The organism is Herbaspirillum sp. WKF16 (assembly GCF_028993615.1).
Classification (GTDB): domain Bacteria; phylum Pseudomonadota; class Gammaproteobacteria; order Burkholderiales; family Burkholderiaceae_D; genus Herbaspirillum.
In genome coordinates this window covers 3,449,883-4,362,851 of the sequence record NZ_CP118632.1, presented here as the reverse complement: position 1 = coordinate 4,362,851, position 912,969 = coordinate 3,449,883, and the positions used below count along the sequence as shown (strand labels likewise).

General features: G+C 65.5%; 794 protein-coding genes, 12 tRNA genes, 6 rRNA genes, 2 other RNA genes, 2 pseudogenes and 2 riboswitches (2 of these 818 running past the window's edge). Of the genes and pseudogenes, 446 read left to right on the top strand and 370 right to left on the bottom strand.

Features of this window, described 5'->3' with window-relative positions:
• The 3 genes from mnmE to Herbaro_RS19720 form a co-directional block, all read left to right on the top strand.
• A protein-coding gene (gene mnmE, locus Herbaro_RS19730) for a tRNA uridine-5-carboxymethylaminomethyl(34) synthesis GTPase MnmE (RefSeq protein ID WP_275011299.1) crosses the window boundary here: on the top strand, positions 1–360 show its 3' portion. Its footprint begins 1,041 nt before the window's first position; only the last 360 of its 1,401 coding nucleotides appear in the window; its start codon lies off the left edge, out of view; it ends in the stop codon at positions 358–360.
• 355 nt (positions 361–715) lie between these two features.
• Entirely contained in the window at positions 716–1,309 is a 594-nt protein-coding gene (locus Herbaro_RS19725; protein WP_275011298.1) for a nitroreductase family protein, read from the top strand.
• Between the two features lie 111 nt (positions 1,310–1,420).
• Positions 1,421–1,497, top strand: a tRNA-Asp gene (locus Herbaro_RS19720).
• 463 nt (positions 1,498–1,960) lie between these two features.
• Here Herbaro_RS19720 and fusA read toward each other — a convergent pair.
• The gene (fusA, locus tag Herbaro_RS19715) at positions 1,961–4,066 is read right to left on the bottom strand and encodes an elongation factor G (RefSeq protein ID WP_275011297.1); all 2,106 of its coding nucleotides are present in this window, start codon (positions 4,064–4,066) and stop codon (positions 1,961–1,963) included.
• A 259-nt stretch (positions 4,067–4,325) separates the two neighbouring features.
• On the opposite strand from fusA, the gene Herbaro_RS19710 reads away from it, so the two are divergent.
• The gene (locus Herbaro_RS19710) at positions 4,326–5,006 is read left to right on the top strand and encodes a TetR/AcrR family transcriptional regulator (RefSeq protein WP_275011296.1); all 681 of its coding nucleotides are present in this window, start codon (positions 4,326–4,328) and stop codon (positions 5,004–5,006) included.
• Between the two features lie 70 nt (positions 5,007–5,076).
• Here Herbaro_RS19710 and Herbaro_RS19705 read toward each other — a convergent pair whose 3' ends face one another.
• The 7 genes from Herbaro_RS19705 to Herbaro_RS19675 form a co-directional block, all read right to left on the bottom strand.
• On the bottom strand, positions 5,077–6,003 hold the full coding sequence (locus Herbaro_RS19705) for a recombination-associated protein RdgC (protein WP_275011295.1): 927 nt from the start codon (positions 6,001–6,003) through the stop codon (positions 5,077–5,079).
• 98 nt (positions 6,004–6,101) lie between these two features.
• Positions 6,102–7,259: a Y-family DNA polymerase gene (locus tag Herbaro_RS19700; protein ID WP_275011294.1), complete on the bottom strand. Its 1,158-nt coding sequence runs from the start codon at positions 7,257–7,259 to the stop codon at positions 6,102–6,104.
• Positions 7,260–7,304: 45 nt separating this feature from the next.
• Complete coding sequence (locus tag Herbaro_RS19695; protein WP_275011293.1) at positions 7,305–7,514, bottom strand: SlyX family protein; 210 nt, start codon at positions 7,512–7,514, stop codon at positions 7,305–7,307.
• Positions 7,511–8,788, bottom strand: coding sequence for a TIGR03862 family flavoprotein (locus Herbaro_RS19690; protein WP_275014062.1), 1,278 nt, complete (start codon positions 8,786–8,788; stop codon positions 7,511–7,513). Before Herbaro_RS19690 ends, Herbaro_RS19695 begins: the two co-directional genes overlap by 4 nt.
• 55 nt (positions 8,789–8,843) lie before the next feature.
• Positions 8,844–9,587 carry an amino acid ABC transporter permease gene (locus Herbaro_RS19685; protein WP_275011292.1) on the bottom strand — a complete coding sequence of 248 codons (744 nt, stop codon included), beginning with the start codon at positions 9,585–9,587 and terminating at the stop codon, positions 8,844–8,846.
• Between the two features lie 91 nt (positions 9,588–9,678).
• Positions 9,679–10,488 carry a basic amino acid ABC transporter substrate-binding protein gene (locus tag Herbaro_RS19680; RefSeq protein WP_275011291.1) on the bottom strand — a complete coding sequence of 270 codons (810 nt, stop codon included), beginning with the start codon at positions 10,486–10,488 and terminating at the stop codon, positions 9,679–9,681.
• A 278-nt stretch (positions 10,489–10,766) separates the two neighbouring features.
• The gene (locus Herbaro_RS19675) at positions 10,767–12,839 is read right to left on the bottom strand and encodes a UvrD-helicase domain-containing protein (protein ID WP_275011290.1); all 2,073 of its coding nucleotides are present in this window, start codon (positions 12,837–12,839) and stop codon (positions 10,767–10,769) included.
• A 113-nt stretch (positions 12,840–12,952) separates the two neighbouring features.
• On the opposite strand from Herbaro_RS19675, the gene Herbaro_RS19670 reads away from it, so the two are divergent.
• A complete protein-coding gene (locus Herbaro_RS19670) occupies positions 12,953–13,423 on the top strand; it encodes an SRPBCC family protein (protein WP_275011289.1) in 471 nt (156 codons plus the stop codon).
• A 74-nt stretch (positions 13,424–13,497) separates the two neighbouring features.
• On the opposite strand, the gene Herbaro_RS19665 is transcribed toward Herbaro_RS19670, so the two are convergent.
• Positions 13,498–14,541 (bottom strand): YeiH family protein, encoded by a 1,044-nt coding sequence (locus tag Herbaro_RS19665; protein WP_275011288.1) that lies wholly within the window; start codon positions 14,539–14,541, stop codon positions 13,498–13,500.
• Positions 14,542–14,653: 112 nt separating this feature from the next.
• Between Herbaro_RS19665 and Herbaro_RS19660 the strand changes: the two genes are divergently transcribed.
• A complete protein-coding gene (locus Herbaro_RS19660) occupies positions 14,654–15,556 on the top strand; it encodes a LysR family transcriptional regulator (protein WP_275011287.1) in 903 nt (300 codons plus the stop codon).
• 29 nt (positions 15,557–15,585) lie between these two features.
• On the opposite strand, the gene Herbaro_RS19655 is transcribed toward Herbaro_RS19660, so the two are convergent.
• The 5 genes from Herbaro_RS19655 to Herbaro_RS19635 all read right to left on the bottom strand — a co-directional run bounded on the left by Herbaro_RS19655 (position 15,586) and on the right by Herbaro_RS19635 (position 22,789).
• Positions 15,586–17,970, bottom strand: a complete 2,385-nt coding sequence (locus Herbaro_RS19655) for a TonB-dependent siderophore receptor (RefSeq protein ID WP_275011286.1) — start codon at positions 17,968–17,970, stop codon at positions 15,586–15,588.
• An 89-nt stretch (positions 17,971–18,059) separates the two neighbouring features.
• Positions 18,060–19,058, bottom strand: coding sequence for a FecR domain-containing protein (locus Herbaro_RS19650; protein WP_275011285.1), 999 nt, complete (start codon positions 19,056–19,058; stop codon positions 18,060–18,062).
• Positions 19,059–19,078: 20 nt separating this feature from the next.
• Positions 19,079–19,591, bottom strand: a complete 513-nt coding sequence (locus Herbaro_RS19645) for a sigma-70 family RNA polymerase sigma factor (protein WP_275011284.1) — start codon at positions 19,589–19,591, stop codon at positions 19,079–19,081.
• A gap of 82 nt (positions 19,592–19,673) precedes the next feature.
• On the bottom strand, positions 19,674–20,162 hold the full coding sequence (locus tag Herbaro_RS19640; RefSeq protein WP_275011283.1) for an asparaginase domain-containing protein: 489 nt from the start codon (positions 20,160–20,162) through the stop codon (positions 19,674–19,676).
• A gap of 80 nt (positions 20,163–20,242) precedes the next feature.
• A complete protein-coding gene (locus Herbaro_RS19635; RefSeq protein WP_275014061.1) occupies positions 20,243–22,789 on the bottom strand; it encodes a chemotaxis protein CheW in 2,547 nt (848 codons plus the stop codon).
• Positions 22,790–23,276: 487 nt separating this feature from the next.
• Between Herbaro_RS19635 and Herbaro_RS19630 the strand changes: the two genes are divergently transcribed.
• The gene (locus Herbaro_RS19630; protein ID WP_275011282.1) at positions 23,277–24,041 is read left to right on the top strand and encodes an L-asparaginase; all 765 of its coding nucleotides are present in this window, start codon (positions 23,277–23,279) and stop codon (positions 24,039–24,041) included.
• Here Herbaro_RS19630 and Herbaro_RS19625 read toward each other — a convergent pair.
• Positions 24,019–25,005, bottom strand: coding sequence for a D-2-hydroxyacid dehydrogenase family protein (locus Herbaro_RS19625; RefSeq protein WP_275011281.1), 987 nt, complete (start codon positions 25,003–25,005; stop codon positions 24,019–24,021). The genes Herbaro_RS19630 and Herbaro_RS19625 overlap by 23 nt on opposite strands.
• 107 nt (positions 25,006–25,112) lie before the next feature.
• Complete coding sequence (locus Herbaro_RS19620; RefSeq protein ID WP_275011280.1) at positions 25,113–26,114, bottom strand: zinc-dependent alcohol dehydrogenase family protein; 1,002 nt, start codon at positions 26,112–26,114, stop codon at positions 25,113–25,115.
• A gap of 185 nt (positions 26,115–26,299) precedes the next feature.
• On the opposite strand from Herbaro_RS19620, the gene Herbaro_RS19615 reads away from it, so the two are divergent.
• The gene (locus Herbaro_RS19615) at positions 26,300–27,190 is read left to right on the top strand and encodes a LysR family transcriptional regulator (RefSeq protein WP_275011279.1); all 891 of its coding nucleotides are present in this window, start codon (positions 26,300–26,302) and stop codon (positions 27,188–27,190) included.
• A gap of 394 nt (positions 27,191–27,584) precedes the next feature.
• A complete protein-coding gene (locus Herbaro_RS19610; RefSeq protein ID WP_275011278.1) occupies positions 27,585–29,453 on the top strand; it encodes a phosphoenolpyruvate carboxykinase (GTP) in 1,869 nt (622 codons plus the stop codon).
• A 78-nt stretch (positions 29,454–29,531) separates the two neighbouring features.
• On the opposite strand, the gene Herbaro_RS19605 is transcribed toward Herbaro_RS19610, so the two are convergent.
• The gene (locus tag Herbaro_RS19605; RefSeq protein ID WP_275011277.1) at positions 29,532–29,978 is read right to left on the bottom strand and encodes an acyl-CoA thioesterase; all 447 of its coding nucleotides are present in this window, start codon (positions 29,976–29,978) and stop codon (positions 29,532–29,534) included.
• Positions 29,979–30,331: 353 nt separating this feature from the next.
• Here Herbaro_RS19605 and ahpC point away from each other — a divergent pair, with 353 nt between their 5' ends.
• Entirely contained in the window at positions 30,332–30,895 is a 564-nt protein-coding gene (ahpC, locus tag Herbaro_RS19600) for an alkyl hydroperoxide reductase subunit C (protein WP_275011276.1), read from the top strand.
• Between the two features lie 165 nt (positions 30,896–31,060).
• Entirely contained in the window at positions 31,061–32,656 is a 1,596-nt protein-coding gene (gene ahpF / locus Herbaro_RS19595; RefSeq protein ID WP_275011275.1) for an alkyl hydroperoxide reductase subunit F, read from the top strand.
• Positions 32,657–33,021: 365 nt separating this feature from the next.
• On the opposite strand, the gene Herbaro_RS19590 is transcribed toward ahpF, so the two are convergent.
• From Herbaro_RS19590 to Herbaro_RS19575, 4 genes are all read right to left on the bottom strand, one after another.
• Positions 33,022–34,176, bottom strand: coding sequence for a D-alanyl-D-alanine carboxypeptidase family protein (locus Herbaro_RS19590; protein ID WP_275011274.1), 1,155 nt, complete (start codon positions 34,174–34,176; stop codon positions 33,022–33,024).
• 256 nt (positions 34,177–34,432) lie between these two features.
• Positions 34,433–35,095 (bottom strand): alpha/beta hydrolase, encoded by a 663-nt coding sequence (locus Herbaro_RS19585; protein ID WP_275011273.1) that lies wholly within the window; start codon positions 35,093–35,095, stop codon positions 34,433–34,435.
• A 22-nt stretch (positions 35,096–35,117) separates the two neighbouring features.
• Positions 35,118–35,438, bottom strand: coding sequence for a (2Fe-2S) ferredoxin domain-containing protein (locus Herbaro_RS19580; protein ID WP_079217948.1), 321 nt, complete (start codon positions 35,436–35,438; stop codon positions 35,118–35,120).
• 93 nt (positions 35,439–35,531) lie between these two features.
• Positions 35,532–36,689: a VanZ family protein gene (locus Herbaro_RS19575; RefSeq protein ID WP_275011272.1), complete on the bottom strand. Its 1,158-nt coding sequence runs from the start codon at positions 36,687–36,689 to the stop codon at positions 35,532–35,534.
• A gap of 133 nt (positions 36,690–36,822) precedes the next feature.
• On the opposite strand from Herbaro_RS19575, the gene Herbaro_RS19570 reads away from it, so the two are divergent.
• The 4 genes from Herbaro_RS19570 (at position 36,823) to argB (ending at position 40,287) form a co-directional block, all read left to right on the top strand.
• Complete coding sequence (locus tag Herbaro_RS19570) at positions 36,823–37,677, top strand: biotin--[acetyl-CoA-carboxylase] ligase (RefSeq protein WP_446719284.1); 855 nt, start codon at positions 36,823–36,825, stop codon at positions 37,675–37,677.
• Positions 37,678–37,679: 2 nt separating this feature from the next.
• Positions 37,680–38,453, top strand: a complete 774-nt coding sequence (locus Herbaro_RS19565; protein ID WP_275011270.1) for a type III pantothenate kinase — start codon at positions 37,680–37,682, stop codon at positions 38,451–38,453.
• Positions 38,454–38,497: 44 nt separating this feature from the next.
• Positions 38,498–39,280 (top strand): hypothetical protein, encoded by a 783-nt coding sequence (locus tag Herbaro_RS19560; RefSeq protein ID WP_275011269.1) that lies wholly within the window; start codon positions 38,498–38,500, stop codon positions 39,278–39,280.
• 113 nt (positions 39,281–39,393) lie between these two features.
• On the top strand, positions 39,394–40,287 hold the full coding sequence (gene argB, locus Herbaro_RS19555; RefSeq protein ID WP_275011268.1) for an acetylglutamate kinase: 894 nt from the start codon (positions 39,394–39,396) through the stop codon (positions 40,285–40,287).
• A gap of 87 nt (positions 40,288–40,374) precedes the next feature.
• Here the strand turns inward: argB and Herbaro_RS19550 are convergent, their stop codons facing one another.
• Entirely contained in the window at positions 40,375–41,280 is a 906-nt protein-coding gene (locus Herbaro_RS19550) for a TraB/GumN family protein (protein ID WP_275011267.1), read from the bottom strand.
• Positions 41,281–41,357: 77 nt separating this feature from the next.
• Between Herbaro_RS19550 and Herbaro_RS19545 the strand changes: the two genes are divergently transcribed.
• A complete protein-coding gene (locus Herbaro_RS19545; RefSeq protein ID WP_275011266.1) occupies positions 41,358–42,098 on the top strand; it encodes a pyrimidine 5'-nucleotidase in 741 nt (246 codons plus the stop codon).
• A 12-nt stretch (positions 42,099–42,110) separates the two neighbouring features.
• On the opposite strand, the gene Herbaro_RS19540 is transcribed toward Herbaro_RS19545, so the two are convergent.
• The 4 genes from Herbaro_RS19540 to Herbaro_RS19525 all read right to left on the bottom strand — a co-directional run bounded on the left by Herbaro_RS19540 (position 42,111) and on the right by Herbaro_RS19525 (position 45,996).
• A complete protein-coding gene (locus tag Herbaro_RS19540) occupies positions 42,111–42,674 on the bottom strand; it encodes a Fur family transcriptional regulator (protein ID WP_275011265.1) in 564 nt (187 codons plus the stop codon).
• Positions 42,675–42,787: 113 nt separating this feature from the next.
• The gene (locus Herbaro_RS19535) at positions 42,788–43,780 is read right to left on the bottom strand and encodes a tyrosine recombinase XerC (RefSeq protein ID WP_275011264.1); all 993 of its coding nucleotides are present in this window, start codon (positions 43,778–43,780) and stop codon (positions 42,788–42,790) included.
• Positions 43,781–43,817: 37 nt separating this feature from the next.
• A complete protein-coding gene (locus Herbaro_RS19530) occupies positions 43,818–44,486 on the bottom strand; it encodes a DUF484 family protein (protein ID WP_275011263.1) in 669 nt (222 codons plus the stop codon).
• 298 nt (positions 44,487–44,784) lie between these two features.
• A complete protein-coding gene (locus Herbaro_RS19525) occupies positions 44,785–45,996 on the bottom strand; it encodes a porin (protein ID WP_275011262.1) in 1,212 nt (403 codons plus the stop codon).
• Positions 45,997–46,363: 367 nt separating this feature from the next.
• Here Herbaro_RS19525 and Herbaro_RS19520 point away from each other — a divergent pair, with 367 nt between their 5' ends.
• Positions 46,364–47,968: a tetratricopeptide repeat protein gene (locus tag Herbaro_RS19520; RefSeq protein ID WP_275011261.1), complete on the top strand. Its 1,605-nt coding sequence runs from the start codon at positions 46,364–46,366 to the stop codon at positions 47,966–47,968.
• A gap of 94 nt (positions 47,969–48,062) precedes the next feature.
• Here Herbaro_RS19520 and dapF read toward each other — a convergent pair whose 3' ends face one another.
• The 3 genes from dapF to Herbaro_RS19505 are packed head-to-tail and all read right to left on the bottom strand — an operon-like array spanning position 48,063 to position 50,849.
• The gene (gene dapF, locus Herbaro_RS19515) at positions 48,063–48,920 is read right to left on the bottom strand and encodes a diaminopimelate epimerase (RefSeq protein ID WP_275011260.1); all 858 of its coding nucleotides are present in this window, start codon (positions 48,918–48,920) and stop codon (positions 48,063–48,065) included.
• 40 nt (positions 48,921–48,960) lie between these two features.
• Entirely contained in the window at positions 48,961–49,845 is an 885-nt protein-coding gene (locus tag Herbaro_RS19510) for an LpxL/LpxP family acyltransferase (protein WP_275011259.1), read from the bottom strand.
• On the bottom strand, positions 49,842–50,849 hold the full coding sequence (locus tag Herbaro_RS19505; protein WP_275011258.1) for a lysophospholipid acyltransferase family protein: 1,008 nt from the start codon (positions 50,847–50,849) through the stop codon (positions 49,842–49,844). The genes Herbaro_RS19510 and Herbaro_RS19505 overlap by 4 nt, the downstream gene beginning before the upstream one ends.
• A gap of 29 nt (positions 50,850–50,878) precedes the next feature.
• Between Herbaro_RS19505 and metK the strand changes: the two genes are divergently transcribed.
• The 9 genes from metK to rrf (Herbaro_RS19460) all read left to right on the top strand — a co-directional run bounded on the left by metK (position 50,879) and on the right by rrf (Herbaro_RS19460) (position 60,908).
• Positions 50,879–52,042, top strand: coding sequence for a methionine adenosyltransferase (gene metK, locus Herbaro_RS19500; protein ID WP_275011257.1), 1,164 nt, complete (start codon positions 50,879–50,881; stop codon positions 52,040–52,042).
• Between the two features lie 152 nt (positions 52,043–52,194).
• A riboswitch (S-adenosyl-L-homocysteine riboswitch) is annotated at positions 52,195–52,282 on the top strand.
• Between the two features lie 31 nt (positions 52,283–52,313).
• A complete protein-coding gene (gene ahcY, locus Herbaro_RS19495; RefSeq protein ID WP_275011256.1) occupies positions 52,314–53,741 on the top strand; it encodes an adenosylhomocysteinase in 1,428 nt (475 codons plus the stop codon).
• A 126-nt stretch (positions 53,742–53,867) separates the two neighbouring features.
• On the top strand, positions 53,868–54,221 hold the full coding sequence (locus Herbaro_RS19490) for a phage holin family protein (protein ID WP_275011255.1): 354 nt from the start codon (positions 53,868–53,870) through the stop codon (positions 54,219–54,221).
• Complete coding sequence (gene metF, locus Herbaro_RS19485; RefSeq protein WP_275011254.1) at positions 54,218–55,063, top strand: methylenetetrahydrofolate reductase [NAD(P)H]; 846 nt, start codon at positions 54,218–54,220, stop codon at positions 55,061–55,063. The genes Herbaro_RS19490 and metF overlap by 4 nt, the downstream gene beginning before the upstream one ends.
• A gap of 614 nt (positions 55,064–55,677) precedes the next feature.
• A 16S ribosomal RNA gene (locus Herbaro_RS19480) occupies positions 55,678–57,210 on the top strand.
• Positions 57,211–57,317: 107 nt separating this feature from the next.
• A tRNA-Ile gene (locus tag Herbaro_RS19475) sits at positions 57,318–57,394 on the top strand.
• A gap of 7 nt (positions 57,395–57,401) precedes the next feature.
• Positions 57,402–57,477 (top strand) — tRNA-Ala (locus Herbaro_RS19470).
• 284 nt (positions 57,478–57,761) lie between these two features.
• Positions 57,762–60,634, top strand: a 23S ribosomal RNA gene (locus Herbaro_RS19465).
• A gap of 161 nt (positions 60,635–60,795) precedes the next feature.
• Positions 60,796–60,908 (top strand): 5S ribosomal RNA (gene rrf / locus Herbaro_RS19460).
• The 16S, 23S and 5S rRNA genes sit together here with 2 tRNA genes alongside, the layout of an rRNA operon.
• A gap of 354 nt (positions 60,909–61,262) precedes the next feature.
• On the opposite strand, the gene Herbaro_RS19455 is transcribed toward rrf (Herbaro_RS19460), so the two are convergent.
• On the bottom strand, positions 61,263–61,862 hold the full coding sequence (locus Herbaro_RS19455; protein ID WP_275011253.1) for a 5-formyltetrahydrofolate cyclo-ligase: 600 nt from the start codon (positions 61,860–61,862) through the stop codon (positions 61,263–61,265).
• Positions 61,863–61,899: 37 nt separating this feature from the next.
• Between Herbaro_RS19455 and Herbaro_RS19450 the strand changes: the two genes are divergently transcribed.
• From Herbaro_RS19450 to Herbaro_RS19420, 7 genes are all read left to right on the top strand, one after another.
• Positions 61,900–63,894, top strand: coding sequence for a lytic transglycosylase domain-containing protein (locus Herbaro_RS19450; RefSeq protein ID WP_275011252.1), 1,995 nt, complete (start codon positions 61,900–61,902; stop codon positions 63,892–63,894).
• Positions 63,895–63,947: 53 nt separating this feature from the next.
• Positions 63,948–64,907 carry a complex I NDUFA9 subunit family protein gene (locus tag Herbaro_RS19445; protein ID WP_275011251.1) on the top strand — a complete coding sequence of 320 codons (960 nt, stop codon included), beginning with the start codon at positions 63,948–63,950 and terminating at the stop codon, positions 64,905–64,907.
• A gap of 61 nt (positions 64,908–64,968) precedes the next feature.
• Positions 64,969–65,670, top strand: coding sequence for a glutathione S-transferase family protein (locus tag Herbaro_RS19440; RefSeq protein WP_275011250.1), 702 nt, complete (start codon positions 64,969–64,971; stop codon positions 65,668–65,670).
• 10 nt (positions 65,671–65,680) lie between these two features.
• Complete coding sequence (locus tag Herbaro_RS19435) at positions 65,681–66,916, top strand: multifunctional CCA addition/repair protein (RefSeq protein ID WP_275011249.1); 1,236 nt, start codon at positions 65,681–65,683, stop codon at positions 66,914–66,916.
• A 9-nt stretch (positions 66,917–66,925) separates the two neighbouring features.
• Entirely contained in the window at positions 66,926–67,675 is a 750-nt protein-coding gene (locus Herbaro_RS19430; protein WP_275011248.1) for a GNAT family N-acetyltransferase, read from the top strand.
• A gap of 78 nt (positions 67,676–67,753) precedes the next feature.
• On the top strand, positions 67,754–68,635 hold the full coding sequence (gene phhA / locus Herbaro_RS19425; RefSeq protein WP_275011247.1) for a phenylalanine 4-monooxygenase: 882 nt from the start codon (positions 67,754–67,756) through the stop codon (positions 68,633–68,635).
• A gap of 591 nt (positions 68,636–69,226) precedes the next feature.
• Entirely contained in the window at positions 69,227–72,841 is a 3,615-nt protein-coding gene (locus tag Herbaro_RS19420) for an indolepyruvate ferredoxin oxidoreductase family protein (RefSeq protein WP_275011246.1), read from the top strand.
• Positions 72,842–72,954: 113 nt separating this feature from the next.
• On the opposite strand, the gene prmC is transcribed toward Herbaro_RS19420, so the two are convergent.
• From prmC to Herbaro_RS19340, 16 genes are all read right to left on the bottom strand, one after another.
• Complete coding sequence (gene prmC / locus Herbaro_RS19415; RefSeq protein ID WP_275011245.1) at positions 72,955–73,788, bottom strand: peptide chain release factor N(5)-glutamine methyltransferase; 834 nt, start codon at positions 73,786–73,788, stop codon at positions 72,955–72,957.
• Between the two features lie 13 nt (positions 73,789–73,801).
• Positions 73,802–74,275, bottom strand: coding sequence for a disulfide bond formation protein B (locus tag Herbaro_RS19410; protein ID WP_275011244.1), 474 nt, complete (start codon positions 74,273–74,275; stop codon positions 73,802–73,804).
• 185 nt (positions 74,276–74,460) lie between these two features.
• Positions 74,461–75,540 carry a peptide chain release factor 1 gene (gene prfA / locus Herbaro_RS19405; protein ID WP_275011243.1) on the bottom strand — a complete coding sequence of 360 codons (1,080 nt, stop codon included), beginning with the start codon at positions 75,538–75,540 and terminating at the stop codon, positions 74,461–74,463.
• A gap of 101 nt (positions 75,541–75,641) precedes the next feature.
• Positions 75,642–76,934 (bottom strand): glutamyl-tRNA reductase, encoded by a 1,293-nt coding sequence (gene hemA, locus Herbaro_RS19400; protein ID WP_275011242.1) that lies wholly within the window; start codon positions 76,932–76,934, stop codon positions 75,642–75,644.
• Positions 76,935–77,137: 203 nt separating this feature from the next.
• The gene (locus tag Herbaro_RS19395) at positions 77,138–77,857 is read right to left on the bottom strand and encodes a winged helix-turn-helix domain-containing protein (protein WP_275011241.1); all 720 of its coding nucleotides are present in this window, start codon (positions 77,855–77,857) and stop codon (positions 77,138–77,140) included.
• A 101-nt stretch (positions 77,858–77,958) separates the two neighbouring features.
• Complete coding sequence (gene minE, locus Herbaro_RS19390) at positions 77,959–78,231, bottom strand: cell division topological specificity factor MinE (protein ID WP_275011240.1); 273 nt, start codon at positions 78,229–78,231, stop codon at positions 77,959–77,961.
• A 1-nt stretch (position 78,232) separates the two neighbouring features.
• On the bottom strand, positions 78,233–79,048 hold the full coding sequence (gene minD, locus Herbaro_RS19385; protein ID WP_275011239.1) for a septum site-determining protein MinD: 816 nt from the start codon (positions 79,046–79,048) through the stop codon (positions 78,233–78,235).
• 105 nt (positions 79,049–79,153) lie between these two features.
• Positions 79,154–79,972 carry a septum site-determining protein MinC gene (gene minC, locus Herbaro_RS19380; RefSeq protein ID WP_275011238.1) on the bottom strand — a complete coding sequence of 273 codons (819 nt, stop codon included), beginning with the start codon at positions 79,970–79,972 and terminating at the stop codon, positions 79,154–79,156.
• 218 nt (positions 79,973–80,190) lie between these two features.
• Positions 80,191–81,330 (bottom strand): BMP family ABC transporter substrate-binding protein, encoded by a 1,140-nt coding sequence (locus Herbaro_RS19375; RefSeq protein ID WP_275011237.1) that lies wholly within the window; start codon positions 81,328–81,330, stop codon positions 80,191–80,193.
• Between the two features lie 54 nt (positions 81,331–81,384).
• A complete protein-coding gene (locus Herbaro_RS19370) occupies positions 81,385–82,305 on the bottom strand; it encodes an ABC transporter permease (RefSeq protein WP_275011236.1) in 921 nt (306 codons plus the stop codon).
• Positions 82,306–82,314: 9 nt separating this feature from the next.
• Positions 82,315–83,409 carry an ABC transporter permease gene (locus tag Herbaro_RS19365; RefSeq protein ID WP_275011235.1) on the bottom strand — a complete coding sequence of 365 codons (1,095 nt, stop codon included), beginning with the start codon at positions 83,407–83,409 and terminating at the stop codon, positions 82,315–82,317.
• Positions 83,402–84,952, bottom strand: coding sequence for an ABC transporter ATP-binding protein (locus tag Herbaro_RS19360; protein WP_275011234.1), 1,551 nt, complete (start codon positions 84,950–84,952; stop codon positions 83,402–83,404). The genes Herbaro_RS19365 and Herbaro_RS19360 overlap by 8 nt, the downstream gene beginning before the upstream one ends.
• A 179-nt stretch (positions 84,953–85,131) precedes the next feature.
• Complete coding sequence (locus Herbaro_RS19355; RefSeq protein WP_275011233.1) at positions 85,132–85,911, bottom strand: ABC transporter permease; 780 nt, start codon at positions 85,909–85,911, stop codon at positions 85,132–85,134.
• Positions 85,912–85,925: 14 nt separating this feature from the next.
• Complete coding sequence (locus tag Herbaro_RS19350; RefSeq protein ID WP_275011232.1) at positions 85,926–86,711, bottom strand: ABC transporter ATP-binding protein; 786 nt, start codon at positions 86,709–86,711, stop codon at positions 85,926–85,928.
• 70 nt (positions 86,712–86,781) lie between these two features.
• Positions 86,782–87,816 carry an ABC transporter substrate-binding protein gene (locus Herbaro_RS19345; protein WP_275011231.1) on the bottom strand — a complete coding sequence of 345 codons (1,035 nt, stop codon included), beginning with the start codon at positions 87,814–87,816 and terminating at the stop codon, positions 86,782–86,784.
• A 284-nt stretch (positions 87,817–88,100) separates the two neighbouring features.
• Positions 88,101–89,183 (bottom strand): porin, encoded by a 1,083-nt coding sequence (locus Herbaro_RS19340; protein ID WP_275011230.1) that lies wholly within the window; start codon positions 89,181–89,183, stop codon positions 88,101–88,103.
• A 666-nt stretch (positions 89,184–89,849) separates the two neighbouring features.
• On the opposite strand from Herbaro_RS19340, the gene Herbaro_RS19335 reads away from it, so the two are divergent.
• Positions 89,850–91,115: a urate hydroxylase PuuD gene (locus Herbaro_RS19335; RefSeq protein WP_275011229.1), complete on the top strand. Its 1,266-nt coding sequence runs from the start codon at positions 89,850–89,852 to the stop codon at positions 91,113–91,115.
• Positions 91,116–92,940: 1,825 nt separating this feature from the next.
• Here the strand turns inward: Herbaro_RS19335 and puuE are convergent.
• The 4 genes from puuE to Herbaro_RS19315 all read right to left on the bottom strand — a co-directional run bounded on the left by puuE (position 92,941) and on the right by Herbaro_RS19315 (position 97,747).
• Positions 92,941–93,873 carry an allantoinase PuuE gene (puuE, locus tag Herbaro_RS19330; RefSeq protein ID WP_275011228.1) on the bottom strand — a complete coding sequence of 311 codons (933 nt, stop codon included), beginning with the start codon at positions 93,871–93,873 and terminating at the stop codon, positions 92,941–92,943.
• Between the two features lie 45 nt (positions 93,874–93,918).
• The gene (locus Herbaro_RS19325; RefSeq protein ID WP_275011227.1) at positions 93,919–95,364 is read right to left on the bottom strand and encodes an NCS1 family nucleobase:cation symporter-1; all 1,446 of its coding nucleotides are present in this window, start codon (positions 95,362–95,364) and stop codon (positions 93,919–93,921) included.
• Between the two features lie 172 nt (positions 95,365–95,536).
• The gene (locus Herbaro_RS19320; RefSeq protein ID WP_275011226.1) at positions 95,537–96,286 is read right to left on the bottom strand and encodes a GntR family transcriptional regulator; all 750 of its coding nucleotides are present in this window, start codon (positions 96,284–96,286) and stop codon (positions 95,537–95,539) included.
• Between the two features lie 402 nt (positions 96,287–96,688).
• On the bottom strand, positions 96,689–97,747 hold the full coding sequence (locus Herbaro_RS19315; protein ID WP_275011225.1) for an adenosine deaminase: 1,059 nt from the start codon (positions 97,745–97,747) through the stop codon (positions 96,689–96,691).
• A 334-nt stretch (positions 97,748–98,081) separates the two neighbouring features.
• On the opposite strand from Herbaro_RS19315, the gene Herbaro_RS19310 reads away from it, so the two are divergent.
• Positions 98,082–98,627: a hypothetical protein gene (locus tag Herbaro_RS19310; RefSeq protein WP_275011224.1), complete on the top strand. Its 546-nt coding sequence runs from the start codon at positions 98,082–98,084 to the stop codon at positions 98,625–98,627.
• A 103-nt stretch (positions 98,628–98,730) separates the two neighbouring features.
• Here Herbaro_RS19310 and Herbaro_RS19305 read toward each other — a convergent pair whose 3' ends face one another.
• The 18 genes from Herbaro_RS19305 to Herbaro_RS19220 all read right to left on the bottom strand — a co-directional run bounded on the left by Herbaro_RS19305 (position 98,731) and on the right by Herbaro_RS19220 (position 114,788).
• Positions 98,731–99,465: an amino acid ABC transporter ATP-binding protein gene (locus tag Herbaro_RS19305; RefSeq protein WP_275011223.1), complete on the bottom strand. Its 735-nt coding sequence runs from the start codon at positions 99,463–99,465 to the stop codon at positions 98,731–98,733.
• Positions 99,446–100,102, bottom strand: a complete 657-nt coding sequence (locus Herbaro_RS19300) for an amino acid ABC transporter permease (protein WP_275011222.1) — start codon at positions 100,100–100,102, stop codon at positions 99,446–99,448. The genes Herbaro_RS19305 and Herbaro_RS19300 overlap by 20 nt, the downstream gene beginning before the upstream one ends.
• Positions 100,099–100,770, bottom strand: a complete 672-nt coding sequence (locus Herbaro_RS19295; RefSeq protein ID WP_275011221.1) for an amino acid ABC transporter permease — start codon at positions 100,768–100,770, stop codon at positions 100,099–100,101. The genes Herbaro_RS19300 and Herbaro_RS19295 overlap by 4 nt, the downstream gene beginning before the upstream one ends.
• Positions 100,771–100,928: 158 nt before the next feature.
• Positions 100,929–101,711, bottom strand: coding sequence for a transporter substrate-binding domain-containing protein (locus Herbaro_RS19290; RefSeq protein ID WP_275011220.1), 783 nt, complete (start codon positions 101,709–101,711; stop codon positions 100,929–100,931).
• 39 nt (positions 101,712–101,750) lie between these two features.
• Positions 101,751–102,515, bottom strand: coding sequence for a GntR family transcriptional regulator (locus Herbaro_RS19285; protein WP_275011219.1), 765 nt, complete (start codon positions 102,513–102,515; stop codon positions 101,751–101,753).
• Between the two features lie 344 nt (positions 102,516–102,859).
• On the bottom strand, positions 102,860–103,855 hold the full coding sequence (locus Herbaro_RS19280; RefSeq protein WP_446719283.1) for an NAD(P)H-dependent flavin oxidoreductase: 996 nt from the start codon (positions 103,853–103,855) through the stop codon (positions 102,860–102,862).
• The gene (locus tag Herbaro_RS19275) at positions 103,852–104,592 is read right to left on the bottom strand and encodes an enoyl-CoA hydratase/isomerase family protein (RefSeq protein WP_275011218.1); all 741 of its coding nucleotides are present in this window, start codon (positions 104,590–104,592) and stop codon (positions 103,852–103,854) included. Before Herbaro_RS19275 ends, Herbaro_RS19280 begins: the two co-directional genes overlap by 4 nt.
• Entirely contained in the window at positions 104,589–105,065 is a 477-nt protein-coding gene (locus Herbaro_RS19270) for a MaoC/PaaZ C-terminal domain-containing protein (protein WP_275011217.1), read from the bottom strand. Before Herbaro_RS19270 ends, Herbaro_RS19275 begins: the two co-directional genes overlap by 4 nt.
• A gap of 18 nt (positions 105,066–105,083) precedes the next feature.
• On the bottom strand, positions 105,084–106,715 hold the full coding sequence (locus Herbaro_RS19265) for an AMP-binding protein (protein ID WP_275011216.1): 1,632 nt from the start codon (positions 106,713–106,715) through the stop codon (positions 105,084–105,086).
• The gene (locus tag Herbaro_RS19260) at positions 106,715–107,452 is read right to left on the bottom strand and encodes an ABC transporter ATP-binding protein (protein WP_275011215.1); all 738 of its coding nucleotides are present in this window, start codon (positions 107,450–107,452) and stop codon (positions 106,715–106,717) included. Before Herbaro_RS19260 ends, Herbaro_RS19265 begins: the two co-directional genes overlap by 1 nt.
• The gene (locus Herbaro_RS19255) at positions 107,449–108,252 is read right to left on the bottom strand and encodes an ABC transporter ATP-binding protein (protein ID WP_275011214.1); all 804 of its coding nucleotides are present in this window, start codon (positions 108,250–108,252) and stop codon (positions 107,449–107,451) included. The genes Herbaro_RS19260 and Herbaro_RS19255 overlap by 4 nt, the downstream gene beginning before the upstream one ends.
• Positions 108,249–109,145, bottom strand: a complete 897-nt coding sequence (locus Herbaro_RS19250; protein ID WP_275011213.1) for a branched-chain amino acid ABC transporter permease — start codon at positions 109,143–109,145, stop codon at positions 108,249–108,251. Before Herbaro_RS19250 ends, Herbaro_RS19255 begins: the two co-directional genes overlap by 4 nt.
• 11 nt (positions 109,146–109,156) lie before the next feature.
• Complete coding sequence (locus tag Herbaro_RS19245) at positions 109,157–110,029, bottom strand: branched-chain amino acid ABC transporter permease (RefSeq protein WP_275011212.1); 873 nt, start codon at positions 110,027–110,029, stop codon at positions 109,157–109,159.
• 68 nt (positions 110,030–110,097) lie between these two features.
• Positions 110,098–111,240, bottom strand: a complete 1,143-nt coding sequence (locus tag Herbaro_RS19240; protein WP_275011211.1) for an ABC transporter substrate-binding protein — start codon at positions 111,238–111,240, stop codon at positions 110,098–110,100.
• Between the two features lie 103 nt (positions 111,241–111,343).
• Entirely contained in the window at positions 111,344–112,135 is a 792-nt protein-coding gene (locus Herbaro_RS19235; RefSeq protein ID WP_275011210.1) for an enoyl-CoA hydratase-related protein, read from the bottom strand.
• A gap of 16 nt (positions 112,136–112,151) precedes the next feature.
• Positions 112,152–112,931, bottom strand: coding sequence for a citryl-CoA lyase (locus tag Herbaro_RS19230; protein WP_275011209.1), 780 nt, complete (start codon positions 112,929–112,931; stop codon positions 112,152–112,154).
• A gap of 38 nt (positions 112,932–112,969) precedes the next feature.
• Complete coding sequence (locus Herbaro_RS19225) at positions 112,970–113,863, bottom strand: MaoC family dehydratase (protein WP_275011208.1); 894 nt, start codon at positions 113,861–113,863, stop codon at positions 112,970–112,972.
• A gap of 19 nt (positions 113,864–113,882) precedes the next feature.
• Complete coding sequence (locus Herbaro_RS19220) at positions 113,883–114,788, bottom strand: SDR family NAD(P)-dependent oxidoreductase (RefSeq protein ID WP_275014059.1); 906 nt, start codon at positions 114,786–114,788, stop codon at positions 113,883–113,885.
• 745 nt (positions 114,789–115,533) lie between these two features.
• Between Herbaro_RS19220 and Herbaro_RS19215 the strand changes: the two genes are divergently transcribed.
• The 9 genes from Herbaro_RS19215 (at position 115,534) to pelG (ending at position 130,744) form a co-directional block, all read left to right on the top strand.
• Positions 115,534–116,412: an IclR family transcriptional regulator gene (locus Herbaro_RS19215; protein WP_275011207.1), complete on the top strand. Its 879-nt coding sequence runs from the start codon at positions 115,534–115,536 to the stop codon at positions 116,410–116,412.
• Positions 116,399–117,253 (top strand): IclR family transcriptional regulator, encoded by an 855-nt coding sequence (locus tag Herbaro_RS19210; RefSeq protein ID WP_275011206.1) that lies wholly within the window; start codon positions 116,399–116,401, stop codon positions 117,251–117,253. Before Herbaro_RS19215 ends, Herbaro_RS19210 begins: the two co-directional genes overlap by 14 nt.
• 387 nt (positions 117,254–117,640) lie before the next feature.
• Positions 117,641–120,589 carry a bifunctional glycoside hydrolase/polysaccharide deacetylase family protein gene (locus Herbaro_RS19205; protein WP_275011205.1) on the top strand — a complete coding sequence of 983 codons (2,949 nt, stop codon included), beginning with the start codon at positions 117,641–117,643 and terminating at the stop codon, positions 120,587–120,589.
• A complete protein-coding gene (locus tag Herbaro_RS19200; protein WP_275011204.1) occupies positions 120,519–124,622 on the top strand; it encodes a tetratricopeptide repeat protein in 4,104 nt (1,367 codons plus the stop codon). Before Herbaro_RS19205 ends, Herbaro_RS19200 begins: the two co-directional genes overlap by 71 nt.
• A gap of 47 nt (positions 124,623–124,669) precedes the next feature.
• Positions 124,670–125,236 carry a penicillin-binding protein activator LpoB gene (locus Herbaro_RS19195; RefSeq protein WP_275011203.1) on the top strand — a complete coding sequence of 189 codons (567 nt, stop codon included), beginning with the start codon at positions 124,670–124,672 and terminating at the stop codon, positions 125,234–125,236.
• Between the two features lie 24 nt (positions 125,237–125,260).
• Complete coding sequence (locus tag Herbaro_RS19190; RefSeq protein ID WP_275011202.1) at positions 125,261–126,730, top strand: PelD GGDEF domain-containing protein; 1,470 nt, start codon at positions 125,261–125,263, stop codon at positions 126,728–126,730.
• Entirely contained in the window at positions 126,720–127,760 is a 1,041-nt protein-coding gene (locus tag Herbaro_RS19185) for a tetratricopeptide repeat protein (protein ID WP_275011201.1), read from the top strand. Before Herbaro_RS19190 ends, Herbaro_RS19185 begins: the two co-directional genes overlap by 11 nt.
• Positions 127,757–129,355, top strand: coding sequence for a GT4 family glycosyltransferase PelF (gene pelF / locus Herbaro_RS19180; RefSeq protein WP_275011200.1), 1,599 nt, complete (start codon positions 127,757–127,759; stop codon positions 129,353–129,355). The genes Herbaro_RS19185 and pelF overlap by 4 nt, the downstream gene beginning before the upstream one ends.
• A gap of 18 nt (positions 129,356–129,373) precedes the next feature.
• A complete protein-coding gene (pelG, locus tag Herbaro_RS19175) occupies positions 129,374–130,744 on the top strand; it encodes an exopolysaccharide Pel transporter PelG (RefSeq protein ID WP_275011199.1) in 1,371 nt (456 codons plus the stop codon).
• Between the two features lie 200 nt (positions 130,745–130,944).
• Here pelG and Herbaro_RS19170 read toward each other — a convergent pair whose 3' ends face one another.
• Positions 130,945–132,495, bottom strand: coding sequence for a CYTH and CHAD domain-containing protein (locus Herbaro_RS19170; RefSeq protein ID WP_275011198.1), 1,551 nt, complete (start codon positions 132,493–132,495; stop codon positions 130,945–130,947).
• 36 nt (positions 132,496–132,531) lie between these two features.
• Entirely contained in the window at positions 132,532–133,329 is a 798-nt protein-coding gene (locus Herbaro_RS19165; RefSeq protein WP_275011197.1) for an AraC family transcriptional regulator, read from the bottom strand.
• A 121-nt stretch (positions 133,330–133,450) separates the two neighbouring features.
• Between Herbaro_RS19165 and Herbaro_RS19160 the strand changes: the two genes are divergently transcribed.
• Positions 133,451–134,656: an MFS transporter gene (locus Herbaro_RS19160; RefSeq protein ID WP_275011196.1), complete on the top strand. Its 1,206-nt coding sequence runs from the start codon at positions 133,451–133,453 to the stop codon at positions 134,654–134,656.
• A gap of 12 nt (positions 134,657–134,668) precedes the next feature.
• On the opposite strand, the gene Herbaro_RS19155 is transcribed toward Herbaro_RS19160, so the two are convergent.
• Positions 134,669–135,622, bottom strand: coding sequence for a 5'-nucleotidase (locus tag Herbaro_RS19155; RefSeq protein ID WP_275011195.1), 954 nt, complete (start codon positions 135,620–135,622; stop codon positions 134,669–134,671).
• Positions 135,623–135,919: 297 nt separating this feature from the next.
• On the opposite strand from Herbaro_RS19155, the gene Herbaro_RS19150 reads away from it, so the two are divergent.
• The 6 genes from Herbaro_RS19150 to otnI all read left to right on the top strand — a co-directional run bounded on the left by Herbaro_RS19150 (position 135,920) and on the right by otnI (position 142,132).
• Positions 135,920–136,621, top strand: a complete 702-nt coding sequence (locus Herbaro_RS19150; RefSeq protein WP_275011194.1) for a FadR/GntR family transcriptional regulator — start codon at positions 135,920–135,922, stop codon at positions 136,619–136,621.
• Between the two features lie 52 nt (positions 136,622–136,673).
• Positions 136,674–137,639, top strand: a complete 966-nt coding sequence (ltnD, locus tag Herbaro_RS19145; protein ID WP_342456514.1) for an L-threonate dehydrogenase — start codon at positions 136,674–136,676, stop codon at positions 137,637–137,639.
• A 45-nt stretch (positions 137,640–137,684) separates the two neighbouring features.
• Positions 137,685–138,971 (top strand): 3-oxo-tetronate kinase, encoded by a 1,287-nt coding sequence (otnK, locus tag Herbaro_RS19140; protein ID WP_275011193.1) that lies wholly within the window; start codon positions 137,685–137,687, stop codon positions 138,969–138,971.
• Positions 138,968–139,606: a 3-oxo-tetronate 4-phosphate decarboxylase gene (otnC, locus tag Herbaro_RS19135; protein WP_275011192.1), complete on the top strand. Its 639-nt coding sequence runs from the start codon at positions 138,968–138,970 to the stop codon at positions 139,604–139,606. Before otnK ends, otnC begins: the two co-directional genes overlap by 4 nt.
• Positions 139,607–139,907: 301 nt before the next feature.
• A complete protein-coding gene (locus Herbaro_RS19130; RefSeq protein ID WP_275011191.1) occupies positions 139,908–141,221 on the top strand; it encodes an MFS transporter in 1,314 nt (437 codons plus the stop codon).
• Positions 141,222–141,328: 107 nt separating this feature from the next.
• The gene (gene otnI, locus Herbaro_RS19125) at positions 141,329–142,132 is read left to right on the top strand and encodes a 2-oxo-tetronate isomerase (protein ID WP_275011190.1); all 804 of its coding nucleotides are present in this window, start codon (positions 141,329–141,331) and stop codon (positions 142,130–142,132) included.
• Between the two features lie 103 nt (positions 142,133–142,235).
• On the opposite strand, the gene cheD is transcribed toward otnI, so the two are convergent.
• Positions 142,236–142,847 (bottom strand): chemoreceptor glutamine deamidase CheD, encoded by a 612-nt coding sequence (gene cheD, locus Herbaro_RS19120; RefSeq protein ID WP_275011189.1) that lies wholly within the window; start codon positions 142,845–142,847, stop codon positions 142,236–142,238.
• A gap of 368 nt (positions 142,848–143,215) precedes the next feature.
• Between cheD and Herbaro_RS19115 the strand changes: the two genes are divergently transcribed.
• Both Herbaro_RS19115 and Herbaro_RS19110 read left to right on the top strand, forming a co-directional pair.
• Positions 143,216–143,896: a hypothetical protein gene (locus Herbaro_RS19115; RefSeq protein WP_275011188.1), complete on the top strand. Its 681-nt coding sequence runs from the start codon at positions 143,216–143,218 to the stop codon at positions 143,894–143,896.
• A 9-nt stretch (positions 143,897–143,905) separates the two neighbouring features.
• Positions 143,906–144,619, top strand: coding sequence for an OmpA/MotB family protein (locus Herbaro_RS19110; protein ID WP_275011187.1), 714 nt, complete (start codon positions 143,906–143,908; stop codon positions 144,617–144,619).
• 114 nt (positions 144,620–144,733) lie between these two features.
• On the opposite strand, the gene Herbaro_RS19105 is transcribed toward Herbaro_RS19110, so the two are convergent.
• Positions 144,734–144,809, bottom strand: a tRNA-Phe gene (locus tag Herbaro_RS19105).
• Between the two features lie 84 nt (positions 144,810–144,893).
• On the opposite strand from Herbaro_RS19105, the gene Herbaro_RS19100 reads away from it, so the two are divergent.
• Both Herbaro_RS19100 and Herbaro_RS19095 read left to right on the top strand, forming a co-directional pair.
• The gene (locus Herbaro_RS19100) at positions 144,894–146,126 is read left to right on the top strand and encodes an FAD-dependent monooxygenase (protein ID WP_275011186.1); all 1,233 of its coding nucleotides are present in this window, start codon (positions 144,894–144,896) and stop codon (positions 146,124–146,126) included.
• 170 nt (positions 146,127–146,296) lie between these two features.
• Positions 146,297–147,067, top strand: a complete 771-nt coding sequence (locus Herbaro_RS19095) for a DsbC family protein (protein ID WP_275011185.1) — start codon at positions 146,297–146,299, stop codon at positions 147,065–147,067.
• Positions 147,068–147,130: 63 nt separating this feature from the next.
• Here the strand turns inward: Herbaro_RS19095 and pth are convergent, their stop codons facing one another.
• Positions 147,131–147,709, bottom strand: a complete 579-nt coding sequence (gene pth / locus Herbaro_RS19090) for an aminoacyl-tRNA hydrolase (RefSeq protein ID WP_275011184.1) — start codon at positions 147,707–147,709, stop codon at positions 147,131–147,133.
• Positions 147,710–147,893: 184 nt separating this feature from the next.
• Here pth and Herbaro_RS19085 point away from each other — a divergent pair, with 184 nt between their 5' ends.
• A complete protein-coding gene (locus Herbaro_RS19085; RefSeq protein ID WP_275011183.1) occupies positions 147,894–150,245 on the top strand; it encodes a Tex family protein in 2,352 nt (783 codons plus the stop codon).
• Between the two features lie 220 nt (positions 150,246–150,465).
• On the opposite strand, the gene Herbaro_RS19080 is transcribed toward Herbaro_RS19085, so the two are convergent.
• From Herbaro_RS19080 to pilM, 8 genes are all read right to left on the bottom strand, one after another.
• Entirely contained in the window at positions 150,466–151,191 is a 726-nt protein-coding gene (locus Herbaro_RS19080) for a DUF5610 domain-containing protein (protein WP_275011182.1), read from the bottom strand.
• Positions 151,192–151,655: 464 nt separating this feature from the next.
• Entirely contained in the window at positions 151,656–152,807 is a 1,152-nt protein-coding gene (locus tag Herbaro_RS19075; protein WP_275011181.1) for a deoxyguanosinetriphosphate triphosphohydrolase, read from the bottom strand.
• 1 nt (position 152,808) lies between these two features.
• Positions 152,809–154,614 carry a bifunctional shikimate kinase/3-dehydroquinate synthase AroKB gene (gene aroKB, locus Herbaro_RS19070; protein ID WP_275011180.1) on the bottom strand — a complete coding sequence of 602 codons (1,806 nt, stop codon included), beginning with the start codon at positions 154,612–154,614 and terminating at the stop codon, positions 152,809–152,811.
• A gap of 177 nt (positions 154,615–154,791) precedes the next feature.
• Positions 154,792–156,837, bottom strand: a complete 2,046-nt coding sequence (locus Herbaro_RS19065; protein WP_275011179.1) for a type IV pilus secretin PilQ — start codon at positions 156,835–156,837, stop codon at positions 154,792–154,794.
• Complete coding sequence (locus tag Herbaro_RS19060; RefSeq protein WP_275011178.1) at positions 156,834–157,400, bottom strand: hypothetical protein; 567 nt, start codon at positions 157,398–157,400, stop codon at positions 156,834–156,836. Before Herbaro_RS19060 ends, Herbaro_RS19065 begins: the two co-directional genes overlap by 4 nt.
• Positions 157,397–158,005, bottom strand: a complete 609-nt coding sequence (gene pilO / locus Herbaro_RS19055; RefSeq protein ID WP_275011177.1) for a type IV pilus inner membrane component PilO — start codon at positions 158,003–158,005, stop codon at positions 157,397–157,399. Before pilO ends, Herbaro_RS19060 begins: the two co-directional genes overlap by 4 nt.
• A complete protein-coding gene (locus Herbaro_RS19050; RefSeq protein ID WP_275011176.1) occupies positions 158,002–158,568 on the bottom strand; it encodes a pilus assembly protein in 567 nt (188 codons plus the stop codon). The genes pilO and Herbaro_RS19050 overlap by 4 nt, the downstream gene beginning before the upstream one ends.
• A complete protein-coding gene (gene pilM, locus Herbaro_RS19045) occupies positions 158,565–159,494 on the bottom strand; it encodes a pilus assembly protein PilM (protein WP_275011175.1) in 930 nt (309 codons plus the stop codon). Before pilM ends, Herbaro_RS19050 begins: the two co-directional genes overlap by 4 nt.
• A 499-nt stretch (positions 159,495–159,993) precedes the next feature.
• Here pilM and Herbaro_RS19040 point away from each other — a divergent pair, with 499 nt between their 5' ends.
• Positions 159,994–162,309, top strand: a complete 2,316-nt coding sequence (locus tag Herbaro_RS19040; protein ID WP_275011174.1) for a penicillin-binding protein 1A — start codon at positions 159,994–159,996, stop codon at positions 162,307–162,309.
• Between the two features lie 85 nt (positions 162,310–162,394).
• Here Herbaro_RS19040 and Herbaro_RS19035 read toward each other — a convergent pair whose 3' ends face one another.
• From Herbaro_RS19035 to Herbaro_RS19020, 4 genes are all read right to left on the bottom strand, one after another.
• Positions 162,395–163,582 (bottom strand): serine hydrolase domain-containing protein, encoded by a 1,188-nt coding sequence (locus Herbaro_RS19035; RefSeq protein ID WP_275011173.1) that lies wholly within the window; start codon positions 163,580–163,582, stop codon positions 162,395–162,397.
• An 11-nt stretch (positions 163,583–163,593) separates the two neighbouring features.
• Positions 163,594–164,340 carry a 7-cyano-7-deazaguanine synthase QueC gene (gene queC, locus Herbaro_RS19030; RefSeq protein WP_275011172.1) on the bottom strand — a complete coding sequence of 249 codons (747 nt, stop codon included), beginning with the start codon at positions 164,338–164,340 and terminating at the stop codon, positions 163,594–163,596.
• A gap of 92 nt (positions 164,341–164,432) precedes the next feature.
• Entirely contained in the window at positions 164,433–165,212 is a 780-nt protein-coding gene (locus tag Herbaro_RS19025; protein WP_275011171.1) for a DUF3108 domain-containing protein, read from the bottom strand.
• A 110-nt stretch (positions 165,213–165,322) separates the two neighbouring features.
• Positions 165,323–166,498 (bottom strand): DUF3108 domain-containing protein, encoded by a 1,176-nt coding sequence (locus Herbaro_RS19020; RefSeq protein ID WP_275011170.1) that lies wholly within the window; start codon positions 166,496–166,498, stop codon positions 165,323–165,325.
• A 131-nt stretch (positions 166,499–166,629) separates the two neighbouring features.
• Between Herbaro_RS19020 and Herbaro_RS19015 the strand changes: the two genes are divergently transcribed.
• The 4 genes from Herbaro_RS19015 (at position 166,630) to rfaE2 (ending at position 170,479) form a co-directional block, all read left to right on the top strand.
• Positions 166,630–167,928: a branched-chain amino acid ABC transporter substrate-binding protein gene (locus Herbaro_RS19015; RefSeq protein WP_275011169.1), complete on the top strand. Its 1,299-nt coding sequence runs from the start codon at positions 166,630–166,632 to the stop codon at positions 167,926–167,928.
• Between the two features lie 57 nt (positions 167,929–167,985).
• Positions 167,986–168,876 (top strand): PhaM family polyhydroxyalkanoate granule multifunctional regulatory protein, encoded by an 891-nt coding sequence (locus Herbaro_RS19010; protein WP_275011168.1) that lies wholly within the window; start codon positions 167,986–167,988, stop codon positions 168,874–168,876.
• Between the two features lie 140 nt (positions 168,877–169,016).
• Positions 169,017–169,871, top strand: coding sequence for a ferritin family protein (locus Herbaro_RS19005; protein ID WP_275011167.1), 855 nt, complete (start codon positions 169,017–169,019; stop codon positions 169,869–169,871).
• Positions 169,872–169,996: 125 nt separating this feature from the next.
• Positions 169,997–170,479, top strand: coding sequence for a D-glycero-beta-D-manno-heptose 1-phosphate adenylyltransferase (gene rfaE2 / locus Herbaro_RS19000; RefSeq protein WP_275011166.1), 483 nt, complete (start codon positions 169,997–169,999; stop codon positions 170,477–170,479).
• A 91-nt stretch (positions 170,480–170,570) separates the two neighbouring features.
• On the opposite strand, the gene Herbaro_RS18995 is transcribed toward rfaE2, so the two are convergent.
• Together Herbaro_RS18995 and Herbaro_RS18990 are read right to left on the bottom strand one after the other, a co-directional pair.
• Positions 170,571–171,071, bottom strand: a complete 501-nt coding sequence (locus tag Herbaro_RS18995) for a copper chaperone PCu(A)C (protein ID WP_275011165.1) — start codon at positions 171,069–171,071, stop codon at positions 170,571–170,573.
• 76 nt (positions 171,072–171,147) lie between these two features.
• A complete protein-coding gene (locus Herbaro_RS18990) occupies positions 171,148–171,432 on the bottom strand; it encodes a hypothetical protein (RefSeq protein WP_275011164.1) in 285 nt (94 codons plus the stop codon).
• A 360-nt stretch (positions 171,433–171,792) separates the two neighbouring features.
• Here Herbaro_RS18990 and Herbaro_RS18985 point away from each other — a divergent pair, with 360 nt between their 5' ends.
• The 4 genes from Herbaro_RS18985 to Herbaro_RS18970 all read left to right on the top strand — a co-directional run bounded on the left by Herbaro_RS18985 (position 171,793) and on the right by Herbaro_RS18970 (position 175,720).
• Positions 171,793–172,773: an ABC transporter substrate-binding protein gene (locus tag Herbaro_RS18985; protein WP_275011163.1), complete on the top strand. Its 981-nt coding sequence runs from the start codon at positions 171,793–171,795 to the stop codon at positions 172,771–172,773.
• A gap of 148 nt (positions 172,774–172,921) precedes the next feature.
• On the top strand, positions 172,922–173,908 hold the full coding sequence (locus tag Herbaro_RS18980) for an ABC transporter substrate-binding protein (protein WP_275011162.1): 987 nt from the start codon (positions 172,922–172,924) through the stop codon (positions 173,906–173,908).
• A 116-nt stretch (positions 173,909–174,024) separates the two neighbouring features.
• The gene (locus Herbaro_RS18975) at positions 174,025–174,924 is read left to right on the top strand and encodes an ABC transporter permease (protein WP_275011161.1); all 900 of its coding nucleotides are present in this window, start codon (positions 174,025–174,027) and stop codon (positions 174,922–174,924) included.
• Position 174,925: 1 nt separating this feature from the next.
• The gene (locus tag Herbaro_RS18970; protein WP_275011160.1) at positions 174,926–175,720 is read left to right on the top strand and encodes an ABC transporter ATP-binding protein; all 795 of its coding nucleotides are present in this window, start codon (positions 174,926–174,928) and stop codon (positions 175,718–175,720) included.
• 129 nt (positions 175,721–175,849) lie between these two features.
• On the opposite strand, the gene Herbaro_RS18965 is transcribed toward Herbaro_RS18970, so the two are convergent.
• Entirely contained in the window at positions 175,850–176,332 is a 483-nt protein-coding gene (locus Herbaro_RS18965) for a tRNA (cytidine(34)-2'-O)-methyltransferase (protein ID WP_275011159.1), read from the bottom strand.
• A gap of 31 nt (positions 176,333–176,363) precedes the next feature.
• The gene (locus Herbaro_RS18960) at positions 176,364–177,194 is read right to left on the bottom strand and encodes a ComF family protein (protein ID WP_275011158.1); all 831 of its coding nucleotides are present in this window, start codon (positions 177,192–177,194) and stop codon (positions 176,364–176,366) included.
• Positions 177,195–177,263: 69 nt separating this feature from the next.
• Here Herbaro_RS18960 and Herbaro_RS18955 point away from each other — a divergent pair, with 69 nt between their 5' ends.
• From Herbaro_RS18955 to Herbaro_RS18920, 8 genes are all read left to right on the top strand, one after another.
• Positions 177,264–178,205, top strand: a complete 942-nt coding sequence (locus Herbaro_RS18955) for a methyltransferase domain-containing protein (protein ID WP_275011157.1) — start codon at positions 177,264–177,266, stop codon at positions 178,203–178,205.
• 390 nt (positions 178,206–178,595) lie between these two features.
• Positions 178,596–179,057 carry a DUF2244 domain-containing protein gene (locus tag Herbaro_RS18950; RefSeq protein WP_275011156.1) on the top strand — a complete coding sequence of 154 codons (462 nt, stop codon included), beginning with the start codon at positions 178,596–178,598 and terminating at the stop codon, positions 179,055–179,057.
• 32 nt (positions 179,058–179,089) lie between these two features.
• Positions 179,090–180,250 (top strand): cytochrome c oxidase subunit II, encoded by a 1,161-nt coding sequence (gene coxB / locus Herbaro_RS18945; protein WP_275011155.1) that lies wholly within the window; start codon positions 179,090–179,092, stop codon positions 180,248–180,250.
• Positions 180,251–180,268: 18 nt separating this feature from the next.
• The gene (gene ctaD / locus Herbaro_RS18940) at positions 180,269–181,876 is read left to right on the top strand and encodes a cytochrome c oxidase subunit I (RefSeq protein ID WP_275011154.1); all 1,608 of its coding nucleotides are present in this window, start codon (positions 180,269–180,271) and stop codon (positions 181,874–181,876) included.
• A 69-nt stretch (positions 181,877–181,945) separates the two neighbouring features.
• Positions 181,946–182,056: a cytochrome oxidase small assembly protein gene (locus tag Herbaro_RS18935; protein WP_275011153.1), complete on the top strand. Its 111-nt coding sequence runs from the start codon at positions 181,946–181,948 to the stop codon at positions 182,054–182,056.
• Positions 182,053–182,619 carry a cytochrome c oxidase assembly protein gene (locus tag Herbaro_RS18930; RefSeq protein WP_275011152.1) on the top strand — a complete coding sequence of 189 codons (567 nt, stop codon included), beginning with the start codon at positions 182,053–182,055 and terminating at the stop codon, positions 182,617–182,619. The genes Herbaro_RS18935 and Herbaro_RS18930 overlap by 4 nt, the downstream gene beginning before the upstream one ends.
• A 23-nt stretch (positions 182,620–182,642) precedes the next feature.
• Entirely contained in the window at positions 182,643–182,873 is a 231-nt protein-coding gene (locus Herbaro_RS18925) for a DUF2970 domain-containing protein (protein WP_275011151.1), read from the top strand.
• Positions 182,874–182,951: 78 nt separating this feature from the next.
• Entirely contained in the window at positions 182,952–183,812 is an 861-nt protein-coding gene (locus tag Herbaro_RS18920; protein WP_275011150.1) for a cytochrome c oxidase subunit 3, read from the top strand.
• Positions 183,813–183,888: 76 nt separating this feature from the next.
• On the opposite strand, the gene Herbaro_RS18915 is transcribed toward Herbaro_RS18920, so the two are convergent.
• Positions 183,889–184,089: a twin transmembrane helix small protein gene (locus tag Herbaro_RS18915; protein WP_013236083.1), complete on the bottom strand. Its 201-nt coding sequence runs from the start codon at positions 184,087–184,089 to the stop codon at positions 183,889–183,891.
• A gap of 148 nt (positions 184,090–184,237) precedes the next feature.
• On the opposite strand from Herbaro_RS18915, the gene Herbaro_RS18910 reads away from it, so the two are divergent.
• From Herbaro_RS18910 to Herbaro_RS18890, 5 genes are read left to right on the top strand one after another with little or no spacing between them, the layout of a single operon-like run.
• Complete coding sequence (locus Herbaro_RS18910) at positions 184,238–184,915, top strand: SURF1 family protein (protein WP_342456498.1); 678 nt, start codon at positions 184,238–184,240, stop codon at positions 184,913–184,915.
• Positions 184,899–185,531: an SCO family protein gene (locus Herbaro_RS18905; RefSeq protein ID WP_275011148.1), complete on the top strand. Its 633-nt coding sequence runs from the start codon at positions 184,899–184,901 to the stop codon at positions 185,529–185,531. The genes Herbaro_RS18910 and Herbaro_RS18905 overlap by 17 nt, the downstream gene beginning before the upstream one ends.
• Positions 185,532–185,559: 28 nt before the next feature.
• A complete protein-coding gene (locus tag Herbaro_RS18900) occupies positions 185,560–186,675 on the top strand; it encodes a COX15/CtaA family protein (RefSeq protein WP_275011147.1) in 1,116 nt (371 codons plus the stop codon).
• Positions 186,676–186,681: 6 nt separating this feature from the next.
• Positions 186,682–187,575 carry a heme o synthase gene (gene cyoE, locus Herbaro_RS18895; protein WP_275011146.1) on the top strand — a complete coding sequence of 298 codons (894 nt, stop codon included), beginning with the start codon at positions 186,682–186,684 and terminating at the stop codon, positions 187,573–187,575.
• Positions 187,576–187,579: 4 nt separating this feature from the next.
• On the top strand, positions 187,580–188,173 hold the full coding sequence (locus tag Herbaro_RS18890) for an SCO family protein (RefSeq protein ID WP_275011145.1): 594 nt from the start codon (positions 187,580–187,582) through the stop codon (positions 188,171–188,173).
• A gap of 67 nt (positions 188,174–188,240) precedes the next feature.
• Here Herbaro_RS18890 and rpoH read toward each other — a convergent pair whose 3' ends face one another.
• From rpoH to ftsY, 4 genes are all read right to left on the bottom strand, one after another.
• Positions 188,241–189,110: an RNA polymerase sigma factor RpoH gene (gene rpoH, locus Herbaro_RS18885; protein WP_275011144.1), complete on the bottom strand. Its 870-nt coding sequence runs from the start codon at positions 189,108–189,110 to the stop codon at positions 188,241–188,243.
• Positions 189,111–189,556: 446 nt separating this feature from the next.
• Positions 189,557–190,480, bottom strand: coding sequence for a permease-like cell division protein FtsX (gene ftsX / locus Herbaro_RS18880; RefSeq protein WP_275011143.1), 924 nt, complete (start codon positions 190,478–190,480; stop codon positions 189,557–189,559).
• Entirely contained in the window at positions 190,477–191,169 is a 693-nt protein-coding gene (locus tag Herbaro_RS18875) for a cell division ATP-binding protein FtsE (RefSeq protein WP_275011142.1), read from the bottom strand. Before Herbaro_RS18875 ends, ftsX begins: the two co-directional genes overlap by 4 nt.
• Positions 191,170–191,174: 5 nt before the next feature.
• Entirely contained in the window at positions 191,175–192,302 is a 1,128-nt protein-coding gene (gene ftsY / locus Herbaro_RS18870) for a signal recognition particle-docking protein FtsY (protein WP_275011141.1), read from the bottom strand.
• Positions 192,303–192,484: 182 nt separating this feature from the next.
• On the opposite strand from ftsY, the gene Herbaro_RS18865 reads away from it, so the two are divergent.
• From Herbaro_RS18865 to Herbaro_RS18835, 7 genes are all read left to right on the top strand, one after another.
• The gene (locus Herbaro_RS18865; RefSeq protein WP_275011140.1) at positions 192,485–193,867 is read left to right on the top strand and encodes a M16 family metallopeptidase; all 1,383 of its coding nucleotides are present in this window, start codon (positions 192,485–192,487) and stop codon (positions 193,865–193,867) included.
• 66 nt (positions 193,868–193,933) lie between these two features.
• Complete coding sequence (locus tag Herbaro_RS18860) at positions 193,934–194,569, top strand: nucleotide-binding protein (protein WP_275011139.1); 636 nt, start codon at positions 193,934–193,936, stop codon at positions 194,567–194,569.
• A 55-nt stretch (positions 194,570–194,624) separates the two neighbouring features.
• Positions 194,625–195,959, top strand: a complete 1,335-nt coding sequence (locus Herbaro_RS18855) for a M16 family metallopeptidase (RefSeq protein WP_275011138.1) — start codon at positions 194,625–194,627, stop codon at positions 195,957–195,959.
• A gap of 10 nt (positions 195,960–195,969) precedes the next feature.
• A complete protein-coding gene (gene rsmD, locus Herbaro_RS18850) occupies positions 195,970–196,617 on the top strand; it encodes a 16S rRNA (guanine(966)-N(2))-methyltransferase RsmD (protein ID WP_275011137.1) in 648 nt (215 codons plus the stop codon).
• A 36-nt stretch (positions 196,618–196,653) separates the two neighbouring features.
• The gene (coaD, locus tag Herbaro_RS18845) at positions 196,654–197,142 is read left to right on the top strand and encodes a pantetheine-phosphate adenylyltransferase (RefSeq protein ID WP_079218081.1); all 489 of its coding nucleotides are present in this window, start codon (positions 196,654–196,656) and stop codon (positions 197,140–197,142) included.
• A 117-nt stretch (positions 197,143–197,259) separates the two neighbouring features.
• The gene (locus Herbaro_RS18840; RefSeq protein WP_275011136.1) at positions 197,260–197,520 is read left to right on the top strand and encodes a YfhL family 4Fe-4S dicluster ferredoxin; all 261 of its coding nucleotides are present in this window, start codon (positions 197,260–197,262) and stop codon (positions 197,518–197,520) included.
• Between the two features lie 142 nt (positions 197,521–197,662).
• The gene (locus Herbaro_RS18835; RefSeq protein WP_275011135.1) at positions 197,663–198,553 is read left to right on the top strand and encodes a DMT family transporter; all 891 of its coding nucleotides are present in this window, start codon (positions 197,663–197,665) and stop codon (positions 198,551–198,553) included.
• Here Herbaro_RS18835 and Herbaro_RS18830 read toward each other — a convergent pair whose 3' ends face one another.
• The 3 genes from Herbaro_RS18830 to ychF all read right to left on the bottom strand — a co-directional run bounded on the left by Herbaro_RS18830 (position 198,554) and on the right by ychF (position 201,968).
• A complete protein-coding gene (locus Herbaro_RS18830; RefSeq protein ID WP_275011134.1) occupies positions 198,554–199,672 on the bottom strand; it encodes a GGDEF domain-containing protein in 1,119 nt (372 codons plus the stop codon).
• Positions 199,673–199,856: 184 nt separating this feature from the next.
• Entirely contained in the window at positions 199,857–200,765 is a 909-nt protein-coding gene (locus tag Herbaro_RS18825; RefSeq protein WP_275011133.1) for a class I SAM-dependent methyltransferase, read from the bottom strand.
• Positions 200,766–200,876: 111 nt separating this feature from the next.
• Entirely contained in the window at positions 200,877–201,968 is a 1,092-nt protein-coding gene (gene ychF, locus Herbaro_RS18820; RefSeq protein WP_275011132.1) for a redox-regulated ATPase YchF, read from the bottom strand.
• Between the two features lie 369 nt (positions 201,969–202,337).
• Here ychF and Herbaro_RS18815 point away from each other — a divergent pair, with 369 nt between their 5' ends.
• The 24 genes from Herbaro_RS18815 to tatC all read left to right on the top strand — a co-directional run bounded on the left by Herbaro_RS18815 (position 202,338) and on the right by tatC (position 219,790).
• Positions 202,338–203,141 carry an ABC transporter ATP-binding protein gene (locus tag Herbaro_RS18815; protein WP_275011131.1) on the top strand — a complete coding sequence of 268 codons (804 nt, stop codon included), beginning with the start codon at positions 202,338–202,340 and terminating at the stop codon, positions 203,139–203,141.
• Positions 203,138–203,917 (top strand): lipid asymmetry maintenance ABC transporter permease subunit MlaE, encoded by a 780-nt coding sequence (gene mlaE / locus Herbaro_RS18810; RefSeq protein WP_275011130.1) that lies wholly within the window; start codon positions 203,138–203,140, stop codon positions 203,915–203,917. Before Herbaro_RS18815 ends, mlaE begins: the two co-directional genes overlap by 4 nt.
• Before the next feature lie 52 nt (positions 203,918–203,969).
• Entirely contained in the window at positions 203,970–204,443 is a 474-nt protein-coding gene (gene mlaD / locus Herbaro_RS18805) for an outer membrane lipid asymmetry maintenance protein MlaD (RefSeq protein WP_275014057.1), read from the top strand.
• Positions 204,444–205,157, top strand: coding sequence for an MlaA family lipoprotein (locus Herbaro_RS18800; protein WP_275011129.1), 714 nt, complete (start codon positions 204,444–204,446; stop codon positions 205,155–205,157).
• A gap of 181 nt (positions 205,158–205,338) precedes the next feature.
• A complete protein-coding gene (locus Herbaro_RS18795) occupies positions 205,339–205,971 on the top strand; it encodes an MlaC/ttg2D family ABC transporter substrate-binding protein (protein WP_275011128.1) in 633 nt (210 codons plus the stop codon).
• A gap of 30 nt (positions 205,972–206,001) precedes the next feature.
• Positions 206,002–206,298 (top strand): STAS domain-containing protein, encoded by a 297-nt coding sequence (locus Herbaro_RS18790; RefSeq protein ID WP_275011127.1) that lies wholly within the window; start codon positions 206,002–206,004, stop codon positions 206,296–206,298.
• A 337-nt stretch (positions 206,299–206,635) separates the two neighbouring features.
• Complete coding sequence (locus tag Herbaro_RS18785) at positions 206,636–207,547, top strand: ABC transporter ATP-binding protein (RefSeq protein WP_275011126.1); 912 nt, start codon at positions 206,636–206,638, stop codon at positions 207,545–207,547.
• Entirely contained in the window at positions 207,544–208,308 is a 765-nt protein-coding gene (locus tag Herbaro_RS18780; protein WP_275011125.1) for an ABC transporter permease, read from the top strand. The genes Herbaro_RS18785 and Herbaro_RS18780 overlap by 4 nt, the downstream gene beginning before the upstream one ends.
• A 45-nt stretch (positions 208,309–208,353) precedes the next feature.
• Entirely contained in the window at positions 208,354–208,590 is a 237-nt protein-coding gene (locus tag Herbaro_RS18775) for a BolA family protein (RefSeq protein WP_275011124.1), read from the top strand.
• Positions 208,591–208,599: 9 nt separating this feature from the next.
• Positions 208,600–209,850, top strand: coding sequence for a UDP-N-acetylglucosamine 1-carboxyvinyltransferase (murA, locus tag Herbaro_RS18770; protein WP_275011123.1), 1,251 nt, complete (start codon positions 208,600–208,602; stop codon positions 209,848–209,850).
• Between the two features lie 19 nt (positions 209,851–209,869).
• Positions 209,870–210,520, top strand: a complete 651-nt coding sequence (gene hisG, locus Herbaro_RS18765; protein ID WP_275011122.1) for an ATP phosphoribosyltransferase — start codon at positions 209,870–209,872, stop codon at positions 210,518–210,520.
• A 39-nt stretch (positions 210,521–210,559) separates the two neighbouring features.
• The gene (hisD, locus tag Herbaro_RS18760) at positions 210,560–211,873 is read left to right on the top strand and encodes a histidinol dehydrogenase (RefSeq protein WP_275011121.1); all 1,314 of its coding nucleotides are present in this window, start codon (positions 210,560–210,562) and stop codon (positions 211,871–211,873) included.
• 4 nt (positions 211,874–211,877) lie between these two features.
• Complete coding sequence (locus Herbaro_RS18755; protein WP_275011120.1) at positions 211,878–212,690, top strand: DNA-methyltransferase; 813 nt, start codon at positions 211,878–211,880, stop codon at positions 212,688–212,690.
• Positions 212,671–213,783 carry a histidinol-phosphate transaminase gene (gene hisC / locus Herbaro_RS18750; RefSeq protein WP_275011119.1) on the top strand — a complete coding sequence of 371 codons (1,113 nt, stop codon included), beginning with the start codon at positions 212,671–212,673 and terminating at the stop codon, positions 213,781–213,783. Before Herbaro_RS18755 ends, hisC (Herbaro_RS18750) begins: the two co-directional genes overlap by 20 nt.
• A gap of 61 nt (positions 213,784–213,844) precedes the next feature.
• Positions 213,845–214,441: an imidazoleglycerol-phosphate dehydratase HisB gene (hisB, locus tag Herbaro_RS18745; RefSeq protein ID WP_275011118.1), complete on the top strand. Its 597-nt coding sequence runs from the start codon at positions 213,845–213,847 to the stop codon at positions 214,439–214,441.
• Between the two features lie 46 nt (positions 214,442–214,487).
• On the top strand, positions 214,488–215,126 hold the full coding sequence (hisH, locus tag Herbaro_RS18740; protein WP_275011117.1) for an imidazole glycerol phosphate synthase subunit HisH: 639 nt from the start codon (positions 214,488–214,490) through the stop codon (positions 215,124–215,126).
• Positions 215,127–215,202: 76 nt separating this feature from the next.
• Positions 215,203–216,000: a 1-(5-phosphoribosyl)-5-[(5-phosphoribosylamino)methylideneamino]imidazole-4-carboxamide isomerase gene (hisA, locus tag Herbaro_RS18735; protein ID WP_275011116.1), complete on the top strand. Its 798-nt coding sequence runs from the start codon at positions 215,203–215,205 to the stop codon at positions 215,998–216,000.
• 12 nt (positions 216,001–216,012) lie between these two features.
• Positions 216,013–216,777 carry an imidazole glycerol phosphate synthase subunit HisF gene (gene hisF / locus Herbaro_RS18730; protein WP_275011115.1) on the top strand — a complete coding sequence of 255 codons (765 nt, stop codon included), beginning with the start codon at positions 216,013–216,015 and terminating at the stop codon, positions 216,775–216,777.
• Complete coding sequence (hisI, locus tag Herbaro_RS18725) at positions 216,774–217,268, top strand: phosphoribosyl-AMP cyclohydrolase (RefSeq protein ID WP_275011114.1); 495 nt, start codon at positions 216,774–216,776, stop codon at positions 217,266–217,268. The genes hisF and hisI overlap by 4 nt, the downstream gene beginning before the upstream one ends.
• Positions 217,265–217,603 (top strand): phosphoribosyl-ATP diphosphatase, encoded by a 339-nt coding sequence (locus Herbaro_RS18720; RefSeq protein ID WP_275011113.1) that lies wholly within the window; start codon positions 217,265–217,267, stop codon positions 217,601–217,603. Before hisI ends, Herbaro_RS18720 begins: the two co-directional genes overlap by 4 nt.
• A gap of 31 nt (positions 217,604–217,634) precedes the next feature.
• Positions 217,635–218,015 (top strand): histidine triad nucleotide-binding protein, encoded by a 381-nt coding sequence (locus tag Herbaro_RS18715; protein WP_275011112.1) that lies wholly within the window; start codon positions 217,635–217,637, stop codon positions 218,013–218,015.
• A 93-nt stretch (positions 218,016–218,108) separates the two neighbouring features.
• Positions 218,109–218,309, top strand: coding sequence for a Sec-independent protein translocase subunit TatA (tatA, locus tag Herbaro_RS18710; protein WP_275011111.1), 201 nt, complete (start codon positions 218,109–218,111; stop codon positions 218,307–218,309).
• Positions 218,310–218,450: 141 nt separating this feature from the next.
• Positions 218,451–218,972: a Sec-independent protein translocase protein TatB gene (gene tatB, locus Herbaro_RS18705; protein WP_275011110.1), complete on the top strand. Its 522-nt coding sequence runs from the start codon at positions 218,451–218,453 to the stop codon at positions 218,970–218,972.
• Between the two features lie 44 nt (positions 218,973–219,016).
• Complete coding sequence (gene tatC / locus Herbaro_RS18700) at positions 219,017–219,790, top strand: twin-arginine translocase subunit TatC (RefSeq protein ID WP_275011109.1); 774 nt, start codon at positions 219,017–219,019, stop codon at positions 219,788–219,790.
• A gap of 101 nt (positions 219,791–219,891) precedes the next feature.
• Here the strand turns inward: tatC and Herbaro_RS18695 are convergent, their stop codons facing one another.
• Entirely contained in the window at positions 219,892–220,581 is a 690-nt protein-coding gene (locus tag Herbaro_RS18695) for a DUF2461 domain-containing protein (RefSeq protein ID WP_275011108.1), read from the bottom strand.
• Between the two features lie 67 nt (positions 220,582–220,648).
• Positions 220,649–221,830: a Do family serine endopeptidase gene (locus Herbaro_RS18690; RefSeq protein WP_275011107.1), complete on the bottom strand. Its 1,182-nt coding sequence runs from the start codon at positions 221,828–221,830 to the stop codon at positions 220,649–220,651.
• Positions 221,831–221,881: 51 nt separating this feature from the next.
• Between Herbaro_RS18690 and Herbaro_RS18685 the strand changes: the two genes are divergently transcribed.
• Positions 221,882–222,634, top strand: coding sequence for a Nif3-like dinuclear metal center hexameric protein (locus Herbaro_RS18685; protein ID WP_446719340.1), 753 nt, complete (start codon positions 221,882–221,884; stop codon positions 222,632–222,634).
• A gap of 68 nt (positions 222,635–222,702) precedes the next feature.
• On the opposite strand, the gene mscL is transcribed toward Herbaro_RS18685, so the two are convergent.
• Complete coding sequence (gene mscL, locus Herbaro_RS18680) at positions 222,703–223,134, bottom strand: large conductance mechanosensitive channel protein MscL (RefSeq protein ID WP_275011105.1); 432 nt, start codon at positions 223,132–223,134, stop codon at positions 222,703–222,705.
• A 292-nt stretch (positions 223,135–223,426) separates the two neighbouring features.
• Here mscL and petA point away from each other — a divergent pair, with 292 nt between their 5' ends.
• From petA to Herbaro_RS18645, 7 genes are all read left to right on the top strand, one after another.
• Entirely contained in the window at positions 223,427–224,035 is a 609-nt protein-coding gene (gene petA, locus Herbaro_RS18675) for a ubiquinol-cytochrome c reductase iron-sulfur subunit (protein WP_275011104.1), read from the top strand.
• 2 nt (positions 224,036–224,037) lie between these two features.
• Entirely contained in the window at positions 224,038–225,444 is a 1,407-nt protein-coding gene (locus tag Herbaro_RS18670; RefSeq protein WP_275011103.1) for a cytochrome b, read from the top strand.
• 23 nt (positions 225,445–225,467) lie between these two features.
• On the top strand, positions 225,468–226,232 hold the full coding sequence (locus Herbaro_RS18665; RefSeq protein WP_275011102.1) for a cytochrome c1: 765 nt from the start codon (positions 225,468–225,470) through the stop codon (positions 226,230–226,232).
• Positions 226,233–226,331: 99 nt separating this feature from the next.
• Entirely contained in the window at positions 226,332–226,943 is a 612-nt protein-coding gene (locus Herbaro_RS18660) for a glutathione S-transferase N-terminal domain-containing protein (RefSeq protein WP_006461591.1), read from the top strand.
• Positions 226,944–227,079: 136 nt separating this feature from the next.
• Entirely contained in the window at positions 227,080–227,562 is a 483-nt protein-coding gene (locus Herbaro_RS18655) for a ClpXP protease specificity-enhancing factor (RefSeq protein WP_275011101.1), read from the top strand.
• 25 nt (positions 227,563–227,587) lie between these two features.
• Positions 227,588–227,663 (top strand) — tRNA-Thr (locus Herbaro_RS18650).
• 685 nt (positions 227,664–228,348) lie between these two features.
• On the top strand, positions 228,349–230,571 hold the full coding sequence (locus tag Herbaro_RS18645) for a TonB-dependent siderophore receptor (protein WP_275011100.1): 2,223 nt from the start codon (positions 228,349–228,351) through the stop codon (positions 230,569–230,571).
• A 113-nt stretch (positions 230,572–230,684) separates the two neighbouring features.
• On the opposite strand, the gene Herbaro_RS18640 is transcribed toward Herbaro_RS18645, so the two are convergent.
• From Herbaro_RS18640 to Herbaro_RS18630, 3 genes are all read right to left on the bottom strand, one after another.
• Positions 230,685–232,277, bottom strand: coding sequence for a methyl-accepting chemotaxis protein (locus Herbaro_RS18640; RefSeq protein ID WP_275011099.1), 1,593 nt, complete (start codon positions 232,275–232,277; stop codon positions 230,685–230,687).
• Positions 232,278–232,620: 343 nt separating this feature from the next.
• Positions 232,621–234,480, bottom strand: a complete 1,860-nt coding sequence (locus tag Herbaro_RS18635) for a PAS domain S-box protein (RefSeq protein ID WP_275011098.1) — start codon at positions 234,478–234,480, stop codon at positions 232,621–232,623.
• Positions 234,481–234,637: 157 nt separating this feature from the next.
• A complete protein-coding gene (locus Herbaro_RS18630; RefSeq protein WP_275011097.1) occupies positions 234,638–235,069 on the bottom strand; it encodes a hypothetical protein in 432 nt (143 codons plus the stop codon).
• 223 nt (positions 235,070–235,292) lie between these two features.
• On the opposite strand from Herbaro_RS18630, the gene Herbaro_RS18625 reads away from it, so the two are divergent.
• Complete coding sequence (locus tag Herbaro_RS18625; protein WP_275011096.1) at positions 235,293–235,796, top strand: response regulator; 504 nt, start codon at positions 235,293–235,295, stop codon at positions 235,794–235,796.
• Positions 235,797–235,880: 84 nt separating this feature from the next.
• Here Herbaro_RS18625 and Herbaro_RS18620 read toward each other — a convergent pair whose 3' ends face one another.
• Complete coding sequence (locus tag Herbaro_RS18620; protein WP_013235910.1) at positions 235,881–236,360, bottom strand: Lrp/AsnC family transcriptional regulator; 480 nt, start codon at positions 236,358–236,360, stop codon at positions 235,881–235,883.
• Between the two features lie 292 nt (positions 236,361–236,652).
• Here Herbaro_RS18620 and mdeB point away from each other — a divergent pair, with 292 nt between their 5' ends.
• Complete coding sequence (gene mdeB, locus Herbaro_RS18615) at positions 236,653–239,328, top strand: alpha-ketoglutarate dehydrogenase (protein ID WP_275011095.1); 2,676 nt, start codon at positions 236,653–236,655, stop codon at positions 239,326–239,328.
• 166 nt (positions 239,329–239,494) lie between these two features.
• Positions 239,495–240,253 (top strand): SDR family oxidoreductase, encoded by a 759-nt coding sequence (locus tag Herbaro_RS18610; protein WP_275011094.1) that lies wholly within the window; start codon positions 239,495–239,497, stop codon positions 240,251–240,253.
• A gap of 55 nt (positions 240,254–240,308) precedes the next feature.
• Here Herbaro_RS18610 and Herbaro_RS18605 read toward each other — a convergent pair whose 3' ends face one another.
• Positions 240,309–240,887, bottom strand: a complete 579-nt coding sequence (locus Herbaro_RS18605) for a UbiX family flavin prenyltransferase (RefSeq protein WP_275011093.1) — start codon at positions 240,885–240,887, stop codon at positions 240,309–240,311.
• 41 nt (positions 240,888–240,928) lie between these two features.
• Complete coding sequence (gene grxD, locus Herbaro_RS18600) at positions 240,929–241,240, bottom strand: Grx4 family monothiol glutaredoxin (RefSeq protein WP_079218187.1); 312 nt, start codon at positions 241,238–241,240, stop codon at positions 240,929–240,931.
• On the opposite strand from grxD, the gene Herbaro_RS18595 reads away from it, so the two are divergent.
• The gene (locus tag Herbaro_RS18595; RefSeq protein ID WP_275011092.1) at positions 241,226–241,537 is read left to right on the top strand and encodes a hypothetical protein; all 312 of its coding nucleotides are present in this window, start codon (positions 241,226–241,228) and stop codon (positions 241,535–241,537) included. The genes grxD and Herbaro_RS18595 overlap by 15 nt on opposite strands.
• A gap of 61 nt (positions 241,538–241,598) precedes the next feature.
• Here the strand turns inward: Herbaro_RS18595 and hpf are convergent, their stop codons facing one another.
• From hpf to Herbaro_RS18560, 7 genes are all read right to left on the bottom strand, one after another.
• Positions 241,599–241,961: a ribosome hibernation-promoting factor, HPF/YfiA family gene (gene hpf, locus Herbaro_RS18590; RefSeq protein WP_275011091.1), complete on the bottom strand. Its 363-nt coding sequence runs from the start codon at positions 241,959–241,961 to the stop codon at positions 241,599–241,601.
• Between the two features lie 141 nt (positions 241,962–242,102).
• A complete protein-coding gene (locus tag Herbaro_RS18585; RefSeq protein ID WP_275011090.1) occupies positions 242,103–243,593 on the bottom strand; it encodes an RNA polymerase factor sigma-54 in 1,491 nt (496 codons plus the stop codon).
• A gap of 82 nt (positions 243,594–243,675) precedes the next feature.
• Positions 243,676–244,416, bottom strand: a complete 741-nt coding sequence (gene lptB, locus Herbaro_RS18580) for an LPS export ABC transporter ATP-binding protein (protein ID WP_275011089.1) — start codon at positions 244,414–244,416, stop codon at positions 243,676–243,678.
• Position 244,417: 1 nt separating this feature from the next.
• On the bottom strand, positions 244,418–245,017 hold the full coding sequence (gene lptA / locus Herbaro_RS18575; RefSeq protein WP_275011088.1) for a lipopolysaccharide transport periplasmic protein LptA: 600 nt from the start codon (positions 245,015–245,017) through the stop codon (positions 244,418–244,420).
• 46 nt (positions 245,018–245,063) lie between these two features.
• On the bottom strand, positions 245,064–245,672 hold the full coding sequence (gene lptC, locus Herbaro_RS18570) for an LPS export ABC transporter periplasmic protein LptC (protein WP_275011087.1): 609 nt from the start codon (positions 245,670–245,672) through the stop codon (positions 245,064–245,066).
• Complete coding sequence (locus tag Herbaro_RS18565) at positions 245,669–246,232, bottom strand: KdsC family phosphatase (RefSeq protein ID WP_275011086.1); 564 nt, start codon at positions 246,230–246,232, stop codon at positions 245,669–245,671. The genes lptC and Herbaro_RS18565 overlap by 4 nt, the downstream gene beginning before the upstream one ends.
• On the bottom strand, positions 246,232–247,260 hold the full coding sequence (locus Herbaro_RS18560) for a KpsF/GutQ family sugar-phosphate isomerase (protein WP_275011085.1): 1,029 nt from the start codon (positions 247,258–247,260) through the stop codon (positions 246,232–246,234). The genes Herbaro_RS18565 and Herbaro_RS18560 overlap by 1 nt, the downstream gene beginning before the upstream one ends.
• A gap of 245 nt (positions 247,261–247,505) precedes the next feature.
• On the opposite strand from Herbaro_RS18560, the gene Herbaro_RS18555 reads away from it, so the two are divergent.
• The 3 genes from Herbaro_RS18555 (at position 247,506) to Herbaro_RS18545 (ending at position 252,342) form a co-directional block, all read left to right on the top strand.
• Complete coding sequence (locus Herbaro_RS18555) at positions 247,506–249,497, top strand: monovalent cation:proton antiporter family protein (protein ID WP_275011084.1); 1,992 nt, start codon at positions 247,506–247,508, stop codon at positions 249,495–249,497.
• Positions 249,498–249,524: 27 nt separating this feature from the next.
• Positions 249,525–250,439, top strand: a complete 915-nt coding sequence (locus Herbaro_RS18550) for an AEC family transporter (protein WP_275011083.1) — start codon at positions 249,525–249,527, stop codon at positions 250,437–250,439.
• A 187-nt stretch (positions 250,440–250,626) separates the two neighbouring features.
• Positions 250,627–252,342: a methyl-accepting chemotaxis protein gene (locus Herbaro_RS18545; RefSeq protein ID WP_275011082.1), complete on the top strand. Its 1,716-nt coding sequence runs from the start codon at positions 250,627–250,629 to the stop codon at positions 252,340–252,342.
• A gap of 65 nt (positions 252,343–252,407) precedes the next feature.
• Here the strand turns inward: Herbaro_RS18545 and Herbaro_RS18540 are convergent, their stop codons facing one another.
• The 3 genes from Herbaro_RS18540 to Herbaro_RS18530 form a co-directional block, all read right to left on the bottom strand.
• Entirely contained in the window at positions 252,408–253,175 is a 768-nt protein-coding gene (locus tag Herbaro_RS18540) for a phytanoyl-CoA dioxygenase family protein (RefSeq protein ID WP_275011081.1), read from the bottom strand.
• 161 nt (positions 253,176–253,336) lie between these two features.
• A complete protein-coding gene (gene uvrA / locus Herbaro_RS18535) occupies positions 253,337–256,192 on the bottom strand; it encodes an excinuclease ABC subunit UvrA (RefSeq protein ID WP_275011080.1) in 2,856 nt (951 codons plus the stop codon).
• 231 nt (positions 256,193–256,423) lie between these two features.
• Entirely contained in the window at positions 256,424–258,175 is a 1,752-nt protein-coding gene (locus Herbaro_RS18530; RefSeq protein ID WP_275011079.1) for an ArnT family glycosyltransferase, read from the bottom strand.
• A 502-nt stretch (positions 258,176–258,677) separates the two neighbouring features.
• On the opposite strand from Herbaro_RS18530, the gene Herbaro_RS18525 reads away from it, so the two are divergent.
• Together Herbaro_RS18525 and ssb are read left to right on the top strand one after the other, a co-directional pair.
• Positions 258,678–259,874: an MFS transporter gene (locus tag Herbaro_RS18525; protein WP_275011078.1), complete on the top strand. Its 1,197-nt coding sequence runs from the start codon at positions 258,678–258,680 to the stop codon at positions 259,872–259,874.
• A gap of 19 nt (positions 259,875–259,893) precedes the next feature.
• The gene (ssb, locus tag Herbaro_RS18520) at positions 259,894–260,427 is read left to right on the top strand and encodes a single-stranded DNA-binding protein (RefSeq protein WP_275011077.1); all 534 of its coding nucleotides are present in this window, start codon (positions 259,894–259,896) and stop codon (positions 260,425–260,427) included.
• 76 nt (positions 260,428–260,503) lie between these two features.
• Here the strand turns inward: ssb and Herbaro_RS18515 are convergent, their stop codons facing one another.
• From Herbaro_RS18515 to Herbaro_RS18500, 4 genes are all read right to left on the bottom strand, one after another.
• The gene (locus Herbaro_RS18515; protein ID WP_275011076.1) at positions 260,504–260,965 is read right to left on the bottom strand and encodes a DUF1810 domain-containing protein; all 462 of its coding nucleotides are present in this window, start codon (positions 260,963–260,965) and stop codon (positions 260,504–260,506) included.
• A 22-nt stretch (positions 260,966–260,987) separates the two neighbouring features.
• Positions 260,988–261,236, bottom strand: a complete 249-nt coding sequence (locus Herbaro_RS18510) for a hypothetical protein (RefSeq protein ID WP_275011075.1) — start codon at positions 261,234–261,236, stop codon at positions 260,988–260,990.
• A 198-nt stretch (positions 261,237–261,434) separates the two neighbouring features.
• Positions 261,435–261,511 (bottom strand) — tRNA-Arg (locus Herbaro_RS18505).
• 59 nt (positions 261,512–261,570) lie between these two features.
• A complete protein-coding gene (locus Herbaro_RS18500; RefSeq protein WP_275011074.1) occupies positions 261,571–263,193 on the bottom strand; it encodes an OpgD/OpgG family glucan biosynthesis protein in 1,623 nt (540 codons plus the stop codon).
• A gap of 184 nt (positions 263,194–263,377) precedes the next feature.
• Positions 263,378–263,475: riboswitch (yybP-ykoY riboswitch) on the top strand.
• 109 nt (positions 263,476–263,584) lie between these two features.
• Between Herbaro_RS18500 and Herbaro_RS18495 the strand changes: the two genes are divergently transcribed.
• Positions 263,585–264,160 carry a TMEM165/GDT1 family protein gene (locus Herbaro_RS18495; protein ID WP_275011073.1) on the top strand — a complete coding sequence of 192 codons (576 nt, stop codon included), beginning with the start codon at positions 263,585–263,587 and terminating at the stop codon, positions 264,158–264,160.
• 92 nt (positions 264,161–264,252) lie between these two features.
• Here Herbaro_RS18495 and Herbaro_RS18490 read toward each other — a convergent pair whose 3' ends face one another.
• Complete coding sequence (locus tag Herbaro_RS18490) at positions 264,253–265,317, bottom strand: type II asparaginase (RefSeq protein WP_275011072.1); 1,065 nt, start codon at positions 265,315–265,317, stop codon at positions 264,253–264,255.
• A gap of 466 nt (positions 265,318–265,783) precedes the next feature.
• On the opposite strand from Herbaro_RS18490, the gene Herbaro_RS18485 reads away from it, so the two are divergent.
• Positions 265,784–267,283 carry an AMP nucleosidase gene (locus Herbaro_RS18485; protein WP_275011071.1) on the top strand — a complete coding sequence of 500 codons (1,500 nt, stop codon included), beginning with the start codon at positions 265,784–265,786 and terminating at the stop codon, positions 267,281–267,283.
• A gap of 96 nt (positions 267,284–267,379) precedes the next feature.
• On the opposite strand, the gene Herbaro_RS18480 is transcribed toward Herbaro_RS18485, so the two are convergent.
• A complete protein-coding gene (locus Herbaro_RS18480) occupies positions 267,380–268,594 on the bottom strand; it encodes a YbfB/YjiJ family MFS transporter (protein WP_275011070.1) in 1,215 nt (404 codons plus the stop codon).
• 213 nt (positions 268,595–268,807) lie between these two features.
• Here Herbaro_RS18480 and Herbaro_RS18475 point away from each other — a divergent pair, with 213 nt between their 5' ends.
• Positions 268,808–269,671, top strand: coding sequence for a LysR family transcriptional regulator (locus Herbaro_RS18475; protein WP_275011069.1), 864 nt, complete (start codon positions 268,808–268,810; stop codon positions 269,669–269,671).
• Positions 269,672–270,063: 392 nt separating this feature from the next.
• On the opposite strand, the gene nhaR is transcribed toward Herbaro_RS18475, so the two are convergent.
• Complete coding sequence (gene nhaR / locus Herbaro_RS18470; protein ID WP_275011068.1) at positions 270,064–270,978, bottom strand: transcriptional activator NhaR; 915 nt, start codon at positions 270,976–270,978, stop codon at positions 270,064–270,066.
• A gap of 152 nt (positions 270,979–271,130) precedes the next feature.
• Here nhaR and Herbaro_RS18465 point away from each other — a divergent pair, with 152 nt between their 5' ends.
• The 6 genes from Herbaro_RS18465 to Herbaro_RS18440 all read left to right on the top strand — a co-directional run bounded on the left by Herbaro_RS18465 (position 271,131) and on the right by Herbaro_RS18440 (position 281,737).
• The gene (locus Herbaro_RS18465) at positions 271,131–271,427 is read left to right on the top strand and encodes a TFIIB-type zinc ribbon-containing protein (RefSeq protein WP_275011067.1); all 297 of its coding nucleotides are present in this window, start codon (positions 271,131–271,133) and stop codon (positions 271,425–271,427) included.
• A gap of 40 nt (positions 271,428–271,467) precedes the next feature.
• The gene (locus Herbaro_RS18460; RefSeq protein ID WP_275011066.1) at positions 271,468–272,433 is read left to right on the top strand and encodes a TerC family protein; all 966 of its coding nucleotides are present in this window, start codon (positions 271,468–271,470) and stop codon (positions 272,431–272,433) included.
• A gap of 161 nt (positions 272,434–272,594) precedes the next feature.
• On the top strand, positions 272,595–273,320 hold the full coding sequence (locus tag Herbaro_RS18455; protein WP_275011065.1) for a transposase: 726 nt from the start codon (positions 272,595–272,597) through the stop codon (positions 273,318–273,320).
• A gap of 205 nt (positions 273,321–273,525) precedes the next feature.
• Positions 273,526–278,202, top strand: coding sequence for a glutamate synthase-related protein (locus Herbaro_RS18450; RefSeq protein ID WP_275011064.1), 4,677 nt, complete (start codon positions 273,526–273,528; stop codon positions 278,200–278,202).
• Between the two features lie 108 nt (positions 278,203–278,310).
• Positions 278,311–279,774 carry a glutamate synthase subunit beta gene (locus Herbaro_RS18445; protein WP_275011063.1) on the top strand — a complete coding sequence of 488 codons (1,464 nt, stop codon included), beginning with the start codon at positions 278,311–278,313 and terminating at the stop codon, positions 279,772–279,774.
• A gap of 166 nt (positions 279,775–279,940) precedes the next feature.
• Positions 279,941–281,737, top strand: a complete 1,797-nt coding sequence (locus tag Herbaro_RS18440) for a M61 family metallopeptidase (RefSeq protein WP_275011062.1) — start codon at positions 279,941–279,943, stop codon at positions 281,735–281,737.
• 80 nt (positions 281,738–281,817) lie between these two features.
• Here the strand turns inward: Herbaro_RS18440 and Herbaro_RS18435 are convergent, their stop codons facing one another.
• The 6 genes from Herbaro_RS18435 to Herbaro_RS18410 form a co-directional block, all read right to left on the bottom strand.
• Entirely contained in the window at positions 281,818–282,423 is a 606-nt protein-coding gene (locus Herbaro_RS18435; RefSeq protein WP_275011061.1) for a 50S ribosomal protein L25/general stress protein Ctc, read from the bottom strand.
• Positions 282,424–282,552: 129 nt separating this feature from the next.
• Positions 282,553–283,503 carry a ribose-phosphate pyrophosphokinase gene (locus Herbaro_RS18430; RefSeq protein WP_275011060.1) on the bottom strand — a complete coding sequence of 317 codons (951 nt, stop codon included), beginning with the start codon at positions 283,501–283,503 and terminating at the stop codon, positions 282,553–282,555.
• Positions 283,504–283,627: 124 nt separating this feature from the next.
• Positions 283,628–283,704 (bottom strand) — tRNA-Gln (locus Herbaro_RS18425).
• Between the two features lie 69 nt (positions 283,705–283,773).
• The gene (gene ispE / locus Herbaro_RS18420; protein WP_275011059.1) at positions 283,774–284,643 is read right to left on the bottom strand and encodes a 4-(cytidine 5'-diphospho)-2-C-methyl-D-erythritol kinase; all 870 of its coding nucleotides are present in this window, start codon (positions 284,641–284,643) and stop codon (positions 283,774–283,776) included.
• A 35-nt stretch (positions 284,644–284,678) separates the two neighbouring features.
• A complete protein-coding gene (gene lolB / locus Herbaro_RS18415; protein WP_275011058.1) occupies positions 284,679–285,302 on the bottom strand; it encodes a lipoprotein insertase outer membrane protein LolB in 624 nt (207 codons plus the stop codon).
• A 23-nt stretch (positions 285,303–285,325) separates the two neighbouring features.
• Positions 285,326–287,131: a tetratricopeptide repeat protein gene (locus tag Herbaro_RS18410; RefSeq protein WP_275011057.1), complete on the bottom strand. Its 1,806-nt coding sequence runs from the start codon at positions 287,129–287,131 to the stop codon at positions 285,326–285,328.
• A gap of 170 nt (positions 287,132–287,301) precedes the next feature.
• On the opposite strand from Herbaro_RS18410, the gene mutM reads away from it, so the two are divergent.
• Both mutM and mutY read left to right on the top strand, forming a co-directional pair.
• Positions 287,302–288,123 carry a bifunctional DNA-formamidopyrimidine glycosylase/DNA-(apurinic or apyrimidinic site) lyase gene (mutM, locus tag Herbaro_RS18405; RefSeq protein WP_275011056.1) on the top strand — a complete coding sequence of 274 codons (822 nt, stop codon included), beginning with the start codon at positions 287,302–287,304 and terminating at the stop codon, positions 288,121–288,123.
• Positions 288,120–289,262 carry an A/G-specific adenine glycosylase gene (gene mutY, locus Herbaro_RS18400; protein WP_275011055.1) on the top strand — a complete coding sequence of 381 codons (1,143 nt, stop codon included), beginning with the start codon at positions 288,120–288,122 and terminating at the stop codon, positions 289,260–289,262. Before mutM ends, mutY begins: the two co-directional genes overlap by 4 nt.
• A gap of 18 nt (positions 289,263–289,280) precedes the next feature.
• Here the strand turns inward: mutY and rapZ are convergent, their stop codons facing one another.
• The 6 genes from rapZ to ilvA form a co-directional block, all read right to left on the bottom strand.
• Positions 289,281–290,144 (bottom strand): RNase adapter RapZ, encoded by an 864-nt coding sequence (gene rapZ, locus Herbaro_RS18395; protein ID WP_275011054.1) that lies wholly within the window; start codon positions 290,142–290,144, stop codon positions 289,281–289,283.
• A gap of 89 nt (positions 290,145–290,233) precedes the next feature.
• On the bottom strand, positions 290,234–291,172 hold the full coding sequence (hprK, locus tag Herbaro_RS18390) for an HPr(Ser) kinase/phosphatase (RefSeq protein WP_275011053.1): 939 nt from the start codon (positions 291,170–291,172) through the stop codon (positions 290,234–290,236).
• 137 nt (positions 291,173–291,309) lie between these two features.
• Complete coding sequence (locus tag Herbaro_RS18385) at positions 291,310–291,783, bottom strand: PTS sugar transporter subunit IIA (RefSeq protein ID WP_275011052.1); 474 nt, start codon at positions 291,781–291,783, stop codon at positions 291,310–291,312.
• Positions 291,784–292,030: 247 nt separating this feature from the next.
• The gene (locus Herbaro_RS18380) at positions 292,031–292,600 is read right to left on the bottom strand and encodes a hypothetical protein (protein ID WP_275014056.1); all 570 of its coding nucleotides are present in this window, start codon (positions 292,598–292,600) and stop codon (positions 292,031–292,033) included.
• A 366-nt stretch (positions 292,601–292,966) separates the two neighbouring features.
• Positions 292,967–293,833: an NADPH-dependent 7-cyano-7-deazaguanine reductase QueF gene (gene queF, locus Herbaro_RS18375; RefSeq protein WP_275011051.1), complete on the bottom strand. Its 867-nt coding sequence runs from the start codon at positions 293,831–293,833 to the stop codon at positions 292,967–292,969.
• A 74-nt stretch (positions 293,834–293,907) separates the two neighbouring features.
• Positions 293,908–295,461 (bottom strand): threonine ammonia-lyase, biosynthetic, encoded by a 1,554-nt coding sequence (ilvA, locus tag Herbaro_RS18370; protein WP_275014055.1) that lies wholly within the window; start codon positions 295,459–295,461, stop codon positions 293,908–293,910.
• Positions 295,462–295,723: 262 nt separating this feature from the next.
• On the opposite strand from ilvA, the gene Herbaro_RS18365 reads away from it, so the two are divergent.
• Complete coding sequence (locus Herbaro_RS18365) at positions 295,724–296,215, top strand: YqaA family protein (protein WP_275011050.1); 492 nt, start codon at positions 295,724–295,726, stop codon at positions 296,213–296,215.
• Positions 296,216–296,283: 68 nt separating this feature from the next.
• On the opposite strand, the gene Herbaro_RS18360 is transcribed toward Herbaro_RS18365, so the two are convergent.
• On the bottom strand, positions 296,284–297,300 hold the full coding sequence (locus Herbaro_RS18360; RefSeq protein WP_446719282.1) for a ZIP family metal transporter: 1,017 nt from the start codon (positions 297,298–297,300) through the stop codon (positions 296,284–296,286).
• A gap of 491 nt (positions 297,301–297,791) precedes the next feature.
• Here Herbaro_RS18360 and Herbaro_RS18355 point away from each other — a divergent pair, with 491 nt between their 5' ends.
• From Herbaro_RS18355 to Herbaro_RS18320, 8 genes are all read left to right on the top strand, one after another.
• Positions 297,792–301,793, top strand: a complete 4,002-nt coding sequence (locus Herbaro_RS18355) for a DUF3683 domain-containing protein (RefSeq protein ID WP_275011048.1) — start codon at positions 297,792–297,794, stop codon at positions 301,791–301,793.
• A 3-nt stretch (positions 301,794–301,796) separates the two neighbouring features.
• Entirely contained in the window at positions 301,797–302,252 is a 456-nt protein-coding gene (locus Herbaro_RS18350) for an HIT family protein (protein WP_275011047.1), read from the top strand.
• A gap of 66 nt (positions 302,253–302,318) precedes the next feature.
• Positions 302,319–302,741 (top strand): gamma-butyrobetaine hydroxylase family protein, encoded by a 423-nt coding sequence (locus Herbaro_RS18345; RefSeq protein WP_275011046.1) that lies wholly within the window; start codon positions 302,319–302,321, stop codon positions 302,739–302,741.
• Between the two features lie 91 nt (positions 302,742–302,832).
• The gene (ubiE, locus tag Herbaro_RS18340) at positions 302,833–303,567 is read left to right on the top strand and encodes a bifunctional demethylmenaquinone methyltransferase/2-methoxy-6-polyprenyl-1,4-benzoquinol methylase UbiE (RefSeq protein ID WP_275011045.1); all 735 of its coding nucleotides are present in this window, start codon (positions 302,833–302,835) and stop codon (positions 303,565–303,567) included.
• A 143-nt stretch (positions 303,568–303,710) separates the two neighbouring features.
• A complete protein-coding gene (locus Herbaro_RS18335; RefSeq protein WP_275011044.1) occupies positions 303,711–304,691 on the top strand; it encodes a Tim44 domain-containing protein in 981 nt (326 codons plus the stop codon).
• 204 nt (positions 304,692–304,895) lie between these two features.
• Positions 304,896–305,462, top strand: coding sequence for a ubiquinone biosynthesis accessory factor UbiJ (locus Herbaro_RS18330; RefSeq protein ID WP_446719281.1), 567 nt, complete (start codon positions 304,896–304,898; stop codon positions 305,460–305,462).
• A complete protein-coding gene (gene ubiB / locus Herbaro_RS18325; RefSeq protein WP_275011042.1) occupies positions 305,462–307,036 on the top strand; it encodes a ubiquinone biosynthesis regulatory protein kinase UbiB in 1,575 nt (524 codons plus the stop codon). Before Herbaro_RS18330 ends, ubiB begins: the two co-directional genes overlap by 1 nt.
• 133 nt (positions 307,037–307,169) lie before the next feature.
• The gene (locus Herbaro_RS18320) at positions 307,170–308,576 is read left to right on the top strand and encodes an MFS transporter (protein ID WP_275014054.1); all 1,407 of its coding nucleotides are present in this window, start codon (positions 307,170–307,172) and stop codon (positions 308,574–308,576) included.
• A gap of 3 nt (positions 308,577–308,579) precedes the next feature.
• On the opposite strand, the gene Herbaro_RS18315 is transcribed toward Herbaro_RS18320, so the two are convergent.
• Positions 308,580–309,506 (bottom strand): LysR family transcriptional regulator, encoded by a 927-nt coding sequence (locus tag Herbaro_RS18315; protein ID WP_275011041.1) that lies wholly within the window; start codon positions 309,504–309,506, stop codon positions 308,580–308,582.
• 126 nt (positions 309,507–309,632) lie between these two features.
• On the opposite strand from Herbaro_RS18315, the gene Herbaro_RS18310 reads away from it, so the two are divergent.
• Positions 309,633–310,391, top strand: a complete 759-nt coding sequence (locus Herbaro_RS18310) for a 3-oxoacyl-ACP reductase family protein (protein ID WP_275011040.1) — start codon at positions 309,633–309,635, stop codon at positions 310,389–310,391.
• A gap of 179 nt (positions 310,392–310,570) precedes the next feature.
• Here Herbaro_RS18310 and trpC read toward each other — a convergent pair whose 3' ends face one another.
• The 7 genes from trpC to rpe form a co-directional block, all read right to left on the bottom strand.
• Positions 310,571–311,371 (bottom strand): indole-3-glycerol phosphate synthase TrpC, encoded by an 801-nt coding sequence (gene trpC / locus Herbaro_RS18305; protein WP_275011039.1) that lies wholly within the window; start codon positions 311,369–311,371, stop codon positions 310,571–310,573.
• Positions 311,372–311,386: 15 nt separating this feature from the next.
• Positions 311,387–312,019, bottom strand: coding sequence for a LysE family translocator (locus Herbaro_RS18300; RefSeq protein ID WP_275011038.1), 633 nt, complete (start codon positions 312,017–312,019; stop codon positions 311,387–311,389).
• A gap of 22 nt (positions 312,020–312,041) precedes the next feature.
• Positions 312,042–313,079 carry an anthranilate phosphoribosyltransferase gene (gene trpD, locus Herbaro_RS18295; protein WP_275011037.1) on the bottom strand — a complete coding sequence of 346 codons (1,038 nt, stop codon included), beginning with the start codon at positions 313,077–313,079 and terminating at the stop codon, positions 312,042–312,044.
• 35 nt (positions 313,080–313,114) lie between these two features.
• The gene (locus Herbaro_RS18290) at positions 313,115–313,690 is read right to left on the bottom strand and encodes an aminodeoxychorismate/anthranilate synthase component II (RefSeq protein WP_275011036.1); all 576 of its coding nucleotides are present in this window, start codon (positions 313,688–313,690) and stop codon (positions 313,115–313,117) included.
• Positions 313,691–315,187 carry an anthranilate synthase component I gene (trpE, locus tag Herbaro_RS18285; RefSeq protein WP_275011035.1) on the bottom strand — a complete coding sequence of 499 codons (1,497 nt, stop codon included), beginning with the start codon at positions 315,185–315,187 and terminating at the stop codon, positions 313,691–313,693.
• Positions 315,188–315,518: 331 nt separating this feature from the next.
• Complete coding sequence (locus Herbaro_RS18280) at positions 315,519–316,199, bottom strand: phosphoglycolate phosphatase (RefSeq protein ID WP_275011034.1); 681 nt, start codon at positions 316,197–316,199, stop codon at positions 315,519–315,521.
• A gap of 38 nt (positions 316,200–316,237) precedes the next feature.
• Positions 316,238–316,903, bottom strand: a complete 666-nt coding sequence (gene rpe / locus Herbaro_RS18275) for a ribulose-phosphate 3-epimerase (RefSeq protein WP_275011033.1) — start codon at positions 316,901–316,903, stop codon at positions 316,238–316,240.
• A gap of 228 nt (positions 316,904–317,131) precedes the next feature.
• Here rpe and apaG point away from each other — a divergent pair, with 228 nt between their 5' ends.
• On the top strand, positions 317,132–317,506 hold the full coding sequence (gene apaG, locus Herbaro_RS18270; protein ID WP_275011032.1) for a Co2+/Mg2+ efflux facilitator ApaG/CorD: 375 nt from the start codon (positions 317,132–317,134) through the stop codon (positions 317,504–317,506).
• A gap of 40 nt (positions 317,507–317,546) precedes the next feature.
• On the opposite strand, the gene Herbaro_RS18265 is transcribed toward apaG, so the two are convergent.
• Entirely contained in the window at positions 317,547–317,696 is a 150-nt protein-coding gene (locus Herbaro_RS18265; RefSeq protein ID WP_275011031.1) for a hypothetical protein, read from the bottom strand.
• Here Herbaro_RS18265 and mltA point away from each other — a divergent pair, their 5' ends adjacent.
• A complete protein-coding gene (mltA, locus tag Herbaro_RS18260) occupies positions 317,697–318,932 on the top strand; it encodes a murein transglycosylase A (RefSeq protein WP_275011030.1) in 1,236 nt (411 codons plus the stop codon).
• A 72-nt stretch (positions 318,933–319,004) separates the two neighbouring features.
• Here the strand turns inward: mltA and Herbaro_RS18255 are convergent, their stop codons facing one another.
• A complete protein-coding gene (locus Herbaro_RS18255; RefSeq protein WP_275011029.1) occupies positions 319,005–319,442 on the bottom strand; it encodes a universal stress protein in 438 nt (145 codons plus the stop codon).
• A gap of 182 nt (positions 319,443–319,624) precedes the next feature.
• On the opposite strand from Herbaro_RS18255, the gene Herbaro_RS18250 reads away from it, so the two are divergent.
• The 6 genes from Herbaro_RS18250 to rrf (Herbaro_RS18225) all read left to right on the top strand — a co-directional run bounded on the left by Herbaro_RS18250 (position 319,625) and on the right by rrf (Herbaro_RS18225) (position 326,130).
• Complete coding sequence (locus Herbaro_RS18250; RefSeq protein WP_275011028.1) at positions 319,625–320,401, top strand: enoyl-CoA hydratase; 777 nt, start codon at positions 319,625–319,627, stop codon at positions 320,399–320,401.
• Between the two features lie 498 nt (positions 320,402–320,899).
• Positions 320,900–322,432, top strand: a 16S ribosomal RNA gene (locus Herbaro_RS18245).
• 107 nt (positions 322,433–322,539) lie between these two features.
• Positions 322,540–322,616, top strand: a tRNA-Ile gene (locus tag Herbaro_RS18240).
• A 7-nt stretch (positions 322,617–322,623) separates the two neighbouring features.
• Positions 322,624–322,699: transfer RNA gene (locus tag Herbaro_RS18235), tRNA-Ala, on the top strand.
• Between the two features lie 284 nt (positions 322,700–322,983).
• Positions 322,984–325,856, top strand: a 23S ribosomal RNA gene (locus tag Herbaro_RS18230).
• 161 nt (positions 325,857–326,017) lie between these two features.
• A 5S ribosomal RNA gene (gene rrf / locus Herbaro_RS18225) occupies positions 326,018–326,130 on the top strand.
• A gap of 247 nt (positions 326,131–326,377) precedes the next feature.
• Here the strand turns inward: rrf (Herbaro_RS18225) and Herbaro_RS18220 are convergent.
• From Herbaro_RS18220 to araD1, 11 genes are all read right to left on the bottom strand, one after another.
• On the bottom strand, positions 326,378–326,932 hold the full coding sequence (locus Herbaro_RS18220; RefSeq protein WP_275011027.1) for an acyloxyacyl hydrolase: 555 nt from the start codon (positions 326,930–326,932) through the stop codon (positions 326,378–326,380).
• Between the two features lie 190 nt (positions 326,933–327,122).
• A complete protein-coding gene (glpK, locus tag Herbaro_RS18215; protein ID WP_275011026.1) occupies positions 327,123–328,628 on the bottom strand; it encodes a glycerol kinase GlpK in 1,506 nt (501 codons plus the stop codon).
• 47 nt (positions 328,629–328,675) lie between these two features.
• A complete protein-coding gene (locus tag Herbaro_RS18210; RefSeq protein ID WP_275011025.1) occupies positions 328,676–329,584 on the bottom strand; it encodes an SMP-30/gluconolactonase/LRE family protein in 909 nt (302 codons plus the stop codon).
• Positions 329,585–329,743: 159 nt separating this feature from the next.
• Positions 329,744–330,508, bottom strand: a complete 765-nt coding sequence (locus Herbaro_RS18205) for an SDR family oxidoreductase (RefSeq protein ID WP_275011024.1) — start codon at positions 330,506–330,508, stop codon at positions 329,744–329,746.
• 16 nt (positions 330,509–330,524) lie between these two features.
• The gene (locus Herbaro_RS18200; protein ID WP_275011023.1) at positions 330,525–331,700 is read right to left on the bottom strand and encodes a fumarylacetoacetate hydrolase family protein; all 1,176 of its coding nucleotides are present in this window, start codon (positions 331,698–331,700) and stop codon (positions 330,525–330,527) included.
• Positions 331,701–331,929: 229 nt separating this feature from the next.
• Positions 331,930–333,465, bottom strand: coding sequence for a D-arabinonate dehydratase (locus tag Herbaro_RS18195; protein ID WP_275011022.1), 1,536 nt, complete (start codon positions 333,463–333,465; stop codon positions 331,930–331,932).
• A 102-nt stretch (positions 333,466–333,567) separates the two neighbouring features.
• Entirely contained in the window at positions 333,568–334,374 is an 807-nt protein-coding gene (locus Herbaro_RS18190) for a transporter substrate-binding domain-containing protein (RefSeq protein WP_275011021.1), read from the bottom strand.
• Between the two features lie 64 nt (positions 334,375–334,438).
• Positions 334,439–335,173, bottom strand: a complete 735-nt coding sequence (locus tag Herbaro_RS18185; RefSeq protein WP_275011020.1) for an amino acid ABC transporter ATP-binding protein — start codon at positions 335,171–335,173, stop codon at positions 334,439–334,441.
• Positions 335,157–335,807: an amino acid ABC transporter permease gene (locus Herbaro_RS18180; RefSeq protein ID WP_275011019.1), complete on the bottom strand. Its 651-nt coding sequence runs from the start codon at positions 335,805–335,807 to the stop codon at positions 335,157–335,159. Before Herbaro_RS18180 ends, Herbaro_RS18185 begins: the two co-directional genes overlap by 17 nt.
• A gap of 9 nt (positions 335,808–335,816) precedes the next feature.
• A complete protein-coding gene (locus Herbaro_RS18175; RefSeq protein WP_275011018.1) occupies positions 335,817–336,500 on the bottom strand; it encodes an amino acid ABC transporter permease in 684 nt (227 codons plus the stop codon).
• Positions 336,501–336,748: 248 nt separating this feature from the next.
• Entirely contained in the window at positions 336,749–337,744 is a 996-nt protein-coding gene (araD1, locus tag Herbaro_RS18170; protein ID WP_275011017.1) for an AraD1 family protein, read from the bottom strand.
• Positions 337,745–337,994: 250 nt separating this feature from the next.
• On the opposite strand from araD1, the gene Herbaro_RS18165 reads away from it, so the two are divergent.
• Together Herbaro_RS18165 and Herbaro_RS18160 are read left to right on the top strand one after the other, a co-directional pair.
• Positions 337,995–338,981 carry a LysR family transcriptional regulator gene (locus Herbaro_RS18165; protein ID WP_275011016.1) on the top strand — a complete coding sequence of 329 codons (987 nt, stop codon included), beginning with the start codon at positions 337,995–337,997 and terminating at the stop codon, positions 338,979–338,981.
• A gap of 229 nt (positions 338,982–339,210) precedes the next feature.
• Positions 339,211–340,011, top strand: a complete 801-nt coding sequence (locus tag Herbaro_RS18160; protein WP_275011015.1) for a DUF3047 domain-containing protein — start codon at positions 339,211–339,213, stop codon at positions 340,009–340,011.
• 94 nt (positions 340,012–340,105) lie between these two features.
• On the opposite strand, the gene Herbaro_RS18155 is transcribed toward Herbaro_RS18160, so the two are convergent.
• The 3 genes from Herbaro_RS18155 to Herbaro_RS18145 form a co-directional block, all read right to left on the bottom strand.
• Positions 340,106–340,825 carry a DUF4088 family protein gene (locus Herbaro_RS18155; RefSeq protein ID WP_275011014.1) on the bottom strand — a complete coding sequence of 240 codons (720 nt, stop codon included), beginning with the start codon at positions 340,823–340,825 and terminating at the stop codon, positions 340,106–340,108.
• A gap of 209 nt (positions 340,826–341,034) precedes the next feature.
• Positions 341,035–341,547, bottom strand: coding sequence for a DUF695 domain-containing protein (locus Herbaro_RS18150; protein ID WP_275011013.1), 513 nt, complete (start codon positions 341,545–341,547; stop codon positions 341,035–341,037).
• Positions 341,544–341,897 (bottom strand): DUF1304 domain-containing protein, encoded by a 354-nt coding sequence (locus Herbaro_RS18145; protein WP_275011012.1) that lies wholly within the window; start codon positions 341,895–341,897, stop codon positions 341,544–341,546. Before Herbaro_RS18145 ends, Herbaro_RS18150 begins: the two co-directional genes overlap by 4 nt.
• Positions 341,898–342,194: 297 nt before the next feature.
• Between Herbaro_RS18145 and Herbaro_RS18140 the strand changes: the two genes are divergently transcribed.
• Positions 342,195–342,662, top strand: a complete 468-nt coding sequence (locus Herbaro_RS18140; RefSeq protein ID WP_275011011.1) for a hypothetical protein — start codon at positions 342,195–342,197, stop codon at positions 342,660–342,662.
• Between the two features lie 72 nt (positions 342,663–342,734).
• On the opposite strand, the gene Herbaro_RS18135 is transcribed toward Herbaro_RS18140, so the two are convergent.
• Positions 342,735–343,928 carry a M20 aminoacylase family protein gene (locus tag Herbaro_RS18135; RefSeq protein WP_275011010.1) on the bottom strand — a complete coding sequence of 398 codons (1,194 nt, stop codon included), beginning with the start codon at positions 343,926–343,928 and terminating at the stop codon, positions 342,735–342,737.
• Between the two features lie 91 nt (positions 343,929–344,019).
• Positions 344,020–345,432 (bottom strand): M20/M25/M40 family metallo-hydrolase, encoded by a 1,413-nt coding sequence (locus Herbaro_RS18130; RefSeq protein ID WP_446719280.1) that lies wholly within the window; start codon positions 345,430–345,432, stop codon positions 344,020–344,022.
• Between the two features lie 209 nt (positions 345,433–345,641).
• Between Herbaro_RS18130 and Herbaro_RS18125 the strand changes: the two genes are divergently transcribed.
• The gene (locus Herbaro_RS18125; protein WP_275011009.1) at positions 345,642–346,271 is read left to right on the top strand and encodes a LysE family translocator; all 630 of its coding nucleotides are present in this window, start codon (positions 345,642–345,644) and stop codon (positions 346,269–346,271) included.
• 10 nt (positions 346,272–346,281) lie between these two features.
• On the opposite strand, the gene Herbaro_RS18120 is transcribed toward Herbaro_RS18125, so the two are convergent.
• Positions 346,282–347,106, bottom strand: a complete 825-nt coding sequence (locus tag Herbaro_RS18120) for an AraC family transcriptional regulator (protein WP_275011008.1) — start codon at positions 347,104–347,106, stop codon at positions 346,282–346,284.
• Between the two features lie 111 nt (positions 347,107–347,217).
• Between Herbaro_RS18120 and Herbaro_RS18115 the strand changes: the two genes are divergently transcribed.
• The 3 genes from Herbaro_RS18115 to Herbaro_RS18105 all read left to right on the top strand — a co-directional run bounded on the left by Herbaro_RS18115 (position 347,218) and on the right by Herbaro_RS18105 (position 352,568).
• Positions 347,218–349,347 carry a molybdopterin-containing oxidoreductase family protein gene (locus Herbaro_RS18115; protein WP_275011007.1) on the top strand — a complete coding sequence of 710 codons (2,130 nt, stop codon included), beginning with the start codon at positions 347,218–347,220 and terminating at the stop codon, positions 349,345–349,347.
• A gap of 159 nt (positions 349,348–349,506) precedes the next feature.
• Complete coding sequence (locus Herbaro_RS18110) at positions 349,507–350,562, top strand: aminopeptidase (protein WP_275014052.1); 1,056 nt, start codon at positions 349,507–349,509, stop codon at positions 350,560–350,562.
• Positions 350,563–350,864: 302 nt separating this feature from the next.
• On the top strand, positions 350,865–352,568 hold the full coding sequence (locus Herbaro_RS18105; RefSeq protein WP_275014051.1) for a long-chain fatty acid--CoA ligase: 1,704 nt from the start codon (positions 350,865–350,867) through the stop codon (positions 352,566–352,568).
• A gap of 214 nt (positions 352,569–352,782) precedes the next feature.
• Here Herbaro_RS18105 and Herbaro_RS18100 read toward each other — a convergent pair whose 3' ends face one another.
• From Herbaro_RS18100 to Herbaro_RS18085, 4 genes are all read right to left on the bottom strand, one after another.
• Positions 352,783–353,427 carry a 2-dehydro-3-deoxy-6-phosphogalactonate aldolase gene (locus Herbaro_RS18100; RefSeq protein WP_275011006.1) on the bottom strand — a complete coding sequence of 215 codons (645 nt, stop codon included), beginning with the start codon at positions 353,425–353,427 and terminating at the stop codon, positions 352,783–352,785.
• A gap of 26 nt (positions 353,428–353,453) precedes the next feature.
• Positions 353,454–354,419, bottom strand: a complete 966-nt coding sequence (locus Herbaro_RS18095) for a 2-dehydro-3-deoxygalactonokinase (RefSeq protein WP_275011005.1) — start codon at positions 354,417–354,419, stop codon at positions 353,454–353,456.
• A gap of 12 nt (positions 354,420–354,431) precedes the next feature.
• Positions 354,432–355,379, bottom strand: a complete 948-nt coding sequence (locus Herbaro_RS18090) for a 2-hydroxyacid dehydrogenase (RefSeq protein WP_275011004.1) — start codon at positions 355,377–355,379, stop codon at positions 354,432–354,434.
• A gap of 112 nt (positions 355,380–355,491) precedes the next feature.
• A complete protein-coding gene (locus Herbaro_RS18085) occupies positions 355,492–355,959 on the bottom strand; it encodes an acyl-CoA thioesterase (protein WP_275011003.1) in 468 nt (155 codons plus the stop codon).
• 243 nt (positions 355,960–356,202) lie between these two features.
• On the opposite strand from Herbaro_RS18085, the gene Herbaro_RS18080 reads away from it, so the two are divergent.
• From Herbaro_RS18080 to coq7, 9 genes are all read left to right on the top strand, one after another.
• Entirely contained in the window at positions 356,203–358,110 is a 1,908-nt protein-coding gene (locus Herbaro_RS18080) for an ABCB family ABC transporter ATP-binding protein/permease (RefSeq protein WP_275011002.1), read from the top strand.
• Positions 358,111–358,224: 114 nt separating this feature from the next.
• Complete coding sequence (locus tag Herbaro_RS18075; protein ID WP_275011001.1) at positions 358,225–359,223, top strand: LysR family transcriptional regulator; 999 nt, start codon at positions 358,225–358,227, stop codon at positions 359,221–359,223.
• Between the two features lie 316 nt (positions 359,224–359,539).
• Positions 359,540–360,832: a Glu/Leu/Phe/Val family dehydrogenase gene (locus tag Herbaro_RS18070; protein ID WP_275011000.1), complete on the top strand. Its 1,293-nt coding sequence runs from the start codon at positions 359,540–359,542 to the stop codon at positions 360,830–360,832.
• 891 nt (positions 360,833–361,723) lie between these two features.
• Positions 361,724–362,671 (top strand): amino acid ABC transporter substrate-binding protein, encoded by a 948-nt coding sequence (locus Herbaro_RS18065; RefSeq protein WP_275010999.1) that lies wholly within the window; start codon positions 361,724–361,726, stop codon positions 362,669–362,671.
• A gap of 194 nt (positions 362,672–362,865) precedes the next feature.
• Positions 362,866–363,615: an amino acid ABC transporter permease gene (locus Herbaro_RS18060; protein WP_275010998.1), complete on the top strand. Its 750-nt coding sequence runs from the start codon at positions 362,866–362,868 to the stop codon at positions 363,613–363,615.
• A 3-nt stretch (positions 363,616–363,618) separates the two neighbouring features.
• Entirely contained in the window at positions 363,619–364,314 is a 696-nt protein-coding gene (locus tag Herbaro_RS18055) for an amino acid ABC transporter permease (RefSeq protein ID WP_275010997.1), read from the top strand.
• Positions 364,315–364,382: 68 nt separating this feature from the next.
• The gene (locus Herbaro_RS18050; protein WP_275010996.1) at positions 364,383–365,111 is read left to right on the top strand and encodes an amino acid ABC transporter ATP-binding protein; all 729 of its coding nucleotides are present in this window, start codon (positions 364,383–364,385) and stop codon (positions 365,109–365,111) included.
• A 218-nt stretch (positions 365,112–365,329) separates the two neighbouring features.
• Complete coding sequence (gene pyrC / locus Herbaro_RS18045) at positions 365,330–366,364, top strand: dihydroorotase (protein ID WP_275010995.1); 1,035 nt, start codon at positions 365,330–365,332, stop codon at positions 366,362–366,364.
• Positions 366,365–366,440: 76 nt separating this feature from the next.
• Positions 366,441–367,067: a 2-polyprenyl-3-methyl-6-methoxy-1,4-benzoquinone monooxygenase gene (gene coq7 / locus Herbaro_RS18040; protein ID WP_275010994.1), complete on the top strand. Its 627-nt coding sequence runs from the start codon at positions 366,441–366,443 to the stop codon at positions 367,065–367,067.
• Positions 367,068–367,147: 80 nt separating this feature from the next.
• Here coq7 and Herbaro_RS18035 read toward each other — a convergent pair whose 3' ends face one another.
• Entirely contained in the window at positions 367,148–367,606 is a 459-nt protein-coding gene (locus tag Herbaro_RS18035) for an OsmC family protein (protein ID WP_275010993.1), read from the bottom strand.
• A 636-nt stretch (positions 367,607–368,242) separates the two neighbouring features.
• Here Herbaro_RS18035 and rplM point away from each other — a divergent pair.
• The 6 genes from rplM to erpA all read left to right on the top strand — a co-directional run bounded on the left by rplM (position 368,243) and on the right by erpA (position 371,958).
• Positions 368,243–368,671, top strand: a complete 429-nt coding sequence (gene rplM / locus Herbaro_RS18030) for a 50S ribosomal protein L13 (protein WP_275010992.1) — start codon at positions 368,243–368,245, stop codon at positions 368,669–368,671.
• 9 nt (positions 368,672–368,680) lie between these two features.
• On the top strand, positions 368,681–369,073 hold the full coding sequence (gene rpsI / locus Herbaro_RS18025; RefSeq protein WP_275010991.1) for a 30S ribosomal protein S9: 393 nt from the start codon (positions 368,681–368,683) through the stop codon (positions 369,071–369,073).
• A gap of 276 nt (positions 369,074–369,349) precedes the next feature.
• Positions 369,350–370,387 (top strand): N-acetyl-gamma-glutamyl-phosphate reductase, encoded by a 1,038-nt coding sequence (gene argC, locus Herbaro_RS18020; RefSeq protein ID WP_275010990.1) that lies wholly within the window; start codon positions 369,350–369,352, stop codon positions 370,385–370,387.
• A 23-nt stretch (positions 370,388–370,410) separates the two neighbouring features.
• Positions 370,411–371,115 carry a DUF6776 family protein gene (locus Herbaro_RS18015; RefSeq protein ID WP_275010989.1) on the top strand — a complete coding sequence of 235 codons (705 nt, stop codon included), beginning with the start codon at positions 370,411–370,413 and terminating at the stop codon, positions 371,113–371,115.
• A 9-nt stretch (positions 371,116–371,124) separates the two neighbouring features.
• Entirely contained in the window at positions 371,125–371,520 is a 396-nt protein-coding gene (locus Herbaro_RS18010) for a bactofilin family protein (RefSeq protein WP_275010988.1), read from the top strand.
• A gap of 72 nt (positions 371,521–371,592) precedes the next feature.
• A complete protein-coding gene (gene erpA / locus Herbaro_RS18005; RefSeq protein WP_275010987.1) occupies positions 371,593–371,958 on the top strand; it encodes an iron-sulfur cluster insertion protein ErpA in 366 nt (121 codons plus the stop codon).
• 118 nt (positions 371,959–372,076) lie between these two features.
• On the opposite strand, the gene hemL is transcribed toward erpA, so the two are convergent.
• Together hemL and thiD are read right to left on the bottom strand one after the other, a co-directional pair.
• On the bottom strand, positions 372,077–373,360 hold the full coding sequence (gene hemL, locus Herbaro_RS18000) for a glutamate-1-semialdehyde 2,1-aminomutase (RefSeq protein ID WP_275010986.1): 1,284 nt from the start codon (positions 373,358–373,360) through the stop codon (positions 372,077–372,079).
• Between the two features lie 27 nt (positions 373,361–373,387).
• The gene (gene thiD, locus Herbaro_RS17995) at positions 373,388–374,236 is read right to left on the bottom strand and encodes a bifunctional hydroxymethylpyrimidine kinase/phosphomethylpyrimidine kinase (protein ID WP_275010985.1); all 849 of its coding nucleotides are present in this window, start codon (positions 374,234–374,236) and stop codon (positions 373,388–373,390) included.
• A 126-nt stretch (positions 374,237–374,362) separates the two neighbouring features.
• On the opposite strand from thiD, the gene Herbaro_RS17990 reads away from it, so the two are divergent.
• From Herbaro_RS17990 to Herbaro_RS17960, 7 genes are all read left to right on the top strand, one after another.
• A complete protein-coding gene (locus tag Herbaro_RS17990) occupies positions 374,363–374,515 on the top strand; it encodes a rubredoxin (protein WP_275014050.1) in 153 nt (50 codons plus the stop codon).
• Between the two features lie 389 nt (positions 374,516–374,904).
• A complete protein-coding gene (locus tag Herbaro_RS17985) occupies positions 374,905–375,279 on the top strand; it encodes a response regulator (RefSeq protein ID WP_275010984.1) in 375 nt (124 codons plus the stop codon).
• A gap of 34 nt (positions 375,280–375,313) precedes the next feature.
• A complete protein-coding gene (locus tag Herbaro_RS17980) occupies positions 375,314–375,883 on the top strand; it encodes a chemotaxis protein CheW (RefSeq protein WP_275010983.1) in 570 nt (189 codons plus the stop codon).
• Positions 375,884–375,961: 78 nt separating this feature from the next.
• On the top strand, positions 375,962–378,157 hold the full coding sequence (locus Herbaro_RS17975) for a methyl-accepting chemotaxis protein (RefSeq protein WP_275010982.1): 2,196 nt from the start codon (positions 375,962–375,964) through the stop codon (positions 378,155–378,157).
• A complete protein-coding gene (locus Herbaro_RS17970) occupies positions 378,157–380,859 on the top strand; it encodes a hybrid sensor histidine kinase/response regulator (RefSeq protein WP_275010981.1) in 2,703 nt (900 codons plus the stop codon). Before Herbaro_RS17975 ends, Herbaro_RS17970 begins: the two co-directional genes overlap by 1 nt.
• A 128-nt stretch (positions 380,860–380,987) precedes the next feature.
• The gene (locus Herbaro_RS17965; RefSeq protein WP_275014049.1) at positions 380,988–381,746 is read left to right on the top strand and encodes a ZIP family metal transporter; all 759 of its coding nucleotides are present in this window, start codon (positions 380,988–380,990) and stop codon (positions 381,744–381,746) included.
• Between the two features lie 232 nt (positions 381,747–381,978).
• Positions 381,979–382,917 carry a LysR family transcriptional regulator gene (locus Herbaro_RS17960; protein WP_275010980.1) on the top strand — a complete coding sequence of 313 codons (939 nt, stop codon included), beginning with the start codon at positions 381,979–381,981 and terminating at the stop codon, positions 382,915–382,917.
• 20 nt (positions 382,918–382,937) lie between these two features.
• On the opposite strand, the gene Herbaro_RS17955 is transcribed toward Herbaro_RS17960, so the two are convergent.
• The 3 genes from Herbaro_RS17955 to Herbaro_RS17945 all read right to left on the bottom strand — a co-directional run bounded on the left by Herbaro_RS17955 (position 382,938) and on the right by Herbaro_RS17945 (position 386,099).
• Positions 382,938–383,795 (bottom strand): sulfurtransferase, encoded by an 858-nt coding sequence (locus Herbaro_RS17955; protein ID WP_275010979.1) that lies wholly within the window; start codon positions 383,793–383,795, stop codon positions 382,938–382,940.
• A 38-nt stretch (positions 383,796–383,833) separates the two neighbouring features.
• A complete protein-coding gene (locus Herbaro_RS17950; RefSeq protein ID WP_275010978.1) occupies positions 383,834–384,751 on the bottom strand; it encodes a DMT family transporter in 918 nt (305 codons plus the stop codon).
• A gap of 229 nt (positions 384,752–384,980) precedes the next feature.
• Positions 384,981–386,099 carry a putrescine 2-hydroxylase Put2H gene (locus Herbaro_RS17945; RefSeq protein ID WP_275010977.1) on the bottom strand — a complete coding sequence of 373 codons (1,119 nt, stop codon included), beginning with the start codon at positions 386,097–386,099 and terminating at the stop codon, positions 384,981–384,983.
• Between the two features lie 266 nt (positions 386,100–386,365).
• Between Herbaro_RS17945 and Herbaro_RS17940 the strand changes: the two genes are divergently transcribed.
• The 3 genes from Herbaro_RS17940 to dxs all read left to right on the top strand — a co-directional run bounded on the left by Herbaro_RS17940 (position 386,366) and on the right by dxs (position 389,523).
• Entirely contained in the window at positions 386,366–386,638 is a 273-nt protein-coding gene (locus Herbaro_RS17940; RefSeq protein WP_275010976.1) for an exodeoxyribonuclease VII small subunit, read from the top strand.
• Entirely contained in the window at positions 386,638–387,582 is a 945-nt protein-coding gene (locus Herbaro_RS17935; protein WP_275010975.1) for a polyprenyl synthetase family protein, read from the top strand. Before Herbaro_RS17940 ends, Herbaro_RS17935 begins: the two co-directional genes overlap by 1 nt.
• A 75-nt stretch (positions 387,583–387,657) precedes the next feature.
• Positions 387,658–389,523 (top strand): 1-deoxy-D-xylulose-5-phosphate synthase, encoded by a 1,866-nt coding sequence (gene dxs, locus Herbaro_RS17930; RefSeq protein WP_275010974.1) that lies wholly within the window; start codon positions 387,658–387,660, stop codon positions 389,521–389,523.
• A 72-nt stretch (positions 389,524–389,595) separates the two neighbouring features.
• On the opposite strand, the gene Herbaro_RS17925 is transcribed toward dxs, so the two are convergent.
• Positions 389,596–390,153, bottom strand: a complete 558-nt coding sequence (locus tag Herbaro_RS17925) for a cob(I)yrinic acid a,c-diamide adenosyltransferase (protein WP_275010973.1) — start codon at positions 390,151–390,153, stop codon at positions 389,596–389,598.
• A 281-nt stretch (positions 390,154–390,434) separates the two neighbouring features.
• Between Herbaro_RS17925 and Herbaro_RS17920 the strand changes: the two genes are divergently transcribed.
• The 6 genes from Herbaro_RS17920 (at position 390,435) to Herbaro_RS17895 (ending at position 400,402) form a co-directional block, all read left to right on the top strand.
• Entirely contained in the window at positions 390,435–391,850 is a 1,416-nt protein-coding gene (locus Herbaro_RS17920; RefSeq protein WP_275010972.1) for an FAD-binding oxidoreductase, read from the top strand.
• A gap of 135 nt (positions 391,851–391,985) precedes the next feature.
• The gene (locus Herbaro_RS17915; protein WP_275010971.1) at positions 391,986–392,876 is read left to right on the top strand and encodes a LysR substrate-binding domain-containing protein; all 891 of its coding nucleotides are present in this window, start codon (positions 391,986–391,988) and stop codon (positions 392,874–392,876) included.
• Positions 392,877–394,960: 2,084 nt separating this feature from the next.
• The gene (locus tag Herbaro_RS17910; protein WP_275010970.1) at positions 394,961–396,448 is read left to right on the top strand and encodes an FAD-linked oxidase C-terminal domain-containing protein; all 1,488 of its coding nucleotides are present in this window, start codon (positions 394,961–394,963) and stop codon (positions 396,446–396,448) included.
• A gap of 14 nt (positions 396,449–396,462) precedes the next feature.
• The gene (glcE, locus tag Herbaro_RS17905; protein WP_446719279.1) at positions 396,463–397,536 is read left to right on the top strand and encodes a glycolate oxidase subunit GlcE; all 1,074 of its coding nucleotides are present in this window, start codon (positions 396,463–396,465) and stop codon (positions 397,534–397,536) included.
• Between the two features lie 18 nt (positions 397,537–397,554).
• On the top strand, positions 397,555–398,799 hold the full coding sequence (glcF, locus tag Herbaro_RS17900) for a glycolate oxidase subunit GlcF (protein WP_275010968.1): 1,245 nt from the start codon (positions 397,555–397,557) through the stop codon (positions 398,797–398,799).
• A 313-nt stretch (positions 398,800–399,112) separates the two neighbouring features.
• Positions 399,113–400,402: a dicarboxylate/amino acid:cation symporter gene (locus Herbaro_RS17895; RefSeq protein ID WP_275010967.1), complete on the top strand. Its 1,290-nt coding sequence runs from the start codon at positions 399,113–399,115 to the stop codon at positions 400,400–400,402.
• Positions 400,403–400,496: 94 nt separating this feature from the next.
• Here Herbaro_RS17895 and Herbaro_RS17890 read toward each other — a convergent pair whose 3' ends face one another.
• The 4 genes from Herbaro_RS17890 to Herbaro_RS17875 all read right to left on the bottom strand — a co-directional run bounded on the left by Herbaro_RS17890 (position 400,497) and on the right by Herbaro_RS17875 (position 404,407).
• Positions 400,497–400,955 (bottom strand): PPC domain-containing DNA-binding protein, encoded by a 459-nt coding sequence (locus Herbaro_RS17890; RefSeq protein WP_446719278.1) that lies wholly within the window; start codon positions 400,953–400,955, stop codon positions 400,497–400,499.
• Positions 400,952–401,518, bottom strand: coding sequence for a PCC domain-containing protein (locus Herbaro_RS17885; RefSeq protein ID WP_275010965.1), 567 nt, complete (start codon positions 401,516–401,518; stop codon positions 400,952–400,954). Before Herbaro_RS17885 ends, Herbaro_RS17890 begins: the two co-directional genes overlap by 4 nt.
• The gene (locus Herbaro_RS17880) at positions 401,515–403,131 is read right to left on the bottom strand and encodes an acyl-CoA synthetase (protein ID WP_275014048.1); all 1,617 of its coding nucleotides are present in this window, start codon (positions 403,129–403,131) and stop codon (positions 401,515–401,517) included. Before Herbaro_RS17880 ends, Herbaro_RS17885 begins: the two co-directional genes overlap by 4 nt.
• A 94-nt stretch (positions 403,132–403,225) precedes the next feature.
• Positions 403,226–404,407 (bottom strand): acetyl-CoA acetyltransferase, encoded by a 1,182-nt coding sequence (locus Herbaro_RS17875; RefSeq protein WP_275010964.1) that lies wholly within the window; start codon positions 404,405–404,407, stop codon positions 403,226–403,228.
• A gap of 673 nt (positions 404,408–405,080) precedes the next feature.
• Here Herbaro_RS17875 and Herbaro_RS17870 point away from each other — a divergent pair.
• From Herbaro_RS17870 to Herbaro_RS17855, 4 genes are all read left to right on the top strand, one after another.
• Complete coding sequence (locus Herbaro_RS17870) at positions 405,081–406,115, top strand: TRAP transporter substrate-binding protein (RefSeq protein WP_275010963.1); 1,035 nt, start codon at positions 405,081–405,083, stop codon at positions 406,113–406,115.
• A 15-nt stretch (positions 406,116–406,130) separates the two neighbouring features.
• Positions 406,131–408,014 carry a TRAP transporter large permease gene (locus Herbaro_RS17865; protein ID WP_275010962.1) on the top strand — a complete coding sequence of 628 codons (1,884 nt, stop codon included), beginning with the start codon at positions 406,131–406,133 and terminating at the stop codon, positions 408,012–408,014.
• Positions 408,015–408,124: 110 nt separating this feature from the next.
• Positions 408,125–408,895: an SDR family NAD(P)-dependent oxidoreductase gene (locus Herbaro_RS17860; protein ID WP_275010961.1), complete on the top strand. Its 771-nt coding sequence runs from the start codon at positions 408,125–408,127 to the stop codon at positions 408,893–408,895.
• Positions 408,896–408,928: 33 nt separating this feature from the next.
• Entirely contained in the window at positions 408,929–409,726 is a 798-nt protein-coding gene (locus Herbaro_RS17855; RefSeq protein WP_275010960.1) for an SDR family NAD(P)-dependent oxidoreductase, read from the top strand.
• A 1,656-nt stretch (positions 409,727–411,382) separates the two neighbouring features.
• On the opposite strand, the gene Herbaro_RS17850 is transcribed toward Herbaro_RS17855, so the two are convergent.
• A complete protein-coding gene (locus Herbaro_RS17850) occupies positions 411,383–412,285 on the bottom strand; it encodes a LysR family transcriptional regulator (RefSeq protein ID WP_275010959.1) in 903 nt (300 codons plus the stop codon).
• Positions 412,286–412,456: 171 nt separating this feature from the next.
• Between Herbaro_RS17850 and Herbaro_RS17845 the strand changes: the two genes are divergently transcribed.
• The 4 genes from Herbaro_RS17845 (at position 412,457) to Herbaro_RS17830 (ending at position 418,864) form a co-directional block, all read left to right on the top strand.
• A complete protein-coding gene (locus Herbaro_RS17845) occupies positions 412,457–413,578 on the top strand; it encodes a sigma-54-dependent Fis family transcriptional regulator (protein WP_275010958.1) in 1,122 nt (373 codons plus the stop codon).
• A gap of 59 nt (positions 413,579–413,637) precedes the next feature.
• On the top strand, positions 413,638–414,654 hold the full coding sequence (gene ilvC, locus Herbaro_RS17840) for a ketol-acid reductoisomerase (protein ID WP_275010957.1): 1,017 nt from the start codon (positions 413,638–413,640) through the stop codon (positions 414,652–414,654).
• A 1,001-nt stretch (positions 414,655–415,655) separates the two neighbouring features.
• Entirely contained in the window at positions 415,656–417,941 is a 2,286-nt protein-coding gene (locus Herbaro_RS17835) for a putative bifunctional diguanylate cyclase/phosphodiesterase (RefSeq protein ID WP_275014047.1), read from the top strand.
• Entirely contained in the window at positions 417,938–418,864 is a 927-nt protein-coding gene (locus tag Herbaro_RS17830) for a phosphate/phosphite/phosphonate ABC transporter substrate-binding protein (RefSeq protein ID WP_275010956.1), read from the top strand. The genes Herbaro_RS17835 and Herbaro_RS17830 overlap by 4 nt, the downstream gene beginning before the upstream one ends.
• Positions 418,865–418,876: 12 nt before the next feature.
• On the opposite strand, the gene Herbaro_RS17825 is transcribed toward Herbaro_RS17830, so the two are convergent.
• Positions 418,877–419,362: a glutathione peroxidase gene (locus Herbaro_RS17825; RefSeq protein ID WP_275010955.1), complete on the bottom strand. Its 486-nt coding sequence runs from the start codon at positions 419,360–419,362 to the stop codon at positions 418,877–418,879.
• 90 nt (positions 419,363–419,452) lie between these two features.
• The gene (locus Herbaro_RS17820; RefSeq protein WP_275010954.1) at positions 419,453–420,496 is read right to left on the bottom strand and encodes a type IV pilus twitching motility protein PilT; all 1,044 of its coding nucleotides are present in this window, start codon (positions 420,494–420,496) and stop codon (positions 419,453–419,455) included.
• 74 nt (positions 420,497–420,570) lie between these two features.
• Here Herbaro_RS17820 and Herbaro_RS17815 point away from each other — a divergent pair, with 74 nt between their 5' ends.
• The 4 genes from Herbaro_RS17815 (at position 420,571) to Herbaro_RS17800 (ending at position 423,166) form a co-directional block, all read left to right on the top strand.
• Positions 420,571–421,272, top strand: coding sequence for a YggS family pyridoxal phosphate-dependent enzyme (locus Herbaro_RS17815; protein ID WP_275010953.1), 702 nt, complete (start codon positions 420,571–420,573; stop codon positions 421,270–421,272).
• 84 nt (positions 421,273–421,356) lie between these two features.
• Positions 421,357–422,169: a pyrroline-5-carboxylate reductase gene (proC, locus tag Herbaro_RS17810; protein WP_275010952.1), complete on the top strand. Its 813-nt coding sequence runs from the start codon at positions 421,357–421,359 to the stop codon at positions 422,167–422,169.
• Positions 422,169–422,921 carry a peptidoglycan DD-metalloendopeptidase family protein gene (locus tag Herbaro_RS17805; protein ID WP_275010951.1) on the top strand — a complete coding sequence of 251 codons (753 nt, stop codon included), beginning with the start codon at positions 422,169–422,171 and terminating at the stop codon, positions 422,919–422,921. The genes proC and Herbaro_RS17805 overlap by 1 nt, the downstream gene beginning before the upstream one ends.
• Before the next feature lie 17 nt (positions 422,922–422,938).
• Positions 422,939–423,166 carry a hypothetical protein gene (locus Herbaro_RS17800; RefSeq protein ID WP_275010950.1) on the top strand — a complete coding sequence of 76 codons (228 nt, stop codon included), beginning with the start codon at positions 422,939–422,941 and terminating at the stop codon, positions 423,164–423,166.
• A gap of 185 nt (positions 423,167–423,351) precedes the next feature.
• Here Herbaro_RS17800 and Herbaro_RS17795 read toward each other — a convergent pair whose 3' ends face one another.
• Both Herbaro_RS17795 and ubiA read right to left on the bottom strand, forming a co-directional pair.
• Positions 423,352–424,011, bottom strand: coding sequence for a thiopurine S-methyltransferase (locus Herbaro_RS17795; protein ID WP_275010949.1), 660 nt, complete (start codon positions 424,009–424,011; stop codon positions 423,352–423,354).
• Between the two features lie 48 nt (positions 424,012–424,059).
• Entirely contained in the window at positions 424,060–424,914 is an 855-nt protein-coding gene (ubiA, locus tag Herbaro_RS17790) for a 4-hydroxybenzoate octaprenyltransferase (RefSeq protein ID WP_275010948.1), read from the bottom strand.
• Positions 424,915–425,188: 274 nt separating this feature from the next.
• Here ubiA and ugpB point away from each other — a divergent pair, with 274 nt between their 5' ends.
• The 4 genes from ugpB (at position 425,189) to Herbaro_RS17770 (ending at position 429,474) form a co-directional block, all read left to right on the top strand.
• Positions 425,189–426,499, top strand: a complete 1,311-nt coding sequence (gene ugpB / locus Herbaro_RS17785) for a sn-glycerol-3-phosphate ABC transporter substrate-binding protein UgpB (protein WP_275010947.1) — start codon at positions 425,189–425,191, stop codon at positions 426,497–426,499.
• Positions 426,500–426,631: 132 nt separating this feature from the next.
• Positions 426,632–427,516: a sn-glycerol-3-phosphate ABC transporter permease UgpA gene (gene ugpA, locus Herbaro_RS17780; protein ID WP_275010946.1), complete on the top strand. Its 885-nt coding sequence runs from the start codon at positions 426,632–426,634 to the stop codon at positions 427,514–427,516.
• A complete protein-coding gene (ugpE, locus tag Herbaro_RS17775) occupies positions 427,513–428,364 on the top strand; it encodes a sn-glycerol-3-phosphate ABC transporter permease UgpE (protein ID WP_275010945.1) in 852 nt (283 codons plus the stop codon). The genes ugpA and ugpE overlap by 4 nt, the downstream gene beginning before the upstream one ends.
• A gap of 18 nt (positions 428,365–428,382) precedes the next feature.
• Positions 428,383–429,474 carry a sn-glycerol-3-phosphate import ATP-binding protein UgpC gene (locus Herbaro_RS17770; RefSeq protein ID WP_275010944.1) on the top strand — a complete coding sequence of 364 codons (1,092 nt, stop codon included), beginning with the start codon at positions 428,383–428,385 and terminating at the stop codon, positions 429,472–429,474.
• 81 nt (positions 429,475–429,555) lie between these two features.
• Here the strand turns inward: Herbaro_RS17770 and Herbaro_RS17765 are convergent, their stop codons facing one another.
• Positions 429,556–430,503 carry a LysR substrate-binding domain-containing protein gene (locus Herbaro_RS17765; RefSeq protein ID WP_275010943.1) on the bottom strand — a complete coding sequence of 316 codons (948 nt, stop codon included), beginning with the start codon at positions 430,501–430,503 and terminating at the stop codon, positions 429,556–429,558.
• 197 nt (positions 430,504–430,700) lie between these two features.
• On the opposite strand from Herbaro_RS17765, the gene ppk2 reads away from it, so the two are divergent.
• Positions 430,701–431,612 carry a polyphosphate kinase 2 gene (ppk2, locus tag Herbaro_RS17760; protein WP_275010942.1) on the top strand — a complete coding sequence of 304 codons (912 nt, stop codon included), beginning with the start codon at positions 430,701–430,703 and terminating at the stop codon, positions 431,610–431,612.
• An 83-nt stretch (positions 431,613–431,695) separates the two neighbouring features.
• On the opposite strand, the gene Herbaro_RS17755 is transcribed toward ppk2, so the two are convergent.
• Complete coding sequence (locus Herbaro_RS17755; protein WP_275010941.1) at positions 431,696–432,247, bottom strand: hypothetical protein; 552 nt, start codon at positions 432,245–432,247, stop codon at positions 431,696–431,698.
• 355 nt (positions 432,248–432,602) lie between these two features.
• Between Herbaro_RS17755 and Herbaro_RS17750 the strand changes: the two genes are divergently transcribed.
• Positions 432,603–433,763, top strand: a complete 1,161-nt coding sequence (locus Herbaro_RS17750; RefSeq protein ID WP_275010940.1) for a metallophosphoesterase — start codon at positions 432,603–432,605, stop codon at positions 433,761–433,763.
• 18 nt (positions 433,764–433,781) lie between these two features.
• Here the strand turns inward: Herbaro_RS17750 and Herbaro_RS17745 are convergent, their stop codons facing one another.
• The gene (locus tag Herbaro_RS17745) at positions 433,782–434,774 is read right to left on the bottom strand and encodes a GlxA family transcriptional regulator (RefSeq protein ID WP_275010939.1); all 993 of its coding nucleotides are present in this window, start codon (positions 434,772–434,774) and stop codon (positions 433,782–433,784) included.
• Positions 434,775–434,876: 102 nt separating this feature from the next.
• Here Herbaro_RS17745 and Herbaro_RS17740 point away from each other — a divergent pair, with 102 nt between their 5' ends.
• The 4 genes from Herbaro_RS17740 (at position 434,877) to Herbaro_RS17725 (ending at position 438,931) form a co-directional block, all read left to right on the top strand.
• Positions 434,877–436,118, top strand: a complete 1,242-nt coding sequence (locus tag Herbaro_RS17740) for an MFS transporter (RefSeq protein ID WP_275010938.1) — start codon at positions 434,877–434,879, stop codon at positions 436,116–436,118.
• 50 nt (positions 436,119–436,168) lie between these two features.
• Positions 436,169–436,768, top strand: coding sequence for a TetR/AcrR family transcriptional regulator (locus Herbaro_RS17735; RefSeq protein ID WP_275010937.1), 600 nt, complete (start codon positions 436,169–436,171; stop codon positions 436,766–436,768).
• Positions 436,769–436,805: 37 nt separating this feature from the next.
• Entirely contained in the window at positions 436,806–437,834 is a 1,029-nt protein-coding gene (locus tag Herbaro_RS17730) for an NADPH-dependent curcumin/dihydrocurcumin reductase (protein ID WP_275010936.1), read from the top strand.
• A gap of 86 nt (positions 437,835–437,920) precedes the next feature.
• Positions 437,921–438,931, top strand: coding sequence for an LLM class flavin-dependent oxidoreductase (locus tag Herbaro_RS17725; RefSeq protein ID WP_275010935.1), 1,011 nt, complete (start codon positions 437,921–437,923; stop codon positions 438,929–438,931).
• Between the two features lie 894 nt (positions 438,932–439,825).
• On the opposite strand, the gene Herbaro_RS17720 is transcribed toward Herbaro_RS17725, so the two are convergent.
• The 4 genes from Herbaro_RS17720 to Herbaro_RS17705 form a co-directional block, all read right to left on the bottom strand.
• Positions 439,826–440,656 (bottom strand): GntR family transcriptional regulator, encoded by an 831-nt coding sequence (locus tag Herbaro_RS17720; RefSeq protein WP_275010934.1) that lies wholly within the window; start codon positions 440,654–440,656, stop codon positions 439,826–439,828.
• A gap of 70 nt (positions 440,657–440,726) precedes the next feature.
• Positions 440,727–441,956 carry an amidase gene (locus Herbaro_RS17715; RefSeq protein ID WP_275010933.1) on the bottom strand — a complete coding sequence of 410 codons (1,230 nt, stop codon included), beginning with the start codon at positions 441,954–441,956 and terminating at the stop codon, positions 440,727–440,729.
• Between the two features lie 25 nt (positions 441,957–441,981).
• Complete coding sequence (locus Herbaro_RS17710; RefSeq protein ID WP_275010932.1) at positions 441,982–442,950, bottom strand: polysaccharide deacetylase family protein; 969 nt, start codon at positions 442,948–442,950, stop codon at positions 441,982–441,984.
• Between the two features lie 10 nt (positions 442,951–442,960).
• The gene (locus Herbaro_RS17705) at positions 442,961–443,404 is read right to left on the bottom strand and encodes a nuclear transport factor 2-like protein (protein WP_275010931.1); all 444 of its coding nucleotides are present in this window, start codon (positions 443,402–443,404) and stop codon (positions 442,961–442,963) included.
• A gap of 208 nt (positions 443,405–443,612) precedes the next feature.
• On the opposite strand from Herbaro_RS17705, the gene Herbaro_RS17700 reads away from it, so the two are divergent.
• From Herbaro_RS17700 to Herbaro_RS17645, 12 genes are all read left to right on the top strand, one after another.
• The gene (locus Herbaro_RS17700) at positions 443,613–444,806 is read left to right on the top strand and encodes an ABC transporter substrate-binding protein (protein ID WP_275010930.1); all 1,194 of its coding nucleotides are present in this window, start codon (positions 443,613–443,615) and stop codon (positions 444,804–444,806) included.
• A 126-nt stretch (positions 444,807–444,932) separates the two neighbouring features.
• Positions 444,933–445,811, top strand: a complete 879-nt coding sequence (locus Herbaro_RS17695; RefSeq protein WP_275010929.1) for a branched-chain amino acid ABC transporter permease — start codon at positions 444,933–444,935, stop codon at positions 445,809–445,811.
• Positions 445,808–448,408 carry a branched-chain amino acid ABC transporter ATP-binding protein/permease gene (locus Herbaro_RS17690; protein ID WP_275010928.1) on the top strand — a complete coding sequence of 867 codons (2,601 nt, stop codon included), beginning with the start codon at positions 445,808–445,810 and terminating at the stop codon, positions 448,406–448,408. The genes Herbaro_RS17695 and Herbaro_RS17690 overlap by 4 nt, the downstream gene beginning before the upstream one ends.
• An 11-nt stretch (positions 448,409–448,419) precedes the next feature.
• Positions 448,420–448,818: an oxalurate catabolism protein HpxZ gene (hpxZ, locus tag Herbaro_RS17685; protein ID WP_275010927.1), complete on the top strand. Its 399-nt coding sequence runs from the start codon at positions 448,420–448,422 to the stop codon at positions 448,816–448,818.
• 875 nt (positions 448,819–449,693) lie between these two features.
• A complete protein-coding gene (locus tag Herbaro_RS17680) occupies positions 449,694–451,277 on the top strand; it encodes a gamma-glutamyltransferase family protein (RefSeq protein ID WP_275010926.1) in 1,584 nt (527 codons plus the stop codon).
• Between the two features lie 413 nt (positions 451,278–451,690).
• Positions 451,691–453,790 (top strand): diguanylate cyclase domain-containing protein, encoded by a 2,100-nt coding sequence (locus Herbaro_RS17675; protein ID WP_275010925.1) that lies wholly within the window; start codon positions 451,691–451,693, stop codon positions 453,788–453,790.
• Between the two features lie 521 nt (positions 453,791–454,311).
• A complete protein-coding gene (kdpF, locus tag Herbaro_RS17670; protein ID WP_275010924.1) occupies positions 454,312–454,401 on the top strand; it encodes a K(+)-transporting ATPase subunit F in 90 nt (29 codons plus the stop codon).
• A 1-nt stretch (position 454,402) separates the two neighbouring features.
• A complete protein-coding gene (gene kdpA, locus Herbaro_RS17665) occupies positions 454,403–456,184 on the top strand; it encodes a potassium-transporting ATPase subunit KdpA (RefSeq protein WP_275010923.1) in 1,782 nt (593 codons plus the stop codon).
• Positions 456,185–456,334: 150 nt separating this feature from the next.
• Complete coding sequence (kdpB, locus tag Herbaro_RS17660) at positions 456,335–458,443, top strand: potassium-transporting ATPase subunit KdpB (protein ID WP_275014046.1); 2,109 nt, start codon at positions 456,335–456,337, stop codon at positions 458,441–458,443.
• Positions 458,444–458,468: 25 nt separating this feature from the next.
• On the top strand, positions 458,469–459,068 hold the full coding sequence (gene kdpC, locus Herbaro_RS17655; protein ID WP_275010922.1) for a potassium-transporting ATPase subunit KdpC: 600 nt from the start codon (positions 458,469–458,471) through the stop codon (positions 459,066–459,068).
• A gap of 1,234 nt (positions 459,069–460,302) precedes the next feature.
• Positions 460,303–463,068: a DUF4118 domain-containing protein gene (locus Herbaro_RS17650; RefSeq protein ID WP_275010921.1), complete on the top strand. Its 2,766-nt coding sequence runs from the start codon at positions 460,303–460,305 to the stop codon at positions 463,066–463,068.
• A 10-nt stretch (positions 463,069–463,078) separates the two neighbouring features.
• Entirely contained in the window at positions 463,079–463,789 is a 711-nt protein-coding gene (locus Herbaro_RS17645) for a response regulator (RefSeq protein WP_275010920.1), read from the top strand.
• Between the two features lie 17 nt (positions 463,790–463,806).
• On the opposite strand, the gene Herbaro_RS17640 is transcribed toward Herbaro_RS17645, so the two are convergent.
• From Herbaro_RS17640 to Herbaro_RS17625, 4 genes are all read right to left on the bottom strand, one after another.
• Positions 463,807–464,394 carry a hypothetical protein gene (locus Herbaro_RS17640; protein ID WP_275010919.1) on the bottom strand — a complete coding sequence of 196 codons (588 nt, stop codon included), beginning with the start codon at positions 464,392–464,394 and terminating at the stop codon, positions 463,807–463,809.
• 99 nt (positions 464,395–464,493) lie between these two features.
• A complete protein-coding gene (locus tag Herbaro_RS17635; protein WP_275010918.1) occupies positions 464,494–464,883 on the bottom strand; it encodes a hypothetical protein in 390 nt (129 codons plus the stop codon).
• 142 nt (positions 464,884–465,025) lie between these two features.
• Positions 465,026–465,877 (bottom strand): TorF family putative porin, encoded by an 852-nt coding sequence (locus tag Herbaro_RS17630; RefSeq protein ID WP_275010917.1) that lies wholly within the window; start codon positions 465,875–465,877, stop codon positions 465,026–465,028.
• 131 nt (positions 465,878–466,008) lie between these two features.
• Positions 466,009–466,770 carry a GntR family transcriptional regulator gene (locus Herbaro_RS17625; RefSeq protein ID WP_275010916.1) on the bottom strand — a complete coding sequence of 254 codons (762 nt, stop codon included), beginning with the start codon at positions 466,768–466,770 and terminating at the stop codon, positions 466,009–466,011.
• A gap of 397 nt (positions 466,771–467,167) precedes the next feature.
• Between Herbaro_RS17625 and Herbaro_RS17620 the strand changes: the two genes are divergently transcribed.
• The 7 genes from Herbaro_RS17620 to Herbaro_RS17590 all read left to right on the top strand — a co-directional run bounded on the left by Herbaro_RS17620 (position 467,168) and on the right by Herbaro_RS17590 (position 475,191).
• Positions 467,168–468,208, top strand: a complete 1,041-nt coding sequence (locus Herbaro_RS17620; protein ID WP_275010915.1) for an ABC transporter substrate-binding protein — start codon at positions 467,168–467,170, stop codon at positions 468,206–468,208.
• Positions 468,209–468,233: 25 nt separating this feature from the next.
• Entirely contained in the window at positions 468,234–469,049 is an 816-nt protein-coding gene (locus Herbaro_RS17615) for an ABC transporter permease (RefSeq protein WP_275010914.1), read from the top strand.
• 13 nt (positions 469,050–469,062) lie between these two features.
• A complete protein-coding gene (locus Herbaro_RS17610; RefSeq protein WP_275010913.1) occupies positions 469,063–469,854 on the top strand; it encodes an ABC transporter ATP-binding protein in 792 nt (263 codons plus the stop codon).
• 13 nt (positions 469,855–469,867) lie between these two features.
• Complete coding sequence (locus tag Herbaro_RS17605; RefSeq protein WP_275010912.1) at positions 469,868–470,596, top strand: maleate cis-trans isomerase family protein; 729 nt, start codon at positions 469,868–469,870, stop codon at positions 470,594–470,596.
• 123 nt (positions 470,597–470,719) lie between these two features.
• Positions 470,720–472,144, top strand: coding sequence for a dihydropyrimidinase (hydA, locus tag Herbaro_RS17600; protein WP_275010911.1), 1,425 nt, complete (start codon positions 470,720–470,722; stop codon positions 472,142–472,144).
• Between the two features lie 187 nt (positions 472,145–472,331).
• Complete coding sequence (locus Herbaro_RS17595; RefSeq protein ID WP_275010910.1) at positions 472,332–473,933, top strand: methyl-accepting chemotaxis protein; 1,602 nt, start codon at positions 472,332–472,334, stop codon at positions 473,931–473,933.
• Positions 473,934–474,228: 295 nt separating this feature from the next.
• Positions 474,229–475,191, top strand: coding sequence for a DMT family transporter (locus Herbaro_RS17590; protein ID WP_275010909.1), 963 nt, complete (start codon positions 474,229–474,231; stop codon positions 475,189–475,191).
• Between the two features lie 35 nt (positions 475,192–475,226).
• On the opposite strand, the pseudogene Herbaro_RS17585 reads toward Herbaro_RS17590, so the two are convergent.
• Positions 475,227–475,772: pseudogene (locus tag Herbaro_RS17585) on the bottom strand (LysR family transcriptional regulator); the annotation flags it as partial.
• Positions 475,773–475,943: 171 nt separating this feature from the next.
• Here Herbaro_RS17585 and nfsB point away from each other — a divergent pair.
• Complete coding sequence (nfsB, locus tag Herbaro_RS17580) at positions 475,944–476,597, top strand: oxygen-insensitive NAD(P)H nitroreductase (RefSeq protein WP_275010908.1); 654 nt, start codon at positions 475,944–475,946, stop codon at positions 476,595–476,597.
• Between the two features lie 28 nt (positions 476,598–476,625).
• Here the strand turns inward: nfsB and Herbaro_RS17575 are convergent, their stop codons facing one another.
• A complete protein-coding gene (locus Herbaro_RS17575) occupies positions 476,626–477,417 on the bottom strand; it encodes a metallophosphoesterase family protein (RefSeq protein ID WP_275010907.1) in 792 nt (263 codons plus the stop codon).
• Positions 477,418–477,512: 95 nt separating this feature from the next.
• Positions 477,513–477,983 (bottom strand): hypothetical protein, encoded by a 471-nt coding sequence (locus tag Herbaro_RS17570; protein WP_275010906.1) that lies wholly within the window; start codon positions 477,981–477,983, stop codon positions 477,513–477,515.
• 181 nt (positions 477,984–478,164) lie between these two features.
• Between Herbaro_RS17570 and Herbaro_RS17565 the strand changes: the two genes are divergently transcribed.
• Positions 478,165–479,637: an ATPase domain-containing protein gene (locus Herbaro_RS17565; protein ID WP_275010905.1), complete on the top strand. Its 1,473-nt coding sequence runs from the start codon at positions 478,165–478,167 to the stop codon at positions 479,635–479,637.
• A 2-nt stretch (positions 479,638–479,639) separates the two neighbouring features.
• Positions 479,640–480,035 carry a response regulator gene (locus Herbaro_RS17560; protein WP_275010904.1) on the top strand — a complete coding sequence of 132 codons (396 nt, stop codon included), beginning with the start codon at positions 479,640–479,642 and terminating at the stop codon, positions 480,033–480,035.
• Between the two features lie 87 nt (positions 480,036–480,122).
• Here Herbaro_RS17560 and Herbaro_RS17555 read toward each other — a convergent pair whose 3' ends face one another.
• Positions 480,123–480,320 carry a hypothetical protein gene (locus Herbaro_RS17555; RefSeq protein ID WP_275010903.1) on the bottom strand — a complete coding sequence of 66 codons (198 nt, stop codon included), beginning with the start codon at positions 480,318–480,320 and terminating at the stop codon, positions 480,123–480,125.
• 300 nt (positions 480,321–480,620) lie between these two features.
• Between Herbaro_RS17555 and Herbaro_RS17550 the strand changes: the two genes are divergently transcribed.
• The 5 genes from Herbaro_RS17550 (at position 480,621) to Herbaro_RS17530 (ending at position 487,623) form a co-directional block, all read left to right on the top strand.
• Positions 480,621–480,986 (top strand): response regulator, encoded by a 366-nt coding sequence (locus tag Herbaro_RS17550; protein ID WP_275010902.1) that lies wholly within the window; start codon positions 480,621–480,623, stop codon positions 480,984–480,986.
• Positions 480,987–481,182: 196 nt separating this feature from the next.
• Positions 481,183–481,893 carry a response regulator transcription factor gene (locus tag Herbaro_RS17545; RefSeq protein WP_275010901.1) on the top strand — a complete coding sequence of 237 codons (711 nt, stop codon included), beginning with the start codon at positions 481,183–481,185 and terminating at the stop codon, positions 481,891–481,893.
• Positions 481,894–482,322: 429 nt separating this feature from the next.
• Entirely contained in the window at positions 482,323–483,639 is a 1,317-nt protein-coding gene (locus tag Herbaro_RS17540) for an MFS transporter (protein ID WP_275010900.1), read from the top strand.
• A gap of 143 nt (positions 483,640–483,782) precedes the next feature.
• A complete protein-coding gene (locus Herbaro_RS17535) occupies positions 483,783–485,066 on the top strand; it encodes a DUF3142 domain-containing protein (protein WP_275010899.1) in 1,284 nt (427 codons plus the stop codon).
• 37 nt (positions 485,067–485,103) lie between these two features.
• Entirely contained in the window at positions 485,104–487,623 is a 2,520-nt protein-coding gene (locus Herbaro_RS17530) for a hypothetical protein (RefSeq protein WP_275010898.1), read from the top strand.
• A 64-nt stretch (positions 487,624–487,687) separates the two neighbouring features.
• Here the strand turns inward: Herbaro_RS17530 and Herbaro_RS17525 are convergent, their stop codons facing one another.
• Entirely contained in the window at positions 487,688–488,047 is a 360-nt protein-coding gene (locus tag Herbaro_RS17525) for a response regulator (RefSeq protein ID WP_275010897.1), read from the bottom strand.
• A 167-nt stretch (positions 488,048–488,214) separates the two neighbouring features.
• Here Herbaro_RS17525 and Herbaro_RS17520 point away from each other — a divergent pair, with 167 nt between their 5' ends.
• Positions 488,215–488,448, top strand: coding sequence for a hypothetical protein (locus Herbaro_RS17520; protein ID WP_275010896.1), 234 nt, complete (start codon positions 488,215–488,217; stop codon positions 488,446–488,448).
• Positions 488,449–488,462: 14 nt separating this feature from the next.
• Here the strand turns inward: Herbaro_RS17520 and Herbaro_RS17515 are convergent, their stop codons facing one another.
• The 6 genes from Herbaro_RS17515 to Herbaro_RS17490 form a co-directional block, all read right to left on the bottom strand.
• The gene (locus Herbaro_RS17515; protein WP_275010895.1) at positions 488,463–490,886 is read right to left on the bottom strand and encodes a catalase; all 2,424 of its coding nucleotides are present in this window, start codon (positions 490,884–490,886) and stop codon (positions 488,463–488,465) included.
• 190 nt (positions 490,887–491,076) lie between these two features.
• A complete protein-coding gene (locus tag Herbaro_RS17510) occupies positions 491,077–491,937 on the bottom strand; it encodes an SDR family oxidoreductase (RefSeq protein ID WP_275010894.1) in 861 nt (286 codons plus the stop codon).
• Between the two features lie 140 nt (positions 491,938–492,077).
• Positions 492,078–493,229, bottom strand: coding sequence for a c-type cytochrome (locus tag Herbaro_RS17505; RefSeq protein ID WP_342456497.1), 1,152 nt, complete (start codon positions 493,227–493,229; stop codon positions 492,078–492,080).
• Positions 493,223–494,038 (bottom strand): ABC transporter ATP-binding protein, encoded by an 816-nt coding sequence (locus tag Herbaro_RS17500; RefSeq protein ID WP_275010893.1) that lies wholly within the window; start codon positions 494,036–494,038, stop codon positions 493,223–493,225. The genes Herbaro_RS17505 and Herbaro_RS17500 overlap by 7 nt, the downstream gene beginning before the upstream one ends.
• Entirely contained in the window at positions 494,032–495,054 is a 1,023-nt protein-coding gene (locus tag Herbaro_RS17495; protein ID WP_275010892.1) for an ABC transporter permease, read from the bottom strand. Before Herbaro_RS17495 ends, Herbaro_RS17500 begins: the two co-directional genes overlap by 7 nt.
• A 40-nt stretch (positions 495,055–495,094) precedes the next feature.
• Positions 495,095–496,135 (bottom strand): ABC transporter substrate-binding protein, encoded by a 1,041-nt coding sequence (locus tag Herbaro_RS17490; RefSeq protein WP_275010891.1) that lies wholly within the window; start codon positions 496,133–496,135, stop codon positions 495,095–495,097.
• Between the two features lie 1,884 nt (positions 496,136–498,019).
• Between Herbaro_RS17490 and Herbaro_RS17485 the strand changes: the two genes are divergently transcribed.
• The 3 genes from Herbaro_RS17485 to Herbaro_RS17475 all read left to right on the top strand — a co-directional run bounded on the left by Herbaro_RS17485 (position 498,020) and on the right by Herbaro_RS17475 (position 501,041).
• Positions 498,020–498,589 (top strand): OsmC family protein, encoded by a 570-nt coding sequence (locus Herbaro_RS17485; protein WP_275010890.1) that lies wholly within the window; start codon positions 498,020–498,022, stop codon positions 498,587–498,589.
• Positions 498,590–498,759: 170 nt separating this feature from the next.
• Positions 498,760–499,434, top strand: coding sequence for a cysteine dioxygenase family protein (locus Herbaro_RS17480; RefSeq protein ID WP_275010889.1), 675 nt, complete (start codon positions 498,760–498,762; stop codon positions 499,432–499,434).
• A complete protein-coding gene (locus Herbaro_RS17475) occupies positions 499,431–501,041 on the top strand; it encodes a rhodanese homology domain-containing protein (RefSeq protein ID WP_275010888.1) in 1,611 nt (536 codons plus the stop codon). Before Herbaro_RS17480 ends, Herbaro_RS17475 begins: the two co-directional genes overlap by 4 nt.
• 1 nt (position 501,042) lies before the next feature.
• Here Herbaro_RS17475 and Herbaro_RS17470 read toward each other — a convergent pair whose 3' ends face one another.
• The gene (locus Herbaro_RS17470) at positions 501,043–502,548 is read right to left on the bottom strand and encodes a M81 family metallopeptidase (RefSeq protein WP_275010887.1); all 1,506 of its coding nucleotides are present in this window, start codon (positions 502,546–502,548) and stop codon (positions 501,043–501,045) included.
• 220 nt (positions 502,549–502,768) lie between these two features.
• Here Herbaro_RS17470 and Herbaro_RS17465 point away from each other — a divergent pair, with 220 nt between their 5' ends.
• The 17 genes from Herbaro_RS17465 to rbsD all read left to right on the top strand — a co-directional run bounded on the left by Herbaro_RS17465 (position 502,769) and on the right by rbsD (position 520,969).
• Positions 502,769–504,910 (top strand): hydantoinase/oxoprolinase family protein, encoded by a 2,142-nt coding sequence (locus tag Herbaro_RS17465; protein WP_275010886.1) that lies wholly within the window; start codon positions 502,769–502,771, stop codon positions 504,908–504,910.
• Complete coding sequence (locus Herbaro_RS17460) at positions 504,907–506,922, top strand: hydantoinase B/oxoprolinase family protein (RefSeq protein ID WP_275010885.1); 2,016 nt, start codon at positions 504,907–504,909, stop codon at positions 506,920–506,922. The genes Herbaro_RS17465 and Herbaro_RS17460 overlap by 4 nt, the downstream gene beginning before the upstream one ends.
• A 45-nt stretch (positions 506,923–506,967) precedes the next feature.
• Positions 506,968–508,089, top strand: coding sequence for an ABC transporter substrate-binding protein (locus Herbaro_RS17455; protein ID WP_275010884.1), 1,122 nt, complete (start codon positions 506,968–506,970; stop codon positions 508,087–508,089).
• A 7-nt stretch (positions 508,090–508,096) separates the two neighbouring features.
• Positions 508,097–509,212: an ABC transporter ATP-binding protein gene (locus Herbaro_RS17450; protein ID WP_275010883.1), complete on the top strand. Its 1,116-nt coding sequence runs from the start codon at positions 508,097–508,099 to the stop codon at positions 509,210–509,212.
• Complete coding sequence (locus Herbaro_RS17445; RefSeq protein ID WP_275010882.1) at positions 509,209–510,087, top strand: ABC transporter permease; 879 nt, start codon at positions 509,209–509,211, stop codon at positions 510,085–510,087. Before Herbaro_RS17450 ends, Herbaro_RS17445 begins: the two co-directional genes overlap by 4 nt.
• On the top strand, positions 510,077–510,892 hold the full coding sequence (locus tag Herbaro_RS17440; RefSeq protein WP_275010881.1) for an ABC transporter permease: 816 nt from the start codon (positions 510,077–510,079) through the stop codon (positions 510,890–510,892). The genes Herbaro_RS17445 and Herbaro_RS17440 overlap by 11 nt, the downstream gene beginning before the upstream one ends.
• Positions 510,893–511,014: 122 nt before the next feature.
• On the top strand, positions 511,015–512,307 hold the full coding sequence (locus Herbaro_RS17435; protein WP_275010880.1) for a SpoIIE family protein phosphatase: 1,293 nt from the start codon (positions 511,015–511,017) through the stop codon (positions 512,305–512,307).
• Positions 512,304–512,867 carry a SiaB family protein kinase gene (locus Herbaro_RS17430; protein WP_275010879.1) on the top strand — a complete coding sequence of 188 codons (564 nt, stop codon included), beginning with the start codon at positions 512,304–512,306 and terminating at the stop codon, positions 512,865–512,867. The genes Herbaro_RS17435 and Herbaro_RS17430 overlap by 4 nt, the downstream gene beginning before the upstream one ends.
• Before the next feature lie 41 nt (positions 512,868–512,908).
• Positions 512,909–513,295, top strand: coding sequence for a DUF1987 domain-containing protein (locus Herbaro_RS17425; protein ID WP_275010878.1), 387 nt, complete (start codon positions 512,909–512,911; stop codon positions 513,293–513,295).
• Positions 513,295–514,005, top strand: a complete 711-nt coding sequence (locus Herbaro_RS17420) for a GGDEF domain-containing protein (protein ID WP_275010877.1) — start codon at positions 513,295–513,297, stop codon at positions 514,003–514,005. The genes Herbaro_RS17425 and Herbaro_RS17420 overlap by 1 nt, the downstream gene beginning before the upstream one ends.
• 59 nt (positions 514,006–514,064) lie before the next feature.
• A complete protein-coding gene (locus Herbaro_RS17415; protein ID WP_275010876.1) occupies positions 514,065–514,547 on the top strand; it encodes a nuclear transport factor 2 family protein in 483 nt (160 codons plus the stop codon).
• A 471-nt stretch (positions 514,548–515,018) separates the two neighbouring features.
• Positions 515,019–515,963, top strand: coding sequence for a sugar ABC transporter substrate-binding protein (locus tag Herbaro_RS17410; protein WP_275010875.1), 945 nt, complete (start codon positions 515,019–515,021; stop codon positions 515,961–515,963).
• 80 nt (positions 515,964–516,043) lie between these two features.
• The gene (locus Herbaro_RS17405; protein WP_275010874.1) at positions 516,044–517,612 is read left to right on the top strand and encodes a sugar ABC transporter ATP-binding protein; all 1,569 of its coding nucleotides are present in this window, start codon (positions 516,044–516,046) and stop codon (positions 517,610–517,612) included.
• A gap of 38 nt (positions 517,613–517,650) precedes the next feature.
• Positions 517,651–518,625 (top strand): ABC transporter permease, encoded by a 975-nt coding sequence (locus Herbaro_RS17400; RefSeq protein ID WP_275010873.1) that lies wholly within the window; start codon positions 517,651–517,653, stop codon positions 518,623–518,625.
• A 25-nt stretch (positions 518,626–518,650) separates the two neighbouring features.
• Positions 518,651–519,661: a LacI family DNA-binding transcriptional regulator gene (locus tag Herbaro_RS17395; protein ID WP_275010872.1), complete on the top strand. Its 1,011-nt coding sequence runs from the start codon at positions 518,651–518,653 to the stop codon at positions 519,659–519,661.
• Positions 519,658–520,557, top strand: a complete 900-nt coding sequence (rbsK, locus tag Herbaro_RS17390) for a ribokinase (RefSeq protein WP_275010871.1) — start codon at positions 519,658–519,660, stop codon at positions 520,555–520,557. Before Herbaro_RS17395 ends, rbsK begins: the two co-directional genes overlap by 4 nt.
• Before the next feature lie 19 nt (positions 520,558–520,576).
• The gene (rbsD, locus tag Herbaro_RS17385; protein WP_275010870.1) at positions 520,577–520,969 is read left to right on the top strand and encodes a D-ribose pyranase; all 393 of its coding nucleotides are present in this window, start codon (positions 520,577–520,579) and stop codon (positions 520,967–520,969) included.
• Positions 520,970–520,972: 3 nt separating this feature from the next.
• On the opposite strand, the gene Herbaro_RS17380 is transcribed toward rbsD, so the two are convergent.
• Positions 520,973–521,908, bottom strand: coding sequence for a LysR family transcriptional regulator (locus tag Herbaro_RS17380; protein WP_275010869.1), 936 nt, complete (start codon positions 521,906–521,908; stop codon positions 520,973–520,975).
• A gap of 124 nt (positions 521,909–522,032) precedes the next feature.
• On the opposite strand from Herbaro_RS17380, the gene Herbaro_RS17375 reads away from it, so the two are divergent.
• The 4 genes from Herbaro_RS17375 (at position 522,033) to Herbaro_RS17360 (ending at position 525,063) form a co-directional block, all read left to right on the top strand.
• Positions 522,033–523,487: an MFS transporter gene (locus Herbaro_RS17375; RefSeq protein WP_275010868.1), complete on the top strand. Its 1,455-nt coding sequence runs from the start codon at positions 522,033–522,035 to the stop codon at positions 523,485–523,487.
• Positions 523,488–523,571: 84 nt separating this feature from the next.
• Positions 523,572–524,165, top strand: coding sequence for a TetR/AcrR family transcriptional regulator (locus Herbaro_RS17370; protein ID WP_275010867.1), 594 nt, complete (start codon positions 523,572–523,574; stop codon positions 524,163–524,165).
• 143 nt (positions 524,166–524,308) lie between these two features.
• Entirely contained in the window at positions 524,309–524,794 is a 486-nt protein-coding gene (locus tag Herbaro_RS17365; RefSeq protein WP_275010866.1) for a hypothetical protein, read from the top strand.
• 47 nt (positions 524,795–524,841) lie between these two features.
• On the top strand, positions 524,842–525,063 hold the full coding sequence (locus Herbaro_RS17360; protein WP_275010865.1) for a hypothetical protein: 222 nt from the start codon (positions 524,842–524,844) through the stop codon (positions 525,061–525,063).
• An 11-nt stretch (positions 525,064–525,074) separates the two neighbouring features.
• Here Herbaro_RS17360 and Herbaro_RS17355 read toward each other — a convergent pair whose 3' ends face one another.
• Positions 525,075–525,926, bottom strand: coding sequence for a LysR family transcriptional regulator (locus Herbaro_RS17355; RefSeq protein ID WP_275010864.1), 852 nt, complete (start codon positions 525,924–525,926; stop codon positions 525,075–525,077).
• 90 nt (positions 525,927–526,016) lie between these two features.
• Here Herbaro_RS17355 and Herbaro_RS17350 point away from each other — a divergent pair, with 90 nt between their 5' ends.
• A complete protein-coding gene (locus tag Herbaro_RS17350; RefSeq protein ID WP_275010863.1) occupies positions 526,017–526,862 on the top strand; it encodes an alpha/beta fold hydrolase in 846 nt (281 codons plus the stop codon).
• A gap of 87 nt (positions 526,863–526,949) precedes the next feature.
• Here Herbaro_RS17350 and Herbaro_RS17345 read toward each other — a convergent pair whose 3' ends face one another.
• Positions 526,950–527,369, bottom strand: a complete 420-nt coding sequence (locus Herbaro_RS17345; protein WP_275010862.1) for a CHRD domain-containing protein — start codon at positions 527,367–527,369, stop codon at positions 526,950–526,952.
• 271 nt (positions 527,370–527,640) lie between these two features.
• Between Herbaro_RS17345 and Herbaro_RS17340 the strand changes: the two genes are divergently transcribed.
• The 6 genes from Herbaro_RS17340 to Herbaro_RS17315 all read left to right on the top strand — a co-directional run bounded on the left by Herbaro_RS17340 (position 527,641) and on the right by Herbaro_RS17315 (position 534,733).
• Positions 527,641–528,846, top strand: a complete 1,206-nt coding sequence (locus Herbaro_RS17340; protein ID WP_275010861.1) for an ROK family protein — start codon at positions 527,641–527,643, stop codon at positions 528,844–528,846.
• Entirely contained in the window at positions 528,843–530,330 is a 1,488-nt protein-coding gene (locus tag Herbaro_RS17335; RefSeq protein ID WP_275010860.1) for a sugar ABC transporter ATP-binding protein, read from the top strand. The genes Herbaro_RS17340 and Herbaro_RS17335 overlap by 4 nt, the downstream gene beginning before the upstream one ends.
• Positions 530,311–531,333: an ABC transporter permease gene (locus Herbaro_RS17330; RefSeq protein ID WP_275010859.1), complete on the top strand. Its 1,023-nt coding sequence runs from the start codon at positions 530,311–530,313 to the stop codon at positions 531,331–531,333. The genes Herbaro_RS17335 and Herbaro_RS17330 overlap by 20 nt, the downstream gene beginning before the upstream one ends.
• A 113-nt stretch (positions 531,334–531,446) precedes the next feature.
• A complete protein-coding gene (locus tag Herbaro_RS17325) occupies positions 531,447–532,427 on the top strand; it encodes a substrate-binding domain-containing protein (protein WP_275010858.1) in 981 nt (326 codons plus the stop codon).
• 85 nt (positions 532,428–532,512) lie between these two features.
• Positions 532,513–533,523, top strand: a complete 1,011-nt coding sequence (locus tag Herbaro_RS17320; RefSeq protein WP_275010857.1) for a sugar phosphate isomerase/epimerase family protein — start codon at positions 532,513–532,515, stop codon at positions 533,521–533,523.
• Between the two features lie 46 nt (positions 533,524–533,569).
• Positions 533,570–534,733, top strand: a complete 1,164-nt coding sequence (locus tag Herbaro_RS17315) for a Gfo/Idh/MocA family protein (protein WP_275010856.1) — start codon at positions 533,570–533,572, stop codon at positions 534,731–534,733.
• A gap of 48 nt (positions 534,734–534,781) precedes the next feature.
• Here Herbaro_RS17315 and Herbaro_RS17310 read toward each other — a convergent pair whose 3' ends face one another.
• Positions 534,782–535,615 carry a TIGR02285 family protein gene (locus Herbaro_RS17310; protein WP_275010855.1) on the bottom strand — a complete coding sequence of 278 codons (834 nt, stop codon included), beginning with the start codon at positions 535,613–535,615 and terminating at the stop codon, positions 534,782–534,784.
• Positions 535,605–536,993: a sensor domain-containing diguanylate cyclase gene (locus Herbaro_RS17305; RefSeq protein ID WP_275010854.1), complete on the bottom strand. Its 1,389-nt coding sequence runs from the start codon at positions 536,991–536,993 to the stop codon at positions 535,605–535,607. Before Herbaro_RS17305 ends, Herbaro_RS17310 begins: the two co-directional genes overlap by 11 nt.
• 411 nt (positions 536,994–537,404) lie before the next feature.
• Between Herbaro_RS17305 and Herbaro_RS17300 the strand changes: the two genes are divergently transcribed.
• Positions 537,405–537,620 carry a hypothetical protein gene (locus Herbaro_RS17300; RefSeq protein ID WP_275010853.1) on the top strand — a complete coding sequence of 72 codons (216 nt, stop codon included), beginning with the start codon at positions 537,405–537,407 and terminating at the stop codon, positions 537,618–537,620.
• Between the two features lie 150 nt (positions 537,621–537,770).
• On the opposite strand, the gene Herbaro_RS17295 is transcribed toward Herbaro_RS17300, so the two are convergent.
• Together Herbaro_RS17295 and Herbaro_RS17290 are read right to left on the bottom strand one after the other, a co-directional pair.
• Complete coding sequence (locus Herbaro_RS17295; RefSeq protein WP_275010852.1) at positions 537,771–537,989, bottom strand: hypothetical protein; 219 nt, start codon at positions 537,987–537,989, stop codon at positions 537,771–537,773.
• Between the two features lie 47 nt (positions 537,990–538,036).
• Positions 538,037–538,327 (bottom strand): hypothetical protein, encoded by a 291-nt coding sequence (locus Herbaro_RS17290; RefSeq protein WP_275010851.1) that lies wholly within the window; start codon positions 538,325–538,327, stop codon positions 538,037–538,039.
• A 764-nt stretch (positions 538,328–539,091) separates the two neighbouring features.
• Between Herbaro_RS17290 and Herbaro_RS17285 the strand changes: the two genes are divergently transcribed.
• From Herbaro_RS17285 to Herbaro_RS17265, 5 genes and pseudogenes are all read left to right on the top strand, one after another.
• Positions 539,092–539,667, top strand: a complete 576-nt coding sequence (locus Herbaro_RS17285) for a hypothetical protein (protein ID WP_275010850.1) — start codon at positions 539,092–539,094, stop codon at positions 539,665–539,667.
• Positions 539,668–539,743: 76 nt separating this feature from the next.
• Positions 539,744–540,550, top strand: a complete 807-nt coding sequence (locus tag Herbaro_RS17280) for a histidine kinase (RefSeq protein ID WP_275010849.1) — start codon at positions 539,744–539,746, stop codon at positions 540,548–540,550.
• Between the two features lie 58 nt (positions 540,551–540,608).
• Positions 540,609–540,863: pseudogene (locus Herbaro_RS17275) on the top strand (transposase); the annotation flags it as partial.
• Positions 540,864–541,068: 205 nt separating this feature from the next.
• A complete protein-coding gene (locus Herbaro_RS17270) occupies positions 541,069–542,151 on the top strand; it encodes a GlxA family transcriptional regulator (protein ID WP_275010848.1) in 1,083 nt (360 codons plus the stop codon).
• A gap of 110 nt (positions 542,152–542,261) precedes the next feature.
• Positions 542,262–542,453: a hypothetical protein gene (locus Herbaro_RS17265; RefSeq protein WP_275010847.1), complete on the top strand. Its 192-nt coding sequence runs from the start codon at positions 542,262–542,264 to the stop codon at positions 542,451–542,453.
• An 89-nt stretch (positions 542,454–542,542) separates the two neighbouring features.
• Here Herbaro_RS17265 and Herbaro_RS17260 read toward each other — a convergent pair whose 3' ends face one another.
• The 7 genes from Herbaro_RS17260 to Herbaro_RS17230 form a co-directional block, all read right to left on the bottom strand.
• The gene (locus Herbaro_RS17260; RefSeq protein WP_275010846.1) at positions 542,543–543,724 is read right to left on the bottom strand and encodes a family 10 glycosylhydrolase; all 1,182 of its coding nucleotides are present in this window, start codon (positions 543,722–543,724) and stop codon (positions 542,543–542,545) included.
• A gap of 6 nt (positions 543,725–543,730) precedes the next feature.
• Entirely contained in the window at positions 543,731–544,219 is a 489-nt protein-coding gene (gene pgaD, locus Herbaro_RS17255; RefSeq protein ID WP_275010845.1) for a poly-beta-1,6-N-acetyl-D-glucosamine biosynthesis protein PgaD, read from the bottom strand.
• A complete protein-coding gene (pgaC, locus tag Herbaro_RS17250) occupies positions 544,216–545,478 on the bottom strand; it encodes a poly-beta-1,6-N-acetyl-D-glucosamine synthase (protein WP_275010844.1) in 1,263 nt (420 codons plus the stop codon). The genes pgaD and pgaC overlap by 4 nt, the downstream gene beginning before the upstream one ends.
• A gap of 5 nt (positions 545,479–545,483) precedes the next feature.
• Positions 545,484–547,265 carry a poly-beta-1,6-N-acetyl-D-glucosamine N-deacetylase PgaB gene (gene pgaB, locus Herbaro_RS17245; RefSeq protein ID WP_275010843.1) on the bottom strand — a complete coding sequence of 594 codons (1,782 nt, stop codon included), beginning with the start codon at positions 547,263–547,265 and terminating at the stop codon, positions 545,484–545,486.
• Positions 547,262–549,403, bottom strand: a complete 2,142-nt coding sequence (locus Herbaro_RS17240; RefSeq protein WP_275010842.1) for a PgaA family protein — start codon at positions 549,401–549,403, stop codon at positions 547,262–547,264. The genes pgaB and Herbaro_RS17240 overlap by 4 nt, the downstream gene beginning before the upstream one ends.
• Positions 549,404–549,491: 88 nt before the next feature.
• Positions 549,492–549,761: a hypothetical protein gene (locus Herbaro_RS17235; RefSeq protein WP_275010841.1), complete on the bottom strand. Its 270-nt coding sequence runs from the start codon at positions 549,759–549,761 to the stop codon at positions 549,492–549,494.
• Between the two features lie 228 nt (positions 549,762–549,989).
• On the bottom strand, positions 549,990–550,208 hold the full coding sequence (locus tag Herbaro_RS17230) for a hypothetical protein (protein ID WP_275010840.1): 219 nt from the start codon (positions 550,206–550,208) through the stop codon (positions 549,990–549,992).
• A 363-nt stretch (positions 550,209–550,571) separates the two neighbouring features.
• Here Herbaro_RS17230 and Herbaro_RS17225 point away from each other — a divergent pair, with 363 nt between their 5' ends.
• From Herbaro_RS17225 to Herbaro_RS17215, 3 genes are all read left to right on the top strand, one after another.
• Positions 550,572–554,657, top strand: a complete 4,086-nt coding sequence (locus tag Herbaro_RS17225) for a chemotaxis protein CheB (protein WP_342456496.1) — start codon at positions 550,572–550,574, stop codon at positions 554,655–554,657.
• A 200-nt stretch (positions 554,658–554,857) separates the two neighbouring features.
• Positions 554,858–555,103 (top strand): hypothetical protein, encoded by a 246-nt coding sequence (locus Herbaro_RS17220; protein WP_275010839.1) that lies wholly within the window; start codon positions 554,858–554,860, stop codon positions 555,101–555,103.
• A 226-nt stretch (positions 555,104–555,329) separates the two neighbouring features.
• Positions 555,330–556,112, top strand: coding sequence for a helix-turn-helix domain-containing protein (locus tag Herbaro_RS17215; RefSeq protein ID WP_275010838.1), 783 nt, complete (start codon positions 555,330–555,332; stop codon positions 556,110–556,112).
• A 48-nt stretch (positions 556,113–556,160) separates the two neighbouring features.
• Here Herbaro_RS17215 and Herbaro_RS17210 read toward each other — a convergent pair whose 3' ends face one another.
• Both Herbaro_RS17210 and Herbaro_RS17205 read right to left on the bottom strand, forming a co-directional pair.
• A complete protein-coding gene (locus Herbaro_RS17210) occupies positions 556,161–556,748 on the bottom strand; it encodes a phasin family protein (RefSeq protein ID WP_275010837.1) in 588 nt (195 codons plus the stop codon).
• A gap of 106 nt (positions 556,749–556,854) precedes the next feature.
• A complete protein-coding gene (locus tag Herbaro_RS17205; protein ID WP_275010836.1) occupies positions 556,855–557,073 on the bottom strand; it encodes a hypothetical protein in 219 nt (72 codons plus the stop codon).
• 425 nt (positions 557,074–557,498) lie between these two features.
• On the opposite strand from Herbaro_RS17205, the gene Herbaro_RS17200 reads away from it, so the two are divergent.
• From Herbaro_RS17200 to Herbaro_RS17190, 3 genes are all read left to right on the top strand, one after another.
• Positions 557,499–557,768: a hypothetical protein gene (locus Herbaro_RS17200; RefSeq protein ID WP_275010835.1), complete on the top strand. Its 270-nt coding sequence runs from the start codon at positions 557,499–557,501 to the stop codon at positions 557,766–557,768.
• Positions 557,769–558,082: 314 nt separating this feature from the next.
• The gene (locus Herbaro_RS17195; RefSeq protein ID WP_275010834.1) at positions 558,083–558,280 is read left to right on the top strand and encodes a hypothetical protein; all 198 of its coding nucleotides are present in this window, start codon (positions 558,083–558,085) and stop codon (positions 558,278–558,280) included.
• Positions 558,281–558,353: 73 nt separating this feature from the next.
• Entirely contained in the window at positions 558,354–558,647 is a 294-nt protein-coding gene (locus Herbaro_RS17190; protein WP_275010833.1) for a hypothetical protein, read from the top strand.
• Between the two features lie 259 nt (positions 558,648–558,906).
• Here the strand turns inward: Herbaro_RS17190 and Herbaro_RS17185 are convergent, their stop codons facing one another.
• From Herbaro_RS17185 to Herbaro_RS17150, 8 genes are all read right to left on the bottom strand, one after another.
• Positions 558,907–560,304 (bottom strand): J domain-containing protein, encoded by a 1,398-nt coding sequence (locus tag Herbaro_RS17185; RefSeq protein ID WP_275010832.1) that lies wholly within the window; start codon positions 560,302–560,304, stop codon positions 558,907–558,909.
• A gap of 404 nt (positions 560,305–560,708) precedes the next feature.
• Positions 560,709–561,069: a transfer-messenger RNA gene (gene ssrA, locus Herbaro_RS17180) on the bottom strand.
• Positions 561,070–561,151: 82 nt separating this feature from the next.
• Complete coding sequence (locus Herbaro_RS17175; RefSeq protein ID WP_275010831.1) at positions 561,152–564,859, bottom strand: DUF748 domain-containing protein; 3,708 nt, start codon at positions 564,857–564,859, stop codon at positions 561,152–561,154.
• A gap of 301 nt (positions 564,860–565,160) precedes the next feature.
• On the bottom strand, positions 565,161–565,817 hold the full coding sequence (locus Herbaro_RS17170; protein ID WP_275010830.1) for an HAD family hydrolase: 657 nt from the start codon (positions 565,815–565,817) through the stop codon (positions 565,161–565,163).
• A gap of 63 nt (positions 565,818–565,880) precedes the next feature.
• A complete protein-coding gene (ubiG, locus tag Herbaro_RS17165) occupies positions 565,881–566,588 on the bottom strand; it encodes a bifunctional 2-polyprenyl-6-hydroxyphenol methylase/3-demethylubiquinol 3-O-methyltransferase UbiG (RefSeq protein ID WP_275010829.1) in 708 nt (235 codons plus the stop codon).
• A gap of 119 nt (positions 566,589–566,707) precedes the next feature.
• The gene (gene ompA, locus Herbaro_RS17160) at positions 566,708–567,322 is read right to left on the bottom strand and encodes an outer membrane protein OmpA (protein ID WP_275010828.1); all 615 of its coding nucleotides are present in this window, start codon (positions 567,320–567,322) and stop codon (positions 566,708–566,710) included.
• Between the two features lie 155 nt (positions 567,323–567,477).
• Positions 567,478–567,615, bottom strand: coding sequence for a hypothetical protein (locus Herbaro_RS17155; RefSeq protein WP_275010827.1), 138 nt, complete (start codon positions 567,613–567,615; stop codon positions 567,478–567,480).
• 27 nt (positions 567,616–567,642) lie between these two features.
• Entirely contained in the window at positions 567,643–567,840 is a 198-nt protein-coding gene (locus tag Herbaro_RS17150; protein ID WP_275010826.1) for a hypothetical protein, read from the bottom strand.
• A 178-nt stretch (positions 567,841–568,018) separates the two neighbouring features.
• Between Herbaro_RS17150 and gyrA the strand changes: the two genes are divergently transcribed.
• From gyrA to Herbaro_RS17035, 23 genes are all read left to right on the top strand, one after another.
• The gene (gene gyrA, locus Herbaro_RS17145; RefSeq protein ID WP_275010825.1) at positions 568,019–570,685 is read left to right on the top strand and encodes a DNA gyrase subunit A; all 2,667 of its coding nucleotides are present in this window, start codon (positions 568,019–568,021) and stop codon (positions 570,683–570,685) included.
• 63 nt (positions 570,686–570,748) lie between these two features.
• Positions 570,749–571,861: a 3-phosphoserine/phosphohydroxythreonine transaminase gene (serC, locus tag Herbaro_RS17140; RefSeq protein WP_275014043.1), complete on the top strand. Its 1,113-nt coding sequence runs from the start codon at positions 570,749–570,751 to the stop codon at positions 571,859–571,861.
• A gap of 167 nt (positions 571,862–572,028) precedes the next feature.
• Positions 572,029–573,102: a prephenate dehydratase gene (pheA, locus tag Herbaro_RS17135; RefSeq protein WP_275010824.1), complete on the top strand. Its 1,074-nt coding sequence runs from the start codon at positions 572,029–572,031 to the stop codon at positions 573,100–573,102.
• Between the two features lie 68 nt (positions 573,103–573,170).
• Positions 573,171–574,277, top strand: a complete 1,107-nt coding sequence (gene hisC / locus Herbaro_RS17130; protein ID WP_275010823.1) for a histidinol-phosphate transaminase — start codon at positions 573,171–573,173, stop codon at positions 574,275–574,277.
• Between the two features lie 7 nt (positions 574,278–574,284).
• On the top strand, positions 574,285–575,172 hold the full coding sequence (locus Herbaro_RS17125; protein ID WP_275010822.1) for a prephenate dehydrogenase: 888 nt from the start codon (positions 574,285–574,287) through the stop codon (positions 575,170–575,172).
• Positions 575,173–575,240: 68 nt separating this feature from the next.
• Positions 575,241–576,572 carry a 3-phosphoshikimate 1-carboxyvinyltransferase gene (aroA, locus tag Herbaro_RS17120; protein WP_275010821.1) on the top strand — a complete coding sequence of 444 codons (1,332 nt, stop codon included), beginning with the start codon at positions 575,241–575,243 and terminating at the stop codon, positions 576,570–576,572.
• 45 nt (positions 576,573–576,617) lie between these two features.
• The gene (gene cmk / locus Herbaro_RS17115; RefSeq protein WP_275010820.1) at positions 576,618–577,286 is read left to right on the top strand and encodes a (d)CMP kinase; all 669 of its coding nucleotides are present in this window, start codon (positions 576,618–576,620) and stop codon (positions 577,284–577,286) included.
• A gap of 315 nt (positions 577,287–577,601) precedes the next feature.
• Positions 577,602–579,230: a 30S ribosomal protein S1 gene (gene rpsA, locus Herbaro_RS17110; RefSeq protein WP_275010819.1), complete on the top strand. Its 1,629-nt coding sequence runs from the start codon at positions 577,602–577,604 to the stop codon at positions 579,228–579,230.
• Positions 579,231–579,243: 13 nt separating this feature from the next.
• Positions 579,244–579,549, top strand: coding sequence for an integration host factor subunit beta (locus Herbaro_RS17105; RefSeq protein WP_006462119.1), 306 nt, complete (start codon positions 579,244–579,246; stop codon positions 579,547–579,549).
• Between the two features lie 256 nt (positions 579,550–579,805).
• A complete protein-coding gene (locus Herbaro_RS17100; protein WP_275010818.1) occupies positions 579,806–580,132 on the top strand; it encodes a LapA family protein in 327 nt (108 codons plus the stop codon).
• Positions 580,133–580,147: 15 nt separating this feature from the next.
• Complete coding sequence (lapB, locus tag Herbaro_RS17095; RefSeq protein WP_275010817.1) at positions 580,148–581,323, top strand: lipopolysaccharide assembly protein LapB; 1,176 nt, start codon at positions 580,148–580,150, stop codon at positions 581,321–581,323.
• Positions 581,324–581,362: 39 nt separating this feature from the next.
• Positions 581,363–582,739: a UDP-glucose dehydrogenase family protein gene (locus Herbaro_RS17090; RefSeq protein ID WP_275010816.1), complete on the top strand. Its 1,377-nt coding sequence runs from the start codon at positions 581,363–581,365 to the stop codon at positions 582,737–582,739.
• 13 nt (positions 582,740–582,752) lie between these two features.
• Complete coding sequence (rfaE1, locus tag Herbaro_RS17085; protein WP_275010815.1) at positions 582,753–583,682, top strand: D-glycero-beta-D-manno-heptose-7-phosphate kinase; 930 nt, start codon at positions 582,753–582,755, stop codon at positions 583,680–583,682.
• Between the two features lie 150 nt (positions 583,683–583,832).
• On the top strand, positions 583,833–584,204 hold the full coding sequence (locus tag Herbaro_RS17080) for a ComEA family DNA-binding protein (RefSeq protein WP_275010814.1): 372 nt from the start codon (positions 583,833–583,835) through the stop codon (positions 584,202–584,204).
• Between the two features lie 333 nt (positions 584,205–584,537).
• Positions 584,538–585,512 (top strand): sensor domain-containing diguanylate cyclase, encoded by a 975-nt coding sequence (locus Herbaro_RS17075; RefSeq protein WP_275010813.1) that lies wholly within the window; start codon positions 584,538–584,540, stop codon positions 585,510–585,512.
• Positions 585,513–585,648: 136 nt separating this feature from the next.
• On the top strand, positions 585,649–587,718 hold the full coding sequence (locus tag Herbaro_RS17070; RefSeq protein ID WP_275010812.1) for a DNA polymerase III subunit gamma/tau: 2,070 nt from the start codon (positions 585,649–585,651) through the stop codon (positions 587,716–587,718).
• Positions 587,719–587,797: 79 nt separating this feature from the next.
• Positions 587,798–588,124: a YbaB/EbfC family nucleoid-associated protein gene (locus tag Herbaro_RS17065; protein ID WP_275010811.1), complete on the top strand. Its 327-nt coding sequence runs from the start codon at positions 587,798–587,800 to the stop codon at positions 588,122–588,124.
• A 73-nt stretch (positions 588,125–588,197) separates the two neighbouring features.
• Entirely contained in the window at positions 588,198–588,500 is a 303-nt protein-coding gene (locus Herbaro_RS17060; RefSeq protein ID WP_275010810.1) for a YciI family protein, read from the top strand.
• Positions 588,497–589,093: a recombination mediator RecR gene (recR, locus tag Herbaro_RS17055; RefSeq protein ID WP_275010809.1), complete on the top strand. Its 597-nt coding sequence runs from the start codon at positions 588,497–588,499 to the stop codon at positions 589,091–589,093. Before Herbaro_RS17060 ends, recR begins: the two co-directional genes overlap by 4 nt.
• A 315-nt stretch (positions 589,094–589,408) precedes the next feature.
• A complete protein-coding gene (locus Herbaro_RS17050) occupies positions 589,409–590,656 on the top strand; it encodes a CaiB/BaiF CoA transferase family protein (RefSeq protein ID WP_275010808.1) in 1,248 nt (415 codons plus the stop codon).
• A 101-nt stretch (positions 590,657–590,757) separates the two neighbouring features.
• Complete coding sequence (locus Herbaro_RS17045) at positions 590,758–591,795, top strand: ABC transporter substrate-binding protein (RefSeq protein ID WP_275010807.1); 1,038 nt, start codon at positions 590,758–590,760, stop codon at positions 591,793–591,795.
• Positions 591,796–591,971: 176 nt separating this feature from the next.
• The gene (locus Herbaro_RS17040) at positions 591,972–592,781 is read left to right on the top strand and encodes an ABC transporter ATP-binding protein (RefSeq protein ID WP_275010806.1); all 810 of its coding nucleotides are present in this window, start codon (positions 591,972–591,974) and stop codon (positions 592,779–592,781) included.
• A 23-nt stretch (positions 592,782–592,804) separates the two neighbouring features.
• Positions 592,805–593,656 carry an ABC transporter permease gene (locus Herbaro_RS17035; protein WP_275010805.1) on the top strand — a complete coding sequence of 284 codons (852 nt, stop codon included), beginning with the start codon at positions 592,805–592,807 and terminating at the stop codon, positions 593,654–593,656.
• Between the two features lie 136 nt (positions 593,657–593,792).
• On the opposite strand, the gene mctP is transcribed toward Herbaro_RS17035, so the two are convergent.
• A complete protein-coding gene (gene mctP, locus Herbaro_RS17030; protein ID WP_275010804.1) occupies positions 593,793–595,286 on the bottom strand; it encodes a monocarboxylate uptake permease MctP in 1,494 nt (497 codons plus the stop codon).
• On the bottom strand, positions 595,287–595,466 hold the full coding sequence (locus Herbaro_RS17025; RefSeq protein WP_275010803.1) for a DUF3311 domain-containing protein: 180 nt from the start codon (positions 595,464–595,466) through the stop codon (positions 595,287–595,289).
• Between the two features lie 450 nt (positions 595,467–595,916).
• Between Herbaro_RS17025 and Herbaro_RS17020 the strand changes: the two genes are divergently transcribed.
• Complete coding sequence (locus tag Herbaro_RS17020) at positions 595,917–598,016, top strand: putative bifunctional diguanylate cyclase/phosphodiesterase (RefSeq protein WP_275010802.1); 2,100 nt, start codon at positions 595,917–595,919, stop codon at positions 598,014–598,016.
• Positions 598,017–598,093: 77 nt separating this feature from the next.
• On the top strand, positions 598,094–598,972 hold the full coding sequence (locus Herbaro_RS17015; RefSeq protein WP_275010801.1) for an NAD-dependent protein deacetylase: 879 nt from the start codon (positions 598,094–598,096) through the stop codon (positions 598,970–598,972).
• Here Herbaro_RS17015 and Herbaro_RS17010 read toward each other — a convergent pair.
• Together Herbaro_RS17010 and Herbaro_RS17005 are read right to left on the bottom strand one after the other, a co-directional pair.
• The gene (locus Herbaro_RS17010) at positions 598,899–600,461 is read right to left on the bottom strand and encodes an MFS transporter (RefSeq protein WP_275010800.1); all 1,563 of its coding nucleotides are present in this window, start codon (positions 600,459–600,461) and stop codon (positions 598,899–598,901) included. The genes Herbaro_RS17015 and Herbaro_RS17010 overlap by 74 nt on opposite strands.
• A gap of 33 nt (positions 600,462–600,494) precedes the next feature.
• Positions 600,495–600,974, bottom strand: coding sequence for a GlcG/HbpS family heme-binding protein (locus tag Herbaro_RS17005; protein ID WP_275010799.1), 480 nt, complete (start codon positions 600,972–600,974; stop codon positions 600,495–600,497).
• Between the two features lie 126 nt (positions 600,975–601,100).
• Here Herbaro_RS17005 and Herbaro_RS17000 point away from each other — a divergent pair, with 126 nt between their 5' ends.
• From Herbaro_RS17000 to Herbaro_RS16990, 3 genes are all read left to right on the top strand, one after another.
• The gene (locus tag Herbaro_RS17000) at positions 601,101–602,003 is read left to right on the top strand and encodes a LysR substrate-binding domain-containing protein (RefSeq protein WP_275010798.1); all 903 of its coding nucleotides are present in this window, start codon (positions 601,101–601,103) and stop codon (positions 602,001–602,003) included.
• A 95-nt stretch (positions 602,004–602,098) separates the two neighbouring features.
• The gene (locus Herbaro_RS16995) at positions 602,099–603,304 is read left to right on the top strand and encodes an acyl-CoA dehydrogenase family protein (RefSeq protein ID WP_275010797.1); all 1,206 of its coding nucleotides are present in this window, start codon (positions 602,099–602,101) and stop codon (positions 603,302–603,304) included.
• Positions 603,305–603,420: 116 nt separating this feature from the next.
• On the top strand, positions 603,421–604,239 hold the full coding sequence (locus Herbaro_RS16990) for a MetQ/NlpA family ABC transporter substrate-binding protein (RefSeq protein ID WP_275010796.1): 819 nt from the start codon (positions 603,421–603,423) through the stop codon (positions 604,237–604,239).
• Between the two features lie 176 nt (positions 604,240–604,415).
• On the opposite strand, the gene Herbaro_RS16985 is transcribed toward Herbaro_RS16990, so the two are convergent.
• Positions 604,416–605,765 (bottom strand): LLM class flavin-dependent oxidoreductase, encoded by a 1,350-nt coding sequence (locus Herbaro_RS16985; RefSeq protein WP_275010795.1) that lies wholly within the window; start codon positions 605,763–605,765, stop codon positions 604,416–604,418.
• A gap of 11 nt (positions 605,766–605,776) precedes the next feature.
• Positions 605,777–606,121: a DUF3088 domain-containing protein gene (locus tag Herbaro_RS16980; protein ID WP_275010794.1), complete on the bottom strand. Its 345-nt coding sequence runs from the start codon at positions 606,119–606,121 to the stop codon at positions 605,777–605,779.
• 172 nt (positions 606,122–606,293) lie between these two features.
• Between Herbaro_RS16980 and Herbaro_RS16975 the strand changes: the two genes are divergently transcribed.
• Positions 606,294–607,286, top strand: a complete 993-nt coding sequence (locus tag Herbaro_RS16975) for an Lnb N-terminal periplasmic domain-containing protein (RefSeq protein WP_275010793.1) — start codon at positions 606,294–606,296, stop codon at positions 607,284–607,286.
• Positions 607,287–607,295: 9 nt separating this feature from the next.
• On the opposite strand, the gene ypfH is transcribed toward Herbaro_RS16975, so the two are convergent.
• From ypfH to Herbaro_RS16955, 4 genes are all read right to left on the bottom strand, one after another.
• Positions 607,296–607,925 (bottom strand): esterase, encoded by a 630-nt coding sequence (ypfH, locus tag Herbaro_RS16970; protein WP_275010792.1) that lies wholly within the window; start codon positions 607,923–607,925, stop codon positions 607,296–607,298.
• A 196-nt stretch (positions 607,926–608,121) separates the two neighbouring features.
• Positions 608,122–609,438, bottom strand: coding sequence for a gallate dioxygenase (locus Herbaro_RS16965; RefSeq protein WP_275010791.1), 1,317 nt, complete (start codon positions 609,436–609,438; stop codon positions 608,122–608,124).
• Between the two features lie 40 nt (positions 609,439–609,478).
• A complete protein-coding gene (locus tag Herbaro_RS16960) occupies positions 609,479–610,807 on the bottom strand; it encodes an MFS transporter (RefSeq protein ID WP_275010790.1) in 1,329 nt (442 codons plus the stop codon).
• A 213-nt stretch (positions 610,808–611,020) separates the two neighbouring features.
• Entirely contained in the window at positions 611,021–612,226 is a 1,206-nt protein-coding gene (locus Herbaro_RS16955) for a LysR family transcriptional regulator (protein ID WP_275010789.1), read from the bottom strand.
• A gap of 129 nt (positions 612,227–612,355) precedes the next feature.
• Here Herbaro_RS16955 and Herbaro_RS16950 point away from each other — a divergent pair, with 129 nt between their 5' ends.
• The 9 genes from Herbaro_RS16950 to Herbaro_RS16910 all read left to right on the top strand — a co-directional run bounded on the left by Herbaro_RS16950 (position 612,356) and on the right by Herbaro_RS16910 (position 621,175).
• Positions 612,356–613,513, top strand: a complete 1,158-nt coding sequence (locus Herbaro_RS16950) for a 4-oxalomesaconate tautomerase (protein ID WP_275010788.1) — start codon at positions 612,356–612,358, stop codon at positions 613,511–613,513.
• Between the two features lie 8 nt (positions 613,514–613,521).
• Complete coding sequence (locus Herbaro_RS16945) at positions 613,522–614,553, top strand: amidohydrolase family protein (RefSeq protein ID WP_275014042.1); 1,032 nt, start codon at positions 613,522–613,524, stop codon at positions 614,551–614,553.
• Positions 614,554–614,561: 8 nt separating this feature from the next.
• A complete protein-coding gene (gene ligK / locus Herbaro_RS16940; protein WP_275014041.1) occupies positions 614,562–615,245 on the top strand; it encodes a 4-carboxy-4-hydroxy-2-oxoadipate aldolase/oxaloacetate decarboxylase in 684 nt (227 codons plus the stop codon).
• Between the two features lie 183 nt (positions 615,246–615,428).
• The gene (locus tag Herbaro_RS16935; protein ID WP_275010787.1) at positions 615,429–615,962 is read left to right on the top strand and encodes a hypothetical protein; all 534 of its coding nucleotides are present in this window, start codon (positions 615,429–615,431) and stop codon (positions 615,960–615,962) included.
• 192 nt (positions 615,963–616,154) lie between these two features.
• Entirely contained in the window at positions 616,155–617,276 is a 1,122-nt protein-coding gene (locus Herbaro_RS16930; protein WP_275010786.1) for a porin, read from the top strand.
• Between the two features lie 128 nt (positions 617,277–617,404).
• Positions 617,405–618,256, top strand: a complete 852-nt coding sequence (locus tag Herbaro_RS16925; protein ID WP_275010785.1) for an ABC transporter permease subunit — start codon at positions 617,405–617,407, stop codon at positions 618,254–618,256.
• On the top strand, positions 618,256–619,005 hold the full coding sequence (locus tag Herbaro_RS16920; protein ID WP_275010784.1) for an ABC transporter ATP-binding protein: 750 nt from the start codon (positions 618,256–618,258) through the stop codon (positions 619,003–619,005). Before Herbaro_RS16925 ends, Herbaro_RS16920 begins: the two co-directional genes overlap by 1 nt.
• A 58-nt stretch (positions 619,006–619,063) precedes the next feature.
• Positions 619,064–620,074, top strand: a complete 1,011-nt coding sequence (locus Herbaro_RS16915) for an NrtA/SsuA/CpmA family ABC transporter substrate-binding protein (RefSeq protein WP_275010783.1) — start codon at positions 619,064–619,066, stop codon at positions 620,072–620,074.
• Between the two features lie 9 nt (positions 620,075–620,083).
• Positions 620,084–621,175: an LLM class flavin-dependent oxidoreductase gene (locus tag Herbaro_RS16910; RefSeq protein ID WP_275010782.1), complete on the top strand. Its 1,092-nt coding sequence runs from the start codon at positions 620,084–620,086 to the stop codon at positions 621,173–621,175.
• A 99-nt stretch (positions 621,176–621,274) separates the two neighbouring features.
• Here the strand turns inward: Herbaro_RS16910 and Herbaro_RS16905 are convergent, their stop codons facing one another.
• Together Herbaro_RS16905 and Herbaro_RS16900 are read right to left on the bottom strand one after the other, a co-directional pair.
• A complete protein-coding gene (locus Herbaro_RS16905) occupies positions 621,275–623,395 on the bottom strand; it encodes a TonB-dependent receptor (RefSeq protein WP_275010781.1) in 2,121 nt (706 codons plus the stop codon).
• Between the two features lie 205 nt (positions 623,396–623,600).
• A complete protein-coding gene (locus Herbaro_RS16900; protein WP_275010780.1) occupies positions 623,601–624,890 on the bottom strand; it encodes an O-acetylhomoserine aminocarboxypropyltransferase/cysteine synthase family protein in 1,290 nt (429 codons plus the stop codon).
• A 329-nt stretch (positions 624,891–625,219) separates the two neighbouring features.
• On the opposite strand from Herbaro_RS16900, the gene Herbaro_RS16895 reads away from it, so the two are divergent.
• Positions 625,220–625,432 carry a cold-shock protein gene (locus Herbaro_RS16895; protein WP_275010779.1) on the top strand — a complete coding sequence of 71 codons (213 nt, stop codon included), beginning with the start codon at positions 625,220–625,222 and terminating at the stop codon, positions 625,430–625,432.
• A gap of 482 nt (positions 625,433–625,914) precedes the next feature.
• Here Herbaro_RS16895 and infA read toward each other — a convergent pair whose 3' ends face one another.
• From infA to ypfJ, 12 genes are all read right to left on the bottom strand, one after another.
• Positions 625,915–626,181, bottom strand: coding sequence for a translation initiation factor IF-1 (gene infA / locus Herbaro_RS16890; protein WP_275010778.1), 267 nt, complete (start codon positions 626,179–626,181; stop codon positions 625,915–625,917).
• 434 nt (positions 626,182–626,615) lie between these two features.
• Entirely contained in the window at positions 626,616–627,233 is a 618-nt protein-coding gene (locus Herbaro_RS16885; protein WP_275010777.1) for a riboflavin synthase, read from the bottom strand.
• 28 nt (positions 627,234–627,261) lie between these two features.
• Positions 627,262–628,383 carry a bifunctional diaminohydroxyphosphoribosylaminopyrimidine deaminase/5-amino-6-(5-phosphoribosylamino)uracil reductase RibD gene (ribD, locus tag Herbaro_RS16880; protein ID WP_275010776.1) on the bottom strand — a complete coding sequence of 374 codons (1,122 nt, stop codon included), beginning with the start codon at positions 628,381–628,383 and terminating at the stop codon, positions 627,262–627,264.
• Between the two features lie 104 nt (positions 628,384–628,487).
• On the bottom strand, positions 628,488–628,964 hold the full coding sequence (locus tag Herbaro_RS16875) for a GspH/FimT family pseudopilin (RefSeq protein WP_275010775.1): 477 nt from the start codon (positions 628,962–628,964) through the stop codon (positions 628,488–628,490).
• A 4-nt stretch (positions 628,965–628,968) separates the two neighbouring features.
• The gene (locus tag Herbaro_RS16870) at positions 628,969–629,403 is read right to left on the bottom strand and encodes a type IV pilin protein (protein ID WP_275010774.1); all 435 of its coding nucleotides are present in this window, start codon (positions 629,401–629,403) and stop codon (positions 628,969–628,971) included.
• A gap of 28 nt (positions 629,404–629,431) precedes the next feature.
• Complete coding sequence (locus Herbaro_RS16865) at positions 629,432–630,019, bottom strand: pilus assembly PilX family protein (RefSeq protein WP_275010773.1); 588 nt, start codon at positions 630,017–630,019, stop codon at positions 629,432–629,434.
• Positions 630,016–630,900, bottom strand: a complete 885-nt coding sequence (locus Herbaro_RS16860) for a PilW family protein (protein ID WP_275010772.1) — start codon at positions 630,898–630,900, stop codon at positions 630,016–630,018. The genes Herbaro_RS16865 and Herbaro_RS16860 overlap by 4 nt, the downstream gene beginning before the upstream one ends.
• Positions 630,900–631,415: a type IV pilus modification protein PilV gene (gene pilV, locus Herbaro_RS16855; RefSeq protein ID WP_275010771.1), complete on the bottom strand. Its 516-nt coding sequence runs from the start codon at positions 631,413–631,415 to the stop codon at positions 630,900–630,902. Before pilV ends, Herbaro_RS16860 begins: the two co-directional genes overlap by 1 nt.
• A 141-nt stretch (positions 631,416–631,556) precedes the next feature.
• Complete coding sequence (locus tag Herbaro_RS16850) at positions 631,557–632,174, bottom strand: DUF924 family protein (protein WP_275010770.1); 618 nt, start codon at positions 632,172–632,174, stop codon at positions 631,557–631,559.
• Entirely contained in the window at positions 632,174–632,392 is a 219-nt protein-coding gene (locus Herbaro_RS16845) for an RNA-binding S4 domain-containing protein (RefSeq protein WP_275010769.1), read from the bottom strand. Before Herbaro_RS16845 ends, Herbaro_RS16850 begins: the two co-directional genes overlap by 1 nt.
• A 24-nt stretch (positions 632,393–632,416) precedes the next feature.
• The gene (locus Herbaro_RS16840; protein ID WP_275010768.1) at positions 632,417–632,701 is read right to left on the bottom strand and encodes a hypothetical protein; all 285 of its coding nucleotides are present in this window, start codon (positions 632,699–632,701) and stop codon (positions 632,417–632,419) included.
• A 12-nt stretch (positions 632,702–632,713) separates the two neighbouring features.
• Complete coding sequence (ypfJ, locus tag Herbaro_RS16835) at positions 632,714–633,598, bottom strand: KPN_02809 family neutral zinc metallopeptidase (protein ID WP_275010767.1); 885 nt, start codon at positions 633,596–633,598, stop codon at positions 632,714–632,716.
• Positions 633,599–633,859: 261 nt separating this feature from the next.
• On the opposite strand from ypfJ, the gene Herbaro_RS16830 reads away from it, so the two are divergent.
• Positions 633,860–636,322, top strand: a complete 2,463-nt coding sequence (locus tag Herbaro_RS16830; RefSeq protein ID WP_275010766.1) for an acyl-CoA dehydrogenase — start codon at positions 633,860–633,862, stop codon at positions 636,320–636,322.
• 250 nt (positions 636,323–636,572) lie between these two features.
• Entirely contained in the window at positions 636,573–637,073 is a 501-nt protein-coding gene (locus tag Herbaro_RS16825; RefSeq protein ID WP_275010765.1) for a nucleoside 2-deoxyribosyltransferase, read from the top strand.
• A 28-nt stretch (positions 637,074–637,101) separates the two neighbouring features.
• On the opposite strand, the gene sbcB is transcribed toward Herbaro_RS16825, so the two are convergent.
• The 5 genes from sbcB to Herbaro_RS16800 form a co-directional block, all read right to left on the bottom strand.
• Positions 637,102–638,535, bottom strand: a complete 1,434-nt coding sequence (gene sbcB / locus Herbaro_RS16820; protein ID WP_275010764.1) for an exodeoxyribonuclease I — start codon at positions 638,533–638,535, stop codon at positions 637,102–637,104.
• Positions 638,536–638,635: 100 nt separating this feature from the next.
• Complete coding sequence (locus tag Herbaro_RS16815) at positions 638,636–639,190, bottom strand: YqhG/Tai3 family protein (protein ID WP_275010763.1); 555 nt, start codon at positions 639,188–639,190, stop codon at positions 638,636–638,638.
• Positions 639,191–639,480: 290 nt separating this feature from the next.
• Positions 639,481–640,080 carry a YqhG/Tai3 family protein gene (locus tag Herbaro_RS16810; RefSeq protein WP_275010762.1) on the bottom strand — a complete coding sequence of 200 codons (600 nt, stop codon included), beginning with the start codon at positions 640,078–640,080 and terminating at the stop codon, positions 639,481–639,483.
• Positions 640,081–640,267: 187 nt separating this feature from the next.
• A complete protein-coding gene (locus Herbaro_RS16805; RefSeq protein WP_275010761.1) occupies positions 640,268–640,570 on the bottom strand; it encodes an antibiotic biosynthesis monooxygenase family protein in 303 nt (100 codons plus the stop codon).
• A gap of 117 nt (positions 640,571–640,687) precedes the next feature.
• On the bottom strand, positions 640,688–641,119 hold the full coding sequence (locus tag Herbaro_RS16800; RefSeq protein ID WP_275010760.1) for a DUF2721 domain-containing protein: 432 nt from the start codon (positions 641,117–641,119) through the stop codon (positions 640,688–640,690).
• Between the two features lie 312 nt (positions 641,120–641,431).
• On the opposite strand from Herbaro_RS16800, the gene Herbaro_RS16795 reads away from it, so the two are divergent.
• Both Herbaro_RS16795 and Herbaro_RS16790 read left to right on the top strand, forming a co-directional pair.
• A complete protein-coding gene (locus Herbaro_RS16795; protein WP_275010759.1) occupies positions 641,432–642,727 on the top strand; it encodes a solute carrier family 23 protein in 1,296 nt (431 codons plus the stop codon).
• Positions 642,728–643,104: 377 nt separating this feature from the next.
• Positions 643,105–643,338, top strand: coding sequence for a hypothetical protein (locus tag Herbaro_RS16790; protein WP_275010758.1), 234 nt, complete (start codon positions 643,105–643,107; stop codon positions 643,336–643,338).
• A 15-nt stretch (positions 643,339–643,353) separates the two neighbouring features.
• On the opposite strand, the gene Herbaro_RS16785 is transcribed toward Herbaro_RS16790, so the two are convergent.
• On the bottom strand, positions 643,354–643,761 hold the full coding sequence (locus Herbaro_RS16785; protein WP_275010757.1) for a hypothetical protein: 408 nt from the start codon (positions 643,759–643,761) through the stop codon (positions 643,354–643,356).
• A gap of 184 nt (positions 643,762–643,945) precedes the next feature.
• On the opposite strand from Herbaro_RS16785, the gene Herbaro_RS16780 reads away from it, so the two are divergent.
• A complete protein-coding gene (locus Herbaro_RS16780) occupies positions 643,946–644,929 on the top strand; it encodes a transporter (protein WP_275010756.1) in 984 nt (327 codons plus the stop codon).
• Positions 644,930–644,970: 41 nt separating this feature from the next.
• On the opposite strand, the gene Herbaro_RS16775 is transcribed toward Herbaro_RS16780, so the two are convergent.
• Together Herbaro_RS16775 and Herbaro_RS16770 are read right to left on the bottom strand one after the other, a co-directional pair.
• Complete coding sequence (locus Herbaro_RS16775; protein WP_275010755.1) at positions 644,971–645,333, bottom strand: hypothetical protein; 363 nt, start codon at positions 645,331–645,333, stop codon at positions 644,971–644,973.
• A gap of 110 nt (positions 645,334–645,443) precedes the next feature.
• Entirely contained in the window at positions 645,444–647,195 is a 1,752-nt protein-coding gene (locus tag Herbaro_RS16770; protein ID WP_275010754.1) for a glutamine--tRNA ligase/YqeY domain fusion protein, read from the bottom strand.
• A 250-nt stretch (positions 647,196–647,445) separates the two neighbouring features.
• Between Herbaro_RS16770 and Herbaro_RS16765 the strand changes: the two genes are divergently transcribed.
• Positions 647,446–647,592: a hypothetical protein gene (locus Herbaro_RS16765; protein ID WP_275010753.1), complete on the top strand. Its 147-nt coding sequence runs from the start codon at positions 647,446–647,448 to the stop codon at positions 647,590–647,592.
• Positions 647,593–647,685: 93 nt separating this feature from the next.
• Here the strand turns inward: Herbaro_RS16765 and Herbaro_RS16760 are convergent, their stop codons facing one another.
• Positions 647,686–648,489, bottom strand: coding sequence for a LytR/AlgR family response regulator transcription factor (locus tag Herbaro_RS16760; protein WP_275010752.1), 804 nt, complete (start codon positions 648,487–648,489; stop codon positions 647,686–647,688).
• A 34-nt stretch (positions 648,490–648,523) separates the two neighbouring features.
• Positions 648,524–649,693 carry a sensor histidine kinase gene (locus Herbaro_RS16755; protein ID WP_275010751.1) on the bottom strand — a complete coding sequence of 390 codons (1,170 nt, stop codon included), beginning with the start codon at positions 649,691–649,693 and terminating at the stop codon, positions 648,524–648,526.
• Between the two features lie 250 nt (positions 649,694–649,943).
• On the opposite strand from Herbaro_RS16755, the gene ugpQ reads away from it, so the two are divergent.
• The 5 genes from ugpQ to Herbaro_RS16730 all read left to right on the top strand — a co-directional run bounded on the left by ugpQ (position 649,944) and on the right by Herbaro_RS16730 (position 655,086).
• The gene (gene ugpQ / locus Herbaro_RS16750; protein ID WP_275010750.1) at positions 649,944–650,720 is read left to right on the top strand and encodes a glycerophosphodiester phosphodiesterase; all 777 of its coding nucleotides are present in this window, start codon (positions 649,944–649,946) and stop codon (positions 650,718–650,720) included.
• A 225-nt stretch (positions 650,721–650,945) separates the two neighbouring features.
• Positions 650,946–651,167 (top strand): hypothetical protein, encoded by a 222-nt coding sequence (locus tag Herbaro_RS16745; RefSeq protein WP_275010749.1) that lies wholly within the window; start codon positions 650,946–650,948, stop codon positions 651,165–651,167.
• Positions 651,168–651,502: 335 nt separating this feature from the next.
• Positions 651,503–654,127 (top strand): alanine--tRNA ligase, encoded by a 2,625-nt coding sequence (alaS, locus tag Herbaro_RS16740; RefSeq protein WP_275010748.1) that lies wholly within the window; start codon positions 651,503–651,505, stop codon positions 654,125–654,127.
• A gap of 43 nt (positions 654,128–654,170) precedes the next feature.
• Entirely contained in the window at positions 654,171–654,725 is a 555-nt protein-coding gene (locus Herbaro_RS16735) for an NUDIX domain-containing protein (protein ID WP_275010747.1), read from the top strand.
• A 124-nt stretch (positions 654,726–654,849) separates the two neighbouring features.
• A complete protein-coding gene (locus Herbaro_RS16730) occupies positions 654,850–655,086 on the top strand; it encodes a sulfurtransferase TusA family protein (protein ID WP_275010746.1) in 237 nt (78 codons plus the stop codon).
• A 111-nt stretch (positions 655,087–655,197) separates the two neighbouring features.
• Here the strand turns inward: Herbaro_RS16730 and Herbaro_RS16725 are convergent, their stop codons facing one another.
• Complete coding sequence (locus Herbaro_RS16725) at positions 655,198–656,793, bottom strand: FMN-binding glutamate synthase family protein (RefSeq protein ID WP_275010745.1); 1,596 nt, start codon at positions 656,791–656,793, stop codon at positions 655,198–655,200.
• A 281-nt stretch (positions 656,794–657,074) separates the two neighbouring features.
• Here Herbaro_RS16725 and Herbaro_RS16720 point away from each other — a divergent pair, with 281 nt between their 5' ends.
• From Herbaro_RS16720 to Herbaro_RS16655, 14 genes are all read left to right on the top strand, one after another.
• Positions 657,075–659,219: a putative bifunctional diguanylate cyclase/phosphodiesterase gene (locus tag Herbaro_RS16720; RefSeq protein WP_275010744.1), complete on the top strand. Its 2,145-nt coding sequence runs from the start codon at positions 657,075–657,077 to the stop codon at positions 659,217–659,219.
• A 427-nt stretch (positions 659,220–659,646) separates the two neighbouring features.
• Positions 659,647–660,687, top strand: coding sequence for an SMC-Scp complex subunit ScpB (gene scpB / locus Herbaro_RS16715; RefSeq protein ID WP_275010743.1), 1,041 nt, complete (start codon positions 659,647–659,649; stop codon positions 660,685–660,687).
• Entirely contained in the window at positions 660,674–662,683 is a 2,010-nt protein-coding gene (gene rluB, locus Herbaro_RS16710; RefSeq protein ID WP_275010742.1) for a 23S rRNA pseudouridine(2605) synthase RluB, read from the top strand. Before scpB ends, rluB begins: the two co-directional genes overlap by 14 nt.
• A gap of 390 nt (positions 662,684–663,073) precedes the next feature.
• Complete coding sequence (gene rimP / locus Herbaro_RS16705; RefSeq protein WP_275010741.1) at positions 663,074–663,568, top strand: ribosome maturation factor RimP; 495 nt, start codon at positions 663,074–663,076, stop codon at positions 663,566–663,568.
• Positions 663,565–665,124, top strand: a complete 1,560-nt coding sequence (nusA, locus tag Herbaro_RS16700) for a transcription termination factor NusA (protein ID WP_275010740.1) — start codon at positions 663,565–663,567, stop codon at positions 665,122–665,124. Before rimP ends, nusA begins: the two co-directional genes overlap by 4 nt.
• Positions 665,125–665,180: 56 nt before the next feature.
• The gene (gene infB / locus Herbaro_RS16695) at positions 665,181–668,009 is read left to right on the top strand and encodes a translation initiation factor IF-2 (RefSeq protein ID WP_275010739.1); all 2,829 of its coding nucleotides are present in this window, start codon (positions 665,181–665,183) and stop codon (positions 668,007–668,009) included.
• A gap of 109 nt (positions 668,010–668,118) precedes the next feature.
• Positions 668,119–668,511: a 30S ribosome-binding factor RbfA gene (rbfA, locus tag Herbaro_RS16690; RefSeq protein ID WP_275010738.1), complete on the top strand. Its 393-nt coding sequence runs from the start codon at positions 668,119–668,121 to the stop codon at positions 668,509–668,511.
• Between the two features lie 124 nt (positions 668,512–668,635).
• A complete protein-coding gene (gene truB, locus Herbaro_RS16685) occupies positions 668,636–669,640 on the top strand; it encodes a tRNA pseudouridine(55) synthase TruB (protein WP_275010737.1) in 1,005 nt (334 codons plus the stop codon).
• Positions 669,641–669,803: 163 nt separating this feature from the next.
• Complete coding sequence (gene typA / locus Herbaro_RS16680; RefSeq protein WP_275010736.1) at positions 669,804–671,645, top strand: translational GTPase TypA; 1,842 nt, start codon at positions 669,804–669,806, stop codon at positions 671,643–671,645.
• Positions 671,646–672,251: 606 nt separating this feature from the next.
• Entirely contained in the window at positions 672,252–673,271 is a 1,020-nt protein-coding gene (gene dusA, locus Herbaro_RS16675; RefSeq protein WP_275010735.1) for a tRNA dihydrouridine(20/20a) synthase DusA, read from the top strand.
• Between the two features lie 84 nt (positions 673,272–673,355).
• Positions 673,356–674,477 (top strand): bifunctional 3,4-dihydroxy-2-butanone-4-phosphate synthase/GTP cyclohydrolase II, encoded by a 1,122-nt coding sequence (gene ribBA / locus Herbaro_RS16670; RefSeq protein ID WP_275010734.1) that lies wholly within the window; start codon positions 673,356–673,358, stop codon positions 674,475–674,477.
• 58 nt (positions 674,478–674,535) lie between these two features.
• Positions 674,536–675,021 (top strand): 6,7-dimethyl-8-ribityllumazine synthase, encoded by a 486-nt coding sequence (gene ribH, locus Herbaro_RS16665; protein WP_275010733.1) that lies wholly within the window; start codon positions 674,536–674,538, stop codon positions 675,019–675,021.
• Between the two features lie 96 nt (positions 675,022–675,117).
• Complete coding sequence (nusB, locus tag Herbaro_RS16660; RefSeq protein ID WP_275010732.1) at positions 675,118–675,585, top strand: transcription antitermination factor NusB; 468 nt, start codon at positions 675,118–675,120, stop codon at positions 675,583–675,585.
• A gap of 117 nt (positions 675,586–675,702) precedes the next feature.
• Positions 675,703–676,881, top strand: a complete 1,179-nt coding sequence (locus Herbaro_RS16655; RefSeq protein ID WP_275010731.1) for a pyridoxal phosphate-dependent aminotransferase — start codon at positions 675,703–675,705, stop codon at positions 676,879–676,881.
• Between the two features lie 126 nt (positions 676,882–677,007).
• On the opposite strand, the gene Herbaro_RS16650 is transcribed toward Herbaro_RS16655, so the two are convergent.
• On the bottom strand, positions 677,008–677,991 hold the full coding sequence (locus tag Herbaro_RS16650) for a lytic transglycosylase domain-containing protein (RefSeq protein ID WP_275010730.1): 984 nt from the start codon (positions 677,989–677,991) through the stop codon (positions 677,008–677,010).
• A 461-nt stretch (positions 677,992–678,452) separates the two neighbouring features.
• Between Herbaro_RS16650 and ubiD the strand changes: the two genes are divergently transcribed.
• A complete protein-coding gene (gene ubiD, locus Herbaro_RS16645; protein ID WP_275010729.1) occupies positions 678,453–679,937 on the top strand; it encodes a 4-hydroxy-3-polyprenylbenzoate decarboxylase in 1,485 nt (494 codons plus the stop codon).
• A gap of 115 nt (positions 679,938–680,052) precedes the next feature.
• An RNA gene (gene ffs / locus Herbaro_RS16640) (signal recognition particle sRNA small type) lies at positions 680,053–680,151 on the top strand.
• 127 nt (positions 680,152–680,278) lie between these two features.
• Here the strand turns inward: ffs and Herbaro_RS16635 are convergent.
• Both Herbaro_RS16635 and Herbaro_RS16630 read right to left on the bottom strand, forming a co-directional pair.
• The gene (locus tag Herbaro_RS16635) at positions 680,279–681,286 is read right to left on the bottom strand and encodes a glucokinase (RefSeq protein ID WP_275010728.1); all 1,008 of its coding nucleotides are present in this window, start codon (positions 681,284–681,286) and stop codon (positions 680,279–680,281) included.
• Between the two features lie 188 nt (positions 681,287–681,474).
• Entirely contained in the window at positions 681,475–683,289 is a 1,815-nt protein-coding gene (locus Herbaro_RS16630; RefSeq protein WP_275010727.1) for a tetratricopeptide repeat protein, read from the bottom strand.
• A 276-nt stretch (positions 683,290–683,565) separates the two neighbouring features.
• Between Herbaro_RS16630 and Herbaro_RS16625 the strand changes: the two genes are divergently transcribed.
• Positions 683,566–684,249, top strand: a complete 684-nt coding sequence (locus Herbaro_RS16625) for a fumarylacetoacetate hydrolase family protein (protein ID WP_275010726.1) — start codon at positions 683,566–683,568, stop codon at positions 684,247–684,249.
• Positions 684,250–684,607: 358 nt separating this feature from the next.
• On the top strand, positions 684,608–686,071 hold the full coding sequence (locus Herbaro_RS16620) for a DEAD/DEAH box helicase (RefSeq protein ID WP_275010725.1): 1,464 nt from the start codon (positions 684,608–684,610) through the stop codon (positions 686,069–686,071).
• Between the two features lie 62 nt (positions 686,072–686,133).
• Here the strand turns inward: Herbaro_RS16620 and gluQRS are convergent, their stop codons facing one another.
• Both gluQRS and Herbaro_RS16610 read right to left on the bottom strand, forming a co-directional pair.
• The gene (gluQRS, locus tag Herbaro_RS16615; RefSeq protein ID WP_275010724.1) at positions 686,134–687,024 is read right to left on the bottom strand and encodes a tRNA glutamyl-Q(34) synthetase GluQRS; all 891 of its coding nucleotides are present in this window, start codon (positions 687,022–687,024) and stop codon (positions 686,134–686,136) included.
• Positions 687,021–687,959: a LysR family transcriptional regulator gene (locus Herbaro_RS16610; protein WP_275010723.1), complete on the bottom strand. Its 939-nt coding sequence runs from the start codon at positions 687,957–687,959 to the stop codon at positions 687,021–687,023. The genes gluQRS and Herbaro_RS16610 overlap by 4 nt, the downstream gene beginning before the upstream one ends.
• Positions 687,960–688,106: 147 nt before the next feature.
• On the opposite strand from Herbaro_RS16610, the gene Herbaro_RS16605 reads away from it, so the two are divergent.
• Together Herbaro_RS16605 and Herbaro_RS16600 are read left to right on the top strand one after the other, a co-directional pair.
• Positions 688,107–688,808, top strand: coding sequence for a pirin family protein (locus Herbaro_RS16605; protein ID WP_275010722.1), 702 nt, complete (start codon positions 688,107–688,109; stop codon positions 688,806–688,808).
• A gap of 85 nt (positions 688,809–688,893) precedes the next feature.
• Positions 688,894–689,469, top strand: a complete 576-nt coding sequence (locus Herbaro_RS16600; protein WP_275010721.1) for a flavodoxin family protein — start codon at positions 688,894–688,896, stop codon at positions 689,467–689,469.
• 84 nt (positions 689,470–689,553) lie between these two features.
• On the opposite strand, the gene Herbaro_RS16595 is transcribed toward Herbaro_RS16600, so the two are convergent.
• A complete protein-coding gene (locus Herbaro_RS16595) occupies positions 689,554–690,435 on the bottom strand; it encodes a sulfurtransferase (protein ID WP_275010720.1) in 882 nt (293 codons plus the stop codon).
• Positions 690,436–690,636: 201 nt separating this feature from the next.
• Here Herbaro_RS16595 and dnaE point away from each other — a divergent pair, with 201 nt between their 5' ends.
• Both dnaE and Herbaro_RS16585 read left to right on the top strand, forming a co-directional pair.
• Positions 690,637–694,095, top strand: coding sequence for a DNA polymerase III subunit alpha (gene dnaE / locus Herbaro_RS16590; RefSeq protein WP_275010719.1), 3,459 nt, complete (start codon positions 690,637–690,639; stop codon positions 694,093–694,095).
• 46 nt (positions 694,096–694,141) lie between these two features.
• Positions 694,142–695,401 (top strand): O-antigen ligase family protein, encoded by a 1,260-nt coding sequence (locus Herbaro_RS16585; RefSeq protein WP_275010718.1) that lies wholly within the window; start codon positions 694,142–694,144, stop codon positions 695,399–695,401.
• Between the two features lie 39 nt (positions 695,402–695,440).
• Here Herbaro_RS16585 and Herbaro_RS16580 read toward each other — a convergent pair whose 3' ends face one another.
• A complete protein-coding gene (locus tag Herbaro_RS16580) occupies positions 695,441–696,526 on the bottom strand; it encodes a glycosyltransferase family 9 protein (RefSeq protein WP_275010717.1) in 1,086 nt (361 codons plus the stop codon).
• A gap of 436 nt (positions 696,527–696,962) precedes the next feature.
• Between Herbaro_RS16580 and Herbaro_RS16575 the strand changes: the two genes are divergently transcribed.
• Positions 696,963–698,177, top strand: coding sequence for an O-antigen ligase family protein (locus Herbaro_RS16575; protein WP_275010716.1), 1,215 nt, complete (start codon positions 696,963–696,965; stop codon positions 698,175–698,177).
• Between the two features lie 70 nt (positions 698,178–698,247).
• Here Herbaro_RS16575 and Herbaro_RS16570 read toward each other — a convergent pair whose 3' ends face one another.
• The 13 genes from Herbaro_RS16570 to Herbaro_RS16510 all read right to left on the bottom strand — a co-directional run bounded on the left by Herbaro_RS16570 (position 698,248) and on the right by Herbaro_RS16510 (position 711,521).
• A complete protein-coding gene (locus Herbaro_RS16570) occupies positions 698,248–699,228 on the bottom strand; it encodes a glycosyltransferase family 8 protein (protein WP_275010715.1) in 981 nt (326 codons plus the stop codon).
• Between the two features lie 59 nt (positions 699,229–699,287).
• Positions 699,288–700,274, bottom strand: a complete 987-nt coding sequence (locus tag Herbaro_RS16565; RefSeq protein WP_275010714.1) for a glycosyltransferase family 8 protein — start codon at positions 700,272–700,274, stop codon at positions 699,288–699,290.
• On the bottom strand, positions 700,271–701,374 hold the full coding sequence (locus tag Herbaro_RS16560; RefSeq protein ID WP_275010713.1) for a glycosyltransferase family 9 protein: 1,104 nt from the start codon (positions 701,372–701,374) through the stop codon (positions 700,271–700,273). Before Herbaro_RS16560 ends, Herbaro_RS16565 begins: the two co-directional genes overlap by 4 nt.
• A 12-nt stretch (positions 701,375–701,386) precedes the next feature.
• Positions 701,387–703,123 carry a lipid A export permease/ATP-binding protein MsbA gene (msbA, locus tag Herbaro_RS16555; protein ID WP_275010712.1) on the bottom strand — a complete coding sequence of 579 codons (1,737 nt, stop codon included), beginning with the start codon at positions 703,121–703,123 and terminating at the stop codon, positions 701,387–701,389.
• Positions 703,124–703,331: 208 nt separating this feature from the next.
• Positions 703,332–704,795 carry a ribonuclease G gene (gene rng, locus Herbaro_RS16550; RefSeq protein ID WP_275010711.1) on the bottom strand — a complete coding sequence of 488 codons (1,464 nt, stop codon included), beginning with the start codon at positions 704,793–704,795 and terminating at the stop codon, positions 703,332–703,334.
• Entirely contained in the window at positions 704,792–705,406 is a 615-nt protein-coding gene (locus Herbaro_RS16545) for a Maf family protein (RefSeq protein WP_275010710.1), read from the bottom strand. The genes rng and Herbaro_RS16545 overlap by 4 nt, the downstream gene beginning before the upstream one ends.
• A 46-nt stretch (positions 705,407–705,452) precedes the next feature.
• Positions 705,453–705,923 carry a 23S rRNA (pseudouridine(1915)-N(3))-methyltransferase RlmH gene (gene rlmH, locus Herbaro_RS16540; protein WP_275010709.1) on the bottom strand — a complete coding sequence of 157 codons (471 nt, stop codon included), beginning with the start codon at positions 705,921–705,923 and terminating at the stop codon, positions 705,453–705,455.
• The gene (rsfS, locus tag Herbaro_RS16535) at positions 705,923–706,705 is read right to left on the bottom strand and encodes a ribosome silencing factor (protein ID WP_275010708.1); all 783 of its coding nucleotides are present in this window, start codon (positions 706,703–706,705) and stop codon (positions 705,923–705,925) included. The genes rlmH and rsfS overlap by 1 nt, the downstream gene beginning before the upstream one ends.
• Complete coding sequence (locus tag Herbaro_RS16530; RefSeq protein ID WP_275014040.1) at positions 706,705–707,373, bottom strand: nicotinate-nucleotide adenylyltransferase; 669 nt, start codon at positions 707,371–707,373, stop codon at positions 706,705–706,707. Before Herbaro_RS16530 ends, rsfS begins: the two co-directional genes overlap by 1 nt.
• Positions 707,374–707,384: 11 nt before the next feature.
• A complete protein-coding gene (hemF, locus tag Herbaro_RS16525; protein ID WP_446719277.1) occupies positions 707,385–708,353 on the bottom strand; it encodes an oxygen-dependent coproporphyrinogen oxidase in 969 nt (322 codons plus the stop codon).
• Positions 708,354–708,414: 61 nt separating this feature from the next.
• Positions 708,415–709,245: a mechanosensitive ion channel family protein gene (locus tag Herbaro_RS16520; RefSeq protein WP_275010706.1), complete on the bottom strand. Its 831-nt coding sequence runs from the start codon at positions 709,243–709,245 to the stop codon at positions 708,415–708,417.
• A gap of 228 nt (positions 709,246–709,473) precedes the next feature.
• Positions 709,474–710,742: a phosphoribosylamine--glycine ligase gene (gene purD / locus Herbaro_RS16515; RefSeq protein ID WP_275010705.1), complete on the bottom strand. Its 1,269-nt coding sequence runs from the start codon at positions 710,740–710,742 to the stop codon at positions 709,474–709,476.
• A gap of 53 nt (positions 710,743–710,795) precedes the next feature.
• Positions 710,796–711,521, bottom strand: a complete 726-nt coding sequence (locus tag Herbaro_RS16510; RefSeq protein WP_275010704.1) for a YebC/PmpR family DNA-binding transcriptional regulator — start codon at positions 711,519–711,521, stop codon at positions 710,796–710,798.
• Positions 711,522–711,672: 151 nt separating this feature from the next.
• On the opposite strand from Herbaro_RS16510, the gene Herbaro_RS16505 reads away from it, so the two are divergent.
• Genes Herbaro_RS16505 through Herbaro_RS16490 form a run of 4 tightly spaced genes read left to right on the top strand, consistent with a single transcriptional unit; the run spans position 711,673 to position 715,498 of the window.
• Positions 711,673–713,313, top strand: coding sequence for a helicase HerA-like C-terminal domain-containing protein (locus Herbaro_RS16505; RefSeq protein WP_275010703.1), 1,641 nt, complete (start codon positions 711,673–711,675; stop codon positions 713,311–713,313).
• Between the two features lie 60 nt (positions 713,314–713,373).
• Positions 713,374–714,288 (top strand): DMT family transporter, encoded by a 915-nt coding sequence (locus Herbaro_RS16500; protein WP_275010702.1) that lies wholly within the window; start codon positions 713,374–713,376, stop codon positions 714,286–714,288.
• Positions 714,289–714,345: 57 nt separating this feature from the next.
• Entirely contained in the window at positions 714,346–715,320 is a 975-nt protein-coding gene (locus tag Herbaro_RS16495) for a quinone oxidoreductase family protein (protein WP_275010701.1), read from the top strand.
• 10 nt (positions 715,321–715,330) lie between these two features.
• Positions 715,331–715,498, top strand: coding sequence for a hypothetical protein (locus Herbaro_RS16490; RefSeq protein WP_275010700.1), 168 nt, complete (start codon positions 715,331–715,333; stop codon positions 715,496–715,498).
• Here the strand turns inward: Herbaro_RS16490 and Herbaro_RS16485 are convergent.
• Entirely contained in the window at positions 715,486–716,163 is a 678-nt protein-coding gene (locus Herbaro_RS16485) for a DUF4136 domain-containing protein (RefSeq protein WP_275010699.1), read from the bottom strand. The genes Herbaro_RS16490 and Herbaro_RS16485 overlap by 13 nt on opposite strands.
• Positions 716,164–716,527: 364 nt before the next feature.
• Between Herbaro_RS16485 and pepN the strand changes: the two genes are divergently transcribed.
• Entirely contained in the window at positions 716,528–719,227 is a 2,700-nt protein-coding gene (pepN, locus tag Herbaro_RS16480; protein WP_275010698.1) for an aminopeptidase N, read from the top strand.
• 58 nt (positions 719,228–719,285) lie between these two features.
• Positions 719,286–720,287 (top strand): class 1 fructose-bisphosphatase, encoded by a 1,002-nt coding sequence (locus Herbaro_RS16475; protein ID WP_275010697.1) that lies wholly within the window; start codon positions 719,286–719,288, stop codon positions 720,285–720,287.
• A 73-nt stretch (positions 720,288–720,360) separates the two neighbouring features.
• Here Herbaro_RS16475 and rarD read toward each other — a convergent pair whose 3' ends face one another.
• The gene (rarD, locus tag Herbaro_RS16470) at positions 720,361–721,254 is read right to left on the bottom strand and encodes an EamA family transporter RarD (protein WP_275010696.1); all 894 of its coding nucleotides are present in this window, start codon (positions 721,252–721,254) and stop codon (positions 720,361–720,363) included.
• A gap of 69 nt (positions 721,255–721,323) precedes the next feature.
• Positions 721,324–722,913 (bottom strand): sensor domain-containing diguanylate cyclase, encoded by a 1,590-nt coding sequence (locus Herbaro_RS16465; protein ID WP_275010695.1) that lies wholly within the window; start codon positions 722,911–722,913, stop codon positions 721,324–721,326.
• Positions 722,914–723,142: 229 nt separating this feature from the next.
• Between Herbaro_RS16465 and Herbaro_RS16460 the strand changes: the two genes are divergently transcribed.
• Positions 723,143–723,415 carry a hypothetical protein gene (locus Herbaro_RS16460; protein WP_275010694.1) on the top strand — a complete coding sequence of 91 codons (273 nt, stop codon included), beginning with the start codon at positions 723,143–723,145 and terminating at the stop codon, positions 723,413–723,415.
• Positions 723,416–723,582: 167 nt separating this feature from the next.
• Here Herbaro_RS16460 and Herbaro_RS16455 read toward each other — a convergent pair whose 3' ends face one another.
• Complete coding sequence (locus Herbaro_RS16455) at positions 723,583–723,834, bottom strand: hypothetical protein (protein WP_275010693.1); 252 nt, start codon at positions 723,832–723,834, stop codon at positions 723,583–723,585.
• 60 nt (positions 723,835–723,894) lie between these two features.
• Positions 723,895–724,197: a hypothetical protein gene (locus Herbaro_RS16450; protein ID WP_275010692.1), complete on the bottom strand. Its 303-nt coding sequence runs from the start codon at positions 724,195–724,197 to the stop codon at positions 723,895–723,897.
• Between the two features lie 99 nt (positions 724,198–724,296).
• On the opposite strand from Herbaro_RS16450, the gene Herbaro_RS16445 reads away from it, so the two are divergent.
• A complete protein-coding gene (locus Herbaro_RS16445) occupies positions 724,297–724,500 on the top strand; it encodes a hypothetical protein (RefSeq protein WP_275010691.1) in 204 nt (67 codons plus the stop codon).
• A 96-nt stretch (positions 724,501–724,596) separates the two neighbouring features.
• The gene (locus Herbaro_RS16440; RefSeq protein WP_275010690.1) at positions 724,597–725,487 is read left to right on the top strand and encodes a LysR family transcriptional regulator; all 891 of its coding nucleotides are present in this window, start codon (positions 724,597–724,599) and stop codon (positions 725,485–725,487) included.
• Between the two features lie 6 nt (positions 725,488–725,493).
• Here Herbaro_RS16440 and Herbaro_RS16435 read toward each other — a convergent pair whose 3' ends face one another.
• Entirely contained in the window at positions 725,494–727,221 is a 1,728-nt protein-coding gene (locus tag Herbaro_RS16435; protein ID WP_275010689.1) for an IlvD/Edd family dehydratase, read from the bottom strand.
• A 36-nt stretch (positions 727,222–727,257) separates the two neighbouring features.
• Positions 727,258–728,193 (bottom strand): dihydrodipicolinate synthase family protein, encoded by a 936-nt coding sequence (locus Herbaro_RS16430; protein WP_275010688.1) that lies wholly within the window; start codon positions 728,191–728,193, stop codon positions 727,258–727,260.
• 257 nt (positions 728,194–728,450) lie between these two features.
• On the opposite strand from Herbaro_RS16430, the gene Herbaro_RS16425 reads away from it, so the two are divergent.
• A complete protein-coding gene (locus Herbaro_RS16425; RefSeq protein ID WP_275010687.1) occupies positions 728,451–729,245 on the top strand; it encodes a substrate-binding periplasmic protein in 795 nt (264 codons plus the stop codon).
• 9 nt (positions 729,246–729,254) lie between these two features.
• On the opposite strand, the gene Herbaro_RS16420 is transcribed toward Herbaro_RS16425, so the two are convergent.
• The 3 genes from Herbaro_RS16420 to Herbaro_RS16410 form a co-directional block, all read right to left on the bottom strand.
• Positions 729,255–730,025, bottom strand: coding sequence for a substrate-binding domain-containing protein (locus Herbaro_RS16420; RefSeq protein WP_275010686.1), 771 nt, complete (start codon positions 730,023–730,025; stop codon positions 729,255–729,257).
• A gap of 138 nt (positions 730,026–730,163) precedes the next feature.
• Positions 730,164–730,472, bottom strand: coding sequence for a putative quinol monooxygenase (locus Herbaro_RS16415; protein ID WP_275010685.1), 309 nt, complete (start codon positions 730,470–730,472; stop codon positions 730,164–730,166).
• A complete protein-coding gene (locus Herbaro_RS16410; protein WP_275010684.1) occupies positions 730,469–731,149 on the bottom strand; it encodes a type 1 glutamine amidotransferase domain-containing protein in 681 nt (226 codons plus the stop codon). Before Herbaro_RS16410 ends, Herbaro_RS16415 begins: the two co-directional genes overlap by 4 nt.
• Before the next feature lie 124 nt (positions 731,150–731,273).
• Between Herbaro_RS16410 and Herbaro_RS16405 the strand changes: the two genes are divergently transcribed.
• Both Herbaro_RS16405 and Herbaro_RS16400 read left to right on the top strand, forming a co-directional pair.
• Positions 731,274–732,176 carry a LysR family transcriptional regulator gene (locus Herbaro_RS16405; protein WP_275010683.1) on the top strand — a complete coding sequence of 301 codons (903 nt, stop codon included), beginning with the start codon at positions 731,274–731,276 and terminating at the stop codon, positions 732,174–732,176.
• A gap of 152 nt (positions 732,177–732,328) precedes the next feature.
• Entirely contained in the window at positions 732,329–732,985 is a 657-nt protein-coding gene (locus Herbaro_RS16400) for a DsbA family oxidoreductase (RefSeq protein WP_275010682.1), read from the top strand.
• A gap of 112 nt (positions 732,986–733,097) precedes the next feature.
• Here Herbaro_RS16400 and Herbaro_RS16395 read toward each other — a convergent pair whose 3' ends face one another.
• Genes Herbaro_RS16395 through Herbaro_RS16385 form a run of 3 tightly spaced genes read right to left on the bottom strand, consistent with a single transcriptional unit; the run spans position 733,098 to position 735,628 of the window.
• Positions 733,098–733,439 carry an EthD domain-containing protein gene (locus Herbaro_RS16395; protein WP_275010681.1) on the bottom strand — a complete coding sequence of 114 codons (342 nt, stop codon included), beginning with the start codon at positions 733,437–733,439 and terminating at the stop codon, positions 733,098–733,100.
• A gap of 10 nt (positions 733,440–733,449) precedes the next feature.
• Positions 733,450–734,205 carry an SDR family oxidoreductase gene (locus Herbaro_RS16390; RefSeq protein WP_275010680.1) on the bottom strand — a complete coding sequence of 252 codons (756 nt, stop codon included), beginning with the start codon at positions 734,203–734,205 and terminating at the stop codon, positions 733,450–733,452.
• A gap of 28 nt (positions 734,206–734,233) precedes the next feature.
• Positions 734,234–735,628 carry an MFS transporter gene (locus tag Herbaro_RS16385; protein WP_275010679.1) on the bottom strand — a complete coding sequence of 465 codons (1,395 nt, stop codon included), beginning with the start codon at positions 735,626–735,628 and terminating at the stop codon, positions 734,234–734,236.
• A gap of 207 nt (positions 735,629–735,835) precedes the next feature.
• On the opposite strand from Herbaro_RS16385, the gene Herbaro_RS16380 reads away from it, so the two are divergent.
• Both Herbaro_RS16380 and Herbaro_RS16375 read left to right on the top strand, forming a co-directional pair.
• Positions 735,836–736,795, top strand: a complete 960-nt coding sequence (locus Herbaro_RS16380; protein ID WP_275010678.1) for a 2-hydroxyacid dehydrogenase — start codon at positions 735,836–735,838, stop codon at positions 736,793–736,795.
• 30 nt (positions 736,796–736,825) lie between these two features.
• Entirely contained in the window at positions 736,826–738,649 is a 1,824-nt protein-coding gene (locus tag Herbaro_RS16375; protein WP_275010677.1) for an IlvD/Edd family dehydratase, read from the top strand.
• A gap of 25 nt (positions 738,650–738,674) precedes the next feature.
• Here the strand turns inward: Herbaro_RS16375 and Herbaro_RS16370 are convergent, their stop codons facing one another.
• The gene (locus Herbaro_RS16370; protein WP_275010676.1) at positions 738,675–739,727 is read right to left on the bottom strand and encodes a LacI family DNA-binding transcriptional regulator; all 1,053 of its coding nucleotides are present in this window, start codon (positions 739,725–739,727) and stop codon (positions 738,675–738,677) included.
• 255 nt (positions 739,728–739,982) lie between these two features.
• On the opposite strand from Herbaro_RS16370, the gene Herbaro_RS16365 reads away from it, so the two are divergent.
• Complete coding sequence (locus tag Herbaro_RS16365) at positions 739,983–740,294, top strand: hypothetical protein (RefSeq protein WP_275010675.1); 312 nt, start codon at positions 739,983–739,985, stop codon at positions 740,292–740,294.
• Between the two features lie 170 nt (positions 740,295–740,464).
• Positions 740,465–740,836: a nuclear transport factor 2 family protein gene (locus Herbaro_RS16360; RefSeq protein ID WP_275010674.1), complete on the top strand. Its 372-nt coding sequence runs from the start codon at positions 740,465–740,467 to the stop codon at positions 740,834–740,836.
• A 199-nt stretch (positions 740,837–741,035) separates the two neighbouring features.
• Here Herbaro_RS16360 and Herbaro_RS16355 read toward each other — a convergent pair whose 3' ends face one another.
• A complete protein-coding gene (locus tag Herbaro_RS16355) occupies positions 741,036–742,217 on the bottom strand; it encodes a YbfB/YjiJ family MFS transporter (protein ID WP_275010673.1) in 1,182 nt (393 codons plus the stop codon).
• A 136-nt stretch (positions 742,218–742,353) separates the two neighbouring features.
• Between Herbaro_RS16355 and Herbaro_RS16350 the strand changes: the two genes are divergently transcribed.
• The gene (locus Herbaro_RS16350; RefSeq protein ID WP_275010672.1) at positions 742,354–743,241 is read left to right on the top strand and encodes a LysR family transcriptional regulator; all 888 of its coding nucleotides are present in this window, start codon (positions 742,354–742,356) and stop codon (positions 743,239–743,241) included.
• 23 nt (positions 743,242–743,264) lie between these two features.
• Here Herbaro_RS16350 and Herbaro_RS16345 read toward each other — a convergent pair whose 3' ends face one another.
• Entirely contained in the window at positions 743,265–743,501 is a 237-nt protein-coding gene (locus Herbaro_RS16345; protein WP_275010671.1) for a hypothetical protein, read from the bottom strand.
• A gap of 589 nt (positions 743,502–744,090) precedes the next feature.
• Between Herbaro_RS16345 and Herbaro_RS16340 the strand changes: the two genes are divergently transcribed.
• Positions 744,091–744,771, top strand: a complete 681-nt coding sequence (locus Herbaro_RS16340; protein WP_275010670.1) for a hypothetical protein — start codon at positions 744,091–744,093, stop codon at positions 744,769–744,771.
• Positions 744,772–745,450: 679 nt separating this feature from the next.
• Here Herbaro_RS16340 and Herbaro_RS16335 read toward each other — a convergent pair.
• From Herbaro_RS16335 to Herbaro_RS16305, 7 genes are all read right to left on the bottom strand, one after another.
• Positions 745,451–747,295: a methyl-accepting chemotaxis protein gene (locus Herbaro_RS16335; RefSeq protein WP_275010669.1), complete on the bottom strand. Its 1,845-nt coding sequence runs from the start codon at positions 747,293–747,295 to the stop codon at positions 745,451–745,453.
• Between the two features lie 145 nt (positions 747,296–747,440).
• Positions 747,441–748,643, bottom strand: coding sequence for a pyridoxal phosphate-dependent aminotransferase (locus Herbaro_RS16330; RefSeq protein ID WP_225201864.1), 1,203 nt, complete (start codon positions 748,641–748,643; stop codon positions 747,441–747,443).
• A gap of 42 nt (positions 748,644–748,685) precedes the next feature.
• Positions 748,686–749,468 carry a transporter substrate-binding domain-containing protein gene (locus tag Herbaro_RS16325; protein ID WP_275010668.1) on the bottom strand — a complete coding sequence of 261 codons (783 nt, stop codon included), beginning with the start codon at positions 749,466–749,468 and terminating at the stop codon, positions 748,686–748,688.
• A gap of 77 nt (positions 749,469–749,545) precedes the next feature.
• A complete protein-coding gene (locus tag Herbaro_RS16320) occupies positions 749,546–751,003 on the bottom strand; it encodes an NAD-dependent succinate-semialdehyde dehydrogenase (RefSeq protein ID WP_275010667.1) in 1,458 nt (485 codons plus the stop codon).
• A 29-nt stretch (positions 751,004–751,032) separates the two neighbouring features.
• Positions 751,033–752,241 (bottom strand): iron-containing alcohol dehydrogenase, encoded by a 1,209-nt coding sequence (locus Herbaro_RS16315; RefSeq protein ID WP_275010666.1) that lies wholly within the window; start codon positions 752,239–752,241, stop codon positions 751,033–751,035.
• 17 nt (positions 752,242–752,258) lie between these two features.
• Entirely contained in the window at positions 752,259–753,305 is a 1,047-nt protein-coding gene (locus Herbaro_RS16310) for an Ldh family oxidoreductase (protein ID WP_275010665.1), read from the bottom strand.
• Between the two features lie 117 nt (positions 753,306–753,422).
• On the bottom strand, positions 753,423–754,352 hold the full coding sequence (locus tag Herbaro_RS16305) for an amino acid ABC transporter substrate-binding protein (protein WP_079217761.1): 930 nt from the start codon (positions 754,350–754,352) through the stop codon (positions 753,423–753,425).
• Positions 754,353–754,604: 252 nt separating this feature from the next.
• Here Herbaro_RS16305 and Herbaro_RS16300 point away from each other — a divergent pair, with 252 nt between their 5' ends.
• Positions 754,605–756,044, top strand: coding sequence for an aminotransferase-like domain-containing protein (locus Herbaro_RS16300; RefSeq protein WP_275010664.1), 1,440 nt, complete (start codon positions 754,605–754,607; stop codon positions 756,042–756,044).
• On the opposite strand, the gene Herbaro_RS16295 is transcribed toward Herbaro_RS16300, so the two are convergent.
• Entirely contained in the window at positions 756,030–756,386 is a 357-nt protein-coding gene (locus Herbaro_RS16295; RefSeq protein WP_275010663.1) for a hypothetical protein, read from the bottom strand. The genes Herbaro_RS16300 and Herbaro_RS16295 overlap by 15 nt on opposite strands.
• A gap of 77 nt (positions 756,387–756,463) precedes the next feature.
• Here Herbaro_RS16295 and Herbaro_RS16290 point away from each other — a divergent pair, with 77 nt between their 5' ends.
• The 4 genes from Herbaro_RS16290 (at position 756,464) to Herbaro_RS16275 (ending at position 761,124) form a co-directional block, all read left to right on the top strand.
• The gene (locus tag Herbaro_RS16290; RefSeq protein ID WP_275010662.1) at positions 756,464–759,394 is read left to right on the top strand and encodes an autotransporter domain-containing protein; all 2,931 of its coding nucleotides are present in this window, start codon (positions 756,464–756,466) and stop codon (positions 759,392–759,394) included.
• Positions 759,395–759,528: 134 nt separating this feature from the next.
• Positions 759,529–759,840 carry a hypothetical protein gene (locus Herbaro_RS16285; protein WP_275010661.1) on the top strand — a complete coding sequence of 104 codons (312 nt, stop codon included), beginning with the start codon at positions 759,529–759,531 and terminating at the stop codon, positions 759,838–759,840.
• Positions 759,841–759,884: 44 nt separating this feature from the next.
• Entirely contained in the window at positions 759,885–760,175 is a 291-nt protein-coding gene (locus Herbaro_RS16280; protein WP_275010660.1) for a hypothetical protein, read from the top strand.
• Positions 760,176–760,281: 106 nt separating this feature from the next.
• Positions 760,282–761,124 carry a tyrosine-type recombinase/integrase gene (locus tag Herbaro_RS16275; protein ID WP_275010659.1) on the top strand — a complete coding sequence of 281 codons (843 nt, stop codon included), beginning with the start codon at positions 760,282–760,284 and terminating at the stop codon, positions 761,122–761,124.
• A 32-nt stretch (positions 761,125–761,156) separates the two neighbouring features.
• On the opposite strand, the gene Herbaro_RS16270 is transcribed toward Herbaro_RS16275, so the two are convergent.
• The 3 genes from Herbaro_RS16270 to Herbaro_RS16260 all read right to left on the bottom strand — a co-directional run bounded on the left by Herbaro_RS16270 (position 761,157) and on the right by Herbaro_RS16260 (position 762,300).
• The gene (locus Herbaro_RS16270) at positions 761,157–761,444 is read right to left on the bottom strand and encodes a hypothetical protein (RefSeq protein ID WP_275010658.1); all 288 of its coding nucleotides are present in this window, start codon (positions 761,442–761,444) and stop codon (positions 761,157–761,159) included.
• Between the two features lie 206 nt (positions 761,445–761,650).
• Positions 761,651–761,726, bottom strand: a tRNA-Thr gene (locus Herbaro_RS16265).
• Between the two features lie 79 nt (positions 761,727–761,805).
• Positions 761,806–762,300, bottom strand: coding sequence for a hypothetical protein (locus tag Herbaro_RS16260; protein ID WP_446719339.1), 495 nt, complete (start codon positions 762,298–762,300; stop codon positions 761,806–761,808).
• 229 nt (positions 762,301–762,529) lie between these two features.
• Here Herbaro_RS16260 and Herbaro_RS16255 point away from each other — a divergent pair, with 229 nt between their 5' ends.
• The 3 genes from Herbaro_RS16255 to Herbaro_RS16245 all read left to right on the top strand — a co-directional run bounded on the left by Herbaro_RS16255 (position 762,530) and on the right by Herbaro_RS16245 (position 763,539).
• Positions 762,530–762,796 (top strand): hypothetical protein, encoded by a 267-nt coding sequence (locus Herbaro_RS16255; RefSeq protein ID WP_275010656.1) that lies wholly within the window; start codon positions 762,530–762,532, stop codon positions 762,794–762,796.
• Positions 762,797–762,828: 32 nt separating this feature from the next.
• Positions 762,829–763,062, top strand: coding sequence for a hypothetical protein (locus Herbaro_RS16250; RefSeq protein WP_275010655.1), 234 nt, complete (start codon positions 762,829–762,831; stop codon positions 763,060–763,062).
• 147 nt (positions 763,063–763,209) lie between these two features.
• Positions 763,210–763,539: a plasmid stabilization protein gene (locus tag Herbaro_RS16245; RefSeq protein WP_275010654.1), complete on the top strand. Its 330-nt coding sequence runs from the start codon at positions 763,210–763,212 to the stop codon at positions 763,537–763,539.
• Positions 763,540–763,699: 160 nt separating this feature from the next.
• Here the strand turns inward: Herbaro_RS16245 and Herbaro_RS16240 are convergent, their stop codons facing one another.
• On the bottom strand, positions 763,700–764,842 hold the full coding sequence (locus Herbaro_RS16240; RefSeq protein WP_275010653.1) for a branched-chain amino acid ABC transporter substrate-binding protein: 1,143 nt from the start codon (positions 764,840–764,842) through the stop codon (positions 763,700–763,702).
• Positions 764,843–765,061: 219 nt separating this feature from the next.
• Between Herbaro_RS16240 and Herbaro_RS16235 the strand changes: the two genes are divergently transcribed.
• From Herbaro_RS16235 to rpiA, 3 genes are all read left to right on the top strand, one after another.
• Positions 765,062–765,574 carry an Lrp/AsnC family transcriptional regulator gene (locus tag Herbaro_RS16235; protein WP_275010652.1) on the top strand — a complete coding sequence of 171 codons (513 nt, stop codon included), beginning with the start codon at positions 765,062–765,064 and terminating at the stop codon, positions 765,572–765,574.
• 457 nt (positions 765,575–766,031) lie between these two features.
• Positions 766,032–767,795: a cation:proton antiporter gene (locus tag Herbaro_RS16230; protein WP_275010651.1), complete on the top strand. Its 1,764-nt coding sequence runs from the start codon at positions 766,032–766,034 to the stop codon at positions 767,793–767,795.
• A 53-nt stretch (positions 767,796–767,848) separates the two neighbouring features.
• Positions 767,849–768,520 carry a ribose-5-phosphate isomerase RpiA gene (rpiA, locus tag Herbaro_RS16225; protein ID WP_275010650.1) on the top strand — a complete coding sequence of 224 codons (672 nt, stop codon included), beginning with the start codon at positions 767,849–767,851 and terminating at the stop codon, positions 768,518–768,520.
• A gap of 1,126 nt (positions 768,521–769,646) precedes the next feature.
• Here rpiA and Herbaro_RS16220 read toward each other — a convergent pair.
• The 3 genes from Herbaro_RS16220 to argA all read right to left on the bottom strand — a co-directional run bounded on the left by Herbaro_RS16220 (position 769,647) and on the right by argA (position 774,254).
• A complete protein-coding gene (locus Herbaro_RS16220) occupies positions 769,647–772,433 on the bottom strand; it encodes a M16 family metallopeptidase (protein ID WP_275010649.1) in 2,787 nt (928 codons plus the stop codon).
• Between the two features lie 123 nt (positions 772,434–772,556).
• Positions 772,557–772,829 carry an oxidative damage protection protein gene (locus Herbaro_RS16215; protein ID WP_275010648.1) on the bottom strand — a complete coding sequence of 91 codons (273 nt, stop codon included), beginning with the start codon at positions 772,827–772,829 and terminating at the stop codon, positions 772,557–772,559.
• A gap of 111 nt (positions 772,830–772,940) precedes the next feature.
• Positions 772,941–774,254, bottom strand: a complete 1,314-nt coding sequence (gene argA / locus Herbaro_RS16210; protein WP_275010647.1) for an amino-acid N-acetyltransferase — start codon at positions 774,252–774,254, stop codon at positions 772,941–772,943.
• A 162-nt stretch (positions 774,255–774,416) separates the two neighbouring features.
• On the opposite strand from argA, the gene hrpA reads away from it, so the two are divergent.
• From hrpA to dcd, 3 genes are all read left to right on the top strand, one after another.
• Positions 774,417–778,463 (top strand): ATP-dependent RNA helicase HrpA, encoded by a 4,047-nt coding sequence (gene hrpA / locus Herbaro_RS16205; protein WP_275010646.1) that lies wholly within the window; start codon positions 774,417–774,419, stop codon positions 778,461–778,463.
• 64 nt (positions 778,464–778,527) lie between these two features.
• Positions 778,528–779,169: a hypothetical protein gene (locus Herbaro_RS16200; RefSeq protein WP_275010645.1), complete on the top strand. Its 642-nt coding sequence runs from the start codon at positions 778,528–778,530 to the stop codon at positions 779,167–779,169.
• Positions 779,170–779,261: 92 nt separating this feature from the next.
• Positions 779,262–779,831, top strand: a complete 570-nt coding sequence (gene dcd / locus Herbaro_RS16195; protein ID WP_275010644.1) for a dCTP deaminase — start codon at positions 779,262–779,264, stop codon at positions 779,829–779,831.
• Between the two features lie 1,976 nt (positions 779,832–781,807).
• Here dcd and Herbaro_RS16190 read toward each other — a convergent pair.
• Complete coding sequence (locus Herbaro_RS16190; protein ID WP_275010643.1) at positions 781,808–782,734, bottom strand: LysR family transcriptional regulator; 927 nt, start codon at positions 782,732–782,734, stop codon at positions 781,808–781,810.
• Positions 782,735–782,843: 109 nt separating this feature from the next.
• On the opposite strand from Herbaro_RS16190, the gene Herbaro_RS16185 reads away from it, so the two are divergent.
• Together Herbaro_RS16185 and Herbaro_RS16180 are read left to right on the top strand one after the other, a co-directional pair.
• Positions 782,844–783,482 carry a chromate transporter gene (locus Herbaro_RS16185; protein ID WP_275010642.1) on the top strand — a complete coding sequence of 213 codons (639 nt, stop codon included), beginning with the start codon at positions 782,844–782,846 and terminating at the stop codon, positions 783,480–783,482.
• Positions 783,479–784,009 carry a chromate transporter gene (locus Herbaro_RS16180; protein WP_275010641.1) on the top strand — a complete coding sequence of 177 codons (531 nt, stop codon included), beginning with the start codon at positions 783,479–783,481 and terminating at the stop codon, positions 784,007–784,009. Before Herbaro_RS16185 ends, Herbaro_RS16180 begins: the two co-directional genes overlap by 4 nt.
• A 27-nt stretch (positions 784,010–784,036) precedes the next feature.
• Here the strand turns inward: Herbaro_RS16180 and Herbaro_RS16175 are convergent, their stop codons facing one another.
• The 4 genes from Herbaro_RS16175 to Herbaro_RS16160 all read right to left on the bottom strand — a co-directional run bounded on the left by Herbaro_RS16175 (position 784,037) and on the right by Herbaro_RS16160 (position 787,737).
• Positions 784,037–784,228, bottom strand: a complete 192-nt coding sequence (locus tag Herbaro_RS16175) for a helix-turn-helix transcriptional regulator (RefSeq protein WP_275010640.1) — start codon at positions 784,226–784,228, stop codon at positions 784,037–784,039.
• Positions 784,229–784,233: 5 nt separating this feature from the next.
• A complete protein-coding gene (locus tag Herbaro_RS16170; protein ID WP_275010639.1) occupies positions 784,234–784,629 on the bottom strand; it encodes a hypothetical protein in 396 nt (131 codons plus the stop codon).
• Between the two features lie 167 nt (positions 784,630–784,796).
• A complete protein-coding gene (locus Herbaro_RS16165) occupies positions 784,797–787,049 on the bottom strand; it encodes an arginine/lysine/ornithine decarboxylase (protein WP_275010638.1) in 2,253 nt (750 codons plus the stop codon).
• A 193-nt stretch (positions 787,050–787,242) separates the two neighbouring features.
• The gene (locus Herbaro_RS16160; protein ID WP_275010637.1) at positions 787,243–787,737 is read right to left on the bottom strand and encodes a dihydrofolate reductase; all 495 of its coding nucleotides are present in this window, start codon (positions 787,735–787,737) and stop codon (positions 787,243–787,245) included.
• A 473-nt stretch (positions 787,738–788,210) separates the two neighbouring features.
• Between Herbaro_RS16160 and Herbaro_RS16155 the strand changes: the two genes are divergently transcribed.
• The 4 genes from Herbaro_RS16155 (at position 788,211) to Herbaro_RS16140 (ending at position 795,254) form a co-directional block, all read left to right on the top strand.
• Positions 788,211–789,830, top strand: a complete 1,620-nt coding sequence (locus Herbaro_RS16155; protein ID WP_275010636.1) for a glucan biosynthesis protein G — start codon at positions 788,211–788,213, stop codon at positions 789,828–789,830.
• Entirely contained in the window at positions 789,803–792,415 is a 2,613-nt protein-coding gene (gene mdoH / locus Herbaro_RS16150; RefSeq protein WP_275010635.1) for a glucans biosynthesis glucosyltransferase MdoH, read from the top strand. The genes Herbaro_RS16155 and mdoH overlap by 28 nt, the downstream gene beginning before the upstream one ends.
• Before the next feature lie 87 nt (positions 792,416–792,502).
• The gene (locus tag Herbaro_RS16145) at positions 792,503–793,702 is read left to right on the top strand and encodes an efflux RND transporter periplasmic adaptor subunit (protein ID WP_275010634.1); all 1,200 of its coding nucleotides are present in this window, start codon (positions 792,503–792,505) and stop codon (positions 793,700–793,702) included.
• A 94-nt stretch (positions 793,703–793,796) separates the two neighbouring features.
• Positions 793,797–795,254: an efflux transporter outer membrane subunit gene (locus Herbaro_RS16140; protein WP_275010633.1), complete on the top strand. Its 1,458-nt coding sequence runs from the start codon at positions 793,797–793,799 to the stop codon at positions 795,252–795,254.
• A gap of 73 nt (positions 795,255–795,327) precedes the next feature.
• Here the strand turns inward: Herbaro_RS16140 and aqpZ are convergent, their stop codons facing one another.
• Complete coding sequence (gene aqpZ / locus Herbaro_RS16135; RefSeq protein ID WP_275010632.1) at positions 795,328–796,029, bottom strand: aquaporin Z; 702 nt, start codon at positions 796,027–796,029, stop codon at positions 795,328–795,330.
• A 370-nt stretch (positions 796,030–796,399) separates the two neighbouring features.
• Positions 796,400–796,804 (bottom strand): response regulator, encoded by a 405-nt coding sequence (locus Herbaro_RS16130; protein ID WP_275010631.1) that lies wholly within the window; start codon positions 796,802–796,804, stop codon positions 796,400–796,402.
• 303 nt (positions 796,805–797,107) lie between these two features.
• On the opposite strand from Herbaro_RS16130, the gene Herbaro_RS16125 reads away from it, so the two are divergent.
• Positions 797,108–798,283, top strand: coding sequence for an FAD binding domain-containing protein (locus tag Herbaro_RS16125; protein WP_275010630.1), 1,176 nt, complete (start codon positions 797,108–797,110; stop codon positions 798,281–798,283).
• 259 nt (positions 798,284–798,542) lie between these two features.
• Positions 798,543–799,469, top strand: coding sequence for a LysR family transcriptional regulator (locus Herbaro_RS16120; RefSeq protein WP_275010629.1), 927 nt, complete (start codon positions 798,543–798,545; stop codon positions 799,467–799,469).
• Positions 799,470–799,490: 21 nt separating this feature from the next.
• Here Herbaro_RS16120 and Herbaro_RS16115 read toward each other — a convergent pair whose 3' ends face one another.
• The 3 genes from Herbaro_RS16115 to Herbaro_RS16105 form a co-directional block, all read right to left on the bottom strand.
• Positions 799,491–801,143, bottom strand: coding sequence for a methyl-accepting chemotaxis protein (locus Herbaro_RS16115; protein ID WP_275010628.1), 1,653 nt, complete (start codon positions 801,141–801,143; stop codon positions 799,491–799,493).
• A gap of 61 nt (positions 801,144–801,204) precedes the next feature.
• Positions 801,205–803,736: a putative bifunctional diguanylate cyclase/phosphodiesterase gene (locus Herbaro_RS16110; protein WP_275010627.1), complete on the bottom strand. Its 2,532-nt coding sequence runs from the start codon at positions 803,734–803,736 to the stop codon at positions 801,205–801,207.
• A gap of 55 nt (positions 803,737–803,791) precedes the next feature.
• A complete protein-coding gene (locus Herbaro_RS16105) occupies positions 803,792–804,886 on the bottom strand; it encodes an alkene reductase (protein ID WP_275010626.1) in 1,095 nt (364 codons plus the stop codon).
• A gap of 107 nt (positions 804,887–804,993) precedes the next feature.
• Here Herbaro_RS16105 and Herbaro_RS16100 point away from each other — a divergent pair, with 107 nt between their 5' ends.
• Positions 804,994–805,935 (top strand): LysR family transcriptional regulator, encoded by a 942-nt coding sequence (locus Herbaro_RS16100; protein ID WP_275010625.1) that lies wholly within the window; start codon positions 804,994–804,996, stop codon positions 805,933–805,935.
• A 70-nt stretch (positions 805,936–806,005) separates the two neighbouring features.
• On the opposite strand, the gene Herbaro_RS16095 is transcribed toward Herbaro_RS16100, so the two are convergent.
• The 7 genes from Herbaro_RS16095 to Herbaro_RS16065 form a co-directional block, all read right to left on the bottom strand.
• Entirely contained in the window at positions 806,006–806,977 is a 972-nt protein-coding gene (locus Herbaro_RS16095; protein ID WP_275010624.1) for a thymidylate synthase, read from the bottom strand.
• A gap of 231 nt (positions 806,978–807,208) precedes the next feature.
• Complete coding sequence (locus Herbaro_RS16090) at positions 807,209–808,141, bottom strand: 3,5-dioxohexanoate:acetyl-CoA acetone transferase (RefSeq protein WP_275010623.1); 933 nt, start codon at positions 808,139–808,141, stop codon at positions 807,209–807,211.
• Between the two features lie 652 nt (positions 808,142–808,793).
• Positions 808,794–809,726 carry a 3-hydroxyacyl-CoA dehydrogenase gene (locus Herbaro_RS16085; protein WP_275010622.1) on the bottom strand — a complete coding sequence of 311 codons (933 nt, stop codon included), beginning with the start codon at positions 809,724–809,726 and terminating at the stop codon, positions 808,794–808,796.
• 14 nt (positions 809,727–809,740) lie between these two features.
• Positions 809,741–810,526, bottom strand: coding sequence for an SDR family oxidoreductase (locus Herbaro_RS16080; RefSeq protein WP_275010621.1), 786 nt, complete (start codon positions 810,524–810,526; stop codon positions 809,741–809,743).
• A 39-nt stretch (positions 810,527–810,565) separates the two neighbouring features.
• Positions 810,566–813,097 carry a branched-chain amino acid ABC transporter ATP-binding protein/permease gene (locus Herbaro_RS16075; protein ID WP_275010620.1) on the bottom strand — a complete coding sequence of 844 codons (2,532 nt, stop codon included), beginning with the start codon at positions 813,095–813,097 and terminating at the stop codon, positions 810,566–810,568.
• A gap of 10 nt (positions 813,098–813,107) precedes the next feature.
• The gene (locus Herbaro_RS16070; protein ID WP_275010619.1) at positions 813,108–813,983 is read right to left on the bottom strand and encodes a branched-chain amino acid ABC transporter permease; all 876 of its coding nucleotides are present in this window, start codon (positions 813,981–813,983) and stop codon (positions 813,108–813,110) included.
• A 179-nt stretch (positions 813,984–814,162) separates the two neighbouring features.
• The gene (locus Herbaro_RS16065) at positions 814,163–815,449 is read right to left on the bottom strand and encodes an ABC transporter substrate-binding protein (protein ID WP_275010618.1); all 1,287 of its coding nucleotides are present in this window, start codon (positions 815,447–815,449) and stop codon (positions 814,163–814,165) included.
• 505 nt (positions 815,450–815,954) lie between these two features.
• On the opposite strand from Herbaro_RS16065, the gene Herbaro_RS16060 reads away from it, so the two are divergent.
• On the top strand, positions 815,955–816,659 hold the full coding sequence (locus tag Herbaro_RS16060; RefSeq protein WP_275010617.1) for a GntR family transcriptional regulator: 705 nt from the start codon (positions 815,955–815,957) through the stop codon (positions 816,657–816,659).
• A gap of 19 nt (positions 816,660–816,678) precedes the next feature.
• On the opposite strand, the gene Herbaro_RS16055 is transcribed toward Herbaro_RS16060, so the two are convergent.
• Complete coding sequence (locus tag Herbaro_RS16055) at positions 816,679–816,987, bottom strand: hypothetical protein (protein ID WP_275010616.1); 309 nt, start codon at positions 816,985–816,987, stop codon at positions 816,679–816,681.
• A gap of 254 nt (positions 816,988–817,241) precedes the next feature.
• Here Herbaro_RS16055 and Herbaro_RS16050 point away from each other — a divergent pair, with 254 nt between their 5' ends.
• Entirely contained in the window at positions 817,242–817,883 is a 642-nt protein-coding gene (locus Herbaro_RS16050; RefSeq protein WP_275010615.1) for a DedA family protein, read from the top strand.
• Positions 817,884–817,946: 63 nt separating this feature from the next.
• Here Herbaro_RS16050 and Herbaro_RS16045 read toward each other — a convergent pair whose 3' ends face one another.
• A complete protein-coding gene (locus Herbaro_RS16045; protein ID WP_275010614.1) occupies positions 817,947–819,065 on the bottom strand; it encodes an NADH:flavin oxidoreductase/NADH oxidase in 1,119 nt (372 codons plus the stop codon).
• Between the two features lie 239 nt (positions 819,066–819,304).
• Complete coding sequence (locus Herbaro_RS16040) at positions 819,305–821,110, bottom strand: ABC transporter transmembrane domain-containing protein (protein WP_275010613.1); 1,806 nt, start codon at positions 821,108–821,110, stop codon at positions 819,305–819,307.
• Positions 821,111–821,423: 313 nt separating this feature from the next.
• On the opposite strand from Herbaro_RS16040, the gene egtD reads away from it, so the two are divergent.
• Together egtD and egtB are read left to right on the top strand one after the other, a co-directional pair.
• On the top strand, positions 821,424–822,398 hold the full coding sequence (gene egtD, locus Herbaro_RS16035) for an L-histidine N(alpha)-methyltransferase (protein WP_446719276.1): 975 nt from the start codon (positions 821,424–821,426) through the stop codon (positions 822,396–822,398).
• An 85-nt stretch (positions 822,399–822,483) separates the two neighbouring features.
• Positions 822,484–823,725 (top strand): ergothioneine biosynthesis protein EgtB, encoded by a 1,242-nt coding sequence (gene egtB / locus Herbaro_RS16030; protein ID WP_446719338.1) that lies wholly within the window; start codon positions 822,484–822,486, stop codon positions 823,723–823,725.
• Here egtB and Herbaro_RS16025 read toward each other — a convergent pair whose 3' ends face one another.
• The gene (locus Herbaro_RS16025) at positions 823,726–824,895 is read right to left on the bottom strand and encodes an NnrS family protein (protein WP_275010611.1); all 1,170 of its coding nucleotides are present in this window, start codon (positions 824,893–824,895) and stop codon (positions 823,726–823,728) included.
• A 169-nt stretch (positions 824,896–825,064) separates the two neighbouring features.
• Positions 825,065–826,768, bottom strand: coding sequence for a 2-isopropylmalate synthase (gene leuA / locus Herbaro_RS16020; protein WP_275010610.1), 1,704 nt, complete (start codon positions 826,766–826,768; stop codon positions 825,065–825,067).
• Positions 826,769–827,476: 708 nt separating this feature from the next.
• Between leuA and Herbaro_RS16015 the strand changes: the two genes are divergently transcribed.
• The 4 genes from Herbaro_RS16015 to Herbaro_RS16000 are packed head-to-tail and all read left to right on the top strand — an operon-like array spanning position 827,477 to position 831,097.
• Complete coding sequence (locus Herbaro_RS16015; protein WP_275010609.1) at positions 827,477–828,118, top strand: paraquat-inducible protein A; 642 nt, start codon at positions 827,477–827,479, stop codon at positions 828,116–828,118.
• Complete coding sequence (locus Herbaro_RS16010) at positions 828,115–828,849, top strand: paraquat-inducible protein A (protein WP_275010608.1); 735 nt, start codon at positions 828,115–828,117, stop codon at positions 828,847–828,849. Before Herbaro_RS16015 ends, Herbaro_RS16010 begins: the two co-directional genes overlap by 4 nt.
• Positions 828,846–830,468, top strand: coding sequence for a PqiB family protein (locus Herbaro_RS16005; protein ID WP_275010607.1), 1,623 nt, complete (start codon positions 828,846–828,848; stop codon positions 830,466–830,468). Before Herbaro_RS16010 ends, Herbaro_RS16005 begins: the two co-directional genes overlap by 4 nt.
• The gene (locus Herbaro_RS16000) at positions 830,468–831,097 is read left to right on the top strand and encodes a PqiC family protein (RefSeq protein WP_275010606.1); all 630 of its coding nucleotides are present in this window, start codon (positions 830,468–830,470) and stop codon (positions 831,095–831,097) included. The genes Herbaro_RS16005 and Herbaro_RS16000 overlap by 1 nt, the downstream gene beginning before the upstream one ends.
• Before the next feature lie 130 nt (positions 831,098–831,227).
• Here the strand turns inward: Herbaro_RS16000 and Herbaro_RS15995 are convergent, their stop codons facing one another.
• Both Herbaro_RS15995 and fabI read right to left on the bottom strand, forming a co-directional pair.
• On the bottom strand, positions 831,228–832,781 hold the full coding sequence (locus Herbaro_RS15995) for a DEAD/DEAH box helicase (protein ID WP_275010605.1): 1,554 nt from the start codon (positions 832,779–832,781) through the stop codon (positions 831,228–831,230).
• Positions 832,782–833,171: 390 nt separating this feature from the next.
• Positions 833,172–833,954 carry an enoyl-ACP reductase FabI gene (fabI, locus tag Herbaro_RS15990; protein ID WP_275010604.1) on the bottom strand — a complete coding sequence of 261 codons (783 nt, stop codon included), beginning with the start codon at positions 833,952–833,954 and terminating at the stop codon, positions 833,172–833,174.
• Positions 833,955–834,261: 307 nt separating this feature from the next.
• Here fabI and Herbaro_RS15985 point away from each other — a divergent pair, with 307 nt between their 5' ends.
• The 4 genes from Herbaro_RS15985 to Herbaro_RS15970 all read left to right on the top strand — a co-directional run bounded on the left by Herbaro_RS15985 (position 834,262) and on the right by Herbaro_RS15970 (position 839,885).
• The gene (locus Herbaro_RS15985; protein ID WP_275010603.1) at positions 834,262–836,070 is read left to right on the top strand and encodes an extracellular solute-binding protein; all 1,809 of its coding nucleotides are present in this window, start codon (positions 834,262–834,264) and stop codon (positions 836,068–836,070) included.
• 61 nt (positions 836,071–836,131) lie between these two features.
• Positions 836,132–837,202, top strand: coding sequence for a microcin C ABC transporter permease YejB (locus tag Herbaro_RS15980; RefSeq protein ID WP_275010602.1), 1,071 nt, complete (start codon positions 836,132–836,134; stop codon positions 837,200–837,202).
• Entirely contained in the window at positions 837,199–838,263 is a 1,065-nt protein-coding gene (locus tag Herbaro_RS15975) for an ABC transporter permease (protein ID WP_275010601.1), read from the top strand. The genes Herbaro_RS15980 and Herbaro_RS15975 overlap by 4 nt, the downstream gene beginning before the upstream one ends.
• Positions 838,260–839,885: an ABC transporter ATP-binding protein gene (locus tag Herbaro_RS15970; RefSeq protein ID WP_275010600.1), complete on the top strand. Its 1,626-nt coding sequence runs from the start codon at positions 838,260–838,262 to the stop codon at positions 839,883–839,885. Before Herbaro_RS15975 ends, Herbaro_RS15970 begins: the two co-directional genes overlap by 4 nt.
• Before the next feature lie 113 nt (positions 839,886–839,998).
• On the opposite strand, the gene Herbaro_RS15965 is transcribed toward Herbaro_RS15970, so the two are convergent.
• Positions 839,999–841,534: a transglycosylase SLT domain-containing protein gene (locus Herbaro_RS15965; protein ID WP_275010599.1), complete on the bottom strand. Its 1,536-nt coding sequence runs from the start codon at positions 841,532–841,534 to the stop codon at positions 839,999–840,001.
• A gap of 340 nt (positions 841,535–841,874) precedes the next feature.
• Complete coding sequence (gene gloB, locus Herbaro_RS15960) at positions 841,875–842,717, bottom strand: hydroxyacylglutathione hydrolase (protein WP_275010598.1); 843 nt, start codon at positions 842,715–842,717, stop codon at positions 841,875–841,877.
• A 16-nt stretch (positions 842,718–842,733) separates the two neighbouring features.
• Here gloB and Herbaro_RS15955 point away from each other — a divergent pair, with 16 nt between their 5' ends.
• The 6 genes from Herbaro_RS15955 to Herbaro_RS15930 all read left to right on the top strand — a co-directional run bounded on the left by Herbaro_RS15955 (position 842,734) and on the right by Herbaro_RS15930 (position 846,275).
• Positions 842,734–843,501, top strand: a complete 768-nt coding sequence (locus Herbaro_RS15955; protein WP_275010597.1) for a class I SAM-dependent methyltransferase — start codon at positions 842,734–842,736, stop codon at positions 843,499–843,501.
• A gap of 71 nt (positions 843,502–843,572) precedes the next feature.
• Positions 843,573–844,007: a ribonuclease HI gene (gene rnhA / locus Herbaro_RS15950; protein WP_275010596.1), complete on the top strand. Its 435-nt coding sequence runs from the start codon at positions 843,573–843,575 to the stop codon at positions 844,005–844,007.
• Between the two features lie 17 nt (positions 844,008–844,024).
• Complete coding sequence (gene dnaQ, locus Herbaro_RS15945) at positions 844,025–844,771, top strand: DNA polymerase III subunit epsilon (protein WP_275010595.1); 747 nt, start codon at positions 844,025–844,027, stop codon at positions 844,769–844,771.
• 130 nt (positions 844,772–844,901) lie between these two features.
• Positions 844,902–844,976, top strand: a tRNA-Val gene (locus tag Herbaro_RS15940).
• 145 nt (positions 844,977–845,121) lie between these two features.
• Positions 845,122–845,607, top strand: a complete 486-nt coding sequence (locus Herbaro_RS15935) for a helix-turn-helix transcriptional regulator (protein WP_275010594.1) — start codon at positions 845,122–845,124, stop codon at positions 845,605–845,607.
• Positions 845,607–846,275 carry a nucleotidyl transferase AbiEii/AbiGii toxin family protein gene (locus tag Herbaro_RS15930; RefSeq protein WP_275010593.1) on the top strand — a complete coding sequence of 223 codons (669 nt, stop codon included), beginning with the start codon at positions 845,607–845,609 and terminating at the stop codon, positions 846,273–846,275. Before Herbaro_RS15935 ends, Herbaro_RS15930 begins: the two co-directional genes overlap by 1 nt.
• Before the next feature lie 31 nt (positions 846,276–846,306).
• Here the strand turns inward: Herbaro_RS15930 and Herbaro_RS15925 are convergent, their stop codons facing one another.
• The 3 genes from Herbaro_RS15925 to Herbaro_RS15915 all read right to left on the bottom strand — a co-directional run bounded on the left by Herbaro_RS15925 (position 846,307) and on the right by Herbaro_RS15915 (position 850,259).
• Positions 846,307–847,785, bottom strand: a complete 1,479-nt coding sequence (locus Herbaro_RS15925) for an aldehyde dehydrogenase (RefSeq protein ID WP_275010592.1) — start codon at positions 847,783–847,785, stop codon at positions 846,307–846,309.
• 23 nt (positions 847,786–847,808) lie between these two features.
• Positions 847,809–848,729, bottom strand: a complete 921-nt coding sequence (locus tag Herbaro_RS15920; RefSeq protein ID WP_275010591.1) for an NAD(P)-dependent oxidoreductase — start codon at positions 848,727–848,729, stop codon at positions 847,809–847,811.
• Between the two features lie 99 nt (positions 848,730–848,828).
• Positions 848,829–850,259, bottom strand: coding sequence for an aldehyde dehydrogenase family protein (locus Herbaro_RS15915; protein WP_275010590.1), 1,431 nt, complete (start codon positions 850,257–850,259; stop codon positions 848,829–848,831).
• Positions 850,260–850,570: 311 nt separating this feature from the next.
• Here Herbaro_RS15915 and Herbaro_RS15910 point away from each other — a divergent pair, with 311 nt between their 5' ends.
• Complete coding sequence (locus Herbaro_RS15910; protein WP_275010589.1) at positions 850,571–851,776, top strand: ABC transporter substrate-binding protein; 1,206 nt, start codon at positions 850,571–850,573, stop codon at positions 851,774–851,776.
• Positions 851,777–852,164: 388 nt separating this feature from the next.
• On the opposite strand, the gene Herbaro_RS15905 is transcribed toward Herbaro_RS15910, so the two are convergent.
• The 5 genes from Herbaro_RS15905 to Herbaro_RS15885 all read right to left on the bottom strand — a co-directional run bounded on the left by Herbaro_RS15905 (position 852,165) and on the right by Herbaro_RS15885 (position 856,504).
• The gene (locus Herbaro_RS15905; protein WP_275010588.1) at positions 852,165–852,758 is read right to left on the bottom strand and encodes a thiamine pyrophosphate-dependent enzyme; all 594 of its coding nucleotides are present in this window, start codon (positions 852,756–852,758) and stop codon (positions 852,165–852,167) included.
• Complete coding sequence (locus Herbaro_RS15900) at positions 852,755–853,306, bottom strand: phosphonopyruvate decarboxylase (RefSeq protein ID WP_275010587.1); 552 nt, start codon at positions 853,304–853,306, stop codon at positions 852,755–852,757. Before Herbaro_RS15900 ends, Herbaro_RS15905 begins: the two co-directional genes overlap by 4 nt.
• A 142-nt stretch (positions 853,307–853,448) precedes the next feature.
• Positions 853,449–854,381, bottom strand: a complete 933-nt coding sequence (locus Herbaro_RS15895) for a LysR family transcriptional regulator (protein WP_275010586.1) — start codon at positions 854,379–854,381, stop codon at positions 853,449–853,451.
• A gap of 64 nt (positions 854,382–854,445) precedes the next feature.
• Positions 854,446–855,840 (bottom strand): sensor histidine kinase, encoded by a 1,395-nt coding sequence (locus tag Herbaro_RS15890; RefSeq protein ID WP_275010585.1) that lies wholly within the window; start codon positions 855,838–855,840, stop codon positions 854,446–854,448.
• The gene (locus tag Herbaro_RS15885; protein ID WP_275010584.1) at positions 855,833–856,504 is read right to left on the bottom strand and encodes a response regulator; all 672 of its coding nucleotides are present in this window, start codon (positions 856,502–856,504) and stop codon (positions 855,833–855,835) included. Before Herbaro_RS15885 ends, Herbaro_RS15890 begins: the two co-directional genes overlap by 8 nt.
• A 147-nt stretch (positions 856,505–856,651) precedes the next feature.
• Between Herbaro_RS15885 and Herbaro_RS15880 the strand changes: the two genes are divergently transcribed.
• From Herbaro_RS15880 to mdtD, 5 genes are all read left to right on the top strand, one after another.
• Entirely contained in the window at positions 856,652–857,698 is a 1,047-nt protein-coding gene (locus tag Herbaro_RS15880; RefSeq protein ID WP_275010583.1) for an ABC transporter substrate-binding protein, read from the top strand.
• Between the two features lie 85 nt (positions 857,699–857,783).
• A complete protein-coding gene (locus Herbaro_RS15875) occupies positions 857,784–858,800 on the top strand; it encodes an ABC transporter substrate-binding protein (RefSeq protein WP_275010582.1) in 1,017 nt (338 codons plus the stop codon).
• Between the two features lie 233 nt (positions 858,801–859,033).
• A complete protein-coding gene (locus Herbaro_RS15870; RefSeq protein ID WP_275010581.1) occupies positions 859,034–859,861 on the top strand; it encodes an ABC transporter ATP-binding protein in 828 nt (275 codons plus the stop codon).
• Between the two features lie 162 nt (positions 859,862–860,023).
• The gene (locus Herbaro_RS15865; RefSeq protein ID WP_275010580.1) at positions 860,024–860,878 is read left to right on the top strand and encodes an ABC transporter permease; all 855 of its coding nucleotides are present in this window, start codon (positions 860,024–860,026) and stop codon (positions 860,876–860,878) included.
• A gap of 128 nt (positions 860,879–861,006) precedes the next feature.
• On the top strand, positions 861,007–862,413 hold the full coding sequence (mdtD, locus tag Herbaro_RS15860; protein WP_275010579.1) for a multidrug transporter subunit MdtD: 1,407 nt from the start codon (positions 861,007–861,009) through the stop codon (positions 862,411–862,413).
• 54 nt (positions 862,414–862,467) lie between these two features.
• On the opposite strand, the gene Herbaro_RS15855 is transcribed toward mdtD, so the two are convergent.
• Together Herbaro_RS15855 and Herbaro_RS15850 are read right to left on the bottom strand one after the other, a co-directional pair.
• Positions 862,468–863,154 (bottom strand): Fe2+-dependent dioxygenase, encoded by a 687-nt coding sequence (locus tag Herbaro_RS15855; RefSeq protein ID WP_275010578.1) that lies wholly within the window; start codon positions 863,152–863,154, stop codon positions 862,468–862,470.
• A 32-nt stretch (positions 863,155–863,186) separates the two neighbouring features.
• A complete protein-coding gene (locus Herbaro_RS15850; RefSeq protein ID WP_275010577.1) occupies positions 863,187–865,415 on the bottom strand; it encodes a TonB-dependent receptor in 2,229 nt (742 codons plus the stop codon).
• Between the two features lie 353 nt (positions 865,416–865,768).
• Here Herbaro_RS15850 and Herbaro_RS15845 point away from each other — a divergent pair, with 353 nt between their 5' ends.
• From Herbaro_RS15845 to Herbaro_RS15805, 9 genes are all read left to right on the top strand, one after another.
• Positions 865,769–866,443, top strand: a complete 675-nt coding sequence (locus tag Herbaro_RS15845) for a response regulator transcription factor (RefSeq protein ID WP_275010576.1) — start codon at positions 865,769–865,771, stop codon at positions 866,441–866,443.
• A gap of 14 nt (positions 866,444–866,457) precedes the next feature.
• Positions 866,458–867,828 carry a sensor histidine kinase gene (locus tag Herbaro_RS15840; RefSeq protein WP_275010575.1) on the top strand — a complete coding sequence of 457 codons (1,371 nt, stop codon included), beginning with the start codon at positions 866,458–866,460 and terminating at the stop codon, positions 867,826–867,828.
• A 120-nt stretch (positions 867,829–867,948) separates the two neighbouring features.
• Complete coding sequence (locus tag Herbaro_RS15835; RefSeq protein ID WP_275010574.1) at positions 867,949–868,167, top strand: hypothetical protein; 219 nt, start codon at positions 867,949–867,951, stop codon at positions 868,165–868,167.
• Positions 868,164–868,628 carry a SecDF P1 head subdomain-containing protein gene (locus tag Herbaro_RS15830; protein ID WP_275010573.1) on the top strand — a complete coding sequence of 155 codons (465 nt, stop codon included), beginning with the start codon at positions 868,164–868,166 and terminating at the stop codon, positions 868,626–868,628. Before Herbaro_RS15835 ends, Herbaro_RS15830 begins: the two co-directional genes overlap by 4 nt.
• A gap of 80 nt (positions 868,629–868,708) precedes the next feature.
• Complete coding sequence (locus tag Herbaro_RS15825; protein ID WP_275010572.1) at positions 868,709–869,359, top strand: DUF1345 domain-containing protein; 651 nt, start codon at positions 868,709–868,711, stop codon at positions 869,357–869,359.
• Positions 869,360–869,554: 195 nt separating this feature from the next.
• The gene (locus Herbaro_RS15820) at positions 869,555–873,067 is read left to right on the top strand and encodes a response regulator (protein ID WP_275010571.1); all 3,513 of its coding nucleotides are present in this window, start codon (positions 869,555–869,557) and stop codon (positions 873,065–873,067) included.
• Between the two features lie 8 nt (positions 873,068–873,075).
• A complete protein-coding gene (locus tag Herbaro_RS15815) occupies positions 873,076–873,900 on the top strand; it encodes a CheR family methyltransferase (RefSeq protein ID WP_275010570.1) in 825 nt (274 codons plus the stop codon).
• Positions 873,897–874,541: a chemotaxis protein CheB gene (locus Herbaro_RS15810; protein ID WP_275010569.1), complete on the top strand. Its 645-nt coding sequence runs from the start codon at positions 873,897–873,899 to the stop codon at positions 874,539–874,541. Before Herbaro_RS15815 ends, Herbaro_RS15810 begins: the two co-directional genes overlap by 4 nt.
• Entirely contained in the window at positions 874,528–875,652 is a 1,125-nt protein-coding gene (locus Herbaro_RS15805) for a hybrid sensor histidine kinase/response regulator (RefSeq protein WP_446719275.1), read from the top strand. The genes Herbaro_RS15810 and Herbaro_RS15805 overlap by 14 nt, the downstream gene beginning before the upstream one ends.
• Positions 875,653–875,678: 26 nt before the next feature.
• Here the strand turns inward: Herbaro_RS15805 and Herbaro_RS15800 are convergent, their stop codons facing one another.
• The 3 genes from Herbaro_RS15800 to Herbaro_RS15790 all read right to left on the bottom strand — a co-directional run bounded on the left by Herbaro_RS15800 (position 875,679) and on the right by Herbaro_RS15790 (position 879,459).
• Positions 875,679–875,948, bottom strand: coding sequence for a hypothetical protein (locus Herbaro_RS15800; protein ID WP_275010568.1), 270 nt, complete (start codon positions 875,946–875,948; stop codon positions 875,679–875,681).
• Positions 875,949–876,133: 185 nt separating this feature from the next.
• On the bottom strand, positions 876,134–878,896 hold the full coding sequence (mgtA, locus tag Herbaro_RS15795; protein ID WP_275010567.1) for a magnesium-translocating P-type ATPase: 2,763 nt from the start codon (positions 878,894–878,896) through the stop codon (positions 876,134–876,136).
• Positions 878,897–879,177: 281 nt separating this feature from the next.
• Entirely contained in the window at positions 879,178–879,459 is a 282-nt protein-coding gene (locus tag Herbaro_RS15790) for a hypothetical protein (protein WP_275010566.1), read from the bottom strand.
• A gap of 335 nt (positions 879,460–879,794) precedes the next feature.
• Here Herbaro_RS15790 and Herbaro_RS15785 point away from each other — a divergent pair, with 335 nt between their 5' ends.
• Positions 879,795–879,977, top strand: coding sequence for a hypothetical protein (locus tag Herbaro_RS15785; RefSeq protein ID WP_275010565.1), 183 nt, complete (start codon positions 879,795–879,797; stop codon positions 879,975–879,977).
• A 245-nt stretch (positions 879,978–880,222) separates the two neighbouring features.
• On the opposite strand, the gene Herbaro_RS15780 is transcribed toward Herbaro_RS15785, so the two are convergent.
• A complete protein-coding gene (locus Herbaro_RS15780; RefSeq protein WP_275010564.1) occupies positions 880,223–881,449 on the bottom strand; it encodes a diguanylate cyclase in 1,227 nt (408 codons plus the stop codon).
• A gap of 267 nt (positions 881,450–881,716) precedes the next feature.
• Between Herbaro_RS15780 and dacB the strand changes: the two genes are divergently transcribed.
• On the top strand, positions 881,717–883,171 hold the full coding sequence (gene dacB, locus Herbaro_RS15775) for a D-alanyl-D-alanine carboxypeptidase/D-alanyl-D-alanine endopeptidase (protein WP_275010563.1): 1,455 nt from the start codon (positions 881,717–881,719) through the stop codon (positions 883,169–883,171).
• A 77-nt stretch (positions 883,172–883,248) separates the two neighbouring features.
• Here the strand turns inward: dacB and Herbaro_RS15770 are convergent, their stop codons facing one another.
• From Herbaro_RS15770 to Herbaro_RS15760, 3 genes are read right to left on the bottom strand one after another with little or no spacing between them, the layout of a single operon-like run.
• A complete protein-coding gene (locus Herbaro_RS15770; RefSeq protein ID WP_275010562.1) occupies positions 883,249–883,776 on the bottom strand; it encodes a TPM domain-containing protein in 528 nt (175 codons plus the stop codon).
• Between the two features lies 1 nt (position 883,777).
• A complete protein-coding gene (locus Herbaro_RS15765) occupies positions 883,778–884,674 on the bottom strand; it encodes a TPM domain-containing protein (RefSeq protein WP_275010561.1) in 897 nt (298 codons plus the stop codon).
• A 9-nt stretch (positions 884,675–884,683) separates the two neighbouring features.
• Positions 884,684–885,277: a LemA family protein gene (locus Herbaro_RS15760; protein WP_275010560.1), complete on the bottom strand. Its 594-nt coding sequence runs from the start codon at positions 885,275–885,277 to the stop codon at positions 884,684–884,686.
• Positions 885,278–885,446: 169 nt separating this feature from the next.
• Here Herbaro_RS15760 and pyrF point away from each other — a divergent pair, with 169 nt between their 5' ends.
• From pyrF to Herbaro_RS15730, 6 genes are all read left to right on the top strand, one after another.
• Positions 885,447–886,265, top strand: a complete 819-nt coding sequence (gene pyrF / locus Herbaro_RS15755) for an orotidine-5'-phosphate decarboxylase (protein ID WP_275010559.1) — start codon at positions 885,447–885,449, stop codon at positions 886,263–886,265.
• A 273-nt stretch (positions 886,266–886,538) separates the two neighbouring features.
• Complete coding sequence (locus tag Herbaro_RS15750; RefSeq protein WP_275010558.1) at positions 886,539–888,704, top strand: peptidase domain-containing ABC transporter; 2,166 nt, start codon at positions 886,539–886,541, stop codon at positions 888,702–888,704.
• Between the two features lie 2 nt (positions 888,705–888,706).
• Positions 888,707–890,131 carry an HlyD family type I secretion periplasmic adaptor subunit gene (locus Herbaro_RS15745; RefSeq protein WP_275010557.1) on the top strand — a complete coding sequence of 475 codons (1,425 nt, stop codon included), beginning with the start codon at positions 888,707–888,709 and terminating at the stop codon, positions 890,129–890,131.
• Positions 890,132–890,346: 215 nt separating this feature from the next.
• On the top strand, positions 890,347–891,243 hold the full coding sequence (locus Herbaro_RS15740) for a hypothetical protein (protein ID WP_275010556.1): 897 nt from the start codon (positions 890,347–890,349) through the stop codon (positions 891,241–891,243).
• Between the two features lie 618 nt (positions 891,244–891,861).
• Entirely contained in the window at positions 891,862–892,137 is a 276-nt protein-coding gene (locus Herbaro_RS15735) for a hypothetical protein (protein WP_275010555.1), read from the top strand.
• A 2-nt stretch (positions 892,138–892,139) separates the two neighbouring features.
• The gene (locus Herbaro_RS15730; protein ID WP_275010554.1) at positions 892,140–894,794 is read left to right on the top strand and encodes a calcium-binding protein; all 2,655 of its coding nucleotides are present in this window, start codon (positions 892,140–892,142) and stop codon (positions 894,792–894,794) included.
• A 158-nt stretch (positions 894,795–894,952) separates the two neighbouring features.
• Here Herbaro_RS15730 and Herbaro_RS15725 read toward each other — a convergent pair whose 3' ends face one another.
• From Herbaro_RS15725 to thiL, 3 genes are all read right to left on the bottom strand, one after another.
• On the bottom strand, positions 894,953–895,435 hold the full coding sequence (locus Herbaro_RS15725) for a CinA family protein (RefSeq protein WP_275010553.1): 483 nt from the start codon (positions 895,433–895,435) through the stop codon (positions 894,953–894,955).
• A gap of 115 nt (positions 895,436–895,550) precedes the next feature.
• A complete protein-coding gene (locus Herbaro_RS15720) occupies positions 895,551–896,102 on the bottom strand; it encodes a phosphatidylglycerophosphatase A family protein (protein ID WP_275010552.1) in 552 nt (183 codons plus the stop codon).
• Positions 896,099–897,064 carry a thiamine-phosphate kinase gene (gene thiL / locus Herbaro_RS15715; RefSeq protein ID WP_275010551.1) on the bottom strand — a complete coding sequence of 322 codons (966 nt, stop codon included), beginning with the start codon at positions 897,062–897,064 and terminating at the stop codon, positions 896,099–896,101. The genes Herbaro_RS15720 and thiL overlap by 4 nt, the downstream gene beginning before the upstream one ends.
• Before the next feature lie 518 nt (positions 897,065–897,582).
• Between thiL and Herbaro_RS15710 the strand changes: the two genes are divergently transcribed.
• The 4 genes from Herbaro_RS15710 (at position 897,583) to Herbaro_RS15695 (ending at position 905,907) form a co-directional block, all read left to right on the top strand.
• Positions 897,583–899,895: an NADP-dependent malic enzyme gene (locus Herbaro_RS15710; RefSeq protein WP_275010550.1), complete on the top strand. Its 2,313-nt coding sequence runs from the start codon at positions 897,583–897,585 to the stop codon at positions 899,893–899,895.
• A 1,370-nt stretch (positions 899,896–901,265) separates the two neighbouring features.
• Complete coding sequence (locus Herbaro_RS15705; protein WP_275010549.1) at positions 901,266–902,633, top strand: MFS family transporter; 1,368 nt, start codon at positions 901,266–901,268, stop codon at positions 902,631–902,633.
• A 125-nt stretch (positions 902,634–902,758) separates the two neighbouring features.
• On the top strand, positions 902,759–904,570 hold the full coding sequence (locus Herbaro_RS15700; RefSeq protein ID WP_275010548.1) for a sensor histidine kinase: 1,812 nt from the start codon (positions 902,759–902,761) through the stop codon (positions 904,568–904,570).
• Positions 904,570–905,907, top strand: a complete 1,338-nt coding sequence (locus tag Herbaro_RS15695) for a sigma-54-dependent transcriptional regulator (protein ID WP_275014037.1) — start codon at positions 904,570–904,572, stop codon at positions 905,905–905,907. Before Herbaro_RS15700 ends, Herbaro_RS15695 begins: the two co-directional genes overlap by 1 nt.
• A 91-nt stretch (positions 905,908–905,998) precedes the next feature.
• On the opposite strand, the gene Herbaro_RS15690 is transcribed toward Herbaro_RS15695, so the two are convergent.
• From Herbaro_RS15690 to Herbaro_RS15675, 4 genes are all read right to left on the bottom strand, one after another.
• On the bottom strand, positions 905,999–906,658 hold the full coding sequence (locus Herbaro_RS15690; protein ID WP_275014036.1) for a DUF799 domain-containing protein: 660 nt from the start codon (positions 906,656–906,658) through the stop codon (positions 905,999–906,001).
• The gene (locus Herbaro_RS15685; protein ID WP_275010547.1) at positions 906,658–907,023 is read right to left on the bottom strand and encodes a DUF4810 domain-containing protein; all 366 of its coding nucleotides are present in this window, start codon (positions 907,021–907,023) and stop codon (positions 906,658–906,660) included. Before Herbaro_RS15685 ends, Herbaro_RS15690 begins: the two co-directional genes overlap by 1 nt.
• 32 nt (positions 907,024–907,055) lie before the next feature.
• Positions 907,056–907,751: a CsgG/HfaB family protein gene (locus Herbaro_RS15680; protein ID WP_275010546.1), complete on the bottom strand. Its 696-nt coding sequence runs from the start codon at positions 907,749–907,751 to the stop codon at positions 907,056–907,058.
• Between the two features lie 525 nt (positions 907,752–908,276).
• Positions 908,277–908,361: transfer RNA gene (locus Herbaro_RS15675), tRNA-Leu, on the bottom strand.
• Positions 908,362–908,484: 123 nt separating this feature from the next.
• Between Herbaro_RS15675 and Herbaro_RS15670 the strand changes: the two genes are divergently transcribed.
• Positions 908,485–910,446 (top strand): APC family permease, encoded by a 1,962-nt coding sequence (locus Herbaro_RS15670; RefSeq protein WP_275010545.1) that lies wholly within the window; start codon positions 908,485–908,487, stop codon positions 910,444–910,446.
• A 59-nt stretch (positions 910,447–910,505) separates the two neighbouring features.
• Here the strand turns inward: Herbaro_RS15670 and Herbaro_RS15665 are convergent, their stop codons facing one another.
• From Herbaro_RS15665 to Herbaro_RS15655, 3 genes are all read right to left on the bottom strand, one after another.
• The gene (locus tag Herbaro_RS15665; RefSeq protein WP_275010544.1) at positions 910,506–910,958 is read right to left on the bottom strand and encodes a surface-adhesin E family protein; all 453 of its coding nucleotides are present in this window, start codon (positions 910,956–910,958) and stop codon (positions 910,506–910,508) included.
• A gap of 293 nt (positions 910,959–911,251) precedes the next feature.
• Positions 911,252–912,331, bottom strand: coding sequence for a tartrate dehydrogenase (locus Herbaro_RS15660; protein ID WP_275010543.1), 1,080 nt, complete (start codon positions 912,329–912,331; stop codon positions 911,252–911,254).
• 194 nt (positions 912,332–912,525) lie between these two features.
• Positions 912,526–912,969, bottom strand: the 3' portion of a protein-coding gene (locus Herbaro_RS15655; RefSeq protein ID WP_275010542.1) for a D-hexose-6-phosphate mutarotase. 495 nt of this gene lie beyond the right edge of the window; 444 of the gene's 939 nt are visible here — the last part of the coding sequence; its start codon lies off the right edge, out of view; it ends in the stop codon at positions 912,526–912,528.

The window sequence follows — 912,969 nt, the reverse complement described above, 5'->3', positions numbered from 1 at the left end:
GGACACAAGCCTGCGGTCGACCAGATGCCCGACGCCACGCACATCTACGTCTCGGCCGCCGAAGACCGCGGCATCGACCTGCTGCGCGGCGAGCTGCTGCGCATCGCCGGCTGGCAGCAGACGGTGGAATCGCGCTATCTCGCGCGCGAGCGCCACCTGCTGGCGCTGAAGGCGGCCGGCGAACACCTGGATCACGCCGCCGCCCACGCCGCGCTCGACAACGAGGCCGGCGAGCATGCGCTGGACCTGTTCGCGGAAGAACTGCGGCTGGCGCAGGAGCGGCTCTCCGGCATCACCGGCAAGTTCACGCCGGACGATTTGCTGGGCGTGATTTTCTCGCGCTTCTGCATCGGCAAATAAAGGCCGGCGCGCAACTGCCGGCTGACGCCATGCTGACGGCTGTAACAAAATCCTGGCATCGGCCGCCAAATCCTTGGCCGGTTGATAAATTTCCGAAGGGGATGTTACAGCGTGTAAAAACGATGGAGGTAGATGGGGGCCGTGGTTATTCTGAAGGTCCTCCCCCTCCAATTCATCACCCCTGAGAATTGGATTTAACCCGCCGCCGCAAGGTGCGCGGGTTTTTTTCGGCCTGTGGATTCCGCGTCGTCTTTTTTGCCCGGATCGTCGAGCCGTAAAAGCACTCCGCGCCCAGCAGAAAAAATGTCGCGCTGCTAAGATGCCGGTTTTCCGAACCTCATCCACAGGAGCCAGCATGTCTTCCAATCCGCGCGCAGCCGACTATCCGATCGACGCCCATTTCATCAACCGCTGGTCGCCGCGCGCCTACACCGGCGCCGACATCTCGGAAGAAACCGTGCTGACTTTCCTGGAAGCCGCGCGCTGGGCTCCTTCGGCCTACAATGCGCAACCCTGGCGCTTCGTCTTCGCGCGCCGCGGCACGCCGGCGTGGGATCGCCTGCTGGGCCTGCTCAATGAATTCAACCGCAGCTGGGCCGAGAAGGCATCCGTGCTGATCGTGATCCTGTCGCGCACCGTGATGGTCCCGCCGGGCGCCAGCGCCGCCGTGCCCGCCACCACCCACTCCTTCGACACCGGTTCGGCCTGGGGCTACATGGCCCTGCAAGCCAGCATTTCCGGCTGGCACGCCCACGGCATGGCCGGCTTCGATAAGGAAAAGGCGCGCACCGAACTCAACGTGCCGGCCGAATTCTCGGTGGAAGCCATGGTCGCCATCGGCAAGCTGGGCGACAAATCCATCCTGCCGGAAGGCCTGCAAGCCCGCGAACTGCCAAGCCCGCGCGAGCCGCTCTCCAAGCTGGCGTTCGAAGGCACATTCAAGGCCTGAAGACCGCGCGTAAATATTTTCGCAAAAGCCCGACAAAGTACTGGCTTTTCTAAAAAGTCTCTTATAGAATAGCGGTCTTTCAGCAAGAGCAGTTCCGCTGAAGACGATTTAGGAGTGGTAGTTCAGTTGGTTAGAATACCGGCCTGTCACGCCGGGGGTCGCGGGTTCGAGCCCCGTCCGCTCCGCCAAATAAAAAGCCTGTTCAACGCAAGTTGAGCAGGCTTTTTTCTTTTGCGCAGCAAAAGCAGCGGAGTGGAGGGAGCCGCCTGCGCGGCTCCCGGCGGGGCGAGAAGGGAATCGCTTGCAAGCGATTCCGCGGCCTGCGCTTGTGTAGGAGAGCCCGTCCGCTCCGCCAAATAAAAAGCCTGTTCAACGTAAGTTGAGCAGGCTTTTTTCTTTTGCGCAGCAAAAGCAGCGGAGTGGAGGGAGCCGCCTGCGCGGCTCCCGGCGGGGCGAGAAGGGAATCGCTTGCAAGCGATTCCGCGGCCTGCGCTTGTGTAGGAGAGCCCGTCCGCTCCGCCAAATAAAAAGCCTGTTCAACGTGAGTTGAGCAGGCTTTTTTCTTTTAGGCCTGTCGTGCAAACGATAAGAAAAAAGCCGCTGCATCCTTGGATGCAACGGCTTTCCTTTGGCGCTGAGGCAAGCTGTAAATCAGCCCTTGGCCTTATTGCCGGTCAATTGCTCCACCACCTGGCGCGGCGCCTCGGCGTAATGCTTGAACTCCATCGAGTAAGTCGCGCGGCCTTGCGACAGCGAGCGCAGCGTGGTCGAGTAGCCGAACATTTCCGACAACGGGACTTCGGCGCGCACCAGCTTGCCGCCGCCCACCATGTCTTCCATGCCTTGCACCATGCCGCGGCGGGACGACAGGTCGCCCATCACGTTGCCCATGAAGTCCTCGGGCGTTTCCACCTCGACCTGCATCATCGGTTCCAGCAGGATCGGCCCGGCGCGCTTCATCGCTTCCTTGAAGGCCATCGAGCCGGCCATGCGGAAGGCGTTCTCGTTGGAGTCGACGTCGTGGTAGGAACCGAAGGTCAGCGTCGCCTTCACGTCCACCACCGGGTAACCCGCCAGGATGCCCGCCTTGAGCGACTCCTGGATGCCCTTGTCGACCGCCGGGATGTACTCGCGCGGCACCACGCCGCCCTTGATGGCATCGACAAACTCATAGCCCTTGCCGGCCGGCTGCGGTTCCAGCTTGATCACCACGTGGCCGTACTGGCCGCGTCCGCCGGATTGCTTGACGAACTTGCCCTCGACATCTTCCACGCCCTTGCGGATCGCTTCGCGATAGGCCACCTGCGGCTTGCCGACGGTGGCTTCCACGTTGAACTCGCGCTTCATGCGATCGACCAGGATTTCCAGGTGCAGCTCGCCCATGCCGGACATGATGGTCTGGCCCGATTCCTCGTCGGTATGCACGCGGAAGGACGGATCTTCCTGCGCCAGGCGGTTCAGGGCGATGCCCATCTTCTCCTGGTCGGCCTTGGTCTTGGGTTCCACCGCCTGCGAGATCACCGGTTCCGGGAAGATCATGCGCTCCAGGATGATCGGATGATCGGGGTCGGACAACGTGTCGCCGGTGGTCACGTCCTTCAGGCCCACGGCGGCGGCGATGTCGCCGGCGAACACTTCCTTGATCTCCTTGCGTTCGTTGGCGTGCATCTGCAGGATGCGGCCCAGGCGCTCCTTCTTGCCCTTCAAGGGGTTGTAGACGGCGTCGCCCGAGTTGACGATGCCGGAGTACACCCGGAAGAAGGTCAGCTGGCCCACGAACGGGTCGGTCATGATCTTGAAGGCCAGCGCCGAGAACGGCTCGTCGTCCGACGGATGGCGTTCGATCTCCGAGTCGTCCTCGGCGTGGCCGGCGATGGCCGGCACGTCGACGGGCGAGGGCAGGTAATCGATCACCGCGTCCAGCATGGCCTGCACGCCCTTGTTCTTGAACGCGCTGCCGGCCAGCATCGGCACGATCTCGCCGGCCACCGTGCGCAGGCGCAGGCCGAGCTTGATGTCGTCTTCGGTCAGCGGCGTGCCGGACAGGTATTTCTCCAGCAGCTCTTCATTGGCCTCGGCGGCCTGCTCGATCATGTTGTCGCGCCACTGGCGCGCGGTGTCCTCCAGCTCCAGCGGAATGTCCTCGTACTTGAACAGCACGCCCTGGCTGGCCTCATCCCAGATGATGGCCTTCATCTTGACCAGGTCGATCACGCCGGAAAAATTGTCTTCGGCCCCGACCGGGATCTGGATCGGCACGGCATTGCCCTTCAGGCGTTCCACGATCTGCTTTTGCACGCGGAAGAAGTCCGCGCCGATGCGGTCCATCTTGTTGACGAAGGCAACGCGCGGCACCTTGTACTTGTTGGCCTGGCGCCAGACGGTCTCGGACTGCGGCTGCACGCCGCCCACCGAGTCGTACACCATCACGGCGCCGTCCAGCACGCGCATCGAGCGTTCGACTTCGATGGTGAAGTCGACGTGGCCCGGGGTATCGATGATGTTGATGCGGTGCTCCGGATAGTTGCCGGCCATGCCCTTCCAGAAGGCCGTGGTGGCCGCCGAAGTGATGGTGATGCCGCGTTCCTGCTCCTGCTCCATCCAGTCCATGGTGGCCGCACCGTTATGCACTTCGCCGATTTTGTGATTGACGCCGGTATAAAAAAGAATGCGCTCGGTGGTCGTGGTCTTGCCTGCGTCGATGTGGGCGCTGATACCGATGTTGCGGTAGTTTTCTATTCGGGTCTTGCGGCTCATGGCATGTCCTTTCGATGGGTGCCGTTGGTGCTCTGAGTGGAGCGTGGATTGAACAATCTGTTTATTGTCGGCGCGGCAACTTCCAAATCCGCCTTCCGCCGTTTCGCCACATTTATGTAACGAGGATTAGATAATAGGAATGTAACGGGCTTTCTTCAAGAGCAACAGGGCTTATTTTTGTAATGCAGATTAAAATAAACTACACTGGGCAACAAATCCATTATCCGAACGGGTAATTACCTCATACCAAAGGACACCGATGATACGAACCCGCGGCCGCCCGCGCAGTTTCGACCGCGACCAGGCGCTGCAACAGGCCATGCAGGTCTTCTGGAGCAAGGGCTACGAAGGCACCACCATGGCCGACCTGACCGAAGCCATCGGCGTGAAGGCGCCCAGCCTGTACGCGGCCTTCGGCGACAAGAACGCGCTGTTTCGCGAGGCGGTCGATTTCTATTCGCGCACCGTCAGCGCCGAACCGCTGCGCCAGTTGCAGGCCGGCAATGGCATCCGGGACGACCTGTACGCCATGCTGCGCGCCAGCGTGCGCATGTACGCCGGCAAAAGCAGCATACCGGGGCTGCCGGTGGGAAAGGGGTGCATGGTGGTGATCTCGGCGATCAACTGCGCGCCGGAGAATGCCGAACACAGCGACGCGCTCTCGCAGCGTCGCCACAAGCGCCGCAACGAGATCCGCGCGCGTCTGCTGCAGGCGCAGCAAGAGGGCGAGATCCTGGCCGACGCCGACGTCACCGCGCTGGGGGATTTCTATACGAGTTTCCTCAACGGCATGGCGCTGGGCGCGCGCGACGGCGTATCCGCGGCGCGCCTGACGGCCACGCTGCAGCACGCGATGGCGCCGCTGGAGAGCGTTCTGGCGCAGCCCCGGCCGGCGGTGCAAAGGCCGGCCGCGCCCAGGCGCAAGGCTGCCGCCGCCTGAACATGGCGGAGAGCCAATGAAAAACGGGAGCCGAGGCTCCCGTTTTTCATTGCCGGTGCGGCGGATCCGCTTACGCGGCCTGCGCCAGCGCGCCGTCGTTTTCCTTCAGCTGTCCGCCCAGCGCATCCACCAGCGCCGCCAGCAGCTTGGACAATTCGCCGCTCATGAGCATGAAGTCGCCGTCGAAGCGCTCGTCGTCGTTCTTGCCGGTCATGTCGGTGTCTTCCTTCAGCACATCCAGCGGCGCCACGCGCTTGACCGACAGGTTGTCGGTCAGCACGAAGGAGACCTTGTCGGCCCAGGTCAGCGCCAGGCGCGTGCACTGCTTGCCGGACTCGATGTGGCGACGGATGTCGTCGGCCTCCAGCGTGTGGCGCACGTAGCGCACGGTGGCCTTGCTCTCGGCGGTGGAGCGCAGTTCGGTGTCCTGGTCCACGGTGAAGCCGTTCGGCGCTTCGTCGCTGACCAGCCAGTCGGTCATGGCAGCGCTGGGCGACATGGCGGTGCGCAGGTTTTCCAGCGGGAACTTGGGGATTGCCTTGAACAGCAGCTTCAATACTTCCTCTGCCTTGCCGGGGCTGCCGGCGTCGACCAGCAGCCAGCCGTTGACCGGGTCGATCCACACCCAGGTGCTGCGCACGACCGAGAAGGCGCGCGGCAGCAGCTCGTCGGTGACCTGTTCCTTCAGCTCCTTGGTCTGCTTGCGGCCGGGCGGGAAGCCTTGCTGCTCTTCCAGTTCGGCCGCGCGCGCCTTGGTGACCTGGTTGATCACGCTGGAGGGCAGCAATTTCTTTTCGGTGGAGAGCTGCAGCAGCAGCTGGCGGTTGACCACGTGCACCAGCTTCTCGTTGTTGCGCGGCGAGACCCAGCCCTGGCTCTGCATTTCCAGGCTTGGGCAGGCGGTGAATGCCTGTGGGGCGAGATGGGATTCGAGCTCGTCGGCGGTGATCGCCCATGGTGCGGGCAGGCGATAGATCTGGAGGTTCTTAAACCACATAACGTTCCGGGGCAAAAGGATGCATTTTACCAGCGTGCCCTTGCCCGGGCGATGTCGGATTGTCCACGCGGGCCGATAATTTTCGCGGCGGCCGCAACTCAGGAAGAGAACGGCAATTCGCCCTGCGCCGCGCCCGGCGCGTCGGCCAGTTCCTCTTTCTTGCAGAGCGCGCCGACCCGCACGCCCAGCAGGCGCAGCTTCTTTTCCAGCGGCACGCGCTTGAGGCATTCGCCGGCAGCCTGGCGGATCACGGCGGCGTCGCCGGTCGGCGCCGGCAGCGTGACGTCGCGCGTGACGCCATGGAAATCGGCGTACTTGAGCTTGATGCCGATGGTGCGGCCGAGATAGCCCTTGCGCTTGAGGTCGTCGGCCACCTTCACGCACAGGGCGGTGAAGATCTCGCCCAGGCGGGCGCGGTCTGCGCGCGCGTGCAGGTCGCGCTCGAAGGTGGTCTCGCGGCTGATCGACTTGGGTTCGGAGGAGGTCTGCACCGGCCGCTCGTCGACGCCCGCCGCCACGCGGCCCAGCCATTCCGAATAGCTGCGGCCGAAGTGCGCGCGCAGCAACTCCGGCTCGGCCTGCGCCAGGTGCGCCACGGTCTCGATGCCCAGCGCGGCCAGCTTTTCGGCTGCCTTGGGGCCGATGCCGTTGATCTTGCGCGCCGGCAGCGGCCAGATGCGACGCTCGATGTCGGCGCGGGCCAGGATGGTCAGCCCGTCGGGCTTGTCCAGCTCGGAGGAGATCTTGGCCAGCATCTTGTTGGGCGCCACGCCGATGGAGCAGGTCAGCGAGGTGGCCGCGCGCACTGCTTCCTTGATGCTGCGGGCTACTTCCTCGACGTTGTCGCTCCAAGGCGTGAGGTCGATGTAGATCTCATCGATGCCGCGATCCTCGATCTGCGGCGCGATGCCCACCACCGCCTCCTTGAACAGGCGCGAATACTTGCGGTAGGCCTCGAAGTCGGTCGGCAGCAGGACGGCGTCCGGCGCCAGCTGCGCCGCCTTCATGATGCCCATGGCGGAGAACACGCCCAGTGCGCGCGCCTCGTAGGTGGAGGTGGTGACCACGCCGCGCCCGGCGTAGTCGCGCATGCGGAAATACTGGCGACCGCCGTCCGGCAGCTCGACCGGCCGGGCCGCCGAGCCGCCACCGATCACCACCGGCTGGCCGCGCAGCTCGGGATAGCGCAGCAGTTCCACCGAGGCATAGAACGCGTCCATGTCGAGGTGGGCGATGCGGCGGCGGTCGGGATCCATGGCGGCGGCAGGACGCGGGATGCGCAGGCGGTGATGGCGCGGGAATCAGTAATGCGGCGGCTTCTCGTTGGCGGCGGCGCGATCCTGGCCGGCGTCGGACAATTCGCGGAAACGCTTGGCCAGCGCGCCCAGCAGCATCTCCAGCTCGTCGATCTTCTGCTGCTGGCGGAACACCGCCTGGTTGAGCTCGTCCACCAGGTGTTCCTGGTGCGCCAGTTTCATTTCAATGTCGATGATGCGGTCTTCGCTGCTCACTTGCTGGGCTCCTCTTGCGGCCGTTTTTCTGCGGACAGCCAGTGTAATACACCCGCCCCGGCGGCGTGGCCGGTGGCGAAGCACGCGGTGAGCAGATAGCCCCCGGTGGGCGCCTCCCAGTCCAGCATCTCGCCGGCGCAGAACACGCCGGGCAGGGCGCGCAGCATCAGCGCGTCGTCCAGCGCCTCGAAGCTGACGCCGCCGGCGCTGCTGATGGCCTCGGCGATCGGGCGCGCGCGCAGTAGCGTCAGCGGCAGCGCCTTGATGGCGCGCGCCAGCCTGGCGGCATCGGCGAAATCGTCCTTGCTGACGATCTCGCGCAGCAGCGCCGCCTTCACTCCCTTGAGGTGCAGGCGGCTTTGCAGGTGGCTGGACATGGAGCGCGCACCGCGCGGGTGGGCCAGCTCGGTTTGCACTTTTTCCAGGGGCCAGTCGGGCAGCAAATCCAGGTAGAGGCGCGCCGAGCCATCGGCGGCAATGGCGTCGCGCAGGGCGGCCGAGAGCGCATAGACCAGGCCGCCCTCGATACCTTCGGCGGTGACGATGAATTCGCCGCGGCGGTTCTGCATGCCGCCGCTGGGCAGGGCTACGCTGGCCGCCACCGGCTTGACCGGTTCGCCGGCGAAGCGCTCGCGCAGGTGTTCGCTCCAATCGGCGTCGAAGCCGCAGTTGGAGGGCTGCAGGGGCGCCACGGCGACCTGCTTGTCCCGCAGCAATGGCGCCCAGGCGCCGTCGGATCCCAGGCGCGGCCAGCTGGCCCCGCCCAGCGCCAGCACCACGGCGTCGGCTTGCGCGCGCAGCGCGCCGTCGGGCGTGGACAAACGCAGCGCGCCGTCGTCGTCCCAGCCCAGCCAGCGGTGGCGCATGTGGAAGCGCACGCCGGCCTCGCGCAGGCGATGCAGCCAGGCCCTCAAGAGCGGCGCGGCCTTCATCTCCAGCGGGAACACGCGGCCCGAGCTGCCGATGAAGGTCTCGATGCCCAGCTCGTGGATCCAGGCGCGCAGGCGGTCGGCGTCGAAGCGGCGGATGAAGGGCGCCAGTTGTTCGCGGCGATTGCCATAGCGCGGCAGGAAATCGGGCTGGGGTTCGGAATGGGTGATGTTCATGCCGCCGCGGCCGGCCAGCAGGAACTTGCGGCCGGCCGAGGGCATGGCGTCGTAGACGTCCACGGCGGCGCCATGGCGCGCCAGGACCTCGGCGGCCATCAGGCCGGCCGGGCCGGCGCCAATCACGGCGACGCGGCGGCCAGGGGGAAGAGAAGGAGGATTCTGCATAGTGGTCATGCGCGCAATGATACCGCCCGCGCGCCCCTGCATCACGGCGGCAGCGTCAACGGCGATGCGGCGCGCTGTATTTGTGTTCCAGGCGCGCCACCACCAGCGCCAGGCAGATGGTCATGGCGAAATAGACCACCGAAATGGTGATGTAGGGTTCCCAGTAGCGGGCGTAGGTCCCGGCCACCGTGCGCGCGGCGTAGGCCAGTTCGGCCAGGCCGATGGCCGAGACCAGCGAGGAATCCTTGAGCAGGGTGATGGCCTCGTTGCCCAGCGGCGGCAGCATGCGGCGGAAGGCCTGCGGCAGCACCACGTAGCGCATCGTCAAGCCATAGTTCATGCCCAGGCTGGCGGCGGCGTAGGACTGGCCGCGCTCGATCGACTGGATGCCGGCGCGGAAGATCTCGGAGATATAGGCGCCGGCATTGAGCGAGAGCGCCACCGTGCCCGACAGGAAGGCGCCGTAGTCCTGCTTGATGACGCGCGCCAGTTCGCCCGAGATGAGCAGCCCGTGTTCGGGATGCACCAGCGCCGGCATCAGCGCGAAGTGGATCAGCATGATCTGCACGAACAGCGGCGTGCCGCGGAAGAAGGCGACGTAGAAGCCGGCGATCCAGCGGCCGGCCCGCAGCGGCCATTTCCACATGCCGTGGCGCACTTCCGACAGGCGCAGCATGCCCACCAGCAGGCCGATCAGGCAGCCGACCGCGATGCTGATCAGCGACACCTGCAGCGTCATCAGGACGCCCTTGGCGAACAGCGGCGCATAGCCTTCAATGATGCTCCAGCGGAAATCCATGGCGGACTCTAGTGGTGGGTGAGGTGAAAACGGGTTCCGGAAAAGACGCGACGGCGGCATGGGCCGCCGTCGTCATCCACCTGCCTGGCGATTACTTGCCGAAGTATTGCGCGTTGATGGCGGCAAAGCTGCCGTCGGCCTTCATCTCGGCCAGGCCCTTGTTGACCTTGGCCAGCAGTTCCGGATCGTCCTTGCGCACGGCAACGCCATAGTCTTCCTTGGGGAAGGCGCTGTCGTTGACGGTGCGCAGCTTGCTGTTGGGGTTGTTGGCGATGTAGTTCTTCACCACCGGCTCGTCGGCTACCACGGCATCGACGCCGCCGCCTTCCAGCTCTTTCAGCGCCAGCGGGGTGGACTCGAAGCGCTTGATCTTGGCGCTGTTCTTGCCCAGCACCTGCTGCACCAGGTCGTCGCCGGAGGTGCCGCTCTGGGTGCCCACCGTCAGCGTCTTCAGGTCATCCATCTTGGTGACCTTGGTGTCGTTGGCCGGCACGGCGATGGCCTGGGTCGCCACGAAATACGGGTCGGAGAAGCTGACCGATTTCTTGCGTTCCTCGGTGATGGTGATGGCCGAGATCAGCAGGTCCAGGTCGCCCTGGGCCAGGGAGTTGAAGATGCTCTCGAACGGGGTCGGCACGAACTTCACCTCGATGCCGATCTTCTTGGCCAGCGCCTTCATGACGTCGATGTCGAAGCCGACCACGGTCTTCTGCTCGTTTTCCGAGGAGAACGGCGCATACGCCGACTCCACGCCGACGCGGTAGACGCGCGGCTGCGCGGCGACTTGCGGCGCGGCGGCGGGCTTGTCTTCCTGCTTGCCGCAGGCGGCCAGGCCCAGCATGCCGACGAAGCCGGCGGTCAGCGCCAGCGCGCGGGCGTGGCGGGAAAACATCTTGATCATCTTGGAGACTTCCTAGGATTGAATGGTTGAGCGGATCGCGCGCGGTCGCGCGGCATGCGCGGCGGCCGAAGTTTCTCGTTTGAAACCATGCGATTTTTTAGCAGGCGAAATTGTAAACCGCTGAGCGCCGCAGGCGGGCAATTGCCGGCGAAATCCGTAAATAAATTCTGTCCGGGGCGGCGGCCTTGCCAGGTTTTCAACATCGGCCGCGCGGTTTGGCGGGAGAATCCGACGCACAATCTTGTGTCAGCGGAAATATTCTCGCGCGCCGGCCGGGGTCAGGCCGGGTCGGGCGTCGCCTTGGGTTTTTGCAGCAGCGCCTTGAGGTTGGCCAGGCGCGCCTGCGGCGTGATCTTTTCCTCTTCCTGGACAATGGCGGTGCCTTCATCCAGGCGCATCTCCTTGACGAAGCGCGAGATCTGGCACTCGATGATTTCCTTGGCGCGCTTGCGGCGCTTGCACCACGACAGGTGCAGCGTGCGCTGCGCGCGGGTGATGCCCACGTACATCAGGCGTCGTTCTTCTTCCACGCGCGCCGCAGCGGCCTCGGGCGGGGTGTCGGGGTCGCCCTTGTGCGGCAGGATGCCTTCTTCCACGCCCACCAGGAACACGTGCGGGAACTCCAGCCCCTTGGAGGCGTGCAGGGTCGACATGCGCACCGCGTCCTGCTCTTCGTCCTTGCCTTCGAGCATGCTCATCAGCGCCACCATCTGCGTGATCTCGAGCAGGTTCTTCTCGTCGCCGTCGCGGTCGCGTCCGCCGCAGGCGCGTTCCTTCAACCAGTTGGTGAAGTCCACCACGTTCTGCCAGCGCGCTTGCGCGGCGCGCTCCTCAAAGCTGTCGTAGAGGTAGAACTCGTAGTTGATGGCCTCCATCATGTCGTCGAGAACCTTGCCGGCGTTCTCGCCGCTGCCCGACGGGCCGGGGCGGGTGGCGCGCGACTCCAGGCTGTTGATGAAGTCGCAGAACTTGCGCAGCGGCAGCAGCTGGCGATCGGTCAGCTTGTCTTCCAGGCCGCCCTTGTAGACCGCCTCGAACAGCGAGCATTGCCACTGGCCGGCCAGCGTGCCCAACACTTCCAGCGTGGCCTGGCCGACGCCGCGGCGCGGCGTGGTGACGGCGCGGATGAAGGCGGGGTCGTCGTCCTGGTTGGCGATCAGGCGCAGGTAGGCGATGATGTCCTTGATCTCGGCGCGGTCGAAGTAGCTCTGGCCGCCGGACATCACATAAGGAATGCGCTCGCGGCGCAGCGACTTTTCCAGGATGCGCGCCTGGTGGTTGCCGCGGTACAGGATGGCGTAGTCGGCGAACTTGGCGCGCCGCTCGAAGCGGTGCGCCGACAGCGAGATCGCGATCTGGTCGGCCTCGGATTCCTCGTCGTCCATCGCCATCACGGAAATCGGATCGCCCAGCCCATGCTCGGACCACAGGGTCTTGTCGAACAGCTTGGGGTTGTTGGAGATCACCGCGTTGGCCGCCTGCAGGATGCGGGTGCTGGAGCGGTAGTTCTGCTCCAGCTTGATCAGGTGCAGGTTGGGGAAGTCCACGCCCAGGTTCTTGAGGTTCTCGATGGTGGCGCCGCGCCAGGCGTAGATGGCCTGGTCGTCGTCGCCCACGGCGGTGAACATGGGTTTCTTGCCCACGCCGGTCACCAGCAGCTTCACCAGTTCGTACTGGCAGGTATTGGTGTCCTGGTATTCATCGATGAGCAGGTAGCGCAGCTTGCGCTGCCAGCGGTCGCGCACTTCCTCGTTGCGCTGGAACAGCTCCACCGGCAGGCGGATCAGGTCGTCGAAGTCGACCGCCTGGTAGGCCTTCAGGGTGGCGACGTAGCTGCGGAAGATGCGCGCGGCCTGAGCTTCGTCTTCGGTCTGCGCGCTTTTCAGCGCCACTTCCGGATCGACCAGGCCGTTCTTCCACAGCGAGATGGAGTTCTGGATGTTGCGGATGATGGCCTTGTCGGTCGTCACCGCCAGCTCTTGCACCAGGGAAAAACAATCGTCGCTGTCCATGATTGAAAAGCGGTCCTTTAGCCCCAGATGCTTGGACTCCTGGCGCAGGATCTTCACCCCCAGCGAGTGGAAGGTCGACACCGTAAGGTGCTTGGCCTGCTTGGGATCCTTGAGCAGCTTGGCGATGCGTTCCTGCATTTCCAGCGCGGCCTTGTTGGTGAAGGTCAGCGCCGCGATGTTCTTGGACTCGTAGCCGCAGTTCTCGATCAGGTGCGCGATCTTCTGCGTGATCACGCGCGTCTTGCCCGAACCGGCGCCGGCCAGCACCAGGCAAGGGCCGGTCATGTAATGGACGGCTTCGCTTTGTGGCTTGTTCAGACCGAAAGAGGGGGCGGACATACGGGGCGTGTAGGGGACAAGGAAAAACGGGCCATTGTATCAGTCCCGGCAATGGCTCCCGATATGGGAAAATGGCGACAAGAAAGGCGATGCCGAGCGGCACGAGCACAACCATGAAATTCAACCATCTCATCCAGATCAACGATCCCCTGAACCCGTTGATCGACCCCTTGACGCGCGAGCAGCTGTGGCGCGGACTGATCATGCGCGCCGAGGCGCCCAAGCTGTTCATGCCGCACCTGGACGACTGCCGCCTCGACGACAAGAGCCTCGACAGCGTGCGCCGCGAGCTGCGCTACGGCGAGCTGGTGATCCGCGACAAGGTCACCTACCTGCCGCAGATCCAGGTGCTCTACGAGGTGCCGGCCCAGGGCGAGATCGCCGCCTCGCGCATGAGCATGACCATCGAGGAGCCGCAGGAGGGCGTGCTGTTCGTGCGCTTCGAATACGACGACGGCCAGCCCGACACCGGAGACAGCAGCGAGGCCTTCTACAACGAGTTCCGCCGCTCGGCCTACAAGGAGGCCGACATCGACACGGTGCGCGTGATCCGCGAGCTGACCGTGCGCGGCGAGCTGCACTGAGGCGTCGCTTCCGGACCCGATGAAAAAAGGCGCGGACCGTCATGGTCCGCGCCTTTTCCTTTTGCGGCGAGGCTTCAGCCCAGCAGCCGTCCCAGCGCGCCGTTGATCAGCGCCCCACCCGCCACCAGCCAGCCGAACAGGATCGCGCCCAGCAGCAGCGGCTTGATGCCGGCATTGCGGATCGCCGAAAGGTGGGTGGTCAGGCCCAGCGCCGCCATCGCCATGGCCAGCATGAAGGTGTCGGCCTGCAGCACGATCTGGTTCAGCGCGGCCGGCAGCGGCAGGAAGGAGTTGAGCAGCACCACGCCGATGAAGGCGAAGGCAAACCAGGGGATCGACAGCTTGCCGCGCTGCCCGCCCGGCGCGGCGCCGGCCTTCATCGACAGCATCAGGAGGAAGGGCGCCAGCATCATCACGCGGACCATCTTGGTGATTACCGCGACGTCGGCGGTGTGCTGGTCGATCGAGCGCGCCGCGGCCAGCACCTGCGCCACCTCATGCACGGTCGAGCCGATGTAGATGCCGAAGTCGGGCAGGCGCACGCCCCACACCGGTTCGGCCTGCAGCGTGTAGAGCAGCGGATAGAGGAAGATCGCCAGCGAGCCGAAGATCACCACGGTCGAGATGGCGACCGTCACCTGCTCGCTGCGGGCGCGCAGCACCGGTTCGGTCGCCATCACCGCCGCCGCGCCGCAGATCGAGCTGCCCGCGCCGATCAGGAGCGCGGCATCGCGGTCGAGCTTGAGCAGCTTCACGCCGGCCAGCCAGGCCAGGCCGAAGGTCGAGAGCAGCATCGCGGCATCGACCGCCACGCCGGTCACGCCGACGTGGGCGATATCCTGGAAGGTCAGGCGAAATCCATACAGGATGATGCCGGCGCGCAGCAGCGTCTGCTTGGAGAGCTTCACGCCTTCGCCACAGGGCGCTGCCAGCCGCGGATAGAGCGTATTGCCCAGCAGGATGCCCAGCACGATGGCCACCGTCAGGGCCGAGAAGCCATGTTCTTGCAGCCAGGGGATGTCGCCCAGGCGCATGGCGGCCCAGGCTACGGCGCCGGCCAGGGCCAGGCCGGGCAGGGCAGGATGCAGCAGGGTTTGGGGATGGCTTGCGGTGCGCATTTCGCTCTCCACTTGGTGTTCTTGTCTTGATGGAGTGGACTTTACGCGCGCCCTGATTAAAAGAAAAACTCGTTATCTTGATAAGATCTACCTGAATAAAAGGTAGATTGAAATGAAAATTACCCTGAGGCAATTGCAAATCTTCCTGGCGGTGGCGCAATCCGGCACCACCACCGCGGCGGCCGGGCTGGTGGCGCTGTCGCAGTCGGCCGCCAGCGCCGCGCTGAATGAACTGGAAAGCCTGCTCGGCGTGCGGCTGTTCGATCGGGTCGGCAAGCGCCTGGTGTTGAACGACAGCGGCCGCCTGCTGTTGCCGCAGGCGCGCCACATGCTGGACGCGGCGCAGACCATCGAGCGCCAGTTCGCCGAGCCGGCCTCGGGCAGCGAGCTGCACATCGGCGCCTCCACCACCATCGGCAGCTATATGCTGCCGGCCATGATCGCCGCCTACCGCAAGCGTCACGCCGGCGCGCGCGTGCGGGCGCTGGTGGCCAACACGGCCGACATCGTCGATGCGGTGGTGAATTTCGAAGTGGATGCCGGGCTGATCGAAGGTCCCTGCCACGCCAGCGATGTCGACGTCGAACCGTGGATGACCGATGAACTGATCGTGGTGGCCGCGCCGCACCACCCCATCGCCGCATCCGGCCGCAAGGCCAGCTTCAGGATGCTGCGCGAAGCCGACTGGCTGCTGCGCGAGACCGGTTCCGGCACGCGCGAGGCGGTCGAGCACGCGCTGATTCCCTACCTGCACCACCTGCCGTCCTCATTCGAGTTCGGCAATTCCGAGGCGATCAAGCGCGCCACCGCCGAGGGCCTGGGCATCAGTTGCCTGTCGCGCGCGGTGGTGGAAGACCTGATCGAATCGGGGAAACTGGTGGAGCTGGCCACGCCCCTGCCGGCCTTGCGCCGGCACTTCTACATGGTGGTCAGCAGCCATCGCGCGCCTTCGCCCAGCCTGGCGGCGCTGCTGGAATTCTGCCGCGAATGGGCCGCTCTCCCGCGACCGGATTGAGCGCCGCTCGCTGGGAATGCTGCGGTTTCCTACCAGCGGTAGGAAACCGTGGCGACCACGCTGCGCTCTTCTCCGTAGCGGCAACCGTTGGACGCTACGCATTGCACATAGGCGCGGTTGAGAAGGTTCTTGGCATTGACCTTCAGTTGCATGCCGCGCAGGCTGCCGCTGAACTGCGCCAGGTCGTAGGCCAGCATGGCGTCGACCAACGTGTGGCCGGGGATCGAATAATTCAGTCCGGAGACCGGCGCGTCGCCCTGGTAGCGAACGCCCAGACCCGCTTTCAATCCCGGCAGGCCGGCGCCGCCGAAATCGTATTGGGCCCAGGTCGACGCCGTGTGATACGGCACGCCGGAGACGCGCTGGCCGATTTCAGACGGGGTGTTGCTCTTGGTGGTGCGCGCGTCTGTATAGGCATAGTTGGCGATCACTTCCAGCCTGCCGAAGGCAGTGCGCGCCTCCAGCTCCAGCCCGCGTGAACGCAGCTCGCCGGTCTGTACCGAATACGTGGCGTCGACCGGGTCGACGGTCAGGCCGTTGGTTTGCGTGATCTGGTACAGCGCCGCGCTGAGCAAGGTGTTGCTGCCCTGCGGCTGATAGCGCAGGCCGGCCTCGTACTGGTCGCTCTTGGTCGGTTTGAAGGTGTTGCCGCCGCGATCGGTGCCGGCTACCGGAGCGAACGACTGGCCGAAGCTCAGGTAAGGCGCCAGGCCGTTGTCGGCCAGGTAGACCAGGCCGGTGCGGCCGGTGAACGCGGAGTCGTGCGCCGCCGTGCGCCGGCCGTTGCTGTAGGCGGTCACGGTGCTGTCGACTGCGTCCTGGCGCCCGCCGATGAGCCACACCAGCTTGCCGGCCAGCTTGATCTGGTCTTGCACATACAGGCCGTATTGCTTGGTTTGGGTGCGTGAGCCGTTGTTGACGGTGGAGATCACCGGTGTCGCGCCATAGACCGGGTTGTTCATGTTGATGCCCGCGACCGCGCCCGCATAGCGCTTGGAGTCGTAGGTGCTGTCGAAGTAGTCGATGCCGGCCAGCACCTTGTGGCGTACGGCGTCGCTGCCGAAGTTGAATTCCAGGGAAGTGTCCGCGGTCAGTCCCTCGGATTGCTCGCGGCGATTGACCACGCCGCGCGAGAACAGGCCGCTGCCGGTGTTGAGCGTGCCGTAGGAGAGGTAGTTGAAGACGGCGTCGGCATTGAAGTAGCGCAGGTTGTGGCGCAGCTTGACCTGGTCGGACAGCTCGTGCTCGAACAGGTAGCCGGCCGAATAAACCTCGCTGTCATAGCGGTCGTAGCCCGGTTCGCCGATGAAGAAGCTGCGCGGGATGGTGCCGCCGAGGGTCAGCGCCGCCGTCGCCGGCGCCACGAAGCGCGTACGCATGTGCTGATAGCTCCCCAGCAGCGTGAGCGCGGTGCGGCCCGACGGACGCCAGGTGATGGCGGGCGCGAGGTAGGTCTTGTCGTCGTCGATGTAATTGATCTGGGTGTTGGCCTCACGCACCAGCGCAGTCAGGCGGTAGCTCCACACGCCGTCGTCCGAGAGCGGGCCTGAGAAGTCGCCGGTGAGCTGCTTGCGGCTGTTGTTGCCGACGTCGGCCGTGATCTCGTGATACGGCTCGGCCATGGGGCGTTTGCTGACCGCGTTGATGACGCCGCCAGGGCTGAGCTGGCCGTACAGCACCGAGGCCGCGCCACGCAGCACCTCCAGGCGCTCCAGGCCGTAGGGTTCCTGCGAGCTATCGTAGACGCTGGGCTGGTATTTCATGCCGTCGCGCAGCATCCCGGTGTTCGCGTTGGCCAGGTTGAAGCCGCGCACCCGTACGTCGTCGACCATGCGATTGAAGGAGGACGCCTGGCTGATGACGCCGGGCGTGTAGTCCAGCGCCTCGGCCAGCGAGGCGGCCTTGGTGGCTTCCATCTGGTCGGCAGTGGCGACCGACACCGATTGCGGCGTTTCCAGCAGCGGCGTGTCCGTCTTCATGGCCGAGCTGGCGCGCTTGGCGATCATGCCGGCCAGCGGTGCCACGGGATTTTCCTTGGCGCCTGCGACGGTGACTTGCGGCAAGGCGCCGCTGACCGGAGCGGCCGCGACCAGCGCGTAGCCGCCGTCCTCCTTCAGCACCGCTTGCAGGCCGGAGCCGGAGAGCAGCGCCGCGAAGCCTTCCGTCACGCTGTAGCGACCATGCAGACCGGGCGCCTGGCGGTCATGCGTGAGCGCAGGGTCGAAGGAGAGCATGATGGCGGCGCGGCGGGCGAAGGCGTTGAGGCTTCGATCCAGCGGTCCCGCGGGCAGCTCGTAGGACAGCTGCTGTGCCGGGGCCTGCGCGTGCAGCGAGGCGACGGGCGCGCTCAGGACGCACAGGACGGCCAGCCCGGTCAGGGTGCGGCGGGAGAAGGGCGGTGGTTGGATTTTCATGCGGTTTCCAGTCGATAGGCAAAGGTGCTATCAGGTAAACCGAACGAGCCGTGCAAACCTGCAGAGAAAAATAAAAAATGCCGCCGGGTTCAGGTGGAGGGCTTGGGGCGCACGGTGATCCAATAGGAAGTGAGCGCATCGATGCGAACCGGCAGTGTGCGGGCCAGCGCGGCCAGGATGCGCGCCGGCTGATCGATTGGAAAGACGCCCGAAATGGGAAGCGCGGCGATGGCCTCGTCGCAGCGCAGCTTGCCGGGCATGTAGCGATCCAGTTCGGCCACCAACTGACCCAGGCGCATGCGGTCGGCGACGATGAAGCCATCGGTCCAAGCCGCAGCTTCCTCGTTGGCGGCGGCCAACGGAGCGGCCAGGCCGTGGCGGTCGAACAAGCCCGCATGCCCGGCGTCGATGCGGATGGGAGCGGAATTGTCGGCCGGTGCGAATTCCACTGCGCCTTCATAGACTGCGACCAGCATGCCTGCCGCCGAATCGTGTACCTGGAAGCGCGTGCCCAAGGCGCGCGCCTGGCCCAACCGGGTCTGCACCAGGAAGGGCCGGTAGCTAGCGGCGAGGTCCCTGGCGGTGGCAATGAGCAGCTCGCCCCGGTGCAATTGCACCAGGCGCACGCTATCGTCGTAGCGGGTATCGATGGCGGTGGCGGTGTTGAGGTCGACCACGCTACCGTCGGCCAGCACTACCCGGCGCCGTTCGCCGGCGCGCGTGGAGTACTGCGCCAGCAAGGGCTGCCACGGCAGCGTCTTGCCGCCGGCCAGCACCAGCAAGCCGATGCCCAGCGCCAGGCCCAGCGTCTTCACGGCGAAGCGGCGGTTATGCCGGCCGCGCGCCGGCCCGGCGCCGATGACGCCATGGGCAAGTTCCGGCGGCAGCGCGCCGACGCGCTCGGACAGGTTTTGCAAGCGGCTCCAGGCCAGTTCATGCTGTTCGCTTTGGGCGCGCCAGCGGCGGCAAGCTTCCCGTTCGGCCTCGGTCGCGACGCCCGACTGCAGTTTCACCATCCAGTCGATCGCGGTCATGACGATGTCATCGGCGGGCGCGTTGGGGTTCAGGGAGGATGCGGGAGCGTGCATGACGGATCGCTGCGGCGGCCTCAGGCGCCGTACTGCAGGCGGTAGCAGGCGGCGAAGGCGCGGCGCATGTATTGCTGGATCGAGCTCAGGGACACGTCCAGCCGGGTGGCGATCTCGGCATAGCCCAGGCCGTCGAGCTGCGACATCAGGAAGGCGCTGCGCACCTTGGACGGCAGCGCCGCCAGCATGGCGTCGATCTGGTTGAGGGTCTCCAGCACCACCATGCGCGCCTCGGGCGATGGGATGTGTTCTTCGGGCAACTGCGCCAGCATGTCGAGGAAAGCGGCTTCCAGCGCGCAGCGGCGGAAGTGGTCGATCACCAAGCCGCGGGCGATGGTGGACAGCAGTGCGCGAGCTTCGTCGAGGTAGAGTTCGCGCCGCGACGCCATCACGCGCACGAAAGTGTCCTGCGCCAGGTCCGCCGCCAGTTCGGGATTGTCAGTGCGGCGGCGCAGCCAGCCCAGCAGCCAGCGATGATGGCCGGTGTACAGGCCGGCGATCTCTTGGTTCGAAAGTCGGACAGCGTCGCTCATGACGGCAGGAAATAATGAGAATTGTTCTCATTGTAATCGGTATCGCTGCGCGCGCCAATCCATGAGCCCGCTGCCCGCGCACCTACCTGATCGGCTCGAACACGCCCGCGCTGCGGTTCTTGGCGACCTTGTTCCAGGCGAAGATCTGGCCGTTCATGGCCACGTACACGCCCGGCGGCAGCACCTGGGCCACGCCGCAGGCGAAGCCGAAATTGAAGAGGGCGTCGGAGTTGGCGATCTCGTAGGGGATCATGGCGCCGGTCAGCACCACGGTCTTGTCTTGCAGGGCCTGGCCCAGCACCTGGGCGGTCAGCTGCATGGTGTCGGTGCCGTGCACGATGACGATGGCTTGCTGGGTCGAGTCGCGGCAGCTGGCCAGGATGCGCTGGCGGTCGACGTCCTGCATCTCCAGCGAGTCCAGCAATTTGAGTTCCTCCAGGATCACCTCGGCGGTGATGCGCGAGCGCGCGATGGCCTGCGGCAGGTGGCTGGCGCCGAAGTCGAGCGTGCCGGCGATCTCGTCGTAGTGCTTGTCGAAGGTGCCGCCGGTGGCGATGATGCGCAGGCTCATGGTTGTCCTATCAGAAATGAAAAATGCCGTCCGCTATCTTACACGGACGGCACTCCCTTTCTTGCCTTACGGCGATGCGCTCAGGCCGCCATCAGCTGCAACGCATGGATCGCATCGGCGTCCGGCACCGGCGGCGGCAGCGGGACGGTGCCGTCCACCACGTAGGCGAACAGCCGCTCGACCTCGATCGCCTGGATCAGCAGCTTGCCGCCGTTGGCCTTGATCACCTGCGACACCAGCATCGATTCGCCCTGCATGGCGAACGGCGTGTGGATGATCTGCGCCGGGCTGAACTGCGGCACCGCATGCAGCTCGTCCACCAGCAACCCGATGGTGTGGGCGCCGTGGCGCACGATCATCACCTGGCTGCTGCCGGTGACGGCCGAGCGCGTGCCGCGGATCAGGTGGCCGAGGTCGAACACCCAGATGAACTCCTTGTGCTGGTCGTCGCGGTTCAGGCCGAGCACGCCGACCTGTTCCGCGCGGTTGCCCATCGAGGTCGGCAGCACCGACGAGTACGGCACGGCCTCCATCACGTTGGCTGCGGAGATGGCGAACAGGTTGTGGTCGGAGAAGAAGGTGGCGTATTCCAGGTCCTCGGAGGAGGCAGCCTCGCTCTCCAGCTGGAACTCGCCGCCGCCGCTCTGCTGGGTCCCCTTGCCGACGGCGCCGAAGCATTGGAACACCACGGCGATGACGTCTTCCTTGTAGCCGTCGCTGACCTTGAACTCCCGGTAGCCGTTGCAGGCGCTGACGGCCACGATGGCGTACTGGCCGTCGTGCTCGGTGACGCCGGAGCGGCCCTCGCCGTTGGCTACCTGCAGCATGGCCGGATCGATCTCCAGCATGGCGCCCACCGCGCGCTTGTCGTCGGTGCTGGAGAGGATGCGGCCTGCGCGGTCGACATAAAAGGCGCTCATCTTTTCCTTGCCGGCCAGGCCGGCGCGCAGCATGTTGCGCAGCTCGGGCTCGGCGTCAAACACGATGCCGATGCCGCCGACCACCTCGTCGCTCTCGCCCAGCGCGCGGATGGCGGCGTGGTAGATGTAGGTGTCGCGTCCGCCGTACAACGCGCTCGGTGCGAAGCTGCTGACGTGGTACTGCTGCTGGCTGCGCAGCGCCAGCACTTGCGCCAGCGTGGCGTCGTCGATGCTGGCGCCGATCACCTGCTCCAGGCCCTCGCCGGTGGCGGCGACGATGCGGCCTTGGCGGTCGTAGACGTACAGCCGCGTGTAGACCGTGTACAGGCTGTTGATGTAGGCCAGGATCTCGCCCAGCTTGGCGGCCGCCGCCGCATCGATCCCGGGCTGGCTCAGGGTTGCGCGCAGCTCGGGCGTGAGCGCCCACCAGCGGCAGTCGTCGGAGCGCTCATAGAGATTGCGGTCCAGCAGGTCCACCAGCAGGGCGGTGGTGAACTCGGCGTCGCGCATGCTGGAGGCCAGCACGGTCTGGTACAGGTCGTGGATGGAATGGGCGAACAGCTCGTTGCTGCGGTTGCCGGTCTCGCTGATCTGGTCGAGGATGGTCTTGAGCTTGAGCATCTCGCCGCGCTGGCCGGCTGTCATCACCTGGCCGTTCCAGACGATGCGCTGGATGGTCTTGGCCGCGGTCATGATCTCGTACAGCGGCGGGCAAAACGAGTGGGCGTGCGACAGCAGGCCTTCGGCCAGCTCAGGCGACAGGCGCGAGAGCACGTCGCTGACGATGCCGGTGAAGGCGACCTCCACCGGGATCATCACCTGGCCCTGCCAGCCGACCGGGCCCGGATAACCCTGGTAGCCGTCGGAGGCGAAGGTGCGCACCAGGTACTCGCGGCCGCAGAACATCATTAGCTGGGGTTCGCCGCCGGCATTGACCGGCACCACCGTGCCGGGCGGGATCCACAGTTCGTCGGCGCTGGCGATGACGCGGTTGTCGCCGTCCAGCAGCAGCATGTTGGCGCGCGCTTCCGGATCGCGGTGGGCGCCGAAGATGCCCGCCATTTCCTCCTCGAAGTGGAAGCACAGGCACAGTACGCCGATGATCGCACCAGTTTGGGGATGGTGCATGCGGCGCGAATAGATCAGTGCACGATCCTTGGCCGGGCGCAGGTCGGTGGCGCGGAAGGTCTCCACATACGTGTCGCAGGCCAGGGTCTGGGCGATCAGCGGATCGGCGCTATGTTCCAGCGGCGTGGCAGGGTCCACCTGCACCAGCACGTTGCCCTCGGTGTCGAGCAGGATGATCTCGTCGTACACCGTGTACTTGTTGCGGTATTCGCGCAGGCGGTAGCGCGCGGCGTCGGCCGCATGCGGTGAATCGCAGAGGCCGGCCACGAAGTTGCACAGCTCGCGGTCGGTGGCCAAAAAACCGACGTCGGCGGTGCGCTCGAACAGGTTGCGCACCACGATGTCGATCACATATTGGGCCTTGGTGCCGATGCCGGCCAGCACGTTGCGCACCTTCTCTTCCACCAGGCTGCCAACCAGTTCGCGTTCCAGGCGCGAGAAACCGGAGCGGGTGGCCGCCATGGTGGGGAGGATGGTCTTGGCTTCGGTGGGGCAGTTCATCTTGGCAGAGGCCTCGATGACGCGCCACATCAGGTTCAGTTCCTGCAGCGACTGCTCGCACTTGGCGACGTCGCGCATGTAGGGCAAAAAGGTTTCGGTTTGTATGGGGGCGGAGTTCGTGGTCGTGGCGTTTGGCATTGTTGTGCTTCCCTCTGACGGTGCCGCAAGACCAACGAACCGCGATGTTGGATCTTCCGACATCTGTTGTTTGTTTTTTTGTTTTGCGCAAGGAGAAGTGCAAGTTGCATGCCAATGCTGCGGCGTGTTCGCCATGTGGCTGATCCCGGCATCTCCTCCTCGCGAAAATTTTTTATATCCTTTTTTGTCGCGCCGCGGATTTTAGCCAAGACGGCGGTTTTCCGTCTGCGAAAAAGCTTGAAATTCGGCGTTCGCGCCACAGCTTTTCACATGAGATTTTTTGAAGGATGCGGCGTGGAAACATGTAAGGCCGGTCAGACCAGTCGCCTCTCGCCGATGGCGTCGGGCGGCGGATCATGCGCGCGCACCGGTGGCGCCGCGGCCTGCGGAAATCCAATTCTCCGATGCACTTTATAATGATCCGGATATGAAACCCCTGGCACCCGGCACTGTGATCTTCCACCGCCATCGCGGTTATGGCGTGATCGTGCTCGTCAACCTGATGACGGGATGGATTTCTGCGCGCTTCGGCAGCGAGGTGACGACGCTGGACCTGAACCTGTCTTCCGATGAAGTCCAGCATGCGGACGGTACGCCCATCCTGTTTCGCCGCGCGCCGCCGGACCGCATGCCGCATGCGCGGCTGATGGGCATGGTGCGCGAGCTGCACCGCGCCGGCTACCAGCGCCTTTATCTTTACAGCTGGCCCAAGCCGTCCGGCCTGCATTGGCGCTGGCACCTGTTCAGCGGCCCGCGCAACTGGATCGAGCGTCCCTGGCGCGAGGGCTGGTACGGCTCGGGCGCCGACTACAATTTCAATCCGGTGATGGGCTGGGGCGACAATCCCAGCGCTTCGGCCGAAGAGCTGGCGCGCCTGCTGGCGCAGTTCGATCCGCAGGGCCTGGCGCAGGCCCTGGGCGAGGATGAGGAGCATGCCAACTGGTTCGAGTTGGTATGCGCAACCCTGTTGCCGGATTACGCCTTCAGCCTCGGATGGCACTACAACGGAAAGATACCCGACCACCTGCCGGTGATCCCGGTGCGGCGCAACGTGCCCGAGTATGCCGGGCCGCCGCTGCCGTGGCCGCCGGGATGGCGGCATTTATGGAAGGCCTCCGGCAGGTCGCCGCTACTGCAGTACAACCCGCCGGTGCGCACCATTCATCGCATCACTTCAGAACCTCTGGATTGAGCACGTTCTTCGGCGCGCCGGCCGCGTAGTCCAGGATGTTCTGGAAGGCGGCGCGGAAATAGAGCTCATAGCCGTCCTTTTCCACATAGCCCAGGTGCGGCGCCGCCACCACGTTGTCCATCTTCAGCAGCGGCGAGTCCACCGGCAGCGGTTCGCGCTCGTACACGTCGAGCGCGGCCAGGCCGGGTTTGCCCAGCTGCAGGGCCGCTTCCAGCGCGTTCTCCTCGACCAGTTCGGCGCGGCTGGTGTTGACGAAGCAGGCGCTCGGCTTCATCAGCGCCAGGTCGGCCGCCGTGACGATGCCGCGGGTGGCGTCGTTGAGGCGCAGGTGCAGCGTGAGCACGTCGGCCTGGCCGAAGAACTCCTCCTTGCTTGCGGCAGCCCGGTAGCCGTCCTTTTGCGCCTGCTCGCGGCTGGCCTCGCGTCCCCACACCACCACGTTCATGCCGAAGGCGCGGCCGTAGCCGGCCACCATCCTGCCGATCTTGCCGTAGCCCCAGACGCCCAGCGTGCGTCCCTTGAGGGCGCTGCCGATCACGTTGTGGTGGGGCGTGGCCGAGACCTGCTGCCACGCGCCCTGGCGCAGCGCGCTGCAGTATTGCGGCACGCGGCGCATGGCCGCCATGATGAGCGCCCAGGTCAGCTCGGCCGGCGCCGTCGGGTCGCCCACGCCTTCGGTGATGGCGATGCCGCGCGCGGAGGCGGCGGCGACGTCAATGTGGCCGCTGACCTTGCCGGTCTGCGAGATCAGCTTCAACAGCGGCAGCTTTTCCAGCAGCGGCGGGGTGAAGGCGGTGCGTTCGCGGATCAGCACCAGCGCATCGAACGGCGCCAGCCGCGCGGCCAACTGGCCCACGCCGCGCACGGTGTTGCTGAATACCTTGACGTCGTGGCCGTCAAGCATGCGGAAGCAGTCGAGGTGGCGTACCGCGTCCTGGTAGTCGTCGAGGATGGCAATTTTCATGATGGTCTCCGTGGTCTGGCCTTGGTTGAGCTGCGCCGTCGGAAGGTGGATGAGGGCGCCCGGATGCCATCATAAAGAAATTGCCGCCGTTCGGCATGGCCGGCGGTTTAGCAGGCCACGTCGATCACCAGCTTGCCGCGCGCGTGGCCGGCCGCCACGATGGCATGCGCCTGGTTGGCCTGGGCCAGCGTGAAGCGGCGCTCATCCATCAGCAGGCGCAGGCCGCCGGCGTCGGCCAGCCGGGCGGCTTCGCGCATGATCTCGCCGTGGTGGGCGCGCTCGCGGCCCGAGAGCAAGGGCAGCAGCGTGAACACGCCGGAGTAGGTGGCGGCGCGGAACGACAGCGGCGCCAGCTTGTGCGCGCCCCAGCCCAGGCAGCTGACCACATGGCCGCGATAGCGGCGCGCGGCGGCGAAGGAGGCGTCCAGCGTGGCGCCGCCGACGGTGTCGTAGACGATGTCGAAGCCCTCGCCACCGGTGTGCAAGGCGACGTAGTCGTCCACGCTTTGGCTGCGATAGTCGATGGCGACGGCGCCCAGGCCTTCGATCACGTCCTTCTGTTCGGCGCTGCCGGTGGCGTACACCTCGGCGCCGAAGGCGCGCGCAATCTGGATGGCGATGTGGCCGACGCCGCCGGCGCCGCCATGCACCAGCACCTTCTGCCCGGCGCGCACATGGGCGCGGTCCACCAGGCCCTCCCAAGCAGTGATGAAGATCAGCGGCAACGCCGCGGCCTGGCGCATGTCCAGCGCGTGCGGCTTGATGGCCAGCAGGTCGGCGTCGACCGCCGCGAACTGCGCCAGCGAGCCCGGCACGCCGCCCACGCCGCCGGTCATGCCGAAGACCTCGTCGCCGGGTTGGAAGCGCGTCTCGCCGGCATGCACTGCCTCGACGGTGCCGGCCAGGTCGATGCCGAGGATGGCCGGCAGGCTGGCCTGGGCGTGCGCGGCATTGCCGGCCTGGATCTTTGTGTCCAGCGGATTGACGCCGCTGGCGGCGATGCGCACCAGCACCTGGCCGGGGCGCAGGGGCGGGATCTCGATGGCGGTGAGGGCGAGCGGGGCGCCGAAGTTTTCCAGGACGGCGGCTTGCATGGTGTTGGTGGTCATGATGTTCTCCTTGCGGTTGTGTGGTGGGTCGCCGTCCGCCGTTGCGGCGCGGTCGATGCAGGGCAGTGTAGGCAGCCGGCCGGCGCGGAAAAACGGGCCGCCGGCAAAATCAGAATTGCGCGGATCTGGATAATCCCGGCGCCGCCTTGGCCTAGAATCGAGGCACAACGACAAGGGAGGCGGCGATGGACAGGCTGGACATGCTCAAGGTGTTTTGCGCGGTGGTCGAGGCCGGCGCGTTCAGCCGCGCGGCGGAACGGCTGTCGATGTCGACCTCGTCGGTGACCAATCACGTGGCCGCGCTGGAGGCGCATTTCAAGGTGCGCCTGATCAACCGCACCACGCGCAGCATGTCGCTCACCGAGGAAGGGCGCCAATGCCATGCGCAGGCGTTGCGCCTGCTGGCCGACATGGGCGAGCTGGAGTCCAGCCTGCGCGACGCCGGAGGCACGCCGGCCGGCGTGCTGCGGGTCGACTTGCCCAGCGTCATCAGTCGTCAGTATGTGGCGCCGGCCCTGGCGCGCTTCACGCAGCGTTATCCGGAGCTGGAGCTCAGGGTCACGGTGGGCGACCGCATGATCGACATGGTCGAGGAAGGCGTGGATGTGCTGGTGCGCATCGGCGAGCTGCCCGACTCCGGGCTGGTGGCGCGCAAGCTGATGTCGACCCGCTACGTCTGCTGCGTCGCGCCGGCCTTCCTGCAGCAGAACGGCTGGCCGGAGTCGCCGCAATCGCTCGACCAGTTCGCCTGCCTGGGCTTTCTCAATCCGCGCACGCGCATGGTGCGTCCCTGGAAGTTCTCCCGCGACGGCGAAGACAGCTCGCATCTCCCCCCGGCTACGGTGCGGATCGACCACGTGGAGTCCATGATCGAGGCCGCCAAGGCCGGCTGCGGCATCATCCAGCAGATGTCGGTATCGCTGGCGCCGGCCCTGCGCCATGGCGAGCTGGCCCCGGTATTGACTGACTGGCAAGCAGCCGGTCCCGACATCTTCGCGCTCTACCAGCCGGCCCGTCGCGCAGACGCCAAAGTGAAAGTTTTTGTTGATTTTCTGGTGGAGATATTCACATTGTGAATGTGTATTTCCCCGCAATCCCGCTCAAATCCAGTATCGTCGCGGTTTCTTGGCAAAATCGTGTTATGCGTTACAGTAATGAAACAACAGAATTTTTTTGATTTGTAATTACCTACTACATAAGTCGGGTATATCTCGCTACAAATTTCATTAAATTCTTTTTTATCGGGGTACAATCGCTGCCACCTTTTTGCACTTTTCACTGTCGAAGAGTGAGCCAAGTCCCGCGCCATCCCCGGTTGCGGGCCGGCGACCGGTATCCCAGGATGGCGGTCGCCGTCGACAAGACCGTCGCAGCGCTGGCTGGCGTGACTGCTGCCGCCACTCTCCAGCAACGACGATCCTGCCGTGCCAAAACGAATTCATTAACTTTGTGGCATTGGAGGTAGCATTTATGAACCAACCCCTCATGGCAGGCATTCCCGCAGTGAACGCCCCCGCTTACGTCAAACACCAGAAACTGATCAACTGGGTCGCCGAAATCGCCGCCCTGACCAAGCCGGCTCGCATTTATTGGTGCGACGGTTCGCAGGAAGAATACGATCGCCTGTGCGCCGAGATGGTCGCCGCCGGCACCATGAAGAAGCTGAACCAGGAAAAGCGTCCCAACAGCTACCTGGCCTGCTCCGACCCGTCCGACGTGGCGCGCGTGGAAGACCGCACCTTCATCTGCACTCCCAACAAGGAAGACGCCGGCCCGACCAACAACTGGACCGACCCGGCCGAAATGCGCCAGACCCTCAACGGCCTGTTCGACGGCTCCATGGCCGGCCGCACCCTGTACGTGGTGCCGTTCTCGATGGGCCCGCTGGGCTCGCCGATCGCCCATATCGGCGTCGAACTGTCCGACTCGCCCTATGTGGCCGTCAACATGCGCATCATGACCCGCATGGGCCGTGCCGTGTATGACGTGCTGGGCGCCGACGGCGAGTTTGTGCCTTGCGTGCACACCGTGGGCGCGCCGCTGGCCGCCGGCCAGCAGGACGTGGCATGGCCGTGCAATGCGACCAAGTACATCGTGCACTATCCGGAAACCCGTGAGATCTGGTCCTACGGTTCAGGCTACGGCGGCAATGCGCTCCTGGGCAAGAAGTGCTTTGCGCTGCGCATCGCCTCGACCATGGGCCGCGCCCAGGGCTGGCTGGCCGAGCACATGCTGATCCTCGGCGTCGAATCGCCCGAAGGCAAGAAGCACTACGTCGCGGCCGCCTTCCCGTCGGCCTGCGGCAAGACCAACTTCGCCATGCTGATCCCGCCCAAGGCCTTCGGCGGCTGGAAGGTCACCACCATCGGCGACGACATCGCCTGGATCAAGCCGGGCGCCGACGGCCGCCTGTACGCGATCAACCCGGAAGCCGGTTATTTCGGCGTGGCGCCGGGCACCAACGAGAAGAGCAACTACAACTGCATGGCCTCGGTGTCGGCCAACACCATCTTCACCAACGTCGCGCTGACCGACGATGGCGACGTCTGGTGGGAAGGCATGACCAAGGAAGCACCGGCGCACCTGATCGACTGGCAAGGCAAGGACTGGACCCCCGAGATCGCCAAGGAAACCGGCCGCAAGGCCGCGCACCCGAACGCGCGCTTCACCGTCTCCGCCACCCAGAACCCGGTGATCGACGCCGCCTGGGACGACCCGGCCGGCGTGCCGATCTCGGCCTTCATCTTCGGCGGCCGCCGCTCGACCACGGTGCCGCTGGTGACCGAGGCCCGCAACTGGGTGGAAGGCGTCTACATGGCCGCCACCATGGGTTCGGAAACCACCGCCGCGGCCGTCGGCCAGCAGGGCGTGGTGCGCCGTGACCCGTTCGCGATGCTGCCCTTCGCCGGCTACAACATGAGCGAGTACTTCCAGCACTGGCTGGACATCGGCAAGAAGATCGCCGCCTCGCCGGCCGAGCTGCCCAAGATCTACTGCGTCAACTGGTTCCGCACCGATGCCGACGGCAAGTTCGTATGGCCGGGCTTCGGCGACAACATGCGCGTGCTGAAGTGGATGCTGGACCGCATCGAGGATCCGCAAGGCGTCAAGACCGGCGGCGTCGAGCACCTGTTCGGCGTCACCCCGCGCTTCGGCGACCTGCAGTGGGAAGGCATCGACTTCACCGCCGAGCAGTTCGCCACCATCACCTCCATCGATAAGGCGGCGTGGAAGGCGGAGCTGGAGCTGCATGCGGAGCTGTTCGAGAAGCTCAAGCACAAGCTGCCTGCCGAGCTGGTCGGCGTCAAGGGCAAGCTGGAGAAGCAGCTGGCTGCCTGAGCCTGATGTAGTGGCCTGATAGAGAAACGCCTGTCGCAGCGATGCGGCAGGCGTTTTTTTTGGGCATCTTGCGCCAGCTCAGGCGACGGCAATCGCCTCCAGCGACGCCCGCATCGCCGCCGGAACCTCTACCGGCCGGCGCGACTCCCGATCGACGTAGACGTGCACGAAATGTCCCTGCGCCGCGGCGGCGTCCTCTCCGTCCTTGAAGATCCCGATCTCATAGCGCACGCTGCTGCGCCCCATATGCGCCACCCGTACGCCGACCTCGACCTGCTCGGGAAAGGCGATCGAGGCGAAGTAGTTGCAGCGCGTCTCGATCACCAGGCCGATCACCGGGCTGCGCTCGATGTCCAACGCGCCGCCGGCCACCAGGTAGTGATTCACGGCGGTATCGAACCAGCTGTAGTAGACGACGTTGTTGACGTGGCCGTAGACGTCGTTGTCCATCCAGCGCGTCTGGATGCGGTGGAAGTGCGGGTAGTCGGCGCGACGGCCGGGCGTGGGTTTGCTGTTCTCGCTCATGGCTGGATCGTGGTTCCCTTGGCTGCATCTCTCTGAATTGCGCCGCGCGCAAGCGGCGCTGCCTTGCAGTAACATTGCGGCGGCACGCGGTGTCAATGTTAAGCGATCGCCGCCCACCATGGGCCGCATGGCGGCTTGTGTGGGCCGGAATCGCCGCCATCTGTTTGTCATGGGCCGGCGCGCTGCTTGCCGGAAACATCCGCTGCACCGATAGGTTCGACCCGATAGCCGGGTCGCGCATATCGATAGTTAATTCCAATCAAAAATATTGATTAAATAAAATTGATCTATTTGATTCGGCGCTTTACTATTCACACCACTGCTTCACTCAACCCCCTAAAAAGGAAATAGAAATGTCCCTGATCAACACCACTATCAAACCGTTCAAGGCAACTGCATACCACGATGGCAAGTTCGTCGACATCTCCGAAGCGACCCTGAAGGGCAAGTGGTCCGTGTTCGTGTTCTACCCGGCCGACTTCACCTTCGTCTGCCCGACCGAACTGGAAGACCTGGCCGACAACTACGAGCAGTTCAAGAAGCTGGGCGTTGAAGTGTATGGCATCTCGACCGACACCCACTTCGCCCACAAGGCATGGCACGACACTTCCGACGCCATCAAGAAGGTGCAATACCCGCTGGTCGGCGACCCGACCGCCACCCTGGCGCGCAACTTCGAAGTGCTGATCGAAGAAGAAGGCCTGGCCCTGCGCGGCACCTTCGTGATCAATCCGGAAGGCCAGATCAAGGTCCTGGAAATCCACGACAACGGCATCGGCCGTGACGCTTCGGAACTGCTGCGCAAGGTCAAGGCTGCCCAGTACGTCGCTTCGCACCCGGGTGAAGTCTGCCCCGCCAAGTGGGAAGAAGGCGCCGCCACCCTGAAGCCGTCGCTGGACCTGGTCGGCAAGATCTAAATCATTGATTGGGCTACTGCACGACGCCCGCTCAACGATTTAAGGTAGTTTGAAATACTGAAGAAGTACACGTCCGGGCCTGCCTGTTGGCAAACGTGTGACGCCCACAAGGCCGATGCGTGGCCCGGACGACAAGAATCTCCCAACGAGGAAAGTGAAATCATCATGCTTGATGCCAATCTCAAGACCCAATTGAAGGCCTATCTGGAAAAGGTCACCCAGCCGATCGAGATCGTCGCGTCGCTGGATGATGGCGCCAAATCCCGTGAGATGCAGGAACTCCTGCAAGAGATCGTGCTGCTGTCGGACCGCATTACGCTGGTCGAGCATCGCGATGCCTCGAACGCACGCTCGCCGTCGTTCAAACTGAACCGCCCCGGGACCGATATCAGCGTCGAATTCGCCGCGATCCCGATGGGCCATGAATTTACCTCGCTGGTGCTGGCCCTGCTGCAGGTCGGCGGCCACCCGATCAAGCTCGACGACAAGGTCATCGAGCAGATCAAGAACCTCGACGGCGACTACAGCTTTGAGACCTATGTCTCGCTGACTTGCCAGAACTGCCCGGAAGTTGTGCAGGCGTTGAACGTGATGTCCATCATCAACCCGCGCATCCGCTCGGTGACCATCGACGGCGGCCTGTTCCAGGGTGAAGTCGAGCAACGCCAGATCATGGCCGTGCCGACCATCTACATGAACGGCGAAGTGTTCGGCCAGGGCCGTACCGGCGTCGAGGAAATCCTCGCCAAGCTCGATACTGGCGCCGCCGCCCGCAAGGGTGAAGAACTGAGCGCCAAGGAAGCCTACGACGTGCTGATCGTCGGCGGCGGCCCCGCCGGCGCGGCTGCCGCGATCTATGCGGCGCGCAAGGGCATCCGCACCGGCGTCGTCGCCGAGCGTTTCGGCGGCCAGGTGCTCGACACGCTGGCCATCGAGAACTTCGTCTCGGTCAAGGAAACCGAAGGTCCGCACTTCGCCACCGCGCTGGAGCAGCACGTCAAGGAATACGACGTCGACATCATGAATACCCAGCGCGCCGAATCGCTGGTGGCCGGCGACAAGCTGATCGAAGTGAAGCTGGCCAACGGCGGCGTGCTGAAAGGCAAAACCGTGATCCTGTCGACCGGCGCCCGCTGGCGTGAAGTCAACGTGCCGGGCGAGCGCGAATACCGCAACCACGGCGTGGCCTATTGCCCGCACTGCGACGGCCCGCTGTTCAAGGGCAAGCGCGTGTCGGTGATCGGCGGCGGCAACTCCGGCGTGGAAGCGGCCATCGACCTGGCCGGCATCGTCAAGCACGTGACGCTGCTGGAATTCGCCGCCGAGCTCAAGGCCGACGCGGTGCTGGTGAAGAAGCTCAAGAGTCTCTCCAACGTCACCATCGTGACCTCGGCGCAGACCACCGAGATCACCGGCGACGGCAAGAAGGTCAACGGCATCAGCTATAAGGAACGCGAGACCGGAGAGGTCAAGCATGTCGAGCTGGAAGGCGTGTTCGTCCAGATCGGCCTGGTGCCCAACACCGAATGGCTCAAGGGCACGGTTGCCCTGAGCCGCCACGGCGAAATCGAGATCGACGCCAAGGGCCAGACCTCGATCCCCGGCGTGTTCGCCGCCGGCGACGTCACCACGGTGCCGTACAAGCAGATCGTGATCGCCGTGGGCGCGGGCGCTACCGCCGCACTGTCGGCGTTCGACCACCTGATCCGTTCGTCGGTGGACGACGAGGCGCCGGTTGCGAAGGAAGCGGTCGCCGCGTAAGCCAAGGCCACATCAGGCAGCAAGCAGCACGCAGCAAGAAAAACACCATCGGGAGACCGGTGGTGTTTTTGTTTGCGCCTTGTGCTCGGGCGGGAGTTGGCGGAGCGCGCGTATCAACAGCGATGTGTGGCCCCTGCGAAAGCAGGGGCCCAGCGTCGTTCACGGCGATTGCGCATTGCCGAGATGGGGGGCAACAAACGCCACTGGGTTCCTGCTTTCGCAGGAACGACGAGTTGAGAGAGTAGATGGCGCCTGTTCCGGGGAAGACCCTCTATTCGTTCAAACTTCAGTAGTGCAAAGCATAAAAAAAACGCCATCGGGTCTCGATGGCGTTTTCGTTTGAAGCGGATCAAGCCCGCTGCGGCTTACTTGAACATCAGTCGCAGCGAGTCCCAGGCGCGGCCGATGAAGCCGGCCGGGCCGACCGATTCCAGCGCGACCACCGGCAGTTCGGCGACGGTCTTGTCGTCGATGGTGACCTGCAGCGTACCGATCTTGGCGTTTTCCGAGATCGGGGCGATCAGCGGGTCGTTGCGGTTCAGCTTGGTCTTGACGCGCTCCGCCGTGCCCTTGGGGATGGTGATGTAGACGTCGTTCTTGAAGCCCACCTTGATCTTGCCCTGCGAGCCCTTCCACACGTCAGGCGTATCGACCGCCTGGCCCTTGGCGTACAACTTCACGGCGTCGAAGTTCTGGAAGCCCCAGTTCAGCAGCTTCTGGCTCTCCTGGGTGCGCACCTGGTCGGAGACGGTGCCGATCACCACCGACACCAGGCGACGTTCGCCGTTGGGCACCGGGCGGTGGGCCGAGGTGATCAGCGAATAGCCGGCGCTGGAGGTGTGGCCGGTCTTCATGCCGTCGACGGTCGGATCCAGCCACAGCAGGCGGTTGCGGTTGGGCTGGGTGATGTTGTTGTAGGTGTACTTCTTCACCGAGTAATAGCGCTTGTAGTACTCGGGGAAGTCGTTGATCAGGTTGCGGCACAGGATCGACAGGTCGCGCGCGGTGGTATAGGTGTCCGGGCTGGGCAGGCCGTGCGGGTTGCTGAAGTGGCTGTTGGTGAGGCCTTGGCGCTGCGCCTCACGGTTCATCAGCTGCACGAAGGCGTCTTCGGTGCCCGAGACGGCTTCGGCCACGGCCACGGCGGCGTCATTGCCGGAGACCGAGATCAGGCCAAACAGCAGGTTGTCGATCGAGACCGGCTTGTTCGGCTCGATGAACATCTTGGAGCTGCTCGGATCGACCTTCCATGCGTTTACCGAGACGCTGACTTCCTGCTCCAGCGAGAGGCGCTTGTCGCGCAGCGCGGCGAAGGCCAGGTAGGCGGTCATCAGCTTGGTGAGCGAGGCCGGCTCGACGCGCATGTCGGGATCGCTGGAGGCGATCACCTGGTTGGCCGAGGCGTCCAGCAGCAGCCAGGACTTGGCAGCGACCGTCGGCGGCGGCAGCGCTTGCGCGGAAGCGGCGAGGGTGGTGATAGAAAGGACGGTGGCGGCGAGCGCCGCGAGAAGCTTTTTCATCGGTGCCTAAGAAAAATTGCCAGCACGGGGAACATCGTTGCTGTTGGTTTGAAAAGTGGATTGAAGTCGGGCGGATTGCGCTGTTGCCGCAGGGCGGCGGACCATCCCAAGGGAACTGCATGACGAAACCACGCCCGGAATTATAAACGCCGCATCGCTTCCGTCCCCAATTTGAATGGATTTTCTCTCCCCGAAAATCCCCTCGCGGAAGCTGCGCGCGGCGGCGTCTTTCCCATTGCTGCCGCGGTTTCCGAGGTCAGGCCTGCGGCTGTGCCGGGCGGCGATGCCAGCTTTCGACCACCACGTTGCGGATATGTTGCAGCTTGCGGTGAAAAAAATGATCCGAACCCGGGATCACCACCACCGGCAGTTCCTGCGGGCGCGCCCAGTCCAGCACCGCGGTCAGCGGGATGGTGTCGTCCAGCTCGCCGTGGATCAGGATGGTGTTGGCCGGCGCCGGCGGCATCGGCCACTTGCCGGCGGCGGTGCCCACCAGCACCAGGCGCTCGGCGGCGGATGCCGCGTCTTCCTGCAGCAGGCGCTGCTGCAGCTGCGCCTGCACGAAGGTGCCGAAGGAGAAGCCCCCCAGCGCCAGCGGCAGGTCGGGATACTGCGCGCGCATGTGCTTGAGCAGCAGGGCCATGTCGTCGGTCTCGCCGGCGCCGTGGTCGTGCACGCCCTCGGACTTGCCGACGCCGCGGAAATTCATGCGCACCGCGACATAGCCCAGCGCGAGGAAGGTGCGCGCCAGCGTCTGCGCCACCTTGTTGTCCATCGTGCCGCCGAACAGCGGGTGCGGGTGGGCGACCAGCGCCAGGCCCACGGGGGCCGGAAAGGCGTCGGCATCGGGCAGGTCCAGCGCGCATTCGAGCTGGCCGACGGCGCCGGCGATCAGGAAATTCTGGGTATGTGCGTTCATTGCTTGCTTGGGGTGGGGTCACTCAGATTTTCAAGCGGTCGACGATCTTGCCGCCGACGATGTGGGTGTCGATGATCTCGTCGATGTCTTCATTGTCGACGAAGGTGTACCAGGTGCCTTGCGGATAGATGACCACCACCGGGCCTTCCTCGCAGCGTTCCAGGCAGCCGGCCTTGTTGATGCGCACCTTTCCTTCGCCGGCCAGTCCGAGTTGCTTGATGCGCTTCTTGGCATGCTCCTGCGCGGCCTGCGCGCCCTTGTCGGCGCAGCAGGTGCGCTCACCCGGCTTGCGCTGGTTGAGGCAGAAGAAAACGTGGTGTTCGTAGAAGGGCTTGTCGCTCATGTGCGGTTGGCTCCGTGAGTGCGGCGCCGCGTCAGCGCGCTGTCAGCCATGCTGGGCGCGGCGTTGCGGCAAAGGCTCAATGATACACCCCGGTCACTTTTGTTTCCGGTGCACGGGATGATAGAGGAACCAGATCGCCAGGAAGGGCCACAGCACCGACAGGAATTGCGCGGCGCCGTCGAAGTTGAGGAATTTGCCCTGGACCCAGGTCTCCAGCGTGGAAATGTAATAGGGATTGGCCGGCACCGCGTTGGTCGCGGCCAGGCTCAGGATCAGCGCCAACGCCGCCACCCGGCGCTGGGCGGTGGGCGGGGCAAACGAGAGGCCGGCCACCATCATCGCGCCCAGCACGATGCCGCCGGCCGCGCTGGGGGAGATCCAGACGAAGGCGTTCTGCGGCGCGAAGAACAGCGCGCAGGCCAGCGACTTCACCGCGATGCAGGCCAGCAGGTAGAGCGGCAGCAGCGCGCGGCGCGGCGCCTGCCGCCGCAGCAGGAGCAGGAACAACAGCGCCGCGCCGGTCAGGCCGCAGGCGGTGACGATGACGTCGGCCAGCCAATATTGCTCGGCGCTCAGCTGGGCATTGTTGATCCAGCTGGTGGCCAGGTCGATGGGGGTGTCCAGCAGGTCGGAAAAGAAGGCCGACAGCGGCGGCACCAGGTGGCCCAGGCCGAACAGGTGGTTTTGCGGGTAGATCAGCGCCAGCGGCCACAGGCCGGCCACCGCCAGTCCCCGGCTGGCTTCGCCGGAGAACCAGCGCCGCCGCATGGCGAGGAAGCGGCTTTCGCGCAGGAAGTAGCGGCCGCTGGCCGCGCCCAGCAGGGCGCCCAGGAACACGCCGCAGGAATTGGTGATGAGGTCGAGGTTCGACGGGATGCGGGTCGGCAGGTAGGTCTGCACCGCCTCCATGCAGGCCGACAGCAGCACGCCGGCCAGGGTGGCCGGCCAGATCGCCCACAGCGGGCGGATGCGCGGATACATCGCGAACACCAGCAGCATGCCCAGCGGCGCGTAGCCGGCGATGTTGGTCCAGACGTCGAAGCCGGTCCAGTAATAGGGCAGGCGCGCCCACAGGTAGTCGAACGGGCCCAGGCCCATGTCGCGCCAGCCGGAGAACGGATACCAGCTGGCGTACACGATCAGCAGCGCGTACACCAGCAGGCTCACCCGCGCGAAGGAGGAGGCGGCGGGCGCGAGGGGAACGACGGCCTGGGACGATGGCGCGGCCTTGGTGTCGGGCTTGGCTTGCATGGGCCAGAGGGTAACCGATTTCAGCGGCGCCCGCAGTGGCTGCGCCCGGCTTTGCGTCCTGTCGGGGACGGTTACGGGGTGGCCGCAAGACGCCGCTTGGCGGCCATCTGCCGTTACAATGCGCGCTATGAACATGACTTCCAAGTTGCCTTCCCCGGCTGCCCTGGACGCCGGCGGCGAGGGCGATTCCGCGCTGGTGCATGCCGGGCGCATCGCCACGCTGCTGGCAGGCGCCGGCAATCCCGTTCTCCAGCGCATCGATGTCGAAGCGGTGGCGCGCACCGGCTCCACCAGCGTCGACCTGATGCAGCGCGTGCCGAGCCTGCAACGCCCACTGCTGCGCGTGGCCGACCGCCAGACTGCCGGCCGCGGCCGGGCCGGCCGCCCCTGGCGCACCACCCCGGAATCGTCGCTGCTGTTTTCGCTGGCGTGGCGTTTCGAGCGTCCCTTGCATGCCTTGCTGGGCCTGCCGCTGGCGGTCGGCGTCGCGCTGGCCGAGGCGCTGCGCGTGTTCGGCGTGCCGGTGCAGTTGAAATGGCCCAACGACCTGTTGCGCGACGGCGCCAAGATGGCCGGCATCCTGATCGAAACCGCGGCCGACGGCGAACGCGGCCAGGCCACCTGGGCGGTGATCGGCATCGGCCTGAACCTGGCGGCGCCGCCGGAGCTGGAAGCCGAACTGCAGCGCGCCATCGGCGCCGCGCCCGAATTGCAGAAGCAGCCGCGCGAGACGGTGCTGGCCGTCATCACCAGCGCGCTGGTCGATGTGCTGGCGGAGTTCGAGCTGCGCGGCTTCGGCGCCTTCGTCGAGCGCTGGCAGGCGCTGCACGCCTACGCCGGCCAGCCGGTCCGCATCCTCGACAACGGCCGCACCGTGCATGAAGGCATGGCCGCCGGCGTCGACATGATGGGCCGCTTCCTGATCGACACCGATGCCGGACAGGTCGCGGTACTGGCCGGCGACCTGTCGTTGCGCCTGCAGGATTGACGATGCTGCTGCTGATCGACGCCGGCAATACCCGCATCAAATGGGCCGTCGCCGCCCCGGCCGGAAACGGGCGCTGGCTGCACCACGGCGCCCTCGGGCGCGGCGAGCTCGGAGAGTTGCCGGCGCTGTGGTCGGCACTGGGGCTGACGCTGTCGGCCGCCTGTGTATCCAATGTCGCCGGCCCGGTGCTGCGCGACGACCTGGAGGCGGCGCTGCGGCAGGCGTTCGGCGCCGGCCTGGACATTGAATGGTTCGCCTCCTCGGCCCAGCGCGCCGGCCTGCGCAACGGCTATCGCAATCCCTGCCAGCTCGGCAGCGACCGCTTTGCGGCCGCCATCGGCGCGCGCGCGATGTTTCCAGGTGAGGAGCTGGTGGTGGCCACCTGCGGCACCGCCACCACGATCGATGCGGTCAGCGCCGAGGGCGTGTTCGAGGGCGGCATGATCCTGCCGGGTCTGGGAACGATGGCGACCTCGCTGGCCCTGAACACGGCGCAGCTGCCGCAGATCGGCGAGCTGGCGCCGCCGGCGCGCGTCTTCGCCGACAACACGGTGGACGCCATCGTCTCCGGCTGCATCGCGGCCCAGGCCGGCGCCATCGAGCACGCGTTGGCCGAGCGCCGCCGCCAGCGGCCGGATCGCGCGCTGCGCTGCGTGTTGGCCGGCGGCGCCGGCGCCGTGCTGGCGCCGCACCTGGCGACCGGCGCCGCGCCGCTGGAAAAAGTGGATAATCTGGTCTTGGCCGGCTTGTATGCGGTCATGACCCATGGCGGCTGAGTCTGGCGCCGCCGCGTGACGATGCAAAGGAAGACAAGGCACGGATGAAGCTGAAATTGCTTTTTTGGCTACTGCTGGTGGGCAACGTGGTGCTGTTCGGGCTGCAGCGCGGCTATTTGGGCGCGGCGGCGTCCGAGCGCCGCGAGCCGCAGCGCCTGGCCGAACAACTGCGCCCCGAGCAGTTGAGCATTCTTCCCCCCAACAGCGAGAAGCTGGTGCCGCCGGTGCGCACGCAAGAAGCTGCGCCGGCGCAGGCCGCCGATGCCGCCAAGCTGGATGTGCAGACAGCCGCTTCCGCCGCAACGGCCCAGCCGGCTCCTGTCCCGGCCCAGCCGGCCGCGCCGAAGGTGGCGGTCGCGCCTTCCTGTACCGAGGTCGGCAATTTCACCGCGGCCGACGCCAGCCGTTTCTCTGCCCAACTGGCCAGCCTGAACCTGGGCGACAAGGTCGCCCAGAAGCTGACCCAGGACGTGACCAGTCACATGGTCTACATTCCGCCGCAGGATGGCCGTGACGGCGCCGACCGTCGCACCGCGGAGTTGCGCCGCCTTGGCATCTCCGACTTTTACGTGATCCCCGACAGTTTCCCCAACCCGGCCTTGCGCAGCGGCATCTCGCTGGGAATCTTCCGTACCGAGGACGCCGCCAAGGCCTATGTCGGCCAGCTGATCTCGCAGGGCGTGCGCAGCGCGCGCATCATCGCGCGCCGCTCGGGCGCCGGCAAACAGGTGTTCCAGCTGCGCGACCTGACGCCGGACGCGCGCGCCGCGCTGGAGCGCATCAAGAGCGGTTATCCGGATCAGGAGATCCGCTCCTGCTCTGCCTGAGCCGGGCGTTGCCGTTCGTGCACAGGCTCCCCTAAACGTCACGAACGGATCGTTCTTTCCATGTAAAATCGCGTTCCTTGAACTTACCCACCATCCAGCCACAGGATATCGTCATGACCACCGACCTCACCAAAGTAGCGCCCCAGATCAAAGCCGAAATCCTGGCCGAGGCGCTGCCTTACATCCGCAAGTTCCACGGCAAGACCATCGTCGTCAAGTACGGCGGCAATGCGATGACCGAGGACAGCCTGAAGCATGGCTTCGCGCGTGACGTGATCTTGTTGAAGCTGGTCGGCATGAACCCGGTGGTGGTGCACGGCGGCGGCCCGCAGATCGATGCGGCGCTCAAGAAGATCGGCAAGCAGGGCACCTTCGTGCAAGGCATGCGCATCACCGACGAAGAGACCATGGAAGTGGTGGAGTGGGTGCTGGGCGGTGAAGTGCAGCAGGATATCGTGATGCTGATCAACCATTACGGCGGACAGGCGGTGGGCCTGACCGGCAAGGATGGCGGCCTGATCCGCGCGCGCAAGATGCAGATGCCGGACAAGGAAAAGCCGGGTCAATTCCTGGACATCGGTTACGTGGGCGAGATCGAGGCGATCAATCCGGCGGTGGTCAAGGCGCTGCAGGACGACGCCTTCATCCCCATCATTTCGCCGATCGGTTTCGGCGACGACGGCCAGGCCTACAACATCAACGCCGACGTGGTGGCCGGCAAGATCGCGGAAATCCTGCATGCCGAAAAGCTGATCATGATGACCAACATCGCCGGCGTGCAAGACAAGGCGGGCAACCTGCTGACCGACCTGTCGGCGCGCGAGATCGACGAGATGTTCGCCGACGGCACCATCTCCGGCGGCATGCTGCCCAAGATCTCTTCGGCGCTGGACGCGGCCAAGTCGGGCGTGAATACCGTGCACATCATCGACGGCCGCATCGAGCACTCGCTGCTGCTGGAGGTGCTGACCGAGCAGGCCTTCGGCACCATGATCCGTTCGCACTGATCCGAGCGGGCGGCCATGGGCCGAGCCCGGTCATAAAAAAGGGATGAGCATGCTCATCCCTTTTTGTTTGCGCGCGGCGTTCGCAGCTCAGTAGATCTTCTCCACTCGCAGCCCCTTCTTCCCGAGCAATTCCGGCACGCTGCCCGGCCCCACCAGGTGCAGGATGCCGATGGCGGCCACGCTCTTGTCCTGCGCCGCCAGCAGCGCGGCGATGCCGTCGGCCAGGCCGGGATTGCGCTCATCCAGCAAGGCCTGGCGGGTGAAGCGGCTGGCGAAGGATTGGTCTTCGTCCATTTCCTTCAAGGCCTGTTCGAAGCCGCCGCTGTCGGCGCGGCGCCAGGCGCCGACCAGCGCATCGAGCTTGTGCGCCAGCTCGGCGTCGTCCAGCTCATCGAGGGTATCGGCGAGGAATTGCGCCTGCTGGGCCGCGTCCAGGCGACTGAAGACCGATATCTGGCGTTCCGCGCTTTCCAGCTCGACGATCTTGCCGCCATGCGCGCGTACCGCAGCGGCCAGATAGCTGTCCACCGCCAGTTCGGGTTTGTAGCCGCCGCTTGCGTACTCCTGCACGGTCAGCGCCGTGGCCAGCATCCAGGGGCGGAAGTTCTGCAGTTGCTCCGCCGGCAACTGGTAGCGGCGCAGGGCTGCCAGCGTGCGCGATGCCAGGGCCGGTTCGAGCTGCTGCTCGAACCGCCGTCCCTCGGGATAGACGCCGTGGCGCAGCACCGCAGCCTGCAGCGCGCCGGTATTCTGCGGATCCAGCTCCAGGGCCAGCGCCGGCGCCTCCTTGAGCGCGCGCGCGATGCGGGGTTCCAGCGGATAGAAGTCGGGGGCGCCGACGTGGATGGTGCCGAACAGGTGCAAGGTGTGGCGTCCGTCGGAGACCCGGTACAGCGCGCCGCGATCGGGCGCCGGCCCGGCGGCCTGCGGCGCGCTTGCCGCCGCCACATGCGCGGCCGGCAGGTAGAGACTGAACAGCAGGGCCAATGTCACTATAATCAGTCGTTGCGCAAAGCCTTTCACCGCTTGCCTTTCCTTGCTTGTTTCTTCATTGCTTCGTTGTTTGATTTATGGCGTCCAATACTACACCGCTCTGGCTGTTCGATCTCGACAATACCCTGCACAACGCCTCGCACGCGATCTTCCCGGCGATCAACGCCAACATGAATCGCTACATCACGCGCGTGCTGGAGCAGGGCGGACATCCGTCCGACGAGGCGGCGGTCAATCACCTGCGCCGTCATTACTGGAAACTGTATGGCGCGACCCTGATGGGCATGGTGCGCCATCACGGCGTGCGCATCGAGGACTTCCTGCATGAGGCGCATCTGTTCGACGACCTGCTGGGCATGGTGCGCGCCGAGCGCGGCATCGGCCGCTGGCTGGGCCAACTGCCCGGGCGCAAGATCCTGCTGACCAACGCGCCGCGCCGCTACTCGCGCCAGCTGGTGCGTCACCTTGGGCTGCACCGCCATTTCTCGCACCACATCTCGATCGAATCCATGCACGTGCACCGCCAGCTGCGGCCCAAGCCGTCGCGACTGATGCTGCGCAAGTTGCTGGCGCGGCAGAAGATCGATCCGCGCCGCTGCATCCTGGTGGAAGATACCGTGGACAACCTGAAGACCGCGCGCGAGCTGGGCGTGCGCACTGCCTGGGTGACGCAATACCTGATCGGCAATGCGATGCTGGGCCACCTGACGGCGCAGCGCGTGCGCAGCCGCATGCCTTCGTATGTCGACGTCAAGGTGAGTTCGGTGCGCCAGTTGCCGCGGCGCCTGGCGAAGCTGGGTGTGGCGCGCGCCAGGTAGCGGGAGGGCGGGTCAGTCTGCGCAGTCGGCGCACCAGCCCTTGATGGTCAGTTCCACCTCGTGGCTCTGGAAACCCTTGCCCAGCGTCTTGCGCAGTGCCGACTGCAACTGCGCCGCAGTGGACTTGTGCTTGTCGGCGTCGGGCAGCACGGTGGCCAGGAAGTCGGTGCCGTCGCTGGCGTCCAGGCAGAACACGCGCGCGCAGCGCGTGCATTTGAAGTGGCCGTGCTGGTGCTGCTTGCCCTGCGAGTGGTCGTGCAGGCCGTGCTCCGGATGGTCGGCGCCGGCGCTGTAGCGGAAGATGCGGTCGTCGCTGGAGATCTTGTGCGCCAGGCCCGCTTCGGTCAGGCAATCCAGCGCGCGATAGAGGGTGACGCGATCCATGCCGGCAAAGCGGTCCTGGATGTCCTGGTGCGAGGCGGCGCTACGCGTCTCCAGCAGCGCCCCCAGCACGTTCACGCGCGCCTGCGTCACGCGCACGCCGGCTTCGCGCAGTTGCGCCTCGGCCAGCAGGGCCATGGAAGCGGCCTGGCTGGACTGGCGACTGACGGGGATATCGGCGGCTTTGGCTTTCATGGGGCGGCTTTGCGTGGTGAATCGTGGCGTCGCCGCGAGCCCGATGTCGGGACTCGCCGCAGCCCTCGTATTTTAGCCCATGCGGGCTGCGGTTTCTTGCCGCATTGCCGGGCCTACTTGGGCTCGCTCTTCTTGGCGCGCGGGTGCGCCTGGTCGTACACCTGCGCCAGGCGCTGGAAGTCGAGCGCGGTGTAGACCTGGGTGGCCGTGATCGATGCGTGGCCCAGCATCTCCTGCACCGCTCGCAGGTCGCCCGAGCTCTGCAGGACGTGGGTGGCAAAGGAGTGGCGCAACATGTGCGGATGCACGTCGCTGGCCATTTCCAGCGAGCGGCCATGGGCCTTCAGGCGCAACTGCGTCACGCGCGGCGACATGCGCGTGCCGCGCTCGGTGAGGAACAGCGCATGGCAGTCGGGGCCGGCGTCGGCCTTCACCAGCGCCGCACGCATCGGCAGCCAGGCCTCGATCGCTTCGAGCGCTGCGCGGCCTACCGGCACCTTGCGCCGCTTGCCGCCCTTGCCGGTGACGGTGACCTCGGCGTCGCCCAGCGCGATCCAGCCGGCCGATTCATATTTTCCTTCGCGCACATCCGCGATGTCGATCGCGCCGAGCTCCGAGACGCGCAATCCGCTTGAATACAGCAACTCGAACATGGCCCGGTTGCAGGCGGCCATCGTCGATGCGGGATCCTTGGACGGATCGGCCTGGGACACCAGCCGGACGGCGTCGTCGGCCGCCAGCGCCTTGGGCAACGGCTTGCTTTTCTTGGGCGGCTTGACGCCGTCGGCCGGGTTGGCCTTGAGTTCGACTTCCATCGACAGCCATGCGAAGAAACCCCGCCAGGCCGACAGCTTGCGCGAGATCGAACGCGCGTTGAGGCCGCGCGCGTGCAGCTGCGCAGTGCATTTGCGGATCTGCACCTGGGTTGTCTTGCGCAGGTCGAGGTCTGCCTCGCCGGCTGCGGGATCCTTGCCGGCGGGGGCAAGCAGCTCGCGCAGCTCCCGCAGGTCGCGGCCATAGCCGTCGACGGTGTGCGCCGACAGCTTGCGCTGGGAACGCAGTGAGGAGAGGTATTGGCTGATCAGTGCTGGGGCAGCGGTATCCATGTTCATCGTCCGGTGGACAAGCCGCGCCCGGCGGCGGTCAGCGCAGCAGGCAGGCCAACGCGGCGCTGGCGGTCTCGCCGATGCGCGTCAGGAAGTCGGTGCCCATGTCGGCGGTGAAACGGTTGGGGTCGGGCGAGCCCAGCACCAGCAGGCCGAAGGCGTCAGGCGATGCCCCCACGCGCAGCGGCAGGATGGCGACCGACTTGACCGAGGCGCCGTCTTCCAGCCAGCCGGCCGCCTCGAAGTCCTTGTTGGGACCGCAGAACGGGGCGGACAGGCCGTTGGCGAATATCCGGGCGTCTTCCGACACCGATTGCGTGGCCCAGTTGCCGGCATGCGCTTCGGCCAGGTTCCACAGGCGTACGGTCACTTGCGGCACATGGAAAATGTCCTTCAACTGATCCGACAGCGCGCGCGGCAGGTCGCCGTCGTTGCGCGTGAGCAGCAAGGTACGGGTCCAGGCCTGGAACTTGTTGGTGATCTCGTCGTTTTCCTGCGCAATGCGCATCAGGTCGGCCATGTGCAGTTCCTGTACGCGGATCTTCTCGCGCAGGATCTCCATCTGGCGTTCCTGCAGGGATACGGCGCGGCCCATGACCGGGCTGGTCAACTTGACGGTCGAAAGCAGCTCCGCGTGCTCCTCGAAGAAGTGAGGATGGTCGAGCAGGTATTCGGCGATCAGGTCGGAGTCCAGTGGGGTGGTCATCGCTAGTGTGTTTGTGTGGGTGGAACGGCAATCGTCGTTGCCGGGTTCGCATTGCCAGGTGCCGTGCGGCAATACCTGAAATTACCGCGAGATTATCCTCGCTATCAGAAATGCTGACAATCACCGCGGGACTGTCATTTGATACAAAGGAGAGCGGCCGCGGGCAAATGCTTGGAATAAGGGGGAGCGCAAACGGAGAGATACATAAGAAACGGGCTTGCATGATTGCTCATGCAAGCCCGAGTCAGCTTAATTCAGGTTGATGCCGGCATTTTCATGCCGGTATCAGATCCGTGAATTAGAACTTGTGGCGAACGCCAACGGTCACAGCGGTCTGGCTTGCATCGTTGCCAGTGGTGTCGCCGTACACGCCAGGGTTCTTCATGTCGGTAGCACGCAGGTTCGACACGAATGCGTACAGGTCGGTACGCTTGGACAGCCAGTAGTCAGCACCCAGGTTGTACTGAGTCAGCTTGCCCTTGCCCGACACGCCGTCGAATTCAGCGCGGGTGTGTTGCACAGCAGCCAGCAGCTTCAGGGACGGGGACAGAGCGTAGGCGGTACCGATTTCGTACAGGTCAGCCTTCTTGGACAGAGCCAGGGTACCAGCGGTGGTGCGGGTTGCAGCGGTCACGCCTGCGAAACCAGCGACGCCAGCGGTGTTCAGATCTTGCTTGACGCGCGAGTAGTTACCGTACACGCGTGCCGGGCCGAACTGGTACGAAGCAACCACGTTCAGGACCTTCTGAGCGGAGCTGCCAGCGTTGGCGGCGTTGGTGTACACGTTGGTGGCAGCAGGAGTAACGCCAACAGCGGTGATGGGGATCAGGCTAACGTCCGAAGGAGTTGCACCAGCCTTGGATTGGTAGTAGTTCAGGCCCAGACCCAGAGGACCGTTTTCGTACTTGCCACCGATGCCGAACGATTGGCCAGCGGAAGTCTTGCCAGCGGTTTCGCCGAAGCCGTACATCAGGTTACCGGTGAAGCCGCTCAGGTTGTTGGTGGTGAAGTTCACCGAGTTGTTGGTGCGAACGCCTTGCAGACGGTTCAGGTTCGAACCGGCTTGAGCGATCACGCCACCGAAATCAGCAACGCCGGTGTAGGCGGAGATGACGTCAGCGAAGTCGGTTTGACGACCAACCAGCACGGTACCGAAGCCACCGGCCAGACCAACCACCGACTTACGACGGAACAGGTTGGAGGAGGTGACGTTGTCGGAGCCTTGCAGGCCGCCGTTGTCGTTGGTGAAACCGGTTTCCAGGTTGAACACGGCCGACAGACCGCCGCCCAGATCTTCAACGCCCTTGAAGCCGATACGCGAACCTTGGATCACGCCCGAGTTCACAGCGAACTTGCTGCCGGTATTGATGCCGGGGGTCTGGGTGGTTTGCGCCTTGGAGGTGTAGGTGACGCCAGTATCAACGATACCGTAGATAGTAACGGAGCTTTGTGCTTGAGCAGCACCTGCGAACGCGCCGAGGACGGCCAGTGCCAGCAGAGATTTTTTCATTTGACATCCTTCTATAAAAATAGTCTTGAGGATCCGTACTTCTAGTCGGATGGTGAGACATTAAGGGTTCTCATTTGGCATGGCCGCAGATTGGTCGTTTGGCGGCTGGAATTTTGGTTGAAAGCGTAAAACTACTGGCGTAGTGTTGTTTTTTTCAAACGCTTTCGAGGCGGGGGATACTCTGATGGCGAATTTTCGCTTGCGAGCACTCCCTTGTTATCGGCCGAAGGCGGAGAAACCTGAGCCGAGTCGTCTCGCATGCTGATTTGTTGTTAAAACGATGCATTTGGATCGTTTGTAAGGTCATTTTAAAAAAATGTGATTTGTGGGGCATAATTTTGGTTTTCTGACCTGATGTGGAAGGCTGATGGCAAATAGGGAAGATCTCGCAATCATTCGTGCCGCGCGGGCCGGACAGGCCGAGGCGCAGCTGACCTTGGGCAAGCGCTACCTGTTCGGCGGCAACGGTTTGCCGCAAAGCCTCGGTACTGCATTCCATTGGCTGGAGCGTGCCGCCCGCCAGGAGCTGGCGGATGCCTGGATGCTGATTGCTCAACATATTCCGTATGAAGTGGTGATGCCGCTGGCCAAGCCGCAAGAGGCGGCGCAGTGGTACGAGCGGGCATTCGACGCCGGGCAGAACCAGGCCGGTCTGGTATTTGCTCGCCTGGTGCTGGGCAATATGGCGCAGATCAGCGCCGAACTGAAGAAGAAGGCGATCCGCGCGCTGGAGGTGGTGGCCCTCGACGGCAACCCCGAGGCGCAGTGGTTGCTGGCCCAGCAAGGCCGGGACGTGGCGCCGGCCTCGGCAGGGACGCAATCGGCCCCGTCGGAGGCGCCGCAGCCGGCGCCCGCCACGCGCGATGAGATCAGCCAGTGGACCCAGAAGGCGGCCGATGCCGGCATCGAGCAGGCGCAGCATGCGCTGGCCGATGCCGCCTGGCGCCAGGCTGACTTCGCGACTTTCCGCCAGCGTGCGCAGCCGCTTGCCGACGCGCTGTTGCGCCAGTACGCCGCGTCGCTGACACAGCTAAACGCGCCGTCCGAGTCGCTTGCGTCCGGCTTGGGCACACAGAATATCCAGTTGCTGCGCCGTCTCGCCGGGTCGCATCTGGACGACAGGAAGCCCGACCTGCAACAGGCGCAGCAATTGCTGGAGCTGGCGGCGCTGGCGTGTGACCGCGAGGCGCAATTGGCCTTGGGACTGCTATACGGGCGGATGGACGAGCTGGGTGCGCGCAGGTTCGCTGGCCAAGGCTCGGCCAACTACAAGAAAGCGATCCGCTGGCTCTTGCTGGCCGGTGAACAAGGCATGGCCGCCGGCTGGTACGCCTTGTCGCGCATCTATCTGAAACCGGAGTTTTCCCAGCGTAACCTGGCTGACGTGCAGCACTACCTGGAGCGCGCCGCCGAGATGGGGCATGTGGTCGCGCAACTGGAGTGCGGCGTCACGGCCTGGCGCAACCGCCGCGAAGACCCGGCCAACGACGTGCGGGCGCTGTACTGGCTGCAGAAGGCGGCGTCGCAAGGCAATGCCGACGCCGCTGCATTGCTGGAGAAGGTGGCCGACCGTCCACGGCCGGCCGAATGGGCTGTGCTGGCGCGCGCGCAGCTGTCGCGCGAGCTGGTCAATGCTTATCCCTTCCTGGCCGCCCGCATCGAGCTGGCGACCTTGTTCGGGCTAACCCGCCCCGAGGCATTGCTGGTCGACCTGAAGGAGGCCGACTGCGGCCACTGCCTAGTGGTGGATATCCGCGCTCAGTACGCGCGCAGCAAACGGCGCCTGATCATGGTCGAGACCGGGGAGGAGCGAGGCGTGCTCAATCGCATCGGTCGCCTGTTCGAAGACGTGGATGGCGGGCCGAGCGGGCCGGAAGGCAACTACCGCCAGCGCCTCTATCGGCTCAAGGCCGCGCTGCCGGATCAGGCGGCGGCTGACGAGGAGGTTGACGGCCTGCGCGTGGAAGCCTGAGGCTGTCTTGATGCAAACAAAAATGGCTTGCCATCCGGCAAGCCATTTTTTGTTGGGAGCGACCATCGGGGCGTGATCGAAGTGGCGGCGTGGGTCAGTCCGGCAGTTCTATCTCGCCTTCGAATACGGAGACTGCGGGGCCGGTCATCAACACCGGCTGGTCGACGCCTTCCCAGGCGATGCTGAGCACGCCGCCGTGGGTTTGTACGGCCACGGGCGAATCGAGCAGCCCGCGGCGGATACCCGCCACCACTGCGGCGCAGGCGCCCGTGCCGCAAGCCAGCGTTTCGCCGGCGCCGCGTTCATAGACGCGCAGGTTGACGTGATGGCGATCCACGACTTGCATGAAGCCGGCGTTCACGCGCCGCGGGAAGCGGGCGTGGCGCTCGATCAAGGGACCGTCCTCCAGCACCGGCGCGGCCTCGCTGTCTGGCACGACCTGCACTGCGTGCGGGTTGCCCATCGACACTACCGAAATCCAGGCAGTTTTGCCGGCAACGTCCAGCGGCCACAAGGTGTCCTGCGCTTCGACGCGGCTTTCCAGGCCGCCGGCGTCGAACGGCACCTCGGCCGGCACCAGGATGGGGGCACCCATGTCGACGGTGATGCGGCCGTCGTCTTCCAGGCGCGGCTCGATGATGCCGGACATGGTCTCCACGCGGATGGCGCGCTTGTCGGTCAGGCCCTTGTCGGTGACGAACTTGACGAAGGCGCGCGCGCCGTTGCCGCATTGCTCGACTTCGCCGCCGTCTGCATTGTAGATGCGATAACGAAAGTCCACGCCGTCGCCGCGCGCTTTCTCCACCACCAGCATCTGGTCCGCGCCGATGCCGAAGCGGCGGTCGGCGATGAACTTCCATTGCGCCGGCGTCAGGGAAATGGCCTGGTTGACGGCGTCGAGGACGACGAAGTCGTTGCCCGCGCCATGCATCTTGGTGAATTTGATCTTCATGGAGTCATTATAAGGACGACCGCCCTGTTTTACAGGGCGCTCAGTTGTCTTTCCTGCCGTAGACGTCGGGTTCGCCCGGCGGGCGGGTCTTGAAGCGCTTGTGCGCCCAGAAATATTCCGCAGGATGCTCGCGCACGCGCGCCTCGATGAATTCGTTCATGCGACGGGTGGCGGCCGCGATGTCGTCGCCTGGATAGTCGTTCCAGGCCGGGTAGAAGGTGGTCTTCCAGCCGCGGTAGCCCGGAAGGAAGGTGGTAATGACCGGCACCACGGATGCGCCGGTGGCCGCCGCGATGCGCGCAGTGGCGGTCAGCGTGGCGGCGGGTACGCCGAAGAAGGGCACGAATTCGGCGTCCCGGATGCCGAAATCCATATCGGGCAGCATGATGAAGGGCAAGCCGTCGCGCATGGCCCGGATGATGGGCTTCACGCCCTTTTCACGCGAGAGCAGCGTTACCGGGCGAAAGCGCGAGCGGCCCTTGAGAATGGCGTCATCGACGATCTGGTTCTTCTGGCGCGAGTAGATCGTGCAGACCGAATAGTTGGAATTGAGCACCAGGGCGATACCCGGGATTTCCAGGCAGACGAAGTGCGGGCACAACAGGATGGTCGGGCCGCGGTCGAGCGTCTCGAAGGGGATGCGGGGCTCCACCTGGATCAAGCGTTTCAGGCGCGACTCCGGCGCCCACCATAGGATGCCGCGCTCCAGCGCGCTGCGGGCATAGGCCTGGAAATGGCGGCGCGCGATCACGCGCCGCTCTTGTTCGGTCTTCTCGGGGAAGCACAGCCGCAGGTTGATCAGCGTGATGCGGCGGCGCGGCCTCATATAAATATAGAGCAGCCATCCCAAGCCTTCGCCCAGGCGGCCCAGGATGGGCAGCGGCAGCCAGTGCAGCAGCCACATCAATCCGATCAGCGCCTTCATTGCGCCGCTCCGGGAGCGCTGACGCCCTGTGGCACCTTGTAGCGGTTGTAGCTCCATATATATTGAGCCGGGCAGCGCGCGATCAGTTTTTCCATGGCCAGGTTGATGGCGCGCGCCTGCTGTTCGGGCGTGTCGCCCAGTTCCCCCTCGAAGGGTACGAAGTGGATCGCATAGCCGCGCCCCCACGAGAGCCGTTCAGCATAGGCCAGGATAATGGGCGCACCGCTCATTTGCTGCAGCTTGGCTGGCAACGTCATGGTGTAGGCCGGCTTGCCGAAGAAATCGGCCCAGACGCCTTCGCCGTTCTGCGGGACTTGGTCCGGCAGCAAGCCAATGGCCTGGCCGCTTTTCAGCGCCTTGAGCAGGATGCGCACCCCAGCCAGGTTGGCCGGGGCCAGGTGCAGGTTGGCGCGGGCGCGGGCGCCCTCGATCAGCGGCTTCAGCGCGGCTTTTCGCGGCGGGCGGTACAGCACGCTCAGGCTGGCGTGGCGGGCCACCGATTGCGCCGAGATCTCAAAGCAACCGAGATGGGGAGTCAGGAAGACGATGCCGGATTTGGCATCCAATCCCGTTTGCACCAGTTGCCAATCGACAATGCGGGCGGTGCGCAGTACCCGCTCGGGATTGGCGCACCAGATGAAGGGCAGCTCGAACATGCCCTTGCCGGCTTCGCCGACCGCTCTATATAGATGAGCGCGGTGACCTGCCAGCGTGATGTTCTCCGTCAGGCGCCGCCGGTACGAGGGCGACGCCAGGAACACCAGCCAGCCCACGGCAAAACCGATGGCATGCAATACCGGCAGCGGCAGGAAAGACAACAGGCGGAATAAAGAAACGAGCATACTTGCCGATAACGGGTAGCTGGGGCAGGAAACTCTGCCAAATTGCAGAAAATTGCAAGAGGCGTAAAATAGCACATGCCGTCGAGTTAATGACAACTTGCGAGACGGGGTACAAATATCGCTAAAGCGTCGCAGGCACGACTGAATGATGGGCCGCGACATCGGTAAATCGTTTTCAGTTTGAGGCTTGCATGTCCAACGAATATCTCTTCACTTCCGAATCCGTCTCCGAAGGCCATCCCGACAAGGTTGCCGACCAGATCTCCGACGCGATCCTGGATGCCATCTTCACCCAGGATCCCCAATCCCGCGTTGCCGCGGAAACGCTGTGCAACACCGGTCTGGTTGTGCTGGCAGGTGAAATCACCACGCGCGCCAACGTCGACTATATCGACGTGGCCCGCGAAACCATCAAGCGCATCGGCTACGACAATGCCGACTTCGGCATCGACTACAAGAGCTGCGCGGTGCTGGTCGCCTATGACAAGCAATCCCCTGACATCGCCCAGGGCGTTGACGAAGGCCGCGGCGTCGACCTGGAGCAAGGCGCCGGCGACCAGGGCCTGATGTTCGGCTACGCCTGCAACGAAACCCCGGAACTGATGCCGGCTGCAATCTACTATGCGCACCGCATCGTCGAGCGCCAGTCGCAGCTGCGCAAGGACGGCCGCCTGCCGTGGCTGCGTCCCGACGCCAAGTCGCAAGTGACCCTGAAGTACGTCGACGGCAAGCCGGTCGGCATCGATACCGTCGTGCTGTCGACCCAGCACTCGCCGGACATCGAGCAAAAGGCTATCCATGAAGCGGCCATCGAGGAAATCATCAAGCCGGTGCTGCCGGCCGAATGGCTCAAGAATACCCGCTACCTGATCAACCCGACCGGCCGCTTCGTCATCGGTGGCCCGCAAGGCGACTGCGGCCTGACCGGCCGCAAGATCATCGTCGATACCTACGGTGGCGCGGCGCCTCACGGCGGCGGCGCTTTCTCCGGCAAGGATCCGTCCAAGGTCGACCGTTCGGCTGCCTATGCCGGCCGTTATGTCGCCAAGAACATCGTGGCTGCCGGCCTGGCCGAGCGTTGCCAGATCCAGGTGTCCTACGCCATCGGTATCGCCAAGCCGACCTCGGTGATGGTCACCACCTTCGGCACCGGCAAGATCAGCGATGAAAAGCTGGCGCAATTGGTTCAGGAATACTTCGACCTGCGCCCCAAGGGCATCGTGCAGATGCTGGACCTGCTGCGTCCGATCTACGCCAAGACCGCCGCTTACGGCCACTTCGGCCGCGAAGAGCCGGAATTCACCTGGGAACGCACCGACAAGGCCGCAGCACTGCGCGCTGCCGCCGGCCTGTAATCCCGTCAGTCCGGGGAGGGCGGGCGAATCCCCGAAGGGGTTTGCCTATCGCCCTCCCCGCGCTACAATGCACCTCCCGCGGATCATGCATCCGCAGCGGCCTGGCGTTGGCATTGCGTCCAGGTTCGTTGCAAGTCCCTCCAATGCCTCACCGCAGCAAGGAGCGTTGCGACAGGGAATCCCTGCCAGGCTTGACGCGGTGAGCAGGCGCCATGCGCCTGGCAACCGCGCTCACGTTACTTTTTTTCTGGCTTTTACTTGAAAGGAGGGCGTGAACAGCGCCGTTGCCATGTCTACTACTGCCGCATCCCAAGATTTCATCATCGCCGATATCGGCCTGGCCGATTGGGGCCGCAAGGAAATCAAGATCGCCGAGACCGAAATGCCGGGCCTGATGGCGATCCGCGACGAGTTTGCCGCATCGCAACCGCTCAAGGGCGCGCGCATCACCGGCTCGCTGCACATGACGATCCAGACCGCAGTGCTGATCCAGACGCTGGAAGCGCTGGGCGCGCAAGTGCGCTGGGCATCCTGCAACATCTACTCGACCCAGGACCACGCTGCCGCAGCCATCGCCGCCAACGGCACCCCGGTGTTCGCCGTCAAGGGCGAGAACCTGGATGAATACTGGGAGTACACCCACCGCATCTTCGAGTGGACCGATGGCGGCTACTCCAACATGATCCTGGACGATGGCGGCGACGCCACCCTGCTGCTGCATCTGGGCGCGCGCGCCGAGAAGGACATCTCGGTGCTGGCCAAGCCGGATTCGGAAGAGGCGGTCTGCCTGTTCAACTCGATCAAGCGCTACCTGGCCAAGGATGCCGCCTGGTATTCCAAGCGCCTCAAGGAAATCAAGGGCGTTACCGAAGAGACCACCACCGGCGTGCATCGCCTGTACCAGATGCATAAGGAAGGCAAGCTGGCCTTCCCGGCGATCAACGTCAACGACTCGGTCACCAAGTCCAAGTTCGACAACCTGTACGGCTGCCGCGAATCGCTGGTGGACGGTATCAAGCGCGCCACCGACGTGATGGTGGCTGGCAAGGTCGCCATCGTGGCCGGCTACGGCGACGTCGGCAAGGGCTCGGCCCAGGCCTTGCGCGCACTGTCGGCGCAAGTCTGGGTCACCGAGATCGACCCGATCTGCGCACTGCAGGCCGCCATGGAAGGCTACCGCGTGGTGACCATGGACTACGCAGCAGAACACGGCGACATCTTCGTCACCTGCACCGGCAACTATCATGTGATCACCCATGAGCACATGAAGAAGATGAAGGACCAGGCCATCGTCTGCAACATCGGCCACTTCGACAACGAAATCGAAGTCGCCGCCCTGAAGCAGTACACCTGGGACAACATCAAGCCGCAGGTCGACCACGTGATCTTCCCGGACGGCAAGCGCATCATCCTGCTGGCCGAAGGCCGCCTGGTCAACCTGGGTTGCGGCACCGGCCACCCGTCCTATGTGATGAGCTCGTCGTTCGCCAACCAGACCATCGCCCAGATCGAACTGTTCGTGAACACCAAGGACTACCCGGTCGGTGTCTACACGCTGCCCAAGCACCTGGACGAGAAGGTCGCGCGTCTGCAACTCAAGAAGCTCAACGCCCAGCTCTCCGAGCTGACGCCGGAGCAAGCCGCCTACATCGGCGTGAAGGTCGACGGCCCGTACAAGGCCGACCACTACCGCTACTGATCGGAGCCGGGCTCGCCGTCAGGCGGGCCTGTTCCCACCGGTTTGCGTCGCGCGGCCATCGCCGGAAGGCGAGCGGCCGCGCTTCCTTCTCTCTTCATTGCCCGATCGGGCCTGAAAGGAATCGTCATGCGCCTCTTGCTGACCTGGCTCATCAACGCCCTGGCCTTGCTGGCCGTTCCCTACCTGATGCATTCCGTGCAAGTCGACAGTTTCGGTGCCGCCCTGCTGGCCGCGCTTATACTCGGCTTCGTCAACACCATCGTGCGTCCCATACTGGTAGTGCTGACCCTGCCGGTCACGCTGGTGACGCTTGGCCTGTTCATCCTCGTTATCAATGGCCTGATGTTCTGGGTAGTGGCGCAGCTCGTGGGCGGATTCCATGTCGCCGGGTTCTGGGCTGCCGTGGGCGGGGCGCTGTTGTACAGCATTGTGTCGTGGGCGTTGTCCACGCTGTTGCTGAAATCGGGATCGAACACATGAGCAAGCATAATTTCAGTATCGAATTCTTTCCGCCAAAGACGCCGGAGGGCGCGGAAAAGCTGCGCGCCACGCGCGCCAAGCTGGCCGAGCTGCAGCCCAAGTATTTCTCGGTGACCTTCGGCGCCGGCGGTTCGACCCAGCAGGGGACGCGCGACACCGTGCTCGGCATCATCGGCGAAGGGCACGAGGCTGCGCCGCACCTGTCGTGCATCGGCAGTTCCCGGGAAAGCCTGCGCGCCATCCTGACCGACTATAAGGCCAATGGCGTCAAGCGCCTGGTGGCGCTGCGCGGCGACCTGCCCAGCGGCTATGGCGCGATGGATCAGGCGTCCAGCGAGTTCCGCTATGCCAATGAACTGGTCGAGTTCGTGCGCGCGGAAACCGGCGACTGGTTCAACATCGAGGTCGCGGCCTATCCTGAAATGCACCCCCAGGCAAAGTCGCCGCAAGACGACGTGCAGAACTACGTGCGCAAGGTGAAGGCGGGCGCCAACTCGGCCATCACTCAGTATTTCTATAATGCGGACGCCTACTTCCGCTTCGTGGATGACGCCGCCAGGCTGGGCGCGACTGTGCCGGTCACCGCCGGCATCATGCCCATCACCAATTACTCGCAGCTGATGCGTTTCTCCGATATGTGCGGCACCGAGATCCCGCGCTGGGTCCGTCTCAAGCTGGCCAGCTACGGCGACGATGTCGAATCGATTCGCGCCTTCGGCCTGGATGTGGTGACGCAACTGTGCGAGCGCCTGTTGGCCGGCGGCGCGCCAGGGCTGCACTTCTATTCATTGAACCAGGCGGCTCCGACCCAGGCGATCTGGCAGAACTTGGTGAAGCGATAAGCAGCATGTAATAAAGGCAGGAAAAGGCAGGAAGAACAACTGAAGCCGCCCCGCAGGGGCGGCTTCAGTTTTTTGGTTTTGCGGTTCTGTTTGGTTATGTTGAAGGCTGGCGTAAATTATTTGGCATTATTTTCAAAAAAGGGCTTGCGCGCGTGGGAGTGCGTTGCTATAGTTCGCCCCCTGCTGACGCGGCGCACAAAGCGAGACGAAAGTTAAAGCGAAGTGCGAGGCGAAACAGGCGAGAGTTGAAGAAGTTTTAAATGGTTTGTCGAAGGTGGGTAGCAAAAACGCCGAGACGAAAAATTTAAAAGAAAGCGTAAAAAAGTAGTTGACGCGATTCTGAAACTGCTACATAATCTCGTTTCTCTGCTGCTGACAAACAAAACGATTTGCCAGCGACGCAAACGGCGCCGCCGGATGCGCAGACAAGATCTTTAAAAATTAACAGCCGATAAGCGTGGGCGTTTAATGAAGTGCGACGGACCTTCGGGTCTGGAAACTTTAAACATTAAATGCTCACAAGAAATATAGGTAAGATCGCAAGAAATTACCTGTCAGTATTTTGAGAGAGCGATGCCCTTCGGGGTAGCCAGAAATGGCACAAAACAGAGATTAAACTAAAGAGTTTGATCCTGGCTCAGATTGAACGCTGGCGGCATGCCTTACACATGCAAGTCGAACGGCAGCATAGGAGCTTGCTCCTGATGGCGAGTGGCGAACGGGTGAGTAATATATCGGAACGTGCCCTAGAGTGGGGGATAACTAGTCGAAAGATTAGCTAATACCGCATACGATCTACGGATGAAAGTGGGGGATCGCAAGACCTCATGCTCCTGGAGCGGCCGATATCTGATTAGCTAGTTGGTGGGGTAAAAGCCTACCAAGGCGACGATCAGTAGCTGGTCTGAGAGGACGACCAGCCACACTGGGACTGAGACACGGCCCAGACTCCTACGGGAGGCAGCAGTGGGGAATTTTGGACAATGGGGGCAACCCTGATCCAGCAATGCCGCGTGAGTGAAGAAGGCCTTCGGGTTGTAAAGCTCTTTTGTCAGGGAAGAAACGGTAGAGGCTAATATCCTTTGCTAATGACGGTACCTGAAGAATAAGCACCGGCTAACTACGTGCCAGCAGCCGCGGTAATACGTAGGGTGCAAGCGTTAATCGGAATTACTGGGCGTAAAGCGTGCGCAGGCGGTTGTGTAAGTCAGATGTGAAATCCCCGGGCTCAACCTGGGAATTGCATTTGAGACTGCACGGCTAGAGTGTGTCAGAGGGGGGTAGAATTCCACGTGTAGCAGTGAAATGCGTAGATATGTGGAGGAATACCGATGGCGAAGGCAGCCCCCTGGGATAACACTGACGCTCATGCACGAAAGCGTGGGGAGCAAACAGGATTAGATACCCTGGTAGTCCACGCCCTAAACGATGTCTACTAGTTGTCGGGTCTTAATTGACTTGGTAACGCAGCTAACGCGTGAAGTAGACCGCCTGGGGAGTACGGTCGCAAGATTAAAACTCAAAGGAATTGACGGGGACCCGCACAAGCGGTGGATGATGTGGATTAATTCGATGCAACGCGAAAAACCTTACCTACCCTTGACATGGAAGGAATCCCGAAGAGATTTGGGAGTGCTCGAAAGAGAACCTTCACACAGGTGCTGCATGGCTGTCGTCAGCTCGTGTCGTGAGATGTTGGGTTAAGTCCCGCAACGAGCGCAACCCTTGTCATTAGTTGCTACGAAAGGGCACTCTAATGAGACTGCCGGTGACAAACCGGAGGAAGGTGGGGATGACGTCAAGTCCTCATGGCCCTTATGGGTAGGGCTTCACACGTCATACAATGGTACATACAGAGGGCCGCCAACCCGCGAGGGGGAGCTAATCCCAGAAAGTGTATCGTAGTCCGGATTGGAGTCTGCAACTCGACTCCATGAAGTTGGAATCGCTAGTAATCGCGGATCAGCATGTCGCGGTGAATACGTTCCCGGGTCTTGTACACACCGCCCGTCACACCATGGGAGCGGGTTTTACCAGAAGTGGGTAGCCTAACCGCAAGGAGGGCGCTCACCACGGTAGGATTCGTGACTGGGGTGAAGTCGTAACAAGGTAGCCGTATCGGAAGGTGCGGCTGGATCACCTCCTTTCTAGAGTGCGCACGAAGTTAAGCGTCCACACTTATCGGCTGTAAATCAAGAACAGTTATTTGGTGAAGCGCGGTCAGCAATGACCGGCTACTGATACTGATCCAAGCGGGTCTGTAGCTCAGCTGGTTAGAGCACCGTGTTGATAACGCGGGGGTCGTTGGTTCGAGCCCAACCAGACCCACCAAGGTTTCGGGGGTTTAGCTCAGCTGGGAGAGCACCTGCTTTGCAAGCAGGGGGTCGTCGGTTCGATCCCGTCAACCTCCACCAAGATATCAAACCTAAGTCGGCGCCTGAAAGGGTGTTGTGATTTAGGTTTGGTCTTTTAAGACTAATGGCTGTTTTTGTTCTTTAACAATCTGGAAGAAGTAAAGATTCATTTAAACGATCGCCAGGACTTCGGTTCTTGCGAAAGTAAAAATGGGTGTGATTGTATCAATCAAAGTATTACGAAGTGATCTTAGCAATTAGAAGACTTACTTTGGCAATACGGCAAACGCTAAATACTCAACTTTAATTCTATGACGCTCTGGCAACAGAGGCTAACGTTATAGGAACAAGTGAATAAGTGCACATGGTGGATGCCTTGGCGATTACAGGCGATGAAGGACGTAGTAGCTTGCGATAAGCTGCGGGGAGCTGGCAAACGAGCTTTGATCCGCAGATTTCCGAATGGGGAAACCCGGCCTTTTAGGTCATCGTTATCTGAATACATAGGGTAACGAAGCGAACGTGGCGAACTGAAACATCTAAGTAGCTACAGGAAAAGAAATCAACCGAGATTCCCAAAGTAGTGGCGAGCGAAATGGGATCAGCCTGCAAGATTTAGCATCTTTGATAGTGGAACGGAATGGAAAGTCCGGCCATAGAGGGTGATAGCCCCTTACACGAAATCATAGGTGTGGAACTAAGCTTGCGACAAGTAGGGCGGGACACGTGAAATCCTGTCTGAACATGGGGGGACCATCCTCCAAGGCTAAATACTCGTAATCGACCGATAGTGAACCAGTACCGTGAGGGAAAGGCGAAAAGAACCCCGGAAGGGGAGTGAAATAGATCCTGAAACCGTGTGCATACAAACAGTAGGAGCCTCGAAAGGGGTGACTGCGTACCTTTTGTATAATGGGTCAGCGACTTACATTCAGTGGCAAGCTTAACCGCATAGGGAAGGCGTAGAGAAATCGAGTCCGAATAGGGCGTTCAGTCGCTGGGTGTAGACCCGAAACCAAGTGATCTATCCATGGCCAGGTTGAAGGTGCGGTAACACGCACTGGAGGACCGAACCCACTAATGTTGAAAAATTAGGGGATGAGCTGTGGATAGGGGTGAAAGGCTAAACAAACTTGGAAATAGCTGGTTCTCTCCGAAAACTATTTAGGTAGTGCCTCAAGTATCACCATCGGGGGTAGAGCACTGTTATGGCTAGGGGGTCATCGCGACTTACCAAACCATTGCAAACTCCGAATACCGATGAGTGCGAGCTTGGGAGACAGACGTCGGGTGCTAACGTCCGGCGTCAAGAGGGAAACAACCCAGACCGCCAGCTAAGGTCCCAAAGATTGGCTAAGTGGAAAACGAAGTGGGAAGGCTAAAACAGTCAGGAGGTTGGCTTAGAAGCAGCCATCCTTTAAAGAAAGCGTAATAGCTCACTGATCGAGTCGTCCTGCGCGGAAGATGTAACGGGGCTAAGCCAGTCACCGAAGCTGCGGATATGCGTAAGCATATGGTAGGAGAGCGTTCTGTAAGCCTGTGAAGGTGTCTTGTAAAGGATGCTGGAGGTATCAGAAGTGCGAATGCTGACATGAGTAGCGATAATGCGGGTGAAAAGCCCGCACGCCGTAAGCCCAAGGTTTCCTGTTCAACGTTCATCGGAGCAGGGTGAGTCGGCCCCTAAGGCGAGGCAGAGATGCGTAGCTGATGGGAAGCAGGTTAATATTCCTGCACCGTCGTTAGATGCGATGGGGGGACGGATCGCGGAAGGTTGTCCGACTGTTGGAATAGTCGGTTTTTGCATCGAAGAAGGCTGTTAGGCAAATCCGGCAGCGTAATTCAAGGGTGTGAGACGAGCGAACTTGTTCGCGAAGCAATCGGAAGTGGTTCCAAGAAAAGCCTCTAAGCTTCAGTCTAACGAGACCGTACCGCAAACCGACACAGGTGGGCGAGATGAGTATTCTAAGGCGCTTGAGAGAACTCGGGAGAAGGAACTCGGCAAATTGGTACCGTAACTTCGGGATAAGGTACGCCCAAGTAGTTTGACTGGCCTGCGCCAGAAGGACAAAAGGGTTGCAATAAAATGGTGGCTGCGACTGTTTAATAAAAACACAGCACTCTGCAAACACGAAAGTGGACGTATAGGGTGTGACGCCTGCCCGGTGCTGGAAGATTAAATGATGGGGTGCAAGCTCTTGATTGAAGTCCCAGTAAACGGCGGCCGTAACTATAACGGTCCTAAGGTAGCGAAATTCCTTGTCGGGTAAGTTCCGACCTGCACGAATGGCGTAACGATGGCCACACTGTCTCCTCCCGAGACTCAGCGAAGTTGAAATGTTTGTGATGATGCAATCTACCCGCGGCTAGACGGAAAGACCCCATGAACCTTTACTGTAGCTTTGCATTGGACTTTGAACCAATCTGTGTAGGATAGGTGGGAGGCTTTGAAGCGTGGACGCTAGTCTGCGTGGAGCCAACCTTGAAATACCACCCTGGTTTGTTTGAGGTTCTAACCTTGGTCCGTTATCCGGATCGGGGACAGTGCATGGTAGGCAGTTTGACTGGGGCGGTCTCCTCCCAAAGTGTAACGGAGGAGTTCGAAGGTACGCTAGGTACGGTCGGACATCGTGCTAATAGTGCAATGGCATAAGCGTGCTTAACTGCGAGACTGACAAGTCGAGCAGGTACGAAAGTAGGACATAGTGATCCGGTGGTTCTGTATGGAAGGGCCATCGCTCAACGGATAAAAGGTACTCTGGGGATAACAGGCTGATTCCTCCCAAGAGTTCATATCGACGGGGGAGTTTGGCACCTCGATGTCGGCTCATCACATCCTGGGGCTGTAGCCGGTCCCAAGGGTATGGCTGTTCGCCATTTAAAGTGGTACGTGAGCTGGGTTTAAAACGTCGTGAGACAGTTTGGTCCCTATCTGCCGTGGGCGTTGGAAGTTTGAAGGGGGCTGCTCCTAGTACGAGAGGACCGGAGTGGACGAACCTCTGGTGTATCGGTTGTCACGCCAGTGGCATTGCCGAGTAGCTAAGTTCGGAAGAGATAACCGCTGAAAGCATCTAAGCGGGAAACTCGCCTTGAGATGAGACTTCCCGGGAACTAGATTCCCCTAAAGGGTCGTTCGAGACCAGGACGTTGATAGGTCAGGTGTGGAAGCGCAGTAATGCGTTAAGCTAACTGATACTAATTGCCCGTGCGGCTTGTTCCTATAACATTAGCTCGGTTATAGACCAAGTTGAGCATATTGTGTGTTTGCCCTCGACGCATCACACCCAGTAGTCAACCCTGACTACACTAAATGAATTAATACTTCTTCCCAGATTGCGTTGTTTGCTGCCCATTCAGGAGCAAATGACACTACAAGTTATGCCTGATGACTATAGCAAGTTGGTACCACCCCTTCCCATCCCGAACAGGACCGTGAAACGACTTCGCGCCGATGATAGTGCTGCAACCAGTGTGAAAGTAGGTCATCGTCAGGCTTGTTATACCGCAAAGCCCCTGTTACTGACGTAACAGGGGCTTTTGCTATTGCGCATCCGCTTCGACAACACCCTGCCTGCTCTGCCCGGGCCCCAGCCCTGCCATGGGGGCTTGCTCCCAGTGCTCCCACATCGACCGCCGCCACCGCAAGAACCGCTGCAACTGCGAAACCAATACCAACACCAACACCAACACCCAATAAAAAAGCCGGCTCGCGCCGGCTTTTTTATTCAACTATTACGCTGCAATCTTTAGAACTTGTACGCCACACGCGCCACCGCCGTATTCAAGCAGCTCATCCGCGGGCCGTTTCATGCCTCCATCGCCAGGCTGCCTGTACGCATAGATCCTTCTTACACGGCATCAGTGAGCACAACATCCAGCGCAATATCGTGCGCTTCACCGTCGAATTCGACCAGGCCGAAGGAATAACACACGCCCACCGCCAGCGGACGCTGAGGGAGCGCCAGCGTACGGTCATAGAACCCGCCCCCATAGCCCAGCCTCATGCCGCGCGCCGTATAACCGACGCAGGGGACGAGCAGCGCCTGCGGCTTGACGATCGGCGCGTCCATGGCGGGAACCAGCGTGCCCAGCGCATCCTTTTGCAGCGGATCGCCTGTCGTCCAGCGCCGGAAATCCAGCGGCGCATCCGGGCCGACTACGACCGGCAACGACAGGTGCACCCCGCGTGCGGCCAGCGCGTTATAGGCGGCAAGCAGATCGGGCTCGCGCCGGATCGGGTGGTAGACGCCCAGGCTGCCGATGGCGTGCGCTGCGCACCAGTCGAGCAGGCGGCGCCCGATCAGCTCATCGGAAATGGATTTTCCTTTGCTGTCCAGCGCCTTGCGGCGCGCCAGCAGGTCGGCCCGCAAGGCAGCTTTCAGGCGTGCGCCAAGCTTCTGTTCTGCGTCTTGCGGCGCGGTGCCGCATGCTATCCTTGGGTCAGTCATCGGTTTCATTAATCAGCATCAACTAGGTTGCACGAGTATGCGTCTGAAGAATCAATCGCTCAACAATCGGCTGCGTTCGCTGGCCGCCTCCCTGGCCATTCCGCTGGCGCTGGCCGCGGGCGTCTCATCGGCCGTCGCGCCGGACGCCCATGCCCAGAAGCGAATGGCCGCCGACGCCGCGCCCGACGATATCTTCCTGGCGCTGCGCCAGGCCGCCGCCAGCGACAATGCCGCGCTGGCGCAGGACCTGGCTTCGCGCCTGTCGGGCTACGAGCTGGCATCCTATGTCGACTATTATCGGCTCAAACCGCGCGTGCGCGACTACAGCGCCAGCGAACAGGAAATTCGCGATTTCATGGCGCGCTACGATGGCCAGGCCATTGTCGATCGCCTGCGCAACGACTGGCTGCTGGCGCTGGGCAAGACCGGCAATTGGGCCGTGTTCGACGAGCAGTATCCCAAATTCATCCTCAACGACGACACCCAGGTCAAATGCTTCGTGCTGAACTCGCGCGCGCTCAAGGGCGCCAACGTGGCCGATGAGGCGCGCGCGTTGCTGGTGTCGCCCAAGGATTACGGCCAGGGCTGCAGCGACCTGATCGCCACCCTGGCGCAGAACGGCCAGTTCACCGATGCCGACGTCTGGTTCCAGATCCGGCAGGCCGCCGAGAACGGCAACACCACGGTTGCGCGCCGCGCCTCGGTGCTGGTCGACAACGGCGACGTCAGCGTGCAGCAGGTGATGGATCGCCCGGCGCTGATGCTGGCCAAGGGCCCCGGCCGCGGCGCGGCCAATCACCAGCTCTACATCATCGCGCTGGGCCGTATCGCCAAGAGCAATCCGTCCCAGGCGGCGACCTATCTCAACGACGCAGGACGCCAGCTGACATCGCAGGAAGCGGCGCTGGGTTGGGCGCAGATCGCACTGGCGGCGTCCTACAAGCTGGCGCCGGAAGCGCAGGACTATTGGCGCAAGACCAAGGACGCCACCCTCTCGCAGGATGCCATGCAATGGAAGGTCCGCATGGCCCTGCGCGCGGGCGACTGGAAAACGGTGCGCGGCACCATCGAAGGCATGCCTGCCGCGCTGCGCAGCGACACCGCCTGGGTCTACTGGCTGGGCCGGGCACTGAAGGAAGACGGCCAGAACGAGGCGGCGCGCCGCCAGTTCGAATCGATCTCCGGCAACTTCAGTTTCTACGGGCAGCTGGCGCTGGAAGAACTGGGCCAGAAGATCACCATCCCGCCCGGCCCAACGCCGCCCACCGCAGGCGAGATCGCCCTGTATTCGCAGAACGGCGGCTTCAAGCGTTCGCTGAAGTTCTACCAGCTCAACCTGCGTTTCGAGGCGATCCGCGAGTGGAACTGGGAGCTACGCAACATGACCGATCGCCAGCTGTTGGCCGCAGCCGAATATGCGCGCCAGAACGATGTGCTAGACCGCATGGTCAACACCTCCGACCGCACCCGCGCCGAGTTCGATTTCACCCAGCGCTTCCCTGCGCCGCACCTGCCGGAGATGAACGCCGCCACCCGTCCCCTGGGCATGGAGAACGCCTGGATCTACGGACTGATCAGGCAGGAGTCGCGCTTCATCAAGGCGGCGCGCTCGCACGTCGGCGCATCCGGCCTGATGCAGCTGATGCCGGCCACCGCCAAGTTCGTCGCCAAGAAGATCGGCATGACCGAGTTCACTGCGGATCAGGTCAACGACATCAACACCAACCTGCTGCTGGGCACCAGCTACCTGGACATGGTGCTCAACAACCTGGAAGGCTCCGAGACGCTGGCCACCGCCGGCTACAATGCCGGCCCCGGTCGCCCGCGCACCTGGCGCGCGACCTTGCCGCGCACGGTGGAGGGCGCGATCTTCGCCGAGATCATCCCATTCAACGAAACCCGGGGCTACGTCAAGAACGTGATGTCCAATGCGACCTACTATGCGGCCATGTTCGAGAACCGTCCGCAGTCGCTCAAGCAGCGCATGGGCACGGTGGCCCCCAATTCAAACGTCGCCACCGATCTGCCCTGAATCCGGCAACCGCGCCCGCTGGCAGGCGGGCGCCAGGAAAGAGGAGGCATAGCATGGCAGTACGCAAGATCCTCGTGATCGGCGGATCCGGTTTCATCGGCACTCGCCTCGTGCGCTTGTTGGGCGCGGGCACCGACTACCGGGTGATGGTGCCGACGCGCCGCTACGAACGCGCCAAGCACCTGCTGGTGTCGCCGGTGGTGTCGGTGGTGCAGGCGGACGTCCACGACGACGCCGCCCTGTCGTCGCTGGTCGCCGAGGCCGACGTGGTGATCAACTTGGTCGGCATCCTGCATTCGCGCGCCGGCAGCCCTTACGGGCCGGACTTTGATCGCCAGCATGTGCAGCTGCCGCGCCGCATCGTCGCGGCCTGCCTGCGTCACGGCGTACCGCGCTACCTGCACATGAGCGCGCTGGGCGCGGATGAACACGGCGCGTCGATGTACCAGCGCTCCAAGGCCGCCGGCGAACGCGAGGCGCTGGCCTCGCCCGATCTGGAGGCGGCGGTGTTCCGCCCTTCGGTGGTGTTCGGCGAGGGCGATCATTTCCTCAACATGTTCGCCGCCCTGCAGCGCAGCTTCCCGGTGATCCCGCTGGGCAGCGCCGGCGCGCGCTTCCAGCCGGTGCATGTGGGCGACGTCGCGCAGGCTTTCGAGCGCGCCATTACATTGCCGCACATTGCCGGCAACATATACGAGCTGGCCGGCCCGCGGCAATACAGCCTGCGCGAGCTGGTCGGGCTGGCCGGCTGGTATGCCGGGCGGCAGCGGCCCATCATCGCGCTGCCGCCAGCGCTGGGCATGCTCCAGGCCTGGGCGCTGGAGCACTTGCCCGGCAAGCTGATGAGCCGCGACAATGTCGCCTCGATGCGGGTGGACAACGTCACCCAGGCGCCGATCGCCGCCGAACTCGGCATTACCCCGGCGGCGCTGGAGGAAGTGGCGCCGCTCTACCTGTCGCCGCGCGATCCGCAGCAACGCTACGACCTGTTCCGCAGCAACGCGCGACGCTGAATGCAGCTTATTGCGCGTCGCTGAATTCCAGCCCGATCCGATCCACGAGAAAAGAGCCAACATGCAAGACACAGAACTTGATCCGGTATTGTCCGAGACGCTGAAAAAGGCCGGCCGCCACATGCCCACGCTGGTGATCGGCAACAAGAACTACTCCTCGTGGTCGATGCGTCCATGGGTGGCGATGACCGCCTTCGAGATCCCGTTCAAGGAAGTGCGCGTGCTGCTCGACCAGCCCGACACTGCCGCCGAGATTGCCCAATACACCGGTTCCGGCCGCGTGCCGGTGCTGCTCGACGGCGACATCGCGATCTGGGACTCGCTGGCCATCTGCGAATACCTGGCGGAGCAATTCCCCGACCGCGGCCTGTGGCCGGCGCGAACGGATGCCCGCGCCATCGCGCGCAGCATCTGCGCCGAGATGCACTCCGGCTTCGGCGGCCTGCGCAGCGCCATGAGCATGGATATCCGCGGCCGCTATCCCGGCCAGGGCCGCACCCCAGACGCCCAGGCCGACATCGCCCGCGTCTGCGAGATCTGGGAGGAGTGCCTGTCCCAGTTCGGTCACCATGATTTCCTGTTCGGCGACTTCTCGATCGCCGACGCCTTCTACGCGCCCGTGGTGATGCGCTTCACCAGCTTCCAGGTGCCGCTGGCGCCGGCGCTGCAGGCGTATGCCGACCGCGTGCGGGCGCATCCGGCGGTGGCGCGCTGGATCGCCGAGGCGCTGGCCGAGAAGGAAGTCCTGCCGGACCACAAATGAGCTTGTACGCATGAAGACCTATACCGTCGGCGGCGCAGTGCGCGACGGCCTGCTCGGCCTGCCGGTGAAGGACCGCGACCACGTGGTCGTCGGCGCCACGCCGCAGCAGATGCTGGAGCAGGGCTTCCGCCCCGTGGGCAAGGACTTCCCGGTGTTCCTGCATCCCGACACCCATGAGGAATACGCGTTGGCCCGCACCGAGCGCAAGACCGCGCCCGGCTACAAGGGCTTCGCCTTCCACGCCGCGCCCGACGTCACCCTGGAAGACGACCTAGCGCGCCGCGACCTCACCATCAATGCCATCGCCCAGGACGAGGACGGTTCGCTGGTCGACCCCTATCACGGCCAGGCCGACATCGAACGGCGCGTCTTCCGCCACGTTTCCGACGCCTTCATCGAGGACCCGGTGCGCATCCTGCGCCTGGCCCGCTTCGCCGCGCGCTTTGCCGACTTCACCGTGGCGCCCGAGACCAACGCGCTGATGAGGCGCATGGTGGCCGACGGCGAAGTCGATGCGCTGGTGGCGGAGCGGGTATGGCAGGAGATCGCGCGGGGCCTGATGGAACGCAAGCCCTCGCGCATGTTCGAGGTGCTGCGCGGCTGCGGCGCGCTGGCGCGCATCGTGCCCGAGCTGGATGCCTTGTGGGGCGTGCCGCAGCCGGAAAAATGGCATCCTGAGATAGACACCGGCGTGCACGTGATGCTGGTGATCGACTGGGCCGCGAGCCAGGGCCATGCGTTGCCGATCCGCTTCGCCGCGCTGATGCACGACCTCGGCAAGGGCGCCACGCCGCCCGAGATGTGGCCGCGCCATCACGGCCACGAGGCGCGCAGCGCGCAATTGGCCGAGCAGGTCTGCGCGCGCCTGAAGGTGCCCGGCGACTGCCGCGACCTGGCGCTGATGACCGCGCGCGAGCACGGCAATGTCGGCCGCGCCTTCGAGATGCGGCCGGCCACGCTGGTTACCCTGTTTGCGCGTTGCGACGCCTTCCGCAAGCCGCAGCGCTTCGTCGACATGCTGCGCGCCGCCGAATGCGACCACCGCGGCCGCACCGGTTTCGAGGCGCGTCCCTTCCCGCAGGCCGCCTACCTGGAGGGCGCCCTGGCAGCCGCCGCCGGCATCGACGCCGGCGCCATCGCAGGCCGCCACCAGGCCGAGCCGCAGAGGATTCCCGAGGCGATCCTGGCCGCCCGCGGCGAGCGGGTCGCGGCCTTCGTCGAAGCCCACCGTCCGACGCCGCAATAAGGCCGCGCCATGAGCACTTCCCTGTTTTCCCTGCTCAAGCGCCTGTGGCACCGGGAGCCCCAGCCCGGCGGCGCCGAACCGGCCAAGGCCGACAAGCCGACGGTCTTCGTCAAGGAACTCTCCGAGCGCGCGCGGCGCCACCTGATGCGCCATTTCCTCGCGCTGGAAGACAAGGACCGGCTGCTGCGCTTCGGTTCCAAGCTGTCCGACGAGATGGTCGCGCGTTACGTGGAGCACATCGACTTCGCGCGCGATACCGTCTTCGGCGTCTACGACCGCCGCCTGCGCCTGCTTGGCGTCGGACACCTGGCCTTCGCCCCGCGCGAGAGTTCGCGCGTCTCCGGCGCCACCATCAAGCCGGTGGTGGCCGAGTTCGGCGTCTCGGTCTCGGCCGCCGCGCGCGGCCTGGGCGTGGGCACCAAACTCTTCATGCGCGCCTCCATGCGCTGCCGCAACGCCGACGTCGATACGCTCTACATGCACTGCCTGTCGTCCAACAAGGTGATGATGCACATCGCCAGCAAGGCCGGCATGGAGATCCATCGCGACTACGGCGAGGCCGACGCCTATCTCAAGATCAAGCCGGCCAACTCCGCTACCGTCTTTCAGGAGGCGATGGAAGAGCAGGTCGCCATGCTGGACTACATCGTCAAGGCCAACTTCAAGGCGCTGCTGAAATGGGGCGCGCGGGTCACCGGCATCGGCGCCAAGGGCAACGGCAAGGACGGCCCGCCGCCTGCCGCGCCGCCCGCTTCCTGATCCGTTTTTGCGCCGGCGCACCTGGCCGGCCGCGCAATGGGGGCATAATATGCGCCTCACCTTGAAAACGGATTTGCCATGAGCACCAATCCCAACACCGACGACTTCTTCGCCACCGTCGCGACAAAATCCGACAGCGGCGCATTGCGCGGCGACTACAGCCAGGCCGACGCCAACTACGTGGTGGCGCAGAACTGGGACAGCTATACCCCCGAGCAGCACGCGCGCTGGCGCCGCCTGTACGAGCGCCAGGCCAAACTGATTCCCGGCCGCGCCTGCGACGTCTTCATCGACAGCCTGAAGGCGCTCGACGTCTCGCAAGGCATCCCGCGCTTCGACCGCACCACCGAGGCCCTGTACAAGGCCACCGGCTGGCAGCTGGTGGCGGTGCCCGGCCTGGTGCCGGACCAGACCTTCTTCGAGCACCTGGCCAACCGCCGCTTCCCGGTCACCGTGTGGCTGCGCGAGGAGCATGAGTTCGACTACATCGTCGAGCCCGACGTGTTCCACGATTTCTTCGGTCACGTGCCGCTGCTGTTCAACCCGATCTTCGCCGATCACCTGCAGGAATACGGCAAGGGCGGATTGAAGGCGCTCAAGCTGGACGGCCTGGCCTGTCTCGCGCGCCTGTACTGGTACACCATCGAGTTCGGCCTGATCCAGAGCGAGCAGGGCCTGCGCATCTATGGCGCCGGCATCCTGTCCTCGGGCGGAGAGGTGGAATACTGCCTGTCGAGCGACCGGCCACGTCGGATTCCCTTCGAGGTCGAGCGCATCATGCGCACGCTCTACAAGATCGACTCGTATCAGGAAACCTACTTCGTGATCCGCGATTTCGAGCAGCTCTTCAACGACACCGCGCCGGACTTCACGCCGTTCTACGAGCTTCTCAAGCAGCAGGAGCCGTTGCCTGTCGACACGCTGCTGGCGGGCGAAACCAACCTGCCGCCCAATCGCTGAGGCCCGCCTTCCGCCCGGCCGTCGCCACCGGGAGGGTGGAGAAGAGCGGAAAACAGCGCGGCAATAAAAAAGCGGATCCGACAGGGGAGGCCGGATCCGCGAGCTAGTGGTGCTTTCAACACTAGAGGGGAGGAACCTTGCGCAGAGAATGGATACCAATCGATCCGCTGTTCAAGAAGCCTCATTAAACGCCACCCGCCCGGCCCCCACCAATCCCTTTTACGGGTTGTTACACTCGCGTCTTGCCTGTAACACTTGCGCGAACGCGCGTCTTTTTTTTCAGCCGGAAATATTGTTGTTTTCACCTTTCCGGCATTTTCTCCTCTGCAAATCCGTTCCTGCCGCAGGACGTGCCAAAACTGTTTCCGGCTTGCCAAAAAACGCCGAAAAGCCTGCTGCGACGCGCGTAGCCGGCGGTTGCTCCTTGTGCTAACTTGAAAACACATAACAGAAAGAGAACCCTCGCCCACAAGGCGCGGAGTTTTGACAGCCAGCATCGCCAGCCGGGTCGAGCCGATCCGGCAAAGCCAGCAAGCTCGGCGGTGCGGGCACATGTGCAACCAAGAACAAGATTTTTGGCACGGAGACCGCATGAACGCACCCCTACCATCCGGCCAGCGCCTGCTGCTGGACGATGTTTCCCTGGACGACAAATACACGCTTGAGCGCGGCCGCGTCTTCATGACCGGCATCCAGGCGCTGGTTCGCCTGCCCATCCTGCAGCGCCAGTACGACATGCGCGCCGGCCTGAATACCGCCGGCTTCATCACCGGCTACCGCGGCTCGCCGCTGGGCACGGTCGACCAGACCGCCGAGAAGGCCAAAAAATATCTCGAGGCCCACCAGGTCAAATTCCACCCCGGCATGAACGAGGACCTGGCCGCCACCAGCGTATGGGGCACGCAGCAGGTCAACCTGTTCCCCGGCGCGCAGCACGACGGCGTGTTCTCGCTGTGGTACGGCAAGGGGCCCGGCGTGGACCGCTGCGGCGACGTCTTCAAGCACGCCAACATGGCCGGCACCTCGAAGCACGGCGGCGTGCTGGTGATCGCCGGCGACGACCACGCCGCCAAGTCGTCCACCGCCGCGCACCAGAGCGAACACATCCTCAAGGCCTGCGGCATTCCGGTGCTGTATCCGTCCACGGTGCAGGAATACCTCGACTACGGCCTGCACGGCTGGGCCATGAGTCGCTACACCGGCCTCTGGGTGGCAATGAAGTGCGTCACCGACCTGGTCGAGTCCGGCATGTCGGTGATGATCGACCCGGACCGCGTGAAGATCCAGATCCCCGATTTCGAACTGCCGCCCGACGGCCTCAACATCCGCCTGCCCGACGCCGTGCTGGCGCAGGAAGCGCGGATGAACAACTACAAGTGGTACGCCGCGCTGGCCTACGCGCGCGCCAACAAGCTCAACCAGATCGTGTGGGACAGCCCGCGCGCGCGCATCGGCATTATCACCGCCGGCAAGTCCTACCTCGATACGCGCCAGGCGCTGGCCGACCTCGGCATCGACGAGCAGGTCGCGCGCGACATCGGCATCCGCCTCTACAAGGTCGGCATGACCTGGCCGCTGGAGGCCGAAGGCGTGCGCGAGTTCGCGCAAGGCCTGGAAGAGATCCTGGTGGTGGAAGAGAAGCGCCAGATCCTCGAATACCAGCTCAAGGAAGAACTCTACAACTGGCGCGACGACGTGCGCCCGCGCGTGGTCGGCAAGTTCGACGACACCGGCGAATGGAGCGGTTCGCAGCGCGAAGGCCACGGCAACTGGCTGCTGCCCGCCACCTATGAGCTGAACCCGGCGCAGATCGCGCGCGCCATCGCCGCGCGCATCTCGCGCTACTTCGCCGGCCATCCGGTCGAGCAGCGCGTGCGCGCCCGCATCGCCTTCCTCGAAGCCAAGGAAGCCACCCTCAACGTCAGCGCCAAGCCCGACCCGCAGAAAGACCGTATCCCGCATTTCTGCTCCGGCTGCCCGCACAACACCTCCACCAGGCTGCCCGACGGCAGCCGCGGCCTGGCCGGCATCGGCTGCCATTACATGGTGACCTGGATGGACCGCGAGACCCAGGTGTTCTCCCACATGGGCGGCGAAGGCGTGACCTGGGTCGGCCAGGCGCCGTTCACCAGCGAGAAGCACGTGTTCGCCAACCTGGGCGACGGCACCTACTTCCACTCGGGCCTGCTGGCGGTGCGCGCCTCGGTCGCGGCCAAGGTCAACCTCACCTACAAGATCCTCTACAACGACGCCGTCGCCATGACCGGCGGCCAGGAGTTCGACGGTCCGCTCGACCCCGCCATGATCTCGCGCCAGCTGGCCGCCGAGAACGTGGCGCCCATCATCGTGGTCACCGACGAGCCGGACAAATATCCGCCCGGCACCAAGTGGGCCGAAGGCGTCACCATCCGCCACCGCAGCGAGCTCGACGCCGTGCAGCGCGAACTGCGCGAAGTGACGGGCGTGTCGGCCATGATCTACGACCAGACCTGCGCCTCGGAAAAGCGCCGCCGCCGCAAACGCAACGCCTATCCCGATCCAGCCAAGCGCGCCGTCATCAACGAAGCCGTGTGCGAGGGCTGCGGCGACTGCAGCGTGCAATCCAACTGCCTGTCGGTGGAGCCGCTGGAAACCGAGTTCGGCCGCAAGCGCCAGATCAACCAGTCGTCCTGCAACAAGGACTACTCCTGCGTGAACGGTTTTTGTCCCAGCTTCGTCACCGTCGAGGGCGGCCAGCTGAAGAAGCCGGCCAAGGCCAAGGCGGGCGAGGGCGCGCCTGCCATGCCCAAGCTGCCAGAGCCGGTCCTGCCGTCGCTGGCCGATCCCTACGGCATCCTGGTCACCGGGGTGGGCGGCACCGGCGTCATCACCATCGGCCAGATCATCGCCATGGCCGCGCACCTGGAAGGCCGCGCCTGCTCCGTGCTGGACATGACCGGCCTGGCGCAGAAGGGCGGCGCCGTGATGTCGCACGTGCGCGTGGCCGAGCAGGCCGAGCATATCTATTCCACCCGCGTGGGCACCGGCGCGGCCGACCTGGTGATCGGCTGCGACGTAATCGTCACCGCCAGCCGCGACGCCCTCTCGCGCATGGGCGAGGGCCGCACGCGCGCGGCCGTGAACTCGACCCAGACGCCGACGGCCGCCTTCGTGCGCAATCCGGACTGGCAATTCCCCAACGCCTCCAGCGAAGGCGAGATCGCCCGCGCCTGCGGTCGCGACAACCTGTCGCTGGTGGACGCCGGCCACATTGCCATGGGGCTCATGGGCGACGCCATCGCCACCAATATGTTCATGCTGGGCTATGCCTGGCAACGCGGCTGGGTGCCGTTGTCGGAGGCCGCGCTGCTGCGTGCCATCGAGCTCAACGCGCTGCAGGTGGAGTTCAACAAGCAGGCCTTCGCCTGGGGCCGCGTGGCGGCGCACGACATCGACACGGCGTTGAACGCAGCCAAGCGCAATGGCATGAGCGCGCAGGTGATCGAATTCAAGAAGGCGCCATCGCTGGAAGAGACCGTGGAGCGCCGCAGCGGCTTCCTGACGGCCTACCAGAACGCAGCCTACGCCCGCCGCTACGCCGATTTCGTGCAGCAGGTGCAAGCGGCCGAAGGCGCGCTGGGCGATGCGGGAAAGGGATTGAAGCTGACCCAGGCCGTGGCGCAATACCTGTTCAAGCTGATGGCCTACAAGGACGAATACGAGGTCGCGCGTCTCTACACCGACGGCGCCTTCCGCGCCAAGATCGCGTCCATGTTCGAGGGCGACTACCAGCTCAAATTCCACCTGGCTCCGCCGCTCACGGCCAGGCAGGACGACCAGGGGCACCTGGTCAAGAAGCAGTACGGTTCATGGATGATGCCGGCCTTCGGCGTGCTGGCCAAGTTGCGTTTCCTGCGCGGCACGGCCTTCGATCCCTTCGGCCGCACCGCGGAGCGCAGGCAGGAGCGCGCACTTATCGAAGAGTATCGTGAGACCCTCTCGCGGCTGCTGGGCCGGCTGACGGTGGAGAACCTGGCGCAGGTGATTGCGGTGGCGCGCATTCCGGAAGAGATTCGCGGCTATGGCCACGTGAAGGAGCGGCACCTCAAGGCGGCCAGGCAGAAGGAAGCATCGCTGCTCAGGATGATCGAGCATCCCGAGTTGGGCAGCGTGACGCTGGTGGATTCCCCGATACTGCCGGATGGGGGCGGAAAGAAGGCGGCGTAAGCTTGATACGCCGTTCAACGCCACTGGATCCCGGCCTGCGCCGGGACGACGGGTTGGCTGTATTTTCACCGCCGTCATCCTGGCGCAGGCCGGGATCCAGCGGCGTATGTTCGTCAAGCCAGGCGACCGCCGCTGACGCGTTCGATGCCCGCCAGGTCGCGCCAGCTTTGCACCCCGGCAAAGCCGGCCGCCGACAGCAAGGCCCGCACCGCCGCAGCCTGATCGTAGCCATGCTCCATCAGCAGCCAGCCTCCCTGCTTCAGGTGGGCGCGCGCGCCGCCGACGATGATGCGCAGGTCGGACAAGCCGTCGGCATGGTCGGTCAGCGCATCCACAGGTTCGAAGCGCAGGTCGCCCTGCGACAGATGGACGTCGCCTTCGACGATGTAGGGCGGATTGGAAGCGATCACATCGAAGGCCGCGGCGTCGTCGAGCGCCTGGTACCAGTCGCTCAGCATGAACTCCACGCGCGCCCCGTTGGCCAGCGCATTGCCGCGCGCCACCTCCAGCGCCGCCGCGCTGGCGTCGAGCGCGGCCACCGCGGCGTCGGGCCTGCTGTGGGCCACGGCCACCGCGATGGCGCCCGAACCTGTGCCCATGTCCAGCAGGCGCCCGGCTTGCGGCAAGCGCCCGATAGCCAGTTCCACCAGCAGTTCGGTATCGGGGCGCGGGATCAATACGTCTGGCGTGACGCGAAAATCGAGCCCGAAGAACTCGCGCGCGCCGACGATGTAGGCGATCGGCTCGCCGCGCAGGCGGCGTTCGAACAGCGCCTGTAGCGCGTCGGCCTCGGCGAGCTCCAGCCGGCGCTCGGATTGCGTGATCAGCTGCACGCGCGTCAGGCGCAGCGCGTGGCTGACCAGTATGCGGTTCTCCAGCGCATCCAGCGGCGCCATCCTGAGTACCGTCGCCAGCGTGCAGCCGGCAAAGCTGGATGCGTGTTGCATGGGTGACGCGGCCTCAGGCGCGCTTGAAGACCTGGCGCAGCAGCATCAGGCCAAGCAGCGCAAACCAGATCAGCGACCAGGTCGGGATCTGCAGGCCAAGCACCGGCGGCCACGGCGCCGAGCAGAAGCCGTCGGCGGTGAACATCTGCGGCAGCAGCTTGGCGGTGGGCAACTGGTTGATCGCGGTTTCCAGCGGATCGGTGGTGCACGACACGCCCGGATGCGCCTTCACGTACAGGTGCCAGATCGCGGTGCCGGCGCCGCCCAGCGCAGCCAGCAGGCCCAGCGCCGCGCCGCCGCGGCGGGCCGGCGGCGGCATGAAATAGGCGATCAGCGAAAACGCCGCCACCAGCACGAACATGTAGCGCTGGATCACGCACAGCGGGCAAGGCTGCATTTCTTCGACGATCTGCAGGTACATGGCGAAGCCGAGCAGGGCGGCGCAGACCAGCGCCACCAGCAGGAAAACCGATTTGGATGATTTCATGTCTATTCGCTTTGGTTGAGTTGTGACCGGCTCTGGCACGCATGGCCATGACGGATTGTAGTGGAGAGCCCCGGTTGCCTGCACGCCGCCCCCTCAGGCGACTACTGCGATGCAAGCCTCTCAGAGCCGACTGGCCCGTTTTGGTTCCTGTCGCCGCTACGGTAGCGGCACCGTAGGCCGGGGCCTCAGTCGTCGCCCAATTCCGCCAGCAGCTCCGCCTGGCGCTCGGTGATGAGCGCGTTGGTCAATTCGTCGAGGTCGCCGTCCATGATGAAGTCCAGCTTGTACAGCGTCAGGTTGATGCGGTGGTCGGTCATGCGTCCCTGCGGGAAATTGTAGGTGCGGATGCGCTCGCTGCGATCGCCCGAGCCGATCAGCGACTTGCGGGTGGCGGCTTCCTTGGACTGCTGCTCGCGCAGCTGCACGTCCTTGATGCGCGCGGCCAGCACCTTCATCGCCTGGGCCTTGTTCTTGTGCTGGCTGCGGTCGTCCTGGCATTCCACCACGATGCCGGTGGGCAGGTGGGTGATGCGCACCGCCGAGTCGGTCTTGTTGATGTGCTGGCCGCCGGCGCCCGAGGCGCGATAAGTGTCGATGCGGATCTCGGACGGGTTGATCTCCACGTCCTCCACTTCATCGGCCTCCGGCATCACGGCCACGGTGCAGGCCGAGGTGTGGATGCGGCCCTGGGTCTCGGTAGCCGGCACGCGCTGCACGCGGTGGCCGCCGGACTCGAACTTCAGGCGCGAATAGGCGCCCGGTCCGGCGATGCGCGCAATTACCTCCTTGTAGCCGCCCAGCTCGGACTCGGACGACGAGACGATCTCCACCTGCCAGCGCTGGCGCTCGGCATAGCGGCTGTACATGCGCAGCAGGTCGCCGGCGAACAGCGCCGATTCGTCGCCGCCGGTGCCGGCGCGGATTTCCAGGAAGATGTTGCGCTCGTCGTTGGGATCCCTGGGCAGCAGCATCTTCTGCAGATCGCCTTCCAGCGCCTCCATGCGGGCCCGGGCGCCGTTGATCTCTTCCTGCGCGAACTCCTTCATGTCGGGATCGGCCAGCAGATCCTGGGCGGTCTTGATGTCCCGGCCGGCCTGCGCGTAGTCCAGATATAGCGCCACCAGCGGGCCCAGCTCGGCGTGCTCGCGGGTCATCTTGCGGAAGTTGTCCATGTTGGCCGTGGCGTCTTCCTGGGCCAGCAGGCTGTTGAGCTCTTCCAGCCGTTCGGCAAGCTGGTCGAGTTTGGCGAGCATCGATGGTTTCATGGCGTGGTGCGATAACAAAGGTGTGGTGCGGCGGGCCGGCGCTCCGGGGGGAGGCGGCAAGGCTGGCCTGCGCGCGCGGCGCGGGCCCGGGAGGGGGAACGCTAACGCTTGGTGCGGAACAGTTGCGGCAGGATCGAGACCAGCTGGCTGCGCTGTTCGCCCTGGGCATGGTGCAGGGCCTGTTGCGGGCCGTGCAGGAACTTGGCGGTGATGCCCTTGGAGAGCGCCTCGAGCACGGCCTCGACATCCTCGCCCTTGGCCAGCATGCGGCGCGCGCGTTCCAGCTCGACCAGGCGCAGCGCCTCGCCGGTCTCATGCAGGTCCTGGATCAGCGGCACCATGGCGCGGCTGTCGATCCAGTGCATGAAGGACTGCACGCGGTTCTCGATGATGGCTTCGGCCTGCGCCACCGCGGCCTGGCGGTTTTCGACGCCGCTTTGCACCACCGAGGCCAGGTCGTCCACGGTGTAGAGGAAGACGTCGTCCAGGCGGCCGACTTCGGCTTCGATGTCGCGCGGCACGGCCAGGTCGACCATGAAGATGGGTTTGTGGCGGCGCGCCTTCACCGCGCGCTCGACCAGGCCCAGGCCGATGATGGGCAGCGACGACGCGGTGCAGGACACCACGATGTCGAAACGCGAGAGCTGCTCCGGCAGGTCGGCCAGGCGGATCGCGTTGCCGTTGAAGCGGTGCGCCAGCGTCTCGCCGCGCTCCATGGTGCGGTTGGCCACCGTCAGGCTCTTGGGGTTTTGCGCCGCGAAATGCGTGGCGCACAGCTCGATCATTTCGCCGGCGCCGATGAACAGCACGTTCTGGCCCGAGACGGAATCGAAGATGCGCTGCGACAGGCGCACCGCAGCCGCCGCCATCGACACGCTGTGCGCGCCGATCTCGGTGGTGGTGCGCACTTCCTTGGCCACCGCGAAGGTGCGCTGGAACAACTGGTGCAGATAGGTGCCCAGGCCGCCGGCGGCATCCGCCTGGCGCACCGCATCCTTCATCTGGCCCAGGATCTGCGGCTCGCCCAGCACCATCGAGTCCAGCCCGGAGGCGACGCGGAAGGCGTGGCGCACGGCATTGTCCTGCGGCAGCGCGTAGAGGAAGGGACGCAGGTCGGTGTAGGGAATCTTGTGGTATTCGGCCAGGAACTGGGCGGTGCGGTCGATGGCGAAGTCCACGCCGTCACGGCCTGCCGCCGCCGCGGCATACAGCTCGGTGCGGTTGCAGGTGGAGAGGATGGCGGCTTCGCCGGCCGAGACGATCCTGTCGTTGCCGCCGAACCACGAGCGCGCCGCCGCCACCGCCTGACCGATCTGGTCAGCGGGGAACGCCACTTTCTCGCGCAGCGAAACCGGCGCGGTGGTATGGTTGAGTCCGACGGCGAGCAAATGCATGAAATTCGCGGCAGCAAGGGCCGATGAGCTGGAACAGGGCGATACGGGAAATGCGCGGCCAAAAGCAGGCCGTTTTCGAGGCTCTATTATACCCGCTGCACAATAAGGGGTTTGCCGCTATGGTGATAGTCGATATTCATCCCTGATATGGATCAGTTTTCGCCGGCGCCGGCATCGGAATACAACAACTTTCCGCGGGGAAATCATTCGGCCTGCGCCGGTTTGCCCTCCGCGCCGACCAGCTCCAGCTGGTAGCCGTAGCCATACACGGTGGCCAGCCGGTAGCCGAAGCCCGGCTGCAGGCCGAGCTTGGTGCGCACGCGCGAAACGTGGGTGTCGATGGTGCGGGTCGGCAGCTCGGGCTCGGCGCCCCAGATGCGCTCCTGCAGGAAGGCGCGCGACAGCGGCCGGCCCAGGTTCTGCAGCAGCAGCAGGGCCAGCTCGGCCTCCTTCTGCGTGAGCGCGGCGTCGAGTCCCGGGCGCCGCGGGCTGGAAACCCGCAGGCGATCGAGGTCGAACAGGAAACCGCCGGCCTCGACCACGCGCGCCGCGGCAGCCTGGGGATCTGCCGCGTGCAGCAGCAGCTCCAGGCGCAGCGCCAGCTCGTTGCGGCGGATGGGCTTGAGCAGGTAGTCGTCCGCAACCGCGCGCAGCGTGCGCAGCAACGCCTTCTGGCCGGCCGCCGCCAGCAGCAGCACGGCGGGCGCCGGCGCGGCCTGCATGCGCAGCGCGCGCAGGCCCGCTTCGGCTTGCGCCGCCAGGGTTTCCAGCCCGTCCAGGTCCACCACCAGCAGTCCGACGCCATCCTCGCGCGCCGCCTGCAGCCCTTCGGCGCCGGCGTAGATCGCGCAGTCGCGGCCGGCCGGCAGCTGGCGCAGCAAGGCCGCGCAGTCGGCGGAGGAGGTGAGGATCCCGGTCTTCATCGCATCAGGGCATCAGGAAAATCAAGCCAGGGCGCAAGCGCGGCACATGGAAAAAAGGGCAGCCGCGCTGCCCTTTTTGCCTTCCATGCGCGCACGCAGGCTCAGGTCGGCGCCGAATCGGCGGCGTCGGGCAGCACCACGTTCACGTCCAGCACCTCCAGGTTGCCCTGGCGGTCCAGCGAGATCTTGATGTCGTCGGCATTGACCTTGGTGTACTTGGAGATCACCTCGATCAGCTCCTTGTGCAGCGCCGGCAGGAAGTCCGGGCCCTGGCGGCCGTTGGAGCGTTCGCGCGCGATGATGATCTGCAGCCGTTCCTTTGCTGCAACCGCGCTCTTGGGCTTGGTCGGGAACAGGAATGAAAGCAGGGACATGTCACTTACCTCCGAAAATGCGCTGCAGGAAGCCCGGCTTTTCGTAGTTGGTGAAGCGCAGCTCGACGTTCTCGCCAAGGAAGCGCGACACCACGTCCTGGTAGGCCTCGGCCACGTCGCTGTCCTTCATGTGGATGGCCGGGCTGCCCTGGTTGGACGCCGCCAGCACCGATTCCGATTCGGGGATAATGCCAATCAGGGGGATGCGCAGGATTTCCTGCACGTCGGTGTACGACAGCATCTCGCCGCCTTCCACGCGCTTGGGCGCGTAGCGGGTGATCAGCAGGTGTTCCTTGACCGGTTCGCCGCCGGCCGAGGCGCGGCGCGACTTGGCCTGGATGATGCCGAGGATGCGGTCGGAGTCGCGCACCGAGGAGACTTCCGGGTTGGTCACCACGATCGCCTCGTCGGCGAAGGTCAGCGCCATCACCGCGCCATGCTCGATGCCGGCCGGCGAGTCGCAGATGATGTATTCGAAGTCCATCTTGGCCAGGTCTTCCAGCACGCGCTCCACGCCTTCCTCGGACAGGGCGTCCTTGTCGCGGGTCTGCGAGGCCGGCAGGATGAACAGGTTCTCGCAGTGCTTGTCCTTGATCAGGGCCTGGTTCAGCGTGGCTTCCTTGTTGATCACGTTGATCAGGTCATAGACCACGCGGCGTTCGCAGCCCATGATCAGGTCCAGGTTGCGCAGGCCGACGTCGAAGTCGATCACGGCCGTCTTGTGGCCGCGCATCGCCAGGCCCGATGCGAAACTGGCGCTCGACGTCGTTTTGCCGACGCCGCCCTTACCTGAAGTCACAACGATGATTTTTGCCACAAAAAACTCCTTAAGAAGAACAGATGCGCCGGGTGGTCCCGGCAGGATTCAAATTGTCGTTGCCGGCGCGCGGCCGGGTGTTGCGGTGATGTCGCAGCCGTCGGCCTACCCGGCCTGCATCTGCAGCACGTCGATGCGTTCGCCGTTGAGGCGCACCTGGACCTGCCGGCCGGTGGTCTCCGGCGCATGGCCGTTCTCGAAGGTCCGATAGACCCCGGCGATGGACACCAGTTCCGCCTCCAGCGACGCGGTGAAGATGCGCGCCTCGGTGTTGCCCGAGGCGCCGGCCAGCGCGCGCCCGCGCAACGGCGCGTAGACGTGGATGCTGCCGTCGGCGATGATCTCGGCGCCGTTGTTGACCGCCGCCAGGATCACCAGGTCGGCGCCGCGCGCGTAGATGCGCTGGCCGGCGCGCACCGGCGTGTCGACGATCATGGTGCGGGCCGCGGGAGCGGCCGCTGGCGCCGCGGCCGGAGCCGCTTGCGGCGGCGCGGCGGGCGCGGGTTCGGGTTGCGGTTGCGGTTGCGGTTGCGGCGGCGTGGCGGCGGCGACCGAGGCCATCATCGCGTTTTCCTGCGCGCGGGCATTGGACGGGCCGCCGGTGGCCGCGCCGCTGTCGATGGCCAGGCCCTGCGCCACGATGCCGGCATGCAAGGCCTCCGGCGCATTGCGCACGGCCACCGTGTTCAGGCGGAAGCGCTTGAACAGCGCCACCAGCGCGGTCCAGTCGATGCCGGCGGCGGCTTCGCCTTCCAGCGCGCCGATGTCCAGCACCGCAAACTCGTCCTCGAAGAAGTCGGATACGCCGCCGGTCATGTCCTTCAGGGCCTGTTCCAGCGCGGCCGGGTCGGTTTCATGCAGGATTGCCGAGATGGCAACGACGGTGGATATCTTGATGTCGATCGGTTTGCGGGCTTTTTGCATAAATCGTCAGGTCGGGTCGGCGGAAAGCCAGGCCAAGCGCCGCTTCCCGCAATTGTTGGCTGTGCATTATACAGGCAGGATGGCGCTGCGATAGCGGCCGATCGCAGGTTTTGGGCGGCTTTCGGCCGGCCCATGAAAAATGGCAGGGAACGCCCCGCGGCGCACCCTGCCATCCTTTGCATGCCGGCTTGCGGTCGGCCGCGGTCAGACCCGGGTCATCAGCCAGGCACCTTGCCGTCCACGCCTTCGACGTAGAACTTGATGCCGTGCAGGAAGCCGTCATCAGCCACGGCGTCCTTGCCCAGCACTTCCTTGCCGGCGTTGTCCTTGATCGGACCCTTCCAGATCGGGGCGCTGCCGTCGACGATGGCCTTCTTGCGCTCTTCCACCAGCGACTTGACGTCGGCCGGCAGCTCAGGATTGAAGGCGGCCAGGTCGATGCCGTTGTCCTTCAGGCCGATCCAGCTGGTGCTGCTCTTCCAGGAACCGTCCAGCACCGCCTGCACGCGCGCGGTGTAGTACACGCCCCAGTTGATCATCGACGCGGCCAGGTGGGCCTTAGGGCCGAAGCTGGTCATGTCGCTGTCCCAGCCGAAGGCGTACACGCCTTTTTCCTGCGCGGTCTGCACCACGGCGGCCGAGTCGGTGTTCTGCATCAGCACGTCCACGCCCTGGCCGATCAGGGTGGTGGCGGCTTCGCGTTCCTTGCCCGGGTCGAACCACTTGTTGACCCAGACCACCGCGGTGGTCGCCTTGGGGTTGACCGAACGCGCGCCCAGGGTGAAGGAGTCGATGTTGCGGATCACTTCGGGGATCGGCACCGAGGCCACCACGCCCAGCTTGCCCGACTTGCTCATCTTGCCCGCGACCACGCCGGCCAGGTAGGCGCCCTCATAGGTGCGCACGTCGTACTGCGCCAGGTTGTCGGCGGTCTTGAAGCCGGTGGCGTGCTCGAACTTCACGTCCGGGAATTCCTTGGCGACCTTGAGCATGGCCTCCATGTAGCCGAAGGTGGTGCCGAAGATCAGCTTGTTGCCGTCGGTGGCCAGCTGGCGGAACACGCGCTCGGCATCGGCGGCGGACTCGGGGATGTTCTCCACGAAGGTGGTCTTGACCTTGTCGCCGAACTTCTCTTCCACCGCCTTGCGGCCCTTATCGTGGGCGAAGGTCCAGCCGGCGTCGCCGACCGGGCCGATGTAGACGAAGGCAACCTTCAGCGGGTCGGCGGCGGGCGCGGCGGCAGCCGGAGCAGCTGCGGGCGCGGCCGGCGCGGGGTCTTCCTTCTTGCCGCAACCGATCAGGGTTGCCGCGGCCAGGGTGGCGAGCATCGTGAGCGACGCCCTGCGCGAAATCTTCATTGTGGTTCTCCCTCTGGGTCAGTGGTTAAGTACGTGTTGCTGCAACAAAAAAACTTAGTGCGCTCCGGGGCGGAACGGCTTGCCCAGCGATGCCGGCATGTTCAGCCGGATCCAGTCCGGATTGCGCGAGATCAGCGCCAGCACCACGATGGTGGCCAGGTAAGGCGCCATCGACAGAATCTGTGAGGGGATGGTCACGCCCATGCCTTGCAAATAGAACTGGGCGATGGTGACGCCGCCGAACAGCAGCGAGCCCAGCAGCACCCGCGCCGGGCGCCAGGTGGCGAAGGCGGTCAGCGCCAGCGCGATCCAGCCGCGGCCGGCTACCAGGCCCTCCACCCACATCGGCGTGTAGACCAGCGACATGTAGGCGCCGGCCAGGCCGCAGCAGCCGCCGCCGAACAGCAGCGCGGCCAGGCGGATGCCGCGCACCGAATAGCCCAGCGCATGCGCCGACTCCGGCGACTCGCCCACCGCGCGCAACACCAGGCCGGCGCGCGTGCGGTACAGAAACCACATGCTGGCCAGGCACAGCGCGAAGGCGGCGTAGCTCATCCAGTGCTGGCGGAACAGCGCCGGGCCGATGAAGGGGATGTCGCCCAGCAGCGGCACCGCATTGGCCTGCGCCGGCAGCGCCAGGCCGACGAAGCGCTGGCCGACGAAGGCCGACAGGCCGGCGCCGAAGATCGCCAGCGCCAGCCCGGTGGCGACCTGGTTGGTCGCCAGTTGCAGCGCCAGCCAGGCGAACAGCGCGGCCATCAGCATGCCGCATACGGCGCCGGCGGCGAATCCCAGCAGCGGGCTCTTGGTGGCGTAGCCGACCGCGAAGCCGGCGATGGCCGAGACCAGCATCATGCCTTCGGCGCCCAGGTTAAGCACGCCCGAGCGTTCGTTGATCAGCAGGCCGATGGCCGCCAGCAGCAACGGCGTGCCGGCGTTGATCGAGGCTGCGATGAGGGGAGCGAGTTGTTCCATGGCCGTTCCTTAAGCTTTCTTCTTCCACGCCAGGCGGTAATCGATCAGGGTGTCGCAGGCCAGCAGCAGGAACAGCAGCATGCCCTGGAACACGCCGGTGATCGCCGAGGGCAGGCCCAGGCGCGATTGCGCCAGTTCGCCGCCGAGATAGAGCAGCGACATGACCAGGCCGCCAAATACCGCGCCGACCGGATGCAAGCGGCCGATGAAGGCGACGATGATGGCGGCGAAGCCGTAGCCCGGCGACACCGAGGGCAGCAGCTGCCCGATCGGTCCCGTGATCTCGAAGGCGCCCGCGAGGCCCGCGAAGGCGCCGGAAATGAGCAGCGACACCCACAGCGCCGAGCGCGCCGAGAAGCCGGCATAGCGCGCCGCGTGCGGCGCCACGCCGCCCACCGTCAGCGAGAAGCCGCGCAGGCTGCGCATCATGAACACCGCCATCAGCGCCGCGGCCACGATGGCCACCGCGAAGCCGATATGCAGGCGCGTGCCCGGGATCAGCATCGGCAGCATGAACTCGCCCGAGAATACCTTCGACTGCGGGAAGTTCATGCCGTTGGGATCCTTCAGCGGGCTGTTGACCGCCCACATCAGCAGCAGCTGCGCCACGTAGGTCAGCATCAGCGACACCAGGATCTCGTTGGCGTTGAAGCGGTCGCGCAGGAAGGCCGTGATGCCGGCCCAGGCGGCGCCGCCCACGACGCCGGCGACGATCGTCAGCAGCAGGCCCATGCCGCCGGAAATCGCATGGCCGGGCACGTCCAGCCAGACCAGCATGGCCCCCGAGCACAGCGCGCCGACGGTGAACTGGCCTTCGGCGCCGATGTTCCAGATGCTGGCGCGGAAGCACACCGCCAGGCCCAGCGCGCACAGGATCAGCGGGACCGATTTGAGCAGCAGCTCGCTGATGGCGCGCTTGCCGTTGAACGGATCGACCAGGAACACTTTCAGCCCGGCCAAGGGATCCTTGCCCAGCGCCAGGAACAGCAGGGCGCCCAGCACCAGCGTAAGGACGATGGCGATGACCGGCGACCAATACGTCATGGCGCGCGAGGGCGCGCCGCGCAATTCGAGGCGCAAGGGGAGCGACATCAGCTTAGACATGGCCGGCCTCCGTCGCATCGTTCGCGTCCGCATCCCACAAGCCGCTCATCCACACCCCGACCTGCTCGCGCGTGGCCTGCTCGATCGGGATCGACGGCGACAGGCGGCCCTTGGCGATCACATGCAGGCGGTCGCACAGCGCGAACAGCTCATCCAGTTCTTCCGAGATCACCAGCACCGCGCAGCCTTCCTGTTTCAGTTTCAGTATTTCGCCGTGGATCTGGGCGGCGGCGCCCACGTCCACGCCCCAGGTCGGCTGGGCCACCACGAACACCGCAGGCTTGCGTTCCATCTCGCGGCCGACGATGAATTTCTGCAGGTTGCCGCCCGACAGGCTCTTGGCCGGCGCATCCGGCCCGGCCGCCTTGACCTTGAAGCGCTCGATGATGGAGGCGGCGGCGCGGCGGGTGAAGCCGAAATCGATCATGCCACGCTTCACATAGGGCGTCTTCTGGTGCGACAGCAGCATGTTGGCCGTGAGCGAAAGCGTGGGCACGGCGCCGCGTCCCAGCCGTTCTTCCGGCACCAGCCCCAGGCCGGCCGCGCGGCGCGGGTTGGGCGAGAGGTGGCCGACCGGGCTGCCGCCCAGGATCACCATGTTGGGCGCCGCGCGCTGGTCCTCGCCCGACAACGCCGCCAGCAGTTCCTGCTGGCCGTTGCCGGAGACGCCGGCGATGCCGACGATCTCGCCGGCGCGCACCTCGCACTCGATGTCCTTCAGTTCGGTGGCAAACAGGTGGGCCTTGGGCAACGACAGGCGGTTGACGTGCAGCTTGCGCTCGTTGCGCTGGGATTCGGGATTGCGTTCGCGCGTCAGGCGCACCAGTTCGTCGCCGATCATCATGCGCGAAAGGCCGGCGCTGGTCTCGGCGCGCGGATCGCAATTGCCGGTCACGCGGCCGCCGCGCATCACGGTGGCGCTGTGGCACAGCGCGCGGATCTCGTCGAGCTTGTGGCTGATATAGAGGATGCTGCAGCCTTCGTCGGCCAGGCGGCGCAGGGTGACGAAGAGTTTTTCCACCGCCTGCGGCGTCAACACCGAGGTCGGCTCGTCCAGGATCAGCAACTGCGGATTGGTCAGCAGCGCGCGCACGATCTCCACGCGCTGGCGCTCGCCTACCGACAGCGTATGCACATGGCGGTGCGGCTCCAGCTCCAGGCCGTACCTGTCGCCGGTTTCGGTGATGCGCTGGGCCAGCTCCTTGAGATCGGTAGACGCATCCAGGCCCAGCGCGATGTTCTCGGTGACGGTCAGCGTGTCGAACAGCGAAAAATGCTGGAACACCATGGCGATGCCGAGCCGGCGCGCCACCTGCGGATTGGCGATCTGCACCGCCTCGCCGTTCCAGCGGATCTCGCCGGCGTCGGGCTTGACCGCGCCGAAGATGATTTTCATCAGGGTCGACTTGCCGGCGCCGTTCTCCCCGAGCACGGCATGGATCTCGCCGGGCGCTACCGCCAGGCTGACGTCGTCATTGGCCAGCACGCCGGGATAGGCCTTGCGCACATGGCTGATTTCTAGGCGGAGTGGAACTGCGCTCACGTGATTTTCCTGTCGTTCGTTGTCAGCGGCGCGAGGGCCGCGGAGCGCCCGTTCCGGGCGGGCGCGTCACACGCGCGTCATCATAGACAAATTGGGCCGTCCCGCCTACCGATTTCCGCCTGCGGCCCTGTCGGCAGCGGGGTTTGGGCCGGATTTCGTGGCGCCGCCGCCGCGCCGGCTCATTTGCCCCGGTGCGCCCAGCCGGTGGTGCGCCGCTCGATGATGGCGAACAGCTCGTACATGGCCATGGCCATGGCCCCGATCACCACCAGGCCGGCGAAGGCCAGCGGCATCTTCATCGAGGAGCCGGCCGACACCAGCAGGTAGCCGATGCCCTCGTTGGAGGCGTTCATCTCGGACACGGTGGAGCCGACGAAGGCCAGCGTGATGGCGACCTTGAGCGAGGCGAAGAAGTAGGGCATGGAGCGCGGCAGGCCCACCTTGAGCAGGATGTCCAGGCGGCGCGCGCCCAGCACCCGCAGCACGTCCTCCAGTTCGGGCTCCAGCGTGGCCAGGCCGGTGGCGATGTTGACCATGATCGGGAAGAAGGAGATCAGGAACGCCGTCAGGATGGCCGGGCCGGCGCCGATGCCGAACCACACCACCAGCACCGGCACGAAAGCCGCCTTGGGCAGCGCATTGAACGCCGTCATCAGCGGATAGGCGGCGGCATACAGCATCGGCGAGGAGCCGATCAAAAAGCCCAGCGTCACGCCGACCGCCACCGCGATGGCGAAGCCCACCATGGTGACCCAGAAGGTGGAGAGCGCGTGATGCGCGATCGGGCCCGAGAATTCCACCATCGCCTGGATGATCGACATCGGGCTGGGGAAGATGAAGTCGGAGACCTGCCACACGCTGCAGATGAACTGCCAGACGCCGAGGATCAGCAGCAGCAGGAACCATGGCGCCAGCGTGGTGGCGGCCTTGTTGAGTTGGCCTTTGAACGGGTTTTTCATGTCGTGTCTGCCGGTCAGGTGTTGCGCACGTGGCCGATGTGCTCGCGCAGCTCGTGCACCAGGGCGTTGAAGGCGTCGGTGTAGGTGGTGTCCAGCTCGCAGGGGCGCGGCAGCGGGTTTTCGCGGCGCACCACGATGCGCCCCGGGCGCTTGCTCATCACATAGATGGTGTCGGCCAGGAAGGCGGCCTCGCGCAGGTCGTGCGTCACCAGGATGACATTGAACTTGCGCTCGGCCCACAGATCGCGCAGCACGCACCACAGCTCTTCGCGGGTGAAGGCGTCGAGCGCGCCGAAGGGCTCGTCCAGCAGCAGCATCTTGGGTTCGTGGATCAGCGCGCGGCAGATCGAGGCGCGCTGCTGCATGCCGCCCGACAGCTGCCAGGGAAACTTGTCGGCATAGCCGTCCAGGCCCACCGTCTTGAGCAGCTTCAAGGCGCGCTCGGCGTACTCGGCCTTCCTTTGCTTGAAGTCGCGGCGATACGGTTCGACGATCTCCAGCGGCAGCAGCACGTTCTCCAGCGTGGTGCGCCAGGGCAGCAGCGTGGGCGCCTGGAAGGCCATGCCGACGAACTTCAGCGGGCCGGTCACCGGCTGGCCGTCGATGACCACGCTGCCGCGGTTGGGCTGCTTGAGGCCGGTGGCCAGCTTCATGAAGGTCGATTTCCCGCAGCCCGAAGGGCCGACGATGGCGATGAATTCGCCGGCGCGGGTCTGCAGGTCGATGTCTTCCACCGCGAACTCGGCGGCGCCGTCATAGGCCAGGTAGACGTGGCGGAAATCGACGAAGGTGTCGCTCATGGTTGTCGCTCTTCTGCGTTGCTGCTGTTGATCCGCGCGGCGGGCCACGGGCGCCGCCGCGCGGGATGGGTCACTTGGGGAACACGTCCAGCTCGGCCCGGGACGGCAGGAAGGCGCCGTTCCAGATCTTGTCGGCGTTGACGCGGGTCTTGGTGCCGTAGGCGTCGGAGACCTGCGAGGCCATCAGCGTCATGCGCGGCGCGAAGACCTGGCCGTAGCCTTCGGACTTGGCGTGCGGCGTCGCAATCGCGCTGGCGATGGCCAGCTTCAGGCGGCGCAGCTCCAGCTTCTCGTCGATCAGGCCGTCGCGTTCCTTGAGCACCTTGATGGCGGCCTCGGGATTGGCCATGACGTCGCGGGAGGCCTTGGCGAAGGCGCGCAGGAAGCCCTTGATGGCCTCAGGCTTCTGCCTGATCATGGCGTCCGAGGCGATGATGGCGTTGCCGTACAGCCGCACGCCGTAGTCCGGGAACATCATCACGTCGATGTCTTCGTCCTTGATGCCGCGCGCGTTCAGGTTCAGCAGCGAGGTGAAGTAGAAGCCGGTGATGGCGTCCACGTCGCCGCGCGCCAGCATGGTTTCGCGCAGCGGCGGATCCATGCTGGTCCACTGCGCCTTCGACGCATCCAGGCCGTTGGCCTTGGCGAAGATCGGATAGGCGCGGCGCCCGGCGTCGAACACCGGCGCGCCCAGTTTCTTGCCGGCCAGGTCGGCCGGCTTCCTGATGCCCGATTTCTTCAGCGAGAACACCGCGGCCGGCGTGTCGTTGTAGACCATCATCACGGCCACCGGCTTGGAGGGCGCGTCGGGATTGTTGGCGGCGAACTCCATGAGCGCGGCCATGTCGGCGAAGCCCATGTCATAGGTGCCGGAGGCCACGCGGTTGACGGCATTGCCCGAACCGTTGCCGGCGTCGATGGCGACGTCCAGTTTTTCCTGGGCGAAGTAACCCTTGGACTTGGCCACCAGGAACAGCGCGGACGGGCCTTCGAAGCGCCAGTCCAGCTGGAATTTGATCTTGGTCTCTTGTGCGAACGAGGACGATGCCGATACCAGGCCGAGCAGCAGCGCCGCCGAGCAGCCGAGGAAACGGAATGAACGCATGGGGAAATCTCCCGAAAGGCGATTGAAAAAAGATGGTGGAAACCGCAATGCGCGCGACGCCGGCCAGGCCGACGCTCCTGCAAGAGGAGCGATTCGCGCGCATTCCGGTGTTGCGGTTTCCACCGAAGCACAGGCTCAAGACGCGGCTGGCCGGCCCAGAAGGAGTCGCCGGTTCACCGTACTGCATTTGCTGCTATTGCCGGGAAGCGCCGCGCGTCCATGAATGCCGCGCGGGCTTCCCATCGGGCGCATCCGTCGCCGGGGCGCCCGATGCTGCGCGCGCATCAGAAGCGATGGCGCATGCCCAGGCCGAACGAGACTCCGGTGTTCTTGTTGGAGATCTTGTCGTTCATGACGATCGCGTACAGGTCGGTGCGCTTGGACATGAAGTAGTCGTAGCCGACCGAGGTGGTGTTGCGCGCGACGTCGCCGCCGGCCAGCAGGTCGCCGGTGCGCTTGGTGCGGGCGAACCCGGCCAGGATGGAGCCGTTGCCCACCGGCGCCGACAGGCCCACGCTGTACACCTTGTCCTTGGCTTGCGGATTGCCGGCGGTGGTGTCCTTGCTGGTCTGGAAGGTGCCGTAGAGCTTGACCACCTTGAAGTCATAGGTGGCGCCGGCCATCCAGGTCTTCTGGCGGGTGATCGAGGAGAAGGGCGCGGTGGCGTCGATGATGGCGGCGCCCGAATTGGGGTTGCTGGCCTGGGCATCGAAGTACAGGCCGGTCAGGGCCAGGCCGCCGTTGAAGTACAGCGCGTTCACGCCGATGTTCTTCTTGCCGGTCTGGCCGGCGACTTCACCCAGCTGGTAGTGCAGGTTGGCCTGCAGGCCGCCGAACTTGGGCGTGGTGTAGATGATTTCGTTGCTCCAGCCGCTGTCGGCCGCGTTGGCCTGGGTCCAGGTGCGCGCGCCGAAGTTGCCCGAAGGCGTGTAGACATGCAGCACCAGCGGCGAGAACGTGAAGGAGTCGCCGAACGGGTTGAACAGCACGGTCGGCAGGAAGCTCGGGGCCAGGCCGCGGCCCAGCATCACGCGGCCGTAGCTGCCGGCCAGGGCGATGTTGGCGTCGCGCGAGAACAGGTTGTCGCCCGAGAAGCGGCCGGTGGCGCCGGTGTCGGTCTGGAAGAAAGAGGTCAGGTTGAATTCGGCCTTCAGGCCGCCGCCCAGGTCTTCCGTGCCCTTGAAGCCGATCCAAGAGGTGGTCAGGCCGCCGGAGCCGACCGATGCCTTGCTGCCGGTGTCGCCGCTGTTCTTCATGCTGCCGGCGAAGGCGTCGACCAGGCCGCTCACGGTGACGGACGATTGCGCCATCGCGCTGCCCGCCACGAGGCAGGATGCCAATGCCAATGCCAAACGAGTTTTCTTCATTACGCTCCCCTGTTTCAAAAAAGACGCCGGACGGAATTGCCCGGCCTGTTCACATCTCCACCGCAGCGTCGGACGGTGTTGCCGCTCTCCCGTCGCGTCCGTCGCTACCGATTCAGAACCGACGTTTAGCAGGTATCGTGCCAATGCGATCGCCAATGCCGGCGCGACTTGCGGCGGCATTCCCGCGCGGGATGTAAAGATGCCCGGCCGGCGCGGCCGCCGGGGCGCGGCATGCGGCACGCCGCAGGCGCGCGCGTGCCGCCGATCGGCAAACGCGGGCGGGTACGGTCGCCAACGGGAGATCATTTTGTCGACAATGATTTAATCCATTTGCAACAACTTGGTGCTTAGGTCGCACCGAATTTGACGCGCTGCACTAAAAACGAAGGCTGCCGTATCCGGCCGCGGGCGCGGTCGTGCGCCGAACAGCCGCGCCAATGCTGGGTGTTGGAATATGCGCGTAGCGAACTGTCGGTTATCAGCGTTGGCAGATATTGTTGACAGGACTTTGGGATATTGTGGCCAATCGCTTGTAAAAACGATCCGGATGACGTAACCGCGCGGCGCGGCAGGCATGGCATCCGCACCCGGCACCATTTATGCTAGAACCGTCGGCGAGGCGCGACCGGCTGCGTCAACCAACAACAAAGAGGAAACGACTCGATCATGGAAGCCTATATTCTCGACTGGCTCAATCTGCTGCTGCGCTGGGTGCACGTCATCACGGCGATCGCGTGGATCGGTTCTTCCTTCTATTTCGTCTGGCTGGACAACAGCCTGGTCCAGCCCACCGACCCCGAGCTCAGGGAGAAGGGCGTGGGCGGGGAGCTGTGGGCGGTGCACGGCGGCGGCTTCTACAATCCGCAGAAATACCTGCTGGCGCCCAAGCAGCTGCCCGAGCACCTGCACTGGTTCTACTGGGAGTCGTACAGCACCTGGCTCTCGGGCTTCGCGCTGTTCTCGCTGCTGTACCTGTTCAACGCCAACGTGTTCCTGGTCGACCGCAACGTGTTCGACATGTCGGCCTCGATGGCCGGCGGCACCGCGATCGCCTTCCTGGTCTTCAACTGGCTGATCTACGACGCCATCTGCAGTCACATGGGCGACCGGCCCAATGCCGACCGCCTGGTCAACATCCTGGTCGGGCTGCAGGTGGTGGTGTCGGTGTGGGCGGCCTGCCACCTGTTCTCGGGACGCGCGGCCTTCCTGATCAGCGGCGCCTCGCTGGCCACCATCATGAGCGCCAACGTGCTGGTGTGGATCATTCCCGGCCAGCGCAAGATGGTGGCGTCGATGCGCGCCGGCCAGGCGCCCGATCCCATCCACGGCAAGCGCGGCAAGCAGCGCAGCGTGCACAACACCTATTTCACGCTGCCGGTGCTGTTCGCGATGCTGTCCAATCACTACAGCATGACCTACAGCGCGCCGCACAACTGGGTGGTGCTGCTGATGATCATGGCCGCCGGCGCGCTGGTGCGGCAGTTCTTCGTGCTGCGCCACAAGGGCGTGACCAACTGGTGGTATCCGGGTGTGGCGATCGTCTTGCTGCTGGCGGTGGCGATCGGCTTGAGCCCGATGATGCGGGCCAAGCCGGCGCCGGCGGCATTGCATCATCCCTCGCAGCCGCAACCCGAGGCCGCCGCCGTCGACGGGCCCGCGCCCGCCGCTGCGGCGGCCGGCGGATTTGTCCGGGTGCAGCAGGTGATCGAGGCGCGCTGCATCCAGTGCCATTCGGCCAAGCCGACGCTGATGCCGGTGCCGGGCAAGGGCGTGCTGCTGGACAGCAAGGACAATATTGCCCTGCATGCGCAGCAGATCTACCAGCAGGCGGTGGTGCAGAAGTCCATGCCTCTGGGGAACATGACCAACATCACCGATGAGGAGCGGGCGATCATCGGCAAGTGGTTTGAGGCGGGGGCGGATGCCAATTGAGTGGCGGGATTGAGCCGCTGTTGCCGGGCCGTTCAAGGCCGTCGATGCGCGATGAAAGCCGCTGGGTTCCTGCTTTCGCGGGAGCGACAATTCGCCTGAGTATCTTGAACGCGTACTCGCCTGCGGCATCGATTCCTTGGCTCGCTATCTCAATTAATACGTCGTCCCCGCGAAGGCGGGGATCCAGCGCCGTTCGTTGCGCTCCTTGGACTCCGTTCGGGCTGAGTAGCCGCTTTGGCGGCGTATCGAAGTCAGCGTGGGTGCCGTCGTTGTTGTTTGGGTAGTCAGGTCTTGCTGCATGCAGATGTACCGGCTTTAGGCTTATCTTTCTCCGGTCGAGAGGGAGCGCCGGGAGCGGCCCGGCAGCCGCTCACTTTCTTTGGTCCGCCAAAGAAAGTAAGCAAAGAAAACGGCCCCTAAGTGCCAGCCCCTTCGGGGTGCCCGCCGGTGCGACGCAAAAAGTGGGGTCGTCAGAGTCGCTGCGCTCCGACTGACGCCCTGATCCACTTTTTGCGCCGCTCCGACGGCTGGCCCACAAGGGGAAAGCGTGTCCGGCTCGCCTGCGGCCTCGCGCTGTCTCTTACTCGCCTGCGGCTTGGTCTTGCTTGTTGCTCGTTGGCGGTTCCCTTGGGCGACTCACTATCTCATTTAATCCGTCGTCCCCGCGAAAGCGGGGATCCAGCGACTTTCGTTGCGCTCCTTGGACTCCGTTCGGGCTGAGTAGCCGCTTTGGCGGCGTATCGAAGTCAGCGTGGGTGCCGTCGTTGTTGTTTGGGTAGTCTGCTCTTGCTGCGTGCAGATGTACCGGCTTTAGTCTTGTCTTTCTCCGGTCGGAAGGGCGCGCCGGGGGCGGCCCGGCAGCCGCTCACTTTCTTTGGCCCGCCAACGAAAGTAAGCAAAGAAACCGGCCCCTAAGTGCCAGCCCCTTCGGGGTGCCCGTCGGAGCGGCGCAAAAAGTGGGGTCGTCAGAGTCGCTGCGCTCCGACTGACGCCCTGATCCACTTTTTGCGCCGCTCCGACGGCTGGCCCACAAGGGGAAAGCGTGTCAGGCTCGCCTGCGGCCTCGCGCTGTCTCTTACTCGCCTGCGGCATCGATTCCTTGGCTCGCTATCTCAATTAATCCGTCGTCCCCGCGAAGGCGGGGATCCAGTGCCGTTCAATGGCGGTCGAGGCATGACGAACGCCACTGGGTTCCTGCTTTCGCAGGAACAACAAGCAGGAGGGGATTCCATTCGCGGGTTGTACAAGTTCTCTCCTCCGTCATCCCCGCGAAGGCGGGGATCCAGCGTCGTTCGCTGCGCCTCAGCAGACTCCGTTCGGACTGAGTAGCCGCTTTGGCGGCGTAGCGAAGTCGGCGTGGATGCGGTCGTTGTTTGAGTAGTCTGGTCTTGCTGCCTGCAGATGTACCGGCTTTAGTCTTGTCTTTCTCCGGTCGAGACGGAGCGCCGGGGGCGGCCCGGCAGCCGCTTACTTTCTTTGGCCCGCCAAAGAAAGTAAGCAAAGAAACCGGCCCCTAAGCGCCAGCCCCTTCGGGGTACCCGTCGGAGCGGCGCAAAAAGTGGGGGCGTCAGAGTCGCTGCGCTCCGACTGACGGCCTGATCCACTTTTTGCGCCGATCAGACGGCTGGCCCACAAGGGGAAAGCGTGTCCGGCTCGCCTGCGGCATCGCGCTGTCTCCGACTCGCCTGCGGCATCGATTCCTTGGCTCGCTATCTCAATTAATCCGTCGTCCCCGCGAAAGCGGGGACCCAGTGTCGTTCGGCGCGCATCTCCCGACCCGATAAAAAACGCCGGCGCAGGCCGGCGTTTTTTATCTCGGGGCCATTCAGCCCGCCCGATACGGATGCACCTTCTTCCAATGCTCCGCGATGTCGATGCGCCGGCAGATCCACACCCGTTCGTGCGACTGCACGTAGTCGAGGAAGCGCTGCAGGGCGCGGAAGCGGCCGGGGCGTCCGAGCAGGCGGCAGTGCATGCCGATCGACAGCATCTTGGGTGACTCCTCGCCTTCCTCGTACAGCACGTCGAAGCTGTCCTTCAGGTACTGGTAGAAGTGCTCGGCGGTGTTGAAGCCCTGCGGCGTGGCGAAGCGCATGTCGTTGGTGTCCAGGGTATAGGGCACCACCAGGTGCGGCGAGCTTGCGCCGTCGCCGCCTTGCACTTCGGTCCAGAACGGCAGGTCGTCGCCGTAGTAGTCGGAGTCGTAGGCGAAGCCGCCGTGTTCCACCACCAGGCGTCGCGTGTTGGGCGAGTCGCGGCCGGTGTACCAGCCCAGCGGGGCGCTGCCGGTCAACTCGCGGAAGATCTGCACCGCCTGGCGCATGTGCTCGCGCTCGGTCTCGATGTCCATGCCCTGGTAGTGGATCCAGCGCAGGCCGTGGCAGGCGATCTCATGGCCCAGCTCGAGGAAGGCCCGGGTTACGTCCGGCGAGCGCTGCATGGCCATGGCCACGCCGAATACGGTGAGCGGCAGGCCGCGCTTCTCGAACTCGCGCAGGATGCGCCAGACGCCTGCGCGCGAGCCGTATTCGTAGATGGATTCCATCGACATGTGACGCGCCGGATAGGCCGCCGCGCCGACGATCTCGGAGAGGAACTGCTCCGAGGCCGGGTCGCCGTGCAGCACGCAGTTCTCGCCGCCTTCCTCGTAGTTCAGGACGAATTGCAGCGCCACGCGCGCCTGGCCGGGCCATTGCGCGTGCGGCGGGTTGCGGCCGTAGCCGGCGAGGTCGCGGGGGTAATCTTGTTGCGAAGACATGGTCAGGTGTTCGGATGCAAATGAGTGAAAGGAAAACTTGCCGCTTCAGCGCCTGCGGGCCAGCGCCAGGTAGCTCAGCAGGCCCAGCGCGGCGCCGATGAACCATGAGAAGTTGGCCGCCGCGCGCAGCTGCGGCAGCATCACGCAGGCTACGCTGATTACCGCGCCGATGCCCATGGCCGCCACCGCCGCGCGGTTGACGCCGCCCTGGTACCAGTAGGCGCCGTCGCGCCGCATCGAGTACAGGTCGCCCAAGACCACCTGGCGTTTCTTCACCAGGTAGTAATCGGCCACCAGTATGCCGTAAAGCGGGCCCATGCAGCCGCCCAGCACGTCCAGCGTGTAGTGGATCACTTCCGGGCTGTTGAACAGGTTCCAGGGCGTGATGAAGATCGAGGCGGTGGTGGCGATCAGGCCGCCGACGCGCCAGCTGATGCGGCTGGGGGCGATGTTGGAGAAGTCGAACGCGGCCGAGACGAAGTTGGCGACGATGTTGATGCCTACCGTGGCCACCAGGAAGGTCAGCGCGCCCAGCACCACGGCGGTAGTGTTGTCGATGCGCGCCACGGTTTCCACCGGGTCGGTCAGCAGCTCGCCGAACAGCGGGATGGTGGCCGAGGTGGTGATCACCGTGACGATGGAGAAGGCCAGGAAGTTGACCGGCAGGCCCCAGAAGTTGCCGCGCTTGACGTCGGAGAAGCTGTGGCAATAGCGCGAGAAGTCGCCGAAGTTGAGCATCGGCCCGGCGAAGTAGGAGACCACCAGCGAGATCGCCGTGATCATCACCGACACCGCGGCCCAGCCGCTGTACTTGATCTCGCCCAGGTTCAGGCCGACGTTCTGCCAGCCGGCCTTCCACACCATCCATCCCGCCAGCGCGAACATGACGACGTAGACTGCCGGCCCGGCGAAGTCGATGAATTTCTTGATGGTCTCCATGCCGTTCCAGAACACCACCGCCTGCAGCAGCCACAGCACCAGGAAGGCGGCCCAGCCGACCGTGGAGAGGCCGGCGAAGCCATGCACGTGGACGTCGGCCCAGGGCGCCAGCGCAGGGAAGAACTTCAGCACCACCACCACGAAGGCGGCCGAGGCCAGGTAGGTCTGCACGCCGTACCAGGCCACCGCGATGATGCCGCGGATCATGGCCGGCAGGTTGGCGCCCAGCACGCCGAAGGAGAGCCGGCTCATCACCGGATAGGGTACGCCGTGCGCCTGGCTCGGGCGCGCCACCAGGTTGCACAGGAAGTAGACGATGGTGATGCCGGCCAGCAGCGAGATCAGCACCTGCCAGCTGGTCAGGCCGAGCGCGAACAGGCTGCCTGCGAACACGTAGCCGCCCACGCTGTGCACGTCGGACATCCAGAAGGCGAAGATGTTGTAGGCGCCCCAGGTCTGCTGCTTCAAGGGCGCGAGGTCTGCATTGGTCAGGCGCGCGTCGTCGGCGCCGGACAGGTAGCCGCTGTCTGCGGGGGATGAGTGAATGGTCATTGCCGGTCTCCGTCCAGAGGGATGATGGATGAAACGAACCGCCCGGCGCAGGTGCGCCGGGAGCGGTTCAGCGGATCCTTCCTGCATGCTCTGCGGCATGTATTGGGTCGCACGGTCCGCTGCTTGCAGCGGGCCGCGCGCGGTGGCTTGATGTCCTTTATCGCAGGGCCGCCTACAGCCCCTTGCCGAGCACGGCACGCAGATCGAACTGGTCGTCCGCATCCGGCCGCACCCGGTCTTCGCACAAATGCAAGTGGTGTGCCATATGTTCCTGGGCGGCCTCGACGTCGCCGCTTTCCAGCGCTTCCAGCACCGTCTCGTGCTCGTCGAAGGAGCAGGCGTTGTGGCCCGGTGCCTCGGTCTTGGCGATCATCAACGTGGTGCGCGAGACCAGCTTGCGCAGCGTCTCCACCAGCAGCGCGTTGCCGGTCAGCTCGGCCAGCGCCAGGTGGAACTGCGCCGACAGCCGGATCCAGCGGGGCCGGTCGCCGATCAGGTAGGACTCGCGCTCTTCCTCCACCATGCGCCGCAGGCCTGCGATCTGGCGCGTGCCGGCTTCGCGGCCGACCTTCTCCAGCACCGCGTGTTCCAGGATATTGCGCAGTTCGAACATGTCGCGCACCTCGGCATGCGAGGGACTGGCGATGAAGGCGCCGCGGTTGGCTTCGAGGTCGACCATGCCCTCCGAGGCCAGGCGCGAGAGCACCTTGCGCACGGTGTGGCGCGCCGTGTCGTAGATCTGGCACAGCGTCTGTTCGGTCAGCTTGGTGCGCGGCGGCAGGCGGTGTTCCATGATGGCGTCATAGATGTCCTGGTACATGCGCTCCTCGACGGCAACCGCGCTTTCATGCGGCCGCTCGCGCGACGCGGCGCGTGCGGGGGAGGCGGCCGCCGCGCGGCCGGGTTTGCTGGTTTTGTTCATGACGCTCATGCTCTCGATGAAAATCCCGTTCACATCGCCGGCGACCCCGGAGGCTGGCCTGGCGGAAGATTGTCGACAATGGAAGGCAGGATGTGCAACAAAACGGGGCTATTCTGCACCAAAAAGAGTGCCGCGCGCCTCTCTTTGGGCCGCATTGCCGGCCACTATCGATGCTGCGCTGCGAAGCGCGCGGCGCACCGCCGATCGCCTTCCGCCCTATGTCGCCAAGGCTTTCGCCGGCTGCAATGCACTGCAATATCCGCGCCCCGCATTGTCGCCAATCCTGTCGGCCATTGTTCCAGGCTTGCTTGATGCAAGAAGCGTGCTTGAACGCGGCCGGGCGGGTGAAAAGCAGAACGCCCGGCACGAGGCCGGGCGTTCGCAGGGTCAGCGCGGGGCGGGTCAGTGCGCGGCGGCGTACTGCTCCAGCTCCTGCTGCAGCGTGGCCTTGTCCTCGTCGGAGAGGAAGCAGGCCTCGATGCCGTTGCGCGCCAGTTGCAGCACCTGTTCGCGTTTCAGGTCGAGCGATCGCGCGATCGCGTGATAGTTGGCCGTCATGTAGCCGCCGAAGTAGGCCGGGTCGTCCGAGTTGACGGTGACCGCCAGGCCGGCGTCGAGCAGGCGGGCGATGTTGTGCTGGGCCATGTCCTGCACCACGCACAGCTTCAGGTTGGACAACGGGCAGACCGTCAGCGGCGTGCGCTGGCGCGCCAGGCGCTGCATCAGGGCCGGGTCCTCCTCGCTGCGCACGCCGTGGTCGATGCGCTCCACATGCAGCACATCGAGCGCGCCGATCACGTAGGCGGCGGGACCTTCCTCGCCGGCGTGGGCCACCAGGCGGAAGCCCAGTTCGCGGCAGCGCGCGTAGACGCGTTCGAACTTCTCCGGCGGATTGCCGCGCTCGGAGGAGTCCAGGCCGATGCCGACCCACAGGTCCTGGTACTGGTCGCGCAGCGGCAGCGCCTCTTCCAGCGTGGCGAAGGCATCTTCTTCCGACAGGTGGCGCAGGAAGGAGAGGATCATGGCGCTGCCGAAGCCGTCGCGGCGGCGGGCGTCGCGCAGCGCGCCGGCGATGCCGGCGAACACGGTGGCCATCGGGATGCCGCGTTCGGTGTGGGTCTGCGGATCGAAGAAGATCTCCGCGTGGCGCACGTTGTCGGCCTGGGCGCGCGCGATATAGGCGGCGGTCATGTCGTAGAAGTCCTGCTCGGTGCGCAGCACGTTGGCGCCGGCATAGTAGAGGTCGAGGAAGGACTGCAGGTCGCTGAAGTTGTAGGCCGCGCGCAGCTCCTCGACCGAGGCGTAGGGCAGCTGCACCTGGTTGCGCTGCGCCAGCGCGAACATCAGCTCGGGCTCCAGCGTGCCTTCGATGTGCAGGTGCAGCTCGGTCTTGGGCATGCCGGCGATGAAACCGTCGAGGGCCCGGCCCGACGCGGAAGGGGAAGAAACTGCTGAGTTCATGGCTGACACCTTCAAAAATGGCGAGAACGGGGAGAAATCCGGCCGCATGGCAAGCATGGCCGCCTCCCGGATCCCGCATTATCACGCAAATCCCAACCCTCGCCCAAGTCGGCGGCCGCGCCGGCTGAACCTTATGCGGCCGCGGTACTCTGAGCAGCAACCGCGCGGGCGCATCCCGCCGGGCGGGAGCGCGGTGTAAAGATTGCGTGAAGATTGCATGAAACCGCGCTGGCGGGCATGCGGACGTGATAGAACGTCGTCACGAACGGGAATGGCTCGCACTCGCGTTTGTCGTTGAAATGGGTTCTAATGCCAAGCTTCACAGGGGAGATGCATGCGCAAGGCGATCAGGGGTTCGTTGCAGATGTTGGTGTGCGCGGTAGCGGCGGCCGGTACGGCCGGCTGTTCCTGGGCGCCGTGGGGTGAGAAGGAGGATCCCACGGTGGTTCCGTTCAAGACCATCATGAGCGGCTCCTACCAGGGCTTCCTGAAGAACTGGGACGACAAGAAGCAGCCCGTGTTCTGCACCCTGATCCGCAGCCGTGCGGAATGGGACGAGTGGATGCAGCCGGCGCCCGTGGCGGGGGACAAGCGCCCCTATGGCCCGGCCACCGCGCATTTCGACACCAAGCAATACCTGCTCGTGGCGCGCACCATGCGCGCGCCCGACGCCGCCGAGCGGCCGCACGTGTTCACGCCCCTGTCGGTCACCTGGCGCCAGGAGACGCTGCGCATCAACTACCTCTACCGCGCGCCGTCCTCGGGCGCTTCGTACACCATCAAGGATTACCTGATGCTGGCCATCCCCAAGGAGCGTTACACCACCGGCCCGGTGGTGTTCTACGAGAACGACCGCAAGGTGTGCCAGCTGGATCGCTGAAGGGCGGCGTCGCGGCAAAGGAAAAGCCGGAAGCGCGATCTGCGCTTCCGGCTTTTTTCATGCGCGGGCAGGCCCTCGCGGGCAGGCCCTCGCGGGCCGGCGCCTACGCGCCCTGCGTCATGCCGATGAACTGCTGCAGCTCGGGCGTCTTCGGATTGGTGAACACTTCCTCCGGCGGCCCGATCTCGTGCACCTTGCCCTGGTGCATGAACACCAGGCGGTTGCACACTTCACGCGCGAAGCGCATCTCGTGCGTCACCATCACCAGCGTCATGCCTTCCTTGGCCAGGCCGCGCACCACGGCCAGCACTTCGTTGACCAGTTCGGGATCCAGCGCCGAGGTGATCTCGTCGCACAGCAGCGCCTGCGGCTGCATCGACAGCGCGCGGGCGATCGCCACGCGCTGCTGCTGGCCGCCGGAGAGCTGGTCGGGGAAGGCGTCGAACTTGTGGCCCAGGCCGACCTTTTCCAGGTTGGCCTTGGCGATGCCCATGGCCTCGGCTTCCGAGGTGCCCTTGACGATCATCGGCGCGATCATCACGTTGCGGCCCACCGAGAGGTGCGGGAACAGGTTGAACTGCTGGAAGATCATGCCCACCTTCAGCCGCAGGTTGCGCAGCTCCAGTTCGGTCACGCCCAGCTTGGCGCCGGCCACGCTGATGTTGCCCTCGTCGATGGTCTCCAGGCCATTGATGCAGCGTAGGAGGGTGGACTTGCCCGAGCCGCTCTTGCCGATGATGGCGATCACCTCGCCGGGCTCGATGTCCAGGCTGATGCCCTTGAGGACTTCGTTGTCGCCGAAGCGTTTCTTGACGTTATCAATGGCGATGAGCGGCATTGTATTTCCTTTCTAGAGACTGGCTGTACTTGGACAGCGGCCAGCAAAGCACGAAGTAAAAGACGCCCACGATGGCGAACACCGTGAAGGGACGGAAGGTGGCGTTGGTGATCACGGTGCCGGCCTTGGAAAGCTCGACGAAGCCGATGATCGACGTCACCGCGGTGGACTTGATGATCTGCACGCCGAAGCCCACGGTAGGGGCGATGGCGATGCGGAAGGCCTGGGGCAGCACGATGTGGCGCATCTGCTGGAAGTAACCCATGGCCAGCACGGAGGAGGCTTCCCACTGGCCCTTGGGCACCGCTTCCACGCAGCCGCGCCAGATCTCGGCCAGGTAGGAGGCGCTCCAGCACATCAGCGCCAGGCCGGCGGCCAGCCAGGCCGGCACCTCGATGCCGAACAGCGCGATGCCGAAGAAGACCAGGAACAGTTGCATCAGCAGCGGCGTGCCCTGGAACAGTTCGATGTACAGGCGCGCCACTTGCCGCAGCCAGGCCTGGCGGGAGGTGCGCATGAACAGGATGATCAGGCCCAGCGTGCCGCCGAGCACGAAGGTGACCAGCGTGAGCAGGATGGTCCAGCGCCACGCCAGCATCAGGTTGCGGACGATGTCCCAGGTGGTGAAAGAGATCATGCGTTCCTCCGGGCGGTGATGAAGTATTGGCCGATCAGGCGCAGCACCTGGCGCAGCAGGATCGACAGCACCAGGTAGATCAGCGTGGCCACGATGTAGGCCTCGAAGGCGCGGAAGTTGCGGCCCTGGATGAAGTTGGCGGCGAACGAGAGTTCTTCCACCGCGATCTGCGAGCACACCGCCGAACCCAGCATGACGATCACCACCTGCGACGACAGCGCCGGCCAGATCTTCTGCAGCGCCGGGCGCAGGATGATGTGGCGGAAGATCTGCATGCGCGACATCGACAGCGAGGCCGCGGCCTCGATCTGCCCGCGCGGCACAGCCTGCACGCCGGCGCGGATGATCTCCGTGCTGTAGGCGCCCAGGTTGATCACCATGGCCAGGATCGCGGCCTGGATCTCGCTGATGTGGATGTTCAGGGACGGCAAGCCGAAGAAGATGAAGAACAGCTGCACCAGGAAGGGCGTATTTCGGATGATCTCGATATAGCCGCTGACGATGGGCTTGAGCCACGCCGGTCCCTGCGTGCGCGCCCAGGCGCCGAAGATGCCCACCGCAATGCCGAGCACGCCGCCGATGGCGATCAGCTCTATCGTCGTCTGGATCCCCTTGACGATGATGTCGCCGTATTCGAAGGTTGATAGGAAATCGAATTGATAAGCCATGATGTCGTGTGTGTTCGCCTCAGTGTCGCGCGGCGCGTCCGGTCAAACCGGGCGTTCCGATTGTCCGCCTGCCTTCCCTTGTTGCCATGTTGCACTTGCCCGCATCGCCGGCGCCAGGCGGAATCGCGCCGGCGATGCGTTATTTCTTCTCTTGCAAATTACAGGCCAGCCGGCAGCGGCAGGCCCAGCCACTTCTGCGAGATGGCGTTCAGGCTGCCGTCCTTCTTGGCGTCGGCCAGGATGGCGTCGACCTTGTCCTGCAGCTTCTTCTCACCCTTGTTCAGGCCGATGAAGCACGGCGAGTCCTTGATCAGGAACTTGGTCTCGGGCTTCTTGGGCGGGTTCTTGGCGATGATGGCCGCGGCCACCACGTTGCCGGTCGCCACCAGTTGCACCTGGCCGGAGAGGAAGGAGCTGATGGTGCTGTTGTTGTCTTCATAGCGTTTCACGGTGGCGTTGGCCGGGATGATCTTGGTCAGCTCCAGGTCTTCCACCGAGCCGCGGGTCACGGCGATGGTCTTGCCGGCCAGGTCGGCGGCGCTCTTCACCGACAGGTCGGCCGGGCCGAACACGCCGTTGAAGAAGGGCGCGTAGGCGGTCGAGAAGTCGATCACCTTTTCGCGCTCGGCGTTCTTGCCCATGCTGGAGATCACCAGGTCCACCTTCTTGGTGGTCAGGTAGGGAATGCGGTTGGCGCTGGAGACCGGGATCAGTTCCACCTTCACGCCCATCTTCTTGGCGATCAGGGTGGCCACGTCGATGTCGAAGCCCAGCGGCTTGAGGTCGGCGTCGACCGATCCGAACGGCGGGAAGTCGGCCGGCACGGCCACGCGCAGCGTGCCGTTCTTCTGGATATCGTCCAGCGCCTCGGCGCGCGCGGCGGTGGCGGTGAACAGCATGGCGCCGGCCATCAGGCCGAGCAGGAGTTTGGTCAGTTTCATAGCATTTCCCTTGTGACGACGTTGATGAGCGGCTTTTGACTAAGGCCTTTTGGTTTGGTTACTGCGGTGAGACATGAGATCGGTGACGGCCGCGGTCTTCACGGCCGCCGTGCGCGACACCGGCGCCAGCGCTTGCCGCAGCGGTTCCAGCGGATCGCTGCTGCGCACCTGGTTCAGGCCGGATTCAACATGCAGCAGGTGGGCCTGCATCAGTTGTTCCGCTTGTTCCAGATCGCCGCGTTCCAGCGCCTCGACGATCTGCACATGTTCCGAACACGAATCCTCCGCCTGCTCCGACGACTGGTGCAGCATCGCCGTCAGCGTCGTGCGCGCCGTGAGGTCGCGCAGCGTCTCCGAGAGCAGCGAGTTGCCCAGGCATTCGCACAGGCAGACGTGGAAATCGCCCAGCAGGTAGCTGCGCGCGCCCACGTCGGCGCCGGCGATGGCCGCTTCCTCGCGCACGATGTGCTCGCGCAGCTGGCGCACCGCCTCGTCGGCGATGGGCCGCATGCGGGCCTGGCGCAACAGGCCAAGCTCGATCACGCGGCGCGCCTCGAAGGCTTCGCGCGCTTCCTCGGGCGTCGGTTCGATCACGAACCAGCCGCGCCGGGCGCTGACCGTCACGATGCCGCGCGCCATCAGCCGCGTCAGCGCCTCGCGCACCAGGGTGCGCGAGACGCCGAACAGGTCGGCCAACTGCTGCTCGCCGAGCCGGGTTCCCGGCGCCAGTTGCCTGGCCAGGATCGCCTCGGTGATGCGCACCGCGATCTGCGAAGAAGATTTGACGGAAGGATTTGTGCCCATGACCACTCATCAGCAAGTTGCGTGCCACACTGATATACAAGATTGGCATACAAAACTGCGGGACGATTATTGGCGGCGAAAGCCTTGTGTGGCAAGGGTTTTCAGGGCATTGCATCATGTGCGGACGCACAAAGATTGTCGCCTGGAAAGTTGCAATGCAACAAATTCGAGGGAGAGAAGGCGCGCCGATCAGGCACGTTCTGGTGCGCGCCTGAAAGCGATGGTGCGCACCGTCTTTGTGCAGTGCTTCTATCGCCGCAAGGTATTGTGGGGACCGCGCGACTTGTGCCGATCCGGCATTTCCTGCGGCGTGAAAAGTGCTAGCCGCGCCGGCTGCGGCCGGCTCAGCCGGGGATTCCCAGCCGCTGCGAGGCCAGCCGGTATTCGGCATGCAGCTGGTCGACGATGGCGGCCGCCGGCAGCACGGCGGAGATGGCGCCGATGCCCTGGCCGCTGCCCCAGATGTCCTTCCAGCGCTTGGGCTTGCCGAAGTCCACCGACGACTTGTCTTCCTTCTGCAGGTTGTCCGGGTCGAGGCCGGCGTTGCGGATGCTGGGTTTGAGGTAGTTGCCGGGCACCCCGGAAAAGTGCGGCGTATACAAGATGTCGTCGGCGCTGCCATCGACGATCATCTGCTTGTGCAGCGGCGCGGCCGAGGATTCTTCCGAGGCGATGAAGCGCGTGCCCAGGTAGGCCAGGTCGCAGCCCAGCGCCTGCGCGGCGAGGATGCCCTGGCCGTGGCTGATGGCGCCGCCCAGCACCAGCAGGCCGTCGAAGATGGCGCGCACTTCGGATGCCAGCGCGAACGGCGACAGCGCGCCCGCGTGGCCGCCGGCCCCGGCGCACACCAGGATCAGGCCGTCCACGCCGGCGCCGATGGCCTTCTTCGCATGGCGCAGCGTGGTGACGTCGTGCAGCACGATGCCGCCGTAGGCGTGCACCTTCTCCACCACCTGGTCGGGCGCGTGCAGCGAGGTGATCACGATGGGCACCCGGTGCTTCACGCAGAGCGCGAGGTCGTCCTGCAGGCGGTGGTTGGACTGGTGCACGATCAGGTTGACCGCATACGGCGCCACCACTGCCTTGGGATTCACGCGCTGATGTTCGCGCAGCGCGCTTTCAATCTGGTCCAGCCACACCTCCAGTTCTTCCTGCGGGCGCGCATTGAGCGCCGGGAACGAACCGACCACGCCGGCGCAGCACTGGGCGATCACCAGCGCCGGATTGGACACCAGGAACATCGGCGAGCCGATCACCGGCAGGCGCAGGCGCCCGGGCAGGGCGGAGGGAGAGGGCAGCAGCAGGTCGGTCATGGCGTCGCGGTTTTCCGGGGAATTCATTTCTTGCCGAAGGCGGCGATGCGCTCCTGCATGTCCGGCCCCTTGCCGGCGTTGCGGAACACTTCGTGCGCCAGGCCCGCCTCCAGCGGCAGGCCGTCGGTCTCCAGCAGCAGGCGCTTGTTGGCGCGGTGCGAGAACCAGGAGCCGGCCAGCAGCTCGCGCGCCAGCGCCTCGACCTGCGCCTCGAAGGCCTCGTCGCTGTAACAGAAATTGGCCAGGCCCAGTTCGGCGGCCTGGACGCCGGTATAGGTGCGGCCCAGCAGCATGATCTCCTTCGCGCGCGCCGCTCCGACGCGGCGCGGCAGGCGCTGGCTCATGCCCCATAGCGGCGTGAGCGCCCATTTGGCATGGGTGTCGGCGAACCTGGCGGAGTGCGAGGCGACGATGAGGTCGCCCGCCAGCGCCAGCTCCAGCGCGCCGGTGTAGCAATGGCCGTGCACCGCGACGATCACCGGTTGCGGCAGCCGCGCCAGGCGGTCGATGGTGCGCGCCTGCAGGTGAGGCACGGGCAGGGGCTGGCCGGCGGCCAGGTCGCGCAGGTCGTTGCCGGCCGAGAAGCAGCGGCCGGCGCCGCGCAGCAGCACCGCGCCCACGGTCTCGCCCTGCTGCTCCAGCGCCGTCACGTGCTCATGCAGCTCCAGGAACATCTGCACCGTCAGCGCGTTCATCTTCTCCGGCCGGTTCAGCGTCAGCGTGCACAACCCGTTGCGGTCTTCGCGCACCACCAGCGCGCTCATGATTGGCCTGCCTCTTGCTGGCGCGCCCCTTCGCGCGTGAGCACCAGCACGTCGCTGTCGCCTTCCTGCGCCACCTCGCCGCGCTGGTTGATCAGGCGGAAGCGCCGCCCCAGCTTGCCGCTGCGCCCACTCTTGCCGGGCTCCACCGACAGGATCTCCAGTTCGAGATGCACCGTGTCGCCCACCACGATGGGCAGCTTGAAGTTCCACTCGCGCAGGCCCAGCATGGCGATCACCGATTTCTCGAAGATGCCGAGCTGGTGCAGCATGCCGGTGCAGATGGCGATGCCCAGCGTGCCGTGCACCAGCCGCTGGCCGTAGCGCGTGCCGCGCGCGAACTCGGCGTCGGCGTGGATCGGGTTCCAGTCGCCCGATATCATCGAGAACATGGTGAGGTCGGCCTCGGTGATGGTGCGCCCGCCGCTGGTGAACAGCTGGCCGGGTTTGAAGTCTTCCAGGTAGTGCGAACTCATGCTTGTGTGCTCCCTTGGTTACGCGGCCTGGGCCAGCCGCTGCAGCGCCATGTCGCGCAGCTTGACGCGCTGGATCTTGGTGCCGTTGGAACTCTGCGTGGTGGGGAACTCGTCCACCAGCCAGATCCGCGCAGGCACCTTGAACGCGGCCAGCGCGGCGCCGGCGGCGCGCACCATGTCCTGCTCGGCCGGACTGCTGCCGGCCTCGGCGATGACGAAGGCGACCGGCCGCGCCTGGTTGCCGATGTCGACCGACACCACCTGCACGTCGGCCACGCCGGGCACGGTCTTGATCACATCCTCGATCTCCACCGGGCTTACCAGGTAGCCGCCCAGGCGCATGGCGTCGCCCTGGCGCGTGACGTAGACGAAGCTGCCGTCGGCGCGCAGGTAGCCGACGTCGCCGGTGCGGAAGAAGCCATCGGCGTCGATCGCGCGGGCGGTGGCCTCGGGGTTGTTCAGGTAGCCGATGAAATTGGTGTCGGCGCGGATCTCCACCGCGCCGCTTTGCCCGGCCGCCACCAGCTCGCCGCTGTCGACGTCGCGGATGCGCACCTCGGCGCCGATGCCGTGGCTGGCCGGCATGCCGCCGCCCTTGATGCGTTCTTCCAGCGGCAGCGCGCGCTGCTGCAGCGAGAACAGCGCCTGCACCTCGGAAGAGCCGTACAGCCCGATCATGGGGATGCCGCGCGCCCAGGCCGCCTGGGTGTATTCGACGATGCCCGGGTGGAAGCAGGCGAAGCCGAACACGCGCGCGCTGGGGAAGGGCAGGTCGCCGCGGCCGTTCTCGATGATGCGGCGGAACATCTCGTCGCTGCCGAACACGTGCGTGATGCGGTGCCGGTTGATCAGTTGCGCCGCGCCGGGGCCGTCGAAGGTGTCCATCACGACGATGGGCTTGCCGGCCGCGAACGCCGCCATCGCCGCGTTGAAGCCGAACACGCCGGCGAACGGCAACGCCGCCAGCAGGCGCGTGCCTTCTTCGGTGAAGCCGTAGGCCGGCGCCACGCGCTGGCTGTGGGTGGTCACCGTGCGCTGCGGGTGCAGCACCAGCTTGGGGCCGGAAGTGGTGCCGGAGGTGGTGAAGAGGATGCTGTGCGCCTCGGGCGAGGAGACATCATCGACCGGCGCCATGGCCGCATCTTGCAGGCCGGCGAGGTCGAAGGCCACGGTCGGTTTGCCCAGCACGGAGGGCGGCATGGCGGCGCCGCCGGCGTCCACCACCACCACCTTCTGCAGGGTGCGCGCGGCGTCGGCCGGCACGTCGCGCAGCACGGCGGGGAAGTCGATCTTGCGGAAGTTCAGCTGCAGCACCAGCAGCGACGCTTCCGAGCGCTCCAGGATGTAGGCCAGCTCGTGCGAGCGGTAGCGCGTGTTGACCGTCATCATGGCCGCGCCCAGCCGGGCCAGGCCGAAATACATGGCCAGCCATTCCATGCGGTTGACCAGCCATACCGCCACGCGGTCGCCGGGGCGCACGCCTTGCTGGTGCAGCCAGGCCGCGGTATGCGCAGCCATGCGGTCGAACTCGCGGTAGCTGATCTCGCGCTCGCCGTCGATGAAGGCGATGGCGTCGCCGCGCTGGGCGACGTTGCGCGCCAGCAGCGCCGGCATGGTCTGCAGCAGTTCGGTGTCGGGGGTCGCAGGCATCAGTACAGCTCCATCAGTTTGGCGTTGTCGTTGAGTTCCTCGGGCAGGGCTTCGCGGATGATGGCGCCGGACTTCATCACCACCACGCGGTCCGAGATCTTCAGGGCTTCCTTCACGTTCTGTTCCACCAGCAGGATCGCCATGCCGGTGTCGCGCTGCAGCTGGCGGATCGGTTGCAGCAGGTCCTGGAACAGCTTGGGCGCCAGGCCGATCGAGGGCTCGTCCATCAGCAGGCAGCGCGGGCGCGACAGCAGCGCGCGGCCGATCGACACCATCTGCTGCTGCCCGCCCGACAGGTTGCCGGCGCGGCGCTCGTAGAACTGCTTCAGGGCCGGCAGCACCGACATCACCCACTCCAGCCGGTCGGCCCGCTCGGCAGCAGGCACGCCGGCCGACCACAGGCCCATCTTCATGGTCTCGGCCACCGTCAGGCCGGGGAAGATGCCGCGCCCTTCCGGCACCAGCGAGACGCCGGCCGCGGTCAGCCGGCGCGGCTCGACGGCCTCCAGCGCGCGCCCATCCAGCAGGATCTGTCCTTCCTGGCGCGGCACCAGGCCGAACAGGGTCTTGAGCAAGGTCGACTTGCCCGCGCCATTGTGGCCGATCAGGCACAGCACCTCGGCCGGGCGCAGCGCGAAACCGAAATCGCGCAGCACCGGGCGGCCGCCGTAGCCGACCACCAGGCCGCGGGTCTCCAGCACCAGCGGCTGGCTCTCTTGGTTGGGTTGGGCGCTCATGCGTTCTGGTCTCCGAAATAGATGGCCGCCAGGTGCGGATCCTTCAGTACGACGTCGGGCAGGCCGTCGGCCAGCAGCTTGCCCTGGTCGAGGAAGGCGATGCGGTCGGAGATGCCGACCACGATGTCAAGGTTGTGCTCGATGATGCACACCGTCACGCCGCGCTTGACCTCGGTGCGCAGCAGGTCGAGGAACAGCTCGTAGGAGCTGCGGTCCAGGCCCGAGGCCGGCTCGTCCAGCAGCCAGATCTTCGCATCCGCGGCCATGATGCGCGCCATGCTCAGGAACTTGCGCTCGGCGTAGGCGAGGTCGATGGCGCGGGTGTGCGCCTTGGCCGCCAGGCCGGTGCGCTGCAGGATGGCCTGCACCCGCTCGCGCCGTTCATTGCGCGCGGCGCGCCCGCCCGGCTGCCAGATCCAGGAGGTTGGCTCCATCACGGTGAGCACGTTCTCTTCCACCGTCATGTGGTTGAACAGGCGCAGGTCCTGGAAAGTGCGCGCGATGCCCAGGCGGCTGATCTGGAAATGCTTCTTGCCAAGGATCGATTTGCCGCGCCACAGGATCTCGCCGCTGTTGGGCGTCAGGTGGCCGGTGATCTGGTTGAACAGCGTGGTCTTGCCGGCGCCGTTCGGGCCGACCAGGGTGGTGACGATGCCGGCGCGCAAATCCAGGGAGACGTCGTTGGTCACCTTCAGGCCGCCGAAGCTCATGTTCAGGTGGCGGATCGACAGCAGCACCTCGCCGCCGGCGTCCGGCTGCGCCTGCTGCAGGGCGCCGTCGCGTTCGATGATGGCATTCATGCGGCTTTCTCCTTGGCGGCGCGGGGTTTGCCGGAACCGACGATGCCGCCCGGGCGGAAGATCATCAGCAGCACCATGGCCAGGCCGTAGGCGATCTGCTGGATCGAACCGATTTCGGTCTGCGGCAGGAAGGACATGTAGCTGAACACGCCAGGTAGCAACATCAGCAGCACCGTGCCGACGATGGGGCCGAGCAGCGTGCCGGTGCCGCCGATGATGACCATGGCCATCAGCAGCACCGAGGTGTCCAGCATGAAGCTCTCGACGTTGATGAAGCCCATGTAGAAGGCGTACAGCGCGCCGGCCACCGCCGCCAGCATGGCCGAGATCACCACCGACATGGTCTTGATGAGCGCCACGTTCTTGCCGAAGGCGTAGGCCGCGGTCTCGCTGTCGCGGATGGCCTTCAGGTTGCGGCCGAAGGAAGAGCGCAGCAGCACGCCGGTGGCCAGCAGCACCGGAACCAGGCAGCACAGCGCCAGCAGCAGGAACTGCGCCGGGTCGGCCACGGCATGGCCGAAGATCTCGGCCGGCGGGATGCCGATCATGCCGCCCAGGCCGCCGGTGACCGATTTCCATTCGGAGAACACGGTCACGCCCAGCACCTGCAGGCCCAGCGAAGCGGCCACGAAGTATTCGCCGCGCACGCGCAGCGCCGGCAGCGCCAGCACCAGCGAGAGCGCGCCGGCGACCACCATGGCCACCGGGATCACCAGGAAGATGTTGGCGCTGGCGTTCATGGCGACCCAGGCCGCGCTATAGGCGCCCACGCCGAAGAAGATGGCATGCGCGATCGAGAAGATCCCGGCATAGCCCATGATGAAGTTCAGCGTGATGGCCAGCACCGCGTTGATGCACATGAGCGTGGCGAGATTGAGGAGATAGGCGAGCATGGAAGTTGGCCTCAGCTGGCTGTGGCGCGGCCGAAGAAACCGGACGGGCGGAACAGGATGAACAGGAACAGCACGATGAAGGTGATGGCTTCGCTCCACTGCGGCTCGAACCAGGCCAGCGCCAGGTTCTCGGCCAGCCCCAGCAGCAGGCCGGCGCAGGCCGCGCCGCGCAGGCTGCCGACGCCGCCCACGATCGTGGCGGCCAGGCTGATGAGCATCACGTGGTGGCCGATGGCCGGGTTCAGGCCCGAGCCGGCCGCCGACAGCACCGCCGCCGGCACCGCCAGCAGCGAGCCCAGCGCGAACACCGTCATCGACAGGCGGCGCGGCGACAGGCCGTAGGCGCGCACCAGCTCGGGATTTTCAGACAGCGCGCGCATGGCCATGCCGGTGTGGGTGCGCATCAGGAACATCTGCAGCGCAAAGAAGAACAGCACCGCGATGGCGATGGCGATCCCCGCCAGCGGCGAGACATACAGGCCGGGCATCAGTTCGACGCTGCGCGAGAGCGGCGTGCTGACCGCCACGAAGCTGCGGCCGAACAGCATGCCGCACAGGTTCTGCACCACGATGCCCACGCCGAACGAGGCCACGAAGACGGTGAAGAAGGAGCCCTCGTGCTTCTGGATCGGGATGTAGACGAAGCGGTTCAGCGCCACCCCGAACAGGATGGCGGCCGCCGCCGCGCCCAGCACCGCGATGGTCCAGTGCAGCTGGGCGATCGCCAGCAGGTCGTAGAACACGTAGGCGGCGATGGTGAAGGCCGAGCCGTGGGCGAAGTGGAAGATGCGGGTGGAACCGAAGATCAGCGAAAAGCCGACCGCGATCAGCGCGTAGAGCGCGCCCACCTGTATCCCGTTGATCAGCAGCTGTAGCAGCAACATGTCTTTATCCTCGCGCCCCGTCCCGCTGGCGCGGGCTTGGGGGCGTCATTGCATCATGGCCGGATTGCTTACTTGGCCGAGGTGCTCAGCACCTTGCCGCCCTTGCCGTCGATCTCGTTGATTTGCATCGGCATGGTCACGGTACCGTTCTCGGCGAAGCTCACCTTGCCGCCGACCAGGTCGAAGGTCTTGGTCTCCACGCGCTGCTTGAGCAGGTTCTCGCCGGTGACCGGCTGGCCCTTCTTGATCAGCTGCTGGGCCAGCAGGCCGAACATGCGCACCGCGTTGTAGTAGTTGGCGATGTAGGCGGTCGGCATCTTGTTGTACTTCTTCTTGTAGTCGTCGACGAAGCGCTTGGTCACCGGATCCTGCGAGTTCCAGTCGATGTTCTGCGAGGTGTACATCGAGCCGGCCGCTTCAGGCTGGGCGTTGATCTCGGGGATCGAGAACGCCGTGTAGCTGGCGAAGGGCTGCTTGATGCCGTTGTCGCGGAACTGCTTGACGATCTGCGACTGTTGCGACCCGTAGGAGGCCACGTAGATTACGTCCGGGTTGGCCGCGCGCACGCGCGCGGCGATGCCGCCGAACTGCTGCGCGGTGGCCGGCACCGACAGCGCCTCGACCAGCTTGCCGCCGGCCGGCGGCAGCGCGCCTTCGAGCTCCTTGCGGATCGCCTGGCCCAGCGGATCGTCGACATAGACCAGCACGAAGTTCTTCATCTTGCGCTCGTTCACCAGGTAGGGAATGATGGCGCGCACTTCATAGTTGGCCAGCGGGATGATGTTCCAGAAGTACTGGCCCAGCTCCGCCAGGTCGGGGCCGACGCCGCCGCCGTTGACCGCCACCGTCCTGGTGCGGGTGGCGATGGTGGAGATCGCCTTGGAGACGCCGGTGAAGGCCGACAGCACATACGGCACCTTCTGCACGTTGACCAGCTTGTTCATGCCGATCACGCCCTGCTGCGGCAGCGCTTGGCTGTCTTCGTACTGGATCGAGAGCTTGCCGCCCAGGAGGTTGTCGGCGTTGATGTGCTCGGCCGCCAGGTTGGCGCCGGAACCGAAGATGTCGCCATAGGACGCGTTCGGGCCGGAGAGCGGGAACAGCGCGCCGATGGTGACGTCGGCGGCGTACGACGCGGTGGACGCGGCGGCCGATGCCGCCAGGGCGCAGGCAATCACGCCCAGCTTGAAAGCCTTGCTCAACTTGGTCATCTTCATCTCCTTTGTGGCCGGCGCCGCGGCCATCGCCGCAGTCGCCGCTTTATTTTTCATGGCCGGCGTCGGCGCCGGCATCCCTTGCTGCTCTCTTCTTGCTTCAGCGCCCCTTGAAGTCGGGGCTGCGTTTCTCGCGGAAGGCGCTGGCGCCTTCCAGGTAATCGTCGGTGTAGCCCAGCGCGCGCTGCGAGGCGGTCTCCAGGTCCAGCTGCTGCGCCAGCGTATTGCCGGCGGCGGCATGGATGGCTTGCTTGGTCAGCGCCAGCGCGCGGGTGGCGGAGGCGGCCAGGCGCGCCACCAGGGCGGCCGCCTCGGCATCGAACTCTTCGTCCGGCACGCAGCGCCAGATCAGTCCCCAGTCGGCCGCCTGTTGCGCGTCCAGGCGCTCGTTGAGCATGCACAGCGCCAGCGCGCGCGCCGTGCCGATGCGCTGCGGCAGGAACTGCGAGGCGCCGCCGTCGGGCATCAGCCCCAGCCGGGTGAAGCCCTGGACGAAATAAGCGGAGCTGCGCGCGATGACGATGTCGCAGGCCAGCACCAGCGTCGCGCCCACGCCCACGGCCAGGCCGTTCATGGCGCATACCACCGGCGCCGGCAGCGCGCGCAGGCGCAGCACCAGCGGCTTGTAATAACGTTCCAGCGCTGCGCCCATGTCGCGCTTCTGGCCTGCGGGCAAGGGCTGGCGGTCGCCTTGGTCCTGGCCGGCGCAGAAGGCGCGGCCGGCGCCGGTCAACACCAGCACGCGCAGCGCCGGGTCATGCTCGATGCGGTCGAGGAAGGCCGCAATCGCGTCGTGCATGGCGTCGATGAAGCTGTTGAGGCGCTCCGGCCGGTTCAGCGTGATGGTGGCCACGCCGTCGGCGAAGGTGCACAGCACGGGAGGCTGGTCCATGTCCATGCTCCGGCGATCAGCCGCGCAGGTGGGCGCTGGCGCGGTCTTCGATCTCGTGCCACAGCTTGTGCGAGATCGGCGACTGCGACTCTTCCAGGATGTGCCCGACCAGGCCGATGGCGCGCGCCATCACGCCGAAGCCGCGCACGATCTGCCAGGGGAAACCGAACTCGCAGCAGATCGCGCCCAGCGCGCCGGTGGCGTTGATCGGCAGCACCTTGCCGGTGGCGCGCTCGGCCTCCTTCTGGATCAGCTGGATCAGCTGCACGTGCTTGCCCGCCATGCCGTTCTCGGCCGCCAGCGCGAACAGGCGCGGCGTGCGCGGGTCGATCGGCTTGTGCACCGGATGGCCCAGGCCGGGAATGATCTGCTTGCGCTCGCGGAAGGCGGCCACGGTCTTCACGGCCAGTTCCTGCAGGTTGGGGTTTTCTCCGGCGCCGGCGAAGGCCTCGTACAGCATCTTCGCCGCTCCCTCGGTGGTGCCGACGAACACCGTACCCAGGCCGCACAGGCCGGCGGCCACCGCCGCCTGCAGCGACTCCGGCGCGCCGGCGTAGGTCATGCGGGCGGCGATCGCGCTGGGAGTGATGCCGTGCTCGACCAGCGTGATCAGCAGCGCGTTGAACATGCGCGACTGCTCGGGCGTGGCGGTCTTGCCGGTCAGCTGCAGGTAGGCGAAGTCGCCCAGGTTCATCTTGCCCAGGATCTCGTCGGGCAGGCTCTTGCCGCGCACCACGATGCGGTCGGCGGTGCTGTAGGCGATGTCGGATCGGATGTCGGCGGTCTTGGTTGTCATGGTGTTCTCCGTGTCTTGTGGATGGTGCGATGCGCGGCTCAGGCCGGCGCGATTTCCGCCGTGCCGTTGGCCAGCACGACGACGTTGCGTTCCAGCGCGCGCGCCTGGAAGCGGATCGCGCTTGCCTCGCGCCAGATTTCGGTGCGGATGGTCTCGCCTGGGTAGACCGGCGCCGAGAAGCGCGCATCCAGCGTGCGCAGGCGCGCGGCGTCGTAGTCGCAGCAGCTGCGCAGCAGCGCGTGGCAGGCCACGCCGTAGGTCGCCAGTCCATGCAGGATGGGCGAGGGGAAGCCGGCGCGGCGCGCGGTTGCGGGATCGGCGTGCAGCGGATTGCGGTCGGCAGAGAGGCGATACACCAGCGCACTTTCGGGGCGCGTCGGCAGTTCGCACGCCAGGTCGGGCTCGCGCTGCGGCGCAGGCGGCATCGCCGGCGGCGTCTCGTCGCTGGGCTGGCCCCGCTCGGCGAAGCCGCCGTCGCCGCGACAGAAGCTGGTCTGCTCCACCGTCGCCAGCAGTTCGCCGGCGGCGTCGCGCAGCTCGCGCTCGACGATAAGCAACGCGCCCTTGTCGCGCCCTTTGTCGACCACCGCCTTCACCCGCGACACGCCGGTCACGCTGCCGGCGGCGGGCAACGGCCGATGCAGGCGCAGGCGCTGTTCGCCGTGCACTACCTTCAACAGGTCGACGCCGGCTTCCGGCGCGCCCATCCACAGTCCCGGATGCGCCAGGATCACCGCCATGCTGGGCATGGCTTGCAGTTCATGTTCATAGACGAAGCGCAGCGCGCCGCGTTGCCCAGGCTCGTCGGCGCCGGCGGCGGCCGCAGCGCCCATGCCGATGCCCAGCGCATACAGCATGCTGTCCTTCTCGTCGTAGCTGTGCCGCAGCGGCGGGAAGCGCCAGTTCTTCAGGGTGTGGTAATCGATGGCCATGTCGTCTGCCTCGGCCGGCTTACACCGGGTCCCACTGGAACACGTCGGCCGAGCGATCCAGCGGCACGAAGCTGGCCTTCAACGCCGGCATCGCGTGCTCTGCCACGGTTTCGGGCGTCCAGCCCTGGTCGCGATGGATCGAGCGCAGCGGACGCGGCTGGCTCATCAGGAAGATCTCGTTGTTGCGCACCGTGAAGACCTGGCCGTTGACATCGGCGGCCGCATCGCCGGCCAGGTACACCGCCAGCGGCGCGATCTTGTCCGGCGTCATCTGCTTGATCTTGTCCACGCGCGCCTGTTGCTCCTCGTTCTTCACCGGGATGGAGCTGATCATGCGGCTCCAGGCGAAGGGCGCGATGCAGTTGGAGCGCACGTTGAATTTCTGCATGTCCAGCGCGATCGATTTGGACAGCGCGGTCAGGCCGAGCTTGGCGGCCGAGTAGTTGGCCTGGCCCAGGTTGCCGATCAGGCCGGAGGTGGACGTCATGTGCACCAGGCTGCCCGAGTTCTGCTCGCGGAAGTGCAGCGCCGCGGCGCGGCTGACGTGGTAGGCGCCGTACAGGTGCACCTTGAGCACGGCATCCCATTCGTCGCCGCTCATCTTGTGGAACAGCGCGTCGCGCAGGATGCCGGCGTTGTTGACCACGGCGTCGATGCGGCCGAAGGTCTGCACCGCCTGTTCGACGATGCGCTCGGCGCTGGCGGCATCGGCCACGCTGTCGGTGTTGGGCGCAGCGCGCCCGCCCAAGGCCTTGATCTCGTCGGCCACCTGCTGCGCCGGGCCGGCGCTGCCGCCTTCGCCGGCCAGCGAGGCGCCGATGTCGTTGACCACCACGGCGGCGCCCTGGCGCGCCATTGCCAGGGCGATCTCGCGGCCGATGCCGCCGCCCGATCCGGTGACGACGACGACCTTGCCTTCCAGCATGCGTTGAGTGCTCATGGTTCTCTTCCCTGTTCGGAAACGATGGGCAAAGCTGCGCCCCGCGGGTCTGTTCGCGCTCTCGTTTCGGTTGGCTGTGATGGCGGCTGCCGGCTGTCGCGCCGTTCTTGGTTGCCGCCTGCGCTGCCGTCGCGCCGTTGTCGCGGGCGATGATCAGCGTGTCTCTCTTGCTTGTTTCTGTTGTGTTCCGCCGGGTGCGGCGTCGTCGCGATGGACGCTTCAGGTGCTGCGTTGACCGTATAGTCTGGAAGCGGGGAAGGGGTGTCAAGCCGGGGTTGGCGGTTGTTCCGTACAACGGAATAGGTAAATGCCTTTCAAAACATGCCATGGCGGCCGCCGGCGTTGCGCTGCTGCATCGTGCACTGCGCAAGAAAATATTCATGACGCCGGCCGGCGCGGAAGGATTCGACGGACCCAGGCCCGCAACGGACACCTGCGCGACCGCATGCGTGACTGGCGCAGCGCAGCATCGCCCATCCGCAGATCAAAACGTGATTGAAAGTTTCAAAGTACGGAACATAAAATATTCATCGATTGACCCTGTCGCGGCGGCTGTCGCATGGTGTCGCCAGGACACGCGAGAATATGCAAGAACACGCTGGCAGGGTCGCGCCTGCTAGTCACGACAGATGCGCATTCATGACGATGCGCCGCAAGGAGAACCTTTGATTTTTTCCATCGCGCTCGCGCGGCGCATCCGCTGGCGCTTCGCCGATCCGGCGGTTCCCGCATGAAGGCGGCCGCCAGCCCGCCCGCGCGCCGCCGCCGCGAGGCGCGCAAGGACGTGCGCATCGTCCTGCGCGCGCCCAATCCGCCCGAGTTCCGCAGCGACGCTTCGGCCCAGGGCATCATCAAGCCCATCGAGCGCGGCTTCGCGGTGCTCGACGCTTTCCTGGGCGAGTCCGACTGGCTGGCCAACCAGGACATCGCCTTGCGCACCGGCCTGCCCAAGGCGACGGTCTCGCGCCTGGCGCAGACGCTGACCGCGCTGGGCTATCTCACCTACAGCGAACAGCGCCGCAAGTACCGCCTGGCGATGGCGGTGCTCACGCTCGGCTTCGCCGCCATGGTCGACACCGACGTGGTGCAAGAGGCGCGTCCGCTGATGCAGAAGCTGGCCGACGACATCGGCGTGTTCGTCGCGCTGGCCGGGCGCGACGGTCTGGACATGGTGTTCTTCGAGAACTGCCACAGCGCATCCAACGCCGCCACCGTGGGCCTGGGCGTGGGCGAGCACATGCCGATGGCCTCCTCGCCGGTGGGCTGGGCCTTGCTGGCCTGCCTGCACGAGAACGAGCGCGGCTACCTGCTGGACCACATGCGGCCCTATCACAAGCGCGACGAATGGATGGCGGTGCGCCAGAAGCTGACCGACGCCGAGGCGCAGATCGCCGACAAGTCGTATTGCGTTTCCACCGGCGACTGGGGGCCCGATATCACCGTCGTCGCCGCGCCGCTCAGGCTGGAGGACCGCCTGCCGATGGTGCTGTTGTGCGCCGGCCAGTCGCGCACGCTGACCAAGGCGCGCGTGGAGCAACGCGCCGGGCCGCAACTGTTGGCGATGGGGCGGCAATTGCAGAAGATGGAGGCGCGCCGTGCGCCGCTCTGAATCTTCCCGCGCGCGCGCCGATGACGCCACCTTGCCCGACGTGGTGCGCGAGGACGCCGCAACCGAGGCCTCGTCGGGCACCCACACGCTGGAGCGCGCGCTGCTGTTGCTGAAGGTGTTCCACGGCAGCGCCAAGCCCTTGAGCCATGCCGAGCTGGTGCGCCGCACCGGCTTCTCCAAGGCCTCGGCCTCGCGCCTGGCCGCGACCCTGGTGGCGCTGGGCTATCTCGACCGCGCGCCCGACGGCGTGCGCGTGCAGATCGGCGTGCGCGGCCTGCGGCTGGGCCACAAGTACCTGGCCAACAGCCCGGCGCCGCGCATCGCGCGCGAGATCATGCAGGACTTCGCCGACCGCTTCGACATGTCGGTCGGCCTGGCCGTGGCCGATCATCTCGACATGGTCTATATCCAGTACTGCAACGGCAGCAAGATCGCCACGCTGCGCCTGGGCGTGGGGCGCACGGTGCCGATGGCGCTCAGTTCCATCGGGCGCGCCTATGTCTGGTCGCAGCCGCCCGAAGAGCGCCAGCGTCTGCTGTTCGGCATCTGGAAGAAGAGCGGCGAGCACGGCCCGCAGGTGGTGGCCAGGATGGAGCGCGCCTTCGGCGATCTCGACACCCACGGTTATTGCCTGGCGGCCGGAGAATACCAGCGCGATACCTTCGCCATCAGCGTGCCGCTGGCGCTGGGCAAGCCGCCCATGCCGATGGGCTTGAACTGCAGTGCGGTCGGACCCTTGCCGGACCGCATGATGATCCGCGACGAACTGGCGCCGGCGCTGATGAAGACCGCGCGTCTGCTGACGCTCGAACTCGAAGGCGTCGACAGCAGCCTGTTCTGACTTTCTCCTTTCCTCCGACGCCATGGCGACGGTCGCGGCAGAGCTTGCCGCGATCGCGTTTTCGCGCGTTAATGCTTGCCATGCCGGCCGGCAATTGCTTGCCGGGAGTGAATAAAACAGTATTGTTTTGACAACAATTCTAAAAATTACCGCCCTTTGATTTAATAATATTGTCAATAAGTCAATATAATCGCCGTTCGTAAAACCAATGGAATTCGGTTTTTCATTCGGTAATTTTGTAAATTGAAGACTTGCCGCGGTGTCCTTGCTCAGGAATTTCCGGATTTCCCGTAACGCCTCATCAGTGGTCTTATACGGCATTGTTGACAATAATTTAATCAATAAGGAGGGGGCGTGTCGTCGGGTAGCGCACAACAGCCATCAGCGGTGATTCGGTTTGCAAGGGCGGGCGCGCGCACGCTGCGTGTGCTGCTATGGGGGCTTGCCGCCGGCGGCGCCGCGCTGCTGGCCGGCTCCGCGCCGGCGCAGACAGCGCCCGTCGAGGCCGCCGCCGCCGATGCGCCGGCTTCGGTGGCCTTCTACTACGGCCCCAATCCACCGCTGGCCGACCTGCAGGCCTTCGACGTTGCGGTGGTGGAGCCCGAGTTCGTCTCCAATCCCGCCGCGCGCACCCGCGCCGCGGCCGATGGCGCGCACCAGCTGTTCGCCTATGTCTCTCTGGGCGAAGTGCAGCCCTCGCGTCCTTATTACAAGCAATTGCCGCCCGGCCTGCTGCGCGGCGACAACGCCGCCTGGGGCAGCCGCGTGATCGACCAGGCTGCGCCGGGCTGGCGCGACTTCTTCCTGGACAAGATCGTGGCGCCGCTGTGGGCGCAAGGCTGGCGCGGCTTCTTCCTCGACACGCTCGACTCCTACCAGCTGTTCGCCAAGACCGACGCCGAGCGCGCGCGCCAGACCGCCGCCATGGTGGAGACGCTGCGTGAATTCAAGCGCCGTTATCCCGAGGCCAGGCTGTTCCTCAACCGCGGCTTCGAGCTGCTGCCGGAGATCGCCCCGCTGACCTACGCCGTGGCCGCCGAGTCGCTGTATCGCGGCTACGACGCCGGCCGCCGCAGCTACGGCCCGGTGCCAGAAAACGACCGCGCCTGGTTGCAGGGCCAGATGCAGGCCGTGCGCGACAAATACCACCTGCCGGTGGTCTCGATCGACTACGTCGATCCGCAGCAGCCCGGCGCGCGCCAGCTGGCGCGCGATACCGCCAGGAAGATTTCCTCGCACGGATTCATTCCCTGGGTGGCCGACGGCGCGCTGATGTCGGTCGGCGTCTCCAGCGTGGAGCTGGTGCCGCGCAACGTGCTGGTGCTGCTGGACCTGGCCGAGGGCGACGACCTCCACACCAGCGAGGCGCAACGCTTCCTCGGCATCCAGATGAACCACCTGGGCCTGCGCTACGAATTCCGCGAAGTCGGCCGCCAGGGCCTGCCGACCGAGCCGCTGGCCGGGCGCTACGCCGGCGTGGTGACCTGGTTCCGCAGCGGCATCGACCACCAGCAGCTGGGGCCGTGGATCAAGGCGCGCATCCGGGAAGGCGTGCCGGTGGCGATCTTCAATGCCTTCGGCTTCCAGATGACCAAGGTCACCGCCGATACGCTGGGCCTGAGCAGTTTCTCGGCGCCGGCGCCGGACAAGCTCAGCGTGGTCGAGGCCGATCCCGAGCTGATGGGTTTCGAGACCAAGCCGCGGGTGGACCGCACGCAGCTGGAGTACGTGCGCCTGGCCGACCCCGGCGCCAAGTCGCTGCTGCGCATGAAAGACAACCGCAACAACACCTATGACGCCGCGGCGATCACGCCCTGGGGCGGTTTCGCGCTGGCGCCTTTCGCCACCACCACGCTGCCGGTGCTGGATCCGCCGCGCTGGGTGCTGCAGCCGCTGGCTTTCCTCAAGCGCGCGCTGCGCCTGCCCGACATTCCCGTGCCCGACGTCACCACCGAAGGCGGGCGCCGCATCATGATGAGCCACCTGGACGGCGACGGTTTTCCCTCCAAGGCCGAGTATCCCGGCTCGCCGTTCGCCGTCGAAGTCCTGCAGCGCGAGATCTGGGACAAGTACCGCTTCCCGGTCACCGTCTCGGTGGTGGAGGGCGAGCTGAGCCCGCAGGGCGTGTACCCCAAGCTGTCGGCGCAGACCACCGCGCTGGCGCGCAAGATGTACACGCTGCCCTACATCGAGCCGGCCAGCCACTCGTTCTCGCATCCGTTCTCCTGGGCCGACGCCATGCACGGCACCAGCAAGGCGGACATCACGCAGATGGACGGCGACGCCTCCCACACGCTGGAGATCCCGCACTACAAGTTCAACCTGCAGCGCGAGATCAAGGGGTCGATGGACTACATCAACAATACGCTGCTGCCGCCGGGCAAGAAGGCCGAGATCTTCCTGTGGACCGGCAACTGCGTGCCGCCCGCCGAGGCCATCGCCCAGACCTACCTGGACGGCTACCTCAACATGAACGGCGGCGACACCATGATCACCAACAGCCGCAAGAGCTGGACCGACATCGCCGCGCAGGGCGTGCGCAAGCAGGGCTGGTACCAGGTGTTCGCGCCCAACCAGGACGAGAACGTCTACACCGGCAACTGGACCGGCCCGTTCTACGGCTTCGAGCGCGCCATCGAGAGCTATGAGCTGACCGGCGAGCCGGTCCGCTTCAAGGCCGTCGACATCTACTACCACTTCTATGCAGGCACCAAGCCGGCCTCGGTGGCGGCGCTGCACAAGATCCACCGCTGGGCGCAGGCGCAGCCGTTCACGCGGCTGTACGTGTCGCAATACATCCGCAAGGTGATCGACTTCGAGAACACCAGCATTGCGCGCGCCGCCGACGGCGCCCTGGTCTATCGCACCGGCGCCAACCTGCGCACGCTGCGGGTGCCCGACGGCGCGCCCGAATACGACCTGGCGGCGCCCGGCGTGGCCGGCATGGCGCCGGGGCCGGAGGGCCGCTACCTGATCGCCGCGGCCGGCGAAGTGCGCCTGAAGGAGCGCGCCGCGCCCGCCGCGCAGCTGCCCATGCTGCTGGAGGCCGGCGGCAAGGTCGGCGACTTCAAGCGCACCGTCAGCGGCAACAAGGCGGAGCTGAGCTTCACGCTGGAGGCCAATGGCGCGTCCACCTTCAGCGTGACCGGCGCCGGGCAATGCAGCGCCAGCGCCGACGGCGCGGCGCTCGCGCGCGGCGCGTCGGCCAGCATCGCCGCCCAATCCTGGGCCAAGAATTTCACTAGCAAGTCCGCGGTTCACCAATATGACATCGGCTCCTCAAACGCCAAACTCGCGACAACAAGGCACCTGGTACTCGTTCAATGCACCTTATGAACGGCTGAGGCTGTTTTCGCCCTGGACGATCGCCGGCTTCGCGCTGGCGGTCGGGACGGTGTTCGCCCTGGTCTACCCCAAGGTTTCGCTGCAGCAGCGCCTTGAGGTCGCCAATGCCAGCGGTCGCACCGACCAGCTCACGGTCGAGTACCTCAAGGTCTTCCTCAAGGCGCAGCCGGCCAATGCCGCGCTGCGCGCCGAGCTGGTGCGCCAGATGATCGGCCTGGGCCAGTTCGCCGAGGCGCGCCAGCACCTGGCGCTGCTGCAGCAAGGCAACGACCCCGCCGCCCGGCTCGATGCTGCCTGGCTGGAGTACCGCATCCGCCAGCAGGAAACCTATGCGCTGCCGGAGAAATCGCCCGAGCGCGCAGGCCAGGTCGCGCAATTGCGCGGCCAGCTGCAGCAGCTGATGACCTACCCGCTCACCGCCCAGCAATGGCTGCAGCTGTCGCAGGACGCGCTGGCCCTGGGCGATACCGAGGCCGCGCACGTCGCTTTCGGGCGTATCCTGGCCGACGGTTCGACGGCGCAGATGCCCAACGCCGACGTCCTGCGCCTGGGCAAGGAAAGCCTGGGCCTGGGCGACTACCGCAGCAGTGCCGCCTTCTATCTGCTGGCGATGAAAAGCGCCGGTTCGCTGGCGGCGCGGCGCGAGCATTTCATGACCGCGCTGCGCACCCTGCAGGCCGGCGGCATGTACCGCGAGGCGCTGGAGGCGGCCGATGCCAACATCGGCCCGCTGGCCGCCGACAAGGAAACGCTGCTGTTCCTGACCAGGCTGGCGCAGTCCGCCAATCGTCCGGACGCGGCGCAGCGCTACGTCAAGCAGCTGCTGCAGCTGTCCATGAACCTGCGCGGCACGCCGCTGGCCGGAGCCGGGCAGGGCGCTTACGCCCAGGTGCAGTTCCAGGGCATGCGCGAATTCACCCGCTCGCTGCGCCTGACGCAGGCGCTGCTGCATTCGCCGCGCGAACTCAGCCTGCGCATGCGCGACGCCATGCGCGATGGCCGCATGCTGCGCACGGCGGCCGCCGACGCGCGCCCCGCCGCGGTCGACCTGGCCGCCAGCCGCGATATCGCCAGGCTGCCCTTCGACGACGACATCTATACGCTGGCCTACAACGTCTTCCTCGGCAACCGCAACCTGGACGACGCGCGCCTGCTGGCGCAATCGGCGGTGCGCCAGAAACCCGACAGCGCCGCCTGGCGCCGCCGCCTGGCCGAGGTCAGCGAGTGGAGCGGCGTGCCCGAGCAAGCCACGCCGCAATGGCTGGCCTACGCGCGCCTGTCCGGCGACGAAGGCGCCTGGGACAACGTGCTGCGCATCGCCCAGGGCACCTTCGAGCAGGAGATCCTGGTCGAGGCGCTGCAGCACAAGATGCAGGTCGAGCCGGGCAACCCCAAGTGGCTCAATCAACTGGTGGCCCAGTATGAGAACATCGGCCAGGCCGACCGCGCCGCGGCGCTGCTGGAAGCCAGCCTGAAGAAGAGCGCCGGCCGCGGGCAGGCGGTCGCCACCGAACGTAATGCCGAGATGGATGCGCTGGCGCGACTGTACCTGCGCATGGGACGCGACGCCGATGCGCTGGAACTGCTGCGCCGGCAACGCCGCGAATTCGGCGCCACGCCGGGCAACGCGCTGCTGTCGGCCAACCAGCTCTACCTGAACGGCCGCATCGAGCAGGCCATGGACATCCTCGACGAGGCCGCCACGGCCGCGCCGGTGGCCAATGTCGATTTCTGGCGCGCCTACGCCGAAGTGGCGCGCTTCCTCGAACTCGAAGGCCGCGCGCGCCGCGGCTACGACCAGCTGCTGGCCTCCGACCGCGCCGACGAGGGCGACATCAGCAACATGATGGGCGTGATCCAGGAGGCGCAGCCGCGGGCCGCCGCCGAGTTGGCCGAGTTCGGTTTCCGCCGTACCGGCGTGCCCAATTTCGCGGTGCAGGCGCTGACCTACCGGCAGCGCATCAACGACCTCGACGGCGCCCAGGCCTTCATCGACGGCATCACCGCGCAGCAGAACGCGCTGCTGGAAAAGAACGTCCCTTACCTCACCGTGCGCGCCACCATCAAGCAGCTGCGGCGCGACCTGCCGGGCGCGCGCGCCGACATGGCCGCGGCGCTGGCGCTGCGGCCGCGCTCGGCCGAGGTGCGCGCCGAGCTGATCTGGGTGCTGATCGCCGGGCGCGATACCGAATTGCTCAAGCGCGCGCTGACGCTGTGGTCGGGCGAGGCCGAAACCCTGCCGCAGCTGTGGGGGCCGTTCGCCGCCGCCAACATGTCGCTGAACCGCCAGGACGTGGCGCTGCACTGGTTCCGCAAATCCGGCTTCCCGCAGAACGACTACCTGTGGCTGATGAGTTATGCCGAGGCGCTGGACGCCACCGGCCAGCCCGACCTGGCCTGGCGCATCCGCCGCCGCGCCTGGTTCGACCTGCGCGATCCCAAGGTGCTGCGCAATATCCCGCCGACCCAGCTGCGCGAATGGCGCGACCGGCTGGCCGCGCTGTCGCCGCTGTTCATGCAGTCCGACGCCGGCCTGCGCGTGATGCAGGCGCTGTTGAAGAGCGACGCCGCCGCCCTGGCGGCGCCGGCCGACAGGAAGCTGCCGGCCGCCGACGGCGCCGCGCTGCTGAAGGAGATGGAAGCCGCCGCGCGCCGCGACGCCGGCGAGCGCGGCGAGCGCGAGGCCATCGCCGCCAAACTGGACAAGGGGCCGGACGCGCTGTTCGCGCCGACTTCGGAATCCGGCCAGCGTCCGCGCGATGATGCGCGCCTGTCCTCCAGCGTGCGCGAACTGGCGTTGGCCTATGCCATGAACACCGGCGAATCCGACCTGGCGCGCGCCTGGCTGGCCACCCGCTTCGCGCGCGAGCTGGACAAGCCGCTGTGGGGCGAACTGGCCCTCGCGCTGGCGGCCGACGATCGCCAGGGCTTGAACCGCATGCTCGATAACCTGGCCGACTGGCTGCCGATGTACGACCGCATCGAGGCCGCGCGCGTGGCCGGCCGCATCCCGCTGGCGCAGACCCTGGCCTTCGACCAGCTGGAGCGCTTGCCGGCCGACGATGAACTGCACAATCGCCTGACCAACCTGGTCACCGACGAGCCGGCCAGGTTCTCCGCCGGCTACACCTCCAGCCGCGAGTTCCCGCTGGCCACCAAGCGCTTCGACCTGTCGACCGGTTTCGCGCTCACGCCCGGCACGCGGCTGACGTTCAACTACACCGAGCGCCGCCAGACCGTGGACGACGCCACGCTGCTGGGCGACGTGCCCTCGGTGGACCGGCTGTTCGAGTTTTCGCTGCGCCGGCGCATCGAGGACGGCTTCGTCAGCGTCGGCCTGCAGCACCGCGACGCCATGCAATCCTTCAACGGCCTGCGCCTGGACTACTCGCAACAGCTCACGCCCAAGCTGACCCTGTCGGGCAACGGCGGCGTCAACCTGGCCGCGACCGACTCGGCCCTGATGCGTGTGGGCGCCAAGCGCGCCGGCGGCGAGCTGAACCTGAACGTGCTGCTCAGCCGCACCGAGTACCTGCGCCTGGGCGGCGGTTACCAGCGCTACACCACCCAGGCCGGCACGTCGCTGGGCAGCGGGCGCACCCTCAATGCCGAGGCCGGCACGCACTTGCGCGTCGAGTATCCCAACCTGACGCTGCGCACCTACGTCAGCGACGCCAAGTTCGTCGACCGGGGCGCTTCCGACGACCAGATCGCGCGCCTGGTCCCGGCCGGCAACGACCCGACCAATTTCCGCTACATGCCGCTGGATTCGCGCATCTACGGCATCAGCCTGGGCGCCGGCACGGTGGTGGAGAACAACTACACCCGCGCCTGGCGTCCCTATGCCGAGATCGGCCTGACCCGCACCTCCGATATCGGCTGGGGCCGCAACCTGCGGGCCGGCGCGGCCGGCAGCGTGATCGGCCAGGACGTGCTGGCGATCGGCGTGCAAAGCACCAGCGCCACGCCCAACACGCCGCAGCGCGGATTCGAGCTCAGCGTGCTGTACAAGTGGCTGTATTGACCCTTTTATCCATTGTCCCAACCCATCGCTAACCCACGGTGACCATCATGAAAACACAAACCATCTTCAGCTCGCTGTCCCTGTCGCGACTGCTGCGCCTGGCCGCGGCCGCGCTCCTGGCCGCCGGTCTTGCGGCCTGCTCCACCACCGACATCGGCCGCGCGCCGGAACTGCCGCCGGGCGCCCAGTGGGGCCTGCTGCCCTTCGCCAACCATACCGAGACGCCGCAAGCCGGCCTGCGCGCCGAGGCGATCGCGGAAACCATCCTGCGCGCCCGCGGCGAGATCAACCTGCGCCGCTATCCGGCCTCGCTGAACAACGAAACCCTGTTCGAGCCGATGGACCGCAAGCAGACGGACGCCGCGCTGGAATGGGCGCGTTCGGAGAACCTCAACTACGCCCTGACCGGCACCGTGGATGAATGGCGCTACAAGGTCGGCATCGATGGCGAACCGGCCGTCGGCCTGACGCTGCAGCTGGTCGAGGTCGCCACCGGTAAGGTGGTCTGGTCGGCCGCCGGCGGCAAGAGCGGCTGGAGCCGCGAAGCGCTGTCGGCGGTGGCGCAGAAGCTGTCGCGCTCGCTGCTCTCGCCGCTGACTTCGGCCGCCCGCTAAATTTCGCCAGGCAAGGACCGCATCGTGAGCGATATCGAAACAAAGCCGGCCGCGCCGCGCCAGCAACTGGCCGGCAACGCCAAGCCGCTGGCCGGCAAGACCAGGCGCCGCCTGAACTTCTGGTCGAGCGTGTTTGCGCATTTCGACACCGACAGCGGCTCGCCGGTCAAGGCCGCGTGGCGCACGGTGGAAACCGTGGCCTTCGTGCTGGCGGCGATCGCGTTGTCGCACTGGATCTCGCCCGACGATCCGTTCGGCATCGACGCCCAGTTCCCGTGGATCTGGCTGGTGCCGGCGATCCTGGCCATGCGTTACGGCAGCGCGATCGGGGTGATCGCGGTGGCCACCATGCTGGCCGGCTGGTATGTGCTGTCGCACTCGCAGAACGTGGACGCCTCGCAGGCCGTGGTGTCGGCGGCGCAAGCGTTCCCGCAGCCGTATTTCCTGGGCGGCCTGGTGCTGACCCTGCTGTGCGGCCAGTTCGCCGAAGTCTGGAACGTGCGCAGCCGCCGCCTGCGCGCCATCAACGCTTACCTGGATGAGCGCCTGACCATGCTCACCAAGAATCACTTCCTGTTGCGACTGTCGCATGAGCGGCTGGAGCAGGACCTGCTGTCCAAGCCGCTGACGCTACGCGAATCGCTGGACCGCATGCGCGCCATCACGCTCAACCAGACCATGCGGGATCCGTCGAAGCTGCCGGCCGCCGACGCCTTCCTGCAGATCCTGGCGCAGAGCTGCCAGGTCGAGGCTGCCGCCCTGCATGCCTGCGACGCCGGCGGCAAGGTGCAGGCGCTGCCGCTGGCGGCGGTCGGCAAGATGTCCGATTTCGCCGCCGACGACCCGCTGGTGAAGTACGCGCTGGAGCAGGGCAAGCTGGCCCATGTGCAGACCGAGAGCGTCAACCAGGCGCTGCGCAACCAGAGCCGTTACCTGGTGTGTGCGCCGATGGCCAATTTCGACGGCAAGCTGTTCGGCCTGCTGCTGGTGGAGAAGCTGCCCTTCGTGGCGCTCAACGAGGACACGCTGCAACTGCTGTCGGTGCTGATCGATTACTACGCCGACGGCGTCGAGGTCGGCACCACCTCGCGCGCCGTGCTGCAGCAGCTGCCGACCTGCCCGCCGGAGCTGGCGGTCGACCTGGTGCGGCTGCATCACCTGAAGCGCACCACCGGCATCGACTCCTCGCTGGTGGCGCTGGTGTTCGGCGACGACGAACTCTCGCGCGACATGTTCGACCAGATCCGGCGCCTCAAGCGCGCCGCCGATGTGGTCTGGAGCTACAAGTCGGGCAACCGCAACGTCCTGATGACGCTGCTGCCGCTGTCCGGCGCGGCCGCCGTCGACGGTTACCTGATGCGCGTGGAGACGGTGTCGCACACCCAGTTCGGCAACAAGTTCCTGTCCAACTATGCCGAGGCGCACACCGCCGCCATCGGCACCGAGGACCCGTCCCGTCTGCTGCCCGGCCTGGTGGAACGCTGTGCTGTATAAGTTCTCGATCGCCGGCGTTTCCTTCGAGGTCGCCTCGCTTGCGCTGCTGCTGCAGGGCGGGGGCGGGCTGGCCGTGATCGGCGGCTACCTGGCGCTGCACCTGGCCTCGAGCGCGCTGTTCGCGCTCGCCATCGCGCTGGTGGTGCCGCAGCGCTACCGCCAGCCGCGCCGGTGGCTGCTGGCCTACCTGTTCTTCTTCAACTTCTTCATTCCGGTGGCCGGCTTGCTGTGCGCCGTGGTGGCGCTGGCCATCGGCGTGCTGTGGCCCAAGGACGCGGCGCAGGATCATTTCGACACCACCGATTCGCCTGAATTCATCACCGTGCGCCGGCGCGAGGGTACCGGTTTCCGCGGAAACCGCGTGCGCGCCCAGCTGAGCAACGTGAAGACGCCGCTGGACGACCGGCTCAACGCGCTGGTGGCGATCCAGAACACGCCCACCCGCAGCAGCGGCGATTCGCTGCGCAACCTGCTGGCCGATCCGGCCGACGACGTGCGCCTGCTGGCCTACGGCATCCTGGACGGCAAGGAAAAGAAGATCACCCAGCGCATCGTCGACATCCGCAGCCACCTGGCCGGCGTCAGCGATGCGGAGACGCGGGCGCTGCTGCACCAGCAGGTCGCCGAGCTGTACCAGGAACTGATCTACCAGGACCTGGTGCAAGGCGACCTGCTCAGCTATTCCTGCGCGCAGATGCGCGAGCACGCCAAGGCGTCGCTGGCCATCAACGAGGAGGAGCCCGGCCTGTGGTTCATGCTGGTGCGCCTGGAACTGATGACCGGCAACACGCAGGGCGCCGCCGAGGCCCTGCAGAACGCCTATGAACACGGTTTCTCGCGCACGCGCCTGCTGCCTTACCTGGCCGAGCTGAGCTATCTGGAGCGCGATTTCGAGCAGGTGCGCAAGCTGTTCATCGAGATGGCCTACGACCCCAGCGTTTCTTCCACCCCGCAGCTGCACCGTTACTGGCGCCATGGCCGCCGCACCATCGGCGGCCGGCCGGATGCAGCGCATCGAGGTTCCGCATGACCCAAGCGACCACTATCATCGACCCCTACGAGCGCCGCGCCGCCGACTGCGACGTCATGCTGCTGCTGGAAGGCACCTTCCCCTACGTGAGCGGCGGCGTGTCGAGCTGGGTCAACCAGATCATCCGCGGCTTTCCCGAGATCCGCTTCGGCCTGTGCTTCATCGGCAGCCGCGCGCAGGACTACGGCTCGCCCAAGTACCCGCTGCCCGACAACGTGGTGCACATCGAGCGCCATTACATCCACGAGCATCTGGCCGCGCCCGGCGTGACGCGCTCGCGCGGCGACGCCCATGCCTTTGAAGGCATGGACCGGCTGCACGCCAAGTTCCGCGACTACGGCCGCGGCGGCGCCTCGCATGAGGAACTGACCGGCCTCCTGGCCGAGCTGATCCCGCAGATGGCCGACGGCGGCAAGCTGGACCAGGACGCCTTCCTGTTCAGCAAGCGGGCCTGGGACTACCTGGCCGAGCAGTACCGTACCTTCTGCACCGACCCGTCCTTCGTCGACTACTTCTGGACCGTGCGCATCATGCACCTGCCGGTCTGGACCCTGGCGCGGGTGGCGCGCAACATGATCCCGGCCAAGTGCTACCACACGATCTCGACCGGCTACGCCGGCTTCCTGGGCAGCCTGATGAAGATGCAGACCGGGCGGCCGCTGATCCTCTCCGAGCACGGCATCTACACCAAGGAGCGCAAGATCGACCTGTTCCAGAGCGAGTGGATCCGCGACAACCGCAACGTGTTCGAGAAGGACGCGTCGCAGATTCCGTATTTCCGCGACCTGTGGATCCGCTTCTTCGAGGCGCTGGGGCGCCTGTGCTACCAGGCCTCCAACAATATCGTGGCGCTCTACGAGACCAACCGCCTGCGCCAGGTCAGCGACGGCGCGCCGGCCGAGCGCACCATGAACATCCCCAACGGCATCGACCTGCCGCGCCTGTCCGCGCTGCGCGCGCAGCGTGCGCAGCCGATCCCGCCGGTGCTGTGCCTGCTGGGCCGGGTGGTGCCGATCAAGGACGTCAAGACCTTCATCCGCGCCATGCGCACCGTGGTCAACCAGTATCCGGAAGCCGAGGCCTGGATCGCCGGCCCCGAGGACGAGGATCGCGCCTACGCCGAGGAGTGCCACGCCATCGCCGATGGCCTGGGCCTGACCGACAAGGTCAAGTTCCTGGGCTTCCAGAAGATCGATGAACTCATGCCCAAGATCGGCCTGGTGGTGCTCTCCAGCATCAGCGAGGCCCTGCCGCTGGTGCTGCTGGAAGGCTTCGCCGCCGGCGTGCCGGCGGTGGCGACCGATGTCGGCTCCTGCCGCCAGCTGATCTTCGGCCTGTCGGAAGAAGACCAGGCGCTGGGCGCCGCCGGCGACGTGGTCGGCATCGCCGAGCCGCAGGCGCTGGCCAACGCCGCCTTGAAGCTGCTGACCGATCCGGCGCGCTGGCATGCGGCGCAGGCGGCGGGCATTGCGCGCGTGGAGCGCTACTACACGCAGGACATGGTGTTCGGCGCCTACCGCCGCCTGTATGAGGACGCGCTGGCGCAGGACGCGGCGCCGGCCGCGGGCGCGCTGCGCTGCCCGATGCACAAGTGACGGCATGGAGAAAATAAGATGGCCGGTATAGGTTTTGAACTCCGCAAGATATTGAAGCGCGACAGCCTGCTGTCGCTGATGCAGGCGTACTCCTACGCGGCGCTGATCAGCTCGGGCCCGTGGATCATGTCCATCGTCGGCATCCTGGTGATCGGCTTGCTGAGCTACGCGGTGATCACGCCCAAGGTGGTGATCGTGCAGTTCCAGGTCAGCATCACCTATGTGATTTCGCTGTCGCTGATCTTCACCGGCGTGTTCCAGCTGGCGCTCACGCGCTTTTCCGCCGACCGCCTGTTCGAGAAGGACAACGACGCCATCCTGCCCAACTTCCACGCGGTGTCGCTCACCGTCACGGTGGCCGGCGGCGCGCTGGCGCTCTTGGCGGTGGTGTTCCTGTTCCCCCAGCAGAGCGCGCTGTATCGCCTGCTGCTGCTGGCGGCCTTCGTCATCATGTGCAACATCTGGATCGCCACCATCTTCCTCTCGGGGATGAAGCAATACCGCGCGATCTTCTGGATCTACGCGATCGGCTACGCCATCACCGTGCTGGCCGCGCTGGCATTGCGCAGCCTGGGGCTGGAAGGCCTGATGGGCGGTTTCGTGGTGGGCCAGGCGGTGTTGCTGATGGCGATGATGGCGCTGATCCTGCGCAATTTCGGTTCCGACCGTTTCATCTCCTTCGAGTTCTACGACAGGAAGAAGCTGTACCCCTCGCTGATGGCGATCGGCTTCCTCTACAACACGGCGATCTGGATCGACAAGGCGATGTTCTGGTACACGCCCGAGACCAGCCAGGCCATCATCGGTCCGCTGCGCGCTTCGGTGATCTACGACTTGCCGGTGTTCCTGGCCTACCTGTCGATCATCCCGGGCATGGCGATCTTCCTGCTGCGCATGGAGACCGATTTCGTCGAGGACTACGATGCCTTCTATGACGCGGTGCGCGGCGGCGCCTCGCTGGAGACCATCGAGAAGCACCGCAACGGGATGGTGGAGACGGTGCGGCTGGGCCTGTTCGAGATCATCAAGATCCAGGCGATCGCGACCTTGCTGCTGATCGTGGCGGGGGAGGCGATCCTGAAGTGGCTGGGGATTTCCACGCTGTACCTGCCGTTGCTGTACATCGACGTGATCGCGGCCAGCCTGCAGGTGGTGCTGCTGGGGATCCTGAACGTGTTCTTCTACCTGGACAAGCGCCGTATCGTGCTGTTCCTGTGCGGGGCGTTTGTGGCGCTCAACATCGTGTTCACGTGGATTTCCATACAGCTGGGACCGACCTTCTATGGATTCGGATTTGCGCTGGCGGTGTTCCTGGTGGTGCTGGCGGGATGTGTCCTGCTGTCGCGCAAGCTGGAGTTGCTGGAATACGAGACGTTCATGTTGCAGTGACGGGATGTCGAGGTGCGAAAAAAGTCGCTGGGTCCCCGCTTTCGCAGGGACGACACGGGCGCTGTAATCCACACCTCCTGAGACTCAAGATGCGCACGGCTTGTCGTTCCCGCGAAAGCAGGAACCCAGCGCCGTTCGCCGTGCACCCAAAAATCGTTCGGGCTGAGTAGCCGCGTAGCGGCGTATCGAAGTCATCGCGCCTACTGCGGCAATTCCTGCGCCTTCCATTTCTTCCAGAGCCGCCGCGTCTTCTCTTCGCCATCGTCCGCCTGCGCCGCCAGGAAGCCGCGGGCGTAGGCGATGCTGGCAGCCAGCGGCGAGTGTTTTTTCTGCAGTTCTTCCAGCAGGCCGTCGGCCACCGAGATGTCGTTCAGCCGGCCCAACTGGTCCTGCAGGCGCGACAAGGCCTTCAGGTAGGCGCGGCTGCTTTTCTCGCCGTACAGCGCCTGGAAGAACTCGGTGTCGTAGCGCATCTTCTTGGCGGCGATGCGGGTGCGGTGGCGCGAGCGCGGGTCTTCTTCCATCTTGCGGCCGCGCTTCTTCATGCGCTTCTCGTCATGCCGCAGCATCTCGCGGGCGAAGCGCGCGAGCGGTTGCGACAACGCCTCGCGCTGTTCGGCGCTCATCTCCGCGCGCCATTGCGCGCCCAGCATCCAACGCCCGAAGCGCAGCACCAGCGCCGTGTAGCGCACCGAGGCCACCGCTTCCACCGCGCCCTTGTGCATGGCGACGGCCTGCTTGCGCGCGGCCTCGCGCACCGCCTTCAGGTTGATCGCGCCGGCCTGCTGCTGCGGCAGCGCCTCCAGGGTCGAGCCGGCCAGCACGTCCCAGTCGCGCGCGGCGCCGATGCGTTGCGAGATCCATTCGAATTCCTCGGCCAGTTCGCGCGGCAGCGGCAGCACGCCGTGAAACAGCGTAAAGGCCGAGCGCAGGCGCCGCAGGCCGACGCGCATCTGGTGCAGCCGTTCGACGTCCTGCGGGTCGCCGTCGGCGATGTCGTTGGCCTGGACCTGTTCGACGCAATTGCCGACGATGGCGGCGAAGGCTTGTTCAAGAACCATCTTGCGTGACAGGTGCAGCGGCTTGGCCTTGATGGCCGAGGAGGGCGCCGGACCGTCGTCGCGCGCGGCCAGGTGGTAGAGCGTGTAGCCGCGCTGCGCCTTGCTCTGGATGCCGATGCGCAGCGGGATGTCCTGCATCAGCGCCAGCGCGAAGTCGAACAGCGCCAGCGCGCTGCCGCTCTTGAGCTCCAGCTCGATCTCACAGATCGCGACGTTCCTGTCGCCGTGCTCGACCGTGCCCTGGTCGAGCACGAACTCGACTTCCGAGCCGTCGTCCAGCTTCAGGTCCCACAGCATGCGCTTGATATGGGTGGCGAAGATGGGCCGGATGCGCGCGGCGGCGGCGGGCGAGAGGATCTCGTCGCGCCAGGCGGCGCCGGCCGGCACCATCTCGCGCAGCGCCGCCAGGTCGGGCTGCTCGCCGGCGACCTGCGATTCCCATTCGTTGCGCTGGTGCAGGCCGCCGCTGACGCCGCCGCCGGCCTTCAGCGTCTGGATGAATTCGCCGCCGGTGCGGCGCACGCGCAGGCCGGCGTCGTTCTTGCGGAAGTCGTGCCCGGCCGTGTCGAAGTAGACGCCGGTCTGGTCCTTGGTGCGCGGCGCCGCCAGCGCGTGGCGCGCCAGCAGCGGATGCTTGATCAGGGCCTTGGTGTGGGCGGGGGCGAGCAACAGTTTGAGTTCGGTTTCCATGATGGGCGAGGGGAGATGGATGTCGGGTCGATCGCGTCAGGCCGGCTGCCGTTGCGCGATGTAGCGGGCCGGCGGCTTGCCGAGCATTTTCTTGAACATGGTGATGAAGGCGCTGACCGAGTCGTAGCCGAGCTCCTGCGACACGCGCTGCACCGACGCGCCCGAGGCCAGCTGCTGCAGCGCGACCATGAGGTGGATCTGCTGGCGCCAGCGGCCGAAGGTCATGCCGGTCTCTGCCTGCACGAAGCGGGCGAAGCTGCGTTCGCTCATGGCGCAGCGCTGGCCCCAGTCGGCCACCGTGCTGCGGTCGGCCGGATGTTCGGCCAGCCGCCGGGCGATGTCGCGCAGGCGCGAGCCGGCGGGGATGGGTAGGTGCAGCGGCAGGCTTTGCGCCGTCATGTGCTCCAGCTCTTCCACCAGCACCGCCGCCAGGCGCGCGGTGCGCTCGCCCGGCGCATAGTCCTGCGGCTGGTCGGCCAGGTGGCGGATCATCTGGATCAGCAAGGGGCTCAGCGCCAGCGTGCAGCACGCGCCTGGCATCGCCGCCGCCGCCGGATCGACGAACAGGAAGCACACCTGGCCGTCGGCGGTGACGCGGTTACTGTGCGACACGCCCGGCGGCACCCATACGCCCGATTGCGGCGGCACGATCCACATGCCGTGCGAAGTCTCGCAGGTGACCGCGCCATGCAGCGCCACCACCAGCTGGCCCTTCTTGTGCGTGTGGAAGGGCTTCTCGCGTTCGTTCTCCATGGTATGCACATGCAGCGCCGTGACCGGCGCCGTCAGGCGGTCGGGGTCGTGCTGGACGAGGCAGGCGTGCAGTGCGGGCATGGTGGGCCAGGGAAGGGTAGATTGACCGTTTTTAGCAATATGCTGGCATTGTAGCCAAATACTTGCGGGCGGCGATTGGGTAAGCTTGGCCGATCCCGACTTCGATCATCCTCCCGTTCCCATGACCGACACCACCGCCGCCAGCTCCCGCCGCACTGTCGCCTCGCCCGGCTGGCTTATCCTCGGCATCCTGCTGATCGCCGCCAACCTGCGCGCGCCGGTCACCGGCGTCGGCCCGCTGATCGAGATGCTGCAGCAGGCCTTCGGTTTCAGCGCCGGCATCGCCGGCCTCTTGTTGACCCTGCCACTGGCCTGCTTCGCGCTGCTCTCGCCGGTCGCCGCCTGGGCGGCGCGCGGTTTCGGGCTGGAGCGCACGCTGTTTTTGGCCATGCTGCTGGTGGCGGCGGGCATCGCGCTGCGCTCCACCGGATCGGCTGCGGCGCTGCTGATCGGCACTTGCATCATCGGCGGCGGCATCGCCGGCGGCAATGTGTTGCTGCCCAGCCTGCTCAAGCGCGACTTCCCCAACGACCTGACGCGCCTGACCGCGATCTACGGGCTGACCATGAACACCGCGTCGGCGCTGGGCTCGGTGTGCGCCGTGCCGCTGGCCGACGCGCTGGGCTGGCCATGGGCGCTGGCGGCCTTCATCGTGCTTCCGGCGGTCGCGATGCTGGCGTGGCTGCCGCAACTGGCCAGGCACACGCTGCCCGCGCCCGCTCCCGCCGGCTCAGTCCCGGTGTGGCGTTCGGCGCTGGCCTGGCAGGTGACGCTGTTCCTCGGCACCAACTCCTTCGTCTACTACGTGGTCACGGCCTGGTTGCCGTCGATCCTGGTGGCCAACGGCCAGAGCGCGGCGCAGGCCGGCAACCTGCACGGGCTGCTGCAATTCTCTTCGGCCATCGCGGGCCTTTTCCTGGTGCCGCTGGTCAAGCGCATGCAGGACCAGCGCCTGATTGCCGCCGGCACGTCGGCGCTGTCCGTGCTGGGCGCGCTGGGGCTGATCGTGGCGCCGTCGCAGGCGATGATCTGGGTGCCGCTGTTCGGTTTCGGCAGCGGCGCCGTGTTCATCCTCGGCCTGGCCTTCGTGGGCATGCGCGTGTCCACGCCGCAACAGGCGGCCTCGCTGTCGGCGATGGCGCAATGCGTGGGCTACCTGATGGCCGCCGTCGGCCCGATGCTGATGGGGCGCCTGCATGACGCCCTCGGCGACTGGAACCTGGTGCTGGCGGCGACGGCCGCCATGGCGGTGGTGATGGGCGTGTTCGGCATGCTGGCCGGGCGCGCGGGACGGGTGATCGGTGAGTCGCGCGCAACGGCGCAGTGAGCTGGGGCTGCGTCAGCGCTTGATCGCGCCGGTTTTTGCCGCGCGCGCTTTGGTCGCGCCGCCGGCCAGCTTGCCGCCCTTGTAGGGCACCCGCCCCGAGGGCACCACCACCGACGCGGTTTCGACATGGCCCTCCTGGTCGTCGAAGAACATGTGCGCGCCGAAGGCCTGCAGCACGTCGGTCTTCTTCAGGCCGCCGAGGAAGAAGGCTTCGTCGACCGTGACGTTCCAGGTGCGCAGCGTGTGGATCACGCGCTGGTGCGCCGGGCTGTTGCGGGCGGTGACGATGGCGATGCGCACCGGGCATTCCTTGGGCGGGAACTGCTTCTGGATCGCCGACAACGCCAGCAGCAGCTTGGCGAACGGTCCTTCCTTCATGGCCTTGTTGCGGTGCCGCTGCTCGTGGCGGGCGAAGGCTTCCAACCCCTTCTCGGCGAAGATGCGTTCGGACTCGGGCGAAAACAGCACGGCGTCGCCGTCGAAGGCGATGCGGATCTGGCTTTCCGGCGCGCTGTAGTCGATCGGCGCGGTGTAGAGCTGGGCCGCGGCCACGCCGGCGTCGATGGCTTCCTGCACGTCGCCGGTATCGCGCGAGAGGAACAGGTCGATCTTGAAGGCTTGCAGGTAGGGCGCCGTCGGGCCGCCGCCGGTGAAGGCCGCGCGGCTGATGTCGAGCTTGTGCGCGGCGATGGCGTTGAAGGCGCGCAGGCCGGTGTCGGGCGTGTTGCGCGAGATGACCACCACTTCCACCAGGCGGCGCTCGGGGATCAGGTCGTTCAGCTTGAGCAGCGCCTTCACCAGCGGGAAGGCGGTGCCGGGCTCCAGCGCGTCGTTCTCGTGGGCGCGCTGGTAATCGGAGTAGGCGTCTACGCCCCTCTCATCGTAGATGGCGTTCTCGGCCTCAAGGTCGAACAGGGCGCGCGAGGAGATACCGATGACGAGCTTGTCTGAGAGGTCGTAGGGCATGGAGCGGTTTTCCGGATCTGGGCAAAAACGTGATTGTAGAGCGGCGTGAGCTTGCCTGTATCGGTCATCGCTCCGGCTTGCGCTTGCCGGCCGCCGACATTCGACCTGTACGCCAGTTATTCGAATTCTTGATGTCTTGAGCAAATGGCAGGATATTTCTGCTTAAGTTCGCCTAATTTCTTCCAAGTGTTTGTATCCGAACGTGTTTCTCCATGTAAAGAGAAAAAATCGCGTTGCCGCCTTGCAGATAAATTTGTATGATGACCGGATAACCTTACGATAACGACCCGAGACACCATGTTTCAGAAGATCCCCGCACAGGCGCTCAGCGACACGGTTGCCAGGCAATTGCTGGAGAACATCGATGGCGGCGCCTTTCCCCGCGGCAGCAAGCTGCCTACCGAGGCGGTGCTGGCGCAGGAGTTCGGCGTCAGCCGCACGGTGGTGCGCGAGGCGATCGCGCGCCTGCGGCATGAGGGCGTGGTCGAGCCGCGCCAGGGCAGCGGCGTTTTCGTGACGGAGCAGGCGGGCATCAAGCCGCTGCGCATCGACTATACGGAAGTGAGTTCGCCGGACGCGGTGCTGCAGATCGTCGAGCTGCGCCGCGCCATCGAGGCCGAGGTGGCGGCGCAGGCGGCCAAGCGGCGCACCGATGAGGACATCGAGGCGATCGAGAACGCGCTGGCGCGCATCGGCCACGACGTGGCCGACGGCGGCGACGGCGTGGCCGCCGATGTGGCGTTCCATCGCGCGCTGGCGCAGGCCACGCGCAACCCTTACTTCATCAAGACGCTGGAGTTCCTCTCGCAATACCTGGAGGCGGCCACGGCGGTCACGCGCGGCAACGAAGCCCGCTACGAGGATTTCTCGCGCCAGGTGCGCGAGGAGCACGAAGCCATCGTCGAGGCCATCCGCGCCGGCGACGAGATGGCGGCGCGCAACGCGGCGCAGACGCACATGTTCAATGCGGCGCGCCGCCTGAGCCAGGGGCAAAGCTAACCCCGGCTGCAGGCGATTTACGAACAGCGGCGCCGGCCCAGGTCGGCGTCACATCATCAACCGGCGCAGCAGGCTGCAACGCAAGCATCGTGCGGCAGCGCCATCCAGAGTGGAGACGACTATGTCCAGGAATGTAGGTGTGATCGGTTTGGGCGCGATGGGCTTCGGCGTGGCGAGTTCGCTGCTGCGCGCCGGCTTCAACGTGCATGCGTGCGATGTGCGCCGTGAGGTGCTGGAGAAATTCGCCGCCGCCGGCGGCGTGGCCTGCGCCAACCCGGCCGAACTGGCCGGCGCGGTCGACGTGGTGATCACCCTGGTGGTCAACGCCGCCCAGACCGAGGCCGTGCTGTTCGGCGAGAACGGCGTGGTGTCGGGCTTGAAGCCGGGCAGCGTGGTGATCTCCAGCGCCACCGTGGCGCCGGACTTCGCCGTGGAACTGGGCAAGCGTCTCGGCGAAAAGGGCCTGCTGCTGCTGGACGCGCCGGTCTCAGGCGGCGCCGCGCGCGCCGCCTCCGGCGAGATGACCATGATGACCTCCGGCCCCGACGAGGTCTACGCCAAGATCGAAGACGTGTTGAAGGGCATGGCCGGCAAGGTCTACCGCCTGGGCAACGCCCATGGCATCGGCTCCAAGGTCAAGATCATCAACCAGCTGCTGGCCGGCGTGCACATTGCCGCCTCCGCCGAAGCGATGGCGCTGGGCCTGCGCGAAGGCGTCAACCCGGACGCGCTGTACGACGTCATCACCCACAGCGCCGGCAATTCATGGATGTTCGAGAACCGCGTGCCGCACATCCTCAACGGCGACTACACGCCGCTGTCGGCGGTCGACATTTTCGTCAAGGACCTGGGCCTGGTGCTCGATACCGCGCGCCGCAGCAAGTTCCCGCTGCCGCTGTCGGCCGCCGCCCACCAGATGTTCATGATGGCCTCCACCGCCGGCCACGGCGGCGAGGACGATTCGGCCGTCATCAAGATCTTCCCGGGCATCGACCTGCCGCCCGCCAAGGCGAAGTAAGCGCCGCCCGCATCGAACAGCATCGAACAGATTTCGGAGTACCTCATGTCTCAAGCCAAACCTCTCCTGGGCTGCATCGCCGACGACTTCACCGGCGCCACCGACCTGGCCAACATGCTGGTGCGCGGCGGCATGCGCACCGTGCAGACCATCGGCGTGCCCGAGCAGCTGCCGGCGGTCGCGGCCGACGCGCTGGTGATCGCGCTCAAGTCGCGCACCATCCCCGCCGCCGAAGCGGTCGAGCAATCGCTGGCGGCGTTGCGCTGGTTGCAGCAGCAGGGCTGCACGCAGTTCTTCTTCAAGTATTGCTCCACCTTCGATTCCACCGACGCCGGCAACATCGGCCAGGTGACCGACGCCCTGCTGAAGGAACTGGGCGCGGACTTCACCATCGCCTGCCCGGCCTTCCCGGAGAACGGCCGCACCATCTACCGCGGCTATCTGTTCGTGGCCGACGCGCTGTTGAACGAATCCGGCATGGAAAACCATCCGCTCACGCCGATGACCGACGCCAACCTGGTGCGCGTGCTGCAGCGCCAGACCGAGTCCAAGGTCGGCCTGGTGCGCTATGACGCCGTGGCCCGCGGCGCGGCGGCGGTGCAGGAGCGCTTCGCCGCGCTGCGCGCCGACGGCGTGAAGATGGCGATCGCCGACGCGGTCTCGGACAAGGACCTGTTCGCGCTGGGCGAAGCCTGCGCCGACCTGAAACTGATCACCGGCGGCTCCGGCGTGGCCCTGGGCTTGCCCGAGAACTTCCGTCGCGCCGGCCTCTTGCATGCGGTCGGCGAGGCGGCGCAGCTGCCTGCCATCGAAGGACTGTCGGTGGTGCTCGCCGGCAGCGCCTCCAAGGCCACCAACGCCCAGGTCGCCGAATGGAAGGGCAGGCACCCCGCCTTCCGCATCGACCCGCTGGCGCTGGCGCGCGGCGAGGACGTGGTCGGCCAGGCGCTGGCTTTTGCCGACGAACGCATCAAGGGCGAGCCGGTGTTGATCTACGCCACCGCCACGCCCGATGAGGTCAAGGCGGTGCAAAAGGAACTGGGCGTGGCCAAGGCCGGCCACATCGTCGAGCAGGCGCTGGCGTCCATCGCCTCCGCCCTGAAGCAGCGCGGCGTGCGCCGCTTTGTCGTGGCCGGCGGCGAGACTTCCGGCGCGGTGGTGCAGGCGCTGGACGTGCGCGCGCTGCGCATCGGACCGCAGATCGATCCCGGCGTGCCGGCCACCGCCACGCTGGACGAGCAGCCGATCGCCCTGGCCCTGAAGTCGGGCAACTTCGGCACCGTCGACTTCTTCGAGAAGGCCTTGCGCGCGCTGGCCGGGAAGTCCGCATGAGCCGCGAAAGCCAACTGCGCGAAGAGATCTGCCGCATCGGCGCCTCGCTCTACCAGCGCGGCTACACCGTCGGTTCGGCCGGCAACATCAGCGCGCGGCTGGACGACGGCTGGCTGATCACGCCGACCGACGCCTGCCTCGGCTACCTCGACCCGGCCGCGATCTCCAAGGTCGATGCCGGCGGCGAATGGGTCTCGGGCGACAAGCCGTCCAAGACCCTGGTGCTGCATCGCGCCGTCTACGACAACAACCCTGACATGCACGCAGTGGTGCACACCCATTCCACGCACCTGGTGAGCCTGTCCATCAACGGCGTGTGGAAGGACGAGGACGTGCTGCCGCCGATCACGCCGTACTACGTGATGAAGGTCGGCCATATTCCCCTGATCCGCTACGCGCGCCCCGGCGCGCCCGAGGTCGCCGCGCAGGTGGCGAAGATCGCCGGCAGCGTGCGCGGCGTGCTGCTGGAGCGCCTCGGGCCGGTGGTGTGGGAAAGCTCGGTGTCCAAGGCCGCCTTCGCGCTGGAAGAGCTGGAAGAGACCGCCAAGCTGTGGCATCTCGCCGGCGGCAAGGTCGAACCGCTGGAAGAATCCGCGCTGCAGGACCTGCGCGACACCTTCAAGGCGCGCTGGTAAGCCGGCGCCCCTCCTCGCAGTTTGCAGCAACGCCCGCATGGCGCCACGCGCTTCACGCCATGCGCCATCACCGCGCCCTCACGGGCAGGGATGGCACCAGAGCCGGCCCAAGACCGGACGATCAATCACGACCAAGCAGCCGTCTGCCCGCCTCAAGCACCGGGAGTGTCATCCCCGCTGCGCGCCAGCCGATCGCCGCCCGTCCATATTGAATCCATAAATTGCCCGCCGACCAGCGGGCGCCAAGCAACCAGCGGCCGCCGCAAAGCGGCCCGATACCACTTAGGGAGATGAAAGCAGCATGACCACCGCAACCAATGCCGGCGTCGCAACCGGTTCCAACGAAGAGGCCAAGGACGGCCTGTACAAGAAAGTCTTCTGGCGCATCATGCCGTTCCTGATGCTGTGCTACGTGATCGCCTACCTCGATCGCGTCAACGTCGGCTTCGCCAAGCTGCAGATGTCGGTCGACCTCGGTTTCTCGGAGACCGTGTTCGGCCTGGGCGCCGGCCTGTTCTTCATCGGCTACTTCCTGTTCGAGGTGCCCAGCAACATCCTGATGCACAAGGTCGGCGCGCGCGTCTGGATCGCCCGCATCATGATCACCTGGGGCATCCTGTCGGCGGTCTTCATGTTCGTCGAGACGCCGACCCAGTTCTACGTCCTGCGCTTCCTGCTGGGCCTGGCTGAAGCCGGCTTCTATCCCGGCATCATCATGTACCTGACCTACTGGTTCCCCTCGCATCGCCGCGCCAAGGTGATCGCGGTGTTCATGTCGGGCATCCCGGTCGCCGGCATCCTGGGCAACCCGCTGTCGGGCTGGATCATGGATGCCTTCCACGGCAGCAGCGGCATGGAAGGCTGGCAGTGGATGTTCCTGATCGAGGCGATCCCGGCGGTGCTGATCGGCCTGGTCACGCTGTTCTACCTGGACAACGACGTCAAGAGCGCTAAGTGGCTCTCCGACGACGAGAAGAAGGCCCTGCAGGCCGACATCGACGGCGACCAGAAGGGCAAGGAAAGCGCCCACGGTTTCGGCGCCATCGTCAAGGATGGCCGCGTGTGGCTGATGTGCCTGATCTACTTCTCCTTCGTCATGGGCCAGTACGGCCTGACGCTGTGGATGCCGACCCTGGTGAAGGCCACCGGCGTGGTGGGCAACCTGCAGATCGGCCTGCTGTCGGCGATTCCGTTCGGCTGCGCCATCATCGCCATGAACCTGATCGGCCGCAGCGCCGACAAGAAGCGCGAGCGTCGCTGGCACCTGGTGGTGCCGGCGCTGATGGGCTGCGTCGGCTTCATCGGCGCCGCGCTGTTCGCCGACAACACCGCGATCTCGATCGCCTCGCTGTCGCTGGCCGCCGCCGGCGTGCTGACCTGCGCGCCGCTGTTCTGGTCGCTGCCGACCTCGTTCCTGTCGGGCGCCGCCGCCGCCGTGGGCATTGCCGCCATCAACTCGGTGGGCAACCTGGCCGGCTTCGTCAGCCCCTACCTGATCGGCTACTTCAAGGACCTGACCAAGAGCAACGCCACCGGCATGTACATGCTGGCCGTGATGCTGGTCGTCGGTGCGATCGCCACCCTGGTGACCAAGCCCGCCGTGGTCAACAAGTAAGCAAGGCAACGGAAAAAAGCCCGCACGCGAATGCCTGCGGGCTTTAAGATTTTCAGCATGGCCGGTTCCGACGAGCCGGCCGCACATCAACATTCAAGGAGAGCACGATGCTGCGTTTTGCCGCCAACCTGAGCATGATGTACGTGGAGCACGATTTCCTGGACCGTTTCGCCGCCGCGGCGAAGGACGGTTTCCCGGGCGTCGAATTCCTGTTCCCGTACGATTACGCGCCTGAGGAAATCAAGTCGCGCCTGGACGCCAACGGCCTGACCCAGGCGCTGTTCAACGCGCCCCCGGGCGACTGGGCCGCCGGCGAGCGCGGCATCGCTTCGTTGCCCGGCCGCGAGGACGAGTTCAAGCGCAGCATCGACACCGCGCTGCAGTACGCCTCGGTGATCGGCAACAAGACGCTGCACGTGATGGCTGGCCTGATCAAGCCCGAGCAGGATCGCGCCCGCCATCGCGCGGTGTACCTCGACAACCTGTCCTACGCCGCCCACCAGGCGGAGTCGGCCGGCCTGACCGTGGTCATCGAGCCGATCAACACGCGCAACATCCCCGGCTTCTTCCTGAACCGCCAGGACGACGCCCAGGCCATCTGCGCCGAGGTCGGCGCCGAGAACCTGAAGGTGCAGTTCGACTGCTACCACTGCCAGATCGTGGAGGGCGACGTCGCCGTCAAGCTCAAGCGCGACATGGCCGGCATCGGCCACATCCAGATCGCCGGCGTGCCCGAGCGCAACGAGCCCGATGTGGGCGAGCTGAACTATCCCTACCTGCTCAAGCTGATCGACACGCTGGGTTACCAGGGCTGGATCGGTTGCGAATACAATCCGGCCGGCGCCACCTCGGCCGGCCTGGGCTGGCTCAAGGCGATCGCCGCGCAGGGCCTGACCCAGCTCAAGGCCTGAGCCGGGACGCGCGAAGCCGCCGCTCTAACGCGCGGCGCAAAAACAAAAGCGGAACGCTGTGCGTTCCGCTTTTTTCATTCAGGGCCGGCATGCCGGCGCAGCGTCAGAACAGGTCGATCTCGCCGCCCACCGGCTTGGCCGAGAGCTTGGTGGCGTAGTCGCGCTCGCTGCTGATCAGGTCGTTGCTGGAATTCTTCAGTTTCTTGACCAGCACCTTGCCGGTGCGCGGGAAGAAATGCACCTTGCGCGGCCAGATGTCGTTGAGGTCTTCGGCCACCACGCGGATGCCTTCGGCCGAGAGGAAGCTCTTGACGAACTTGGCGTTGCGCTCGCCAACGTTGAGCGCATTCATGCCGCGCAGCACCGCGCCGCCGCCGAACACCTTGCACTCCAGGTTCTCGCGCCGCGCGCCGGCCTTGAGGACGTCGTTGATCAGCACTTCCATCGCATAGGTGCCGTAGCGCATCGAGGCCGACACCGGGCTGTCCGCTTCGCCGCCGCCGTCGGGCAGCATGAAGTGGTTCATCCCGCCGATGCCCGAGACGCGGTCGCGCAGGCAGGCCGAGACGCAGGAGCCGAGCACGGTCACGATCATCATGTCGTCATGGGTGTAGTAATACTCGCCCGGCAGGATCTTGGCCGTGTCGCAATTGAAATTGCGGTCGTGGTAGACGTAGGAGGCGAAGTTTTCCGGCTTGAAGATGATGGTTTGCATGCTTGTTCCTTGCGGCTGGTAAGGCGTTTTGTGCATCCAGGACCGGTGAGGAAAGCGCCGGTATTGTTTTTTTCGTGCGGGCAACGCGGGTAGTGCTCTCTGGTGAAGCGATTGTCGCCGCGCCGGGCCTGGCGCGATATCGGGGATTTCCTGACGATGCGCGCCGCATCACCCGCATGGTTTGCCGTGGGGTAATGAAACGCGCAATATCCATCCCGCAGGCATGCGTCGCGCGCGGTGTTTCTGTTAGTCTTCCCTCCTGACGCCGGGTACGGCGCGACGACACAAGACAACAGAGCAGAAGAAAGGGATGGGAAAGATGGGGGAATTCGAGAGAGCGGGGCGTGGAGCCGGCAAGGTGGCGCGCCATGGCTAAGTCGGTGTCGTCGTTTTTGCTACCCCAGTTGGACGGCTCGTCCTTCGCCGCCTTGCAGGTATTTTTCGCGCTGGTGTTTGTTGTGGCGGTGGTCGCCATCCCGCTGCTGTTGCGCAAGCATGCCCGCGCCGGCCAATGGGAGCGTCGCCTGGCGGAGCTCGACGGCGCCGACGTCCAGGCGCTGGCACATGCCACGCCGGAAGAACTCAGCGATGCGGTGGCAACGGCGCCTGAGCGCTGGGCCGGCATGCTGCCCGGGCTGCTGCTGATGCTGGGCCTGCTTGGCACCTTCATCGGCATCGGCCTGGCATTGAGCGAGGTGGCCGGCCTCTCCGGCGCGAATGCCGCGCGCGGGCTGGCGCCGGTGATGGACGCGCTGGGCGCCAACTTCAAGATTTCTGCCTGGGGCATCCTGGCGTTCCTGTTCCTGAGAATATGGACCATCGCCTTCCCTCATGAGCAAGCGCGCCTGGCGTGGAGCGCCAAGCTCGTCGGCGCCCGCGCCGCGCAAGCGGCCGAGCGCCTGGCGCAGCAAGAGGCCGAGCAGCGCCGCCAACTGGTGGACGCCGTCAACGGCCTGGTCGCCGCGCAGCAGGCCGAGGCGCAGCGCGCCCATGTGCGCCATGCCGAACTGCTGGAAGCGCTGTCGCGCCCGGCCGATACGCGGGCTTGAGGACGCGCCATGAAGCAAAGCTCGAATGAATGGATCGTCATCGCCAATCTCATGGCCGGCGTGGCGGCGGTCGCGCTCGCGTTGACGGCCGTGACCCTGGCGCAGAACCCGGGCACGGGCGCCTCGGCGCGCGAGGAAACGGCCCCGCGCGCGGACGCCGCGGCTGCGCAGCCCAAGCCGGAGGCGGCGCAAACCGTGCAGACCGTACAATTGGTGGAAGCGCCGCGCGAAGAGGTGGCGGCAATACTTGGCGAGATGAAGTCGGCTTTCGCGCAGGCGGGGGTGTCGCGCTTCGTCGCGGTGGATGCCGACACCGGCAAGATCACGCTCAAGGAGGGCGCCTTCCGCCGCGGCAGCGCCTGCATCGAACCGGAAGCCAAGGAGGCCTTCGCCAAGGTCGAGAACCGGATTGCCGACTACCTCACGCAATTTCGCAATGGACGGATCTATGTAGAAGGCCACACCGACGACAAGCCGGTGAAGGCGCCCGTCACCGACCACCGCGCCTTCTGCGCCGTCTACGACGACAACTTCACCCTCTCCGCCGCCCGCGCCCGCGAAGCCCGGCAACTGCTGATCGGCCGCGCCGACGGCGAAGCCTCGCGCCGCGTGATCGTGGCCGGCTATGGCGATTCGCAACCGCTGGCGGACATGGATCCGGGTGACGAACGTAACCGGCGGGTGGAGCTGCGGTTTGTGAATGGAGTTGAGCAGCGCCAGTGAGATGGAGCAGCCTCGGCGTGAATATGCGCGGGATGAGGATGCCGCCGCTCGCCAAGGAAAAGGGTGGCCGGAAATGCAAAACGCCAACCCGAAGGTTGGCGTTTTGCTTGATCTTGGTGGCCCGGGGCGGAATCGAACCACCGACACAAGGATTTTCAATCCTCTGCTCTACCAACTGAGCTACCAGGCCAAGACGGAGAAGTATAGCAGCGAAAAAAAATTATGCAAGTGCTTTCGGGAAAATAGTTTTCGGCCGCCGTTTATAATGCAATCCATGACTTCCAACGCACAACACCATTCCTCTTCGCCGGCCGCGGCCGGTACCGATATCTGCATCGTCGGCGACGGCGCGGTCGGCAAGGCTGCGGCGCTCGGGCTGGCGCAGGCCGGCTTCAAGGTGACGCTGCTGGCGCCGCCGTCCAGGCCGCCGGCGACGGACGAGGCCAGCTGGGACGTGCGCGTCTATGCGCTGAACCATACCGCGCATCGCCTGCTGTCCTCGGTGCGGGTGTGGGAGGCGATGGACGCCGGTCGCATCGCGCCGGTGGACAACATGACGGTGCATGGCGACGGCGCTGCGGCGCAGGCCCAGGCCGGCTTCCTGAGTTTCGACGCCTATTCGGCGCGCACCCACGCGCTGGCCTGGATCATCGAAGACCGCAACCTGGACCAGGCGCTCGACGCCGCCTTGCGCTTTGCGCCCAATGTGCGCGTGGTGCAGGGCCGGGCCACGGCGCTGGCGGTGTCGCAAGAGGCGGCGACGCTGACGCTGGAGTCCGGCCAGGCCATCTCGGCGCCGCTGGTGGTGGGCGCCGACGGCGCCAATTCCTGGGTGCGCGGCCAGTGCGACATCGGGCTGGATTACCGTTCCTACGGCCAGCAAGCCATCGTCACCAATTTCAGCTGCGAGAAGCCGCACCTGGGCGTGGCCTACCAATGGTTCAGCCCCACCGAGGGCGTGATCGCGCTCTTGCCGCTGCCGGGCGAGCGCGTCTCGCTGGTGTGGTCGGCGCCGCAGGCGCTGGCCGAGCAGTTGCTGCGCCTGCCGCTGGCGGAACTGGCGCAGCGCCTGGCCCAATGGGCCGGGCCGGTGCTGGGTGCGCTGGCGCCGCTGCAGCCGGAGGTGGCCAAGGCCTTCCCGCTGCGCCTGATCAAGCCGCACGCGATGATCGGGCCGCGCGTGGCGCTCATCGGCGACGCCGCGCACGTGGTGCATCCGATGGCCGGGCACGGCATGAACCTGGGCTTCGGCGACGTCGCCGCGCTGATCGATACGCTGGTCAACCGCGAGCCGCAATACGACTGCGGCGATGGCCGCGTGCTGCGCCGCTATGCGCGCGCGCGCAAGGAAGAAGTGCTGCTGATGCAGCTGGCCACCGACGGCCTGCACCGTATCTTCTCCACCGAAGCCGAACCGGTGCGCCTGGTGCGCAACATCGGGATGAGCCTGGTCAACCGCCTGCCTGTCCTGAAACGCCGGCTGATCGCGCATGCCCTGGGCAAGTGAGCGCGGCCGATTTGAGGTAAGGTAGCGCGTCTGGCGATGTTTCTTCGCGCCAGCGGATGCGCGCATCCCCTAACCAATTTCCAAGAGATGACCGCCAGGGCAGTCGTGGCGCGGCTTTCAGGCCGACGCGGCGAACATTGTCCAGGCGTTTGATTTGAATCAGGACCAGCATGAATAAAACTCTGACAGCCGCCGCCGCGCGCAACCTGCGCCGCATCAGCACGGCGGCGCTGCTGATGGCCTCGGCCGTCGCGGGCGTTTCCGCCCACGCGCAGGCCGAGGCCGCCGACAGCACCGAAGCCACCATCAAGAAGCTCATCGAGCCGCGCCTGGGCAAGGATGCCAAGGTCGATTCCGTGACCAAGACGCCGTACTCCGGCCTCTACGAGATCCAGATCGACGGCGACGTCATCTATACCGACGCCAAGGCGCAATACCTGTTCATCGGCCGCGTGGTTGATTCCCAGACCTACCGCGACCTGACCAAGGAAAAGATCGAATCCCTGAACCAGGTGCCGTTCTCCGGCCTGCCGCTGGATAAGGCGATCAAGACCGTCAAGGGCAACGGCAAGCGCGTGATCGCCATCTTCGAGGATCCGAACTGCATCTACTGCAAGCGCCTGCACAAGACGCTGCAGGAAGTGGACAACACCACCGTCTACACCTTCCAGTACAACATCCTGTCGCCGGACTCCATCGTCAAGTCGCGCAACGCCTGGTGCGCGCCCAATCCGAGCCGCGCCTGGAACGACTGGATGGTGAACGGCAAGGAAGCGCCGGCCGCGCCCGTCAGCTGCAACGCCCCGCACGAGGAAGTACTGGCGCTGGGCAAGAAGCTCAAGGTCACCGGCACGCCGACCATCTTCTTCACCGACGGCTCGCGCATTCCCGGCGCCATCGACGCCAAGGGCCTGGAGCAGAAGCTGTCCTCGCTGAAGTAAGCGCGCCAATGAAAAGGGGCGCTCCGCGTGGCGGGCGCCCCTTTCGCGTTTCTTCGTCGCGCATCACTTGCCGGTATGCAGCTCCATCATTGCGGCCTCGAACTTGCCTTGCACCAGCAGCGGGATCACGTTCAGGCTCTTGTCCAGCGCCTCGTTGATCAGCGATTGTTCTTCCTTGCGCGGGCGGTGCAGCACGAAGTCCGCCACCGGCTGCTGCAGGCCCAGCGTGCGCGGATGGCCGATGCCCAGGCGCAGGCGCCAGTAGTCCTGGGTGCCGAGCGCGGCGGTGATGTCCTTCAAGCCGTTATGGCCGCCCGAGGATCCGCCTTTCTTGATGCGCGCCACGCCCGGCGCCAGGTCCAGCTCGTCGTGCACCACCAGCACCTCTTCCGGCGCGATCTTGTAGAAGCGCGCCAGCGCGCCGACCGACTGGCCGGAACGGTTCATGAAGGTCTGCGGCTCCAGCAGCCAGACTTCGTTGCCGGAGACCTGGGTCTTGCCGGCCAAGGCGTTGAAGCGCGTCTCGCGCGCCAGCCGCACCGGGCCGGCCAGGTTGTCGACCAGCCAGAAGCCGGCGTTGTGGCGGGTTTGTTCGTATTCGGGACCGGGGTTGCCGAGGCCGACGATGAGGCGGATGGACATGTTGCAAAAATGGACAGGAGCTGATCGGGGAAAGGGCGATTATCCCGAGTTTGCCGTCTTGCGTCCAATCGCAGTCGCCTTGTCAAGATTGGCGCATGCGGTTGAATTGCGTATCATCCAACGCTTGTTTTTCTTTGCAGTATCTTTTTGTTTTCACCGTTTCTATTGTTGACTGGGTTTCACCATGCTGCCTTCTATCGAACAACGACTCGCCCTTGAACTCGTCGCCAAGCCGGTGCAGGTCGCTGCCGCCATCGCCTTGCTGGACGAAGGCGCGACCGTCCCCTTCATCGCCCGCTACCGCAAGGAAGTGACCGGCGGCCTGGACGACATTCAATTGCGCCTGCTGGAAGAGCGCCTGCGCTACCTGCGCGAACTGGAAAGCCGCCGCGCCGCGATCATCGCCTCGATCGAAGAGCAGGGCAAGATGACGCCGGAGCTGCTGGACGCCATCGTCCACGCGGAAGACAAGACCCGCCTGGAAGACCTCTACCTGCCCTACAAGCCCAAGCGCCGCACCAAGGCGCAGATCGCCGCCGAAGCCGGCCTCACCGAGCTGGCCGATGCGCTGCTGGGCGACCCGACCCTGAATCCGGAAGATGAGGCCGCCAAGTATCTCAAGCCGGCCTTCACCACCGACAACGGCGACAACCCCGGCGTGCCCGACGCCAAGGCCGCGCTGGACGGCGCGCGCCAGATCCTGATGGAGCGCTTCTCGGAAGACGCCGCGCTGCTGCAAAGCCTGCGCGAGTACCTGACCGACCACGGCGTGGTCGAGTCCAAGGTGGTGGACGGCAAGCAGGACGCCGGCGAGAAGTTCGCCGACTATTTCGACTACTCCGAAACCATCGGCACCATCCCCTCGCACCGCGCGCTGGCGCTGTTCCGCGGCCGCCGCGAGGAAATGCTCAACGTCGCGCTGCGCCTGGACACCGAGGAAGAAAAACCGAAGTGGGACGCGCCGCACAATCCCTGCGAAGGCCGCATCGCGATTCGCTTCGGCGTCTCCAACAAGGGCCGCGCCGCCGACAAGTGGCTCTCCGACACGGTGCGCTGGGCCTGGCGCGTGAAGGTGTTCATGCACCTGGAAACCGAACTGATGACCAAGCTGCGCGAAGACGCCGAAGCCGAGGCCATCAACGTCTTCGCCCGCAACCTGAAGGACCTGCTGCTGGCCGCGCCGGCCGGCCCGCGCGCCACCATGGGCCTGGATCCGGGCCTGCGCACCGGCGTCAAGGTCGCCATCGTCGACGCCACCGGCAAGGTGGTCGCCAACGACACCATCTATCCGCACCAGCCGCGCAACGACTGGCATGGTTCGCTGCATACGCTGTCGCAACTGGCCGAGAAGCACAATGTGTCGCTGATCTCGATCGGCAACGGCACCGCCTCGCGCGAGACCGACAAGCTGGCGCAGGACCTGATCAAGCTGCGTCCCGAGCTGAAGCTGACCAAGATCGTGGTGTCGGAAGCCGGCGCCTCGGTGTACTCGGCCTCCGAATTCGCCTCCAAGGAATTGCCGGACCTGGATGTCTCGATCCGCGGCGCGGTGTCGATTGCGCGCCGCCTGCAGGATCCGCTGGCCGAGCTGGTCAAGATCGATCCCAAGTCCATCGGCGTGGGCCAATACCAGCACGACGTCAGCCAGACCCAGCTGGCGCGCTCGCTGGACGCCGTGGTGGAAGACTGCGTCAACGCCGTCGGCGTGGACGTCAACACCGCCTCGGCGCCGCTGCTGGCGCGCGTGTCGGGTCTGAACGCCAGCGTGGCGCAGAGCATCGTCTCCTACCGCGACATGAAAGGCATGTTCACCTCGCGCGCCGCGCTGCGCGAAGTGCCGCGCCTGGGCGACAAGACCTTCGAGCAGGCCGCCGGCTTCCTGCGCGTGATGAACGGCGATAACCCGCTGGACGCGTCCGCGGTGCACCCGGAATCCTATCCGCTGGTGCAGAAGATCCTCGCCGACATCCAGAAGGACGTGAAGAGCGTGGTCGGCCAGACCTCGCTGTTGAAGGGCCTGTCGCCGGCCAAGTACGCCGACGAGAAGTTCGGCGTGCCCACCGTCACCGACATCCTGAAAGAACTGGACAAGCCGGGCCGCGACCCGCGCCCCGAGTTCACCACCGCGACCTTCAAGGAAGGCGTGGAGGAAATCAAGGACCTGCGTCCGGACATGATCCTGGAAGGCGTGGTGACCAACGTCGCCGCCTTCGGCGCCTTCGTCGACATCGGCGTGCACCAGGACGGCCTGGTGCACATCTCGGCGCTGTCGAACACCTTCGTCAAGGATCCGCACACGGTGGTCAAGGCCGGCCAGGTGGTCAAGGTCAAGGTGCTGGAAGTGGACGAGAAGCGCAAGCGCATCGCCCTGACCATGCGCCTGAACGACACCGCGCCGGCGCCGGGCGCGCGCAACGAGCAGCGCGGCGACCGCAACGACGCGCGCCGCCTCTCGCAACACCAGAACCAGCGCGGCCGTGAACAGGAGCCGTCCAACAATGCGATGGCGGCGGCGTTCGCCAAGTTGAAGGGCTGATTCGCCGCACGACGAACGCCGCTGGATCCCGGCCTGCGCCGGGACGACGGGTAGGGCGGGACTTGAGCAGATGAAGGTTCCAGTTCTCTCTTTCCTGTCGTCCCTGCGAAAGCAGGGACCCAGCGTCGTTGCGCGGACGTCGCGACATGGCGAACGCCCAAAACAAAACAGGCTGTCCCCGCAAGGGAACAGCCTGTTTTTTATTGCCTGAAAAAAGCGATCAGGCGCTGGTGCTGATGCGCGTCTGGCTCACCGAGATCGATACGCTGACCGTGGTCTCGCTGGCGGTCACGGTGCCGCCGCCATTGGAGCTGCCATCGCCGTCATCGGCGCCGTCGCCGTCCTGCTGGTCGCCCTTGATCTTGGCGAGGAAGTCGGCCAGGCCCTTCTGCACCAGGTCATAGGTCTTGTCGATGTTGCTGGCGATGTCGCCGTTGAGCACGTTGAGGCTCTCCAGGATGCCGCGCGCTTCCTTGAAGCCCTGGTCGACGCCCTTGAGGATCTTCTGCATGTAGTCGTCGGCGTTGGTGCCGTCGTCCTTGTCCGGGTTGTTCTGCTTGTACAGCTGGAACATGTTGGTGACGAAGGAGACGATGCGGCCGGCGGTGCCTTCGGGCGAGTTGTCCTGCGACATCGCGTTCTGGATCGCATTGTCGCCGAGCTCGGGGCGCAGCACGTCGTTGATGTTCTCGATGGCGCTCTTGTAGACCAGCGAAAGCGGATCGTTCTGCGAGTTCAGCGACACCGACAGCGAGGCCTGCAGGATCGACACGTTGAGCTGGGCCTTGGAGCCGGACTCGGTCAGCAGGTTGGCCTTTTGCGCGTCGGCGATCTTGTCGTTGCTCGCGCCGGTGGTGGCCGGCAGGTTGGACGAGTCGGTGGTCGAGGTGGTGGTGCTGGGCAGCAGCGACTTGGTGTCGACGCCGCCGGTGGTGCTGATAGGCATGACGGTCTCCTGAGAAAAGAGGGGATCCGTGAATCAGAAAAGGGGAGGGCGGATCCGCTGGAGCGGCAAACGGCAAACGCCGGCGCCGATCCATTCCTTCATAACGGCGGGTGTCGCGTTATCTGAATATTGACAGAAATTTACATCTGCCGGTTTCGTCGGTTGGCGGCGCGCGATGCCGTGGATTTCATTGGGGAAATTTCTTGCAATCCCTTGCCGGCAAAGGCTTTGCGGGGAGCAGGCGAGGCCATTGCAGAGCCTGCGCGCGGCGAAATTTTTTTTCGGGAAAAGTGTAACGAAATGTGCCCCGCATTGCCTCCGGGCCAATCAATTTCCGCAGCGCCAACGAAATGAGGCCAAGCATGAGCTGAGAGAAAACGGGACGTATCGGAACGTCCCGTTCAGCGGCATGCGCAGGCGTTGCGGCCCGTCTCGCGCCGCGCAGGCTTCATTCCATCATTTCATTATTCCATTACGAACAGCCGGCGATGTTCGCGGATCGCGTAGCGGTCGGTCATGCCGGCGATGTAGTCGGCGACCTGGCGCGCCTGCTTGTTCAGGCGCAGCGTTTCGTCGGCGATGCCGCTCACCTGGTAGTCCGGCGGCAGCAGGTTGGGCTGGCCGATGAAGGCTTCGAACATGTCGCCGACGATCTGGCGCGCCTTGGCCGTCATGCGGTTGACCTGGTAGTGGCGGTAGAGCTTCTCGCGCAGGAATTTCTTCAGCACCGCAGCTTCGGCGGTCATGGCGTCGGAGAATGCGATGAGCTGCGGCGCGGCGCGCACGTCCTCGATGTCCAGCGGCGCCAGTTCGGCGATGCGGGCCTGCGAGGTATGGATCAGGTCGACGATGAGCGCGTTGATCATGCGCCGCACCGTCTCATGGATCACGCGGCGCCCGGTGATGCCGGGGTAGGCCTGCTCCACTTCGCGCAGGTGGCGCGCGAAGAAATCCACCTCGCTCATCAGCGGCATGGTCAGGAGGCCTGAACGCAGGCCGTCGTCGATGTCATGGTTGTTGTAGGCGATCTCATCGGCCAGGTTGGCCAACTGCGCCTCCAGCGAGGGTTGCTTCTTCTCGATGAAGCGGCGGCCGATGTCGCCCAGCTGGCGGGCATTGCTCAGCGAGCAGTGCTTGAGGATGCCCTCGCGCGTCTCGAAGGTCAGGTTCAGGCCGTCGAAGGCGCCGTAGTGCTGTTCCAGCTCGTCGACCACGCGCAGGCTCTGCAGGTTGTGCTCGAAGCCGCCGTAGTCCTTCATGCAGTTGTTGAGCTCGTCCTGGCCGGCGTGACCGAACGGCGTGTGGCCGAGGTCGTGGGCCAGCGAGATGGCTTCCACCAGGTCTTCGTTCAGTTGCAGGTTGCGCGCGCAGGAACGGGCGATCTGCGCCACTTCGATGCTGTGGGTCAGGCGGGTGCGGAACAGGTCGCCCTCGTGGTTGACGAAGACCTGGGTCTTGTACTCGAGGCGGCGGAAAGCGGTGGAGTGGACGATGCGGTCGCGGTCGCGCTGGAATTCGCTGCGCGAGCCGGGAGGGGTTTCGCTGAAGCGCCGTCCCCTTGAGTTCGCCGAATTGGCGGCGTAGGGGGCGAGGTGCGGCGGCGCTTCAGCTGACATATCAATCTCCGGTGCAGGCCGCCAGCGTCTGCATCAGCAGTTCCTGGGGCGCGTTGGTAATGAGCGGGGTTCCCAGCGGCTTGATCAGGATGAACTTGATCTGCCCGCCTTCGTTCTTCTTGTCGACTTCCATCAGTTCCAGCCAGCGCTCGTCGCCCAGGTCCGGGGCCGTCGTGGGCAGGCCGGCGCCGGCGGTCACGGCGCGGATGCGGTCGCGCGCAGCGGTGTCGATGTAGCCCAGGCGATGCGACAGGTCGGCTGCCATCACCATGCCGCAGCCGACCGCTTCGCCGTGCAGCCATTGGCCATAGCCCAGGCCGTTCTCGATGGCGTGGCCGAAGGTGTGGCCGAAGTTGAGGATGGCGCGCAGGCCGCCTTCGCGTTCATCCTGGCGCACCACCTCGGCCTTGATCTCGCAGGAGCGCTGGATGGCGTAGGCCAGCGCGGCGTCGTCCTTGGCCACCAACTGCGGCATGTTGGCCTCGATCCAGTCGAAGAACGGGGCGTCGATGATGGCGCCGTGCTTGATCACCTCGGCGATGCCCGCGGCCAGTTCGCGCGGCGGCAGCGTGTGCAGCGTCGCGGTATCGGCGATCACCGCCTGCGGCTGGTAGAACGCGCCGATCATGTTCTTGCCCAGCGGATGGTTGATGCCGGTCTTGCCGCCCACCGAGGAGTCGACCTGCGACAGCAGGGTGGTCGGCACCTGCACGAAGGGCACACCGCGCATGTAGGAGGCCGCGGCGAAGCCGGTCAGGTCGCCGATCACGCCGCCGCCCAGGGCGATCAGCGTGGTCTTGCGGTCGCATTTCTCGGCCAGCAGGGTGTCGAAGATGGTCATCAGGCTGGCCCAGTTCTTCTGCTCCTCGCCGTCCGGCAGCACGATCTCGGTGACCTGCTTGCCGGCCGCGCGCAGGGCGGCGCTGACTTTTTCCAGGTAGAGCGGGCCGACCTTGTCGTTGGTGACGATCGCCGCGCGCCTGCCCTTGACGAACTGCGGCAGCAGCGCGGCGTCGTCCAGCAGGCCGCGGCCGATGATGATGGGATAGCTGCGCTCGCCCAGGTCGACTTCGAGCGTGATCGGGGCGGTGACGGCGGTATTGGCTTGGTTCATGCTGCTGGTGTTCCGGCTGGCGCCGACGGCGCTGTTGATGATGACGGTGGTGGAGCTTGTCGCTGCCATGGCGGCGAAACCGCCGTCTTGGCTTGTGACCACGGCCGCGCTGCTGCGTTCGATGACGATCGTGCCCTCGTCGGGGGCGGGCGAGCGGTACGACGCCTGCGCGGCCTCTTTGGGCGAGAGTTCAAGGTGGCTGATGATGGTTTGCACCAGGAACTGCACGTTGGGGCGATTGGTCTCGACCACGAAATCGGCCACTTCGCGATACAGCGGCTCGCGCTGGCGCGAGAGTTCCTCCAGCTTGCGGCGCGGGTCGGCGGTCTGCAGCAGCGGGCGGTTCTTGTCGCGCCCGGTGCGCTGGAGGATCTGGTTGATGCTGGCGCGCAGGTAGATGACGGTGCCGCCCTTTTTCAGGTTCTCGCGGTTCTCGGCGCGCAGTACGGCGCCGCCGCCGGTGGCCAGCACGATGTCGGGCTGGGCCGAGAGTTCGCGGATGACTTCGGCTTCGCGCCGGCGGAAGCTCTCCTCGCCCTCGATCTCGAAGATGACCGGAATCGAGGCGCCGGTGCGCGCTTCGATCTCGTGGTCAGAATCGATGAAGCGCTTGCCCAGCTTCTTGGCCAAGGCGCGGCCTATGGTGGTCTTGCCGGCTCCCATCAGGCCGACAAGAAAGATGCTTCCCGTCATATCTCGTAATTCTGCGCTGCAGGCAAATGTTCGGTGGCGCCGCCCGGAGGGCGGAAGGCCGGAAAGCCGCAGCAGTGTTGCCGCGCGGCAGTTTTCGAGGCCAAACGCCGATTTTACCGTCCTTGCCGCCCGCCCGGGGAAAAATTGGATCCGGCGCGGGCGCCGCGCCGCCGCGCGTCAGTAGGCCGCCGGCGGCATCACCACGCGCGGCGTGAGGAAGATCAGCAGCTCGGTCTTGTCCTGCACGCGTCCGCTTTGCCGGAAGAGGTGGCCCAGCAGCGGGATGTCGCCCAGGAACGGCACCCTGGATTCATGCCGGTTCTCGGTCTGGGTGTAGATGCCGCCGATCACCACGGTGCCGCCATCCTCCACCTGCACGCGGGTCTTGACGTGCTTGGTGTTGATCGCCAGGCCGCCGGGCGTGGCGCTGCCGCGGCTGTCCTTGTTGACGTCGACGTCGAGGATGACGTTGCCGTCGGGCGTGATCTGCGGGGTCACTTCCAGCTTCAGGTTGGCTTTCTTGAACGCGGTGGCGGTGGCGCCGCTGCTGGTGGACTGCTGGTAGGGGATTTCCTCGCCCTGTTCGATCAGCGCGGCTTGCTGGTCGGCGGTGACGACGCGCGGGCTGGAGACGATCTTGCCGCGCCCTTCGGATTCCAGCGCCGACAGTTCGACGTTCAGGAAACGCTGGGCGGCGGCGTTGAACAGGGTGAAGGCGAAGCTGCCGGGATGCGCGCCGGCGATGGCCGGCGCCGGCAGGTTGAGCGCCGAATCCTTGAGATAGGTGCCGGGCGCCGGCGGCGTCTGGCCGCTCAGCTCGCCCACGCCGGCGTAGGAGTTGCCGGCGGCCGCGCCCCGTGTCTTGGCCGACAGGCCGAGCCTCATGCCCAGGTTGCGGGCGAAGCTGTCGTCGGCCTCGACGATGCGGGCCTCGATGAGCACCTGGCGCGCGGCGATGTCGATGCGTTCGAGCAGTTTGCGGATGTTGGCCAGCACCGCCATGGTGTCGGTGACGAACAGCTGGTTGGTGCGGGCGTCGACCACCGCGCTGCCGCGTCGCGAGAGCAGGGCGTTGCGGCGCTCGGCGACGACCGCGCCGTCGTCGCCGATGCCGAACACGTGGCGGAAGGTGTCGGCGCGCTGGTAGTTCAGCTGGAACACTTCGGCCTGCAGCGGCTCCAGGTCGGCGATCGAGGCCTTCTGCTCCAGCTCCTGGCGCTGGCGCGCCAGCATCTCCTCGCGCGGCGCGATCCAGACGATGTTGCCGTTGCGGCGCATGTCCAGCCCGCGCGCCTGCATGATGATGTCCAGCGCCTGGTCCCAGGGCACGTCCTTCAGGCGCAGGCTCAGCCGTCCCGCGACGGCATCGCTGGCAATGACGTTCAGGCCGGTGAAGTCGGCCAGCACCTGCAGCGCGGAGCGCACCTCGATGTCCTGGAAATTGAGCGAGAGCTTGGCGCCGCGGTATTCGTCGCCGGCGATCCGGTGCGCCGGCGGCGTGACCGGAATCACGTCGATCAGCAGCTGCTGCCCGCTCTGGTAGGCGTGGTAGCGCCACATGCCCTGCGGCTCGATCACCAGCCTCGTGCCGCCCTCATGACGCATGGCCGCGTAGCGCGTCACCGGCGTGGCGAAGTCGTTCACCTCCATGCGCCGCTGCAGCGCGGCCGGCAGGTCGACCCCGGCGATGTCGGCCACCAGTTTCTGGCCCAGCTGGCGCACCGTGACCGCAGCCTGCGCCGTCGGCAGCTCCACCGTCAGCCGACCTTCGCCGGCGGCGCCGCGGCGGAAGTCGATGGCGCTCACGGCAAGCCCGGTATCTTCATTCGGCGGTGGGGCAGGTTCGCGCAGCTCCACGCGCAGGGTGTTGCCATCCACGCGCAGGCGGTGCGTCACGGCGCGGCGCAGGTCGAGCTGCAGCCGCAGGCGCTCGTGATCCGTGGCCAGCACGGCGCGGCTGGCGAGGCCCCGGGCCGGGGTGTTCCTGGTCACGTCGCCGGCCAGCGAGGCCTGCGGGAAATCCAGCACCAGCCGCGGCGGCTCGAGGGTCGAGAAGGCATGGATGGCGTCCGGTTCCGGGGGATGGGCGAAACGCAGTTCGACCGTCGTGCCGTCGTCGCCCGGCTGGACGTTCAATGCCAGCAGCCGGTTCTGCCCCGCCGATGCGGGCAGGTGCAGCAGCGCCACAAGCAGCAAGCCGAACCCACGCGCCGTGACGATCATGCGCCGGCTTTCGAGGGCGCGGCGAGGCGTATCGTATGCACCGTCTGCGCAGTGTCGGGGCCGGCGAAGTCCAATGACGCCTCATCGATCCTGAGCACCTTGCCCAGGCGGTCCGGCAAAGGGTCGCCGGGGCGCACGCGGTAGCTCGCGCCATCGATCTGCAGCACCGCGCATGCCATGCTGTCCTGCACCAGGGTGCCGAGCAGGCGTATCCGCGTCGCGGGCGCCTCGATTTCTTCTTCCTCATCGCCGGCGATGCGGCCTTTCTGCGGCGTGGATTGCGAGGCCGGTTCCAGCCCACCCCGCAGCGCAAAGGGATCCGACAGCGTCGCGGCGACGTCCTCATCGTCGGCCGTTGCCGGCGCGCCGGCTTGCGGCGTGCGGTCAAGCTGCGGCCCCGGCCTGGCCGCGCGCCGGGCCTGGGCGATCCATGCACGGGCCAGCGCGCTCTCGTCGGTCGGCGCGGCAGCCGTTGCCGCCACCGCGACCGCGGCCGCAGCCGCGGCAAACACGCCAGCCAGTGGCGCCAGGAAGGCGGCGACGATGGCGAGGGGCGCCCTCATTTCTTTTCCCCGTCGTCGATTTTCTCGCTGCGCGCCATGACGCGCAGCCTGGCGTTCATCAGCAGCGCCGGAGTGGCATCGCGTTCGTCGCGCACGATTTCCATGGTGTCGAGAAGGACCGGCCACGGCGCGGCGGTAACCAGTTCGGTGAAGCGCAGCAGTTGCGTGTACTCGCCCCGCAGGCCGATCTCGGCGCCGGACGGGACGGCATTCCCCTGCGCCGCCAGCGGCCGCAAGGATTCCACGGTCAGGCCGCACTCCGCGGCGCGGCGCGCCAGCTTGGCCTGCAGCAGCTCGCCGGTGTCGTCGCTGTCGGGCCACAAGGCGTCTTCCGCCGCCGACAGCCGCATCGCCAGTTCGCCCTCATGTCGGCGCAGCGCGGGAAGACCGGCATCTTGCGCCAGCGCTCCCTTGAGCTGGGCCTGCAATTCGGCGCGACAGTTCTCCGCGCCCTGGCGCGCCGCGCTGCGTTCGCCGGCGTACAGCGCCAGGCCGCTGGCGGTGCAGGCGAGCAGCGCCGACAGCATCAGGGCGGCGCGCGCCGGCCATCGCCACTGCGCCGGATGGGAGCAGGCGCACGCAAGCGAAAGGCGAGGGCGCCTCATGAAGACCTCATCGCAGGCAGGCGTACGGACAGCGTGAATGCGTAGCGCCGTTGGGCGGCGTCGCCATCCTTTTTCAGGTCCCGGATCGCGATGCCGTCCAGGCCGGCGCGCGCGAGCGCCTCGGCATAGGCTTGCACATCGGACGTGGCGCTCGCATAGCCGCGCAGCTCGGCGTCGCCGGCGCGCAGCGCGATGCGCTCCAGCCGGCCCTGGAGCGGCATGGCCAGGGAGGCGCGGCGCAGCAGGCGTGCGGCCTGCGCGCGGCGTGCGGCCTGCCGGTCGAGGCCGTCGAGCCGGGCCTGCATCGTGGCAATGGCCTGGCGGGCGGCAAGCGCCTGCGCCAGTTGCGGCCGCAGGATGTGCAATTCGGCGTCGAGCACGCGGTTGGCCGCGGCCAGGGCAGCGGTCCGGGCGTCGATGCGCCAGCTCAGCGCGAGCACCGGCAGGGCACCCAGCACTGCGGCGCAGGCGAGTTGGCGGTAGAAGCGCTGCTCGCGGCGGCGGCGACGCTGTTCGGGCGATGCGGAAAAATCGAAGCGATCGAAGCGCGGGACGCCAGTCATGCCAGCCCTTCCGCAGCCAGCGCCAGCGCGCAATGGAAGGGCGCCAGCGCCGGGGCCGGGAGTGTCGCCGCGAAGGCGGCATCGATGCGCGGCGCGGCGACGACGGCTGCGAGCCCGGCGTATTTTCCGAGCGCGGCGGCGATGTTGCCCAGCCCGGGGTGGGGGCCGGTCAGCAGCAGGCGGCGCGGCGCAGGATGCAGCAGCGGCGCCAGTTCATGCAGCAGGGCCGGGATGGCGGCGGGGATGGCGGCCCGCCATCGCAGCGGCAGGCATTCGTGCGGTCGCCGCGACAGCCAGCAGGCGGCGCCCAGGTGCAGCACGGCGTCGGTCTCGTGCGTCCGCAGGAAGGCGGCCACGCACCAGCCGTCCACCGGCATCGCGCGCAGGGGGAGCTCGAGCGACCCGGCCAGGGCCAGCCGGTCCTCGGCCATCAGCGACGGCGCGCACAGCGCCAGCACCAGGACATCGGAGGGGGAGGCCGGCGCCGGGCCGAGCACGCGGTAGTCCAGCGCCAGCGAGTCCAGCGGCAAGCCGTGCGCGGCCAGTTCGGCGCGCACCTGCGCCAGCCGCTGCGGCGGGCTGGACGACGCCGGCAGTATCAGGCGTGTGGAGATGGCCGCCGCAGCGGGAATGGCGACGACGATGGCGCCTGCCTCCGGCGCGTGCTTGCGCAAAAGGCCGCGGCAGGCCTGCGCGGCCAGCCCGATGTCGCCGAGCTGGCCGTCGCCGCCGCATGCGTCTGCACCCAGCGGCTGCTCGGCCAGCCGTTCCACGCAGAGTTTCCCGCGCCGCCGGCGCAGCATGGCCAGGCGCACGCGGTCGGCGCCGATGTCGATGCCGGCGCAGCCTGCGCGCGCGTGGCGCCGGAACCAGCGCGCCGGCCTGGCCTGAGTAATCGCTTCGTTCGATGCCGCAAGAGAGTCCATGTCGCGCCGCCCCGGGGATGCCTCGATGAGCCGACGATTGTTCAGTACCTCCATCCCTGCGGGCAATAGACGAAACTTGAGGATCGCGGGGCAAATGACGGCCGGGGGAGGAACCGCGCCGCCCAATCCGGTCAAACCGTGTTTGGTCGATTTGCAACACTTGGCGGCAAGCGGCCTGATACGCGCTTTCCATGGCAATTCGTCCCGATCGCCGCAAGATGGTGGCAAATGCGGGGCGATCCGTACGGCCGGCGGCTGGCCGGGTGGTTCCTGCCCGCCATCGGCTGCCGGCGAAAGCCGGGGCGAACGGCCGCAGGCATGGGCGGTCCGGGCGAGCCGCTATAATGCGTCCTTGTTTCTTAACATCCGGCCAAGGCCTGCTCTACTCGTTTTTACTCGTTTATCTCGAATGTCTTCACCTTCCAACGCGGGCGACAAACCGACCCCGGCACCGGCCGGCAAGCCGGATCCTGCCCCGGCCAAAGCGCCGCGCAAGCGCATGCACTGGTCCCTGCGCATCGTCCTGGGCCTGTTCGGCACCCTATTCGGCCTGGTCGTCATGGCGCTGCTGGGCGTGACCTTCATCGTCGCCCTGACCTATCCCAAGCTGCCCGACCTCGACACCCTGACCGACTACCGGCCCAAGATCCCGCTGCGCATCTTCTCGGCCGACGGCGTGCTGATCGGCGAGTTCGGCGAGGAACGGCGCAACATGGTGCACTTCAAGGAGATCCCCGAGATCATGAAGAAGGCCGTGCTCGCCATCGAGGACGACCGCTTCTACGAGCACGGCGGCGTGGATTACCAGGGCATCGCGCGCGCCACCTTCTCCAACCTGTCGGGCGGCGGCGGCGGCGCCTCCACCATCACCCAGCAGGTGGCGCGCAACTTCTTCCTGACCAGCAACGAGCCGACCTTCCTGCAGAAGGCCACGCGCAAGTTCTTCTATGAGATCCCGCTGGCCTGGAAGATCGAGAACAACCTGACCAAGGACCAGATCCTCGAGGTCTACATGAACCAGATCTATCTGGGCCAGCGCGCCTACGGCTTCGCCTCGGCCGCCCAGATCTATTTCGGCAAGCAACTGAAGGACATCACCATCGCCGAAGCGGCCATGCTGGCCGGCCTGCCCAAGGCGCCGTCGGCCTACAACCCGGTGGTGAACCCCAAGCGCGCCCATGCGCGCCAGCAGTACATCCTGCTGCGCATGCGCCAGCTGGGCTACATCAGCGAGCCGCAATACCTGGTGGCCAGGGATGAGGAGCTGCGCGTCAAGGGCGACAGCTCGGCCTTCGGCATGCACGCCGAATACGTCGCCGAAATGGCGCGCCAGCTGATCTACTCGCAGTACAAGGACGAGACCTATACACGCGGCCTGAACGTCTTCACCACCATCACCAAGACCGACCAGGACGCCGCCTACATCGCCCTGCGCCGCGGCATCATCGACTACGAGCGGCGTCACGGCTATCGCGGCCCGGAAGGCTACATGGAGCTGCCGGAGAACGCCTCCAAGGAAGCCGTGGAAGACGCCGTCGAGGTCGAGCTGGCCGATCACCCGGACAGCGACGACATGGTCTCGGCCGTGGTGCTGGAAGCCAAGCCCAAGGAAATCACGGCGATGCTGGCCACCGGCGAAGAGATCAGCATCTCGGGTTCGGGCCTGGGCTTCGGCGCCAACCTGCTGTCGGACAAGGCGCCGCCGCAGAAGAAGATCCGGCGCGGCGCCATCATCCGCGTGTTCCAGGACGGCAAGAGCTGGATCATCACGCAGATGCCGGAGGTGGAGTCGGCCTTCGTCTCGGTCAACTCCCAGGACGGCGCGATCCGTTCGCTGGTGGGCGGCTTCGACTTCAACCGCAACAAATTCAACCACGTGACCCAGGCGTGGCGCCAGCCGGGCTCGTCGTTCAAGCCCTTCATCTACTCCTCGTCGCTGGAGAAGGGACTCTCGCCGGCCACCATCATCAACGATGCGCCGCTGACCTTCACCCAGACCGGCGGCCAGGTGTGGCAACCCAAGAACTACGGCGGCAAGTTCGAGGGCCCGATCTCGATGCGACGCGCGCTGCAGAAGTCGATCAACCTGGTCTCGATCCGCATCCTGGAGCGCGTGGGCGTGAAGTATGCGCAGGAGTACATCACCCGCTTCGGCTTCGACGCCGACAAGAACCCGCCCTACCTGACGCTGGCGCTGGGCGCCGGCAACGTCACGCCGCTGCAGATGGTGGGCGCGTACTCGGTGTTCGCCAACGGCGGCTACAAGGTCAACCCTTACCTGATCACCAAGGTCACCGACAACAACGGCGACGTGCTCTCGCAGGCCAAGCCGGCCACCGCCGAGGATGAGTCCAACCGCGTGATCGACGCGCGCAATGCCTTCATCATGGACAGCATGCTGCGCGACGTGGTGCGCCACGGCACCGCGGTCAAGGCGTTGTCGCTGAAGCGCACCGACCTGGCCGGCAAGACCGGCACCACCAACGACTCGATGGACGCCTGGTTCGCCGGCTACCAGCCGGGCCTGACCGCGATCGCCTGGATCGGCTACGACCAGCCCAAGAGCCTGGGCGACCGCGAAACCGGCGGCGGCCTGGCCCTGCCGGTGTGGATCAGCTACATGTCCAAGGCCCTCAAGGACGTGCCCAACGTCGACCGCAAGGTGCCCGACGGCGTGATCGAAGCCGGCGGCGAGTTCTACTACGCCGAGTACCCGCCCAACGCCATGGTGCGCGACCTGGGCATGGGCGACCATTCCGGCCTGACGCCGGAAGAGGAAAAGGCCAAGACGCAGATGAAGAACGAATTGTTCTGACGTCCCGCTGCCGGGATCGCAAACGAAAAAGCCGCCTGTCGCGAGACAGGCGGCTTTTTTCATGCGGGCAGGCGGGAGAGGGCGCTCAGTCCCGGCCGGACACGTGGTGGCTGATCCTGCGCAGGGCCAGCAGCGTCAGCACCTCGTCCTGCTCCACGCCGTGGTCGCTGAGCTTGACGATCACGGTGCGCGTGGCCGGGTTGACGTAGATGTATTGCCCGAACACGCCGATGGCCGTGAAGTCGCGGTCGGCCGCGTTGCCGGGCGGGATCCACCAGCCATTGCGGTAATCGAGGACGGCGCCGTCGTTGACCGGCAGGCGCGGCTCGCCGGTCCAGGCGGGGGCGACGATCTGCTTGCCGCCGGCGCGGCCTTCGTTGAGGTAGAGCAGGCCCAGCTTGGCGAAGTCGCGCGCGGTGGTGTTGATGCAGCAGAACGCCTTCTCCACGCCATGGCGGTCGCTGTCGGTGCTCCAGCTGGCGTCCTGCTCCATGCCCAGCGGCTCCCACAGGGTGCGCTGGGCGTAGTCCGACAGGCGCATGCCGGTTGCGCGCGCCAGCACGCGGGAGAGCACCAGGGTGTCGATGCTGCGGTACTCGAAGCGCGAGCCGGGCGCGAAGCGCAGGCCATGGCGGCGGGCGATGAAGCTGGTCAGGTCGGTGGTGACGAACATGCGCACCACCGGCGAGGTCAGCGAGCCGCCATAGCGCTCGTCGACGTCGATGCCGCCGCGCATGTCGAGCAGCTGGCCGATGGTGATGCCGGCATAGGCCGGGTCGATCTCGCCGGGTTTGAGGTAGTTGCCGATCGGCTCCTGCAGCGACTTGATCGCGCCCTGCGCCAGCGCCGCGCCGGTCAGCGTGGCGACGAAGGACTTGGCCACCGAGAACGAGGCGAAGCGCGAGGAGGCGTCGTCGCCGTCGATGTAGCGTTCGTAGGCGATGCGCCCGTCCTGCACCACCAGGAAGGCTTGCGTATGGGTGGTCGCCAGGAAGTCCGCCAGCTTGAGCGCGCCGCCGTCCTTCCAGGGCACGGCGATCTCCAGCGGCTGGAGCGAGGTCGGCAGCGGCGCCGGATGGGCCGAGCGCGCGATCGGGTTGGCGTCGAACACCTTGTAGCTGCGGCTGCGCGGAGTCAGGTCGAACTGCAGGTCGACCAGGGTCGGCAGGCTGGGCAGGTCGGCCGCGCGCCGCGCTCCTTCGGCGGCCGCCAGCAGCGCCAGCAGCGCGGCGGCGACGCCGGCCAGGCGCCGGGATGTTCTGCGGTTGCGCATGGCGGGAACGGTCAGGCCGCCTGGCGGCGCGCGGCATACTGGCGATAGCCGCGCGCGCGCAGGGCGCAGGCCGGGCAGGCGCCGCAGCCGTGGCCCCAGTCGTGCAGCGCGCCGCGCTCGCCCAGGTAGCAGGTGTGGGTGTCGGCGCGGACCAGGTCGACCAGCGGCGCGCCGCCCAGCGATTCGGCCAGCTCCCAGGTCTCGGCCTTGTCGATCCACATCAGCGGGGTCTCCACTTTCAGCTGCGTGGCCATGCCCAGGTTGAGCGCGACCTGCAAGGCCTTCATGGTGTCGTCGCGGCAGTCGGGGTAGCCGGAGAAATCGGTCTCGCACATGCCGCCCACCAGCACGTTGAGCCCGCGGCGGTAGGCCAGCGTGGCCGCCACCGTCATGAACAGCAGGTTGCGGCCGGGCACGAAGGTGTTGGGCAGGCCGTTGTCGTTCATGGCGATCGCGACGTCGCGCGTGAGCGCGGTGTCGGAAATGGCGCCGATCAGGCCGAGGTCGATCATGTGGTCCTCGCCCAGGCGCGACTCCCATTGCGGCGAGAAGCCCCTGATCTTTTCCAGCAGCGCCGGGCGCACGGTCAGCTCGATGGCGTGGCGCTGGCCGTAGTCGAAGCCGATGGTTTCCACGCGCTGGTAGCGCGACAGCGCCCAGGCCAGGCAAGTGGTGGAATCCTGGCCGCCGGAAAACAGCACCAGCGCGCTCTGGGTCTTGACGGTCGGGGCGATTGCGTCGGGGGAAATGTCGGACATGTTGCCTGCCTGCAGATAGGGAAGATGCAAAGGCGCGGGGCCTGAGCCGGGATCGATGCCGGCTCAGGCCCCGCGCTGGGATTGCTGGAAGCTTAGTTGGTTTTCTTGACCGAATCCAGCGTCTGTTCGATATAGTCGCCGTCCGGATCGGTGAACTTGAGGCGCACCGGATACCACTCCTGCTTCGGCGCCAGCCAGATGTCGAGCTTCTGGCCTTGGGCGTCCGGCGGCGGCGCGCGGAAGACGTGCACGGCGTCGATCTCGCCCTGCGGCGTCCTGATCCTCTCGCGGCCCACTACCTTGAAGCTCCATTGTTCGGCGTCGCGCGGGCCGGCCACGAAGAACTTCCATTCCGAGCCCGGCGTCATCTTCGCCGCATTGGCCCGCGCCACCGCCACCAGTTGCCAGGTGATGCCGGTGCGGTCCTGCTCGCCGCCCTGCAGCGGGAAGCTCTCGGCCGATTGCGTGAAGGTGATCTTGTTCTGTTCGCGGTTGAAGGTGGTGGTGGACGGATCGCGGCGCAGGCGCTTCTCGACGAAGCGGTCGGGCGCCATGCCGTAGGCGTCGACCGCGCCTTCGCTGCTGGTCTCGAGGATCTTGCCCAGCAGCATTGCGCGGGTTTCGGTGCTGACGGCGTAGGAGGTCTTGCCGTTGGTCCATTTCACCAGGCCCTGGCCCTTCACGTCCAGGCCGCTCTGCTTGGCGTCGATGGAATAGTTCAGCTCGGCCGAGGGCGGCAGGTTGAAGGCGCGTTTCTCGACCGGGTGCGGGGCATTGGCGTCGGCGGCCAGCGCCGCGGAGGCTGCCAGCGCGCCCGATAATGCGGCGGCGATGAGGGTGGTGCGGAGTCGTGCGGGAGGGAATGTTGTCATGGCGAGCTCTTCGTGTCGGTCTCTGTTGGTGTGCGTATTGTCGGATCAGGTCGGGGCGCCGGCGGGCATTTCAAGCCGCGTCATGGCCTTTTTACGACCGCGCGCCGGGCTTACCGGTTCTGCGCGGCGGGCGCAGAATTGTTCTCAATTGTTTCGGTCGACGCCGGCCGCTCGATTTCCGACAGCTTCAGGTCGACGACCTCGCCGTCCCGGCGCAGGTCAGTATAGAGCACCCGCGCCGGATACCATTCGTGCTGCGGCGCCAGCCAGATGTCGATGCGCTTGTCGTAGGTGCCGGGCGTGGGCATGCGCGCCACATGCCAGGCCCGCAGCTCGCCGATCGGCAGCCGGATCTGTTCCTCCCCCAGCACCTGGATGCGCCACACCTCGCCGTCGCGCGCGCCCGCCACGAACAAATCGATCACCGAGCCGGGTTGGAACCTTGTGGCATCGCCGCGGCCGATTGCCGCCAGCTGCAAGAGCACGCTGGCGCGATCCTGTTCGCCGCCGCGGCGCGGATAGGTTTCGGTGGAGGCTGAAAAGCTGATCAGCTTGCGTTCCCGCTGGAAGTGGGTGTTGGTGGCGGCCCTGCGCCCGGTCTGTTCGGTATACAACTCGGGCGAGACGCCGAAGGCGTCGATGGCGCCGCGGCTGGAGAAGTTGGCCCAGGTAATCCAGAGCGCTTTCGTGATGACTTCCAGGTGATAGTTGCGGCCGTCGTTTTTCCAGTCCAGCGTGGTGGTGCCGCGGTAGGGATTGGGAAGACCGTCGCGCGTGCTTTGCGCATCGTAGCCCAGCCGCGCGCTGGGCGGCGGGTTGGTGTCGTAGTGCTCGCCGGCCGCCGTCGGCGCTTGCGCTTGCGCGGGGCCGGTGTCGTCGCCTTGTCCGGGGCTGGCCTCCGCTTTGCCATTGCCATTGCCAGATGCCGCGCCCGCCTCGGCGGCTGCGGTGACGGCCGGTTGCGGGGCGATGGTTTCCACTGTCTCGCGGATGGGTTCGTCGGGCGGTTCGATCGGCGTCGGCGGCGGTGCCTTGCGCGCAGGCGCGGCGGCGGTTTTTTTGGGCGCGGCAGGCTTGGCTACCGGCAGCGACACCGGTTGTCGCGGCGGCGGCAGCGGGCGCAGTTCCACCGTGAGGACCGGTTCATCCTGCGCGGCCGTGCCCAGCAGGTGGCGCTTGCCCCAATCCACCAGCAGCAGGTGCAGCGCCAGCGAGAGCAGGGCCAGCGCCAGCAGGCGCGGCCATCGCCTGGGTATGCGGGAAGAATTGCGGGAGACATCGGTCATGCCGCAAGTTTATCGGATCGAGGCAGCGGCGTCGCCCGGCCGCCGCAACGCGGAGGGCAATTTCAAACATCGTACAATGCGGCCTGTCGCGCCAAGCCCAAGCGGCCCTGCGCTCTCATGACCGGACATCGATGAAGAAACTGCCGCAACCGAAACTGCTCGCTCCGCTGTGCGCCGCCATCGCGGCCTGCCTCTTGCACCTGCCGCTGCACGCGGCGCCGCCCGCCGCCGCGCCGATCCGCATCGGCATGATCGACGGCCTCTCCGGCCCCTTCGCCAATGCCGGCGAGGCGGTGGTGCGCAACATCAGCTACGCCATCGATCGCATCAACGCGCGCGGCGGCGTGAGCCTGCCGGACGGCAAGCATCCCTTGCAGCTCTCCACCTTCGACAACAAGCTGGGCGTGGAGGATTCGCTGGTGCAGTTGCGCCAGCTGACCGACCAGGGCATTCCCTTCCTGATCGAGGGCAACAGTTCGGCGGTGGCCGCCGCGCTGATCGACGCCGTCAACAAGCACAACCAGCGCGAGCCGGACAAGCGCGTGCTGTTCCTCAACTATTCGGCGGTCGATCCGGCGCTGACCAACGAGAAGTGCAGCTTCTGGCACTTCCGCTTCGACGCCAGCGCCGACATGCGCATGCAGGCGCTGACCGAGGCCATCAAGGCCGACGCCGCCACCAAGCGCGTCTACATCATCGGCCAGGACTACAGCTTCGGGCGTCAGGTGGCCAAGGCCGCCCGCGAGCAGCTGGGCGCCAAGCGGCCCGACGTCGCCATCGTCGGCGACGAGCTGCACCCGATCGGCAAGATCAAGGACTTCGCGCCCTACATCGCCAAGATGAAGAGCGCCGGCGCCGACGCCGTGATCACCGGCAACTGGGGCAACGACCTCACGCTGCTGGTGAAGGCCGCCAAGGACGCCGGCTTCAAGGCCAAGTTCTACACCTTCTACGCCAACAGCCTGGGCGCGCCGGCGGCGATCGCCGACGCCGGCGTGGGCAGCGTGCGCGCGGTGGCCGAGTGGCATCCCAACGCCGGCGGCACCCCGGGGTCGCCCAGCGACGCCTTCTACCAGGAATTCCGCAAGCGCTACCCGCAGCCCAAGGACGATTACCTCTACCTGCGCATGCAGGTGATGATCGAGATGCTCGCCAAGGCCATCGAGAAAGCCGGGAGCGCCGAGCCACGGGCGGTTGCATATGCACTGGAAGGCGCGCATTATCAGGGCGCGTTTCACGACGCCACGATGCGCGCGGCCGACCACCAGCTGATCCAGCCGCTGTACCTGATGCAGATGCAGCGCGCCGACAGCGGCGGCATCCGTTTCGACAACGAGGGCAGCGGCTACGGTTTCCGCACCGAGCGTTTCATTCCGGCCGAGCAGACGGTATTGCCGACCTCGTGCAGGATGCAGCGCCCGCCGCGCTGAGCGCGCGTTTTCATGCGCCGCGCTGGCCGGCGGTTTCCCCCCTATCAGGAGCGTTGAATGCTGAACCAGGAAAAGATGCCGGGCGCAGGCTCGGTGACCGATACGATCGATTTCATGAAGCAGATGTGGGGCGGCATGGGCGCGCCGTCCATGATGGCGCCGTCGCTGTCGGTGGACGACATCAACAAGAAGATCACCGACCTCAAGACTGTGGCTTCGTGGCTTGAGCTCAACCTCAACATGCTCAAGGCGACCATCCAGACGCTGGAAGTGCAAAGCGCGACGCTGTCGACCTTGCAGGCGATGAGCGCCATCCTGGCCTCGCGCGGGCCGGGCGCGGCCGATGAACAGGCCGGCGAGGAGGCGGCCGCGGCGCCGTCGTTCCCGTTCGGCTTCCCGATGTGGCCGGGCGCGACGGCCAAGGAGCAAGCGCCGGAGCCGGAGGCCGCGCAAGCCGAGCCCGAGCCGGAACCGGAGGCCGAACCCGAACCTGAAGCGCAAGAGCCGCAGGCGGCGCCGGTCGAGCCGGCGCCGGCTTTCCAGTCGGCCATGGCCAACCCCAACGCCTGGTGGAACGTGCTGCAGGAGCAGTTCAAGCACGCCGTAGGCAATGCCATGACGGGCATGCAAGCCGAGCAGGAGCCCTCGCTCAAGCCGGCCAAGCCGTCCAAGGCCGCCGCAAAGCCCGGCAGTACGCCCAAACGTAGCAAAAATAAGACAGTGTCGCCGGCCGGCGGCAAGAGCCCGGCGGCGGCGCCCAAATCCCGGCCGGCAGGTGCCGTGCGAGGAGGCAAGGTGGCCGCCAAGGCGAGCAAGCCTGCGGCGGCGCAGCCACGCCCCGGGAAAGTGCCTAAAAGTGCGCCAAATACGAGCGCGTCGGGCCGGGCTGCTGTTGTACAATCGCGGCAAAACAAGAAGCCAGCCCCCCGCAAGCCAACCTCTCCCTGAATCCACGCCATGGCAGAGCCCAGGTCCACCAGCCCGGGTTCACGGTGTTTGTCATATTCCTGAAACCTGAGGGTTTTAGTATGGATAGAGGGAAAATCTTGTTAAAATCAAACACTTAACGCATATAGGCAAACACAGAGATGCTGTACCCAGAATTGTTCAAATCGCTCGAGCAGGTCCGCTGGAATATGGATAAGGATATTCCCTGGGACAAGTTCGACGCTTCGCTGCTCACCGACGAACAGGCCCAGACCATTCGCATGAATGCGATCACGGAATGGTCCGCACTGCCGGCGACCGAAATGTTCCTGCGCGATAACCGCGGCGACAGCGATTTTTCGGCATTCATGTCGGTATGGTTCTTCGAGGAACAGAAGCACTCGCTGGTGCTGATGGAGTACCTGCGCCGTTTCCGCCCCGAGCTGGCCCCGACCGAAGAGGAGCTGCACAACGTGCGCTTCGAGTTCGATCCCGCGCCGCCGCTGGAAACGCTGATGATGCACTTCTGCGGCGAGATCCGCCTGAACCACTGGTACCGCTGTGCCGCCGACTGGCACACCGAGCCGGTCATCAAGCAGATCTACAAGATCATCAGCCAGGATGAAGCCCGCCACGGAGGCGCCTACCTGCGCTACATGAAGAAGGCCCTGAACGAGGTGGGCGACAAGGCGCGCGCCGCCTTCGCCAAGATCGGTGTGCTGATGGCTTCCGCCCGCCGCACCGAGAAGCCGCTGCACCCCACCAACCTGCACGTGAACCAGGCGCTGTTCCCCAACGACACCGTCCAGAGCCGCCTGCCGGATCCGGAGTGGCTGGAGCACTGGCTGGATACCCAGATCAAGTTCGACGGCGAGTGGGAGAAGAAGGTGGTCGACCGCATCCTGCACAACATGTCGCTGCTGTTCGAACGCACCTTCGGCAACGTGCAGGAGCTGAACCGCTACCGCAAGGAAATCGTCCAGCGCCTGGTGCCGGGCGAAGCCGCCACGGCATAAGGACGCCGCCGGCCGCAAAGTCGGCCGGAGGTCTTCCGGCGCAGTAAAATCGAAAGCCGCACACTGTTGCGGCTTTTTTCATGGGCGGCCAAGGCGCCGCCGCAACAACGCAAACCAGGATCAAGATGGCCGATTTCGACGACAAGATTTGCACCCGCGCCCAGTTGCAGGAGCGCATCGCCCAACTGCCCAAGCCGGTGGTGCTGACCAACGGCGTGTTCGATATCCTGCACCGCGGCCACGTGAGCTACCTGGCGCAGGCCCGCGCCCAGGGCGCGTCGCTGGTGGTGGCGGCCAATACCGACGCCTCGGTCAAGCGCCTGGGCAAGGGCGACGATCGTCCCATCAACAATTGCGAGGATCGCATGGCGGTGCTGGCGGCGCTGGAATCGGTGTCGCTGGTGGTGCCGTTCGACGAAGACACCGCCTTGGAAGTGGTGCAGGAAGCCCGGCCGGAGATTTACGTCAAGGGCGGCGACTACGATATGAACGCCATTCCCGAGGGGCGCGCGGTGGCGGCCTACGGCGGCCAGGTGCTGGCGATTGCCTTCGAGCACGACCGCTCCACCACCAAGCTGCTGGCCAAGGTGCGCAAGCTGGCCGGCTGAGGGCCGCGATCGGCGCGCACCAGCGACAAGGCCGGCAGGAGCATCGCGCTCGCTGCCGGCCTTGTCGTTTCCATGCCGCGATCCCGATGGATCAGTGGTGCGCGTGGCCCTTCATGTCATCCTTGCCGGCGGCGATGTCTTCCACATTGACCGTCACGTCGACCTTGCCGGCCTTTTCGAAGGTCAGCGTCAGCGGCACCTTGTCGCCCGCCTTGAGCGGCTTGGACAGGCCCATCAGCATGACGTGATAGCCGTTGCCCGGCTGCATGGCGATCTTCTGGCCGGGCTTGACCTCCAGCCCGCCGTCCACTTCACGCATCTTCATCAGGTTGCCTTCCATCGCCATGGTATGGATTTCGGTCGACTTGGCCACGGGCGAGGACAGCGCCACCAGGCGGTCCGGCGCCGACCCCTTGTTCTCGATGCTGAAATAGGCGCCGCCGGCCGGCTGGCCCGGCACGGTGGAGCGGGCGTACGGATGGCCGATTTCCAGCTGGCCCAGCTTGTATTCATGCGCCTGCGACAGCGGTGCGGCGGCGAGCAGGGCGGCGGCCGCGGCGATGCCGGCGGCGCGTTGGAAGAATTGCTTCATATGGTTTAGTCCTTTTCTGTGATCTGGCGGCCAGCCGGGACCGGCTGTCGCGATGGCGGTGTCGGCGCGATGCGCATCAGGCCGCCGGCGGCGCGCGCGCCCGCGCAGCGCCGGGGGCCAGGCTGGCAGAGCGTTCGGCCAGGCCGGCGGGCGCCAGCGGATAGCTGGCGCCGGAAGCGATGGCGGCGGCGGGGCCGGACTCCGGCAGGGACTGCGGTAATTGGCTGCCGCAGCACAGCTGGCAATGGCCGGCCGCCAGGTGCGCGGGTGCGCCGCCGCTGCCCGCGCTGCACAGGGCCATTGCGGGGATGTCCTGGGCGCCGCGCGCGAAGGCGGGTTGCCACCAGGGAGCGGCTGCCATGGCCAGCGCCAGCGACAGGCAAAGCAGCGCACGCGGCAGGAAGCGGCGGGGGCTGGCTGAATGCGGGGCGGATGGGCGGGGTGGCATGGCCGGCCATTATAGCAATCGGCCGCTGCGACGTTCGTCCCGGGCGACGGGCGCGGCGGCCGCGAATGCGAGTCTTGCCGTCATCGATACGCGGCGTATCGGACGCGGCCGCGATGGTCTGCGAGGCGGCCCCGGCCTGCGGCCGGCGGGTCCGGCGGCGGCTGTCGGGGCGCAGGCGCAATCATGGCGCTGCGCAAATTGATTGTTGAGAAGCGCTACGCTAGACTTACCCTCTTTTCGAGCGTTCCATATAATTTTTCCAAGGGAGACTTCATGTCCTACAGCACAAAACTGACGCTGCGCGCCCTGGTCGGCGCCCTGTCCCTGGCCGCCGTCTGCGCGGCCCCCGCCATGGCGGCGGACAAGGCGGTGTCGGTCACCGCCATCGTCGAACACCCGGCGCTGGACGCCATCCGCGACGGCGTCAAGGACGAGTTGAAGGAAGAAGGCTTCGAAGCCGGCAAGAACCTGAAGTGGGATTACCAGAGCGCCCAGGGCAACACCGGCACGGCCGCGCAGATCGCCCGCAAGTTCGTCGGCGACAAGCCGGACGCGGTGGTGGCCATCGCCACGCCGTCGGCCCAGGCCCTGGTGGCCGCCACCAAGTCGATCCCGGTGGTCTACTCGGGCGTGACCGATCCGGTCGCGGCGCAGCTGGTGAAGGACTGGAAGGCGTCCGGCACCAATGTCACCGGCGTGTCCGACGTGCTGGAACTGGACAAGCAGATCGACCTGATCAAGCGCGTGGTGCCCAACGCCAAGCGCGTGGGCATGGTCTACAACCCGGGCGAGGCCAATTCGGCCGTGGTCGTGAAGGCCCTGAAGGAACTGCTGGGCAAGTCCGGCATGACCCTGGTGGAAGCCGCCGCGCCGCGTTCGGTTGACGTCGGCACCGCCGCCAAGAGCCTGATCGGCAAGGTCGACGTGATCTATACCAACACCGACAACAACGTGGTCTCGGCCTACGAATCGCTGGTCAAGGTCGGCAACGATGCCAAGATTCCCCTGGTCGCCTCCGACACCGACAGCGTCAAGCGCGGCGCCATCGCCGCCCTGGGCGTGAACTACTACGACCTGGGCCGGCAGACCGGCAAGGTCGTGGCGCGCATCCTGAAGGGCGAAAAGCCGGGCGACATCGCCTCGGCCACCAGCAGCAAGCTGGAATTGTTCGTCAATACCGCCGCCGCGCAGAAGCAGGGCGTGACCCTGTCGCCGGAACTGGTGAATTCGGCCAAGACCGTGATCAAGCAATAAGTTAAAGTAACGCCTGCCGATCCCGCTTGCGATGTTGCTGCGAGCGGGATCGTCTTATCCGGCGCCCGCAATGCAGCCGTATCGTTTCATCGTCGTATATCAATAACGGCCCATGCAGCGAACGCTGCCCAGGCGCCGACCGCCATCAATGAGGAGTGGACCCGTGTTGACAATTTCCAAATCGTTGCGTGCCATCGCCGGCGCGCTGGCCCTGGGCGCCGTGTGCGCCTCCGCGCTGGCTGCCGAGAAGGTGGTCGCCGTGACTTCGTTCGTCGAGCACCCGGCGCTGGACGCCGTGCGCGACGGCACCAAGGACGAACTGATCGCCGAAGGCTTCGAGCCGGGCAAGAATCTCAAGTGGGATTTCCAGAGCGCGCAGGGCAATGCCGGCATCGCCGGCCAGATCGCCAAGAAGTTCGTGGGCGACAATCCCGACGTGATCGTGGCCATCGCCACGCCGTCGGCGCAGCCCATCGTGGCCGCCACCAAGACCATCCCTGTGGTGTATTCCGGCATCGCCGACCCGATGGCGGCGCAGCTGGTCAAGGACTGGAAGCCGTCCGGCACCAACGTTACCGGCATGTCGCACATGCTCGATCCGGTCAAGCAGCTGGAGGTGATCAAGCGCGTGGTGCCCAACGCCAAGCGGGTCGGGATCGTTTACAATCCGGGCGAAGCCAATTCCGTCTCCGCGCTCAACAACATCAAGGCCGAGCTGCAGAAGGCCGGCATGACGCTGGTGGAGGCCGCCGCGCCGCGTTCGGTCGATGTCGCCCCGGCCGCCAAGAGCCTGATCGGCAAGATCGACGTGATGTACACCACGACCGACAACAACGTGGTCTCGGTGTTCGAGTCGCTGGCCAAGGTCTGCAATGACGCCAAGATCCCGCTGATCGCTTCCGACACCGGCAGCGTCAAGCGCGGCGCCGTGGCTGCGCTGGGCGTGAACTTCTACGACCTGGGCCGCCAGACCGGCAAGATGGTGGTGCGCATCCTGAAGGGCGAGAAGGCGGGCGATATCCCATCCTCGCCCAGCAAGAACCTCGAGCTCTACGTCAATACCTCGGCCGCGCAGAAGCAGGGCGTGACCTTGTCGCCGGACTTCCTGAAGTCGGCGACCAAGGTCCTGAACTGATCTGCCGTCCGTCGCAAGGCGCCGCGCCATCCCTGCGGCGCCTTGCACAACGCAGAAGACATTCGGCATTTGCGTATCGCGCCAATGCCGAATGTGTTTTTTAAGAAAGTCCTTTTATGTCGCTGTATACCCTGCTGGGCGCACTGGAGATCGGCCTGATTTTCAGCCTGGTCGCGCTCGGAGTGCTGATTTCCTTCCGCATTCTCACTTTCCCCGACCTGACCGTCGACGGCAGCTTCCCGCTGGGCGGCGCGGTCGCCGCGACCATGATCGCGGCCGGCTATAACCCCTTCCTGTCCACCTTCATCGCCATCCTCGCCGGCGCCCTCGCGGGCTTCACCACCGCCTGGCTGAACGTGCGCCTGAAGATCATGGACCTGCTGGCCAGCATCCTGATGATGATCGCGCTCTATTCGATCAACCTGCGCGTGATGGGCAAGCCCAACGTGCCGCTGATCTCCGAGCCGACCATCTTCACCATCCTGCAGCCGGACTGGATTCCCGACTACGTCGGCCGCCCGCTGATCCTGGTGGTGGTGGTGGTCGCCGCCAAGCTGCTGCTGGACTGGTTCTTCTCCTCCGAGATCGGCCTGGCCATGCGCGCCACCGGCGCCAACGCCCGCATGGCGCGCGCCCAGGGCATCGCCACCGGCACGGCGACGCTGGCCGGCATGGCCCTGGCCAACGCGCTGGTGGCGCTGGCCGGCGCGCTGTTCGCCCAGACCCAGGGCGGCGCCGACATTTCCATGGGCATCGGCACCATCGTCATCGGCCTGGCCGCGGTGATCATCGGCGAGAACATCCTGCCGGCGCGCCGCCTGGTGTGGACCACGCTGGCCGTGATCCTGGGCGCCATCCTGTATCGCTTCTTCATCGCGCTGGCCTTGAACAGCGACTTCATCGGCCTGCAGGCGCAAGACCTGAACCTGGTGACCGCGGTGCTGGTGATGCTGGCGCTGGTGCTGCCCATGGGCAAGCGCAAGCTGAAACTCAAACTGATGAAGAAGGGAGCCTGAGATGTTGAACGCCAGCGATCTCAAGATCACCTTCAATCCCGGCACGCCGATTGAAAACCCGGCGCTGCGCGGGCTCTCGCTGCACATCCCGACCGGCCAGTTCGTGGCCGTGATCGGCTCCAACGGCGCCGGCAAGTCGACCTTCCTGAACGCCATCTCGGGCGACCTGCTGGTGGATTCCGGCAAGATCGAAATCGACGGCGCCGACGTTACTAGGACCCAGGCCTGGGACCGCGCCGGCATGGTCGCGCGCGTGTTCCAGGACCCGATGGCCGGCACCTGCGAGGCGCTGACCATCGAAGAGAACATGGCGCTGGCGATGGCGCGCGGCCGCCGCCGCGGCTTCAGCTTCGCCATTCGCGGCAAGATGCGCGAGCTGTTCCGCGAGAAGCTGTCCATCCTCAACCTGGGCCTGGAGAATCGCCTGACCGATCGCATCGGCCTGCTCTCGGGCGGCCAGCGCCAGGCGGTCAGCCTGCTGATGGCGTCGCTGCAGCCTTCGCGCATCCTGCTGCTGGACGAGCACACCGCCGCGCTGGACCCCAAGACCGCTGCCTTCGTGCTTGAGCTGACTGCCAAGATCGTGGCCGAAAGCAAGCTGACCACCATGATGGTCACGCACAGCATGCGCCAGGCGCTGGACTACGGCGACCGCACCGTGATGCTGCACCAGGGCAAGGTCGTGCTCGACGTATCGGGCCCGGAACGCGCCGGGCTGGACGTGCCCGACCTGCTCAAGATGTTCGAGCAGACGCGCGGCGAGAAGCTGTCGGACGATGCCTTGCTGCTCGGCTGATCGATTCTTTGCAATGAAAAAACGGCTCCTGCGGGAGCCGTTTCTTCATGGTGCTTTCCAAATCAATCTCGGGCAGGTCGTCCCTGCTTTCGCCGCGAGCGATAGGGGCAGATTTCAGGTGGCCGGTGTTCAGCTGCCGCCGTCATAGCCATTCTGCCGCCACGCCTCATACACCACCACCGCCACCGTATTGGAAAGATTCAGGCTGCGGTTGTCGGGCCGCATCGGCAGGCGGATGCGCTGCGCCGCGGGGAAGGATTCGCGCAGCGCCGGCGCCAGCCCGCGCGTCTCGGAGCCGAACACGAAGGTGTCGCCGGGACGGAAGTCCAGGCCGGCGAAGGGCGTCGAGCCGTGCGTGGTCATGGCGAACATGCGCTGCGGGTCGAATTGCGGATCCTCGCGCCGGCGTGCCAGGAAGGCCTCCCAGTCCGGATGCACCAGCATGGTGGCGTAGTCGTGGTAGTCGAGCCCGGCGCGGCGCATCTTGGCGTCGTCCAGCGGGAAGCCGAGCGGCTCGACCAGGTGCAGCTGGGCGCCGGTGTTGGCGCACAGGCGGATGACGTTGCCGGTGTTGGGCGGAATCTCTGGTTCGACCAGTACGACGTGGAACAAAAAAATCTCCTGCGACAAATGAAGCGCCGGTTCAGCCCGGCAAGGTGCGCGCGAAGACCAGGTTGGTCACGCGCTTGGCGCCGTAGCGCTTGAGGGTGATGGCCAGTTCGTTCAAGGTGGCGCCGGTGGTCATCACATCGTCGACGATGCCGACGTGGCGGCCGCGCACCTGGTCCATGGCGTCATAAGGGATGACGAAGGCGCGGGCGATGTTGCGCGCGCGCGCCGGCAGCGGCAGCGTGGATTGCGCCAGGGTTTCCTTGGTGCGTTCCAGCAGCGTCGGGTGCAGCGGGATGTCCAGCAGCCTGGACAGCGGCCGGGCGATCTCCAGCGCCTGGTTGAAGCCGCGCTCCTGCAGGCGCAGGCGCGCCAGGGGCACCGGCGCCAGCATGGTGGGCAGGGCCAGCTTGACGTCGCTGCCCGGCACCGGCGTGCGCAAGGCGGCGTCGCGGATCAGCCTGGCCAGCAGCGGCGCCACGCGCAGGTCGCCGCCGAACTTCAGCGCCAGCGCCAGCTGGTCGGAGGGCGCGAAATAATCGGTGGCGACGATGGTGGCGTCGAAGGCCGGGCGATCTTTGAGGCAGGCGCCGCAACGCAGTTCCTTGCCGCTCACCGGCATGGGCAGGGCGCATTGCACGCAGCGGCGATGCTGGCGCGTGAAGAAGCGCTTGTGGCAAGGCTGGCACAGCGTCTCGCGGCCGGCGTGGCCGCACAGCGCGCAGGACGTCGGCAGCAGTTGCGGCATGCGCGCCAGCAGGCGGCGCATCCAGGCGTCCTTCTTCGGCTTGGCCGCGGGCGCGCGCTTGTAGCCGGCCTTGGCGGCGGCTTGCGGGTTCGCGGATTGTTGCGGTTTGACGTCCATCGGCGGTGCGCCCGGGAAATAAGGATTTCGACTAAACTACGCGCATTATCTCACCTGTTCGACCGTCCGATGTCCGTCAGTTCACCCTCCGCCAGCGCCAAGCTCAGCGCGCCCATCGATCTCCCGCTGGTACGCCGCCGCTTCGGCCGGCCGCAGCGCGTGGCCGAGTCCGATTTCCTGCGCCGCGAGGTGTCGGCGCGCATGCAGGAGCGGTTGGCGCTGGTGAAGATCGCGCCCGCTGAAGTGCTGGACGCCGGCTGCGGCGAGGGCGCCGACCTGCCGGTGTTGCAAAAGCGTTATCCGGAAGCGCAGGTGCTCGGCCTGGACGGCGCCTACGGCATGCTGGCCGTGGCCGCCGAGCACCAGCGCGGCGCGCAGTCGGCGGTCAACCGCCTGTTCGGCTCCATCAACAAGTGGCTGGGCGCCGCCGGCGGCAACGGCCCGGAGCTGGCCTGCGCCGACTTCGCCCGGCTGCCGCTGGCGGCCAATTCGCTGGACCTAGTCTGGTCCAACCTCGCCTTGCACTGGCATCCCCAGCCCGACCGCGTGTTCGCCGAATGGCGCCGCGTGCTGCGGGTGGAGGGGCTGCTGATGTTTTCCTGCTTCGGTCCCGACACCCTGCGCGAAGTGCGCAGCGCCTTCGAAAGCATCGACCTGGCGCCGCACACCTTGCCCTTCGTCGACATGCACGACTTCGGTGACATGCTGGTCAACGCCGGCTTCTCGACGCCGGTGATGGACATGGAAACCATCACCGTGACCTACGAGACCCCGCAGCGGCTGCTGGAGGATGTGCGCGCCTGGGGCGGCAATCCGCTGGAGTCGCGCCGCCGCGGCCTGCTGTCGCGCGCGCAGCATGCGCGGCTGGAGGCGGCCCTGGAGGGAATGCGCAATCGCGACGGCAAGATCCCGCTGACCTTTGAAGTGGTGTACGGCCATGCCTTCCGGCCGGTGCCCAGGACCACCTCGTCCGGCGAAAGCATCGTGCGTTTCGATTTGCCCAGAAAGTGAGCGGGCCGCCGCCCTTAGTGCCGTTGGCATATAAGGCTTAGTCGCCCAAGCCCATCTGGGGCAAGCAATAGTTGTTGTATCGTTACGCCCTGCTAAACTGCGCGCGCCCGCTGAATCAGACCCATGGCCGGTGAGCGGCGGCAAGCGCGCGACGTGAAACAGGATGGGAGCAACGCTGTGGCAGGGCGGGCGGCGCGCGCTTGATCCGCGGCGACGTTACCCCTTATACTCAAATGGTTAAGAATAAATAAAGAGCCGCTATGCGGACGGCGCCTGCGCCAGGCGCGTCGACGGAGGGCAATCCCGGCCCCGCGACGCCAGCGCACCGAGAAGCGCCGCCGCTGGCAGCAGAGAGACACGCTCGACCGACAATCATGCTGGCGAGGTGCTATGGAGACGCGGGAATGGATATTGAAGCGCAATTGTTCGATTGCGCCGCGCCAGCTGGCGTGGGTCTTTGCAATCCTCTGTACCGTATCGCTGACGGTAGCGTTGGCATTCACCGTCCATGGCGCATGGACCATCCTGGTTTTTTCTGTCATTGAGCTTTCGGCGGTCGGCATCGCCTTCCTGGTGTACGCCCGCCATGCAACTGATCGCGAGTACCTCGTATTGCAGGACGACTGCCTGGTCGTCGAACTGACGCAGGCGGGCAAGGCAAGCCGTATCGAACTGGACCTGCGCCGTGCGCGCATCGATTTTTCCGCGGGCCGCCGCTCCCTGGTGGCGCTGGAAAGCTCCGGTTTGCGCGTGGAAGTAGGCCGTTTTATGAGCGAATGGAAACGATGCGAGTTCGCGCGCGAGCTGGAGCGCGAACTGTCCCAAAGGACGGCAGTGTTGGCGAAATTCTAATTCTTATAAATTTTGGGCTTTTGAGGAAATCCATGAAACATGCGAAGCGCCTTCAATCGTTGACCCTCGGTGCATCGCTGCTGGCGGCCGGAATCCCGGCCTGGGCAGTGGTGGACAGTCCAGGGGGACCCGCAGTAAGGCAGATGAACTTCCAGCCGCCCGTCACCAAGATCGCCGAACAAATCTACGACCTGCACATCCTGATGCTGATCATCTGCCTGGTGATCTTCGTGGCGGTGTTCGGCGTCATGTTCTATTCCATCCTCAAGCACCGCAAGTCGCTCGGCCACAAGGCCTCGACCTTCCATGAGAGCACCGGCGTGGAAATCGCCTGGACCGTGGTGCCGTTCCTGATCGTCATCGGCATGGCGCTGCCGGCCACCAAGACGGTGGTGGCGATGAAGGACACCTCCAACGCCGACCTCACCATCAAGGTCACCGGCATGCAGTGGAAATGGGGCTACGACTACCTCAAGGGCGACGGCCAGGGGATCGCCTTCCTCTCGAACCTGGCCACGCCGCGCGAGCAGGTGACCGATCCCACGCTCAAGAAGAACGACAACTACCTGCTGGAGGTCGACAACCCGCTGGTGGTGCCGGTCAACAAGAAGGTGCGCATCGTCACCACCGCCAACGACGTGATCCACTCCTGGACCATTCCGGCCTTCGGCGTGAAGCAGGATGCGATTCCCGGCTTCGTGCGCGACACCTGGTTCCGCGCCGAGAAGATCGGCACCTACCGCGGCCAGTGCGTCGAGCTGTGCGGCAAGGATCACGCCTTCATGCCCATCGTGGTGAACGTTGTCAGCGAGGCCGACTACAAGAAGTGGGTCGACGAGAAGAAGAAGGAAATGGCGGCCAAGGCCGACGATCCCAACAAGACCTGGACCATCGACGAGTTGAAGCAGCGCGGCGAGAAGGTCTATGTCGCCAACTGCGCGGTGTGCCACCAGGCCAACGGCAAGGGCGTGCCCGGCGCCTTCCCCGCGCTGGACGGCGACCCGGTGGTCAACGGCCCCAAGGCCGAGCAGATCCATGTGGTCCTGAACGGCAAGAACGCCATGCCGGCCTGGAAGAGCGTGCTCAACGACACCGAGATCGCCGCCGTGATCACCTACACGCGCAACAGCTGGTCCAACAAGGCGCAGGAAAACATCGTACAGCCCGCAGAAGTGCTGGCCGGCCGCAAGTAATCGATTGGAGACAGGAATATGACCACCACCGTTGATCACGCCCCTGATCACCACGCGCACGGCCACGACCATGATCACTCGCACGACCATCCGCACGGCTGGCGCCGCTGGCTGTTTGCCACCAACCACAAGGACATCGGCACGCTCTACCTGTGGTTCTCGTTCACCATGCTGCTGTCCGGCGGCGTGCTGGCGCTGCTGATCCGCGCCGAGCTGTTCCATCCGGGCCTGCAGTTCTTCCGCCCCGAGTTCTTCAACCAGCTGACCACCATGCATGGCCTGGTGATGGTGTTCGGCGCGATCATGCCGGCCTTCGTCGGCTTCGCCAACTGGATGATCCCGCTGCAGATCGGCGCATCCGACATGGCGTTCGCGCGCATGAACAACTTCTCCTTCTGGCTGCTGCCGCCGGCCGCGCTGCTGCTGGCCGGCTCCTTCCTGGCGCCGGGCGGCGCCACCGCCGCGGGCTGGACGCTGTACGCGCCGCTGTCGACCCAGATGGGCCCCGGCATGGACATGGGCATCTTCGCCATGCACATCATGGGCGCCTCGTCGATCATGGGCTCGATCAACATCATCGTCACCATCCTCAACATGCGCGCGCCCGGCATGACGCTGATGAAGATGCCGATGTTCTGCTGGACCTGGCTGATCACCGCCTACCTGCTGATCGCGGTGATGCCGGTGCTGGCCGGCGCCATCACCATGACCCTGACCGACCGTCACTTCGGCACCTCCTTCTTCAACGCCGCCGGCGGCGGCGATCCGGTGATGTACCAGCACATCTTCTGGTTCTTCGGTCACCCCGAGGTCTACATCATGATCCTGCCGGCCTTCGGCATCGTCTCGCAGATCATCCCGGCCTTCGCCCGCAAGCCGCTGTTCGGCTATGCCTCGATGGTGTACGCGACCGCGTCGATCGCGATCCTCTCCTTCATCGTCTGGGCCCACCACATGTTCACCACCGGCATGCCGGTGACCGCCCAGTTGTTCTTCATGTACGCCACGATGCTGATCGCCGTGCCCACCGGCGTGAAGATCTTCAACTGGATCGCCACCATGTGGCGCGGTTCGATGACCTTCGAGACGCCGATGCTGTTCTCGGTGGGCTTCATCTTCGTGTTCACCATGGGCGGCTTCACGGGCCTGATCCTGGCGGTCACGCCGATCGACATCCAGATGCAGGACACCTACTACGTCGTGGCCCACTTCCACTACGTGCTGGTGGCCGGCTCCCTGTTCGCCCTGTTCGCCGGCTACTACTACTGGGGCCCGAAGTGGACCGGCTACATGTACAACGAATGGCGCGGCAAGTTCCACTTCTGGGCTTCGCTGATCACCTTCAACGTCACCTTCTTCCCGATGCACTTCCTGGGCCTGGCCGGCATGCCGCGCCGTTATGCGGATTACCCGGCGCAGTTCACCGACTTCAACATGGTCGCCTCCATCGGCGCCTTCGGTTTCGGCCTGTCGCAGGTGTACTTCCTGTTCTGGGTGGTGATCCCTTCGATCAAGGGTGGCAAGCAGGCTGAGGCCAAGCCCTGGGAAGGCGCGGAAGGCCTGGAATGGACCGTGCCCAGCCCGGCGCCTTTCCATACCTTCGAAGAACCGCCGGTGGTCAAGTAAGCCCCGGTCCAGCGATGAATGCGACGGATGGCGGCCAGGCCGACGCCCGTCGATTGAAACGGATTCTCCATGGCGCAACGCAAGACACCTAACAATCTCCGGACCGGCCTGCTGCTGGGGCTGGTGGCGCTGGCCTTCTTTGTCGGCATTTTCATCAACCGCATCTGGTTCGCCAAATGAGCACCGAGGACAGCGGGGAAACCGAAGGCCGCGGCCTCAACCGCGTGATGCTGCGCAAGCTGCTGGTGGTGGCGGTGCTGATGTTCGGCTTCGGCTACGCGTTGATTCCGATGTATCGCAAGATCTGCGAAGTCACCGGCGTCAACTTCCTCACGCCCAAGGATGCGACGGTGGAAGCGCCGGCCAACACCCAGGTCGACAAGACGCGCACGGTCACCATCGAGTTCGACGGCAATGCGCAGGGACCCTGGCGCTTCCGCCCGACGGTGGCCAGCATGAAGGTGCATCCCGGCGAGATGACCCAGGTCACTTATGAGGTGGTGAACACCCAGGCGCGCAACGTCGACGCCCAGGCCATCCCCAGCTACGCGCCGCAGCAGTCGGCGGCCTTCTTCAAGAAGGTCGAATGCTTCTGCTTCACGCAGCAGACCCTGGGGCCGAACCAGGCCAAGCAGATGCCGGTGGTGTTCTACATCGATCCCAACCTGCCCAAGGAGGTGACGACCATCACGCTGTCGTACACCTTCTTCGAGATCGGCGGCAAGGACAAGAAGGAAGGCTGAGCGCGCTGCGCGAAGGAGCGGTTTTGACCGAGGATCTGAAGCAGGCGTCGCAACGCAAGGCCTCGTTCGGCGCGACGATGAAGGCGGTGTTCTGGTCCTTCTTCGGCGTGCGCAAGCGGCGCGACTACGAGTCGGACGCGGCGCGGCTCAACCCGGTGCACGTGATCATCGCCGGCGTGCTGGGCGCGGCGATCTTCGTGGCGGTGCTGGTGATCATCGTGCGGCTGGTGGTCGCCAGCGCGGCCGGTGGTTGACAGGCAATGGAAGAATCGTAAGAACAGCAGGGCAAGAATAAAACTGGCCAACACTGAATTTCGTATCGGGAGATGGAAATGAGTTCTCAACACGCCAAGGCGCCGTACTACTTCGTTCCGGGACCGTCGCGCTGGCCGATGATGGCGGGCATATCGATGCTCATCACCATGATCGGCGCATCGGCCTGGGTCAACGGCGCATCGTGGGCGCCCTATGTCAACATCGTCGGCATCCTGATGGTGCTGGTGGTGCTGTACTACTGGTTCGGCGACGCCATCAAGGAATCGGAATCCGGTCTCTACGGCGAGAACATCGACCGCTCCTACCGCTGGAGCATGAGTTGGTTCATCTTCTCCGAGGTGATGTTCTTCGCCGCCTTCTTCGGCGCGCTGTTCTATGCGCGCAGCATCACCATGCCGTGGCTAGCCGATCTTGATCACAAGGTGATCTGGCCCGACTTCGCCGCGCACTGGGGCAACGTCGGTCCGGCCAACACGGTGGAGAGCTTCAATACCATGGGGCCGTTCCCGATCCCGACCATCAACACGCTGCTGCTGCTGACCTCGGGCGTGACGCTGACCTTCTCGCACCACGCGCTGCGCGCCGGCCATCGCACCTCGACTGCGGTGTGGCTATTCCTGACCATCCTGCTGGGCGCGATCTTCATGGGCTTCCAGGCCTATGAGTACATCCATGCCTACACCGAGCTGAACCTGAAGCTGACCTCGGGCATCTACGGTTCCACCTTCTTCATGCTGACCGGCTTCCACGGCTTCCACGTGACCATGGGCGCCATCATGCTGTCGGTAGTGCTGTATCGCTTGCTGCGCGGCCATTTCACGCCGACCCACCATTTCGCCTTCGAAGGCGCCGCCTGGTACTGGCACTTCGTGGACGTTGTGTGGCTGGGCCTGTACGTGGTGGTGTACTGGCTCTGAGCCGCGCCCGGCTCCGCATCGAAAAAGCCGCATCCCCGTGCGGCTTTTTCATGTGGGGGAAGGGCGGTGCGCCGGTTCAGCGGATGCCAGTCGGCTGTATCCAGCCCAGCTTGTAACTCAGCAGGATGAACAGGAACAGCGCCACCGAGAAGCCCACGCGCAGCGTCAGCGCCTGTACGGTGCGGTTGCTCTTGCCCTTGTCGCGCATGAGGAAGATCAGCGCCGAGGCGAGGCTGGCAAGGATGAGGATGAAGGCGATGGCGACGACGATTTTCATACGGGTAGAATCCCTGTGTCTCCTGCCGCGCCGATGCCTTGTTTTTGCCCGGACGGCTGTTGAAGGTATTGTTTATCCATTGTAATGCGCCAAGGCCTGAATGCCGATCCGATTTCGAATACGCTGGATTCCCCTCTGCGCCACCATCGTGGTCGCCGCCGCCGGCATCGCGCTGGGGCAGTGGCAGACCCGCCGCGCCGACGAAAAGCTGGGCATCCGGCAGCGCATGGAGACGCGCGCCAGGCAGGCGCCGCTGCAGGCGCTGCCGGCCGGCGGCGATCATGAGTTCCGGCATGTCCTGCTGGAGGGCGAGTTCGTGCCGCAGTGGACGGTCTACCTGGAAAATCGTCCGCACGACGGCGTGCCCGGCTTCCATGTGCTGACCGCGTTTAAAATAGCGGGCGCGCAGCAGGCGGTGATGGTTGCCCGCGGCTGGACGCCGCGCGATGCAAACGACCGCGCCAAGGTGCCGCGGCCGCCGCTGCCGCAGGGGAGCACGCGCATCGACGGCGTGCTGCGTCGCGATGCCGGCCAAGTGCTGCAGCTGGGCCGGGCCGATGCGCCAACGCCGGGCGCGATCCTGCAGAACCTCGATGTTGCCGCGCTGGCCGCGGCCAGCGGCTTGCCGCTGTCGTCTTACGTGGTGGAGCAGCGCACGGCGTCGCCCGGCGTCGACGACGGGCTGGCGCGCGACTGGCCGGCGCCGTCGCTGGGCATAGAGCGCCATCGCGCCTACGCGCTGCAGTGGTATGCGCTGGCGGCGATGGCGATTGTATTTTTCCTTGTCACGGGGTTCAAGCGTGGTCGCAATGACAGACAATCTTAAGGCAGGCGCGAATCCTGCGGACGCGGCAGCCGATCAAAAACGCCGCCGCGTCGGCCGCTGGAAGATGCTGGCGGTGGTGGCGGTATGCGCGGCGCCGATGATCGCGTCGTACTTCACCTACTATGTGATCAAGCCGGAGAGCCGCAACAACTACGGCGCGTTGATCGACCCGCGCCAGTATCCCATCCCCGACCTGGGCAGCAGCGCGCTCGACGGCGCCAAGGCCGGCCTGGGGGACTACCGAGGCAAATGGATCATGCTGCAGGTGGATGGCGCCGACTGCGCCGCGGCCTGCCGCAACAAGCTCTTCACCATGCGCCAGCTGCGGCTGATGCAGGGCAAGGAGATGGAGCGCATCGAGCGCGTCTGGCTGGTGACCGACAAGGCGCCGGTGGAGACCATGCTGATCCGCGAGTACGACGGCACCGATATGTTGCGGGTCGACGCCGGCAAGCTGAAAGCCTGGCTGCCGGTGGAGCAGGGCACGTCGGTGGAGGATCACATCTACCTGATCGATCCGCTGGGCAACCTGATGATGCGCTTTCCCAAGGATCCCGATCCGGGCAAGATGAAGAAGGACATTTCCAAGCTGCTGCGCGCCTCGGCCATCGGCTAGGCGGGCAACGGCAGATGTTTGGCACAAGATGAATGCAATAACGCTGATGGAACTGGGCCTGACCGGCCTGCTGGTGGCGCTGGTCCCGCTCTCGCTGGTGTGGCGGGCCAAGGGCCTCGACAACAAATACCGCAAGCTGGTGTGGGTGACGATGTTCTTCACCTTCGACCTGATCATGTTCGGCGCCTTCACGCGCCTGACCGATTCCGGCCTGGGCTGCCCGGACTGGCCCGGCTGCTACAACCATTCCAACCCGCTGCTGGCGCACGAGCACATCAATGCCGCGCAGGCCGCCATGCCGACCGGCCCGGTGACCTGGGGCAAGGCCTGGATCGAGATGACGCACCGCTATCTGGCCATGGCCGTGGGCGTGCTGATCATCGCCCTGATGGCCATCGCCTGGCGGCGCTGGATCAAGTCGAAGGGTTCAGAGCTACAGTACCGGCCCTGGTTTCCTACCGCGCTGCTGGGCTTCGTCTGTCTGCAGGGCGCTTTCGGCGCCTGGACCGTGACCATGAAGCTGCAGCCGGTCATCGTCACCATCCACTTGCTGCTGGGACTGACGCTGCTGGCCATGCTGGCCTGGCTGGCGGCGCGCCAGAGCCCGCACCTGCCGGTGGCGCCGGGTCGCGCGCTGGTTTGGCCGGCCACGCTGGGCTTGGCCCTGCTGACGCTGCAGATCGCCCTGGGCGGCTGGGTCAGCACCAATTACGCGGCGTTGGCCTGCACCGACTTCCCGCTGTGCGACGGCAAGCTGGTGCCGGACATGGATTTCGGGCATGGCTTCACGCTGTGGCGCCACCTGGGCATGACCGCCGCCGGCGACTTCCTGCCGTTCCAGGCGCTGACCGCGATCCACTGGGTGCACCGCAGCTTCGCCTTTGTCGTCATCTTGTATGTTGTATGGCTGGCACACAGGGCGCTGCGCGACGGCGGCCTGCGCAAGACCGGCCGCTGGCTGCTGATCGTGCTCGCCCTGCAGCTCTGTACCGGGCTGGCGACCATCTACCTGAACTGGCCGCTGGCCATTGCTGTGGTGCACAATGGCGGCGCCGCCCTGCTGGTCGTTCTGCTGGTCATGTTAAACTACAAGGCTCGTTACGCTCCCGCAGGCATTGCCAGCGCTTCCCCCCAAGCTCAGTGACCTGACATGACCACATTGACCGCCCAACCCAACCGCATCGCCCAGTACTGGGCACTGACCAAGCCGCGCGTGACGCAGCTGGCCGTGTTCTGCGCCGTGATCGGCATGTTCCTGTCCAGCCCCGACCTGCCGGACTGGCACAAGGTGGTGTTCGGCACGCTGGGCATCTGGCTGCTGGCCGGGGCCGCGTTCGCCATCAACTGCCTGGTCGAGCGCGAGATCGATTCGCGCATGGCGCGCACCGCCCGCCGTCCGCTGGCGCGCGGCGAGATCACCGTACCGCAGACGCTGGTGTTCTCGGGCGTCATCGGCGGCCTGGGCATGTGGGTGCTCTACACCCTGGTCAACCCGCTGACCATGTGGCTGACCTTCGCCACCTTCGTCGGCTACGCCATCATCTACACCATCATCCTCAAGCCCGCCACGCCGCAGAACATCGTCATCGGCGGCCTGGCCGGCGCCATGCCGCCGGCGCTGGGCTGGGCCGCCATCGCCAACGACGTGCCGATGCAAGCCTGGGTGCTGGTGATGATCATCTTCATCTGGACGCCGCCGCACTTCTGGGCGCTGGCCATGTACCGCCGCGACGACTACGCCAAGTCCGGCCTGCCGATGCTGCCCATCACGCACGGCATGGAGGTCACCAAGTTCCACATCCTGATGTACACGATCGCGCTGCTGGCCACCAGCATGCTGCCCTTCGCCATCGGCATGAGCGGGCTGATCTACCTGGGCACGGCGGTGGTGCTGGACGCCATCTTCTTCTGGTATTCGTGGCAGATCTATCGCCACTACACCGACCTGATCGCGCGCCGCGCCTTCGCGTACTCCATCGTCTACCTGTCGATCCTGTTCGCGGTGCTGCTGGTGGACCACTATTTCCTGTTCCGTACCTTCTGATCCCATGAAGCGACGCCTCTTCACGACGCTGCTGCTGGCCGGCTGCGCCGCGCTGGTGGCGGGCTGCGGCCCGTCCAAGCCAGAACTGAAATTCAACAACACCGATGTCACCGGCCTCGACTACGCCAAGGACTTCGCGCTGACCGACCACAACGGCCAGCCGCGCACCCTGGCCGACTTCAAGGGCAAGGTGGTGGTGATGTTCTTCGGCTATACCCAATGCCCCGACGTCTGCCCGACCACCATGGTGGAGATGGCCAACGTCATGAAGGAGCTGGGGCCGGATGCCGACCGCGTGCAGGTGCTGTTCGTAAGCGTCGACCCTGAACGCGACACGCAGGAGATCCTGGCGCAATATGTGCCTGCCTTCGACAAGCGCTTCCTCGGCTTGCGCGGCAGCCTGGAGCAGACCGAAAAGGTCGCCAAGGAGTTCAAGGTGTTCTACCAGAAGGTGCCGGGCAAGCAGGCGGGCAGCTACACCATGGACCACACCGCCGGCAGCTACGTGTTCGACCCGGCCGGCCACATTCGCCTCTTCGTCAAGCATGGCCAGGGGCCGCAGACGCTGGCGCATGACATCAAGCTGCTGCTGTCCTGAGCGTCGCGCATCGTCCAGGCATGAAAAAAGGCACCCGAGGGTGCCTTTTTCCTTTGCTGCCTGTGGATTACGAATACGCCTGCAGCGCAGTCTTCATCTTCTTCAGCGCCACCGCTTCGATCTGGCGGATCCGCTCGGCCGAGACGCCGAATTCGGCCGCCAGCTCGTGCAGGGTCGCGCCCGAGCCGTCGTCGTTGGCCAGCCAGCGGGCTTCCACGATGCGGCGCGAACGGTCGTCCAGCTTGGACAGTGCGGCTTCCAGGCCTTCGGATTGCATGCGGTCGTACTGCTTGGACTCGATCACGCGGGTCGGCTCCGAGTTTTCCGACGACAGATAGGCAATCGGCGCGAACTTGTCGTCTTCATCGTCGGTGGGCGACTCCAGCGCGATGTCGCGACCCGAGAGGCGGGTTTCCATCTCGATCACTTCTTCGCGCTTCACGTCCAGGGTCTTGGCCAGGGCCTCGACCTGCGCCGGCGTCATGGCGTCCAGGCCTTCCTTGTGGCTGCGCAGGTTGAAGAACAGCTTGCGCTGGGCCTTGGTCGTGGCGACCTTCACCAGGCGCCAGTTCTTCAGGATGTATTCGTGGATCTCAGCCTTGATCCAGTGCATGGCGTACGACACCAGGCGCACGTTCTGGTTGGGGTCGAAGCGCTTGACCGCCTTCATCAGGCCGATATTGCCTTCCTGGATCAGGTCGGCGTGCGGCAGGCCGTAGCCCAGATAGCCGCGCGCGATCGACACCACCAGGCGCAGGTGCGACAACACCATCTTCTGGGCGGCGCCCAGATCGTTCTTTTCGCGCAGGTCGCGGGCCAGCTTGCCTTCTTCTTCGGCAGTCAGCATGGGCAGGCGGTTCACTGCCGAGATATACGCGTCGATGTTGCCCAGGCTGCCGGAAAAACCGAGCGCGAGCGCATTCGACTCGACCGGCATAAGTGCAGATTGTGCAGACGCTGCTTTCAATTGATTCTCCTTGTTTCCTTGCGGAAGCGACGTGTAGACGACGTTCGGATACGGCAATGCTTCAGAAGCCTTGATGGGGCGCTTTAAAACTGGAGCATTTCGATAAGGTATTCTAGCACTCGTCATTTGAGAGTGCTAATTGCAAGTTTGGAAGACCCCGATAGAACTGCTCTATTGCAATCCTGATAATCATTGCTTTCGTCCCTAGTATCTTAGAAGGACTTCGAGGAACAAAGTTGCGATGCGGGTCAAAGACGCGCACAAAAACCTGTAACAATTTTTGCAGCGAGGGAGTTCTGCATATAGAGGCAGCTGAGCCGTTTTCAAGGGGCACAGCTGCATCACGTAAAAACGGCCGCCGGGTTTCTCGCCCGCCGGCCGTTTGTTGTTTATCCGGAAAGATCGGCGGCGCCGGTTCAGCCCATGCGCGCCAGGTGCCTGCGCACCGACAGCATCGCCCCGAACAGTCCCAGCAGCGCGCTGACCGTGAGCAGCAGGGCGATCGACATCGGGCTGGGCAGCGCCAGCTGGAACTCGGAGGCGTACAGGTGGGCGAAATCCAGGATGGCCGTGTTGAGCGGTTGCTGCGCCGCCACCACCAGCCCCAGCGCCACCCCGCCGGCGCACAGGCCGAGCAGGGCGCCGGTGTAGTAGAACGGGCGATGGATGAAGGAGTTGGTCGCGCCCAGCAGGCGCGAGACCTCGATCTCCTCGCGCTGGGTCATCACCTGCAGGCGGATGGTGTTGAACACCACGGCGATCACCACCGCGCCCAGCGTGATGCCCAGGAACAGCAACACCAGCCGCAGGATGCGCAGCAGCGCCGCCAGGCGCTTGACCCATTCGGAGTCGATCTGGACGGTATCTACGCCGGGCTGGCTCTTGAGCTTTTGCGCGATGTCGTCGACGCGGCCGGCGTCCATGGCGTTCTGGAAGCCCGGCAGGCGCAGCACGAAGCTGTCCGGCAGCGGATTGCTGCCCAGCGTGGCCAGCACGTCGGCCAGGCCGGTCTTGCTCTTCAAGGCATCGAAGGCCTTTTCGCGCGGGATGAATTCAACGCGGCCGACGGTGTCGCTGTCCTTCAGGACCTGGGCGATGGTCTTGCCCATGGCCTGCGAGGCGTCGCGGCCGGCGTCCATCTTCATGAAGATGCTGATCTCGGGCTCGACCGACATCTGCTCGGAAATCGGCCGCACGTTTTCCAGCGCCGACAGGCCGGCGAAGGGCAGCGCCAGCGCGATCGACACCACCAGCACGTTGAGCAGGAAGTTGCCGGGCGAGCGCAGTAGGTGGCGCAGCGCATCCATCATGGCGGCATAGTGTTGGCGCAACCAGTTCATGGCGACACCTCCACCGGGTTGGCCACGCCGTTATGCCAGCCGTCGACGATGCGGCCGCGGTCCAGGTAGACGATGCGGTCGGCGCCGGTCAGGTATTGCTCGTCGTGGGTGGAGATCAGGCAAGTCACGCCCACGCCGTGGAAGGACTTCAGCGCCGCCAGCACCTTGTTGGCATTGGCGCGGTCGAGGTTGGCGGTGGGTTCGTCGGCCAGGATGATCTGCGGGCGGTTGACGATGGCGCGGGCGATCGCCACGCGCTGTTGTTCGCCGCCGGACAGTTCCTGCGGCTCGGACAAGGCCTTGTCCAGCAGGTCCACCTTGTCGAGAGCGGCGCGGGCGCGCTTCTCGGCATCGGCGCGCGAGGAGCCGGTGACGATCAGCGGCAGCATCACGTTGCCCAGCAGGTTGCGGTTCAGCAGCAGGCGCTGGTGCTGGAAGATCAGGCCCAGGTTGCGGCGCAGGTAGGGCAGGCCGGAGGCCTTGATGGCGCCGATGTCCTGGCCGTTGACGGTCAGCTTGCCGGCGCTGGGCCGCTCGATGGCGGCGATCATCTTCAAGAGCGTCGACTTGCCTGCGCCCGAGGGGCCGGCCAGGAACACCAGCTCGCCCTTGCCCACCGACAGCGAAATGTCGCGCAAGGCGTAGACCTCGCGCGCGTACTGCTTGGATACCCGGGAAAATTCGATCATCGGCTTCAGCTCAGGAGGGCGTCGACAAATTCGGTGGCGTTGAAGGGCTGCAGGTCTTCGATCTTCTCGCCCACGCCGATGAAGTACAGCGGTACCGGGCGGGTCTTGGCGATGGCTGCCAGGATGCCGCCCTTGGCGGTGCCGTCGAGCTTGGTCACGACCAGGCCGGTCAGGCCCAGCGCGTCGTCGAAGGCCTTGACCTGGGCCAGCGCGTTCTGGCCGGTGTTGCCGTCGATGACCAGCAGCACCTCGTGCGGCGCCGTGGCCATGCCCTTGGCGATCACGCGCTTGATCTTCTTGAGCTCGTCCATCAGGTGCAACTGCGTCGGCAAGCGGCCGGCGGTGTCCACCATGACCACGTTGGTGCCGCGGGCGGTGGCCGAATGCACGGCGTCGAAGGCGACCGCGGCCGGGTCGCCCGATTCCTGGGCGATCACCGAGACGTTGTTGCGCTCGCCCCAGACCGCCAGCTGCTCGCGCGCGGCGGCGCGGAAGGTGTCGCCGGCGGCCAGCAGCACCGACTGGCCGTGGGCCTGCAGGTGCAGCGCCAGCTTGCCGATGGTGGTGGTCTTGCCGGCGCCGTTGACGCCGGCGATCATCATCACCAGCGGCTGCTCGCGGCCCAGCACCAGCGGGCGCTGCAACGGCTGCAGCAGGTCGATCAGCAGCGCGCGCAGCGCGGTGCGCACCTGCGCGGCCTCGGTCAGGCGCTCGGCCTTGACCTTCTTCTTCAATTCGTCCAGCACCCATTGGGTCGCCTCGACGCCGGCGTCGGACACCAGCAGCGCGGACTCCAGCTCTTCGTAGAGCTCGTCGTCGATGCGCGCGCCCACGAACAGCGTGGTCAGGTTGCTGGAGGTCTTGGACAGCCCGGACTTGAGGCGCGACAGCCAGGAGCGCTTGGCTTCGGCGGTCGGTTGCGGCGCTTCCACCAGCTCGGCCTCTTCCTCGATGGCGTCGACGGCGGCGGGCTGCGCCTGGGGTGCGACGGGCTCGGGAATCACCGGGCTGATGTCGGCGGGGACGGCTGGCGCTTCAGGCTGGCTGACTGGCGTTTGCACCTCTGCCGGCGGGTTTGGCGGCAGGACGGGCTGCGCTTCCGGCTTGGGCTTTTTCTTGAAGAAACTAAACATCGCGTGGCGTTCTTGGAGTAGTTCTGGCGGCGGCGAGGGCGGATCGGGTTGCGGCGCAATGCCGGATCTTGTCCTGACAAGCGCATGGGACGGGTTACAATTGCCCATCCTCAGGGACAGGTTCCAGAACCCGCGCGGCCGCCAGGGTCAATGAATCCCCGCATTTTATCAGAGCGCGACGAATGAAATTGAAGATCAGAGCAATCCTCTCCATCGGGCTTTTCGGCTTCTGCGCCGCGCTGGCGCAGGCCCAGACCGCCCAGGAATTCGTACTCAGGAACGGCATGAAGGTGGTGGTCAAGGAAGATCGCCGCGCCCCCACGGCAGTGCAGATGGTCTGGTACAAGGTCGGCTCCATCGATGAGCTCAACGGCACCACCGGTATCTCGCACGCGCTGGAACACATGATGTTCAAGGGCACCAGGAAGCACAAGGTCGGCGAATTCAGCCGCCTGGTGGCCGAGATCGGCGGCCAGGAGAACGCCTTCACCGCCAACGACTTCACCGCCTACTTCCAGCAGATCGAGAAGACCCACCTGGAAACCGTGATGGCGCTGGAGGCCGACCGCATGGCCAATCTCCAGTTCGACGCCGCCGAGTTCGCCAAGGAAATCCGCGTGGTGATGGAAGAGCGCCGCTGGCGCACCGACGACCAGCCCATGGGCCTGCTCAACGAGGCGCTCAACGCCGCCGCCTGGACCGCGCATCCCTATCACCATCCGGTGGTCGGCTGGATGGACGACCTGCAGCACATGAACGTGCAGGACATCGCCGCCTGGTACCGCCAATGGTATGCCCCCAACAACGCCACCCTGGTGGTGGCCGGCGATGTCGACACCGGCCGCGTGCTGGCGCTGGCCAACAAGTATTTCGGCAAGATCCCGGCCCGTCCGCTGCCGCGCGACACCTCCCGCAACAAGCCCCAGAACGAACCGCAGCAGCTGGGCCTGCGCCGCGTGACGGTCAAGGCGCCGGCCGAGAACCCGTATGTGGTGCTGGCCTTCAAGGTGCCGGCGTTGCGCGAGGTCGAGCAGGACCAGGAAGCCTACGCGCTGGACGTGCTGTCGGCGGTGCTGGACGGTTACGACAACGCCCGCCTGACCGCCAACCTGGTGCGCACCGGCGGCAAGGCCAGCAGCGTCGGCGCCAGCTACAGCGGCGTGGCGCGCGGCCCGGTGCTGTTCACGCTGGAAGGCACGCCGGCCGCCGGCGTCACCACCGAGCAGCTGGAAGGCCTGCTGCGCGGCGAGGTCGAGCGCATTGCCAAGGAGGGCGTGTCGGCGCAGGAGCTGCAGCGCGTGAAGACCCAACTGATCGCCGCCCAGGTCTACAAGCGGGATTCGGTGTTCGGCCAGGCCATGGAAATCGGCATGATGGAAACCGCAGGCATCGGCCAGCAAAACATCGACCGCATCATCGACCGGCTCAAGAGCGTCACGCCCGAGCAGGTGCAGGCGGTCGCGCAAAAATATTTCAAGGACGATAACCTGACCGTGGCCACGCTGGCGCCGCTGCCGCTGGACGGCAAGAAGCCCGCGCCGCCGCCGCCGGGCATGCTGCACTGAGCCCGGCGCCAACGGTTTCGTCCTGTCTGCTGTCGATCGGGTTCGCTGTTCTTCTCGGAGGAAAACATGCCTGTCATCGTCGTCGCCAATCCCAAGGGCGGAGTCGGCAAAAGTACCTTGTCCACCAATCTTGCCGGCTACTTCGCCAGCCAGGGACATGGCGTGCTGCTGGGCGATATCGACCGCCAGCAGTCGGCCCGCGCCTGGCTCGGCCTGCGCCCGCCGGGGGCGCGCCCCATCACTACCTGGGAGGTCAGCGAGGATTACGTCGCCAAGCCGCCCAAGGGAACCAGCCACGTGGTGCTGGACACGCCGGCCGGGCTGCACGGCTGGCGCCTCAACGATGCGCTGAAGATGGCCGACAAGGTGCTGGTGCCGCTGCAGCCGTCGATCTTCGACATCCTCGCCACGCAGGATTTCCTGCGCCGGCTGGCCGACGAGAAGGCGGTGCGTAACGGCGAGATCGACGTCGGCATCGTCGGCATGCGGGTCGACGCGCGCACCCGCTCGGCCGAGCAACTGCACCGCTTCATCGACGGCCTGAAGCTGCCGGTGCTGGGCTATCTGCGCGACACGCAGAATTACGTGCAACTGGCCGCGCATGGCCTGACGCTGTGGGACATCGCGCCCTCGCGCGTGCAGCGCGACCTCGAACAGTGGCAGCCCGTGCTGGAATGGGTCGGCAAGACAAGGGGCGGATGATCCGCCGGGGCGCCCGCCTGGCGGCGTCCATCGTTTTCAATTGGTACCTGGCTTTATGAAAAAATATTTCGGCATCCTGTTTGTTTCACTCGGTTTCGCGGCTTCTGCGCCGGCCTCGGCCGCGTTGCAGATCCAGTCGTGGACCCAGCCCGACGGCGCGCGCGTGCTGTTCGTGGCCAACCATGCGATCCCCATGCTGGATGTCAGCGTGCAGTTCGACGCCGGCCAGCGCCGCGATCCGGCCGGCCGCGCCGGCCTGGCCGAGCTGACCGTGGCCAGCCTGACGCGCGGCGTGGCCGGCGGCGATGGTCCTGAGTTGAGCGAAGCGCAGATCCTGGACGGCTTTGCCGATGTCGCCGCCCAGGAGCAAGCCGGCGCCGGGCAGGATCGCGGCGGCGTCAAGTTGCGCACGCTGTCGTCGCAGGCCGAACGCGAAGCCGCGCTGACGCTGGTGGCGCGCATGCTGGCCCATCCCAGCTTCCCGCAGGCCGGCCTGGAGCGCGACAAGGCGCTGGCCATCTCCGGCATCCGCGAAGAGCTGACCAAGCCGGAATCCATCGCCGAGAAAGCTTTCATGGCGGCGCTCTACGGCCGGCACCCGTATGCGGCCGACGCCAGCGAAGCCAGCGTCCAGGCGATCACGCGCGAGGATGTGGTGGCCTTCCACCACGCCCACTACGTCGCCAACCGCGCCGTCATCGCCATCATCGGCGACCTGACCCGTGCCGAGGCAGAGCAGGTCGCCGCCGGCCTGACGCGCGAGCTGCCGCAAGGCGCGGCCTTGCCGGCGCTGCCGCCGGTGGAGCCGGCCAAGGGCGGCCAGACGAGGATCGCGCATCCGGCCTCGCAATCGCACATCCTGATCGGCGCGCCGGCGATCCAGCGCGGCGACATGGACTTCTTCCCGCTCACCGTGGGCAACTACATCCTGGGCGGCGGCGGTTTCGTCTCGCGCCTGACCGACGAGGTGCGCGAGAAGCGCGGCCTGACCTACAGCGTCTACAGCGCCTTCTCGCCGCTGGCCCAGCCCGGCCCGTTCCAGATCGGCCTGCAGACCAAGAAGGAGCAGACCGCCGAGGCGCTGCAGGTGACCCGCGCCACGCTCGACAAATTCCTGAAGGACGGCCCCACCGCGGCCGAGATGAAGGCCGCCAAGGACAATCTCGCCGGCGGCTTCGCGCTGCGCATCGACAGCAACGGCAAGCTGCTGGAAAACATGGCGGTGATCGGTTTCTACAACTTGCCGCTGGACTACCTCGACCGCTGGATCGCGCGCATCCGCGAGGTCAGCGTGGCCGACGTGCGCGCGGCTTTCCGCAAGCATGTGCACCCCGAGCAGCTGTCGACGGTGATCGTGGGCGAAGACGAACCCGTCGCCGCGGCGAAGTAAGGACGTCGCCATGAACAAGAGCAGCAAGGGCCGCCCGGCGGCCAAGCCGGCCGCGCGCGGCCCGCACCAGGTGCGCATCATCGGCGGCCAGTGGAAGCGCACGCCCTTGCCGGTGCTGGATGCCGAAGGCCTGCGCCCGACCCCCGACCGCGTGCGCGAGACCGTCTTCAACTGGCTGACCCATCTGCTGGACGGCGCCTGGGAGCAGTGCGCCTGCCTCGACCTGTTCGCCGGCTCCGGCGCGCTGGGCTTCGAGGCCGCCAGCCGCGGCGCGCGCCGCGTGGTGATGGTGGAGCAGAGCGGCGCCGCGGTGCGCCAGTTGGAAGCCAACCGCGACAAGCTCAAGGCCGACGCCATCGCCATCGTGCGCGGCGACGCGCTGGCCGCCGTGCGCGGCGCCGCCCAGCGAGAGCCGGGCGCCTATCGGTTGGTGTTCATCGATCCGCCCTACCACCAGGGCTGGCTGGAAAAGGTGCTGCCTGCCTGCGAGGCGCTGCTGGAACCGTCCGGCCTGGTCTACGCGGAAGCCGAATTCCCGCTCGACGGCGATGACGCGCCTGCATGGATGGCGGCATGGGAGGTGCTGCGTTCGGACAAGGCCGGCATGGTCTTCTATCATTTATTGCAACGCAAAAGCGCCGCGCAAATTCAGGCATAATGCGCGTTCTGATTGAATTGCCGGGGAGGAGACACCATGGTCACTGCTGTATATCCAGGGACATTCGATCCGTTGACGCGCGGCCATGAGGACCTGGTCCGCCGCGCTTCCGGATTGTTCGACAAGCTGGTGGTCGGCGTAGCGGACAGCAAGAACAAGAAGCCGTTTTTTTCGCTTGAAGAGCGCCTGTCGATCGCCAATGAAGTGCTGGGGCATTATCCGAATGTCCAGGTGGAAAGTTTTTCCGGATTGCTCAAGGACTTCGTCCGCCAGAACAATGCGCGCGTGATCGTGCGCGGGCTGCGCGCGGTGTCCGACTTCGAGTATGAATTCCAGATGGCGGGCATGAACCGCTACCTGCTGCCGGACGTCGAGACCTTGTTCCTGACGCCGTCGGACCAATATCAGTTCATCTCCGGCACCATCGTGCGCGAGATCGCCCAGCTGGGCGGGGATGTGTCCAAATTCGTGTTTCCTTCGGTCGAGAAGTGGCTGAAGGCCAAGATAGCCAAGCAGAACGGTTGAATCCGTTGTGCGGTAGCCGGTTGTGAGGCAGGGTAGTTCGATGAAGCTTTTGGCGGGAAAGTACGCAGGTGGGATGGCGCGGCGCATGCAATGCGGCGCACGCGCGAAGGAGCTGGCATGGCGCTGATGATTACCGACGATTGCATCAATTGCGACGTCTGCGAGCCGGAATGCCCCAACGAAGCAATCTACATGGGGCCGCAGATCTATGAGATCGATCCGGACAAGTGCACCGAGTGCGTCGGCCATTTCGACGAGCCTCAGTGCCAGCAGGTCTGCCCGGTCGCCTGCATCCCGTTCAACCCGGCCTGGCGCGAAAGCCGCGAACAGCTGATGGACAAGTACGAACGCCTGCAGGCCGGGGCCAAGCAGGGTTGAAGTTGGCGCCGGGATTGGTCCGCGGCGCCGCAGGACATTACCAGGAAGCCGGCATTGCCGGCTTTTTCTTTGCGCGCCGGGCATGCCGCCGGCGCATGCGCACGCTACGGCGACGTCGCTTCGCCATCACAAGACCATAACGATGCAACACCTTTCCAAATCCGCCGTCGCGGCGCTGCTGATCAACGTCACCATCTGGGGCCTGTCGTGGACCGGCATGCGCGCGCTGGACGGCATGGGCCTGCATCCGCTGTGGGCGACCGCGGCCATCTTCGTCGGTTGCGCCGCCATGCTGCTGGCGCTGAAGCACCGCGACATCCCGCAACTGTGGCGCCATCCCGAGCTGCTCATCGTGGCCCTGACGACCGGCCTGACCAACGCCGCCTTCAACGTCGCCATCGCCTACGGCGACGTGGTGCGGGTGATCCTGCTGTTCTACCTGATGCCGATCTGGACCGTGGTGCTGGCGCGCCTGGTGCTGCACGAGGCCGTCACCCCGCGTTCGCTGGGGCGCGTGGCGATGGGGCTGTGCGGCGCCGTGATCGTGCTCTACCAGCCGCGCCTGGGCTTGCCCTTGCCGCGCACGCTGCCCGACTGGCTGGCGGTGCTGGGCGGCATGTGCTTCGCCGTCAACAATGTCCAGCTGCGCCGGCTGCACGGCGTCTCCGACGGCGCGCGCGCGATCGCCATGCTGAGCGGCGGGGCGGCGCTGGCCTGCTTGCTGGGCGTGGCGCTCTCGGTGGCGGGCCTGATTGCCTGGCCGGCGGCGTTGCCGGGCGCGGCCTGGCCGCTGGTGGGTTTGTGGGCGGTGCTGTTCCTGGTTTCCAACCTGTGCCTGCAATACGGCGTGGCGCGCTTGCCGGCCAACATCACGGCGGTGGTGATGCTGGCGGAGATCCTGGTGGCGAGCCTGTCGGCCTGGCTGCTGGGCGCGGCCGAGCTGCGGGTGCAGGACCTGGTCGGCGGCGCGCTGATCATCGCCGCGCCATGGATCATTCGCGACCGTCGCGCGGCGGCCCCTTCGCCGGCCTGATCAGTTGTTGGCCAGCACCACGCGGTTGCGGCCGCTTTCCTTGGCCTGGTAGAGCGCCTGGTCGGCCGCCTTGAGCATGGCTTGCTTGACCTCCTCGGCCGGGCGACTGCGCTCCGGCGGCATCAGCGACGAGGCGCCGATGGAGGCGGTGATCTTGAGCGCGTCGCGCGAGCCGTCGATCATGATGCCGCGGCTGGCGATGCCGGAGCGGATACGCTCGGCGATGCGCGCCGCGTCCTCGCGCGTGGCGTGGGTGAGCAGCACCACGAACTCTTCCCCGCCGAAGCGGCCCAGCGCATCCGACAATCGCAATTCCTTCTTGATGCGGGCGGCGACTTCGCGCAGCACATCGTCGCCGCTCTGGTGCCCGTACTGGTCGTTGACGCGCTTGAAATGGTCGATATCGATGAACAGGCAGGACAGGGCGGAGCGTTCGCGCTGGCCGCGCGCGACTTCCTCGTGCATGCGCTGCTCGATGTAGCGGCGATTGTTCACGCCGGTCAGCGGATCGGTCAGGCCGATATGCTTGAGGCGCTCGTTGTTGATGACGTTTTCCAGGCAGATCGCCACCACCGTGGCCAGGCGCTGGATGAAATCGGTAGCCAGCGCCCGCGTGAAGCGCTCCAGGTGGGCGCTGCCCAGCGCCAGGTAGCCGAGCAGGCGGTGCTGGCGCACCAGCGGCAGCAGCGCCACGCTCACCGGCTGGTAGCCGGGGAACAGCGGTTGGTGCAGCGCGGCCTCATACTCGCCCAGGCGCGGCTTCTCCGGCGACAATGCGCCCTCGGCATCGTCAGGCAGGACCAGCGGCTGTTTCAGGAACAGCAGGTTGGGGAATTCGTTCACGCCGATCTGCAGGTCGCGCAGGATGCGCTGGATGGCGTAATCGTCGTCGATCAGGGACAGCGTGACCGTCTCCAGGTTGAACACGCCCGGCATGGTCGAGAGCATGGCGTCGATCAGCTCGCGGAATTCGCTGGCGCCGATCAGCTTCAGGTCGAAGGCCTGGTGGCGCTCGATGATGGATTGGTTGATATGCGCCTGCTGCAGCAGGTCCTGCAGTTCGGCGCGCAGTTGCAGGTTCTCTTCCATCAGCGTTTCCGTGTCGACAGCCATCGTCATGTGCGTTCCCCGGCCTTGGCCGGCCCCCATTGCGCAAGCCGGTTTCCCGGCACCCCCTTGCCCGCCGCGCGGCGTCATCCTGCTGGCGGCTATATCGGCAGCGCCGGCGCCGGACTTGAGTCCCGCGCGCCACGCCGCCATCCCCATCGAACCCGTGCAAGAAACGTTCCCGCGTGCGCTTGCCTCAGGCCGCCTGCGGCGTGAAGAAGCGGTCTCCCATTTCGTCCAGCCCCAGCGTGCGCAGGACTTCCTGCAGGCGCTCGATCGGCCGGCGCCGCGGCAGGTCGCGGTACTGGGCCACGATCAGTTCGTTCTTCATCGAATGTTCCCAGCCCACCAGTTCGGTCACGCTGACCTTGTAGCCATGCGCCTCCAACTGCAGGCAGCGCAGCACATTGGTGACCTGGCTGCCGAATTCGCGCGTGTGCAGCGGATGGCGCCAGATCTCGGTCAGCGAATTGGCCAGCGACTTGCCCTTGTTGCGGTTCAGCACCGACGCCACTTCCGCCTGGCAGCACGGCACCAGCACGATGAAGCGGGCCTCTTTGGCCAGGGCGAAGTGGATGGCGTCGTCGGTGGCGGTGTCGCAGGCGTGCAGGGCGGTGACCACGTCGATCTGCGCCGGCAGGCGCTCGGAGGTGATGGAGTCGGCCACCGACAGGTTGACGAAGGACATGCCGCCGAAACCCAGGCGCGCGGCCAGTTCTTCCGATTTCTTGACCAGCTCTTCGCGCGTCTCGATGCCGTAGATGTGGGGCGCGCCCTGCAGCGCCTTGAAGAACAGGTCGTACAGGATGAAGCCGAGATAGGACTTGCCGGCGCCGTGGTCGACCAGCGTCACGTCCGGGTGCTCCTGCAACACTTCGTTCAACAGCGGTTCGATGAACTGGTAGAGGTGGTAGACCTGCTTGAGCTTGCGGCGGCTGTCCTGGTTGAGCTTGCCGTCGCGCGTGAGGATGTGCAGTTCCTTGAGCAGTTCGATCGACTGGCCGGGGCGTATCTCATTGGCCAGCGGGGCGGCGTCGGCCGCCTGCTGCGGACGGTGTGCGCGGCCTTTGGTCCGGCCTGGCTCGGGGTTGGCTTGCTTGCTCATGGTGCTGCGCTGGATGGTGATGCCGGCAGGATATCGGCCGGCAATGACTGCATGAAGACATGGCGATGCAGGCATCGCCAGGCGCCGCATCGGAGCGGCGCCTCGTGCTGCTTAGACGTTGAACAGGAAGTTCATCACATCGCCGTCCTTGACGATGTATTCCTTGCCTTCGGCGCGCATCTTGCCCGCTTCCTTGGCGCCGTTCTCGCCCTTGCAGGCGATGTAGTCGTCGAAGGCGATGGTCTGGGCGCGGATGAAGCCGCGCTCGAAGTCGGTGTGGATCACGCCGGCGGCCTGCGGGCCGGTGGCGCCGACCGGCACGGTCCAGGCGCGCACTTCCTTCACGCCCGCGGTGAAGTAGGTCTGCAGGCCCAGCAGCTTGAAGCCGGCGCGGATCAGGCGGTCCAGGCCCGGCTCCTGCATGCCCATGTCGGCCAGGAAATCGGCGCGGTCGGCATCGTCCAGGTCGGCGATCTCGGCTTCGATGGCGGCGCAGATGGCCACGATCGGCGCGTTCTGCTCCTTGGCGTAGGCGGTCAGCTGGTCCAGCAGCGGGTTGTCGGTGAAGCCGCTGTCGGAGACGTTGGCGACATACATGGCCGGCTTGGCGGTGATCAGGCACAGCGGCTTGATCAGCAGCATTTCCTCTGCGTCCAGGCCCAGCGCGCGCACCGGTTGGGCGTCGTCCAGCGCCGGCATGATGCGCTCCAGCAAGGCCACCAGCTTGGCCGCGTCCTTGTCGCCCGAGCGCGCCTTCTTCTGCTCGCGGTGGATCGCCTTCTCGACGGTGCCCATGTCGGCCAGCGCCAGTTCGGTCTGGATCACGGCGATGTCGTCCAGCGGGCTCACGCGGCCGGCGACGTGGATGACGTTGGGATCTTCGAAGCAGCGCACCACGTTGACGATGGCGTCGGTCTCGCGGATGTGGGACAGGAACTGGTTGCCCAGGCCTTCGCCCTTGGAGGCGCCCGCCACCAGGCCGGCGATGTCGACGAACTCGACCGTGGCCGGCAGGATGCGCTCGGGCTTGACGATCTCGGCCAGCGCGTTCAGGCGCGGATCCGGCACTTCCACCACGCCGACATTGGGTTCGATGGTGCAGAACGGATAGTTCTCGGCGGCGATGCCGGCCTTGGTCAGCGCGTTGAAGAGGGTGGATTTACCGACGTTGGGCAGGCCCACGATGCCGCATTTGAGGCTCATGACAAAATTCTTCCGAAAGCAAAACCGACATTGTATCAAGGCGCGGCGGCGAATCCCTAGGGTATCCGGTCGCCGGACCGGTGAGGGCTTATGGTGAGACGAATCGTTTCGTTGCTGCGCGGCGAAGGCGGGAAAAAGCGTTGTATCGACACCACGGCAGCGAGGCTTGGTGTGGATGCGCACGCTTAGTGACTCTGCCGTCACTAAGGGCGCTGTCGCGATCGGTTTGTATCTTCGGTGAAATTGTATTCAAGCTGTAAAGATCGGTCTTTTTCCTTGCGGTCGATTTACACGCTGTATTGCCTTCTTGAAAGCGATTTGTAAATTTTGCTCTACAATGTCGCTTTTCAAAGAACAAAAGAAATCCCCTTGCCTAATATCGTAGAAATCCGCGATCTGCACTTCCGTTATGGCGACCGGCCGATCCTGTCCGGCCTCCATATGGATTTCCCTCGCGGAAAAGTGGTGGCGGTAATGGGCGGTTCGGGGTCGGGCAAGACCACCATCCTGCGCCTGATCGGCGGCCAGTTGCAGCCGCAGCAGGGCACGCTGGCGGTGGATGGCGAGAACGTCCCGGGGCTGGATACGAAACAGCTCTATCTGCTGCGCCGCAAAATGGGCATGCTGTTCCAGAACGGCGCGCTGTTTACCGACATGACCGTGTTCGACAACGTGGCGTTCCCGCTGCGCGAGCACACCGACCTGGGCGAGGAGCTGATCCGCGACCTGGTGCTCATGAAGCTCAATGCCGTCGGCCTGCGCAACGCCGCGGCCCTGAAGCCGGCCGAGATCTCCGGCGGCATGGCGCGTCGCGTGGCGCTGGCGCGCACGATCGCGCTCGACCCGATGCTGATCATGTACGACGAGCCCTTCGCCGGCCTCGATCCGATTTCCATGGGCGTGACCGCCAACCTGATCCGCCGTCTCAACGACGCCCTGGGGTCGACCTCGATCCTGGTGTCGCACGACGTCAACGAATCCTTCTCGATCGCCGATTACGTGTATTTCCTGTCGGCCGGCAAGATCGTGGCCCAGGGCACGCCCGACGAGATGCGCACTTCCTCCGATCCTTACGTGAAGCAATTCGTGCATGCCGAAACGGACGGCCCGGTGCCGTTCCACTATCCGGGCAAGTCGCTGGCCGAGGATCTCGGCCTGGGAGGCCGCCCATGATTGCCGGCCTGCTCGGCGGCCTGGGCCGCTCCATCCGCGAGTTCGTGGCCGGCGTCGGCTTTGCCGCGCGCATGTTCGTCAACATGCTGGGCGCCTCGCTGGGCCTGCTGCGCCGCCCGCGCCTGATCACCGACCAGATCCACTTCATCGGCAACTACTCGCTGGTGATCATCGCCGTCTCGGGGCTGTTCGTCGGCTTCGTGCTCGGCCTGCAGGGCTATTACACGCTTAACAAGTACGGCTCCGAACAGGCGCTGGGCCTGCTGGTGGCCTTGTCGCTGACGCGCGAACTGGGCCCGGTGGTGACGGCGCTGCTGTTCGCCGGCCGCGCCGGCACCTCGCTGACCGCCGAGATCGGCCTGATGAAGGCCGGCGAGCAGCTGTCCGCGATGGAAATGATGGCGGTCAATCCGCTGCAGCGCGTGGTGGCGCCGCGCTTCTGGGCCGGCGTGATCGCCATGCCGGTGCTGGCGGCGATCTTCAGCGCCGTGGGCGTGATCGGCGGCTACATCGTCGGCGTGCTGATGATCGGCGTCGACGAGGGCGCGTTCTGGTCGCAGATGCAAGGCGGCGTGGACGTCTGGAACGACATCGCCAACGGCGTGCTGAAGAGCATCGTGTTCGGCATCGCGGTGACCTTCGTCGCGCTGTTCCAGGGCTACGAGGCGCAGCCGACGCCGGAAGGCGTGGCGCGCGCGACCACCCGCACCGTGGTGATCGCTTCTTTGATGGTGCTGGGTCTGGACTTCCTCCTGACCGCGCTGATGTTCAGCTGACAGAATGACGGCGGGCCGGCTGGGCCCGTCCATGAAACAAAAAGGGTTGACTATGCAACGTAAATCACTGGATGCCTGGGTTGGAATCTTCGTGCTGCTGGGAGTGGCGGCGCTGGTGTTCCTGGCGCTCAAGGCCGGCAACATGAGTTCGCTGTCGTTCGGGCAGACGACTTACGCCGTCAAGGCCAGTTTCGACAACATCGGCGGCCTGAAGGCGCGCGCCGCGGTCAAGAGCGCCGGCGTCGTGGTCGGCCGCGTCGATTCGATCCGTTTCGACGACCAGAGCTTCCGCGCCGTGGTCACCATGAACATGACCGATGGCTACAAATTCCCCAAGGACAGCTCTGCGAAGATCCTGACCTCGGGACTGTTGGGCGAACAATACATCGGCATCGAACCGGGTGGCGATACTGCTAACCTGGCAGCTGGCGATACCATTAAGATGACACAATCCGCGATCGTGCTGGAGAACCTGATCAGTCAGTTCCTCTATAGCAAGGCGGCAGAGGGAAAGGACGAAAAATAAATGAACAACAAAGCACGCATCGGCGCCATCGCGCTGGCCGCGGCGGCCATGACCGGCTGCGCCACCAACAACAACCCGAACGATCCGCTGGAGGGCTTCAACCGCGCGATGTTCAGCTTCAACGACACGGTCGATACCTACGCGCTGAAGCCGGCCGCGCAGGCCTATGACACCGTGGTGCCGAACCCGGTCCAGACCGGCGTGGGCAACTTCTTCGGCAACATCGGCGACCTGTGGTCGTCGATCAACCAGTTGCTGCAGGGGCGCGTGGAGCAGGGCGTGTCCACCTTCATGCGGGTGGCGATCAATACCACCTTCGGTCTGGGCGGTGTGCTCGATGTCGCAACCGAAGCCCGCCTGCCGCGCGAAAAGTCCGATTTCGGCCAGACCCTGGGCAAGTGGGGCGTGGGCTCCGGCCCTTACGTCGTGCTGCCGTTCTTCGGTCCGTCCACCGTGCGCGACACGGCCGGCCTGCCGGTCGACCTGTACGGCGACCTGTGGACCTACAAGAAGCCGGTGCGCTGGCGCAACGTGGGTACTGTGATCCGTGTGGTGGATCGCCGCGCCCAACTGCTGGACGCCTCGACCTTGCTGGAAGACGCAGCGCTGGACAAGTACGACTTCGTGCGCGATGCCTACGTGCAGCGCCGCCAGTCGCAGATCGACGGCGGCGGCTCCTCCAAGGAGCAGAAGGAAGAAGCGATCAAGCCCTGATGGCGTGATCGCGGCCGCCGCCCGCCCGTCGCGCGGCGGCCTTGAAATTCCAGCAAATCGAACAATCTGTAATTCCTGTCGCCATCTGTGACGGCGCGGGAACCACGCCCTCCAGCGGGCTTCGAAGCAAAACCGGCCGCGTCGCCGGCAGCCTTCCGCTCTCTCGAATGGACCAAGACTTATGAAGATGCTCACCAAATTTATCGCTATCGCCGTTTCCGCCCTGGCTTTCTCGGGCGCAGCTTCGGCCCAGGAAGCGCCGGATGCGCTGGTCAAGCGCATCAGTTCCGAAGTGCTGGACACCGCCAAGGCCGACAAGGACATCCAGGCCGGCAACACGTCCCGCATCATGCAACTGGTCGAGCAAAAGATCTTGCCGTATGTCGACTTCGAGCGCATGACCCAGCTGGCGGCCGGCCGTTTCTGGCGCCAGGCCACTCCGGAGCAGCAAAAGCAGCTGATCACCGAGTTCCGCAGCCTGCTGGTCTACACCTACTCCGGCGCGCTGTCGCAGGTGCGCGACCAGAAGATCGAATTCAAGCCGCTGCGCGCCGCCCCGGCCGATACCGAGGTGGAAGTCAATTCGCAGGTGATCTCGGCGCGCGGCGGCGAGCCGATCCAGCTGAGCTATCGCCTGGAAAAGAAGGCCGACGGCTGGAAGCTGTATGACGTCAACGTCCTGGGCGCCTGGCTGGTGGAGGCCTACAAGGGCACGTTCACCAACGAGATCAACAAGGGCGGCATCGACGGCCTGATCAAGGCGCTGTCGGACAAGAACAAGCAGCTGGCCGCACGCGCCAACGGCAAGAAGTAATCCAATCCGCCCCGTCACGGAAAGAGCATCATGTTCAAGCCAGGCGCACAGCTGACCGTCAATAATGCCAGCGCGGTCCTGCGCGACGGCCTCGCGGCCATCGCCGGCGGCCAGTCCGGCATCGACGTCAGCGACGTGGCGGTGGTCGATTCGTCGGCCGTGGCCATCCTGCTGGCGTGGCGCCGCGCCGCCCAGCAGCGCGGCGCCACGCTCGATTTCGGCGCCTTGCCGGCCAACCTGCAAAGCCTGGCCGAGCTCTATGGCGTGGCCGCGCTGCTGCATGGCGCGCCCGCGGCTCCCACCTCCGCGACCGATCGACATCACTGATCCGGTCCCCCCTCCGGGCTGTCGCGCGCCGGCTTCAGATATCGCGCGATCCGGCCCGGAAAATCGAATTCCCCTATAATCGTAGGTTTTTGCAGGCGCCCGCCAAGGCGCTCGTCCAGCGGATCTTTCCTCCCCTGCGCGCGGCCCGTAAAGCCAGGCAAAGACGATGGGCCGGGCCATCCGGCTTCATCCAACGACAATGACATGACGGCATCGCCAGGTCCTTGCCTCCGATCTTCCGTCGGAGCAGGCCGCGATGCCGGGGCGAGGCTGGCAGCGGATTTCTCCCTGCTTCCTTATTTTTCTTGCAAGCAACGTATTGATCGGGCTGAAGGCCATGGCCGCTCTTCAAATTAATGACATCAAGAAACGGTACCAGTCGCTGCAGGCGCTGGGCGGCGTTTCGCTGGCGATCGAGGAAGGCGAGTTCTTCGGTCTGCTGGGCCCCAACGGCGCCGGCAAGACCACGCTCATCTCCATCATCGCCGGCCTCAATCGCGCCGATTCCGGCAACGTCACCATCCACGGCCACGACGTGGTCAGCGACTACCGCTCCGCCCGCATGAAGCTGGGTGTGGTGCCGCAGGAACTGGTGTTCGATCCTTTCTTCACGGTGCGCGAGACGTTGCGCATGCAGTCCGGCTACTTCGGCCTGAAGAACAACGACAAGTGGATCGACGAGGTGATGGAGAACCTGGACCTCACCAACAAGGCCGACACCAACATGCGCGCGCTGTCCGGCGGCATGAAGCGGCGCGTGCTGGTGGCCCAGGCGCTGGTGCACAAGCCGCCGGTGATCGTGCTGGATGAACCTACCGCCGGCGTCGACGTCGAGCTGCGCCAGACGCTGTGGCAGTTCATCGGCCGCCTGAACCGCGAAGGCCACACCATCGTGCTGACCACCCACTACCTGGAAGAGGCGCAGGCGCTGTGCAACCGCATCGCCATGCTCAAGTTCGGCAAGGTTGTGGCGCTGGATTCCACCGACGGCCTGATCCGGCGCATCTCCGGCTCGCAGATGGTGCTGCGCCTGAAGAGCGGCAGCCTGCCGGACGGCCTGAAGGCGCTGGTGTCGCACCCGGAAGAACTGCTCTCGGGCAATAAATTCACGCTGCGCGTGACCGATTACAAGGAAGTCGAACCCATCCTGGCCGCGCTGCGCGCCGCCGGCGCCGAGATCGACGACCTGCAGCTGCAGCAAGCCGACCTGGAAGACGTCTTCATCCAGATCATGGGAGATGAAAAATGACCGGATTCCAGACCCTGTTCTACAAGGAAATCCTGCGCTTCTGGAAGGTCGCCACGCAAACCGTGACGGCGCCCATCGTGACCGCGCTGCTGTACCTGCTGATCTTCGGCCACGTGCTGCAGGATCGCGTGCAGGTCTATCCCGGTGTGCAGTACACCGGCTTCCTGGTGCCCGGCCTGGTGATGATGAGCGTGCTGCAGAACGCCTTCGCCAACAGCTCCTCCTCGCTGATCCAGTCCAAGATCACCGGCAACCTGGTGTTCGTGCTGCTGACTCCGCTGTCGCACTGGGAGCTGTTCGGCGGTTATGTGCTGGCGGCGGTGGTGCGCGGCCTGATCGTGGGCGCCGGCGTGTTCGTCGTGACCGCCTGGTTCGGCCACCTGGACTTCGTGGCGCCGCTCTGGATCATCGTGTTTGCGATCCTGGGCGCGGGCATCCTCGGCACCATGGGCCTGATCGCCGGCATCTGGGCTGAAAAGTTCGACCAGCTGGCGGCGTTCCAGAATTTCCTGATCGTGCCGCTGACCTTCCTGGCCGGCGTGTTCTATTCGATACACTCGCTGCCGCCGTTCTGGCAGGCGGTATCGCATTTCAACCCGTTTTTTTATATGATCGATGGTTTTCGCTACGGGTTTTTCGGCCAGTCCGACATCGATCCCATGATCAGCCTTGGCATCGTCGCCGTGTTCCTCCTGGCGCTGTCCACGCTGGCAGTGCGCATGCTCAAGAGCGGCTACAAGCTGCGCGCCGGTTCCCATTGATTGCGCGAGCCTGCGCCGACCATCATCCCTAGTGAAGAACCGACTATGCTACCCACACCCGAACTCGTCAAAAGCTACATCGTCGCCGGCCTCGATTGCCGGCACATCGAAGTCGAAGGCGACGGCCAGCATTTCACCGCCATCATCGTCTCCGACGCCTTCGCCGGCAAGCGCCTGATCCAGCGTCACCAACTGGTCTACGCCGCGCTGGGCGACCGCATGCGCGAGGAAATCCACGCGCTGTCGATGAAGACCCTGACTCCCGAAGAATTCCAGAAATAAGGCAAGAACATGGACAAGCTCCTGATCCGCGGCGGTAAGCGCCTCTCCGGCGACGTCACCATTTCCGGCGCCAAGAACGCGGCGCTGCCCATCCTGTGCGCCGGCCTGCTGACCGCCGACGACCTGCACCTCACCAATGTGCCGCACCTGCAGGACGTGCTCACCATCACCAAGCTGATGAAGCAGATGGGCCTGCGCGTGCAGGAGAACGGCGATGAGATGGTGTTGAACGGCAACGACCTCACCAGGCTGGAAGCGCCCTACGAGCTGGTCAAGACCATGCGCGCCTCGATCCTGGTGCTGGGCCCGCTGCTGGCGCGCTTCGGCGAGGCCAAGGTGTCGCTGCCGGGCGGTTGCGCCATCGGCTCGCGTCCGGTGGACCAGCACATCAAGGGCATGCAGGCCATGGGCGCCGAGGTTCATATCGACGGCGGCTACATCTACGCCAAGGCCAAGCGCCTCAAGGGCGCGCGCATCGTCACCGACATGATCACCGTGACCGGCACCGAGAACCTGCTGATGGCCGCCGTGCTGGCCGACGGCGAGACCGTGCTGGAAAACGCCGCGCGCGAACCGGAAGTGGGCGACCTGGCCAACCTGCTGGTCAAGATGGGCGCCAAGATCGAGGGCATCGGCACCGACCGCCTGGTGATCCAGGGCGTGGACAAGCTGCACGGCGCCGCCCACGAAGTGATCGCCGACCGCATCGAGACCGGCACCTTCCTGTGCGCCGTGGCTGCCGCCGGCGGCGACGTCACGCTGCGCCGCACCCGCTCGGGCCTGCTCGACGCCGCGCTGGACAAGCTGCGCGAAGCCGGCGCCATCCTGACCTCGGGCGAAGACTGGATCCGCATCCAGATGGCGCGTCGTCCCAAGGCGGTCAGCTTCCGCACCACCGAATATCCGGGCTTCCCGACCGACATGCAGGCGCAGTTCATGGCGCTGAACTGCGTGGCCGAAGGCACCAGCCACGTCACCGAAACCATCTTCGAAAACCGCTTCATGCATGTCCAGGAACTGAACCGCCTGGGCGCCGCGATCGACATCGAAGGCAATACCGCGATCGTCAAGGGCGTGGACAAGTTCCACGGCGCCCCGGTGATGGCCACCGACCTGCGCGCCTCGGCGTCGCTGGTGATCGCCGGCCTGGCCGCCGAAGGCGAGACCGTGGTGGAGCGCATCTATCACCTCGACCGCGGCTACGATCGCATGGAAGCCAAGCTGTCGGCCATCGGCGCCGACATCGAGCGCGTCAAGTAAGCCTTTAACGAAACAAGACATGACCCAACAACTGACGCTGGCGCTCTCCAAGGGCCGCATTTTCGAAGAGACCCTGCCCTTGCTGAAGGCTGCGGGCATCACCGTGTCCGAGGATCCTGAGTCGTCGCGCAAGCTGATCCTGCCGACCAACGACCCCAACGTGCGCGTGATCATCGTGCGTGCCTCGGACGTGCCGACCTACGTGCAATACGGCGCCGCCGACTTCGGGGTGGCCGGCAAGGACGTGCTGCTGGAACACGGCGGCGAGGGCCTGTACCAGCCGATCGACCTCAACATCGCCAAGTGCCGCCTGTCGGTGGCGGTGCAGGAGGGCTTCGACTACGCCAGCGCGGTGCGCCAGGGCGCGCGCCTGCGGGTGGTGACCAAGTACGTCAAGACCGCGCGCGAGCACTTCGCCGCCAAGGGCGTGCACGTCGACCTGATCAAGCTGTACGGCTCGATGGAGCTGGGTCCGCTGGTCGGCCTGTCGGACGCCATCGTCGACCTGGTCAGCACCGGCGGCACGTTGCGCGCCAACAAGCTGGTCGAGGTCGAGCACATCATCGAGATTTCCTCGCGCCTGGTGGTCAACCAGGCTGCGCTGAAGTTGAAGCGCGAGCGCCTGCAGCCCATCCTCGACGCGTTCGAGAAGGCTTCCAAGCCCAAGTAAGACCCCACAGATTCCGCTGTTGCATTTGCAGGTGACACCATGAGCATTTCCATCCGAAAACTCGATTCCGCCGACGCCGGCTTCCGCGACAAGCTGTCGGCGGTGCTGGCCTTCGAAGCCAGCGAGGACGAGGCCATCGACCGCGCCGCTGCCGCCATCCTGGCCGACGTCAAGGCGCGCGGCGACGCCGCCGTGCTGGAGTACACGCAACGCTTCGACCGCGTGCAGGCCGCTTCGCTGGCCGACCTGGAAATCGGCCGTGACGCCCTGCAGGCCGCGCTGGCCGGCTTGCCCGAAGCGCGCCGCGCGGCGCTGCAGACGGCGGCCGACCGCGTGCGCGCCTATCATGAGCGACAGAAGAAGGAGTGCGGCTCGGACGGCTTCCTGTACCGCGAGGCCGACGGCACCGAACTGGGCCAGAAGGTCACCCCGCTGGACCGCGTCGGCATCTACGTGCCGGGCGGCAAGGCCGCCTATCCCTCGTCGGTGCTGATGAATGCGATCCCGGCCAAGGTCGCCGGCGTGCAGGAAGTCATCATGGTGGTGCCGACCCCGGACGGCGTGCAGAACGAGCTGGTGCTGGCCGCCGCGGCGATCGCCGGCGTCGACCGCGTGTTCACCATCGGCGGCGCCCAGGCTGTGGGCGCGCTGGCCTACGGCACCGCGACCATCCCGCAGGTGGACAAGATCGTCGGTCCCGGCAACGCCTACGTGGCTGCCGCCAAGCGCCGCGTGTTCGGCGTGGTGGGCATCGACATGATCGCCGGCCCCTCGGAGATCCTGGTGATCTGCGACGGCGGCACCGATCCCGACTGGATCGCCATGGACCTGTTCTCCCAGGCCGAGCACGACGAGCTGGCGCAATCCATCCTGCTGTGCCCGGACGCGGCCTACATCGGCAAGGTCGAGGCGTCGATCAACAAGCTGCTCGACGCCATGCCGCGCAAGGACGTGATCCGCACCTCGCTGACCGACCGCGGCGCGCTGGTGAAGGTGCGCGACATGGACGAGGCCTGCGAGATCGCCAACCTGATCGCCGCCGAGCACCTGGAAATTTCCGCCGAAGAGCCGCAGCAGTGGGCCGACAAGATCCGCCACGCCGGCGCCATGTTCCTCGGCCGCTTCTCGTCCGAAGCGCTGGGCGACTACTGCGCCGGCCCCAACCACGTGTTGCCGACCTCGCGCACCGCGCGCTTCTCTTCTCCGCTGGGCGTGTACGACTTCCAGAAGCGCTCCAGCGTGATCCGCGTCTCCGAGGCCGGCGCCCAGACCCTGGGCCGCGTCGCCGCCGAACTGGCGTATGGCGAAGGCCTGCAGGCGCACGCGCGCTCCGCCGAACTGCGCCTGAAGTGATGCGATGACGGCCGCCTCCGATCCGCTTGGCGAAGGCTGGCTGGACCGCGTGCACTGCGAGGACGCGCTGCAGGGCTTGCGGCGCATTCCCGACGGCAGCATCGACCTGCTCATTGCCGACCCGCCCTACGGCCTGGGCAAGGACTACGGCAACGATTCCGACAAGCTCGACACCGCCGAGTACCTGCGCTGGACCGAGCAATGGATCGACGCCGCCCTGCCCAAGCTCAAGGCCAACGGCAGCCTCTACATCTTCCTCACCTGGCGCAATTCGCCGGAGATCTTCGTCATGTTGAAGCAGCGCATGACCATGATCAACGAGATCGTCTGGGACCGCCGCGTGCCGTCCATGGGCGGCAGCACCCGGCGCTACTCGTCGGTGCACGACACCATCGGCTTCTTCGCCCGGGCGCGCGACTACTTCTTCGACCTCGACGCCATCCGCATTCCCTACGATGCGCAGACCAAGAAGGCGCGCTCGCGCTCCATCTTCGTGGGCGCCAAGTGGCTGGAGATGGGCTACAACCCCAAGGACGTGTGGAGCGTGTCGCGCCTGCACCGCGAGCACAAGGAGCGCGCCGACCATCCCACGCAAAAGCCGCTGGAAGTGGTGGAGCGCATGGTCAAGGCCTCCTGCCCGCCGGGCGGCGTGGTGCTCGACCCCTTTATGGGCAGCGGCACCACGGCGGTGGCGGCGCGCCGTTGCGGCCGGCATTTCGCCGGCTTCGAACTCAATGCCGATTATTGCGAGCTGATCCGCCAGCGCCTGGCCGCGCTGGAACCTGAGAGCCAACAAGATGAACAAGTCGCCGGCTGAAGCCGCTTCCTGCGAAGAACTGATTGCCGGCGTGATCCGTCCGCTGGTGCGCGGCTGGCAGGCCTACCACGTGCCGCCGGCCGAGGGCATGGTCAAGCTGGACGCCATGGAAAATCCCCACACGCTGCCGCCGGAGCTGCATGCGCAACTGGCGCGGCGGCTGGCCGCGGCGGAGCTGAACCGCTATCCGGTGCCCAGCTACACGCGCCTGAAGCAGGAGATTTGCGCCAGGCTGGGCGTGCCCGAAGGCTACGACGTCCTGCTGGGCAACGGCTCCGACGAGCTCATCGCCATCCTCTCGGCGGCCTGCGCGGTGCCCGGACGCAAGGTGCTGGCGCCGGAACCGAGCTTCGTGATGTACCAGGTATCTGCCCTGAGCGCCGGACTGGAGTACGTCGGCGTGCCGCTGCGCGCCGACCTCACGCTGGACCTGCCGGCCATGCTGGCGGCGATGGCGCAGCACCGGCCGGCGATCACCTACCTGTCCTACCCCAACAATCCTACCGGCACGCTGTTCGCCCGGGCTGACGTGCTGCGCATCGTCGAGGCCGCAGCGCCCTACGGCCTGGTGGTGGTGGACGAGGCCTACCAGCCCTTCGCCGGAACCAGCCTGATGCCGGCGTTGCCGCAGTTCAACAACCTGGTGCTGATGCGCACCGTCTCCAAGCTCGGCCTGGCCGGCATCCGCCTGGGCTACATGTCGGCTGCGCCGGCCTTGTTGCGCGAATTCGACAAGGTGCGCCCGCCCTACAACATCAATGTGCTCACCGAGGCCGCGGCGCTGTTCGTGCTGGAGCACCTGGATGTGCTGGAAGGGCAGGCGGCCCGCCTGCGCGAAGCGCGCACTGTCCTGGCGGCCAGCCTGGCGGCGCTGGACGGCGTGGAGGTATTCCCGTCGGCGGCCAATTTCGTGCTGATCCGCGTCCCGGACGCCGAGAAAGTTTTCGCCGCTTTGCTGGCGCGTAAGGTGCTGGTCAAAAATGCCGGTAGAATGCACGCATTGCTGAGAAACTGTTTGCGCATTACCGTCAGCACAGAAGAAGAAAACGCCGCCTTCCTGGCGGCCCTGCAAGCGGCGCTGGCAGAGTTGTAACGGCGCCGTCCAGCACCATCTAGGTAAACCCCAACCGTTTGAATCCCGCTTCACTCTGACCATGTCTACACCCAGAACCGCGGAAGTCGTCCGCAACACCAACGAGACGCAGATCCGCGTTGCGATCAACCTGGACGGAACCGGCAAGCAATCGCTCGACACCGGCGTGCCGTTCCTGGATCACATGCTGGACCAGATCGCGCGCCACGGGCTGATCGACCTGGACATCCAGGCCAAGGGCGACCTGCACATCGACGCCCACCACACGGTGGAAGACGTCGGCATCACCCTGGGCATGGCCTTCGCCAAGGCCATCGGCGACAAGAAGGGCATCCGCCGCTACGGCCATGCCTATGTCCCCCTGGACGAGGCGTTGTCGCGCGTGGTGATCGACTTCTCCGGCCGTCCCGGCCTGGAATATCACATCCCGTTCACCCGCTCGATGATCGGCGGCTTCGACGTCGACCTGACCAGCGAGTTCTTCCATGGTTTCGTCAATCATGCGCAGGTGACCTTGCATGTGGACAATTTACGCGGCATCAACGCCCACCACCAGTGCGAAACCGTGTTCAAGGCCTTCGGCCGCGCGCTGCGCATGGCCATCGAGCTCGATCCGCGCGCCGCGGGTACGATTCCGTCCACCAAAGGCAGTCTGTAACCACCTGGTTTTCCGAGGCGCGCGTCGCCGCGCCGCCAACGTCGATATGAATAAAATTGTTGTAGTGGATTACGGCATGGGTAATTTGCGCTCGGTGGCGCAAGCCCTGCGCCATGTCGCGCCCGAGGCCGATGTACGCATTTCCGGCGAGGTCGCCGACATCCGCGCGGCCGACCGTGTGGTGCTGCCCGGCCAGGGCGCCATGCCCGACTGCATGCGCTGCCTGCGCGAGTCCGGCCTGCAGGAGGCGGTGGTCGAGGCCTCGCGCAGCAAGCCGCTGTTCGGTGTGTGCGTGGGCGAACAGATGCTGTTCGACTGGAGCGAAGAGGGCGACACGCCCGGCTTGGGCCTGCTGCCCGGCAAGGTGGTGCGTTTCGAGCTGGAAGGCCTGGCCCAGGACGACGGCTCGCGCTTCAAGGTGCCGCAGATGGGCTGGAACCACGTGCATCAGACCGGCGCGCACCCGCTGTGGGAAGGCATCGCCGACAACGCCTACTTCTACTTCGTGCACAGTTTCTACGCAGTGCCGGCCGACGCCTCGCATGTCGTCGGTCAAACGCCGTACGGCCGCGACTTCACCTGCGCGGTGGCCCGCGATAATATCTTTGCAACCCAGTTCCACCCGGAAAAAAGTGCCTCCGCGGGTTTGCAGCTGTATCGGAATTTCGTACACTGGAAGCCTTGATTTTTGCCTTTCAGGCAAGAACCGGCCCAGAAGCCCCCGTCATCCAACCTTTTCACTGACTAGTCACACCGTAGCCATGCTGCTTATACCCGCCATCGACCTGAAAGACGGTCATTGCGTCCGCCTCAAACAAGGCGATATGGAACAAGCCACCGTATTTTCCGAGGATCCCGCGGAAATGGCTTTGCATTGGTTGAAGCAAGGCGCGCGCCGCCTGCATCTGGTCGACCTCAACGGCGCCTTCGCCGGCAAGCCCAAGAACGAGGCTGCGGTGAAGGCCATCCTGAAGGCGGTCGCCAATTTCGCCGAGGAGAACGACGTCGAAGAGATCCCCGTCCAGCTGGGCGGCGGCATCCGCGACCTCGACACCATCGAGCGCTACCTCGACGACGGCCTGTCCTACATCATCATCGGCACCGCCGCGGTCAAGAACCCCGGCTTCCTGCACGACGCCTGCAGCGCCTTCCCGGGCCAGATCATCGTCGGCCTGGACGCCAAGGACGGCAAGGTCGCCACCGACGGCTGGAGCAAGCTGTCCGGCCACGAGGTGATCGACCTGGCGCAGAAGTTCGAAGGCTATGGCTGCGAAGCCATCGTCTACACCGACATCGGCCGCGACGGCATGATGGGCGGCGTCAACATCGAAGCCACCGTGCGCCTGGCGCAGGCGGTGTCGATCCCCATCATCGCTTCCGGCGGCGTGCACCACATCGGCGACGTGGAAGCGTTGTGCCGGGTCGAGGACGAGGGCATCGAAGCCGTCATCTGCGGCCGCTCGATCTATGAAGGCACGCTCGACCTCTCCAGCGGCCAGGACCGCGCCGATGAACTCACGCGCGCCCTGGAAGCCAATCGCGACGCCGGCGGCAAATAAGGCAACCCACAGATGGCCCTCGCAAAACGCATCATCCCTTGCCTGGACGTGACCGCCGGTCGCGTCGTCAAGGGCGTCAATTTCCTCGAGCTGCGCGACGCCGGCGACCCGGTCGAGATCGCGCGCCGCTATGACGAGCAGGGCGCCGACGAACTGACCTTCCTCGACATCACCGCCTCCTCCGACGGGCGCGACCTGATCCTCGACATCATCGAGGCGGTGGCGTCGCAAGTCTTCATCCCCTTGACGGTCGGCGGCGGCGTGCGCGCGGTCGACGATGTGCGGCGCCTGCTGAACGCCGGCGCCGACAAGGTCGGCATCAACACCTCCGCCGTGACCAATCCGCAGCTGGTGGCCGACGCCGCCGGCAAGTACGGATCCCAGTGCATCGTGGTGGCCATCGACGCCAAGCGCGTCGGCGACGGCAAGTGGGAGGTCTACACCCATGGCGGGCGCAACGCCACCGGGCTGGACGCGGTCGAATGGGCGCGCAACATGGCGCGCCTGGGCGCCGGCGAGATCCTGCTGACCAGCATGGACCGCGACGGCACCAAGAGCGGTTTCGACCTGGCGCTGACCCGCGCCGTGTCGGAAGCGGTCAGCATTCCCGTGATCGCCTCGGGCGGCGTCGGCGGCCTGCAGGACCTGGCCGACGGCGTGACCAAGGGCCGTGCCGACGCCGTGCTGGCGGCCAGCATCTTCCACTACGGCCAGCACACCGTGCAGGAAGCCAAGCGCTTCATGGCCGACCAGAACATTTCCATGAGGCTGGCATGAGCATCAGCGCCAAGTGGCTCAACAAGGTCAAGTGGGACGAGGTCGGCTTGGTGCCGGTGATCACCCAGGAAGTGGGCAGCAACGATGTCCTGATGTTCGCCTGGATGAACCGCGAGGCGCTGGCCAGGACCGTCGAGATCGGCCAGGCCGTCTACTGGAGTCGCTCGCGCAAGAAGCTGTGGCACAAGGGCGAGGAGTCCGGCCACTTCCAGAAGGTGCATGAGATCCGCCTCGATTGCGATGAAGACGTGGTGCTGCTGAAGGTCGAGCAGGTGGCCGGCATCGCCTGTCACACCGGCCGTCACTCCTGCTTCTTCCAGAAATTCGAGGGCAGCGCCGACAACGGCGAATGGCAGACCGTGGAAGCGGTGATCAAGGAGCTGGCGCCCGGCGCCGGCGGCGCGCCTGCCGAGTCCAAGGCCGACAAGCCCAAGCGAGTGCGCAAGAGCGCCGCCTCCAAGCCGGCCGATACCGACAAGACCCCATCATGAGCGAAACCCTGAAGCGGCTGGCGCAAGTCATCGAGTCGCGCAAGCCGGCCAACGGCGGCAATCCCGAGAAATCCTACGTCGCCAAGCTGTTTTCCAAGGGCGACGACGCCATCTTGAAGAAGATCGGCGAAGAGGCCACCGAAACCGTGATGGCCGCCAAGGACGCGCGCGTCTCCGGCGACAAGTCCAAGGTGCTCTACGAATGCGCCGACCTCTGGTTCCATTCCATGGTGATGCTGGCCCAGTTCGAGCTGTCGCCGCAGGACGTGCTGGACGAGCTGGCTCGCCGCGAGGGCTTGTCCGGACTGGAAGAGAAAGCCGCGCGCGGCGACTGAGCGCCACCACCACCCACGCAGGAGAATGGTTTTGGATAATTGCATTTTCTGTAAGATCGCCGCCGGCGAGATCCCGTCGAAGAAGGTCTACGAAGACGAGGACGTGATCGCCTTCCACGACATCAACCCGGCCGCGCCGGTGCACTTCCTGATCGTGCCGCGCAAGCACATCCCGACCTTGACCGAATGCGGCCCGGAAGACACCGTGCTGCTGGGCAAGATGGCGGCGCTGGCGCCCAAGCTGGCTGCCGAGCAGGGCTGCGGCTACCGGCTCGACGGCGACGGCAAGCCCAGCGGCGGCTTCAAGACGCTGTTCAACACCGGACCGGACGGTGGGCAGGAGGTGTACCATCTGCATATGCACGTGATCGGCGGCCCGCATCCGTGGCGCGTGAAGTTCGTGCAACAATGAGAAGTCCGTCCGGCGGACACAAGTCCGCCCAGCGGACGGGGACATTAGGGAACGTTTTTATACAGGGCAGGGATGTCCGCTTAGGAGAATAGAATGGGTTCGTTCAGTATCTGGCATTGGCTGATTGTTCTGGTGATCGTGATGGTGGTCTTCGGCACCAAGAAGCTCGGCAACATGGGTTCCGACCTGGGCAAGGCGGTCAAGGGTTTCAAGGACGGCGTCAAGGGCGAGGAAGAAAAGAAGGACCAGGCCATCGACGTGCAGGCCAAGGAAAAGGACAAGTCCGGCAGCTGATCGGCTGCGCCTGCCGACGGGAGCGCGGCGAGCCGTCTCCAGGTTCCGGCGCCCGTGGCCCTTCGCGGCGGGCGCCTTCCCCGCACATTGTCGTGCCAGCAACGCCTGGCCTAGCCCAGGTTCCAATGTCCACACAGACTCATGATTGATATAGGCCTTTCCAAGCTGGCCCTGATCGGCGTGGTCGCGCTGGTCGTGATCGGCCCCGAGCGCCTGCCCAAGGTGGCGCGCATGGCCGGCACCTTGTTCGGCCGCGCGCAGCGCTACATCAACGACGTCAAGTCCGAGGTCAGCCGCGAGATCGAGCTCGACGAGCTGCGCAAGATGCAAAAGGATGTCGAGCAGGCCGCCAGCGACGTGTCCGGCAGCATCCACAAGAGCATGTCCGATACCGAGGCCTCGATCAACGACGCCTGGAACGGCGGCGACTCGGCCTCCGCCGGCAGCGTCGAGAGCGGCGCCGAGTCCTGGAAGCGCACGCCCAATGCCGACTTGCTTTCGATCAAGGCCAAGGCCTTCCGCCGCAAGAAGCTGGCGCGCACCACCGCCGTGCCCTCCTGGTACAAGCACCAGAGCGGCCGCAAGACGCGCGTCATTTCGGCCTCGGCGCGGGTCGCGAAATATCGCCCGATCAGCGCCAGCAAGTCCGCCGGCTTCTTTTAATCCCGGCGCATCGCGTCTTTACCTGATACCCACGCAGCACATCCATGGCTGAAGAAAACAACCCCGCCGGCGCCGAAGATACCTTCATCTCGCACCTGATCGAACTGCGCAGCCGCATCGTCAAGGCTTCCGCCGTGGTGCTGGTGGTGTTCCTGTGCATGATGCCGTTCGCAGCCCACATCTTCGACGTGCTGGCCGCGCCGATGATCCAGGCGCTGCCCGCCGGCAGCAAGATGATCGCCACCGGCGTCATCACCCCGTTCCTGATCCCCATCAAGGTCACCATGATGGTGGCGGTGCTGATCTCGCTGCCGTGGGTGCTGTACCAGCTCTGGGCCTTCGTCGCGCCCGGCCTGTACGCGCATGAGAAGCGCCTGATCGCGCCGCTGGTGGTCTCCTCCTCGCTGCTGTTCGTCGCCGGCGTGGCGTTCTGCTACTTCTTCGTGTTCGGCGTGGTGTTCCCGTTCATCAACAACTTCGCGCCCAAGTCGGTGTCGGTGGCGCCGGACATCGACGCCTACGTCGATTTCGTGCTGACCATGTTCGTCGCCTTCGGCGTCACCTTCGAGGTCCCGGTGATCGTAATCGTGCTGGTGCGCATGGGCCTGGTGCCGCTGGCCAAGCTCAAGCAGATCCGTCCCTACGTGATCGTCGGCGCCTTCGTCATCGCCGCCGTGGTCACCCCGCCCGACATCATGAGCCAGCTGATGCTGGCGGTGCCGCTGGTGCTGCTGTACGAGGTGGGCCTGCTGGTCGCCCCGATCTTCGAGCGCGCCACGCGCGTGCCGGAGGAAGCCGGCTCGTCGTCGGCGGACTGAAGATCTTCCCGGCAATAAAAAACGCCACCCGGCGCAAACCGGGTGGCGTTTTTCATTGCGCGCTCCATCTGCCCGGGGCAAACAGGGCAGGGCGGCGGCGCTTATTCTTCCGGCGAGACCAGCGGGATCCCGCGCAGCCACTTCACCAGCGGATAGGCATCCTTGAACCCTTCCAGCACATCCCCGCCGAGATCGGCGGGAATCTTCTTCTTGATGCTGACGTCGGTCCAGACGATGAAGCTCTTCAACTTCACGTATTCGATGTTGGGACTGGCCGGATCGAAGCCCTTGGGCGGGCGCACCAGCTTGCCCTCTTCCTGCAGGTCGCCGTAGGTCTCGACCAGCTTCTTGGTCTTGCGCATCTTGTTGAAGCCGGCCGCGTCCTCGATCACGCGATTGCGGATGGCGCGCAGGCGATCCGGCGGCGGCAGGTATTCGCCGCCGGCAATCAACAGCTTGCCCTCGGCGTCGATGTGGAAGTAGTAGGCCGGACCGCCGCCCTGGCTGGGCTTCTTCAGGCCGCTGGCGGTGATGGCCGCGGAGAAGTGCGTCTTGTAGGGGCTCTTGTCGTGGGAGAAGCGCATGTCGCGGTTGATGCGGAACAGCGCCTTCTTCGGGTTGCAGCCGGCGATGGCCGGGTCGAACTTGCTGATCTCGGCGATCAGCTTGATGGTCAGCGCCAGGAACTCCTCGCGCAGGATGTCGTAGCGCGGCTTGTTCATCACGAACCAGGCGCGGTTGTTGTTTTCGGTCAGTTCGCCCAGGAACTGGATCAGGTCGCGCACGTGCATCTTGTTTCGGTCTCCTCATGAGGGGCGCCTGCAGGTTCGCAGGCGCCAGCGGGCATTCTAGCCGCTCTTACTCTTCGTCGCTGTCGTCGCTCCTGGGCGGCGGCGGACGCTTGCCCACGGTAATGTTCAGCTTGGTCTCCTGCGACTTGCGCAGCACCGTCATGGCGATGTTCTGGCCGGGGCTGAGCTGGGCGATGACGTTGAGCATTTCCGTGGTGTCGGCCACCTGCTTGCCTTCGATGCTCACCAGGATATCGCCCGGCTTCATGCCCGCGCGGTCGGCCGGGCCGCCCTTGAGGACACCGGCGATGATGGCGCCGGTCTTCTTGCCCAGGCCGAAGCTCTCGGCCAGTTCGGGCGTGATGTCCTGCGGCTCGACGCCGATCCAGCCGCGCACCACCTGGCCGTTGCTGATGATGGCTTCCATCACGGTCTTGGCGGTCGACATCGGGATGGCGAAGCCAATGCCCAGGTTGCCGCCGGTGCGCGAATAGATCGCGGTATTGATGCCCAGCAGGTTGCCGTTGGTGTCCACCAGCGCGCCTCCCGAGTTGCCGGGGTTGATGGCGGCGTCGGTCTGGATGAAGTTCTCGAAGGTGTTGATGCCCAGGTGGTTGCGGCCCAGCGCCGAGACGATCCCCATGGTGACCGTCTGGCCCACGCCGAACGGGTTGCCGATGGCCAGCACCACGTCGCCCACCGAGCTGTTCTCGGGATGCCCCAGCGTGATGGCCGGCAGGTTGGGCAGGTCGATCTTGATCACCGCCAGGTCGGTCTCCGGGTCGATGCCGACCACCTTGGCGCTGGCCTTGCGGCCGTCGGCCAGGGCCACCTCGATCTCGTCGGCGGCTTCCACCACGTGGTTGTTGGTGAGGATGTAGCCCTGCGGGCTGACGATCACGCCCGAGCCCAGGCTCGATTGTTTGTCATCCTGCTGCTGCTCGTCGAACTGGTCGCCGAAGAACTTGCGGAAGAAGGGATCGTTCTGGAACGGACTCTTCTGCGGGCGCGCCTCGGTGGTGGTGAAGATGTTCACCACCGACGGCATCGCCTGGCGCGCGGCGTGGCGATAGGAGTTCAGTGCGGGCGCGTCCGGCGTTGCCTCCTGCATCTGTACGGTGGATTGCGCGGGCCTTGCGCGCGAGCTGAAGCCGCCGGACATCCAGTCGGGCTTCAAGGTCGCTACAATGAACCACAACGCCAAGCCAACCGTCACGGTTTGGGCGAACAACAGCCATAAACGTCGCATATAAAGTTTTGAGATCAGTATTGAATCGATGAGGAAGAAATGACCCGGCAGATTACCAGAGACGAGTTCGCGGCCTATCTCGGACAGACACTTAACGCCGCGCAATACCGCGATTATTGCCCAAACGGCCTGCAGGTGGAAGGGCGCGCCCGGATCGGGCGCGTGGTCAGCGGCGTCACCGCCAGCCTGGCGTTGATCGAAGCCGCGCTCGACCTCAAGGCCGACGCCATCCTGGTCCACCATGGTTACTTCTGGCGCGGGGAGGATATGCGAGTCATCGGCACCAGGCAGCGCCGCCTGAAGCTGCTCTTGTCCAACGACATCAACCTGTTCGCCTACCACCTGCCGCTGGATGCGCATGCGCAGCTGGGCAACAACGCGCAACTGGCGCGCCAGCTCGACCTCACCGCCAGCGGTCGCTTCGGCGACGATGAGCTGGGCTGGATCGGCCGCTGCAATTCGCCCGCGGTGAAGACCGCCGCCGACCTGGCGGCGCTGATCGAGAAACGCCTGGGCCGCATGCCGCTGTTGATCGGCGATCCGCAGCAGCCGGTCGGCAATGTGGCCTGGTGCACCGGCGCCGCGCAAGGCATGCTGGGCGACGCCATTGCCGCCGGCGCATCGGCCTACATCAGCGGCGAGATTTCCGAACCTACTGTGCACCTGGCGCGCGAGACCGGCACCATCTACATCGCCGCCGGGCACCACGCCACCGAGCGCTATGGCGTGCAGGCGCTGGGCGCGCATGCGGCCGAGCATTTCGGCATCGAGCACCAGTTCATCGACATCGACAACCCGGTGTGAGACAGCCGAAGCGAGCCGCCCCCGGAAAAAAGCCCGCTCTCGCGGGCTTTTTTGGGGCGGCGCCGGCCTTACTTCTTCAGCGCGTCGCGGATCTCGCGCAGCAGCAGCACGTCTTCGGGCGGCGCGGCAGGGACGGCCGGCGCGGCTTCTTCCTGCTTGATGGCGAGGTCGCGCGCCTTGTTGATCGCACGCACCATCTGAAAGATGATGAAGGCCAGGATCAGGAAGTTGATCAGGATGGTGAGGAAATTGCCGTAGGCGAAGACCGCGCCGGCCTTCTTGGCCTCGGCCAGCGGCAGGCCGTAGGCCTGGCCGTTCAGGGGCAGGTAGTAGTTGGCGAAGTCGAGGCCGCCGAAGATCTTGCCGACGATGGGCATGATGATGTCCTCGACCAGCGAGCCCACGATCTTGCCGAACGCGCCGCCGATGATCACACCGACGGCCAGGTCGATGACGTTGCCCTTGATGGCGAAGGCGCGAAAGTCTTTGAGCATGCTCATCCTTGGTTTCTCCTTTGAAAGTTGCTGTTTGTTCATGAGGCGGTCTTACAACGGGTTATAGCCTGCCGCGAAAGAAAAGTAAATTGGACATTCACCGACGCCGCAGTGCAGGAAAACCGGCAACAAGGTCAGATTGACAATAGGTTGCGCTGCGTCAAATCGATTTTCCCCGCAGCCGCTACCATTGCGCCCGTTAGCTACAAAACCCTATTCAGCTTATATATAATCGAAAAGTTGCATGAGGGTCACTTAGAAGGTCCACGCTAACTTACATTTGGAGATTGGGGTCTTTATGACTGACGAGAATCAGGTCGACGCGAGTCGACGAGGTTTGCTTGTTGCGACTTGTGCAGCCGGCGGCGTAGCGGGTTTGGCCACCGCCGGAGCGTTCGTATCCACCTTGCAGCCATCAGAGCGTGCCAAGGCTGCGGGCGCACCGGTCGAAGTAGACATTTCGTCGTTGACCCCGGGTGAAATGCGCACCGTGGAGTGGCGCGGCAAGCCAGTGTGGATTCTCAAGCGCACGCCTGAAATGCTGGAGTCGCTCAAGAAGACCGACGGCCAGGTTGCCGACCCCAGCTCCAAGCGCACCGACTTCTCCGAGACTCCCGATTACGCCCTGAACGAATGGCGTTCCATCCGCAAGGACATCCTGGTGGTGGTGGGCATCTGCCCGCACCTGGGCTGCTCCCCCAGCACGCGCTTCCAGACCGGCGCCCAGCCCTCGCTGCCGGACGACTGGAACGGCGGTTTCCTCTGCCCCTGCCACGGCTCCACGTTCGACCTGGCCGGACGGGTCTACAAGAACAAGCCGGCCCCAGACAACCTCCAGGTGCCGCGTTACATGTTCGAAGGCGACAATAAACTTGTCATCGGCAAGGACGAGAAAGGGGAGGCCTGAGCATGGGAGCTTTTCACGAAAAGAAATCGCCTGAGGGCGCGCCGCTCTCCGTCAAGGCACTCAACTGGGTCGATTCCCGTTTCCCCCTGACCTCCACCTGGAAAGCCCACCTTTCCGAGTACTACGCCCCCAAGAATTTCAACTTCTGGTACGCCTTCGGATCGCTGGCGCTGCTGGTGCTGGTGATCCAGATCGTCACCGGCATTTTCCTGGTGATGCACTACAAGCCGGACGCCAACCTGGCCTTCGCCTCCGTCGAGTACATCATGCGCGATGTGCCCTGGGGCTGGCTGGTGCGCTACATGCACTCCACCGGCGCCTCGGCCTTCTTCATCGTGGTCTACCTGCACATGGTGCGCGGCCTGCTCTACGGCTCGTACCGCAAGCCGCGCGAGCTGGTATGGCTGTTCGGCGTGGGCATCTTCCTGTGCCTGATGGGCGAAGCCTTCTTCGGCTACCTGCTGCCGTGGGGCCAGATGTCGTACTGGGGCGCGCAGGTGATCGTCAACCTGTTCGGCGCGGTGCCCTTCATCGGTCCCGACCTGTCGCTGTGGATCCGCGGCGACTACGTCGTCTCCGACGCCACGCTGAACCGCTTCTTCTCGTTCCACGTGATCGCCATTCCGCTGGTGCTGATCGGCCTGGTGGCGGCGCACATCATCGCGCTGCACGAAGTCGGCTCGAACAACCCCGACGGCGTCGAGATCAAGGAAACCACCGACGAGAACGGCGTGCCGCTGGATGGCGTGCCCTTCCACCCGTACTACTCGGTGCATGACATCTTCGCCGTGGCGGTGTTCCTGATCGTGTTCTCGGCGGTGGTGTTCTTCGCTCCCGAGATGGGCGGCTACTTCCTGGAGTACAACAACTTCATCCCGGCCGATTCGCTCAAGACGCCGCCGCACATCGCCCCGGTCTGGTACTTCACGCCGTTCTACTCGATCCTGCGCGCGACCACGGCCGACTTCATGGGCTGGCTGATCGCCGCCGTGGCGGCCTACGTGGCGCTGCTGGTGTTCAAGTCGCGCCTGACGGGCGCCCTCAAGATCGCCGCCATCGTGATCGGCCTGGCCATCATCGGCGGCATGCTGGTGTTCGACGCCAAGTTCTGGGGCGTGGTGCTGATGGGCCTGTCGGTGGTGATCCTCGGCGGCCTGCCGTGGCTGGACCAGTCGCAGGTCAAGTCGATCCGCTATCGTCCGAGCTGGCACAAGTATGTGTATCTCGTCTTCGGCATTGCCTTCGTTGCGCTGGGCTATCTGGGCGTGCAGCCGCCGACCGCCATCGGTACCACCGTGGCGCAGGTCTGCAGCTTCATCTACCTGGGCTTCTTCCTGCTGATGCCCTGGTGGAGCGCCGCCGGCACCTTCAAACAGGTGCCCGACCGCGTGACCTTCCATCCGCACTAAGCCAGCCGCCAAAGGACAAGAACATGACATTGCTGAAGAAAGTGATCGCGACGCTGGCGCTGCTGCCCGCGCTGGCCTTGGCCAACGAGGGCGGTTTCCCGCTGGACCATGCGCCCGACCGCACCAAGGATGTTTCCGCGTTGCAAAACGGCGCCAAGCTGTTCGTCAACTATTGCCTGAATTGCCACGCGGCCTCATCGATGCGCTACAACCGCCTGCGCGACATCGGCCTGTCGGAAGAGCAGATCAAGGGCAACCTGTTGTTTACAGAGGGGAAAGTCGGCGATCTGATGAAGATTTCGATGTCGCCGGCCGACGCCAAGGCCTGGTTCGGCGCCGCTCCGCCGGATCTTTCGGTGATCGCCCGGGCCAAGGCGTCGGAGGCCGGATCGGGCCCGGACTGGATTTATACCTACCTGCGCAGTTATTATAAGGACGACAGCCGCCCCACCGGCTGGAACAACATGCTGTTCCCCAACGTCGGCATGCCGCACGTGTTGTGGGAATTGCAAGGAATCCGGACTCCCAAGTACGTTGAGGAGAAAGATCCTCACGAAGAGGGCAAAACTATCCACAAATTCACAGGATTTGAGCAGATCAAGCCGGGCAAGATGAGCGCGATCGACTATGATAACGCCGTCGCCGATTTGGTCGGCTACCTGGAATGGATGGCCGAGCCCGCGCAGAACACGCGCAAACGGCTGGGCGTCTGGGTGCTGTTGTTCCTGGGCATCTTCCTGGTCCTGACGTGGCGTTTAAACGCCTCCTATTGGAAAAACGTCAAGTAAAAAAGTAAAATCTCGTATCCGCGCTGTTTCGGCGGAATTGCGTACCCGGGGTGAGCGTTATGCGTCTCGCCCCCCTTTTGTTTTTAGGGCTCTGAAAAAATGATGGTTCTTTACTCGGGCACGACCTGCCCATTCTCGCAACGCTGCCGCCTTGTCCTGTTCGAAAAGGGCATGGATTTCGAGATCCGCGACGTTGACCTGTTCAACAAGCCGGAAGACATTTCCGTCATGAACCCGTATGGCCAGGTGCCCATCCTGGTCGAGCGCGACCTGGTGCTGTACGAATCCAACATCATCAACGAGTACATCGACGAGCGCTTCCCGCATCCGCAACTGATGCCGGCCGACCCGCTGATGCGCGCCCGCGCCCGCCTGATGCTGTTCAACTTCGAGAAGGAACTGTTCGTCCACGTGCATACGCTGGAAAACGAAAAGTCCAAGGCCGCCGAAAAGAACCAGGAGAAGGCCCGCAATGAAATCCGCGACCGCCTGACCCAGCTGGCCCCGCTGTTCCTGAAGAACAAGTACATGCTGGGCGACGAGTTCTCCATGCTGGACGTGGCCCTGGCCCCGCTGCTGTGGCGCCTCGATCACTACGGCATCGAGCTGTCCAAGACCGCGGCGCCGCTGATGAAGTACGCCGAACGCATCTTCTCGCGTCCGGCCTACATCGAAGCGCTGACCCCGTCGGAAAAGGTCATGCGCCGTTAAGCCGCATCCGCCGCGCCTCCTGTCCGATCGGGCGGGGCGCGCGGCAGCAGTCCGAGTTGTCCAGTTCTTTTGCAGTTCCACCCCGGCGCAGCCGGCACAGATGCGGGCCCCGCCCGGCATCGCAACCACATCTGTCATGCCTGAAGTTTCCACCAAGCCCTACCTGCTGCGCGCCATCTACGAATGGTGCACCGACAACGGCTATACGCCCCACATCGCCGTGGTGGTCGACAGCGGCACCCGGGTGCCGATGCAGTTCGTCAAGAACGGCGAGATCGTCCTCAACATCAGCTTTGAAGCCACCAGCGGCCTGAAGATGGAGAACGACACCATCAGCTTCTCCGCGCGCTTCGGCGGCGTCTCCCGCGACATCCTGATCCCGGTCGAGAACGTGATCGCGATCTACGCCCGCGAGAACGGCCAGGGCATGGCCTTCGAAGCCCCCAATCCAGCCACCGCGCCGGCCGCCGCCGAGCAGCCGGAAGACAGCGCGCCGGTGCTGTCCTCGGTGCCCGTCTCAGAGCCTGAAAAGAAGGGCAACGATGGCCAGGACAATGGCGGCGACGATCCGGAACCGCCAAAAAAAGGCGGCCGTCCTGTACTGACCCGTATCAAGTAGGCTATAATCGCCGGCTGTAGTTTTTGCTGGCTTAGCTCATCTGGTAGAGCACCTGACTTGTAATCAGGGGGTGGCGGGTTCAAGTCCTGCAGCCAGCACCAGGTTTCAAGAAAACGGCCCACAGTAATGTGGGCCGTTTTTTTTGCCCTTGGCGCATGTCGCGTCGAAGAAAATCATTGGCCCCGCAGGTCCGCGCGCGCTGTCAGGGGGCAATCGGAGTGCCCGTCGCAATCCTGCGGAGTGTGTGTTTTTGCTGACAAGTCGTCAGTCCTTCCTTGTTCGAAAACTATTGTAAATATAGAATAATAACGATTCTCATTGTTATTTGAGTGTGTTGGCACGTGCTTCATCGCATGTGCCGCCGCGCCAGATGCCCTTGAGGCGGGAGAGCAGTAAAAGAAATGGCAGGGATCCAGGGCATGCCGTCCGCAGCAGGCAAGCCATCGGGTCACCGGCCGGAAATACATCCAGCGAGTGCATCCAGGGGCGTCTCATGCGTGACCTGTTGCCCAGCCAGGCAATCAGGTGAGAAGCAGCCCTCTGGATGCACGCAGCGCCCTGCCACGCCAGGCAGGCGCACATCGAATTCAGACGCCAGCGCCGGGACCATCTCCCCGGCCATACACCTCCATGTAGATCCATGCCGTGGCGCATCCGCGCCTGCGGAGGGCGCGTGCGCGTCCTCAATTCTTCATTCCCGAGCCGCATCAAGTTGGCGACAAGACCAATCAGGTCCTGCATGCGCAGGCCGCAAGCCCCCAATCGCTCTTACTGAACAGGAATGACATGAAGCAAACTCGAATCGACCCGCGCGCAGCCATACCCGCGCCACGCCAGATGGCGCGCGCCTTGCGCTGCGCCTGCGCGGCCATGGCCTTGTCCACGTTGGGCGCGGGCAGCGCCTGGGCGCAGCAGGCACAATCAGGCCAGGACGGCGCCGCCGAGGCGCTGCCTGAGGTCAAGGTGGTGTCGGACCGGATCGGCGCCAGCGAGGGGACGGGGTCGTACATCGTCAACAGCGTCAATACCGGCACCCGCCTGAACCTCACGCCGCGTGAAACGCCGCAGTCGATCTCGGTGGTCACGCGCCAGCAGATGGACGACCGCAACATCCAGTCGATCGAAGACCTGGTCAATGTGGTGCCCGGCCTGAGCCTGAGCCGCGGCGCCACCGAGCGCGGCAGCATCTACTCGCGCGGCTTCGCCATCAACATGTACACCATGGACGGCCTGCCGTTCTCGGCCGATGGCGACACGCTGGGCTTCAACACCCTGGCCATGTACGACCGCGTCGAAGTGCTGCGCGGCTCGGCCGGCATGATGATCGGCGCGGGCAATCCTTCCGGTGTGATCAACCTGGTGCGCAAGCGTCCCACCCGCGAGACGCAGGTCTCGATCACCGGCAGCGCCGGCCGCTGGAACAACTTCCGCGGCGAGATCGACGCCAGCGGCGCGCTCAACGAAGCCAAGACGGTGCGCGGCCGCGCCGTGGTGGCGAGTTCGGATGCCGACACCTTCATCACCAATTACCGCCAGAAGCGCAACCTGGTCTACGCCACGGTGGACGCCGACCTCACGCGCGACTCGACCCTGAGCGTGGGCTTCAGCTACAACAAGGAAGAGAACCTGGGATCGAGCTGGTACGGCCTGCCGACGGCCCGCAACGGCAGCTTCCTGAACATGGACCGCTCGGTCAACAACGCGCCGGACTGGGCCTACTGGAACAAGACCAACACGCGGGTGTTCACCGAGCTGGAGACGCGCTTCGACAACAGCTGGAAAGTGAAGCTGGCGGCGCAGGCGATGAAAGATGAGCTGGACTCGCTGCTCACCGGCATCGCGCGCGGCGCCGGCGACACCAACTTTGCCCTGACCCCGGCCAACATCTTCAAGTACGATCGGAGCCAGCTGGGCCTGGATGCGCAGGCTACCGGCCCCTTCGGCCTGTTCGGCCAGAAGCATGAACTGGTGGTCGGCGCGTCCTATCGCAGCCGCATCACGCAGGATGCCGGCTACAACGATCCCACCTACAACTACGCCTTCAACCTGCCGACCTGGAACACGGCCTCCGCGCCTTATCCCAATGTCAACAACTACTACTACGCATCGGTGACGCGGGTGAAGCAGAGCAGCCTCTACGGCACCTCGCGCTTGAAGCTGGCCGATCCCCTGGCGCTGCTGCTGGGCGCGCGTGCGGACTGGTACGACACCGAATCGGTGAACCCGCGCGCCGTCACCAATGCGGTCACCAACAAGTACAAGATCAACAGCGAAATCACCCCCTACGCGGCGCTGGTGGTCGACCTCAACAAGACCTACTCGGTCTACGGCAGCTGGACCAGCGTCTTCACTCCGCAAACCAGCGTGGATGCGACGGGCAAGGTGCTGCCTGCCGTGACCGGCTCGAACACCGAAGTGGGGATCAAGGGCGAATTGCTGGATGGCGCCCTGAACGTGAGCGCAGCCGTCTTCCAGATGAAGCAGACCAACCTGGCGCAGTCGCTGCCGGTGGGTTCCTGCTCGCCCGGGCTGACCTCGTGCTCGGTGGCGGCGGGCGAGGTGCAGAACCGCGGCTATGAACTGCAGGCGGTGGGCGCGCTGACGTCCTCGTGGCAGGTCAGCGGCGGTTATACCTACAATGCCGCACGCTACACGGCGCAGTCCGGCGCGAACTTGCCGGGCGCGCGCTTCGCCACCGACCGTCCGGCGCGCACGCTGCGCCTGTCGACCATGTACCGTTTGCCGGGCGAGCTGAACCGCTGGCGCATCGGCGGCGCGGCGCGCTCCCAGAGCGAGATGTACCGCACCGCCAATGCGATCCGCCAGGGCGGCTACACGCTGTTCGACCTCTTGGGCGGCTTCCAGGTCAACAAGAACCTGGACCTGCGCTTCTCGGTGACCAACCTGTTCGACAAGGTCTACTACCAGACCATCGGTTCCACTGCCGACAGCGCGAGCGCCTTCGGCGAACCGCGCAATTTCAACGTGACGGCGAAATACACCTTCTGATCGGCAGGTGGAAGACAGCGGGAATGATCGGCGCCGGCGCCGGTTTCAAGGGAGCGGCCCACAGCGATGTGGGCCGTTTTTTTCTCGTGCGCCGGTCTGCGTTGCCGCGCCCTTCATGGCTCCAGCAGGGCCGGCCCGTTTGCCTCGATCAGGCGCAGCGCGCTCTCCCGCGAATCCTGCGCGGCGCCATTCATCCTGAACACGCGCACCGCCTGCGACAGCCGGCCGGCCTGGTCGCGCATGGATTGCGCCGCGGCTGCCGCCTGTTCCACCAGCGCCGCATTCTGCTGGGTAGTGCCGTCCATTTGCGTGACTGCGCGATTGATCTCCTCGATGCCGGCGCGCTGCTCGATGCTGGCTTCGGATATCTCGGCGACGATGCCGCTGACCCTGCCCACGCTGTCGACCACCTCATCGATGGTGGCGCCCGCGCGTGCAACCAGCGCGCTGCCGTCGGCCACCTTGGCCGCCGAGCTGTCGATCAACTGCTTGATTTCCCTGGCCGCCGCCGCCGAGCGCTGCGCCAGGGTACGCACCTCCGCCGCCACCACGGCGAAGCCGCGTCCCTGCTCGCCGGCGCGCGCCGCCTCCACCGCGGCATTCAAGGCCAGGATGTTGGTCTGGAAGGCAATGCCGTCGATCACGCTGATGATGTCCACGATCTGGCCGGAGGATGCGTTGATGTCGCTCATCGTGCTGACCACCTGGCGCATCGCTTCGCCGCCGCGGCGTGCAATGTCGGCGGCAGAGGCGGCGAGCCGGTTGGCCTCCTGGGCATGGTCGGAATTCTGCTTGACGGTGGAGGTCAGCTGTTCGATGGCCGAGGCGGTCTCCTCCAGCGAGCCGGCCTGCTGTTCGGTGCGCGCGGACAGGTCGAGGTTGCCGTTGGCGATCTCGGTCGAGGTGGCGGCGATGGCGTCGGTGCTCATGCGCACCTCGCCGACGATCCGGCGCAGGCTGTCGTTCATGTGGCCCAGCGCGGTCATGAGCTGGCCGGCCTCATCGCTCGCACCGGATTCGATGCTGGCGCCGAGGTCGCCATCGGCCACGCTGCGCGCCACCTTGACCGCTTCACCCAGCGGCCGCACGATGGAGCGGGTCAGCAGCAAGCCCAGCGCCACCGACGCCAGCAGGGCGATTGCCGAAAACAGCAGCACCATCCGGATCGCCATTTCCCCTTCGGCGAATGCCTTGTCGCCGGCCATGCGCAATTGCTGGTCCTGCACCGTGACGAAACTGTTGGCGGTCTCCAGGAAGGCGCTTTGCGGACCCATCAGGCCGCGCAGCACGGCGTGGGCGGCATCGTCGGCCCGGCCTGCGCGCGACAGCGCCACGACCTCCTGCACCGCGTCGTCGAACTTGTGCTCGGCATCCTGCAGGCCCTTGGCGCGCTTGCGGCCGACTTCGGTGAACTGGGCGGCGTCGATCTTGTTGATTGCATCCCGCGTCTTGCGGATGGATTGCTCCAGCGCCGCGAAATGCGGCTGGTTCAGTTCCGGGCGGCCGGTGTCGATCACGATCGCGCGCACCAGCCTGATCTGCTCATCGAGCGCTTCCTTCACCTCGAATGCCAAACGCACTTTGAGGTAACGCTCGTTCATCAATTGGTCGATCGCTTCGTTGATGTTGCCGATCTTGACCACCGAGGTCAGCGCGACCGCCGCCAGCAGCAGCGCCACGATGCCGAAGGCGATGCCCAGTCGCATTCCTACTTTCGTTTTTCTTATGAGTCCAAAAATCCCCATGATGCCGTTCTCTCCCTTAGCTTCGTTACGCATACGAGCGAAGCTATTTACCGGCAATGTGGCTGGCGGACAAGGCCCACGGCGGCAGATGGAAGGCCGGCCGCAGGCGCGGGCGAATTCGCGGGAATCAACGCGCAAGGGCGTTTGCGGGATGTTTCATCCCACCTGGATTGGAATTTGGCTTAACTAATATCAATACTGTTTTCAGTATTTTTTATGCGCGGCTTGCACCGCCTTGCGCCGGCAATTGCAGAAATGATATTGAAACCGGCTGCCGCGAAAATGAAACGCGCGAACGCCGGCGTCAATGGCAGATCGTTCCCTTGCCCAGGCTTTTGGCGCGGTACATTTGCTCGTCCGCTTCCTTGATGAGATCGGCGGGCTCCTTGTTCGCGCCGACCTCCTGGATCGCGATGCCGATGCTCGCGCCCACGCCAGCGCTGCCGGCATCGCCGGGCAGCGGTACCGGCTGTGAGATCGCGGCGATCAGTTTCTCGCCGCGCACCCGGGCGTGCTCCAGCGTGCCGTTGGGGCCCTCCAGCAGCACCACGAACTCGTCGCCGGCCAGGCGGAAGACGTGGTCGGTCAGGCGGATGTTGTCGCGGATGCGGGTCGCCACGGCTTGCAGCAACAGGTCGCCGGCGTCGTGGCCGTGCACGTCGTTGACCTTCTTGAAGCCGTCCAGGTCGATGAACAGCAGGCACAGCGGATTGAGATTGCGCCGCGACCGCTCCTGCGCCAGCGGCAGCATGTCGGTGAGCGCGCGGCGGTTCATCAGGCCGGTCAATGCGTCGTGCCGGATTTCATAGTCGCGCCGGGCCTCGTTCTGCTTGCGCTCGGAAATGTCGTGCAGGAACATGATCGAGATGCGCTGCTCATTGATCATCAGCGTGCGCATGCGCACCTCCACCGCCAGCTCGCTGCGGTCCTTGCGGCGCGCGACCAGATCGGAGCGCCGCACCACCACGGACCTCATGCCGTCGATCAGGTAAGTCCGCCAATGTCGTCCATGGGGGCCGTCCAGTCCGTCCGGGATCAGCAGGTTCTCCACCGGCTTGCCCAGCGCCTCGGTGGCCAGCCAGCCGAAGATCACCTCGGCTTCGCGGTTCCAGGCGGTCACGCAGCCGGCGCCGTCGAGGCTGATGTAGGCGTCGCTGGCGTTCTCCAGCACCGCGCTCAGCTCGGTCTCGCGCCGGCGCAGTTCTGCCGTGCGCTCGACCACTTTCTGCTCCAGCTGCTGATGCATGGCGGCCAGGCCCAGCTGGGCCTTCTTTTCGGCATCGATGTCCTGGACTACCGCGATGAGGTATTCGAGCTGCCCGGCCCGATCCAGCTTCTTGCTGACCGTGAGATTGATCCAGATCTGCCGGCCATCCTTGCGGATATAGCGCTTTTCAAGCTGGTATTGCGGGATCTCGTCGTCGACCAGGCGCCGCAGCAATTGCAGGTCGGTGTTGAGGTCGTCGGGATGGGTGATCTGCTGGAAGCTCAGCGGCAACAGTTCGGATTCGCTGTAGCCGACGATGCCGCACAGCGCATCGTTCACGCGCAGCCAGCCGCCGTCGGGCCTGACCAGGGCGATGCCGACCTTGGCCAGCTCGAACACCGAGCGGAAGCGCGCCTCGTTGTCTTCCAGCTTGGCGTCGGTGCGCGCCAGTTGGTCATGGGTGTCGAGCAGGCCTTCCAGCAGCTGGATTTCCTTGGTGACGATGGAGGCCAGGTCGTGCAGCACGTCCAGCTCTTCCGGCTTGAGCGTCTTGGGTTTGGAGTCGATCACGCATAGCGTGCCGATCGGCAGCCCCTGCGTGCCCCGGATGGGCACGCCGGCGTAGAAGCGTATATTGGGATCGTGCAGCACCAGCGGGTTGCTGCTGAAGCGCTTATCGTTGGTGGCGTCGGGCACGACCAGGCTGTCCGCTTCCATGATGGTGTGTGCGCAAAACGCATCCTCGCGCGGCGTCTGGCTCACCTCGAGCCCCACCTTGGACTTGAACCACTGGCGATTCTCATCCACCAGCGACACCAGCGAGATCGGGACGTCCAGCAGCTTGCTGGCCAGCCGCGTGACGCGGTCGAAGGCGGGATCCGGGGCAGTGTCAAGAAGCCCCAGGGAGCGGAGGAAAGCCAGGCGTTTTTTTTCTTCAACCGGATAGGGAATCGACATTGTTTCCTCTGATGGGGTTGTGCCGGTTCGCAGGCGATGTAAAGAGATTAACCGGTTTTGTCCTCGCTCGCAAAACGCCGCGCGGGCAAAAAAAAGCCCGTCCTTGGACGGGCTTGCCGGGCGTGGAACGATGCTGCCGTCATGCTGGCCGCAACGCTCAGGCCACCAGCCGTTCCGAGAAGTGCGCCATCTGCTCGGCCGGCACCAGCAGCGGCACGAAGGAGGCGCCGTTCTTGGCCAGCCAATAAGGCAGGTGGGGGCCGGCGTCGAAACCATAGGCGGCGCCCTCGATCTGCCAGAACTTGGGCACGGCCAAGGCCGGGCGCACTTCGGTCTTGAGGTGATCCAGGCCGGCCAGGCGGCGCGCGCAGGGCTCGAACTGGGCCAGCGCCTCGCGCTTGCCGGAAGGGGCGAAGCCGGAGGTGGCAAACCATTCCAGGACCTTGCGTGGGCTGGCACGCAGCGTGGCCCAGTCGTTGCCGGCGCCATCGCGGCGCACGATCATGCGGCTGCCTTTGTTGATATACAGCTCGACCATGCCGGCAGCGGCGGCGGGAACGGGAACGCATACTTTGGCAAAGGGCATCATCAGAAATTCTCCGTCGCAAGATTTGTTGATTCGACAACTGATGGGCGCAGTCTACGCGCCTGACTCTGCCTTGCCGATCGGGGAATTCCTGAAAATACGCTGCCTCCGGGCAATTTCTCATATTTAGGGAATTCTCTGATGTTGCCGTGCGCGCCGCACGTGTAAAACGTTACTGTCGGCTCAAGAGCCGGCGGCCTTTGAAAAGTTTGACAGGATGCACAGCATGAACCTCCCCAGCATTGTGATGATCGATTCCAGTACCGAAGCCACCGAGATGGTGCGTTTCGCGCTGTGGAGGAACAACCTGCGCTGCTCGTTCCAGGTCTATCCTGATGCCGCCACCGCCCGCCGCTGCCTGCTGCAGCAGCGCCGCCGCAGCAGCGACGGCCCGGCTCCGGCGCTGATCCTGCTGGAGTCCGACCTCGATTACACCGACGGCCTGGACGTGCTGCGCGAGCTGCGCGCCAACGAGCACATGGCCGCGGTGCCGGTGGTGGTGTTCCCATCGTATGACATGGAAGGCGAACAGGCGGCCCTGGCCGCCGGCGCCACCGAATACATGCCCAAGCCGATCGACGCCGAGCTGTATGCGCGTTGCATCGCCGAGTTCTACCAGCGCTGGTGCCAGTCGCCGGCCACACCCTCGGCGCGGCCCGCATGGCAGGCGCCCTCCGGCATGCGCCACGCGCGCCGCCGCGGCGACTGGATGCGCTCGTCGGAGAAGTGAGGCGCGGCGCTCTCGCGCGCTCGGCAAGCCAATAAAAAAGGGCCGCAAGGCCCTTTGTTTTTTTCTGCGGGAGGCGCGTGCGGCCTAACGGCGCGTCTTGATCTTCGGCGTGGGCAGCGCGGTCTTGTACTTGATCTGCTTGAGCGCGAAGCTGGAGCGGATGTTCTTGATGCCAGGGATCTTGGTCAGGTGGTCGACGATGAAGTGCTCCAGCGTCAGCAGGTCGGGCACCACGATGCGCAGCAGGTAATCCTCGTCGCCGGTCATCAGGTAGACTTCCATCACTTCATCGAAGGCGCTCACCGCCGTTTCGAACTGGGCCAGCGCCTCCGCGCCCTGGCGCTCCAGGATCACCTTGACGAACACGTTGACCTTCAGCCCCAGCAGGTGCGGATCGGCCAGCGCCACGTAGCGCGAAATGATGCCTTCCGATTCCAGCCGCTTCACGCGCGCCAGGGTAGGCGAGGGCGAGAGATTGATGCGGCTGGCAAGCTCCAGATTGCTGATCGAGCTGTTCTCCTGAAGGATGTTCAGGATTCGCAAATCGGTGGTATCTAGTTCCATTATTGAAATTTAATTCTGTAAGTTTCAAATTTTCAGCATTCAGTGCTGAATATTGTAAAACAACTTCTCATTTTCAGTGACTCATGCCGGTGCATCAGGCGTATCGTTATCCGATCACCAAGAAGAACGACCGCAAAGGCGTCGGGTGCGAGGAGACCAATGGCGCGGCAGGTGTTTTACCGGCTTTTCGTCTCTTTGCATAGAACTGATTGCGCGCGGCGGCGTCATTTTCCCATGAGCCCGGCGCAAGCGGTTTCCGGCCCTGGCACAACAAGGAGATCAGGAAGTGGATATGTCGTCAGCCAATGGTATTGCCCGCGATATCGATATCGACGCCCAGGAAACCCAGGAGTGGCTGGAGGCGCTGCAAAGCGTGCTGGCGGAAGCCGGCCCCGAGCGCACGCGCTTCCTGCTGTCGCGCCTGTCGGCTGCGGCCCAGCAGTGGGGCATCAACTGGCGCGATGCGCGCAACACGCCCTACGTCAACACCATCCGTCCCGAGCAGGAGCCGCCATTCCCCGGCGGTTCCGATGCCCAGGCGATCGAGGAGCGCATCGCCAGCATCATGCGCTGGAACGCGCTGGCCATGGTGGTGCGCGCCAACCGCGCCTACGGCGAACTGGGCGGGCACATCGCCAGCTTCGCCTCGGCTGCCGACCTGTTCGAAGTCGGCTTCAATCATTTCTTCCGCGCCCGCGACGACAAGTTCGCCGGCGATGTCGTCTACTTCCAGCCGCACTCGGCGCCCGGCATCTACGCCCGCGCCTTCCTTGAAGGCGCGCTCTCCGAGGAAGACCTCGGCTATTACCGCCGCGAGATCGAGGCCAAGCGCGCCGGCCAGCAAGGCCTGTCGTCCTATCCCCACCCCTGGCTGATGCCGGAGTTCTGGCAGTTCCCGACCGGCTCGATGGGGATAGGCCCGATCAACGCCATCTACCAGGCGCGCTTCCTGCGCTACATGGAACACCGCGGCCTGCTGCAGGACCAGGGTCGCAAGGTATGGGGCGTGTTCGGCGACGGCGAGATGGACGAACCCGAGTCGCTGGCGGCCCTGTCGCTGGCCTCGCGCGAGAAGCTGGACAACCTGATCTTCGTGGTCAACTGCAACCTGCAACGCCTGGACGGCCCGGTGCGCGGCAACGGCCACATCGTCGACGAGCTGGAGACGCTGTTCGCCGGCGCCGGCTGGAACGTCATCAAGCTGCTGTGGGGTTCCGACTGGGACGGCCTGTTCGCTCGCGACAAGGACGGCGAGCTGGTCGATGCGCTCAACCGCACCGTGGACGGCCAGCTGCAGACCTTCGCCGCCAACGACGGCGCCTTCAACCGCGAGCATTTCTTCGGGCAGACTCCCGGCACGCGCGCCATCGGCGCCACGCTGACCGACGAGGAGATCAACCGCCTGCGTCGCGGCGGCCACGACATGAAGAAGATCTTCTCGGCCTACCAGGCGGCCGCCGCCCACAAGGGCCAGCCCACCGTGATCCTGGCGCAGACCAAGAAGGGCTATGGCATGGGCGCGGCCGGCGAGGGCAAGATGACCACGCACCAGCAGAAGAAGCTGGACGAAGAGAGCCTGCTGCAATTCCGCGACCGCTTCAAGTTGCCGCTGACCGACGAGCAATGCCGCTCGCTGGCCTTCTACAAGCCGGCTGACGACAGCGCCGAGATGAAGCACCTGCACGCCCGCCGCGCCGCCCTGGGCGGCTACCTGCCGCGCCGCCAGGCCGGCGCCGCCAGGCGCGCGGTGCCGGCCATGGAGGCGCACAGCAAGTTCGCGCTGGAGGCCGACGGCAAGGAAATGTCGTCCACCATGGCGCTGGTGCGCCAGCTCGGCAACCTGTTGAAGGACAAGGATTTCGGCCAGTACGTGGTGCCCATCGTGGCCGACGAGGCACGCACCTTCGGCATGGCCAACCTGTTCCGCCAGGTCGGCATCTATTCTTCCCAGGGCCAGCTCTACGAGCCGGAAGACATCGGCTCCATCCTGTATTACCGCGAGGCCAGGGACGGCCAGATCCTGGAAGAGGGCATCACCGAAGCCGGCGCCATCTCCTCCTGGACCGCCGCCGCCACCGCCTACTCCGTGCACGGCACGCCGATGCTGCCGTTCTACATCTACTACTCGATGTTCGGCTTCCAGCGCATCGGCGACCTGATCTGGGCCGCGGCCGACCAGCGCGCGCGCGGCTTCCTGATCGGCGCCACGTCGGGGCGCACCACGCTGGGCGGCGAGGGCTTGCAGCACCAGGACGGCAACAGCCTGGTGACCGCCGCCTCGATTCCGAACTGCGTCTCGTATGACCCGGCCTACGCCTACGAGCTGGCCGTGATCATCGACGACGGCATGCGCCGCATGATGGAACGCGGCGACGACGTGTTCTACTACGTCACCGTCACCAACGAGAACGAGGCCCAGCCCAGCATGCCGGCCGGCGTCGCCGAGGGCATCCTGCGCGGCATGTATTGCCTGGGCAGGAAGGCGGGCGCGCAGGCGCGCCTGCTGGCGTCCGGCCCTATCCTCAAGGAAGCCCTGGCGGCAGCCGAGCTGCTGCGCCGTCACTGGCAGGTCGAGGCCGAGGTCTGGAGCGTCACCAGCTATACCGAGCTGGCGCGCGACGGCGTGGCTGCGCAGCGCGATCATCGCCTGTGCGGCGCCGACGTCCAGCCGTACGTGACGCAACAGCTGCAAGACAGCGCCGCGCCGGTGATCGCGGTGAGCGATTACATCCGCGCGCTGCCGGAAAGCATCCGCGCCTTCGTGCCGGGCACTTACGTGACGCTGGGCACAGACGGCTTCGGCCGCAGCGATACGCGCGTGAACCTGCGCGACTTCTTCGAGATCGACGCGCGCTGGATCGCCTATACCGCGCTGACCGAGGTGTTCGCCGGCGACCGCGCCAAGCTGGCGGCGGCCGCGCTGACGCTGGGCATCGACACCGCCCAGCCGCTCTCGACCACGGTGTGAACGCGCCCGCGCATGCATGAATGCCGGCGCGCGGATTGAAAATCTCTCATCGAAGCCGGCCGATGCGTTTGCTATAGTGAAAGCCGCCTGCACGCCGCAGGCGGCTTTTTCATTGCCGCAGCGGCGCGCGCACATCCACCGACAAGACAAGACAGGAGTAGACACCATGGCAGCACCGAAACGAATCGCGCTGGTGACCGGCGCAGGCTCCGGCATCGGCCGGCAGATCACGCTCGCGCTGCTGCGCGAAGGCTACGGCGTGGCCCTGGCCGGACGCCGCCAGGATGCGTTGGAAGAGACCGTGAAGCTGGCCGGAGAGCATGGCGCCAACGCCCTGGTGGTGGCCGCCGACGTTACCGACCCGGCCTCGGTGAAGAAGCTCTTCGCCAGCACCAAGGAGCGTTTCGGCCGCCTCGACCTGGTGTTCAACAATGCCGGCATCTTCGCGCCGCCGGTCTCGCTGGAGGAGTTGAGCGTGGAGCAGTGGAAGTCGGCGGTGGACATCAACCTGACCGGGGTCTTCCTGTGCACCCAGGAGGCCTTCCGCATCATGAAGGACCAGACGCCGCGCGGCGGGCGCATCATCAACAACGGTTCGATCTCGGCCCACGCGCCGCGCCCGTATTCGGCCTCGTACACTGCCACCAAGCACGCCATCACCGGCCTGACCAAGGCCACCTCGCTGGATGGCCGCGCCTACGATATCGCCTGCGGCCAGATCGACATCGGCAACGCCGCCACCGACATGACCACGCTGATGAAGAAGGGCACGCTGCAGGCCGACATGTCCACCAAGGTTGAGCCGACGATGGATGCCGAACACGTGGCCCGCGCCATCCTCTACATGGACAGCTTGCCGTTGGACGCCAACGTGCAGTTCATGACGGTGATGGCGACCAAGATGCCGTTCATCGGGCGCGGTTGACCTGGCGTGCAAGGTCAATGAGGGACGAAAAAAAACACGCCTCGGCGTGTTTTTTTTATGACGGCTTCAAACCTTGCCACTCCGGCGTCAGCTGGTGCCCGATGTCGAACAGGTCCAGCACCCGTCCCAGCGTATGGTCCACCATCTCTTCCAGCGATTGCGGCCGATGGTAGAAGCCCGGCAGCGGCGGGAAGATCACGCCGCCCATTTCGGTGACGGCGGTCATGTTGCGCAGGTGAGCCAGGTTGAAGGGCGTCTCGCGCACCATCAGCACCAGGCGGCGGCGCTCTTTCAGCACCACGTCGGCGGCGCGCGTGATCAGGTTGTCGGACAGGCCATGGGCCACCGACGCCAGCGTCTTCATCGAGCAAGGGGCGACGATCATGCCGGCCGAGGCGAACGAGCCGCTGGCGATCGAGGCGCCGACGTCGCGTGCGTTATGCACCACGTCGGCCAGCGCTTCGACGTCCTTGCGGCCGAGTTCGAGTTCCTGGTGGAGATTGAGTACGCCGGCGTCCGACACCAGCAGGTGCGTCTCGACCTGCGCATGGCCGCGCAGGTGCTGCAGCAGCCGCACGCCGTAGATCGCGCCCGTCGCGCCGGTAATGGCGATGATCAGGCGCTGGCGCGGCATGCGGTGCGGAGGGGGAGAGTCAATGAAACAGGGGCGGGAAATCAGCCCTTGATCAGGGTCTGCAATTCGCCGGAAGAGTACATCTCGTTCATGATGTCCGAGCCGCCGATGAACTCACCCTTGACGTACAGCTGGGGAATGGTGGGCCAGTTCGAGTATTCCTTGATGCCCTGGCGCACGTCCGGGCTTTCCAGCACATTCACGGTCACGATGTTCTCGGCGCCGCTGGCCTTGAGCAGCTGGATGGCCTTGCCCGAGAAACCGCATTGCGGGAATTGCGCGGTGCCCTTCATGAACAGCACGACGGGATTTTGGGTGACGGTTTCTTTGATCCAGGATTGGACGTCGCTCATGGCTATGCCTTAAAAAATGGGTTGATTGCCGACATTATAGGGAAAAGCCGGCATTCGCGTTTGAAAGCGGGGCGCGCCGGCGCATCTTCGCACGTCCTTGTTGCCTGCTGGACAGTGGAGGGCAAGGGCGGCTTCTGCTTGCTTCAATTCCAAGATTGGGGCGCGGGAGCTGCCTTCAAGAAGGGGCTGCCAATGTCGCGCATGACCGGCGCGAACTTGCGGCTCGCCACATATTATTTAAATCGTTTGCAACATCTCCTGGCGGCGATCGCACGAGAAATTGCGTGGCGGAAATGAAAAAGGGCGCTTGCGCGCCCTTTCCTCGTGATGGCGGATCCAGGTCCGCGTTTGCCGCGCCTTATGCGCCGGCCGCGCCAGCCGCCTCAGCCGTGTCTTCCGGCAGGCGCTTGGCCATGGAATGGTGCTCCTGCAGCCGGTCCTTGTGCTTGATGACCTGGCGGTCGAGCTTGTCGATCAGCGCGTCGATCGCCGCGTACAGGTCGTGGGCGATGCTCTCCGCGTGCAGATCCTTCCCCTTGATGTGGACGTTGATTTCCGCCTTTTGGCGCTTTTCCTTCTCTGTCAGTTTGTCTACGCTCAGGATGACGCTGACGTCGATCACATTGTCGAAATGGCGCTTGATCCGTGCCAGCTTGCTCTGCACGTATTCCCGGATGGCGGGGGTCAGTTCGAGGTGATGTCCACTGATGGTCAGATTCATACAACACTCCTATCGTGAAGTCACTGGAGGTTCGTGCACCTCATCCGATACACCGGATAGCACAGCGTTTGTGTCTAAGGGCATGGACTGATGCCTGAACACAGCGACGGCTGCAAAGTACTACAGAAAAACTGAGAAAGCTCAGAGGGATTTGCGGAGATTTACCGGCGGAATTTTCAGCACTTCGCGGTATTTTGCGACGGTACGTCGCGCGACCACCATGCCTTGTTCTGCCAGCATATCCGCAATCTTGCTATCGGATAATGGGGTCTGGGGGTTTTCTGCTCCTATCAACTGTTTGATCAGCGCCCGGATCGCAGTGGAGGATGCTTCGCCTCCGGTTTCCGTCGCGACGTGGCTGCCGAAGAAGTATTTCAACTCGAACATGCCATGTGGCGTCAGCATGTATTTCTGAGTTGTCACGCGAGAGATTGTGCTCTCGTGTAGACCCAGTGTATCAGCAATTTCACGCAGCACAAGGGGCCGCATGGCGACAGCGCCATGCGAAAAGAAGTTTCTTTGACGTTCGACAATTGCCTGTGCGACTCGCAAAATCGTATCGAAGCGCTGCCGCATGTTTTTGATCAGCCACTTGGCTTCCTGCAGCTGTGACGTGAGGGAAACTTCGCCTTTGGACTGCTTCAGCGCGCTGGCGTACATCGCATTGACGCGCAGCTTGGGCATCACGTCATGGTTCAGCAGCACCTGCCAGCCGTTCTTTGTTTGCCTGACAATCACGTCCGGCACCACGTAGTCGGAGGCGTCGCGCGCGAATTCCGCGCCCGGGTGCGGGCGGCATTGGCGGATCACGGCCTGCGCCTCGCGCAGGTCTTCGTCGTCGCAGTCGAGCGCCTTCTTGATCTTGTTGAAGTCGCGCTGGGCGAACAGCGGCAGGTAATCCTCGACGATCTTCAGCGCCAGCCGGCGTGTCACGAAGGCCACCTTGGGCATGCGCCGGATCTGCAGCGCCAGGCATTCGCTGGGGCTGCGCGCGCCGACGCCGGCCGGGTCCAGGCTCTGCAGCAGCTTGAGCGAGATCGAGAGCTCATCGAGGTCGACGCCCAGTTCTTCGGGCAGGCGCGAGAGGATGTCTTCCAGCGGCTCTTCCAGGTAACCGCTGTCGTCGAGCGCGTCGGTCAGCAGTTCCAGCAGCGCGCGGTCGCGCAGCGTGCGCGCGGTGAGGCGGATCTGCTCCAGCAGGTGTTCGCGCAGGGTGATCTCGTGCGCTTCGAGCTGCGGCCGGGCGTCTTCGTCGTCGGAAGACTTGCCGTTGCGCGCGACGTCGTCGAAGCTCCAGTCGGACTCGCCGCTGACGCTGTTGTCGGGCGTGTTGTCCTGGTGCTCGAAGTTGGCCTCGCCGTCGCCGCCGGGCGCAGCCGGTTCGGCCGCGGCCTCGCCGGCGGTCTCGGCGACGCCGGAGGAGGGCGTCGCCGAGATCGCGCCGTCGGCCAAGAGGCGCACCGAGTTGTCGAGCGCATCGTCGAGGCGCTCGAGCAGCGGATTGTCGGAGAGGATCTGTTCCAGTTCCTGGTGCAGTTCCAGCGTCGACAGTTGCAGCAGCCTGATCGACTGCTGCAATTGCGGCGTCAATGCCAGGTGCTGCGAGGTGCGTAACTGGAGCGACTGTTTCATCTGGCGTTCAGGAAGCCGCGTGGCCGGCTGTGGTTGCGTTCTTGCGTGTGGGGTGGTGCAGTGTCGCGGTCTGGCGCCGCGCTCACATGCGGAAGTGTTCGCCCAGGTAGACGCGTCGCACCGATTCGTTGGCGATGATGTCGTCCGGGCTGCCGCTGGCCAGCACCGTTCCCTGGTTGATGATGTAGGCGCGGTCGCAGATGCCCAGCGTCTCGCGCACGTTGTGGTCGGTGATCAGCACGCCGATGCCGCGCTCCTTCAGGAAGCGCACGATGCGCTGGATCTCGATCACGGCGATCGGGTCGATACCGGCGAAGGGCTCGTCCAGCAGCACGAAGCGCGGGTCGGTGGCCAGCGCGCGGGCGATCTCGACGCGGCGGCGTTCGCCGCCCGACAGCGACAGCGCCTGGCTGTCGCGCAGCTTCTCGATCTGCAGCTCGTGCAACAGGTTGTTCAGGCGGCCCTCGATCTCGTCGCGCGACAATGGCTTGCCGTTTTCGCGGCGCAGTTCCAGCACCGCGCGGATGTTGTCTTCCACCGAGAGCTTGCGGAACACCGAGGCTTCCTGCGGCAGGTAGGACAGGCCCAGCGTGGCGCGCTGGTGGATCGGCAGGCGCGAGATGGCGGCGCCGTCCAGGTCGATCTCGCCGCCGTCGGACGGCACCAGGCCGACGATCATGTAGAACGAGGTGGTCTTGCCGGCGCCGTTGGGCCCCAGCAGGCCGACCACTTCGCCGCTCTTGACTTCCATCGACACGTCGCGCACCACCTGGCGCGCGCCATAGCTTTTCTTCAGTCCGCGGACGACCAGCGAGCTCACCATCTTATTGGCCCTTCCCGGGCTGGGCCGGTTGCGCGGGTTGCGGTTGCGGCGCCGCTTGCGCCGGCGGCGGGTTCTTCGGCTGGATCACCGCGGTGATGCGGCCGGCCCCAGGCTTGCTCTCGCCGCTGGCGGAGTTGTTGACCGAATAGAACTCGGCGCGGCTGTCGTAGGAGATGAACTCGCCGTTGACCTCGTCGGTGACGCGCTTGCCGTCCATGCGCTGGATGTGGGCGCGGTTGAACAGCTTGGAAATCTCGGTCTGTTCGGAGTATTCAATGCGCTCGGCCTGGCCTTCGATCCACAGGTCAGGGCCGCCGTCGCGCTTCTGGCGGAAGCTGGCCAGCGCACCTTGCGCGGCATACAGCACCGCGTATTCGTAGCCGTACTGGTCGGTGGTCAGCACCACGCGGCCGGCCTTGATCAGCAGCGTGCCGCGCGTGAGCACCACATTGCCGGTGAAGGTCTTCACCTGGCGTACATCGTCGTACACCATCTGGTCGGCCTCGATATTGGTCGGCTTGGTGGTGTCGGCCTTCTCGGCGCGCGCCACGCCGCATGCGGCGGCCAACAGCAACAGCGGCAATAAGAATGAGCGTTTCATAGATTCCTGTCTGGTCGGGTCTGTTCGATCTTGTTGTAATGGAGGCTCAGCGTTTTTTCGGCGCCGGTTCGTAGTGGCCGCGCACGTTGCCGAACAACTGCACCACCTGCGTGGCGTTGTTGGCGGTCATGCCCACCCCGGAGAGGCGGGTGGTGCCCATGGTCATCACCACCGGCTTGTCGGTCTTGACCACTTCGTCGTCCGGCAGCAGCAACAGGTATTCCGACACCAAGTGCATTGGGTCGCGTCCATTGGCCGCGCCGCGGATGGCGTTGGCGTTGCCGTACATGTGGATCTTGCTCTGGTCGTCGGTCACGCGGGCGGTGTCCGAATACAACTCCATCGGCGGCTTTTCCTTGTCCAGGCTGTGCACCACCGGCTTGGTGATTTCAAAGGAATCGTCGGCGGGGAAGTGGACCATCTTGAGGCCGGCCACGTCGTAGCGCGGCAGCCCGGTCGGCCCCAGCTTCACGTAGCTGAAGTTTTCCAGGTAGTAGTCGGGTTTGCTGCGCGGTCGCTCGACCAGTTGCCGGTCGCCGTCGGTGCGCAATACCTGCAGCACCCAGAAGCTGCCCAGCGCCAGCGCGACCAGCGTCACCAGGATCACGCCCAGGCGGATGCGTGCGGCCGCGCGTTCGCCGCTGCGGTTGCTCATGCCAGGTACGGCGCCAGCGCCGCCTCGTAGTTGCCCTGCGCGGCCAGCACCAGGTCGCAGACTTCGCGCACCGCGCCGTTGCCGCCGGTGGCCGTGGTCACGTAATCGCTGCGCAGCTTGACCTCGCGGTGGCCGTTGGCCACGCAGGCCTTGAAGCCGACGCGCGTGAGCACCGGCAGGTCGATGACATCGTCGCCCAGGTAGCCGCAGTCGGCGGCCGCAAGGCCGGTGTGCTGCAGCAGCTGTTCGAAGGCCTGGCGCTTGTCGTGCACGCCCTGGAACACGTGGGCGATGCCCAGGTCCTTGGCCCGGCGCAGCACGAACGGCGACTGGCGCGCGGTGATGATGGCCGCAGCCGTGCCGAACTGCTGCATCATCTTGATGCCGTGGCCGTCCAGCGCGTTGAAGCGTTTCACCGACTCGCCGTCTTCGCCATAGAACAGACCGCCGTCGGTCAGCACGCCGTCGACGTCGAAGATCATCAGCCGCGTCGTCGCGGCCCTGGCCAGGACGGCGGCGTCGAAGGTGCTGGCGAACGGGCTGGCGGGCGCGGCTGTCATCAGATCACCTTGGCGCGGGTCAGGTCGTGGATGTGCAGCGCGCCGGTCAGCACGCCCTGCGCATCGGTCACCAGCAACTGGTTGATGCGGAATTCTTCCATCAGCTGCACGGCGTCCACCGCCAGCTGGTCCTGGTTCACGGTGCGCGGGCCGGCATGCATGACGTCGGCGATGGAGAACTTGCTGAAATCGTGGCCGCGTTCCAGCAGGCGGCGCAGGTCGCCGTCGGTGAACACGCCGATCGGGCGGAAGTCATCGTCGACCACCGCGGTCATGGCCATGCCCTTGCGCGTGATTTCCATCAGCGCGGCCGACAGCGAGACATCGGGGCGCACCGCCGGGATCGCCTCGCCGCTGCGCATGACGTCGCGCACGTGGGTCAGCAGGCGGCGGCCGAGCGCGCCGCCCGGGTGGGAGCGCGCGAAATCTTCTTCCATGAAGCCGCGCGCGTCCAGCAGCGACACCGCCAGCGCGTCGCCCATGGCCAGCGTGGCCGTGGTGCTGGCCGTGGGCGCCAGGTTCAGGGTACAGGCTTCCTTGTCCACCCCGACGTTGAGGTGCACGGCCGACATCTTCGCCAGGCTCGATTCGTCATTGCCGGTCATGCCGATGATGACCGCTCCCATGCGCTTGACGATGGGGACGATGGCCAGCAGCTCGGCGGTTTCGCCGGAGTTGGAAATGGCGATGAAGACGTCTTTCGGCGTCACCATGCCGAGGTCGCCATGGGCGGCTTCGGCCGGATGCATGAACAGCGAAGGGGTGCCGGTGGAGGCCAGGGTCGCGGCGATCTTGCGGCCGATGTGGCCGGACTTGCCGATGCCCGAGACCACCGCGCGGCCGCGGCATTCCATCAAGAGACGTACGGCCTGGGCCAGCGGTTCGGTGCTGTCGTCGGACAGGCGGTTTTTCAGCGCGAGGATGGCATCGGCTTCGATCTGCAGGGTCTGGCGCGCCAGTTCGATGGCGCGGCGGGCGTCCCCGGCCGAAAAAGATGCGGGCGTGGTTTTGTCATCGGTTACACTCATAACCGAAGTATAAACGAATTAGCAAAGCAAAAAACTTGCCAGATGTAAGGGAGTGCCCGATTGACGAGCGGGCGATGCTGCCCGGCGTTGCGCCGCAGCACGACGGCGATGGAGGGATTCGCGGGCCTGTCCGGCGTCGCCCGGTTGCGCCGCAACCAGTGGCGCATCCCACGGGCATGTTTCTCGCTTTGCGGATGCGAACCGGTTCAGCCCACCCCATATAACAAGCAGCGAATCATCCATACATGTTTTCCGGACTGGAACTGACCCTCTTCCTGCTGGCCGCGGCGGTGTTCGGCGTGGTCGCCTTCCGCATGATGCACCTGCCGCCCATGCTGGGCTACCTGGTGGTGGGCATCGTGATCGGCCCGCACGGCCTGGGATTCGCAGAAGACAACGAAACCACGCATGCCCTGGCCGAGTTCGGCGTGGTGTTCCTGATGTTCTCCATCGGCCTGGAGTTCTCGCTCAACAAGCTCTCGGCGATGCGCCACATCGTCTTCGGGCTGGGCGTGGCGCAGGTCGTCGCCACCATCGCCGTGACCATGGTGTTCGGCTGGCTGGTGGCCTGGTATCTGCCGCAGGTCGCCGCCATCAGCTGGCAGGGCGCCTTCGCGCTGGGCGGCGCGCTCACCATGTCGTCCACCGCCATCGTCTCCAAGCTGCTTACCGAACGGCTCGAACTGGAGACCGAACACGGCCGCCGCATCCTCGGCGTGCTGCTGTTCCAGGATCTGGCGCTGGTGCCGCTGCTGATCGTGGTGCCGGCGCTGGCCAACAATTCCGGCAACCTGATGGTCACGCTGGGCTGGGCCGTGGCCAAGGCCATGGTGGTGCTGGCGCTGCTGCTGTTCTTCGGTCACAAGCTCATGCGCGGCTGGTTCAAGATCGTGGTCAAGCGCCGCTCGCAGGAACTGTTCATGCTGAACCTCCTGCTGATCACCCTGGGCGCGGCCTGGATCACCGAGAAGGCCGGCCTGTCGCTGGCGCTGGGCGCCTTCATCGCCGGCATGCTCATTTCCGAGACCGAGTTCAAGCACCAGGTGGAAGAAGACATCAAGTCCTTCCGCGACGTGCTGCTGGGCCTGTTCTTCATCACCATCGGCATGCTGCTCAACGTGCGCACCCTGATCGACCACTGGTTCATGGTGCTGCTCCTGCTGACCGGGCCGGTGCTGCTCAAGTTCGGCCTGATCGCGGCGCTGGCGCGGCTGTTCGGCTCGGGCACCGGCGTCGCCCTGCGCACCGGCCTGGCGCTGGCGCAGGCCGGCGAGTTCGGCTTCGTGCTGCTCAACCAGGCGGGCGCGCTCAAGCTGATCGACCCCCTGCTGATCCAAGCGATCCTGGCGGCGATGGTGCTGTCGATGCTGGTCGCGCCTTTCATCCTGGCCAAGTCCGACGCCATCGTCATGAAGCTGTCGGCCAACGAGTGGATGCTGCAATCGCTGGCGCTGACCCAGTTGGCCACGCGCACCATGAGCGTGCAGAAGCACGTGATCATCGCCGGTTTCGGGCGCAGCGGCCAGAGCCTGGCGCGCCTGCTGGAGGAGGAGAGCATCGCCTACCACGCGCTGGAGCTCGACCCCGAGCTGGTGCAGGACGCGCGCAGCGGCGGCGCCAATGTCTCCTACGGCGACGCCGCGCGCCGCGAAAGCCTGGTGGCCGCGGGCATCCACCGCGCCGCGGCCCTGGTGGTGACCTACGCCAGCACGCCTTCCGCGCTCAAGGTGCTGCATCACGCCGCCGAGCTGGAGCCCGAGCTGCCGGTGATCGTGCGCAGCTACGACGACGCCGACCTCGACAAGCTGCTCGCCGCCGGCGCCACCGAGGTCGTGCCGGAGTCGCTCGAAGGCAGCCTGATGCTGGCTTCGCACGCGCTGGTGATGCTGGGCGTGCCGCTGCGGCGCGTGGTGCATCGCGTGCAGGATGCGCGCGACGAGCGTTACGCCTCGCTGCGCGGCTACTTCCATGGCGCTTCCGACGCCGATGACGATGGCGAAGGCATGAACGTGCGCCTGCAGTCGGTGACCCTGATCGACGGCGCCAGCGCCATCGGCCGCACGCTCTCCGAGCTGGAGCTGCAACAGCAATGCGGCGCCGAGGTCGCCATGCTCCGGCGCGGCAAGCTGCGCGTGGCGGCGGCCGAAGACACGCTGCTCATGGCCGGCGACATCGTCGTACTGCGCGGCAGTTCCGAGAACATCCTGCGGGCGGAAAAGCGCCTGCTCAGCAAATAACCGGCGGACCAAACCAGCCGCAACGCAATGGACCTGATCGAACGCATCGCCTCCATCATCCTGCCGGTGTTCGCCATCATCGCCATGGGTTACGGCTACGCCCGCTGGCGCGGCGAGGTGGTGCGCATGGACATGGCCTCGGTCAATCGCGTTTCGATGGAGGCGCTGGCGCCGCTGATGATCTTCAGCGCGCTGTCGTCCAAGTCCTTCGACCTCTACCATAACGGCTGGCTGATCCTGGCCAGCGTGCTGATCTCGCTCGGCTCGGGCCTGCTGGCCTGGCCCGTGGCGCGCGCGCTGGGCTACGACAAGCGCACCTTCCTGCCGCCGATGATGTACAACAACGGCGGCAACATGGGCCTGCCGCTGCTCCTGCTGGCGTTCGGCCAGGAGGCGCTGCCGGCGGCGGTGGCGCTGTTTACAGCTTCCACCTTCATCTACTTTTCGCTGTGCGTGAAGATGATCCAGACCGGCCGCGAGCAGCGTCCGGGTTCGCTGCTGCGGCTGCTCTCCAGTCCCATCATGCTGGCCATGATCCTGGGCGTGCTGTGCGCGGTGTTGCGCGTCAGTCTCCCCGGCCCGCTGTTCTCGGCAATGAAGCTGCTGGGCGAGGCCAGCATTCCCGTCATGCTGTTCTCGCTGGGCGTGCGCATGCTCGACATCAGTTTCAGGAGCTGGCACATCGGCCTGGTGGGCGCCGCCGTGTGCCCGCTGGCGGGCCTGCTGTGCGCTCTGGTGCTGGACCAGGTGCTGCCACTGACCGCCGTGCAACGCGGCGAGATGTACCTGTTCGCGGCGCTGCCGCCGGCGGTGCTGTGCTTCATGGTGGCTGAGCAGTATCGCCAGGAGCCCGACAAGGTCGCCGCCATCGTGCTGATGGGGAACCTGGCGGCCATCGTCTTCGTTCCCTTCGGGCTCTGGCTGGGACTGCCGGAACATTGAATTTCCCGGCGGAAACGACTGCCTGCACTTGCCGTGCCGCTGGTATGGGAAATGCTTGGACTTCACCGTGGTATTCCACGATATCGCCGGTACCCGCCCGCGATATAACAGTGGCTGGCCGCGCCGCATCCATCGTCGCGCGGCGCATCGCCAGACAGTCAAGAAGCCAGGATCAGAGGGGAATCACATGTTCAGCAAATTAACGATCAAGGCGCGCCTGATCTTCGTCATCGGCTTTCTCGCCATCCTGCTGGTCGCCTCCGGGGCGCTGGGATTGGCGAGCCTCAAATCCACCAACACCCAGATGCGCTCGCTATATGAGGACCGCCTGGTCGCCCTGTCGCAACTGGAAGACGTCTCGGCCGGGCTCGACACCGGCCGCTACGGCATCTCCACGGCCATCGTCGGCGACTCGGGGGATATCGACAAGGGCATGGAGCAGCTGGAAGCATCGATCAAGAAGAGCGACGCCAGGTTGAAGGAATATCTCGACACCTACCTGACTCCGGAAGAGAAGGTATTGGCCGACAAGTTCGTGCCGCAGCGCCAGAAGCTCATTGCCGAAGGCGTCAAGCCGGCGGTGCAGTCCTTGCGCGACCGCGATTTCCAGGGCGCCAGCGAACTCTATAACGGCGTCATGCTGAAGCTGTTCAACGAGGCGCACGCCACCATGGGCCAGCTGATGGATCTGCAGCGCCGCGTCGGGCGCGAACTCTATGAGGACGCGCAAAACCGTTACCAGACCCTGGTCGGCGTGATGAGCGCGGCCATCGTGATCGGCCTGGCGGTGGCGATCTTCATGGGCTTCCTGCTGGTGCGCGCGATCTCGCGTCCGCTGGAGCAGGCGGTGAAGGTGGCCCAGGGCGTGGCCGCCGGCGACCTGACGCAGGAAATCGAGGTGCGCAGCCGCGACGAAACCGGCCAGCTGATGGCGGCCCTGAAGGAAATGAACGGCAACCTGCAGCGCATCGTCGGCGAGGTGCGCGTCTCCACCGACACCATCAACACCGCCTCGGCTGAAATCGCCACCGGCAACCTCGATCTTTCCTCGCGCACCGAGCAACAGGCCGGCTCGCTGGAGGAAACCGCCTCGGCCATGGAGGAGCTCACCTCCACCGTCAAGCAAAACGCCGACAACGCGCGCCAGGCCAACCAGCTGGCGGCCTCGGCTTCCGACGTCGCCTCGCGCGGCGGCGAGGTGGTGCGCCAGGTGGTCGACACCATGAGCTCGATCAACGATTCCTCGCGCAAGATCGTCGACATCATCAGCGTGATCGACGGCATTGCCTTCCAGACCAACATCCTGGCGCTGAACGCCGCGGTGGAAGCGGCGCGCGCCGGCGAACAGGGCCGCGGCTTTGCCGTGGTCGCCTCCGAGGTGCGCTCGCTGGCGCAGCGTTCGGCCTCCGCCGCCAAGGAAATCAAAGGCCTCATCGACGACTCCGTGGCCAAGGTCGGCAACGGCAGCGCGCTGGTGGCGCAGGCCGGACAGACCATGGATGAAGTGGTGGCCAGCGTCCGGCGCGTGACCGACGTCATGGGCGAGATCACCGCTGCCAGCCACGAGCAGAGCACCGGGATCGAAGAGGTCAACCGCGCCATCACGCAGATGGATGAAACCACGCAGCAGAACGCCGCGCTGGTGGAGGAGGCGGCGGCCGCCGCGCAATCGCTTCAGGAACAGGCGGTGCGCTTGTCCACCGCGGTCAGCGTGTTTCGCATCAGCGGCATGCAGGAAACCCGCGCCGCGACGCCTGTTGCGCCCGCCAGGCCCGCTGCTGCTGCTGTTGCACCCAAGCCGCCCGTTGCCAAGGTAGCGCCGCCGGTCCGCGCCGCCGCGCCCAAGCTGGCGGCGGCCTCGCCCCGGACGGCGCCGGCCGAGGACGATTGGGAGCAATTCTGAGGCGGATGTTCCCGCAATGAAAAAGCGCAGCCCCGGCTGCGCTTTTTTTTCGGCCTGTGGACGCGTCAGGCGTCCAGCGGGATGTCTTCCGCGGCCGCCGAGCGCGTGCCCGGCACCGGCGGGTTGCTGGCGCCGTGATAGGCGAACACCGCCGAGCATTTGACCTGGTCGCTGTCGTTGCGGCCCGCTGCATGGAACAGGCCGCTGTGGAACAGCACCACGTCCCCCGGCGCCAGCACGGGGGAAATACCCTGGGCGAACAGCCCCTGGTTGGCCGGCACTTCGGGACGCAGGAAATCCAGTTCGTCCATCTGTTCCGGTTGCAGCTGCAGCAGGTGCGATCCGGGGATGAACTTGAGTCCGCCGTTCTCCGGCGTCTCCGCGCCCAGCGCCAGCCACACCGAGACCAGCTCGTTGCGCGGGAATGACCAATAACGGATGTCGCGGTGCCAGCCGGTGGCGGTGCCGAAGGTGGGATGCTTGGTCATCACGCAATTGTGGTGCGCCAACGTGATGCACACCGGTTCGCCGAACAGCTGGTGCAGCATGGCCACCAGGCGCGGGTCGGCGGCCCACTCGCGATAGGCGCCGTCGCGCTGCCAGGCCGCGCGCAGGCGCCGGGCGGTGCGGCCGCCTTCGGCGTCCAGCGAGGCGGGCGCGCCTTCATAGCCGACATCGGCTTCATATTCGAGGGGAGCGACGGCGCGGCGCAGGTGATCCTGCGTAACGGCCATGAGGCGTTCGCGCTGTTCGGGCGCGACCATGCCCTTGAGCACCAGGTAGCCTTCCTTGCGGAAGCTTTCAACCTGGGCGGGCGAGAGCGGGTTTGACATGACGGACTTTCTGGGTTGCACGGCCGGCCGCGCATGTGCCGCGGCCGGCCTTTATTGTGCGCCTGACGGCGGCCAAGTGCATGACTGTATGCCCTTGCCGCCGGCGCGCAAGATACAGATGGCGCTTTCATCTGTATCGTTTGCGCGCGCTCAAGCAGACCTTACTTTTTCTTCTTGAGCAGCGGCGCCAGGTACTTGCCGGTGACGCTGGCCGGGTTCTTCGCCACATCCTCGGGCGTGCCGGCCGCGACGATCTTGCCGCCGCCCGCGCCGCCTTCGGGGCCGAGGTCGATGATCCAGTCGGCGGTCTTGATGACGTCCAGGTTGTGCTCGATGATGGTCACCGTGTTGCCCTGGTCGCGCAGGCGGTGGATCACCTTGAGCAGCAGGTCGATGTCATGGAAGTGCAGGCCGGTGGTCGGCTCGTCCAGGATGTACAGCGTGCGGCCGGTGTCGCGCTTGGACAGTTCCAGCGACAGCTTCACCCGTTGGGCTTCGCCGCCCGACAGCGTGGTCGCGCTCTGGCCCAGCTTGATGTAGCCCAGGCCCACGTCCAGGAGCGTTTGCAGCTTGCGCGCGATCAGCGGCACCGGCTTGAAGAACTCGTGCGCGTCCTCCACCGTCAGGTCGAGGATCTCGGTGATGTTCTTGCCCTTGTACTGCACTTCCAGCGTCTCGCGGTTGTAGCGCTTGCCGTGGCAGACGTCGCAGGGCACGTACACGTCCGGCAGGAAGTGCATCTCGACCTTGATCACGCCGTCGCCCTGGCAGGCCTCGCAGCGGCCGCCCTTGACGTTGAAGGAGAAGCGCCCGGCGCTGTAGCCGCGTTCCTTGGCCATCGGCACGGTGGCGAACAGGTCGCGGATCGGCGTGAACAGGCCGGTGTAGGTGGCCGGGTTGGAGCGCGGGGTGCGGCCGATCGGCGCCTGGTCGACCGCGATCACCTTGTCGAAGTGCTCCAGGCCGCCGATCGCCTCGTGCGCCGCCGGTTCGGTCTGGGAGCCGTACAGGTGACGCGAGGCCGACAGGTACAACGTGTCGTTGACCAGCGTCGACTTGCCCGAGCCGGACACGCCGGTCACGCAGGTCAGCAAGCCCACCGGCAGTTCCAGGTCGACGTTCTTCAGGTTATTGCCGCTGGCGCCGGTGATGGTCAGCATGCGCTCTTCGTCGCAGGGCGTGCGCTTCTTGGGCACGGCGATTTCCAGCGTGCCGTTGAGGTACTTGGCGGTCAGCGACTTCTTGTTCTTGAGGATCTCTTCCAGCGTGCCCTGGGCGATCACGTCGCCGCCGTGCACGCCGGCGCCGATGCCCATGTCGACCACGAAGTCGGCGGTGCGGATGGCGTCCTCGTCGTGCTCCACCACCAGCACGGTGTTGCCGATGTCGCGCAGGTGGCGCAGGGTGTCGATCAGGCGGTCGTTGTCGCGCTGGTGCAGGCCGATGGAGGGCTCGTCGAGCACGTACATCACGCCGGTCAGGCCCGAGCCTATCTGCGAGGCCAGGCGGATGCGCTGCGCCTCGCCGCCGGAGAGGGTGTCGGCGCTGCGTTCCAGCGACAGGTAGTCGAGGCCGACGTTGTTCAGGAAGGTCAGGCGCGAGACGATTTCCTTGATGATGCGGTCGGCGATTTCCTTCTTGGCGCCGCTCAGCTTCAAGGTCTCGAAGAAATGCAGCGTCTCGCGCAGCGGCGTGGCGGCCACCTCATAGATGGCGCGTTGTTGCTTGCCGGCGCCGACCTTCACGTAGCGCGCCTCCACCCGCAGGCGGGCGCCGTGGCAGGACGGGCATTGCTTCTCGTTGATGAACTTGGCCAGTTCTTCCTTGACCGCCATCGAATCGGTCTCGCGGTAGCGGCGCTGCAGGTTGTTGACCACGCCTTCGAAGGTGTGCTCCTTGACCACGGTGCGGCCGCGCTCGTTGACGTAGGCGAACGGGATGGCCTGGCGGCCCGAGCCGAACAGCACGGCCTGCTGCGCCTTGTCGTCGAGCTGCTCGAAGGGCACGTCGAGGTCGAAGCCGTAATAGGCGGCGATGCTGGTGAGCATCTGGAAGTAGAACTGGTTGCGGCGATCCCAGCCCTTGATCGCGCCCGAAGCCAGCGACAGGTTGGGGAAGGCGACGATGCGCTTGGGGTCGAAGAACTCGATGTGGCCCAGGCCGTCGCACTCGGGGCACGCGCCCATCGGGTTGTTGAAGGAGAACAGGCGGGGTTCGAGTTCCTGCAGCGAATAGCCGCAGATGGGGCAGGCGAACTTGTTGGAGTACAGGTGTTCCTTGCCGGAATCCATCTCAAGCGCGATGGCGCGGCCTTCGGCCAGGCGCAGCGCGGTCTCGAAGCTCTCGGCCAGGCGCTGCTTGATGTCGGCCTTGACCTTGACGCGGTCGATCACGACGTCGATGGTGTGCTTCTCGGTCTTCTTCAGCTTGGGCAGTTCATCGACCTCGTAGACCTTGGCCACGCCGGTGCCGCTCTGGATGCGGAAGCGGATGAAGCCCTGCGCCTGCATCTCCTCGAACAGGTCGGCGTGCTCGCCCTTGCGGTTGGCCACCACCGGCGCCATGATCATCAGCTTGGTGTCTTCGGGCAGCGCCAGCACGGCGTCCACCATCTGCGACACCGATTGCGCCTCCAGCGGATGCTCGGGATGGTCGGGGCAGTACGGGGTGCCCACGCGCGCGTACAGCAGGCGCAGGTAATCGTGGATCTCGGTCACCGTCCCCACGGTGGAACGCGGGTTGTGCGAGGTCGCCTTCTGCTCGATCGAGATCGCCGGCGACAGGCCTTCGATCATGTCGACGTCAGGTTTTTCCATCAGCTGCAGGAACTGGCGCGCGTAGGCCGACAGCGATTCGACGTAGCGGCGCTGGCCTTCGGCGTACAGCGTGTCGAACGCCAGCGAAGACTTGCCCGATCCCGACAGGCCGGTGATCACGATCAGCTTGTTGCGGGGGAGGTCTAGGTTGATATTCTTCAGGTTGTGCGTGCGCGCGCCGCGAATGCGAATTTCTTCCATGGATGCCTTCAGCTAGGTTTTCCTGCCGCCGCGTAGCTCGTGGCCGTATGCGGGGGAACGGTGGGACAACATGTAACTATAACAGGACTGCCATCGGCCGGCAGGGCCGCCCGGAGCGGCAGGAAACCCATGTGGGAACGGGAGCGCAAAAAGAAAGCGCGGCCGTGAAAAAAGCCGGTGCGGCGCCGGCTTTTTGTTGCCTGCCCGGCAAGCCGGGGCGCCGGGGGCGGTTCAGCGCGTCCGGTGGTAGACGTACAGCATCTGCCCTTCGTCGCCGTCGCGGTGGCCCTGCCAGAACTGCTTCCACTCGCCCGGCGGCAGCGCCGGCTGGTGAGGCGCGCCCTGGATCAGCCAGTTGCAGGCGGTGCGGCCGATGTTGTCGATCGGCTGGTGCAGGATGCCGGTGTAGTAATAGAGCATCGGCGCCTCGGATTCGCCGAGGTTCTGGCTGGCCATGCATTGGCCCTCCCGCCAGGCCGCGGCGATGCTGCCGCGCAGGTCGTCGTAGACGTATTCGTAGCTCTTGCCGTAATCGCCCCAGGGCAGCAGCAGGGTATAGGCCAGGCCCCACATCAGGGTGATGCCGCCAAACCAGCTGAAGGCGCCGCGCCACTTGCCGGCCAGCCGGATCTTGTCCAGGCTCCACAGCCACAGGCCGGTCATGGCCACGGCGCCGGCCAGCGCCAGCGGCTGGAACGGCGTGATGAAGCCCAGCGGCAGCCATTTGCCGAAATAGGCGATCCAATGGTGATGCTCGACCGGCAGGGAGGACACCGCATAGGTGGCCCAGATCACCGCCGCCAGGACGGCGAAGCCGATGCGCGCGAACCAGTCCCAGGCAATGTGCATCCAGTCCGGCAGGCGCGGCACCGCGACGGCGCCGACCATCACCAGCGGCAGCAGCACCGGCAGCAGGTAGAGCTGGCGCGCCGTGGCCGAGCTTTGCAGCACGGCGATGCTGATCAGCACGAAGGACAGCGGCAGCGCGATGCGTGGGTTGCCCAGGCCGCGCCAGCCGCCCACGGCCAGCGTGAGCAGCGCCAGCACCGAGCCGGGCAGGGCGAAGCCGCACAGCGCGCGGAAGATCACGGTGCGGTCGTTGTCAGAACCCAGCCTGGCGACCGAGAAGCCGAGGAAGCGGCCGACGTTGTTGTCCCAGAACCATTCCATGAACAGCGGCGCCGAGTGCCAGGCCAGCAGGGCGGGCCAGATGATGAAGAAAGGCAGCGAGGCGAGCACCGCAACGCCCACCATCTTCCAGTACGAGCGCGAGCGGCATTCGGCCACCAGCGCACTCACGCAGGCGGCGGTGGCGGCGAAGATCAGCGGCACGAACAGGCCCTTGCTCATCAGCGTGATGCCGACTCCCGTGCCGAAGCACAGCGCCGCCGACAGGGCCGGAGTGCGGCGCTGCTCGTTGATGGCGATGGCCAGCAGGCCGCAGGTCGCCATGGCGGCGCCGCACACCAGCGCGACGTCGGTGAACATATCGTGCGCGTGCTTGATCATGCCCGGCGAGCCGGCGAACAGCGCCAGCGTGCCGAGCACCGGCAGGCTGAGCACGCGGGGTTCGTTCCACACCATCTGCGCCACGCGCGCGACGAAGAACAGCGTGCCGAGGTTGAAGAGCACGCTGGCCACCCGCGCGCCGTCGTGGTATTCGAGCAGGGGATGGAGCAAGTGGGCCGTCAGCGCCGCGGTCCAGTAATAGAGCGGCGGCTTTTCCATGAAGGGCTCACCGGCATTGACGGGCACCAGGTATTCGCCCGAGAGCAGCATGTGATGGATGATGCCGAAGCTATAGGTCTCGTCCTGTTTCCAGGGGCCGTGCCCGAAGATGCCCGGCAGCAGCCACGCGCAGGCGATCGCAGCCAGCAGCAGCCAGGCGCGCGACGACGGGTTTTCTTGGCCGCGCCGTGAGGCGGCGGTGATGGAACGGACAGGTTTCGGCCCGACTTCGGGAGCCGAGGTGAAGAAGAACATACTGATATAAGCGCGCCAGCCGGCGAGTGCGCCGGCAAAAAAACAAATAAAGCGTCGAAAGGCGCGTGCGGGATGGAAGTCCATCACGTTCGGCCAGCCGGGCTTTCCCCCATGCAATGAATAATTGCTGCTTTTTCTTGGCGTGCTTATTGCCGCGAGGAAATGCGAGTCGATAAGCTTCGATTCGCTTGCCGGCGGCTGTTATTGGATAGCTGAAGAAGCGAGCAACGTTGTTATTTTTGCACATAAGCTGACAGAAATGTCAGTTTGGCGGGCCGCCGCCGCATTTTCCTGCGCGGCGCGAATGAAGTGTTGGATTGACGCCGCACATGGATTCATTGAATTCGCATGGACGCTATCTCCCGCCGCTGCATTGGGCGCCTGTCGTTGCTGTTACCATAGCGCCTTTGCCCCACAGCCAGCGCGCAGCACCAGATTGCGCGGCCGCCATTTCGCCATGACCCAGTCCCTCAGCTCATCCGCACAGCCCGAAAAATCCGGCATGTCGCGCGCCGAAGTGCGCGCCTCGGCGTCGCTGGCGTCCATCTTCGCCTTGCGCATGCTGGGGCTGTTCCTGATCCTGCCGGTATTCGCGGTCTACGCCCGCGGCCTGCCCGGCGGCGACAATGCCGCCCTGGTCGGGCTGGCGATGGGCATCTACGGCCTGGCGCAGTCGTTCGGCCAGATTCCGTTCGGCATGGCCTCCGACAAATACGGCCGCAAGCGCATCATCATCATCGGCCTGGTGCTGTTCGCGCTGGGCTCCTTCATCGCCGCCGCCGCGCACAGCGTGGCCTGGATCATCGTCGGCCGGGCCATCCAGGGCGCCGGCGCGATCTCGGCCGCCATCACCGCCTTCATCGCCGACTCGACCCGCGAGGAACATCGCACCAAGGCCATGGCCATGGTCGGGGCGTCGATCGGCCTGACCTTCGCGGTCTCGCTGGTGGCCGCGCCGGTGCTGTACCGCCTGATCGGCATGGGCGGCATCTTCGCCCTGACCGGCGCGCTGTCCGTGCTGGCCATCGGCGCCGTGCTGTGGGTGGTGCCGGACGCGCCCATGGTCAAGGCCCGGCGGGTGCCGCTGGGCGAGGTGCTGCGCAATGCGGAACTGATGCGGCTCAATGTCGGCGTCTTCACGCTGCACATGACCCAGCTGGCCATGTTCGTGGTGTTGCCCGGCGCGTTGGTGCAGTATTCCGGCATCGCCGTGGACCAGCACTGGAAAATCTACCTGCCAGTGGTGCTGGCGTCCTTCGTGCTGATGCTGCCGCCGGTGTTCGTGGCTGAGAAGCATGGCCGCATGAAGCAGGTGTTCGTCGCCGCCATCGCATTGCTGCTGCTGGTGCAACTCGGTTTCTGGGCTGCGCTGTCGCAGGCGCAGACGAATTGGTGGGTGCTGGTGGCGCTGCTGTTCCTGTTCTTCGTTGCCTTCAATATCCTGGAGGCGTCCCAGCCGTCGCTGGTCTCGCGCATCGCGCCGCCGGCGGCCAAGGGCAGCGCGCTGGGCGTGTACAACACCCTGCAGGCGCTGGGCCTGTTCTGCGGCGGCGCCCTGGGCGGCTGGCTCAAACAAAATGTGAGTGTGCAGGCGGTCTTCCTGCTGTGTGCTTTAGTGAGCCTGTCCTGGCTTATAATCGCGGCTAACATGAAAAACCTTCCGCGACGCGCAGCGCGTGCGGCAGGTGCAACGGCCTAAACGTAATTCAGGAGAAACAATGGCATCGGTCAATAAAGTCATCATCGTCGGCAACCTCGGACGCGATCCGGAAACGCGCTACATGCCGAACGGCGAAGCGGTCACCAACATCGCCGTCGCCACGACCGAAAGCTGGAAGGACAAGAACAGCGGCGAAAAGAAGGAGCTTACCGAATGGCACCGCATCACCTTCTACCGCAAGCTGGCTGAGATCGCCGGCCAGTATCTGAAGAAAGGCTCGCAGATCTACGTCGAAGGCCGCCTGCAGACCCGCAAGTGGCAAGACAAGGACGGCGTCGAGCGCTACACCACCGAAATCATCGCCGACACCATGCAGATGCTGGGCAGCCGCCAGGGTGGCGGTGGCGGCGGCGGTTCGATGGAAGAGGGCAGCTACGGCGGTGGCGGCGGTGGTGGCTACGGCGGCGGCGCTCCGCGCCAGAACGCCGGTGGTGGCGGTGGCGGTGGCGCCGCTGGCGGCGCTCCGCGCCAGCAGCCGGCCCAGCGCCCGGCGCCGAACTTCTCGGACATGGACGACGATATCCCGTTCTGATTGGTCCAGGCCCAGCCGATAAAAAAACCCGTGAATGCGTTCACGGGTTTTTTATTGGGCGTTTGCCTGGAGGGACTCAGGCGTCCGGGAAGGCGTCCTGCTTTTCAAGCAGCAGCTTCAGCGTTGCCCGATCCGGCCGGTCGTCGAAGAAAAGCGCCAGCGCCGCGGCGAACTCGGGCTGCTCCGGACCGGCCTGCGCGAACAGGGTCATGGAGGAATGGAATTTCAGGTCGTCCGGAGCGCCGAAGATATCGGCGAGCGGGCGTTCGGGAGCATGCTTGCGCGCGTCCAGCACCAGCCGCGCGCATTCGATCAGGCGCGGTCCCAGGATGGGGTGGCGCAGATAGGCCTGGGCCTCGGCCAGCGAGCGGATGGCGTAACGGCGGGCGGTTTCGCTATGACCAAGTCCGGCGATCTGGGGAAAGACGAACCACATCCAGTGGCTGCGCTTGGCGCCCGCGCGCAGCTCCTGCGTCGCCTGGGCGAACACCGGCTCCTGCGCATCGATGAAGCGTTGCAGCGCGTAAGGGTCTTTCATCGTCGCACCGGGCGTTGCGCAGTCAGGCGCCCACCGGTGGCGCCAGGTCGGGGTCCTTGCGCGGCGCGTGCGCCTGGGTGCCGTCGGCCACTACGCTGCTTTCCTGCGCCACGGCCTGCATGTCTTCCTCGTTCAGCGTGGCAGGCAGGCCGGACAGGGTCTCGCCGCGCCGGCGCCGGATGATTTCGTCCGCCCGGCGCATGGCCGGCCTGGCCAGGGTCGCGAGCGCCAGCGAGCCCAGCGCAAGCATGAACATGGATTTCGTTTTCATCGCCGCTCCTGTCGAGGTGAAAGTGTGAATTTTCATTATCGTCCCGATGGGCGGCTTTTCAATGTCGGACAACGGCGCAATGCGGCGTCGGCGGGGCATGCAAAGCAAGGATGGGCCCGGAGGCGCCGGCAGGGGGAAGGAACGGGGAGGGCAAAAGAAAAGGGCCCATCTTGCGATGGACCCTTGTCGTCTTGCGTATGGTGCGGCTGGCAGGAATCGAACCCACGACCCCTTGGTTCGTAGCCAAGTACTCTATCCAGCTGAGCTACAGCCGCGTAAGAGGCGAGATTATATAGCGCTTTCGATTTTATGCAAGCCTTTTTTGCCGGCGACCTCAATAGACCGGATTGCTCTTGAACGGATGGTATTGGAACAGCCAGGTTTCGGAGAGCGCTTTGTCCTTGTCGCGCAGGAACAGCCGCAGGTCAACCGGCTCTTCACCCGCCACACTGAGGTCGAACTGTGCGCGCCAGTGGCCGGGAACGCCGTTGGGGACCGCTTCCGTGAATACATAGGAAAAACTGCCGCGCGAGGCGCTGAGCACCGCCTCGGGTTTGGCGCCGAAGGGCAATTGCTCCAGCGGCGCTCCCTTGAATTCCACCATGAACTTGCGCACGTTGGGCGGGCGCGGCTGGCCGGGCTGGCCGCCGTTGCCCAGGCGCGTGGCGACGCAGCGCGCCAGCGGCGAGGGGAAGGGCTCGTCCTTCTGCCAATGCAGCCGGTAGCGCAGGCGATAGCTTGAGCCGGCTGCGGCCTTGGCGCGCGGCACCCACATGGCGACGATGTTGTCGTGTATCTCATCGTCGGTCCTCAGCTCCACCAACTGCACCGCGCCGTCTCCCCATCCTTCCAGCGGCTCCACCCACAGGCTGGGGCGGCGCTGGTACATCACGCCGTCCTGGTAGTGGTCGAACGCGCGGTCGCGCTGCAGCAGGCCGAAGCCGCGCAGGTTACTGTCGGCGAAGGACGAGGCCATGGTGCGCGGCGGATTGTTCAGCGGGCGCCAGATGTGCTCGCCGGCGCCGCTCCAGATTGCCAGGCCGTCGGAGTCGTGCACCTCCGGGCGCCAGTCGACGCCGGCGCCTTTCACCGTTTCGGAGAACCAGTACATGGACGTGGCCGGCGCCAGGCCCAGGCGCGCGACATCGCGGCGCAGGAACAGCGCCTTGTCGATTTCCATCGTCACGCCTTCGTTGCGGGACATGACGAATTTGTAGGCGCCGGTGACGCTGGGGCCTTCCAGCAGGGCGTACACGGTCACCGTGTCGCTGCCGGGCGCGGAGGGTTCGAAGAAGAACTGCGTGAAGTCGGGGAATTCTTCCTTGCGATCGGGCTCGGCGACGTCGATGGCGATGCCGCGCGCCGACAGGCCGTACTGGTACAGGTCGCCGATGGCGCGGAAATAGGAGGCGCCGAGAAAGGCCACCCAGTCGTTCTTGCGCCAGTCCTTTTTCGCCTGGTCGGCCAGCCGGCTTTCCTGGAAGCGGAAACCGGCAAAGCCGCTGCCCGGCGGCAGCTTGTGCGCGGGGCTGTCGGCGGGCATCTCGAAGTAGTGGTCGTCGTAGAGGATCTCGCGCGCGTGCGTGGGCGACGCGCTGCCGCCGGCGCCGTCCAGCAGGAACATGCGCACCGGTTTCGGGAAGAATTTGCCGAGGTGGAAAAAGGTCAGCGGGAACTGGCCGGGGCCGTCGGCGAAGGGCGCATAGCCGGTATCGAAGCGGATCTTGCCATGCGCCTCGTAGTCGATCTGTTCGAGGATCTCGCGCGGCGCCTTGCTTTGCGGGTTGTAAGGCGTCCTGGCCATGTCGCGCGCGCGGGCGACCAAGTCATTGAAGGAGAAGCGTTCGGCCGCTCCCATCTTCACGCGGCCGGCGGCCAGCGCTTGCGGCGGCACACCCAGGGCGGCGAGGGCGGCAGCGGTGGAGGCGGAAACGAGGAAGCGGCGTCGGTTGGTCATGGGCGTCGGGTGCGATGAACGTGGAGGCGGGCGGCGCGGGGCGGCTAGGATGGCGGCGGCGACGTGCTGCCGCGCTTACTACAGAGTCGCGGCGGCCGGCGATGGTTCCTCGCGCGCCGGCGGCGATGCCATTGCGGCAACGGCATGCCGCGCGTGGACTCGCGCGGACGAAGCCGGTACAATTCGCCCCGTCATTGGGGAGTAGTCGCCTTCCACCCTGAGGAGGGGCCTGCGTCAACATGCTTGATCCACGGATCATGGCGCCGGCGGTTCCTGGAATCCTGCGAAGGGTTCCTCGCTTGACAAGACCTTTGACCATGCTGCCTCTTGAATGGCCGGAGAGCGCGCGTGGTCATTCGTCCGCAGTCCGGCCATGGAGAGAGAAACCCAATTGGATGCATTCCTTGTTTCCACAGGCATCGTCGCACTCGCCGAGATCGGCGACAAAACCCAGCTGCTGGCCTTCATCCTGGCAGCCAAATTCCGCAAGCCCGTTCCCATCATCCTCGGCGTGCTGGTCGCCACCATCGCCAACCACGCCTTCGCCGGCGCGCTGGGCGCCTGGATCACTTCGCTGCTGTCGCCGGAAATCCTGCGCTGGGTGCTGGGCGTGTCCTTCATCGCCATGGCGGGGTGGACGTTGATTCCCGACAAGTTCGACGAGAGCGAAGCCAGGTTCGGCCGTTTCGGCGTGTTCGGCACCACGCTGCTGACCTTCTTCATGGCCGAGATGGGTGACAAGACCCAGGTCGCCACCGTGGCGCTGGCCGCGCAATACCACGCCTTCGTGCCGGTGGTGGCCGGCACCACGCTGGGCATGATGATCGCCAATGTGCCGGCAGTCCTGCTGGGCGACAAGATCGCCGGCCGGATCCCGGTGCGCGTGGTGCACGCCATCGCCGCCGCCATCTTCGCCATCATCGGCGTGGCCACGCTGCTGGGCGCGGGAGCATCGCTGGGCTTCTGAGGCCGGCGCCAGGCAAAGAAAAGCCCGCTGCGCGCAGCGGGCTTTTTCATTCTTCACGACAGCGGGCGGCGCGCATCGGCGCCGCGCCGCGATCAGTACTCCCAGAACATCTTCTGGATTTCCTTGGTGTCAGTGGTTTTGGTCAGCGCCAGCATCAGCAGGATGCGGGCCTTTTGCGCGTTGAGCGTGTCGGAGACGACGAAGTCCAGCTTGTCGTCGTCGGCCTCGCCGTTGCGCGCCACGATGCCCTGGCCGACGCGGCTGGCGCGCACGATCACGACGCCCTTCTTGCGCGCTTCGGTCAGCGACGGCACCACCGTGTTGTTCAGGCTGCCGTCACCCACGCCGGCGTGGATGATGCCCTGCGCGCCGGCGGCCACGAAGGCGTTGAGCGCGATCGGGTTCATGTTGGCGTAGCCGTAGACGATGTCGACTTGCGGCAGCTTGTCCAGGTTCGAGACGTCGAACGGGGTGTCAGCCGTGTTCTTGCGGGTCGACTGGCGATAGAAGAACGGCTTGCTGCCCTGGATGTAGCCGAGGAAGCCCAGTTCCGGCGTCTTGAAGGTATCCAGGGTGGAAGTGTTGGTCTTGGTCACTTCGCGGCCGGCGTTGATCTGGTCGTTCAGCGTCACCAGCACGCCCTTGCCGATGGCTTCCTTGCTGCCCGCCAGCAGGACGGCGTTGTACAGGTTGATCGGGCCGTCGGCGCTGATCGCGGTCGACGGGCGCATGGCGCCGACGATCACCACCGGCTTCTTGCTCTTGACCGTCAGGTCGAGGAAGTAGGCGGTCTCTTCGATGGTGTCGGTGCCGTGGGTGATCACGATGCCGTCGACGTCGCTCTGCGCCAGCAGCGTGTTGATGCGCTTGGCCAGTTTCAGCCAAGCGTCGTTGTTCATGTTCTCGCTGGCGATTTGCATGGTCTGCTCGCCGCGCACGTTGGCGACCTTCTTCAGTTCGGGAACGGCGGCGATCAGCGCGTCCACGCCGACCTTGGCGGCGGTGTAGCCGACCGTGGTGGTGGTGGTGGCGCCGGTGCCGGCGATGGTGCCGCCGGTCGCCAGGATGACGACGTTGGGCAGGTTCTGCGCTTGCGCGGCCGCTGCCGCCGCAAGGCAAAGCAGGATCAGGAACTGGCTGAATTTTTTGATGAGCATGTGTGCCTCTGTACGTGTGGATTGGAATATTTTTTATCGCTCTTGCGCAGCCGCCGCATGTCTCTTGCCGGTGGGCGCGGCGGGCTGCGGAGCGCAATCAAGATAGCACTCGCGCATGCTGCGATCAAAGCTTTTTTGAGGGTTCCGGCGAGATGCACCGGCGCTGTGAGCGCATGCACCTCGATGAGGTGGGGAGGCACCATTGCGGCGCGAAAAATGCAGCGGGCAGTTGCGAATTTGGATCCATTGCCTGCGCCTTTGGAGCCAAGCGAAAGCGACGGCGCAAGATCGGACGATATCACCGAAACGGCCGTGCGCAACATGCGTAAAGCGAGGTGTTGCTCCTGCTGATGCCGCGATCGTGGCGCCGCCCCGACTCGGGTAATATTGTCCTTGCACAGAAGGAATGTTCAATGGCCGGCGCTGGCCGGCGAGCCGCACGGCGCGGCAATGACGGAGAGAAATGATGTTTGCCACGGAAAAATTCACCGACCCCGAAGCCGCGTATGCGCGCGTGCTGGAAATCTACGAACACAACACCGCTATCCTGCGCGAGGCCTTCCGCAAGTTCTCGGCCAACGAAGCCCTGGAGCAGCGCGTGCGCGCCTGCTATCCGTTCGTGCGCATCACCACCGAGAAGGCGACCCATACCGACACCCGGCAATCCTTCGGCTTCGTTGCCGGCCCCGGCTGCTACCAGACCACGATCACCCGGCCGGCGCTGTTCCACAACTACCTGCTGAGCCAGTTCAAGCTGGTGCTGCAGAATCACCAGGCGCCGCTGGAGATCGGCGTGAGCGACCTGCCGATTCCGGTGCACTTCGCCTTCCCCGAAGGCATCCACGTCGAAGGCAGCCTCGATCCCGATCGGCTGCGCTCGCTGCCGGACGTGTTCGACCTGCCGGACCTGGCGACCATGGACGATCGCATCGCCAACGGCACCTACGAGGTCGACAACGGCGCATGGCGCGACGGCCTGCATCCGCTGGCGCTGTTCACCGGCCCGCGCATCGACTATTCGCTGCACCGGCTGCGCCACTACACGGCGACTTCGCCCGACCAGTTCCAGCGCTACGTGCTGTTCACCAACTACGCGTTCTACGTGGACGAATTCGTGCGCCTCGGCCGCCGCCTGATGGAAGCCACCGACGATCCGGAAGAACGCGCCTATCGCCGGCAATACACGGCCTTCGTCGAGCCGGGCAACGTCACCACCTGGAGCGCCAACCAGGAGGGCGGCGCGCAACCCTCGTCAGGCGTGGCGCCGGCGCGCCAGCCGCAGATGCCGGCCTACCACCTGCAGCGCGCCGACGGCACCGGCATCACGCTGGTCAACATCGGCGTCGGCCCTTCCAATGCCAAGACCGTCACCGACCACGTCGCCGTGCTGCGCCCGCACGGCTGGCTGATGCTGGGCCACTGCGCCGGGCTGTCGGCCTCGCAGCGCATGGGTGACTATGTGCTGGCGCACGCTTACGTGCGCGACGACCACGTATTGGATGACGACCTGCCGCTCTGGGTGCCGATCCCCGCGCTGGCCGAAGTGCAGCTGGCGCTGCAGGACGCGGTGGCCGGCATCACCAAGCTGGAAGGGTACGAGCTCAAGCGCATCATGCGCACCGGCACCGTGGCCTCGGTCGACGACCGCAACTGGGAGCTGCGCGACCACCGCACGCCGCTGCTGCGCTTCTCGCAGAGCCGCGCCATTGCGCTGGATATGGAAAGCGCCACCGTGGCCGCCAACGGCTTCCGCTTCCGCGTGCCGTACGGCACCTTGCTGTGCGTTTCGGACAAGCCGCTGCACGGCGAGATCAAGCTGCCCGGCATGGCCAACAGCTTCTACGAGCAGCGCGTGCACCAGCACCTGCAGATCGGCATTCGCGCGCTGGAGCTGCTGCGCAACAATGGCATCGAGCAACTGCACAGCCGCAAGCTGCGCAGCTTCGCGGAGCCGGCCTTCCGCTAATCCGAAGGCTGGCCGCCGGCGTCGGAGCTGGTGCCGAAAGCAAAACGCCCGCTGCATGGAGATGCAGCGGGCGTTTTGCATGGCGCTCAAGATGGATCAGGCGGCGCGATGCGCCAGCTTGTGGCTCAGGGTGAGGCGGTAGTACATGAAGGCGCCCAGCAGCAAGGCCGCTACCGCCACCCACAGGGACGGGGCGAACGAGCCGCTGCTGTGCACCAGCGCCGTGGCCAGCAGCGGACCGGCGATCTGGCCGATGCCGTAGGCCGCCGTCATCAATCCCATCAGGCTGCTGGCATGCGACTGGCGCAAACGGCGCGCCTCGCGCATGGCGAACAGGGTAATGGCGGTAAAGGGCAGGCCCAGCAGCAGGCAGCTCAGGGCGAAGCCGGCCGCGTTGGGCAGCAGGATCGACAACGCCACGCCGGCGGCTTGCATCACGTAGCTCCAGGCCAGCAGCCGGCGCTGGTCGCCGTGCACCGGAAGGCGGGTGGCGCCGAACGCGCCCAGCGCCACGCCGGCGCCGAAGATGGGCCAGAAGAAGTCGGGCCAGCTGGACCCCGGCAGGGCCTGGCGCGCGATGACGGGCAGGAAGGTGGCGGTGATGATGTAGCCGAAGCCGGCCATGCCGTAGGCAATCACTTGTTGGCGCACTTCGCGCTTGAGTTCGGGCGTCTCTTCGGGCGCCTGCTGCGCTTGCGCGGCGGCGCCGGCCGCGCCGACCCCGGCATCGAAGCTGAAAGTCTTCCAGATCAGCCCGGCCAGCGCCAGCGCGATGGCGCCGAACAGGATCCAGCCTGAGGCCGCCAGCCAGCCGGCGTTCACCATGGCGCCGGTCAGCAGGCCGGTGAGCGCGATGCCGATGCCGGGGCCGCAGAAGATCACGCCGCCCAGCTCGGGATGCCGCAGCTGCGTGAGCTGCTGCAGGCACCATCCGGCGGTATAGACGAATACATAGGCGCTGGCGATGCCGGAGAGAAACCGCCACGCCAGCCACATCGCGTCGTTGTGCATGAGGCCCATGGCCAGGGTCAGCAGGACGGTCGCGGCCAGGCCCGCGCGGATCAGCGGCACCGGCTTGTTGCTGCGATGAAAGGCGCACAGCATGGCGCCGACGAAGTAGCCGAGGTAATTGGCGGTGGCCAGCCAGCCGCCCATCTGCAGGTTGAGGCTGCCTTCGTGCAGCATCATCGGCAGCAGCGGGGTGAAGGCGAAGCGGCCGATGCCCATCGCGGCCGACAGCGCCAGCATGCCGGACAGGCAGATCCGCCACGCCATGGCGCGGCTTTGCGGTGGGGACGACGGGACGTTCATGCCGGCCCTCCCATGGTCGTTGCGGCATGGGACGGGCAGGGGAGGGGAAATGGGGCTGGGCGCTGGCGTCCCGGCCCCCGGCTACAGGGGAAATTCATGGCGTCCGGAGTGTTTTTATTGACGAGGGTGCCTATGCTATCGTGATTCCTTCATTCGAAAAAATGAATAATAAGAATGACTTCATCTTGAATAAAGAACGTAACGGAGGGCAAAGTGGAACTGGCCGAACTGGAAATCTTCCGCGCCGTGGTGAGCGAGGGCGGCATTACCCGCGCCGCGGAGCGCCTCAATCGCGTGCAGTCGAACGTCACCACGCGCATCAAGCAGCTGGAGGAGTCGATCGGCGTGCCGCTGTTCGTGCGCGACCGCCGGCGCATGGTGCTGACCGCGGCCGGCGAATCCTTGCTGGACTACGCCGAGCGCATCCTCGACCTGGTGCAGGAGGCGCGCGCGGCCGTGGCGCCGCAAAGCCCGCGCGGGCGGCTGCGCATCGGCTCGATGGAAAGCGCGGCAGCCAGTCGCCTGCCGGCGCCGCTGGCCGAATTCCATCGCCGCTGGCCGGAGGTGCGGCTGGAGCTGTCGACCGGCCCGACCGAGACATTGCTGGCGCAGGTGCGCGACTTCAAGCTCGATGCCGCGCTGGTGAGCGGCCCCATCGAGGATCCTGCCTTCGACGCCACGCCGCTGTTCAAGGAAGAGCTGTTGCTGGTGACGCCCAGGAGCCACCGGCGCGTGCGTTCCCCGGAGGATGTGGCGTTGGATACGCTGATCGTGTTCGAGCAGGGCTGCGCGTACCGGCGCCATGCCGAAGCCTGGTTCGCGTCGGCGGGCAAGGCGCGCCGGCCGGGGAGGATTTTGGAGTTGGCTTCTTACCATGCCATCCTGGCATGCGTGTCCGCCGGCGCGGGCGTGGCGGCGGTGCCGCGCTCGGTGGTGGCGATGCAGGTCGAGCCGCACGGCTTCTCGACTTATTCGCTTGGCAAGGATGGCCGGATGACCACTTACCTCATCAGTCGCCGCGAGCAATATTCGGCGTCCTTCCTTGCCTTGCGTTCTTTACTTATGGCCAGCGTTTGATATATTGAAATCCACCTTGCCGGGTACTTGTCGGCCGGTCTTTCCAGGGTATGAAGACGGCGTAACAATTTGTAAAAAAGACTGCGGCACAACAGCGATTTTTTTATATTGAAGTTCCCCCTCCATTCTCCCCCCCGAGAATGGGATTTGCCCCACGGACTGCAAAGGACGTGGGGCTTTTCTTTTGTATCTCCATTTTATCGATCCGCTGAAACCCTTGCCTGTACTGGTGTTGCGCGGTGGAAGGCAATGTGCCCGCGCACATCGGGCGACCTCCGTCCCCGTGTCGCGGGAAGATATTCTCACGCTGGTCCGATGACTACACCTGTATCGCCACGTCCTCGCGAAAGTAATGAAAATAACAATTCAGCGTGTTGTCAGCTTCAGCTTGTTCATCCGCGCGAGCTTCCCACCACCAGGTTGTCGCGGGCCGACGACTGGATCGCCAGCACGGCGGGATGGGTCAGGCGGCGCTCCACCGAGATGGCGTAGAACTGTTCCCGGATGGCATCCGTGCGGCCGATTTCCACCAGGCCATATTGCTTCTTGATCTGCGCGGCGATGGCGGCGGGCGCCGCGAAGATGCCCGCGCCGGCGTCGCCGAATGCCAGCAGCAGGGCGCCGTCGTCGAACTCGCCGGCGATCCGGGGGCGGATCTTTTGTTTCTCGAACCAGCGCAGCAGGCGCGGGCGTACCGCAGCGTCTTCTCCCGGCATCAGGAAGGGCGCGCCGTCCAGGCTTTGGGGGAAGCTCTTCCTGTAGCGCCGCGCCAGCTCCGGCGTGGCAAAGAAAGCGGTGTCGCATTCGCCCAGCAGGTGGTGGTAGCCGCGCACGTCGACATTGGGCGGCATCGGGCTGTCGGCGATGACGATGTCGAGGCGATGGATCGCCAGCTCGCCCAGCAAGACATCGAGCTTGCCTTCGCGGCACACGATGTGGATGGTTTCATCCATCGCCAGCGCGCTTTCCAGCAGCAGGTAGGCGATCGCCTTGGGCACCGCGTCGGCCACGCCCACGCGCAGTTGCAGCGCGCGCCCGCCGGGGCGAAAGCGCAGCGCCTCTTCCAGCTCCTCGCCGATGGTGAAGATGCGGTCGGCATAGTCGAACACCATGCGTCCTTCGTCGTTGAGCTCCAGCCTGCGGCCGACCCGATTGAAGAGCTTGTAGCCCAGGCTTTCCTCGAACAGCGCGATCTGCCCGCTGATGGTCTGCGCAGTCAGGTGCAGGCGTTCGCCGGCGCGGGCCACGCCGCCGCACTTGGCGACGGTCCAGAAATAGTGGAGGTGCTTGTAGTTGAGGGCGGCCATATTCTTCTATTCGGAAATTACGAATGATTATCTCAGAATATTCGAGTTTTCAATGAGGACGCTTTCTTCTACAGTGGCGGTGTTGCGCGGCTCCGGGACGATGCATTGCCCAGGTGTCGCGGCTTGCCAACCTGTCATGAAGGAGAGCTCCGATGAAATGTCCCGTCTGCACATCGACCAACCTGCTGATCTCGGAACGCCAGGGCATCGAGATCGACTACTGTCCGCAATGCCGCGGCGTGTGGCTGGATCGCGGCGAGCTCGACAAGCTGATCGAGCGCGCGCCGGCTGTGGCGCCGGCGCCGGTCCGGGCGCCGCAGCCGCTGCAGCCGCTGCAGCAGGGGTACGATCAGCGTTTCGGTCGCGGCCACCATCATGGCGACAGTCACGGCGGCGACTACAGGCGCAAGAAAAAGGGCTTCCTCGGCGAGATCTTCGATTTCGACTGAGCGGGCAAAGAACATCAGACCAAGAACCGAGAGGTAAATCGTGAATGGCGTAGAGAGCTTCGCAACCGTCCCCATGTGGGGCGGCTTCATCGTATTCGTGCTGGGCATGCTGGCGCTGGACATGTTTGCGCTGGGCGGGCGCAACGCGCACCGCGTGTCGCCCAGGGAGGCGCTGGGCTGGTCGCTGGCCTGGGTGTCGCTGGCGCTCCTGTTCGCCGGCGCCATGTGGTGGTACCTGGACGTCAACGTGGGGCGCGCATTCGCCAATGAAAAGGGCGCCGAGTTCCTGTCCGGCTACCTGATCGAGAAGGCCCTGTCGGTCGACAACATCTTCGTGTTCCTGATGATCTTCGGCTACTTCGCCGTGCCGCCCGAACTGCAGCGCCGGGTGCTGCTCTACGGCGTGATCGGCGCCATCGTGATGCGCGCCGTGATGATCCTCCTGGGCGCTTGGCTGATCGCGCAGTTCAGCTGGATCCTGTACCTGTTCGGCGCCTTCCTGGTGTTTACCGGCGTGAAGATGCTGCTGTTCGCCGACAAGGAACCCGACCTTGGCGACAACCCGTTGCTGCGCTGGCTGCGCAATCACCTCAAGATCAGCAACGAGTACGACGGCGAGAAATTCTTCTCCGTGAAAAACGGCGTCAAGTACTTCACGCCGCTGATGCTGGTGCTGCTGCTGATCGAGATTTCCGACGTGATCTTCGCGGTCGACAGCATTCCGGCGATCTTCGCCATCACCAAGGATCCGTTCATCGTCTTCACGTCGAACATGTTCGCGATCATGGGCCTGCGCGCGCTGTACTTCCTGCTGGCCGATTCCGCCGAGCGCTTCCACCTGCTCAAGTACGGCCTGGCGCTGGTGTTGCTCTTCGTCGGCCTGAAGATGCTGGCGGCGTATTGGTTCCACATTCCGGTGCTGTGGTCGCTGGCGGTGGTGGGCGCGATCCTGCTGGTGTCCATCGTCCTGAGCCTGGCGCTGTCGAAGGACAAGAAAAGCGCCTGAGCGGGGAGCCGAATGGTGTGTGGTGCAGGGCCTGGGCCGGCCGGAGCGATCCGGCCGGTTTTTTTTACCCTGGGGATCATGCCGAATCGGCAATGGGGAATTAATTGGGGACGGAGCGCATTAGAATGTCGGCTCCATCTTCCGTCCTCATGCGAACTGCCATGGCCCGCCTTCCCCGCCTCGTCGCCCCCCACCAGCCGCATCACATCATCCAGCGCGGCCACGACGGCGTGAGCATCTTTCGCGACGCCGACGATCACCTGGCCTTCCTCGGCTGGCTCAAGGAGGCGGCGCGCCAGTTCAAGCTCGCCATCCATGCCTATGTGCTGATGCCGGATCATATCCACCTGCTGGCCACGCCCGCCGACGACCAGGGCCTGGCACGGATGATGCAGTGGATAGGGCGCCACTACGTCCCGTACTTCAACCAGAAATACGGCCGCAGCGGCACCTTGTGGCAGGGGCGCTACCGCGCCACCGTGGTGGACGCCGAGCTCTACCTGCTGGCCGTGTGCCGGTACATCGAGCTCAATCCGGTGCGCAACGGCCTGGTCGCGGCGCCCGGCGACTACCCTTGGTCGAGCTACATGCATCACATTGGCGCAAAACAGGATGGCCTCGTTACCGACCATCCCCGTTACTGGTCGATCGGCAATACGCCTTTCGACCGCGAAATTGCCTATCGGCAGTTGACCGAAGAGGCGCTGTCCCAGGATGACGTGGCCACCATTACCGACGCCACGCTCAAGGGGTGGGCGCTGGGCTCGGAGGATTTCAAGGTGGCGCTGGAGCGGCAGACGCGCCGTCGCGTAAGCCCCGCCAAGCGAGGCCGGCCGATGCTGGCGAAGGCGCCCGCGGCCGATGGTGACGCCGGCGACGAGTCGTAGTAGCAGTCTTTTAAGCAAGCATCTGAAAAAAATAAATCTTTTAAATCAATTGCTTAGTTCAGTCTTCTTTACTGTGTCCCTAATTAAAATTTCCTAGAAATCGTGAGGAAATTAAATTAACTCCGACCCCTTTTATTTTCATTGAACTATTGGGTGCACTGCACTATTCTTCAAATCCTTACTGTCAATGTGGTGGAGTACCGTTATGCACGCGCAAGGCCTTTACGACCCAGCAAATGAACATGACGCCTGCGGCGTCGGTTTCATCGCCCACATCAAGGGCAAGAAATCCCATTCCATCGTTGACCAGGGTTTGCTCATTCTGAAGAATCTGGACCACCGGGGCGCCGTCGGCGCCGACCCGCTGATGGGTGACGGCGCCGGCATCCTGATCCAGATTCCCGACCAGTACTACCGCGACGAGATGGCCAAGCAGGGTGTGGACCTGCCGCCGCCGGGCGAATATGGCGTAGGCATGGTGTTCCTGCCCAAGGAAAACGCCTCGCGCATCGCCTGTGAACAGGAAATCGAACGCGCCGTGCTGGCCGAAGGCCAGATCGTGCTGGGCTGGCGCGACGTGCCGGTCGACACCGACATGCCGATGTCGCCCACCGTGCGCGAAAAAGAACCGGTGATCCGCCAGATCTTCATCGGCCGCGGCCCGGACATCATGGTGACCGACGCGCTGGAGCGCAAGCTGTACGTGATCCGCAAGTCGTCCGGCCACGCCATCCAGGCGCTGAACCTGCTGCACGGCAAGGAATTCTTCGTGCCCTCGATGTCGGCCCGCACCGTGGTCTACAAGGGCCTGCTGCTGGCCGATCAGGTCGGCGTGTACTACAAGGACCTGCAGGACGAGCGCTGCGTCTCGGCCCTGGCCCTGGTGCACCAGCGCTTCTCCACCAACACCTTCCCCGAGTGGCCGCTGGCCCACCCGTACCGCCTGATCGCCCACAACGGCGAAATCAACACCGTCAAGGGCAACTTCAACTGGATGCGCGCCCGCGAAGGCGTGATGCAGTCGGCCGTGCTGGGCTCGGACCTGAAGAAGCTGTTCCCGCTGATCTATGAAGGCCAGTCCGACACCGCCAGCTTCGACAACGCGCTGGAGCTGCTGGTCATGGCCGGCTACCCGTTGCCGCAGGCGATGATGATGATGGTGCCCGAGGCCTGGGAAAACCACACCTCGATGGACGACAACCGTCGCGCCTTCTACGAATACCACGCCGCCATGATGGAACCGTGGGACGGCCCGGCCGCGCTGGCCTTCACCGACGGCCGCCACATCGGCGGCACGCTGGACCGCAACGGCCTGCGCCCGGCGCGCTACATCGTCACCGACGACGACCTGGTGGTGATGGCTTCCGAATCCGGCGTGCTGCCGATTCCCGAATCCAAGATCATCCAGAAGTGGCGCCTGCAGCCGGGCAAGATGTTCCTGATCGACCTGGACGCCGGCCGCATCATCGACGACAAGGAACTGAAGGACACCTACGCCAACGCCAAGCCCTACAAGCAGTGGATCAACTCGGTGCGCGTCAAGCTGGACGAACTCGAGAACGAGCCGCGCCAGGCCGCGTCCGAACTGTCGCTGCTGGACCTGCAGCAGGTCTTCGGCTACACCCAGGAAGACGTCAAGTTCCTGATGGCCCCGATGGCCACCAGCGGCGAAGAGGCGATCGGTTCCATGGGCAACGACTCGCCGCTGGCGGTCATGTCCAACAAGAACAAGCCGCTCTACAACTACTTCCGCCAGCTGTTCGCGCAGGTGACCAACCCGCCGATCGACCCGATCCGCGAAGCCCTGGTCATGTCGCTGGTGTCCTTCATCGGACCCAAGCCCAACCTGCTCGACACCAACAACATCAACCCGCCGATGCGCCTGGAAGTGACGCAGCCGGTGCTGGACTACGACGACATCGCCAAGCTGCGCAACATCAGCGCACACAGCGGCGGCAAGTTCAAGTCGCATGAACTGAACATCTGCTATCCGGTCGCCTGGGGCAAGGAAGGCATCGAAGCGCGCCTGGCGTCGCTGTGCGCCAAGGCCGTGGACGCGGTCAAGTCGGGCCACAACATCCTGATCGTGTCCGACCGCAAGGTCGGTCCCGACCAACTGCCGATCCCGGCGCTGCTGGCCACCTCGGCAATCCACCAGCACCTGGTCAGCAAGGGCCTGCGCACCTCCACCGGCCTGGTGGTGGAAACCGGCTCGGCGCGCGAGACCCACCACTTCGCGCTGCTGGCGGGTTATGGCGCCGAAGCCATCCACCCGTACCTGGCGATGGATACGCTGTCCGAAATGGCGCGCGGCCTGCCGGGCGACCTGTCGGCCGACAAGGCGATCTACAACTTCCAGAAGGCGGTCGGCAAGGGCTTGCTGAAGGTCATGTCCAAGATGGGCATCTCGACCTACATGTCCTACTGCGGCGCGCAGATCTTCGAAGCCATCGGCCTGTCCAAGGCGCTGGTGGACAAGTACTTCAAGGGCACCGCCTCCAACGTCGAGGGCATCGGCGTGTTCGAGGTGGCCGAGGAAGCCTTGCGCCTGCACACCGCGGCCTTCAGCGCCGACCCGGTGCTGGCCAACGCGCTGGATGCCGGCGGCGAGTACGCCTTCCGCATCCGCGGCGAAGAGCACATGTGGACGCCGGACGCGATCGCCAAGCTGCAGCACTCGACCCGTTCGAACAGCTACAACACCTACAAAGAGTACGCCCAGATCATCAACGACCAGTCCAAGCGCCACATGACGCTGCGCGGCCTGTTCGAGTTCAGGATCGATCCGTCGCGCGCCATCTCGATCGATGAAGTGGAGCCTGCCAAGGAAATCGTCAAGCGCTTCGCCACCGGCGCCATGTCGCTGGGCTCGATCTCGACCGAGGCGCACGCCACGCTGGCCATCGCGATGAACCGCATCGGCGGCAAGTCCAACACCGGCGAAGGCGGCGAAGACGTCAACCGCTATCGCAATGAGCTCAAGGGCATCCCCATCAAGCAGGGCGCGACCCTGGCCTCGGAAATCGGCCGCGAGCACATCGAAGTCGACATCCCGCTGCAGGAAGGCGACTCGCTACGTTCGCGCATCAAGCAGGTGGCCTCGGGCCGTTTCGGCGTGTCCGCCGAATACCTGATCTCGGCCGACCAGATCCAGATCAAGATGGCGCAGGGCGCCAAGCCGGGCGAAGGCGGCCAGCTGCCGGGCCACAAGGTGTCGGAATACATCGCCAAGCTGCGCGTGTCGGTGCCGGGCGTGGGCCTGATTTCGCCGCCGCCGCACCACGACATCTACTCGATCGAAGACCTGGCGCAGCTGATCCACGACCTGAAGAACGTCAACCCGCGCGCCTCGATCTCGGTCAAGCTGGTGTCGGAAGTGGGCGTGGGCACGGTCGCCGCAGGCGTGGCCAAGGCCAAGTCCGACCACGTCGTGATCGCCGGCCATGACGGCGGCACCGGCGCTTCGCCGCTGTCCTCGATCAAGCACGCCGGCTCGCCCTGGGAACTCGGCCTGGCCGAAACCCAGCAGACCCTGGTGCTCAACGGCCTGCGCAACCGCATCCGCGTGCAGGCCGACGGCCAGATGAAGACCGGCCGCGACGTCGTCATCGGCGCCATGCTGGGCGCCGACGAGTTCGGCTTCGCCACCGCGCCGCTGGTGGTGGAAGGCTGCATCATGATGCGCAAGTGCCACCTCAACACCTGCCCGGTGGGCGTGGCCACGCAGGATCCGGTGCTGCGCGCCAAGTTCTCGGGCAAGCCCGAGCACGTGGTCAACTTCTTCTTCTTCATCGCCGAAGAAGCGCGCCAGATCATGGCCCAGCTGGGCATCCGCAAGTTCGACGAGCTGATCGGCCGCGCCGACCTGCTGGACCGCACCAAGGCCATCGCGCACTGGAAGGCCCGCGGCCTGGACTTCAGCCGCATCTTCCACCAGCCTGAATCGAACCTGCCGGTCTACCACACCGACTATCAGGATCACGGCTTGGACAAGGCGCTGGACCACAAGCTGATCTCCCAGGCGCAGCCCGCGCTGGAAAAGGGCGAGAAGGTTTCCTTCATCTCCACGATCAAGAACTTGAACCGCACCGTCGGCGCCATGCTCTCGGGCGAAGTCGCCAAGCGCTATGGCGACGAAGGCCTGCCGGATGACACCATCCATATCCAGCTGCAAGGCACCGCAGGCCAGTCGGCCGGCGCCTTCCTGGCCAAGGGCGTGACCCTGGACCTGGTCGGCGAAGGCAACGACTACGTCGGCAAGGGCCTGTCGGGCGGGCGCATCATCGTGCGTCCGAACACCGAGTTCCGCGGCCGCGCCGTGGACAACATGATCTCGGGCAACACCGTGCTGTACGGCGCCATCACCGGCGAGGCCTTCATCAACGGCGTGGCCGGCGAGCGCTTCGCGGTGCGCAACTCCGGCGCCATCGCCGTGGTGGAAGGCACCGGCGACCACGGTTGCGAATACATGACCGGCGGCACCGTGGTGGTGCTGGGCAATACCGGCCGCAACTTCGCCGCCGGCATGTCGGGCGGCATCGCCTACGTGTACGACCCGGATGGCGATTTCGCCACCAAGTGCAATACCTCGATGGTGGCCCTGGACAAGGTGCTGGCCGACACCGAGCAAGCGCACGAAGTGGCCCGCAATGTCTGGCACAGCCTGTCGCGAGGCGGCGAGCGCCAGACCGACGAAGCCATCCTGCGTGGCTTGATTGAACGGCACTTCAAGTACACCGGCAGCACGCGCGCGCGCTACCTGCTGGACAACTGGGCGGCCTCGCGCGCGAAGTTTGTGAAGGTCTTCCCGACCGAATACAAACGCGCGCTGGCAGAACTGGCCGCCGCTGCCGAAGCCAAGAAGGAGAAGGTCGCCGCGTAACCAGCGCAGCGTACTTTCGGATCAATCAAGCACGCCGGCGGGCGTGGCGAACTCAATGAATAATTCATCGCCGCCCGCCGCATCCTTAGCGAGAAATGTGAGAGGAAAATGGGAAAAGCAACCGGTTTCATGGAATACCAGCGCCTGAAAGAGGCCAGCGAAGCGCCTGCCGCACGCACCAAGCACTACAAGGAATTCGTCCTGCACCTGAGCGAAGGCGACGCCAAGATCCAGGGCGCGCGCTGCATGGATTGCGGCATTCCGTTCTGCAACAACGGCTGCCCGGTCAACAACATCATTCCTGACTGGAATGACCTGGTCTACCGCGGCAACTACAAGGAAGCGCTGGATACCCTGCATTCGACCAACAACTTCCCCGAGTTCACCGGCCGCATCTGCCCGGCGCCGTGCGAAGCGGCATGCACCCTGGGCATCAACAACGACGCCGTGGGCATCAAGTCGATCGAGCACTTCATCATCGACAAGGGCTGGGAAAACGGCTGGGTGGTGCCGCAACCGGCCGCCATCAAGACCGGCAAGAAGGTGGCCGTGGTCGGCGGCGGTCCCGCCGGCATGGCGGCGGCGCAGCAGCTGGCGCGCGCCGGCCACGACGTGACCCTGTTCGAGAAGAACGATCGCGTCGGCGGCCTGCTGCGCTACGGCATCCCCGACTTCAAGATGGGAAAATCGCACATCGACCTGCGCGTCGAGCAGATGGCGGCTGAAGGCGTGACCTTCCGCACCGGCGTCTTCGTCGGCAAGGATTTCCCTGAGACCGTCACCAACTGGTCCAAGGAAACCATCTCGCCGGAGCAGCTGCAAAAAGACTTCGACGCCATCATCATCTCCGGCGGCGCCGAAGCGCCGCGCGACCTGCCGGTTCCCGGCCGCGAGCTCAAGGGCGTGCACTTCGCGATGGACTTCCTGCCGCTGCAGAACAAGGTCAACGCCGGCGACAAGCTGAAGAACCAGATCATGGCCACCGGCAAGCACGTGGTGGTGATCGGCGGCGGCGATACCGGTTCCGACTGCGTGGGCACCTCCAACCGCCACGGCGCCGAAGCCGTGGTCCAGTTCGAACTGATGCCGCAGCCGCCGGAATCGGAGAACAAGCCGCTGGTGTGGCCGTACTGGCCGATCAAGCTGCGCACCTCGTCCTCGCACGAGGAAGGCTGCGAGCGTGATTTCGCGGTCACCACCAAGCGCCTGGAAGGCAAGGGCGGCAAGGTCGAGAAGCTGATCGCGGCGCGCGTCGAGTTCAAGGACGGCAAGATGGTGGAAGTGCCCGACTCCGAGTTCGAAGTGAAAGCCGACCTGGTGCTGCTGGCCATGGGCTTCGTGTCGCCGGTGCAGCAGGTGCTGGACGCCTTCGGCGTGGAGAAGGATGCCCGCGGCAACGCGCGCGCCACCACCGACGGCGAAGGTTGCTACAAGACTTCGGTCGACAAGGTGTTCGCCGCAGGCGACATGCGCCGCGGCCAGTCGCTGGTGGTGTGGGCGATCCGTGAAGGACGCCAATGCGCCCGCGCAGTGGACGAGTTCCTGATGGGCGCCTCGCTGCTGCCGCGCTGATTCCGAACCGACAACAACGATTTAGCTTCATTTGACCTGGACCCGGGCAGACGCAAGTCTGTCCGGTTTTTTTTCGTGCGCAACACGCCGCAGAGAGGGATGCCGCTGCGTAGGACGCTCAAGTAAAATGTCACGATTCGCCAACCAGGCGCAGGCAAGGACCCACATGGCCAATCCAATCCGCTACACCATCTCCTCCAGCGATCCCGCATCCCACATGTATGACGTCACCGTCACGGTCGACAAGCCGGCCGCCGATGGCCAGGTGTTTTCCCTGCCGGCCTGGATCCCGGGCAGCTACATGATCCGCGAGTTCGGCAAGAACATCGTGCAGTTGCGCGGCGAGTCGGGCGGGCGCAAGGTGGCGGTGAAAAAGCTGGACAAGCACACCTGGCAGGCCGCGCCATGCGGCGGCGCGCTGACCTTGTCCTACCAGGTCTATGCCTGGGATCTTTCCGTGCGCACCGCGCACCTGGACCAGACCCACGGCTTCTTCAACGGCACCAGCGTGTTCCTCGCGGCGCATGGCTTCGAGGGCGCGCAGCATGTGGTCGACATCGGTCGTCCGCAGGGCGAGGCGTTCAAGCGCTGGCGCGTGGCCACCTCCTTGCCCGAGCTCAAGGCCCGGCGTTATGGTTTCGGCAGCTACGCGGCGAAGGACTACGACGAGCTGATCGACCACCCGGTGGAAATCGGAGATTTCGCGCTGGCCAGCTTCAAGGCGCACGGCGCGCAGCACGACGTGGTGATCACCGGCCGCGTACCCAATCTCGACATGGCGCGCCTGTGCGATGACCTGAAGAAGATCTGCGAAGCGCAGATCGCCTTCTTCGAGCCCAAGAAAAAGCGCGCGCCCATGCAGCGCTACGTCTTCATGACGCTGGCGGTGGGCGACGGCTACGGCGGCCTGGAGCATCGCGCCTCGACCGCGCTGATCTGCTCGCGCGCCGACCTGCCGGTCAAGGGCAAGCCTGAACAGACCGACGGCTACCGCACCTATCTCGGCCTGTGCAGCCACGAGTACTTCCACACCTGGAACGTCAAGCGCATCAAGCCTGCGGTGTTCGCGCCCTACGACCTGCGCCAGGAGAACTACACCTCGCTGCTGTGGCTGTTCGAAGGCTTCACCAGCTACTACGACGACCTGTTCCTGGTGCGCACCGGCGTCATCGATACCGACAATTACTTGAAGCTGCTGGCCAAGACCGTCACCGGCGTGCTGCGCGGTTCGGGCCGCAAGAAGCAGAGCGTGGCCGAGTCCAGCTTCGACGCCTGGGTGAAGTACTACCGCCAGGACGAGAACGCCGCCAACGCCATCGTCAGCTACTACACCAAGGGTTCGCTGGTGGCATTGGGCCTGGACCTGACGATCCGCGCGCAGACGCGCGGCCGTCGCTCGCTGGACGACGTCATGCGCGGCCTCTGGGAGCGCCATGGTCGGGACTTCTATGAGGGCGGCGCGCAGGGCGTGCCGGAGGATGGCATCCTGGCGCTGATGGAAGAGCTGAGCGGCGCCGACCTGAAGCGTTTTTATGAGCGCTTCATCCGCGGCACCGAGGACCTGCCGCTGGGCGAGCTGCTGCCGGCCTTCGGCGTGAGCTATGACGATGCGCTGCCCAGGGACGCCAAGCCCTGGCTGGGCGCGCGCGTGAGCAAGGACGGCGGCGACGCCAAGCTGGCCGTCGTGCATGAAGGCGGCCCGGCGATGCAGGCCGGCCTGTCGGCGGGCGACAAGCTGGTGGCCATCGATGGCCTGCGGGTGCCGGCGTCGGGCGCGGATGGCCTGTTGGCGCGCTATCGCGTCAACGATACGGTACGTGTGCACGCCTTCCGCCGCGACGAGCTGATGGAGTTCACGCTCAAGCTGAAGGCCGATGTCGCGCCGCAGGTGACGCTGGCGGCATTGGGCAAGCCGGCGGCCATGGTGCGCCAGCGGGAATCCTGGCTGAAGTTGAAGGCCTGAGCGTGCAGGGAGCGATGCCGGCAACGACGGCAATAAAAAACCCGCCATCAGGCGGGTTTCTTATTTGAAGCGGAAGCGAATTACTTGGCTTCTTCGGCGCCTTCAGCAGCACCGCCTTCAGCGGACACTTGACCGGCCGGCACGGTGGCGGTGGCGATGGTCAGGTTTTCCTGGGTCACGGCGGTCACGCCGTTGGGCAGCTTCAGGTCAGCCAGGTGGATCGATTGGCCGACGTCCAGCTTGGCCAGGTCGACTTCGATGAATTCCGGCAGGTTGCCCGGCAGGCAGGACACGTCCAGTTCCGAAGCGACGTGGCTGATGATGCCGGCGTGCAGCTTGACGGCAGGCGACACTTCAGCGTTCACGAAGTGCAGGGGCACCTTGGTGTGCAGCTTCTGGGAAGCGTCCACGCGTTGGAAGTCGACGTGCAGGACCAGTTGCTTGTATGCGTGGACTTGGAAGTCGCGCAGCAGCACTTGTTCGACCTTGCCTTCGATTTCCAGGTCCAGGATGGACGAGTGGAAGGTTTCCTTCTTCAGCGCGTGGTACAGCGCGTTGTGGTCCAGAGCGATGTTCAGCGGGGCAGCGGTGCCGCCGTAGACGATGCCGGGAGTTTGGCCGGCAATACGCAGGCGGCGGCTCGCTCCGGTGCCCTGTTCTTTGCGCGGAAAGGCGATGACTTTCATGTTAAAGCTCCAATGTTGGCAAGGCGCGTCGTTGCGTTGACGTATGCCCTGCGTGGTAAATATCCCCCGCGACCAGGGGATATGAAAAACCCCGCCGCAGGATTGCGGCGAGGCGAATTCGAATCTGTCTTACTCGGCGAACAGCGACATGACGGAGTCGCCCTTCGTGATGCGCTTGAAGGTCTCGGCCAGCAGGTCGGCGCAGGTCAACTGACGCACCTTTGGGCAGCCGCGCGCGGCGGGCGACAGCGGGATGGTGTCGGTCACCACCAGCTCGTCCAGCGGCGAATTGCTGATGCGGTCGATCGCGGGGCCCGACAGCACCGGGTGGGTACAATAGGCCACCACCTTCTTGGCGCCGCGTTCCTTGAGCACTTCGGCGGCCTTGGTCAGGGTGCCGGCGGTGTCGACCATGTCGTCCATGATCACGCAGTTGCGGCCTTCGACTTCGCCGATGATGTTCATCACTTCCGAGACGTTGGCCTTCGGGCGGCGCTTGTCGATGATCGCCAGGTCGCAGCCCAGGCGCTTGGCCAGCGCGCGGGCGCGCACCACGCCGCCGACGTCGGGCGACACGACCAGCAGGTCGTCGTAGTTCTTGGCCACCAGGTCGCCCAGCAGGATGGGCGAGGCGTAGATGTTGTCCACCGGAATGTCGAAGAAGCCCTGGATCTGGTCCGCGTGCAGGTCCATGATCAGGACGCGCTCGACGCCGGCTTCCTGCAGCATGTTGGCAACCACCTTGGCCGAGATCGCGACGCGCGCCGAACGCGGGCGGCGATCCTGGCGGGCGTAGCCGAAATAGGGGATGGCGGCGGTGATGCGGCCGGCCGATGCGCGCTTCAATGCGTCGACCATGATCATGATTTCCATCAGGTTGTCATTGGTCGGCGCGCAGGTCGACTGCAGCACGAAAACGTCTTTGCCGCGAACGTTTTCATTGATCTCCACCATGACTTCGCCATCGGAGAACTTGGAAACATTGGCCTTGCCCAGCGGGATACCGAGTTTTTCAGCGACGCCTCGCGCCAATTCCGGATTGGCGTTGCCGGTAAAAACCATCAGGTTTTCAAGTGCCATGTGGGTATCCCTGAATGCAAACGTTATAAAGTCGAAAAGCCGACAATGCTTGACTGATGGGTCTCACATTGACGGCTTATTTTTTTGACTGGACATCTGGCCGACCGGCCGGTCCTTAATTTAATGGCAGGGGAACAAGGAGTCGAACCTTGGAATGCCGGAATCAAAATCCGGTGCCTTAACCAACTTGGCGATTCCCCTACGCAATCTGCTGTTTGCCGTTTCATCGCGCGCTCAGGCGCGCAGATTCTTCGTCAAACCAATTCTTCGCTACGACTTCACTAAATGGGCGAGAGGATGTTCCTGCATCGCTTTGGCTTTCCAGCCGATCCAGCGCGAAGGCAAATGTTTCAGCACTTCGTCTGCCTGCTGTTCGTGTTCGAATGCACAAAACACACAGGCGCCGGATCCGGTCATTCTGGCGTTCCCGAACTTGCTCAGCCATTCGACTGCTTCCGCAATTTCAGGGAAATGCCGGCTTGCCACCATTTCCAGATCGTTCTTCCCGAAGCTCGAAGCAACTTGTTTCGTCGCATCAGGAAAGTCCGTTATTCTGACGGCTTCGGTATCCCTTGTCAATTGTTTCGATGAAAAAATTATTGCGGTCGGAACCGAGACCCCGGGTTCGATCACCACATACCAGCAATCGGCCGTCGCCAGCGGGGACAGCGCTTCGCCCACGCCCTCGGCGAAGGCGTTGCGGCCGAAGATGAAGAAGGGCACGTCGGCGCCCAGTTTCAGGCCGATCTCCATTAATTTCCGGCGCGTGAAGCCGGTCTGCCATAAATGGTTCAGCGCCAGCAGCGTGGTGGCGGCGTCCGACGAGCCGCCGCCCAGCCCGCCGCCCATCGGCAATATCTTGTTCACCGTGATGGATGCGCCCAGTTCGGCGCGGCCGGCGGTCTCGCGCAGCAGTTTGGCCGCGCGCACCACCAGGTCGCTTTCTTCCGGCACGCCGGGGATGTCGTTGGCGCGCGCGATGCGGCCGTCGTCGCGCACGGTGAAGTCCAGCGTGTCGCAGCGGTCGATCAGCTGGAAGGCCGATTGCAACAGGTGATAGCCGTCCGGCCGGCGGCCGGTGACGTGCAGGAACAGGTTGAGCTTGGCGGGCGCCGGGCAGGCGGTGAGGGCAGTGGTCATGCGGGGAGCTTCGATGTCAGGTACCCAGGTGCGGCTCAGGGCTGGTTCCAGCTGTCGACCGCGATGCGGATGGCGACCTTGCCGGCTTGTTCGGTATTGCGCGTCATGTCGATGCGCTTGGGGCGGATTTCTCCGCTGGCGGGATCGGTCTGCCAGTTGGCGTACACCACGCGCCAACCGTCCCGCGTGGAAAAGCCGGTCTCTTCTTGCCCGGGCGTGGCGGTGAAGGTCTTGCCCGCGACGTCGGTGCCGGTGCCTTGCAGCCAATGCCGCATGCCCGAGACCGGCAGCGGCCAGCCCAGCGCCTGTGCGGCCAGTTCATCCACGTCCGGCGCCACTTGCGGCGCGCGGCCGGACTGCACCAGCGTGGCGATGCCCGGCTTGACGTTGATGGTGGCCACGGTCTGGCCCAGCGGCGAGAGCATTTCCAGGTCGATTTCGCGCGGCGCCTGCTTCCAGATGAAGCTGCCGTGCAGCGACTGCGGCGCGTTGCCCTGTTCATATTGGACCGAGATGCGGCCGGCCAGGCTGATGCTTTCCCGGTATGCCGGGGCGCTGCCGGAGCCCGCCTGCGTGGATTGCTGCAAGTCGGCGCAGCCGGCCAGCAGGGCCGCCAGCGACATCGCGCCGACAGCGGCCGCGCGGCGCAGGGCGGCCATCGGGCTTGCTTGCCTCGCCTGCATCATGGCTTGACGTTGAGCCGCGCCAGCGTGCTTTTCAGGACTTCGTTGTCGGGATCCTTGGCCTGGACTTCGCGCCAGACCTGGCGGGCTTCGTCCTGCTTGCCGCGCGTCCACAGCACTTCGCCCAGGTGCACCCCGATCTCCACATCCGGGCGCAGCCCATAGGCGCGCCGCATCTGCGTTTCGGCCTGGTCGAGCTGGCCCATGCGGAACTGGATCCAGCCCAGGCTATCGGCGATGAAGGCATCCTGCGGCGCCATCTCGGCCGCCTTGCGGATCAGCTCCAGCGCTTCCGGCAGGCGGATGTTGCGATCGGCCAGCGAGTAGCCCAGCGCGTTATAGGCGTGCTGGTTGCCCGGCGCCAGCGAGATCACGCGGCGCAGCGACTTTTCCATCTCGTCGTACTTGCCGAGCTTCTCCAGCACCATCGAATAGTCGTACAGCAGGTCGGTATTGTTGGGGAAGCGCTCGATGCCGCTCTTGAGCACGTCGGCGGCTTCCTGGTTGCGGTTGGCGTCGCGCAGCAGCAGCGACTCGGCCTGCAGCAGCTGCAGCTGTTCGGCATCGGTGGACGATTCCGACTGCGCCGCCTCCAGCGCCTTGCGCGCGCCGTCGATGTCGGTCTTGCGCGCCAGCAGCTGGGCGCGGCGCACCTGGATGTTGACGTAGCCGTCCGAACCCGGCTCGGCCTGGTCCAGGTAGCGCAGCGCGGCGTCGTAGTCCTGGCGCTCCTCGGCGATGCGCGAGAGCAGCAGGATGGCCTGGCTCGGGTCGCGGTCGTCCTCGGGCTGGGCGGCCAGCACCTGCAGGTAGCGCTTGAGATAGTTTTCGGCATCCTTCAGCTGGTCGGTCTGGGCCGAGAGCACGCCCAGCGCGAACAGCGTGGTCGGGTCCTCGCCGTCTTCCTTGAGCAGCGCCTCGAACTGGCTGCGCGCCTGCTTGAAGTCCTTCTGCTCGACCAGGCTGCGGGCATAGGCGACGCGCACTTCGCGCGAATCCGGATACTTGCGCAGGAACTCGGTGATAAGCTTGGTGGCTTCCTTGGTGTCGGGCGCGACTTGGGCCGCGGTCAGGATCGCAAGCTCGGAATCGGGCTTGATCTTCAGCGCGGCGCGCGCCTCGCGCTGGGCATAGGTGGCGTCGCCCACGTTGAAGGCGGCCTGCGCCAGCGCCAGGTGGGTTTCCATCAGGTCGCCGTAGGGCTGGGTCACCTTCTGCAGGATGGCGAAGCTGGACTGCTTGTCCTTGGCCCGCGCCAGCAGGCGCTGGATCTGCAGGATCATCGGCCCGCGCGCCTGCGGCGCGGCGTCGGCCAGGCGCTGGGTCAGCAGCGGCTCGATCTCGTCGACGCTGTCGGAGAGCATGATCAGGCCCAGGTAGTTTTGCAGGGCCTCATCCGAATGCGGGGCCAGTTCGGTCCACAGGCGCACCGCCACCAGTGCCTCGGCGGGCTGGCGCGCGGTGACCGCGATCTCGGCGGCGCGCTTGGCCAGGCGCGGATCGCGCGTCTGCTGCGCGGCCGACAGGATGGTCACATAGGCCGATTGCCATTGGCCGCGCTGGAAGGCGATCTCGGCTGTCAAAACCTTGTACAGGATGTCTTCGCTCAGCTCGACCGCCGGCAGCGCGTCTTCCTGCTGCTGGGTGCGGGCCTTGGGCGATTTCTTGCGGTTGGCCGCCGCCGACTTGGCCGAGGCCGTCTTCTGGTCCTGCGCGGCGGCGTTCGCCTGGTCGCCGGACTGCTGGAAGCTCGCGCATGCGGACAACAGCAAGGTGCTGGTTAGGAGGGCGATGGTTTTTTTCAAGGTGTCGTCCTGACGATTCTGGAAGTTTCGATTTTACGCCCAAGCGCTATTGCTTTGCTGTAAGCGGAGTGTAATGCATCCTGGCATGGCGCAAGCGGGCCCGGGTCTTGTTTTCGGCATCTGCATTATCATATGGAGTTCCCACCAGCCAGCCCTCCAGACGTAGCCAGATGCCAGAATTGCCAGAAGTAGAAGTCACCCGCCGCGGGGTCGCGCCATATCTCGATGGCAAGACCGTCAGCGGCGTCGTCATGCGCCATACCGGGCTGCGCTGGCCGTTCCCGGCCGGGCTGGACGCGCTGGTGGCAGGCCGCACCGTGCGCGCCACCGGCCGCCGCGGCAAATACCTGCTGATCAACTTCGACCACGGCACGCTCATCGTGCACCTCGGCATGTCCGGTCACCTGCGCATTTTGCCGCCTGGCATCGCCCCGCAGAAGCACGATCACTTCGACCTGCTGGTCGGCGGCCAGGTGATGCGTATGACCGACCCGCGGCGATTTGGTGCGATCCTCTGGCACGACGCCGCCGAGGGCGATGTCGAGGAGCACATGCTGTTGCGCGGCCTGGGCCTGGAGCCGCTGCAGGAAAAATTCACGGCGCGCGAGCTGTTCCGCCAGACGCGTGCCCGTTCGGCGCCGATCAAGCAGGTGCTGCTGGCTGGCGACATCGTGGTCGGCGTGGGCAACATCTATGCCTCCGAGAGCCTGTTCAAGGCGCGCATTAATCCCAAGACGCCGGCCTGCAAGATCAGCCTGGCGCGCTACGAGCGGCTGACCGAGGCCATCCGCGAGACGCTGGCCGCGGCCATCGAGCAGGGCGGCAGCACGCTGCGCGACTTCATCTCCGTCAACGGCCAGTCCGGCTATTTCCAGCAAAGCTATTTCGTGTACAACCGCACCGGGCTGGATTGCCGCGTGTGCGCCGCGCCGATCCGCCAGATCAAGCAAGGCCAGCGTTCCACCTTCTACTGCGTGAGTTGCCAGAAATGAAGGGCCTGGTCGACAAGCCGCGGCGCAAGGCCTTGCCCGCGCCGCACGCCGGCGAGCGCTATGAGGATCCCTCGTTCTCGGCGGCGGTGATCGCCTGGCAGAAGCGGCACGGCCGCCATAAGCTGCCCTGGCAGAACACGCGCGACGCCTATCGCGTCTGGCTCTCCGAGATCATGCTGCAGCAGACCCAGGTGGCCGCCGTGATTCCTTACTACCAGCGTTTCCTGGAGCGCTGCCCGGATGTCTTCAGCCTGGCCGCTGCGCCGTCCGAGGATGTGATGGCGCTGTGGAGCGGGCTGGGCTATTACACCCGCGCGCGCAACCTGCACAAGTGCGCGCAGCGCGTGGTGGAGCAATATGGCGGGCGCTTCCCCGACGATCCGGATCTGCTGGCCGACCTGCCCGGCATTGGCCGTTCCACCGCGGCGGCGATCGCCGCGTTCTCCTACGGCCGTCGCGCCGCCATCCTGGACGGCAACGTCAAGCGCGTATTCGCGCGGGTGTTCGGCATCGACGGCTATCCCGGCGCCAAGCCGATCGAAGACAAGCTCTGGCTGCGCGCGGTCGCCTTGCTGCCGGACGAAGGCATCGAATCCTATACGCAGGGCCTGATGGACCTCGGCGCCACGCTGTGCGTGCGCGGCAAGCCCTCCTGCGCGACATGCCCGCTGGCCGGGCGCTGCGTCGCGCTGGCGCAGGACCGCGTGGGCGAGCTGCCGGTGTCCAAGCCGAAGAAGGCGGTGCCCGAGCGGGAAACCGTGATGCTGGTGGTCACCCACGGCGCCGACGTGCTGCTGGAGCAGCGCCCCGACAGCGGCATCTGGGGCGGCCTGTTGTCGCTGCCGGAGATCGCCGTCGGCGACGCGGCCCAGTTCGACGGCGCGGTGCGCACGCTGGTGCAGCCCTACGGCGAACTGGAGGGCTGCCGCAAGCTGCAGCCGTTCTCGCACGTCTTCACGCACTTCAAGCTGCATGTCGCGCCGTTCCAGGTCGCGCTGAAGAGCCGCGGCCAGCGCATCGCGCAGGGCGCCATGGTCTGGTACCCGGTGCACAGGCTGGCCGATGCGCCCTTGCCGGCGCCGGTCAAGAAATTGCTGTTGGGGGTCTTGCGCAGCGACGACCTGCTGGCCGCCGTATAGCGGAAGGGGCGGTTCGGCTCAGTCCAGCTGCCGGTGGCGGCACACTACTTGTTCGCTGGCGCGGAAGTGGCGCGCCAGCTGCTCGGCGATGTACACCGAGCGGTGTTGGCCGCCGGTGCAGCCGATGGCGATGGTGAGGTAGCTGCGGTTGTCGTCCTTGAACGAAGGTAGCCACTTCTCGATGAAGCCGCGGATGTCGCCCAGCATGCTGGCCACCTCGGGGTAGCCGGCCAGGAATTCGACCACCGGATCGTCGCGTCCGGTCAGCGGGCGCAGCGCGGCGTCGTAGTGCGGGTTGGGCAGCATGCGCACGTCGAACACCAGGTCGGCGTCCAGCGGCAGGCCGTGCTTGAAGGCGAAGGATTCGAACAGGATCGTCAGCGGCGAGCGCTCCAGGTCCACCAGTCCCTTGATCCAGCGGCGCAGCTTGTTCGAGCTCAGCTGCGAGGTGTCGATCACGTGGCCGATCTCCTGCATGTCGCCCAGCATTTCCCTTTCGATGTCGATGCATTCGGTCAGCGTCAGCCGGTCGGCCGGATTGCGTCCGGGCAGCAGGCGGTGCGACAGCGGGTGGCTGCGGCGGGTCTCGGAGAAGCGGGTGATGAGCGCCTCGTTGGAGGCGGTCAGGAAGAACACCTTGACGTCATGGCCGTCGGCCTTGAGCTTGTCGATGTCGGTGCGCAGGGTGGCCAGCGAATCGGCGCTGCGCGCATCGGTGGCCACGGCCAGCATGCTGGCGCCTTCCCTGATGCGGGTGTCGACCAGGTCGCACAACAGCGCCGGCGGCAGGTTGTCCACGCAGAAATAACCGGCGTCCTCCAGCACATGCAGTGCCACGGATTTGCCGGAGCCGGAAATGCCGGTGATCAGAACGATTCGCATCCCGTCATCATAACGCAAGCATCATGTAAGCCGCGTGACAGGAATGCAGGTTCCCGCTGGGCGGGATTTGCGCCAGCGGCCGCCCGCGCTTACTCGCCGTTCATGGCGCGCCGCTGGCGCTCGATGAATTCCTTGAGGGTATCGATGCCGCGCAGCTGCAGGATGGTGTTGCGCACGGCGGCCTCCAGCAGCACCGCGATGTTGCGGCCGGCCGCCACGGGGATGACCACCTTGCGGATCGGCAGGCCCAGCACTTCCTCGTATTGCGCGTCCAGCGGCAGGCGCTCGTAGTTTTCTTCCAGCGTGCTGCGCCGGACCAGGTGCACGATCAGCTTCAGGCGCATCTTCCGGCGCACCGCGGTCTCGCCGAAGATGGCCTTGATGTCCAGCAGCCCCAGGCCGCGCACCTCCAGCAGGTTCTGCAGCAGCGGCGGGCAGCGTCCCTCGATCATGTTGGGCGCGATGCGGGCGAACTCCACCGCGTCGTCGGCCACCAGGCCGTGGCTGCGCGAGATCAGTTCCAGTCCCAGTTCGCTCTTGCCCAGCCCCGATTCGCCGGTGATCAGCACGCCCACGCCCAGCACGTCCATGAACACGCCGTGCATGGTGATCTGCTGCGCCAGTTTCTTGGAGAGATACACGCGCAGGTAGTCGATCACCTGCGCCGCCGGCAGCGGCGTGGAGAACAGCGGGATGTTCTTTTCATCGCAGACCGCCAGGATGTCCGGCGGCGTCGACAGGCCCTGGGCGATGATGAAGGCGGGCGGCTCGCCGGCCACCAGTTCGGCGGTCTGGTAGGCGCGCGAGGTGTTGGAGAGACGCTGGTAGTACTCGATCTCCTGGTGGCCGAAGATCTGGATGCGGCCCGGGTGGATCAGGTTCAAGTGGCCGACCTGGTCGGCGGCCGAGACCGCGTCGCCCGAGATCAGGCGCTCGCCGCCGGGGAAGCCGGCGAACCAGCCCAGTTGCAGGGATTCACGGTTTTCTTCGTAAAGCTGCTGGATCGACAACGCGGAGTAATTGGGCATGTAGGTCCGATGCTGGCTGGTTGGGTAGCGGGAACGTGATGCAAGCGTGAAGCCGGCCCGGGCGCGGGCGGCGGTTCAGATGCAGGGTACAGAATTTGCCGGCGCGCGCAAAGCGGCCGGCGCCGGGTTCGGGCCGATCAGCCGGCCTTTTCCAGCGAAGGCTGCCAGGTGACGATGCGGGCGTGCACGGCGGCGGCGTCCGGCTCGGTGGCGAGCTCATTGCGGAAGGCGTCGTCGGAGAACATCTCGGCAATCTCGGACAGGATCTCCAGGTGCTGCTGGGTCACATGGTCGGGAATGAGCAGGAACACCAGCAGCTTCACGGGCTGGCCGTCGGGGGATTCGAAGGGGATGGGCGCGGACAGGCGCATGAACAGCGCCAGCGGAGCCTTGAGTCCCTTGATGCGGCCGTGCGGGACGGCAACGCCATGGCCCAGCCCGGTGGAGCCGAGGCGCTCTCGTGCAAACAGGTTTTCGGAAACGGTAGAGCGGGCGATGCCGCTATTGTTTTCGAATGTCAGGCCGGCTTGTTCGAAAGCTCTTTTTTTGCTGGAGACTTCCAGATCCAGGACGACATTTTCTGGAGACAGGATTTTTGCAAGATTAGTCATGACGCTCAAAGAATTACAACGGGGTGAGACTTTGAGCAGGATTATAGGCCTGTTTGAGGGCCCCGCAACGCTTTGAAAGCGCAGAACAAGCAGTGAATTTGACTGGAATGGAGCGTTTTGCCACAGGCTGCGGCGTCGCCCGCGATGTGTGCCGGAAAGTTGTTGAAAATCAAGTTGCCGGCATGATATTTCGCCCCGCCCGAGGGCAGCGGCGCCTCATCGCGGGGCGCGTTCCTTGCATCGACACCTACATCTCGATGCGGCCGAAGATCAGAAGCACGTCGCCGTTGTTCTTGTTCTTCGACAGCCGCGGCACGTAGGCGAACATGATCTTGCCCTTCCTGGTGCCGATCGATGCCATCGGCAAGGCGATCGGGAACGGCACGCTGCCGAAGTAGTCCTGCCGGCTCATCAACATGGCGGTGCCGCCCAGGCCCAGCTCGAGGCCGCTGTGCGCGACCGGGACCACGTACTCGTAGGCATAGCCCGCCATGTATTGCGGATGGCGATGCGAATCCTTGAGCACGAAGCCGTACAGCGATTCATCGTCGCCGTTTCCGTTGCGCAGGGTCTTGCCGTAGCCCACGCCCCAGGCGTGCTCATTGAGTTCATTGAGCTTCTCCTTGGTGTAGGTGCCGCGCCCGTGGTGCGCCACGCCGGAGAGATAGACGGCGTCGTCGCCCTGATTCCAGATGTCGGACGCATGATTCCTGGTGGCTTGCCACAGGCTGTATTGGTCCTCCTCGGCATGCGCTGCGGGAGCCCAGCACAATGCGCCGGCCGCGGCCAGCGAGACACAGGCTGCGCCGCGGCGCATGCCGGTCGAAAGGGAATGGGGAGGCTGCGCGCGCGGGCGCTCGGTGATGTTTTCCATGTTGTTCTGGGTTGCCGGCTGAAGCCCGCGCATCCGGGATGCGGACGGCAGGCATGGCGACATGACTGGTTGTGGACGGAGTCGACGGCGATGCGCGGGCTGTTCCTCCCGCGCCGTCATGGATACAGACCGGAATTGTTTCGCAAAGATTCCCCACCGGCCTTGTTGGCCGGAAAGGGAAATGTTACGAAATGGTCGCGGGATGTCCGTAGCGCCCCGGATGCCGGGGGCGTCCGGCAAGAATTGGTAACAATTTATTGAGGCTTCCCGCCGGCGCTTCTGGCGCGCGCGGGAGCCGGTGAGGCGGCTTTACTGGCGCGCGTTGCGCAATTGAGAGGGCGTCGCGCCGCTGGAGAAATTGCTGCGCCAGGGGTTGATGTCCAGGCCGCCGCGCCGCGTGTAGCGCGCGTACACGGCGAGCTTTTGCGGCTTGCAGCTGCGCATGATGTCGATGAAGATGCGCTCCACGCATTGCTCGTGGAATTCGTTGTGCTCGCGAAAGCCGATGATGTACTTCAGCAGCCGCTCCTGGTCGATCGGCGCGCCCACGTAGTGGATCTGGACGCTGCCCCAGTCCGGTTGCCCGGTGACCGGGCAGTTCGACTTGAGCAGGTGCGACACGAAGGTCTCCTCGACGGTGGCCTCGTCCTGGCTGGCGCGCAGGATGGCGCCGTCGGGATGGGACGCCGCTTCGATCTCCACATCCAGCCGGTCCAGCGGCAGGCCGGCGAGTTCGCCGAATTTCAGCTGGCCGAACTGCGCCGGCTCCGTCAGCGTCACCTGCACTGCGGCGCCGGCCGCCGCCGAGAGATCGGCGCGCAGTTTTTCCAGCAGCTGCGCCGAGCTTTCCAGGCGTTCCTGATTGAAGGAATTCAGGTACAGCTTGAAGGACTTGGACTCGATGATGTTGGGCGAGTCGGCCGGCACGATGAAGGTCGCGATGGCGATCTGCGGCTTGCCGCGCAGGTTCAGCCACGAGATCTCGTAGGCGGTCCAGATGTCCACGCCGAAAAACGGCAGGGTGCCGGCGATCTGCAGTTCGGCGCGCTTGGGCGCGCGCGGAATGGGAAACAGCAGCGAGGCGTCGTAGGCGTCGGGATACTCCGAGCTCTTGCCCAGCGGCGAGGTTTCCGGCGAGTGGCCGGCGGCGGATTGGGACGGGTTTGGCTTGTCCATGATGATTCTCCTGCGATGCTGCGCGCTGTGCCGGCGGCGCCCTGCTGTGGGCAGCGGCGTCGCCGGCCCCGGTCTTATCCGAGGAACAGCTTGTACAGCGGGTTCTTGGTTTCGTCCCAGTGGCGGTAGCCGAGCTGGGCGAGGAAAGTGCGGAATTCCTTCATTTCCTTCTTCGGCACCTGCACGCCGATCAGGATGCGGCCGACGTCGCCGCCCTGGTTGCGGTAGTGGAACAGGCTGATGTTCCAGTTCGGGTTCATGCTGGAGAGGAACTTCATCAGCGCGCCCGGGCGCTCGGGGAATTCGCAGCGGTACAGCAGCTCCTCGCCGGCCAGCTCGCTCTTGCCGCCGACCAGGTGGCGGATGTGCACCTTGGCCAGTTCGTCGTGCGTCAGGTCGAGCACGCCGAAGCCGGCCTTCTCGAAATTGCGGGCGATCTTGCCGGCCTCGTCGGCGCCGGAGATCTGCACGCCCACGAAGACGTGCGCCGACTTGGCGTCGCTGATGCGGTAGTTGAATTCGGTCACGTTGCGCGGGCCGATGGTCTCACAGAAGCGGCGGAAGCTGCCGCGCTCCTCGGGGATGGTCACCGCGAACACCGCTTCGCGCGCCTCGCCGGCGTCGGCCATCTCGGCCACGAAGCGCAGGCGGTCGAAGTTCATGTTGGCGCCGCAGGCGATGGTCACCAGCGACTGGTCCCGGATCGGCTGCTTGCTGTTGCGGGCGCGTTCCACGTAGGCCTTGGCGCCGGCCAGGGCCAGCGCGCCGGCCGGCTCGACGATGCTGCGGGTGTCCTGGAAGATATCCTTGATGGCGGTGCAGACGGCGTCGGTGTCGACGATGATGATCTCGTCCACATACTTCTTGGCCAGGCGGAAGGTCTCTTCGCCCACCAGCTTGACCGCGGTGCCGTCGGAGAACAGGCCGACGTCCGGCAGCGTCACGCGGCGGCCGGCCTTCAGGCTGCGCGCCATGGCGTCGGAGTCGGCGGTCTGCACGCCGATGATCTTGATGTCCGGGCGCACTGCCTTGACGTAGGCGGCCACGCCGGAGATCAGGCCGCCGCCGCCGATGGCCACGAAGATGGCGTGGATCGGATCGGGATGCTGGCGCAGGATTTCCATGGCGACCGTGCCCTGGCCGGCGATCACGTAGGGATCGTCGAACGGATGGACGAAGGTCAGCTTGTGCTTCTTTTCCAGCGTCAGCGCATGGTTGTAGGCGTCGGTGAAGGAGTCGCCGAACAGCACCACCTCGCCGCCGCGCGCCTTGACGGCGTCGATCTTGACCTGCGGCGTTGTGGTCGGCATCACCACCACCGCGCGGCAGCCCAGGCGCGCCGCCGACAGCGCCACGCCCTGGGCGTGGTTGCCGGCCGAGGCGCAGATGACGCCGCGCTTCAATTGCGCTTGCGTCAGGTGTGCCATCTTGTTGTAGGCGCCGCGCAGCTTGAAGCTGAACACGCTCTGCATGTCTTCGCGCTTGAAGTAAATTCGATTATCAATCCGTTGCGACAGCGTATTGGCCAGCTCGAGCGGCGTTTCTTGGGCGACGTCGTAGACGCGGGCGGTCAGGATTTTCTTAAGATAATCGTTACTCATTTTGTCGTCAGGTGTGAAGGCGTTGATAGCGTTTGGGCGCGGTCATATCGCAAGCGGATAAAGGGAAAAACGGCTCGGTAAGCCGGTCGTGGCTCCCCGCGGGCCGCCGGCGGAGATAGCCTGCCGGCGCGAGGGGAACTGATCATTATAATGGAGCCGCGCCGGCGTCCGGCGATGCGACCTTGATATCCGCGCTGCCGGCACAAGCTAGAATGCGGGCTTTGCCCGTCTTTCAATTTTCGCCGCCGCCTGCCGGCCGGCGAGTTCCTTCAACCTACTTCCCACCCGCATGATCGAATCCGCCGTTCTCTGGCTGCTCAACATCCTCGCCGTTCCCACCGTAGGCCTGACGTCCGTCTTTCTCATCAGCTTCATCTCGGCGACGCTGCTGCCGTTGGGCTCGGAGCCGGCGGTGTTCGCCGTCATCAAGGCCAATCCGGACATGTTCTGGCCGGTGATCCTGATGGCCACGGTGGGCAATACGCTGGGCGGGGTGGTGGACTACTGGATGGGCTACGGCGCCAAGCAGGCCTTCGCCCGCGAACGCTCGTCGCGCTGGTTCGTCTGGTTGGAGCGCTTCGGCGCCAAGACCATGCTGCTGGCCTGGCTGCCCGGCATCGGCGACCCCATCTGCACGCTGGCCGGCTGGCTGCGCCTGCCGTTCTGGCCGTCGGTGGCGTACATGGCGATCGGCAAGTTCCTGCGCTACATCCTGATGACCTGGCTGCTGCTGAACGTGCCCGACGGGTTCTGGCGCAGCGTGGCGGACTGGCTGGCCTGAGCAAGGGGGCGGCCCAAACGGAAACGGCGCCGCGCGGCGCCGTTTTTCTTGTGCCGCGTGAACGAGGCTCAGCCGAGGATCACATCCAGCAGCATCATCGTCACGAAGCCCGCCAGCAAGCCCAGCGTGGCCTGCGACTCGTGGCCCTGGCGGTGCGATTCGGGAATCACCTCGTGGCTGATCACGAACAGCATCGCGCCGCCGGCGCCGGCCAGCGCCCAAGGCAACGCCGTGGTCGAGACGCCCGTGGCCATCGCCCCAAGCACGCCGCCCACAGGCTCGACCAGGCCGGAGAGGATGCCGGCGGCCGCCGCTTTCCACGGCGAGTAGCCCAGCGTACGCAGCGCCAGCGCCACCACCAGGCCTTCCGGGATGTCCTGGATGCCGATGCCGGTGGCCAGCGCCACCGCCTTGCCCATGTCCTCGCCGCCGAAACCGACGCCGATGGCGAGGCCTTCGGGGAAGTTGTGAATCGTCACCGCCATCACGAACAGCCAGATGCGGCTGGCGCGGCCGGGATTGGCCTGGTCGCTGGCCATGGCCAGGAAGTGCTGGTGCGGGATCACGTGGTTCAGGGCCAGCACGAACAAGCCGCCCAGCATGATGCCGGTCGCCGCCAGCAGCACCGAGGCGTGCTTGGCGTAGCCGATCGCCTGGGCCGCGTCCATGGCCGGGATGATCAGCGAAAACACGCTGGCCGCCAGCATCACGCCGCCGCCGTAGCCGAGCATCACATCCTGCGCCTTGACCGAGATGCGGCGCGTGAAGATCACTCCCAGCGCGCCCAGCGCGGTCAGGCCGGCGGCCGCGCCCGAGCCCAGCAGCGCGTTCCACACATTGGGATTGAGCAGGAAATAGGCGTGCAGGCTTTCGTAGGACTTGATCAGCAGGAACACCAGCGCCACCAGCAGCATGGCGATCTGCCGCGGCTTGAGGTTCAGCGTCAGGCTGTCGCCGATGCCGGGTCTGGCGGCCTCGGCCGCGCCCGTCCCGGGCTCATCGGCAGAGATGAAGGGCGCCGCCGACGGATCGTCGGACGCGACTGTTTTTGCGGGGAAATTTTTGTTCAACGGTGCCGGTATCATGGCAGTCTCCCTGGCTGGCGGGTTGGCTGGACGTCCCCCGCTGCGGTGTATGTCATCGAGTGACACGCGGGATGGATCGGACGTTCCTTTGGCTATGCCTTGCAAGCGGCGTAGTCGGCCAGGGTGATGGCTAGATTTTCCAAGAAATCGGTAATCAGGTTTTGAAACATAACATCCTCCTTGGTTTTCCGGGACAACACCCATGACGCTTGGAGGGATTATAGGTTTTTGCCATCAATTTATATAAATTGATTGTTTTTATAAATTCCATTGCCAATGGCTATGATCTAGCGCCGTTTCTGGCGGGATTTCGATTGCCGCAGGGCGTATTTGCTGCGTTGCAAAATTTGCATTTCGGGCAATTTCGGGTTGAGTTTTTTTCTCAAAAGAGAACCGTTCTCATTGCGTCCGCAAAACCGGCCTCATCCCGTCGCGAGTTTTGGCAATAGGCTAAAATGCACATCCGGCAGCAGATTTACCTTTCTACATAGATGAACGCCCCCGCCCACATCCAAGCCTTGCTCACAGACGCGCCGCACGGCGCCACGCCTACGCGCTTGCGCGAAATTCCGTACAACTACACCTCGTTCTCCGACCGTGAGATCGTGATCCGGTTGTTGGGCGAAGAGTCTTGGTCCTTGCTGGACGAGCTGCGCGGCAAGCGCCAGACCGGCCGTTCGGCGCGCATGCTGTACGAGGTGCTGGGCGACATCTGGGTCGTGCGCCGCAATCCCTACCTGCAGGACGACCTGCTGGACAACCCCAAGCGCCGCGCCGCGCTGATCGAGGCGCTGAACCATCGCCTCAACGAGGTCGACAAGCGCCGCATCGACGTCGGCCAGGCCGATGCCGGCGATGCCGACGCGGCTCGCCGCAGCGCCAGCGTCGAGGCGCTGGTGAAGGCCGCCAAGAAGGCCATCGCCGAGTTCGCCGAGGAATTCCGCCGCACCTACGATTTGCGCAAGCGCGCCACCAAGGGCCTGGGTCGCTACACGGCGAAGGACAACATCAAGTTCGACGGCCTGTCGCGCGTGTCGCACGTGACCGACGCCACCGACTGGCGCGTCGAGTATCCGTTCGTGGTGCTGACCCCGGACAGCGAGGACGAGATGGCCGGCCTGGTCAAGGCCTGCATCGAGCTCGGCCTGACCATCATCCCGCGCGGCGGCGGCACCGGCTACACCGGCGGCGCCATTCCGCTGACGCCGCTGTCGGCCGTCATCAACACCGAAAAACTGGAACAGCTGGGCGCCGTCGAGATGGAAGTGCTGCCCGGCCTGGACAAGCCCTACGCCACGATCTACTCGGGCGCCGGCGTGGTCACCAAGCGCGTCTCGGACGCCGCCGAAAAGGCCGGCTTCGTGTTCGCGGTCGACCCGACCTCGGCCGAAGCCTCGTGCATCGGCGGCAACGTCGCCATGAACGCCGGCGGCAAGAAGGCCGTGCTGTGGGGCACCGCGCTGGACAACCTGGCCAGCTGGCGCATGGTCGACCCGCAGGGCGACTGGCTGGAAGTGACGCGCCTGGATCACAACCTCGGCAAGATCCATGACGTCGAGGTCGCGCGCTTCAAGCTGGAGTGGTCGCACCCCGGCGAGCGCGGCCAGAAGACCGAAGTCTTCAAGACCGAGATCCTGGAGATCTCCGGCAAGAAATTCCGCAAGGAAGGACTGGGCAAGGACGTGACCGACAAGTTCCTGTCGGGCCTGCCGGGCGTGCAGAAGGAAGGTTGCGACGGCCTGATCACCTCGGCCCGCTGGATCCTGCACAAGATGCCCAAGCAGACCCGCACGGTCTGTCTCGAATTCTTCGGCCAGGCGCGCGATGCGATCCCGTCGATCGTCGAGATCAAGGACTTCCTGGACGCCGAGACCAAAAAGGGCGGCGCCATCCTGGCCGGCCTGGAGCACCTGGACGAGCGCTACCTGCGCGCAGTCGGCTACGCCACCAAGTCCAAGCGCGGCGTGCTGCCCAAGATGGTGCTGATCGGCGACATCGTCGGCGACGACGAGAACGCCGTGGCCGCCGCCGCCTCGGAAGTGATCCGCATGGCCAACAACCGCGTGGGCGAAGGCTTCGTCGCGGTGAGCCCGGAGGCGCGCAAGAAATTCTGGCTGGACCGTTCGCGCACGGCCGCCATCGCCAAGCACACCAACGCCTTCAAGATCAATGAAGACGTGGTGATTCCGCTGAACCGCATGGGCGAGTACACCGACGGCATCGAGCGCATCAACATCGAGCTGTCGATCAAGAACAAGCTGCAATTGCTGGCCGAGCTGGAGACCTTCTTCGTCAAGGGCAACCTGCCGCTGGGCAAGAGCGACGACGGCGAGGGCGAGGACATTCCCGCCGCCGAGATGCTGGAAGACCGCGTGCACCAGGCCGAGGCGCTGCTGGAGCAGACCCATGCGCGCTGGTCGTACCTGCTGGCCAACCTCGACCGGCCGCTGGAGGCGGCCAAGGGCGAGCTGGCCTCGCTGGGCCTGGACAAGCTGCTGCCGGTGTTCGACCAGCGCCTGGCCGAGCAGCCGCAAGCCACGCTGTTCGACGTCGTGCAGGACCGCACCGTGCGCATCTCCTGGAAGCAGGAAGTGCGCGCCCAGCTGCGCCAGGTCTTCAGCGGCGCCGCCTTCAAGCCGATCCTGGAAGAATGCCAGGCGATCCACAAGCGCGTGCTGCGCGGCCGCGTGTTCGTGGCGCTGCACATGCACGCCGGCGACGGCAACGTGCACACCAACCTGCCGGTCAACTCGGATCACTACGAGATGCTGCAGGATGCGCATGCCGCCGTGGCGCGCATCATGACGCTGGCGCGTTCGCTCGACGGCGTGATCTCGGGCGAGCACGGCATCGGCATCACCAAGCTGGAGTTCCTGACCGAGGACGAGATCGGCGAATTCCGCGACTACAAGAAGCGAGTCGACCCCGAAGGCCGGTTCAACAAGGGCAAGCTGCTCGACCTGCCCGGCATGGAAGCCGACCTGCGCAACGCCTACACGCCGTCCTTCGGCCTGATGGGCCACGAGTCGCTGATCATGCAGCAGAGCGACATCGGCGCCATCGCCGACAGCGTCAAGGACTGCCTGCGCTGCGGCAAGTGCAAGCCGGTCTGCTCGACCCACGTGCCGCGCGCCAACCTGCTGTACTCGCCGCGCAACAAGATTCTCGCCACCTCGCTGCTGGTCGAAGCCTTCCTGTACGAAGAGCAGACCCGCCGCGGCGTCTCGATCAAACACTGGGAAGAGTTCGAAGACGTGGCCGACCACTGCACGGTCTGCCACAAGTGCGTCACCCCCTGCCCGGTGGACATCGACTTCGGCGACGTCTCGATGAACATGCGCAACCTGCTGCGCAAGATGGGCAAGAAGTCCTTCAACGCCGGCACCACGGCCGCGATGTTCTTCCTCAATGCGCGCGACCCCGCCACCATCAACGCCACCCGCAAGGTGATGACCGACTGGGGCTTCAAGGCGCAGCGCCTGGGCAACGACATCCTCAAGAAGTTCGCCAAGAAGCAGACCGCGAAACCTGCCGCCACCGTCGGCCGCGCGCCGGTCAAGGAGCAGGTGATCCACTTCATCAACAAGAAGATGCCGGGCAACCTGCCCAAGAAGACCGCGCGCGCGCTGCTGGACATCGAGGACGACAAGATCGTGCCGATCATCCGCAACCCCAAGACCACCACGGTGGACTCGGAAGCGGTGTTCTACTTCCCCGGTTGCGGTTCGGAGCGCCTGTTCTCGCAAGTGGGCCTGGCGACCCAGGCGATGCTGTGGAACGTCGGCGTGCAGACGGTGCTGCCGCCCGGTTATCTCTGCTGCGGCTACCCCCAGCGCGGCACCGGCAACTTCGATGCGGCCGAGAAGATCATCACCGACAACCGCGTGCTGTTCCACCGCATGGCCAATACGCTGAACTACCTCGACATCAAGACAGTCGTGGTGTCCTGCGGCACCTGCTACGACCAGCTGCAGGGTTATGAATTCGAGAAGATCTTCCCCGGCTGCCGCATCATCGACATCCATGAGTTCCTGCTGGAGAAGGGCGTCAGGCTGGAAGGCGTCAGCGGCACCCGCTACATGTACCACGACCCTTGCCACACGCCGATGAAGCTGCAGGATCCGCTGAAGACCGTCAACTCGCTGATCACCACCGTGGACGCGATGAAGATCGAGAAGAGCGACCGCTGCTGCGGCGAGTCGGGCACCTTCGGCGTATCGCGTCCGGACGTCTCGACCCAGGTGCGCTTCCGCAAGGAAGAGGAAGTCCGCAAGGGCGCCGACCGCGTGCGCGCCGACGGTTTCGACGGCGACGTCAAGATCCTGACCTCGTGCCCTTCGTGCTTCCAGGGCCTGTCGCGCTACAACGAGGACGCCGGCACCACCGCCGATTACATCGTGGTGGAAATGGCCAAGCACCTGCTGGGCGAGAACTGGATGCCGGACTACGTCGAGCGCGCCAATAACGGCGGCATCGAACGCGTGCTGGTGTAAGCGATGAGCCAGCCAGCCCAAAGCACCTGCGAGCTGTGCGCCGGCGACGGCGGCGAGGCTGTCTGGCGCCACGCCGATTTCCGCGTGGTGCTGGTCGACGAGCCGGACTATCCGGGCTTCTGCCGCGTGATCTGGAACGGTCACGTCAAGGAAATGACCGACCTGGCGCCGGCCGCGCGCACGCTGTTGGCCAACGCCGTGTGGGCGGTGGAAGTCGCCGTGCGCGAGGTCATGGCGCCCGAGAAGGTCAACCTGGCCACGCTGGGCAACATGACGCCGCACGTGCACTGGCACGTGATCCCGCGCTATCTTGACGACCGCCATTTCCCCAGCCCGGTATGGGCCGCGCCCCGGCGCGACGCCGATGCCGCCACGCTGGAAGCGCGCCGCGCGCTGCTGCCGCGGCTGCGTGAAGCGATCCGCCGCGAGCTGGATGCGGCGGGCCTGGCGCCGGCCTGATCCTGTCGCCTGCGGCGGCGCCCGTGCCGGGCGCGCCGGCGACGCCAACCACAATACGATGCCAGCATGAGCTCCCAATCTTCCCCGATCCCGGTTTCATTCAAGGTGCGCAAGCTCTCGCGCGTGGTCGAAGTCGAATTCGACGACGGCGTCACCTTCTCGCTGCCCTTCGAGCTGATGCGCGTGTATTCGCCCTCGGCCGAGGTGCGCGGCCACGGCCCGGGCCAGGAGGTGCTGCAGACCGGCAAGCGCGAGGTCGAGATCCACGGCATCGAGCCGGTCGGCAACTACGGCGTCAAGCCGCTGTTCTCCGACGGCCACACCAGCGGCATCTACACCTGGGACTACCTGTACCAGCTCGGTCGCGACCAGGCCGCGATGTGGGAAGCCTACCTGCAGAAACTGGAAGCCGCCGGCTTCACTCGCGACAGCGGCCGCGACCAGGCAATGGGCGAGGGCGGCGGGGCCGGCTGCGGCCACCACCACTGAGCGCGGGCGGCGGGACCGCCCGGCTTATAATGTGCAATTCGGCGCGCAGGCCAACCCGGCCGCGCGAGCGCAACAACATTCGGACTGAGCCATGACCAACACCACCCATTTCGGCTACGAAACCGTCAAAGAAGAAGAGAAGGTCCGCAAGGTCGCGGAGGTGTTCCACTCCGTCGCCGCCAAGTACGACGTCATGAACGACTTCATGTCGGCCGGGCTGCACCGCGTCTGGAAGGCGTTCACCATCGCCCAGGCGGGCATCCGTCCCGGCTTCAAGGTGCTGGACATCGCCGGCGGCACGGGCGACCTGTCCAAGGCCTTCGCCAAGCAGGCCGGTCCCGGCGGCGAGGTCTGGCTGACCGACATCAACGAATCCATGCTGCGCGTGGGCCGCGACCGCCTGCTCAACAAGGGCATCGTCACCCCCACCACGCTGTGCGACGCCGAGAAGCTGCCTTTCCCCGACAACTATTTCGACCGCGTATCGGTGGCCTTCGGCCTGCGCAACATGACCCACAAGGACGCCGCGCTGGCCGAGATGCGCCGCGTGCTCAAGCCCGGCGGCAAGCTGCTGGTGCTGGAGTTTTCCAAGGTCTGGGAGCCGCTGAAGAAGCCCTACGACGTCTATTCCTTCTCGGTGCTGCCGTGGCTGGGCCAGAAGGTTGCCGGCGACGCCGACAGCTACCGCTACCTGGCCGAATCCATCCGCATGCACCCGGACCAGGAAACGCTGAAGAAGATGATGGAAGACGCCGGCCTGGAACGCGTCGAATATTTCAACCTGACCGCCGGCGTGGCCGCGCTGCATACCGGCATCAAGATGTAGGCGCCATCGCCATCCCGCCTGCCGTTAAGGATGGCTTAATTTTCTTCCCCGACAATGTGGCATACCGGAGCCGATGGCCGCGCCGGGCTTGTATTTCCCGCGGCGCGCCCCCAGTTCCGGCATCATCCACAAGAGGTAAGCGTATGAAAAAATTCATGCTCGCACTGATGCTGGCGATCACCTCGCTGGCCCTGGTCGTTTCCCCGGCCGACGCCAAGCGCCTGGGCGGCGGCGGTTCCTTCGGCAAGCAATCGTCCAACTACTCGCGCCAGGCGGCGCCGTCTTCGCCTTCCTACAACCAGGCGCCGAGCGCGGCGCCGTATCGCCCGTCGGCGCCGGCGGCCGCGCCGCAAAGCATTCCCGCCAAGCCGGCCAGCCCGTGGCGCAACGTCCTCGGCGGCGCCTTGCTGGGCTTCGGCCTGGGCGCGCTGATGTCGCACTTCGGCATCGGCGGCGCGGCCGGCGGCATGCTGGGCTCGCTGCTGACCATCGCCTTGCTGGCCTTCGCGGTGTTCTTCGTGATCCGCCTGTTCTCGCGCAACCGTTATGAGCAGAGCAACAACCCGGCCTACGCCGCGCCGATGCCCGGTCCCAGCCCGATCGGCAGCGCCGCCGCCGCGACCCCGGAGATCGGCTCGGGCCTGCGGGACATCAACCCGCCGCCGTCTTTCCAGGGCAATGCGCCGGCCGCGCTGCAAGGCAACGGCTACGGCGGCGCCAACGGCCAGCCTGCGCACATCGAGAAGTGGGGTATCCCGGCCGACTTCGACACCGCCGGTTTCGTGCGCAACGCCAAGACTTATTTCATCCGCCTGCAAGCGGCATGGGATCGCGCCGACGTCAACGACATCCGCGAGTTCACCTCGCCCGAGATGTTCGCCGAACTGCGCCTGCAACTGACCGAGCGCGGCCCCTCGCCCAACGCCACCGACGTGGTGCAGCTGGAGGCCGAGCTGCTGGGCATCGAGCAGCTGCCCTACGACTACCTGGCCACGGTGCGCTTCCAGGGCTTGATCAAGGAAGCGCCGGACGCCTCGGCCGAACCCTTCGCCGAAATCTGGAACCTGTCCAAGCCGCAGGGCGGCAATGGCGGCTGGGTATTGGCGGGCATCCAGCAGGTCTGACACGGCGCTGGATCAAGCGCGGCGCAATGGCCATCCTTGCCAAGCCGCCAAGCTGTTAAACTTGGAACCGCCCGGCTGTCTCGGGCGGTTTTGTTTTTGCGCGGCGCGTTTCGCACCGCGCCGACACCCCAGCCGACCAGGCCAGATCAACAACCATTGCCCGAGTTCATGCCAGCGCTGCCACCTACGTCCCTTCCCGATCCGATGAAACCTGCCGCCGCGGTGATCAACCACCTGCTGGCGCAGGAGCCGTGGGCGCGCAAGGCGCTGGGGGCGCACGCCGGCAAGGTGGCCTGCATCGATGCCGGCGCCATGCAGCTGCGCCTGAAGGTGGCCGCCGACGGCACCCTGCAGGAAGCGCCGGCCGACGCCGGCGCCGCCGTCACCATCCGCGTCAAGCTGTCCGACCTGCCGCTGATCGCGGCCAACCGCGAACGCGCGGTTTCCTACGTCAAGCTGGAGGGCGACGCCGATTTCGCCAATGCCATCTCGCAGCTGAGCCAGAACCTGCGCTGGGACGCCGAGGACGACCTGTCGCGCCTGTTCGGCGACATCGCCGCCACCCGCATGGTGGACGGCGCGCGCGGGCTGTTCGAGACGCTGCGCGCCACCCACAAGAAGTTCAGCGAGAACGTCGCCGAGTATTTCCTGGAAGAACAACCGATGCTGATCCGACCCCGCATGCTGCAGGACTTTTCCGCCGACGTCGTGCGCCTGCGCGACGACCTCGAGCGCCTCTCCAAACGCATCGAGAAGCTGGAGCGCCGCTGATGTTCCTGCGTTCCCTGCGCCTGTTCAAGATCATCCGCGTCGCCATCCTCTATGGCCTGGATGAAATCGTCACCTCCGAGTTCGCGCCGCCGCGCATCGGCCGCCTGATCAACACCGTGTTCTTCTGGCGCGACCTGTCGGCGCCGCGCGGCGAGCGCTTGCGCCGCGCGCTGGAAGAGCTGGGCCCGATCTTCATCAAGTTCGGCCAGGTGCTCTCGACCCGGCGCGACCTGATGCCGCCGGACATCGCCAACGAGCTGACGCGCCTGCAGGATCGCGTCCCACCCTTCGATTCCGCGCTGGCCGTGCTACAGATCGAGAAGTCGCTGGGCGCGCATCCGGATGAGCTGTTCGCCAGCTTCGAGCGCGAACCGGTGGCGTCGGCCTCGATCGCGCAGGTCCACTTCGCCACGCTCAAGGATGGCAAGGAAGTCGCCGTCAAGGTGCTGCGACCCGGCATGCGCGACGTGATCGACCACGACATCGGCTTGATGAACGTCGCCGCCGACTGGCTGGAGCGCCTGTGGGAAGACGGCCGGCGCCTCAAGGCCAAGGAAGTCGTGGCCGAGTTCGACAAATACCTGCACGACGAGCTCGACCTGATGCGCGAGGCCGCCAACGCCAGCCAGCTGCGCCGCAATTTCGCCGAATCGACGCTGCTGATGGTGCCGGAGATGTACTGGGATTACTGCTCGCCCTCGGTGATCGTGATGGAGCGCATGCACGGCATTCCCATTTCGCAGACCGAGCGCCTGCGCGAAGAGGGCGTCGACCTGTCCAAGCTCTCGCGCGACGGCGTGGAGATCTTCTTCACCCAGGTGTTCCGCGACGGCTTCTTCCATGCCGACATGCACCCCGGGAACATCCTGGTGTCGGTGGCGCCGGAGAGCTTCGGCCGCTATATCGCGCTGGATTTCGGCATCGTCGGCACGCTCAACGATTTCGACAAGGACTACCTCTCGCAGAACTTCCTGGCCTTCTTCCGTCGCGACTACAAGCGCGTGGCCGAAGCCCACATCGAGTCCGGCTGGGCTCCCAAGGACACCCGGGTCGACGAGCTGGAGGCGGCGGTGCGCGCCTGCTGCGAACCGATCTTCGACCGGCCGTTGAAGGACATCTCCTTCGGCCAGGTGCTGCTGCGCCTGTTCCAGACTTCGCGCCGCTTCAACGTCGAGGTGCAGCCGCAGCTGGTGCTGCTGCAGAAGACGCTGCTCAACGTCGAAGGCCTGGGCCGCCAGCTCGATCCCGACCTCGACCTGTGGAAGACCGCCAAGCCCTATCTGGAACGCTGGATGAGCGAGCAGATCGGCTGGCGCGGTTTCATCGAGCAGCTCAAGGTCGAGGTGCCGCGCTACAGCCGCCTGCTGCCGCAGATCCCTCGCCTGGCGCACCAGGCGCTGACGAAGTACACCGAAGGCGAGGGCCAGTCGCACAATACCGAGCTGATGAGGAAGCTGCTGGCCGAGCAGCGCCGCACCAACATGCTGCTGGGGGTGATCGTCTACTTCGGCGGCGGCCTGATCGGCGGCATCATCGTGGTCCAGCTGCTGATGCACGTGCTGAAATTCTATTGAACACGGTTTGAATCGAACCTGAACGAGCGCCGGCGTCAGCCGGCGTTTCGCATCGGGGGCCGGGGAACGCGAAACGGAAGGGGAAGAACAATTGGAAAACACCGACAACGCCACGCCCGAGGCCCGGGTGCGCATGCTGCCCTACATCGTCGCGGCAACCTTCTTCATGGAGTATCTCGACACCACCATCATCGCCACCGCGCTGCCGCAGATGGCGCAGTCCTTCGGCGTCGGCCCCAATGAGCTGAGCCTGGGCATGACGGCCTACATGCTGACGCTGGCGGTGTTCATTCCCGTCAGCGGCTGGGTCGCCGACCGGTTCGGGTCGCGCACCGTGTTCGGCATGGCCATCGCCATCTTCACCTTCGCTTCCATCCTGTGCGGCTTCTCGCAAAACGTGTGGGAGTTCACCGCCGCGCGCGTGCTGCAAGGGTTGGGCGGGGCGATGATGGTGCCGGTCGGGCGCATGATCGTGGTGCGCAGCACGAGCAAGGAGCGCCTGATGAAAGCCATCGCCACCATCACCTGGCCGGCCATCGTGGCGCCGGTGGTGGGGCCGTCGATCGGCGGCTTCATCACCACCTATGCGTCGTGGCACTGGATCTTCCTGATGAACGTGCCCTTCGGTATCGCGGCCTTCGCCACCGTGATGGCCATCGTGCGCAATGAACACGGCCAGGGCAAGCGGCCGCTGGACCTGCCGGGCTTCTTCCTCTCGGGCGCGGCGCTGACCTCGCTGCTGTACGGCACCGAGATCGCCAGCCACATGGAGGCCAACATCAAGGTGGCGCTGGGCTTCATCGCCGGCGGCATCGTGCTGGGTTGGTTTGCGTGGCGCCACATGCGGCGCGCCGAACATCCGCTGCTGGATTTCTCGAACCTGAAGATCCCGACCTACTCGGTCACCGTGATCACCGGCTCCCTGACGCGCATCGGCATCGATTCCGTGCCTTACCTGATGCCGCTGATGTTCCAGATCGGCTTCGGCCTGACTGCGTTCCAGTCGGGGCTGCTGCTGCTGGCCACCGCGCTGGGCAACCTGGGGATGAAGGCGTTCACCACCCGCATCCTGCAGCGCTTCGGCTTTCGCCGCGTGGCGGTCAGCAACGCCGCCATCGCCGGCTGCATGATCATCGCCTGCGGCCTGCTGGCGCCGGGTACGCCGTTGCCGATGACGCTGGCGGTGATCTTCTGCTACGGCCTGTCGCGTTCCATGCAGTTCTCGACCCTGGCCACGCTGGCCTACGCCGACATCAGCGACGCCCGCAAGTCGTCGGCGAGCACGCTGTGGAGCGTGGCCCAGCAGATGACCATCGGCATGGGCATCGCCTTCGGCGCGCTGGCGCTGCGCGTGGCCTCCTATGTGCGCGGCGAGTCCATCGACGCCGCCGGCGCGCATTTCACGCTGGGCGATTTCCAGTGGGCCTTCGCCATGGCCGGCGTGGTCACGCTGGTGTCGGTGCAGGGCTATCGCGGCCTGGCGCGCGACGCCGGCAACAACATCGGCGGCGGCATGCGCGCGTCGGCGGCCAAGCGCTGAGCCTCACTTGACGGCCGAGAAGCGCTCGGCCAGTTTGCGTGCGCGGAACTGTTCGACAATGAAGTCGACGAACACCCGCGTCTTGGCCGGCAGCAGGCGCGCCGCCGTGAAGTACAGCGAAAGCATGCCGCCATCCACGTACCAATCCGGCAGCACGCGCACCAGCGTGCCGCGCTCCAGGTAGACCACCGCATGCGGCATCGCCACCAGCGTGATGCCCATGTTCATCTCCGCGATCTCGCAGGCGACATTGGGGTCGCTCATCGTCATCTTCACCTTCAGGTCCACCGGCGCCTGCGCGCCGGCGCGGTCGCGCAGCGTCCATGAACGCACACGACCGGTCTGCGGCGAACGGATCAGGATGCCGTCGTGCTGCGGCAGGTCGGCCGGCGTGCGCAGCGGCGCATGGGCGGCGAGATAGGCGGGCGAGGCCAGCAGCACGCGGTGCGCCGGCGCCAGCTCGCGCGCCACCACGCCGGGCGAGAGCTCGATGCCGCCGCCGATGGCGGCGTCGAAGCTCTCGGTGATCAGGTCCACGGGACGGTTGTCGAAATGCCAGTCCGGCGAGATGCCCGGATAGCGCTCCAGGAATTCGCCCAGCAGCGGCACCACGTATTCGCGGCCGAAGCCGGTGCCCATGCTCACCTTGAGGTTGCCGGCCGGCTGCCCGCCGGCGCTGGCCAGGTTGGCCACGGCGTTGCGGATGGTCTCCAGTCCGCCGCCCACCTCCAGCTGGAAGCGTTCGCCGGCCTCGGTCAGCGTCAGCTTGCGCGTGCTGCGGTGGAACAGGCGCACGCCCAGGTTGGTTTCCAGCCGCGCCACGTTCTTGCCGACGGCGGCCGAGGTCAAGCCCAGTCGGCGCGCGGCGGCCGAAAAGCTGCCGGCATCGGCGGCAGCGACAAAGCATTCGATGCTGGACATGGTTTCCATGCGGCCTATTTTAAACCTTTGGTTTAAAAAGAAGATAGGGATTGCCGGCTAGTCGGAACATAATCAGAAGACGATACTTGCTTCAACCCAATCGGGTTCACTCTCAACCAAACAAGGAGCAAGATCATGACAAAGCAAACCAACACCACTTCCCTGACCAACAAGATTGCCTTCGTGCAAGGCGGTTCGCGCGGCATCGGCGCGGCCATCGTGCGTCGCCTGGCTGCCGAAGGCGCCACCGTGGCCTTCACCTACGTGACCTCGCCGGCTCCGGCCCAGGCCCTGGTCACCGAGATCGAAGCCGCCGGCGGCCGCGCCCTGGCGATCCAGGCCGACAGCGCCGACGCCACGGCGCTCAAGCAAGCCATCAGCATCGCCGCCGAAACCTTCGGCGGCCTGGACATCCTGGTCAACAACGCCGGCGTGCTGGCGCTGGGCCCGGTCGAAGAATTCTCCCTGGCAGACCTGGACCGCACCCTGGCCGTGAACGTGCGCAGCGTCTTCGTCGCTACCCAGGAAGCCGTGCGCTACATGAAGGAAGGCGGCCGCGTGATCACCATCGGCAGCACCAACGCCGAGCGCATGCCCTTCGCCGGCGGCGCCGCCTACGCCATGAGCAAGTCGGCCATCGTCGGCCTGACCAAGGGCTTGTCGCGCGACCTCGGCCCGCGCGGCATCACCGTCAACAACGTGCAGCCAGGCCCGGTCGATACCGACATGAACCCGGCCGACAGCGAGTTTGCGGATTCCCTGAAGGGTTTGATGTCGTTGGCGCGTTACGGCAAGGCTGAAGAGATCGCCAGCTTCGTGTCCTACCTGGCCGGTCCGGAAGCGGGCTACATCACCGGCGCCAGCCTGATGATCGATGGCGGTTTCTCCGCCTGATTTCATCCGGGCATGAAAAAGCCGTCCTCCCTGTTGTCGGGGAGGACGGCTTTTGTTTGCGCCTGGTGCGCCTTCGATACGCCGCATGGCGGCTACTCAGTCCGAACGGGAGTGTTCCGGTTTGCCGTTCGGACTGGGTAGCGGCCACGCTGCGTATCGAAGACGCGCCGGCAGTTGGCTCAGGCAAACAGCCGCGCCAGCTCCACTCCCGGTTCCGGCGCGCGCATGAAGGCTTCGCCGACCAGGAAGGCATGCACATCGGCGTCGCGCATGCGCTTGACGTCGTCCGGCGTGGCGATGGCCGATTCGGTGATTACCAGTTTTTCCGGCGGGATGCGCGGCAGCAGGCCCAGCGTGGTGTCCAGCATGGTCTCGAAGGTGCGCAGGTTGCGGTTGTTGATGCCCAGCAGGCGCGTCTTGAGCTTCAACGCGGCATCCAGTTCGGCGCCGTCGTGCACTTCCACCAGCACGCTCATGCCCAGCTCATGGGCGCAGGCTTCCAGCTCGGCCATCAGGCCGTGATCCAGCGCGGCCACGATCAGCAGGATGGCGTCGGCGCCCCAGGAGCGCGCCTGGTAGACCTGGTAGAGGTCGATCATGAAATCCTTGCGCAGCACCGGCAGCGCGCAGGCGGCGCGCGCCTGCTTCAGGTAATCCGGCGCGCCCTGGAAGAATTGCTCGTCGGTCAGCACCGACAGGCAGGCCGCGCCGTGCTGCGCATAGCTGACGGCGATCTCGGCCGGGCGGAAGTCGGGCCGGATCACGCCCTTGGAAGGCGAGGCCTTCTTCACCTCGGCGATGACGCCGGCCTGGCCGGCGGCGATCTTGTCGCGTAGGCCGCCTTCGAAGCTGCGCAGTTCGGAACGCAGTTCGCTGTCGGATTCGACCTCGCGGCGCAGGCTGGCGAAGTCGCGCTGCTTCTTGGCGGCGGCGATTTCCTCCGCCTTGACGTCGAGGATCTTGTTGAGGATGTCGGACATGATGATTCCTGAAAATTATTTGCGTTCGTCCAGGGCCAGCCTGACCGCCAGCGCGCCCAGCATGGACCCCATGATGTAGCGCTGCGCGCGCAGCCAGCCCTGGTTGCGGGCGAAGAAGCCGGAGATGCCGGCGGCCGAGAACACGATCATGGAGTTGACCGAGAAGCTGATGGCGATCTGCACCAGGCCCAGCGCCACGCTTTGCATCAGCACGCTGCCGTGCTCGGGGTGGATGAATTGCGGGAACAGCGACATGTAGAACACTGCCACCTTGGGATTGAGCACATTGGTCAGGAAGCCCATCCGGAACAGCGTGGCCGGGGAGTCCGGCGGCAGTTCACGGGTCTGGAAGGGCGAGCTGCCGCCAGGCCTGACCGCGTTCCATGCCAGCCACAACAGATAGGCGGCGCCGGCGAACTTGACGATGTCGTAGGCCATCGGGATGGCCAGGAACAGCGCGGTCAGGCCAAAGGCCGCCGCCGCCATGTGGACCAGGAAGCCGACCGCCACCCCGCACAGCGAGATGATGCCGGCCATGCGCCCCTGGCAGATCGAGCGCGACACGCAATAGACCATGTTCGGTCCGGGCGTGAGCACCATCACCAGCGAGGCGAGGGCAAAGATCAGCAGGTCGTGGGCGGCGATCATGGTCGTTCTCCTTGGAGGGGATTTACAGCTTGCCGCCCAGTCGGCGCGTCACCTGCACGAACTGGTCGAGCTTGGCGCGGGCCGCGCCGGAGGCGATGGTGGCGCGCGCGGCGTCGATGCCCTCGGCAATGGAGGCCGCCTGGCCGGCCGCATACAGCGCGGCGGCGGCGTTGAGCAGCACGATGTCGTGCACCGGACCGGGCTTGCCGGCCAGCGCCTCGAAGATCTTTTCCTTGGACTCGGCGGCGTTGGCCACCTGCAGGTTGCGGCTGGCGAACATGGAGAGGCCGAAGTCTTCAGGATGAATCTCGTATTCGCGGATCTCGCCGTTGACCAGTTCGCCCACCATGGTGGCGCCGCCCAGCGTGACTTCGTCGAGGTTGTCGCGGCCCCAGACCACGATGGCGTGCTGCGCGCCCAGGCGTTGCAGCACGCGCACCTGGATGCCGACCAGGTCGGCGTGGAACACGCCCATCAGGATGTTGGGCGCGCCGGCCGGGTTGGTCAGCGGGCCGAGGATGTTGAAGATGGTGCGCACGCCCAGCTCCTTGCGCACCGGCGCCGCGTGCTTCATGGCGGCGTGGTGGTTGGGAGCGAACATGAAGCCGATGCCGGTCTGGGCGATCGATTGCGCCACTTGTTCCGGTTGCAGGTTGATGTCGGCGCCCAGCGCCTCGAGCACGTCGGCGCTGCCGGAGGAGGAGGACACGCTGCGCCCGCCGTGCTTGGCCACGCGCGCGCCGGCGGCGGCCGCCACGAACATCGAGGCGGTGGAAATGTTGAAGGTGTGCGCGCCGTCGCCGCCGGTGCCGACGATGTCGAGCAGGCCGGTGGTGTCGGCCATCGGCACCTTGGTGGCGAACTCGCGCATGACCTGGGCGGCGGCGGCGATCTCGCCGATGCTCTCCTTCTTCACGCGCAGGCCCATGGTGAGGGCGGCGACCATGACCGGCGACATCTCGCCGCTCATGATCTGGCGGAACAGCGTGAGCATCTCGTCGTGGAAGATCTCGCGGTGTTCGATACAGCGCAGCAGCGCTTCTTGCGGGGTGATTGCCATTATTTTTTCCTAGGATTCGGTCGGACCGGGGCGGCTTATGCGCGCGCGCTGCCGGTCAGGAAATTCTTCAGCAGCGCGTGGCCGTGTTCGGACAGGATCGACTCAGGGTGGAACTGCACGCCCTGCAGGTCGAACTCCTTATGGCGCACGCCCATGATTTCGCCGTCGTCGGTCCAGGCGGTCACCTCCAGGCAATCGGGCAGCGTGGCGCGCTCGATGGCCAGCGAGTGGTAGCGGATCACGGTGTAGGGCGTCGGCAGGTCCTTGAACACGCCCACGCCGGTGTGCGCGATCTTGGAGGTCTTGCCGTGCATCACCTGCTTGGCGCGGATGATGTTGCCGCCGAAGGCTTCGCCGATGGCCTGGTGGCCCAGGCACACGCCGAGGATGGGCAGCTTGCCCGAGAATTCCTTGAGCAGGTCGACGCAGATGCCGGCCTCCTTCGGGCTGCAGGGGCCGGGCGAGAGGCAGATGCGCTGCGGGTTCAGCTTCCTGATGTCATCCAGCGTGATCTCGTCGTTGCGGATGGTCAGCACTTCCTCGCCCAGCTCGCCGAAATATTGCACCAGGTTGTAGGTGAAGGAGTCGTAGTTGTCGATCATCAGCAGCATTTAGATTTCTCCGTCCAGGCCGTCTTGCACTTGTTCCGCCGCGCGCAGCACCGCGCGCGCCTTGTTTTCGGTTTCTTCCCACTCCATCTCGGGCACCGAGTCGGCCACGATGCCGGCCGCGGCCTGCACGTACAGCGTGCCGTCCTTGATGACGCCGGTGCGGATCGCGATGGCCACGTCCATCTCGCCGCCGAAGGAGAGATAGCCGCAGGCGCCGCCGTAGATGCCGCGCTTGGTCGGCTCCAGCTCGTCGATGATTTCCATCGCGCGCACCTTGGGCGCGCCCGACAGGGTGCCGGCCGGGAAGGTGGCCTTGAGCACGTCGAGGTTGGACATGCCGGGCTTCAGGATGCCTTCGACGTTGGAGACGATGTGCTGCACGTGGGAGTATTTCTCGATCACCATCTGGTCGGTGACCTTCACGCTGCCGGTGGCGGCGATGCGGCCAATGTCGTTGCGCGCCAGGTCGATCAGCATGACGTGCTCGGCGATCTCCTTGGGATCGGCCAGCAGCTCGCGCGCCAGCTGCTCGTCGCGCTCGATGGTCGAGCCGCGCGGGCGGGTGCCGGCCAGCGGGCGGATGGTGATCTTCTTCTGGCCCTCGCCGATGGACTCGTTGCGCACCAGGATCTCGGGCGAGGCGCCGACGATCTGCATGTCGCCGAAGTTATAGAAGTACATGTAGGGCGAAGGGTTCAGCGAGCGCAGCGCGCGGTACAGCATCAGCGGCGAATCCACGTAGGATTTCTTCAGGCGCTGGCCGATCTGCACCTGCATCAGGTCGCCGGCCATCACGTACTCCTTGGCGCGGGCCACGGCCTTGAGGTATTCGTCCTTGGGGAATTCGCGGATGGTCTCGGTGCGCACCGAACCGGTGGTGACGGGGGCGTCGGCCGGGCGGCGCAGCATGGCGCGCAGGTCGCGCAGGCGCTGGCGGCCCTTGGAGAAGGCTTCCGGGTGGGTCGGATCGGCGTAGACGATCAGGTAGAGCTTGCCGGAGAGATTGTCGATGACCGCCAGTTCCTCGGTCAGCAGCAGCTGGATATCGGGCAGGCCCAGCGGATCCTTGGGGGCGCCGTGCTCCAGGCGCTTCTCGATGTAGCGCACCGCGTCGTAGCCGAAGTAGCCGGCCAGTCCGCCGCAAAAGCGCGGCATGCCGGGGCGGATCGCGACCTTGAAGCGCTCCTGGTACTGGGCGATGAATTCCAGCGCATTGCCTTCGGCGGTCTCCACCACGGTCTCGTTCTTGAGCACCTCGATCTTGTTGCCGCTGCAACGGATCTTGGTCGAGGCCGGCAGGCCGATGAAGGAGTAGCGGCCGAAGCGCTCGCCGCCGACCACCGATTCCAGCAGGAACGTGTTCTTGCCGGTGTTGTGGCTCTGCGCCAGCTTGAGATACAGCGTGAGCGGGGTTTCCAGGTCGGCGAAGGCTTCGGCGATCAGCGGGATGCGGTTGTAGCCTTCGGCGGCCAGCGATTTGAATTCGAGTTCGGTCATGTTTCACTCCAGACCGCCATTGTAGAACACGCAGCCCGGGCCTTCGGCGGCTGCGCACGCGCAATGCGCACGTGCAGCCGTGGCTCGGTGCGGACTCTCGTCAGCGGTTTCGTTAATTGAAATGCAGGGGATGCGGTGTCACAACAAACGTCCCGGTCGCAGGTGCGGCCGGGGGCAGGCGTCTTTACAGAGCCTTGAATTGCCAGCGTCGCCACAGCCAGGCCTCAGGGGCGGCTGTATGTTGGGCGGTGCGTTTGTTGTTGCGAAACATTGATGTGTCGATCGCGGTTTGGTGTGCGGTTTGACTCTTGGCCGACGGGCTGACGCGCTGTCAGTCCACCGAAATTTGCTGCGCTGCTTCGAGAAGCGTTTGAACTATACCATCCGAATCGACATCGTGTATAGATTCGCCATGGTTGTAGCCGTACGGCACGTTGAGCACGCGACAACCGGCTGCGCGCGCGGCCTGGGCGTCGTTGGAGGAGTCGCCGATGGCCACCACCTGCGCCGGCGCTAGCTGGAAATCCCGGCACACCTGCAGCAAGGGCATCGGATCGGGCTTCTTCCGGGGCAGCGAGTCGCCGCCGTAGACCACCTCGAAGAAGCCGCGCAGGCCTTTTTTCTCCAGCAGCGGCAGGGTGAAGGCGATCGGCTTGTTGGTCACGCAGGCCAGGCGCAGGCCGCGGTCCTTCATGGCCTGCAGGCCCTCGGTCACGCCCGGGTAGAGCGAGGAGTAGTCGCCGTTGATGGCCAGGTAGTGCTCGGTATAGGACGCCAGTGCCTGCTCGAAATGCTGCGCCGCCTCGTCTTCCGCGTAGTCCACCGCCAGCACGCGCCGGATCAGGTTCTCGGTGCCCTTGCCGACGAAGTTGACGATGGTCTCCTGCGCCAGCGGCGTGAGGCCAAGGTCGGCGCGCATGCGGTTGACGGCGACATGGAAGTCGGCCGCGGTGTCCAGCATGGTGCCGTCGAGGTCGATGATGGCGGCCCTGATGTTGTTCAGCTTGGTCATGGCGTGGCGTGGAGAACGTGTTGAACGGCGGCCGGCGATCAGACCTTGGCCAGCTCGGCGCGCATGGCGTCGATCACGGCCTTGTAGTCGGGCTTGCCGAAGATGGCTGAGCCGGCCACGAAGGTGTCGGCGCCGGCGGCCGCGGCGGCGGCGATGTTCTCGACCTTGATGCCGCCGTCCACTTCCAGCAGGATGTCGCGGCCGGATTCATCGATGCGGCGGCGCACTTCGGCGATCTTCTTCAAGGCTTCCGGGATGAAGGACTGGCCGCCGAAGCCGGGGTTGACCGACATGATCAGCACCATGTCCAGCTTGTCCATCACATGATCCAGGTAGTGCAGCGGCGTGCCGGGGTTGAACACCAGGCCGGCCTTGCAGCCGTTGTCGCGGATCAGCTGCAGCGAGCGATCGATGTGCTCCGAGGCTTCCGGGTGGAAGGTGATCAGGTTGGCGCCCGCCTTGGCGAAGTCGGGGATGATGCGGTCCACCGGCTTGACCATCAGGTGCACGTCGATGGGCACCTGCACGTGCGGACGGATCGCCTCGCACACCAGCGGGCCGATGGTCAGGTTGGGCACGTAGTGGTTGTCCATCACGTCGAAGTGGATGAAGTCGGCGCCGGCGGCGACGACATTGCGCACTTCCTCGCCCAGGCGGGCGAAATCGGCGGAGAGGATGCTGGGGGCGATACGATAGGTCGGCATGGCTGGCAATAAAAAATGGCTGAATCGACTGCGGCGCCCGGGCGGGATCCGGCGCGGGGCCGCAAAAGGCGTTATTTTACCCTTTTGTACTTCTTCGTCCGCTCCCGGATGAGCACGCGGCCGCGCGGCAGCTTGCGCTGCGTGCTGAATTCGTGTGCAATCCGGGATACGCGCGCCGCCGTCGGCGGCGCGCCGGCAACAGGCACATTCCAACGACAGGACATCCACATGGCAGCGTATGAATTAACGGTGACGGTCAAGACCCAGTACCTGGAGGAACAATCGGACCCGTCGCGCTCGCACTATGTGTTCGCCTACGCGATCACCATCGTCAATACCGGCACCGTGCCGGCGCAGCTGATCTCGCGCCATTGGGTCATCACCGACGCCAACAACCACGTCGAGGAAGTGCGCGGCCTGGGCGTGGTGGGGCACCAGCCCTTCCTGCAGCCGGGCGAACAGTTCGAATACACCAGCGGCACGGCCATGAAAACGCCGCAGGGCACCATGCACGGCGAGTATTTCTGCGTGGCGGAGGATGGCGAGCAGTTCGACGTGCGCATCCCGGAATTCGTCCTCTCGCTGCCGCGCACGCTGCATTGAAGCGCCGGCTTGTCCCCGGCCGGCGTCCTCCGCGGATTTTTTATTCCTTGCCGCTGTCTGTCGTCTGGCGCGCGCCCTTGCTCGCCTGCGCCCGGCCCGCGCCTTCCTTGCGTCCCGAGAACATGGTCCACCATACGATGAGCACCAGCACCAAGAAGGCGGCGCAGGCCTCCAGAATCAACCACAACATATGAATTCGTCTCCGATGTTATTGAAGAACCGTTTTGCCAGTCTTCCCTTGTTGAAGCGCCTCAGTGTACCCGCAATGGCGACCGCGGTCGCCGTGCTGCTGGCGGCCTGCCAGACCACGCCGCCGGCCCCCACCGCGACCACGCAGCCGCCGGCCAGGCCGGCCGCCCAGCCCGGTCCGGCGATGCGCGCCGCCAGTTTCGCCCAGCTGCCCGGGTGGAACGGCGACGACCTGCGCGAGGCCTGGCCGGCGCTGCAGTCCTCCTGCTCGGTGCTGATCCGGCGGTCGGAATGGCGCGCCGCCTGCGGCGCGGCGCAGCAGGTCAATGCGGCCGACCCGGGCTTGCTGCGTTCGTATTTCGAGACCTATTTCACGCCTTGGCAACTGTTCAATCCGGACGGCACCGATACCGGCCTGGTGACCGGCTATTACGAGCCGTTGCTCAAGGGATCGCGCCGCCGCGTCGGTCCTTACCAGACGCCGCTGTACCAGGCGCCGGACGACCTGCTGACGATCGATCTGGCCGGGGTCTATCCCGAGCTGAAGAACCTGCGGCTGCGCGGCAAGGTGGTCGGGCGCAAGGTGGTGCCGTATCCCACCCGGGCCGAGCTGATGCAGGCCAACAGCCTGGCCGGCAAGGAAATCGTATGGGTCGACGATCCGGTCGAAGCCTTCTTCCTGCAGGTGCAGGGTTCCGGGCGGGTCTACCTGCCTGAATCGAAGGAGACCATCCGCGTGGCCTATGCCGACCAGAACGGCCGGCCGTACAAGTCGATCGGCCGCTACCTGGTCGACAAGGGCGAGATGGAGCTGTCGCAGGCGTCGGCCCAGAACATCAAGGCCTGGGTGCAGGCCAACCCGGCGCGCAAGGAAGAACTGCTCAACGCCAATCCCAGCTATGTGTTCTTCCGCGAGGAAAAGCTGCCCGATCCGTCCAAGGGGCCCAAGGGCGCGCAGGGCATTCCGCTGACGCCGCAGCGCTCGATCGCCATCGATCCCCAACATGTGCCGCTGGGCGCGCCGGTGTTCCTGTCGACCACCCTGCCCAATAGCGATCGCCCGCTGCAGCGCCTGGTGGTGGCCCAGGATACCGGCGGCGCCATCCGCGGCGTGGTGCGGGCCGACTATTTCTGGGGCTTCGGCGACGAGGCGGAAGACAAGGCCGGCTCCATGAAGCAGCGCGGGGCGATGTGGGTGCTGCTGCCCAAGGGGATGAACCCGCCGGGCGGCAACTGATTTCCCTGCGACGATAAAAAAGGCCTGATCCTTGGCGGGATCAGGCCTTTTGCATTGGGCGGCATGACGATGTCAGCGCAGCACCAGCACCGGAATGGTGGAATGCGCCAGCACCTTCTGCGTCTTGCTGCCGAGGAACATGCGCGAGAGCCCGCTGCGTCCGTGCGAGGCCATGAAGATGACGTCGCAGCCGTAGGTCTTGGCGGCGTTGATGATTTCCTCGTCCGGCGCGAAGGACATCATGGTCGCCGTCTGGCAGGCGACGCCCGCCGCCTGGGCGGCGTCGGCGATCTTCCTGACGTGCTGCTCGGCCAGGGTGCGCACGTTCTCCTCGTAGAGCGCGGGGTCGATCGCCATCGAGCTCTCCGCCAGCGGCGAGAAGGGGTAGGGCTCGGCCACCGAGATGCCGACGATCTTCGCGCCGCAGTGCCGGGCGTAGTCGATGGCGTTGTTGATGGCCTTGTCGGAGCGCTCCGAGCCGTCGGTGGGAACCAGTATGGTCTTGAACATATGAGTGCCTCCTTATAGGTGTGTGTTGAAGAGGTACTTCCAATATAGGCTGTGACCGCCTTGCCCGCATGAAATTCCGCGCGGACATTGCGCTAAGTCGGATTTGTTGATTATTCTGGCGTACCGCCGTCCCGGTTCGCGCCACGTCCGGGCGGCCCACCGTCCATAAGAAGGAGACTTGCATGAGCTATGAAAACATCCTGGTCGAGACCCAGGACAAGGTCGGCGTGATCCGCCTGAACCGCCCCAAGGCCCTCAACGCGCTGAGCGATGCGCTCATGATCGAGCTGGGCGATGCGCTGCTGGCCTTCGACGCGGATGAAGGGATCGGCTGCATCGTCATCACCGGCAGCGAAAAGGCCTTCGCCGCCGGCGCCGACATCACCGGCATGGCCGGCTACAGCTACATGGACGTGTTCAAGGGCGAATTCATCACCCGCAACTGGGAAACCATCCGCCGCGTGCGCAAGCCGGTGATCGCGGCGGTGGCCGGCTACGCCCTGGGCGGCGGCTGCGAGCTGGCGATGATGTGCGACTTCATCATCGCCGCCGATACCGCCAGGTTCGGCCAGCCGGAAATCAAGCTGGGCATCATCCCCGGCGCCGGCGGCACCCAGCGCCTGCCGCGCGCGGTATCCAAGGCCAAGGCCATGGACCTGGCGCTGACCGGTCGCATGATGGATGCCGAGGAAGCGGAGCGCGCCGGCCTGGTGTCGCGCATTGTTGCCGCTGACAAACTGATGGAGGAGGCCTTGTCGGCCGCTCGCACCATCGCAGACATGTCCCAGCCCATTGCCATGATGGTCAAGGATTCGGTCAACCGCGCCTTCGAGTCCACGCTGGCCGACGGCATGAAGTACGAACGCGCGCTGTTCTACAGCTGTTTCGCCACCGAGGACCAGAAGGAGGGCATGAAGGCCTTCATCGAAAAGCGTCCGCCGTCCTTCAAGAACACCTGATCGCGATGTTGTTATTTTCCTTCAGGCAATAAAAACGACGATAGGAAAACAAAAATGGCCGCCCCGGGAGGGGCGGCCATTTTTTTTATAACTATTTTCAGCGCCGGAAGAATCGGCGCAAATCCTTTTCCGTACTGGGTTTGTTAGAAATTCAGGGATGCGGTTTGGAGCCCTCCGCCGAATTATTTTTAATTATTTTCGAAAAAGTACTTGCGCACCCGAATACCCGTTGCTATAGTTCGCCCCCTGCTGACGACGAACACAACGCTTCGACGGCAACGCGAAGGGCCAAAGGCCCGAGAGCGACAGCAAAGATCTTTAAAAATTAACAGCCGATAAGCGTGGGCGTTTAATGAAGTGCGACAGACCTTCGGGTCTGGAAACTTTAAACATTAAATGCTCACAAGAAATATAGGTAAGATCGCAAGAAATTACCTGTCAGTATTTTGAGAGAGCGATGCCCTTCGGGGTAGCCAGAAATGGCACAAAACAGAGATTAAACTAAAGAGTTTGATCCTGGCTCAGATTGAACGCTGGCGGCATGCCTTACACATGCAAGTCGAACGGCAGCATAGGAGCTTGCTCCTGATGGCGAGTGGCGAACGGGTGAGTAATATATCGGAACGTGCCCTAGAGTGGGGGATAACTAGTCGAAAGATTAGCTAATACCGCATACGATCTACGGATGAAAGTGGGGGATCGCAAGACCTCATGCTCCTGGAGCGGCCGATATCTGATTAGCTAGTTGGTGGGGTAAAAGCCTACCAAGGCGACGATCAGTAGCTGGTCTGAGAGGACGACCAGCCACACTGGGACTGAGACACGGCCCAGACTCCTACGGGAGGCAGCAGTGGGGAATTTTGGACAATGGGGGCAACCCTGATCCAGCAATGCCGCGTGAGTGAAGAAGGCCTTCGGGTTGTAAAGCTCTTTTGTCAGGGAAGAAACGGTAGAGGCTAATATCCTTTGCTAATGACGGTACCTGAAGAATAAGCACCGGCTAACTACGTGCCAGCAGCCGCGGTAATACGTAGGGTGCAAGCGTTAATCGGAATTACTGGGCGTAAAGCGTGCGCAGGCGGTTGTGTAAGTCAGATGTGAAATCCCCGGGCTCAACCTGGGAATTGCATTTGAGACTGCACGGCTAGAGTGTGTCAGAGGGGGGTAGAATTCCACGTGTAGCAGTGAAATGCGTAGATATGTGGAGGAATACCGATGGCGAAGGCAGCCCCCTGGGATAACACTGACGCTCATGCACGAAAGCGTGGGGAGCAAACAGGATTAGATACCCTGGTAGTCCACGCCCTAAACGATGTCTACTAGTTGTCGGGTCTTAATTGACTTGGTAACGCAGCTAACGCGTGAAGTAGACCGCCTGGGGAGTACGGTCGCAAGATTAAAACTCAAAGGAATTGACGGGGACCCGCACAAGCGGTGGATGATGTGGATTAATTCGATGCAACGCGAAAAACCTTACCTACCCTTGACATGGAAGGAATCCCGAAGAGATTTGGGAGTGCTCGAAAGAGAACCTTCACACAGGTGCTGCATGGCTGTCGTCAGCTCGTGTCGTGAGATGTTGGGTTAAGTCCCGCAACGAGCGCAACCCTTGTCATTAGTTGCTACGAAAGGGCACTCTAATGAGACTGCCGGTGACAAACCGGAGGAAGGTGGGGATGACGTCAAGTCCTCATGGCCCTTATGGGTAGGGCTTCACACGTCATACAATGGTACATACAGAGGGCCGCCAACCCGCGAGGGGGAGCTAATCCCAGAAAGTGTATCGTAGTCCGGATTGGAGTCTGCAACTCGACTCCATGAAGTTGGAATCGCTAGTAATCGCGGATCAGCATGTCGCGGTGAATACGTTCCCGGGTCTTGTACACACCGCCCGTCACACCATGGGAGCGGGTTTTACCAGAAGTGGGTAGCCTAACCGCAAGGAGGGCGCTCACCACGGTAGGATTCGTGACTGGGGTGAAGTCGTAACAAGGTAGCCGTATCGGAAGGTGCGGCTGGATCACCTCCTTTCTAGAGTGCGCACGAAGTTAAGCGTCCACACTTATCGGCTGTAAATCAAGAACAGTTATTTGGTGAAGCGCGGTCAGCAATGACCGGCTACTGATACTGATCCAAGCGGGTCTGTAGCTCAGCTGGTTAGAGCACCGTGTTGATAACGCGGGGGTCGTTGGTTCGAGCCCAACCAGACCCACCAAGGTTTCGGGGGTTTAGCTCAGCTGGGAGAGCACCTGCTTTGCAAGCAGGGGGTCGTCGGTTCGATCCCGTCAACCTCCACCAAGATATCAAACCTAAGTCGGCGCCTGAAAGGGTGTTGTGATTTAGGTTTGGTCTTTTAAGACTAATGGCTGTTTTTGTTCTTTAACAATCTGGAAGAAGTAAAGATTCATTTAAACGATCGCCAGGACTTCGGTTCTTGCGAAAGTAAAAATGGGTGTGATTGTATCAATCAAAGTATTACGAAGTGATCTTAGCAATTAGAAGACTTACTTTGGCAATACGGCAAACGCTAAATACTCAACTTTAATTCTATGACGCTCTGGCAACAGAGGCTAACGTTATAGGAACAAGTGAATAAGTGCACATGGTGGATGCCTTGGCGATTACAGGCGATGAAGGACGTAGTAGCTTGCGATAAGCTGCGGGGAGCTGGCAAACGAGCTTTGATCCGCAGATTTCCGAATGGGGAAACCCGGCCTTTTAGGTCATCGTTATCTGAATACATAGGGTAACGAAGCGAACGTGGCGAACTGAAACATCTAAGTAGCTACAGGAAAAGAAATCAACCGAGATTCCCAAAGTAGTGGCGAGCGAAATGGGATCAGCCTGCAAGATTTAGCATCTTTGATAGTGGAACGGAATGGAAAGTCCGGCCATAGAGGGTGATAGCCCCTTACACGAAATCATAGGTGTGGAACTAAGCTTGCGACAAGTAGGGCGGGACACGTGAAATCCTGTCTGAACATGGGGGGACCATCCTCCAAGGCTAAATACTCGTAATCGACCGATAGTGAACCAGTACCGTGAGGGAAAGGCGAAAAGAACCCCGGAAGGGGAGTGAAATAGATCCTGAAACCGTGTGCATACAAACAGTAGGAGCCTCGAAAGGGGTGACTGCGTACCTTTTGTATAATGGGTCAGCGACTTACATTCAGTGGCAAGCTTAACCGCATAGGGAAGGCGTAGAGAAATCGAGTCCGAATAGGGCGTTCAGTCGCTGGGTGTAGACCCGAAACCAAGTGATCTATCCATGGCCAGGTTGAAGGTGCGGTAACACGCACTGGAGGACCGAACCCACTAATGTTGAAAAATTAGGGGATGAGCTGTGGATAGGGGTGAAAGGCTAAACAAACTTGGAAATAGCTGGTTCTCTCCGAAAACTATTTAGGTAGTGCCTCAAGTATCACCATCGGGGGTAGAGCACTGTTATGGCTAGGGGGTCATCGCGACTTACCAAACCATTGCAAACTCCGAATACCGATGAGTGCGAGCTTGGGAGACAGACGTCGGGTGCTAACGTCCGGCGTCAAGAGGGAAACAACCCAGACCGCCAGCTAAGGTCCCAAAGATTGGCTAAGTGGAAAACGAAGTGGGAAGGCTAAAACAGTCAGGAGGTTGGCTTAGAAGCAGCCATCCTTTAAAGAAAGCGTAATAGCTCACTGATCGAGTCGTCCTGCGCGGAAGATGTAACGGGGCTAAGCCAGTCACCGAAGCTGCGGATATGCGTAAGCATATGGTAGGAGAGCGTTCTGTAAGCCTGTGAAGGTGTCTTGTAAAGGATGCTGGAGGTATCAGAAGTGCGAATGCTGACATGAGTAGCGATAATGCGGGTGAAAAGCCCGCACGCCGTAAGCCCAAGGTTTCCTGTTCAACGTTCATCGGAGCAGGGTGAGTCGGCCCCTAAGGCGAGGCAGAGATGCGTAGCTGATGGGAAGCAGGTTAATATTCCTGCACCGTCGTTAGATGCGATGGGGGGACGGATCGCGGAAGGTTGTCCGACTGTTGGAATAGTCGGTTTTTGCATCGAAGAAGGCTGTTAGGCAAATCCGGCAGCGTAATTCAAGGGTGTGAGACGAGCGAACTTGTTCGCGAAGCAATCGGAAGTGGTTCCAAGAAAAGCCTCTAAGCTTCAGTCTAACGAGACCGTACCGCAAACCGACACAGGTGGGCGAGATGAGTATTCTAAGGCGCTTGAGAGAACTCGGGAGAAGGAACTCGGCAAATTGGTACCGTAACTTCGGGATAAGGTACGCCCAAGTAGTTTGACTGGCCTGCGCCAGAAGGACAAAAGGGTTGCAATAAAATGGTGGCTGCGACTGTTTAATAAAAACACAGCACTCTGCAAACACGAAAGTGGACGTATAGGGTGTGACGCCTGCCCGGTGCTGGAAGATTAAATGATGGGGTGCAAGCTCTTGATTGAAGTCCCAGTAAACGGCGGCCGTAACTATAACGGTCCTAAGGTAGCGAAATTCCTTGTCGGGTAAGTTCCGACCTGCACGAATGGCGTAACGATGGCCACACTGTCTCCTCCCGAGACTCAGCGAAGTTGAAATGTTTGTGATGATGCAATCTACCCGCGGCTAGACGGAAAGACCCCATGAACCTTTACTGTAGCTTTGCATTGGACTTTGAACCAATCTGTGTAGGATAGGTGGGAGGCTTTGAAGCGTGGACGCTAGTCTGCGTGGAGCCAACCTTGAAATACCACCCTGGTTTGTTTGAGGTTCTAACCTTGGTCCGTTATCCGGATCGGGGACAGTGCATGGTAGGCAGTTTGACTGGGGCGGTCTCCTCCCAAAGTGTAACGGAGGAGTTCGAAGGTACGCTAGGTACGGTCGGACATCGTGCTAATAGTGCAATGGCATAAGCGTGCTTAACTGCGAGACTGACAAGTCGAGCAGGTACGAAAGTAGGACATAGTGATCCGGTGGTTCTGTATGGAAGGGCCATCGCTCAACGGATAAAAGGTACTCTGGGGATAACAGGCTGATTCCTCCCAAGAGTTCATATCGACGGGGGAGTTTGGCACCTCGATGTCGGCTCATCACATCCTGGGGCTGTAGCCGGTCCCAAGGGTATGGCTGTTCGCCATTTAAAGTGGTACGTGAGCTGGGTTTAAAACGTCGTGAGACAGTTTGGTCCCTATCTGCCGTGGGCGTTGGAAGTTTGAAGGGGGCTGCTCCTAGTACGAGAGGACCGGAGTGGACGAACCTCTGGTGTATCGGTTGTCACGCCAGTGGCATTGCCGAGTAGCTAAGTTCGGAAGAGATAACCGCTGAAAGCATCTAAGCGGGAAACTCGCCTTGAGATGAGACTTCCCGGGAACTAGATTCCCCTAAAGGGTCGTTCGAGACCAGGACGTTGATAGGTCAGGTGTGGAAGCGCAGTAATGCGTTAAGCTAACTGATACTAATTGCCCGTGCGGCTTGTTCCTATAACATTAGCTCGGTTATAGACCAAGTTGAGCATATTGTGTGTTTGCCCTCGACGCATCACACCCAGTAGTCAACCCTGACTACACTAAATGAATTAATACTTCTTCCCAGATTGCGTTGTTTGCTGCCCATTCAGGAGCAAATGACACTACAAGTTATGCCTGATGACTATAGCAAGTTGGTACCACCCCTTCCCATCCCGAACAGGACCGTGAAACGACTTCGCGCCGATGATAGTGCTGCAACCAGTGTGAAAGTAGGTCATCGTCAGGCTTGTTATACCGCAAAGCCCCTGTTACTGACGTAACAGGGGCTTTTGCTATTGCGCATCCGCTTCGACAACACCCTGCCTGCTCTGCCCGCAGCCCTAGGCCATGGGGTTGCTCCCACTGCACATACATCGACCGCCGCCACCGCAAGAACCGCTGCAACTGCGAAACCAATACCAACACCAACACCAACACCCAATAAAAAAGCCGGCTCGCGCCGGCTTTTTTATTCAACTATTACGCTGCAATCTTTAGAACTTGTACGCCACACGCGCCACCGCAAAGTTCACGCCGCCGTTGGGCTGCTTGATGCCGCCGTTGGAGAAGTGCTGCAGGCGAATGCCCAGGTCCAGGCCGTTGCCGAACACGTAACCTGCGCCGATGTGGTCGCCGAACTGGAAGGCCGTCGACAACACCTTGTCGTTGTTGCGGTAGAGCTTCGAGAACAGGTGCACGCCGATGCCGGCTTCGCCGTAGAGGCCCTTGCCGTCATCGCGCTGGAAACGCAGCACCGGGGTCAGGCCCAGGTCCACCAGGTTGCCGCTGCTGCTGGTGTTGTTGTAGTGGTTCATGCGCCAGTTGGCCACCGACACGTCCCAGTAGCCGCCGACGTGGGTGCCGTTGGACTGCCAGAAATTCCAGTTCGGGCCCCAGTTGAATTGCGCACCCAGGCGAACCAGCTGGGTGCTGTTGCCGGTGCCGTATTCCACGGAGACGCCGTCGATGGCGTAGCTGGGCGCCTGGACGGCGAAAACGGCTGCGCCGACAAATGCGGCTTTGGCGACGAGGCTCTTGAATGTAGTCATAGTTTTTTCTTTCAACGCGTAAATATTATTGGTGGATATCTCTACAACGGAATTCCGCTACGGCACTGATGTTCCGTAATGACGCGACATTTTCTCACAATCATTACAAATGCATACTCGCCTGTCTGTTTTTTGCTAAGGATCTTGCATTGCCTGCCGGACAGCAAGCTATCCGGGCCGTTTGCAGGCTTCAGGGGGCCATCCATCCGCGTGAGCATCCGACCGCCTTGTGCCACTTTGCCAGCAGCTCGGCGCGCGCGGTGTCCGCCATGGCCGGCTCGAAGCGCCGCTCCACCTGCCACAGCGCGGAGATCTCTTCCTGCGAGCACCAGAATCCCACCGCCAGCCCGGCCAGGTAGGCTGCGCCCAGCGCGGTGGTTTCGGTGACCCTGGGTCGAATGACCGGCACGCCCAGCATGTCCGCCTGGAATTGCATCAGCAGGTCGTTGCGCGCCGCGCCGCCGTCTACGCGCAGCTCCTGCAAGGGGAGGGCGGCATCCTTTTGCATTGCCTCCAGCACATCGGCGGTCTGGTAGGCGATGCTCTCCAGCGCGGCGCGCGCCAGGTGCGCCTTGGTCGCGCCCCGGGTGAGGCCGCTGATGCTGCCGCGCGCATACGGATCCCAATACGGCGTACCCAGCCCGGTGAAGGCCGGCACGAAATAGACGCTGCCATTGTCCGGCGCTTGCGCCGCGAGGGCTTCGATGTCGGAGGACTTTTCGATTACGCCCAGCCCGTCGCGCAGCCACTGCACCACGGCGCCGGCGACGAAGATGCTGCCTTCGAGCATGTAGGAGGTCTGGCGCGGCGTGTCGCCGTCACCGCCGAAACTCCAGCCTATCGTGGTCAGCAGTTTGTTCTTCGACACGGCGGCCTGGCTGCCGGTCTGCATCAGCATGAAGCAGCCGGTGCCGTAGGTGTTCTTCACCATGCCCTCGCGCAGGCAAGCCTGGCCGAAGGTCGCGGCCTGCTGGTCGCCGGCGATGCCGGCGATGGGCAGCGCCGCGCCGAACCATTCGGGTCTCGTATGCGCCGCCACGCCGCTGCTGGCGACGACCCGCGGCAGCACGGCGCGCGGCACGTCCAGCACGTCCAGCAATTCTTCATCCCACTCGCCGCGATGGATGTCGAACAGCAGGCTGCGCGAGGCATTGCTGCTGTCGACCAGGTGCTCGCCGGAGAGCTTGTAGACCAGCCAGGCGTCGACGGTGCCGAACGCCAGCTCGCCGCGCTCGGCGCGTTCGCGTGCGCCGGCCACGTTCTCCAGGATCCAGTTCAGCTTGGTGCCGGCGAAGTAGGCGTCCAGCACCAGGCCGGTCTTGCGCGCGAACAGTTCCTCCTTGCCCGCCTCGCGCAGGCGATCGCAGAACTGCGCGGTGCGCCGGTCCTGCCACACGATGGCGGGGCAGACCGGTTCCCCGGTCTGCCGATCCCACACCACGGTGGTCTCGCGCTGGTTGGTGATGCCGATGGCGGCGATCTCGGCCGCGCCGACGCGCTGCTTTTTCAGCACCGCCTGCGCCACCTCCAGCTGCGAGCGCCAGATATCGTTGGCGTCATGCTCGACCCAGCCGGATTGCGGGTAGTGCTGCGGGAATTCCTTCTGCTCCATCGCCGCGATCTGGCCCAGGCGGTCGAACAGGATGGCGCGCGAGCTGGTGGTGCCCTGGTCGAGCGCAAGAATGTAGCGGCCCATGGCCCGGTCTCCTCGATGATGTTGTTCTGGTGACGCCGGCGCGAGGCTCAGGGGCGATAGCTGTATTCCAGCCGCCCCGGCACATCCACGCGCACCGACAGCACGCAGCCCGACAGCGGATAGCGGCGCAGTTCCTCGTCGCTGCGGCCGTTGCGGCCGGTGGTAATGTAGAGCGTGCGCAGGTCGGCGCCGCCGAAGGCCAGCATGGTCGGGCAGCGCGCAGGCAGGCGGATCTCCTGCAGGATCTCGCCATGCGGCGACAGGCGAAGCACGCGGCCGCCTTCGAACATCGCGCACCAGTAGGCGCCTTCGCTGTCCACGGCGGCGCCATCGGGGCGACCGCCGTAATCCGGCGCCGACTTGTCGGCGTCGAACTGGCGCAGCAGCCGGCAGTTGGAGGTGGCGCCGGTGGCCAGGTCGTAGTCGTAGACGTTGATGCGGTGCGCCGGCGTGTTGGCGTGGTACATCAGGCGCTGGTCGGGGCTGAAGGCCACGCCGTTGGAGGTGGTCACGGCATGGTGCGCGTCGCGCAGGCGGTTGCGCTCGAAGCAGTACAGCGTGCCGCCTTCGCGGTCGCGCGGCTCATAGATGGTGCCGCACCAGAACCGCCCGGAGGCGTCGCAGCGGCCGTCGTTGAAGCGGATGCGCGTCATGTCGTAAGGCGCATCGAGCAGCGGCGTCAAGGCGCCGGTCTGCGTGTTGAGATGCGACATGCCCGAGCGCAGCGCCACCACCAGCCCGCCCTGCGCATGCTTGACGATGCTGCCGGGCTCCTGCGGCATCGGCCACGACTGGTGCTGGCGGCTGCCCGGATGCAGGCGATGGACCGCCTTGCCGGGGATGTCGATCCAGTACAGCGCGCCTTCCTCGGCGTGCCACAGCGGCGACTCGCCCAGCAGCATGGGCTGCTCGAAGGCGGTCTCTATCGTGTCGAAGGGATTGGCGTTGTCGGTCATGGGCGCGCGTGGAAAACGGAAAAACACATTATGCGCTGACGAGGCCGATTCACAAACCTGGAGCGTCCTCTCGCCAAGGATGAGCTCGAATGAAAAACGGCATGCGCAAGGCATGCCGTTTTCGCTTCCGCAGCGGCGCCGGAGCGCCGTCCGGGCCGATCAGTTCGACCAGCCGCCGTCGATCATGTGGATCGAGCCGGTGGTGAAGTTGGACTCGTCCGAGGCCAGGTACAGCGCCAGCGCGGCCACTTCCTCCGCCTTGCCGATGCGGCCCATCGGCTGGCGGCCGACGAAGGCGGCGCGCACTTCGGCCTCGGTCTTGCCGCTTTCCTTGGCCTGGGTGGCGATGCGCTGCTCCAGCGAGGGCGACTCGATGGTGCCCGGGCAGATCGCGTTGCAGCGCACGCCCTGCGCCACGAAGTCGGCCGCGACCGACTTGGTCAGGCCCACCACGGCCGCCTTGGAGGCGCCGTAGGCGAAGCGGTTGGCCACGCCCTTGACGCTGGAAGCGGCCGAGGCGATGTTGACGATGGAGCCGGCCTTCTTGGCCAGCATGCCCGGCAGCACCGCGCGGATGGTGTGGAACATGGCCTTGGCGTTGAGGTTGAACGAGAAGTCCCAGGACTTGTCGTCGCATTCCAGGATGTTGCCCGCGGCGACGAAGCCGGCGCAGTTGAACAGCACGTCGATGGTGCCGACCTTGGCCACCAGCGCCTTGATGGCGGCGTCGTCGGTGACGTCGAGGATGTGGGTTTCCACGCCGGCGGTGCCGGCCAGCGCGTCCAGGTGCTGGCGGCTGATGTCGGTGGCGATGACGCGCGCGCCCTCGCGGGCGAACATGAGCGTCGAGGCGCGGCCGATGCCTTGCGCGGCGGCGGTGATCAGTACGGTCTTGCCGGCGAGGCGTCCAGTGGATGCAGACATGTGTGTTCCTTTGCTTTTAGATGAGTTTGCGTTGCGCCAGGTTCTTGAACAGCGCGGTCAGCCCGAAGGTCCACGGCGCCGCCTTGTCGCTGAAATTCACCGTATTGACCAGCGCGCCCAGCTTGGGCGTGGCGATCGTCACGATGTCGGCGGCCTGGTGCGTGAAGCCCTGGCCCGGGCCGAAGCGATCCTGCGTCGGGGCGAACATGGTGCCCAGGAACAGCACCAGCCCATCCGGATACTGGTGGTTGGGGCCGATCGCATGTTCCACCAGCTGCAGCGGATCGCGGCTGATCATGGACATCGAGCTGCTGCCCTTGAGCGTGAAGCCTTCGGTACCGTCGACACGCATTGTAAGTTCGGCGCGGCGCACGTCGTCAATTGAAAAGTTTGCGTCGAAAAGACGAATAAAAGGACCGACCGCGCAGGAGGCGTTGTTGTCCTTGGCCTTGCCCAGCAGCAGCGCGCTGCGGCCTTCGAAGTCGCGCAGGTTGACGTCGTTGCCCAGCGTCGAGCCGACCACCTGGCCGCGGCTGTTGATGGCCAGCACGATTTCCGGCTCTGGGTTGTTCCAGACCGACTTGGGATGGATGCCCACCTCGTCGCCCAGTCCCACCGAGGACATCGGCTGCGCCTTGGTGAAGATCTCGGCGTCCGGGCCGATGCCCACTTCCAGGTACTGCGACCATACGCCCTGTTCCAGCAGCACTTCCTTGAGCTTGGCGGCCTCGGGCGAGCCCGGCACCACGCTGGAGAGGTTGTCGCCGATCACCGCGGTAATGGCGCGCCGCACGGCTTCGGCGCGGGCGGCGTCGCCGCGCGCCTGTTCCTCGATCACGCGCTCCAGCATGCTGGCCACGAAGGTCACGCCGCTGGCCTTGACCGCCTGCAGGTCGATCGGCGCCAGCAGCCAGGGCTTCGCAGTGTCGCGCCCGGCGGCGTCGGCGTTGTCCAGCAGGTCCTGCAGCGAAGCCAGGCGCGGCAGCGCGCCGGCCGTCTTCACGGCGGCGGCCGGATCGGCCAGTTCCAGCAGCTGGCTGGAGGTGGCGGCGACCTGGGTCAGGTCATAAACGCCGTCGGCATCGACCTTGACCAGCACCGGGCCGACGCCCGGCTGCCAGATGCGGCCGATCAGCGTGGCTTGGGCGTGGTCTTCGGGCAGGTGCGCCTGGATCGTGAAAGTGTGGGCCATATTCTTAACTCCTTGGTTGTGGGGCGGACGGGCTGCGCTGAACTGAACGGGATCAGCTGCAGGCCCGCATGAAGCGGATCAAACAATGCTTGGCTGTATTGCTGTTGGCGTAACCGCTGGAAAGACGTCTTCGCGGTGAACCGGAAGGCGCCTTTCCGGCGACCGCGCGCGGCGCCGGAAACGACGCAGCCGTTGGCGCGAGAACGCCAACGGCTGCGGCAAGGGCGTGTCAGGTGTACACGCCGATGTGCCAGGGAACGAACTCATCCTGGCCGTAGCCGTGCAATTCGCTCTTGGTCTTCTTGCCGGATGCGGTGTCCAGGATCATCTGGAAGAAGCGCGCCCCGATCTCCTGCGGCGTGGTGTTGCCGTCGGCGATCTCGCCGCAGTTGATGTCCATGTCTTCTTCCTGGCGCTGCCACAGGGCGGTGTTGGTCGCCAGCTTGAGCGAGGGCGAGGGCGCGCAGCCATAGGCCGAACCGCGGCCGGTGGTGAAGCAGATCATGTTGGCGCCGCCGGCGACCTGGCCGGTGGCCGAGATCGGGTCGTAGCCCGGGGTGTCCATGAAGACGAAGCCGCGCGCGGTCACGGTCTCGGCATACTTGTAGACATCCACCAGGTTGGTGGTGCCGCCCTTGGCCACCGCGCCCAGCGACTTCTCCAGGATGGTGGTCAGGCCGCCCGCCTTGTTGCCGGCCGAGGGGTTGTTGTTCATCTCGGCGTCGTTCTTGCGGCAATACTCTTCCCACCAGTCGATGCGCGCCAGCAGCTTGTGGCCCACCTCCGGCGACACCGCGCGGCGCGTCAGCAAGTGCTCGGCGCCGTAGATCTCGGGCGTCTCCGACAGGATCGCCGTGCCGCCGTGCCGCACCAGCAGGTCCACCGCCGCGCCCAGCGCGGGATTGGCGGTAATGCCGGAGTAGCCGTCCGATCCGCCGCACTGCAGGCCCAGCGTCAGGTGCTTGGCCGGCACCGGTTCGCGCTTGATGTCGTTGGCCTTGGGCAGCATTTTCTTGATCTTCTCGATGCCCAGCGCCACCGTCTTGGCGGTGCCGCCGGTGCTCTGGATCGTGAAGGTGTGGAAGTATTCGCCTTCCTTCAGGTCGTGGCTCTCCATCAGGCCCGAGATCTGGTTGGTCTCGCAGCCCAGGCCCACCACCAGCACGGCGGCGAAGTTGGGATGCTTGGCATAGCCGGCCAGCGTGCGGCGCAGGATCTGCAGCGGCTCGCCCAGCGAGTCCACTGCGCAGCCCAGGCCGTGGGTCAGCGCCACCACGCCGTCGATGTTGGGGAAGTCCGCCAGCGCTTCCGGATGGATGTCGCGGCGGAAGTGGTCGGCGATGGCGCGCGCGGCCGTGGCCGAGCAGTTCACCGAGGTCAGCACGCCGATGTAGTTGCGGGTGGCCACGCGGCCATCCGGGCGCACGATGCCCATGAAGGTGGCCGGCGTCTCGACGAAGTCGACCGGTTTGACGTCGGCGCCGAAATGGTGCTCGCGCGAGAATTCCGCCATCGCCAGATTGTGCGTATGCACGTGCTGGCCGGGCTCGATGGCTTGGCTGGCGGTGCCGATGATCTGGCCATAGCGCTTGACCGGTTCGCCGGCGGCGATGGCGCGGGTGGCCATCTTGTGCCCGGCGGGAATGAGGCCCTGTACCTTCAGGCCGCCTTCCTCTTCCAGAACCGTGCCGGAGATGAGCTGCCGGCGCGCAATGACGACATCATCGACGGGATTCAATCGAATGATGGGAGAAATAGCTTTCATGATGATCTCGGTGAAAACGAAACGTTAGGCACTCCGCCGCGCGGAAGCCCGCACCTGCCGCGAACATGCGCACGGCAGGCGCTCAGGTTACAACTTGCCGGATTACTTTGCTGCGAACTGCGCCAGGTCAGGCATCGGGCTGCCGACGTTGCGCTGGTAGATGTCGGCCAGCTTGCCGTTCTTCACGTTGACGGCGATCCAGTCGTTGAGCCATTTTTGCAGGTTGGCTTCGTTCTGGCGCAGGCCGATGGCATAAGGAATGTCCTTGATCACCAGCTTGGTCTCGATGTTCTTGGACGGGTTTTGCTTGGACACCGCCGAGGCCAGCGAGTTGGGCGTGCAGAAGGCATCCACCTGGCCCGAGACGATGGCGGCGGTCACAGTGGCGTCGTCGTCAAAACGGACGATGTTGGTGCCCTTGGGCGCCAGCGGGGTCAGCAGCGAATCCTGCATATTGCCGCGCACCACGGCCACGCGCTTGCCGGCCAGGTCGTTCAAGGTCTTGATGTTCTCGCCCTTGGGCGCGGCCACCACGAACTGCGAGGCGCCGTACGGCTGGGTGAAGGCGACCACCTTCTGGCGCTCGGGCGTGATCGAGAACGAGGCGATGACCATGTCGGCCTTGCCGGTCATCAGGAAGGGGATGCGGTTGGGGCCGGTCACCTGCACGATCTCCAGCTCCACGCCCAGGTCCTTGGCCAGCGCCTTGGCGGTCTCCACATCGGATCCTTCCGGTTCCATCTTGGCATTGGTGCGGCCGAACGGCGGCGCGCCGAGGTCGATGGCGATCAGCACCTTCTTGCGCGCCTTGATGTCGGCCAGGGCGTCGGCATGCGCGACCTGGGCGAAGCAGGCGATGCCGAGCATCACGGCCGCGGCTTTTTTGGTGAAGTTCAACAAGGTTTTCATTTATGTCTCCTGAGATGAAAAGGTACTGCTTGGGTACGGCTTGTGAATGAATCCGGATGGGCCATCAAAGGTCGCTGGCCACGAACTTCTGCAGCTCGGCGGTCTTGGGGTTGGAGAACAGCTCGTCCGGCGATCCGATCTCCCAGACCTGGCCCTGGTGCATGAACACCAGCACGTCGGCCAGCTTGCGGGCGAAGGCCATTTCGTGGGTGACCAGCACCATGGTCATGCCGTCGCGCGCCAGGTCTTCCATCACCTTGAGCACCTCGGAGGTCAGCTCCGGATCCAGCGCCGAGGTGACTTCGTCGAACAGCATCAGCTCGGGCGCCATCGCCAGCGAGCGGGCGATCGCCACGCGCTGCGCCTGGCCGCCGGAGAGCTGCTCGGGATAGGCCTCCTTCTTGTTGTCCAGGCCCACCAGCGTGAGCACCTTGTGCGCAATCTGCTTGGCCTCGTCGGACGACATCTTCTTGATCGTCGTCAGCGCCAGCGTGATGTTGCGCTCCACCGTCAGGTGCGGGAACAGGTTGTAGCTCTGGAACACGATGCCGACCTGCTTGCGCAGCTCGCGCAGGTTGAGCTTGTCCGGATGGTGGATGTCATGGCCGCAGACGTTGATGTCGCCGGCGTCGACCTTCTCCAGGCCGTTCAGGCAGCGCAACAGGGTGCTCTTGCCCGAGCCGCTGCGACCGATGATAGCCACCATCTGGCCCTTCTGCACATCCAGCGAAACGCCGTTCAACACTTTATTGGTGCCGAAGCTCTTGTGCAGGTCCTTGATCTTAACGATTGCTGACATTCAATTTCCTTTCGAAATGCTTGGAGAGCGCCGACAGCGGGAAGCAGAGGCAGAAGTAGATCAGCGCCACGCAGCCGAACACCGTGAACGGCTGGAAGGTAGAGTTGTTGATGATCTGGCCGGCGCGCGAGAGGTCGACGAAGCCGATCACCGAGGCCAGCGAGGTGTTCTTCACGATCTGCACCATGAAGCCCACGGTGGGCGGCGTGGCGATCTTCACGGCCTGCGGCAGGATCACCTTGGTGAGCTGCTCGAAGCGGTTGAAGCCCAGGCACTCGGAGGCTTCCCATTGCGTCTTGGGCACCGCCTGGATGCAGCCGCGCCAGATTTCGCCCAGGAAGGCCGCGCAGTAGATCGCAAACGAGATGCCTGCGGCCACTAGCGGCGTGAGCTTGAAGCCGGCGATGGCCAGGCCGAAGTAAGCCACGAACAGGATCACCAGCAGCGGGATGCCCTGCACCACCTGGATATACCAGCTGGCGATGCGGCGCAGCGCAGCGTTGGGCGAGACGCGCCACAGCGCGATCACGAAGCCGGCCGCGCCGCCGAACACGAAGGCCACCAGCGACAGCACCACGGTCCAGATCGCGGCCTGCAGCAGGTATTCAACGTGGAGGATGGAAAATGAATTCACGTTGTTTCCTTATAAGTTGGTGCCGAGCTTGCGCTTGCGCACGAAAGCGATCTGGCTGATCAGCCAGAATGCCGCGCGGAACAGGAAGGACAGCGCCAGGTAGGCCACCGCGATGACGGCGTACACCTCGAAGCTGCGGAAGGTTTCCGACTGCACCAGGTTGGCGGTCGCGGTCAGCTCCTCGGCCGAGATTTGCGAGGTGATCGAGGACGACAACATCAGCAGGATGAACTGGCTGGTCAGCGACGGATAGACGCGCTCCACCGCCGGCAGCAGCACCACGTGCCAGTACACGTGCAGCCGGGACATGCCCAGGCACTCGGCCGCTTCGATCTGGCCGGGATGGATGGAGTTGATGCCGGCGCGCATGATCTCGGTGGTGTAGGCGCCGACGTTGACCGTCAGTGCGATCACGGCGGCGGTCTCGGCGGTGAGCTTCCAGCCGATGCTGGCCAGGCCGAAGAACACCAGGAACACCTGCACCAGCAGCGGGGTGTTGCGGATGATCTCGACGTAGGCCTTCACCAGGCCGTGCAGCACCCGGTTCTTGCTCTTGTAGGCGATCGCGCAGATCGTGCCGAGCCCGAAGCCCAGCACGATCGACAGGGCGGAGAGCTGTACCGTCAGCCAGGCGCCGACCAGCAGCCGGTCCCAGTTGGCGAACACGCTCATGAAATCGAATGTGTAGTTCATTGATACTCCGGTGATGCGGGAAGGGGGGATTACGCGGTGCGGCGGCAGGTATGCGCCGTCCCTTGCCGGGTGGGAGCTGGGGTCTGCATGAGGTGGTCTCCTTTCTTGTTTGCCTGAGGTCGGGCCCGGCGTGCCGGCGGTGGCGGAAGAAGGATCCGGCTACCGTCGTGCGGCCTCTTGCGGGCCTTGTGTCGGGGTGGCTTGGTGCTGCGATGCTGCGGATGCTGCCGTACTGCGAAACTGTCCCGTTACAGGGCCTTGACGCCGCCGGGGCGGAACTCGTCCGGTCCGGCCGCGATGCCGTTGACCAGCGGTTCGCCGAAATCGGGAATGCTGATCTCGAAGCTGTCGCCCGGTTGCGTGCGCACGCTGTAGGCGAACGACAGGCTGGCCGCGCCCATGTAGTGCACGTGCACGTCGCCGGGACGGCGGAACTGGCGGTACTTGAAGTGGTGGTACTCCAGGTTCTCGATCGAGTGGCACATGTTGTCCTGGCCGGCCAGGAACTCCTGTTCCCAGATCACGCGGCCGTTGCGGCGGATGCGGGTCATGCCGACCAGGTGCGCCGGCGGCGCGCCCACCAGCAGCTCGGGGCCGAAGGAGCAGTAGCGCAGCTTGGAATGCGCCTGGTAAAGGTAATTGCGGCGCTCCATCACGTGGTCGGAAAACTCGTTGCCGATGGCGAATCCGAGGCGGCGCGGGCAGCCTTCGTCGTCGATCACATACAGGCCGACCAGCTCCGGCTCCTCGCCGCCGTCCAGCGCGAAGCCGGGGCAGGGGAAGGGCTGGCCGGGCGCGACTACGACGCCGCCGTCGCCCTTGTAGAACCATTCCGGCTGCACGCCGGCCTGGCCCGGGGCCGGGCGCCCGCCCTCGATGCCCCATTCGAGCATGCGCAGGGTATCGGTCTTGTCCATCTCCTCGCTGTCCAGGCGGCGGTGCATCTTGTCGCGGGTGGAGGCGCTGCCCATGTGGGTGACGCCGGCGCCGGAGAGCATGCAGTGGGCCGCGTCCTCATGGTCCAGCGGCGCCAGGATGCGCTGCTCGCGCAGGATCGCGGCGTAGTCTTCGGATTGTTCGGTGTTGAGCAACTGCGCCTGGCGCTCCAGGCCATTGCCGTTGCGTATCGCCGCCAGCGCCAGCGCGCGCATGGTGGCGACCTGCGACAGCGCCTGGATGTTCGTCCCGTTGACGATCCCCACGCGGCGCGCGCCTTCGCGATCCGTGAATTGAATCAGCCTCACCTTGTCTCCAATGCTCGTTCTTGTTGCCTGAGACGGGATCCCGACAGCGTGCGGTTCCCGTCCTCATCGGCGGTTGCAACATCGGCCTAGCTCCGGTTTCGCAAGCGGCAGGAATTGCTGCACCGCCAGATCGAACGGGCTTGCCGATCGTGCAAAAGTCTCCTGCTTTTTTCGCGCATCGCCTTCAGGCTATAGATGCGCTAGCATTGTGGTTTTTCGCATGGACGGACTATAAGAGGCATGCATAACGATGTCCAATGAGCTTAATTCATCGGGTGATAACCAACTCGATCGCCAGCTCGCAGGCGCCGCCGGAGAGCTGCCTTCGGTCGGCTCCATCGTCAGCCGGCTGCGTTTCCGCCAGGTCGCGTTGCTGACCGCGCTGGACGAGCAGGGCTCGCTGCACAAGGCCGCCGAGGTCATGCACATGACCCAGCCGGCGGCCACCAAGGCCCTGCATGAAATGGAAGACGCGCTGGGCGTGACCCTGTTCGACCGTTCGCCGCGCGGCATCGAGGCCACCGAGCTGGGGCGTTGCGTGATCCGCTACGCGCGCCTGATCCAGAGCGATGTGGCCAACCTGCGCGACGAGCTGCAGAACATGATCAGCGGGCGCGGCGGGCGCATCGCCATCGGCACCATCATGGGCGCGGCGCCCTTCGTCACGCGCGCGCTGTCGCGCTTGCGCGAAATCCAGCCCGACGTCTCCATCGAGATCACCGAAGACACCAGCGCGCGCCAGCTGCTGCTGCTGGACCAGGGCCGCATCGACCTGATGATCGGGCGCTCCTCGGTCAGCTCCCAGCCCAATCTCTACAACTATGAAATGCTGCGCGGCGAACCGATGTGCATCGTCGGCGGCGTCGACCATCCGCTGGCCACCATGCAGAAGGTGCGGTTGCAGGAGCTGCAGGATGCGTCCTGGATCTTATATTCCAGCAATATGCCCATGCGCATCTGGATCGAGCACGAGTTCAAGCTGGAGGGCGTGAAGGTGCCGGGCAACGTGATCGAGACCGCCTCGCCCTTCGTCACCGTCACCCTGCTGGCGCAGTCCAACATGGTCGCCGTCATGCCGCTGGATATCGCCCACTTCTTCGCGGCCAAGCAGATGCTGGGCATCCTGCCGATCAACCTCAAGACGCGCATCGAGCACTACGGCATCGTCACCCGCAAGAACACCACGCTGTCGTCGTTGGCCAAGATGTTCATCCAGATCCTGCGCCAGCAAAACTGAGGCGCCAGAGATGGGGGCGTTTTCCATCCCTGTTTCGCGCCAGCTCCGCGCCGCGGGCATGGTCTGATGGCGGCTTCGGGATTTTCCTGATTTTGCGTGGCTGTTGTTTCCTGTTAGCCTTCGTTCGCGGCCGGGGTGGCCGTACTTCCTGTTTGCCTTCATGACTTTGCGTTTTTTGCGTCTTCCGCGTTTTTCGCGTTCTACCGCAGTCCGCTCCCAGGCGTTCTCCATGGTTTCCAACGGCCCCGCGCGCGTCGTGCTGGGAGCGGCCTGCGTGGCCGGCGCATTGCTGCTGGCCGGATGCGCCGGGCACAAGGCGTCGCCGTCGCCCGAAGCGATGGCCAAGCAGGCCCGGTTGGACCAGGCGCTGGCGCTGTTTTCCGCCAACGCTGCCGGCGGCCTGCCGGCCGGCTGGGAACCGCTGGCCCTGACGCGCAAGAAGAAGAGCACCGAATACCAATTGATCGAAGAGGCCGGCCGCACCGTGCTGCGCGCCTACGCCGACCAGGCCTCCTCGGGCCTGCGTCACGACGTGAGCATCGACGTCAACAAGAAGCCCTGGCTGTCCTGGAGCTGGAAGACCTCCGCGCTGATCCCGACGGCCGACAACACCCAGCGCGAGACCGAGGATTCCCCGGTGCGCATCGTGCTGGCCTTCGACGGCGACCACGACAAGTTGTCGCTGATGGACACCATCCTGTTCGACACCGCCAAGCTCTTGACCGGCAACGAGCTGCCCTATGCCACGCTGATGTACATCTGGGAAAACAAGGCGCCGGTGGGCACCATCATCGCCAACACCCGCACCGGACGCATCCAGATGATGGTGGCCGAGAGCGGCCCGGCCCAGGTCGGTCAATGGGTGAAGTACCAGCGCAACGTGGCGGAGGATTATGAGAAGGTCTTCGGCGAGAAGCCGGGCCGCCTGATCGGCGTGGGCGTGCTGACCGATACCGACAACACCGCCCAGAAGGTGGAAGCCTGGTACGGCGACATCCGCCTGCTGCGCGAAGCCGACGGCGGAGAATAGGCAGACGGCGCACGCGCGGCGGACGCCCGGAAACAAAAAGGCCTGCCGGTTCGCCCGGCAGGCCTTTTGTCTTTGGCGCGCAGCGGTCGGGCGCTTACACGCCGCGCCACCATGCCGCCACGTGGCCCCAGAAGCCCTTGGGGCCTTCGGTGAACAGCCAGGGCTTCTGCGCCTGCAGGCGGGCGATCATTTCCTGCTCGGCCTTCTCCGAGACGTTGCCGTAGGCGCGTCCCAGGCGCAGCAGGCTGCGCAGCGCGCCCAGCTTCTCGCGCGCCACGGCGCCGGCGGCATGCTCGATGGCGATGTGGGTCTCGCGCAGCTCCTGCACCAGCGCGTGGGCCAGCTGAGATGCCGGGGACTTCAGCTTCTCCTGCACCACGGCGATGCTGGTGGAGGCCGACTTGATCTGCGCGGCCAGCACGTCGATCTGGGTTTCGTCGCCCTTGGCCTGCTTGATGATGGCGGTGGCCCAGGCCTTGGAGGCGGCCACCAGGTCATCGGTGCCCCAGTCGTGGCGAACCGCGATGTGGAAGCCGTAGCTTGAGGCTTGTTCGATCAGGATCGCCACCACGTCCGGGAACTCCTTGTCCATGGCGCGCTTGGCCCAGGCGTATTGGCCGGAGATCATCATGTGATGCACCGCCTCCTCGGTCAGGAAGTGCGGGTTCTCGGAGACCTTGGCCAGCAGGAAGGCATCGAAGGACGGGGCGACGAAGCCGGAGTCGACCTTGGTCGAGAGGCGGACGAAATTCTTGAAATCGCGGTCCAGCGATTCGAATACCTCATCCTTGAGGTTGAGTTTGATCTGTTTCATGGCCTTCCCCGGGCTAGGCTGATGTTGTCGGTCCGGCATCGCTTGTCCGGACCGTGCTTGGTATTTATTCGCGCACCGCGCAAAGTGCGCCGCGAACCAGTGTTATCGGCATCTTTGGGGCCAAACTTTACCATGGGAAATATCGCCGCGGCGCGCATCACGGCAGAGCTTACCGCACCGTGCGGCCGCCGGATATGGCAGCGGCCGGCTCAGTAGGCGCGCAGGCCGAAGCGCCGGCGGGTTTCCTCATCCGGGAACAAGGCGTCGCGGTAGGCCGACCAGGCGGCATCGGCGCGGATCTCGGCGGCGTTCTTGCAGCCTTTGCACAGCCTGGCGTAGACGCCGGCCACTATTTCGGCGATGCCGTTGGGGTCGCTGACGTAGATGTAGCTGCGCTGCAGGCCGTCGCGCGCGGCGCTGCCGGCGTAGATGCTGCGCGTCTTGCGGCTTATGGCGGCGGCCAGCGCCTCGGACAGCGCATCCAGCCGGCGCTGTTCGTCGGCGCCGGGCAGGCCGTCGGCGCCGGCGGCGTAGTCCGTGCCGGTGACCACCACGTAGGGCAGGCCCGACAGCGGGAAGACCCGGCGCAGGCTCATGTCCACCCGCACCGCATAGGGCCGGCCGTCGCGCTCGCTCTGGTAGTTCCACCAGTCGGGATCTTCCTGGGCCTGCGCCGCCATGGCGGCCAGCGACAGCAGCAGGGCCAGCGCGATGCGTTTCATGCGGCGGCCAGCAGCGCCGCCAGGGCCAGCAGCGCCGGCAGGCCTTGCACGTAGAGGATGGAGCGCTTGGCCGTCAGGCCGCCGTAGATGCCGGCCACCAGCACGCACAGCACGAAGAAGAACTGCACCGGGCGTTCGCCGGTGGCCACGCCCCAGAACAGGCCGGCGGCCAGGAAACCGTTGTACAGGCCCTGGTTGGCGGCCAGCACGCGCGAGGCTTCGGCGGCTTCCTTCGACTGACGGAAGGTCTTCAGGCCGATCGGCTTGGTCCACAGGAACATTTCCAGCACCAGGATCCACACGTGTTCGACGGCGATCAGGATGAGCAGGGCGGTGGCGAGCAATTGCAAGGTGTTCTCCTTTTATCATTATCGGCAGGCGCGGCGCTGCACTGCCGCGCGCATCCGCGATCATGCCCGAAAGCGCCCGGCGCGCCAATCGCCGCCGCTGTCGCATCGCCGCCAACGCCGCGCAAGCCGGGCTTGGCAAGCCCGCGCCGCTGCGGCTAGAATGCGGTTCGGGCGCGGCAGGGCGCCCAGTCCCGCGAAAGCCGATGCGCCTGCCGTCTGCACTACATTCCATGTCCGGAACACAGACGTTGAACCTTGATAGTCGTTGCGGGAGACGACGCATGAAAGGAAAACGTAATGTGGTCTACCCGCTTCCCCCACGCCCTCCATATCGCCGAACCCGGTTTCGGCGGCACGCTTGCCAACACCGACTTCCTGCGTCGCTACGCCAAACGGCTGCTGCGCGCCGCCCGCGCCGAACGCAGCAGCGAGGCCTTGCCGATCCTGCGCCGCATCGTCGCCATGCAGGTGACGCCGGAGATCTCGGTGGCCGAGCTGTATCCGCTGCGCGCAAGCCTGCAGTTGAAGCACGTGCTGCACATGCTGGCGCGTGAAATCGGCTTTCCCAACTGGGAGAGCTGCGCGCGCCAGGCCGATGCGCGGCCGCCGGCGTTGCTGGACCGCTATCGTTTCGAGCTGGGCATGTTCCGCGATTTCGAGACCAACTGGTTCGCCGACATGGCGATTGCGCAGGACTGGCAGCGCGAGCATGGCGGCTACCTGATCGCCTACGGCAGCCAGGCGGTGGCGATCCTGGCGCATTGACGGCAATCTCGATGCCCCAATGAAAAACGGCGCCGGATCAGCCGGCGCCGTTTTTCATTTGCGCTGCGCGCCTTACTTCGCCTGCAGGAATTTCTCCGCCAGCCGCACCCAGTAGGTGGCGCCGATGGGCAGCAGGTCGTCGTTGAAGTCGTAGCTGGGGTTGTGCAGGTTGCACGGCCCCAGGCCATGACCGTGGTCGCGGTGGCCGCCGTCGCCGTTGCCGAGGAAGACGTAGCAGCCGGGCTTGTGCTGCAGCATGAAGGCGAAGTCCTCGGCGCCCATGGTCGGCTCGGTGCGGGCGTCGACATGGTCGGCGCCGAACTGCTCGGTGAGCACCTCGACGGCGAAGGCGGTTTCTTTCTCGTGGTTGATCAGCGGCGGGTAGTTGCGGGTGAAGCGGAACTCCACCGTGGCGTCGAAGGCGGCGGCGGTGTGCTCGGCGATCTCGCCCATGCGCCGCTCTATCATGTCCAGCACGCCGGTGCTGAAGGTACGCACGGTGCCTATCATCACCGCCTCGTCGGGGATCACGTTGTTGGCGCTGCCGGTGTGGATCTGCGTGATCGACACCACGGCCGGGTCGTTGGGATTGGTGTTGCGCGAGACGATGGTCTGCCAGCCCTGGGCGATCTGCACCGCGGTCATCACCGGGTCGATCGCCTTGTGCGGCTGCGCCGCGTGCGACCCCTTGCCCTTGACCACCACGCGGAACTCATTGCTGGAGGCCATCTGCGGACCCGGCGTCACGCCGAAGCGGCCGGCCGGGATGCCGGGCCAGTTGTGCATGCCGAACACAGCCTCCATCGGATACTTGTCGAACAGGCCGTCCTGGATCATGCGCTCGGCGCCGCGGCCGCCTTCCTCGGCCGGCTGGAAGATCACGTAGACGGTGCCGTCGAAATTGCGGTGCTGCGACAGGTAATGCGCCGCGCCCAGCAGCATGGCGGTATGGCCGTCGTGGCCGCAGGCGTGCATCTTGCCCTCGTGCTTCGATGCGTGCGGGAAGGTGTTGAGCTCGGGCATGGGCAGCGCGTCCATGTCGGCGCGCAGGCCGATGGCGCGAGGACTGTCGCCGTTCCTGATGATGCCGACCACGCCGGTCACGCCCAGGCCGCGCACCACCGGAATGCCCCATTCGGCCAGCTTGCCGGCCACCACCTCGGAGGTGCGCTGTTCTTCATAGCCCAGTTCGGGATGGGCATGGATGTCGCGGCGGATCTGTTGCAGTTCGGCGTGGAAGCGGACGATGGGATCGATGAGTTTCATGATGGACAAGCCGGCGCTGGGCGGCAGATAAAAAAACGATCTTAACCCGGCGCGGGAGAACGCGCCGGGTTTGCTGCGCGCAGCGCCCGGATCAGGAAGCCAGGCGCTTTACCAGCCGGTACATGAACTCGCGTCCTTCATACAGGCGCGGGATCTCGATGCGCTCGTCCAGGCCGTGCGTGCGCAAGTCCGCCGGGTCGGTGAACAAGCCGGAGACGCCATACATGGGCACGCCGGCATTGCGCGCGAAGCGGCTGTCGGTGGCGCCGGTGCTCATGAAGGGAATCACCGGCACGCCCGGCCACATTTCCTGGGTCAGGTCTTCCACCAGCGACGAGATTTCCGGCGTCATGGGGGACACCGGGCTGCGCGTGGGAGGGGCGATCTGGTGCAGAACGATCTTGTCGTTGCCCAGCACCTGCTTCAACTGGCGTTCGACCTCGGCTGGATCGTCGAAGGGCAGCATGCGGCAGTTGACCGTGGCCTTGGCCGACTGCGGCAGCGCGTTCTCTGCGTGACCGCCGTTGAACATGGTGGCGGTGCAGGTGGTGCGCAGTTGGGCGTTGTAGAGCGGCACGGTCGAGAGGCGATCGGTCACGGCCTGGTCCATGCTGCCATTACCCACCGCGCGCATGTCCTCGGCCTGCTGGCCGCCGGCGAACTGCGCGCTGCGCGCGAAGTAGGTCTTGGTCACGTCGTCCAGCTTGACCGGGAAACGGTAGGCGCCCAACCGCGCCAGCGCGCCGGCCATTGCGTAGATCGGATTGTTGGGCGTGGGCAGCGAGCTGTGGCCGCCGACGTCGCGCAGCTCCAGTTGATAGGAGGTGTACAGCTTCTCGGCCACCTGCACGCGGTGCAGCTTGGGCTTGCCGCCGCGGCCGCCGTACAGTTCGCCGCCGCCGCCTTCGTTGATGCCCAGTTCCGCCTTGAGCAGCTCCGGCTTGTTCCTGAACAGCCACCAGGCGCCGTTGCTCTCGACATCGCCGCGCTCCTCATCGGCGGTCAACGCCAGGATCACATCGCGCTTGGGCGCGAAGCCCTCGCGCTTGAGCTGCGAGAGGATGGAGACGAAGGCCGAGGCCATCGCCTTGTCGTCGATCGAGCCGCGCGCGGTGAAGTAGCCATCGTCTTCCTTGAGCTTGAAGGGATCGGTCTTCCAATCCTCGCGCCTGGCTTCCACCACGTCGATGTGCGCGATCAGCAGGAGCGGCTGCTTGCTGCCGTCGCCTTTCCAGCGCAGCACCAGATTGCCCTTCTTCGGGAAGGGTTCGATGATCTGGATGTCGTCCTGGCGGAAACCGGCCTTGAGCAGTTCGGCCTGCATCGCCTGCGCGGCAACCGTGGTGCTGCCGGCGGAGTGCGTGGTGTTGATCTCGACCAGTTCCTTGTAGATATCGTGGAAGCGTTGCTGTTCGGCCGTGAGTTGCTGGGCCGACGCGCCGGCGCAGAAGGCGAGGGCGGTCAGCGCCGCCATCCGGGTCAGTCGCGAGGGGGAAAAGCGCATGCGGAGTCTCCTTGTGGTCTGCTATTCATGGATGAGCTTGTCGCGACCGTCGATGGGCCGCGCACCCATTTTCCACAAGGAAACGCAGAGGGGCAACCGAAATTGCGCCGCGATGACGGTCATCGCCGCCCGCAATTTTGTTCAATACAGGCCGGCCGACGCCCTCTAGCATGCGCTTCCCGGTGACTGACGCGAGCGAGATGCCTTCCATGTTTTCTTCCGAATTCCTGCTGCTGGCCGGCGCCCACCTGTTGGCGCTGGCCAGCCCCGGACCCGATTTCCTGTTGCTGGTGCGCGGCGCGCTGCGTCATGGTCGGCGTAACGGCATCGGCGCCAGCCTGGGCATTGCGCTGGCCAATGGCTTCTACATTGCATTGGCGCTGTGCGGCTTCAGCCTGTTGCAGCAAAGCCCGTCGTTGCTCATTGCGATGAAGTGGCTGGCCAGCGTGTACCTCGCGTGGCTGGGCTGGATGTTCATCCGCTCCAGCCGCAAGCCGGCCGGCCTGCCCCAGCCCGGCCAGGCGCGCGGCGAAGCGCGCGCCGGTTTTCGCGCGGGCATGGCGGCCGGCTTCCTGTCGGCCGCGCTCAATCCCAAGAACGGCGTGTTCTATTTCGGCTTGTTTACCCTGATGGTCGGCGCGCAGACCGGCCTGGGGGTGAAGCTGCTGTACGGCGCGTGGTTGTTGTTCGCGGTCTTTGCCTGGGATGCCGCGCTGGTGCTGGCCATGTCGCAACAGCGTGTGCGGGCTTGGCTGGGGCGGGGATTGCCGATGGTCGAGCGCGGCGCCGGCCTGTTGCTGATGCTGGCCGCGGTCGGACTGGCGCTGGCGCGGGTCTGAGCGCCGGCGCTCAGGGCTTGCCGTACTGCAGCGGCGTGGCCGCCACGCGCGACTTGAAGGTGCGGTGGAAATGGCTCTGGTCGGCGAAGCCGGTGTCGTAGGCGGCGTCGGCGGCGCTGGCGCCCTGCTGCAGCAGCGCGCGCGCCTGGTTGATCTTCATGTCCAGCTGCAGCGCATGCGGCGTCAGGCCGTAGCGGCGGCGGAACTGGCGGATCAACTGGTAGCGGCCGGTGCCGGCCAACTGCGCCAGGGCGTCGATGGCGATGCGTTCGCGGCAATGCGCGCGCAGGTGTTCGTAGGCCAGGCGCAGGCCGGGCGCTTCCGCATCCTCGTCCCCGTTCACATCTTGCGCCGGCGCGCCGGCTTCGGCGCACAGCAGCATCAGTTCGTGCAGGCAGGCGATGACCTCGGCCTGGAGGTCGGCGTTGCGGTCGCCCTCATCCAGCGCGCGCGTGAGGCGGTCCAGCAGTTGCACCGCCTGCGCCGAGCGGATCACCTGCGAGCGCATGGCCGTCGCCAGCCCGGCGGTGGCCGGCGACTCCGCCAGCAGCGCCTGCAGCCAGGGCAGCTCGATGTGGAACATGCGGTAGCTCCAGCGTTGCAGGTCCTCGGGATTGCAGCAATGCACGTCGCCGGCGCGCACCAGGATCACGTCGCCCGGCGCGATCGGCATGCTGCCGGAGGCCAGCGTGAGCACGCTGCGCCCGGCGTCGACGAGGCCGATCGAGAAGGTCGGGTGCGTGTGCGGCGCGTAGCAGGACAGGCTGCCGGCGGCGCGCCTGCCCTCTAGGAAGGGCAGGGCCGGATGGCGCCAGAAATGCATGGAAGAAGACATGTCGGCGGGTGTTGGAAAGGTCGTTGCAGGGCATTTTAAGATAAAGTACCTGCTTTGCCGCAAGCCTTTGCCGTTCAGGTTTCGCGCGCCCCTTCCTCTTGCCGATTTGCCATGACTGCCACGATTGTTCGCGCCGCCTGCCCCCATGATTGCCCCGATACCTGCGCCTTGCTGGTGACGGTGAAGGACGGGGTGGCCACCGAAGTGCGCGGCGACCCGGACCACCCGCCGACCTCCGGCGTGCTGTGCACCAAGGTGTCGCGCTATACCGAACGCACTTACCACAAGGATCGCCTGCTGCATCCGATGCGCCGCGTCGGCAAGAAGGGCGAGGGCAAGTTCGAGCGCATCGGCTGGGACGAGGCCATCGCCGAGATCGCGCAGCGCCTGTCGTCGATCGCCCTGCGCGACCCGCAGGCCATCCTGCCCTACAGCTATGCCGGCACCATGGGCATGGTGCAGGGGGAGTCGATGGCGGGGCGCTTCTTCAACCGCCTGGGCGCGTCGCAGTTGGAGCGCACCATCTGCTCCTCGGCCGGCAGCGCCGGCTACCGCTACACCGTGGGCGCGCGCATCGGCACCGACCTGGAGCAAGTCAACGGCGCCAGGCTGATCCTGATCTGGGGCGGCAACCCGATCGCCTCCAACCTGCATTTCTGGACCCGCGTGCAGGCCGCCAAGCGCAACGGCGCCAAGCTGATCGCCATCGATCCCTACCGTTCGCTGACGGCCGAGAAGTGCCACCAGCACATCGCGCTGTTGCCTGGCACCGACGCCGCGCTGGCGCTGGGCCTGATGCACGTGCTGGTGGCCGAGGACCTGCTGGACCACGACTACATCGCGCGCCACACGCTGGGCTTCGAGCAGCTCAAGCAACGCCTGGCCGAGTGGACGCCGCAGCGCACCGCCGAGGTTTGCGGCATCGGCGTGGAGGAGGTCGTCGGGCTGGCGCGCGAATACGGCCGCACGGCGCTGGCCGGCGAGGGCGCGATGATCCGCGCCAACTACGGTCTCCAGCGCGTGCGCGGCGGCGGCATGGCGGCGCGCAACGTGGCGTGCCTGCCGGCGCTGGTGGGCGCCTGGCGCCACGCCGCGGGCGGCATCCAGATGTCGACCTCGGACAGCTTCCCCAAGGACAACGCCGCGCTCGGCCGTCCGGACCTGGCCGCGCGCCATGGCGCGCCGGCCCGCATCATCAACATGAGCACCATCGGCGACGACCTGTTGAAGCCCGCCTCTGCCGAGTTCGGGCCCAAGGTGGAGGCGGTGATCGTCTACAACGCCAACCCGGTCGCGGTGGCGCCGGAGTCGGCCAAGGTGGTCGAGGGCTTCGCGCGCGAGGATCTCTACACCGTGGTGCTGGAACACTTCCTGACCGACACCGCCGATTACGCCGACATCGTGCTGCCTGCCACCACCCAGCTGGAGCACGTCGACGTGCACGCCACCTACGGCCACATCTACATGATGGCCAACAACGCCGCCATCGCGCCGTTGGGCGAGTCCAAGCCGAACACCGAGATCTTCCGCCTGCTGGCCGCGGCCATGGGTTTCGACGAGGACTGCTTCCGCGACAGCGACGACGACATCGCCGCCGTCGCCTTCCGCCGCGACCATCCGCGCAGCGAAGGCTACAGCTGGGATGCCTTGAAGGAGCGCGGCTGGCAGCGCCTGAACATGCCGGCGGCGCCGTTCGCCGAGGGTGGTTTCGCTACGCCCTCGGGCAAGTGCGAGTTCTATTCCGAACAGATGAAGGCGGCCGGGTTGGACCCGCTGCCGGCCTACATCGCGCCGTATGAATCGGTGGCCAGCAATCCGCAGCTGGGCGCGAAGTACCCGCTGGCGATGATCTCGCCGCCGGCGCGCAACTTCCTCAACTCGTCCTTCGTCAACGTGCAGAGCCTGCGCGACACCGAGGGCGAGCCGCACCTGGACATGCATCCGGACGACGCCGTCGCGCGCGGCATCGCCGCCGAAGACATGGTGCGCATCTTCAACGACCGCGGCAGCATGCAGGCGCGCGTGCGCGTGACCGACAAGGCGCGTCCCGGCCTGGTGGTGGGTTTGTCGATCTGGTGGAAGAAGTTCGCCGCCGACGGCAAGAACGCCAACGAAGTCACCAGCCAGCGCCTGACCGACATGGGCAACGCGCCGACCTTCTACGACGTGCTGGTCGAGGTCGAGAAATTGGCCAACGAGGCGCCCGGGCATGCGAGCCGCGTAGCCGCAGCCGCGCTCTGACGCGGCGCGCCTGAACCGCGTGGGCGGCGGCGCTGTCTCATCCAGCATGCCCATCCTGAGGGAGCCGTCGAGGCGATGCATCCACAATCGTCATCCCCGCTGTCGTTGCTGAGCTGCCGCGCCATTGCGTGCGCGGCGCTGGCCGTCGCCGCCGCGGCGATGGGCGGCTGCTCGTCCGTCTCCTACTATGCCCAGGCCGCGCACGGCCAGTTCTCGCTGCTGGCGCAAGCCAGGCCGCTGGACGACTGGATCGGCGACCCGGCCGCCAAGCCGGCCCTGAAGGCCAAGCTGGAAACGGTGCGCGAGATCCGCCGCTTCGCCGTCGCCGAACTGGGCCTGCCCGACAACGGCAGCTACAAGACCTATGCCCAGCTCGACCGTCCCTATGTGCTGTGGAACGTGGTGGCCGCGCCCGAGCTGTCGCTCAAGGCGCACCAATGGTGCTTCCCGGTGGCCGGCTGCGTCGACTACCGCGGCTATTACAGCCAGCAGGCGGCGCAGCAATACGGCGAGCAGCTGCAGCGCCAGGGCTATGACGTGCAGGTGGTCGGCGTGCCTGCCTACTCCACGCTGGGATGGTTCAACGATCCGGTAATCTCCACCTTCATCAACTATCCGGACGGCGAGCTGGCGCGCCTGATCTTCCATGAGCTGGCGCACCAGACCGTCTACGCCCGCGACGACACGCCGTTCAACGAAGGCTTCGCGGTAGCGGTGGAAGAGATCGGCGTGCGGCGCTGGCTGAGCGCGCGCCATGACGACGCGATGATCGAGGCCTACCGCCGCTTCGACGCGCGCAAGCAGGATTTCCTGGCGCTGCTGGACACCTACCGCGACAAACTGGAAGCGAACTACGACAGCGACGCCGGCGATGCCGACAAGCGCGCCCGCAAGCAGGAGATCTTCGACCAGATGCGCGCCGACTACGCCAGGCTCAAGGCCGAGCGCTGGAACGGCTATGCCGGCTACGACCGCTGGTTCGCCATGCCGCTGTCCAATGCCCACCTGGCGCTGGTGGGGGCCTATCACGACCTTGTGCCGGCCTTCAAGGAACTGTTCGCGCGCAGCGACGGCTTCCCCGACTTCTACGCCCGGGTCAGGCAGCTGGCGCAGATGGACAAGGCGGCGCGCCACGCGGCGCTGGGCGATCCGCTGCCCGACGCCGGACCCAAGGGGCGCGGCAAGGACCGCAAGGCGGAACGCGCGCCGCTGTGAGCGGCGCGAGGGATGTTTCCGGGAAGTATCGTCCCGGTGCCCAAGCCCGGTAGGCGGGGGTATGATGCACGCGGGACAGGCTTTTGCCGGAATGGCAAGCCGCGCCAAATACGAGCCGCATCGGGACTGCCGGATTTTTACGCGGCGACCCGTTTAAAAAGCTTGCCCAAGCGGCCAATGCTGGATAGCATCTGCACTAAATAAAAAAACACTCGTGCTTTTTTTTGCTGTGCGCGCCAGGTAGTCAATCCAATCGACGCTCAGCCCAGCGCAAGTTTTGACCGGAGACAGAGGTGAACAATATGGAAAAATTCTGGCTTGAATCGTATCCCGCCGGCGTGCCTGCCGACATCGATCCCAACCGCTACGAGTCGCTGGTGCAGATGATCGACGAGGCCTTCGTCAAGTATGCCGAGCGCAATGCCTACGTCTGCATGGGCAAGTACCTGACCTATGCCGAGCTGGACCGCAAGTCGCGCGCGCTGGGCGCCTGGCTGCAGGGCCTGGGCCTGAAGAAGGGGGCGCGCGTGGCGATCATGATGCCCAACGTGCTGCAATACCCGATCGCCATCGCCGCCATCCTGCGCGCCGGCTACACCGTGGTCAACGTCAATCCGCTGTACACCGCGCGCGAGCTGGAGCACCAGCTCAAGGACTCGGGCGCCGAGGCCATCTTCGTGCTGGAGAATTTCGCCTGCACGCTGCAGAAGGTGGTGGCCCGCACCGACGTCAAGCACATCGTGGTGGCCAGCATGGGCGAGCTGCTGGGAACCGTGAAGGGCGCCATCGTCAACATGGTGGTGCGCCACGTCAAGAAGCTGGTGCCGGCCTGGTCGCTGCCCAATGCGCTGAGCTTCGGCAGCGTGCTCTCGCAATCCCAAGGCAAGCCGTTGCAGCCGGTCAAGCTGGGCCATGACGACATCGCCTTCCTGCAATACACCGGCGGCACCACCGGCGTGGCCAAGGGCGCCGTTCTGACCCAGCGCAACCTGGTGGCCAACGTGCTGCAGGCCGAGGAGTGGCTCAATCCCGCGCTCAAGTCGGGCGGCCACGTCGACCAGCTGGTGTTCGTCTGCGCGCTGCCGCTGTACCACATCTTCGCGCTGACGGTGTGCAACATGCTGGGCACGCGCGAGGGCGCGCTGAACCTGTTGATTCCCAATCCGCGCGACATTCCCGGTTTCGTCAAGGAGCTGGCCAAGTACAAGGTCAACACCTTCCCGGCGGTCAATACGCTCTACAACGCGCTGCTCAACAACGCCGAATTCGCCAAGCTGGATTTCTCCGGCTACCGCTGCTGCGTGGGCGGCGGCATGGCGGTGCAAAAGAGCGTGGCCGACAAGTGGAAGAAGCTGACCGGCTGTCCCATCATCGAGGGCTACGGCCTGTCGGAAACCTCGCCCATCGCCAGCGCCAACCCCTGCACCATCGAGGAGTACACCGGCACCATCGGCCTGCCGTTCCCCTCCACCGAGTTCGCCATCCTGGACGATGACGGCAATCCGGTGCCGCTGGGCCAGCCGGGCGAGATCGCCATCCGCGGCCCGCAGGTGATGGCTGGTTACTGGCAGCGCCCGGACGAGACCGCCAAGGTCATGACCGCCGACGGTTTCTTCAAGACCGGCGATATCGGCGTGATGGACGAGCGCGGCTACACCAAGATCGTCGACCGCAAGAAGGACATGATCCTGGTGTCCGGCTTCAACGTCTATCCGAACGAGGTCGAAGGCGTGCTGGCGCAGCACCCGGGCGTGCTCGAATCCGCCTGCGTCGGCGTGCCGGACGAGCATACCGGCGAGGCGGTGAAGCTGTTCGTGGTGCGCAAGGACAAGTCGCTGACCGTCGAGCAGCTGATGGCCTATTGCAAGGAACAGTTCACCGGCTACAAGAAGCCGAAGTACATCGAGTTCCGCGACGAGCTGCCCAAGACCAACGTCGGCAAGATCCTGCGCCGCGAGTTGCGCGACGAGCAGAAGACGCCGCAGGCAGAGAAGAAGGCCGCCTGATACCGGATCGGGGCTTCAGAAGAAACGCCGCCGCGGAGTGATCCGCGGCGGCGTTTTTTTTCTTTGAGAGTATTGTTGATGTACGTTCAACGACACTGGGTCCCGGCCTGCGCCGGGACGACCGGGAGGTAGACACTTGAACCTCCATCCGGCTCGACCATCTCCATCTTGTCGTCCCGGCGCAGGCCGGGATCCAGCGTCGTTCGTCGCATCCTCAGGCAGCTTGAGCAGCTTGAGCAGCCTCGCAAGCCCGCAACGCATCGATGAACGCGCGCGCATTGGCGCCGACTTCCTGCGCGCTCATGCCGGGTTTGTACAGCGCCGACCCCAGCCCGAAGGCGGTGGCGCCGGCCTGCATGAAGACCTTGAGGCTGTCGGGCGCGATCCCGCCTACCGGCGCCAGCACCACGCTGGACGGCACCACCGCGCGCCAGGCCTTGACCACGGCCGGGCCCAGCTGTTCGGCCGGGAACATCTTGAGGATGTCGGCGCCGGCGGCCAGGGCGGCGAAGGCCTCGGTCACGGTGGCCACGCCCGGCGCGCTGGCCAGGCCGGCATCGGTGGCGGCGCGGATCACCGTCGGATCGCTGTGCGGCATCACGATCAACTGGCCGCCGGCGTCGGCCACCTGCTGCACCTGGGCCGGCGACATTACCGTGCCGGCGCCGACCACGCAGTCGGCGGGCAGCGCGCCGCGCAGGATGCGGATGCTCTCCAGCGGTTCGGGCGAATTGAGCGGCACCTCGATGACACGGAAGCCCGCATCGTAGATGGCGCGGCCCACCGCTTCCACTTCGTCGGGGCGGACCCCGCGCAGGATGGCGATGAGCCGGCACTTCTTCATGGCGTCTTTCAACATGGGATCTCCTTGTCTGCTTGAGTCGTTCAGGCGGCCAGGCCGGCCTGTACGGCGATCTTCCATAACCCGCGCTCGGTGGCCTGGGCGCTGATGACGGCGTTTGTGTAGCCGTGCCAGGCCAGCGTTTCGCGATAGCGTTCGCACAGCTTGCCGTCGCCGATCAGGACGATGCGCGGATCGGCGGCCAGCCCGGCGGCTGCGCGCGCGGCGCGCAGGGCGGCGATCTCGTGGCCGATCAGCAGGCCGGAGAGGTAGTCCGCCTGGGCCGCGCCGTCGAGCGCGCCGGTCAGGCCCAGCGTGCGGGCGCTGAAAATGGTCGAGAGCACGCCGTTGACGCCGGCCTCGCCCGGCGCCACGCGCGCGCCGCGCTCGAAGGCGGCGGCGTCGAAGGACGCGCCGCGTTCCATGGTGCGTCCCAGGATGGTGTGGCCGGAGAGCGCGGCATATGCCTCCCCGGTCATGAAGGTGTCGAAATGGCTGAAGCGCTCGCCGTCGATGCGCACCCACTTCGAGTGCGAGCCCGGCAGGCCGATCAGCAGTTCGCCGGCGGCGCCGTCCTGCAGCGCGCCGACGACCTGCGTCTCCTCGCCGCGCATCACGTTGGGCAGCTCGCCGCGTTCGATCAGGCCGGGCACGATGTGCAGCACGGCGCCGCCGCGGGTGGCCACCGGGGTCAGGCCGGCGCCGATGTCGGCTACGCGCAGCGGCACCTCCAGGTAGGCCGCCTCGCGCCAGCCCTGGGCGCTGCCGACCATGCCGGCGGCCAGTACCGGCGTTTGCGGCGCCTCGTCCAGCCAGTCGCCGCAGGCTTCATGGAAGGCTTGCTCGAAACCGGCCTTGGCGCCGGCGGCCGAGGCCTCCACCACCGGCAGGTTCATGATGCCCCAGGGCAGCGCGCGGCGATCCAGCACCGCGCCGCCGTCGCCCAGGCGATAGGCGCGCAACGAGGAAGTCCCCCAGTCCAGCGCGATCAGTTTGGTAGCGTGGGCCATCGCCGGCGCCGCTCAGTTGGGCACCGGCGTGATCACCGGGCGGCCGGCGAAGTGCGCCTGCAGGTTATTGAAGGCGAGGTCGGCCATCGCCGTGCGCGTGACCAGCGTGCCGCTGGCCATGTGCGGCGTGAGCACCACGTTGTCCAATGCGGCCAGCTCGGCCGGGATGTTGGGTTCGTTCTCGAAGACGTCCAGGCCGGCGCCGGCGATCTTGCCTTCCTTCAGGGCGCGGATCAGCGCGGCCTCGTCGACCACCGAACCGCGCGCCACATTGATCAGGAAGCCCTTCGGGCCGAGCGCCTCCAGCACCTCGGCATTGACCAGCGCGCGCGTGCCGGCGCCGCCCGGGGTGATCATCACCAGGAAGTCGACCGCTGCCGCCAGCGACTTGATGTCGCCCACGTAGGTGTAGGGGACGTCCTTCCTGGAGCGGTTGTGGTAGGAGATGTCCATGTCGAAGGCGGCGGCGCGTCGGGCGATGGCTTCGCCGATGCGGCCCAGGCCGACGATGCCCAGCTTCGCGCCGCTGACCTTGGTGGTGAACGGGAAGGGGCCGTTCTTCCACTCGCCGGTACGGGCAAAGCGGTCGGCGCGCACCACGTTGCGGGCGGCGGCCAGCATCAGCGCGATCGCCATGTCGGCGACGTCGTCGGTCAGCACGTCGGGCGTGTGCGTGACGTGGATGCCGCGCTCCCGCGCGGCCGGCACGTCCACGCCGTCATAGCCGACGCCGAACACCGAGACGATCTCCAGCGCCGGGAAGCGCGCGATGAACTCGCGCGTCACCTTGGCCTCGCCGTTGGCGGCGATGCCGCGCACGGTGGGCGCGATCTCCATGAGCTTGTCGTCGGACAGGCCGTCGAGCAGGTTGTGGCAGGTGAAGTTCTCGTGCAGCAGCTGCATCAGGTGCTGCGGCAGGCGGGCGACGATCAGGACGGCGGGGCGGGCGGCTTGGTTCATGGTCGGGACATCGGTGACGGTGGAGGAAGGTGCTAACGATACGGACAAAGCGCGGCGCGCGGGCTGAATTCTTTTCAACGTCGCCGCCGCGCCGGCATGCGCGGCAGGCGGCTCAGACCGACTTCCAGCCGCCGCCCAGATCCTGCAGGCTGTTGAGTTCGGCGACGTCGTCGTCCGGCCCCAGCGGCGGCAGGGCGCGCGGCTTGCGGTTCTCGTCGGTGGCGACGTAGGTCAGCGTGGCGTCGGTCACCTTGACGATCTCGGTCTGCAACCGGTTGCGTTCGGCATAGACCTCGACGTTGACGGTGATGGAGGTATTGCCGACCTTGACGATGTCGGCATAGAAGGACAGCAGGTCGCCGACGAACACCGGGTTCTTGAACAGGAAAGAATTGACGGCGATGGTGGCCACGCGGCCGTTGGCGCGGCGGGTGGCCGGCAGCGAGCCGGCGATGTCGACCTGGGCCATGATCCAGCCGCCGAAGACGTCGCCGTAGACGTTGGCGTCCGACGGCATGGGCATGACGCGCAGCTGCGGCGCGCGGCCGGCGGGCAATTGGGTGCGGGGTGTGGTGGTCATGCGCGCTTCTCCCTGTAAAAGCATGAAGTCCTGGGGACTCTTATAATTCCGGCTTTGCCCGACTGCTGACGCCGGGCGCTCCGATGGGCGCCGGGTTGTCAATCAGGCATATAAGCCGCCGATGATCGCTGCTCTCGCGTTTGCCGCGAAAGCGCCTAGTTTATATCGGATGCGTTGCCCTGTTGCAGTCGCCTTGCGGCCTCGTCCGGCATGCCGGCGATCCGCCCATTTTCCAGTTCATCCATGCGCCGCTACCCGAACACTTCCACCGCCGCCCAGGCTCCAGCAACCCCGCGCCGCCAGGGCGACTGGGCCGTGGTCAAGACCTTGCTGCCCTACCTGTGGACCTACAAGTGGCGCGTGATGCTGGCGCTGGGTTTCCTGGTCGGCGCCAAGCTGGCCAACGTCGGCGTGCCGCTGGTGCTGAAGAAGCTGGTGGACCAGATGACGGTGACGCCCCAGCATCCGCAGGCGCTGCTGGTGCTGCCGCTGGGGTTGCTGGCGGCCTACGGCGCGCTGCGCCTGGCCACCGCGGTCTTCACCGAACTGCGCGAGCTGATGTTCGCGCGGGTGACCCAGCGCGCGGTGCGCACCATTGCGCTGCAGGTGTTCCGCCACCTGCATGCGCTGTCGCTGCGTTTCCACCTGAACCGCCAGACCGGCGGCATGACGCGCGACATCGAGCGCGGCACGCGCGGGGTGTCGACGCTGGTGTCCTATACGCTGTTCTCGATCCTGCCCACCATCATCGAGATCGCGCTGGTGCTGGTCTACCTGTTACTGCATTACGACATCTGGTTCTCCGTCATCACCGGCGGCGCGCTGGGGCTGTACATCGTCTTCACCATCACCGTGACCGAGTGGCGCACGCACTTCCGGCGCACGATGAACGACCTCGACTCGCGCGCCAACACGCGCGCCATCGATTCACTGCTCAACTACGAGACGGTCAAGTATTTCGGCAACGAGGACTTCGAGGCGCGCCGTTACGATGATGGCCTGCAGCGCTACGAGAAGGCCGCGGTCAAGTCGCAGACCTCGCTCTCGCTGCTCAACACCGGGCAGTCGGCCATCATCGCCGTCGCGGTCACGCTGATCCTGTGGCGCGCCACCGCCGGCGTGATCGACGGCAGCATGACGCTGGGCGACATGGTGCTGGTCAACGCCTTCATGATCCAGCTCTACATCCCGCTCAACTTCCTCGGGGTGCTGTACCGCGAGATCAAGCAGAGCATGGCCGACATGGAACGCCTGTTCTCGCTGCTCGACGAAAACCGCGAAGTGGCCGACGGCGAGGGCGCGCTGCCGCTGCAGACGCAGGGCGCGGAACTGCGCTTCGATCATGTCGATTTCAGCTACGAGGCCAAGCGCCAGATCCTGTTCGACGTCGATTTCACCGTGGCGCCCGGCACTACGACGGCGGTGGTCGGGCACAGCGGCTCGGGCAAGTCGACGCTGTCGCGGCTGCTCTATCGCTTCTACGACGTCGACCGCGGCGCCATCCGCATCGACGGCCAGGACCTGCGCAATGTCAGCCAGGCCTCGCTGCGCCAGGCCATCGGCATCGTGCCGCAGGACACCGTGCTGTTCAACGACACCATCGAATACAACATCGCCTACGGCAAGCCCGGCGCCAGTCGCGAGCAAATCGTGGCGGCCGCGCGCGCAGCCTATATCCACGACTTCATCGAGTCGCTGCCGGACGGCTACGGCACCATGGTCGGCGAGCGCGGCCTGAAGCTGTCGGGCGGCGAGAAGCAGCGCGTGGCGATCGCGCGCACGCTGCTGAAGGATCCGGCCATCCTGATCTTCGACGAAGCCACCTCGGCGCTGGATTCGCGCGCCGAGCACGCGATCCAGCAGCAGCTCGCCGAGATCGCGAAGGAGCGCACCACGCTGGTCATCGCGCACCGCCTCTCGACCATCGTCGACGCCCACCAGATCCTGGTGCTGGACCGCGGCAGCATCGTCGAGCGCGGCACCCATGCGGGGCTGCTGCTGGCCGATGGCCTGTATGCCCAGATGTGGCTGCGCCAGCAGGCCGGCGCCGACGACGAAGACGGCTCGCCGCTGCCCGTCCCGGCCGAAGGCGAGGCCGCGCCGGCCCCGGGCGCCGAACCCACCGTGATGATGCCGGCCGACAGCCGCTAGGCCGGCGCCGCCGTTGCGGCTTGCGCGTGGACGGCGGCGGCCTCACAATTCGCCCATCGCGGGCATTCGCGCATCTCTGCGCGGCCCCATACAAGAACCTGAAGTGGGCGGGCAATGGAAAGCAAATGGCTTGAAGATTTCATCTCCCTGGCGGAAACCCGCAGTTTCAGCCGTTCCGCCGAGCTGCGCCATGTGACGCAACCGGCCTTTTCGCGGCGCATCCAGTCGCTGGAGGCCTGGCTGGGCGCCGACCTGATCGACCGCACGTCCTACCCGACCCGCCTGACCGCCGCCGGCGAAGTGTTCTACGAGCAGGCGGTGGCGATGCTCGGGCAGATCAGCAACACCCGCGCGCTGCTGCGCGGCAAGCGGCCCACGGCCCAGACCACCATCGATTTTGCGGTGCCGCATACGCTCTCGCTGACCTACATGCCCAAGTGGCTCAGTTCGCTGGAGTCCGGCTTCGGCTCGATCAATACGCGCCTGATCGCCCTGAACGTGCACGACGCCGTGATGACCATCGTCGAAGGCGGCTGCGACCTGCTGCTGTGCTACCACCATCCGCGCCAGCCGGTGCAGCTCGACACCAGCCGCTACGACATGCTGACCATGGGCACCGAGACGCTGCGCCCGTATTCGCGCTGCGACCGCAACGGCAAGCCCGACTACCTGTTCCCCGGCAGCTCGAAGGCGCCGGTGCCGTTCCTCTCCTACACCAGCAACGCCTACCTGGGGCGCATGGTGGAGCTCATGATGTCGGACGTGAAGCGCCCGCTGCACCTGATGAAGCATTACGAGACCGACATGTCGGAGAGCCTGAAGATGATGGCGCTGGAGGGGCACGGCGTGGCCTTCCTGCCGGAATCATCGGTGGTGCGGGAAGTGCGCAACCGCCAGTTGGCGCGTACCGACGGCCCGGCCGGCGAGTGGGAAGTCGAGATGGAGATCCGCCTCTACCGCGAGCGCCCCACCGCGCAGCGCGCCGGCAAGGCGCTGGTGGCGCGCCTGTGGGAGTACCTGGCGGAGATGGAGGGCGCGCGCGGCGAGCGCCAGAAGGGGACGCCGGCGGCAGCGCCCAAGGGCGGCCGGAGCGCCGGAAAGCGCGAATCCTGAGGCGCGGATCGGCCGGAATGCGGCCAACATAAAGGCTTCTGGATGGTTATGCGGCAGATGCATAGTTGCATGCTCACAAAGCATTAGCCTTGCATTGTCCGGCTGGCTACGATGGCGGCGCTGATTCGGACGGGGGATATTCCATACGCTCTCCCACTGCATGATCGCAGGCGCAGCATGCCGCGCCGCCGCATGGCGACGCCTTGGGTCGCGCGCCTTGAGCCAGGGGCAAGTCGGAGTAAGATGCCCGGCGAAGATCGTTTTTTTGCAGCGTCATGTCCTGAACAGCACGGCAAACAAAAGGAGCGATTGCATCATGTCGAACGTACCTAACCACGAAGTGCCTTCCTATCTCGCCCCGCACGGCATCGGTCCGTGGGGCGTCTACCTTGAGCAGATCGACCGCGTCACGCCCTACCTGGGCTCGCTGGCGCGCTGGGTCGAGACCCTCAAGCGCCCCAAGCGCATCCTGGTGGTCGACGTGCCCATCGAGCGCGACGACGGCACCATCGCCCACTTCGAGGGCTATCGCGTCCAGCACAACACCTCGCGCGGCCCCGGCAAGGGCGGCGTGCGCTTCCACCAGGACGTGACGCTGTCCGAAGTGATGGCGCTGTCGGCCTGGATGACGGTCAAGAACGCGGCGGTGAACGTGCCCTACGGCGGCGCCAAGGGCGGCATCCGCGTCGACCCGAAGACGCTGTCGCGCGGCGAGCTGCAGCGCGTCACGCGCCGCTACACCAGCGAAATCGGCATCATCATCGGCCCCAACAAGGACATCCCCGCGCCCGACGTCAACACCGATTCGCAGATCATGGCCTGGATGATGGACACCTACTCCATGAACCAGGGCAGCACGTCCTCGGGCGTGGTCACCGGCAAGCCGATCTCGCTGGGCGGCAGCCTGGGACGCCATGAAGCGACCGGCCGCGGCGTGTTCGTGGTGGGCTGCGAAGCGGCCGCCAAGCGCAACCTGGATCTCAAGGACGCCAAGGTCGCGGTGCAGGGCTTCGGCAACGTCGGCGGCATCGCCGCGCGCCTGTTCGCCGAAGCCGGCGCCAAGGTGGTGGCGGTGCAGGATCATGTGACCACCGTCTTCAATGCCGGCGGCCTGGATATCGTCGCGCTGCAGACCTACGTCGCGCAGAACGGCAGCGTGAAGGGTTACGCCGGCGCCGACGAGATCAGCGACCGCGCCCAATTCTGGTCGGTGGACTGCGACATTCTGGTGCCTGCCGCACTGGAACAGCAGATCACCGAAGCCAACGCCGGCAACATCAAGGCCAAGATCATCCTGGAAGGCGCCAACGGCCCGACCACGCCGGCGGCCGACGACATCCTGCGCGACAAGGGCGTGCTGATCGTGCCCGACGTGATCGCCAACGCCGGCGGCGTGACGGTGAGCTATTTCGAATGGGTGCAGGACTTCTCCAGCTTCTTCTGGACCGAGGACGAGATCAACCTGCGCCTGACCCGCATCATGCGCGAGGCGTTCACCGCGGTCTGGCAACTGGCAGACGAGAAGAAGGTGTCGCTGCGCACGGCGGCCTTCATCGTGGCGTGCACCCGCGTGCTGCAGGCGCGCGAAATGAGAGGTTTGTACCCGTAATCGGGCTTTGTTCGTAGCATCGGCAGCCAAGGCGGCATCATAAGATCGTCGGCGGCAGCAAAAGGTGGCCAGGGAGGAGACACGTGGTACATGTGCGTAGGCGCAGCCGCGGCCGTTGGGCCGACGTGCGCGCAGGTTCGCTGATCGCGGCGCCGGCATCGTCATGCCATGCGCCGGCGTCGGCGTGCGCGGGCAACATGCGGGCCGGGATGCGTCGCATCCGCGCCATGATGGACGCGTTCGCCGGCCATCGATTCTCCTCTCCCTTCGTTTTCACCACCTTCCCCCATTGCAGCTGCTGCGCGCACGTCGACGCGCAGGCTCGCGTGCGCCTGCCGCCATGCGCGGCCCGCGCGCGATGCGGCGGCCCGGCGGCTGGTTTTCGCGCCCTTGCGACAGGGCCGCGATGTGGTGTTTCTGGCATGGATATTGCTGGCGTAATGCGGGAATACTTGCCGATGCAAACGGTTGCATTGGGAGTACCCTGAGAGGCGGCGCGGTGCCGCGAAAGCATGACCGGGGCCGTTGCGGCCTCATGTAAGATGGGACGGATCGAGCGCCGGGGAGCCGGAGCCGCGGCGCGGCCGGCGGCGCGGAAGGTCGCCGAACAAGGCAAGGATGCATGCACTGCGGTAACGGGAAGGCATATGTCGTACAATGCCGCCGCCGCGAGTTGCACATGAGGGATTCATCGCAGCGCTCCGGGCAGCCGCCGTTATTTGGCGGCGGCCGGTGCGCGCGGATGAAGCGAAAGCCTGCGAAGATATGGCTTTTACAATAAAAAAGAGGCATGGCAACAGGACCGGCAAGCCTTGTCCGATGGACTGCTCAGGCTGTTTTTGGGATAGGGCTTTTGGTACACTACGTAAAATTTTTCCAGGAGGTCACACAATGAAGTTATTGAAGCTAGCAGGGGTGTTGGTCGGTGCAAGCGTTCTGATGGGCTCGGTTCACGCCGAAGAATTCAGCGGCCGTCTGAAGAAGATCAAGGACTCCGGCACCCTGACGCTGGGCGTGCGCGATTCGTCGATTCCGTTCTCGTATCTGGATGACAAGCAGTCCTACCAGGGCTACTCGATCGACCTGTGCCTGAAGGCCGCGACCGCGATCCAGAAGAAGCTGGGCCTGACGTCGCTGAACATCAAGATGGTTCCGGTGACCTCGGCCACCCGCATCCCCCTGATCGCCAACGGCACCACCGACATTTCCTGCGACTCCGCGACCAACAACAAGGAACGCTGGAACCAGGTGGCCTTCTCGGTGACCGAATTCGTGACCGCCAACCGCTTCCTGTCGAAGAAGTCGGCCAACCTGAAGACCCTGGACGACCTGAAGGGCAAGACCATCGTGTCGACCTCGGGCACTTCCAACCTGAAGCAGATCACTTCGCTGAACTCCGAGCGCAACCTGGGCATGAACATCCTGGCTGCCAAGGACCACGCCGAAGCGTTCCTGATGGTGGAAACCGGCCGTGCAGCCGCTTTCGTGATGGACGACATCCTGCTGTCCTCGCTGGCCGCCAACTCCAAGGCTCCTGGCGACTACCAGGTGTCGGCCGAGGCGCTGTCGGTTGAGCCGTACGGCCTGATCCTGCCGAAGGGAGACGACGCGTTCAAGAAGGTTGTCGACGACGCGCTGATCGTGGTCTACAAGGGCGACGACATCAAGAAGATCTACGGCAAGTGGTTCCAGGCTCCGATTCCTCCCAAGGGCGTCAACCTGAACGTGCCGATGAGCCCGCAACTGAGCGCCGTGATGGCCAAGCCGACCGATTCCCCGGAACCGGGTGCTTACGCCGCCGTGCCGGAAGCCCAGAAGAACCAGGGCAAGAAGAAGTAATCGGTAGATTGCCTGGTGCAATATGACGAAACGGGGGCCTGTCCCCCGTTTTGTTTAACCGGCAGTCAAAGGTGGTTGCCTCGGCGCAATGACCTTTTTCCACGGCGGCCGGTGCAGACCGGAACACAAGCAGCGCGGCATTTGCCTGGTGATCGCGCGCGACAGACTGACTCGAAACAGAGACGAGGCCATTTATGCATTACAACTGGAACTGGGGAATTTTCTGGGAGATGTCTCCCGACGGCATTCCCTATATCGATACCCTGCTGGCGGGCCTGAAATGGACCCTGGCCACCGCGGTATGCGCCTGGATCATGGCACTGGTCCTTGGCACCATTTTCGGCACCCTTCGTACAACAACCAAACCATGGGTCGTGAGCATTGCCAACGGCTACGTGGAGCTGTTCCGCAACATTCCGCTGCTGGTGCAGATGTTCCTCTGGTATTTCGTGATGCCGGAAGTGATGCCCGGTTCGATCGGCGACTGGTTGAAGAGCTTGCCCGACGCATCCTTCATCACCGCCACCCTGGCGCTGGGCTTCTTCACCTCCTCCCGCGTCGCGGTGCAGGTGACCACCGGCATCCAGGCCTTGCCGCGCGGCCAGCGCATGGCGGGCGCCGCGCTCGGCCTGACGCCGACGCAGACCTATCGCTTCGTGCTGCTGCCGATGGCTTTCCGCATCATCATCCCGGCGCTGACCAACGAATTCGCCGCGATCATCAAGAACAGCTCGGTGGCGCTGACCATTGGCCTGGTCGAGCTGACCGCAGCCACCTACTCGATGCGCGAGTTCACCTTCCAGACCTTCGAGGCGCTGACCGGTGCGACCGTCATCTACATCGTCATCTCCGTCATCGCGCTGTTCCTGGCGCGCATGCTGGAAAAAGTCACCGCTGTCCCTGGCTATATCTCCAGCGGTAGCACCAGCGCGGGAGGGCACTGATCCATGTTCAGCAATTTCGACTTCGACGTCATCCAGCGTTCGTGGGTCTACCTGTTCACCACAGGCCTCAAGTTCACGCTGGTCCTGACCTTCTCGGCGATGCTGGGCGGCATCATCCTGGGCACGCTGCTGGCCATGATGCGCCTGTCCTCCAACAAGCCTCTGGCCTTCGTCGCCACCACCTACGTCAACCTGATCCGCTCGATCCCGCTGGTGCTGGTGATCTTCTGGTTCTACTTCCTGGTGCCGTTCATCGGCGCATGGATCATCGGCGCGTCCGAGCCCATCCAGGTAGGCGCGTTCCAGTCGGCGCTGATCACCTTCATCCTGTTCGAGGCCGCCTACTACTGCGAGATCATGCGGTCGGGCATCCAGTCGATCCCGCGCGGCCAGGTGTTCGCCGGCTATGCGATCGGCATGAACTACTGGCAGATGATGGGCAACGTGGTGCTGCCGCAGGCTTTCCGCAACATGACCCCGATCCTGCTGACCCAGACCATCGTGCTGTTCCAGGACGTCTCGCTGGTCTACGTGCTGGGCTCGGTGCCGGACTTCGTGACCAGCGCATCCAAGATTGCGCAGCGCGACGGCCGTCTGGTGGAAATGTATCTGTTCGTGGCGGTGGTGTACTTCGTGCTGAGCTTCGGCCTGTCGCAACTGGTCAAGCGCTTCCAGAAGAAGATCGCCATCATCCGCTAAGCCTTATGACGGCGGCCCGCCGGTGAAGGCGGGGCCGCCCAACGAATTCAGAAATCCAGGAGAAACAAATGATTGAACTCAACAACGTCAGCAAGTGGTACGGCAGCTTCCAGGTCCTGACCGACTGCTCGACCTCGGTCAAAAAGGGCGACGTGGTGGTGGTGTGCGGCCCGTCCGGTTCGGGCAAGTCGACGCTGATCAAGACCGTCAACGGCCTGGAGCCCTTCCAGAAGGGCACCATCAGCGTGGACGGCGTCTCGGTGGGCGACCCCAAGACCAACCTGTCCAAGCTGCGCGCGCGCATCGGCATGGTGTTCCAGAACTTCGAGCTGTTCCCGCACCTGTCCATCCGCGAGAACCTGACCATCGGCCAGATCAAGGTGCTGGGTCGCTCCAAGGACGAAGCGACCGAAAAGGGCCTGAAGTACCTGGATCGCGTGGGTCTCCTGGCGCACAAGGACAAGTTCCCCGGCCAGCTGTCAGGCGGCCAGCAGCAGCGCGTGGCGATCGCCCGCGCGCTGTCGATGGACCCGATCGCGATGCTGTTCGACGAACCGACCTCCGCGCTCGACCCGGAAATGATCAATGAAGTGCTGGACGTCATGGTCGGCCTGGCCCAGGAAGGCATGACCATGATGGTTGTGACCCACGAAATGGGCTTCGCCCGCAAGGTGGCCAACCGCGTGGTGTTCATGGACAAGGGCCTGGTCGTCGAAGACTGCGCCAAGGATGAGTTCTTCGCCTCGCCGCGCTCGGAGCGCGCGCGCGACTTCCTGGCCAAGATCATCACCCACTGATCCGGGATCCGGACTGCAGGGGCCAGGGGCCGCACCGGCGACGGTGCGGCCTTTTTCTTTTTGCTCGACATCAAATCGCCGGCGGCGACGCAGGCGCGGGGGCTTGACCGCTACGGTAAAATACCGGGGTTTTGTAAGACATCGCGGCTGCTCCACCAGCCCGCATCCGTCGGGATGCCTCGCCAGACCACACATTCCACACCCGAAAGATCATCGCAATGAGCAATGTACTGACCATCACCCGCCCGGACGACTGGCACCTGCACCTGCGCGACGGCGCCACCATGGCCGACGTGCTGCCGCATACCGCGCGCCAGTTCGCGCGCGCCATCGTCATGCCCAACCTGAAGCCGCCGGTCACCACCACCGAGCAGGCCGCCGCCTACCGCGAGCGCATCCTGGCCGCGCTGCCCGAGGGCATGCAGTTCGAGCCGCTGATGGTGCTGTATCTGACCGACAATACCCCGCCCGAGGAAATCCGCCGCGCCAAGGAAAGCGGCTTCGTCAAGGCGGTCAAGCTGTATCCGGCCGGCGCCACCACCAACTCCGACGCCGGCGTGACCGACCTCGGCAAGTGCTACAAGACGCTGGAAGTGCTGCAGGAAACCGGCATGCCCTTCCTGGTCCACGGCGAGGTGACCGATCCCGCGATCGACCTGTTCGACCGCGAAGCGGTGTTCATCGACCGCATCATGAAGCCCCTGCGCAAGACGATGCCGGAGCTGAAAGTGGTGTTCGAGCACATCACCACCAAGGAGGCGGCGGACTACGTGCTGGCTGGCGAAGGCCCGACCGCGGCCACCATCACCGCGCACCACCTTCTGTTCAACCGCAACGAGATCTTCAAGGGCGGCATTCGTCCCCACTACTACTGCCTGCCGGTCCTCAAGCGCGAAACCCATCGCCAGGCGTTGCTGGCGGCCGCCACCTCGGGTAACGACAAGTTCTTCCTCGGCACCGACTCCGCGCCGCACGCCAAGGGCTTGAAGGAGCATGCCTGCGGCTGCGCCGGCTGCTACACCGCGCTGCATGCGCTGGAACTGTACGCCCAGGCCTTCGACCAGGCCGGCGCGCTGGACAAGTTCGAGGCCTTCGCCAGCTTCAACGGTCCGGCCTTCTACGGCCTGCCGCGCAACGAGGGCACGGTGACCCTGAAGCGCGAAAGCTGGACCATCCCCGCCGAGCTGCCGATGGGCGACACCACCGTGGTGCCGCTGTCGGCCGGCGAGCAGATCAACTGGAAGATGGCCTGATCGCGTCATCGGGCTTCTTCCTCCGTCCCCGGTCGCGGCCGGGATCTGATTCACAACAAGAGAAAGGCTGTGGTGCATGCAATTCGTCGACCAACTGATTTCGGATTTCGATAAGGCGCTGCGGGTGATCAATGGCGTGGTGTTCGAGAGCCGGCCCAATCCCGGGCGCGGCCTGCCCGATGGCGTCATGAGCGAGGCCGAGAAGCGGCACGCGGCCGGGCTGATGCGGGTCAACAATGTCGGCGAGGTGTGCGCCCAGGCGCTGTACGATGCGCAAGGGCGTTTCGCCCAGAAGCGCGAGATCAAGAACGCCTTCGAGCGCGCCGGTATCGAGGAAGAGGATCACCTGGCCTGGACCGCCGAGCGCCTGCGCGAGCTCGGCTCGCACACCAGCCTGCTCAACCCGCTGTGGTACGGCGGCGCCTACGTGCTGGGCACCATCGCCGCGCGCGTGGGCGATGCGCGCAACCTCGGCTTCGTGGCAGAGACTGAGCGCCAGGTCGAGCTGCACCTGATGGGGCATCTGGAAAAGCTACCGGCGCAGGACAACCGTTCGCGCGCCATCGTCGACCAGATGCGCATCGACGAGATCGAGCACGGCCAGGCCGCGCGCGACCTGGGCGCGGCGGAGATGCCGGCCCCGGTCAAGGGGATGATGAAAGCCATGTCCAAGGTCATGACTACGCTGGCCTACCGCATCTGAAGCGGCGCTGCGGTGTTTGATCGACAAGAAAAAAGCGGCCTCGGCCGCTTTTTTCTTGTCCGCCGCGAGGGCAGGGGGGCTTACTGCTGGGCGGCAGCGGCCTGGGCCGAGTCGGTGAGGTCGTCGACGATCTCGAAGGAGTGCGTCATCTCCGCCGTCTTCTCCAGCATGATGGACGCCGAGCAGTACTTGTCGTGCGACAGCTTGATGGCGCGCTCCACCACGTTGGTCTTGAGGTTGCGGCCGCGCACGGTGAAGTGGAAGTGGATCTTGGTGAAGACCTTGGGGTCGGCGTCGGCGCGCTCGGACTTCAGGGTCACGTCGCAGCCGCGCACATCCTGGCCGCTCTTGCGCAGGATGACCACGACGTCGTAGGCGGTGCAGCCGCCGGTCCCGGCCAGCACCACTTCCATCGGGCGCGGCGCCAGGTTGCGGCCGCCGCCGTCGGGCGCGCCGTCCATGGTCAGCAGGTGGCCGGAGCCGGTTTCAGCGGTGAAGGTCATGCCGGACAAGCCGGTCCAGCGCACTGTGCATTCCATCTGAGTCATCCAAATCGGTTTGTGAAGCTGGCTATTGTAGCTTTTGGCGCGGGATATCGCTGCGGCATCGGTAGCGGCGTCCATGCGCAGAAAAGGGAATCGGTGATTTTTGCACTGCGGAAAATTTTCTTTCGGTTATCCCGCGATAACCGGTTTTTTCGTACTGCCGAGTCGCATGTAACCAACAACGGCGGGTGTTGCGGCGGCATTTGAAAAAATATTCAAATCGATATTGCGTCGCACAAACTGCTTTGCTATATTGAATTCAACGGAAGTTTTTGCAGCACGTAGCGATGTCTCCTCCACCCTCCTCATTGGTGTGGATTAAACCCGGAACCACTGTTTCCGGGTTTTTTTTGCCCATTTTCCGGCGCGCGCCCCCGTCGCACCAGGCGCAAACAGTTGTCCTGCCGGCATCAAATCCCGTCGGGAGCGGCGCCGATGGCGTGCTCCCGCCACAAAGAGTCCGAAACCTTTTGACGCTAAGTCGTTGAAAAGGCTATAATTCTCGGCTTTCCCATGCGCTCGGGAAGATAAAAGGATGAGTCCGCAAAGCGCGACGGCATGCAGCAGCGTCGCCGCGAATGACCGGAACCGCCACGTTGAGCGTTTATTTATTGATAGAGAAAGTCAAACATGAAGACCTTTTCCGCTAAAGCCCATGAGGTTCAGCGCGAGTGGTTCGTGATTGACGCGACGGACTTGGTCCTCGGACGTGTTGCCAGCGAAGTGGCACTCCGACTGCGCGGCAAGCACAAACCCGAATTCACTCCGCACGTCGATACCGGTGATTTCATCGTCGTCGTCAACGCAGGCAAGCTGCGCGTGACCGGCACCAAGGCCACCGAGAAGACCTACTACCGCCACAGCGGCTATCCGGGCGGCATCTACGAAACCAACTTCCTGAAGATGCAACAGCGTTTCCCCGGCCGTGCGCTGGAGAAGGCCGTCAAGGGCATGCTGCCCAAGGGTCCGCTGGGCTACGCAATGATCAAGAAGCTGAAGGTTTATGCAGATGGCAACCATCCGCACTCCGCTCAGCAACCGAAACCTCTCGCGCTCTAAGGAACAGACATGATCGGTAACTACAATTACGGAACCGGCCGTCGCAAGAGTGCAGTGGCTCGCGTTTTCATTAAGTCCGGCTCGGGCAAGATCGTCGTCAATGGCAAGCCCGCCGCTGAATACTTCTCCCGCGAAACCGGCCTGATGGTGATCCGTCAGCCGCTGGAACTGACCGGCAATGTCGAGCGCTTCGACATCATGGTGAACGTTCACGGCGGTGGCGAATCCGGCCAGGCTGGCGCAGTGCGCCACGGCATCACCCGCGCCCTGATCGACTATGACGCCGGCCTGAAGCCGTCGCTGTCGAACGCTGGCTACGTCACCCGTGACGCGCGTGAAGTCGAACGTAAGAAGGTTGGTCTGCGCAAGGCACGTCGCGCAAAGCAATTCTCGAAGCGTTAATCGCCTCTCGCACTACAGAAAGCCGCCGGCTCATGCCGGCGGCTTTTTGCATTTTGGCGTGCCTGCCCTTCATCCCGGCAGCCGCCGCGCGGGCTGTTCGCGTCCGTCGTCGATGGCCTCCCGCCGAGCAGGATTTCGGCGCGCCGCGGCGAAATAAGCCGCGAAGGGAAATCAGCGGGAAATATTCTCCTGCTAGAATGAAAGGCTTTCGAGCGCGCAGCCTTGCGCCTCGCCTCTGCGGAGCTTTCCGTTCGCCTTTTTTCGCAAGGACAAGACATGATCAAAGTAGGTATCGTTGGCGGAACCGGCTACACCGGCGTCGAATTGCTGCGTATTTTCGCAACTCATCCGGAAGTCAAGGTGCAGGCCGTCACTTCGCGCAAGGAAGACGGCATGCCCGTGGCGGAGATGTATCCCTCCCTGCGCGGCCGCGTCGACGTCGCCTTCTCCTCGCCCGACAAGGCCAGGCTGACCGACTGCGATGTCGTCTTCTTCGCCACCCCGCACGGCGTGGCCATGGCGCAGGCGCCCGAACTGGTCGCCGCCGGCGTCAAGGTAATCGACCTGGCCGCCGACTTCCGCCTGCAGGACGTGGCCGCGTTCGAGAAGTGGTACAAGCTGCCGCACAGCTGCACCGACCTGCTCAAGGAAGCTGTCTACGGCCTGCCGGAGCTGAACCGCGAACAGATCCGCAAGGCGCGCGTGGTGGGCAATCCGGGCTGCTATCCGACCACCATGCAGCTGGGCTTTGCGCCCTTGCTCAAGGCCGGCGTGATCGACGCCTCGCACCTGATCGCCGACTGCAAGTCGGGCGTCTCCGGCGCCGGCCGCAAGGCCGAGCTGAACCTGCTGTTCTCGGAGGCCTCCGACAACTTCAAGGCCTACGGCGTCTCCGGCCATCGCCATTCGCCGGAAACCGTCGAGCGCCTGTCCACGCTGACCAAGGACAAGGTCGGCCTGCTGTTCACCCCGCACCTGGTGCCGATGATCCGCGGCATGCATTCCACGCTCTACGCGCGCCTGAGCAAGGACATCGACAACGCCGCCCTGCAGGCGCTGTTCGAGGACGCATACAAGAACGAACCCTTCGTCGACGTGCTGCCCTTCGGCTCGCACCCCGAGACCCGCACCACGCGCGCATCCAACATGCTGCGCCTGGCCGTGCACCGCCCTGACGACGGCGACACCGTGGTCGTGCTGGTGGTGCAGGACAACCTGGTCAAGGGCGCCTCCGGCCAGGCCGTGCAGTGCATGAACCTCATGTTCGGCCTGGAGGAAACCACCGGCCTGCTGCAAGTCCCGGTCCTGCCGTGAAGTACCGGCTTTGGCATCGGCGCATGACGATCTCTGCGCCGAAAATGACGATCAAGCGCCACCTGCCGTGGCCGGCGCTGACGCTGCTGTGGGCGGCGGCGATCGGCCTGGCGATTGCGATCGCGGTGTGGACCTATGAGCTGGGCCGCAACAACCTGCCCAGCCTGCAGGGCGATGCCGGCGAACAGGTGGAAACCCTGTCGGAGCAGGTCAAGAAGCTCTCGGCCGAGAACGAGCGGCTGCAGTCGGCCTCGAACGCGTCGCAGAACGAACTGAAGATCGTGCAGACCGCGCAGGCGCAACTGGCTGCGCAGTTAAAGAACCTTGAGGCGGAAAACAACCGCCAGAAGGAAGACCTGGCGTTCTTCGACAGCCTGCTGCCGACCAACCTGGGCGCGCCGGGCATCACCATCCAGCGTTTCAAGGCCGAGGTGGCCGCGCCCAACCAGGTGCGCTATCGCGTTCTGGTGATGCAGGGTGGCGCCGGCACGCAGCAATTTACGGGGAATTTACAGCTCAGTATCACGGTTTGGCAGGCGGGCAAGAGTGCTACTATCAACTTTCCGGAAAACAATTCTTCCGACCTCGCGCGTTACAGGCTCGCATTCAAGTATTACCAGCGAGTCGAGGGTCTGTTGAACATTCCGGAAGGAGCGACCATCAAGGCGGTTGCAGTTCGTGTTCTCGACCGCGGCCAGGTGCGCGCCCAGCAGTCGGTAGACCTGTGAGGTGATTCCATGTTTACACGCAAGACCAAAAGTACCATCGACAGCCTGATCGGCATGTCCACCAGCATCAAGGGCGACGTCGGTTTCAAGGGCGGCCTGCGCATCGACGGCCAGATCAACGGCAACATCAATGCGGAAACCGGCCAGCCCAGCGTGCTGGTCATTTCCGAGCACGCCAAGGTAATCGGCGAGGTGCGCGCGGCGCACCTGATCGTCAACGGCGAGATCACCGGCGACGTCCATTCATCGGAACTGCTTGAATTGCAGCCCAAAGCCCGCATAACTGGAAATGTCTATTACAAGGCGCTGGAGATGCACGGCGGAGCGCTGGTATCCGGCAAGCTCAGCCATGACCAGTCGGCTGAAACGCCGGTCCTGAAGCTGGCCGCGTCATCGGAAGCATGAAAGCCCGCAAGCGCTTATAATGGATCTATCGATCCGTCGTATTGATCTGACTCAAGCCAAGCAGGAGCCCAAATGAATGCCGTAGCCGAACTTCAACACACCGAAATGCCCGCCCCGATCAACTTCAGCGACAGCGCCGCCGCCAAGGTGGCGCAGCTGATCGAAGAAGAGGGCAATCCCGACCTGAAACTGCGCGTGTTCGTGCAGGGTGGCGGATGCTCGGGCTTCCAGTACGGTTTCACCTTCGATGAAATCGCCAACGAAGACGACACCACCATGACCAAGAACGGCGTGCACCTGCTGATCGATTCCATGAGCTACCAGTACCTGGTCGGCGCCGAGATCGACTACAAGGACGATCTGGAAGGCGCGCAGTTCGTGATCAAGAATCCGAACGCCACCACCACTTGCGGTTGCGGTTCCTCGTTCTCGGTCTGATCCGCGCAACAGTTTTCCCCCGGGGAAAAGAAAAGGACGCCTTGGCGTCCTTTTTCTTTTGTTGCCTGGAAGGCAATGCGGCAGCCGGCGTCCGGCCGGCCGCATTGAGCCGCTTCGTTCAGCCCAGTTCGGCAAACGCCCGGGCGGCGCTGGCGATGGTCTGGTCGATCACGTCGTCGTCGTGCCGGGCCGAGACGAAGCCGGCCTCGAAGGCCGAGGGCGCGAAGTAGACGCCGGCGTCCAGCATCTTGTGGAAGAAGCGGTTGAAGCGCTCCTTGTCGCCGGTCATCACCTCGGCATAGCTGGCCGGTGTCGACGGCGCAAAATACAGGCCGAACATGCCGCCGATGGCGTCCGCCGCGAACGTGACGCCGGCCGCCTTGGCGGCAGCCGCCAGGCCGTCGGCCAGCTTGCGGGTCTGCGCGCCCAGCTTGGCGTAGAAATCCGGCTGCTGGATGATCTTCAGGGTCGCCATGCCGGCCGCCACCGTCACTGGATTGCCCGACAGCGTGCCGGCCTGGTAGACGCCGCCCAGCGGCGCCAGGTGCTTCATGATGTCGGCGCGGCCGCCGAAGGCCGCCACCGGCAGGCCGCCGCCGATCACCTTGCCCAGCGCGGTCAGGTCGGGCTGGATGCCGTTGAGCTCCTGCGCGCCGCCCAGCGCCACGCGGAAGCCCGACATCACTTCGTCGAAGATCAGGATGGCACCGTATTGCGTGCACAGGCGGCGCATCGCCTGCAGGAACTCGTCGCTGGCGCGCACCAGGTTCATGTTGCCGGCCACCGGCTCGACGATGACGCAGGCGATCTCGTTGCCGGCTTCCTTGAACGCCTCTTCCAGCTGCGCGGTGTTGTTGTAGTCCAGCACCAGCGTGTGCTTGGCGAAGTCTTCCGGCACTCCGGCCGAGGTCGGGTTGCCGAAGGTCAGCAGGCCGCTGCCGGCCTTCACCAGCAGCGAATCGCCGTGACCGTGGTAGCAGCCTTCGAACTTGACGATCTTGTCGCGCCTGGTGGCGCCCCGCGCCAGGCGCAACGCGCTCATGGTGGCCTCGGTGCCGGACGACACCAGGCGCACCTGTTCGATCGAGGGCACCAGCTTGATGATCTCCTCGGCCATCTCGATCTCGGCCTCGGTCGGCGCGCCGAAGGACAGGCCGCGCACGGCCGCTTCCTGCACCGCCCTGACCACATCGGGGTGGGCGTGGCCGACGATGGCCGGCCCCCAGGAGCCGATGTAGTCGATGTAGCGGCGGCCTTCGGCGTCCCAGAAGAAGGGGCCGTCGGCGCGCTCGATGAAGCGCGGCGTGCCGCCCACCGAGCGGAACGCGCGCACCGGGGAGTTGACGCCGCCGGGCGTGGTTTTCTGGGCGCGGGCGAACAGGGATTCGTTGGTCTTGGTCATATCGTTTGCAGGGGAAATCGGTTCGATTCAGTTCAGTGAAGGGGGCGCGTCGTTGTCCGGGTTTTCGGATTCGCGCGCCCAGAAATAGCGGTCGGGCACCAGCTTGCCCATGCCGAAGCGCTGGGCATTGGCCAGCGTCGCCAGCGTGAACTCCTGTGCTTCGGCGACGGCTTCCGGCACTTCCAGCCCGTTGGCCAGCATCGCCGCGATCGCCGACGCCAGGGTGGTGCCGGCGCCGATGAAGGAGCCAGGCAGGCGCTGCCACGCATCCTGGCGCACCAGGCCGGACTCGTCGAACAGCGAATTGGCGATTTCCTGCAGGTCGGTCTGGGTGTTGGTCACGAACAGGTATTCGCAGCCCATTTCGATGATGCGCATGGCGTCGAGCATCAGCGCGTCGCCCGGCACCGGCTCGCGCCAGGTCTCGGCCAGGCGCGCCAGCTCGACGGCCGACACCACCATCAGCGTGGTCTGCGGCACCAGCAGTTCGCGGATGGCGATCAGGCGATCTTCCTCTTCCTCCAGGTTGGACAGCGAAGTGGTGAAGGGATCCAGGATCAGCGGCACGTCCGGGTAGTCGGAGACGATCTCGGCGATGGCCGAGATGTTCTCGATGCTGCCCACGGCGCCGACCTTGAAGGCGGCTACCGCCATGTCTTCCAGGATCACGCGGGCCTGGTCCGCTACCCAGTCGACTTCGATGATCTGCGAGTCTTCCACTCGGGCAGTGTCGCCGATGAGCAGGGAAGTCACGACCGACAGGCCGTGGCAGCCCATGGCCGCGAAGGTCGCGAGATCGGCCTGGATGCCCGTGGCGCCGACCGGATCGGCGGCGCCGAAGGTCAGGATGAGGGGAGAAGAAGTTTGGTTTTGCACGTCGAGTAGATTAAGATATCGCGCTTGGCGTTCGCGTAGGATGTTGCGGGTGTCCAAGCATTTTACTTGAATTGATTTGAGGGATAGTCAGCCGTGAGCAATAGCCAAACCGAATTCAAAACCTGGATGTGCCTGATCTGTGGTTGGATCTACGACGAGGAAGCAGGCCTGCCGGACGAAGGCATTGCGCCCGGCACCCGCTGGGAAGACGTGCCCATCAACTGGACCTGCCCGGAGTGCGGCGCACGCAAGGAAGATTTCGAGTTGGTCGAGATCTGAGCCGGTTTCCCTCCAAAGGCCCGATCCCAGCAGGAAACGGCGGTTTTCCGGTCCGGATGGACCGCCGTTCGCTCTCCCTTCTTTTCGCCGTTTTCCGCGTTTGATCTGCGTCAAGCGGCCCCCACTTTCTTCGCCTGCCCCCGAGTTGCCCGATAGCATCGACGTTTTCCCCCCGGGAAATCGACGCTTTGCGCAGCCGTATCGACACTGTTCGTGCGGCAACCGGCTTTTGCGAGGAATCTTTACTCCAGCGTTTTCAATAAAGCCGCGAAGTTGTCCCGCATCCGCGCCGGACGGATTTCTCCTTGCTAGAGTCGGAAGATGCGTTCGGGCAATGTGCAAGGCGATGCCGCCCGGCGTGTTCTTCAATGAGAAGCCGAGGCATGCGCATGAACAGCATGAACATCAAGAAGGTGCTGGTGGTCGACGACTCTCCCACCGACCGTTACGTGTTGACCTCGCTCCTCGAGGGAGAGGGTTACGCGGTGGAGACCGTCGAGAGCGGCAACGGCGCGCTGAGCAAGATCCGCGAAGGCCAGCCGCAGCTGGTGCTGCTGGACGGGGCGGTGCCCGGCACCAGCGGCTACCAGATCGCGCGCCAGCTTGAATGCGATCCCGATCTCAAGGACCTGCCGGTGATGATGTACGGGGCCAGGGAGCATGGCGCCGACTGCGTCTGGGCCCTTTGCCAGGGCGTGCGCAGCTACGTCGTCAAGCCGCTCGACCCGGAAGAGCTGCTGACCAAGATCGGCGCCATCGATTGACCGGGCCCATGCCCCCATCCATACCAAGACACCTATGCAGATACCAGAGCAAACCGTCGGCGAGGCCGCAACCCATCGGCGGCGCGAGGGGCTGGAGGCGTTCCAGGCTTCGCTCTTCGCGCGCATGGACGCCGCCTGCTGCGAGCAACTGCAGGCGCGACGCCTGGCGGTGCTGATCGGCGACCGGCATTGCCTGCTCAATCCGGCCGAAGCCGGAGAGATCCTGGCCCTGGGCGGCTTGCCCGCGCCGACCCATGTGCCGCTGACGCGCGCGTGGTACCTCGGCCTGCTCAACATCCGCGGCAACCTGGTGGGCGTCGCCGACCTCGCGGCGTTGGCCGGGGCTGCGCCGCAAGCCCGGGGACGCGACAGCCGCGTGCTGGTGTTCGCACCAGGCCTCGCGCCCAACTGCGGCCTGCTGCTGTCCTCGGTCCTGGGCCTGCGGGACATTTCTGAAATGACGCAAATATCGAAAACGTACGAGAGTAAAACTGAATTGGCCGGGATAGTCAGGCGGTATAAAGACACTGCCGGAACCGAATGGAATGAGATCGGCCTGGCGGCGTTGCTCAGCGACGCCGCCTTCCTGCATGTCGGCCGATAGCGCGGCGCGGGCCACCGCGACGCCGGCGACGAAAGCGCGCGCCGATCAGGCATAACAGAAAAGATAGGAGTAGTACCCATGGCACTGCGCTTGCTGCGTTCGTCCACCAAGAAAGCAAACATCGCCGCGCCGGCGGACGGCCAACCGGCCAACCCCTCGCGTCGCAGTCCCTTGCCCTTCATCAATCGGCTCTCGCTGCGCTGGCAGACGCGCATCCTGCTCGGCGTGCTGGCGTCGTCGCTGGCGTGCAGCGCCGTATTCACCTGGCAGGGATCGCGCAATTATCTCCATACCACCCTGCAGACCCACATCACTTCGTCCCTCGTCATGCATTCCCAGCGCATCGGCAAGGCCGTGCCCAATGCCATCCAGGGCAACCAGGACGCCTTCGCGCAGCTGGCCGAGAGCCGCGGCGAATTCAATCGCGGGCTGGCGCTGCTGAGCGCCGGCGGCAGCTACGAGGGCTATCTCATCGGGCCGCCGGGCGCGGCGATGCAGCCTGTCCTGGCTGAGGTGCGCAAGCTCTGGGAACACACCGACCAGGCGACCGACGCCATCCTCAAGCTGGAGCGGGAACTCATCAAGTTCGGCGTCACGCTCAAGCGGCTCAATGCGATGCTGCCCAGCCTGCTCGACCTGAGCGAGCAGATCTCGATGGCGCAGTCCAAGACAGCCGCCAGCCCGCGCGAGATCGCCGCTGCCGGGCAACTGGTGCTGCTGACCCTGCGCCTGGGACGCAGCGCCAACGAATTCCTCACCTCCGACGGCGTCGATCCCGAGACCGCGTTCCTGCTGGGCAAGGACGTCAATACCTTCCACGACATCATCCACGGCTTCCTCGACGGCAGCGAACTGCTGCACCTGCGCGCCGTCACCGACAAGGACACGGGCGAGAAGCTGGCCGAGCTGGAACAGATCTTCAGCGAGTACCGCCCGCAGGTGGCCGGCATCCTGGGCAACCTGCAGGAATTCATCGCGGTCAAGCAGGCCGAGCGGCTGGTGTTGCTGGAAAACGAGACCCTCAAGCAGCGCCTGACCGCGCTGGAGAGCGACTACCGCATCGCCCAGGAATCGCGCGCCTGGTCCTTCTGGGCGATGATCGCCGCCATGGCCTGCGCCCTGATCAGCGGTATCGGCATCGCCTTGGTGCAATTGCAGAACAGCCGCAACAACGCCGCCGATGCCGAGGCGCGGCGTCGCCAGGCCGAGGCGCAGCGCATGCTGGCGCAGCAGCAGGAAGAAGTCGCCATGCGCGCCAACCTGGCCAACCAGACCGCGATCCTGCGCCTGATGAACGAGCTGCAGAAGGTCGCCGACGGCGACCTGACGGCGCATACCACGGTGTCCGAAGACATCACCGGCGCCATCGCCGACTCCATCAATCACACCGTCGAGGCGCTGCGCGGCCTGGTGGAACAGGTCACCCAGATGGCCTCCAAGGTCGCCGCCACCTCCAGCCACGTGCGCACCACCACGGTGGCGCTGGCCAATGCGGCGCGCACCCAGGCGCGCCGCATCGAGGACACCGGCCAGTCCATGCTGCGGATGTCGCAACGCATCACCGGGATCTCGGTTTCCGCCACCGAATCGGCCGACGTGGCGCGTCATTCCGTGGTGGTCGCGCAGCGCGGCGCCCAGGCGGTGGAGGAGGCCGTCAAGGCCATGAACGAGATTCGCGAGCAGATCCAGGAGACCTCCAAGCGCATCAAGCGGCTGGGCGAGTCCTCGCAGGTGATCGGCGAGATCACCGACCTGATTTCCGACATCACCGAGCAGACCAACGTGCTGGCGCTCAACGCCGCCATCCAGGCCGCCTCGGCCGGCGAAGCCGGGCGCGGCTTCTCGGTCGTGGCCGAGGAGGTGCAGCGGCTGGCCGAGCGCTCCAGCGCGGCCACCCGTGAAATCGGCTCGCTGGTGCGCATGATCCAGACCGACACCCACGACGCCGTGGCGGCGATGGAGAAATCGACCGCCGGCGTGGTCGAGGGCGCGGTGCTGTCGGACGCGGCCGGGGTGGCGCTGTCGGACATACGCAGCGTGTCCAGCCAGCTGGCCGAGCTCATCGAAGGCATGTCGGCCTCGACCGAGGAACAGGCGGTGTCGGCCAGCGGCGTGGCCCAGGACATCCATAGCATCCTGAGCGAGAACGCCATCATCGAGAAAAGCCGCGAGCAGGTGGGCACGCTCTACAACGAGTTGTGGGACGCGGCCCGTCAGCTTGAGAGCTCGGTGTCGCGCTTCCGCGTGACGATGCCGCAGGGCCGGCCGTCCTGATGGCCGGGCCTGATGCCGCCTTCCTGGCCGAAGCCGGGTCGCTGTTCAAGACGCTGCGCCGCCAGGGCAGCAGCTGGCGCGCCAAGGCCGACAGCGGCCTGCTGGCCGTCGCGCCGCCGCTGTACCGACGCGCGCTGCACGCATTGGGCGCCGGCGCGGCCACGGCCGGCCTGGACGGCATGCGGCAACTGTCGCAGGCGCTGGAGGATGTGCTGGCCTGGCGCCAGGCGGCGTCGGCCGGCTTCGATGCCCGCGAACTGGCGCTGGTGGAGCGCGCTGTCGCCGCCATGGAAGACATGCTGGCGCAATATGCCGGCGGCGTCCTGCCGGCGGCGCCGCCGCAATTGTTGCAGGCGCTGGCCGCGTTGAAGGCCGGCGCCGCCTGGGCGACGCCATCGGCCGGACAAGAGGACGGGCCGGCGGCGCCGGATCCGTCGCCGTCGTCCGCCGGTGCGTTGCACGACGAGATCGACCTGGAGCTGCTGCCGGTATTCCTGGAAGAAGGGCGCGAGTTGATGGCGGCCGTCGGCGAGGGTTTGCAGCAGCTCCTGCGGGATCCGGGCGACAGGTCTGCGCTGCATGAGCTGCGCCGCGCCCTGCACACCGTCAAGGGGAGTGCGCGCGTAAGCGGCGCGCTGCGGCTCGGGCATCGCGTGCACGAGCTGGAAAGCGGCGTGCAGCGGCTGCTGGCGGAGCAGGAGGACGCCCCCGGCCTCGACATCCTGCTGGCGTTGTTCGACGAGGCGCTGCTGCAGCTCGACATGCTGGAGCAGCTCGACGCCATGCCGCGCGTCGCCGCCACTTCCACCTCTGCCGCGCTGGCGCTGCCCGCCGGCGGGCGCGGTCCGGCTTCGCCGCAGGTGCGGGTCAGGGCCGCCGTGCTCGACCGCCTGCTCAACCAGGTCGGCGAGGTCTCGATCGTCCGCTCGCAGCTGGAGAACGAGCTGCGCTCCCTGCAGCGCACCGCACAGGAACTGGCCGGCAATATCGGCCGGCTCTCGTCCCAGCTGCGCGACGTCGAGATGCAGGCCGACATCCGCATCGCCGCCTCGCGCCAGGCCGGCAAGGACAGCGCGCAGTTCGATCCGCTGGAGCTGGATCACTTTACCCACCTGCAGGAGCTGACGCGGATGATGGCCGAAAGCGTCAACGACGCGGCCTCGTTGCAAAGGCAACTCCTCGAGGCAGCCGCCCGGACGCAGGACGGCCTGCTGGCGCAGGAGCGCCTCACGCGCGAACTGCAGCGCGAGCTGATGTACGTGCGCATGATGAAGTTCAAGAGCCTGGCGCAACGCCTGCAGCACCTGGTGCGCCAGCTCGCGGGAGAGACCGGCAAACCGCTCCAGCTGGAGTTGTCCGGCGGCGAGGCCGAGATCGACCGCGGCATCCTGGAGCGGCTGGTCGGGCCGCTGGAACATCTGCTGCGCAACGCCGCCGTGCATGGCATCGAACCGGGCGCTGCGCGCATCGCGGCAGGCAAGCCGCCGACCGGCAGGATCGCCATCCAGGTCGCGCTGGAAGGCAATGAAGCCGTGATCGTCGTGAGCGACGACGGCCGCGGCCTGGACCTCGCCGCGATCCGCATGCGCGCGGCCGAGCTGGGCCTGGCCGCCGGCGAGGCCGGTGAGGAGGGCGACGCACGGGAGCAGGCGCGCCTGTCGGCGCTGATCTTCGAGCCGGGCTTGACGACTTCGTCGCAGGTGTCGGAGCTGGCCGGACGCGGCGTCGGGATGGATGTGGTGCGCGCGGAAGTGAGCGCGCTGGGCGGCCGCATCGCGGTGCAATCGCGGCCCGGCGAGGGCGCCTGCTTCACCATGCACTTGCCCCTGTCGCTGGCGGTCAAGCAGGTCTGCCTGCTGCGCCACGGCGCGCAGCACTACGCCATTCCATCGATGCTGGTCGACAAGGTAGTGCAGCTGCGTGGCGACGAGATGCGGCAGGTGCTGGCGCAGCGCACGCTGGCTGCCAACGGCCGCATGATCGTCGTGCACAGCCTGTACGCCCTGCTGGGCGAGGACCGGGAAGAGGCGAAGGTGCCGCGCGCATCGATTTTCGTGATGCTGATCAAGAGCGGGGACGACCTCGCGGCCATCATGGTCGACCGCGTGAGCGGTAACCGCGAGGTGGTGGTCAAGCCGCTCGGCCCCCAGCTGGGCACGCTGGTCGGCGTGGTCGGGGCGACCGTGCTGGGCGGCGGCGAGATCGCGCTGATCCTCAATCCGTTGCTGCTGGCCCAGCGCACCGGCGCTCACGAAAGCGACGCGCACACGCCGTCCCAGCCGACGTTGCCGGCGCCGAAGGTGGCGATGGTGGTGGACGATTCGCCGACCGTACGCAAGGTCATGCAGCGCCTGCTGGCGCGCGAGGGTTATGCGGTGCTCACCGCCACCGACGGCTACGATGCGGTGCGCCAGCTGCAGGAGACGGTTCCCGACGTCTTCCTGGTCGACATCGAGATGCCGCGCATGGACGGCTTTGCGCTGGTGCGCCACCTGCGCGACAACCTCTCTACGCGCGACCGGCCGATCATCATGATCACCTCGCGCACCGGGGCCAAGCACCGCGAGCAGGCCATGGAGCTGGGGGTGAATCACTACCTCGGCAAGCCTTACCAGGACGGGCAGCTGCTGGCGCTGATCCGGCATTGCACCGGCGGCGCCGGCCAGGCCCGCACCGACGATTTCGGCGACATCCTGTACTGAAGGCCGGCAGGCCGGGTCGATGGCGCGGCGGGCACGCCAGGCGTACAATAGCGCGCTTCGGGCGCCCATCCGGGCCGCAACCGCGACGCCAACGAGGCCAGAAAATCAACTCCACGCTCGTCTCCATCCTGCTCGCCACCACCTTGGCCGGCGTGATCAGCATCACCGCCGCAGCGGTGTTTTCGTTCGCGCTGCTGTCGAAGATGGTGGAACGCCTGGTCAGCCTGTCGGTGGGCATCATGCTCTCGACCTCGCTGCTGCATGCGCTGCCGGAGGCCTTCGAGTCGCAGGCCGAGCCGCATACCCTGTTCGCGGTGCTGCTGGGCGGCCTGCTGGCCTTCTTCCTGCTGGAGAAGACCGCCATCCTGCGTCACTCGCACCACCACGAGGACGACGGCCACGGGCATCATCACGGTCACGACAAGAAAGAAGCCGGCAAGGCCGGCTGGATGATCCTGGTGGGCGATGGCCTGCACAATTTCACCGACGGCATCCTGATCGCCGCGGCCTTCCTGGCCGACCCGCACCTGGGACTGGTGACCGGCCTGGCCATCATCGCCCACGAGATCCCGCAGGAGATCGGCGACTTCATCGTGCTGCTCAACGCCGGCTTCTCGCGCACCCGCGCCTACGTCTATAACCTGATCTGCAGCCTGATGGCCGTGGCCGGCGGGGCGCTGGGTTATTTCATGCTCGAGCGCGGCATGGACTGGATTCCGTACGTGCTGGTGTTCGCCTCGTCCGGCTTCATCTACATCGCGGTCTCGGACCTGATGCCGCAGATGCAGCGCCGCGCCACCCTGCGCGAAACCATTCCGCAGGTCATCCTCATTGCCGCCGGCGTGCTGATCGTGCTGGCGTTGACGCGCCACGCGCACGGGCACTGAGGCGCTCGCCGCGCGCGGCCCGTCGCAGGGACAGGCGCATGCCGATACTGCAGACGAAGCCGAGCAGGCCGAGGAACAGCACGAGATCCTGGAACATGGTTGATCCTTTCGGGAGCGGCCGGCGCGGGGAGCGGCGGCGGACAACTTCACTGTAGGCGCGTGCGCCGCGCGGCGCCAATATCAAATCGGGCGGCGCGCCATCTCAAAACGATATGAAGAGGTGGGAGGAGACATGATTTCAATCCGGCAGCTCAGGTATTTTGTCGAGATCGTCGAGGCGCGCGGCTACACGCGCGCGGCCGAGCGCCTGTACATCGCGCAGTCGGCGCTGAGCCGGCAGGTCAAGGAGCTGGAGGCCGCGCTCGACGTGGTGCTGCTCAGGCGCGAGGCCAAGCAGTTCGAGCTGACCGACGCCGGCCAGGACTTCTATGAACGCAGCCGCAAGATCCTGCTCGACCTCGATCGCGCGGTGGCGCAGGCGCGCACCATCGGCAAGGGCGAGCACGGCGCGCTGCGCCTGCTGCATTCGAGCTCGGTGCCGCTGACGGCGCCGCTGGGCCCGACCCTGAACGCGGCGCTCAAGGCCTTCCCCGGCATTTCGCTGGAGATATCGCAGGCGCCCTCCGAATACCAGGCGCGCGAGATCGAGGAAGGCAGCGCCGACCTCGGCCTGGCCCGGCTGCCGATCCTGCGCGCCAATCCCAATCTCGAAAGCACCTTGTTATATCGCGAACGCCTGGTGGCCGCCGTGCCGGCCGGACACCCGCTGGCGCAGCGCGAATCGGTGGAGATCGCCGAGCTGCGCGACGAGTTCTTCGTCTCGGTGCCGCATCGCGACCGCGGCGGGCTGAGTTACCTGGTGGCCGAGCGCTGCATCGCGCACGGCTTCTATCCGAGGGTGGCGCGCGCCACCTCGCGCAAGAACTCCTTGCTCAGCCTGGTCAACGCCGGCTTCGGCATCGCCGTGGTGCCGCAGAGCATGGCCAGCACGTCGCTGGCGGCGGGGGTGAGTTTCCCGGCGGTGCGCGATGCCGATTTTTATTCGGAGGTGGCGCTGCTGCGGCGGCGCGATGCGCCGGCCATGGTGGGGCAGTTCGTGCAGGCCTTCATTACCGGGCTGCGGGAGGCGGGAGTGGCCGCGCCGGCGGACGGGTCGAGCCGGCGCGGATAGGGGAGCAGTGAAGGGGCGCTTCAGGCGCCGGTGGCCACCGGACGCTTGGGGTCGGAGCTCCATTCGCTCCACGAGCCGGGATACAGCGCGGCGCCGCCCAGGCCTGCCACTTCCAGCGCCAGCAGGTTATGGCAGGCGGTCACGCCGGAGCCGCATTGCATCACCGCCGCCTGCGGATCGCCGATCACCGAGAGCCATTCCTCGCGCAATTGGGCCGCGCCCTTGAAGCTGCCGTCGGCCTGCAGGTTGTCCTTGAAGAAACGGTTCTTCGCGCCCGGGATATGGCCGCCGACGGCGTCCAGCGTTTCGTTCTCGCCGCGGAAGCGATCCGCCGCGCGCGCATCCACCACCTGCAGCGCCTGCGATGCCAGGTTGTCCACCAGCGCATGCGCATCCACCGTCCCGACGAGGGGGCTCAAGTCCTGGATATTGCCGTGGACGGCGGGCGCCGGCGCCTCGGCCGTCAAGCCTTCGCCGATGGCTTGCCAGGCGGCCAGGCCGCCATCGAGCACCGCCGCGTCGCTGTGGCCGATCCAGCGCAGCAGCCACCACAGGCGCGCCGCGAACATGCCGCCGTGGGCGTCGTAGGCCACCACCTGGGTGTCGTTGTTGATGCCCAGCGCGCGCATGGCTTCCACGAACTGCTGGCGGTCCGGCAGCGGATGGCGGCCGTGGAAGCGGCCGGCGGCGTCGGTCTTGTCGCCGGACAGGATCTCATCCAGGTGGGCGAAGCGCGCCTGCGGCAGGTGGCCCGCGGCATAGGCGTCGCGCCCGGCGGCCGGGTTGGCGAGGTCGTGGCGGCAATCGACGATCACCAGGTTCAGGTATTGGGCGCGCGACTTCAGGTCGGCGGCGCTGATCAGGGTGCTGTAGGTCATGCGGTCTCTCCTCGGGTTCGGATACGGATGGTGCGGGTTCAGACCTCGGTCGCGATCGGATCGACCTTGGGTACGTTCTTGGCCGTGTTCTGGCTGCTGCGCTGGTTGTGGTAGGTGGCCAGGATGCCGCTGGCCAGGATGATGGCCATGCCGGTCCAGCCCACCCAACCCGGGGCGTCGCTCCAGATCACCACGCCGAACAGGCTGGAAAACACGATGCCGGTGTACTGCAGGTTGGCCGTCACCAGCGTGTTGCCGAGCCGGTAGGCGCGCGTCATGGCGATCTGCGCCAGCGTCGCGGTCAGGCCGATGGTGATGACCAGGAAGGCGCCGGTGGGGGTGTGGGCATGCAGCAGCGGCATGTGGCCGGAGAACATGTTGCCGGCCAGGCCGGCCACCACGCCGGTCAACGAGAAGTAGAACACGACGCGGTACTCCGGTTCCCCCAGCAGGCCCAGCTTGCGCACCTGCAGGTAGACCAGCGCCGACAGCACGCCGGAGAACAATGCGATGGCGCCGCCCAGCAATTGCTCGGAGTTCAGCGAGGGGCGCATCAGCAGGGCCACGCCGATGAAACTGAGCAGCACGGTGCCGGCCAGGCCCCATTCGAACTTCTTGTTGCCCTGCCACCAGCCGGCGGCAAACAGCATGGCCGCGATCCAGATCGACGACATGTAGTTCAAGGTGGTGGCGGTGGCGACCGGCAGCAGGCTGAACGAGTAGAACCACATCCACAGCGAGATCACGCCGATGCCGCCGCGGATCAGGTGGTCGCGCGGGAAAGGCGTGCGGAAGGTGCCGCCGCGCACCCAGACCAGGGCGCTGATGACCGTCACCCCGACCAGCCCGCGGCACAGCACGATCTCGGCCGTGGAGTAATAGTCGCCCGCCAGCTTGACGCAGACCCCCATGATGGAGAACAGGAATGAGGCGACGAGCATCCAGAGCGATTGCATGGCGGAGAGTTGGGGTGGCGTTGGAGGAAAGGGAGCGCGCGGCGGCGCATCGCCGCGCGCAAAAAAGAAAATCGGCAGCGCCGGATGGAACCGGTGCTGCCGATCATGGGTTGCCGGCCGCGCCGGGATGGAGGCAGGTCGTCGATGCAGGCAATGACGGCGCATTCGCGTGTCGTCCTTGTCCTGCCGCTCCCTTGCATCTCATCTCCTTGCGCGGCCTGCGGCCGGATTATTCTTTGGCGCCCGGCGGCACGTCGAGCTGGCTGCGGTACCACTCATGGAAGTGCTGCATCCCGTCTTCCATCGGCGACTGGTACGGACCGACTTCGCTGGTGCCGCGATCCATCAGTATACGACGGCCGGCATCCATGCGCAGGGCGATCTCGTCGTCCTCGATGCAGGTCTCCATGTAGGCTGCGCGTTCGGCCTCGACCAGTTCGCGTTCGAACAGGGCGATTTCTTCCGGATAGTAGAACTCCACCACATTGGTGGTCTTCTGCGGGCCGTTGGGCCACAGCGTCGACACCACCAGCACGTGCGGGTACCACTCGACCATGATGTTGGGATAGAGCGTGAGCCAGATCGCGCCGAACTTGGGCGGCGCGCCGTTGGAGAACTTCAGCAGCTTTTCCTGCCACTTGCCGTAGGTCGGCGAGCCGGACCTGGCCAGGCCGTGGTTCACGCCCACGGTCTGCACGCTGTAGTCGCGGCCGAATTCCCACTTCAGGTCGGAGCACGAGACGAAGTTGCCCAGGCCGGGATGGAAGGGCTCGACGTGGTAGTCCTCCAGGTAGACCTCGATGAAGGTCTTCCAGTTGTAGTCGCACTCGTGGACTTCGGTGTGGTCGTACAGGTAGCCGGAGAAATCCAGGTCCCTGGTCACGCCCAGGCTCTTGAGCTTGGCCGCGACGTCGACGCCGTTGCCTTCGAACAGCAGGCCGTTCCAGCTCTGCAGCGGCGTCTTGGACAGGTTCATGCACGGCGTTTCGCCGAAATGCGGCGCGCCGATCAGTTCGCCCTTGAGATCGTAGGTCCAGCGGTGCAGCGGGCAGACGATGTTCTGCGCGTTGCCGCGGCCGTCCAGCATCTTGGCCTGGCGATGTCGGCACACGTTGGAAACCAGCTCGATGCCCTGGGCATTGCGCACCAGCATGCGGCCTTCGTTTTCCCAGGGCAGGGTCGAATAGTCGCCCGCCTCCGGCACCATCAGCTCATGGCCGACGTAACGAGGTCCTTGCTGGAAGAGTTGCTGGAGTTCCCGCTGATAAAGCGGCTCGTCGAAATAGACGTTGACTGGAAGTTGCGCGTTCGAGCGCGCCAATTTGGCAAAAGTAGCAAGATCGGACATTTCCGCCCCCAAATTAATTTGCACCAACCTAAGGAAGAAAATCCGCAAAAACCTGTGTTCAAATAATATGAAGAGGAAATTTTGGACAGAACCGGGGATTGTACTTTAATTCACCCCGAAAAGGGCGAATTTTGTGGGCAAGATGTCAGCATTTTTGCCGAAGTTGCATGCGGGCGCGATGAGCGCTCCGCAAATCCCGCCCCTAATTGATTTTGGAATCTAAGGATTGTTCTAAAATAGCGGGTTAGATTTTTTTATGAGCCGATATGCCCAGAACCTCCGCCACCGCCGCGGCCGATGCCAGCGCCGCACTGCCTGCCTCCTTCGAGCAAGCCATGCAGGAGCTGGAACAGCTCGTGGCCCAGATGGAAGCCGGCGAGTTGCCGCTGGAAGCCTCCGTGGCCGCCTACAAGCGCGGCTCGGAACTGGTGAAGTTCTGCGCTGCCCAACTGGACAAGGTCGACAGCCAGGTCAAGGTGCTCGAAGGCGACATGCTCAAGCCCTTTGCCGCGGCCGACGCTTCGGGTGAGGACGACTGATGAACGCACATATCCCGGCGCACGTTCCGGCCTCGCTGCCCTTCGCGGACTGGGCCAGGCAAGTGCAGTCCGGCATGGAAACCGTGCTGGACCGTTTCCTGGCGCCGCTGTCGGTAGTGCCGGCGCGCCTGCATGAGGCGATGCGCTACACCGCCATGGATGGCGGCAAGCGCGTGCGCCCGCTGCTGGTGTACGCCGCCGGCGACGTGTTCGACACGCCGCTGCCGCTGCTGGAGCGCGCCGCCGCTGCGGTCGAGATGATCCATGTGTATTCGCTGGTGCACGACGACATGCCCTGCATGGACGACGACGCCTTGCGCCGCGGCAAGCCGACCGTGCACGTGAAGTACGACGAGGCCACCGCGCTGCTGGTGGGCGACGCCCTGCAGGCGCAGGCTTTCGCCACGCTGTCGGCGCCGCTGGAAGCCGAGCTGGCCGCGGCCGACGCCGGCATGCCGGCGCGCCAGCTGCGCATGCTCAACCTGCTGGCGCAAGCCTCCGGCTCGGTAGGCATGTGCGGCGGCCAGGCGATCGACCTGGCCAGCGTGGGCATGACGCTGTCGCTCTCGGAGCTGGAGCAGATGCATCGCCTGAAGACCGGCGCCCTGCTGCGCGCGGCGGTGCTGCTGGGCGCGCTGGGCGGCAAGGCCCTGAGCGCCGGCGAGAGCGCCGCGCTGGACGACTACGCGCGCGCCGTCGGCCTGGCCTTCCAGGTGGTGGACGACATCCTGGACGCGACCGCCGACTCGGCCACGCTGGGCAAGACCGCCGGCAAGGACGCGGCCGACAACAAGCCGACCTATGTATCCATCCTCGGCCTGGACGAATCGCAGGCGCTGGCTGAAAAGCTGCGCGGCGATGCGCACCAGGCCTTGGCGCCGTTCGGCGACAAGGCGCGCCGCCTGCGCGAGCTTGCCGACCTGATCGTGCAAAGAAAGGCATGAAGCCCATCCTGGCGGCGCCGCATCATCCACGCGGCAAGGCCCGGCCTTCAGACCCAATCAAACGGTAATAACAGCATGCTGCTCAATACGATAAACGACCCGGCCGACCTGCGCCGCCTGCCCCGCCAACAACTCAAGCCGCTGGCCGAAGAACTGCGCGGCTTCGTGCTGGATTCGGTGTCCAAGACCGGCGGCCACCTCTCGTCCAACCTGGGCACGGTGGAGCTGACGCTGGCGCTGCACTACGTGTTCAACACGCCGGAAGACCGGATCGTGTGGGACGTCGGTCACCAGACCTATCCGCACAAGATCCTCACCGGCCGCCGCGACCGCATGAACACGCTGCGCCAGCAGGACGGCATCTCCGGTTTCCCGCGCCGCGTCGAGAGCGAGTACGACACCTTCGGCACCGCGCACTCCTCGACCTCGATCTCGGCCGCGCTGGGCATGGCCCTGGCGGCCAAGACCCAGGGCTCGGACCGCCACGCCATCGCCGTCATCGGCGACGGCGCGATGACCGCCGGCATGGCCTTCGAGGCCCTGAACAACGCCGGCGTGCATGAAGACGTCAAGCTGCTGGTGATCTTGAACGACAACGACATGTCGATCTCGCCGCCGGTGGGCGCGCTGAACCGCTACCTGGCGCGCCTGATGTCGGGCAAGTTCTACGCCAAGGCGCGCGACGTGGGCAAGTCGGTGCTGCCGGGCCCGGTGCTGGAACTGGCCAAGCGCCTGGAAGAGCATGCCAAGGGCATGGTGGTGCCGGCCACGATGTTCGAGGAATTCGGCTTCAACTACATCGGCCCCATCGACGGTCACGACCTCGATTCGCTGATCCCCACGCTGCAGAACCTGAAGAACCTCAAGGGGCCGCAATTCCTGCATGTGGTCACCAAGAAGGGCCAGGGCTACAAGCTGGCCGAGGCCGACCCGGTGCTCTACCACGGCCCCGGCAAGTTCAATCCCAGCGAAGGCATCAAGCCCAGCGCCGGCGGCAAGCTGACCTACACCCAGGTCTTCGGCGACTGGCTGTGCGACATGGCCGCGGCCGACGGCAAGCTGGTCGGCATCACGCCGGCCATGCGCGAAGGCTCGGGCATGGTCGGCTTCGAAAAGAAATTCCCCGACCGCTACTACGACGTCGGCATCGCCGAGCAGCACGCGGTGACCTTCGCCGGCGGCATCGCCTGCGAAGGCATGAAGCCGGTGGTGGCGATCTATTCGACCTTCCTGCAGCGCGCCTACGACCAGCTGATCCACGACGTGGCGCTGCAGAACCTGGACGTGACCTTCGCGCTCGACCGCGCCGGCCTGGTCGGCGCCGACGGCGCCACGCACGCAGGCAACTACGACCTGGCCTTCCTGCGCTGTATCCCGAACATGGCGGTGCTGGCCCCGGCTGACGAAAACGAGTGCCGCAAGATGCTGTCCACCGCCTACCGCCACGAGGGCCCGGCCGCCGTGCGCTACCCGCGTGGGGCCGGCGTCGGCGCCACGGTGGAGAAGACGCTGGATGTGCTGCCCTGGGGCCGCGGCGAGGTTCGCCGCGAGGGCCGCGGCATCGCGATCCTGGCTTTCGGCACTATGCTGGCGCCGGCGTTGGGCGCGGGCGACAAGCTCAACGCCACGGTCGCCAACATGCGTTTCATCAAGCCGCTGGATGTGGAGCTGGTCAGGCAACTGGCCGAGTCGCACGACGCGCTGGTGACGGTGGAAGAGGGCTGCATCATGGGCGGCGCCGGCGCCGCCGTGTCGGAGGCGCTGGCCGCCGCCGGCATCGCCAAGCCCATCCTGCACCTGGGCCTGCCCGACCGCTTCATCGACCATGGTGACGCCGGCCAGCTGCTGGCGCAATGCGGGCTGGACGCGGCGGGCATCGCCGGATCCATCGTGCAGCGCTTTGGCAAGGACCAGCCGCGCCTGGTGGTCAGCAACGGCTGAGGCCGCTGGCGCAGCATGCCGCAAAGAAAAAGCCCCGCCATCGCGGGGCTTTTTTTCTGGGGAAGAGAGGGCTCAGCGCTCGCGTCCCTTCTCCCACAACACATCCTCCCCGCCGGCCTCGCGATTGAGCACGCGCGCCAGCACGAAGCACAGGTCCGAGAGCCGGTTCAGGTACTGCCGCGCCGGCGCGTTGACGCCGCCGGGCTCCGCCTTCTCCAGCATCACCACGCTGCGCTCGGCGCGGCGGCACACGGTGCGGCACACATGCGCCAGCGCCGCCGCGCGCGCGCCGCCGGGCAGGATGAATTCCTTCAGCGGCGGCAGATCGGCGTTGTACTTCTCCAGCAGGGCGTCGAGCCGCGCCAGGTGCGCCTCGGCCAGCACCGTGTAGCCGGGGATGCAGAGCTCGCCGCCGAGGTCGAACAGGTCATGCTGGATCGAGACCAGTTCCCCGCGCAGCATCGCCGGCAGCGTCTCGCACAGCAACAGGCCGAGCTGCGAATTGAGTTCATCGACATCGCCCAGCGCCTGGATGCGCAGGCTGTCCTTGCCCACGCGGCTGCCGTCGCCCAGGCCGGTGCTGCCGTCGTCGCCGGTGCGCGTGGCGATCTTGGAAAGGCGGTTGCCCATCGGTTTCTCCTGTGTGAAGTGCGCGAGCTTATGCCGGACGCGCCCCGCACGCAAGCCGGGCTTGTTGTCGTTCCACCAAGCAAGAAATCCGTAAAAAATTCACTTGAACTTCAAAGCTATCCGATAAGGCCTTGGATATTTGACGAATCTCTTGCCCGCAAGAGGGTAAAATTCATCAGTTGAATCAGTGGTCAGTCCATTGCGGGAGCCTGGAGTTTTCCCGCGTGGGCCGCCGGCCGCACACCCATAAGACAGATAACGAGACATCCGAGGGAAGACCCATGAACCATATTGTTGATGCGCAGAAACTGAAGAAGCCGGTGCCGCAGGCGCTGCTCGACGAACTCAAGTCGCTGTTCGGCGACCGCCTCTCCACCACCATGGCCATGCGCGAGCACCATGGCCGCGACGAGTCCTCGTACGACCCGATGTTGCCTGATGCCGTGGTGTTCGCGCACACAACCGAAGAGGTGGCGGCCTTCGTCAAGCTGTGCAGCCGCCATGAGACCCCGATCATCCCCTACGGCGCCGGCACCTCGCTGGAAGGCCACGTGCTGGCGCTGCAGGGCGGCATCACGGTCGACCTGTCGCAGATGAACCGGGTGCTGGCGGTCAACGCCGAAGACCTGACCGCCACCGCCCAGGCCGGCGTGACCCGCAAGCAGCTGAACCAGGAGATCAAGGACAGCGGCCTGTTCTTCCCGATCGACCCGGGCGCCGACGCCTCGCTGGGCGGCATGGCCTCGACCCGCGCCTCCGGCACCAACGCCGTGCGCTACGGCACGATGAAGGAAAACACGCTGACGCTGACGGTGGTCACCGCCGACGGCAACATCATCAAGACCGGCACCCGCGCCAAGAAGTCCTCGGCCGGCTACGACCTGACCCGCGTGTACGTGGGCAGCGAAGGCACGCTGGGCATCATCACCGAAGTCACGGTGCGCCTGTATCCGCAGCCCGAGGCGATCTCGGCGGCGATCTGCTCCTTCCCCAGCGTGGCCGACGCCGTCAATACCGTGATCCAGACCATCCAGGTCGGCGTACCGCTGGCGCGCGTGGAGCTGCTCGACGAAAACGGCGTGAAGGCCCTGAACGCCCACGACAAGCTGAGCCTGCCGGTCAATCCATTGTTGCTGTTCGAGTTCCACGGCAGCGACAACGGCGTCAAGGAGCAGGCCGAGGTGGTGCAGGAAATCGCCAACGATAACAACGCCACCGGTTTCGAATGGGCGACCCGCCCGGAAGACCGCACCCGCCTGTGGACTGCGCGCCATAACGCCTACTTCGCGCTGCTGCAGCTGCGTCCGGGCGCGCGCGCGATCTCCACCGATTGCTGCGTGCCGATCTCGCGCCTGGCCGAATGCGTGCTGGCGACCAAGGCCGACTGTGAAGAGCAGGGCCTGATCCACGCCATCATCGGGCACGTGGGCGACGGCAATTTCCACGTGCAGATGATGGTCGATCCCAACGATCCGGCCGACATCGCGCGCGCCGAGGGCGTCAACGAACGCATGGTGGCGCGCGCCATCGCCATGGACGGCACCTGCACCGGCGAACACGGCGTGGGCCTGCACAAGATGGACTTCCTGGTGCAGGAGCACGGCGACGGCGCCATCGCCGTGATGCGCGCCATCAAGCATGCGCTGGACCCGAAGAACATCATGAACCCCGGCAAGATCCTGCGCTGGGAGCATTGAACGCGCAGGCCGATCACCAGGCGCCGGCGGCGAGGCCGCCGGCATGAATGCAACCGAGCTTCACCGGATTCACCTTCAGGACCCGGCATCGCCGCCGGCGGTGCGCCCTAGAGCAAGAGCAGCAGGAAACATCACATGGCAACCCGCCTTCCACCCGTCCACGCCCTGTCCGCCTTCGAAGCGGCGGCCCGCCACAATTCCTTCGCCATTGCGGCCGAAGAGCTCTGCATCACGCCGTCGGCGCTGTCCCACCGCATCCGCCTGCTGGAGGAGTTCGTCGGCGAGCGCCTGTTCTATCGCGACGGCCGTTCCATCGGCCTGTCCGAATTCGGCCGCCGCTACCTCGACGTGGTGCGTTCGGCGCTGCGCACGCTGACCGATTTCCCGATGCCGCATCGCAACGCCGCGGTGCAGCCCAAGATCAAGGTGATGCTGCCGCCGACCTTCGCGCGCCACCTGCTGATGCCGCGCATCGCCGACTTCACCCAGCGCCATCCGGAGATCGTGGTGGAGCTCTACCTGTCGGTGCCGCTATACGACCTGTCGCTGTCGGAGAGCGATGTGGAGATCCGCTTCGGCGCCGGCAACTATCCCAACATCGTCACCGAGAAGCTGTTCGAGGAGCCGGCCTTCGCCGTGGCCAGCCCGGCCTACCTGAAGACGCTGCCCTCGCTCAAGGCCCCGGCCGACCTGCAGCACGCCACGCTGCTGCGTTCGGCGCTGGAACCCTGGCAGCCCTGGTTCGAAGCCGCCGGCCTGAAGGACTGGACCGAACCCTCGGCCGGCCTGCGGGTGGACGACCTCGGCCTCCTGCTGGAAGCCGTGCGCCACGGCTACGGCGTGGGCCTGACGCGCCAGCATTTCGCCGAGGAGCTGCTGGCCCGCGGCGAGATCGTCGAGCTGTTCGACGTGCGCCTGCGCACGCCGCCGCACGCCTACTACGTGGTCTACGAGCGTTCGGTGCGCGAGCGGCCGGAAGTGGATACCTTCATCAGCTGGATACAGAACGCGTTCAAGCACGTTTGATGCGCTGATTGATTTTTGCTGTCTTGTCGGTCCGGCTCGCCTGCGGCCTCGCGCTGTCTCCGACTCGCCTGCGGCATCGATTCCTTGGCTCGCTATCTCAATTAATCCGTCGTCCCCGCGAAAGCGGGGATCCAGCGCCGTTCAACGGCGGTCGAGGCATGATGAACGCCACTGGGTTCCTGCTTTCGCAGGAACGACAAGCAGGAGGGGATTCCATTCGCGGGCTGTACAAGTTCTCTCCTCCGTCATCCCCGCGAAGGCGGGGATCCAGCGTCGTTCGCTGCGCCTCACCGGACTCCGTTCGGACTGAGTAGCCGCTTTGGCGGCGTATCGAAGTCAGCGTGGATGCCGTCGTTGTTTGGGTAGTCTGCTCTTGCTGCCTACAGATGTACCGGCTTTAGTCTTATCTTTCTCCGGTCGGAGGTGAGCGCCGGGGGCGGCCCGGCAGCCGCTCACTTTCTTTGGCGAGCCAAAGAAAGCAAGCAAAAAGATAAGAAAAGGCGCGGCCCCTAAGTGCCAGCCCCTTCGGGGTGCCCGTCGGAGCGGCGCAAAAAGTGGGGTCGTCAGAGTCGCTGCGCTCCGACTGACGCCCTGATCCACTTTTTGCGCCGCTCCGACGGCTGGCCCACAAGGGGAAAGCGTGTCCGGCTCGCCTGCGGCCTCGCGCTGCCTCGGACTCGCCTGCGGCTTTGTCTTGCTTGCTGCTCGTTGGCTGTCCCTTTTGGCCACTCACTATCTCATTTAATCCGTCGTCCCCGCGAAAGCGGGGATCCAGCGCAGTTCGCCGCGCCTCAGCAAACTCCGTTCGGACTGAGTAGCCGCTTTGGCGGCGTATCGAAGTCAGCGTGGATGCCATCGCTGTTTGGGTAGTCTGGTCTTGCTGCGTGCAGATGTACCGGCTTTAGTCTTGTCTTTCTCCGGTCGGAGGTGAGCGCCGGGGGCGGCCCGGCAGCCGCTCACTTTCTTTGGCCCGCCAAAGAAAGTAAGCAAAGAAAACGGCCCCTAAGTGCCAGCCCCTTCGGGGTACCCGCCGGAGCGGCGCAAAAAGTGGGGTCGTCAGAGTCGCTGCGCTCCGACTGACGCCCTGATCCACTTTTTGCGCCGCTCCGACGGCTGGCCCACAAGGGGAAAGCGTATCCGGCTCGCCTGCGGCCTCGCGCTGTTTCTTACTCGCCTGCGGCATCGATTCCTTGGCTCGCTATCTCAATTAAGCCGTCGTCCCCGCGAAAGCGGGGATCCAGCGACTTTCGTTGCGCTCCTTGGATTCCGTTCGGACTGAGTAGCCGCTTTGGCGGCGTATCGAAGTCAGCGTGGATGCCGTCGTTGTTTTGGGTAGTCTGGTCTTGCTGCATGCAGATGTACCGGTTTTAGTCTTATCTTTCTCCGGTCGGAGGTGAGCGCCGGGGGCGGCCCGGCAGCCGCTCACTTTCTTTGGCCCGCCAAAGAAAGTAAGCAAAGAAACCGGCCCCTAAGTGCCAGCCCCTTCGGGGTGCCCGTCGGAGCGGCGCAAAAAGTGGGGTCGTCAGAGTCGCTGCGCTCCGACTGACGCCCTGATCCACTTTTTGCGCCGCTCCGACGGCTGGCCCACAAGGGGGAAAGCGTGTCCGGCTCGCCTGCGGCCTCGCGCTGTCTCTTACTCGCCTGCGGCCTCGATTCCTTGGCTCGCTACCTCAATTAAGCCGTCGTCCCCGCGAAAGCGGGGATCCAGCGTCGTTCAGCGGACGTCGGTAAGCATCTTCAGCAGGAAGAGGCGTTGCCCATTTCCCCCACTGTCGTCCCGGTGCAGAACGGGACCCAGGGCCGTGCGCCGCCCGGAGGGCGGCTTGTCTCTCCGGCATTCCCGGCATCAAAAGGTCAGACCACCTTTCCCGCTGAAAATAATTCATTCCCGTCAAAAATTCTTTTCAGTGCGCCGCCGCGCAACATGCCGGCTTCCCGCCGATGAAAATTAGTTACACTGGACGCTTGAAAAAGGCCCGCCGGAACGGGCCGAGAACAAGCGAGACAAGCGCGAAAGAAGTTGTACGTTCCCAGCCTCCGGGCCGCCTTCTTATTGCCCGTATAGCCCAACGCCGAGGTCCAGCATGAATGCTCCCGCCCATCCATCGTTCGCGCCGGCCCGCCAGCGCGAAGTCGTCGACGCCCTGCGCCGCGCCGTACCCGGCAACTGCGTGCTGTTCGACGAGGAAGATACCCGCCCCTACGAATGCGACGGCCTGGCCGCCTACCGGCAGTTGCCGATGGTGGTGGTGCTGCCCGAGAACGAGCAGCAGGTCGTGGCCATCATGAAGGTGTGCCATGCGCTGAAGGTGCAGATCGTGCCGCGCGGCGCCGGCACCGGCCTGTCCGGCGGCGCCACGCCGATCGCCGACGGCGTGGTGCTGTCGACCGCCAAGTTCAACAAGATCCTGAAGATGGACAAGTATTCGCGCACCGCCGTGGTCCAGCCCGGTGTGCGCAACCTGGCCATCTCCGAAGCGGCGGCGCCGCACGGGCTGTACTACGCGCCGGATCCGTCCTCGCAGATCGCCTGCACCATCGGCGGCAACGTCGCAGAGAACTCCGGCGGCGTGCACTGCCTGAAGTACGGCTTGACCGTGCACAACGTGCTGCGCGTGCGCGTGGTGACCATCGAGGGCGACGTGGTCGAGCTGGGCAGCGCGGCGCTCGATGCGCCGGGCCTGGACCTGCTGGCGGTGTTCATCGGTTCCGAGGGCATGCTGGGCGTGGTCACCGAAGTGACCGTCAAGCTCGTGCCCAAGCCGCAGGCCGCGCGCGTGATCATGGCCTCGTTCGACGACGTGGTGAAGGGCGGCAACGCGGTGGCCAACGTGATCGCCGCCGGCATCATCCCGGCCGGCCTGGAGATGATGGACAAGACCAGCTCGCGCATGGTCGAACCCTTCGTCAAGGCCGGCTACGACATCGATGCCGAGGCCATCCTGCTGTGCGAGTCCGACGGCACGGCCGAAGAAGTGGAGGAGGAGATCGGCCGCATGACCGAGGTGCTCAACGCCAGCGGCGCCACGGCGATCGCTTGTTCGCAGTCGGAGGCCGAGCGCCTGCGCTTCTGGTCGGGACGCAAGAACGCCTTCCCGGCCGCCGGCCGCATTTCGCCGGACTACTACTGCATGGACGGCACCATCCCGCGCAAGAAGCTGGCGCAGGTGCTGCTGGGCATCGCTGACATGGAAACCAAGTACGGCCTGCGTTGCGCCAACGTGTTCCACGCCGGCGACGGCAACCTGCATCCGCTGATCATGTTCGATGCCAACATCGCCGACGAATTCCACCGCGCCGAACTGTTCGGCGCCGAGATCCTGGAGCTGTGCGTCGAGGTGGGCGGCACCATCACCGGCGAGCATGGCGTGGGCATCGAGAAGATCAACTCGATGTGCGTGCAGTTCTCGCCGGCCGAGCGCGAGGCTTTCTTCAAGCTCAAGCGCGCCTTCGACACCGCCTTCCTGCTCAACCCCGACAAGGCCATCCCGACCCTGCACCGCTGCGCCGAGTACGGCAAGATGCACGTCCAGCGCGGGCAGCTGCCTCATCCCGATTTGCCGAGATTCTGACCATGGATGCACAAGTGAGAGAGCAACAAGACATGGCGGCGCTGCTGGCCTCGTTTCGCGAGCGCATCGCGCAGGGCCGGCCGCTGCAGATCCGCGGCGGCGGCACCAAGGACTGGTACGGCCAGGCGCCGCGCGGCGAGCTGCTGGACACGCGCGCCTACAGCGGCATCATCGACTACGAACCCACCGAGCTGGTGATCACCGCGCGCTGCGGCACTACGCTGGCTGAAATCGACGCCGCGCTGGAGAAGAACAACCAGATGCTGGCCTGCGAGCCGCCGCGCTTCGGCGGCGCCGCCACCATCGGCGGCATGGTCGCGGCCGGGCTCTCGGGGCCGGCGCGCGCCTCGGCCGGCGCGGTGCGCGACTTCGTGCTGGGCGCGGTGCTGATGGATGCCGACGGCGAAGAGCTGCATTTCGGCGGCCAGGTGATGAAGAACGTCGCCGGCTACGACATCTCGCGCCTGCTGGCCGGTTCGCTGGGCACGCTGGGCCTGATCCTGCAGGTGTCGCTGAAGGTGCTGCCCAAGCCCTTCGCCGGCAGCACGCGCGTCTTCGAGATCAACCAGGAAGGCGCGCTGCGCCTGCTCAACCAATGCGGCGGCCAGGCCTTGCCGCTGACGGCCAGCGCCTGGAGCAACAACGTGCTGACCATCCGCCTGGCCGGCGCGCAGGCGGCGGTGGATTCGGCGGTGAAGAAGCTGGGCGGCAGCGAGCTGGCCAACGGCGACGATTTCTGGCGCGACCTGCGCGAGCAGCAGCATGCCTTCTTCGCCGATCCGGACGAGGCGCTGTGGCGCCTTTCCGTGCCCTCGGTGGCGCCGCCGCTGGAGTTGCACGGCAAGCAATTGATCGAATGGGGCGGCGCGCAGCGCTGGCTGCGCCCGGAGGGCGGCATCGACGCGGCCGCGATCCGGGCCGCGGCGCTGGCCGTGGGCGGTAGCGCCAGCCTGCATCGCGGCGGCGACAAGGGCATCGGCGTGTTCCAGCCGTTGCAGCCGGCGGTGGAGAAGATCCACCGCAACCTCAAGGCCCAGTTCGACCCCAAGGGCATCTTCAACCCGGGCCGCATGTACGCCAGCCTGTAAGCCGCCAGCAGACATCCTATGCAAACCAATTTAGCCGATTTCATCCGCGACACCCACGACGGCCAGGAAGCCGACAGCATCCTGCGCAGCTGCGTGCACTGCGGCTTTTGCACCGCGACCTGCCCGACCTACCAGTTGCTGGGCGATGAGCTCGACGGCCCGCGCGGGCGCATCTACCTCATCAAGCAGGTGCTGGAAGGCAAGCCGGCCACGGCGGCCACGCAGTCGCACCTGGATCGCTGCCTGACCTGCCGCAATTGCGAATCGACCTGCCCCTCGGGCGTGCAGTACGGCCGCCTGGTCGACATCGGCCGCAAGGTGGTGGAGCAGCAGGTGCCGCGTCCGCTGGCGCAGCGCGTGGTGCGCACCGCCCTGAAGGAACTGGTGCCGCGCAAGTGGCTGTTCCGTCCGGCGATGAAGGCCGGCCAGATGGTGCGCCCGCTGCTGCCCAAGGTGCTCAAGAACAAGGTGCCGTTGCCGCAGGAGTCCGGCGTTTGGCCGACCCGCGCGCACACGCGCCAGATGCTGCTGCTGGACGGCTGCGTGCAGCCCTCGATGTCGCCCAACATCAACAGCGCCACCGCGCGCGTGCTCGACAGCCTCGGCGTGCAGCTGTTCGTGCCGCCCAAGACCGGCTGCTGCGGCGCGATCCGCTATCACATGAATGACCAGGACGGCGGGCTGGACGACATGCGCCGCAATATCGACGCCTGGTGGCCTTACATCGAGGGCCGCGACGGCATCAAGGCCGAGGCCATCGTGATGAACGCCTCCGGCTGCGGCGTCACCGTCAAGGAGTACGGCCACTTGTTGCAACATGACCATGCCTACGCCGAGAAGGCGCGCCGCATCTCGCGCATGACCCTGGACATCAGCGAGATCCTGCCGCAGTTCGAGGCGCAGCTGCAAGAGCGCCTCAAGGGCTACGACGGCAAGCGCGTGGCCTACCATCCGCCGTGCACGCTGCAGCATGGCCAGAAGATCCGCGGCAAGGTCGAGTCCATCCTACGCGCGGCCGGCGTGGAGGTGCAGCTGTGCGCCGACAGCCACCTGTGCTGCGGTTCGGCCGGCACTTACTCGGTGCTGCAGCCGGAGCTGTCCTACCAGCTGCGCGACAACAAGCTCAGGAACCTGGCCGCCACCGACCCGGACATGATCGTCACCGGCAACATCGGCTGCGTGACGCACCTGCAATCCGGCACCGATACGCCGGTGCGGCATTGGATCGAGTTGCTGGACGCCGCGCTGCAAGGACGTGCCTGAGACCGCGCGTTTTATTGCGCCTCAACAACAAGCCCCGCGATGCGGGGCTTTTTTTGTGGCAGGAATGGCATCTTTGGCCGGTTTGCCCGTATCCGGCTTGACGCGCGGCCCCATAAATCAATAAGCTTCGTCCTTTTTTATCGCTTGGCGGGAAAAGTCCGGGAAAGATTTCTCACCGGAAACCCGGTGGCCACACCGAACAATCCGTCCCGGCCCTGTCTAACCGCAATCGGCAAGCCGCCAGCGACCGGCCCCTCATCAAGCTCGCCCATCGGACCGGCCACAGCGGCCGTGATCCGCCGCAGGAGAACACATGACAAAACGCATCCCACCCGCCGCCTACATCTTCGCCGCCATGCTGCTGGGCATCCTGGCCGGCTACCTGATCTTCAGCCAGTACGACAAGACCGAAGCCAAGGAGCTGGCCGGCTACATTTCCATCGCCTCCGACATGTTCCTGCGCCTGATCAAGATGGTGATCGCGCCGCTGGTGTTCTCCACCCTGGTGGTGGGCATCGCCCACATGGGCGACGCCAAGTCGGTGGGCCGCATCTTCGGCAAGTCGCTGGGCTGGTTCCTGGCGGCCTCGCTGGTGTCGCTGGCGCTGGGCATGCTGATGGCCAACCTGCTGCAGCCGGGCGCCGGCGTGGCGCTGCCGCCGCCGGACGCGGCCGGCGCGGGCCTGGCCACCGGCAAGTTCACGGTCAAGGAATTCTTCAACCACCTGGTGCCCAAGTCGGTGGCCGAGGCCATGGCGCAGAACGAGATCCTGCAGATCGTGGTGTTCTCCATGTTCTTCGGCATCGCGCTGGCCGCGCTGGGCGAGCGCGGCAAGAACCTGCTGGCGGTGGTGGACGACCTGTCGCACGCCATGCTCAAGATCACCGGCTACGTAATGAAATTCGCGCCGGTCGCGGTGTTCGCGGCGATGGCCGCCACCGTCGCCGTCAACGGCCTGGACATCCTGGTCAGCTTCGCGGTCTTCATGCGCGACTTCTACCTGTCGCTGGTGCTGCTGTGGGTGCTGCTGATCGCCGCCGGCTTCGTGTTCCTCAAGAAGCGCATCTTCCACCTGCTGGCGCTGATCAAGGAAGCCTTCCTGCTGGCGTTCGCCACGGCCAGTTCGGAAGCGGCCTATCCCAAGTTGCTCGACGCGCTGGACCGCTTCGGCGTCAAGCGCAAGATCTCCAGCTTCGTCATGCCGATGGGTTACTCCTTCAACCTCGACGGCTCGATGATCTACTGCACCTTCGCCACGCTGTTCATCGCCCAGGCCTACGGCATCCACATGCCGTTGTCCACCCAGATCACCATGATGCTGGTGCTGATGCTGACCTCCAAGGGCATCGCCGGCGTGCCGCGCGCCTCGCTGGTGGTGATCGCCGCCACGCTGCACCAGTTCAATATCCCGGAAGCGGGCCTCCTGGTGATCCTGGGCATCGACACCTTCCTCGACATGGGGCGCTCCGCCACCAACGCCGTGGGCAACTCGATCGCCTCGGCGGTGGTGGCCAAGTGGGAAGGCGGCCTGCTGTCGGAAGAGGAGGCGCGGGTCGCGGAGCAGACGATCGAGCGCGAAGCGGAAATGAAACTGCACGCCTGACGCGTTCGGCAGGCAATGAGAAAAGGAGCATGCCGGGCAACCGGCCTGCTCCTTTTGTCTTTGTCGCGCGGGAAAGCGGCAGCGGGGAGGGCGATCAGGCCGGAACGGCCTCGCGCACCTTCGCCGGGATCCACTCCTGCAGCGTGATCTCGATGGTGATGAAGGAGAGATTGGCGCCGCGCACGAAACGGCCGGCGAAGATCTTGCCGTCGGTGTCGGCCACCACGCCCTGCAGCGGATTGGGGTTGGACTTGCCGTCCGAGAAACCGATCTCGCCGAACACGTTCAGGATCTCCACGCCGGGGCCGTTGATTTCCATGCGGCGCAGGCCGGTCGGGGTCGAGTATTGCAGGTGGGCGTCGATCAGGCTGCCGATGGCGCCGCGCACGATGGCGGTCTGCATGCCGTGCTGGCGGCACAGGGCTTCCACGCTCTCGGTCATGTCCTGGTTGGGTTTCAGGCGGGCCATGACCAGCTTGCCCAGGGTGCCTTCTTCTACCTGGATGTTGTCGTCTGTCTCGTTGATATTGGTATTGGCTAGGTTCGTCATCATGATTCCATGGGTGTCGGATGCAATAGACTGAAGTGCGTCTCTTCATCGCTGTTGACGACGAAGGCGCCTCGGGAAAACAGGCAAAGGCGGATGATGAGCGGATCGTCGCCCACTTCCACCGTATCAAGCAGCAGATGGCCGCCGTGGATGGCGCCATCGCCATCGATGAAACCGGAATGGCAATGCAATAATACCTTTCCTTCAGGGTTCTGGCCCACCGTGATGGCGCCGGTCACGAAAGTGATCGCGCCCTCCAGCACATGCGGCGGGCCGTAGTCATACGGGCGGTTCTTGTCCCGGGTGTTTTCGATGCGATGGTAGTGCAGGCGGCGCGCGGTGCCGCCGCACATGCGGCCCACCCCGCCGCGCTGGCCGTAGCGCGCAAGCACGCGGCGCAAGGCTTCGCCCACCATGGTGCCCGGGGCCAGCGTGATGCGCAGTTCCTCGGCCGGGTCGGCCTCCAGGTCCAGCGTGCGCGGATAGCTCTGCTGGCCTGCGTGCAGGAATTTGCGCACCTCGACGAAGCCGGTGCTGTCGCCCGCGGGTTTGCTCGAGAGTTTCATAGGCGGTAGTCTCCTTTCTCTTCGAGCAGGGCCTTGATCTGCTTCTTGACGATCTTGCCGTAGCCCGACTTGGGCATGGTTTCCCAGAACACGAAGCGGCGCGGCCACTTGTACTTGCCGATGCGTTCCTCCAGGTGCGCCAGCAGCGCCTCGCCGCCGGCCTGCTGGCCGGGTTTGCAGACGATCACCGCCAGGCCGCTCTCGCCCCACTTGGGATCGGGCACGCCCAGCACCGCCACTTCCGACACCGCCGGGTGGGTCAGCAGCGCTTCCTCGATCTCGCGCGGATAGACGTTGGAGCCGCCCGAGATGTACATGTCGGAAGAGCGGCCGGTGATGTAGAGGAAGCCGTCCTGGTCCACGTGGCCGAGGTCGCCGGTATGGAACCAGTCATGCTTGAAGGCCTTGGCGTTGGCGTCGGGGTTGTTGTGGTAGCCCATGAACACCGCCGGGCCGCGCACGCAGATCTCGCCGGTCTCGAACGGCGCCAGCTTCTTGCCGCTGTCGTCCAGGATGGCGATCTCCATGCCGGTGCGCGGCATGCCGCAGGTGCCCACGCGCGCCTGCGGATGGGCGTCGTCCTCGAAGTGCATGTAGGGCGGCAGGAAGGTGATGTTGCCGGTCACTTCGCCCAGGCCGTAGTACTGCACCAATACGCGGCCCAGCTTCTTGAGCGCATACACCTGGTCGGCGCGGTACATCGGCGCGCCGGCGTAGATCACGTGCTTCAGCGAGGAGTGGTCGTAGCGGTCGACCGATTCATCCTCCACCAGGATCTTGACGATGGTGGGCACGGTGAACATGTTGTCCACCTTGTATTTCTCGACCAGTTGCCAGGCTTCTTCCACCACCAGGCGTTCCGACGACAGCAGGATGCTGGCCGCGCCGCGCGCGGTGTTGATCACCGCGTGGATGCCGGCGCCATGCGACAGCGGCGCCACCACCAGCGAGCGTGACAGATGGTTCAGCCCCGGCATCAGGTCGGCCAGGTGGTTGGTCACGACGAAGGCCATCTGGCCGTGCGAGAGCATGCCGGCCTTGGGGTGGCCGGTGGTGCCGGAGGTGTAGAAGAACCACATCGGGTCTTCGTAGTCGACCTCGACCTCGTCGAAGGGACGGCCGCCGGCTTCTGCCACCAGGGCCTCGAAGTCCAGTTCGCCCGGACGCGGATCGGCCAGCGCGATCACGTGTTCCAGCACCGGCGAGGCGGCCTTGACGGCGTCGACATAGTTGCCGAAGCCCTGGTCGTAGACCATGACGCAAGCGCCGCTGGACTGGCCCAGGTAGGCCGCCTCGGGCGGCGTGATGCGGAAGTTGGTCGGAACCCAGACCATGCCCAGCTTGAACGCCGCCCAGGCGCTCTCGAAGATCTGCTGGTTGTTGCGCGAATGGACCAGCATCTTCTCGCCCTTCTTCACGCCGCGCTTGGCCAGCGCGTGGGCGAGGGCATCCACGCGGTCGTTGATCTGCTTCCAGGTGATGACCCTGTCGTCACCGTTGGCGCCGCCGCGGCTGAGGATCAGGCCGGGCTCGTCGGGAAAGCGGCGCGCCACGTCGGATAGCAGGCGGCCCAGGTTCATGACTTTCTTTAACATCGTCTCACTCGTTCTAATTGAAATTGGCGTTGCTTTTCTTGTCTTGTTGCGTTGATGCCGAGGTGCTGCAGGCCGCCCGCCGGGTGCGGCGGGCGGGAAGTGCGTGGAGCGATCAGTGGATGCGTTCCAGGATGCTGACGTAGTTGGCCACCGCCGCGCCGCCCATGTTGAACACGCCGGCGTACCTGGCGTTGGCGATCTGCATGTCGCCGGCGTCATGCGCGGCCTGCATCGCCGCCATCACGTGCATCGACACGCCGGTGGCGCCCACCGGGTGGCCCTTGGATTTCAGGCCGCCCGAAGGATTGACGGGCAGCTTGCCGTCCTTGGCGGTGATGCCCTCGGCGATCACGCGCGCGCCCTGGCCGTGCGGCGCCAGGCCCATCGCCTCGTATTCCAGCAGTTCGGCGACGGTGAAGCAGTCGTGGGTTTCCACCAGCGACAGGTCGCCCAGCGACAGACGGGCGTTGCCCAGCGCCTGCTTCCAGGCCAGCTCTGCGGCCTCGAAGCGGGTGGCGTCGCGGCGCGACAGGGGCAGGTAGTCGTTGACGTGCACCGCCGCGCGGAACTGCACGGCGCGCGGCATGGACCGGGCGGCATCGGCGGCGCTGATCACCATGGCGGCGGCGCCGTCGGAGACCAGCGAGCAGTCGGTGCGCTTCAGTGGGCCGGCCACGTACGGGTTCTTGTCGGACACGTTGCGGCAGAAATCGAAACCGAAGTCGCGGCGCATGTGGGCGTACGGATTGGACATGCCGTTCTTGTGGTTCTTGGCGGCGATCATCGCCAGCGCGTCGGACTGGTCGCCGAAGCGGTCGAAGTAGCTCTGCGCGATCTTGCCGAACACGCCGGCGAAGCCGCCGGGGATGCCGGCCTCTTCCTTGGCGTAGCAGGCCTTGAGCAGCACCTCGCCGACCTGCGGCGTGGCCAGCTCGGTCATCTTCTCGAAGCCGATCACCAGCACGTGCTTCGACTCGCCGGCCTTGATCGATTGCAGGCCCGAATGGATCGCGGCCGAGCCGGTGGCGCAGGCGTTCTCCAGGCGCACGGCCGGCTTGAAGCGCAGCTGCGGCAGGCTGTTGAACACCAGCGAAGAGGGGAAGTCCTGGTACAGGAAGCCGGCGTTGAAGGTGCCGACGTGGACGGAATCGATGTCTTCCGGTTGCAGGCCGGCGTGCTCGATGGCGGCCTTGGCGACCTGGCCGATCAGCACTTCGGGATCGATGCCGTCAAGCTTGCCGAATTGGGAATGATGCCAGCCGGTAATGCAGGGTGCGGATGCAGAAGCAGTCATGTTGTAGGTCCTTGTAAGACTAGTCGATGGAACGCATCTCTTGCAGGTCATGCAAGTTAAAGCGTCATGCGCTCCGGTTCACGCCAGGGCAATATGCAAAATCGGTGCCACGCGCGGCACGCGCATGCGGTGCGCTGGTCGCTCGCATGCGCAGGCTGTCGCATGGACCGCCGGCGGTTGGCCGGCAGCGGTATTGCCCGTCTCCTGCGAGGCCGGCGCAAAGCCGCGCCGGTTCTCGCGTTTTCATGGTTTTACTTATAGTTGCTGCAGGGTCTCGATGCTGTCGGCGCTGGCGTGGCCGTGGCCGACGCACTCAAGATATCACGACTTTACGTTAACGTAAGTCATTGCGCCGCAGCATGGAATCGTCCGCTGCGGCCGGGTGTACACCTGTCGTCCGGTGCGACACCGATGCGACACTTGTGCGACAGGTGTCGCATCAATTCCCATCAAATAAATTGTCGCGGGAGCGGCCCGCGCCCTTGTACAGGGCCGCCCTTATCGCAGAGAATACAGGCGCAATGCCGGCGACAGGGAGGAGACGCCCGCGGCGCCGACGACCGGTCGGCGGCTTGGCATCCAAATTGCTCTGTCGTGGCACAGGCAGTGTTGAAAACAACGGGAAGCCCCGGGTTCAGCAATTTTCATATAACTACAAACAGGAGATAAACAGATGGGACATCCCACTGGCAAGATCACGCGCCGTTCTTTTCTGAAGACCGCATCGGTGGCCTCGGCCGCCGCCGCCACCGGCCTGTACGGGACTTCCGCCCACGCCGCCGAATTCACTTTCAAGTACGCCAACAACCTGCCGGTGTCGCACCCGATGAACGTGCGCGCCAAGGAGATGGCGGCCAAGATCGCGGCCGATTCCAAGGGCCGCATCGAACTGCAGCTGTACCCCAACAACCAGCTGGGCACCGATACCGACATGCTGTCGCAGGTGCGCGCCGGCGCGATCGATTTCTTCACGCTGTCGCCGCTGATCCTGGGCACCCTGGTGCCGGCCGCGCAGATCTCCGGCATCGGCTTCGCCTTCAAGGACTACGACCAGGTCTGGGCCGCCATGGACGGCGAGCTGGGCGTGCACGTGCGCAAGCAGATCGAATCCAAGTCGACCCTGTTCGCCTTTGAAAAGATCTGGGACAACGGCTACCGCCAGATCACCAACAGCACCAGGCCGATCAAGAGCGCCGACGACCTGAAGGGCATGAAGCTGCGCGTGCCGCCGAGCCCGCTGTGGACCTCGATGTTCCGCGCCGTCGAATCGGCCCCGACCTCGATCAACTTCGCCGAAGTCTATTCGGCGCTGCAGACCAAGATCGTCGAAGGCCAGGAGAACCCGCTGGCGATCATCTCCACCGCCAAGCTGTACGAAGTGCAGAAGTATTGCTCCATCACCAACCACATGTGGGACGGTTTCTGGTTCCTGGGCAACAAGAAGTCCTTCGAGAAGCTGCCCAAGGACCTGCAGGACGTCATGACCCGCGCCATCAATGAAGCCGGCATCAACCAGCGCGCCGACGTGCGCAAGCTCAACGACTCGCTGGTGGGCGAGATGAAGGGCAAGGGCCTGGCCTTCAACGACATCGACGCCGACTCCTTCCGCGCCAAGCTGCGCAGCGCCGGCTTCTATGCCGAGTGGAAGAAGAAGTTCGGCGACGAGCCCTGGGCCCTGCTGGAAAAGTACACCGGCAAGCTGGCCTAAACGTCCGGGAGGTTGATGATGGAAGCTGCAATGAGTTACCGCGAGCCGGTAAACATGAACCCGGCCGCGCGCGCGCTGGTGGCGTTGAACCGCATGGTGATGCATGTGGTCGGCGCCGTCGCCGCCGCGCTGGTCGTGGCCGAGACGGTGGTGCTGTTGACCGGCGTCATTTACCGCTACGCGCTGCACGACCCGCTGGTCTGGTCCGATGAACTGGCTTCGATCCTGTTCATCTGGCTCTCCATGCTGGGCGCCGTGCTGGCGCTGGATCGCGGGGAGCACATGCGGCTGACCGCCATCATCAACAAATGTTCGGAGAAGGGCCGCGTCTGGCTGGAAACGGTCGCGGCCCTGGTGGTCTGCATCTTCGTGCTGATGGTGATCCACCCCGCGGTGGATCACTCGGTGGAACAGATGGCGATCACCACGCCGGCCCTGGAAATCCCTGACGGATTGCGCGCCGCGGCCCTGCCGGTGGGCGCCATCCTGATGCTGCTGGCGGCGGTCTCGCGCATGGCGGCGGTGACCAGCCTGCGCCTCCTGCTCTCGGCGCTGGCGGTGGTGGCGGTGATCGGCGGCGGCCTCTGGCTGGCCAAGCCGGCGCTGCTGGCCATGGGCAACTACAACCTGATCATCTTCTTCGTGCTGCTGATCGGCGTGTGCGTGGCCGGCGGCATTCCCATCGCCTTCGCCTTCGGCACGGCGACCATGGCCTACCTCGCGCTGGCCACCAGCGCGCCGCTGATGATCGTGGTCAGCCGCATGGACGAGGGCATGTCCAGCCTGATCCTGCTGTCGGTGCCGCTGTTCGTGCTGCTGGGCTCGCTGCTGGAAATGTCGGGCCTGGCCAAGACGCTGATCGATTTCATGGCCTCGCTGCTGGGCCACGTGCGCGGCGGCCTGCAATATGTGCTGCTGGGCGCGATGTTCCTGGTCTCGGGCATCTCCGGCTCGAAGGCGGCCGACATGGCCGCGATCGCCCCGGCGCTGTTCCCGGAGATGAAGAAGCGCGGCTCCAAGCCCGAAGAACTGGTGGCGCTGCTCTCGTCCTCGGGCGCCATGACCGAAACCATTCCGCCCAGCCTGGTGCTGATCACCATCGGCGCGGTCTGCAGCGTGTCGATCACGGCGCTGTTCATCGGCGGCCTGATGCCGGCGGCCATCGCCACCATCGCCATCGCCGTGGTGTGCTGGATGCGCGCCCGCCGCGAACCGATGCCCGACGTCAAGCGCGCGCCGATGTCGCTGATCGTCAAGACCATGATCGCCGCCATTCCGGCGCTGGCGCTGCCGATGCTGATCCGCGTGGCGGTCATCGAAGGCGTGGCCACGGCCACTGAAGTGGCGACCATCGGCGTGGCCTACACCATCGTGGTCGGCCTGGTGATGCACCTGTTCATGAGGCACCTCAATTTCAAGCGCCTCTATCCGATGCTGATCGAATCGGCCGCGCTCTCGGGCGCCATCCTGCTGATCATCGGCATGGCCACCTCGATGGCCTGGGCGCTGACGCAGTCCGGCTTCTCGGCCAAGCTGGTGGCCCTGATGCAGGGCGTGCCGGGCGGCGGCGTGGGCTTCCTGCTGATCACCATCGTCATCTTCATCGTGCTGGGCAGCCTGCTGGAAGGCATCCCCGCGATCGTCCTGTTCGGCCCGCTGCTGTTCCCGGTGGCGCGCTCGCTGGGCGTGCACGACGTGCACTACGCCATGGTGGTGATCCTGGCCATGGGCATCGGCCTGTTCGCGCCGCCCTTCGGCGTCGGCTTCTATGCCGCCTGCGCGATCGGCAAGGTATCACCCGACGGCGTGTTCAACCGCGTGTGGGGCTATCTCGCCGCGCTGGTGATCGCGCTCTTGGTGGTGGCCTTCGTGCCATGGATTTCCATCGGCTTCCTCTGACCTCTTCATCCAAGTCACTCCGAGGCAGATCACCGACAAGGTAACGACTTAAAAAAACGGCGGCCCCATTCCCCCCCATCCCCGGGGCCGCCATCATCCACGGAGACAACATGAATCAAAGCGATAGCGGCGCCCGCGTGGCGTTCGTGACGGGCGGAGCCATGGGCATCGGCGCCAGCATCTGCGAGCAACTGGCGGCCAAGGGCTACACCATCCTGGTGGCCGACATCAACCTGGAAGCGGCGGCCAAGACCGCCGACGCGCTGGTCGCGGGCGGCCACAAGGCGGCGCCGGTGCAGATCGACCTCGGCAATCCCGAGTCCATCGCCCGCGCCTTCGCCGAGGTCGAGAAGGACTACGGCCGCTGCGACGTGCTGGTCAACAATGCCGGCATCGCCAAGACCTATCCCTTCCTCGATTTCCCGATCGACAACTGGCTGCAGACCATGAACATCAACGTCACCGGCGTGATGGTGGCGGGGCAGCTGGCGGCGCGCCTGATGGTGAAGAACGGCTGGGGCCGGATCGTCAACATCTCCTCCATCTCCGGCATCCGCGCCGGCGCCGGCCGCACCGCCTACGGCACCTCGAAGTCGGCGGTGATCGGCCTGACGCGCCAGATGGCCATCGAGCTGGCCCAGCACGGCATCACCGTCAACAGCGTGGCGCCGGGACCGGTCGATACGCCCATGACCCAGGCCATCCACTCGGAAGAAACGCGCCAGAGCTACTACCGGCTGGTGCCGATGCGCCGCTACGGCAGCACCGACGAGATCGCCGCCGCCGTCAGCTTCCTGGCCTCGGACGAAGCGTCCTACATCACCGGCCACGTGATCCCGGTCGACGGCGGATTCGTCGCCGGCGGCGTGCTGGACATCTGATACCGACAACGCATAGAAGCAGAGGAGACAGACATGCAGAAACTGATGGAAGACAAGGTCATCATCGTCACCGGCGCCGGCTCGGTGGGCGAGGGTTGGGGCAACGGCAAGGCCGCCGCCGCGCTGTATGCGCGCGAGGGCGGACGGGTGCTGGCGGTGGATCGCAGCATCGAGGCGGCCAGGGAGACCCAGGCGATCATCCGTAGCGAAGGCGGCGTGTGCGAGGTGATCGCGGCCGACGTATCGAAGACGGAAGACGTAAAGGCGATCGCCGCGGCGGCGATGGATCATTTCGGCCGGGTCGACGTGCTGCACAACAACGTCGGCATCGCCGAGACCGGCGGCCCGGTCGAGACCACCGAGGAGAGCTGGAACCGCCTGGTGGCGGTGAACCAGACCAGCCTGTTCCTGACGCACAAGTACGTGCTGCCCATCATGGAGCGGCAGAAGAAGGGCGCGATCGTGAACATCTCGTCGCTGGCGGCCTTGCGCTGGATCGGCTTCCCTTACCTGGGCTACACCACGACCAAGGCGGCCATCCTGGCGTTCACCAAGAACGTGGCGATGCAGTATGCGCCGCTGGGGATCCGCGCCAATTGCATCTTGCCGGGGCTGATGGATACGCCGATGATCCGCGAGCCGCTGAAGGCGTCCTATGGCGGGGATATCGAGGAGATGCGGGCCAAGCGGCATGCGCAATGCCCGATGGGGTTCATGGGCGATGCCTGGGACGTGGCGCACGCTTCCTTGTTCCTGGCTTCTGACAATGCGCGTTATATCACCGGGCTGGATCTGATCGTCGATGGCGGCTTGTCGTTGAAGGTGGCTTGAGCGGGGTTTTCGTATCGTTCGGTGCTCGTTGTGGCATGACAGACGCCGCTGGGTTCCTGCTTTCGCAGGAACGACGAGTAGTGAGGATCTTGAGCATGGGGAGATGTTGGCTATCTCTTCCATGTCGTCCCGGCGAAGGCCGGGACCCAGCGTCGTTTGTCGCGCCTCACCAGACTCCCTTGTTGTTCGCCGCGCCTCAGCAGACTCCCTTGTCGTTCGCCGCACCTCAGCAGACTCCGTTCGGACTGAGTAGCCGCTTTGGCGGCGTATCGAAGTCGGCGTGGATGCCGTCGTTGTTTGGGTAGTCTGGTCTTGCTGCATGCGGATGTACCGGCTTTAGTCTTGTCTTTCTCCGGTCGAGACGGAGCGCCGGGGGCGGCCCGGCAGCCGCTTACTTTCTTTGGCCCGCCAAAGAAAGTAAGCAAAGAAACCGGCCCCTAAGTGCCAGCCCCTTCGGGGTGACCGTCGGAGCGGCGCAAAAAGTGGATCAGGGCGTCAGTCGGAGCGCAGCGACTCTGACGACCCCACTTTTTGCGACGCTCCGACGGCTGGCCCACAAGGGGAAAGCGTGTCCGGCTCGCCTGCGGCCTCGCGCTGTCTCCGACTCGCCTGCGGCTTTGATGCATTGGCTCACTGTGTTTTTAATCCGTCGTCCCGGCGCAGGCCGGGACCCAGTGTCGTTCGTTGCGCTCCTTGCATTCCGTTCGGGCTGAGTAGCCGCTTTGGCGGCGTATCGAAGTCAGCGTGGATGCCGTCGTTGTTTGGGTAGTCTGGTCTTGCTGCGTGCAGATGTACCGGCTTTAGTCTTATCTTTCTCCGGTCGGAGGTGAGCGCCGGGGGCGGCCCGGCAGCCGCTTACTTTCTTTGGCCCGCCAAAGAAAGTAAGCAAAGAAACCGGCCCCTAGGTGCCAGCCCCTTCGGGGTGCCCGTCGGAGCGGCGCAAAAAGTGGGGGCGTCAGAGTCGCTGCGCTCCGACTGACGCCCTGATCCACTTTTTGCGCCGCTCCGACGGCTGGCCCACAAGGGGGACAGCGTGACCGGCTCGCCTGCGGCCTCGCGCTGTCTCTTACTCGCCTGCGGCATCGATTCCTTGGCTCGCTATTTCAATTAATCCGTCGTCCCCGCGAAGGCGGGGATCCAGCGACGTTCGTTGCGCTCCTTGGATTCCGTTCGGACTGAGTAGCTGCTTTGGCGGCGTATCGAAGTCGGCGTGGATGCCGTCGTTGTTTGGGTAGTCTGGTCTTGCTGCGTGCAGGTGTACCGGCTTTAGTCTTGTCTTTCTCCGGTCGTGGCGGAGCGCCGGGGGCGGCCCGGCAGCCGCTCACTTTCTTTGGCCCGCCAAAGAAAGTAAGCAAAGAAACCGGCCCCTAAGCGCCAGCCCCTTCGGGGTACCCGTCGGAGCGTCGCAAAAAGTGGGGTCGTCAGAGTCGCTGCGCTCCGACTGACGCCCTGATCCACTTTTTGCGCCGCTCCGACGGCTGGCCCACAAGGGGGAAGCGTGACCGGCTCGCCTGCGGCCTCGCGCCGTTTCTTGCTCGCCTGCGGCATCGATTCCTTGGCTCGCTATCTCAATTAATCCGTCGTCCCCGCGAAAGCGGGGATCCAGCGACTTTCGTCGCACGCGGCCCAAGCCCGTTCAGGGCATCGCCGCCTGCTTCAATTGGCCATCGGCCGCTGCTTCCTCCACACCTCCACCGCCGTATCCGCAAAGGTCCTGATACAGGGATTGGAATTTTCCTTGTTCCAGATCACCGCCACTTCCACCAGCGGCGGGTTGAGCAGCGGCTTGAACACCGTGGATTCCAGATGCATGGCCTGCATCGAGGCCGGCACCAGCGCCACGCCCAGGCCTTCTCCCACCAGGTTGACGATGGTCTGCTGCAGGTTGGCCTCGAGCACGATGCGCGGGCGAAAGCCGTTGGACTGGCAGTGGCTGACGATGATGTCGAACACCACCGGCGCGATCGCGCGCGGGATGCTGATGAAGGGATCCTCGGCCAGTTCCGCGATCGAGATCGCCGGCTTGCTAGCCAGGCGATGGTCGTGCGGCAGCACCGCCAGCAACGGTTCGGCGTAGATCGTGTGGCTGTCCAGGCGGCTGCAGTCCTCGGGGCGGTACATGATGCCCACGTCGACTTTCTCGTCTTCGATGTCGGTGGCCAGCAGGTTGGGCACGTATTCGGTCAGGCGCATATCCACCTCGGGATAGGCGGCCGAGTAGTGGCGCGTCACCGAGGGCAGGATGTTGTAGGCCGAGGACATCATGAAGCCCACCTTCAGCGCGCCGCTCTTGCCGGTGCTGGAAGATGAAACATTTCGCTTGGCCCGCTCCAGCGCCTTGAAAATTTCTGTGGTGTCGCGGTAAAAATATTTGCCGGCCGGGGTCAGCTGGATGGCGCGTTTGCTGCGGTCGAACAATTGCGCGCCCAGCTCCTTCTCCAGCGCCGCAATCTGCCGTGTGAGCGGGGGTTGCGAGATATGCAACAGCTCCGCGGCGCGTCCGAAATGCAGGGTTTCTGCTACGGTGCGGAAATAGGTGAGGTGTCTCAGTTCGATCATTTGATACCTTCAAGGTATTGATTCTGTCTGTACATTGTATTGGAAGTCATCAAATAGTCTCGTTATTCTTCGACGCAGAGGTGGCAAACTTGCGACCGCCTCAAAGGTGGAAACAGCCAAAAGCGTGCCCGCCGCCCATAAGAAGAAAGCAGTTCAAGACAGGAGACAATCATGCCGACACAAACGGTAGACCTACCTTTGGCAGGAAGCGACGTCAGGACAGCTGGTTCGAATTCCCCGCGCAACACCCCCCGGTACCGGGCCATCGATCACCTCTCCGAGGGCGACGAGGTGATGCGCGACCTGGTCGAGCGCGGCAAGCGCCTGGTCGACCGCGGCATTCCCATTCTTATCCTCGGCGAGACCGGCACCGGCAAGGAGTACCTGTCGCGCGCGCTGCATGAGTACAGCGAGCGCCGCCGCGCCGCCTGGGTGGCGGTGAACTGCGCCTCGATCCCCGAGAGCCTGGCCGAGAGCGAACTGTTCGGCTATTGCAAGGGCGCCTTCTCCGGCGCGCTGCCGGGCGGCATGAAGGGCAAGGTGCAGCAGGCCGACGGCGGCACGCTGTTCCTCGATGAAATCGGCGACATGCCGTTCGCGCTGCAGACGCGCCTGTTGCGGGTGCTCTCCGAGCGCGAGGTGATTCCGCTGGGCGCGATGCGCCCGGTGCCGGTGGACGTGCAACTCATCTGCGCCACCCACCAGGACGTGAAGACGCTGATCGCCCAAGGGCGTTTCCGCGAAGATCTCTACTACCGCATCGCCGGCGGCGTGCTGCGCCTGCCGGCGCTGCGCGAACGGGCCGACCGCCGCCGCGTGATCATGGACATGATCGCCGCCGAGCTGGCACTGGACCAGGCCGACGAACACATGATCGCGCCGGCCGCGCTGCAGCGCATGCTGGCCTACCCGTGGCCGGGCAACCTGCGCCAGATGCACGCGGTGATCCGCTACAGCTGCGCGGTCATGGACGGCGGGCGCATCGAGGTGCGCGACCTGCCCGAAGAACTGATGCAATTCCAGGCGGCGAACCTGGGCCATACCGGCCACGCCGCCAACGTCCGTCCCATCGTGCCACAAGCCGATGCGGGGGCGATGCCCGTACGCCAACCAGGCGGTCTGCCCGGAGACGAGCGCACGCGCGTTATCGACGCGCTGGTCGGCAGCCGCTGGAACATTTCCGCCGCCTCGCGGCAATTGGGAATGTGCCGCGCCTCGCTGTACCGCAAGCTGCGCCAGCTCGATATTCCGCATGTGCGCGACCAGGCGATGCCGGCCTGGGCCGTCGCCTGAACCTGACAACAACAGCGGCCGGGCGGGGAGCCCGGCCATCGATTCTCTCTAGGAAGACCATGAAAGTTTTTTACGACAAAGACGCAGACGTGTCCCTGATCAAGAACAAGAACGTGACCATCATCGGTTACGGCTCGCAAGGCCACGCGCACGCGCTGAACCTGAAGGACTCGGGCTGCAAGGTCACCGTCGGCCTGCGTCGCGGCGGCGCCTCGTGGAGCAAGGCCGAGAAGGCCGGCCTGAAGGTGGCTGAAGTCAACGACGCGGTGAAGGAAGCCGACGTCGTCATGATCCTGCTGCCGGATGAGAACATCGGCCAGGTGTATGCCGAGAACGTGGCGCCGCACGCCAAGCAAGGCGCCACCGTGGCGTTCGCGCACGGCTTCAACATTCACTACGGCCAGGTGGTTCCGCGCGCCGACCTGGACGTGATCATGATCGCCCCGAAGGCGCCCGGCCACACCGTGCGTTCGACCTACAGCCAGGGCGGCGGCGTGCCGCACCTGATCGCGGTGTACCAGGACAAGTCGGGCAGCGCCCGCGACGTGGCGCTGTCGTACGCCACCGCCAACGGCGGCGGCCGCGCCGGCATCATCGAAACCAACTTCCGCGAAGAAACCGAGACCGACCTGTTCGGCGAACAGGCGGTGCTGTGCGGCGGCACGGTGGAGTTGATCAAGGCCGGCTTCGAAACGCTGGTGGAAGCCGGCTACGCGCCGGAGATGGCCTACTTCGAATGCCTGCACGAGCTGAAGCTGATCGTGGACCTGATCTATGAAGGCGGCATCGCCAACATGAACTACTCGATCTCGAACAACGCCGAATACGGCGAGTACGTGACCGGCCCGCGCATCATCAACGAGGAAAGCAAGGCGGTGATGAAGAAGGTGCTGACCGACATCCAGACCGGCGAATACGCCAAGAGCTTCATCCTGGAAAACAAGGCCGGCGCGCCGACGCTGCTGTCGCGCCGCCGCATCAACGCCGAGCACCAGATCGAAGTGGTGGGCGAGAAGCTGCGCGCCATGATGCCCTGGATCAAGGCCAACAAGCTGGTGGACCAGACCAGGAACTGATCGGTTCAGGCCCAAGGGAAAGGACGCTTCGGCGTCCTTTTTCTTTTCGTGTTTGGCATGCGCATTTTTGCTGAAGCTGGGGATATGCGATGAACGGCGCTGGGTTCCTGCTTTCGCAGGAACGACAAGCCATAAGCATCTTGAACATCAGGAGGTGTTGACCACCGCTTCGGTGTCGTCCCCGCGAAGGCGGGGATCCAGCGTCGTTCGTCGCACCTCACCGGACTCCGTTCGGACTGAGTAGCCGCTTTGGCGGCGTATCGAGGTCGGCGTGGATGCAGTCGTTGTTTGGGTAGTCTGCTCTTGCTGCGTGCAGATGTACTGGCTTTACTCTTATCTTTCTCCGGTCGTAGGTGAGCGCCGGGGGCGGCCCGGCGGCCGCTCACTTTTCTTGCTCCGCCAAGAAAAGCAAGCAAAAGAAGGCGGCCCCTAAGTGCCAGCCCCTTCGGGGTGCCCGCCGGAGCGGTGCAAAAGGTGGGGTCGTCAGAGTCGCTGCGCTCCGACTCACGCCCTGATCCACTTTTTGCGCCGCTCCGACGGCTGGCCCACAAGGGGAAAAGCATGTCCGGCTCGCCTGCGGCGTCGCGCTGTCTCTTACTCGCCTTCGGCTTCGGACGTTTGTCGCTGGCCTCGGCTTTGCGTTGTGTCCTGCTCGCCTGCGGCATCGATTTCCTGGCTCGCTGTCTCAATTAATGCGTCGTCCCTGCGAAAGCAGGGATCCAGCGTCGTCGACTGAGCTTGTGCTTCAGCCAACGTCAGCCTTGATTGCGCCAGCGCCGCAACGCGGTCCGCCGCAACATGAAAACAGCTCACGTAACAACCCGCCGCTTGTCATCAACTTGACACATTGGCGTACTAATCTGCTTCGGTTAAGGGGAAACAAGGCAGTGCCGGACTCTCCGGCCGAATGTTCATGCGGGTGGGGATTGCGTAATCCAAGATCTTTGGAGCCGAAGAGGCTGTTGACCGAGTTTCTCGCAGGGCGCGGGATGTCGGTCGGCCTGGTATTGCTGTCGGCCTGCGTGCTGGTGATGCTGTGGTACCTGACCATCACCCGCATCGAGAACGAGAAACGGCTGGCCATCGCCAGTTCGATCGCCGACAGCAAGAACGTTGCCGCCATCGTTTCGGCCAACCTCGACGAGGTGCTGGGCAAGACCTTGCTGTATTCCCGCATCGGCCAGGCCATGCTGGGCGGCGATCGCTCGTCTTCCTCCTATCTCAATCCGCTCTTCAACGGCGACTCGGCCTACCTGCGCGTGGCCATGTTCGACGCCGGCGGTCGTCTGGTCTATTCGTCGGCGCGGCAGCAGGAAGAGCCGGAACTCGCCAAGCTGATCAACGCCGGTTACATGAGCTCGCTGACTGCCGGGCGCAACCAGAATCCGATGATCATCAATCCGCCCAACAGCCGCGACGGCTACAGCTGGCGCGTGCCGCTGCTGATCCCGCTGCAGAACGGGCGCGGCGAGCTGCAGGGGTTCTTCACCGCCATCCTCGACCTGGGCTACTTCCTCAAGACCTACCAGGAAGTCAGCGTAGCCGGCGCCAGCCGCATCGAGATCCTCAACGCCGCCGGCCTGCAGCTGGCCGAGCTGTCGGGCGGCATCCTCTCGGGCGGCTCCAACTATGCCGGCCAGGCGTACGCGCTGTTCCTGCTGGCGGGCAAGGGCGACGGCCTGATCCACGCGCTGCGCCCGGGCGACGAGGTGCAGCACGTCGGTGTGCAGCGGCGCCTGGTGCACTATCCGCTGGCGGTGGTGGTGAGCCGGGATCCGGAGCAACTGCTCGGCAAGCTGCGGCCGGCGCATCGCCAGTACTACGTGCAGGCCGTCGCGATTTCGGTGGCCATCATGCTGCTGACGGCGGGCCTGATCAACCTGGCGCATCGCCGTCGCTTCCTGTACGAGAAGCTGCTGTATTCGGAGCGCGAGAAGAGCGGCCTGATCAACCAGCTGGAGCAGGAGAAGTCGCGCGCCTACCAGCTGGCCTCGCACGATTACCTGACCGGCATCCCCAACCGCATGCTGTTCTACGAGCTGGCCTCGACCGAGCTCTCGCGCGCCAAGCGCAGCCGCAATCTCTATGCGCTGTTCTTCCTCGACCTCGACAAGTTCAAGCTGATCAACGATACCCAGGGCCACGCCGTGGGCGACGCGCTGCTGCAGGAGGTGGCCCGCCGCCTGCGCGCCGCGCTGCGCGAGTACGACCTGGTGGCGCGCCTGGGCGGCGACGAGTTCGTGGTGATGGTGTCGGAGATCCGCAACGAGGAAAGCGTGGCCGAGATCGCCGACAAGCTGGTCGAGAGCATCCGCGCGCCTTATCCGGACCTGCTGGGCTGCTACGTCGAGACCGCGCCCAGCATCGGCATCGCCCTGTACCCGCGCGACGGCCAGAGCATCGAGGAGCTGATGACCAACGCCGACTCGGCGATGTACACCGCCAAGACTTCCGGCTCCGGCCTGTACCGCTTCTACGACGCCTCGCTCAACGCCATCGCGGTGCGCGGGCTGGAGTTGCTGGGTCGCTTCCGCCAGGCGCTCAAGGACGACGAGTTCTGCCTGCACTACCAGCCCAAGGTCGAGTTGCAGCAGTTCCGGGTGACCGGCATGGAGGCGCTGATCCGCTGGCAGCATCCGGAGCACGGCCTGATCTTCCCCGGCGAATTCATCGGCCTGGCCGAGGCGCACGACATGGTGGTGCCGCTGGGCCACTGGATCATCGAGGCAGTCTGCCGCCAGCTGGCGCAGTGGCGCGACAAGGGGCTGCCGCTGGTGCCGGTGGCGATCAACGTCTCGGCCAAGCAACTGCGCGACGAGAGCCTGAGCGAGATCGTGCGGGAGTCGCTGCGGCGCCACCGGCTCACGCCCGACCTGCTGGACATCGAGGTCACCGAGAGCTGCTTCATCGAAGACGTGGAAACCGCGCGCCGCACGCTGGAGAAGCTGCGCAGCGAAGGCCTGAAGATCTACCTGGACGATTACGGCACCGGCTATTCCGGACTGAGCCACATCAAGACGCTGCCGGTCTACGCGCTGAAGATAGATCGCTCCTTCATCAGCGATATCCGCAACGACAACAGCGACGGCATGATCGTCGCATCCACCGTGACGCTGGCGCGCAACCTGGGGCTGAAGGTGGTGGCCGAGGGCGTGGAGACCAAGGAGCAGCTGATGCACCTGAAGGTCATGGGCTGCGACCAGGTGCAGGGCTTCTACCTGCAGCGCCCGGTGCCCGCCGACCAGTTGGAAGCCATCTTGCAGAAGGGCAGGTTTGAGATCGCATGAAGATTGCCGCAGCATTGTTCGCATCGTCCGCCCGGGGCATCCTGGCCGCCTGCGGCCTGGCCCTGGCGGCCTTGCTGGCGTCGCCGCCGGCGTCGGCCCAGCGGGGCGCGGCCTGCGAGCGTCCGGAGCGGCTGCGTTTTTCCTTCGTGCCCCAGGGCAGCGACGAGGAACAGCAAAGCGCGATGGATCCCCTGCTCGACGCCCTGCGCGAGAAGCTGAAGATGCCGGTGGAAATGGTGGTGCCGTCGTCCTACGGCTCGGTGATCGAAGGCCTGATGGCCGGCGCCGTCGATATCGCGCGGCTGGGGCCGGCGTCCTACGTGACGGCCAGGAAGGGCGACGCGCAGGTCACGCCCTTTGCCTCGCTGGAACTGCAGGAACCGAATTTCGCCGGCCCGGGCGGCGCCGCGGCGTCCTCCGTCTACTTCTCGCTGCTGATCACGCGCCAGCAGGGGCCTTATGACAGCATCGCCTCGCTGCGCGGCAAGGTGCTGGCGCTGGCCGACCCCGACAGCACCTCGGGCGCGCTGATTCCGCGGCATATCTTCGCGCGCCAGAACGGTCTGCAGCTGGCCAGTTATTTCTCCCGCATCGGCTACGCCGGCAACCATGAGCAGTCGGTGCTGGCGGTGCTGAGCCGCAATGCCGACGCCGCCTTCGTCGCCAGCACCAACCTCTCGCGCATGATCAGCGAGGGCAAGCTGAAGCGGCGCGACGTGCGCGTGCTCTGGCGCTCGGCGCCGATCCCCTACGATCCCTTCGTCTACCGCGGCCAGCTGTGCGCCGACATCCGCGACAAGATCCGCGCGGTGTTCCTCGACAACAAATCGGCGCGCACGCGGGCCACGCTGCGCGGCCTGCACGCCACCCGCTTCGTGCCGGTGCGCGACGCCGACTACCGGATCATCCGCGACCTGCCCTGAGCCGGCCGGGGCTTATTCCGCCAGCAGCGCCTCGATGTCGGAGATCATTTCCTCCGGCCGCGTCTGCGGCGCATAGCGCTTGAACACGGTGCCGTCGCGGCGCACCAGGAACTTGGTGAAATTCCACTTGATCGCCTTGCTGCCCAGGAGGCCGGGCGCTTCCTTCTTGAGGAACTTGAACAGCGGGTCGGCCTGGTCGCCGTTGACGTCGATCTTGGCGAACAGCGGGAAGCTCACGCCGTAGTTCTTCTCGCAGAAGGCGCCGATCTCCTCGGCGTTGCCCGGTTCCTGCGCGCCGAACTGGTTGCAGGGGAAGGCCATCACTTCCAGGCCGCGCGCCTTGAATTGGCGATGGATGTGTTCCAGCCCGTTGTATTGCGGCGTGAAGCCGCACTTGCTGGCGGTGTTGGCGATCAGCATCACCTTGCCGCGCAATTGCTCCAGCGGGAATTCGCTGTGGTCGGCCAACGCGGGCCGGAAATCGTAGACGGTGCTCATGGCTGCTCCCCTGGGTTTTCCTGGGCGCCCATTCTAAACCTGCGCGCCGGCCGGCGCCATGCGCATCGGTTTGCCGCGGTTGCCTTGGCGTCACGAGCTCGGGAAGTCCAGCGCGCGCCCATGCCGGCGCGCGCTTTCCGGGCTGATCAGTTGGCGCTGCAGCAGCTGGGCCAGGCTGGCGTCCAGCGTCTGCATGCCGATCCCGGCCGAGGTCTGGATGGCGGTCTGGAGCTGCGCCGTGCGGCCCTCGCGGATCAGGTTGCGGATCGCCGGCGTGCCCAGCATCACCTCGTGCGCCGCCACCATGCCGCCGCCGTCGCGCAACGGCAGCAGGGTCTGCGAGATCACCGCCAGCAGCGACTCGGCCAGCATGGCGCGCGCGCCGTCCCTTTCGCCGGCGGGGAAGACGTCGACGATGCGGTCCGCCGTCTTGGCCGCCGAGGTCGTATGCAGCGTGGCCAGCACCAGGTGGCCGGTCTCGGCCGCGGTCAGCGCCAGGCGGATAGACTCGGCATCGCGCAGCTCGCCCACCAGCAGCACGTCCGGATCCTGGCGCAGGGCGGCGCGCAGCGCGTCGGCGAAGGAGCCGGTATGCGTGCCCACCTCGCGCTGGCTGACCAGCGCGCGCAGCGGCTCGTGGACGAACTCGATCGGATCCTCGATGGTCACGATGTGCAGCGCCCGCCGCTCGTTGATATGGTGCACCATCGCCGCCAGCGTGGTGCTCTTGCCCGACCCGGTGGGCCCGGTCACGAGCACCAGCCCGCGCGGTCGACAAGCCAGGTCGGCGCAGACGGCCGGCGCGCCGATCCCGGCCAGCGCCGGCGGTTGCGGGGGAATGTGGCGGATGGTCGCGGCGGCGCCGCGCAGCTGGCGGAAGACGTTGACGCGAAAGCGTCCCAGCTGTTCATGCCGGAAGGCGAAGTCGGATTCCATGCGCTCGGCGCCGCGGCGCCGCTGGACATCGTCCATCAGTCCATGCAGCATGGCGCGCAGCCGGTAGTCGCACAGCGGCGGGGCATCCATGCGGCGGATCTCGCCGTGCACGCGCAGCATGGGCGGCAGGCCGGCGCAAAGATGCAGGTCGGAGGCTTGGTTTCTGACGGCAAATGCCAGCAGCGCGGCAATGTCCATTTATAATCCTTGCGAGGAAAGCACCGAGTATCTGTTTATGTTCCCCGCAGCCGAGCCCCTCCCGGCCCCGGATTATGTCGTCAATCGCCAAAAACTTGCAATACGTGCAACACCAGATCGCCGCCGGCGCCGAACGCGCGGGGCGCGCGCCGTCGTCGATACAGTTGCTGGCCGTCTCCAAGACCTTCGGCGCCGAGGCGGTGCGGGAGGCGGTGCTGGCGGGGCAGCAGGCCTTCGGTGAAAACTATTTGCAGGAAGCGCTGGAGAAGATCGGGGCGATGAAGGCGCTGGCGCCGGACGAGCGCTTGCAGTGGCACTTCATCGGCCCCCTCCAGAGCAACAAGACGCGGCCCGTCGCCGAGCACTTCGACTGGGTGCATTCGGTGGAGCGGGAGAAGATCGCCCGCCGCCTGTCGGAACAGCGGCCGCCGGAACTGGGGCCGCTCAACATCTGTCTGCAGGTGAACATCAGCGGCGAGGCCAGCAAGAGCGGGCTGTCGCCGCAGGAGCTGCCGCAGGTCGCCGCGCAGGTGGCGCAGCTGCCCAACATCCGGCTGCGCGGCCTGATGGCGATCCCGGAGCCGACCGACGACGTCGCGCGCCAGCATGCCGCCTTCGCCGCAGTGCATACGCTTTACCAGGCGCTGCGCGCCGACGGCCTGGCGCTCGATACGCTGTCCATGGGCATGTCCTCCGACCTGGAGGCGGCGGTGGCCGAAGGGGCCACCATCGTGCGCATCGGCAGCGCCATCTTCGGCGCGCGCGGCGCCGCCTAGCGGCCGGCGCCAACCGGGCGGCATGGGCCGTCCACTTTAACGAACACACACACAGTGTCAGCGACACGGGAACAAGGAGCGTAAGTGAAGATAGCGTTTATCGGCGGCGGCAACATGGCCACCGCCATGATCGGCGGACTGGCCGGCAAGGTCGCCTCGCCGCAGGACATCCACGTGGTCGACCTCAATGCCGGCGCGCTGCAGTCGCTCAAGGACAAGTTCGGCGTCAGCACTGCCACCGCCATTGATGGCGCGGTAGCCTCGGCCGACGTGGTGCTGCTGGCGGTCAAGCCGCAGCAGTTGCCGGAAGTGGCGGCGCTGCTCAAGCCCTTCATCGGCGCCCAACTGGTGCTGAGCATCGCCGCCGGGATCCGCATCGCCGACATCTCGCGCTGGCTCGACGGCCACCAGGCCGTGGTGCGCGCCATGCCCAACACGCCGGCCCTGATCGGCCGCGGCATCACCGGCGTGGCCGCCGGCGCGCAGGTCTCGACGCTGCAGCGCGCCCAGGCCGACTCCATCCTCAAGGCCACCGGCGAGACGCTGTGGGTGGCCGGCGAAGACCAGCTCGACGCGGTGACCGCGATCTCCGGCAGCGGCCCGGCCTACGTCTTCTACTTCCTCGAAGCGATGGAAAAGGCGGCCGTCGAACTCGGCCTGTCGCCGGCCGACGGCATGCAGCTGGCCAAGGCCACCTTCGAAGGCGCCACCGAACTGGCGCGCCGTTCCGAGGAGCCGGTGGCCACGCTGCGCGAGCGCGTCACCTCCAAGGGCGGCACCACCTACGCGGCGCTGACCAGCATGGAGCGCGCCGGCGTCAAGGAGTCCATCGTCACGGCGCTCAAGGCCGCCGCCGCCCGCAGCAAGGAGCTGGGCGACGAATTCGGCAAGGCCTGATGCTCAGACTTTCCCGCAGACTCACCCGCATTACCGTCGCCGCGCCGTTGGCCGCGCTGCTGGTCCTGGCCGGCTGCGCCTCCACCGCCGACGGCGACGGTTATTACACGGTCCGGCGCGGCGACACGCTCTACAGCATCGGCCGCGATTTCGACCAGAGCCCGTCCAACCTCTCGGCCTGGAACAAGCTGCGCAACCCGAATGACCTGGAAGTCGGCCAGCGCATCCTGGTGCGCCCGCCGGCCGGCGTGGTGGCGCGCACCGGCGCCGGCCAGGCCAGCCGTCCCGCCGCTGCCGCTCCGGCGCGCCGGGCGACGCCCGCCAAGCCGGCGGCCAAGCCCGCCGGCAAGAGCCAGGACGACGATGACGCGCCCAGCGCGGCCGACGCCAAGCTGGACTGGATGTGGCCCACCGCCGGCAAGTCCGCGCCCAGCGGCGACAGCTACAAGAAGGGCATCGACATCAGCGGCAGCGAAGGCCAGAGCGTGGTGGCGGCCGCCGGCGGCCGCGTGACCTACGCCGGCCACGGCATCCGCGGCTACGGCAACATGGTGATCATCAAGCACACGCCGACCCTGTTGTCGGTCTACGCCCACAACAACACCATCACGGTCAAGGAAGGCCAGAGCATCGCGCGCGGCCAGCAGATCGCCACCATGGGCAACAGCGACACCAACCGGGTCAAGCTGTATTTTGAAATCCGCCGCAACGGCAAGCCGGTCAACGTGATGGCAGTGCTGCCGCCGCGCTGAACGCAAAGGAACAGGCCATGGCCAAACTGGAAGATATCGTCAGGAAGCAGAAGGCCGGCGCGACCTTCGTCATCAGCGCCCAGATGCTGCAGCTGAGCCCGCGCGAATTCGACGCGCTGGCCCAGGTGTGGGACGACGACGGCGGCCCCGGATTCAACGTCATGGGCGTGCCGTTCCGCGTGGTGGTGGAGGGGGAGTTCGTGATCAGCCGGGTGACGGTGGTGAGGACTACGGCCGAGGTTTGAGGATGGCTGTTTAACGCCGCTGGGTTCCTGCTTTCGCAGGAACGACAAGCAGCAGGGATGTCTCGGGCGGTGGAGGGAAATCCGACCGCCGAAGGTGATTCCACTGTCTGCGTCGTCCCTGCGAAAGCAGGGACCCAGCGGCGTCCGTCATGCCGCGACAGCGGCTTATCAAGAACCGACGATGTTCACGCCCCGCGTCGCAGCCGGTAAGTCACCGAATCCAGCCTCTCCAGTCCGCGCTCCTTGAATTTTGGTTCCTTGTCCAGGATATCGCGGCGATCGATCGCCTCGGCTTGCGTGTGCGGCGCGTAGAGCCGCAAGACCTCATCTTCCATCACCGAGAACGGCGGCCCGTCCATGCGTTGCTGCGCGTATTCCAGCGTGATCAGCAGGCTTTGCGCGCCGGCCGGCAAGCGGCCGTAGACCTGTTCGGCATAGCGCGGGCGCATCTCCGGCGGCAGCGCGATCAGCGCCGCCCGGTCGTAGGCGCCGGCGCAGGCGGCCAGCGTCTCGTCGGCCAGCGCGAAGATGTCGCCGCAGATGATCTCGATGGCGCCGGCGACGAAGTGCCGGCCCTGCGCCGATTCATGCACCTGCGCCTGCAGGCCGTTCTCGGCGAAGAACTGTTCCACCGCCAGCTGCGACAGCTCCACGCCCAGCACCCGATGGCCTTGTTCGGCCAGCCACAGCATGTCCAGCGACTTGCCGCACAGCGGCGCCAGCACCAGGCTGCCGGCCGGCAGCGCCAGCTGCGGCCAGTACTTCTGCAGCAGCGGCGTCACGCGCGACTGGTGAAAATGGGTGCGACCCTCGCGCCAGCGTTCCAGCCAGAATTCAGCTTCCATCTCGTCTCCTCGTGGTCTTGTCGATGTTTCGGCCCGGCCTGCGCGGCTTCAGCGCAGCAGGTAATCCAGCGCGACGCCGGCGAAGATCGCCGCGCCCAGCCAGTTGTTGTTGTTGAAGGCAGCAAAGCAGCGCATGCGGTCGCGCTCGCGGATCAGCGTGTAGTGATACGCGGCGAAGCCGCAGGCCACCAGCATGCCGGCCGAGAACCACAGGCCCAGTCCGTATTGCAGCCCGACCGCCCAGATCAGCGCCAGCGCCGCCGCGTAGCACAGCATGATGGCCAGCACGTCGTGGCGGCCGAAGGTGATGGCCGAGGTCTTGATGCCGATCTTGAGGTCGTCCTCGCGGTCGACCATGGCGTACTCGGTGTCGTAGGCGACCGCCCAGAACACGTTGGCCACCAGCAGCACCCAGGCCGCCGGCGGCACCGCGCCGGTGACGGTGGCGAATCCCATCGGGATGCCGAAGCCGAAGGCGATGCCGAGATAGGCCTGCGGGATGGCGAAGAAGCGCTTGAAGTAGGGGTAGCTGGCGGCGATGAGCAGCGCCGCCACCGACAATTGCTTGGTCAGCGCATTGAACGGCAGGATCAGCAGGAAGGACAGCAGCGCCAGCACGCCGGCCACCATCAGCGCCTCCCACGACTTGATCTTGCCCGAGGTCAGCGGCCGCTGTTCGGTGCGCTGGACGTGCAGGTCGAAGTCGCGGTCGGCATAGTCGTTGATGGCGCAGCCGGCCGAGCGCATCAGCACCGTGCCCAGCACGTAGATGGCCGCAACGCCCCAGTCTGGCCGTCCGTCCGAGGCCAGCCACAGCGCGATCAGCGTGGGCCAGAGCAAGAGCAGGATGCCGATGGGTTTGTGTGCGCGCACCAGGAGCGCGTAGAGCTTGAGCCGGTTCATGCGGAGTCCGTGAAACGAAAGTCGGCATTATAATCGGCCGCCGCGTCGTCCCCGCGTCGACGTTCGCTTCCCGCCGCACGGGGCGCGCCTGACAGGCGCCTGACAGATCGCGAGCCGCGCTAAGGGAAAGTACGTAGCGAAATATTATTTTGATAATTATCTGCTGCACAGCCGCATCTTTTTTCTTTGCGCTGCAACGCGAGTGCGGCTAATGTAACGCGGCTGTCATGGAGCGTTGATAGCATCAAAACCCCTTTTCCCTAGAGGTCCTCCGATGAACTTTAAAACAATGATCGCGACCGGCATGCTGGCGACGATCTCTTCCACCGCCTTCGCCGCAACCGAGATTTCCTGGTGGCATTCGATGACCGGCGCCCTCGGCGAACGCGTCAATGCCCTCGCCGACGACTTCAACAAGAGCCAGTCCGACTTCAAGGTCGTGCCGGTCTACAAGGGCACCTACGACGAGTCGATGGCCGCCGCCATCGCCGCCTACCGCGCCGGCAACGCTCCCGACATCCTGCAGGTGTTCGAAGTCGGCACCGCCACCATGATCTACGCCAAGGGCGCGGTCAAGCCGGTCTATGAGGTGATGCACCAGGCAGGCGAGAAGTTCGACCAGAACGCCTACGTGCCGGCCGTCGCGGGTTACTACTCGACCGCCAAGGGCATGATGTCCTTCCCGTTCAACAGCTCCACCACCATCATGTTCTACAACAAGGACATGTTCGCCAAGGCCGGCCTGGATCCTGAGAAGCCGCCCGTCACCTGGCAGGAGTTCGTCGGCATGGCCGCCAAGATCAAGGCCAGCGGCGCCTCCTGTGCATACACCACCACCTGGCAATCGTGGGTGCATTTGGAATCGTTTTCAACCTGGCACAACGTCGAGCTGGCCTCCAAGAACAACGGCTTCGGCGGCCTCGACGCGCGCCTGAAACTGAACAGCCCTCTGCACGTTCGCCACATCGAAAACCTGGCGAACTGGGCCAAGCAGGGCTACTTCACCTACGCCGGCCGCAAGGATGAAGCCAACGCCAAGTTCAACGCCGGCGAGTGCGCCATCATCACCGGTTCCTCCTCGGCCTACGCCGATATCCGCAAGAACGCCAAGTTCAAGTTCGGCGTGGCCATGCTGCCGTACTACAACGACGTGCAGGGCGCGCCGCAGAACACCGTCATCGGCGGCGCCTCGCTGTGGGTGATGAACGGCAAGAAGGCCGACGACTACAAGGGCGTGGCCAAGTTCTTCACCTACCTGTCCAAGCCGGAAGTGGCCGCCAAGTGGCACCAGGACACCGGCTACCTGCCGGTCACCAAGGCCGCCTACGAGCTGACCAAGCAGGCCGGCTTCTATGACCGCAACCCGGGCACCGACGTCGCGGTCAAGCAGATGATCGTCAAGACCACCGAGAAGTCGCGCGGCCTGCGCCTGGGCAACTACGCCCAGGTCCGCACCGTGTTCGACGAGGAACTGGAAAACGTCTGGACCGGCAAGAAGACCCCGAAGGATGCGCTGGATTCGGCCGTCAAGCGCGGCGACGAACTGCTGGTGCGCTTCGAGAAAGCCAACAAGGGCAACCAGTAACATCCGTAGCGGCCTTGCCTCTGCCTGCTCGCGCGGGCAGGCGGCATGCGTTCCCGGCGGCATCGTCTCCAGTGGATGGGACATGCCGCCGGATTTCGTTTTCCTGAACCTCATTTTGTGACCTGAACGAACGTGGAAAAACGCGCGCGATTCAAATCGAAGTGGCTGCCGTATCTGCTGGTCGCACCGCAGATCCTGATCACTTTGCTGTTCTTCTTCTGGCCCGCCATCCAGGCGCTGTACCAGTCCGTGCTGCTGCAGGATGCCTTCGGCGGCTACTCCGAATTCGTCTGGTTGGACAATTTCGCCGCGCTGTTCGGCGACCCGACCTACCTCGAGTCCTTCCGCACCACCGCGCTGTTCTCGCTGCTGGTGGCCTTCTTCGGCATGACGCTGTCGCTGCTGCTGGCGGTGTTCGCCGACCGCGTCACGCGCGGCGCCTCCATCTACAAGACCTTCCTGATCTGGCCCTACGCGGTGTCGCCGGTGGTGGTGGGCGTGCTGTGGATGTTCCTGCTGAGCCCTTCGCTGGGCGTGCTCTCGCACGTGCTGGCCTGGCTTGGCATCCGCTGGGATTACATGGTCAACGGCAACCACGCGATGATCCTGATCGTCATCGCCGCCATCTGGAAGCAGATCAGCTACAACTTCCTGTTCTTCCTGGCCGGCCTGCAATCCATCCCCAAGTCGCTGATCGAAGCGGCCGCCATCGACGGCGCCGGCCCGGTCAAGCGCTTCTTCACCATCGTGTTCCCGCTGATCTCGCCGACTACCTTCTTCCTGCTGGTCGTCAACGTGGTCTACGCGTTCTTCGACACCTTCGCCATCGTCGAGGCCACCACCCACGGCGGCCCCGGAAAGGACACCGAGATCCTGGTCTACAAGGTGTTCTCCGACGGCTTCAAGGGCGGCGACCTGGGCAGCGCCGCGGCGCAGTCGGTGGTGCTGATGGCGGTGGTCATCCTGCTGACCGTGGTGCAGTTCAAATACGTTGAGAAGAAAGTCCAATACGCATGATAGAAAGACGACCAATCCTCGACGCGGTCAGCCACCTGGTGCTGATCCTGGGCGTGCTGGCGGTGGTGTTCCCGCTGTACGTCGCCTTCGTCGCCAGCACGCAGACCGCGGAGCAGTCGGCCATGTCGCCGATCTCGCTCGTCCCAGGCGGCGAGTTCCTGAACAACTACGGCACGGTGCTGTTCAAGGGCGCCTCCGGCAACGTCAGCGCGCCGCCGGTGCTCAACATGCTGTGGGTCAGCCTGGTGACGGCGCTGGTCATCGCCATCGGCAAGATCGCCATCTCCATGCTCTCGGCGTTCGCCATCGTGTATTTCCGCTTCCCCGGCCGCAACCTGTTCTTCTGGATGATCTTCGTCACCCTGATGCTGCCGGTGGAAGTGCGCATCACGCCGACCTACCAGGTGGTGTCCGACTTCGGCATGCTCAACAGCTACGCCGGCCTGACCGTGCCGCTGATCGCCTCGGCCACCGCCACCTTCCTGTTCCGCCAGTTCTTCCTGACGGTGCCCGATGAACTGGCCGAGGCCGCGCGCATCGACGGCGCAGGCCCGCTGCGCTTCCTTAAGGACGTGCTGTGGCCGCTCTCGCGCACCAACGTGATCGCGCTGTTCGTGATCATGTTCATCTACGGCTGGAACCAGTACCTGTGGCCGCTGATGATCGCCACCCAGCAGGAGATGTATCCGATCGGCATCGGCATCAAGACCCTGATCTCGGGCGGCGACTCGGCCGTCGAGTGGAACATGGTCATGGCCACCATGATGCTGGCCATGCTGCCGCCCGGGTTGATCGTGGTGGTGATGCAGAAATGGTTCGTCAAGGGCCTGGTCGATTCCGAAAAATAAACCTGAAGAAGATCCGATATGGCAGCAATCCATCTCAAGCAAGTCCGCAAGACCTACGGAAAAGGCCCCAAGGCGGTCGACGTCATCCACGGCATCGACGCCGACATCGCCGACGGCGAGTTCATCGTCATGGTCGGCCCTTCGGGCTGCGGCAAGTCCACCCTGCTGCGCATGGTGGCCGGCCTGGAAGAAGTCAGCGACGGCCAGATCGTCATCGGCGAGCGCGTGGTCAACGAGCTGGAGCCCAAGGAGCGCGACATCGCCATGGTGTTCCAGAACTACGCGCTATACCCGCACATGACGGTGTACGAGAACATGGCCTACGGCCTCAAGATCGCCGGCATCTCCAAGGCCGAGATCGACGAGCGCGTGCAGCGCGCGGCCGCGATCCTGGAGCTGGGCGCCTTGCTGGAGCGCACCCCGCGCCAGCTCTCCGGCGGCCAGCGCCAGCGCGTGGCCATGGGCCGCGCCATCGTGCGCAAGCCCGCCGTGTTCCTGTTCGACGAGCCGCTCTCCAACCTCGACGCCAAGCTGCGCGTGCAGATGCGCCTGGAGATCCAGAAGCTGCATGCCAGCCTGCGCACCACCAGCCTGTACGTCACGCACGACCAGGTCGAGGCGATGACGCTGGGCCAACGCATGATCGTGATGAACCGCGGCGTGGCCGAGCAGATCGGCACCCCGGCCGAAGTCTATGCGCGTCCGGCCACCACCTTCGTGGCCGGCTTCATCGGTTCGCCGCCGATGAACCTGGTGCAGGGCAAGCTGTCGGCCGACGGCGCCGCCTTCGAGGCCGAGAAGAACGGCCTGCGCGGCGTCATCCGCCTGCCGCAGGCGGTGGCGGCGGCCGGCGGCCGGGAGCGCATCCTCGGCGTGCGTCCCGAACACCTGCTGCCGGTGCTGGACGGTTCTGCCGCGCAGATGGAGCTGGACGTGGAGCTGGTCGAGGCGCTGGGCGCCGAGCTGCTGGTGCACGTGCGCTGCGGCGGCCAGTCGCTGGTGCTGCGCTGTCCGGCCAACGTCCAGGTCGCCACCGGCCAGCGCATCGGCGCCACCTTCGGCGCCGGCGACGTGCACTGGTTCGACGCCGGCACCACGCATCGCCTCTGATGCCGGCAGCCGGCCGGCGCGCATGAAAAAAGGCCTCGCGATGCGAGGCCTTTTCTTTTCCGGCAAGGGCGGGGAAGCAGTTCAGCCCGCTACCGCCTCCGCTTCGCTGAGCATCTGCACGCCGTTCAGGTTGCAGGACAGCACCGCCTTTTGCACCGCGTCGATCGCGGCCTGGCGGGTGAAGCTCTTGCGCCAGGCGATCACCACGCGGCGCGAAGGCGCCGGGCTGACGAAGGGCACGTAGCGCACCATGCCGTCGCGGGTGTCGGGGTCGGCGATCGAGGCCTTGGGCAGCACGGTCACGCCGATGCCCGAGGACACCATGTGACGGATGGTCTCCAGCGAGGAGCCCTCGAAGGTGCGGGCGATGCCGTCGCCGCTGGTGGAGAAGCGCGACATCTCCGGGCAGACTTCCAGCACCTGGTCGCGGAAGCAGTGGCCGTTGCCCAGCAGCAGCATGGTCTCGCTCTTGAGCTCGCGGGCGTCGATGTCGCGCCGATCGGCCCATTTGTGCTGGCGCGGCAGGGCCACCATGAACTCCTCGTCGTACAGCGGCAGCACGTTCAGGCCATGCTCGGGGAAGGGCAGGGCCATGATGGCCGCGTCCAGCTCGCCCTGGCGCAGCAGCTCGATCAGGCGGGTGGTGAAGTTTTCCTGCAGGATCAGCGGCATCTGCGGCACGGTCTCGATCATGGTCTTGACCAGCGAGGGCAGCAGGTAGGGGCCGATGGTGTAGATGATGCCCAGGCGCAGCGGGCCCGACAGCGGATCCTTGTTCTGGTTGGCGATTTCCTTGATGGCCGCGGTCTGCTCCAGCACGCGCTCGGCCTGGGCCACGATCTGCGCGCCCAGCGGCGTGACCGAGACCTCGGTGCCGCCGCGCTCGAAGATCACCACCCCCAGCTCGTCCTCCAGCTTCTTGATGGCGACCGACAAGGTCGGCTGCGCCACGAAACAGGCCTCGGCCGCATGGCCGAAGTGCTTTTCGCGGGCGACGGCCACGATGTATTTCAATTCAGTGAGTGTCATGCTGATCTGCGGAAATGACTATCGGTTTTCCAGCGACTATAGCCTATTTTCGCATCAGCGGTTCCGCGCGCCTGCGCGCGCCGCCATCCGGCCGTCCCGCTGTCACGTCTTCGTCACAATGGACATGTATGTTGTGTCCCACTTTTCCCGCGGCGGAAGGCCCCGCGCACGCCGCCCGTATTGCCAACGAGGAACCGATGACCAACGAAGAAATGATCAAGCGCATCCATCGCGAGCTGGCCGACAGCTACGACGAAGAGATGGAGCTGGAGCTGGAAGACCGCACCGTCGATCCGGTGACCGGAGAGATTTCCAGCGCCCACGGCGACGAAGAGAAGGAGTACCGCCGCCTGTATTTCCGCGAACTGTTCCGCCTGCAGGGCGAACTGGTCAAGCTGCAGGACTGGGTGGTGCAGACCGGCCACAAGGTAGTGATCGTGTTCGAGGGCCGCGACGCGGCCGGCAAGGGCGGCGTGATCAAGCGCATCACCCAGCGCCTCAATCCGCGCGTGGCGCGCGTGGCGGCGCTGCCGGCGCCCAACGACCGCGAACGCACCCAATGGTATTTCCAGCGCTATGTGTCGCACCTGCCGGCGGCCGGCGAGATGGTGCTGTTCGACCGCAGCTGGTACAACCGGGCCGGCGTCGAGCGCGTGATGGGCTTCTGCAACGACGAGCAGTACGAGGAGTTTTTCCGCTCGGTGCCGGAGTTCGAGCGCATGCTGACCCGCGCCGGGATCCAGGTGATCAAGTACTGGTTCTCCATCACCGATGAAGAGCAGCACATGCGCTTCCTCTCGCGCATCCACGACCCGCTCAAGCAATGGAAGCTCTCGCCGATGGACCTGGAGTCGCGCCGCCGCTGGGAGGAGTACACCAAGGCCAAGGAAGTGATGCTGGAACGCACCCACATCCCCGAGGCGCCGTGGTGGGTGGTGCAGGCGGTGGACAAGAAGAAGGCGCGCCTGAACTGCATTGCACACCTGCTGGACCAGATGCCCTACAAGGAAGTGCCGCATCCGCCGGTGATCCTGCCGGAGCGCGAGCGCCATGAAGACTACGAGCGCCATCCGGTGCCGCAGAGCATGATGGTGCCCGAGTCCTACTGAAGCCCGGTTGGAGCGGGCGTCGCCGCAATGAAAATGGCCGGAGCATGCTCCGGCCATTTTTGCTTTCAGCGTCCCGCCGCCGTTCAGCCGAAGTGCTTGTCGATGACCTCGCCGAAGGCCTGTTCGGCCGACATGCCCTTGAGCATCAGCGCGCTGATCTCGTCCGAGTACTGGTTGATGCCTTCGGGCAGCATCTCGCGGTTGGCCTTGAAGTAGACGTACTTTTCGCCGTCCACCGCCTCGCGCGCACGCGCGGCCGCGGTGACCGGGCGGGCCCCGCCGGCGCCGCCGCTGCGGGCCGAGGCGGCGCGCGCGGCGCGCGGGATGCTGCTGCGCGCGCCGCTGCCGCCGGTGGCGATGATGCGCTTGATCTGCTCCATCGTGAAGATCGCCGTCACGTTGCCGGGGCCGAACTCGTTCTCCTCCGGGCGGTGCAGGTGATGGTTGCCGTCGAAGGCCATCTTCTTGTCGAAGCTGTTGATCACCTCATAGTGCGGCTTCTGCACCGAGCCGAACATGGAGAAATGCACGCGATCGCCATAGGCCGTCATCTGCGCGACCACGCCGTTGAGGTATTCCGCCTTGATTGCCTCGACGTTGCCATGCCAGCGCTTGGTGGTTTTGCTTGAACTCAAAATAATTCTTTCAATGATGCGCGCGCGGCCTCCTGTCGATGGAATCGATGCGGCTGTGGGCCGCCAAGGTCGCGCGAATTAAAAAATCGGGGATCGAGGCAATATTATCCTCCTCTGTTCGTCTTCTTGCATGCCCCTCGCCGATTTTTTCTGTGGTGAAATCCGCCAACTATTGACGCCCAGTCAATCCCATGGCGGGTTTGGACAGATTTGGCCAGCTCGGCGGTTGAAAATCCGGCGTCGGGATCCATATCTGTCCGTATCGATGCAAGCTTTTCATCGCGTTTGAGGGGCGGCGCCGGCCGCCGTCGAGTCCGGCATGTCGTATCCTTCCCGCACAACAAGAAAGCCATTCATGCGCCGTACCTATTTCGGAGTCGTCATCTTCCTTGGCATCCTCGCTGCCCTGCATGCCTGGATCGGTTTCCAGCTGCTGCCCGCGCTGGCCGCCGGCAACGCCGCCTGGAGCGCGTTCGGCGCGGCAGTGCTGGCGGTGTCGGTGCTGCTGATGCCGGCCGCCATGTTCGCCCCCATCCTCAAGCGCCGCGGCATGGCCGAGCTTACGGCCGACCGCCTGGCCTGGGCCGGCATGCTGGCCATGGGCGCGTTCTCCTCGGCGCTGCTGCTGACCTTGCTGCGCGCCATCGCCCTGGCGCTGGCGCCGCTGCTGTCGCTGTCCGACATCCACCTGCGCGAGCTCGACGAGCTCACCGCATGGCTGGTGCTGGGCCTGACCGCGGCGGCCACCGTGATCGGCTTCCTCAATGCGCGGCGCACCGCCGCCGTGGTCGAGGTCAGCGTGCCGATCGCCAACCTGCCGCGCGCGCTGGAGGGCTTCACCATCGTCCAGATCAGCGACATCCACGTCGGCCCCACCATCAAGCGTCCCTACCTGCAGGCCATCGTCGACAAGGTCAATGCCCTCAAGCCCGACGTGGTGGCCGTCACCGGCGACCTGGTCGACGGCAGCGTGCGCCAGCTGGCGGCGCACACCGCGCCGCTGGGCGAGATCCGCGCGCGCCATGGCGCCTACTTCGTCACCGGCAATCATGAGTACTACTCCAACGCCCATGAATGGATAGACGAGGTGCGCCGCCTGGGCCTGACGGTGCTGATGAACGAACACGTGGTGCTGCGCCACGACGGCGCCGGCCTGGTGCTGGCCGGCGTGACCGACTTCACCGCCCACCAGTTCGACCCGGCCCACCGCAGCGACCCGCACGCCGCCATCGCCAACGCCCCCGAGGCGGCGCCGCGCATCCTGCTGGCGCACCAGCCGCGCAGCGCGATCGCGGCCGCCGAGGCCGGTTTCGACCTGCAGCTGTCGGGCCATACGCACGGCGGCCAGTTCTTCCCGTGGAATTTCTTCGTGCCGCTGCAGCAGCCCTATGTCGCCGGCTTGAAGCGCATGCAGCGGCTGTGGGTCTACGTGAGCCGCGGCACCGGCTACTGGGGGCCGCCCAAGCGCCTGCTGGCGCCATCCGAGATCACCCGCGTCAGGCTGACTGCCGGCTGATCTCCCGCCTGCGCCTCACTACGCGGCCGCTTCCGGCGCGCCGCGTTCCTCGCCCTGCCGCGCCAGCCGGCGCAAGGCCTGCGGCGGCTGCCCGAACAGCCGCATGCAGGCGCGTCGCATGCGGTCGGCGTCGCCGAAACCGGTGACGCGGGCGATATTGTCCAATGAGTCGTTCGATTCCTCGATGCGGATGCGCGCCGCTTCCGCGCGCATCTGCTCGATCGCCTTGGCCGGCGTCTGGCCGGTCTCGGCGACGAAGGCTCGGTCGAACTGGCGCCGGCTGAGGCAGGCGGCCTCGGCCAGGATGTCCACCGTCAGCGCCTGGTGCAGGTTCTCACGCGCGAAGGTGAGGGCGGTGCGGATGCGGTCGCCGCCCTTGCCGCCGATGCCATCCATCTCCTGCAGCGCCGAGAACTGCGACTGCCCGCCCGGACGCCGATGGAACACCACCAGCTCGCGCGCCACCGCGCGGGCCAGCTCGGCGCCGTGGTCATCCTCGACCAGCGCCAGCGCCAGGTCGATGCCGGCCGAGATGCCGGCCGAAGTCCACACCGAACCGTCGCGCGACCAGATGCGGTCGCTATCGACCAGCACCGCCGGATGCATCTTCTGCAGCTTGGCCGCCATGCGCCAGTGCGTGGTGGCGCGCTTGCCGTCCAGCACCCCGGCGGCGGCCAGCACGAAGGCGCCGGTGCATACGCCGGCGATGCGCCGCGAGCGCCTGGCCGCGCGCACGATGACCTGGCGCAAGTGCTCCGACACCAGGCCCTCGCGCGGCGCGCCGCCGCCGGCCACCACCAGCGTATCGAAGCGCTGCTCGCCGATGCGCTCGGTCTGCACGCAGGCGCCGGCCGAGCTGCGGATCATGCCGCCCGGTTCCGACAGCAGGGAGAGTCGGTAGAGCGGCTTGCCGGCGAGCCGGTTGGCGGCGTCGAAGGCCGACAACGGGCCGGTGAAGTCGAGCATGCTGCAATCGGCGAAGATCAGGAAGGCGGTGTCGCGGGCAGGCATGGCGTGTTCCGTGCGATGGCTTGAATTGCAGGAATTATGACATTTTGGACGTTGTGATGCCGGGCACACTGCGCAGGTCATCGAACCGATCAGGAGCCCCTCATGCAGTCCGCCGCCATGTCCGACCGACCCGCTGCGCCGCCGGCCCGCCACCGCTGGAAGGTGCTGGCCGCGGGCGTGGCCGCCAACGCCAGTTTCTCCGCCATCTTCTCCGGCATCCCGGTGACCTCGGTGGTGCTGCGCGCCGACTACCGGCTCGGCAACGCCGAACTCGGCCTGGCGCTCGGCCTGCTGAGCCTGGGCGTGGCGCTGGGCGAATTGCCCTGGGGCGTGCTGACCGACAAGCTGGGCGACCGCAAGGTATTGCTGGCCGGCCTGCTCGGCACCGTCGCCGCGCTCTGGCTGCTGATCGTGAAGGCCTTGCCGGGGCAGGGCGGCGCCACCTATTCCTGGCTGTGCGCCGGGCTGATGCTGGCCGGCCTGCTGGGCGGCAGCGTCAACGGCGCCAGCGGGCGCGCGGTGATGGGATGGTTCGCCGACGGCGAGCGCGGCCTGGCCATGAGCATCCGCCAGACCGCGGTGCCGCTGGGCGGCGGCATCGGCGCCTTGCTGCTGCCGTCGCTGGCGGCGCATGCGGGCTTCGGCGCGGTGTATGCGGCCTTGATGGCGGGTTGCCTGGCCAGCGTGGGATTGACGCTGCTGTGGCTGCGCGAGCCGCCGATCGCGCAAGCCTCGGCGCAGGCGGCATCGGCCGCGCCCGCGGCCCTGCGTCGCGCCGTGGTGTGGCGCCTGGCGCTGGCCACTGGCCTCTTGTGCGCGCCGCAGGTGGCGCTGATCAGTTTCGGCGGCATCTTCCTCAATGAGGCCGGTCATGCCGGCCTGCTGCTCATCAGCGCGGCGCTGACGGCGGTGCAGGTGGGGGCGGCGGTGTGCCGCATCGCCAGCGGCCGCTGGACCGACCGGCGCGGCAACCGCCGCAGCTACCTGCGCGGCTGCGCCTTGCTGAGCGCGGCGCTGTTCGCCTTGCTGGCGGCGCTGGCTATCGGCGGCGTGCAGGAGGCGGGCGTATTGGCCGCGGCGCTGGTGGCGGCCGGTGTGGCGGTCTCGGCCTGGCACGGCGTGGCCTATACCGAACTGGCCGTGATGGCCGGGCCGGCGCAGGTCGGCACCGCGCTGGGGCTGGGCAACAGTTGCGTGTTCGGCGTCTTCTTCCTCACCGCGCAGGCGGCGCCGGCGCTGCTGCAATGGCGCGGATGGGGCGCGGTATGGCTGGCCATGGCGCTGGTCGCGCTGGCGGTGCGGCCGCTATTCCCGGCACCGGCGCCGGCGCGGCCGGCAGGCTGAAAAAGGCCGGTCTTAGACGACCGGTCTAATTTTTCGCTAGAATGGCCGGCATGAGAGAAAGCTATGGCGAAAACAAGCGCAACATCCTGACGGCCGGCCGCGCGATCATCGCGCAGAAGGGCTTCTCGGGCGTGGGCCTGTCCGAGATCCTGTCGGCCGCCGACATCCCCAAGGGATCGTTCTACCATTACTTCGGCTCCAAGGAGCAGTACGGCCGCGAGCTCATCGAGCACTACGTCCAAGGCTACCTGGCGCTGCTGGAACAGGTGCTGGGCGCAACGCCCGCCGCCGGGGGCGCCCGCGAGCGCCTGCTGACCTACTGGGGCTACTGGCTGGAGAGCCAGTGCTGCGAGGAGTTCGAGCAGCGCTGCCTGGTGGTCAAGCTGTCGGCCGAAGTGGCCGACCTCTCCGAGGACATGCGCGCGGCGCTGCACGAAGGCACCGGCCGCTTCATCGCCCGCATCGCCGGCTGCATCGCCGACGGCGTCGCCGACGGCTCGCTGCACACCGTGCTGGCGCCGCTGCCCACGGCCACCATGCTCTACCAGCTGTGGCTGGGCGCCAGCCTGATGTCCAAGCTCAGCCGGGACCGCGCGCCGATGGAAAGCGCGATGCAGGTCACGCGCCGCGTGCTGGTGCCTCCGCAATGAATCCCGTCTTCCGACCATCTTCCCGAAAGGACATTCCATGAGCGCAACCCACGCCGTCAATCGCCGGATCGTTCTGGCCTCGCGCCCCAGCGCCGCGCCCACGCCCGAGAACTTCCGCCTGGAGGAGGCGCCGGTGCCGGCGCTGCAGGACGGGCAACTGCTGCTGCGCGCCGAGTGGCTCTCGCTGGATCCCTACATGCGCGGCCGCATGAGCGACGCGCCCTCCTATGCGCCGCCGGTGGCGGTGGACGCGGTGATGACCGGCGGCACCGTCTCGCGCGTGGTGGCCTCGCGCCATCCCGGCTACCGCGAGGGTGAGCTGGTGATGGCCTACACCGGCTGGCAGGAGTACGCCGTCTCCGACGGCTCCGGCGCCACCAAGCTGCCGGACGGCTTCGCCCATCCCTCGCATGCGCTGGGCGTGCTCGGCATGCCCGGCTACACCGCCTATGCCGGCCTGATCGACATCGGCCAGCCGCGCGCCGGCGAGACCCTGGTGGTGGCCGCGGCCACCGGCGCGGTCGGCTCGCTGGTCGGGCAGATCGCCAGGATCAAGGACTGCCGCGTGGTCGGCGTGGCCGGCGGCGCCGAGAAGTGCGCCTATGCGGTGAAGGAGCAGGGCTTCGACGCCTGCATCGACCATCGCGCGCCTGACTTCGCGGCCCAGCTCAAGGCGGCCTGCCCCGACGGCATCGACATCTATTTCGAGAACGTCGGCGGCGCCGTGTTCGACGCCGTGGCGCCGCTGCTCAACACCCATGCGCGCATTCCTGTGTGCGGCCTGATCGCCCACTACAACGGCGGCGGCATCGCCACCGACAGCAGCGCCCTGCTGCGCAGCGTGCTGACCAAACGCATCCAGATCAGGGGTTTCATCATCTTCGACTACTACGTCAACCGTCCCGATCTGCACGCTGCCTTCCAGCACGACGTCGCCGGCTGGCTCAAGGACGGCAGCCTGCGCTATCGCGAGGATGTCGCGCACGGCCTGGAGAACGCGCCGCAGGCCTTCATCGGGCTGCTGCAGGGCAAGAACTTCGGCAAGCTGGTGGTCAAGCTCGACTGAGCCGCCGCGCGCATCCCGGGCCAGCATGTCGCGGCCCGGCAACCCGGTGCGGCGGCGATCCCGGCGCGCCACGAGGATTTCCATTCATGATTCCATTTTCCGTACTGGACCTGTCGCCGATCAACAAGGGCAGCACCGCGGCCCAGGCCTTCCACAACACCAAGGAGCTGGCGCAGCTGGCCGAGAAGCTGGGTTACCGGCGCTACTGGCTGGCCGAGCACCACAACATGAGCGGCATCGCCAGCGCCGCCACCTCGTTGGTGATCTCGCACGTCGCCGCCAACACCAGCACCATCCGCGTGGGCGCGGGCGGCATCATGCTGCCCAACCACTCGCCGCTGGTGATCGCCGAGCAGTTCGGCACGCTGGAGTCGCTCTATCCCGGCCGCATCGACCTCGGCCTGGGCCGCGCGCCAGGCTCCGACCAGCGCACCGCGCGCGCCCTGCGCCGCCATATGGGCGGCGACACCGCCGAGAACTTCCCGCAGGACGTGGTGGAGTTGCAGGAGTATTTCGCCGAACCCTCCGACTACCAGGGCTTGCGCGCCGTGCCCGGCGCCGGCCTGCATGTGCCGATCTGGCTCCTGGGCTCCAGCATGTTCAGCGCCCAGCTGGCGGCGGAGCTGGGCCTGCCGTTCGCCTTCGCCTCGCACTTCGCGCCGGGCTTCATGAAGTCGGCGGTGGAGATCTACCGCGCCCGCTTCAAGCCTTCGGCGGCGCTGCAGAAGCCCTATGTGATGCTGGGCCTGAACGTGTTCGCGGCCGACACCGACCGCGAGGCCGAGCGCCTGTTCAGCTCGCTGCAGCAGCAGTTCATCAACCTGATCCGCGGCACGCCGGGGCAGCTGAACCCGCCGGTGGACGACATCAGCGATTATTGGCAGCCCGGCGAGCAGGCCCACGTGGAGCGCTCGCTGGCCTGCGCGGTGGTGGGCGACCGCGAGACCGTGCGCGAAGGCCTGCAGAATTTCATCGACGACACCGCGCCGGATGAGCTGATGATCACCGCGCAGATCCACGATCATGCGGCGCGCCTGCATTCCTTCGGCATCGTGGCCGAGGTGCGTGAGGAGCTGGAGAGCAGGGTGGCGATCTGACGGTGTTGCGTGATGGGGGCGCGGCTCGAGCCCGTGATGCTTGAGGTGCGCTTCTCTGTATCGTCTTCGCGAAAGCGGGGATCCAGCGACTTTCGTTGCGCTCCTTGGATTCCGTTCGGGCTGAGTAGCCGCTTTGGCGGCGTATCGAAGTCAGCGTGGATGCCGTCGTTGTTTGCGTAGTCTGGTCTTGCTGCGTGCAGATGTACCGGCTTTAGACTTATCTTTCTCCGGTCGGGCCGGAGCGCCGGGGGCGGCCCGGCAGCCGCTTACTTTCTTTGGCCCGCCAAAGAAAGTAAGCAAAGAAAACGGCCCCTAAGTGCCAGCCCCTTCGGGGTACCCGTCGGAGCGTCGCAAAAAGTGGGGTCGTCAGAGTCGCTGCGCTCCGGCTGACGCCCTGATCCACTTTTTGCGCCGCTCCGACGGCTGGCCCACAAGGGGAACAGCGTGTCCGGCTCGCCTGAGGCCTCGCGCTGTCTCTTACTCGCCTGCGGCTTTGTCTTGCTTGTTGCTCGTTGGCGGTTCCCTTGGGCGACTCACTATCTCATTTAATCCGTCGTCCCCGCGAAAGCGGGGATCCAGCGACTTTCGTTGCGCCCCTTGGATTCCGTTCGGGCTGAGTAGCCGCGCAGCGGCGTATCGAAGCCGGTGCACCGATGCCTCCAGCACCAACCAGTCATGTTCGGCCACCGTCTATGCGCGGCGAAAGCCGCTGGGTTCCTGCTTTCGCAGGAACGACAGGCAGGCGATGGCATCGGGCGTCATTGGTGCGAGTCGCCCACTACTCGTCGTCCCCGCGAAGGCCGGCCCCCAAGCGTCATTGCCTTCCTCCCCTCAACAAAAAACGGCATTGCCCATCACAGGCAATGCCGTTTCTCTTTGATGCGGAAAAAACGCCTATTCCATCCCCAACATGCGCGCCAGGTTGTTGCCGCTCTTGGCGCTCACCAGGTGGATGTGCTCCTCCAGCGTCACCAGGTGAGCTTCCATCGCCGCCACGGCGCCGCGTTCGTCGCCGCGTTCGATAAGGTCGACGATGCGGGTGTGCTCCTCGTGTTCGCAGGAGGCGTAGCCGGCCGGCTCGTGCAGCGCCACGATCAGCGAGCAGCGCGAGACCAGTTCGCCGAGGTAGCGCTGCAGCGTGGGATTGCGCGCCAGTTCGGCCACCCGCATGTGGAACGACGACGCTAGCCGGGCCCAGCTGGTCTGGGCATAGCTGTGCATCACCTCATGCTCTTCCTTCAGCTGGCGCCGCAGCTTGGCCAGGTCGGCGCGCGTGGCATTCTTCACCGCCAGCCGCATGATGGCCGCCTCCAGCGCGCGGCGCGCCTCGAAGATCTCGCGCGTCTCCTCCGGCGTGGGCATGGCCACCACCGCGCCGCGGTTGGGGCGCAGCTCGACGATGTGCTCGTGCGCCAGCTTCTGCAGCGCCTTTTGCACCACCGTGCGGCCCACGCCGAACAGTTCGCACAGCGCCGCCTCGGGCAGCTTGGTGCCGGGCGCGAGGCGCTGGCTCATCACGCTGTCGAAGACCGTGTTGTAGATGCGGGTGATGATGTCGTCGCCGGCCTCGGCGTCGGCCTGCAGCGCGGGCGCGTCGGCCAGTTCCTGGTGGCGCACCCGCGGACGGCCGGCGCGCGAGGCGGGGGCGGGCGCCGCCGCTTCGGCGGCGCTGGCGCGGCGTTTGGTGTTGCCTTTGGCGTTGTTGCGTGGAGAGGTTTGGCTCATCGTCTGTGCATCGTTCGTGCATCGTGTTCTGGATCGCGCCCGCTCCTGCCGGCGAGGCGCGGGCGGCCGTTCAGCGCCGCGCCGGCAGGGCCTGGCCGATTGTGGTGGCCAGCCTGATCAGCGCCAGGTCGCTGCCGGCCGGGCCCAGCAATGATACGCCGATCGGCAGGCCATCGGGCGCGGCCAGCGGGATGCTGACCTGCGGCAGGCCCGACAGGCCGGCGATGCTGGTGATGCGGAAGCAGCGCGCGCGGATGTCGTCGATCTGCTCCGGCGTGGCATCGCGCAGCGGCGCCACGCTGGCCGCCGAGGGAATCACCGCCACGCCGTCGGCGCCGAGGAAGGCGCGTACCTGGTGGCGCACCAGCAGCTGTTTCTGCCGCGCGGCCTGGGCGGTTTCCGCGGAGGTGTCGCGCGCCATGTTCCAGCGCCCCTGTACGGCCGGGCCGAAGGCGGGACTCTGCTGTTCGATCCAGTCCTTGTGGGTCTGCCAGGCGTCGTAGGCGGAGGCGCTGATATAGGCGCGCCGCCAGTTCTCCAGCTCGGCTTCGCCGGTGGTGAGGCGGGCATGCTCGCCCTGCATCATCGATTGCAGGATCTCGTAGACGCCATGCACCGCGGGATGGAACACCGCGTCCGCCTGCTCCAGCACGTCGAAGGGCAGCAGCGCGCGCTTGAAGGCGACACCGCCGGTTTGCGGCAGCAGCGTCTGGCCGACGCGCTCGAAGGTGGTGGCGTCATGCGCCAGCCAGGTGGCGGTGTCGAAGCTGGGCGAGAGCGGCGCCAACGACGCGCACGACAGCAGGCCGAAGGTGGTGCGCAGGCCCCATACGCCGCAGTAGCTGGCCGGCACGCGGGTCGATCCGCCGGTGTCGGTGCCCAGCGCGAAGTCGCACAGGCGCGCCGCGACCGCCGCCGCCGAACCGCTGGAGGAGCCGCCGGGCACGCGGCCGGGGGCGGCCACATTCTGCGGCGTGCCGTAGTGGTGGTTGTCGCCGTGGATGCTGTAGGCGATCTCGTCGGTCAGGGTCTTGCCGATCATGTCGGCGCCGGCGTCGAGCAGGGTTTGCACCACGGCGCTGGTGCGCGTGGGCACGGGGTGGCTGCGCTGCCAGTCGGGATTGCCGGCGCCGGTGGGCTGGCCGGCGATGTCGAACAGGTCCTTGACGCCGAAGCGCAGGCCCGACAGCGGGCCGCCAGGCGTGCCGTCGAGGCGGTAGCGTCCGTGCGGGACGAAGGCGCCGATCCTGTCATCGATGTCGAAGGCGCCCGGGGTGGCGGCGGTCTGGATTGGGTTCAATGCTTTCTCCATGGTGTCCGGTGGTTCAGAAAGGCTGGCGCAGTTCTTCCAGCGCATCCACGTGCGCGCAGATCGCGCCGGGCGTGGTGAACCAGATGTCGCCGCGGTCGCGCGCGGCGGCCAGGTGCTGCAGCGCCGTGCGCAGGTGGCGCAGCCGGTAGGGCTGGCCGACCAGGTAGGGGTGCAGGGCGATGCCCATCACCAGCGGTTGCGCGGCCGATTGCGCCAGCATCTCGTCGAAGTTGTCGACGATCATGCGGGCGAAGTCGCGGCCGTCCATCTGGCGCGCCACGATCATCGGGATATCGTTGAGCTCCTGGGGATAGGGGATCGACCACAGGCTGCCGCCGTCGCGCGTGGCCATGCGCACCGGCTGGTCGTCGTGCGCCCAGTTCAGGTTGTAGCGGTAGCCGGCCTCGCGCAGCAGGTCGGGGGTGGCCAGGCTTTCCGAGATCCAGGGCGAGAGCCAGCCGCCGGGTGCGGCGCCGCTTTCGGCGGCGATGCGCTCGCGGCAATGGCGCAGCAGCGCCAGTTCATCGGCTGGCGCCAGCGTGCCCTGCTGCTGCGCGTTGGTGTGGCCATGGCCGATGATCTCGTCGCCGCGCGCGGCGAAGGCGGCCACCAGTTCCGGGCAATGGTCGTATAGCGCCGTGTTGATCAGCGCCCCGGCCGGCAATCCCAGTTGCTCGAACAGCTCCAGGCAGCGCCAGGCGCCGACGCGGTTGCCGTATTCGCGCCAGGCGTAGTTGAGCACGTCGGGCTCCGGGCACACCGGGCCGAGCTTGGCGCCCAGGCCCTCGCCGAAGGCAAAGTGCTCGATGTTGAATCCCAGGTAGACCGCCAGGCGCGCGCCGTTGGGCCAGCGGTATTGCGGCCGGCGGTGGATCGCCGAATAGCCGAAACGGCCATGCGTGCGCAGCGCGCCGTAGGGCGGCGGCGCGATATCGCGGCCCAGCGCGTCCTCGGCGCCGGGAGGCAGGATGGTGGCGTGCATGCGGCCTCCCTTACAGCTCGGCCAGGCCGGCGCGCGCCAGCAGGCGCTCGGCGCTGTCGTTCCAGACATCCATCTGCACGATCAGCCCGTGGCGGATCACGTAGCGGTCGACGTAGCGGTTGCCTTCGAAGGCTTCGCCGTCCGGCCACACGCCGTACAGCGTGCCGCGGTTGTAGACCACGGCGTGTTCCGCGCTGGCGCCGGCCACGACTTCGGTGCCTTCGAACTTCTTCTTTACCCAGCCGTAGCGGCCGGCGTTGAAGGCCGCGCATTGCGCCGGGTCGATCATCTCGCGCCCGCCGGTGAAGCGGATCTTCAGCTCCGGCGAGACGAAGCGGCGGGCCGCCGCCGGGTCCGGGATCATCAGCACCCGCAGGTATTCGTCGACCAGGGCGGCGGGATCGTAGGGCAGGGGATTGTCCTGCGGCGTGTTTGATGATGGTGCGGCGTGCATCATTTTCTCCATGTCTTGCACAAGCTTTGTGCGTTATTGGCTGCAATGTAAATTGATTGTCGGCGGCAATAAGTGAGGATATTTGCTTCGTATATATAAGCAATATTGTCGGCAAAAATTAGCTTCACCTGCGGCGCTTGGCATAGCCCTTGCATAAGTCATGCCGGGAACACCGAATTCACACATTGCCAACCTGGAGGGAAGTCAAATGAACCGTTTCACCCGCCGTACCCTGATCGCCGCCGCCGCGGCCACCGTCGCCGCCGCAGCAGCCGGATTCGCGCCGCTGGCGCTGGCCGCCGACACCATCAAGATCGGCCTGGTCACCGCGCTGTCGGGCCAGTCCGCGCAGGCCGGCGAGGCGCTGACCCGCGGCATGAGCATCGCCATCGACGAGATCAACGCCAAGGGCGGCCTCCTGGGCGGCCGCAAGCTGGAACTGGTGCGCCGCGACGATGAGGCCAACCCGGCCAAGGGCGTGGTAGCCGCGCGCGAGCTGATCTTCAAGGAAAAGGTGGCGGTGCTGTTCGGCGGCCTCGACACCCCGGTGTCGATGGCCATCGTGCCCATCGCCAACCAGGAGAAGGTGCCCTTCATGGGGCCGTGGGCCGCCGGCACCGGCGTGACCAGGAACGGCGCCAATCCCAACTACGCCTTCCGCGTCTCGGCGGTGGATGAGCTGGTCGACAAGGCCATGCTGAACTACGCGCAGAAGACCTTCAAGAGCGGCAAGGCCGGCCTGATCCTGGTCAACAACCCCTGGGGCGAATCCAACGAGAAGGGCATCGTCGCCGCGCTGGCGGAGAAGGGCCTGAAGCCGGCCGGCATCGAGAAGTTCGAGGCCAGCGACGTCGACGTGGTGCCGCAGCTCTCGCGGCTGAAGGCCGCCGGCGCCGACACGCTCTACCTGGTGGGCAACGTCGGACCCTCGGCGCAGGTGGTGAAGTCGCTCGACCGCATGGGATGGAAGGTGCCGGTGGTCTCGCACTGGGGCCCGGCCGGCGGCCGCTTCACCGAGCTGGCCGGACCGAACGCGAAGAACGTGCACTTCGTCCAGACCTTCAGCTTCTTCGGCAAGCTCTCGCCGGTGGGCGAGAAGGTGGTGGCCGAGCTGAAGGCCAAATACCCCTCGATCAAGGGCCCGGACGACATCACCCCGGCGGTGGGCGTGGCCAACGCCTATGACGGCGTGCAGCTGGCGGCGCTGGCCATCGCCCGTGCCGGCTCCACCAACGGCGACGCGATCCGCGAAGGCTTCTACAAGATCGAGCGCTACGAAGGCCTGATCAAGACCTACGTCAAGCCGTTCAGCCCCACCGTACACGACGCGCTGCAGGCCGACGACTACGTCTGGGCGCAGTTCATCGACAACCGCATCCTGCCGGTGGGCCTGAGCCAGTAAGCATTGAAGCGGCAAGGCGGCCAGGCGCGCGGCGCCTGGCGGCCCCGGCAGCAGGAACGACGCAACACGCAACACGCAACACAACGGAAAGATCCGCCGCCGTCGCGGTGGAACAGGGAGAACAAGATGCTGCTTCTGTCGGCACTCATCAGCGGTTTCGGACTGGGCAGCATGTACGGTCTGATGGCGCTCGGTTTTTACATGACGTATGCCGTCTCCGGCACCGTCAATTTCGCGCAGGGCAGCTCCATGATGCTGGGCGCCGTGCTGTGCTTCACCTTCGCGCAGACGCTGGGCTGGCCGATGTGGCTGGCGGTGCTGCTGGCGCTGGCGCTGTGCGCCGCCTACGGCATGCTGGTCGAGGTGCTGGCGGTGCGCCCCTTCGCGCGCCAGGGCTCGAACGCTTGGCTGATGTCGACCGTGGCGCTGGGCATCGTGCTGGATAACCTGGTCCTGCACACCTTCGGCAAGGAGCCGCGCAGCCTGCCTTCGCCGCTGGCGCTGTCGTCCATCGAGGTGGGCGGCGTCGGCCTGGGCGTGTACCCGCTGCACCTGCTGATCCCGGCCATCGGCCTGGCGCTGGCCGCGCTGCTGCACACCGTCTCGCGCCGCACGCGCTGGGGCACCGCATTGCTGGCGGTGGTGCAGAACCGCGATGCCGCGCGCCTGATGGGCATCCCGATCACGCGCGCCATCTCAGCGGCCTTCGCGCTCTCTACCCTGCTGGCGGGCGTGGCCGGCGTGCTGATCGCGCCGCTGTTCAACGTCAACGCCGACATGGGCACGCTGTTCGGCCTGAAGGCCTTCGCCGTGGCCATCCTGGGCGGCATCACCAGCGCCTGGGGCGTGATGATCGCGGGCCTGCTGTTCGGCATCGCCGAGGCGCTGATCACCGCCACCCTCGGCTCCGGCTACACCCAGATCATCACCTTCGCACTGGTGATCGCGGTGCTGGCAATCCGTCCCAACGGCCTGTTCGGCCGCGCACAGGTGAAAAAGGTATGAACAATCTTCCGCATTCGGTCACCGAAGCGCTGCGCCGCGCGGCGCAGGCTTCCGCCCCCGGCTCTTCTCCCGCCCCGGCCGCCGCCGGCCCGCGCGCCAACGTGCGCCTCGGGTTGGGCAGCCCGGCCGCCCTGGCGTGGAGCGCGCTGGGCTTCATCGCCGCCGCCACGCTGGCGCTGTCGGTCAACAGTTATTACGTGTTCGTGCTGGCAGGAATCGCGCTGGTGGCCATCGTCGGCATCGGCCTCAATGTGCTGATCGGCCTGACCGGGCAGATGTCCTTCGGCCACGTCGGCTTCTACGCCGTGGGCGCCTACACGGTCGCGGTGCTCACCACCAAGGCCGGCTTGTCGTTCTGGCTGGCCTGGCCGCTGGCGGCGCTGGCTGCCGGCGCGCTGGGCGCGCTGCTGGCCTTGCCGGCGCTGCGCGTGAAGGGGCCTTACCTGGCGATGATCACCATCGCCTTCAGCTTCATCATCCAGCACGTCATCATCGAGATGCGCGACGTCACCGGCGGCCAGAACGGCATCATGGGCTTGGCCGCGCCGGCCTTCTTCGGCCTGCAGGCCGAGCGCGCCGTCGCCATGCTGGGCCTGGTCACCGCCGCCGCCGTGCTGGCCTGCTATTGCTGGCTTTCGCGCGGCAGCTGGGGCGCGGCCATGCGCGCGGTGCGCGACAGCGAGACCGCGTCCGAATCGATCGGCCTGAACCCGCTGGTGATCAAGGTCGCGGCCTTTGCCATCTCGGCCGCGCTGGCCGGCCTGGCCGGCGGCCTGTTCGCGCCGCTCTCCACCTTCGTCACGCCCGACACCTTCAGTTTCATGCAGTCCATCCTGTTCGTGCTGGTGGTAGTGGTGGGCGGCTCCGGTTCCATCATGGGGCCGGTGATCGGCGCCGTCATCGTCGGCGCGCTGCCGGAGCTGCTTTCCAGCCTGGAGGATTATCGTCTGCTGTTTTTCGGCGCCTTGCTGCTGCTGGTGCTGTGGATCGCGCCCGACGGCGTCACCGGCCTGCTGCGCAAGCTGGCCGATGCGCTGCGCAAGCCGACCGCGGCGGCGCCGGCGGCCGATGTCGGACCCGAGGAAATCTCCCTGCCCGCGCGCACGCGCCGCACCCTGTCGGCCGATGGCCTGACCATGATATTCGGCGGGGTGCGCGCCGTCGGCGGCCTGGGCTTCGAGGTGCCGGCGGCGGCCGTGACCAGCCTGATCGGCCCCAACGGCGCCGGCAAGACCACGGCGCTGAACATGCTCTCCGGTTTCTATCGCCCGAGCGCCGGCGGCTTCGCGCTGGGCGGCACGCCGCTGGCGGGATTGCCGGCCTTCCGCATCGCCCGTCACGGCGTGGCGCGCACCTACCAGACCTCGCAGCTGTTCGGCAGCCTGACGGTGGCCGACAACGTGGCGCTGGCCTGCGGCCGCGGCCGCCTGGGCGGATTGCTGTCGGCGCACGGCTTCGCCTCGCCGCAGGTGCGGGCGCACAGCCGCAGCCTGCTGGACTATTGCGGCTACCGCGGGGCGCTGGACATCCCTGCCGCCGACCTGGCCCACGTCGACCGCCGCCTGGTGGAAATCGCGCGCGCCCTGGCGGCCGACCCGGATGTGCTGCTGCTGGACGAACCGGCCGCCGGCCTCTCGCGCGAAGACAAGGGCATGCTGGCGCAGCTGCTGCAAAAGATCGCCGCCGCCGGCATCAGCGTAGTGGTGGTCGAGCACGACATGGAGCTGGTGATGCAGATCTCCACCCGCATCGTGGTGCTGGACGCCGGCCAGCGCCTGGCCATCGGCACCCCGCAGGAAGTGCAGAACGACCCGGCGGTGCGCCAGGCCTACCTGGGCGAGGGCGCGCAGCAGGCGCCGGCGGCCGCGCGCGCCGCGGCGCAGGGCGCGGGCGAATTGCTGGGGGTGGGCGAGCTGGTGACCGGCTACGGCGCCGAGCCGGTCCTGCACGGCATCAACCTGCAGGTGAAGGAGGGCGAGATGGTGGCGCTGCTGGGCGCCAACGGCGCCGGCAAGTCGACCCTGATGCGCGCGCTGGCCGGCCTGCATCGTCCCATCCAGGGCGGTATCCACGCCGGCGGCGTGAACCTGATGCACCTGCGCGCCGAGCAGATCGTGCGTCACGGCGTGGTGCTGGTGCCGGAAGGGAGGCAGGTGTTCCCCGAGCTTTCCGTGCTGGACAATATCCGCCTGGGCGCCTTCCTCTATCCCAAGGATGTGGAGGCGCGGGTGGAAGAGATGCTGGGCCGCTTCCCGCGCCTGCGCGAACGCCTGCACCAGCGCGCCGGCCTGCTCTCCGGCGGCGAGCAGCAGATGCTGGCGATCGCGCGCGGCCTGATGTCGCGCCCGCGCGTGCTGCTGCTGGACGAGCCCTCGCTGGGCCTGGCGCCCAAGGTGATCGCCGAGCTGTTCGCGGCGCTGGACCGCCTGCGCAACGAGAACATGACCATCGTGCTGGTGGACCAGATGGCGGCGCTGGCCTTGTCGCTGGCCGACCGCGCCTACGTGATCGAAGGCGGCCGGGTGGTGGCGCAGGGCACGGCGGCCGAGATCGCCGCCAACGATGCGCTGGCCAAGGCCTATCTCGGCGCTCACTGAGGAGAATGCAGGTGGAACCCGTATTGCCGTTCGAAGTGAATATTCCCGAGGTGCTGGCCGAGGTCGAGGCCGCCTTCGGGCGTTACGAAGTGGCGCTGACCACCAACCAGGTGGAGGTGCTCGACGAGCTGTTCCTGGAGGGGCCGCATACCGTGCGCTACGGGGCGACCGAGAACCTGGTCGGCATCGATGAGATCCGCGCGTTCCGGGTCGGGCGTTCGCCGAAGAACCTGATGCGGGCGTTGAAGCGTACCGTCATCACCACCTATGGACGCGACTACGCGGTGGCCAATACCGAGTTCACGCGCGAGGGCGAGGCGCGGGTGGGGCGGCAGAGCCATTGCTGGTTGCGGTTGCCGCAGGGGTGGCGGATTGTGGCGGCGCATGTTTCTTGGATGGAGGGGAGGTAGTTTTTGCGCGGACGAGTTGGCTTTCGTTGCGCTCTCCGAGTTCCATTGGAAGTCGTTTGTCGCGCCTCGCCAGACTCCGTTCGGACTGAGTAGCCGCTTTGGCGGCGTATCGAAGTCTGTTTATATGCGGTTGCGTTCTGCTTGGGTAGTCTGGTCTTGCTGCGTGCAGGTGTACCGGCTCTGATCCCATCTTTCTCCGGTCGGGACGGAGCGCCGGGGGCGGCCCGGCAGCCGCTCACTTTTCTTGCTCCGCCAAGAAAAGTAAGCAAAAGAAGGCGGCCCCTAAGTGCCAGCCCCTTCGGGGTACCCGTCGGAGCGTCGCAAAAAGTGGGGTCGTCAGAGTCGCTGCGCTCCGACTGACGCCCTGATCCACTTTTTAGCGCGCACCGACGGCTGGCCCACAAGGGGAACGGCATGTCCGGCTCGCCTGCGGCATCGCGGGGGCTCCGACTCGCCTGCGGCTTTGTCTTGCTTGCGCCTCGCCTTCGGCTTCGATGTGTTGGCTTGCTGTCTTCTTTAATCCGTCATCCCTGCGAAAGCAGGGATCCAGCGTCGTTCAGTGGACGTTGGTGCACAACGAACGCCACTGGGTTCCTGCTTTCGCAGGAACGACAGGGAGTGAGGATCTTGGACATCAGGAGGTGTTATTTATCTCTTCCGTGTCATCCCGGCGCAGGCCGGGATCCAGCGTCGTTCAACGGACGTCGAGGCACAACCAACGCCTGCACCTGCAGGCAGCAAGACCAGGCTACCCAACTCGTAACCGGAAACCGACCCCAGGCAGAAACGACAAAACAGCACAGCCACAACCCGCTCCATCCACAGGTATCATCCCCCCATCCCATCAGCATCAAAGAAATCCATCAGGAGCCCGCATGTTGTATAGCAAGACCTGTATCGGCGGCATGGTCACCGCCCCTCACCACCTGGCCGCGCAAGCCGGCGCCAATGTCCTGCGCGAAGGCGGCAACGCCGTCGAGGCGATGGTCGCCGCCGCTGCGGCGATCGCCGTCGTCTATCCGCACATGAACGGCATCGGCGGCGACGGCTTCTGGGTGATCAGCGAACCCGGCCGCGAACCCGTGGCGATCCAGGCCTGCGGGCAGTCGGCCGCGCTGGCGACCAAGGATTTCTACGCGTCGCATGGCGACAGCAGCATTCCCACGCGAGGACCGCGCGCCGCATTGACGGTGGCCGGCGCCGTCGGCGGCTGGGCGGCCGCGCTCGACTACGCGCAGCGCTTCGGCCGCGCCTTACCGTTGCAGGCGCTGCTGGCCGACGCCATCCGCCACGCGCAAACCGGCGTGCCGGTGACCCGCTCGCAGCACGAACTCACGCGCGACAAATGGGCCGAGCTGAAAGACCAGCCGGGCTTCGCCGCCACCTATGCCGCACACGGCATCCCCGAGCAGGGCGCGGTGCTGAAACAGGCCGAGCTCGGCGCCACCCTGAGCCGGCTGGCCGAGGCCGGGCTCGACGATTTCTATCGCGGCGACCTGGCAGCGACCATCGCCGCCGGGCTCGAAGCCGCCGGCAGCCCGCTGCGCGCGGGCGACCTCGCCGCCTATCGCGCGCAGGTGCTGCAGCCGCTGATGGTGCAGCTCAAGTCGGGTCGCGTGTACAACCTGCCGCCGCCGACGCAGGGCGTGTCGGCGCTGATGATCATCGGCCTGTTCGATCGCCTGGGCATCAAGGAGGCGGACGGCTTTGAACATATCCATGGCCTGGTGGAAGCGACCAAGCGCGCCTTCATCCTGCGCAACCGGCACGTCACCGACCCCGCCCACATGAGCGTGGATGCGGCCAGCTGGCTGCTGGCCGAGGCGCTGGACCGGGAGGCGGCCCAGATCCATCCGCGCAACGCCGCGCCATGGCCGCATCCGGCCAAGCCGGGCGATACCATCTGGATGGGCGCGGCCGATGCGCAGGGACGCGTGGTCAGCTATATCCAGAGCATCTTCTGGGAGTTCGGCAGCGGCGTGGTGGCGCCTTCCACCGGCATCGTCTGGCAAAACCGGGGCGCCAGCTTCACGCTGGACGAGGGCGCCAACCAGCTGCAGCCGGGCAAGCTGCCGTTCCATACCTTGAACCCCTCGCTGGCGCGCCTCAACGACGGCCGCACCCTGGCCTACGGCACCATGGGCGGAGAAGGGCAGCCGCAGACGCAGGCGGCGGTGTTCACGCGCCACGTGCTGTTCGGCCAGAACCTGCAGGCCGCGGTCAGCGCGCCGCGCTGGCTGCTGGGCCGCACCTGGGGCGACGTCTCCACCAACCTGAAATTGGAAGGCCGCGTCCCGGCCGCCACCGTCGAGGCGCTGCGCCGCGCCGGCCACGATGTGCAGGTGGTGGAGGACTACACCGACATGATGGGGCACGCCGGCGCGGTGTGCGTGCATCCGGACGGCGTCATCGAAGGCGCCACCGATCCGCGCGCCGACGGCATCTGCGCCGGCGTCTGATCTCTTCCCTCGCGATGGCCGCGCAGCCATCCGCTCATGACGGACGGCAGGAAAATCCTCACGGGTATGCCTGCCGGCCGTTGTCTTTTTGCACGTCCCCGCAAGCTCAGCAAAGGCTCCCAGCGGGCGGGATTTTCTCGCTTGCCGCCCGGCATCCTGCATGCCGTCTGGCCCGCTGCCGGCCGCACTGGTGGCGGATGGGTGTGAGTATTTGTGCGATTTCTTTCTAGCAATCATTTCCTCGACATTTTTCGGAAAGCCGATGAAAAAACATGAGCTATCTGGCAAGATGCCATGTATACACACGCGGCCCACTGGGGGAGCCGTGACGCATTCAGCCGTATCGCTGCATCTTGTCCGAATTGAATAAGAAAAACGCCCTATCCCCACCCAATCTGTCATCGCTGATTACGATGGGGGTAGTTGTTTCCGTATTGATTACCACCGTCTCGGTGCTGATCCTGGTGGATCAGTTCACCCGCGGCTACGCACGCTCGCAAGCCGAGACGCGCCTGAAGCAACTGGCCTGGCAGATGCAGGAGGCGCTCGAGCGCAGCATGACCGAGCGCCAGATCGACATGCGCATCCTGGTGGCGCGCCCGTCGATCCGCGAAGGCCGCGACCTGCCGCGCATGCGCGCCGTGCTCAACGAGCTGCAGGCCAACGTTCCCGACTACGCCTGGATCGGCATGGCCCAGCCCGACGGCAACGTCCTGGTGGCCACCAACGGTTTGCTGGAAGGCCAGAGCGTGGGCGAGCGCCCGTGGTTCAGGGAAGGCCAGAAGAACACCTATTCCGCCGACTACCATCCGGCGCTGTTGCTGGAGAAAAAACTGCCGCCGCAGCCCGAGCCGTGGCGCTTCGTCGATATCTCGATGCCGGTGCTCGACCCGGAAGGGCGCTACATGGGCGTGATGGGCATGCACCTGTCCTGGACCTGGGCGCGCGAGATCGCCGCCAAGCTGCTCAATCCCGCCAGCGGGCGCTATGACGTCGAGGTGATGATCGTGCGCTCCGACGGCACCGTGCTGCTCGGCCCCAAGGCGCTGGAAGAAACGAAGATCAGCACCGACAGTTTCCGCATCTCGCAGCAGTCGCCCGCCGGCGGCGCCGTGCTGGAGACCTGGCCCGATGGACGCCGCTACATCGCCGGCTTCTCGCGCACCGGGCAGGACGAGAACATGATGCTCAAGTGGAGCGTGATCGTGCGCCAGCCCGAGCATGTCGCGCTGCAGGCCTTCCGCGACCTGGAACAGCGCGTGATCCTGGTGGGCGCGCTGATCGGCGCGGTGCTGGTGGCGCTGGCCTATTTCCTCACGCGCCGCCTGGTGGCGCCGGTCAATGCCTTGTCGGCCGCGCTGGAGCAGCGCGCGCTGGGCAACCAGGACGCCCCCATCCCGCTGGTCAACAGCTACCGCGAAGTGCAGCTGCTGTCCTCCACGCTGGTCAACATGGTGGAGCGCGAGGAGCGCTACCTGCGCGAAGTGCGCTCGCTCAACGAAAGCCTGGAAGAGCGCGTGGCCGAGCGCACCAGCCGCCTGCACGAGACCGCCATCGCCCTGCAGCAGTCGCTGGACGTGCAGCACGCCAACCAGATCCAGCTGGAAGAAAGCGCCACCGAGCTGCGCGCCATCCTGGAGAATGCTCAGGACGCCTTCATCGCCGCCGACGAAAACGGCAGCATCGTCGAGTGGAATCGCCAGGCCGAGCTGCTGTTGGGCTGGCAACGCGACCAGGCGATCGGCCGCCAGATGGCCGAGCTGATCATCCCGCCGGACATGCGCGAGGCGCACTATCGCGGCATGGAAGAATTCCTCGAGCACGGCACCAGCGTGGTGATCAACAACCGCATCGAGCTGCAGGCGCTGCATCACGACGGCCACGAGCTGCCGGTGGAGATCACCGTCGGCCACGTCAAGCGCCACACCGGCCACCTGTTCATCGCCTTCCTGCACGACATCACGGAGCGCCTGGCCTTCCGCGACCAGATGCGCGAACTGGCGCTGACCGACATGCTGACCAGCCTGCCCAACCGCCGCGCCTTCTCCGACCGCCTGCCCGAAGGCATGATGCGGGCGCGCCGCGCGCATGAGCTGCTGGCGCTGTTCTTCATGGACATCGACGGCTTCAAGGGCGTCAACGACCGCTACGGCCACGAGGCCGGCGACGAGCTGCTGATCCAGTTCGCCCAGCGGCTGCAAGGCGCGGTGCGCGACGTCGACACCGTGGCGCGCCTGGCCGGCGACGAGTTCGTGGTGATCCTGGAAACCCTGCAGACCCAGCACGACGCGTTGCAGGTGGCCGACAAGATCCTGCACGCCATGCGCGCGCCCTTCGAGCTGACGCACTCCACCGTGCACGTGTCGAGCAGCATCGGCGTGGCCATCTACCTGCCCGACCAGGACGGCGAGACCGGCCCCGAGGAATTGCTGGCCATCGCCGACAAGGCCATGTACGCCGCCAAGCGCCTGGGCAAGAACCGGGTTGAGGTGGGCAAGGTCAGCGTGGCTTGATCCGGTTTTCCGGCTGTCGAATTCCCTTCGCTTTTTCGCTTGCGTCCATGGCTCCCGTCGCTTTCCCGGGGACCACAGGCTTGTTCCAACTCCATCTCCGTCGCTCCTGCGAAAGCAGGAGCCCAGCGTCGTTCGTTGCGTCCGGGCCAACGATGGCGCCCGCATGAACGACGCCGCTGGGTCCCTGCTTTCGCAGGGACGACAGGCAGGGGGAGGCAATCCCATCTCCGTCACCCTTGCGGCAGCAGGAACGCAGCGTCGTTTCCGCTCTCCGATCCCGCAATCCGTTTACGCGTTGTTTACACCCCCTCCCCATAGTTTTACCCAGATTTAACGCCTCTCCCCCTATCGTTCGACTGTCTCCGATTCCGCGCTGGAACGGATCGAACAACGTCATCAATGGAGTGGGAAATGTGGCAAGCGGATTTTCTCTATGTGGGCATGCTGCTGTTGTGCGGCATCTCGATGTGGGCCTTCGTCGCCCTGTGCAGCCGCCTGGAGCGGCAGGAGGGCGAGAAGAAATGAACCCCATGTATCTGCTCGGCCTGGCCGTCTCGGTCGCCCTGCTGGTGTATCTGGTCTATGCCCTGATCAAGCCGGAGGATTTCTGACATGGACAGCAATAACTATCTTCAGCTCGCCCTTTACCTGGGCGTCTTGCTGGTACTTTCCGTTCCCCTGGGCTGGTACATCGCGCGCGTGATGGAAGGCAAGTCGAAGGTCAACCGGATCTTCGGCGGCGTCGAGCGCGTGTTCTATCGTCTTTGCGGCATCGGCCGCGACGATGAGATGGACTGGAAGCAATACGCCATCGCTGCCGTGCTGTTCAACTTCCTCGGCCTGCTCTTCGTCTACGCCTTGCAGCGCGTGCAGCAATGGTTGCCGCTCAATCCGCAGGGCTTGCCCAACGTCGGCGGCGACTCTTCGTTCAACACCGCCATCAGCTTCGTGGCCAACACCAACTGGCAGGGCTACGTGGGCGAATCGACCATGAGCTACCTGACGCAGATGGCGGCGCTGGCGGCGCAGAACTTCGTCTCGGCCGCCACCGGCATCGCCATCGCCTTCGCGCTGATCCGCGGCTTCTCGCGCCACAGCAGCAAGAGCATCGGCAACTTCTGGGTCGACATGACGCGTTCCTCCCTGTACGTGCTGCTGCCGCTGTCGGTGATCCTGGCGCTGGCGCTGGTGCAGCAGGGCAGCATCCAGAACTTCAAGCCCTACCAGGAAGTGAAGACGCTGGAAGTCACTCATTACACCGTGCCCAAGCTGGATGCGGCCGGCCAGCCCCTGAAGGACGCCAAGGGCGAGCCGGTGGTGGAGGCGCAGAGCACCGACAGGCAGACCCTGCCCATGGGGCCGGTGGCCTCGCAGGAAGCCATCAAGATGCTGGGCACCAACGGCGGCGGCTTCTTCAACGCCAACTCGGCGCACCCGTATGAGAACCCGACCCCGCTGTCCAACTTCCTGGAGATGCTGGCGATCCTGATCATTCCCGCCGCGCTGTGCACCAGCTTCGGCGTGCTGGTCGGCGACCGTCGCCAGGGCTGGGCGATCCTGGCCTCGATGACCATCCTGTTCATCGCCATGACGCTGGCCCTGATGTACTTCGAGTCCCAGCCCAACACCATGCTGGCTTCGCTGCATGCCTCCGGCCCGGGCATGATGGAGGGCAAGGAAACCCGCTTCGGCGTCACCGCCTCGGCGCTGTTCGCCGCCATCACCACGGCCGCCTCCTGCGGCGCGGTCAACGCCATGCACGACTCGCTGTCGCCGCTGGGCGGCCTGATCCCGACGCTGCAGATGCAGCTGGGCGAGGTGATCTACGGCGGCGTCGGCGCCGGCCTGTACGGCATGCTGATCTTCGCCGTGCTGGCGGTGTTCATCGCCGGCCTGATGATCGGCCGCACGCCGGAGTACCTGGGCAAGAAGATCGGCGTGTTCGACATGAAGATGATGTCCATCGCCATCCTCATGACGCCGGCGCTGGTGCTGATCTTCACGGCCGTCTCGGTGATGGTGGAGAACGGCCTGGCCGGCATCGCCAACCCCGGCGCGCACGGCTTCACCGAGATCATGTACGCCTTCAGCTCGGCGGCCAACAACAACGGCAGCGCCTTCGCCGGGCTCTCGGCCAACACGCCGTACTACAACGTCACCACCGGCTGGGCCATGTGGCTGGGCCGCTTCGGGATCATTGTCCCGGTGCTGGCGATGGCAGGTTCCCTGGCCGGCAAGAAGCGCCTGGCCGCCACCTCCGGCACCTTGCCCACCCACGGCCCGCTGTTCGTGGCGCTGCTGATCGGCGCGGTGCTGCTGGTCGGCGCGCTGACCTACGTGCCGGCGCTGGCGCTGGGCCCCGTCGTCGAGCATCTCCAGATGATGGCGATGTAAGCAAGAAATTGGATGCCGTCCCGATCCCTGCATCGGGACGGCGAACCCAGATTGGATACCGATATGACTACCCCTTCTTCAAGCAACCAGTCCGGCGCCGCCACCGCGACGCCCGACGCGATCCCCTCCGCCGCGCAGACCGTGCGCTGGATGTTCGACCCCAAGATCGTCAAGCCGGCCCTGGTCGACTCCTTCCGCAAGTTGTCGCCGCGCGTGCAGTGGCGCAATCCGGTGATGTTCGTGGTCTACCTGGGCAGCATCCTGACCACGCTGCTGTTCATCCAGGCGCTGGTGGGCCGGGGCGAGGCCTCGGCCGGCTTCATCTTCGCGGTGGCCGCCTGGCTGTGGTTCACCGTGCTGTTCGCCAACTTCGCCGAGGCGCTGGCCGAAGGGCGCAGCAAGGCCCAGGCCGCCGCGCTGCGCGGCGTCAAGAAAAGCGTGCTGGCCAAGAAGCTGAAAAAACCGGAACAGGCCCGCATCGTCGGCGCCGCAGTCCGGGCCGAGCACTATGAAACCACCGAAGGCGACAAGCTCAGGAAAGGCGACATCGTCTTCATCGAAGCGGGCGACACCGTGCCGGCCGACGGCGACGTCATCGAAGGCGTGGCCACCGTGGACGAGAGCGCCATCACCGGCGAATCGGCCCCGGTGATCCGCGAATCCGGCGGCGATTTCTCGGCCGTCACCGGCGGCACCCGCGTGCTGTCGGACTGGATCGTGGTGCGCGTCTCGGTCAACCCGGGCGAGGCCTTCCTCGACCGCATGATCGCCATGGTCGAAGGCGCGCAGCGCAAGAAGACGCCCAACGAGCTGGCCCTGACGCTGCTGCTGGTGGCGCTGACGCTGGTGTTCCTGCTGGTCACCGTGACGCTGCTGCCGTTCTCGCTGTTCTCGGTCAATGCCGCCGGCGCCGGCTCGCCGGTGTCGGTCACGGCGCTGGTGGCGCTGCTGGTATGCCTGATCCCGACCACCATCGGCGGCCTGCTCTCGGCCATCGGCGTGGCCGGCATGAGCCGCATGATGCAGGCCAACGTGATCGCCACCTCCGGCCGGGCGGTGGAAGCCGCCGGCGACGTCGACGTGCTGCTGCTGGACAAGACCGGCACCATCACCCTGGGCAACCGCCAGGCCGCCGCCTTCATGCCGGCGCCGGGCGTGTCCGAGCGCGAACTGGCCGACGTCGCGCAACTGGCCTCGCTGGCCGATGAAACGCCGGAAGGTCGCAGCATCGTGGTGCTGGCCAAGAATCGCTTCAACCTGCGCGAACGCGAGATGGCCGGCCTGGGCGCGCAGTTCATCCCGTTCTCGGCGCAGACCCGCGTCTCCGGCATCGACCTCGGCACCCGCCGCATCCGCAAGGGCGCCGCCGACGCCATCCGCAAGCTGGCGCGCTCGGCCGACCAGCGCCTGCCCAGCCAGGTCGAGCACGACATCGAGACCATCGCCCGCCGCGGCGGCACGCCGCTGGTGGTGGTGGAGTGGAACAACGAAGCGGCCGTCATCCACAACGGCGCGCCGATCCGCTTCCTCGGCACGGTGGAGCTGAAGGACATCGTCAAGGGGGGCATCAAGGAACGCTTCGGCGAGCTGCGCCGCATGGGCATCAAGACCGTGATGATCACCGGCGACAACCGCCTGACCGCGGCCGCCATCGCCGCCGAGGCCGGCGTCGACGATTTCCTGGCCGAGGCCACGCCCGAGCAGAAGCTGGCGCTGATCCGCCAGCACCAGGCCGAAGGCAAGCTGGTGGCGATGACCGGCGACGGCACCAACGACGCTCCGGCGCTGGCGCAGGCCGACGTTGCGGTGGCCATGAACAGCGGCACCCAGGCCGCCAAGGAGGCCGGCAACATGGTCGACCTCGACAGCAACCCGACCAAGCTGATCGAGATCGTCGAGATCGGCAAGCAGATGCTGATGACGCGCGGCAGCCTGACCACCTTCTCCATCGCCAACGACGTGGCCAAGTATTTCGCCATCATCCCGGCGATGTTCGTGGCCACCTATCCGCAGCTGGGCGCGTTGAACGTGATGCATCTGGCCAGCCCCGGCTCGGCCATCATGTCGGCGGTGATCTTCAACGCGCTGGTGATCGTCGCGCTGATCCCGCTGGCGCTGCGCGGCGTGCGCTACCGCGCGCTGGGCGCGGCCGTGCTGCTGCGCCGCAACCTGTTGATCTACGGCGTCGGCGGCCTGATCGTGCCGTTCGTCGGCATCAAGCTGATCGACATGCTGCTGGCCGCGTTCGGCCTGGTCTGAGCACTGATTTTTCGAGGACATCATCATGAAGCAACACAACACCAAGAGTACGCTGCGCCCCGCGCTGACCCTGTTCATCCTGCTGGGCGTGCTGCTGGGCGGGGTCTATCCGGCCATCGTCACCGGCCTGGCGCAGGCCTTCTTCCCGGCGCAGGCCAACGGCAGCGTGATCGAGAACCGGGGCGTGGCGGTCGGCTCGGTGCTGATCGGGCAGAGCTTCACCAGCCCCGGTTACTTCTGGGGCCGGCCATCGGCCAGCGGCGTCTTCCCCAACAACGGCACGGCCTCCGGCGGCAGCAACCTGGGGCCCACCAACCCGGCGTTGAAGCAAGCCGCCGAAGACCGGGCCAAGGCCTTGCAGGATGCCGGCGGCCAGGGGCCGATCCCGATGGACCTGTTGACGGCCTCGGGCAGCGGGCTGGATCCGCATATCAGCCCGGAGGCGGCCGAGTACCAGGTGCGCCGCGTGGCGCAGGCGCGCGGCCTGGATGCGGAGCGGGTGCGGGCCCTGGTGCGGGAGAATGCGGAGCAGCCGCAGTGGGGATTGTTCGGCGAGGCGCGGGTCAATGTGCTCAAGCTGAACCTGGCGTTGGATGAGGTGGCGCCGATGGTGGTGGCTAAGTAGTTGGCGGGCGGGGTTGCGCGCTCAACGGCGCTGGGTTCCTGCTGTCGCAGGAACGACGAGTAGCGAGGATCTTGAGCATGAGGAGGTGTTGGCTATCTCTTCCATGTCGTCCCGGCGAAGGCCGGGACCCAGTGTCGTTCGTTGCGCTTCCTTGAATTCCGTTCGGGCTGAGTAGCCGCTTTGGCGGCGTATCGAAGTCGGCGTGGATGCAGTCGTTGTTGTTTGGGTAGTCTGGTCTTGCCGCGTGCAGATGTACTGGCTTGATGCTGATCTTTCTCCGGTCGAAGCGGAGCGCCGGGGGCGGCCCGGCAGCCGCTCACTTTTCTTGCTCCGCCAAGAAAAGTAAGCAAAAGAAGGCGGCCCCTAAGTGCCAGCCCCTTCGGGGTTCCCGCCGGAGCGTCGCAAAAAGTGGGGTCGTCAGAGTCGCTGCGCTCCGACTGACGCCCTGATCCACTTTTTGCGTCGCTCCGACGGCTGGCCCACAAGGGGAAAGCATGTCCGGCTCGCCTGCGGCCTCGCGGGGTCTCCGACTCGACTGCGGCTTTGTCTTGCTTGCGCCTCGCCTTCGGCTTTGATGCATTGGCTCACTGTCTTTTTAATCCGTCGTTGCGGCGCAGGCCGGGACCCAGTGTCGTTCGTTGCGCTTCCTTGAATTCCGTTCGGACTGAGTAGCCGCTTTTGCGGTGTATCGAAGTCGGCGTGGATGCCGTCGTTGTTTGAGTAGTCAGGTCTTGCTGCATGCAGATGTACCGGCTCTAGCCTTATCTTTCTCCGGTCGGAGGTGAGCGCCGGGGGCGGCCCGGCAGCCGCTCACTTTCTTTGGCCCGCCAAAGAAAGTAAGCAAAGAAAACGGCCCCTAAGTGCCAGCCCCTTCGGGGTGCCCGCCGGAGCGGCGCAAAAAGTGGGGGCGTCAGAGTCGCTGCGCTCCGACTGACGCCCTGATCCACTTTTTGCGCCGCTCCGACGGCTGGCCCACAAGGGGAAAGCGTGTCCGGCTCGCCTGCGGCATCGCGCTGTATCCGACTCGCCTGCGGCTTTGTCTTGCTTGCGCCTCGCTTCGGCCTTGATGCATTGGTTTACTGTGTTTTTAATCCGTCATCCCGGCGCAGGCCGGGATCCAGCGTCGTTCAACGGTCGTTCAAGGTCATCCACCAATCCGACAAGCCCCTTGCGCAATGACAAGCCCCCTGCAAGCACCCCACTGCACTACAATGCCCAAAAAACTCCTGCTCCCATGACCACCCGCCCCAATCCCGACGACCTGCTCGAACGCGTCATGCGCGACGAAGAGCGCCAGGCGCGCGGACGCCTGAAGGTCTTCTTCGGCTTCTCGGCCGGCGTCGGCAAGACCTTCGCCATGCTGGAGGCGGCCCAGGCGCTGGCGGCCCAAGGCATCGACGTGGTCGCCGGCGTGGTGGAAACCCACGGCCGCGCCGACACCGAGACGCAGCTGGCCGGCCTCCCGCGGCTGGACATGCGCCTGGTCGCCTACCGCGACCGCCAGCTTCCAGAGTTCGACCTCGACGCCGCCCTGGAGCGCAAGCCGCAGGTGATGCTGGTCGACGAACTGGCGCACTCCAACGTGCCCGGCTCGCGCCACGCCAAGCGCTGGCAGGATATCGACGAACTGCTGCGCGCCGGCATCGACGTCTACACCACCCTCAACGTCCAGCACATCGAAAGCTTGAATGACGTGGTCGGCCAGATCACCGGGATCCGCGTGTTCGAAACCGTGCCCGACCACGTGTTCGACGAGGCCGACGACGTCATGCTGGTCGACATCCCGCCCGATGAGCTGCTGGCGCGCCTGAAGCAGGGCAAGGTCTACCTGCCGCAGCAGGCCGAGAAGGCCGGCCGCAACTTCTTCCGCAAGGGCAACCTGATCGCGCTGCGCGAGATCGCCCTGCGCCGCACCGCCGACCGGGTCGACGCCGATATGCGCGAATACCGCGCCGACCGTTCCATCGCCCAGCTGTGGCAGGCGCGCGAGCGCATCGTCGCCGCCATCGGCAGCGGTCCCGGCGAGGAGCGCGTGATCCGCGAGGCGGCGCGGCTGGCGGCCAAGCTGCAGGCCGAGTGGCTGGCGGTGCACGTGGACCTGCCGGGCGAGCGCCAGGACATGGCCGCGCGCGAGCGCGTGCTCGGTTATCTCAAGCTGGCGCAGTCGCTGGGCGCGGAGACCGCCGGCATCAGCGGCGACCGGCTGCCCGCCGCGCTGCTGCAGTTCGCCCGCGCGCGCAACGCCGGCAAGCTGGTGGTGGGGCAGGATGCGGGCCAGGCAGGCGGCTGGCGCCGCCGGCTGCGCTGGCCTTCCGGCGCGCTGGCCCAGCGCATCGCCGCCGAGGGCGAGGACATCGACATCTACACCGTGGCGCGCACCCGCGCCGCGCGCGCCGCCGCCGACGACCGCCCCGACAGCGCCGCCAGCGCCGCCGAATCCCTGCTCACGCGCCGCCGCCGCACGCGCGGCAGCCTGTGGGCGGTCGCCAGCTGCGCCGTTACCACCGCGCTGGCCTTCGTGCTCAACGACTTCCTGCATCCGGCCAACGTCATCATGCTCTATCTGGTGGGCGTGATGCTGGTGGCGATGCGCTACGGCCGGTCGGCATCGGCGCTGGTGTCGGTGCTGTCGGTGCTGTCCTTCGATTTCTTCTTCGTCGCGCCGCGCTTCTCGATCAGCGTGTCGGACGCCCAGTACCTGCTCACGCTGGTGGTGATGCTGGCGGTGTCGCTGTTCATCAGCTCGCTCACCGCGCGCCTGCGTCGCCAGGCGCGGGTGGCCATGCAGCGCGAGGCGCGCGCCGGCAACCTCTACATGCTGGGCAAGGAGCTCTCGGCGCTGCTGACGCTGGACCAGATCCTGGAGATCGGCCGCCGCCACCTGGCCGCGGTGTTCGGCGCGCGCATCGCCTTCTTCCTGCCCGACAGCGCCGACCGGCTGCGCCTGGCCGAGCCGGAGCAGGAGTCCGGCGGCGCCCACGTATTGAAGAGCGTCGACGCCGGCGTGGCGCAATGGGTCTACGACAACGGCCAGCCGGCCGGCCGCGGCACCGCCACGCTGCCCTCGGCGGCGGCGCTCTACCTGCCGCTGACGGCCACCATGCGCACGCGCGGCGTGCTGGCCTTCGCCATCGACGCCCCCAGCGACGAGGAGCGCGAACTCGCCGCCGCGCAATCGGCGCTGCCCGAGAATCGCCAGATGCTGGAGATCTTCTGCTCGCAGATCGCCATGGCCATCGAGCGCCTGCATTACGCCGAGGTGGCGCAGGACGCGCTGGTGACCATGGAGTCCGAGCGCCTGCGCAATTCTCTCCTGTCGGCCATCTCGCACGACCTGCGCACGCCGCTGACCTCGCTGGTGGGCAGCGCCGACGTGCTGGCCGCCAATGCCAGGCTGGACGACGACGCCCGCGCCATGGCGCGCACCATCAGCGCACAGTCGCAGAAGATGGTCGGCCTGATGAACAACCTGCTCGACATGGCGCGCCTGCAGGCCGGCGCGGTGACGCTGAACCGCCAGTGGAACGCGCTGGAGGAAGTGATCGGCTCGGCCCTGCGCCTGCTGGCCAAGGCCCTCGAAGGGCGCGTGGTCGAGACCCGGATCCCGGCCGGATTGCCATTGCTGCGGGTGGATGCGGTGCTGCTGGAGCGCGTGTTCGCCAACCTGGTGGAGAACGCCGTCAAGTACTCGCCGCCGGGCAGCGGCATCGCCATCGCGGCCCAGGTCGAGCAGGTCGACGGCGCCGCGCAGCTCAAGGTCAGCGTCAGCGACCACGGCCGCGGCTTCCCGCCGTCGATGGCGCAGCACGCCTTCGAGAAATTCACGCGCGGCGACAACGAGTCCAGCACGCCGGGCGTCGGCCTGGGCCTGGCGATCTGCCGCGCCATCATCGATGCCCATCAGGGCCGGATCTGGATCGCCCCGCAGGACGGCGCGCAGGGCGCCGTGGTCTGCTTCACCCTGCCGGTCGAAGCGCAGCCGGCCTTGCCGGAAGAATGAGGAACGCAACATGCAAGAACACGCAGGCAATATCGTCTTCATCGAAGACGACCCGCACATCCGCAAACTGGTGAAGGGCGCGCTGGAGCAGGAAGGCTTCATCGTCCACGAGGCCCGCACCGCGCGCGAAGGCGTCACCGAGGCCGGCACCCGCAAGCCCGACCTGGTGATCCTCGACCTCGGTCTGCCCGACCTCGACGGCAAGCAGGTCATCGCCGAGATCCGCAGCTGGAGCGGCGTGCCCATCGTCATCCTGTCGGCCCGCACGCAGGAGTCCGAAAAGGTCGAGGCGCTGGACGCCGGCGCCGACGACTACCTGGTCAAGCCCTTCGGCATGCCCGAGCTGCTGGCGCGCATGCGCGCCCAGCTGCGCCGTCATGCGCGCGCCTCGGGCGAGGGCCGCGCCAGCGGCCGCTACCGCCTGGGCGAGGTCGCGGTCGACCTGCCGGCGCGCAGCGTCACCCGCAACGGCGAAGCGCTGCACCTGACGCAGATCGAGTACCGCCTGCTGGCCACGCTGTTGCGCGACGCCGGCCGCGTGATCACGCACCGGCAACTGCTGGTGTCAGGCTGGGGCCCCTCGCATGCGGAAGACCACCACTACCTGCGCATCTACATGCAGCGCCTGCGCCAGAAGCTGGAGAAGGACGCCGCGCAGCCGGTGCACATACTGACCGAGATCGGGGTGGGGTATCGGGTGGCGGAAGTGATTGCCGAGTAGCCGGCGCGGCGTCAGGGTCAGGGCCAGCCCAGCAAGGGCAAGGCCAGCGCCACCATCACGATGCACCCGCCGCTGAGCAGCAGCTGATGCCGCTTCAGGGCGAAGGACGCGAGCCACGCCCCGGCGAAGAACAGCACGAAGTTGAGCAGGTACTGCTTGGCCGCGGCCGACACCGGCAGCGCCTCGCCGGCATCCTGCATGCCGGCCTGGGCGGCCAGGAATTTCCACGAGCAGGCCAGCGCGGCCAGCACGGCGCAGTTGAAATAGGTATTGAGCGTGGGGAAGGCGTCGCCCTCGTGCTGGCGCAGTTCGACGCCGGTGCAATTGCCGTCCTGGTAGAAGGCCTCCAGCAGTTGGCGTTCGCCGCGCCAGGTGTAGGCGCTCTTGCCATGATCGAGGTCGCCCTGGTTGCTGGCGGCGCCGAGCTGGCGCATCAAGGCGTCAGGCGAAGTGCCGGCCCATTGGGCCAGCGCCGCCGCCTTGATCTTCAGGTCGAGCTCGCGGCCCTTCCTGCGTTTCATGACTTGCCTGAAGGCCAGCTGGATCAGGGCGATCGAGTTGAACAGGTAGATCCATTGGAGCACGGCGGTGTAGTCGGTTTGCATGCGGGGCAGCCCTGGGGTTGTCAGCGATGGCGCATCTTGCCGCCTGTCGCCGGCTTTGTCCACCCGCGCCGCGCCGTTCACCGGCTGCGCGTGAGAAACCTAAAGATCCCCCCAGAGATCGATCTGGCGGCGTATCTCGCCGCTGCGCGCGTCGCAGATGAACATGACCTCGCGCAGCTCGCGGCGCACCACGTAGCGGAAGTATTCGCGGTCGGTGCGGGTGACGAAATCCTCGCTTTCTATTTTCCCGTCCAGCGCCTGCAGCACCCGCTGGCGGCAATCGTCGCGGTGCTCCCTGGCCTGCAGCGACGGGCCGTAGTCGTCCGGGGAGCGGTAGGGGACGACGGCGCCCGCCGCCGGGACGATGCAGGCGCACAGCACGAAGATCGCCGCCACGGCGAGCGCGCAGCGGTACTCGGTGCGGTGGCCGGTGCGCAGGAACAGGTGGCGCGGGGAGAAGGGATGGATGCGTTGCTTGCGCTTGTTCATGATGGACTCCGATGGTTGTGATGCCGGGCGCGGCAAACGACGCTGGGTTCCTGCTTTCGCAGGAACGACGGAGATTGAAGTGACAGACGGTCTGTCGTCCCTGCGAAAGCAGGGACCCAGCGACTTTCGCCGTATATCTTCCTCAGAAGCTCTTGTTCAGCGACAGCACCACCTGGCTGCGCCCGATGTTCTTGCCCTTGATGGTGTAGCCGGCGGCCGGCGCGTTGGTGTCGGTGTAGGCCAGGCCCAGCACATAGCCGGAGAAGTCGCGCGTCAGTCCGAGCTTCCAGTCGGTGTAGGACAGCGCCGAGGCGTTCGGGCCGGTGTAGCGCTGGCGGCCGATGTGGGCGATGCCGTTGATGCCGGCGAACAGTTCGCGGTTCAGCGACAGGTCGGCGTAGCTGCTGCCGCTGGTGCCGGCATTGCCGAAGGTGTCGCCGGCGCTGTACGAATACTTGAAGGCGATCCACCTGGCGTCCAGCCCGGCGTAGAACTCGGTGGTGTCGGGCTTGGTCATGCCGGTCGGGTAGCTGCCGGGATAGGCGTAGCGCAGCACGCCCAGGTCCACGTTGAGCCAGTCGGTCACGGCCGGTTTCCAGCCGGCGTAGAGATCGGCTTCCAGGCTGGCCGAGGCGGCCGGGTTGGTGTCGGAGATCCAGCTGATGTTGGACATCCAGAGGCCGGCATAGAGGCCGTTGTCGTGGCTGAGGTCGAAGCCGCCCTGCAGGGCCGGCTTGCCGTTGGTCTGGGTGGTGCCGCGGAAGACGTACTGGCTGGCCACGCCGAGGTTGCCCGCGAAGTGCAGGGGCGAGGCGTCTGCGGCGTCTGCGTTCTCCGCCGCCTGCGCCGGCGCGATCGCGGCGATCGCCAGCAGGGCGCCGGCGGCGGCCAGCGTGGCCAGGCCGGCGAACTGCGCGTTGCGCAGGCGGCGGCGTCCCAGCGGCGCGTGTTGCGGATGCGACGGGGACTGTTCTTGTTGTGACTTGCGGTTCATGCTGGAAGCTCCACGGGTTGAAGAGCATCCAGCTTAGGTCGGGGCGCGTTTAATCCCGGTAAAACTTTGCGGCCGCCGTATCAACGCGGCATAAAAAAGCGCGTCCCGCGTTTACACCGGCGGCCTGCCGCTTACGTCAGCATCGCTTCCAGGTCCTCGTCCTCGCCCGGCGGGGCCGACATGTCCAGCACTTCCTCGATGTGGTTCAGGTGTTCGATCATCGCCGCCACCGCTTCCTCGGCGCGGCCGGCGGCGATGGCGTCGATGATGTCGGCGTGCTCGTCGTGGGTGCAGGCCGGCACCGTGGGCGAGTCGTAGAGCACGATGATGAGGCAGGTGAGCGAGGCCAGCTCGCGCATCATCTTGCTCATCACCGGGTTGTCCACCATGTCGGCGATGCGGATGTGGAACTCGCCGGAGAGGCGGATGATGGCCCGGCGATCGTTGCTCTCGCGGGCGCGGGCCTCCTGGGCCACGTGCTCGCGCAGCTGGGCCACGTGCTCGGGCCTGGTGTGTTCGCACAGGTGGCGCAGCAGCGCCGGCTCCAGCAGGCGGCGCGCGGCGAAGATGTTGCGCGCCTCTTCCGGCGTGGGGCTGGCGACGAAGGCGCCGCGGTTGGGGATGGTGGTGATCAGGCCTTCGTGCGCCAGGCGCGCCAGCACTTCGCGCACGCGGGTGCGGTTCACGCCGAAGATGCTGGCCAGCTTCTCCTCCACCAGCTTGGTGCCGGGCGTGAGCCGGTGCTCCATGATCGAGCCCAGGATGCGCTCGTAGATGGCGTCGCCCGCCATGGGACGCGCGCTGATGGCCTGGCCGGGGAGGGGGCTGTTGTCGGTTTTGTCCTGCTTGCCGCTCTTCCTGCGGCCGGTGGTGGTTGCGGTGCTTGTGCTCATGTCGTCTCGGCAGGTTGTTCTGCGCCGATGCTTGGCGATGTGTCGATGAAGGCGTTGAAATGTGCCGTCATGATAGCTGAAGATTGTGGGGTATTTTTGTCACAATCCAATAAAAATATTTTCACATAAAAAACCGATATTGGCGCACAAGGCTGGGGCGCGCGTTCCCGCTTTCCGCGCGCATGGCTGCACTTTGGTGCGGTTGGTCGGGTCTTTCCGCAGTGCAAGCCGGGGCGCCGGTTTCCCATCGGTCCTTTGTACATAGGGCGTATCTGGCGGATTGTTCAGTTCTTCGCGGAGGATTTTCAGGCTGGCACACCTATTGCATAAATCGTGGCAATGAAAACTTAAATTGTCACAATTTATTCACGGTTTGTTCATCTCTGGGAGAGAAACGATGCAAAAGCAAGTTCGCAAATCCTCGTTCGGCCTGTCCATCAAGGGCGTCGCACTGGCCGCCATGCTGGCCTGCGGCGTGATGGCCGCCGGTTCCGCGGCCGCCCAATCCAAGCCGAAGATCAAGCTGGCCTACGCCAAGTGCGCGCATTGCATGTCGATGTCCATGGTGCCGGCGCTGGCGCAGAACGTGGAGATCGAGGGCATCAACTTTACCGCCGGCAGCGATGCGCTGACGGCGCTGGTCTCCAAGAGCGTGGACATCGCCCAGGTCACTTACCTGGCCTACGTCAGCGGCCTGGACAAGGGCTTCGACCTGGTGGCGGTGTCGGGCCAGGTCAACGGCGGCTCCGAGATGCTGGTCGGCAAGGACGCCAAGCTGGCGTCCGACGACTGGGCCGGCCTGAAGAAACTGGTCGCCGAGTACAAGGCGCAGGGCAAGCCTTTCCGCATCGCCGCCTCGCGCGGCAATGCGCAGGACCTGCACATGCGCGGCGAGCTGGCCGGTCACGGCATCGATCCGTCCAAGGACGTGCAGTTCGTGAACATCCCCAACCCGTCCGATCACGCCGCGGCCTTGTCGCGCGGCGAGGTCGAGCTGATCTGCTCGGTCGAACCGTTCGCCTCGCAGATCCGCATGACCGGCGTGGGCAAGCACTTCGCCTATCCGTACGACCAGGCGGCCGGCCGCCTGACCAACCTGATCGTGACGCGCTCGGACGTGATCAAGGAGCATCCGGCCGAGGTGAAGGAAACGGTGGCCGCCGTGGTCAAGCTGGTGGACGGCCTGCAGAAGGACAAGCAGGGCTGGATCAACAGCATCGTCAAGGGCACCGGCCTGGATCCCAAGATCGCCACCGAGGCGCTCAACAACGCCTATCCGGATTACCGCATGTACCGCACCCAGACCCGGGCGATCGCGGGCATGATGAAGGATCTCAAGTACGTTTCCGGCGACGTCTCGGCGCAGGCGGAGAAGAACATGGACTACAGCTTCCTGATGAGCGTGACGGGCAAGCCCAAGTCCGAACTCGGCTACTGATGCGGACAAGGCGGAAGGAACTACCATGAATCGATTGAGGCATTCCCTGTCGGAGGCGAAGTGGCGCTTCGCGGTGCCGGTGCTGCTGGTGCTGTTCTGGGAGGCGTTCTCGCGCTCCGGCATGATCCCGGCCTCGCTGCTGCCGGCGCCGTCGCGCGTGTTCGCCACCTGGATGGACTGGATCTTCGGCATCAACGAGTCGGCCCAGGACAGCAGCGGCAAGTGGATCTACGACGCCATGGCCAGCTGCCTGCGGGTCACCGCCGGCTACCTGATCGCCGCCGTCTCGGGCATCGCCCTGGGCGTGGCGATCGGCTGGTGGCGCTGGGTCGAGCGCGCCATCGAGCCGACCGTGCAGATGCTGCGCCCGGTGCCGCCGGTATCGTGGATCCCGCTGGCCATCATCTGGTTCGGCATCGCCAACAAGCCGGCGATCTTCCTGGTGTTCCTGGGCGCCTTCTTCCCCATCCTGATGAACACGGTGCACGGGGTCAAGACGTCCGACCGCAACCTGCTGCGCGCGGCGGCCATGGCCGGTGCGAAGCAGGGGCAGTTGCTGCGTTTCGTGATCCTGCCGGCGGCCATGCCGAGCATCTTCGCCGGCCTGCGCATCGGCATCGGCAGCGCCTGGATGCTCACGGTCACGGCCGAGATGGTGGCGGTCAAGAGCGGCCTGGGCTACGCGCTGTGGGATTCGTATTACTTCCTGCGCTACGACCTGGTGATCGCGGCGATGATCAGCATCGGCCTGCTCGGATTCCTGGCGGACTGGATCCTGAAGCAGATCATGAACTCGGTGCTGCGCTGGCAGCAGGTATCGACCGTGCAGGGCAAGGCCTGAAAGGAGTCGCAACATGGCATTCATCGAATTGAACGACATCGTCAAGGTGTTCAAGGACCGCAAGCGCGGCACGGACATGCTGGCCATCGACAACGTCAGCCTCAAGCTGGAGAAGAAGGAGTTCCTGTGCCTGCTCGGCCCCTCGGGCTGCGGCAAGTCGACGCTCTTGAACATGATCGCCGGCTTCGAGTTCCCGACCGGCGGCGAGGTCAAGGTGGACGGCAAGAACATCGCCGGCCCCGGCGCCGACCGCGGGATGGTGTTCCAGCAGGCCAACCTCATGCCCTGGCTGCCGGTGTGGGACAACGTCGCCTTCTCGCTCAAGCTGCAAGGCAAGAGCGCGGCCGAACGGCGCGCCGCGGCGCAGCCCTTCATCGAGACCGTCAAGCTGAAGGGCTTCGAGAACCATTTTCCCAGCGAGCTATCCGGCGGCATGGCGCAGCGCGTGGGCATTGCCCGGGCGCTGCTGCAGAATCCGTCGGTGATCCTGATGGACGAACCCTTCGCCGCGCTGGACGCGCAGACCAAGATGGAGATGCAGGAGGAACTGGTGGCGCTGTGGCAGCGCTATGAGGGCACCATCGTCTTCGTCACCCACAGCGTGGACGAGGCGCTGGTGCTGGCCACCAAGGTGGCGGTGATGACGCACCGTCCGGGGCGCATGCGCGAGCTGATCGACATCGACCTGCCGCGCCCGCGCGACACCACCACCCAGGAATTCAACCAATACAAGCGCCATGTGCTGGGCCTGATCCGCGAGGAATCGGCGCTGGCCCATGCCGACGCCGCCCAACTGGCGGCCTGAAAGGAAAGAAAAGATGACCCAACGCACCCTGCTCGGCATGCTCACGCCGTCCTCCAACACCACGCTGGAGCCGGTCACCACCGCCATGCTGGCCGAGATTCCCGAGGCCAGCGCCCACTTCGGCCGCTTCCGCGTGACCGAGATCGCGCTGTCCAACCAGGCGCTGGCGCAGTTCGACGACAGCGAGATCCTGCGCGCGGCCGAGCTGCTCTCGCACGCCAAGGTCGGCAGCATAGGCTGGAACGGCACCTCGTCCGGCTGGCTCGGTTTCGAGGCGGACGAGCGCCTGTGCCGGCGCATCACCGAGGCCACCGGCATCCCGGCCTGCACCTCGGTGCTGGCCCTGAATGAAATCTTCGACCTCACCGGCGTCAAGCGCTTCGGCCTGGTGACGCCTTACCTGGACGAGGTGCAGGCCGCAATCATCAGCAACTACGCCGGGGCCGGCTACGAGTGCGTGTCCGAACGCCACCTGCGCAAGCAGGACAACTTCTCGTTCTCCGAGGTGGGCGCCGAGGAGCTGCGCGCCATGGTGCGCGAGGTGGCCCGCGACAAGCCGCAGGCCATCACCATCTTCTGCACCAACCTGCGCGGCGCGCCGCTGGTGGAGGAGCTGGAAAAGGAAGTCGGCATCCCGATCTACGACACCATCTCCACCGTGGTGTGGAAGTCGCTCAGGCAGGCCGGCGCCGACCCCTCGCGCATCCGCCACTGGGGTTCGCTGTTTCGCGACGTCAAGTGAGGCCAGGCCGATAGGACGTCGCCGGCCGCTTCACGCCACCCTTCGCATTCCTGAAAACATGCAGCGCGCCGCCCTTGCCGGCGGCGGCGGGGCCGCTTTGCCCCGCGTTCTGGAGAAAACACCATGGAACAATTCGATGTAGTGATCCGCAACGGCACCGTGGCCACCGCCTCCGACATCATGCAATGCGACGTCGGCATCAAGGACGGCAAGGTGGCCATGCTGGGCCGCGGGCTGCCGCCCGGCAGGCAGGAGATCGACGCCGCCGGCAAGCTGGTGCTGCCCGGCGGCGTGGACGCGCATTGCCACCTGGACCAGCCGATGGAAGAGGGCCTGAAGATGGCCGACGATTTCGAGAGCGGCACCATCTCGGCGGCCTGCGGCGGCACCACCACCGTGATTCCGTTCGCGGCCCAGGCCAAGGGCCAGTCGCTGCGCGCGGCGGTCGAGGACTACCATCGCCGCGCCGAGGGCCGCGCGGTGATCGACTACGCCTTCCACATGATCGTCAGCGATCCCAGCGAGAAGGTGCTCAAGGAGGAGCTGCCGCAACTGGTGCGCGAGGGCTACACCTCGTTCAAGATCTACATGACCTACGACGACCTCAAGCTCAACGACCGCCAGATCCTCGACCTGCTGGCGCTGGCCCGGCGCGAGGGCGCGATGGTCATGGTGCATGCCGAGAATGCCGACTGCATCGGCTGGCTTACCGAGCAGCTGGAAGAGGCCGGGCTGACCGCGCCCAAATACCACGCGCAGTCGCGGCCGATGATGGTGGAGCGCGAAGCCACGCACCGCGCCATCGCGCTGTCCGAACTGGTGGACGTGCCCATCCTGATCGTGCACGTATCCGGCAAGGAAGCCATCGAGCAGATCCGCTGGGCGCACGGCCATGGCCTGCGTATCTACGCCGAGACCTGCCCGCAATACCTGGTGCTGACCGAGGATCACCTGGACGACGGCTATCATGGCGCCAAGTGCGTCTGCAGCCCGCCGCCGCGCGACAAGGCCAACCAGCAATACGTGTGGGACGGCCTGGCCAGCGGCTTGTTTACCGTGTTCTCGTCCGACCATGCGCCGTTCCGCTACGACGATCCGCAGGGCAAGAAGCCGGGCGGCAAGGAGGTGCCGTTCCGCTATATTCCCAACGGCACGCCGGGGCTGGAGACGCGCATGCCGATCCTGTTCTCGGAGGGCGTGGGCCGCGGCCGCATCGACCTCAACCGATTCGTCGCGCTGACGGCGACCGATCCGGCCAAGATGTACGGCCTCTATCCGCGCAAGGGCACCATCGCCATCGGCAGCGACGCCGACATCGCGATCTGGGATCCGCACAAGGAAGTCGTGGTGCGCAACGAACTGCTGCACCATAACGTCGACTACACCCCGTACGAAGGCATGCGCCTGACCGGTTGGCCGGAGACCACGCTCTCGCGCGGCGAGGTGGTGTGGGCCGACGGGCAGGCTTGCGGCGAGGTCGGCCGCGGCCGCTTCCTGGCGTGCGGATTGCCCGATCCGGCGCGGCCCAGGAAGGCGATTCCTGATTGACGGGAAATAAATAATCGCCGGCGCGCGCCGGCGACCCTTTAGCGCGCCTCATCGCCGGCCGTAAACAATCGCGGGGAAGGATGGATGCCGGCGCCGCCGGCAGCGTTGCCGCATATTGCCTTGGCGTAATGCGCGGCGGCTTGCCATCGGCTACCCGGATCATTCCAACCACATTCGGACGCCGACGATGAACAATCTCTCGCTCAAGAAAAAACTCTGGCTGCCGCTGGTCTTCTCGCTGATTGCCCTGCTGTTCCTTTCGGTCTGGCATGCCTACCAGACCCGCGACCTGCAAATTTCCGAGCGCCAGCGCGCGCTGGAAGACGTGACCGAGATGGCCTACACCACGCTGGCCGGCTTCGCCAGGCTGGAGGCCGAAGGCAAGATGAGCCGCGAGGAGGCGCAGAAGAACGCCATTGCCCGCGTCAAGGACCAGCGCTACACCGGCGACGGCTACGTCACCCTGGTGGGCGCCGATTCTTCCATCGTGATGCATCCCATCAATACCAAGCTCGATGGCAAGAACATGATCGACTTCAAGGATGCCAAGGGCAACCCGCTCTACAAGATGATCGCCGCCACCGGTTCGTCGGCGCAGGGGAAGGGCTATCTCGAATACTGGTGGCCGCGACCCGGCACCGACAAGCCCAGCCCCAAGATGGGCTTCGTCAAGCGCTTCAAGCCCTGGGGCTGGGACCTGATCTGCAGCGTCTATTCCGATGACATCGAAGCCGACTTCCGTCGCGCGCTGATCCAGGCGGTGGTGGTGCTGCTGGTGCTGGGCGTGGCGCTGTCGGTGATCGCCGGCATGGTCTCGCGCAACATCTTCCGCTCCATCGGCGGCGAGCCGGCGGAGGCGGCCGACATGGCCCGCAAGATCGCCGCCGGCGACCTCACCGGCAACATCCGCACCGCCAGCGGCGACGGCCGCAGCCTGGTGGCGGCCGTGGCCTACACGCGCGACCGCCTGGTCGACACCGTGCATGGCATCCAGAACGCCACCGAATCCATCAAGACCTCGGTGGACGAAATCGCCACCGGCAACATGGACCTCTCCAACCGCACCGAGCAGCAGGCCGGCTCGCTGGAGGAAACCGCCTCGGCCATGGAGGAGCTGACCTCCACCGTCAAGCAGAACGCGGCCAATGCCCAGCACGCCAACCAGCTGGCGTCGTCGGCTTCCAAGGTGGCGATCCAGGGCGGCGAGGTGGTGTCGCAGGTGGTCAGCACGATGGCCTCGATCAACGACTCCTCGCGCAAGATCGTCGACATCATCAGCGTGATCGACGGCATCGCCTTCCAGACCAATATCCTGGCGCTGAACGCCGCGGTGGAGGCGGCGCGCGCCGGTGAGCAGGGCCGCGGCTTCGCGGTGGTGGCCTCGGAAGTGCGTTCGCTGGCGCAGCGTTCGGCGGCCGCAGCCAAGGAGATCAAGACCCTGATCGACGATTCCGTGGGCAAGGTCGATGCCGGCACGCAGCTGGTGCAGCAGGCCGGACAGACGATGCAGGAGGTGGTGTCCAGCATCCAGGGCGTCTCCACCGTGGTGCACGAGATCGCCACTGCCAGCCATGAGCAGAGCTCGGGCATCGAGCAGGTCGGCCACGCCATCGTGCAGATGGATGAAACCACGCAGCAGAACGCCGCGCTGGTGGAGCAGGCCGCCGCCGCCGCGCAGTCGCTGCAGGAGCAGGCCGACAAGCTGGTGCGACTGGTGGGCGTGTTCACGCTGGATCGCGCGCGCGCCGCTGCGCCGGCGCAGGGGGGCGGCACGGCGTTGTTGGGCTGAGGTCGCAGCGTCGGAGAAGCTGCGGCCAGGCCGCCCCACGCGAAAAATGGAAAATGGAAACGGGCTTGTGCGCCACAGCGGCGCAAGCCCGTTTTTTCATTGGGAGCGTCATGTGCTGCCCCAATTTGGTTTGAAAAAATAATAAATCCGAAAAACAGGATTTTGCAGCATGAAGTGCCGAATGGCGGGTTGCCTGCGGGTAAATTCGGCAGCACTATTTGTTGTCTCTTCTCTACCATTGAACGCGTTTGGATGCGCTGCAGCATGCATCCGTTTTTAGCCAATGGAGCCAGAGATGTCGATCGCCGCCGCGGCCAGCCGCGCCACCCCCACCGCCAAGCCCGCGACCAAACCGAAGCCCCTGGGCGGGCTGTTCCTGGCCTGCGTGGTGGTGGCGATCTGCATCTGGGGCGGCAACTGGCCGGTGATGAAGTTCGGCAGCCAGTACATCCCGCCGCTGTGGTTCGCGGCCAGCCGCTTCCTCTCCGCAGCCATCCTCAGCTTCGTGATCGCCTTCGCCATCGGCAAGCTGCGCCTGCCCACGCGCGCCGAATGGCCGATCGTGGTGGGCGTGGGCGTGCTGCAGATGGGCTTGTTCACGGCGCTGGTGACCGGCGCGCTGCACTTCGTCATGCCCGGCCGCGCCTCGCTGATCGCCTACGCCACCTCGATCTGGGTGGTGCCCGGCGCGGCGCTGGTGTTGAAGCACAAGCTGAGCGGCCGGCAATCGCTGGCCACCGTGTGCAGCTATGCGGGCATGGCGGTGATCGTGCTGCCGGCGCTGCTGCATGCCGACCTGCACAGCATGATCGGCTACCTGATGCTGGGCACGGCCTCGCTCTCCTGGGCCATGAACATCCTGCAGATCAAGCTGACCCCCAACGTGAAGCTGGACTTCGACCTCTTGCCCTGGCAGACGCTGGTGGCGGCGCTGCCGCTGTGCGCGCTGGCCTTCACCTTCGAGGGCGCGCCGCTGTTCCTGGCCGAGAGCCACTCCTGGTATGTGATCGCCTATACCGGCCCGCTGGCCACCGCGCTGACCTTCCTGATCGTGCTGCAGATGACCCAGCGCCTGTCGCCGGTGACGGTGTCGGTGTGCATGCTGGGCGTGCCGGTGGTGGGCCTGACGCTGTCTGCGCTGGTGTTCGGCGAGAAGCTCTCGGGCGACCTGATGCTGGGCATGGGCCTGCTGTGCCTGGGCCTGCTGCTGCCGGCGCTGCCGTCGATGGGCGTGCGCCGCCTGGCGGCCAAGGGCTGAGGGCCCGCCCTTTCAATTGACTTGCTGATTGCCTGCGGCGACGTAGCGGCCGATGCGCTCGGGAAGTAGTCCGGCGAGGCGCACAGCACGCGGCGATTGTCCGGCTCCAGCGGCAGCGCCACCAGGCTGGAATCCTCGGGCGGGCTGTAGCGGATCGCCACGTCCACCGGCTGGCGGAACATGTCGGCCACGCGGTCGCTGATGCGCACCTGCAGCGTCACCGCCGGATGCAGTTTCTGGAACTCGTCCAGCCATGGGTGCATCAGGTTGCGGCCGAGGTCGGACGGCGCCGACAGCGACAGGTTGCCGCCCACCACGCGGCGGCCATGCGCCACCGCATCGCGCCCGGCGTTGACTTCGGCCAGCGTGTTGCGCGCGTATTGCAGGTAGCGCTCGCCGTCCGGCGTCAGGCGCAGGCTGCGGGTAGAGCGCGTCAGCAGGCGCGCGCCCAGTTCTCCTTCCAGCCGTTTCATGGCCGCGCTGGCCACTGCCGGCGTGACGTCGTGCTGGCGCGCGGCGGCGGAGAGGCTGCCGTTGTCGGCGGCGCAGACGAAGATGGCGAGGTCTTCCAGTCGGATCATGGCATGCGGGAGAGGGCGCCGGGATCGGCGGATGGCGTCATTTTACTTTCAAAATATTTTTGAAAATGTTTTTGGCGGCATGTCCTTTTTTGAAAGCCGTGGATCGTCGATCATGCTTCACGAGGGAAGCCATCTCGCTTCTTCGACCGCATCCATGAACCAGGAGAACCCATGAGCATCGTCCAGTACGCCCGCAAGCGCCATTCCACCAAAGCCTTCGACCCGGCCCGCAAGATCCCGGAAGGGGTGATCGCCGAACTGCGCGAGCTGCTGCGCCTGGCGCCGTCCTCGGTCAATTCGCAGCCCTGGCACTTCGTGCTGGCCTCGACCGAGGCCGGCAAGGCCCGCATCGGCAAGGCCGCCGAAGCCGGCTATCCCTACAACCTGCCGAAGATCCTCAACGCCTCGCACGTGCTGGTGCTGGCGGCCCGCACCGCCATCGACGACGGGCACCTGGAGGCGCTGCTGGCGCAGGAAGAGCGCGACGGCCGGTTCGTCAACCCCGAAGCCAAGGCCGGCACGCGCGCCTCGCGCCTGATGTACAGCAACCTGCACCGCTACGACCAGAAGGATGCGCAGCACTGGATGGAGAAGCAGGTCTACCTGGCGCTGGGCACGGTGCTGCTGGGCGCGGCCGCGCTGGAGATCGACGCGGTGCCGATGGAAGGTTTCAACGCCCGCGTGCTGGACGAGGAGCTGGGCTTGCGCCAGCAAGGCTTCAGCAGCACGGTGCTGGTGGGGCTGGGCTACCGCGGCGCCGATGATTTCAACGCCGGGCTGCCGAAGTCCCGGCTGGCGGATGCGGTGGTGTTCACCGATATCTGAGGCCGCGCATGACCGCGGACGGCCCGGATCAGATCTCGACGATCAGGTCCGGGTTGTAGTGCGGGTTCTCGGTGCCGCCGTCGCGCCGCACGTAGCCGCAGGGATTGCACACCACGCGGCAGCGGCCGACGCGGTAGTCGAACGAGTCGTGGGTGTGCCCGTGCACCCACAGGTCGGCATATCCGGCCAGCGCGTCCAGGTTGGAGGAGAACGCCGCCGACACCAGGTCGTCCGCATAGCGCGGCGCCACCGAGCGCAACGAGGGCGACATGTGGGTGACCACCACGGTGCGGCCGTCGAAGGGCGTCTCCAGCTGCCGCCGCAGCCAGTCCAGGTCGGCCCGGTGCAGCCTGACGGTGTCGGCCGGCGTCATCATGCGCGCGCCGCCGTCCGGCGCCGCGCCTTCCATCGCGATGCGGCGATAGTCCAGCAGCACCGGCTCGGCGGCGGTCATCGCCGCCTCCTTTCTTTCTTCCCCGAACAGTTCGTAGTCCGTCCACAGCGTGGCGCCGAGGAAGCGCACGCCGCCGATCACGGTGGCGCCGCGGTCGAGGAAGCGCACGTTGGAAGACGACGCTCCCTGCCGCGCCAGCTCGCGCAGCGCGCCTTCCCAGCTGTGGCCGTAGCCTTCGTGGTTGCCGCTGACGTAGATCACCGGCAGGCCGGCGAAGGTGCGCTCGGCCCAGGCCAGGGCGCGTTCGGTCTTGTCGATGTCGCCGGCCAGGACGACGGCGTCGGGACGGCTGACGTCGGGACGGATGGCGGGCGCGTTCTCGCGCCAGACTTCGAGGTGCAGGTCGGAGAGGATCAGCAGGCGCATGCTTGGGACGGAGGCAGTGGGCGAGCCGCTACCTTATCAAAGATCGCCGCCTGCCACAGTCGGCGCGGCGACAGTGGGGCGTGAAGGGCGGTCGCTCACAGCAGCGGCTTGCCGTCTTCGATGCGCTGCTTGAAGGTGGCTTCATCGGCCTTTTTCTGTTCGGTCGTGGGCTCGGGGCGCTGCTGCAGCTTGGCGCGGATGTTGCGGAAGGCGTCCACGTCCAGCATCGAGAACTTGGACTTGAGTTTGTCCTGCCCCCGTTTCAGCTGGGCCTGGGCGCGCGCCTGGGCCGGGCTGGCGTCGGAGACCCCGGCCAGCGCCTGGTCGAGCTTGGCGATGCCTTCCAGGTCGGGCAGCGAGAGCGCCGCGGGCTTGCCGGCCGAGGCCGCCAGCGCCTGCCCCTGGGGCGACAGCGACACCACGGCCGACGCCGATGCGTCCGCGCTCGGGCTGCCGGCTGCGACGGCCGCAGCCGCAGCCGCAGCCGCAGCCGTTGCCGGCGCCTCGGGCGCCGGGGTGGTCGCGGACGCAGTGGAGTAGTCCTGGGGCTTGGCCGTGATTTGCATGGGGTCCTGTGATCGTGCCGGTGTGTCGTCTACGGCAGCCGGCGATGAAACTTGATGATCTTTCTGCCTGCTCAGATGCAACTTTTTGCCGGGTCCGATGGCCTATCCAAAAGAAGGGCGAACGTATAATGCGCATAAAAATTGCCACTTTCGCACAATAATTCCAAGGCCTTATATTTCCATGAGCGACCACCAGCAGACAGACGCGCAGACCGCGGGCGGGACGGGACGGCCCAATCGCATTCCCTTGCTGCGCACGGGCATCGCCGGCTTCGACGAAATCCTCGGCGGCGGGCTGCCCGCCGGCAGCCTCTACCTGATCCAGGGGCTGGCCGGCAGCGGCAAGACCACGCTGGCTTGCCAGGCCGGTTTCCTGCAGGCGCGCGCAGGCGAGAAGGTGATGTTGCTCACGCTGATCGCCGAGTCGCACGCCAAGATGCTCCACCATGTAAGCAATTTCGATTTCTTCGACGATAGCCTGGTGGGCAGCCAACTGCAGATGCTCAGCGGTTACGCCAGCCTGGCCGGCGAGGGCTTGCGCGGCCTGCTCAAGCTGATCACCGCCGAGCTCAGCCGCCATCGGCCGGGCATGCTGGTGATCGACGGGTTCCGCTCGGTGCGAGACTCCGGGCCGTCCGACCTGAACCTGTCGGAGTTCATGCATTCGCTCAATTCGCTGGTGTTCACCATGAATTGCACGACCCTGCTGCTCTCGCCGGTGGAGGGCAACCTGCCCGAGTCCGAGAACACGCTGGTGGACGGCGTCATTGAGCTGAGCCAGCACGAGCAGGGTATGCAGCTGGTGCGCGAGATCAAGGTGTTCAAGGTGCGCGGCGCCGACCACCTGCTGGGCAAGCACGTGTTCGAGATCAACCGCAGCGGGGTGGAGATCTTCCCGCGCTTCGAGGCCACGGCTACCCGCGCCGGCAAGGTGCCGGGCACCTCCGACCGTTACGTCAGCGTCGGCATCCCTTCCTGGGACAAGTGCATCGGCGGCGGCGTGGTGAGCGGTTCCATCACCTGCCTGCTGGGCAGCCCGGGCGTGGGCAAGACGCTGATGGGCCTGCATTTCATCGAGCAGGGCCTGAAGGACGGCCAGCAATGCCTCATCGTCGGTTTCTACGAATCGCCCGAGCGCCTGCTGGCCAAGGCGCGCAAGGCCGGCATGCAGCTCGACGGCCACATGGAGAGCGGCGCGCTGGAAATGATCTGGCAATTGCCGCTGGAAATGCTGTGCGACGACCTGGCCAAGCGCATGCTGGACAATATCGCCCGCCGCGGCGTCACGCGCCTGCTGATCGACGGCGTGGACGGCCTGCGCAGCATCGTGGTGCAGCAGCAGCGCGTGCGGCCTTTCCTGGTGGCGCTGACCAACGAGCTGCGCGCGCGCGGCGTGACCACCTTCATCTCGGAACAGCTGCCGTACTTCCGCGAGTCGCGCCCGCAGGTCGATCCCTCGTCGTCGCAACTGTACGAGAACGTGATGCTGCTGGAGTACATCGCGCAGCACGAGGTCAACCGCCGCCAGATCTCGGTGATGAAGTTGCGCGAGAACGGCTACGACGGCGCCAACCGCATCATGAACATCTCCGACGCGGGTATCGAGATCGACGGGCTGGTGGGCTCTTCAGGGCAACTGCCGGGTGAGCGTTGAACATGTCGACTGCGCCAGCATCTCCGGTTCCGGCGTCGCCCGTCATCATGATCGTGGATGACGAGGTCGATATCACGGACACTTATTCGATGCTGTTCGAGCTGCACGGCTTCTCGGTCGTCATCGCCAACCACGGCGCCGAAGGCCTGGCCAAGGCCCGGCAGGCCTTGCCGGACCTGGTGATCTCGGACTGCATGATGCCGGTCATGAACGGCCTGGAATTCTGCGCGGCGCTGCGCAAGTTGCCCGGCGGCGAGAAATTGCCGGTGATCCTGTGCAGCGGCGCGCCGGAGCTGCATGACCTGTCGCTATCCAGCCACAACCTGTTCCTGCGCAAGCCGGTGTTTTTCAAACGCCTGCTCGATGAGGTGCAGCGGCTTTTGCCGCCGCATTCCTGACCCCGCCGTGCGCGCGCGTTTGCGCAAAGACAAGGCCGCCTTCGGGGCGGCTTTTTCTTTTTGCTTCCTTGCTCCGGCTTTCCCTGCTCAGCCTTCCGCCCGTCCCGGGCAGTAATAGCCTTGCCAGCGCCCGCGGTTCTGCTTGGGGCGTTCCTCGCCGCGCCCCTTGCGCCGTCGCGCCGCGCCCGCTACCGCGCGCGCGGCCGGGGTGGGCGAGGCGTGCGCGCGCAAGGGCAGGCAGGATGAAAAATGCAGCGCGACGCTGCCGGGCTTGGCTGGTGGCATGGGTTCCTCACGGTGGCGTTGCCGGCCGAACTGGGCCGGCGACGGAAGCACATGGTGGGGCAGCGGCCTCGCTTCGCGCCATCGGCGCAGCGAGCATGTGCGTGTAGGAAGACGCCGCCGTCGGCGCGGCGCGCGCAGGCTTGCTGCTCGCGCAAGCCGCATTTTGTTATTAATATTGAAATGTTGTCTTTTTAATCAGGAAATTCCTGATACCGCGAATTGTCGCGAAAGATCACCATCGCTCACATGGAACGATCGCAGGCCGCAAGGGGCGGCCGGCACAGGGGAGAGGGGCGGGAGATGAACGCAGCACGCAAGACGGTATTGGTCGTGGAAGATCACCAGGATTCGCGCGAGATGTTGTGCGAAATCCTCGAAAACAGCGGGCTTTCGGTCATCGCCGCAGCCAACGGCATCGAGGCGATCGAGCGCATGCAGTCGCGTGTGCCCAACATCGTGCTGACCGACATGAGCATGCCGGAGATGGATGGCATCGAACTGGCGCGCTACATCAAGTCGCACGATCGCTACGGCCATATTCCGGTGGCGCTGATCAGCGCCAACCTGCCTGCCGCCAGCGTCTACTTTCCGGAGATTTCAGCCTTCCTGCTCAAGCCATGTTCGGTCGACCACCTGTTGACCACGGTGGCCCAGCTGCTGCGCTGAGCAAAGGTTTTGCAGTTTTTCAGGGGTGAAGTATCTGCGAGTTTTTATGATTTTCTCGACAGATATTTTCTGTATAACGTTGTGATTATGGAAAGCATCTCCGCGCCCGTGGGGTGGGCCTGGAAGCGCGTCCGGGAGGACGCGGCGGCGATGCGCCTGCAGTCATAAGAACAGGGTCGTCCGAACGGCAAGAGTGATGAAAGTACTGATCGTTGAACACGAGAACGACTGGCGCGAGATGCTCGCCGGCCACATCGGGGGATTGGGTTACGAGGCCTCCGGCTGCTCCTCTCTGGCGGAGGCGCTGGTGATCCTCAAGAGCCGCCAGCCCGACATCCTGGTCGCCGACGTGGGTTTGCCCGACGGCAACCTGCTGCCTGAACTGGCCTCCATACGCCAGCACTTCCCATCGATGGGCATCGTCATCCTGACCGCCACCACCCGCTTCGAGGACCGCGTGCGCGGCATGAGCGAGGGCGCCGACTACTACATGGTCAAGCCGGTCCGGCTGGAAGAGGTCTCAGCCACCCTGACCGCGCTGGCGCGCCGCATGAAGACCGCCTCGCACGAGAGCCTGCCGCAGGCCGAGAAATGGAGCTTCAACCGCAAGTCCGGCCGGCTCTCCTCCAACGGCTCGGTGGCCCTGCAATTCACCGACAAGGAAAGCACCGCGCTGGCCGCGCTGCTGCAGAGTCCCAACTATCCGGTCTCGCACAATCAGTTGTTCGACCTGCTGCGATCCGGCGCCGAAGAGTACGATGCCCACCGCATCGACGCGCTGATCTACCGGGTGCGCCAGAAACTGCGCTCGATGGAAGACGCGCCGATGCAGATCCGCAACATCTATGGCGAAGGATTCCTGATGCTGCGCCGGAGCACCGCGGTCGACATCGTGCTCGACAGCTGAAACCTCCGGCTCGCAAACACTGTCGAGGCCGCTCGCATGCATCATGCGGCGGCCTTGCCCTTTTTCGGCGGGGATTGCGGGCTATTCACGGCGATGCGGCGGCAAGGGCTCGCCTTGGCGTATCGTGGTGCGCCGCGGCCGCGCCCGCTTCTCCCTGTCGGCGCGCGTCGCATGCTGCGAGAGGGTGAAAATGCAGTCAGAAATGCTGCGCCGCGAAAGCTTTGCCGCTTTCAGGTATCATGCTTGAAGTTTCTCCGCTGAATCGACGAACTCCGTTTCTCTTTTTTCGCTGAAGCTGTCCTTCGCAGGCATGCCGCCTGCGATCCACCCGTTTAAACAAAAGTCGAAGCCGGTTGCCGGCCCAAGGCGCCCACCCCTTGCGATCCGTCGCCAAGGCCGGCGCGGGGACGGTTTTTCCGCCGAACCATCATGACCACTTCCGCTGATTTCACCGGGGCGCTCAACGAGTCCCAGCATCGTCCCCTCACTTCCTCCGACTACAAGACGCTCGGCCTGTCCGCCCTGGGCGGCACGCTGGAGTTCTACGACTTCGTCATCTACGTGTTCTTCGCGGCGGTGGTCGGCAAGCTGTTCTTCCCGGCCGACATGCCCGAGTGGCTGCGCATGCTGCAGACCTTCGGCATCTTCGCCGCCGGCTACCTGGCGCGTCCGGTGGGCGGCATCATCATCGCCCACTACGGCGACATCATCGGCCGCAAGCGCATGTTTACGCTGTCCATCTTCCTGATGGCGGTGCCCACGCTGGTGATCGGCCTGCTGCCGACCTACGCCAGCATCGGCGTGGCCGCGCCCGTCCTGCTGCTGCTGATGCGCACGCTGCAGGGCGCGGCGATCGGCGGCGAGATGCCGGGCGCCTGGGTGTTCGTGGCCGAGCACGTGCCGGCCAACCGCTACTCCTTCGGCGTGGGCTCGCTGACCGCCGGCATCACCGGCGGCATCCTGCTGGGTTCGCTGATGGGCATCTTCATCAACAGCGCGTTCGAGCCGGCCGAGGTCACCGGCTACGCCTGGCGCGTTCCGTTCATCCTGGGCGGCGTGTTCGGCCTGGTGTCGGTCTACCTGCGCCGCTACCTGGAAGAGACTCCGGTGTTCCGCGAACTGGCCGCGCGCCGCGCCCAGGCCAGGGAGCTGCCGCTCAAGACCGTGCTGCGCGAACACCGCGCCGCCTGCGCGCTGACCGCCGGCATGACCTGGTGCCTGTCGGGCGCGATCGTGGTGGTGATCCTGATGGTGCCGTCCTACCTGCAGACCGTGCACCACCTGCCGGCCAAGCTGGTGATGCAAGCCAACTGCGCCGGCACGCTGATGCTCACCATCGGCTGCCTGGCCATCGGCTGGCTCAGCGACCGCATCGGCACCCGCGCCTGCATGATCATCGGCTGGGGCGGCCTGGGCCTGTCCACCTACTGGTTCTTCGGCCAGCTGCCCGGCTCGCCGGAGTCGCTGGTGTGGGGCTACGCGCTGGTGGGCCTGTTCGTGGGCAGCATCGCCTTGACGCCGATCGTCTCGACCCGCGCCTTCCCGCCGCCGGTGCGCTTCACCGGCCTGTCCTTCGCCTACAACATGGCCTATGCCGTGTTCGGCGGCCTGACGCCGGTGCTGATCTCGCTGTGGATCAAGGTCGATACCCAGGGCCCCGCGCACTACGTGATCGCGCTGTCCATCCTGGGCGTGCTGCTGGCCTTCGTGCCGATGAGCAGCAGGGGTTACCAGGCGCGCGGCTGAGTCCTTTCACGACCCGCTTCAGGCAACGCCCGGAGACCGCGACGCGGCTCCGGGCGTTGCGCTTTTCGGCGTCCGGCTCGCGTACAATGCGCTCCAAAACGCAGGGCCCCATTGATCCATCCGCCGCGCCAACGACGCCGTCCATGCCGCCCGCCATTCATTCCATGATCGCCACGCCGGCGCCTGCGCGTCGGCGCTTGCTCAGCGTCTTCCTGTTCGCCTGCGCCTTGCTGCTGACGGCCTGCTCGCGCGAACCCGCGCCGCGCGCCGCGTTGCCGCAGGACGTCTACATCTGGCAGCGCCAGTGGACCCCGGCGCTGCGCGCGGCGCTGGCGGCTTCCAACGCCCAGGTCGCGCGCTGGCATGTGCTGGCCGCCGAACTGGGCGTCTCCGGCCGCTGGATCGACGTCACGCCCGACAGCGCGCAACTGGCCGGCGCCGGCAAGCCGCTGCTGATGACGGTGCGCATCAACGGCCAGCTGGCGCGCTTCGACGCCGGCGCCATCGAGGCGCATATCCTGGAGCGGCTGGACGCCTGGCGCCGCGGCGGCCTGGCGCCGGCCGCGCTGGAAATCGACTACGACTGCCCGACCGCCAGGCTGCCCGAATACGCGGCCTTCCTCGCGCGCCTGAAGCCGGCGCTGGGCGCCACCGCGCTCACCATCACCGCCTTGCCTACCTGGCTTGCCAGCCCGCGCCTGGAGGCATTGCTGGCCACCGCCGACGAGGCCACGCTGCAGGTGCATGCCGTGCTCGATCCGCGCCAGGGCCTGTTCGATCCGGAACGCGCGCAACAGTGGATGGCGCAATTCGCCCAACGCACCCGCAAGCCCTGGCACGTGGCCTTGCCGGCCTACGGCTCGCGCGTGGTGTGGGACGGCAACGGCGGCATCGCCGCGGTCGAGAGCGAGCGCCCGGCGCTGGCCGGCGGCGTCGCCAGCGAGCTGGTGGCGCAACCGCGCCAGCTGGCGCGATTCGTGGCCGGCATCGAACGCGATCCGCCCAAAGGCCTGGCCGGCATCGCCTGGTTCCGCCTGCCTACCGGCGATGATCGTCGCGCCTGGAGCCTGTCGACCTGGCTGGCGGTGCTGGAGCGCCGTCCGCTGCAGGAAAGGTTGGAAGTGCGCTTCGCCGGCGCCAGCACCGGCGAAGCCGGCGGCGCGTTGCGTGAGATCGTGCTGGACAACGCCGGCGGCGCCGATGCGCCGCTGCCCGCGCGCATCCGCATCGACGCCGCCTGCGGTAACGGCAACGACGCTGGCAATGCCGCGGGCGACGGCATCAACGGCTACACCCTGGACAGCGACGCCCAGGGCAGCTACCTGCGCCTGACCCAGGCCGGCCTGCTGCGCGCCGGCGCCAGCCGCCGCATCGGCTGGCTGCGCTGCCGGGACGGCGTGCGCGGGCGCGGCGACACCGCTTCTTAGATCGCACCATAGGTCGTTTCCACAGATCGGATCCTGAATGAACAAGCTCGGCAAGACCTCCCGAATCGCCTGCGCGCTGGGCGGCTTCATCGTCATCGGCGCGGCCACGGTGGTGGCCTGCGGTCCCGACTTCCCGCTGCAACTGCTGGACGACCGCGCCGGCGCGCTGAAAAATACGCCCGCCAATTCCTTCGCCTGGGAGGCAGCCCATTTGGTCGCGCCGGGCGACCAGCTGCAAGCCGACGAAGGCCTCACCTACGAAGGCCAGCGCGAGGACGATCCCAATTCCATGCGCATGCGCGAGAAGGGCGCGCTGGACGATGCCCGCTTCGCCTTGCTCAAGGCCATGCGCGCCCAGGCCGACGGCGACGCCGCCTACGCTGCCGGCAACGGCCTGCCGCCGGCAGTGCGGCTCTACACCGCCGGCGCCCAGGATTACCGCGCGGCGCAAGGCGACGGCCAGGGACCGCCGCCGGTCGAACTGTTCGAACGCGCGCGCGGGCGGTTCGAGGCGGTGCTGGCGCTGCCGCCGCAACAGGGCGCCGAGCGCGCCGTCTGGGCCGCCTACATGCTGGGCCGGCTGCATGCCGGCAACATCGGCGCCGCCGGCCGCGACGCCGGCGCCGAGCGCAGGCAAGCCATCGCCGCCTACGAGAAGGCGCGCGCCCTGGCGCTGGCCGGCGCCGCCGATCCCCTCGGCCTGGCCGTGGCCAGCTACGGCGAGCAGGCGCGGCTCTACCTCACCGGCACGGACGGCGCGCAATGCGGCTGGAACGATTTCAACGAAGGGGGCTGCGTGGACGGCATCGCGCCGGCCGACCTGAAGCGGGCCATCCGCCTCTACGCCGAGCAGGCCGCGCGCGGCTCGGCCAACGCGCTGTCATCGCTGCAGGCGATCGCCTCGCGCGCGCTGATGGACGCCGGCAGCGCCGTCGCCCTGGTCGACGACCCGGTGGCGCAGCGGTTGCTGGTCGCCTTTGCCCTGGCGCGCATGGGCGACGTCGTCAGCGGCCAGGACGGCAGCGCCTATACCTATGACGCCGGCGCCGCCACCAGCGGCGCCTCCGGCTATGCCGACGCGGCGCGCGGCGGCGCCGGGGTGACGCCCAATCCGATCCTGGCCAACCTGGTGGACGCGCTGCGGCGGCGCAGCCTGGAGAACGCCCCCGGCGCCGACCGCATCGCCGCGCTGGCCTACCGCACCGGACGCTACGAGCTGGCGCACACATTGGCGCAGAAACAGGAGAGCGCGCTAGCCTGGTGGGTGCGCGCCAAGCTGGCGCTGCGGCGCGGCGACAGCGAGGCCGCGGCGCAGGCCTATGCCCGGGCCGCGCAAGGTTTTCCCAAGGCCGACGCCAGCCTGGAGCCCAACAGCGCCGGCCTGCTGATGGCCGAGCAAGGCGTGCTCACGCTGTCGCGCGGCCAGTACGTGGAAGCGCTCGACCAACTGCGCCGCGCCGCCCGCGCCAGTGCGCGACAAGACGGCAACTACTATTCGTCCTTCGGCAACTACGGCAACGACATGTCCTATGTCGCCGAGCGCGTGCTGACCGCCGACGAGCTCAAGGCCTACATCGATGCGCGCGTCCCCGCCTCGCCGATGCCGGCGCCCGAGGCCGTGGCGAAAGCGACCAGGAAGGAACAGGGGCCGATGGCGGCGCGCTACGCCGCCATGAGCCTGTCGCCGCCCAGCGCCGACGACCGCCTGCGCCAGTTGCTGGCGCGCAGGCTGGTGCGCGAAGGTCGGGTGCAGGAAGCGCTGCCTTACTTCCCCGACGAGCGCGACGAGCGTTTTGTCGAGAGCAGCTACGAGAGCGGCGCGGAGACGCCGGTAAGCTGGCGCACGCGCGCCAAGGCGCGCGAATACGGCGAGGCGCTGGAGCGCGCCGCGCACGGCTGGCGCTCCACCGCGCGGGCCGAGGGCTGGTACCGCGCGGCGCTTATCGCGCGCCGCCAGGGCATGGAAATCATGGGTTACGAACAGGGACCGGATTACGCCGTCTACGGCGGCGGCTACACCTACGGCGCCGGCCGCGACGGCTCGGTCTACTATGATGCCGGCAACGGCGGCAAGCCGCGCCCGGCCACCGCGCAAGGGCGCGCCGAGGCCGACCTGGCCGGCCCCTTCATCACCGCGGAAGAACGCAAGCGCTACGCCGCCAGCGAGGCACGACCCTACAAGCGCTTCCACTACCGCGACATCGCCGCCGACTACGCCGCCAAGGCCGCCGACGAATTGCCGCCGCGCTCGCAGGCCTTCGCCGCCGCGCTGTGCCAGGGCGTCAACTTCGTGTTCTACGACGCCCAGCGTTCCAGCGAGCTGTACCGCCGCTATGTGAAGCAGGGCGCCGCCGTGCCGTTCTCGGTGGACTTCGGCCAGAACTGCGTGGAGCCCGACTTCGCCGCCGCCGCCCGCTTCCCCTATGTGCAGGCCTGGCGCGGGGCGCGGACTTGGGTGGCGCGGCACCGCGCGGCGTCGGCCGCGCTCCTGCTGGCGGCGGTGTTGGCCGGCGCGGGCGGCATCGCCCGCTACCGGCGCCGCAGGCGTCCTGCTTAAGGCGCGCAAGCAATGAAAAAGGCGGACATGCGTCCGCCTTTTTTTCACTGCCGGCCAGCCGTGTTCAGTTGACCAGTTCCCGCTTCAATTCGGAGATCAGCGCGGCGCTGAGCGGCGCCTCGAAGATAAAGGCCCGCCATTGGCCGTCCACCAGTTTCAGTTCTCGCTCATCACGGCACAGCAGGATCACCGGCACCTTGCTGAAGCCGGCGTGCGCCTTCAGGTAATGCGCCAGCCGCAGGCCGCTCATGTCGTCCATGGACACCTGCGCCAGCACCAGGTCGGGCTGGCCCTGGGTCATCAGCTCGATGGCGCTTTGCCCGCTGGGCACGGTCTTGGTGTCGATATCGTTAAAGGCCAGCCATTCGGTCAGGGCCCGGCGTTCTTCGGGGCGGGAGGCGGCAATCAGTGCGGTCTTGTTCATGGTCGGCGCTCGCGAAAGGTGATCGGTGAGCCGATGTTGAACCTTCCCTTGCCGATGAGCTATCGGGCGATTCCTGATTTCCCCGCGGCAGGGGAGTTGTCTTCCCGCCTATCGATTTTATTTTGCAGTGCACTATACTTGGGGAAGATTTCCATTCGGAAAAGTTCATGCAATCCCTCACCCACACCTGCCGCTACCGCGACCACGAGATCAGCATCGTCGGCTTCGAGATGCTCGACGGCTGGCACCTGGCCGTGCAGATCAAGCCGCTGTGGAAGCCGGCCTGGCCGGCGTGGCGGGACAAGCAGGGCCGCTATGAGGATTTCGCCGAGCTGCAGGCCGCAGGCCTGGCCTGGGCCCGCAAGACCGTCGACGCGTACTTGCCCGCATTGCAGGCCTGACAAGCCTCACATTGTCAGGCCTGCGTCTCCCTTCCCAGCTCGCGTTGCCCGCCCAACGCCTCGATGAATTGCGGCAGCAACTCGGCCAACTGATCGGCATCGCCCACCGCCAATGAGAAGTCGTCGTCGCCGCTGGGCAGCGCCGCCGGCAGTTCCGCCTTGTCGATGACTGCCGTGGCGCTGCCCAGCGCCAGGATCGGCTTGCAATGGCGATACTGGTCGCGCATGAATTCAGCCACCAGCGGATCGGCGGCCAATAGCATCGAGGCCTCTTCGCCGTCGGCAATCACTACCGCGTCGTACAGCGCCGAAGGCGCGGCCGACAGCGTGATCTCCACCTGCAGCGCGGCGCCGTCGGCGCCGGTGACGGCGCCCAGCTTCTGCCCGACCAGGCGCGGCACGGCGCCCAGCTGCAACAGCTGTTCGTAGATCTCGGTGATGGCGCCGCCATCCACGCCATCCGCCACCAGCAACGCCACGCGCTTGGTCGCCACTCCGGTCTGGCCTGGATAGGCCGTCAGCGACAAGGCCGGCGAGGCCGGGTATTCGGTGGGCGTGGTCGCCTGCGACGGCGCCGCTTCCGGCACAGCGATGCCCAATCCTTGCGCCACCTGTTCGGCCAGCAAGGGGTCGACATTGACCAGCAGCGACACCACGCGCTGGCGCACGGCCGGCGTCTGCACGCGCGTCAGTTCGAAGCGGAAGGCGTTGACGATGTGCAGCTGTTCAGCCGGCGTCTGGCTTTTCCAGAACAGCAGCGCCTGCGAGTAATGGTCGGCGAATTTCTCCGGCTTGGCGCGGATCTTGTCGCCTTCCTCCGTCTGCGGGAAGCTGTGGAAGCCGGCCGCGCCGGCCTGGAACGGGCAGCCGCCGCCCAGCGAATTCGGTTCGTAGGCCACGCGGCCCCGGTTCAGCGTCTGCCGGTGCATGCCGTCGCGCTGGTTGTTGTGCACGGCGCGCAGCGGCGAATTGATCGGCAGCTCGTGGAAGTTGACCCCGCCCAGGCGGCTGATCTGGGTGTCCAGGTAGGAATGGATGCGCCCTTGCAGCAGCGGGTCGTTGGTGAAGTCGATGCCCGGCACGATGTGCGCGGTGCAGAAGGCCACCTGCTCGGTCTCGGCGAAGAAGTTGTCGGGATTGCGGTCCAGCACCATGCGGCCGACCGGCACCAGCGGCACCAGTTCTTCCGGCACGATCTTGGTCGGATCGAGCACGTCGAAGGGCAGGCCGTCGGCTTCGTCTTCCGAGAAGACCTGCAGGCCGAGCTCCCATTCCGGCGCGGCGCCGGCTTCGATGGCTTCCCACAGGTCGCGCCGGTGGTAGTCCGGGTCGGCGCCGGCGATCTTGACCGCCTCGTCCCAGATCAGCGAGTGCGTGCCGGCCACGGGCGTCCAGTGGAACTTGCAGAACACCGACTTGCCGTCGGCATTCACCAGCCGGAAGGTATGCACGCCGAAACCCTGCATGGTGCGGTAGCTGCGCGGGATGGCGCGATCCGACATCTGCCACAGCAGCATGTGGGTCGATTCCGGCATGAGCGAGACGAAGTCCCAGAAAGTGTCGTGCGCGCTGGAGGCCTGCGGCATGCCGAAGTGAGGCTCCGGCTTGAGCGCGTGCACCAGGTCGGGAAACTTCATCGCATCCTGGATGAAGAAGACGGGGATGTTGTTGCCCACCAGGTCCCAGTTGCCCTGGTCGGTGTAGAACTTGACGGCGAAGCCGCGCACGTCGCGCACCGTGTCGGCCGAGCCGGCGCCGCCGGCGACCGTGGAAAAGCGCGTGAACACCGGCGTGCGCTTGCCGTCCTCGGCGAAGGGCGCGGCGCAGGTCAGGTCGGTCAGCGCCTTGTAGCACTCGAAGTAGCCGTGGGCGGCGGATCCGCGCGCATGCACCACGCGTTCGGGGATGCGCTCGTGGTCGAAGTGGGTGATCTTCTCCCGCAGCAGGAAGTCTTCCATCGCGGTAGGTCCGCGCAGGCCGATCTTCAGCGAATTCTGGTTGTCGGCCACGGGCACGCCCTGGTTGCTGGTCAGCGCCTGGCCGTCATCGTCGGCGCGCACGCGGTCCAGCGAGTCGGCCAGCGCATTGCCGCCGGGCACCGGGCTGCCGGCGCCGGTCTTGGCCGAGGCATGGCTCTCGCTCACGGTGCTGGAGCGCACTACCGGGTCGGGCGCCTCCACGGTGAAGCCTTCGGGCGCGACGGCGTTTTGCAGGCCGATCTCGCCGGGCTTGTTGGGGTTGTACGGCTGTGCGGCGGCCACGGCGTTGGAGCCGGCGATCTTGGCCAGCAATACCGACGGCGAATGCTGGCCCGCCGAGAATCCCGGCTTGCCGTCGGCCGGCCCCGAGACGGTGGAGAGCACTGAGCCGGAACCCGGCGCGGCGGTCTTGGCGGAGGCGGGGGATTTCTTTGCTGCGGGGGATTTCTTGGTCGGCATGGCGGACTCTCGTATCAGGTGCTGCACTGGGAGGCTGGCTGGGATGAAAAATGGGGGACGACAATGGGGAGCTGCGGAGGAAATGCGCGACGCCGCGCATGGGAGACGACAGCATAGGCGGCCCTCAGGGCGCCGCCCATAGGACGCCGCCGCTACCCCCGGTCAGATAGCCTGAAGAAGAGCTTGGCGCTTAGCCGTTGATGATCTCGCCACCATTCGGGTGCAGCACCTGCCCGGTCATGTAGGACGCCCCTTCGCTGGCAAGGAAGACATAGGCGGGCGCCACTTCGTCAGGTTGTCCCGGGCGGCCCAGCGGCACGTTCTTGCCGAACTTTGCGACTTCTTCCGCGTTGAAGCTGGAGGGAATCAGCGGCGTCCAGATCGGTCCCGGCGCCACTGCATTGACGTGGATGCCGGCCTGCGCCAGCTGCTGCGACAGCGATCGCGTGAACGAGACGATCGCCCCCTTGGTAGCCGAATAGTCGAGCAGGTGCGCGCTGCCGCGGTAGGCGGTGACCGAGGCGGTGTTGATGATGCGCGCGCCGCGCGTCAGGTAGGGCAGCGCTTCCTTGACCATGTAGAACATCGAGAACACGTTGGTGCGGAAGGTGTGCTCCAGCTGCCCGGCCGAGATGTCCTCGATGCCGGCCGCCGGATATTGCTGCGCCGCGTTGTTGACCAGCACGTCCAGCCGACCATAGGCGTCCATGGTCGCCTGCACCGCCTGACGGCAGAAGTCGGGTGAGGTGATGTCGCCCGGCAGCAGCAGGCAGGGCCCGCCATGCGCCCCGCAGTCGGCCTGCGTGCGGTGGGCGTCCTCGTGTTCGTCCAGGTAGACGATGGCCAGCTTGGCGCCCTCGCGCGCGAACGCCAGCGCCACCGCGCGGCCGATGCCGCTGTCGCCGCCGGAAATGAGCGCGGTCTTGCCTTCCAGCCTGCGCCCCGGCTGGCCGGCCGGTTGCGCCTGCGGCGGCGGGTTCATCTGCCGCTCGCTGCCGGGTTGGCGCGATTGATGCTGCGGGGGAAGGGAATCGGGTTTGTCGTCGCTCATTGTGGGCCTCCGCCATGCTGGACTCCGCCCATCGTAGGGGCGGCGAGCGCGGCGGTATGTCGGCCGGCGGCGCGACTTGCGGTGCGCCGCCGCCGACGCCGGTGCAAGAGGTGCTGAAGATGAGCTTCGGGAAAGCAGCCTCAGTGCACGAAGCCGCCCTTGATGAAGCGCACCGGATCGGCGTCCATGGCCGCGATCAGCTGGTCGATACCTGCGCCCGCGGCGCTCGGGGCGGCCTGCGCCGGTGCGATCGGCGAGCGGCACAGCATGTCGCCCTGCGACCAGGCGCCTCCGTTGCTGCGGGCGCGCAGCCAACCGTCGCGGTCGGCCAGCAGTTCGACGCCGGCCAGCTTGTCGGCCGGGGTGGCGGTGATGATGGCAATGGCGCGCAGGCTGTCGGCATCGGCGCTGGCGCAGTCGATGTCGCCCACCGCGTCGCCGCCGGGCTTGCCCAGCCGCACGCTTTGCAGGCGCGGGTCTTCGGTGGCGGCGCGGCCGCCTTGTCCCACCACCAGGCGGATGCGCTGGCCGCGCCATTGGCCGGTGCTTGCCGCGGCCGAATGGCGGCAGGCCAGCGCCAGGTCGGGCAGCGCCACCGGGCGCGGCCAGGCGCCGGTATCGGCGATGCCGACGCCGGCGGCGTTGGCCTTCATGTAGTCGATCAACGCCCAGCTGTCGGCCACGCTGAGCTTGCTGCCGAAGCCGGGCATGGCGCCCTTGCCATGCCGCAGGCTCCAATAGACGTCGCCGTCGAAGCGGCGCCACAGCAAACCGCTGGAGAGGTTGGGCGGCGCCACCGGCAGCGACAGCGCCAGCGGCGTGTTGCCGCGGCCGTCGGCGCCGTGGCAGGCGATGCACTGCTGGCGGTAGACCTCTTCGCCGCGCACGATGGCGGCGGCGGAGAAGCCGGTGGGGGAGGTGTGGAAGGTGGTCGGCGCGGCCTGCGCCGTGAGCAGCTCGCGCTGCGGCCAGGGCGTCAACAGCGCCAGGGCGATGGCGGCAATGAACAGCGGCGCGCGCGCCCGCCGCCAGGCCAGGGCCCATGCCGCCAGCAACAGCGCCGCGCCGGTGTAGCCCAGCGCCGCCAGCAGCGCGCGCGCCACGTTGCGGTCGATCAGCATCACCTCGCCCGACAGGCGCAGCGCGAACGGCCAGGCCGGCTGGCCGTCGACGTCGGCGGCCAGGCCCAGCAGCGATAGCAATTGCAGCGCTCCTTGCTGGAGCAGCTGCATGGCGCGCAGCATCAGGTTGATGCAGGCATCCCAATCGACGCCGAGATCAGGCGTTACCAACTTTCATCCAGCCCCAGGTGGCGCGCCGCCTCAAGGCGCAACTGCGCCAGGCGCGCATCGCCGCGATGGCGCGGATAGGGCAGGTCGACCTTGATCTCGGCGCGGATGGCGGCGGGACGCTGGCCGAACACGATCACCCGCTGCGCCAGGAACAGCGCCTCCTCGATGTCGTGGGTGACCAGCAGGGCGGAGAATTTCTGGCGCTGCCACAGCGCCACCAGCTCGCTCTGCATGGTCAGGCGCGTCAACGAATCGAGCTTGCCCAGCGGCTCGTCCAGCACCAGCAATTGCGGGTCGTTGACCAGTGCGCGCGCCAGCGCCACGCGCTGCGCCATGCCGCCGGAGAGCTGGTGCGGGAAGGCCTGCGCGAATTCGCCCAGGCCCACCAGCTCCAGCGCGTCGTCCACGCGCTGCCGCTGCTGCTTGAGGATGCCGCGCGCCTGCAGGCCCAGGGCCACGTTGTCCCACACCCGGCGCCACGGGTACAGCGTCGGATCCTGGAACACCACGATGCGCGAGGGATCGGGCTTGGCGATGGGCTGCCCGTCCTGCTCGATGCTGCCGGCGGTGGCCGGCTCCAGCCCCGCCACCAGCCGCAGCAGGGTGGACTTGCCGCAGCCGCTGGGGCCGAGCAGGGCGACGAACTCGCCCGGCTCCACCGTCAGCGAGATGTCGTCCAGCACCTGCAGCAGGCCTTGCTTCTTGCCCTCCTGGCGGGCGAACCAGTGGCTCACGCCGCGCACGTCGATGCGCGCGCCGGCGGCGGCGTCTGCCCGGGCGATGTCTTTCGTTTCGGTAGCGCTTACCATTTGACGGTTCCCTTCTGCCACGACAGCGCGCGGTCGCGCACCTTGAACAGCAGCGTGATCAGGCCCGAGCACAGCACGGCCATGACGAACAGCGCCGCATACATGTTGCTGTAGGCGGCCCAGCCCTGCGACCATTGCAGGTACCAGCCCAAGCCCGCCTTCACGCCCATCATCTCGGCCGTCACCAGCACCGAGAAGGCCGCGCCCAGGCCCATGAACAGGCCCACGAACACCTGCGGCAGCGCCGCCGGGATCGCCGCCCGCAGCACCAGGAAGGACTCGGAGGCGCCCAGCGTGCGCGCCACGTCGTAGTAGCTCTTGTTGACCGCGGCCACGCCCGACCAGGTCAGCACAGCGACCGGGAAGAAGGTCGCCAGCGCGATCAGGAACACCGCCGCCGCATAGCTGGACGGCGCGAAGAAGAAGGCCAGCGGCAGCAGCGCCGAGGCCGGCACCGGGCCAAGGAAGCGCAGCGCCGGATGCACCCAGTAGCCGGCGATGCGCGACCAGCCGATCCACACGCCCACCACGAAGCCGACCGCGGCGCCGCTGGCAAAACCGTGCGCCAGCAGCCGCACTGAATGCGCGGTGGACAGGCCCAGCCGCGACCAGTCTTCGGCATACACCTCGACCAGGCTTTGCGGCGGCGCGAAGAAGGGCGACGGCAGCACGCCCAGCTTGGCGGTCAGCACCTCCCACACGCCCACCAGCAGCGGCAGCACCACCAGCCACTGGCCGGCCGCGCGCAACAGCTCGGTGACGCGCTCGGTCAGGCGCCCGCCCAGCGACAGCGCGGCCAGCAGCGCCGCCGCCGCCAGCGCGGCATAGCCGAACTCGTCGGTGTAGGCCCAGTCGCTGAAGCCGACCTCCTTGTTGGGCCACTTCAGCACCAGCACGCCCAGCGCCAGCCAGACCGTCGCCGCCGCCAGGCCGGTGCGCCACAGCGCCACGCCGGCCGCGCCGGCTGCCTTGGCCCGCAGCGCCGGGCGCGGCAGGCTCTCGGTTGTCGTCGTCATGTGTTTCTCCTTCTTGCAGTTGCGCCGCGCGCGGCCGGGTTCAGGCCAGCACGTCCACGGTCACGTGGTTGGCGAAGCGGGTCGGATCGGTGCTCTTCTTCAACACGCCGGCGGTGTGGAAGTCGCGCGCGAAGTACTCGACCTCCGAACGCAGCGCGCCGCCGGTCGGGTGGTTGTGATAGGTGAGGTCGGTCAGCAGCGCGCGCAGGTCCGCCACCGGCACCTTGGGCGAGTACTTGGCGTACAGCTTGGCCGCCTCGTTGGGGTTCTCGGCCACGAACTCGGAGGCCTGGATGATGGAGCGCACCACCGCCGCCGCTGCCGGCTTGTTGTTGCGCACGAAGTCGCCGCGGGCGCCGGTGATGCAGCAGATCTTGTCCTTGTATTCGCCGGTGCCGCTGTTGCCGATCTCGGTGAAGACGCCCTGGTTACGCTTCTCGATCAGGTAGATGTTGGGGTCGCCGTCGGCGATGGCCTGGATCTCGCCCTTCTTCACCGCCACGTCCAGCAGGTCGGCCGGGTAGACGCGCCATTCCACGTCCTTCTCGACATCCACGCCGCGCTTGGCCAGGTGGATGGCGAAGAAATTCTTGGCCGGGCTGTTCAGGTCGGACACGCCGATGGTCTTGCCCTTGAGCTGCTTCCAGTTGGTCACGCCGGCCTGCTTGGCGCCCACCATGCGCAGGCAGCCGCCGTGCGCCGCGCCGATCACCTTGACGTCGAAACCCGCCTCCAGCGGCTTCAACCAGCGGTGGATCAGGCCCACGCCGACATCGGCCTTGCCGGTGGCCAGCGCTTCGAGCAACTGGTCGGTCGAGCCGCCCCAGTTCAGCAGCTCGACCTGCAGGCCGTTCTTCTCGAAGATGCCTTTCTCCTGCGCCACCACCACCGGCGAGAGGCAGAACGCCACCGCGCTCCAGGCGAAGGTCAGCTTGTGCGGGGCGCCGGCCGACCATGCGCTGCCGGCGGCCAGGGATCCCCCGATCCCGGCCAGCGCGGCGGCTCCGCCGGCGCGCAGCACATCGCGGCGCGACCAGGAGGAGGGTTGGTGTTGTTCAGGCAGGAGGAGATCTTTTTTCATTTGCTCATGGCTCCACTGGAAGTGACGGGAAAGGATCAGGTGCGGCGAAATGCCGCAGATGGAGAAATATGGCGCAAGCGCGGGCGCGGGCAAAAGAATAAGAATGCGGATCTATATGCAGCTTTTCGCGCATGTGCTTATGCTGTTTGCGCACATGGTGTGTTGGCGATGTTGGTTTGACGAAAGTCCTTGGACTTCTGCTTTTGCAGGAATGGCGAGTGAGTGTGGGGAGGGTCTTGACCGTGTGAACGTGTTGCCTACCTCTTCCCTGTCGTCCCGGTGCAGACCGGGACCCAGTGTCGGTTGTCGCGCTTTTTTGGATTCCGTTTGGACTAAGTAAATCTTTGGGCAGTCTGGTCTTGCTGCATGCAGATGTACCGGCTCTAGCCTTATCTTTCTCCGGTCGGAGGTGAGCGCCGGGGGCGGCCCGGCAGCCGCTCACTTTCTTTGGCCCGCCAAAGAAAGTAAGCAAAGAAACCGGCCCCTAAGTGCCAGCCCCTTCGGGGTGCCCGCCGGAGCGACGCAAAAAGTGGGGTCGTCAGAGTCGCTGCGCTCCGACTGACGCCCTGATCCACTTTTTGCGTCGCGCCGACGGCTGGCCCACAAGGGGAAAGCGTGTCCGGCTCGCCTGCGGCCTCGCGCTGTCTCCGACTCGCCTGCGGCTTTGTCTTGCTTGCGCCTCGCCTTCGGCTTTGATGCATTGGCTCACTGTGTTTTTAATCCGTCGTCCCGGCGCAGGCCGGGACCCAGTGTCGTTCGTTGCGCTTCCTTGAATTCCGTTCGGACTGAGTAGCCGCTTTGGCGGCGTATCGAAGTCGGCGTGGATGGCGTCTTTGTTTGGGTAGTCTGGTCTTGCTGCATGCAGATGTACCGGCTTGATACTTATCTTTCTCCGGTCGGAAGGGAGCGCCGGGGGCGGCCCGGCAGCCGCTCACTTTCTTTGGCCCGCCAAAGAAAGTAAGCAAAGAAACCGGCCCCTAAGTGCCAGCCCTCCTTCGGAGGGTGCCCGTCGGAGCGGCGCAAAAAGTGGGGTCGTCAGAGTCGCTGCGCTCCGGCTGACGCCCTGATCCACTTTTTGCGCCGCTCCGACGGCTGGCCCACAAGGGGAAAGCGTGTCCGGCTCGCCTGCGGCCTCGCGTGGTCTCTTACTCGCCTGCGGCTTTGTCTTGCTTGTTGCTCGTTGGTGGTTCCTTGGGCGACTCACTATCTCATTTAATCCGTCGTCCCCGCGAAAGCGGGGATCCAGCGACTTTCGTTGCGCCTCAGCAGACTCCGTTCGGACTGAGTAGCCGCTTTTGCGGCGTATCGAAGTCGGCGTGGATGGCGTCTTTGTTTGGGTAGTCTGGTCTTGCTGCATGCAGATGTACCGGCTTGATACTTATCTTTCTCCGGTCGGAAGGGAGCGCCGGGGGCGGCCCGGCAGCCGCTCACTTTCTTTGGCCCGCCAAAGAAAGTAAGCAAAGAAACCGGCCCCTAAGTGCCAGCCCTCCTTCGGAGGGTGCCCGTCGGTGCGACGCAAAAAGTGGGGTCGTCAGAGTCGCTGCGCTCCGACTGACGCCCTGATCCACTTTTTTCGCCGCTCCGACGGCTGGCCCACAAGGGGAAAGCGTGTCCGGCTCGCCTGCGGCCTCGCGCTGTCTCTTACTCGCCTTCGGCTTCGGGTGCTTTCTCTCGCCTGCGGCATCGATTCTTTGGTTCGCTATCTCAATTAATCCGTCGTCCCTGCGAAAGCAGGGATCCAGCGTCTTTCGTCGTCCTGCCGATGCGCCAATGCGCATATCCATATGCGCATTGCTTCGTTGCCGGGCAGGAGGGCGCGGCCGGACACTGTCTGTCCATCCGCAGCGTCCGGCTGCGCCCACTGACGACAAGAACGAGGACGCCATGACATCCCTGAACCATTACCTGAGTGAAAAGCGCAGCGCCGTGCTGGCGCGCGAGGCGCTGATCGAAGCCGGCAACGCCGGCCCCAATGCGCTGGTTGCGCGCGTCTCGGCCGAGGGACGCAGCGGCGTGCGCCGCATCCGCATCCGCGACCACCAGGTCATCAGCGACAGCCCGCCGGACTTCGCCGGCTACAACCTGGGGCCGAGTTCGCCCGAGCTGCAGCTGGGCGTGCTGGGTTCCTGCGTGACCCACATCTTCCTGATCCAGGCGGCGCACCGCCAGGTGCCGATCGATTCGCTGGAGGTGGAGGTCACCGGCCGCATCGACCCGCGCGGCGGCCGTCCCGGCCATGAGGCGATCCCGATCTGGCCGCACGACATCGGCTATGTGGTGCACCTGGATTCGCCGGCCTCCGAGGCCGATGTGAAGGCGCTGTTCGAGGCGGTGGAGGCGACGTGCCCCATCCTCAACCTGCTGCGCAATCCGCAGGCTATCCGCGCCGAGGTCAAGCACAAGCGCACCGCGCCGCAGGACAAGCGCGCCGGCGCCGAGGACGCCATCGCCTGAGGCGAGCCGGCATCGATCGACGCTGCGGCAAGCCGGCGGCTTCCATCGGGGCCGCCGGCTTGCCGCGTTCATGTGGGCCTTCGGCAGGAAGGCCGGAAATTGCATATAGTTGTGCCTTGCCAGGCGCAGACCGGCATCCCGGGGATGACGGGACAACAAGGGAGCGAGACATGACCGTGCTAAATATCGCAACACCAGCCCAGGCGGCGCCCGCCAAGCCCGCGCCGTTCGCCGCGCCCGTGCGCGGCAAGAACCTGTGGCGCCTGCGTTCCTTCATCACCGATTTCGCCGACCTGCTCTCCACCGCGCCGGTGGAGGAGACCATCCTCTACGTCGGCGGCGACCTGCTGCGCCAGCTGGTGGTGCACGACGACTGGCTGCCCGACGAATTCGCCCAGCCCGATCCGCAGCGCTACCGGCAATACCTGCTGCATGCCGATTCGGCGCAGCGCTTTTCCATCGTCAGCTTCGTCTGGGGCCCGGGCCAGCGCACGCCCATCCACGACCACACGGTATGGGGCCTGATCGGCATGCTGCGCGGCGCCGAGCACGCGCAGTCGTATTCGCTGGCGCGCGGCGCGCCCGAGCAGATCGGGCCGCCGGTGCTGCTCAAGCCGGGCGCGGTCGAGGCCGTCTCTCCCAATAGCGAGGAGCTGCACGACGTGCACCAGGTCAGCAACGCCTTCGACGATCGCGTGTCGATCAGCATCCACGTCTACGGCGGCAACATCGGCGCCGTACGGCGTTCGGTCTACCAGCCGGATGGGCAGCGCAAGCCGTTCATCTCCGGCTACTCCAATTCCACCCTGCCCAACATCTGGGATCTTTCAGCAGAGCAGCAATGAGCCTCGTCCACCAGACTTCCCCGATTCCCCTCGTCACCTACCCCGAAGTGCGCGCCGCGCTGCTGGCGCGCGAAGAGATCGCCCTGCTCGACGTGCGCGAGGAAGATCCGCACGCCGCCTCGCATCCGCTGTTCGCCGCCAACCTGCCGTTCTCGCACCTGGAGCTCAACGCCTACGCGCGCATCCCTCGGCGCGACACCCGCATCGTCACGCTGGACGATGGCGAGGGCCTGGCCGCGCGCGCCGCGCTGCGCCTGCGCGCCTTGGGCTACACCAATGTCGGTGTGCTGGCCGGCGGCGTGCGCGGCTGGCGCGAGGCGGGCGGCGAGCTGTTCCAGGACGTCAACGTGCCCAGCAAGGCCTTCGGCGAACTGGTGGAGGCCCGGCGCCATACGCCTTCGCTGTCGGCGCAGGAGGTCAAGGCGCTGCTCGACGACAAGGCCGATGTAGTGGTGGTCGACGCGCGCCGCTTCGAGGAATACCAGAACATGAACATCCCCGGCTCGGTCAGCGTGCCCGGCGCCGAGCTGGTACTGCGCGTGCGCGCGCTGGCGCCGGATCCGGCCACGCGGGTGATCGTCAACTGCGCCGGCCGTACGCGCAGCATCATCGGCACGCAGTCGCTGGTCAACGCCGGCATTCCCAACCCGGTGCACGCGCTGCGCAACGGCACCATCGGCTGGACCCTGGCCGGGCAGCAGCTGGAGCACGGACAGGCGCGCCGCTTTCCCGAGCAGGTCGATACCACCGGGCGCGAAGAGGCCCGGCGCCAGGCGCGCGCGGTGGCCGAGCGCGCCGGCGTCAGGCGCATTGCGCTGGAAAAGCTCGGCGAGCTGGAGCAGCCGGGCCGCACCCTGTATCGCTTCGACGTGCGCACGCCGGAGCAATATCGCGCCGGCCACCTGCCCGGCTTCCTCTCCGCGCCCGGCGGCCAGCTGGTGCAGGAGACCGAGATGAACGCGCCGGTGCGCGGCGCGCGCATCGCGCTGGCCGACGACGACGGCGTGCGCGCCGACATGACCGCCTCCTGGCTGGCGCAGATGGCGTGGGAGGTCTACGTGGTGGATGGCATTTCGGCGCAAGACCTGGCGGCCGCCGGCGACGCGCCGCGCGCGCTGCCGCCGGTCGCCGTCACCGACCAGCAACGCGTCAGCCCGCAGCAGTTGAAGGCCTGGCTGGATGCCGGCAACGGCACCGTGGTGCTGGATTTCTCGCTCAGCGCGCGCTATGTCGCGCGCCACATCCCCGGCGCCTGGTTCACGCTGCGCTCGCAGATCGGCGAGGCGGCGCGCAAATTCCCGTCCGCCTCGCGTTTCGTTGTGACCTGCGGCAGCTCGCTGCTGGCGCAGTTCGCCGTGGCCGACCTGCAGGCGCTGGCGGCGCAGCCGGTGTACCTGCTCGAAGGCGGCAACGCCGCGTGGGAGCAGGCCGGCTTCGCGCTGGCCGCCGGCGAGGAGCGCCTGCTGTCGCCGCGCATCGACCGCTACCGCCGTCCCTATGAAGGCACCGACAACGCGGTCAGCGCGATGCAGGCCTATCTCGACTGGGAGTTCGGTCTGGTGGAGCAGCTGGGGCGCGACGGCACCCACGGCTTCACGGTGATCTGATTCAGCCGGCCGGGCGCCGGCGTATCTGCTCCGGCAGCTTGGTCCAGGGCAATTGCGCCGGGTCGAGCGGGAACGCTCCCGGCGCGGCGCACACCAGTATCGCACTGGCCACCGGTGCGAAATCGGCGCGGAAATGCACCGTGCTCTTCACCGCAATGATGTCCAGCCCTTCCGGCTCCAGGCCGACGAAGCGCAGCAGCGCGAGGTCCAGCAGCTGAACCGGCTGCGATACCACGATCACCTGCACGCGCCCGATCGACAACAGCGCGCTCGGCCCCAGCGTCAGCCGGTAGCCGCGGAACACGCTGCCGGTGGCGTCGACGGCGCCGTCATGCAGGCGCTCCACGCGCGCCGATGCGACAAAGGGCGCATCGCCGGCGATGCCCGAGCGTCCGCCCAGCGCCAGGTCAAGTTGCGCGCCGACGCCGGCCGCGTGCGCCGCGGCCGCCGCCTGCGGATCGACCAGCAGGCCCAGCGCCGCGTTGGCGTCGGCGCGCACCAGTTCGCGCAGCAAGCCGGTGGTGTCGGCGCTGCCGCCGGCGCCGGGGTTGTCCTGGGCATCGGCGATCACGACCGGGGCGTTGCCGGCCTGTCCTCCTTGCCTGATCTCCAGCGCGCGCCTGACCGCGCCGCGCGCATCGAAGATCTCGCCGTTGAATTGTTCCCGCGCATCCAGCACGGCCCGCAGCAGGCGCTCCGCGCCGGCCTCGGCCTGCGCCTGGTCGACGCCGTAGGCCCACGCCAGCGGGCCGCATTCGGCCACGTCGGCGGCCGGGAATCCCATGGTGAAATTGGCCGGCGCATCGCTTTCGTCTTCCAGCGCCTGCGTCATCGCTTGCAGCGCGCGCGCCGGCTCCAGGTCGGTGCATTGCCAGCACATGGGAATGAGGAAGGGGATGCGGCGCCACGCCAGGCTCGGACGCCCGCCGTCTGCCAGCAAGCGCGCCAGCCGGGCGAAGGCGCGTGCGCCGGTGGCGGCCATGTCGATGTGCGGGTAGGTGCGATAGGACAGCAGCAGGTCGGCTTGCTCCAGCATCTGCGGCGAGACGTTGGCGTGCAGGTCGAGGCTGGCCACCAGCGGCATGCGCGCGCCGATGGCCGCGCGCACGCGGCGCAGGATCTCGCCGTCGGCGTCGTCGATGTGTTCGGCGACCATCGCGCCGTGCAGGTCGAGGTAGACGGCCTCGGGCCGGGCTTGCGCCAGGCCGTCCAGCAGCAGCGCGCTCATGCGCTCGAAGGCGTCGCGCGTCACCCGCCCCGCTGGCCCGGCCGCGGCCCAGGCCAGCGGCAGCAGCTGCGCGCGGGGATCGCCCTGGGCCGCGCCGATGAAGCCGGCCACGGGAATGTTGCGTGGCGCCTGGCCCGGCGCCGGCGCCATTGCATCCAGCAGGGCGGCGCCTTGCAGCAGGCCGGGCCAGGTATCGGCCGCGACCAGGTTTTCCCAGCGCGTGGGGACGGGGCTGAAGGTGTTGGTTTCATGCTGGAAACCGCCGATGGCAATGCGCATGCGAAGTTGTCCTGTCGATAACGGATGGCGGCGCGGCCGCAACGCCTGCCGACGCTAACAAGATGCGGAACGATTCGTCAAAGTCGAATGTCGCATAAACTTATTCGGAAATCTGATTTTCCCTGGGTGTTCCGAGAACCTAAACTCATGCACTTTGCCTGATTTGCGCCCCATGTATCCATGCGGCGGCGGCGGGCAGGCATCACCTTCCGGAGTAGCAGTGAATCCCGATTCAGCCACCGGGGTGCGCGTCGGCATCGACGTAGGCGGCACCTTCACCGATTTCGTCCTCTATGATGCCGGCCGCAAGCGCCTGGCCTACCACAAGCAAGCCAGCACCCCCGCCGATCCCGCATTGGCGGTGCGCGACGGCCTGGTCGCGCTGATCGGAAAGCAGGGCCTGGCGCCGGCCGACGTCGGCGTGCTCCTGCATGGCACCACCATCGGCCTCAACGCCATCATCCAGCGCCGCGGCGCGCGCGTGGCGCTGGTCGCCAGCGAGGGTTTCCGCGATGTGCTGGAGATCGGTCGCGCGCGCATGCCGTCGTCCTTCGACTTCCACGCCAGCCGTGAAGAACCCTTCCTGCCGCGTGAGCGCGTGCTGGAAATCGGCGCGCGCTTCAATCGCGACGGCGCTTCCACGCGCTGGCCCGCAGCGGACGAGATCGCGCGCGTGGCCGAGGGCCTGGGGCGCTTGGAATGCGACGCCGCCGTGCTGATGTTGATCAACGGTTTCCTCCAGCCCGAGCGCGAGGCCGAGCTGGCCGCCGCGCTGCAGGCCGCCTTGCCGGCGCAGGCGCGCGGGATGGCGGTGCTGTCGGCGGCGCAGACATGGCCCGAGATCCGCGAATACGAACGCACCGTGGTGGCCACGCTGAACGCCTATATCCAGCCGCTGATGCGCCGCTACTTCGAACGGCTGGCGCAGCTGATGGGCGAGCTGGGCGTGGCCGCGCCGATCCTGGTGACCGCCTCCAACGGCGGCTCGCTGTCGCTGCAGGGCGCGCTGGCGCGTCCGATCGACACCGTGCTCTCCGGTCCGGCCTCCGGCGTGGTGGCGGCGGCGCGGCTGGCCGACGAGTCGGCCACGCCGCGCATCGTCACCTTCGACATGGGCGGCACCAGCAGCGACATCGCCGTTTCCCAGCACGGCCAGGCCGAGATGGTCACGCGCACCGAGATCGGCGGCCTGCCGCTGGTGCTGCCGGTAGTCGGCGTGTCGGCCATCGGCGCCGGCGGCGGCTCGCGCATTCGCGTCGATGAACACGGCGTGCTCAAGGTCGGCCCGGAAAGCGCGGGCGCCGATCCCGGCCCGGCCTGCTACGGCCGCGGCGGCGCCGACGCCACCGTCACCGACTGTTACCTCGCCACCGGCGTGCTGGACGCGGACGCCTTCGTCGGCGGCGCCATGAAGCTCTATCCCGAACGCGCGATCGAGGCGCTGGCCACGGTCGCCGGCGCGCTGGGCGACCACGGGGCCGACGCCGGCATCCGCGCCGCCTCCGGCGCGCTGGCCATCGCCACCGCGCAGATGGCGTCCGAGCTGCGCAAGAGCCTGGCCCAGCGCGGCCTCGATCCGGCCGAGTTCGCGCTGGTGCCCTTCGGCGGCGCCGGCCCGACCCACGCCAACTGGCTGGCGGAAGAGGCCGGCCTGACGCATGTGCTGGTGCCGCAAAAGCCCGGCACCTTCTGCGCGCTGGGGGCGGCCACTTCCGACCTGCGGCGCGACTTCGTGCGCAGCCTGCGCGTGGCCATCGACGACCGCAGCGCGGCCGAGGTCGGCGCGATCTGGCGCGCGCTGGCGGCGCAGGCGCGCGCCTGGCTGGACGAGCAGGGCATGCCGGCCGGCGCCGACGGCGATGGCGCAGCCGAACTGCGGCACGCGCTGGACATGCGCTACGCCGGTCAAGCCTACGAGTTGAGCGTGGCCCTGCCGCAAACCTTGCCCTCGCCGCTGGACGCGCGCGCGCTGACCGAGGCCTTCCATCGCGAGCACGAGCGCCTGTACGGCTTTCGCGATGAGGACGCGCCGGTCGAGGTCTCCACCATCCGCCTGGCCATCGTCGGTCGCCTGGCCAAGGCGCATAGCGCAGAGCGGCCGGCCGGCGGCGGCAATCCCGCGCCGCGCGCGCAGCGCCGGGTGTTCCTGCGCGGCGGCTGGCATCAGGCCGGCGTCTATGCGCGCGCCGCGCTGGATGCGGGCGACCTGTTGCAAGGGCCCGCGATCATCGAACAGGAAGACACCACCGTGCTGGTGCTGCCGGGCTGGCAAGCCCGCACCGACCGGCACGGCAACCTGCATCTGACACCGGCCGGCAAGCTCGCCGCCGGTGAACAGGGCGCGAAGGGAGCGCAACCATGAAACTCGATCCGGTCACCATGGAAATCCTCGGCAACAAGCTGACGTCGGTCGCCGAGGAAATGTGCCTGACATTGCAGCGCACCGGCCGCACCCTGTACGTGAAGGAGACCGCCGATTTCTGCTGCGCTCTGGCCGGCCTGGACGGCAAGTTCTTCGCCTATCCGCGCGCGCTGGGCGTCTCCGGTTTCGTCGGCCTGGACTGCAGCGCCGCCATCGCGGCGGTCGGCGAGCTGGCCCCGGGCGATGTGATCCTCACCAACGACCCCTACCGTTCGCGCGGCCTGGCCACCCACCTGCCGGACCTGCAGGTGATCGAGCCCTACTTCCACGCGGGCCGCATCGTCGCCTACGGCTGGGGCTTCCTGCACGCCTCCGACGTCGGCGGCAAGGTGCCCAGCAGCATTTCGCCGACCAACCATGAAATCTTCCAGGAGGGCTTGCAGATCCCGCCGGTGAAGATCATGCGCGCCGGCCGCATGAACGAGGACGTGGCCTTGCTGTTCCGCGCCAACAGCCGCACGCCCGACGCCAACATGGGCGATCTCAAAGCCATGCTGGGCGCGCTGGCCACCGGCCGCGAGCGCGTCGCGCAGACCCTGGCCCAGCACGGCGCGCAGGCCTTCGTCGACGCCCAGGCCGACCTGGTGGATTACGCCGCGCTGCGCGCCCGCGCGGTGCTCTCGCGGATCCCCGAAGGCACTTACCGTTTCACCGATTACCTCGACGACGAAGCCGGCGCCGGCTTGCCGGTGCGCATCGCGCTGGCGGTGACGCTCAAGGGCGGCGGCATCGAACTGGACTTCACCGGCAGCGACCCGCAGGTGGCCGCCGCCATCAACATCCCCAGCCACGGCCTGCCGCATGCCTGGCTGACGCTGCGCATCCTGGCGCTGGTGGCGACGCTGGACAAGGGCGTGCCGATCAATGCCGGCTTGCTGAAACCGGTATCGGTGGTGGCGCCGGCCGGCAGCATCGTCAATCCCTTGCCGGGCGCTGCGGTCGGCGTGCGCCATGCGGCCGCGGTGCGGGTCAACGACGCCTTGAACGGCGTGCTCGGCCAAGCCTTGCCGGAGCACATGCCGGCCGCCAGCGGAGGCACCATCATCCCGGTGGTGGTGGCCGAACCGTCGCGTCACGGCCATGGCCAGAACGTGCAGGTGGTCGAACCCATGGTCGGCGGCACCGGCGGGCGGCGCGGCCGCGATGGCGCCGACGGCCGCGACAGCAGCATTTCCAATCTTTCCAACAATCCGGTCGAGACGGTGGAAGCCGAGACCGGCGTCGAGATCGTGCGCTACGGCCTGCGTCCCGATTCGGCCGGCGCCGGCCAATGGCGCGGCGGCAACGGCCAGGAGATCCGTTTCCGCATCCTGCAGGACGACAGCTTCGTGCTGGCGCGCGGCATGGAGCGCCTGCGTTTTCGCCCGTGGGGCGCGCAGGGCGGCGGTCCGGGCGCGCCGGCGCGGCTGGTGCTGCAGCGGCCCGGCGAAGCGCCGCGCGAACTGGGCAAGATCGACCTGCTGCCGGTGGCCGCGGGCGACGAGATCGCAATCCAGACGCCCGGCGGCGGCGGCTGGGGCAACCCCTTCGAGCGCGACCCCGCCGCGGTGCTGGCCGACGTCAGGCGCGGCCTGCTGTCGCCGGACGCCGCGCGGCGCGACTACGGCGTGGCCTTCACCAGCGGCGCCGCCGGCGCGGCGCTGGACGAGGCCGCCACCGCCGCGTTGCGCGCGCGCAAGCCGCAAGCGCGCAGCCGCTTCGGCGCCGAACGCGACGCCTGGGACCGGGTCTTCGCGCCGGCCCAGCTGGATCGCCTGAACGCGGCCCTGTTCGCCATGCCGCCGGCGGCCCGCCCGCGTCGCCGCCGCCAGGTATTCGCCGCCGCGCTGGCGGCGCTGCCCGACGGTTTCCCGCAGGCGCTGGCGCATGACGAGGCCATCGCCCAGGCCGCCCTCCATTTCGCGCGCGAAGTCGATGCCTGTACGGCGTCGGTCCCGACGCCGGCAAACTGACCCTTGCGATCCCGAGATGCATCGCCCGAAATCCGATCAAACAACATGGAGAACACCGTGAAATCGATCCGCTTCATTCCCACCCTGGCCATCACCCTGGCCGCCGCCATCCTCGCCGCCTGCGGCGACAAGAAGCCCGAGGCGCCGCAGGCCAGCGCGCCCGCGCCGGCCGCCACCGACAAGGTGGTGATCGGCGTCTACGGCGGCGACTGGGAGAAGAACATCCGCGCCGCCGGCCTGGAACAATACGCGCGGGACAACAAGATCAACGTCGAGATCGTGCCGGGCGCCGATGCCGAATGGCTGGCCAAGCTGCGCGCTTCCAACGGCAACAACCCGCAGTACGACATCGTGGTGTTCCAGCCCGACTCGGTGCAGCGCGCCGCCGCGGCCGGCCTGCTGCAGCCGCTGGAAGCCGGCAACATCCCCAACCTGGCCAAGCTTTATCCCTCGGTGCAGGAGAAATTCACCAAGGACGGCAAGACCTACGCCGCCGCCTTCAGCCTCGGCCAGCTGGGCCTGGCCTACCGCACCGACCTGGTCAAGACGCCGCCCAAGAGCTGGCTGGACCTGTGGAACCCGGAGTACAAGGGACACGTGGCGATCTCCTCGCCGACCTATGCCGCCGGCCTGCAATTCTTCGCCGGCCTGACCCACGCGCTGGGCGGCGAACTGAAGAACGACGCCGACGTCGACAAGACCTTCGCCAAGCTGGCCGAACTCAAGGGCAGCGCGGTCGCCTTCCCCGACAGCCCGGGCGCGATCCAGACCTTGCTTGAGCGCGGCGACGCGTGGGTGGTGCCGTATTGGGATGGCCGCGTGTTCGCGCTGCAGAAGAGCGGCCTGAAGGTCGGCTTCGCCTATCCGAGCGACGGCCCGGTGGTGGGCGCGGCCAACTGGGTCATCGCCAAGGGCGCGCCCAACCTGGCCAATGCCTACAAGCTGGTCGATTTCCTCTCCAGCGACAAGGTGCAGAAGTCGTTCTCGGACGGCTCGCTGTACGGCATGACCAACCAGGACGTGCAATACAACGAGGAGCTCAAGGGCAAGGTGCAGGTCGGCGAAGAGGCCTACAAGAAGCTGATCTGGATCGACTACGAAACCGCCACGCCCAAGGTCGCCGACTGGAGCACCCGCTGGGCGCAGGCCCTGGGCAACGGCAAGTAAGCGGCCGATGAGCGCTATCGACATTCGTGGCGTGACGCGCCGTTTCGGCGCGCTGCAGGCGCTGGACGGCGTGGACCTCGGCATCGCCCAGGGCGAGTTCTTCTCGCTGCTGGGTCCCAGCGGCTGCGGCAAGACCACGCTGCTCAACATCATCGCCGGCTTTCTGGAGCCCGGCGCCGGCAGCGTCTGGCTGGCCGGGCGCGACATCACGCGCCTGGCGCCGCACCAGCGCGACATCGGCATGGTGTTCCAGAACTACGCGCTGTTCCCGCACCTGAACGTGTTCGACAACGTCGCCTATGGCCTGCGCGTGCGCCGGCAACAGGGTGAGACGGTGCGCGAGCGCGTGGCCGAGATGCTGGCGCTGGTGCGCCTGTCGGAGCTGGCGCAGCGCATGCCGCACCAGCTCTCCGGCGGCCAGCAGCAGCGCGTGGCGATCGCCCGCGCGCTGGCGATCCGGCCGCAGGTGCTGCTGCTGGACGAGCCGCTGTCCAACCTCGACGCCAAGCTGCGCAAGGAGATGCAGGCCGAACTGCGCCGCCTGCAGCGCGACGTCGGCATCACCACCGTGATGGTCACGCACGACCAGGAAGAAGCGCTGGGCCTGTCCGATCGCATCGGCATCCTCGGCGGCGGCCGCCTGCAGCAGGTCGGCACGCCATTGCAGCTGTATCGCCAGCCGGCCAACCGTTTCGTCGGCGAATTCGTCGGCCAGGCCAACCTGATCGCCGCGCGGCCGCGGGGCGACGGTCATTTCGACGCGCTCTCGCATGCCGCGGCCGACGGCGCGCCGCTGCGCCTGTTCGCGGGCGAGCAGGCGGCGCGGGAGACGCTGTTCCTGCTGCGCCCGGAACGTATCCGCCTGAGCGAAGCCGACGGCGCGTCCCCCGGGCCGAACACCGTGGAAGGCACGGTGCGCGAGGCCAGCTACGCGGGGGCGGAACTTCATCTTTCCATCGCGCTGGCCGGCGCCGGCGAGCTGCAGGTGGCGGCCCCGGAAGCGCTGTTCGGCCAGGTGCCGCAGCCCGGCGTGGGCGTGCGCCTGGCCTGGGAGCCGCAGGACCTGGTGGCGTTGCCGGACGATGCTTCCCCCGCGCAGGCCAAGCCGGGAAGCCCAGCATGAGCCGCGCCGCGATCGCCGGCAGGTCATGGTTCCCGTGGCTGATGCTCACGCCGGGCATGCTGTTCCTGATCGCCTTCCTGGTCGCGCCCGGTTTGCTGCTGGCCGCGCTCTCGCTGCGCGACGTCGACGGCATGCTGATGCTGCTGCCCACCTACAGCTTCTCCCAGTACATCAAGGTCTTCACCAGCGCCGGCTACCTGGGCGCGCTGGGCACCACGCTGTGGGTGGCGGCGCTGACCGCGCTGCTATGCGTGCTGCTGGCCTGGCCGGCGGCCTGGTTGCTGGTCAATACGCGCAGCCGCGCCTGGCGCACCGTGCTGTATGTGATCCTGATTTCGCCGCTGCTGACCAGCGTGGTGATCCGCACCTTCGCCTGGATCGTGCTGCTGGCGCAGAACGGGCTGGTCAACGACGTGCTGCGCAAGCTGGGCGTGATCGATTCGCCGCTGGCCCTGCTGTGGAACATGAAGGCGGTGATCGTGGCCTACGTGCAGGTGATGCTGCCGTTCGCCGTGCTGCCGCTGGCGACTTCGCTGGGCGAGATCCCGCCGGCCTTGCCGCGCGCCTCGCAGAGCCTGGGCGCGGGCGCCCGCCACACCTTCTTCCATGTGCTGCTGCCGCTGACCGTTCCCGGCATGATGAGCGGCGCCATCATCGTGTTCGCGCTGGCCGCCGGCAGCTACGTGACGCCGCTGCTGATCGGCGGACGCCTGCAGCCGCTGCTGCCGATCAATATCTACCAGCAGGCGCTGCAGATCGCCGACCTGCCGCTGGCGGCGGCCCTGTCGCTGACGCTGCTGGCGGTGACCGCGCTGATCGCAGCCGTCATGAGCCGCCTGCAAAAACAATGGGAGCGCCGCGTCTATGGCCACTGACAACGACACCCTGCGCGGCGCCGGCGGCCCGTGGCGCTGGGCCGGCGTGGGCGCCGGCGCATTGGTCTACCTGTTCCTGCTGCTGCCGGTGCTGGTGATCTTCCTGTCGGCCTTCAGCCCCGAGGCCTATCCGCAATTCCCGCCGCAGTCGTTCTCGCTGCGCTGGTTCCGCGCCTTCGTCGACAACGGCGCCTGGCTGCGCGCGCTGCAGGTCAGCGCCTGGCTGCTGCTGGTGGTCACGCCGCTGACGACGATCCTCGGCACCACTGCCGCCTACGCGCTGGCGCGCCTGGATTTCCGCGGGCGCGAGCTGTTGCAGGCCTTCGTGCTGTCGCCGCTGATCATCCCGCAGGTGGTGCTGGGCATCGCCTTGCTGTACGTGCTGACGGCAGCCGGCCTGGCCGGTTCGATGATCGGGCTGGCCATCGGCCATACGCTGGTGGCGTTGCCGTACGCGGTGCGCACGGTCTCGGTCAGCCTGGCCAGCATGGACCGCCGCCTGGAAGCCGCCTCGATGAACCTGGGCGCGACGCCGGCCTATACCTTCCGCCGCGTGACGCTGCCCTTGATCCGTCCCGGCATCGTGGCCGGCGCCGTGTTCGCGGCGGTGACCTCGTTCGGCGAGGTGTCGGTCAGCCTGTTCCTCACCGCGCCGGGGACGGTGACCATGCCGGTGCGCATCTTCACTTACATCGACCAGACCTTCGACCCGGTGGTCAACGCCGTTTCGGCGGTGTTCATCGTGCTGGCGGTGGCCGCGCTGGTGCTGATCGAGCGCACCATCGGACTGACCAAGGCGATGTAGTTGCATTGCCTTGCGGCAAGCGCGTTTCCTGCCCGCTGATACGTGGGCTGAGCGTCATATTGCTGTCACACGAATTAAATATGATCGCCGATTGATCAAAATTTCATTCGCGGGCAAGCACGGTGGACAACCATTTCAGCCTTACCCCGGCGATGGGGAACAAGATTTTTCAGCCGACAGCGGGGGCGCTGGCGGTGACGGTGCCGGTGGTGGCGTTCGACGAGAACAATGCCAAGGTGCTGGAGGTGTTCGGCCTGCACAAGGAGCTGGTGAGCCTGCCGGTGGTGGAGGGGGATCGCCCGATCGGGCTGATCAGCCGGCATATTTTCATGTCGCAGATGTCCAAGCCGTATCACCGCGAGCTGTATGAGCGCAAGAGCTGCATCGCCTTCATGGACAAGGATCCGCTGATCGTCGAGAGCGACACGCCGATCGAAACCCTGGGCGCGATGGCCGTGGCCTCGGGCGACAAGACGCTGGCCGACGGTTTTCTGATCGTCGGGCAGGGCCGCCTCGCCGGCCTCGGTTCGGGCCTGGCGCTGATGCGCGAGCTGGTCGCGCTGCAGGTCGAGAAGAACCGCCAGGTGATGCAGAGCATCGACTACGCCAGCGTGATCCAGCGCGCCATGCTGAGCACCTCGCGCTCGGCCATGTCGCAGGCGCTGGGCGACGCCTGCCTGGTCTGGGAGCCGCGCGACGTGGTCGGCGGCGACTTCTACCATTTCGAACATCACGCCGACGGCTGGTTCGCCGCCGTCGCCGACTGCACCGGCCACGGCGTGCCGGGCGCCTTCCTGACCCTGATTTCCTCGTCCTCGCTCAAGCAGGCGCTGGAGCTGCACGGCCCGCGCAACCCTGCGCTGGTGATGAATGAAGTCAACCGCGCCATGAAGCGCGTGCTGGGCCAGCAGTCCGGCGCCGGCAAGCCGGCCGCCGGCCAGGGTGATGTGCAGTCCGAGTCCGACGACGGCATGGACGCCTGCTTCTTCTGGTTCGACAGCGCCACCCGCACGCTGACCTGCGCCAACGCCAAGATGTCGCTGTTCGTGCTGTCGGCCGACGGCGAGGAGGTGCAGACCATCGACGGCAAGCGCACCGGCCTGGGCTACGTCGACACGCCCGACGACATGCAATGGGAAAACCGCAGCGTGCAGGTCGAGCCGGGCGCGATCGTATTCGTCTCCACCGACGGCATCATCGACCAGATCGGCGGCGCCAAGAACATCGCCTTCGGCAAGCAACGCCTGCGCCGCGCGCTGCAGGAGCACCGCCACCTGCCGATGGCCGAGCTCGGCCGCGAGGTCATGGCCGGCCACCGCAGCTACCAGGGCGGCCAGCGCCGGCGCGACGACGTCACTTTCTTCGGCGCGCGCCTGGGCGGCGCCATCAACCACCAACACGGGCAACACGCATGAGCGGCATCCAGCAGCAATGGGCTGAGTTCCACAGCTACGTCGAACGGCGCGACGTGATCTTCTATTACGTCGGCTACTTCTCGCAAACCATCATCGCCGCCATGGCCGACGCCGTGAAGCTGCGCGCCGAGCACACCGGCGCGGTGGGGCAGACCCGCCGCAAGCTGTTCTCCTCCTTCATCGAGATGGCGCAGAACATCGTCCACTATTCGTCCGACCTGCATGCCAAGGAAGGCCAGGCCACCGAGCCGTCGATGCGCCGCGGCGCGGTCTTCATCTCGCTCACCGATGGCGTGTACTACCTGCATTGCGCCAACCCGGTGGACGGCGAAATGGCGGGCAAGCTGCGTCCCAAGCTGGAGCACCTGCGCTCGCTGACCATCGACGAGATCAAGGCCGAGTACAAGGAAATGCTGCGCGCCGAGACGCCTCCCGACAGCAAGGGCGCCGGCCTCGGTTTCCTGACCGTGGCGCGCGATGCCAGCGCGCCGCTGGACTTCGAATTTTCAGCGCCGGACGCGGACGGCGCCTCTACCTTCTACCTGAGGGCCACCATCTGACGGAGCCTGCCAGCCGGGCTTCTTTGCATTGGAACGAATCTATGGACAATTTATTTATCGCGGCAAGCGCCAGCTCCCCGGAAGTCGACTTCCGCTTCGATGAGCGCACGCTCTCCCTGAAGGGCGAGTCCTATCCGGAAAACGCGGCGCAGTTCTGGGGCGAGATCATCGCCACGTTGCGCCGCTTCCTGGATGAAGGCGGCGATGCCGGCATCACCGTCAATGTGGCGCTGGCCTACTTCAACAGCTCCAGCACCAAGATGCTGTTCTCGCTGTTCGATGCCTTGAACGAGAAGGCCGAGTCGGGCGCCGAGGTGGTGCTGAACTGGTACCACGATGAGGACGACGACACCATCTTCGAGTTCGGCCAGGAGCTGCAGGAGGATTTCTCGGCCCTGGTGTTCAACGACCACGCGGTGCAAAGCTGATGAGCGACGTCGATCTCTTCGAAGCGGAAGCGGAAGCCCTGGAGCGCGCCAACGGCGTGCTGGCCAGCGACACCGGCGACTTCGCCCGCTATCGCGCGGCGCTGGAGGAACTGGTGCAGCATTACGGCCAGCTGATGCGCCAGAGCCGCCGCCTGATTTCGCGCAGCGACCGCACCGAGCGCGAGCTCAACCTGCTCAACGCGCGCCTGCAGCAGCTCAGCGACGAGCTCGACTACAAGGCGCGGCACGACAACCTGACCGGCGCACTCAATCGCGGCGCCGTGTTCGAGAGCGCGCACCGCATCCTGGAACAATCGGCGATGTCGGTGGTGGTGCTGGACATCGATTTCTTCAAGCGCATCAACGACGAGTTCGGCCACCCGACCGGCGACGCGGTGATCCGCGAACTGGTGGACCGCCTGCGCCTGGCGCTGGACGGCGTGGGCGTCGTCGGCCGCGTCGGCGGCGAGGAGTTTTCCATCCTGCTGGCCGGCGTCGCGCTGGACGAGGCGGTCGCGCTGGCCGAGCGCATCCGCCAGGCGATCGCGGGCGAAGTGTTTCCCTGCATGCCGTCGCGTCCGGTGACGTCGAGTTTCGGCGTGTCGTGGAGCGCGGCCGGCGGCGATTTCGAGGACGCCTACGCGCGCGCCGACGAGGCGCTCTACCAGGCCAAGCGCGGCGGCCGCAACCGCGTCGAGCGCGAGGCCTGAACACGCGCGGCGGGGCTTTGCGCTACCATCGGCTAGTCCAGAAGATCCGAGAGTTTCCCATGTTCCTGCGCCGCCTGATTCCCGCCGCCTGCCTGTCGATGGCGGCCGTTCTATCCGCCTGCACCGCGTTGCCCGCATCCGCTCCGCCAGTCGCCGCCTCGGCCCAGGCCGAATCCAACAAGCGCAATGCGCTGGCCTTCTACGAGCAGTTCTTCAACCAGCACGATCTGTCGGCGGCGCAGCGCTATGTCGCTGACGACTATCGCCAGCACAATCCGCGCGTGGCCAATGGGCGCGCCGCCTTTGTCGCCGCCTTCACGCAGATCTTCGCGCGTTATCCGCAACGTCGCAGCACGGTCCATCGCGCCATCGCCGAGGGCGACCTGGTGGCCTTGCATGTGCATACGGTGACGGGCGAGGGGGATCGCGGGATGGCGATTGTCGACATCTTCCGGTTTGACCGAGAGGGGAAGATTGTCGAGCACTGGGATGTGATGCAGGCCGTGCCGGAGAAGACCGCCAGCGGGAACGGGATGTTTTGATGGCGGTTGGCGATGGCTTGGGCATGCTGCCTTCGCATGGCGACGTCAGTTGAACGACGCCGGGTTCCTGCTTTCGCAGGAACGACAAGGTGTGGGCCGGTTCATCCCGCCGGCGATGCCAGTTTTTCCCTCTCCGTCGTCCCTGCGAAAGCAGGGACCCAGCGTCGTCCGTCGCACACCGACACATTCCGTTTGGGCTGAGTAGCCGCGCAGCGGCGTATCGAAGCGGCGTATCGCAGCCTGTCCACGGCCGCCGGTGCGCAACGAAAGCCGTCGGCTCCCTGTCGGCGCCGCACCCGTCCACATTCCTGCCGCCATCATTCCCGCCAGGAAACCCCGCCAAAAAAATCCCCGCAAAGGGCTTTTTTTTATGATTTCCCGGTGCTATTCTGTTTTCGCGCAAACGTTTGCGCGATCATAACGGCGGACAACTTCGTTGATTCGCCGACAACATCCATAACGGAGACACAGATGAACAACATGTCCCGCCGCCATTTCGCGGCCGCCGCGCTCGCCTGCGCGATCCTTCCCGGCGCCGTGATGGCGCAGTCCACCGCCAAGCCCAAGGTCGCCCTGGTGATGAAGTCGCTGGCCAACGAGTTCTTCCTGAACATGGAGAACGGCGCGCGCGAGCACCAGAAGGCGCACGCCAGCCAGTACGACCTGATCGCCAACGGCATCAAGGATGAACAGGACACCGCCAACCAGATCAAGATCGTCGAGCAGATGATCGTCTCCAAGGTCAGCGCGCTGGTGATCGCGCCGGCCGATTCCAAGGCGCTGGTGCCGGTGGTGAAGAAGGCCATCGACGCCGGCATCATCGTGGTCAACATCGACAACAAGCTCGACGACGCGGCATTGAAGGAGAAGGGTATCAGCGTGCCCTTCGTCGGCCCGGACAACCGCAAGGGTGCCAAGCTGGCCGGCGATTACCTGGGCAAGCAGCTGCAGAAGGGCGACAAGGTCGCCATCATCGAAGGCGTGTCCACCACCGTGAACGCGCAGCAGCGCACGCTGGGCTTCCAGGATGCGATGAAGGACGCCGGCGCGACCGTGGTGACGGTGCAGTCCGGGCAGTGGGAAATCGACCAGGGCAACAAGGTCGCCGCGTCGATCCTGAACGCCCATCCGGACATCAAGGCGATCCTGGCCGGTAACGACAACATGGCGCTGGGCGCGGTGGCGGCGATTCGCGCCGCCGGCAAGAACGGCAAGGTGCTGCTGGTCGGCTACGACAACATCACCGCCATCAAGCCCATGCTCAAAGACGGCCGGGTGCTGGCCACCGTCGACCAGTACGCCTCGCAGCAGGCTGTGAACGGCATTGAAACCGCCCTCAAGGCGGTGACCGAGAAGAAGCCGCAGAGCAGCCTGGGCGGCGTGGTCGAGACCAAGGTCTCGCTGATCACCAAGTAAGCCGCTTCGCGGCGACCGCGGCCTGCGCACCGCCAACGGCGGCGCAGGCCGGTTCCGATTTCTTTCGCGCGATCGCTTTCATGCAGCCGACCGATTCCCTTCCCATTTCCGCTCCCCTGCTGACGCTGTCGGGCATCGGCAAGAGCTACGCCGCGCCGGTGCTCGAGGGCGTCGACCTGGCGCTGCGCCCCGGCCAGGTGCTGGCGCTGACCGGCGAAAACGGCGCCGGCAAGAGCACGCTTTCCAAGATCGTCTGCGGCCTGGTCGAGGCCAGCGCCGGCGCGATGCGTCTGGACGGCCAGCCGTACGCGCCGGCCTCGCGCACGCAGGCCGAGGCGCTGGGCATCCGCATGGTGATGCAGGAGCTGAACCTGATCCCCACGCTGTCCATTGCCGAGAACCTGTTCCTGGAAAAGTTGCCGCGCCGCTTCGGCTGGATCAACCGCCGGCAGCTGGCCGAGGACGCGCGCCGCCAGATGGAGGTGGTCGGCCTGGGCGAGCTCGACCCATGGACGCCGGTCGGCGAGCTGGGACTGGGCCACCAGCAGATGGTGGAGATCGCCCGCAACCTGATCGGCAGCTGCCGCTGCCTGATCCTCGACGAGCCGACCGCGATGCTGACCAGCCGCGAGGTCGAGCTCCTGTTCGCCCGCATCGAGCGCCTGCGCACCGAGGGCGTGGCCATCATCTACATCTCGCACCGGCTGGAAGAGCTCAAGCGCATCGCCGACCGCATCGTGGTGCTGCGCGACGGCAAGCTGGTGTGCGACGACGACATCAGCCGCTACTCGACCGAACAGCTGGTGCAGCTGATGGCCGGCGAGCTGACCAAGGTCGACCTGGACCCCGCCCATCGCCAGATCGGCGCGCCCATCCTGCGCGTGCGCGGGCTGGGTCGCGGCGGCGTGGTGCAGCCGGCCTCGTTTGCCCTGCATGCGGGCGAGGTGCTGGGCATCGCCGGGCTGATCGGTTCCGGCCGCACCGAATTGCTGCGCCTGATCTTCGGCGCCGACCGCGCCGACCAGGGCGAGATCTTCATCGGCGACAGCGCGCAGCCGGCCGCGATCCGCAGCCCCAAGGACGCGGTGCGCGCCGGCATCGCCATGGTCACCGAAGACCGCAAGGGACAAGGCCTGCTGCTGCCGCAGGCCATCAGCGTCAATACCTCGCTGGCCGACCTCGGGCGCGTGAGCCGGGCCGGCCTGCTGGACCACGGCGCCGAGAACGAGGTGGCGCGCCAGTACGTGAACAAGCTGCGCATCCGCTCGGGCAGCGTGGCGCAGGCGGCCGGGGAGCTCTCCGGCGGCAACCAGCAGAAGGTGGTGATCGCGCGCTGGCTGTACCGCGATTGCCCGGTGATGCTGTTCGACGAGCCCACGCGCGGCATCGACATCGGCGCCAAGTCGGACATCTATCGCCTGTTCGCCGAACTGGCCGGGCAGGGCAAGGGGTTGCTGGTGGTCTCCAGCGACCTGCGCGAGCTGATGCAGATCTGCGATCGCATCGCGGTCATGAGCGCAGGCAGGATCGTCGACACCTTCGCGCGCGAGGACTGGTCGCAGGAGCGCATCCTGGCGGCCGCCTTCAGCGGCTACGTCGGGCGCCAGGAGGCCGCGCACGCGGCCCAGGTCGCCGGCAATACGGCATAACGCCGTCACAGAACAACGGATCACGGGACACCGAACACATGCTGACTTCCTCCAATACCCGCCGGGCCACCTGGCTGGCCGGCGCCAAGAACTACCTGGGACTGGTCGCCGCGTTGCTGGCGATGTGCGTCATGTTCGCCTTCCTCAGCGAGAACTTCCTGAGCGCGGCCACCTTCATCACGCTGTCCAACGACATCCCGCCGCTGGTGGTGATGGCGGTGGGCATGACCTTCATCCTGATCATCGGCGGCATCGACCTCTCGGTCGGCTCGGTGATGGCGCTGGCGGCCTCCATGCTGTCCATGGCCATGGTGCGCTGGGGCTGGCCGCTGTACGCCGCCGCCTTGCTGGGCATGGTGGTGGCGGCCGCCTGCGGCACGCTGACCGGGCTGGTCTCGGTGCACTGGCGCATCCCGTCCTTCATCGTCTCGCTGGGCGTGCTGGAGATCGCCCGCGGCCTGGCCTACCAGGTCACCAACTCGCGCACCGAATACATCGGCAGCGCGGTGGACGGGGTCAGCTCGCCGGTGTTGCTGGGCATGTCGCCGGCCTTCCTGTCCGCCATCGCCATCGTGGTGGCGGCGCACCTGGTGTTGACGCGCACCGTGCTGGGCCGCTACTGGATCGGCATCGGTACCAACGAGGAAGCGGTGCGGCTGTCGGGAGTGAACCCCAACCCGAGCAAGGTGCTGGCGTTCGCGCTGATGGGCGCCTTTGCCGGCATCGCCGCGCTGTTCCAGGTGTCGCGCCTGGAAGCGGCCGACCCCAACGGCGGCGTCGGCATGGAGCTGCAGGTGATCGCGGCGGTGGTGATCGGCGGCACCAGCCTGATGGGCGGTCGCGGCTCCATCATCAGCACCTTCATCGGCGTGCTGATCATTTCGGTGCTGGAGGCCGGGCTGGCGCAGGTCGGCGTGTCCGAGCCGATGAAGCGTATCATCACGGGCGCGGTCATTGTCGTGGCCGTGATCCTCGATACCTATCGCCGGCGCGGCCAGCGCCACGCGCGCTGAGCGCGGGCTTACCCAAGACCGATCCATGTCAACCATCAAGGACGTCGCCAGGCTGGCCGGAGTGTCTTACACCACGGTCTCCCATGTGCTCAACGAAACCCGCCCGGTCAGCGAGCAGGCGCGCGAGCGCGTGCTGCGCGCGGTCGAGGAGCTGGCCTACGTGCCCAGCGCGCTGGCGCGTTCGTTGAAGAGCAAGGTGACCGGCAGCATCGGCCTGATCATCCCCAACAATACCAACCCGTATTTCTCGGAGCTGGCGCGCGGCATCGAGGACTACTGCTACGAGGCCGGCTACAGCGTCATCCTGTGCAACTCGGACGACGATCCGGACAAGCAGCGCGACTACCTGCAGGTGCTGCAGACCAAGCGCTGCGACGGCCTGATCATCGCCACGCTGACCCAGACCGACCTGAAGCCCATGGGTCGGCTGGAAATCCCCACCGTGCTGCTGGACCGCGCGCCCAAGGAAATGGACATCGACCTGGTCAGCACCGACAACGTGCTGGGCGGGCAATTGGCGGCGCGCCACCTGCTGGCGCTCGGGCGCCGCCGCGTGGCCTGCATCGCCGGCCCGCTGGGGCTGGCGCTGTCGGATGAACGGGTCGAGGGCCTGCGCGCGACGCTGCGCGAGGGCGGCCGGAAGCTGGCCGCGCCCGACCTGCTGCATGCCGACTTCAGCAGCAGTGGCGGCTACCATGCGGCGATGCAGCTGCTGCAGCGTCCGGCGCGGCCGGACGCCGTGTTCTGCTGCAACGACATGATGGCCATCGGCGTGCTGCGCGCGGCCGGCGAGCTGCAGATCGAGGTGCCGGGCGAACTCTCGGTGGTCGGCTTCGACGATATCGAGCTGGCCCAGTTCGTCCACCCGCCGCTCACCACGGTGGCGCAGAACACGCGCCGCCTGGGCAACCTGACCGCGCAGTTCCTGCTGGAACGCATTGCCGACCCGACGCTGCCGGCGCGGCGCGAGACGGTGGCGCCGCAATTGCAAACGCGGGGCTCCACGGCCCCTTACCGGAACCAAGGCAAAACATGATCGTCATCATCGGCAGCGTGAACATGGACCTGGTGCTGCGCGTGCCGCGCATGCCCGCGCCGGGGGAAACCCTGGCCGGGGAAAAGTTCATGACCATCCCCGGCGGCAAGGGCGCCAACCAGGCGGTGGCCTGCGCGCGGCTGTCGGCCGGCGGCGCGCGCGTGGCCATGGTGGCCTGCGTCGGCGGCGACGCCTTCGGCCGCCAGATGCGTGCGTCTCTCGTCGCCAACGGCATCGACGATGTCTGCGTCGACACCATCGACGGCGAGGCCACCGGCATCGCCTCCATCATGGTCGACCGCGACGGCCAGAACAGCATCGTGCTGGCGGCCGGCGCCAACGGCCGGCTCGACGTCGAGCACATCGAGCGCGCCCGCGCGCTGATCGCGTCGGCGTCGATCGTGCTGCTGCAGCTGGAGGTGCCGATCCCGACGGTGCTGCACGCGGTCGAAGCGGCGCATGCGCTGGGCAAGACGGTGGTGCTCAACCCGGCCCCGGCGCAGGCCTTGCCGCGCGAGTTGCTGCAAAAGATCGACTACCTGATCTTGAACGAGATCGAGGCCGCGATGCTGGCCGAAGAACAGTCCGACGACATTCCCCAGCTGGCCGACAAGCTGCATCGCCTGGGCGCGCGCAACGTGGTGGTGACGCTGGGCGAGAAGGGCGTGTACGGCTCCTTTGGGAAAGCGGGCAAGCGCCACCAGGAGGCCAGGCGGGTCAAGGCGGTCGACACCACCGCCGCCGGCGACACCTTCATCGGCGGCTTCATCGCCGCGCTGGAAGAGGGGCGCGGCGAGTTCGAGGCGATCGCCTACGGCCAGGCCGCCGCCGCGCTGAGCGTCACGCGCGCCGGCGCCCAGACCTCGATCCCGATGCGCGACGAAGTCATCCTCTGATTTTCTTCCAAGGACTCCGATGAAAAAGACCCTGCTGCTCAACGCCGCCCTCTCGCAAGTCATCGCCGCGATGGGCCATGGCGACACCATCGTCATCGGCGATGCCGGCTTGCCGGCGCCGGCGGGCGTGCCGGTGATCGACCTTGCCGTCACGCGCGGCCTGCCGGATTTCATGAGCGTGCTCAAGGCGGTGTTGAGCGAGCTGGAAGTGGAGCACCACCTGCTGGCCACCGAACTGGACGAGCGCAGCCCGCAGCTGGCGGCGCAGATCAAGGCGCTGGGCCTGGCCTCGCGCCGGCTGGTGCCGCACGAGGACTTCAAGGAGCGCACGCGCAATGCGCGCGCCTTCGTGCGCACCGGCGAATGCACGCCCTACGCCAACATCATCCTGGCCTCGGGCGTGGTGTTCTGAGATTCATTTGCGCGCCGTGCGCGGCGCGCCGCACACCCGGCGCACCACCTCGCGCAGCCAGCGGTGCACCGGATCCTGTTCCAGCCGCGGGTGCCACATCAGCGAAATGGTGATCGGCGCCGTCGCCAGCGGCAGGTCGAAGGCGAAGGTGGCCGGCGAACGCGCATCCTTCTGGCGCTCCGGCGGCACGTCGAGGAAGGAGGCCGGCACCAGCGCGACCAGGTCGGAGGCGCGTGCCACCGCCAGCGCGCTCGGGAAGCTCGGCACCAGCGCCGCCACGCTGCGCTCCAGGCCGCGCGCGGCCAGCGCTTCATCCACCGGCCCATGGCTTTCGCCATGGCGCGACACCACCACGTGGCCGAAGGCCAGGTAGCGCTCCACCGTGACCTTGCGCGCGCCGGCCAGCGGATGGCCCCGGCGCACCACGCCGACGAAGCGGTCGCGATACAACGCCTGGATGCGCACTTCGGGCCCCATGTCTCCCACCACGCCGATCTCGAGGTCTGCGGTGCCCTCGCGCAGGAAGCGCGGCGACTTTTCCAGCTTGGGCGCGAAGCACAGCCGCAGCAGCGGCGCCTCGGCATGCACCGCGCCGATCAGGCGGGCGCCGAAGGTCTCGATGAAGCCGTCGTTGGCGCGGATCGTGAAGGTGCGCTGCAGGCTCGACAGGTCGGGTTCGGGCGTAGCCGGGCGCAGCAGCGAGCGGGCCTCGTGCACCGCGTTCCTGGCGCGCTCGCGCAAGCCTTCGGCGCAGGGCGTGAGCACCATGCGGCGGCCGGCCCGAACCAGCAGGGGATCGCCGGTTTCCTCGCGCAGGCGCGCCAGCGTGCGGCTCATGGCCGAGGCCGACAGGCGCAGCCGGCGCGCCGCCCTGGCCACGCTTTCCTCGGTCAGCAGCGCATCCAGCGCGATCAGCAGGTTCAGGTCGGGTTCGCTCATGCAGCGCATGCTAGCACGGAAGATATGGCGTTTCATGCAGGTATTAAGTGCAACTGCTGCGTCTTCCGCCATGGTTGATGTGCCGCTATAGTGCAGGCTTCCACATCGAAAGGAAGCAGCAGCCATGGAATTGTTTTCCGACAAGCCGGGCGACGAGGGCCTGCCGGGCGCCGAGCGGCGACTGGCCATGATCGCCGTGATGATCACCACCACCATGGCGGTGTTCGACGGCACCATCGTCAACGTCGCGCTGCCGCAGATCACGCGCGCGCTGGACACCACGGTCGGCACCGCCATCTGGGTCTCCAACGCCTACCTGCTGTCCACCGCGATGACGCTGGCGGCCTTCGCCTCGCTGTCGGGCCGGGTGGGATTCCGCGCCCAGTTCAGCGCCGGGCTGGCGGTATTCACGCTGGCCTCGCTGGGGTGCGCGCTGTCGCAGTCGGCCGGCATGCTGATCGCCATGCGCGTGCTGCAGGGCGTCGGCGGCGCCGCGATGTTGAGCATCGCGCCGGCGATCCACCGCACCGTCTTTCCCAGCCGGCTGCTGGGGCGCATCCTCGGCCTGAACGCGGTGCTGGTCGCCGCCAGCACGGCGGTCGGCCCGGCGCTGGGCGGCACCTTGCTGGCGGCGCTGAGTTGGCCCTGGCTGTTCGCCATCAACGTGCCGCTGGGCCTGGGGGCGATGGCGCTCTCGCTGCGCGCGATTCCCGGCCGGCGCGTGCGCAAGGAGGCGCCCTTCGACGTCGCCGGCGCGGTGCTGTCGGCGCTGGCGATGGGCGCCATGATCATGGCGGCGGACTCCTGTTCGCAGCTGGCCCATCACGGGCAGGAGCGGGAAGCCATGCTGACCGCGCTGGCCTATGCCCTGGCCGCGCTGCTGTGCGGAGCGGCCTTCGTCAAGGTGCAGCGGCGCGCGCGCGAACCCCTGCTGCCGCTGGACATCTTTTCATCCGCGCGCTTCTCGCTGGCGGCGCTGACCTCGCTGGCTTCCTTCGTGGGGCAGGGCATCGCTTTCGTGGCCTTGCCCTTCCTGTTCCAGAACGCCTACGGCTACAGCGCGTTCGGCTCGGCGCTGCTGTTTACGCCCTGGCCGATCGGCATCGTGCTGGTGGCGCCGCATGCCGGCCGCCTGGCCGACCGCTATCCGGCGGCCTTGCTCTCGACCGCGGGGCTGGCGGTGTTCGCCGTCGGGCTGGCCTTGCTGGCGCTGTTGCCCGACCAGGCGCAAGCCTGGGACATCGGCTGGCGCGCGCTGGTGTGCGGCATGGGTTTCGGTTTCTTCCAGAGTCCCAACAACCGCGAGATGCTGGGCAGCGTCTCGCGCGAGCGCAGCGGCAATGCTTCCGGCGTGCTGGCCATCATGCGCACCTTCGGCCAATGCCTGGGCGCGGCCTTCCTGGGGATCATCCTGTCGATGTACGCGACGGCGGCGCTGTCGCACGGCCAGGCGCAGATGAGCGCGGCGCAAGACGCGGCCGCCATCAGGCTGGCCTTGTGGGTCGCGGTGGCGGCCACGGCGGTGGCCACGCTGGTCAGCTTCAGCCGCATCGGCAAGCTGCGCGTGGCCCGGCCCTAGGCCATGCCGCGCGGCGCGCGTGTTGCCGGATCGACATCCGATATTGTGTTTGACAATCTACCTACTAAAAGGTAGGCTGTGCGCATGGTCAACACTGCAAGCACTTCCAGCACCGCCGACAACATCCTGCGCTGCGCGCAATCGCTGATCGTGGCCGGCGGCTACAACGGCTTCAGCTACGCCGACATCGCCAAGGTGATCGGCATCCGCAACGCCAGCATCCACCACCACTTCCCCAGCAAGGCGGAACTGGTGCGCACGCTGGTGGCGCGCTACCGCGAGGAGGCGCAGGCCGGCATCGCGGGGATGGAGCGGCAGGTGCCGCAGCCGCTGGAACAGCTGCGCGGTTATATCGCTTATTGGGAGGCCTGCATCGGCGACCCGGCCTCCTCGTTCTGCCTGTGCGCCTTGCTGGCTATCGAGATGCCGGTCTTGCCGCCGGAGATCGCGCTCGAGGTAAAGGCCTATTTCCGCACGCTGTCGGGGTGGCTCACGGCGGTGCTGGAGCGCGGCGCCAGCGAGGGCGCATTGCAACTGAGCGGGCCCGCGCAGATCGAGGCCGAGATCTTCATGGCAGTAGTCCACGGCGCGATGCTGTCGGCGCGCGCGTATGGCGACGCCGGGATGTTCGGTTCCATCGTCAATCCCTTGCTGGCGCGCTTCGCGCGGCCGGCCTGAGCGTAGTCAGGATGTACGAGGAGGGCAAACGCCCTCCAATTTTTAAGCAATGAATCTACCGATTAGTAGGTAGTTTTCGGGCGGCAATGCGGTAATCCGCCCTGGGCATGTTCACTCAATCGATCAATCAAAAGGATGACCCCATGTTCGGAATCTCTTCACTCGGCTGGATCCACACCCTGGGCAGCCTGCCTGCCATTCCCGTGGCCCTGTACATGTTCGCCCGGCATGGGCGCATCGTGCCGCGCTCCATCCCCGGCGCGGTATATTTCGTCTCGATGCTGATCGGCGCGGTGACGGTGTTCCTGGTGGCGAAGCAACCTGTAAGCTATGGCATCGGCGTGGCCACGCTGTTCTTCCTGCTGGCCGGCTACGGCGTGGGCAGGATGGCCTGGCTGGGACGCGCGGCGGTCTATGTCGAAACCATATTCCTGTCGCTGACCATGTTCCTGCTGATGGTGCCCACCGTCACCGAAACGCTGCGCCGGGTGCCCGACGGCCATCCCTTTGTCACCGACCTGAAGTCGCCGCTGCTGCTGGGATTCCAGGGCAGCCTGGCGCTCATGCTGGTGGTCGGCCTGGGCGCCCAGCTGGTGTTCTTGCGTAAAAAGGCAAGGCCGCGCGCATAGCGGCGGCCTGAGTTCCCCGAGCACGGGGCATTGACCGAGGAGGCCGTATGGCGCGCAATCCCGTGACCGCAGTGATACCGGTGGATGCCGTGGGCGCGCTCAGGCGCGTGGACAGCGGCTCCACCTACTTCCGCCACCTGGAGCAGTGGCGCATTCATTCCGAGGTGTACGCCGCCCAGCGGCGCGCCCGGGAGGAGCGCGCGAAGCAGGAGGCGGTGGATGGCGAATTCGCCCGCATGCTGCGCGCCGAGGGCAAGGGCGACGCCTGAGGCGATGGCGTTCAGCGCCGCAGTTCGGACATGATCTTCTCGGCCAGGAAGTCGCAGGGCGGGCGTTTGGATTTCGCGCTGCGCGCCAGCACCACTTCCAGCGGCGCGATGTCGGGCAGGCCGTGCGCCTGGTCCAGCAGCGTGAAATGGCGCGGCACCGCGCAGCGCGCCAGCGGCGCCACCGCGAGACCCGCCTCCACCATGCTCAGGAGTCCCATCAGGCTGGGGCTTTCATAGGACGTGCGGTAGCCGATCCTGGCCTGCTCCAGGCTGCGGATGGCGTTTTCCCTGGCCACGCTGCCGGGCAGGAACACCGCGATCGGCAGCGGCCGTTCGCGCCAGATGTCGCTGGCGCTCGGCACCGTGGCCCAGACCATCGGTTCGAAGCGGATGAACTCCCCCGAAATCCCCTTGACGCGCGTGGCGCACACCAGGTCCACCGTGCCGTCCTTGACCATCGGCGCCAGCGCCAGGCTGGGCAGGCCGACCACCTGGATCTCCACCTTCGGATAGGTGGCCGAGAATTTCTTCAGGATGGACGGGAACAGCGACGAGGCGTAGTCGTCCGGCACGCCGATCACCACGCGGCCCGTCACGTCCGGGCGCACCACCGCGGCCCAGGCCTCGTCGCGCAGGGTCAGCATGCGCCGCGCATAGGTCAGCAAGACCTCGCCATCCTGGGTCGGGATGACGCTTCTCGGCTTGCGTACGAACAATTGCTTGCCCAGCGCCAGCTCCAGCGTCTTGATCTGCATGCTCACCGCGGATTGCGTGCGATGCACCAGTTCGGCCGCGCGGCTGATGTTGCCGGTATCGGCAACCGCCACGATCATGGCTAGCACATCCAGGTCGAGGGCTTTCATTGGTATCAGAAAAATTGATGATTTCGATCAATATTACGCGATTTTATTATGGAGCGGTATCGGGCATAGTGCTTCAAAAGGACGCTATCCATGAACGCACGCATCGACCCCGCCAGCCTCGCAGACCCCGACCTGCGCTTCGCCTCGACCCTCTCGGGCGGGCGTATTCCCTTCGTGGCGAAGGGCGAGGGCGAACCGCTGCTGTTCATCCACGGCTCGCTGTGCGACTACCGTTACTGGAGCGGCCAACTGGCCGTGCTGTCGCGTTCCTTCCACTGCATCTCCCTGAGCCTGAGCCACTACTGGCCCCTGGCCGACAGCGCCACGCTGGGCAAATTCTCCTGGCGCGCGCATGTGGAGGAGGTGGCCGAGTTCATCGCCGCGCTGGGCACGGGCCCGGTTCACCTGGTCGGCCACTCGCGCGGCGGCTGCATCGCCTTCCACCTGGCGCATGAATATCCGCACCTGGTGAAGTCGCTCACCCTGGCCGACCCGGGCGGCGCGCTGCATGCCGGCGACGATGCCTTGCCGGCCGCCACGGTGGCGCTGCGCGCCAGGGTGGCTGAGCTGATCGAAGGCGGCGCCATCGACGCCGGCCTGGAGATGTTCGTGGATTCGGTCAGCATGCCCGGCGTCTGGAGCAAGAGCCCGGCGGGCTTTCGCACCATGGCTACCGACAATGCGGCCACGCTGCCCAAGCAGTTTCCCGACGCCTTGCCGGTCTACACGCGTGAGCAGGCGGTGAAGCTGCGCTGCAAGGTGCTGCTGGTGGAAGGGGAGAAGAGCCCGCGCATGTATCGCGACAACGTCGCAGCCCTGGCCGGCTGGATCCCCGGCGCGCAGGTGCGCGAGGTCACCGGCGCGTCGCATGGCATGAACGTCACCCACCCGGCGGCATTCAATCGCGCGCTGCAGGGCTTCATCGCCCAGGCCTGAACCCGGCCAGCTAGGCGCATGAAAAAAGCCCGCGCATGCGGGCTTTTTTGCGTCCGGCGAATGCTCGCCGCGATGACGTAACGGAAATTACTTGGGCGACAGCTGCCCGCGGATCTCGCCACCCGGATAGGTGGCGCTGTGCACGTTGACGTAGAGCGTGCCGGCCACATACGCCGCATATTGCTCATCGGTCAATTTGGCGCCGGCCGGCACCGTCCAGCCGTTGTCGCCGTCCTTGGCGAGCGGCACGATCACCGGGCCGTTGGCCCCGGCCGCGCCGGTATGGATGTGCGCCACCCGGCCCTCGATGCCGGTGGTCGAGATGCTGCCGCTGACGCTCTTGTCGGCCGCCACGCTGATGCTGCCCTTGCCGGAGGCGGCCGACGGATTGGCCGGCACCTCGCTGCTTCCCTTGAGTTCGACGCTGGCGGTCTGCGCCATCGCCGACGAGCCGCTCGACAGTACTGCCGCCAGCAAGGCGCGCTGGATGATCCTGGTTCCGGTCATGATGTTCTTCCTTGGTTCTTATACGTCACGAAGTGGATGAAACGCCGCGCAGTGCCGGCGGCTGAGATGCCAATGCATCATAGGTGGCGGCAAGCCGCTCTCCAAGGATGATTTTGTTCTGAGCTTGCTTGCGGCACGCATGAGCCGCACGCGAGGGAGAATTGCCTGGCATTGGCCTGAATCAGGTCTAAGTTCCGACTTGATAAGCCAAAGCCGACCGCATAGTATTCCCTCAGGCGCCCGTCATGAGGCACCATGACAGGAGACAAGCTTGACACGCTGGCATAACCGCGGGACGGAGGATCTCGACGTCTTGCAGACCATCTTCTGGTCTGCCGGCGCCTCGCGCCATGCGCTGGCGCAGCGGCTGGCCTACTCCAAGAGCAAGGCCAACGCGATGGTGGCGGCGCTGCTCGACGAAGGGCTGCTCGACGAGGTCGGGCTGCAGGAATCTTCCGGCGGCCGCCGCGCCGAGACCTTGCGCCTGAGCGAGACCCTGGGCGTGGTCATCGGCGCCGACCTCGGCGCCAGCAGCATGCAGGTGGCCATCATGCGGCCCGACATGACCTTGCTGGCGCGCCACCGCGAATCCATCGATGTACGGCAAGGACCGGGCGTGATCCTGGCGCGGCTGCGCGGCCTGATGCGCGAACTGATGGCGCGCTGCGCATTGCCGGCGTCGCAGGTCATCGCCATCGGCGTGGGCGTGCCGGGGCCGGTGGATTTCACCAGCGGCCAGCTGGTCAATCCACCCCTGATGCCCGACTGGGACGGCTTCTCCATCCGCGACTATTTGCGCGAGGCGTTCGCCGCCCCGGTGTTCGTGGACAACGACGTCAACCTGATGGCGCTGGGCGAGATGTACCGGCTGCAGCGCAAGCTGCCCAACTTCCTGGTGATCAAGGTGGGCACCGGCATCGGTTGCGGCATCGTCTGCCACGGCCAGGTGTACCGGGGCGCCAACGGCTCGGCCGGCGACGTCGGCCACATCTGCGTCGATCAGTCCGGCCCGCGTTGCCATTGCGGCAACCAGGGTTGCGTGGAGGCCATGGCGGCCGCCCCGGCGATGGCGCGCATGGCCACCGAGGCGGCGCAGCGCGGCGAAAGCGCGGCGCTGGCCGAACGCCTGCAGGCGGCCGGCGTCCTGACGCCGGAAGACGTGGCCCAGGCCAGCCGCACCGGCGACGTCGCCGCCAATGCCATCATCCAGCGCGCCGGCAACCTGGTCGGTCAGATGCTGGCCTCGGTGGTCAACTTCTTCAATCCCTCGCACGTATTCATCGCCGGCCGGGTCACGGACATGGGGCCGCTGTTCCTGGCCTCGGTGCGCCAGAGCGTGTACCACCGCTCGCTGGCGCTCTCCACCCGCCACCTTGAAATCCAGTACGCGCCGCTGGCCGAGGATGCCGGCGTGGTGGGCGCGGGCGTGCTGGCCATGCAGGAGAGCATGGCGGTGGCCGGCGGGAGCGCGCCATGAGCGTGGCCGTCGAATTCCGTAACGTGAGCAAGGCCTTCGGCCCGGTGCGCGTGCTGCACGGCGTGAGTTTCGCGCTGCAGCCGGGGCGGGTGTATGGCTTGCTGGGCGAGAACGGCGCGGGCAAGTCGACCCTGATGAAGATCCTGGCCGGCTATGAAAGCCCCAGCGGCGGCGAGGTCGCGATCGACGGCGCGGCGCGCGCGCCCGGCGGCGGGTCGCGCGCGGCCGAGGCGCAGGGCATCGTGCTGATCCACCAGGAGTTCAACCTGGCCGACGACCTGACCATCGCGCAGAACATTTTCCTCGGGCACGAGATCAGGAAGGGCCTCTTCCTCGACGACCGCGCCATGCGCGAGCAAGCCGGCGCGGCGCTGGCCGAGGTCGGCCTGCCGCTGGATCCCGACACCCGCGTGCGCAAGCTGATCGTGGCCGAGAAGCAGCTGGTGGAGATCGCCCGCGCGCTGGTGCGCAACGCGCGCCTGCTGATCATGGACGAACCCACCGCCACGCTGACGCCGGGCGAGACCGAGCGCCTGTTCGCGCTGATGGCCGGGCTCAAGGCCGCTGGCGTGACCATCATCTACATCTCCCACAAGCTCGATGAAGTGGAGCGCACCACCGACGAGGTGATCGTGATGCGCGACGGCCGGCTGGTCGCGCGCGAGCCCACGGCCGCGCTCACGCGGCGGCAGATGGCCAACCTGATGGTGGGGCGCGAGCTGGCCGACCTGTTCCCCGAAAAACGCCCGGCGCCCCCGGGCGACCCGGCGATCCGGGTGCGCGGCCTCACGGTGCCCGGATGGGCGGAGGATGTCGGTTTCGAGGTGCGGCGCGGCGAGATACTCGGCTTCGCCGGCCTGGTCGGCGCCGGCCGCACCGAATTGTTCGAAGGCTTGCTGGGGCTGCGCCCGCGCAGCGCCGGCGCGCTGGAGCTGGCGGGACGGCCGGTGCAACTGCGCAGTCCGCGCGACGCCGCGCGCCATGGCCTGACCTATCTCAGCGAAGACCGCAAGGGCAAGGGTCTGCACGTGCACTTCGGCTTGCGACCCAATCTCACGCTGATGGCGCTGGAGCGCTACGCCCGGCCATGGCTTGCGCCGTCGGCCGAGCAAGCCGCGCTGCGCGCGGCGGTGCAGGAATTCGGCATACGCGCCGGTTCGCTGGAGGCGCGCGCGTCGTCGCTGTCGGGTGGCAACCAGCAAAAGCTGGCGCTGGCCAAGGTGCTGCACCCCGGTCCCACCGTGCTTGTGCTGGACGAGCCCACGCGCGGCGTGGACGTGGGCGCCAAGCGCGAGATCTACCACCTGGTGCAGCGCTTGGCGGCGCAGGGCCTGGCGGTGATCGTGATTTCATCCGAACTGATGGAGCTGATCGGCCTGTGCCACCGCGTCGCGGTGATGCGCGCCGGCCGCCTGCAGGCCACGCTGCAGGAACCCGACTTGACCGAAGAGGAGTTGATCGTCCATGCCACAGGTACCCGCTGACAACCCCGCCGCCTCGACGGCGCGCGCCCATTCCAGCGCCGCAGCCGCCTGGTGGGGCCGGCTGCACGGATTCGGCCCGGTCCTCGGGCTGCTGCTGCTGTGCATCGCCGGCACCCTGCTCAACGGCAACTTCGCCACCTACGACAACGTGATGAACGTGCTCACGCGCACCGCCTTCATCGGCATCATCGCGGTGGGCATGTGCTTCGTCATCATCTCGGGCGGCATCGATCTCTCGGTGGGTTCCATGGCGGCGCTGATCGCCGGGTCGGTGATCCTCTTCATGAACGCCATGGCGCCCGTGCTGGGTTCGCCCATCGCGGCGGTGGCCGCGGGCATGCTGCTGGCGGTGGCGCTGGGGGCCGTGTTCGGGCTGGTGCACGGGCTGCTGATCACCAAGGGGCGCATCGAGCCTTTCATCGTGACGCTGGGCACGCTGGGCATCTTCCGCGCCTACCTCACCTATTTCTCCAACGGCGGCGCCATCACGCTGGAGAACGAACTCTCCGACATCTACAGCCCGGTGTATTACGCCAACCTGCTGGGCGTGCCGATTCCGGTGTGGGTGTTCCTGCTGGTGGCGGTGCTGGGCGCAGTGATCCTCAACCGCACGGCCTACGGCCGCTACGTGCAGGCGATCGGCTCCAACGAGCAGGTGGCGCTGTACGCCGCGGTGGACGTGCATCGGATCAAGATCCTCACCTACATGCTGCTGGGCGTATGCGTGGGCATCGCCACGCTGCTCTACGTGCCGCGCCTGGGCTCGGCCTCGCCGACCACCGGCCTGCTGTGGGAGCTGGAGGCGATCGCCGCGGTGATCGTCGGCGGCACGGTGCTGAAGGGCGGGGCCGGCAGCATCGCCGGCACGGTGGTGGGCGCGATCCTGCTCTCGGTCATCAGCAATATCCTCAACCTCACCAGCATCATCAGCGTGTACCTGAACGCGGCGGTGCAGGGCTTCGTGATCATCGCGGTGGCTTTCATGCAGCGCGGCAGGAGGTGAGGCTGCCGCGAAGGCCCGCATCCCTAGGCCTTCATCGCGCGGTTTCAGTTTGCCAGTGTGTTCCCAACCGGCCGGCGTGCATGGCCATTTTGAATAACAACAGGAGACAAGACATGAACAGCAAGCTTACTTTCACCCGCCGCCTCGCACTCTCGGCCATGGGCGCAGCAGTGGCGCTGGCGCTGGCCGGACCGGCCATGGCGCAGGCCAACAAGGTGGTGGTGGGCGTGGCGATTCCTTCGGCCACGCACAGCTTCACCGCCGGCATCGTGTACTGGGCCAACCAGGCCAAGGCGGACCTGGAGAAGGCCCATCCCGGCCTGCAGGTCATCGTCAAGACCGCCGGCGGCGCGCCCGAGCAGGCCAACCAGCTGCAGGACCTGGTCACGGTCAACAAGATCACCACGCTGGTGATCTTCCCCTTCGAATCCGCCGCGCTGACCAAGCCGGTGGCGCAGGTCAAGGCCCGTGGCATCTACGTGACCGTGGTCGACCGCGGCCTGACCGACACCAGCGCGCAGGACGCCTATGTGGCCGGCGACAACACCGCGTTCGGCAAGATCCCGGGCGAGTACATCGCCAAGGCGCTCAACGGGAAGGGCAACGTGGTGGCCCTGCGCGGCATCGCCACCACCCTCGACAACGAGCGCATGGACGCCTTCAACGCCGTGCTCAAGCAGCACCCCGGCATCAAGCTGCTGGACGCCAAGTACGCCAACTGGAACCGCGACGACGCCTTCAAGGTCATGCAGGATTACCTGACGCGCTTCCCGCAGATCGACGCCGTCTGGGCGGCCGACGACGACATGGCCGTGGGCGTGCTCAAGGCCATCGAGCAGGCCAGGCGCAAGGACATCAAGCTGGTGTTCGGCGGCGCCGGCGCCAAGGGCATGATCAAGACGCTGATCGACGGCAGCAACCCGCTGATCCAGGCCAACGTGTCGTACAGTCCCAAGTTCATCTACGACTCGATCAAGCTTACCGCCGAGGCCCGCCTCAAGGGCGAGAAGCTGCCGCCCACCACCATCATTCCCTCGGTGCTGATCACCAAGGACAACGCCAAGAGCTTCTACTTCCCCGACTCGCCGTTCTGACGGCGCATCCCTTCCCGCGCCGAGGCGGGAAGGGCGCCTTGCCTCCCCACCCGACCTGATTGCCGCATACGCTGGAGACCGGAACATGCCAAGACCCGTCACTCTTTTCACCGGCCAATGGGCCGACCTGCCGTTGGCCGAGCTCGCGCCGCTGGCCAGGCGCATGGGCTACGATGGCCTTGAGCTGGCCTGCTGGGGCGACCACTTCGACGTGCAGCAGGCGCTGGCGTCGCCGCAGTACGTCAAGGACAAGCGCGCGCTGCTGGCGCAGCACGGCCTGCGTTGCCTGGCCATCGGCAACCACCTGGTCGGGCAGGCCGTGTGCGACCGCATCGACGAGCGCCACCAGGCCATCCTGCCGCCGCATGTGTGGGGCGACGGCGAGCCCGAGGGCGTGCGCCGGCGCGCCGCGCAAGAGCTGGCCGACACCGCGCGCGCCGCCGCCGCGTTCGGCGTGAAGACGGTGACGGGCTTTACCGGCTCGTCGGTCTGGCATGCGATCTACGCCTTTCCGCCGACCACGCAGGACTATTGGGACAGGGGCTTCGCCGATTTCGCGCAGCGCTTCGGCCCCATCCTCGACGTCTTCGAGGAGCACGACATCAACTTCGCGCTGGAGGTGCATCCGACCGAGATCGCCTTCGACATCGCCTCGGCCGAGCGCGCCGTCGCCGCCGTCGGCGGCCACCGGCGCTTCGGCTTCAACTACGATCCCAGCCACCTGGCCTACCAGGGCGTGGATTACGTGAAGTTCATCCGCCGTTTTCCCGAGCGCATCTACAACGCTCACATGAAGGACGTGTGGTGGGGCAAGGGCGACGGCACGGTCGGCGTGTTCGGCGGCCATACCAGCTTCGGCGATGCGCGCCGGCATTGGGACTTCCGCAGCGTGGGGCGCGGCATGATCGACTTCGAATCCATCATCGTCGCCTTGAACGACATCGGCTACCAGGGACCGCTCTCGGTGGAGTGGGAAGACAGCCGCATGGATCGCGTGCACGGCGCCACCGAGAGCGCGGCCTTCTGCCGGCGGATCGACTTCAAGCCCGCCGCGGGCGCCTTCGATGCCGTATTCGCGCAGGACAGGACGGCCTGAGGCCGCGCCATCACCACAACCAAGACGAACAGCAAGGGCGACACCTATGTCCAGTGAAAGAAAACTCCGCTATGCCATGGTGGGCGGCGGCCACGGCGCCTTCATCGGCGCGGTGCACCGCAAGGCCATGGCCCTGGATGGCCAGTTCGAACTGACGGCCGGGGCGCTGTCGTCCTCGCCCGCGCGCGCGCGCGAATCGGGCGCCGCGCTGGGCCTGGCCGACGACCGCAACCACGGCAGCTGGCAGGCGCTGCTGGACGACGAGTTGCGCAGGCGTCCGGAGGAACGCATCGACCTGGTCAGCATCGTCACGCCCAACCATGTGCATCACCCGGTGGCGCTGGCCTTCGTGCAGGCCGGCTTCCATGTGGTGTGCGACAAGCCGCTGGTGCACACCGGCGCGCAGGCCGAGGAACTGGCGGCGGCGGTGCGCCGCGCCGGCACCGTCTTCGGCGTGACCTACAACTACACCGGCTATCCCATGGTGCGCGAGGCGCGCGAGCTGGTGCGCGGCGGCGTCCTGGGCGCGCTGCGCAAGATTGCGGTGGAGTACAACCAGGGTTGGCTGGCCACCGCGGTCGAGCATGGCGGCGCCAACAAGCAGGCCGATTGGCGGCTCGACCCGGCGCGCAGCGGCAGCGCCGGCACCATGGCCGACATCGGCTCCCATGCCGAAAACCTGGCGGCCACCGTCACCGGCCTGCGGCCCGACGCGCTGTGCGCCGACCTGAGCGTGTTCGGCGCCGGCCGCCGCCTGGACGACGACGCCCAACTGCTGCTGCGCTATCGCGACGGCGCGCGCGGCATCATCGTGGCCTCGCAGGTGGCGGCAGGGTTGGAGAACGACCTGCGGCTGCAGGTCTCGGGCACGCTGGGCACGCTGGCGTGGCGCCAGGAGGAGCCCAACCAGCTGGTCCACTCCCCGGTCGACGGGCCGCGCCGCATCCTGACCCGCGGTTCGCCGTGGCTGAGCGAATCGGCGCGGCGCGCGGGGCGCATTCCGTCCGGCCATCCCGAGGCCTTCATCGAGGCCTTCGCCAATGTCTACCTGGGCGTGGCTGCCGATATCCGCGCCCGCGCCGCCGGCCGCGCGGCCGATCCGCTGGAGGCCGACTATCCCCGCGTGGAAGACGGCGTGCAGGGCGTGCGCTTCATCGAGAAGGTGCTGGAGTCCGCCGCCAGCGAACGCAAGTGGACGGCGCTGGACTGAAAAAATGGCCTGCATCGCCGCAGGCCGTTTCCTTTTTCCACAGGGCGCTCACGGCGTCTTGAGGAACACCTTGTCGTAGATCCTGCGGATCTCGGCCACCGATTCGGGGTCGTGCCATTTCTCCACGATACGACGGTAGGAAGGACTCTCGCGATTGGCCAGCAACACCCGGTTGACCTGCTCCACCACCTGGCGCCCCCATTCGTTCCTGGGACACATCACGCGGTTGAAGACGACCTCGTTCGCCTCCTGCATGGGAAGCGCGACCAGTTCCCCGGGCCGACCCATTGCACGGGCCTGGTCGAAGGCCAGCAGCGGCAGTTCGATCATGTAGTCGATGCGTCCGGCCAGCAGCATGCCGATGGCCTCGACCTGTTCGGAATAGTTTTCCTTCGGCGGGTAGGCCGCCAGCAGCTTGTCCACGGTCGGGCTGTAGGAGCGGTCGCGCATCACCGAGGTGCTGAACGCATGCGTGCGCAGCAGGGTCTGCAGCGATTGCTGTCCCTTGAATTCGGCCAGGCGATCGCGGCGCACGATGATGCGCAGCGGCAGGAAGATCGAAATGGGCAACGAGAAATAACCGTAGGCTTCGCGCTCGGGCGTCTTCAGGCCGCCGTTGAAGCACCAGTGGTTGCCCTTCTTGATTTCGCTGTTGATGCGCGGGAAGGGCGCATTCAGCTCCACATGCCGGTACTGAGGCATCTTGCTTTTGAGGACATCGAGGGTCTGGTCGAAAATGCCCTGGTGCGCCGCTTCGCCGGTCGGGATCATATAGGGCGGGACGTTATATTTTCCCCAGACGATCTCGTCGGCCGCCAGGGCCGGGCACAGCGCGCCCATCAGCAGGGGCGGCAACAGGCCGCGCAGGATCCTATGCAGCATCGCCTGCCTTCTCCAACGACGCCGGCAGCGGCCATTCGGCCACCAGGACCTGGTTGCGCCCCCCGGTCTTGGCGCGATACAGGGCGGCGTCGGCCGCCTGCAGCAGCGTATTGACGTCGCCGTCCTGCTGGGACGGCACGCAGCTGGCCACGCCCACGCTGATCGTGATGCGCCCGAAATGCGACAGCGCGTGCGCAATGTGCAGCGAGAACACCGCGTCGCGCATCCTGTGCACCACGCCGAGCCCCGCCTGGGCGTCGGTGTCCGCCGCGATCAATGCAAATTCTTCCCCGCCGTAGCGGGCCACGGTGTCGCCTGCCCGGCCGACGGTGTGCTGCAGCGTCTCGGCGACCCGGCGCAAGACCTCGTCGCCGGCGACGTGGCCGTAGTGGTCGTTGTAGTGCTTGAACCAATCGACGTCGAACAGGGCTACCGTCAGCGGCTTGCCGTTGCGGGCGCAGCGCCGCCATTCCCGCTCCAGGGCCTGGTCGAAGCAGCGGCGGTTGGAAATGCCGGTGAGGGCGTCGGTCAGGCTGAGCAGCTTGAGCTGCCGGTTGGCTTGCTCCAGGTCGAGGGTGCGTTCGGCGATGCGCAGCTCCAGCGACTTGTTGAGCGCGCGCAGCGACTCCTTCTCCTGCTCCAGCTCGCGATAGAGCAAGCGGTTCTGCGCCATGTGCCGGCTCAGGCTGGCCAGCATGGCGTTGATGGCGTCGGCCAGGAAATGCAGTTCATGCCGTTTCTTCCCCGGCAGTACGATGCTTGGCGGCGCATCGAGCCGGTTCAGGTCCTGCTCCCGCACAAAGGAGCTGAGCTGGGTGATGGGCGCGCCCAGCCAGCGCTGGAATACGTACAGGAAGATGAACCACAGCACCAGGGTCTTGATGATGGAGTTGATCAGGATGAGCATGAAACCGTAGGCGACCTTCTGGATGACGACGTGGCGGCTGGAATACACCGTCCAGGAGCCGATATCGTGGCTGAGGTCGTGTTCGTCGCGGTACAGGATGGGAAAGCGATGGCCGATGGCGGCATTGAGGAAGTCCACGGCGACGGGGCTGGGCGCGCCGTCGGCGTCGACATGGATCTGCCGGCCCTGGCTGTCGAAGATATTGCCCTGGGCCAGCACCAGGCGTCCCTGCGGGTCTTCGATCTTGACGCCGGTCACGACCGGCAGGTTGCTGATCCCCTTGAGCGTGGCCTTTTGCACGTCGCCTTGGAAGCGCCACGTCGAGCTGGCCAGGCTGGCGCCGAACGTCAGGTCCATGGCCATCAATTCATTGTCGATGTCGGATTTGGTGTGCCGGTATTCCGCCGCCAGCTGGACGCAGGTGACGATGAGCGTCACCACGAAGTAACTGCCGAAAATGATGCGTAGCAACTGGACGGCCAAAGAATGCTTTGATACGAAATTCATGTTCTTGAGCGACGTATGCCTTGCTCGGCGGAAACGGATTGCAGGGAGCGTAGTGTGTTGGGGGCATCGATCATGCCAGCTTACCCCGGCAATCCATTCTAACCCACCCATATTGTTCCGATTTCAATGACTGCTGTCGAGGGACCCGATGCGTTGGGCAAGCAGCAGGGGCGAGCGTCGGACTACGCATCAATAGGTCTTGCGCCTACATCCACGCGCGCAGGCTCGGCGCAATATCGTCGCATCACCGCAGGCCTGCATCCTGCCGCTGCAGGGCAGGCATGCCTTTTCAGGCATGTCGGTGACAACACGGAAAACGGACATCGCGGCCTGTTCCGATAACGTCTCTCTATGACCGCGTTTCAAGGAATCGACATGTCTGCCTCAAACCAGCCCGAAGGCTCGCAAAACCAGAACCAGCAGCAAGGCCAGCCCAACAAGGATCGCCAGCAGGAGCAGAGCTCCCAGGGGAATCGTCCCCAGCAGGGCGGCAATGACCAGTCTTCCATCGAAGACCAGAATCGCCGGGACAGGGAGCGCCAGCAGCAGGGCGACCAGCAAAGCGACGCCAAAAAGGATCAGCAATCCTAGGCCGTTGGACAACCCGGCGCTCGCGGAGCATGAGGCCGGGACAATGACAAACGTAATGAAGAATGGCCGCGCAAGCGGCCATTTTGTTGCCGCACAGGCGGCCATTGTCACGCTTCTTGACGTGGCCGGGGAAGCGGCCGGCGCTCTTGGCTAGGAATCCTCGCCGTCGTATTTTTCCTCCCGCTTATGGTGGATTTTTCGCCGCGGCCATAGCGGCTTGGCTTCGCGCGCCATCGCCGTTTTCTCGTCGGCGTGGCCCGGATCGAGCCGGCCGTCATCGCCGTCGTCCTTCTTGTGCTTGTTCCGATGGGTCTCGACGGCTCGCTCTATCTCTTCTTCGGTGAAGGTCTTGTTGGGCCTGAATGACATGTTGTTCTCCTTGCCGTTGGACGGGACGGTTCTCTTGCCGGCCGAAGTCAGGTGCGTTCGATGCCTATCCTGTTTTCAAGGTCGAACTCGCCCCGCTGGCCGCGCGGCGCGCACGTGGCCGCCCCGGTGGGCGCGGCGGCGGCTTGCTGCCCGGGCCATGGCCCGGACGGCGCATGGGCGGCGGGACGCCGATGGACGCCGCTGTCGATGGGGCGCAAGGCGGGGCGCAAGGGCTCCGGCAGTACGACGGAGGCCAGGCCGGCGAAGGCTTTCCTGCAATGCATCCCGATGTCGCGGACGGCATCGAGGACGGCATTGGCTGCAATATGGATGGACATACGTTTCTCCTGGAAAGGGGCGACCGCGGGAATGCGGTCTGCGGCGCGAGCGGTATGGCCGCGCCCGATGCTCTGACGCGCCAGCCGGTTTGCATTGATGTTGAATGGGCCGCCGATAGGGCCAGCGGCGCGGATGTCGGATTGAGGCTGAGGCTGAGGCGAATCGGGGAAAGCGTATGCCAGGATACGAAAGGCCGATTCGCGGCAGGGGAGGGGGCTATTTACCCTATAGTACGCTCATTGCCGGGCAGTCCAGGCGCGATCGCAGGCTATATTTTCCTATGCAGCTTCGGACGCCGATAGCGACGCAAGCGCATTCATCGCGCTCACCGCGAAGCGCAGCCGATCCCGGCGGCGCCGTGGTCGAACCGCGCATTTCAATCCATCCGTCACCGGTCCGGCGGGGAACGCGTCGCGGCCGGTCGCTGCATGTCATTCTGGCAATGGCGCGGTTTCGCTTCCCGCAGGGCGACAGGAACTGCTCATGGACGCCATCGGCGGCGTCCTTCTGAGACAAGGTTTTGTCGCAAACGATTTCGGCTCGCGTCCTAATATCAATCCTGCCAAGCAAAGATGCGCGGCAGGAAAGCCAGACCGGAAGCCGCCTTGAAAGGGACGCCGGCAGCAGCTGCGCGGTTTTGCATTGGCCGATAGGGCAAGGGGATCTGGCAGCTCATATTCCCTTGTCGCTGGCCGATCGGCGTTGCCCACGACCGATGCGGGTGAAGCAGGGCAGTCGAAGTCCAATTTCAAGGAGAGCCCAAATGCAACAACAACAACACGTCGCGGCCATTGTCGCCATCCTGCTCGCTGCGCCCGTCTTCGCCCATCAAGGGCCGAACCAGGCGCCTGCGGCTTCCGTGCGTAACAGCGCCGTCGTGGTCGCCACCGGTGGCAACGGCGGGGCCGGCGGCAGCGCGACCTCGGGCAGCGCCACCGGCGGCGCCGCCACCGGCGCGGCAGCCACGGGCGGCGCCGCCAGCCAGGGCAATTACGCCGGCATCGCCAATACCGGCGGCAATCGCACGGTCACCGGCGGCGCCAACGCGGAAGGCGGCAATACCAGCGCCCGCGCCGTCTCCGGCGCCGCCGCGGGGCGTCATGGGCCGCTGCCCGGCAACGGCTCGTCGACCACGCAGGCGGCCAATGGCAACGCGGTGGCGGTGGGAGGCAAGACCTTCTCCTCCACCGGATCGGCGGACGCATCGGTGGGCAACAACAAGAACATCGGCGGCTCGGCGTTGTCCGTCACCATCGGTGGCAGCGCCAGCAGCGGCGCCGCCACTGCGGGCAATGGCGGCAACGGCGGCAACGCTGCCGCCAATGCGTTCATCCGCTGAGCAGCAAGCTTGACGTGGCATCAAGACGGGAGGGGAAACCCTCCCGGCTCAAAAAAATGGCGCAAGGGAGCCGACTATGAAAAAAGAACTCATTGGGATGCTGGCCGCCGCAATGTTGGCCTCGCCGGCCTGGGCAGGTTCTGAAGGGGGACGGGGAGGCGGCGCGCACGGCGGACGCGACTCCGGCTCCTCCTCCTCCGCCACGGGCGGAGCGGGCGGCTCGGGCGGTTCGGCCACCGGCGGCTCGGCCACGGGAGGCGCCGCCACAGGGGGATCGGCCAACGGCAACACCTCCAACGTCACCGTTTCCCTGAGTACCGGCAACGCCGACGGCCAGGCCGGCGAAGCGGGCAGCAACGCCTACAACACCAAGGCCACCGTCGATTACGGCGGCAGCTACACGGTGCGCTCGGCGCCGGCCATCGCGGCGCCCTCGCTGACCTCGACTTTTTCGGACACCTGCATGGGCTCGTCATCGTTCGGCTTGTCCGTGGTGGGCTTCGGCGCCACCGGCGGCAGCACGATCGTCGACGACGCCTGCGTGCGGCGCCTGGACTCGCGGGAATTTCGCGCCATGGGGCTCAACGATGTAGCGCTGGCGCTGCTGTGCCAGAGCGAGGCGAACCGCAAGGCGGTCGAGGCCACCGGCCGCTCTTGCCCGGGCATTGCGGTGCCGACGGCGGCAGCGGCGACGGACACGGGCCAGGCCGAGCCGCAATATACGGATCCGTTCGTGCGTCGCCGCCTCGGCCTCGATCCGGCCGAGCCGCGCTCCGCGGTCGATGCCAGCGCCACCGACGCCGCCAAGGTGACTGTCGCCACGGTCGTGCATACCGGACTGGAATCCAAACCGCTGGGCGGCACGTCAGCCCGGGATAAATGATGCGAACCCGCGGCCTTGAGCGCCACGCTCAGCCGACACCAGGAAAAGAGGTCATGGAATGAAGCGAATTGTCACCAGCGAACAGATCGCCGCCGCCCTCAAACAAGAAGAACTGGGGATGCCGCTGGCTGACGTCATCAGGCAGGCCGGCGTGTCGGAAAAGACCTTCCTGAGTTGGAAGCGGCAATATGGCGCGCACCCCGAGTACTCGCACGAGCTCAAGCAGCTGCAGGAGGAAAACGGCCGGCTCAAGCAACTGGTGGCCGAGTTGACGCTGGATATCGGGAGATTGAAGGAAGACATCGCCAACAAGTAGGAGGCGGGAGCAGGAGACGATGCCGGCACTGCGGCAGGCAGGACACAGTGGATGGAATTGCGGTGCATATTGTTCTGACGAGATGTATTTCCTCCGGCGCTTCCCCGGGCCGGACAGCCACAGATGATTTTCAAAAAATAAGAGTCAGCCGGAAACCAGGCTGGCATGGATGAATCGCGGCATTAGGGAGAGATTCGTGCAAATGGAAAGCTTTCAGACAATACGGCTGGTCGAGGAACCCAATCCGATCAGGCACATCGGTATCATTGTTTTCGACGGCGTGGTCCTGGCTGACATCGTCGGCGCCGCCGAGGTCTTCGTCGTCGGCGACAAGATGATTTCCTCGGTGTTCGCTGGATCCACCGGGTATCGCCTGTCGCTGATCTCGCTGGCCGGGGGCATGGTGATGTCGTCCTCGGCGGTGCAGGTCATGACCAGCTCCTTGCCGCAGGCTGACAACCATCACTTCGACAGCCTCATCATCGCCAGCGGCAGCGGCAACTTCGACGCCTATCACGACGCCAAGCTGATCGCCTGGCTACAGCAGGCGCAAGTCCGCGTGCGCCGCATCGCCGCCCTGTGCACGGGGGTATTCATCCTCGGCGCGGCCGGCCTGCTGGACAAGCGCAGGGCGACCACCCACTGGGCCTTGCGCGACAAGCTGCAGCGCGAATTCCCGCAGATCGTCGTGGAGCGCGACGCCCTGATCACCCAGGATGGCGAAATCTTCACCGCCAGCGACGCCGGCATGGGCGCCGATATCGCCTTGCGCCTGCTGGAGGAAGACCTGGGCACGGCGCTGGCCAAGCGCGTGGCCCAGAGCCTGGTCACCCACCAGCGCCAGCGCGAGGCGCCGCATACGCATGTGACCAGCCACCGGGTCGACGACTCGCTGCGCAATGGCCGCATCCACAAGGCGCTGCGCTGGCTGGAGGAGAACATGGCCTCGCCGGTGAGCATGAACGACGCCGCCAATTTCGTCTCGATGAGCGAGCGCAATTTCCAGCGCCAGTTCAAGCGCGAGACCGGCCTCACACCGCATGGCTTCCTGCTCAAGATCCGGCTGGAGGCGGTGCGCCAGCACCTGCGCGAGACCGACCTGCCGGTGGACAAGATCGCCCGCCGCTGCGGATTCTTCAGCGGGGAGCATGTGGCCAAGCTGTTTCGCAAGCATCTCGACACGTCGCCGGTCGAGTATCGCCGCAGCGAGCGCGCACTGCAGCCCCAGCAATCGCAAGGCGCGACCGACCCGGCCGAACTGGCTTCCTGCAAGGGTGAGGGATGAGCTGGGAGCGCCTTTGCTTCATCCGCGGCTACGAACCGATGCCGCGCCTGGATGTGCGGCGCCAGTGGACGCCGACCTGCGCGTTCGGGCGCATCTCGAAAGGAATGGAAATGGATGATTCGCGTGACGATGCAATCGAATCCCTGAGGGATCTGAACGTGGCCCTCAATGACCTGTTGTCGGAAATGCATCATCTCCTGCTGCTGCTGTGCGATGAGCGCGCCAAGCTGGACGGTCCGGCCATCGCCGCCATCCGCCTGCTGGGCAACGATGTGATCGCGCGCGCCAAGAGACGCTATTGACCGCAGGTCACGCCGGGGCCGCGCATGCGCGGCTTTTTTTTCGTCCATGGCCAGCGCCGGCGGGCCGCGGCGGCGTCCTGCGCCGCGCGTCAGCGCGCTTCGTCCTGCCGGCGCGCCACGTCCGCGGCCTTGCGTGCGGCCCGGTGGATTGCCGCGATGCGTTCGATCTGCGCCGGCTGCCAGTAGTAAGCCGAAAACCAGGCGACCGCGCGCACCTGCGGCGAACTCTTCTGCACCTCGGCCAGGATCGCGATGTTCTCCTGTTCCGTGCCGGTGCCATCGAGCGTGAGGGTGACCCGGGTGGCAGGGCTCTTCCTGCGCATCACATCGCGCATCAAGGCACCGTTCACCCATTGGGCGGAACGTCCCCAGTCATTGTAGTAAGCCATCGGCAAGGCCTCATCCAGGTCGGCGCTGAAGGTGGCCAGGTTCTGGCCGACCTCGGCGAATTCCGGCGGCAGGATGAACGCCGCCAGTTTCGCCCCGGGCCGGATCGCCTTCACCGACTGCCGCACGCTGCGCACATAGGCGCCTATCTTCAGGGTCCGCCACCGCTGCCAGGCCGCCAGCGAGGGCGACGGCGCCGAGAAGTCCAGGCGCAGGGGATCGATGCCGATCTCCTGGCGCGCCAGCTCGCGCGTGTAGGCGCCGGTATCCATGTTGATGTCGTCGAAACGCAGCCAGTCCAGCGAAATCCCGTCGACCCGGTAGTTGCGCGCCACTTCCTCGATCAGGCTGCGCTGGTAGGCTTGCACCTGCGGATGGATCGGGTTGATGAAGAACTCAGGGTTGTTCTTGCCCTGGTATGTCCGGCTGGCGCCGGAGTAGGCCGCCTGCATCTGCCATTCGGGGTGGCTGCGCATGGCGGCCTGGTCATGGAACTGCGGCATCCAGGCATAGACCTTGATGCCCAGCCTGCGTCCCTGGGCAATGGCCGCCTCCAGGACGTCGAAGCGTTCGTAGCCGGCCGCGATCGGGGCGATCCGGCTGCGGTAGTAGACCTGGCCGGAGGGGCGCTCGTCGTCCTCATCCTGCTTGACGTTGAGATGGACCGCGCTGACCCGCGCCTTCTTGGCGCGCGCGAAGAAATCGGCGACGTCCTTGCGGTTCTTGAAATTGTTGACGGTGCGCACCACCAGCTGAATCTCCAGCGGGGGCGCCGGGCCGCTTGCCGGCGCGGCGGACGGGGCGGCGGCTGGCGCCGTGCCGGGCGTGAGCATCAGGGCCAGCACGACGGCGATGCCGGCGTTGTCGCACAAGGGGATGCACATGGCCGCTCACGCTTCGAGGACGGGTTGGCGCAGGTCGCACTGGATGCTGCGCAGCTCCGTGACCGCGCCCGACATCGCATGGAACACCATGATCTGCTTTTCCTTTTGCATCGAGCCGACCAGGGCCAGGTCCAGCTGGAAATGCCGGGCGATGTCCTCCAGCGTCAGCGGCGGCGTCATCCTTTGCTTGCGAAATGCCGGCGCCAGGGCCTGGTTGAGCAGCGACCACAGGAAGAAGGCGAGCACCAGCAACATCATCATGACGACATAGGCGGAGGGGATGTGCAGCGACGCCAGCACCGCCCTGAGGAAGGCTTCCTGCGCCAGCAGCCAGCGCTGCACTGACATGCCCAGCGCCTCCCATTCGCAGCCGTTGACGAAGGCGGTGAAGACCGCTGCCCACATGATCCAGCATGCGCACAGCAGGAGGCCGTCCCGCACGCGCACCAGCGGTTGGTCGGCGGTATTGAGGGTGATGATGAATTGTGTGGTCATGATTTGAATCCTCTGTCAGGGCTGGTCCAGATGGCCCGTTGTCCTTTTTTCTTGAATAACGCCTTCGGAAATCCGACGAACGTCGCGCAGGTGATCATCATCCAGTACAGGAAGGGGTACCAGATGATCCACAGGTAGGTCTTCCACAGGTTCTTCTCGTAGTGGCTGTCGAGGTACAGGCCGAAGCTGAATTGCACCAGCGAGCTGATGATCAGCACGAAGAAGGTGTTTTGCGTCGACAGCACCAGATGCCAGGGGCCGAGCGCCGGCGCGTGCCCGAGCAGGAAGGCCGCCACCGCGACCACGGCCAGCGAGACGGTGGCATAGACCCATACCAGGCTGGCCGCCAGCTCCAGGAACATCAGCCACATGTGCCGCTGGTTCCAGTGCAGGAAGATGCCGATATTGCGCAGGAACACCTCGGATCCGCCCTGCGCCCAGCGCAGGCGTTGCTTCCACAGGCCGGCAAAGGTTTCCGGCATCAGGATCCAGCACTTGGCCTTGGGCTCGAAGCGTACATCCCAGCCGGCGCGCTGCAGCTTCCAGGTGACGTCGACGTCCTCGGTGATCATGTCGGCGGTCCAGAAGTTGACCTCGGCCAGCGCCGACTTGCGGAACGCCGCCACCACGCCCGAGACCGAGAAGATCCTCCCGTAGACGCGCTGCGCGCGCTTGATGAGGCCGACGATGCTGGAGAATTCGCCGACCTGGATCTTGCCCAGCAGCGTGGAGCGGTTGCGGATGCGCGGGTTGCCGGTGACCGCGCCCACATGCGGGTGGACGAAGTGCGACATCAGCCAGGTGCAGGCATCCACCTCCAGCAGCGCGTCGCCGTCGATGCAGACCAGGTAGTCGCTGTTGGAGAGCAGCGCGCCCACGCACATGGCCATCGCCTTGCCCTGGTTCTCGGCCAGGTGCACCACGCGCAGCCGCGGATGCAGGGTGCAAAGGTGGTCCAGCAGCTCGCCGGTGTCGTCGGTGCTGCCGTCGTTGATGGCCACGATCTCGAAGGTCGGATAGTCCTGCTGCAACAGCCAGCCTATGGTTTCATAAATGTTGTCGCCTTCGTTGTGGCAGGGCAGCAGGATCGACACGGGCGGGTAATGCGCCAGCTTGATCGTTGCAGGTTGCACGCGCTCCCACTTGAGGTAGTACAGCAGGGCCCCGATCATCCAGACGTGCGTCATCACCAGCGGGTAGAAGAAGACGTAGTTGGAGGTGATTTCCAGCAGCGTCGCGTAGTTCAATGAGGTATCCATGTCGTTTACTTGATGGCCGGCGCCACGGGATTGTTTTTCAGGGAGACCGCTTTCCTCATCAGGTCCAGCTTGGCCGGATCGTCCATGAAGGCGTCGCCGTCGAGCACGAAATCGCGTACCCCGCGACGCTGGAAGTAGGAAACCTTGCGGGCGATGTTCTCCAGCTCCTGCTCGCCCGCATCCTTGACCGGCAGGCTCAGCATGCCGGCGCGGTTGGACGGCAGCCGCGCCAGGAAGGCTTCCAGCCGCGAGGGCGGCGCGTCCACCGGCGCCGGCAGTGCGACCCGGTCGACCGGGGCGGTCATCGCCGTCGCGCCGAACTTGCTCAGGATCCGGTCGGCCCCGTCCTCGCTGCGGGCGCTGTAGAAGAGCATGGGGGGGCGCAGGTAGGCGCTGCGCGCCAGCAGCTGCGCATTGAACTCGAACTGCGCGCGGTCGCTGGCATCGTCACTGAACATGAGCCCCTGGGCGGCGGCCGCCAGGCTGAGTTCGCCATACAGCGTCAGCAGGTGTTCGCGGTCTTCCGGGTCGGCGAAGGCCAGCGGATGCAGGATGCCGCTCTCGGTGCGCGCCACGGCGCCGGTGTCCACCAGCATGAAGACATCCACGCCCAGGCGGCTGCGGAACTGCCAGGCGACGCGGTTGAGCAGGTCCGAGCGCATGGGCAGCACCGAGTTGGGGAAATAGGCCTCGCTGAAATAGCGCCCGCCGGCCGGCGCCGACAGCGGTTGCAGCAGTACCGTGTTCACGCCCAGGCGCGCGGTCTGCTCCATCAGGCGGCCGAGCTTCTCGTCCTGCCGCGCGGGATCGGTGTCGTAGAGGCGGTCGAGGTTGATCTTGACGGCGCGCACGGTGTCGGTGTTGGCCGGTTCCTGCTCGTGGGCGACCATGTAGGTGAAACTGGTCAGCGGCAGTTCCATGCCGATCAGGTTGCGCGAGATGACTTCGGTGTCGCCGGTGGTGCCCAGGCCGTCGGCCAGGGTCAGGTTGATCGGCATGCCTGCGGCTGCGGCTTCATCGGCGGCGATGCGGTCCGCCGCGCCATAGGGCCAGACCATGATGCGGGGCTTCTTGCCGGTATGGCGCGCGATGAGCTCGGAGTTCCTGATGAGGTCCTCGCGCACGCGCACGCGGCGTTCTTCCGGGGTTTCGTAGGTCTGCCGCTCGGCCTTGTATTCCTGGGTGACGGCGGCGGGTTCGGTGTTGCCCTGCGGGTTGGCGAGGATGCCGTGGTGCAGGTCGTAGCTGTGCGAAGCCATTTCGACCAGCCCCGACGCCGCCATTTCCTTGACCTGCGCCCAGTTGACGAAGTGCTGGCTGGCGTAGCCGGGGTCGGTCACGGCGAGCTCCGGGTCGCGCCCTTCCTCGATCCAGCGGCCGACCAGGGCGAAGACGGCCGGCATGCGGTATAGCTTGAGCAGGGGGAAGACGTTCTGGTAGAAGTCTTCGTAGCCGTCGTCCACCGTCAGCATGAAGCTCTTGGGCGGCAAGGGTTTGCCGCCGGCCTTGGCTTGCAAGACATCGTCCATGCTGATCGCGGTATAGCCATTGCCGCGCAGCCACGCCATCTGGCCGGCGAAGTTGGTGGTGCTGTTGCTGCCGGATCCGCCATCGGCGGTGGTCGGGACCGAGTGATAGCACAGCACCAGGTAGCTCTGGCCGGGGAGGTTGCCGGCCTCGGCGGCGCGCGCGGCGCCGGCCGGCAGCAACATCGGCAGCAACATCAGCAGCCGCAGCAACAAGGTGCGTAGCGGGCCGGACGTCGCCGGCGGAAGTGGCATGTTCATAGGAATTTCCAGTTCAGGTTCAGGTGGATTTCAGGGCCGGAAGACACATTGCCGCTGTAGATGCGACGCACGTAGCCGGCGCCATAGCTGAGCGATAGCGCATCGCTCAGGTTCACGCGCTGCTCGTAGCTGATGCCGCCGATGGTGGCGGAGGAAAATCCGCTTTCCGATTGCCGCCCCAGCGACAGCACCAGGTGCTGTCCGAACGAACGGCTGTAGCGTTGGTAATTGGTCCAGTCGCTGACGTAGGAGAGCATCAGCGTCTGGCTGGTGGGCGGGTTGTAGTAAGGGGCATTGTTGATGCTGTTGGTGGCGCGGTAGTACTCCAGCTCGAAGCCGCCCTTGTACGACAGCCCTTGCACCAGGTTGGCCGTGCCGCGCAGCAGCGCCGCGCGCCGGGTGTTCTGGTCCGACATGTTCAGCTGGCTGAAGTCGGCCGCCACCGACCAGCGCTCGCTGTCGCGGTAGCGCGCGCCGATGCCGGCCAGCCAGCCGGAGATGCCGTAGTAGCGCGCCACCAGCGGCACGTCCAGGGAATTGGAGTCGAGCTTGCCGCGCAGGGTCCAGTGATCGTCGGGCTGGATGCTGCCGGTCAGGCCGGCGCTGGTCTTGGGATGCAGGAAGAATTCCTGCTGCACTTCGGCCTCGACCTGGGCGCCGCCGGGGAAGTTGAATTGCACGCCGGCGCCAAGCCTGCGGTAGTCCGAGGTCAGGTCGTTGGTGATGCCACGTTCGAAGTACTCATGGATGAAGGGACGGTGCCCGCCCCACATCGGCTTGGCCAGCAATTTGCTCTCCAGGATCACGCCGCGCCCGGACGCCAGGTTCTCCGAACTGCGCGTGCCGGCGAGCGATACGCTGAGTTCATTGGAGTTGCGCACCTGCTGCGCCCGGGTCTGGCTGCGCACGTCGCCGTCCTCGGGCGTATCGCGTTGCAGCTGCGCCAGCCGCTGGTCGGCCGCGGCCACGTTGCCCAGCGCCACATCGGTTTCCACCAGGGCGGCGGCCGCCTGCAGGCTCTCGGGATCGCGCTGGATGACGAAGTCGAACTGTTCGCGGGCGCGCCGCGGCCAGCCGCGCCACAGGTACACCCGGCCCAGCGCCATGTGCAATTGGTCGCTGGCGGGCGCTTCGCCTTGCAGCGTCTCCAGCTGCGCCTGGGCTGCCGGCAGGCGGCCCTCGAAAGCCTGCTGCAGGCCTAACGCGGTCTCGGCGCTGAACTTCTCCTGCGGCGACAGCGGCTGTTCGGCCAGCGCCGCGATCTGGATGCGCGCATCGGCCATGCGGTTCTGGTCGACCAGCGCGTAGAACAGGCCCATGCCGGCGTTGAAATTGTCGGCCTTCACTGCCAGCGCCTGGCGAAAGGCCTGTTCGGCCAGCTCCGGCTGGCGCTGCGCCAGATAGGCCGCGCCGGCGCTTTCGTGGACTTCGGACGGGATATCGGGCGGCGGGCCGGGCAAGGCCGCGTAGATGCGGATCGACTCGCTGCGGCGCTTGCGGTTGTTCAGCGCCCGCACCAGGTCGTAGCGCGACTGCAGCGAGTCCGGATCGCGTTCCAGGTTGGCCTCGGCCAGCGCGATGACGCGGTCGTAGCCGGGATATTCCTCGCCGGGTTTGGCGTAATAGGTGTTCTCGCTCCAGCGCAGCGCCAGCGCGGTCTTTTGTTCATGCAGCCTGGCCACCACCTGCGGCCTGACCTCGGGATGGCGCTCGGCCTCGGCGATGGCAAGGTCGACCGCGCCGAGACGGGACAGCGTCAGCAGGCGTCCTTCCCGCGCCGCCGCATCGTCGGGATGGCGCGCCAGCACGCGATCGAAGCTTTTCAGTTGCGCGATCAGGTTCTCCTGCGTGGGAGGCAGCGCCGCCACGCCGCTATTGACCGGCAGCGGCGGCGGAGGAGGCGCAGGCGCGGCCGCGGCCGCCGGCGGGGGCGTTGCGGCATCGGCCGCCTGGTCGCTCCTGGCCTCTTGCGCGGCGGCGCTTGAGTCGGATGCCTGCGCGCCCGCGGCCGATGCCGTCGCGCCGGCCGGCTCGGCGAACGCGGCCTCCAACCCGGACATTGCTTCTTGCGCGCCGGCGCTGGCCGCTCCAAGCGCGCTCATCGCCATGGCGAGGGCAATTCCTGCTGTGTTGTTCATGGCTGGTATCCGGTGGTCGGTGTTGGTCTTGGTCTTGGTCTTGGTCTGGAGGCAGGCGCTGCGTCTTGGGGGCGCGTCCGGCTCCGGCTCACTGCGGGGAGAGAAGCTTGTTCAAGCGACACAATTCGATGGTCAGGTCGGTGATGTTTTCCTTCAGGCGAAGGTTCTCGTCCTGCAAGGCGCGCAGGTCCCTGAGCAGGTCCGACAGCGGCGCGTAGCGTTTGCGCATTTTCAGGAAGGCGCGGCGCGATGCGCCGCTTTGTTCGACCAGCTCCTCCAGCGGCGTGCCGGAGGCCTCCTGTTTCAGCGCCTGCGCAATCTCGTCTCGTGTAATTAGGCGTCTCATGGCATTGCTCATCCTTTTCCTTGGGGCGCATGAGGGCATGCGCGTCGGCAATTCATCCGGCGACGGCGCGGCGTGGTCCGGCGCGTCGGGTTGAGTTGATAATAGATGGGGGCTGCCCGGTGTTGACGACAAAGTCCTGCCCGCCGTGGACAAGCGCGGTGGCGTTTTCGGGAAGGAAGTGGCAGGCGCCGGAAGGGCGGGGCGGAGCGGCCGCAGGGGCGGGCGCGAGGGGCGGCGCTGTCAGCGGCCGACGATTTTTTCCAGGGTGTTGGTCAGTCCGCGTCGCTTCTCCGGCGGCAGCGCGATGTGTTCCAGTTCGACCGAAAGGCGGCTCACGTGCGCCTTCAGGGAGTGTGCCGCCTTGGGATCGTGCTTGAGCATGGCGGCCAGCACCAGCGACTGGGCGAGCAGCACGCCATCCATGTATTCCAGGTGTCTGTCGAGATCTTCGTTGTCCATTCGACCTTCTTTCATCGGGGGATGCAGTGGCCAGGAAAAAGGGCGGGGCGCCGCGTCGCCGGAGTATCTGCGCCTGGGCCGGCGTGTGGGAGCCGGCCCGCCATGCGGCGCGGCCGCGCAAGCCCGGAAAATCTAACACGGATTGCACTTCCGAAAAGGACCAATTGCATGGCGCGGGCATACCGGCGCACCGCCTGCGGCGGCGATTCCTCGATTTGCATCGCGCCGGCAAGGGGTGCGCGGGTACAATCGCGGGAATGACCGTATCGATGGGCAGCGTCCTTCCTTGCGCGAGCAGTTCATTGCGAGGTAGCTGCCGCGCCGGCACTCGCCACACAAGACAATTTCCGAAAGGTGAAGGCCATGATGAGTGAATTCCCGGCAAATGAGGCGCCGCTGCATCCCGATTTCCGGATCGTGGGCATAGGCGCCTCCGCCGGCGGGCTGGAGCCTCTGCTGCGGCTGTTCGAGGCCATGCCGGCCGACAGCGGGATGGCGTTCGTCATCGTCTTGCACCTGTCGCCGGAGCATGAGAGCAATGTCGCCACGCTGCTGCAGCGGGCCACGTCGATGCCGGTCTTGCAGGTGAGCGACGTCGTCACCATCGCGCCGAACCACGTATATGTCATCCCGCCTTCGAAGAACCTGATGATGCGCGACGGCGAGCTGTTCCTGGAGCCGCTGACGCAGCAGCACGGACGGGCCACCGCCATCGACGTGTTCTTCCGCACGCTGGCCGACACCCATACCCGGCGCTCGATGGGCATCGTCCTCTCCGGCACCGGATCGGATGGTGCGGTGGGCATTGCGCGCATCAAGGAAGTGGGCGGCGTGACCATCGCCCAGGAGCCTTCCGACGCCCAATACGACGGCATGCCGCGCAGCGCGATCGGCACCGGCGCCATCGACATGGTGCTGCCCATCGCGCAAATGCCCGCGCGGATGCTGAACCTGGCCGCCAACCATGCCCGGATCTGGCTGCCCGAGGCGGAAGACCTGCCCACGGCGACGCAGGCCGAGGCCGGTACCCATGTGCTGCGCGACGCCGAGGATGCCCTGGTTGCCATCATGGACCTGCTGCGCGTGCGTACCGGGCACGATTTCCAGCACTACAAGCAGGCCACGGTGCTGCGCCGGATCGAGCGCCGCATGCAGGTCAATTGCGTGGACACGCTCGGCGCCTACCTGTCCTTCCTGAGCGAGCATCACGAAGAGACGCCGCTGCTGCTGCAGGACATGCTGATCAGCGTGACCAATTTCTTCCGCGATCACGAGGCGTTCGACGCGCTGGAACAGAACATCATTCCCACGATCTTCAGCCAATCCGAGAGCGGCACGCCGATCCGCGCCTGGTCGGCCGGCTGCGCCACCGGGGAGGAGGCCTATTCGCTGGCCATGCTCCTGATGCAGCACGCCGATGACCTGGGCGGCGGCGCCGACATCCAGGTGTTCGCCACCGATATCGACGAGCGCGCGATCCACATCGGGCGACGCGCGGCCTATCCCCGCTCGGTCGCCACCGACGTGGCGCCGGAGCGGTTGCGCCAGTTCTTTGCGGAGCAGGACGAGCACTACCAGGTCCGGACCGCCTTGCGCGAAAAGGTGCTGTTCGCCTCGCACAACGTCCTGCGCGACCCGCCGTTCTCGCGCGTGAACCTGATCAGCTGCCGCAACCTTCTGATCTACCTGAACCGGGATGTGCAGGAGAAGGTGCTGGAGATGTTCCATTTCGCGCTGACGCCGGGCGGCTTCCTCTTCCTGGGGAGCTCGGAGTCGGCCGACATCGCGTCGCGCTTCTTCAATCCGGTCGACAAGCGCAACCGCATCTATCAGGCCTCGACCATCGCGCGCAGCACCCACTACGTGCCGCCGCTGCCGCCGCTGCTGGTGCCGGCGGCCACGCCCGGCTACGTCGCCGCCGAGCCGCGTCCGCGCGTGCCGTATGCGGACCTGCACCAGCGCCTGCTTGAGCACTATGCGCCGCCCAGCGTGCTGGCGAACCGCGACGGCGAGATCGTGCACCTGTCCGAGAAGGCCGGGCGCTATCTGCGCTATGTCGCCGGCGAGCCTTCGCACGGCCTGATCGCGCTGGTGATTCCCGAGCTGCGGCTGGAATTGCGGACCGGCCTGTTCCAGGTGGCGCAAAATGCCGTCGATGTCGAGACCCGGCAGGTGCCGGTCGAGCGGGACGGCCAGAAATACTATGTCAGCCTGACGATCAGGCCGATCCGCCACGACAGCATTCCCGGCGACTTCGTGCTGGTGCTGTTCAACGAATCGGAGAACAGCAGCACCGCGGGCCAGGGCGGCGAGGCGGGCACTTCCTTCATCGCGAGGCAGCTGGAGAACGAGCTCTTCATGACCAAGGGGCAGTTGCAGCTGACGATCGAGCAGTACGAAACCTCGGCCGAGGAGCTCAAGGCCTCCAACGAGGAGCTGCAGGCCATCAACGAGGAGCTGAGGTCGGCTACCGAAGAGCTTGAGACCAGCAAGGAAGAACTGCAATCGATCAACGAGGAACTGATCACGGTCAACCATGAGTTGAAGATCAAGGTCGATGAAACCAGCAAGAGCAACGACGACCTGCACAACTTCATCGCTTCCACCGAAATCGCCACCATCTTCGTCGACCGCGCCATGCGCATCAAGCGCTATACCCCGCGCGCCGGGAGCATCTTCAAGCTGATCGCGGGCGACATCGGGCGGCCGCTGATGGATATCGCCCACAGCCTCGACTACAAGATGCTGGAACAGGATGCCGACGAGGTGTTCCAGACCCTGAACACCTGCGAACGCGAAGTCCGGGGCGCCGACGGCAACTGGTACATCGCCCGTCTTATTCCCTATCGCACCAACGAGGATCTGATCAGCGGCCTGGTGCTCACCTTCATCGATTTCACTAGCCTGCACCTGACGCAACAGAAACTGGCCGAGGAAGAGCGGCGCATGCGCGCCGTGGCCGCCAGCACCCGCGAGTACGCCATCATCGCGATGGACCGGGAAGGCCGCGTCAGCTATTGGAACAGCGGCGCAGAGCGCATCTTCGGCTTCCAGGAGGCCGAAATGCTGGGCCAGGACATCGCCGGCATCTACACGCCGCAGGACAATGCGCGCGGCGTCGCCGCCGCCGAGCTGGACGCCGCGCGCGGCGAAGGCCGGACGCTGGACGAACGGTGGTACCTCCGCAAGGACGGCAGCCGGATCTTCTGCAGCAGCAGCACCACCCGGCTCGACGGCGATGAGATCACCGGTTTCGCCAAGATCGTGCGCGACCTGGGCGATGGCGCGGCAGGCGAATACCGGCGCGACGCCGAATCGCCTTCCACAGCCTTGGCGTCGCGCCGCGCCAGCGACGAATTCCTGGTCGGGCTGTCGCGTGAGCTCAAGCATCCCTTGAACCTGATCCAGCTCAACGCCGAACTGCTGCTGCGCATTCCGGAAGCGCAACAGACGCCGCGGATTGCCCAGGTCGCCGATACCATCCGCACCGCCGTGCTCGACCAGACCCGCAGCATCGACAGCTTGCTCGACCTGAGCAGCGCGTTGGCGGGGAAGCTGGCGTTGAACAAGTCGCTGGTCGACATGGCGGCGATCACCGGCGAGGTCGTGCAGTCCCTGAGCGCCGACATCGGCGCCAAGCAGCTGGCGCTGACCAGCGAGATGCCGGGCGCCACCCTCATGGTGTTTGCCGACCGCGCCCGGCTCAAGCGCAGCATCTGGAGCCTGCTGGCCAACGCCATCCAGTTCACCGACGCGCATGGGGGCATCGCGTTGTCGCTGTTCGAGCGGGATGGCATGTGCTCCTTGCGCATTGCCGATACCGGAGCGGGCATCGCGCACCACTTGCTGCCGCGTCTGTTCACCCTTGATGACCGGCTTGGCGCGCCACGCGTCGAGGGAGGAGGGTTGGGCATCAGCCTGGCGTTGGCGTGGCAAGTGGCGAGATATCACGGCGGCAGTGTCGCCGCAGCCTCGGAAGGGCCGGGCAAGGGCGCCTCCTTCACGATCAGCTTGCCCGCGTATGAAACCATGGCAGCCCTGGCGCCGCCGGGCAGGGCGGAGGGGGACGGGGAGCTGTTCGCCGGACGGCGCCTGCTCGTGCTCGATGACAACCGGGAGCACCTGCAGGCATTGGCCGACTTGCTGGCCGCCTGCGGCGCCTCGGTGACGGCAGCCGGCAGCGCCGGGGAGGCCTTGCTGCAAACACAACAAGGCCGCTTCGACCTGGTCGTGGTCAATATCGCAACGCCGACGCCGGCCGACAGCGGCTTCATCGGGCAATTCCGGTTGCAGCCCGAGGCCGCGCGCACGCCGGTCATCGCGCTCACGGCCGGGATTGAGCAAGCCGAGGTCGGCGCCTTGCTGGCGCAGGGTTTTTCCGCGCATCTGCGCAAGCCGGTCAGCTTCGATGCCCTTGTCGACGCCGCGCGCGCCTTGTGGGGCCGGTGATGCGCACCGCCCCGCAGGGCGGGCCTGGCCCCGCCTTGTCAATATGAAAACTTCCTCGGCGCAGATGCGCCTGGGCGCGAGGTTAATTTCAGGTTGACTAAACCGTCATTTCGGCGTCCCATGGCTGTAGAGGGATGGACGGTGATTTGAGAGCGGGCGATACAATTCGCTGCCCTGCATCGTCTCCATAGGGGAGAGTGATGTCGAAAGATAAGATAAGCAAGCATCTGGATTACTTGGATGGAGTGCTTCTGGCACAATCGCTGGTGTTGATTGCACTGGTCAAGCACAATCCTGCAGCGGTGGCCAACCTGAAATCAAATCTGGAACAGATCATTTCACAGCTGGAGCACCTGCCCCTGGCGCAAGAAAAGAGGCGGGCGCTGGTCAATACCCTCGACAAGATCATCGGCGGGCAGAACAAGCTCACCGAGCTGATCGACTAGCCCCAGCAGGCTGCGCGGCCAAGCGCGGCGAACGGCGTCGTCATTGCCTCTTTTCTCCCTTCCTTTTTCATCCGGTCGGATCGTCGCGGCGTGCCATCGGGCGCCACAGGTGGCGATGGCGGCATGGATCTTGTCGTTTTCGGCGGTGTGAAATGCTCTACATTCGACATGGGAGCAAGCCTTGTTCTCCACGAGGATGCCGATGCTCAGTCACCGGAGGAAACCCATGCAGGATCCTGAACCACCGACAGCCAAGCGCGTCGCGCTTTTCCCAGTCCTTTCCTGCGCCACCTGCGTCGTGCGCGACCGTTGCTTCATCCGCGACCTGGATCCGGAGCAGGCGGCGGGCTTCGAGCGACTGATCGGGCGCCGCCGGCGCATCCTGCGCGGCGAGTACGCTTACCGCGAAGATGACGCGTTCACCAACCTGGTCGTGGTGCGAACCGGCAGCTTCAAGACCGAGCTGGGCTGCGCCGAGGGCAACGTCGAGGTGGCGGGCTTCCACCAGGCCGGCGACATCCTCGCGTTGGAGAGCGTCATCTCGCCGGTCTACAAGTCGGAGGCGATCGCGCTGGAGGATAGCGTGGTGTGCGAGGTCCCGTTCTCGGAGCTGGAGGCGCTGGCCATGGAGACGCCCTTGCTCAACCGCGAGCTCATCCGGCGCCTGCGCGATGCCGCGCTGCGCAACCAGCGCCAGATGCTGCTGTTGAAGAAAAGGTCGGAGCAGCGTTTCGCCGCCTTCCTGTGCGATTTGTCGGCCGGCGCCACGCGGCGCGGCGGCCTGGCGAACAAGTTCCGGCTGCAGATGAGCAGGGCGGACATCTCGCATTACCTCGGGCTCAGCAATGCCAGCACCAGCCGCTTGATCGCCCGGTTCACCCAAGCCGGCCTGATCACCATCCGGATCCGGCAAGTGCAGATCCTGGACCCGCGCACCCTGGAGCAGCTGGCTTGCAACATGCTCTCATGGGAGCAATGCCAGGGCCGCGCCGCCGGCCAGGGCGCCTAGCCTGCGCCTGGCGCGCAAGGCGGCCCGGCGCGAAGGCCGGGCCTGCATTCATGCGCGCGCGTGCCTGGCCGCGGGTCTCTCCTTATCTTTCTGGTTGCCGGACATCGGCGGGGCGGCCTGGATGTCGCTTCCCACGCTGGCATTCCAGGCATGCATCATCTTCCGGCCGGTCTCGACCATTTGCGTGACGATGGAAGGGAAGTCGCCCAGGCTGTTTTGCCAGGCAAAGTCCATGGCCGGAATGGGTGCGCCGCGGCTTCCAGCCAATCCGTTCAGCGATTGCGTCACCTGCTTGTTCAGGTCGATGGCGTGCTGCTGCGTCGCGCGGGTCAACTCCGCGCCCAGCGCACCGACGATCTCGGCGGCTTGCCGCGCGAGGGCCATGCTCTCCTCGGTGCGCTTGGGCGCCTGGGCGCTCACCAGCCCGATGAATTCGGCAGGCGATGCGGCGCCCATGCACTGCTGGACGGTTTCCATCGAATTGGCCAGGCCCTTCCTGAACGCGGCCGCACCGAGGGCGGACAACTGTCCGCTGCATTCCAGCGCACCGGCGCCGAATTCCAGGCCGGCCTCTATCTGATGTTTGGCGTAGGTGCGGTACAGGGCGATAATGTCTTCGTGGTCGAGATGCGGCATGGCTCAGGTCCTTTCGTGGGAGGTGGGCGGATGGTTTCTTGCGTGATGTCCGGCGAGGACGGTTGATGAATTAAACGACGCGCGCACGGGCGGGCCCGCGGCGACATCAGAGATCCGACAGGATCACCTGCGCGTGGAGGGCCTGGCGCTTGGCTTCCTTCAGGGCATCCTGGTAGTCCTGCAGGAACTCCAGCATGGGAGAGACGGCTTCGCCGTTCTCCGATACCACCGCGGTTCGCGCGATACGCCCCAATGCATCGGAGGCGGCGTCGTGGGCGGTTTTGAGGTCATGGAGCGTTTTGATCAGACTGGTTCTCTTTTGCATCGTGTCCCGCCTGGATCGACGGTGGAGCTTGATGGAGGACGCCGGTGGCGCTTCCATCCATAGTTCGTGGTTTTCGGTCGCGCAGCAGTGGTCAAGGCAGCCGGCCCTGCTTGATTCATCATAGCGTCAACGGCATCGATTTTCTTTTTTAAATCAGGTACGCCAGCGCCATCTTTGTCGCGCAAAGACCGGAAGGCCCATGAAGCGGCCGGCAACCGGCGGCGCCAGCCTGCGACGACGGATCGGCTTGTCCATTGTTGCCATGTCCGCCGCTCACGTTGTCGTTTTCGTTTTCGCGAAATCCATTAGATTGGCAGGCGCGCAGAGGACGCATCGGGACCGCGGATTTGGCCAGCGTGTCTCCATCTGTCCGTCTTCACCGCTACCGACGCGGGCGCACACTTTTCATGGAATGAGGATGCCAGATGCGATGCCAGATCAAGTACCGGATGCGAGGCGAAGAGCTTGCGTATTCGTTTGAATTTTCCACCGAGCGGATGGAGCTCGATGAGGTGATTCTCCGTTTCAGGGAAATGTTGTCGCCCGGCGCCCAGCCGGGCGTTCCGGCGCCAGAAGGCGATTCTCCGGGATCGGATGCAAGCCGCGCGGACGCGGAAGAAAGCTTGAATCGCATGCTGGCCTACATCAAGAATGAATGCCGGGTCCGGTCGTGGTTCTATCGCAGGCTGGATTGAGCAGTATATGGTGTGCCGGAGGCCGTGCCGGCGAGGCCGCCGATGACCTGCGCGCAGGATGGCGCGCAGCATCGGATATGCCTATCGGCGCGCCATTCGGATTAATAAATATAGAAAGGGCTTTCCGGATTTGCCGGGGAAATGGGAGTACCGTAGGCTAGTCGCCGGCTAGCCCTGCGACCCCGCTTTCCGTGCCTGTCTTTCACCGCCTTCACTCGCTTTGCGCCATCGCGATCCAGATCTGACTATGAGGGAGCACGTGGAGTTTTTGCGATCGGTATTGGATGTGCCATCCAATATGAAACGGAGGCATCATGAGCAAAGCAAACAGGCGCCGCATCAATCCGGCGCCGCAGGTTTTCCCATCCACGGATCGGATTTTCCAGGGCGAATTCTCCCTCCAGGCCGACGATGACCTGGCCGCCGAAGAAGTGCTCGGACACGATGCCATCAAGGAGGGGCAAACAAGTTACGCCGTCGATCCAAGGCCGCTGATTGTCCTGGACGACTAACGACAGGGACTGTGCATCGCGACTGGAAAACTCCGCCTGCGCAGCTTCCTGCTTTCCGAACCGGGAGTCCTTCATGCGTTTTTACTTCGATGCCCCGAGCCACGAGGCAGGTTTCGTGTGGTTGAAGAGCGGCTATAACGTCGGTGTTGAAGTCACCAGCGGCCTCGGAAGCGCGCGCATGAGCGCGGAATTCCACATCCGCCGCGTGCCGGAAAGCGAAGAGGATCAAGTGCTGTTATGCCGAAAGGCAATCGCCCAGTTCCTGCGCGAGGTGACGGGCCGCAACGGACAGTACGTGTCGACCCTGGACGATGCCATCGTGCCATGGAAGGGCGAGCTGGTTGTGGTGGCGCCCAGGAAGCCTTGAGCTTGGATTGAGCTGCCCTTGACGGGGCCAGTGGAGGCGGCGGGAATCGAATGCCTCAACCAAAAATCGTTTACAATCAATAACTTAGGACGGTTGTTGATCTGCCATGTGGGGAAGATTTGTGTAACAAATTTCCAGACACATTATATCGAATTGGAATTGAACCCGCGTCCACGTTCGGTCTTATAAACAATTACACAGACGTGCATGACATACCAAAGTACTCCTGAACGTTACTCGGATAAAGGGAGGCGTAGTATCAGAATTCATCGTCAGCCAAGTCGTAAGTCTTCATATTGCCGTTGCGGACTTTATAAAGCGTGAGTGTGACGTTGCTATATCGCGTGCCTTGATAGGTCGGAGTTTCTTCCAATGAAAACTGTTCGGAACGAGAGCGTCCCCCAGAGTTTAGATCCTGATACCTAACGTCGTAACTACCTGCTGTGACGTTATGCAGCGTGAAGCTACCGTGGCTAGGAATGTAGAAGGTCCTTGCAGGAAATGCTTTAGCACCATCAAGTGAAACGAGTTTTACAAAAACGTCCGAGTCATTTTGATTGTTGTCGATTGTTACTTGCGACAATCCATTTTCGTTAAGACTGGCATAGCCTTTTATATAGCCAGCGAATTTCGGCCAATGTTGCCCATTTGGGGCCCTACTAGGACGGATATACTTGGGCTTAACAGGGGCCTGTACAGGGGCAGATGCGATAGATGGGGCGCTAGTAACAGGAGGGGCTTGCATGTAGGGCTTGGGGCTCTTGCCGATCAGAGGAGGTGCATAGGAGTTCGATGTATCAGAGAATATAGCGATACCTATGCAACTAGCTACGAAAGCTATGACAGATCCCTGCACATAGAACGGGCGACGCAAAAGAGTCCATGAATCTTTCAATCTTCCAGGGCCGCCGTCTCCCAGCAATTCCAATAGTTTCTGGATTTGCCCACGCAGTTCAGTTCCCTCGTCGGGCACATCATATCCCAGACCTTTCTTGAATTTGGCTGAGACTCCATCTGGCTTGATCTTCTTAGCCAAATCCATAGCGTCAAGCGCAATAGCGCGAGCGATATCCGTTTTTCCTTGAATAGCAAAGAACCAAGCTTGATGCGCCGCTAAACGGGCATTGATGTTAGCCGGTTGCATTCCTCCGAATAGATTGCTGATGATGGCTTGTACGGAGTAGATCGGCCCCCACGGTATAGCCCACCACCCAATAGTCCATGTAATCGCCGACGCTTTTAAAACCTTTTTCTCTGCGCAGGCACTACAGAAAATTCCTTGAACCACCGAGCGAGTCGTGATGAGGATAAAGCTTTTGATCTCACGGAAAATTGCGTAGCGCGGCTGTGCAGTTACTTTTCCGCAGCAAGAGCAAACAATTGGTTCGAGTTGAGTCTCTTCAGCACGTTGATTACTGGGCGCAGTCGGTCCCGAGTCTATCGACATCGTGTCGTATTGAGCTCGGAGTTCGGGGATACTCAGAACTCCGTATGCCTCATTAAGCAATTGGAATTGCTCTGTCGCATTTGGGGCATCATTTCTATCAGGATGCAGCTCCATTGCTTTGCGACGGAAGGCAGCTTTGATCTCAACAGCATCTGCGTTTGGCTGAAGGCCTAAAACCCGGTAATACCCTCTAGGATCATTGTTAGTCATAGTTTCCCCCTATTTTTGTTATGCGGATGGTATCGCATTCGCCTTAGGTATGTTGCGAGACACCAGCGGAGGAAATTAGATGGCAGTGTGTCGATTTACTTGAAGATTTGACCCGCTCACCATTCTTGGCATTGATTTCTCAGTCACGTGTAACACACACAGGCAGCAAAGCATAAAAAAGCCACTAGGAATCAGTAACTTACTGATCGCTAATGGCTTTTCAGAGTATTGGTGGAGGCGGCGGGAATCTCCCGGGTTTGCGCTTGCAAGCGCAAACCGCTCACCCGGCACGGCGCATGCGCCGCGCAATCCAGGGCTCGCCCCGCGTCCGTGCCGGACGCGGGATCGGTTCTCGCGATCAACAAACAAAAAAAATGGCCCCTAGGGGGGCCATTTTCTTTGTTTGGTGGAGGCGGCGGGAATCGAACCCGCGTCCGCAAGCACTCTACAGACAGTTCTACATACTTAGTGCTGTCATTTGATTTAACCCGGCCGCCGCGGACGCACACGCTGCGGAAAGGCTAGTCACCTAAAGTTTAACTTCGGTCCAAGTGACCCGTTCCGAAGCGATTCTCTGTAAATGACTCCACCGCTGTTGCCAGCCCACCCCAGAGACGAGATGGTGTGGAGCTAACCGCGATTAAGCGGCCAGTGCGTACGAGTTATCGTTAGCAGTTATTTACGTTCTGACTGTATTTACGAGGTAATCAGGCCTCGGTATGCCCTGCGCTGCTTTGCAACCCACGTCGAAACCAAGTCGCCCCCGCAGAAAGAGGATTATAACCTACTGTATGGGCAGCCGCCGCTTTATCAAGCCCCGGCGCCCGTTTTGTGGGCTGGCTCGTCGTCATTGCAGGTTGAGGTCGACCCGGGCCGTCGGCTCCTTCTCGGGGATGCCGTCGCTGCCGAGCTTGGGGGCGATCAGGAAGATGCGTTCGGCCGGGATCACGCTTTGCTCCTGCAGGTAGTTGCGAACCTGGTCGGATCTTGCCTGGGCCAGCTTGCGCAGGTCGTCTTCGGTGACCTTGGTGTTGTCGACGATGAGCTGCTGCATCTGCTCCGGCGGCAGCGACTTGGACAGGCCGATCATGTTGCGCGGCTTGTCGAACCTGGCGTCCTTGTAGACGCGTTCCATGTACTTGGCGCGGTCGGCTTCGCTGAGCTGGATCGGGCCGGACGGCTGGCCTTCCTTTTCGATCAGGTCGCGGCGCTTCAGGGCGCGCATCTGGCGGTTCAGGGCTTCCTGGCGCAGGCCCTGGTCGTCGACCTTGGGGTCGACGCGGCCGGTGATGTCGAGCTTGATGCCGGGGCGTTCGTTGAGGGCGTAGCCCAGCGCGTCGAGCTTCTTGCGGATCTCGGGCGTGATCTCCGAGGAGCCGGGCTGGAACTCGATGTAGCGCAGGTCGCCGATGTTGTCGGAGCCATGGAACATCGAACTGATCAGGCTGAACGGCGAGGTGACGGCCTTGATGATCAGGTTTACGAACACGCGCACGATGATGCCGCCGACCGAGAATTCCGGATCGGAGAGCGAGCCGGAGATCGGCAGGTTGAGGTTGATGTTGCCGTTGCGGTCCTTGAGCAGCGAGACCGCCAGCATCACCGGCAGCTTGGTGGCGTCGGGGCTGTCGACGCGCTCGCCGAAGGTGAGCTGCTCGATGCGCACGTCGTTTTGCGCCACCAGCTTGTCGTTCTCGATCTTGTACTGCACGTCCATCGACAGCTTGCCCTTGGTGATGGGGTAGCCGGCGTACTTGGCCGAGTAGGGCGTCAGGCGCGGCAGCTGCACGCCGTTGGCGCTGGCCTTGATGTCGAGGAACATCGGCTTGAACAGCGGGTTGATCGAACCGGAGATCTGCAACGGGGCGTCGTTGTCGATCTTGCCGCCGATGTCGACCGTCGCCGGCGTCGGCTTCTCCGACGAGATCTCGCCGATGGTGCCGGCCAGGTTGGTCATGTTGGCGGTGTAGTTGGGCTTGACGAAGTTGTCGGTGTAGTTGATGTTGCCGGCGGCCAGCACCACCTGGCCGACGCGGATCACGGGCGCGTTCGGGTCGGCCGCAGGCGCGGTCACCGGCGCGGCCGAGGTGGTGGTCTTGCGCGAGGCGGCGGATTTTTCCTTGCCGTCCTTCTTGCTGTCGTCGGTGATCGAGCCCTGCGACTGGGCGTCGGCGACGACGATGTCGCGCAGGTTCAGGCGGCCCTGCTCGGAGAGGATCGCGCGCGCGTAGAAGTTGTTGAGCGAGACCTTGTCCAGCGAGACCTGCGGACGGCCGCCCAGCTTGACCTGGATGCCGGCCAGGTCGAGCGCGCGCCAGCGCAGGAAGTCGGTGGAGGTGACCTTGTCCTGCATGCGCAGGTTGTTCACGGCGGCGCTGCCGTTGTAGCTCAGCGCGAACTTCTGCTGCTCCAGCGGCGGCGTCACCGCCAGCTTGCCCTTGGCGCTGAGCAGGCCGCTGGTCAGCGTGACGTTGAGGACGTTGGAGAAGTAGCCCTGGAAGGGCGCGACCGGCAGCGAGCGGGCGTCCAGCTCCAGGTCCACGCTCTTGAATTGCGGCGCGGCCTGGCCCTTGATGTCGAGCTTGCCGCTCTTGTCGAACTGCGCCTGCAGGCTCAGTTTGGTGTTCTGGTCCAGCTTGCTGGAGAGGTTCTGCAGCTGCAGGTTGATGCCACTGATCTGCAGCCTGGATTTGGCGCTGGCAGCGTCCTCGAAGTTGATGGCGCTGTCGTTGAGGCTGAAAGTGTTCAGGCGCGCTACCCAGGGCGTGGGCGCCGGGGTCTTGCCGGCCGGCCTGGCGGCCGGTGCAGGCGCCGTTGCTGCGCGTTCGCCGGCGGCGGGCGCCCCGGCCTGCAGCTTCTGCACGCTGAAGCCGCCGTCGTTCTCGCGGCGGATGTCGCCGGACAGGCCGCTGATGCGGATGGCATCGGCCTGCGCCTGGTGGGCGGCCAGGTCCAGCGAAGCCTTTTGCAGCGCGATCGATTTCACGCTGATGGCGCCGGCGGTCTTGGCCTTGGGGACCAGCTTCAGGCCGGCCAGCTCCAGGCCGGCGTCGTCCAGCTTGAGCTGGCCGTCCTGCAGGCGGACCGACGCCGCGCCGGACAGCTTGCCCGAGACGGCGGCCGCCAGCGAGCGGTTCAGGTAGTTCTGGTAGCCCGCGATGTCGATGCCTTCCAGCGTTGCGCGGCCCGCGAGCTGCGCCTTGAGCGGCGCCAGTTCGCCGTCGAAGGCCAGCTTGCCGCGGCCGTTCTCGACGGCGGAGATCTTCAGCGCGGCCGGCTTGGCGTCGGCGGCGGTGGAAAGTTGCGCGGCATCGATGCTCAACTGGCCCAGCTGCACGGCTTGCGCCGGCGCGGCATTGGCCTCGTCGCGCCAATTGATCTCGCCGTCGCGCACGCTCAGTTGCCCGACCAGGATGGCGGCTTTCTTTTCTTCTGCGGCAGCCGCAGGGGTGGAAACCGGCGCGGCGGCATCCGCCTTGGCTTTCACGGGCGCCTTGCCGGCGGCCAGCGCGCGCACCCAGTTGATCTCGCCGCGCGCGTTCATCGCGACCGAGACCTGGGGCGCTTCCAGGCGCACCTGGGCGATCTCGCCGCTGGCGTCCAGCACGTCGAACTGCCTGAACGTGGCGGCCAGCTGCCGGGCCTTGAACAGCTGGCCCTGGCTCTTGTCCTGGACCGATACCTCGTCGAGCGCGACCTCGCCCGAGAGCGCCACCTTGGGCTTGCCGTCGGCGCGTACGAAGCTCAGGTCCAGCTTGGTCGAGAGCTTGGCGCTTTGCAGCAGCACCGGCAGCTGGGCCGGCACGAAGGGCAGGTAGCTGACCAGGTCGAGCTTGTCGATGTCGATGGCGAAGGCCGATTCCTGGCTGCTGGCGAAGGGCTTGCTGCGCCCCTTGAGCAGGAAGGGCGTGCCGTTGACGGTGGCCGAGAGCTGCGGCTGGACGAAGCTGTCGATATTGCCGGGCAGGTTGGAGACGAAGGGCAGGCCGAGCTGCAGTGCGGCGATGTCGATGTTCTTGCCGGTGACCTTGTCCTCGAAGCGGATCTTGCCGTCCTGCAGTTGCACGTTGGCCAGCGAGAAGCTCGATTTGGCGTCGCTCTTGGGCATGGCGTCGATGCGCGCGAGGATGTCGGAGAAATTGTAATGGCCGATGCCGTCGGCATCCAGGCGCACCACATGCACGTCGGGGCCGGTCAGCTTGATTTCATCCAGCACCGGCGCCAGGCGCAAGATCGAGAATGAGGAGGCGTTGACCAGCAGCGAACGGGCCGAGAAGAACGGGGTCTTGCCATCCGCCTCGTAGAGCGTAATGCCGGAGACGGTCAGCGCCAGCCGGAACGGGTTGAAGGCGACCTCGCCGATATCGAGCTTGCGGCCGATCTTTTCCTGCGTCTGTTCGACCGCGATCTTCTTGACCAAGGAGGGCAGGGCCAGCCAGCTGATGGCGGCCAGCGCGAGCAGGATGGCCACGATCCAGGCCAGCCACTTGAGCGGCCGGCGCACGCGGTTCCGGTCGAAGTTCTTGAGGGTCGCTGCGATGCCGGGATTGGCCATGGCCGATGTTCCTTGTCGATGCCGCGGCGGGGCGACTGCGTCAGTCAGGACAGGCGGCGCCGTTGCGTATTGTGATTTTGTTCGAGGTGATCTTGTTCGCGTTGCCGAGGCTGGTGCGGCACTCGGCCCCGGGCATCATTCTAATGCGCCGCGGGCAAACTGTGAGCGTCGGCATGCGGCAGTCTTGCCCGCGTGCCGGCTGGTTTTCAGAGAGGGAAAGGACGGCGAAGGTTCAACGTCCGTCGCAGCGGGGCCGCGTGCGCAATGCGGCAGTATCCGATGCGATTGCGTATAGCGGAATTCAGGGCAGCAGCTGCAACAGCTGCTGCGGATCATGCGTCAGCGCGTCGGCTTCCCAGGTGGTCGGCGCGCTGTGGCCGCAATAGCCCCAGGCGGCGGCCACCGTGGGCATGCCGGCGGCGCGGCCGGCCTGGATGTCGCGCAGGTCGTCGCCGACGTACCAGCAGTCCTCGGGCGCCAGCTGCAGCCGTTTGGCGGCTTCCAGCAGCGGCGCCGGATGCGGCTTGGGATGCGGCGTAGTGTCGCCGGAGACGAGGCAGGCGGCATGGCCCAGGCCGATCTGCGGCGCCAGCTTGTCGGTGAAGCGGGCGGCCTTGTTGGTGACGATGCCCCAGGCGATGCCGCGCGCTTCCAATTGCGCCAGCAGTTCGGGCACGCCGTCGAAGAGGCGGCTGTGCACGGTCATGCTGGCTTCGTAGCGGTCGAGGAAGCGCACGCGCAGCTCCTCGTACCGCGAGTCGCCGGGATGGATGTCCAGCGCCGCGCCGATCAGTCCGCGCGCGCCGGCCGAGGCGACCGGGCGCAGGTTCTCATAGGGCGCCGGCGGCAGGCCGCGTTCCTCGCGCAGGAAATTGGCGGCGGCGGCCAGGTCGGGGGCGGTATCGGCGAGCGTGCCGTCGAGGTCGAACAGGATCGCGCGCGGTGGGCGTAAGGGCATGGCGGTGCAGGGCAGGTTGAGGAAAACGGCTGGCCGCGGCGAGAGCGCCGCGGCGGGCCGCTGTCAGGCAGCAGGCTTGGTGCAGGCGACCAGGTAGTTGACGTCGGTGTCCTGGTTCAGCGAATAGATCCTGGTCAGCGGGTTGTAGCTCATCCCCTTGAAGGCGTCGATCTCCAGGCCGGCTTCGCGCGTGTAATGCGCCAGTTCGGCCGGGGTGATGAACTTGGCGTAGTCGTGCGTGCCCTTGGGCAGCATGCGCAGCAGGTATTCGGCGCCGACGATGGCCAGCAGGTAGGACTTGGGATTGCGGTTGAGCGTGGAGAAGAACACCTTGCCGCCCGGTTTGGCCAGCGCAGCGGCGGCGCGCACGATGGAGGCCGGGTCGGGCACATGCTCCAGCATTTCCATGCAGGTCACCACGTCGTACTGGCCGGGTTCGCGCGCGGCCAGGTCTTCGGCGGCGATCTTCTCGTAGCGCACCTGCACGCCGGACTCCATGCTGTGCAGGTCGGCCACCTTCAAGGCCTTGTCCGAGAGGTCGATGCCGGTGACGTCAGCGCCCTTTTGCGCCATCGATTCGGCCAGGATGCCGCCGCCGCAGCCGATGTCGACGACTTTCCTGCCGGACAGCGGGGCGCGTGCGTTGATCCATTCCAGGCGCAAGGGATTGATTTCGTGCAGGGGGCGGAATTCGGAACCCGGGTCCCACCAGCGGTGGGCCAGTTCACTGAATTTCTGGATTTCTTGGGGATCGGCGTTGGTAGCATTCATAGGCTGAATGATAGCCCAAAGAGGGGCGGACGTCGGAAGTGGGGAGGCGGCGCAAATCAAATAGCCATAAAAAAACCCCGCCGAAGCGGGGTTCATTACAGCCTTGTAGCGTCAATCGATTACTTGCGGGTACCCACAACTTCGATTTCCACGCGGCGGTTCTTGGCGCGGCCGGCTGCAGTCTTGTTGTCTGCGACCGGTTGCGACTTGCCCTTGCCTTCGGTGTAGACGCGGTTGGCTTCAACGCCCTTGGACACCAGGTATGCCTTGACGGCTTCAGCGCGGCGAACCGACAGCTTCTGGTTGTAGGCGACGGCGCCGACGGAGTCAGTGTGGCCGACGGCGATGATCACTTCCAGGTTGATCGCCTTCAGGTTGCCGACCAGCTCGTCCAGCTTGGCCTTGCCGGCCGGCTTCAGGACAGCCTTGTCGAAGTCGAAGAACGCGTCAGCGGCGTAGGTCACTTTTTCCGAGGTCGGAGCGGCCGGAGCGGCGGCAACCGGAGCAGCCGGAGCAGCAGCAGCAACTGCAGGAGCAGGCGGCTCTTCGCAAGGACCGTTCACGAAGGCGGTGTTCCAGCACAGGCCATAGCCGCTGCGGGTCACGACATCACGGCCATCTTGCAGGTACAGGCTGCCCGGACGAACCTTGATGTCCTTGATTTCCTGAGCGCTGGCAGACAGAGCGATGGCTGCGGACGCAGCAGCGAAGACGAGTTTTGCTAATTTGTTCATGTTTCTCCTCTCGGGTGAGATATCCGCAGATAAACTGCGCTACAAGATTACGACATCAAAAAAATGAATAATATCATGTGTTCAGGTCGTCACAGGCCCTTGTTCCGTGGGGCTTGCAATGAACTTAGCCGCCATTCTGCCACACGGATTGCCCTTCAGTGATGCTTGCTAATTGGTCCAGACAACGTTTTTGGGACTGTGTTGTTTTCGCACAACGCGATTTTTTTGGCGGTTTTTTGTTCCTCCGGAGCCAGAAAAATGCCGATTTTTGCAAGAATCTCCTTATTTTTCATGCAGTTCCCTGTTTTTCAGTCGGGTAATTATTCCTGTTCTGCAAGAATGCTGCGATGCGAGCGAAGCTTCAGGTATTCCCCGATGGCGGCGCAGTGAAAAAGCGGTTCCAGCGATTTCCCCGGTTTTATTTCCGGCGGTGATGTGAGTATCTGGCGGCATATCCTTCCGGAAATTTCCGGCGTCGCCAGTTCTAATATATATACGCGCATGCCCAGGGTCGCCATCGCCTGCCGCCCTCCATGGCCGCGGGCCATCGGTTCGGCCGGGGCGGAGAGCCCCGCGCCGGCCGCCGACCCGGCGTTTGGCACTCCCGGCGTGCTAGAATGTGCTGTTCAGATCACGTCCAAGGGCACGGCCCGCTCGGGGTGACTTTTCGACCGAGAAACATCTTTCGACTCTCCAATGGATCAATTCGCTAAAGAAACCATCCCCATTTCCCTCGAAGAAGAGATGCGCAAGAGTTACCTCGATTACGCGATGAGCGTGATCGTGGGACGTGCACTGCCGGATGTGCGCGACGGCTTGAAGCCGGTGCACCGCCGCGTGCTGTATGCGATGCATGAGATGAACAACGTGTGGAACCGTCCGTTCGTCAAGTGCGCCCGCGTGGTCGGCGAAGTCATGGGTAAATATCACCCGCACGGCGACGCGTCGATCTATGACACCCTGGTGCGCATGGCGCAGGATTTCTCGCTGCGCTACACCCTGGTGGACGGGCAGGGCAACTTCGGTTCGATCGACGGCGACGGCGCCGCGGCGATGCGTTACACCGAGTGCCGCCTGGACAAGATTTCCAACGACCTGCTGGCCGACATCGAGAAGGAAACCGTCGATTTCGTGCCCAACTACGACGGCAAGGAAAAGGAGCCGTCGGTCCTGCCGACCCGCATCCCCAACCTGCTGGTCAATGGATCCTCCGGCATCGCCGTGGGCATGGCCACCAACATCCCGCCGCACAACATCACCGAAGTGGTCAACGGCGCGCTGCACCTGCTGGCCAACGACCAGTGCACCATCGATGAGTTGATCGAGCTGATCCCGGCGCCCGACTTCCCCACCGGCGGCATCATCTACGGCGTCTCCGGCGTGCGCGATGGTTATCGCACCGGCCGCGGCCGCGTGGTCATGCGCGCCAAGACCCACTTCGAGGAATACGGCCGCGAAGGCCGCATCGCGATCATCGTCGATGAGCTGCCCTACCAGGTCAACAAGAAGGCGCTGCTCGAACGCATCGCCGAGCTGGTGCGCGAGAAGAAGCTGGAAGGTATCTCCGACCTGCGCGACGAGTCCGACAAGTCGGGCATGCGCGTGGTCATCGAACTGAAGCGCGGCGAAGTGCCCGAAGTGGTGTTGAACAACCTGTACAAGCAGACCCAGCTGCAGGACACCTTCGGCATGAACATGGTGGCGCTGGTCGACGGCCAGCCGCGCCTGCTGAACCTGAAGCAACTGCTGGAATGCTTCCTGTCGCATCGCCGCGAAGTGGTCACCCGCCGCACCGTGTTCGAGCTGCGCAAGGCGCGCGAACGCGGCCACGTGCTGGAAGGCCTGGCGGTCGCGCTGGCCAACATCGACGATTTCATCGCCATCATCCGCGCCGCGCCGACGCCGCCGATCGCCAAGAGCGAACTGATGGCGCGCGCCTGGGATTCGTCCACCGTGCGCGAGATGCTGGCGCGCACCGGCGAAGCCAACGAAGGCGGCATCGCCGCCTTCCGTCCGGAAAGCCTGCCTGCCCATTACGGCATCCAGTCCGATGGCCTGTACAAGCTGTCCGACGAGCAGGCCCAGGAAATCCTGCAGATGCGCCTGCAGCGCCTGACCGGCCTGGAGCAGGACAAGATCGTCAACGAATACAAGGAAGTGATGGCGCAGATCGCCGACCTGCTGGACATCCTGTCCAAGCCGGCGCGCGTGACGGCCATCATCACCGACGAGCTCAACGCCGCCAAGAACGACTACGGCATCGGCGCCAAGGACGAGCGTCGCTCGACCATCGAGCTCAACGCCACCGACCTCGGCACCGAAGACCTGATCACGCCGCAGGACCTGGTGGTGACCTTGTCGCACACCGGCTACATGAAGTCGCAGCCGGTCTCCGAGTACCGCGCGCAGAAGCGCGGCGGCCGCGGCAAGCAGGCCATGGCGACCAAGGACGACGACTGGATTGACCAGCTCTTCATCGCCAACACGCACGATTACATCCTGTGCTTCTCCAACCGCGGCCGCCTGTACTGGCTGAAGGTGTGGGAAGTGCCGCAGGGTTCGCGCAACTCGCGCGGCAAGCCCATCGTCAACATGTTCCCGCTGCAGGACGGCGAGAAGATCACGGTGATCCTGCCGCTGTCGGGCGCCAACCGCACCTTCCCCGAGGATCGCTACGTGTTCATGGCCACCAGCCTGGGCACCGTCAAGAAGACCCCGCTGTCGGACTTCTCCAACCCGCGCAAGGCCGGCATCATCGCGGTCGACCTCGATGAGGGCGACTTCCTGATCGGCGCCGCGCTGACCGACGGCGCGCACGATGTGATGCTGTTCTCCGACTCCGGCAAGGCGGTGCGCTTCGACGAGAACGACGTGCGTCCGATGGGCCGCACGGCGCGCGGCGTGCGCGGCATGAACCTGGAAGAGACGCAGCAGGTGATCGCGTTGCTGGTTGCCGAGAACGAGCAGCAGTCGGTGCTGACCGCGACCGAGAACGGCTTCGGCAAGCGCACCCCGATCACCGAGTACACCCGCCACGGCCGCGGCACCAAGGGCATGATCGCGATCCAGACCAGCGAGCGCAACGGCAAGGTGGTTGCCGCCACACTGGTCGAGTCGACCGATGAAATCATGCTCATCACGACCGGCGGCGTGCTGATCCGCACCCGCGTGTCGGAGATCCGCGAGATGGGCCGCGCGACCCAGGGCGTGACCCTGATCGCGGTGGAAGACGGCACCAAGCTGTCGGGCCTGCAGCGCGTGGTCGAATCCGACGTCGAGGATGCGATGGAGGCGGCCGAGGGTGGCGAAGCGGGAGAGACCGGTGCTTCCGCCGGCGGCGAAACGCCCGCAGCCGACGAGTAACAAGCTTCAGACACAAGGCGGCTCACCACGGATGAGCCGCCTTTTTTGATTGTGATGGCAGATATGGTCTACAACTTTTCCGCAGGACCCGCGGTATTGCCCAGGGAAGTGCTGCAGCAGGCAGCCGACGAGATGCTGGACTGGCACGGCAGCGGCATGTCCGTCATGGAGATGAGCCACCGCGGCCGCGAGTACATGTCCATCATCGAGGCGGCGCTGCGCGACGTGCGCGAGCTGTTTGCGATCCCTTCCAACTACAAGGTACTGTTCCTGCAAGGCGGGGCCATTGCCGAGAACGCCATCATCCCGATGAACCTGGCGGCGCTGCGCTCCCCTGCGGGCAAGCGCGAGCCGGGCGTGGCCGACTACATCAACACCGGTTCCTGGTCGGTCAAGTCGATCAAGGAAGCCGGCCGTTATTGCACCGTCAACGTCGCCGCCTCCTCGGCCGGGCACAAGTTCTCCAGCATCCCGGCGCGCGCCGACTGGAAGCTGACGAAGGACGCGGCCTACGTTCACATCTGCAGCAACGAGACCATCGACGGCGTCGAGTACCAGTACGCGCCGGACGTGGCCGCCGACACCAACGGCGCACCGCTGGTGGCCGACATGTCCTCGCACATCCTGTCGCGCGAGGTCGACGTCTCCAGGTACGGCGTCATCTACGGCGGCGCCCAGAAGAACATCGGCCCGGCCGGCCTGACCATCGTCATCGTGCGCGAAGACCTGCTGGGCCATGCGCTGCCGTACTGCCCCTCGGCCTTCGACTGGAAGATCGTGGCCGACAACGACTCCATGTACAACACCCCGCCGACCTACGCGATCTACATCGCCGGCCTGGTGTTCCAGTGGCTCAAGCGCCAGGGTGGCGTGGCCGCGATGGAGCGGCGCAATATCGCCAAGGCCGAGCTGCTGTACGGCTACCTGGACAGCACCGATTTCTACAGCAACCGCATCGCCGCAGATTGCCGTTCACGCATGAACGTGCCGTTCTTCCTGGGCGACGAGTCGCTGAACGACGCATTCCTCGCCGGCGCCAAGGAGCGCGGGCTGCTGCAGCTGAAAGGCCACAAGTCGGTCGGCGGCATGCGCGCATCGATCTATAACGCGATGCCGATCGAGGGCGTACAAGCCCTGGTCGATTACCTCAAAGAATTCGAAAAGCAATACGGCTGACATCGGCGCGGCGGATCTCCGGGATTCGCCGCGACCATGCCCGCGGCATCTCCGTTCGCCATGCGGGCGGGCGTAGCGCGTCGTGCGGCAAGACAGGCACAGAGACCAACGCGCCGCGCATCCGCACAAGGGGCGGATGCGCGGCCGCCAGAACATGAGAGAGCAAGATGAGTGACGACAAGTTGCTGCCGCTGCGACAGAAGATCGATGCCATCGATACGCAGATCCTCGACCTGCTGAACCAGCGCGCCCGCGTCGCGCAGGAAGTGGGCCACGTCAAGGCCGAGACCAATGCGCCGGTGTTCCGCCCCGAGCGCGAGGCCCAGGTGCTGCGCAAGGCGGCCGAGCGCAATCCCGGCCCCTTGCTGGGCGCCGATATCCAGACCATCTTCCGTGAAGTGATGTCGGCCTGCCGCGCGCTGGAAAAGCGCGTGGTGGTGGCTTACCTCGGCCCCGAAGGCACCTTCAGCGAGCAGGCCGTGTACCAGCAGTTCGGCCATGCCATCGAAGGCCTGCCCTGCGTCTCGATCGATGAAGTGTTCCGCGACGCCGAGGCCGGCACCGCCGATTTCGGCGTGGTGCCCATCGAGAATTCCTCCGAAGGCGTGATCAACCGCACGCTGGACCTGCTGCTGCAGACCACGCTGACCATCAGCGGCGAAGTCGCCATTCCCGTGCACCACAGCCTGATGACCCGATCCGGCGGCATGGACGGCATCGCCCGCATCTGCGCCCATTCGCAGGCGCTGGCCCAGTGCAATGCCTGGCTCAACCAGAATTATCCCGGCATCGAGCGCCAGGCGGTGGCCTCCAACGCCGAGGCCGCGCGCATGGCCAGCGAGGACCCCGCCGTGGCGGCGATCGCCGGCGAGATCGCGGGGCAGAAGTACAACCTGCAGACCGTGAACGCCCATATCCAGGACGACCCGCACAACCGCACCCGCTTCGCCGTGATCGGCCGCCTGCGCACCGCGCCTTCGGGGCGCGACCAGACGTCCATCGTGCTGTCGGTGCCCAACAAGGCCGGCGCGGTGTACAGCCTGCTGGCGCCGCTGGCCAGGCACGGCGTGTCGATGACGCGCTTCGAGTCGCGCCCGGCGCGCATGGGCGCGTGGGAATACTATTTCTACGTCGACCTCGAAGGCCACGAGCAGGATGAGAAGGTCGCGCAGGCGCTGGCCGAGCTTAAGCAGAACGCCGCCTTCTTCAAGCTGCTGGGTTCCTACCCGCTGGGCCTGTAAGGCCTGCGACGAGCATGATCATCGCGCCGCCGGCGGCGGCGCGGCCACCATTTCCAGGAAAGACCAAGATGTCCAAACAACTCGCCCCCGACTACGTCCGCGCCATCGCTCCCTACCAGGCCGGCAAGCCCATTGCCGAGGTGGCGCGCGAATTCGGCCTGGACGAGGCCGCCATCGTCAAGCTGGCGTCCAATGAGAACCCGCTGGGCATGCCGGAATCGGCCAGGCTGGCGATGCAGCAGGCGGTGGCTGAACTGGGCCGCTATCCCGATGCCAACGGCTTCGAGCTCAAGGCCGCCATCAGCGCCAAGTACGACGTGCCGCAGAGCTGGGTCACGCTGGGCAACGGCAGCAACGACATCCTCGAGATCGCCGCGCACGCTTTCGTGCAGCCCGGGCAATCGGTGGTGTATGCGCAGTACGGCTTCCTGGTCTACGCCTTGGCCACCCAGGCCGTCGGCGCGCGCGCCATCGAGGTGCCGGCCAAGGACTTCGGCCACGACCTGCAGGCCATGGCGCAGGCGATCACCGCCGACACCCGCCTGGTGTACCTGGCCAATCCCAACAACCCGACCGGCACCTTCGTTTCCGCGGCCGAGCTGGAAGCCTTCCTGAAGGCGGTGCCGGCCGACGTGGTGGTGGTGCTGGACGAGGCCTACAACGAATACCTGGCCGCCGAGCACCAGTATGAGTCGACCGCCTGGGTGCGCCAGTATCCCAACCTGGTGGTCTCGCGCACCATGTCCAAGGCCTATGGCCTGGCCGGCCTGCGCGTCGGTTTCGCGATCGCCCAGCCGGAAGTGACCGACCTGATGAACCGCATCCGCCAGCCCTTCAACGTCAACTCGCTGGCCCAGGCCGCGGCCGTGGCGGCGCTCAACGACCAGGCCTTCCTGCGCAAGAGCGCCGAAGTCAACAGCGCCGGCTATGGCCAGCTGACCGCGGCGTTCGACGAGCTCAAGCTCAGCTATGTGCCGTCCTACGGCAACTTCGTGCTGGTGAAGGTCGGCGAGGACGACGGCGCCGGCGCGCGCGTGAACCTGGCGCTGTTGAAGAAAGGCATCATCGTGCGACCGGTGGGCAACTACGGCTTGCCGCAATGGCTGCGCATCTCCATCGGCCTGCCGGAAGAGAACGCCGCCTTCATCGCCGCCCTGAAAACCGTTCTCGCCTGAGTTTGCCGTGTTCAACAAAGTCGTCATTTTCGGCGTCGGCCTGATCGGTGGATCCTTCGCGCTGGCATTGCGCCAGGCCGGGCAGGCCGCGCAGATCGTCGGCGTCGGCCGCTCCGCCGAGAGCCTGGCGCGCGCGCGCGAGCTGGGCATCATCGACGCCATCGCGCTGGACCCGGCCGCCGCCGTCGAGGGCGCCGACCTCATCCTGCTGGCCGCGCCGGTGGCGCAGACCGAAGCCATCCTGGCGTCCATCGCGCCGCACCTGGCGCCGCACGCGCTGGTCACCGACGCCGGCAGCACCAAGAGCGACGTGGTCGCCGCAGCGCGCAAGGCGCTGGGATCCCGGATCGCGCAGTTCGTGCCGGGCCATCCCATCGCCGGACGCGAGAAGCACGGCCCCGAGGCCGCGCTGGCCGACCTGTATGTGGGCAAGAAAGTCGTGATCACCGCCTTGCCGGAGAACGACGCCGCCGCTGTCGAGCGCGTGGCCGCCGCCTGGCAGGCCTGCGGCGCGGTGATCCATCGCCTCTCGCCGCAGGAGCATGACGCCGTGTTCGCCTCGGTCAGCCACCTTCCGCACGTGCTGGCCTTCGCCCTGGTCGACGACATCGCCGGCAAGCCGCACGCCGACACGCTGTTCCAATATGCTGCCAGCGGTTTTCGCGATTTCACCCGCATCGCCGGCTCCTCGCCGGAGATGTGGCGCGACATCACGCTGGCCAACCGCGACGCGCTGTTGACCGAAGTGGACGCCTACCTGGCGCAGTTGGCCTCGATGCGCCAGATGATCGCCGCCGGCGACGGCGCGGCGCTGGAAAAAATCTATGCGAGCGCACAGCACGCGCGGCTGCAGTGGGCGGGCGCCATCGAGGCAGCCGAGCGCAAGCCGTCCTGAGCCGGCGCTGGCATACAATGTGGCCGCGGCGAGCGCGGCACCCAGATCAACCTTCCTATCGAATTGCGATGAAACAGCCTTCCTACCCCCGACATATCGACCTGGCGCCGGTGCCGCACGTGCAGGGCACGGTCAAGCTGCCGGGCTCGAAAAGCATCTCCAACCGCATCCTGCTGCTGGCCGCGCTGGCCGGCGGCACCACCCGCATCCTCGACCTGCTGGCCTCGGACGACACGCTGGTCATGCTGATGGCGCTGCAGACGCTGGGCGTGAAGTGGGAGCAGATCGAGGGCACGCAAGACTACATCGTGCACGGCGTCAACGGCGTGCTGCCGGTGCACCAGGCCGACCTCTTCATGGGCAACGCCGGCACCGCGATCCGCCCGCTGACGGCGGCGCTGGCCGTGCTGGGCGGCGACTACACGCTGCATGGCGTGCCGCGCATGCATGAGCGGCCCATCGGCGACCTGGTCGACGCGCTCAACGCGGTCGGCATGCGCATCGACTACACCGGCAATCCCGGCTATCCGCCGCTGCACATCCGCCGCGGCCAGCTGAGCTCCACCCGCATGAAGGTGCGCGGCAACGTGTCCAGCCAGTTCCTGACCGCGCTGCTGATGGCCGCACCCCTGATGGCGCGCGAAGAGCCGATGCAGATCGAGGTGGTCGGCGAACTGATTTCCAAGCCCTACATCGAGATCACGCTGAACCTGATGCGCCGCTTCGGCGTCGAGGTCGAGCGCGACGGCTGGCAGCAGTTCACCATCCAGGCCGGCCAGAACTACCGCAGCCCGGGCACCATCCACGTCGAAGGCGACGCCTCCTCGGCCTCGTATTTCCTGGCCGCGGGCGCCATCGCCGGCGGGCCGATCCGGGTCGAAGGCGTGGGCCGCGACAGCATCCAGGGCGATGTGCGCTTCGTGGAGGCGCTGGAGCAGATGGGCGCCACCATCACCATGGGTGAGAACTGGATCGAGGCTTCGTCCAACGGTCCGCTAAAAGCCATCGATACCGACTTCAACCATATTCCCGACGCCGCCATGACCATCGCCGTGGCCGCGCTGTACGCCGACGGCCCCAGCACGCTGCGCAACATCGCCAGCTGGCGCGTCAAGGAAACCGACCGCCTGGCCGCCATGGCCACCGAGCTGCGCAAGCTCGGCGCCGAGGTGGAGGAGGGGGAAGACTATCTCAAGGTGACGCCGCCGGCCGAGATCGGCGCGGCCGCCATCGATACCTACGACGACCACCGCATGGCCATGTGTTTCTCCCTGGCATCGCTGGACGGCGCCTTGCGCCGCGGCAACCGCATCCGCATCAACGACCCCAAGTGCGTCGCCAAGACCTTCCCGGATTACTTCGCCGTCTTCAAAAAGATTGCCGAGCAAACCCTGATCTGATACACCCTGTTCTATTGCGTAAATTATTTTCTCGGACAGGTTTGCATGGAAAAAGCGAAAATTCCGGTCATCGCCATCGATGGCCCGACCGCATCGGGCAAGGGCACGGTGGCACAAAGGGTGGCTCAGCAGCTGGGCTTTCACTATCTCGATTCGGGCGCGCTGTACCGGCTGACGGCCCTGTCCGTGCTGCGGCGGGGCGTGGCGCTGGATGACGAGCACGCGCTGGCCAAGGCGGCCGAGCACTTGCATTGCCACTTCGACGGCGCCCACATCTTCCTGGCCAACGAGGACGTGACCCAGGCCATCCGCGCCGAAGAGGTCGGCAACACGGCCTCGAAGATTGCCGCCCTGATAACGGTGCGGCAGGCCCTCTACGGCCTGCAGCTGGGCTTTCGCAAGCCGCCCGGCCTGGTCGCCGACGGCCGCGACATGGGGACGGTGATCTTCCCCGGCGCCCGCCTGAAGGTGTTTTTGACCGCCAGTGTGGACGCGCGCGCCACAAGGCGCCATAAGCAATTGATTGACAAGGGTTTTTCTGCTAATATCGCAGACCTTTCCAGGGATTTGAAGGAACGCGACGAACGCGACATGAATCGCTCGTCGGCGCCGTTGAAGCCCGCGGAAGGCGCATATCACCTGGATACTTCCGACATGACCGCTGATGAAGCGGTGCAGCAGGTGCTCAGTTGGTACGCCGCCCTGGAGCATTGACCGGCTTGATTCCAAGCCGGCCGGCCCGGGAAGGCAAGGCAGGACAAAGTTTCGCAAGTGTTGTAACCGTGTAGTCCCGTTGGTGCCGGGCGGATGCAAAGTCCGCCAGGTGTTGATAAACCTAACCCGATATTCCATGCCGCCGGCGCAATGTTGTATGCGAAGGCGACAGTGCAAGTCAGCGCGATTGCATCGAACGGATACCGGCCAATCTATATTTTTCAATTTATGTCTACCACTACCGTTATCGCTGCAGGTGTTGATACCTCCGGCGAATTTGCTGCTCTGTTTGAAGAATCGCTGTCGCGTCAGGACATGCGTTCGGGTGAAGTCATTTCGGCAGAAGTCGTGCGCCTGGATCACAACTTCGTGATCGTGAACGCCGGCCTGAAGTCCGAAGCTTTCATCCCTGTTGAAGAATTCAAGAACGACAACGGCGAAGTCGAAGTCAACGTCGGCGACTTCATTTCCGTTGCGATCGAATCGCTGGAAAACGGCTTCGGCGACACCATCCTGTCGCGCGACAAGGCCAAGCGTCTGGCATCGTGGCTCTCGCTGGAAAAGGCGATGGAGTCCGGCGAGATCGTCACCGGCACCGTCAACGGCAAGGTCAAGGGCGGCCTGACCGTTCTGACCAACGGCATCCGCGCCTTCCTGCCGGGTTCGCTGGTCGACACCCGTCCGGTCAAGGACACCACCCCGTTCGAAGGCAAGACCCTGGAATTCAAGGTCATCAAGCTGGACCGCAAGCGCAACAACGTCGTTCTGTCGCGCCGTGCCGTGATCGAAGCCTCGATGGGCGAAGAGCGCGCCAAGCTGATGGAAACCCTGAAGGAAGGCACCGTCGTCACCGGTATCGTCAAGAACATCACCGACTACGGCGCATTCGTCGACCTGGGCGGCATCGATGGCCTGCTGCACATCACCGACCTGGCATGGCGTCGCGTGCGTCACCCGTCGGAAGTCCTGTCGGTTGGCCAGGAGATCACCGCCAAGGTCCTCAAGTACGATCAAGAGAAGAACCGCGTTTCGCTGGGCGTCAAGCAACTGGGCGACGATCCCTGGACCGGTCTGTCGCGTCGCTACCCGCAAGGCACCCGCCTGTTCGGCAAGGTCACCAACCTGACCGACTACGGTGCGTTCGTGGAAGTCGAGCAAGGCATCGAAGGCCTGGTGCACGTCTCCGAAATGGACTGGACCAACAAGAACGTGGCTCCGAACAAGGTTGTCCAGCTGGGCGACGAAGTCGAAGTCATGGTCCTGGAAATCGACGAAGAGCGTCGCCGTATCTCCCTGGGCATGAAGCAGTGCAAGCCGAATCCTTGGGATGACTTCGCGATGAGCCACAAGAAGGGCGACAAGGTCCGTGGTTCGATCAAGTCGATCACCGACTTTGGCGTGTTCATCGGCCTGACCGGCAACATCGACGGCCTGGTGCACCTGTCCGACCTGTCCTGGACCGAAGCCGGCGAAGAAGCCGTGCGCAAGTTCAAGAAGGGCGACGAACTGGAAGCCGTGGTCCTGGCCATCGACGTCGAGCGCGAGCGCGTTTCGCTGGGCGTGAAGCAACTGGAAGGCGACCCGTTCAACAACTTCGCCGCCCTGAACGACAAGGGCGCGATCGTGACCGGCACCGTCAAGTCGGTGGAGCCGAAGGGCGCCGTGATCGCCCTGAGCGAAGAAGTCGAAGGCTACCTGCGTGCATCCGAAATCTCCCGCGACCGCGTGGAAGATGCCGGTACCCACCTGAAGGTCGGCGACTCCGTCGAAGCTCTGGTGATCAACATCGACCGCAAGGCTCGCAGCATCCAGCTGTCGATCAAGGCAAAGGACAACGCCGAGACCCAGGAAGCCATGCAGAAGATGTCGGCCGACTCCAACGCTGCATCCGGCACCACCAGCCTGGGCGCACTGTTGAAGGCCAAGTTCGACAACAAGAACTGATCTTCGGTCCACGATGACAAAGTCGGAGCTGATTGCCCGCTTGGCTGAGCGTTATCCGCAGCTGGTTGCTAAGGATGCGGATTACGCGGTCAAAACCATCCTCGATGCCATGGTCGACGCGCTTGCGACCGGCCAGCGCATCGAGATCCGCGGTTTTGGCAGCTTTGCGCTGAATCGGCGCCCGCCGCGCATCGGCCGCAATCCCAAGTCCGGCGACAAGGTGATGGTTCCTGAAAAACGGGTGCCTCACTTCAAGCCGGGCAAGGAATTGCGCGAGCGGGTGGACGCCATGGTGGGGCAACCCATCAGGGAAGACTGAAGCGATCGGCGATGCCTGAGCATCTCGAGGGGCGGACATGCGATGCATGTCCGCCCTTTGTCTTTTACGCGGTGGCGATGGCGCGGAAAATGTGCGAAGGAAGCGCGTCCCGCAGAGCCCGGCGAGCTGTAAATTCCCGGCGGCGGCCCTCGCGGCCTTCTTTGCCCCGGTTTTTTTCACGTACAATTCCACAGTTTCGCATTCGCCGTTCCGGCAGCGCTGCTGTCGGCTGCTAACCCTACGAAAGGACTACGCCATGAAAATAGTGTCGAGATTGATTGCGGCCATCCTGTTCGTCCTTTTCTTTTTCTTCGCGCTGCGCAATACCCAGGAAGTGACCATGCACCTCTTCCTCGGCTATGAGCGCACCGATCCGCTGGTGCTGGTCCTGCTGGCCTTCTTCGTGGTCGGCGCCGTGCTGGGCGTGCTGGCGATGACGCCGATGGTGTTCCGCCATCGCCGCGAAGCCGCGCGCTACAAGAAGGCGCTGGCGCAGATCCAGAAGCAGCAGGAGGAGATCGCCCAGGTCCAGGCCCAGCCGCCGCTGCCGGACAGCGTGATCACGGCGCAGCACATTCTCTAATTTTCCCTCTCGTTTATGGAATTTGAATTCTGGTGGTTGCTCGGCATTCCCGTCTTCTTCGGACTGGGCTGGATTGCCGCGCGGGTTGACATCAACCAGCTCCTGTCGGAGTCGCGCACCTTGCCGCGCGGCTACTTCAAGGGCCTTAATTTCCTGCTCAACGAGCAGCCCGACAAGGCCATCGACGCCTTCATCGAAATCGTCAAGCTCGACCCCGAAACGGTGGAGCTGCATTTCGCGCTGGGCAACCTGTTCCGCCGCCGCGGCGAGACCGAGCGCGCCATCCGTGTGCACCAGAACCTGCTGGCGCGTCCCGACCTGCCGGCCGAGCATCACGGCCACGCGCTCTACGAGCTGGGCCAGGATTACCTGAAGGCCGGCCTGCTGGACCGCGCCGAGGAAACCTTCAACAAGCTGATCGACACGCAATACAGCGCCCAGGCAGGACGCGCGCTGCTGGAAATCTACCAGCGCGAGAAGGAGTGGACGCGGGCCATCTCGGCCGCCGAGATCCTGCAGGCCACCGGCGCCGGCGGCCGCCAGCGCGAGATCGCGCAGTTCTACTGCGAGCTGGCCGCCGACGAGCTGGTGCGCACCAACGCCGACGCCGCCATCGCCCTGCTCGACAAGGCGCTGGGCGCCGACCGCAAGAGCGTGCGCGCCACCATGCTGATGGGCGACGCGCTGCGCGCCAAGGGCGACATCGAAGGCGCGCTGGAAACCTGGCGCCGGGTCGAGCACCAGAGCGTGCCGCACACGGCGCTGGTGGCGCAGCGCCTGATGGACGGCTACCTGGCCGTGGCGCGGCCGCAGGAAGGCATCAACCTGCTGCGCGCCTATCTCGCCGAGGCGCCTTCGATCGACCTGCTGGAAGTGGCCTTCAAGGCCGTGCTGGACGCCGAAGGCGTCGAGGCCGCCAACAACCTGGTCAGCGAAGAGCTGCGCCGCACACCGACGCTGCTGGGCCTGGACAAGTTCCTGGAGGCGCGCATGATGACGGCGCCGCAGAACGTGCGGCCGGAACTGTCGGTGGTCAAGACCCTGGTGCACGGCTACACGCAGAAGCTGGCGCGCTACCAGTGCAGCCATTGCGGGTTCAAGGCGCGCCAGTTCTATTGGCAATGCCCGGGCTGCAGCCATTGGGAAACCTATCCGCCGCGCCGCACCGAAGAATTGAATGTCATGAATTGAGGCCTTGCCGCCTCCATTGAAAAAGAATCTGGATCCGCCATGAAAATCACCATTATCGGCACCGGCTATGTGGGCCTTGTGACCGGCGCCTGCCTGGCCGAATTGGGCAACGACGTGTTTTGCCTGGACGTCGACCAGTCCAAGGTCGACATCCTCAACAACGGCGGCATTCCCATCCATGAGCCGGGCCTGGAAGACGTCGTGGCGCGCAACCGCGCCGCCGGCCGCCTGCAATTTTCCACCGACGTCGCCGCCAGCGTGGCGCACGGCGATATCCAGTTCATCGCCGTCGGCACCCCGCCCGACGAGGACGGCTCGGCCGACCTGCAATACGTGCTGGCCGCCGCGCGCAACATCGGCCGCCACATGAGCGGTTTCAAGGTGGTGGTGGACAAATCCACCGTGCCGGTCGGCACCGCCGACAAGGTGCGCGCCGCCATCGCCGACGAGCTGGGCCTGCGCGGCCAGGCCGGCGCCGCATTCTCGGTGGTCTCCAATCCGGAGTTCCTCAAGGAAGGCGCCGCGGTGGAGGACTTCATGCGCCCCGACCGCATCGTCATCGGCCACGACCAGACCGCCGACGGCCTGCGCGCCCAGGCGCTGATGAAGAAGCTGTACGCGCCCTTCAACCGCAACCACGAGCGCACCTACTGGATGGATGTGCGCTCCGCCGAATTCACCAAGTACGCGGCCAACGCCATGCTGGCCACGCGCATTTCGTTCATGAACGAGCTGGCCAACCTGGCCGACAAGGTCGGCGCCGACATCGAGGCGGTGCGCCACGGCATCGGTTCCGATCCGCGCATCGGCCACAGCTTCCTGTACGCCGGCTGCGGCTACGGCGGCTCCTGCTTCCCCAAGGACGTGCAGGCGCTGGAACGCACCGCGCGCGACTACGGCCAGGAATTGCTGATCCTGCAGGCGGTGGAAAACGTCAACAACCTGCAGAAGCACGTGCTGGGCAAGAAGGTCGTCGCCCGTTTCGGCGAAGACCTGGCCGGCAAGCACTTCGCGATCTGGGGCCTGGCGTTCAAGCCCAACACCGACGACATGCGCGAAGCCTCTTCGCGCGTGCTGGTCGGCGAGCTGGTGCGCCGCGGCGCCACCGTCGCGGTGTACGACCCGGTGGCGATGAAGGAGGGCGCGCGCGTGCTCAAGCTGGACTTCGCCGGCGAGGCCGGACTGCTGGCGCGCATCCGCTTCGCCGAGAGCCCGATGGACGCCCTGCAGGGCGCCGACGCCCTGACCATCGTCACCGAATGGAAGGCCTTCCGCAGCCCGGACTTCGAGCGCGTCAAGGCGGCGCTGAAGAACCCGGTGATCTTCGACGGCCGCAACCTGTTCGAGCCGCAGGTGATGGCCGACAGCGGCATCGAATACTACGGCATCGGCCGTTCGCTGGCCGGCCAGGCCTGATCCGGAGACCGTCATGGATATCGCCGCAGCCTGGGATTCCGCCCGCATCCTCATCGTGGGCGACGTCATGCTGGACCGTTACTGGTTCGGTGAAGTCAACCGCATTTCGCCCGAGGCGCCGGTGCCGGTGGTGCGCGTCGAACGCCGCGAGGAGCGCCTGGGCGGCGCCGCCAACGTCGCGCGCAATACCGCCAGCCTGGGCGCCAGGACCGCGCTGCTGGGCGTGACCGGCGACGACGAACCGGCCAGCGTGGTGGAGAGCATGCTGGGCGAGATGGGCATCGCCAGCCACCTGAACCGCGACGCCACCATCTCCACCATCGTCAAGCTGCGCGTGATCGGGCGCCAGCAGCAGCTGGTGCGCATCGACTTCGAGGAGTCGCCCACCGACGACGTCCTGCGCGACAAGCTCACGCAGTTCAACTCGCTGGTGGCCGACTATGACGTCATCGTCTTCTCCGACTACGCCAAGGGCAGCCTGGTCAACGTGGCCGAGATGATCGCGGCGGCGCGCAAGCTGGGCAAGCGCATCCTGGTCGATCCCAAGGGCGACGATTTCTCGCGCTACGCCGGGGCCTCGGTGCTCACGCCCAACAAGTCGGAGATGGTGCGCATCGTCGGCCAGTGGAAGGGCGAGGAAGACCTCACCGCGCGTGCGCAGAACCTGCGCGCGCAGCTGAACCTGGAAGCGCTGCTGCTGACCCGCTCGGAAGAGGGCATGAGCCTGTACCGCGACGGCGACGTGCGGCATTTCCCGACCATGGCCCGTGAGGTGTTCGACGTCTCCGGCGCCGGCGACACCGTCATCGCCACGCTGGCCGTCATGCTGGGCGCCGGGGCGCCGCTGGTGGACGCGGTCACCATGGCCAACCGCGCCGGCGGCATCGTGGTGGGCAAACTGGGCACGGCCACCGTCACCCGCGAGGAGCTGCTGGAGGGCTGAGGTAAAGGCCGGCCGCAGTGTGAATATGCGGTCAATTTCTCGTTGAATTTCTGTCAACATCCAACGGACGGCTTCGTTGAGCAAAGGCAGCGTCACCTTGCGGTGCGCTGCCTTTTGTCTTTCCGATCATCATTCCCGAAAGGATCCAGCATGTTGAAGAAATTCCTCCTGTTCATCGTCACCTTTGTCATGGCCGCCGGCATGGCCTTCGCCGAGGTCGACGTCAACAAGGCCGACCAGGCCGCCCTCGACGGCGTGCGCGGCATCGGCCCGTCGATGTCCAAGCGCATCCTGGAGGCGCGCCAGAAGGGCGGCAGCTTCAAGGACTGGGACGACCTGCAGAACCGCGTCAAGGGCATCAAGGAAAAGAGCGCGCTGAAGCTGTCGGCCAACGGCCTCACCGTCAATGGCCAGCCCAAGGCCGGCACCGCCCAGGTCGCCAAGGCTGTGGGCAAGGGCAACAAGGCGGCGGCCGTGATCCGGGAGCAGGGCGCCGGACTGCCCGACGCCATCAAGAAGTAAACCGCGGGCGCACGACGGCGGCCCGGATCCCGGGTTGCCGCCGTTGCGCTACCGGCGGCGCCCCCGGGGCGCAACGCGCCGCGCGGGATGCTGACAAATCGATAAGCAAACCCTTGTTTCTCCAAAAAAATGCGGTTACAGTTGGCCGAGCCATAGACCGGCGACTGCCTCAGAATGCAGCTTGTCTGCCCAGCGACGGACGCGTCTGCGCCCATGTGGCCAAGGCGCGGGCCGGAAACGGCCTTGCGCGGCGGAAAGCGGCGGGATCGGTCGGAGGGCTGCCGGATCGCATCAGGGCATGCGCATTTCCCGTTCACCCATTGCAGATGAATCATGAAAATCGCCGAGCTCCCAGCCAATGAAGAAGCCCGCATCGAGGCCCTGCATTCGCTGCACATCCTGGACACGCCCCCGGAAGAGCGCTTCGACCGCCTGACGCGGCTGGCGCGCCGCCTGTTCGACGTGCCCATCGCAGTGGTGACGCTGATCGACGTCAACCGCCAGTGGTTCAAATCCTGCGTCGGCCTGGGTGACGCCACCGAGACCACGCGCGAGGTCTCCTTCTGCTCGCACGCCATCCTCAGGGACGACATCACCGTCGTCACCGATGCCACCCAGGACGAGCGCTTCTCCGGTAATCCGCAGGTCACCGGCGAACCCCATATCCGTTTCTACGCCGGCTGCCCGATCAAGAGCGAGAGCGGCTACAACCTCGGCACGCTGTGCCTGGTGGACATGAAGGTCCGCAACTTCGACGCCGACGACCGCGCGCTGCTCAAGGACCTCGCCGCCATGGTCGAGCAGGAGCTCACCGCCGTGCGCCTGGCCACCATCGACGACCTGACCAAGCTGTCCAACCGGCGCGGCTTCGAGGCGCTGGCCCAGCATGCGCTGGGGCTGTGCAAGCGGGTCTCGCGCCCGGCCTGCCTGCTGTACTTCGATCTCGACATGTTCAAGCAGATCAACGACCGCTTCGGCCATGCCGAGGGCGACACCGCGCTGATGAATTTCTCCTCGCTGCTGGCCGGCAACTTCCGCGAGTCCGACGTCATCGGCCGCCTGGGCGGCGACGAGTTCGCCGTCTTCCTGACCAACACCTCGATTACCGAAGCCGAGCCCGTACTCAAGCATTTCGAGCGCGCCGTGCAGCAGCTGAACCAGCACGGTGCGCGTGAATACGACCTGCGCTACAGCGTCGGCGCGGTCGAGTTCGATCCGGCGGTGCACGACAGCATCGGCGACCTCATGCAGAACGCAGACGCGCTGATGTACAAGCAAAAGAGCGAGCGCCGCGCCTCTGCCGGCTGATTGCCGGGCCATCCTTCCCGTTGCCTGCACGAGCGCGCCGCGCTCCCGCCGAGGCGCGGCCACGCCAAAGGCGATGACGGCGGCGAAATAGCTTAAAATGCCCCCCTGAGCCAAAAAGCCGACCGCAGCCACCGTCATGTCTTATCAAGTCCTCGCCCGCAAGTACCGTCCCCGCAGCTTCGACACCCTGGTCGGCCAGGAGCACGTCGTGCGCGCGCTGACGCACGCGCTCGAGCAACAGCGGCTGCACCACGCTTACCTCTTTACCGGCACCCGCGGCGTGGGCAAGACCACGCTCTCGCGCATCCTGGCCAAGTCGCTGAACTGCGTCGGCCCCGACGGCAACGGCGGCATCACCGCCGCGCCGTGCGGCGTATGCGAGGCCTGCACGGCGATCGACGCCGGCCGCTTCGTCGACTACATCGAGATGGACGCCGCCTCCAACCGCGGCGTGGACGAAATGGCGCAGCTGCTGGAGCAGGCGATCTACGCGCCGTCCAATGCCCGCTTCAAGGTCTACATGATCGACGAAGTGCACATGCTGACCAACCACGCCTTCAACGCCATGCTGAAGACGCTGGAAGAGCCGCCCGAGCACATCAAGTTCATCCTGGCCACCACCGATCCGCAGAAGATTCCGGTGACAGTGCTGTCGCGCTGCCTGCAGTTCAACCTCAAGCAGATGCCGCCGGGCCACATCATCGGCCACCTCGACAACATCCTGAACCAGGAAAACATCGAATTCGATCCGCAGGCCCTGCGCCTGCTTGCGCAGGGCGCCTCCGGCTCCATGCGCGACGCCCTCTCGCTGACCGACCAGGCGATCGCCTACGCCGCCGGCCGCGTATCGCTGGAAGCGGTGCAGGGCATGCTGGGCGCCCTCGACCAGTCCTACCTGATCCGCATCCTCGACGCGCTGGCCGCGCAGGACGGCGCCGCGCTGTTGGGTGTGGCCGACGACATGGCCACACGCAGCCTCTCGTACAACGCCGCGCTGCAGGACCTGGGCACCTTGCTGCACCAGGTGGCCCTGGCGCAGAGCGTGCCGGCCGCGCTGGCCGACGACCTGCCCAATCGCGAGGACGTGCTGCGCCTGGCTTCGCAATTCAGCCTTGAGCACGTGCAGCTGTTCTACCAGATCGTGGTGCACGGCCGTAACGAGCTGGGCCTGGCGCCCGACGAATACGCCGGCTTCAGCATGACGCTCTTGCGCATGCTGGCCTTCCGCCCGGTCAGCGCCAGCTCCGCCGCGCCTGCGCCCGCCGCCGGCGGCGCGCCTGCCGCCCGTCCCGCACCTGCATCCGCCGCGCCGCGCCAGGCAGCCCCGCTGATGGCCCCGCAGGCGGCCGTGACGAGCGCGCCGGTCAGCCGTCCGGCGCCGGTCCAGCAAGCGCCTGCGCCCCAGGTCGCGTCTGCTGCCCCAGCGCCGGCGGCCAACCCGGCCGCATCGGCGCGCGAAGCCGCGATGATGGCGGTGCGCGCCTCCCTCAAGGGCGGCAAGGCGCCAGCACCGGCTGCGCGCCCGGCGCCTGTCGCCGCTCCCGCGGCCGTCCCGGCGCCCGCGCCTGTCGCGGCTGCGCCTGCACCATCGGCAATGCCGTCCGATGTGCCCGACATGCCGGAGCCGCCGCCGTTCGACTCCATCCCGCCGTGGGAAGAAGACGCGACGCCGGCCGGCTTCGACGCTCAAAAAAAAACTGAATATTCCCCGCCACCCGAACTAGAAGCGGCGCCGGTCGCGCAGCGCCCATCCGCGCCGCAGCGTCCGCCGGCGACCCCGGCGCAGAAGCAGGAAACCGCGCGCATCGCAAGCGAACTGGGCTGGGACGGTCACTGGCCGACGCTGGCCGCCAGCCTCGCCCTGCGCGGCGTGGCGCACCAGATGGCCTTCCAGAGCGAACTGGTGCGCTGCGAAGGACTGGCCGGCGGCAACGTCTGTTTCCATTTGCGCATCCCGCTGGAGACCCTGCGCTCCTCGGGCAGCGTGGAAAAGCTGATCGCCGCGCTGTCCGAACGCTTCGGCAAGGAAGTGCGGGTGGAGACCGAGATCGGCGCCGTGGCCGACACCGCCAACGCGGTGGCCGAGGCCGACCGCGCCGAGCGCCAGCGCAAGGCCGAGCAGCAGATGCAGAACGATCCCTTCGTGCTGTCGATGATGCGCGAGTTCAACGCCACCATCGTGCCGGGATCGATCCATCCCATGTGAGGCGGCGCAGCTTCCCCGGTTTTCCGGGCCGCGCGCCAAACGAGATAAAATCCGATGAATTGAAACAAGGAGCAATGCCATGATGAAGGGTCAACTCGCAGGTCTGATGAAGCAAGCCCAGGCCATGCAGGACAACATGAAGAAGGCGCAGGAGCAACTGGCGCAAATCGAGGTCGAAGGCCAGTCCGGCGCCGGCCTGGTCAAGGTCGTGATGACCTGCAAGAACGACGTCAAGCGCGTCTCGATCGACCCGTCGCTGCTGGCCGACGACAAGGACATGCTGGAAGACCTGGTGGCCGCCGCCTTCAACGACGCCGTGCGCAAGGCCGAAGCCACCTCGCAGGAAAAGATGTCCGGCATCACCGCCGGCATGCCCATGCCTCCGGGTTTCAAGATGCCGTTCTGATCGCTCCGGCATCAGGGGCGCCGGCGGGGGAAGCCAAGTCCGATGGAATGAAGCACAGCTTTGTGGAGGCAACATGTTCGTCATCTCGATCACGTACACCAAGCCGGCGAGCGAAATCGATTCCTTGCTGACCGCGCACAAGAAATTCCTCAATCAGCAGTACGCGGATGGCGTGTTCCTGATGTCGGGCCGCAAGGTCCCCCGCACCGGCGGCATCATCCTCGCCGACTGCAGCGATCGCGCCGAAATGGAAGCGATCGTCGAGTCGGACCCGTTCTACATCGCCGGCGTGGCCGAATACGAGATCACCGAATTTGTCCCCTCGATGACGGCCGAGGCGCTCGAAGCCTTCCGCTATTCCGTAGACCGCAATTGAAAACTCCCTCCAGTCTCACGCTCCTGACCGATTCGCTGCGCCGGCTTCCCGGCATCGGCCCCAAGACCGCGCAGCGCATGGCCTACCACCTGATGCAGCACGACCGCGACGCCGCCGGCGAGCTGAGCAAGTCGCTCGCCCGCGCGCTGGAGACGATCCGCCACTGCGCGCTGTGCAACACCTTCACCGAGCAGGTCATCTGCGAGACCTGCCAGGACGAGCAGCGCGACCACACGCTGCTGTGCGTGGTCGAGAATCCCGCCGACCAGATCATGATCGAGCAGACCCTGACCTACAAGGGACTGTACTTCGTGCTGATGGGACGCCTCTCGCCGCTGGACGGCATCGGCCCGCGCGACATCCATCTCGAAAAGCTGATCACCCGCGCCACCGACGGCGTGGTGGCCGAAGTGGTGCTGGCCACCAACTTCACCAACGAAGGCGAGGCCACCGCCCACTACATCAGCGAGACCCTCAAGACCCGCGGCCTCAAGGTCAGCCGGCTGGCGCGCGGCGTGCCCGTGGGCGGCGAGCTGGAATACGTGGACGCCGGCACCATCGCGCGCGCCATGCTGGACCGTCGCACCACCTGAGAAAAACTTCCCGCGCCGGCTTGCCGGCGTACTTTCTGCGGCGTCTTGCCGATCGGGCAGCAGGAAATTGCGCCGATTTTGTTTTATTCCATCAATTAGCGCGACATCCTGAGCTTGCTGCAATAAAATGTCGGCTTTTCGCGCATGCATGATCGACGTCATGCATGTGGCAGTGCAGCAGCGCTTACCGGGCGCGATGCGCCGGCGCACAGCGTTACCCCGCGATGCAGTCCGGCAGCAGCGACAAGAACCAATCATCGGCAACAGGAGAAGCACCGCAGTGGACCGCCGCGTCCATGAGGCCGGTGCACGCAAATGACGACAACCGCATCCAAGCCCGGCCCGCTGGCCGGCATCAAGGTGCTCGAACTGGGCACGCTGATCGCAGGCCCGTTCTGTTCGCGCATGCTGGCCGAATTCGGCGCCGACGTCATCAAGGTCGAAGCGCCCGGCAACGGCGATCCGCTGCGCCAGTGGCGCGTGCTCAAGGACGGCACCTCGCTGTGGTGGTCGGTGCAGGCGCGCAACAAGAAAAGCATCACCCTGAACATGAAGGACGAGCGGGCCCAGGAGATCGCCAGGAAGCTGGCGCTGGAAGCCGACGTCATCATCGAGAACTACCGGCCCGGCGTGCTGGAGAAATGGAAGCTCGGCTACGAGGACCTGAAGAAACTCAATCCGGCCACCATCATGGTGCGGCTCTCGGGCTATGGCCAGACCGGCCCGCTGCGCGACCTGCCGGGCTTCGGCGCCATCGGCGAATCGATGGGCGGCATCCGCTACGTGTCCGGCCATCCCGATCGCCCGCCGGTGCGCATCGGCATTTCCATCGGTGATTCGGTGGCAGCGCTGCACGGCGTGATCGGCGCCATGATGGCGCTGCGCCATCGCGACGCCACCGGCGGCCGCTGGAACGGCAAGGACGACGAGGAGCGCGTGGCGGGGCAGGGCCAGATGGTAGACGTGGCGCTGTACGAGGCGGTGTTCAACCTGATGGAATCGATGGTGCCCGAGTTCGACCAGGCCGGCGTGGTGCGCGAGCGCACCGGCGGCGCGTTGCCCGGCATCGTACCCTCCAACACCTACACCGCCGGCGACGGCAAGAACATCGTCATCGCCGGCAACGGCGACGCCATCTTCAAGCGCCTGATGGTCGCCATCGGCCGCGACGACCTGGCCAATGATCCGGGCCTGGCGCGCAACGACGGCCGCGTGCCGCGCACCGGCGAGATCGACGCCGCCATCCAGCAATGGTGCGAGACCCAGACCATCGAGACCGCGCTGGCCACGCTGCAGGCGGCCGACGTGCCGGTAGGCAAGATCTACTCGGTCAAGGACATGATGACGGACGCGCAATTCCTGGCGCGCGACATGTTCGAACAGCATCATTTCGCCGACGGCACCCCGGTCAAGCTGCCGGCCATCACGCCCAAGATGTCCGAGACGCCCGGCCAGACCAAGTGGCTGGGCCCCGAGCTGGGCGCCCACAGCGATGAAATACTCGGTTCGCTGGGGTATGATGAAGCCCAAATTAAACGGCTGCGCGAAGAAGGCGTGGTCTGAGAACAGGTGATACCGGGGAGGCGTCGACGAGGGTCGCGCTTCTTCGCGCCTGATGAAGCCGCAAGACGTTGCACCCATCCACGACTCACGGAGGAGACATAATGAAATTCAGCTGGAAGCAGTTGGCAATCGCCGGCGGCCTGTTCCTGGCCGGTTATTTTTCGTTCAACGGCAGCGCAGGCGCGCAGGCCCTGGAGAAATCCAAGGTCTCCATCGCCGTGGGCGGCAAGAACCTGTTCTACTACCTGCCCCTGACCATCGCCGAGCAGCTCGGCTACTTCAAGGATGAAGGCCTGCAGGTCGAGATCTCCGACTTCGCCGGCGGCGCCAAGGCGCTGCAGGCCATGGTGGGCGGCAGCGCCGACGTGGTCTCGGGCGCCTATGAGCACACCATCCTGATGCAGGTGAAGAACCAGCCCATCACGGCCTTCGTGCTGCAGGGCCGCGCGCCGCAGATCGTGCTGGCCGCCAACAACAAGACCATGCCCAACTACAAGAGCATCGCCGACCTGAAGGGCAAGAAGATCGGCGTCACCGCGCCCGGTTCGTCGACCAGCATCATGGCCAGCTACGTGCTGGCCAAGGCCGGCCTGAAGCCGACCGACGTTTCCTTCATCGGCGTGGGCGCCGCCGCCGGCGCGATCTCCGCGATCCGTTCCGGCCAGATCGACGCCATCGCCAACCTCGACCCGGTGATCTCGATGCTGGAACAGCACAACGAGATCAAGACCATCGCCGACACCCGCACCCTGAAGGACACCAACGACGTCTTCGGCGGCCCGATGCCGGCGGCCACGCTGTACGCGCCGGCGGCCTTCGTGCAGAAGTATCCGAACACCACCCAGGCGCTGACCAACGCCATGGTGCGCGCGCTGAAGTGGATCCAGAAGGCCGGTCCCGGCGACATCATCAAGGCCGTGCCGGAAAGCTACCTGCTGGGCGACCGTTCGCTGTACATCGACGCCTTCATGAAGGTGCGCCAGGCGATGTCGCCGGACGGCTACTTCCCGCCGGGCGGCCCGGACACCGCGCTGCGCACGCTCAAGGCCTTCGATGCTTCGGTGGCCGACAAGCCGGTGGACCTGTCCAAGACCTTCACCAACTCGTTCGCGCAGAAGGCCAACGCCAAGTACAAGTAAGGACGCAGCCGCATTCCCGCGCGACGCGAATGAAACACAAATGCCCGGCGACGGGCATTTGTGCATCTGAAGCGGCGACAAGAAATACCCGCATTGCCGCAGCACCCGCATCACCCAGGCGGCACCACGCACCTCCCATGCAACAACAACCGGGCGCGCCATCGGCCCAGACAGTCATGACTCCAGCACTCCTCTTCGACGACATCACCTGCACCTTCGTATCGAAGGATGACCGATCGCAGCGCTACACCGCGGTCGCCAACACCACCCTGGCGATCGCGCCCGGCGAATTCGTATCCGTGGTCGGTCCCACCGGTTGCGGCAAGTCCACGCTGCTCAACGTCGGCGCCGGCCTGCTGCAACCGTCCTCGGGCCGCGTCGAGGTGTTCGGCGAGCCGCTGACCGCCGTCAACAAGCGCGCCGGCTACATGTTCCAGGCCGAGGCGCTGATGCCCTGGCGCAGCGCGCTGCAAAACGTCATCGCCGGCCTGCAATACCGCGGCCACGATGAGAAGGAAGCCGCCGAGCTGGGCGAGCAATGGCTGGCGCGCGTCGGCCTGCAGGGCTTCGGCGACCGCTATCCGCACCAGCTCTCGGGCGGCATGCGCAAGCGCGTGGCGCTGGCGCAGACACTGATCCTGGATCCGGACATCATCCTGATGGACGAGCCGTTCTCGGCGCTCGACATCCAGACCCGCCAGCTGATGGAAAACGAAGTGCTGGACCTGTGGAACGCCAAGAAGAAGGCCGTGCTGTTCATCACCCACGACCTGGACGAGGCGATCGCCATGTCCGACCGCGTGATCGTGCTGGCCGCCGGTCCCGGCACCCATCCGATCGGTGAGTTCAAGATCGACCTGCCGCGCCCGCGCGACGTCGCCGAGATCCGTATGCACCCGCGCTTCGTGGAACTGCACCAGCAGATCTGGGACGTCCTGCGCGATGAAGTGCTCAAGGGCTACCAACAACAAAAGCGCGCAGCGTAACCAGAGGCGAGAGAGTCGGCAACATGTGGAAATTACTGAAACCCAATCACAAGAACATCCGCTTCTGGCAGCTGCTGGTGCTGCTGGTGGTGCTCGCCGTGTGGCACATCGCCACGCGCAACCCGCAGACCGCGTTCTTCTTCGGCGAGCCGCTGAAGGTGGCGCAGCGCGTCTGGGAATGGTTCACCGTCGGCAGCGGCTCGCTGGAAGTCGGCTTTGGCGACACCACCTTCTTCACGCTCAACTTCCCGGCGGAGATCTATTCGCACCTGCTGGTCACGCTCACCGAGACCGTGCTGGCCTTCGTCATCGGCACAGCTTCCGGCCTGGGCGTGGGCCTGTGGCTGGCGCTCTCGCCGACCGCCTCGGCCATCCTCGATCCCTATGTGAAGGCAGCCAACTCGATGCCGCGCGTGATCCTGGCGCCGATCTTCGCCATGTGGTTCGGCCTGGGCATCTGGTCCAAGGTGGCGCTGGCGGTCACGCTGGTGTTCTTCATCGTGTTCTTCAACGTCTACCAGGGCGTCAAGGAAGTCAGCCCGGTGGTGCTGGCCAACGCCCGCATGCTGGGCGCCAACGCGCGCCAGTTGCTGCGCACGGTCTACCTGCCCTCGGCCACCTCGTGGGTGTTCTCCAGCCTGCACACCTCGATCGGCCTGGCCTTCGTCGGCGCGGTGGTGGGCGAGTACCTGGGGTCGGCGCGCGGCGTCGGCTACCTGATCCTGCAGGCTGAAGGCACCTTCGACATCAACACCGTGTTCGCCGGCATCGTCGTGCTGACGGTGTTCGCACTGGTGCTGGACCTGGCCGTGGCCCTGATCGAGAAGCGCCTGATGAAGTGGCAGCCCAAGAGCGGCGAGACGGAAAAGCTCTGATCGCACACGCTGCGGACGTAAAAAAAGAGGCGGACATGTGTCCGCCTCTTTTCATTTTTACCGCAGGTGTTCCGGTATCGGCCGCGCGTGCGTTGCAACTTTCGGATAACGCCGCGCGAGGAAACCGGATTGCCCGTTACGACTTCAGCGCAGGCTGCGAGCCTTTGCCCAGCGCCAGGTTGGCAATGACCGCCACCACGATGTTCATGGCCAGCGCGATCAGGCCGGTGTACATGGTGTAGGAGTCGCCGCCCACCACGAAGGTGTGCACCGGCTTGATGCCGTCGGCGAAGGCCATCCAGCTGCCGCCGACGATGCCCACCGCCCAGCCGCACAGCAGGGCGCGCGCGCCGAACCAGCCGACGAACAGGCCGAACACCAGCGCCGGGAAGGTCTGCAGGATCCACACGCCGCCCAGGAGCTGCAGGTCCAGCGCGAACTTGGTCGGCAGGAACAGGATGAACACCAGCGCGCCGAACTTGACCACCAGCGAGACGATCTTGGCGACCTTGGCTTCACCTTCGGCATTGATGCCGGGGTTGATGTAAGGCTTCCAGAAGTTGCGGGTGAACAGGTTGGAGGCGCCGATCGACATCACCGCCGCCGGCACCAGCGCGCCGATGGCGATCGCGGCGAAGGCGAAGCCTGCGAACCAGCCCGGGAACAGGCCGTTGAACAGCGCCGGCACCACGTCGTTGTTGGTCTGCACCTTGATGCCCGCGGCATAGGCCATGTAGCCCAAGAGCGCGATCAGGCCCAGCAGCACGGTATAGGCCGGCAGGAACACGGCGTTCTTGCGGATCGTGTTGGCATCCTTGGCGGCGAAGATGCCGGTCAGGGTGTGCGGGTACATGAAGGCCGCCATGGCCGAGCCCAGCGCCAGGGTCGCGAACGGCAGGAACTGCGTCGGCTTCAGGGTCAGGCCGGTGGCGCCGCCCTTCAGGGCAAAGGCATCGCGCGCCGAGCTGAACACCGCGCCGTAGCCGCCCAGCTTGGCCGGCACCACGATCACCGCCACCAGCACCACGATGTAGATCATGATGTCCTTGACGAAGGCGATCAGCGCGGGAGCGCGCAGGCCGGCCGAGTAGGTGTACAAGGCCAGGATCACGAAGGCGGCCAGCAACGGCAGTTCGCCGGTCAGGCCCAGCGCCTTGATCACCACTTCCATGCCGATCAGCTGCAGGGCGATGTAGGGCATGGTCGCGACCACGCCGGTCAGCGCGATGGCGAACTCCAGCGGACGCGACTTGTAGCGGCCCCAGACGACGTCGGCGGCGGTCACGTGGCCGGCCTTGTGCGCGGCATGCCACAGCTTGGGCATGATCACGAACACGATCGGGTAGACCAGGATGGTGTAGGGCAGGGCGAAGAAGCCATAGGCGCCGACCGCATAGACCAGCGCCGGCACCGCGATGACGGTATAGGCGGTGTAGAAGTCGCCGCCGACCAGGAACCAGGTGATCCAGGTGCCGAAGTTGCGGCCGCCCAGGCCCCATTCATCGAGGTGGGCGCCCTTGTTCTTGGGGCCGGCCATCCATTTGGAGGCCCAGAAGCCCATGATGGTGACCAGCGCGAAGAAGAAGATGAAGACCCAGAGGGCCGACCAGTGGATGTTGTTGGTCTCCATTTACTCGACTCCTTTCTTCAGGCCGTCGCGGTAGACGATCCAGATGATCAGGGAGGTCAGCGGCACCCAGGCGAACTGGTACCAGTAGAAGAAAGGAAAACCGAACAGGCTGGGCAGTTCGTCGTTGTAGAACGGAACCCACAGCAAGCCTATGAACGGCAATAGGAGTAGTAGCCGCATTTTTTTGCTCCTCGAACTTTTGGCGGAAGGATTGTTATTAAAAGTTGCAGCGAAATTATATTAATAAACTGGAAAGCCCGTGCGCAGGTACAACTTTTGCCCGCCGCCGCGCCGTTTTCCCGTGCCTTGCGCCGCAAACGGCCCATGTTTGGCCGGCGCGGCGGGTGCTTGTTGCATGGCGGCGAGGCTGTCGCAGGGGGCGGGAATGGATGCGCCGGAGGGCACTTCCCGGGCGATGGTAAGACTGCAGAAAGTTTTCTGTTGTTTAATTGATATGTGTCGAAATTTTAAGGATTGACCTGGCTCGGCGTCCGCAGCCGGGCGGTTAAAATACTCGTCATATCAGGCTACAAGAGTCCGCAGGCGGCATCCCGCCTACCTGCCAGGACTGGCACTCCACCACAAGGTTGTTCTTCGAGACAGGCCGGCCGCGACCGGGGGATCCGCGCAATGGCGCAGCAGCAAGACGACTTGACCGAATACTCATCAGAAACCGCCTACCGGCTGCTGGTACAGGGCGTGACCGACTACGCCATCTACCTGCTGCGCCCCGACGGCGTGGTGGCCAACTGGAACGCCGGCGCCGAGCGCTTCAAGGGCTATGCCGCCGGCGACATCGTCGGCCGCCACTTCTCGACCTTCTACGCGCCCGACGAGCGCGCCGCCGGGCTGCCGCAGCGCGGGCTGGAGATCGCCCGGCGCGAAGGCCGCTTCGAAGCCGAAGGCTGGCGCATCCGCAAGGACGGCAGCCGCTTCTGGGCGCATGTGGTGATCGATCCCATCTACCGCGACAACGGCGAGCTGCTGGGCTTCGCCAAGATCACCCGCGACTGTACCGAGCAACGTCGCATGCGCGACGCGCTGCACGACACCGAGAACCGCTTCCGCCTGCTGGTGGAGGGGATCACCGACTACGCGATCTACATGCTCAATCCGGACGGCACGGTCGCCAACTGGAACGCCGGCGCCCAGCGCGCCAAGGGCTATCTCGACAGCGAGGTGGTCGGCCGTCATTTCTCATTGTTCTACGGTGAAGACGACCGCGCCGCCGGCCTGCCGCACAAGAACCTCGACATCGCGCTGCGCGAAGGCAAGTTCGAGGACGAGGGCTGGCGGTTCCGCAAGGACGGCTCGCGCTTCTGGGCGCATGTGGTGATCGATCCCATCTACCGCGACAACGGCGAGCTGCTGGGCTTCGCCAAGATCACCCGCGACCGCACCGAGCAGCTGGAGAGCCGCGAAAAGATCATCTACCTGGCCCGTCACGACGCCATGACGGGCTTGCCCAACCGCTCGCAGTTCCTGGAGCGGCTGGACGAGGCCATGGGCGCGCTGAAGACCGACGAGCAGGAAATCGCCGTCATCAGTATCGACCTCGACCGCTTCAAGGAAATCAACGACGCCTTCGGCCATGCCGTGGGCGACCAGGTGCTGTGCGAACTGTCCCGGCGCATGAAGGCGCTGTCCGGCGAGGGCGAGCTGGTGGCGCGCCTGGGCGGCGACGAGTTCGTGGCCTTCAAGGTGTTCCGCCAAGAGCGCGCGCTGGCCGATTTCATCACGCGCCTGTACCGCGCGCTCACCACCGTGCTGCGCCTGGCGCAAACCGACATGGCGCCGGGCGCCAGCCTGGGCGTGGCGATGTATCCCGGCGACGCCGAGGGCCGCGCCCAGTTGCTCAACAATGCCGACCTGGCGATGTACCGCGCCAAGAAGAGCCTGGGGGAGAAGATCTGCTTCTATGAAGCCGGCATGGACGAGGCCTCGCGCGCGCGGCGCGCCATGGCGCGCGACATCTGGATCGCGCTGGAGCAGGGCCAGTTCTTCCTCAACTACCAGGTTCAGCGCGCGGTCCACGGCGAAGAGACCACCGGCTACGAAGTCCTGTTGCGCTGGCAGCATCCGGTGCACGGCCTGGTCTCGCCGGCGGTGTTCATTCCGATCGCCGAAGAGTGCGGCGCCATCGGCGCCATCGGCGACTGGGTGCTCGAGCATGCCTGTCGCGAGGCGGCGCAGTGGAACCTGCAGCCGCGCATCGCCGTCAACCTGTCGGCGGTGCAGTTGTCCAACGCCGCGCTGGTGGACAAGGTGCGCTCAGTGCTGGCCGCCACCGGCCTGCCGGCGTCGCGGCTGGAGCTGGAGGTCACCGAGACCGCCATCATCGCCGACCGCGACCGCGCGCTGCACCTGCTGCAGCAGCTCAAGGGCATGGGCGTGACCATCGCCATGGACGATTTCGGCAGCGGCTATTCGTCGCTGGAGACGCTGCGCTCCTTCCCCTTCGACAAGATCAAGCTCGATCGCAGCTTCATCAGCGAACTGGAAACCAGCCTGCAGGCCAAGGCCTTCGTGCGCGCCATCCTGGCGCTGGGCCACAGCCTGAACGTGTCGGTGCTGGCCGAAGGCGTGGAGACCGAGGAGCAGCGCGCCATCCTGCAGCAGGAGGGCTGCCATGAAGGGCAGGGCTTCCTGTTCGGCCGTCCCGCCACGCTGGCCAGCCTGGCCGAGCAGGACGTGATCGCCTCACCCTCCGGCGCGCAGCGCAGCGCCTGAAGCCAACGGGCCGCGCCCGGCAGCCGCGGCCGAAATCGCTTACGCTGCACGCTGTTGCTTTTACAGGTACGGCTTTCATGAACCATATCCCGCCAGCCGGCGCGCCAGCCGATGCGTCTCCCGACGAACTGGCCGCGCTCGCGCAGCTGCTGCTGACTCACAGGAAGGTGCTGGTGCTGACCGGCGCCGGCATCAGCACCGCCTCCGGCATTCCCGACTATCGCGACGCCGACGGCGTGCGGCGTGGCCGGCTGCCGATCCAGGGCGACGAGTTCCGTTCTTCCGAGGCGGCGCGCAAGCGCTATTGGGCGCGCAGCATGCTGGGCTGGCCGCGCCTGGCGCAGGCCAGGCCCAATGCCGCCCATCGCGCCATCGCGCAACTGCAGTCGGCCGGCCGCGTGGCCACCGTCCTCACGCAAAACGTCGACGGCCTGCACCAAGAGGCCGGCGCGTGCGACGTGATCGAACTGCATGGCAGCATCCACGCGGTGCGCTGCCTGTCCTGCGGCACGGCTTACGAGCGCGCGCAGATACAGAACCAGCTCGAACAATTCAATCCGGCGCTGGCCGAGGTCGAGGCGGCCATGCTGCCGGATGGCGACGTCCAGCTCGAACCCGATGCCGACGCCGACTTCCACGTGCCTTCCTGCGCCCGTTGCGGCGGCATGCTCCAGCCCGACGTGGTGTTCTTCGGCGACGGCGTGCCGGTGGCGCGCAGCGCCGAAGCCGAGCGCGCCGTGAGAGACTGTGACGCCATGCTGGTGGTGGGCAGTTCGCTGATGGTGCTGTCCGGTTTTCGCTTCGCGCGCATGGCGGCCGAGGCCGGCAAGCCGGTGGCGGGGATCAATCGCGGGCTGACCCGCGCCGACCCGTTGCTGGCCTTCAAGGTCGCGGCGTCTGCCGAAGCGGTTCTGCCGCGGCTGGCGACGTTGGCGCTGGGCGGGACGAGCGCCTGAGCGACCAGGCCACCACGGCGGCCGCCGCCAGCGCCAGCAGCGCCGCCGCCAGGAAGACATGCGAGAAACCCAGCCCGTAGGCGCGGCGCGCCAGCGTCACCGCGCCGGCGCCTTGCGCGCCATAGAGCTGGGCGGCATCGTCGAAATCCCCGGCCATGGCGCGCGCGGCGAACTCGCCGGCCAGCGCGCGGCCGGCCAGCGGCGACAACGCATCGAGCATGGCGCCGCGCGCGCCTTCAGCCAACACCGCGCCCAGTCCGGCGAAGCCCGCCAGCACCCCGGTGAAGCGCGAAGTGGTGCTGATTCCCGAGGCCATACCGGCGCGCTCGCGCGGGACATTGCCCATGATCGCCTTTTGCGTCTCTCCATTGAGCAGGCCGCCGCCGCTGCCCAGCACCGCCATGCCCAGCGCGGTCAGCCAGCCGTCGCCGGAGCGCGCGGCCCAGATCATCAGCAGGTTGCCCAGCGCGGTGACGCACAGGCCCAGCGCCAGGATGTGCGGCGAGCGCAGGTGCGCGCCCAGGCGCCGGCCCAGCTGCGGCAGCAGCAACATGGCCAATGCGAAGGGCAGCATTGCCAGCCCCGCCTGGGCGGCGGAGAGGCCGCGCGCGTTCTGCAGGAACTGCGGCAGCAGCGAGGCCATCACCTGGGCCGAGGCGGCGTAGGCGAACATCGCCGCCACCGCCGCCACGAACCCGGCCGAACCGAATAGCGAGAGCTCCAGCATCGGATGCGCGCGGCGGCGCTCGATGGCGATGAACAACGCGAATAAAAGCGCGCCGCCCACAGCGCGGGCGACGCAAACAACGCTGCTCCAGCCTTGCTCGGGTCCGGTGATCAGGGCCCAGGTCAGCATGAAGACGGCGCTGGAGAAAGACAGGATGCCCGGCGCGTCCAGCGGACGCGGGGCGGGATTCTTCGATTCCGGGATATGGCGCAGCACGGCCGCGGCCAGCAGCAGGCAGACCGGCAGGTTGACCGCGAAAGCCCAGCGCCAGCCCAGCGCCGCATTGATGGCGCCGCCGATCAACGGCGACAGCACCATGGTCAGCCCCATGATGCCGCCCCACACCGCCCAGGCGTGGGCGCGCTCGGCCTCGTCGTGGAAGGCGTGGCCGATCACCGCCAGCGCCGGCGCCAGCAAGAAGGCCGCTCCCACGCCTTGCGCCGCGCGCGCAGCATACAGCGCCTGCGCGCTGGGCGCCCAGGCGCAGGCCAGCGAGGCCAGGGCGAACAGCCCGATACCGCACAGGAAGACGCGCTTGCGGCCGTAGCGGTCGGCCACCGAGCCGGCCGGCAGCAGCAGGGCGGCGAAGCACAGCACATAGGTGCTCACCACCCATTCGATGTCGGCGAAGGAGGCGCCCAGCTCGCGCGCGACGGTGGGCAGGATGATGCCCACCACATTGGTGTCCAGCACCGTCATGGCGCAGCCCAGCGAGCCGGTCAGCAGCACCCGCCCGGCGGCGGTGGAAAACAGTTGGCGCACGGCGTCTCCTCTTCGTCCCGAATGATGCGCGGCTTACTTCAGCGCGGCCACGCCGGCGCGGGCAATCTCTTCATCATGCTGCGGCGTGTCGGCCGAGACGCCGATGGCGCCCACGATCTGGCCGTCGGCCACCAGCGGCAGGCCGCCGCGCATCAGCACAAAGCCGCGCGCGGTGGCGGCCGCCGGGCGGTTGCCGTTGACCGCATCTTCCAGCGCGCCGCTGGGGCGGCGGAACAGCGCCGCCGTGCGCGCCTTGCCGGGCGCGATCTCGACGCCGGCCGGCACCGCCGCGTTGTCCATGCGCACCAGCGCCAGCGGCAGGCCCGCGGCATCCACCACGGAAATCACGCAGGGCCAGTTCTCGGACTGGGCCTTGGCCTGCGCGGCCTGGATCACCTGCTGGGCGGCGGCCAGGGTGAGCACCGGTTGCGTCGGCAGGTTGGCGGCGCCGGCCAGTTGGGCGGCGCACAGCAGGGCGGAACCCAGGACGAGGGAAAGGGATGGCTTGAACATGTTCGGCTCCTTGAAAGACCGGGTTGCGGGAAGCCTTCATTGGAACAGTGGATATAATTCGCTTCAATATATGTATTTTTGAATTTAATTAGTTATTAACTAATTGAAGGCCGACCGGGGATTTCCATGGAATTGAGACACCTGCGCTACTTCCTGACTGTCGCCGAGCAGTTGCACTTCGCCCGCGCGGCCGAGTTGCTGGGCATCGCCCCGCCCACCCTGTCGGTGCAGATCCAGGAGATCGAGCGCAAGCTGCAGGCGCAGCTGTTCGTGCGCACCAAGCGCACGGTGGCGCTGACCTCGGCCGGCGAGGCCTTCGCGCTGGAGGCGCGCGCGGTGCTGGCGCAGTTCGAGCAGGCGCTTAACGTCGGCCGCCGCGCCGGGCGCGGCGAGCTGGGACGGGTGGAGATCGGCTACGTCGGCTCGGCGGTGTTCGGCGGCATCCTGCAGCAGCAGATCAGCGCCTTCCGCAGCCACTGGCCGCAAGCCGAGGTGCAGGCGCGCGAATGGCCGATGGATCGGCTCTCCGATGCGCTGGAAGAAGGACGCATCGACATCGCCTTCGTGCGCATGCCGATCGCGCTGGCGCCTTCGCTGCAGAGCCATGTACTGCTGCGCGACCGCTTCTGCCTGGCCCTGCCGGCCGATCACCGGCTGGCCGGCGAGACCGGCGCGGTCAAGGCGCGCGCGCTGGCCGGCGAGGCCTTCATCCTGCCTGAACAGGAGCTGGGCGCGCGCGAGGTGTATCGCCGCGGCGGTTTCGCGCCGCGCAGCGAGAGCCGTCCAGGCAGCCTGCTGGCGGTGCTGGCCGAGGTGTCGGTAGGCGCCGGCGTGGCGGTGGTGCCCGGCGTGCTGACCGGGGTGGTGGACCTGCCCAACGTGGTGTACCGGTCGCTGGCCGGCGCGGTCATCGGCTCCGAGGTGGCGGCCGTGTTCCGCCGCTTCGAGCGTTCGCCGGCGGTAAAGAACATGGTGGCCGCCATCCGCAAGAGCGCCGCGCTGCAGGTGGGCGCCATCGCCGCGGCCTGAACCCCGGGCGCATATCCATATCCGATTTCCTTCCTTCAGCAACAGCGGCCTGCTGCCAGATAATCCTCTGCACGTCACTCCCCGCAAAGGACATCATGAGCATCTCTTCCCACGCCTCCGCCGAGGCGCTGCACCAACGTTTCGCCGACCTGTTCGCCCGCATCGGCGAGGGCGCCGTGGAGCGCGAGAACGCGCGCCGCCTGCCGTACGAGGAAGTGCGCCAGCTCAAGGAAGCCGGCTTCTCCCGGCTGCGCGTGCCGGTGGCGCAGGGCGGCGCCGGCGTCAGCCTGGAAGATTTCTTCTACCTGCTGGTCCGCCTGGGCGAGGCAGAGTCCAACCTGCCGCAGATCCTGCGCGTGAACGCCGGCTTCACCGAGCTGCTGCGCGAACGCAAGGATGACGCCGATACCCGCCGCTGGCTGGAAGTGATCGGCAGCGGCAAGACTTTCGGCGCCTCTACCTCCGAGCGAAACGCCGCCACCGGCAATTCGGCGCTGCTGGAGAAGGACGCCGCCGGCCACCTGCGCCTGAACGGCGAAAAGTATTACTCGACCGGCACCCTCTACGCCGACTGGGTGCTGGTGCGCGCGCACGACAGCCAGTCCGACTTCAACGTGCTGGTGCGCGCCGACGCCGAGGGCGTCGAACGCGTCGACGACTGGGACGGCTTCGGCCAGCGCCTGACCGGCAGCGGCACCACGCGCTTCCACAACGTGCTGGTGCCGCCGGAACAGGTGCTGGACCGCTATCATGTGTCGCAGCCGCGCCGCAACAGCATCATCACGTCCTTCTACCAGACCTTCCACCTGGCGACCCTGTCGGGCATCGCGCGCGCCGCGCTGCGCGACGCCATCGCCTTCACGCAGCCGCGCACCCGCACCTTCGGCGTGCCGGGCAACTCCAGCCCGCGCGAGAACCCGCTGGTGCATCGCGTGGTGGGGCGCCTGGCCAGCCTGGCCTGGTCGGCCGAACAACTGACCTTGTCGATTGCGCGCGAACAGGATGCGCTCAACGCCGCGCGCGCCGCCGGCACCGTCGCCACCGCAGATTACGATGCCCTGGACATCCACACCTTCCAGGCGCAGCAGGTCGTCATCGGCCAGGTGCTGGAAGCCACCACGCTGCTGTTCGAAGTCGGCGGCGCTTCGGCCACCAGCGAAACCCGCCGGCTCGATCGCCACTGGCGCAACGCGCGCACGCTGGCCTCGCACAATCCGGCGATCCAGCGCGAAGCCTCGGTGGGCAACTTCCACCTCAACGGCGAGCCCCACAACGAGCGCTTCGGCGGCAGCTACGCGTAAATGGCCGGTCATCGCTGGCCGGATATCGACATGCGGATAACTTCGTTCTGCTGAAGGGGACGGGTCAATACACTCTCTGCAGTTCTTCCACGACCTGACAGAAAGCGACCCTCCCGATGTTCAAGCGACTCTTCTCCACGCTGTTGTTCTCCGTTGCCGCCGTCCACTGCGCCCAGGCCGCGCCGCTCGAGCGCGAGCTCAAGGTGGGCTTCGTGCCCGGGCCATACATCGACGAGTTCAAGCTGGGCGTGCAGCCCGAGCTGGAGAAAAAGGGCTACAAGATCCGGCTCTATGAATTCTCCACCGGGCTGGAGGCCAACAGCGCCGTCTTCAAGGGCGACATCGACGCCAACGTGATGCAGCACACGGTCTTCCTCGATTCCTATAACGAGCGCAACAAGACCGACCTGGTCGGCATCGTGCAGGTGCCGACGCCGCCCATGGGTTTGTATTCGAAGAAGCACAAGGACCTGAAGAACCTGAAGAAGGGCTTCACCGTGGCCGTGCCCAACGACCCGGTCAACCTGCAGCGCGCGCTCTGGATCCTGCAGCGCCTGGGCTGGATCAGGATCCGCGAGAACAAGCCGGTGGACGTGACCGAGCTGGATGTGATCGAGAACAAGGTCGGCTTGAAGCTGGTGCTGCTGGAGAATGCCCAGGGCCCGCGAGCGCTGGACGATGCCGACTTCGCGGCGATCCAGGGCAACTTCGCCATCTTCGCCAAGCTCAAGCTTTCCGAAGCCTTCATCCTGGAAGACATGAAGCCGCCCTACATCAACGTGCTGGCGGTAAAGAAGACGCGCCAGGCGGACACCTATGCGCGCGACCTGGTGGACGCCTATCGTTCGCAGAATTTCCAGAAGGCCATTCGCGGGGAGCGTTTCTATGATGGGTTTGCCTTGCCGGATTACTTCAAGACGGCGAAGGGAAATTGACGGCGAGGCGTTGAACACGGCGCGGTAAACGTCACTGGGTCCTGACTTTCGTCAGGACGACAGGGAAGGGGAAGGCTCGAACATTTGAGGGTTCGATTTACTCCCTACCTGTCGTCCCGGCGAAGGCCGGGACCCAGCGTCGTTCGTGATCCAGAAAAGAAAAATCGGCAAAGGCCTCAAGCCGCCCGCACCCCAGAATCCGGAAGATTGAGCGGCCGCGCCAAGCCAAAATGGTCGCGCAGGGTGCGCCCCGCATACTCGCGCCGGAACAGCCCGCGTCGCTGCAGGATGGGCACCACGCCATCGGCGAAATCCTGCAGGCCGCCGGGCAGTGCATCGGGCATCAGGTTGAAGCCGTCGGCCGCGCCGGCCTTGAACCAGCGCTCGATCTCGTCGGCGACCTGTTCGGGCGTGCCCACCAGCACGCGGTGGCCGCCGCCGCCGCACAGCGCGCGGATGAGGTCGCGCACCGTGTGCTCGCGGCCGCGCGCCAGCGAGAGCGTGGCGTGGAAGAAGGTGTGGTTGCCGTTGCCGCCGTTGGGCAAGGCCAGGTCGGGCGGCAGCGGCTGGTCCAGGTGCAGGCGCTCGACCGGGATGCCGAGCGTGCCGGCCAGGCGCTTGAGGCTGTAGCTCCAGGGGATCATGTCGACCAGCTCGTCGCGCCGGCGCAGCGCTTCGGCCTCGGTGGCGCCGATGATGGTGGCTAGGCCCGGCAGGATCTTCACCGCGTGCGGGCCACGGCCCAGCGCCGCGGCGCGCTCGTTGATGGCGCGGCTGTAGGCCAGCGATTCTTCTATCGTGTGCGCGGCGGAGAACACCGCCTCCGCGTGGCGCGCCGCCAGCTCGCGGCCGTCGCCCGAGCCGCCGGCCTGCACCAGCACCGGCTGGCCCTGCGGCGTGCGCGGCAGGTTCAAGGGGCCTTGCACGCTGAAGTGGGCGCCGCGGTGCGCGATCGGGCGCACCTTGGTTTCGTCGATGAAGCGGCCGGTGCTCTTGTCGCCGATCACGGCGTCGTCTTCCCAGCTGTTCCACAAGGCCTTGACGACCTGGGTGAATTCATCGGCGCGCGCATAGCGGTTGCCATGGTCGGGCGTGCCGTCGAGGCCGAAGTTGCGGGCCGAGCCGGGATCCGCGGTAGTGACGATGTTCCAGCCGGCGCGCCCGCCGCTGACGTGATCCAGCGTGGCGAAACGGCGCGCGATGTTATAGGGCTCGTTGTAGCTGGTGGAGGCGGTGCCGATGATGCCGATGTGGGTGGTGGCCGCGGCCACGGTGGCCAGCAGCACGGTCGGCTCCAGCGCCGTGATCGGGCGGAAGTCGATCTGCTCGATGATGGCAGCGTTGTCGGCCAGGAATACCGCGTCGAACTTGGCGGCCTCCGCAATGCGCGCCACCTTCGCGTAGTGGCCGGCGTCGACGAAGGCCAGTGGGTCGGCATCCGGCAGGCGCCAGGCCGAGGGGATGAAGCCCGAATGCAGGATGTTGACGTTCAGGTGCAGCTGGCGCGGGGCGGGATTCTGGCTCATGGCGCGCCTGCTCAGTGCACGCGCGGGAAACCGTGGCGCTGCGCCAGCAGCTCGAGGATGCGGCGGGTGTCGGTGACGAAGCGCCGGCCGTTGGCCGATTGCGCATCCTCCGGCGCCGCTTGCTGGTCGCCCAGGATCAGCACCGGCAGGCCCTGGTGCTGTTCGCCCAGCGCCGCCACCACGTGCGCGCGCGGACGCGGGAAGGGCAGGCGCCGGATGTCGAGGCGGCGGGCGAGCTCCGGATCGCCGGCCAGCAGGCCCTCGATGGGCGCGCCGTCGGGGCAGATGAAGCGTTCGCCGGGATGGGCGGGATCGGTGAAACCGTGTTCAAGCAACAGCAGCAGGTCGCGACTCATGGCGCATGTTTCCTCGGGATGGCGATCGGCAGATTCTGTGCCGCGCCCGATGCGGCAGCCACGAATTTATCCGCATAAACATATGCGCCGGGGCGGCTACAATGCGCGAGGGCTCCGAGGGGAAGCCAAACAAATCATATTCTTGACGATGGGCTTTCTTGTTTCTCTGATCATGTTTGCGCTGGGCTGTGCGATCGCAGGCCTGGGCGTATGGGGCGCGTTCGCGCTCTGGTTCCAGCTGCCGGGCCCGGCCTGGATGCGCGGCGCCGTCATTGCCGCGTGGTGCCTCCCGGCGTTGGCGTCGCTGGCCATGCTGGCCGGATGGGGCGGCTGGCGCTGGACGCCGGCGGTATTCGCGCTGTGCGCGGCGCTGCTGTTTTCCTGGTGGCACACCATCCGTCCCACGCATGAGCGCGTCTGGGCCGACGACGTGGCGCGCATGCTGGCGTCGCGCGTGCAGGGCGACGAAGTGCTGCTGGACAACGTGCGCAACTTCACCTGGCGCAGCGAGACCGACTACGACGCGCGCTGGGAGGCGCGCCGCTACGACCTCGGCCAGCTGGTGTCGGCCGACCTGATGCTGTCTTACTGGATGGGGCCGGCGATTGCGCACACGCTGGTGTCCTTCGGCTTCGCCGACGGCCGGCGCCTGGTGTTCTCGCTGGAGATCCGCCGGGAGCAGGGAGAGAGTTTTTCCGCACTGGGCGGTTTCTTCCGCCGTTTCGAGACGGTCATCGTGGCCGCCGACGAGAGCGACATCGTGCGCACCCGCACCAATGCGCGCGGCGAGGACGTCTACCTGTATCGCCTGCGCTTGCGCCCCGAGCAACTGCGCAAGGTCTTCCTCGGTTACCTGGAACGCGCCGCGCAGGTGCATGCCGAGCCGAAGTTCTACAACACGCTCACCAGCAACTGCACCACCATCGTCTTCGAGCTGGCGCGGCGGCTGTCGCCGACGCTGCCGCTGGATTACCGGCTGCTGCTCTCAGGCTATTTCGCCGACTACGCCTACGATCATGGCGGTCTGGTGCAGGGCGTTGACTTCGCGACCCTGAAGCGCGCCGGCCGCATCACGCAACGGGCGCTGGCGACCGGCCCCGATGAGGACTACGCCAAGGCCATCCGCAAGGGCGTACCCGGCGTCAGCGACGACGAGCTGCGCTGACGCGCCGCCTCAGGCGCGCAGGCGCGGCTCCAGCAGGGCGAACATCCGTGGGTCGGGCTGGTGGCCCACGCCCGGCGCTACATCCAGCGTCGCTTGGGCGCCGAGTGCTTGCAGCCGTTCGAAGGCGGCATGGGCCAGCGCCATCGGCATCACGCCGTCGGCATCCCCATGCAGCAGATGAATTGCCGCGCCGGGTTTGGCCGTGGGCAGTTCGGCGTAGCGGCCTGCGATGGCGACTATCGTCGCCGCCGGCGCCTGATCCGATTTCGCGGCCTCCAGCGCCATGATCGCTCCCTGCGAGAATCCCGCGACCAGCGTGCGCGCAGCGTCCACGCCCGCCTGCTCGCGCCAGTGCGCCACCGTCTGCAGGAACAACGGCATGGCCGCATCCACGCGCTGCCGGCGATTGTCTTCCGTCACCCCGCGCACCGAAAACCATTGCAGGCCGGCCGCCGACACGTCGGACGGCTGCGGCGAGGCTACGCTCACCACCATCGCCTGCGCGTCGCGCCGCGCGAACCAGGCGCCCACGCCTTGCATGGATTGCGGAACCGAACCCACGCCGTGCATCAGCAGCACCAGGCGCTGCGGATGGGCGGGTTGCCGGATGACGATGGAGGCGCTGTGCGTGGCGGACATGGCATGAAGGGGATAAGGGGGGAGCTGCCCAGTGTAGGTTCGCCCGCGCCGGCGATAAAGCCCTTGCGGCGCAATGGAGTGTCGCGGAAAAGTTGACGATGCGGTCGCATCGGCCAAAAAAAACCGGGGATGTCACCATCCCCGGCCAATCTCCGCCGGCCCGGTCCGATCTGGGCGGCAAGAGCTGCTCACTGTGTCACGTTGTGCCGCCCTTGTCCCAGCCCGCCTGGCTGGTTGCAGCGGAGCCGGCGACCGAATACAGCGCGCCCGGCGCGTTGCGCGTTTGCTGGAAGTCGGCCAGCGACTGGCCGCGCATGGCGGCGTAGATGTGCAGGTTGGATACGCCGACCACGGCGCCAAGTTTTTCGAGCAAGAAAAAAATCACGCCGTAGCGGATCATGGCCTGCCAGTCGCGGTGGGTGATCATGCCGCGTTCTTCTCCGGTCAATCCGGCGTCTTCATAGGTGGCCTCGGCATCGGCCAGGAAGCGCTCACGGAAGGCGGGTTGGATCAATTGATAGAGATAGCGGTTGATGCGGTAGCGTTCGTTGCTGGTTTGCAGGGTAAACGGGTAAGTGCCGGCCAACTGTTCGATACCCTCCAGCTGGTGCGCCACGTGCGCGCGATGCTGGTCGGCGCGGCGTTGCCGCATGGCGGCGTCGCTTGCGCTTTCCTTCCCGGCGGGTTCGTAGACGGCCACTGCGATGCCCGTCATCGACGGCAGGTAATACTCGCGGTGCAAGCAGTCGATACCGGCCGGCATGGCGCCCCGCATCACCAGCCACATAATCACCTCGGCGCTTTCCAGGCCGCCCAGCGTGGCCAGCTCGGCGTGGGTGAGGCCGGTCAGCGCCTCGGGATCGTTCTCCAGCAGGTCGAGGAAACGGTGATCCCAGGGCGTGTTGTTGAAACCGGCGCGCTCACCGTGGACCTGGTGCGACAGGCCGCCGGTGGCCACCAGCACCACGTCCAGCTCTTGCGGGTAGCTCTCGATGGCGCGGCGCAGGGCCTGGCCAAGGCGGTAGCAGCGCCGCGCCGTGGGGATGGGAAACTGCAGCACGCCCACCTGCAGCGGAATGATCTTGCCCGGCCAGCCGTCCTCGTGTTCCCACAGCATCGACAGCGGCGAGAAGCAGCCGTGATCCAGGGGCTTCTCCTGGAAGAAGGACATGTCGAACTCATCGGCCATCAGCGAGTTGCCGATATGGCGCGACAGCGCTGCGTGTCCACCCACCGGCGGCAGCCTGCGCGCGCCGCCGCCTTCGTCCGCGACCTTGTACTCGCTGCCTACGCCCAGAGAGAAGGCCGAGTAGTGGTCGAAGAAGAAGGAAGTCACATGGTCGTTGTAGATCACCAGCATGACGTCGGGCTTCTTCTCCTTGAGCCATTTCTGTACCGGCGCGTAGGCCTTGAAAATTGGCGACCAGACCTGGTCATGCTGTTTGCCGGCATCCAGTGCGAAGCCGATGGTGGGGGTATGCGACGTAGCGATTGCGCCGACGATGTTTGCCATGAGGAGTGTTTCCTATTTCCAGTAAAGCCTTGGCCGCGCCTTACGCGGCTGCCTGGCGCTGGCCCAGTTGAATGAAAGCGATGATCAGGGCCGCCAGCGTGGCCGGAACCGCCAGGATGGCGATCACCGAACCGAAGCTCCAGCCCAGCGACAAGAGCACGCCGCCAGCGAAGGAACCCAGGATACTGCCGAAGCGGCCCACGCCCTGCATCCATGACACGCCGGTGGCGCGCACCGCAGTTGGGTAGCACGACGGCGCGAAGGCGTTCAGGCCTGTCTGGGCGCCGCTCATGCAAAAACCCGCCAGCAATACATAAGCCGCGAACATGCCGGACTGCACGCTGCCCGAAGCCAGCAGCAGGATGAAAACCGCGCCGCTGACATAGGCCGCAGCGATGGCGCGGCTGGGCGACCAGCGGTCCATCAGGTAGCCTACCACCAGCGCGCCGACGGTGCCGCCCAGCTGGAACAGCGCGGTAATGCTGGCGGCTTTCTCGATCGGCAGACCGGCATCCTTGATGAGGGTCGGCAGCCAGCCCGACAGCAGGTAGATCACCAGCAGGCCCATGAAGTAGGTGCCCCACAGCGACAGCGTGGTCTTGCGATAGCCATCCGAGAGCAACACCTTGCCAGGCTGCGATCCCTTGACCTGCGGCTCACTTACGCTGAATGTTTGTCCGGGGGCGAACTCGCCCCCGCACACGCGCGACAGGGTACGGGCGATGCGGTCCGACGGCTGGTTCTTTACCACCATGAAACGTGCCGATTCCGGCACCAGCCAGAGGTAGAACGGCAGGCACAGCAGCGGGATCGCGCCGCCGGCCACCAGCACCGTGCGCCAGCCGTGATCCGGCAGCAACGCCGCGGCCATGAAGCCGACCAGGCCCGAGCCCAGGTTGAAACCGGTAAACATGATCGCCAGCAGCGTGCTGCGCGAGCGTTCCGGCACGTATTCGGAAAGCAGGGTGGTGGCGTTGGGCATGGCCGCGCCCAGGCCCAGGCCGGTCAAGAAGCGCAGCGCCGACAACGTCACCACGTCGTGAGCCGCCGCCGATGCCAGGCTGAACACGCCGAACCAGGTGACGGCTGTCATCAACAATTTCTTGCGACCATAGCGATCCGACAGCGGTCCGACCAGCAGTGCGCCGATGGCCAGGCCGATGGGGGCGGCGCTCATCACCACGCCGAAGGCGGCGCGGGAAATGTCCCACTCCTTGGTGATGCCGGGCGCGAGGAAGCCCATGATGGCCACGTCCATGCCGTCGGTGGCCACGATCAGGAAGCAGAGGACAAGCAGCAGCCATTGGTAGCCGGACATCTTGCGTCCGTTGATATGCGCCCGCACGTCCAGCGATTGTGCTGTATTCATTAAGTCTCCGTGTAGATATGAATTTATATGGGAGTGCGCCGCTTGTCTGCCCGCGGCTTGAAAAACGCTTGCCGATGTGCAAATGGCTTGCTTCGACAATGGAAGAAGTGTAAGTCCGCGCATCCGGCCGAGTATTGCTTTCGGCTGGGTGAGCGTTGCCATTTGCTTATTGAGATGGATTTATCCAGCCGCGTTTCCCGGCTGCGGCGCCCGTCAGCGCCAGGAGGCTACGGTGGCCTCGATCTCCTGTTGCAGCGCCTGCGCGCCGGGGGACAGGTGGGCGCCCTTCCTTTGCATGATGCCGATCTGCCGTTGCATGCCGTGCATCGCGAATGGCAGGGCGGTCAGTTGACCGGTGGCGATCTCGTGGTGCAACTGGTGCGCCGAGATCACGGTCAACATGTCGCTGGAAAGCAGCAGCCCGCGCAGCAGCGCCAGGTCGCCGGTCTCCACGGCCGCGCGCGGCACCTGCCGTCCGTTGTCGAGGAAGAACTGCTCGATCGAATCGCGCAGCGGGGTACCGGCGCGGGACAGCACCCAAGGGTAGCCGTCGAGATCGTCCAACGACAGCTTCTTGCGTCGCGACAGCGGATGCCCGGTGCGTGCGAGCAATGCCGCACTGTCGGCCACCAGTGGGCGCATGGAGAAGGTATCACTAGAGAAGGCGCGCAGGGCGCCGACGATGAAGTCGATGCGTCCGCTCATCAACCCGGCGGCCAGTTCTTCATAAGGACTTTCCAGCGAACGGATCTGCAGCCGAGGGTGTTTTTCCAGCACGCGCGCCAGCGCCGTGGGCAGCAGTTGCGAGCGCGCCAAAGGCAGGGCGCCGACGGTCACCGTGCCCTGCACGATGCCGGCCAGCGCGGCGATGTCTTCGGGAATGTGGCGCAGTTCGGCCAGCGCGCGCCCGAAGCGCTCGCTCCAGCGTCGGCCAGCGTCGGTCGGCAGCATGCCGTGCGCGGTGCGGAAGAACAGAGGTTGGCCCAGGATGCCTTCCAGCATGGAGATGGCCTGGCTGACTGCCGACGGCGAGACTTCCATCAGCCGCGCGACGCTGGGCATGTGATGCGTCTCCGCCAGCAGCGTGGCCGCCTGCAGGCGCCGTTCATTGAACAGTGCATCGAGGCTGGCGACCTGACTGCCGGTGCGCTCGCGCAGGCGCAGCGCATCGTCGCGCACTTCGCGCAGTTCGGCCTCGATGCGGTCCACGCGCAGCTTCACCGCCTCGCCGGCGCCGGTCAACAGCATGCCGCGTCCCTTGCGTTCGAACAGTTGGATGTCCAGGCTGTGCTCCAGCGCGGCGACAGAGCGCGCCACCGCAGATGAAGCGCGCAACAGCGTATCGGAAGAACGGCGCACGCCGCCGGTGGTGGCGACCACATTGAAGACGTGCAGGTGGCGCAAGTTGAGCAGGGACATGTTCGTGGGTCTCCGGGCGGCGCTGTCTGAACTCGATTAGAAAATTAGAACAGAGGAAAGGATACAACGCAACCAAGCGTGGCGACCGCTCGCGCATACTCGGCGCACTTATTTGCAAAGGTAAAGAGCGTGCCCAAGCCATCCAGTCAGGACCTGATCTCGATTCCCTGCACCCTGATGCGGGGTGGTACTTCGCGCGGGCCATTCTTTCTGGCAGGCGACCTGCCGGCCGCCAGCGAGCTGCGCGACCGGGCATTGCTGGCCGTCATGGGGTCTCCAGATCGTCGCCAGATCGACGGCCTGGGCGGCGCCCATCCCTTGACCAGCAAGGCCGCCATCGTCGGCCGCAGCAGTGTGCCGGGGGTGGATCTCGAGTTCCTGTTTGCCCAGCTGCAGCCGGAGTCGGACCTGGTCGACACTACTCCCAACTGCGGCAACATGTTGGCGGCGGTGCTGCCCTTCGCCATCGAGCGCGCCCTGGTGACGCCAAGTGATGGCGTGACCACGGCCCGCATCCTGACCCTCAACACCGGCATGCAGTGCGACGTTACCGTGCAGACGCCGGGTGGCCGCATCCGCTACGCCGGCGATACACGCATCGATGGTGTTCCGGGCAGTGCGGCTCCGGTGAAGATCAGTTTTATCGATACCGCCGGTTCTGTATGTCCGGCCATGCTCCCGACCGGCCGCGCGCGCGACCGCCTCGGCTTCTCGAGCGCCGGCGGCGCCGTACATGAACTGGACGTCACGATGATCGACAACGGCATGCCCATGGTGCTGCTGCGGGCGGCCGACGTCGGCGTGGACGGCCACGAGAGCGTGGCCGAGCTCAACGGCAACGCGGCGCTCAAGAATACGCTGGAAGCGCTGCGCCTGGCCGCCGGCCCATTGATGGGCCTGGGCGATGTGGCGACGAAGAACTATCCCAAGATGTGCCTGCTGTCGGCGCCCTCGGCTGGAGGCGCCATCGCGACTCGCTGCTTCATCCCGCACGTCTGCCATGAAGCCATTGGCGTGCTGGCGGCCGTCACGGTGGCCACCGCCTGCGTGCTCGAAGGTACCGTGGCGCAAGGGCTGGCGCAAGCGGGCGCCGGGGTGAGGCGCACCGTGTCGGTGGAGCATCCCAGCGGCGAATTCAGCGTCGAGCTGGAGTTGGATCCGCATGGCCGGCAAGAGATCGTGCGCGCCGCGCTGCTGCGCACGGCACGGCCCATCATGCGCGGCGAAGCGCTGATCCCGGCCGCCATCCTGAACCGGAACAACGAGAACCAGGAGAACTGCGAATGAGAGAACCAATGATCATCGATTGCCACGGCCACTACACCACCGCGCCCAAGGCGCTGGAGGACTGGCGCAACCGGCAGGTCGCCAACCTGAACACGCCGGAGCTGGGGCCGAAGGTCGCCGAGCTGCGCATCAGCGACGACGAGCTGCGCGATTCCATCGAGACCAACCAGCTGCGCCTGATGAAGCAACGCGGCGCCGACCTGACCATCTTCTCGCCGCGCGCGTCGTTCATGGCGCACCATATCGGCGACCTCAACACCAGCCAGACCTGGGCGGCAATCTGCAACGAGCTGTGCCATCGCGTGGCGCAATTGTTCCCGGATCACTTCATCGGCGCGGCCATGCTGCCGCAGTCGCCGGGGGCGGACATCCGCAGCTCGCTGGCGGAGCTGGAGAAATGCGTGAAGGAGTACGGTTTCGTGGGCGTCAACCTGAACCCGGATCCGTCCGGCGGCCACTGGACTTCGCCGCCGCTGTCAGACAAGTCCTGGTATCCGCTCTACGAGAAGATGGTGGAGCTGGAGGTGCCGGCCATGATCCACGTGAGCACCAGTTGCAACGCCTGCTTCCACACCACGGGCGCGCACTACCTGAACGCCGACACCACGGCCTTCATGCAGTGCCTCACCTCCGACCTGTTCAAGGACTTCCCGACGCTGAAGTTCCTGATTCCGCACGGCGGCGGCGCGGTGCCTTACCACTGGGGCCGCTTCCGCGGCCTGGCGCAGGAGATGAAGAAGCCGCTGCTCAAGGATCACCTGTTGAACAACATCTTCTTCGACACCTGCGTCTACCACCAGCCGGGCATCGACCTGCTCACGCGGGTGATCCCGGTGGAGAACGTGCTGTTCGCCTCCGAGATGATCGGCGCGGTGCGCGGCATCGATCCCGAGACCGGGCATTACTACGACGACACCAAGCGCTACATCGACGCGGCCGACCTGACCGCGCAAGAGCGCCACCAGATCTACGAGGGCAACGCGCGCCGGGTGTACCCGCGCCTGGACGCCGCCCTGACAGCGAAAGGATTGCAAGCATGAGCACACCGATGAACCAGCTGGGCGTGGTCAAGCGCACCATCGAACGCGCCGACGCCGGCGTGGTGGCACACCTCGGAAAGTTCGGCGCGGCCACAGTGCATGAGGCACAGGGCCGCACCGGTTTGCTGAAACCCTATATGCGCCCGATTTATCCGGGCGCCGCCATCGCCGGTACCGCCGTGACCGTGCTGCTGCATCCCGGCGACAACTGGATGCTGCACGTCGCAGCCGAACAGATCCAATCCGGCGACATCGTGGTGGCGGCAGTGACCGCTGACTGCACCGACGGCTACTTCGGCGACCTGCTGGCGACCAGCTTCATGGCGCGAGGCGCGAGGGCGCTGATCATCGATGCCGGCGTGCGCGACGTGAAGATATTGAAGGAGATGGGTTTTCCGGTATGGAGCAAAGCGATCAGCGCCAAGGGCACGATCAAGGCCACACTGGGTTCGGTCAACATCCCGGTGATCTGCGCCGGCGCGCTGGTCAACCCGGGCGACGCCATCGTGGCCGATGACGACGGCGTGGTGGTGGTGGCGGCCGACGATGCAGCGCGCGTGGCCCAGGCTGCGCAGAAGCGTGAGGACCTGGAAGGCGAGAAGCGCGAGAAGCTGGCCGCCGGCGTGCTGGGCCTGGATATGTACAACATGCGCGGGCCGCTGGAGGTGGCGGGACTGAAGTATATCGACTGAAATACGTCGACTGAAGCCGGGAGCGGCGCGATAAAAGGAGGGGCGACGGCGACGCCGGCAACGAAAACAGCGTGTCGCGGCAAGCAAATAAAGACAAAGAAAAGCAACAACAAGCAGCAGAAGAAAAATGGGACGGTCAAGCCGTCCATCCAATCGCCAACTTAAAGGAAAGAGGAAGACACCATGCAATCCACGCAACACACAGCCGCCCTGGACGCGGCATCATCAACAGCAGGCTGGACCGACCGTTCGGCGCTGATCAAGGCCGGCATCATCGGCGGCCTGACCGGTGGCATCATCATCTGGATCTATGAAGCGCTCGTGTGGGTCGGCGCCCAGCACATGATGCCGCTGGCCGGCATTCCACGCAACGCCACCGGCCTGGTGTTCGGCAAGGACGTCCAGGAGTCGCTGGGCATCATTGCCTACTTCGTCGGCACCGGCATTCATTTCTTCTTCACGATCGTGTGGGGCGTCCTGTTCGCGGCGATCTGGCCGCACTTCCGCCGCAAGGGCTATGAGGCCACATTCGTCGCCTTGTTCTATGCAGTGGTGGCGTGGATCCTGATGCACGTGGCGATCATGATCGCCTCCGACAACCATCCCAACTACTACGATCCCGCCGTGATCATCGGCGGCTTCATGTCGCACATCTTCTTCACCGTGCCGCTGGCGCTGATCGTCAAGAAGCACTTCGAAAGCCAGGCCCGGACCTGATTCGCCTGAACGCCTGATTCCTGTAGCAGCAACCCGACCCGCCAGGCGCCGCGCGCCCGGCGGTGGGAGACGGCTTTACCAGGATTTTCATGGCGTCCGATTCCAGAGCGCGCAAACAGCGGGATGCCGTCGCGCCGGCAAGGTTTCAACCCGCGACATCACAACATCGATATACCTTGAGGAGGAGCTCAGATGCATTTCACTAACAAAACAAAACTGTTGCCCGTGGCGCTGTTGCTGGCGGCGGCGCCGGCGGCGTACGCCCAGAGTTCGGTCACCATCTACGGCGTGCTGGATGTTTATACGGCGTACCAGAAGAGTACCGTGGGAGGCAAGAACACCTCGCTTTGGGCCATGGGAAACAACGGCGAAATGACCAGCCGGCTCGGCTTCAAGGGCAGCGAGGATCTGGGCGGCGGCTACCGCGCCACCTTCAACCTGGAGAACGGTTTCGATCCCAGCACCGGCGGCCAGCAGAACAACTATCGCCTGTTCGACCGTCAGTCGTGGGTGGGGCTGGGCGGCGGCTTCGGCGAGGTGCGCGTGGGTCGCCAGAACACGCCCATGTTCCTCTATGCCGGCAACATGGACGCCTTCGGCGCTGCCACCTACGGCTCGGCCTATAACAACTTCGCCAACTGGCTGGCGCGGGTCGACAACGACATCAGCTATATCTCGCCCAAGTTCGCCAACTCCAACCTGGAGTTGCATTACTCGGTGGGCGAGCGCGCCGGCAGCGTGGCGTCCAACTCGGTCTACCAGATCGGCGCCCAGACACAGCAGGGGCCGGTGTACGTGGGCAGCGCCTACCTGAACGCCAAGAACGGCACCAATACCAACAGCGTCAAGCAGTTCATGCTGGGCGGCAATGTGGACTATGGCAGCGGCAAGATCTACCTGGCGTTCTTCCGCACCAATGAAGTGGTCTCCGCCACCACCGGAAACGTGTTCGTCAACCCAGCCGGCAAGTACGATCCGACCGGCAACTTGCTGACTACCGCTATCGGCAACTATCACAACACCTATAGCCTCTCGGCCGACTACCGTATCAATGCCAGCACCACCATCGGCGCCGGCGGTGGCTATGTGAAGGACAGCTCGAGCTACAACAACAACGCCAGGCAGTTCAGCCTGATCGTGAACTATGACCTGTCCAAGCGCACCCGCCTGTACGCGGTGGCCTCGCGCCTGGTCAACCAGAACACGGCGGCCTACAAGATGACCGGCGCCAGCTTCACCGCCAGCCAGGCGCTGAGCCCGGATGCCGGCGCCAGCGAGACCGGCGTGCAATTCGGCATTCGCCATACCTTCTGATCCGGTTGCGCACTCCGGTCACGGAGTGCGCAAATGTGTTTACCGGATATCCAAGTTCAAAATCATTCCTTATCGCCCGGCGCAAAGCTGATTAGGATTTTCCTTCTCACCCTGTGAAGGAAATCCGTATGTCCGAAGCGGCCAACAGTCTTCCCCTGCCGGCATCGGCGCCGCCGGCCTCGGTTCCCGCGCGACCGCACGGGCCGATCGGCGCGCGCTCGCTATTCCTCATTTCCTGGATCGCGCCGCTGGCGCTGCTGCTGGCCTGGGAGGCCTTCGCCCGCGCCGGCGCGCTGTCGCCGCAGGTGTTGCCCGCGCCGAGCAAGGTGGTCGGCACCGCCTGGAACCTGATCGGCCAGGGCCGGTTGCTGTCGGACCTCGGCGCGAGCCTGCTGCGCGCTTCGGCAGGCTTTGCCATCGGCGGCAGCATCGGCTTCGCGCTGGGCACGCTGGTGGGCTTCTCGCGCCTGGCCGAGGCGCTGTTCGACCGCAGTGTGCAGATGGTGCGCGCGGTGCCCTTCCTGGCGGCGCTGCCGCTGGTGATCGTGTGGTTCGGCGTGGGCGAGGGCGGCAAGGTGTTCCTGGTGTCGCTGGGAGTGATGTTCCCGATCTATATCAATACCGTGCTGGGCATACGCCAGGTCGATCCCAAGCTGATCGAGCTGGGCCGCGTGACCGGTTTGTCGAACTGGACGCTGATCCGCCGCATCGTGCTGCCCGGCGCCTTGCCCTCGATCCTGGCCGGCGTGCGCTATGCGCTGGCGGTAGCGTGGCTGGCGCTGGTGATCGCGGAGACCATCGCCGCCAACGTCGGCATCGGCTCGCTGGCGATGGATGCGCGCGAATTCCTGCAGACCGATGTGATCGTGCTGACCATCGTCATCTACGCCGGCATCGGCGTGGTCTCCGACGGCATCGCCCGCTTGCTGGAGCGCAGGCTGCTGGCCTGGCATCCGAACTACGCGGGGAGGGCGCGCTGATGTCCGCCGCCGCTGCCATCACCCATACCATGCACCCGGCCGGCGTCGACGAGCCGGCCGTCATCGTCAGCAACCTGCAGCGCCGCTATGGCAGCCGCAACGTCATCAGGGGCCTGAACCTGCGCATCGCGCGCGGCGAGTTCGTGGCGCTGCTGGGCGAGAGCGGCTGCGGCAAGACCACGCTGCTGCGCGCCCTGGCCGGGCTGGACGCCATCGACGGCGGCCGCATCGACGGCGCCTCGCAGCCGGCGGTGGTGTTCCAGGAGCATCGCCTGATTCCCTGGGATCCGCTGTGGCGCAACGTCTCGCTCGGCCTCGACGACAAGAGCGGCCGGCCGCTGGCCAAGGCGGCGCTGGAAGAGGTCGGGCTGGGCAGCCGCATCGACGACTGGCCGCGCAACCTCTCCGGCGGCCAGGCCCAGCGCGTGGCGCTGGCGCGCGCGCTGGTGCGCGAGCCGCGCCTGCTGCTGCTGGACGAACCCTTCGCCGCGCTCGACGCGCTGACCCGCATCCGCATGCACGCGCTGGTGCGCCAGCTGCTGGAGCGCCACCGTCCCGGCGTGCTGCTGGTGACGCACGACGTGGACGAGGCCATCGTGCTGGCCGATCGCATCCTGGTCATGCGCGACGGCGCCATCGCGCGCGACTACACGGTCGCCCCCGAGGCCGCGCACAACCGCGCACACCCGGCCGCGCAGGAGCTGCGCGAGCGGCTGCTGGCCGAGCTGGGCGTGGCGGCGCAGGCCTGAGTTCCCGCGTGCCGCCGGCGCTGCCGGCGGCGTTCTTCTTCACCTTCATTACACTCTCATGAGCGAACACGACCAGCCAGCCAATCCCCATCGACGCCATTTGCTCCAGGCCGCCTTAGCCGGCGCCGCCCTGGGCGCGGGCGGACTTGCTTCTTCCGCCTGGGCCGCGCCCGGGAAATCGCGCAATACCGACACCGTGCGGCTGGCCTGGGGCAAGGGCGGCCTGCCCGGCATCGCGCGCACCCGCGGCGAGTTCGAGAAGACGCTGGCCAAGGACGGCATCAAGGTGCAGTGGATCGGGCCGTTCCCGAACCACGCGCCGTCCCTGCAGGCGGTGACAGGCGGCAGCGCCGACTTCGGTTTCGGCGGCAGCACCACGCCGGCGCTGGCGGCCATGATCGCCGGCTCGCCGCTGGTGTTCACCCAGTTCGCGGTGGTGGAGCCGCGCAGCACCGCCATCATCGCCAAGGACGGTTCCGGCATCGACAAGGTCGGCGACCTGGTCGGCAAGACGGTGGCGGTGAACCGTTCCGGCCTGGGCGAGTTCCTGCTGGTGGCGGCGCTGGAGAAGCACGGCATCGCGCGCGACAAGGTCAAGTTCGTCTACCTCAACCCGCCCGACGCCGGCCCGGCCTTCGCCCAGGGCAAGGTCGACGCCTGGTCGATGTGGAGTCCGGGCGTGGATATCGCCCGCGTGGAATACAAGGCGCACGACGTGTTCTTCGAAGGGCGCGACCTGGAGTTCCTGATCGACTTCAACTCCTACGTCACCCACCGCAAGTTCGCCGAGGAGAACGGCGACATCGTGCGCGCCGTGAACGCCGCCTACCGCACCGAAGGGGAGTGGATTACCAGCAATCCCAAGGAGGCCGAGCTCCTGGTGCAGAAGGACGCCGGCTATTCCGACGCCGTGCGCGATTCGCTGATCAGGCTGGCGCGCCGCTGGGAGTTCCACGGCGCCGACGACGCCAAGTTCATCGCCACCTTCCAGGGCGCGGCGGACTGGCTGTCGGCGCGCAAGATCCTGCCGCAGAAAGTGAAGGTCACCGACTACATCGTCAACGTCTAGGAGAACAGCATGAGCGTCAACTTCATCGGCATGGTCACCACCAACAAGAACTCGGAGATCCATGCGCCGACCGGCCCGGCGATCGACACCGACTACCTGCTGCGCTTCGCCCGCGCGCACGAGGAAGCCGGCTTCGACCGCGTGCTGGTGCCCTACCACTCCAACGGCCCGGATGCGATCCTGACCATCGCCCAGGTGGCGGCCGCCACCAGCCGCATCAAGCTGATGCTGGCGCACCGGCCCGGCTTCGTCTCGCCCACGCTGGCGGCGCGCCAGCTGGCCACGCTGGATCATTTCAGCGGCGGCCGCCTGGGCGTGCACATCATCTCGGGCGGTTCGGACCTCGAGCAGCGCCGCGACGGCGACTACCTCGATCACGACCGGCGCTATGCGCGCACCGACGAATACCTGGAGATCCTGCGCCGCGTCTGGAGCTCTGACAAACCGTTCGACCATGAGGGCGCGCACTACCGCTTCGAGCAGGCCTTCTCCGAGGTCAAGCCGGCGCAGAAGCCGCACATCCCGATCTTCTTCGGCGGCGCGTCGGACGCGGCCATTCCGGTGGCCGGCCGCCATGCCGACATCTACGCGCTGTGGGGAGAGTCGCTCGATCAGGTGCGCGACCTGACCGGCCGCGTGCGCGCCGAGGCCGCGCGCAACGGCCGCGAGATCGGCTTCTCGGTGTCCTTCCGCCCGATCCTGGCCGAGACCGAGGACAAGGCCTGGGAGCGCGCCGAGCGCATCCTGGAGGAGACCCGCCGCCTGCGCGCCGGCAACGCCAGGCTGCATCCGGCCTACACCGGGCCGCAGCAAAGCGAGGGCGCGCGCCGCCTGCTGGCCGCGGCCGAGCGCGGCGCGCGCGTGGACAAGCGCCTGTGGACCGCGATCGCCAAGGAGACCGGCGCGCGCTACAACTCCACCGCGCTGGTGGGCACGCCCGATCAGGTGGCCGAAGCGCTGCTGGACTACTACGACCTGGGCGTGACGACCTTCCTCATCCGCGGCTTCGATCCGCTGGAGGACGCGACCGACTACGGCCGCGAACTGATCCCGCGCACGCGCGAGCTGGTGGCGCAGCGCCTGGCGAAGAAGGCGGCCTGACGGCGGCGGCGCGCGAGCGTTGAAGTCCGCTTCGACGCTGAAGGAAAAAAGGCAGGGAGCGCTCCCTGCCTTTTTTGCATGCGCGTCATGTAGGCCCGTTCAGAAGCTGACGTTTGCCCCCACGTCCAGCGATCGCCCATATCCCGGCAAGGCCCGCAGCGTTCCCGATCTCGCATTGGCCAGGCCCGACAGGTAGACGCCGCCCAGCGCGTCCGCGTAGTTGCGGTTGAACAGGTTGCTCATGCCGGCCGACAGCGAGACCGCCTTGGTCGCCTGGTAGGTGCTTTTCAGGTTGACCAGGGTGTAGCTGGCGGTGACCGGTTCCAGGCGTTGCACATCCACCAGGGTCTTGCGCGCGATGTAATTCAGCTCGGCGCGGTTGCTCCAGTGGCCGCTGCGCTGTTCCAGCGCGGCCAGGAGGTTAAACGGCATCATGTGGTACAGGTTGCCGCCGGCCACGCGCGCGCCGCGTGTGATGCCGGCCTTGCCGGTGAAGGAGAGATCGCCCAGCGCGGCGCCCCTGTGCAGCGGTATCTTCCACGAGAGGTTGAGGCCGTACAGGCGCGCATCGTGGTTGGCAAAGCGCAGCAGGTTGCCCGAGGCGCTCGCCACGCCATACGGCCTGAAGCGGCCGATCACGTCGGCGTCGATGTAGTTCTGTACGTAGCTGAAGTAAGGCGTGGCCTTGACGTGCCAGCGGCGTTCGTCGCCCTCGTGGTCTTCGCTGTGCCAGTCGGCGGTGGCGCTCAAGGTATTGGCCACTTCGGGCTTGAGGTCGATGTTGCCGACGTAGCCGTTGCCGTCGCCGAACCAGTTGGTCATGGTCATGGCCATGGTGCCGCGGCCCCAGGTGTAGCGCTCGTAGAGGTTGGGCGAGCGCGTCTTGCGGGCGTAGCCCCATTCGAAGGTCGTGCCTGCGTCCCGCTCCAGGCGCACCAGCGCGCTGAGGTCGATGTTGTTGTCGCTCCTGGCATGGCTGCGGCTGTTGAAGACGGCTGCCGCCGCGGCGTCGGCGGCGTTCATCATGCCGGCGCCGTAGGCCTGGACCTTGCCCGAGTCGGTCTTCACCAGCTCGTCGCGGATGCCCACCAGCGTGCTCCAGCGTGGATCGAGCTTGCGTTCCCATTCGGCGAACAGCGCAAAGCGGTCGCGCCTGCCATCGCTGATGTTCACGTATGGGTTGGGGCCCATCATCATCGAGCCGGGCACAGCGGGCCAGTCGTCGTTGAGGCGGAAGCTGTGGAACTCGTTGCCGATGCGCAGGGTGTCGCCGCCGTCCCGGCCGAGGTCGATGTCGGCCCGGGCCGTGTAGCCCATGTCGCGGCCGCGGGTGTTCATCGGCATGGTGCCGGTGCGCTCGGCGGTGAAGAAGCCCATCGCATGTTCGGTATGCTGCCAGTAGAGTTTGGCGTGGAGCTTGCCCCAGTCGAAGCGGCGGTCGTAGCCGAGATTGGCGAAGGTGGCGCGGTTGCCGGTCATGTCCATGTACTGGTTGGGGAAACCCTGGAAGGGAATGTATTGCTGGCCGACCTTCAGTACCAATTGGCGGTCATCGCCGCGCGCGGCCACGGTGAGCGCGTGGTTATCGCTTTCGAACTGGCTGGCCAGCACCTTCTGCCCGTTGCCGCTCACGTAGCTCTCGGCGCGCGTGCGGCTGGCGGTGTAGCCGACCGACAAGCTGTCGGTGGCGACGGTGGCGTTGACCGATGCCGATACCTCGGCGTTGACGCTGCGCGCAGACGTCGAGAAACCGCCCTTGACCAGCGTCCAGCCCGGGCCGTCCGCGTATTGCGGCGCCGGCGAATTGAGTTCGATGCTGCCGCCTATGCTGTCCCCGCCCGCGCTGACCGGCGTGATGCCGGCGATCACGCGCACTGTCCCGACCTGGGATGGCGGCATGTAGGACATGGGGGCGTTCATCTGGTTGCCGCAGGCGGCGGTGATTTCCATGCCGTCGAGCCTGATCTTGAGGCGGTCGGCGGCGAAGCCGTTCAAGACCGGCAGCGCCGAGACCCCGCCGGCCGCAGCGGCGGCATAGCCTGGTTCCGTCACGGGCAGCAGGGCGCTGTCGGCGCCGCTCCGGACGGCTTGCGCCGGCTTGTCGCCGCTCACGGTGATGGCCGGGAGCGGCCCGTCGGGCGCGGCTTTCGTTTGGGCTTGAGCTTGGGTATGCGCGGCGCAGGCCAGCGCCACTGCAAGGGCGCAGCGATTGAACTTCATTGGAATTCCCCGTCGTTGTTGTGATGTGAAATGGCAACCGTGGGCGGGGCATCGGACGATGCGCGATGCGTGGCGGGATACTTGAGGCACACCGGGCGAAAAGTGCTGCCGGTGACGGTCTTGCCAGCGGGAAATTATGCAGTGCCGGGTGCGGCGCGTCGTGCGACATATTGTCGCAACGCGCGCGCACCGGAGCCGGGAGGTATTACACCGATTGCAGCGCCTGGTCGAGATCGGCGATCAGGTCGTCGATGTGCTCGATGCCGATCGACAGGCGCACCGTATCTTCTGTCACGCCGGCCTTGGCCAGTTCGGCGGGGGAGAGCTGGCGGTGCGTGGTCGAGGCCGGGTGCGTGGCCAGCGACTTGGCGTCGCCGATGTTGACCAGGCGCGTGAACAGTCGCAAGGCATCCTGGAAGCGCGCGCCGCCCTCGCGTCCATCGCCCACGCCGAAGGTCAGCACGCCCGAGGCGCGGCCGTTGAAGTACTTGCGGGCCAGCGCATGGTCGGGGTGGTCTTCCAGGCCGGCATAGTTGACCCAGTTCACCTTGGAATGGCGCTTGAGGTATTGCGCCACCGCCAGCGCGTTGGCGGTGATGCGGTCCAGCCGCAGCGCCAGCGTCTCAATCCCCTGCAGGATCTGGAAGCTGTTGAACGGCGACAGCGCGGCGCCGGTATTACGCAAGGGCACCACGCGCGCGCGGCCGATGTAGGCGGCTTCGCCCAGCGCCTCGGTGTAGACCACGCCGTGGTAGCTGACGTCCGGTTCGTTCAGGCGCTTGAAGCGCTCCTTGTGCTTGGCCCAGGGGAATTTCCCGGAGTCGACGATGGCGCCGCCCAGCGTGGTGCCGTGGCCGCCGAGGTACTTGGTGAGCGAGTGCACGACGATGTCGGCGCCGTGCTCGAAGGGGCGCAGCAGGTAGGGCGTGGCCACCGTGTTGTCGACGATCAGCGGCACGCCGTGGCGATGCGCGATCCCGGCGATGGCGGCGATGTCGGTGACGTTGCCCAGCGGGTTGCCGATCGACTCGATGAAGACCGCCTTGCTGCGCGCATCGAACAACGGTTCGAAGGAGGCTGGCTGGCGCGGATCGGCGAAGCGCGTCTCGATGCCGAACTGCGGCAGCGTGTGGGCGAACAGGTTGTAGGTGCCGCCGTACAGCGTGGAGGCCGAGACGATATTGTCGCCGGCCTCGGCGATGGTTTGGATCGCGTAGGTCACCGCGGCCTGCCCGGAGGCCACCGCCAGCGCGGCGATGCCGCCCTCCAGTGCGGCCAGGCGTTTCTCCAGCACGTCCTGGGTCGGGTTCATGATCCGCGAATAGATGTTGCCCTGCACCTTGAGGTCGAACAGGTCGGCGCCGTGCTGCGTATCGTCGAAGGCGAAGGCCACGGTCTGGTAGATCGGCACGGCCACCGCGCGCGTGGTCGGGTCGGGGTCGTAGCCGGCGTGGAGAGAGAGGGTTTCGAATTTCCAGTCTGCTTGGTCTGCCATGGTCGTCTCGCTTGTCGTCTGTTTGAAGGGATGCGGCAGGAAGACGCTAGCGCGGACGGGGCGGGCGGCGAAGGAATGGTTTTGCATATGAATATGCGCAGGGAGGACGCCGGTTACGGGGGCTTGTGCATGAAAACCACATTTCTTTGCGCATTCGTCCAAGATCGGGTATAGTGTTCGTTGTACTTGCATCAAGCCGTATTCTTGTTGGTTCCAATTCCGCCTGACTGTTGTTCTCCCTCCGGTCGTTCTGTCTTTTTTCCTTCGGTTTTATCTTGGTCTCAAGTGCCTTTCGGGCATGACGCCCCTATTCAATCAAAGGAAATATTATGAGCACCCAAACTGGCGTGGTGAAGTGGTTCAACGATGCAAAGGGTTTCGGTTTCATCACCCCCGATGCCGGCGGCGCTGATCTGTTCGCCCACTTCCAGGACATCCAGTCCACCGGTTTCAAGAGCCTGTCCGAGAACCAGCGCGTGTCGTTCGAGCGCGGCGTCGGCCCCAAGGGCGAAAAAGCGACCAACATCAAGCCGATCGCTTAAGCATCATCTTTCAAGCCTGAGCTTGCCCGCCGTCCATACGCGGCAGGCAGCCAGGCCCGGCGTTTCCACCGCTCCGATTTACGGATATCTGTGGCCGGCACCTTGCAGATAGCAGGGGCTGGCAATCGAGTCGGCGCGATGGCGACGCCGGCCCGCTTCACCGTCACATGCCAACGCGCAGATAGCGCGGGCATGCGCTGCGGGAAGCCGGCCAAGCAAATAGTTTATTAAGCTTCGTTATCCGGCATGCGGCCCGCAAGGGCAGCCGGAATCGGCGAGCGACTGTATTGGAATGGCACCGCCCGGATAGGACGGGTCGTTCAACGCTGCGGCACCATGCAGATAGCATGGGTTGCGGAGAATTCAGAATTAATCAATGAACAGCCCACCTTTTGGTGGGCTTTTTGCGTTCTGGGGGCTGTGCCCGGGCGGACATGCCGTCGGCGGCTCCCGGCATTGCCGGGATGCGGCCGGCCGAAGGCTTAGCGCCGACGGAACTGGGTGCGGGGAGCGCCGGTGCCGCCGCGGTTTTCGATGTGGCGGTAGATGATGCGACCCTTGTTGAGGTCGTACGGGGAGAGTTCCAGGGTCACTTTGTCGCCGGCCAGGATCTTGATGAAGTTCTTCTTCATGCGCCCTGCGGTATAGGCGATCAGGGAGTGGCCGTTTTCCAGGTCGACGCGGAAGCGGGAGTCGGGCAGGACTTCCGTTACCTGGCCTTGCATTTCAATCAGTTCTTCCTTAGCCATTCGAGCTCCTTTAAAAAGCAACAGGTTAAAAAGCCTCGCCACGGGCCGGGCATGCCACCGATGCCTTGCGCATGCGGGGCGGCAGCGGTGATGGTCGGATCTCTGGCGATCCGGACACAAGCGCGCCATGGCGGGACGGTTAATTCACAATGCTTGCGCGGAGCAAGTAGGGACGGCCGAGAGCGGACGACCGAATGAAAGGGGATGGACTGGGGTCAGACAGGTATTGCCGCAGCGACAATACAGTGAGAGAGAACCAAACTTTCAACTTACTCAGCCGGTAAGGCGGATAACTATACCTATGATCGGCCAATTCACCTAGCTGAATTTGCGTCCGGCGTGGCAATGCGCCCACTGATGCCGGGCGGCAAGATGGCGGAGACGGCGGCTCCGGGCGGCCGGGCGGCCGCTCGGGTGGCGGGAAAACCCCGGGTTCAGCTGGACGCGCTGCTCAGCATGCGCTCCACATACCGCGCAATGAGGTCGATTTCCAGGTTCACCTTGCTGCCCGCCTGAAGGTGCTTGAGGGTGGTCACCTCGACGGTATGCGGGATCAGGTTGATCGAGAAGCGGCAGGCGTCGGCCAGGTCCTCGACCCGATTGACCGTCAGCGACACGCCGTTGACCACGATCGAGCCCTTGTAGGCCAGGTACTTGCCCAGCGCCTTGGGCGCGTCGACGATCAGTTCGCGCGATTCGCCCACAGGCTCGAACGAGTGCACGCGGCCCAGGCCGTCGACGTGCCCGGAGACCAGGTGGCCGCCCAGGCGTTCGGCCAGGGTCAGGGCCTTTTCCAGGTTCACTTCGCCGGGCGCGTCCAGGCCGGCGGTGAGCCGCAGGCTTTCGCGCGAGACATCGACGGTGAAGCCGTCGGCGGTCTTCTCCACAACGGTCATGCAGGCGCCGTTCAGGGCGATCGAGTCGCCCAGGCCGACGTCGGCCATGGGCAGCGCGCCGGCGTCGATGGTGAGGCGCACCCCGGCGTCGGGGCCGGCGGCCAGTGCTTGTACGGTTGTGATCTTGCCGACGGCGGCGACGATACCTGTGAACATAATCGGGTCCTGAAGCTGAAAAAGCCTGTCAATTGAAGCGTGCAAGGATACGCAAATCCGGGCCGATCTGCTTGACCTCGTGGAAGCGCAGTTCGGTCTTGCCCGACAGCGCCTCCAGCGGCGGCAGGTCGAACATGCCGCGGCCCTCGCCCAGCAGGCTGGGCGCCAGGTAGAGCATGAGCTCATCGACGCAGCCTTCGCGAACCAGCGAGCCGTTGAGGCGCGAGCCGGCTTCCACGTGCAGTTCGTTGATCTGGCGGCGGCCCAGTTCGGCCACCAGCGCCGGTAAATCGACCTTGCCCGCGGCGTTGGCCAGCACGATGACCTCGGCGCCTTGCGCCTGCAGCGCGGCGGTCTTCTCCTTGTCCTCGCAGGCGGTAAACACCCAGGTGCCGCCGCCCTGGATCACGCGCGCCTCGGGCGCCACCACCAGCTTGCTGTCGACCACGATGCGGCGCGGCTGGCGCGGCGTGTCGATGGCGCGCACGGTGAGCTGGGCGTCGTCCTTGGCGATGGTGCCGATGCCGGCCATGATGGCGCAGGCGCGGGCGCGCCAGATGTGGCCGTCGTCGCGCGCGGCCTGGCTGGTGATCCATTGGCTGGCGCCGTTGTTCAAGGCCGTCTTGCCGTCCAGGCTGGCGGCGCTCTTCATGCGCACCCAGGGCTTGCCGGTGCGCATGCGGTGCAGGAAGCCGATGTTGATCTCCACCGCTTCTTCTTCCAGCAGGCCGCAGGTCGTGGCGATCCCGGCCGCCTGCAGCCGGGCCAGGCCCTGGCCGGCCACCAGCGGGTTGGGATCGGCGATGGCCGACACCACGCGCGCCACGCCGGCGCGGATGAGCGCATCGGCGCAGGGCGGGGTGCGGCCGAAATGGCTGCAGGGTTCCAGCGTGACGTAGACGGTGGCGCCGCGCACGTCCGCGCCGCGCGCGGCGGCGTCGGCCAGCGCCTGGATCTCGGCGTGGTTGCCGCCGGGCGGCTGGGTGAAGCCGGCGCCGATGACGCGGCCATCCTTGACGATCACGCAGCCCACGCGCGGATTGGGCGTGGTGTTGAGCATGCCGAAGCCGGCCTGGATCAGCGCCAGCGCCATGGCCTGCTGGTCGTTTTCGATGTCGAATTGGTAGATCGGGTCGTCTGGAAGCGTCATGGATGTGCCGGATATGCCATAGGGGATGAACTCGCCGCCGCTGAAGATGGGGGCGAAATGATGCCCGTCAATATACACGCCTTTGCGGGCCCGCCGGCGCCGCCTCAGTCGGCTTCCTGCTCGGCGCCGCAGCGGCTGTCGGCCTGCGGATTGCAGACCCTGATGCGGCCGAGGAAATTGATCGCCACCAGGCGCGCCTTGCCGCCGCCGTTGAAATGCCACGTGGCCCTGGCCAGCGGCTGGCCGCCGGGTTTGTAGGCGATTGCATCGCCGCCGCCGCCATGGCTCACCGCGACGCCGCGCGGCAGCGGGGGCTGCGTCATCACCGGCCGGCCGCCGGCTTCGATGCTCCAGCCGCTGGCCCAGTCGCGGCCGTCGGCCGGCGTCATGCGCGCCACGCTGCCCTGGCGCAGCGCTTCCGCCCGCGTCAGGCTGGCGCCGTGGAAGAAGGCATTGGCGGCGCCGGCCAGCTGTTGCTCGGCGGCGAAGGACTGCAGCGCCGGCACCCCGGCGGCCAGCAGGATGGCGGCGATCAGCAGCGCCGCCATCAGTTCGATGAGGCCGAAGCCGCGGCTGCGCATCGCCTTACCAGCAACCGTCGGCAGACGGTCCGCGCCGGCCCATGGTGTCGGCGAAGAGCGCGCCGCAGTGCTCGTCGCGGTGGATGCCGGCCGGCGTGGCGGTGACGCGCACGCAGCTGTCCAGGCCTTCGCCGGGACAGGCCTGTGCGCCGAGTTGATAGGCGCTGTGCTGCGGGCTGTCGCCGGAGAACCAGGTGAATTGCAACTCGCGCTTGTCCGGCAGGAAGGCGCGATAGATGTGGTCGGCCGAGAACTGGCGCTCCTCCTGCAACAGCGCCTGCAGCAGCGCCGCGCGGCCCTCGGCGCGCCTGGCCTTGAGCAGGCAATGGCCGTAGCCGCCCCAGGCGAGCGTGGCCAGTACCCCGGCGACGGCCAGCGTGACCGTGAGTTCGAGCAGGGTGAAACCGCGCGGGCGTCGCGGCAATCGAGGTGGCGTCATCGGGAATCCTTTCGGTCAGGGGCAAGGGTCACGGTTCAAGGGGCAAGGTGCGCCAGGCCAGGCGCAGGCAGCGCGCCTGGCCGGAGGCGTCGGCCTGCCGGCGCACCACCTGCTGCAGGCCGGCCGTGGCGCCGCCGCGGCCGAAACCGGCGGCGCTGATGCGGTAGAGCGCGTCGTCGTCCTGCCCGCCGTCGCCGGCCGGCGAAGTGGGTTCGATGCGTTCGATCAGGTAGCGCGGCGCGGCGACGCCCTCCGGGGCGATGCGGCGGCCGCTGAACTCGCCATAGACGGCGGCGCCTGCCGCGGCTCCCGACAACATCTGCAGCAGCCCATCGGCCTTGCTCCGCCCGGCCCGGCACAGGCCGCGGCCCTCCGCATCGGCGCGGCATTGCGCCGACGGGAAGGCGCTCGCCGTCACGCGCATGCCCAGCGCGATCTCGGCGCAGGCCTCCTCCAGCGCAGCCTCGGCGTTCAGCCTTGCCTGGCCATGCGCGCGAAGGTGCCGCGCGGCGCGCTCGTCGAGCACCAGCAGCGCGGCGCCGGCCGCGCCCAGCAACAGGATCACCGACAGCATGACCAGGGCGATCAGCAGCGATGCGCCGCGCTGCCGCGTCATGGCGGACCGCCGGCATTGCGCAGGAAGACGGTGGTGCGAAACACCGCGCGCAGGCGCTGTTCGCCGCCTTGCTCGGTGTAGGTCCAAGCCCGGTCGCCGGCGGGCTCGTCGAACAGCCGGTAGCTGCGCGGCGCAATCCCGGCCGGTGCGGGACGCCGCTGCTCGCCGCGCACCAGCAGGGCGATGCGCGCCAGCCGCACGCGTGGCCAGTCGGCCGCGCCGATGGCCGAGGCGTCCAGCCAGCGGTCGGCGTGGCCGTCGAGGTCGCTGTCGAGGCCGTAGCGCAGCTGCATGGCCTCGACGCCGCGCGCGATGGCGCCCGTGGCCCAGGCGCCGCTCTTGCCGCGATAGCGGCAGCGCAGCTCGGGTTCGTCGCCGATGCCGGGCGCGATGTAGTAAATGCTCCAGCTGCGCGTATCCGATTGCAGCGGCGCGTCGTCCACGGCGCCGCCGCTGCAGTTGGCGATGGCCGCGCCGGACGACGATGGCGCGCCAAAGTAGCCGACCATCAGGATGTCGCTGCCGTGAAGTCCCCGGGCGGCGGAGGCGCGCAGGCTGCCGGCGGCGGCGTCGAGCGCGCCGGGATCGCTGCTGTCGTCGTCGCCGAGCAGGACGGCCCCGGACGGCCAGTCTGCCGTCGGCGCGGCCTCGCGCGGCAAGTGTCCGGCCTGGCGCAGCGCGTCGGCCAGGTGGGCCAGCGCCAGGCGGCCGGTTTCGCGTACGCGCGCGGCGTCGTCGATGTCGAGGTAGGCGGCGCGGGCTTGCAGCAGCAGGGCGCTGGCGGCCAGCACCACCAGGAGGCCCAGCGCCAGCGACACCATCAGCTCGACCAGCGAGAGGCCGGCCTGCGCGGCGCCGGGGGAGGGCGGCCGCCGGCGCATCAGCGGCCGATCGCCAGCGCCATCAGCGGCGTGGCCGAGGCGCCCGGCGCGCTGCCGCGCCAGCTCAGCTTGATCACCACCGGCCCGTCCGCTGCATCGTCGCAGCGCCAGGCGGATCGGGGATCTGCGCTGCCGTCGCGGCAGACCACCGCCTGCGCGCCGGGCAGTTCGCGCTGCAGCCTGGCGCGCCATTCGGCGAGGGCGGCGGCGGCAAAGCCGGCCGCGTCGCATCCGGATGCGCAGTGCCCGGCGCGCGCGTCGGAGCGGGAGAAGGGACTGAGCGCGAACAGGTAAGGGTCGCCCGCGTCGGCGGCATCGGGCGCGGCCGCGCGATAGGCCGTCCGCAGCTCGGCCAGCTCCTGCGCCATGGCTGCGGCGCTGGCCTGCAGCGCGCCGTCGCGGCTGCCGCGCAGGGTCTGCAACTGCAGCATGGCCATCGCCAGCGCGCCGGCGCCTACCAGCAGCAGGGCGACCAGCACTTCTGTCATGGTGAATCCGGAGGAGGCGCTGCGCATGGCACGTGGCGCCGTCGGCGCAAGTTCGGGAAGCGGCGAGTGTGGGCCAAAGAAAAAGCGCCCCGGCGTGCGGGGCGCTTATTTCGTCGCGGTATCGAAGATGTTCGCCGGGGCCGTCGAAGCCGACGGCCCCGGCGTTGCTCAGAACGACGAGCCGGGCTGTTGCAGGAAGGCGGCTTCCTCGGCGCTGGAGGCGCGGCCGAGGATCTGGTTGCGGTGCGGGAAGCGGCCGAAGCGCTCGATCACGGCATGGTGCTTCTTCGCATAGTCGGCGTAACCGTCGAAATACGACTTGTCGGCGCCTTTGGCCTCCTTGGCCAGCGCGCGGAACAGTTGCAGCGAGTACTCCTGGTCCTCGATGTCTTCCGAGTGCTCCAGGGGCATGTAGATGAACACGCGGCCGATCGCCGGCAGCTGCTGGTCCAGGCCCATGGCCAGCGCCAGGTGGGTGTGCTGGCGCGCCTGCTGGTCGGCGGCGAAGGATTGCGCCGCGCCGCGATGGATGTTGCGCGGCAGCTGGTCCAGCAGCAGGATCAGCGCCAGCGCCCCATGCGCCTCGTCGGCCCAGTCGGCCAGCCTGTTGGCGGCGGCGTCTTGCGCCAGCGCCTCGAAGCGGGCGCGGCATTCGGCGTCGACCGCCGGATCCTTGCGCCACCACAGCGCCTGTTGGCGCTGGGCGACCTCGGCCGCCGGCGCGCTTTCCCAGCCGGGACCGAACCAGAAGTCGAGGATGCCGGCGGCCGGAAGATCCGCGCCCATCAGCCGGTCACCGTGATCAGCACGTCGCCAAGCGCGACCTTCTGGCCGGCGCCAATCTTGCAGGTCTTGCGCGACTCCGGCTTGCCGTCGACCTTGACCAGGCCCTCGGCCACCAGCTGCTTGCCGGCGCCGCCGCTGTCGCACAGGCCGCACAGTTTCAGGAGCTGGTTCAGTTCGACGTGGGGATGGCCGTCCAGCGGGAATGTGATCTTTTGCATCTTGCTTCTTTCAAGGGGCGCGGTTCAGGGCCGCGCCAGGGTTTGTCCGGCTTTGTCGAGCCAGGTGTCGAGGCTGTCGGTCAGGTCTTTCTGGCTGAACGAACAGCTTTCTTCGGTGAACAGGCTGCCAGCTTCCAGGCGGCCCAGGAGGTCTTCGGCGACCTGCAGGTAGCGCGGCGGCAGCGCCGCCATGAGGTCGCCCCGCTCGCGCCAGGCGGCGCACAGGGCGGCGACATCGGTATGGCCGTCCTGCAGGCCGCGCAGCGCCTGGCGCATGGAGGAGAGTTGCTGTTCGAATGCGTGGGTCATGTTCTTCCCGGATCAGAGCTGCTTGGCGGCGAAGGTGTTGCAGGCGCTCACCCGGCCCTCGGTGACGCCGCGCTTGAACCACGACACGCGCTGGGCCGAGGTGCCGTGGGTGAAGGAGTCCGGCACCACGGTGCCGCGCGCCTGGCGCTGCAGGGCGTCGTCGCCGATGGCGGAGGCGGCGTTCAGGGCGTCCTCGATGTCGCCCTGTTCCAGGATGTGGCGCGCCTGGTCGGCGTGGAAGGCCCAGACGCCGGCGAAGCAGTCGGCCTGCAGTTCCAGGCGCACCGACAGTGCGTTGGCTTCCTTCTCGCCGGCGTTGCGGCGCGCGCGGTCGACCTTGTCGGAGATGCCCAGGAGGTGCTGCACGTGGTGGCCGACCTCGTGCGCGATCACGTAGGCCTGGGCGAAGTTGCCCGACACCTTGAAGCGCTGCTTCATCAGCTCATAGAAGGAGAGGTCGATGTAGACCTTCTGGTCGCCCGGGCAGTAGAACGGGCCGGTGGCGGTCTGGCCGGTGCCGCAGGCGGTGGGCGTGCTGCCGGAGAACAGCACCAGCTTGGGCCGCACGTATTGCGCGTTGTTGGCGGCGAAGATCGGACCCCAGGTGTCTTCGGTATCGGCCAGCACGGTCGAGACGAAGCGCGCCATCTGGTCTTGCGGCGGCGGCTTGTGGGCCGGGGCATGCTGCTGTTGCTGGACCGGCGCCTGGCCGCCGCCGGAGAGCAGCTCCAACATGGTCAGCGGGTTCACGCCCAGGAAGTACGACGCCACCAGCGCCACCGCCACCGTCCCCAGCCCGATCGAGCGGCCGCCGAAGGGCAGGCCGCCGCCTCCGCCGCCATCCTCGCCGCGGCGGTCTTCCACGTTGTCGCTTTCGCGGTTGCCTTCCCATTTCATGATGTGTTTCCTTCGCAATGCCTGCGCCGCGCGGGCGCCATGGCGCGATTGTAATGGAGCCGGGCGCCGCTGGCGTGTCGGTTTTGTCTGACGGCGGCGTAGGGGGAGTGTCCGATTGCCGGGCTTCGGGGCGGCGGGGTATGTTGCAGCGTAAAACCGGAAATCCTTTCCGCCGCCGCAATTTGGTGGGACGATGAAGCGCGGCGCGCCCGCGCCGCCGCCTGTCGAACAAAAATCAGAAAACAGAATTGGAGGCTTCACATGATCTTATGGCTCGTCATTCTCGTGGCCGGCTGCCTGGCGCTCATGATGGCGCGGGTCAACGCCTGGACCTGGCTGCTGGCCGAGGCGGTGTGGATCTGGCTGGGCGGCCCGCTGGCCGGCGTCGAACTGCCGGTGATGGTGCTGCTCGCGATCCTGTTGTTGACGCCGACCTTGCTGGTGGCCGTCAAATCGATACGGCAGTCGCTGATCAGCCGCCCGGCGCTGGACATGTTCCGCAAGATCATGCCGCGCATGTCTGCCACCGAGCGTGACGCCATCGAGGCCGGCACCGTCTGGTGGGATGCCGAGCTGTTCTCCGGCAAGCCCGACTGGCGCCGCCTGTTCGACCTGGCGCCGCCGCGCCTGACGCCGGAAGAGCAGGCCTTCATGGACAACGAGGTGGAGCAGCTGTGCGCCATGGTGAGCGACTGGGACACCAGCGTGAAGGACCAGGACATCCAGCCCGAGGCCTGGCAGTTCATCAAGGATCGCGGCTTCCTCGGCATGATCATCCCGCGCCAGTACGGCGGCAAGCAGTTCTCGGCCTACATGCATTCGCAGGTGATCATGAAGCTGGCCTCGCGCAGCTCGGCGGCGGCGATCTCGGTGATGGTGCCCAATTCGCTGGGCCCGGCCGAGCTGCTGCTGCACTACGGCACCGAGGCGCAGAAGAGCCACTACCTGCCGCGCCTGGCGCAGGGCCTGGAGATTCCCTGCTTCGCGCTGACCAGCCCCTACGCCGGCTCGGACGCGGCGGCCATCCCCGATGTCGGCGTGGTCTGCCGCGGCATGCATGAAGGGCAGGAGACGCTGGGCTTCCGGGTCAGCTGGAGCAAGCGCTACATCACGCTGGCGCCGGTGGCCACGGTGCTGGGCCTGGCCTTCCGGGTGCGCGATCCGGATGGCTTGCTGGGCGACAATGCCGAGCCCGGCATTACCTGCGCGCTGATCCCCACTGACCATCCCGGCGTGGTCACCGGCCGGCGCCACTGGCCGCTTAACGCGGTGTTCCAGAACGGCCCGACCCAGGGGCAGGACGTGTTTATCCCGATGGACTGGGTGATCGGCGGCCTGGCCCAGGTGGGCCGCGGCTGGCGCATGCTGATGGAATGCCTGGCCGCGGGCCGGGCGATTTCGCTGCCTTCGTCCAATGTGGGCTTTTCCAAGCTGGCGGTGCGCGGCACCAGCGCCTATACCGCCATGCGCCGGCAGTTCAAGATCGAGATCGGCAAGTTCGAGGGCGTGCAGGAAGCGCTGGCGCGCATGGGCGGTCATCTCTACATGATGGACGCCACGCGCCGGCTGTCGGCGCTGGCGGTGGACGCCGGCGAGAAGCCTTCGGTGATCTCGGCCATCTCCAAGTACCACGTGACCGAACGCGGGCGCATGGTGGTCAACGACGGCATGGACGTGATCGGCGGCAAGGGCATCTGCATGGGGCCGGGCAATTTCCTGGCGCGCGCTTATCAGCAGATCCCCATCGCCATCACGGTGGAGGGCGCCAATATCCTGACGCGCTGCCTGATCATCTTCGGCCAGGGCGCGATCCGTTGCCATCCCTATGTGCTGCAGGAGCTGGCCGCGGCAGGCGACGACAACCACGAGCGCGCGCTGCAGGAGTTTGACCGGCTGTTGTTCTCGCACCTGTCCTTCGTCGCCGCCAACAAGGCGCGCGCCTTCGTCGGCGGCATCAGTGGCGGCCGCCTGCTGCCGGCTACCTCCTACGCGGCGCGTCCGACCCGGCGCTACTACCGTTCCGTGGTGCACCTGTCCTCGGCCTTCGCCTTGCTGACCGACGTCAGCATGGCCGTGCTGGGCGGCACGCTGAAATTGCGCGAGCGGATCTCGGCGCGGCTGGGCGATGTGCTGTCGCAGCTCTACCTGGTCTCGGCGACGCTGAAGCGCTACGAGGACGAGGGCCGGCAGGAGGAGGATCTGCCGTATGTGGAATGGTCGGTGCAGGATGCCTTGCACCGGGCGCAGGAGGCCATCGTCGACGTGCTGCACAATTTCCCCAATCCGTGGATCGCGTTCGGCTTGCGCCTGGCGATCTTTCCGCTGGGGCTGATCTATCGCAAGCCCTCGGATGCGCTCGGGACGCTGGTGGCGAAGGCCATGCAAAAGCCCGGCCCCAGCCGCGACCGGCTGGTGGCCGATGCCTACCTGCCCACCGGCGACGACCCGCTGGCGTGCGGGGAGCGGGCGTTCGCGCTGACACCGGTGGTGCAGCAGCTGGAGCATCGCCTGAAACAGGATGTCAAGGATGGCGCCCTGCCTGCCATGCCGCAAAGCCTGATCGAGATGAAGGGCTGGAACGCCCTGGCGCTGGAGCGCGGTTTCATTTCCGAGCAGGAGAAGGCGGCCCTGGATGAGTTCGCGCACTATGGGGATCTGACGGTGCAGGTGGATGACTTCTCTGCGGATTTCGATCGTAATGAAATTCTTGGGCGCTTGCCTTGAACGACGCTGGGTTCCCGCTTTCGCAGGAACGACAGGTAGTGCGGATCTCGAGCATGAGGCGGTGTTGATTACTCCTTCCGTGTCGTCCCCGCGAAAGCGGGGATCCAGTGACGTTCGTCGCGTACCTACACACCCCGTTCGGGCTGAGTAGCCGCGCAGCGGCGTATCGAAGCCTGTCCCGGGCCGGCCCGCACCGGCGCGATTTCGCGTATCCTCGAGCGCTTCCAGTCCACCGCCTCACGAAACCAGCATGACCCAGCAACCCCGCATCTACATGGCCGGCCCCGACGTCTTCCAGCGCGACTACGCGCAGCACAAGGAGCGCATCCGGCAATGGTGCGCCGAGCTGGGTTTGCAGGCGCTGTGCCCGGGCGATGACGAGGTGACAGGGAATAGCCGGGACGAGGTCTCGCGCGCGATCTTCGAGATCAACATGGCGCTGATCGATTCGGCCGATTACGTCGTGGCCAATGTCCGTAACTTTCGCGGCCATGAGCCGGATTCGGGCACCGTGTTCGAGATCGGCTACGCGGTCGGGCGCGGCAAGCCGGTGTGGTGCTACAACACGCCTGAAGCCGACCTGCTGGCGCAGGTGCCGCAGGCCGAGCCTGGCTATTGCCGCGACGGCATGCTCATCGAAGACTTCGGCCTGCCGCGCAACCTGATGCTGGCGCATGCCTGCGAACTGGTGCGCGGCGACCTGCGCGCGTGCCTGGAGCTGGTGGCGCGCTGGCATGCGCAGCGCGCCTGAGCCGCCTCGATAAGTTCTCCTTCGGCCGTCACATGTTGGACGGCGCAATCATCTCCGCGTAGTCGTACAGCGCGCCCAGGATGTCCTGGGTGCGCTCGTCGTCGTGCTCCTCCTGCAGGCGGTCGATCTGCTCGAACAGCTGGGCCACGGTGCGCGCGTTGCCGGCGCCTTCGAACAGGCGCGCGGCGCGGTGTTCTTCCCAGTGCTGGGTCTCTTCGGGGCTGAGCGTGTCGGGGAAATTGCGCGCGCGGTAGCGGAACAGGATGTCGTTGAGCCGGCCGTCGTCGAAAGCCACGCTGGCGCCGGCCAGCGCTTGCGGCGGCAGGCTGCGCAGCTGCTGCAGCTGGCGACGGTCGCCGTTGCCGACGAAGCCGCCGTAGAGATCCTCGTCCACATCGGCGGGGCCCTCGGGTTCGCGACGGAACACCTCGCGCCACAGCGCGGACAGGTCGGGCAGGGCGGCGGCGATGTCGGCGTGGCGCAGCGCGGCTTCGACATCGACCTTGAGCTCGGCGGCGCGCGCGGCGGACAGCGTCTTGAGGCTGCCGACCACCATCGGCGACTTGTTCAGGTGAATGCTCTTGACCGGCAGGCGGGTGACGCCCTCGGGCAGGTCTTCGCGCTTGCTGAACATGCGCTGGCGCACGGTGGCGGCGTCCAGCGTCGCCAGCTCGGCCGGGTCGGCCGACAGGTCCCAGGCGATCACCTCGTTCTTGTTGGTCGGATGCATCGCCAGCGGCCACATCAGCGCCAAGCAGCCGTTGACCGCCGGGAACATGCCCGAGACGTGCAGGAAGGGCTTGTTGACCGGCAGGCCGATCTCGGCGGCGGCGCGGTCTTTCTTGTGCAGGGCCAGGGCGAAGTCGAACAGGCGCGGATTCTTTTCGCGTATCAGGCGCGCCAGCGCGATGGTGGCGCGCACGTCGGACAGCGCGTCGTGCGCGGCCTCGTGCGCCAGGCCGTTGGCCTTGGACAGGTGCTCCAGCTTGAAGCTGACGCTGCCGTCTTCCTTGGTCGGCCAGACGATGCCGTCGGGGCGCAGCGCGTAGCACAGGCGCACCACGTCCAGCAGGTCCCAGCGGCCGCAGCCGTTCTGCCATTCGCGCGCGTACGGGTCGATCAGGTTGCGCCAGAACATGAAGCGCGTGACCTCGTCGTCGAAGCGGATAGTGTTGTAGCCCACGCCGATGGTGCCGGGCTCGGCCATCGCCTGCTCGATGCGGGCGGCGAACTCATGTTCCGGCAGGCCCTGCTCCAGGCACTGCTGCGGGGTGATGCCGGTGATCAGGCAGGAGACCGGGTCGGGCAGATAGTCCGGCGCCGGCTTGCAGTAGATCATGATCGGCTCGCCGACCTCGTTCAGTTCGGCATCGGTGCGCACGGCGGCGAACTGCGCGGGGCGGTCGCGGCGCGGCACCACGCCGAAGGTTTCGTAGTCGTGCCAGAGGAAAGTAGTGGACATCGCGGCGTCTGTGAAAAGTCGATCGCGCGATTATAGAGCTTCCGCGCCCGCCGGCCGCATCGAGGCGGCATCGGGCACGGGTTTTCCGGCGGGCGGGGAATTACTGCAGCGGCGGCGCGTCGCGCTTCAAGAGCTTGCCCAAGGCATCCTGCAGGTTGCCGCTGCGCATGGGCGCGGCGCCGCCGGCATAGCTGATGTTGTCGATCACCCAGCCGCGGGCGTCGCGCGTGAGCTGCACCTTGTCGGTCCACTTGGCGGGCGACTTGAGCTTGGCGTCGCTGTAGATCAGTTCCACCGAGCAGGTGCTCTCGCGTTCCTGCATCTCGCACTGGAGCACGCGGAAGGTGGAAGCGCCGGCCGGATTGGCGGTGAAGATGTCGCCTTCGAACAGCGGCGGCAGCGGATCGGCGGCCGACTGGGCCACGCGGGTTTCTTCGGCCACCGAGACATCCTTGAGCAGGTCGAACAGCGGCACCGAGAGGAAGCGGCGGAAGGTGATCAGCTCCTTCAACGTCAGCGCGCCCGAGGGGTGGGCGGCGTTGTGCGCCTGGTAGAACTCGTTGAGCAGGTCCTTCGCCTTGCCCTCCTCATTGCTGGCGCAAGCCGACAGCAGCAGGCTTGCCGCGATGATGAGTGTGTTGCCGATCCGATTCACTGTTGGTTCTCCCTTTGTACGGCCGCCGCGCGATCCCGACGCTTCATCGGCGGGTGCCGGCGCGTATTGCTTTTCGTGTGCTGTGGGGTGCGTTTCGATGCTCGCCCGATGCGTGCGCCGGCGCATACGCGGCGACCATCGCCGGCGTTGGCGCCGGTGGCAAAACGACAAGCATTCCTTGGGGCAAGCTTACGCCTGTCGGCGCCGCGATCAGGCCGAGAACACATCGCCAAAAAGCCGCCAATTCACTGCAACCTGACAGTTGCCTGAACGGAAAGCCGCGCTGCGCCCTATTCGGCGCCCTGGATGGCGTCGGCGAGGGTGTCGGTCAGGTATTCGCGCTGCGAGGATTGGTCGCTGCCGATGAATTCGATATCGTCGATGCGCCATTGCTTGTCTTCAAGCACCAGCAGGATCTTGTCGTTCCAGGCTTCGGAGGCGCCGTCCCGGCCGTACTTGAAGGCGACCTGGCAGGACGAGCGCAGGTCCTCGGTGTCGCAGGAGACCACCGAGAACGAGGTGGCGCCTTCGTACAGCGAAGTGAACAGGTCGCCCTCGACGATGGGTGGGGCCTGCGTGCCGGCTACGGCGTGGTAGCGCACGTCGGCCGCCTCGGCCTGCGTCAGCAGCTGGTACAGCGCGCGGCTGACCAGCGGCTGGAATTGCCTGAGCTCCTCGGCCGAGGGCAGGCCGGGGGCATTGTTCTTGATGTGGATCCGATAGAAGGCGCCGACCACCTCGGCCTGGCGCTCCTCGTCGCTGCCGGCGTTGCCGCAGCCGGCCAGCGCGAGGGCCGCGGCGGCGGTCAGGGAGCAGGCGCCGGCCACGATGCGGCTGCGGCGACGGATGGTATGGGGGGCGGGGGCTGGCGGGCGTGGCTGTCTGGTCATCCGGATGTTCCTGGCGCGCGGCGGGGCGCTCGCTCTTGTTGTGGCTGTGCGGGTGTGGCCGATCGTGGCCGGCGGCTTGTCATTCGTGCAAGCGCCGGGCAGGGCTTGCACGCCCGTTAGTCCGGGCGCCGGCGCAATCGTTCCGCAAGCCGCCGGCGGCGGCCTTGCGTCAGGATGGCGGGCCGGATCAGGCCGATTGCGCCAGCAGCGAGAAGTGCTCGACGCTGGGCGGCGCGGCGAAGAAGGGGCCGACGATGCCGCGCCATTCGGTGAAGGCGGGCGACTCGCGGAAGTCGACGGTGTGGTTTTCCAGGGTGGCCCAATGGACCATCAGCAGATAGCGCTCCGGCGCTTCCACGCCCTTTTGGACCTTGTGGCCGAGGTAGCCGCGGGCCTTGGCGATGGTCTGCGCGATGCCGCGCTGGATGGCTTCGTCGAATTCGGCTTGCTTGCCGGGTTGGATGCGGATGTCCGCCAGTTCCAGGATCATGTGGTCTCCATTGTCGAAGGGGCTTGCGGCGCGGGCGCGCCGGGCAAGGCCGGACGATTATCACATTTTCCCCCGGCCGCCGCGTTCAAGAAAATTCGCGCGGCCGGTGAAATGGATTCATTCCCCGGCGCGGCGCGGGGCAGTGGTCGAGGCGCTGCTCAGTTTTTGCGCCATGTCTTCCAACGTGATCTCGATGGCGCGCGTGCTGATCATGATTTCCCACAGCGAGACCACCAGCGACAGCACCAGCAGGAACAGGCTCAGGCCGAAGAAGGCTTCGGCCAGGTGGTCGCGCTCGATGAAGATGAGGAACATCGACACCGCGCACATGATGAAGCTGGACACGCCCAGCGCCTGCATGTAGCGGGTCAGCACGATGCGCTTGCGCAGGTTGAGGATCTGGCGGATCACCCGGTCGCGGCCGTCGTTCCTGTCCTGCGTCTGCAGGTTGCGGATCAGCTGGGCCAGCACCAGGAAGCGGTTGGTATAGGCCAGCAGCAGCAGCGAGGTGGCGGGAAACAGCAAGGCGGGAGTGGTGAGGTTCATCATGGACATATCGTTCTCGGACGCGGCGGCGTGATTCTAACCGCTCCCAAGGCGCAAGAAACATGCCCGGCGAGGGAGATGGTGCAAGTTCTCGCGCACATCGCCGGCCGCCGTCTTTTTTGGGGCAAGCGGGCGTCGAGGCGGCGCTTTTTGCACCGGTGGGCGGCATCGCCCGCGCGCCGGAAAATCTTTTTGATATTTTTTGCCGCGGCGGCTGCCAGACCAATTGTTATTTGGCTTGCCGCTCAATACACTAGCCCCCGTTCATGCAAATCCAATGACCCAATAATTCATAACATAACGAAAGGGATATCCATGCCGGGTTCTTACTTCCCCCAATGGCGGCTGCGCAGCAGCACCAGCGACGGCCAGGGCGCCGTCATCGCCGCCGACGAGCGCCTGCCCGCGCCGCAGACGCTGGCCATGGGCGTGCAGCACGTGGTGGCCATGTTCGGCTCGACCGTGCTGGCGCCGCTGCTCATGGGGTTCGATCCCAACCTGGCGATCCTGATGTCGGGCGTGGGCACGCTGCTGTTTTTCCTGCTGGTGGGCGGGCGCGTGCCGAGCTATCTCGGCTCCAGCTTCTCCTTCATCGGCCTGGTGATCGCCGTGACCGGCTACGCCGGCTCCGGCGCCAACGCCAACCTGGGCGTGGCGCTGGGCGGCATCATCGCCTGCGGCGCGGCTTACACCGTGATCGGCCTGATCGTCTCGGGCGTGGGCACGCGCTGGATCGAAAGCCTGATGCCGCCGGTGGTGACCGGTTCTGTGGTGGCCGTGATCGGCCTGAACCTGGCGCCGATCGCCGTCAAGGGCGTGACCGGTAACAATTTCGACGCCTGGATGGCGCTGGCCACCGTGCTCTGTGTGGGCTTCGTCGCGGTGTTCACGCGCGGCATGCTGCAGCGCCTGCTGATCCTGGTGGGCCTGCTGCTGGCCTATGTCATCTACGCCATCCTGACCAACGGCGCCGGCCTGGGCAAGCCGATCGACTTCTCGGGCGTGGCCAACGCCGCCTGGTTCGGCGTGCCGCACTTCGCCACGCCGGTGTTCCAGGGCAGCGCGATGGCCTTGCTGGCGCCGGTGGCCATCATCCTGGTGGCGGAGAACCTGGGTCACATCAAGGCGGTGTCCGCCATGACCGGCCAGAACCTGGACCGCTACATCGGTCGCGCCTTCATCGGCGACGGCCTGGCCACCATGCTCTCGGGCAGCGTGGGCGGCACCGGCGTGACCACCTATGCCGAGAACATCGGCGTGATGGCCGTGACCAAGATCTATTCCACTCTGGTGTTCGTGGTGGCGGCGGCGATCGCCATCCTGCTGGGCTTCTCGCCCAAGTTCGGCGCCGCCATCCTGACCATTCCAGGCGCGGTGCTGGGCGGCGTGTCGATCGTGGTGTTCGGCCTGATCACGGTTTCCGGCGCGCGCATCTGGGTCGAGAACAAGGTCGACTTCTCCAACAACACCAACCTGATCGTGGCCGCCGTCACGCTGGTGCTGGGCGCCGGCGACTTCACCCTCAAGCTGGGCGGCTTCGCGCTGGGCGGCATCGGCACCGCCACCTTCGGCGCCATCATCCTGCACGCGCTGCTCAGGCGTCGCGGCTGAGCGCAGCTGTTGGCGGAATGAAAAAAGGGCCGGTCGCGCAGACCGGCCCTTTTCATTTGTACAAGCTTTACCGCCGATCTTGCCGGCGGGGAAAGCACAGCGCGCGCAAAAGCGTGGAACACAGCGCCGGCGCTGAAGATTTCCGTTGAGCAATCAGGATTTGCTGACTATACTTTGCGGCGTCGCAGCGAGCGCGCCCGCGATCAGGCTCCCGGGGAGGGAGGCCGCCATCGCCGGACGCGCAAGGTCACACGCGCACGCAGACAACGCAGGGAAAAAGCCAAGCAGACGCCAGCCGACCTTGCCGCCGCGCCAGGATCGCGGTCCTGCACTTCTTCGGGCACTGCCCGTACCGCATCACCAAGGGGAACCGCAGCATGAACACTTTCATCCGCCTGTCCGCACTGCTGTGCGTCGCACTGCCTTTGCTGTCGGCCTGCGACGCCGTCGCCGGCAAGAAGGACTACGCTTATTTCCGCCAGCATATCGACGAGGCCAAGTCGGTGTCCGACCAGTGCTCGCTCAACGGCACCTCCGGCATGAGCTCGGCCCAGATCAAGGTGTGCGACGCCGCGCGCGAAGCCTGGGGCAATCGCAGCTTCAGCTACTGACCTGCGGCGCGGGCCTCATTGGGTCGCGCCCCCACCCCAGCGCAGCGAGAGGTTGCTGGTCTTGCCCTCCATCACGGTGACCTGCTGCGATTTGCCCTCACCCTTGTAGCTCGCGGACACCTTGTATTGGCCGGGCGGCAACCGCACATTGGTCATCGGCCCGGCCGAGGGCAATGACAGGAGCGCGCCGCCGCGGGTGTCGGTGATGTCCAGCCTGACGTCGCTGATGTACTCGCCATTGTTCTGCGAAAACAGCAGGTGCAGGTTGTAGTCCCGGGCGGCGGCCTTGATCGCGTCCTGCTCGCCCTGGCCGATGCCGCCGTTCATGTAGGCCGGCGCGGCCGACTGGGCCGATGCCGCGCCGGCGCCCGCCATCAGTCCCAGCGCCAGCAGGGCGGCGGCAATCCTGTTTCCTCGCGTCATGTTTTTCTCCTGTTGATGATGGTCGACATGGGTGCGAGCGGCGCGGCGCGGGAAAAGTTCTGCGCCGGGGCGTCGTGGGCGTCATGGCCCTGTCACAAATTTGTCAAAGTGGGCCGTTAGAATGCCTCGTCCCTCATCCTCGCCTCGGCCTCCCATGCAAAACCCGCCGGAAACCAACCAAGCCTTGCATCTGCTCTACGAGCCGGCGGGATTCATCTGCGCCTTCCGCTTCGACGACAGCCGCGCCAGCCAGATGAAGTGGAACGACGTGCTGGACTGCCGCACGGTGGCGCCCTCGTTTTCGTGGGTGCATGTGAAGACCGCCGACGTCAAGGTCCAGCACTGGATGGAGCACCACAGCGGAGTGCCCGAATACATCACCGAGTTCCTGCTCAGCAGCGACACCCACCCCGGCCTGCACGCCACGCCCGATGGCGTCTACGGCACGTTGACCGACATGAAGATGGAGATCGGCGACACCGGCACCGAGAAGGGCGCGCTGCATTTCTACCTGGACCGCACGCGCCTCTTGACGCTGCGCACCCAGCCGCTGCTGTCGACCAACATGCTGCGCCAGAAGGTGCTGGACGGCGCCGAGTTCGACAACCCGATGGATCTGTTCGCCGAACTGCTGCGCTGCCTGGCCGACGGTTTCAATGCGCGCCTGGACAAACTCAACGACAAGGTCGACGACATCGAATTCTCGGTGCTCTCGGATCGCCGTCCGGAAGACCGCAGCGAGCTTTCAGGCATCCGCCGCCAGTTGGCCGAGCTGCGCCGTTTCATCGCGCCCGAGCGTCGCATCCTGGCGCAGTTCAATCGCCTGCGCCCGTCCTGGGTGCCGCTTGAAGCAATGGAAGACCTGACCCACGCGCTGGACGAACTCAATGAGCTGCACTCCACGGTGGAGGCGGTCTATGAACGCGCCAAGCTGCTGCAGGAAGAGATCGCCTCGCAGATGTCGGAACAGATGAACCGCAACCTGATGGCGCTGTCGATCCTGACCGCATTGCTGATGCCGGCCACGCTGGTGTCGGGGATTTTCGGGATGAACGTGGCGGGCCTGCCCGGCCTGCACGACGAGACTTCGTTCTGGATCGTGATGGGAGCGATGGGCGGCCTGGGGGTGGCGACGGTAGCCTTCCTCAGGTGGATGAAGATCTTCTAGGTGAAGATTTTCTAGGCCGGACGCGCATCGGCCGGCGACGCTCAGTCGCGCTCGGCCATCGCTTCTTCGCTCTCGCGGATCAGGCGATCGATGTCGAGGTTGTCGATCGGTTCCACGCGCAGCGACAGCGGGCGCCACAGCGAGTACAGCCATAGCCCGATGGTGCACAGCGTGCCCAGGAACAGCGTGACGAAGAAGGACAGGAACAGTCCGATGAAGGGCGAGGCGATCAGGCCGTCATAGCCGATCAGGTGCTTGCCGTCCCAGGTGATGGTCTGCGCGCCGAACAGCGAGAGCACGCCCATGAGCACCGAAAACGGCACCAGCGAAAACGTGGTGCCGATGGCCAGCAGCTTGTAGATGGTGCCCATCGACATGCGCTGGATCTTGATCTGCTCGAACATGAGCCTTCCCCTCTTGCTTGCCTGCGTATGCCGCGTCGCCGCGTCTTGTGGTGGAGCCGGGCGGCGCTCGCAGGTCGCCGCCGCCCGTGCTTGTGCTGCCTGCGGCGCGCTTACTTGCCCCAGCTGTCCTTGAGCGTGACCGCGCGGTTGAACACCGGCTTGCCTTCGGTCGAGTCGACCCGGTCGGCCACGAAGTAGCCGTGGCGCTCGAACTGGTAGATCTCGCCGGCCTTGGCGGTCTTCAGCGTCGGCTCCAGGTAGGCGGTGATGACTTCCTTGGAGTTCGGGTTCAGCGCGGCCAGGAAATCCTTGCCGCCGGCGTCGGGATGGGCGTCCGAGAACAGGCGGTCGTACAGGCGCACCTCGGTGGCCAGCGCGTGCTCGGCGCTGACCCAGTGCAGGTTGCCCTTGACCTTGTAGTTCGAGCTGCCTTCGGTGCCGCTCTTGCTGTCTTCGAAGTAGTTGCAATGCACGGCGACGACGTTGCCGTTCTCGTCCTTGTCGCAGCCGGTGCATTCGACCACGTAGCCGTAGCGCAGGCGCACCTTGTTGCCGGGGAACAGGCGGAAGTAGCCCTTGGTCGGCTCTTCCATGAAGTCCTCGCGCTCGATCCACAGTTCGCGGGTGATCGGGAAGTGCCGATGCGCGGTGTCGTGTTCCGGGTGCGCGGGCGGATAGACCGGCGCGCTGCAGTCGATGCTCTGGCCGGCCGGGAAGTTGTCGATGATCAGCTTCAGCGGGCGCAGCACGGCCACGGCGCGTGGCGCCTTGGGGTCGAGGTCTTCGCGCAGCGCGCCTTCCAGCACGCTGTAGTCGATCCAGCTGTTGTGCTTGGAGGCGCCGGTGCGGTCGCACATCAGGCGGATCGCCTCGGGCGTGTAGCCGCGGCGGCGCAGGCCGACGATGGTGGGCATGCGCGGATCGTCCCAGCCGGAGACGATGTTCTCGTCCACCAGCTGGCGCAGCTTGCGCTTGCTGGTGATGATGTAGGTCAGGTTCAGGCGCGCGAATTCGTACTGGCGCGGCAGCGGCTTCTTGAAGAAGCCTTCCTCGGCCAGGTGTTCCAGCAGCCAGTCGTAGAACGGGCGCTGGTCTTCGAACTCCAGCGTGCAGATCGAGTGCGAGATGTTTTCCAGCGCGTCCTCGATCGGGTGCGCGAAGGTGTACATCGGGTACACGCGCCACTTGTCGCCGGTGTTGTGGTGGGTGGCGTGGCGGATGCGGTAGATGGCCGGATCGCGCAGGTTCATGTTGGGGCTGGCCATGTCGATCTTGGCGCGCAGGATCATGGAGCCGTCGGGATGCTTGCCGTCGCGCATTTCCTCGAACAGGCGCAGCGATTCCTCAGCCGGGCGGTCGCGCCATTGCGAGTTCTTGCCGGGTTCGGTCAGGGTGCCGCGGTTCTCGCGCATCTGCTCGGCGTTCTGTTCGTCGACATAGGCCAGGCCGCGGCGGATCAGCGCCTGGGCGCTGGCGTACATGACGTCGAAGTAGTTGCTGGCGTAGTACAGGTGAGGCTTGCCCTCATGCTCCCACGAGAAGCCCAGCCATTTGACCGAGTCGAGGATGGTGTCGACGTACTCCTGCTCTTCCTTCTCCGGATTGGTGTCGTCGAAGCGCATGTGGCAACGGCCGGCGTAGTCGGCGGCCAGGCCGAAGTTCAGGCAGATCGACTTGGCGTGGCCGATGTGCAGGTAGCCGTTGGGCTCGGGCGGAAAACGGGTGATCACCTGCGGCAGCGCCTGGCCTTCCTTGCCGTTGCGTTTGGCGTAGGTGCCGGAGACCAGGTCGGCCTCGATGATGCCGCGCAGGAAATTGGTGGAGGGCGTCGGGGTGTGTCCGTTTTTCAGTTCGTTGCTCATGGGTTGAATCGGGAGAAATGCCTATTTATACAGATGGCAGGCATTTTACCGCACGCGCCCCGCTTTCATCGGGCTGCGCGCGGGCAGGGGCGGGAAATTTCGGCGCGGCCCGGGGCCGGGCGCTTTTCCTCATCCTGTTACAGATGATACGGCTGCGAATTACCTGTCATGACGCCCGGGTGGCAATCTGCCTGCGTGATCCGGCGTCGGTCCGGGTCAGGCAGAACCCCGATCATCCAAGGAGGGCATCATGAAACGAATCGCCAAACTGCTGGTGGCCGCGTGCGTCGCGGCGGCTACCTTGTCCGCCTGCGTGGTGGTGCCGGCCGGCCCGTCGCATCCGCACTACTACCGTCCATATTATGGGCCGGGGCCGGGCTACTACTACGGGCGCTGAGCGCGCATGTCCCGGCGGCAACACCGGGCGCTTGAATCGAATTTCGTGTTGGCCGCGTCCGTCCCCTGCGACGGCGCGGCTTTTTTCATGGCGCTACATCTGCCGGAACAGGTGGGCGAACAGCCGGCTGACCGCAAGTTTCTCCGGCCGGCCGCGCAGCAGCAGCGAGAGCTTGCCGGCTTCGTCGCGCACTGCCGCCTGCACCTGGCGCACCTGCACCACGGTGCCGCGGTGCACCTGCCAGAACTGCCGGGGATCGAGCTGGGGGATCAGCTCGCGCAGGCTGGTGCGGATCAGCGCCTGGCCTTCGGCGGTGACCACGTTGACATACTTGTCGGTGGCTTCGAAATACAGCACATCGTCCACCGGGATCAGCCGCACCTGGTTGCCCACCGCCGCGCGGATGATGTCCAGCCGGGCGGCGGGCAGGGGGTCCTGTTCCTGCGCCGCCAGCGCGCGAAACTGGTCCAGCGCGCGTTCCAGGCGTGGATCCCGGCCGTCGGCCGCGCGCTGCGCCAGCAGCGCCTTGAGCCTTTGCACGCTGGCCGCCAGGCGGGCATCGTTGACCGGCTTGAGCAGGTAGTCGACGGCGGCGCGCTCGAAGGCTTCCACCGCGTAGTTGTCGTAGGCGGTGACGAAAACGATCAGCGGGAAGGGGTGATCGCCGGGCCAGTCCTCGGCCAGTTCGCGCGCCACCTCCAGGCCGCTGCGACCGGGCATGCGGATGTCCAGGAACAGCACATCGGGCGGCTGCGCCAGGGCCTGCTCCAACGCCTCGTTGCCGTTGGCGGCCAGCCGCGGCGGCGCCAGCTCGGGCCAGGCGCGTTGCAGCGCCTGGCGCAGGGCGTTGGCCAGCAGCGGTTCGTCTTCGGCGATCAGTGCGGTGGCTTGCGGCATGCGTCCTCCGTGGAACAGGGCAATCCGGGCGGTCTCAGCGGCCGCCGTTGCGCGGCCCGCGCGCAGAGCGGTGCGCGGCCCTGAGCGACTTGAGCGGAACGGTGATCTGCGCCATCGCGCCGCCGGGCACGTTGTGGGTGATGATCAATTCGGCCAGCGGGCCGTACAGCGTGACCAGGCGCTCGCGGATGTTTTCCAGGCCGAAGTGCATGCCGATCTCAGGTTCCTTCCTGCCGGTCACCGCCGCCAGCTCGGCCTTGGGCGAGGGCTGGTTGAAACTCACGCCGGTGGGCAGGCCGACGCCGGTGTCGAACACGGAGAGCACCAGCATGTCGTTGTGGATGGAGGCGCGCACGGTGCAATTGCCGCCCTCGACCTTGGGCTCCAGGCCGTGCTTGATGGCGTTTTCCACCAGCGGCTGCAGCAGCATCGGCGCCAGGCGCAGCCGGCCCAGGTGCTCCGGCAGCTGCAGCGTGTACGACAGGCGCATGCCCATGCGCAGCGACATCAGGCCGAGATAGGCCTTGATCAGGTCGAATTCCTTTTGCAGCGAGGTGCTGTCGGCGCGCGAGGCCGACAGGGTGGTGCGCAGGTATTGGATCAGTTGGTCCAGCATCTGCTGCGCGTGCAGCGGTTCGGTGGCGATCAGGGTTTGCAGCGTGGCCAGCGTGTTGAACAGCATGTGCGGCTCGATCTGGGCCTGCAGCATCTGCAGCTGGGCTTGCGCCGCGTGCTTTTCGACCTGGCTGGCGTGGGCCTGCAGGGCCGCGATCTTCTGGCGGTTCCAGAAGTACAGCGCGGCGCCGAAGCAGGCCAGGAAGGTCACCACGATCACGCCGATGATGTTGTCGGCGTCCTCGGGCAGCAGGGACTTGGGCATCTGGCCCGTCAGCGCGCCGGCCAGCAGGCGGCCGAGCAGCACCGACAGCGGCGCCAGCACCAGCAGCAGCGCGGCGAAACCGCCCTTGTGCGGCGGCCCCTCGCCCCAGATGGCCAGGCGCGCGCCGTTGATCAGCAGCATCGCCAGGATGCCGATGCACATCGCCGCCTGCAGGTTCTGGTAAAAGCCGTCGCCGATGCGCATCAGGTACGTGACGACCAGCGCGCAGATCAGGTTGATCACCAGCGTGGGCAGCAGCGACTTGGCCAGCTCGCGCAGCAGCAGGATCAGGCGGGGATGGACGGAGGTATCTCGTTGGTTCATTCTCTTGCAATTCAGTGGAGCGGGCGGCGCGCAACGCGCGGGCGTGAATAGTATCCTGATTCCCCGTCGCGCCGTCCAGCCGGATGGCATGGCCGCCACCCTGCGCCGGATCGCGCACGCGCGCCAGCGCGGTGCGACGAAATGCGCCGGCGCCGGCGCGAAGCGCTTGAAGCGCGGCCCGTTCTGCTCTACCTTATGCCCCGGCCGGTAGCACAACCGGACCCTACCAACAGAGCAACGGAGAACCGACATGTGGCCCTATCCCAAGATTCTCGCGCACCGCGGCGGCGGCACGCTGGCGCCGGAAAACACCCTGGCCGGCTTTCGCACCGGCCTGCAGTTCGGTTACCGCGCGGCAGAGTTCGACGTCATGCTCACGCGCGACGAGGTGCCCATCCTGATGCACGACCCCAAGCGCGGCCGCACGCTGCCGGGGGAGGGCGCGATCGCCGCGGCCGACTGGGACGAGCTGCGCGAACTCGATGCCGGCGGCTGGCTGGGCCCGGCCTTTGCCGGCGAGCGCGTGTGCACGCTGGAGCAAGGTTTGGACTTCTGCCTTGAGCACGGCATCTGGATGAACGTCGAGATCAAGCCGGGCGCGCCGGAGCAGGCGCGCCGCACCGGCGAGCTGGCGGCGCTGGCGGTGCGGCGGCGTTTTGACGGCCTGCTGGCGGCCTTGCGCGAGAAGCCTGACGCCGCCGGCGCGGCGTCGCTGCCGGTGTTGTCGTCGTTCTCGTTCGAGGCGCTGATGGCGGCTGCCCAGGCGGCCCCCGACCTGCCGCGCGGCTTCCTGGTGGACGTCATTCCTGCCGACTGGGAGCAGCGCCTGCGCACGCTCGGCGCGGTCGCCCTGCACACCAGCCACAAGAACCTCACGCCCGAACTGGCGGGCCGGGTCAAGGCCGCCGGCTATGGGCTGTTCTGCTACACCGTGAACGATCCGGCGCGCGCGGCCGAGATCCGCGAATGGGGCGTGGATGCTTTCTGCACCGACCGCGTCGATCTGATTTCCGCCCACGCATGGTGAATGCCAAACGCGCTGCGGCGAATTGAGCCGAAAATATCGCTCTTACCGAGGGACTGAATCCGGCGGCGCTGGCTATGATCATCTGCAAGCCGGCATCGGCGCCATGGGGGAATGTGCCGCGGGCGCTGTCAACGATTGCCGGGCGAACGCGTTACACAAGCACAAGGCCGGCGAAGTGAGCGCCGGAGACTTGTGATACACAACACTGAGAGATAGAGGAAAACGATGAAGATCAACAAACTGCTGGCAGCCGTACTCGTCGCCGCCTTCGCCATGCCGGTCCTGGCACAGCCCGCACCGGCCGCTGCTCCTGCCGCAGAAGCCCCGGCCGCCAAGCCGGCGCACAAGAAGCACAAGAAGCACGCCAAGAAGGCGAAGAAGCACAAGAAGCACAAGAAACACGCCAAGAAGGCCACGCCGGCCGTGCCCATCAACAAGGGCGCCTGATCGGCCGCGCGGCGCCGGCATGAGCCCGGGGCCGCAGGGAATTACCGGAAGGGTGGGTTGCCGCTGTTAAGGACCGCTGGCGCGCGCTGCGCGCCATGCCGGAGCAGCCTGCCCTGTGACCCGTCGGACCATGTCCGGCGGGTTTTTTTTCGCCTGCCGCGGCAATGGGCCGGGAATGCCGCGGGCGCGGCGGGCGATGTCTCGCAGGCAACCTCCCCGGCGCCATCCCCGGGGCTGCTTAAGGGGCGCAGTATCACGTATAATCGTCGGTTCGCAATCATTTTTTGCACCGTCTATCTATCCGGTCTATCAGGTCTACTACCAAGCCTTCGAACATGAACTCAGCCGAAATTCGCGATAAGTTTCTGAAATTCTTTGAATCCCAAGGACACACCATCGTCCGGTCGTCCAGCCTGGTCCCCGGCAACGATCCGACCCTGCTGTTCACCAACTCCGGCATGGTTCAGTTCAAGGATGTGTTCCTCGGCACCGACAAGCGCAACTACGTGCGCGCCACCTCGGTGCAGCGCTGCCTGCGCGCCGGCGGCAAGCACAACGACCTGGAAAACGTCGGCTACACGGCGCGCCACCACACCTTCTTCGAGATGCTGGGCAACTGGTCCTTCGGCGACTACTTCAAGCGCGAATCGCTGAAGTGGGCCTGGGAGCTGCTGACCAAGGTCTACGGCCTGCCGGCCGACAAGCTGTGGGCCACCGTCTACCAGACCGACGACGAAGCCTACGACATCTGGACCAAGGAAATCGGCCTGCCGCCCGAGCGCGTGGTGCGCATCGGCGACAACAAGGGCGCGCCCTACGCCTCCGACAACTTCTGGCAGATGGCCGAGACTGGCCCTTGCGGCCCCTGTTCCGAGATCTTCTACGACCACGGCCCGGACGTCTGGGGCGGCCCCCCGGGCAGCCCGGACCAGGACGGCGACCGCTACATCGAGATCTGGAACAACGTGTTCATGCAGTTCGACCGCCAGCTCGACCCGGCCACCGGCGAATACACGCTGACCCCGCTGCCGGCGCCCTGCGTCGACACCGGCATGGGCCTGGAGCGCCTGGCCGCGATCCTGCAGCACGTGCACAGCAACTACGAGATCGACCTGTTCCAGGCGCTGATCAAGGCCGCCGCCCGCGAGACCGGCGTCGATGACCTCACCAACGCCTCGTTGCGCGTCATCGCCGACCACATCCGCGCGACCTCCTTCCTGATCGTCGACGGCGTCATCCCCGGCAACGAAGGCCGCGGCTACGTCCTGCGCCGCATCATCCGCCGCGCCCTGCGCCACGGCCACAAGCTGGGCCAGACCAAGCCGTTCTTCCACAAGCTGGTCAAGGACCTGGTGGAGCAGATGGGCGCGGCCTATCCCGAGCTGCCGGAAGCGGCGCAGCGCGTCGAGATGGTCCTGAAGCAGGAAGAAGAACGCTTCGGCGAAACGCTGGAGCACGGCATGAAGATCCTGGAAGCCGCGCTCGCTTCCAACACCGCCAAGCTGGACGGCGAGACCGCCTTCACCCTGTACGACACCTACGGCTTCCCGCTGGACCTGACCGCCGACATTTGCCGCGAGCGCAATGTCGAGCTGGACGAGGCCGGCTTCGACGCCGCCATGGAACGCCAGAAGAACGCCGCGCGCGCCGCCGGCAAGTTCAAGATGGCGGCCGCCATCGAGTACACCGGCGACAAGACCAAGTTCGTCGGCTATGAAGCGCTGGCGCAGCAGGCCAAGGTGGTCGCGCTGTACGTGGCGGGCTCGCCGGTGCAGAAGATCGAATCCGGCCAGGACGCCATCGTGGTGCTGGACACCACGCCGTTCTACGCCGAGTCCGGCGGCCAGGGCGGCGACGCCGGCGCGCTGGAAGCGGCCGGCGGCCTGTTCGCCGTGGCCGACACGCAAAAGATCCAGGCCGACGTGTTCGGCCACCATGGCCAATTGATCAAGGGCGCCCTGGCCGTGGGCGACACGGTGCAAGCCAAGGTCGACGCCGACCAGCGCGCGCGCACCATGCGCAACCACTCCGCCACCCACCTCATGCACAAGGCGCTGCGCGAAGTCCTGGGCGTGCACGTGTCGCAGAAGGGTTCGCTGGTCGACGCCGACAAGACCCGTTTCGACTTCAGCCACAACGCGCCGCTGACGGCCGATGAAATCCGCCGCGTGGAAGACATCGTCAACCGCGAAGTGCTGGCCAACGTGGCCACCGGCGCCAAGCTGATGGGTTATGACGATGCGATCGCCGCCGGCGCCATGGCGCTGTTCGGCGAGAAGTACGGCGACGAGGTGCGGGTGCTGTCGATCGGCACTTCGACCGAGCTGTGCGGCGGCACCCACGTCGAGCGCACCGGCGACATCGGCCTGTTCAAGATCGTCTCCGAAGGCGGCGTCGCCGCCGGCATCCGCCGCGTCGAAGCCGTTACCGGCGAAGGCGCGCTGGCGCTGGTGCAGTCGCTGTCCGCGCGCGTGGCCGAAGCGGCCGCCGCGCTCAAGACCCAGCCGGAAGAACTGCTGCCGCGCATCGGCCAGGTGCAGGACCAGGTCAAGGCGCTGGAGAAGGAACTGGCCGCGCTGAAGTCCAAGCTGGCTTCCAGCCAGGGCGACGAACTGTCGAGCCAGGCCGTCGACATCAAGGGCATCAAGGTGCTGGCCGCGACGCTGGAAGGCGCCGACGTCACCACCCTGCGCGAGACCATGGACAAGCTCAAGGACAAGCTCAAGACCGCGGCCATCGTGCTGGCGTCGGTGAAGGACGGCAAGGTCAGCCTGATCGCCGGCGTCACCACCGACGCCACCGGCAAGGTCAAGGCCGGCGAGCTGGTCAACTTCGTCGCCCAGCAGGTCGGCGGCAAGGGCGGCGGTCGCCCCGACATGGCGCAAGCCGGCGGCACCGAGCCGGCCGGCTTGCCCGGCGCGCTGCAAGGCGTGGCCGACTGGGTCGGCGCCAAGCTCTGACCCTGCGTTTGCTGTCCATCATCCACAGGCCACGGAGAGCCCGATGAGCGATTTCAAGTTTTGCCCGGTATGCGCGACTTCCCTGGAGCTGCGCGCCGACGAAGGGGAGGCCGGCAAGCTGCGCCTGGCGTGCCCCGACGGCCACTGGACCCATTGGGACAACCCCTTGCCGGTACTGGCGGCGCTGGTTGAAGTCGACGGCAAGATGCTCACTGCGCGCAATGCGGCCTGGGCTGAAGGACGCTTCGCCCTGATCACCGGCTTCATGGAGCGCGACGAGACGCCGGAGCAGGGCATCGCGCGCGAGATCAAGGAAGAAACCGATCTCGACGCGCAGCACATCGAGCTGATCGGCGTGTATGAATTCATGCGCAAGAATGAATTGATCATCGCCTATTACGTCAAGGCCAGCGGCGCCATCAAGCTTTCGCCGGAGCTGCTCGAATACCGCCTGTCGGCGCCGGCCGACCTGCGCCCCTGGCCGGCCGGCACCGGCCACGCGGTGGCGGACTGGATGCGCTCGCGCCAGCTGCCGGTGCAGTACGTGGAGTTCGCCGGTTCCAGCACGCCGATCGAGACGCCCCAGATCGCCAAATAGTCAGGATTAGTTGCTATTGCACAATCTTAGTGCGGTGAATACAACAGATCTTGTGCGACGCATCAACTCGGCGCATCTTTGCAGTAAAATCGTTTTCGTTGTATTCCAATTTTGAGTCGAAGTAATGACCATTGAATTTCACCGGGAACTGGATGCGCGCGGCCTGAACTGTCCGCTGCCCATCCTCAAGACCAAGAAGGCCCTGGCCGATATGGCAAGCGGCCAAGTGCTCAGGGTTACCGCCACCGACACCGGTTCGGTGCGGGATTTCCAGGCATTCGCCAAGCAGACCGGCAACGACCTGCTGGAGCAATCGAAGAACGACGAGCAGGAGTTCATCTTCTTCATGAAGCGCAAGTGATTCCCGCCGAGCTGGCGCAGGTGCAGCAATTCGCATCCCGCCGGCGCCAGGCGACCAATGAAAAAGCCCGCAGATGCGGGCTTTTTTCTTGCCTGAAGATCCGGCCTAATTTCAGAATTCCGGATGGAAGCTTTCGGCGCGGGCGATGGGCCAGAACTTTTCATAGACCTGATAGCGGTAATTGCCGTCCAGCAAATCGTTGGGCTCCAGGTACTTGAGCACGTTGGACATGAGCTGGATCTCGTGGTCGTTGATGCGTCGGACGATGTGGTGCGGGCGCAGCGCCGAGGTGTGCGGCAGGCCGGCCGCCTGCACCAGTTCCTGCAAGGCGTGCAGGGTGCTCTGGTGGAAGCGGTAGACGCGCTCGGCCTTGTCCGGCACCACCAGCGCGCGGGCGCGATGGGCGTTCTGGGTGGCTACGCCCGTGGGGCAGCGGTCGGTATGGCAGCTCTGCGACTGGATGCAGCCCAGCGCGAACATGAAGCCGCGCGCCGAGTTGCACCAGTCGGCGCCCAGCGCCAGCGTGCGCGCCAGGTCGAAGGCGGTGACGATCTTGCCGCCGGCGCCGATCTTCACCTTGTCGCGCAGGCCGATGCCCACCAGGGTGTTGTGCACCATCAGCAAACCTTCCTGCAGCGGCATGCCGACGTGGTCGACGAACTCCAGGGGCGCCGCGCCGGTGCCGCCTTCGGAGCCGTCCACGGTGATGAAGTCGGGCACGATGCCGGTCTTCAGCATGGCCTTGGCGATGCCGAAGAATTCCCATGGGTGGCCGATGCACATCTTGATGCCGACCGGCTTGCCGCCGCTGCGCTGGCGCAGCTTCTCGATGAATTCCAGCAGGCCGACCGGCGTCGAGAACGACGAGTGCACGGCCGGCGAGATGCAGTCGACGCCCATCGGGATGCCGCGCGTGGCGGAGATCTCCGGCGTGATCTTGGCTGCCGGCAGCACGCCGCCGTGGCCGGGTTTGGCTCCCTGCGACAGCTTCACCTCGATCATCTTGATCTGCGGCGCCTGCGCCTGGGCGGCGAATTTCTCCTCGTTGAAGCTGCCATCGGCGTTACGGCAGCCGAAGTAGCCCGAGGCCACCTGCCACACCAGGTCGCCGCCGAATTCGCGGTGATATTCCGAGACCGAGCCTTCGCCGGTGTCGTGCGCGAAGTTGCCTTTCTTCGCACCGTGGTTCAGCGCGCGGATGGCATTGGCCGAGAGCGAGCCGAAGCTCATCGCCGAGACGTTGAACACCGACATCGAATACGGTTGGGCAAGGCCTTCGCCGACGGTCACGCGGAAGTCGTGGCTGGCGATCTTGGTGGGCGAGAGCGAGTGGCCTATCCATTCATGGCCCGCCTGCTGCATGTCCAGCTCGGTACCGAAGGGGCGGCTGTCGACGTCGGCCTTGGCGCGCTGGTAGACGATGCTGCGCTTCTTGCGCGAGAACGGGCGGCCGTCCATTTCGCCTTCGATGAAATATTGGCGGATTTCCGGACGGATGGACTCGAACATGAAGCGGAAATGCCCGATCAGCGGGTAGTTGCGCAGCACTGCGTGGCGCCGCTGCGCGAGGTCGCGGATGCCGATCGCCGACAGCGCCAGCGGGATGAGCGACCAGCCCCAGCCGATGAATTGGCCTGCAGCCAGCAGCACCAGCGCGGTGGACAGGATGATGACCGACCAGAACACGAAATAACGGTTTGCCCACATGGTGAAATAGTCTGCCCTGTTGTCGTTGTGATGGCGATACGATCCGGATCGGAAACCTGCGCCGAAAGTTTTCAGGATTCTAACGCCACGGCAGAGTTGGCGATTGTGTGGAATTGAGGGGTCTTTACCTGCGATTTGCCCGGACGAGGCGTCGCGGCCCTGTGCGGCGGCAATGGCATCTTTATTGCTTAGGTATTGCGGCATACGAAGCCGCCCCGATGAGGGTGGCCAAACGACATCACTGTTCACATCCGCAGCGGGGCGAGGCGCACGCAGTTCATATGAAAACAGCAGCTTTATCGGTCTTTCCCGACGGACAGTCGCCGTCGATGCAGTCCATTCCGCGTTCGCCGCGCCTGCTCGAAACCCTGCTGGTCAATCTCGACGGCGTGGTCTATCGCTGCCGCGACGATGCGCAATGGAGCATGGAATTCGTCAGCGAAGGCTGCCTGGAACTGACCGGCTACCTGCCGGAGGACCTGCTGCTGAACCAGCGGCTGTCCTTCGTCGACCTGATCCACCAGGATGACCGCGAGATGGTGCGCATCCATGTGGAAGATTGCCTGCGCGGCAGGCATCGCATCGACGTCGAGTACCGCATCGTGCGCGCCGACGGCGTGGTGCGCTGGGTGTGGGGGCGCGGCGTGGGCATTTACGGCGGCGCCGGCAAGGTCGAGGCGATTGAAGGCTTCATGCAGGACATCACCGAACGCAAGGAAGCCGCGCAGGCGCTGCAAGAGGCCGAACGCCGCTATCGCAGCATCTTCGAGAACGCCATCGAGGGGGTGTTCCAGACCACGCCGGACGGCACCTACATCGCGGTCAACCCGGCGCTGGCGCGCATCTATGGCTACCGCTCGCCGGAAGACCTGATCGTCGGCCTGCGCGACATCCGCCACCAGCTCTACGTCGAGCCGGAGCGGCGCAGCGAATTCATGCGGCTGATGGAGGAGCGCGGCTCGGTGTCCAATTTCGAGTCGCGCGTGTACCGCCGCGACGGCGACATCATCTGGATCTCGGAGAACGCGCGCGCGGTCTGCGATGAGGCCGGCAACCTGGTCTGCTACGAGGGCACGGTGGAAGCCATCACCGAGCGCAAGCTCTACGAGGCCGAGATCCGCCACCAGGCCACGCACGACGCGCTGACCGGGCTGCCCAACCGCAACATGTTGCACGACCACCTGCAGCGCGCCATCGCCGGCGCGCGCCAGAAAAGCGGGCTGACCGCGGTGGCCTTCGTCGATCTCGACCAGTTCAAGTTCATCAACGACAGCCTGGGCCACCAGGTCGGCGACGAGCTCCTCAAGACGGTGGCGCAGCGCCTGCAATCCTGCCTGCGCGACTCCGACATGGTGGCGCGCCAGGGCGGCGACGAGTTCGTGCTGGTGCTGCAGAACCAGACCGGCGAAGCCGGCATCGCCGAGGTAATGCAGCGCATCCTGGCGGCGGTGTCGCGCCCGTGGCAGGCCGGCGACCGCGAATTCCACATCACGTCAAGCATCGGCGTGAGCCGCTATCCGGCCGACGGCCGCGACGTCGAGACCCTGCTCAAGAACGCCGATTCGGCCATGTACAAGGCCAAGGAGCAGGGGCGCAACAACTTCCAGTTCTTCGCGCCCTGGATGGACACCCAGGTCAGCAACCGCCTGGAAATGCTGATCAGCTTGCGCCGCGCGCTCGACCAGCAGGAGTTCAAGCTGTACTACCAGCCCAAGCTGAGCCTGAAGGACGGCCGCATCATCGGCGCCGAGGCGCTGATCCGCTGGGATTCGCCGGAGCAGGGCATGGTCCCGCCCGACCGTTTCATCCCCTTTGCCGAAGAGGCCGGGCTGATCGTGCCCATCGGCGAGTGGGTGCTGCGCACCGCCTGTCGCCAGAATAAGGCCTGGCAGGATGCAGGCCTGCCGCCGATCCCGGTGGCGGTGAACCTGTCGCCGCGCCAGATGAACCAGGCCTTGCCCGAATTCGTGGCCGGGGTGCTGGCCCAGAGCGGCTTGTCGGCCGCCTGGCTGGAGCTGGAGATCACCGAGAACGTGGTCATGAAGGACGCCGAAAAAACCGTGGCCACGCTGCATACCCTGAAGCGACTGGGGCTGCAGATCTCGGTGGACGACTTCGGCACCGGCTACTCCAGCCTGTCCTATCTGCGCCGTTTCCCGGTGGACGCGCTCAAGATCGACAAGTCCTTCGTGCGCGACATCGCCCGCGACGCCGACAGCGCAGCCATCGTCAAGGCGGTGATCTCGCTGGCGCACATCCTCAACCTGCGGGTCATCGCCGAGGGCGTGGAGGATGAGGAGCAGCATGCTTTCCTGAGGGAAAATGGCTGCGATCAGGTGCAGGGTTATTACTTTGGCAAGCCGATGAGCGCCGATGACTTCACCGCGCGGCTGGAGTTGGAGGCGCGCCGCCTGTCCGGGGACTGACGCGGCGCTGACAATGGCCGGAAATAGTTGTCTTGGCCTTGCAACAGCGCCCAACCCCGGAAATCTTTGTGCTACACTCCGCGCAGAACTTTTGATGCCTTGCGCCCGACCGCCGCAACCCTTGCGGCAGACAACGGCTCGTTGACGTAAGGCCGGTAGTTGATAAAGGTGCAGATCGGCCGTCCGCAACCCTGCGACATGACGGCTTTGCGAAAGCGCGATATCCGCGCGACGCCGATTTGACCGGGTCTCAATTTCCAGCACATTCAATCTCCTAAAACCGGGCACCGGAAAGCAGCGCCAACCGCATCACGCAAGCGCAGCAGGTTTGCCGCATCCGGCGCATGGCGCCGTGTACGGGCGCAACCATGCCGGACTCAGTACAAGCCGAACTTTTGTTTAACAACAAGACGCACAAGAGCCGTACATGAATATTGCTGAGGCGAAGAAAGTCCTCGAAACCGCATTGCTTTGCACGCACGAGCCCTTATCGATCAATGATCTGAAGAAGCTGTACGTCGACCCCGAGAGCGAACAAGCCAGCGAAATCAGTGCCGACAACATCCGGCAGATGCTCGATGAGCTGCGCGAAGACTGGGCCGACAAGGGGGTGGAAGTGGTCAGCCTGTCGACCGGCTGGCGTTTCCAGAGCCGTCGCGACATGAAGGTGTACCTGGAGCGCCTGAATCCGGAGAAGCCGCCCAAATACACGCGCGCCACGCTGGAGACCCTGGCCATCATCGCTTATCGCCAGCCGGTCACGCGCGGCGACATCGAGGAGATCCGCGGCGTCGCGGTCAACTCGCAGACCATCAAGATGCTGGAAGAGCGCGGCTGGATCGAGTCGATCGGCCATCGCGACGTGCCGGGCCGCCCGGCGCTGTTCGCCACCACCCGCAAGTTCCTGGACGACCTGGGCTTGAGCTCGCTGGAAGAACTGCCGCCGCTGCAATCCGTGGGCGGCGAGGCGACGGTCCAGGGCGCGTTGCTGGAGTTGCAGGCGCTAGAAGGCGGCGTTGCCGCGCTGGCGGGGCAGGCCGAAGGCGATGCCGATGAGCCGGAGCATGACGACGGCCAGCTGGAGCTGGGCGAAGTGACGGCGCCGGGCGCCGACGATGCGCACACGGCAGCCTCGGAAGAAGATGCAATGAGCAGCGCCGAGCCTGAAGCGGCGGCGCTGGGCGAAGAACCGGTCGAGACCGCGGAGGCGCAAGTCGCCGCGGCGCAGGAAGACCTCGCAGTGCATGATGCGACAGCCGATGGGGAAAAGGCCGCGCACGCTGAAGACGCTTTGGAAGAAGCGCAAGAACCTTTTGACGAAGACGTTGCCGTAACAGGCACAGACGCCCTTGAGACCGCCGCAGAAGCGGCAGGCGAGCACAACGACACCACCGACCAGACCGCAGAGCGCGACGACAAATCCGAACCGGGTCTGCACAATCAAGATTCGAAGAATGAAGCCAACTAGTTCCAAAGACGAGCAAAGCGTCGAGCTTGCCGCGACCGATTCGGCCGTGACTGAAAAGCCGGTGAAGAAGCGTGCCCCGCGCAAGACTGCGGCCAGCGCCGTCGAGGCTGACGCGCCTGTCGCCGACGCGACGGCCGACGCCCCAGCGCCGAAAAAGCGCGCGCCCCGCGCCAAAAAGGCCGAGGTGAGCGAGGACGTCGCCCCGGCTGCCGCAGCCGCGCCTGTCGAGCCGGCTGCGCCCGCGGCCGAGAAGAAGCCGCGCGCCGCCAAGCCGCGTGCCAAGAAGGTTGATGTCGCCGTCGAGGCGGCCGAGCCGGCAGCGAAGCCGGCCAGGAAGGCGCCGCGCGCGGCGCAGCTCAGCCTGGATATGAATACCCCGGCCCCGGCCGCCGCGGAAGCGCCCAAGGTGATCGTCACCGTGGGCGACGAAGTGGTGGCGCCGCCGGTGCTGCTGGATGCCCCGGCCGATCCCAATCGCGCCAAGCCGGCGCGCCGGGGCGTGCGCGGTCCGCGAGCGCTGCGCAACAACCGTGCGGCGCAACGCGCTGCGGCCGGCAACGAAACCGCCGTCCAGCAAAAGCCCGAGGGCGGCGCCGCGCCGGAAGCGCGCGGCCAGTTCAAGAAGGACGGCAATCAAGGCGGCCAGCAGGCTCAGCAAGGCAAGAAGGGCTTCGACAAGAACCACAAGAAACCCAAGGCGCCGCAGCTCGGCTTGCGCGCCGAGCAGCCGGCCGACGACATCTTCTCGTATGTCACCTCGGAAGCCTTCGACCGCGAAGAGGGCGGCAAGAGCCAGAATCGCCATCCGCACCAGCTGCGCGGCAAGAACGGCCGCCGCGACCTGACCGCCGAAGATGACGCGCCCAAGCTGCACAAGGTGCTGGCCGACGCCGGCCTCGGTTCGCGTCGCGACATGGAAGAGCTGATCGTGGCCGGCCGCGTGTCGGTCAACGGCGAGCCGGCCCACATCGGCCAGCGCATCCTGCCCACCGACCAGGTCCGCATCAACGGCAAGCTGCTGCAACGCAAGGTTTCCAAGCGTCCGCCGCGCGTGCTGGTGTACCACAAGCCGGCCGGCGAGATCGTCAGCCATGCCGATCCGGAAGGCCGCAGCTCGGTGTTCGATCGCCTGCCGACCATGAAGGCGGGCAAGTGGCTGGCCGTGGGCCGCCTCGACTTCAACACCGAAGGCCTGCTGCTGTTCACCACCTCCGGCGACCTCGCCAACCGCCTGATGCACCCGCGCTACAACATCGAGCGCGAATACGCCGTGCGTACGCTGGGCGAGCTGGAGGAAGGCATGCGCCAGAAGCTGCTGCACGGCGTCGAGCTCGATGACGGCCTGGCGCAGTTCTCGCGCATCGCCGACGGCGGCGGCGAAGGCGTCAACAAGTGGTATCGCGTGACCATCGGCGAAGGCCGCAACCGCGAAGTGCGCCGCATGTTCGAAGCGATCGGCCTGACCGTGTCGCGCCTGATCCGTACCCGCTACGGCGACATGTCGCTGCCGCAGACCCTGAAGCGCGGTCGCTGGGAGGAGCTTGAAGAAAACGCCGTGCGCAACATGCTGGTGGCCTGTGGCCTGGAAAAGCAGGGCGGCGAGCAGAAGTCGTCCGACGGCAATGCCAAGGGCGGCAACAACGGCCCGCGCGGCAACCAGATGCAAGGCAAGGGCGGTCCCCAGCAGCGCAGCCGCGGCAACGGTAACGCAGCCGGCAATGGCGGCGGCTACGGCGGCAACGCCAAGGGCGGTTACGGCGGCAACAAGGACAACTACGGCAACAAGGACAACTTCGGCAATCGCGACGGCTACGGCAACAACAAGGGTGGCGGCGGTCAGCAGAAGAGTCGCCAGCCTGATCCGTTGCAGACGGCACTGGGATTCCCCGATGCCGGCAGCCAGCGTCGCGGCGGCAATCGCCCGCAGCGCGGCGGCAATGCGGCCAGCTTCGGCCTGCCCGGCCTGCCGGGCATGGCGCGCCGCCGGGGCCGCTAGGGCCATGCGCCGCACGGATGGGCTTGTCGCCAGGCAAGTTCGTCCGGCGTGTATGTCGGGTCAGCAATAGTCGTCTGGAATGCGCCGCTTTTTCGGGCGCTTTTGGCGCATGTGCTGCATTTCGGCCCATTCATGAATTGCCGTGCATACCGTAATCGATTATAATGCGCAAGTTAAACGCAACCTGCCGCGAATCACATATGTGCTAATTCATTGAAAGATCCGCCTGCGCCATGATGTTGATGGAAGTATCGGTGGGTCGCGCGATGTGTGATCTCGAGTTGTAAATGAGATAACAAAAGATGGGCAGATGCCCATTTTTTTTTTGCCGAACAATTCCGATGCCTGCGCGCCTCAACGCCGCGCCGGCGTCAAAACGGAGAAATAGTCTTGCAATTGCTGGAACTGATCGAATCCACCCTCTCGGGCATGGGCTACGAACTGGTCGAATTAGAGAAGGCGCAGCGCGGTCTGGTGCGCGTCTTCATCGATTTTCCGTTCGATCCGGCGGCCGAGCAGGCGCAGTCGATCACGGTCGAGGATTGCGAGAAGGTGACGCATCAACTGCTGCACGTCTTCACGGTCGAAGAGGTGGCGTATGAGCGTCTGGAAGTATCCTCGCCGGGGCTGGATCGGCCCCTGAACAAGCTGGTGGACTACGTGCGCTTCGCCGATTGCGAAGCCATCGTCAAGCTGCGCGTGCCGCTGCCGGGAACGTCCAACCGCAAGACTTACGAGGGGATTCTGCGCGCACCCGAAGGCGAGAATCTGGTACTTGAATTTGAAGCAAACGATGGGTCGGCCGCCGTGTTGAATTTCACGCTGGCCGACGTGGATAAGGCACAGCTGGTGCCGCAGGTCGATTTTAGGAGTCGCAAAGGATGAGCCGCGAAATTTTGTTGTTGGTCGATGCGTTGGCGCGCGAAAAGAACGTCGATAAGGAAGTCGTCTTCGGTGCACTGGAGCATGCGCTCGCGCAGGCGACCAAGAAGCGCTATGAAGGCGAAGTCGATATCCGCGTCTCGATCGACCGCGAGAGCGGCGAGTTCGAATCGTTCCGCCGCTGGCACGTGGTGCCCGACGAGGCCGGTCTGCAGCTGCCCGACCAGGAAGTGCTGCTGTTCGAAGCCAAGGAACAGTACGCCGATATCGAAGTCGACGAATACATCGAGGAGCCGATCGAGTCCGTCGAGTTCGGCCGCCGCTTCGCGCAGGACACCAAGCAGGTGGTCCTGCAGCGCATCCGCGACGCCGAGCGCGAACAGATTCTGGCCGATTTCCTGGCGCGCGGCGACGCGCTGGTCACCGGCACCATCAAGCGCATGGAGCGCGGCGACGCCATCGTGGAGTCGGGCAAGATCGAAGCGCGCCTGCCGCGCGACCAGATGATCCCGAAGGAAAACCTGCGCATCGGCGACCGCGTGCGCGCCTTCATCCTGCGCATCGATCGCAGCGCCCGCGGCCCGCAGGTGATCCTCTCGCGCACCGCGCCGGAATTCATCATGAAGCTGTTCGAGCTGGAAGTGCCGGAAATCGAGCAGGGTTCGCTCGAAATCAAGTCGGCCGCGCGCGACTCGGGCGTGCGCGCCAAGATCGCCGTGTACACCGCCGACAAGCGCATCGACCCCATCGGCACCTGCGTGGGCATGCGCGGTTCGCGCGTGCAGGCCGTGACCGGCGAGCTGGGCGGCGAGCGCGTGGACATCGTGCTGTGGTCGGAAGATCCGGCGCAGTTCGTCATCGGTGCGCTGGCGCCGGCCAACGTCACATCCATCGTGGTCGATGAAGAGAAGCACGCCATGGACGTGGTGGTCGACGAGGAAAACCTGGCCATCGCCATCGGCCGCGGGGGCCAGAACGTGCGCCTGGCGGCTGAACTGACCGGCTGGCAGATCAACATCATGACTGCCGAGGAATCGGCCGACAAGTCGGCCGCCGAAACCGCCGTGATCCGCGTGCTGTTCATGGAAAAGCTGGACGTCGACCAGGAAGTGGCTGACATCCTGGTCGAGGAAGGTTTCTCGACCCTGGAAGAAATCGCCTACGTTCCGATCAACGAGATGCTCGAGATCGAATCGTTCGACGAAGAAACCGTCAACGAGCTGCGCAACCGCGCCCGCGACGCCCTGGTGACCGAAGCGATCGCCTCCGAAGAAGGCCTGGAAGGCATGGACGAGGAGCTGATCAACTTCGAGGGCCTGGACCGCGTGCTGGCCGGCAAGCTGGGCCTGGCAGGCGTGAAGACGCTGTCGGCCTTCGCCGGCCTGGCGTATGACGAATTCGGCGCGATCCTGGCCCTGCCTTCCGAGCGCGCGCGCCAACTGATTGAAAATGCATTTGAAGATGTGACCGACGATGAAATGAAGCTCATCGATTCCAAATACGATGAGCGAGCCAAGGCGTTGCAGGCCAAGGCGTGGAGCGTGACCGAAGCCCGCTGATCAGCGGACTTTGCGATTCCACATCATCTGCCGAGCCACATAGAAAAGAGGACTGAATGGCGAGTACCAACGTTGCCCAATTTGCCACCGAGCTGAAAATGCCCGCTGACCTGCTGCTGACCCAGCTGCGTTCGGCCGGTGTCGAAAAGAGCTCCGCATCCGACTCCCTGTCGAAAGAAGACAAGGACCGCCTGCTTGAACACCTGCGCCGCTCGCGTGGCGCCGCGCCGGAAGGCGAGAAGAAAAAGATCACGCTGACCCGCAAGGAAACCAGCGAGATCAAGCAGGCCGATGCGACGGGCAAATCGCGCACGATCCAGGTGGAAGTGCGCAAGAAGCGCACCTTCATCAAGCGTGACGAACCTGCTGCTGAAGAGACTGTGGCACGCGCCGATGTGGCTCAGGAGGAGCAGGTCAGCGCCCAGGAGCGTGAGCAGGAAGAGGCTCGCCGTCAGGCCGAACTGAAGGCGCAGGAAGAACGCTTGGCCCAGCTGGAGGCCGAGCGCGTTGCCCAGGCCCAGGCTGCCGAACTGGAACAGAAGCGCATTCGTGAAGCCGCTGAGGCGGAGGCTGCGCGTGTTGCTGCGGAAGCCGCGATCGAAGCCGAGAAGGCCAAGGCCGCGCCGGCTGCTGCCCCCAATCCTGCCGAAGACGAGAAAAAGCGCGCCGCTGCCGAAGAGGCCAAGAAGAAGGCCGCCGAGGCAGCCAAGGAAGCGGCCGATCGCGCTGCTGCCGCCGACCGCGCCCGCAAGGCAGTGGAAGACGAAGTTGCACAGATCAAGGCCATGATGAACGCGCCGCGTCGCGTCATCAAGGCGCCGGAGCCGGCGCCTGCCGCCAAGGCGCCCGAAGGTACGCTGCACAAGCCGGCTGACAAGAAGCCGGGTGAGAAGAAGCCGGGCGACAAGCCAGCCGTCGCAGCAGACAAGAAGTCGATCAAGTCGGCCAACGTCGCCTCGACCTGGCAAGACGAAGCCAAGAAGCGCGGCACCGGCGGCATGAAGTCGCGCGGCGCCCCTGGCGGCGGTGGCGGTCGCGATGGCGGCTGGCGCGCCGGCGGCAAGGGCCGTCGCCATTCTCAGAACGATGATTCCCGCGAGAGCAATTTCCAGGTGCCGACCGAAGCCGTGGTGCACGATGTCTATGTGCCGGAAACCATCACCGTGGCCGAAGTGGCGCACAAGATGGCGGTCAAGGCGTCCGAGGTCATCAAGCATCTGATGAAGCTGGGCCAGATGGTCACCATCAACCAGGTGCTGGATCAGGAAACCGCGATGATCGTGGTCGAGGAAATGGGGCACCGCGCCCATCCGGCCAAGGAAGACGATCCTGAGGCGCTGCTGGTCGAAGGTGAAGAGCACGCAAATGCCGAAGCCCTGCCGCGCGCACCGGTGGTCACCGTCATGGGTCACGTCGACCACGGCAAGACCTCGCTGCTGGACTACATCCGTCGCGCCAAGGTCGCTTCCGGCGAAGCCGGCGGCATTACCCAGCACATCGGCGCCTACCACGTGGAAACCCCGCGCGGCATGATCACCTTCCTGGACACCCCGGGCCACGAGGCGTTCACCGCCATGCGTGCCCGCGGCGCCAAGGCCACCGACATCGTCATTCTGGTGGTGGCGGCCGACGACGGCGTGATGCCGCAGACCAAGGAAGCGATTGCCCACGCTAAGGCCGGCGGCGTGCCGCTGGTCGTGGCGATCAACAAGATCGACAAGCCCGGCAGCAATCTGGATCGCGTCAAGCAGGAACTGATTGCCGAAGGCGTCGTGCCTGAAGAGTACGGTGGCGAATCGCCGTTCATTCCCGTGTCGGCCAAGACCGGCGAAGGTATCGACTCGCTGCTGGAAAACGTATTGCTGCAAGCCGAAGTGCTGGAGCTGACCGCGCCGATCGACGTGCCGGCCCGTGGCCTGGTGATCGAAGCCAAGCTGGACAAGGGCCGCGGCCCGGTGGCAACGATCCTGGTGCAGTCCGGTACCTTGAAGCGCGGCGATGTCGTGCTGGCGGGTTCGGCCTACGGTCGCGTCCGTGCGATGCTGGACGAGAACGGCAAGAACATCACCGCGGCGGGCCCGTCGCTGCCGGTCGAGATCCAGGGCCTGACGGAAGTGCCGTCGGCCGGTGAAGAAGTGCTGGTCATGTCCGATGAGCGCAAGGCGCGTGAAATCGGCCTGTTCCGTCAAGGCAAGTTCCGTGACGTGAAGCTGGCCAAGCAGCAAGCCGCCAAGCTGGAAAACATGTTCGACCAGATGACCGAAGGCGAGGTCAAGAACCTGCCGATGATCATCAAGACCGACGTGCAAGGCTCGCAGGAAGCGCTGGTGCAATCGCTGCAAAAACTGTCCAACGCCGAAGTGCGTGTTCAGGTGGTGCATGCGGCAGTCGGCGGCATTTCCGAAAACGACGTCAACCTGGCGGTTGCATCGAAGGCGGTCATCATCGGCTTCAACACCCGCGCCGATGCGTCCGCGCGCAAGCTGGCCGAAGCCAGCGGCGTGGACATCCGTTACTACAACATCATTTACGATGCGGTGGACGAGGTGAAGGCTGCGATGTCGGGCATGCTGGCTCCGGAAAAGCGCGAACACGCGCTGGGCCTGGTGGAAATCCGCCAGGTGTTCGTGGTCAGCAAGGTCGGTTCGATCGCCGGTTGCTACGTGCTGGAAGGCCTGGTCAAGCGCGGTTCGCAAGTCCGCCTGCTGCGCAACAACGTGGTGGTCTGGGCCGGCGAGCTGGACTCGCTCAAGCGCTTCAAGGACGACGCCAAGGAAGTCAAGTCGGGCTTCGAGTGCGGCCTGTCGCTCAAGGGCTACAACGATATCGAGGTGGGCGACCAGCTCGAGATCTTCGAAGTCCAGGAAGTGGCCCGTACCCTGTAATGCAGTTCCGCCGGCGCGAGATGTCCTCGCGCCGGCATCATTTGAAGGATCCGTCGCAGCAACGCGGGAATGTTCCCGTCACGCCACCGGCGGATTGTTTTTTTAAAGCATGGCAAAACACAGCAAATCCATTCCCGGACGCGGCTTGCGCGTCGCCGACCAGATCCAGCGCGATCTGTCGGAGTTGATCGCTTTCGAGCTGAAGGATCCGCGGGTGGGCATGATCACCATCACCGAAGTGCAGGTCACTCCGGACTACGCGCACGCCAAGATCTTCTTCACCACGCTGGTGGACAATCCCGACGCGGTCAAGAACACCCTGGCCGGCTTGCGCAAGGCCGGCGGCTTCCTGCGCACCCAGCTGGGGCGCAGGCTGAGCATCCACACCTTGCCCGAGCTGCATTTCGTGCACGACAACTCGACCGTGCGCGGCATTGAAATGTCGCGCCTGATCGACGAAGCCAATGCCACCCGCGCCAAGGATTCGGACGACGAAGCCTGAACCGGCGTGGCCGGCGCGACGCAGGTGCCGGGCGCGACAGCGAGAATGCGGCACTCCGACGCCGCGACTTCATTGACGAACTATCCCGCCGGCTCGCGCAGTGCGCGCAGCCGGCAAGGCATTCATGGCTGACAACACCCCGGGGGACGCGGCGTCCCCCCTCCAGGCAATCGACGAGAAGCGCGTCAAGCGCGCCCAGGCGCTGCGCGCGCCCCGGCCGCCGCGGCTGCCGGTGCATGGCGTGCTGCTGCTGGACAAGCCGGTCGGCCTGTCCTCCAACGACGCGCTGATCCGCGCCAAGCGCATGCTCAACGCGCCCAAGGCAGGCCACACCGGCACCCTGGATCCGTTCGCCACCGGCCTGCTGCCGCTGTGCTTCGGCGAGGCCACCAAGTTTTCGCAAGACCTGCTGGAAGCCGACAAGACCTATGAGGCGGTGGTGCACCTGGGCCTGAAGACCGACACCGGCGACACCGAAGGCCAGGTCATCGCCGAGCGCCCGGTGGCGGTCGACGTCGCGCAGATCGAAGCCGCGCTGGCGCGTTTTCGCGGTCCGATCAGCCAGGTGCCGCCCATGCATTCCGCGCTCAAGCGCGACGGCAAGCCGCTGTACGAATATGCCCGCGCGGGCATCACGCTGGAGCGCGAGGCCCGCGACGTCGTCATCCACAAGCTGGAGATGCTGGACTACCAGGCGCCGATGCTGGCCATCCGCGTCACTTGCAGCAAGGGCACCTACATCCGCGTGCTGGGAGAGGATATCGGCGAGGCGCTGGGATGCGGCGCTCACCTGAACGCCTTGCGCCGTACCGAGGTCGGCCCGCTGGCGCTGCAGGGCGCGCTGACGTTGGAACAGTTCGACGCGCTCGGCGAGACCGAGCGTCGCCAGGCCGCGCTGTTGCCGGTGGATGCCTTGCTGCGCAGTTTCCCGGCGGTGCAGTTGCCCGACGAGCTGGCGCGCCGCTTCCTGCATGGCCAGCGCCTGCCGTTGGCCAAGGAGGGCGTGGCCGCGCCGGAGCAATTGGGGCGCGTGCGCGTCTATCGGCAATCGGACGGCGCCCTGCTGGGGACCGGGCTGTTGCAGGAATACGCCATATTGGCGCCAGAACGGCTGATTTCCACAGCCTGAAAGATTGAACGAGGGGGCCGAAGAACGGCTCCCGGCGCGCCTTTCGGGGTTCGCGCCAAAGCGGCGGCAAGCCGTTGAAAAGACAGGTCTTTTCAAATTTCATGCGTCGCAACATGTTATAATGCGCGCCTTCCGAGAATCGGTATTCCAACCCACATTCACCATGTCAAACAATATCCGCGCAATTCGCAACATCGCCATCATCGCTCACGTCGACCACGGCAAAACCACCCTGGTCGACCAGCTGCTGCGCCAGTCCGGCACCTTCCGCGACAACCAGCAGGTCGATAACCGCGTGATGGACTCGAACGACATCGAAAAGGAACGCGGCATCACCATCCTGTCGAAGAACTGCGCGGTCGAGTACAAGGGAACCCACATCAACATCGTCGACACCCCGGGCCACGCCGACTTCGGCGGTGAGGTCGAGCGCGTGCTGTCGATGGTCGACAGCGTGCTGCTGCTGGTCGATGCGCAGGAAGGTCCGATGCCGCAGACCCGCTTCGTGACCCGCAAGGCGCTGGCCCTGGGCTTGAAGCCCATCGTCGTGCTCAACAAGATCGACCGTCCCGGCGCGCGTCCCGAGTGGGCCATCAACGCCACCTTCGAACTGTTCGACAAGCTGGGCGCCACCGAAGAGCAGCTGGACTTCCCGGTGGTCTATGCCTCCGGCCTGAACGGCTATGCCGGCCTGACCCCGGACGTGCGCGACGGCTCCATGGAGCCGCTGTTCGACGCCATCCTGAAGTACGTGCCGGCGCGTGAAGATGACCCGAATGCACCGCTGCAACTGCAGATCACCTCGCTGGAATACTCGTCCTACGTCGGCAAGATCGGCGTCGGCCGCATCCTGGCCGGCCGCGTCAAGGGCGGTCAGGACGTGGTGTGGATGAACGGTCCCGAAGACAAGCCGACCAAGGCCCGCATCAACCAGGTGCTGACCTTCAAGGGCCTGGAGCGCGTGCTGGTCGATGAAGCGCTGGCCGGCGACATCGTGCTGATCAACGGCATCGAGGAAATCGGCATCGGCTCCACCATTTGCGCGCCTGACGCCCCCAACGGCCTGCCGATGCTGAAGGTCGACGAACCGACCCTGACCATGAACTTCATGGTCAACACCTCGCCGCTGGCCGGCCGCGAAGGCAAGTTTGTCACCACCCGCCAGATCCGCGACCGCCTGGAAAAGGAACTGAAGTCCAACATGGCGCTGCGCGTGGTCCAGGCCGAGAACGACGACTCGACCTACGAAGTGTCGGGCCGCGGCGAACTGCACCTGACCATCCTGATCGAGAACATGCGCCGCGAAGGTTTCGAGCTGGCCGTCTCGCGTCCGCGCGTGGTGTTCCGCATGGTTGACGGCGTGCGCGAAGAGCCGTACGAAAACCTGACCGTCGACGTCGAAGAAACCCACCAGGGCGGCGTGATGGAAGAGCTGGGCCGCCGCCGCGGCGACCTGCAGAACATGGAACCGGACGGCAAGGGCCGCGTGCGCCTGGAGTACCACATCCCGGCGCGTGGCCTGATCGGCTTCCAGGGCGAATTCATGACCCTGACCCGCGGCACCGGCCTGATGAGCCACGTGTTCGACGACTACAAGGCCGTCGATACCACCAAGGGCGAACTGGCCGGCCGTCGCAACGGCGTGCTGATCTCCCAGGACGACGGCGCCGCCGTGGCCTACGCGCTGTGGAAGCTGCAAGACCGCGGCCGCATGTTCGTCAGCCACAACGATCCGGTCTATGAAGGCATGATCATCGGCATCCACTCGCGCGACAACGACCTGGTGGTCAACCCGATCAAGGGCAAGCAGCTGACCAACGTGCGCGCTTCCGGTACCGACGAAGCCGTGCGCCTGGTGCCGCCGATCGAGCTGAACCTGGAATACGCCGTGGAATTCATCGAGGACGATGAGCTGGTGGAAGTGACGCCGAAGAGCATTCGCCTGCGCAAGCGCCACCTGAAGGAACATGAGCGCAAGAAGGCATCGCGCGAAGAATCCGTTTGATGCGGGAAGGGCGGCCCCGCCGGGCCGCCGTGGAGATGGGCGTTTGCCTGTGCTGATATCTTCCTTGTGAATATCAGATATCAGCACAATAAAGCAGACAGCTATGATGCGCTGCCATATAGTTACACCTGTCTCCTCCAATTTCCTCCTAAAGAATTGGATTCAAGCCCGCAACTACGGTTGTGGGCTTTTTTTTTGTCGAATCGCCTGAGGCCTCGACGGAGGGCGGGTTTCCCGTTGATGAGCCGCGCCGGGGGCGGCGCCGGATTCCCGGGAGGCGGTAGTAAGGCGGGGGAGATTTCTCGACGAATCTCCGGCGAGCCCTTTTTTTGTGCATTGCGAAATGACGCCTGCCGGATTGTGGTGCAGAATCGTGTCCGCTGTATAAAAATCCTATCTCAAAGAGGATAGAGGGGACACCAGCCCGCAACGCGAAAGCCTTGCGGGCTTTCTATTTGCGGCGGGATTGCGGGCGACGGCGCGGGATTCTTGCGATGCGCCCGCGCATGGCCGACACTGCCTGAAGACGGTGCAACGCGTCGCCAGCCTTCTCCTCGAAGCTGGCATCGGCGCAAACGATTTACGAATTGACGATTTCTCCAGCAAATGAAGAAACCCTTGCCTCCGCGCACCTTGAGCGTTGCGCCCATGATGGATTGGACCGATCGGCACTGCCGCGTCTTCCATCGCCAGATCACGCGCCACACCTGGCTCTACACCGAGATGGTGACCACCGGCGCGCTGCTGCACGGCGATGTGCCGCGCCATCTCGATTTCAACGAGGAAGAACATCCGGTTGCGCTGCAGTTGGGCGGCAGCGAGCCGTCCGACCTGGCACACGGCGCGAAGCTGGGCGAGCAGTGGGGTTATGACGAGATCAACCTGAATTGCGGCTGCCCCTCCGAGCGCGTGCAGAAGGGCGCCTTCGGCGCCTGCCTGATGGGTGAGCCTGAGCTGGTCGCCGATTGCGTCAAGGCCATGCGCGACGCGGTGTCGATCGACGTTACCGTCAAGCACCGCATCGGCATCGACGACGTCCAATCCTACGATTTCGTGCGCGATTTCGTCGGCAAGATTGCCGATGCCGGCTGCAGCACCTTCATCGTGCACGCGCGCAATGCCATCCTCAAGGGCCTGAGCCCGAAGGAAAACCGCGAGATCCCGCCGCTCAAGTATGACTACGCCTACCGGCTCAAGAAAGATTTCCCGCAGCTGGAAATCCTGATCAACGGCGGCATCAAGACCGTGGCCGAGATCGATGAGCACCTGCGGCACGTGGACGGCGTGATGCTGGGGCGCGAGGCGTATCACAATCCCTACCTGATGGCAGGCTTCGACGCCCGCTATTACGGCGACCTGGAGGGCGCCCGCCACCCCAGCCGCGAAGAGGTGATCGCCGCCATGCTGCCGTATATCCGGCGCCAGCTGGAATTGCATGGCGGCAATGGCGCCGGCCCCGGCCTGCGCCTCAACAGCATCACGCGCCACATGCTGGGTCTCCTGGCCGGCGTGCCGGGCGCGCGCGCCTTCCGCCAGACCTTGTCGGATTCGAAAAAGCTGGCCGGCGGCGATCCTGCCCTGCTGCAGGAGGCGCTGGCGCGCACCCAGGCTGCCTTGCATCAATAAATCGCGGCAAAGCGCGCCACAGGCCGGGTGGCGACCCCCGCAATCCTTTAAAATAGCGGGTTCCAAATGGGAAAAGAAAATCGTATGCCACTCGCAACAACAGAAGAAATCGTCGCCGAACTCCGTGCCGGACGCATGGTGATCCTGGTCGACGAGGAAGACCGCGAAAACGAGGGCGACCTGGTCCTCGCCACCGACTTCGTCACGCCCGAGGCGATCAATTTCATGGTTACGCATGCGCGCGGCCTGGTGTGCCTCACGCTCACCGAAGAACACTGCGACCAGCTCGACCTGCCGATGATGGCCAGCCGCAACGGCACCGCGTTCGGCACCAACTTCACCGTGTCCATCGAAGCCGCCGAAGGCGTGACCACCGGCATCTCCGCCGCCGACCGCGCGCGCACCATCCAGGTGGCCGCCTCCAAGGGCGCCAAGCCGTCGGACCTGGTCAATCCCGGCCACATCTTCCCGCTGCGCGCGCAAAAGGGCGGCGTGCTGATGCGCGCCGGCCATACCGAGGCCGGCTGCGACCTGACCGCCATGGCCGGCCTGACGCCGGCAGCCGTGATCTGCGAGATCCTGAAGGAAGACGGCACCATGGCGCGCCTGCCGGACCTGATGGAGTTCGCCGAGAAGCACAGCCTGAAGATCGGCACCATCGCCGACCTGATCCATTACCGCAGCCGCAACGAAAGCATCATCGAGCGCGTCGCCGAGCGCGAGATGCAGACTGTGCACGGTACGTTCAAGGCGGTCGCCTATCGCGACACGCCGTCCGGCGGCGCCCACCTGGCGCTGGTGCGCGGCGACATCCAGCCCGGCCAGGAAACCCTGGTGCGGGTGCATCAGCCGGTGTCGATCCTGGACCTGCTGGAATCCGAAGTCACCACCCACTCGTGGAACCTGGCCGCTGCCATGAAGGCGGTGCAGGCGGCGCCCTCCGGCGTGATCGTGCTGCTCAACTGCGAGGAGTCCGCGCAGCAGATGTTCGACCAGTTCGGCGCCCTGAACAAGGTCGGCACCCCGGCCGCAGGCAAGCCCGCGCGCGCCGACCGCATGGACCTGCGCACCTACGGTATCGGCGCCCAGATCCTGAAGGATCTCGGCGTATGCAAGATGAAGCTGCTGGCCAGCCCGCGCAAGATGCCTTCGATGGCAGGCTTCAAGCTCGAAGTCACGGGCTACCAGGCGCGCAACGTCGATTGAGCGTCTGTACGCAATCCGATCAGCAACCACGCAAGTCAATCATCAATAAGGAAAAGCCATGACCATTGGAACATTTGAAGCGGATTTGAATGGCGAAAGCTTGCGCATCGGTATCGTGCAGGCGCGCTTCAATGAAGACGTCTGCCACGGCCTGCTGGCCGCGTGCCTGGCGGAGTTGAAGCACCTGGGCGTCGCCGACGAGGACATCCTGCACGTGACCGTGCCGGGCGCGCTGGAAATCCCGCTGGCGCTGCAGAAGATGGCCGAGACCGAACAGTTCGACGCCCTGATCGCGCTGGGCGCGGTGATCCGCGGCGAGACCTATCATTTCGAGCTGGTCTCCAACGAGTCCGGCGCCGGCATCACCCGCATCGGCCTGGATTTCGGCTTGCCCATCGCCAACGCCGTGCTGACCACCGAGAACGACGAGCAGGCGGAAGTCCGCATGGCCGAGAAGGGCGCCGACGCCGCGCGCGTCGCCGTCGAGATGGCCAATCTGTCCATCGTGCTGGAAGAGCTGGCCCAGACCACAGAGGAAGAGTAAGCGCGCCTGCCGCGCCCGGCCTGTGCGCCGGGCGCGGCGACGCTGCTCCTTCCGGTTTCTACTTTCGTAAAGTTTCAGGCTCAGGCCGCATTCATCATGTCGAACAAATCTCAACACGCCAATTCGAACAAGAACCGCACCCCGCGCCACCGCGCGCGCGAGTTCGCGTTGCAGGGCTTGTACCAGTGGCTGCTCAACCATGAGGACACCGGCGCCATCGAGGCCCACATCCGCGAAGCCCACGGTTTCGACAAGGCCGACGCCGAGCATTTCGATACGCTGCTGACCGGCGCCATTCGCGACGCCGAGCAATTGCGCTCGGGCCTGGCGCCGCTGATCGACCGCCCCATCAAGGAGCTGTCGCCGGTGGAACATGCCGCGCTGCTGATCGGCGCCTACGAGCTGAAGAACCACATCGAGATTCCTTACAAGGTGGTGATCAACGAAGCGGTGGAGCTGACCAAGTCCTTCGGCGGCATCGACGGACACAAGTACGTCAACGGCGTGCTGGACCGCTTCTCCGCCCAGGTGCGCGCCACCGAAGTCGAGGCCGGCCGCCGCTGACCGGCGGCATGAACGCCCGGGCGGCCCGCCAGCGGCCGTCCGCGATTCATCTCCGGATTCATCGCCATTGCGCAGGCGCGGCGCCCTGCGCCTGCTTCCCGTTTTTTCGGATTCGCCATGCAACTGACTGATCTCGCCTCCCGCCTGCAGAACATCGCTCCCTTCCACGTCATGGAACTGGCCAAGAAGGCCGCCGTGCTGGAGCAGCAAGGGCGCCATATCATCCATATGGGCATCGGCGAGCCTGACTTCACGGCGCCCCCGGCGGTGGTCGAGGCGGCCACCCGCGCCATGGCCGACGGCAAGATGCAGTACACCTCGGCGACCGGCCTGCCGCAGTTGCGCCAGGCGATCTCCGACCACTATCGCAGCGTCTACGGCCTGGATATCGCGGCCGAGCGCATCGTGGTCACGGCCGGCGCATCCGCCGCCTTGCTGCTGGCCTGCGCCGCGTTGGTCGAACCGGGCTCGGAAGTGCTGATGCCGGACCCCAGCTATCCCTGCAACCGCCATTTCGTCGCCGCCTTCGAGGGCCAGGCCAGGCTGATCGCCAGCGGCCCCGAGCATCGCTTCCAGCTGTCCGCGCAGATGGTGCGCGAACACTGGGGGCAAGCCACCCGCGGCGTGTTGCTGGCGTCGCCTTCCAATCCGACCGGCACTTCCATCCTGCCCGAGGAGCTGCGGGCGATCGTTGGCGAGGTGCGCGAGCGTCGCGGCTTCACCATCGTCGATGAGATCTACCAGGGCCTGTCGTATGAGGGCGCGCCGTTCTCCGCGCTGTCGCTGGGCGAAGACGTGGTGGTGATCAACAGCTTCTCCAAGTACTTCAACATGACCGGCTGGCGCCTTGGCTGGCTGGTGCTGCCGCCGGCGCTGGTGCCGCAGATCGAGAAGCTGGCGCAGAACCTGTTCATCTGCGCTTCCTCGATCGCCCAGCATGCGGGCGTGGCCTGCTTCGCACCGGAGTCGATTGCCATCTACGAAGAGCGCAAGGCCGAGTTCAAGCGCCGCCGCGACTACATCGTGCCGGCGCTGGAAAGCCTGGGCTTCACGGTGCCGGTGACGCCGGACGGTGCCTTCTATGTCTATGCCGATTGCAGCGCCTTGTCCGACGACGCCGACCAGCTCACCATCGACATGCTCAACGAAGCGGGAGTGGTGCTGGTGCCGGGACTGGACTTCGGTCCTTTCACCGCGCGCCGCTACATCCGGCTGTCGTATGCGACCTCGATGGAAAACCTGCGGGAGGCGGTGGCCCGGCTCAGGGTGTTCTTCGACAAGCGCAAGCCGGCTTGAGGCCTGTTTCGAAACAGGCTCAGGCAGGAGAGGGCGTTGCCGCAAAGGCGTCGCGCCAAAAGAAAAAGGAGCCCGAAGGCTCCTTTTTTGCGTTTTGAATACCGGTAATATTCAATCGCAACACGCTCATAAGGCAGCGAGTTGTTCTTCCGCCTTGGCCTTGGCCGGCGCCGCCGAAGCGACGTTGTTGGCCGCCGCCGGCTTGGGCGGTGCGGCGCTGGCCGACACGGCCGGCGGCAGCTTGACGACAGCGGTGGTGTAGATCGATACGTTCTTGCCCATCGCGACCTGCTTCAGGTTCTGGTACTCCGACAGCACCTTCACGCCGTAGCCGCCGTCGTTGGCCATTTCGGCCGCGCCCACGTAGGTCTTCAGGCCGGCTTCGACCGAACCGCCGCGCGTCACGTATTCCTTCAGGATCTGCGAGCCGACGCGGATGTTGGCCACCGGATTGAGGGCTGCCTTGATGCCGCCGAGATCCTGGAATTTGTCATGGTGCACCTTGGACATCACCTGCATCAGGCCTTGCGCGCCCATCGGGCTTTCCGCGAACGGGTTGAAGCGCGATTCGATGGCGATCACCGACAGGATCAGCAGCGGATCGAGCTTGATGTCGCGCGCCGTCAGGTAGGAGGCGGACACCAGCATGTCGGCCGCGTCGCTGGCCACGCGATAGCGCTTGGCCAGCCATTCGGTGACTAGCTTCTGCTGGCGCGGCGTGCCCAGCAGTTCGCGCTCTTCCGCGCTCATCTGCGGATTGGGCGCGGGGATCGCTGCCGCCGCAGCGGTTCCGGCGATGACCGGCACGGCCGCCACCGGCACCGCCGAGCTCATCAACTGCGCCAGCGGCGGAGTCTCGGGCTGGTCGGCGGCGACTTCCTCGCTTGCATCCGAAAACGGCGACAGGCTGATCAGCCGGTCGGCCAGGTCGGGGTTGAAGAACATCAGGCCCAGTACGAACAGGGCGGCGACGCCGAGTACCGTCAATGCACGGTGGGCGACGCTGAAAAACTGTGCAACGCGCGCATTGCCGGATGCAATCCGGAAAGCGGCGCGGCGAACCATCTGTGGGGCGCTTTCTAAAGGCGCCTCAGTAGCTTGGTTGGACATTGAACCTCCTGCGTTATTGCGGCAAATACAGGGCTCGCCGGCCAAGAAGTGAAGACCGGAGTGCTGGGCTGACATCGCTGCAATCTATTACGTTACCGTCGCAAGGCGTTACGGCAAGTCCATCCGCGAGGCCTGCTGGCCGTGCCGTCGGATGGCTGAGTCGGGGAGTAAGGCTGACGCCTTGGATGCACTTCTTAAGTTGCTGGGACCCCGGGTCCCTTGGATACCTTGCGGCTTGTTGTCTTTGTTTCAAGCCTCGATGAGCTTCACAAGCTCTGCCCTTCGGTTAGGGTGGGCGCATTGTAGAAGCCACTTTATATCGAGTCAATACTATTGAACTTTATCTTTATAACTTTTGTGTATCATATTGTTCGTGGCCTTCCTTCAAAAATCAATAGAATCAAGCGTTTGCCGGGGATACCTGATCCGGCTGTGATGCAAAAAGAAATTTGTTAAAAAGTATGAAATACACGGATTTGCGCGATTTTATTTCTCAGTTGCAACAAAAAGGTGAGCTCAAGCGCGTTTCCCTCCCGGTTTCCTCCCATCTGGAGATGACCGAGATCTGCGATCGCACCCTCCGGGCGGAAGGTCCGGCGCTCCTTTTTGAGCGCGTCGACCAGAAAAATATCCCGGTGCTGGCCAATCTTTTTGGCACGCCGCGCCGCGTCGCGCTGGGCATGGGCGCCGAGGATACCGGTGAGCTGCGCCGCATCGGCCACCTGCTGGCGCGCCTCAAGGAGCCGGAGCCGCCCAAGGGCATCAAGGATGTGCTGGGCCTGGGAACGCTGGTCAAGTCGCTGTGGGACATGGCGCCCAAGGAGCGCAGCTCGGCGCCCTGCCAGGACGTGGTATGGGAGGGCAAGGATGTCGACCTGTCGCGCCTGCCGATCCAGCACTGCTGGCCGGGCGACATCGCTCCCCTGATTACATGGGGCCTGGTGATCACCAAGGGCCCTAACAAGAAGCGCCAGAATCTCGGCATCTATCGCCAGCAGGTGCTCGGTCCCAACAAGGTCATCATGCGCTGGCTGGCGCATCGCGGCGGCGCGCTGGATTTCCGCGAGCACTGCATTGCCAATCCCGGCAAGCCGTATCCGGTGGCGGTCGCCCTCGGCGCCGATCCCGCCACTATATTAGGAGCGGTGACGCCGGTGCCGGACAGCTTGTCCGAGTACCAGTTCGCCGGCCTCCTGCGCGGCAGCCGCACCGAGCTGGTCAAGGCCATGGGCAGCGAGCTGCGCGTGCCGGCATCCAGCGAGATCGTGCTGGAAGGGCACATCTATCCGGACGAGGCCCATGCCTCCGGCTATGAGCATGCGCTGGAAGGCCCCTACGGCGACCACACCGGCTACTACAACGAGCAGGACTGGTTCCCGGTATTTACGGTGGACCGCATCACCATGCGGCGCGACCCGATCTATCACTCGACCTACACCGGCAAGCCGCCCGACGAACCCGCTGTGCTGGGCGTGGCCTTGAACGAGGTGTTCGTGCCGCTGCTGCAAAAGCAGTTCTCCGAGATCACCGACTTCTACCTGCCGCCCGAGGGGTGCAGCTACCGCATGGCCGTGGTGCAGATGCGCAAGTCCTACGCCGGCCACGCCAAGCGGGTCATGTTCGGGGTGTGGAGTTTCCTGCGCCAGTTCATGTACACCAAGTTCATCGTGGTGGTGGACGAAGACGTCGACATCCGCGACTGGAAAGAAGTGATCTGGGCCATCACCACGCGCGTCGATCCGGTGCGCGATACGGTCATGGTGGACAACACGCCGATCGATTACCTCGACTTCGCCTCGCCCATCAGCGGGCTGGGCAGCAAGATGGGCATCGACGCCACCAACAAGTGGCCGGGCGAGACCAACCGCGAGTGGGGCACGCCGATCGCGATGAGCGACGACGTGAAGAAGCGCGTCGACGATATCTGGCAGCAGCTGGGCATCTGAGGCCGGCGCGTCCGCCATAAGAAAGCCGCGCAAGTGCTGCCTGCATTTGCGCGGCTTTTTTCATGGAGGTGAATTCTCTGGGCGGATAGCGGTGAAGTGCGATACAATGCGCGCTGGCGGGCCCCTGCGCATTGTGGCATGGTCAACCTGGTCAGGTCGGGAACGAAGCAGCCACAGCCATTTCCCGCAAGTGCCGCAGACAAGGCTCGCCTCTATCTCTCCCCCTCCGCAAGTCATCTCTCGTTTCAGCTGCCGGTTCCAACGAGGCGGCAACATCCGGATTTCCATTGAAACAGCGCTGCCGCGCAATGCGCCCGTAGCCGCATGCGCGCAGTACGCGGCTAGGCGCGCAACCCGTCGTCCAGGATGGCCGATACGCCGATGAAGGCGGGGTACTCGGCCGTGATGACATAGGTCGGGATTTTCCTGGTCACCACCGACATGCGCCCCTTGTTCTCGAAGCGCGCGCGGAACGGCGAGCGTTCGAAGTAGTCGCCCAGGTGCGGCACCACGCCGCCGCCGATGTAGATGCCGCCCAGCGATCCCAGGGTCAGCGCCAGGTCGGCGGCGACCGTGCCCAGCATGCTGCAGAAGAGATCGATGGTTTCCTTGCATGGCGCGTCGCCTTGCTGCAGGCCTTGCTCCACGATCTGCGCGGCTTTCAGTTCCTGTTCCGGATGGCCGTCGATGGCCAGCAGGGCGCGGTGGATCATCTCAAGCCCGGGGCCGGACACCAGGCGTTCCGCCGACAGGTGTTCATAAGTCTTCCAACCGTATTGCAGCACCGCGACCTCGCGCGCGTTGGCCGGGGCGAAGGCGACGTGGCCGCCCTCGCTGGCCAGCGGCAGCCAGCGGCCGTCTCCGCGCACCAGGCCGCCGACGCCCAGTCCGGTGCCGGCGCCGACCACGCCGATCGGCTGGTCCGGTTCGGCGACGCCGCCGCCGATCTGCCACAGGTCGGCCGGCTTGAGCTGCGGGACGGCCATCGACAGGGCGGTGAAATCATTGACCACCAGCAGCGTATCGAAGCCCAGCAGCCGGCGCGCGGCCTCGATGGAGAACGCCCAGTCGTGGTTGGTCATCTTGATCTGGTCGCCCTGCACCGGATTGGCGATGTCCACCACCGCGTGCCGCACCGGCGGATTGCCGGCCAGCTTCAGGTAGGCCTGCACGGCGTCGGTGAATTCCTTGTAGTCGGCGGCAGGTAGCGTCTTGACGCTTTCGATGCGGCCCGGCCCGGGCTCCAGCGCGAAGCGCGCGTTGGTGCCGCCGATGTCGGCCAGCAGGCGTGGGCCGTCGGCATGGTCGGCGCCGACGTTGCGGGAAGTCTTGGATGCGACAGTTTGCATGTGTGATGTCCGTGGCGAGAGACTGCACATGGTCCTCGCCGTCAGGTATTTTTATGGAGGTGAAACGTAACTTCGCTACCTGCTATGAGGCAGGCGGCGTTCAGCGGTTCCGTATCGATACCGCCCGCGCGAGATTTTTCCGGCAGGCATGAGCCGGCCGGCAATGACACCTTCCCAGCGAAGGCTAATCAGGCGCCATTCCCAAGGACTTGCGCAAGGCTGCTGCGGACCCGCGTCATGACGGCCTCCCAGCTTTCATCCTTGCCTTGTCGGAACAAATTGAAGTTCGAGTACCACGGGGTATCGATGCGTTCCAGTTGCCAGCGCCAACAAGTATTGAAGCGGTTGAGCAGCCAGACGGGCTTGCCGATGGCGCCCGCCAGGTGGCAGACGGACGTGTCGACTGAGATGATCAGGTCCAGATTGGCGACCAGCGCGGCAGTATCGGAGAAGTCATGCAGCTCGTCGGAGAAGTCATGCACTTGGCGCTGCATGGGGCTGTCCCGCAGTTGCTGGCTGGGTTCGCCCACTTGCAGCGAATAGAAACTCAGATCCGGATGCATGCGTTGCAACGCCAGTAGCGGATTGAATACTGCAAAGGGAATGGAGCGCAGCGGATCAATGATGGCCGAGCCGGGATTCCCGGTCGCGGCGCTGCCCGCCCACACCAGCCCAACGCGGAAACCTCGCTTGGAGCCGAGCTTCTCGTACCATGCGCGCCATTTGGCCGAGTCCGGCGTCAAATACGGTGCGCGGGGAATATCCCTGTCTCCGGTCATCCCGCAGGCCAGCGGCAGGCTCATGATGGGGCAGTGGAAGTCGAACGGCGGCAAGGTTTCGTCTGGCTCCAGCACCTGCGAGATGCCGGGTGTGTTGCGCAACAGCTCCTTGAGCGCCGCTTGCACCTGGGCAATGACGGTGGCGCCGCGCGCGGCGAGTACGGAGGCGAAGCGGATGAACTGGATGGAATCTCCAAAGCCCTGTTCAGCGTGAATCAGGATGGTTTTGCCTTCGATCGGCTCACCGCCCAGCCACAGCGGTTCGGAGAATGTTTGCAATTTTCCGATCATCTGATCGGTTCGCCAGCGCCATTCGTACTTCTTCCAGCCACGGGAAAAGTCTCCTCGTCGCAAATGGAGCAGACTTTCATTCCAATGCGCCGGCGCGTAATCGGGATCGATCTCCTGGGCGCGATGGTATTTTTCCAAGGCCTCATCGAAGCGCTGGAGCTCCTCCAATGTTGCTCCGCGGTTGAACCATAGCTCCACCAGGTCTTCGCTGACGTCTGCGCTCTCGTCGAAGACCGCAAGCGCTTCTTCCGACTTGCCTTGCTGGTACAGCACGAAACTCAGGTTGGAGATCGCCTGGACGAACTTGGGGTCGAGCTCCAATGCCCGGCGGTAGCAGGTCTCTGCATCGGCAAGCTGGCCAAGATACTTGAAGGTGTTGCCCAAGTTGAAAACAGCTTCGATGAAATCGGGCCGCAATGCGATGGCTTTGCGATAACTCTCGATGGCATCGTCCAGCAATTCCAGGTCATGCTGGGTGTTTCCGTATTCGAACCAGACGTCGGCGTCGTCGGTGGCCTGGGATAAGAGCTTCCTGTAACCATCAAGCGCATCATGCAGCCGCCCGAGCGAGCGCAAGGTGTTGCTGCGCATATGCTGCGCCTGCAGGAAGTCAGGCTTCAATGCCAGCGCGCGCTCGTAACACTGCAGCGCTTCATCGTAGCGTTCAAGATGTCGCAATGCCGTACCGCGGTCGAAATAGGTGTCGATGTGGCCGGGATTGAGGTCGATCGCCTTTCCCAGCTGCGCCTGCGCGGCTTCCCAGTCCTCAAGGTGCAGCTTGAGCATGCCGTAGAGGTAGTTTGCCTCGAAATGCCGGGCATCCTTCGACAGCGCTTTCTTGTACAGCTCTTCTGCCGCTTTCATTTTGCCTTGTTGGTGGAGCGCAAGGGCTTGTTGCAGAAGGATGGTGGCGGCGGATGCTTGTTGACGCATGGTGTTTTTTGGGCCTGCAGAAAAGGGAGGATCTGTTGTCGCGTTTTATACGGTCATGGCATGGCCGCGCATTGTTGCCGTCAGTGTCCCAAATTTGCAGGTGTTTTGCCAAGCCGATTTGAACGTTAAATGCCGCTTATTTCTCCCGACGGAGGGATCGCCCTGCGGCATCTTCCGAATTCTTTTACACTCATCGCCAGCCCGAAGGACCCTGCGGTCGGCGGGCACTTGAACATGTGGCGGGTCTTGCCCGCCTTTCACTACGGAGTCTTCCTGATGAGTTTCGCCATTCCCGCCCCCGCCCAGTCCACCGTTCCGGTAGTCGGAGGCGATCCCTTCCCGGTGCGCCGCATCTATTGCGTCGGCCGCAACTATGCGGCGCACGCCCGCGAGATGGGCCATGACCCCGACCGCGAACCGCCGTTCTTCTTCACCAAGCCGGCCGACGCCATCGTGCCGACCGACTCGGTGGTGCCTTACCCGGCGGCCACTTCCGATTACCACCACGAGATCGAACTGGTGGTGGCGCTGGGCCGCGGCGGCCGCGACGTGCCGGTGGAAAAGGCGCTGGAGCTGGTCTACGGCTACGGCGTCGGCCTCGACATGACCCGCCGCGACATCCAGGCCCAGGCCAAGAAGATGGGCCGTCCCTGGGACATGGCCAAGGGCTTCGACCAGTCGGCGCCGTGCGCGCCCATCGTCCCGGCCGCCAAGTCCGGCCATCCCGACAAGGGCGCCGTGTGGCTCAAGGTGAACGGGGAAGTGCGCCAGGAAGGCGACCTGTCGGACCTGATCTGGAGCGTGGCCGAAACCATTTCCTACCTGTCCGGCCTGGTCGAGCTGTTCCCGGGCGACCTGATCTACACCGGCACGCCCGAAGGCGTGGGCGCGGTGGTCAAGGGCGACAAGCTGCAAGGCCATGTGGACGGCCTGCCTGACATCAACATCACCATCGGTTGATCCCGCGGCCGGCGCCTCCTTCTAGAAGGAAACGTCGGCGGTTCGATGTCATGATGGAAACATTTGGCGCGCCCATGAGCGTCGGGCGCACCGCCTTTTTGGGCCTCTGCGCGGGGCAGACACCAAACTGTCATGAAGCCGGTTGCGATGCGGCGTATAATAGCGGTCTTCCGGGCAACGGCAGCAACTGGCCCGGTCAATGCACTTTGCATCATCCGAAGCGGGCGGCCGCGCAGATTGGGCCGATTTTCGCGTAATACTTCTACACTGAAAGCAACTGAACCCGTGCGCATGCACCCCATGCACCGGAGCCGCTCTGGCGGCTGCCGCGGCGCTGTCGCACCGTTCGCAACAAACCATGTCCGACACCACGTCCGCAGCACCGGCAGCACCCTCCATCCGCTTTGAAGATTTCGGGCTGTCGCCCGATATCCTGAAGGCGCTGGCCGAGCAAGGCTACGTCCATCCCACCCCGATCCAGGCCGAGGCCATCCCCGTGGTCCTGCAGGGGCGCGATGTCATGGGCGCAGCACAGACCGGCACCGGCAAGACCGCCGGCTTCTCGCTGCCGATCATCCAGCGCCTGCTGGCGCACGCCAGCCACAGCGCGTCTCCTGCGCGCCATCCGGTGCGCGCGCTGATCCTCACGCCGACCCGCGAACTGGCCGACCAGGTCGCCGACAACGTCAAGGCCTACTCGCGCTTCACGCCCCTGCGCGCCACGGTGGTCTTCGGCGGCGTCGACATGGCGCCGCAGACCGCGGCCCTGCGCGCCGGCGTCGAGATCGTGATCGCCACGCCCGGCCGCCTGCTGGACCACGTGCAGCAAAAGACCGTGAACCTGGGGCAGACCCAGATCCTGGTGATGGACGAGGCCGACCGCATGCTTGACATGGGCTTCCTGCCCGACCTGCAGCGCATCATCAACCTGTTGCCCAAGCAGCGCCAGAACCTGATGTTCTCGGCCACCTTCTCGCCCGAGATCAAGAAGCTGGCCGCCAGCTTCCAGAACAACCCGGTCACCATCGAAGTGGCGCGCAGCAACGCCACCGCCGAGACCGTGACCCAGGCCATCTACAAGGTCGACGAGTCCGCCAAGGCCGACGCCGTGGCCTACATCATCCGCCAGCGCCAGTTGAAGCAGGTGATCGTCTTCTCCAACACCAAGATCGGCGCCTCGCGCCTGGCGCGCACGCTGCTTGCCGAAGGCATCAATGCCTCCGCCATCCACGGCGACAAGACCCAGGGCGAGCGCATGGCCGCGCTGGAGTCCTTCAAGCAAGGCCAGATCGAAGTGCTGGTCGCCACCGACGTCGCCGCGCGCGGCCTGGACATCGCCGAGCTGCCCTGTGTGATCAACTACGACCTGCCGTACAACGCCGAAGACTATGTGCACCGCATCGGCCGCACCGGTCGCGCCGGCGCCTCGGGCGACGCCATCTCGCTGTTCTGCGACAAGGATGAGCGCCTGCTGCAGGACATCGAGAAACTGATCAAGAAGAAATTCGATCGCGCCGAGCTGGCCGGCTTCGCGCCGCGCGCGCGTCATGAACGTGCGGAGCGTCCCGAACGCGGCGAGCGCAGCGCCCGGGGCGAGCGCGCTGAGCGCAGCAGCGAGCGTGGCGCAGAGCGCAGCGAACGCAGCAGCCGCAGCCGCGACGGCGGCGCACCCCAATCGCGCCGCGAGAAGGTCGATCCCTGGTTCCTCAAGCCCTACGAGGCCACTGCCGAGGAGCCGGTCTCGACCAAGCCGGAACTGCCCAAGTCGAACCGCCCCAAGCCCAAGGTGGCTGCGCTCCTGGGCGGCATGCCCAAGCGCTGATCCGGATTCGCGTCCCCATGAAAAAGCCCGCATCGCGCGGGCTTTTTTGTGGCCGCAGCGGATTATCGCCGCGGACCGAAACGCGTATCCCAGCCGGCCAGCGCCAGCGTCCAGAACGCCTGGCGGTCTTGCGCCGCGCGCGTATCGAGCCCGAGGAAACCGGCGGCACGCTGCAGTTCGTCCAGCGGCCGGGCGAGGTCGAGCGCCTGGGCGCCGTTCTGCTTCGAGAATTTTTCCCCCGTGGCGTTGGTCAGCAAGGGCAGGTGCAGGTAGCGCGGCGTCGGATACCCGAGTTGCCGCTGCAGGTAGATCTGGCGCGCGGTCGAGTCCAGCAGGTCGGCGCCGCGCACGATGTCGGTGACGCCTTGCTCGGCGTCGTCCACCACCACCGCCAGTTGATAGGCCCAGAAGCCGTCGGCCCGCTGCAGCACGAAGTCGCCCGCCTCGGCCGCGAGGTGCTGCGATTGCGGCCCCAGCCAGCGGTCGTCGAAGCGCACCAGCTCCCCCTCGGCGCCGGCGTCGGGTACGCGCAGCCGCAGCGTGCGCGCCGTCTTGCCGGGCGCCAGGCCGCCGCGGCAGGTGCCGGGATAGATGGCCGCGCCGTCGCTGGCCGTGCCCACGCGCGAGTCGGCGATCTCCTTGCGGCTGCAGCCGCAGGGGTAGGCCAGCGCGCCCAGCTTGTCGCGCGCGGCTTGATAGCGGTGCTTGCGTTGGCTCTGCACCAGCACCGGGCCATCCGAATGCATGTCCAGCGCCGCCAGCGCGTTGGCGATATCTTCCGCCGCCCCGGGCACGGTGCGGGTTTCATCGATGTCTTCTATCCTCAGCAGCCAGCGCCCGCCATGCACGCGCGCATCCAGGAAGCTGGCCAGCGCCGCCACCAGCGAGCCTGCGTGCAGCGGGCCGGAAGGCGAGGGCGCGAAGCGCCCGACGTAGTCGCCGGCCATGCTCATGCCTTGACGCTGGCGGCGACCGGGCCGATCAGCGATTGCCGCACGTCGGGCCGCGCCAGATAGTTGATGAACCACTTCAGCGACTTGCCCTGTTCCGCCTTGGGCCAGGCCACCATGAAATTGTCGTTGGGTTTGGCGGCCAGCGTCTGCTTCTCCACCAGCGCGCCGCTGGCCAGGTGGGGCGCGGCCCAGATGCGCGGCAGGTGGCCGCAGCCCAGTCCCGCCAGTTGCGCTTCCAGCTTGTCGGCGACGGTGGCTACCGTCAGCGTCTCCTGGCCCGACAGCAGGCCCATGGTCAGGGTCGGCAACGACTGGCTGTTGTCGCCCACGGCGATGGCCCGGTACGAACGCACCAGCTCGGCCGGCAGCGGTTCGGGCGCGTCGGCCAGCGGATGGCCGGGCGCGACCGCGAAGACCCAATCCACCGCGCCCAGATCCTGCATCTGGAAGCGGCCGCTGGTGCGCACCACTTCCGGCCCGTCCAGCGTCACGCCGATGACCAGGTTGGCGCGCCCCTCGATCAGCTTCTCCCAGGCGCCGGTCAGTACCCCGGGCGTGAAGCGCAGCTGGGTGCCCGACTGCTCGCGGTCGAAGGCGTCGATGATGGGCAGCATCTTGTCGAAGGGAATCAGGCTGTTGAGCACGATGTGCAGCTCGGTCTCGCGGCCGGTGGCGGTGCGCTTGACGCGCTGCTCCAGGTCGTTGGCCGCCAGCAGCAGGTGGCGCCCCTCCTGCAGCAGCTGCTGGCCGGCCGGCGTGAGCTGCGCGCGGTGGCCGCGGCGGTCGAACAGCAGCACGTCGAGGTCGTCTTCCAGCTTGCGCACGCTGTAGGTCAGCGCCGAGGGCACGCGGTCCAGCGCCACCGCGGCGGCGGCGAAGCTGCCTTTGCGGTCGATCATGTCGAGGATCAGCAGGGATTCCAGGGTCAGATTCATTCGATTTCTCTTGTTTAAATTTTTTGAATAAACCCTACGGATTTTAGCCCTTATGTCGGCAAAAGATAGTGCCTATAGTGAGCACATCGACAACAATTTGTACGAATCAATCCCGAGGCGTACAGCTTTCAAGAAAGAGGTGTTGACATGATGCAACTGCGCAAAGCGAACGATCGTGGCCACGCCAACCATGGTTGGCTTGATTCGTACCACAGCTTCTCCTTCGCCGACTATCACGACCCCAAGCACATGGGCTTCGGTCCGCTGCGCGTGATCAACGAAGACCGCGTGGCCGCCGGCCAGGGCTTCGGCACCCACGGCCACCGCGACATGGAGATCATCTCCTACGTGCTGGAAGGCGAGCTGGCGCACAAGGACAGCATGGGCAACGGCAGCGTGATCCGTCCGGGCGACGTGCAGCGCATGAGCGCCGGCACCGGCGTGCGCCACTCCGAGTACAACCACTCGCAGGACGGCACCACGCACTTCCTGCAGATCTGGATCATGCCCGACCAGGCAGGCGCCGCGCCGGGCTACCAGGAAGCGCACTTCTCGGCCGCCGACAAGGACGGCAGGCTGCGCCTGGTGGCCTCCAAGGACGGTCGCGACGGTTCGGTCAGCATGAACCAGGACGCCCAGCTCTACGCCGGCCTGTTCGACGGCGAGCAAAGCGCCAGCTACACGCTGCCGGAAGGCCGGCTGGGCTATGTGCATGTTGCACGCGGCACCGTCTCCGTCAACGGCCAGCAACTGGAAGCCGGCGACGCGCTGCAGCTGGCCGCGATCGACAAGGTCGAGATCAGCGGCGGCGACAAGGCCGAGGTGCTACTGTTCGACCTGCCGCACTGAGTTGTTTTTCGCAACACCCGCCGGTACCGATCACACCGGCGGTTTTTTCCACATCCACACTCTCTAGAGACAAGGAACAGCCATCATGACCAAAGTCGCCATCGTCTATCATTCCGGCTACGGCCACACCAAGAAGCAAGCCGAAGCCGTGCAGGCCGGCGCGGCAGCCGTCGCCGGCGCCAGCGTCGAGCTGATCGCCATCAATGCCGAGGGCAACATCACCGACGCCGAATGGGCCGCGCTGGACGCCGCCGACGCCATCATCTTCGGCTCGCCGACCTACATGGGCAGCGTGTCGTGGCAATTCAAGAAGTTCGCCGACGCCACCTCCAAGCCCTGGTTCAGCCAGAAGTGGAAGGACAAGATCGGCGCCGGCTTCACCAACTCGGCGACCATGAACGGCGACAAGCTGTCGACCCTGCACTACCTGTTCACGCTGGGCATGCAGCAAAGCATGGTGTGGGTCGGCACCGGCCTGATGCCCGCCAACAGCAAGGCAGCGCAGCGCAACGACATCAACTTCGTCGGTTCCTTCTCGGGCCTGATGGCGCAAAGCCCGTCGGACTCCTCGCCGGAAGAAGGCCCGCTGCCGGGCGACCTGGAAACCGCCAAGCTGTTCGGCAAGCGCGTGGTGGAAACCGCGATCCGCTTCAAGAAGTAAGCCTGCGATTTTCCCGTATGCAAAAAAGCCCACCGGATGGTGGGCTTTTTTATTGCCGGCGTGGCGCGGCGAACGTCGGCGGGATCAGGCAGGCGCGCCGGCGCTTTCAGCCGCGGCGCGCTGCTTGGGCGCGCAATGCGGGCACGATTTTCCCGGCACGTAATCCGGCGACAGCTGCTCGCGCGGGGTGACCACGGCGCGGCAGGCGAAGCACTGCGCGGTCTGGCTTTCCTTCAGGTCCGGGCTCAGCGCGGTGCGGTAGTCGAACACGAAGCAGTCGCCGGTATAGTGCGCGCCGCCGACCTCTTCAAAATACTTGAGGATGCCGCCTTCGAGCTGGTAGACGCTGTCGTAGCCGATGTTCTGCATGTGGATCGCGGCCTTCTCGCAGCGAATGCCGCCGGTGCAGAAGGTGACCACGGTCTTGCCCTCGAAGTCGGCCTTGTGCTCCTCGATGACCTGTGGAAACTCGGTGAACTTGGCGATGCGGTAGTCGACCGTGTTGTCGAAGGTGCCGACGTCGACTTCAAAGCCGTTGCGGGTATCGACCATGACCACCGGCTTGCCGTTGTCGTCGTGGCCCTGGTCCAGCCAGCGCTTCAGGTCACGGGCTTCGACGAAGGGCGCGCGGCCTTCCTCCGGCTTGATCAGCGGGTGCTTCATCGTGATGATCTCGGCCTTGAGCTTGACCAGCATGCGCGTGAAGGGCTGCTTCTCGGAATAACTTTCCTTGACGATGATGTCGGCGAAGCGCGCATCGGCGCGCAGCCAGGCCAGGTAGGCATCGATTTCGTGGCGCAGGCCGGCCAGGAACATGTTGATGCCTTCGGGCGTGAGCAGGATGGTGCCGCGCAGGTTGTTGTTTTGGCAAACCGCGAGGAATTCGGCGCGCTTCTCGGCGGTGTCGTCGAAGCTGATGAATTTGTAGGCGGCGATGTTGACGTAAGGTGTATCCGGGGACTGCATGGTTCTTTGCTCTAAGTCTTTGAATTGTCAGCATTATATACGCGCGAGCCCCATCCCCGCAGCTATTTGCCCATACACTGAGGCAAATCAAATGCGCTCGGGAAAGGCGATCGGGCGCATGCTGTCAAGCGCGATCTGACGACTGCAAATCGGCTTAATCAGGCCGGGCCGGCATCCCAACCTCCGGTAAAATGTGGCCCCATGACTACACCGCAATTCGTACACCTCCGGATGCATTCGGAGTACTCCATCGTCGACGGCCTGGTGCGCATCGACGACATCGTCAAGGCCGCCGCCAAGGATGGCCAGGCCGCCATGGCCATCACCGACCTGTCCAACCTGTTCTGCATGGTGCGCTTCTACAAGGAAGCGCGCGGCAAGGGCGTCAAGCCCATCGCCGGCTGCGACCTCTGGATCACCAACGACGCCGACCGCGAGAAGCCCTCGCGCCTGCTGGTGCTGATCAAGAACCGGCAAGGCTACCTGCAGCTGTGCGAGCTGCTCTCCGAAGCCTGGCTCAGCAACCAGTACAAGGGCCGCGCCGAAGTGCGCATGGAATGGCTGGACGCGCTGCGCCGCCAGGAAGGCGGCAACGGCCTGATCGCGCTGTCCGGCGCGTCCATGGGCGACGTCGGCCAGGCGATCGACAACGGCAACCTGGCGCTGGCCGAGCAATGCGCCAGCCGCTGGGCGGAGATATTCCCCGGCGCCTACTACCTCGAGCTGCAGCGCGCCGGCCAGGCCAACATGGAAATGCAGGTGCGCCAGACCGTGGCGCTGGGCGCCAGGTTGGGCTTGCCCAGCGTGGCCACGCACCCGGTCCAGTTCCAGAGCGCCGGGGAATTCATCGCCCACGAAGCGCGCACCTGCATCGCCGAGGGCGAGATCATGGCCAACGCGCGCCGCGTGCGCCGCTTCAACGACCAGCAGTACTTCAAGTCGCAGGCCGAGATGGCCGAGCTGTTCGCCGACCTGCCGGGCGCCCTCGCCAACAGCGTGGAAATCGCCAAGCGCTGCAACCTGGTGCTGCAGCTGGGCAAGCCGCAGCTGCCTGACTTCCCCACGCCGGATGGCATGACCATCGACGACTTCCTGGTGGCCCAGACCAAGGCCGGCCTGGAGGATCGCCTCAAGCACCTGTTCCCGGACGAAGCCGAACGCCAGAAGCAGCGCCCGCGCTACGAGGCGCGCCTGGAGTTCGAGAACAACACCATCATCAAGATGAAGTTCCCGGGCTACTTCCTGATCGTGGCCGACTTCATCCAGTGGGCCAAGAACAACGGCGTGCCGGTCGGCCCCGGCCGGGGCTCCGGCGCCGGCTCGCTGGTGGCCTACTGCCTGCTGATCACCGACCTCGACCCGCTGCGCTACAACCTGCTGTTCGAACGCTTCCTGAACCCCGAGCGCGTCTCGATGCCCGACTTCGACATCGACTTCTGCCAGGAAGGGCGCGACCGCGTGATCCAGTACGTGAAGGACCGCTACGGCAAGGAGGCGGTCTCGCAGATCGCCACCTTTGGCACCATGGCGGCCAAGGGCGCGGTGCGCGACGTCGGCCGCGTGCTCGACCTCGGCTACAACTTCTGCGACGGCATTTCCAAGCTGATCCCGTTCAAGCCCGGCAAGCTGGTGACGCTGGCCGACGCCATCGAGGAGGAGCCGCTGCTCAAGGAGCGCCTGGAGAACGAAGAGGAAGTGAAGCAGCTGATGGGCCTGGCCCAGCAGGTCGAAGGCATCGCCCGCAACATCGGCATGCACGCCGGCGGCGTGCTGATCGCCCCCGGCAAGCTGACCGACTTCTGCCCGCTGTATACCCAGGGCGGCGACGCCGGCGTGGTGTCGCAGTACGACAAGGATGACGTGGAGGCCGTCGGCCTGGTGAAGTTTGACTTCCTGGGCCTGACCACGCTGACCATCCTCGACCGCGCGGTGCGCTACATCCGCATGCTCGACCCGGCCAATGCCGGCTTCGAGCTGGAAACGCTGCCCCTGAACGACCGCGCCTCCTACGAGCTGCTGACCAAGGCCAAGACGGTCGCCGTGTTCCAGCTTGAAAGCCGCGGCATGCAAGGCATGCTGAAGGACGCGCGCCCCGACCGCTTCGAGGACATCATCGCGCTGGTGGCGCTGTACCGTCCGGGCCCGATGGACCTGATCCCCGACTTCTGCAAGCGCAAGCACGGCGAAGCCTTCGACTATCCGGACCCGCGTACGGAAGGCATCCTCTCCGAGACCTACGGCATCATGGTCTACCAGGAGCAGGTGATGCAGATGGCGCAGGTGATCGGCGGCTACTCGCTGGGCGGCGCCGACTTGCTGCGCCGGGCGATGGGCAAGAAGAAGGCCGAGGAGATGGCCAAGCACCGCGAACTGTTCCGCGAAGGCGCGGCCAAGAACGGGCTGTCCACCGAGAAGGCCGACGAGATCTTCGACTTGATGGAAAAGTTCGCGGGCTACGGCTTCAACAAGTCGCACGCCGCCGCCTATGCGCTGCTGTCGTACTACACGGCCTACCTCAAGGCCCACCATCCCGCCGCGTTCATGGCCGCCAACTTGTCGCTGGCCATGGAAGACACGGACAAGGTCAAGATCCTGATCGAAGACGCGATCGATATCTGCAAGCTGACCATCCTGCCGCCGGACATCAACAAATCCGACTACCGCTTCATGCCGGTGGCCGAGGCCGGCAAGAAGGCCGCGCATGTGCGCTACGGCCTGGGCGCGGTCAAGGGCGCCGGCCAGAACGCCATCGAATCCATCCTGGAAGCGCGCAAGGACGGCCCGTTCAAGGACCTGTTCGACTTCGCCAAGCGCGTCGACAAGAAGCAGATCAACCGGCGCACCATCGACTCGCTGATCCGCGCCGGCGCCTTCGACTGCTTCAAGGTCGACCGCGCGATCCTGCAGGCCTCGGTCAACCTGGCCTGGGAAAGCGCCGAGCAGGCCGAGAAATCGGCCAACCAGGTCAGCCTCTTCGGTGGCGACGACAGCGACCTGGAGGCGCCGCTGGAATACGTGCAGGTCCCGGCCTGGAGCGACAAGCAGCGCCTGACCGAAGAGAAGGGCGCGCTGGGCTTCTATCTTTCGGGCCACCTGTTCTCGGCCTACGAAAAGGAAGTGCGGCGCTTCGTGCGCACCAAGATCTCCAGCCTGGAGCCGTCGCGCGAACCACGCAGCCTGGCTGGCATCATCACCGGCGTGCGGGTGCAGATGACCCAGCGCGGCAAGCTCGTGATCTGCACGCTCGACGACGGCACCGGCGTGATCGAAGCCACTATCTACAACGAGGTGTTCGAACCCTTCAAGCACATCATCAAGGAAGACGAGTTGCTGGTGGTGCAGGGCAAGGTCTCTGAAGACCGCTTCAACGGCGGCCTGCGCGTCTCGGCGGAGAAGGTCATGGACCTGGGCGCGGCGCGCATCCAGTACGGCGTGCGCATGGTGGTGTCGATCAACAAGGCGGTCGATGCCAACCAGCTGCGCGACGCGCTGTCGTCGCACCGCCAGGACCAGGGCCTGCCGTTCGTGATGCGCTACCTGCAGCCGGACGCCGGCTGCGAGGTGGTGCTGGGCGATGCGTGGCGGGTCAACCCCAGCGACAGCCTGCAGAGTTCGCTGGCGGCGTCGTTCGGCAAGGAAGCGGTGGTGGTGGAATATTGAGGGCCGCCAATCCATCCCTGGAGACAGGAACCGGAGGACGCGGTTGATGAGGTTGTCTTTCCATCATGTCATCGGAGCGCTGCTGTTGCTGTTCTCGGCGCTGGCCCTGATCGTGCCCGACCTGTCCAATACCTGCCTGTTCCTGCTGGTATTGTGCGGCGTCATCGACCTGTTGTCTCCTTCCCGCCTGCAGCCTGCCCCGCGCGCGCTTGCGTGGCGCCGCTATTGGCCGCTGTTTCTCGCCATGACCTTGCCGGCCGTCGCGGTGCTGCTGCACCAGGCCGGGACGGGCGACTTCAATTCCCGCGATTACGACAGGCCCCTGCGTCTGGCCGTATTCGTCCTCGTGTTCTTCGCGGTGCGGCGCGTGCGCATCGAAAAAGGCAGCTGGCTGAGTTGGGCCTGGGTGCTCGCCGCCGTGCTTGCCTTTGTCAAGGCATGGCGGGTCACCGAGGGCGGCAGCCTGCCCAATACCGGCAGTCTGGGGTTCATGGCGGGCATTGCATTCTCCAACATGGCGCTGCTGCTGGCGGTGTGGCTGCTGGTGTCGCTGCGCGGGGAGCGCGGGCGCTTGTTGTTGGCGGCCAAGGTGCTCGCCGTCGCGCTGGCCTGCTATGTGACATTCATGATCAAGACCCGAGGCACCTGGTTGGTGTTGCCGTTCTATGCGGTCTTCTTCGTCTGGTATCTGAAGAACCTGCGGCCCTGGCAGAAAGTGCTCATCGCCTTGTTTCCTCTGATCCTGCTGGGGGCGGCCGCCACGCAAAGCGAGATGGTGAGGGAACGCTTGCACGAAGTGCAAAGCAATCTCGCCGACTATGCCACGGGCGCCAACCGGGACACCTCGGTAGGACAACGCCTGGATATCTGGCGCGCCTCCTGGCTCATGTTCGAGGAGCATCCTTTGCTGGGCATCGGTCGTGAGAACTTCAAGCCCGAACTGTACCGCCTGGCGGCCAGAAAACTGACCAGTCCGGGCATTGCGGAGCTGCCCCACTCGCACAATGGAATGTTGTTCCAGATGGCCCTGTGGGGAATCGGCGGGCTGGCGGCATTGCTCCTGGTCTACCTCGTGCCGCTGGTTTATTTTTTCCGCGAGCTGCGCCATCCCGACATGCGGGTGCGCAGTTATGCCGCAATGGGCGTGACGCTGTGTCTGGGATTCTGGGTCTTCGACCTGACCGACGTCATGTTCTTCTGGGTGATCCTCAACGGATTCTATGCGATCAACCTCGCCGTCTTCCTGGTGTGCATGGATAACTGCAAGGCCGACTGGTCGCAGCCGCGCCAGGGTGAGCGTCCATAAGCGGCGGCTGCGGCGCAGCCGCTTCCGGATGTGCGTCGCCTAGCGAACGGCCGACAAGGCGGCTTGATGCATGGGCCGCGCGGCGTCTTCCTTGTGCCATTGCTCGACGATGGCGCCCACCCGTTCCGGTGTGATGGCGGCCATGCAGGCGCAGGTGCGCCCGGCGTTCGAATCGCAGTGGGCGCAGTTTTCCTCGGGGCTGGTGAGATTGATGGAGCGCCTGCCGAGCGCCGCCCAGCGGCCCGGATGCATCGGACGGGTGGGCGGGAACAGTCCGATGGTGCGCTGGTCGAGCGCGCCGGAAAGATGCAGCGGGCCGGTGCCGCTGGCAATCAGTGCATCCGCAGCGTCGATGAATATGGCCAGTTCGGCCAACGAGAAGCGCCCGCAGACGTCGTTGACATGGGCCTGCGCGAGCAGCTCCGGCGCATTGGCCCTCAGCCACTCGCCTTCGCCGGGGCTGCCGGTCAGCCATATCTTGATTCCACCATGGTCGCCCAGCCGCCTTGCCAATTCGGTGAAGTGCCCGATGGGCCATTCGCGGCCGTGCCCGTTCGAACAGGGATGGAAGATCACGTGAAAGTGGTCGGCATCCAGCAGCTGCATCATGTCGGCGCTCGGCGCAGGCAGGAGGAAATGCTGGTAGCCCGAAATCTCTTCCCGCGTGGGGATGGTGTTGCATCCGAAGGGCCTGAGGAATTCGAAATTGATCTGGGCCTCGTGATCCTGAGAAGTCCTCTTGCTGAAGCGCACGCGCCGGTTGCAGAACAGCATCAGGTAAAGTTTTTGCCGAGCGTTGCCGACGCGGTTCGGGATGCCCGCACGGAAGGCGGCCAGCGCCAGCTTCTTGTCGGGTTGGGCGAAGATGATCGTATCCACCGCCAGGCGCCGCAGGTGGGCTACGGGGTCGTCTCCAATCTCTTCCAGCGCCACCACGTCGTCTACGGCGCAGGACAGGCGCGCGATATCCATGGCGTACGCGCGGCACAGCAGGGTGATCCTGGCCCCCGGCACGAGTTCGCGAAGGCGCTGCACCATGGGCAGCGTGAGGACGACGTCGCCGATGTTGTCGGTTCGACAAATAAGGATGTGAGAGCTCTCGAGGAGCGGGAAGGCGGATTTCATGTCCGGGTTGCCGAGGGAAGTTGTTTCTATGAGCATAGATGTATGGAGCTTCCACCTCGACAGCCGGTTCCTAATGCTGAGGTTAAATCCGATAAATTCGCGTCAAGCGTCGTTCATATTTCCTTTCCGGGAAGACAGCCGGATCGGCCGGTGTGATTGTCGCCGTGGCTTGCTGCATTCATGCAACGTCTGGCGGCCGATATCGGCACATGCTCGTCCCGGACGATGGGAGAAGTGCCCGGCACTGTCGGCCGATGGCATAATTCAACTCTTTCGCCCTGGGCTGTCGTCGACGGTGGATCGGGCAGCGCAATTTCACCTGCGCTTGCGCGTGATGCCGCGCCGGCAGCACCGGGAGGCGTGCCGGGGAGAGGGGGCTGCTCTCAAGAGACGGCACGTGCCATAAAAACCATAAATCAAGTAACAAAGGTAATTGATGAATCGTTTCACCTCGTTTGCGGTATTTCTTTATTCAGCGATTTCCCTGATTGTGCCCAGTGGTTTTTCCGTGGGGTCCGGCCTGCTGGTCCTGGGCAGCGTCGTCTTGCTCGAACGCCGTCGTCGCGCACCCCTTTCGCGGGAAGATCGCGCCCTGATCGCGGTCTTCCTGTTCTATTTCGCCGTTTCGGTAGGCATGAACCTGCTGCACCATGAGATCGTCAAGGAATACGACCTGCCGCTGCGCTTCCTGTTGGCGGTGCCGGCGCTGCTGCTGCTGCGCGCCTATCCGCCCGCTCCCGGTTTCTTCTGGGGCGGGCTCGCCGTCGGCGGCATGCTCGCCGGGCTGTTCGCCGGCTATCAGAATTTGGGCCTGCACATCGAGCGCGCCGGCGGCCATACCAATCCTATTCAATACGGTAACATCAGCTTCATCATCGGCATGCTGTCGCTGGCGGGCATCGGCTGGGCCCTGCGCCAGGATCGCTCGCGCAGCTGGATCGTAGCCTTGACAATCGGTGGCGTCATGGGACTGCTTGGGTCATTGTTTACCGGCAGTCGCGGCAGCTGGATGGCCTTCCCGTTCTGTCTGCTGGCGCTCTACGCCTGCTATGGCGGCGAAATCGAGAAGCGCCATGTCTGGCGCATCGTGGGAGTGGTGCTGGCCGCCGCGATCGTGGTCTTCGCGGTGCCGCGCACCGGCGTGCGCGAGCGCGCCGAGTTGGCGTGGCGCGAGGCCGCCATGTACATGAAGAACAAGAATGCCGAGACATCGATCGGCACGCGTATGGAGATGTGGCGCACCGGATACCTGGCGGCTGCGGACAGTCCCTTGCTGGGCATGGGCAAGGCCGGTTTCGTGGCATGGGAGTCGGCCCAGATCGACGCCGGACGCATCGATCCCTTCATGCGCGAGAACAACCATGTCTACAACGAATGGCTGGATGCCGTCGTCAAACGCGGCCTGCCGGGCTTGGCGGCGCTGCTGTTGCTGTACTTCGTGCCGCTGCGCTATTTCTTCCGCCGCTTCAGGTCGGGCGCGGAACGCGCCCGGCCGTATGCGGTGGGCGGCATCATCCTGATCATCAACTACATCTGCTTCGGTTTTTCCCAGGTGTTCATGGCGCACAATACCGGCGTGATGACGCTGGGGTTCACCACCGTGATCCTGTGGGCGCTGCTGCGAGCCGAAGAAGAGCGATCAGCGCGCTGAGGCGCCGGGTTCCCGTTGCGGGAAGACAAGAAGGGCTGCGGTTCCCGCGGGAGCCGCAGCCCTTCTTGCATCAGCGCTTCAGTTTCCGGGCCAGGGCAGCTTGTGCGAACCGCAGGTACCAGTAAAGCCCCAGGGCGATCCTGCCGCGCTTCATCAGCGAGCGCGAGTGGATCCGCATCTCCTTGTGATTCAGCGGAGCCGTGTCGAGCGGCGTATCCCGCCAGGCGGACAGGGCGTGGTAGCGCAGATAGAGTTCACGCGCCACGTGGCCGCTCCAGTCGTTCCACGGCTTGATGAGGCCGGCGAAATGCAGGATGACGGCATCGCCCACGGCATCCATCGACAGTTTGCCGCGCTTGAGGTCGGCGATCATGCTGTAGATGTAGTTCCACTTGATGGGAATGTAGCGGACCCGTCCTTCCAATACGATATTGAGCGCGTCCTGGTCGTTGAAGGTCAGTTTCTCGCGGTTCGACAACAGCAACTCGATGGCGGTCTCGCTGATGCGATGCTTTTCCCATTCATGGATGTTGATGTAGAGGATGCCGGCGTTGAAGTAGTGCCGCGCCTTCATGCCAAGCACGGAATAACGCCCGTCTCTTCCTTCAGGCGTGGACCAGCCCACGTCTTCCACCACGAGCGCCACGGTGTCCTCGAGATCCATCGCCGCCAGCTCGTCGAGCGAGCCGATGCACAACATGTCGGCGTCGAGGTAGAACACGCGGTCGGTCACGTCCTTGAGCACCGAGGGCACGATGAGGCGGGTGAACGTCGACAGCGAGTAGTACGACGAGGCGATCATGTCCGCGAACCCCTGGAACAGCGACGGGTCGACCACGTGCGGCACCACCTGGATATCCGGATTGAGCTCGATCTCCTTCATGCGCCGGGCGTTGTCTTCCGAAACATGGAAGGCGAACACATGGAACACGAAGCGCCGCCGGGGATTGTGAGCGATGATCGATGCGATCATCGCGCCCATGGCGCGGAAATAGTGGTTGTCGACGCAAAAGGCGATGTGAAAGGCGTCTTGATGGCGGATGGTCGGCATGAAGTCGGATTCTGATGCGGGATGAATCGGATGAATGGGGCGTTGCGGCTTGTCCTGTTTTACTTCGCCGCCCGCTTGCGCAGATAGCGCACGTACCATTTCAGGCTTTCCAGCGGGCGCCCCTGGCGGTACAGGAAGCGCGAATGCATGCGCAGCTCCTTGGTGTTGCGCGGCTCGGTGTCGAGCGGCATGTCGGCCCAGGGCGAGATGTCGAGGTAGCGGCGGAACAGGTCGCAGGCTTCATGCCGGCTCCAGGCTGCCCATGGCTTCACCGCGCCGGCGAAGTGCACGAAGATGGCCTTGCCCACCGGCTTCAGGGCGAACTTGTTGACGTTGAGGTCGTGGATCAGGTCGTACAGGTAGTTCCACTTGGGCGAGACGTAGCGCGCCCGGCCGTTCAGGACGATGTTGAGCGCGTCCTGGTCGTTGAAGCGCATGTCGGTCTTGCTGGTCAAGAGCGTATCGAGGGTCTTGGCGGTGATGTCTTCGGCCAGCCAGTTCTCGATGTTGATGAAGAACACCCCGCCGTTGAAGTATTCGTTGTGCTTCAGGCCCAGCGCCGCGACGCGGCGCTGCAGCGTCACCGGGGCGTCGGGCACCACCACCGCGATGTCGCCGGAAATGTCCATGTCCACCAGCTCGTCGACGCTGTTGAAGCAGAGGATGTCCGCATCCAGGTACAGCACGCGATCGGTCACGCCGCGCAGCACGGTGGGGATCACCAGGCGCGTGAAGATCGACAGCGAGTAGTGCGAGTGGCCCAGGAAATGCGAGAACTGGGTGAACGACGCCAGGTCCAGCAGGTGCAGCTCGGTCTTGACGCGATACATCTGCTCCAGCTGTTTCAGGCGACGCTGGTGGTCGTCCGTCACCTCGAACGCCAGCACATGGAACGTGAAATGCTGGCCGGGGTTGTTGGCGACGATGGAGGCGATGGTGCCGCCCATTGCGCGGAAGTAGTTGTTGTCGACGCAGAAGGCGATGTGGAACGAGGGCTTGCCGTTGGCCGGCGCGGCCATGATGTCTTGTGTTGTGGGGACCTTCATCGGATGGCTTCCATGACTTGTTCTACGGTGACGGCCTTGACCCAGTCGCGGCGGTTCGGTGCGGTAATGACGGTGCTGTTGGCGCGGTCCACCGGCACCCATTCAGGATTTTTCTGGCGCATCAGCGCGATGACCGGCACGTGGACGGCGTTGGCCAGGTGCATCACCGCCGTCTCCACCGAGATGATCAGGTCGCAGCGTTCCAGCACCGCCGGCAGCTGGAAGAAATTCTCTTCCGCGCTGAACAGTTCGGTGCGCTGCAAGCGGTAGCGGCCGATGACGTCGCGCGCGTTGGCCAGCTCCTGCGGCACCGCGTTGACGATGAAGCAGGCATCCTGCCAGCCCGGTTGCGCCTGCATCGCCTGGACCAGCGCGGCGACATGTTCCAGCGGCCAGCAGCGCTTCCTGGTCTTGGCGTAGGGGTTGATGAACACCAGCTTGCCGGTGCGCGGCGAGAACTGCCAGGCCGCCAGTTTCTCCTCGGCCCAGGCGCGCCACTGCTGCGGGATCGCGACGAAGGGGAAGCGCGCCTGCGGCGTCACTTCCAGGCCGCTCAGCTGCTTGAACCAGTGCGCGTAGACGTCGCTGATGTGATGCTCCGGGCCGGCGTCGCGCAAGGGCGGCATGGCCGCATCCAGCTTGCGGTAGGCCAGCAGGTGATGCGGCTGGAAGAACTTGACCTTCTTGTCCATGCCGATCACCAGCCCCTCCGGGCTGATCTCGCGCGCCAGGCCCGCGTACAGGTGCGGGCGCAGCGTGGCCAGCGACACCACGATGGGGTAGTTCTCGCGGCGCGCCTCGGCGATCGAGGCGCGATACAGCTCGGGGCTGTAGGTGTTGCGATAGACCTTGGCGAAGAAGGGGCAGGCCTCGGTCCAGTCGTACAGGGCGTATTTCTTCAGGTGCGGCCATTGCGCGGCGTCGGCCGTGCGGCGCACTTCGTCGATCCACAGGTCGACCCTGAGCTGCGGGTTTTGCTCGGCGAAGGCCTTGAAGAAGTTTTGCAGGTAGGTGAAATCGCCCAGCGCGAGGTGGGCGATGAACAGGATCCTGTCCGATTTTTTCAGCAGGTCCGCTGGAATCAGTGTACTTGTTGGCATGCCGGTCGCGGGTCAGGCTTGTTTTTGCTGGGAGAACTGCAGGCGATAGAGGTTGGCGTAGACGCCTTCCCTGGCCAGCAGCTCCTGATGGTTGCCGATTTCGGCGATCTGTCCGTGCGCCAGCACCACGATGCGGTCGGCGCGTTCGATGGTGGACAGGCGGTGCGCGATCACGAAGGTGGTGCGGCCCTGCATCAGGCGATCCAGCGCAGCCTGCACGGCGCGTTCGGACTCGCTGTCCAGCGCCGAGGTGGCTTCGTCCAGGATCAGGATGGGCGCATCCTTGTAGATGGCGCGGGCAATCGCCACACGCTGGCGCTGCCCGCCGGACAGGCGCGAGCCGTTGTCGCCGATGTTGGTCTGCAGGCCGTCGGCCAGGCCCTGCACGACGTCGTTCAGGTGCGCTGCGTCCACCGCGGCGGCAACCCGCGCCGGATCCGGATGGTGATCGCCGTAGGCGATGTTGGCGGCCAGGGTGTCGTCGAACAGCACGGTGTTCTGGTTCACCATCGCGATCTGCTGGCGCAGGCTGTAGAGCGAGATGGTTTCGATGGGACGGTCGTCCAGGCGGATCTCGCCGCCGCTGGTGGAGTAGAAACCGGGGATCAGGCTCACCAGCGTCGACTTGCCGCCGCCGGACATGCCGACGAAGGCGATGGTCTCGCCGGCGGCGACGTTCAGGTTCAGGTTCTTCAGCGCCAGTTGCTCGTGGCCGGGGTAGGCGAAGCTGACGTCGACGAAGTCCAGCTTGCCGGTGGCGCGCTGCGCCAGTGCCTCGCCGGTGACGCGTTCGGTGGGCTTGTCGATCAGGTTGTAGACCTCTTCGGCCGCAGCCACGCCGCGCTGCAGGGGGCCGTTGATCTCGGCCAGCTGTTTCAGCGGCGCCAGCAGCATCAGCATCGCGGTGATGAAGGAGACGAAGCCGCCCACGGTGATCTGGCCGTTGCCCGACTGCACCAGCGCCATCACGATCACGATCGCCACTGCGGTGGCCGTCATCAGCTGGGTGATCGGCACCGTCGAGGAAAAGGCCGCCGTCATGCGCATGGTGTAGCGGCGCAGGTTGTCGGCGCGCTGGTGGAAGCGACTCTTTTCATATTCCTGGCCGCCGAAGATCTTGATGACCTGCTGGGCGCGGGTGGTCTCCTCGATCACCTGGGTCATCTCGGCATTGACCGCCAGCGAGTCGCGGTTGAGCTTTTTCAGTCGCTTGCCGGTGGCGCGCACCACGATCGTCACCAGCGGCAGCAGCACCAGCGTGACGATGGTCAGCACCCAGTTCAGGTACAGCAGCCAGGCCAGCAGGCCCAGCACGGTCAGCGCCGAGCGGACGATCGAGGTGAACACCTTGGTCACCATGTCGATGATCTGCTGCACTTCGAACATCATGGAGTTGATGACCTTGCCCACGGTGTTGTTGGCGTAGAAGTGCACCGGCAGGTCCAGCATGCGGGCGAACATCTGGCTGCGCAGCTCGTTGAGGATGCGGGTGGACACCCAGGTCATCATGTAAGAGCTGGTAAAGGTGGCAATGCCGCGGATGAAGAAGATGCCGATCACCGCCACCGGCACCAGCCACAGCGAGAACGTCGGCTTGCCGACGAAGCCCTTGTCCAGCAGCACCTGGAAGATGTAGGGCACGACCGGCTCGGTGGCGGCCGTGACGATCATGGCAAGGAACGCCAGCGCCAGGCGCTTCTTGTAAGGCCAGTGCAGGGCGGCGAGGCGTTTCATGTTGGTGGACAGCATCAGGTATTCCTAGCTTGCGACGCAAAAATGACGAAAAGAGAGATTATGCCGCGTCCGCCGGCCCGGCGGGCCGTTCTTGGGGGCTTCGCTTGCGGGAATGCTGTCATGTCGACAAGGATCCGCGCGCCCTTGTTGCGGGCGGGAAAGGCCGGTTGGGGGGCGAGGGGAGTGCGGCGGCAGGCCCGCAGGCCGCTTGCCGCCGGTATCGTCACATCAGGATGATGTCGTACTGCTCCTGCTGGTAGTCGCTCTGCACCTGCAGCGAAATCGGCTTGCCGATGAAGTCGCCCAGCATCGCCAGGTGCTGCGATTCTTCTTCCAGGAACATGTCCACCACCACCTGCGAGGCCAGGATGCGGAATTCGCGGGGGTTGAACTGCTTGGCTTCGCGCATCACCTCGCGCAGGATCTCGTAGCACACCGTGCGCGAGGTCTTGACCTGGCCGCGGCCGCGGCAGGCGGGGCAGGTCTCGCACAGGATGTGGGCCAGCGACTCGCGGGTGCGCTTGCGCGTCATCTCCACCAGGCCCAGCGTGGAGAAGTTGGAGACCGAGATCTTGGTGCGGTCGCGATGCAGGGCCTTGCCCAGCTCGGCCAGCACGGCGCTGCGGTGCTCGGTGCTCTCCATGTCGATGAAGTCGAGGATGATGATGCCGCCCAGGTTGCGCAGCCGCAGCTGGCGCGCGATGGCGTGGGCCGCCTCGAGGTTGGTCTTGAAGATGGTGTCGTCGAAGTTGCGGCCGTTGACGAAGCTGCCGGTATTGACGTCGATGGTGGTCATCGCCTCGGTCTGGTCGACGATCAGGTAGCCGCCCGACTTCAGGTCCACCCGGCGCCCCAGCGCGCGTTCGATCTCTTCTTCCACGCCGTACAGGTCGAACAGCGGGCGCTCGCCCCGGTAGTGCATGAGCCTGGGCAGCACCGAGGGCGTGTAGGTGGCGCCGAACTCCTGCAGCATGTGGAAGTTCTCGCGCGAATCGACCTGGATGCTGGAGGTGTCGTCGCTGACGAAGTCGCGCAGCACGCGCTGGGCCAGCGAAAGGTCCTGGTGCAGCAGGGTGGGGGCGGGGTTGGTCTTGCCTTGCGCGCCGATGGCGGCCCAGGTCTTGCGCAGGTACTCGACGTCCATCTGCAGGTCCGAATCCGACGCGTCCTCGGCCATGGTGCGGATGATGAAGCCGCCTTTTTCCTGCGGCGGCAGCAGCGCCTGCACCTTGCTGCGCAGCAGCTCGCGCTCGGCCTCGTTCTCGATGCGCTGGGAGATGCCGATGTGCTTGTCCTGCGGCAGGTAGACCAACATGCGCCCGGCGATGGAGATCTGCGTGGACAGCCGCGCGCCCTTGGTGCCGATGGGATCCTTGATCACCTGCACGGTGACGGTCTGGCCGTCGTGCAGCAGCTTCTCGATGGGCGTGGCCGGCGCGTTCTGGCCGTCGTGCGGCCGCGCTTCCCAGATGTCGGCCACGTGCAGGAAGGCCGCGCGTTCCAGGCCGATGTCGATGAACGCCGACTGCATGCCCGGCAGCACCCGCACCACCTTGCCCAGGTAAATGTTGCCCGCCAGGCCGCGCGAGAGCGTGCGCTCGATGTGCAGCTCCTGCACGGCGCCCTGCAGGACCAGCGCCACGCGTGTCTCCTGCGGGGTGATGTTGATCAGAATGTCTTCGCTCATAGGATTCGAACGCCCGCTTTTTGTAATAGTTGAGCCGTCTCGAACAGCGGCAGTCCCATGATACCGGAATGGCTGCCGACGATATTGCTGATGAACATGGAGGCCAGGCCCTGGATACCGTAGGCGCCGGCCTTGTCGTAGGGTTCGATGGTGCTGCAGTAGGCTTCGATGGCCTCATCGGTCAGCGCCGCGAAGCTGACGTCGGACTGCTGGGTCACCTGCCAGATCTCGGTTTCCACGCCCATGGTCAGGCCCACGGCCACGCTGGTGAGCACCTGGTGGGTGCGGCCGGACAGGCGCGTGATCATCTGCACCGCTTCCTCGTGATTGGCCGGCTTGCCCAGGATCAGGTGATCGATCACCACCGTGGTGTCGGCCGAGAGCAGGGGACGGTGCGGCAGCTGGCGCAGGATCATCGTCTGCTGCGCGCTTTCCAGCTTGTCGCGCGTGACGCGGGCCACGTAGTCCAGTGGCCCCTCATTGGGCAGCACGCTCTCGTCGACTTCCTTTTCCGAGAGCAGCAGTTCGAAATCGATGCCGATCTGGCGCAGCAGCTCGCGCCGGCGCGGGCTCTTGGAGGCCAGGTAGATCTTCTGTTCCGCTTGTTTCATGGGCACTCATTTCTCCGCGGGCCGTAGCCGGCGGTAATGTGAGGTGTCAGGCGCGGTGATACGGATGGTTCTGGGTGATCGACCACGCCCGGTACAGTTGTTCAGCCAGCATCACGCGCACCATGCCGTGCGGCAGGGTCATGCTGGAAATGCGTATCAGCGTTTCGGCGCCGGCCTTGAAGCCGGGATCGAGCCCATCGGCGCCGCCGATGACGAAGGCGACGTCGCGGCCGTCCTGCTGCCACTGGAGCAGGTTCTGCGACAGCTGCACCGAGGTCCAGTCGCGGCCGCGCTCGTCCAGGGCGATCACGCGCGCGCCCTTGGGCAGCGCCGCCTCGATCTTTTCGCGCTCCTGCGCCATCACGGTTTCGGCCGTGCGGCTGCCGGAGCGTTCAACGGGTTTGATTTCCTTGAGCAGGATCCGGCATTCAGGCGGCATGCGCTTGGCATACTCCTGAAAGCCGGTTTCGATCCACGCCGGCATCTTGTGGCCGACTGCAGCGATGACCAGCTGCATCAAGCCTTGGCGGAGCGCTTGGCGGCCGGCTTCTTGGCAGTGGTGCTCTTGGTGGCGGCCACGCGCACGGTCTTGCCGGTGGGCGTCTTGGAGGCCGTGGTGCGACTCTTGGCCGCAGGCTTGGCGGCGGCGCCGGCCTTGGTCGCGGTGGCGCGGGTGGTGGTGGTCTTGGGCGCGGCCGCCTTGGTGCCGGTGGTGCGCGTGGTGCGTGCAGCAGGGCGGGCGGCGCCCGTCGCCGTGGTGCTGCGGGTGGGGCGCGCAGTGCCGGTGGCGGTGGTGGCGCGCGGCTTGCGGGTCGGCTTTTTCTCGTCATCGTCGTCCAGCGCCTGGCTGGCTTCGACCGCTTCGGCCTGGGCCTTGGTGCGGCGCATCTTCGGCGCCGGCGCGTCGCCGGCTTCGGCGGCGATGCGCTTGGCCGTGGCGGAGGTGCCGGTGCGCTTGGCCGCGCCCAGCTTCACTTCCTTGTCGCCCCAGATTTCTTCCAGGCGGTAGTAGGCGCGGATGGCCGGCTGCATGATGTGGACGATCATGTCGCCCAGGTCGACCAGCACCCATTCGCCGGTGTCTTCGCCTTCGACGCTGATCACGTGGCCGCCCTTGGCCTTGACCTTGTCGCGCACCGAGGCCGCCAGCGCCTTGGTCTGGCGGTTCGAGGTGCCGGAGACGATCGCCACGCGATCGAACAGGCTGGTCAGGTGGGTGGTGTCGAAGATGCGGATTTCTTGCGCCTTGACGTCTTCAAGGGCGTCCACGACCAGGGTTTGCAGTTTTTTGATGTCCATTATTGGTTTCGGTACAGATGTTGTTGTTCGATATAGTCTAGCACCCCCGCCGGTATCAGCGAATCGGGGCGGGTGCCGCGTTGCAGCTGGGCACGGATTTCGGTCGACGAGATGTCGACCGCCAGCCCGGAGGCCAGGTAGCCGTATCCGTGCGCGGTGCTGCGTATTTCTTGCGGATTGCCGCCGCGGCGCGTGAATTGCTCCATCACCGCCGGCGGGACGTGTGCTTCTTCCAGGTCGAAGCCCGGGCGCGAAGCGGCGCACAGGTGCGCGTAATCAAATAATTCCTGCCAGTGCTGCCAGGTGTCCAGGTGCAGCAGCTGGTCGGCGCCCATCAGAAATACGATGGAGACCTCGGCCCCGAGTTCCGCGCGCAGCGCGCGCAGGGTGTCGATGGTGTAGGTCGCGCTGGTGCGGCGGATTTCCTGCTCATCAATGTAGACCGGCACCCGCTGCCCATCAAAGGCGCGCCGCACCATTTCCACCCGGTCCGCCGGCGTGGCCTGCAGGCCGTGCTTCTGCCACGGGTTGCCGGCGGGAATCACGCGCAGCTCGTCGGGTTGCAGCAATTGCACGAAATGCTCGGCCAGCAGCACATGGCCGGTATGCACCGGGTCGAAGCTGCCGCCGAGCACGGCGACGCAGCGCCGGGCCGCCGGCGCGCGCACCTGCGGCGCGTTCACAGCCAATCCTTGTGCACCAGGAAGTCGGAGTACAGCCGGGCTTCGGCGCTGCCGGGCTCGGGCTTCCAGTCGTAGCGCCACTTCACCAGCGGCGGCATCGACATCAGGATGGACTCGGTGCGTCCGCCCGACTGCAGGCCGAACAGCGTGCCGCGGTCGAACACCAGGTTGAATTCCACATAGCGTCCGCGGCGATAGGCCTGGAAGTCGCGCTCGCGCTCGCCATAGGGCGTATCGCGGCGGAGCGCCAGGATCGGCAGGTAGGCCTCCAGGAAGGCGTCGCCCACGCTGCGCTGCATGGCGAAGGCCTGCTCGAAGGGCAGGGCGTTGAAATCGTCGAAGAAGATGCCGCCCACGCCGCGCGGCTCCTTGCGGTGCTTCAGGTAGAAGTACTCGTCGCACCAGGTCTTGAAGCGCGGATACAGCTCCTCGCCGAAGGGCTGCAGCGCGGCGCGGCAGGCGCGGTGGAAGTGCGCCGCGTCTTCCTCGAAGCCGTAGTAGGGTGTCAGGTCCATGCCGCCGCCGAACCACCAGACCGGCTCCTCGCCCTCGGCGTGGGTGGTGAAGAAGCGCACGTTCATGTGCACCGTCGGGACGTACGGATTGCGCGGATGCAGCACCAGCGAGACGCCCATGGCCTCCCACTCGCGCCCGGCGATGTGCGGGCGATTGGCCGCGGCCGAAGGCGGCAGGTTCTTGCCCATCACGTGCGAGAAGCCGACGCCGCCGCGCTCCAGCACATTGCCCTCTTCCAGCAGTCGCGAAGTCCCGCCGCCGCCTTCCGGGCGTTCCCAGGAATCGGACAGGAAGGACTTGCCATCGGCCTGTTCAAGGGCGGTGACGATGCGGTGTTGCAAATCCTGCAGGTAGGCTTTGACGGAAGAGGTGGCGTTCGGGGAGGTGGTCACGGCGTGTCGCTCAAGGGCACGGTTACAAATACCCCCGAATTGTACCTTGCCGGGCATGCTCCGGGGCGGCCAAAACGAAAGCCCGGCCTGAGCCGGGCTGGTTTTGTGGCAATTCCGGTCAGGCCTGGGGCGGCTGCGCCAGCGGCACCGCCACCTGGTAGGTGGCCGGCGCCGGCCAGCCTTCCTTGAGGCAGACCTCGGCCACGGCGTTCTGCACGTCGTTGTAGACCTGGCCGAAGTTGGGCGTCGGGGCGTGGATGCGCAGCGCGATCAGGGTGCCGGTGGCGTTGAACTCCTGGATCGCGATGCCCGGCGCCGGGGTCTCCAGCACGTTGGGAATCTGCTTGATGCGCGCCATCAGCTTGGCCATGGCTTCCTGCGGATCGACGCTGTAGGCGATCTGGCAGCGCAGGTCGGTACGGCGCGTGGGGTTGACGTTGTAGTTGATGATGTTGTCGGAGAACAGCTTGTTGTTGCCGATGATCACGCGCAGGTTGTTGTCGGTGGTGATGATGGTGGTCACCAGGCCGATGTCGGCGACGGTGCCGGTCTGGCCGGCGGCGGTGATGTAGTCGCCCACCTTGAACGGGCGCAGCACCACCAGGAAGATGCCGGCCGCGAAGTTGGCCAGGAGGCCCGACCAGGCCACGCCCAGCGCCACGCCGACCGCGCCGATCATGGCCGCGAACGAGGTGGTGGGGATGCCGCACACCTCCAGGATGCCCATTACCAGCAGCACGCGCAGCACCACATGGATGGCCGAGACCGCGTAGTTGATCAGCGTGGGTTCGAACTGGCGGGCGGTGAGCACCCGGCGCACCACCTTGGCGAAGGTGTTGACGAACATGCCGCCGATGATCCAGATGGCGATGGCGGCGAGCACCTTCAGGCCGAACGGCACCAGGTAGAGGTTGATGAGCGTATCCAGGTTCAGGAGGTGCTGTTGCATGCGAGGGGTTCCTTTTCTGCTTCTTGTGTCCGGGTGCGGCGGGAGCGGCCGTGGGCGCTTCCCGCGTGAGCTGTTTAGTTCGCGGGCTGGCGTTTTTGTTGCAATGCGCCCGAGATTTTATGCGAAAGGCCTGCCCCCTCATGAACAATCCCCCGCAAACACGCGTTTTGCGGGGGATTGTTCGAGGCTTCGGCCGAGCCGGCGGCAAGCCGGCTTGCGGCTTCCTGCTCAGCGCTTGAGGGCGCGCCAGCCGATGTCGCGGCGCATCTGCGAACCGGCGAAATGGATCAGGTCGGCGGCTGCGTAGGCGTGCTTCTGCGCCACCTTCACGCTGTCGCCCAGGCCCACCACGCACAGCACGCGGCCGCCCGAGGTGGTCAGCTTGTCGCCGGTCAGGGTGGTGCCGGCGTGGAAGGTCACGCAATCGGCGGTCTCGGCCGGGATGTCGGTGATGAGGTCGCCGCTGCGCGGGGTGTCGGGATAGTTGTAGGCGGCCATCACCACGCCCAGCGCGGTGCGGCGGTCCCATTCCAGCTCGACCTTGTCCAGCGTGCCCGACACCGCATGCTCGAACACCGACAGCAGGTCGGTCTTCAGGCGCGCCATGATGGGCTGGGTTTCCGGGTCGCCCATGCGGCAGTTGAATTCCAGCGTCTTGGGGTTGCCTTCGTCGTCGATCATCAGGCCGGCGTACAGGAAGCCCGAGAACGGGATGCCGTCCTTGGCCATGCCCTGCACGGTCGGCACGATGATCTCGCGCATCACGCGCGCGTGCAGCGCCGGGGTCACGATGGGAGCTGGCGAATAGGCGCCCATGCCGCCGGTATTGGGGCCCTGGTCGTTGTCCTGCAGGCGCTTGTGATCCTGGCTGGTGGCCAGCGGCAGGATGTTCTTGCCGTCCACCATGACGATGAAGGAGGCTTCCTCGCCGGCCAGGAATTCCTCGATCACCACGCGCGCGCCGGCGTCGCCCAGCTTGTTGTCGGACAGCATCATGTCCACCGCCGAGTGCGCTTCCTCCAGCGTCATGGCGACCACCACGCCCTTGCCGGCGGCCAGGCCGTCGGCCTTGATCACGATGGGCGCGCCCTTTTGCGCGATGTAGTCATGCGCGGCCTTCACGTCCGAGAAGGTCTGGTACTCGGCGGTCGGGATGGCGTGGCGCTGCATGAAGGCCTTGGCGAAATCCTTCGAGCTTTCCAGCTGGGCGGCTTCCTTGGTGGGGCCGAAGATCTTCAGGCCGCGCGCGCGGAAGACGTTGACGATGCCGGCCGCCAGCGGCGCTTCCGGGCCGACCACGGTCAGCGCCACGTGCTCTTGCTCGACGAAGTCGGCCAGCGCGGCGGGATCGGTGATGGCGATGTTCTGCAGGCGCTCGTCCAGCGCGGTGCCGCCGTTGCCGGGGGCAACGTAGACGGTCTGGATGCGCGGCGATTTGGCGATGGTCCAGGCCAGGGCGTGTTCACGGCCACCGGAGCCGACAACTAGGATTTTCATGTGAATTCGCTTAAAAAAATGGAGCGGAGGGCGAGGGCTGCCGGCTCTTCGATTTATTCTTCAATGACCGCGTTGGTATAGAGTTCCTGGGTATCGTCCAGGTTCTCCAGCGCGTCCAGCAGTTTCTGCATGCGGATGCCGTCCTCGCCCGCAAACACGGTCTCGGTGGACGGCTTCATGGTGATCTCGGCGAGCTCGGCCTTGAAGCCTGCGGCCTCCATGGCCGTCTTCACGGCCGAGAAGTCGTTGGGGCCGGTCAGCACTTCGATGCCGCCTTCCTCGTCGGTCACCACGTCTTCGGCGCCGGCTTCCAGCGCCGCTTCCATGACGGCGTTCTCGTCGGTACCGGGGGCGTACATCAGCTGGCCGCAGTGCTTGAACAGGAAGGCCACCGAACCTTCGGTGCCCATGTTGCCGCCGAACTTGGAGAAGGCATGGCGGACTTCGGCCACGGTGCGCACGCGGTTGTCGGTCATGCAGTCGACGATGATGGCCGCGCCGTTGATGCCGTAGCCTTCGTAGCGCACTTCCTCGTAGTTCACGCCGTCCAGGGCGCCGGTGCCGCGCTGGATGGCGCGGGTCACGTTGTCCTTGGGCATGTTGGCGTCGGAGGCTCGGTCCACCGCCAGGCGCAGGCGGGGGTTGGCGTCGGGGTCGCCGCCGCCCATGCGGGCGGCCACGGTGATTTCCTTGATCAGGCGGGTCCAGATGCGGCCGCGCCTTTCGTCCTGACGGCCTTTACGGTGCTGAATATTGGCCCATTTGCTGTGTCCAGCCATGTTGAATCTTTCCTGCGAGGGTAGTGATGCCAGAAACCAGAACTGATCAAAGGCCGATTTCGGAGATATCGAGGCCACGTTCTGACTATAATCGGGCGGGCATTTTACCATACCGCCTCTCTTCGATTTCTCCCACGAATGGCTTGTTGACATGACAAATCCGCTCCCCATCGCCAGCAATTCCGGCGGGCAACTCTGCCTGCTGCCGCAGCTGGCCAATCGCCACGGCTGCATCACCGGCGCCACCGGCACCGGCAAGACCGTGACCCTGCAGGTGCTGGCGCAGGCGCTCTCCGACATCGGCGTGCCGGTGTTCATGGCCGACGTCAAGGGCGACCTCTCCGGTTTGGGTCGCGCCGGCGCGGCCTCGCCCAAGCTCAAGGAGCGGCTGGCCAACCTGGGCCTGCCGGAGCCGGCCTGGGCCGCGGCGCCGGTGGCGTTCTGGGACGTCTTCGGCGAGAAGGGCCATCCGGTGCGCGCCACCATCTCCGACATGGGGCCGCTGATGCTGGCGCGCATGCTCAACCTGAACGACACCCAGCAGGGTGTGCTGCAGCTGGTGTTCAAGATCGCCGACGACAACGGCCTGCTGCTGCTCGACACCAAGGACCTGCGCGCCATGCTGCAGCACGTGGGCGAGCATGCGGCCGAGTTCAAGACCGAATACGGCAACGTCTCGGCGGCCAGCATCGGCGCCATCCAGCGCGGCCTGATCGGCATCGACGAGCAGGGCGGCGACCGCTTCTTCGGCGAGCCGATGCTCAACATCGAGGACTGGATGCAGACCGACGCCAACGGCCGCGGCATCGTCAACATCCTGGCCGCCGACCGCCTGATGAACGCGCCGCGCCTGTATTCCACCTTCCTGCTGTGGATGCTCTCCGAGCTGTTCGAGCACCTGCCCGAAGTGGGCGATCTCGACAAGCCGAAGATGGCCTTCTTCTTCGATGAGGCCCACCTGCTGTTCGACAAGGCGCCCAAGCCGCTGCTGCAGAAGATCGAGCAGGTGGTGCGCCTGATCCGCTCCAAGGGCGTGGGCGTGTACTTCGTCACCCAGAATCCGCTGGACATCCCCGACACCGTGCTGGGCCAGCTCGGCAACCGCGTGCAGCACGCGCTGCGCGCCTACACCCCGCGCGACCAGAAGGCCGTCGCGGCCGCCGCCGGGACCTTCCGCCCCAATCCCAAGCTCGATACCGCCCAGGCCATCACCGAGCTGGGCGTGGGCGAGGCGCTGGTGTCCTTCCTCGATGAGAAAGGCCGGCCCAACGTGGTCGAGCGCGGCTACGTCCTGACCCCGGCCTCGCAGATCGGCCCGGTCAGCGACGACGAGCGGCGCGCGCTGATGGCCTCTTCGCTGGTGGCCGGCGTGTACGAACAGGCGATCGACCGCGGATCGGCCTACGAACGCCTTAAAGGTCGCGCCGCGCAGCAGCCGGCGCCGGCCCCGGTGCAGCCACCGCAGCAGCAACCGCAGCCGCCGGCCGACGACAACGCCTGGGGCGCTTCGGCCGGGCGCGCGCCGGCGCCGCCTGCCCCTGTCCGCAGCCCGCGTCCCACCGGCGGCGCAGCCGCGCCGCAGCCCCAGCCCCAGCAGCAACCCGACCAGGGCGGCGGCCTGGGCGACCTGCTCAAGGACGCCGCCGGTGGCATCTTCGGCAACGGCGGCGGCAGCCGCCGCAGCGACTCTCCGCTGCAGGCCATGGTCAAGTCGGCCGCGCGCAGCATCGGCTCGCAGGTTGGGCGCGAGATCATCCGCGGCGTGCTCGGCTCGCTGATGAAAAAGCGCTGAGCGGGCGCGCCGCCGGACCGTCCCCGGCGGCCGCGCCCGGGACGGTTTACAATCGCGGCCATGACTTCTGCCGTCCATCCCCCCGCTCACCGCCAGGCCTTCCTCGGCGGCCTCCTGCTTGCCATCGTCGGCGCCATCTTCTTTTCCGCCAAGGCCATCGTCGCCAAGCTGATGTACCGCTACCAGGTCGACGCGGTGATGGTGATCACGCTGCGCATGGTGTTCGCCTTCCCGATGTTCTTCGCGGTGGCGATCTGGAAATCCCGCACCAACCCGCCGCTGGCGCGCGCCGACTACCTGCGCATCACGGTGCTGGGGCTGATGGGCTATTACCTTTCGAGCTTCCTCGATTTCCTCGGCCTGCAATACATCTCCGCCGGCCTGGAGCGGCTGATCCTGTTCCTCACGCCGTCCTTCGTGATGCTGATCGCCTTCCTGTTCTTCAAGCGCAAAGTCGGCTGGATCGAATGGGCGGCGCTGCTGGTCTCCTATTTCGGCACCGTGCTGGTGCTGATGCACGACCTCAACACCGGCGGCAGCAACGTCATGCTGGGCAGCGCGCTGGTGCTGGGGTCGGCCTTCACGTATTCGATCTACCTGATTTCCTCCGGCGAACTGGTGCGGCGCGTCGGCGCGGTGCGCCTGGTGGCCTATGCGATGTGCGTCTCCAGCGTCGCCTGCGTGATCCAGTTCTTCATCCTGCGCAGCCCCGGCGAATTGCTCACGCAGGCCGCCGGCGTCTACCAGCTGTCGCTGTTCAATTCCGTGTTTTGCACCGTGCTGCCGGTGTTTCTGACCATGGTCGCGGTCGAACGCATCGGCGCTCCCACCGCGGCCCAGGCCGGACTGGTGGGGCCGGTGTCGACGCTGTTCATGGGCGCGGCGCTGCTCGACGAGCCGATCACCGGCATCCAGCTGACCGGCACCGCGCTGGTGCTGGCCGGCATGTGGCTGCTCTCGCGCAAGAAGGTTTGAACGTCCGCCCGCTATCCCGAATCACATCCGATCACCGCATCCAACAAGGAGACTGACATGGCAAAAGCAATCCGCATCAGCAAGACCGGGGGCCCCGAGGTAATGGAATATGTGGACGTCGAGGTCGGCGAGCCGGGAGCGGGCGAAGTGCGCATCCGCCACGGCGCGGTCGGCCTGAACTTCATCGATTGCTATTTCCGCTCCGGCCTGTACCCGCAGCCGCTGCCCGGCGGCCTGGGCCAGGAGGCGGCCGGCACCATCGAGGCGGTCGGCCCCGGCGTGGCCGATTTCAAGGTGGGCGACCGCGTGGCCTATGCCGGCCGTCCCAACGGCGCGTATGCCGAAGAACGCGTGATGCCGGCCGACATCCTGGTCAAGCTGCCCAACTCGATCAGCTTCGACACCGCCGCGGCCATGATGCTGCAAGGCATGACCGTGCAATACCTGCTGCGCCAGACCGTCCAGCTCAAGGCCGGCGACACCATCCTGTTCCACGCCGCCGCCGGCGGCATCGGCCTGATCGCCTGCCAGTGGGCGCGCGCGCTGGGCGTGAACCTGATCGGCACCGTCAGCAGCGACGAGAAGGCGGCGCTGGCCACGCAGCATGGCGCGGCGCACGTGATCAATTACAAGACCGAGAATTTCGTCGAGCGCGTCAAGGAGATCACCGGCGGAAAAGGCGTGCCGGTGGTGTACGACTCGATCGGCAAGGATACCTTCATGGGTTCGCTGGACTGCCTGCGCCCGCGCGGCACGATGGTCAGCTTCGGCAACGCCTCCGGCCCGGTTGCGCCGTTCGGGGTATCGGAACTGGCCTCGCGCGGCTCGCTGTTCCTGACCCGGCCGTCGCTGGGCAATTACGTCGCCACCCGCGAGGACCTCAACGCCACCGCCGCCGACCTGTTCGCCATGGTCGAGAGCAAGCAGGTCAGCATCGAGATCAACCAGCGTTATGCCTTGAAGGACGTGGGGCAGGCGCATGCCGACCTGGAAGGTCGCCGCACCACCGGTTCCACCATCCTGATCCCCTGAGGCGGGCGGCATGGACAAGCCACAGGATCCCCAGCGCAGCAATCCCATGCGCCACCCGGCGGAGCAGCCCGCCGGGGCCGAGGGCGTCCCGCGTTTCGGGCGCCTGCTGCTGGTGCTGATCGGCGCGGTGCTGCTGATCGTGGCGATCACCTTCGCCAGCGAGGCCTATTTTTCCTGAGGAGGGGCCGGCCGCCCGGCTTCTTGCTTGTCGCCCGGCTTGTCGACCTTGATCGAGATGTGGCGCGTCACGCCGCTGGGGCCGGGGAAGTCGGCGAAGGCGGCGCGCACCATGTAGGGCATGGCCGCCGCCAGGCCGCCGCGGTTGCCGTCGCTGTCGACCACCACGTCATACAGCTGGCGGCCGTCGTCGGCGTTGGCGATGCCGATCTGCAGCCGGCGCAGGAACACCGGATAGCTGGTGGTCTGCATCGGGCCGCCGTACCAGAACGGATCGTAGAACGGGCCGTAAGGGCCGTAGAAGCCATAAGGGTGGGGGCCGAAGCGGCCCCAGCCCGGGCCATAGAAGAAGGGATCGTAGGCCGGGCGCGTCACCACCACCTGCTCGGTGTTCATGCCGTAGCCGAAGCTCACCGCCAGGCGCGCCGACTTGCGGTCGGGCGCCTCGCTGAAGCCCAGCGCCTGCAGCTGCTGGCGAATCAGCTGGGCGTAGCTGGCGTACTCCAGGTTGCCCTCCTGCTCCCTGGCCGGCGCGAAGACGAAGGATTTCCCGTTGGCATCGGCCGGCCAGGCGTGGAACGAGGTGACATTGCTGTCGACCACCGAGGCGCAGCCGGACAGCAGCAGGCTGGCGGCCGCGATCAGGGAAAAGAGCCAGCGTTTCATGGGAATCTCCAATGCAAGATGCGCAGGGCCGGGCGTGAGGCTGGGCTGCTTGATGTGGCCGGGCGCGCTCACCCGGTTCCGGTTCGACCCGCGCGTCAGGCTTTCTATCCCGCCGCGCCAGGCACTATTGTAGTGCGCCGCCGCGCTTGCCGCGCGCCGGCTGCGAACGATCGCCGCCGCAACGGGTCTGTGAGGCTGTCGGGCGACCGATTTCCGCCCGCGTGCGCCGCGTTGATTGGTAAAATCTGGCCTTGGCCGCATTTGCCGTCTGCAATGCCATTCGGATTTCCCATTTCGTATTGCCATTTACATTCGTCGTTATTGCCTCGCAGTTCACTCCATTCTTTTTCCCGGACAGGTTTCCATGCGCACCGATACGCCTCAGACGATCAATCGTAAAGACTACGCCGCCCCCAATTACCTGGTCGACACCGTCGAGATGGGTTTCGACCTCGACCCCTCCGACACCCGCGTGGCCACCCGCATCGCCATGCGCCGCAACCCGGCCGCGGCCGGGCGCGACATCGTCCTGTTCGGCGAGGAGCTGGAACTGGTGGCGCTGCGCCTGAACGGCAAGACCCTGGCGCGCGGCGACTACCGCCTGGCCGGCGGCGTGCTGACCATCCCCGCGGCCCCGGCCAAGGCCGTGCTGGAAATCGAGACCCTCACCCATCCCGACAAGAACACCTCGCTGATGGGCCTGTACGTCTCCAACGGCAACTTCTTCACCCAGTGCGAAGCGGAAGGCTTCCGCAAGATCACCTACTTCCCGGACCGCCCGGACGTGATGGCCAAGTACACCGTCATGCTGCGCGCCGACCGCGCCCGCTATCCGGTGCTGCTGTCCAACGGCAACCTGGTCGAGCAGGGCGAGCTGCCCGGCGGGCGCCACTACGCCAAGTGGGAAGACCCGTTCAAGAAGCCGTCCTACCTGTTCGCGCTGGTGGCCGGCGACCTGGTGTGCCAGGAAGAAACCGTCAGGCTCAAGTCCGGCCGCGACGCCCTGCTGCAGGTGTGGGTCGAAGAGGGCAACCTCGACAAGACCCAGCACGCCATGGATTCGCTCAAGAACAGCATCGACTGGGATGTCAGGCGCTTCGGCCTGGACCTGGACCTGGATCGCTTCATGATCGTGGCGGTGGGCGACTTCAACATGGGCGCGATGGAAAACAAGGGCCTGAACATCTTCAACACCAAGTACGTGCTGGCCAATCCGCGCATCGCCACCGATGTCGATTTCGCCAACATCGAGGCGGTGGTCGGCCACGAGTATTTCCACAACTGGACCGGCAACCGCGTCACCTGCCGCGACTGGTTCCAGCTGTCGTTGAAGGAAGGCCTGACCGTCTTCCGCGACCAGGAATTCTCGGCCGACATGGTCGGCACCGACAGCGGCCGCGCCGTCAAGCGCATCGACGACGTGCGCGTGCTGCGCCAGGCGCAGTTCCCGGAAGACGCCGGCCCGATGGCGCACCCGGTGCGTCCCGACTCCTACGTCGAGATCAACAATTTCTACACCGTCACCATCTACGAGAAGGGCGCCGAGGTGGTGCGCATGTACCAGACCCTGCTGGGCCGCGAAGGCTTCCGCAAGGGCATGGACCTGTACTTCGCGCGGCATGACGGCCAAGCCGTCACCTGCGACGATTTCCGCGCCGCCATGGCCGACGCCGGCAAGCGCGACCTGAGCCAGTTCGAGCGCTGGTACAGCCAGTCCGGCACGCCGCAGGTCGATGCCAGCGCGCGCTACGACGCCAAGGGCAAGACCCTGGAGCTGACGCTGGAGCAAAGCTGCCCGGCCACGCCCGGCCAGAAGAAAAAGCAGCCCTTCCACATCCCGGTGGCCGTCGGCCTGCTCGACGCCAAGGGCCGCGACATGCCGCTTACGCTGGAAGGCGAGAAGCCGGCCGGCAAGTCCGGCGCCACCACCCGCGTGCTGGAACTGACCAAGACCAAGCAGACCTTCCGCTTCACCGGCGTGTCCGAAAAGCCGGTGCCCTCGATCCTGCGCGGCTTTTCCGCGCCGGTGGTGCTCAAGGTCGACTACACCGACGCCGAACTTGCCTTCCTGATGGCGCACGACAGCGACGCCTTCAATCGCTGGGAAGCCGGCCAGCGCCTGGCGACCCGTCGCCTGCTCAACCTCACCGTGGCGGTGCAGGCCGCGCGCCAGTCGGGCCATGTGGTGGCGGTCGACACCGTGCTCAACAACATCGAGCAGGACGGCGCGCTGGCCGCCGCGCTGCGCGCCACGCTCAGGGATGAAACGCTGGATCCGTCCTTCCGCGAACTGGTGCTGACGCTGCCGTCGGAGACCATGATCGCCGAGCAGATGGAAGTGATCGACCCGCACGCCATCCACGTCGCGCGCCAGTTCCTGCGCCGCTCGCTGGCGCGCGAGCTGCGCGAGGACCTGCTGGCCGCCTTCCGCGCCAGCCAGACCCCGGGCGACTACAGCCCGGACGCCACCTCCAGCGGCAAGCGCGCGCTCAAGAACGTGGCCCTGTCCTACCTGGCCGAGCTGGACGACGCCGAGGCGCTGGCCCTGGCCGCGCAGCAGGACGTTGCCGCCAACAACATGACCGACCGGCTGGCCGCGCTGTCGGCGCTGATCAACAGCGCCGCCCCCGGCAAGAGCGAGGCGCTGCAGCGCTTCTACGCCGAGTTCGAGAACGAGGCGCTGGTGATCGACAAGTGGTTCACGCTGCAAGCCACGGCGCGCGGCGCCGACGTCAATACCGTGCGCACGCTGGCCGGCCATCCGGCGTTCACGCTGAAGAACCCGAATCGCGCGCGCAGCCTGATCTTCAGCTTCTGCAACGGCAATCCTTCCGCCTTCCACGCGGCCGATGGCAGCGGCTACAGCTTCTGGGCCGAGCAGGTCGTCGCGCTCAACTCCAGCAACCCGCAGGTCGCCGCGCGCCTGGCGCGCAGCCTGGACCGCTGGCGCAAGTACACCCCGGCGCTGCAGGAAAAGATGCGCCTGGCGCTGCAGCAGGTGGCGGCCTCGCCCAAGCTCTCGCGCGACGTCGCGGAAGTGATCACCAAGGCGCTGGCGAACTGAAAGAACACAGACAAAACACATACCCCAGGATTGATCAAGACTTGAAAAGGAAGACACCATGAAACGCATCAGCCTCACGCAACACCTGATCGAGCAGCAGCGTCTGCACAACAAGATTCCGTCCGAGCTGCGCCTGTTGATCGAAGTCGTCGGCCGCGCTTGCAAGTCGATCTCGCACGCCGTCGGCAAGGGCGCGCTGGGCGAGGTGCTGGGCACCGCCGGCAGCGAGAACGTGCAGGGCGAAGTCCAGAAGAAGCTGGACGTGATCTCCAACGAGATCCTGCTGGAAGCCAACGAATGGGGCGGCCACCTGGCGGCCATGGCCTCCGAGGAAATGGAGACCATCCACCGCATCCCCAACCGCTATCCCAAGGGCGAATACCTGCTGATGTTCGATCCGCTGGACGGCTCCTCCAACATCGACGTCAACGTCTCCATCGGCACCATCTTCTCGGTGCTCAAGGCGCCGGACGGCATGACCGAGCCGACCGAAAAGGACTTCATGCAGCCCGGCACCAAGCAGGTCGCCGCCGGCTATGCGGTCTACGGCCCGCAGACCGTGCTGGTGCTGACCACCGGCGACGGCGTGCACTGCTTCACGCTGGACCGCGAAATGGGCGCCTGGGTGCTCACCCAGAAGGACATCCAGATCCCGGCCGACACCAAGGAGTTCGCCATCAACGCCTCCAACCAGCGCCACTGGTTCCCGCCGGTCAAGCGCTACGTCGATGAAATGCTGGCCGGCGTCACCGGCCCGCGCGGCAAGGACTTCAACATGCGCTGGATCGCCTCCATGGTGGCCGACGTGCATCGCATCCTGAACCGCGGCGGCGTCTTCATGTACCCGGCCGATGCCCGCGAACCGGGCAAGCCGGGCAAGCTGCGCCTGATGTACGAGGCCAACCCGATGGCCTTCATCGTCGAGCAGGCCGGCGGCGCCGCCACCGACGGCAACCAGCGCATCCTCGACATCCAGCCGGAGAAGCTGCACCAGCGCGTGGCGGTGTTCCTGGGATCGAAGAACGAGGTCGAGCGCGTGACCTCCTATCACCAGCAATAAGCGACGACAGGCCAGTCCCGTCGCAATGGAAAACGGCGCCCGCGGGCGCCGTTTTTTTATCGTGGAATCGGGATCAGCCCGCCGGGCGGCGCGTCAGGCGCACGCTGTGCACGGCGGTCAGCGCCACCGCCAGCCAGATCGGTACATAGGTGCCCAGTTGCTCCGGCCGCAGCGACTCGCCCAGCACCGCCATGGCCACCAGCACCAGCAGCACCGGCTCGACATAGCCCAGGATGCCGAACAGGCCCATCGGCAGCAGCTTGCCGGCGCGCAGATAGCAGGCCAGCGCCACCATGCTGACCACGCCCAGGCCGGGCAGCAGCAGGTACATCGAAGGCTCGCGCACGGTGGCGGCGAACGCGCCGTTCCACGCCAGCGCGACGGCGGCCACCGGCACCAGCAGCATCAGTTCGATGGCGAAGATCATCAGCGAATCCATCCGCAGCCGGCGGCGCAGCACGAAATACGGCGGATAGCCCAACGCCACCAGCAAGGTGGTCCAGGAAAAGGCGCGCGTCATCCACAGTTCGTGCGCCACGCCGGCGAAGGCGCAGGCCACCGCCAGCCGCTGCAGCAGGTCGAGCCGCTCGCCGTAGTGGAAACGCCCCACCAGCACCATCGCCAGCGGCAGCAGGAAGTAGCCCAGCGATACCTCCAGCGCGCGGCCGTTGACCGGCGCCCACAGGAACAGCCATTGCTGGACGCCCAGCATCGCGGCCATGCCGGCCAGCACCAGCAGCTTGCGCGGATCGGCCAGCACCTCGGCGCAGGCCGCGCGCAGCTGGCCGCCATGGCGGCGCCAGGCGATCAGCGCCAGCACCGCGGCGGTGGTGCACAGGATGCGCCAGGAGAAGATGTCGAGGCCGTCCAGCGGCGCCAGCAGGCGGGTATAGCCGGACAGGAAGGCGAACAGCGCCGAGGCGAAGACGGACAAGCCGATGCCTAGTCTGATTTCTTGGTGGTTCATGGAATGGCGGCCGATGCGCCCGGGCAAAAGCGCGATTCTACGGTATGCGCGTGATCGCCGCGCCGGGATTCAGCTTTTCTGGCGGCTGCGCGCCGGCGCGAACTTGCGCGGCGCCGTCGGATCGATGATCTTGAGATTGCCCGGATAGGTGACGATACGGTCGCGTCCGCTTTGCTTGGCCTGGTAAAGCGCCTGGTCGGCATGCTCGATGAGCGCCAGCACGCTGTCGTTCTCCTGCACCGGATGCAGCGAGGCCACGCCCACGCTGATGGTCACGTGGCCGCTCTTGGCGCCCGAGTGCGGCAGGTGCAGGTCGGTCACCGCCTGGCGCACGCTGTAGGCCAGCGACATGGCGCCGTGGATGTCGCAATCGGGCAGCACCAGCGCGAACTCCTCGCCGCCGTAGCGAGCAGCCAGGTCGCGCGAGCGCTTGCGCGAGGCGCCGATGGCGCGCGCCACCGCCTTGAGGCACTCGTCGCCCTTGGTGTGGCCGTAGATGTCGTTGTACAGCTTGAAGTGATCGACGTCGATCATGATCAGCGACAGCGCGCCCTTTTCCTTGCCCTGGCGCGCCAGTTCGGCGGCGACCGTGCGGTCGAAATGGCGGCGGTTGGGCAGGCCGGTGAGGCCATCGTGCATGGCCAGCTGGACCAGCGTCGCATTGAGCTGGTCGGACTTGGTGCGGGCGCTGACCGCTTCGTATTCCGAGCGCACCTGCGACTTCACCTGGCGCACCATGCGCCGGCCCATGGTGGCCAGCACGCCTGCCAGGAACAGCACGCCGATGGTGCGCATGTAGGCGTCGTGGCGCCAGTTGGTCAGCACCTCGTCCTTGGAGACGGCCACCGTCATGAACATCGGATAGCGCCGCAGGTGCACGTAACTGTTGATGCGCAGCTCGCCGTCCGATACCGCCACCAGTTCCACGGTGCCACTCTCGCTCTTGGCGGCATAGTCGCGGAAGATGGGGACATCGGCCAGGCTCTTGTTGGTGGTGGCGGTGTCGACGGTGCGGCGGATCAACGTGGTGCCGTTGTTGAGCGCGAACAGGATCGCCCCGCGCCGGCCGACGTTGAAACTCTGGTAGTAGTTCTTGAAGTAGTTCAGCGACAAGGTGGCCAAGACCACCCCGCCGAAGGAGCCGTCGGGCTTGTTGACGCGGCGGCTGATGGTGAAGATCCAGTCGCCGGTGGAGCGGCTCTGCACCGGCGCGCCCACGTAGGGCAGCATGTCGTTGTGCTGCTTGTGATAGATGAAGTAGGCGCGGTCGGCATTGTTGTACTGGGTCAGCAGCGTGCGCTGCGAACTGACCAGCCAGCGCCCGGTCTCGTCATACATGAACAGGCCGTGCAGCTGCGGCAGCTCGTTGACCTGCGCCATCAGCTGGCGGCCGATGCGCTGCAGCGAGCGCTCGCCCAGGCCGTCCTCGGCCACGTGCTCCAGCAGCACCTGCAAGGCCAGGTCGGCCTCATGGTAGGTCTGGTCGGCATGCTGCGCCAGCGCCTGCGCCATGTTGGAGGTATCGACCGCGGCTTCCTTGAGCAGGTCTTCGCGCGCCTGCCAGGTGCGCCAGCTGTCCAGCCCGACCAGGGCGAGGCAGGCCAGCACCACAAACAGCGTGGCGATGCAGACAGGTGAAGTTCTTTTCGTCAAGAACATGGCGGGCGCTTTATCGGTTGATCCTGCAACTACCGACGGCGGGTGAAACGGCCAGCCCTCCATCGATCCTGCAAGCAGGGTAGTGGATGGGCTCGCCTTTTCACATCGGGATTTACCTGAGTGCCGCGCTTGCCGGACGGCGCCCCTGATCAGGGAATCCCCGATGCTGTTTTTACACCTGCTTGGTTAATCTGTCGAGGTAGACGGCCATGCGCCGATAGGAGCCGCAATGAATACCCTGGACAAGAAAGCCGCCAAGCGCGCGTTGAAGAACGTTTCGGTACAGCAACTGGAGACCGCCATCGCCGCCGCGCTGTACAAGATCACCGCCGAGAAGTACCACGTGGACATCCGTCGCTTCGATCTGGGCATCGACGCCGACATGCCGCAGCGCGACGGCGCCGTGATCGAGATGAGCATCGTCGGTACGCCCGGCGTTTGCCCCGGCGGCGAGCCGCTCAGGCTGCAGCCGGAATGCGCCGTCGAACCCCAGCAGGGTTGACGCGCGGCAATGGCTGCAGGAAGCCCACCTGCATCGGCCGAAAGCCCCGCGAGCCGCTCCAGCCGGTCACCGCAATAAGTATCGCTAAGTCCCGCTATAAGTCCCGCACATGACGCACATGAAAAAGCCCCGTCGCAAGGACGGGGCTTGGTTGCTGCTGCGCCTGCTCACTGGCTGCCGGTGCCGGCTGCCGGCAGCGGCTTGCCCGAGGTTTCCGGCGGGCCGCCTGCGCCCTTGTTGAGCTGGTTCTGCTGGTCGCGCTTCTGCTTCTTCTGCGCCTTCTTGGCGGCTTTTTGTTCCGCCTTGGTCGGCGCCGCATCGCCGCCGGCCGGCGGCGTGGCCGCAGTCTGGGCGAGGGCGCCGGTACTGAATGCGCCCGCGACCATCAATGCGCCTAACAATTTCAGCTTGCTCTTCATGCCGTGCTCCTTGTGTCGTTGTCATGGACTGCGCTCACGCGCAGCGTTCCTGCCCACGCATCAGGAACCGGGCGAGGTGCCCATCGGGCCGTCCTTCAGGTCGCGTGCGTACACGTCCGGCTGGTTGGCGCGCATCTCAGAAGCGCGGTGGTCCACGTACTGGCCGTTGTAACCCTGCTCCTGCGAATAGCTGGGCGGCGTGGTCTGGTCGCCCTGATAGTTGTAGTACTGGGTTTGCGCAGACGAATCGTATTGCTGCTGCGTCTGGTAAGCGGCGCCTCCCTGATCGTACGACTGCGCGTAGGCGGCGCCGGCGAATGCTGCGCTGGCCAGCAATGCTGCGGTGATGATCTTTCTGGACATGGCTGTGCTCCTTTCATTGGTGTCGTTTCGCTTCACAAGTGCGAAAGCGTAAAGTCATGATAGGAAGCGGCGCGGCGCTCGGCAGTCGGAGACCCGAGCTTGTTCGTGTCGGACGATTCGCGCGCGTCCGACAGCAAAGGCGGGCCGGAATGGTCGCCGGCAGCGGCCATTGCCGGCTTGCTTCACCTGAGCGCGATGTCGGCCATCGGCCGCAAAGCCTTGCCGGCGTTGCGGCTGCGCGGCATCGTGGATGCGAACTCTGCAGTCGGCAAGGGGCCTGGCATGGCCGAGGCGCGAAGCTGACAAAGCTCCCGCATTTCGTTACAAGACATTTCCGCGGCGGGTCGAAGAAGCAACGGGTACACTGCCCTGACAAGTCCCGACGATGAAAAGACCCCGATGGATATCCGATACGTGCAGAGTTTCGTGGCGGTGGTGGAAGCCGGTTCGCTGGCCGCCGCCGCGCGCAAGCTCGACCTGACCGCGGCCGCGGTGGCCGCGCGCGTGCGCTCGCTGGAGGAAGAGCTGGCCGCGCCGCTGATCCAGCGTTCCGGCCGCTCGGTGCGTCCCACTGCCGAAGGCATGAAGGTGCTGGAGAGCGCCCACGCGCTGCTGCGCTCGGCGCGCGACATGCAGGCGCTGGCGCGCGACGGCCGGGTCGAGCTCGGCGAGCTGCGCCTGGGTGTGTTCTTCTCGGCCATGACCAGCGTGCTGCCGCTGCTGCTGCAGGGTTTCTATCGGCGTTATCCGCATGCCAGCCTGTTCGTCGAGCCGGGCGCCTCGGTCGATCTTTGCCGCAAGGTCGCCGCCGGCGAGCTGGATGCGGCAGTGGTGGTGGAGCCGCAGTTCGCCATGCCCAAGACCTGCGAATGGATGGCGCTGATGGAAGAGCCGCTGGTGGTGATCGCGCCGGCCGGTACCCGGGAGACGGATCCGCACGAGCTGCTGCGGCGCGAACCCTTCATCCGCTACAACCGCAATGTGCTGGGCGGCCAGCTGGCCGAGCGCTACCTGCGCGACCACGACATCGTGCCGCACCAGCGGCTGGAGATCGACAGCCTGCTGGCCGTGGCCGCGATGGTCGGCAAGGGGCTGGGGGTGTCGCTGCTGCCGGACTGGTCGCAGCACTGGGAGGGCGGGCAGGCGCTGATCAGGATCGCGCTGCCGGATCGCCCGCCGGTGCGCCGCGTGGGCCTGATCGTGGCGCGCCATTCGCCTCACGTGGCGCTGGCGCGCATGTTCGCCGAGCAGGCTGCGCAGGTCTTCGACGCCGGCCCGGCGGCCGCCTGAAGCAACTCAGGGCGTCTTGCGCTGCAGCTTTTCCGCGCGCAGGAATTCAAAGTCCACGCCCTGGTCGGCCTGCGTCACGTTCTCCAGGAACAGCTTGCGGTAGCCGCGTCCGGCGACCGGCTTGACCACCGGCTGCTGCTGCCGGCGCTGTTCCAGCTCCTGCTCAGATACCAGCAATGAAATCTCGCGCCGCGATACCGACAGCCGGATGCGGTCGCCGCTGCGCGCATACGCCAGCGGACCGCCGATGGCGGCCTCGGGCGTGACGTGCAGCACGATGCTGCCGAAGGCGGTGCCGCTCATGCGGCCGTCGGAAATGCGCACCATGTCCTTCACGCCGGCGCGCGCCAGCTTGCGCGGGATCGGGATGTAGCCGGCCTCGGGCATGCCGGGCGCGCCCAGCGGGCCGATGTTCTTGAGCACCAGGATGTCGTCGGCGCGCACGTCCAGCGCCTCGTCGTCGATGCGTTCGGCCAGGTCCTGCAGGTTATCGAACACCACGGCGCGGCCCTCGTGCTCCATCAGCTTGGGATCGGCTGCCGATTGCTTGATGATGGCGCCGCCCGGCGCCAGGTTGCCGCGCAAAACCGCCAGCCCGCCCTGCGGGAAGATCGGCCGGTCGAAGCTGCGCACCACGTCCTGGCTGAAGCCCGGGCCTTGCGCCTCCAGCTGCTCGCCCAGCGTGATGCCGTTGATCGTCATCGCGTCGAGGTGCAGTAGCGGCTTGAGTTCGCGCAGCAGCGTGGCCACGCCGCCAGCCTTGTGCAGGTCTTCCATGTAATGCGCGCCGGTGGGCTTGAGGTCCAGCAGCACCGGCGTCTCGCGGCCCATGCGGTCGAGCCGGGCGAGATCGATCTCCAGCCCGACGCGGCCGGCGATGGCGGCCAGGTGCACGATGGCGTTGGTCGAGCCGCCGATGGCCAGCAGCATGCGCAGCGCATTGTCGAAGGCCTTTTCGGTGAGGATCTTGCCCACTGTCAGCCCGCTTCCCGCCAGCGCCACGGCGCGCGCGCCGGTCTCCTCGGCCACGCGGATGCGGTCGGCCGTCACCGCCGGCGGCGTGGCGCCGCCGGGCACCGTCATGCCGAGCGCCTCGGCGATGCAGGCCATGGTGCTGGCCGTGCCCATCACCGAACAGGTGCCCACGCTGGCCACCAGCTGGTTGTTGACGTCGGCGATCTCGTCGTCGTCGATCTCCTCGGCGCGGTACTTGGCCCAGTAACGGCGGCAATCGGTGCAGGCGCCCACGCGCTCGCCGCGATGGGAGCCCGTCAGCATGGAACCGGTGATCAGCTGGATCGCGGGGATCTCGGCCGAGGCCGCGCCCATCAGCTGCGCCGGCACGGTCTTGTCGCAGCCGCCGATGAGCACCACCGCATCCATGGGCTGGGCGCGGATCATCTCCTCGGTATCCATCGACATCAGGTTGCGCAGGTACATCGAGGTCGGCGCGGCGAAGCTCTCATGGATGGAGATGGTGGGGAAGTCCATCGGCAAGCCGCCGGCCAGCATGACGCCGCGCTTGACCGCCTCGATCAGCTGCGGCATGTTGCCGTGGCAAGGGTTGTAGGCGCTGCCGGTGTTGACGATGCCGATCACCGGCCGGTTCAGCGCCTCGTCGGTATAGCCCGCGCCCTTGATGAATGCCTTGCGCAGGAACAGCGAAAATCCGCGGTCGCCGTAGGAGGTCAAGCCGCGCTGCATTCCTGTGTCCGGCTTCTCTGTTTTGCTCATGTCGGTCTCCTGTCGTTGTGATTATCGCAAGGGCGTTCAGGCCAGCTCATGCGCATCCGGAATGCCGAAGCCGGCCGCTTCCAGCTGCGCCGCCAGCGCCGCACCCGCAGTATCGCTCAACGCCGCCAGCGGCGGGCGCACCGTGCGCCAGTCGCGCCGGCCGGACCAGTGCGCGATCGCATGTTTCATGGCGGGGATCATCGGCTGCGACTGGAAGATCTTGCGGATGGCGTCGGCGCGGTCCTGCAGGAGGCGGCGCTGCTGCGCATCCTCGCTGCGCCAGATGGCGACGATGGCCGCCGGGTTGACGTTGACGGTGGCGCTGATGCAGCCGGCGCCGCCGGCTTCGATGGCGCGGTTGAGAAAGGTCTCGGCGCCGGGGAAGACGTCGAAGCCGTCCTGCCCGAAATTGCGGATCATGGCCTCCATGTTGGCCCAGTCGCCGGAGGAGTCCTTCACGCCGGCGATCGTGCCGGGATAGCGCTTCAACAGCCGTTCGATCAGCGCCAGCGAGACCGGCGTGGCCGACATCGCCGGGAAGTGATACAGGTAGACCGCCAGCCGGCTCTCGCCGACACGTTCGATCACCTCCGAGAAATAGGCGAACAGGCCGTCGTCGCTGACATTCTTGTAGTAGAACGGCGGCAGCATCAGTACCCCGGCCGCGCCGGCGCGCACCGCGTGACGCGTCAGGCGCACGGTGTCGGGCAGGGCGCAGGTGCCCGTGCCGGGCATCAGCAGCGCCGGCGGCACGCCCGACTCCAGCAGTGCATCGGTCAGCGCGATGCGCTCGTCGGCCGACAGCGAGTTGGCCTCGGAGTTGGTGCCGAAGACGGCTAGGCCCGCGCCCTGGCGCACCAGCCAGCGGCAGTGGGCGACGAAGGCGCGGGCATCGGGTTCGAGGTCGGGACCAAAGGGCGTCAGTACCGGGGACAGTACGCCTTTGATGCGAGGGGGCTGGGTGGCGCTCATGCGGCTTCCTTTGAAATAGCAAAAGTATTCCAAGGGCAACAACGGGGAAGAAGCGGCTGCGGCGATGTTCAGAGCAAAAAGTTTTTTTGTTCCGGCCTGTTTGCTGTTGCGGCGCCGCCCCGCATGCCGCAGCAAAGATGCGCGCGCGGTTGCATCGCGCGGCGGCGCTGTTTATGCTGGATCGTAACAACAAGAAGAACAGGGAGGCGGGCGGCATGTTGCCGCCACGCATACCGCAGACGCCATGAGGAGACGCCATGAAGACTTTCCTGCCGGCCCTGCTGCTGGCGACGATGGCAGTCATCACCCCGGCCCGCGCGGCCGAATGCACCAAGCTGGTGGTCTCGGCCGACTCCGATTACGCGCCCTTGCATTGGTACGACGGCAAGCAACTGACCGGGGCCAGCATCGAGATCGCCCGGCGCGCGCTGACGGCGCTGGAGATTCCCTTCGAGATACGTTACGTCGGCCCCTTCCATCGGGTGCTCAAGGAGGCCGAGAGCGGCGACGTGGCGATGGTGGCATCGCTGAAGAAGACGCCCGAGCGCCTGCAATACCTGGCCTATACCTCGGTGCCGCTGTTCTCCAATCCGATCGCGGTCTTCGTCGCGCGCGAGCGGCGCTTCGCCTATGCCGGCTGGCAGGACCTGGTCGGCAAGCGCGGCGCCGTCACGCAGGGCAACCAGTTCGGCGGCGGCTTCGACGAGTTCCTGCGCGAGCACCTTACGGTGCAGTCGGCGCAGAAGGTCTACATGAACTTCACCAAGCTGGATTCAGGCAGCATCGACTATCTCGTCACCGGCTACTACAACGGCCAGGTCTACCTGAGCCAGACCAATCAAAGCGACCGTTTCGTCGCGCTGCGGCCCTACGTCAGCGAGACCGACAATTTCATCGCGCTGAGCAAGGCGAGCCCCTGCGTGAAATACCTGCCGCGCATCAACGCGCAACTGGAGCTGATGCAAAGCCGCGGCGAGCTGCGCGCGGTGCTGGAGCGGCAGGCGGCGGAAATGAAGATCAATGCGCACGTGGCGACAGCGGCGCCGAAGTAGGCGTCGCCATCATTGCGGCGTCATGCCGTGCCGCTGCATCTCCTCGCGCGCCGGGGCCGCGGCGAACAGGGTCAGGAAGGCGTGGGCGGCGGCGGGCGCCGCGGCGTGCGAGCCGATCGCCCCGGCATAGGTGGTGTAGCTCTGGATCGGCGCCGGCAGCGGGCCGACCAGGCGCGCGCCCTTGACCTGCAGGATCTCGCTCTCCTGGTGCAGCGCCAGCGCGGCGCTGCCGTCCACCAGCTTTTGCGCCACCAGTCCGCCCGGCACCAGCACCTGCTTGGCGCGCATCTGCGCGGCGATGCCCAGCTTGTAGAACAGCCACTCCAGGTAGATGCCGCTGGAGCCGCCGGCCTGCGGATCGATCAGCGCCACCGACGGGGCATCCAGCAGGGCGCGGCGAAACTGCGCCACGGTCGCGATGGCCGGGGCCGGCGCGCCTTCCTTCACGGCCACGCCGATGCCCACGCGGGCGATCGGCCGCGCGCTCCCGGGCTGCACGTAACGGTCGCGGCCCAGCTTGTCGAGCACACCGTCCGGCACCACGGCCGCATCGAAGGCCTCGCCGCCGCGGATGCGTTTGTCCATCACGCCGGCGGTGGCGTTCTCGACCGTCACATGCACGCCGCTGCGCTGCTCGAAATCGGCGGCGACGGCGCGCACCACCGGGGCGATTGCGCCGGCCGCCAGGATCTTCAGGTCGTCGGCGCGGGCGCCGGCCTGAAGGGTGGCGGCGATCAGGAGGGATGCGGCGAGGGTGGCGCGTAGGCGGGGCGTAGGCATGGCGTTCTCCGTCAAAGGGTCGGCGAGGGGCGATGCATTATCGCAGCTCCGGACAAAAAAAACGGGTCCGACGCCGGCAAGCGTTCGGACCCGTCGGCCTGGCCGCGCGCAGGCTTGTGGCGCCGCGCCGGCCGCCGCTTACGGCGCAACCCAGGCGCGCAGCAGGTCGACCTTGCGATCGGCCAGCAGCGGCAGCACCAGTTCCACCACCAGCGCCTGGTAATGCGGCGACTGCTTGTGCGCCTCCAGCGCGGCGGCGTCGCGGTAGCGCTCCACCAGCAGAACCGTGTCCGGCGCCTCGGGGCTGCGGTACACCTCGTAGCCCAGGCAGCCGGGCTCTTGCAGCGAGCGCTTGCGCATTTCCGCGGCCAGCGACAGCACTTCGCCCAGGGCGTTGCCGGCCGGTTGCCAGCGCGCGACCACGGTGATGGCGTCGGCGGCGCTCATGGCTGCACCTCGTTGAAGGCCTTGACGATGGCTTGCGCCAGCGGGCCGCCGGAGGCGGGATTCTGGCCGGTCAGCAGGCGGCCGTCCACCACCACCCTGGATTGCCACGGATCGGTCGCGCTGTAGTGGGCGCCTTCGGCGCGCAGCGCGTCTTCCAGCAGGAAGGGCACGTCGGCCTGGGCATAGTTGGCTTCCTCTTCATTGGAGAACGAGGTCAGCTTGCGACCGCGCAGCAGCGGGCTGCCGTCGGCCAGCGTCACGCCCAGGAAGGCGGCCGGGCCGTGGCACACGGCCGAGACGATCTTGCCGGCATCCCAGGCGCGGGCGATGGCGCGCTTGACCTCGGGATCGGCGGCGATGTCCACCATCGGGCCCAGGCCGCCGGGGAAGAAGATGGCGTCGTAGTCCAGCACGTCGACCTCGGAGAGCTTGCGGCTCCTGGCCATGCGACGGATCGCCAGGCTGTTGCGGAAGGCCAGCTGCGCCGGATCGTTGGCGTCGTAGCCGTCTTCCGGCGGCGTGCCGCCCAGCGGCGAGGCGTACTCGACGGCCACGCCGGCGTGCTCGAACACCTCCAGCGGGTGGGCGACTTCCGGGAAGAAGTAACCGGTGGCGCGCTTGTTGGGGCCGATCTCGCCCGCATTTGTCAAAATAAACAGGACAGTTTTGATGCTCATGATGAAGCTCCTTTTGTCTGAAAGCCCGACTCAGTGCGGGTAAGGCAAACTATAAGGAAGCCGGCTCATGCGCGGTAGATCCTGATATGATGACTCAATGTCAAACTAAATAATACAATAGACCATGGCCGACGCCTCGCCCATCCTCGACGAACTGCGCGCCATGGCGGTTTTCGCCACGGTGGTGCGGGCCGGCAGCTTCGCCGCCGGCGCCCGCGCCCTGGGCCTGACGCGCGCGGTGGTCAGCCATCATGTGCGCGCGCTTGAAACCAAGCTGGGCGTGCCGCTGGCCCAGCGCAGCACGCGCAGCTTCAGCCTGACGCCGGCCGGCGAAGCCTTCCGCGTGCACTGCGAACGGCTGCTGGACGAAGCGCACGACGGCATTCGCGGCATGGAGCTGCTGCGCGCCGAGCCGCGCGGCGAAGTGCGCATCACCTGTTCGCATCACTTCGGCAACAAGCGCATCCTGCCGGCGCTGCTGGAATTCCGGCGCCGCTATCCCGCCATCCGCCTGCACGTGGCGATGAACGACAGCAACGTCGACCTGGTGCAGCAGGGCATGGAACTGGCGGTGCGCGCCGGGCCGCTGGCCGATTCCTCGCTGGTGGCGCGCCGCCTGGTGCGCGAGCCGACCATGCTGTGCGCCGCGCCGTCCTACCTGCGCCGCTACCGCGCCCCGGCTACCGTGCAGGAGCTCGACCAGCATCGCTGGGTGGTCTACCCGCCCAGCCAGAAGAGCATGACGGTGCGCGCCGGCGAGCAAGACTTCCAGGTCGCCATCCGCGGCGACATCGCCACCGACAGCGCCGCCTCGCGCCTGGCCTTCGTGCTGGCCGGCGAAGGCCTCGCCCGCCTGCCGGCCTATGACGCGGCCGCGCTGATCGCCTCCGGCGAACTGGTGCAGGTGCTGCCGGAGGCGCAGACCGCGCCGCTGGAGATCTACCTGGTGCACTCGCAGAAAGTGGGGCCGAGCGCGCGCCTGTTGCGGGACTTCCTGCTGGAGAGCGCGCGCGAGAACGGGGGGTGAGCGGCGGCTGAACGGCGGCCGGACTGCTCCCGCGCATTGAGAAGCGGGCGGTGAAAACACCGGCGCGCCGGATTTCAGTAACATGTGCCCATGCCATCCGTCATCCGCTCGCGCCCGAGGGTGCGCAGCGCCAACCCCTGAGGTGCCCGATCATGAGCAAGACCCTGAAAATCGATTTCGTCTCCGACGTGGTATGCCCCTGGTGCGCCGTCGGCCTGGGCGGCCTGGACGCCGCGCTGGAGCGCATCAGCCAGGAGGCTGTCGCCGACATCACCTTCCATCCCTTCGAACTCAATCCCAACATGCCGGCCGATGGCCAGGAGCAACTGGAGCACATCACCGGGAAATACGGGATCTCGCCCGAGCAGGCGCGCGCCAACCGCGAGCAGATCCGGCTGCGGGCGGCGACGGTCGGCTTCGCCATGAACCGCGACGACGCCTCGCGCGTCTACAACACCTTCGACGCCCATCGCCTGCTGGCATGGGCCAAGGAGGAGGGCAAGCAGGTGACCTTGAAGCGCGCGCTGCTTAAGGCCTACTTCACCGACGGCCTCAAGATCGATGACGTCGGCGTGCTCGCCGCGCTGGCCGAGTCGGCCGGGCTGGACGGCGCCCAGGCGCGCGCGGTGCTGGCCTCGGACCGCTTCGCGCAGGAAGTGAAGGAAGAGGAGGCGCTCTGGGCCAGCCGCGGCATACGCAGCGTGCCGGCCGTGATCGTCAACGACCGCTACCTGATCGAGGGCGGCCAGCCGCCGGAGGCCTTCGAGCAGCAGCTGCGCGCCATCCTCGCCGCGCCCGCGGCGGCGTGATCAAGCGCCCGCGGCGGCGTGATCAAAAAAGGGGGCTATCCCTTCCGGAATATCCCCCCAAGGAGCAAGCACAACTGGCAGCAGCGCTTGTCGGTAAAGCGTGTGTCTTTCTTCAGGCCATGTGGATGTTGTTGAAGACCGTGTGGAACACCGTGCCCTCGAACATCTCCAGCAATTGCGCCGAGGCCCGGCGGCTTTCGGCGCGCGCCGGCGAGGCCAGCGCCTGTTCCAGTTCCGCATGGCTGTCGAAGCGCATCGCCATCACCAGCGGATAGGCCGGCTCCCAGACGTCGGAGCTCTCCTGGCCGCTCACCCTCAATTCACGCAGATGCGGGAAGCGCGACCACAGCGGCACCATGGTGTCTTGCACGTATTGTCGGAACGCCGCTTCCATGCCGGGACGAATGCGCCCCTGGAAGAAGGCGCAGCGGGTCAGTCCATTGTCGCTTGCCATCGCCATCCTCCTAGCCGCGTCCGATGAAGGGCATGTGGCTGGCCATCACGGTCATGAACTGCACGTTGGCGTCCAGCGGCAGGCTGTCCATGTAGAGGATGGCGCGCACCACGTTGTCCATGCCCATGCGCGGCTCCACCTTCAATGAGCCGTCCGCCTGCAGCGTGCCCTTGGCCATCAGCTCGCTCATGTCGCTGACCACGTTGCCGATGTCGATCTGGCCGCAGGCGATGTTGTAGGCGCGCCCATCCAGCGAGGCCGCCTTGGTCAGGCCGGTGATGGCGTGCTTGGTGGCCGTGTAGGCGGCCGCCCGCGGACGCGGCGCGTGCGCAGAGATCGAGCCGTTGTTGATGATGCGCCCGCCCTGCGGCGCCTGCTTCTTCATCAGCCTGAACGCTTGCCGCGTGCACAGGAAGGAGCCGGTCAGGTTGATGTCGACGGCTTTCTTCCAGTCGTCCACGGCGAGATCCTCGATCGAGCTCTGCGGCGTGAACACGCCGGCGTTGTTGAACAGCAGGTCGAGCCGGCCCCACTGCGCTTCCACCTGGGCGAACAACGCCTCGACCGAGGCGGCGTCGCCGACGTCTGCGCTGACGGCCAGCGCGCGCCGGGCGGCCTGCGGGCCGGCCTCGGCGATCACCGCCTCCAGCGCCGGCCGGTTGCGCGCCGCCAGCGCCACGTGGTAGCCGGCCTCCAGCAGGCCGAGCGCCACGGCGCGGCCGATTCCCGAACTGGCCCCGGTGACCAGGGCGTATTTTGCGGACATGGATATCTCCCGAAGTTGGTTGAGTGAATCAGCGCACGGCGTCGTCGAGGGCGGTCAGGTCGCGTCCGCGGGTTTCGACCGACAGCGCCACGCCCACCAGCGTCAGCGCCGACAGCACGACGGTATAGACGCCCATTACCCAGAACGCGCCGCCGGCCTTGCCGATCAGGTAGATCCCGAGGATCGGCGCCAGGCCGCCCGAGAGCACCGCGCCGACCTCGCGCGCGAGCGCCACGCCCGAGTAGCGGTAGCGGTTGCCGAACAGCTCGGCGAAGTGCGCGCACTGCGCGCCCAGCATGCTGTTGGAACCCAGCGCCAGGCCGCCGACCATGGCCACGGTGACCCAGGTCGGGTCGCCCGTATTGACCATCCACCACGCCGGCAGCGCCCACAGCAGCATGAAGATGGCGCCCCAGCGGTAGACGGTGCGGCGGCCCAGGCGGTCCGACAGCGCGCCGAAGAAGGGCGTGGTGACCACGCTGGAGAGCGTGGCCACCAGCGCGCCGGTGGTGCCGATGCGGCTCATGTCGGCCGGCGAGATGCCGTGGCGCGGCGCCACCACGCTGCCCAGGAAGGCGATCACGATGGTGGTGTAGATGGTCGAGCCGCCCTGTTCGGCGAAGCGCATCAGCACCGCCGCCAGGAGCGGGCGACGGGCTTCCTTCATGACCAGCGTCATGGGCGAACGGGCCACGCTGCGCTGGCCTTCCAGCGCCTTGAAGGTGGGGCTTTCACGCAGGCGCAGGCGGATCCAGATCGCCACGGCGATCAGCACCACGCTGCCCAGGAACGGGATGCGCCAGGCCCAGGCCAGGATGGTGGCCTGGTCCAGCATGTGCTGCATGATGCTGAAGGTGGCCGTGGCGATGCCGAAGCCGGCGAAGATGCCGACGAAGGGCAGGGCCGCGAAGAAGCCGCGCCGGCGCGCGGGCGCCACCTCGGCCATCAGCGTGGAAGCGCCGGCCTGCTCGGCGCCCGCGCCGAAGCCCTGGATCAGGCGTAGCACCACCAGGCCGATCGCGCCGGCCGGGCCGGCCGGCAACAGGCCGACCAGTGTGGTGGACACACCCATGATGGCGATGGTCACCAGCAGCACGTACTTGCGTCCCTTGCGGTCGCCCAGCGAACCGAAGAACAGGCCGCCCAGCGGGCGCGCCAGGAAGCCCACGCCATAGGTGGCGAAGCTGGCCAGCAGGCCGGCATTGGCGTCCAGGGTGGAGAAGAACACATGGCTGAAGATCAGCGCCGTGGCCAGCCCGAAGATGGCGAAGTCGTAGTACTCCAGCGCGCTGCCGACCGCGCTGGTCAGGATCGCTCGCCGCAGTTGCTCGGGCGAGACCGGGGCGGCCTCAGTGGAAGTCGATACAGGTGGTGCGGAAAAGGATGAGCCGGCCGCATAGGCGGCCTGGTGGTCGGTTGGCATGTCTTGTCTCCATTGTTATCGCATCGCGTCATGGTCATGCCAGGGCCGCTGATGCCATCCAATGCCGCTTGTGGCGGCGGGCGCGAGCCTGGCTTGCCGTTTCCGGTGCGCCGCCGCAAGAAAAAATCCCTCGAAGGCGGCGTTATTTTTGTTTAGAATTGGTTACCGGTAACCATTCAGGTCAAAATTTAACATGAGGAGATTGACGTGCACAAGGAAGAATTGCTGGTCGTGACGCCTTACCCACAGGCAGATATGGAGTTGCTCGCGGGGAAGTACGACCTGCATGTGTTGTCCCAGTCGCCGCAGCCCGAGCGCCTGCTGGCCGAGCTGGCGCCGCGCCTGCGGGTGTTGGCCACCAACGGCGAGTCGGGCGCGAGCGCGCAGCTCATCGATGCGCTGCCCAGGCTGGAGATCATCGTCTCCTACGGCGTCGGGGTCGACGCCATCGACCTGGCGCATGCGGCCGCCAAGGGCATCCGCGTCACCAACACGCCCGACGTGCTGACCGGCGACGTGGCCGACCTCGGCATCGCCCTGATGCTGGCGGCGGCGCGCGACGTGGCGCGCTGCGATGCGTTGACGCGCGCCGGGCAATGGGGGCAGGCGCAGATTCCCCTGACCACGCGCGTGTTCGGCAAGCGCCTGGGCATCATCGGGCTGGGGCGCGTGGGACGGGCCGTCGCGCGCCGCGCCGAGGCGTTCGACATGCAGGTCCACTATCACGACAAGCTGCGCTTCGACGACGTGCCTTATCGCTACGTCGGCGGCATGGCCGAGCTGGCGGCCGGGGTGGACTTCCTGATGGTCTGCGCCGCCGCCGACCAGATGCCGCGCGGCGCCATCGGTCGCGAAGTGTTCGACGCGCTGGGCGCTGACGGCTTCCTGATCAACATCGCGCGCGGCAGCATCATCGACGAGCCCGCGCTGCTGGCGTGCCTGGAGCGCCGGGGCATCCGCGGCGCCGCGCTGGACGTGTTCTGGAACGAGCCTGCCATCGACCCTCGCTTCCTGGCGTTGCCCAACGTCTTGCTCCAGCCGCACCGCGCCAGCGCCACCGTGGAGACGCGCGCTGCGATGGCGCGCCTGGTGCGCGATAATCTCGATGCCTTCTTCAGCGGCAGCGCGCTGCCGACCGAATTCACCATGCACCTGGCCCGCGCCTGAGTGCCACATCACCGATACAGGAGACCCACGATGTCCAAGCTTCCCAATGCCGCAGACGGCACCCAGGCCGCCAACACCGACGGCGCGCAGCGCCTGCGCAGCCGCCGCTGGTTCGACGATCCGTCCGATCCCGGCATGACCGCGCTCTATCTGGAGCGCTACATGAACTACGGCATCACGCGCGAGGAGCTGCAGTCGGGCAAGCCCATCATCGGCATCGCCCAGACCGGCTCCGACCTCTCGCCCTGCAACCGCCATCACCTGCAGTTGGCTTCGCGCGTGCGCGACGGCATCCGCGACGCCGGCGGCATCCCGCTGGAGTTTCCGGTGCACCCGATCCAGGAGACCGGCAAGCGCCCGACGGCGGCGCTGGATCGCAACTTGGCCTACCTCGGCCTGGTGGAGATCCTGCACGGCTATCCGCTGGACGGCGTGGTGCTGACCACCGGTTGCGACAAGACCACTCCGGCCTGCCTGATGGCGGCGGCCACCGTCAATATCCCGGCCATCGTGCTGTCCGGCGGGCCGATGCTGGACGGCTGGTGGAAGGGCAAGCTGGCCGGCTCCGGCACCGTGATCTGGGACGCGCGCAAGCGCCACGCCACCGGCGAGATCGACTACGACACCTTCATGGATGAGGTCTCCTCTTCCGCACCCTCGGCCGGCCACTGCAACACCATGGGCACGGCGCTGTCGATGAACTCGCTGGCCGAGGCGCTGGGCATGTCGCTGCCCGGTTGCGCCGCGCCGCCGGCGCCGCACCGCGAGCGCGGCTGGATGGCGTACCACACCGGCGCGCGCATCGTCGGCATGGTGGCCGAGAACCTGCGTCCCTCCGACATCATGACCAAGGGCGCCTTCGAGAACGCGGTGGTGGCCGCCGCCGCGCTGGGCGCCTCCTCCAACTGCCCGATCCACATGGTGGCGATCGCCCGCCACATGGGCGTGGACCATACCTTGGACGACTGGCAACGCCTGGGCCCGGAGATCCCGCTGCTGGTGGATTGCCAGCCGGCCGGCCGCTTCCTGGGCGAGGCCTTCCACCGCGCCGGCGGCGTGCCGGCGGTGATGCGTGAACTGCGCGACGCCGGCAAGCTCGACACCACCGTGACCACCGTCACCGGCAAGACCCTGGCGCAAGATTTAGAGAAGGTGGAAGAGCCGGATCGCGAAGTGATCCGCGCCTATGAGAAGCCGCTCAAGCCCTCGGCCGGCTACGTGGTCTTGTCGGGCAACCTGTTCGAAAGCGCGGTGATGAAGATCAGCGTGATCGACGACGCCTTCCGCAAGCGCTTCCTGTCCGACCCGGAGCATCCGAACGTCTTCATGGGCCGCGCCGTGGTGTTCGAGGGGCCCGAGGACTATCACCAGCGCATCGACGACCCGGCGCTGGAAGTGGACGAGCGCTCGGTGCTGGTGATCCGCAACTGCGGCCCGGTCGGCTTCCCGGGCGGCGCCGAAGTGGTCAACATGCAGCCGCCGGCGGCGCTGCTCAAGAAAGGCATCTCGCAATTGCCCACGCTGGGCGACGGCCGCCAGAGCGGCACCTGCGCCACGCCCTCGATCCTGAACGTGTCGCCGGAAGCGGCGGTGGGCGGCAACCTGGCGCTGCTCAAGACCGGCGACGGCCTGCGCATCGACCTGACCGCCTGCAAGGTGGACGTGCTGATTTCCGATGAAGAGATGGCCGCGCGCCGCGCCGCTTATGTGCCGCGCCCGCTGGAGCACAAGACGCCGTGGGAAGAGATCTACCGCAGCATGGTCGGCCAGCACCACACCGGCGCCTGCCTGGAGCCGGCGATTCCCTACCAGGACATCGTCATCCAGCGCGGCGAGTCACGCCACAACCACTAAGCAGGGAAGAAGGCGAGGGCGCCCCTCAGGCGCTCTCGCGCGCGATGATCTCGTAGGGAATGCGGATCAGCTTGGGCACGTCGGCCGCGGGGCGCTGGTTGGCGGCGATCAGGCGGCGCGAGGCGTTGGGCGGCTCCGTGCTCTCCAGCGCCGCCAGCAGCGATTCCCCGGCCAGCTTGCCGATCGCGTAGGGATTGACCGAGACGGTGGTGATGCTGGGGTAGCAATGGCGCGACACCTCGAAGTCGCCGAAGCCGGCCACCGCCACGTCCTTGGGAACGGTCAGCCCGCGCCGATGGCAGGCCATGATCACGCCGAACGCGTGGATGTCGCTGTTGCACATGATGGCGTCGGTGTCCGGCCATTGGTCCAGCATCGCCTGCAGCGCGCTGGCGCCCTGGCCCATGGCGCGACCGTGGGCCATGTCGTCGCCCCATTCGCTGGGGATCACATCGCGCGGCGCATGCAGGCCCGCCGCCGCCACCGCCTTGAGGTAACCTTCACGCCGCGCGTTGCCGCGCGTATCCAGGTGCGACGCGCTGCCCACGAAACCGATGCGCCGGTAGCCGCGCTGGTAAAGGTGCTGCGCCATGGCCGCCGCCGCCTCCGAGTTGGAGAAGCCGACCACCCTGTCCAGCGGCTTGGGCGGGATCTCCCAGGTTTCCACGATAGGCACATTGGCCCGTTGCAGCAGGGTGCGCGTCTTGGCGGTGTGCTTGCCCCCGGTCAGGATCACCCCGCGCGGCTGGTGGCCCAGCAGGGCGCGCAGCAGCGACTCCTCGCGCTCGATCAGGTAATCGGTATTGGCCAGCAGCAGCCGCAGGTTGCCGCCCTCCACCACATCGTTGATGCCGCGCACGGTCTCGGCGAAGTTGGAGCTGGTCAGCGACGGCACGAACACCGCGATGACATTGCTCTTGCCCGAAGAAAAAGCCCCCGCCACCGCATCGGCCACATAGCCGGTGTCCTTCACCGCCTTCAAGACCCGCGCCCGGATATCGTCGCTCACCTGCTGCCCGGTGAGCACGCGCGATACCGACATCTTCGATACCCCCGCCAGCTCGGCGACATCGGCCATGCGGACGGGAGTGCGGGGGGGGACGGCAGACGTCATGGCAATCGGTTTGGGCGTAGGAATGCTGGAGCGTTGAAGTATAACGTGCGGCTTAAAAATAACTATCTCTGAATCGGAATCGAACGAGGAACGGGGTGTTTCATCGAGCGCCTTTGCGCCGCGTGAAGGAGCGAAACACAATGCCCTCGCTGGCGGCCACGGGCCGCGAGAGAGTGCCGATATGCAATTCACGAACCCATTCTTTTCCGCAGGGATAGCATGCCTGTTTCTTCTCGTACTGCCTGGGGCATCACTGCTTTTCTGGGCCCGTTCCTGATCAACTTCGCCGACATCCTGAACCGCTCGCTGCACGGCTGGAAAGAGTCGTCATTTTTCCCGCAGCTGACGTTTGTCTCCAATATTGCGCTGTGCTTTATCTGGATCTCGCTGTTGGGCGTGAAATGGCTCGGTTATCCCAAGGGGCGGCGAGTGGCCGCGGCGCTGGAGATGTTGGTGATTGTCCTGGCGCAGATCGTGCTGATTGTCATATTCGATTTTTTCGTGGCAATCTGGCTGGGGGCTTCCAAATAACCAAGCGCCGGCGCGTGGCATTCAAGATTGAAGGGCGGAAGAAATGCTCCCCCTAATTAAAACGATTGCGATATATGCTCGATGTTCCAAGTATTCACAGGTCGGGCTCACATGCTCCCGCAATAAATAGCGGCGCACCCCGAAGATGAAGCACGATAGGAGGAAACCCAATGCCAATATCCACGCTGGACACGGTGCTTGCCGAACTCAGCGCCCGCGAGCCCATTTTCCATCGTCCGGAATATGGGACCAGTCGCGAGGCACTGTTAGAGATGACAGCCGACGATTTCTGGGAGATCGGTGCAAGCGGCAATGTCTACAGCCGCGGTGTTGTCATCGAGACCTTATTGGCGCGTTACGACGCGCAGGAAGAGGACGTCTTTTCCTGCAGCGAATTCCGCGTACGGCAGCTGGCCGACGATCTCTACCAACTCAACTACCTGCTGCAGCAGCCTGGCCGGCTGACGCGAAGGACGACATTGTGGAGGAGGGGAGATGGCGGATGGAAAATCGTGTTTCATCAAGGGACGTTGGTCTCCTGAGCGGGACTACTTGACTCTGTTCCTGTCGCCCGCGACGGGGGCTCCCATCGGTGAATGCCGTTTGCTGAGCTACGCGCATGGCAGGAACGTTGCGGTTGGGGGGGCTGGATCAAGACCGATACTTGGCTAAAGCCGAGGTTGAAACCGGAACTGACCGCCCAGGAGGAGGGCCTAGCAAGGGCGCTTGGCCGCCCTCCGTTCAGGATTTGGATTCCCGCGTCCAGGCCGTGAGCGCCAGCGCCGCAGCGAACGCCGCGCCGCCGATCCAGAAGGTCATCACATGGCGGCCGCCGGTCCAGGCATACACCGCTGAATACAGATAGCCGCCGACGGCCTGCGCCAGGGCGAACGCCACGGTCAGGCGGCTCCACGTGGCTTCGCGCTGATGGACGTCGTCGACCAGGTCATGCAGGCGTCCCAGCGCAAGCGGCACCACGCCGGCAGGGAATGATCCGATCACGGCGGCCAGCGCGATCAGCGACAGCACGTTGCCGCCGAGGGTCAGGCCAGTTGCGGCGACAGCCTGCACGGCGAGTGCAACCACCATCGAACGGCGCGCACCCCAGCGGTCAGCCGCCATGCCATACAGCACGGGGCCGGCCATCGCGCCGACGCCATAGGCGATCCACGCGGCCGCGCCAAGGCCGGTGCCGTGACCGAGCCCGCGGGCCACGTAGTCGACCAGGAACATCATCTCCGGCACCAGGCCTGCCGCCGCCAGTGCGTACTGCGCAAAGAGGATGCCCAGCGCTCGCGACCCCTGCGCCTTCTTCATGGCACTCATGCTGCGCACCTGCGTATGGGCGTCGTCCGGCCAGGCGTTCCAGCTCAGCGCGGTCAACGCCAGCGATACGGCGCCCAGCGCGAGCCAGGCGGCCTGCAGGCTGATGGTCAGCATCGCGGGCACCAGCGTGCCGGAGATTGCCACCCCCAGGCCGACGCCGAAGAAGATCGCGCCGCTGGCGATCCCTTTCTTGTTGCGCGGCACGCGATGCAGCACCACGCCCGACACCAGCACCATGATCACGCCGCCGGCGACGCCGGACAGCAGTCGCCAGCAGAAGAACCAGGACTCCGACAGCGGAAAGGCGCAAGCAAGGAAAGACGCCGACGCCAGCAGCGTCGCCAGCCGCAACACGCGGACCGGTGAGGCATAGCGCGCCATGGCGCGGCCCGACAAGGCCCCGATCAGGTAACCGGCGAGATTGGCGGCCCCCAGGAAGGCCACCTGCGTGGCCTCGAACCAATGGTCGTGGATCATGGCCGGCAGCAGCGGCGTATAGGCAAAACGCGCCAGGCCGATGCCGACAAGGCTGGCGGCCAGGCCGGCAAGGATGGCGGGGAAATAGCTGCGGGCGGCAGCGGGATGTGCGATATCCATATCAATCCTTTCATGGTGCGCAGGCACCGCACACGGCGCCTCATGCACGATATGGAGACAGGATAGCGGGGCAGGAAGATGTATAGTTGCAGCAATTTCTCTTGTAAGAGATGCGTTTTTGCATCGGATTGCCATCATGAACTGGGACGATACCCGTATTTTTCTGGCCTTGAGCCGAGAAGGCAGCCTGCGCGGCGCTGCGCGCGTACTCGGCGTGGACCAGGCCACGGTAGGGCGCCGCATCGCGGCGATGGAGAAGGACCTGGGCAGCGTATTGTTCCTGCGCTCCTCGGAGGGCTATCTGCTGACGGCCGCCGGTGAGACGGCGCTGGCGATGGCGCGCAGGATGGAAAGCGCCGCACTTGAATTGCAGAGCAAGCTGGAGGGGCAGGACGACGCGCTCAGCGGTGCGGTACGCATCACCAGCACCGACTCCATCACCGTCGACTTCCTGCTGCCGGCGCTGGGCGCCTTGCGCCGCCTGCATCCCGGCATCACCGTCGATATCGAGGTATCGACACAGATGCTGAGCCTGCCGCGCCGGCAAAGCGACATCGCGATCCGCAATGTCAAACCGGACAATCCGGATCTGGTGGTGCGCCGGATCGCGCGCTGGCCGGTCGGCCTGTTCGCCAGCCGGGACTATCTGGCGCGGCATGGCGTACCGGATCCCGGCGCCGAATTTTCCGGCCATGACATCGTGGCCTACAAGCCTTACACCGAGTCGGGGAAAATGTTTTCGCTGGTAGATGAGCCCGCACGCGAAGGCAACATCGTGGCGCTGATGAATTCCAGCCTGATGTTGCGGCGGGCGGTTGCCGCCGGCATCGGCCTGGGGGAAATGCCTTTGCACATGGGCGAAGCCGAAGGCCTGATACGCGTCTGGCCGCAGCGTGCGCGCAAGCGCGATTACGATGTCTGGTTGGTCATGCACCCTGACTTGCGCGGCACCGCGCGGGTTCGAACCGTCGCGGATTTCCTCGCCGCTGCAATCCGTGACGGCACGACGGGGACAGGCGACTGACTACCGGCCGCGTATTTTTTCCATCAAGGGAAAGTCAGGTCCAAACCGAGCTCGCTGCTGAGGAAAAAGGTGGCGACGCCCAGGACCAGGAGCAATATCACAAAGAGTGCGGCCACCTTGCCACCCGCGCGCAGCACAGCGCGCCTCTCGTTCACCTTGCCCTTCTTCCCTTGATCGTAATGCCACTTGATGGCGAAGAACATCCCCGTGACGAGCACGAGGGCCTTGAACACAATGAAGACTATCGGTACCCAGTCCATCGTTTTGTTTCCATTTTTTGGGAGCGACAAAAAAATCCGATAACACTCTGGTTGCCCGAGCGTTATCGGATACCACCACAGTCAAACCCTTCGTTAATCTCGGCGACCAATGCAGCGTAGCGCCAGCGCTATCAGCCTGAAAAGCAGAAAGCGCTTGGCGCTGTCCCCATGGATTGAATTCTAACCAATCCATGTATGACAGGTCTAGAAGACAAAATCCATACAAAATGCTCTGCGACGTAGACATGCCAAGTATGCGCTGAACTGAACTTACCTGACTATCAGGAGGGAGGGGGTGGTCTGTTCATGGTTTTTCATCGTGTGCGAAACGCAGGGGGAGGGGGAGCGACTGTTTGCGGTCACGGACAGGCTTGTCGCGCATAGGGAAAAGCCCGCACTTGCGGGTTTTCTCATTGGATATGGTCGTGGCCGGAAGCAATTCCATGACCCGATCAGTCCCAGTTACCGAAAAGGGCATATCGCATCAGCATTTTGTCAGGAACGAATGTAAAACTTGGTAAGGATGGCGGTACTGGCCTGGGGCCAGTGCTGCGCCGTAAATACTAATAATCCGGGGGGGAATGGGAGAGTGAAGAAAAATAGCGTCATTTGGATCATGGCCGGTTTTCTGATGAATCCGTGTGTAGCCGAAGAGATCGGCCGAACCAATTTGAAAATGCCGGAGGGGAGCTGGTCATTACTGACAGAGTTTGACGGGAATCTCATATTTGATCAGTACAAAAAGATGCCCCTCCGCACCAAGGTTTTTAAGTTGGTCGACAGCAATGGCAGCGTGAGCGCGTTGCTTAGTATCACCAGCACCGAGGGTGGGCGAGGGAGCCGGATCAGATGGATCAGCCAAAAATGCCCTGACGCTAGACCCCAGTACTACACGAACGATTTCGGAAGTAATAAGCAGCCGGATACCCGTGATTGCCTGGTGGTGAACGGCGCCTTTTCTCCGTTCAAGTTCTACAAGGAAGAATCCGAGGTGATAACCGCTCTTAAACAGCAAAATATTCAGCTGTTCACCAGCGGCTATTCACTCCGTACACAATACGGGTCGCAAGGGGGGACGTATTTGAACGTCAATCTGATGACCACCAAGAAATTCCTGGGATTGCCAATTGTGCGAAGTGAAGCTGAAGACGTGCATGAGGTGCCGGAGGCGCTCGTTTCTTGGGGAGAGGCACTGCACAAGGCGGTCAAAGATTCCGTGTTTTCCCTGGGAGGGGAGCTCAATCTGCCTCAGATTCAGTTTGCAAAATAAACCCTCCACATCCATTGCCATCAGATTTCGTACTTTCACATTCTTCTGAGTCTGTGACGGGCCGGAAGCTGATATATAGGCCAAAAAAAGCCCGCATTTGCGGGCTTTTTTTTGGATGTGATCGTGGCCGGAGGCAATTCCATGGCCCAATGGGCTCCGGCATAAGCCGGAACCCCTTATATATTGGTGCTGATGGGCGGAATCGAACCGTCGACCTACTGATTGCGAAATAGCTGCGCTACTGGCTAAAAGAATTTAAAAATCAGTGGGTTAAGGCAGGGCAGGCGGTTATTAAAACCGTCGGTAGGTGTCGGCAAGTGCTTGATTTCATTGGAGCGGGTTTCGTCCAATAGCCCACAAAATAGCCAGGTGGCGCGGGCGATGATAAAGTGCGGCGCACTACGTCCACAATCGGCCAGAAACAGACATTCACAAAAGCAGAAATTTCTGGTTGCCCCACGTTAATTTTTCGGTGGTATGAAAGATTCGGGGCGTAGGCTCGCGAAACTTTCGAAGAATAGTTTTTCTCATTGAGAAAAAAATGGCGAGGCTCCACAGCCTCGCCAAAACACTACCAGAGGACAACTTCTATGGACTTAACTGGTCGCCACTCGCCTGTCTTGCTGTTGCCGCCTCGGGGGGGCGAACGCTGACATCCGCAAAAAACAGCACTCAGCCATCAATCTAGTGTGAAGACGTTAACAAGCTCAGATAGCTTGAATGCTTGCCCTTGAAGGGAATGCGCCGCGGCGGCTACTTCTTCCACCAGAGCGGCATTCCTCTGCGTCACCTCGTCCATCTGCAAGATTGCGGCATTGATTTCACCAACACCGCGATCCTGCTCGGCGCTTGCCGCACTGATTTCGGCCATCACTGAACTGACTCTTTGAACGCTGGCAACAACCTCTTGGATCGTTGTTCCCGCTTGGGTCGCCAGCAAGCTGCCTTCCGAAACCTGCCGCGTAGAGTCACCGATCAAGCCAGCAATCTCTTTTGCCGCGAGTGCAGACCGCTGCGCCAAGACTCGCACTTCGCTCGCCACCACCGCGAATCCCCGTCCCTGCTCGCCGGCACGGGCCGCCTCAACCGCCGCATTGAGTGCAAGGATATTGGTCTGAAATGCAATGCCGTCAATCACCGCAATGATCTCGACGACCCTTTTGGACGAGGCATCTATGCCAATCATGGTATCGACCATGCGGCTTACCATGTCGCCTCCCTGAGCAGCTACTCTGGAAGCCCCCGCGGCCAACGTGTTCGCCTGATGGGCGTTATCGGAATTCTGTTGCACTCCAGAGGTAAGCTCCTCCATCGCGGACGCGGTCTCCTCCAGAGCGCCAGCCTGGGATTCTGTTCTTGCCGATAAATCTGCATTGCCATGTGCGATTTCACTGGACGCGATCTTAATGATTTCACTCGACGTCCTTATTTCCCGCAAAAGATTCGATATCTTTTGGACAAACTGATTGAAGGCCCGCGCAATTTGCGCGAGCTCATCAATCCCGCTTGCGTCGATTCTCTGCGTCAAATCACCTTCGCCGCTGGCAATGTCATTCAGCGCATCGCGCACGAGTCCCAGGCGCACCAAAGCCTTTGCGATCAGTGCGCCCAGCAAGGCAGAAGCAGCGCAGGCAATCAGTGCGGCGATCAGCACCGACGAAATCAACATCTCCTTCAATGGCCGCATTACATCAGCACGATCCAGGGCAATCAGCAATTTCCAGTCAGTACCAGGTACGCTAACTGCCTGAAGCATCACGGCCTTCCCGTCCAACTCCACATATTTGCTTCGTTGAGAACGTTCTAACTCAGACAAAAATCCGGAATTCAATCCTGGATCAATGTCCGATACCGGCTTTAGTGCAAGTGCAGAATCGGGATGGGCAATGATCTTGCCGGCACTATCGACCAAGAATGCAAAACTATTCGGCGTAGCTTTGATACCGACCACGATCTGAACGACTGTATCAAGGAGCACGTCGGCGGAGGCGACCGCGATGACCTTGTTCTCTGATCGTACGGCCTCAGCAAATGTCACCAATAATTTTCCGGTGCTGGCACTGACGTAGGGGGAGGTGACGACTGGGATTGAAGCCTCCGATGCCTTTACAAACCAGGGCCTCTTTGTTGGATCGTAGTCCGGCGCTCTGCTCCGCGACTGCGAAAACGAAGCACGCTTGTCCTGATAGCCGATGTAGGCGTCATCGAATCCACCGGCCTGTCGAGCAGCCTTGAGTGCCGGAACGGCATCTTCCTCTCCAGTGGACTGCACGATGGAAGACACAACCAACTTTTTAGATTGAATCCAGGCAGCGATGGTCGCCGCGTGGCTATCGGCCAGCTGGCGCGTCTGCACTTCCAGACGTTCAAGCAACTGTGATCGTGTTGTGACGTAGTTCGCGCCAACCATACTCAACATTCCGGTCAGCACGGTGGCTACGCAGACCGCGATCAAGCGGGCACGCAGTGTAGACAGCAACATCACTTCCTCATCTATGGATTGATTTTGGCCGGATGGCGCCATGTGCAGTGATGCAGCGCCAGCCAATGCGACGCCGCTACAGAACCGCATGTGAGGGGCTGATCAGACATCAGTCTGATTCTTGATATATTCAAGCAATCGCCAAGAAGGCCGCACCGCATAGATGCGGCCCTCGAGATGGCTCGGATCAGCGCATAGCCTTGGCAAATGCATCGAACCTGTCCATTGCTTTTTCAAGAAGCGCCATTTCGAGGGAAATGGAGATGCGGAAGAAGGGGCTTAGACCGAATACTTCGCCTGGCACAGCCGCCATCTCACTTTCATCAAGAAGGGCCTCGGCAATGGCGACATCCGTGCTCAACTTCCGTCCCGCCCCGCTAGTACGGCCGATCCAGTCACGGCAGTTGATGTAAACGTAGAAGGTTCCGGCTGGCTTGATGGCCGAAAGTCCCGGCACCTTGTTCAGGCGCTCCACCACGAAATTGCGGCGCGCCTCGAACACTTCGCGATTTGCGGACAGGAAGGATTGGTCACCTTCGAGAGCCGCGATAGCCGCAGCTTGAGCAATGCTGCTCGGGCTGCCGGTCAATTGGCTGAGTAGATCGCCGATGGCCTTCATCACTTTCTTGGGGCCGGCAGCGAATCCCAGACGCCAGCCCGTCATGACGTAGCCCTTGGAGAAGCCGTTGATCGTGATAATGCGGTCAGAGAATTCCGGGATGATTTGCGCGAACGTTGCCGTTTTCTCTCCATCGTAGGCGAGATGTTCATAAAGTTCGTCAGTCACAATCCAGACATCGGGATATTTCTTCAGGACCTCCGCCAGCGCACGAATCTCATCTTCGGTATAAATGGCCCCCGATGGATTGCTAGGCGAATTGAAGATAATTGCGCGAGTCTTCGCGTTGAGAACGCTCGCCAATGATTGCGGCGTGATCTTGAACCCGGTCGATTCCTCACCCACCACGAACACTGGCTTTCCGCCGGCCAGTTCTACATGATCCGGATAGGTGACCCAATACGGCGCGGGGATAACGACTTCGTCTCCGGGATTAACGACACTAAGCATGGCCGCATAGATGATCACCTTGGCGCCGCTACCGACCACAATCTGGTCAGCGGCGTAGCTCGCGCCATTTTCGCGCGCGAGTTTAGCGATGATTGCTTTCTTCAGGGGCGCGAAGCCGTCCGCTGCGGTGTATTTCGTGAAATCGGTGCGAATCGCCTCAATACCCGCATCCTTGATGTGTTGCGGCGTGTGGAAGTCCGGCTCACCCAGGCTCAGGGGAATGACATCGCGGCCCGCGCGCTTCATTTCAGCGGCAAGTGCGCTCATTGCCATGGTCGGCGACGGTTTGATTTCGGTGGCGCGTTTTGCAAGTATTGGCATGATTTGACCTGTTTCGTGTGCGATAGGGTTATTGCATTGATCTCAGTTGGTGCTTTCAGCCGGGGCGACCTTGTCGTTGACCAGGCCGGCGTCATCAAACAGTTTTCGGACGAGCCCGGACGCCTTGGCGTCTTCAAGAAATGCAGAAACATAGGACAGCGCCAGCGGCCGCTTCTTGGGCACGGCGATCGCAATCCCCGCGCTGTGAAGATGGCCGTCCAGAATGCGCGAACCAGGAATCCCTGCCTGGTATAAAGCCAATACATCGCGCGACAAGGAGACCGCATCGACCCGACCGTCGCGCAGCATCTCCATGGCTTCACCGACTGTCTCGGACGAGACGATCGTTGCAGAAGGCAAGGCGCGCGCGGTGCCACGAATGGTGGTAGTGTTCGCAATGCCTGCCACCTTGGCGCTGGGCTTGTCGAGATCAGCAATGGCGTTGATTCCAGAATCTCCGCGCACCAGGCCTGTCGCCTGGAGGACGAAATAGCTCGGCCCGAAATCGACCCGTCGGCGACGTTCCTCGTCGACCGGCATGAAAGCGACATCAATGACCCCACTTTCAAGTGCGTCGGTCAGTTGTCCGGAATTGGGGGCGACGTAGAAATCGATTGGAACACGCAGTTGCGTTGCAAGTGCTCTCCCCAACTCGGCTGTCACACCGCGGGGCTGGCCGTCACCGTCCTTGACGACGAAGAAGTTCGACATCTCCGGCGCAAACGCGACTCCGAATTTGATCACGCCACTGGGCGCAAGCTGACTCCTGGTCGCTTGCCCCTCAGTAGGGCTAGATGGTGGTTGGGTAAATTGAGGATGGGTCATGGAAGTGTGCGATATGGGCGATAAATCAAGCGGGGCAAGGTGCCCTCACTTCTAAACATGTTTGAGCCTGGTCAGCTTTACCAATTGGTCGAAATATATTTCGCCTCGGTAAACTCCAGGAGCCCGTGGTGCGCTCCTTCTCGTCCCAGGCCGCTTTGCTTGACGCCGCCAAACGGGGCGGCCGGATCGGAAACGAGACCTCGATTCAAGGCAATCATCCCGCTCTCCACCATTTCTGATACGCGCAACCCGCGAGCAAGATCGGTCGTGTAGATGTAAGCGACCAGACCGTATTCGGTGGCATTGGCGAGCTCAACAGCTTGAGCTTCGGTATCGAACACGACGATAGGAGCCACAGGGCCGAAGATTTCTTCGCCCAGAAGATCGGCATCAGACGACACATCCGTCAGTACCGTAGGCTGGAAGAAATAACCTACGCGGCCAGGCGCCTTTCCGCCTGTCAGTACCTTCGCCCCTTTTGCCACGGCGTCATCTACCAAAGACGCTACTTTCTCGACAGCAGCTTTATTGACCAATGGACCGCACTGTGTGCCGGGCTTGATACCGTCATCAACCACCAAGGCGGCGATTCGCTCAGCAAGCCGACGACTGAACTCTGCAGCTGCCCCACGCTGGACGTAGAAGCGATTTGCCGCCGTGCAGGCCTCGCCGCCGTTACGCATCTTGGCGATCATTGCGCCCTCAATGGCCGCATCCATGTCAGCATCATCAAACACGACGAACGGTGCATTGCCGCCCAGCTCCATCGAGCAGTTAATGACGGAATCCGCTGCCTTGCGCAGCAAGATCCTCCCGACTTCAGTGGAGCCGGTAAAGGACAATTTGCGCACACGCGGATCTTCCAGGATAGCGTTGGAGACCTTGCCCGCAGTTGAGGTAGTCAGCACATTCACGACCCCTGCCGGAACGCCGGCCTCAGCCAGGAGTGCGGCGATCGCATAGGCAGTCAACGGGGTTTCGGTCGCCGGCTTCAGAATGCAGGTACATCCGGCGGCAAGCGCCGGGCCAATCTTTCGCGTTGCCATGGCTGCCGGGAAATTCCATGGCGTAATGAGCAACGAGATTCCAACCGGCTGATACTGCACAAGCGTACGCGCCATGCCCGAGGGGGCAATGCTGATCTCGCCATTGATGCGAACCGCCTCTTCTGCATACCAGCGGAAGAACTCTGCGGCGTAGGCGACTTCTCCTTTTGCGTCGGTCAGCGATTTTCCGTTTTCCAGCGAAATGAGCTTTGCCAGCTTTTCGGCATCGCGAGTCATCAAGTCGTAGCAGCGGCGCAAGATATCGCTACGGACACGCGGAGCGGTCTTCGCCCATGCTTTGGCAGCCTGATCTGCCGCGTCTACCGCTTGAATTGCATCTTCGACACTGGCATCGGCCACGCTGGCCAAACGGCTCTCGGTCGCAGGATCGATAACGTCAATCCTCTTTCCGGTTGCCGATGCATGCCAGGCGCCGCCGATGAAAAGGTCGGTAGGGATTGCTGCAATGTTGAGCTCAGTTGATGCCATGATTTCCTCTGAAATGCCGCTGGTATGAATTAATGAGTGCCGTAGAAGGCGTTCTGAACAATTTCACGCACACCCTCAACATCAAGCTTGCGGGGGTTGTTGTTGATAAGTCGCGCTGAGAGCATTGATTGCTCGGCAACCCAATCCAACTTATCCTCGGGCAGCTTCAAGCCCGCCAAGGTGCGCGGGATTCCGATGCGGGCGCACAGATCACGGGTGCGCGCGATCGTTTCCAGAACGATCTGCTCTGAAGTGCCATGCGTGACGCCGATTGCGTCCCCCATAGCCATCAGTTCATGAAGGCATACCGGCGCGTTGTACGCCATGACGTAGGGAAGAAGCGTGGCGACACCCAGGCCATGTGCCGTGTGCGTGAGCGCTCCCACCGGATACTGAATCGCATGTGCCGCCGCCGTTCCAGCCACTCCGAAGGCCATCCCCGCCGAAACAGCCCCATACATCAGCATGCTGCGTGCATTGGCGTCCGAGCCATCCTCGATTGCGCGCGGGAGATACTTGAAGATCGCTCGAATTGCCGCAAGCGCATGCTGGTCGCTGAACAGGTTCTTGCCGACGAACACTCGCTGCTGGGACAACTCCGGCGTGCGCGGGTGACTGATCGCGGTCAAGGCTTCGACGGCGTGTGTCAATGCGTCTGCGCCTGACAAGGCCGTCAAGCCTGACGGGCAGGTTAGAGTGAGTTCTGCGTCGCAGACAGCGGTATGCGGGATCAGATAAGGACTGGACACCCCGACTTTCAGGTCGCGTGCGTGATCCGCCAGCACCGCTACAGGAGTGACTTCGGAGCCTGTGCCCGAGGTCGTAGGAACTGCGACCACAGGGATGACGGGACCGGGGACCTTGAACTCGCCGTAAAAACGATCCATCGGCCCGCCATGGGTGAGCAGCAAGCTGACCAATTTGGCCATGTCCATGCAGCTTCCCCCGCCGATACCAGCAATCACGTCGGGATTGAAGCCTTCACAGAACTTGACGCACTCCTCGATACTTGAAAGCGGCAATTCCGCTTGCGTCCCATCAAATACCAGGCAATCCAGCCCCTTCGACTTCAGATCCGCGAGAATTTCATCCATCTCAGTGGATGCCGCGAAGCGTTGATCGGTGCAGACAAGAACACGTGTTCCGATACGCCCAATAATCTGCCCAAGCGCGTGGCGCTGGCCGTTTCCGAAGATGATCGCATTGGGCGACCGCATTACTCCGAAGATTTCATCCATCTGTGTCACCCTGTTAGTCAATGTAGAAGCGAAGAGCCGAGCTCATTTCCTGCGGGATCAGCCAGATCTCGTATCCGCTGCCAGACCTCTGGAGCAATGAGAACTCCGTTTTTGAGGCTCGCATCCCTCTGGAGCAACGCACGATCTCCCGGCACCACCACCGGCCGCTCTGCAACAGCCGGTACAGATGCCCGAAGCATATTCAGGTAGTCCGTAACCGATTGCGTCATTGCATCCGACTCCGGCTCGATGACGATGAACACGTCGCCCTTGTTGCACAGCTTCGTTGAGTCAAGGGTGCCTGCCACATCGCGCCCCAAAGCAGATGCGGTGAGTGCCCCGACCAATATTTCGAAGGCAAGCCCCAGCGCATAACCTTTTGCACCACCGAACGGAGCGATCGCCCCGTCCTTGGCGGCAGCGGCATCGATGGTTGGATCGCCCTTGGCATCAAGGGCCCAACCAGGCTGGAGAGCCTGCCCTCTGTTGGCGTAGTCATGCACCTGGCCCATCGATATGAGGCTGGTTGCCATGTCGAGAACGAAAGGATCAGGGGTGGCAGGAACGCCAATGGCCACTGGATTGGTACCGATCATGGCCTGACGGCCGCCCCAGGGATGCACCAGTGCCTCACTGGTGGTAAGTGCAATCAGCACTTGCCCGTCTCGGGCAACACGCTCCGCGTAGAGCGCCAGCATGCCCAGATGATTGTTGTTGCTGATCGCTGCAGCCGCCAGGCCGGCAGTCTTTGCGCGAACTGAAATCTTTTCCAGCGCGGCCCAGGCTACAACCGGCCCCAACCCTTGCTGCCCATCAACCTGCAACAACGCATCCCCACGCCAGCGCGACGTCCCTTCCGTCACAGGATTTGCTACGCCGTTGCGGATTCGTTCGATAACACGCGGCAGCCTCAACAGACCGTGTGATGCACGACCGCGAAGCTCAGCTTCCAGCAAGAGATCCATTTGCATCCTTGCTCCGGCATCAGGTACTCCGGCCTTGGTCAGGGCCGTAATTCCCACCTGCAAGGCCTGCTCGCTCTCGATTCTGATCTTTTCACTCATACTTCCTGCCTATTCTTTCCAACCTGCATTGCTCTTCTTTTGCGGGCAAGTTCTCGCCTTGGTGAGCCCGCCTGCATTACTTCGCTCCATGCTTATGCATAGAGCGATATGGGTTGCCTACTTTCCAGTCAGAGCGTATTCGGCTGCAATGGGTGAATCAGTCGGCTTGGCCACAACGGCTTTGAATTCAGCGCTCATCGGAATATTGAGATTCACGCCCTTGGGGGGAATTGGCGCTTGGAACCATTTCGCATAGATGCGATTGATTTCCCCGGAGCGGTACACGTTGGAAATCGCCGCGTCGACTACCTTTTTGAATGCGGGATCATTGAGCGGCTCGATGATCCCGAGCGGCTCGACAGAGAGTGCCTCCGAGCTCAGAACATAATCTCCCGGGCTCTTCGATGTCGCGGCCAGAGATGCCAGGATAATGTCGTCGTTGATGATGGCTTGCGCCCGATCTGTCTCGAACATCAGGAATGCTTCAGCGTGGTCACGCGCAGTGAGGATCGTGATCCCAAGCTTTCGCTCGCCATTGAGCGTCGCCAGTTGCTTGATGTTCGAGGTGCCGGAGGAAGCCACCACGACCTTGCCCTTCAAATCGTCGAGCTTGCGATAGCTCGATGATTTCTTTGCCATGATCCGGCTTGAAGTGACAAAAATGGTCGGAGCGAAAGTAACGGTCTTTTGTCGCTCCTCGTTGTTGGTCGCGGAATCGCAATTCAGGTCGATGGTGCCGTTGGCGATCAGCGGAATACGGGTAACTGCGGTGACCGGCAGCATCTTGATATCCAGCTTGGAAAGCCCAAGTTCTCGCTGCACCGCAGTGGCGGCCTTCAGACACAGGTCGACCGCATAACCGATATAAGTCTGGTTTTCAGTCAGGTAGGAGAAAGGAATCGAGGAATCGCGCACTCCTAAAGTGATTACGCCGGTTTCCTTGATCTTCTTCAGCCGTCCCGTCAGATCCTGTCCATGAGCGCTGCCAACAAGTACGCCGAGGAGAAGCGTTGCCAGTGCAAGTTTTCCGCGTTTGAGTTGTTTCATCAGTGCCTTATCCATTCCCGAGTTGAAAGGTGGTACCGCTCTTATTTGTCCAGCACAAGGTGTCCCCGCCTTACCCCATTGAGATTTCTCACGGCTTCAGAACGAGCAAAGTAGAAGCGCAAGCCTTGGTTGAGAGAACCCTGGAGCTTTTATGCAGAAGGCGCCGCAACATCAGGCGCAGACAAATGATAGCCAGCGCACCGGCGCTTGTATGATACAGTTATGCATAACTGTTCATAACTGTATCAATAGATGACTACTACAGATATCGCAGTCTCTCTCTCGAGAAATTCCAGCACTCCGCTTTCCCAGCAGCTCTCTTCCGAGATTGAGCAATTGATCGACCGCGGTGTTTTGCGAGGAGGCACCAAGCTCCCGTCGGTTCGGGTGCTGGCCGAGGCGCACAGCACCAGTACGCATACTGTGGTCGAGGCCTATTCACACCTGGTCGCCCGTGGCGTCGTGCTATCGCGGCGCGGATCAGGCTTCTTTGTCGCAGAGAGTCCGACTAAATCCTCGGTGTCCGAAGTCGCAAAATTGAGGGAGTCGCTTGACCCGAAGAAGTTGGGACAAGAATTAATGTCTGATGCGCCGACATCGTCGGTCCGCCTCGGAGGTGGGCCGGTCGGTTCCGATTGGGTCGACTATATCGAGCTGGAGTCTGCGGTTCGGAAAATCTCGCGCGGACTTCTTCCAAGGTTCGGAGCCCTGGGCACGACGCAAGGTTATGCCCCTCTCCGGGAAATGCTGGCAAGACAGCTTTCGCAACGCGGTATCAAGGCTGCCACGAGCAATTTGCTGCTGACCAATGGCGCGACACAAGCGATTGACTTGCTAATCCGACTCTTGGTCAAGCCCGGTCAAACCGTGCTCATAGATGATCCAGGCTACTTCCAGACTGTATGGGCGCTCAAGGTAAGAGGAGCGCATATTGTTGGCGTCCCCAGGAATCTGGACGGACCGGACGTTGCCGCGTTCGAGAAGATTTGCACAGAACTAAAGCCGAGCATCTTCTTTACGCAGAGTGCGCTACAGAACCCCACCGGCTCCATGCTGTCCTTATCGGTTGCGCACGACCTGTTGCGCGCAGCCGAGAAGCATGGCGTAACTATCGTAGAAGATGATGTCTCGGCAGATCTGGCGCCGGAGAATTCGCCAAGATTGGCCATGCTCGACCAGTTGAATCGAGTTATCTATTTGGGAAGCTTTTCAAAAACGCTGACTCCCAGCCTCCGAGTCGGCTATTTGGCCACCAAGCGGACTGGCTTCCTTGAGGAGCTCGTGACACTGAAATTAATCAGTTGCTACGCGAGTTGTGAGCCTAACGAGGCCATTGTTCATTCCTTGTTGGCCGATGGCCACTATGCGCGACACGTCAGGCGGCTTGATCGCCGCCTGCAGGAAAGAGCCTCCACGGCAATAGCGCGCCTTGAGCAAGATGGCTTCCGAATTGATCAACCGTATATCGGTGGCACATTCGTATGGATGAAGCAGGTAGACATTCCGGATGCCATGGCTCTGACCAACCAGGCATCGCGAATGGGGATGCTGTTAGCACCGGGTTGCGCATTCCGTCCGAATCTTGAACTCAGCCCCTACCTTCGCTTCTCACTTCCGCTTTGCACCGACTCAGCGCTAGACATGCTCTCAAAGGCGGTATCTGCGACCAAAAAAGAGTTACGCCGAGGTTAGAGCAGCATGCAGCTGCTCTCCTAAAGCCCCGAATCGACCGGTTTGTGCATACTCGATCTTTTTAGCTATAGCCCCGGCGCTTGCAATAAGCAATATCAGAAACCAACCAGTGACGCCCGCTATCGGCCAGAAGCAGACTTCGGCAAGCAACTCCGCCGCCTCTACATGTCGCTCCTCCAATTTGCCAAAGTAGCATCCACTTCGGGAAGAAAAAATTTCCCCATGGAAATCTAGCCGATGTCCTGAACAAAAATCGCCGAAATTTAGGTTCTGACCAGTAAATTTCCTCTCTTTTTCAAGTGTAAAATTTCCTGCGATAAATTTGTAGGTGACTTTCTGCACGCTCGGTCAGATGCGAAAGAGCCCATACAACAATACATAACAGTCACGCTAGATGTGGCCCTCGGGGAAATCAACACATGAACAAGATTTACAGCCTGGTGTGGAATCGCCAGCAGGGGAAGTTTGTCGTCGCGCAGGAAAACGCCACATCGCGCGGCAAGGGAAGCCAGGCGGCTAGAGTGACAGGCAAGCGGGCGCAACACGCGGCGGCGGCGGCGCTGGCCCTAACGGCCACACTGCTCGCGACGCCGGCCTCGGCCGTGAATTACAACGTCACCAGCACTACCGATAATGGCACGACCAGCACGAACGGTACTTTGAGCTGGGCAATTGACCAAGCCAATACCGGTAGCGGCAATTCGATCTTCTTTGATCTGCCGGCCAGCTCCACGATCACCCTCAGTGGCACGCTTCCCACCATCACTGAGGCAGTCAATCTCGCTAGCCGTAATTCGGTACAGATCAATGGTCGCACGCTGGTCCTGGGCAGTGGCATTATCGGAAATGTCTCGATCAGCAACAACATCAGCTTCAGGGGGCTCATTGGCACAAACAGCTTCGGCGGGTTCGCCGGTAACGGTGGTATTGGTGCTTCCGTTTCCGGAGATAGCTTCACCCTGACTAACGCGGGCAACATCAGCGGCGGCAACGGCGGCAACATCACCGGCGGCGGGTTCGCCGGTAACGGTGGCGATGGTGTTTTCGTTTCCGGAGATAGCTTCACCCTGACCAACACGGGCAACATCAGCGGCGGCAACAGCGGCAACGTCATCAGCCCCAGCGCAGCCGGCGGCACCGCTGGCATTGGCGTTTCCGTTTCCGGAAATAGCTTCACCCTGACCAACACGGGCAACATCAGCGGCGGCAACGGCGGCAGAGTCGACGGCGGCGGGTCCACGACCGGCGGTAACGGTAACATTGGCGTTTCCGTTTCCGGAAATAGCTTCACCCTGACCAACACGGGCAACATCAGCGGTGGCAACGGCGGCAACGTCACCGGCCCTACCAGCGCATCAGGCGGTAACGGTGGCATTGGCATTTCCGGAAATGGCATCACCCTGACCAACATGGGTAACATCAGCGGCGGCAGCGGCGGCAGCGGCGGCTCTTCTGGCGCCAGCGGCTCCGGTGGGGTAGCAATCGTCGCAACCGGCAGCTCCACCATTTATAACAACGGCGCCATCAAAGGTGGTGGCAGCGCCAATGCGATCACGCTCTCCGGCGGCAATAACAAAGTAGTATTGCTCAGCGGCGGTCAGTTCACCGGCAACGTGGTCAGCACCAGCGGCTCCACCGCCGGCGGAGACACCTTCGCCCTGGGCGGCGATAGCGGCTCCGGCAGTTTCAGTCTGGCCGACATCGGCACCAAATACCAGAACTTTGCCAAGCTCGCCAAAGAAGGCGCCGGCGCCTGGACCCTGACCGGCACCGGCACCAGCGACTGGACAGCGCAAGGCGGCACCCTGGTGCTGGCCGACAGCATGAACCTGACCGGTACCCTGGCTGTGCAGAGCGGCGCGGCCGTGCTCGCCAACGATGCCACCGTCATCGGCGCCGTAACCAACGCGGGCAGCTTCGGCGTCAATGCCGGCAAGACCGCCACTATCGACAGCTATAGCGGCAGCGGCACTGTGCGCATCGGCGTGGCTGGCATGACCAGCTACGGCAAGCTGGTGGTCGCCGGCACGGGCAACCTGAACGGCAGCAGCCTGTTCGTGGATGCGGCAAATGCCACCGGCATGTCCAACGGCACGCTGTCGGACATCATCTCGGCCGGCACGCTCTCCGGAACGTTTACGTCGACCTCCACCAACAGCCTGTTGTTCTCTTATACCCCGGTCTATGGCCTCACCAACAACGTCAGCCTGACGGTGACGGCAGTGCCCGGCAACCGCATCTTCCAGACCACCAGCGCCCAGGGTAATTTCCCTGCCTCAGGTGCCGCCAAGGTGCTGGACCAGATCATCGCCGCCAACGCCAACGGCCCCATCTCCAGCTTGTTCCAAGGCTTCACCACCGGTCAGGAGCGTCGACTCTCCAACGCCGTGAGCCAGACCCTGCCGCTGTTTGTGGGCGGCGGACAAGTGGCGACCAACTCCGCCTTCAGCGGTATCAATCGCGTGGTGCAGGCGCGCGTCGGCGCCAATCGCGGCCTGTCTTCGGGCGAGGAATTTCAGGGCGACCGCAACGTCTGGTTCAAGCCCTTCGGTTCGTGGGCCAGCCAGGGCGACCGCAATGGCGTCTCCGGCTTCAGCGCCGACACCTATGGCGTGGTGGCCGGTATCGACCGCCCCTTTTCGGAACAGGCGCGCGCCGGTGTGGCGTTCGCTTACGCACGCAGCAGCGTGGACAGCAATGCGGCGGCCGCACCGCAATCCAGCAAGGTCGATGTTTATCAGTTGATCGGCTACGGCAGCTATGCCCTGGATCAGAACACCGAACTGAACTTCCAGGGCGATATCGGCCGCAATTCCAACCGGGGCAAGCGCAGCATCGTCTTTGCATCCAGCGCGGCCGACAGTTCCTATGACAGCACCAGCGTGCATGTGGGTGCGGGCATGGCGCGCAGCTATGCGCTGTCGGAGACGGCCAGTTTCACGACGGGCGTGCGGGCCGACTACACCTGGGTGCGCGATGCCGGCTATACGGAATCGGGCGCGGGTGTGCTCAACCTGAATGTGGACGGACGCAGCGTGTCGCAGCTTGTGCTGTCGACCGATGCCAAGCTGAACCTGCAACTGAATCCGAACACCAATCTCGCGTTCAATGCTGGCGTGGGCTATGACACGATCAACAAGCAAGCTTCAATCACCTCGACCTATGCGGGCGCACCGGGGGCTGCGTTTGTGACGTATGGTCTCGAGCAGAGCCCGTGGATTGGCCGCGTGGGTGCAGCGCTGGCGTACACCACCAGCGGCGGTGTCGACCTGAGCCTGCGCTACGATCTGGAAGGACGCAGCAGTTTCACCAACCAGACCGCGAGCGCTCGGGCGCGCTGGCGCTTCTGATCGATTACCTGTCCTGATCGGAGAAGCCTGCGCTGTGTCGCAGGCTTTTTTATTGGGTGATGTCATTGTGGTAAGTCGTTGTTGATGGCAGCAATCAGCCAGGAGCGGACTTTTTTAGCTACCGAGGAATATGCATGAGCAGCATCGGTTTGATTTTTGTTGAAAAGCGAGAGTTGCAGGAGCTGCCTCAAAATTGGGTGCCGATGCCCCTTGGCCCTCGCCCGTTGGTACAGAATCTAGTTGAGAAATTTCTTTCGCAGAACGAACACTTGGAACTACACCTGACCATTGAAGGCGAAGAAGAAAGTGCAGATCCACGCACGATTTCTGTATCAGGTGTTTGGGGAGTGGAAGAAATGCTGGTGATCACGTCGATTTGCAGTGCGCTGGGCGCTAGATTTTATGACGCCGAGTCCGGAGAATTTCTAGATCTGAATGACATCTGACCGCAGCCGGCTAGAAGAAGACAAGCCCAATCGTAGGACAAAAAATGAGCCTGAAACAAGATTTGATGAATTTTGCCGGTTCTCTGGCAACAGCGACGGACTATCCGCCTGATGATTATCCAAGCTGGAGCTCTTGGACGTTTGAAGCTCATATGGATGATCTAAGAAGTCTGTGGTCAGCAATAATGCCAAGGCTGAAGAAGGACGCAGACAAAATCGAGTTCATAGACCAAAACTTGAAAATGGCCTTTGCCGCGTTCGAGGCAAAAGATAAGGACAAAGGCAGAAAGGCGATTTTGGCGATCTACAATCTGAACGTAAAGTATCTACGCTAGGGAAGACGTCTACAATCGGCCAAGAATGGGTGTTCCCATACGGCCTCACGCGAGATCGGCCCGTACAGCGTTCCGCTATGCATGCGAGGTGTATCAGCAAAAATATATGCTGGACAACAGCCCCAAGACCAGGCGCGAGAAGCTGCGGCAGTTCCCGTTTCTCTTTGAGTTTTTCGACAACCCGCCAGCGCCCCTGGAAGAAATTAAGCCCATCCACATTCGCCAGTTCATGACCTGGCGAAGCAAGAAGCGGCAGGACGCCCTGCGCGAAAAGGGTCTGGAGGTGAAAGGCGATGAAGGACGTGTCGCGGCTAACAGAGACAAGGCCCTGATCTCACATGTCTGGAATGCTGCGCGCGCCGAGGGACTGACCGATTTGCCCAATCCCTGCGCTGGCATCAAATCCTTCCGGGAGGAAGGGCGCGACGTTTATGTATATGACGACATGTATTCGCAGGTGTGGGAGAAGGGCGGCCAGGTGCTGCGCGAGGCCATGGACCTGGCATACCTACTCGGCGGCCGGGTGGCCGATGTGCTCAAAGTTGAAGAAAAGCACATCCGGGAGGGCACCATCGAGGTCACGCAGAACAAGACCAACAGCAAGATGCGAATCGAGATCACGGGGGAGCTGAAGGTCCTCGTCGATAAAATCCTGGCTCGGAAAAGAAGTATTGTCGGCAAAGTAACTACTACGCGCCTGCTTGTGAACGAAGAGGGCCAGCCGCTTACCTATGAGACCTTGCGGAGCAGGTTCGACAAGGCTCGGGAAGACGCCGGCATTTCATTCGCAGAGTTTCAGTTCCGGGACCTGCGCGCAAAAGCCGGGACGGACAAGACTGACTCTGAGGGTGTGAGGGCTGCGCAAGGACAGCTCGGCCATAAGAGCGTAACGACGACGGAAATCTATGTCCGAAAGCGGCGCGGCCAGAAGGTGACGCCGACGAAATGAAAAAAGCCGCCTTCGGGCGGCTTTTTCTTGCGCTAATGAGGCGATTTCGTGCCTTCGAGGAGGCGGTCGGCCCATTCGTCGGTGCTGAGGCTCTCCGCCTGCAGGTAGGCGGCGATAGTTTCGCACCACCGAAGACCATACGCAATTGCGTCTGCCGGAGCAACATACTTGCCGTCTAGGGCGCGTTTCGGGACAACGGATTCGCCCCTGCGCACAATTTGGGCGCCGTCCACGATCCATCCTTCTGGATGCTCCGAGTACCAAAGCCGATACAGAAACTCGGCATCATTGGTCTGGTGCTCGTAAATGAAAGTGGCCATTGGCAATTTGCGTCGATGATGTGCGCTGACGGAGAAAGTGTGACCTGTCTGACAGTCAAGAGTTCGGCTAAAACTCTAAAAATCTCACAGTTAGAATAATGTGAGCAAATTGGGCCAAATTCACGTAAGTATAAAAATTGCGGAGCAAGGCCAGAATTGCGGAGCAAAAAAAAAGCGGCCCACATCGCTGTGAGCCGCTTAGATACTGGTGCTGATGGGCGGAATCGAACCGTCGACCTACTGATTACGAATCAGTTGCTCTACCAACTGAGCTACATCAGCGGAAAGTCCGCGATTATAGCCGGTTCTTTTCGTTTCTTCCAGCGCATCGATTCCAGGCCGTATCAATACGGTCCATTGCTTAATTGTCCAGCTTCTTGTCTTCGCGCTTGGCTTCGGCCATGGCGTCCGGTTCCAGTTCTTCGGCGGCGCGGTTGCAGTAGATGAAGCATCCCCACGCCGCCAGCAGGACGCCGGTGCCGGCCAGCAGGGCGCCGGCGTAGAGCAGTTGTTCCGGCTCCTCGTGCACCGCGCGGAAGGTGGCGACCAGACCTTCGATGGCCAGCGCCACGATCACCACCACGAAGAAGCGCGACAGGAAGCGCCGTACCCGGGTGGGGGCGCTGATGTTGGCGTCGCGCACGACTTCTTCTTCGGTGATGGTTTCGGCGATCTGGAAGGCGACCACGGCGGCGGCGAGGATACCGATGGCTTCGATCAGGGCCTGGGCTTGCGGCAGGTCTAGCCCGTCCATCACGGCCAAGATGCCCATGCGGGCGGCGATGACGATCAGGGCGATCGCGGCCAGCGCGAACAGGAGGGCGATCGTGCTGTGCACGACGCCGAACAGGGTCATCATTTTTTTCACGGGCCGCCCCTTCTCGATTTTTCGGTTTGGCGGTTGGACTGGCGCGCCGGCAAAAGGTTGTGCGGCAATGCCAGCGGCAGCGCACTAGCAAAATTGCCATAAGGCATCGAATCTTCGCGCGGCATTCGCTGTCTACCCAGCTGGAAACCGGAAGGTTGATTTTCTAATAACTTCGAGCGGCCGCTTCAGAGCGGGCCGCGCACGACATGGAGCTGATATGCCGCATCGCCAGCAAGCAGAAAAATTCAGGAGCTTCTCCGCCGACTACACCCGCGAGGTCGGCGGGGAGCATTATGCGTATGTCGCTCGTTTCAGCCTGGGCGACACCATCAGCTGGAACGCCGACGTCAGCCAGGGCGAGGTCATCAAGGGCCATCTCAGCGGCAGCTTCGATCGCGCCGGCTTCGGCGAGCCGGAGGTGGTCGGCGCCTTGCGGGCCCTGATCGAGGAAGAGATCGAGGCGCTCAACGGCATCGACGAATAGGCGGCTGCAGCGCCGGCGAGGAGGAGGGCGTCATGAGCAAGAAGAAGATCACCGAGGACGAATACATCCATGAGATGAACCACCGCTTGCGCGCGCATCCGGATTACCTGGGCGGGATGGAATTCCTGCCGCATCCGCCCGGCGCGGCGGGCGAGAGCATCCTCGGCATCGCCTGGGCCGGGATCGTGTTCCACCAGGCTTACCGGGAGGTGCTGGAGTCGATGGAGCGCGACTTCGCGCTGGAGCACATCCGGCGCCGCTTCTGAAGCGTTGGCCGGTGGGGCTTGCTTGTAGGCATTTGCCGGCATTGCCTCGGTGCATCTCCTACAGCGGGATCAGTCGTCGGCGGATGGCGCGGCGCGGGCCGCGTTCCTAAGATGAGGGGACTGATACCGGAAAGCACGGAGGCCAGCATGCCGCAGACAGCATGGAGCAACAAGCGCGAGCGTCAGTACGAGCACATCAAGTCCGGCGCGATCAAGCGCGGCACCAACGAGAAGCGGGCCGAGGAAATCGCCGCGCGCACCGTCAACAAGGAGCGCGCCCAGCACGGCGAGGCGCGCAAGTCCACCAAGAGCCTGGCAGAGGACATGTCGCCGTCGCGGCGCGGCGGGCTGCGCTCGCACAAGGGCTCGGGCGGGCGCACCTATCAGCAGCTGTACGCCGAGGCGTCCTTCCGCAATATCAAGGGGCGCTCCAGCATGAACAAGGCCGAGCTGGAAAAGGTGCTCGGCAGGCACTGATGAGTTGAGCAAGAATTGGGGAGGACGCGTCCTGCGCGGCCTCTATCGACGGCAATCGCGCCAGCAGCAGGCGCCGCGGGTCGCACAGGCGATCCCGGCGCAGCAAAGAAAAACGCCCCCGGTGAACCGGGGGCGTTTTTTTGCGTGGCGACCTGGTGAATTACTTGGTCACGGCCAGCAGGGTGCGTTGGCCGCCCTTGTAGGTGTACAGGGTCAGCGAACCGTCCTTGATGTCGCCCTTGGCGTCGAAGGCGATGGTGCCGGTCACGCCCTTGTGGTTGGCCTTGGCCAGTTCCGGCAGGTACTTCTTCGGATCGGCAGAGCCGGCCTTGGCCATGGCGTCGGCCACGGTCATGGTGGCGTCGTAGGCGTAGGCGGCGTTATAGACCACGTCGATGCCGAACTTCTTCTTGTATGCGGCGCGGAAGTCGTCCATGCCCTTCTTGCCGGCTTCGTCCACACCGCCGGCTTCGGCGCAGACCACCTGGTCTTCGCCCAGGCCGTCACCGGCCAGGCCCGGCAGGGAGCCGGTACAGATGCCGTCGCCGCCCATGAACTTGGCGGTGATGCCCAGCTGCTTCATCTGGCGCAGCATCGGGCCGCCGACCGCGTCCATGCCGCCGAAGAAGACGACTTCAGGCTTCTTGGACTTGATCGAGGTCAGGATGGCGTTGAAGTCGGTCGCCTTGTCGTTGGTGAACTGCTTGCCGACGATGGTGCCGCCGGCGGCTTGCGCGCCCTTGGCGAACTCTTCAGCCACGCCCTGGCCGTAGGCGGTGCGGTCGTCGATCACGGCGATCTGCTTGGTGCCCAGTTTCTGCACGGCATACTTGCCCAGGGCCGCGCCCAGCTGCGCATCGTTGGCCACCACGCGGAAGGCGGTCTTGAAGCCTTGCTGCGTGTACTTGGGGTTGGTGGCGGACGGCGAAACCTGCGGGATGCCGGCGTCGCTGTAGATCTTGGAGGCGGGGATGGTGGTGCCCGAGTTCAGGTGGCCGATGACGGCGGAAACCTTCTGGTCGACCAGCTTGGTGGCGACGGCGGTTGCCTGCTTCGGATCGGAGGCGTCATCCTCGCCCACCAGTTCGAACTTGACCTTCTTGCCGCCGATGGTGAAACCCTTGGCGTTCAATTCGTCCACGGCCATGCGGGCGCCGTTTTCGTTATCCTTGCCCATGTGGGCGTTGGGGCCGGAGAGCGGGCCGACGTGGGCGATCTTGACGACTTCCTGGGAGTAGGCGGCGCCTGCGAAAGCCAGTCCGATAGCCGCGGTCAAGGGGATGATTGCGCTCTTGAGTTTCATAAAATTCCTCTGTAGATTGAATTGACTACTTTTGATGTTTTATATCTGTTGTCTCACTATCCAAGCTTTATTCAGATCCTGTGGTGGAGTCTTCGGCGTGCCGCTTTTGCTTTCGTCCCCGACTTTCTGAATAATGCAGACGGTACAACATAAGAATCGGCTTCGCCAAGTTATTTTTAACCGGCTCGCCCAAAAAATTTCCCTATCAATTTGCCGCCCATGCCCGCCAAACATCACACGCTCGACAAGGTTGATCGCAAGCTGCTCAACATGCTGCAGAAAGACAATCAGATCTCGACTCGCGTACTGGCCGAAAAACTGCATATTTCACAGCCCACCTGCCTGCGCCGCATCCGCGAACTGCGCGAGGCCGGGATCATCAGCGCCGAGGTGGCGATGGTCGATCCGTTCGCGCTGGGCTACGGCATGCTGGCTTTCCTGGAGATCTCGCTGAACAACCAGTCCGACCAGCACATGCAGGACTTCGAGCAGCGCATGGCCAAGGAAGCCGAGGTGATGCAGTGTTACTTCGTTTCCGGCGAATACGACTACTTCCTGGCGGTGCATGTCATCGATATGGACGCCTACTACCAGTTCGTGCGGCGGGTCATTTCCGGTTCGGGCAACGTGCGTCATTTCCAGTCGCGCTTCCCGATGAAGCGCGCCAAGTTCACCACGCGCATCGCCTTCGACGAAAAGGCCGCCGAGATCCTGGTGCGCGTGCCGGGCTGAACCGGCGTCGTGGCCGCCGGTGCCATCCCGTCACGCGCGGTTTCCATTTAGCAGTTTTCGTGCCTGCGGGCACAGGTCTTTGCGCCCGGCTGGTGTGATCACCGGGGCCAAAAATGGATCCAATCATGGCGATCGCAGCGCAGTCGCCGCGATCGCGCGTTGCGGGCGGCTTGCCACCTGTGTTATTTTCGGAAGCATCCGATAGCCGGCGCGCGTTCCCGATTTCCCAAGTATCATTCGCCGGCTTGTCATTCAGGCCATACGCACCAAGAGCAGACGCAGATCAGCACCAGCGCCGGCCAACCGGGGCACCCGCCAAATCCCGATCATCCACGCCATGCGGCGATGCGCCGCATGAGGCGCCGTGCACTCAATGGTGCAGCGACGCTGCAAAATGGCGCACGTTCGGATCCAGGCATTTCATCCAGCATCCCGACCAGAAAGGAATCCCCGCACGATGCACGAAGTCGAGTTATTCATCCAGGACATGGCGATCATCATGCTCATCGCCGGTATCGTCACCGTCCTCTTCAACAAGCTGAAGCAGCCGGTGGTGCTGGGCTATATCGTGGCCGGCGTGATCATCGGCCCGCATACGCCGCCCTACGACCTGATCCAGGATGAGAAGACCGTGCACATCCTCTCCGAGCTCGGGGTGATCTTCCTGCTGTTCTCGCTGGGCCTGGAATTCAGCCTCAAGAAGCTGGCCAAGGTCGGCGCCACCGCCTTCATCGCAGCGGCCGCGGAGATCCTCCTGATGATCTGGATCGGCTACGAGATCGGCCTGTACTTCGGCTGGAAGCGGATGGACGCCATCTTCCTGGGCGCCATGCTGGCGGTGTCCTCGACCACCATCATCGTCAAGGCCCTGAACGAGCTGGGCATGAAGAACGAGAAATTCGCCCAGATCATCTTCGGCATCCTGATCGTGGAAGACGTGCTGGCCATCGGCATGATCGCGCTGCTCTCGGGCATCGCCACCAGCGGCTCGGTCAACTCGGGCGACGTCTTCACCACCGTCGGCAAGCTGGTGCTGTTCATGACCGTGTCGCTGGTGATCGGCATCCTGGCGGTGCCGCGCCTGCTCAACTTCATCTCGCGCTTCAAGAGCCATGAGATGCTGCTGGTGGCGGTGCTGGGCATCCTGTTCGGCTTCTGCCTGCTGGTCATGAAGCTGCAATACAGCGTGGCGCTGGGCGCCTTCCTGGTGGGCGCGGTGATGGCCGAGTCGCGCCAGCTGCACCGCATCGAGCGCCTGGTGGAGCCGATCCGCGACATGTTCTCGGCCATCTTCTTCGTCGCCATCGGCCTGATGTTCGATCCCAACGTGCTGGTCAAGTACTGGATGCCGATCACCGTCATCACGCTGGCCGTGGTGTTCGGCAAGCTCATCAGCTGCGGCCTGGGCACCTTCGTGGCGGGCCAGAGCGGCCGCACGCCGATGCGGGTGGGCATGGGCCTGGCGCAGATCGGCGAGTTCTCCTTCATCATCGCCGCGCTGGGCGTGAGCCTGAAGGTCACCAGCGAATTCCTCTATCCCATCGTGGTGGCGGTCTCGGCCGTGACGGCCTTGCTCACGCCCTACCTGATCAAGGCCGCCGATCCGCTCTCGGCCAAGGCGGTGACGCTGGTGCCATCCAAGGTCTCGGGGTTGCTGGGCATGTATTCGCGCTGGCTGGAAAGCCTGCAGCCGCAGGGCGACCGCGCCGAGCTCTCCAAGATCATCCGGCGCATCCTGATGCAGGTGTTGGTCAACCTGGCGCTGGTGATCGCGCTGTTCCTGGGCGGCGCCTTCTTCGTCGACGGCCTGAGCAAGTACCTGTCCGGCTGGACCCCGGATCCGGATGTGCAGAAGGCCATCATCTGGGGCTGCGCGCTGGTCCTGTCGTTGCCGTTCCTGATCGCCACCTACCGCAAGCTGCAAGCGTTGTCGATGCTGCTGGCCGAGGTCGGCGTGAAGCCCGAGTTCGCGGGAGCGTATACTTCGGGCGTGCGCAAGGTCATTTCGGAAGTGCTGCCCATCATGTCCATCGTCGGCATCATGTTGCTGATCTTCGTGCTCTCGGCCAGCATCCTGCCGCCGCTGAACCTGCTGGCCTTCGTGCTGGCGGCCGCGGCGGGGCTGTTGTGGCTGCTTTGGAGCAAGCTGGTCAAGCTGCATTCGCGGCTGCAGATCGCGCTCTTCGAGACGCTGGACGAGCAGCCCGACGACGTCCACTGAGGCGGCCGGCGCCACTTCATTTCAAAGAATCATTTACGTTTGACTGAAAAATCATGACTCAAGACGAACTCAAGCAGGCGGTCGCCAAGGCCGCCATCGACTACGTGGTGGACGGTGAAATCATCGGCGTGGGCACCGGCTCCACGGCCAATTTCTTCATCGATGAACTGGGCAAGATCAAGCACCGCATCAAGGGCGCGGTGGCGTCCTCGGAAGCCACCGCCGAGCGCCTGCGCTCGCACGGCATCCAGGTGTTCGACCTCAACGACGTCGAGACCATGCCGGTCTACATCGACGGCGCCGACGAGATCAACGGCGAGGGCGCCATGATCAAGGGCGGCGGCGCGGCATTGACGCGCGAGAAGATCGTGGCGTCGGTGGCGCGCAAGTTCGTCTGCATCGCCGACGGCTCCAAGCTGGTCGAGGTGCTGGGCAAGTTCCCGCTGCCGGTGGAAGTAATCCCGATGGCGCACGCCGTGGCCGCGCGCAAGCTGGCCGCGCTGGGCGGCGAGCCGCGCCTGCGCGTGAAGGAAGGCAAGCCGGTGGTCACCGACAACGGCTGCTACATCATCGACGTGCTGGGCCTGGCCATCACCGACCCGGCCGGCGTCGAGGACAAGATCAACAACATCGTCGGCGTGGTCACCAATGGCCTGTTCGCGCGCCAGGGCGCCGATGTCTGCCTGCTCGGCACCGCCGATGGAGTGAAGAAGCTGGAGTTCTGATATCCGTGTGGTATCGGCCCCGGTGCAGTCGGGGCGCTGATGAAAAAGGCCGTGTCAGTGACACGGCCTTTTTCATTGGCGCAGTTCGCTATGCCCCGACGGCCGCTGAACGACGCTGGGTTCCTGCTTTCGCAGGAACGACAGGGAGGAGGGGCTTGTTCCTTCGCAGGTCGCGCTATCTCACTGCCTGTCGTCCCCGCGAAAGCGGGGATCCAGTGGCTTTCGTCGCGCCCCGACGGCCGCTGAACGACGCTGGGTCCCTGCTTTCGCAGGAACGACATGGAGGAGGGGCTTGTTCCTTCGCAGGTCGTGCTATCTCACTACCTGTCGTCCCCGCGAAAGCGGGGATCCAGTGACTTTCGTCGTGCCTCGACGTTCGCTGAACGACGCTGGGTTCCTGCTTTCGCAGGAACGACATGGAGGAGGGGCTTGTTCCTTCGCAGGTCGCGCTATCTCACTGCCTGTCGTCCCCGCGAAAGCGGGGATCCAGTGGCTTTCGTCGCGCCCCGACGGCCGCTGAAGACGCTGGGTTCCTGCTTTCGCAGGAACGACATGGAGGAGGGGCTTGTTCCTTCGCAGGTCGCGCTATCTCACTGCCTGTCGTCCCCGCGAAAGCGGGGATCCAGTGGCTTTCGTCGCGCCCCGACGGCCGCTGAACGACGCTGGGTTCCTGCTTTCGCAGGAACGACATGGAGGAGGGGCTTGTTCCTTCGCAGGTCGTGCTATCTCACTACCTGTCGTCCCCGCGAAAGCGGGGATCCAGTGGCTTTCGTCGCGCCCCGACGGCCGCTGAAGACGCTGGGTTCCTGCTTTCGCAGGAACGACAGGGAGGAGGGGCTTGTTCCTTCGTAGGTCGCGCTATCTCACTGCCTGTCGTCCCCGCGAAAGCGGGGATCCAGTGGCTTTCGTCGCGCCCCGACGGCCGCTGAAGACGCTGGGTTCCTGCTTTCGCAGGAACGACATGGAGGAGGGGTTTGTTCCTTCGCAGGTCGCGCTATCTCACTGCCTGTCGTCCCCGCGAAAGCGGGGGATCCAGTGACTTTCGTCGTGCCTCGACGTTCGCTGAACGACAGGGAGGAGGGGCTTGGCGCGCCAGCGGTGCGAGTGCGGCCGGCGCATGAGGGGCTTACTTCTGCCCCGCCTTCGCCTCATCCCGCGCAATCACCACGCTCATCTTCGCCGGATCGAAATACTTGCGCGCCGCGGCGTTGACCTGGTCCAGCGTCAGGTCGGCGATCTTGAGGTCGAGCTGCTGCTGCCAGGAAAAGTCGCGTCCCAGGTTCAGCAGCGAGGTCCAGCCGGCGGCGACGCCGCCGTCAGTGGCGCGCTGCTGGTTGCGCTGCTGCAGGATGCCGGACTTGGCGCGCAGCAGCTCGTCCTGGGTGAAGCCGTCCTTGATCAGGCGGGCGATTTCCTCGCGCACGGCGGCGTCCACGCGGTCCAGGTTCTGCGGGGCGGCGATGGCGCGCACCACGAAATTGCCGGCGTCGCTGACGGCGCCCACGTTCAGGCCCGAGCCGATGCCGTAGGACAGGCCTTCCTGCTGGCGCACCCGGTCGGCCAGGCGCGACTTCAGGCTGGCGCCGCCCAGCAGGTAGTTGGCCACGGCCAGCGCCGGGTAATCCGGATCGCTGTCGAGCAGGCGCACGTTCTGGCGGGCGTAGTAGACGCCATTCTCCTTGTCCGGCGTGTTGACCACTTCACGCGTGGCGGCGATGTCGGCCCAGGTGGGCAGTACGCGCGCATAGGGCGCGGCGCTGTTCCAGCCGCCGAAGGCCTGGTCGATGGCCGTGCGCGCGGCGGCCGGGTCGAAGTCGCCCACCACCGCCAGCTCGCCGTTGGAGGCGCCGTAGAAGCGCTCATGGAATTGCCTGACCTGTTCCAGCGTCACCGCGCGCAGGGCGGCGATGCGCTCGTCCAGTGTTTGCGCGGCGCGCCAGTCGCCCGGCGGGTAATGGTTGAAGTGCTGCGCCAGCGCTTCGGCGGCGCGCGCCTCGGGCTCGTTGCGCGAGGCCTCCAGCGAGACCAGGGTCTCGTCCTTGAGCTGCGCGAACTCGGCGGGGTCCAGGCGCGGCCGGCGCAGCACCTCGGCCACCAGCGCCAGCGCCGGCGCAAGGTTGGCGCGCGTGGTCTGGAAGGTGTAGACGTTGCCGCTGATCTTCAGGCGCGTGAATTCGTCGGCCAGCTGGCGGCGGTCCAGGCGCTCGGTGCCGCGCATGAGCATGGCGGCGGTCAGTTGCGCCACGGCGCGCTGGCCGAACAGGGTTTGCCGGTCGCCGAACTCCAGGTTCATGCGCACCGATACCGTCTCCCCGCGCGACTTCTTGGGCAGCAGCGCCAGCTTGAGCGCGGTATGCGGCGCCTGGCCGGCCGGGATCAGCGTGGTGCGCTGCTGGATGTTGCCCGGCGCCGGTTCGAAGGCTTCGCCGGCGGCTACCGGCGGGCGCGGCTTGTACTGCGCCAGCAGCGCATCGAGCGAGGGCGCGGCCGGCACTTCGGTGCGCTGCGGTTGGTCCTCCGGCAGGTACAGGCCGACGGTGCGGTTGTCGCGGCGCAAGTATTTCGCGGACGCAGCGGCGACCTCGGCCGCGCTCACGCGCTGTTCCTCGTCGCGGTCGGCGAACAGCAGGCGCCAGTCGCCCAGGGCGATGGCCGACGACATCGCCACCGCCAGCTGCTGCGGATTGTTCTGCAGCTTCTCGAAGCCGTTGCCGCTCTCGCGGCGCAGCCGGTTCATTTCCTCGTCGCTGGGCGGCGTGGCCGCGAAGGACTCGATGGCGGCGATCAGCTCCTGCTTGACCGGCTCGATGTCCGCGCCGGCCTTGACCGCGGCCACGATCATCTGCAGCCCCGGCGCATAGCCGCTGAGCTGCATCTGGTAGATCTCGCTGGCGCGGCCGGTCTCCACCAGCGACTTGTGCAGGCGGCCGTTGGGCGTGTCGGCCAGGATGGCGCCGGCGAAGGAGAGCGCGTTGGCGTCCGGATGCAGCGCCGACGGCATCTTGTAGGCCACCGCCACCAGCTGGATGTCGCCCTTGCGGCGAACCACGAACTGGCGCTCGCCGTCCTGCACCGGTTCCACCGTCCAGAACTCAGGCAGCTTGCGCTTGGGCTTGGGCATACGGCCGAAGCTCTGGCCGACCCATTGCAGCGCCTGCACCGGATCGAACTTGCCGGCGATCAGCAGCACCGCATTGTCGGGCTGGTAGTAGGTGCGGTAGAAGGCCTGCAGGTTCTCGATCTTCACGTTCTCGATGTCGCTGCGGTTGCCGATGGTGGCGCGGCCATAGCTGTGCCAGTCGTAGGCCACGCTTTGCATGCGCTTCAACATCACGCTGTTGGGCTGGGTCTCGCCGCTTTCGAACTCGTTGCGCACCACGGTCATCTCGGTGTCGAGATCCTTCCTGGCGATGTTCGAGTGCAGCATGCGGTCGGCTTCCATGGCGATCGCCCAGCGCAGGTTGTCGGCGCCGGCCTGGAAGGTCTCGTAGTAGTTGGTGCGGTCCAGCCAGGTGGTGCCGTTGAAGTTCATGCCGCGCTTGCTGAACTCCTGCGGGATCGCCGGATAGCCGGGCGATCCCTTGAACATGAGGTGTTCCAGCAGGTGGGCCATGCCGGTCTCGCCGTAGTTCTCGTGGCGCGAGCCGACCAGGTAGGTGATGTTGACGGTGACGGTGGGCTTGGAGTCGTCCGGGAACAGCAGGACCTTGAAACCGTTGGCGAAGCGATATTCGGTGATGCCCTCGGCCGAGGGGCCTTGCGTCACGCCCGGCGGCAATGCCGGGGCGACCCTGGCGTTGGCGCGTGCCGGGACGGCGACGTCGGCCGCATGGACGGGCAGGGCAGGCAGGTTCAGCAGCGTGATGGAAAGACTGACGGCGAGGACGGAAATGCGCGGTGCACGGAAGGGCAACTTGTTCTCCAGCGGGCTAAGGTAGGAAGAGGCATTGTAGTGCCACTTGGCGCGCGGGATGGGGCGCAAAGAAAAACGCCGCCGGGGATTGCTCCGCGGCGGCGTTCCCGGGTGCGGCCGGGCTCAGTCGCTGGGCGGCACGTAGCCTTGCGCGGCGTCGGCGCCTTCGCCGAAGAAGTGCTTCTCCATCTGGGTGGCCAGGTACTTGCGCGCGCGCGCGTCGGCCAGCATCAGGCGGTTCTCGTTGACCAGCATGGTCTGGTGCTTGAGCCAGGCGGCCCAGGCTTCCTTGGAGACGCTTTCATAGATGCGCTTGCCCAGTTCGCCCGGGTACGGCGGGAAGTCCAGGCCTTCGGCTTCCTTGTTCAGTTTGATGCAGTGGACCATGCGTGCCATGTCGATTCCTTGTTCAGTTGGGGTGTTGCGCCGGCGACGGCGGCTCTGCGTGATGCTGCTTTCGTCGAGCCTGCCCGCTGCCGGCAATGATGCGATGCTGGATGGGTATTGTCAGTAGAGATTCTTGATCAGCACCTGCGACTTGCGCTGCCAGTTGTAGATCTGCTGGCGATCCTGCGGCAGGTCGTTGACGCCGGCCAGCATGAAGCCGCGCTTCAAGAACCAGTGCGAGGTGCGGGTGGTGAGCACAAACAGCTTGGTCAGCCCGGCCTCGCGGGCGCGCGTCTCGATGTGCTTGAGGATGCGGTCGCCGTCGCCCTGGCCCTGCACTTCGGGATTGACGGTAAGGCAGGCCATCTCGCCCATGCGTTCCTTGGGGAAGGGGTAGAGCGCGGCGCAGCCGAAGATCACGTTGTCGTGCTCGATCACGGAGAAGTAATGGATCTCGCGCTCGATCAGTTCGCGGCCGCGCTTGACCAGGGTGCCGTCGGCTTCCAGCGGCTCGATCAGCCTGAGGATGCCGCCCACGTCCTCGATGGTGGCCTGGCGCAGGCTTTCCAGGTTCTCGTAGGTGACCATGGTGCCCACGCCATCGTGGGTGAACAGTTCCAGCAGGGCCGAGCCGTCGGTGTTGAGCGGCACGATGTGCGCGCGCGAGACGCCGGCGTTGCAGGCCTTGACCACGCTGGCCAGGTAGAAGGCGGCGTCGGCCGGCAGGAAGCCCGCCGACAGCACGGCCTCGGCCTGGTGCGAGGACAGCTCGCGGATCTCGGCGCCGCCGGCGTCCTTCATCAGCGGCGTTTCCGACAGGAAGATCAGCTTCTCGGCGCGCAGCGCGATGGCCGCCGAGACGGCCACGTCTTCCATGGTCAGGTTGAAGGCCTCGCCGGTGGGCGAGAAGCCCAGCGGCGAGAGCAGCACGATGCCGCCGGCGTTCATGATGGGCTGGATGACGTCGGCGGCGATCTTGCGCACCACGCCGGTCAATTGCAGGTCGACGCCGTCGATCACGCCCATTGGACGCGCGGTGACGAAGTTGCCGGAGATCACCCGGATCGCGGCGTGCGCCATCGGCGTGTTGGGCAGGCCCTGGCTGAAGGCGGCCTCGATGTCCAGGCGCAGTTCGCCGGCGGCTTCCTTGGCGCATTCGAGCGCGGCGGCGTCGGTCACGCGCAGGCCGTTGTGGAAGTGCGCCTCGACGTTGCGCAGCGCCAGCTGCTCGGCCACCTGCGGGCGCGAGCCGTGCACCACCACGATACGGATGCCCAGCGCCAAGAGCAGCGACAGGTCCTGGGCCAGCACCTGCAGGCCGCCGGCGGTGACCAGCTCGCCCGGAAACGCGACCACGAAGGTCTTGCCGCGGAAGGCGTGAACATAGGGTGCGACCGAGCGCAGCCAGTTGACGAATTGGGTCTGATTTTCCATGATGCGCATTATAACCATCGTCGCGCCGCGGCGTCGGCCGCCGGCGCGGCCGGGGCGCGATTTGTCCCGGTTTGTTGCAAATCGGCAGGCAAGCCGGGCCGCGCGCCGGGCGGCCGCCTCCAGCCTGCCCGGGGAGGGCGCGACGGGTATAATGTCGGCCTCATGTCCGTTACCAAAGCACCTACTCCCCCATCGTCCGGAAAACCGCAACCGGACGAGCAGCGCCGCCGGCGCCCACAGACCGGATCCGCCGCCGGCGCGGTAGCGCAACAGGCGCCGCGCAATCCCTTGCCGCCGGTCACCTTCCCGGAAGAGCTCCCGGTCTCGGGCCGCCGCCATGAAATCGCCGAGGCGCTGCGCCGGCACCAGGTCGTCATCGTCAGCGGCGAGACCGGCTCCGGCAAGACCACCCAGCTGCCCAAGATCTGCCTGGAGCTGGGGCGCGGCGAGAAGGGCCTGATCGGCCATACCCAGCCGCGCCGCATCGCCGCCTCCTCGACCGCCAAGCGCATTGCGCAGGAATTGAATTCGCCGCCGGGCGAGCTGGTCGGCTACAAGGTGCGCTTCAACGACACCTTGTCCAGGGGCGCATGGATCAAGCTGATGACCGACGGCATCCTGCTGGCCGAGACGCAGACCGATCCGCTGCTGCGCCAGTACGACACCATCATCATCGACGAGGCGCACGAGCGTAGCCTGAACATCGACTTCCTGCTGGGCTACCTGAAGCAGCTGCTGCCCAAGCGCCCCGACCTGAAGATCATCATCACCTCGGCCACCATCGACGCCGACCGCTTCGCGCGCCACTTCGGCCGCGAGGTGAACGGGGAAGTGGTGCCGGCGCCGGTGATCGAGGTCTCGGGCCGCCTGTATCCGGTCGAGATCCGTTACCGCCCGATCGACAACGCCGACCGCAGCGGCGTCTCCACCGAAGTCGCGCAGGCGCGCGCGCGCGCCGAAGGGCGCGCCTCCCAGGCCCAGAAGGACCGCGAGCAGCGCGACCTGATGGACGCCGTGGTCGACGCCGTCGACGAGCTGGCGCGCCTGGGCTCGGGCGACGTGCTGGTGTTTTTGCCGGGCGAGCGCGAGATCCGCGACGCCGCCGAGGCGCTGCGCAAGCACCATCCGCCGCACGTGGAGATCCTGCCGCTGTTCGCGCGCCTGTCGGCGGCCGAGCAGGAGCGCGTGTTCAAGATCAGCAATGCGCGCCGCATCGTGCTGGCCACCAACGTCGCCGAGACTTCGCTGACCGTGCCGGGCATCCGCTACGTGGTCGATGCGGGTCTGGCGCGCGTGAAGCGCTACAGCTACCGCAACAAGGTCGAGCAGCTGCAGATCGAACCGGTGGCGCAGTCGGCCGCCAACCAGCGCGCCGGCCGCTGCGGCCGCGTGGCCGCGGGCGTGTGCATCCGCCTCTACGACGAGCAGGATTTCCAGGGCCGGGCCAAGTTCACCGATCCCGAAATCCTGCGCTCCTCGCTGGCCTCGGTCATCCTGCGCATGAAGTCGCTGCACCTGACCGATGTCGAGAGCTTCCCCTTCATCGAGCCGCCGCCCGGCCGCGCCATCGCCGACGGCTACCAGCTGCTGCAGGAGCTGGGCGCGGTGGAGGAGCAGGACGGCGTCAACCGCCTGACCGCGCTGGGCCGCCAGCTGGCCAAGCTGCCGCTGGACCCGCGCGTGGGCCGCATGATCCTGGCCGGGCGCGACAACGCCTGCCTGAGCGAATTGCTGATCATCGCCGCCGCGCTGTCGGTGCAGGATCCGCGCGACCGGCCGATGGAGGCGCAGAACGCGGCCGACAATGCGCACAAGAAGTTCGCCGACGAGAAATCCGAATTCACCAGCTACCTCAAGATCTGGAAGTGGTTCGAGGAGGCGATCGCCCACAAGAAGTCCAACCGCCAGCTGCAGGACCATTGCCGGGAGAATTTCCTCTCGCAGCTGCGCCTGCGCGAGTGGCGCGACGTGCATTCCCAGCTGCTGACCATCGTCAAGGAGCAGAACTGGCGCCTCAACGAGGCGCCGGCCACCTACGATCAACTGCACCTGGCGCTCTTGACCGGTTTGCTCGGCAACATCGGTTTCAAGGGCGAGGACGACGCCCAATACCTGGGCGCGCGCGGCATCAGGTTCAACATCTGGCCCGGCGCCCACCTGACCAAGAAGCCCGGCCGCTGGGTCATGGCCGCCGAGCTGGTAGACACCGCGCGGCTGTACGCGCGCTGCAACGCCAACATCCAGCCCGAGTGGCTGGAGAAGATGGGCGGCCACCTGCTCAAGAAGTCCTGGGGCGAGCCGCGCTGGGAGAAGCGCGCCGCGCAAGTCACGGCCAGCGAGCGCGCCACGCTCTACGGCCTGGTGGTGTACAGCCAGCGCCGCATCAACTACGGCAACATCAATCCCGCCGAGGCGCGCGAGATCTTCATCCGCGACGCGCTGGTGGGCGGCGACTTCGAGACCCGCGCGCCGTTCTTCGCGCACAACCAGAAGCTGGTGCGCGAGATCGAGAACCTGGAGCACAAGTCGCGCCGCCTGGACGTGCTGGTGGACGATGAGCTGATCATCGCCTTCTACGACAAGTTGATCCCGGCCGAGATCTGCAACGGCGTCGACTTCGAGAAATGGCACAAGCAGGCCACCGCCGAGGACCCCAGGCTGCTGTACCTGAACCGCGACGAGCTGATGCGCCACGAGGCGGCCGGCGTCACCACCGAGCTGTTCCCCAAGACCATGAACGTGGCTGGCATCGCCATGGCGCTGTCCTATCACTTCGAGCCGGGCGCGGCGCGCGACGGCGTGACCTTGACCGTGCCGCTGTATGCGCTGAACCAGGTCTCGGCCGACCGCTGCGAGTGGCTGGTGCCGGGTATGCTCAAGGAAAAGGTGCACCTGCTGATCAAGTCGCTGCCGCAGAAGCTGCGCCGCCATTGCGTGCCGCTGCCGGACTACGCGGCGAAGTTCTGCGAGCGCATGGATGAGCGCAAGACCTTCGGCCGCGGCAACCTGACCGACGCCATCATCGCCGACATCCGCGAGCAGATCACCCTCCTGGTCAAGGCCAGCGACTTCAAGCAGGAGACGCTGTCGGCGCACCACGCGATGAACTTCAAGATCGTCGACGAGCACGGTCGCCAGCTGGAGATGGGACGCAACCTCGCCGCGTTGCAGGCCGAGTTCGGCGGCCAGGCGCGCCAGCAGTTCCAGAAGCTGGCCGAGCAGGTGGCGATCGCCCCGCGCGAAGACGACGCCGAAGACGCGGCCCCGGCCCCGTCCCCGTCCTCGGCCGCCAAGGGCGGCCAGAAGGCGCAAGCCGCTCCCGCCGCGGCGCCGGTCTCGGCCGGCGAGTACGGCAACCTCACCGGCTGGAGCTTCGGCGAACTGCCCGAGCTGCTGGAGATCACGCGCGGCGCCGGCCGCCAGGCGCAGACGCTGATCGGCTTCCCGGCGCTGGTGGATCGTAACACGCACTGCGACCTGGAAGTCTTCGACGACCCGGCCGAGGCCGCACGCTTCCACCGCACCGGCTTGCGCCGCCTGTTCGCGCTGCAGATGAAGGAACAGCTCAAGTTCCTGGAGAAGAACATTCCCGGCCTGCAGCAGATGGGCATGCAGTTCATGGCGCTGGGTTCGCAGGAAGAGCTGCGCGAGCAGATCCTGAACGCCGGCCTGGAACGCGCCTTCCTGCAGGATCCGCTGCCGCGCAACGCCGACGAGTTCAACCGCCGCCGCGACGAGGGCAAGGCGCGGCTGAGCTTGCTGGTCAACGAAATTGCCCGGCTGTGCGCTTTGGTGCTGGCCGAGTACCACTCGCTGCCCAAGAAGCTGCAAGGCATCAAGGCGCACGCCCAGGCCGCGGCCGACATGCAGGCGCAGCTGGCGCAACTGGTCGGCAAGCGCTTCGTGGCCGAGACCGATTACGGCAACCTGAGCCACTACCCGCGCTACCTCAAGGCCATCAACGTGCGGCTGGACAAGTTGCGCGCCGACCCCGCGCGCGACACGCGCTTGCTGGCCGAGTGGAACCTGGTGGCGCTGCCCTACCAGCGCGGCCTGAAAGACCGCGCCGGCCGCGCCGATCCCAAGATGACCGAGTTCCGCTGGATGCTGGAAGAGCTGCGCGTGTCGCTCTATGCGCAGGAGCTCAAGACGCCCATGCCGGTGTCGGTCAAGCGGCTGCAGAAGGTGTGGGAGAGCATGCAGCGCTGAGCGCGATTTGCCGGCGCCGGCGCTGCTGGTAGAGTGTGCAGTCCGATCGAAACGAGGGGGAGACATGTTGCACAAATTCGGCAGTGCCTTGCCCGCGGTGCGCGGCATCGGCGGGAAGGCGGCGCTGCTGGCCGCCGCCGCGCTGTTGTCGGCCTGCGCCGCCCGGCAGATCGATACCCAGGCCTTCGTCGACATCCCGGTCGAGGTGCCGCGCCTGCTGGTGGTGTACCAGCCGTCGCAGCCGGGCGCGGAGGGCGCTGCGCCGGCCGCTTCGACGGCGCAGCGCGAACAGTTGAACGACGCCCTCGGCGACTCCCTGGAAGCGCGGCTGCCGGACCGGCTCAATGCCGCCGGCGTCAACGCGCTGTTCGTGCGCGCGGCCAACGTCACCACGGTGCTCAATTCGAAGACCGCCCGCTCGGCGGTGTCGCACGTGCTCTACCTGCGTATCCAGGATGACCGGCAAGAGTGCTCCGGCGCCGCCAGCTGCGCCTATCGCGTGACCCTGCGCGCCACGCTGCTGCGCTCGGGCGCGGCGCCCACGCTGTGGCGCACCGACCTGCAGGAGGCCTATTTCACTTCCTCGCGCATCGACGCCGCGCGCTTCGACGACCTCAGCGAGCAGCTGGCCCGCGCGGTGGCGCCGATGATCAGGACGCCGGCGCCGCGCGAGCCGTCCGCGGAGAACGCGGACGAAAGCCGCTGAAATCGGCCCGGCAGCGGCCGGCCCGCCGCAATCCCGCATGACACGGCCTTTTTCGCGTAAAATTGCCCATCTTTTGAAATTGTCGAAATACCATGTCCATCAAGTCAGATAAGTGGATCCGCCGCATGTCGGAGCAGCACGGCATGATCGAGCCCTACGAGCCGGGCCAGGTGCGCCTCTCGGCCGACGGCAGCAAGATCGTCTCCTACGGCACTTCGTCCTACGGCTACGATATCCGCTGCGCCGACGAATTCAAGATCTTCACCAACATCAACTCGACCATCGTCGATCCCAAGAACTTCGACGAGAAGTCCTTCGTGGACTTCAAGGGCGACGTCTGCATCATCCCGCCGAACTCCTTCGCGCTGGCGCGCACGATGGAATACTTCCGCATCCCGCGCAGCGTGCTGACCATCTGCCTGGGCAAGTCGACCTACGCGCGTTGCGGCATCATCGTCAACGTCACGCCCTTCGAGCCGGAATGGGAAGGCTACGTCACCCTGGAGTTCTCTAACACCACGCCGCTGCCGGCCAAGATCTACGCCGGCGAGGGTTGCGCGCAGGTGCTGTTCTTCGAGAGCGACGAGATCTGCGAGACCTCCTACAAGGACCGCGGCGGCAAGTACCAGGGCCAGCACGGCGTGACGCTGCCCAAGACCTGAGCGGGGTTCAGGCGCTCGGCAAGACAGGGTGTTGCAAAGAAAAATGCCGTTCAGTCCAGCACTGAGCGGCATTTTTTTTGATCGGATAACAAAACCGTTCGGACCGAGTAGATCCGCAGGAGCGTATCGAAGGCGCTACCGTGGCAAACGTGAGGGCGCCTTCGATACGCCGCCTGGGCGGCTACTCAGTCCGAACGGGATGCGGTATCCGAGGTTTCGGTGGATTGGGCGGCGGCGCACTTGACGCCGCTTCTGCTGCGTCCCGTTTTTGATCGGTTAACAAAGAACCGTTCGGACTGAGTAGATCCGCAGGATCGTATCGAAGGCGCTACCGTGGCAAACGTGAACGCACCTTCGATACGCCGCCTGGGCGGCTACTCAGTCCGAACGGGATGTTGATATCCAGTGTCTTGGTGGATTGGGCGGCGGCGCACTTGACGCCGCTTCTGCTGCGTCCCGTCTTTGATCGGATGACAAAGAACCGTTCGGACTGAGTAGATCCGCAGGATCGTATCGAAGGCGCTACCGTGGCAAACGTGAGGGCGCCTTCGATACGCCGCCTGGGCGGCTACTCAGTCCGAACGGGATGCGGTATCCGAGGTTTCGGTGGATTGGGCGGCGGCGCACTTGACGCCGCTTCTGCTGCGTCCCGTTTTTGATCGGTTAACAAAGAACCGTTCGGACTGAGTAGATCCGCAGGAGCGTATCGAAGGCGTTACCGTGGCAAACGTGAGGGCGCCTTCGATACGCCGCCTGGGCGGCTACTCAGTCCGAACGGGATGCGGTATCCGAGGTTTCGGTGGATTGGGCGGCGGCGCACTTGGCGCCGCTTCTGCTGCGTCCCGTTTTTGATCGGATGACAAAGAACCGTTCGGACTGAGTAGATCCGCAGGATCGTATCGAAGGCGCTACCGTGGCAAACGTGAGCGCACCTTCGATACGCCGCCTGGGCGGCTACTCAGTCCGAACGGGATGCGGTATCCGAGGTTTCGGTGGATTGCGCGGCGGCGCACTTGACGCCGCTTCTGCTGCGTCCCGTTTTTGATCGGATAACAAAGAACCGTTCGGACTGAGTAGATCCGCAGGATCGTATCGAAGACGCTACCGTGGCAAACGTGAGCGCACCTTCGATACGCCGCCTGGGCGGCTACTCAGTCCGAACGGGATGCGGTATCCGAGGTTTCGGTGGATTGGGCGGCGGCGCACTTGGCGCCGCTTCTGCTGCGTCCCGTTTTTGATCGGATGACAAAGAACCGTTCGGACTGAGTAGATCCGCAGGATCGTATCGAAGGCGCTACCGTGGCAAACGTGAGGGCGCCTTCGATACGCCGCCTGGGCGGCTACTGAGTCCGAACGGGATGCGGTATCCGAGGTTTCGGTGGATTGGGCGGCGGCGCACTTGACGCCGCTTCTGCTGCGTCCCGTTTTTGATCGGATAACAAAGAACCGTTCGGACTGAGTAGATCCGCAGGATCGTATCGAAGACGCTACCGTGGCAAACGTGAGCGCACCTTCGATACGCCGCCTGGGCGGCTACTCAGTCCGAACGGGATGCGGTATCCGAGGGTTCGGTGGATTGCGCGGCGGCGCACTTGACGCCGCTTCTGCTGCGTCCCGTTTTTGATCGGATAACAAAGAACCGTTCGGACTGAGTAGATCCGCAGGATCGTATCGAAGGCGCTACCGTGGCAAACGTGAGCGCGCCTTCGATACGCCGCCTGGGCGGCTACTCAGTCCGAACGGGATGCGGTATCCGAGGTTTCGGTGGATTGGGCGGCGGCGCACTTGACGCCGCTTCTGCTGCGTCCCGTTTTTGATCGGATGACAAAGAACCGTTCGGACTGAGTAGATCCGCAGGATCGTATCGAAGGCGCTACCGTGGCAAACGTGAGCGCACCTTCGATACGCCGCCTGGGCGGCTACTCAGTCCGAACGGGATGCGGTATCCGAGGGTTCGGTGGATTGCGCGACGCCGCTCAACGCCGCTTCTGCTGCGCGCTCAGCTTGCGCGCCTCCTCGCGCATCAGCGACGCCGCGCCGCTGACGCCTTCTTCCCTGTAGGCCAGGTGCAGCGGCGCCTTCAACTCGGGGGAATCGTTCAGCCTGAGGTAGACGATGCCCTCGGCATTGACCCGCGTCATCGAAGCCGGGATCACCGATACCCCCAGGCCGGCGGCCACCAGCGACAGCGTGGACAGGTTCTTGCGCGCCTCCTGCATCACGCGCGGCGAGAAGCCCGCGGCGTGGCAGGCGGCGATGATGGTGTCGTACAGCCCGGGGCCGCTGGGGCGGCGCGTCATGATGAAGGACTCGTCGGCCAGCGCCGCCAGCGCGATGCTCTTCCTGCGGCCGTTGCCTGCCAGCGGGTGGTCCGCCGGCAAGGCCGCCAGCATCTCCTCGACCAGCATCGGTTCCATCGTCAGGCCGCTGGCGTCGCCCACCGGCGAGCGCACGAAGGCCAGGTCCAGCTGCTTCTGGCGCAGCGCCTCGACCAGCTCGGTGGTGTTGGTTTCTTCCACCGTCAGCGCGACGTCGGGCGCCACTGCGCGAAAGGCGCGGATCACCGAATGCACGAAAGGATGCAGCGAGGCCGATTCGGTGAAGCCGACCGCGACGCGGCCCATCTTGCCCTCCGAGATGCGGCGCACGCCGGCGACGGTGGAGGCCAACTGGGCCAGGATGGCGCGGGCGTCGGTCAGCAGCGCCGCGCCGCTCTCGGTGAGCTCCATGCCGCGCGGCAGGCGATTGAACAGGGTCACGCCCAGCTCCTTTTCCAGCACGCGTATCTGCTGCGACAGCGGCGGCTGCTGGATGCCGATGCGCTGCGCCGCCTTGGTCAGGTGGCCCTCTTCGGCGACGGCGATGAAGTAGCGCAGCAGGCGCAGGTCGATCTGGGGTGACATATCGTATGAATATGAATTAAGTATTTGACATATATTAGACAAAAACCCTACCCGGTAGTAGCCTTTCGTTCATGCGGCAATCACGCCGTCACCGCAAGACGAGATCAGCATGAACACTTCCGCCCCCGGCCCGGACACCCCGGCAGCGCTGTCAGCGCCCCCCACTTCCAGAGAACTCTTCTCAGGCTTCCTCGGCCTGGGCATGACCGCCTTCGGCGGCGCGCTGCCGCTGGCGCACCGCATGATCGTCGAGCGCCGCCGCTGGCTTTCCGAGCCTGAATTCGTGCAATTGCTGGGGCTGTGCCAGTTCCTGCCGGGCGGCAACATCATCAATCTCTCGGTCGCGCTGGGCATGAAATTCCGCGGCGTGAAGGGTGCGCTGGCGGCCATCTCCGGCCTGATCGCGGTGCCCTCGGTGGTGGTGGTGCTGCTGGGCATGATCTACCAGCACTTCCAGCACGACCCCAACGTCAGGCACCTGTTCGCCGGCCTGGCAGCGGCCGCCGCCGGCCTGCTGATCCAGATGGCGATCAAGATCGCGCTGCCGCTGCGCAAGAACCTGGTGCTGGCGGCGGTCGCGGTGGCCTGCTTCGTGGCCATCGCGCTGGTGCGCATCCCGCTGGTGTGGGTGATGCTGGTGATGACGCCGATCAGCGTGCTGCTGACGGCGCGCTACGGCGACAAGTTCGCCGCCAAGGCGCCGCCCAAGGACGTTGCCAAAGACCCGGCGAGGGAGGGCGCGAAATGAGCCAGACCCTGATCGCGCTGGCCGTCATCATGACCCAGCTCTCGGTGCTGGCCTTCGGCGGCGGCAACACCATCCTGCCGGAGATGCAGCGCCAGGTGGTGGAAGTGCATCACTGGATGACGGCCGAGGACTTCAGCGCGCTGTTCGCGCTGGGCCAGGCCGCGCCCGGCCCCAACCTGATGGTGGTGACGCTGGTGGGCTGGCACGTCGCCGGCTTCTGGGGCATGCTGGTGACCACCTTCGCCAAGTTCGGCCCGTCCTCGCTGATCACCATCGTCATGCTGCACGTGTGGGAACGCTTCAAGGACAAGCCCTGGCGGCGCCACGTGCAGGCCGGCCTGTTGCCGGTGACCGGCGGCCTGGTCGCGGCCTCGGCCCTGCTGATCGCCCAGGCCTCGATCACCCACGGCTTCCTGGCGGCGATCACGGCGGCCACCGCGGTGATCGCGCTCAAGACCAAGGTCCATCCGCTGTGGTTGCTGTTCGGCGGCGCGCTGGCCGGGTTTTTCTACCTCGGTTCGTTCTGAACCGGGCGCATTCTCCCGATTGCTTCCTTACTCCGGCCTGAAGATCTCCTCGATCTTCAGGCCGAACACCTTCGCCATGGCGAAGGCCAGCGGCAGGCTGGGGTCGTAGCGGCCGGTTTCGATGGCGTTGATGGTCTGGCGCGAGACGTCCAGCCGGGCGGCCAGTTCGGCCTGGCTCCAGCCCAGCTGCGCGCGCAGTCCGCGGACATTGTTTTCCATGCGCGTCAGTGCTTCGGGCGGCTGCGGATGGCTTCGCTCACGCTGAGCAGGGCCCACACCGCGCCCATCACCGGCCAGACCGTAAACATGCTGAGCTTGGGGAAGCCGGCGTTTTCCAGAAAACCGTAGGTGAAGGTCCAGCCGGCGGTGATGCCGGCCGTGATGGCCAGGTGCTCCACCGAGACCTTGCGCATGAATTCGTCGGAACGGCGGATCTGGCGCACCACGGCCCAGATGCCGAGGACGAAGGGCAGCATCGGGCTGACGAAGACGACGGTTTGCAGCGCGCCGTGTTCCAGCCGCATGCCGTAGCGCACCGAGACCACCAGGGTCAGCATGTAGAGGAGGAGGGCACCGCCCATTTCCTTGTAATAGCGGTTGTAGTGCTTCATTTCCGACATGGCGGGCTCCGTGAGAGTGTGTAAAGTATGCTTTACATCATAGGGAGCGATAAATCGGATGTCAAGCATGCTTTACATCGTTCTTTCATCGGCGAAGCAAGAAAAAAGCCGACACCGGAATCCGGTGTCGGCTTGATCCTTGCCTGCCTGCCTGTTCTGGGAGGGGCTCAGCGCTTGACGCAGTCCACGAAGTAGTCGCGGCGGCCGTTGACTTCGCGCTTGACCAGGCCGTGCACATCGGTTTCGAAGCCCGGGAATTTCTCGTTGAAGTCGCGCGCGAATTTCAGGTAGTCGACGATGGTCTTGTTGAAGATCTCGCCCGGGATCAGGAGCGGGATGCCCGGCGGATACGGGGTCAGCAGGATCGAGGTCACGCGGCCTTCCAGCTCGTCCAGCGGCACGCGCTCGATCTCGCGGTGGGCCATCTTGGAGAAGGCGTCCGAGGGCTTCATGGCGGGCTGCATGTCCGAGAGGTACATCTCGGTGGTCAGGCGGGCCACGTCATAGGCGCGGTAGGTCTCGTGGATCTGCTGGCACAGGTCGCGCAGGCCGAGGCGCTCGTAGCGCGGGTTGCGCTGGGCGAACTCGGGCAGGATGCGCCAGATCGGCGCGTTCTTGTCGTAGTCGTCCTTGAACTGCTGCAGCGCCGTCACCAGGGTGTTCCAGCGGCCCTTGGTGATGCCGATGGTGAACATGATGAAGAACGAGTACAGGCCGCACTTCTCGACGATGACGCCGTGCTCGGCCAGGTACTTGGTCACGATTGAGGCGGGGATGCCGGTTTCGCCGAACTGGCCGTCCAGCGCCAGGCCGGGGTTGACGATGGTGGCCTTGATCGGGTCGAGCATGTTGAAGCCCGGCGCCAGGTTGCCGAAACCGTGCCAGTCGTCCTCGGCCTTGATGACCCAGTCCTCGCGCTCGCCGATGCCGTCCTCGGCAAACTTGTCCGGGCCCCAGACCTGGAACCACCAGTCATTGTCGAACTCCTGGTCGATCTTCTTCATGGCGCGGCGGAAGTCCAGCGCCTCGAGGATGGATTCTTCCACCAGGGCGGTGCCGCCCGGCGCTTCCATCATGGCCGCGGCGACGTCGCAGGAGGCGATGATGGAGTATTGCGGCGAGGTCGAGGTGTGCATCAGGAAGGCTTCGTTGAAGGCGTCCTGGTCCAGCTGCACGGTTTCCGATTCGCGCACCAGCACCTGCGATGCTTGCGACAGGCCGGCCAGCAGCTTGTGGGTCGACTGGGTGGCGAAGATCATCGACTTCTTGGCGCGCGGACGATCCTTACCGATAGCGTGCATGTTCTTGTAGAAGTCGTGGAAGGTGGCGTGCGGCAGCCAGGCTTCGTCGAAGTGCAGGGTGTCGATCTCGCCGTCGAGCATTTCGCGCAAGGTTTCGACGTTGTAGACCACGCCGTCGTAGGTCGACTGCGTGATGGTCAGGATGCGCGGCTTCTTGTTCTTGGCTTCGCGGGCGAAGGGATTGGCTTCGATCTTCTTCTGGATGCTTTCCAGCGTGAACTCTTCCAGCGGGATCGGGCCGATGATGCCCAGGTGGTTGCGGGTCGGCATCAGGAACACGGGGATCGCGCCGGTCATGATGATCGAGTGCAGGATCGACTTGTGGCAGTTGCGGTCCACCACCACGATGTCGCCCGGGGCGACGGTGGAGTGCCAGACCATCTTGTTGGAAGTCGAGGTGCCGTTGGTGACGAAGTAGCAGTGGTCGGCGTTGAAGATGCGCGCGGCGTTGCGCTCCGAGTTGGCGACCGGTCCGGTGTGATCCAGCAGCTGGCCCAGCTCTTCCACGGCGTTGCAGACGTCGGCGCGCAGCATGTTCTCGCCGAAGAACTGGTGGAACATCTGGCCCACCGGCGACTTCAGGAAGGCCACGCCGCCCGAGTGGCCGGGGCAGTGCCAGGAATAGGAACCATCGTTGGCGTATTCCACCAGCGCGCGGAAGAACGGCGGCGCCAGGCCGTCGAGGTAGGACTTGGCTTCGCGGATGATGTGGCGCGCCACGAACTCCGGGGTGTCCTCGAACATGTGGATGAAGCCGTGCAGCTCGCGCAGGACATCGTTGGGGATGTGACGCGAGGTGCGGGTTTCGCCGTACAGGTAGATGGGGATGTCGGCGTTCTTGTGGCGGATCTCGCCGACGAAGGCGCGCAGGGCCTTGAGCGCGAAATCGGTGTCCTCGTCGGAGCCCGAGCCCAGTTCCTCGTCGTCGATCGACAGGATGAAGGCCGAGGCGCGCGACTGCTGCTGCGCGAACTGGGCCAGGTCGCCGTAGCTGGTCACGCCCAGCACTTCCATGCCCTCGGCCTGGATCGCGTCGGCCAGCGCGCGGATGCCGAGGCCCGAGGTGTTTTCGGAGCGGAAGTCTTCGTCGATGATGACGATGGGGAAACGGAATTTCATTGTGTTCTCCAGGGCTTGAGCGCGTCAGCGCCGGAGAGGCGTTAGCGCTCAGGGGTGAAAAGGAACTGCGCCTGGGCTGGCAGGGCTTGCGCGCCGAAAAAAAAGAAAGCCGGATTGTCGCAGATATGCGCGAAACAGGTGCGCTGTTTCAGAAAAAACCGGGGAAAAACAACATCCGCCCGGCGCGGCCGGTTCAACGTCTTTCGTATGTCACAAATGCGTAGTTCAAACCGGCGCTGTCGGAGCGGTGCGCTTCGCGCGCGGTCTCTTCCCACTGCTGGGGATCGAGGACGGGGAAGAAGGCGTCGCAGTCGAACGCCTGCTCGATGCGCGTGACGATCAGGCGGTTCACCAGCGGCAGCGCCTCGGCGTAGACCTGCGCGCCGCCGATGATGAAGGCCGGCTCGTCGCCGGCCAGGGCGGCCGCGGCCGGCAGCGAGGCGGCAGTCTCCACGCCCTCGTGTTGCCAGCCGGCATTGCGCGTGATCACGATATTGCGGCGGTTGGGCAGCGGCCGGCCGATCGACTCGAAGGTCTTGCGGCCCATCAGGATGGCGTGGCCGGACGTGGTGCGCTTGAAATGGGCGAGGTCTTCCGGCAACCGCCAGGGCAGGGTGTTGTTGATGCCGATGCCGTTGTTCTGGTCGGTGGCGACGACGATGGTGAGCTTGCCTGCGGAAGTGGACATGCGCGTTCAGGATGGATGTTGGGTTGGGCGGCCGGCGGCGACGGCGAGTCTGGATCGCCCCCGCGCCGTCGCTGGAGCCGCAATGTTACAGGAGGCATGCTGCATCACGGAACTTTCTGTGCCACCGCCGCCCTTATACCAGACAGCGTATGGATCGAAACAGTTTCGACCGCCTGCCCGGGCGCCGCCACGGAAGAGTTAGGGCGAGCGCCGCCGCCACGGGTTGCGTTGACGGTTCCTCGCAGGCGCCGCCTCCGTCGGCCCGGCATTTCCCGTCGGCGGGATTGTCGGCGGGAAATATCTCCGGCAAATGCCGGATTCAAGCCATCCGCACGAACAATTCACGCGACATTTGGGTAAACTAGCGCCTGCTTTCCACGCCGGGCCGGAGGTTCATCCGCCGTCCCGCGCGGGAACAGTCCGGCGGCGGTTCGATCCGCAGCCGGGGGAAAGCACTCCAACCAGAAAATTGCATGTCAGACAAAACAATAATGCCGCTTCACTCCACCTCATGGCCCGCGCCGGGATCCACGTCCGCGCGCGGCGCCGCAAGACCGTCCTGGTGGCGCCGTCTTGTTGTTCCGGCAACCCTGGTGGGTTTGCTGGCGTTTCATTCGGCGGCATTCGCCTTCGATTTCAATACCGTGGCCGCGCGCGCCAAGGCGCTGGCCGGCAAGTCGTACAAGAAGCCTTCCGACGACCTGCCCAAGTCGATCAAGGACCTGAGCTACGAGCAGGCCAACCAGATCCACTTCCGCGCCGACAAGGCCTGGTGGCGCACGCAGAAGCTGCCGTTCGAGCTGTCCTTCATCCACCTCGGCGGCAATTTCAACGAACCGGTCAAGGTCAATGAAGTGGTCGGCGGCGCGGTGCGCGAGATCAGCTTCAGTCCGGCGCTGTTCGACTACAGCGCCAACCGCGGCATCGACCCGCGCCAGCTGCGCAACGTCGGCTTCGCGGGTTTCCGCATCCGCTATCCGGTCAATTCGGGCAAGGTCAAGGACGATGTGCTGACCTTCCACGGCGCCAGCTACTTCCGCGCCATGGGCCGTGGCCAGGGCTACGGCCTGTCGGCGCGCGGGCTGGCGATCGACACCGCGCTGTATTCCGGCGAGGAATTCCCGCGCTTCACCGAGTTCTGGCTGGAGCGTCCCTCGGCCGAGGCCAAGGAACTGGTGGTCTACGCGCTGCTGGATTCGCCGCGCGCCACCGGCGCCTACCGCTTCGTGCTCAAGCCCGGCGTCGACACGGCGATGGACGTCAAGGCGCAGGTCTACCTGCGCAGCAACGTCACCAAGCTGGGCATCGCGCCGCTGACCAGCATGTTCCTGTTCGGCGAGAACCAGCCGGGCCCGGGCGACGATTTCCGTCCCGAGGTGCATGACTCGGACGGCCTGTCGATGCAGTCCGGCACCGGCGAGTGGCTGTGGCGCCCGCTGGTGAACCCCAAGCGCCTGCTGGTGACGTCCTTCTCGTTCGACAACCCGATGGGCTTCGGCCTGATGCAGCGCGACCGCGAGTTCGCCAGCTACCAGGACCTGGACTACAACTACCAGGCGCGTCCCAGCGCGTGGGTGGAACCCAAGGGCAAGTGGGGGGCGGGCCGCGTGGAGCTGGTGCAGATCCCCACGCCCGACGAGACCAACGACAACATCGTCGCCTACTGGATTCCCAACACCATGCCCAAGCAGGGCCAGCCGCTGAACGTGGAATACCGCCTGCTGTGGCAGAAGGACAATGAAAAGCGTCCGCCGCTGGCCTGGGTGACCCAGACCCGCTTCGGCCACGGCTACCGTCCGCGCCAGGAAGGCAAGCAGGACGACAGCCAGGCCCTGGCGATCGACTTCGACGGCGGCGCGCTCAAGAAGCTGCCGGCCGGCGCCCGCGTCGAAGGCGTGGTGGAAGCCGACGCCAACGGCAAGATCGCGAGCGTGACCACTCGCAAGAACGACATCACCGGCGGCTGGCGCATCGAAGTCAAGCTGCGCCGGGTGGAAGATAACAAGCCCGTCGAGCTGCGCGGTTTCCTGCGCAATGCCAACGGCGGCACAACCTTGTCAGAAACGTGGAGCTACATATTACCCCCCAACTAAGGCAGACGACGGCCGCATCCCGGGCGCTCGAGGACTATCTCGAGCGCCTGCCGTTGTCGGCCGGACAGCGCCGCGAACTGGCTCAACGCACTGAAGAGATCGGCTCCGGCGATCCGGTGGCCGACCTGCACCGCGTGCTGGCCGAGGCCTCCGGGCGCGGCGCGGATTCCGATCCCGCCGCGGGCGCCCCCGCCTCGGTCGACGCGCGCCTGCGCCTGATGTATCCGGCCGCCGCGGAAGGATCCGCCGCGCCCGCAGCCGGCGTTGCGCCGGCCATCGGCCGCGATCGCGGCGCGCCGAGCATCGCCGTGGCGCCGCCGCTGAACCGCAAATCCATGGTGCCGCGCCCCTGGGGCGAGTTGAATCCGTTCGCCCGCTGGGTCGAGGAAGAAAACCATCGCCTTGAGCATCGCCCCAGCCGCTGGCGCCGCAAGAAGGCCAAGGCCGCCCCCGAGCACCCGCCCGAGCCGCACTACGTCGAAGACCACCTCGACAAGTCCGATGCGCCCGACCCCAAGGGCTACTGGCAGCGCACCGGCAATGTGCGCCGCATCACGCTGCTGGTGCTGATGGTGCTGCAGACCTCGATGGCCACCTACTTCATGAGCGACGTGCTGCCCTACCATGGCACCAAGCCGCTGGAGATGCTGGTGCTGGGCCTGTTCGCGCTGCTGTTCCTGTGGGTGTCGGCCGGTTTCTGGACCGCCATGACCGGCTTCCTGGTGCTCATGCGCGGCGACGACGAATACCTGATCTCGCACGAGAAGGCCGGCAACCGGGAGATCGCGCCGGAGGCGCGCACTGCCATCGTCATGCCGATCTGCAACGAGGACGTGGCGCGCGTGTTCGCCGGCCTGCGCGCCACCTACGAGTCGCTGGAGCGCACCGGCCAGCTGCAGCACTTCGACTTCTTCATTCTCTCCGACAGCGGCGAGGCCGACATCTGCGCCGCCGAGACCGCGGCCTGGGCCGCGCTGTGCCGGGAGACCGGCGGCTTCGGCCGCATCTTCTACCGACACCGCCGCCGGCGCGTCAAGCGCAAGAGCGGCAACCTGGACGACTTCTGCCGCCGCTGGGGCGCCGACTACCGCTACATGGTGGTGCTGGACGCCGACAGCGTCATGACCGGCGAATGCCTGACCAAGCTGACCCGCCTGATGGAAGAGCATCCCGGCGCCGGCATCATCCAGACGGCGCCGCGCGCGGCCGGGCGCGACACGCTGTACGCCCGCATCCAGCAGTTCTCCACGCGCGTGTACGGCCCGCTGTTCACGGCCGGCCTGCACTACTGGCAGCTGGGCGAGTCGCACTTCTGGGGCCACAACGCCATCATCCGCCTGAAGCCCTTCATGAAGCACTGCGCGCTGGCGCCGCTGCCGGGCCGCGGCAACCTGTCCGGCCCGATCATGTCGCACGACTTCGTCGAGGCCTCGCTGATGCGGCGCGCCGGCTGGTCGGTCTGGATCGCCTACGACCTCGACGGCAGCTATGAAGAGATGCCGCCCAACCTGCTCGACGAACTGAGCCGCGACCGCCGCTGGTGCCAGGGCAACCTGATGAACTTCAAGCTGTTCCTGGCGCGCGGCATGCACGTGGTGCACCGCGCGGTGTTCGTCACCGGCGTCATGGCCTACGTCTCGGCGCCGCTGTGGGCGCTGTTCCTGCTGTTGTCCACGGTGCTGCTGGCGGCGCATACGCTGATCGACCCGCAATACTTCACCTCGCCGCGCCAGCTGTTCCCGATCTGGCCGGAATGGCATCCGGAAAAGGCGCTGGCGCTGGTCTCGGCTACCGCCACCATCCTGTTCCTGCCCAAGGTGCTGGCGGTGCTGCTGTTCGCGGTGAAGGGCGCGCGCGGCTTCGGCGGCGCATTGGCGCTGCTGGTGAGCATGGTGATCGAGCTGCTGTTCTCGATGGCGCTGGCGCCGGTGCGCATGCTGTTCCATACCCGCTTCGTGCTGGGCGCCTTCTTCGGCTGGAACGCCGGCTGGAAGTCGCCGCCGCGCGCCGACAACGAGACCGTCTGGGGCGAGGCGCTGCGCCGCCACGGCTGGCACTCGCTGTTGGGTGTGGTGTGGGGCGGGGTGGTGTTCTGGCTTAACCCGTCCTTCATCTGGTGGCTCATCCCCATTGCCGGTTCGCTGGCCGTGTCGGTGCCGGTCTCGGTGCTGTCGTCGCGAGTGTCGTTCGGCCGCGGCTTCCGTCGCGCCGGCCTGTTCAAGATCCCGGAAGAGACCACGCCGCCGTTCGAGCTGCTGGAGACCGTGCGCCACTTCAACGAAACGCCGGCCCTGCCGGGCTTCGTCGAGGCGGTGGTCGATCCGTCCTTCAACGCGCTGGTCTGCGCCACCGCGCATGCGCACCCGGCGGTGCCGCAACTGACCCGGCACCTGCGCGAGAAGCTGGTGCGCAGCGCGCTCAAGGACGGCCCGGACGCCCTGAACGACAAGCAGAAGAACAGCCTGCTGGAAGAACCCGGCCTGCTGTCGCAGCTGCACCAGCAGGTCTGGAGCGGCGCGCCGGAAGTGCATGCCGACTGGCTGGCCGCATTGCGCCGCGTGCCGGCGCAGGCGGTGGTCGCCTGAGGGAGGCGGCGCCGTCTTGCCTGCGCGGCCGGAGTAATCCGGCCGTCATCATTTTCTGAAATCATATTGCCGACCACGCAAGCGACCATGAGCGAGCAACACGACACCACTCCACCACGGCAGCCCGCGGCTGCGCACACCGCCTCGCGCAAGGCCGCGCTGGCCGGCGGCGCGCTGCTGGCGGCGCTGGTCGCCGGCGGCGTGGCGTTCTGGCAGACCCGCCCGGCGACGCCGCCACCCAAGCCGGTGGCGCTCAAGCTGGAAACGGTGAAGGTCGAGACGGCCGACATCGAACAGGTGGTCAACGCCACCGGCAACGTGGTGGCGCAGAACTACGTGGACGTGGGCGCCAAGGTCGCCGGGCAGATTGCCGACGTCGACGTGGCCATCGGCGAGACGGTCAAGGCCGGCAAGCTCCTGGTGACGATCTCGCCGGCCGTGCAGAACGGCCGCATCGAAAACAACCGCGCCCAGCTGGCGCGCCTGAAGGCCGAGCTGGCCGGGCAGAACGCCCAGCTCGATTTCGCCCAGCTGCAGTTCCAGCGCCAGACCCAGTTGAAGGCCGAGAACGCCACCCGCGAGGAATCCTACGAGTCCTCGCGCATGAACATGTACGCGGCGGCCGCGCGGGTGGACGCCACCAACGCGCAGATCCAGCAGACCGAGGCCGGCATCCGGGACGACGAGGCGATCCAGAAGCAGAACCGCATCGAGGCGCCGGTGGGCGGCACCATCGTCACCATGAACGCGCGCCCCGGCCAGATGGTCGGCGCCAGCCAGGAAGCGCTGATGCGCATTGCCGACCTGTCGCGCATGACGGTGCAGGTGCCGGTGGCCGAGGAAGATGTCACGCGCCTGCAGAAGGGCATGACCGCCTACTTCACCACGCCCGGCTACCCCGGCAAGCGCTGGAGCGGCAAGCTGCGCCAGATCATGCTGCTGCCCACCGACGATTCCGGCCGCCACGGCAAGAAGGCCTTCTACACGGTGCTGTTCGATGTGGCCAACCCCAGTCGCGAACTGATGAGCGGCATGACGGCTGACGTCTACTTCGTGCTGGCGCGGGTGGAGCATGCGCTGACCATTCCGCTCTCGCTGGTGACCAAGCCGGGGCTGGACGGCACCCAGGGCGTGAAGGTGGTGGCCGAGGGCGGCAAGCTGGAGGCGCGCCGGATCAAGATCGGCATTCGCGACGGCGAGCGCGCCCAGGTGCTGTCGGGCCTGAAGGCAGGCGAGCAGGTGCTGCTGCCGGCCAACCCGCCGGCGCCGGCCGCGCCGGCCCAATAATCGATCCAATAATCGGCCCAATGCCGGCTCGGCCGAATTCTTTAAAATGGAGGTCTGCGGGGATGCTCCGTATTCCAGTTCCTACCAAGCCAACATGACCCTCAGCCGTCCACGCACATCAAGCTCAAGGCTCGCCGCCAGGCATCTGGCGCTGGCGTTGTCGGCCGCGCTGGCGCTGGCCGGCTGCGCCACGCGCGAGGTCGAGAGCGATCCGATCACCGCCATGCAGGTGCCCGACAAATGGGCCGGCGGCGCGCTGGCCGATGTCGCCCACGCCGAACAGCTGTGGCCCGACTCGGACTGGTGGAAGCAGTTCGGCAGCAATGAGCTGTCGACGCTGGTGGACGAAGGCCAGCGCAACAACTTCGAGATCGCCGCGGCGTTCTCGCGGGTGCGCCAGGCCGAGGCGCAGGCGCGCATCGCCGGCGCGCCGCTGCTGCCCAATGTCGGGCTGACCGCCAACGCCGCGCGCGACCTGCCGATCTCCGGCGGCACCGCATCCAATTCGGCCAACGCCACGCTGCAGGTCAGCTACGAAATCGACTTCTGGGGCAAGAACCGCGCCGGCGTCGATGCCGCCGAAGCCACGCTGCGCGCCAACCGCTACGACCGCGAGACGGTGGCGTTGACGGTGACCAGCGGCATCGTCTCCACTTACCTGCAGGTGCTGTCGCTGCGCGACCGCCTTGAGATCGCGCGCCAGAACGTCAGCAACGCCGAGCGCGTGCTCAAGCTGGTCGAAGCGCAGAGCCGCGCCGGTTCCGCCTCGCCGCTGGACCTGGCGCGCCAGCGCTCGGCGCTGGCCAACCAGAAGCAGCTGATCCCCGACCTGCGGCAGCAGGAGCAGGACGCGCAGACCGCGCTGGCCATCCTGCTCGGCCGTCCGCCGCAGAATTTCATGGTGCAGGAGAAGGGGCTGGCGCAGATCCAGATGCCGCGCATCTCGGCCGGCCTGCCTTCCGAGCTGCTCACGCGCCGTCCCGACATCCGCCGCGCCGAGGCCAACCTGGCCGCGGCCAACGCCAACGTCGCGGTGGCCCGCGCCGCGCTGTTCCCCAGCATCAGCCTGACCGGCTCCACCGGCGCCCAGAGCAGCGCGCTGCTGTCGCTGTTCGACGGCCCCAACCTGTTCGCCAGCATCGGGACCGGCCTGATCGCGCCGATCTTCGACGGCGGCCGCCTGCGCAACCAGCGCGACCTCGCCATCGCGCAGAAGGAGGAGCTGGTGCAGGTCTACCAGCAGCGCGTGATCAACTCGCTGTCCGAGGTGGAAAAGGCGCTGGGCGCGATCCGCAGCCTGGAAGAGCGCTATCGCCTGAAGAACGGCGAGGTCGACCAGGCCCGCTTCGCCTTCGAGCTCTCGGAGATCCGCTACCGCGCCGGCGCCGAGGACCTGATGGTGGTGCTGGACACCCAGCGCACCTTGTCGGAGGCGCAGAACCAGCTGGGCCAGATCAAGCTGCAGCGCCTGCAGGGCACGGTTTCGCTGTACAAGGCGCTGGGCGGCGGCTGGCATGACAATGCGCCGGGCAACGGGACGACGGCTCCCTGAACACCTGCGGGCGAAAAAAAACGGCGAGCCATGCTCGCCGTTTTTCATTTCAAGGCTTGCCGGCGCGGGCGCTTCACTGCTCTTTTTCGCAGAGCAACGGATGCAGCAGTCCGGCGGCCAGCGCCCCCGCCACGGGCGCGGCCCAGAACAGCCAGAGCTGCTCAATCGCCCAGCCGCCCACGAACAGCGCCGGCGCGGTCGAGCGGGCCGGATTGACCGAGGTGTTGGTCACGGGAATCGATATGAGGTGGATCAGCGTCAGGCACAGGCCGATGGCGATCGGCGCGAAACCGGCCGGCGCCTGGGGACGTGTCGCGCCGAGGATCACCAGCAGGAACACGAAGCTCAGCGTCGCCTCGGCCAGGAAGGCCGCGAGCAAGGAGAAATGGCCGGGCGAATGCGCGCCGTAGCCGTTCGCTCCCAAACCGCCGGCGGCGAGGTCGAAGCCCGGCTGTCCGCCGGCGATGCAGGAGAGCAGCGCGCTGGCGGCCACGGCGCCGAGCAGTTGCGCCACGATGTACGGGACCGCGTCGATGAGCGGGAAGCGCCGCGCCGTCGCCAGGCCGATGGTGACGGCCGGGTTGAAGTGGCCGCCGGAGATATGCCCGAAGGCGTAGGCCCCGGTCAGAATCGTCAGGCCGAAAGCCAGCGAGACGCCAGCGAAGCCGATGCCGAGGGCGGGAAATGCGGCCGCCAGCACCGCGCTGCCGGTGCCGCCCAGCACCAGCCAAAACGTACCCAGCGCCTCGGCTGTGAGTTTCTTGCTCAGGTTCATGAGGACATCCTTCCTGTAAACGGAGCCGGGAACGCCGGCGGGATTGAGGGAGGCTGCGCACGATGCGCGCGAAGTGACGATGGCGCGGCTGCAGCCGTGCCGAGTATAGGAGCGGCGGGCGCTTGCCAGCCGCCAGACGGGCGCCTCACGCGATTTATCGCGCGCTTCTTGATTTAGTTCTGTTTGCTTTTGGTTGGATGTGGAAACCAGGAAGAGGTGGGCGCCCGATGCCGACGTGTCGCGTCCCACGCAAAGGCCGTGGCGGCTTTGGCAGTAGTGTCAGTTCGATGGCGGCGCCTGGTGCGCGCGCCATCCCGAGTGAGCCGGACATGGCGGTCGTCCAGATCAGCTCGCCGCCGCCGGCGGCGACTCAGTTCGCCGGCCGCGCGCGGCGCGCCAGGATCCTGGTGATCTTGTCGTTGAGCGTCGCCGCATTGAATGGCTTGACGATATAGCCGTCGGCGCCGGCCTGGGCGGCGGTGATGACGTTCTCTTTCTTGGCTTCGGCAGTGATCACGAGCACGGGCAGGTCGGCCAGCTTGGGCGTCGACCTGATCTTCTTGAGCAGCGCGATGCCGTCCATGACCGGCATGTTCCAGTCGGTGATCACGAAGGTGACCGGAGCGGTCGCTCCCTCAAGAATCTTCCATCCGGCCGAGCCGTCGTCGGCGTCGGTCATGTTGACGTATTCGAGTTCCTTCAGCAGCCCCATGACCACGCGACGCATCGTGGCCATGTCGTCCACGACGAGAAAATGCTGCTCGGTATTTTTCATCATCATCCCCCTGTGATGTCGGTTCCAATTCAGCGCAGGGCATTTAATTTAGCGAAATTCCGGCGCCGGCGCACGGGCCGTCTGAAAATTTCTTTAGGGAAATCGGTGGGCGGGCGACGCCTCTTCCCAGACTGTGGGAGGACGGCCACGTGTGGCGTAGGCCGTTTTGACGATGACAGTTGCAACGGGTGTGCAGCGATACCGATGCATTGCGTTCCACGCAAAGGCGCTTGCGATTTCGCTCGTATTATCAGTTCAGGCGCGGGGCGTCATAGTGGTGGCATTCCAACCAGCGGTATCGCAATGAACACTCACACACTCTCTTGCGCCGACAGCCATGCGCGCCGCCCGCGCGCCATCGTGATCGGCGGATCCCTCGGCGGCCTGTTTGCCGGGAACATGCTGCGCCACGTCGGATGGGACGTCGACATCTATGAGCGCTCGGCCGGCGACCTGGACAGCAGGGGCGGCGGCATCGTATTGCAGCCGGACGTGGTCGAGGTATTCAGGCGCATTGGCGTGGATATCGGCGCCACCGCGCTGGGAGTGCGTTCCGCGCATCGGACCGTGCTCAATCCGGATGGGACGATTCGCATCAAGCGCCGCGCGCCCCAGACCCAGACCTCCTGGTCCCTGATCTACACCACACTGAAATCGTCCTTCGGACTCGGGCACTATCATCAGGGGAAAGTACTCTCGCACGTCGAGCAGGACGAGGGCGCCCGGACGGTCACGGCCATATTCGAGGACGGCTCCCGCGAAACGGGCGACTTGCTGGTCGGCGCCGACGGCGGTAATTCGACTGTGCGGCGGCAATTCTGGCCCGATCAGCTGCCCGCCTACGCCGGCTATCTCGCATGGCGCGGCCTGGTGCCGGAAGCATCGATGCCCGAATCCACGCGCGAGGCGCTGCACGGCGACTTCGGGTTTGCGAGCAATACCGGGTCGCATATCCTTGGTTACCTGGTTCCGGGCGAGAACAACAATGTCTGGCCAGGACACCGGTTCTACAACTGGGTCTGGTACCGCGTCGCCGCCCCGGAGATGCTGGCCGGTGCGATGACCGACAGGGAAGGAAAGCGTCGCGCCTATTCCGTGCCGGAAGGCATGCTCGCCACCGTGTGGATACAACATCTGCGAGAGGAGGCGACGGCGCTGTTGCCGCCCGCCTTCCGCCATGTCGTGCAGGTGACCCGCGAACCCTTCGTCCAAGCCATCCGCGACTTGGCCGTCGACCGGATGACAGCGGGCCGTGTGGTCATCCTCGGCGACGCGGCGTCCATACCGCGGCCGCATACCGCCGCCAGCACATTGAAGGCGGCGGCCAATGCGCTGGCGCTGGCCGACGCTCTCCAGGCCCATCCCGACGATATCGACGGCGCGCTGGCGCAGTGGGAGCCGGGCCAGGTCGCTTTCGGAAAACACCTGATGCGACAGGGTATCGAGGCGGGCAAGGTATTGCTTTTCCACCATCCATGACTGCATCGACGACATCGGCTCAAAGGTCGATGCAGTTTCAATGCAAGCGCCGGAACCTCAGGCCGGGCTGATCTTGTGCATCACCGTTCTCCGGAAAACATCGCCCGCCTCTTGCGGGCGTTTTCATGCCCGGGCAAATCGGCCGCGCGCGCGCCTCCGGGCATGCCGGTAAAATGAGGGGCGCCCCGGGGGGGGATCGTGATGGCCCTGGGTTTTATCGGCTTGTGCTTGAACAATTCAAAAAAGGTGCGCGACCGTTATGGACAGGTTTTCAGAATTGAAGGCATTTGCCGTCGTCGCCGGCGCCGGCGGCTTTTCCGCCGCCGCGCGCACCCTGGGCATCGCCCCGTCGTCGGTGGTGCGGCTGATCGACGCATTGGAGAAGCGCATCGGCGCAAGATTGCTCAATCGCTCGACACGCACCGTCACGCTCACGGACAGCGGTCGCCTCTACTACGACAGCGTGCTGACCATCCTGGAGCAAACCGAGGAGGCGGAGAGCTCGGCCTCGCAAGAGGGCATTCCGCAAGGACGCCTCAAGGTCTCCGCGCCGGTGACCTTCAGCACGCGCTATATCGCGCCGGCCTTGTTCGAGCTGCAAAGCCTGTATCCCAAGCTCTCGGTCTATCTCGACCTGACCGACGGCATCAGCAACCTGGCGGAGGACTCCATCGATGTCGCCATACGCATCGGCGCGCCGGGAACGCAGTCCAACCTGATTTCCCGACGGCTGGCCGGCCAGCGCCGGGTCATTTGCGCCAGCCCCGATTATTTTTCCGCTGTCGGGATGCCGCGCACCCCGGCCGAGCTGCAACGGCACGACTGCCTGGTCTTCGCGTACGGCGACGGCCGGCAACAGTGGCGGTTCTGCCTGAATGCCGATGCGGGCGGCGCGGTGGACATCGTGGACGTCAAAGGTTCGCTGTGCGTCAACAACTCGGAAATGCTGCGCCAGGCTTGCCTGGCGGGCCATGGGATAGCGATGCTTCCGGATTGGCTGGTCATGGACGATGTCAGGGGCGGACGTCTTGTGTGGGCCCTTCAGGAGTATGAGGCCAATCCCGGACCCATGGATGTGGGCATCTACGCCATGTATCCGCCGAGCCGGGAGGGGGCGCCGAAGGTGCAGGCCTTCGTCGACATGCTCGAGAAGCACTTGGCCGGCACGCTGCCTACCAGGCAATAGCCGGCGCGGGCAAGTTCCCGCTCAGGCGCCGGCCAGCGCCGGCTTGCGGTTGCCCAACTGCCGCGGTCGCCCGTGGACAGACGCGGCGCCGGCGACGGCCGCCGAGTCGGCGGCAGCGTCGGTGTCGGCCAGGTGAAAGTGACTGACCAATTCCGCCAGCGCCGCCGCCTGGTCGCGCAGGCTGGCCGCCGCCGCCGCGGCTTCTTCCACCAGTGCGGCGTTCTGCTGGGTCACCGAGTCCATCTCGGTGATGGCGATGTTGACGTGACCGATGCCGGTCTTCTGTTCGTTGGACGAATGGGTGATGGCCGAGATCATCGTCGCCACCTCGTTGACGCTGCGCACCACCTCATCGATCGTTGTTCCCGCATCGGCCACGATGGTGGCGCCCGCGCCGATGCTGGCCGAGGAGTCGTCGATCAGGATCTTTATTTCTTTCGCCGCGGCGGCGCTGCGCTGGGCCAATACGCGCACTTCGGACGCGACGCCGGCGAAGCCGCGGCCTTGCTCGCCGGCGCGGGCCGCCTCCACGGCGGCATTCAAGGCCAGGATGTTGGTCTGGAAGGCGATGCCGTCGATGGACGAAATGATCGCCTCGATGCGCGCCGCGCTGTCATTGATGGCTTGCATGGTGCCGTTGACCTTCAGCATGGCCTGGCCGCCCCGGTGCGCGACGTCGGCCGTCGCCACCGCCAGGTGGTTGGCCTCCAGCGCGTGATGCGCGTTCTGGGCCACGGCCTGGGTCAACTGCTCCATCGACGCCGCCGTTTCTTCCAGCGAACTTGCCTGCGTCTCGGTGCGGGAGGACAGGTCCAGGTTGCCGATGGCGATCTGTGAAGAGGCGGCGGCGATGGTCTCGGCGCTGCCGCGGATGGCTGCGATCATCGTCGCCAGGTTGCGCTGCATGACGGCCATGGCGTAGAGCAGGCTGGTGGAATCGCCTTCGCGCAACCGCACCGCTTGGCTCAGGTCCTGCTCGGCGATCTGCATGGCGACCGCGACCGCATACTCAGGGCTGCCGCCCAGCGCCCGGTTCAGGCTGCGGTTGACGGCCACGATGATGGCCGAGAGCAGCAAGCTCACCAGCACCATGATGCCGGCCGTCTTCTTCAACGACTCATAGAAGGCATCCTCGATATCGTCCACATACAGGCCGGCGACCAGCGCCCAGCCCCAGGGCTTGAAGCTGGCGATACGCGCCAGCTTGGTGGACACCTTTTCCTGGCCGGGACGTACCCAGAGATAGCGCAGGAAGCCCTCGCCGGAAGGCGAGGCGGCCATGCGCGCCACCTCCTGAAAGACCGGGAAGCCGGCCGGGTCCTTGAAGCCGCTCATGTCCTTGCCGTCATTCTGGGGCAGGGCGGGATTCTGAATCGCGGTGGCATCCATGCCCAGGATGGCGATGTAGCCGTCTTCTCCATAGCGGATGTCGTTCAACACGGATTTCGCCTGGCGCTTGGCCTCGTCGAGCGAGATCTTGCCGGCGCCGGCATCTTCGGCGAAGCCTTCGACGATCTTCAATGCGGCCTGGTCGACGTTGGCCAGGTCCGCTTGTCGTTCCTCATAGCGCAACTTGCGTGCGTCGAACACATGCAGCACGGAAATGGCGCAGATGCAGGTGAGGCTGGCCACCAGAGGAAGCCAGAGTTTGCGCTGGAAAGTAAGCATGGACATCGATTTCTCCCAAGTTGGGTTGGACTGTTGAATGGGGCAGGGTGCGGGGGCCGGCGCGAGTTCAGGTGGCGCAGGGCGCGGCATGTGCGGCGGCGGTCATCAGCAGGCGCTGGCGTGAAAGCAGCAAGGCGGCTTCCTGATGGGAGATGCCCTTGCCGAAGTAATAGCCCTGTGCCTGGTCGCAGCCGTGGTTTCTCAGGAAATCCAGCTGCACCCTGTCTTCCACGCCCTCGGCGACGATATTGCGATTCATCGCGTGGGCCATTGCGATGACCGCCTTGACGATTTCGGCGTCGTCGCAATCGACCGAGATGTCGCGAATGAAACTGCGATCGATCTTCAGCGTATGAATGGGAAAACGCTTGAGGTAACTGAGACTGGAGTAGCCGGTGCCGAAATCATCCATCGCCAGCCGCACGCCCCTTTCGCTCAGCGCGTTGAGGATGCCGACCGTGGATTCGGGGGAGTCCATGATGACGCTCTCGGTAATTTCCAGGACCAGGCAGGACGCGGGGCAGCCGCTCAGGGCGAGCACCCGCTTTACCGTCTCCACCATGTCCGCCTGCCTGAACTGGGCGGCGGACAGGTTGACCGACATCTTGATGTCCCCGGCGCAAAGGCCTTCCTGCTGCCAGGACACCAGTTGCCGGCAAGCGGTCTCAAGCACCCATTCGCCTATCGGCACGATGAGGCCGGTTTCTTCCGCCAGCGCGATGAACTTGTCGGGAGAGACGACCGCCTCGCCGGGCGGCTGCCAGCGGATCAGCGCCTCGAAGCCGATGATATGGCCGCTGGCGATATTGACCTGCGGCTGGTAGACCAGGTAAAACTCCCGCCGCTCCAGCGCCCGCCGCAGGGCAGCTTCCATGCGCAGGAAACGCAGGGCATCCTTGCTCATCTCATTGACGTAGAAGGTATAGCGGCGCTTTCCGCTCTGCTTGGCCTGGTACATCGCGGTATCGGCATTTTTCAGCAGCGTGATGCAGTCTGCGCCGTCGCGGTCGTACATGCTGATGCCGATGCTGCCGCCGAGGAACAGCTCATGGCCGCTCAGCAGCATCGGCTCGCAGATGGCGTTGAGGATCTTGTCCGCCACGGCAGCGACATTCTGCTGCTGCCCGGCGTTCACCAGCACCACGACGAATTCGTCGCCGCCGAGGCGGGCTACGGTGTCGCCCGCCCGCACCGAGTCCTGCAGGCGGCGGGCTACCTCGATGATGACCTGGTCGCCCACGTCATGGCCCAGGCTGTCGTTGATGGTCTTGAATCGATCCAGGTCGATGAATAACACGGCCAGCGTCTGGCGCGAGCGCTTTGCCTGGTGGATGGCCGTGGCCAGCCGATCCATCATCAGGCCCCGATTGGGCAATCCTGTCAGCAGGTCGTGATTGGCCAGGTGCCGCATCCGGCATTCGGCCGCCTTTCTTTCCGTGATGTCTTCGATGGCCGCGATGAAGTGGGCCTCCCCGCTGCCTTCGCGCATCGACGATACGGTCACCTGGCCCCAGATGGATTCGCCGTCCTTTCGCACATAGCGTTTTTCGGCGACATAGTCCTGGATCTCCCCGGCCAGGATGCGCCGGGTCATGTGGTCGTGGTCGCAGTGCTCGGCCGGATCGGCAAGCTCGCACAGGTTCATGCCCTGCATTTCATACGCGTCATATCCCAGCACCTGCTGCAGCTTGCGGTTGCTGCGCAGGATGCGGCCTTCCGCGTCGAAGTGCACCAGCCCTACGGCGGCCTGGTGGAAGGAAAGCCGGAACCGTTCCTCGCTGTCGGCCAGGGCGGTCTTCGCCTCCAGCACCTTGGAAATGTCATGGGCGACGAGCAGCAGCAGGTGCTCGTCGCCGTTGTCGAATCGCGAGAGGCCGAACTGATAGTGGCCGCAGCGCTCGCGGCCGTTCTCGTCGACCAGGTTGATTCCCTGGTGCGGCAAGCCCGTGGAAATCACTTCCTTGGCGGCGCTGTATAACGCCGGCACGTTGAAGACCGAATTGAGGGGAATGCCTTCGACGTCGTCGTCGGACGACATCCCGAAGATCCGCCTGATGACAGGATTGGCGGCGCGCATGCGACACTGGGCATCCATGACGAGCAGGCCGTTGGGGGTGTAGCTGAAAATGTGTTCCGAATAATTGCGATAGCGATCCAGCAGGCGGCGGTCGGCGGCGATATGCGAATCGATGATGGTGGCGACATCGCGAAACGCCCGCGTGAGCAGCGAATTGAGGAAGTCCGGCCAACCCTCGTGGAGCCGGGCGCCGGCGGCATCGATACCGGGTATGAGCTCGCGCAGGTAGTCGCGGCAATCGCCGATGTGGGCGAGCGCCATGTGCGGATGGGCCTGGTCGGCGTCTTGCAAGGCGATGCGCAGGCGATCAAGAGCATGTTCGCCCGGTGTCGCCGTGGACGGCGGCGCGCTCCAAGGGAAAAGGGACGACCGGGCGCCCTGGCCGATTTTCCCGATCAGCCGCCTGGTTCGGCGCCGGCGTATCCGGCTCGAGCGTGTCGCGCTTGCGGCGGCCGGGCCGCCGTTACCGATCCGCTGCCGCGTTGAAGGGGGCAGCATGAGCCAACGGGCAGTTCGATTCATCGATGCATCTCCAACGTGGTGAAGAAAGATGTACTTGGGACTTGGCGCAGGAGGCTCAGGCCAGGGCGGGATAATCGGTGTAGCCGATGGCGTCGCCGCCGTAGAAGGTGACCGGATCCGGTTCGTTGAACGGACCACCTTGGGCGATGCGGGCCACCAGGTCAGGGTTGGCGATGAACTGGCGACCGAACGCGGCCATGTCGGCCTTGCCTGAGACGAGCAGTTGTTCGGCCTCCTCAAATGACAGTCCCGCATTGGCGATCAGCACTCCATCGAAATTCGGACGAATGATGTCCAGGATGGCGCCCATGTCCCGGTTGCCGCCCCATGCGTTCGTATCGGCGGCGTGGATGTAGCCGATGCCGGCCTCGTCGAGCATGGCAGTGACGTGCGTATAAGTCGCGCGGGTGTCCGCATCGATGGCGTTGTTGTACAGGGCGAATGGCGACAGTCGCACGCCGACCCGGGCGGCAGGCACCTCTCGCAGCACGGCTTCCAGGATCAGGCGCAGGAAGCGGGCCCTGTTGCCGATGCTGCCGCCGAACTCGTCGGTGCGGCGATTGACGTGCGAGGAGAGGAACTGCTGCGGCAGATAGCCGTTAGCGGCATGGATCTCGACGCCGTCGATGCCGGCGGCCATGGCGTTCCTGGCGCCGATGCGGAATTCCTCGACCGTCTGGAAGATTTCATCGACGCTCATGGCGCGTGAAGGAGAGGCTGCGATGCGCGTGTAGTAGCCGTTGCGCAAGGCGCCATAGACTTGCAGCGCCGCAAGGTCTTCATTCATCGCGGAGGGCGACAGCGGCGCGGCGCCGTCCAGCAGCGCGTAGGAGCTGGCCCGGCCGCTATGCCACAGTTGCATGAAGATGCGCCCGCCGGCCTCATGGACGGCGGATGAAACGGCTTTCCATCCCTCCACCTGCCCGCCGGTGTAGATGCCCGGCGCGTCCTCGAAGGCGGCCGACATCGGCGAGACATTGGTCGCCTCGGCGACGATCAGGCCGGCCGAAGCCCGTTGCCGGTAGTACGCGGCATTGAGGGCCGTGGGGACGCCGTTTGCGCCGGCGCGGGCGCGCGTCACCGGCGCCATGGCGACGCGGCTGGAAAGTTCAAATCCGCCGAGACGGATGGGTTGGAGCAGTGCATTCATGGCAGGCGGCGCATTCAAGGAAAGAGGCGCCCACTGTAGCCCGCAAGCTCAGCACTGATAATATGCCCGGATTAGCTAAGGCTCTTGCGTGAAACGCAAAGGTGCTCATGAATAAGTTTGCCGAAATGCAAGTCTTTGTCGCGGTGGCCGACACCTCCGGTTTTTCCGCTGCGGCGCGCCGGCTGGGGTTGGCGCCCTCATCCGTGCTGCGCCTGGTCGATGCGCTGGAGGAGCGCCTCGGCGCCAAGTTGCTGAACCGCTCGACGCGCAGCGTCACCCTTACCGAAGGCGGCCGCAGCTTCTATGAGCGGGTTCAGCTCATCCTCGAGCAACTCGATGCCGCCGACATCGCGGCTGCGGCGCTGGACGAAGAGCCGCAGGGCGTTCTCAGGGTGACGGCGCCGGTGACCTTCAGCACGATGTACCTGATGCCGGTGTGTCGCGAATTGCATCGCCGCTATCCGCTGCTGCAGCTCGATCTGCAGCTGAGCGACGGCATGAGCAATATGATCGACGAGTCCATCGACGTGGCCATCCGCATTGGCGCCACCGGCGACCAACCCAACGTGATCGCGCGGCGGCTGGCATCGCACGACCGCGTCATCTGCGCCAGCGGCGAGTACCTGCGTGCGCGCGGCACGCCCCAAAAGCCCTCCGACCTGCTGGCGCACCACTGCCTGCAATTCTGTTACGACGGGCCCAGGCGCGGCTGGCGTTTCCGGCGTATCGGGGCCGCCGGCGGCGCGATCGAGGAGGTCAACGTACAAGGGAATTTTTTTGCGAACAATGCCGAGATGTTGCGCCAGGCCGCCGTGAACGGCCGCGGCGTGGCGATGCTGGCAAGCTGGCTGGTGGGTGCCGACCTGAGCGCCGGTCGGCTGGTCGGCGTGCTGGGCGAATTCGAGGCCAACCCCGGCGCCATGGACGTCGGGATGTTCGCCATGTACCCGGCCAACCGGCGCGGCTCGGTGAAGGTGAAGGCCTTCATCGACCTGCTCATCGAGCAGCTTGCCGCGCACCCCGGGATCGCCGATAGCAGCCGGCGCTGAGGCGCGCAGCCGTCCATTGTTGCGGCACGATCGCCGGCGCGATGCCGGTGATCGAGGGATCAGGGGATCGTCACACTGCCATCGGCGCGGTCAGCGGCGCGTGATGCTGGTAGTTCTCAAGGGAGAAGTCGCCGGGCTCGACCTTCTCCAGCCACTCCGGTTCATACTTGCCGGTCGCCGCGAAATCGGGAACGCGGTCGGCAATGACCAGTTGCGGCGCGGGGAAGGGGTCGCGCTTCAATTGTTCGGTCACCATCTCGATGTGATTCTCATAAATGTGGGCGTCGCCCACGAAATACGTGAACCAGCGCGGCTTGTAGCCCGTCAGGCGGCCGACCAGGTGCAGCAGGGCCGCGCCTTCGGCCAGGTTGAACGGCGTGCCCAGGCCGATGTCGTTGCTGCGCACGTAGAGACACAGCGAAATTTCCTTCGTGGCCTGGTTGGGCAGGAACTGGTAAAGCAGGTGGCAGGCGGGAAGGGCGACTTCGTCCAGCACCGCGCAGTTCCAGCCGTGGAAGAGGATGCGGCGGCTGCTCGGGTTCTTGATGATGGTGTCCAGGCACTCGCGCAACTGGTCCACGGCCTTGTACAGCAATACCTTGTCCTGGCCGTTGTCGGTCAGCGTGGAGACGATGCTGAAGCCCTTGCTGCGGGCCGCCTCGATCTGCGCCGGCTGGTTGGCGTCGATCACCTTGTAGGCGGGCCATTGGCGCCACTGTACGCCGTAGACCGGTCCCAGGTCGTCCGTCCCCGCGCGGAAGGGGTTCGCCAGCCACTCGGCGTTCTCGTTCGCGTTCTGGTCCCAGACCTTGCAGCCCAGCTCGCGGAAGGTGGCGGCGCTGCGCGTGGCGCGCAGGAAGCCCACCAGTTCGCCGACCACCGACTTGAAGGCCAGGCGCTTGGTGGTCACCGCAGGGAATCCCTTTTGCAGGTCGAAACGCATCATCGCGCCCGGCACCGAGAGGGTGCGAACGCCGGTGCGGTTCTCTTGCCAGCTGCCGTTGTCGAGGACGTCTTGGATCAGGTCTTGGTATTGTTTCATCGGGGTGTGCGGAGTGTGCAGTGTATCGCCGGGGACGGCCATTGGCATGAGGCAATGGCGCGCCGGGCATGAATCGGATGGGGGAGATTGTAGCCTATCGTGCCTGCCCCGATCGGGAACGCGCGCCATGTTGCCGTCCTGGCAAATGCCGGCGCCGAGGTCACCGTCGACCCCAAAAGAAAAAGCCGGAGGCGGCGAACCGCTCCGGCTTTCGTGGCCCCTCGACGCGAATCAGAAGGCGACGTTGCTGCCGCCCTTGAGCTTGAGCATTTCGCGCGCGTCATCGGGCGTGGCCACTTCCAGCGACAGCGCCTCGATCACGGTGCGGATGCGCCTGACCTGGTCGGCGTTGCTCTTGGCCAGCTGGCCCGGGCCGTCCCACAGCGAGTCTTCCAGGCCGACGCGGGTGTGGCCGCCGATCGCCGCCGACATGGTGGCGATCGGGATCTGGCCGCGGCCGGCGCCCAGCACCGACCAGAAGTAGTCCTCGCCGAACAGGCGATCGGCGGTGCGCTTCATGTGCATCACGTCTTCCACGTCGTTGCCGATGCCGCCGCGCAGGCCGAACACCGACTGGATCAGGAACGGCGGCTTGATCAGGCCGCGGTCGATGAAGTGGGCCGCGGTGTAGAGGTGGCCGATGTCGTAGCACTCGATCTCGAAGCGGGTCTGGTTGGCGCTGCAGGATTCGAGGATGTAGGCGATGTCCTTGAAGGTGTTGCGGAAGATGCGGTCGTCCGATTCGGCGAGGTAGGGCTTTTCCCAGTCGTACTTGAAGTCCTTGAAGCGGCCCAGCATTTCGTACAGGCCGAAGTTCATCGAGCCCATGTTGAGCGAGGCGACCTCGGGCTTGAGCTGCAGCGCCGGCTGCAGGCGCTCTTCCACGCCCATGGTGGGGGCGCCGCCGGTGGTGAGGTTGATCACCACGTTGGACTTGGCCTTGATGCCGGGCAGGAATTTGCGGAACTCGTCGGGGTCTTGCGTGGGCTTGCCGTTCTGCGGATCGCGCGCGTGCAGGTGGACGATGGCGGCGCCGGCTTCGGCCGCGCCCAGCGCGGCGTCGCGGATTTCGTCCGGCGTCACCGGCAGGTAGGGCGACATCGAGGGGGTGTGGATGGCGCCGGTGACGGCGCAAGTGATGATGACTTTGCGGGGTTTGGCCATGCTTGTGCTCCTTTGGGTGTTTGTTGTGTTGGTGGTTTTGTTTGTGTTGCTGTGTTCTTTTTTCGTTGCTTGTTGTTCTTTGTTAGTTGTTCGTTGGGTAGTCTGGTCTTGTCGCGTGTTAGTGCACTGGTTTTGTTGCGTAGCCTCTCCAGGCTGAACGGAGCGCCGGGGGCGGCCCGGCAGCCGCTCACTTTTCTTGTCTCGCCAAGAAAAGTAAGCAAAAGAAGCGACCGCTACTGCCCAGCCCCTTCGGGGTTCCCGCAGTAATCGCTCAAAAAATGGGAGCGGGAGAGTCGCTTCGCTCCGACTCCCGCTCTGATCCATTTTTTGAGCGATTACTGCGGCTGGGCAGAAGCGGACTGCGTGTCCGGCTCGCCTGCGGCCTCGCGTTGCCCCTTACTCGCCTTCGGCATTGGTTTCTTGGCACGCTGCCTTCTTTAATCCGTCGTCCCCGCGAAAGCGGGGACCCAGTGACGTCTGTCATGCCTCGACGAAAGTCACTGGATCCCGGCCTTCGCCGGGACGACATTGCGATGGTGACGTCAAACTCCGCGCGTCCAGGTTGTCTCACTACCTGTCGTCCCGGCGCAGGCCGGGACCCAGCGTCGTTCGTCGCACATCCGCACCCGTCACCAGCGCGCAGGAGGCAATATCACGTCGGCTGCTTGCGCTTGTGCGCCACCAGCCCCATCAAGCGGTTGTCGCGCCAGCGCGCGCGTTCGCCCAGCTTGGCGGCCGGCAGCGCGGCGCGTCTTTCCTTTTCGATCTTCTCCAGCGTCTCGGGGCGCCATTCGTTGGGCGGCTGGGTCTTGGCGACGTCGCGGTAGGTGTGGCCGTAGCGCTTCGCGTAATCCAGCACGCCTTCGGGGGCGTTCAGGTCGATGGTTTCGAACGGGCCCATGAAGGACCAGCGCAGGCCCAGGCCGTCCTTCAGCACCTTGTCCAGGTCCTCGGAGGAAGCATAGCCGTTTTCATAGAGATTGAGCGCCTCGTTCAATACCGCGCCCTGGATGCGGTTGAGCAGGAAGCCGGTGATTTCCTTGTTGAGCACCACCGGCGACTGGCCGGCGCGGGTGTAGATGTCGCGCGCGCGTTCCACCGTCGATTTCGAGGTCCAGGGCGCCGGCGCCAGTTCCACCAGCGGCACCAGGTAGGGCGGGTTGACCGGGTGCGCCACCAGGATGCGGTCGCGGCCCGGCAACTGCTCTGAAAAATCGGAGGTCGGGATCCACGAGGTGGAGCTGGTGAGGATGGTGCCGGGCGCGGCCAGCCGGTCCATTTCGGCGAAGATATCGCGCTTGACCTCGACCGTCTCCTTCACGTTTTCCTGCACCAGCGCGGCATTCCTGAGCGCATCGGCCAGGCTGGTTGCGGGCTTGATGCGCGCCAGCACCACCTCTACGCTTTCCTCGATCAGGCCATGCGCGGCCAGGTCGCCGACGTTGTCGCGCAGCAGTTGCTGGCAGGCCTGCAGCGCCTGCGGCACGGCGTCCCAGATGGCGACGTTGAAGCCGGCCCGCGCGAATACGATGGCCCAGGCGCGGCCGATCAGGCCGGCGCCGACGACTGCGATCTTCTCGCTCATGTTCTGCCTCCGCTTCAGCTCAGGGTTTCGACGTTGCCGCATACCGACAGGCTGCGGCCGCTGATGGCGGCGCCGGCCGGCGAGCAGATGAAGATGATCTGGTTGGCGATGTCCTCGGCGGTGACCATCTGGCGCATCGACACCTTGGAGAGCACGCGCTCGCGCATCTCTTCATGGTCGATGCCGTAGGAGGCCGCCTTGGCCGCGATCACGCGCTCCTGGCGGGCGCCTGCCACCACGCCGGGCAGCACGGCGTTGACGCGGATGTTGTCCGGGCCCAGTTCGATGGCCCAGCTTTCGGTCAGGCCGATGATGCCGTACTTGGAGGCCGAATACGGCGTGCGTTGCGCGAAGCCCAGGCGTCCGGCCACCGAGGAAATGTTGACCAGCGAGCCGCCGCCGTTCTTCTTGAGCATCGGCACCGCGCGCCGCGCGCACAGGAAGGGGCCGGTCAGGTTGACGGCGATGGTCTGGTCCCAGGCCGGCAGGTCGACTTCTTCCAGCGGCGCGGTGGGGCCGGCGATGCCGGCGTTGTTGACCAGGACGTCCAGTTTGCCGTCCCAGCGCTGGGCCAGCTCGGCGAACATGGCGTCGACCTGCTTCTCGTCGGTGACGTCGGTGTGGCTGTAGCTGACCGGGGCCTGGCCGAACTGCTGGCGCGCGGCGTCGAGGAAGTCGTCGCTGACGTCGCAGATGTGCACTTGCGCGCCGGCTTCGACGAAGGCGGCGGTGATGGCCAGGCCGATGCCCTGGGCGCCGGCGGTGACGATGACTTTCTTGTCCTTGAGGTTCAGATCCATGATGCGTGAGTCCTTGTTACGGTAAAAAGAGGGAGGGAGCTACAGCCAGAGAATCTTCTTGCGGTAGGCCAGGTCGGTCAGCAGCGGCTCGGCCGGGCCGGTATGGAACACCGCGCCGCGTTCCAGCGCGAACACGCGGTCGGCCAGCGCCAGCACCAGGTCGAGGTTGTGCTCGACGATGACGATCGAGACTTCCCGGCGCAGCTGGTCGAAGACCGTGAACAGTTCCTGCACCACCGCCGGGGCCAGGCCTTCGAAGGGTTCGTCCAGCAGCAGCAGCTTGACGTTGCCTGACAGCGCGCGCGCCACCGCCACCATCTGCTGCTCGCCGCCGGAGAGGAAGTCGGCGTGGGTGTGCAGGCGTTCCTTGAGGCGGGGGAAGTACTGCAGGATCTTCTCCTCGCTCCAGGCCACGCCGTCGTCGCCGCCCTTGCCATCGGTCTTGCGCGCCAGGCGGCCCAGCGCCAGGTTCTCGGCCACCGTCATGCCGGCGAACAGGCCGCGTCCCTGCGGCACATAGCCGATGCCCAGGCGCGCGATGTCGGGCGCGGCCAGGCCGGCGATGTTGCGGCCGTTGTAGCGGATCGATCCAGAGGCCGGCTTGAGCAGGCCGGTCAGCGCCTTGAGGAGCGTGGACTTGCCGGCGCCGTTGCGGCCCAAGAGCGCCACGATCTCGCCCTGGCGCACTTCCAGCGTGGCGTCGTTGAGGATGTGGCTCTTGCCGTAGAAGGCGTTGACCTGATCGAAGGCCAGCAGCTGCGGCCGCTCCTGCGCGTCGCCGGCGATGCGGCCGGTGACCGGCGGCGTGCCGTGGCCGGTGTAGATCTCCTGCACGCGGGTATCGGCGCGCGCCTGGTCGGGCGTGCCGGCCATCAGCACGCTGCCCTGGTTCATCACCGTCACTTTCTGCGAGAAGCCCAGCACGCGGTCGATGTCGTGCTCGACGATCAGCACCGGGATGTTGGCGGCGATGATCTTCACCAGCCGCGAGACGCGCTCGCGCTCGGCCGCGGCCAGGCCGGCCAGCGGCTCGTCCATCAGCAGCACGTGCGGCTTGGAGCCCAGCGCGATGCCCAGGTCCACCAGGCGCTGGCCGCCGTAGGAGAGTGCGCCGCCTTCGATCTCGTCGATCCCCTTCAGGCCCAGGAAGCGCATCAGCTCGTCGGTCTCGGCGTGGATTTCGGGGTAGCTGTCGACGTCGGTCCACATGTTGTAGCGCGAGGCGTGGCGCGCCTGCAGCGACAGCCGCAGGTTCTCGTAGATCGACAGGCCCTTGAACAGGTTGGTGATCTGGAACGAGCGCGCCAGGCCGCGCTGGCAGATCTGGCTGGGCGGCAGGCCGGCGATTTCCTCGCCGTTGAGTTTCACGCTGCCGCCGCTGGGGGCGAACATGCCGGAGATCAGGTTGAAGGTGGTGGTCTTGCCGGCGCCGTTGGGGCCGATCAGCGCGTGGATCTCGCCGGCGTGCAGCGCAATCTGCGCGTTCTTCACCGCCTGGATGCCGCCGAAGCGGATCTCGATGTCCTTGGCTTCCAGCACCAGTCCCTGCCGCGCCGGCGGCTGCAGGAAGGCCGGCAGCGGCAGGCCGTCGACGATCTGGCGCGCGCTCATGGCCGCGCCCACTTCCGGCGGCGGCCGCAGGCGGCGGGCGAGCTGGCGCCAGATGCCGACCAGCCCGGTGGGCGAGAACAGGATGAAGCCGACGAAGGCCAGGCCGAACCAGAGCAGCCAGTTCTCGGTCCAGATCGACAGGCATTCGCGGAACAGGATGTAGAACAGCGCGCCCAGCGCCGGGCCGAGGAAGCTGCGCATGCCGCCGATCACCACCATCGCCAGCAACTCGCCGGAGAAGGCCACCGAGGTCGGCTCGGCCGAGGCGAAGCGGTGGTGGAAGGCCAGTAGGCCGCCGGCCAGGCCGGTCACGCTGGCCGAGATGATGAACATCTGCAGCTTGTAGACGATGGTGGCGTAGCCCTGGAAGCGGGCGCGCTGCTCGTTCTCGCGGATGGCCACGATGGTGTGGCCGAAGGGCGAGCGGATCACCCGGTGCAGCGCGTACAGCACCAGCCAGGCGATCACGCTGACGAAGACCAGGTAGGGCACCGACCGGTCGAGGTCGATGCCGGCCAATGCGGGCCGCGTGATGCCGCCCAGGCCGGATTCGCCGCCGGTGAAGTCGGTCCAGCGGAAGGCGATGGCGAAGGTCAGCGCCGACAGCGCCAGCGTCAGCAGCGAGAAGTAGACGCCGCGCCGGCGCAGGATCAGGAAGCCGATCACCGCCGCGCACACCGCGATGAAGGCGATGGTGAACAGCAGCGGCAGCACGATCTGCCCCGGGAACCAGTATTTCTGCGACAGCGCCGCCGCATAGGCGCCCACGCCGAACCAGGCGCCGTGGCCGAACGAGGTCAGGCCGGTGTAGCCCACCAGCAGGTTCAGGCCCATGGCGGCGATGGCGTAGATCACCACGTCGGTGGCCGAGGTGGTGGTCAGGCCCAGCAGTTGCAGGACGAAGGGCGTGACGACCAGCGCCGCCGCCGCGATCCACAGGGGTTGATGTTTCTTGTTCATTGCGGCCTCGTCATTCGAATCGTTCGATGCGCTCGCCCAGCAGGCCGCGCGGGCGGAAAATAAGCACCAGCAGCATCAGCAGGTACATCGAAGCCTCGCCGGCCGGCGCGTAGAACTGGATGGTGATGCCGCGCACCACGCCCACCAGCACGGCGGCCAGCACCACGCCCCAGAAGCTGCCCAGGCCGCCGATCACCACCACCACGAAGGCGGCGGTCATGATCTCGGCGCCCATGGCCGGATGCACCCCGGAGATCGGCGCGAACAGTACCCCTGCCAATGCCGCCAGGCCCAGGCCCAGCATCACGATGGCGGTCATGTAGGGCTGCAGCCTGATGCCCAGCACCGCCACCATGTCGGGCTTTTGCACGCCGGCGCGCACCACGCGGCCGAAGGAGGTCTTGTTGAGCAGCAGCCAGATCAGCGTCAGCGCCGCCAGCACCACCGCCAGCATCAGCAGGCGGTACTTGGAATACATGAAATCGCCCACCATCACCTGGCCCTTGAAGGCCGGCGGGATCGAGGCCGGCAGCGGCGAGGCGCCCCAGACGATGCGGATCAGCTGCTCGGCCACCATCGCCAGGCCGAAGGTCAGCAGCAGGCCGAGGATGGGATCGGCCGAATAGAAACGGCGCAGCAGGAAGCGTTCGAACAGGATGCCGGCCAGCGCCACCAGCAGCGGCGAGATCACGATCGCGCCGGCGAAGCCGAGGTGCCTGGTGATCTCCACGGCCAGGTAGGCGCCGATCGCGTAGAAGGCGCCGTGCGCCAGGTTGACGATGCCGCCCAGGCTGAAGATCAGCGACAGGCCCAGCGCGATGAGCAGGTAATAGCCGCCCACCAGCAGGCCGTTGAGGATTTGTTCGAGCAGGAAAACGATTTGCATTGATGCTCCGGGAAAACGCAGCCGGGGTCCTGACGATCAGGCGCGGCGGTTGCGTAGAACGCCACTGGGCCCCTGCTTTCGCAGGGGCGACGGAGGACGGAAATCAGACAGCCTGTCGTTCCTGCGAAAGCAGGAACCCAGTGGCGTTTGTCATGCGTCCGCTCTGCCTGGTGCAACGATCAGGTGAACTTACAAGCGTTCTCCTGCATCGTCGGCGCGATTGATTCCAGCGACCCACCCGGCCCCGGCACGGCCGCGCCCAGCTGCAGGAAGTCCCACTGGTCCTTGGCCTTGCCTTTCGGCTTGGGCGAGAGCGTGTACATCTCCTGCAGCAGCTGGTGGTCCCAGGCGCGATAGGTGCCCTTGCGCGCCTTGAGCACGTCGACCTCGGCGCCTTTCTCGAAGTACTCGATGAGCTTCATGGTGTCGAGCGACTTGGTCTCCGTGATCGCCTGCACCACCGAGCGGAAGGCGACGTATTCGCCCCAGGCCTGGTTCTCGGGCGGCTTGCCGTACTTCTTGATGAAGGCGGCGACGAAGGCCTTGGCCGAAGGCGCGTCGACGTCGTGGTGCCAGGTGGTGGGCCAGGTGCCGGCGAAGTTGTCGGCACCGGCTCCCCAGGCGGCCACGGTGTCGAAGCCGAAGCCCGACATCGGGAACGGCAGGCCGAATTCGGAGTACTGCTTGATGAAGTTGGTGATCTGGTTGCCGGCCAGGTTGGAGATCACCAGGTCCGGCTTGGCCTGGCGGATCTTGAGCAGGTAGGGGCTGAAATCGGTGGCGTCGGTGGGCACCAGTTCATCGTTGGCGATGCTGCCGCCGTTGGCGGTGACGAAGACCTTGGCGGTGCGCAGCAGGTCGTGGCCGAAGGCGTAGTCGGCCGTCAGCGCGTACATCTTCTTGCCCTTGATCAGGCCGTTCTGCAGCAGCTGCTGGCCACAGGCCTTGACGTAGGTGGAGTTGGCCGCCTCGATGTGGAACATGAACTTGTTGCAGCTCTTGCCGCGCAGTTCGTCCGAGTTGCAGCCGGTGTTCATGAAGATTTTCCGGTTGCGCTGCGCCACCTGGGCGATGCCCAGCGCGGAGGCCGAGGAGATCTCGCCGATCAGCACCGCGGCGCCGTCGCGCTCCAGCAGGCGCTGCGCCTTGGAGGAGGCGGTGGGCGGGTTGACCGAGTCTTCCGAGATCAGCGTCAACTGGCGGCCCAGCAGGCCGCCGGCCTTGTTCTGTTCTTCCACGGCGAGGTTGATGCTCATCACCGCGTATTCGCCCATGGGGCCGAGGAAGCCGGTGCGCGGGGTCAGGTGGCCGATGATGATCTTGTCCGACTGCGCCCTGACGATGGCGGGGAAGCCCAGCGCCGAGGCGCCGGCCACGGCGGCGCCGGCTTTCAGGATGCTGCGGCGGCGCGGCGAGGCGGGGTCGTGCGCTGCGTGGTTCTGGTCCTTGCTGTTGTCTTGCTCCATGGTGCGATCCTCCTAAATGTCCGGCCGCAGCCGGTGTCTCGTGGGAACTGCTTTTTTTGAGCATTGCAGCCGGACTGGCGCCGGCTTGTTGCAGCAGCAGGGTGGAGCGGCCGAGGCCGGCCATTCGCGCGCATCGAGGGTCGGGCCTGGCGGAGAGGCGGCGAGGCCGGCCGCGCGGGTGTCGCGAGGCCGGCGCTTGCCGGAATGCAGCGGTATCTCCTGGGGCCGTCACCGCCGCGGCGGCCTGTTGGGTGAAACCCCCACGCCGCCGCGCCGATCCGTTTTTTTATTCTGCTGATGTCATTTATTTGACATGTGATCAAATGTATTCGATAGAATCACTAGCGTCAACGGGCAATCGCGCCGCTGCCGGAGGGCAATTCCGGCGGCATCGCCGGCCGCCGCGCGCGGGTGCGCGCCTGTGGGCCGGCCCGGCAGGGTGCTGCCGGCGCCTCTTAGCCTCTTGGCCTCTTATATAATCCGCGAAAATTTTTCATCTATCGCCATGGATCAGACCTTAATCGCCGACCTCTCCAACATGCGCAAGATCCAGCACGCCACGCTCTCCGAGCGGGTGTACCAGGATTTGTGCGGGCTGATCCAGGCCGGCCAGGTGCGGCCCGGGCAGAAGCTGACCCTGAAGGGTTTGGCCGACGCCCTGGGCACCAGTCCCATGCCGGTGCGCGAGGCGGTGCGCCAGCTGGCCGCCGAGGGCGCGCTGGAGATCCTGCCCAACCGCGCCATGCGGGTGCCGCTGATGACCAAGGACAAGTTCCGCGAACTGCTCAAGATCCGGCTGGCGCTGGAGGGCCTGGCGGTGGAGCACGCGGCCGCCGCCATCGGCCGCGACGGCCTGAAGGAGGTGGCCGACCTGCATGACAGCCTGTGCGTGGAGATGAACCGCAAGAAGCCCAACGTGGACGTGATCATCCGCCTGAACAAGGAACTGCACTTCGCGGCCTACCAGGGCTCGGGCATGCCGACGCTGGTGGCGCTGATCGAGGGGCTGTGGCTGCAGGTGGGGCCGGTGATCAACCTCGACCTGCGCGCCGGCTCGCGGCGGCTGTCGGAGGCGCCGGCGCTGTTCCATCACGGCGTGCTGCTCAAGGGCTTGCAGGACGGCTCGCCGGAGAAGGCGCGCGAGGGCCTCTCCGGCGACCTGTTGAGCGCCGCGCAGATGATTCTGGCGGGGGATGGCTTGCCCGACTGAGGCCGCGGGCGCGGCCGCATCAGCAATGACGGTCGAGGTCGTAGGTCGCCCGCAGCAAGGCGCGGCGGCGTTCCAGTTCGCGTTGGCGCAGGCTGCGCTGGCGCTCCCTTTGCGCATTGCCGCGCATGCTCCAGCCGAAGGCCAGCAGCACCGCCGACAAGGGCAGCAGCGCCACCGCCGCAGCTAGCATGTCGAGGTTGGCGCGCTGCAGGATCTCGCGCAGCGTGCCCGAGAACACGCACGCCAGCACCGTCATGCCCACCGCCGCGCCGGTCATCGGCAGGGCATCCATGTATTTGTCCAGTATCGTCATCAGTTTGCGTTTCATGATCGGCTCCAAGGGTCGGGAATAAGGTCGGCATCGCGGGGGCGCCACCCGCTTGAACCAGGTATCGGAGCCGCGCCCGACAACTTGCGGGTCGGGGCCGGTAAAGAAACGTAAGAATCGGTGAGGGCGGCTTTGCAATACGCACGGCGCGCGCAATCCCTTGCCCGGCGCGGCTTTGCGGCGCCCCATGCTGCGCGGCACAAGAGGCGCGCGCGCAGTTGGTACAATGCCCCTTTCTTTTTCACGCGGGCGCCATGGACATCCTCTTGTTTCTCGTCGACTTCATCGTTCACATCGACCGCCACCTGGCGGAGCTGGCGGTTTCCTACGGCCCCTGGCTGTTCCTGATCCTGTTCCTGATCATCTTTTGCGAGACCGGCCTGGTGGTCACGCCCATCCTGCCGGGCGATTCGCTGCTGTTCGTGACCGGCGCGCTGGCCGCCACCGGCGCCTACGATGTGCACCTGATGGTGCTTACGCTGATCGTGGCCGCCATCCTGGGCGACAGCACCAACTACCAGATCGGCAAGATGCTGGGGATCAAGGTGTTCGACAAGCCGAACTCGCGCATCTTCAAGAAGGAGTACCTGGACAAGACCCACGCCTTCTTCGAGAAGCACGGCGGCAAGGCGATCATCATCGCCCGCTTCGCGCCCATCGTGCGCACCTTCGCGCCCTTCGTGGCCGGCGTGGGCGCGATGACCTATTCGCGCTTCTTCCTCTTCAACGTGATCGGCGGCATCGCCTGGGTGGCCAGCTTCACCTATGCCGGCTTCTTCTTCGGCAACCTGCCCATCGTGAAGAAGAACCTGAGCCTCCTGATCGTGGCCATCGTGGTGCTGTCGATCCTGCCGGGGATCATCGAGTACATTCGCCAGAAACGCCGCCCCGGCTGAGGCCGGCCGCGGGCAAGAAAAAGCCACCGCATGCGGTGGCTTTTTTTTCGGCATCGGAGCGGCTCAGTCGAGCTCGGCGCCGTAGTCCACGTCGGTGCGCAGCGGCGTCTTGCTCGACGCGGCGCGCACATATTGCGGCGGCCAGGCGACGTTCTCGCGCAGTTGGTCGGCGGCGTGCAGCGGCCAGTACGGATCGCGCAGCAGCTCGCGCGCCAGCAGCACCAGGTCGGCCTGGCCGGTGCGCAGCACGTGCTCGGCCTGGATGGCGTCGGTGATCATGCCCACCGCGCCGCTGGCGACCTTGGCCTCGGCGCGCACGCGCGCGGCGAACTCGGTCTGGTAGCCGGGGCCGACCGGGATCGGCGCGACCGGCAGGTTGCCGCCGCTGGAGACGTCCACCAGATCCACGCCCAGCTCGCGCAGCCTGGACGAGAGCTGCACGGTCTCGTCCGGCGTCCAGCCGCCCTCGACCCAGTCGGTGGCCGACAGGCGCACCAGCAGCGGCAGTTCATCGGGCCAGACGGCGCGCACCGCGGTCGTTACCTCGAGCAGGAAGCGGATGCGGTTCTCGAAGGAGCCGCCATATTGGTCGGTGCGCTTGTTGGACAGCGGCGAGAGGAATTCATGGCCCAGGTAACCGTGCGCGCCGTGCAGTTCGATCAGCTTGAAGCCGGCCTGCAGCGAACGCCGGGCGGCGTCGGCGAAGGCCTGCACCAGGCGCTTGATTTCGTCGGCGGTCAGCGCGTGCGGTTCGGTATAGGTGGTGTCGAAGGCCAGCGCGGAAGGCGCCACCGGCAGCCAACCGCCCTCGGCCGCCGGCACGCTGCCGGGCGTGCCGTCCCAGGGGCGCAGCGCGCTGGCCTTGCGGCCGGCGTGGGCCAGCTGCACCGCCGGCACCGAGCCTTGCAGTTCGATGAAGCGGGTGATGCGGCGCAGCGGCTCGATGTGCTCGTCCTTCCAGATGCCCAGGTCGGCCGCGGTGATGCGCCCTTCGGGCGTGACCGCGGTGGCTTCGAAGATCACCAGGCCGGCGCCGCCGACGGCGCGGCTGCCCAGGTGGACCAGGTGCCAGTCGTTGACGAAGCCGTCTTGCGCCGAGTACTGGCACATGGGGGAGACGGCGATGCGGTTGGGCAGGGTGACGCCGCGCAGCTTCAGCGGCGAAAACAGTTGGCTGCTCATGGGAAAACTCCTGTCAGGCGGTGGTTGTTCTGTGTGCTGGGTTGGATTGCAGCAGGCAGTCTATTGGATTTTGGAGAATCGCGTTGGCGCGAGGGGCATTGTCTAATATGCCACCTTGGTCGTCCCTGCGAAAGCCGTGACCCAGTGTCGTTCGGTGCTTCGTGCCACCCTCGGTTGAGCGCCACAAACGTCACTGGGTCCCGGCTTTCGCCGGGACGACGGAGAAGAGGATTAGGGTTTTACTGCACGTTGAATTGCAGCGCCGCCAGGCTGGCATACAAGCCATCCAGCGCGATCAGCTCGGCATGCGTGCCGCTTTCGACGATGCGCCCGTGCTCCAGCACGATGATGCGGTCGGCGCGCTGCACGGTGGCCAGTCGGTGCGCGATGACCAGCGTGGTGCGGCCGACCATGGCCGCTTCCAGGGCCGATTGCACCAGCCGTTCGGATTCGGCGTCGAGCGCGCTGGTGGCCTCGTCCAGCAGCAGCAGCGGCGGGTTCTTGAGCAGCGCGCGGGCGATCGCGATGCGCTGGCGCTGGCCGCCGGACAGGCGCACGCCGCGTTCGCCCAGGAAGCAGCCGTAGCCGTCCGGCAGGCGTTCGATGAATTCGTGCGCGGCCGCCATGCGGGCGGCGGCGATCACTTCGGCGTCGCTGGCGCCGGGGCGGCCGAAGCGGATGTTCTCCATGGCGTCGGCCGAGAAGATCACGGTGTCCTGCGGCACGATGCCGATGGCGCCGCGCAGCTCCTGCAGCGTGAGGAAGCGGATGTCGACGCCATCCAGGCGGATCGCGCCCGATTGCGGATCGTAGAAGCGCAGCAGCAGCTGGAACAGCGTGGTCTTGCCGGCGCCGGAGGGGCCGACCACAGCCACCGTCTCGCCCGGCTTGACCTGCAGCGACAGCTGCGACAGCGAAGGACTGCCGGGACGCGAGGGGTAATGGAAATCCACGCCGGCAATCTCGAGCGCGGCGCCGTTGGCGGTGCGCGGCGGCAGTCGCTCGGGCAGCAGCACCGACTGCACCGGCGAACGCGCGGCCAGCAGGTCGAGCAGGCGCTCGGTGGCGCCGGCGGCGCGCTGGGTGTCGCCCATGACTTCCGACAGCGCGCCCAGCGAGCCCGCCACCAGCGAGGCGTAGAGGATGAACTGGCCCAGCTCGCCGCCGCTCATGCTGCCGCGCATGACCGCATGCGCGCCCAGCCAGAGCACGAATACGATGGCGCCGAACACCAGCAGGATGGCCGCCACCGTCAGCACCGAACGCGCGCGGATGCGCAGCATCGCGGTCTCGAAGGCGCGCTCGACCGAGGCGCCGAAGCGCCGCGCCTCGATCTCTTCGTGGGTGAAGGCCTGCACGGTCGGCATGGCGTTGAGGATCTCGCCGGCCATGGCCGAGGCGTCGGCCACGCGGTCCTGCGAGGCGCGCGAGAGCTTGCGCACGCGGCGGCCGTAGAACACGATGGGCAACACCACCGCCGCCAGCATGACGATGATGATGGAGGTCAGCGTGGCGCTGGTGATGAACAGCATCGCCATGCCGCCCAGGAACAGCAGCGCGTTGCGCAGCGCCATCGAGATGCTGGTGCCGACCAGGGTCTGGATCAGCGTGGTGTCGGCGGTCAGGCGCGAGAGCACCTCGCCGGTCTTGGTGGTCTCGAAGAACTCCGGGCTCTGCTGCACCACGTGCGCATACACCGCGCCGCGCAGGTCGGCGGTGACGCGTTCGCCCAGCCAGGACACCATGTAGAAGCGCAGCGCCGTGGCCACCCCCAGCACGCAGGCCACGCCGAACAGCGCGATGAAATACAGGTTGATGTGGGCCGCGCTCTTGCTGCCGGCGGCGCCGAAACCAAGGTCGATCATCTGCTTGAACGCATAGGGCACGGCCAGCGTGGCGCCGGCCGCCACGATCAGGGCCAGGCCGGCCAGCAGGAATTGTTTCTTGTAGGGCGCGAGGAAAGGCGCGAGGCCGCGCAGCGCGGCCAGGGTGCTTTTATTTGCTGCGGGGGCCGGGGTTGCGGATGAGCTTGGCGTCGATGGCATGGAGGCTGGGTGGCGAGGGCTGGTGTGGGGTAATGGTGGCATGCGGCCGGACTTGTCGTTTCGTCCATGTTTGCTGCCGCAGGGAAAATCTCATTGCCGCGTTGAACCACCGCGGTGCGCTTCAGTCGGAAACTTCATAAGTAAATGCAGGCTGCTTATAATGCACTGTCCGTGAGGGCGAGGCAGAGTGTAGCGCAGAGTTTCCCGGCGCACATGGCCTGCGCCGGCCGCAACGCAACGGACAGCCGGCATTCGCAATGGCGTCGCAACTGCAGGACACCCCAACCGCAGCATCAACGGCAAGGAGACCAGCTTGGCCCAACTCGCGCGATTGACCCAACGGCCCTGGCAGCAGACCCCGGAAGACTGGGAGATCCGCGCCGAACTCGAGGCCGGACTGACGGCGCAGGACGCCGTCATTTCTCCCAAATATCTCTACGATCCCCTGGGCAGCAAGCTGTTCGAGGCGATCTGCGAGTTGCCGGAATACTATCCCACCCGCACCGAGGCGGAGATCTTCGCGGCCCATGCCGGCGACATCGCCGCGGCGGTCGGCGCCGGCGTCACCCTGATCGACCTGGGCGCGGGCAATTGCGCCAAGGCGGCCCGGCTGTTCCCGGCGCTCAAGCCGCGCCAGTACGTGCCGATCGACATCTCGGCCGAATTCCTGCACCAGGCGGCGGACGGCTTGCGCCAGGCCTTCCCGGAGATCCCGGTCAACGAAGTGGCGATGGATTTCTCTTCCTCGCTGGAATTGCCGGCCACCGTCAACCGCGATCGCCGGCTGTTCTTCTACCCCGGCTCCTCGCTGGGCAATTTCGATCCCGGCCAGGCGCTGGACTTCCTGCGCCGCATGCGCCAGGCGCTGCAGATCGGCGAGGCCGGCGGCGTGCTGCTGGGGCTGGACCTGGTGAAGGACGCCCGTGTGCTCGATGCCGCCTACGACGACGCGCTGGGCGTGACGGCGGCCTTCAACCTGAACATGCTCAACCACGTGAATCGCCTGATCGGTGCCGACTTCAACGCGCGCGACTGGCGCCACCTGGGTTTCTACAACGCCGCGCGTCAGCGCGTGGAAATGCATCTCGAGGCGCGGCGCGACCTGATCGTGCGCTGGGACGGCGCACGCCGCACCTTCCGCCAGGGCGAGCGCATCCACACCGAGAACAGCCACAAGTTCACGCCGGAGGACATCCTGTCCCTGCTGGAACAGGCCGGCTTCGGCGAGGCGCGCATGTGGTTCGACCCGCAGCGCTGGTTCGCGGTATGCCACGCGCGGGCGCGCTGAACGGAGCACACTGATGACGCGCAATGCCAGCATGCTTGTCGACGCCGCCACCGAAGCGGCGATCGACGCCGTGATCGACGCCGCCATGCAAGAGGTCAACCACCGCGCGCGCGATTGCCTGAGCGACCGCTTCCGGCGCGTGCGGCGGCAATCGCAGGCGATCGCCGAGCCGCTCTCGGCCGAGGACTGCTGCGTGCAATCGATGCCCGACGCCAGCCCCATCAAGTGGCACCTGGCGCATACCACCTGGTTCTTCGAGACCTTCATCCTGGAACGTTTCGAGTCCGGTTTCCGCGCCTTCCATCCGCAGTTCCGGGTGCTGTACAACTCTTACTACGAGGGTGTCGGCGACAAATTCCCGCGTCCCCAGCGCGGCCTCCTGACGCGCCCGGCGCTGGACGAGGTGCAGGCCTACCGCGCCGATGTCGACCGTCGCATGCTGCTGCTGATCGATGAGATGGAAACCCTGGCCGAGGGCGGCGAGGGAAACCGCCTGGCGGAGTTCCTGGCCTTGCTCGAGCTGGGGCAGCAGCACGAGCAGCAGCACCAGGAACTGATGCTCACTGACGTCAAGCACCTGCTCTCCATCAATCCGCTGCAACCGGCCTACCAGGAGCTGCCGGAACTCGCGCAGGCCGGCGACCCGGCCGAACTGCCGCTGCAGTGGCATCGCATCGAGGCAGGCGTGGTCGAGATCGGGCATGCGGGAGAGGGCTTCTGTTTCGACAACGAGACGCCGCGTCACCGGCAGTTCGTCGAGGCCTACGAGTGCGCCTCGCGGCTGGTGAACAACGAGGAGTACCAGGCCTTCGTCGAGGCCGGCGGCTATGCCGATCCGGCGCTGTGGCTGTCCGAGGGCTGGGAGTGGCGCAAGCAACTGGCGCTGGAGCATCCGCTCTACTGGCGGCGCGATGCCGACGGCCGCTGGCGCGAATTCACCGAATACGGCCTGCAGGCGCTGGAGCCGCACCGCGCGGCGGTGCACCTGTCGTACTACGAGGCCGACGCCTATGCCCGCTGGGCCGGCGCGCGGCTGCTGAGCGAAGCCGAATGGGAACACGCGGCGGGCCGGCTGCAGGGCAGCGGCCGCGAGTTCTTCGGCGTGGCCTGGCAATGGACCGGCAGCAGCTATGCGCCGTACCCCGGCTTCGCCGCGGCCGAAGGCGCGGTCGGCGAATACAACGGCAAGTTCATGGTGAACCAGTACGTGCTGCGCGGTTCATCGGCGGCCACGCCGCTGAACCACGCGCGCCTGACCTATCGCAACTTCTTCCCGGCCCATGCGCGCTGGCAGGTCACGGGGATACGCCTGGCGCGCTCGCCCTGATCAGTTCAGCCGGGGACGCAGCAGCAGCGGCGCGTAGCGCAGCGCGAACAGCGCGAACGCCAGCGTCCAGCAAGCGGCCGACAGGCTCAAGAGCCGGGGCGCCGGCATGAGCGCCGCGGCGATGCGCAACAGCGCGGCGGCGCTGATGGCGGCATAGATCCATGCCGTCATGCGGTCGGCCGCCAACGGGCGGCCGGTGTGCCCGAGCGACACCCGCGTCATCACGCCCAGCACCATGGTGCCCATCGCGCCGGCGGTGAGCGCGTGGACGGCCGCGACCTGCAATCCCGGCGCGCCCAGCTGGCTCACGCCCAGCAAGGCTGCGCCGGCGACCAGCCACCCATATCCCAGATGCAGGATCGCCAGCAGCGGCTCGGCCAGCGCCGCGCGGCCTGCCCAGCGCCACAGGCGCCACAGGTTCAGCGTGGCGGCGGCGATGAGGAGGATGCCGATCATCCGCAGCTGCGGCAGCACCGCCCAGGCCAGCAGCCCGGCATGCAGCGTGGCGGTGGCCGCGACGTCGAGCGCGCGGGTGCTTGCGGGCAGGATGGGGCTGCGCCTGGCCGCGAGCCAGTTGCGTGTGAAGGCCGGGATGATGCGCGCGCCGATCACCGCCATCAGGATGCTCACCGCCGCCAGCGCCAGGCGCCAGCCCAGGCCGTCGGGGATGGCGAAGCCGGCTTGCCTGAGGTGCATCAGCAAGCTGGCCGCGCCCAGCACGGCGACCGGGATCGGCATCGGCAGGTTGCGGCGGTTGCCGCCGGCGATGATCTCGCGCCAGGCCAGCGTGCACAGCAAAACGGGAAAGGCGATATCCAGCGCCGCCGCCAGCCACCAGGGCATGAATTGCGACAGCGCGCCGCTTATCCGTCCGGCCAGCCATACCGCCGCCAGTGCTCCCAGCAGGGCGCCGCGCACGGGCGGGCGGCCGGTCCAGTTAGGGATGGCGGTGAGCAGGAAGCCGGCGATAGCGGCCAGGATCCAGCCGAACAGCATCTCATGGATGTGCCATGACAGCGGATCGAAGCGGCTGGGCAGCAGCAGGCCGCCATGCAGCATGCCCGTCCAGAGCGCGACGCAGACGGCGGCCCACAGGCTGCCGAAGAGGAAGAAGGGGCGGAACGCCAGCGTCAGCAGCGTGGCGTGCCAGTGGGGGTTGGATTGAGGCATGCGCGTTCCCGTTGTCCGGCCAGCGCCGATTGTAGGCGGCACCCGGTGATGCGGGTTTGCGCTGGCGCAAGGCAGGCGCGATCCGGTGTCGCCAAAAGAAAAACGCCGGCCTGTAGGCCGGCGTTTTTTTCAGGAGCCGTCGCCGGGATCGCCGGCGGTTTTTCCGTGATCAGGCCGCCTTGGCGCGCGCGGAGCCGCCCTGGTTGGCGCTCTCGCCGATGGCGATCTGGCGGTTGACGGCCGACAGCACCGCCTTGAAGGAGGCGGTCACGATGTTGGCGTCGATGCCCACGCCGAAGCCGGTCGGCGCTTCGTTCAGGCGCAGCTCGATGTAGCTGGCGGCACGGGCGTCGGCGCCGGCGCCGATGGCGTGCTCATGGAAGTCCATCAGCTTGATGTCCAGGCCCAGCGCATGCACGAAGGCGTCGATCGGGCCGTTGCCGCTGCCGCGCACGGTGACCGGCTGGCCGTTGCGCACGATGTCGACCTCGATGTTGATCGACTCCGCCTTGGACGTGTCTTCCGACATGCGGTGCGCGCGGTAGACGTAGGGCTCACTGTGGTCCAGGTACTCGCGCTTGAAGATGGCGTAGATGTCGGCGGCGTTGATTTCCTTGCCGGTGGCGTCGGCCTCGCGCTGGATCGCGCGCGAGAATTCGATCTGCAGGCGGCGCGGCATGGCCAGGCCGTATTCCTGTTCCAGCAGGTAGGCGGTGCCGCCCTTGCCGGACTGGCTGTTGACGCGGATCACCGCATCGTAGCTGCGGCCCAGGTCGGCCGGGTCGATCGGCAGGTAGGGCACTTCCCAGATGGCGCCTGCCTCTTGCTTGGCGAAGCCCTTCTTGATCGCATCCTGGTGCGAGCCGGAGAAGGCGGTGAACACCAGGTCGCCGACGTAGGGGTGGCGCGGGTGCACCGGGATCTGGTTGCACTCCTCGACCACCTGGCGCACCACGTCGATGTCGGAGAAGTCCAGGCCCGGGTGCACGCCCTGGGTGTACAGGTTCAGCGCCAGCGTGACCAGGTCGACGTTGCCGGTGCGTTCGCCGTTGCCGAACAGGCAGCCTTCGACGCGGTCGGCGCCGGCCATCACGGCCAGCTCGGCCGAGGCGACGGCGGTGCCGCGGTCATTGTGCGGGTGCACCGAGATGATGGCGCTGTCGCGGTACTTGATGTTGCGGCACATCCATTCGATCTGGTCGGCGTAGACGTTGGGGGTGCTGCACTCGACGGTGGAGGGCAGGTTCAGGATGATCTTGTTCTCGGGCGTCGGGCCCCAGACGTCGCAGACGGCGTCGCAGATGTCCTTGGAGAAGTCCAGCTCGGTGGTGCTGAAGGATTCCGGCGTGTACTCGAAGCGCCACTGGGTTTGCGGGCGCGCCTCAGTCAGTTCCTTGACCAGCTTGGCGCCGGTGACGGCGATGTTCTTGATTTCGTCCCGCGACATGTTGAAGACGATCTTGCGGAAGGCCGGCGCCACCGAGTTGTACAGGTGGACGATGGCGTTCTTGGCGCCTTCCAGCGATTCCACGGTGCGCCGGATCAGTTCTTCGCGCGACTGCGTCAGCGCGATGATGGTGACGTCGTCGGGAATGCGGTTCTCGGTGATCAGCTGGCGCACGAAGTCGAAGTCGGTCTGCGAGGCGGAGGGGAAGCCCACTTCGATTTCCTTCAGGCCGGTCTTGAGCAGCAATTCGAAGAAGCGCAGCTTGCGCTCGGCGTTCATCGGCTCGATCAGCGCCTGGTTGCCGTCGCGCAGGTCGGTGCTCATCCAGATCGGCGGGGTGTCGATGACCTTGGACGGCCAGGTGCGGTCGGGCAGGTCGATGGCGGGGAAGGCGCGGTACTTGGCGGCGGGGTTGCTTAACATCATGATGAACCTCTTTGGTCTTTGATTCGTGAATTCTCGGTAGCGACGGACGTCAGATGTGGCCGGTAGGGTTGCCTGGCTGCCACGTGCGCGTGGCCAGGCAACCCGTCATAGAGCCAGAAGCGGGAGGTCTCCCTGCGCGCCGCGCGGGGCGTGCTGTCTGCGGATTGTCATCGGCTTGGAGTGCATGATGGCTTCGCGGGTTTCGCTTGTTCTTGCTGCGACGGCGTATGTGCGCGTCGCTGCGGGATTGGTACTGCCAGGGGACTGCGGATATTTTTTTGCTTGCCGGCGCGCGTGGATTCAGCGGACTTTCGGCAAACCGGCCACGACGTCGATTAACGCGAGGCGGGTAGTAGCGACACTGGTAGCAACGCTAGCAGGGCGCCGGCGCTGTTCAGTAGTAGGAAGAATTGTGCTGCGGAAGTCATTCGATGACTTTAGAAGATTGCCGCTTGGCTTGTCAAGCGCTATCTTCTTTACAAGCGCAAATGCGTTCCGTCCTGCAATATGTTTGTTGTTAGAATCGTCAGCTAATTTACCGTTCAGTCATTAATTCCCGGCCCTTCATTGGCGCCAATTGGCCGGAATCCTTGCAATCATTGAACGCGATGCGCCGATTTCGCTCAAAATGAAGCGCTGCAATATCGCCCGCGCGGCCTGGCCGCTTCGGCGCCAATAACAATAGCCGGAAAGCAGAACCGTTCATCCATGCAGAAACGCCCGGACCTCATCGTTTGCGAAGAATGCGATGCCGTATATCACCGCCCCCGGCTGGGGCGCTGTGAGATCGCGCGCTGCCAGCGCTGCAATGCCGAGCTCGACCGCGACACCGGCAACCGCCTGGAACGCCTGCTGCCGCTGACGGTCGGCGCGCTGGTGCTGTTCGTGATCGCCAACGTGTTCCCCATCGTCACCATCGAACTGCAGGGCCTCTCCAGCGACACCACGCTGATCGGTGCGGTGATGGCGCTGGCGCGCGACGGCATGTCGGAGGTGGCGCTGCTGGTCACGGCCACCACCTTGCTGTTCCCGCTGATCCAGATGCTGGTGCTGTTCTACCTGCTGCTGCCGTCGTCCCGGCTGGAGCGGCCGCCCGGCTTCGTGCTGCTGCTGCGGCTGATGCAGGCGGCGCGGCCGTGGGGCATGATCGAAGTATTCATGCTGGGCATCCTGGTGGCGCTGATCAAGCTGTCCAACATGGCCGAGGTGATTCCCGGTCCGGCGCTCTGGTCGTTCGGCGCGCTGACCGTGCTGCTGACGGTGGTGGTTTCGTTCAACCCGCGCTACATCTGGCATATCTGCGAGCAGAAGCAGGCGCTGCGCGATGAAGTCAGGGAGCACTCGGCATGAGCGCCCACGCGCACACGGACGCCCTGCGCGGCCATGCCGGCGCGGCCGCGCCGGAGCAGGCGCAGGTGCGGGATGCGGCCGACCTGAACGTGATCGGCTGCCATCATTGCGGCAGCGTCTGGGAGGATGCGCGTCCCAACGAGCGCTGCGGCGTGTGCGACGCGCCGCTGCACGTGCGCAAGATCGACAGCCTGAACCGCACCTGGGCGCTGCTGATCGCGGCCTGCATCATGTACATCCCGGCCAACCTGATGCCGGTGATGATCACCCGCACGCTGTTCGACGAGCAGCGCGACACCATCCTCTCCGGCGTCATCTATTTCTGGACTTCCGGCGAGTGGGGGCTGGCGCTGGTGGTGTTCGTGGCGAGCTTCCTGGTGCCGCTGTTCAAGCTGGCCGCGCTGACCGTCCTGGTGCTGTCGGCGCGCCGGCGCAGCAGCTGGCAGCGGCCGCAGCGCGCCAAGCTGTACCGCGTGATCGAGGTGATCGGGCGCTGGTCCATGCTGGACGTATTCGTGGTCTCGGTGCTGACCGGGCTGGTGAAGATCCACGGCTTCGCCGACGTCCACGCCGGCATCGGCATCGCCGCCTTCGGCGCGGTGGTGGTGCTGACCATGCTGGCCTCGCTGTCCTTCGATCCGCGCCTGATCTGGGACGACCAAGACCGCACGCACCGCGCCGGGACGCCGGCCGATGCGCAAGACAATGAAAAACCTGAAGGAACCCAATGACTGATCCGCACGACGAAAAACCGGCGCTGCTGCAGCCCAGGCGCGAGCGCCGGCGCAACTGGCTGCCTTCGCTGGTCTGGCTCATTCCCATCATCGCGGCCGTGGTCGGCCTGACGCTGGTGGCCAAGATCCTGGTCGACCGCGGCCCCATCGTCACCGTCAGCTTCCGTTCGGCCGAGGGCCTGGAGGCGGGCAAGACCAAGGTCAAGTACAAGGATGTGGACATCGGCCAGGTGCAATCCATCAAGCTGGCCGAAGACCGCTCGCACGTGCTGGTGTCGATCCAGCTGACGAAAGAAGCCTCGGGCTTCGACGCCGAGGATACGCGCTACTGGGTGGTGCGTCCGCGCATCGCCGCCTCCGGCATTTCCGGCCTGGGCACGCTGCTCTCGGGCGCCTATATCGGCGTGGACGCCGGCGCCTCCGGCGAGACCAAGAAAGACTTCGTCGGCCTGGAGCAGCCGCCCATCGTCACGCGCGACGCTTCCGGTCGCCAGTTCGTGCTGCACACCGACGACCTCGGTTCGCTCGACATCGGCACCCCGGTGTTCTACCGCCGCATCAAGGTCGGCCAGGTGATGGCCTACGACCTCGATGCCGATGGCCGCGGGGTGACGCTGCGCGTCTTCGTCAATGCGCCCTACGACAAGTTCATCACGCTGAACTCGCGCTTCTGGCACGCCAGCGGGTTCGACATGGAACTCAACGCCAGCGGCTTCAAGCTGCATACGCAGGCGCTGTCGACCGTGGTGCTGGGCGGCATCGCTTTCCGCGACCGCGATGAGGACGAGAAGAGCGCGCCGGCCAAGGAAGGCACCGAATACCAGCTGGCCGAAGACGAGACCTCGGCCATGAAGGACCCCGACGGCGCGCCGCAGACCGTGCTGCTGTACTTCGACCAGTCATTGCGCGGCCTGCAGCCGGGCGCCACGGTCGACTTCCGCGGCGTGGTGCTGGGCGAGGTGAAGACCATCGGCATCGAGTACGACCGCGCCAAGGGCGAGTTCCGCATGCCGGTCACGGTGCAGATCTATCCGGATCGCCTGGGCCGGCGCTTCAGCCAGGAAGTGGCGACGCCGCGCTATTCGCATGCCGAGCGGCTGAAGTTCCTGGTCAAGCGGGGCCTGCGCGCCCAGCTGCGCAACGGCAACCTGCTGACCGGCCAGTTGTACGTGGCGATCGACTTCTTCCCCAAGGCCAAGCCGGTGCAGATTGATGTCGCCAAGACGCCGCTGGAGCTGCCGACCATCCCGGGCAGCCTGGATGAGCTTCAGACCCAGCTCTCGGAGATCGCCGGCAAGCTGTCCAAGGTGCCGTTCGACGAGATCGGCCGCGACCTGCAGACCACCGTCAAGCAGCTCAACCAGACCCTCAGCACGGCCGAGCAGACCGCCGCGCGCATCAACAACGACATCGCGCCGGAGATGAGCGCGGCCATGAAGGATGCGCGCAAGACCTTGAACGCCGCCGAGCGCACGCTGTCCGACGACGCCCCGCTGCAGCAGGACATCCGCCAGACCATGCAGGAGCTGTCGCGCGCGGCGGCCTCGATCCGCGTCCTGACCGATTATCTGCAGCAGCACCCGGAATCGCTGATCCGCGGCAAACAGGAGCCATGATGCCTATCAACAAAAGAACACGTCTGACATCACTGGCCGTCGCCGCGCTGGCCTCGGCGCTGCTGGCCGCCTGCGGCAGCTCGCCGCCGGCCCAGTTCTACACGCTGGCGGCGCCGCCGGCCGGCGCCGGCGCGCAAGCCGCGCAAGGGCCGCAGACCTTCATCGAAGTCATGCCGGTGGCGGTGCCGGACCGCCTGGCGCGGCCGCAGCTGGTGGTGCGCAGCGATGCCGCACGGGTCGACGTGCTGGAGCAGGAGCGCTGGTCCTCGCCCTTCAACAGCGAGCTGCGTGACGCGCTGGCGGCGGGCGTGGCCAGCCGTCTCGGCGCCATCGACATTTCCCGCAGCGGCCGCCCGGCCGACCAGGTCAGCTACCGCATCGCGGCCGAGTTGCGCGATCTGGACGCGGTGCGCGGCGGCCAGGTCCAGGCCAGCTTCGGCTGGACCGTGACGCGTTCGGACGACCGCAAGAGCGCCGTCTGCCGCATGACGGTGGTCACCCCGGTGACCGGCGCGGCCGTAGGCGATGTGGTGCTGGCCATGCAAAAGGCGGTGGCCGATGTGGCCGACGCCATCGCCGCCAATGTGCGGGCCTTGCAGGCGGGGCAGGGCGCCAAGTGCGCCGGCTGATGTCTTGACGTAAAGCCGTCGCCCATGAAAAAGCCGCTTCCCCGGAAGCGGCTTTTTGTTTGCGGCCTTGCGCATCGCCATGAAAAAAACGCCCCTTTCGGAGCGTTTTGGGGATGCCTGAAACCGGAGATCAGCGATCGCCGTAGGAGCGGCGCGGGCCGTCGGCGCGGAAACCGCCGCCGTTGTTGCCCTTGTAGCCGCCGCCGCCTTCACGACGCGGGCCGCTGCCGGCCGGCTTGTTGCCGCCGAAGCTGCGGCCGTCGCGGTTGCCCGCATAGCCGCCGCCTTCGCGCTGGCCGCCGCCTTCACGGTGACCGCCTTCGCGTTGGCCGAAACCGCCTTCGCGGTTGCCGCCGAAGCCGCCTTCACGATGGCCATGGCCGCCTTCGCGGTTGCCGAAGCGCGGGCCGCTGTTGCTGCGGCCGTCGCCCGGACGCCAGTTGTTGGGCTTGCGCGGACCGCGCGGCGCTGCCGCCTTCTTCGGTTCGTAGCCTTCGACCACGTCGACCGGAATGCTTTGCTTGGTGAAGCGCTCGATGCGCTTGACGTGCATGCCTTCCGCGTGGTTCACCAGCGAGATCGCGATGCCCTTGCGGCCGGCGCGGCCGGTACGGCCGATACGGTGCACATAGTCTTCGGCGAACTTGGGCAGGTCGTAGTTGAACACGTGGGTGATGCCCGGCACGTCGATGCCGCGCGCGGCGACGTCGGTGGCCACCAGCATGCGGACCTGGCCGCGGCGCAGGCTGTTCAGGGTGCGGTTGCGCGCGCCCTGGTGCATGTCGCCGTGCAGTGCCGCGGCGGCGAAACCGGCGATGTTCAGGCGGTCGGCGATGGTGTCGGCGTCGCGCTTGGTGGCGGTGAAGATCACGGCCTGGTCGATGGTGGTGTCGCGCAGCAGGTGATCCAGCAGGCGGTTCTTGTGCGACAGGTCGTCGACGAAGTGCACGCGCTGCATGATGTTTTCATTGCGGGTCGACGAGCTGGCGATCTGGATGGTCAGCGGATTGTTGGTGATGCGCTTGGCCATGTTGCCGACGACGCCGTCCAGCGTGGCCGAGAACAGCATGGTCTGGCGCGTGGCCGGGGTGGCGGCGACGATCTTCTCGATGTCGTCGATGAAGCCCATGTCCAGCATGCGGTCGGCTTCGTCCAGCACCAGGATCTGCAGTTGCGAGAAATCGATCTTGCCCGATTCCATGTGGTCGATCAGGCGGCCCGGGGTTGCGACCAGGATTTCAGGGTTCTTCGACAGCAGTTGCATCTGCTTCGGGTAAGGCATGCCGCCCAGGATCGACACCACGCGCACGCGGCGCATGTAGGAGCCGTACTTGTCGGTGGCGGTGGTCACTTGCAGTGCCAGTTCGCGGGTCGGGGTCAGCACCAGCATCTTCGGCTGGGCCGGGGTGAAGCGCGGACGTTCGCCGCGGGCGCGGTTGGCCTGGCGTTCCTGGTTCGGGGTGCGTGCTGCTTGCGGCGCTTGCGGCAGTTCTGCCAGCTTGTGCAGCGACGGCAGCATGAAGGCGGCGGTCTTGCCCGAGCCGGTCTGCGAGGACACCAGCAGATCCTGGCCGCCGATGGCGGCGGGGATGGCTTGTTCCTGGACCGGGGTCGGGACGGTGTAGCCTGCTTCGGTCAGTGCTTTGATGATCGAAGGGTTCAGGCCAAGTGCTTCAAAAGTCATAATCTCTTTCGTGAATGTGAACGTCAGACACGATCCCGCAGACGAGCGCGAGCACGTCGGGCATCAAGGGCCTGAGCGAAAAAAAGCAACGCCAACCGACGAAATGACTATGAAAAATACAAAGAAATTTCGGCACAAAAGCTTTGCGCCGGGACGGCATCATCGAACGATGCCAGGGGCGGGGGGCTTTTACTGAAAACTTGTCTTGGTGACAGGTAAGGCTTGCGAAGCTGCTTGAGCGAGCTCGGCTGGAAAGATGCGTCTTTCACGCCCGATTCGCTTTGTACATCGGTTATTGCAATGCACAAAGCGAATCATACAGCAAAACATCGAATTAAGCATCATGCCAATTCGACAATCTGTGGCTTATTTGTGTTTTGACGGAACTGCTTACTCGGCAATGCCGCCCACTACGCGCGAGAAACCGCCATCCACATAGGTGATTTCGCCGGTGATGCCCGAGGCCAGGTCCGAGAGCAGGAAGGCCGAGGCGTTGCCGACATCTTCGATGGTCACATTGCGGCGCAGCGGCGCGGTAGCGGCGACGGCGCCCAGGATCTTGCCGAAGCCCTTGATGCCGCTGGCGGCCAGGGTCTTGATCGGGCCGGCCGACACGCCGTTTACGCGCACGCCCTTGGGGCCCAGCGCTTCGGCCAGGTAGCGCACCGAAGCTTCCAGCGAGGCCTTGGCCAGGCCCATGGTGTTGTAGTTGGGCACCACGCGCTCCGAACCCAGGTAGGTCAGGGTCAGCAGGGCGGCGTTGGGCGACAGCAGCGGCACGGCGGCCTTGGCCATGGCCGGGAAGCTGTAGGCCGAGATGTCGTGGGCGATCTTGAAGCCTTCGCGCGAGAAGCCTTCCAGGAAATCGCCGGCGATCGCCTCGCTGGGGGCGAAGCCGATGGCGTGCACCAGGCCGTCGAGCTGGCTCCAGGACTTGCCGAGGTCGGCGAACAGGGCATTGATCTGCTCGTCGCTGCCGACGTCGCAATCGAAGATCAGCTTGCTGCCGAACTCTTCAGCGAACTTGGTGATGCGATCCTTGAAGCGCTCGCCGACGTAGGTGAAGGCCAGTTCGGCGCCTTCGCGCTTGCATGCCTCGGCGATGCCGTAGGCGATGGAGCGGTTGGACAGCAAGCCGGTGATCAGGATTTTTTTGCCTTGCAGAAATGCCATGTTGACTCCGTATGGGTAGCGGCGCCGCAGGCGGGTCTGCCGACCCGCGCCGGCGCCTGGCTGGAACAGGCCAAGATTGTAGGGGCTAGCGCCGGGCGCGGCAACCTTTGCGCTGCGGGGGCGGCCCCGGTCCGGCTTTGCTTTCCCGGTTTTCTTACTTGTTTTAATTGCTTCCCTGTAATCGTCCATCTATTTACAATGCCCCGAACAAAATCGTTTCCAGTCCGGCCGGCGCGGGACGTACCTGCCGCCAGACAGGCGGCGCCGCAGACGAAACCAAGCCACCGAGAGCGCAGACAATCACCGCATGGTCAAAACCCTAACTTCCTGCCTGCTGGCCGCCATCCTGGCGCACGCCGTCCCCGCCGCCGCCGAGCACGCCTTCTCGCTGTACGACACGCCCAAGTATCCCGCCGGTTTCAGCCATTTCGACTATGTCAATCCGGACGCGCCCAAGCGCGGCACGCTCTACCTCGCCAACCCGGATCGCCGCACCAGCTTCGACAAGTTCAACCCGCTGTCGATGAAGGGCGTCTCGGCCGCCGGCATCGACGCGCTGATGTTCGAGACGCTGGCGGTGTCGTCCTCGGATGAGGTGGCCACCGTCTACGGCCTGCTGGCCGACGACATGAAGCTGGCGGCCGACCGCATGTCGATGACCTTCCACATCAATCCCAAGGCGCGCTTCAACAACGGCGACCGCGTTACGGCCGAAGACGTGAAGTATTCCTTCGACACCATCATGGCCAAGGGCGCGCCGCAGTTCCGCTCGGTGTTCGCCGACGTCAAGGGCTGCGTCGTGGTCGACGACGCCACCGTGCGCTTCGACTTCGCCAGCCTGAACCATGAGCTGCCGCTGATCGTGGGCAGCGTGCCGGTGTTCTCGAAGAAGTGGGCGCAGGGCACGCCGTTCGACCAGATCCAGCTGACGCCGCCCATCAGCACCGGCCCCTACGTGATCGAGAGCTACGACACCGGCCGCAGCATCACCTACAAGCGCAATCCCGACTACTGGGGGCGGGACGTGCCGGCGCGCCGCGGCATGTTCAACTTCCAGCGCATCGTCTACCGCTTCTACAAGGACGACCTGGCCCGCCTGGAGGCCTTCAAGGCCGGCGAGTTCGACGTGGTGGTGGAGTACAGCGCCAAGAACTGGGCGCGCAGCTACACCGGCCCGCAGTTCCGCGACGGCCGCATCATCAAGAAGGAGTTCAGGCACTCCAACGGCGCCGGCATGCAGGGCTTCGTGATGAACCTGCGGCGCGACCAGTTCAAGGATGCCCGCGTGCGCCAGGCGATCGGTCTGGCGCTGGACTACGAATGGATGAACCGCCAGCTGTTCTACAGCCAGTACACGCGCATCTACTCCTATTTCAACAACAGCCAGCTGGCCGCCACCGGCGCGCCCGAAGGCGATGAGCTGGCGCTGCTCAAGTCCATCCAGGCCAAGGGCGGCAAGCTGGATGCGGCGGTCTTCGGCCCCGCGCCGGTGCCGCCCAATACCAATCCGCCCGGTCCGCTGCGCGCCAACCTGAGGAAGGCGCGCGAGCTGCTGGCCCAGGCCGGCTGGGTCTACCGCGACGGCGCGGTGCGCAATGCGCAGGGCGTGGCGCTGTCGTTCGAAATCCTCGACGACCAGAGCGCGATGTCGCGCGTCATCAGCGTGTTCGCGCGCAACCTGCGCACGCTGGGCATCGACGTGGTCCAGCGCACCGCCGACTTCGCGCTGGTGGCCAAGCGCATGGAGGACTTCGACTTCGACATGACCAGCATCCGCTTCCCCGACACCAGCAGTCCCGGCAACGAGCTGTTCGACATGTTCGGCTCCAAGGCGGCCGACGAGAAGGGCTCCAACAACGTCTGGGGGCTGAAGGATCCGGTGGTCGACCAACTGGTCCAGACCGTGGTTGCGGCCGACACCCGCGCCCGGCTGACCGCCGCGGCGCGCGCGCTGGACCGGGTGCTGCTGCACAAGTACATCGTGGTGCCGCACTGGTATTCGTCGACCCACCGCATCGCCTACCAGAACCGCTTCGGCATTCCCCCGGTGGCGCCGCTGTATTACCAGGCCGACCCGTACGTGATCGCCTCCTGGTGGGAAGAGAAGGCGCGATGAGAACCGACAACCGCAGGCAACACCCCGGCCGCGCCGGGCTTGAACGAGGATGGCCGCAGGCATGAACATCTGGACCTACATACTGAAGCGGGTGCTGCTGATGGCGCCCACGCTGTTCGGCGTCATCGCCATCACCTTTGCCGTGATCCAGTTCGTGCCCGGCGGGCCGGTGGAGCAGGCCATGCTGGAGATGAAGGGGCGCGGCGGCGGCGGTGAAGCCTCCGGCGGCGGCGCCGCCACGGGCGCCTCGGCCTATCGCGGGCGCCAGGGCATCGACGAGCAGCGCATCGAGGAGATCAGGAAGCTGTACGGCTTCGACAAGCCGCCGGCCGAACGATTCTGGGGCATGTTGAAGGGCTTCCTCACCTTCGACCTCGGCAAGAGCTTCTACCATCACGGCGACGTCTGGGAGCTGGTGAAGTCCAAGCTGCCGGTGTCGATCAGCATCGGCCTGTGGACCTTCTTCCTGAGCTACCTGATATCGGTGCCCCTGGGCATCGCCAAGGCGGTGCGCGAGGGCAGCCGCTTCGACGGCTTCACCTCGGCGCTGGTGCTGGTGGGGTATTCGATTCCCGGCTTCGTGCTGGGCGTGTTCCTGCTGGTGGTGTTCGCCGGCGGCAGCTTCCTGCAATGGTTCCCGCTGCGCGGGCTGACCTCGGACAACTGGGCCAGCCTGTCGCTGGCGGGCAAGGTGACCGACTACCTGTGGCACATCACGCTGCCTGTTGCGGCCTCGGTGATCGGCGCCTTCGCCGTCATCACCATGCTGACCCGCAATACCTTCCTCGAAGAGATCCGCAAGCAGTACGTGCTGACCGCGCGCGCCAAGGGCCTGTCGGAGCGCAAGGTGCTGTACAAGCATGTGTTCCGCAACGCGTTGATCCCGCTGGTGACCGGCTTCCCGGCCGCCTTCATCGCCTCCTTCTTCGCCGGCAGCCTGCTGATCGAGACGCTGTTCTCGCTGGACGGCATGGGCCTGTTGGCCTACGAGTCGGCGATCCGGCGCGACTATCCGGTGGTGATGGGCACGCTGTATCTCTTTACCCTGATCGGTCTGGTGGTGAAGCTGCTGGGCGACCTCTGCTACGTGTGGGCCGACCCGCGCGTCCAATTCGAAAGCCTGGACCAATGAGCACCCTGCCAACATCCGCCGCGCCGGCCGCCGTCGCGCCCTCCGTATCGCCGGGCCGGCGCATCTGGCTGCGCTTCCGCGCCGACCGGCAGGGCTTCTGGAGCCTGGTGGTCTTTTCCATCCTGTTCGTGCTGAGCCTGGGCGCCGAGCTGGTCTCCAACGATGAGCCGCTGGTGGCCAGCTATAAGGGACAGCTGATCTTCCCCATGCTGCGCGACTACTCCGACAAGAGCTTCGGCGGCGATTTCGATTCCCCGGCCGACTACCTCGATCCCTTCATCCGGGACCAGTTCGGGAAGGACGGCAACTGGGCCGTCTACCCGCCCAACCGCTACGGCTACGACACGCTGAACTACTTCGCCAGGGAACCCAATCCGGCCCCGCCTTCGGCCGACAACTGGCTGGGCACGGACGACCGCGGCCGCGACGTCTTCGCGCGCCTGCTGTACGGCTTTCGCGTCTCGGTGCTGTTCGGGCTGGCGCTGACCGCCATCGGCGTGGTGCTGGGCATCGCTGCCGGCGCCGTGCAGGGCTACTTCGCCGGGCGCACCGACCTGATCACGCAGCGCCTGCTGGAGATCTGGGGCTCGATGCCGGAGCTGTACCTGCTGATCATCTTCTCCTCCATCTTCCAGCCCAGCCTGGGCCTGCTGCTGGTGCTGCTGTCGCTGTTCGGCTGGATGGGTTTGTCGGACTACGTACGCGCCGATTTCCTGCGCAACCGCAACCTCGAATACGTGCAGGCAGCGCGCGCGCTGGGCCTGCCCGACCGCCTGATCATCTGGCGCCACATCCTGCCCAACAGCATGACCACGGTGGTGACCTTCCTGCCGTTCCGCATGAGCGCCGCGGTGCTGGCGCTGACCAGCCTGGACTTCCTCGGCCTGGGCGTGCCGCCGTCCACGCCCAGCCTGGGCGAGCTGCTGGCGCAAGGCAAGAACAACCTGGATGCGTGGTGGATCGCGCTGTCGACCTTCGTGGTGCTGACCGTGACCCTGCTGCTGCTGACCAATATCGGCAATGCCCTGCGCAACGCCCTGGACGTGCGGAGGAAAGCATGAGCGCGCAGAACGGCACGCCGCTGCTGGAGGTGCGCAACCTCACGATCCGCTTCGGCGCCGCCACGGTGGTCGACGACATCAGCTTCTCGATCGCCCCCGGCGAGAAGTTCGCGCTGGTGGGCGAGTCCGGCTCGGGAAAGTCGGTCAGTTCGCTGGCCGTGCTCAAGCTCAACCAGGACGCCCAATACGGCGGCAGCATCCTGCTCGACGGCGAGGACATCCTGCAAAAGAGCGAGCGCCGGATGCAGCAGGTGCGCGGCAACGACGTCGCGATGATCTTCCAGGAACCGATGACGGCCTTGAACCCGCTCTTCACCATCGGCAACCAGATCGCCGAGGTGCTGATGCGCCACGAAGGCATCAACGCCAGGCAGGCGGCGCTGCGCACCGTGGAGCTGCTGGCCAAGACCGGCATCCCCGAGCCGGCGCGGCGCGCGCAGGCCTATCCGCACGAGCTCTCCGGCGGCCAGCGCCAGCGCGCCATGATCGCCATGGCGCTGGCCTGCAAGCCCAGGCTGCTGATCGCCGACGAGCCGACCACCGCGCTCGACGTCACCATCCAGGTGCAGATCCTGGAGCTGCTCAACCAGCTGCAGCGTGACGAGAACATGGCGGTGCTGATCATCTCGCACGACCTCAACCTGGTGCGCCACTTTGCCGACCGCGTCGGCGTGATGGAGAAAGGCAAGCTGGTCGAGGCCGCCGCCACCGAGGAGCTGTTCGCCCACCCGCGCGAGCCTTACACCAGGAAGCTGCTGCAAAGCCGCCCCCAGCGCAGCGTGGAGCAGGTGGCGCCGCAGGCGCCGGTGGTGCTGCAGGCCGAAGGGCTGCGCTGCACTTACCAGATCAAGCAGGGCTGGTTCAGGAAGCGCCTGTTCCACGCCGTCGACGGCGTCGACCTGCAGCTGAGACGCGGCGAGACCCTGGGCATCGTGGGCGAGTCGGGGTCCGGCAAGTCCACGCTGGGCATGGCCTTGTTGCGCCTGTCGGGGGCCAGGGTGGAGGGCGCGATCCGTTTCGACGGCGTGCCCATCTCGCAGCGCGCCAGCCGTGAGCTGCGGCCGCTGCGTTCGCGCATGCAGGTGGTGTTCCAGGATCCCTTCGCCTCGCTGTCGCCGCGCCGCACGGTGGAGCAGATCGTCGGCGAGGGGTTGGCGTTGCATCATCCGGAGATGAGCGTGGAGCAGCAGCGCCGCGCCATTGCCGATGCGCTGGCCGAAGTCGGCCTGCCGGACTCGGTGCTGGGCCGCTATCCGCACGAATTCTCGGGCGGCCAGCGCCAGCGCATCGCGATTGCCCGCGCGCTGGTGCTGCAGCCGGAACTGCTGCTGCTGGACGAGCCGACCTCGGCGCTCGACGTCACCGTGCAGCAGCAGGTGCTGCAGCTGTTGTCCGAGCTGCAGCGCCGCCATGGCCTGGCCTATCTTTTCATCACGCACGACCTGGCCGTGGTGCGCGCCATGGCGCACCAGGTGCTGGTGATGAAGGATGGCAAGGTGCTGGAAAGCGGCGCCGCCGACGAAGTGATGCAGCGGCCGCAGCATGCCTATACGCAGCGCCTGCTGGCGGCGGCGTCCTATGCGGCCGCCGTGGAGGGCGTGGCCGGCGCCGGCGAGCCCTGATGCATCCGGCGCACCCATGAAAAAGCCCCGCAAAGTGCGGGGCTTTTTCGTTTTGCGGCAGTCGGGCTGCTCTGGTCTCCTCCGGTCCTCCGGATTTCCTTGCGGGCCGTTCGCTATTGCTTGCGGGCGCCGTTGCCCGAGGCCAGCGTGATCGGCTTGCCGGCGGCGACCTTGCGGGCCGGGGCCGGCGCCGCCTTGCGCACCGGCGCCTTGGCGGCAGCCACCTGGCGCCGCGCCGGCGCGGCATGGTGCACGGCGGCCACGCGGGTCGGCGCCGCAGCGTGCACGACATTGGGCACGTTCAATTGCAGGTTCTGGCCGGCGGCCAGGGTGTCGCGCTTCAGGCCATTCCACTCCTTGATCTGCGCCACGCTCACGCGATAGCGGCTGGCGATGCCGGCCAGGGTGTCGCGCTTGCCGGCCTTGACGAAGATGCGGCGGCTTTCCGGTACGTCCGGCGCGATGGCCAGGCGGGCGTTGTCTGCGATCTCGGGCGTCAGGTCGGTATCCAGCGAGGCGGTTTCCTCGCTCTTGGGCACCAGGATGGTCGAGCCCGCGCGCAGCACCATGCGCGGCGGGATCTGGTTGACGCTGCGGATCACCTCGGGCGTGGTGCCGAACTTGCTGGCGATGGTCTCGATGCGCTCGCGCGCGCTGGAGACGGTGTGCGCGGTCCAGGTCGAGAAGGCCTGGGTCCACTTGGTCATGTTGGTCTTGAACTTCTCGGCGTTCGATTCCGGCAGCAGGATCTTGGTGTCCTCGCCGCCGATGATCACCGGGCGGTTGAACTGCGGGTTGAGCGCGCGGAATTCATCCAGCGACAACTCGGCCAGCTGCGCGGCCACCTTGACGTCGATGTTGCGGGTCTTGCCGATGGTGACGAAGTAGGGCTGGTTGTCGACCTTGGGCAGGGCGATGTCGAAGGTCGACGGGCTGGCGATGATGTTCTTGACCGCCTGCAGCTTGGGCACGTAGTTGCGCGTCTCGTTGGGCATCTGCGCCGACAGCGTGTTGAAGTCGATCGGCAGGCCGGCCGCCAGGTTGCGGTTCACCGCGCGCTGCACCGAGCCTTCGCCCCAGTTGTAGGCCGCCAGCGCCAGCTGCCAGTCGCCGAACATGCCGTACAGCTTCTGCAGGTAGGTCAGCGCCGCATCGGTCGAGGCCAGCACGTCGCGGCGCTCGTCGGTGAACATGTTCTGCTTGAGGTTGTAGTCGCGCCCGGTGGAGGGGATGAACTGCCACATGCCGGCCGCCTTGGCGGTGGACAGCGCCTCAGGATTGAAGGCCGATTCGATGAAGGGCAGCAGCGCCAGCTCGGTCGGCATGCCGCGCTTCTCCAGCTCCTGCACCACGTGGAACAGGTAGCGCGAGGCGCGCGCGGTGGTGCGCTGGATATAGTCGGGGCGCGAGCTGTACCACTGGGTCTGGCTCTCCACCAGCGCATTGTCCAGGTCCGGAATGCCGAAGCCCTTGCGGATGCGCGTCCAGATGTCGATGTCGTTCATCCCGGGCAGCGCATTGCCGGCCAGTTCGGGATTGATCGCATTGAAGGGAGCGGGGTAGATCGAGATGTCGTTGGCTTGGGAGAGCAGCGGGGTGCCGGCGCAAAACAGAGCGGCAATAGCGAGTTTCTTCAATGTTCGCTGCATGAGGGCGATATCCTGTGCCAGAAAGTTTGCTGTCGGCGCTTCCGTCGCAGAGCTGTGCAGTAAGCTCGAAGCCTCCCGCCGGAGTGCGCTGTCATCGCAGGGATGGCACCGTTCGGCAGTCATGGCGGCAATGCAAGGTCGGAAGCTGCGGTGTTCCCCGGGAGCACGTATTGCTGTGAACGCCGGCGGGTAAAAATACGTAAAAGCGGCGCTTCAAACTGGGGAATTGAGCGAGTGTACGGAAGACCCTTTTCCGCAGTCAAGTAAAAAGTGGCCCCTGTTACAAAGCCAAGTCCTTGATTTGTTTGGAAATTGCCGCCAAACCGGCGCGATCTTCGCGCTATTTGTAGGTATTTTTCCATTCGCGCAGCGCCGCGAAGCTCTCAACTTCTCCTAACTGTGTCAAACGGCCGGCTTTCTGCAGCGATTGCACGATTTCTTTTTCGGTCGCGCGCAGGAAAGGATTGGTGTCGCGCTCCAGCGCGATGGTGGACGGCACGGTCGGTCGGCCGGCGTCGCGCTTGGCCTGTTCCTGCCGGATGCGGATAAGCAGCTCGGCATTGCCGGGCTCGACGGCGGCGGCGAATTTCAGGTTGGACATGGTGTATTCATGGGCGCAGTAGACCCGGGTGGCGCCGGGCAGGCTTGCCAGTTTGGCAAGCGACGCCACCATCTGCGCCGGCGTTCCCTCGAACACCCGGCCGCAGCCGCCGGCGAACAGTGTGTCGCCGCAGAACAGCAGCGACTCTGCGGGCGCGTGATAGGCGATATGCCCCAGCGTATGCCCGGGCACCTCGATGACCGACAGGCTCAACCCCAGCTGCGGCAGTTCGACCTGCTCGCCCTCGCGCAGCGGCCGGGTCATGCCGGCGATCTTGTCCTGCTCGCGCGCCGGGCCGTAGACCGGAATGGACGGAAACTGCGCGCTCGCCGCGCGCGACGCCAGTTCCACCACGCCGCCGACATGGTCAGCATGGTGATGAGTCAGTAGAATAGCGGCCAGCGCAAGGCCGTTCGCTTGCAGCGCCGCCAACACCGGCGCGGCGTCGCCCGGATCGACCACGGCCGCATGGCGGCCGTTGTGGATCAGCCAGAGATAATTGTCGCTGAAGGCCGGAACGGCCAGGACCTCCAATGAAGTCGTTTGATCCGGTGTGGCTGGCGCGGCTGGCTGTTCGGTCATGGGCTAGAAAGAATAGATGGTTGAAACTGCGGAAATTATAGACCTCGCCGCCTGGTTGCAGACGCCGACCGGCGCTTACCTGCGCGCCTGGGAGCAGCGCCACCTCAATGCGCTCACGGCCGATATCTTCGGCTTCAACGCCGTGCAGATCGGCTCGCCGCAGATCCACGCGCTGGCCGCCAACCGCATGCCCTACCGCTGGCTGACCGACAACGCGATGCCGGCCGAGAGCCAGTCCGAGCTGGAGATCCCGCAGGTGGTCACGCACGACTTCTGCGAGCTGCCCTTCGCCAGCCAGAGCCTGGACCTGGTGGTGCTGCCGCACGTGCTGGAGTTCGCCGCCGAGCCGCACCAGGTGCTGCGCGAGGTCGAGCGCGTGCTGATCCCGGAAGGGCAGGTCATCATCTGCGGCTTCAATCCCAGCAGCCTGTGGGGCATGCGCCAGGCCGCCGGCCGCCTGACCGGCGCGCACTTCCTGCCGCGCGACGGCGAGTTCATCCGCCTGCCGCGCCTCAAGGACTGGCTCAAGCTGCTCAACATGGAGGTCAACCGCGGCCACTTCGGCTGCTATGCGCCGCCCTGCCAGACCGAGCAGTGGCTGGAGCGCTTCGGCTTCATGGAAAAGGCCGGCGACCGCTGGTGGCCTTACTTCGGCGCGGTCTACATCGTGCAGGCGATCAAGCGCGTGCCCGGCATGCGCCTGATCGGCCCGGCGCTGGCCCGGCAGAAGGTCAAGGCGCCGCGCGGCGTGCCGGCCACCAACCGCATCCACAAGTCGGAATGAACGACCGGCGGCCGGATCGGTTATGATCGCGGCCCCGAAACAATCCCGCATCGGGCAAGAGACAAGAGAGCATGGACAAAGTAGAGATTTATTCGGACGGCGCCTGCAAGGGCAATCCCGGCCTCGGCGGCTGGGGCGCACTGATGGTGGCCGGCGGCCAGGAGAAGGAAATCTTCGGCGGCGAGCGCAACACCACCAACAACCGCATGGAGCTGATGGCGGTGATCCAGGCGCTCAATGCCCTGAAGCGCCCCTGCGACGTGGTGGTCCACACCGACAGCCAATATGTGCAGAAGGGCATCAGCGAGTGGATCCACGGCTGGAAGGCGCGCGGCTGGAAGACCGCCAGCAAGGAGCCGGTCAAGAACGCCGACCTGTGGCAGGCGCTGGACGCCGCCCAGCAGCAGCACACCGTGGAATGGCGCTGGGTGCGCGGCCACAACGGCCATCCCGGCAACGAACGCGCCGACCAACTGGCCAACCGCGGCGTGGACAGCATCAAGTAACGTAACCAGGAGCCGCAATGCGCCAGATCATTCTCGATACCGAAACCACCGGCCTGTCGCCGCGCGCCGGCAACCGCATCCTGGAAATCGGCTGCGTCGAAATGCTGAACCGCCAGCTCTCGGGCAATAACCTGCACTTCTACATCAACCCCGAGCGCGAGTCCGAAGAGGGCGCGCTGGCGGTGCACGGCCTGACCACCGAGTTCCTGGCCGACAAGCCGGTCTTCTCCAAGATCGCACCGGAGTTCCTCGACTACGTGCGCGGTGCGCAGATCATCATCCACAACGCCCCCTTCGACGTCGGCTTCCTCGACGCCGAGCTGGCGCTCTTGGGCCTGCCGCCGTTCAGGGAGCACGTCGAGGAAGTGGTCGACTCGCTGCAGATGGCCAAGGAAATCCACCCCGGCCGCCGCAACTCGCTGGACGCCCTGTGCGACCGCTACGGCATCTCCAACGCCCACCGCACCCTGCACGGCGGCTTGCTGGATGCGGCGCTGCTGGCCGAGGTCTACCTCGCCATGACGCGCGGCCAGAACTCGCTGACCATGGACCTGGCCGGCGCCGAAGACGACAATGCCGGCGGCGGCGCGATGGAACTGGCGCCGCTGGCCGAGGTGATCGTGGTGGCCGCCGGCGAAGACGATATCGCCCTGCACGAGGACGTGCTCAACCAGCTCGACAAGGAAGTGCGCGGCAGCTGCGTATGGCGCTTCGAACCGCCGCCGCCGGAAGCCGACGCGGCCGCGGCAGCGCCGCCGGCCTGATCCTTGTGGCCGGCCAGCCGCGTGCCGGATAAAAAAATCAGCAATTATTTATACCGGGCTTGCCGAAGTCGAAATTTATTGGCATAATCTCGCTTCTCGATTGGCAAGCAACAAAAAACGCCGGTCAAATGGAAGGTTAGCTCAGTGGTAGAGCACTGCATTCACACTGCAGGGGTCGCAAGTTCAAACCTTGCACTTTCCACCAGATTCAAGAAAAAAGCCGACTTCAAGTCGGCTTTTTTCATTTCCCCCGCAAGAACCTTTTTAATTCGCCAATTTTCCGCCGGCGACTTGAATTTTGCTTCTTGTCCGCCATAATGGTGTTAAACATATTTAACACGGCGGCCATCGTGAACCTCATCGAAATCGGCTCGCAAGCCAAGGCGGCAAGGCAGGCGCTGGAGTTGACCCAGGGGCAGCTGGCACGCCTTTCGGGGCTATCGCGGACCACCATCAATCATCTGGAAAACGGCGTCCTGAAAGATCTCGGCAGCGCCAAGCTGATCGCGCTGCTGGCGCTGCTGGGCATGCGGCTCGATGCCTTGCCGCGCTCCGAAACCCGTGGCGGCAAGGCTCTGGAGATCGCCGCGCGCAGCGCCGGGACAAGCTATGGTCAGGCCATGTCGGCTCTCGCATTGAAGAAGATCTTCGGTTCAGGCGTCGCACCGCCGGAGTTCCGGCCTCACATCGCCACCCTGCTGGACGAAGCGCCGCTGCCGCTGGTCATCAGGGCCATCCGTGAAGCCTCGGTCGACAGCGGCATGCCCATGCAGCAGGTCATGGGGCATGTGGCGGATCTGGCGCGGCAGCTGCAGGTGCAGCGAGAGGTCTGGTAATGCGCGACCTGAAAATATGGGAACGCTTGTTCCGGCAAGCGCTGCGGCTGGTGGGCGAAATCGAGACCCACGGCACGCGCCACCTGCATTGGACCTTCGGCGGGGGCACGGTACTGATGCGCCGCCACTCACACCGTTTCAGCAAGGACATCGATATCTTCGTGCCCGATCCCCAGGCACTCAACTACATCAATCCGCGCCTCAGCGATGTGGCTGAAGGGATCACGGGCCAATACGAAGAATCCAATGACTACGTCAAGCTGTACTTGCCGGAAGGGGAGATCGACTTCGTCGCATCGCCCAACCTGACCGCGACGCCCTACGTGGAAGAGGAAATCGAAGGTCGGATAGTCAAGGTGGAAACCTCGGCCGAAATCATCGCCAAGAAATTCTTTCATCGGGGACACAGGCTCGCGGCGCGCGACGTATTCGATTTTGCCCTGGTCGCCGAGCGCGAACCGGAGCAGCTTGAAGCGGCCGCGCCGTTCCTGCTGCGACATTTCGATGCGATATGCCTGCGCTTGTCCGATGACGCGCCCATCGTGCGGGAGCAGTTCGACGCCATCGACAGGCTGGACTATTCGCCCAGCTTCGACCATGCGCGCCGACTGGTGCTGGAGCGGCTGCAGCGCTTTGCCGATCTGGAACGGAAGAGCGGCGACGCCTGATCTCCGATACGCAAGTCGCCACCGCGGAACCTCACCGCATCGTAAATGGATTCCCCGTCTTGGCCCCCGTATTGATCCACACGCTCTTCACCTGCAGGTACTCGTGGATCGCGTCCATGCCGTTTTCCCGCCCCAGTCCCGAATCCTTGTAGCCGCCGAAGGGCGACATGTAGCTCACCGCGCGGTAGGTGTTGACCCAGACCGTGCCGGACTGGATGCGCGCCGGCATGCGGAAGGCGCGGCCGATGTCGCCGGTCCAGACGCCTGCGCCCAGGCCGTAGGGCGAGTCGTTGGCGATGGCCACCGCCTCGTCCTCGTCCTTGAACCTGATCACCGACAGCACCGGGCCGAAGACTTCTTCCTGCGCGATGCGCATCTTGTTGTCCACGTCGGCGAAGATGGTCGGCTCGATGAACCAGCCGCGGCCGCACTCGGGACGCTGGGCCGGGGCGCCGCCCATCACCAGGCGCGCGCCGTCCTGTTTGGCGACGTCGATGTAGCCCAGCACCTTGTCGTACTGCTGGCGCGTGGTAACCGGGCCGACCTGGGTGCCGGCGTCCAGCGGATCGCCCATGCGCGCGGTGCGGGCCAGGGCCGTCAGTTTCTCCAGGAAGGCGTCGTGGATCTCGTCCTGCAGCAGCAGGCGCGAGCCGGCGATGCAGGTCTGGCCGGTGGCCGCGAAGATGCCCGAGACCGCGCCGTTGACCGCGTCGTCCAGGTTGGCGTCGGCGAACACGATGTTGGGCGACTTGCCGCCCAGCTCCAGGCTCACGCGCTTGAACTGGCCGGCGGCGGCGCGGTTGATGGCGCGCCCGGTGGCGTCGCTGCCGGTGAAGCTGATCTTGCGCACCAGCGGATGCTCCACCAGCGGCGTGCCGACGTCACGGCCCAGGCCGGTGACGACGTTCACCACACCCGGCGGGAAGCCCGCCTCCTCGAACAGCCTGACGAACTCCAGCGTCGAGGCCGAGGTGAATTCCGACGGCTTCAGCACCACCGTGCAGCCGGCCGCCAGCGCCGGCGCGATCTTCCAGGCGGTCAGCAGCAGCGGCGAGTTCCACGGCGTGATGGCCGCCACCACGCCCAGCGGTTCATGGCGCGTGAAGTTGAAGTAGTCCTGCTTGTCCAGCGGGATCACCGCGCCCTGGATCTTGTCGGCCAGGCCGCCGAAGTAGTGGAACCACTGCGGGATGTAGTTGAGCTGGCCGCGCATCTCGGCGATCAGCTTGCCGTTGTCGCGCACTTCGGTCTCGGCCAGTTTCCCGGCGTCGCGCGCGATCAGGTCGCCCAGCCGGCGCAGCAGGGCGCCGCGCTGGCTGTGGCTCAGCGCCGGCCACGGGCCGCTGGTGAAGGCGCGGTGCGCGGCCTGCACCGCGCGCTCGACGTCCTCGGCCGTGCCGGCGGCGACCTGGGCCCACACCTCGCCGGTGAAGGGGTTCCAGGTATCGAACCAGTGGCCGCCGGCGGCGTCGCTGAAGCGGCCGTCGATGAAGAGTTGGTAACGCTGCACGCTGTTCTCCTTGCGCTATTGGCTTATTGCTTCAGGCGCGGCTTCTCGGTGTTGGAGAGGTCGCACAGCACGTCCACCATCGCCGAGAAATCGTTGCCGCCGAAGCCGCGCGCACGCGCGGTGCTGAAGGCCTCCTTGGCGGCCGCTCCGATCGGCATGGGCGACTTGGCGGTGTTGGCGGCGTTGACGATCAGGGTCAGGTCCTTGTGCGCCAGGTCGATGGTGAAGCCGGGGGCGATGTCGCCCTTCAAGACCTTGTCCGGCCATGCGATCTTGAGCTGGCCGTTGGTGGCAGTGGTGCCGTACAGCACTTCCAGCGTCTTCTCCAGCGACAGGCCGAAGCGCTGCGACAGCGTCAGCGCCTCGGCGTTGAGCTGGCAGGACACCACCGCCAGGTAATTGTTGACCAGCTTGGTGCGGGTGCCGGCGCCGACCTCGCCGCAGTGATGGATGGTCGAGCCCATGGCCTGCAGCAGCGGCAGCACGCGCTGGAAATCGGCCTCGGCGCCGCCCACCATGAACAGCGACTCGCCGCGGTCGGCGTGGCTGGCCAGGCGGCCCACCGGCGCGTCGACGAAGGACTTGCCCTGCGCCAGCGCGGCGGCCGCCAGGCGGTCGGTCACTTCCGGTTCCACCGTGCTCATGTCCATCACCAGCGCGCCGCGGGCGATATTGGCCAGCACGCCGTCGGCGCCGCCCACCACCGCGTCGACGATGGCCGAGTTGGGCAGCATGGTGACTACGATGTCGCAGCGGCGCGCGGCCTCGGCCACGCTGGAGGCCGGCTGCGCGCCCAGCTTGACCAGCGCCGCCACGGCCTCCTTGTTGAGGTCGTGGACCACCAGCGCGAAGCCTTTGCGCTGCAGGTTGGACGCCATGCCCAGGCCCATGCGGCCCAGTCCGATGAAACCGATCTTGGGGGAAGATTGCTGATTCATGTTCATGTCTCCTGAATATTGTTGTCTTGTCCGGCGCGGCCGCCGCGTGCCGACTATGTCACAGTCGCGCTGTCCTTGCCGGCGCGCGGCGGCTCTCCCCGGCGCTCACACGCTGAGGTAGGACGTCTTCACGATGGTGTAGAAGTCGATGGCGTAGGTGCCTTGCTCGCGCGGCCCGTAGCTCGACCCCTTGCGGCCGCCGAAGGGGACGTGGTAGTCCAGCCCGGCGGTGGCCAGGTTGAGCATGGTCAGGCCGGCTTCGGCATGCTGCTGGAAATGGCGCGCGTGCTTCTGCGAGGTGGTGCAGATGCCGGCGGAAAGGCCGAAGTCGGTGTCGTTGGCCACCGCCAGCGCCTGGTCGTAGTCCTTCACGCGGATCACGGATGCCACCGGGCCGAACACCTCCTCGCGGTTGATGCGCATCTGGTTGTGGGTCTCGGTGAACAGCGTGGAGGAGAGGAAATGCCCCGGCGTCTCGCGCTTGAGCAGCTCGCCCTTCACGCGCACCTGCGCGCCTTCGTTGATGGCGATGTCGACGTAGCGCAGATCCTGGTCCAGCTGGCGGCGATCCACCACCGGGCCGACCTGGGTGCCGGCCTTGAGCGCCGGGCCGATGTTGATCTGGCCCAGCCTGGCGGCCAGCGCATCGACGAAGCGGTCGTGGATGCCCTCGGTCACCACCAGCCGGCTGGAGGCTGTGCAGCGCTGGCCGGTCTGGAAGAAGGAACCGTCCAGCGCGCAGGCCACTGCCACGTCCAGGTTGGCGTCGTCCAGCACCACCAGCGGGTTCTTGCCGCCCATCTCGGCCTGCACGCGGATCATGCGTTCGGTGGCGCGCTGCACGATCTGGCGGCCGGTCTTGACCGAGCCGGTGAAGGTGACCGCGTCCACGCCGGCCAGCAGGGCATCGCCCACCACCGCGCCGGCGCCGTGCACCAGGTTGAACACGCCGGCCGGCACGCCGGCGCGGTGGATGATGTCGGCCAGCGCATGCGCGGTGCCGGGCGTCAGCTCCGAGGGCTTGAACACCACCGTGTTGCCGAAGGCCAGCGCCGGGGCGATCTTCCAGGCGGGAATGGCGATCGGGAAATTCCACGGCGTGATGATGCCGATCACGCCCACCGGATCGCGCGTGACCTCGACGTCGATGCCGGGGCGCACCGAGGCCAGCTTCTCGCCGCGGATGCGCACCACTTCGCTGGCGAAGAAGCGGAAGATGTTGGCCGCGCGGCCGACCTCGCCGACCGCCTCGGCGCGGGTCTTGCCTTCCTCGCGCGCCAGCAGCTCGCCCAGTTCATCCTTGCGGGCGAACAGCTCGTTGGCGATCGCCGAGAGCAGGTCCGAGCGCAGCTGCGAGGTGCCGGCGTTCCACTTGGGCAGCGCCGCGCGCGCCGCGGCGACGGCGTCGGCCACCTGCCGCGCGCTGGCGTGGCTGGCCTGGCCGATGATGTCGCCGGTGTCGGAAGGATTGATGTTGTCTGCCTCGCTGACGCCGGCTACCCATTCGCCGGCGATCAGGTTCTTGTATTGCGTCATCGGGATTCCTTGCACAGTGTGAAGACGGAACCGCAGCATTGCATGCGGCCGGCGGCAGCGTCCAATACCGCTTTCTGATCAGGCCATCACGTTTGCGCATGCCAGCGCAGGCCTGTTGCGGCCTGGGTTTGCTGCGACGCAAACACATCCATAGCAAAGTGCAATGGCGTCATCACAAGCTAACATTGGACGCTCCGGACGGCCGCGGGCTAAGGTCTGTCTCGACCGCAATCGGACCGTCGACGGATTGGGGATTTCGGCAGGCGCGACGGCTCAGGCGGCACCAGACCACAAAAATCAACGGAGACGACATGAACCTGAGACTGACCACCCTGGCCGGCGCGCTCGCGGCCGCGCTGTCGCTGGCCGCACCCGGACCGGCTGCCGCCGCCGGCGACACCATCCGCATCGGCTTCATCACCGACATGTCCGGCGTCTACGCCGACCTCGACGGCCCCGGCGGCGTGGAGGCCATCAAGATGGCGATTGCCGACGCCGGCGGCAGCGTCAACGGCAAGAAGATCGAGCTGACCGTGGTGGACCACCAGAACAAGGCCGACATCGCCGCCAGCCGGGCGCGCGAGTGGTACGACGCCGGCTACGACGTGGTGATCGGCGGCACCAATTCGTCGGCGGCGCTGGCCATCGCCAAGATCGCCGCCGAGAAGAAGCGGGTGTTCCTCTCACCGGGCAGCGGCACCACCCGCCTGACCAACGAGGAGTGCAATCCCTACACCGTGCAGTACAGCTACGACACCCTGTCGGTGGCGCGCGGCACCGGCACGGCGATGGTCAAGCAGGGCTACAAGAGCTGGTACTTCCTGACCGCGGATGTGGCCTTCGGCAACTCGCTGGAGAAGGACACCGCCGACACCGTCAAGGCCAACGGCGGCACCGTGCTGGGCGCGGTCAAGCATCCGCTGGGCGCGTCCGACTTCTCGTCCTTCCTGCTGCAGGCGCAGTCGTCCAAGGCGCAGGTGCTGGGGTTGTCCACCGGCGGCACCGACCTGGTCAACGCCATCAAGGGCGCGGCCGAGTTCAACGTCACCAAGAACATGAAGCTGGCCGGCATCCTGATGTTCATCAACGACATCCACGCGCTGGGCCTGCAGCTCTCGCAAGGCCTGTACTTCACCGACGGTTTCTACTGGGACCGCACGGAGGAGTCGCGCGCCTTCTCCAAGCGCTTCTTCGCCAAGACCAAGCGCATGCCCAGCTCGCTGCAGGCCGGCGACGCCTCGGTCACCGCGACCTGGCTGGCGGCGGTGAAGGCCACCGGCGGCACCGACGCCGACCGCGTGATGGACTACCTGCGGGCCAACAAGATCAACGACTTCTTCGCCACCAACGGCGTGATCCGCCCGGACGGGCGCATGGTGCACGACATGTACCTGATGCAGGTGAAGGCGCCGGCCGACTCCAAGTATCCCTGGGACTACGCGCGCATCGTGCAGACGATTCCGGGCGATCAGGCTTACATGAGCAAGGCGGAGTCGAAGTGCCAGTATTGGAAGTGAGCTGAATCCTTGCCGGCGAGCCGCCCGCATTCCGGAAGGATGCGGGCTTTTTCGTTTGCTGCGTAGGGCCCAGGCCAATGAGGCGCGACGAACGTCACCGGGTCCCTGCTTTCGCAGGGACGACAGATTTCCTCCATTTCCACCTCCGTCGCTCCTGCGGAAGCAGGAGCCCAGCGTCGTTCAGCGGACATCGCAGCACAACAAATGTCACCGGGTCCCTGCTTTCGCAGGGGCGAAGCGTAGGGGAGGGACTCGAACAAGCGAGGGTTACGGTTTTCTCCTTCCTGTCGTCCCCGCGAAAGCGGGGATCCAGTGTCGTCGCCGTTCGCCATCCATCCGCAGAACAAAAAAAGCCCGCCGGAAGGCGGGCTCGAAAGGCCGGGCGGGCTTACATGGGCGCCAGTCCCAGCACAGCACGAAAGCGATTCTTCACATACACGCCATCGCGCGGCGGCAGTGCGCGCGGCAGTTCGTCCGGCAGCACCTTGACGGTGGCCAGCAGCGGGCCCGAGGCGGCGGCGATCTTCTGGAACAAGGCGCCGGCGTCTTCGGTCGAGCCCACGCGCACGGTCTGGCCGATGCCGCAGCCGGCGGCCACCGTCGCCAGGTCGGTGCCCAGGCTGGTGTGGCTGCGCTGCATGCCGGTCTCGCCGAAGTGGCCGTTGTCCAGCACCACCACGTTCAGGTTGGCGGGCTGCTGCGCGCCGATGGTGGCCAGCGCGCCGATGCCCATCAACTGCTCGCCGTCGCCGGTCACCACGATCACGGTGCGGTCGGGCTGGGCGATGGCGATGCCCAGGCCGACCGCGGCGGCGCCGCCCATGGCGCCCCACAGGTAGAAGTTCTCGTCGCGGTCGCCGGCGGCGTACAGGTCGTAGGAGGAAGAGCCCAGGCCGGTCACCACCAGCGCCTTGGGGAACGCCTCCACCAGTTGGCGCACGAAGGCGCGGCGGTCGATGCCGTTGTGTTGTGCCGAGCTCATTTGCCTGCCTCCCATTTCTTCTTGCCGATCAATTTCTGCCCAAGCAGAACGCACACCGCCTCGCCGCCTTCGAAGGCGGCCGCGAAGCCGGCCTCCACCGTGGCGGCTACGTCTTCCGGACGGTCGGCGCGCAGCACGGTGATGCCCATCAGCTCGATGGCCTGTTGGGTGGCCTTGCCCATGGGCGACTGCCACTGGTTGAACTCGGCCCATTCGCCGCGCATGGTGACGATGGAGAGGAAGGGAAAGCGGCAGTTGGCGATCAGCGAGAACATGTTGATGCAATTGCCCACGCCGCTGCTCTGCATCAGCAGCGCCGCGCGCTGGCCGCCCAGCCAGGCGCCGCAGACGGTGGCCACGCCTTCCTCTTCGGTGGTAAGCACGATGCCGCGCATCTCGGGATCGGCGTGCACGCGGCGGATCACGTGCGAGTGGCCGGCGTCGGGCACGTAGGCGACCTGCTTGACGCCGCCTTGCTTGAGGATGGAAAAGATCTCTTCGCGCCAGTCTTCCGATGCATCCGGCGCGATGCCTGTCTTGGTATTCATGGAATGGTTATCCCCGGTCTCTGTACTGGAGCGCCCATCGTAGGGGCGGCGCGCGGGGCCGTCCAATACAGAAATCTGTTCGGACAATCAGTTTTCGGCATGGCAGGAAAACGCCATGCGCGCGGCGAGGGCAGGGAGGGAGCTAGTCGTCCAGCCAGGTGGCGCCGGGCCACGCGCCCTGGGCCAGCTTGAGCTTGATCAGCGCGCGCAGCTCGGTGGCCGCGCAGCGCACCGCGATCGAGGCGCGGCGGGTGAGCGCCTGGGCCAGCACGATCTTGCGGTGCACCGCCTGCTTGGAAATCGGCGCGGCGGCGAAGCGGCCGGCGGCGACGTCGTCGAACACCGCCACCCCGGGCAGGATGGTGTAGCCGATGCCGGATTGCACCAGGCTCTTTTGCACGTTCATCGCATTGGTCTCGGCGATCACGTTCAAGTGCAGGTCGGCCAGCGAACAGGCGCGGTCCAGCAGCGAGCGCACGCCGTGCGGCAGCGCCGGCAGCACCAGCGGCAGCTCGGCCACCGCCGACAAGGCCAGCTCGCCGCCCAGCGACAGGTGCTTGTCGGGCAGGCCCAGCACGTAGAGGGTCTCGTCGACCAGCGGCACGGTCTCCAGCAGGGCCGAGGGTTTGGGTTCGTACATCAGCGCCAGGTCGACCTCGCCGTCTTCCAGCCATTGCTGCAGGTAACCGCCGAAGCCTACCGAGATGTTGACCGCCAGGCGCGGATACAGTTCGCGCAAATGCAGCACCAGGGACGCCGCCAGCAGGTCGCTGGTGCTGGGCAGGAGGCCGATGGTCACCGCGCCGCTGACGACATCGGGCGAAGGGGCGATCTCGGCCTTGGCCTGGTCCAGTTCGTGCAGCGCGCGGCGCGCGTGGTTGGCCAGGATCTTGCCCGCCTCGGTCAGGTCCATGCCGCGCCGGCCGCGTTCAAACAGCGGCGTGCCCACGTCTTCTTCCAGCAGGCGCAGCTGGCGCGATACGGCCGGTTGCACGATATGCAGCAGTTCGGCCGCGCGCGTGACGCTGCCGGTCTCGGCGATGGCCAGGAGGGCCCGCAGTTGCTTGACGTCCAATTTGTCTCCCTGAATGCCTACGGCGTGGCGTGGTTCGGATGTTCTTGTGCTTGTTGTCGCCAGTTTAACCCGGCAGGGCGGGCAGCCTCACGGTCGCCACCAGGCCGCTGCCTTCGGCCGGCGCCGCCAGCGCGATGCTGCCTTGCGAGGCCTGCACGATCTCGCGCACGATGGCCAGGCCCAGGCCGGAGCCCGGCTGGTCCGGCGCGGCGTTGCGGTAGAAACGCTCGAACACGCGCTCGCGCACCTCGGCCGGGATGCCGGGGCCGTTGTCGCTGACGGTGACGAGGAACTGGGCACTGCCGTCGTCCGCGCTTGCGCGCGCCAGTCCCACCGTCACCTTGCCGCCCTCCGGCGTGTAGCGCAGCGCATTGTCGATCAGGTTCATCAGCATGCCGGCCAGCTGCGCCTCGTTGCCGTTGACCATGGCGCGCTCCAGCTCGCTCTCCATGCCGAGGTCGATGCCTTTTTTCAGGGCCAGCCCGGCCAGCTCCTCCAGCACCGTGGCGGCCACCGCGAACAGGTCCACCGGCCCGCGCGGGAAGGCGCTGCTGTTGGAGGCTTCAGCCTGCGACAGCAGCAGCAGCTTGTTGGTGAGGTCGGTCATGTTGCGGCTACCGTCGTGCAGCGCCGCCAGCACCTGCGGCAGGCGCGCCGGGTCGTCCAGCTGGCGCGCGAACTGGATCTGCGAATCGATCACGGTGAGGGGCGTGCGCAGCTGGTGGGCGGCGTCGGCGACGAAGCGCTTTTGCACCGTCACCTGGGCGTTCAAGCGCTGGATGTACTGGTTGATCGCCTCGACGATGGGGCGCAGCTCCAGCTGCAACTGGCCGGCGCGCAGCGGCGAGAGCGAGTTGGGGTCGCGCGCGGCGAGTTCGTCCTTCACCGCCAGGATGGGGCGCAGTTCGATGGTCAGGCCCAGCACCACCAGCGCCACCGCCAACAGCAGCAGCACCAGCTGGCGCCGCAGCGAGGGTTGCCAGAGTTCTTCCAGCATTTGCTGGTGGCCCTGCATGGTCTGGCCCACCGAGACCGCCACCATGCGCAGCGTGCCTTCGTCGTAGAGCGCGCGGATATAGCTGACCACGCGCAACGGGCGGCCGTCGAAATCGGTAGTGGCGTAGGCCGGATGGAGGGCGGCGAAGTCAGGTTCGGCGGGGAAGTCGGGACGGCCGGCCAGCAAGGTCTCGTCGTCCATCAATACCTGGTAGTAGACCGCGTCCTGCGCCGGCGAAGCGAACATCTCCAGCGCCGCCGGCGGTATCGAGACCACCGGCGCGCCGTCCTGCCAGGTGACCTGGCCGGCGATCATGCGCGCCGAGGCGAGCAGGGCGCGATCCTGGATCAGGGTGGCGCTGGAGACCGCGTTGTCGTAGGCGTCGCTGGCCGAGAGGCCGACATAGACCGTCATCGGGATCAGCAGCCACAGCAGCAGCCGCAGGCGCAGGCTGTCAATCATCTTTCTGCTTGAGCAGGTAGCCCAGGCCGCGCAGGGTCATGATGGCGGCGCTGGAGGGTTCGAGCTTCTTGCGCAGGCGCGAGATGTAGATCTCGATGGCGTCCGCGCTCGGTTCTTCGGAGAGGCTGAAGATGCCCTTCATCAGCGCCGTCTTGGACACCGTCTTGCCTTGCTTGAGCATCAGGATCTCCAGCACGTCGTGCTCGCGCGCGGGCAGCGCCAGCAGGTTGCCGGCCACCGCGAACTGGCGCGTGTTGCTGTCGTAGACCAGGTCGCCGCAGTGGATCTCGGCCGCCTTGTCGGGCGTCTGGCGGCGGATCAGCACCTTGATGCGGGCCACCAGCTCGCGCACCTCGAAGGGCTTGACCAGGTAGTCGTCGGCGCCGGCGCCCAGGCATTCGACCTTCTCGTCGATCGAGCCGCTGGCCGTCAGGATCATCACCGGCACGCCGTTGTGGCGCTCGCGCAGGCGGCGCAGCACGTGCTTGCCGCCCAGTTTGGGCAGCATCAGGTCCAGCAGCACGACGTCGTAGTTTTCATCGCGCAGCACCTGGTCGGCGATCTCGCCGTCGGCGGCGATGTCGACGCTGAACTTGTGTTCCTTGAGGATCTGCTCCAGCCAATGGGCGAGCTGCGGGTTGTCTTCGATGAGGAGCAGTTTCATGCCAAAGTTTCAATTATTTTGTTGCGCTGCAAATAAAATAGCCGGTTTTTGGAAAGCTGGATGAAGGTTTCGGTTTCTTAGAATGGCCCCCACAAACCAGAAAAGTGAAGATGGCGCCAGACCATCCCACCAAAGGAGACAATCATAATGCGTCGCGACGCTCGTGTGTTCCACGCTTTCCCCCTTCGCCGTTCCCTGCTGGTCCTGGGCGCCACCGCCGTCACCGCCGCCGCCCTGTGCCTGGCCGCGCCGCAGGCGCGCGCCGCCGACAAGATCACCATCATGGTGGGCGGCATCAACAAGCTGATCTACCTGCCGCCCAAGCTGGCGGAGAACCTCGGCTACTTCAAGGAAGAAGGCCTGGAGGTCGAACTGCAGTCGCAGCCGGCCGGCGTGGACGCCGAGAACGAGCTGCTGGCCGGCGCCGTGCAGGCCGTGGTCGGCTACTACGATCACTCCATCGACCTGCAGAGCAAGGGCAAGGAAATCACCTCGATCACCCAGCTGCTGCTGGTGCCGGGCGGCATGGAAATGGTGCGCGCCGACCTCGCCGGCAGCGTCAGGAGCATGGCCGACCTCAAGGGCAAGACGCTGGGCGTGACCGGCCTGGGTTCGTCCTCCAGCTTCATCGCGCAATACCTGGCCAGCCGCGCCGGCCTGAAGTCGGGCGACTACTCGATGCTGCCGGTGGGGGCGGGCAATACGCTGATCGCCGCCTTCAAGCAAAAGCGCATCGACGTGGCCTGGACCACCGAGCCGACCACCTCCATCCTGCTGGCCTCGGGCGACGCCAAGGTGCTGGTCGACATGAGCAGCGTGGAAGGCACGCGCAGCGCGCTGGGCGGGCTGTATCCGGCCTCCAGCCTGTACGTGAACCGCGCCTGGATGAACAGCCACAAGGCCGAGTCGCAGAAGCTGGCGCGCGCCTTCGTCAAGACCCTGAAGTACATCCAGACCCATTCGGCCGACGAGATCGCTGACAAGATGCCCAAGGACTACTACGGCGGCAACAAGGCCATCTACGTACAGGCGCTCAAGGCCTCCATGCCGATGTATTCGCCCGACGGCAAGATGCCGGCCGGCGGCCCGGAGCAGGTGCTCAAGGTGATGGCCGGCTTCAACCCCAACATCAAGGGCAAGAACATCGACCTCTCCAAGACTTACACCAACGAGTTCGCGGACCAGGTCAAGTAAGCATCCGGGGACAGGCAAGCCTGTCGAAGAAGACATAAAATCCGCAGGCTTGGCCTGCACCGGCATCAACCCTCAGGAGACAAGAATGACCAACAACATGCGCCGTACCGTCCTTTCGCTGGCCGTGGCCGCCGCCGCGCTGGCGACGCTGCCGGGCCAGGCTTTCGCCGCCGACAGCAAGATCACCATCATGGTGGGCGGCATCAACAAGATGGTGTACCTGCCGGCCAAGCTGGCCGAGCAGCTGGGCTACTTCAAGGAAGAAGGCCTCAACGTCGAGCTGCAGTCGCAGCCGGCCGGCGTGGACGCCGAGAACGAACTGCTGGCCGGCGCCGTGCAGGCGGTGGTGGGCTTCTACGACCACTCCATCGACCTGCAGACCAAGGGCAAGGAAATCACCGCCATCACCATCCTCGGCCAGGTGCCGGGCGAGGTCGAGCTGGTGGGCACCAAGGCCGCCGCCAACTTCAAGAGCATGGCCGACGCCCGCGGCAAGACCCTGGGCGTGACCGGCCTGGGTTCGTCCACCAATTTCCTGACGCAATACCTGGCCTCGCGTCACGGCATCACCTCCAAGGAATTCTCGGTGCTGCCGGTGGGCGCCGACAATACCTTCATCGCCGCCATGAAGCAGGGCCGCATCGATGCCGGCATGACCACCGAGCCGACCGCTTCGCAGCTCCTCAAGACCGGCGACGCTCAGGTGCTGATCGACATGCGCACCGTGGAAGGCACAGTCAAGGCGCTGGGCGGCCTGTATCCGGCGTCCAGCGTGTACGTGCAGCGCAGCTGGCTCAACGGTCACAAGGACGACGCGCAAAAGCTGGCGCGCGCTTTCGTCAAGACGCTCAAGTTCATCAACACCCACAGCGCCGAACAGATCGCCGACAAGATGCCCAAGGACTACTACGGCAACAACAAGCCGCTGTACGTGCAGGCCCTGAACAATTCGCTGCCGATGTATTCGCCGGACGGCAAGATGCCCAAGGGCGGACCTGAAACCGTGCTGGCCGTGCTGTCGGGATTCAATCCCAACGTCAAGGGCAAGCATGTGGATTTGTCGAAGACCTACACCGACGAGTTTGTGAACCAGGTTAAATAAGTTTTCGATCGGGGCGGCATTGCAAGGCCGTTCCAAAGCGGCTGTCATCCCTGCGAAAGCAGGGATCCAGCGTCGTTGGCGGCGCCACCCAGGCCGAACGACACTGGGCCCCTGCTTTCGCAGGGGAGACGGTGCTCAAGTCAAAAGTAGTCAGTTTCATTACCAGGATATTTACCAGCCATGATGCGATTTCTCGCGTCAGGGGATCACTCAGCCCAGGAAAGACCAACACGATGAATGCGATCAACCAAAACGCCTTCGCCAAACCGGCCGGCGGCGCGCAAGAAACCCCCGCCATCGAACTGCGCAATGTCACTTGCCGCTTCATCACCGCCGACGGAAAGGCCACCGTGGCGCTGCGCGACTTTTCCATGAGCGTGGGACGCGGCGAGTTCGTGGCCGTGGTCGGCCCCACCGGTTGCGGCAAGTCGACCACGCTGTCGCTGATCACCGGCTTGCTGAAGCCGACCATGGGCGAGGTGCGCGTGATGGGCCAGCCGGTCAACGGCATCGACCCGCGCATCGGTTTCGTGTTCCAGAACGATGCCGTGTTCCCGTGGCGCAGCGTGCGCGAGAACGTCGCCGCCGGTCCCATGTTCCGCGGCAAGCCCAAGGAGCAGGCGCACCAGCTGGCCGATGAGTGGATCCGCCGCGTCGGCCTCGACAAGTTCGGCGACCATTATCCGCACCAGTTGTCGGGCGGTATGCGCAAGCGCGTGGCGCTGGCCCAGACCTTCATCAACAGCCCCGAGATCCTGCTGATGGACGAGCCGTTCTCGGCGCTGGACATGCAGACCCGCACGCTGATGCAGGACGAGCTGCTGCAGCTGTGGTCGGCCCATTCCGGTTCGGTGGTGTTCGTCACCCACGACCTGGAAGAAGCGATTGCGCTGGCCGATAAGGTCTACGTGCTGACCGCGCGTCCGGCCACCTTGAAGAGCGTCTACCCGATCGACCTGCCGCGTCCGCGCGTCATGGAAGAGGTGCGCTACGAGCAGCGCTTCATCGACATCTCGCGCAAGATCTGGAGCGATCTGCGCGAAGAAGTGCATATTGCGTGAGAACAATCCCTGCGCTGACTTCGATACGCGGCTGCGCCGCTACTCAGTCCGAACGGGTTCATGGATTGCGCTATCAGACCCGTTCACCCTGAGTAGCCGCATCGCGGCGCATCGAGGGCAGCGCGCAGGCAGAAAACCACACACCCAGAAACAGGTGAAGAAATGACACAAGCAAACATCACACAATCCGCCGCGACGATGGACATCGCCGCAGTAGAAGCCGAGGCGCAACGCAAGATCCGCGGACGGCGCAACCTGGTCATCGGCCTGCGCATCGCCATCCTGGTGGTGGTGCTGGGCGGCTGGGAACTGTTTTCCCGCATCGGCTGGATCGATCCCTTCTTCTTCTCGCAGCCCTCGCTGATCGTGATCCAGATCTATGACTGGATGGTCGAAGGCACCTCGCAGGGGCCGCTCTGGACCCAGGTGCTGGTGACGCTGGAAGAGACCGTGCTGGGCTTCCTGATCGGCTCGGTGGCGGGCGTGATCGCCGGCATCGTGCTGGGCCGCAACAAGCTGCTCTCCGACGTCTTCAGCCTCTACATTCAGATCGCCAACTCGATCCCGCGCGTGGTGCTGGGCTCGATCTTCGTGATCGCCTTCGGCCTGGGCATGGCTTCCAAGGTCGCGTTGGCGGTGGTGATGGTGTTCTTCGTGGTGTTCGCCAACGCCTTCCAGGGTGTGCGCGAAGCCGACCGCTACATGATCGCCAACGCCCAGATCCTGGGCGCCTCGCGCCGCCAGGTGACCACCGCGGTGGTGATCCCGTCGGCGCTGTCGTGGATCCTGGCCAGCCTGCACGTGAGCTTCGGCTTTGCGCTGGTGGGCGCGGTGGTGGGCGAGTTCCTGGGGTCCAAGCAAGGCATCGGCCTGCTGATCTCGACCGCGCAGGGTGCGTTCAACGCCAGCGGCGTGTTCGCTGCGATGATCGTGCTGGCGGTGGTGGCGCTGGCGGCGGACTGGCTGCTGCACGCGCTGGAGCGCCGCCTGCTGAAGTGGCGTCCGCAGGCGTTCTGATGCGCGCCGGCCAAACGCTTTAGAATAACGGCTACTGCTTCGAAGAAAGCAACACCATACGCGGGGACACAGAGGCAACAGGCTTTTGTGTCCCCGCCGCTTTTTCCGCGCCCGAATCTTTCCAGTCCATGTCCGCCCAACGCCCCGACCAGCTCTCAGAACCTTCCGCCAAGCCTTCCGATCTCTCGCAGCGCGCGCTGCTTTGGATCGTCGCCTCAGGCTTCTTCATGCAGACGCTGGACACCACCATCGTCAACACCGCGCTGCCGGCGATGGCGCACAGCCTGGGCGAGCCGGTCCTGAACATGCACCCGGTGGTGGTGGCCTATACCCTGACCATGGCTTCGCTCACGCCGGCCTCGGGCTGGCTGGCCGACCGCTTCGGCACGCGCAAGATGTACTTCGCCACCATCCTGGTGTTCGTGATCGGCTCCATCCTGTGCGCCACGGCGCACACGCTGCCGCAGCTGCTGGCGGCGCGCGTGGTGCAGGGCATCGGCGGCTCCATGCTGCTGCCGGTGGGACGGCTGGCCGTGCTGCGCAGCGTGCCCGGCGCGCAGTACATCGCGGCGCTGGCCTCGATCTCGATTGCCGGACAGCTGGGGCCGGTGGTCGGGCCGGTGCTGGGCGGCTGGCTGGTGGAGAGCCTGTCGTGGCACTGGATCTTCCTGATCAACGTGCCCATCGGCACGGTCGGCATGCTGGCCGTGCTGCGCTACCTGTCCAACGACCTGCTGCCGGCCGCGCCCAGGTTCGACGTGCTGGGCTGCGCCTTGCTGTCGGGCTGCATGGTGGCTTTCTCGCTGGCGCTGGATGTGCCTGTCGATGAGCGCCGCGGCGCCTGGAGCGCGGCGCTGTTCGCGCTGGCGGCGCTGGCGGTGTGGCTGTACTGGCTGCATGCGCGCCGCCACGAGCGGCCGCTGTTTCGCCTGGGCCTTTTCAAGGAACCCAACTTCAGCATCGGCCTGGCCGGCAACCTGGTGTGCCGCATCGGCTCCTCGGCCGTGCCCTTCCTGCTGCCGTTGCTGTTGCAGGTGCGGCTGGGATACTCGCCGCTGCACGCCGGCCTGGTGCTGCTGCCGGCGGCCATCTCCGGCACCATCGCCAAGCCGTGGATCGCGCCGCTGGTCAAGCGCTACGGCTACGATAATTTCCTGCTGGTCAACACCATCCTGGTGGGCGGTTCCATCGTCTCCTTCGCGCTGATCACGCCTGACTGGCCGATCGCGGCAGGCATCGTCCAGCTGTCGGTGTTCGGCGCGGCCAATTCGATGCAGTTCGCGGCGATGAACAGCGTCACCCTGAAGGGCCTGGACAAGAGCGATGCCGGCAGCGGCAACAGCCTGTTCTCGATGGTGCAGATGCTGGCCATCGGCCTGGGCGTGACCATCGGCGGCACGCTGGTGAACCTGTTCAAGGATGACGCGGGCGCGGCCACCAGCTTCAGCTTCCAGGTGACCTTCGCGATCGTGGGTGTGATCACGCTGGTCTCGGCCTGGGTGTTTCGCAAGATGGATCCGCGCTACTTCAAGTAAGGGCCGTAAAAAAAGCCGCTTCCAGGGAAGCGGCTTGTGTCGGTGCCGGCCGGCTCAGGTGTCGCTCCATTGCCGCAGCAGGTTGTGGTAGCAGCCCACCAGCGTGCGTCGCGCCACGGCGTCGGCATCGGTCTGGTTCAGGCGCTGGATGGCGTTGTCCATGTCGAACAGCATGCTGCGCCGGCCGTCGTCGCGCACCAGGCTTTGTATCCAGAAGAAGCAACCCACGCGCACGCCGCGCGTCACCGGCGTGACGGTGTGCAGGCTGGTGGCCGGGTACAGCACCAGGTCGCCGGCGTCGAGCTTGACCTTATGCGAGCCGTAAGTGTCGTCTATCTGCAATTCTCCGCCGTCGTAGTCCGACGCATCCGCCAGGAACAGGGTGCCCGAGACATCGGTGCGCAGCTTGCGGCCATTGTGCGGGTGGATGCGCACGCTGCCGTCGACATGGGCGCCGAAGGTCATGCCCTCGCCGTAGCGATTGAACATGGGCGGATAGATCAGGTTGGGCAGGGCGGCGCTGATGAAGCGCGGATGGCGTTCCAGCGCGCCGACGATGATGCGCTGGCATTGCAGCGCCACCTCGGAACGTTCGTCGATCTGCTGGTTGAACTTCACCGGCGCGCCCTGGTAGCCGGCGCTCACGCGGCCGTCCACCCAGGCTTCTCCCGCCCCGTCCAGCAGCCGGCGCACGGCCTTGACCTGTTCGCCGTCGAGCAGTCTGGGAATGGTGATGAGCATGGGTGGACGTCCTCGTTAAGCCTGGTTGTCGCTTACATGCGGTAGTTGACCGACAGCATCGCGGTGCGGCCCGTGCCTGGCACCGACCGGCCGCCGTCCGACTGGATCAGCGCATCGTAATACATCTTGTTGGTCAGGTTGAACAGGTTCAGGCGGATGTCGTAGGCCTTCTGGGTGTAGGCCACCGTGGCATCCCAGCGGGTGTAGCCGCCGACCTGGATGGTGTTGGTCTGGTTGACGAAGCGCTGCGACATGTAGGTGGCGCCGCCGCCGACCTGCCAGTGCGGCATGAAGTCGTAGGTGGTCCAGGTGGTCAGGGTGTGCTTGGGCGTGTTGCTGGGGATCATGCCGACCGTGGTGTCGCCGGCGGCGCCGCCGATCACCTTGGCGTCCAGGTAGGTGTAGTTGGCGGCCACTTGCCAGTCGCGGGTGATGCGGCCGGTGGCGCCGGCGCGCGCGCCGTTGACCCGCACCGTGCCCTGCAGCTCGTAGACGCCGGCGCTGACCTGGCTGCGCGCATTCTCCTTGGTGATCTGGAAGGCGGCGGCGTTCAGGGCCAGGCCTTGCGCCACGTCCCACTTGCCGCCGACTTCATAGGAGCGGTTCTTTTCCGGATCGAGGTTCTGCTGGCCGGCGGTGCCGGTCAACTGCTCCAGCGAGGGATTGAACGAGGTGCCGTAGGAGACGTAATAGGATTGCGCCGAGCTCGGCTCCCAGATCAGGCCCGAGCGCACCGACAGGAAGTTCACCGTCTGGTTGGCCGAGGCCAGGTTGGTGTTCTTGGCCACAGCGGGCGTGTTGCCCGAGTTCAGCGAGTTGGTGATGCTGGCGATGTAGCGATCGAAGCGCAGGCCGGCCACCGCCTTGAACTGCTTGCTCAACTCCAGCGTATCGCCGAAATAGGTGGCGATGGTGTTGGCGCTGCCGCCCTGGCGGTTGCCGGCGACGTCGGGCACGCTGGCGCCGGCGGCGCTGTAGGTCGGGTTCAGCACCGGGATGCAGTCGTTGAAGCCGCTGGTGGGCGTGGCCGCGCCGGTCAGGGCGACGCCGTTGCAGCTGCCGTTGCGGTAGTAGGTCTGGTTGTCGTAGCCGTCGTGGCCGACTTCCAGCCCGACCAGGAAGTCATGCTTGATGCCGCCGGTGCTGAACTTGGCCGACAGCTCGGTCTGGTTGTAGATCGAGTAGTCGTGGATGTCGCGGTCGTGGCTTTGCGTGCGCACGAACAGGCTCGACAGCGGCAGGTTGCTGCTGGCGTTGGTCAGCGCCGTGAAGCCGGCGCCGGAGACGGTGCCGATGGTATTGGGCGCGGTCTCGATGGCGTTGGTGTGGACGTAGTTGAACTGGGTCTGGTTGCGCAGCGTCACGTCCGGCGCGATCTTGTGCTTGATGCCGGCGTTGAGCGAGAACACATCCTGGTCGGTGCGGTCGCTGTTCAGGCCATAGGCGGTGTCGCGGTCGACGCCGACGGGATGGCCGTTGAGCGGCGGCAGGCCGTAGTCGGGCTGGTCGTGGTTGTGCTGGATCAGGGCCGACAGCGTGATCTCGGTCGGGGTGCCGATGCCGTGCACGTAGGAGCCGGCCAGGCCGAAGTCCTGCACATTGGTCTGGTTGCGGGTGCTGGCGGCGCCGTCCTGCACCATCGCCTCGATGCGCATGGCCGAGGTATCCGACAGCTTGTGGTTGTAGTCGGCAGTGGTGCGCACCAGGCCGTTGCTGGTGACCGAGGCCGAGACCTCGGTGGCGTCCTTCAGGTTGGCCTTCTTGCTGACCTGGTTGATGATGCCGCCGGTCGAACCGCGGCCGAACAGCATCGACGACGGCCCCATCAGCACTTCGATCTCATCCATGGCGAAGGTGTCGCGGTAGTACTGGCCGCGGTCGCGGAAGCCGTCCAGGTAGATGTCGGTGCGGGCCGAGAAGCCGTTCAGGTTGATGTTGTTGCCGATCTGGCCGCCCTCGGCGCCGCCCAGCGTGATGCCGGAGACGTTGCGCAGGGCGTCCGACAGCGAGGCCACGCCTTGCGACTGCATCTGCGCCTTGTTGACCACCGTAATCGATTGCGGCACGTCGTGCAGGTCGGCGGGGAGCTTGGTGAGCGCGGTGGGGCCGGATGCGAAATCGTCGCGCCGGCCTTCGACCGTGACGGGCGCCAGCTGGCCGGCGGCGTCGGCATTGTTGGAATTGGCCTGTTGCGCATGCAGCGGCAAAGGCGCGGCGAACGCTGCGACCAGCGCAGCGGCAATCGGAGTGAGACGGTTCATTTTTAAGGTCTTTTATATGGAGTTGGCGCGGAAGGGGAAACCCGCTGCGGGAGCGGGAAATCCTTTGGCTGGCTATCCGTCCGTGTTCTGACCGTGTGGCTGGCGTAAGCGGTTCTACTGCGGCTGTTCGTAATGAGGTGGATTCTCATTCTCGCAACCCCGACAGAGTAAAATCGCCGGCTGACGAAGTCCTGTCGGAGTGCTGACAAAGGGCTGACTGTGACAAAAATGAAACGCTTTGCAAGGCGCCCGATGCTCCTCGGGCAAGCCCCGATTTGCAGCAATCCCGGCGCTGCAATACGATGCTTCGGTTCGCAGATTTTTTTGCGCCGTTTTTCTCTGATGAAGTCCCTATGAACGTTCTGCTGGTCGAAGACGACCCGGTGCTCACCGACGGTCTTTCGCGCGTCCTCAACTCCCACGGGTTCACCGTGCACACCGTCAACAACGGGCTCGACGCGCTCTCGCAGCCGATGCTGCAGCGTTTCAACGCCTCGGTGCTGGTGCTCGACATCGGCCTGCCCGGCATCGACGGCTTCGAGGTGTTGCGCCGCATGCGCGCCACCGGCAACAATACCCCGGTGCTGCTGCTGACCGCGCGCGACACCATTCCCGACCGCGTGCACGGCCTGGAGCTGGGCGCCGACGACTACCTGGTCAAGCCCTTCGCCACGCCGGAGCTGGTGGCGCGCATCAAGGCCCTGATCCGCCGCAGCGCGCCGCAGCCGGCGCAACTGACCGTGGGCGGGCTGTCGCTGGACAACGCCACCAAGCGCGCCGAGATCGACGGCCGCAAGATCGAGCTCTCGCTGCGCGAATGGACGGTGCTGGAATACCTGATGCAGCACGCTTCGCGCGTGGTCTCCAAGCAGCAGATCATCGACGCCGTGCTGCCCTGGGGCGAGGACTTCACCATCAACGCGGTGGAAGTGTATGTCTCCCGCATCCGTCTGAAGATCGCCGATTCCGGCGTCGCCATCCGCACCATCCGCGGCTTCGGCTACATGCTCGAGAAGAGCGACAGCTGATCCGGCCGGCCCGCATGCCCGTCTCGCATTCCAGCATCCGGCGCGACCTGCTCAAGTGGCTGATCGCGCCGCTGCTGCTGATCAACCTGATCGGCGCCGGCCTGACCTACTGGCTGGCGTGGCTGCCGGCCCAGCACGCCTTCGACCAGAACCTGATGGATTCCACCTGGGGCCTGTACGCCCAGGTTCGCCACCGCCAGGAGCGCACCACCGCCGAGCTGACCCAGCAGGCCGAGCAGATCCTGCGCAGCAACCATTCCGACACCACTTTCTTCGCCGTGCGCGACACCAGCGGCCAGATCGTGGTGGGCGACCGCGGTTTCCCGCCGCTGCCCGAGAGCGATGTCTTCGAACGTCCCATCAACTATGACGCCGAGATGCGCGGGGAGCCGGTGCGCATCGCCGCGCTGCAGGTGCAGGTCAAGAACGGCGTCATCTCGGTCGCAGTGGCCGAGACGGTGCGCAAGCGCGACCGCGCGCACTACACCATCCTGCTGTCCTTCCTGGCGCTGGACGGCATCATCACCTTCGTCTCCATCAGCGCGGTGCTGGTGGCGGTGCGGCGCGGCCTGCGTCCGTTGAAGACGCTGCAGCGCAACCTGGAGCAGCGCGGCCACGGCAAGCTGGGCGCCATCGACAGCGCCGGCTCCTCGGTGGAGCTGCAGCCGCTGATCGTGGCCATGAACGAGCTGATGGCGCGCATCAGCAAGGGCGAGCAGGCGCAGCAGAATTTCCTGGCCGACGTCGCGCACCAGTTGCGCACGCCGTTGACCGGCCTGAAGCTGCAGCTGGAGCTGCTGCACGACAAGCACCAGGGCCAGCCCGACACCGCGCGCTCGCTGGCGATGATGAATTCCTCGGTCGAACGCATGATCCGCCAGAGCCGTCAGCTGCTGGCGCTGGCGCGTTCCGAGCCGGGCCTGTTCGAGCAGCGCAAGCTGGAAGACCTGTCGCTGGACGAGCTGGTCAGCGAATCGGTGCAGCACTTCATCGAGGAGGCCGACAAGAAGCAGATCGACCTCGGCTTCGACCTGCGCAGCGGGCGCATGCGCGGCGACCGTTTCCTGCTGCGCGATCTGATCGACAACCTGATCGACAACGCGGTGCGCTACTCGCCGCCGCACAGCACCGTCACCGTGCGCTGCCAGGAAGAGGCGGACGCCACCCTGCTGGCGGTCGAGGACTCGGGGCCGGGCATCGCGCCGGAGCACCGCGAGCTGATCTTCGACCGCTTCTACCGCGCCAACGACAAGGTGGCCGGCAGCGGCCTGGGACTGGCCATCGTGCGCGAGATCGCCCATGACCACGGCGGCGTGATCAGCCTGGACTGCGGCCGCGAAGGGCAGGGCACGGTCTTCACCGTGCGCTTCCCGCTGGCGGCCTGAGCGACTTCGACCTCCCCGGCAGATTTCCGCCGGGAAAAATTTCTTCCCTTTCACGCCACGAACCTCGTGCGCAGGGCAGTGTCCAACCGGCTCGATCGTGACCACGACACCGGAGGCAGCATGACGGACAAGGTTTTGCAAAGCGGCACCCACATCGCCCGTTTCGACGCGGTTCAACAACCGGACGACAGTTTCGAGGCCCAGGTCTTCGTGCGCCTGGCGCGCGAGCCCGAGATCGCCGAGACCTATATCCCGGCCGGGATCTTCCCAACCGAGCAGGAAGCGCTGGAGGGCGCGCGCGAACGGGCGCAGCGGGCCTTGAAGGAGCATGAATTTTGAACGCCCGCACCCTGCTGGCGGCAGCGGCGGCCCTGGTTGCGCTGGCCGGTTGCGCCGGCACCGGCGCGCCGGCGCCATCGCAGGCCTTTGAGCTGCGCGGCGCCAGCACGGCGCCGGCCGAGGGCTGGACCAGGGCCGAGAACAGCGACATTCCCGGCAGCGTGGTCTACCTGGCGCCGCGCGCGCTGGTGAACGCCGCCGACGTGCAGCGCGCCAGCGCCCAGAAGGACGCCGCCGGCCGCGCCATCCTGATCGTGCAGTTCTCGCCGGCCGGCAGCGCCAAGCTGGCCGCCGGCACGCGCGAGCTGCGCGGGCGCCAGCTGGCGGCGGTGGTGGAGGGGCGGGTGACCAACATGGCCACCGTGCAGGAACCGATGACCATCAACACCATGGCGCTGACCGGCTTCGCCAGCTTCGATGAGGCGACCCGCGTGGCGCACCGCATCTCTTCGGGCAAGTGAACGCCGCGCGGCGGGGGCGCCGAAGCATGCTATGTTTCGGCATTCCCGCCGCGCGCGTCATCCATCCATATAAATAGAACATGTCCGTCGCCCGCCACATCGTCCAGGTTCATCCGCGCCTGTTGATCGCCATTGCCGTCGGCATTGCCGCCGGTCTCTTCATTCCTGTCGGGTCGTGGGTGACCCAGTGCCTGGTCGGCTGGAACGCCGGGGTCTGGACTTACCTGCTGAGCATCTGGCTGATGATGTACAGCGCCGACGCGCAGGACGCCAAGCGGCTGGCGGAAACCGAGGACGAGAGCGCGCAACTGGTGCTGGGCATGGTGTGCGTGGCGGCCATCGCCAGCCTGGTGGCGATCCTGCTGGAACTGGCCGGCCATGACGACGGCGGCCGCCTGTGGCGCTACGCCTGCACCGCGGCCACGGTGTTCGGTTCATGGCTGCTGATCGGCACCATCTTCACGCTGCACTACGCCCGCCTGTTCTACGCCGATGACGACGATCCCAAGGCCCTGCCGCTGCGCTTCGCCGACGGCCAGACTACGCCCGACTACTGGGACTTCCTGTATTTCGCCTTCACCATCAGCGTCGCCGTGCAGACCTCGGACGTCGGCGTGGCCACCCGCGCGATGCGCAAGGCGGTGCTGGCGCACTCGCTGATCTGCTTCGTCTTCAACGCCGCCATCATCGGCTTGTCGATCAACGTCGCCGCCGGCCTGGCGGGCAACTGAGCGGGGCAGCAGGGCCGGGGTGAACCGGCGCCCGGCTTTCCTGTCACAAGCCGGGTCCGGGCGCCGCGAACGGGGGCTCCGGCGATAGTGATGCCAAAGTATAATCAGTGATTTTTGCTGGACAGCAATGCCCAGGGGAGGGGGAGCCGCAGCCCCCACAGCTCAGCCATTACGATTCCAAGAACGGAGCGCGCCGTGCCGGTTTTTTCCAGCCAAGCAGAAGAACGCATTGCCACATTCAAACGCCAGGGCAAGGGGGCCTTCAGCGGCCCGCCGCTGCCGCCGGGACCGCTGGTGGGTTTCGGCGTGGCCATCCTGGCGGTGATCCTGATCTCGCTGTTCACCTACCAGGCCTCGGTCACGCGCGCCGATGCCGCGCGCGCCGTGTCGCACACCATCGACGTGCGCGAGCAGCTGCAGGTGCTGGTATCCACGCTGAAAGACGCCGAGACCAGCCAGCGCGGCTACCTGCTGGCCGGCGCCGAGAGCTACCTGGCGCCGTACAACCAGGCCAGGGCCGCCTTGCCCAGTGAGTTCGCCAAGCTGCGCGCGCTGGTCTCCGACAGCCAGGAGCAGTTGCAGCGCCTGTCCCAGGCCGAAGGCATCACCCGCGAAAAGATGGAGGAGCTGGCGCAGACCATCGAGCTGCGCCGCAGCGGCGACGCCGCCGGCGCGCTGGCAGTGGTGCAGTCCGACCGCGGCAAGATGGCCATGGATCGGGTGCGCGCCATGGTGCGCGAGATGGAAACGCATGAGCGCGACCTGCTGGCGTCGCGCCAATCCGACTGGCAGGACGCGGTGGCGTTCTCCAGCGCCGTCACCTGGGGCGGTTCGGGCCTGCTGCTGATCCTGATCGTGGCCTCGGCGGTGATGACCTCGCGCGACTACCGCGCCCGCGAGAAGCAAGGCTGGATCCGCTCCGGCCAGATGGGCCTGGCCGAACGCCTGCAGGGCGAGCAGCGCCTCGACATCCTGGGCGACAACACGCTGTCCTTCCTGGCGGCCTACCTCAACGCCCAGGTCGGCGCGATCTACATCCGCAAGAACGGCAACGGCTTCGAGCGGTTCGCCTCCTATGCGATCGGCCATGCCGACGGGCCGTCCTCGCTGCAAAACGGCGACGGCCTGCTGGGCCAGGCCGTCAAGCTCAACCGCGCGATGCACATCAAGGACGTGCCGGAGGACTACCTGACGGTGGCCTCGGCCGTCGGCCAGCGCAAGCCGCTGGAATTGCTGATCGTGCCGGCCTCGTCCGACGGCGTGGTGCAGGCGGTGTTCGAGCTGGGCTTCTTGCGCCATGTGCGCCCGGAGGAAGAAGAATTGCTGGTGCGCCTGGCCGACCAGATCGCGGTGGCCGTGCGTTCGTCCAAGGATCGCACGCGCCTGGAGGAATTGCTGGAAGAGACCCAGCGCCAGGCCGAGGAATTGCAGGCGCAGCAGGAAGAACTGCGCGTCAACAACGAGGAGCTGGAAGAGCAGGGGCAGGCGCTGAAGGCCTCGCAGCTACGGCTGGAAACGCAGCAGGCCGAACTGGAAGAGACCAACGCCCAGCTGGAAGAGCAGGCGCAATTGCTGGAAACCCAGAAGGACGACTTGTCCAAGACCCAGGTGGTGCTGGTGGACAAGGCCACCGAGCTGGAGCGCGCCAACCAGTACAAGAGCGAATTCCTGGCCAACATGAGCCACGAGCTGCGCACGCCGCTGAACTCCACGCTGATCCTGGCCAAACTCCTGGCCGACAACAAGCAGGGCAACCTCACCGATGAGCAGGTGCGTTTCGCCCAGACCATTTCCTCGGCCGGCAACGACCTGCTGGCGCTGATCAACGACATCCTCGACCTGTCCAAGATGGAGGCCGGCAAGCTCGATATCGTGCCGGAGTCCTTTGCCCTGGCCAAGCTGGCCGACGAGCTCAATGCGGTGTTCTCCGTTACCGCGCAGCAGAAGGGCCTGGGCTTCAAGGTGCAGCTCGAACCGGGCGCGCCGGCGCGCATGGAAACCGACATGCAGCGCCTCGGCCAGATCCTCAAGAACCTGCTCTCCAATGCCATCAAGTTCACCGAGAAGGGCGAGGTGACGCTCTCGGTGCAGCCGGCCGCCGGCGGCGGCGTGAGTTTCGCGGTGCGCGACACCGGCATCGGCATCGGCGCGGACCAGCACCAGTTCATCTTCGAAGCCTTCCGCCAGGCCGACGGCAGCACACATCGGAAGTACGGCGGCACCGGCCTGGGCCTGTCGATCTCGCGCGATCTGGCGCGCCTGTTGGGCGGCGACATCCGCGTGCAGAGCCAGCCGGGCGAGGGCAGCATCTTCACGCTGACGCTGCCGCAGGCGTATGACGCCGGACAGGTCGTGCCGCGCCCCGAACCGGCGCCGCTGCCGGCGGCCGCCTCGGCGCTGCAGGCGGCGCAAGCCGCCACTGCGCCGGACGTGCGCCTGAGCCCGGCGCAGCCGTTCAATGCCGCGCGGCGCCTGCAGGACATCGCCATCGACGACGACCGCAACCGGCTCGACGCCTCCTCGCGCCTGATCCTGGTGATCGAGGACGATGCCGCCTTCGCGCTGATCCTGCGGGACCTGGCGCGCGAGATGGGCTTCCAGTGCGTGATCACGCATTCGGCCAACGAGGGCGTGGCTGCCGCCGAGATGTACCGTCCCAGCGCCATCCTGCTGGACATGAACCTGCCCGATTTCTCCGGCCTGGGCGTGCTGGACCAGATCAAGCGCAACCCGCGCACGCGGCACATCCCGGTGCATGTGGTGTCGGTCGCCGACTATTCGCACGAAGCGCTGGAGCGCGGCGCCATCGGCTACGCCTTGAAGCCGGTGCAGCGGGAAGAACTGACCGGCGCGATCCGCAAGCTGGAAGCCAAGTTCCTGCAGGACCTGCGCCACGTGCTGGTGGTCGAGGACGACGTGCGCCAGCTCGACAGCATCCGCCAGCTGCTGGCCGGCGAGAACATCAACCTGGTCGGCGTGCACACCGCGGCCGATGCCCTCAAGCAGTTGCAGCAGACCACCTTCGACTGCATGGTGATGGACCTGAACCTGCCCGATCTGTCCGGCTACCAGCTGCTGGAGAAGATGGCCGAGCAGGAGCACGTGGCCTTCCCGCCGGTGATCGTCTACACCGGGCGCTCGCTGTCGGCTGAGGAGGAGCAGAACCTGCGCCGCTTCTCGCGCTCCATCATCATCAAGGACGCGCGTTCGCCCGAGCGCCTGCTGGACGAGGTAACGCTGTTCCTGCACCAGGTGGAAACCACGCTGCCGCCGGAGAGCCAGCGCCTGCTGAAGGTGGCCCGCGACCGCGAGACCGTGTTCGAGGACCGCCGCATCCTGGTGGTGGAAGACGACGTGCGCAACATCTTCGCGCTGTCGTCGGTGCTGGAGCCCAAGGGCATGAAGGTCGAGATCGCGCGCAACGGGCGCGAGGCGCTGGAGGCGCTGGCGCGCAGCGCGCAATCGGGCAGCGCGGCCATCGACCTGGTCCTGATGGACATCATGATGCCCGAGATGGACGGCATGACCGCCATGCGCGAGATCCGCAAGAAGCCCGAATGGAAGCGCCTGCCCATCATCGCCCTGACCGCCAAGGCGATGAAGGACGACCAGGAGAAATGCCTGGCCGCCGGCGCCAACGACTACATCGCCAAGCCGCTGGACGTGGAGAAGCTGCTCTCGCTGGTGCGCGTCTGGATGCCCAAGTAAGGGAAAGCATGAGCAAGCACTTCGACATCGAGATGCAGCTGTTGCTGGATGCGATCTATCTCAAGTACCACTGCGACTTCCGCGGCTACGCCGGCGCCTCCCTCAAGCGCCGCCTGGGCACGGCGCTGGGCCGCTTCGGCTGCGCCACGCTGTCGCAGCTGCAGGACAAGGTGCTGCACGATCCCACGGTGTTCCCGGCGCTGATGGATTACCTGACGGTGCAGGTCAGCGAGATGTTCCGCGATCCGAGCTACTTCCTCTCGCTGCGCGAGAAGGTGGTGCCGCTGCTGCGCACCTATCCCTCGCTGAAGATCTGGGTCGCCGGCTGCAGCGGCGGCGAAGAGGTGTATTCGCTGGCGATCCTGCTGCGCGAGGAAGGCTTGCTGGAACGCAGCCTGATCTACGCCACCGACATCAACCAGGCGGCCTTGAAGAAGGCCGAGGCCGGGGTGTACGACCTGGAGCGCATCGCCGGCTTCACCAGCAATCACCAAAAGTCCGGCGCCACGACCTCGCTTTCCGATTACTATACGGCAGCCTACGGCGCGGCCGTGTTCGACAAGTCGCTGCGCAAGCATGTGGTGTTCTCGGACCACAGCCTGGCCACCGACAGCGTCTTCGCCGAGATGCACCTGGTGTCGTGCCGCAACGTGCTGATCTATTTCAACCGCCAGCTGCAGGAGCGTGCGCTGGGCTTGTTCCGCGATTCGCTGTGCCGCAAGGGCTTCCTCGGGCTGGGTTCGAAGGAGTCGCTGCGCTTCTCCTCCCATGCCGGCGCCTTCAACGAGGTGGTGCGCGAGGACCGTATTTTCCAGAAGAAGGGGCCGCTGTGATTGCGCCTGCCCCTTCCCTGGCCGGCCGCGATATCGCGGCGGTCGTGATCGGCGCCTCCGCCGGCGGCGTCGAGGCGCTGTCGGAAATCCTGCCGGCGCTGCGCTCCGGCGCCGCGGCGGCGACCATGGTGGTGCTGCACATCCCGCGCGAGCGGCCCAGCCTGCTGCCGCAGATCTTCGCCGCCAAGTGCGCCCAGCCGGTGCGCGAGGCGCAGGACAAGGAGCCGGCGCTGGCCGGGGTCATCTATTTCGCGCCGCCGGACTACCACCTGCTGGTGGATGGCGCGCCGGGCGAGCCCATCCTGGCGATGTCGAACGACGAGGCGGTGAATTTCTCGCGCCCGGCGATCGACGTGCTGTTCGAGTCCGCCGCCGACATCTACGGCGAACGCCTGCTGGGTGTGCTGCTGACCGGCGGCAACCAGGACGGCGCGGCCGGGCTGCAGGCCATCCGTCGCGCCGGCGGCGTGGCGGTGGTGCAGGATCCGCAGGAGGCGCAAGTCCCCTACATGCCGGAACAGGCGCTCGCGCTTGGCAATATCGATTACGTACTGACGCTCGGACAGATCGCCGATCTGCTGCGTTCATTGGGAACATTGGGCGCGACGGGCGTACAGGGAGAAAGGAATGCAGGTGAGTAACAACGACAAGGGGATGGAACTGCCGCGGGTCAAATTCCTGCTGGTGGACGATCTCGAGGAAAATCTGCTGGCGCTGTCGGCGCTGCTGCAGCGCGACGACGTCGAGCTGCTGGTGGCGCGTTCGGGTTTCGAGGCGCTGGAGCTGTTGCTGGTGCATGAGGTGGCGCTGGCCTTCATCGACGTGCAGATGCCGGTCATGGACGGTTTCGAGCTGGCCGAACTGATCCGCGGCAGCGAGCGCACCCGCAATATTCCGCTGATCTTCGTGACGGCCGGCATGCGCGACGAGCGCCGCATGTTCAAGGGCTACGAAACCGGCGCGGTGGATTTTCTCTACAAGCCGATCGAACCGCATATCCTGCGCAACAAGGCCGAGGTGTTCTTCCAGCTGTACCGCCAGAAGCAGCAGCTGGCGCTGGAGCTGCGCGAGCGCACCGAGACGCTGCGCCTGAACGAGATGTTCGTCGCCATTCTCGGCCACGACCTGCGCAACCCGCTGGGCGCGGTGCTGATGGCGGCCACGCTGCTGCAGCGGACCTATCGCGAGGAAGTGGCGCAGAAGGCCTCGCAGCAGATCATCAACAGCAGCAAGCGCATGGCCAAGCTGATCGAGAACATGCTCGACCTGGCGCGCGCGCGGCTGGCCGGCGGCATTGGGCTCACGCGCGAGAGCGCGCGCCTGGGCGAGGTGGTCGAGCGGGTGGTGCAGGAGTACCAGGCGACCTATCCCGACTGCGTGATCGAACGCAAGATCCAGGGCGAGGACGCCGGCCACTGGGACGCCGACCGTCTCGGCCAGGTGGCCGCCAACCTGCTGGGCAACGCCCTGCAGCACGGCACGCCGGGCCGGCCGGTGCGCATCGGCATCGATGGCCGCGACGAGCAATGGCTGGCGCTGACGGTGGCCAACGAGGGCGTGATTCCGGCGCAGGTGCTGCCCAACATCTTCGATCCCTTCCGCGGCGGCGAGCGCGTCTATGGTCGCAACGAGGGCCTGGGGCTGGGGCTGTACATCGCCCAGCAGGTGGTTGCCGCGCATGGCGGCGAGATTGGGGTGAGGTCGGACGGCGAGGCGCAGACGGTGTTTACGGTCCGGATTCCGCGCCGCTGAACCGGCGCAAGAACCAGGCGCGCCGCTCAGGCGGCGTTCTCGCCGAGCGCGTTCTGGATGGCGGCGACGACGTGGGCGCGCACCAGTTCCTGCAGCGAATGGCCGCAGAGGATGTTGTGCGAGATCGACCCCACGCGCGACAGCGCCTGGGTTTGGCCCCAGCTGACGCTGGCGGTCCAGGCGATCGATTCGTCGCCGTGGTAGCTCGCCTTGTACTGGTAGATCTTGCCGTCGGACACGCTCCTGTAGGTGCCCTCGCAACTGCCGCTGTTGTGCATGACGTTTCCCGTGTTCAAGTTTGTTCGTTCGATGTTTTGCCAGCGTGCGCAGCTTAGAATCGTCTGGCGCGCCGCACCATCGGGAAATCCCTGAGCGGCCGGCGCGCCTCAGGCCTGAACCGGAATGAATTGCTTCCCGGAATGAAAAAAAGGGTTGCCCATCGGGGCAACCCTTTTTTGCCTTGCAGCCTGCGGCGGCGGTCTTACTGCCAGCCGTAGCGCTTGGCGTACCAGCTCTTCATGCCCTGGATCAGCACCGCGTAAGCCAGCAGGATCACGGCCAGCCACGGGAAGTAGGACAGCGGCAGCGCCTCCAGCTTGAAGTAATGCGCCAGCGGCGACATCGGGATGATGATGCCGATGGCCATGATCACCAGCGTCATGCCCAGGAGCGGCCACGAGGCGCGGCTCTGGAAGAACGGGATGCGCTTGGTGCGGATCATGTGCACGATCAGCGTCTGCGACAGCAGGCCCTCGATGAACCAGCCGGACTGGAACAGCGTCTGGTGTTCCGGCGAGCTGGCGCCGAAGATGTACCACATCAGGGCGAAGGTCGAGACGTCGAAGATCGAGCTGATCGGACCGAAGAACACCATGAAGCGGCCGATGTCTTCCGCGTCCCAGCGCTGCGGCTTTTCCAGGAACTCCTTGTCGACGTTGTCGAAGGGGATGGAGATCTGCGACACGTCGTACAGCAGGTTCTGCACCAGCAGATGCAGCGGCAGCATCGGCAGGAAGGGCAGGAAGGCGCTGGCGATCAGGACCGAGAACACGTTGCCGAAGTTCGAGCTGGCCGTCATCTTGATGTACTTGAGCATGTTGGCGAAGGTCTTGCGGCCTTCCAGCACGCCTTCTTCCAGCACCATCAGGCTCTTTTCCAGCAGGATCAGGTCGGCCGCCTCCTTGGCGATGTCGACCGCGGTGTCCACCGAGATGCCGATGTCGGCCGCGCGCAGCGCCGGGGCGTCGTTGATGCCGTCGCCCATGAAGCCGACCACGTGGCCCTTGTCGTGCAGCACGCGCACGATGCGTTCCTTGTGCGCCGGCGAGAGCTTGGCGAACACGGTGACGCGTTCGGCCGCCTGCGCCAGTTCCTCGTCGCTCATCTTCTCGACGTGCGAACCGAGCAGCATGCCGTCCACTTCCAGGCCGACCTCGCGGCAGATCTTGGCGGTCACCAGCTCATTGTCGCCGGTCAGGATCTTGACCGTGACGCCGTGCGAGCGCAGCGCGGCCAGGGCCGGCGCGGTCGATTCCTTCGGCGGGTCGAGGAAGGCGATGTAGCCGATCAGCACCAGGTCCGACTCGTCGGCCAGGCTGTAGACCTCCTTGGTCGGCGGCAGGTCCTTGGCCGCCACGCCCACCACGCGCAGGCCTTCGGCGTTGAGGCTGCCGGTGGTCTCGCGGATCTCGGCCAGCAGCTCCGGCGTGAGCGGTACGACCTGGCCGTCCAGGCGGGCGCGGGTGCAGACCGAGAGGATCTCTTCGACCGCGCCCTTGCAGATCAGCTCATGGTGATCCTCGCGTTCGGACACCACCACCGACATCCGGCGGCGCTGGAAATCGAAGGGGATCTCGTCGACCTTGCGGTAGGCCTGGGCGATCGACATCTCGCGCTGCAGCTCGGCGTGCTCCAGCACCGCCACGTCCAGCAGGTTCTTCAGGCCGGTCTGGTAGTAGCTGTTGAGGTAGGCGTATTGCAGCACTTCATCGTCGAGTTCGCCGCGCACGTCGGTATGGCGTTCGAGGAAGATCTTGTCCTGGGTCAGGGTGCCGGTCTTGTCGGTGCACAGCACGTCCATGGCGCCGAAGTTCTGGATCGCGTCCAGGCGCTTGACGATCACCTTCTTGCGCGACAGCGCCACGGCGCCCTTGGCCAGCGTCGAGGTGACGATCATCGGCAGCATTTCCGGCGTCAGGCCGACCGCGACCGAGAGTCCGAACAGGAAGGCCTCGACCCAGTCGCCCTTGGTGAAGCCGTTCAGGAAGAACACCACCGGGGTCATCACCAGCATGAAGCGGATCAACAGCCAGCTGACCTTGTTCACGCCGGCCTGGAAGGCGGTGGGCGAGCGGTCGGTGGCGGTCACGCGCTCGGCCAGGGCGCCGAAGTAGGTGCGCTTGCCGGTGGTCAGCACCACGCCGGTGGCCGAGCCGCTGACCACGTTGGTGCCCATGAAGCACAGGTTGTCCAGCTCCAGCGGGCTGCTGGCGTCGATGTTGGTGGGGGTGACGAACTTCTCCACCGGCAGCGATTCGCCGGTCATCGCGGCCTGGCTCACGAACAGGTCCTTGGCGGCCAGCAGGCGCATGTCGGCCGGGATCATGTCGCCGGCCGAGAGCAGCACGATGTCGCCCGGCACCAGGTTGCGGATCGGCACCTCGACGCGGCGCGCGCCCTTGGGATGCAGCGTGACGTCGAAGTAGCGCTGGGCCTCGGCGGCGATCTCCTCGACCATGTCGTGGCGCATCACCGTGGCGGTGTTGCTGACCATGGCCTTCAACTTGTCGGCGGCGGTGTTGGAACGCGCCTCCTGCACGAAGCGCAGCAGGGTGGAAACCACCACCATGGTGCCGATCACGATGGCGGCCTTCATGTCCTCGGTGTAGAAGGAGACGGCGGCCAGCAGCGTCAGCAGCAGGTTGAACGGGTTTTTGTAGCAGTGCCACAGGTGCACCGGCCAGGTCAGCGGCTTCTCGTGCTCGACCTCGTTGGGGCCGATCTCGGCGCGGATGGCGTCGGCTTCGGCCTCGGTCAGGCCGTCCTGGCGCGAGTTCAGGCTTTGCAGCAGCTGGTGCGCTTCATGGCGCGAGGCATCGGTCAGCTGGCGCGCCAGCGACTGGGACACTTCCTTGGTCACCGGGGCGCTGCGGAACATGTCCATGCCGAGGCGCCGGAAGTGGCGGTCCATTCCGCGGGCGCGGATGAAGCTGACGAAGGTTTCTTTCAGCAGGTTCAGATTCATGGCGTACTTCTTTTCTTTGTGTGCTTCGCCATGCTGTCGGGCGAAGCGGCTGTTGGTTCGAGGCGCCGCGTTGGAGCGGGGCATCGCCGTGGCGTCGTCAGGTCGCGCGCGTCAGGGACTGTAACGGGCGTGCTTGACGGATCGATGACAAACATCGGGTCTTCATAAATCTTCCTGCATGGCAGCCTCCGCTCGGTTGGGCGGAACCCCTGTCATCGGCGCCTGATGGCGCGGGCAGACGCTGGCCGGCAAGACCTGTGGCCTTGCTTGTCAGCGTATCGTCAGGTTGCGACGGCGCAAGCCGGATCGCCCTCCAGCGCGCAGCGCGGGAGGGCAAGCGAAACATTGAGCCGTGGCGCCGTGACGGCGTGTCTGCGGCGGTCGATCGTCGATCTGTCGTTGTGGGGAATGTCGATGCCTGAACGGCGGCGCTGGAGAAACAAGCCCAGGTCACTGGGCCGCGCTGCCGGCATCGGGATGCCGCCATCTGCCTGGTGCAAGATGACGGCAGGAGGAGTCCTGCTGAAATGCTTGCCGAGGCTTAACCGGTCATAGACCGGCAACAACTGTCACCCGAACAAGTGCCCATGAGAGGGACTCCAAAAAATGAGAACGGGCGAATTCTACGCTCGCGCTCAAAACAGGGTCAAGGCAAATCGCCCGCGTTGCCGAAAATTTGTGCATCCGCAACACAGGCTTGCGGCGGGCGGATAGTGGCCGCATGGAAAAATCACGCTGCTATGCAGCAACGATAGTCGGAAATGCATGCTTGTCTTATGCGGGGCACGGCCTATACTCAAACCAGAAAAAGCACGCCGGGCAAGGCTGGCAGCGCAGTTTCCAGTCAGCGGCCGGCCGTAAATAATTTGAATGAGAAGGCTGAATGAGGAGACGCGTCATGCCTAACATCATCATGAACAACCTGATGTTCTTCATCCCGATGACGCTGGCGGGGCTACTGCTCTGCGGCGAGGTGCCGGTGGCCTCGCGCATCGTCAGGACCAGCATGAGGGCAGTGGGCGCGGTGTTCGGCGCACTGCTCGCGCTTTTAGTACTGGAGGCTCTGCCAGTACTAATTTAGCGGGCTTCTGCGGCCCGCTTTGCCGCTCGTTGCGGCAGTGGCAGGGGCATCGGCGGGGGGACTTTTTCCTGGTGGGAAAAGCCCTATCACTGACCGCCGATCGCTCCGCCCTTGATTTCCCTAGGTCGATGTTTTCACAGTGGTCTCGTGGCGGCCCCGAAAACATCGGCCTTTTTTGCGTCCACCGGTTTCGTCGTCCCGGCTCCCATCCTCGGCTGCGCGCGCAGCCTTCGTCCCGATTCACTTCAAGCGGGCTGTGCGCTGCCGGCCTCCTGTTGCGCGCGGCGCATGCCGGCATCCCACTCGACCAGGCGGTCGCGTCCTCTTTCCTTGGCGCAGTACATGGCGTGGTCGGCGCGTTGCAGCCAGACGTAGTGGGCGTCCATGTCGGGAGTGAACGGCACCAGCCCGATGCTCAGCGTGCAACCCCACAGGCCGGCGGAGCCGTGCGGCTGGCGGCGCACGTCGTCGATCAGGCGCTGCGCCAGCAGGCGGGCGTCGGCCACCGGCGTGGCGGGCAGGATGATCACGAACTCCTCGCCGCCGTAGCGCCCGATCAGGTCGTCCTCGCGCAGGCTGGCGCGCAGCAGCCCCGCGAAATTGCGCAGCACCTCGTCGCCCACCAGGTGGCCGTGGGTATCGTTGATGCGCTTGAAGTGGTCGATGTCGAGCAACAGCAGGCAAGCCTCGTTGCCGCTGCGCCCGAGATTGCGCCGGCAGCGGCCGAACTCCTCGATCAGCAGGCTTTCCCAGTAGCGGCGGTTGAACAGCCGGGTCAAGCCGTCGGTCTGGCTGACGATTTCGAATTCGCGGGAACGGTCGGCCAGCTTCTTGGAGATGTCGTAGGTCGACTTGCCCAGCGCCAGCGGGTAGAGCACCATCATCGGCACGCAGGCCGCGATGGTGGCCAGGTCGGATTGCGGCATGAAGCGGAAATCCAGCGCCAGCCAGCCCAGCGCGAAGCAGGCCAGGCTGGCGTACACGCCGCGCATGAACAGGCGCACGCCGCCGGCGGCGATGTTGTCCATCGAGAGCATGGAGATGATCACCACGCTGGGCACCAGGTTGCCGTGCATGGCGGCGATCCAGAAGCCGCCGAAGCCGGCGTCGATCACCAGGTTGCGCCGTTCGGCGCGATAGGGGATTTCGCAGCGCAGGGCCCAGTGGCGCGCCAGGTGCGGCCAGATGAAGCCGTGCAATACCAGCAGCGCCCACAGCGGCCAGCCGACCGGGTTCTGCACGAAGCCGGCCGCCACGCAGAAAAAGCCGATGCCCAGGCCGATGGCGCGCAGCATGTAGATGCGGTTGACGAAGCGCATGCCCTTGCCGATCAGCTCTTCCGGCGGCGGGTCTTCGGGGCGCGCCGGACGCTGGCGATACAGCGACAGCGGATTGAGCAAATCCAGCAGCGCGGCCCATCGCCGCTTGCCGCCGGTCCCGCTGCGTCGCCTGCTGCTGGTGCTGGATGACATGTCGCCGCTCTTCTTTCTCGCCGCACCGGACGCCCCCGCGTACCGAAAATGCACGTTGTAGTTTAATTCCACGTAACCTGTCGCGCCAGCCCCGGCCGCAATCCGCCGCCCCGTGCGGAGCTGCCGTTTCGGCAAGCCATCGATTGCCGCATTCTCGCACGCCGCCATGACGCCTTCGTGTCGCCGACCGCGCGCGTATGCCGGGGCCGCGCCGGATTCGCCGGCGGCTTGACCCTATAATGCGTGATCTTCATTGTCGGTCCAATCATGCTGCGTTTCCTATCGGGGTTTTCCCTGCATTGCCTGCGCCTGCCGTGCGCGCGTTCACTGTCCTTCTCCATCTTCCTGCTGGCGCCCGCCATTGCCGCGGCGCAGGCCTTGCCGCCGCCGGTGGTCGGCGCCTTGCGCGTGGCGCACATCGCGCAGCAGAACGTGGGCGTGCTGGTGCTGGACGCCGAGACCGGCAAGCGCGCGCTGGTGGCTGCCAACATCGCCCAGCCCTTCAATCCGGCCTCGGTGATGAAGCTGGTGACCACCGATGCCGCGCTGGAGCTGCTGGGGCCGACTTACTCGTGGAAGACCCAGGCCTACATCGACGGCGCGCTCGACCAGGGCGTGCTCAACGGCGACCTGATCATCAAGGGCGGCGGCGACCCCAAGCTGGTGCTGGAGAATTTCTGGCTGTTCCTGCGCCAGCTGCGCGCGCGCGGCGTGAAGGATATCCGCGGCAACCTGGTGATCGACCGCAGCTTCTTCGCCGAATCGACCTACGACCCGTCGCAGTTCGACGGCGACCCGCAAAAGCCCTACAACGCCGGGCCGGATGCGCTGCTGCTCAACTACAAGACGCTGGCTTTCCGCTTCGAGCCCAATGCCGCCGCCGGCACGGTGGCCGTGAGCATGGAGCCGCCCATGGCCGGCTATGCGGTGACGCCGCCGCGCCTGTCGCAGGAGCCGTGCGGCGACTGGCAGGGCAAGCTGATGATGTCCAATGACGCGGGCTCGGCGAGCTTCGCCGGCAGTTACCCCGCCGACTGCGGCCCCAAGGTCTGGTACGTGCATCCCTGGCGCATGAACAGCGTGCAGTATGCCGGCGCCATGTTCGCGCAGATGTGGGCCGAGCTGGGCGGCAGCTTCTCCGGCCGCGTGCTGTCGGGACCGGTGACGCCGTCGGCGCGGCTGATGGCCGAGGCGCAGTCGCCCACGCTGCCCGAGGTGATCCGCGACATCAACAAGTACAGCAACAACGTGATGGCGCGCCAGGTGCTGCTGACCCTGGCCGCCGAGATGAGCGGCCAACCCGGCGACACCGTCAACGGCGCGCGCGTGGTGCGCTCCTGGCTGGCCGACAAGGGGCTCGACACCGGCGGCCTGGCTATCGAAAACGGCGCCGGCCTCTCGCGCATCGAGCGGGTCACCCCGGCGCTGCTGGGCGGCATGCTGGCGCAGGCCTACCGCTCGCCGCTGATGCCCGAGTTCGTCTCCTCGCTGCCGCTGGTCGGCTACGACGGCACCATGCGCCGCCGCCTGAAGACGCAAAGCGTGGCCGGGCAGGCGCACATCAAGACCGGCACGCTCAACGATGTGCGCGCGATTGCCGGCTTCGTGCAGGCGGCCTCGGGCAAGTCCTATGTGGTGGTGTTCCTGATCAACCACCCCAATGCGCCGGCCGGGCAGAAGGCGCAGGACGCGCTGTTGCAATGGGTGTACGAGAACGGCTGAGGCCGCCTTGCCGGTCTGGGTCGGCATAAAAAAACGCCGCCGCGGCATGGCCGTCGGCGGCGTTTTGTTTTCCGCGATCAGAGCACGACCGGTTTATCGGAGAGCTCGTTGTGATCGGGGCCGCCATCGTGGCGCGGCATGGCCTCGGCCAGGAGGGCATGCAGCCGCTCCAGCGCCGCGAGCGTGCTGTCGCGATAGTCGCCGCGCGCATAGCCGGCAGTCATGGTGCGGCAGACTTCCTGCCATTGCTCGCGCGTGACCGCGCGCGCGGCGCCGCGGTCGGCGACGATCTCCACCTTGTGGTCGGCCAGGTTGATGTAGACCAGCACGCCGCAGTTTTCTTCGGTATCCCAGATGCGGTAGCGCGCGAACAGTTCGTGCGCGCGCTGGCGCGCGCCTTCGCCGCGCCACACCGCGCCGGCCGACAAGGCGGCCTCGACGATCAGCTTGACCTGGGCGCGATGGCGCTGTTCGCCTTCGGCGATGCTGGCCTGGATGGCCTTGAGCAGCGCCGAGGGAAATGCCTGCCGCGCCGCCGCGCGCGTGCTGCGCAGGTGATTGAACAGGCGCGCGGCCCGGGAGCTGGGTTGCTTGCGATGTTCCATGTCACCAATCCCCAGAGGCGCCGCCGCCGTCGAATGTGCCGCCGCCGCCGTCGAATGTGCCGCCGCCGCCGTCGAATGTGCCGCCGCCGCCCGAGAACGAGCCGCCGCCTGAAGAGAAGCCGCCCGAGGAGCCGCCGGTGAATCCGCCCGAACTGCCGAATCCGCCCGAGCGGCTGGAGGAGGCGCCGCGCGCCGCCTGGTCGAGGATGCTGCCGATGATCACGCCGGCGCCGCGGCCCCAGTCGTTGCTGTTGAGGTTGTTGCGCGCCCGTCGGCGCGATTTCATCAGCACCAGGAAGAACACCGCCAAGAACACCAGCACCACGACCAGCGTCATCCAGCCGCCATCGTCATCCTGGGGCGGCGCGGCAGGGCGCTGCGCGGCCGGCAGGCCTTCCTTGTCCAGCAGCCCGGCGATGGCCGAGACGCCGGCCGCCAGGCCGCCATAGAAATCGTTCTGGCGGAAGTGCGGGGCGATCACGTCCTCCAGGATGCGTTTGGATTGCGCATCGGTCAGGCTGCCCTGCACGCCGCGCCCGGCCTCGATGCGCAGGCGCCGCAGCGCCTTGGGATTGTCGCGCGCGACGATCAGGATCACGCCGTCGTCGACCCCCTTGCGCCCCAGCTTCCAGGCCTCGGCCACGCGGATGCCATATTGCTCGATGGCCTCCGGCGCGGTGGACGCCATCAGCAGCACTGCGATCTGGCTGCCGGTGCGGCTCTCGTACTCGGTCAGCACGCCGTCCAGCGCGGCGCGCTGCCGGCTGTCCAGCAAGCCGGCCTGGTCGATCACGTGGCCCGACAAGGGCGGGACGGCGACGAAATCGTCAGCCGCAGCCATGCCCGCCGCCAGGCAGAGCAGGGCCGGCAGCAGCAGGCGCAGGAGGAACTGGCGCATCGCCTGCGCTTATTTGCCGAAGTTGACGGTGGGCGCGGTCGAGATCGCCTTCTCGTTTTCCACGGTGAAGGAGGGCTTGACCGGATAGCCGAAGATCTTGGCGGTGATGTTGCTGGGGAAGCTGCGCGCCAGGACGTTGTACTCCTGGACCGAGGCGATGTAGCGCTGGCGCGCCACGGTGATGCGGTTCTCGGTGCCTTCCAGTTGCGACTGCAGGTCGCGGAAGCCGGTGTCGGCCTTGAGCTGCGGATAGTTCTCCGACACCGCCATCAGGCGCGACAGCGCCGACGACAGCTGGCCCTGCACCTGCTGGAACCTGGCGAAGGCTTCCGGGTTGTTCAGCACTTCCGGCGTGATCTGGAAGCTGGTGGCCGCGGCGCGCGCCTGGGTCACGGCTTCCAGCGTGTCCTTCTCGTGGGCGGCATAGCCCTTGACGGTGTTGACGAGGTTGGGGATCAGGTCGGCGCGGCGCTGGTACTGGTTCACCACTTCGCCCCAGGCCGCCTTGGTGGCCTCATCCTTGGCCTGGAAGTCGTTATAGCCGCAGCCGGAGAGCGTCAGCGCCAGCAGCGCGATGGCCAGCCATGCGAACGGTTTTTTCATGGTGTTGTTCCTTGTCAGAAATGAATGCGTTCCAGCGCGAACGCCTTGGATCGGCGGCGCGCCGTCAAGTACCCGATTTTCGCCCGAAATGCACCGAAAAGACGGTAAAAATCGGGTTTGGGCATGCCGGCGCGATACAATAGCGCATCTTCAAGCTTAAGGCATCACCGTGACATTCATCGAGAAATTAAACGCCGCGTGGACTTCGCGCAATTCCCTGCTCTGCGTCGGCCTGGATCCCGACGTCAAGAAATTCCCCGAGGAGCTGCAGGGCAAGCCGGACGCGATCTATGAATTCTGCCGCGCCATCATCGACGCCACCGCCGACACCGCCTGCGCCTTCAAGCCGCAGATCGCCTATTTCGCCGCGCTGGGCGCGGAAGAGCAGCTCGAGCGCATCTGCGCCTACCTGCGCACCAATTATCCCGACATTCCCCTGGTGCTGGACGCCAAGCGCGGCGACATCGGCGCCACCGCCGAGCAATACGCGCGCGAAGCCTTCGAGCGCTACAACGCCGACGTCGTCACCGTCAGCCCCTACATGGGCTGGGACTCGGTCTCGCCCTACCTGGAGTGGAAGGACCGCGGCGTGATCGTGCTGTGCCGCACCTCCAACGCCGGCGGTTCCGACCTGCAATTCCTGGAAGTCGACGGCAAGCCGCTGTACCAGCACGTGGCGCGCCTCGTGGCCGAGAAGTGGAACACCAACGGCCAATGCGGCCTGGTGGTCGGCGCCACCTTCCCGCACGAGCTGGCGCAGGTGCGCTCCATCATCGGCGACATGCCGCTCTTGGTGCCCGGCGTGGGCGCCCAGGGCGGCGACGTCGAAGCCACCGTGAAATCCGGCAAGACCGCCGCCGGCGCCGGCATGATGATCAACTCCTCGCGCGCCATCCTCTACGCCAAGCGCGAAGCCGGCGAAGACTTCAAGGCCGCCGCGCGCCGCGTGGCCATTGAGACGCGAGACGCGATCAACCAATATCGATAGTGAGTGAGCGTCGTTCCCGCTGCGGCGGAGGCGATACACTCCCAAAAAGCAAGCCGCGCTGCGAAAGCATGCGTGGCTTGTTTTTTATGTGCAGATGAAGCGATGTTGCATGCCAGATTGCTTTTTCTGTGCAGGTTCTGAAATGTTTTGATTTTTATCGGCATTGTCTTCGCCATTCCGGGAATCGCAGTTCCTTCATGGCATGTTCCGCAGCTTCCCTCTGTTCCTTGGTTTCAGAAAGGACAGAGATACTTGGCTGGCACAGGGGCATGAATGAGACGAATCGAGATCGGGCAAACGGATTTCCTGTGGATACTCCAAAGCGTCTGCTTGCTTTTTCGCAAGCCGTTTTCCCTTCCTCTTGCGCAACAGCATTTCCCGTCACCTCATGACCTGGCCTCGCTGCAGGAGGCCCTGTGGCATTATGGGTTGCACACATCCGTTGCGGCTTGCCCCGCACGCAAGCCGCTCCGGCAGCCTTTGCCATTTCTGGCGTTCCTGAAGCGAGAGAGCGCGGCAGCAGGCCGGGAGCAACCATCGCCCGCGCTGGTGTTGCAGATGGACGCCGAGCAGGTTTCCCTGCTGCGGCCGGGAGATCTTTCTCCGTGCACCATGGCGCTTGCCGCATTCGCCGGACGCCTTTCTGGCCAGATCGTTCATATCCAGCAGCCGACCGCAGCGGCCAACGATGCAGACGTGGACGAAGCCATCTCATCCAGGCCCCGATTCGGCTTCCGATGGTTCATTCCGGAGCTGCTCAAGCATCGGGGGATATGGGAAGAAGTCTTGCTGGCGTCGTTCGCCATTCAGTTAATGGCGCTGGCTACGCCGCTGTTCACGCAGGCCATCATCGATAAGGTGGTGGTCCACCGCACGCAAAGCACGCTGTTTGTGATCGTCATCTGCATGATCCTGTTCATGGCGTTCTCGGCGCTGTTGTCCTGGCTGAGGCAATACCTGATCCTGCACACGGGCAACCGCGTCGATGCCGTATTGGGCTGCGCCGTCTTCGAGCGCCTGCTCAAGCTCCCGCCCCTGTATTTCCAGAACCGCCCAACCGGGGTGGTGGCGGCCCGGCTCCATGGCGTCGAGACCATCCGCGACTTCATCGCCAGCGCGGCGGTGTCATTGGTGCTGGACCTGCCGTTCCTCCTGATATTCGTCGGCGTCATGCTGTATTACAGCGTACCCCTGACGCTGATCGTGCTTGCGGTGTTGGCCCTGATTGTCGGCCTGAGCCTCATGACCGCGCCGTTGTTCCAGACGCGCCTGCAGGAGCAATTTCGGCTGGGCGCGCGCAACCAGGCCTTCCTGACGGAGTACATCGCCGGCATGGAAACGGTGAAGTCGCTCCAGCTCGAGCCCCAGCTCCACGCGCGTTATCGCGGTTTCCTGGCCGACTATCTACAGGCCGGTTTCGCCAGCCGGCAGCTTGGCAACAGCTACAACACCCTGGCCAATCTGCTCGAGCAATGCATGAGCCTGCTCATCCTCGGCGTCGGCGCTTATGCGGTGATGCAGTCGGCCGAGTTCACCATCGGCATGCTGGTGGCCTTCCAGATGTTCGCCGGCAAGCTCTCCCAACCCATGTTGCGGCTGGTGGGGCTGTGGCAGCAATTTCAGCAGGCCAGACTCTCCGTCGCCCGGCTTGGCGACATCATGAACGCGCCCACGGAGCCTTACTCGGTGATGCCTGCGCGCGATCATCGTGCCAAGGGGGCGATACAGATCGAGCAGATCTCCTTCCGGTATCACCTGCAACAGGGTTTGCTCTATGAAAACCTCTCCCTGTCCGTGCAACCGGGGCAGGCCGTGGCGATCATGGGGCCGTCAGGCTGCGGCAAGAGCACGCTGGCCAAACTGCTGCAAGGCTTCTACCAGCCGGAGGCCGGCGCCATACGCATCGACGGTATCGACATCCGCTATCTGGCGGCCAATCAGTTACGGCGCCACTTCGGCGTAGTGCCCCAGGAGACCATCTTGTTTTCCGGCACCCTCTATGACAACTTGCTCATGGCCAGCCCACAGGCCACTTTTGAACAGGTAAGCATGGCCTGCAAGATGGCCGAGATACATCAGGCGATAGAAGCCTTGCCGCAAGGCTATCAAACCGAAATCGGCGAACGCGGCGCCGGCTTGTCGGGTGGCCAGAAGCAACGCATCGCGATCGCCCGCGCCTTGCTCAAGCGGCCCGATATCCTCATCTTCGATGAAGCCACCAGCGCGCTCGACAGCGTGACCGCGGAGTTGTTTGCCCGAACCGTCAACAACCTGAAGGGAAAGGTGACCATGCTGTTCATCACGCATGGGCTACCGCGCGGCCTCAAGCTCGATGCCATCTACAGGATCGGCCCCGGCGGCGCGCAAGCGGTGGCAATGCCTTCCGCTGCGCCGGCCTCCATGGCCACCGCCGGTCAGGGCAACGCCCAAGGGGAGTAGGCATGTCCTTCACGACTGGGCCGCACTCGCCGGCCTCTACGCAGGGGCGAGCGGCGGGCGCAGACATCATCCCGCTCCCGACGGCCCGTCGCTGGGACGATCCCCTCGGCCTGATGCAAGGCACGCCGCCGGCGCAAAACGGCCGCCTGGTGCTTTGGACGATCAGCATCCTGACCCTGGCGATCGTCCTCTGGGCAGGCGTGGGCAAGCTGGACATCATTGTCAGCGCCGAAGGCAAGCTGGTGCCGCAGACCCTGCTCAAGATCGTGCAGCCGGCCGAAGCCGGCGTCGTCCGGCAGATCCTGGTCAACGAAGGAGACAAGGTCAAGGCAGGGCAAGTACTGGCGCGACTGGACACCACCCTCGCGCATGCGGACAGCGCCGTCGTCGTCGGCGACCTGGCACATCAGCGCATGCAGGAGCGGCGGATCAAGGCCGAACTGTCGGATCAGCCGATGCTGCCCTCGGTCGGTGAAGACCCGACCGTGTTTGCACAGGTGTCAGGTCAGTACCGCGCGCATCGCCAAGCTTATCTGGACAGCCTGGCGCAGGAGCGCGCCCTGTTGAACAAGGCCGAGCACGAGCGTCGCGGGGCCCTGCAAATCCTGTCCAAGCTGGAGCAGGCCTTGCCCACATATGAGCGCGCCGCCGACGCCTACACCAAGCTGGAAGGAGAAGGATTCTTTAGCCCGCTGGCGACTGCGGACAAACGGCGCGAGGCTACTGAAAAAGCGCACGACCTGGACGCGCAACGCTCCGCGGTGGCGGCTCTCGACGCTGCGATTCGGGCTCAGGAACGGCGCATCGGCCAGATTCAAAGCTCTTACCGTAGTGAACTGGAAAAGGAGCATGCCGATATCCGCGCCAGGATCGCGCAGCTGCAGCCCAGTATCGACAAGGCTGTCTATCGAGAGGGCCTGATGGAACTGAAAGCGCCCCAGGACGCGATCGTGAAAGACCTCGCTACCACCGGCCTGGGTTTTGTGGTCCAGCCTGGCAACGTGGTCATGACACTGGTTCCACAAGCTGAGCCGCTCTTTGCCGACGTCAGCATCAGGAACGAGGATGTGGGATTCGTCGCAGCGGGACAGAGCGCGCAGATCAAGGTGGCGGCCTATCCGTTTCAGAAATACGGGATGCTTGGCGGCGTCGTAACCCACATCGGCCCCGACGCTACTGACATCCGTCGGCAAGATCAAGCCGACTCCGTAAAGGGCAGCGACGACCCGTTCAATGCCTCAGTTTCCAAATACAAGGCAAGGGTCCGCTTGAACGGCCAGGCGCTGCGGGATCCGTTTGGCAAGTCTCTGTCACTGACGCCAGGTATGCAGGTGACCGTAGAGATCCAGCAAGGAAAGCGCACCGTGCTTGAGTACCTGCTATCGCCCGTGCAAAGGGTGGCTCAGCAGGCGGGGCGAGAGAGATAGTGAGAAATGCCGATCAAATAAATTGGTGACGACAGCCTCGCTATACATACGCGACAAAGATTATCAATGAAACCTGCGAAAAGACTTTGATTATTCCTGTTTGTTAGGGACGGATTTATCTGACCACGAAAAGCATCTTATTTTTTAGTGCATATCGCCTTCTGAGGGAGAGTTTTTTTTAGGTCGCAGGAGCAGTTCATTTGCAGAGGGAAAAGATGAAAAATCCTGACGAACAAAGCGTCCGCAAGTCCCGTCTTCCCGGTCGCATCGTCGCGTGTGGCTTGGTGCTGGTATTCGTTGTCATGCTGACGATCCTTATAGTGGCCCTAAGTGAGCTGTCAGATGATCAGCCCATGGTTGGATTCCAATCGCCTGAAATGGCGGCGGCCAAATACGCTAAAGGCGAAGTGATAGGCAATCTGGGTGGCATGCCGGTCACGATTCCTCCACACTTCGCGCACTACGTTGAATACGATGGAGATCCAGGATGGGGGGAGAGGATGAGTAGTTCGAGACCGTTACGTGATCATCAATCGAAATTACGCGGGTTTAGCTTTAAGGTGCGCTATCCAGATATGGGAGGAGCAGATAGCCCTGGTGGACATCGAGATCAGGTGAGTTATCCGCAGGAGAACACACCGTGGATTCATGGACTGCTAAACACGGGGCAAGATTATTCGGGCGATGGCTTTATGGATCGGTGGGTGCATAGGACAGTTGAGATACCAAATCGAATTTTAAAGTACGCCAACTATGAAAAATTACCAAAACGAGAATATGAGTTGACGATATATGCGCCGACGGGACTAGATCCCAAAACGAAAAAACCGTATCGCGAGGATGATGACGCAAAAGACGTTTTCATTTCTCGAGATCAGACGGGAAAAGTGGAAACCTATATTTACTGCAGTAACCGCCGAGGCGATTGGACGGTGCAGATCTGCACCCAGGTCTTTAGCCTTGAGCCGAGGGCGAAAGCAGATGTCTCCGTCTCATATCGGCGAAACCTGCTGCCTGAGTGGTGGAAAATCCAGCAAGCTGTTCGCCGTTTGATTTTTGATTTCTCCGTTCCTTCTTCCGCAAGTATTTGCAGAAAATCCGATATTTCTTAGTTGAAATTTTTGTCCACTTTCTTCTGTTCGCTGTCCTAGAGAACGTCATTAAGGACGACGTTGCTACGCTAGTTTCTGAAAGAAATCAGCGGCTGATCACCAACTTGATCAGTACATTGATTTCGTGAAGGGGGACTGTGTCGCCAACGATATCAGTGCGCCGGTTTAGCGTAATTGGATATGACTTTTTTATGGAGGCTGGAGTGGAAATTTTATGGAGATGTATTGCAATCACTTTCGCTATGACGGGCTTGATGGGCTATGGGGAACGATATCGTGAGCAGGGAAATGCATTCGCTATGTCAGCAATTCAGGCATTGATTGACAAGGGAATTTGCAAAGACAAGGAAGACTGTCACTCAAGAATGCACATTACAGGGGCAAATGGGGATCAATACGTACTGCTATCTATGACGTTAAGGACCGGCATGCATTGGCGGCATATGTGGCATTTCCGTCGAACATGGAATGGAGATGACTGGTGGGATTCCGGTTTCAATAGTGGTCTATCCCAAACCGCAAAGCGAATACATGAACAAAATTTTTAGCGGGAAGAAAGCGATTGTCGAGATTGAGGTGAGAGCATAAATCCAAAAATACAAATTAAGCCGAATCTCCATGGAGGAAATCTTGGAAGAAATTTTATCTTTTCTACAAATATTGGTTTTTGCAATTGGGATATTTTGTGAGTTCATTTTCCCAATTTTTTCCACTCTGATTGTGAAATTCAAGGAGGGAAGATTTGTTTTTTTCTACAACATCATTCCTGAGAAAAAAGGTAGTGATTTGGCCGACGAATTAGATTTACAGAGAGCTAATTTGCATTGGGTGGCGGTCGTTTGTGCAGCAGCCTTTATCTTGATTAGGTTTATTCATCATTTTATGAAAGCTTAAAAATGGCGAGCTCCTTAGATGTTGGTGAAACTATTGCAAATGGATTTAGTGCACTTGGTGCGATGAATGATGCAAAGTCATCTCATGATTTTGTTGTCGCAGCAGAGCAAGCCGCAGCATATTTGGGAGCCATTGCGCTTAACCCGATGATTGCTGGCGCAGCAATAGCGACAAATTCGCTCGCTGCTACAGGGACTTTGTGGAAGATTATTGGCGATATGAAAAGGTCTGGAAAGGCTGACTTCGGTGATGTCGCATCGCTGGCAGGCAATATCGTAACGATCTCTGCCGCGGTAGCTGTATCGATCAATCCCGTTTCTAGGGCCGCGATATTGGCTACTCAAATTGGGCGTGGCATTGGCTGGCTAGGTTTTTCAATGTATACGATTAGTAAGGCTAAAGCAGAGGAAACTCGCAATGAGATAATTTCCAATCTGCAAAAGTCCTTCAATGCTGCGGAAAAAGAGGTTAGTCCGCTGATTTTGGATTTGAATGGCGATGGCGTGCAAACGATGGGCATCGATGCCGGTGTTCATTTTGATCATGATAGAAATGGCTTCTCCGAGACCACGGGTTGGGTCGGCAAAGGCGACGGCCTGCTGGTATGGGACAAAAACGGCAACGGCCAGATCGACGATGGCAATGAACTCTTTGGCAACAACAGCATTGACAAGGAGGGCAGGAAATCGCGACACGGATTTTCTGCCTTGTCCAAGCTCGATGGCAACGGCGACAAGAGGATCGATATTCGCGATCTCGCGTACGCAGATCTGCGCATCTGGCGGGACCTGAACAGCGATGGTCTGTTGGATGCCGGGGAGCTTGCGACGCTGGAACAAGCAGGTGTCAAAAGCCTCAATGCGGGATTCACCAGCAGCGAGTTCATTGACGAACAAGGCAACGCCCATCGGCAGCTTGGCAGCTATGAGAGAAGCGACGGTGCAAGCGCCGCGATGGAGGACGTCTGGTTCAAGTACGACGCCGCTCGTACCATCGACAAGATCCAAGTCGCGGAGGATGGCAGCATCCAGGCCTTGCCCGATGTGCAAGGCTTTGGAAATGCACACAACTTGCGGCAGGCAATGGCGAGGGACGGCAGTGGGAAGTTGCAGGCGCTCATTCAGCAATTCGGCGTCACCGCCGATATCGATACTCGCCGCGCCATCGTTACCGATATTCTCTATCTGTGGGCCGGGGTTCAGGACATCGATCCTTCCAGCCGCACCAATGCCTATTGGGGCAATCTCATCGGCGACGCCCGCAAGCTGGCTACCCTGGAAGTTTTTCTTGGACAGCGGTACTACCAGCCTGGCCAAGGCACCAGCCCCGCAATCCGTGCGGCCTGGCAGTTGCGCTCCGCATTCAACATGTTGTCCGACTATGTGTATGGGCAGCTCGCCCTGCCAACTCACTACCAGTCGCTTATCGATAGCCTCCAACTGAGGTTGGTTGACGGCGCTATCGAGATCGATACCCGCGCCATGGTGGGAACGCTCAGGGAGATTTACCAGGCAGACGGCAAGCAGGGATTGAAGATGCTCATTGATTTCAAATCTGCAATCAAGGGCATGGGCGCGCCTGGAGTGGAAATCATCGCTCAAATGCAGAAACAAGATGAGGGCGGCGAGGCGGAACTGTTCGGCAAGGTACTGAGGGGCTTTGGCGATGAGGCTTACCTTGAGGGCAATGCCGGGGATGATGTGCTGAAAGCTACCGACAAAAGCACACTGTTGGATGCCGGTGTCGGAAATGACACCATCCAAGGCGGCGCCGGTAACGACATCCTCTTGGGAGGCCCGGGAGATGACGCCTTGCATGGCAGTACGGGCAATGATGTTCTTGATGGCGGGCGCGGCGACGACCATCTTTTCGGCGGCAATGGTGCCGATATTTACTGGTTCGGCAAGGGATCCGGGCGGGACACCATCAATAACTTCGACTGGGATGATATTGGCGGCGACAACGCTGATGTCATCTTGTTTGGTGCGGATATCGGGAGCGACGACATCAAGTTGAGCCGGGATGCTACCGACCTGGTCATCAGTCTCGAAGGTGAGGAAGATAGCTTGCGCGTGCAAAGCTACTTCAGCCAGGACGGCACGTCCGCTTGCGCCCTGGAGGGGCTCCGGTTCGCCGATGGCACGGTGTGGGATATCGCAAGCGTCAAGGCCAGGGTGCTTGCGTCGACCGCAGGTAATGACGCCCTATATGGCTATGGAGTCGATGATGTCATCGATGGTGGGGATGGCAATGACACTATTACCGGCTATGCCGGCAACGATATTCTCTATGGCGGACGGGATGACGACGCCTTGTATGGCTCTGAAGGCTGTGACAGATTGGATGGCGGGAGCGGCAACGACTATCTTTCCGGTGGATCCGGCACGGATACGTATATATTCAGGGTTGGTTCCGGGGCTGATGTGATCGACAATGCCAAGGCTGACATAGTGGCATTTGAAGACGTCAAGTCAACGGAACTGCGCGGATATCATCGTATGAAGAATGATCTGGTGCTGGACTATGGGATAGATGACAGTGTGCGGATAACCAATTTCTTCGTCAGCGCGAATTGGCAATTCGGCACGATCCAGTTCAGCGACAGCGTCAAATGGACGCCTGGCCAGTTGCGTGAGAATTACGCGTTGCTGGGGTGATTGGTTCGTGGAAGGGCAGCACGGGGAAATCCGCACCCGCGGCAATATTGAAGATGCCCAGACCTGTCATTGAGCAAGTAACAGGCAAACAAGAAAAAATCAAGATGGGGCTGCATTACGATGCAGCCTCATTTTTTTAGTGACGCATGAAAACCGCGTCAGTCGCTGAGCAGCTTGAGCAAGCCCTGGAGCGAATGCACCACCGTCTGCTCCCGCACCGCCTTGCGGTCGCCCTGGAACACCAGCCGTTCGGTATAGGTCTTGTCGCCCACGCGCCAGCCGAAGCACACCGTGCCGACCGGCTTGCCGGGCACTGCGCCGCCGGGACCGGCGATGCCGGTGGTGGAGACGGCGACATCCGAGCTGCTGTTGGCGACCGCGCCTTCGGCCATGGCGCCGGCGATCTCTTCGCTGACGGCGCCGTGTTGCGCGATCGTGGCTTCGGAGATGTCCAGCAGTTCGTTCTTGGAGGCGTTGGAATAGGTCACGAAGCCGCAGTCGAACCATTCGGAAGAGCCTGCGATCTCGGTAATGGCGTGCGCGATGCCGCCGCCGGTGCACGATTCCGCAGTGGCTAGCAGCAGGCCCTTGGCCTTCAGGGCCTGGCCCACGCGTGTGGCTAAGTCAATCGTGGTGTCCATGAGTGTCGTCCCAGGTGATGCCGCCAGCCCCTTCCGATGGCCGCGGCCGGTTGATCATGAGCATGCGTGGACTAGGATACTCCCTCCGCCGGATTTGTTGAACCGTCCGCCCCAATCAAAAATAGGCGCGCCAGAAGGCGAACACCAGCAGCGTGTAGAAGGCCGCCAGGATGTCGTCCCACATGACCCCGAAACCGCCCTTGAAGCGGCGATCGAACCAGGCGATCGGCGGCGGCTTGACCATGTCGAAGAAACGGAACACCACGAAGGCGGCGAACTGGGTCTTCAGGCTGGCCGGCATGACCAGCACCAGCACCAGCCAGAAGGCGATGATCTCGTCCCACACCATGCTGCCGTCGTCGGGCGAGTTGAGCGCGCGGCCGGTGCGGTGGCAGGCCCAGACGCCGACCACGAAGCCGGCCGCGATGATGATGAGCCAGTTGGCTGCCGTGAAGATGTGCGGCCAGCGCGCGCTGAGCACCACATAGGACAGCCACGCGAACAGCGTGCCGGCGGTGCCCGGCATGATGGGCGAGAGGCCGCTGCCGAAGCCCTGCGCGATCCAGTGCGCGGGATGGGCCAGCATGAAGTGCGCGGTCGGCTTGCGTTTTGCAGCCGCCGGTGGCGGCGGCGTGAAGGCGGGGGAGGGTGTCGATTCCTGGGTCATGAACGGAAATGGTCGAAGGATGCGAGGTCCAGTTGCAGCGCTTGCCCTGCCGAGTCCAGCAGGCGCAGGCCTGGCTCGCTGTCGATGCGGCCCACGCGGGTGACGTTGACGCCGGCCGCGTGGGCGGCTTTCTCGACGGCTTCGCGCTGGCGCACTGGCGCGGTGAAGCAGAGTTCGTAATCGTCGCCGCCGGCCAGCGTGAAGCGACGGCGCAGGTCGGCGTCGCGCTGCTGCAGCACATTGCCTGGGGGCAGGGCGTCGACCTCGAGCGTGGCGCCGTGATGCGAGCGCTCAAGGATATGGCCGAGGTCGCCGGCCAGGCCGTCGGAAATGTCGATGGCCGCATGGGCGATGCCGCGCAGCGCCACGCCCAGCTCCACGCGCGGCGTGGGTTCGTGCATGCGCGGCGCGGCCTGCAGCAGCTCGGCGTCGGACAGCGCGAGTTCGTTGCGGTAGGCGGCCAGCGCCAGGCGGGCGTCGCCCAGCGAGCCGGAGATCCAGATGTCGTCGCCCACGCGCGCGGCGTCGCGGCGCAATGCCTGCTGTGGCGGCACTTCGCCGAACACGGTGATGCTGATGGTGAGCGGGCCCTTGGTGGTGTCGCCGCCGATCAGCTCGCAGCCGTGGCGGTCGGCCAGCGCCAGCATGCCTTGCGAGAACGGGGCCAGCCATGCGGGGTCGGCCTCGGGCAGCGCTAGCGCCAGCGTGAAGGCGATCGGCTGCGCGCCCATCGCCGCCAGGTCCGACAGGTTGACGGCCAGGCACTTGTGGCCCAGCGCCAGCGGATCGGCATCGGGGAAGAAATGGCGGCCCGAGACCAGCATGTCGCTGGAGATGGCCAGCTGCATGCCCGGGGCCGGCGTCATCAGCGCGCAATCGTCGCCCACGCCGAGCGCCGTGCGGCTGTCGGGAGCGGGCGGGCGGCTGAAATAGCGCGCGATCAGTTCAAATTCGGTCAGCATGGGACGATTGTAACCAATCCGTCATTGCTTCTGGAGGACAATAAGGTCTATCGTTCGGAGGCGCGCAAGCGGCAATGCATTGGATGCTGCGATGCAGCATGCGCACCGAAATCGCGCACGCATGGCGCCGCACGCCGGCGTCGCACGGCGCGGCGCGCGATGCGCTGCAAGGGCGGCCACAAGCCTTCCCTCATCGCTGCGGCATGCTTATCGGGCCTGCCTTTGCGGCCGGTCGGCGCCGTAAGGACTTTCCACAAGCGCCGCTTTCTTGCACTGCAAGCGAGTAAAGATTCATCATTGCAAAGCTGTGTGTAACGTGCGCTATCGCACCGCAAACAGCAGTCATTTGCACCGTGAACGCGCATGTTCGCGGACATCACGTACCGCCGGCGAAACGCCGCAAAGCCTTTTCCGGACTGGCTTTGCGCGGGGCAGCATCGGGCCGGCGGCCTATGATTGGAGGCCGACCTCTGCTAGAATCGACGGTCTTCGCAAGTCAACATAGAGAATACAGAGTTATGGATTCGATGATCAGTAAGAAAGAAGAAGTGCGTCAGCAACTTCGTCAGGCAGCGCTGGATTACCATGAGTTTCCCACCCCGGGCAAAATCAGCGTCACTCCCACCAAGCTGCTGACCAATCAGCGTGATCTCTCCCTCGCGTATTCTCCCGGCGTCGCAGCGGCCTGCGAAGAAATCGTGGCCGACCCGCTCAACGCGTTCAAGTACACCGCCCGCGGCAACCTGGTGGCCGTGATCTCCAACGGCACCGCCGTGCTCGGCCTGGGCAACATCGGCGCGCTGGCTTCCAAGCCGGTGATGGAAGGCAAGGGCGTGCTGTTCAAGAAGTTCGCCGGCATCGACGTCTTCGACATCGAAGTCAACGAGACCGACCCGGACAAGCTGATCGACGTCATCGCGGCCCTGGAGCCGACCTTCGGCGGCATCAACCTGGAAGACATCAAGGCGCCCGAGTGCTTCTACATCGAGCGCAAGCTGCGCGAGAAGATGAAGATCCCGGTCTTCCACGATGACCAGCACGGCACCGCCATCATCGTCGGCGCGGCGATCCTGAACGGCCTGAAGGTGGTCGGCAAGAACATCAAGGAAGTCAAGCTGGTGGTCTCCGGCGCCGGCGCGGCCGCGCTGGCCTGCCTGGACCTGATCGTCGACCTGGGCTTCCCCATCGAGAACATCTACGTCACCGACCTGGCCGGCGTGGTCTACAAGGGCCGCGCCGAACTGATGGATCCGGACAAGGAGCGTTTCGCCCGTGAAACCGACGCGCGCACCCTGGCCGAAGTCATCCCCAACGCCGACATCTTCCTGGGCCTGTCGGCCGCCGGCGTGCTGAAGCAAGACATGGTCAAGCAGATGGCGCCGCGTCCGCTGGTGCTGGCGCTGGCCAACCCGACCCCGGAAATCCTGCCGGAGGACGTGAAGGCCGTGCGCGACGACGCCATCATCGCCACCGGCCGTTCGGACTATCCGAACCAGGTCAACAACGTGCTGTGCTTCCCCTACATCTTCCGCGGCGCGCTGGACTCCGGCGCCACCACCATCACGCGCGAGATGGAGATCGCCACCGTGCACGCCATCGCCGAACTGGCGCAGGCCGAGCAGTCCGACATCGTGGCCGCCACCTACGGCGTGACCAACCTGTCCTTCGGCCCCGAGTACATCATTCCCAAGCCGTTCGACCCGCGCCTGATGATCAAGATCGCGCCGGCCGTCGCACGCGCCGCCGAGACTTCCGGCGTGGCAGCCCGTCCCATCCAGGACATGGACGCCTACATCGAGAAGCTGGAGCAGTTCGTCTACCACAGCGGCACCTTCATGCGCCCGATCTTCCAGGTCGCCAAGAAGGCCGCCGAAGCCAAGAAGCGCATCGTCTACGCCGAAGGCGAAGAAGAGCGCATCCTGCGCGCGGTGCAGGTGATCGTCGATGAAAACCTGGCCAAGCCGATCCTGGTGGGCCGCCCGGAAGTGCTGGAACAGCGCATCAAGAAATTCGGCCTGCGCCTGCGCCCCGGCACCGACTTCGAAGTCATCAACCCGAACTTCGACGAGCGCTATCGCGACTACTGGCAGACCTTCCTCGAGATGTCGCGCCGCAAGGGCGTCACCGAGCAGTACGCCAAGCTGGAAATGCGTCGCCGCCACACCCTGATCGGTTCGATGGCGATCCACAAGGGCGACGCCGACGGCATGATCTGCGGCACCTACGGCACCACCCAGCTGCACCTGCACTACATCGACCAGGTGCTGGGCAAGCGCGAAGGCGTCAACGTCTACGCTGCCATGAACGCCGTGATCCTGCCGAACCGCCAGCTGGTGCTGGTCGACACGCACGTCAACGAGAACCCGAACGCCGCCGAGCTGGCCGAGATCACCATCCTGGCCGCCGAGGAAATGCGCCGCTTCGGCCTGCATCCGCGCGCCGCGCTGCTGTCGCACTCCAACTTCGGTTCCTCCAACAGCGAGTCGGCCCGCAAGATGCGCAATGCGCTGTCCATCATCCGCGAAGTCGCTCCCGACCTGGAAGTGGACGGCGAAATGCATGGCGACACCGCGCTGGACCAGAAGCTGCTCAACGCCGTGATCCCGGATTCGCCGCTCAAGGGCGACGCCAACCTGCTGGTCATGCCCAACATCGATGCCGCCAACATCGCCTACAACCTGCTCAAGACCGCATCGGGCAACGGCGTGGCAATCGGCCCGATCCTGCTGGGTTGCGCCAAGCCGGTCCACATCCTGACGCCGTCGGCGACCGTGCGCCGCATCATCAACATGACGGCGCTGTGCGTGATGGACGCGCTGTCGGAGCGTTGATCGCCGCCTGAACAGGGCAGCAAGCTAGACCGCAAAAGCGGCGCATGTCGGAAGGCATGCGCCGCTTTTTTTGCTCGGGCGGGAGTGGAGAAGCGCTGCACGACGCCGGGTTCCTGCTTTCGCAGGAACGACATTGGGGCGATGGCGTCAATCGCCGTTCGTTCGAGCCATCTCCCTTACTGTCGTCCCGGCGAAAGCCGGGATCCAGCGACGTTCGTCGCGCATCGCCGGCCGCTGCACGACGCCGGGTTCCTGCTTTCGCAGGAACGACATTGGGGAGATAGCGGCAATCGCCGTTCGTTCAAGCCATCCCCCTCGCTGTCGTCCCTGCGAAAGCCGGGATCCAGCGACGTCCGTTGCGCATCACCGGCCGCTGCACGGCACCGGGTTCCTGCTTTCGCAGGAACGACATTGGGGCGATGGCGTCAATCGCCGTTCGTTCGAGCCATCTCCCTTACTGTCGTCCCGGCGAAAGCCGGGATCCAGTGACGTTCGTCGCGCATCGCCGGCCGCTGCACGACGCCGGGTTCCTGCTTTCGCAGGAACGACATTGGGGCGATGGCGTCAATCGCCATTCGTTCAAGCCATCTCCCTCACTGTCGTCCCGGCGAAAGCCGGGATCCGGCGACGTTCGTTGCGCATCGCCGGCCGTTGCACGACGCTGGGTTCCTGCTTTCGCAGGAACGACATTGGGGAGATAGCGGCAATCGCCGTTCGTTCAAGCCATCCCCCTCGCTGTCGTCCCGGCGAAAGCCGGGATCCAGCGACGTCCGTTGCGCATCACCGGCCGCCGCACGGCACCGGGTTCCTGCTTTCGCAGGAACGACACTGGAGCGATGGCGTCAATCGCCGTTCGTTCAAGCCATCCCCCTTACTGTCGTCCTGGCGAAAGCCGGGATCCAGTGTCGTTCGTCGCAGCCAAGCGGCGATGGCGAGGTATGGCAAGCGTTACCGGACCCCGGCAAATTCTCCAGCGCGCACATTTGCAAAGGCTGGATTCCCGGAAAGCCAGCCGCCGATGATTCCGGGAATCCGCGCGATTGCTGCGTCGCCGCATACTTCAACTCAAATAAACTCGTTTAAAAACAACGGCTTAAGTTAGCTCCGCCCTCATCCATCTTCTGGCACGAAGCCTGCAATGCCTCCCGCACAAGTAAAGCAAAAACGGAGACAGACACGATGCAGGCAAGCATCCCGCAGACGCGTTCGCGTCGTGCCGTCCCGATTGTCCTTACCCGTTTCACATCGTCCATATCAAGCGTCTTCGCCGCAGGCAAACGGCCGTCCGAGCCGGCGCCCGCGCGGCAATGACTGGACTCACCCGGCCGCCGATTCGAAGAGGGAGGAAGCGGCCTTTACAGGAGATATCCATGAGCGACAAACCACAAGCAGCCGCAACGCTGAGCGCGGCGGAGTACCGCAAGCGCATCTTCGCCATCCTCGGCGCCTCGTCCGGCAACCTGGTCGAGTGGTTCGACTTCTACGTCTATTCCTTCTGCGCGATCTACTTCGCGCCGGCCTTCTTTCCCAAGGGCGACCCGACCACCCAGCTGTTGAACACCGCCGGCGTGTTCGCCGCCGGCTTCCTGATGCGTCCGATCGGCGGCTGGCTGTTCGGCCGCATCGCCGACAAGCACGGCCGCAAGAACTCCATGCTGATCTCGGTGCTGATGATGTGCGGCGGCTCGCTGGCCGTGGCGCTGATGCCGACCTACGCCGCCATCGGCGCCTGGGCGCCGGCGCTGCTGCTGGTGGCGCGCCTGTTCCAGGGGCTCTCGGTGGGCGGCGAATACGGCACTTCGGCGACCTATATGAGCGAGGTGGCGCCCAACGGCCGCCGCGGCTTCTTCGCCTCGTTCCAATACGTGACGCTGATCGGCGGCCAACTGCTGGCGGTGCTGGTGCTGTTCGGCATGCAGCAGTGGCTGTCGAAGGAAGAGCTGATGGCCTGGGGCTGGCGCGTGCCCTTCGTGCTGGGCGCGGTCGGCGCGCTGGTGGCGATGTACCTGCGCAGCTCGCTGGCTGAGACGGCGTCGGAAGGCGTGCGCAAGAAGAAGGACGCCGGCACGCTCAAGGGCCTGCTGCAGCACAAGCGCGCCTTCATCAACGTGGTCGGGTTCACCGCCGGCGGCTCGCTGATGTTCTACACCTTCACTACCTACATGCAGAAGTACCTGGTCAACACCGCCGGCATGGATCCCAAGATCGCCAACGGCGTGATGACCGGCGCGCTGTTCGTCTACATGATCCTGCAGCCGATCTTCGGCGCCATCTCGGACAAGATCGGCCGCCGCAACTCCATGCTGTGCTTCTGCTTCCTGGGCATGATCTGCACCTTCCCGATCCTGCATCTGCTGAAGGACGTGAGCAGCCCCTACGCCGCCTTCGGCCTGGCCATCCTGGCACTGACCATCGTCAGCTTCTATACCTCGATCGGCGGCCTGATCAAGGCCGAGATGTTCCCGGCCGAGGTGCGCGCGCTGGGCGTGGGCCTGTCGTACGCGGTGGGCAACGCCATCTTCGGCGGCTCGGCCGAGTTCGTGGCGCTGTCGCTGAAGTCGGCCGGCATGGAGTCGAGCTTCTACTGGTACGTGACCGCGCTGTGCCTGGTGGCGCTGATCGTTACCCTGCGCATGCCCGACCCGCAGCGCGACGGCCACCTGCACGACAACATCGACATGGAACCGGAGCAGGACGCCGCCGGCAGCGCCGGCGCCAAGCAGCACAAGCCGGCCTGATCCGGCGCGCGGGGCAGGCTTGGCGCCCGCCCCGCGCTATCATTAGGGATTGGATCCCGTTTTCGTCGCGGCGCCTTTCGGGGCGCCGCGTCGCATCCGCCGTCCTCACGCCTTTGCCGATTTCCATGAGAGCCAGAAGAAACCTGCTGCTGTTCGCCGTGTTCGTCGCCGCCACGCTGCTGGTGTGCGGGATCACGTACCGGCTCGCGCTGAACAAGGCCCGCGCCGACCAGAAGAGCATGGGCGCGGCCCAGCTGCAGATCGCGGCGCTCGACCTGGAGTCCATCCTGCAGAAGTTCGAGGCCTTGCCGTTCGCGCTGGGTTTCCAGTCCGACGTGCGCCAGGTGTTGCAGCATCCCGAGGACGCGGTGGCGGTCGACCGCCTCAATCGCGCTTTCAAGACCATCCAGCAACAGTCGCGCGCGGTGCACATCTTCATGATCAACCGCGCCGGGTTGACCCTGGCGTCGAGCAACTGGGACGACGAGTTCAGCTTCGTCGGCCGCGATTTCGGCTTCCGCCCGTATTTCAGCGAGGCGGTGCAAGGCCGGGCGGGGCGCTTCTACGGCATCGGCAATGTCTCCAGCGAGCCGGGCTACTTCATCGCCCAGCCCATCTATCGCCGCCAGGACCAGGCCGATGGCGACCTGCCCATCGGCGTGATGGTGGTCAAGGTGGACCTGGCCGAGTTCGAGCATACCTGGCGCAGCAGCGCCGACCCGATCACGCTCACCGATGCCGGCGGCGTGGTCTTCCTCAGCAACCGCCCGGAATGGAAGTACCACAGCCTGCGGCCGCTGACCGGCCCGATGCAGCAGGCGCTGGCCGGCACCCACCAGTACGCCGACCAGCCGATCACGCCGGTGTCGGCCTTGCCGGCGCAACTGCAGCGCGGCTTCGGCGAGCACGTGTCGCGCCCGGTCGGACGGCTGGGTTGGAAGCTGATGCTGTTCCCCTCGCAGGCGCGCATGGCGCGTTCGGCCATGCTCTCGGCCATGGCGGCCGCTCTGGGCATGGCGGCGCTGGCGATTTCGCTGCTGGCCTGGTACCAGCACCGCCGCCGCCTGCAGGAGCGCATGGAGTCGCGCGACGCGCTGCGCCGCGCGGCCGAGGAGCTGGACCTGCGCATCGCCCAGCGCACCGGCGAGCTGACCGCCGCCAACCAGGCCATCGCCGCCAAGTACGACAAGCTGCAGCAGACCGAGAGCCTCTTGCGCACTACCCAGAACGAACTGGTGCAGGCCGGCAAGCTGGCCATGCTGGGGCAGATGGCGGCCGGTGTCACGCATGAGCTGAACCAGCCGCTGGCGGCGATCCGCGCCTTCGCCGACAATTCGGTGAAGTTCCTGGCGCGCGGCCAGACGGCGCAGGTGGCGGAGAACCTGGAACACATCAGCAGCGCCAGCGCCAACATGGGCAAGATCATCGGCCAGCTCAAGGGCTTTGCGCGCAAGAGCGGCGAGGCGGTCGCAACCGTGGACCTGCGCCAGACCATCGAGGCCGCGGCGCTGCTGCTGGGCAGCGAGTTCCAGAATCACGGCGTAGGCATTGCCATCGAGGTGCGGCAGGCGGCCAGCGTGACCGGCGACGCGGTGCGCACCGAGCAGGTGCTGATCAACCTGCTGCGCAATGCGCTGGACGCGGTCGAGGAGGCGCCGGCCAAGCGCGTCTGCGTGCTGCTGGACGTCGAGGACGGGCAGGCCGTGGTGCGTATCCGCGACTCCGGCGCCGGCATCGCCGACGAGGTCGCGCCGCACCTGTTCGAACCTTTCTTCACCACCAAGTCGTCCAGCAAGGGGCTGGGCCTGGGGCTGGCGATTTCCTCGTCCATCGTGCAGGCGATGAACGGCCAGCTCACCGCGCATAACCACGAGGAGGGCGGCGCCGAGTTCGTCGTGCGCCTGCCGCTCCTGACACTTCCGAATGGAGAGGCATGATGGAACAACCCCACACCGGCGCCATGCGCGCCATCCTGATCGAAGACGAACAGGCCGTGCGCCGCGCCACCGCGCAGGCGCTGGAACTGGGCGGCTTCGAGGTCAGCCCCTGCGCCAGCGCGGAAGAAGCCTTGCCGCTGCTGGCGCGCGACTACGCCGGCGTGGTGGTGACCGACGTGCGCCTGCCCGGCATGTCCGGGCTCGAGGTGCTGGCGCACGCGGTGGCGCTGGACGCCGGCCTGCCGGTGATCGTGGTCACCGGGCACGGCGACGTCGGCATGGCGGTGGAGGCCATGCGCGCCGGCGCCTATGACTTCGTGGAAAAACCGTTCAGCTCCGACCGCCTGCTGGAAATCGCGCTGCGCGCGCAGGAAAAGCGTAGCTTGGTGCTGGAGAACCGCCGCCTGCGCGAGGCCTGGGCGCATGACCCCGAGCTGCCGCCGCTGGTGGGCCAGTCGCCGGCCATCGAGCGCGTGCGCGCGCTGATCCGCAGCCTGGGGCCGGCCGACGTCGACGTGCTGATCAACGGCCAGACCGGTACCGGCAAGGAAGTGGTGGCGCGCCAGCTGCACGCCGCCAGCGGGCGCAAGGGGCCGTTCGTCGCATTGAATTGCGGGGCCTTGCCGGAGACCGTGTTCGAGAGCGAGATCTTCGGCCATGAGGCGGGCGCCTTCACCGGCGCGCAGAAGCGCCGCATCGGCAAGCTGGAATACGCGCACGGCGGCACGCTGTTCCTGGACGAGATCGAAAGTATGCCTATGGCGCTGCAGGTCAAGCTGCTGCGCGTGCTGCAGGAGCGCCGGCTGGAACGCCTGGGCGGCAACGAGTCGGTCGCAATCGACTGCCGCGTGGTCGCGGCCAGCAAGGCCGACCTGTTGAAGCAGGCGGGCGAAGGCCTGTTCCGCGAAGACCTGTACTACCGCATCGGCGTGGTCGCCATCGACCTGCCGGCGCTGAGCCAGCGCGGCGAAGATATTCCCTTGCTGCTGGCGCATTTCTGCCAGGCCGCCGCGATCCGCTACCGGCGCGAGATCCCGCCGTGGACGACGGCGCAGATGCAGCAGTGGCAGCTGCGCGAATGGCCGGGCAACGTGCGCGAGCTGCGCAACTTCGCCGACCGCTGGGTGCTGGGCGTGGAGCAGATCGCGGCGCCTGCGCCCATCCCCGGGACGGAAGCGGCGCCGCTGCCGCAGCAGGTGGAGAGTTTCGAGGCCGGCCTGATCGCGGTCGCCCTGCGCGACGGCGAGGGCAGCGTGGCGGCCGCGGCCGAGCGGCTGGGCATTCCCAGGAAGACGCTGTACGACAAGATCAAGAAGTATGGGCTGGGCGCCGGTTGACGGCGCGCAGCGGCATCGCGGCCGAGGACGCAAAAAAAAGCCCGCATCGCGCGGGCTTTTTTTCTGGCGTGCGGAGGATGACCCCGTCGCTTCAGTCCTTCTCGTACTGCGGCGAACGCGGGCCGTACAGCATGCCGTTCTTGCGGCCCGCCATCAACAGGCGCTGGCTGGTGACGCCCGCCATGCCGAAGCTGGCGTCGCTGACCGTGCCGATGATCTGGTTGACCACCGCGCTCACCAGCATGCCGACCAGGCCGCCGGAGTTCTGCTGGCCCTCCGCGCTGGAGGCCGAGGCGCTGCCTTCCCACAGAACCTGGCCCGAACGCAGGTCGACCAGCTTGGCGTCCGCGGTGACCACCGTGGCGCTGCTGACGACCTTGTAGGAGGTGCCGTAGTCCTTGACGTTGATGTACAGGGCCGAGTCGGCGCCGAAGATCTGGCGCAGCTTGGGCGGCGGCAGGTTATGGATGTCCGCGGCGCTGGTGAGACCGTTCTGCTTGAAGGTCTCGGCGGCCAGCGACACCGGGATCACGTAGTAGCCGGACTCGGCCAGCGGATAGGTGACCTGGGACAGCATCCCGTAGGGCGCGACCACTTCAGGCGAGCTGTTGAGCGGCGGCAGCACCAGGATGGAGGCCGGGCGCGCCTGCTTGAACGCGGCGTAGTCGTAAGGCTTTTGCTGGGTCGCGCAGCCGGTGGCCAGCGCCGCCAGCAGCAGGGCGGCGCCGATGGCCTTGAATTTGCTGAACATCATTTGGCCACTCCCTTCTTGTAATTGCGCATCAGGAAATCCATGTACGGGGTCGATTCCGGGAACAGGGTCTTTTCGGTCTCCAGTTCCTGGACCAGCTGGTCGTCCTTGCCGACGGCCGCGTACAGCATGCCCAGGTGGGCGTGATAGCCCGGGGGCGCGGCTTCGCCGCCGGCGCGCATCTTCTGCAGGCTCTCTTCCAGCGCGGCGATCTGCTGCTCGTTGCCCTCGTTCTCGGTCTTGAAGTGGGCGTAGACCTGCTGCTGGTAGGCGCCCCAGCCATACAGGGACTTGCGCGGCTGGGCGCAGCCGGTCAGCGCGATGGCCAGCGCGGCCACCAGGCTTGTTGCGATGATCTTGTTCATTGTCGTGATGGATGCAATGGTGGAAAGGTCGTTTATTGCGGCTTCCATGCGCCGGAATCGATGCCGGTCACCAGATTGTTGACGGCCTCGCGGATGGCCAGGTCCAGCACCTTGCCGTTGAGGGTGGAGTCATAGCTGGCGGTGCCGCCGAAGCCGATGATCTCGCGGTTGTCCAGGCTGTATTCGCCGGCGCCCTGCACCGAGTACACCACCTGCGAGGTCGAGACATTGACGATGTTCAGGTTGACCTTGGCGTAGGCGATCTGCGACTTGCCGCGGCCGAGGATGCCGAACAGCTGGCGGTCGCCGGTTTCCTTGCGGCCGAACTCGGTGACGTCGCCGGTGACGACGAAGCTGGCGCCCTTGAGGTCCTGCGCCTGCTTGTTCAGCTTGGCTTCCTGGGCCAGCTCGGCCATGTTGTCGCGGTCCATGACGCTGAAGCGGTTGCTCTGCTGCAGGTGGGTGATCAGGATGGTCTTGGCCTGGCCGCCCAGTCGGTCGACGCTGTCGGTGAACAGGCCGCGCATGTAGCTGGAGCGGTTGTCGAACTTGCCCACCGCGATCGGGCTGCGCGCGCCCTGGTATGCCTGCGACGCGCTGTTGACCTTGGCCACTTCCAGGGTACGGGAGCTCTCCGTTGCGCAACCGGCGAGGCCGGCGGCGACGATGAGCGCCGCGACGGCGGTGAGCGCTGGCTTGGCCGCGGATGTGACCGACTTCTTTGACATGGTTTTTCCTCTTTCTTGTTGAACGAATGGCCGTGTTGGGGCCGGGTGCTGCATGAAGTAACGACGCGCGCCGACGTTGCGCTGTCCGCGGGACAGGCAGCCGACGGCTATTTCAATGGAGACGGCTCGACGACGATCGCCGGGCGATGCGCCCGGGATCGGGAATGGAAGTAAAGCAGGAGTTGCGGACCGAGTCTGTAGTAAACGCTCGATTGTTTTGCATGTTGCAGATTTCCCCGTGTTCTTGTTGTCCCGGTCCCCTCGGCCTCGGCCGTCCGGATATTTACATGCGTAAATATATAGTGGAGCTCCGCAGGCTGTCCATAGTCGATCCGACAAGTTCCGGAACGAATGTTCGGGACAATGGACGCGCAGGACCGGCGCCGGGCATCTGGGGCGGCGAGAGCGGCGCGAGGAACTTGGGTGGGGAAGAGCGAATGTCGCGCGAGGATCGGCGACGCGCAAAACAAAAAAGCCCCTGCGCGATGCGAGGAGCTTTTTGCTGATTTACTGCCTGATGCTGGCTGGTGCCGGGAGCCGGAATCGAACCGGCACGCCTTGCGGCGCGGGATTTTGAGTCCCGTGCGTCTACCTATTCCGCCATCCCGGCAACGCAAGCCGAAGATTATGACCGATTTCGGGGCGGTGGGCAAGTGCCGGGAAGGGGATGCGGGTATCATGGCGGACTGTGCAAAACACGCGGCGGTGCGCCTTGCAGCGCCTGCCGGACGCAATGAAGCCGTTGAAGATACGTGAAATCCTGATCGGGAAGGCGCTCGATCCCTTGAAGAGCGAAACCCGCCATTCGCTCGCCCTGGTGGCATTCCTGGCGTGGGTGGGGCTGGGCGCGGACGGCTTGTCGTCCTCGGCCTATGGGCCGGAAGAGAGTTTCCGCGCGCTCGGGGAGTACACCCACCTCGGGCTGTACCTGGCGCTGGCCACGGCGCTGACGGTGTTCATCATCGCGCTGGCCTACAACCAGGTGATCGAGCTGTTCCCCACCGGCGGGGGCGGCTACCGGGTCGCCACCAAGCTGGTCGGTCCTTACCTGGGACTGGTCTCGGGCGTGGCGCTGATCCTCGACTACGTGCTGACCATCGCCATCTCGGTGGCCTCCGGCGTGGATGCGCTGGCGTCGATGCTGCCGCTGGGTTTCCAGCCCTACAAGCTGTGGGTGGAGGCGATCTGCATCGGCGTCCTGATCGTGCTCAACCTGCGCGGCCTGAAGGAGGCGATCCGGATCCTGCTGCCGATCTTCCTCGGCTTCGTGGCGACCCACTTGCTGCTGATCCTCTACGGCGTCTTCGCGCATGCGGGGCACTTCCCTTCGCTGGTGCCCGATACCCTGGCCGAGACCGGTCGCCTGGCCGAGCATATCGGCTGGTCGGGCGTGGCGGCCATGCTGTTGCTGGCGTACTCGCAGGGCGGCGGCACCTATACCGGGCTGGAGGCGGTCTCCAACAACGTCAACATGCTGGCCGAGCCGCGCGTGCGCACCGGCAAGGTCACCATGATCTACATGGCGCTGTCGCTGGCCTTCACGGCCGGCGGCATCTTCCTGCTCTACCTGCTGTGGGATGTGAAGCATGTCGAGGGCGAGACGCTCAACGCCTCGGCCTTCCGCATCATCATCGGCAGCCTGGGCGTCGAGGCCAAATGGGTCAACGACCTGATGCTGGTGGTGGTGTTGGCCTTCGAGGCCGGGTTGTTGTTCGTGGCGGCCAATACCGGCTTCCTGGGCGGGCCGGCGGTGCTCTCCAACATGGCGGCCGACTCCTGGGTGCCGCATAAATTCCGCTATCTCTCCACGCGGCTGGTAACGCAGAACGGCATCCTGGTGATGGGCGTGGCGGCGCTGGCGATCCTGTTCTGGACCCAGGGCAGCGTCACGCTGCTGATCGTGCTGTACTCGATCTCGGTGTTCCTCACCTTCGCGATTTCCCTGTTCGGCCTGTGCCGCTACTGGTGGCGCCACCGCAGCCGGCTGGATCACTGGAAGCGGCGCTTCCTGCTGTCGCTGGCGGGTTTCCTGATCTGCTTTTCCATCCTGTGCGTGCTGCTGGTGGAGAAGATGTCGGCCGGCGGTTGGGCCACGGCGCTGATCATCGCCGCGATGTCGGCGCTGTGCATCACCATCCGCAACCACTATCGCGCGACCAAGGAAGCGATCCGCACGGTGGACCAGATCTTCGCCAACCAGCCCTTCGGCATGCAGACCGGCGAGGTGGTCCCCGATCCGGCCAACCAGACTGCGGTGTTCATCGTCGGCACGTCGCGCGGCGGCGGCCTGCATGCGCTGCTGTGGGTGCAGCGCATGTTCCCGGATCACTTCAGGAACTTCATCTTCGTCAACGCCCGCACGGTGGATTCGCACGCCTACGGCGGCGAAGGCGCGGTCGAGCAGATGCGCGCCGAGGCCAACGCCACGTTGCAGTTCTTCGTCGACTTCTGCCGCAGCCACGGCATGGCCGCGAGTTCGAAGCTGGGCTTCGGCACCGATGCCGTGCAGGAAGTCACGCGGCTGTGCTTCGAGGTCAGCAAGGAGTACCCCAACGCGATCTTCTTCACCAGCAAACTCATCTTCGAGCGCGACAACTGGTTCATCCGGCTGCTGCACAACCAGGCGGCGCTGGCGGTGCAACGGCGCTTGCATTTCGATGGATTGCAGATGGTGATCCTGCCGATGAAGGTGTGAGCCGCCGGCATGAAAAAAGCGCCGTCGACGGCGCTTTTTTTCGGGCCTCCGGGCGCTGCCTATTTCCCGCAGACGGCTTCGATGGCGCGCTCGCCGGTGGAGCCGGGAATGGGATCCTGCAGCTTGACGTCGGAGTAGGCCAACTGCGGCGCCAGCAGCAAGGTGCCCTTGCCGTCGGGCTGGGTGTACATCTTGCGGCTGCCGAAACCGAGCTGGCGGTTGTTGCAGTCGAAGTAGGCGGTCGAGATCTCGGAGGTGTAGTAGGTCTTGCTGCCCTGGCCCATCAACAGCTGCGGGCGGGTCCAGTTCAGCAGGATCTGCGCCTGGCGGATGCTGCGGGTCACCACGATGCTGTTCTTGTCGACGAAGAAGCTGCCGATGGTGTTGTCGCCCAGCGGCGACCAGTCCGCATGCGCCGAGGCGGCGACGCAGCACAGCGCCAGCGCGGCCGCCGCGCGTACCGATGCGCGCGCAACAGGGGAGGCGGTGGAAAGGGAAATCTGTACGTCCATGTCGGCAGAGTGCGTCGCAGTCACCGGTTCGGGCAGCATCAGCTGAACATCACGGCCAGCATGGCCACGTCGTCTTCCAGCAGCAGCGCCAGCGTCACGCCCCAGAACAGCGTTTCCGCCGCCAGCAGATACCATGCGCGCCGCAGATTCGAATGCATGTCCAACACCGGGATCACGAAAGTTTGAGTTGCAGCAATCCTAACACGTTGCACGCCCGGGCAGCATCGCCCGCCCGCGCGCCATTCCAATAAAAAAAGCCCGCCGGCGGGCGGGCTTCTTCGGCGGGGCGTTGCTCAGATCGCCGCGGCGATCGCCCGGCCGACCTCGGTGGTGTTGCTTGAGCCGCCCAGGTCCGGCGTCTTGGGGCCGTCCACCAGCACGCGCTCGACGGCCGCCAGGATGGCGTCGTGCGCCTGCTTGTACTTGGCGTCGCCGTTGCCGAGGAATTCCAGCATCATCGCGCCGGACCAGATCATGGCGACCGGGTTGGCGATGTTCTTGCCGAAGATGTCCGGCGCCGAGCCGTGCACCGGTTCGAACAGCGATGGCATCTCGCGCGAGGGGTTGATGTTGGCCGAGGGCGCGATGCCGATGGTGCCGGTGCAGGCGGGACCGAGGTCGGAGAGGATGTCGCCGAACAGGTTGGAGGCCACCACCACGTCGAAGCGGTCGGGGTTCAGCACGAAGTGCGCGGTCAGGATGTCGATGTGGTACTTGTCGCGCCGGACATCGGGGTATTGCTTGCCCATGGCTTCGGCCCGTTCGTCCCAGTACGGCATGGTGATGGCGATGCCGTTGGACTTGGTGGCCGAGGTCAGGTGCTTCTTGGGGCGGCTTTGCGCCAGGTCGAAGGCGAACTTGAGGATGCGGTCGGTGCCCTTGCGGCTGAAGATCGATTCCTGGATCACCATCTCGCGCTCGGTGCCTTCGTACATGCGCCCGCCCACGGAGGAGTATTCGCCCTCGGTGTTCTCGCGCACCACGTAGAAGTCGATGTCGCCGGGCTTGCGGTTGGCCAGCGGGCAGGGCACGCCGGGCATCAGGCGCACCGGGCGCAGGTTGACGTAAAGGTCGAAGTCGCGGCGGAACTTGAGCAGCGAGCCCCACAGGGAGACGTGGTCCGGCACCGTGGCCGGCCAGCCGACCGCGCCGAAGAAGATGGCCTCGAAGCCCTTCAACTGCTCGAACCAGTCGTCGGGCATCATCTTGCCGTGCTGGGCGTAGTAGTTGCAGTGGGCCCAGTCGAAATGGGTGAACTCGATGTCGATGCCGAACTTCCCGGTGGCGGCCTCGACCGCGCGCAGGCCCTCGGGCATGACTTCCTGTCCGATGCCGTCGCCGGCGATGACGGCGATTTTGTGTTTCTTTGCCATGTGCTTTTCTCCTCGATGGTGCGGCTCGTTGCGGCGCCTTGCATGGGGGCGCCCGTCGGAGGGAAATCATACGGCGCAATCGGCGCCGGATCATGCACGGATCGGTGATTCCATAAAACACGATCCGTGAACAGTGCGCAATGAAAAAAGCGCCGCCGGGAGGGCGACGCCTTGCTTGCCCGGCGCCGGCAAGCTCAGCCGCGCAACGGCTCGCTCCACAGCGCCACGCCCATGCCGTGTTCCTCGCCGGGCGCCAGTTCGACCAGGTCTTCCATGACATTGGCGGTCTCGATGCACAGCATGCGCTGCCAGGCGTCGTCGGCGAATTGCGACAGGCGGCGCGCCTTGGTGGCCCAGGGGTTCCAGACCACGGCCGAGGTCGAGCCGCTGGCCTCGATGTGGATGCGGCGGTTCCAGCCGTCGTCGCGGATGGTCAACTGCGGCGGCAGGCCGAGGTAGATGCGGTCGGTCTCGCTGCTCACCACCAGCGGGCGTTTCTGTATGCGCTCGGCCCAGCCTTCGAGGGTCTCGATGTAGCGCAGGCCTTCCAGGCCTTCGACGGTGGCGTTGTGGATGCTGCTCACGGCAAAGTAGGTGTGCAGCGCCTGCGACAGCGCGATGTGCTGCTCGCTGCCGTT

Excerpts from the sequence above, each read along its gene's own strand:
- Herbaro_RS19725 (WP_275011298.1), top strand. The coding sequence starts at position 716 with ATGTCTTCCAATCCGCGCGCAGCCGACTATCCGATCGACGCCCATTTC.
- fusA (WP_275011297.1), bottom strand. The coding sequence starts at position 4,066 with ATGAGCCGCAAGACCCGAATAGAAAACTACCGCAACATCGGTATCAGC.
- Herbaro_RS19710 (WP_275011296.1), top strand. The coding sequence starts at position 4,326 with ATGATACGAACCCGCGGCCGCCCGCGCAGTTTCGACCGCGACCAGGCG.
- Herbaro_RS19705 (WP_275011295.1), bottom strand. The coding sequence starts at position 6,003 with ATGTGGTTTAAGAACCTCCAGATCTATCGCCTGCCCGCACCATGGGCG.
- Herbaro_RS19700 (WP_275011294.1), bottom strand. The coding sequence starts at position 7,259 with ATGGATCCCGACCGCCGCCGCATCGCCCACCTCGACATGGACGCGTTC.
- Herbaro_RS19690 (WP_275014062.1), bottom strand. The coding sequence starts at position 8,788 with ATGCAGAATCCTCCTTCTCTTCCCCCTGGCCGCCGCGTCGCCGTGATT.
- Herbaro_RS19685 (WP_275011292.1), bottom strand. The coding sequence starts at position 9,587 with ATGGATTTCCGCTGGAGCATCATTGAAGGCTATGCGCCGCTGTTCGCC.
- Herbaro_RS19680 (WP_275011291.1), bottom strand. The coding sequence starts at position 10,488 with ATGATCAAGATGTTTTCCCGCCACGCCCGCGCGCTGGCGCTGACCGCC.
- Herbaro_RS19675 (WP_275011290.1), bottom strand. The coding sequence starts at position 12,839 with ATGTCCGCCCCCTCTTTCGGTCTGAACAAGCCACAAAGCGAAGCCGTC.
- Herbaro_RS19670 (WP_275011289.1), top strand. The coding sequence starts at position 12,953 with ATGAAATTCAACCATCTCATCCAGATCAACGATCCCCTGAACCCGTTG.
- Herbaro_RS19665 (WP_275011288.1), bottom strand. The coding sequence starts at position 14,541 with ATGCGCACCGCAAGCCATCCCCAAACCCTGCTGCATCCTGCCCTGCCC.
- Herbaro_RS19660 (WP_275011287.1), top strand. The coding sequence starts at position 14,654 with ATGAAAATTACCCTGAGGCAATTGCAAATCTTCCTGGCGGTGGCGCAA.
- Herbaro_RS19655 (WP_275011286.1), bottom strand. The coding sequence starts at position 17,970 with ATGAAAATCCAACCACCGCCCTTCTCCCGCCGCACCCTGACCGGGCTG.
- Herbaro_RS19650 (WP_275011285.1), bottom strand. The coding sequence starts at position 19,058 with ATGCACGCTCCCGCATCCTCCCTGAACCCCAACGCGCCCGCCGATGAC.
- Herbaro_RS19645 (WP_275011284.1), bottom strand. The coding sequence starts at position 19,591 with ATGAGCGACGCTGTCCGACTTTCGAACCAAGAGATCGCCGGCCTGTAC.
- Herbaro_RS19640 (WP_275011283.1), bottom strand. The coding sequence starts at position 20,162 with ATGAGCCTGCGCATCATCGCCACCGGCGGCACCTTCGACAAGCACTAC.
- Herbaro_RS19635 (WP_275014061.1), bottom strand. The coding sequence starts at position 22,789 with ATGCGCGACGTCGCCAAGTGCGAGCAGTCGCTGCAGGAACTGAACCTG.
- Herbaro_RS19630 (WP_275011282.1), top strand. The coding sequence starts at position 23,277 with ATGAAACCCCTGGCACCCGGCACTGTGATCTTCCACCGCCATCGCGGT.
- Herbaro_RS19625 (WP_275011281.1), bottom strand. The coding sequence starts at position 25,005 with ATGAAAATTGCCATCCTCGACGACTACCAGGACGCGGTACGCCACCTC.
- Herbaro_RS19620 (WP_275011280.1), bottom strand. The coding sequence starts at position 26,114 with ATGACCACCAACACCATGCAAGCCGCCGTCCTGGAAAACTTCGGCGCC.
- Herbaro_RS19615 (WP_275011279.1), top strand. The coding sequence starts at position 26,300 with ATGGACAGGCTGGACATGCTCAAGGTGTTTTGCGCGGTGGTCGAGGCC.
- Herbaro_RS19610 (WP_275011278.1), top strand. The coding sequence starts at position 27,585 with ATGAACCAACCCCTCATGGCAGGCATTCCCGCAGTGAACGCCCCCGCT.
- Herbaro_RS19605 (WP_275011277.1), bottom strand. The coding sequence starts at position 29,978 with ATGAGCGAGAACAGCAAACCCACGCCCGGCCGTCGCGCCGACTACCCG.
- ahpC (WP_275011276.1), top strand. The coding sequence starts at position 30,332 with ATGTCCCTGATCAACACCACTATCAAACCGTTCAAGGCAACTGCATAC.
- ahpF (WP_275011275.1), top strand. The coding sequence starts at position 31,061 with ATGCTTGATGCCAATCTCAAGACCCAATTGAAGGCCTATCTGGAAAAG.
- Herbaro_RS19590 (WP_275011274.1), bottom strand. The coding sequence starts at position 34,176 with ATGAAAAAGCTTCTCGCGGCGCTCGCCGCCACCGTCCTTTCTATCACC.
- Herbaro_RS19585 (WP_275011273.1), bottom strand. The coding sequence starts at position 35,095 with ATGAACGCACATACCCAGAATTTCCTGATCGCCGGCGCCGTCGGCCAG.
- Herbaro_RS19580 (WP_079217948.1), bottom strand. The coding sequence starts at position 35,438 with ATGAGCGACAAGCCCTTCTACGAACACCACGTTTTCTTCTGCCTCAAC.
- Herbaro_RS19575 (WP_275011272.1), bottom strand. The coding sequence starts at position 36,689 with ATGCAAGCCAAGCCCGACACCAAGGCCGCGCCATCGTCCCAGGCCGTC.
- Herbaro_RS19570 (WP_446719284.1), top strand. The coding sequence starts at position 36,823 with ATGACTTCCAAGTTGCCTTCCCCGGCTGCCCTGGACGCCGGCGGCGAG.
- Herbaro_RS19565 (WP_275011270.1), top strand. The coding sequence starts at position 37,680 with ATGCTGCTGCTGATCGACGCCGGCAATACCCGCATCAAATGGGCCGTC.
- Herbaro_RS19560 (WP_275011269.1), top strand. The coding sequence starts at position 38,498 with ATGAAGCTGAAATTGCTTTTTTGGCTACTGCTGGTGGGCAACGTGGTG.
- argB (WP_275011268.1), top strand. The coding sequence starts at position 39,394 with ATGACCACCGACCTCACCAAAGTAGCGCCCCAGATCAAAGCCGAAATC.
- Herbaro_RS19545 (WP_275011266.1), top strand. The coding sequence starts at position 41,358 with ATGGCGTCCAATACTACACCGCTCTGGCTGTTCGATCTCGACAATACC.
- Herbaro_RS19540 (WP_275011265.1), bottom strand. The coding sequence starts at position 42,674 with ATGAAAGCCAAAGCCGCCGATATCCCCGTCAGTCGCCAGTCCAGCCAG.
- Herbaro_RS19535 (WP_275011264.1), bottom strand. The coding sequence starts at position 43,780 with ATGGATACCGCTGCCCCAGCACTGATCAGCCAATACCTCTCCTCACTG.
- Herbaro_RS19530 (WP_275011263.1), bottom strand. The coding sequence starts at position 44,486 with ATGACCACCCCACTGGACTCCGACCTGATCGCCGAATACCTGCTCGAC.
- Herbaro_RS19525 (WP_275011262.1), bottom strand. The coding sequence starts at position 45,996 with ATGAAAAAATCTCTGCTGGCACTGGCCGTCCTCGGCGCGTTCGCAGGT.
- Herbaro_RS19520 (WP_275011261.1), top strand. The coding sequence starts at position 46,364 with ATGGCAAATAGGGAAGATCTCGCAATCATTCGTGCCGCGCGGGCCGGA.
- dapF (WP_275011260.1), bottom strand. The coding sequence starts at position 48,920 with ATGAAGATCAAATTCACCAAGATGCATGGCGCGGGCAACGACTTCGTC.
- Herbaro_RS19510 (WP_275011259.1), bottom strand. The coding sequence starts at position 49,845 with ATGAAGGCGCTGATCGGATTGATGTGGCTGCTGCACTGGCTGCCGCTG.
- Herbaro_RS19505 (WP_275011258.1), bottom strand. The coding sequence starts at position 50,849 with ATGTCGCGGCCCATCATTCAGTCGTGCCTGCGACGCTTTAGCGATATT.
- metK (WP_275011257.1), top strand. The coding sequence starts at position 50,879 with ATGTCCAACGAATATCTCTTCACTTCCGAATCCGTCTCCGAAGGCCAT.
- Herbaro_RS19490 (WP_275011255.1), top strand. The coding sequence starts at position 53,868 with ATGCGCCTCTTGCTGACCTGGCTCATCAACGCCCTGGCCTTGCTGGCC.
- metF (WP_275011254.1), top strand. The coding sequence starts at position 54,218 with ATGAGCAAGCATAATTTCAGTATCGAATTCTTTCCGCCAAAGACGCCG.
- Herbaro_RS19455 (WP_275011253.1), bottom strand. The coding sequence starts at position 61,862 with ATGACTGACCCAAGGATAGCATGCGGCACCGCGCCGCAAGACGCAGAA.
- Herbaro_RS19450 (WP_275011252.1), top strand. The coding sequence starts at position 61,900 with ATGCGTCTGAAGAATCAATCGCTCAACAATCGGCTGCGTTCGCTGGCC.
- Herbaro_RS19445 (WP_275011251.1), top strand. The coding sequence starts at position 63,948 with ATGGCAGTACGCAAGATCCTCGTGATCGGCGGATCCGGTTTCATCGGC.
- Herbaro_RS19440 (WP_275011250.1), top strand. The coding sequence starts at position 64,969 with ATGCAAGACACAGAACTTGATCCGGTATTGTCCGAGACGCTGAAAAAG.
- Herbaro_RS19435 (WP_275011249.1), top strand. The coding sequence starts at position 65,681 with ATGAAGACCTATACCGTCGGCGGCGCAGTGCGCGACGGCCTGCTCGGC.
- Herbaro_RS19430 (WP_275011248.1), top strand. The coding sequence starts at position 66,926 with ATGAGCACTTCCCTGTTTTCCCTGCTCAAGCGCCTGTGGCACCGGGAG.
- phhA (WP_275011247.1), top strand. The coding sequence starts at position 67,754 with ATGAGCACCAATCCCAACACCGACGACTTCTTCGCCACCGTCGCGACA.
- Herbaro_RS19420 (WP_275011246.1), top strand. The coding sequence starts at position 69,227 with ATGAACGCACCCCTACCATCCGGCCAGCGCCTGCTGCTGGACGATGTT.
- prmC (WP_275011245.1), bottom strand. The coding sequence starts at position 73,788 with ATGCAACACGCATCCAGCTTTGCCGGCTGCACGCTGGCGACGGTACTC.
- Herbaro_RS19410 (WP_275011244.1), bottom strand. The coding sequence starts at position 74,275 with ATGAAATCATCCAAATCGGTTTTCCTGCTGGTGGCGCTGGTCTGCGCC.
- prfA (WP_275011243.1), bottom strand. The coding sequence starts at position 75,540 with ATGAAACCATCGATGCTCGCCAAACTCGACCAGCTTGCCGAACGGCTG.
- hemA (WP_275011242.1), bottom strand. The coding sequence starts at position 76,934 with ATGCATTTGCTCGCCGTCGGACTCAACCATACCACCGCGCCGGTTTCG.
- Herbaro_RS19395 (WP_275011241.1), bottom strand. The coding sequence starts at position 77,857 with ATGAAGACCGGGATCCTCACCTCCTCCGCCGACTGCGCGGCCTTGCTG.
- minE (WP_275011240.1), bottom strand. The coding sequence starts at position 78,231 with ATGTCCCTGCTTTCATTCCTGTTCCCGACCAAGCCCAAGAGCGCGGTT.
- minC (WP_275011238.1), bottom strand. The coding sequence starts at position 79,972 with ATGCAAAAAGCCCGCAAACCGATCGACATCAAGATATCCACCGTCGTT.
- Herbaro_RS19375 (WP_275011237.1), bottom strand. The coding sequence starts at position 81,330 with ATGAAGATTTCGCGCAGGGCGTCGCTCACGATGCTCGCCACCCTGGCC.
- Herbaro_RS19370 (WP_275011236.1), bottom strand. The coding sequence starts at position 82,305 with ATGGAACAACTCGCTCCCCTCATCGCAGCCTCGATCAACGCCGGCACG.
- Herbaro_RS19365 (WP_275011235.1), bottom strand. The coding sequence starts at position 83,409 with ATGTCTAAGCTGATGTCGCTCCCCTTGCGCCTCGAATTGCGCGGCGCG.
- Herbaro_RS19355 (WP_275011233.1), bottom strand. The coding sequence starts at position 85,911 with ATGAAAAACCCGTTCAAAGGCCAACTCAACAAGGCCGCCACCACGCTG.
- Herbaro_RS19350 (WP_275011232.1), bottom strand. The coding sequence starts at position 86,711 with ATGAGCGACACCTTCGTCGATTTCCGCCACGTCTACCTGGCCTATGAC.
- Herbaro_RS19345 (WP_275011231.1), bottom strand. The coding sequence starts at position 87,816 with ATGCGTTCATTCCGTTTCCTCGGCTGCTCGGCGGCGCTGCTGCTCGGC.
- Herbaro_RS19340 (WP_275011230.1), bottom strand. The coding sequence starts at position 89,183 with ATGAAGAAAACTCGTTTGGCATTGGCATTGGCATCCTGCCTCGTGGCG.
- Herbaro_RS19335 (WP_275011229.1), top strand. The coding sequence starts at position 89,850 with ATGGAAGCCTATATTCTCGACTGGCTCAATCTGCTGCTGCGCTGGGTG.
- puuE (WP_275011228.1), bottom strand. The coding sequence starts at position 93,873 with ATGTCTTCGCAACAAGATTACCCCCGCGACCTCGCCGGCTACGGCCGC.
- Herbaro_RS19325 (WP_275011227.1), bottom strand. The coding sequence starts at position 95,364 with ATGACCATTCACTCATCCCCCGCAGACAGCGGCTACCTGTCCGGCGCC.
- Herbaro_RS19320 (WP_275011226.1), bottom strand. The coding sequence starts at position 96,286 with ATGAACAAAACCAGCAAACCCGGCCGCGCGGCGGCCGCCTCCCCCGCA.
- Herbaro_RS19315 (WP_275011225.1), bottom strand. The coding sequence starts at position 97,747 with ATGAACTCAGCAGTTTCTTCCCCTTCCGCGTCGGGCCGGGCCCTCGAC.
- Herbaro_RS19310 (WP_275011224.1), top strand. The coding sequence starts at position 98,082 with ATGCGCAAGGCGATCAGGGGTTCGTTGCAGATGTTGGTGTGCGCGGTA.
- Herbaro_RS19305 (WP_275011223.1), bottom strand. The coding sequence starts at position 99,465 with ATGCCGCTCATCGCCATTGATAACGTCAAGAAACGCTTCGGCGACAAC.
- Herbaro_RS19300 (WP_275011222.1), bottom strand. The coding sequence starts at position 100,102 with ATGATCTCTTTCACCACCTGGGACATCGTCCGCAACCTGATGCTGGCG.
- Herbaro_RS19295 (WP_275011221.1), bottom strand. The coding sequence starts at position 100,770 with ATGGCTTATCAATTCGATTTCCTATCAACCTTCGAATACGGCGACATC.
- Herbaro_RS19290 (WP_275011220.1), bottom strand. The coding sequence starts at position 101,711 with ATGAAACTGACCAAACTCCTGCTCGGCCTGATGGCCGGCGCCATGCTG.
- Herbaro_RS19285 (WP_275011219.1), bottom strand. The coding sequence starts at position 102,515 with ATGGGCACAAATCCTTCCGTCAAATCTTCTTCGCAGATCGCGGTGCGC.
- Herbaro_RS19280 (WP_446719283.1), bottom strand. The coding sequence starts at position 103,855 with ATGAATTCCCCGGAAAACCGCGACGCCATGACCGACCTGCTGCTGCCC.
- Herbaro_RS19275 (WP_275011218.1), bottom strand. The coding sequence starts at position 104,592 with ATGAGCGCGCTGGTGGTGCGCGAAGACCGCAACGGGTTGTGCACGCTG.
- Herbaro_RS19270 (WP_275011217.1), bottom strand. The coding sequence starts at position 105,065 with ATGAGTTCGCACTACCTGGAAGACTTCAAACCCGGCCAGCTGTTCACC.
- Herbaro_RS19265 (WP_275011216.1), bottom strand. The coding sequence starts at position 106,715 with ATGCCTGCGACCCCCGACACCGAACTGCTGCAGACCATGCCGGCGCTG.
- Herbaro_RS19260 (WP_275011215.1), bottom strand. The coding sequence starts at position 107,452 with ATGAGCGCCCAACCCAACCAAGAGAGCCAGCCGCTGGTGCTGGAGACC.
- Herbaro_RS19255 (WP_275011214.1), bottom strand. The coding sequence starts at position 108,252 with ATGAATGCCATCATCGAACGCGACGGCGCCCTGCAGCAGGCGCAGCCG.
- Herbaro_RS19250 (WP_275011213.1), bottom strand. The coding sequence starts at position 109,145 with ATGCTCGCCTATCTCCTCAATCTCGCCACGCTCATGTGCATCAACGCG.
- Herbaro_RS19245 (WP_275011212.1), bottom strand. The coding sequence starts at position 110,029 with ATGTTGCTGCTACAGCTGCTGATCAACGGGATACAGGTGGGCGCGCTC.
- Herbaro_RS19240 (WP_275011211.1), bottom strand. The coding sequence starts at position 111,240 with ATGACCAAGTTGAGCAAGGCTTTCAAGCTGGGCGTGATTGCCTGCGCC.
- Herbaro_RS19235 (WP_275011210.1), bottom strand. The coding sequence starts at position 112,135 with ATGGACCAGCCTCCCGTGCTGTGCACCTTCGCCGACGGCGTGGCCACC.
- Herbaro_RS19230 (WP_275011209.1), bottom strand. The coding sequence starts at position 112,931 with ATGACAACCAAGACCGCCGACATCCGATCCGACATCGCCTACAGCACC.
- Herbaro_RS19225 (WP_275011208.1), bottom strand. The coding sequence starts at position 113,863 with ATGGCCATCGATTACCACACCCTGAAGAACTGGCGCTTCCCGCCGCTG.
- Herbaro_RS19220 (WP_275014059.1), bottom strand. The coding sequence starts at position 114,788 with ATGCTGGAAGGCAAGGTCGTCGTCGTCACCGGATCGGGCGGCGGCATC.
- Herbaro_RS19215 (WP_275011207.1), top strand. The coding sequence starts at position 115,534 with ATGAAGGCGGCCGCCAGCCCGCCCGCGCGCCGCCGCCGCGAGGCGCGC.
- Herbaro_RS19200 (WP_275011204.1), top strand. The coding sequence starts at position 120,519 with ATGACATCGGCTCCTCAAACGCCAAACTCGCGACAACAAGGCACCTGG.
- Herbaro_RS19195 (WP_275011203.1), top strand. The coding sequence starts at position 124,670 with ATGAAAACACAAACCATCTTCAGCTCGCTGTCCCTGTCGCGACTGCTG.
- pelF (WP_275011200.1), top strand. The coding sequence starts at position 127,757 with ATGACCCAAGCGACCACTATCATCGACCCCTACGAGCGCCGCGCCGCC.
- pelG (WP_275011199.1), top strand. The coding sequence starts at position 129,374 with ATGGCCGGTATAGGTTTTGAACTCCGCAAGATATTGAAGCGCGACAGC.
- Herbaro_RS19170 (WP_275011198.1), bottom strand. The coding sequence starts at position 132,495 with ATGGAAACCGAACTCAAACTGTTGCTCGCCCCCGCCCACACCAAGGCC.
- Herbaro_RS19165 (WP_275011197.1), bottom strand. The coding sequence starts at position 133,329 with ATGCCCGCACTGCACGCCTGCCTCGTCCAGCACGACCCCGACCGCCTG.
- Herbaro_RS19160 (WP_275011196.1), top strand. The coding sequence starts at position 133,451 with ATGACCGACACCACCGCCGCCAGCTCCCGCCGCACTGTCGCCTCGCCC.
- Herbaro_RS19155 (WP_275011195.1), bottom strand. The coding sequence starts at position 135,622 with ATGCCCTACGACCTCTCAGACAAGCTCGTCATCGGTATCTCCTCGCGC.
- Herbaro_RS19150 (WP_275011194.1), top strand. The coding sequence starts at position 135,920 with ATGTTTCAGAAGATCCCCGCACAGGCGCTCAGCGACACGGTTGCCAGG.
- otnK (WP_275011193.1), top strand. The coding sequence starts at position 137,685 with ATGTCTCAAGCCAAACCTCTCCTGGGCTGCATCGCCGACGACTTCACC.
- otnC (WP_275011192.1), top strand. The coding sequence starts at position 138,968 with ATGAGCCGCGAAAGCCAACTGCGCGAAGAGATCTGCCGCATCGGCGCC.
- Herbaro_RS19130 (WP_275011191.1), top strand. The coding sequence starts at position 139,908 with ATGACCACCGCAACCAATGCCGGCGTCGCAACCGGTTCCAACGAAGAG.
- otnI (WP_275011190.1), top strand. The coding sequence starts at position 141,329 with ATGCTGCGTTTTGCCGCCAACCTGAGCATGATGTACGTGGAGCACGAT.
- cheD (WP_275011189.1), bottom strand. The coding sequence starts at position 142,847 with ATGCAAACCATCATCTTCAAGCCGGAAAACTTCGCCTCCTACGTCTAC.
- Herbaro_RS19115 (WP_275011188.1), top strand. The coding sequence starts at position 143,216 with ATGGCTAAGTCGGTGTCGTCGTTTTTGCTACCCCAGTTGGACGGCTCG.
- Herbaro_RS19110 (WP_275011187.1), top strand. The coding sequence starts at position 143,906 with ATGAAGCAAAGCTCGAATGAATGGATCGTCATCGCCAATCTCATGGCC.
- Herbaro_RS19100 (WP_275011186.1), top strand. The coding sequence starts at position 144,894 with ATGACTTCCAACGCACAACACCATTCCTCTTCGCCGGCCGCGGCCGGT.
- Herbaro_RS19095 (WP_275011185.1), top strand. The coding sequence starts at position 146,297 with ATGAATAAAACTCTGACAGCCGCCGCCGCGCGCAACCTGCGCCGCATC.
- pth (WP_275011184.1), bottom strand. The coding sequence starts at position 147,709 with ATGTCCATCCGCCTCATCGTCGGCCTCGGCAACCCCGGTCCCGAATAC.
- Herbaro_RS19085 (WP_275011183.1), top strand. The coding sequence starts at position 147,894 with ATGCTGCCTTCTATCGAACAACGACTCGCCCTTGAACTCGTCGCCAAG.
- Herbaro_RS19080 (WP_275011182.1), bottom strand. The coding sequence starts at position 151,191 with ATGCCTATCAGCACCACCGGCGGCGTCGACACCAAGTCGCTGCTGCCC.
- Herbaro_RS19075 (WP_275011181.1), bottom strand. The coding sequence starts at position 152,807 with ATGTCAGCTGAAGCGCCGCCGCACCTCGCCCCCTACGCCGCCAATTCG.
- aroKB (WP_275011180.1), bottom strand. The coding sequence starts at position 154,614 with ATGACGGGAAGCATCTTTCTTGTCGGCCTGATGGGAGCCGGCAAGACC.
- Herbaro_RS19065 (WP_275011179.1), bottom strand. The coding sequence starts at position 156,837 with ATGATCGTCACGGCGCGTGGGTTCGGCTTGCTGCTTGTGGCGCTGCTG.
- Herbaro_RS19060 (WP_275011178.1), bottom strand. The coding sequence starts at position 157,400 with ATGAGGGCGCCCCTCGCCATCGTCGCCGCCTTCCTGGCGCCACTGGCT.
- pilO (WP_275011177.1), bottom strand. The coding sequence starts at position 158,005 with ATGAGGCGCCCTCGCCTTTCGCTTGCGTGCGCCTGCTCCCATCCGGCG.
- Herbaro_RS19050 (WP_275011176.1), bottom strand. The coding sequence starts at position 158,568 with ATGACTGGCGTCCCGCGCTTCGATCGCTTCGATTTTTCCGCATCGCCC.
- pilM (WP_275011175.1), bottom strand. The coding sequence starts at position 159,494 with ATGGACTCTCTTGCGGCATCGAACGAAGCGATTACTCAGGCCAGGCCG.
- Herbaro_RS19040 (WP_275011174.1), top strand. The coding sequence starts at position 159,994 with ATGCACTGGTCCCTGCGCATCGTCCTGGGCCTGTTCGGCACCCTATTC.
- Herbaro_RS19035 (WP_275011173.1), bottom strand. The coding sequence starts at position 163,582 with ATGCGCAACCGCAGAACATCCCGGCGCCTGGCCGGCGTCGCCGCCGCG.
- queC (WP_275011172.1), bottom strand. The coding sequence starts at position 164,340 with ATGTCCGACATTTCCCCCGACGCAATCGCCCCGACCGTCAAGACCCAG.
- Herbaro_RS19025 (WP_275011171.1), bottom strand. The coding sequence starts at position 165,212 with ATGACAACATTCCCTCCCGCACGACTCCGCACCACCCTCATCGCCGCC.
- Herbaro_RS19020 (WP_275011170.1), bottom strand. The coding sequence starts at position 166,498 with ATGACCGATGTCTCCCGCAATTCTTCCCGCATACCCAGGCGATGGCCG.
- Herbaro_RS19015 (WP_275011169.1), top strand. The coding sequence starts at position 166,630 with ATGAAGAAACTGCCGCAACCGAAACTGCTCGCTCCGCTGTGCGCCGCC.
- Herbaro_RS19010 (WP_275011168.1), top strand. The coding sequence starts at position 167,986 with ATGCTGAACCAGGAAAAGATGCCGGGCGCAGGCTCGGTGACCGATACG.
- Herbaro_RS19005 (WP_275011167.1), top strand. The coding sequence starts at position 169,017 with ATGCTGTACCCAGAATTGTTCAAATCGCTCGAGCAGGTCCGCTGGAAT.
- rfaE2 (WP_275011166.1), top strand. The coding sequence starts at position 169,997 with ATGGCCGATTTCGACGACAAGATTTGCACCCGCGCCCAGTTGCAGGAG.
- Herbaro_RS18995 (WP_275011165.1), bottom strand. The coding sequence starts at position 171,071 with ATGAAGCAATTCTTCCAACGCGCCGCCGGCATCGCCGCGGCCGCCGCC.
- Herbaro_RS18990 (WP_275011164.1), bottom strand. The coding sequence starts at position 171,432 with ATGGCAGCCGCTCCCTGGTGGCAACCCGCCTTCGCGCGCGGCGCCCAG.
- Herbaro_RS18985 (WP_275011163.1), top strand. The coding sequence starts at position 171,793 with ATGTCCTACAGCACAAAACTGACGCTGCGCGCCCTGGTCGGCGCCCTG.
- Herbaro_RS18980 (WP_275011162.1), top strand. The coding sequence starts at position 172,922 with ATGAGGAGTGGACCCGTGTTGACAATTTCCAAATCGTTGCGTGCCATC.
- Herbaro_RS18975 (WP_275011161.1), top strand. The coding sequence starts at position 174,025 with ATGTCGCTGTATACCCTGCTGGGCGCACTGGAGATCGGCCTGATTTTC.
- Herbaro_RS18970 (WP_275011160.1), top strand. The coding sequence starts at position 174,926 with ATGTTGAACGCCAGCGATCTCAAGATCACCTTCAATCCCGGCACGCCG.
- Herbaro_RS18960 (WP_275011158.1), bottom strand. The coding sequence starts at position 177,194 with ATGGACGTCAAACCGCAACAATCCGCGAACCCGCAAGCCGCCGCCAAG.
- Herbaro_RS18955 (WP_275011157.1), top strand. The coding sequence starts at position 177,264 with ATGTCCGTCAGTTCACCCTCCGCCAGCGCCAAGCTCAGCGCGCCCATC.
- Herbaro_RS18950 (WP_275011156.1), top strand. The coding sequence starts at position 178,596 with ATGGAGACGCGGGAATGGATATTGAAGCGCAATTGTTCGATTGCGCCG.
- coxB (WP_275011155.1), top strand. The coding sequence starts at position 179,090 with ATGAAACATGCGAAGCGCCTTCAATCGTTGACCCTCGGTGCATCGCTG.
- ctaD (WP_275011154.1), top strand. The coding sequence starts at position 180,269 with ATGACCACCACCGTTGATCACGCCCCTGATCACCACGCGCACGGCCAC.
- Herbaro_RS18935 (WP_275011153.1), top strand. The coding sequence starts at position 181,946 with ATGGCGCAACGCAAGACACCTAACAATCTCCGGACCGGCCTGCTGCTG.
- Herbaro_RS18930 (WP_275011152.1), top strand. The coding sequence starts at position 182,053 with ATGAGCACCGAGGACAGCGGGGAAACCGAAGGCCGCGGCCTCAACCGC.
- Herbaro_RS18920 (WP_275011150.1), top strand. The coding sequence starts at position 182,952 with ATGAGTTCTCAACACGCCAAGGCGCCGTACTACTTCGTTCCGGGACCG.
- Herbaro_RS18915 (WP_013236083.1), bottom strand. The coding sequence starts at position 184,089 with ATGAAAATCGTCGTCGCCATCGCCTTCATCCTCATCCTTGCCAGCCTC.
- Herbaro_RS18905 (WP_275011148.1), top strand. The coding sequence starts at position 184,899 with ATGACAGACAATCTTAAGGCAGGCGCGAATCCTGCGGACGCGGCAGCC.
- Herbaro_RS18900 (WP_275011147.1), top strand. The coding sequence starts at position 185,560 with ATGAATGCAATAACGCTGATGGAACTGGGCCTGACCGGCCTGCTGGTG.
- cyoE (WP_275011146.1), top strand. The coding sequence starts at position 186,682 with ATGACCACATTGACCGCCCAACCCAACCGCATCGCCCAGTACTGGGCA.
- Herbaro_RS18890 (WP_275011145.1), top strand. The coding sequence starts at position 187,580 with ATGAAGCGACGCCTCTTCACGACGCTGCTGCTGGCCGGCTGCGCCGCG.
- rpoH (WP_275011144.1), bottom strand. The coding sequence starts at position 189,110 with ATGCCGGTCGAGTCGAATGCGCTCGCGCTCGGTTTTTCCGGCAGCCTG.
- ftsX (WP_275011143.1), bottom strand. The coding sequence starts at position 190,480 with ATGAACTGGTTGCGCCAACACTATGCCGCCATGATGGATGCGCTGCGC.
- Herbaro_RS18875 (WP_275011142.1), bottom strand. The coding sequence starts at position 191,169 with ATGATCGAATTTTCCCGGGTATCCAAGCAGTACGCGCGCGAGGTCTAC.
- ftsY (WP_275011141.1), bottom strand. The coding sequence starts at position 192,302 with ATGTTTAGTTTCTTCAAGAAAAAGCCCAAGCCGGAAGCGCAGCCCGTC.
- Herbaro_RS18865 (WP_275011140.1), top strand. The coding sequence starts at position 192,485 with ATGAAATTGAAGATCAGAGCAATCCTCTCCATCGGGCTTTTCGGCTTC.
- Herbaro_RS18860 (WP_275011139.1), top strand. The coding sequence starts at position 193,934 with ATGCCTGTCATCGTCGTCGCCAATCCCAAGGGCGGAGTCGGCAAAAGT.
- Herbaro_RS18855 (WP_275011138.1), top strand. The coding sequence starts at position 194,625 with ATGAAAAAATATTTCGGCATCCTGTTTGTTTCACTCGGTTTCGCGGCT.
- rsmD (WP_275011137.1), top strand. The coding sequence starts at position 195,970 with ATGAACAAGAGCAGCAAGGGCCGCCCGGCGGCCAAGCCGGCCGCGCGC.
- coaD (WP_079218081.1), top strand. The coding sequence starts at position 196,654 with ATGGTCACTGCTGTATATCCAGGGACATTCGATCCGTTGACGCGCGGC.
- Herbaro_RS18840 (WP_275011136.1), top strand. The coding sequence starts at position 197,260 with ATGGCGCTGATGATTACCGACGATTGCATCAATTGCGACGTCTGCGAG.
- Herbaro_RS18835 (WP_275011135.1), top strand. The coding sequence starts at position 197,663 with ATGCAACACCTTTCCAAATCCGCCGTCGCGGCGCTGCTGATCAACGTC.
- Herbaro_RS18830 (WP_275011134.1), bottom strand. The coding sequence starts at position 199,672 with ATGACGATGGCTGTCGACACGGAAACGCTGATGGAAGAGAACCTGCAA.
- Herbaro_RS18825 (WP_275011133.1), bottom strand. The coding sequence starts at position 200,765 with ATGAGCAAGCAAGCCAACCCCGAGCCAGGCCGGACCAAAGGCCGCGCA.
- ychF (WP_275011132.1), bottom strand. The coding sequence starts at position 201,968 with ATGAGCCTCAAATGCGGCATCGTGGGCCTGCCCAACGTCGGTAAATCC.
- mlaE (WP_275011130.1), top strand. The coding sequence starts at position 203,138 with ATGATTGCCGGCCTGCTCGGCGGCCTGGGCCGCTCCATCCGCGAGTTC.
- mlaD (WP_275014057.1), top strand. The coding sequence starts at position 203,970 with ATGCAACGTAAATCACTGGATGCCTGGGTTGGAATCTTCGTGCTGCTG.
- Herbaro_RS18800 (WP_275011129.1), top strand. The coding sequence starts at position 204,444 with ATGAACAACAAAGCACGCATCGGCGCCATCGCGCTGGCCGCGGCGGCC.
- Herbaro_RS18795 (WP_275011128.1), top strand. The coding sequence starts at position 205,339 with ATGAAGATGCTCACCAAATTTATCGCTATCGCCGTTTCCGCCCTGGCT.
- Herbaro_RS18790 (WP_275011127.1), top strand. The coding sequence starts at position 206,002 with ATGTTCAAGCCAGGCGCACAGCTGACCGTCAATAATGCCAGCGCGGTC.
- Herbaro_RS18785 (WP_275011126.1), top strand. The coding sequence starts at position 206,636 with ATGGCCGCTCTTCAAATTAATGACATCAAGAAACGGTACCAGTCGCTG.
- Herbaro_RS18780 (WP_275011125.1), top strand. The coding sequence starts at position 207,544 with ATGACCGGATTCCAGACCCTGTTCTACAAGGAAATCCTGCGCTTCTGG.
- Herbaro_RS18775 (WP_275011124.1), top strand. The coding sequence starts at position 208,354 with ATGCTACCCACACCCGAACTCGTCAAAAGCTACATCGTCGCCGGCCTC.
- murA (WP_275011123.1), top strand. The coding sequence starts at position 208,600 with ATGGACAAGCTCCTGATCCGCGGCGGTAAGCGCCTCTCCGGCGACGTC.
- hisG (WP_275011122.1), top strand. The coding sequence starts at position 209,870 with ATGACCCAACAACTGACGCTGGCGCTCTCCAAGGGCCGCATTTTCGAA.
- hisD (WP_275011121.1), top strand. The coding sequence starts at position 210,560 with ATGAGCATTTCCATCCGAAAACTCGATTCCGCCGACGCCGGCTTCCGC.
- Herbaro_RS18755 (WP_275011120.1), top strand. The coding sequence starts at position 211,878 with ATGACGGCCGCCTCCGATCCGCTTGGCGAAGGCTGGCTGGACCGCGTG.
- hisC (WP_275011119.1), top strand. The coding sequence starts at position 212,671 with ATGAACAAGTCGCCGGCTGAAGCCGCTTCCTGCGAAGAACTGATTGCC.
- hisB (WP_275011118.1), top strand. The coding sequence starts at position 213,845 with ATGTCTACACCCAGAACCGCGGAAGTCGTCCGCAACACCAACGAGACG.
- hisH (WP_275011117.1), top strand. The coding sequence starts at position 214,488 with ATGAATAAAATTGTTGTAGTGGATTACGGCATGGGTAATTTGCGCTCG.
- hisA (WP_275011116.1), top strand. The coding sequence starts at position 215,203 with ATGCTGCTTATACCCGCCATCGACCTGAAAGACGGTCATTGCGTCCGC.
- hisF (WP_275011115.1), top strand. The coding sequence starts at position 216,013 with ATGGCCCTCGCAAAACGCATCATCCCTTGCCTGGACGTGACCGCCGGT.
- hisI (WP_275011114.1), top strand. The coding sequence starts at position 216,774 with ATGAGCATCAGCGCCAAGTGGCTCAACAAGGTCAAGTGGGACGAGGTC.
- Herbaro_RS18720 (WP_275011113.1), top strand. The coding sequence starts at position 217,265 with ATGAGCGAAACCCTGAAGCGGCTGGCGCAAGTCATCGAGTCGCGCAAG.
- tatA (WP_275011111.1), top strand. The coding sequence starts at position 218,109 with ATGGGTTCGTTCAGTATCTGGCATTGGCTGATTGTTCTGGTGATCGTG.
- tatB (WP_275011110.1), top strand. The coding sequence starts at position 218,451 with ATGATTGATATAGGCCTTTCCAAGCTGGCCCTGATCGGCGTGGTCGCG.
- tatC (WP_275011109.1), top strand. The coding sequence starts at position 219,017 with ATGGCTGAAGAAAACAACCCCGCCGGCGCCGAAGATACCTTCATCTCG.
- Herbaro_RS18695 (WP_275011108.1), bottom strand. The coding sequence starts at position 220,581 with ATGCACGTGCGCGACCTGATCCAGTTCCTGGGCGAACTGACCGAAAAC.
- Herbaro_RS18690 (WP_275011107.1), bottom strand. The coding sequence starts at position 221,830 with ATGCGACGTTTATGGCTGTTGTTCGCCCAAACCGTGACGGTTGGCTTG.
- mscL (WP_275011105.1), bottom strand. The coding sequence starts at position 223,134 with ATGAGCATGCTCAAAGACTTTCGCGCCTTCGCCATCAAGGGCAACGTC.
- petA (WP_275011104.1), top strand. The coding sequence starts at position 223,427 with ATGACTGACGAGAATCAGGTCGACGCGAGTCGACGAGGTTTGCTTGTT.
- Herbaro_RS18670 (WP_275011103.1), top strand. The coding sequence starts at position 224,038 with ATGGGAGCTTTTCACGAAAAGAAATCGCCTGAGGGCGCGCCGCTCTCC.
- Herbaro_RS18665 (WP_275011102.1), top strand. The coding sequence starts at position 225,468 with ATGACATTGCTGAAGAAAGTGATCGCGACGCTGGCGCTGCTGCCCGCG.
- Herbaro_RS18660 (WP_006461591.1), top strand. The coding sequence starts at position 226,332 with ATGATGGTTCTTTACTCGGGCACGACCTGCCCATTCTCGCAACGCTGC.
- Herbaro_RS18655 (WP_275011101.1), top strand. The coding sequence starts at position 227,080 with ATGCCTGAAGTTTCCACCAAGCCCTACCTGCTGCGCGCCATCTACGAA.
- Herbaro_RS18645 (WP_275011100.1), top strand. The coding sequence starts at position 228,349 with ATGAAGCAAACTCGAATCGACCCGCGCGCAGCCATACCCGCGCCACGC.
- Herbaro_RS18640 (WP_275011099.1), bottom strand. The coding sequence starts at position 232,277 with ATGCGACTGGGCATCGCCTTCGGCATCGTGGCGCTGCTGCTGGCGGCG.
- Herbaro_RS18635 (WP_275011098.1), bottom strand. The coding sequence starts at position 234,480 with ATGTCGATTCCCTATCCGGTTGAAGAAAAAAAACGCCTGGCTTTCCTC.
- Herbaro_RS18630 (WP_275011097.1), bottom strand. The coding sequence starts at position 235,069 with ATGATGCCCTTTGCCAAAGTATGCGTTCCCGTTCCCGCCGCCGCTGCC.
- Herbaro_RS18625 (WP_275011096.1), top strand. The coding sequence starts at position 235,293 with ATGAACCTCCCCAGCATTGTGATGATCGATTCCAGTACCGAAGCCACC.
- Herbaro_RS18620 (WP_013235910.1), bottom strand. The coding sequence starts at position 236,360 with ATGGAACTAGATACCACCGATTTGCGAATCCTGAACATCCTTCAGGAG.
- mdeB (WP_275011095.1), top strand. The coding sequence starts at position 236,653 with ATGTCGTCAGCCAATGGTATTGCCCGCGATATCGATATCGACGCCCAG.
- Herbaro_RS18610 (WP_275011094.1), top strand. The coding sequence starts at position 239,495 with ATGGCAGCACCGAAACGAATCGCGCTGGTGACCGGCGCAGGCTCCGGC.
- Herbaro_RS18605 (WP_275011093.1), bottom strand. The coding sequence starts at position 240,887 with ATGCCGCGCCAGCGCCTGATCATCGCCATTACCGGCGCGACGGGCGCG.
- grxD (WP_079218187.1), bottom strand. The coding sequence starts at position 241,240 with ATGAGCGACGTCCAATCCTGGATCAAAGAAACCGTCACCCAAAATCCC.
- hpf (WP_275011091.1), bottom strand. The coding sequence starts at position 241,961 with ATGAATCTGACCATCAGTGGACATCACCTCGAACTGACCCCCGCCATC.
- Herbaro_RS18585 (WP_275011090.1), bottom strand. The coding sequence starts at position 243,593 with ATGAAACAGTCGCTCCAGTTACGCACCTCGCAGCACCTGGCATTGACG.
- lptB (WP_275011089.1), bottom strand. The coding sequence starts at position 244,416 with ATGGTGAGCTCGCTGGTCGTCCGCGGACTGAAGAAAAGCTATGGCGCG.
- lptA (WP_275011088.1), bottom strand. The coding sequence starts at position 245,017 with ATGAAACGCTCATTCTTATTGCCGCTGTTGCTGTTGGCCGCCGCATGC.
- lptC (WP_275011087.1), bottom strand. The coding sequence starts at position 245,672 with ATGAGCAACCGCAGCGGCGAACGCGCGGCCGCACGCATCCGCCTGGGC.
- Herbaro_RS18565 (WP_275011086.1), bottom strand. The coding sequence starts at position 246,232 with ATGACAGCCGCGCCCGCCAGCCCGTTCGCCAGCACCTTCGACGCCGCC.
- Herbaro_RS18560 (WP_275011085.1), bottom strand. The coding sequence starts at position 247,260 with ATGAGTGTAACCGATGACAAAACCACGCCCGCATCTTTTTCGGCCGGG.
- Herbaro_RS18555 (WP_275011084.1), top strand. The coding sequence starts at position 247,506 with ATGTTTTCCGGACTGGAACTGACCCTCTTCCTGCTGGCCGCGGCGGTG.
- Herbaro_RS18550 (WP_275011083.1), top strand. The coding sequence starts at position 249,525 with ATGGACCTGATCGAACGCATCGCCTCCATCATCCTGCCGGTGTTCGCC.
- Herbaro_RS18545 (WP_275011082.1), top strand. The coding sequence starts at position 250,627 with ATGTTCAGCAAATTAACGATCAAGGCGCGCCTGATCTTCGTCATCGGC.
- Herbaro_RS18540 (WP_275011081.1), bottom strand. The coding sequence starts at position 253,175 with ATGTCAAACCCGCTCTCGCCCGCCCAGGTTGAAAGCTTCCGCAAGGAA.
- uvrA (WP_275011080.1), bottom strand. The coding sequence starts at position 256,192 with ATGGAAGAAATTCGCATTCGCGGCGCGCGCACGCACAACCTGAAGAAT.
- Herbaro_RS18530 (WP_275011079.1), bottom strand. The coding sequence starts at position 258,175 with ATGTTCTTCTTCACCTCGGCTCCCGAAGTCGGGCCGAAACCTGTCCGT.
- Herbaro_RS18525 (WP_275011078.1), top strand. The coding sequence starts at position 258,678 with ATGTCGCGCGCCGAAGTGCGCGCCTCGGCGTCGCTGGCGTCCATCTTC.
- ssb (WP_275011077.1), top strand. The coding sequence starts at position 259,894 with ATGGCATCGGTCAATAAAGTCATCATCGTCGGCAACCTCGGACGCGAT.
- Herbaro_RS18515 (WP_275011076.1), bottom strand. The coding sequence starts at position 260,965 with ATGAAAGACCCTTACGCGCTGCAACGCTTCATCGATGCGCAGGAGCCG.
- Herbaro_RS18510 (WP_275011075.1), bottom strand. The coding sequence starts at position 261,236 with ATGAAAACGAAATCCATGTTCATGCTTGCGCTGGGCTCGCTGGCGCTC.
- Herbaro_RS18500 (WP_275011074.1), bottom strand. The coding sequence starts at position 263,193 with ATGACCAACCGACGCCGCTTCCTCGTTTCCGCCTCCACCGCTGCCGCC.
- Herbaro_RS18490 (WP_275011072.1), bottom strand. The coding sequence starts at position 265,317 with ATGCTCATCAAAAAATTCAGCCAGTTCCTGATCCTGCTTTGCCTTGCG.
- Herbaro_RS18485 (WP_275011071.1), top strand. The coding sequence starts at position 265,784 with ATGTTTGCCACGGAAAAATTCACCGACCCCGAAGCCGCGTATGCGCGC.
- Herbaro_RS18480 (WP_275011070.1), bottom strand. The coding sequence starts at position 268,594 with ATGAACGTCCCGTCGTCCCCACCGCAAAGCCGCGCCATGGCGTGGCGG.
- nhaR (WP_275011068.1), bottom strand. The coding sequence starts at position 270,978 with ATGGCCGCCCTCAACTACAAGCACCTCCACTATTTCTGGACCGTCGCC.
- Herbaro_RS18465 (WP_275011067.1), top strand. The coding sequence starts at position 271,131 with ATGAAATGTCCCGTCTGCACATCGACCAACCTGCTGATCTCGGAACGC.
- Herbaro_RS18455 (WP_275011065.1), top strand. The coding sequence starts at position 272,595 with ATGGCCCGCCTTCCCCGCCTCGTCGCCCCCCACCAGCCGCATCACATC.
- Herbaro_RS18450 (WP_275011064.1), top strand. The coding sequence starts at position 273,526 with ATGCACGCGCAAGGCCTTTACGACCCAGCAAATGAACATGACGCCTGC.
- Herbaro_RS18445 (WP_275011063.1), top strand. The coding sequence starts at position 278,311 with ATGGGAAAAGCAACCGGTTTCATGGAATACCAGCGCCTGAAAGAGGCC.
- Herbaro_RS18440 (WP_275011062.1), top strand. The coding sequence starts at position 279,941 with ATGGCCAATCCAATCCGCTACACCATCTCCTCCAGCGATCCCGCATCC.
- Herbaro_RS18435 (WP_275011061.1), bottom strand. The coding sequence starts at position 282,423 with ATGAAAGTCATCGCCTTTCCGCGCAAAGAACAGGGCACCGGAGCGAGC.
- Herbaro_RS18430 (WP_275011060.1), bottom strand. The coding sequence starts at position 283,503 with ATGGCACTTGAAAACCTGATGGTTTTTACCGGCAACGCCAATCCGGAA.
- ispE (WP_275011059.1), bottom strand. The coding sequence starts at position 284,643 with ATGACCACTGCCCTCACCGCCTGCCCGGCGCCCGCCAAGCTCAACCTG.
- lolB (WP_275011058.1), bottom strand. The coding sequence starts at position 285,302 with ATGGCCGCCCTGCGCCGCGCGGCCGCTGTCGGCGCGATGTCGCTGGCG.
- mutM (WP_275011056.1), top strand. The coding sequence starts at position 287,302 with ATGCCAGAATTGCCAGAAGTAGAAGTCACCCGCCGCGGGGTCGCGCCA.
- mutY (WP_275011055.1), top strand. The coding sequence starts at position 288,120 with ATGAAGGGCCTGGTCGACAAGCCGCGGCGCAAGGCCTTGCCCGCGCCG.
- rapZ (WP_275011054.1), bottom strand. The coding sequence starts at position 290,144 with ATGCGAATCGTTCTGATCACCGGCATTTCCGGCTCCGGCAAATCCGTG.
- hprK (WP_275011053.1), bottom strand. The coding sequence starts at position 291,172 with ATGCCCAATTACTCCGCGTTGTCGATCCAGCAGCTTTACGAAGAAAAC.
- Herbaro_RS18385 (WP_275011052.1), bottom strand. The coding sequence starts at position 291,783 with ATGACTAATCTTGCAAAAATCCTGTCTCCAGAAAATGTCGTCCTGGAT.
- Herbaro_RS18380 (WP_275014056.1), bottom strand. The coding sequence starts at position 292,600 with ATGCGCCGCGGCGCAGCCTGTGTCTCGCTGGCCGCGGCCGGCGCATTG.
- queF (WP_275011051.1), bottom strand. The coding sequence starts at position 293,833 with ATGGACAAGCCAAACCCGTCCCAATCCGCCGCCGGCCACTCGCCGGAA.
- Herbaro_RS18365 (WP_275011050.1), top strand. The coding sequence starts at position 295,724 with ATGATCGAATCCGCCGTTCTCTGGCTGCTCAACATCCTCGCCGTTCCC.
- Herbaro_RS18360 (WP_446719282.1), bottom strand. The coding sequence starts at position 297,300 with ATGATACCGGCACCGTTGAACAAAAATTTCCCCGCAAAAACAGTCGCG.
- Herbaro_RS18355 (WP_275011048.1), top strand. The coding sequence starts at position 297,792 with ATGAACGCCCCCGCCCACATCCAAGCCTTGCTCACAGACGCGCCGCAC.
- Herbaro_RS18350 (WP_275011047.1), top strand. The coding sequence starts at position 301,797 with ATGAGCCAGCCAGCCCAAAGCACCTGCGAGCTGTGCGCCGGCGACGGC.
- Herbaro_RS18345 (WP_275011046.1), top strand. The coding sequence starts at position 302,319 with ATGAGCTCCCAATCTTCCCCGATCCCGGTTTCATTCAAGGTGCGCAAG.
- ubiE (WP_275011045.1), top strand. The coding sequence starts at position 302,833 with ATGACCAACACCACCCATTTCGGCTACGAAACCGTCAAAGAAGAAGAG.
- Herbaro_RS18335 (WP_275011044.1), top strand. The coding sequence starts at position 303,711 with ATGAAAAAATTCATGCTCGCACTGATGCTGGCGATCACCTCGCTGGCC.
- Herbaro_RS18330 (WP_446719281.1), top strand. The coding sequence starts at position 304,896 with ATGAAACCTGCCGCCGCGGTGATCAACCACCTGCTGGCGCAGGAGCCG.
- ubiB (WP_275011042.1), top strand. The coding sequence starts at position 305,462 with ATGTTCCTGCGTTCCCTGCGCCTGTTCAAGATCATCCGCGTCGCCATC.
- Herbaro_RS18320 (WP_275014054.1), top strand. The coding sequence starts at position 307,170 with ATGCTGCCCTACATCGTCGCGGCAACCTTCTTCATGGAGTATCTCGAC.
- Herbaro_RS18315 (WP_275011041.1), bottom strand. The coding sequence starts at position 309,506 with ATGGAAACCATGTCCAGCATCGAATGCTTTGTCGCTGCCGCCGATGCC.
- Herbaro_RS18310 (WP_275011040.1), top strand. The coding sequence starts at position 309,633 with ATGACAAAGCAAACCAACACCACTTCCCTGACCAACAAGATTGCCTTC.
- trpC (WP_275011039.1), bottom strand. The coding sequence starts at position 311,371 with ATGTCCGACATCCTCAACAAGATCCTCGACGTCAAGGCGGAGGAAATC.
- Herbaro_RS18300 (WP_275011038.1), bottom strand. The coding sequence starts at position 312,019 with ATGATCGCCGCCCACGACCTGCTGATCTTTGCCCTCGCCTCGCTGGTG.
- trpD (WP_275011037.1), bottom strand. The coding sequence starts at position 313,079 with ATGGCAATCACCCCGCAAGAAGCGCTGCTGCGCTGTATCGAACACCGC.
- Herbaro_RS18290 (WP_275011036.1), bottom strand. The coding sequence starts at position 313,690 with ATGCTGCTGATGATCGACAACTACGACTCCTTCACCTACAACCTGGTG.
- trpE (WP_275011035.1), bottom strand. The coding sequence starts at position 315,187 with ATGACCGAACTCGAATTCAAATCGCTGGCCGCCGAAGGCTACAACCGC.
- Herbaro_RS18280 (WP_275011034.1), bottom strand. The coding sequence starts at position 316,199 with ATGACCAAGCTGAACAACATCAGGGCCGCCATCATCGACCTCGACGGC.
- rpe (WP_275011033.1), bottom strand. The coding sequence starts at position 316,903 with ATGCCGACCTATCGTATCGCCCCCAGCATCCTCTCCGCCGATTTCGCC.
- apaG (WP_275011032.1), top strand. The coding sequence starts at position 317,132 with ATGGCAGCGTATGAATTAACGGTGACGGTCAAGACCCAGTACCTGGAG.
- Herbaro_RS18265 (WP_275011031.1), bottom strand. The coding sequence starts at position 317,696 with ATGTTGTGGTTGATTCTGGAGGCCTGCGCCGCCTTCTTGGTGCTGGTG.
- mltA (WP_275011030.1), top strand. The coding sequence starts at position 317,697 with ATGAATTCGTCTCCGATGTTATTGAAGAACCGTTTTGCCAGTCTTCCC.
- Herbaro_RS18255 (WP_275011029.1), bottom strand. The coding sequence starts at position 319,442 with ATGTTCAAGACCATACTGGTTCCCACCGACGGCTCGGAGCGCTCCGAC.
- Herbaro_RS18250 (WP_275011028.1), top strand. The coding sequence starts at position 319,625 with ATGAGCTATGAAAACATCCTGGTCGAGACCCAGGACAAGGTCGGCGTG.
- Herbaro_RS18220 (WP_275011027.1), bottom strand. The coding sequence starts at position 326,932 with ATGACTACATTCAAGAGCCTCGTCGCCAAAGCCGCATTTGTCGGCGCA.
- glpK (WP_275011026.1), bottom strand. The coding sequence starts at position 328,628 with ATGGGCCGCTACATTCTTGCGCTCGACCAGGGCACCACCAGCTCGCGC.
- Herbaro_RS18210 (WP_275011025.1), bottom strand. The coding sequence starts at position 329,584 with ATGACCGACAACGCCAATCCCTTCGACACGATAGAGACCGCCTTCGAG.
- Herbaro_RS18205 (WP_275011024.1), bottom strand. The coding sequence starts at position 330,508 with ATGTCTGCATCCACTGGACGCCTCGCCGGCAAGACCGTACTGATCACC.
- Herbaro_RS18200 (WP_275011023.1), bottom strand. The coding sequence starts at position 331,700 with ATGGCCCACACTTTCACGATCCAGGCGCACCTGCCCGAAGACCACGCC.
- Herbaro_RS18195 (WP_275011022.1), bottom strand. The coding sequence starts at position 333,465 with ATGAAAGCTATTTCTCCCATCATTCGATTGAATCCCGTCGATGATGTC.
- Herbaro_RS18190 (WP_275011021.1), bottom strand. The coding sequence starts at position 334,374 with ATGAAAACCTTGTTGAACTTCACCAAAAAAGCCGCGGCCGTGATGCTC.
- Herbaro_RS18185 (WP_275011020.1), bottom strand. The coding sequence starts at position 335,173 with ATGTCAGCAATCGTTAAGATCAAGGACCTGCACAAGAGCTTCGGCACC.
- Herbaro_RS18175 (WP_275011018.1), bottom strand. The coding sequence starts at position 336,500 with ATGAACTACACATTCGATTTCATGAGCGTGTTCGCCAACTGGGACCGG.
- Herbaro_RS18165 (WP_275011016.1), top strand. The coding sequence starts at position 337,995 with ATGTCCAATGAGCTTAATTCATCGGGTGATAACCAACTCGATCGCCAG.
- Herbaro_RS18160 (WP_275011015.1), top strand. The coding sequence starts at position 339,211 with ATGGTTTCCAACGGCCCCGCGCGCGTCGTGCTGGGAGCGGCCTGCGTG.
- Herbaro_RS18155 (WP_275011014.1), bottom strand. The coding sequence starts at position 340,825 with ATGAAACAGATCAAACTCAACCTCAAGGATGAGGTATTCGAATCGCTG.
- Herbaro_RS18150 (WP_275011013.1), bottom strand. The coding sequence starts at position 341,547 with ATGAAACGCATCGCGCTGGCCCTGCTGCTGTCGCTGGCCGCCATGGCG.
- Herbaro_RS18140 (WP_275011011.1), top strand. The coding sequence starts at position 342,195 with ATGTGGTCTACCCGCTTCCCCCACGCCCTCCATATCGCCGAACCCGGT.
- Herbaro_RS18135 (WP_275011010.1), bottom strand. The coding sequence starts at position 343,928 with ATGAAACTCATCGATCCCATCGTCCGCTTCCACGCCGAACTGCAACAG.
- Herbaro_RS18130 (WP_446719280.1), bottom strand. The coding sequence starts at position 345,432 with ATGCGCTTTTCCCCCTCGCGACTGACCCGGATGGCGGCGCTGACCGCC.
- Herbaro_RS18125 (WP_275011009.1), top strand. The coding sequence starts at position 345,642 with ATGTTTTCTTCCGAATTCCTGCTGCTGGCCGGCGCCCACCTGTTGGCG.
- Herbaro_RS18120 (WP_275011008.1), bottom strand. The coding sequence starts at position 347,106 with ATGTCTTCTTCCATGCATTTCTGGCGCCATCCGGCCCTGCCCTTCCTA.
- Herbaro_RS18115 (WP_275011007.1), top strand. The coding sequence starts at position 347,218 with ATGACTGCCACGATTGTTCGCGCCGCCTGCCCCCATGATTGCCCCGAT.
- Herbaro_RS18110 (WP_275014052.1), top strand. The coding sequence starts at position 349,507 with ATGGGCGGCTGCTCGTCCGTCTCCTACTATGCCCAGGCCGCGCACGGC.
- Herbaro_RS18105 (WP_275014051.1), top strand. The coding sequence starts at position 350,865 with ATGGAAAAATTCTGGCTTGAATCGTATCCCGCCGGCGTGCCTGCCGAC.
- Herbaro_RS18100 (WP_275011006.1), bottom strand. The coding sequence starts at position 353,427 with ATGTTGAAAGACGCCATGAAGAAGTGCCGGCTCATCGCCATCCTGCGC.
- Herbaro_RS18095 (WP_275011005.1), bottom strand. The coding sequence starts at position 354,419 with ATGGCCCACGCTACCAAACTGATCGCGCTGGACTGGGGGACTTCCTCG.
- Herbaro_RS18090 (WP_275011004.1), bottom strand. The coding sequence starts at position 355,379 with ATGAACCAAGCCGCCCGCCCCGCCGTCCTGATCGTCGCCCGCCTGCCG.
- Herbaro_RS18085 (WP_275011003.1), bottom strand. The coding sequence starts at position 355,959 with ATGACCACCACACCCCGCACCCAATTGCCCGCCGGCCGCGCGCCGCAG.
- Herbaro_RS18080 (WP_275011002.1), top strand. The coding sequence starts at position 356,203 with ATGCGCCGCTACCCGAACACTTCCACCGCCGCCCAGGCTCCAGCAACC.
- Herbaro_RS18075 (WP_275011001.1), top strand. The coding sequence starts at position 358,225 with ATGGAAAGCAAATGGCTTGAAGATTTCATCTCCCTGGCGGAAACCCGC.
- Herbaro_RS18070 (WP_275011000.1), top strand. The coding sequence starts at position 359,540 with ATGTCGAACGTACCTAACCACGAAGTGCCTTCCTATCTCGCCCCGCAC.
- Herbaro_RS18065 (WP_275010999.1), top strand. The coding sequence starts at position 361,724 with ATGAAGTTATTGAAGCTAGCAGGGGTGTTGGTCGGTGCAAGCGTTCTG.
- Herbaro_RS18060 (WP_275010998.1), top strand. The coding sequence starts at position 362,866 with ATGCATTACAACTGGAACTGGGGAATTTTCTGGGAGATGTCTCCCGAC.
- Herbaro_RS18055 (WP_275010997.1), top strand. The coding sequence starts at position 363,619 with ATGTTCAGCAATTTCGACTTCGACGTCATCCAGCGTTCGTGGGTCTAC.
- Herbaro_RS18050 (WP_275010996.1), top strand. The coding sequence starts at position 364,383 with ATGATTGAACTCAACAACGTCAGCAAGTGGTACGGCAGCTTCCAGGTC.
- pyrC (WP_275010995.1), top strand. The coding sequence starts at position 365,330 with ATGAGCAATGTACTGACCATCACCCGCCCGGACGACTGGCACCTGCAC.
- coq7 (WP_275010994.1), top strand. The coding sequence starts at position 366,441 with ATGCAATTCGTCGACCAACTGATTTCGGATTTCGATAAGGCGCTGCGG.
- Herbaro_RS18035 (WP_275010993.1), bottom strand. The coding sequence starts at position 367,606 with ATGGAATGCACAGTGCGCTGGACCGGCTTGTCCGGCATGACCTTCACC.
- rplM (WP_275010992.1), top strand. The coding sequence starts at position 368,243 with ATGAAGACCTTTTCCGCTAAAGCCCATGAGGTTCAGCGCGAGTGGTTC.
- rpsI (WP_275010991.1), top strand. The coding sequence starts at position 368,681 with ATGATCGGTAACTACAATTACGGAACCGGCCGTCGCAAGAGTGCAGTG.
- argC (WP_275010990.1), top strand. The coding sequence starts at position 369,350 with ATGATCAAAGTAGGTATCGTTGGCGGAACCGGCTACACCGGCGTCGAA.
- Herbaro_RS18015 (WP_275010989.1), top strand. The coding sequence starts at position 370,411 with ATGACGATCTCTGCGCCGAAAATGACGATCAAGCGCCACCTGCCGTGG.
- Herbaro_RS18010 (WP_275010988.1), top strand. The coding sequence starts at position 371,125 with ATGTTTACACGCAAGACCAAAAGTACCATCGACAGCCTGATCGGCATG.
- erpA (WP_275010987.1), top strand. The coding sequence starts at position 371,593 with ATGAATGCCGTAGCCGAACTTCAACACACCGAAATGCCCGCCCCGATC.
- hemL (WP_275010986.1), bottom strand. The coding sequence starts at position 373,360 with ATGACCAAGACCAACGAATCCCTGTTCGCCCGCGCCCAGAAAACCACG.
- Herbaro_RS17990 (WP_275014050.1), top strand. The coding sequence starts at position 374,363 with ATGTGCCTGATCTGTGGTTGGATCTACGACGAGGAAGCAGGCCTGCCG.
- Herbaro_RS17985 (WP_275010984.1), top strand. The coding sequence starts at position 374,905 with ATGAACAGCATGAACATCAAGAAGGTGCTGGTGGTCGACGACTCTCCC.
- Herbaro_RS17980 (WP_275010983.1), top strand. The coding sequence starts at position 375,314 with ATGCAGATACCAGAGCAAACCGTCGGCGAGGCCGCAACCCATCGGCGG.
- Herbaro_RS17975 (WP_275010982.1), top strand. The coding sequence starts at position 375,962 with ATGGCACTGCGCTTGCTGCGTTCGTCCACCAAGAAAGCAAACATCGCC.
- Herbaro_RS17970 (WP_275010981.1), top strand. The coding sequence starts at position 378,157 with ATGGCCGGGCCTGATGCCGCCTTCCTGGCCGAAGCCGGGTCGCTGTTC.
- Herbaro_RS17960 (WP_275010980.1), top strand. The coding sequence starts at position 381,979 with ATGATTTCAATCCGGCAGCTCAGGTATTTTGTCGAGATCGTCGAGGCG.
- Herbaro_RS17955 (WP_275010979.1), bottom strand. The coding sequence starts at position 383,795 with ATGACCTACAGCACCCTGATCAGCGCCGCCGACCTGAAGTCGCGCGCC.
- Herbaro_RS17950 (WP_275010978.1), bottom strand. The coding sequence starts at position 384,751 with ATGCAATCGCTCTGGATGCTCGTCGCCTCATTCCTGTTCTCCATCATG.
- Herbaro_RS17945 (WP_275010977.1), bottom strand. The coding sequence starts at position 386,099 with ATGTCCGATCTTGCTACTTTTGCCAAATTGGCGCGCTCGAACGCGCAA.
- Herbaro_RS17940 (WP_275010976.1), top strand. The coding sequence starts at position 386,366 with ATGCCCAGAACCTCCGCCACCGCCGCGGCCGATGCCAGCGCCGCACTG.
- Herbaro_RS17935 (WP_275010975.1), top strand. The coding sequence starts at position 386,638 with ATGAACGCACATATCCCGGCGCACGTTCCGGCCTCGCTGCCCTTCGCG.
- dxs (WP_275010974.1), top strand. The coding sequence starts at position 387,658 with ATGCTGCTCAATACGATAAACGACCCGGCCGACCTGCGCCGCCTGCCC.
- Herbaro_RS17925 (WP_275010973.1), bottom strand. The coding sequence starts at position 390,153 with ATGGGCAACCGCCTTTCCAAGATCGCCACGCGCACCGGCGACGACGGC.
- Herbaro_RS17920 (WP_275010972.1), top strand. The coding sequence starts at position 390,435 with ATGAACCATATTGTTGATGCGCAGAAACTGAAGAAGCCGGTGCCGCAG.
- Herbaro_RS17915 (WP_275010971.1), top strand. The coding sequence starts at position 391,986 with ATGGCAACCCGCCTTCCACCCGTCCACGCCCTGTCCGCCTTCGAAGCG.
- Herbaro_RS17910 (WP_275010970.1), top strand. The coding sequence starts at position 394,961 with ATGAATGCTCCCGCCCATCCATCGTTCGCGCCGGCCCGCCAGCGCGAA.
- glcF (WP_275010968.1), top strand. The coding sequence starts at position 397,555 with ATGCAAACCAATTTAGCCGATTTCATCCGCGACACCCACGACGGCCAG.
- Herbaro_RS17895 (WP_275010967.1), top strand. The coding sequence starts at position 399,113 with ATGACAAAACGCATCCCACCCGCCGCCTACATCTTCGCCGCCATGCTG.
- Herbaro_RS17890 (WP_446719278.1), bottom strand. The coding sequence starts at position 400,955 with ATGATGACGAACCTAGCCAATACCAATATCAACGAGACAGACGACAAC.
- Herbaro_RS17885 (WP_275010965.1), bottom strand. The coding sequence starts at position 401,518 with ATGAAACTCTCGAGCAAACCCGCGGGCGACAGCACCGGCTTCGTCGAG.
- Herbaro_RS17875 (WP_275010964.1), bottom strand. The coding sequence starts at position 404,407 with ATGACTGCTTCTGCATCCGCACCCTGCATTACCGGCTGGCATCATTCC.
- Herbaro_RS17870 (WP_275010963.1), top strand. The coding sequence starts at position 405,081 with ATGGGACATCCCACTGGCAAGATCACGCGCCGTTCTTTTCTGAAGACC.
- Herbaro_RS17865 (WP_275010962.1), top strand. The coding sequence starts at position 406,131 with ATGATGGAAGCTGCAATGAGTTACCGCGAGCCGGTAAACATGAACCCG.
- Herbaro_RS17860 (WP_275010961.1), top strand. The coding sequence starts at position 408,125 with ATGAATCAAAGCGATAGCGGCGCCCGCGTGGCGTTCGTGACGGGCGGA.
- Herbaro_RS17855 (WP_275010960.1), top strand. The coding sequence starts at position 408,929 with ATGCAGAAACTGATGGAAGACAAGGTCATCATCGTCACCGGCGCCGGC.
- Herbaro_RS17850 (WP_275010959.1), bottom strand. The coding sequence starts at position 412,285 with ATGATCGAACTGAGACACCTCACCTATTTCCGCACCGTAGCAGAAACC.
- Herbaro_RS17845 (WP_275010958.1), top strand. The coding sequence starts at position 412,457 with ATGCCGACACAAACGGTAGACCTACCTTTGGCAGGAAGCGACGTCAGG.
- ilvC (WP_275010957.1), top strand. The coding sequence starts at position 413,638 with ATGAAAGTTTTTTACGACAAAGACGCAGACGTGTCCCTGATCAAGAAC.
- Herbaro_RS17830 (WP_275010956.1), top strand. The coding sequence starts at position 417,938 with ATGAAGATTGCCGCAGCATTGTTCGCATCGTCCGCCCGGGGCATCCTG.
- Herbaro_RS17825 (WP_275010955.1), bottom strand. The coding sequence starts at position 419,362 with ATGAGCACCGTCTACGATTTCCGGCCCGCGTTGGCCGACCACAGCGAA.
- Herbaro_RS17820 (WP_275010954.1), bottom strand. The coding sequence starts at position 420,496 with ATGGACATTGCCGCGCTGCTGGCATTTGCCGTCAGAAACCAAGCCTCC.
- Herbaro_RS17815 (WP_275010953.1), top strand. The coding sequence starts at position 420,571 with ATGTCGTCAATCGCCAAAAACTTGCAATACGTGCAACACCAGATCGCC.
- Herbaro_RS17805 (WP_275010951.1), top strand. The coding sequence starts at position 422,169 with ATGCTCAGACTTTCCCGCAGACTCACCCGCATTACCGTCGCCGCGCCG.
- Herbaro_RS17800 (WP_275010950.1), top strand. The coding sequence starts at position 422,939 with ATGGCCAAACTGGAAGATATCGTCAGGAAGCAGAAGGCCGGCGCGACC.
- Herbaro_RS17795 (WP_275010949.1), bottom strand. The coding sequence starts at position 424,011 with ATGGAAGCTGAATTCTGGCTGGAACGCTGGCGCGAGGGTCGCACCCAT.
- ubiA (WP_275010948.1), bottom strand. The coding sequence starts at position 424,914 with ATGAACCGGCTCAAGCTCTACGCGCTCCTGGTGCGCGCACACAAACCC.
- ugpB (WP_275010947.1), top strand. The coding sequence starts at position 425,189 with ATGAACTTTAAAACAATGATCGCGACCGGCATGCTGGCGACGATCTCT.
- ugpE (WP_275010945.1), top strand. The coding sequence starts at position 427,513 with ATGATAGAAAGACGACCAATCCTCGACGCGGTCAGCCACCTGGTGCTG.
- Herbaro_RS17770 (WP_275010944.1), top strand. The coding sequence starts at position 428,383 with ATGGCAGCAATCCATCTCAAGCAAGTCCGCAAGACCTACGGAAAAGGC.
- Herbaro_RS17765 (WP_275010943.1), bottom strand. The coding sequence starts at position 430,503 with ATGACACTCACTGAATTGAAATACATCGTGGCCGTCGCCCGCGAAAAG.
- ppk2 (WP_275010942.1), top strand. The coding sequence starts at position 430,701 with ATGACCAACGAAGAAATGATCAAGCGCATCCATCGCGAGCTGGCCGAC.
- Herbaro_RS17750 (WP_275010940.1), top strand. The coding sequence starts at position 432,603 with ATGCGCCGTACCTATTTCGGAGTCGTCATCTTCCTTGGCATCCTCGCT.
- Herbaro_RS17745 (WP_275010939.1), bottom strand. The coding sequence starts at position 434,774 with ATGCCTGCCCGCGACACCGCCTTCCTGATCTTCGCCGATTGCAGCATG.
- Herbaro_RS17740 (WP_275010938.1), top strand. The coding sequence starts at position 434,877 with ATGCAGTCCGCCGCCATGTCCGACCGACCCGCTGCGCCGCCGGCCCGC.
- Herbaro_RS17735 (WP_275010937.1), top strand. The coding sequence starts at position 436,169 with ATGAGAGAAAGCTATGGCGAAAACAAGCGCAACATCCTGACGGCCGGC.
- Herbaro_RS17730 (WP_275010936.1), top strand. The coding sequence starts at position 436,806 with ATGAGCGCAACCCACGCCGTCAATCGCCGGATCGTTCTGGCCTCGCGC.
- Herbaro_RS17725 (WP_275010935.1), top strand. The coding sequence starts at position 437,921 with ATGATTCCATTTTCCGTACTGGACCTGTCGCCGATCAACAAGGGCAGC.
- Herbaro_RS17720 (WP_275010934.1), bottom strand. The coding sequence starts at position 440,656 with ATGAGCCAAACCTCTCCACGCAACAACGCCAAAGGCAACACCAAACGC.
- Herbaro_RS17710 (WP_275010932.1), bottom strand. The coding sequence starts at position 442,950 with ATGCACGCCACCATCCTGCCTCCCGGCGCCGAGGACGCGCTGGGCCGC.
- Herbaro_RS17705 (WP_275010931.1), bottom strand. The coding sequence starts at position 443,404 with ATGCACGCCGCACCATCATCAAACACGCCGCAGGACAATCCCCTGCCC.
- Herbaro_RS17700 (WP_275010930.1), top strand. The coding sequence starts at position 443,613 with ATGAACCGTTTCACCCGCCGTACCCTGATCGCCGCCGCCGCGGCCACC.
- Herbaro_RS17695 (WP_275010929.1), top strand. The coding sequence starts at position 444,933 with ATGCTGCTTCTGTCGGCACTCATCAGCGGTTTCGGACTGGGCAGCATG.
- Herbaro_RS17690 (WP_275010928.1), top strand. The coding sequence starts at position 445,808 with ATGAACAATCTTCCGCATTCGGTCACCGAAGCGCTGCGCCGCGCGGCG.
- Herbaro_RS17680 (WP_275010926.1), top strand. The coding sequence starts at position 449,694 with ATGTTGTATAGCAAGACCTGTATCGGCGGCATGGTCACCGCCCCTCAC.
- Herbaro_RS17675 (WP_275010925.1), top strand. The coding sequence starts at position 451,691 with ATGGGGGTAGTTGTTTCCGTATTGATTACCACCGTCTCGGTGCTGATC.
- kdpF (WP_275010924.1), top strand. The coding sequence starts at position 454,312 with ATGAACCCCATGTATCTGCTCGGCCTGGCCGTCTCGGTCGCCCTGCTG.
- kdpA (WP_275010923.1), top strand. The coding sequence starts at position 454,403 with ATGGACAGCAATAACTATCTTCAGCTCGCCCTTTACCTGGGCGTCTTG.
- kdpB (WP_275014046.1), top strand. The coding sequence starts at position 456,335 with ATGTTCGACCCCAAGATCGTCAAGCCGGCCCTGGTCGACTCCTTCCGC.
- kdpC (WP_275010922.1), top strand. The coding sequence starts at position 458,469 with ATGAAGCAACACAACACCAAGAGTACGCTGCGCCCCGCGCTGACCCTG.
- Herbaro_RS17650 (WP_275010921.1), top strand. The coding sequence starts at position 460,303 with ATGACCACCCGCCCCAATCCCGACGACCTGCTCGAACGCGTCATGCGC.
- Herbaro_RS17645 (WP_275010920.1), top strand. The coding sequence starts at position 463,079 with ATGCAAGAACACGCAGGCAATATCGTCTTCATCGAAGACGACCCGCAC.
- Herbaro_RS17640 (WP_275010919.1), bottom strand. The coding sequence starts at position 464,394 with ATGCAAACCGACTACACCGCCGTGCTCCAATGGATCTACCTGTTCAAC.
- Herbaro_RS17635 (WP_275010918.1), bottom strand. The coding sequence starts at position 464,883 with ATGAACAAGCGCAAGCAACGCATCCATCCCTTCTCCCCGCGCCACCTG.
- Herbaro_RS17630 (WP_275010917.1), bottom strand. The coding sequence starts at position 465,877 with ATGAACCGCAAGTCACAACAAGAACAGTCCCCGTCGCATCCGCAACAC.
- Herbaro_RS17625 (WP_275010916.1), bottom strand. The coding sequence starts at position 466,770 with ATGAGCACAAGCACCGCAACCACCACCGGCCGCAGGAAGAGCGGCAAG.
- Herbaro_RS17620 (WP_275010915.1), top strand. The coding sequence starts at position 467,168 with ATGCAAAAGCAAGTTCGCAAATCCTCGTTCGGCCTGTCCATCAAGGGC.
- Herbaro_RS17615 (WP_275010914.1), top strand. The coding sequence starts at position 468,234 with ATGAATCGATTGAGGCATTCCCTGTCGGAGGCGAAGTGGCGCTTCGCG.
- Herbaro_RS17610 (WP_275010913.1), top strand. The coding sequence starts at position 469,063 with ATGGCATTCATCGAATTGAACGACATCGTCAAGGTGTTCAAGGACCGC.
- Herbaro_RS17605 (WP_275010912.1), top strand. The coding sequence starts at position 469,868 with ATGACCCAACGCACCCTGCTCGGCATGCTCACGCCGTCCTCCAACACC.
- hydA (WP_275010911.1), top strand. The coding sequence starts at position 470,720 with ATGGAACAATTCGATGTAGTGATCCGCAACGGCACCGTGGCCACCGCC.
- Herbaro_RS17595 (WP_275010910.1), top strand. The coding sequence starts at position 472,332 with ATGAACAATCTCTCGCTCAAGAAAAAACTCTGGCTGCCGCTGGTCTTC.
- Herbaro_RS17590 (WP_275010909.1), top strand. The coding sequence starts at position 474,229 with ATGTCGATCGCCGCCGCGGCCAGCCGCGCCACCCCCACCGCCAAGCCC.
- nfsB (WP_275010908.1), top strand. The coding sequence starts at position 475,944 with ATGAGCATCGTCCAGTACGCCCGCAAGCGCCATTCCACCAAAGCCTTC.
- Herbaro_RS17575 (WP_275010907.1), bottom strand. The coding sequence starts at position 477,417 with ATGCGCCTGCTGATCCTCTCCGACCTGCACCTCGAAGTCTGGCGCGAG.
- Herbaro_RS17570 (WP_275010906.1), bottom strand. The coding sequence starts at position 477,983 with ATGCAAATCACGGCCAAGCCCCAGGACTACTCCACTGCGTCCGCGACC.
- Herbaro_RS17565 (WP_275010905.1), top strand. The coding sequence starts at position 478,165 with ATGAGCGACCACCAGCAGACAGACGCGCAGACCGCGGGCGGGACGGGA.
- Herbaro_RS17560 (WP_275010904.1), top strand. The coding sequence starts at position 479,640 with ATGTCGACTGCGCCAGCATCTCCGGTTCCGGCGTCGCCCGTCATCATG.
- Herbaro_RS17555 (WP_275010903.1), bottom strand. The coding sequence starts at position 480,320 with ATGCCACCAGCCAAGCCCGGCAGCGTCGCGCTGCATTTTTCATCCTGC.
- Herbaro_RS17550 (WP_275010902.1), top strand. The coding sequence starts at position 480,621 with ATGAACGCAGCACGCAAGACGGTATTGGTCGTGGAAGATCACCAGGAT.
- Herbaro_RS17545 (WP_275010901.1), top strand. The coding sequence starts at position 481,183 with ATGAAAGTACTGATCGTTGAACACGAGAACGACTGGCGCGAGATGCTC.
- Herbaro_RS17540 (WP_275010900.1), top strand. The coding sequence starts at position 482,323 with ATGACCACTTCCGCTGATTTCACCGGGGCGCTCAACGAGTCCCAGCAT.
- Herbaro_RS17535 (WP_275010899.1), top strand. The coding sequence starts at position 483,783 with ATGCCGCCCGCCATTCATTCCATGATCGCCACGCCGGCGCCTGCGCGT.
- Herbaro_RS17530 (WP_275010898.1), top strand. The coding sequence starts at position 485,104 with ATGAACAAGCTCGGCAAGACCTCCCGAATCGCCTGCGCGCTGGGCGGC.
- Herbaro_RS17525 (WP_275010897.1), bottom strand. The coding sequence starts at position 488,047 with ATGAACAAGACCGCACTGATTGCCGCCTCCCGCCCCGAAGAACGCCGG.
- Herbaro_RS17520 (WP_275010896.1), top strand. The coding sequence starts at position 488,215 with ATGCAATCCCTCACCCACACCTGCCGCTACCGCGACCACGAGATCAGC.
- Herbaro_RS17515 (WP_275010895.1), bottom strand. The coding sequence starts at position 490,886 with ATGCCGACCAAGAAATCCCCCGCAGCAAAGAAATCCCCCGCCTCCGCC.
- Herbaro_RS17510 (WP_275010894.1), bottom strand. The coding sequence starts at position 491,937 with ATGAGCGACGACAAACCCGATTCCCTTCCCCCGCAGCATCAATCGCGC.
- Herbaro_RS17500 (WP_275010893.1), bottom strand. The coding sequence starts at position 494,038 with ATGGTAAGCGCTACCGAAACGAAAGACATCGCCCGGGCAGACGCCGCC.
- Herbaro_RS17495 (WP_275010892.1), bottom strand. The coding sequence starts at position 495,054 with ATGACGACGACAACCGAGAGCCTGCCGCGCCCGGCGCTGCGGGCCAAG.
- Herbaro_RS17490 (WP_275010891.1), bottom strand. The coding sequence starts at position 496,135 with ATGAAAAAAGATCTCCTCCTGCCTGAACAACACCAACCCTCCTCCTGG.
- Herbaro_RS17485 (WP_275010890.1), top strand. The coding sequence starts at position 498,020 with ATGACATCCCTGAACCATTACCTGAGTGAAAAGCGCAGCGCCGTGCTG.
- Herbaro_RS17480 (WP_275010889.1), top strand. The coding sequence starts at position 498,760 with ATGACCGTGCTAAATATCGCAACACCAGCCCAGGCGGCGCCCGCCAAG.
- Herbaro_RS17475 (WP_275010888.1), top strand. The coding sequence starts at position 499,431 with ATGAGCCTCGTCCACCAGACTTCCCCGATTCCCCTCGTCACCTACCCC.
- Herbaro_RS17470 (WP_275010887.1), bottom strand. The coding sequence starts at position 502,548 with ATGCGCATTGCCATCGGCGGTTTCCAGCATGAAACCAACACCTTCAGC.
- Herbaro_RS17460 (WP_275010885.1), top strand. The coding sequence starts at position 504,907 with ATGAAACTCGATCCGGTCACCATGGAAATCCTCGGCAACAAGCTGACG.
- Herbaro_RS17455 (WP_275010884.1), top strand. The coding sequence starts at position 506,968 with ATGGAGAACACCGTGAAATCGATCCGCTTCATTCCCACCCTGGCCATC.
- Herbaro_RS17450 (WP_275010883.1), top strand. The coding sequence starts at position 508,097 with ATGAGCGCTATCGACATTCGTGGCGTGACGCGCCGTTTCGGCGCGCTG.
- Herbaro_RS17445 (WP_275010882.1), top strand. The coding sequence starts at position 509,209 with ATGAGCCGCGCCGCGATCGCCGGCAGGTCATGGTTCCCGTGGCTGATG.
- Herbaro_RS17440 (WP_275010881.1), top strand. The coding sequence starts at position 510,077 with ATGGCCACTGACAACGACACCCTGCGCGGCGCCGGCGGCCCGTGGCGC.
- Herbaro_RS17430 (WP_275010879.1), top strand. The coding sequence starts at position 512,304 with ATGAGCGGCATCCAGCAGCAATGGGCTGAGTTCCACAGCTACGTCGAA.
- Herbaro_RS17425 (WP_275010878.1), top strand. The coding sequence starts at position 512,909 with ATGGACAATTTATTTATCGCGGCAAGCGCCAGCTCCCCGGAAGTCGAC.
- Herbaro_RS17420 (WP_275010877.1), top strand. The coding sequence starts at position 513,295 with ATGAGCGACGTCGATCTCTTCGAAGCGGAAGCGGAAGCCCTGGAGCGC.
- Herbaro_RS17415 (WP_275010876.1), top strand. The coding sequence starts at position 514,065 with ATGTTCCTGCGCCGCCTGATTCCCGCCGCCTGCCTGTCGATGGCGGCC.
- Herbaro_RS17410 (WP_275010875.1), top strand. The coding sequence starts at position 515,019 with ATGAACAACATGTCCCGCCGCCATTTCGCGGCCGCCGCGCTCGCCTGC.
- Herbaro_RS17405 (WP_275010874.1), top strand. The coding sequence starts at position 516,044 with ATGCAGCCGACCGATTCCCTTCCCATTTCCGCTCCCCTGCTGACGCTG.
- Herbaro_RS17400 (WP_275010873.1), top strand. The coding sequence starts at position 517,651 with ATGCTGACTTCCTCCAATACCCGCCGGGCCACCTGGCTGGCCGGCGCC.
- Herbaro_RS17395 (WP_275010872.1), top strand. The coding sequence starts at position 518,651 with ATGTCAACCATCAAGGACGTCGCCAGGCTGGCCGGAGTGTCTTACACC.
- rbsK (WP_275010871.1), top strand. The coding sequence starts at position 519,658 with ATGATCGTCATCATCGGCAGCGTGAACATGGACCTGGTGCTGCGCGTG.
- rbsD (WP_275010870.1), top strand. The coding sequence starts at position 520,577 with ATGAAAAAGACCCTGCTGCTCAACGCCGCCCTCTCGCAAGTCATCGCC.
- Herbaro_RS17380 (WP_275010869.1), bottom strand. The coding sequence starts at position 521,908 with ATGAGCGAACCCGACCTGAACCTGCTGATCGCGCTGGATGCGCTGCTG.
- Herbaro_RS17375 (WP_275010868.1), top strand. The coding sequence starts at position 522,033 with ATGGAATTGTTTTCCGACAAGCCGGGCGACGAGGGCCTGCCGGGCGCC.
- Herbaro_RS17370 (WP_275010867.1), top strand. The coding sequence starts at position 523,572 with ATGGTCAACACTGCAAGCACTTCCAGCACCGCCGACAACATCCTGCGC.
- Herbaro_RS17365 (WP_275010866.1), top strand. The coding sequence starts at position 524,309 with ATGTTCGGAATCTCTTCACTCGGCTGGATCCACACCCTGGGCAGCCTG.
- Herbaro_RS17360 (WP_275010865.1), top strand. The coding sequence starts at position 524,842 with ATGGCGCGCAATCCCGTGACCGCAGTGATACCGGTGGATGCCGTGGGC.
- Herbaro_RS17355 (WP_275010864.1), bottom strand. The coding sequence starts at position 525,926 with ATGAAAGCCCTCGACCTGGATGTGCTAGCCATGATCGTGGCGGTTGCC.
- Herbaro_RS17350 (WP_275010863.1), top strand. The coding sequence starts at position 526,017 with ATGAACGCACGCATCGACCCCGCCAGCCTCGCAGACCCCGACCTGCGC.
- Herbaro_RS17345 (WP_275010862.1), bottom strand. The coding sequence starts at position 527,369 with ATGACCGGAACCAGGATCATCCAGCGCGCCTTGCTGGCGGCAGTACTG.
- Herbaro_RS17335 (WP_275010860.1), top strand. The coding sequence starts at position 528,843 with ATGAGCGTGGCCGTCGAATTCCGTAACGTGAGCAAGGCCTTCGGCCCG.
- Herbaro_RS17330 (WP_275010859.1), top strand. The coding sequence starts at position 530,311 with ATGCCACAGGTACCCGCTGACAACCCCGCCGCCTCGACGGCGCGCGCC.
- Herbaro_RS17325 (WP_275010858.1), top strand. The coding sequence starts at position 531,447 with ATGAACAGCAAGCTTACTTTCACCCGCCGCCTCGCACTCTCGGCCATG.
- Herbaro_RS17320 (WP_275010857.1), top strand. The coding sequence starts at position 532,513 with ATGCCAAGACCCGTCACTCTTTTCACCGGCCAATGGGCCGACCTGCCG.
- Herbaro_RS17315 (WP_275010856.1), top strand. The coding sequence starts at position 533,570 with ATGTCCAGTGAAAGAAAACTCCGCTATGCCATGGTGGGCGGCGGCCAC.
- Herbaro_RS17310 (WP_275010855.1), bottom strand. The coding sequence starts at position 535,615 with ATGCTGCATAGGATCCTGCGCGGCCTGTTGCCGCCCCTGCTGATGGGC.
- Herbaro_RS17300 (WP_275010853.1), top strand. The coding sequence starts at position 537,405 with ATGTCTGCCTCAAACCAGCCCGAAGGCTCGCAAAACCAGAACCAGCAG.
- Herbaro_RS17295 (WP_275010852.1), bottom strand. The coding sequence starts at position 537,989 with ATGTCATTCAGGCCCAACAAGACCTTCACCGAAGAAGAGATAGAGCGA.
- Herbaro_RS17290 (WP_275010851.1), bottom strand. The coding sequence starts at position 538,327 with ATGTCCATCCATATTGCAGCCAATGCCGTCCTCGATGCCGTCCGCGAC.
- Herbaro_RS17285 (WP_275010850.1), top strand. The coding sequence starts at position 539,092 with ATGCAACAACAACAACACGTCGCGGCCATTGTCGCCATCCTGCTCGCT.
- Herbaro_RS17280 (WP_275010849.1), top strand. The coding sequence starts at position 539,744 with ATGAAAAAAGAACTCATTGGGATGCTGGCCGCCGCAATGTTGGCCTCG.
- Herbaro_RS17270 (WP_275010848.1), top strand. The coding sequence starts at position 541,069 with ATGGAAAGCTTTCAGACAATACGGCTGGTCGAGGAACCCAATCCGATC.
- Herbaro_RS17265 (WP_275010847.1), top strand. The coding sequence starts at position 542,262 with ATGGATGATTCGCGTGACGATGCAATCGAATCCCTGAGGGATCTGAAC.
- Herbaro_RS17260 (WP_275010846.1), bottom strand. The coding sequence starts at position 543,724 with ATGTGCATCCCCTTGTGCGACAACGCCGGCATCGCCGTCGTGCTGGCC.
- pgaD (WP_275010845.1), bottom strand. The coding sequence starts at position 544,219 with ATGACCACACAATTCATCATCACCCTCAATACCGCCGACCAACCGCTG.
- pgaC (WP_275010844.1), bottom strand. The coding sequence starts at position 545,478 with ATGGATACCTCATTGAACTACGCGACGCTGCTGGAAATCACCTCCAAC.
- pgaB (WP_275010843.1), bottom strand. The coding sequence starts at position 547,265 with ATGAACATGCCACTTCCGCCGGCGACGTCCGGCCCGCTACGCACCTTG.
- Herbaro_RS17240 (WP_275010842.1), bottom strand. The coding sequence starts at position 549,403 with ATGAACAACACAGCAGGAATTGCCCTCGCCATGGCGATGAGCGCGCTT.
- Herbaro_RS17235 (WP_275010841.1), bottom strand. The coding sequence starts at position 549,761 with ATGAGCAATGCCATGAGACGCCTAATTACACGAGACGAGATTGCGCAG.
- Herbaro_RS17230 (WP_275010840.1), bottom strand. The coding sequence starts at position 550,208 with ATGGACAACGAAGATCTCGACAGACACCTGGAATACATGGATGGCGTG.
- Herbaro_RS17225 (WP_342456496.1), top strand. The coding sequence starts at position 550,572 with ATGATGAGTGAATTCCCGGCAAATGAGGCGCCGCTGCATCCCGATTTC.
- Herbaro_RS17220 (WP_275010839.1), top strand. The coding sequence starts at position 554,858 with ATGTCGAAAGATAAGATAAGCAAGCATCTGGATTACTTGGATGGAGTG.
- Herbaro_RS17215 (WP_275010838.1), top strand. The coding sequence starts at position 555,330 with ATGCAGGATCCTGAACCACCGACAGCCAAGCGCGTCGCGCTTTTCCCA.
- Herbaro_RS17210 (WP_275010837.1), bottom strand. The coding sequence starts at position 556,748 with ATGCCGCATCTCGACCACGAAGACATTATCGCCCTGTACCGCACCTAC.
- Herbaro_RS17205 (WP_275010836.1), bottom strand. The coding sequence starts at position 557,073 with ATGCAAAAGAGAACCAGTCTGATCAAAACGCTCCATGACCTCAAAACC.
- Herbaro_RS17200 (WP_275010835.1), top strand. The coding sequence starts at position 557,499 with ATGCGATGCCAGATCAAGTACCGGATGCGAGGCGAAGAGCTTGCGTAT.
- Herbaro_RS17195 (WP_275010834.1), top strand. The coding sequence starts at position 558,083 with ATGAGCAAAGCAAACAGGCGCCGCATCAATCCGGCGCCGCAGGTTTTC.
- Herbaro_RS17190 (WP_275010833.1), top strand. The coding sequence starts at position 558,354 with ATGCGTTTTTACTTCGATGCCCCGAGCCACGAGGCAGGTTTCGTGTGG.
- Herbaro_RS17185 (WP_275010832.1), bottom strand. The coding sequence starts at position 560,304 with ATGACTAACAATGATCCTAGAGGGTATTACCGGGTTTTAGGCCTTCAG.
- Herbaro_RS17175 (WP_275010831.1), bottom strand. The coding sequence starts at position 564,859 with ATGGCCAATCCCGGCATCGCAGCGACCCTCAAGAACTTCGACCGGAAC.
- Herbaro_RS17170 (WP_275010830.1), bottom strand. The coding sequence starts at position 565,817 with ATGCCCTTACGCCCACCGCGCGCGATCCTGTTCGACCTCGACGGCACG.
- ubiG (WP_275010829.1), bottom strand. The coding sequence starts at position 566,588 with ATGAATGCTACCAACGCCGATCCCCAAGAAATCCAGAAATTCAGTGAA.
- ompA (WP_275010828.1), bottom strand. The coding sequence starts at position 567,322 with ATGAACAAATTAGCAAAACTCGTCTTCGCTGCTGCGTCCGCAGCCATC.
- Herbaro_RS17155 (WP_275010827.1), bottom strand. The coding sequence starts at position 567,615 with ATGAAAAATAAGGAGATTCTTGCAAAAATCGGCATTTTTCTGGCTCCG.
- Herbaro_RS17150 (WP_275010826.1), bottom strand. The coding sequence starts at position 567,840 with ATGGCGACCCTGGGCATGCGCGTATATATATTAGAACTGGCGACGCCG.
- gyrA (WP_275010825.1), top strand. The coding sequence starts at position 568,019 with ATGGATCAATTCGCTAAAGAAACCATCCCCATTTCCCTCGAAGAAGAG.
- serC (WP_275014043.1), top strand. The coding sequence starts at position 570,749 with ATGGTCTACAACTTTTCCGCAGGACCCGCGGTATTGCCCAGGGAAGTG.
- pheA (WP_275010824.1), top strand. The coding sequence starts at position 572,029 with ATGAGTGACGACAAGTTGCTGCCGCTGCGACAGAAGATCGATGCCATC.
- hisC (WP_275010823.1), top strand. The coding sequence starts at position 573,171 with ATGTCCAAACAACTCGCCCCCGACTACGTCCGCGCCATCGCTCCCTAC.
- aroA (WP_275010821.1), top strand. The coding sequence starts at position 575,241 with ATGAAACAGCCTTCCTACCCCCGACATATCGACCTGGCGCCGGTGCCG.
- cmk (WP_275010820.1), top strand. The coding sequence starts at position 576,618 with ATGGAAAAAGCGAAAATTCCGGTCATCGCCATCGATGGCCCGACCGCA.
- rpsA (WP_275010819.1), top strand. The coding sequence starts at position 577,602 with ATGCGTTCGGGTGAAGTCATTTCGGCAGAAGTCGTGCGCCTGGATCAC.
- Herbaro_RS17105 (WP_006462119.1), top strand. The coding sequence starts at position 579,244 with ATGACAAAGTCGGAGCTGATTGCCCGCTTGGCTGAGCGTTATCCGCAG.
- Herbaro_RS17100 (WP_275010818.1), top strand. The coding sequence starts at position 579,806 with ATGAAAATAGTGTCGAGATTGATTGCGGCCATCCTGTTCGTCCTTTTC.
- lapB (WP_275010817.1), top strand. The coding sequence starts at position 580,148 with ATGGAATTTGAATTCTGGTGGTTGCTCGGCATTCCCGTCTTCTTCGGA.
- Herbaro_RS17090 (WP_275010816.1), top strand. The coding sequence starts at position 581,363 with ATGAAAATCACCATTATCGGCACCGGCTATGTGGGCCTTGTGACCGGC.
- rfaE1 (WP_275010815.1), top strand. The coding sequence starts at position 582,753 with ATGGATATCGCCGCAGCCTGGGATTCCGCCCGCATCCTCATCGTGGGC.
- Herbaro_RS17080 (WP_275010814.1), top strand. The coding sequence starts at position 583,833 with ATGTTGAAGAAATTCCTCCTGTTCATCGTCACCTTTGTCATGGCCGCC.
- Herbaro_RS17075 (WP_275010813.1), top strand. The coding sequence starts at position 584,538 with ATGAAAATCGCCGAGCTCCCAGCCAATGAAGAAGCCCGCATCGAGGCC.
- Herbaro_RS17070 (WP_275010812.1), top strand. The coding sequence starts at position 585,649 with ATGTCTTATCAAGTCCTCGCCCGCAAGTACCGTCCCCGCAGCTTCGAC.
- Herbaro_RS17065 (WP_275010811.1), top strand. The coding sequence starts at position 587,798 with ATGATGAAGGGTCAACTCGCAGGTCTGATGAAGCAAGCCCAGGCCATG.
- Herbaro_RS17060 (WP_275010810.1), top strand. The coding sequence starts at position 588,198 with ATGTTCGTCATCTCGATCACGTACACCAAGCCGGCGAGCGAAATCGAT.
- Herbaro_RS17050 (WP_275010808.1), top strand. The coding sequence starts at position 589,409 with ATGACGACAACCGCATCCAAGCCCGGCCCGCTGGCCGGCATCAAGGTG.
- Herbaro_RS17045 (WP_275010807.1), top strand. The coding sequence starts at position 590,758 with ATGAAATTCAGCTGGAAGCAGTTGGCAATCGCCGGCGGCCTGTTCCTG.
- Herbaro_RS17040 (WP_275010806.1), top strand. The coding sequence starts at position 591,972 with ATGACTCCAGCACTCCTCTTCGACGACATCACCTGCACCTTCGTATCG.
- Herbaro_RS17035 (WP_275010805.1), top strand. The coding sequence starts at position 592,805 with ATGTGGAAATTACTGAAACCCAATCACAAGAACATCCGCTTCTGGCAG.
- mctP (WP_275010804.1), bottom strand. The coding sequence starts at position 595,286 with ATGGAGACCAACAACATCCACTGGTCGGCCCTCTGGGTCTTCATCTTC.
- Herbaro_RS17025 (WP_275010803.1), bottom strand. The coding sequence starts at position 595,466 with ATGCGGCTACTACTCCTATTGCCGTTCATAGGCTTGCTGTGGGTTCCG.
- Herbaro_RS17020 (WP_275010802.1), top strand. The coding sequence starts at position 595,917 with ATGGCGCAGCAGCAAGACGACTTGACCGAATACTCATCAGAAACCGCC.
- Herbaro_RS17015 (WP_275010801.1), top strand. The coding sequence starts at position 598,094 with ATGAACCATATCCCGCCAGCCGGCGCGCCAGCCGATGCGTCTCCCGAC.
- Herbaro_RS17005 (WP_275010799.1), bottom strand. The coding sequence starts at position 600,974 with ATGTTCAAGCCATCCCTTTCCCTCGTCCTGGGTTCCGCCCTGCTGTGC.
- Herbaro_RS17000 (WP_275010798.1), top strand. The coding sequence starts at position 601,101 with ATGGAATTGAGACACCTGCGCTACTTCCTGACTGTCGCCGAGCAGTTG.
- Herbaro_RS16995 (WP_275010797.1), top strand. The coding sequence starts at position 602,099 with ATGAGCATCTCTTCCCACGCCTCCGCCGAGGCGCTGCACCAACGTTTC.
- Herbaro_RS16990 (WP_275010796.1), top strand. The coding sequence starts at position 603,421 with ATGTTCAAGCGACTCTTCTCCACGCTGTTGTTCTCCGTTGCCGCCGTC.
- Herbaro_RS16985 (WP_275010795.1), bottom strand. The coding sequence starts at position 605,765 with ATGAGCCAGAATCCCGCCCCGCGCCAGCTGCACCTGAACGTCAACATC.
- Herbaro_RS16980 (WP_275010794.1), bottom strand. The coding sequence starts at position 606,121 with ATGAGTCGCGACCTGCTGCTGTTGCTTGAACACGGTTTCACCGATCCC.
- Herbaro_RS16975 (WP_275010793.1), top strand. The coding sequence starts at position 606,294 with ATGTTTGCGCTGGGCTGTGCGATCGCAGGCCTGGGCGTATGGGGCGCG.
- ypfH (WP_275010792.1), bottom strand. The coding sequence starts at position 607,925 with ATGTCCGCCACGCACAGCGCCTCCATCGTCATCCGGCAACCCGCCCAT.
- Herbaro_RS16965 (WP_275010791.1), bottom strand. The coding sequence starts at position 609,438 with ATGGCAAACATCGTCGGCGCAATCGCTACGTCGCATACCCCCACCATC.
- Herbaro_RS16960 (WP_275010790.1), bottom strand. The coding sequence starts at position 610,807 with ATGAATACAGCACAATCGCTGGACGTGCGGGCGCATATCAACGGACGC.
- Herbaro_RS16955 (WP_275010789.1), bottom strand. The coding sequence starts at position 612,226 with ATGTCCCTGCTCAACTTGCGCCACCTGCACGTCTTCAATGTGGTCGCC.
- Herbaro_RS16945 (WP_275014042.1), top strand. The coding sequence starts at position 613,522 with ATGATCATCGATTGCCACGGCCACTACACCACCGCGCCCAAGGCGCTG.
- ligK (WP_275014041.1), top strand. The coding sequence starts at position 614,562 with ATGAACCAGCTGGGCGTGGTCAAGCGCACCATCGAACGCGCCGACGCC.
- Herbaro_RS16935 (WP_275010787.1), top strand. The coding sequence starts at position 615,429 with ATGCAATCCACGCAACACACAGCCGCCCTGGACGCGGCATCATCAACA.
- Herbaro_RS16930 (WP_275010786.1), top strand. The coding sequence starts at position 616,155 with ATGCATTTCACTAACAAAACAAAACTGTTGCCCGTGGCGCTGTTGCTG.
- Herbaro_RS16925 (WP_275010785.1), top strand. The coding sequence starts at position 617,405 with ATGTCCGAAGCGGCCAACAGTCTTCCCCTGCCGGCATCGGCGCCGCCG.
- Herbaro_RS16920 (WP_275010784.1), top strand. The coding sequence starts at position 618,256 with ATGTCCGCCGCCGCTGCCATCACCCATACCATGCACCCGGCCGGCGTC.
- Herbaro_RS16915 (WP_275010783.1), top strand. The coding sequence starts at position 619,064 with ATGAGCGAACACGACCAGCCAGCCAATCCCCATCGACGCCATTTGCTC.
- Herbaro_RS16910 (WP_275010782.1), top strand. The coding sequence starts at position 620,084 with ATGAGCGTCAACTTCATCGGCATGGTCACCACCAACAAGAACTCGGAG.
- Herbaro_RS16905 (WP_275010781.1), bottom strand. The coding sequence starts at position 623,395 with ATGAAGTTCAATCGCTGCGCCCTTGCAGTGGCGCTGGCCTGCGCCGCG.
- Herbaro_RS16900 (WP_275010780.1), bottom strand. The coding sequence starts at position 624,890 with ATGGCAGACCAAGCAGACTGGAAATTCGAAACCCTCTCTCTCCACGCC.
- Herbaro_RS16895 (WP_275010779.1), top strand. The coding sequence starts at position 625,220 with ATGAGCACCCAAACTGGCGTGGTGAAGTGGTTCAACGATGCAAAGGGT.
- infA (WP_275010778.1), bottom strand. The coding sequence starts at position 626,181 with ATGGCTAAGGAAGAACTGATTGAAATGCAAGGCCAGGTAACGGAAGTC.
- Herbaro_RS16885 (WP_275010777.1), bottom strand. The coding sequence starts at position 627,233 with ATGTTCACAGGTATCGTCGCCGCCGTCGGCAAGATCACAACCGTACAA.
- ribD (WP_275010776.1), bottom strand. The coding sequence starts at position 628,383 with ATGACGCTTCCAGACGACCCGATCTACCAATTCGACATCGAAAACGAC.
- Herbaro_RS16875 (WP_275010775.1), bottom strand. The coding sequence starts at position 628,964 with ATGCGCAGCCGCGGCTTCGGCCTCATCGAACTGATGGCGGCGCTGCTG.
- Herbaro_RS16870 (WP_275010774.1), bottom strand. The coding sequence starts at position 629,403 with ATGACGCCACCTCGATTGCCGCGACGCCCGCGCGGTTTCACCCTGCTC.
- Herbaro_RS16865 (WP_275010773.1), bottom strand. The coding sequence starts at position 630,019 with ATGACGCGGCAGCGCGGCGCATCGCTGCTGATCGCCCTGGTCATGCTG.
- Herbaro_RS16860 (WP_275010772.1), bottom strand. The coding sequence starts at position 630,900 with ATGCGCCGGCGGCCGCCCTCCCCCGGCGCCGCGCAGGCCGGCCTCTCG.
- pilV (WP_275010771.1), bottom strand. The coding sequence starts at position 631,415 with ATGCGCAGCGCCTCCTCCGGATTCACCATGACAGAAGTGCTGGTCGCC.
- Herbaro_RS16850 (WP_275010770.1), bottom strand. The coding sequence starts at position 632,174 with ATGGGCGCGGATCTTCCGGCCGCCGGCATCCTCGACTTCTGGTTCGGT.
- Herbaro_RS16845 (WP_275010769.1), bottom strand. The coding sequence starts at position 632,392 with ATGCAAAAGATCACATTCCCGCTGGACGGCCATCCCCACGTCGAACTG.
- Herbaro_RS16840 (WP_275010768.1), bottom strand. The coding sequence starts at position 632,701 with ATGACCCACGCATTCGAACAGCAACTCTCCTCCATGCGCCAGGCGCTG.
- ypfJ (WP_275010767.1), bottom strand. The coding sequence starts at position 633,598 with ATGAAATGGGAAGGCAACCGCGAAAGCGACAACGTGGAAGACCGCCGC.
- Herbaro_RS16830 (WP_275010766.1), top strand. The coding sequence starts at position 633,860 with ATGATCTTATGGCTCGTCATTCTCGTGGCCGGCTGCCTGGCGCTCATG.
- Herbaro_RS16825 (WP_275010765.1), top strand. The coding sequence starts at position 636,573 with ATGACCCAGCAACCCCGCATCTACATGGCCGGCCCCGACGTCTTCCAG.
- sbcB (WP_275010764.1), bottom strand. The coding sequence starts at position 638,535 with ATGTCCACTACTTTCCTCTGGCACGACTACGAAACCTTCGGCGTGGTG.
- Herbaro_RS16810 (WP_275010762.1), bottom strand. The coding sequence starts at position 640,080 with ATGACCAGACAGCCACGCCCGCCAGCCCCCGCCCCCCATACCATCCGT.
- Herbaro_RS16805 (WP_275010761.1), bottom strand. The coding sequence starts at position 640,570 with ATGATCCTGGAACTGGCGGACATCCGCATCCAACCCGGCAAGCAAGCC.
- Herbaro_RS16800 (WP_275010760.1), bottom strand. The coding sequence starts at position 641,119 with ATGATGAACCTCACCACTCCCGCCTTGCTGTTTCCCGCCACCTCGCTG.
- Herbaro_RS16795 (WP_275010759.1), top strand. The coding sequence starts at position 641,432 with ATGCCGGGTTCTTACTTCCCCCAATGGCGGCTGCGCAGCAGCACCAGC.
- Herbaro_RS16790 (WP_275010758.1), top strand. The coding sequence starts at position 643,105 with ATGAACACTTTCATCCGCCTGTCCGCACTGCTGTGCGTCGCACTGCCT.
- Herbaro_RS16785 (WP_275010757.1), bottom strand. The coding sequence starts at position 643,761 with ATGACGCGAGGAAACAGGATTGCCGCCGCCCTGCTGGCGCTGGGACTG.
- Herbaro_RS16775 (WP_275010755.1), bottom strand. The coding sequence starts at position 645,333 with ATGTTCGAGCAGATCAAGATCCAGCGCATGTCGATGGGCACCATCTAC.
- Herbaro_RS16770 (WP_275010754.1), bottom strand. The coding sequence starts at position 647,195 with ATGAGCAACGAACTGAAAAACGGACACACCCCGACGCCCTCCACCAAT.
- Herbaro_RS16765 (WP_275010753.1), top strand. The coding sequence starts at position 647,446 with ATGAAACGAATCGCCAAACTGCTGGTGGCCGCGTGCGTCGCGGCGGCT.
- Herbaro_RS16760 (WP_275010752.1), bottom strand. The coding sequence starts at position 648,489 with ATGCCGCAAGCCACCGCACTGATCGCCGAAGACGAACCGCTGCTGGCC.
- Herbaro_RS16755 (WP_275010751.1), bottom strand. The coding sequence starts at position 649,693 with ATGAACCAACGAGATACCTCCGTCCATCCCCGCCTGATCCTGCTGCTG.
- ugpQ (WP_275010750.1), top strand. The coding sequence starts at position 649,944 with ATGTGGCCCTATCCCAAGATTCTCGCGCACCGCGGCGGCGGCACGCTG.
- Herbaro_RS16745 (WP_275010749.1), top strand. The coding sequence starts at position 650,946 with ATGAAGATCAACAAACTGCTGGCAGCCGTACTCGTCGCCGCCTTCGCC.
- alaS (WP_275010748.1), top strand. The coding sequence starts at position 651,503 with ATGAACTCAGCCGAAATTCGCGATAAGTTTCTGAAATTCTTTGAATCC.
- Herbaro_RS16735 (WP_275010747.1), top strand. The coding sequence starts at position 654,171 with ATGAGCGATTTCAAGTTTTGCCCGGTATGCGCGACTTCCCTGGAGCTG.
- Herbaro_RS16730 (WP_275010746.1), top strand. The coding sequence starts at position 654,850 with ATGACCATTGAATTTCACCGGGAACTGGATGCGCGCGGCCTGAACTGT.
- Herbaro_RS16725 (WP_275010745.1), bottom strand. The coding sequence starts at position 656,793 with ATGTGGGCAAACCGTTATTTCGTGTTCTGGTCGGTCATCATCCTGTCC.
- Herbaro_RS16720 (WP_275010744.1), top strand. The coding sequence starts at position 657,075 with ATGAAAACAGCAGCTTTATCGGTCTTTCCCGACGGACAGTCGCCGTCG.
- scpB (WP_275010743.1), top strand. The coding sequence starts at position 659,647 with ATGAATATTGCTGAGGCGAAGAAAGTCCTCGAAACCGCATTGCTTTGC.
- rluB (WP_275010742.1), top strand. The coding sequence starts at position 660,674 with ATGAAGCCAACTAGTTCCAAAGACGAGCAAAGCGTCGAGCTTGCCGCG.
- nusA (WP_275010740.1), top strand. The coding sequence starts at position 663,565 with ATGAGCCGCGAAATTTTGTTGTTGGTCGATGCGTTGGCGCGCGAAAAG.
- infB (WP_275010739.1), top strand. The coding sequence starts at position 665,181 with ATGGCGAGTACCAACGTTGCCCAATTTGCCACCGAGCTGAAAATGCCC.
- rbfA (WP_275010738.1), top strand. The coding sequence starts at position 668,119 with ATGGCAAAACACAGCAAATCCATTCCCGGACGCGGCTTGCGCGTCGCC.
- truB (WP_275010737.1), top strand. The coding sequence starts at position 668,636 with ATGGCTGACAACACCCCGGGGGACGCGGCGTCCCCCCTCCAGGCAATC.
- typA (WP_275010736.1), top strand. The coding sequence starts at position 669,804 with ATGTCAAACAATATCCGCGCAATTCGCAACATCGCCATCATCGCTCAC.
- dusA (WP_275010735.1), top strand. The coding sequence starts at position 672,252 with ATGAAGAAACCCTTGCCTCCGCGCACCTTGAGCGTTGCGCCCATGATG.
- ribBA (WP_275010734.1), top strand. The coding sequence starts at position 673,356 with ATGCCACTCGCAACAACAGAAGAAATCGTCGCCGAACTCCGTGCCGGA.
- ribH (WP_275010733.1), top strand. The coding sequence starts at position 674,536 with ATGACCATTGGAACATTTGAAGCGGATTTGAATGGCGAAAGCTTGCGC.
- nusB (WP_275010732.1), top strand. The coding sequence starts at position 675,118 with ATGTCGAACAAATCTCAACACGCCAATTCGAACAAGAACCGCACCCCG.
- Herbaro_RS16655 (WP_275010731.1), top strand. The coding sequence starts at position 675,703 with ATGCAACTGACTGATCTCGCCTCCCGCCTGCAGAACATCGCTCCCTTC.
- Herbaro_RS16650 (WP_275010730.1), bottom strand. The coding sequence starts at position 677,991 with ATGTCCAACCAAGCTACTGAGGCGCCTTTAGAAAGCGCCCCACAGATG.
- ubiD (WP_275010729.1), top strand. The coding sequence starts at position 678,453 with ATGAAATACACGGATTTGCGCGATTTTATTTCTCAGTTGCAACAAAAA.
- Herbaro_RS16635 (WP_275010728.1), bottom strand. The coding sequence starts at position 681,286 with ATGCAAACTGTCGCATCCAAGACTTCCCGCAACGTCGGCGCCGACCAT.
- Herbaro_RS16630 (WP_275010727.1), bottom strand. The coding sequence starts at position 683,289 with ATGCGTCAACAAGCATCCGCCGCCACCATCCTTCTGCAACAAGCCCTT.
- Herbaro_RS16625 (WP_275010726.1), top strand. The coding sequence starts at position 683,566 with ATGAGTTTCGCCATTCCCGCCCCCGCCCAGTCCACCGTTCCGGTAGTC.
- Herbaro_RS16620 (WP_275010725.1), top strand. The coding sequence starts at position 684,608 with ATGTCCGACACCACGTCCGCAGCACCGGCAGCACCCTCCATCCGCTTT.
- gluQRS (WP_275010724.1), bottom strand. The coding sequence starts at position 687,024 with ATGAGCATGGCCGGCGACTACGTCGGGCGCTTCGCGCCCTCGCCTTCC.
- Herbaro_RS16610 (WP_275010723.1), bottom strand. The coding sequence starts at position 687,959 with ATGAATCTGACCCTGGAATCCCTGCTGATCCTCGACATGATCGACCGC.
- Herbaro_RS16605 (WP_275010722.1), top strand. The coding sequence starts at position 688,107 with ATGATGCAACTGCGCAAAGCGAACGATCGTGGCCACGCCAACCATGGT.
- Herbaro_RS16600 (WP_275010721.1), top strand. The coding sequence starts at position 688,894 with ATGACCAAAGTCGCCATCGTCTATCATTCCGGCTACGGCCACACCAAG.
- Herbaro_RS16595 (WP_275010720.1), bottom strand. The coding sequence starts at position 690,435 with ATGCAGTCCCCGGATACACCTTACGTCAACATCGCCGCCTACAAATTC.
- dnaE (WP_275010719.1), top strand. The coding sequence starts at position 690,637 with ATGACTACACCGCAATTCGTACACCTCCGGATGCATTCGGAGTACTCC.
- Herbaro_RS16585 (WP_275010718.1), top strand. The coding sequence starts at position 694,142 with ATGAGGTTGTCTTTCCATCATGTCATCGGAGCGCTGCTGTTGCTGTTC.
- Herbaro_RS16580 (WP_275010717.1), bottom strand. The coding sequence starts at position 696,526 with ATGAAATCCGCCTTCCCGCTCCTCGAGAGCTCTCACATCCTTATTTGT.
- Herbaro_RS16575 (WP_275010716.1), top strand. The coding sequence starts at position 696,963 with ATGAATCGTTTCACCTCGTTTGCGGTATTTCTTTATTCAGCGATTTCC.
- Herbaro_RS16570 (WP_275010715.1), bottom strand. The coding sequence starts at position 699,228 with ATGCCGACCATCCGCCATCAAGACGCCTTTCACATCGCCTTTTGCGTC.
- Herbaro_RS16565 (WP_275010714.1), bottom strand. The coding sequence starts at position 700,274 with ATGAAGGTCCCCACAACACAAGACATCATGGCCGCGCCGGCCAACGGC.
- Herbaro_RS16560 (WP_275010713.1), bottom strand. The coding sequence starts at position 701,374 with ATGCCAACAAGTACACTGATTCCAGCGGACCTGCTGAAAAAATCGGAC.
- msbA (WP_275010712.1), bottom strand. The coding sequence starts at position 703,123 with ATGCTGTCCACCAACATGAAACGCCTCGCCGCCCTGCACTGGCCTTAC.
- rng (WP_275010711.1), bottom strand. The coding sequence starts at position 704,795 with ATGAGCGAAGACATTCTGATCAACATCACCCCGCAGGAGACACGCGTG.
- Herbaro_RS16545 (WP_275010710.1), bottom strand. The coding sequence starts at position 705,406 with ATGAAACAAGCGGAACAGAAGATCTACCTGGCCTCCAAGAGCCCGCGC.
- rlmH (WP_275010709.1), bottom strand. The coding sequence starts at position 705,923 with ATGCAGCTGGTCATCGCTGCAGTCGGCCACAAGATGCCGGCGTGGATC.
- rsfS (WP_275010708.1), bottom strand. The coding sequence starts at position 706,705 with ATGGACATCAAAAAACTGCAAACCCTGGTCGTGGACGCCCTTGAAGAC.
- hemF (WP_446719277.1), bottom strand. The coding sequence starts at position 708,353 with ATGCCCGGCAAGGTACAATTCGGGGGTATTTGTAACCGTGCCCTTGAG.
- Herbaro_RS16520 (WP_275010706.1), bottom strand. The coding sequence starts at position 709,245 with ATGCAACAGCACCTCCTGAACCTGGATACGCTCATCAACCTCTACCTG.
- purD (WP_275010705.1), bottom strand. The coding sequence starts at position 710,742 with ATGAAAATCCTAGTTGTCGGCTCCGGTGGCCGTGAACACGCCCTGGCC.
- Herbaro_RS16510 (WP_275010704.1), bottom strand. The coding sequence starts at position 711,521 with ATGGCTGGACACAGCAAATGGGCCAATATTCAGCACCGTAAAGGCCGT.
- Herbaro_RS16505 (WP_275010703.1), top strand. The coding sequence starts at position 711,673 with ATGACAAATCCGCTCCCCATCGCCAGCAATTCCGGCGGGCAACTCTGC.
- Herbaro_RS16500 (WP_275010702.1), top strand. The coding sequence starts at position 713,374 with ATGACTTCTGCCGTCCATCCCCCCGCTCACCGCCAGGCCTTCCTCGGC.
- Herbaro_RS16495 (WP_275010701.1), top strand. The coding sequence starts at position 714,346 with ATGGCAAAAGCAATCCGCATCAGCAAGACCGGGGGCCCCGAGGTAATG.
- Herbaro_RS16490 (WP_275010700.1), top strand. The coding sequence starts at position 715,331 with ATGGACAAGCCACAGGATCCCCAGCGCAGCAATCCCATGCGCCACCCG.
- Herbaro_RS16485 (WP_275010699.1), bottom strand. The coding sequence starts at position 716,163 with ATGAAACGCTGGCTCTTTTCCCTGATCGCGGCCGCCAGCCTGCTGCTG.
- pepN (WP_275010698.1), top strand. The coding sequence starts at position 716,528 with ATGCGCACCGATACGCCTCAGACGATCAATCGTAAAGACTACGCCGCC.
- Herbaro_RS16475 (WP_275010697.1), top strand. The coding sequence starts at position 719,286 with ATGAAACGCATCAGCCTCACGCAACACCTGATCGAGCAGCAGCGTCTG.
- rarD (WP_275010696.1), bottom strand. The coding sequence starts at position 721,254 with ATGAACCACCAAGAAATCAGACTAGGCATCGGCTTGTCCGTCTTCGCC.
- Herbaro_RS16465 (WP_275010695.1), bottom strand. The coding sequence starts at position 722,913 with ATGTTCTTGACGAAAAGAACTTCACCTGTCTGCATCGCCACGCTGTTT.
- Herbaro_RS16460 (WP_275010694.1), top strand. The coding sequence starts at position 723,143 with ATGAATACCCTGGACAAGAAAGCCGCCAAGCGCGCGTTGAAGAACGTT.
- Herbaro_RS16455 (WP_275010693.1), bottom strand. The coding sequence starts at position 723,834 with ATGAAGAGCAAGCTGAAATTGTTAGGCGCATTGATGGTCGCGGGCGCA.
- Herbaro_RS16450 (WP_275010692.1), bottom strand. The coding sequence starts at position 724,197 with ATGTCCAGAAAGATCATCACCGCAGCATTGCTGGCCAGCGCAGCATTC.
- Herbaro_RS16440 (WP_275010690.1), top strand. The coding sequence starts at position 724,597 with ATGGATATCCGATACGTGCAGAGTTTCGTGGCGGTGGTGGAAGCCGGT.
- Herbaro_RS16435 (WP_275010689.1), bottom strand. The coding sequence starts at position 727,221 with ATGAGCAAAACAGAGAAGCCGGACACAGGAATGCAGCGCGGCTTGACC.
- Herbaro_RS16430 (WP_275010688.1), bottom strand. The coding sequence starts at position 728,193 with ATGAGCGCCACCCAGCCCCCTCGCATCAAAGGCGTACTGTCCCCGGTA.
- Herbaro_RS16425 (WP_275010687.1), top strand. The coding sequence starts at position 728,451 with ATGAAGACTTTCCTGCCGGCCCTGCTGCTGGCGACGATGGCAGTCATC.
- Herbaro_RS16420 (WP_275010686.1), bottom strand. The coding sequence starts at position 730,025 with ATGCCTACGCCCCGCCTACGCGCCACCCTCGCCGCATCCCTCCTGATC.
- Herbaro_RS16415 (WP_275010685.1), bottom strand. The coding sequence starts at position 730,472 with ATGAGCGCCGCCGACGCCATCACCGTGGTCGCGCGCTGGCAACCGGCC.
- Herbaro_RS16410 (WP_275010684.1), bottom strand. The coding sequence starts at position 731,149 with ATGAGCATCAAAACTGTCCTGTTTATTTTGACAAATGCGGGCGAGATC.
- Herbaro_RS16405 (WP_275010683.1), top strand. The coding sequence starts at position 731,274 with ATGGCCGACGCCTCGCCCATCCTCGACGAACTGCGCGCCATGGCGGTT.
- Herbaro_RS16400 (WP_275010682.1), top strand. The coding sequence starts at position 732,329 with ATGAGCAAGACCCTGAAAATCGATTTCGTCTCCGACGTGGTATGCCCC.
- Herbaro_RS16395 (WP_275010681.1), bottom strand. The coding sequence starts at position 733,439 with ATGGCAAGCGACAATGGACTGACCCGCTGCGCCTTCTTCCAGGGGCGC.
- Herbaro_RS16390 (WP_275010680.1), bottom strand. The coding sequence starts at position 734,205 with ATGTCCGCAAAATACGCCCTGGTCACCGGGGCCAGTTCGGGAATCGGC.
- Herbaro_RS16385 (WP_275010679.1), bottom strand. The coding sequence starts at position 735,628 with ATGCCAACCGACCACCAGGCCGCCTATGCGGCCGGCTCATCCTTTTCC.
- Herbaro_RS16375 (WP_275010677.1), top strand. The coding sequence starts at position 736,826 with ATGTCCAAGCTTCCCAATGCCGCAGACGGCACCCAGGCCGCCAACACC.
- Herbaro_RS16370 (WP_275010676.1), bottom strand. The coding sequence starts at position 739,727 with ATGGCCGATGTCGCCGAGCTGGCGGGGGTATCGAAGATGTCGGTATCG.
- Herbaro_RS16365 (WP_275010675.1), top strand. The coding sequence starts at position 739,983 with ATGCCTGTTTCTTCTCGTACTGCCTGGGGCATCACTGCTTTTCTGGGC.
- Herbaro_RS16360 (WP_275010674.1), top strand. The coding sequence starts at position 740,465 with ATGCCAATATCCACGCTGGACACGGTGCTTGCCGAACTCAGCGCCCGC.
- Herbaro_RS16355 (WP_275010673.1), bottom strand. The coding sequence starts at position 742,217 with ATGGATATCGCACATCCCGCTGCCGCCCGCAGCTATTTCCCCGCCATC.
- Herbaro_RS16350 (WP_275010672.1), top strand. The coding sequence starts at position 742,354 with ATGAACTGGGACGATACCCGTATTTTTCTGGCCTTGAGCCGAGAAGGC.
- Herbaro_RS16345 (WP_275010671.1), bottom strand. The coding sequence starts at position 743,501 with ATGGACTGGGTACCGATAGTCTTCATTGTGTTCAAGGCCCTCGTGCTC.
- Herbaro_RS16335 (WP_275010669.1), bottom strand. The coding sequence starts at position 747,295 with ATGGCGCCATCCGGCCAAAATCAATCCATAGATGAGGAAGTGATGTTG.
- Herbaro_RS16330 (WP_225201864.1), bottom strand. The coding sequence starts at position 748,643 with ATGCCAATACTTGCAAAACGCGCCACCGAAATCAAACCGTCGCCGACC.
- Herbaro_RS16325 (WP_275010668.1), bottom strand. The coding sequence starts at position 749,468 with ATGACCCATCCTCAATTTACCCAACCACCATCTAGCCCTACTGAGGGG.
- Herbaro_RS16320 (WP_275010667.1), bottom strand. The coding sequence starts at position 751,003 with ATGGCATCAACTGAGCTCAACATTGCAGCAATCCCTACCGACCTTTTC.
- Herbaro_RS16315 (WP_275010666.1), bottom strand. The coding sequence starts at position 752,241 with ATGGATGAAATCTTCGGAGTAATGCGGTCGCCCAATGCGATCATCTTC.
- Herbaro_RS16310 (WP_275010665.1), bottom strand. The coding sequence starts at position 753,305 with ATGAGTGAAAAGATCAGAATCGAGAGCGAGCAGGCCTTGCAGGTGGGA.
- Herbaro_RS16305 (WP_079217761.1), bottom strand. The coding sequence starts at position 754,352 with ATGAAACAACTCAAACGCGGAAAACTTGCACTGGCAACGCTTCTCCTC.
- Herbaro_RS16300 (WP_275010664.1), top strand. The coding sequence starts at position 754,605 with ATGACTACTACAGATATCGCAGTCTCTCTCTCGAGAAATTCCAGCACT.
- Herbaro_RS16290 (WP_275010662.1), top strand. The coding sequence starts at position 756,464 with ATGAACAAGATTTACAGCCTGGTGTGGAATCGCCAGCAGGGGAAGTTT.
- Herbaro_RS16285 (WP_275010661.1), top strand. The coding sequence starts at position 759,529 with ATGAGCAGCATCGGTTTGATTTTTGTTGAAAAGCGAGAGTTGCAGGAG.
- Herbaro_RS16280 (WP_275010660.1), top strand. The coding sequence starts at position 759,885 with ATGAGCCTGAAACAAGATTTGATGAATTTTGCCGGTTCTCTGGCAACA.
- Herbaro_RS16275 (WP_275010659.1), top strand. The coding sequence starts at position 760,282 with ATGCTGGACAACAGCCCCAAGACCAGGCGCGAGAAGCTGCGGCAGTTC.
- Herbaro_RS16270 (WP_275010658.1), bottom strand. The coding sequence starts at position 761,444 with ATGGCCACTTTCATTTACGAGCACCAGACCAATGATGCCGAGTTTCTG.
- Herbaro_RS16260 (WP_446719339.1), bottom strand. The coding sequence starts at position 762,300 with ATGACCCTGTTCGGCGTCGTGCACAGCACGATCGCCCTCCTGTTCGCG.
- Herbaro_RS16255 (WP_275010656.1), top strand. The coding sequence starts at position 762,530 with ATGCCGCATCGCCAGCAAGCAGAAAAATTCAGGAGCTTCTCCGCCGAC.
- Herbaro_RS16250 (WP_275010655.1), top strand. The coding sequence starts at position 762,829 with ATGAGCAAGAAGAAGATCACCGAGGACGAATACATCCATGAGATGAAC.
- Herbaro_RS16245 (WP_275010654.1), top strand. The coding sequence starts at position 763,210 with ATGCCGCAGACAGCATGGAGCAACAAGCGCGAGCGTCAGTACGAGCAC.
- Herbaro_RS16240 (WP_275010653.1), bottom strand. The coding sequence starts at position 764,842 with ATGAAACTCAAGAGCGCAATCATCCCCTTGACCGCGGCTATCGGACTG.
- Herbaro_RS16235 (WP_275010652.1), top strand. The coding sequence starts at position 765,062 with ATGCCCGCCAAACATCACACGCTCGACAAGGTTGATCGCAAGCTGCTC.
- Herbaro_RS16230 (WP_275010651.1), top strand. The coding sequence starts at position 766,032 with ATGCACGAAGTCGAGTTATTCATCCAGGACATGGCGATCATCATGCTC.
- rpiA (WP_275010650.1), top strand. The coding sequence starts at position 767,849 with ATGACTCAAGACGAACTCAAGCAGGCGGTCGCCAAGGCCGCCATCGAC.
- Herbaro_RS16215 (WP_275010648.1), bottom strand. The coding sequence starts at position 772,829 with ATGGCACGCATGGTCCACTGCATCAAACTGAACAAGGAAGCCGAAGGC.
- argA (WP_275010647.1), bottom strand. The coding sequence starts at position 774,254 with ATGGAAAATCAGACCCAATTCGTCAACTGGCTGCGCTCGGTCGCACCC.
- hrpA (WP_275010646.1), top strand. The coding sequence starts at position 774,417 with ATGTCCGTTACCAAAGCACCTACTCCCCCATCGTCCGGAAAACCGCAA.
- Herbaro_RS16200 (WP_275010645.1), top strand. The coding sequence starts at position 778,528 with ATGTTGCACAAATTCGGCAGTGCCTTGCCCGCGGTGCGCGGCATCGGC.
- dcd (WP_275010644.1), top strand. The coding sequence starts at position 779,262 with ATGTCCATCAAGTCAGATAAGTGGATCCGCCGCATGTCGGAGCAGCAC.
- Herbaro_RS16190 (WP_275010643.1), bottom strand. The coding sequence starts at position 782,734 with ATGTCACCCCAGATCGACCTGCGCCTGCTGCGCTACTTCATCGCCGTC.
- Herbaro_RS16185 (WP_275010642.1), top strand. The coding sequence starts at position 782,844 with ATGAACACTTCCGCCCCCGGCCCGGACACCCCGGCAGCGCTGTCAGCG.
- Herbaro_RS16180 (WP_275010641.1), top strand. The coding sequence starts at position 783,479 with ATGAGCCAGACCCTGATCGCGCTGGCCGTCATCATGACCCAGCTCTCG.
- Herbaro_RS16175 (WP_275010640.1), bottom strand. The coding sequence starts at position 784,228 with ATGGAAAACAATGTCCGCGGACTGCGCGCGCAGCTGGGCTGGAGCCAG.
- Herbaro_RS16170 (WP_275010639.1), bottom strand. The coding sequence starts at position 784,629 with ATGTCGGAAATGAAGCACTACAACCGCTATTACAAGGAAATGGGCGGT.
- Herbaro_RS16165 (WP_275010638.1), bottom strand. The coding sequence starts at position 787,049 with ATGAAATTCCGTTTCCCCATCGTCATCATCGACGAAGACTTCCGCTCC.
- Herbaro_RS16160 (WP_275010637.1), bottom strand. The coding sequence starts at position 787,737 with ATGTCCACTTCCGCAGGCAAGCTCACCATCGTCGTCGCCACCGACCAG.
- Herbaro_RS16155 (WP_275010636.1), top strand. The coding sequence starts at position 788,211 with ATGTCAGACAAAACAATAATGCCGCTTCACTCCACCTCATGGCCCGCG.
- Herbaro_RS16145 (WP_275010634.1), top strand. The coding sequence starts at position 792,503 with ATGAGCGAGCAACACGACACCACTCCACCACGGCAGCCCGCGGCTGCG.
- Herbaro_RS16140 (WP_275010633.1), top strand. The coding sequence starts at position 793,797 with ATGACCCTCAGCCGTCCACGCACATCAAGCTCAAGGCTCGCCGCCAGG.
- aqpZ (WP_275010632.1), bottom strand. The coding sequence starts at position 796,029 with ATGAACCTGAGCAAGAAACTCACAGCCGAGGCGCTGGGTACGTTTTGG.
- Herbaro_RS16130 (WP_275010631.1), bottom strand. The coding sequence starts at position 796,804 with ATGAAAAATACCGAGCAGCATTTTCTCGTCGTGGACGACATGGCCACG.
- Herbaro_RS16125 (WP_275010630.1), top strand. The coding sequence starts at position 797,108 with ATGAACACTCACACACTCTCTTGCGCCGACAGCCATGCGCGCCGCCCG.
- Herbaro_RS16120 (WP_275010629.1), top strand. The coding sequence starts at position 798,543 with ATGGACAGGTTTTCAGAATTGAAGGCATTTGCCGTCGTCGCCGGCGCC.
- Herbaro_RS16115 (WP_275010628.1), bottom strand. The coding sequence starts at position 801,143 with ATGTCCATGCTTACTTTCCAGCGCAAACTCTGGCTTCCTCTGGTGGCC.
- Herbaro_RS16110 (WP_275010627.1), bottom strand. The coding sequence starts at position 803,736 with ATGAATCGAACTGCCCGTTGGCTCATGCTGCCCCCTTCAACGCGGCAG.
- Herbaro_RS16105 (WP_275010626.1), bottom strand. The coding sequence starts at position 804,886 with ATGAATGCACTGCTCCAACCCATCCGTCTCGGCGGATTTGAACTTTCC.
- Herbaro_RS16100 (WP_275010625.1), top strand. The coding sequence starts at position 804,994 with ATGAATAAGTTTGCCGAAATGCAAGTCTTTGTCGCGGTGGCCGACACC.
- Herbaro_RS16095 (WP_275010624.1), bottom strand. The coding sequence starts at position 806,977 with ATGAAACAATACCAAGACCTGATCCAAGACGTCCTCGACAACGGCAGC.
- Herbaro_RS16090 (WP_275010623.1), bottom strand. The coding sequence starts at position 808,141 with ATGGCCAAACCCCGCAAAGTCATCATCACTTGCGCCGTCACCGGCGCC.
- Herbaro_RS16085 (WP_275010622.1), bottom strand. The coding sequence starts at position 809,726 with ATGAGCGAGAAGATCGCAGTCGTCGGCGCCGGCCTGATCGGCCGCGCC.
- Herbaro_RS16080 (WP_275010621.1), bottom strand. The coding sequence starts at position 810,526 with ATGGATCTGAACCTCAAGGACAAGAAAGTCATCGTCACCGCCGGCGCC.
- Herbaro_RS16075 (WP_275010620.1), bottom strand. The coding sequence starts at position 813,097 with ATGAACAAGAAACATCAACCCCTGTGGATCGCGGCGGCGGCGCTGGTC.
- Herbaro_RS16070 (WP_275010619.1), bottom strand. The coding sequence starts at position 813,983 with ATGCAAATCGTTTTCCTGCTCGAACAAATCCTCAACGGCCTGCTGGTG.
- Herbaro_RS16065 (WP_275010618.1), bottom strand. The coding sequence starts at position 815,449 with ATGGAGCAAGACAACAGCAAGGACCAGAACCACGCAGCGCACGACCCC.
- Herbaro_RS16060 (WP_275010617.1), top strand. The coding sequence starts at position 815,955 with ATGGATCAGACCTTAATCGCCGACCTCTCCAACATGCGCAAGATCCAG.
- Herbaro_RS16055 (WP_275010616.1), bottom strand. The coding sequence starts at position 816,987 with ATGAAACGCAAACTGATGACGATACTGGACAAATACATGGATGCCCTG.
- Herbaro_RS16050 (WP_275010615.1), top strand. The coding sequence starts at position 817,242 with ATGGACATCCTCTTGTTTCTCGTCGACTTCATCGTTCACATCGACCGC.
- Herbaro_RS16045 (WP_275010614.1), bottom strand. The coding sequence starts at position 819,065 with ATGAGCAGCCAACTGTTTTCGCCGCTGAAGCTGCGCGGCGTCACCCTG.
- Herbaro_RS16040 (WP_275010613.1), bottom strand. The coding sequence starts at position 821,110 with ATGCCATCGACGCCAAGCTCATCCGCAACCCCGGCCCCCGCAGCAAAT.
- egtB (WP_446719338.1), top strand. The coding sequence starts at position 822,484 with ATGCAAGAGGTCAACCACCGCGCGCGCGATTGCCTGAGCGACCGCTTC.
- Herbaro_RS16025 (WP_275010611.1), bottom strand. The coding sequence starts at position 824,895 with ATGCCTCAATCCAACCCCCACTGGCACGCCACGCTGCTGACGCTGGCG.
- leuA (WP_275010610.1), bottom strand. The coding sequence starts at position 826,768 with ATGATGTTAAGCAACCCCGCCGCCAAGTACCGCGCCTTCCCCGCCATC.
- Herbaro_RS16015 (WP_275010609.1), top strand. The coding sequence starts at position 827,477 with ATGCAGAAACGCCCGGACCTCATCGTTTGCGAAGAATGCGATGCCGTA.
- Herbaro_RS16010 (WP_275010608.1), top strand. The coding sequence starts at position 828,115 with ATGAGCGCCCACGCGCACACGGACGCCCTGCGCGGCCATGCCGGCGCG.
- Herbaro_RS16005 (WP_275010607.1), top strand. The coding sequence starts at position 828,846 with ATGACTGATCCGCACGACGAAAAACCGGCGCTGCTGCAGCCCAGGCGC.
- Herbaro_RS16000 (WP_275010606.1), top strand. The coding sequence starts at position 830,468 with ATGCCTATCAACAAAAGAACACGTCTGACATCACTGGCCGTCGCCGCG.
- Herbaro_RS15995 (WP_275010605.1), bottom strand. The coding sequence starts at position 832,781 with ATGACTTTTGAAGCACTTGGCCTGAACCCTTCGATCATCAAAGCACTG.
- fabI (WP_275010604.1), bottom strand. The coding sequence starts at position 833,954 with ATGGCATTTCTGCAAGGCAAAAAAATCCTGATCACCGGCTTGCTGTCC.
- Herbaro_RS15985 (WP_275010603.1), top strand. The coding sequence starts at position 834,262 with ATGGTCAAAACCCTAACTTCCTGCCTGCTGGCCGCCATCCTGGCGCAC.
- Herbaro_RS15980 (WP_275010602.1), top strand. The coding sequence starts at position 836,132 with ATGAACATCTGGACCTACATACTGAAGCGGGTGCTGCTGATGGCGCCC.
- Herbaro_RS15975 (WP_275010601.1), top strand. The coding sequence starts at position 837,199 with ATGAGCACCCTGCCAACATCCGCCGCGCCGGCCGCCGTCGCGCCCTCC.
- Herbaro_RS15970 (WP_275010600.1), top strand. The coding sequence starts at position 838,260 with ATGAGCGCGCAGAACGGCACGCCGCTGCTGGAGGTGCGCAACCTCACG.
- Herbaro_RS15965 (WP_275010599.1), bottom strand. The coding sequence starts at position 841,534 with ATGCAGCGAACATTGAAGAAACTCGCTATTGCCGCTCTGTTTTGCGCC.
- gloB (WP_275010598.1), bottom strand. The coding sequence starts at position 842,717 with ATGACCGAACAGCCAGCCGCGCCAGCCACACCGGATCAAACGACTTCA.
- Herbaro_RS15955 (WP_275010597.1), top strand. The coding sequence starts at position 842,734 with ATGGTTGAAACTGCGGAAATTATAGACCTCGCCGCCTGGTTGCAGACG.
- rnhA (WP_275010596.1), top strand. The coding sequence starts at position 843,573 with ATGGACAAAGTAGAGATTTATTCGGACGGCGCCTGCAAGGGCAATCCC.
- dnaQ (WP_275010595.1), top strand. The coding sequence starts at position 844,025 with ATGCGCCAGATCATTCTCGATACCGAAACCACCGGCCTGTCGCCGCGC.
- Herbaro_RS15930 (WP_275010593.1), top strand. The coding sequence starts at position 845,607 with ATGCGCGACCTGAAAATATGGGAACGCTTGTTCCGGCAAGCGCTGCGG.
- Herbaro_RS15920 (WP_275010591.1), bottom strand. The coding sequence starts at position 848,729 with ATGAACATGAATCAGCAATCTTCCCCCAAGATCGGTTTCATCGGACTG.
- Herbaro_RS15915 (WP_275010590.1), bottom strand. The coding sequence starts at position 850,259 with ATGACGCAATACAAGAACCTGATCGCCGGCGAATGGGTAGCCGGCGTC.
- Herbaro_RS15910 (WP_275010589.1), top strand. The coding sequence starts at position 850,571 with ATGAACCTGAGACTGACCACCCTGGCCGGCGCGCTCGCGGCCGCGCTG.
- Herbaro_RS15905 (WP_275010588.1), bottom strand. The coding sequence starts at position 852,758 with ATGAGCTCGGCACAACACAACGGCATCGACCGCCGCGCCTTCGTGCGC.
- Herbaro_RS15900 (WP_275010587.1), bottom strand. The coding sequence starts at position 853,306 with ATGAATACCAAGACAGGCATCGCGCCGGATGCATCGGAAGACTGGCGC.
- Herbaro_RS15890 (WP_275010585.1), bottom strand. The coding sequence starts at position 855,840 with ATGATTGACAGCCTGCGCCTGCGGCTGCTGCTGTGGCTGCTGATCCCG.
- Herbaro_RS15885 (WP_275010584.1), bottom strand. The coding sequence starts at position 856,504 with ATGAAACTGCTCCTCATCGAAGACAACCCGCAGCTCGCCCATTGGCTG.
- Herbaro_RS15880 (WP_275010583.1), top strand. The coding sequence starts at position 856,652 with ATGCGTCGCGACGCTCGTGTGTTCCACGCTTTCCCCCTTCGCCGTTCC.
- Herbaro_RS15875 (WP_275010582.1), top strand. The coding sequence starts at position 857,784 with ATGACCAACAACATGCGCCGTACCGTCCTTTCGCTGGCCGTGGCCGCC.
- Herbaro_RS15870 (WP_275010581.1), top strand. The coding sequence starts at position 859,034 with ATGAATGCGATCAACCAAAACGCCTTCGCCAAACCGGCCGGCGGCGCG.
- Herbaro_RS15865 (WP_275010580.1), top strand. The coding sequence starts at position 860,024 with ATGACACAAGCAAACATCACACAATCCGCCGCGACGATGGACATCGCC.
- mdtD (WP_275010579.1), top strand. The coding sequence starts at position 861,007 with ATGTCCGCCCAACGCCCCGACCAGCTCTCAGAACCTTCCGCCAAGCCT.
- Herbaro_RS15855 (WP_275010578.1), bottom strand. The coding sequence starts at position 863,154 with ATGCTCATCACCATTCCCAGACTGCTCGACGGCGAACAGGTCAAGGCC.
- Herbaro_RS15850 (WP_275010577.1), bottom strand. The coding sequence starts at position 865,415 with ATGAACCGTCTCACTCCGATTGCCGCTGCGCTGGTCGCAGCGTTCGCC.
- Herbaro_RS15845 (WP_275010576.1), top strand. The coding sequence starts at position 865,769 with ATGAACGTTCTGCTGGTCGAAGACGACCCGGTGCTCACCGACGGTCTT.
- Herbaro_RS15840 (WP_275010575.1), top strand. The coding sequence starts at position 866,458 with ATGCCCGTCTCGCATTCCAGCATCCGGCGCGACCTGCTCAAGTGGCTG.
- Herbaro_RS15835 (WP_275010574.1), top strand. The coding sequence starts at position 867,949 with ATGACGGACAAGGTTTTGCAAAGCGGCACCCACATCGCCCGTTTCGAC.
- Herbaro_RS15825 (WP_275010572.1), top strand. The coding sequence starts at position 868,709 with ATGTCCGTCGCCCGCCACATCGTCCAGGTTCATCCGCGCCTGTTGATC.
- Herbaro_RS15815 (WP_275010570.1), top strand. The coding sequence starts at position 873,076 with ATGAGCAAGCACTTCGACATCGAGATGCAGCTGTTGCTGGATGCGATC.
- Herbaro_RS15805 (WP_446719275.1), top strand. The coding sequence starts at position 874,528 with ATGCAGGTGAGTAACAACGACAAGGGGATGGAACTGCCGCGGGTCAAA.
- mgtA (WP_275010567.1), bottom strand. The coding sequence starts at position 878,896 with ATGAATCTGAACCTGCTGAAAGAAACCTTCGTCAGCTTCATCCGCGCC.
- Herbaro_RS15785 (WP_275010565.1), top strand. The coding sequence starts at position 879,795 with ATGCCTAACATCATCATGAACAACCTGATGTTCTTCATCCCGATGACG.
- Herbaro_RS15780 (WP_275010564.1), bottom strand. The coding sequence starts at position 881,449 with ATGTCATCCAGCACCAGCAGCAGGCGACGCAGCGGGACCGGCGGCAAG.
- dacB (WP_275010563.1), top strand. The coding sequence starts at position 881,717 with ATGCTGCGTTTCCTATCGGGGTTTTCCCTGCATTGCCTGCGCCTGCCG.
- Herbaro_RS15770 (WP_275010562.1), bottom strand. The coding sequence starts at position 883,776 with ATGGAACATCGCAAGCAACCCAGCTCCCGGGCCGCGCGCCTGTTCAAT.
- Herbaro_RS15765 (WP_275010561.1), bottom strand. The coding sequence starts at position 884,674 with ATGCGCCAGTTCCTCCTGCGCCTGCTGCTGCCGGCCCTGCTCTGCCTG.
- Herbaro_RS15760 (WP_275010560.1), bottom strand. The coding sequence starts at position 885,277 with ATGAAAAAACCGTTCGCATGGCTGGCCATCGCGCTGCTGGCGCTGACG.
- Herbaro_RS15750 (WP_275010558.1), top strand. The coding sequence starts at position 886,539 with ATGAGACGAATCGAGATCGGGCAAACGGATTTCCTGTGGATACTCCAA.
- Herbaro_RS15745 (WP_275010557.1), top strand. The coding sequence starts at position 888,707 with ATGTCCTTCACGACTGGGCCGCACTCGCCGGCCTCTACGCAGGGGCGA.
- Herbaro_RS15740 (WP_275010556.1), top strand. The coding sequence starts at position 890,347 with ATGAAAAATCCTGACGAACAAAGCGTCCGCAAGTCCCGTCTTCCCGGT.
- Herbaro_RS15735 (WP_275010555.1), top strand. The coding sequence starts at position 891,862 with ATGGAGGAAATCTTGGAAGAAATTTTATCTTTTCTACAAATATTGGTT.
- Herbaro_RS15730 (WP_275010554.1), top strand. The coding sequence starts at position 892,140 with ATGGCGAGCTCCTTAGATGTTGGTGAAACTATTGCAAATGGATTTAGT.
- Herbaro_RS15725 (WP_275010553.1), bottom strand. The coding sequence starts at position 895,435 with ATGGACACCACGATTGACTTAGCCACACGCGTGGGCCAGGCCCTGAAG.
- Herbaro_RS15720 (WP_275010552.1), bottom strand. The coding sequence starts at position 896,102 with ATGACCCAGGAATCGACACCCTCCCCCGCCTTCACGCCGCCGCCACCG.
- thiL (WP_275010551.1), bottom strand. The coding sequence starts at position 897,064 with ATGCTGACCGAATTTGAACTGATCGCGCGCTATTTCAGCCGCCCGCCC.
- Herbaro_RS15710 (WP_275010550.1), top strand. The coding sequence starts at position 897,583 with ATGGATTCGATGATCAGTAAGAAAGAAGAAGTGCGTCAGCAACTTCGT.
- Herbaro_RS15705 (WP_275010549.1), top strand. The coding sequence starts at position 901,266 with ATGAGCGACAAACCACAAGCAGCCGCAACGCTGAGCGCGGCGGAGTAC.
- Herbaro_RS15700 (WP_275010548.1), top strand. The coding sequence starts at position 902,759 with ATGAGAGCCAGAAGAAACCTGCTGCTGTTCGCCGTGTTCGTCGCCGCC.
- Herbaro_RS15695 (WP_275014037.1), top strand. The coding sequence starts at position 904,570 with ATGGAACAACCCCACACCGGCGCCATGCGCGCCATCCTGATCGAAGAC.
- Herbaro_RS15690 (WP_275014036.1), bottom strand. The coding sequence starts at position 906,658 with ATGTTCAGCAAATTCAAGGCCATCGGCGCCGCCCTGCTGCTGGCGGCG.
- Herbaro_RS15685 (WP_275010547.1), bottom strand. The coding sequence starts at position 907,023 with ATGAACAAGATCATCGCAACAAGCCTGGTGGCCGCGCTGGCCATCGCG.
- Herbaro_RS15680 (WP_275010546.1), bottom strand. The coding sequence starts at position 907,751 with ATGTCAAAGAAGTCGGTCACATCCGCGGCCAAGCCAGCGCTCACCGCC.
- Herbaro_RS15670 (WP_275010545.1), top strand. The coding sequence starts at position 908,485 with ATGAAGCCGTTGAAGATACGTGAAATCCTGATCGGGAAGGCGCTCGAT.
- Herbaro_RS15665 (WP_275010544.1), bottom strand. The coding sequence starts at position 910,958 with ATGGACGTACAGATTTCCCTTTCCACCGCCTCCCCTGTTGCGCGCGCA.
- Herbaro_RS15660 (WP_275010543.1), bottom strand. The coding sequence starts at position 912,331 with ATGGCAAAGAAACACAAAATCGCCGTCATCGCCGGCGACGGCATCGGA.